The organism is Chitinophaga varians, assembly GCF_014529945.1.
GTDB lineage: Bacteria > Bacteroidota > Bacteroidia > Chitinophagales > Chitinophagaceae > Chitinophaga > Chitinophaga varians.
Window position 1 is genome coordinate 173,015 of record NZ_JACVFB010000002.1, and the last position, 922,746, is coordinate 1,095,760.

Here is a 922,746-nt window from a genome sequence, read left to right on the forward strand (position 1 = left end):
TCGTATTTGTGGTACATGGAGATCATGCCTTTTCCCAGCTCAGTGGTGGTATCGATCATATCCATGAGGAACTGTGCCTTTACGGACGTAAAGGACGTCAACAGCACTGCCATCAGCAGCAAAGATCTGAACAGTCGCATCTGCGCAAAAAATTTGCGCAAAAGTAGGATTTTCAGGGAGATATTTACAGTGAGCCTGTCCGAAACAGGTCTTCCGGTTAGCTCCTGCCCGGTTAATCCCTCGTTAATCCGCTATGCTCCCGATCGTAAACCGGGGCCAAAAAGCTAAATTGATGATGGATTATGTTACTTATGAAAACAACTACCCGGGAACACTGGGAATGGAAAGTCCAACTGGCCATTGCCTACGCCCACAACAATTCCCTCATAGACATCAGTTTAAAAGCGGTGGCGGATATGCTGTCCGTATCCAAAGACATTTTTTCGCATAAATTCGCCTCCCTGAAGGGCGAACCATACGCCAGATATGTGAAACGTACCCGCCTGGAGGCCGGCGTAGGATACCTTCGCCACAGCAACTTTTCCATCCATGAAATCAGTGAAAAATGCCGATACTCCGGCGAATCCTTTGCGAAAGCTATCAGAGGCTGGTTTAACACCAGCCCTACCGGGCTCCGGAACCAGGATTACATGCCGGCGGAAAAGCACACACTGGAACAAACCCGGATTGCCACCGCTTCTCAACAGGACTTCCCGGAATATTTCAACATGGAGAACACGGTTGACTGCAGATTGCCCGGCTGTACGCTTTACTACAACATCCTGCCCAGCGGCAACGACCCGGTAAAAGGCATGGTGGCCTCGATGGCCCGCTATTCCCGGCAGCTTCGTGATCTGACCACCGAACTGGCCATGGAAGATGCCCGCATTATTACCGGAACACTCGATGTAGTCCCTGTTACCACCTACGATCGTATGATGATGTACGTCGGCCTGCTATTGCCTAACACACCTGCCAACACCATGGCACATTATCAGCTGATTACCAAATATCAGGAATCATATCGGCTGGTAGACCGGCAAATCGAGGAAGGACATTATAAAAAACTGAAAGTCCCGCTCAGTTTTGCTGATGCAGGACTTCCCATGTATAAATTCATTAACGCCAATTGTCGGGTAGGACACTTTTATATGCGGACCAACCACTTCTTTATTTCTCTGCCGGAACCAAGCGTGTCGGAGATCTACATCCCCTGGCAGAAAAGCATTTAGTCATTTGAGTATTGGGATATTTGATCATTAAAACAAGCCAAGACTTCCTTTAAAGAATCAAATGACTAAATACTAAAATTGGAAATAAATCGGAATCATTGGTTGCGTGCTCTTCACCTGCACCAGCAACCAGATGAATATAACCATCACGGCTATACTACCTACTAACGGCATACGACCCAGTACTCCGGCCATCCGCAGTTCTGCTTTGGCTGGCATAAAGTGCAGCACAAAACCCAGCAACATCACCCAGAACACCGCTGTATAACCGGTATACAGCTCCATCAGGATACCTGGCTGGAAGTCATACGCAATCTGATGTATGAGTGACCACGCATCGTGGAATGTGGCTGCTTTAAAGAATATCCAGCAGAAACAAACGAAGTGGAAAGTCAGCAGGATACCGCCCACTTTCAGCAGGCTGGCTTTCAGGCCGGTCATTTCTGTTTTCCGTTTTTTCTGACTGTCTATACGCACCTTGTCTATTGCCAGGGCCGCTCCGTGCATACCTCCCCAGAAAATAAAATTCCAGCTCGCGCCATGCCAGAAACCACCGATCAGCATGGTCAGTGCCAGATTGATATACTGACGCACCTTGCCTTTGCGGTTACCGCCCAGCGGGATGTACAGATAGTCACGCAGCCAGCTGGACAGGGAAATGTGCCAGCGGCGCCAGAATTCTGTAATAGAGGAACTCTGGTAAGGCGAATCGAAGTTAGGCGGAATCCTGAATCCGGTCCATCGCGCGATACCGATCGCCATATCTGAATATCCGGAGAAATCGCAGTAGATCACCAACGCATAGCCATACACGCCCAGGAGGCATTCCAGCCCGGTGTGTTTGCTGGGATCATCAAAAATATACTGAACGAAATTCTGATAGATAAAGTCGGAGATTACGATCTTTTTAAACAACCCACCCACAATCAGGGCCATGCCTTTACCGATATCTTCTCCGTTCAACCGGTATGGCTGATGGATTTGCGGGATAAAATCAGCTGCACGTACGATAGGGCCCATCATCAGTTTCGGGAAGAAAGAGAGGAAGAACAGGTAATCCATGAAACGGTTCACCGGCTTGATTTCTCCGCGGTACACGTCAATGGTATAGCTAAGGTTCTCAAAAGTATAAAACGAAATACCGATTGGCAGCAGCAGGTGCAGCGGGGTGATATGCCCGTTGGTCACATCATTGATGATGCCGATAAAGAAGTCGGTGTATTTGAAATAGAACAGCAGCCCGATGTTCAGGATGATACTAAAGACCAGCAGTGATTTTTTGACCTGTTGACTCGTCGTATGGTAAATCCATCGCGACAGGTTAAAGTCCACGATGGCCGACAGGACGACCAGGCCCACATAAAAACCACAGGCTTTGTAAAAGAAGTAAAGGGAGAAGAGGGTGTACACCCATACCCTGCCTTGTTGACTACGGCTTACAGCGAGGTAGCACAACAGAAAGACAGCAAAAAAATAGAAGAAGAAGGCACTGTTAAACAGCACCGGGTCTGATGGATTGTACAGCAGCTGGGCAAGCAGCTTATTAACGTCGATCATCCGAGTTGACTGGGTTTTTCTTTTTTACCTGTAAATATTGATTGTAGGACTGTTGCAGCGCTTCAAACAGCAACTGTCCCTGTAACTGGTATCCTTTTGTACTAAAGTGAATGTGGTCCGGGGCCCACCCACCTGCAAACCGGCTGGCTTGCTCCTTGTTTACCGCGTTGAAATTCCAACAGGCAATACCGTGTTGTCTGGCATATCCTGTAATCTGTTGCGTTGCCATGGCAATGTAAGGATTGGGATAATACGAGGTGGTATAGTAGGTGCGATATTTTTTCTTGCCTATTTTTTTGCGGACGGCTTTTTTTACGGCCCTCATACAGTCGGGCGGCGTAGTCAGCAGGATGCTGGCGGCGGGCGCCTGTTGCTTTATGAGCTGTACTGTTTTGTCTATTTCCTCGCGGAAGGCCAGCGGATCAAAACGGCCATAGGCTTCGTTGGTGCCCAGGGAGATGATCACCAGTCGTGGATGGAATACTGCCATTTGCGCCAGCAGAATGCTGCTGAGGTCATTATACTGCTGATACATGGCCCCGTTGATGCCTACACTGTGATACAATACGCCATTGCGGCCGTTTTGTAACACAGCGCCATAGAAACGGAAGGGCAGGTTATTGGAATTCTCCCAGCGTACCTGGAAGGTTTGGGAAGTCTGCAGGAAATCGAGGGTCGCCATTTTGATGGTCGGCGTACCGGGAAACGGTGTGCCCGTTACCGTTATCTGTGCGGCGTCGGGGCTATAGATAGTATTATCGTCGGTGGCAGCGTCGTAGAACAGTTGCACTTTCCGGAAGTTGTTGTCCATAGTGCCGTCCTGCTTACCAGCGAAAGAGAGCGCCGGGGATTGTACCAGTGTCTGGATGGCGATAGCGCCGGGACCGAGCACTGGTGGCTTGTAGCGGTCTATCACCCTTTCCATGGTCCAGCGGACGGTGCTGTTCCACCGATAGTCTTCCGGGCCATTGGTACCTGCTACGTTGTATGGAAAAACATATCCCCTGCCAGCGTAGCCAAACTGCTGTTGCAGCAGGGCTGCGGTAGCCAGGGGGAAATAGCCGGCCTGTACATGGGAGTCTCCGAGGTGAAGTATAGATACCACATTACTGTCTGTATGGTACAGCGATTCAAACGCGCGATACAGGGCCGTGTCCTGTTGGATCACGTTAGCCTGCGGTTGCGCATAAGTTGTAAATGTGGTGAGCAACAGTATTATTACTGCTGCTATACTTTTTCTACGGTTGTTCTCCCTGCCTGTAATCATTCATAATAGCTTTATACAGCAGCGCCCCCACTTTGGCCGCTCCCTGTCGGTTAAGGTGTGTATAGTCTTTATTGGCCAGCACGGTATCTCCTTCTACCCATTTCACCATGGATCCGGAGCCTCCCATGTTGGCGTAGAGGTTCCAGTAGGCAGTGCCGTAGGTAGTAGCCAGGTCGTGCTGTACTTTCAGCAAGGCTTCTACGCCCGGAGCGGTAATATAGCGGTCTCCTTTTCTGTAGGATTTGTCGGCCGTACCTACGATCAGGAAAGAAGTTCCCGGCAGGTCTTTACGCAGCGAGTCCACTACTTTTTTCATGGGTCTTTCGTACCAGCTGTAGTCCGTCAGTTCGGGGCGGAACAGTACATTGGCGCCGTAATGGAGCACTACGAGATCGTAGGGGCGTTCCTGTTGCATACGACGGACCATATCGGCAGACAGGTGTCCGAGTTCCACGCCGCTGATACCGCGGAAGGAGAAGTTGTCCACATATACGCCGTTGTCTGTTTCAAAGCAAACGCCATAGAACGGGGCAGTAGCGCCGCCGCCGTATTTGATGGTGATGGTGCCCGCACCGGTATCCTGGCGGAAATCCAGTTTATTCACCTGTGCATTGCCGGAGAGGGTGTAAGGTTTTTCATTGATGTTCACCGTAGTAGCTTCGGCCGGGCCATACAGCAGGGATACCTCGTCGAATTTGTCGAGGCGCGGCTTTTTAACCGGCGTATATTTTATCCAGCTGTCGCCGCCCGGGTAAAAGGTGTGTCCGGACAGGCCGAGTACGATATTGGAAGGAGGTGAATTTTTATAGTGGTAATCTTTCCAGTCACGCGAGAAGGTATGCGTGATGGTAGTGCGGTAGCTGGCCACCACCGAGGTGATGGGCACAAATCCTACCCCGGCGCCACCGAAGAAGGTCTGCAGGCTGTCGCGCAGGTCGGAGGTGATAAGATCGCCTTCGATCATGGAGTCTCCGAAATAGGCGATACGTACTTTTTTACGTTTACCGGATTTCAGTTCTTTCAGTGCAGCCATGAAGCGGTCCAATCCGGCGTTGCTGTCACTGGTTTCTACCGAGGCATAGTTGAGGATGCCTTTGTATGACATAAAATCATACACTGCATCCGGGTTGATAACGGTGCCTCCGGGTGTTTTCCCGGCCGCCGCTGCTGTAGAGTCAGCATGAGAACGCTTACTGCCGTCTTTCGCGGCAGTAAGCGTTCCTTTATCTTTTTCCGTTCCGGATGTCCGTAGTTCAGACAACATGTCCAGCCGACGGAATTGAAAATCTTTAAATGAAAAACTAAAGTTGAGCTGGGAGAGTATCACCAGGCACACCAATGATCCTACGATAATAAAAAATGGGTAGGCAGACTTGTTTTCGCCAGACATATTTTCGAGTCGATTAGCACACTCACTGGTCGTCGGTTGCTGGCGGCATGCCTACGGTTAACCAGGAAGAGCTCCGTGCCACGCTATCCATTCCTTCGTCCAGTTTATATAGTTTGTAACGGTTAATAATGGCAGTTACTCTTTTGATCCATTCATGGCCAGCAGAGGAATAGCCGCTGTGATTCATATGTTTGAGCCATACTGCGAATTCGGGGTTACCTTTCAGTTGGCTGAACCATTTCTTTCTGGCAAGCACTTCCACGAAATGTTCGTAGGAGGCTACGGCAGAAGCGTATTGCTTATACCGGGATTTTGTGCCTGGGGCTGTTTTTGACAGATTGTTTTTTCCGACAATACCAAAGTGGTTGTTAAGCAATTTGGCATTTCTGCTGGTACCTGTACCGGATTCCAGCATGGCTACCCCCAGGATAACGCTGGCCGGAACGCCGGTTTCCTGCATGAGTTCCACAGATACCGGTTTAAATTTCTTTAGATAATTACTCGTGGACTGTTGAGCATACCCAACATTGCTGAGCATCAGCAATAAAAGCACCGCACATACCCATACTGACCGTTTGATGTAGGTTGTTACCTTTCTCATAGGAGTAGTCTTTGTTACAGGTGAAAGATTGTTGTTTGTTTTCAGCATCATTACTTACCTCACATATCAACGATGATCACACATCACACCGCAATATTACTTTAAAAAATTAAATAATACGTTCTTTCTCTTCTAACCTTATCTTCGTCGTTAATTTCTTGTTAAAAAAATTGTTCCTCTATTTAGCATCAATCCCCTTTGATGCGGCAAAAACGCCATATCAAAGGGGATTTTTTCGCTTCAAAGCTGCCTATTGAGCAAAGATTGTGCCGGCAATCCTATTTTACCAGACTGATCTTTAATTCATCAAGCTGGGCTTGACTTATCTCGGCCGGAGCGTCCATCATGACATCGCGTCCGTGATTGTTTTTCGGGAAAGCGATGAAGTCGCGGATACTTTCACTACCGCCCAAAAGCGAGCACAAGCGATCAAATCCGAAAGCGATACCACCATGTGGCGGCGCGCCATATTCAAAAGCTCCCAGCAGGAAGCCAAATTTACGTTCTGCTTCTTCAGGTGACATACCCAGCGCTGCGAACATTTTCTGTTGCAGGTCACGCTGGAATATACGGATAGAGCCTCCCCCTACTTCAGTGCCATTCAATACGATATCGTATGCATTTGCCTTGATGTTGGCGTATTGGGACATATCGTCCATGAGGGCAATATGTTCCGGCTTGGGCGCGGTGAACGGATGGTGACGTGCCACCCAGCGATTTTCCTCTTCTGCGTATTCAAACAGCGGGAAATCTATCACCCACAACGGCTTATACTCGTTTTTATTGCGGAAGCCCAGGCGCTCGCCCATTTCCAGACGCAGCTCACTCATGGCTTTACGGGTACGCTCTTCCCTGCCGGCCAGCACCAGGATAAGATCTCCCGGTTTCGCCTGACATTTTTGCGCCCACAGCTGCAGTTGCTGTTCATCAAAAAACTTATCAACCGAGCTCTTCAGCGTACCGTCGGTATTGTATTTAACATAGATGAGACCGCTCATACCGATCTGGGGTCTTTTCACCCATTCTGTCAGTTCATCGAGCTGCTTGCGGGTGTATTCGGAGCAACCGGGCGCTGCAATAGCTACCACGAGTTCTGCTTCGTCGAATACTTTAAAGCCTTTCTGTTTTACGGTATCATTGAGGTTGGCCAGCTTCATCTCGAAGCGGATATCCGGTTTATCATTGCCATAATACTCCATGGCATCATCCCATGTCATACGCGGAAAATCGCCTTCCAGCTCAATGCCTTTTACTTCTTTGAAGATATATTTGGTCATACCTTCAAAAATATTCAGTACATCTTCCTGTTCTACAAAGCTCATTTCACAGTCGATCTGGGTAAACTCCGGCTGGCGGTCAGCCCGGAGGTCTTCATCGCGGAAACATTTTACGATCTGGTAGTATCGATCATAACCACTCACCATCAACAATTGTTTAAATGTTTGCGGTGATTGGGGCAAACCATAGAACTGGTTAGGGTTCATACGGCTGGGCACCACGAAATCGCGGGCGCCTTCCGGTGTGGAGTTGATCAGGAAAGGTGTTTCAATATCGATGAAGTTCCTGGTATGCAGGTAGTTACGCGCAGCGCGGCCTACTGCATAACGCAGTTCCAGATTTTGTTTTACCGCATTACGGCGGAGGTCGAGATAGCGGTATTTCATGCGCAGCTCATCTCCCCCGTCGGTATCGTCAGTAATAGTAAAAGGCGGTGTTTTAGCCGCATTCAGGATTTTATATTCACTCACCGTGATTTCAATATCTCCGGTGGGGATATTTTTATTTTTGCTGGTACGCTCCGTCACTGTGCCAGTTACCTGTACAACGAATTCACGGCCTAACGGCTGTGCATCCAGTTTGTCATTCAGGCTTTCGTTGAATAACAGCTGAGTGATACCATAACGGTCCCGCAGATCAAAAAAGTTGATGCTGCCAAATTTTCTGACTGTCTGTATCCATCCCGCCAGCGTCACCTCCTGGCCTACCTGCTCCATTCTTAACTCCCCGCAAGTGTGCGTCCTGTACATGCGTAAAAAATTGTTTTTTAATGTTTTATGGTTGAATCCCCGGATGTGCTGCCAGCTGTTCCGAGACCACTGTTCAGTTGTTCAGCCATACCTGTAAGGGGGGCAAAGATACGGCATGATATGGGCATTTTACCCCCTGCCCGTGTTAAAATATCTATTTATATCTACTTCCGGCATCAGTAGGGCATTTCCAGCCAATACTTCCGTAAAATGCGCTGCCATAAAGGGTGCCAGCGAACAACCTTTGGTACCCAGTCCGTTAAAGATACCCACAGCGGGCATTTCCGGATGCAGCCCTATCATAGGCCGGCGATCGTTACCGGACGGGCGCACCGCCGCCAGCTGATACTCCACGCTATAAGGCACTTTCAGCAACTGCTGCAGACTCTTCTCCAGTACCTCCCGCTGTTTACCGGTCGGCAGATCATCGGTATAGTCCCATACAAAAGAAGACCCTGCCCAAAACAACTCCGGCCCATATGGCACCAACGTAATACTCTTCTTGATGATATCTTCCGTATGCAGGCCAGGCACCCTCACCCACAACACTTCCCCCTTGTTGGGCAGAAACGTCAGCCGCTCAAACCATGGATTTCGGGCGGTAGCCACCCCGTCACAGAAAATGATCTTCCTGGCAGTAATGTCTCCGTAACGTACGCCCGTCGCCGTTATTTCCAATTCAGGAAGGTTCAGATGAGCTTCCTGTAAAGCACCCATATTGTTCAGAAACTGCCGCCAGGCGGGGAGCAATACCCTCAGATTCACCCTAGCTCCCTTCACGATCGCCGCTCCATAAGGCTGGTCCAATATACCCTCATACTCCATCTTTTCCGGCAGCTGCGTATATGGACCGCCGGCAGCCTTTTTCATAAAGGCATCATACAACTGCTGCGAAGGGAACACATTCCAGAGGCGCCGCTCCGTCAATACCTGTACCTGCAACAGCTCCGACATCCGGTGGTACGCGTCCCGGGCAAACGGATAGATGGTATCATACATCCATGCCGGTTCAAACCGCCGGCCGGACACCGGATTTATAATACCCGCCGCCACCCGCGACGCACTGTTGGATTTTGCATCATCTATCACCAGCACCTTTTTACCTGCCTGCCATAACGACCAGCTCAGCATGGTGCCGGCAATCCCCTGTCCTACTATGATATAATCTACCCTTGTCATACTGTTCATCTGAAGATGTAAAAATAGGGTATAAAAATGGGGCCGGGATATAGAAGGCCGGGAAGCAGGGGAAATCAACCCATAAATCCATATAGCCAGGGCTAAAGTACCGGGCTAAGATGTCAATGCATTTTCGAAGCGGAGGGTTTCAAAAAAAATGGGCTGACCAAAAGGCCAGCCCATTGACAGAAAATATTTCCAGTGGTTATTCCACTACTTTCACATTGATGCCTTCGCTATGAGCGCTGAACTCCGGTGCATACATGCACTGTGCGGTGCTGATGCCGTTGGAGAACTTACCCTGATGCGTTACAAACAAGGCATATTCAAACACATAAGTACCTTTTGGCAGATAACTAAAGAAGAAATCCGTGGAGGCATCTTTAGTGCTTTCATAGTAGCTGAGGCCACCCTGCCATTTGGAACCGCTCAATACATTCTGTGGCTCAAAGCAGGCTGCCCGCATGTCTTTGAGGTGGATGTATTCCATGGTCCTGTCGGCACGCAGCACAATCCGCACTTTTACTTTGTCACCTACTTTCAGCTCGTTGCCATCGGTGATTTTAGTCAGCACGGGACCTTTATCGGAATTGACTTCTTTATACAATTCTTTTTCCAATACCAGCGGCGTTTTAGCGGGAGTGATTTTATCCAGCTCTTCAAAATACTGCCAGTATATGGCGCCCCAGGAAGGCTGTCCCTTGCTGTCTTTCACCGTTACCTGGATATTACCCATGTCCGCTTTTACCGCTTTCGCTTCTATCTGCTGTTTGAAGTAACCGGTACCTGCTTCAGTAGTATGTTGTTTGCTGCTGATGGTTTCCTGCCCCAGCTGAATGTCTACGTCCGGGCTGGCAGTAAGCCAGTTGCTGCCCTGCAGCAGCATCGCGTAACATGCGTCAGCGGTGGATTTGGTAGTGCTCCAGTTGTTGGTCTGTTTGTTTTTCAGCAACCAGGTTTTCATATCTGCCACAGCGGCGTCGTCTTTACCGGCCACCTGGAAGGTTTCTATCAACAGCGCCTGCGTTTCTATAGGCGCCTGATGCCAGCTATAACCGGCTACTACATCTTTCCAGTACATGCCCATTTCCGGATGATTGATCGCATTTTCCTTCAGTGATTTCAGGATAGCGGCCGGTGTGGCTTTATCGCCTTTTTTGAACTGGCTCAGGGCGATCATGCCTTGTGCATAGCGGCCCATTTTAGTCCAGTATTGCTGCTGTTGGGCTGCATAAAAATCAAAGGACGGCTGCATGTCTTTAGGCACCGGACGACCAAAGAAGCTGCGGGCATACAGGTATTGCACCTGCATCTCATCGATCTGTTGTTTTTTCAGATCTGCTTTATTTTTGATCAGTTGGTGGTAATCCTTGTCCAGCTGTTTGTCCAGATACATCATGGCTTTATTAGCGATGCTGGCGGCTACCGGATCGTCAGCACCTGTCAGCTGTTGCAGGTGACCGATACCTGCGAGGATATACTGTGTGATATAACGATCGGCCCACATACCGTTGAACCAGGCGAAGGAGCCATCCGGTTGTTGTCTGGCAGCCAGTTGATTCAAAGCCGTTTTTCTTTCTTTCTGCATGCGTTGCAGATCGAACAGCAGTGCGATATTTTTCTTTTGCTGTGCTTCGTTCTTCGCTTCCAACACCCATGGTGTCTGTTGCAGCAGTACGGATTTCAGCTCTTCATTTTTTTGCAGATTGCTCAACAGGGCCGCGGTATCCGTGGTTTTCCATCTGTCAAAAACCTGCTGAATGCCGGGAACCGTTTTGGCAATATGGGTAGCCAATGCATTGGCATAGTAGCGGTTAAACACCTGCTCTGAACAATCGTACGGATATTCCATCAGGTACGGTAACGCCTGTACGGCATACCATGCCGGATTGCTGGTGTATTCCACTGTAATGCCCTGCTGGCGGAGCGTGGAAGAAGCGCCGGATTGCAGCAGCTTATCAAATTTAAAGGTGTGCTTACCATCTCCGCGTACCGGCAGCGGCAACGCTTCTGTCACCAGCATGGAGTTGGTCAGCACCGGCAGCGCGTTTTCTTCGCCATCGCTGAAGTTGTTTGCTTTGGCAGTCACGCGGTACAGCAACGCGCTGGTGAAGTTGTGTGGCACCTGCAGCTGGAAAGCTACTACGGTACTTTGACCGGCTTTAGCGGTAAAATGCTGTACCGGGAAAACGTTCTGGAACCAGCCATCTACCGGCTGCATCGTAGCAGCGTCCAGCAGTTCCAGCTGCGCCTGCCCGATCATTTGTGTGTCGGTCAGATTGCTCACTTTAGCGGTAAAGTCGATTTTATCGCCCGCTCTTACAAACCGGGGCGCGTTAGGCACCACCATCAGCTGTTTCTGGGTAACGATGCTGGCGCTGATGCTACCCAAAGCAGCTTGTTGAGTATGTGCCAGTCCCTGGAAGTTCCATTTGGTGAGAGCTTCCGGCATGGTGAATTCAAAAGAGAGTCTACCATCTTTGTCGGTGCGCAGTTCCGGCAGGAAGAACGCTGTCTCCTGGAAGTTTTTGCGCACCGGGACATTGCCGGTGTTTTGCGGAGCTTCGGGAATTAATACGTCCCCTACTGCATTACTATCTGCTTCCTTAGCGGCATCATAAGCCTGATCCTTACTCCTCACTCTTCTCTCCAGGGCGGCCGGTGCAGGTGCAGCCATAGCCATCACCACACCAGCATTACCAGCGCGGGCACCATACAGTTTATTGTACACATTACCCATACCCCAACCGAAGAAGTTCAGTACATCGTAACCTTTGTCGTCGACAGCTACCCCTTGTTTATCTGTTTCAAAATAGTATTGAGATGTCACCATTCCGAAGTTGTCGTGCGCACTGTACACCGGACGACCATTTGATGAGATATCAGGATAGATACCCGGTTTTGTCCATTGGTGTGGAGCGAAAGCATCCAGTGATGCATCGTACATCGAAGCGAGCATTTCTGCGGCAGCTTTTTCACCTTTGTAACCGGTTATCTCCACGCTCCATTTTTCTTTTTCTCCCGGCTGCAGTTTATCGCGGTGGGTACCTATTTTGATGCTCAGGTCTTTATTGTCCCAGGGTACCTGAATGGTGTGCTGCGTAGCGAATACACGGTTGTCTTTTACGAAGATGTAGTACAGCGCCACACCACCTCTTTCTTCTTCCGTGATATTATAATTGTATTGTTTAACCCCGTCCAGTGCGATGTTTGACAGCTGTTGGGCCTGGTTCACCCGACCGAGGGTTTGCAGGATGTTCAGGTCTTTCGCAGCAGTTCCCAACACAACGCTGGCTTTTTTGCCTGGTTCGGAACGTTCTTCCGGCTGGTAACTCCACAGGTAAGCCGGAGCGGCCAGTGTTTTGGCGTTTATGTCCACCAGTTCAAACACCGCCTTTTGTACTACAGGCTGTCCGTTTTTATCGTTAGCGCTAACCACCAGTTCATAGTAGCCTGGTATCAGTTTTTTAGCATCTATGGCAACGTCGCCGGCAGCGGTGCTGGTAAACTGCTGTTCCCATACGGCGGATTTACGGGGCCATTTGGCCTGTTCATCTTCATCATGGTAGATATCCAGCGGAAAATCTTTGATATACGCCGCTTCAGTGATCACAAACTGGTCTGCCTGTTCCCAGTAACGGGGGCGTAACAGACGTTTGTTCGGCACCAGTGGCTGCACCGCTACTTTAACGGAGGCCTGTTCGAAAGCGCCGTTCAGGTTGCGGGTGAAGACGTGTACATTTTTCAGGGCAGCCGCTTCTAATCGTTCCGGTATCTGTACACTGATTTCCATTGCCTGATAACCGGCGTTGACAGATTGCGACGCACTGCGGGTTTCGCCATTCAGGTCCGTCACATCAGCAGATACCACATAGGTGAAGATCGGCTTCTGATCGGGAGATACGGTCTTATCCGGCAGAGCAGGGAAGCTCACCTTAAAATGTCCGTTTTCATCCGTGGTGGTTTCACCATGGGCTATTTCGCGGGAAGCGCCGATGGGCAGATACCCTCTAAACATCCATGGATAAGGGAAACGGGTCCTTCTTTCCACCCGGTATTTTACGGTAGCGCCGTTGATGTTATTACCGGCATAGGCTAACGCTTTACCTTCTGTGGTAACGGTTTCCCCTAAACGATAACTGGCTTTGACGGTATCAAATTCCACATAGAATTTCGGGCGTTTATATTCCTCTACCCGGAAAGTTTGTCCACCGTAGTTTTTAACGTCCCGCATGGAGTAAACGCCATTCAGGCGGCCTTCCGGCAGTACGAATTTGCCGGAGAAAGAACCGAATTCATTGGATGTTACCACAATGGAATCTACTTTCTCACTGTTGGCATCATATAAAACGAAGGTGCTTCTCAGGCCTTTCACCACATTGCTGGTATTCTTACCGGCTTCCTGCTCTACAGCGATTCCTTTAAAATAGAGTGTCTGACCGGGGCGGTAGATGCTTCTGTCTGTGAACAGGAAGATCTGTGGTTTGGCCTTCACACTACCTTCCTGTCCATAGTTGTACAGGTATTTGTAGTCGTCCAGGAACAGTACGTCGCCCTGCCGTTCCCATTTGAGTCGTACGGAGCCGTTGTTGGTGTTTTTCAGGTTCACTTCAGCAGCGCCATTGCTACCGGTTACGGTAGACATTAACTGAATCCATTTCTGTTTTCCTTCATTATACTGTTCGCCGAAGACGGTCACTTTGGTGCCAGGCAATGGTTTGCCGGTACTGCGGTCCAGGGCTATAAACTGTGTATTTTTTTCCAGGTAGCTGATATTGGACACCCAGGTAAATTGCAGGGCCATGGGGTTTTCTTTCAGATCGAATCCGGGATTGATGCTGGCGAGAATGATGTATTGGCCCAGTGGCAGTGCATCGATCTTTATTTCTGCAGCATGGCGATTGTAATCTTTCGGGTCTGGCAGTGATTGTTCCCAGGCTTTCACCGGCTTTTTGTCGACCAGCAGTTTCCAGTACTTGTTCTGGCGGTCACTATAATCGTTCTGTGCCTGCCGGAGGGAAGCGGTAAAAGCTTCATCCACCGCTACTACACGCAGGTATATTTTATTTGTGTTTTTATACTTCACCAGTGTGCGGAAAGGCAGAGACGGTATATTTACCTTTTCCGTCACGAGTTCAAGCACCTGTGCGTTGATTTCTCTCAGCAGGTTGGAGCAATCGGCCGCACCGCGTGTGCCGGGGCCTTTTGCGATAGCCTGTTCACATATTTCTTTGGCTTTTTTCAGGTTGGCAGTGCTGTCGGCTTTGCCATACAACGCGTTACCGATGTAAGTGTTTGCCAGGAGGGCCAGTACGCCGGTCACTTCTTTTTCACCGTTATATGCCGATGTCATCTGTTCCAGCGCTTTGCGGTATTGCTGTGCTTTGTCTTCTGACACAGCGATCTGCTCCATATATTGAACTCTTTCGAGGTCCACATCGAGCAGGGCCGGCTTATCATTTTCGTGCAGGCGTACCAGTTGTTGCAGCAGCAGGATGGCCTGATATTGCAGGGAACCTTTGTCGGTCGTTACAAATTCATGCCGGGCGAAAGTAGCAGCCGGTGCGAAGGCGGCCGGGTCATCCAGTTCAAACTGGTTCACCGGTTTGGTGAGGGTATTTTCGCCGGATTTAAAATAATCCAGTGCACGGTGGGCCAGCAGGTCGAACAGTACAGGGCGGAGCCGGCGGGTATCTTTGCCTTTGATCAGGATGGGATCAAATTCTCCGACGGATGTTTTTTCCAGGATGGCTTTGTCGGCCACGGAAGCCTGGTAGGCAGCAGCAATCTGGCTGTGGAGGTAGTCCTGTGTCCAGGAGGTGATGTCTGTGCCGCCTTTCTCTTCTGCAATGGCGGTGCGGTTATAGAACCGGTACCGGTTATTGCGGAGATAGTTCAGCAGCACTTCGCCTTTGATACTTTGCAGGACGGCCTGTTGAGCGCCTTTGGCGGCAGCAATTTTCTGGTTAAGTTTTTCCAGATTTTGCTGGACACTGCTGTCACTCAGCTGGTCCGTGTATTTCATCTGATAGATGAGGGCTTTGATTTGCTGGGCGGGCAGGTTGTCTTTCACAGCCCGGGCATAGATCTGGTCTACTTCTTCCAGTGCGGATTTCGGCAGACCCTTCTCGTCGAGGGCAGTCACTTTCTTCCAGGAATTGTCATAATAGGTCTGAGCCATCACGCAGTTGGTTAAGAATAAAACAATGAATAATGAGAGGCATAAACGCATATATATCGCTATTTACGGGTAAGTTAGACTTTTTGTACAGGATGCAGGTATTGCACGGGTTTCCATAACGGGGGGTCAAAAAAAAGGTGAAAAGTGATGGGAGACCCGCTTCACTTTTCACCTTTTCAAATATATCAGGGTAAGCTGATTAGGCCATTACTGGTTTTTTGCTCAGTACTTCAGCCATCGTTTTACCGATGTTAGCAGGGCTTTCCACTACGGTAACACCGCATTCAGCCATGATTTTCATTTTAGCGGCAGCAGTGTCTTCCGCACCACCGATGATAGCACCGGCGTGGCCCATACGGCGGCCCGGAGGCGCTGTCTGGCCGGCGATAAAGCCTACAACAGGTTTAGTGCCGTATTCTTTGATCCAGCGGGCAGCTTCAGCTTCCATGCTACCACCGATTTCACCGATCATGATGATACCGTCGGTTTCAGGATCGTTCATCAGCAGTTCCACCGCATCTTTAGTGGGGGTACCGATGATGGGGTCGCCACCAATACCAATAGCGGTAGAAACACCCAGACCGGCTTTAACTACCTGATCAGCAGCTTCGTAAGTCAGGGTACCGGATTTGGATACGATACCGATTCTGCCTTTTTTGAAGATGAAGCCGGGCATGATACCCACTTTAGCTTCTTCAGCGGTGATAACACCGGGGCAGTTAGGCCCGATGAGGCGGGTATTGGAACCTTGCAGGAAGTTTTTAGCCTTGATCATGTCCTGAACAGGGATACCTTCCGTAATACATACTACCAGGGCAATACCAGCTTCGGTAGCTTCCATGATTGCGTCTGCAGCAAATGCCGGAGGTACAAAAATGATGGACACATTGGCACCGGTAGCTTTTACCGCGTCAGCCACGGTATTGAACACCGGGCGCTCCAGGTGGGTTGTACCGCCTTTACCGGGCGTAACACCGCCTACAACCTGGGTACCGTATTCGATCATCTGTGTAGCATGGAAAGTACCTTCAGTACCGGTAAATCCCTGCACAATCACTTTGCTATCCTTATTAACTAAAACACTCATCGCGCTTGTTTTATTGGTTTATTATTTTATATGTTTCTTCTATCGGTGCGGCAAAAATAAGCCGATTTCCATAATTCTGCAATTTAGTGCCTTTAAGATAAAGCTACCAAATAGCAGGGAAATTACTTTTGGCTGTCGCGTTTCAGCTGTTCTACCAGCTGGTCCTTCCACTTATTGTCCTTGAACATGTCCAACTGGCGCATTTCTTTGGCTTCCCGGAGGAATTCGGAGGCAAAAATGAAGTCGTTGAGCTTCTGGTCCTTACTGAATACGATCTCTTTGTTACTGCCTTCCCACTGCTTTTGCCCCTGATACATATATACAATGTGGTCACCGCTTTCCATTACGGTGTTCATATCATGGGTATTGATCACGGTGGTAATATTATATTCAGTGGTCAGTTCCTTGATCAGCTGGTCTATCAGCAGGGAGGTTTGTGGATCAAGGCCGGAGTTAGGTTCGTCGCAGAACAGGTATTTGGGATTCAGTACGATGGCACGGGCAATCCCTACCCTTTTTTTCATGCCACCGCTGATTTCGGCGGGGAATTTTTTGGCGGCATCTTTCAGTTGCACTCTTTCCAGGCACTCTTCCACCCGCTTTTTCTTCTCTTTTAAAGTGTCTTTACTGAACATTTCCAGCGGGAACATCACATTTTGTTCTACTGTCATACTGTCAAACAGGGCTGATCCCTGGAACAGCATCCCGATTTGCTGGCGGACTTCCTTCTTGGCATGGTGGTCCATGGCGGTGAAGTCCTGATTATCATACAGGATAGTGCCGGTGTCTACTTCCATCAGGCCAACGATACACTTCATCATGACGGTTTTACCGCTACCGCTGGCGCCAATGATCAGGTTTACCTTACCAGACTCCATAACGGCCGAAACGCCTTTCAGTATCTCCTTATCTCCAAAGCCCTTGGTTATATCTTTCAGTTCAATCATGATTACAGTAATATAGCCGTTAACGCGTAGTCCATAAATAGTATCAGTACGCAGCTCACTACCACTGCGGTGGTACTGGCTTTACCGATCTCCAGGGCGCCGCCCTGTACGTTGTAGCCATAGTAAGCCGACACGCTGGCAATGATAAATCCGAACGTATAGGACTTGGCCATAGCGAAAAATACGTTGTAAGCCTTAAACTCCTGCCGCAGTCCCATCATGAACTGCTCACCGGAGAGCACGCCGGACAATACGCCGGCTTCTTTACCGCCCCAGATACCCAGGAAACCGGCAATGGCCACCAGGACCGGAATCATCAGCGTGGCCGCCAGGATCTTCGGCATGATCAGATAACCTTTGGTATTGATACCCATGATCTCCAGTGCGTCTATCTGTTCAGAAATACGCATATTGCCCAGTTCAGAGGCTATCTTGGAGCCAATCACCCCGGCCAGTACAATACTGGTAAGGGTTGGCGCAAATTCCAGAATGATGGTGTCCCGCACTACCTGTGCGATCGTGCTTCTTGGAATGATAGGGCTCACCAGCTGGTAAGCGGTTTGCAGGGTGGTAACCCCTCCCATGAACAGGGAGATAATAAATACTATCCCGAACGACCCTACGCCAATATCTACGCACTGCTGCATAAACTGCTTCCAGTATAACTTCATGTTTTCCGGACGGGAAAACATGCCTTTCAGCATCAGCAGAAAATTTCCAAAATGATAAAAGAATCTGAATTCCATAGCTGGTCAAAGATATGAAGGATTTTGCCAATCCGACCCGAATTTAAGATTTTATGGTACGGTTAACGCAAACTGCTTACCAGCAAGCGTTTCAAACTGCGCTCGATAATTTCACCCATGGTTTTACAGCGCGAAAAAACAGCATCGTGATAATACTCTGCCAGCTCATCTCCCAGCTGCTGCACCTTCTCCGGAAAAGACACCTTATCCGTCATGATCACATCACGCAGGTCTTTGATCCGGTGACGCTGCACTTTCAGACGACGCGCAATCAATGCCCGCTCTTCCTGCTGGTACTGCTTTACCACTTCCGCATTCAGGTGCTTCATGGCCAGTTCCACAAACACCCGGTTCTCTTTAAAAAACTGCGGCATATACAGGGTACGGCGCCCTTCGTAAAACTGCTGGTCGAAGTCGATGGCACGGATACGGAACTGCACATCATCAAAATCAGGGGTAATATCAATGATAAAATTATAAGACCGCATATCTCCCAGCAACCTCACAAAACAACGCTCGTTAAACTTCACAAACTCTTTGGCGATACGCTTGGGATTAAAATCCATCCTGTCGAGGTAATGCAGGATAAACTGATCTCCCGGCACACCGGCAATATGTTCTTCTACCAACGTATTACCATCTATCAGAAAGTTCATCCAGTAGGGCGACAGGATATGTTCCAGCTCCAGTCCATAGATACGGGAAGCATCAGCCACCTTGATGTAGAAATAATCATACACCTCGTTGTAGTTGTTGACGATTTTAATGCGGAATGGATGGGAATTACCAAAGGTGCAGTAATCAATGCGCTCTATATGCAGGTGTTCTTCCGCCGTCTGGTCGCCGCCCGCTTTCAGGATGGAATAAATCCGTTTCAACCCGGCATGAATAGCCCCCATGGTGCTCTGTGGATAAAACACCGTTTCCCACAGGGTGTCTTTGCCGTCCTTATCATAGACGGAGATGGAGTGCTCATAATAACGCAGTTCCTGATAAGTCAGTGGCAGCTTCACCTCCCGCTCATACAGTTTAAGGTAGTTACGGAAAGCCTCGTTGATCGGAAAAAATATCTTCTTTTTAGAGATTGTCTGCATAAGACAAATTTAATCAAACGGCGCACGCAAAGGCGCAAAGCAGCCAAGAGCGCAAAGATTTTTTTAAGATTAATAAGAAAGCAAAGGAGCGCAGATCAAATTTGATCCCGCTCCTTTGCTTTCCTTATTTTTCCTATTTCTTTGCGCTCTTGGCTGCTTTGCGCCTTTGCGTGACTATTTTTTCTTTTTCTTCTCTGCTTTCTCTTTCTCTTCTCTGCACTCCGCTACTTTGCGGCATTTTTCCTGAGCGTCCACCACAGCGATGTTCACCATGTTCACGATCTGCCTTACAGTGCTGCCCAATTGCAGGATATGTACTGGCTTTTTCATACCCAGCAGTACCGGACCGATAGCATCGAAGCCGGCCACTTCCTGCAGCAGGTTATATGCTACGTTACCGGCAGTGAGGTTCGGGAAGATCAGGGTGTTCACTTCCTCGTTCATCAATTCGGTAAATGGATAGTTGTCTTTCAGGATTTCTTTGTTGAAAGCCATGGCAGCCTGGATCTCACCGTCTACTACCAGCTGGGGATCACGCTGTTTTACGATTTCACGTGCTTTAGCTACCAGCTGGGCTTCCGGCGTTTGGCTGGAACCGAAGTTGGAGTAAGACAGCATCGCAATACGTGGTGTGATGTTGAAGTGTTTCACTTCTTTGGCCACCATCAGGGTGATGTCAGCCAGTTCTTCCGCAGTAGGGTTGAAGTTGACAGTGGTATCTGCCAGGAACAACGGGCCGCGCTTGGTATTGATGATGTACATACCAGCCACACGTTTTACGCCGTCTTCCATGCCGATTACCTGCAGTGCCGGACGAATGGTGTCCGGGTATTTACGGGTAAGACCGGAAATCAGCGCATCTGCTTCGCCGGTTTCCACCATCATGCAACCGAAGTAGTTACGTTCGCGCATGATTTTGCGGGCTTCGTAATGGTTAAAGCCTTTACGTTTGCGCTTTTCGAAGAACAGGTCTCCAAACTGGTGACGTTTTTCCTGCATCTCATCGCTTTTCGGATCGATGATCACCACATCATCTATTTCGATGGAGTTTTCATGCATCAGTTGACGGATGCGCGCTTCGTTACCCAGCAGGATCGGGAAGGCAATGCCTTCGTCATTCACTACCTGGGCCGCTTTCAGGATTTTCACGTTATCAGCTTCCGCAAATACGACTTTGCGTGGGTCGCGGCGTGCTTTGGTACCAATCACCCTGAACAGTTGGTTGTCCAGGCCCAGACGGTTGTTGAGTTCCTGTTTATAAGCTTCCCAGTCGGTGATAGGGCTGTGAGCCACACCACTTTCCATGGCAGCTTTCGCAACAGCCGGCGCCACGGTGCTTAACAGGCGTGGGTCCAGCGGTTTTGGGATGATGTATTTAGGTCCGAAAACGATGTTTCTTTCGTTGTAGGCCAGGTTTACGATATCCGGTACCGGAGACTTGGCCAGTTCGGCGAGTGCCCGTACAGCGGCCAGTTTCATGGCTTCGTTGATCTGTGTGGCCCTTACGTCCAGCGCACCACGGAAAATGTAAGGGAATCCGAGTACGTTGTTTACCTGATTGGGATAATCAGAGCGGCCGGTAGCCATAATGATATCCGGTCTGGAAGCGATAGCTGTGTCATAGGCGATTTCCGGATCAGGATTGGCCATGGCGAACACGATCGGGTTCTTTGCCATGCTTTTCACCATTTCCGGCGTTACCACGTTACCCACAGACAAACCGAGGAAAACGTCGGCACCTTTCATGGCTTCTGCCAGCGCAGTCACTTTGGAGGTAGTGGCAAACTGCATGTGTCTTTCAGTAAGGTCTGTACGGGATTTATTCAGTACGCCGTCCTTATCGAACAGGATGAAGTTTTCCGGTTTGGCGCCCAATGCCACATACAGCTTTACACAAGCCATGGCGGCGGCTCCTGCGCCATTCACCACGATCTTTACTTTGTCTACTTTTTTCTTCACCAGGTCCAGCGCATTGAGCAATGCCGCTGCGGAGATGATAGCCGTACCGTGCTGGTCGTCATGCATCACCGGTATTTTCAGCTCTTTACGGAGCCTGTCTTCGATTTCAAAGCACTCAGGGCTTTTGATATCTTCGAGGTTGATACCACCGAAAGTAGGTTCGAGGGCTTTTACTGCGGCCACGAAGCTATCGGGGTCTTTTGTATTCAGCTCAATATCAAATACATCGATATCGGCAAATATCTTGAACAGCACTGCCTTTCCTTCCATTACGGGTTTACCGGCTTCAGGTCCGATATCACCCAGGCCCAGTACGGCGGTACCATTACTGATAACCCCTACCAGATTGCCTTTGGCAGTATATTTATAAACATTTTCTACATCTTTGTGAATCTCCTTGCAAGGTTCAGCAACGCCTGGAGAGTAGGCCAGGGAGAGGTCCCATTGTGTTTTTGTATCTTTCGTAGGTATTACTTCGATCTTGCCCGGCCTTCCCTTTGCATGATAGTCCAACGCATCCTGCTTATTCAGTTTTCTTGCCATATAAGTATAAAAAGATTGTTATTGGGCGTGCAATATACGAAGTATTACACTATACGGACTATCAAAATCCGCAGTCCGCTATCAGATAATGCGCTTTTCAACCACTAAATTTGCTTACTTTTACGCCGTTAAACATTCACAAATATCATGATACAACGCATTCAGAGCCTTTATCTGCTGTTGGCTGCCGGAGCCGGAGCCGCCACGCTGTCATTTGATCTGTGGAAAGCCAAGCTGAGCAACGGAACAGCCACCGCTGTCAATGCCTCCAGCAACTACCTGTTATTCGTGCTGTACGTGATCATCATCCTGCTGGTAGTAGTTTGCATCTTCCTGTTTAAAAAACGCAAGCTGCAGTTCCGCCTGACGATTTTCAACATCCTGTTTGTATTTGCAGCACTGGGCTACCAGTATTATGTGGTACAACAAACGGCTAATAAGCTGGCTGCCGGTGGTGTTACCATCACGTCCGCATCGTACCAGTTGGCGTCCTTTCTGCCGATATTGCTGATCGTACTGCTGTTTATGGCTGCCAGAGGCATTTATAAAGACGAAAAACTGATCAAATCCCTGGACAGGCTCAGATAATCACGAAGAGCACCGGACAGGACAAATATCTGGACAATAGGTCCACCATGAAAGAGGGCTGATCATCACTGATCAGCCCTCGTTTTATAGATATCTTTTACAGGAACTTCCCCGTATAACTTTCTTTCACTTTCTTCAATCCTTCCGGCACGCCTGTATACAACAAATTACCGCCGCCGGCGCCGCCTTCCGGCCCCAGATCGATCGCCCAGTCAGCACTGCGGATCACGTCCAGATTGTGCTCAATCACCAGTACGGTATGTCCCTGGTCGATCAGCGCATTGAAAGAGTTCAGCAGCTTTTTGATATCATGGAAATGCAAGCCGGTAGTGGGTTCGTCGAAGATAAACAGGATTTTGCCCTGTGCTTTGCCCTTGCCGAGGAAAGACGCCAGTTTCACACGCTGTGCCTCGCCACCACTCAGGGTGTCGCTGCTTTGTCCCAGTTTAACATATCCCAGGCCCACATCACTCAATGGCCTGATCTTATTGCAAACATCCTTTTCATCTTTAAAGAACTCCAACGCTTCATCTACTCCCAGTTCCAGCACTTCATAAATGTTCTTGCCTTTGTAGGTCACCTCCAGCACTTCGTCTTTAAACCTTTTACCACCGCAGCTTTCGCAGGTCAGATGTACGTCTGCCAGGAACTGCATTTCCACAATCACTTCCCCTTCTCCTTTGCAGGCGTCGCAACGGCCGCCATCTACGTTGAAAGAGAAATGTTTGGGCTGGAAACCACGCATTTTACTGAGTGGTTGTTTGGCATAGAGGTCACGGATTTCGTCGTATGCCTTGATATAGGTAACCGGGTTTGAACGGGAAGATTTTCCGATCGGGTTCTGGTCTACCATTTCTATCTGGGTGATATCATCCACCGCACCTTTGAGCGCTTTGTGATAACCCACTTTTTCAGCGAATTCACCTTTCAGCTTCATCAATGCCGGATAAAGGATTTGCTTTACCAGCGTGGTTTTACCGGAGCCGCTTACGCCTGTCACCACGGTGAAAACTTCCAATGGAAAATCAACCGTGATATCTTTCAGGTTATGTTGACGGCAACCTTCGAGGGTAATGGCTTTTTTCCATTTACGCAGTTTCTGCGGCGGGTCTATCCGATAGTTGCCGCTGAGATACTTGCCGGTAAGACTTTTACCATCTTCCAGTATTTCCGGGTAGGTACCAGCGAAGATCACTTCACCACCAAGATGACTAGCCAGTGGCCCCATGTCGATGATATAATCTGCCTCCTCCATCATTTGTTCATCGTGTTCCACGATCACCACGGTATTACCAAGGTCGCGCAGTTCTTTCAGCACATTGATCAGGCGGTGGGTATCGCGGGCATGCAGACCAATACTCGGTTCATCGAGGATGTACATGGAGTTGGTCAGGTTGCTGCCCAGTGTACGGGTAAGCTGTATACGCTGACTTTCGCCGCCACTGAGGGTATTGGCCACCCTGTTGAGTGTCAGGTATCCTAATCCTACGTCCAGCAGCGTTTTCAACCGGTGATTAATTTCAAACAGGATCCGTTTGGCGACCTGCTGATCGTATTCGTTCAGTTCCAGTTTATCGAACCAGTTTTTCAGGTCCGATACCGGCATGTCCACCAGGCGCGCTATGTTGCTGTCGCCCACGCGGATGTAGAGGGCTTCCTTCCGTAAACGGCCGCCGCCACACTCGTGACAGACGGTACGTCCGCGATAGCGTGCCTGCAACACGCGGTATTGTACTTTGTAGAGGTTCTGCTCTACCATTTTGAAGAATTCGTTCAGGCCGTAGAAGTGTTCGTTGCCCGTCCACAGCAGCTGTACCTGTTCATCGGTGAGGTCTGCGATGGGTTTATGTACGGGGAATCCGAATTTACGGGCCACTTTGATCAGCGCTTCCTTGTATTCGCCCATTTTCTCCCCTCTCCAGGGAGCGATGGCGCCTTCAAAAACGCTCAGGCGTTTGTCTGGAATCACGAGGTCAGCATCTATACCAAGCACCTGTCCAAAGCCTTCACAGGTGGGGCAGGCGCCGTAAGGGTTGTTGAAGGAGAAAAGGTTGGGCACCGGTTCTTCAAACTGGATACCGTCCAGTTCAAAGCGGTTAGCGAAGTGGGTGATGCTTTTACCATCCACTTCCACATGGCAGTCGCCTTCGCTTTCATAGAATGCTGTCTGCACGCTGTCGGCTATACGGTGTTTATCATCTTCCTCAAAATCTTTGACAACCAGACGGTCGATGAGCACCCAGGCATCTGCGGGCACAGCCGGTTTCTTTTGTTCCATCAGTTCTTCGATGCGCAACAGACCGTTGCCACCGGTGGAGGGAGCATATAAACGGGAGAAGCCTTTCTGCATCAGGATGTTGAGTTCCTCTTTGGCATCTCTTTTAGCATGCCGGCGGAAAGGCACCAGCAGTAAGACTTTGCTGCCGTGTTCGAGGTTAGCGATAAAGTCCACCACATCGCTCACCTCATGTTTTTTCACGAGCTGACCGGACACAGGAGAATATGTTTTGCCGACACGGCCAAACAACAGCCGCAGGTAGTCATAAATCTCCGTCATAGAGCCGACGGTGGAACGTGGCGTGCGGGTGATCACCTTCTGTTCGATGGCGATAGCCGGGCAGATACCTTTGATGTAGTCTACGTCCGGTTTGTTCATACGCATCAGGAACTGACGGGCGTAGGAACTGAGACTTTCCGCGTAGCGGCGTTGTCCTTCCGCATACAGGGTGTCCATGGTCAGGGACGATTTTCCCGAACCGGAAACGCCGGTCACCACCACCATTTTATTGCGGGGGATGGAGACGCTCACATTCTTGAGATTGTGGACCCTGGCGCCTTTTATGAAGATATTGTCCTGCGGGTTAACCTGCTGAGGATCAATGATGGTTTCTTTTTTCTTAGTTTTCATTGCCATGACAGAACAAATTTACGGGAAAAGATGTTAGTTGAATAGTAAATGATCAGGCAATTCATTCACAGAAAATTAACCTGAAGGAAGTACCCCAAAATGGCTAAAAGCTAATCTCAAAGGGCGGAAAAGCTATTTTTATTATTTGTTTTATTGAAGTATTCTTTTATATTTGCAAAGAACCTTTTCTATACCTTGGAATAGTAACAAAATCTTTAACGCTTAAAACTGCTCATTATCGCCTAAACTTTACTCAATTAAACAACCAACAGGCTGTAAAATCCGTATTTATTTACTAACCCGTTCTAGTTGTAGAAGTTTATGCAAATAATGTACAAATTGTGCGACGAGCAGTTGATTACCCTTTTCAAGAAAGGCCATACTTCAGCATTGGAGGAATTGGTTCACCGTCATAAGGACAAGGTGTTCACTTCCATTTTGTTGCTTGTTAAGGATTCCTTTCTGGCGGAAGATATTTTCCAGGATACTTTCATCAAAATCATCGACACGATCAGGGCTGAACGCTATACAGAGAAGGGGAAATTTTTACCCTGGGCGATGCGTATTGCACACAACCTCTGTGTGGACCACTTTAGAAAGATCAAGCGCACCCCGATGATCAAAACCGGCGACGATAAAGATATCTTCGATGTACTGGGCTTCAGCGACAGCTGTGTGGAAGACAAGATCATCACCCGCCAAAGCCACGACCGCGTCCGGATCATGCTGGACATGCTCCCGGAGGAGCAGCGGGAAGTAATCATCCTACGACATTATGCAGAACTGAGTTTCAAAGAAATTGCCGATCTCACGCAAGTGAGTATCAATACCGCCTTGGGTCGTATGAGATATGGCCTGATCAATCTCCGGAAGATGATGACGGAGAAGCAAATTTGTCTATGAACGACCCTTTTTTTTGCTTGCCAGCAGCGGGCGGCCGGATGTAATGTCCGACCGCTCGTTATTTTTAGGCAGGTCTGTTCCCGCCTTAGCCTCCGCACTTTTCAAAGATCATAGCAGCCCCCTGCCCTACGCCCACACACATGGTAGCGAGGCCATAACGCGCTTCCGGCCGCCGTTTCATCTCATGCAGCAAAGTGGTGGTAATGCGGACACCGCTACATCCCAGCGGATGGCCTATCGCGATAGCGCCGCCATTCACATTGACGATGTCGGGGTCGACGCCCAGATCACGGATACAGGCCAGCACCTGTACGGCAAAAGCTTCATTAAATTCTGCCAGCTGCAGCTGATCTATCGTAAGGCCTGCCCGCTGTAAAGCTTTTTGCGTCGCCGGGATAGGCCCTATACCCATAATGGATGGATCTACCCCGGCCACGGCCATGGAACGTACCATTGCCAGCGGCTTTAAATTAAAACGTTGCAAGGCTTTCTCTGAAACAATCATTACCGCGGCCGCACCATCGTTGATGCCGGAAGAATTACCCGCTGTCACCGAGCCCTCTTTTGCAAATGCCGGACGCAGGCCCGCCAATTTCTCCAGCGTCGTCTCCCGGGGATGTTCATCGCGGGAAACCAGCACCTGTTCTTTGCCGACAGCAGCAGCGATGGGCACCAGCTCATCTTTCCAGCGACCGGCTTTTTCCGCTTCCGCATACCGCTGCTGGCTGCGTAAAGCAAAACGGTCCTGTTCTTCCCGTCCTATCTGCCACTGGCGTGCTACGTTTTCTGCGGTCTCTCCCATGGAATAGGGATGATGCATGGCTGCCAGCTGTGGATTGGTAAAGCGCCAGCCGATGGTGGTATCAAATACTTCCGCTTTGCGGCTGAAGGGGCCGTCGGCTTTGCTCATCACAAAAGGCGCGCGGGTCATGCTTTCCACGCCTCCTGCCAGATATATCTCTCCGTCGCCGCACATGATAGCGCGGGATGCGTCCATAATAGCCTGCAGGCCGGAAGAGCAAAGGCGATTGACCGTATTGCCGCCTACCGTTACCGGTAAACCGGCCAACAGTGCTGCCATCCGGGCCACGTCGCGGTTGTCTTCACCTGCCTGGTTGGCGGCGCCGGCAATCACATCCTCGATGGCGGCAGGGTCTATGGAAGGGTTCCTTTCTATCAGGGCTTTCAGTACATGGGCCAGCATATCGTCCGGGCGGACAGTGCTCAATGCGCCACCGTAGCGACCTATGGGCGTACGTACTGCATCTACAATGTAAGCGACTTGCATGTTGATTTTGTTGATTTTGTTGTTTATCTGCAATATAAAACTCTTTTTCTCGCCGCTGCTTTTTCTGTTCTATACCATAGATGGCAGGCTTTCTTGCCTGTTTTTTTGCCTACCGAAGGCATTATGCTATTAAATTTGCATATTTATAACTCTGATTATCAATTAATAAATTAATAATCTATTTCTTTCACATTGATTATCAACCTAAAAGATGACAAGCGTGGGTCTAACTGCTATTTTACCTATCTTTGCAGATGCTTTCCGACTGCCGTAAGGCAGCCATTTGCTCATATAATGGTCAATAATGAAGTCTGACAAGAAAAATATCCGGCACTTAAGTCTGCCAGCCTTACAAGAATATTTTGGGTCTATTGATGAAAAGGCCTTCCGTGCGAAACAGGTGTATGAATGGCTCTGGTTGCGCCATGCTACCAGCTTTGAAGCGATGACAAACCTGTCTAAAGAGCTGCGTCATAAACTGGAAGAGAACTTTGTGCTGCCTGCCGTAAAGGTAGATGCTACGCAGCATAGCAACGACGGTACCATCAAAAGCCGTTTCCGTTTACACGACAACCATCTGGTTGAAGGCGTTCTCATTCCTACTGACACGCGTCAAACAGCCTGTGTATCCTCACAGGTAGGTTGCAGCCTCAGCTGTAAATTTTGTGCTACAGGTTACATGGACCGCAAGCGTAACCTGGATTTCGACGAAATATACGATGAAGTGGCGCTGATCAATCAGCAGGCCCTCGAGCACAACGGAAAAAAACTGACCAATATCGTATTCATGGGTATGGGAGAGCCGCTGCTCAACTATAAAAACGTACTGCAATCCATCGAGCGGATCACTGCTCCTGATGGCCTGGGTATGTCCCCTAAGCGTGTCACCGTATCCACGGCCGGCGTCGCTAAAATGATCCGCCAGCTGGGAGATGACCAGGTACGTTTTAACCTCGCCTTGTCTTTACACGCCGCCAACGATAAAAAACGCAGCGAAATCATGCCTATCAACGATTCCAACAACCTGAAGGAATTGATTGGGGCACTGAATCATTTCTATAAAGCCACCGGCAACGAAATTTCATTTGAATACATCCTTTTCAGGGACTTCAATGATTCCAAACAAGACGCTGACGAACTGATAAAAATCTATCGTCAGGTACCGGCCGATCTGGTGAACATTATCGAATACAACCCGATTGACAATGCCCGCTTCCAGAAACCTGACGCTGAAACAGCAGAAGACTTTATGGAGTATCTCGCTAAAAACCGTGTGAATGCAAGGTTGCGCCGGAGCCGTGGTAAAGACATCGACGCCGCCTGCGGACAACTGGCCAATAAAGGTTAATCAGCACAATAAAAACATCTATGGGCCATGTACGCATGGCCATCAATTAATAATAATTTATGAAGAAGAAACAACCTGCTAAGAAGGGCCCGGCTCCTTTTAAAGGAAGAAAAACGGACAATACAGACAAACCGGCAGCAGGCAACCGCAACCGCTCCTCCTTTGATGGTGAAAGGCCTGGAAGAGCATCTGCAAAAGATAACGCAGGAGAAGCACCTGTTCAACGTAAACGTACCTACGGCAATGACAGCAATGCTGGCTTCCGTAAACGTACTTCCGACGGCGAACAGCCCATCCGCAAACGCACCTTTGGTGAGAAAGACTTCTCCAAAGATGACAAAACCACTCCCCGCAAACGCACCTTTGGCGATAAAGATTTTTCCAAAGACGACAGAGCTCCCCGTAAGCGTACCTTTGGAGACAAAGACTTCTCCAAAGACGACAGAGCTCCCCGTAAGCGTACCTTTGGAGATAAAGACTTCTCCAAAGACGACAAAGCTCCCCGTAAGCGTACTTTTGGAGACAAAGACTTCTCTAAAGACGATAAAGCTCCCCGCAAGCGCACCTTTGGAGACAAAGACTTCTCCAAAGATGATAACGCCACACCCCGCAAGCGTACCTTCGGTGACGGCAAACAGCCCATGCGCAAAGGATTCTCCGGAGATGATCGTAACAGTGACGAAAAACCGGCTTTCCGCAAACGTACCTATAACGATAAAAAACCTTTCGGTAAAAAAGCCGACAATTATACCCGCAAAGATGAAAGCTCCTTCCACGGAGATTTCAACGAATCACAAGGCGGTTCCAAAAAAGAAACACCCAGCGGCTTTAACCGCAAAAAATTCTTTGACCGTACCAACGACCGGTTTGCCGATAAACAGGAAAGACGCATGGCTGTCAAAGGCGGCAACGCTGGCCACCAGAGCGTTTCCGGCAAAAAGGAAGCCCGGGAAAGCAAAGAAAGCACTTTCGCTCCGGGCGAAATGCCGCTGAACAAATACATCGCTCACTGCGGTCTGTGCTCACGCCGCAAAGCAGTGGACTTCATCAAAGAAGGAAAAGTAACCGTCAACGGTACCGTCGTAACAGAACCTGCTACTAAAGTCACCGGCGCCGACACGGTAACGCTGGCTGATAAAAAAATCAACCTGACCAAAAACCTGCTGTATATCCTGCTCAACAAGCCCAAAGGCTTCATCACTACCACCGATGATCCGGAAGGCCGTAAAACCGTGATGGACCTGATCAAGGATGCCACCGGCGAAGAAAGGGTATATCCGGTGGGTCGCCTCGACCGCAATACCTCCGGATTGTTATTGCTCACCAATGATGGTGAACTGGCGCAGACACTGGCACATCCTAAACACAACATCAAAAAAATATATCAGGTAGAACTCGACAAACCGCTGACCAAAAATGATTTTGAACAGATCGTTGCCGGTCTTACCCTGGAAGATGGCGTAGCCTATGTAGATGCATTGGGCTATGTAGATCCCAAGGACAAAAAGCAGATTGGTATTGAGATCCATAGCGGCAAAAATCGTATCGTACGCCGTATTTTTGAGCACCTCTCCTATAATGTGGAAAAGCTGGACCGCGTGATGTATGCCGGCCTCACCAAAAAAACGCTCAACCGTGGCCAATGGCGTTATCTGAATGAAAAAGAAGTGATCCTGCTGAAACATTTTAAAAAATAACTGGTGCGATTAGAAGAGCATATTTTACTGGAAACACCTGATTTTGTTGTTGTCAACAAGCCATCCGGCATGCTGACGCTGCCAGACCGGCACGACAATGAACTAACGTCCCTGATAGCCATTATGAAAAAGGCGTACGGGGAAATATTCACCGTTCACCGCCTGGACCGCGACACCAGTGGCATTATCCTGTTTGCCCGCAATGAAGCAGCGCATAAGTATTTCTCCCAGCTGTTTGAAAGCCGCGATGTGGAGAAATATTACCTCGGCCTTGTACACGGCGTACCAATGCCGGAAAAAGGTTCCATCAACGAAGGTATTATGGAGCATCCGGTACAGAAAGGCAAGATGGTGACCAATCGCAAGGGCAAGGCTTCCCTCACTGATTACGAAGTGCTGGAATCCTTTGGTCTTTACAGTCTGGTGAGATGGCGAATCCATACCGGCCGCACCCACCAGATCAGGGTACACATGAAACATCTCGGTCATCCTATTGCAGTAGATGAGTTGTATGGCAGTCCTCAGCCTGTATTATTATCTTCCATCAAGAAAAAATTCAAGCTGGGTAAACATACCGAAGAAGAAAGGCCGCTGCTGTCCAGACTGGCGCTGCATGCTGCCATGCTGGTTTTCAAAGACCCTTCCGGTAAGACGTATACCATAGAGGCGCCGCTGCCAAAGGATATCCACGCAGTGGTGAACCAACTCAGAAAACACCGATAGTATTTTGGTATTTTGATATTTAGTTATTGAGGAGGTGCTGGTAACAGGAGATGTTGTTACTAACGAAAAGACACAAATCGTTTTGGTTTAATACTGGCCCGTTGGCATTACGCCGGCGGGCTTTTTTATTTTGAGGCACGCTATTGTGGATTTTTCATTTCTCCAGCGCAGGTCTTCCAGGCAAACGCGTTGCAAGTTGCGTCAGGCAAGCAGCTAAACAAATAACAAAATATCTAAATGCGAAAATTTTTAAATAAAAAAACGGGGAAAAATCCCCGCTTCGTAAAAATCAAAAACCAACCATTAAAAACTCTTATAGTGAAAAGCCGGTACCTGGTGGTGTGATAGTTCGGCTTCCTTGTGTTCGTTTTTTATTTGTTAGGCTGTGGTGTTGTTCTCAGATAAGGCTTGATGATTTTATGGCCTTTCGGAAAACGTTCCGGTATTTCTGCGGTGGGCACTGCCGCCGTAACAATAACATCTTCTCCGTCTTTCCAGTCTGCCGGTGTAGCTACGCTATATTTGGCAGTAAGCTGCAGGGAGTCGATTACGCGTAAAACTTCGTTGAAGTTCCTGCCGGTAGAAGCCGGATAGGTAATTGTCAGTTTTACTTTTTTATCCGGACCAATGATGAACAGTGATCTTACGGTAAATGTCTCTGAAGCGTTCGGGTGGATCATACCGTAGAGGTTGGCCACTGTTTTGTCTTCATCTGCAATAATAGGAAAAGTTACGTCACATTGTTGCGTTTCGTTAATATCTCCTATCCAGCTCATATGTTTATCCAGCGGATCTACGCTGAGTGCCAGCACTTTAACGTTCCTTTTGGCAAATTCGCCATTCAGGAGCGCGGTTTTACCGAGCTCAGTAGTACAAACGGGGGTAAAATCAGCAGGATGAGAGAACAGAACGCCCCAGCTATCGCCGAGATATTCGTAAAAGTCTATTTCTCCTATTGTGGTCTTGGCTTTGAAATTGGGAGCGGTATCGCCCAGTCTTAAACTCATAGTTTCACAATTTACTTGACCAAAAATAGCATTTTCCTACAAAAATTATAGACTTTAAAGGAACTTTTTCTCTTTTTAATCGCTTTTTTTTAAGAACTGGATAAAGTGGGTCTGTTTACAGGGATTTTTTAATACGATTCTGCAGTGACTATCGCCGACCGGGTACCCTCCTGGTATAAAAAAACCAGGAAGGCAGAGAATAGGGACCGGCAGGGTAGTTTTTGGGCAGGCTGCAGGTGCAGCCTGCCACTTCAGGGGAACAACGGATGAATCAGGGTTAAACTCAACAACGATGGCTAGGTCATAAATAGGGTTTTGAGGCTAACAAACGGGGGCAAACAAACAGGATTCAATCAACGGGATTTGTAAAAATGGAACTAACAAACAAGGAACCTCAAGGGTTAAAGGGACAATGGACAAGGGTTACAAACATCCGGATGAAACAATGGGGTCTTCAATCAGGATGGATTTGAAAGATGTAGCTGCCAGGCATAATAGGCGGTGCTGAAACTAAGATCGTCTGTCAGGCCGGCTTTTATCCGGGCGGCTTCCTCTTCCAGGTCTATTTCAATAAATCCAAGGTACAGGTCATACTTGCTGCGTAGCGTTTCCAGGCATTCCTCCATTTTCTCCGTCAACGCAGCACGCGCTGGTGGTATAGGAGGCGTAACCGGCATCGCCACTACTTTCTGAATAAAATAACAGGCATCGTCTGCACAGATCTCCCACTCATGGTGTTCCGGCCTGTTCATATAGAAAATCATGTTATCAAAAACGACTGCGCCACCCATTTCTTCTTCCAGGTCAATCAGTTCAGGCACATGGTGCATCGCTTCCAACTTCTTCACAATGGTCATTTGTACCGCATCATTTTTTTCCTGGCTGTACCTTAACATTGTATTCATTACTTCATAAGTAGTTACAAGATCACAAGGATACCACACGCCGTCCTGCTGCACATGGCCCCATAATGTCAGATAGTTGGAATCGTCCATAATGATCTGGCCCACTGAAATGGCCTGCATTTGCATAGTTGCTGTTGTTGTATGTGCTTTACTCATAACTATCAGCTTTTGATAACAATACAAAGCTACCAGCTCCGCACGCAAGGGATTTGCGTAGTGACAACAACGTGTGAAATTTTTTTTGTCATCTCCCCCTAACGCCCGGAAATGCTTATTTTTAAGCCTAAATTTTACGCTTGTGCCAAAAAACAAGGACGCAGTTTCGCGCTATCGCTGGATAGACGAGCGTTTGCGCAATAAAAGGCTGCCAAAACCCACCCTGGAAAACCTGATTGAATATGTATCAGACAAAATGGATGCGGCTATCTCTACCCGCACCATTCAGAAAGATATTCAGGACATGCGCCAGGACCCGGAGCTCAATTATATGGCGCCTATCGTTTATGACCGCAGCAGCCGCACCTATCGTTATGCGGACGACTCCTTTTCCATCAGCAATATCCCTATTGAGGAAGCTGATTTACAGGGGCTGGAAATCGCTATCGGCATACTCGAACAATTCCGCAGCCTGCCCGTTGTGCAACAGTTTGAAGACGCTATCCTCAAAATAGCCGCGAGCCTCAAAATGAACCGGGAAGCCCTGCAACACAAAGGGCTGATCAAATTCACCCGCACCACACAATACAAGGGGGCGCAGTTTATCCCCGATATTGTGGACGCCATCAAAAACCTGGAAGTGATCCGCATCGCGTACCAGAGCTTTGACCGCAACGAGCCCAAAGAACACTGGGTGGAACCTTACCACCTGCGGGAATACCAGCACCGCTTTTACCTGATTGGCAAAAGTCAGCAAACCAGAGGCGGCGCAGTCATCACCTTCGCCCTCGACAGGGTGGTGAACCTGTGGCCTACCATGAAACATTTTGATGAAAAGAATTTTGATGACGCCAGCTACTTCCAGCATGCAATCGGTATTACCGTACATGATGGAGAGCCGGAAAAAGTAGTGCTGTCCTTCTCCCCCAGACAGGGGAACTATATTAAATCGCAGCCCATCCACTCTTCCCAGCAGGTGCTGACAGACAACAGTAAGGAATGCCGTATAGCCCTGCAGGTGGTCATCAATCCGGAACTGACCATGTTGTTGCTGAGTTACGGCGCGCAGGTGAAAGTGCTGGAGCCGGCACACCTGGCGGATAAACTGGCCACTGAAGCCAAAGAAATGATCAAACTGTACAAATAGCGCAGTGCCGGGGCACAACGCCCCGGCCTTCCACATCGCCCGTTATTTCGTCGCCGGTTTTTCAAACAGGGAATCTGCCATCGGCTGATTCATTTCCACCCTGCTGACACGGATCTTTATATTGTTGTCTGCCGTGGATTGTTCCACCTGCGCAGGATAAGCATATCCATCTACCGTTTTCCGGTAATCAGACAAACGCGTTACCAACTGCGCCTTACGGCCATTGATATTGATCTCATTAGTAGCTTTCACCAGGTAAAACGTATTAGCATCCAGATACGCAAAACCGCTGATACCTTCGGCAGTGGTCACTTTCAACTTATACACCGGTCCTCCGTTCAGCGTGTCTTTACCGGCCAGCTCCACCTGCTTTCCTTTGCCTGCTATATCAAACAATTCCCCGGTAACATCCAGCTGCGGCTGCATCAGCTTACGGACTACCGGATCTATCTCCTCCACATTCATATTGGTAGTAACGGGCATAAACTGCCAGGCAACATCTTTACGCACCACCTGTATGTTTTTGGTGTTCTGGATATCGAATTCCATCCGCATGGCCTCGTCCTGTTTTACCCATTTCCTGATCGGCACTTTCAGGCCCTGCTGTGCATCAAGGGTCATCTCTCCTTCGGTATATTGTGTTTTGATAGACTTCAGCTTGTCGGTCCCGCCCAGGGCCGCGGTGTACTTATCCAATATTTCTGTCAGCGATTGTGCCTGCAGGCTGATGCTGCCTATCATCGCCACTACTGCCAGCGAAAAAATCTTTGCATATCTCATAAGCGCTCGTTGATTTTTTTGAATGGACAAAGGTACCAAAAAACGTACCCTCCTTTGCAGCCCCCGAATGCTATCGCCGAAAATGCCGGCTATTGCTTAGCTTTACGGCATGAATACCTATCAGATCTCAGGCAATCTTGTAGACATCCTGCAACAGGAAATTTACCCGGCCACGCTGCACATTGTGGACGGCCACATCCGGCAGATCGTTCGTAACACCAACGGCTATCCGCATTTTATCCTGCCAGGGTTTACAGATGCCCACGTGCATATAGAAAGCTCCATGCTGGTCCCTTCCGAGTTTGCCCGCCTGGCAGTAGTACATGGTACCGTTTCTACCGTTAGCGATCCTCACGAAATAGCCAACGTAATGGGCATCCCGGGCGTCCAGTTTATGCTGGACAACGGTAAAAAAGTGCCGTTTAAATTTAACTTCGGCGCTCCCTCCTGCGTGCCTGCCACGGTCTTCGAAACAGCCGGCGCCACCGTCGATGTAGCTGATATCGACCAACTGCTGCAACGCGACGATATCAAATACCTCACGGAAATGATGAACTTCCCCGGCGTGCTGCACCAGGACCCCGACGTTATGGCTAAAATAGCCGCCGCAAAAAAATACAACAAGCCTGTAGACGGCCACGCACCGGGACTTCGCGGCGAGGCCGCCAAAACATATATTGCGGCCGGTATCAGCACCGACCACGAATGTTTTACGCTGGAAGAAGGACAGGAAAAAATAGACTACGGCATGCATGTGCTCATCCGCGAAGGCAGCGCTGCCAAAAACTTTGAAGCCCTCATCCCCCTCCTGCACCATCATCCGGACAAAATCATGTTCTGCAGCGATGATAAACATCCTGACAACCTCGTGGAAGGGCACATCAATCAACTGGTAAAACGTGCACTGGGACACGGCATCGACCTGTTTAAAGTGCTGCGCGCGGCCTGCGTAAACCCCGTACTGCATTACCGTCTTGATACCGGGCTGCTGCGGGAAAATGATCCGGCCGATTTTATCATCACCGATAATCTCGAAGATTTTAATATCCTCGCTACCTATATCAATGGTATCAAAGTAGCAGAAAATGGCCAAACGCTTATCCAGCCGGTAGATACACCGGTGGTGAATAATTTCGTCTGCCAGCCCTCCGTTCCCAAAGATTTCCGGGTCCCTGCCCATGGAAACAACGTCACGGTTAAAGTCATGGAAGCCATGGACGGCCAGCTGATCACCAACGCACTACAGGCCACCCTGCCGGTACGAGACGGTCATATCTCCTGCGATACACAACAGGACGTCATCAAACTGGTAGTAGTAAACCGTTACCGGCAGGCGCCACCGGCCATAGCATTTATTCGCGGCTTTGGCCTGCAACGCGGTGCCATCGCCTCTTCTGTGGCCCATGATAGTCACAATATCATTGCCGCCGGTACCGATGATGCCAGCATCTGCGCAGCCATCAATGGCGTGATCGCTCACCGTGGCGGTATCAGCGTAGCGGAGAACGAAGCCGTAGAGGTGCTCCCCCTGCCTGTTGCGGGACTGATGAGCAACCTCGACGGCTATACGATTGCACAGCAGTACAGCCGTTTCGATCAGGCAGCCAAACAGCTGGGCTCCACGCTCGCCTCTCCTTATATGACCCTCTCTTTCATGGCCCTGCTGGTGATCCCTCACCTGAAACTCAGCGACATGGGCTTATTTGACGGCGACAAGTTTGCATTTACGCCGATAGAGGCATAAAAAATAATTCAGGGCTGAAGCCCTGAGAACAACAACGGCTGCCCTGTCAGGGCAGCCGTTGCTATTATATATTACTATTCATTATTGGCTGGTCCAGAGCGCACCATTGATGGAGTCCCGCTCAGCACCTGTTACGGACGAAAGCACGTTCACTTCCTGCCTCCACCGCAAAGCACCTATCAATGCCATCACCAGGGCTTCTTTGAAGCTTACCGTCAGTTCATCGGGCACTTCCACTTCAATACCCAGCGGCGCCAGTTGCTGCCGGAGCGTATCTACGAGGAAAGTGTTGAAGGCGCCACCGCCTGTTACCAGCAATTTAGCAGGACCTTCCGGCATGGCTGTTTTCAGCTGGCCGGCCGCCTGTGCGATCTGCGCAGCAATATGTTCTGTATAAGTACGCAGTTTACCCTGTACGGATATACGCAATGCATTGATCATCGGCAATACTGTTTCGGTACCAAAATCGTTGGCCAGTGATTTAGGCCATGGTTGCTGGTAGTACGGCAGTGCATTCAGCTGGGCCAACAGTCCGTTATCGGTAACGCCGCCGGCGGCCAGCGCGCCACCTTCATCATATGGTTTGTTGAGTTGCAGGGCCAGCTCATTGAGCACCCGGTTGGCCGGGCAGATATCGAATGCCACAAAGCCTTCCGGCAGTTGCGCAGATATATTGGCGATGCCGCCCAGATTGAGCCAGAACTGGTAACCTCCCAGCAGGTATTTCTCCCCGATCGGTACAATCGGCGCTCCCTGTCCGCCTAACGCTACGTCTACCGCGCGGAGGTCGGTGATCACCGGCAGTTTGGTCACCGCCGCCATGGCTGCGCCATCTCCCAGCTGGGCCGTCATTTTCTGGCCCGGCAGATGAAAGGTGGTATGTCCATGAGAAGCAATAAAATGTACTTTATGGTCCAGTTCATTTTTTTCGATGAAAGACAGGATACGCTGTCCGGTGTAGTGGCCGTATGCCGTATGCAGCAGCAGGTATTCCCTGGCAGGCAGCGTGGTGGCGGCAGCCAGCTTTTCCACCCACTCCGGTTCATAAGGCAGGCTTTCCGAAGCCTTGATGACATAAGTCCATTGTCCCCTGATTTCCGTCAGCTCAGCAAAAACGATATCCAGTCCGTCCAACGAGCTGCCGGACATGGTACCTATTACGTTGTATACCATTCAACTAAAATTTTGGCAAAGGTAGGATTTCCCATCGGGTAATTTTTTTTAACCCGGTTATGGAATCTGTTATATCCCCTGCATCATGCCGGCAGAAAACACCCATATTATGCAAAAATACCTCTCCCTACTATTGCTAAGCTGCCTGATCATGATCCAGGCAACCGCGCAGACACGCGTCATTACAGGGCGTGTGCAAAGCCAAAACTCCCAGGCCGCTATTAGCGGCGCCATTGTCAGCCTAATAAAAGGTGGTAAGGCCATCACAAAAAGTGATAAAAAAGGTCGATTTACCCTCACCGTCCCCAATGGTCCGTTAATCCTCCAGGCAATTGCCCCCAACTACGAAACGACAACAGTACAAATTACAGCCGGCCAATCATCCATTGTTATCAACATGCAGCCCATAACTATAGTCACTCCTATTACTACGGATGACAAAGCAATTAGCGAAGTAGTCGTAAAGGGTTATTTGTCGGCGCCCATAGCAGCGGCCCCGATGACACAGGCCCTGGCCGGCAGGGTGTCTGGTGTGGCGGTTGCCCAGGGTAATGTCAAGCGTCGTAGTAATATCACATCCGCCCCGGCAGGGCGTTTCGACACGGAAGATTATAGTCCCATCAACGAAAATATTTTCCATTCGGCGACGGAGCAACCACTGAGCACTTTCAGTATTGATGTGGACAGGGCTTCCTACAGCAATGTGCGCCGTTTCCTGAACCAGGGCATACTACCTCCACAGGATGCTGTACGCGTAGAAGAGATGATCAATTATTTTGACTACAATTATAAAGCGCCTGCAGGTAAAGACCCGGTATCTATTTATACAGATATGGCGGTATGTCCCTGGAATACCAGCCACCAGCTGGTACGTATTGCCCTTAAAGGCAAAGAAGTAGACGCCCGTGATTTGCCGCCCTCCAATCTTGTGTTGCTGGTAGATGTTTCCGGCTCTATGAATGAAGAGAACAAACTGCCCCTGGTAAAGCGCGCCTTCGCTGCACTGGTGCAACAACTGCGCCCGCAGGACCGTGTAGCCGTGGTGGTATATGCCGGTGCTGCCGGTGTGGTATTACCTTCTACCAGCGGTAGTGAAAAAAAGAAAATACTGGAAGCGATGGAATCCCTCCAGGCCGGTGGTTCCACCGCTGGTGGCGAAGGTATCCAGCTGGCTTATAAGATCGCGGCAGAGCACCGCAGCGATAAAAGCAACAACCGCGTGATTTTGGCTACAGACGGCGATTTCAACGTAGGCGCGTCCAGCGACGGTGAACTGCAGCGACTCATAGAAAAAGAAAGACAGCAGGGCATCTTCCTGTCTGTATTGGGCTTTGGTATGGGTAACTATAAAGACAACAAGCTGGAACTGCTGGCCGACAAAGGCAATGGCAACTATGCTTACATCGACAATTTCGAAGAAGCCCGCCGCACGTTCGTGACCGAATTCGGCGGTACGCTGTTCACCATCGCGAAAGACGTGAAGCTGCAAGTGGAATTTAACCCTGCTTTCGTGCAGTCGTACCGGTTAGTAGGCTATGAAAACCGCATGTTGCAGAATGAAGATTTCAACAATGATAAAAAAGATGCCGGAGATATGGGCGTGGGGCATACCGTGACCGCGTTGTATGAAATCATCTCCGCCACGGATAAAGCTGGTAAGGCCGTCAACTGGGTAGATCCGTTGAAGTACCAGCAAAACACTGTTGTTGGTCATCTACCGGAAGTGCTCACTGTCAAGCTGCGTTACAAGCAGCCTGATGAAAACAAAAGCCGGCTGATGCAACAGGTATTGCCTTATAACAGGCAACTGATCAGCGCCGCACCGGAAGATTTCCGGATGGCCACTGCTGCTGCCGCTTTCGGTCAACTGCTGCGCAACTCGGCCTTTAAAGGCGACATCACCTATCATGATGTGTTGCAACTGGCCTCTTCTGCCAAAGGTGAGGACAAAGAGGGCTACCGGGCGGAGTTCATCCAGCTGGTGAAAAAAGCACAGCTGGTCAATAAGGACAAGGACCAGGAATAGGTTACATATATTTTCGGTAATTTGCCGCTTCAAAGCGAAGCAGATATATGATAATCAATTTAAGTGAAACAAATTCGCTGGTAGGTGAATGGCTGAGCGAGATCCGGAATGTGGATATACAGCAGGACCGTATGCGCTTCCGGCGTAATATGGAAAGGCTGGGCGAAGTAGCCGCCTACGAGATCAGCAAAACGTTGGAGTATGTGGAGAAAGAAGTGACGACCCCCATGGGCATCGCTAATTGCCGGGTGCTGAAAACGCAGCCGGTACTGGCTACCATCCTGCGGGCGGGATTGGCACTCCACCAGGGTTTGCTGCATTATTTTGATAAGGCAGACCATGCGTTTATCTCGGCTTACCGCAAACATAATCACGACGGTTCTTTCGATATCAGCCTGGAATATGTGAGCAGTCCTTCCATTGAAGGACAGGTATTAATCCTCTCCGACCCCATGCTGGCCACAGGTTCCTCGCTGGTAAAAACCATCGAACACCTCGAAGAAATTGGAAAACCCAGTCATATTCATCTGGTGGTAGCCATCGCGTGCACCGTGGGAATTGAATATGTGCTGCGCAATACCAAAGCCAATATTACCATCTGGGCAGGAGATATTGATGATGAACTAACGGCCAAAGGCTATATCGTGCCGGGCCTGGGCGATGCAGGAGATCTGGCTTTCGGAAATAAACTACAACAATAATCCGGTTCTGACGTTTAATACTCGGAATTTTCGGAATACAGCTTACGGATTTAGCGATTTACATTATGAGCGTATATCACACGATTTTACACCATAATCTAAATTGTTAAATCCGTAAATTTATTATGGAGATAGGCACTTAGTTCCGTATTAATATTTTTACACATGGATTTAATTTGAAATATAACATATTTGGTGTACCTTCACCCTTACTGCATAAACCCTATGCTTTAAGCTTATCTTATGAAAAGAGCTTTACTATTCTTGACCATATTCTTATGTTTTAATTCTTTGCGGGCACAGGATCCGCATTTTTCGCAGTTTTTTGCTTCTCCGCTCACCCTTAACCCAGCCTTTACCGGTTTATTTTCAGGCGATTACCGTATATCCGGCAACTATCGTTCTCAATGGCGCAGTATCTCTACGCCCTTTGTGACCGGCACCGCTGCGATTGATTTCGGTATCCTGAAAAATGTCATCTCTTATACGGACATCTGGGGAGTAGGTTTGATGGCGATGTACGACAGAAGCGGAGGCGGGGCACTTACCTCCACCTATCTTTCTGCCAGCACAGCCTATCATAAAGGCCTGGACCCGGAGGGCAACCACACCATCGCTATTGGCTTACAGGGAACACTGGTACAAAAGCGGATAGACAATACCAAGCTGCAGTTCGAAAACCAGATGGATAACAACGGTTATAACCCGCTGATACCCAGTAATGAAACGCTGGTCAATCCAAAAATTTCCTACTTCGATCCCAACATCGGTATCTTGTATAATGGGCTGATCGGGGAATCGTCCAATATCTACCTGGGCGCCTCGTATTATCATATTACCCAACCCGTAGAATCTTTTATGGCCGAGACCCAGAACCGCCTCAGCTACCGCTGGACGATACATGGCGGCGGCTCTGTACCGGTGAATGGGAAAGATCGTTTTCATACCAGCATTCTTTATATGAAACAGAGCACTGCTTCTGAGTTCACGTTTGGCGGTGCTTATGGTTTCACCCTCAGCGAGGTGGAAGAGAATAATCCTACCGTGCTGTTCCTCGGCAGCTGGTACCGCCTGAAAGATGCGATCATTCCTTATGTAGGCATGCAGTTCAAAGGGTTTCAGGTAGGCATGACCTACGATACCAACGTGTCCAGCCTGCGCCCGGCGTCCAACGCACGCGGCGGTCTGGAGATATCATTGATCTATATCCACACCCGCAACGAGAACAACAAGTACAAAACTTTGTGCCCTCGTTTCTAGTAACAGCGTCTGTCACCTGATCATATATCCAAACCGTGTAGCTGATGCTTCACGGTTTTTTTTATCATGACCCACACAAAATCAGCGATTTCAGCAAATCCGGGCCGGATTTGAAATATTTTTGCGTTAGTTTCGTTCATCATCAAATTATTCAGATAAAATTTTCTGTCACCAAAAAAATCTCAGGCGTTGTTGTTTTCATTCAGAGAGGTACTGTCGGCCATTCAATCATATGGAAAAGCCCATCAGTTCATTATGCAACACAAGTTGTGGAAGTGGATCCTGATACCCGGCATCATTTATTGTTTACTGTTTTTCACAGGGTTTTATTTTGTCTGGGGCTATTCGGGTGATTTTGTGGAATACCTGACCCGCCTGTTGCATATCACCGAATGGGTACAGGACCTGGAAAGCAGCTGGGTGAGTTTCCTGTTTATTCTGGTGGCCTTTTCCGTCCGGATTGTTTTTGTATTCTGGTATTTTTCCTATTTCAAATATTTGTTCCTTATCGTGGCATCCCCTGTTTTTTCCTATCTCTCGGAGAAAACCGAAGCCATTCTGGAATACCGGGAGTTTCCTTTCAGCTGGGCACAGCTGGGGCAGGACATCTGGCGCGGTGTCCGGATGTCTTTCCGCAATATCGTTTACCAGACAGGCGCCATCCTGATATTGCTGGTGGTGTCTTTTATTCCGATAGTAGGATGGATCACCCCGATGATCGGCTTTTTTATTGAAGCCTATTTCTACGGCTTCTCCATGATGGATTACAGCTGCGAACGTCACCGCCTCACCATGGCGCAGAGCATACAGTTTATCCGTCAGCACCGGGGCATGGCCCTGGGCAATGGCATGGTGTTCTATGTGTTCATGCTGGTACCGGTAGCCGGCTGGATGCTGGCTCCCTCCTACGCCGTGATTGCCGCTACTATCGATTTACAACATAAAAAACTGATATAACCATGAGTGCAACAGGCAAAGTGTACCTGATCCCTACTGTGTTGAGCGCTGACGCCCTGTTCAGCATTCCTGCCTATATTACTGCCATTGCGCAGCAGTTGCGGGTATTTTATGTGGAAAACGAGCGGACTGCCCGCCGTTATCTGAAAGCATTGGACAGAAACATCAACATTGACGAGCTGCAGTTGTTGCCCATGCACGAAAACCAGCCACCAGACACCGCTTTAGCCAGGAAGCTATTACTGGCAGGTACAGACATCGGTGTGCTGAGCGAAGCAGGATGCCCGGCCATCGCTGATCCCGGCCACCTGGTAGTACAGGCGGCACACAGCATCGATGCCCGCGTAATCCCCATGGTAGGGCCCAACTCTATGCTGCTGGCCCTCATGGCCTCCGGCATGAATGGCCAGAACTTCCAGTTCACCGGTTACCTGCCCATCAAAGCGCCGGAGAGAGGCAAGGCATTACGCCAGCTGGAAGAAGAATCTGAACGGAAAAAACAGACGCAGTTGTTCATAGAAACACCTTACCGTAACAATCAACTGCTGAAAGACATACTGGACCATTGTAAAGATCATACCCGGCTATGTATTGCCGCCGATATCACCGGTCCGGAAGAATATATCAAAACAAAAACCGTCAGGGAATGGCGGAAAGCTTTGCCAGACCTGCATAAGCGGCCAGCGATATTTCTACTTTATGCGGTACCGCAATAAATTACGAATTACGAATTGAGGGCTTCCGTATAGAGAGGTTAATAAGTAACCTGGCCATATGGAAGCCCTCAATTCGTAATTCGTAATTCGTAATTTGTAATTGTCTTAAGGAAGATCTCTGCCCGAAGCATCTCTGACGCTGATCACACTGTCCACAATAAACGGACTATAACCGCGCCACGGCAATGCACCGAGGTATTCCTTGTAGTGCAGTTCCACCGTTTTGCCGCTGGCAGTCATCAGCTGCTGCGCGATGCGCTCATCGGCCACGGAGAACTGGAATTCGTTGGACTGAATGGTTCCGGCGGTACGGCCTTTATAGCCGGACTGAATTAGTTTTCCTTCATAGGTTTTGAAGACGTAGCCCTTTTCCACGAAGTAGTTGAGCTCACCTGCCTTTACCCCTCTGCCGAAGACAAAGTAAAATTTATACAGGAAGATGCCGCCCAGTACCAGGACAATGATAGTAACAACGATAAAAATAAACCGGCCCATGTGAATAGTTTAGTAGACGTTATGATCAAAAGTAAAGATCCACCAGATAAATAAAACCGGCCATAGAAAAGGCGCCCAGTTCGAGTTCACGCTTATTCACCGCTTCAAACACATCGTTGACCGCGTGATGAATATCAAAATAACGCTGACTGTCAGGAGAAAGTTCAGCCATGGGCGTACCCAGTGCCTGATGCAATGGCCCTATATCGGTACCGCCGCCTTCCTCGTTAAAGTCATACAGGCCATAGGGCTCCAGCAGAGGTCTCCAGCTCTTCATTTTAGCTTTCTTCTCCGGGTCCATGGTGGATGTAAAGCCTCTTGGTGTAAAGCCACCAGCATCGCTTTCCAGGGCGAGGATATGTTTTTCGTTGCGTTGTTTTGCCAGTTCAGCGTATTTTTTACCACCACGGGTACCGTTTTCTTCATTGGCAAACAGCACCACCCGGATAGTGCGGGTAGGCTTCACGCCCGCTGCTTTGAAAGCACGCAATACTTCGATAGACTGTACGCAGCCGGCGCCATCATCATGCGCCCCTTCCGCTACATCCCATGAATCGAGGTGGCCTCCTACGGTGATGAATTGGTCTGGATATTTGCTGCCGCGTATTTCACCTACTACATTATGGCCAATGGTGTCTGGCAGCATCTCGCAGTTGGTACGGAGGAATATCTTAGCGGAATTATCTTTTTTCAGACGGTTGCTCAGGCGGTCAGCATCCTGCAAACCGATAGCCACAGCGGGGATTTTCGGATATGCCGGGTCATAAGCCATGGCACCGGTATGGGGGAAGTTAAAGGCGCCATGCGACATGGAACGTACAATTACCGCTACAGCGCCATATTTGGCCGCCCTGCTGGCGCCCTGGCCTCTGTATTTCACCGCATCGCCATAGGAGTAAAAAGTCTTAACGAACTCCGGTTTAAAATGGTAATTGTAAAAGATGATCTTACCTTTTACCTGGTCTTTTTTAGCTTCCAGGTCTTCAAAAGAGGCTACTTCCAGCACCGGAGCCGTGATGCCGGGATTGCCGGTACCTACGGAGTTTCCGAGCGCCAGCACATTCAGCGGTGGTACGAAGTCACGCAGCTTTGAAACGATGCGGGCTTCTTCCTTTGCGCCACGCACCCAATGGGGTACCATACATTCCTGCAGATAAACGGTGTCTGCACCCGCAGCTTTCAGGGCGTTTACGCCCCACTGCTCAGCTTTGGGCATCTGAGGAGAGCCAGCCAGCCTGCCGCCGATGGTCTTCGTCAGTACGCGTAGATTTTCATAAGCAGTGCTGTTTCTAAGTACTTCATCGGCCAACTGTCTTAAAACGAGGGAATCTGACTGCTGCGCTCTGGTTACTGCCGGTAAGAGGCAGGTCAGCAGCATTGGCAAAAGGCGTTTTCTCATATAAGCGGCTAAATTTTGCAATAAAACTAATTAATTGGCAGGGTTCTTACAAATAACAAATAAATGGTTTTGGAGTTTCCACTAATTGAAAATTCAGCGTTACCTTCGTTACGCAAAGTAATCTTGTCGCTGGCACACATTTACAGGGCTTTATTACTTGTCGCTTTCCGTTCGTTAAATTAAAGATCATGCGCATAGGAATAGTATGTTATCCGACATACGGGGGTAGTGGCGTATTGGCCACAGAGCTGGGCAAAGCTCTGGCAGACAAAGGCCATATGGTGCATTTCATTACCTACCAACAGCCAGTGAGGCTCAATGCTTTTCACGCTAACATATACTACCACGAGGTACAGGTGCCGACCTATCCTCTTTTCGATTTTCCGCCTTATGAGTCTGCCCTTAGCAGCACGATGGTGGATGTTATCCTTAACCAGAAACTGGACCTGCTCCACGTACACTATGCCATTCCGCACGCCTCTACAGCGTATCTGGCTAAACAGATTGTCAGCAAGCAGGGCCGGGTGGTACCTTTCATCACTACCCTCCACGGTACAGATATTACCCTCGTGGGCAAAGACAAGACCTATGCTCCGGTGGTCACTTTCTCCATCAACGAATCAGATGCTATTACAGCGGTGTCCGAGAATCTGCGGGACGAGACCTACAAGTATTTCCAGATAGAGAAAGATATCTCCGTGATCTACAACTTTGTGGACACACAACGGTTCAGCCGCCGGGAGATGCCTCATTTCCGCAATGCCATTGCGCCCAACGGCGAGAAAATATTGCTGCACGTATCCAACTTCCGTAAAGTAAAAAGGGTACCTGATGTGGTCAATGTATTTGCGAAAGTAAGGCAGGAAGTGCCTGCCAAGCTGCTGCTGGTGGGTGATGGTCCTGACAGGCCTACTATCGAATGCCTGTGCCGCGAGCTGGGCATCTGTGAAGATGTACGGTTTGTGGGTAAACAGGAGCAACTGGAAGACGTGATGTCTATCAGCGATCTTTTCCTGCTGCCATCTGATTACGAAAGCTTTGGTCTGGCTGCCCTGGAAGCCATGGCGGCGCAGGTCCCCGTGATTTCTTCCAATGCAGGAGGTTTACCGGAAATCAATATTCCTGGTCAAACCGGCTATATGAGCGATGTGGGAGATGTGGACGGTATGGCCGCCCATGCCATTAAGTTGCTGCAGGACGACGCTTTGTTGGCCAAACTGCGTAAAGGCGCGCTGGCACAGGCGCAACGTTTCCATATCGATAACATCATTCCGCAATACGAAGCATTATACGAGCAGGTGTTACAACAGCAGGCGCAGTTACTCTAACGCCCGCGTATCCACCTTTCGGGGTTCTGTTGTACCATGTTGCGGTAGATCTGTAATTCTATCTCTCCATTGCTGGCCACCGCGCTGGCAGCAGCTGCACCCAGTACATGCCCGCGTTTTACGGACATGCCTTTTTTGACACGTATATCCACCAATCTCACGTAGTTGGTAAAATATCTTCCATGGCGCAGGGTAACCATATATCCTGCGCCTGGAACACTAAATACCATTATCACTTCTCCATCAAAGATCGCTTTTACGGCAGCGCCTTTGGGCGTAGCGATCACGATACCATTGTGTTCCACTTCTACTTTTCCGACTTTACCAGTACCAAAGCGACCGGTGATCCTGCCGGCGTCGACGGGCCATGGGAGCCGTCCCCGGTTGGCTTCAAAATCGCGGGACAGTGATAAGGCTTCCGGCGTAGCTGCCAGCACATCTTCTTTGGGGGTTGGAGCCGGTTCATCCTCTTCTTCTTCAGCCACCGGCTTCGGTGGCGGCGGTGGTTTCTTTCCGGCTTTTTTAGCCGCGGCGATCGCACGTTTGCGCGCCGCTTCCTGTTCTGCTTTACGCTTCGCTGCTTTGGCGGCAGCGGCACGTTTACGGGCTGCCGCAGCAGCCAGTTCTCTTTTGCGGGCCGCTTCTATCTCACGGCGGATGGCATCCTGAATGGCGCGATCTACCTGCCTGGCTTCAGCCCTGCTTTTCTCAATATTTTGCTGGAGTTGTTTTTCCTGCTCCTGTAGTTGTACGATCGTATTATCGGTTTCTTTTTTATCCGCGATCAGCACGCCCCGTTGTTTTTGCTCCGTGTACAGGGCCCCTGCTTTTTGTGCGCGTTCCTGTTCGAGGTTTTCCAGTTTCTGTGCCAGCAGTACTTTGGTAGACAGCAGGCTTTCTGCCTGCCGGCGCCTGTTTTCCCGATACTGCCGCAGGTACTGATACCGGCGCAGCGCGTCGTTAAAACTGGTGGCAGAAAACAGAAAATTGAGCACATCATATTCCCGTTTGGTCTTGTAGGCATATACCACCAGCTGCGCATAACGGGCACGCAGGGAATCCACTTCCTTTTCGAGCGTTTGTACGTTATCGTTAGTACTGCTGATAGCGCCATCAATCTGGCTGATCTCTATGTTGATGTTTTTGATCTGGGCGTTACGGCTATCGATTTTCTGCTGCAGTTCCCGTTGCAGTCCCAGGTTTTGTTTGGTGGATTTACGGGTATGCTGCAATGTGCGGGTGGCTTCCTGTATTTCCTTCAATAGTTCCTGTTTACGGCTTTCCAGCGCCGCACGCGATGTTTTGTTACCGCGCTGTGCATACAGCACTCCCGGTAACAGCCAGCAGGCTATCAGAAATGGGATCAGCTTTTTCAAAAAGGAACGGTTTTAGGCATTTAGTTCTTTGACCATTTGGTTATTTATCCATTGATGGCTGCCTTCAATGAATAAATAACCAAATGCACAAATGATCAAATTATCTGCGTCTTATCCACTGTTCGGGATTCTGTTTGGTAACACCTTTCCAGATCTGCAGTTCCACCTCACCGGTGTTTTCGAGGTCATTCACGCTGGCGGTACCGATTACCTGACCGGTTTTCACCATATCGCCTTTCTTCACGCGGGTAGTCTGCAAACGAACATAGGTAGTAAAGTATTGTCCATGACGGATAATAATCACATAGCCGGAGCCGGGCATCACCACAACGGATTTCACTTCTCCGTCGAAGATGGATTTCACGGCGCCGCCTTTGGTGGTAGCGATGACGATACCATCGGAAGGTACGGTGATATGTTCCATTACGGCATGTTGGTGTATACCGAAATGTTCAATGATATTGCCGGCATCCACAGGCCATGGCAGTTTGCCCCGGTTGGCCTCAAAGCTTTCAGACAGCGCCAATGCTTCCGGTGTAGCTTCCAGCACGTTCTCGCTGCGTACAGGAGCCGGTTTGGGTGGTTCTGGCGTAGGTTTCGCCGGTTCCGGTGTTGGCGTTGGTGTTGGCTTCGCCGGTGGGTTATTAGCTGCAGGATTGTTATTGGCATTATTGGCAGCAGCGGCGGCGGCATCGGCTTTGGCTTTTTCAGCAGCGGCCAGTGCGGCTTTGCGGGCTTCTTCCTCTCTTCTGCGTTTCTCTTCGGCGGCTTTACGGCGGGCAGCTTCTTCTTCCATGGCCTTACGGCGTGCCTCTTCAATCTCACGACGGATTACCGCACGGATAGCGGCCTGCACTTTCTGGGCATCTTTATTACGCTGGTTGATATCGGCCACCAGCTCTTTCTCACGGCCTTTCAGTTTAGTGAGTACTTCGTCTTTCTCTTTCTTGTCCTGTTCCAGGGTAGACCGCTGTTCCTGTTCCGTTTTCAGGGCATCGGCACGTTTTACGCGCTGGTTTTCGAGGCTCTGGATTTTCCGGTTCAGCTGGTCCTGGGTAGTGACGATATTATCTGCCTGACGGCGGCGGTATTCGCGGTATTGTTTGAGATATTGAAAACGTTTTACGGCATCATTGAAACTCTGGGCGGAGAACACAAAGTTCAGCATGTCGTAGGAAGAGCGGTTCTTGTAAGCGTATACGATCAGTTGGGCGTATTGCGCTTTCAGGGTATCCAGATCTTTCTGCAGGGTTTTTACATCCCGGTAAGCGGTGTTGATGTCACCGTTGATGAAATTGATTTCTTCGTTGATATTATTGATCAGCCGGGTACGAAGGGTGATCTTGTCCCGCAGTGCACGTAGCTGGCCCAGGCTTTCTTTGGTAGACCTTTTGGTATCTTTCAGCTGTGCGTTGGCTTCCTCGATTTCCTTTTGCAGCTCTTTTTTCCTGCGCTCCAGTTCCTCCCGCGTCGGTTGCTGCTGGCCTGTATTCTGAGCCACCAACATAGCCGGTAATAACCATATGATCAATACTAACGGGATAATCTTCTTCAAATACAACATGACTATTTTAAGTAACTGCAATTAAGTACCAAGTATATAAACGATAAATATACAACGTTTATTAGTTTAATGAAGATGACATTTGCCGGGAAATTTATTACATGCGTTTATAGCTGGCCGGTGTGCTGAACGGGAAGGTCAGCGGTACGTCAAAATCATAGCGGGTAAAGTCCAGTGCTACTTTGGTCACACTTTTCTCTTCCACAAAAATACGGCGCACGGTCGGGAATTTCCGGTTGGCCACACGGGCATAGTCGCCATAGGTCAGTTCACAGGAACGTTTGTTGGCAGCGGTACTATCAGCATCCATTACTTTGCTCTGCTGGAGACTGTAATCATCTGAAAATACGTTGAACAGGCTCACAAAGCGGGCATTCTGACAGCTAAAAGAGATGACGGACGGTGTTTTAACGAGACCATAAACAGAGTCTGTCAGGTATACGGGATTACCGATGAGCAGGTCTTGTAAGGTTTTGAAGTCGAACGGCACGCCCAGCAATTCTTCGGCGTCAGCCATCCGTTTGAGGAACAGCTGTTTCTCTATTCTATTGTAAAGTTTGAGACTATCGGGGGTGATCACGGCACGCATCACTTCATCGATGATAGGAGCGCTGACAGATATCCAGATGATGCTGTCTTTTTTCATGCGGATGGTGGCCGTGAGATTGTTATGGCTTTTGCTATCTGTTTCAATAGCCAGTTTCATTCTGCCGGAGAAGGTGTTAAAGTCGATGTTATTACTGCGGATACCTTTCAGCATATTACTAATGAAGGCGTTCCGTTCTTCTGCGGAAGTGGTGTCCCGATGGGCAGCCACCCTGCTGGTGTCTGTGGCCGGAAACGTATTGCGTGACAGTTTTTTCGGGTGACGGCAGGCGGTAAAGGCCAGACCGGCTATTCCTATTAATAACAGTAGTGTTTTTTTCATGCAGCTATAAGCTTTTAGCGGTATCAGCGCTACCAGGGTGGTGTTAACGGGCATTCCCGGCTGAAGGCTATTGAATATATTTTTTTTCAGCGATCTTACGGACAAGGCCTACAGAGGTAGCCCCTTTGTCTTTGGCCTTCTGCCAGTATTCCACCGCTTTTGTGACATCTTTCAGGTTAAACAGTATATCCCCGTAATGCTCGAGCACATTTGGATTCTGCTGTGCTTCGGGAAATTGCAGGGCTTTCTCTATCCAGTGCCTGGCATCCTCAAACTTGTCTTGCCGGAACAGGATCCAGGCGTAGGTGTCCATGTAGGTCGGACTTTCCGGTTCCAGGTCCAGCGACCGTTTAGACATTTCCGCGGCATGCTCCAGGTTTTCACCGCGTAGTGACAGGTAGTAACTGTAATTATTGAGTACCAGCGCGTCGTCGGGCCGCAGCAGGAGCGCCTTTTCATAGCTGCTGTCAGACTGCTGATGCTGTCCGGTAGCATGATAGGCATCTCCAAGCAACGACTGTACGTCGGCCATAAATTTCTTTTCTCCGTTGCCTATTTCCAGTGCTTTGTTGAGTGCACCGATGGCTGCGGGATATTGCTGTAACAGGAAGCTGGCCACTCCTTTGAAGTAGTAGCCCATGAATTCTTTCGGGAATTTGTCTGTTACGGTGTTGCTGAGTGCCAGCAATGCGTTCGGATCTTCCTTGCGGGAATAGATCCACATCAGCTGGTACCATACGGAAAAGCGGCTGGAGTCGAGGCTCAGCGCTTTGGCATAATTCTGTTGGGCGCTGTCCAGCATATCCGCCTGTGAGTACATATCTCCTCTCAGGGCGTATGCCTTGGCTTCCCTGGGATGTGCATTTACAATCAGGGAAGTAAGCTCCAGGCCTTCTTCCTCTTTGGTAGAATCCAACTGCATCATCTGCAGGTAAGGATATACGTACGCTACTTTTTCATCGATGCTGTAAGTGGGATTGGCGAAGGCACGGGTCAGGAAAGCCCAGTAGCCGGCCTTGTCATTACGCTTCTTTGCGTAGGTAGCGAGGCCCAGCAATGCTCTGGCATTGTCCGGGTCTTTACGCAGCACATCGTTATAGATAGCGGTAGCTTCTGCCGTGCGATCGTTGGCATCATACACTTCTGCCAGCAGGAAATAATAGCGCAGTTCCAGCGGATTGGTGTCGATGAGTTTACGGATCTCGGCAGCTGCCGCATCCACCTGGCTCATTTTAAGCAACAACCGTTGTTTTTGGTAGATGACTTCCTCTACTACGCCTGTCTTTTTCTCCAGCTGACTAAATACAGCCAGTGCAGATGCCGGTTTGTTAGCTTTGGCGAGGAACATGGCCTTGTTGTACAAGTAGTCCTCGCTTTCAGGGTAACGGGCTGTCAGTTTCTCAAAAACAGCAGCAGCGCTGTCAAATTGTTCGTTGATGGCAAAAGCGTCCGCCAGGGTGATCTGGAACCAGTGGTTCTCCGGGTCCATGCTGGCAGCGCGGCGGGCAAAGCCCAGCGCGTAGCCCGGGTTCTGCACTTCCATGAACAGGCGGGCCAGTTCATAATAAGCAGTGGGATTATTCTTGTTTAACCGCAGGTAGTCGGAGTACTGGGTGATGGCAGTACGAAAATCACCCAGCATCTTGGATCGCTGGGCTGCAAAGAAAAGGCTGTCGGCCCGCTGTTCCAGCACAGCAGGGTCTTTGATCACGGCCTGATGGCGCAGCGTTTTCTTAGGCCCGCTGCACGCGCCTGTGATCAATATACCAGCAACACCTATAACGGTTAAGAATACACGCATCTATCAGGATTTACCGGTATGACCGAAGCCACCTTCACCGCGAACGGTTTCGTTCAGCACTTCCACAGGCTGCATAACGGCCTGCACATAGGGAGCGATGATCATTTGGGCTACACGATCTCCGGGTTGTATCGTTTGTGGTTCGTTGGACAGGTTGATCATAATTACTTTGATCTCTCCTCTGTAATCCGCGTCAATAGTACCAGGCGAATTAGGTATGGTCAGGCCCTGTTTAAAAGCCAGGCCGCTGCGCGGACGAATCTGCGCTTCGTACCCAACCGGCAGTTCCATAAACAGACCTGTTGGTACTAATACCCTTTCCAATGGCTGGAGCGTCAACGCCGTCTCCAGGTGCGCACGCAGGTCCATACCTGCAGCTTGGTCCGTTGCATAAGACGGCAATTCATTGTCCGACTTATTGATGATTTTCACAATTATATCAGCCATTAAGCAAAGATAAATTATTATTATTTAGCGATTTTCTCCAATAACACAACTGCATGGGCAGTCACTCCTTCCTCCCGTCCCACAAAGCCCAGCTTTTCCGTTGTGGTGGCCTTCACAGACACATCTTCCAGCCCTATACGCAGTATTTCCGCAATAACCGCCTGCATCTCCGGTACATAAGGCTTGATTTTAGGGGCCTGCAGACACAGGGTGCTGTCCACATTCACCACACCGTAGCCTTTTTCACCGATCAACTGCGCGCAACGGGCCAGCAGTATCTTACTGTCAATATTTTTGTAGGTATTGTCCGTATCCGGGAAATGTACGCCGATATCACCCAGCGACAACGCCCCCAGCATGGCATCACAGATGGCATGCAACAGCACATCTGCATCACTGTGCCCCAATGCACCCTTGTGGTGCGGCACTTTCACACCGCCCAGCCAGAAATCCCGGCCTTCTACCAGCTGATGAAAATCTACTCCCAGACCAATACGTATACTACTCATAGCTTATATTTTAAAACATTTATGCCAATCCGCAAGGTAAGGCTTTAAATATAAAAATCCCCCCGCTAAAAAACGGAGGGACAGAATATATTTTGGAATTTTATTATTTAGCTATTTTTCAGATATCAGCCTGTTACCAGCCGGTCCTGCTGTCTTCATTGCGGGCGCCCAGATCGAATGTCAGCGTGAAGCGCAGGGTATTGGACAGCGGGTTACGCTGTATACCGGAACCAGAAGGCACGAGGTAAGAAAAGTTCAACCCGAAAATATCATACTTAATACCGACCCCGGCAGTAACATATTTACGGTTGCCTTTTAATTTGTTTTCGTTGAAATACCCCGCTCTTACGGCAAACATATGGTTGTACCAGTATTCTGCGCCAACAGAATACATCAGTTCCTGTAATTCTTCTTTAAGGCCTCCCGGTGCGTCACCGAAAGAGCTGAACATGCCCTGCAGTACACCCTTTTCTTTGTAAGCGCCGGTGGAATCCGGCGTGGGTACCAGCAATTTGTTGATATCAAGGGCGAAAGTCAGCTGATTGGTTTCGTCCAGCGCCAGCGTATAGGCGGCACCGAGCCCCAGATTGGTGGGCAGAAAGTCTTTGTTCTGCGCGGAACTGGTATACGAAATTTTAGTACCGATATTGGAGATAGACGCGCCCAGGCTTAAGCGGTTGGTCAGGCCATCGTCTTTTTCATACTCTTTGGTATAAAAGGCGGAAAGGTCCGCTGCAAAAGCTTTCGCTGCACGGATGGTCGCGCTGCCGTTGGATTGGCCGCCGGCAAGGTTGGAATAGATATACCGCCCGGTTAATCCCATGGAGAAATTATCAGACAGCTTGCGGGCATAACCTGCGTCCAGCGCAAATTCACGCGGCCGGAAATCACCCAGGTCCTGATTGGTAACATCCCTGAAATTGATAGACCCTAAGGAAAAATAACGGAGCGATGCAGAAATAGCCTGATATTCATCCAGCTTCGTATATCCGCTGACGGTCGCCAGGAATACGTCATTCACCAGTTCCTTCAGCCACGGCGTATACGTCACCGCCACACCGGACTTGGACTCTGCAAATGGCAGTTTGGACAAGTTCCAGTAAATGGAAGATGCATCAGGAGAAATGGCTAAACCTACATCTCCCATGGCACCACTTCTGGCGTCCGGAGTGATGCGGAGAAAAGGCACCGCAGTATTAATAGTATTGGTACGGCCATCAATCTGATCTGTATTAATCTGGGCTGAGGTTTCAAAACTGCTGAAAGTACCGTATATGAACACAAGGCTCAAAGCTACCTTTCGGATCATGCAACGTTCGTATTTTGATAGGGTGTAAAAATAAGCTTAATTATTAATATTAAAATGAAACGGGGGTTGATAAAGGGATCATGTCAAGTCTGCTCTCCCATGCATAGGTCAAAATAATACCATTTTTCCACCCAAAGCCCTGGTTTGACCATTACTGCCTATAATCAGCCGGTAGATATAAATTCCGGCGGGTAACCTTGCTCCTGAATCACCTCTACCGTCCCAGGGGATTCCATCAAAACGACTGGTACCTGAAAATATTGTGTTACGTATTTTCTTTACCAGTTTTCCATCTGTGGTAAACACCTGTAAATCCACTTGTAATTGTTGTCCCTGCTGATTATGCAGAAAAGAGAACCTTGTTACGTCGTGAAAAGGATTTGGATAGTTGACAACTTCTTCTACTGCCACAGACCCCGGCGCTGCCACTTTAAAAGTAATGGTTTTTACAGTGCTGTTGTTATAGGTGTCCCACGCTTTAATGGTAATACGATGTGTCCCTACTGGCAATCCGTTCAACTGAAAACGCACTTGTCCCTCCCGGTAACTGTCCAAAGTTGCTTCAAAATAATCATTTAAAATCAAATATTCTGAACTATCCAGTATTGCTACCAGACTATGTGCCGGATTACTACCCGATACATTCATCCCACTGCTGTCTGCCAGATCGATCATCAACAATGGAGAGGGTCCGGTCATATCTCCGTTGGTAAAAGCCTTGCTGTCGAGCCATACTTTCACATCAGGTCCCGTAACATCTGCCGGTGCGCCGGGCAACAAACCTCCTGCAAAAAATCCATCAAAGTAACCACCACCGTCTGCAGTGGCATTACTGGTGTAATAACTGATCTTCCCTTTCCCTTTACCCTGCAGTAAGTCCGCAGGAACAGTAAAGGCAACGGTAAACTCGCCCCTGCTCACGGTCTGCGTGCCTTTAAACAATATATTTTCCTGTACCTGAAAATCTGCCGGCTGGCTACGCGGATCGTTGCCCCGTGTGCGATGGGTGACCGGTTGATCATAGATCACGGTAGTCAGCGTGCCGTTATAATCCCGCAGCACATTACCCTGCGCATCAGCAATATGTCCTTTTACGATACAATGCTGTAGCCCTTTCAGGGTATCCGTTTCCGTTGTTACCTGATGGCCATTGATACTATCTGTTATCACCTGCCATTGGGGAAAAGCCAGGGTCAGCGAAGGATCTCCCAGCAATTGAAACTTGCGGTTGTTGATCACATCACCGGAAGTGCGGTACGTTTTATTTTTGCCATCCTGTATGGCTGTGCCCAGGCTCCGCATGGCGCCATCTGCCTGCGGTGTGAAAGCGGCTTCCAGGTAATGACTGTTGATGATGCGATTAGCGTTGGCAAAAACAGCCCGTGTAGTGGTCATCAGCGCAATAGCGCCGCTTTGCTGTTGCAACAGTAATTGCGCGCCCAGTGAGTTGATACCCGGATCATCAAATGGCGCAAAATCGCAGGTAGCGGTAATTAACAACGGCAACTGCTGCTCGTTTTTCCATTCCTGCACGCTATTCACATCCATTACCGTTTCTTCTGCAAGGCGGTTATTACTACCATGGCCATTGTAATTTAACACCAGCGTACCGGTATTGACACTGTTGTTGACGGCTTTGGTCACCTCCGGTGAACGCGCACCGGCACTGGTATTTTCCTGCGGATAAGCATCCACATATATTTTACTGATATTAGGTTGATGATTGCTTTTTATGATAGTACTACCCATGATTTCGGCATCTTGCAGATGCAGGTTATCATCTTCATCATCGGCCAGCAGCGTTACCCGGTTGCGCCAGGGCCCAAATGAGCGGGGTTGCTGATAACGGATAATTTTGTCTACCGCCGTTCTGGCTTCAGCAACGCTGCGTGCCGGGAGCCGGCCTATCCCGATATCCAGCAAATTGGATATATCCGTTCTCGTGATATCTTCTGCATCATCCAGGAATCCGAAAAAATCGTCTGACACATGGGAATGTATGGCATCAAGCGAAGCATCACTTTGCCAGGAAGGCACCAGATTAGTATTGTTCTTCACCCGCTGGCGATAATCATAAGAAGCGGTGCCAAATAACAGGAGATATTTCGGATGGGCGCCGCGATCGTAGTGCATCTTCACATAGTCGCGGATGGCAGTAGGATCGGGCGTTCCGGAGGCAAATTCATTGAATACCTGCGGGGTGGTCACCACGGCTACACGCAGTCCGTCGTGGGAACGGCGCCAGGCTGCCAGACGTGCTGCTTCCGCCAGAAAGGCCTCATGGGCCACGATCAGCAGATCTGCTCCTGGTTGACCGTGCAGGTCCTGATTGGGCACTGGTTTGTCAGGCACCGGACGCATGACTGCCGCAGTATTAAAGGCAATGAATTCCCGCAACGGCCCTGCATCTCCCGTAAACATCAGCGTATCTGCCTGTAAAAAGGTGGTCATGGCCAACGGGCGTAGCGGGTCTGTCACCTCCCATACCTGCGTTTGTGCGGTGGCGTTAGCCAGAAAGTATTGTGTACGGCCGGTGCCGGCCGCGTTACGGAAATCCAATATACCGCTGGCGGGTATCCGTAGCGGGCAGAGGGCGGTCAGCTCCAGATAGTCCAGCCATCCTTTGGCGTTCAGATCTCCCGGCTGGAACGCTACGTCTACGGTCAGGGCCTCGCCGGTGATGGTAGCGGTACCGGAGGCATAGGCGGCGGTGGCGTACGACTCAAAAACGCTGCTGCCGACGGGCAACAGATAAGCGCTGGCGGCGGCCGTCTGGTTCAGGCTTACCTTGAAATTACTGCCGGTGGCGCCACGGGCGGCAGCCCGGAAACCGACCGTCACCGGTCCTACCGGTGCTCCGGGCAGCGAAAAGCTGTAAGAACGGTTGTTGCCGATGACCTTACCAAATTCCTGTCCCCACCATTGTTTGCCACTGCTGAGGAAGTTAAGGCTGTCCCGTTCATAAAAAGTATGAAAGTCAAACGAGTAGGTTTTACTACCGGCAGGCTGGTGATTATTATCCTGTACAATACGGGCGCCGTTGTCGCCGATAGTGAGGAAATAGGCAGCCACATCACTATAAAGATGGTATTGATGTACGAACCCGGGTCTCAGCGGGTCCCATTGCCAGCGGTGAGGGCCGGGCGTATAAAAAAGGAGATAGTCGTTGCCATCCAGCTGGCCGTCTCCTCCGTCCTGCACCCGGAGCGACACCTCCGGCAGGTCGTCATAGCGGGGCTGACTGTTGGGTTCCGGCAGCATCTGGCCGCCGGTGCCGAAAAGCCGGACACTGCCCGACGACAGTTGCCGGGTATCTACCCCCAGCTGCTGTAACAACGGGAGATCTATTTTATAAATGCCGGGAGCCGCCACTGACAGTTTATACCAGTGGCCTGATGCCAGAACGCTATGATCTTTATAGGTACGAGGTACGGTCTGTCCTACAGCGCTCCCGCAGTGATATAGAAAAAATAACAGGAGTGCCGGAAAAATATTCGAAGGTTTCATTATCTTGATAGCCCTTTTCCATCCTTCCTGAAGGCCGGTGTAATGTAGAGAAAATATAGGATAAAAATTTGAAATATATCTCTTAATTTTCGCTGCTGTCCTGTTCTTGGTTGTTACCGGGGATTGGTCGGGCAAGGGCAAATTACAAATTAATTTTTTTCGCCATAAAATAAAAAAGATTACATTTGCGTTTACTGTAAATATAATCGACTAAAGCTGTATCGCATGCGTAGATTAACCTCTTTATCATTGCTCGTAGGTACCGGCGTAATGCTATCCATGACTGCCTGTCACAAGGACGGTGGAGGACTTTTCGGCAAAAAGAAAGAAGTTTCCTCTGCTACCGGCTGGAACTATAATGACCAGAAAATGGGTGGTTTCAGTGTAGCCAAGAATAAAAACCAGCAAACCGGACCAGGTCTGGTGTTTGTACAGGGCGGTACTTTTGCCATGGGTGCCACTGAGCAGGATGTAATGGGCGACTGGAACAACATTCCACGTCGTATTACAGTATCCTCTTTCTACATCGATGAATCCGAAGTAGCCAACGTACACTATCGCGAATACCTGTTCTGGCTCGCCCGTGTTTATGGAGAGTCTTTCCCCGACGTATACCGTAACGCATTGCCGGACACCCTGGTATGGCGTAGTGAACTGGCCTATAACGAGCCCCTGGTGGAATACTACTTCCGTCACCCGGCCTATAACGACTATCCGGTGGTGGGTGTTACCTGGAAACAGGCGACCGACTATTGTAAATGGCGTTCCAACCGTGTCAACGAAAAACTGCTGATGGACAAAGGCCTGCTTTCCAAAGCAGATGTCACCAACCAGTCAGACGACAATACATTTGATACCAAAGCCTACAGCGCCGGCCTGTATGAAGGTACTCCGGGCAAAATGTCCAAGTCTACCAAAGACCAGTTCAAAAATGCAGACGGTACGCCACGTACCGCCCAGTTTGAAGATGGTATCATGCTGCCGAACTACCGCCTGCCTACAGAAGCAGAATGGGAATACGCTGCACTGGGTTACATCGGCCAGAACCCTGGTCCTTCCAAAAAAGAAGGCAAACACGGGGAAGAGCTGATCATGAACAAACAGGTGTACTCCTGGGGCACCAACACCAGCGGTCTGCGTGATATCCGCCGCGGTACCATGCAGGGCCAGTTCCTGGCCAACTTCAAGCGTGGTTCCGGTGATAACATGGGTGTGGCCGGTGGTTTGAACGACCGCGCCTCCATCCCTGGCCCTACCCGCTCCTTCTATCCTAACACTTTCGGCATCTACAATATGTCCGGCAACGTGTCTGAATGGGTACTGGACGTGTACAGACCACTCAACCCGATTGATGGTGAAGACTTCAACTACTTCCGTGGTAACAAATTCCAGACTGTTTATCAGAACGAAAACAAAGAGTTCGAAAAAGACAGCCTGGGTCACCTGAAAATGCGTGACGTAACCGACGAAGAAAGTGCCAACCGTCTCAACTATCAGAAAGGTGACGTTATCAATTACCTCGATGGTGACTCCCTCTCTCAGGTGGAATATGGTTACGGTGTAACGACCCTGATCAACGACAAATCACACGTGGTGAAAGGTGGTAGCTGGAACGACCGTGCTTACTGGCTCTCTCCCGGTACACGCCGTTACATGCAGGAAAACATGGCCACCAACACGGTAGGTTTCCGTTGCGCAATGGACCGTGTGGGCAGCCCTGAGGGTAACAAGTTCAAAACAGGTAACCTGTTCAAAAAACAAAGACAGAAACGGTAGTTCACGCAAAGAAGCATAAGTGAGCAAAGACACCAAGTTTTTTTAAATAAGATAGCAAAGGGGCGGAGATCGATGTGATCTCCGCCCCTTTGCTTTTCTTTTGTTTCTTATGTACTATGTCTTTGCGCTCTTGGCTCACTTATGCCTCTTTGCGTGACCAGAGCTCCAGAATTTCTTCCGTATGGTTCTTCGTGTCCGGCTTTTTGATGATGTGATCGATCACGCCCTTATCATTGATGAGGAAAGTCGTTCTGTGGATACCGTCATATTTCCGGCCCATCATCTGTTTTTCTCCCCAAACACCGTACTGGTTCACGATCTTATGATCTTCATCAGCCAACAGGGTAAAGGGCAGTTCATATTTTTCGATGAATTTCTGATGGCTTTGTTCACTATCGGTGCTGACGCCAATCACTTCATATCCTTTTTTGATCAGTGCGCTGTAGTTATCCCGCAGGTTACAGGCCTGAGCCGTGCAGCCGGGCGTCATATCTTTCGGATAAAAGTAAAGCACTACGCGTTTACCTTTAAGATCCGTCAGTGATACGGTTTTTCCGTGCTGATCTTTGCCTTTGAATACCGGCGCTTTATCGCCTTCTTTTAAGTTTACCATATCGCGTTTTTTTATGTTGAATCATTAGCGTTTGAACGACAGGTGATAGCTGCCTTCATTGCCGGCAACGTCTGTCACCTTCATCACGAGTGTGTGGTTGCCCGGCTGACAATGCTCATCGAACGTATAAGTGAGCACGTTGCCTTTGCGGGAAAACAGCAGCCATTTACCGTCCAGTTCACCGCGGAAGTCTTTGATGCCGCTGGCATCGCTCATCACAAAAGACAGTTTCGTGGCCCTGGCGAGGTTAGCTCCCGGCTTTACCCCTACCGGTGTTACTTTCGGCGCTTCGGTGTCTATCTCCAGATGGAAATTACCGAAGTCACGGAAGGTACCTTTATACCAACCGTCTTCTTTGGTGGTGGCCGAAGTGCTGGTGCTGCCCATTCCTTCCCGCACCATCACTATTTTGGGTTGGAGGTATTCCGGAACCGGCTTCGTTGGTTTCAGCCGCACATCGAAGAAATCGTGTACCGGTACCACTGGCGTATGCAGCCGGTAGATATTGGAATAGTATTTAGCTGAAGTAGCGGGAATTTCCTGATAATTGAAGCAGATCTGGTCGTACAGCGCCCGTTCATCGAGGTAGAATTCCACCTGGTTGTTTTCGAAAATATTGCGGGAGTCAGGATACATCGGATTGGCGCAGGTTTTCTCCGGCGTTTCCTCTCCGCTCTGCTGCAGATTGAGTTTCACGGTAGAGGTATTACCATAGGCATCTTTCACCAACAGCTTCACTTCATGTACCTGCCCGTCTGACAGATTGATGGTACCATCTCCTTTCAGATCATGGTAGATGTCCAGTTCATTGCCCGGTACGGAGAACAACAGCTGAAGATAAGGCCCATTGTTCTTTTTCACCTTATAGTCAATGTGTGCGTTCAGATAGCGCGTTTCCTCGTAACCGATGTTATCCAGCTGGAAGTCGATATCCGGCACATCGTTGTTGTACATAAACACCTCATAGATGCCGTAGGTATTGGGCGCCGTGTTCATGCGGTCAATAGCATTGATGCCCAGCCCCGCTTTATGCGCCCGTACTTTCACCACGGGTTGAGCGGTGGTGTAGTGGTCGCCCACTTTTTTCACCGGCAGAATCATCGGTTGTTGTTCATAGACACTCTGGTCTCTATCGTAAATGGCTATACGATAAACATCCGGCGGTCGGGTATCTGCGATGTTAAAGCCGAACAGCAGCGGATTAAGCGGTTTTTCCGTTTGTGAGTTCCTGATTTCAAAGTGCAGGTGCGGGCCGGCAGAACCGCCGGTATTGCCGCTCCAGGCAACAAAATCCCCTTTCTTCACCGGGAACATATTAGCCGGGATAGACAGGTCGCTGGCCCAGCTTTCATTGGTGTATTGTTGCTTTTTAACATACGCCTGCAAAGCCGGGAAAAAGGCGTTGAGGTGGGCGTATACAGTCGTGTATCCGTTGGGGTGGGTAATATACAGCACATTACCAAAGCCGGTATGTGATACCCCGATCCGGCTTACATAGCCATCTGCCGCGGCATGCACGGCCAGGTTCTCACGCTGCTGCGTTTTAATGTCCATGCCGGAATGGAAGTGATTGGGTCGTAATTCACCGAAGTTACCAGCCAGTTCTATGGGGACTTCCAGCGGATTCCTGAAATAGCCTTTTGGGTAATTCTTTTCGGGAACGGATTGTGCCTGTAATAAATGCGGTAGTAAGCAAAATAAGCCAATGACTCTCTTCATAATATGCAATGGTAGAAAAAAAATAGGAATTGACAGACGTAATTTCTTCCGTACATTAGATGCCGCAAAACAAGTATATCCTACATGTCTATCCTGGTATCACAACTGAGTAAGGTCTATGGCGAACAACGGGCAGTGGACGCTATTTCCTTTGAACTGAAGAAAGGGGAAATAACCGGTTTCCTTGGCCCTAACGGGGCGGGGAAGTCCACCACCATGAAAATGATCACCGGTTTTCTGCCTCCTACCAGCGGCCAGGCCAGTGTGTGCGGGTATGATGTCGTAAGCCAGTCGCTCGAAGTACGCAAACGAGTAGGATACCTTCCGGAATCTAATCCGTTGTACTACGACATGTATGTGAAGGAGTTTCTGGAATTCGTTGCCGGCGTGCATCAGCTGGGCAAAGCAGGCACAGAGCGTATCCGTAAAGTGATAGACATGACCGGTTTATTACCGGAGAGCCGCAAGAAGATCGGCGCTTTGTCCAACGGCTACAAACAGCGGGTGGGGCTGGCGCAGGCGCTGCTACACGATCCTGAAGTGCTGATTCTGGATGAACCCACCACCGGGCTGGACCCCAACCAGCTGGCCGATATCCGGCAGCTGATCAAAAATTTGGGGACCGACAAGACCGTGATCCTGTCTACACATATTATGCAGGAAGTAGAAGCGCTCTGCGGGCGGGTGATCATCATCAACAAAGGAAAGATAGTGGCAGATGACCAGCTGGCCAATCTCCAGCAGCAAAATGCTACCGGTGGCTATATCCAGGTGACCTTCGGGGAGGCCGCCACAACCGGCGAGTTGCTTCAGATACCCGGCGTTTCCCGGGTAACAGCCCAGGAAAGTAATACCTGGCAATTGTATACCAACGAGGTAGACACTGTCCGAAAAAACCTGTTACAATTTGCTTTGATTAATAACCGGAACATCCTTTCTTTGCAGAGCAATTCACAAAGCCTGGAATCTATTTTCCGGGAAATTACAAAGCGCGTGGAGCCGACAGGTGAAACGCCCGCTGCTAACCGCTAATAGCTAACAATTATAACTTTTGAATTATGAGTACCATTTCAGCAATCCATGCCAGGCAGATCCTCGATAGCCGCGGTAATCCTACAATTGAGGTAGACGTAACCACCGAAGACGGTCACTTTGGCCGCGCTGCCGTTCCATCCGGCGCATCTACCGGTAAGCATGAAGCCGTAGAACTGCGTGACAACGATAAAAGCGTTTATGGCGGAAAAGGCGTACTGCAAGCTATTAAAAACGTAAATGAGATCATCGCGGAAGAACTGGTTGGCTGGGAAGTAACAGACCAGGCAGGTATTGACAAATTGCTGATTTCCCTGGACGGAACCCCCAATAAAGCCAAACTGGGCGCTAACGCCACCCTGGCGGTGAGCATGGCCGTAGCTAAAGCAGCAGCAGAAGAATGTAACCAACCCCTGTACCGCTACCTGGGTGGTGTAAACGCTTTCACCCTGCCTATTCCCCTGATGAACATCATCAATGGTGGTGCGCACGCCGATAATAAAATTGATTTTCAGGAGTTTATGATCGTTCCGATCGGTGCCTCCACTTTCTCCGAAGGTCTCCGCTGGGGCGTGGAAGTGTTCCACAAACTGAAATCTGTACTGAAAGGCAAAGGCTACAGCACCAACGTAGGTGACGAAGGCGGTTTCGCTCCTGAAATCCAGAGCAACGAAGAAGCCATCGAAACCGTACTGGAAGCTATCAAAGCAGCAGGTTACACTCCCGGCGAGCAGATCGCTATTGCCCTGGATGCCGCCAGCAGCGAGATGTACAACGAAGAAACCAAAAAATACAAGTTCTATAAGAGCTCTCAGAAAGAAATCTCCAGCGATGAAATGGTGGCTTACTGGACCGAATGGTGCAGCAAATACCCCATCGTTTCTATCGAAGACGGAATGGCAGAAGACGACTGGGATGGCTGGAAAAAACTGACCGAGTCTGTAGGCAGCCGCGTACAGCTGGTAGGTGACGACCTGTTCGTAACCAACGTAAAACGCCTGAAAGAAGGTATCGACAAAAACATCGGCAACAGCATCCTGATCAAAGTAAACCAGATCGGTACTGTAACCGAAACCATCGATGCAGTGAACATGGCGCACAAAGCCGGTTACACTTCCATCATGAGCCACCGTTCCGGCGAAACGGAAGATACTACCATCGCTGACCTCGCAGTAGCACTGAACTGCGGCCAGATCAAAACCGGTTCCGCTTCCCGCACCGACCGTATGGCCAAATACAACCAGCTGCTCCGTATTGAGGAAGAACTGGGTGAAGTAGCGATCTATCCTACTAACGCCATCAGCGTGAAAAAATAACACTTCATTTAGGTATTTTTTTATTTAGTCATTTGGGTATTTTACGGAACTCGCTTAGATCTGCGCGTTTTAAATAACCAAATGACTAAATAAAAAAATGCCTAAATTGCATTATGTCTTTTCTCACATCCATAAAACTGCCGCGCTACATAAAGAACAAGTTCTTTATCACCGCCCTCGCTTTCGTGATATGGATCGCCTTTCTGGACAAGACCAACCTGATGTACCAATACCAGTTCCAGTCTGAAGTCAATAAGCTGGAGAACCAGAAAGAGTTTTTTATCAAAGAGATCAAACAAACCCGGGAAGAACAACAGGAGCTGCTGTCCAGCCCCGAAAAACTGGAGAAATTCGCCCGCGAAAAATACTATATGAAGAAAGATAATGAAGACCTGTTCATTATCAGCCCAGCCCCCCAACAGTAATTGGTTCCCGTCTCCCCGCGAATCATAAAAATTTATCTTAAATTAACAATACATTGCACCTTTCTGTCGTTATAAAGTAGGATACGATTCTCTTAACAAATCTATATTGCATGAGTAATTTTACACTATCTACCCTCTCCACCTTGTGTCTTGTTACTGATAGCGATCTCAAACGTTCACAACAGGAAGTATCATTGACCCGGGAAGAGCAGGCTTGCTTCGAGGACACCAAAGCCGTCCTCGACACTGTTCGTTATTCCCCCAGGGCCGCCACACTCCGGTTGATCTTTGACTACGCTGCCAGTAAACCGGAAAAACCATAACCCGGCAAACACGTAGTGACCTTACATCACCTGTCGATTGTACTGCAACTTCCACGTGCGGTTATCAATTCATTTTTCCTATTTTTACGGCATGACCAAAAAAGAGCGTTTTGCATTCGTTATCAGCTATTTCGAACAACATGCACCTAATGCCGAAACGGAACTGATGTACGATAATCCTTACCAGCTGCTGGTAGCCGTTATCCTCTCCGCCCAGTGCACCGACAAACGGGTGAATATGACCACTCCCGCCATATTTGAACGTTATCCGGATGTGGAAGCGCTAAGCACGGCCACTTTTGATGAACTGTTTCCCCTGATCCGAAGCATCAGTTATCCTAACAACAAAACCAAACACCTTATCGGGATGGCTCAGATGGTCATAGATGACTTCCACGGTGACATCCCGTCTACGGTCCCGGAACTGATAAAACTCCCCGGCGTAGGGCGCAAAACAGCGAATGTGATCACTTCTGTAGTACACCACCAACCTAATATGGCTGTAGACACGCACGTATTCAGGGTGTCGGCCCGTATTGGCCTTACCACCAATGCCAAAACACCCCTGCAAACAGAACTGCAGCTACTCAAATATATTCCGAAAGAAAAAGTACATGTGGCCCACCACTGGCTGATCCTGCATGGTCGCTATATCTGTGTGGCCCGTAATCCCAAGTGCGGTGAATGTGGCCTGCGCCCGGCTTGTAAGTACTATCAACAAATCACCAAGGCACAATAACCATTACTAAATCGTTTGTATGCGCCCATTCCTGACTGCCAGCTGGAGAAATCTGCTTATGCTCAACTTTGCCGCAGATGCCAACACCCTCCGGCCATACCTTCCGGCCCATACCGAACCGGATACCTGGAATAATATCCACTATGTAAGCCTGGTCGGGTTTCTGTTCCAGGACACCAAAGTGAAAGGCATCGGCTTTCCCGGCCATCGCACCTTTGAAGAAGTAAACCTCCGCTTTTACGTACGCTATAAAGATCAGGGCCAGTGGAAACGCGGCGTGGTATTCATCCGTGAACTGGTGCCCAAACCACTGATCACACTGGTGGCCAACACCCTCTATAAAGAAAATTATGCTACCCACCGGATGCGCCACCAATGGGACCAGCCGGATGCTGATACCCTGCACGTCCGGTACGAATGGGAGGTGGCTGGCCAGACCAACTTCCTGAAAGCTACCGCCGCTGCTACTCCTCAGCCACTGGAAGAAGGCAGCGAAGCAGCGTTTATCACCGAACATTATTGGGGCTATACCCGACTGGACCACCAGACCACCGGCGAATATGAAGTCAGTCACCCGAAGTGGGACGTCCATCCGGTGATCGATTATGACTACCGGTGTCACGCGACGCGATTATATGGCCCTGCCTTTGGACCTATACTGGAACAGGCACCGTTATCCGCCCTGCTGGCCAAGGGTTCCCCTATTGCTGTTATGCATGGGCGTAAGCTGCGGTCCTGAACTGCAGGAACCCTGTTCGTTTTCTGCTTCCATCATAAATTTCGAAGCGATTTATAATAATTTGCTATCTTAAGCAGTTCATTCAGATGCAATTAAATAAAGCTAAAAAAACGTTATGAAATCAGCCGTAAGAGTACAATTGTCCTTCATGATGTTCCTCGAATTTTTTATCTGGGGCGCATGGTTTGTGACATTAGGTACGTTCGTATTAAAAAATCTGCAGGACACCAACGCCAATCAGGTCAGCGTTGCGTTCCTCACCCAATCGATCGGGGCGGTGATTGCGCCTTTTATTGTGGGTATTATTGCGGACCGTTTTATTTCCGCTCAGGTAATCCTGGGTGCCATTCACCTGATCGGCGCAGCGCTGTTATGGACCTGCTCCGGTATGACCAGCTTTGACAGTTTCTATCCTGTACTGCTGGTGTACATGATTCTGTACATGCCTACACTGGCACTGGTAAACTCTATTTCCTTCCGGCAGATGAGCGATCCCAGCAAAGACTTCTCCACCATTCGTGTATTCGGCACCATTGGCTGGATTATAGCCGGGCTGCTGATCGGCTGGCTCAACTGGGAGAAAAACAACACCCTCGGCCTCACCTTTAAAATGGCGGCCGGTGCATCATTGTTGCTGGGCCTTTTCAGCTTTACGCTGCCTAAAACACCGCCGTTGAAAAAAGGTACGCAGATCTCCGTAAAAGAGATCCTCGGCCTGGATGCCATCCGGATGCTGAAAAACCGCTCCTACCTGCTGTTTTTCATCGCCTCCATCGCTATCTGCATTCCGCTGGCGTTTTACTACAACTTCACCAATCCGTTCCTGAATGAAATCGGTATGACGGCTGCTGCGGGCAAACAATCCCTCGGGCAGATGTCTGAGTTTTTCTTCATGCTGGTAATGCCGCTGTTCTTCGTCCGTCTGGGTGTTAAAAAGATGCTCGCACTGGGTATGCTGGCATGGGTACTGCGTTATGTACTGTTCGCCTATGGTAATGTGGACTCCAATTACTGGATGCTGATTGTCGGTATCGTATTGCACGGTATCTGTTATGACTTCTTCTTCGTGACCGGTCAGATCTACACCGATAAACTGGCTGGAGAAGAATTCAAAAGCTCTGCACAGGGTTTCGTGACGCTGGCCACTTATGGTGTGGGCATGCTGATCGGCTTCCTGATCTCCGGTCCTATCGTAGAGTCTTACAAAACCGCCGGCGGTCACAACTGGCAAGGTGTCTGGCTGATTCCTGCCGGTATTGCTGCCGCTGTACTGGTATTGTTCATGTTGCTCTTCCAGGACAAAACAGAAAAGAATTGATCATTTGGTTATTTGGTTATTTTGATATTGGATTTACGAATGTTGGAATTTCCTGATTTTGAGATTTAAATGCAGCGAAGAACCGTCTCTATTGGATTCCCACCGATAAACCCAATATTAAAATAACCAAATATCAAAATAATCAAATGATTAAATGGTTTTAATGAACAGCGCTTTGCCGAAAGTATGGTTAACCTCTACCTCTGTCAATACACCGTTGGAATACTTATAGATGTTTTTCTTGCCTTCCGGTAGCACCAGTTCGTACTGGCCACTTCCCAGTGGATGCAGGGGCAGGAATTTCCCCAATGCTTCCGAAAAGATACGGGACACCTGTTTAGGTTCTGCAAAATAAAGATCAGCCACACAATGGGCTATCTCCGTATTGTCGATAACCGAACGGGCGCCGTTGAGCATCACCGTATAGTCGTTTCCGTTACGGCGTGTCGTTGTTTCCTTGTCTTCTCCTTTTTTGCCGGCCACGCGGGTGGATTTAGCAAGCGTGAGCACGTTATTATCGTACTCATTAAGGATGTCGCTGTTGATTCTGGCCAATAGTGTCTGGATACGGGTTTTTATCGTGATACTCTTGGCAGATCCACTTACTTTACGTTGTGCTTCGATAGTGCCCACTGCATGGTTGGCGATCCGGACTTCAAAAGTGGTCGTCTGGGCATGTACCGGGTGGTAGAATACAGCTACCGTTACAACGCATAACAATACACGAAAAAGGCATTTCATAAATAGGAGACTTAAACCAAAAAAAAATAACATCAGCGGGGAGGTAGCTGTAATAGTCCCCTTATTGAAAATACAAAAAATCCCTGAAGTTTGATTCCATCCTGCCCTGTTCATACAGCAGGGGCGCAGTGGAGGTAATTTCCGCTGCGCCCCTGGCCTATTTAACGTATTAACGTGTATTTTCTTATAACATTTCCTTAATGCGGGTAATCAGTTCCCCTTTGGTGATGGGTACGCCCATGATTTTATGGTATCCCTGCGCATCGATCAGGTATTGATCGCGGATGATTTTGATCAGTTGACCATTGTTGATTTCCGGTATCAGTACTTTATCGTAGCTGTGGAGGATTTCACCCAGATTTTTAGGGAACGGGCGCATGTGGCGGATATGGGCGTGGGCCACCTGATGGCCTTCCGCCAGCAGGTCCAGCACAGCGCTTTTAATGGCGCCGAAGGTAGAGCCCCAGCCGAGTACCAGTACTTTTCCTTTTTCCGGGCCCACTTCAATTTTCTGTGGGGGAATATGATCGGCGATCTTATCTACTTTCTCCTGACGGATTTTCACCATAAGCTGGTGGTTTTCAGGATCGTAGCTAACGTTGCCCGTGATGTTTTGTTTTTCGAGGCCGCCGATGCGGTGTTCCAGACCGGGCGTACCGGGTACTGCCCAGGGACGCACCAGGTTCTCGTCGCGGTGGTAAGGCAGGAAATGCTCCTCGCCTTCTTCGAGTTGTTTTTTGAATTTCACCTCGATAGCGGGGAGGTCTGCGCTTTTCGGGAAACGCCATGGCTCGGCGCCATTGGCGATATAGCCGTCGCTCAGGAAGATCACCGGTGTCATGTGCTGCACGGAGATCTTGAAAGCTTCAAAGATAGCATCGAAGCAGTCTGCCGGTGTGGAGGCGGAGATGATCGGCATCGGGCATTCGCCGTTACGGCCATAATAAGCCTGTAACAGGTCGGATTGTTCTGTTTTGGTAGGCAGACCGGTAGAAGGCCCTCCGCGCTGGATATCAATGATCAGCAGCGGAATTTCGAGCATTACCGCCAGGCCCATGGCTTCGCCTTTCAGGGCCATGCCCGGACCGGAAGTGGTGGTTACGCCCATGTGGCCGCCGTAGGAGGCGCCGATAGCAGCAGTGATACCGGCAATTTCGTCTTCCGCCTGGAAGGTGCGGATACCGAAGTTTTTGAAGCGGCTCAGTTCATGCAGGATATCAGAAGCCGGCGTAATGGGATAGGTACCCAGGAACATCGGCAGATTGGCTTTTTGAGAAGCTGCCACCAGGCCGTAGGCCAGTGCGGTGTTACCGGTAATGCTCCGGTAGGTCCCCGGCTCCATGCGTGCTTTCTCTACGCGGTAGCGGGTGGTAAAGGCTTCTACCGTATCGGCGAAGTTATAACCGGCCTGCAGTACTTTCAGGTTGCTCTCCAGGATTTCCGGTTTTTTGCCGAATTTCTCTTTGAGGAAAGCCTCGGTATTGTCCATATTACGGTCGTACAGCCAATAGAGGAAGCCCAGCACAAACATGTTTTTGGCGCGGTCTTTCTCTTTCATGCCCAGTGTGGTGTCTTTCAGGGCCTCACGGGTCATTTTGGTGACGTCCATAGTATGAAGCTGGTAGTTGGCCAGAGAGCCGTCTTCCAGCGGATTGATGCCTTCCGGGTAATTGGCGAGGCGGAGGTTTTTGGCGTCGAAGCCGTCGGTATTGGCGATGATGATGCCTCCTTTTTTGAGGCCTTTCAGGTTCGCTTTCAGCGCGGCGGCGTTCATGGCCACCAGTACGTCGCAGGCGTCGCCCGGGGTAAATATCCTGTTGGAAGAAAAATGAAGCTGGAAACCGCTCACACCCGGCAAAGTACCCTGCGGGGCACGTATTTCGGCCGGAAAGTCCGGGAACGTGCTCAGGTCATTCCCGATCAACGCGGTATTATTGGAAAACTGGCTACCTGTCAACTGCATCCCGTCGCCACTGTCGCCCGCAAATTTTATCACTACATCATCCAGTTGTTGAATCGAAGTATTAGACATCTATTATTCTTTTAAGGTATCTTAGTATAAGGTAATCTGTATAAAGGTGTAAATTTAGGCAATCGGCGCATGTTATTGGCCAAACCTGCGCAAAATCATGTTTATCTACCTACAAAAGTACACAAATCCGGTAGACTATTACCGCCAGAAAAGGCCATTCACATTACTTCTTGTTATGGGTGATAACTAGAGGTTATTGATCAATAAATGCTAATTTTAATACAAATTCAGTGGTAACGGGCGCTGAATGTCAAATCAAATCGTATTTTTATTCCGTTAATAATTTTAAACTATATTTTATGGCATTGTTTCAATCGAACAACCCTGTACTCAAAGAAAGTATTTTCAACAAGGCTGCTCATGCTGATGGCGCTACCATGACCATCCGTGGTACTGTTAACAAGATGTCTTTCCTGCTGATCATGCTGATGGCAGCAGCAGTTTTTTCCTACGGTCAATTTGTAAAAGGTAGCTCCAATGTGTTTCCGTTAGTAATCGGCGGCGCTATTGGAGGTTTTATACTGGCACTGGTTATTATCTTTAAGAAAGAGTGGGCCGGTTACCTGGCTCCTGCCTATGCGCTGGCAGAGGGTCTTTTCCTCGGTGGCATCTCTGCCATGTTTAACGCACAGTGGCAAGGCATCGTATTACAGGCCGTGGGCCTCACCTTCGGTGTTTTCATCGCCATGCTGATCCTGTACCGTACGGGTGTTATCCGTGCTACTGAGCGTTTCAAATCTATTGTTATCACCGCTACTGTAGGCATCGGTATCTTTTACCTGATTGCGATGGTACTGCGTTTATTCCATATCGAGATGCCGTTGATCCATAGCAGTGGTACTTTCGGTATTGTGTTCTCGCTGATCGTGGTGGCTATTGCTGCACTGAACCTGATCCTTGACTTTGATATGATTGAACAGGGTGCGGCCATGGGTGCGCCTAAATATTTCGAGTGGTACGCTTCTTTCGGCCTGCTGGTAACGCTGGTATGGTTATACCTCGAAATCCTGCGCCTGCTGAGCAAATTCAACAGAAGGTAAACGATCGTTATTCTTTTATAGCGAAAGTCTTCCGGTGTACCGGAAGACTTTTTTGTTTTGTTAATGTCTTCCAAAAGATTTGTTAAAGCGATTCGGCCCGCGGTTTTATGGCACCGTGTTTGCAAAACTACCATCAAGTTCTTTACATCAAAAAAGCGATAGCAAATATGCTGACCCCTTTACTTTAACCATATCATCTTTATTGTCTAAACTGTTAAATCGTGTGCTATGAAAAAATTGAAAGTAACTATGTTGGCATTGGCTGCAGTGGCGTTTGGAAGCTTTGCTTTCAAGGGAATTGATGGAGGTACCATCACTGGTAAAGTAACACCTGCGGATGCTGCTACTGAAGCACTGGCTATCACTGGAACAGATACGTTAAAATCACCTGTAAATGATGGTGCTTTTAGCTTTCAAAATGCCAAATCAGGAACCTACACTGTGATTGTGGGCGCAAAAGGACCTTTTAAGCCTGCAACTGTTACAGCTGTTAAAGTGGAAGATGGAAAGGCAACTGATTTGGGAGAAATTAAACTAACAAATTAATCAAGAGCAATAGTTGGTTTTCATAGGGGTTAATCAAAAGCCGGTTCCGTACGTCTGTACGGCCGGCTTATTTTTTTTAGGTACCTCATAGGGGTAAGTGTTTCTTCAGCCGTCATTTTTGCATAAGGCCCCTTAAAAAATGATTTTATGAAGAAACAAGCTATCATAACTTACACCAGTCTCAGTGTGAGCTGGTTATTGCTGATGCTGGCGATCTTTACTCTTATCCTGAGCAGTTGTGCCAGGGACCAGATAGCCGGTTCAGGCCATATCGTTGCGGAAACCCGCAATACCTCTCCTTTTTCAGAAGTGGAAATTTCCGGTCCGTTTGAAGTGCATCTCATCCAGGACAGTACGGCTGCTGTAGAGATCAAAGCGGAAGACAACGTCATTGCTGCTATTGAGACCAACACCAATAATAATACGCTGTTTATCCGGTTACGGAACCGTGTCAGGCTATGGCGTCATATGCCCATACAGGTATATGTGCACAGCCGTAGCTATCAGCGTATCAATTTTGCCGGGTCCGGCTTCCTGGATAATAAGGACACCTTACGGAGTGCCATTTTCACGTATCAGATCAATGGCAGCGGTAATGCGGCATTGGCGCTGGCCGTGCAGGAGCTGCATGCCCGCATCAACGGTTCAGGTAGCCTCGATATTAAAGGCACTGCAATTTCCCTCAATAGCGACATTAACGGCAGTGGGCAGATCAAGGCCCTTGACCTCGATACGCAACGGGCCGATATTATGATCAGGGCTTCGGGCGATCACTCCGTACGGGTGCGGGATGCGCTGTCCGTAGGCATTTACGGCAGTGGCGATGTTACCTATGCTGGTAATCCGCAGAAAGTACAAACAGATATTAAAGGGTCAGGTAAAGTAAAGAAGATCTGATTCGTATAGCCTGCACTGTTATACTGTGGTAGTTCACAGTATATACAAAAGGAAGGGTCTCTGCAGCTGTAGCGGGGGCCCTTTTCCATGTAAGGATTTTGATATTTTGTTATTTAGACATTTTGATATTTAAATATTTCGGATGCAGTGGAAGTCTGGCTATGGGACGTCTTTTTTGAAAAGAAAAAGCCATTTGGGGAGGTCCCCAAATGGCTAAATATCTAAATGAATAAATATCTAAATGATTATGCGCCGCCCAGTTTGCATTTCTGCAGTACTTCCCAGGATTTGCCGTTATGACGCAGGAAGTAGAGGTTGTTTACTTTGAAAGTAGCCTCATATTCCTTGTTTTCATATTCAGGCCAGGCTTTGTTGAACTGTTCATCGTCGAGGTCTTTGAAGGCCACGGTCACGTGAGGAGTGAATCCGGTACGTGCCAGCATGGTGCTGAATCCGAATTCCTTACGCAGGAAGTTGATCAGCTGGCGATGCATGGTAGCCATGGTTTCACTTTTTTCCACGTTGATAAACAGGACGCGGTTTTGTTTGTTCGGGAAGGTACCGAAGTTTTTCAGGGACACTTCGAAAGGAGCCTGTGTTTTAGCGAATTCCGTCAGTTCATCGCAGAAGGCTTTTTCCAGTGCCGGATCGGCTGTGAAAGGTACCTGCAGGGTGATATGCGGCAATACTTTCAATGCGTACATTGGTCCGTATTGTTCAGCAAATTCCTGTTTTATTTTGATGATTTCTTTACCTACTTCTGCAGTTGGCAGCAGTGCGATAAAGTATATCTTATTGTCTGGTTTGGGTTCGAAGCGTCTGTTCTGGCCACCGGGACGAGGTCTGCCACCGCCACCGCGGTTGAAGCCTCCGCCGCCACCGCCGCGATTGTAGCCGCCACCGCCGCCACCGCGGTTGTAGCCTCCGCCACCGCCGCCGCGATCGTAACCACCACCGCCACCGCGGTTATAGCCACCACCACCGCCGCCACGGTCGTAACCACCGCCGCCACCGCCGCGATCGTAACCACCACCGCCACCGCGGTTATAGCCACCACCACCGCCGCCGCGATCGTAACCACCGCCGCCACCGCCGCGGTCGTAACCACCACCGCCACCGCGGTTATAGCCACCACCACCGCCGCCGCGATCGTAACCGCCGCCGCCGCCACGGTCATATCCACCGCCGCCGCCGCGATCGTAACCACCGCCGCTGCCACGGTCATATCCGCCGCCGCCGCCGCGATCGTAACCACCACCGCCGCCACGGTCGTAACCGCCGCCACGATTGTAGCCGCCACTGTCACCGCCGCGGTCATATCCACCGCCGCCACGGTCGTAGCCGCCGCCACCTTCACGATTGTAACCACCGCCATCGCGGTTGTAGTCTGTACGGGGGCGATACCCACCCTCGCGATTGTAGTCAGTGCGTGGACGACGTTCTGTGTTGTCGCCACCATTGTAGTCGGGTTTTCCACCCTCCCGCTCATTGTTTAAGTTGGGTCTGTAGTCACCTCTCTCCTTGTTGGGATCATTCTCTTTGTTGGTATCAGAAGAGTAGGGCCTGCGGGGGCGTTCGTTTCTCTCAAAATTCATCTTACTTAATTAAGCGTTTGAAGCAATATTAGCTATGATTTCATAAAAATGAAACACATCCTGATAAGAGTTATACATCGGCGCCGGTGAAACCCTGATGACTCCGGGTTCTCTCCAGTCAACGATTATACCGGCATCCGTCATTTGCTGATGTATCTCTTTTCCTTTTTCCAGGAACAGCAAAGATAGTTGTGCGCCACGTTCATTACAATTTTTAGGTGTAATAATTTCAAAATTAATGCCTTTCAACTGCTGCAGCAAAAACGCCAGATAATTGGTCAGTCCCTGGCTTTTTTCTCTTAAAGCGCCGATACCGGCTGCTTCAAATAGTTCGAGGGATGCTTTCAGGCTTACCATGTTGAAAACCTGTGCGGTACTTTGTTGCCATCCTTCGGCTTCTTTCTTAGGCACAAACCCTTTTTCCATTTTAAAACGTGCACTCTCTTCGTTGCCCCACCAGCCACCCAGGCGGAGAAATCCGCGGTTGCCGGCATATTTCTCATGCACAAAGGCGCCTCCTACCGCGCCGGGACCTCCGTTCAGGTATTTATATGAACACCAAACGGCAAAATCTACGTCCCAATTGTGCAAAGACACCGGAATATTTCCTGCTACATGCGCCAGATCGAAACCGGCATAAGCACCTGCCTGATGAGCAGCAGCCGTAATAGCGGGTATATCAAAATATTGTCCGGTGTAGTAATTAATCCCTCCGAATAAAACTAATGCTAAGCTATCACTTTCCTTGTTAATAATATCTAAAATATCTTCTAATCTTATTAAATGTTCGCCGGCTCTGGGCGAAACCTCGACAATGGCTGTTTCCGGATCAAAACCATGAAATCTGACCTGTGTCTCCACTGCATATTGATCGCTTGGAAAGGCTCCTGCCTCCATTAACACTTTAAACCGCTGTTTGGTTGGCCGATAAAAACTCAACATCATCAGATGGAGGTTAACCGTGAGTGTATTCATCACCGTTAGCTCCTGCTGGCTCGCCCCCATGATTGCTGTGAGCGGCTTGCTGCAATACTGCTGATAATAGAGCCAGGGATTCTTGGCCGCCCAATATCCTTCAACCGCACACTGCTGCCAATCTGCCAATTCCTGTTCTATCGCTGATTTTACATTTTTAGGCTGTAATCCGAGTGAATTGCCACATAAATAAATTGCGTCCTTTCCTTTTCGTTGGGGAAAATAAAACTGCTCCCTGAATTTATTTAATGGATCCTGCCGGTCCTGCTCTTTAGCAAATGCTAAGGTTGCTACGTACTCCATGGTCTTCCAATCTTTAGCCAGTCTTCCTATTTTAATTTTAATGGCTGAGGGTATCTTCCTATTGATACCGGTGTCTTTCCTTCGCTAAAATCTATTATTCTAATCTAGATAAAACAGGCAATCCTGTATAACTGTTTAAAACAGACTGTTTTCTGTCAAAAATTTAACGTCCGATAATCATATGGCATATAAGACTAAGGCTGTATATAGCTAGTAACGTGAACGCTCTTAGGGTCAAATGTAACAATAGCTATCCAATTGCCCACCATCCGGTTTGTTAAAATTTGTTAACAACAATAAAAATATGGTTTCGTCCACAATATACAAAAAAAAATCCGTCCTGAAGAATCAGGACGGAGACTGTTAACCTACAACTGTTACACTGTATTACTAAAAGATGTAATTATCATGTCTTTAGTTCACGGAAACGCCTTCCACTTTGGCGTTTTTCCGGAGAATTTCTTCCTGCTGCTCCTTTTCAGGGGCAGGGAAGAAATTGTAAGGCTTGGCTGACAGATACTTAGGATCATGCAACTTCTTCACCTCTTCTTTCTTCATAAATAATTTTAATATCAGCACCAGGAAAGGCACATACTTCAGCGTCCTGGGCATCTTATAACGGTCCAGCACATCGATGGAACGCTTGTTCATGGCATACATCACCGGTACCAGGATAAGGGTCAGGAAGGTCGCAAAGATCAACCCGTACACCATCGTCCAGGCCAGCGGGCCCCAGAAAGCCACGTTGTCGCCTCCGAAGAAAATATGCGGCTTAAATTCACTGAACAGGGTGGCAAAGTCGATATTAAAGCCCACTGCCAGCGGAATCAGCCCCAGAATAGCGGCAATAGCCGTCAGCAATACCGGCGTCATACGGGTTTTGCCCGCTTCCACCACCGCTTCATACACCGGCATGTTCTGCATCACCAGCAGGTCGGTAAATTCCACCAACACAATACCATTACGCACCACGATACCTGCCAGGGCCATAATACCTACCCCTGTCATCACAATGGAGATGTCCATTTTGAAGATGGAGAAGCCCAGGAACACCCCGATGATACTGAACAGGATCTCCATAAAGATGATCAACGGCCGGCCAATGGAGTTGAACTGGGTTACCATGATCATCAGAATCAGCCCGAATGCGCCCAACATGGCCATCATCAGGAAGTTCATAGTTTCCTGCTGGTCTTCCTGCTCACCGGTCATCTTGATTGTCACAGCGTTAGGATGACTAAAATCATTCAGCGCCGTCTGGATATGCTGCACCACTTCATTGGCATTGAAGCCGGTCAACACGTTGGAATACAAGGTGATCACCCGTTTTTGGTCAATACGCTTGATACCGGCGTAAGTATTGGAGTAATGAATATCCGCTACGGCCGACAGCGGCACCTGGCGTATTACACCTCCCATTTTCATATCCCGGTATACCAGGTTGAGGTTCATCAGGTTATTGATGTTATTACGCTGATTTTCCTGTAACCGCACCATGATCTTGTATTCGTCTTTGGCATCCCTGATCTTGGACGCTTCAAATCCAAACAAAGCGGTACGCAGCGCGCCACCGATCTGGCGGGTGGAAATACCTTCGTTATTGGCTCTTTCCCGGTCAATATTCACTACGATCTCAGGTTTGTTGGCCTCAAAGTCACTTTTCAGCTCTTCCACACCATCCACATGCAGGGAATCGAGATAACGTTTAAGTCTAAACGAAGAACTGGTCAGCTCATCAAAGTTATCACCGGTAATTTCGATGTTAATGGGCTTACCGGTTGGAGGGCCGCCCTGCTCCTGTTCTACGGTGATATTAGTGCCCGGAATACCTTTTACGGCATTACGGATTTTATCAAGGTACTGTACAGTAGACTGCCCGTCACGTGCGCCAAATTCCACGAAAGCCACCGTCACCTTGCCTTTCTGCGGCTGGGTGCTCATGTCCATCTGCGACGGGTCGCCGGCGCCTTTGGCCACGTTGGAAATAATAGACTCCACAATAGGATTGTTAGCACCCACCACTTTCGTGATGCGGTCTTCCACAATGTGAGTAATGGAGTCGGTATATTTCTGATCGGTGCCGTTCGGCAGCTCGATATATGTGTAGATGAAGTTAGGATCTGCCTGCGGGAAGAACACCACCTTGGGATTTCGGATGCCGGTCAGGACAATGCTGAAGATCAGCAGTGCGAAAGTAGCGACCAGAATCCACACCGGACGCCAGCCTACGAGGCACCATTTCAGAATATGTTTGTAGCGCTCCTGTACTTTAGGCCAGAAAGTGTGCTGGAAATGCCGCGCCACGCCGCCCAGCCAGAAGCGCTCCAGCGCAATCATCAGGTAGGCGAAGATCACAAAGTTGCCCACCCCTACGCTACCGTTAGCGTAACCGATGATGGCTATCACGGCAAATACGGCAGTGAGTATCTGGAACTTACGGTTGAATTTCGGTTTGGCATGCTCCTCTCCTTCGTGGCGGTCCATAAAGTCGACCGCAAATACCGGGTTAATGATATAAGCTACCACCAGCGATGCGCCCAATGTGGTGATCAGTGTCACCGGCAGGTAGAACATGAACTTACCGATAACGCCTGGCCAGAATAACAGCGGTACGAATGGCGCCAGTACCGTCAGGGTTCCTGACAACACCGGCAGGAACACTTCTCCCGCCGCTATCTTGGCGGCTCTTACTATACCCAGGTCTTTTCGTTCATTAAAAATACGGTGCACATTTTCAATCACCACAATAGCGTCATCCACCACAATACCCAATGCCAGCAGGAAGGAGAACAGCACCATCATATTGAGGGTGAACCCATACATCGGCATCAGCAGGAAGGCGATGAACATGGAAATGGGCACAGACAGCGCCACGAAGATGGCGTTCACCGCACCCATGAAGAACATGAGGATAACGGTCACCAGAATGAAACCGATGATAATGGTGTTGATCAGGTCATGCAGGGTGACGCGGGTAGATTTGGACTGATCGGCGGTGATGGTCACATGCAGGCCTTTCGGGAAGTAGTTGGCTTCCATATCAGCCTTGATGGCCTGTATCTTATCAGATGCATCGATCAGGTTTTTACCGCTTTGTTTGATCACGTTGAGGGTGATCACGTTTTTGCCGGCGAGACGGGCGTAACTTTCCTGTTCAAGGAAACCGTCCACCACGTTGGCGATATCTTTCAGATAAACGGTAGCGCCGGACTGTCCGCGTACGATGATGTTACCGATCTTAGCCGGGTCTTTATACTCCCCTTTTACGCTGAGCGTACGTTTCTGGCCATCCATGGATACCAGACCGCCGGAGATGGTAATATTCTCCCCCTGGATAGCGCCAATGATATCATCAAAACCAATCTTGGCAGCATCCATTTTATATTTATCGACATTGATCTGTATCTCCCTTTCCAGTTCACCTACCAGGTCTACACGGGTAATTTCATTCAATGCCTCGATCCTGTCCTTCATATCATCTGCATAACGTTTGAGTGTTTGCAGGTCAAAATCACCGGAGAGGTTCACGTTCATGATAGGAATCTGGGAGACGTCAATTTTTACGATCTGCGGCTCCTGTGTGAGGTCTTTCGGCAGGTCTTTTTTAGCGTCGTCCACTTTTTCCCTTACCTGTTGGCGGGCCGCTTCAATATCTTCATTGGCATTGAACTCGATGGTGATAGCGGAGAAGTCCTGCATGGAGGTGCTTTTGATCTTCTTCACGCCGGAGATGCCGTTGAGCTGTTTCTCGATCGGTTTTGTCACCAGTGTTTCCATATCTTCCGGGGAGGTGCCGGCATAGATGGTATTGATATAGAACTGTGGGAACACCACTTCGGGGAACTGTTCCTTCGGCAGGTTGATATAGGAAAGAATACCCGCCAGCGCAATGATAAAGGTGGCCACATAGATGCTCACCTTATTATCAATAGACCAGCTGGTGGGTTTAAATTCTTTATGGAGATTGTCTTGCATAAACTAGTTTTTGGCTGTTAGTGGTCAGCGTTACAGTTTAATCAGGTCATTATCATTGAGGCCCTGGTAACCGGTGGTGATGATTTTATCACCCGCTTTTAAGCCGTCTTTGATTTCAGCCTTATCGTTATAGGTGCGTCCCACTTCCACGGTCCTGCGCAGGGAGGCCAGCTGGCCATTTTTGGATTCTGCCACCATGACGAAGGGTTTACCGGAGGAATACTGGATCAGGTTCACCGGGATTACGACAGCGTTGCTGGCAGCGTAGTCCACAATTTTGATATGGGCGATCATATTAGGACGCAGGCTGTTATCGGGTTTCAGCGGCACTTCAATTTTGATGGTGCGGCTGAGCGGATCGATAGTCCTGGAAGCGAAGCCGATGTTGGTTTTTATTTCGCGGTTGATATCCGGGAAAGCGATGACTACGCGGTCGCCGCCTTTCACAAGACCAGCATAAGCTTCCGCCACGTTGGCGGTCACTTTCAGGTTATTGGCATTCACCACGCGGAAGGTAGGATTTCCGGGGGCTGCGTTATCGCCCACTTTAGCGATCACCGCATCAACCGTACCGCTGATGGGTGCAATGATGCGGGTTTGGGACAGCTGGTCCTGCAGGGTTGCCATTTTTCTTTCCAGTGCTTCTTTCTGGTTTTTAGCGTTGAGGTACTGTACTTCAGAACCTATTTTCTGTGACCAGAGATTTTTCTGCTTTTCGTACAGTGTATTGGCGAGGTCCATCTGCGTGCGCAGTTCCGCCACGCTGGCTTTCAGCACCTGATCATCTACCTGGGCCAGTGTCTGGCCTTTGCTTACCTGTTGACCTTCGTGTACATAGATAGCGGTGATCACGCCCATTGCGCGGGCGGACACGTTCACGTTTTCGCGGGCATCTACACTGCCTTGTACATCAATATAGTGTTCGAATACGGTGTCTCTTACTTCAGACACGGTAACATCTTTCTTTCTGGCTACAGTATCTTTTGTACCAACTTCCTTCTCTAGCGCAGCGATTTTAGAATCGATGGCAGCTCTCTCCTGTTTCAGTTTTTCCAGTTGTTGTGTTTTGTTGCCACCGCCGCCGCAGGCAGCTATTACAACGGCGAGCACCGGGACCGTGAAAAGATATCTTTTATTCATATAGCTAGTAGTGATAGGTGATTGAAAAGGTTTTGCACTATAGTTTACCGTAAGCTTTGAGCAGGTCTATCCTGGCTACGATAGCGTTATACAGTGCGGTGAAATAATTGTTCTGTGCGGTGAGCAGGTCATTTTCGGCTGTCGTCATTTCCAGGCTGGAGCCCACGCCTTCGCGGTATTTGATCTGTGTGGTATTATGTACATCTTCCGCGAGTTGCATGTTTTTTTCCTGCGCCTGCAGACTCAGTACGTTGTTGCGGAAGGTAGAAGCAGATTGTTCTCTTTCGAGATCGATGCCCAGTTTCGCATTTTCGATGGCCACTTCACTTTTCTTTACGTTCAGCAGGGCCTGATCTACCTGTCTTCTGCGTTGTAAGCCGCTGAAGATAGGTACGGAGAGATTCAGCCCGGTGTTGAGGTAACCGTACCACATCTGACTTTTGAGGTAATCGAACTTATCACTGCCGCGGAGCGCGCCGGTAGCGGCGAAGAGTTGCAAGCTGGGCAACCCTTTCATCCGGTATCTTTTCAGGTCGTATTCGTTGGCTTTCTTTTGTGTTTCGAGCAACTGGTATTCTATGCGCTGGCTGTAATCGAATTTGTCCATATCGGGGATGCTTTCAGCGATCCTTTCAGTGGACAGGGTGTCAGTGAGCTGTACCTCTTGTTTCAGCGGCATGCCCATCTGGTATTTGAGCGCAGCCACGCCTAGTTCAACGAGGTTACGGAGTTTGGTTTGTTCGGTCTGCAGGTTGGTGTATTGCACCACTAGGCGGTCTACATCGAGTTTTTCCACCAGGCCGTTTTTATTGATTTCTCTGGTATCGTTGAGGAGTTTTTCCAGGGTAGTGATGTTGTTTGTCAGGATAGACAATGCTTTCCGGGCAGACAGTACATTATAATAGGCTTTGTACACGTTGGCTTTTACGTCGATCTGTGATTTGGCCACGTTTTTTGACACCAGGTCTTCCAGTGTTTTACGGGCCTGGAGGGCCACCAGTACGCTGGGATCGAAGAGGGTCTGTGTGAGCCTTATTTCGCCCATGGCATTGTGTGGCAACTGGAAAGAGACCACAGCAAAGGAATCTTTGGGCGCTGACGGGTTGAAGTTGCCCAGACTGAACATCTGTTTCTGGACGATCGGGTTGTACTGATATTGGCCGGTACCGTTGATGGTTGGCAAAGCCAGTCCGCTGACCTCTTTATTTTTGGCCAGTTGGATCAGTTCATCCAGTTTAGCTGTTTTCACTGCTGACTGGTTAGCCAAGGCATAGTCCACTGCTTCCCGGGCCGACAGGCGGACAGGCTCCTGGGAGATGGTCTGGGCGCCGGCACTGACGGCCGCTGCGAGCAGTCCCACCATGGAAGCCATGCCGGTGAGCCTTCTGATACGTTGCATAGTATTATATGTTTTGCGATAGTTGTTTGTACTTTTCGATAAGCTTATAGCCTTTAGCAGAGGCCACTCCGTACAGAAAATTTTCCAGCAGCACTTTTTGTACCCTGGTCATGTCAGAGTTACCCGGAAACGCTTCGGGCTGAAAGCTGAGCATACATCCGTAAACGCGGTATTGAGTCAGAGTTCTGATGTCGAGGTCCGGCCGGTAGAGTCCTTCATTGATCCCACGTTCCAGGTTTTCGCGGATGGTGTTGGTCAATGAGTTGTTCTGATAATTCAAAAACACCTGATAAGCTTTCGCGTGGAACTTTTGCAGATCGAGCAGGACAACAGGGTTCATATTGCGCATGCGGCGGTCCAGCATGTCCATGACGAGGAACAGTTCTTCGATGGCATCGGCTGATTTTTCACGGTCTGTCAGGCATTCCGCTTCCACGAGGCCGATAAAACGGGTGATCGACTGTGTTACCAGGTCGTCTTTATCCATGAAGTGGGCGTAGAGGGTCTTTTTGGAGATGCCCATTTTCTCAGCGATGTCATCCATGGTGATAGACCTGGTGCCATATTGTCGAAACAGGCCAAAAGCCGTGTCCATGATACGTTCCTGCGGTTCCATAAAAGTGCTTTAACAGGCTTTATGATACGAAGACAAAACTATGGAAACTTTTTAAACTTCCAAAGTTTCCAGTAATTATTTTTTATATGTGGTAACATCTTTTTGTGGAGACCGGTGGTGGGTGGGTATTACGGGAGCGGGATTTGAAAACCTTCACAGACAGGCCATGTAGAGGGCAGGTAATCTTCCGCTTATTTGTCTAATTTTGTGCCTTCATTCCTTTTGCCATGTCGCCAAAACTTAAATTAAAAGTGTTTGCGTCCCGTTTATTGCGGTATTTCTTTCAGGGCCTGTTGATACTGGCCCCTATCGGGATCACTGCACTGACTTTATATTGGGCGTTTGTTACTATTGACAATCTTATTCCGAAGGAGATCATTCCGGAGGACACCTCTTTCAACTTTCTAAAGTACAAGGGCGTAGGTTTCGCGCTGGTATTGATATTGGTAGTAGTGGTGGGATACCTGAGTTCTTCCTTCATTATCGGGCGGATTTTTGATCTGTTTGATCATTTGCTGGAGCGCACTCCTTTCATCAAATACATTTACACTTCCATCAAGGACGTATTTGACGCGTTTGTGGGAGAGAAAAAGAAGTTCGATCATCCGGTGCTGGTACAGATTTACGGACTGGATGTATGGGAGATGGGATTTATCACCCAGACAGATGTGAGCAGTCTGGGCATGGAAGGCTATATGGCCGTATATGTGCCGCATGCTTATGCCATTACCGGTAAAGTGTTTATTGTACCGAAGGAGCGGGTGAAACCGTTGGAAAATATTTCTGCCGGTGAGGCCATGAAATTTGCCGTCAGTGGCGGCGTTACCAACATTTAGTCATTCGGCTGTTTTGAAATTTAGTTATTTAATTCCTGTAAAAGCTTTGGCTGACTTGGATTAAATAGCTAAATTTCAACGTAACCAAATTGCTAAATTGTTTGTTATGTTAACCCGTATCCTGAAACAGCGTTTCGCTGTAAGCTTTACTATTATACTATTGTTGAGTGCCGAATCCGCTGGTGGCTGGGGTTTCTTTGCCCATGAGCGGATCAACAGGCTGGCGGTATTTTGTCTGCCTCCTGAGATGCTGGTGTTATATAAGCCGCATCTGGAATACCTGCGTGTGCACGCTACCGATCCGGACAAACGCCGGTATGTGGTGGCTGCCGAGGCACCGCGGCACTATCTGGATATTGACCTGCTGGACCAGCCGCCGTACCGGCAGATACCGCGTAGCTGGCAGGAAGCCGTGGCGCGGTATGGCGCCGATTCACTGCAGCGCAACGGGATATTGCCCTGGCATCTTGAAAAGATCATGTTTATGCTGACGAAGGCTTTCCGTGAGCGGGACCAGCAGCGGATCCTGCAATTGTCGGCCGAAGCGGGGCATTACGTGGCCGATGCACATGTGCCGTTACATGCCTGTTCCAATCACAACGGACAGTTTACCGGGCAAACGGGCATCCATGGCCTATGGGAGTCGCGCATCCCTGAGCTGCTGGCAGATGCGGAGTTTGATTACTGGGCCGGCAAAGCGCATTATATCGGCGACTGGCGGGCATTTGTCTGGCAGATCGTCACCAGTAGCGGTCTTGCAGCAGACACCGTATTGAAAAAAGAAAAGTGGTTATGTGAACAGACGCCCCCGGCGCAGCGTTATGCATATGAGATCAGGAACGGTGTGTTAACGAGGACTTACGCTGAAGGTTATACGAAAGCATATCATCGGTTGTTGAATGGTATGACAGCGCGGCGAATGAAACAATCCATTGCAGCGGTGGCGGCCTGCTGGTATACCGCCTGGGTAAATGCAGGGCAGCCTTCTTTGCAGGAGCTTCATCACACAAGCCTTACGGAGAGCGAGTTGCAGGAGTTTGAACAGCTGCAACAACGATGGACAGAGGGACGCATGCTGGGCAGAACAGAATAAACGGGCAAAATATTTAGGCTAATACAGAATATTTGGAAAAGAAATTTTATCTTTGTTCCTACCGTCTTTTAACCTATCCTACACCACGCGCCTTACAGGTTTTAAAACACCCGTGCCGTTTTTTTTCCGTTTCCTTAGAAAAACCAAAACAAAGTGGAAAGATCAAAAAATGAATTTAATCTAGATCGTAACATGAAGGTGCATAATTTTAACGCAGGTCCTTCTGTATTGCCCAACGAGGTATTATACAAAGCCAGTAAAGCCCTGATCGACTTTGAGGGATCGGGGATGTCCATACTGGAAATAGGCCACAGAACGGAGCCGTTTATAGCGGTGATGGAAGAGGCGCGTAACCTGGTTAGGGAACTGATGCAGCTTGATGACGACTTCGAGGTGCTGTATTTACATGGCGGGGCCACCACGCAATTTATGCAGGTGCCCATGAATCTGCTGGAAAGCAGTGAGACTGCCGCTTATGTAGATACCGGCGTATGGTCCAACAAAGCCATCAAAGAAGCAAAATTGTTTGGCTTCGTAGATGTAGTAGCCAGCTCCAAAGACAGTAACTACAACCACATCCCCAAACAATTCAACATCCCTCCACAGGCCAGCTACCTGCACATTACCACTAACAATACCATCTATGGTACACAGTGGCATATGACCCCGGTAACAGACGTTCCCCTGATCGCGGATATGAGCAGTGACATTATGAGCCGCACCATGGACTTCAACAAGTACTCGCTGATTTATGCCGGTGTTCAGAAGAACATGGGCGCAGCCGGTGCTACCATGGTGGCCATCCGTAAAAGCATGCTCGGTAAAGTAACCCGTAAAATCCCGGCTATACTGGACTACAAAAACCATATAGAGAACGGGTCCATGCTGAACACCCCTCCCGTATTTGCGGTATATATCTCCATGCTCACCCTTCGCTGGTTGAAAGAGCAGGGCGGTATACCAGCCATCGAAAAAATCAACCAGAAAAAGGCAGCCCTGCTGTATGATGAAATTGACCACAACCCGCTGTTCCGCGGTACAGTGGCCAAAGAAGACCGCAGCCTGATGAACGCCTGCTTCATCATGGACAAGCCTGAGATGGAAGAAGAATTCCTGAAATTCTGTAAGAAAGAAGATATCGTTGGTATTAAGGGCCACCGCCTCTCCGGTGGTTTCCGGGTATCCATGTACAATGCTTTGCCCTACGAAAGCGTAGAAGTAATGGTGGAAGCCATGAAATACTTCTCCCTGAAAAAAGCATAAAACAATTACGAATTACGAACTACGGATTACGAATTAAGGTTTCTGACTGAATCCCCAACTCAGTTAGAAGGGCTTAATTCGCAATCCGTTACTGTATTTGTTCTTTTTCATCATCCGTAATTCGTAATTCGTAATTGTTTTTATTACTTTTACCCTCATCCACATTTTTATCATGGCTATTATCAGACCTTTTAAAGGATTAAGGCCCAAAGAAGAACTGGCGGCACAAGTAGCTGCAAGGCCTTATGACGTACTCAGTTCGGACGAAGCTAAAGCTGCCGCTGCCGGTAATCCTTATTCGTATTATCATGTTTCAAAATCTGAAATAGACCTGCCGGAAGGGATAGATACCCACAGCCAGCAGGTATACGATAAAGCAGCAGCCAACCTGCAACACCTGGTAAAAGAAGGTGTACTGTTTCAGGAAGCACAGCCTGCCTATTACATCTACAAACTGGTGATGAACGGCCGCGCCCAGACCGGCCTGGTATGCGCCTCCTCTGTAGACGACTACAACAAAGGCATTATCAAAAAACATGAGTTTACACGCCCGGACAAAGAACTGGACCGTATCAACCATATTAAAACCACACTGGCACAGACAGGTAACGTTTTTCTCGCCTACAACGACGTGCCGGAAGTGAACGCCCTGATCGACCACTGGCAAAACAATAACAAACCAACATACGACTTCACCGCGGATGACGGTATCCAGCATACCATCTGGGTGATCAATACCCCGGCTGCCGTACAGGAAATCACTACCCTGTTTGCCGAAAAAGTGCCCTGCACCTACATCGCCGACGGCCACCACCGCGCTGCTTCCGCCAGCCTGGTACAGAAAGAATTCCAGGAGAAAGGCACCATCACTTCCGTGGAAAATCCGGTGAACTATTTCCTGACCACTATCTTCCCCGCCAGCCAGCTGGCCATCCTGGACTATAACCGCCTGGTAAAAGACCTCAACGGTCTGAGCAAAGCGGAACTGCTGTCCCGCCTCGACTACGACTTTACCGTGGAAGAAATCGGCCACCAGCCGCAACAGCCGTCCATGCTGCATGAATTCAGTATGTACCTCGAAGGAGCCTGGTACCGCCTGGTTGCCAAAGAAGGTACCTACACCACTGATCCTATCGGTATTCTGGACGTGACTATCCTGTCCAACAACATCCTGGACAAACACCTCGGCATCAAAGACCAACGCACCGACAAACGCATCGACTTCGTAGGTGGTATCCGTGGCTTACAGGAACTGGTAAAACGCGTAGACAGCGGAGAAATGAAAGTAGCTTTCGCCCTGTACCCGGTTACCATTCAGCAACTGTTCGACATTGCCGACAGCGGTAATGTGATGCCTCCGAAAAGCACCTGGTTTGAACCTAAGCTGCGCGACGGCCTTATCACGCATGTGATTTAATCAACATATTTTCAATATCCGGCTCCCCTGACCATTCCGTCAGGGGAGTTTGTTTTCACCCTAGTACCTATGTCTTCCACGTCCTCCCCTGCCACTATTTTTGATGATCCGGTTTTTGAAGAACAGGGGCCAAGGGCCTATCCCAGCCTGAAGCACTTCTGGTTGTTGTTTCCCGCCATACTGGTGCTTTTTCTGATCCTGATAATCAGCCTCGGCATATATGAAGGTATCTCCCGTGGCGCTGTCGATTCAGCCAATTATCTGATCGGCCCTCTGTCCATAGTCGTGTACGTATTAATAACGGCCTATGCCTATTCACAAAAGAAAAAGCGGGAACCAGCCTATGTACCTTCGTTCAGGATGCCGCCAATATCTGTGATGTTGTTGTTGGTTGCCATCATTCCGGCATTGACCGTCAGCTTCATCTGCATTAGTGCCTGGTTTCATGTTGATGTCTGGGACACACTCATGCATAGTCAGAATTCCTATTACCCTGACAATATATTTGTCACAACCATCTGTGTGACCCTCTTTACTTTTTTGGACCATGTGCTCAACCGGGGAATCCTGCTGGATGGCCTGTTAAAGAGATATCGTCCTGCTGTTGCCATTGTTAACAGTGTGCTGTTTACTTCCCTGTTATACATGGTCCCGGTAGCCATATGTTTTTATTTGCTGTTTAATCTGCTATACAGTTGGGTTTACTATTACACACGTTCACTGCTTCCCTGTTTATGGGCCAGTTTTGTGCTTATTATTTTTTCCTACCTTATTGATAACCACCACTGGCAAAAGTTGCTGGACGCGGGAGATATGATAGCCACTTCCATAGCATTGGTTGTGCTGGTTATGGGCGTCCTGCTACTTCAAAAAATATTCAATAAAACAAATAAATAAATTACATAATATAAACTTTCCTCTGCCTATTTATTTCAGCCCGAAGATTGATCAGCGGGACATTACCCCATTTTCCTTACTTTTACAACAAACGACAGACAGGAATGCATATGAGGTCTTCTTTATTGAAAGCAGTATTTGTTGCGGGGGTATTATTTTCACAAGTGGCGGTGGCGCAGGATGCGAATGAACTATACAAGACCGCTACCAACTTCATGCGTAACGGGGATTACTCCAATGCTGTGCTGGTATTAAACCAGGCGTTACAGTTGGACCCGGACAATTTTGAATACAGGAAACAGCTTGGTTTCACCTTTTACCTGAAAGGAGACCTTATCAAAGCGAAAAGTGTGATAGAACCCCTGCTCAACAGAAAAGAAGCAGACGTGCAGGTATTTCAGATTGCCGGCAATATCTACCAGGGACGGGAAGAGTGGAAAACAGCGCAGCGGATGTACGAAAAGGCCATCCGTAAATTCCCTAACAGCGGTGAGCTGTACAACGACAACGGTACGCTGGCGATGAACTTCAAGATGTATGACGGCGCATTGCGTTCCTGGATCAAAGGTATTGAGCAGGACCCTGGTTTTCCGGGCAACTATTACAATGCCACCAAAACCTACTATTACAGCAATAACCCATTGTGGTGTATATTATACGGCGAAACTTTCATGAATATGGAAAGTTTCACCACACGGACCGCTGAAATCAGGAACATCGTACTGGAATCGTACAAAAAACTGTTCAACGATCCCAGCCTGTTCGACAGCATGGTCCCTGAAGAAGAGGGTAAAAAAGGTAAGAAGAGCAGAGGGGACAATGGTTTTTCCCAGGCCTTCAAACAATGCATGGGCAAACAGCTGAGCGTGATCACAGGCGGTGTGGACCCCGATGCGCTGATCATGGCCCGCACCCGCTTCCTGCTGGACTGGTATAATTCCTACGGCAGCAGCTATCCCTACGCGCTTTTCGATTTTCAGCAAAAGATGCTGCAGCAGGGCATGTTTGAATCATACAATCACTGGTTGTTCGGTCCTGCCGCCAATCAGGCTGGTTATAAAGCATGGATAGCCCTGCATAAACAAGAGTATGATGACTTTCTGAAATATCAGCGCAACCATCCGCTGAAACCCAGACCGGATGAATATTACAATGACGGGAAATTCACGCTGATCAACGCGGGATATTAAATTCTGTTCCCAGGGCTGAGGCCCTGGGCGACATGCCATAGCAGCAGCTGCAGGATTGAGCAAGAGAGGCGTTTTTTTTCAAGCTTTTTCCAGCCGGGATGACAACCGTCCCGGCTGTCTGAATAATCTCAAAATCTGAATATGCTCGCCACCAAACACCAAAACACGATTGATGCCGCTGTTAAAGCGAACCACGAAAGAACTTTCTATTCGCACTATCCGGAGCACCCCAAAGCTTACGGGGAAGAAGCCCATGCAAAAGGCGTACAGAGCTATCAGCAGTTGCTGAACAAGCCCTTTAAACAATTACTGCAAACCGGTGAAACCGGCTGGGCAGGAGAAGAAGTGTCACCCTATACACAGGAAGTACTGGGCGTTACCTATCCTTCCTTTGCCGTAGACGACCTGGTAAAACGCGCTGGTGAAGCCACCCATGCCTGGAGCCGCACCTCCGTCGCTGAAAGAGCCGGCGTACTAACGGAAACGCTTGAACGAATTAAAGATTACTTTTTCGATATCGCCAATGCTACCATGCATACTACCGGGCAAAGCTTTATGATGAGCTTCCAGGCTTCCGGTCCGCACGCCAACGACCGCGCCCTCGAAGCCATTGCCACCGGTTATCATGAGCTGCAACGCTATCCGCCCGAGCTGGAATGGGAAAAGCCCATGGGCAAAATCAGCATCCGCCTGAGAAAGTCTTTCCGCGCTATTCCGAAAGGTATTGGCGTAGTGATCGGCTGCTCTACTTTCCCCGTGTGGAACACACTGCCGGGCATGTATGCCAACCTGATCACCGGCAATCCCGTGATCGTAAAACCACATCCGCGCGCTATTCTGCCTATTGCCATTGCTGTAAGTGCCATACAACAGGTGTTACAGGAAAACGGACATGATCCGCACCTGTGTCAGCTTGCACCCGATAGTTCCGAAAATCTGATTGCCAAAAAACTGTCAGAGCACCCGGACGTAAAACTGATTGACTATACCGGCAGCAGCGCTTTCGGCAATTATGTGGAATCTCTCCCGGGGAAGACTGTCTTCACCGAAAAAGCAGGGGTTAACTCCGTACTGCTCGACAGCGTGAAAGACCTGGACCCCGTGATACAGAACCTTGCATTTTCTGTGAGCCTGTATTCCGGTCAGATGTGTACCGCTCCCCAGAACTTCTTCATTCCGGAAACCGGTGTTGCTACCGCTGCAGGACAGGTGAGTTTCAACGAGGTAGTGCAACGGTTCAGAGATGCCATCGTGGCGCTGGCCAACAATCCGAAAATGGGCGCCGGCACGCTGGGCGCACTTCAGAATGAAAACACCCTGTTACGCGCACAGGAAGCCCAACAACTGGGCGGCAAAGTAGTACTGGCAGGCGCACCAGTCAACAACGAAGAATTCAGTAAAGCGAGGGTGTTTGCCCCTACCATCATCGAGGTAAGCAGCGCAGACACCAATATTTACGAGAAAGAGCTGTTTGGTCCTATTGTGCTGATCGTAAAAACAAAAGACACCGCCCATACTATCCAGCTGGCCAAACAGATGGCGCAGAAACACGGCGCTATTACCTGTGCGGCCTATACTACCGATCCTGCCACCAAAGAAAAGATCGCGGATGAAATGAACAGCGTGTTCACGCCTGTTTCTTTCAATCTTACCGGTTTTATCTGGGTGAACCAGCATGCGGCGTTTTCCGATTTCCATGTTAGTGGAGGCAATCCGGCCGGCAATGCCAGTTTCACCAACCAGGAGTTTATCATCAAACGGTTTGTATGGGTGGGCAACCGTGAACTGATAGAATAGATTGATCATACCAGCGTTCCGGGCCATTCCGGAACGCTGGGCATTATAAATGCAGGGAAATATTTATGAAAAGTATTGTATTCTTTCTTTTACTGTCCGGTATTCTGGTAGCCTGTGAGCAGGCCCCCAAGGCCGACAAAGCTGCCGCCAGCAACCCCCAGGCCGTCAAAGTAGGCACTGGCAATGCTTATCTGGCGGACACCTCTGCCTGCCTGATAGAATGGATAGGCACCAAACCGACCGGCAAACACCATGGTACCCTGCGGCTTTCCGGTGGGGCGATCTATGTAAAAGACTCCCTCATCACCGGGGCCCAACTGGTGATCAATATGCACACCCTGCAGAATATAGACCTCGCTGGTGACAGCGCCATGAAAAATAAACTGGAGCGAGAACTGAAAAGCAGTTCTTTTTTCGATGTTGAAAAATTCCCCACCGCCACTTTTGAAATGACCGGTATTAATTCCTACTACCCTGCCGTAGGGGAAGAAGTGGAGCTAAAAGACGCCACCCACGTCATTTCAGGCAATCTGACCCTCAAGAACGTCACCAAAAACATTTCATTCCCCGCCCGTATCAGCATAGACAGTCACCACCTCACCGCGGTCGCCAATTTCAATATCGATCGTACTTTGTGGGGTATTAATTACCGCGCTGACAAATCCTTACAGGACAAACTGATCAATTCACAGGTAAACATCGGGTTTCATATCAGCGCATCGAGGTAGGCCGTATTTTTCGCTTTTCTCAGGGAAAGCCGATAAAATATTTTAAATTGAGTAAAGCCGCTTCACATATAAAACCACTTCAAATGGAAACTACCCAGCAGCGAGATGAACGTCTCTGGCGCATTGCAAAAGCCAGGGCCGGCTTCAAATGTCATCTCATCATTTACCTGGTGATCAATATGGGACTGTGGGCAGTATGGTTACTTTCAGACCGGGATATGCCCGGAAGCGCACCCTGGCCGCTGGGTCCTACGCTGGGATGGGGCATAGCGCTTACACTTCAGTATTTCAATACTTATCACAAAGGCACTTTCGACGATACGCTGAAAAGAATATAAGCACGTATAGCACACTCAAAAAACAGCATAATGGACCAACCGCAGCGACTATTTGACGTCATCCGGTATCAGCTGGAAAACTATCCCAGAGCGGATATGCTTACCGGCAAGGAAAACGGACAATGGAGAAAATACAGCACCCAGGAAGTAGCTGACATCACCCGCAAATTCAGCTCAGGCTTACTGAAGCTGGGTATCCGGGCGGGCATCAAAACCAATGAAGAGAAAGACAAAATTGCCATTATCTCACCCAACCGGCCGGAGTGGCTGCTGACAGACCTTTCCTGTCAACAGATTGGTGCCGTCGTTACCCCGATATATCCGACGATCAGTCAACATGAACTGGAGTATGTGCTCAACGACGCAGCCGCGCGCATCCTGTTTGTCAGCGATCAGGAACTACTGAATAAAGTACTGGCTTCCCGGGATAAATTTCCCACCATCCGTGAAATCTTTACCTTCAATCAGGTGCCCGGCGCCCGCCACTGGACGGAAGTGCTGGCCCTGGCCGACGAAAATGACGATGCGCTGATCGATGAAGTGCAGCAAAATATATCCCCGGAGGAACTGGTCACCATTATCTACACCTCCGGTACCACTGGCACCCCCAAAGGGGTTATGCTTTCCCATCACAACGTGATGAGCAACGTGCTGGCCTGTCAGCCTTACCTGCCCGTCAGCAAAAATGCCCGTGCCCTCAGTTTCCTGCCGCTCAATCACATCTTCGAGCGGATGGTCACCTACCTCTATCTGACCGCCGGCGTGCCCGTTTATTATGCCGAAAGCATGGACACCATCGCCGATAACCTCAGAGAGGTAAAGCCCACCATTTTCACCACCGTACCGCGACTGCTGGAAAAAGTGTATGAAAAAATTATGGCCACCGGGCTGGAGCTCAAAGGGATTAAACGGGCGCTGTTCTTCTGGGCGGTAGATCTGGGCAAACGTTATGAAATTAACCATCAGCAGGGCTTCTGGTACGATCTCCAGCTGAAACTGGCCAATAAACTTGTTTTCAGCAAATGGCGCGCAGCCCTTGGCGGCAACATCCAGTGTATCGTTAACGGGGCCGCTGCCTGCCAGGTAAGGCTGTTGAAAATATTCACTTCCGCGGGTCTCCCCATCCTGGAAGGTTATGGTCTTACCGAAACCTCGCCGGTGATCAGCGTTAACCGCTATAATGTAGAAGACCGTATGTTCGGCACCGTGGGGCCGGTCATCAGCAACGTAGCAGTAAAAATTGCAGAAGACGGAGAAATACTCTGTAAAGGCCCCAGCGTGACCATAGGATACTACAAACGTCCCGATCTCACCGCCGACGCCATTACCGATGGCTGGTTCCACACCGGCGATATCGGTGTGCTGATCGACAATAAGTTTCTGAAAATCACCGACCGTAAAAAGGAACTGTTCAAAACGTCCGGCGGCAAGTTCGTCGCCCCCCAGCCCATAGAAAACAAATTCAAGGAATCTCCCTATATAGAACAGATCATGGTAGTGGGCGAAGACCGCAAATTCACCGCAGCACTGATTGTGCCCGCATTTGATAATCTCCGTGGCTGGGCGCAGAAAAGGGGTATCACCGCCGGCAGCAACGAAGAACTGCTGCAGCGCCGCGAAGTGCAGGACCTCTACAAACAGGCCGTGGATAAGTACAACCAGTTCTTTAACCATATCGAACAGGTCAAAAAATTCCTGCTTTTGCCAGGTGACTGGACCGTAGACGCCGGGGAGCTCACGCCTACCCTGAAGGTGAAACGGAAGGTAATCCTTGAAAAGTACAAAAAGGAAATAGACAGCATGTACGCCCCTTCAAATGGGAAAGTTGATATAGAAAGTCTTTAAATATTAATTTAAAACCCTTACTTTTGCAGCCCGGTACCCCCGAAAGGGAATCAGGATGGTCCCGTAGTTCAATGGATAGAATAGAAGTTTCCTAAACTTTAGATACAGGTTCGATCCCTGTCGGGACTACAAAAACGCTTATTCGCCCAAACTTAGCTTTACTAAGTTTGGGCGTTTTTCATTTATACCCCAAAATCATGCGCTGTCAGCTCCGCTGCAAAGTAATCGGATAAAGTGATTAAACCAGCTGGTGTCAAAGTCATTTTTAACTCGGACCTTTCATCATGAAAAGAAAGGCTTTTACAAAAGTCAGAGACAAACATGCTGTATTGAAAAAGCATGATGCATAGAGACAGGTCATAAAATTTTACCGACAAAAGTTATAATGCCATGGGAAAAGCGGGATGCTGCCGCCGTATATACCATCTTCCTTCATAGTAATATTTGTAATACTGCATTCTTTTCTAGCAATGAAAAGTTGGGAAAAAGGCTTTGAAAAAACTTGCAAAACCATAAATCTATTATTAAATTTAAAATAACATTTTTGCTGACCTAACGATTAAAAATAACCCAGTGAAAATACCGCCACGTTCTCATAACCTGTAATGATACGATGACATTCTCATCAACCTTAGTTTTAATGTAAACACCCTCAATTATAATACTGTCCATAAAGTGGGTTAGTATCATACGTAAAGCACAGTGAGCATACTTGTCTGAGATTTAACCCATGCCATTTACGCTTTACCAACATTTGATTTACGATCAATCCTATAAATCTGTTCTCTATGCTAACCATTCTAGAAAACTTTCTCGAGCCCAAAAGCAATGCTTCCGAAGCAGCTAAGTTACTAACCGATGAGCTAAAGGTTAAAATCACCAGGACTACGCTTAGCAAAGAAATTGAGGAGCATCCGGATTATCCCAGTTTACTCAGTATTAGTGATGTATTGAATAAGTATGCTGTGGAAAATCTGGCAATACAACTAAATCCTGACAAACTGGAGGAAGCGCCTTTACCACTAATCACACTCATCAAAGGGAGAAAAACCGGTCCCGATTTCTTTACAGTTGTAAAAGAAGTCAAAAAGAACACTGTTTTATTTTATGATCCTGAAAGGCGCAGATGGACTACGCAACCCAAAGAAGATTTCCTTAAAAAATATTTGGGTGCGGTACTGCTGGCCGAACCGAGCGAGGAAAAGCCTGCGGGAGAACATGAATATGCTAAAAAGCTGAAAGAAGAAAAAAGAAATTCTTTCTTCCAGCAACTGATCGTGTTTGGTATTCCGGCTATTGTTGCACTGGCGGCAATATTTGCCTTCCTTCACACCGGCATGAGCGCTTTGCTGCCGTTTTTATTTACCACCATTACACTTGCCGGGGCCGTAACCAGCGCCTTGCTCGTATGGCATGAACTAGACCAATCTAACCCGGTAACGCAGCAAATATGTGGCTATGGCGAAAAATCAGGATGTGGAGCCGTATTGCGTTCTAAAGCATCAAAGATAGCTGGTATCAGCTGGAGTGCCATTGGCTTCACCTATTTTATGGGGCAGATCCTGCTATTATTGTTTTCCGGTATTGTAAATCCGAGGTCCCTGTTAATTGTAAGCTGGCTAAATATCCTGACACTACCCTTTCTTTTCTTCTCCATTTACTACCAGTGGCAGGTAATAAAGCGGTGGTGTACACTATGTCTTTTTATACAGGGCCTGCTGATATTGCAGTTTGCAACTGCACTGGCAGGCAGCTGGCATAGTTTGATTTTGGCAGACAATATTAACCATGAACTTATTTTAATGCTGTTAACCATGTTTGCAGTTCCTTTTATAACGTTGATGCTGTTAACACCAGCATTGGAAAACGCGAAGGAAAACAGAAATAACAAGCGGGAGTTACGGCGCTTAAAGCATAATCCCGAAATATTTAACGCATTACTTACAAAACAGAAAGCGGTAACTGAGCCCACAGAAGGATTAGGCATAACACTCGGAAATCCTGACGCAAAACATAAATTGATAAAGGTATGTAATCCATATTGCGGCCCCTGTGCTAAAGCACATACCCCGATGGATGAACTATTAAATAATAATCCCGATGTGCAGGTCCAGCTCATATTCCTAGCAACCAATAACGAGGCGGATTCCAGATCATTGCCTGTAAAACATTTACTCGCCATAACAGAAAAAAACAGTGAACAACTAACCAGACAAGCATTGGACGATTGGTACCTGTCTGGCCAAAAAAATTATGAAATATTTGCAGGAAAATATCCACTAAATGGAGAACTGCATAGGCAAAGCGCCAAAGTGGAAGCGATGGCAGATTGGTGCCGTAAAACTGGTATAGCATTTACGCCTACTTTTTTCATCAACGGCCATCAGCTTCCCACCCCGTATAATTTGAATGATTTGAAATTCTTTTTAACACCACAAGACTAGGCTATGACTATCATGAAATATATTAATCGACTGAAGTACATCGACTATATGATAAAGAGGAAGGCTACCGGTAATCTGGACCACTTTGCAAAGAGGAATAATATAAGCAGAAGTACCCTGTCAGAAATTCTGAATGACATGAAAAAAATGGGTTGCCCCATAAAATACGATAGAGGCCGGGAAACTTACTATTACGAAGAGGCTGGGGAAATGATAAGCTGCCTGTTTTTAAAATATGGAGAGGTACTGCCAAGAGAAGAGATAAAGAAGATAGGAGGGACAGACAAATTGTGCTTTTCTCCTACAGCGGTGTTTGAGTTGTGCAAGTGACTTTGAAAAAATTATTTCATTCCGGATATACCGGAATGAAGGATGGTAGATTTGCCCTAACAACGTATTGTTAGCGGTAACACGTTTGTTAAATCATTATTTCATCACTAAATTCTTTCGAAATGAAAAAACTAAAATTACGCGCTACTGAACTTGGCGCTAAAGAAGTGCTCACCAATGAGCAGTTGAAGCACATTGTGGGCGGTGTTGCTAATGCAAGAGCCTATTGTAAGACAGATGAAGATTGTCCGCCCGCAGAATATTGCTGCCCGTGGGAAATTTGCGTGCCGAAATCATTCATCTGCGAATAGCGCATACCACCCTACATAAGTAACACAAAGCCCATGGAGAATATTATTCTTCCATGGGCTTTTTGATTATTAAGAGCGGGCAACGACACCGAAAAACCAACCACCACCCTAAAAAACCTATCCAAATGAACAAATCCGCTGTTCAACTGTATCTATAGGTATAGCTCATTGACCCCAAATACCCATGCTTTATGAACAGCCCCGAAAAACCTTTATACCAGACTAACCCTGAACTATTTAAAACCTATCTGTTGGACCACACCGCCCCGGACGAGATTTTAGTAGTCAAAGGCGTTACTATGGACGATCATCTCCTTAAATCCGAGTTACACATCAAAGTAATTCTCCAGTTTCAAATCGAAGCCTGTATTAAGTTTAAAGAGATCACCGCCGTACAGGTGCTGGCACGCCTGAGAAAGCGCCTCCGGAGTTTTATGCATTCGCCGCGCATGCCTGCGGCCATCCAAAAGATAGAGCGAAGCTTCTCCCGGGCCATTCCGGCGCTGTACGAGCAGGACCCGGTGATGTTTGAGCATTTTGTTATGGAGGACTTCCTCTCCCGCCCTGCTGTCGGAAATATCCCGGGTATCACCCAAAGAGACCGAATGCTGCGGATCGAAATTGTGCTCTATATTCTGGATGATGAAATTATCCGGCTGAGCGCCTTTGTGAAGCAGCGGAGTGTGCGGGCAGTACGGGCGGAGCATCGGCGGAAAGTAAACCGCGTACTGGCTGCTTATGGCAGGTTACTGCCGGCAGCGCAGGGCAACTGAATACAGCTGCCAATTCCCCTTGAAACACACAGGAACGGTAATATTTTTTTTGTTAGCCATCCATACTTTTATTAACTTTAATGACTATCTGCTATCCCATTATTTCACCCATTTATTGTCATGTAAATACGCTTCGTTATGCAGAAGAGGGTGAACTATGCACAGCTGTCATTATTTAGCTTTTATGAGTACTTTCTGCTCCTTTCTCCCGGACAACGCATCGTGCACAAAGTAGCAGCCATGAAAAGCAGGCTGGCAGCCATGATTCCGGTACCGTCTTACAACCTGCGTTCGATCGCTCATATTTCGCTGATGAAATTTTTACGTACGGAAGATGACCAGGCAATCATCCGACAGGTGACGCATGCGATAGAAGGTTTTTCGGAATTTACAGTGCAGCTCCATGACGCCGGCATTTTCTATCATGGACGCACGGCCACTTTGATGTTGCAACCGGTCAACAGTCATCCTATCAGCAGCCTGCATGGCGCTATAAGCGCCACTTTCCACCACCACCGAAGCATCCGGCCACATATTACCATTGCCCGGAATGTAGCCCGCGAAGAGCTCATAAAGATTGACCTGCACGACTTCGGGTGTCGCGACAGCTTTTGCTGCGATAAGGTAACGATATTGAAGAAAGCCGTAGAGGCAGCCCATTATGAGATACTACAGGAGGTGCCTATTCCCGGAAAAATTTATTGATGCTACCGTCCGGATAAAAACTGATGGCATATCGTTCGCGGCTGCCACTGATAGAGGCCGGATACCATAAAAGACGTTTTTCCTGAACGATGCCGTAGATATGCTTAGGTATCTTTGCCCCTTCGATGGTAGCAGATTTCTCTGCTATGTTTTTATATACCCTCGCCATGCTGCTAAAATCAACGTCATCCAGCGGCACCACCTTATTCTCTATTTTATCGCGGACAGAAAGCTGTACCGGCTCCGGCCCACTCCATTTACCGTTGGCGAAGTGCCAGGCATCCACATATTCCGGGTTCTCCGGATGCCGGAGCTGCAGGTTGATCCTGCCATCATCATATGCGTGAATATCATCGTAGAGGTACATCTTTTTCCCCGCGTAGGCAGGTAAAGCCCGCAGGCTTTTTTGCGCCGCTTTTAACCCCGCTTCGTCTGTCAGGAAATCCAATTTCCGGGTGGTGCTATGGGAAGAATAGGTAGTCCGTACGGTATCGCCGGAAGCGCTGCGGGAAGAATAGGTAACGCGTACAGTATCTTTGGAAATACGGGATTCAATAGTAACCGATGATGTCACCGGGCTGCTTTGACCGGTAGTAGCCGGAGTTTCTTCTTTTTGTTCGGCTGATTTTTCTTTGAAAGTATCCCGGAAAGTATCTGTCAACTGCTGGCAGGAAAAGCATCCCAGTGTCAGCAAGATACCTGAAAATCTGTATAGGTTTTTCAACATAAAATTAGTTTAGGTCAGCAAGGTCCTCGGCGAATGCCACCTCTGATGGTTTATCTTTCAGGTAAAATATGGAAACAGCTTCCTGACGGACCATCCCCAGATCAATAAGGGACACGATTTTTTTAAGTGTAGCCGTATACGTTTTACCATATCCGTCCTGGTAGCGTAGTTCAAACTTCACCTGCGGCTGTTCGTTGATATAGGTGCCTGTCTGCGTCGCAGATACTACCTCCGCCATCGTCTGAACACCAAAGTATTTGATATGTAACAAGGTGTCCGGATCGCCGCCACTGAACAGACTCAACAACAGGCCCAGCCCATAACCGCCGGAAAAAAGAATCAGCGGGCATAGCACCAGCGGATGATAAATCTTCATGAAGCGCCAGCCATACCCATCACTTTCCAGGCTGTAGGAAAAATAGTAATATCCTACAATGGCACCTGCAAGGCCCAGCCACAGCAGCAGCATTAACAGCATCCGGCCCGCTTTCACATCTGCCTGGGTGGTATCCACAATCAGGTAAGGCCGCAATTTCAGGGTTTTATCAATCAGCAGGTGAATGATCCTTCCTTTTTCATAGCGCATTTCTCCCGGCCGGGAATCAACAAGCTCCATTTTTTCGGTAATCTCCGTCCCCACAAAATTGCGCAGGCTGAGCGTCATCTGTTTGCTCACCATATCTGTCTTCACCTGTTTACCGTCCTTACTATCTACCACACGGGCTTCCCGCTTTTCGCCTTCGCGTAACAGGTAATCGATATTCCGTTTCATTTTAAACGGCAGCAATATCCAGTTCCGGAACCAGCGCAGTACCAGTATGGCCCAAAGCACCACTGACAGCGACAGCCAGGTAATTGCCAGATATGGGTTAGTATCTGACAGGCCTTCCCGTGTGTTATAATAGATAAGCATGGGGAACGGGATAGCAAAAAAGAGCATGTATACTATCCAGAAATATGACCAAAATCCTTTCATGATACTAATTTAAACTAAAACCGTCAATATTAACTTTTCCTTTAAGAAAGCGTTTATATCTTGCCGTTATGCGGGCACTGATGTATATCCTTCTGCTGTTACCACTCCTGTTGGCATTGTCTTTGGCACATGCCCAGAGCGCCCTGCAGGGAACCATATTCAGGGACGACAGCATGCCGGCCACCGGAGTAACCGTACTGAATAAACGTACACAATCCGCCGCTATCAGCGACGAGCAGGGCCACTATCAACTGTCTGTACGAAAGGGAGATACCTTACTATTGAAAGCAATGGGCTTTGTACCACTGCTGTACATCGTCAGTAAAGACAGGACAACGGTCACGCACCAACTACAATCGCAGCCACTGGAACTAAAAGCCATTAACATCATCCATTACAACTACCTCCGTGACTCTCTAAGGCTACGGCAGGAGTTCAGGAGAGAGTTTGATTTCCGCCGCCCGCGCTGGAACGAAGTGATTGTTTCTGCCGGGCCGGTCATTGCGATTAATATTAACCAGCTGTACAAAGCGGTGTCTTTCAACAAGAATAAAAAGAAAGATAAATTCAGAAAGATTTTGCTGGATAAAGAAAAAGAAAATCTGGTAGAACAAAAGTTCAATCCATCCCTGGTGCAACACCTCACCGGATTAGACGGCGACAGCCTCTCACAGTTTATGCTGCGGTATCAGCCATCCTACGACTTCGTGAGAGACATCAGTGATTACGATTTGTATGTGTATATCAGGCAACAGTATGATAAATTCCGCCAGCCACCCCTAAAATAACCCGTCATGAAACTATACCTGATGATTGTTGCGTTGTTGCCCATTGCTGCTTTGGGGCAACGATTTTCCACTGATCTGCAGCAGATAAAAGAGGTCTGCAATAGTGATGTCTCAGAGATCGAATTCACCAGGCTAGGCTGGAGCTGTCAATCTGCATTTAGTAACACTACTACTTTCTACAGAAAACACCTCTCTTTCACCACAGACACGTCCACCGGAAACCTGTTATCTCCGGAAAAGGCCGGCAAGCCGGCGCGGACAATTTCAGGATTAGATATTATCATTTTTACGCACGCGCTACCCAATATACTGAAACAACCGATGACTGTAGAGCATATGGAATTCACGCAGCAACATTACGAACAATGTAAACGAGAGATCGATACCATGCGTTCCTCCCTTGCAGGTCATTTACAATTAAAACTGCAATATGGTTTCTTTCGTAAGAAAGGGATAGACTATCAGCGATTATCCACCATCCTTGACAGCCTGCCTCAGATTCCCTCGGCTACGCTGGAACGGATATTACATACAAACGGATATTCTTCCACCACATCTTACGCATGGAATATGTTATTGAAAAACACTAACGGCACCTACATCAACATCTGCCATTTCAGCAACTCCTTTCGCCCCTTGCTTACTCACTGGATGGTAACTGTGAATGGTCAGGTCAGCTTTAGCAATAACATGGAGATCACACGGTTTTTTGAAAAAAACTTTCCCGGATTTCGCCAAAATGATAAGATGGAGTTACTACGCTGGCTCGTCATGCAACTATACCACAATCCTCCCGTCAATCCTTCTCCAGCAGCCGTTTCTCAATTGTAAACGAGAATACGTTGGAATACACGGTGTCCTTCCGGCTTTTGAACTTCAGCCGACAAGAGGTATGATAATCACCGTCTATCAGGAAGAGTTTAGCCACCGCTACTTCTCCTCCCTTCAGTACCTGATCACTGGCCCCTGTACCACAACGGTACCTCCGTGGCCCTACAATATCCTGCCAGTCACCTTTTTCATTTTTGGCCTGCAGGATGATGCGGCTCAACTCACCGAAAATGCCAATGTTGAATACGCCATTCCCTTTGTTATACAGAAAAACAGGAATGGCTTTGTAATACACCACTGAATCCAATACCTCAGTATAAGTCCCGGTTTTCGCGGACCAGTAGGCATGGCTGTACCGCGAAGCATTGGACAACCGGTAAGCAGTGTCCACCACTATTTGCAGGTGTGTGGAGTCGGCAGGTGTCCAGGGTGCATGCTCTCCAAATTCTTCATCTCCGGATTTCCGGTGAGACCGCAAAGGGCTGGACGGTAACACAATCGTATCGGCAACAGGCCCCATATAATAAACAGGAAACGCCGTACTATAGTCATCACCGTTATACAGCTTCGCTTTATCCGCCGGCAGGGAGGAATCTATCAGGACCAGCTTCCCTTCTACCGTATTGACCGGTTGGAAGCGGCAACCACCGATAATCAGCAGGTACACAAACAGTAACAGGACCAGGCGTAAAGGCATAGGTATATTTTATTCATCAGATTCAGGAAACGCAAGAATCCATATAGTTCGCCAGGAAATTAATTACACAATTTCTTAATTTAACAGCAAATTATCTGTCACGGTATGCACCACTCCTTGCTCCTTGTTCTTACTTTGTTATTTGTTGTATTTATGCTGGTAATGCTGGGCCAGCGATTAAAGATCTCTTATCCTATTTTTCTGGTGCTGGCCGGGCTGGGGATTGGCTTTATCCCCGGCTTGCCGAAGATTGAGATTGACCCTGATCTGGTTTTTACGATTTTTCTGCCGCCGCTGTTGTATGAAGCCGCCTGGTATACTTCCTGGAACGAATTCTGGAAGTGGAAGCGGCCTATTATCATGCTGGCTTTCGGTGCTGTTATTTTCACGTCCTGTATTATCGCGTATGTATCGCATTCGATGATACCCGGTTTTACGCTGGCGCTGGGGTTTCTGCTGGGCGGCATTATCTCTCCGCCTGATGCGGTGGCGGCAACGAGCGTATTGAAACACCTGAAAGTCCCCAAAAGGGCCATGACGGTCCTGGAAGGCGAAAGCCTGATCAACGATGCCTCCAGTCTGATCGTGTTCCGGTTTGCTGCGGCGGCGGTCATTTCCGGGCAGTTTGTGATGCATGAGGCAGTCGGCTCCTTCTTTTTGTCTGCCGGTATGGGCATCCTGATAGGACTGGCAGTAGCCAACATCATGTACGCCATTCACCGCTGGCTGCCTACCACGCCGAGTATCGACTCTGCCCTCACCCTGATGACGCCCTACTTCATATACCTGGCGGCGGAGCAGTTCCATTTCTCTGGTGTATTGGCTGTGGTGAGTGGCGGATTATTTCTTTCTTACCGTTCACATGCCATTTTCCCTGATGGGGCCACCCGTATGCAGATGCTGGGGGTATGGAGCACGCTGATCTTTGTGCTCAACGGCATCGTTTTTATGCTCATAGGGCTGGAACTGCCAACGATTGTGCATGCGCTGGGCGACTACTCCATTGGCGACGCTATCCGTTATGGGCTGGTCATTGCTTTCCTCACTATTCTGGTGCGGCTGTTATGGGTATATCCCGGCGCTTTTATTCCACGGATGCTGAGCAAAAAGATCCGGACGCAGGAATCCAGTCCGGGTTGGAAAGGGCCGCTGGTAGTAGGCTGGGCCGGTATGCGCGGCGTGGTGTCACTGGCCTCTGCCCTGTCTGTGCCGCTACTGTTCCCGCACCGCAACCTGATCGTTTTCATCACTTTCATTGTGATCCTGGTGACGTTGGTGTTTCAGGGGCTCACCCTTCCCTGGCTGATAAAACTCATTAAAGTGGGCGAGATAGACGACATTACCCCTTTAGCGGAACAGGAAGCAGGCATGCGGCTGGCTATGATGAAAGTGGCCCTTCAGCGGCTGGAACAAAAGTATTCCGCTGAAGTAAAAGACAATGAACTGATAGGCTTTCTTAAAAAAGACCTGGAACATAATATCAACAGTACTTCCGCCCGATTGGAATCAATGGAATGTGACGACACGGAAAAAACCGAGGTGGAACTGTATCACGCTGTGCTGACGGACATTTACGCGCAGCAAAGGCAGGAACTGTTCAGGTTGCGACAGCATAACACCTTTAGTGATGAGGTGATCCGCAGTCAGGAAATGCAGCTGGACCTTGATGAAATGAAGATCAGACATCCCGGTCACGAATAAACGTTGCTCTCCGATAACTGATGCGCACCGCTATGCGGCTGGTAACCCGCCTTTTAAATACAGGGACAGGGTTACCAGCCGAACAGGGTGTTGTTATTTTCCCGTTCCTGCCGGATGAACCGGGCTCTTTTAAGCAAGAGCCGGAAACCCGAATTATTTATTGATAACCCGGTCCAGCGCGTAACCATTGTATTGGATAAATACCAGCAAGCCTGCAAAAAAAGCGACGTGTATCAACTGTGAAGGCAGGGAGCCCCAGTCTTCTATCAGGGTGGTGCCCAGTATCAGCATGATCATGATAGCAGCGCCGGCAATAAGGGACAGGCGGGTAAACAGCCCCAGTATCAGCAGGAGACCTACTACAAACTCCGCGATGGGAAGAATATAGCTAAAGGGTAGTACCATGGCGCCGGGCAGCATAGATTTTTCGAAAGAAGTGGTCATCCAGTGGCTGAATCCATTCAGTTTGGGAAGTCTTACCAAACCGTGGCCAAACATGCTGGCAGCTACCGCCAGCCTTAACAGTACATAGGCAATTGTGTTGTTTTCCATTACAGTAATTTTATATATCAAAGGTCAGCTTCTCCCGGTAAAATTCTTTGTACAAATTCTGGATCATTCAGTAATTTTATAAGATGATACAGGAGAATTTATACCAACCCTTTGAGATCGAATACCGCGAATGCACGGAATGCCCGATAGACGCGCACAAGCACAATTTTTTTGAGCTGGTGTACATCGTGGAAGGCAGTGGGGTCCAGTGTGTTAACAAGAATCAGTTGCCCTACAGTGCAGACAAGCTGTTTCTCGTAATGCCGCAGGACTGCCATTCCTTTGAGGTAAAAGACAGTACTAAGTTCTTCTTTATCCGCTTTAATGATGTCTACCTGAAAAATCAGCCTAAAGAGTGGATACAACAGCTGGAATTTATCTTCCAGAACAACAATCACCTGCCGGGCTGTATCCTGAAAAATAAAATAGACAAGCCGCTGGTAAAATCATTGATAGAAGCGCTTATCCGGGAGCAGGTAAATCAACAGCCTTATCACAAAGCCTTATCACAGCAGATGGTGAACACCATCCTGTTGGTGGTGGCGCGCAATATCTCCAGCCAGTTGCCCGAACCATCGCGGCAGCCGGGCAAAAGCGACGCTTCGCTGAATATTCTCCACTATATCCACGAAAATATCTATTCCCCTGAAAAATTGAGGGCCGAACAGATAGCCTCCCACTTTAATATATCGCCCACCTACCTGAGCGAATATTTCAAGCGGAATAACGGGGACAGTTTACAGCAATATATTATGCAGTACAAGCTGAAGCTGGTGGAAACGAGGCTGCAATACAGCAGCATGCGGGTGGGAGAAATAGCGTATGAGCTGGGCTTTACCGATGAAAGCCATCTGAACAGGATGTTCAAAAAATATAAAGGGGTCAATCCGTCCGCATTCAGAAAGGAACTGCAGTTACAATTGCAGCCTGGCTGATCATGCAACAAAAAAGCGCCCGCAGTAGCGGACGCTTTTCAATTTCTTACAGTTACTATTCTTCTTCGTCTTCTTCATCTTCGCTACCGTCGTCTTCGAGCCATTCCATGTAAGAGTAGTACCAGTCTTCCAGTTGTTCAAGCAGTTCCTGTTTCTTTTCCGGAGAATCTTTGTAGAACGCTTCCACGTCGTCAATCTCTTCGACGATATCGATGTACGCAGTTTCTTCGTCCTCCTCTACACGTTTGGCAAAGAAGCGGGGTTTCTCGGTATGAAAAATATATTCATTCTCCGGATCCGTAACAGGATCATCTGCGATCAGAAATTTAGGTAACTGTGCCATAGTGGTATATTTTCGTTTAAATGATGCTGGTTACAAAAGTAGGTATTTCTTTCACGCGTCCGCAACATGAACCTCTTTTATTTATGGCGGAATTTTTACATCTTTATAGTCGGTTAAACCCATACCATATGCAAGAATACTGGACACGATGGGAAAATTGGATGAGACAGCATGCCCCCAGGCTGCTCAATGTACTAAACCCCGGGGTACCTTACGGCGCACTGGAATCTTTGGAAAAACTCACAGAAACGGCTATACCGGCCGATTTCAAGGATTTCTACGCTATACATGACGGACAGCATAAAGCCAGGCCTGGCCTGGTAGATGGCGATCAGCTGCTGCCGCTGGAAGAGATCACCAATAAATGGCATTACTGGCACGATCTCATCGCCTCCGGCACCTATACCTACAATGATGAGCCCATTGCCTCAGAGCCCGACACCGGTATCAGGGCCGACTGGTGGAACCCCCACTGGCTACCCTTTACAGCCGATGGCTTCGGCAACTTCCTCTGCATAGACCTTGACCCCGCCCCTGAGGGCAACTATGGCCAGATCATTACCCTGTGGCATGATGACGGGCACCGGGAAATCGTGGCACGTTCCTTCCGGGAGTGGATCCATAACTACCTCGATGCCCTCGAAAAAGGGGATTATATTTTCGTTAAGAAGTGGGGCATTGTGCACAAAAACACCACTTTCAACTACAACGACTGATATTGTAGCGGACTGCTGCCTGTCCACCGCCGGAAAGCGCGGGTAAAAGCACTCAGTTCATTATACCCCAGCATATAAGAAATATCTTTCAGCGGATAACTACCGGAAGAGATATAATACAGCGCCAGGGACTTCCTCACGGCATCGGCTATTTCCTGGTACTTCACCCCTTCGTCTTTCAGTTTACGTTGCAGGCTTCGTGGGCTCAGGTTAAAATTGGCCGCCATCTCCTCCAGCGATATAATGCCCAGATAGGAATTGGCCACCAGATAGTTATATACCCTCGTTTGCAGGTTATTTACCGTCTTCGATGGCTGCTGCTGTGTAATAGCGGCCACTTTCTTCAGCAGCATGTTTTGCAGTTCGTAGTTGGCCGTTAGTATCGGCTCGTCCCAGTAACGTGCATCGAATACCAGGGCATATTCACCGGCACGTTTGGTTGGCCGGCAACGAAATATCTGTTCATAAGCCGCCATGTCCCGTACATGATAGGGTAGTCTTACCGTTAACGGCACAATTTTCTCCAGCATCAGTCCCGACACTTCATGAATGGTAATGACCATCAACAGCTCCACCAGGTTGCGGAAGGATGCCGTAGGTTCGTTGACGTTACCCCTTGCCGGGATAAACCGAACGGTAAAGTTTTTACTGTTCCGGGCAATCTCCAGCCGGCATTGGTCTGTTACATGATGCGTCAGTGCGGCCGCATGTGTCAGCGCTTCACCCACTGTGGCGCTGGTCTGAATAATCTGTCCCACTACGCCCAACGCTGCCGGCTGTACGGAAGCGGCGAAATGCAACCCGAACAGCGGGTCGCCCGACAGCTGTGTCGCATGCAGCCACAGCGCATCCAGCTGCTGCTGTGTAACCGGCGGCGCATTATTTTTCTTTAAGGCAGTCAGGTTGATGCCCGCCAGCTGACAGAGCTTTGCCGCGTCTATATCACGTTGTACCGCATAAGCGATAATAGATAATACTATTTGATTCATATCCTAAAGTTATTTATCCCTCGCCGGATAAAAAACAGGCTGTCGTGAAATGACAATCGTTTGTCGTGAAATGATAAACAAATGGGATGCCGGTGATAGTAGCTTTGTATCATCAAACAAACAATAAACCATCACTCAAAAACAATCATCATGGAAAATCAAACTTTATCCGTAGTAAAAGCATTCGTAGCAGCAGTACAGCAGGTAGATCTCGAAAAACTGGGCGCTCTGCTCCACCCTGAAATCACCTGGCAGCAACCGGGCAACAATCGCTTTTCCGGCACTAAAAGCTCAGCCGGTGAAGTATTTCAGATGGTGGGCGGTATGTTTGAAGTGTCTGCCAATACCATGACACTGGCGGATGTGAAATCTATTACCGTTCATGGTGATCAGGCGGCCGTCCTGTTAAACTGGAAAGCAAGCAGACCTGGCGCTACACTGGACACAGACAACGTAGACGTATATACGGTAAAAGACGGTCAGATTGTGGCGGCTAAAATATATGCGGCAGATCTGGCACATGAAGATCAATTCTGGGGAAACTAACGGGCTATGCCCCTAATAACACAACCCTTCGGGAAACGGGCTTCCCGAAGGGTTGTGTTATTATTGTAATGGAATACAGGAATAATTAAGACAAGTGTAGCAATGCAATCACCAATTGTTAAAACCAACGTTTTTTCTTTTTACCCTGACGACGTTCCTGGTCAGCAGTACGGATAGGTTCAATCATCTTTGGGGGCCTTACAGTCACCTCACCAGGTTTCCCACAGCGACGATTCGCGTCGTCTCCCCATATAGTTGCTTCCGTCAGCGCTACTTTCCCCTTTGTGAACCCCGTCGCCATCACTTGCACCTCCGACAGCGTGTATCCTTTGTTGGATTTCGTTACTGTGTCTTCCTGTACTAACGGAACCGGTGGCGACTGCGGTGATATTGCCATTTCCACCTGTTCTAGGTCCCTCGCTTCCGCATAACTGTGATTGGCAATTCCGGTGATCAGACCGGCGGTCAACAGTAGCGCAGGTAAAAAATTTTTGCGGGGAGGAGCCGGTGGGTTAATGAGTCTGTCCAGCTGGTGGTCCTGAAAACGGCCACAAACGTTCCCCCTGCTGTTACTGATAACAGCAAAAATTTCAGCATCCGTCATCAAGGAGAAGTCTATTACGGTTTTAGCACAACTATCGCAGTGTTTACCCGCAGCAGTATTGGTCATTTTATCCCAATTCTCCCCGCATGGTGTAGGAACAGACAGGTACAGACCATTCGTGTATCTCATAGACAAAGGTTATCGTTAATCAATATACGAAAAAGTCTTGATATCCCCACGGGGAAAATCCCCGTAATCATCTCCCAGCATAAAAAAGAGACATCTGTAACCTCCTATTTCTCAAATGACAAAATTCTGCGCAAAGGAATGGCATCAAAATTGGATTAACCCTCATTACAATCATGTTATTAACAACAAAAAGATAACAATCATGAGAGCTCCAAAAACAATCTCCGCCGCGCTGTTCGCCCTCGCTTTTGGCGCAGTGGCAACCTTACCTGCACAGGCTGTATTTGCACAGAACAAACTCGACAGCACCGCCAAAAAAGTAGGTAATAAAACAGCCTCCATCGCTGTAAAAGGTGCGATGGCTATTACAGATAAAATCTATAAAGGCAAAGAAGGACCTAACGGAGAAACGGTATACATCAACAAAAAAGACAAGAAATACATTGTAGATGAGAAAGGAAAGAAAGTATACCTGAAACCTTCTCAGATCCATAATAAGAAAGAGTAGTTTGTAAGTTAAATTGTGTTCCAAAACCGTCGGGAAATATCCTGACGGTTTTTTTATCTTTTTAACTGAAAAAGGGAATTTTTAAAATTATCAAGCCGCTATTCATAACGCAGCGCCTCTATCGGATCCAGGCGGGAAGCCGCCTGCGCCGGGTAATAGCCGAAGAAAACACCGGTGAGCGCACACACCATGAAAGAGAGCACGATAGACGATTCCGATACGATCGTGGGCCATCCCAACGCGAGCGTAATGACCTTCGCAGCTGTAACACCCAGTACCACCCCGATAATACCGCCGGTAACGCTAATGATAATGGCCTCTACCAGAAACTGCAGCAGGATATCCACGCCCCGCGCGCCAATGGACATTCTCAGGCCTATTTCGCGCGTACGTTCTGTTACAGACACATACATGATGTTCATGATCCCGATACCGCCAATAACCAGCGAAATACCTGCTATGGCCGTCAGCAGTACGGTCAGCAGACTGCTGGTAGAACTCAGTGTTTTGATCAGCTCTTCCATGGTACGCACCTGAAAATTATTTTCGTCAGTGGGACGAAGCCGGTGTGTTTCCCGCAGTATCTCCGTGATCTCATCGGTAGCCTGTGCAGAGGCGCCTTCACTAACGGCAGAGGCATAGATACTCTGAAAATAGATGGTGGCCAGGATACGCTTCTGTACAGTGGTATAGGGTGTCAGAATGATATCGTCCTGATCTTGTCCGAAAGAGCTCTGGCCTTTGGGCACCAGGGTACCTATCACCTGCAACGGAATAGCGTTGAGCCGGATCACTTTTCCCACCGGGCTTTCGCCACTGGGGAACAGGTTGTTGATCACCGTTTGTCCGAGGACGCACACCTTTGCGGCGGTGGCCACATCGGCGTCGGTGAAACTAACGCCATCGGCTATCTCGAGTTTACGGATATCAAAATACGAAGGCGCCACGCCTTGCAGGCTGGTAGGCCAGTTCAGCGCTCCGTAGATAGCCTGCCCCTTGGTGGAAGAAACGGGTGATACTGCGCTCACATGCTCCGCGTTTCTCTGTATCGCTTTCACATCTACGATGGTGAGCGTCTGAAAGCTGGCCCCTTCTATGCGCACACCGCCAGACACGTTACTGGACGGCAGTATCGTGATCATGTTAGACCCCATGGCGCTCAGCTGCGACTGGATACTTTCTTTGGAGCCTTCGCCAATGGCCACCATGGCAATCACCGCCGCCACGCCGATAATGATACCGAGCATGGTGAGGAAGGCCCGCAGTTTATTGCGCTGCAGGGCCCTGAAGGCGATCCGTATGAGGTTGATGGCGCTCATGCTGTTGATTTAGTAATCATCCGCCGGCGGCAGCGATTCCAGCGCTTCCCTGGCCGAGCGTACATTTTCGTTAACCGTATCTTTTACCACCTTGCCGTCGCGCAGCATGACGGTGCGGCTGCTGAACGCAGCGATGTCCGGTTCATGCGTCACAAAAACGATGGTTTTTCCTTCTTTGTTAAGGTCCTGCATCAGCGACATGATTTCGTAGGAGGTGCGGGTGTCGAGGTTACCCGTTGCCTCATCTGCGAGGATCATCACCGGCTGGTTGACTAATGCGCGGGCAATCGCCACACGCTGCTGCTGTCCGCCGGAAAGCTGGCTGGGCGTATGGTCCAGCCGGTCGGCCAGTTTCACGGCTTCGAGCGCCTTCACTGCTTTGTCTTTTCTCTCCGAGGCTGTCAGGGATGGGTTATAGAACAGCGGCAGCTCCACATTTTCCAGCGCGGAAGTGCGGGGTAGCAGGTTATAAGCCTGAAACACAAATCCGATTTTTCGGTTGCGCAATCTGGCCAGCTCATTGCGTGAGAGGTTGCCGACATCTACACCATCCAGCAGATAGTTGCCGGCCGTGGGCTTGTCGAGGCAGCCGAGCAGATTAAGTAGCGTGGTTTTACCAGAGCCGCTGCTACCCATAATGGTCACAAACTCTCCGGCATGCACATCGAAAGAAACGCCTTTCAATGCGCGGACGGTTTCCGTGCCCATCACAAATTCACGCTTTATCTGCTGAAGCTCGAGGATTTTGTTGTTCATCGCCTGCGCCCTCCTCCCATCCTGGGCAAGAACGGGCTTTTGTTGCCTGCCGCCGCCGTGGGGCCGGTGCTGCCGTTGACGGCCGTCACCACTACGTCCTGTGGCGTTAGTCCATGTATGACTTCAATCTGCGTATTGTCATTCAGGCCGGTACGGATATGCTTCTGCAACAGGGTATCTCCCCGCAGCACCCATACATAATTGGAAGACCCCACCCGCTGCACGCTTTTGAATTTACCGCTGGTATCTGTGGGCATTGCATGTCGCTGCTGCCGACTGATAGCACTGACGATAACGTAGTCTTTCAACAGTGCCGAATCGGGACGGAACTTGAGCGCTTTTACCGGCAGGAGCAGCACACTGTCCTTCTCCGCTGTATAGATCGTTACATTGGCCGTCATGCCCGGCTTCAGCTTCATTGATTCGTTGGAAGCGTTGATGATAGTGTTATACGTTACCACGTTGGAGGATACGGAAGGCTGCAACCGTATCTCCTGCACTTTTCCGGCGAACACATCTTCCAGATAAGCATCTACGGTAAAGGTTACACGCTGCGAGTCTTTTACATTGCCGATGTCTGCTTCGTCTACACTGGCTTCCACCTGCATCTTGGTAATATCTTTCGCGATCACAAACAAGGTAGGCGTGTTAAAACTGGCCGCCACTGTTTGTCCCACGCTGACGCTCCTGTTGAGTACCACGCCATTGATCGGGGAGATGATATCTGTAAACGATAAATTTTTCAGTGCCGATGCCAGTTGCGCATTCACGCTGGCGACCTGCGCTTTTGCCTGTCCCAGCTGGTTATATGCCACATCGTAATCTGCTTTGGCGATGGCGCCTGTTTTAAAGAGCAGTTCCTGCCTATGGAAATTGTTGTTTTGATAATCCAGATTGGACTGCGACACTTGCAGGTTGGCCCGGAATTGGTCCACCTGCGCCTGAAACAGCACTTTGTCCAGTTCCCCGAGTTTCTCTCCTTTTTTCACCTTCGAGTTAAAATCCACATACAGGTATTTCAGCGTACCGGATACCTGGGCGCCTACGGCCACAGTATCCACCGGCTGTATGGTACCGGTGGCAGTAACGGTGGTGGCTATATGACCATAGGCAGGTTTTACCGTATCAAATGTTATCTGCTGACGCTTTTTCCTGATAAAGACAAACCAGATGGCCAGCGCCACCAGCAGGATAACCGCCACGATGATAACCTTTTTATATTTTCTCATACGTCAATTGCATTTATAGTTTTACAGCTACGCCCCTGTAAAAATCATATATCCTGATTGTCAATGCCGCGTTGTATTTAGCCTGTATATAAGCCTGGAATGCCTGCACATACAGGTTTTTCTGCTGGAGAAAATCCACCATATTGGCCACTCCTACTTTCAGCTGTTCAGTTGCGATACGGTAGCTTTCTGTCGCATAACGCAGCTGCTCCACCGAAGCATCATACTGGCCTTGCGCATTCTGTACATTGATGTACGCCTGCTCCACTGTCTGTGACAGGTTAGTACGTGTATCCTTCAGCGTTAGCTTCGACTGATCTACTTCCAGTCTGGATTTCTCCACATTGGTTTTATTGAGTCTGCGGGTAAATATGGGCACAGACAGCGTGAGCCCTATCTGCTGATAGAAGTTATTGTCCAGCTGTTTGAAAAAGTTATTCCCGGGATCTCTGAGGTAAGAGCTGCCGAGTGCGCCACCGGCGCTGAGCGTGGGCAGGAAGCCTGCGCGGGCTTTGGCCAGGTCCAGCGACGATACGTCGACGCCCAGTTCAGCGCTTTTTACTTCCGGCCGGTTGGCCAGCGCCGTATCCTGTGCCTCCTGCAGCGGTACTACCAGATGACTGGACACCAACGTGTCGGGGGAAAAGATATCAAAATCGTAGGGGCTGGGCAGTTGTAATAGTTGTTTGAGCGTCAGTTTATTCAGGCGGTGCTGGTTTTCTGCCGTCACGAGGTTATAGCGGTCGGCCGCCAGCTGGGATTGCAAAGAAGCCAGATCTTTGAGCGCGATGCTCCCTACATCGTAGCGCTGTTGTGCCTGTTGCACCTGCGCTTCGGAAGTGGTGACAAGGTCTTTCACATAGACGATATTTTCCCTGGCCAGCAGGATATTGAGGTAAGCCTGTGTTATCTGGATGGTCATATCGTTGACCTGTTGCGCCATGTTCAGATCGGCCACCTGTGTCAGCAATCCTTTTTGTTTGATATCATAGTTGAGATAACCACCCTGATAAAGGGTTACATTGGAATTGACGGAGTAATTGCCCGAGAAGGCGCCTTCGTAGGGCATGCTACCGCTGGCGGTGAGTGTTTTACGGCCGGTCAGGGTTTGGGAAGCCGAACCGGTAAGATTAGGCAACCGGGCCGCTTTTGACAGCAAGAGGTCCTGTTCGCTGCTCATCCGGCTCAGCCGCAGGCTGTTCAGCCGGATATTGTTTTGCATGGCGTAATTCAGACAATCCTGTAAACTCCAGATAGCCGGCAGCGGCGTTTGGGTGCTGTCCTGGGCTATCAGCGGATTGTTGCCATACGTCCAGAGGGACAGACATAACAAAGTAACAAACCGCCGGAAAAATTTCATCGTGTAATCATTGCTGTTAGTAATAGCTAATGACAGATACGGGGTTAAATAGTTATCCTAATATACCAAAAAAAACGAAGACCCGGGTAAAAAATACCCGGGCCGTCACCATCGTCTTTTCATTCGTTATACTCAATCCTACTATCCTTCGTTAAATGGCATTTTTAAAAGTGGTATTTACCCTGCCACTGCCCTGCGGAGGACCTTGTTGCCAGTCTTCATCATACCTCACGAAAAAGGCCATCCAGATGGTCCTGGACCAGCGCATCAGCACAGGTTGGAGACTCAGCAGCAACAGGCCGTTGAACCCAAGCCACCAGTAAATACTGTTGTCATATATGGAAAACCCGATAAACAGCCACCAGGCGATAAGGCTGGCCACGCATATCGCTACAGACAGCGCATAGCTCACATAACCGGTACCGTAGTAAAAGCCTACTTCCACTTCCACCTGTTGACCACATACCGGGCATTTTTCCGGCATCTTCATACAGTTTTTAAGGTCATAGGGATTTTTGCTGAGGAAGATAGCACCTCTTCTGCAGCGTGCGCATTTGTTGGTGAATACGCTTTTGAAAATATTCGGTTTCTCATGATTTTTATCTGCACACATATATTGAAGCTTTTATTGTCAGGAAATATTCTTCCGGAATTCCTCCGGTGTTACGCCTTCATATTTTTTGAAGAATTTCGTGAAGTAGGAATTATCACCAAAGCTCAGCTGGTAGGCGATCGTAGAGATGCTGGTATCTACATTGATCAACAACCTCTTAGCCTCCAGCAGCACCCGGTCGCGGATAATTTCGCCGGCCGATTTGCCCAGCATATGCCGGCAGAAAGCATTAAGATAATTGGGTGTCACATACAACAACGCCGCATAATCTTTCGGCAGCCTCAGCTGCATGTAATGCTGTTCCACCAGTTTACGGAAATTGCGCAGCAGCACGTAGTTATGCGGCGGTTCCTGCGGGGCGTCGCCATGGCGTGTTACCCGGCTTACTTTCACGAACATCTCCAGCATAAGCAGTCGTAACATATCATGACTGTAGGCTTCCGTACCGTCCATTTCCAGCAGCATTTTTTCAAACAATGCCACCACGCGTGGCCGGGCCTCTTCCGGCAGCATCACCACCCCTTCCGCACTGACACCGCTGAAAAACGGGAAACGCTCCACGTAGCCGGCATCCTGCAAAAAGGCGTTAAAGAAGCCAGCGGCCACATTCACCACATATCCTTCAATGCGTCCTTCAAAAAACCAGCTGTGCACCTGCCCGGGAACCATGAAATACAATTGGCCGGGTTTTACCGGAAAGCGCTCAAAATCGATCGTATGGGCCCCTTTCCCACCGGTAAAAAATGCCAGATGGTAAAAAGAGTGCCGGTGCGGGAATTTGATGTCCGGATGTGCAGCCAGGTAATCGGTAAATCTTGCTACCAGAATGTCCTCTGAAGCGGGTTTACCCATTCCCAGCGAGCAGATGTCATATGTATGGATATGTGCCTTTGACATGATAACACAAAGGTACAGGGCGTGCAGGGAAATTGATTGTGTTATATGGGGCTTCAATGGTACTTTTTACCTATTCTGGATATTTGCGGGTTTTTTATCATATAATCCCGGGGCTAAAGCCCCGGGCTACGATGTGTTTTCAGGGATGTTCAAATGGATGGGGTAATATGGACGCACGAACATCTAATAAGCAGCAGGAGCTGTATAACATCATAGTACGATTATGATGTTATACAGCTCCTGCTGTGGGCGTGGTTTAATATTGAAATGCTGAACTATCAGTAACGAAACACCAGTGATAAACACGCCTGAAACACATCGTAGCCCAGGGCTTCAGCCCTGGGGACCAAAATGCGGGTTATTTCACGTATTTCATCAGCCAGTTGTCCATTTCCCACAGCATGTGCAGAATGCTTTCTTTGGCGGCATAGCCATGGCTTTCCTGTGGCAGGAATACCAGGCGGGCGGTGCCACCGTTGCCTTTGAGGGCATTGTACAGTCTTTCGCTCTGGATGGGGAATGTGCCGGAGTTATTGTCTGCTTCCCCGTGGATCATGAGGATGGGTGCTTTCAGCTTATCGGCGTAGGAGAACGGTGACATTTTATAGTACACGTCGGGCGCCTGCCAGTAGGTACGTTGTTCGTTCTGGAAACCAAAAGGCGTCAGCGTACGGTTGTAGGCACCGCTACGGGCGATACCGGCTTTAAACAGGTTGGTGTGCGCCAGCAGGTTAGCGGTCATGAATGCACCGTAGGAGTGGCCACCTACAGCGATGCGGTCTTTATCGCCCACACCCATGCTGGTGATTTTGTCTACCGCTGCTTCGGCGTTCATCGCCAGCTGGTCTATGAAGTTATCGTTGGGTTCTTTATCCCCTTCGCCTACGATGGGCATTTCGGCGGCGTCCATAACGGCGAAGCCGCGTGTTACCCAGAAAATAGGGGAACCGTACGTCACCCGGGTGAATTTATAGGCAGAACCTCTTACCTGTGCCGCATCGGAGGCCGACTTGTATTCACGGGGATAAGCCCACATCAGTACCGGTAAGCGGCCATCTTTGGCGGCATCGTAGCCTTTAGGCAGGTACAGCATGGCGGTAAGGTCTACACCGTCTTTCCGTTTGTATTTTAGCAGCTGCTTCTGTACCCCTTCCAGTAAGGGTTGTGGATGCGGGAAATTGGTTAGCGCTACAGCAGCTGATTTCTTTTTCAGGTGCTGCAGGTAATAGTTCACGGGGGTTGATGCAGACTCACGGGCTACCACAATCACTTGTTTAGCCGGGTCCACCACTTCCGCCACTGTTTCATAATAAGGAGCCTGGGAACGCCACAGGATGTGCTGCTTGCCGTCTTTCAGGCTGAAGCTGGAGAGGAACGGGCGGTCACCTTCCGGAGAGGCACCGGGCGCAATCATCAGCAGTTCGTTAGCCGGAGACACGTACAGCACGGACCTGTTGTATTCGTTTTTCACGGTAACCGGATCTCCGGGGTCGTTATAACGGTCATTAACGGAGCGGTTGATAACGGCCACCGGCTCTTGTCCGGGATGGGACGGAGCGATGCGGCTTACTTTCACGGTCTGTTTGCTGACATTGCTTTCTGTTACGAGGGCCAGCTGGCTGTTGCCCCAGAGAACAGCATCAAAGCGGTCTTTCGTTTTCACCAGTTCCACCGGCGCGGCGGTGAACGGAGCGTCGAGGGTATTGACCACGTCGCGGAAAGGCACTTCTTTTTTAGGATCACCGCCATCGAGGGCCTGTACCCAGCAAATGGTGGCCGGAGCATCGTTGCGCCATTGATAGTCGCGGGGGTAGTTGCTGGCAGCGTCGAAGCCTTTGGGCCTTACTTCATCCAGCGGATTTTTAGCGAGTTGTTTCACCACGGAGCCTTGCAGGTCCCAGATGCTGATCTCTGTAGGGAAACGTCCTGCTCCCACGAGATAAGAATACGGGCGGCTCAACTGGTGTACGAGTAAATATTGTTTATCGGGAGACGGAGTGATACCTGTATATATAGCGGCTTTACCGATGGCTTTTTCCCCGGCAGCGCTGATGATCAATGGTTCTGACTGGAAATAGTAGTCGAACAGCTTTTCATCGTAGGGATTTTTCAGCATATCCTGATAAGTGGCAGCAGGAGCCGCTTTGCCGGATGTTTGCTGTACTGTGGGGCCTTCCGGCGCCAGTGGTTTCTCCGGTGCAACGCCGATGCCGGCGGGTACAGACAGCACCAGGATGCGGTCTTCGTCAATCCAGCGGAAAGCGCCGCCGAACGTGTCGTTCAGGCGACGGGAACTGATTTGTTTAGCTTCCCCGGTGGCCACATCTGTTTTCCACAGGGTGATGCCGTTGTTGGTGGTTACGGTAAAAGCGAAGCTTTTTTTCAGCGGAGACCAGGTAACATTACCGATGCGGGCACCGGCAGGTACGCCTGTCACGGCATATTCCCGTTTACCGGTCACTTCTTTGATACGGATACCGGTGATATAGCTGGCGCGGCTCGGGCCAAAATTGGCCGGATTGATACGATAGCCGGCTAACCGGTATTCCGGCTGCGACAGTTCTTCGATGGTAGGGAATCCGGTGCGGTCCATGATCAGCATCAGATCTCCCCTGCTAAAGTTGACAGCGGGAGAAGGAGCGGCCATGGCCAGCTCCATAATGCTCTGTGCAGGCGTCTGATATTTCAGCGCATCCTGTGCATAGGCACGGAAAGTGATGAACACCGACAGTGTTAATACTAATTTTCTCATACAGCAGTTTGATTCTGAAAAAATGAATCTGGCCAAAATAGTACATTATTCCGGTTATCTGAAGGGTGTTATTTAAGCGGTAAGCCATCTATCGCTTCAGGGTACCGAAGAGTCGGTCCCAAATGCTGGTATAGAAACCGTAGTTGTAATGCTCCTGCCGGTGATGATCGTGGTGAAAAGTGGAGGTGCCGAGGTATTTTAACACCGGCCATCGCCGCATATTTTCAGGAAGCGGTTCTATACCGAGGTGGCCGGTCATACCGAAAACCACGTTGATGATGAGATAGATCAAAATGCCATACAGGTTCATGTTGAACGGCAGCAGTACCAGCAACCATAACGTCCCGAAGCTGAGTGTTTCCAGGGGATGCAGGACAAACAGATCGATCGGCACCGGATCTATTGCCTCATGATGCAGGCGATGCAACAGCCGGTATAAAAACGTTTGATGGATCAGGTAATGGAAAACATACATGAGCAGGTCCATGACGAGGAACAATACCAGCGCATCTGTCAGCACACGCCACGACAGCGTTTCATGAATGCGGATGTATGCATGTTTCCACAGCCAGTATCCCGCAAAAGTGACCAGGGTGTTGAGCAATGTGGTGACGATACAGATGCGCCATTGATAGCGGGTATAGTCGAACATCCGGCGTGCAGGCCGGTGTAGCAGGTAGTTGCCCCAGGCCAGCACCCCCAGCACGATCAGTACATTTTCTGTCAAAAAGAAAAACCACGGTATGTTATTTAGATATTTTATCATTTAGATATTTTATCATTGGATTTAGGGATTTAGGAATTTTCTGATTTTGGAGTGTTGTCGGTTCCATAAATACTATTTAACAACATCATAAAATGTATTGCCATCTATTCTCTAAATTCCAAAATCTCAAAATCTGTAAATCCAATAACCAAATATTAAAATTACCAAATAACCAAATGATTTCTTATCTTTGCAAACATCTGATGATATGATGAATACAGGATCAGCGCCATTAAAGCGTCAAAATCTCGCGGAAGAGGTGGCCGACAGGCTGCAGGAATTGATATTCAGTGGTAAATACACCACCGGGCAGCGGTTGCCGACGGAGCCGGAACTCATGCAACAATTTGGCGTGGGCCGCTCTAGTATACGCGAGGCCGTGAAGATATTGGCCAATAAAGGACTGGTGAAGGTACAGCAGGGGCTTGGTACTTTTGTGATATCACAGATCGGTAGCGGGGAACCGCTAAGCCAGCGGCTGCAGCGGGCAGACTTTGAGGAGTTGAACGAAGTGAGGCTGCTGCTGGAAGTAAAAATTGCCGAGAGGGCTGCTATCCACCGTAACAACAAGGATATAGAGAAGATGAAAGGTTTCCTGAAAAAACGTTTCACCACTGCTACGGCCAATGAGCTGGAGCCTTGTATCCAGGCGGATATCAACTTCCACACGGCGATTGCGGAAGCATCCAAAAATGAGATCATGCTGGACCTCTACAGGACGGTGGCTACGCACCTGAAAGCGTCGTTTGTAGCACGGTACAGCAATACCGACTCATTTGTGGAATCACAGTCACTACACGATGCACTGCTGCAAAGTATCGTTGACAAAGACTCGAAAAAGGCATTGCTCTGGGCCACCAAAATCAGTACCCAAAGCAAGTAGTATTCCGGTCACAACGCCCGTATCAGCGCTCATAATTTTTTTATCCTTAAACATCAGATGATCTGACCTTCAAACAAGAAACCATGACCACTATTACACAGGAAGCTCCTAAATCGGCTTCCCAACAAGTAGCCCAGCAGACGGTTTTTCCCATACTGATTGCGCTTAGCTTCACGCATCTGCTGAACGACACATTACAATCACTCATACCGGCCATTTATCCATTGGTTAGAAACACCATGAAGCTGAATTTCACCCAGATAGGCCTGATCACGCTGACCTTCCAGCTCTCAGCTTCTATTCTGCAGCCACTGGTAGGCCTGTTTACCGACAAAAGGCCGCAGCCTTTCTCCCTGGCCATCGGCATGGCTTTTACGCTGATAGGGCTGGTGAGCCTTTCCATGGCCGGCTCCCTGCCGATGCTGCTGGTGTCTGTTGCCCTGGTAGGCATTGGTTCTTCCGTATTCCACCCGGAAGCATCCCGCCTGGCGCATATGGCGTCTGGTGGTAAACACGGCATGGCACAGTCTTTATTCCAGGTAGGCGGTAACGCCGGTAGCTCACTGGGCCCGTTGATGGCCGCTGCGATCATTGTGCCGTTCGGGCAGTTTCATGTGATCTGGTTTTCTGTGCTGGCACTGCTGGCCATTTTTGTCATGATCTATATCGGTAATTGGTTCAAAGGCAATACCCACCGGATAAAACCGAAGAAAGCGGTGCAGCACCTGCAACAGCAAAGCTTACCGCCGGTACGCGTGGTCATCTCCCTGGGCATCCTGCTGATCCTGATTTTCTCCAAATATTTCTACATGGCCAGTATGACCAACTACTATACCTTCTACCTGATAGATCGTTTTGGCGTATCTATCCAGAGTTCACAGGTATACCTGTTCATCTTCCTGTTCTCCGTTGCCGCCGGTACTTTCTTTGGAGGCCCGGTGGGCGACCGCATCGGGCGGAAGTACGTTATCTGGATATCCATTCTGGGTGCAGCACCGTTTGCCTTGCTGCTGCCCTATGCCAATCTGTTCTGGACCGCCGTATTGAGTGTATTCATTGGCGTTATCCTCTCCTCCGCCTTCTCAGCCATTCTGGTGTATGCACAGGAACTGGTACCCGGCAAAGTGGGCATGATTGCCGGCCTCTTTTTCGGCCTCGCCTTTGGTATGGCCGGCGTGGCGTCAGCACTGCTGGGTAAACTGGCCGATGCCACCAGTATCGGGTATGTGTACCAGGTATGTTCCTATCTCCCATTGATAGGGCTCCTGACAGGCTTCCTGCCTAATCTGGAGAAAAAAGAAAAACAATAACTTTGATTTTCGATTTCTTGATTTTCGATTTTGGAATTTAGATTGACTTTCCCTCATTTAAAATCAAAAAATCGAAAATCAGGAAATCGAAAATTTATTTAGCATGTGGAAAGGTATTCTGTTGGTGCTGTTGGGCGCCTGCAGCTTTGGAATTTTATCGACGATCGTTAAACTGGGCTACCAGGAGGGTTTTACCCTTGGAGAGCTATGCAGTGTGCAAGCCGGCTTTGGGATGCTGGCATTATGGGCGCTTCACTTTCTATCGGGCCGCACTACCCTGGGGCTCCGGAACAAAGAAGCACGCACCTGTTTCATACTGGGCAGCTCCACCGGCCTTGTCAGCATCACCTATTATCAAAGTGTACAATATATCCCGGCCAGTATGGCCATTATACTGCTGATGCAGTTTACCTGGATGAGTATGCTGGCCGAATGGCTGATTTATAAAAAGCGGCCCACCGCTATTCAGTGGGTAGCGGTTATCTTTATCCTCGGCGGCACACTGTTAGCCGGGGGACTGTTTAACAGCAACGGTGTTCACCTCGACTGGCGGGGCATCGGGTTTGGCATGCTGGCGGCGCTTTTTTATACCACCTTCATTGTGGTGAGCGGTCGTGTGGGACACTCTCTTACGCCGGTGCTGAAGAGCGCCTGGATCGTTACCGGAGCTTTTCTGATCATCACGTTGCTGTTCCCGCCGGTTTACCTGTGGAACGGCCGGATGGCCACCACCACCTTGTGGATGTGGGGCGTACCGCTGGCCCTTTTCGGGACAGTACTGCCACCCTTCCTGTTTTCCAAAGGGATGCCGCAGACAGGCGTGGCGCTGGGCGCCATCCTGAGTGCAGCGGAGCTGCCGGTAGCCACCATTGCCGCCACGCTGTTCCTGCACGAAAGGATTACCCCGGTACAGATAACCGGCGTTTTCATCATCCTGGCGGCCATTGTGGCGGCCAACCTGAAAAAACCCAAAGTGGCCCCTGCTAAAAGCGAACTATTAAACCCATGAGGTGTTTTTTTTATTTATCTTTGCCCCCGCTATTAGAAACAAGTGACTTACGAACAGTTTTTTCATGAAAGCATTTAACTTTTTTATTCTATATCGTTTCCCGATCGGGATCGTGTTATTGGTAGCCGGTATCGCCCTCGGGTTGTCGGTAGGATGGTGGGAAGCGACCGTTGTGCTGCTGATCGCCGTGATCTGTATTGTAACGCACCTCCTGTTTGGCCCTATGCGGATGGTACAGGAAGCGGTGGAAGCCGGTGATATAGACCGCGCCACTGCGCTCATGAATAAAGTGAAGTTCCCTAAACTGCTGTATAAACCTATCCGTTCTGTATACTACTTCATGCAAAGCAACATGGCGATGTACAGCAACGACCTGGACAAAGCCGAGGCCACTATCCGCCAGAGCATCCAGTCCGGTAGCCCCATGAAGGAATATGAAGGCATGCAGTACTTCCAGCTGGGCACCATCGCTTACCAGAAAAACGACCTGAAAACGGCCGACCAGAACCTGAAGAAAGCAGTGCGTATGGGCTTACCTGATAAAGAAAATACCGCTGCCGCCCTGCTCACGCTGGCATCCATCGCGATGAGCCGCCGCGACTTCAAATCTGCTAAAGAATACTTCCGCAGAGCCAAAGCGCAAAAGCCTACTACTGCCCAGATCGTAAACCAGATCAAGGAAATGGACAAGTACATCTCCAGAATGCCTGGTTGATCAGACAATCATATTTTGAAAGCAAGGCCGGATGATAGTCATCCGGCCTTCTTTTTTTATCTTGTGCATAGTGCCGAATTCGTAATTTCGCCCACTATGAACTTGAAACTTTACACGCTCCCCCTCCTCTTCTCTTTACCCTTTTCCGCTACAGCACAAGATTCCGTGCCGCGGATCAGCCAGTTGAACGAGGTCTCTGTCACAGCCACCAAAGGGCCGCAAAAGGCCAGCGAAACCGGCAAGGTAGTCACCATCCTTACGCATGAATATCTGGAAAAAAACAGCGGCAAAACCATCGCCGCAATTCTCAGTCAACAGGCTGGCATTACCATCAACGGTGCTCAAAACAACCGGGGCACGGTACCGGAAGTATATATGCGGGGCGCCTCCAACGGCAACGCCCTGATACTGATAGATGGCCTGCCGGTGAGCGATGCCTCCCAGATAGCCAATTCCTTTGATCTCAACTTCATCTCCCCCGACCTGGTTGAACGCATTGAAATCCTCCGCGGCAGCCAGTCCACACTCTACGGCTCCAATGCCGTAGCTGGCGTGATCAATATCATCACCCGGAAAAAAACCGATAAAAAATTCGGCGTCACCGCCAATACCAGCTACGGCAGCTACAACAGCTTCCTGGGTAACGTCAGCGCCTATGGCAATGCCGGCAAATTCTCCTACCTGCTGGGCTACAAATACGAAACATCCAACGGCCTCTCTGACGCCTACGACTCTACCGGCAAAGCCGGTTTCGATAAGGACGGCTTCCAGCAGCACAGCGTATTCGCCAAACTGGGCCTACAGGCCACTTCCCGCTGGCGGCTTCAGTACCTGTTCGACTACAGCAACTACCGTCACGACCTGGACGAAGGAGCGTTTATCGATGACCGGGACTATACCGGTAAAGCCAATAATATGCTCCATGGGTTCAGCAGCGAATACCAGTTCAAAAACGGCAGCTGGCACGTGCTGTACAGCTACCAGCGTACCAAACGCCATATCCTGAACGACTCCGGATACGTTGCCCCGACAGGCTTCAGCAAATATGATCTGTCCGACTTCACCTCCAATATCCATCAGGTAGAGAGTTATGTCAACTGGAATGCCTCCCGTGTGATACGGCTGGTAGCCGGTGGCGCCTTCTCCTCGGCCAATATGGACCAGTTCAATCAGCGCCTGGGCCAGCCCGCTCCGTGGGACCCCAATCCGCAGATGGAGTTCACCCGCCTGTCTTATGATAGCGCCCATGCCCGCCAAACCAGCGTGTATGCTTCGCTGTTACTGCACAACCTGGGTGGATTTAATCTGGAAGCAGGTGGTCGTTTCAATCACCATAACATCTATGGCAACAACCAGACCTTCACCTTCAACCCATCTTACCTGATTCATCAAAATCATAAAGTATTTATTAATATATCATCTGCGTATAAGATCCCTTCCCTGTATCAGCTGTATACATCGATATATGGTAACAAGGACCTGAAGCCGGAGTCCACCGTTAGCTACGAAGGTGGTTACCAGGCTACTGTGGCCCACCAGGCGCTGGATTTTAGGGTGACGGGCTTTGGTCGTCGTACCAGTGACCTGATCCTTTTTACCAGTAACTATGTGAATGCTGATAAACAGTGGGCTTATGGTGCAGAGGTGGAGGCCGACTGGCACATTACCCGTCAGCTGGACCTGAACGTAAACTATGCTTATACCGACGGTCGCCTGCATACCACCCAGAACGGAAAAGATACCTCCTGGTATAATCTGTACAGAATCCCCAAACACGCGGTGAACGCCACCTTGGGTTACCAGGTTACCCGCGCCCTGTATGCCAGCGCTTCTTACCGGTATACCGGCGAGCGCTATCAGGGAGCAAAGCCTATGGGAGATTATTACACGCTGGACCTCTATGGTGAGTATAAATTTGGTAACTTGCTGAAAATTTATGCCGGGTTCCGAAATATTACCGATAATCAGTATTTTGATATCCTTGGCTATAATTCCCGCCGGTTTAACTGTAATGCCGGTGTTGTGTTGAATTTGTAAACATTAAAACCAACATAATGTCTTTAAAAAATCTTAATCCCCGGTTTGGTATACTGCTGCTGTTTATGCTGGTGGCAGGTATTATACGAGTAGTGTTGGGAGCTGATCAGTCTACTCTCCAACCGATTGCCATGTTTACACCGGTAGGTGCTATGGCGCTGTTTGGCGGAGCTGCGTTCTCCGAAAAATGGAAGTCCTATGCGTTTCCGCTATTGACCTTATTCCTCAGTGATATTATCCTGATGCAGGTATTTCACCGGGAATATGCGCAGGGTCTGTTGTACAAAGGCTGGGCAGCCAACTACATCAGCTTTGTGTTCATTGTGCTGATTGGTCAGCTGGTGATCCGTAAGATGAGCGTAGGCCGCATCGCTGTTGCAGCAGTAGCAGGCGCGCTGACACATTTCCTGATTTCCAACTTCGGCGTATGGATCAGTGGCTCCACTGATATCACTACTGGTTTACCGTTTACCAGAGACATGGCAGGCCTGACCAAATGTTACATCCTGGCTATTCCTTTCATGAAGTATTTCCTGGTAGGCACCCTGGTGTACAGCACTATTTTCTTCGGCAGCTATGCCATCGTAGACCGCAAACTGCGTCTGGCTCACTAAAATATTTCCTCACTTTTTGATTTAGAGATTTAATTATTGTTATAGCGCACTGGTTGTTTTTACAGAGATAAAAATGACCTGCTCTATAACAGTAGCTAAATCTCTAAATATTTAGACCCAACAAACAATCGTACCATGCGTAGATTTACATGCCATTTGCAACAGCTCTTTCTCCTGGCTGCAGCTGCATTGCTGACTTTTTCCGCCTGTCAGAAAGATAATATCGCAGAAGTGGTCATCCCTGTTATCAGCAACCCCGGACTTAAAGATGGTAAAGACACCATAGCCGTTGGTGACACCCGCGTATTACGTCCGCAGCTTACTAATGCCAAAGATCCCTCCTTTCTCTGGCTGGTAAACGGCGTAACCGCAGGCACCGATTCTGTTTATACCTTTAAACCTACCGCTTCCGGCGATTATACCATCACCTTCAAGGTAAGCGCAGGCAACAGCCTCAACTCCTATTTTTACCGTATCAAGGTAACAGATAAGTATGACAACGGGTTCTTCATCGTCAATGAAGGCTGGTTTGGCAACGAAAAAGGAGATGTGAATTTCTACCGTTATGGAGAAGATACCCTGCATAAGAACGTCTTCCAGCTGGAGAACCCCGGCAAAACACTGGGCACCACCGCAGAATACGGCGTTGTTTTCAATAACCGGATTTACCTGGTCTCCAAAGATGCACCGATGGTAGCTGCCGATGTGCATTCCATGAAAGAGCTGGGCCGCACGCCACAGCCCCCCGCCACCGCAAACGCTTTCTGCCCTGTTAACAATAGCAAGGGCCTGCTGTCCACCACCGATGGGGTTTATCCGGTAGATCTCGGCTCTCTCGCCATTGGCGCCAAAATCCCCGGTATCACCGGCCAGGCAGGTAGCATGCTGAAAGCTGGCAACTACGTATTTGTCATGTCAGAATCAGCAGGTATCGTAGTACTCAATGCCAATGATTTCAGCATCGCGACCACCCTGGTGAAAGCAGACATTGGACTGGCCATCACGCCGGACGGAACTGTCTGGGCAGGCCAGGGCCAGAACCTGTATGCCATCAATTCCACCACACTGGCTGTTAATACCATCGCCCTGCCCTTCCCGGTATATGGCGCATGGGGAGCCTGGAATGCCACGATGATCACCGCATCCAGCGTTGAAAATGCTGTATTCATTGCTAAGACCAACGACTGGGGCATCAATGGCAAAGAAATTTATAAATACCAACCCGGTAATGCAGCTTCCCTGCAGACGCCTTTCATCACCTTGCCGACAGACAGAGAGCTGTATGGTGCAGGTTTCCGGTATAACCCGGCTAATAACACCCTGGTGGCTACCGGCGTAGAACCCGGTTATGGCACCCACTTCAAACAAAATACCCTCTTTATCTATAACGCCACCACCGGTGCTGTAGTGAAGAACATTCCATATACCGGGTACTTCTTCCCGGCTATTCCCGTATTCAATTAGAAAATTACAAATGACGAATGGAGGGCTCCCTTACAGAGGGGTTATTTATAACCTTTCCAAAAGGGAGCCCTCCATTCGTCATTCGTCATTGGTAATTCGTAATTTATCGATATGATCACACTCGTTACAGGTGGCGCCCGTTCCGGTAAGAGCCGGTATGCACAAGATCAGGCGCTGGCTTCCGGCCAGCCGCCGGTGTATGTGGCCACCGCCAAAATATGGGACGAGGACTTTGCCGAACGTATCCGGCGTCACCAGTCAGAGCGCGGCCCTTCCTGGACCAACTACGAGGAAGAGCTGTACGTAAGCCGTTTGCCGCTGGCAGGACGGACCGTGGTGATCGATTGTGTCACCTTATGGCTCACGAACTTTTTTTCGCTCCACGATTATGACATTGACAAAGCACTGGCAGCGCTGCAGGCGGAGATCGACGCGTTGCGGGAGCTGCCCGGGCATTTCCTCATTGTAACCAATGAAATAGGCATGGGTCTACATGCCGAGACTGCCGTTGGCCGTAAATTTACAGACCTTCAGGGTTGGGCCAACCAATACATTGCACGCATAGCCGACACCGTCGTACTAATGGTTTCCGGTATCCCGGTTGTAATTAAGAAAAGAGACCTCTAAAAAATAACATGATGCAGATTGCTGTCTCCCCTTTGTCTGAAGCGCTGAAATCAGCCTTACAAGACAAGATCGATCAGAAAACAAAACCGCCCGGTTCTCTGGGCAGGCTGGAACAACTGGCATTACAGGCCGGGTTGATCCAAAACAGCCTTACACCTGAATTACGTCACCCTCATCTTATTGTTTTTGCAGGCGACCATGGCATTGCCGCTGAAGGATTGGTGAATCCCTTTCCACAGGCTGTTACCGCACAGATGGTCTATAATTTCCTGCAAGGCGGTGCCGCCATCAATGTGTTCTGCCGGCAGCATCAATTGCAGCTGACGGTAGTTGATGCCGGCGTAAATCATGAATTCCCGGCGCATCCCCTGCTGCATGACCGTAAGATCGCGTGCGGTACGCAGAACTACCTGCATGGCCCGGCCATGTCGCCCGACCAATGCCGGCTGGCGATGGCTGCCGGTGCGGAGGAAGTGAAACTGGCGCACGACGCCGGTTGTAACATCATTGGCTTCGGCGAGATGGGTATCGGTAACACCTCTTCCGCCGCGCTGCTGATGAGCCATTTTACCGGCATGTCCATCGCCGACTGTGTAGGTACCGGTACCGGCAGTAATGCCCAGCAACTGGCCCAGAAAAAAGCCGTGCTGCAACAGGTGCTGGCCCATCATCTGAAACCACCCACCCCAGCGCTGGCGCTGGCCACTTATGGCGGTTTTGAAATTGCCATGCTCACCGGCGCCATCCTGCAGGCAGCCGCCTTAAAAATGATGGTGGTGATCGACGGATTCATTGTTTCTTCCGCACTGTTGGCCGCCGTAGCCATGCAACCGGCCGTAAAAGACTATTGTGTGTTTGCGCATTGCTCAGAAGAAAAAGGTCATAAGGCCATGTTGCAGTTCCTCGACGTAAAACCGCTGCTGCAGCTGGATATGCGCCTCGGTGAAGGCACCGGCGCCGCCATGGCTATTCCTGTCATCCAAAGCGCTGTACTCTTCCTCCGGGACATGGCCAGCTTTAACAGCGCCCAGGTATCAAACCGTACAATATGAAGAAACAGTGGCAGCTCCTGCTAACCGCCATCATGTTTTACACACGTATACCCGTTACCGTTAGCGCGCCATATAGCCCTGAAATGCTCAACAAAGCCACCCGGTATCTGCCGCTGATAGGCTGGATCACCGGTAGCTTTATGCTGGCCGTACTATATGCTTTCGGCGATATCGCACCCCGGCTGGTAGCAGTATTGTTGTCTATCGTCATCAGCATCTGGGTAACCGGCGCTTTTCATGAAGATGGTTTTGCCGATATGTGTGACGGTTTTGGCGGCGGCTGGACCAAAGAAAAGATACTGGAAATCATGAAAGACAGCCGCATCGGCACCTATGGCATGCTGGGACTGTTGCTGCTGATGACCATGAAATATATCTGCCTGATACCACTCACGCTCAACAAGGTGATGCTGGCGGTGATCATCGCCCAGCCGTTGAGCCGCTTTGTGGCTGTCAGCATTATCTATACCCATCAATATGTCAGGGAAAATGAAGACAGCAAAGCCAAACCGGTATCCAAAGGCATTCTGTTGCCCGATCTGATACTGGCTGGCGTTTTCGGGTTGCTGCCCCTGCTGGCGGTGATTACCCTTACCGGCAATTACGCCCTGTTACTTATACTACCTGCGCTGTTCCTGGTACGCTGGTATATGGCACGCCTGATGAGCAAATGGATTGGTGGTTATACCGGCGACTGTCTTGGGGCGGTACAACAGGTTTCTGAAACAGTCATATATTTGTGCTTTTGCATTCTCGCATGGAAATATACCTCATAAGACATACCACGCCCGCTATTGAGAGCGGCATCTGTTACGGTTTTTCAGACATCGACGTAGCAGATACTTTTGAAACGGAAGCTGCTGCTGTAAAGGCAAAGTTGCCGGAAGGCACTTTCGACGTGTATAGCAGCCCCTTACAACGCTGCCATAAGCTGGCCACTACGCTCTTTGGCAATAATGTGGTTACCGACGAACGACTGAAAGAAATGAATTTCGGCGCCTGGGAAATGCTGGCCTGGGAAGCCATTGGCAAAGAAGAGCTGCAAGTCTGGGCCGACGATTTTGTGCAGGCGAAAGTGCCTCAGGGCGAAAGTTATGAAGAGCTTTATATCCGCACCATGGCGGTTGTAGAAGAAATTATCGAAAAAGGTAACAATGCGGTGCTGGTCACACATGGCGGTGTCATCCGCTCAATCCTCGCCCACGCCACCAATACGCCTCTGGTCGATTCCTTCGACCTGAAGGTCCAATATGGGAGAATTTCACAACTACAAGTAGAGAATGGAGATATAAAAGTTATTTTTTATAATTCGTAATTTATTGTGTTTATGGTGATTATATTAAAATTCTCAAATATCTGGGCAAAAGTCGAAAAAACTCTGATTTCGTGCTAACTTTATGTCTGGAATCGCCGTATATTAAAAGCACACCATAAAAAACAGTTTATAATGGCAACATCACTTTTGAATATTCCGTTTTTGTTTCTGCAGGAAATCGGTATCAAAGAATTACTGCTGATCGCACTGGTAGTTCTCCTCTTGTTTGGTGGTAAAAAGATACCTGAGTTAATGCGTGGTTTGGGTAGTGGCATACGCGAGTTCAAAGATGCCAAAGATGAACCCAAAAAAGACTCTAAAGAAGCGCCGAAAGCATAAAATATTTAGGGATTTTTTGATTTACGATTTTTTGATTTCGTAGATTGATAAAAGCGAAGACCCATGTGAATACAATCGCATTGGTCTTCGTTTTTTTTATTCCCAAAATCAAAAAATCGTAAATCCCAGATTCATTGGTCTTCGTTTTTTTTATCCCCAAAATCAAAAAATCGCAAATCAAAAAATCGTAAATCCTAATTTAAGGCTGTCGCCATTATACTTCTTTTTGAAATACCAGGAAGATACCACCATCATTACAATCCCCGTGACACAGACGCCCAACACAGCATCTCCAAAAAACTGGCTCCACGACGAAGGCATATGGCTGGCATTCTTGAACAACATCACTCCAACGCTGCCCAGATAACCAAAAGAATCGGCCACATACATGATAAAACCTACGTTGCTGGCGTATTTAAATACGGCTATCAGTCGTTCAAAGAAAATACAGTTGAAAGGGATATAACCCATGTATAATCCCAGTCCCGTTAACGTCATCCACCATACCGGGTCCAGGCGGTGTTGCCGGAAAGCCAGCGTGCTAATCAACGCTATCAGGAAACCGGAAATCACGATCACATGGTTCAGCATAAATGCCTGGTAATTATTCTTCACAAAAACCAGCATTCCCATAATCACGATAATGGCAATAGACACGGGTATTTCAGTGCGGGTAAAGATACCGGTATCTCCACCATAACCCAGGTCTTTCCAGATGTCGGCGGCAAAGTTGTCCCGCATATCACGCAGCACGGTCAGGAGCACATAACTGCCAATCAGCAGCACCAGGCCCGGCAGGAACGTCTGTAAAAAACGTTTACGCTCCTGTTTGTTCATCGGCACCCTTTTCGTACGCATCTGCACATCTTCTGCACCCGGCGGCGGTATTTGCTCCAGCAGCAGGATAAAAATGAGGATAGGCACCAGAAACAACAGCCCCGTTACAAAAGGCATCCAGTATTCCGACACATGCCACGACAGGATGGTCATCTTACCGGCGGATTTTACAAAACCAGAAGAGAAAATAAAGCTGATAGATAACACGGCTCCCATAAACTCCGTGCTCCGCCTACCTTCGAGGTAACTGAATACCAGCCCCCAGATCATGCCCAGCGGAAACCCGTTAATAAAGAGAAAGAAGATATTAAATGGCGTCGGCACCAGGGCAAAACCCAGTAAGGCCGCCCACGAAATCAGGATCAGCATAATGATATACTGCGCACGGTTGCTCCCTTTCATTTCCGCGATAAAACGGATGCCATAGAACTTACTGCAGGCATAACCGATCGTCTGGCTGATCACGAGCCATATCTTGTAATCCACGCCCCAAAAGGAAAGCCCTTCAAATATGCCGGCGGTAAATGGTTTCCGGAAAGCATACATGCAGGAATAAGTTCCAAAGGCCACCAGTGCGGCATACAAAGACAAAACAACGTTCGGCGCACGCTCCAGCCGCTTCTGTATCCAGGGAATAGTCAGCATTTCCATTCAATATTTGGGTCAAAGGTGCCTATCCAATGTAAACTAATTGTTAAGCAATACTGAACTAATTGTTAAGTATTACTAAAACAATTACGAATTACAGATTACGAATTACGAAAGGAGGGCTTCCCTACAGAAAGGTTATTTAAGTAACCTGCCCATAAAGAAGCCCTCCTTTCGTAATTCGTAATCTGTAATTCGTAATTTCTATTGCACGAGCCACATGGCGGCGTTGATATCATCGGTGCTACCACCGAACTGGCTCTTCAGTGAAGCGGTCCAGTTAACGGTATTGGCAGATCTTTCTGTATCCGGATATTTGAAACGTTTCGGGAGCACACCGCTGTTGCCCGTCCCAGCACCAGTCAGGAAGGTAGGCACTCCTGTACGGCGCCAGTTGAAATACGCCTCCCAGCCGGAGTTTTCAAAGAAGGCGAGGTATTTCTGCGTCAGGATCTGTGCCAGGCCCTGTGCATTGTTGCCCTGATACTTCACCGTTGCCTGCTGATAATAACCATTCTCAAAGTCAAAAGGGATATCATAACGTGTACCCTTATACGTTTTGTTGACAGTACCTGCTACTTCTGTAGGGATACCATAAAAACTCAGGGAAGCTTTGATACCTTTTTTATACCAGGTCTCCGCATCACCGGTGACCCATCCGCGATTAATAGCTTCTGCCATATTAAAACACAGCTCAGGATAACCGATGATCACACCCGGCTCGGCAGCATAATTGCTATAGTAACGGCTTCTGCTGCGCAGGGAATAAGCGGCAGTATCAACGTTCGACATTTTGGAGGACATATCTTCCTGGCTTTCACCGGAAGAAGCACCCACATACGCCGTGATGTCAGAAGGCAGCTTGTGCAGCTCGTTGATCTGTTTGGTGGCTGGTTCAGCGGTCACATAAGCCCTTGGATCGTTGAGTCCTACCAGTGTATTGAGGTAGGTAGCCGACATATTGTAGCGGGTGGCATCAAAACCGAGGTTATCGGGGTTAGACGGATACTTGTTGATGTTATTGTAGATGAACTGCATGTTGTGGTCCATCGATTCCATCAGTGGATATTTAGCAGGATTACTAACGATATTCTTAAACTGCTGCGCCACGCTAATGTCTGCATCTCCTGATTTTTTACTCAATGCAATCAACACGCGCAAATGGAAGGTGTTTACAGCGCGCTGCCATTTGGCAAGATCATTACCATAGTAAAAATCACCTTTCAGCACCTGTCCTTCTGCTGTATTGGATTTATCAGGGTTCGCTATCTGTGCGCCCAGCTGTGTGTTGGCATCTTCCAGCCATTGCAATATCTGTACGAACACCGCTTTCTGCGCATCGTAAGTTGGCGCGATGTTATCCTTACCCAGCAGGGCAGTTTTCATCGGCACATCGCCTACGAGGCTGGACAGCCGGTAGTAGAAGAAAGCACGGGCAAACTTACCCAGTGCGGTATAAGGATTCACGTCCTTTCCTCCCAGCCGGGCTGCTTCTGCTTCCATCTGCTGTACGTTCGTGAGGGAGAAATAGCTGGCGAAATCAGCACCATTCCAGTCGTAACGCTGATCCCCATAATAGTTATAGTTACAGCAGTCAAACTGGTTCCAGCGCATGACCACGCTCCAGGGTTTATCTGCATTCATATCTCCCAAAACACCTCCCAACACAAGGCTGGGTGGTACTTTAGCGGGTTTATTGGTATTAATGGAATAGTCTTCAAACTTTTTATTGCAACTGCTGAAGGTGATACCAGCCAACGCAGCGAAGGCAACTATTTTCAGTGATTTCATACAATTCATGTTTAAGCGGATCAGAAAGTGAGATTAACGTTAAAACCAAACCGGCGTGTGGTAGGTGTCTGCAGTGTGGAGGAACCCTGATCTGCACTGGGGTATTGGTCCAGGTCCACATCTTTGTTTTTGGCAAAATACAGGAGGTTTCTACCTACAAAAGAAACATTGGCCGTGCGGATAAATGTTCCTTTCAACAGGCGCTCCGGCAGGGTATAACCCAGTGTTACCTCGCGCAGTTTGGCAAAAGTTTTACTGATCAGGTTAGCTTCGTTGGTTTTATAGTATACGCTGATATAATCTTGCAGGAAGGTTTTGGTGGTGTTAGGCGCAAACTGCAATTTATCTGCATTGGTAACATTGCCGTTGTTATCATACTGGATAGGTACGTTGTTGGCGATCACCACACCCTGTCCCTGCCATGATTTCACGCCTTTATAATCCTGGTAACGGGCATCTCCCATAGCGCCTTCTGTCGTCAGAATATTACGGCCGCCACGGAAAGTCTGTTGCTGGATATAGTCGATCATTTCACCACCTACGCGGCCATCGAACTGGAAGCTGAGGTTAAAGCCTTTATAGCTGAAGCTGTTGTTGATACCCCAAACCCAGTCGGCGCTGGCATTACCAAGGTACTGTTGTGTTGGATTAACGATGGGGCGGCCATCAGGACCGTTGATGATCTGACCGTCGGGTGTTCTTACGAATTTGGTACCGAAGAATTTATCAACGCGGTCGCCTACACCGATATAGGCGTTAAGCTTTTGATAGTCGCCGTAGATACTTACGTATTTCTCCTGGAAGGTAGACCAGTTGGCGGTTACCGTCCATGTAAGACCAGACGGGTTTTTAATGGGGGTAGCATTGATGGATACTTCATATCCTGTTTTACGGGTATTGACACCATTCACCAGGTAAGCGGAGTCGCCGGTGCTGGGCGCCAGCAGCAGGCTATAAATGCGGGGACCGTTGAGGTTGGAGAAGTAGGTAGCGTCTACGCCTATACGATTTTTAAGGAACCGTATATCCATGCCCACCTCTGTTACCTTACTGGTAAAAGGCTGCAGGTCAGGGTTGGCGATCACGCGGGTATAATAAGCTGCGGCCTGGTTGCCATACACCGGTGATACGCTGTATACCGGCATATTATAACGGGGACCATCATACGAAGACTGATATTCTGTACCATAACCCAGCGGATAGTTGGCCTCCGGCGTAGCACCGATAGTAGGTACGGTGAAACCGCCTTTTACGTTGGCATAAGAGCCCCGGAATTTCAGGAAGGAGATCACCTCCGGCAGGTGCACGTAATCAGATACCACGGTGCTGAGTGAAACAGACGGGTAGGAATAGGTGTTATGTGTCACAGGCAGATTGGAAGCTTTGTCCAGCCTGTCGGTCAGGGACACCGTGGCGTATTTGCCCAGGTCGATGTCCACATAACCGTAAGCACTGAGCACCAGCATCGGTGCGCTGTAACTGGTAGCATACAATGGATCGCGGGAGTTTCCGAAGCCATACCATCCCGGAGCGTTCAGGTAGTTGGTGGAAACGAAGCTGGAATTATATTTATACGAGCGGGCATTTCCACCTATGGATGCTCTCACACCAATTTTGTGAGGGAACAGGTTGGAATAGGACACCATCACGTCTGTATTGTTTTCGTACAGGGAACGTTTGTCTTCGCGGTAGTCGCCTTTTCCTTCTTCACGACCGTAAGGGTGTGCAGAATATGGCATTTTTTCTGTGCGGATCAGGTCGTAGCTGGTCACCTGTGTACGGGCCATCAGCTCCAGTTTATCAGACAGTTTGTAAGTCAGTTTAGCATAACCGTTGAGGTCTGTTTTGTGGTGCCCGCGTAACCATTCGTACGCCATGAACCAGGGGTTATGATAACGTTGGTATTCGGCGTAGATGGACTGGATACCTTCTTTTCCGGGCTGCCAGTAGTTGCGCATATCGTCCATGCTCCAGTCGGCGCCAGCCCAGATAACGGTATTATAGATAAGGCTGTTAGGGCCATAGGTCACATCCGGGAAGTTATCGCTGGACTGACGGTTATAGTTCAGATAACCTTCCAGGCGCAGTTTGGGTGAAAAGCTATATCCTGCGGAGATATTAAAGTTCACGATATCCAGTGCTGTGTTAGGCACAATCCCTTTCTGGTAGGAATTGGACAGGGAGAAGCGCAGGTCGGCTTTATCAGTATGGGCAGAAACAGCGAGGTTGTTGGTGCTGAGCATGCCGGTGCGCAGGAAGCGTTGCAGGTTATTTTTACCGCGTGCAGTCCAGGGTGTGCCGGTGCGTTTGCCGGTAGCGGGATCAATAGGACTATCGTATTGTGGAATGAGCTGGCCTTCGAATTTGGGTCCCCATACATCGTAGTCAGCGTCGTTTACACCAGCGCCTTTACCGTCTACGAACGCGTATTTGCCGTGGTCGCCGGGACCGTAGAGGTCCTGCACCTTTGGAATAGCATTGAAGCCTCTTTCAAACATGGTGCTGGAGTTGAATTCGATGGAGTACCCTCTTTTATCTTTTGAGCCTTTTTTAGTGGTGATCATGATCGCGCCGTTGAGGCCACGGGAGCCGTAGAGCGCAGAGGCAGTAGCTCCTTTCAGGACGGTATAGCTTTCGATATCATCCGGGGAGATGTTCCAGGTATCGGAATTGATAGGCACACCATCCACCACGTAGAGGTTGATGTTATTGCCACGGAGCTGTACCAGCGGAGCAGCCAGCAGTTCAGCAGAAGCGCCTACGGTGAGGCCAGCTACCTTCCCTACGAGACCGTTTACAGGGTTGGGTTCCCGGGCTTTTACGAGGTCGGCTCCTTTTACTTCCTGTACGGCGTAGCCTACTCTTTTTACTTCTTTACGTATGCCCAGTGCCGTTACCACTACTTCATCGAGTGCTTTTTTATCCAACTGCAGCAGCACGGATACGAAGTTGTGATTGTTGACCGGGTATTTACCGGTGAGAAAGCCGATAGAGCTTACTTCCAGGATATCGGTACCGTTGGCGGAGATACTGAAGTTACCGTTGGCATCGGTAACAGCGCCTCTGTGGGCGCCGACTACTTTCACCGTAGCGCCTATGACCGGTTGGTTATCTCCGGCGGAAAGGACTTTTCCGGTGATCGCTTGTTGAGCTGTTGCTGTTGTTACGGTCAGCAAAAGCAGTAGCAGGGCACATAACTGCGTAAGTGCCTGTCGTAGGTTTGATTGCATGGCAATTTAGATTAAGGGGGGTAATGTTTATTACCATGCAAAGGTTAAGTTCGAATATGACGGGAATGTTAAGTTATACTAAATTTAACGTTAAGTATTTGTATATGATTCGTCAAAAAAGTTTACTATTACTTTTCACTTTCGAGGAAGAAATAAACGACAAGAATCTGTGCGGTGTCTTCACCGATATTAGCGGGTTTGTGGCCCAGGCGGCCGTCGAAGAAGAGGGAGTCGCCTTCTTCAAGGATGTATTTTTCGTTATCGATCAGGTATTCCACCTTGCCTTTGATGATATATTTATATTCATAGGCATCGGTCTTCACGATCTGAGAGCGGCGGGCGCCTTTTTTTAATTCCAGCATCACGATATCCACCGGGAAATGTTTTACATTTTTGGTGAGGATCCTTTTATACTGGAATCCTTTAGCCGGCTCTTTTTCGAACTCCTGATAGGAGGATTTCTGTTTGATGATGACCTTGGATTGTTGTGACTGCTGGTCTATTTCATTGAAGAATTCGTTGAGGTCGAGGTTCAGTGCACGGATAATATTAATGAGTACCAGCAGGGAGGGCACGGTGCGGTTGTTCTCAATCTGAGAGATAAGGCCTTTGCTGACTTCCGCTTTGTCAGCCAGTTCCTGTATGGTAATGCCTTTGGCTTTCCGCTTTTCCTTGATCCTGTTACTGATCTGAATGATAATATCCTCGGTCATATAGGTCGGTCTTGGGACAAATATAGGGAGAGAAAGCTAATGCATTACGTTATATATTTGTCGCATGTTCAGTATCGACCAAATTCTAGCCATCGCGTTCACGTTATTTGCCGTAATAGACATCGTTGGCTCTATCCCTGTGCTGGTATCCCTGAAGGAAAAACTGGGGCATATAGATGCCGGCAAAGCCACCCTGGCGTCAGGCTTCCTGATGGTACTGTTTCTGCTGGTGGGCGAGCAGTTTCTTCGCCTGTTCAGCGTAGACGTACATTCATTCGCGGTAGCCGGCTCCATCGTTATCTTCGTGATAGGCCTGGAGATGATCCTCGGGCTGGAACTTTTCAAGAGTGGCCAGGATGTCAAATCCGGTAGTATTGTGCCCATCGCTTTCCCCATGATAGCAGGTTCCGGGACACTGACCACCATTATGTCGCTCAAAGCCAACTTCGGGGAATATAATATTCTCGCCGGCATCGTACTGAACCTGCTCATTGTTTTTCTGGTCCTGAAGAGTCTGAATTACATAGAACGCTTGCTGGGAAAGGCCGGACTGATGGTGCTGCGTAAGTTTTTCGGGGTTATCCTGCTGGCCATCGCGGTAAAAATTTTTAAAAGTAATATCAATCTTTAACGTAATTTGGGATTATTCCGGAGAAAATGTAACTTCGCGTTCCCTTTTGGCCTCGTAGTACAATGGATAGTATAAGAGTTTCCGAAGCTCCAGATTCAAGTTCGATTCTTGACGAGGCTACTAAAAACTTAATTCGCCCAAACTTAGCTTTACTAAGTTTGGGCGTTTTTCATTTATGGACGTGGGTTTCAGAGGAAAGAACGGTAAAAGGGAGTAAAGAGAAATTAAGCAAAAATATCCCCAAAACCTTCCCCACTTTCCCCAAGACTTTCCCCAAAAGTTGTAGCCCTACAGGGCTATTTTGCCGGGAAACGCCCTTTATACTTCCCCATGTACAGGTAAATATTCGTTAACCCTAAACCCTATCGAATGGAAGTAAAGTATTACCTGAAAAGGCCTAAGGCCGCAGAAAGCACCATTTTCGCCAATATCTGTTATGAGGGCATGACCCTTCGTTATTACCTGTCAGAAAAACTACCTACAGACTGTTGGGATAAAACATTACAGCGGGCGCAAAAGGCCAGTAAGATATTTCCCGAATACCCTGAGTTTAACGCCCGGCTTGACTTTTTAGATCATACCATAAAAAGCACCTACCGCAAATACAGGAACGACCATCAACACAAAATACCAGCACCTGAAGAATTGAAAGAGCTGCTGGATTTGGTTACCGGTAAAAAGGAGATAGAGCGGGTTACCTTTTTCTCCTACTTCGAGGACTTCAATGCCCGGTCGGAGAAAGGGGAACGTATCAGCCCTAAAACGAAGCAGAAGACCTCCCCCAATACCAACAAAGGGTATTTGACCACGCTAAACCACCTCAAAGCATTTCAGCAGCAGTACAGCCGGAAAGTGGATTTTTCCACCATAGATATACGCTTTCACAGTGACTACATCAGTTATCTAACCTCCACGGTTAAACTGAGCATTAATACCATCGGTGATCACATCAAACGGATTATCACCGTTATGGGGGAAGCAAAAAGCCGGGGTATCGAGGTTTGCAACGACTTTGAGAGTGCCTATTTTTTCAAACCGCATGAAGAAACGGACAGTATATACCTGAGCGACACAGAATTAAAGCTAATCGAGGGTCTTGATCTGTCCGGCAATTCCAAGTTAGCACGCGTCCGGGACATGTTTTTGATTGGTTGTAATACCGGCCTGCGGTTTTCCGATTATACCGTCCTGCGACAGGAACATATCAAAGATGACCTGATAGAAATCAGGCAGGCTAAAACACTAAACAAGGTCGTTATACCTATTCATCCGGTAGTCAAAACCATACTAGAAAAGTATGACTATTGCCTCCCCCGGAAAATCAGTAATCAGAAAATGAATGATTATTTGAAGGAAATAGGCAAACTAGTACCGGAACTGAAGACCCAGGTAACAATGACCTATACTAAAGGCGGGAACAAGATTATCCAGTCTTATCCAAAATCGGCATTGATCAGCACCCACACTGCCCGCCGGAGCTTTGCCACAAATGAGTATTTGGCCGGAACACCGGTTGTTACTATCATGGCCATTACTGGCCATAGAACAGAAAAGGCGTTTTTACGGTATATCAAACTGACTTCTACGGAACATGCGAAGCTGTTAAAAATGCATTGGGAGAAAAGGAACCTATTAAGGGTGGTGTAAAATGCAGATAGAATGCGTAGAGGGGTTTTAATATAGATAGAGAATGCAACCCCTCAAAATGGAAGATATAGAATTGATTTTTCACCGGGCCGGTATACTCCTGAGAGACCTGACAGCTGTAGCGAAATCATTGCAGGACATGTCAAAACAAGTGTATACCGGCTCTTATACTCTGGATACCTTAACAGCAGACCTCCACGGCCGCCAACCGGAAGCCTATCAAAAAATGTTTACTGTTGAGAAAGCAGGTATACTCCATGATTTGAAAAAGCACATCCGGCAACACCTGTTGATTGAGACGGATGATAACCGGATTCACAACTATCTGTTTCTGCTTTTAAAGCTCTATACAGAACTTAGGTACAGCCTGCAAGCCGTCAAGATTCTACAGCAGAGGAACGCCGCTATCTTTGATGAACACGTTTCCACCAACTACAAATCACAGCTGGAAACGATGCAGGTAATTCCTGACTGCTTACCGCTTACTGATTTGGGCCAGCTGGTCACGTTAACCGGGTTTTATCTGATGGTGGCGGTCGATCTTCCCAAAGCCATGCTACGAACTGTTCGCCTCGAATTTTGCCTAAAGGCAGAGGATATAAAAGCCATGTTTGACAGGGACACGACCGGCACCATCCCAGTGGCCCTGCACCGGCTTAAAAGGATACTTTCCCAACCTTCTGAACCAGCCCAGGCCATCCCTAATGGCTTTCTAAAAATACCATGGGCCGGTAACCTGAAGCAGTTTGCAGAACTGGTAACAGAACTGGAAAGAAAAGGATGGATAAAGCCGATAGCACACGGAGAACTACAGTCGACGGTGACTACCCTGCTTCACTGCTTTGACTTGTCTGCTACTCAGCGAAAGGAAGACAGCAACACGGCAAACTGTCTGCTACAATACCTAAAGCCTTCGGAGCGGGAGTTGAAAATCTATACCAAACGTTATACCCGCAAGTTTTCCGATATATTGTGGAACTTAATCGTAAAGTAGTTACAAACTAGTTACGGTAATTGCTGCGCCTTTACCGCTGTTGTTCCTTTGCACTGAAACAAAGATTAGTGCAAATGACACATGTGGTATTATCATCTATTCCGGTAGATGAGTTAAAGGAAATGATTGCAGCAGTTGTTAACCAGGAACTAACCAAACATCTCCCTCCTGCCAACCAATCACCCATCAGTAATGACCTACTAACGCGCAAAGAAGCCGCCCGGCTATTGGGCATCTCCTTGCCTACCCTCCTGGACTATACGAAACTAGGAAAGATTACCGGCTACCGGCTCGGGACAAGGGTACGTTACAAACGTTCAGAGCTTGAACAGGCCCTAACACAAATCAAGGCTGCTAAATTAAATGGGGGGTATCATGGCAAAAAGTAAAACTACGACTCCCCTACCCAGCCCCACTTTTCCGGAAATCATTGAACCGTTGACAGTAGCCGACATACTGGAACACAGCCGGGAACTACTGGCCCAGGGAAAACCGGTAGCTCACGAACTGATTTTAAACCGGCTATTGGAAAAGATAGAGCCGGTAGATTTTATGGGGATGGCTTTTTCCCATGCTGAAGAGTTGCGGGGAGATTTGAAGGTACTGGAACTAATGTTGGTCAACGAAGACGGAACCGTCAAAGACGATGAGGGCATCAGGGAAAAAGCCAATAACCTCCGTGAGCTGATAGCCAAATGTAGGCTTAAACAGGCCCATTACCTGATTATCTGTATTGAGGAAATATTGAGGGTGGCCACCGTCAACCGTTGGGGAATATGCCAGCACCAGGGCTTCATCTACCTATACAATGGTGCCTACTGGTCACAGTTTGATACCAATGAACTAAAAGCGTTCCTTGGGAAATGCGGTGAAAAAATGGGGATAGACAAGTTTAAAAGCCGGTTCTATATGTTCCGTGATCATCTGCTGAAACAGTTCTATGATACGGCCCATCTACCCAGCCCACTAATGCCGGACAATGTTGTTTCTATCAACCTGCAAAACGGCACGTTTGAGATAACACCGGACGGCACCCGGTTGCGCGGCTTCAGGCATGAGGATTTTATAACCTACCAGTTGCCATTCTCTTTTGACGAGGCTGCAACAGCACCACTTTTCACACAGTACCTAAATACGGTATTGCCGGATATACAACGTCAAAGGGTATTAGCAGAATACATCGGGTATTTGTTCATCCATCCCGGCACCCTCAAACTGGAAAAATCACTCCTGCTATATGGTTCAGGAGCTAACGGCAAGTCTGTGTTCTTTGAGGTCATAAACGCTCTTTTAGGCACTGAAAACGTCTGTAACTATAGTCTGCAAAGCCTCACCGACACTACAGGCTATTTCCGGGCTAAATTGGCCAATAAACTGGTAAACTATGCCAGCGAAATCAACGGAAATCTGGAAGCGTCCATCTTTAAGCAACTGGCCAGCGGGGAGCCGGTAGAAGCCCGGCAGCCATACGGACAGGCTTTCAACCTTACCCATTATGCCAAGCTCATATTTAACTGCAATGAACTGCCAAAAGCCGTAGAACACACACACGCCTTCTTCCGGCGTTTCCTAATCATTCCGTTTGACGTAACTATTCCGCCGGAGGCCCAAGATAAGGAACTATCAAAAAAGATCATTCAACAGGAGCTTTCCGGGGTTTTTAATTGGGTGTTGGCCGGGCTCCACCGCCTACTGAAGCAAAAAAATTTTTCCGACTGCGATGCGGCGAAACAGCAGTTACAGCAGTATCAACGGCAATCTGACAGCGTGTTGATGTTCCTTGAAGAGGAAGGCTACAAACCGTCTCAAATCGGTTTCCTTCCACTGCAACAGCTATACACCCTCTACAAAATATTCTGTGCCGACAACGGCTACCGCCTCTGCTCTAATAAAACCGTTAGCGAAAGGCTACGTAGCCATGGCTATGAAATGGAGCGAAAAACACCGGGTATGGTGGTCTACTTAGAAAAATAATCTTTTCCCCTGCTACATATGCTACATATCCTACATGATGCTGGACGCTTTATGTAGCATATGTAGGATATGTAGGGCATAAAAACCTTTTTTATGAATGCTTACCGGTATACGCTGGAAAGAGGCAACAAAAAACATGTCTGCCCTGGCTGTGGAAGGAAACGGTTTGTAAGGTTCATTGATACCGAAACCGGAGAGTATCTACCGACTGAATATGGCCGGTGTGACCGGGAGGTGAATTGTGGCTATTTCCACAAACCGGATTATGGCACAATGGCACAGATAGAAACAGGCGAAAACCGTTGGGAGCGGCCTGTTAGCTATGGTCACCACTACAAAAGGCAGGAGTACAGGAAACAAGAAATCAGAAAGCCGCCTGTTTACATTCCCCATAGTGTACTGAACCAAAGCCAACAGGGATACGAAACCAATCAGTTTGTAATCTACTTGCATTCTCTTTTCGGTGCTTACATCACCCATGAACTGATTCACCGATACCGTATAGGCACCTCCGGTAGCCGTTGGCCCGGAGCCACTGCATTTTGGTGGATTGACGTATCCGGCAACGTAAGGGCCGGACAGGTAAAACAGTTTGACCATGCTGGCCATACTGCCAAATCAATAGATGGTGGCTCCCGGACAACCTGGATACACAGCATTTTGAAGTATAATCATGAATCCAGGCAAGAAAGCCTGCCCCTCTGGTTGTCCGCTTATTTGGAGCAGGGCGGGAGCTTTGTGAGCTGCCTGTATGGGGAGCATCTTTTAACGGAGAACACAGGTAAGCCTGTTGCTATTGTGGAAGCGCCGGCAACGGCCATCGTTGCCAGTATATACCTTCCGGCTTTCGTATGGCTGGCGGTTGGTAGCCTGTCTTACCTTACTACTGAACGGTGTCAGGCGCTAGCCGGTAGACAGGTGTTTCTTTTCCCTGATCTTTCAGCAGACGGCCGGGCGTTTACCTTATGGAACAACAAAGCCCAAGAGCTGGCCAGTATTGCCAGCGTTGTAGTATCTGACCTGTTGGAACGCTGTGCTACGACAACAGAGCGCGCGCAAGGGCTGGATTTGCGGGATTATCTGACCCGGTTCGATTACCAACAATTTCAGCCAGCGCCACCGGCAGAGAACAAACACACGCTTACTATTGATGGCGAGGAGCAAGACATCAATGCTATTGCAGTTATAACGGAAATTGACGGTTATAAACTTGTGACCTACATGTTAAGAAATGCTAAGGTTTGCGACGTTTTATACACCGCTGCCGGCGAACTAGTCCCTCAGTCAGATGATTTTTCCCAAGTCATATTCGCGCTTATAGGAAAAGTGTTCAAACCGGGGAAGTTAAACGGCGTTGGCTGCCTCTTACTACCATTCAAAAACTGTTAGAAGATGTAACATAATATGACACCATTTGAGGCTATTCAATATTTAATAGCCTCAAAAAACATATGATTTATGCCCTTTACTACTACGTTTATTAGCCTGTCATAAATAGATTATCAAAAAGCAATCATACTTCATCATAACCCACCAATCAAGGGTTTGCAATGGTCTTTTTATTTAATTAAAGCGTTAAAAGGAATACCAATTTTGAATTTTGCGCTAAAACTTTCCCAAACATTAGTATTAAATTGACTATTCACAATGCCACATTGAATACCGACAGTACCTTTACTGATTGACTCATCAGTTATTAGTCGAAAAATAGGACCAATGAGTGCGGTAAAACTAGATGGATAAATCTGGTAGGTTACTTCTTTAGGGAGACTTGGTGCTAAATTTGCGCTAAAAGTTACATCAAGCCCTACTTGCTTTCTGGCCGCAAATAACCAACTAATGTAGACGTTAGGTTCAAAACTCCAAATATTGGCCTTTAAAGCACTATACTTCCCGATAGTAGAAATATTTTCATCTGCAATATATATATCCTTATCACTTGGATTATATACTGCTTTGGGCTTCGCGTATATACTGTTATCTAAATAGCTACCTTTTGAGAAATTCAAAACCGCCCTAGCGTACCATAAAGTCCTTTTTGTTGACCTTATCCAATTTCCATTCACCCCAACTAGTAGTTTCAATTGATTCTTTTTACCATAAAGAGATTTAAACTCCTTTGGCACAGAATCAATTAAATTGATTGAATTATTGCTTATTGAGAAGTTAGGGCCAATCCAAAAGAATTGATACCCTGTTCGAACATTTTGAAGAACTTCCCAATTAGCAAGGTCATTTCCAAGTTTTCGATAAAAAAAACTGGTATCATTTATCCGCTGGGGAATTATAAGACTGTCATTCAATAAAAATTGCTCGAACCTTGTTTTAGTACTGTCTATTCTGGAAATGACATAATTTGACGAATCTAAAGACAATTTCAAGGAATCTTCCAATAAGTTAATTTTCGCCTTTAACGTATCCCGAGGTGGGTTTTGCTTGATTATGTTCTTATAGGACTCAATTATTTTTCTTAGTTGACTTATCCTTCTGATACGAATTTTATCACAAGAATCTGCGTCATAAAAAATGGTTTTTTTAAATGCCCAAGAGTAGCCAATGTTCAAGCCAGTTTCGCTTGCCCAACTACCATTCGAATAAATACCTAAAATACCATTACTGCCTTTAGAAAAGACGCCTCCGCTGTAAAAATGCGAAAAAGCATTATTAGGTCGCCATATGTAGTTAATGTTTATTGAACTTTTATTTGCATCAGTTATAAAAGAAGCAGAAGTTGAGTTCTGTGGCAGATTACTACTACCGACAAACACATTACTTAAAATTGGTTTATAAAGTGAGTCAAATGCGGGACTAGTCACGATACTTGTCGGTTTATCAGAACGTGTGTTGGCAGAAGTATAATCTTTCTTACACACTATACTATTGTTTATTTTCTTTGCTACATAAAAATAGGTACTCCATAATTTTCCAGTATCGCTTGATACTTGAGTAAAGGCAACAGTAGGAGCTACGGCGAATAGGGAACAAATTAATAGTTTCTTCATTTGAGGTAATAATTAAGTTAGGGATTAGTGCAATTAGATAACAGACAGGTAAACAAATTAGTATTTTATTTAATCAAATCAAAAAAGTACTTTCTAGTGGTTATTAAAATGTCTCTGAGGGCTTTATCACCGATCTATACAGTGGTTGAATCGCTAAGGGCATACGATCACTATCAAACAATATCAACAATAAAATAGCACAGAAAATACGGCAATGAGGAAGATTAAATCTTCACATTCCCTAATGATTTAGGTTTCTACAAAAACGAATTATGGCAAGAATTGGAACATACCCAACAACATTTGAGGACAGGAAATCGATATCCATATCAGACCTCCGTAAGTGGGAGTATTTACAGCCTGATAGCTGGCGTAGTGGCACCCTGAGTTGGAGCCGTGGCGGCACGGTACACAGTCAGATAAGCATCTGTGTAGATATGGTCACAACCGGGCCGTATTTAGAGCTGTCCTACAACTGGCAGGGGCAGTCTATCCGCTACAAGGTCAACCTAACGGCCCTCACCAGCAACTTAGGAGCCGGTAACGTCTGGTACTTCATCTGCCCGGTTACAGGTAACCGCTGCCGGAAGCTATATTTTAAAAACGGCTATTTCCAATATAGAGGGGAAGGGTATTACGAAAAGCAGATTCAGTCGAAGTATTCCCGACATTTAGAAAAGACCTACGGCGTTGTATTTAAAGCTGATAAATTACGTGAGCAGGTATATAGCAGACATTTCAGAAAATTCTATAGTGGCAGGGTAACAAAACGATATGCTCAAATACTTAAACAGCTGAAGGCTGCCGAAAATGTAAGCGAAAAACATTTGATAAGTCTCCTTGTTAAATAGCATTGGACATTGTTCTTGAGGTTCACACTCTTTCTCCTATTTCTTTTTTATCTTCAATTTGCGATAAAGCAATTTGTTAAGCCCAGTTACTGAAAAAATGGTTTTTTCAAATGCGAAGAAAAAACTAAACATATAAACATATCTAATTACATATTCTCCCAGCCAACGTTGAAATGGTTTTGAATTATCAATGTGGATATGAATATACTTTAGACCGGAGGCTGTAATAAATATAAGGGCAGCATGAAAGGCAAGCGCCCCGAAACGCACGATATCATCGTGCAACTGTGATTCGGTTTGACGATCAAGCCTTCCAGCCCAGGAAAACGACAATGATGAGATTCCAGCCAATACAGCAAATCCAATATTTGTGACATTTGTTGTGTCTTTGACTGGATTGTAAAAGTCCTCTAGTAAAAAGAAACATCCTATAATCAGCATAAAGATAAGAGGTATCCAAATTATCAGAAGCCCATCAAACGTGATTGTATCAGCTGATTTATTTAATAGATTCTCCCATCTTCTAAAAACAACAAATACACGTTTTTCCTTAAAATACATGTTTCTATTCATACGTAACCTCAGTTACTTTGTAGTTATCACTGAGTATTCGGTTTGTGATTTTTCAATGCCAACTCGATCAACACTTGTACTTTACAGCCAATAAGCTTAGATAACTTAATCAATTCATGTAGATTAAACAGGCTATGGTCTTTCATTCTCTTTTGGAGACTGTAGTAATTCAAGTTGATATCCGTTGCCACCACAGATGGAGGAACAATATCAAATATCTCATTGAAATTGTTGATTCCTTTCGCCTCCAGCAGCTTATTTATAGTAGCATATCGTTTATCCTTCATGGTCATACAACATATGACCTAAAGTAATATTATATATCGTTTTTGTCTTTAAATTGTTATATTAATAACCAATATACTACGTTTTAAATTAAAATATTTCGTTTTGTAGTTTTTATTATTGTCGCTATATTTAGGCAGTATTCAGTTTCAGTCAATGAAATAACGGATTATGATATAAATACTTGATAAAAAATATAGCTTTGCGACAATCAAATTATTGACGCATTGCCATCACTCTTTTCTCTTTGCGCTTTGGCGAGGCAAGAGAAACAGGAGGCGATGCTCGCACCTTATGGCGCGGGTATTCGCTTGTTAATGGCCTGGCCTCGCCAAAGCGCACAGGTACATGACAAGTAGAGCCCGCGCCCTTTTTATACCTACTCCCGGCGCGTTCCACCTCACCAAACCTCACTTACACCATGGACGCTCAAACCGCCGCTAAAACCCTTAGACCCAAAATCTCCACTGAGATGATCATCGGTTTTCAATTTGGACTGTTCCTGTGCACGGCCGTGGCACTGGCTTTCAGCATCTGGATTATCAATGAACAGGACATCTTTATCCACAATCTCTTACTAGACCTATCCCAAAAAATAGTCTCAAACAGATAATCAATTCAGTTATGAAAATAGATATACTCCTAATTGACAGCGCGACAGCCTGCGCCTGTAGCAGCTGTTTTACTCCACATTTGATAGAGAAGGGCTATATAGTAGACAGACGGCAGGAACCGTATTCTAGTATGGAATCTCTTAAAGACCCGGAGCGGGAATATAGTATGGTCATTGTCCATGAAACTGTTTTAACGCATTCCTTGCGGCTCGTCAGGAAGATACGGGAACAAAACAGCACTATTCCGATCATCGTAATAACCTACATCAATAGAGGCCCGACGGATATAGATGCTATCTATAGAGCCGGGGCAAATGACTTCGTAGTTAAACCAGCATGCGGCCCCGCTTTGCTGGAAACGACTATTCGGCGTTACATATGCCCTATAGGCAGTTAATATCTAACCTGAAACTTCAATCCAAAATCAAACACACCCAGATATGAGAAAGAAGCGTCAAGACGAAGCTAACGCGCTGAAACAGCTACATGAGGAAATCACATCCTTTCCCAGTCTATACCGGCAGGCTATCTGCCAGGAATGCAATTGGTCATTGCCCACGTATTATCGCAAAATAAGGAATACCGGCACGCCGGAGCTTAGTAATATGGAAATAAAGACCGCCATTAATATAGCCTTATCCATCACACTGGCCATGGAAATGAAGATCAAAGAGATTGCTAAGGAGTTCAATAAACCAACTCATTGACGTTTGAAAACGGCTATCTTCATACGGGCTAAAGGCTAAGAAATGATAAGTTTTTGGGGGATGTTTGCGGCTAAAAAACGTCATTCCCCAAAACCTTACCCCAAGCGAAAATAATAATTCATAAAACAATAAATATCAATACATTATGAAGCATTTCAATAACCTTGACGAGGCTACCAAAAGATTAATCCGCCCAAACTTAGCTTTGCCAGGTTTGGGCGTTTTTCATTTATGGACGTGGGTTTCACCGAAAGAACGGTAAAAGGGAGTAAAGGGGAATTAAGCAAAAATGTCCCCAAAACCTTCCCCACTTTCCCCAAAAGTTGCAGCCCTACAGGGCTATTTCGTCGGGAAATGCCTTTCACACTTCCCCATGGCCGGCAAAAAAGACCTCCACGCCGTTACCTTCCTTTCTTATGTTGAGGACTTCAACAAGTGACACCATTTATCACTGAAATAGAGCAATGAGGAAGATTACATCTTTCCTATTCCCTAGTAATTCAGGTTTCTAAAACTACCTCGTATTAAAGATGAAAGGACCGATTTATTAATAACTCCGATTTTCCGATAAATTTCACCTCCAAGCTCAAACAGAATTAAAGTCGGTACTTGGCGAACCCGATATTCTTCTACCACCCTTGGAGACTTCTCGATATTTAATCTATATACTATTATTTTCTTATCAAATTCATCTGCAATCGTATCAATAACAGGGGATAGTTGACTACAAGGCTGACTCCACGGAGCCCAAAATTGAACCAATATATTGGGGCCACTCAGAACTTCCTGATCAAAGTTCTCATCACTGAGGGTTATGATTTTTTCATTAGGCATGATATTATGGTTTTAGGAGTTAGTGATATAGCAACAAAGATTATGCGAAATTGTTCTTATAAAAGATGCAGCCTGGGTTGGAGCTGTGGTGCTATTCTGATATGGAGAGGACAGTGGTTCATTAGCACGACCAATCGGGCGGCTCGTCCACACCTATAAGAGCTTTAATTAGGTTTTTATTCGAAACACGTGTTCCCAATAAGCAATATTTATTCACTCACAGAATGCAGCAGTACGATTTCATATATTTAGGCATATCATCAAATCCCTAAAATCATGAAGAGAGTTAACCTATTATCTCTGTCTGTTGCCATGGCCTTACTGATAGGAGCTTTTAGTTGTAAAAAATCAAATGTTGACCAGACCAGCCCATCTGTTGAGCAGTCAAAGAGTATAATTGATCAAAAAATAAATATTGAGAATGTACCGATTACCCAAACTGATAGTGCTGCAAGTTTTTATCAACCAGGAGAGGCATATTTCCTATTCAATGGAATGACAAGGTTACCAAACATTTTAAAGATATGGTTTAGCGTGGGTAATCATCTAACTATTCACACTTCAAGCCTGTCTAAACTGGGTTCAGTTGATTGGGTTTATACGCAAACTAGTTGCAGCTCCTCGACTCCAAACCGTGCGGTCGTTGAAGGACAACTAACAGAATCATACTTGGGCAGCAATTATAAAATATATTACACAGTTAGAATTATAATAACTATGTATCCTGCTTACCAGCAGGCAAGGGCTGAGTTAACGATATCAAAAAAAATGACTTAATAAAGTTCACGCCAGCAATTTAGGAGCCGGTAAGGTCTGGTACTTACACCGCAGACGTAACAGACCTCTTTTGCTGTCTCTGGTATTGAAACCGCTCCTTTAATTTATTTAATGGCTGCTCAAGGTATTTCCAGGAACATTGCGCTACGACCAGCGTTATCGTTACTTTAATTGCAAAAATCAGGTATACGGTTACCGGGGTCACTGCAATTAAATTCAATTTTCTGTTGGCACTATCAAAAAGATAAAATATCACCCAGTGATAGATGTATAGTCCATAGCTAATCTTACCAATACTATCTAATACAGGATTTTCAAGTATACTACACAGTTTGCGGGAAAGATGCGATGTCCCGAATGCCAGTTTTGTAAGAACAGCACCAGACAATAAAGCCAACAAGGTAAACTTCAAATGACCATATGGAAGATGTAATGAGTCATTTCCAAATCTGTGGTACCCACTTGCCATTCTGTCAATAAAAGCACCGTCTTCCCCCATGTAGTAGGTCAGCATTATCAAAGCGCCGATAGAGAATACACCTACTATATTACTCACTTTATTAAGAGATGCGATGGTGATATTATTGAAAGATTTTATATACAGAATTATAATAGCACCGATAAGCAAACTATCCATTCTTGTCGGCAGCAATGTACTTTGATAAAAAATACTGTAATCATGTGTGGCAAAATACTGCCGGATAAGTATGGATAGCAGTATTAATCCTGAGGTTAAATAAAAAGCTCTTTTTGTCGGGAACATATAAATAAAAAGCGGCCAGATCAGATAAAACTGCTCCTCTACACATAAAGACCATGTATGGCCTAACAATACAATATATTTTTCGGTAGTGGCCGCCTTAAAATTCTGCAAATAGAGATAATAATAAGGCAGATCAGCGACTTCATTAGATCTGGAAACAAATAGTATGACACTGACACCAATGACAACAAGGTAGTAAAGCGGAAAAATCCGTATACTTCTGCGGGAGTAAAAGTTAATAAAGAAGTTATCAGTTCCTTTCTGATTTATCAAAATATTGGTGATCAGAAAACCGGAGATAACAAAGAAAAGATCTACCCCTATCCAACCATTCGCAGTCACAGAGGTTAATATTTCGCCGTGGAATAGCAATACCAGTATAACTGCGATTGCCCTTAACCCGTTAAAACCACTAAAATAGCTTGGTATTTGCATGAGAGGTCCTATTATTTAAAAAAGTAAATTTATGTAATAAATTACGTATCAACAATACCAGCTACTTTTAGCCCGAGCTATGGTTAATATCATCCCATAAAAAATGCCCATTCAGAAAACTGAACAGGCGTTTTTGTTTTTGGGGTCACGTTACTAGTCCTTGATGATCATGCAACCTGGCGTTATTACGCAGTATTGTGTATTCACCTTAATGAGACTTTCGATCAAATAACTTCTGGGGTATCGCTTTCATTGGATGTATCCGGTGATTACGTTCCGGATAATGATGTAAAACTACACCGTTGTAGCTAACCTTATGTACCGCATTAACATCCGCCGGCAGCGCTTCAATATTTGCAGCGCTCTCTGAAATTTTCGCAGGATGTACCCCACTGCGCTGAAGCGTATCTTCTGTAAACTTTTCTATAACACCAACGTGCTATGTTGAATAGCAGGGTTTTAGCTATATTTGGGAACATGCGGACTAGATAACCAAAATCTGAATTAAATCCTTATTGCCCATAATATTTGCTGAATTGTTTGGAACCAAATCCATTCTGGTATTAGCGAAATAATCATAAGTCTAAAAAAATTGTGCTGTTGCACCCTTGGCGGGAAAGAGAACTTTTTCAACCTAAAAAATCTAAATAACCTATGATCAAAGTATCATCCAAAGCATCGTAGACACACTTGTTTTTCATTTTTCAGAAGATGTAATTTTTAACGTCCATACTGTCATTTTTCAGGCTGCATACAGCCTGCATGATTGTTTTTGCCATTTACAAACATACTCGTGAGTGACCCACAGTAATCAAAAGAATTTACCCTGATTCTTTACTGAGCTCGGAGCCATGTACTGTAAGTGGCAGGGGAATTCCTGTCCGTAAATGTTATCTCAGAAAATCAAAATCTAAATTGCTCATGAAAAATTTGCTACTCTTATGGCTGTTCGTGGCCAGCAGTATTGTGCATAGTTATGCTCAGACACGGACAATCAATGGTAAAGTCTCAGATGCAAAAGACGGATCGCCCATACCCGGCGTTACGGTGAGTATCAGCGGCTCCAGAACAGGGACTATGACTGGTCCTGACGGAAGTTACAAGATCGCAGTGGGAGACAATGCCTCGCTTGTTTTTTCCTATGTGGGCTTTCTTAGCCAAACAATCTCTACCAGCGGTAAAAGCCGGGTAGATGTTGCGATGCACGTAGATACCAAAGGTTTACAGGAGATCATCGTCACTGGTGTGGGCGCGGCTACCGACAGAAGGAAAGTCGCCATCTCGGTAGAGTCGCTGTCAGGAAAAGATCTGCCTAAAGTACCGGCAGCTTCTATTGACCAGGCACTGGTTGGCAAAATCGCCGGTGCTCAGATATCATCTGTTTCCGGCCAGCCAGGACAACAGGCACAAATCATCCTGCGTGGCATCAACTCACTGGGTGGTACCCAACCGATGATCCTCCTCGATGGGGTGCAGGTCAACTCCGGCAATAGCGAAAACGGTTCTTCCGGTAACCTCTCTTCCAGGCTTGCTGATCTCGACCTTTCCAATATTGAGAGAGTGGAAGTGGTACAGGGCGCCGCCGCCGCCACTATCTATGGTGCACAAGGGGCTAACGGTGTTATTCAGCTCTTCTCCAAAAAAGGCTCCCGTACAGGTAAAATAAACGTCAATTTCAGTTCCAGGGCCAGCTTCGACGATGTGCTGAAAGGTAACTTCAAATACCTGAACAAACACTATTATCCCACCGATGCAGAAGGATACATCATCGATCCTTCCGGAAAGCGCATCAAGCCGGATGCCAGAGGCATCTGGACACAGCCGAACCGCGATATCACGCCTAACACGGTAACAGATAAAAGCTTTAAGGAACCTACCTACGACCACGTTGATCAGCTGTTTAAAAACAGTTCTCCTACTTATAACAATTCCATCAACATTTCAGGTGGCCGGGAAGGATATGATTTTGCGCTCAACCTGTCTAATCTCAAACAACAGAGTATCATCAACGGAGATTATAGCAGAACGAACCTGTCCCTGAACGTAGGAGCAGATATCCTGAAAAACCTCAAATTCAGGTCCACCACACAGCTCATTACTTCTAAAAACACTACCGGCGCCATCACTGGTCAGAATAACATCTTCAGCGGCCTGGGCACTGCTATGTCCTCCTATCCATATGAAGATTTGCGGTTCAAAGATTCCATCGGCAATTATCCCTTCAATACCAGTCTGACAGACAACTCCGTATATCCTTACTATTCATTCCAAAACAGGACATACGAAGCTAAAACAAGCCGCATAGTACAGGGCATCAACCTTAACTATCAGCCTATCAAATACCTGGAAATAGACTACAAATACGGTATTGACTATTATCGTTATGATTTCTCTGACTTCATTCATAATCAGGAAAAAACACTGACGCCTGGTAAGGGTATCGATCCATTTAATGGAAAGCTCCGTTATGACAGGGATAATGAAACCACGCAGAACTCGCTGTTGACATTGTTTGTGAAGACAGACTTTGAACGCGACTTTAACATGAAAGTTCCCATTACCACCAGCACCCAGTTTGCATACGACTGGCGTAAACGTGTGTACGGCAACGTTATTATGGAAGGTGTTGGTTTCGCTCCCTTCCCTCCTTATACACTGGCCAATGCCGCCTCTAAAAGCAACGATGAAACCCGCGAAGAATTCGTTACCTATGGTTACCTCGTCAACCAACGTATTGATTATGGCAACCTGTTTGGTATCTCCGGTGGTGTAAGGGTAGACTATTCATCTGCCTTCGGCCGTGGTACCAAACCGTTTACTTTTGGTCGCGGTGATGCCTATTTCAGACTGGGCGAATTATTAAAAGTCCCCAGCATTTATGAGCTGAAGATCAGAGGCGCGTATGGCGCTGCCGGTATACAGCCGGGCGTTTATGACCGTCAGATCACCCTCGAAAAAGGTGCTATCGGCAATTCAAACTACCTTATCCTCAAGGGGACTTTAAATAACTCCGACCTCACCGTGGAAACATCCAAGGAAACGGAAGTGGGCATCGATTTTGGTCTTGAGTTAAATAAAGGCAGATGGTTCAGAAAAATCTTCATCAACCCTACCTACTGGACCAGAAAATCCAGCAACGTTATCCGTGCTATCGACCTGTCTCCTTCCACCGGAGCAAGCGGCATCCTGACCAATGCCCTGGGCCTCAAATCCGATGGTTTCCAGTTCTCCTTCGACCTGGATGTATTGGAAAGCAAAAAACTGTACTGGAATTTTGGTGTGAAATTCGGCAAACAACGCTCCATTGTTGACTATATCTCCAATCACAAACCCATTACCATTGGTGGTTCCGGCGAAGGTCAATTCGTGCTGAAAGAAGGGGAAAGCGTTGGTGCTTTCTTTGGTGTTACGCCGCTCACCAGCCTGGATGAACTTCCTGGTACAGCCGTAAAAGGCAACTATGAAGTAGGCCCGAACGGATACGTGGTAAATAAAAATACCAAAGCTGTGATGTTCGGCACCGAGAACAAAAAAATCGGCGACCCCACCCCTAAATTCAACATGAGCTTTAACAATACCCTTACCTTCAATGGCCAGCTTACACTGTCCTTCCAGCTGGATTGGGTATACGGCGGCCAGGTATACAACCAGACACGTCAATGGCTATACGCTGATAAAATCAGCAGCGACCTGGAAAAACCTGTTACCATCAATGGTCAGACCGGCGCCTTCGTTGCCTATTACAACAGCCTTTACAACACCAACACCACCAACTCCGTCTTCGTAGAAGATGGCTCCTTCCTGAGACTGCGTGACCTGACCCTGAACTACAGACTGGATAAATACCTGACCAACAAATTCATCAACAACGCACAAATCAGCCTCACCGGAAGAAACCTTTTCACTATCAGCAACTATTCAGGCCTGGACCCTGAAGCCAGTGCACGTGTGAACAACCCGATCAGAAGAGGCATAGACGTATATTCCTTCCCCAACTTCAGGTCCATACAAATTGGTGTAACGTTCGGTTTCTAAAAACAAAAAATCACGATCATGAAGAAAATATTCCTTACAATACTATCAGCATCCCTTCTTTTTAGTTGCAGTAAGAGCAGCCTGGACCTGTTGAACCCGAATGAACCAACTCCGGCCGTATTGAAGACAGAAGAAGGACTCATCAGAGGCACCCTTGGCATCTACAATAAATTTGGCCTCGAATTTTGGTGGATAGCCCTTGCCAATCATGATGTCATGGGCGACAGCTATACTATCAGTGCAGGTAACTTTTCATGGAGATGGGTGAACCAGGTTTCTAAAATCACTTTGTCCAACGGTACCGTGCTGACACCGCCCCAGGGAGGCTCGCAAGGTACAGAGCTCAAAAACCGCAACGACCGCTCCTTTGGCAATGACAATGCCTTCTACAACGAATGGGCAGCCCTTTACTTTGTGAACAACCAGGCGAATCTCATCCTTGATATCACATCGAAAGACGATCTGACACTGACCGGTGGCGCTGATGAAGCAGCCACCAAAAAAGCACTGATCCGTGCTTTTGCTTATTGGTGGAAAGGATTTGCCTACTCCCGCATCGGCTCCATCTATATCGCCGGCGTACAGGCCGATAAATTTGTGGACGGTACCCTGATGAACAATGAGTTTGTTACACATGATGCTATCGTAAAACTAGGCAACGATAACTTCGACGCCTGTGTTGCGGAACTGAACAAAGTGAAAAGCATCAGTGCCTACAATGCATTGTTCCCTCGTCTCATCCCTGATTTCACGACCACCGGCAAAGGCGGCGTGATAAGCCCGGATGCATGGAAAAGGCATATCGCTACCTACAAAGCCAGAAACCTGCTGGCAAACAAAAAGGTGGCGCAAATGACCAATGCAGATTGGACCAACGTGTTAACACTGGCCACTGCCGGTCTTACCAAAGACGACAAAATCTTCACCATGCGCAGTGCAGATGTGAACGACCTGGTTTCCATCACCGCATGGTCCCCTTACCGCTTACAGATAGGCTGGGAGAATATCAGCGAACGTCTTATCCAGGATTTTAAAGCTGGTGACAAGCGTTATGAGCGCAATATAGACGGTCCATATGCTCCATATGGCAACGAAAGAAACAGGGGCGCCCAATATGCTACCAGATGGTACCTCTTTGAAATCGGCGATGGCGGCGACTGGGCTTCCACCACTACCGGTCTTGCTGAGCTCCCGGTAGGTTGCACCTATGAAGAAAACGAACTGATGATCGCAGAGGCCAACATCCGCCTCGGCAATATTGATGAAGGGCTGAAACACATTGATAATGTTCGCGACTACCAGAAATCTGAACTGCCACATGTGGCCGGCACTGGTCTTTCTCAAACCGATGCGCTGGAAGAACTGCGCAGCGAAAGAAGAATAGGCCTCTTCCTGAAAAATGTGGCTTTCTATGATGCCAGAAGATGGGGCGTTACAGCACCCGCCGGACAGGGCGGTGGCCGCAAGCATGCATGGGTAATAAAATCAGACAATACGCTGGATAACGATGCCACTATCGAGTATAACTACCTCGACTACTGGGACGTACCGCAGAACGAACTGGATTTTAATACTCCCAGCGGAACTTCTGCACCGGTAAGATCCAACTAATCCTCTTTTCTCTTGAAATACAAACGGGGGCGGCGTATAGCCGTCCCCGTTTCATTTATTTCAGACAGATGATGGTTAACGACGCCATAATCGTTGCCATCTGTATTTGAGCCGTTGCCAGGGTGTAGCCCTCTTCACACATGGCCCGCCGGCTATCACTACCTCATCGGCCAGTCGACTTTCATCCGGTTTCAGTACCACGTCTACAGTTTGTTGTGCAGCCAGTGTCACTTCTTTCTCCAAACATCCAATGTAGGAAAAGACCAGTACCACCTGTTGACCAGACGGTGCTGAAGGTATATTTAACCGGTAGTGACCATTAGGATCTGTTATGGTACCCGTTTTCGTGCCTTTGACACGTATAGATGTGCCTGGGATGAGAGCGCCGTCTTCCATCGTCACTTTTCCGGTAATGGTCCGTGACACGGTGGTGTCCGTAGGTAGATGCTGTGAGTGATTGTCTGCCGCTGCAGCGGGCACACTGGCAGCCAGCATTACACTCAGTACGGCAGCGGGCAATAGCGATGCCGCCTGCTGCTCCGGTAAGATCAGCCTGTCGAGCTGCGATTTCTTAAACCGCCCGCAATACTTTTGGGAGGTATCAGATAACAGCGCTACGATCTGGCTGTCGGAAAGGATGGAGAAATCAATGACTGACTTCTGGCAGCTTCCACAGAAACGGCCGCGGGCATCTGGTGTCATATCTTCCCAGGGCTGCTGGCATGGCTGTGGCATAGAGACGACTAGGGGTATCTTTCGCATAACTCAACAATATACTTCAAGTTACGCCTTTTGACAGAAAACGTACAGCCGGCACCGTCATAACAGCACCGGCCGTATTGTTTGGGGAATTATTTTTCCAGCACCAGTTTATCCAGTTCCGCGGAGATGAAACTGATTTCTTCTCTGGTGAGTTGAATATTAGCCGCTTTAGCATTCTGTACGGCCTGTTCGGCGTTACGGGCGCCTACCAGCGCAATAGTAATACCGGGTTGTTCGATCGTCCAGCGAATCACCAACTGCGAAAGGGTCGCATTTTTGGCCACCGCCAGCGGATACAGTTTTTCCAGGAAGGCGTTGGTCCTTTTCAGGTTTTCTTCTCTATAGAAATAGATACCTGCGCGGTGATCACCGGGAGCAAACTGGTGGCCGGGTTTCATTTTACCAGTCAGCAGACCACGCTCCAGCGGGCTATAAGCCAATATAGACAGGCCGTTTTCAATGCAATAAGGCACATCGGTTTCTTCGATGCCACGCTTTACCATGCTGTAGGGCACCTGATCGGCCACCAGCGGCACATATTTGCGGGCTTCTTCCAGTTGTGCGGCATTGTAGTTGCACACCCCGGCATAACGCACTTTCCCCTGTTTAATGAGTTCTGCTACCGTGTCCATCGATTCCGCGATAGGCGTGGTGGAATCGGGCCAATGGATCTGGTACAGGTCAATATAGTCGGTTCCCAGGCGGCGCAGGGTGTCTTCACATTCTTTGATAATACTGGCCTTTCCGGCGTATTTGTAGATCTCAATATCCCTTCCCTGGTTATCCTGGCTGCTAAAGGCAAAATCACCCTTTGTAAGGTCCCAGCGCATTCCGAACTTCGTCAGGATCTGTACTTTATCACGAGGGATGCCTTTGATCGCCTCGCCGACGATTTCTTCACTGGTGCCTTGACCGTATATCGGGGCGGTGTCAATGGAAGTAACGCCTTCATCGTAGGAGGCCCTGATGGCCTTTACAGCGTCTTTACGTTCTGTTCCGCCCCACATCCAGCCGCCGGCGGCCCAGGCGCCGAAAGTCACCACAGATGCTTTTAAATCAGATTCCCCTAATTGTCTGTATTCCATAATAGCCTTTTGTTTTATGTCAAAAATAAAAAGAGTCCGGAGGTATATCCCCGGACTCCCTGATATATAACTGTTATATTATCCATTCAGTTCACTTAACTCCAGCCATCGCATGCCCTTTTCATCCAACAGCTGTATCACCTCTCCTATCCGGTGGGTGAGCGGTTCCATTTCTTCGTAGGGCAGTGTACCGCCGGCCAGTTTGGCCTCAATGGCTTTTTTCTCTTCTTCGAGGGATTCCATCTCTTTTTCGAGATTTTCAAACTCCCGTTTTTCCTTGAAGGTCATTTTGCGGGCGCCTGCACCTTCCGTTGGGGTGGCAGCAGGTGCCTGAATAGCTTCTGCTTTGGCCTCCTTTTTCTCTTCCGTTTTGCGTTTGTCCTCTTCCTTCTGCCATTCTCTGTACTGGGTGTAGTTGCCGGGATAGTCGCGTACTACGCCGTCGCCTTCAAATACAAAGAGGTGTTCCACCAGTTTATCCATGAAGTAACGATCGTGGCTGACGATGATCACGCAGCCCTGGTACTCCAGCAGGAAATTCTCCAGAATACTGAGCGTAGGCAGGTCCAGGTCGTTGGTAGGCTCATCGAGTACCAGGAAGTTGGGATTACGGAAGAGGATTGACAGCAGGTGCAGTCTCCTTTTCTCACCTCCACTGAGTTTGGAGATATAGGTGTATTGTTTTTCCGCGGGGAACAGGAAGAGTTCCAGGAATTGGGCGGCGCTCACTTTGGTGCCGTCGGCCAGCGGGAAGTTTTCAGCGATGTTTTTCACAAACTCGATCACCCGCATATCTTCTTTCACTACCAGTCCCGTTTGGGAATAGTTACCAAACACGATGGTCTCTCCGACGTTGATTTTACCGGAATCCGGTTGTTCCGTGCCGAGCAGCATGTTCAGGAAAGTGGATTTCCCCACGCCATTTTTACCGACTACGCCTATACGATCTCCTTTTTTAAAAGTATAGTCAAACCCTTTGAGGATTTTCAGGTCGCCATATGCTTTGTAAACCTTTTTCAGCTCGAGGATTTTGCCACCGAGGCGGGTCATTTTCACATTCAGCTCCAGTTGCTGGTCCGCTATTCTGGTGGAGGCCTTTTCTTTCACTTCATAAAAAGCGTCCTGGCGGGCCTTGGATTTGGTGGTACGGGCCTTGGGTTGCTTACGCATCCATTCCAGTTCTTTCCGGTAGGTATTGCGGGCTTTTTCCACACTGGACCGGTCCATTTCCTCCCGGGAGGCTTTCCGTTCGAGGTAGTTTTCGTAGTCACCCTTGTATACAAAGAGCTGTTCCTGGTCCAGTTCCATGATTTCATTGCAGACACTATCGAGGAAGTAGCGGTCGTGCGTTACCAGCAGGAGGGTTACCCGTTCCTGATCGAGGTAGTTTTCCAGCCATTCGATCATGCCCACATCGAGGTGGTTGGTGGGTTCGTCCATGATGAGCAGCACGTGTTTATGTTCGAAGCCGATGTCTATCAGAACTTTAGCCAGGGCCACACGTTTTTGTTGTCCGCCGGAAAGGGAGCCTACCGGTTGATCGAGGTGGTGTATATTGAGTTTACCGAGGATCTGTTTCACTTTGGCATCAAAGTGCCAGGCGTTCAGCTCATCCATGCGGGCAAACGCGGCGGTGAGTTTTTCCACGTCCGGCTCGTGGCCTTCTTCGGTCAGCAGCTCATATTCCTTGATAGCGTTCAGTGTGGGATTATCATGATCGAAGATATTCTCGATCACGGATTTGGCGGGGTCGAAGTTGGACTGCTGTTCCAGCATTACAACGGTCACATCCTTGTGTATCCATACTTTTCCTTCATCGGGAGCTTCTTTGCCCAGGATAATCTTGAGCAGGGTGGATTTACCAGTTCCATTGAGCGCCACCAGCGCTATTTTATCGCCTTCTTCGATGTGAAAAGAGATATTCCGGAATAAAGGCTTAACGCCGTATGATTTAGTGAGCCCTTCTACTGTAACGTAATGCATAACTGCGAAGTTATACATATTCAGGAAAACTCCCCCAAATCCGGAATTATGTATTTGATATTATGATTTTTTTCGTATATTCAGTATAGGAATGGATAGCCGGACGGATAATCCTACACCTAATGATAACGATTTTTGTTGTTCGTTTTATTTCGGCCTTTGTCCATTATCCTTGCCCCTCTTTTGCGAAAAATAAAAAGCCCTTGCGCGTGAAGCGGAAGGGCTTGCGTGTTTTTAGCACTTACTTATTTTAAAAATCGTAATAGAACTGTCTGAAGGAGCTACGGAGGCCAAAGTTGAAGATCAGGTCGGTTTTGGAACCGGTGATGTCATTTTTGAGCCGGCGTGCTGCCAGGGAAGCTTCCACCCGTAAGTTGTATTTCGGGTTCAGGATGAAGGCTACAGTTCCCTGAGCATAGAGCATATTCGTTTTAATACCCTGCCCTATCCAGTTACCGTATTCGTTAGGGTGAGTGGTGTAGGGCTTGGAGATATCGTGGCCGAAGTTGGTTTTTTCATCCGGATCGTCGCCGTATTTGGCGTACATGAGCTCTCCGCGGCCATACCAGCGTTTATAGCGGTAGGTAGCAATACCCAACACTTCCTGGAAGTTGGCGCCCAATGGGTGTGCCAGTGATTGGTTATAATGCTCATAGTTGATGAGTGTGCTCCGGTAGCTGTAAGTGTAAGGTCTCACCGCATTATATTCTCCCTGCAGGTCCAGGTTTTTCACCTTAAACAGGTCGAAGGAGCGGAAGCCCAGCTGCCAGCTCTGTTTGTTGGCCCACCAGCCTTTTCCGCCAAATACCTCTTTCAGTTTGAATTCATCCAGTACCAGCTGGCCGTAGACGGTTGTTTTAGGAAGCAGTTTGTATTTGAAATTGGCGCCTACCAGGGCGTTATCGGAGGAGCCTTCGGAGAACTCGGCGGAACGGAGGAAAATGATCGGGTTCATATAGCTCCAGTCGAAGCCACGTTTACGGCCGGAAGAATCGGCATCAGGCCAGATCACTGCATCAAAGAGGCCGATAGTCAGCCGTTTGTTGACATTCCAGTCGAGGAAATGGAAAACGCCCCATTTTTTATAGTAGCCGAGGTCGTTATAAGCGGACGCAAAGTCTTTGCTATGCTTATCCATAAACTGGGCCCACATGGCAGTATATTGTACACTGCCCAGGTTGCCGGTTAACCGGAGATAGGGATAGCTGAACTGGATATCAGAAAGAATCAGAGAGCGGTAACCATCTCCGATGAAATTTTGCCCATACCCCGCAGTGACATTCAGGTATTTGTTGGGCGTGTAGGATAATAAGGCATTGGCGTAGTTATAGTCAAAAGCCTTGCCTTCGCTGTAATCCTTGATACCTCCCTGACCGGGAACAATATCATTTTTACGGATATACTGGTCGAGATAATAGGGAAATTTACCCTGGTTCTCATAAAAGGAGGATTCAAAATAAAACTTGGTCCCGATGTTGGCCTGAATGATAGCTCCGCGGGTATTCAGCCAGTTTGTTCTGCTGCCTTCCCGGCTTTTACCGATCTGGAAGTCGGGCAGGAAGTCTATAAAGACGTTGTATTCTTTATTTCTGAATTCCAGTAAGTGCTCCTGGAACAGCTTACGGTAAAGCAGGCTACGCTTTACAGGGTCCTCTTGTGTGTACATCGCGCTGGTATCCACATGCAGGATGGGTTTAAAGGCCGTGTGGTGATTGGCGGAGTCAAGGTAGAGTTCCCGTATATTCATATGGTTATACGGAAGAATAACCGGTAATTTTTCCTGTGCATTGGCTGCACGGGCAAGCAATAGAATTGCCGCTACCCAAACGAGATGCTTCATTAATTTTTGTTTGGTTCTAAAATTTATTAATTCACGGAATCAGGTATTCACAAACATCTTCACAATGACCTGACAAAGTATGATGGCAGGTTTCCACGAAACGCAAAGATACTATTTTCAATAAATTGTGGCGACAGCGGCGGGATCAATCGAAAGAAAAGGGTGATTGCCCGCGGAATAACGCCGACGGGCAATCGAAAATACTACAAATAATGTGTTTGAGAAGCGGATTTTAGTTTCTCAGTAACATTTTTTAATGTCTTGTTTATCTTTTTGGGGATATCAGTATCTTAAAGTGTGTGTTTCACTTCTTCATAGACACTGCGGATACCTTCTTCCAGGTTGATGGTGGCCTTCCAGCCATAGCTATGTAACTTGGCCACATCCATCAGTTTTCGTGGTGTACCGTCTGGTTTGCTGGTATCAAAAGTTAACTGGCCTTCATAACCAACAATCCGTTGTATCAGTTCCGCCAGTTCCCTGATGCTGATGTCTTCTCCCACCCCTATATTTACGAGGCCTTTTTCACTATAATTTTGCATCAGGTAGAAACAGGCGTCAGCCATATCATCTGCGTGCAGAAACTCCCGTTTAGGCGTGCCGGTGCCCCACAAAACGACTTCCGGCTGGTTGTTTTTCTTCGCCTCATGCATTTTACGCAACATCGCCGGCAATACATGGGAGTTGTTCAAATCATAGTTATCATTAGGGCCATACAGGTTAGTAGGCATTACGGAGATGAAGTTACTGCCGTATTGTGCGCGGTAAGCATCACACATCTCTATCCCTGCAATTTTAGCAATGGCGTATGGTTCATTGGTAGGCTCCAGTAGTCCGGTAAGCAGATATTCCTCCTTTAATGGCTGAGGCGCCATTTTGGGATAAATACAGGAGGAGCCCAGGAACATCAGTTTCTTCGCTCCGTTCAGATGAGCATGATGGATCACATTGTTCTGGATCATCAGGTTCTCATAAATGAACTGTCCGCGGTAGGTATTGTTGGCCATGATACCCCCCACTTTGGCTGCGGCCAGAAAGACGTAATCGGGCTTTTCATTTTTGAAAAACGCCGCTACCGCCGGCTGATCACGCAAATCCAGTTCACCGGATGTACGGGTCACAATATTGGTCAATCCGGCTTTCTGCAATCGCCTTACGATGGCGGAACCGACCATTCCGCGGTGCCCTGCCACATATATCTTGTCCTGGTGGTTCATACTACTCAAATTGGTTTAATACTTTGTAGCCCGCATCCTTCAGCAGCTTCTCTCTCTGGAAAAGCTCCACGTCTGCAGCTACCATTTCTTTTACCAGTGCAGGCAGGTCATATTTTGGTTTCCAGCTAAGCTTGGATTGAGCTTTGGTAGGATCCCCAATGAGCAGGTCTACCTCAGTCGGACGGAAATAACGAGGATCGATGGCCACCACTTCCTGGCCAGGCTTTAATGGGCACTCGGCGTTACTATTGGTTTTCACATATCCCCGCTCGTTTATACCTTCTCCCTTAAATTCGAGTTCAACACCCACCTCTGCAAAAGCCATCCTGATAAAGTCTCTTACTGTCGTAGTAATGCCCGTAGCAATAACAAAATCCTCTGGTTTCTCCTGTTGCAGAATCAGCCACATGGCCTCCACATAATCTTTTGCATGTCCCCAATCCCTTTTAGCATCCAGATTCCCCATATAGAGTTTGTCCTGTAATCCCAAAGAGAGTTTAGCAACCGCTCTGGTAATTTTTCTCGTCACAAAAGTTTCACCTCTTAATGGACTTTCGTGATTGAACAAAATTCCGTTACAGGCAAACATATTATATGCTTCTCTGTAGTTGACCGTGATCCAGAAGGCATACATTTTTGCCACTGCATAGGGTGAGCGCGGGTAGAACGGTGTTTTTTCCGATTGCGGCACCTCCTGTACAAGACCATATAACTCAGACGTAGAAGCCTGGTATATTCTTGTTTTCTGCGTCAATCCCAGCAATCGCACTGCTTCCAGGATACGTAATGTTCCTACACCGTCCACATCGGCAGTGTATTCGGGAGCTTCAAAACTCACTTGTACGTGGCTCATCGCACCCAGGTTGTAGATCTCGTCGGGTTGTACTTCCTGGATAATGCGGATAAGATTTGTACTATCAGTCAGGTCGCCATAGTGAAGTTTCAGTTGAACATGCTTCTCATGCGGGTCCTGGTATAGATGATCAATTCTGTCAGTATTAAACAAAGATGAGCGGCGTTTTAGCCCATGCACCTGATACCCCTTCTTGAGGAGTAAATCTGCCAGGTAAGCACCGTCCTGACCGGTAATGCCTGTAATTAGCGCAACTTTCATATTGTGTTTTTTATAGGATATATATTAGGCATTTACATTGATAGCTAAATTGAGCTCAGTCCTTACCTTTTTAAGCGCATGTGCAATCACATGATGCATATCATAATATTTATATTCAGCCAACCGTCCGCCAAAAATAACGTTCTTTTCCGAAGCAGCCAGCTCTTTATATTGCTGATACACCTCCGTGTTCCGGGTATCATTTATCGGATAATATGGTTCTTCCTTATCCGTCCATTCGTTGGGATATTCCCTCGTAATAACAGTTTCCGGTTGGGACCCAAATTCAAAGTGCTTGTGCTCAATAATCCGCGTAAAGGGTGTCTCTGCGTCAGTGTAGTTCACCACTGCGTTTCCCTGATAATTTGAAACGGGCAGATGTTCATGTTCAAAACGAAGGCTTCTGTATTCCAGCTTTCCGAATCTGTATTGGTAAAATTGATCAATCATACCGGTATAGACTATTTTGGTCGCCAGTCCATCAAAATAATCTTTCTGGCCAAAGTAATCCGTATTCAATCTCACTTCGATACCATCCAGCATTTTGTCGATGATCTTATTATAACCACCAACCGGTATGCCCTGATATTTATCATCGAAATAATTGTTATCAAACGTAAAACGCAAAGGCAGTCTTTTAATGATAAATGCCGGCAATTCTTTTGCAGGCCGGCCCCATTGTTTTTCCGTATATCCTTTGATCAGTTTATGATAGATATCTTCACCTACCAGCGATAATGCCTGCTCTTCCAGGTTGGTCGGCTCCGTAATTCCCAGCTTATCTACCTGTGTCTTTATTTTAGCCTGAGCCTCTGCCGGTGTTTTTACGCCCCATAGCTGGTAAAACGTATTCATGTTAAATGGCAGATTATACAGCTCTCCATGGTAATTGGCGACCGGTGAGTTAGTATACCTGTTGAATTCAGCAAACTGATTGACATAATCCCAGATATCCTTATTGCTGGTGTGGAAAATATGTGCTCCATATTTGTGCACATTGATGTCATTTACATTTTCACAGTAAATATTTCCACCTGCATGTGCTCTTTTATCAATAACCAGGCATTTTTTACCGGCTTTGTTGGCTTCGTATGCAAAAACAGACCCGAAAAGACCGGCTCCAACTATGAGGTAATCGTATTCCATTTAATTTACTTTATACTTTTTATATCCATTAAATGCCCAATGGCTCAGATAATACAGACTTTTGATCAGGCCCAGTTTTTCCACCTTGTAATACACCAGGAATTGTGGTTTGATCATCTTCTTTTTATTAGCCGTTACTGAACTGCCCAATATTCTGAGGCTGGCGATCAGTTCCTTGTTTCCATAAGCAACGCCCACTTTCTTAATAATTTCCAACCAATACACATAATCGTCTCTCAGGCTGCCCAGCTCTTCCCGCAAATACACCTTCCCGTATGGTTCAGCATCATACAGACCGGTGCAACAGCTGATAGAGCAAGTTTTCAGCAAACTGTTGTAATCCACTTTTTCCGGCACCAGAAAATCAGGCATGCAGGGTTCTGATTGTTCATTGATCCGTTTATGGGAAGAATATACCAGATGTGCATTTTTTTCTTTCATCAGTTTAATCTGACTTTCCAGGAAGTTGGGTAGCCAGATATCGTCCGCGTCAAGCAGTGCTATGTATTGTCCGTTGGCCCTGCGTAATCCGTTATTTCTTGCAGCGGCTGAGCCTCCATTCGGCTGAGAAATATATTTAATCCGTTTGTCCTTTTCCTGATATCGTAAAATTATCTCCTCACTATTATCCCTGGACCCATCATTGACAATAATCATTTCCCAGTTGGGATAAGTTTGGGCCATGACCGATTCAATGGTTTCATGCACAAATCTGGCCGCATTATACACCGGAGTAATTATTGAGACTAACCCTTTTTCCATAGCTTATAATTAAGTTGAAATTTTATGATTGTTGACAACATAACCACTCTGCTCCATACTTTTACGACGAAGCTGCGTTGGCTTTTCTGATTCATACCGGCCAGCGTAAAAGTGCTATTATGCCGTCTGTAAAGGATTAATGGCTCGTCATGGAATAATACCTTGCCCACCACTTCTGCCACAAGTCCAATCCACACATCGTGTCCGATTTCCCTGGAAGCCGGGAAAGGCAGGGAAAGCTGCAGCACCCTTTTGGTGAATGCCATACAGGAACCATAGTAACTATTCTTGATAGCATTTTTTACGATGCCTTTTCCGGAGCCCAGAAAATCAAAGAAAGATGGATGAATGGGTTGCAGATTTTCGTCCACCACAATCGAATTGCTCACCACCAGATCATATTGCTGTAATAATGCTATCATTTTCCGGCATTTCCCCGGTAACCATACATCGTCCTGGTCTGCGAGAAAAATGAAATCCCCTTTGGCATTTTTTAATGCATGCTGAAAATTTTCCGTTGGTCTTCCCGAACTGTTCTGATGATGCAATACCCTGATCCTGGGATCATGAAATGCTTCAATAATACTGATGGTACTGTCAGTGGATCCATCATCGGAGATCACCAGTTCATCATCCGGCCCCAACTCATCAAGAATCGATTTAATCTGTTCATGAATATGATCTTCTCCATTATAAGAAGCCAAACATACTGAGATCATTAAAAATGTTTTATCTGATTTATATCCAGGCTATACCAATAATAGCTTACTGACTTCTTTTTCAAATGCTGCTTCCAGATTGAGCGCTTTCAGCTTTTGATACCCTCTTTTGGCAATATTATCACGAAACACCTGTTGAATCAACATTTCTTCCATTGCTCTTAATAACTCGTCCGGTTGGGCAGGGTCAATAAACACAGTATCTTCCCGATGGGTCAATATCTCCGTCAGGGAAGTATTACTCGTTATAATAGTTGGTATTTCAATACTCATTGCTTCCATAGCCACCAGCCCCCATGACTCGAAATCTGATGGCAGCACAAAAATATCAATTCCGGCAAAAAAATCATCTACATCCCTGGAATGAGGGAGAACCGACACTTGCCCATCGAGTCCAAGGGCCTGTATTGTCCGCATAATTTCCCCTTTCTGCTCTCCTCCTCCCATGATATGCAGCCGGGCAGGTATTTCCGGGTACTTGTGCTGCAGCGTCCCGAAACAATTTATCAATGGCAGTATATTTTTGGGTCGTGTAAAGCTGCCAAGAAACCCAAAGACAACTGCCTGGCGGACCGGAACTTCCTGCTTCCGCAAGAATCTTGCAGGAGTATATATCACCACGCTACGCGGGATAGTGATACCAAATTCCTTCTCCCATAATTCCTTTTGCTGGTGGGAAATAAACACCACCAGGTTTTGCCTCCGTTTTAGCAGTTTACGGTACAGCGGATACAAAAAAGCAGGAATCCATCGGAAACTCCCTCCTGTTGGCTGTTCATGGAAGTGCCATATATGCTCAATATTAAGTATCCATGCCAGTAACGGTCCTATAATATTGATGCAGGTATTTGAATAAATAACATTTATCCGTTTACGCCGACATACCACCCATAACTGCAACAAGGCCATGTTATTCCACAGCATAATCAGCAAAGACAACAATGCCCGGGGATTCACGAGCCGGAATGGTGAACGTATCACCGAAACATTCTCCGTTTCACGTAAAGCCTCCCTGAAACCATTGCTGCGACCATAGGGCAACACAACAGAGACCTCTGCCGCCTTGTTGCCAAGCGCGTGAGATATGATCCGGAACAGTACAGATTCCGCACCAAAAAACATGTCCCTATGCCCTATGAATAATATCTTTTTCATTCTGACTGTCGATCGTTTATATATGCTTCATCACTTTTATCCAAACGCTCCTGGCCTGTGCTCCGTTTTTCAAACACACTGTATATAATATAATTTTGATATGGATTATAGGCAGCTGCGCCTGGCATTTCAAGAAAAACCATGCGGCCATACAAAAACGAAAAAACAACAATTCCTGCGTATGCCACCAGCTTTTGTAGCGGTTCGCGATACACCTCAATAATATATGGCAACAGTACCAGGTTACAAACAGTAAAATAAAAACGATACCTATTACTCAGCTCAATCAACTCATAACACACGAAATATATGAATATATTCAGCATAAACAGGTTAAAGAAACAGTAAAAATACTTTTTCTCCTCCAGCTTGCTCTTATTGTTGATATACAGTATAAACAACAGGATATTGATCCAGGTACCCACGGAAAGGTTACGGGCCACTCCATAAACCGAATTGGTGATATAGGCCTCCAGGATCAATCCGTTTACCCCACCGATGGCGGCTGCCAGCAGCTTCAACAACGGAGCCATCCAGGAAATGTGCAGGACAAAGACTGCCAGGCTAAGGATAAAGCATACGATGTATCCTTTGGTGCTCATCTTCCTGTGCAGGAAAAAGTAAAGCGGTAACACCAACACAACAGAACGATGGAATAGAAACGCAATCACCACTATCAGCAGAAATGGCAGGAACCGACGTTCATAAATATACCGGACCGAACCAAAAAAGAGCACCACCGCGATCCCCTGACGTATCGCAATCATATCCAGGGAGAGGAACATGGTGGTATAGTATATCATCACCCCCACAATTGGGTTTTTGAGATAACGTTTGAGGTACACGAATAATAGTATCCCGCTAAGGGAGGCAATAATAAAGAACATCGCCTGGGCGTTCCCTCCCATAGACTTTACAACCGCGTTGATGATCTTATATCCCCATTCCATATAGCTCTCCTGAAATACGGGAGCATTTCCGAAAAGTACCTGGGGCAGTGGCTCTACTTCATTAAAAAATATTGTATATCCCGGCCAGTCTCCTCCTGTTTCAAAACGCAAACCAGCCAGAAAAACCAGTATGAGGGAGGAGATGACAAAAAAGATCATTTTACTGCTTCTGTTGATATCAGTGATATCCAGAAAGCTAAAAACAATCAGTATGCAAAATATAAAGAGATATACCATATTCCCACTATATATTTGAATTACCCTATGGGGTATTTTTTAAGATAATTCATACAGTCATATATCGTATCCATTTTTTCAACTACCGTGATCTGTCGGTCTAACCGCCAACTGTTTCGGAGCGCTGCATACCATTTTCCTCCCATTTTTTTTACGTAGTGGGCACCTACCCGCCACATGCACAGCGGGTCTTTCTTCCGGTAAGCTGCCATTGCCTTAAAAGTATGCGTATTCACTTCCGGAATGTATGTCAGCAGGTAAGCGTACAATTCGTTGTAATTGAGGCTTAACCCTGTTTTCCCGAACTGTTGCAGCGCCTCCAGCGCCGATTGCGCATAGATAGTGGGGCCTGTCCAAATTCTTGGAACAAAAATATTCCAGTTTGCCAGTGTAGCGGGCGGCAGGAATTTCTGATCTTCCAGCTTTCCGACATGGGCATTGCGTATTCCCATTCCTGCGGCGCTCTTTTTAGATACACCGGTGACCGTTACAGGATAGTTTGCATAATAGTAGTTTTTCTCTGCTACACAAGCCAATGCTATACTACTGGCCATATCCGGTGATGCACCAGGAAAATACGACCCGGTGTGCCGCATGATCCGGTCCATCAACTCTTTTTTCACCATCCCGTGATATATGCGGGGCAGGTTCCCGATATACAATGTCCCCCGGCCAAGCGTATGCTGTAGCTGCTCTTCCGGCACCAGTGGTTGCAGTTGCATGGAAACCTGTTGCGGGATCTGCATCACTCCGGGGCGGAAATAGTAGTTCTCATTGCTGACATGCACATCACTCCAATAATAGTTACCCGGCTTATAGATCAGTGCTTCAATGTCCTGTTTGTCCAATAAGTGCGCGATCTCGCATACATAAGGCGACACGATATCATCATCCCCGATAAATACGAGGTATTTGCCCCGCGCATTTGCAACAGCACGGGCAGAATTATCTGACACCGACAAGTGGCCTGCGTGGTATTCATATTTGATACGCGTATCCTTTTTTCTATCTACGTACGCAGCCAGGATACTACCATCGGTTGAATTATCCTGTACCACAATCTCATAGTCAGTTGTCGGAATAAGTTCCAAAATCGCATCTACCACTACTACCAGACACTCAGGTCTGTCTTTTGTAGGTATAACGATAGATAATATCGGTGCAGCTGACTGTGACATTTCCATATTTGATTTCACTTAATAAAATTATTCCTGTTCCTGAACTTCTGCTTCCTTCATCAGGGAGCTACCGGCAGTTTTTCTACGCGCCCCCGGCAGAAATTGCCGAAGATTGATGACATCATCCGGGGCCAGCTTATTATGTACCCATACATTTAGCAGTAAAACCAGACAGCCCGTGACAGCTCCATATAACAGCACATAATAACCATGTGCAAAAGGCAATGTGAGGTAGTATACCACGTATCCAACAACAATAGCGACCAAACAAGGAACAATCGTGTGTTTCAACAACCAGGTACCAAACTCGCCCCCCAAAAACTTATTGATCAATACATATCCCAATACCAAAGTAGCCAATACATTGATGATCAACCAGGGAATAGCAGCCCCCAGCAACCCGAATGCCTTAATGAGCACAATGAAGGAAGGGATGATACAAATAATGCAAATAACCCCCAGCTTAATATTCGCTTTATTATAGCCATTTCCGATGGACAAATAATATGGCATCAACTGAAAAGCCAGGAAGGTACTGCCAACTAAAAGGATCTTTGCGGTTACATTTACGGTATTTGCAATCAGCGGGTCATGTGTCCAGATAAACAGCATTTCTTTGGTATACAGAAACAGCACAATACTGACGGCCGCTGCTACACTGGCAATAAAAAAAGAAAAACGCTGGAACAGTTTCACCAGCTCTTCCCGTTTATGCTCTGCAATCAACCGCGTTAGTTGAGGCACCACTGCTACCGCAACGGGAGTGGTGATGATCACCGGAGATTGTGCAAAAACAGCTGCCAGTGAATAATATCCAAAATCAGATAATGACAGCATCTTACTGATTAATAACTTGTCCAGCTGCGTGTTCAGCGCGGCGATCATTCCCATCACCATCATGCCAAGTGCAAACTTCCAAATGTTACGGATCAGCCCTAAATTAAAAGCGTATGTCATCTGTGTGCGGACCAGCTCCCAGAGTTTAAAGCGGGTTATCAACAGAAAAATACCATTCACAAGTATCTGCCATACAAAAAAAGTAGTAAGAGAAGGGAGAAAATACAATGGTAGTAATACCACACCGGAACGAAAAAAGCTCCAAAGTATCTGCAGACCGTTGGCCAATACCTGCTTTTGAAGCCCCATCAACCCGCCATTGTAAAGCGTTGAAAAAAACTGAAAAGAGATACCGATTCCCATCAGGCCAATGTAAAGGGCGAGAGAGGATTGTGGGATAACCGTTGATTTCAGCCAGTTGGTAGCAATGATGTTGGAAAACAGAAAAATGCCAATAATAATAAGCAGGCAAATAATCATATAGATCCGTTCCATCGTAAACAGGAGATTGCCCAGATACTTTTTATCTGTACTTCGCGCCAGCTCCCTGTTCAGCGTTGCAGTCAACCCAGCGTCCGCAAAAAAAAGCAGGGCCAGAATAACTGCATAAAAATTAATGACGGCATAAGATTCAATGCCCAATAATTTTATATAAAGTGGCACAAAAATGTATACTGAAACAAAGCTCCAAACCTTTCCAATATAATTGGCAATAATATTTTTGGTCAGTGTATTATTCATTGGAGGTATTAATCGGAAGGAATCTCGCCTTGTTATTGTATATATATTTATAAAACTTTCGTTCCAGCTGGCTTAAGGATTTGGTGTAGTTTTTTGTTGCCAGAGAAAAATAACTTTGGCCTGCAGACAGCTCCGGAAGCGTATCAGCACAACCAATTATAACCACCTCTCCCAATGTATTGGTAAGCCGCAGTATTCCATCTTCTTCTTCCAATCGGATGTCCGGATTTAACCCTACAAATTCATGGCTCCATTTTTTCATCATTCCCAATTTCTCGGCCATCGTTGGTTTATACCACAACTTCAATTTTTCCTGTTTCTTAGCAGGATTACCGGAGTAGGTGCTATGAGCGTCCGTATTCTTTTGAATGAATGACGTTGTCATACAAATAGTACGCTCCCGGATAGTAACACCGGAGGCCACAATACAGGAGCCAACAAGCCATACGTCATTCTCAATTACTGTATGGCCGGTACTGTGCAAAAGACAACCCTCCAGCTGTTCTCCACTGGCCACATGCGACCAAACCTGAGAATACATCCCGATTCTGACGCCATGACCGATGGTCAATCCGCCGCTACCATCCAGGATGCTGTTCTGCCCAAACCAACAGTTATGTCCGATAGTAGTTGGTATATCTCCGATCGCGGTCACCAGAATGCTGTTGTGAAACACATTCCAGTCGCCGACGCTGATACCGGACGGGCCTATAAGAACTTTCACATTCTCATTAAAAACATTACAGTCACCAATATGAAACTGTCCTGCACCAGCGAGGACCTCAAACCTTACCCCTTTCCGGATCACGTTATAGTTCCCCAGCGTCACATTGGCAGGTATTTCCACCCCCTCTTCAATAATATTTCCAACTCCTTGTTTTACCTGTGTTAACATCATTAAACAAAATTTAAAACACAACCACCCCAGGAGTATCCTACACCAAAACCAGCCAATATCACTTTCTGCTGTTCTCCTGCCAGTCTTTTTTCATTTACCGCTTCCTTCAGCGCAATCGGAATAGTGGAGGAAACTGTGTTACCTACCGCTTTCAGGAACAAGTAAAACTTGTCTTCACTGATACCGATTTTCTTACGCAGAAAATTCAACATATATTGATTCGCCTGATGAAATACAAACAGCGAAATGTCGTCCATAGCCAGATTATTCTTGGCCAATGTAGCTTTCACCAATTTAGGCACGGCATCCAGGGTAAAATTAAAAATCTCCGATCCGTTCATATATAAACAATCGGGAGAAACAATGTCCCCGTCAGTTATTGACACAACCTTTTCGGGATTATAGGGATGTCTGGCACCACCATTTCTGACGATCAGATTTTCGGCTCCGCTACCGTCCGTTCCCAGTTCAAAATCCATGATTTCAGCGAATCCTTCCGTAGAGATGAGGGTAGCCGCAGCTGCATCCCCGAAAATGGTCCTGTTGCCTTTGTCTTTCGGATGTATATATTTTGAATAAGTTTCCGCTGTAATCAGCAGAATATTTTTTGCGATTCCCCCCGCAATAAGCCCTTTTGCAAAAGCCAGCCCATATACAAACCCAGAGCAACCAAGATTGAAGTCAATTGCTCCGGCATTGGTCGGGATGCCCAGCTTATCCTGTACGATACAAGCGGTGGTAGGCAAAACATAATCCGGGCTTTGCGTACACAACAACACAAAATCTATTTGCCCCGGATCTATATTATATTCAACCATCAAAGCCTGACCAGCCTTTACAGCCATGTCAGACACAAACTCATCTTTCCCTGCAATACGCCTTTCTTCTATACCAACCTTTGTGGCTACTTTTTCAACAGACCACTCGGGAAAATCGCTGACCAACAATTCGTTGGTCATACGTAATTCGGGCAGATAATAGCTTATCGCTTTGATATATGCTTTCATTATTTTAAAGTATATCCTCCGTCTAAAATCATAATATTACCAGTGGCCCATCTACTTGCATCGGAAAGATAGAATATGGCCGTATTGGCCACATCTTCCGGCGCTCCATAGCCCAGGGGGTACTCTTTTTCCGCTTCGTTGAATTTGTCCTCCTCCATTACATCTTTTGCCGCGTCTATAAGGGGAGTCCTTACTATTCCCGGACAAACGGCATTGACCCTGATCTTCTGAGGGGCCAGCTCAGCTGCCAACACCTTCACGGCTGCATTCAGCGCAGCTTTGGACGAGGCGTACAACAAGGTGGCAGGAATTCCCAACTGAGAAGACAGAGAAGAAATGAAAAACAAGGATGCTTTTTTATTCAGCTTCTTCTTTTTCATTAATTGCTGAACCAATATTATCTGACTATTGAAATTGACATTAAAGATATCAGCAATTTTAGCCTGCGTAGTAAACTGTGCAGGCAGGTAAGTGATCACGCCGGCACAAAAAACCACACCATCAAGGGAATCCAGCGATAACACCATTTGCTGTAATGCAGCATCATCCGTCAGATCACAAGGTTGAGCCGTATGGCCCTCGCCTGGCATTACCGACAACGTTTGTTTCAACCGGTCTTCGTTTCTCCCGGAAATGACCAATACAGCTCCCTGGTCAGCCAACGAAATACAAATCTGCCGGCCAATTCCGGAAGAAGCTCCTGTAACCAATATTTTTTTCCCCTTTAAAGAAAACAGATCACTCATTTTTCGGCTGCTTTCTTTTTCACCAGGTTAAACAGGTCAGTGATCGTACCACTTTCCCGGATCTCGTCTCCGGAAATCCGTACACCGTAGTTTTCATCTACCATAGCAATCGTGGCAAGTCCCAATAACGAGCTCCACTCTTCTATTTGCTTAAAGTCTGTTCCCTCGCCAATTTCGCTTTTTGGTGTTTCATCAAAAAGATCGGCAAAGCTTGCAACAAAAGTAGTGATTTCCATAATATATTATTTTATTACTAATCAATTCATCCACCATCCACAAGGCAATGCGAGGTGCTTTTCCATAAAGGAATTCACCCCTTTCAATGCAGGTTGTTCTCCGAAAGCGGAATAAACATTATTGTTAAGATGGACACCTGAAGCATAATATCCCTCGCTCCTGAAATGACTAAGCATTCCGGCCTTGTCATTAGTTAACACACTAAACACCCAATAGTTGGGATTAACGCCGGGCCGATCACCTAAAAAGGACGTATCCGGAAAATGTTCCCTGAAATAATTTTTCCAGTTTTCTCCGTTTTGGCGTTGTTTGGCCAACAGCCCCGGCAGGTCGTCCATCTGCAACGTTCCAATGTAGGCGTTTACATCGCTCATCAGTGCGCCATAACCCTCCATGGAAATATCGCAGGCGGCACTGATTTCGTTAAACTGATCTCTGAATATTCTCCGGTCGATACCATAGTCCCGAACAAGTTTTGCCTTTTCAAACAACGCTTTATCCCTGAATACAATCCCGCCACCGTCTATCGTATTAGGCAACCTTACCGGTTGAAAGGAAAATATGGAAATATCTGTTTGACCACCTCCCATTACCTGGCCCTGGTACTCAGTGCCGAATGCTTCGATACAATCGTCAATCACAATAATACCATGTTCTTTTCCGATCGCATTGATTTCATCTATGTAGCCAGGATAACCACAGAAATGGTTATGCATGATCACTTTAGTTTTGGAAGAGATCTTTTTCCTGACGTCATCGGGCGACAACGTACCCGTTGCGGGATCTACGTCTGCCCACACAATGTGCAACCCTTTGGTCAGGAAAGGCTGATTAGAAGCCAGGCAGCTCACCGGGGAAGCGATTACCTCATCTCCCGGCTTTAAGTCCAGAACAGACTGAATTACCAATACGGCAATATTATAGGAGTTAACAGCCAGTACCTGTTCCTTTCCCAGGAACCTGGCCAGTTTACTTTCAAATTCCTTTCCCCATTTGCCATAACTCAGCGCACCTGAATGCAATATTTCATTCAGATAAGAAAGGTCATTGGGCATATACGGCTTAAACAAGGGGACCATCGGTACTTATGGTTTATAATTTAAAAATCGTACAGACTGTGGTAGTTTACCAGCCTTTTTTGATAACCGTGGCAATTCTTTCCCGGTCTTCTTCTGTTAACCACCATCCGCAGGGTATGTGAACCATCTTTTTATAGAACTCATCAAACACTGGCAATTCAGTTTTCGACTCATTAAAAACGGAATGCCGGTCATTGCGAAGATGTAATTCGGAAGCTGCCACGCCATTTTCAGCCATCATCCGGATGAAGTCTTCACGACGGTCTACCTTCATGGTATAAAGCCAATAGGAAGGCTCTGTACCAGGATAGTACTGTAGTAACTCCACACCAGCTGTTTGCTGCAACGCCTGATCAAAGAACTTTCCATTCTCTATGTATTTGCCAACAATTTCGCGGACGTATCCCATCTGGACCAGGCCGATAGTAGCATTTACATTGTTCATATGATACTTGTATCCTGGCGTCGTAATGTCATTTTCCAGCCTTGGCTTTGTTTTATCCAGTCCAAACCAGCGAAGCAGCCTCGCGCGGTCGGCCTGTTCCTTGTTTTTAACACAGAGAAATCCGCCATCAACCGTTGTCATGTGCTTGATAGCCTGCAACGAAAAAATAGTGTAGTCAGAAATACCACCCAGTGGCTGTCCATTATATTTGGCGCCCAATGCATGGGCTGCATCCTCGATAATGGGAATATTGAATTCAGCTGAAAGCTGTTGAAACGCTGTTAGATCAGCTACCATGCCGGCATAATGTACCAGCATGATTGCTTTTGTTTTTTCTGTGATTTTTTTCCTAACATCAGCAGGGTCCAGCAATCCGGTAGAGGCATCTACATCTGCCCACACCACTTTGGCTCCCATCAATTTGATAGCCACATTCGTCGGCTCTGCTGTGAGCACCGTGCTGATGATCTCATCTCCTTCACCCACTCCGGCCAGCATCAATGCGATGTGCAGCGCCGCTGTGCCGGAATTCAGCGATAATGAAAATGGATTTGCGACGTAGTCTGCAAAAGTCCGCTCAAACTCATATACTTTTTCACCTTCCGCGATATAGCCACTATAAAGAATATTTTCCAAAGCAGGCAATAAGTCCTCACGCGGAGGCAAGTATGGTTTTACTATGGGAATCATACTTTAGATTTTAGAGAATTCACCCTTTTCCACATGCACTTCAGCTGCTTTTTCATCAGCCACCCGGATAAGGTCTTTGATCAGGTCCAGGTCATCAATGATTTCACTGTCAGAGCTGTATTCCACTCCCAGGTCATTCATATTCTTGTTGGCCCACCAAGGGTGTACTGTAAAATAGTCTCCATGATCTTCTGTACGTTGCAGTTCCTCTTCAGTAATCAATATCTCATGCAGTTTTTCGCCTGGATACTTTCCAATCACTTTAAAGCTGAACGGACGCTCAAACTCATCACATAATACTTTTGCAATATTGGTGATACGTGCACTGGGGGCTTTCTTCACAAAAGTTTCACCTCCATTGGCGTTTTCTGTAGCATACATTACCAGGTCTATCGCGTCGCTCAGTGTAAGCAGGAAGCGGGTCATTTCCTCATCGGTAATGGTAATTTCCTGATCTTCCTGAAGCTGTTTTCTGAAAAAAGGAATAACAGAGCCTCTGGACAGCAATACGTTTCCGTAGCGTACCACGCAGAAAATAGTTCCTTTGTTTTCAGGGGAGTGATTGGCACTCAACACCAGTCTTTCCTGGGTAGCTTTGGTCATACCCATTACATTTACTGGTTTCACTGCTTTATCTGTGCTTACACAAATGAACTTACCTACTTTATGCTTAAGCGCAGCAGTGATCACATTCTGCACACCTATAATGTTGGTCTTTACAGCTTCAAACGGAGAGTTTTCACAAACAGGTACATGTTTCAGCGCAGCAGCCTGATAAACAATATCAACTCCTTCCATTACTTCATCTACCCGGACAAAATCACGTATATCACCGATGAAAAACTTCAATTTGGGATGATTCTTATAATGAATCCTCATGTCATACTGCTTTTTTTCATCCCTGCTCAGGATACGGATTTCCTTTACGTCTTTCTGTAATAAGCGGTGAACAATGTAATTACCAAATGAGCCCGTACCACCTGTTACAAGTATGGTTTTATTTTCATAGTGCATAATACTGCTTGGTTTTATTGAAGTTTATTTTTCTTTTAAAATATCTGCCAAAAAATAACGGATGGAAAACCATACCAATATTAACAGTCCCGCTAATATTCCGCCAACAACGGTAGCAGCTGCTTTTCCTACTTTCACCTTTTTCAGAGGCCATATAGGTTCATCCACCCGCTGAATAATAGGCGTTTCCTGAGACAACTGGATCTTAGCCATTTCCAGGTTCTTCACCACTTCTCCATACATCGTGCCTAACATCACTTTATCCCTTGATTCTATCTCCGTTCTTACAGTCGCCATCCTTCTGACCGGATTCACATTGATATCCTGTGTTTCTGCTACTGTATAAGTTTTACGATTTAACAACCCAAGAATAGAATCCGCCCGGGCTTCCAGTTTTTCCACATTTTTCCGGGAACGTTGTGTCTTTACCGTTACAAAAAAATCTATTGCCTTATTCACCAATCTTTCAGTAAAAAGCTTAGAGAAAACTTCGCTGGTTGTGCTCGTTCCTATATAGATAAAACCGGATTTCTTATCCGGTTTAAGTACACTCAGGTTTTTCTTTAAAATATCTTTATGCAGCAATATCATTATGCTATCCTGCAACCGGGTTAAACCACGTTCATTGGCTTTTAGCGGAAAGGCGAAACCCTGAAGATTCTTTTTATCCTTCCATCCATCTTTCCAGTTATTGGCATCAATATAAAGATCGGCCAGCGTAATGGCCTTTCCATTCCAGACTGTATCCGTTAATAATGTCTGACTTACAATTAACCGGGATTTCAGGAACTCCAGTATATTGTCTCCAGAAAAAATCCCACTTCCGCTATTTCCCGGCAGATCGATACCAAACTGTGCAGCCAGACCGGCATAAGATCCGAGGGAACTGGATTTGGTATCTTCTACGATAAAGGTCAGCTCTCCAATGTACTGCGGCTTTTTCAATAACGCATAAGTCAGACCCAGCCCTCCTCCAATCAAACCAAATAACACGACAATGAGTTTTTTCCTCCATAAGTAATTTATCCAGTCTTTAACTTTCAGGATAAACTCTTTCAGCGAAATTCCATCTTCCTGTTGCCTGTTTGCAGCCTCATTCGTTGATTGATGGTATGCCATTTAACTAATTATAAACTTAACGATTATTTTATTGTATTCAATATGGTTACAATTACAAGCGCCACCGAAGCAAGGCCGCTTGCGATAGCAATTCCTTCCTGCCCGCTCAACCCTTTTTTCTCTCTGCGCGACGGCACATATATTTCTGCACCCGGTTTTACCCTGGGGTATGAATTAAAGAAAAATACTTTTTTGGTATTCTTCACCTCTCCATTTGCGTATACGATATAACTTCTCCGTTTCATGGCCTGCGCCGTAAATCCTCCGGCACCATGGATATAGTCCTTGAAGTTATATTTACCATCAAACCGTACCTTTTTCGGAAAATATACTTCTCCAAACAACTGTACAGTCTGTAATTTCTTGGGAACTTTAATCACATCTCCTTCCTCCAGTAATAAGTCATACTTAGAGCCAGGATGTTTCATGATATGGTCCAGGTTGATACCCAACAATTGTTCTTTCCGGTCCACTGCCGCCTGTACCCGTGCGATGTCCGTACTATCCTGCAGTTTGTTGTAGAATACCTGCAGCTTGTTGGCCAGCAACATACTATCGCTTTCATTGATGAACGTTTTGCGCATCATCACCGCGCCTTCCGGATACGCCTCGGGGCGAAGTCCGCCTGATCTTTTAATCAGATCAGAAATACGTTCAGAACGGTTGTTGATCGTGTAATCACCAGGGTATACCACTTCTCCGCTGATCATCACATTGGCCTGTGAGGCATATGCAGGAGAACGGCGCACCACCACCTCATCGAAAGGTTGTAATACGAAAGCCTTCGCTTCCGGATTGTTACTGAGGTCAGCGTTAATATTGAACCGTTCTACAATGGCTTTGGTACTGTCTTTAGGATCGTACATCCCACCGCGTTTCCTGCGGGAAATTTCTACCTCCTGAAGCGATGCCGCGTCTGTAAGACCGCCGGCCATCAGGATCAGGTCTTCCAGGCGCATACTGTCTCCATAGTTAAAGTAGCCTGGCTTGTTCACCTCACCATCAATCCTTACTTCATATTCTTCCCGGAGATCGAATTTAGAGTAGATCATCACACTGTCTTCCTTCTGTAACCGCAAGGCTGACTTCCCGGTCAGCGCATCCTGCACATTGAAGTTGATAAAAGAAGGAGTATAGTCTGACTGTAAACGACGGATCAGGCCTCTGGAGAGGGCGGCATTTTCTTTCACGCCATCCGCTCTTTTGATCAGGTCACTGATAGTCATATTATCTTCGAGGGCATAGTTTCCCGGATGGAAAACAGCGCCAGCAATGGTTACCCGGTTGCTAAAGCGGTTCAGAATTGAGTCAATAAAAAACTGGTCACCAGACTTTAATTTAAAGGAAGCAATATCGCTGGCTTTAACGTTCACTACCTCCCGCTCTCTGTTGTTTACACGGTAAACCCGTATCACATCCTGGAAAGATTTGTCCGTATAGCCACCCGCGTAATCCAGAATTTGCTGGAGCGACTCATTATCCTTCGCTTCAAAAATTGCCTGACGTTTCACTTCTCCGATCAACTCCACCCGTGTTTTATAAGGATTTACCTTCACAATATCCTGGTCCTGTAATACAATATTGTTGCTGAGGTCGCCGTGTGCCAGAAAATCATACAAATCAAAGGTCGCCGCTGTTGAACCATTACGGATCACCTGTATATTACGAAAAGAGCCATTTTCTGTAGGACCACCGGAAACGTATAAAGCGTTGGCCACCGTAGCCAGCGATGGAATGGTGTAAGAACCCGGATTCACCACTTCACCGATCAACAATACCCGGATACTCCGGATATTGCCCAGGGAAATCTGCACAGAGGTGTTACCAGACTTAATACCGCTGTAAATAGTAGCTAACTGTTTGGTAATCCTGTTCTTAGCTTCCTCCATGGTTAACCCGTTCACATATACCGGCCCCAGATTAGGGATACGGATATAACCATCCGGTGTTACTTTCAGGCGATGCTGTACTTCAGAATACCCATATACGTCTATCAGAATCTCATCATTGGCTGCCAGACGGTAATTAGGAGGCGTCGGCATTTTAAGATTGGGCTCAAACGTCAGGTTCTTATTGTTGAAAAGTTCCGATCCAAAAATTTTCTTTCTTCTTTTTTCCCGCTCCCGTTCCTCACGGGTTTGTGGCTTCTCCTTTTTTCCCGTCCCTGCGTCTTCCGTCATGTCTTCCTCGTCCACCTTACGGCTACCCGTCTCATCTTCGTTTTCTCTTTTGTTTTTTTCCCTGCTCTTCTGACTCTGGTCCAGTTCCCTGTCCAATCCCATTTGCTGAATCCGGTTCTTCAGTTTACTCACCTCAATGTCCGGAATTCCTTTCTGCTGTGCATAGGCGTCTATATCTGAAAAAGCCATATTGTTCTTTTTCATCTCAGCCACCAGCTGACGGATCTGATCATCACTCAGATTGTCAACCTTCATCTGCCGGATTTGTTCTTTGGATAATGCTGGATTCTGCGCGGTCACACAATAGCCAATAAACAGGAAAAGCTGTAGCAGCAATAATTTTCTGAACATGTATTAATAGGATAAAAAACTTCTCGAATACCTTTCTGGAAAACACTTGTAAGGTGTCATACCCCTAAGGGGTAGCCAAACAAGCTGCAAATCTATTAAAAATAACATATAAATGTGACAGGAATCGGTTTAGCTAACCGTTTTGTTTTGAAATCGTTAGATAATTTCCGATAAGCGTTGAAACATCTACCCGCTTTCCCCGATAAGATTAACAAAAATAAACGTGCTGCGGTAAGTTTCCTATTAACTTTAAGTATATTATAATATAAAAAAATTATTAATCCATCATCCTCAATATAACTGAAACATTTTCAATCCATTTTCCCCTTTTTCTCGTTAATACTATCAGAGAGTCATGCTGATCAGACCTGTTGTTTTTTTAAGACCACCTGAATCAATTTTTTTACCACACCGGACCACTCAAAAGACCATATTTTAACTAAAAACATATCCTTAAACCATTGTAAACCAATTTCTTATTAATATTCTGTGAAAGCTTGACGCTGTGCGGTTCCGTTTCATTCAGTTAAGCCAAAACCTGAAACATGATGTCATCTGTTGAATTTAACACCTTGCTTATCGGAAACGCTGATTTCCTGAAACCCTTTGCATTTACCCTTACCAAAGATGCCGAACAGGCTAAAGACCTATACCAGGAAACCCTGTTCCGCGCCCTTTCCAATCAGGAAAAATACCTGGAAGGCACCAACATCCGCGCCTGGCTGTTTACCATTATGCGTAATATCTTCATCAACCACTACCGGAAAAAAGCCAAAAACAGGATGATAGCCGAACCCAGTGTCAGTGATTTTTTCCTTAACTACCAGCAAAGCCCCACCAGCAACAAAGCAGACACCAACCTCCGGATGAAAGATATACACGTCGCCGTCTATCACCTCCCTCAAATCTTTAAACAACCGTTCCTCCTCTATTATGAAGGATATAAATACTTCGAAATAGCAGACATTCTCCAGGAACCGCTCGGGACCATCAAAAGCCGGATTCACTTTGCCCGTAAAATACTCAAGACACAGGTGCTGCGGCACTAAATCCCTGTTGCGTTCCTTCACTATAATAGTTATCTTGGCGAATTACCAAACAACCAAATAATCCTATAGTGACTGCATCGCAACGTTTTTTATCACTCGACGTCTTCCGCGGCCTCACGGTAGCCGCCATGATCCTCGTCAACAATCCGGGTAGCTGGGAGTACGTGTACGCGCCGCTGGAACATGCTAAATGGCACGGCTGTACGCCTACTGACCTCGTTTTCCCGTTCTTCCTCTTTGCTGTCGGCAACGCCATGAGCTTTGCCATGAAAAAATACGCCGACGCCGGCAACGCAGCGGTCATCCGGAAAATACTCACCCGCACCCTGCTGATATTCGGTATCGGCCTGCTGCTCAACTGGTTCCCGTTCGTGAAATGGGCCGATGGCCAGCTGGTCATGAAACCGCTCAGCAACCTGCGCATCCTGGGTGTATTCCCGCGTATTGCCCTCTGCTACGGCGCTGCAGCACTCATTGTCCACTACCTGAAAGATAAAGGCGCCTTTGTCATGGCCTGCATTATCCTGCTCGCCTACTGGTTCGTTCTCATAGCCTTCGGTACCGGCGACCCGTACAGCCTGGAAGGCTATGCCGGTCTGCCGCTCGACAAGTTAATACTGGGAGAAAATCATATGTATAAAGGGGAAGGAGTACCTTTTGATCCGGAAGGCATCCTCAGCACTTTCCCGGCCACCTGCAACGTGATCTTCGGATACCTCGCCGGTAAATTCATTCAGGAGAAAGGGAAAACCTACGAAATGCTCGCCCGCCTGATGATCATGGGCTGCATCCTCATCTTTGCCGCGCTCTGCTGGGACATGGTGTTTCCGATCAACAAAAAAATATGGACCAGCTCCTACGTGCTCTACACAGTAGGCATCGCACTGCTGCTGCTCTCCATCCTGATGTATATCGTGGAATTCCGCGGGCTTACCCGGTGGACCACCTTCTTCACCGTATTCGGTAAAAACCCGCTCTTCATCTATGTACTGTCGGGCGTGGTAGTGAAGCTATACCTGCTGATACGCCCGGTACCTGGCCAGAACATGTACACCTGGTTGTACCAAAACGTATTCCAGCCTATCGGCGGCAATATGGTGGGCTCTTTCCTGTTTGCCCTGTTCCACGTGTGCGCGTTCGCAGCAGTAGGTTACTGGATGGACAAAAAGAAAATCTACGTACGGGTATAACCATATACCAACCGGTAATACCGCTCCTTTAGCCGCGACTGGAAGTAGACGGCTGTCGTTAATATCAGCGCCGCCAGTGTGAGCAACGAAGGATGTGGCCAGTAGTAGTACAATGCAAAACACAAAACGCTGTAACGGGCATACTCCAGGTAAAACACCCAGCGTTTCTGCTCCAGGATAGCGCCGCAGTTCATCAGCGTAAGCAGGATCAGCAGCGTAACACACCCTTGTACAAATACCGGCACATAATGCTCCAGCAATAAAAAAACAAACAATAATGTGAGTGTGGCAGCCATCTGCCACACCACATAATTATTTAGTTTAGGCGTTTCCGTTAGTGTACGGTTTCGCAACAGAAACGTTTCTTCCAATATCTCCCTCGCCGCAGGATCTACATAATCAGGCTTCCCGAAAACCACCCGCAGCTTGTTGCGCCATCCGTTCGCTCTCCTGACGGAATACAGCATCTCCAGTATGAAATGAAAATGTTGCCACAGAAAACTGTTGCTTTCCAGTGGCTTGGTAAGACCGTATACCGGCTCCTCTTCTTCTTTCTGAAAAGTGCCAAATAACTTGTCCCATATAATGAACACGTCGCCGTAGTTCTTATCCAGGTATTTCGGATTGCTGGCATGGTGCACCCGATGATGCGATGGCGTGACCAGAATATATTCCAGGATGCCCAGCTTGCCGATAGTACGGGTATGAATGAAAAAGGGATACAGCCCGTGCACCAGCAACATACTGGTGATCATCGCCGGCGGAAATCCGATGACAGGCAATATTGCCCAGAAACCCGTACGGATGAAAGCCTGGAAAACAGTGATACGCGCAGATACCGTATAGTTAAATTCCTCACTCTGATGATGCACCACATGCGCACACCAGAACAGCGTTACCTCATGTGCCAGGCGGTGGTACCAATACCAGATAAAGTCGGTACAAACCAGCAACGCCACCCACAGCAACACGCCGGATTTAATATCAAACAAGGCATAGTGCCTATGCAGATAATCATACACGAAATAAAAAAGCCCTACCGTAAAGGTGTCAAGCAACCTTTCGGCAATACCCACGCTGATGTTCGCAATGGAATCATTGAACTTAAAATAACGTTTCCCTTTTTTGTGTGCCACCAGATACTCCAAACCCATGAATGCCAGAAAAAAAGGAACCGCCAATGCCAGAAAATTCAAATGCACTTGATAAAAATTTTAGCTGCTAAAAATGAAAACACAGGTCTCCCTCCATGGTGCCAGCCCATGTACAGGGTATTGTTGAATCTTGTTATTGGTGGTAACTGATAACAATATTAGAAAATATATTTCTAATATCCTACTAAATTTGTAGACTATAAAAAACAAAGGGCGGAAAACAGCGATGAGCCGTCTCCCGCCTTCGCGACATTGCATATATCTGGTCAGTTCTTCAACTAATCTTCTGCCGGTCCCCCATCGGCCATCCGCACCATTTTAGGTTGGAAACGGCCTACCACTTCCACCAGATCGGCTTGTGCAGCCATCACGGTATGGATATCCTTGTAAGCGCCGGGCGCCTCATCCAATCCGCCACCGATCAGGGTTACGCCATTATCCTGTAGCATTTTTCGCATTTCATCAGGGGTGATGGAAGCGATGGCCTTCGTACGGGACATCTGCCGGCCTGCGCCATGCGAAGCGGAATGCAGGCTGGTAGTTTCACCTTTACCCCGCACAATAAAGCCGGGCGCCGTCATGGAGCCGGGAATAATACCCAGTACACCTTTCCCGGCAGGGGTAGCGCCTTTACGGTGCACGATCAGCTCTTTGCCATGATGTATTTCCTTCCAGGCGAAGTTATGATGGTTCTCCACTCTCGCCAGCATGGTAGCGCCCATTTCAGCGATCAGCCGCTTATGGATCAGGTGGTGACATGCAGACGCGTAGTCACCGGCGAGGTTCATCGCCAGCCAGTACTCCTGCCCCGCCTCCGTGTTCAGGTCCAGCCACGCCAGGTGCTGCGCATCTTTTGGCAACACGCACAACTCCTTGGCCAGCCGGGTATAATGCCCGGCCACCTGCGCGCCCAGGCCACGGGAACCGGAGTGAGACAGCACCGCCACATAATCTCCGGGAGCCAGGTCCCATTCATTGGTGGCATCGGTGATGGTCACCACGCCCCATTCCACGAAGTGGTTGCCGGAACCGGATGTTCCCAGCTGACCGGCAGCTTTCGCCTGCAGGTTACGCAGTAGCTGAATTTCTTTAAACTCGGTCCTTTCCAGCACGGCATCGTCGTCATTCTTTTTCCATTCTGCGCCTGCGCCGAACTTGGTTTTGTATTTCAGCGCCTTTTCATACTCGCCGGCTTTCGTAGTCAGACTATCTACCGGCAGGTCCAGTATGCTCAGACACATACGGCATCCGATGTCCACGCCAACGCCATAAGGTATCACGGCATTCTCTGTGGCCAACACACCGCCTATCGGCAGGCCGTAGCCCTGATGGGCGTCCGGCATCAGCGCGCCGGCAACGGCAACGGGCAAACGTACTGCGTTGTTCAGCTGCCGGATAGCACCTTCCTCAATAGCATCACCACCGAAGATGGCGTAATCTACCGGCTTCTCCCGCAATGCTATGATGTCGGGGCCTTCTTCTGGTATCAAAGCGGTGGCTACCTCCGCCCATACCGCATCTTCGGTATAAGCGGCCGGACTAGCCAGTACCTTGGTCAGTATGGCTTCAATTTCCTCCGCTGTAGCCGTTGCGTAATGTTGGGTAATAACGTCAATGGCTGTACTAATTACCCGGCCCTGCGGATACCCTAAGGCGCGTAATTGTTTTCCGGTCATTTTCAATTCAGACATAATGGGGGTCTATTCAATCAATATTATCATAATATTCCTCCTGTACCATTTGATACAGAGGCTTCTTTTTATACTTCTCTTTGTCTTTCACAGCAGGATTCCAGCGCCTCCAGCTGTTGTGCCGGCTTTGTGTAAGCCAGCGCATACGATGCTCCAATTGACGGCCTGTAAGATAGTTGTCTACTTCCTGTATTTGCGATTCCAACACGGGGTCCACGATACGTTGATGTGTTAACATATGCGGCCGTATCCGCAATACGAAACGCCAGGGCTCTTTAAACACCATAACAGGCACTTCTTTCTTACCGTACCGTGGCATTTCCAGACGTTCTTCAAAGAAGATAACTTCCTCCCGCGTAAACCTGAGCTTTTCAAACTCCGAAAGAGAAAGAGTACGCAGATGCTGCACTTTGTCTACCCATACCTTTTTACCACGCACCCGCTTCTTCTTTTTAAAGTCTTTCCGATGAAAGTATTCCATCGTATTGATTTTAGCAAGAATACCCTCAAAAAATGATGCCTGTTTTCCACGCGCCACATCATCTCTCAACACAAAGAAACGCACATAGCCTTTCTGAATAGGCGGTTTCAGTGGTACGTAGAGCGGCTCGCGGCTTTTACGCCAAAGCTCCCGGCGGTATTTGTCTAACCGCAGTAACGCTTTATCTCTTGCGGTAATTACTGCACGGCGTTTTTGTCTTGCTGTTTTGAGCCGTGCAGACTGAATATAATATTGTAATTCGTCTGAAAATAACTTGTCCATAACACATGGTCTGGTGAATTTTTAATCTCGTTCACCGATCGGTGAAAACGATGTACCATCGGGTTGTATACAGACAAGTAATTTTTTTTCATGACTGATAATATTTTTAATGAGATGAATAATGTTTGTTACACTCTTTCTTCCAGCAGCGTTCTTCTGAAACCGATCACATTTTTTGGCGTTTCAAAAGAAGGCTCATGCTGATTGGCTATTTCTGCGATACTCATGGATTTGTTGATCACAGTATCATAGCCCAGGTGCGTCGACAATCGCTGTGCTTTTGCGGTGGAGAGTTTCTTAAACTCATACTTGGCGATCAACCTGCCTTTGCGCAACAGCGCGCTGTCAATGGCAGACAGATCACTGTTGAAAGAACATACCAGCTGTATGTTCAGGCAATCCGCCAGCAGCCCGTCAGACAGGTTCAGCAGATTGGACACAGATGAATTACCGCTGAACTTCCTGTCCATGATCACGTTTTCTGCATCTTCAATAATCACCACACAATTAGGATTATCAATCAGCAGCTCCATGAATTCCGGATTCATGATGTTGTGCGCCAGGTCAGGTGATACAAACAAGATACGTTTTTTTATTTTGCCGATGAGATAACGCAGATACGTTGTCTTACCGGTTCCGGGGATACCGTGCAGCAGCACGATACCTTTATCTTTGTCTTTACGCAGGCGTTGTTGTATTACCTTATCTACCTCGCGAAAATCATCTTCATAAAACAGTCCGATGTCCAGCTTTGTACGCTTGATCTCCATGCTCTTCAGCTCGAGTCCTTTTCGCCCGCTGACGATGAGATTGATCTCATGTGGTTCTCTGCGTTGTTTCTCTTTATAGCGTGTAGCCATTTCGGTTACCTTCGCTACAAATGCAACATCTGTACCATCGTGCAATATTTCCACCCAGGAGTGCCAGAAGGCTACCACGCTGGCGTTATTGAGCACGAGTACGGTTTGTGCGTGTTTGTATTTTTTCTTTTTCGTATCGTAATCGGTATAGCGGTAGGTATGCAGTATCATGCCTTCAAAGGCTTTCACAAATGCGGCTTCTGCTTTCTCTCCGTCTATATCGTAGATATTGTTGATATTGGGTATACTGTTAAAATGGACCGTATACACTCCTTTGGGCGCAAAATATTCTCCATCGGTTATATCTATCTGGTTATTGACCATCGCTTTCATTTACTGTTGCACTTTTAAAATTAGTCTTCCCTGATAGTGATTTACCGGAGCCCCTGTGGGCTCCAGGCAAATCAGGCTTATCATTTCCGGTACGTATAGGTACCTCTTTTGGGGGGAAGTTACAAGTTATCCTCTTGATAACCTGAAGATGGGGGTTAATTCAAACAGAGACGAAAAAAAATATCTTTAGGGGAGATGAGTCAGCGGAGCAGGATTACTCCGCTACCTGTTTATAAAATGTACCTCCTCAAATAATCTTTTTACGATGAACACAAAAAAACCCGGTCTGTTTACACGGACCGGGCTACTAACGTTAACGCATATACTACGTTAAGGCATGCCGGGTCCGTTTAGCGTCAATTTGATTGATGCTATCGTTAAACCCTTTACTGCTGCGCATTTCAGCGGTCAGTAGCCAGTTCTTTATGGTGTTCCGTGCTAATTTCATTATCAAAACCATCATAAAAAAAGCCCGGACCAATTGATCCGGGCTTCAGTTATATGATACAAATATTTTTATACTACCTGTAACCATGAAACGCCCGGAACCCGCTCCAATCTTGCGTGCCGCAAGGGATTGCTGATTCCATATTTAAGTTAAAGCGTACCATTTTTTACGAGTGTTTACCTATTATCAATTTTTAACGATGCAAAGATAATGTGATAAATAGTGATAATGCAAATTTTTAACAGACTTTTTTCAAATTTTTTTTCTATGTAGATAAAAATAGTGTCGGCTCCTTACTGCATAAAAAAACCGGAAGTGCGCATACTTCCGGTTGCTGTAATCGAATAAGGATAACAAAAACAGATGTTGTTGGTCGACCAAAAAAAATCAGATCAGAACGGCGCTTTCTTCATATTCTTTCTCCAGTCTTTTCATCTGGCGGATATGACGTTCTATGTGTTTAGTCAGGAAATAGATGTACTGATAGATATCCAGTTTGCCCAGATGGTTAACAGACATGTTGGTAAATACCAACACCCCTTCGCCATTTTTAAGCAAAGACAGATTGTACATGCACTGTGCGTACTGTTGTTTCAGCAACGCTTTTACTTCCTGCATATCTTTAAGTCCTGTAGGTTCCATGTGTTCCGGTCTTACCCATCCGAAAGACTTGCTGCTGATCACATCGATCTGGCCGAATTTCTCCTGGTAATCTGCCGGCACCACCACGGTATGGCCGTTTCGTTTACGGTCAAGCGCCCTGCGGGTACTTTTGTTGATGATCAGTAACAGGAAGTAATTAGTGAGGGTAATATGCTCCAGCACTTCCCGTATGCTCCATTGATCGCGGTCTGGTTTGAAGTCCAGCAAACCTGGTTCTTTGTCAAACCAATTGTCCAATTCTCTGAAATTGGTGAGTAAAGCCTCTCTTACAACTTGAATAACGTTCCTCATATACTAACGTTTTTTGGGGTTATGCACTGTACCTGTCTGTACGAGATCAAATGGGCTTAGCACATAACATTCTTAAAATAATTGTTTGCCATTTCTGTGCCGGATTTTCCCGTGAAATAAAAAACCCGGCCGTATTTACGGACCGGGCAATCATGTAATGGGTTAGCTTACATTACTGCATACCATGTCCGTATGGCTTTTTTAAGGCAAAGCCATTCCCTTTACACCAAATGGTGTATTGAATATTTTGACCAGTTATCGTCTGAAGTTCTTTCACTGTCGTCATTTCAGTACTGCTTCAAAAGCAAAAGGTCCCGCCTCTTTGAGTGCGGGACCTTTGTTTATATCGTTTGATAACTATCGTTAACAATCGGTGCAACGTGCCCGCAATCCGTCCTTGACCTGCTTTTGCTTGCAGGCCATCGCTGTAATCTTATATGTTGACAGAAGTTGCACTAAGAAATTTGTTGTTTGCTACAAAGGTAGATTTTATTTTTTTTATTACACAATAATATAGCCTACTTTTTTTATAGAGTTAACAATTAGTTTATATTTTCTTTTTTTTCATTTTTTATTTGCTGCATCTGTTGCGGCATCTGCGACCCTTTGCTGCGGTAATATTTCTTTCTTCCTGCTACCGGACCAGGCCCCATATCAGCTCCGCTTTTTTACGGCCGGGCAGCATGTCTCCCGGGGTCAAAACCAATACCGTCTGCCGGCCAATACTTTAAAATAAACTCAGCTGGCTGGTAGGCCGGCGGAAAGAATCCGTATTAAACTCAAACCGCTCCTGATTTAACCCGTTCTTTTTTACGTGTAGCCGGAACTGTTGGCGGATCAAATCCGCTATATTACCCTCTCCGCGCATCCGGCGGCCAAACTCACTGTCATTGACATTGCCCCCGTGCATGCTCTCGATCTGGTGCCATACCTTGTCGGCACGGTCGGGGAAGTTCTTATAAAGCCAGTCATTGAAGATGATCTTCACCGCGTCGTTCAGCCGTACAACGGTATAGCCGGCATACTTAGCGCCATTGGCAGCGGCCATCTCCAGCAGGCGGGGTATCTCGTGATCATTCAGCCCCGGAATCATAGGGGCCGTCATCACGCCAACGGGTACACCGAATTCACTCAGCTCCTTTACAATTTTGAATCGCTGCGCCGCCGTGGTGGTCCGGGGCTCCATCTTCTGCCGCAGGTCTTCCTGTAAGGTAGTAATGGAAACATACACGCAGACCAGTTTCTCCTGCGCCAGCTGTTGCAACAGGTAACGGTCTCTCAGTACCAGCGAGTTTTTGGTGATGATGCCCACCGGCTGCTTGTATTCCAGCGCCACTTCCAGCAGCTGCCGCGTAAGCCACATCTTACGTTCCACCGGCTGATAACAGTCTGTGTTCCCCGAAAGGGAAATGGGCTTTGGTACCCAGTTTTTATTGTCCAGGAACTTGCGCAGCAGCTCCGGCGCATTATGTTTGACAATGATCTTCCGCTCAAAATCCAGTCCCGCACTCAGTCCCCAGAATTGATGGGCGTTGCGGGCATAACAATAGATACAGCCATGCTCACAGCCCTGATAGGGATTCATGGAATACCACATTCCTACATCCGGGCTATCGACCTTGTTGACCAGGGTTTTAGCATGCTCCTCAAATACCTGGGTAGGCACATCCGCCTGCCACCACTCGTCAATCCCCTCCACATGCTCCTGCACATACTCTCCCTTCAGGTATTTGTTCCGCGGATTTACCTGCGCACCACGTCCTTTGTAATAGGGGGTTTCAGCTCCACCTTCCTGGAATGGCAATGTCATACACTAAATATTTTAGTAAAAATACTAAATATTTTGTCATTTCAATATTTAGGTATTTTATTATTTGATAGAGCCCGGGCTACTAATCGCCTCTGTCAAATAACTAAATAACACAATGTCTAAATATCAAAATCTAAATGATCTCCATCTGCTTCATCAGGAAAGTGGCATTTTTATTACGGGCAATACCAGGCCGGATGCGATAATCAAAGAAAAGATGGTCATCCTGGATAGTGCTTTCAAAGCAATAGTTCCGGATTTTATTGGGATAATTATCTTCCAGGTGCCCCAGCTCCAGGTCATGCGTGGCAATCATCCCCAGGCAGTTATAGGCAAGGAAATGTTCTATCAGGCTGCGGGACCCCGAAAGCTTGTCTTCTGAATTGGTGCCCTTCAGGATCTCATCCAGCAGAATAAACACCCGCTCTCCTGTTTTCAGCTGAATAATAATATGTTGCAACCGCAACAGCTCGGCCTGAAAATAGGAAGTATGGCTGGCGATAGAATCTTTGATACGCATGGAAGTCATGATACGCATCGGCGTAAATACCAGCCTGCCGGCGCATACCGGTGCACCGCACATCGCCAGCAACAGATTGGCTCCCACACTACGCAGGAACGTGCTTTTGCCCGACATATTGGACCCCGTGATAATCAGGAAACTGGCGTCCCGGCCAATATGCCCGTCATTTTTAACGGACTCCGTTTCAGGGATCAGCGGATGCCCCAGCCCTTCGGCCTCCAGTAACATCGGTTCGGCCTGAGGCTGCGGATAAGCATACCCCGGGTGATTAAAAGCAAAAGTGGCCAAGCTGTTCCAGACCTCCATTTGCGCAATCACTTCAAACCATTTATCCACCGCTGTTTTATACTGCTCTTTCCAGCGTTCCAGCCGCAGGATGCAATGCAGGTCGTACAGAAAGAGGGAATTGAGGGCAATACCCACCAGCAGGTTCAGACGCTGATCAAAAGCAGAACTGATGCGGGACAACTGATGCAGCGCCACATCTGCTTCACGGGCTGTTTCCTGCTGCTGCCGCAGCAATACCGACTGCTCAAAGGAACCTTTGCGGACCAGTCCCAGTAACAGCGCAAACTTTTCCAGTATCCGCTCTTTCTGGGAAATCAGCTTATACTGCTCCTGCAGCTTCGGTTGAATGCTGAGCAACACCAGCCAGTTGACCATGATCATGCCGATAAAAAGATAATAATGGCCCATATAAGAGCCTGCCACCACTGCTGCGATCGTCAACAACGGCAATAACCATCTGGCTGTTCCAATAAACTTATTATGTATAAACGCAAATGGCATATCCAGCCAAAGCGCCAGTTCACGGCGATCGCTGGCCTCCTCTTTGGCCAGCATGGCATTGGCAGTAAGATGTTGGCGGAAATCTATTTCCGGCGTCAGTACTTTCAGCGCTTCCTGTGTGGCCTGAATCAGCGCGATGTCCAGCATGGGCGCTCCCAGTGAAGCTGCCAGCCGTTGTTTACCCGATAAAGTACCGGTACGGTTAACAGACTGGAAAATGGACGCAGGGCCAAACACGTCCAGGTCGCCGGAGTAGTCATGTTGATCGTTGATAAATTCGTGGCCATCCTCAAAGGAAGACTTCCAGGTAGTGGCCTGCTGTTGTTCTTTCTGGTTCAGCCCGAGCAGCGTTTTCAGTAGCGCCAGCTGTTGCAGCGAGCGGTTGTGCCGTTTAAGAAAAAAGCCAAAGGCCACTACCCCCACCGCAGTGGCTAATAACCATACTCCTTCCCTACCCTGGCGGAAATACATCACCACCCCGGCAATGATCACCAGGAAGCTCAGCAGCCGTGACCAGGACAGCAGCGATGTCCGCTTCTTCTCCTTGTCGATAGCCTGTTGAAATTCGTTGATCCGTTGCTGGTATAGATGAGGGCGTTCCATTACACACATTTTTAAAAGTGAAATGCAGCTGAAGACAATTGTCTCCGCTGCATTCCAAATATCAACATAAAAAAATAATAAAATAAAAAAATGATCAGGCGTACTGTCTTTTCAGCAAATCCGGGTACTCCTGGCTTACTTTCAGGATAAGCTCACCAAACAGCGTACAGGCCCAGGCAAACCACTTACGGGTAAACTTCGTAGGGTCGTCCTTGTGATAGGACTCATGTATGAAACCGGTGTTACCATCTGTATTGCGCAGTGTTTTGATACACTCGGCAATTTCCTCCTTACTCTGACTGGTTAAAGCTCTCATGATGATACTCATAGGCCAGATATAGTTTTCTCCGGTATGCGGGCTCCCTACGCCATCGCCATACTTGCCCTTATAGAACCACGGATGAAAACCGCTCCATACAAAATGGCGGGAAGCCTGGTACAGCGGGTCATCTGCAGTGGTATAGCCAAGATACGGGATAGACAGCAGGCTGGGAACGTTGGTATCGTCAATGAATAAACGATTACCAAAACCATCTACTTCAAAGCCGTACATATTGCCCAGTTTCGGATGCTCTACGATCGCATAGGCTTTGATAGCGCGATCCACTTCATCGGCCAGATCAGCGCACTCTTTTGCAAAGGCCGCATCTTTATAGATCTCCGTGCTGATTTCCGACAGCTGCCGCAGGGATACCACCGCAAACATGTTGGAAGGGATCAGGAAAGGGAATACGGTAGCATCGTCCGAAGGACGGAAAATAGAAACAATCAGGCCTACCGGCAACATCGGTGAACCGTAACCTGAATTGGGCACGGTATCAGACTGCCAGGCGGTCACACGCTGGAACTTATATGGCCCTTTGCCTTCTTTGCGCTGCTGTTCCTTAAAGGTTTTAACGATCAGCTGGGCCGACTGTTTGTATTTCGCGTCAAACACGCTGGTATCGCCACCGTGTTTCCAGTAGTGGTAGGCCAGGCGTACAGGATAACAGAGCGAGTCTATTTCCCATTTACGTTCATGCAGTTCCGGCTTCATGTCTGTCAGGTCTTTCTCCCATTCGCTGCCGGTAGGGCCATCGTTGAAGGCATTGGCATACGGGTCTATCAGGATACATTTCGCCTGACGGTTAATCACACCGGCTACCATCTGCTCCAGCTTCTTGTCTTCCTTAATAAGCGGAATATAAGGCCATACCTGCGCGGAGGAGTCGCGCAGCCACATCGCGTTGATATCACCGGTGATCACGAAAGTGTCGGGCCGGCCATCCATCGTCTTGAAATTAACAGTCGTATCAAGGGTGTTCGGGAAACAGTTCTCAAACATCCAGGCCAGTTTGTTGTCGGCAATCTGTTTTTTCACATTGGTGATTGTCTTTTCCACCGCGTCGCTGGTGAACTTACGTTTCGCCAGTGGCGGACGTTGGGACGAATAACCATCCCAACCCAAAACGGTTTTGGGCATTCCCAGTCCAACAGCACCTGCCAGCAGCGCGCTGTTCCTGATAAAATCTCTCCTTGCTACCATACTGTTTATTACGTTTAAGTAGGGCTAAAATAGAAAAGTTTCCCGGATTTGCTTAAACGATTTATCAATCGTCATCATCTTCCTTCTCCTGAAGCTTCACAAAGGCGCTCCGACGAGGGGCCGGCATCACCGATTTTTCGCCACGGACGGCCTTCCACACCACTTCGTTCAACTCCAGGTCTGGTACCCGGTCTTCATGTGCCAGGTCAAAAGCAGCTGAACGGCGGGCACTCTCATTCCAGGCGGTATTCCGCTCACGGATATCCACATTGGCTTCCAGCGCCACATAAGGCGTCAGATCAGGCGTAGCGGTAAACAGCTCCCACATAGGCGTAGCAGCAGCATCATACTGGCTCATTGGCGGCAGGCCAAGAATCAGCTCCATCGTGCGCAACATGCCGGACGTAGAGTACATATTATGGTTGACGGTGTTCCGCTTCACATAAGGACTGATCACGTAAGCGGTGGAACGGTGCGCATCGATATGGTCAGGGCCATTCTGCGCATCGTCTTCCAGAATGAAAATGGCGCTCTCCTTCCAGATACGGCTATGGGAGATGTATGCTATCAGTTTGCCTACAGCCAGATCATTGTCGGCCACAGATGCGTAGGGAGAATAAGCCCCTTTGCGCATGCCGCTGGTATGGTCGTTGCCCAGACGGACGGTATTAAAACGGGGCACTGCATCGGCAGCCAGCAACGAATCAAAATCACGCTGCCAGATCTGCTGGCGGTCCACATCAAGAATACTCAGGTCAAAAGACGGATAATCTTTGCAGTAATGGCCTTCCAGCGTTTTCAGCGTAGCGGAGCCTTTGCCGGCAAACTCACCATAGCTGCGGAAGCTCACACCGGCACGGGCGCAATAGTCCCAGATAAATCCTTTTTTTGGATAAGCAATCTTACGGCTGCCCTCATAGTCGTAGGTGCCTCCCCTGCCACCATAACTGGTAGGCCAGGTTTTTTCCGTATAGTCGGTAGCGTAAGCGGCAGTACTCCAGTTATGGCCATCGGCACTCACTTCAGCATCTACATAAAAATTGTCCAGCAGTACATAGTCTTTTACCAGTTTGTGCTGGTTGGGCGTGATACGCTCAGGGAAAATACAGAGGCTACTGTCGCCATTTCCTTCTTTGATGTCGCCCAGCACCTGGTCATAAGTGCGGTTTTCCTTGATGACATAAAATACGTATTTGATGGGGGATGTTTGTCCGGCTTCCTGTGGAACAGGATTACCTTTTTCACCGGGCGCGCGCAGCTCCTTGTTCTTCGTATAGGGGGTATTGTCATATACCAGCTTAGACCACTGTCCCAGCACTTTCTCTCCCGGCTCACGGAAAATAGACAGCGTGCCTTTGAACAGTCCGGCGATGTACTGCACAGGATGGTCTTTACGTGTATTGGCCTGATGCGAACCACTGGCATCCTTACGGCTGATAGGGTTAGGTCCTTCAGGATTTGCCATGGAAGTAAAACCTTTACCGTTTGCTACCAGTACTTTTTTACCGGTAACGCGTACACAGGTGGGATACCAGCCTACCGGAATAAATCCTTCTGCATGGCTTTTGCCCGGGGTGGCCACATCGAATACCGCCAGGCAGTTATTATCTGCATTAGCGATATACAGGGTTTTGTTGTCTTCAGACAGCGCCAGCCCATTGGTAGTAGAACCTGTTGGCGCATCCGGATACAATGCAGCATGCAGGTTCTCAATTACTTTGCCATCTGCAGTAGTGACAACAGATACGGAGTTATCATTTGCGTTGGCCACATACAGGTACTTACCGTTTTTAGATAAAATAATTTCGTTAGGATGACTACCTGTTTTTATTTCATTGACTATTTTATCGGTAGCGATATCATATACTGCGATAGCATCGCCGCCCCATAAGGAGATGTACAGTGTCTTGTTGTCTTTAGACAGCAGGCAGGTAAAAGCTTCCGCTGCCAATGGTACACGCCTGATCACCTTTTTCGTTGCCAGGTCCAGCAGATAAAGGCTATTGTCTTCTTTGGTGACGACGTATAGCCTGTTACGTGAGTGGTCTATCGCCATGCCGGTAGGGCATATTTTTTCTTTAGGCCAGGACAGGCCGAGGCGGATGCTGTCTGTAGCCACCAACTTGTTCTCCCGAAGCTGATATTCCCTGATCACGTTGTCATTGGCGCCGGAAGCGTAGAGTGTTTTCTCGTCCTTGCTAAATGCCAGCCCATACCATGATTTGGGGATGACTACCTCATCCAGCAGTGTTTCCTGCCGTGCATCTATCAGTTGCAGGGTGTGTTTGCTCTGCCCGTTGTTGTTCACCGCGAGATATTTTCCGGAGCCGGAAAGTACCATATTCAGGGGCAAATCTCCCAAAGGCAGGGAATGTCCGGCGGGCGTCAGGGACCACCCATTGGGTAACAGTATTCGTGCGGCCACGGTGTCTGGCGTTTGTGCTGCAACCTGCAATGAGGCCAGCAACAACGCGCTGAAAACCATTTTTTTCATAAACATATTCTATAATCGCAGATAAATAAATCAAGAAGACTGGTAAAAATAGAACAGGCGCCCAGAGCGAAGCAATAGCCACACGATTGATAATACTAATATAACATTTCCCAGGGCTAATACCTTGCAGGAAGATGTTTTTCCCGTGCTCAAAATGAGCGGGCCTGACGCGCAAAAAAATAGGCCGACCTAAAAGGTCAGCCTATATAATACATCAATGATTGTCTTCTTTTCTTTTCCGCCTATCAGATCAGCATATCGTCGTTACATATTACGACGGTACTGCCCTCCAACTTCATATAACGCATGCGTGATCTGTCCGAGGGAACAGTGTTTCACGGTTTCCATCAGTTCTGCGAAGAGGTTTCCGTTGTTGACGGCTACCTGCTGCAGCTGCTTCAGGGCAGCAGCATTTTTCTGTTGATGACGATGCTGGAAGGCTTCCAGTGTTTTTATCTGGAAATCTTTTTCTTCTGTGGTAGAGCGGATCACCTCTGCCGGAATAATGGTAGGAGAACCATTTTTATTCAGGAACGTGTTCACTCCTACGATGGGGTATTCACCGGTATGTTTCAGTGATTCGTAGTAAAGGCTTTCTTCCTGGATTTTATTACGCTGGTACATCCTTTCCATGGCGCCGAGTACGCCGCCACGTTCGGTGATGCGTTCAAATTCGGCCAGTACGGCTTCTTCTACGAGATCAGTCAACTCTTCGATGAAGAAAGATCCTTGTACCGGGTTTTCGTTTTTAGCTGTTCCCAGTTCTCGGTTGATGATCAACTGTATTGCCATGGCCCTTCTCACGCTTTCTTCTGTGGGCGTGGTGATCGCTTCATCGTAAGCGTTGGTATGGAGCGAGTTACAGTTATCGTATATGGCGTACAGGGCCTGCAGCGTTGTGCGGATATCGTTGAAGTCGATCTCCTGCGCATGGAGGCTCCTGCCGGAAGTCTGAATGTGGTATTTCAGCTTCTGGGAGCGGTCATTGCCTTTATATTTGTATTTGATGGCCTTGGCCCAGATACGGCGTGCCACACGGCCTATTACCGCGTATTCAGGGTCCATGCCGTTGCTAAAGAAGAACGACAGGTTAGGCGCAAAATCATCGATGTGCATGCCGCGGCTCAGGTAGTATTCTACGTACGTGAAGCCGTTGGCCAGCGTAAAGGCCAGCTGCGTGATAGGATTGGCGCCGGCTTCAGCGATGTGATATCCTGAAATGCTGACAGAGTAGAAGTTGCGGACTTTCTGTGTAATGAAATATTCCTGCACGTCGCCCATCAGTTTCAGGGCAAATTCGGTAGAGAAGATACAGGTGTTTTGTGCCTGGTCTTCCTTCAGAATATCTGCCTGTACGGTACCCCGAACGGTGCTGAGGGCGTGGGCGCGGATCTTCTGATATACCTCGCGGGGCAGCACTTCTTCACCGGATATGCCGAGCAGCGACAGGCCAAGGCCGTCGTTGCCGGCCGGCAGGTCGCCATTATAATGTGGCAACGGATGATCTTTAAATTTCTCGCGGATAGTGGCTTGTACCTGTTCGGTCAGGCCGTTTTCGAGAATATATTTTTCACACTGCTGATCGATGGCAGCGTTCATGAAGAAAGCCAGCAGGATGGGCGCCGGACCGTTGATGGTCATAGACACCGATGTCTTCGGGTCACAGAGGTCGAAGCCACTGTATAGTTTTTTAGCATCATCCACGGTAGCAATGCTAACGCCGGAGTTGCCGATTTTACCGTAGATATCCGGGCGTATAGCCGGGTCTTCACCATAAAGCGTCACGCTGTCGAACGCAGTGGACAGTCGCTTCGCCGGCTGATCGAGAGACACGTAGTGAAAACGCTTATTCGTTCTTTCCGGGCCACCTTCACCGGCAAACATACGGGTAGGATCTTCGCCTTCACGTTTGAGCGGGAATACACCGGCAGCATAAGGGAATTCTCCGGGCAGGTTTTCAGTGAGCTGCCACCGCAGGATATCACCCCAGTCGTTGTACTTAGGCAGACTTACCTTCGGAATACGGCTATGGCTAAGGCTTTCGGTAAACAGTGGTAATTTGATCACCTTTTCCCTTACCTGGAATTCGTAGTTATCGGCTGCATATTTTTTCAGGAGCGCCGGCCATTCGTCTACCAGCTTTTTGCATTCCGGATGGAGCGCTTCCGTCAGTTTTGTCTGTATATCCGCCAGCAACGGCGCTTTAGAAGCGTCGATCGTTATTACGCCATTTATCTGATAAAGTTGCGTGGCGATTTTACATTGCTCATCTACCCATTTGCTATAGTCAGCGATCGCTTCGCCTATTTCCGCCAGGTAACGCACTCTCGCCGGCGGGATGATCTGGGACTTGGTAGTAGTGGATTTCAGGCTTTCATGCGCCATCGGGCCAAAGGGGGCGCCGGTTTTCTCCACTACTTTTTCCATTACCCTTTCAAAGAGCAGGTTGATGCCGGCATCGTTGAACTGGGAGGCGATAGAGCCTACCACCGGCAGTTCCTCATCTTTCGCTGTCCACAGGGTGTGGTTACGTTTATATTGTTTGCGCACATCATGGAGGGCATCGAGTGCGCCGGCTTTATCGAATTTATTGATGGCGATCACATCGGCGTAGTCCAGCATGTTAATTTTTTCCAGCTGGGAAGCGGCGCCATATTCAGGTGTCATCACATAGAGCGATACATCGCAGTAGTCGGTGATGGCGGTATCACTTTGACCAATACCGGATGTTTCGAGGATGATAAAATCGAAGCCTGCCAGTTTACAGATATCAATCGCTTCCTGGATATGTTCGCTGATGGCTTTATCACTTTCGCGGGTGGCGAGGGAGCGCATGTAAGCCCGGGGATGATGGATGGCATTCATCCGGATACGGTCGCCCAGCAGGGCGCCGCCTGTTTTTTTCTTGGAAGGATCTACCGAGATAACTGCCACCGTCTTATCAGAGAAATGGGTCAGGTAGCGGCGTACCAGCTCGTCGGTCACGCTGCTTTTACCAGCACCGCCGGTGCCGGTGATACCCAGTACCGGAGAGGTTTTGTCGGCCGGAGCGCTGGTGATATGCGTACCTTCCTCTGCATCTACGGTAACTGCTTTGCGGGCTTTGGCGCCGCTTAACAGTGCCACCGGCATATCGTTTTCCGCGAGACTGATCGCGCGGGCTATAATTTTCGGGTTCTTGCTTTTCTTCAGCAGTGAGATGTCTTCTACGCCGCTGCCGCTGGTCAGCGGTGTAACGGCAGTATCGCACTGGCGGATCAGGTCTTCGATCATGCCTTCAAGGCCCATCTGGCGACCGTCGTCCGGAGAGTACAGGCGGGCTATGCCGTAGGCATGCAGTTCTTCGATTTCTGAAGGCAGGATGGTGCCGCCGCCGCCACCGAAGATTTTAATATGGCCACAGCCTTTTTCCTGCAACAGGTCATACATGTATTTAAAAAATTCCACGTGGCCGCCCTGGTAAGAGGTGACGGCTATTCCCTGTGCGTCTTCCTGTACCGCACAGTCTACTATTTCCGCAGCGGAACGGTTATGCCCCAGGTGGATCACTTCGGCGCCTTTAGCCTGCATGATACGCCGCATGATGTTAATAGCGGCGTCATGCCCGTCGAACAATGCTGCTGCGGTTACGATACGGACCTTATGTTGTGGTGTATATGACATATGAGATTCTTTTTTTTCACGCAAAGGCGCTAAGCAGCAAAGGCGCAAAGACAAAACAGATAAAAAAATAACATATAATACTCCTTTGCGCCTTTGCTGCTTAGCGCCTCTGCGTGAGCTATGCAAGTTACGGAAAAACTGCCTGAAATACAGGAGTAACAGGGGTTTAGAAGAGATCAAACGGAAAAAGATTCCTGTTGCAAATTATTTAAGCATATCCGGGATGGGTTAGTTTTTCCCTAAAACAACTTTCCCCTGTACAAATCACTGTACAAGGGAAAGCGTAGAAAATAAGACACTTGTAAAAAGTGCTCAGCGGCCTTCTTGTTTCATAACGTGGAACTATAAAATCAAACTATTGATAAATACTTTATTGATTTCTTTCTGGCATACTTGATAAATGGAAAATTTCTAACTCCGACTAAATGGCAAAACGTGCAAAAACGCGATCTAAATTCTGGTTTTCATCCACCCGTTTTTCAGGGTGTGTATATTTTACACAATCTTACTTAAATTTTTGTTAAAAACAAACTTTTTTTTCCATTTCACGGAGAAATAAGTTCAAACGTCCCCACCACAGGGCGTAGGGCGCTTAATCCTTCGTGGCAAAGGATTTCATCGACATATATATTAACAGGAATTCGGGTGGACATCCACCGGAGGGCTAAAAAAATATCATCTTAAAATACAGGGCAATAGCATGCACTCACAGACTGCCAACAGGTAACGTCAGCAGATTAAAATCCGATACCCAGATAGCGTTTTTTGCGCTGGTCATATTTATCAAAGTTAAACTTGTAGAGTTTAGCAGGACGGTGTGGCACATCTTCCTCTTCTTCATTGAGGTCCATCAGCAGGTCCATAGACAGGAACTTCTTCCGGAAGTTACGGCGATCCAGTTCTACATCCAATATCGCTTCATAGAGGTTCTGTAGTTCACGCAGGGAGAATTTCTTTGGCAGCAGATTAAACCCGATAGGCTGTACCATCACCTGCTGTTTCAGGCGCTCATGACAGGTGTCCAGTATTTGTTTGTGGTCAAAAGCCATGTTCTGCAAGTCTTTCACTGAATGCCAGTGCAGGTCGTTATTATGGCTTTTCAGTTCCACATGTTCGATATTCACCAGTGAATAGTATGCTACTGTGATCACACGGCCGGCTGGGTGACGATTGATAGCGCCAAATGTCTGCACCTGCTCCATATACAAATTATCCAGTCCCGTACGCGCTTTCAACACCCGGTAGGCCGCCTCGTCCAGCTCCTCGTCCGGCCGCACAATATCTCCCAGTAACGACCATTTCCCTTTATATTCCTTCAGGTCGGACTCGATCAGCAGCACCTTCAGCTCATTTCCGTTAAATCCGAAAATGACACAATCTACTGATATGGCTACTTTGAAATAGTTCTTAATCTCAACAAGGTGAGTATTGATGTTTTTGGTGTACATAGACATCATAAAAATACGTGGAATTACAGTTATCGTCTTAAACCTTGCATAAGGTATTCATCATCCAAATGAAAGAAAAAATCGGGACATTAAAAGCAAAAAGACCGAATTTTTTGCTTTGTTTTAGTGAAGCGGAAAGATAAGTTTATTTTTACAGCTCAGTATCAAGCATTATGTACACAAAGGAAATAGAAATAACCCTGGCACAGCTGGCCAAAGACCTGCTGAAGCACCAGCAGCAACAAACATTGCTGCATTCCATTGACGAAACCCTGGAGGCATTACGCCGGGTCATCAGCTACAACGACTGGCGCTATTATGTACAGAGTGATCCCGTGCTCAGCGACTATGAGTACGATCAACTCTTTGCCTGGCTGAAGAAACTGGAAACAGCACATCCTGATCTCATCAGCCCGGACTCGCCTACCCAACGTGTGGCCAAAGGCCTTACCAAAGAATTTGTAACCGTACAGCACCTCGTGCCCATGCTCAGTCTGGAGAACTCCTATAATGCGGACGATCTTATTGACTGGGACCGTAAAGCCCGGGAGGCAGCAGGACTACAGGAGATAGAATACTGCATAGAGCCTAAGTTCGATGGCGCCAGCATCTCCCTCATTTATGAGAACGACCGGCTGACCAGAGGCGCCACCCGTGGTGATGGTATTGCCGGTGAAGACATCACCACCAATATTCGCCAGATCCGCTCCATCCCGCTGTCTGCCAGCTTCTCCAAATATGGCATCCATCAGATAGAAATACGGGGAGAAGTGCTGATCAACAAAAATACATTCAAGGCATTCAATGATAAACGTATCGCTGAAAACCTGCCACCACTGGCCAATCCACGCAACGCGGCCTCCGGCTCATTGCGCATGGTAGATCCCAATGAAGTGGCCAAACGCGGGCTGGAAGCGTTTCTCTATCACATGAGCTATCATACCATGGAAGCAGGCCAACAGGAACCCGATGCCATCAAAACACACAGCGGCACCCTCGACCTGTTGTCCACCCTCGGTTTCCGCAGCCCTGCCAAAGAGAAAAAAGTAGTGAAAGGCGTTCAGGCTGTCATCGATTATTGCCTTCAGTTTGAAGCAGAACGCGACAACCTGCCTTACGAAATCGACGGCATGGTGATCAAAGTAAATGACTATGCCCTGCAGGACAAGCTGGGCATGACGACCCACCACCCCCGCTGGGCCATCGCCTATAAATTCAAAGCCCGTCAGGCTACCAGCCGCCTCCGTGCCGTAGAATTCCAGGTAGGCCGTACCGGCTCCATCACGCCGGTAGCCAAGATAGACCCTGTTCATATCGGCGGGGTGACCGTATCTTCCATCTCTCTTTTTAATGAAGATGTTATCCGGGAGAAAGACCTGAAGCTGGGCGATATGGTGCTGGTGGAAAGAGCCGGCGATGTAATCCCTTACATCGTTAAATCCGTGGCCGACCTCCGCACCGGAGAAGAGACAGATATCCTGTTCCCCTCCCAGTGCCCCGTTTGCGGCGATCAACTCGTAAAACCGGAAGGAGAAAGCGTTTTACGCTGCACCAATATCAACTGTGAAGCCCAGGTAGTGGAACGGATGATCCACTTCGTCAGCAAAGACGCCATGGACATCAAAAGCTTCGGCGAAAGCAATGTCCGTAAGTTCTATGCACAGGGCCTTATGAAAGACATCCCCGGCATCTATGAGCTGGACTTTGAAAAGATCGGTACCATGGAAGGCTTCGGCAAGAAGTCGCTGAGCAACCTGCAAACAGCGATTGAACAATCCAAGTCGCAGCCACTGCACCGGCTTATCTTTGGCCTCGGTATCCGCTATGTGGGCGAAACAACCGCCAAAACACTGGCCAATGCTGTCACCAACATCATGGACCTGCGCAACTGGACAGAAGAACAGATCCTTGCCCTGGAAGATATCGGCCCTAAAGTTGCGGGTTCCATCCGGGTGTTCTTCACCAACGATGACAACATTCATATGCTGGAGAAACTGGCTTCGCTGGGCATCAATATGACCAATACCAAAAGCGAACGCCATACCGGCGGTAATCTCGCTGACCAAACCTTCCTCTTCACCGGCACCCTGCATAAGCTGAAACGCAGCGAAGCAGAGGAAATGGTGGAACAACAGGGCGGTAAAATAGTGAGCGGTGTGAGCAGTAAACTCAACTACCTCGTGGTAGGCGAAGAGGCCGGCAGCAAACTGGAAAAAGCCAAGAAGATCAATACCATCAGGATTATCACGGAAGATGAGTTCCTGGAGATGATTAAATAGGATTATGATTGACGATACTTATTACATGAAACAGGCGCTGAAAGAGGCGCACAAAGCTTTTGAAGACGGAGAAGTGCCCATCGGCGCCGTGGTAGTACTTAACAACCAGGTAATTGGCCGGGGGCACAACCAGGTAGAGCGGCTGAATGATTGTACCGCCCACGCAGAAATGATTGCGCTTACCGCAGCGTTCAATACGCTGGGCAGCAAATACCTGATGGAGGCCACCCTGTACGTCACCGTGGAACCATGCCTGATGTGTGCCGGGGCCTTGTACTGGAGCAAAATCGGCCGCATCGTATATGCGGCAGCGGATGATAAAAACAGTTACCGGCGTGCCACCGGAGAACGGTCGCCCTTCCATCCCAAAACAAAGCTGGAAGCCGGTCCGTGTAAGGAAGAAAGCCTCCAACTGATGAAAACCTTTTTTGAGCAAAAACGATAACCATATTGCTGAACCAAACCTTTATTGAAAGACCGGAACTTATGCACACAAAAAACATCGTTGTCATTGGCGCTTCCGGCCATGGCAAGGTCGTGGCAGACATCCTTGCACATATGCCCGGTTACCGGGTGATGGGATTTATCGATGCCTACCTAAAAAAAGGGACCGTTTGTTTCGGTGACCTGACCGTGCTGGGAGCAGAACAGGACCTTCCTGCGCTGATGGCCACGCAACAGATAACAGGCGGTATTGTAGGTATTGGCGACAACTGGATACGTAGCCAGGTAGTGGCCAAAATACAGGCCCTTGTGCCTTCTTTTGAATTCATCAACGCCATCCATCCCGCTGCGGTGATATCCGATACCGCCAGCATCGGCCACGGCAATGTGATCGCAGCCAACGCGGTGATCAATACCAACACCGGCATTGGCCATCACTGCATTATCAATACCGCCGCCTGTATAGAACACGATAACCGCATGGATGATTATGCCAGCGTAGCGCCACGGGTAGTCACCGGCGGCAATGTATCTATCGGTGCCTATACAGCGGTGAGCATTGGCGCAGTGGTGAAACACGGCATCAGCATTGGCGAGCAAAGCATCATCGGCGCCGGCGCCGTAGTGCTTAAACCAGTGGAGCCTTTCAGTATCTGGTATGGCGTACCGGCCCGTAAAATGGGAGAACGCCAGGCAGGCGACAGATATCTCTGATCAATTACGAATGACGAACGAATTACGAATGACGAATTGAGGGCTGTCTATTGGAGTCGGTTACTTAATAACTTTCCCAATAAACAGCCCTCAATTCGTCATTCGTAACTTGTAATTCCTAATTATTTCTGGTTCTGGTTCTGCATCAGTTTATTCATCGCCATCATCTGTTTCATGGTTTGGTCCATGCCTTCAGAGGAGCCATCGAGGAAAATAACGTTGCCTTTGGAGTTCTCTGCAAAGTTTTTGATCGCTTCTGTCCACATGGAGAAGAGGATCACCGATGTATCGAGATTGGCTTGTTGCATCTCTTTGGCGGCGGTGGTCATACCTTTGGCCACCTCTTCGCGGAACAGGGCCACGCCCATACCACGCAATTGAGCTGCCTGACGTTCCGCTTCCGCAGCAATTTTGATGGCGTTACCATCCGCTTCGGCAGCTTTGGTTTTAGTGATCAACAACGCCTGGCCTTCGTTTTCTGCAGCGGCTTTCAGGTTGTTGGAAGCCACCACCTGCGCCATGGATTTCATGATCACCTCATCAAAAGTGATATCATTCATCTGAAGGTCCAGCAGGTGAAAGCCCCACTCTTCCAGGGTTTTATCTATTTGTTCTTTTACGTGTTCGGTAATGTCTTTACGCAGTCCCAGCACTTCTGCCTGCCTTTTAGTGGCCACAAAACCACGGATAGATCCTTCGATGGTGCGTACCAGCGCCTGCATGAAGCTTCTTTCGTCCATGAACTTAAAAGCTACGTTTTTCAGGGTTTCTTCTTCCTGGTTCCAAACGGAATACAGCAGCATCGCTTTAAAATAAACATTGGCCTGATCTATCGTGATGGCCTGAAATTCCAGCTCCACAGATCTGTTCTGGATAGAAATTTTCTTAAAGACTTTTTCAATCAGGGGTATTTTCCAGTTCAGTCCGGGAAACAATATCCGGTTGTACTTACCGAAAATAGTGGTGATAGCCACATTGCCCTGCTGTACGGTCACAAAAGAAGATAAGATGACTATCAGTGCCAGAAATCCCAGGATCAACAGAAATACATTCATAATGCGTGTTTTTGGTTAGGTAGGGTTTGATGGCCTAAATATAATCAAATAAAAACGCAATGCACAGGAAGGGCAAGGGAATACCGGCAAGCTGAAAGCAGGTTAATTTTGAGGGTGTTTGTATGAAGACAAACAATGGATGAAAAACTGAGCTTAAAAAGACAATGAATGAAAATTATAAAAAGCTGAGTTAATTAGATCCGTTGTTTTCTTCTGAAGAATATGAACACGTCGTCCAGTTCTATTTGTTTCAGCTGGTAGGCCAGCCGGGTCCTCAGATCTTCCGTCTCGTCCTTGATCTTTCTGTACTGGTCCTTCAGATTTTCATAACGCTCTACTATCTCTTCTGCGGTGGCAGTTTGGTCCAGTTGTAAGATATAAAATGCTCTTTCCTCGGTTATCATAGTGATAGGGGTATTTCAGCCAATAATCATGTCCGGATGTTTAAAAAACATACTTCTTTTTGATTCACTAAATTAGTGGAGATACAAAAGCAAGCAAATACCCAACCTTGGGTATTTTTATGAAAATTTAGCAAGATTTAGCAAAAACTTTTTTGCACTTTTTGCATTCGCAGGGGCTGACAATCAATAAAATACAATTTAATAATATATTTTTCATTCCTAAGGTGGTATAATGAGGGTAAGGGAAAACCGATGCTAAAAAAGGAAAAACCGATACTATTTTAACATAAAGACTGGTTATTGAAAACCTATCTTGCGGGCGATGGCCACCAGTTCAGTGGTATTACGCACCTTCAGTTTCAATCGGATATTTTTGCGATGTGTTTCAACAGTGTAACGACTGAGGTTCAGAGAGTTAGCAATCTCTTTGTTGTTGAGCCCCTGCACAGCCAGTCCCAACACGTCTTTTTCACGCGGGGTCAGCTTGTTCAACAGATTTTCGTTCTGCCGGCGCAGTATTTCATTGAGTGCTACCGTGAGCTGCGCATTGGTATCAATGGCATTGGTGAGGTCCAGGAAAGCGCAGATGATCTCTTTCACTTTCCCATGGCTGTCCCACGTAAAGGGTACTTCCATCCCGAGGAGCCAGCGGTATTCTGTCTCCCCTTTTTTGCGGATACGGGCCACGCCGCCAAAATGGCTCTTATTGTCTATGAAAGATTGCTGAGCCACGCTCGCCATCTTAAAATCATCCGGATGCATGATATGCCGGAAGAAATCCATTCCCAGACCAGTCATCTCCGAAGGAATATAACCAAAGGCTGCCGCCAGATAATGGTTGCACCAGGTAATGGTTTTGTTATTGTTATCATAACAATAAAGCATGGCAGGTACACTGTTTACAATGCTCTCCAACCATTGATGACGATCTTTTAGCTGCTCAATTTCCTTTTGCAAGGCGGTGAGGGAAAGGTTTTGCCCTAAGTCCGAGCCTGTATGCATACTATACGTTTTAAACAAACAATAGGTAAACAACTGTCAGGCACATACGAAAAAACATGTCTGATGTTACGTCCTGTTAAACCGAGTATATGTAAATATAAAATAATTTTCCATATGACACAGCATTAGACGGGGCCTAATTTAGTAATTGAAAATTGAAATTGATTTTTAACGGATTGGCAGTAAATTTGGCGACTATCAGTAAATAATATTTTCAAACCCAATAAAAATAAGAGTTATGGCATTTACACTCCCGAGCTTACCCTACGCTACCGACGCGTTAGAGCCGCATATTGATAAATTGACAATGGAAATTCACCATGGTAAGCACCATCAGGCATATGTTGACAATCTGAACAAAGCGATTGCCGGCACTGAGAACGAGAATAAATCACTGGAAGAACTGGTGGCAAATGCTGGAAAAATCAGCCCTGCTGTAAGAAACAACGGCGGTGGGCACTGGAACCACAGCTTCTTCTGGACCAGCCTCGCTCCTAATGCTGGTGGCCAACCTACCGGTAAACTGGCAGATGCCATCAACAGCACTTTTGGCTCTTTTGATGCCTTCAAAGAGAAATTCAACGCTGCCGGCGCTACCCGCTTCGGTTCCGGCTGGGCATGGCTGATCGTAAAAGACGGTAAACTGGAAGTTACCTCTACCCCTAACCAGGACAACCCGCTGATGGACGTTGCTGAAGTAAAAGGCACGCCTGTCCTGGGTGTTGACGTATGGGAACACGCTTATTACCTGAAATATCAAAACCGTCGTCCGGAATACCTGAGTGCATTCTGGAACGTAGTTGACTGGAACGCTATCAACAAAAGATACGAAGCAGCACTGTAAACATTTAGGGATTTCTTGATTTACGGATTTTTTGATTTCGTGGATCAGGAGAGCGAATAAAAAAACAGACCGAAGCAATCACTCGCTTCGGTCTGTTTTTTTATCAGTCTACGAAATCAAAAAATCCGTAAATCAAAAAATCTCTAAATCTCCTTGATCTTGATGTTCTTAAACCAGATCTCGCTACCGTGGTCCTGCAACGTAATGTGGCCTTTTTTAGACATTCCGTAGCCTTTGGCGTCTTTCCACTTGCCTTCTGCTTTGTGTTTCTTCCACTCGTCTGTCCACAGCTCGTATTCGGCAGTTTTCTGCCCATTCAGCCAGTGCTCCACATGTCCTTTGTTGACAATGATCTTAGTGGTATTCCACTGTCCGATAGGATTGGAAGCAGCCACCAGCGGAGGGTTCATGGCATAGTTAGCACCGGTTTTCTGCCAGTCTTCCAGCTTCTCCGGGAAGTTGTTGTCATCAATGATCTGATATTCCGGGCCGCTGAGGTACGGTGCATCAAATTCTTCCGTTACCATATACAGGATGCCGCTGTTGCCTTTAGGCGCCAGCTTCCAGTCGGCCGTCAGCTCAAAGTTTTCGTATTCCTTATCGGTGATCAGATCACCCCGTTTATCGCTTTTATCGGTAGTGCTGCCCAGGCAGTGCAGCACGCCATTTTCTACTACCCATGGTTCAGTGGGTTTGTTTTTGAAACCGCGCCAGCCGTCTTTGCTGGTACCGTTGAACAACAGCTGCCAGCCCGCTGCCTTATCAGCATCGCTGAGGGAGGTAATGGCAGTGGAATCTACCGGCGTTGAAGACGGTGCGCCGGTGGTCACCGAATCCTTTACGACGGTTGAATCTTTTACTTCTTTGATAGCCCCTCCACCGCAAGACATGACAGTAGCAGCCATTACGGACAAGGCAGGTACTAAAAACTTCTTCATATGGTTCACGTTTTTATGATTATATAACTTTCAGGTTCTGTGGGTCCCACTGAATGATCTTATTGTTGAAATAACTTTCGTTACACAGTAATGCCGGAGCAGCTGCACGGAAACCGAACAACGGATCTTCCGCTACTTTACCACCGGTACGCATGGCATTGAACAGGTTGTAGAAGTGATCAAAATGCGCGCCTTTATAACCTTTGTCAGCTTCGTACACCATTTTATCGGGAGGCAACATTTCCGCACGGTGATAGGTATACGATTTAGCCGCATCTGCAGCGGCATTCGCAGCAGCCAGCGGATCATTCTCGTCTACCGCTATCCTGTTACGATACAACGTTACACGGTCCCATTCTACGGTCATAGAGCCTTCGCTGCCTACCATGCGCAGGTAGTTGGTACCACCGGTACCATCTACGAAGTTTACGCGGAGTGACAGGTTAAACGCAGGGTGGATGGCTGTTTCCGGATAGTCGAACATACCGAGCATGATATCCGGTACTTCACGGCCGTCTTTCCAGTAACGCAGACCTCCGGTGGCCATTACTTTATTAGGACCGATGGAGCCGGTCACGAGGTGAAGACTGGAAAACAGGTGTACGAACAGGTCACCGGAAACGCCGGTACCATAGTCTTTATAGTTACGCCAGCGGAAGAAACGCAGCGGGTCAAAAGCACGTTTGGGCGCGTTTTTAAGGTAGGCGTCCCAATCTACTGTTTTGGGAGACGCGTCGGCCGGAATAGGGTACTGCCAGGCACCGGTAGGCGACATACGTGCCCAGAAGCCTTCTGCATAGTTCAGTTTACCGATAGCACCGTCTTTCAGCAGCTGACGGGCTTTTTCGTTGCCCAGTGAGCTCATGCCCTGGCTGCCTACCTGATACACTACCTTGCTGTTTCTTTTCTGTGCATCCACTACGGCCGGACCTTCGGTAACGTCGTGTACCATAGGTTTTTCGCAATAAACAGATTTGCCTTTGTTCATCGCTGCCACAGAAATCTCCTTATGCCAGAAGTCCGGAACTGCAATGATCACCGCGTCAATATCTTTACGGTCAAGGATCTCATTGTAGTTACGGGTGGTGAAAATGTCATTGCCCCATTTCTTTTTGGCGTCCGCAAGGCGACCGTCATACAGGTCACAGGCGGCTACCAGTTTCACACCGGGTACGGTGATCGCGGTGTTGGCATCTGCTGTGCCCATACCACCGGCGCCAATCAGCGCCACCTGGATCTGGTCATTGGCACTGTATTTTTCGTTTAGTCGTGAGAGTGATTCAACGTTCCGTTTTCTGTCAGCTGCTGTAAGGATGTTAGGCAATAAAGAAGCCCCCACCACACCTTTGGCAAATTTGCTGATAAAATGCCGGCGTGAGCTTTCGTTGGAATTTACTGGCATGTATATCTTTTTACTTTAATGGAAGAAATTGATGAATGCGTTTGTTAAAATAAAAACAATAAATGGGAAATCATAATTTTAAACACACGAAAGCCTGCTCCGGGCAAGGGAAGCAGGCTTTACGGTAAGTATTGTATGTAATGGAATTTACTTGCGGCTGGTGCTGAGCGCCTGTTTATACAACGCTGGATCGCGCAACATGGCTGCTGCCGTGGTTACTTCGCGGTCCCATACCAGCGACTTGGCGATGCGCCCATGCTGCGAATAATACCGGTTGGCAATTTCCTCTTCCAGCAAGCGTTTGATCTCGATTTTATTTTTCAGCAGGTCTTGCTTCTTATCATGTTTCATCTTCTGCTCCAGTTGTTCCAGCTCTTTAGACACTGCATCATAGTACTTTTCACGCCTGGCCGTGTTCTTGAAATTCTCCAAAGCATCTTCACTACGGGTTTTATAGCTATAGTCCTTGTTGTCCAGATAACGCTCAAAATCAGCAAACTCCTCATCTGTCAGTGCGAAGTCCGCTGCGGGCGCTACTTTAGGATGACTGTAATAGTAGCTGGTAGCGTAGTCGAATATAAACTGTTTACGCAGCAGGGTGGCAGATACCTGGCTGATGTAGGTGGGAGGTACCAGCGTGTCCGGTTCAATACCACCGCCATCTTTTACCGTACGGCCGTTGACGGTATGAAATGTTTTTTTCAGGGAATCGGGCACATAGTCTACACTGCCATCATCATTACGATGGGAGTAGTCGATGGCCTGTATACAACGACCGCTGGGAGTATAATATTTAGCGGTGGTCACTTTCAGTTTGGTATTATAAGGCAGCTGGCGGGTTGTTTGCACCAGCCCCTTGCCGTAGGAGCGCTGACCTATCACCAGGCCTCTGTCGAGGTCCTGAACGGCCCCTGCCACGATTTCTGCGGCGGAGGCAGAAGAATGGTTGGTCAGTACCGCTAACGGAATGTGGGTATCCAGCGGCGCCTCTGTTGTCTCGTAGTTACGGTCCCAGTTTTTTACTTTGCCTTTGGTGCTTACAATCAGCTTGCTCTTGTCTACGAAGATATTGGACACTACCACCGCTTCATCGAGCAGGCCGCCGGGATTGCCGCGCAGGTCGAGTATCACGCCTTTCAGACCGGGGTTGGCCTGTTTCAGTTGCTGGAAAGCACTGCGTACCATGGCACCGCTGTTTTCGGTGAACTGTGTCATGCGGATATAGGCCACATCTTTGCCTACCAGGCCGGAGTAGCTGACTGGTTTTACGTTGATTTCCTCCCGGATGATTTTTTTGGGTGATTCCTTCCCTGATACCGGATTTCTGAAGAGGATATCGAGAGCGGTACCCGGAGCGCCTTTCAGCAATTTGCTGATTTCTTCCTGCGGGGTGTCTTTCACCGATTTACCATCCATGGTAACGATGATGTCCCCGGGTTTTACACCGGCTTTGTCCATCGGGCTGCCTTCGTATACATCGGTGATGGTGGTCCATTCCCCGTTTTTATTGATAGAAGCCCCTACGCCGCCATATTTACCGGTAGCCATGAACTTCAGGTCGTCCAGGTTTTCTTCGGTCACAAAGTCGGTGAAAGGGTCGGTTTCTTCGAGGATGGCCTCAATACCGCGGTGCATTACTTTTTCCGGAGGCAGGTCATCTACGTAGTAGGTGTTCAGTTCCCGGTAAAAGGCGGCGAAGATGTCCAGGTTCTTGGCGATCTGGAAGTAGCGGTCGCTTTCGTTATAGGCGAAGAGGCCACCGGCGGTGATCAGCAACAGCAGGGCTGCCAGTATTTTTTTTCTTTTATTCAGAAATGCACGCATGCAAAGAGGGTATAAGATGAATAATTGATGATCGTTGGCGGGTGGATACGGAACGGTGTCAGGGAACCGGATCATAACCGTGCCCTCCCCAGGGATGGCACGACAAAATACGTTTTATCGTGAGATAGCCTCCTTTAAAAACACCATATTTTCGGAACGCTTCCAGTCCATATTGGGAGCAGGAGGGCGTATAGCGGCATTTGGCGCCGAGCAGCGGAGAGATCAGCCACTGATATACTTTAATCAGGAAGATAAACGGGTAACTTAACCAGCGCTTCATAGTAGCATCACTTTTAGGCCAATAACCGGCAGGGGTGTCGGCTTTTAGTAAAACAACTTTCCCAGCATTCCCTAAAAGCTAACAGCAACAGGCTAGTAGCTATTCTTCAATTTCTCTAAAATTACCGAAATTTTGTGGTGCAGGGTAGAAAAATCCGCGATTTTTTTGTCGGTATAGACGAGGAAAATGGCTAGTTGGCGGGATTCAGCGCGCAGATGATCATACAATCCCTGCTTTTGGAGGCGCCAGGCTTCACGGGACAGACGTTTGATGCGGTTGCGGTCTACCGCATGGGGAAAACGTCGGGAGGAGGCGCTAAAGCCTACCTGCACCGGATACTTATCTACCGGCAATTCCTTAACGGGCAGGTAAATGATACGGAACGGGAAAACAGAAAACGCTTTTCCTTCACGAAAAAGCGTTTCAATAAGTTTTCTGCTCTTTAACCTCTCTTCTTTTGTAAAAGAATAAGTTTTTATGGCAAATAGTATTTAGCTACTGGATTATTTCAGCTTACGCTCGTCAGAAACAGTCAGCTTCTTACGACCTTTTGCTCTACGGGAAGCCAGCACCTTACGGCCATTGGCAGTTTCCATTCTCTTTCTGAAGCCGTGAACGCTCTTTCTGCGTCTGTTATGCGGTTGAAAAGTACGTTTCATTTCTTTTTTATGTTTTTACCTGTACTATACTAAAAGATTCCCCTTGCGGAGACACTATTTTTAAAACGGAAGGCAAAGGTAGCAGAAATAATTCAAAAAGTAAAATAAATCCCAAAATACCTGCTTCCGAAATAAAAAATGGAATACAGCACCAGCCGTATCCCATTTAAATATTTAAATATTTTAATATTTAAATTATTTAATGCCCAATTTGGTTTTTACCGCAGGCAGCAGGTCGTCAGCAGACGGAGACACCAGCAGCAGACCAGCAGAGCTGTCGATTACATAACCGTAACCTTTCTCTTTGGCAACATCTTCGATCGCTTTACGGGCTTTATCGTAGATAGGTTTCAGCAGCTCCTGTTGTTTCTGCTGTACCTGCGTTTCAGCTCTTTCGCGGTAATCCTGGATACGTTTCTGAGCGTCCTGGATTTCACGGCCTTTGATTTCTTTCATATTTTCAGTCATGCTGGCCGCTTTGTCGTCGAATTCTTTTACTTTTTTAGTGTACTCGTCCACCATTGTTTTGCCCTCAGCTTCCAGGCTTTGTGCATAAGTCTGGAGATCAGTCTCTGCTTTTTTGGCTTCCGGCATGCTACCTACGAGCGCTTGCGCATTGATATGTGCTACTTTGGACTGGGCCATTGCATTCACGCTGAACAAACCGGTAACTGCTACGAAAGCAATAATTACGAACTTCTTCATGATGTTGTCTGTGTTTAAAAAAATTTTAATACTTATTAGTTAAAAAATAGGTACAAGATAATTATTTCTTTACGCCCAGCGATTTCAATATTTCCTCGCTTTTATCCAGTTTAGGATCTGAGAAAATCACGGTGGTGCCGCCTGCCTTGTCCAGCACAAAGTCATACATCCTGCTGGCAGAAAGCTTCTGAACAGCATTGTAGATCTTGTCCTGAATCGGCTTTACCAGCTCCTCCCGTTTTTTAAACAGGTCCCCTTCATATCCGAAACGTTTTTTCTGCAGGTCCTTTGCCTCTTTCTCCTTTACCACTATCTCGTCTTCCCGCTTGCGTTTCAGCTCTTCTGTGAGCATCACCTGCTCCGCCTGGTAAGACTTATACATTTTATCCACTTCCTGGAACTTGACATCAATTTCTTTCTGCCATTGTTCCGCCACTGCATCCAGCTTCTTCTGGGAGTCCTTATATTCAGGAATGCTCTCCAGGATATATTTGGTATCTATCACACAATAGCGCTGTGCACTCGCTGCACCTGCCATGGCCAACACTAAGGCCGCTGTAATAAATAATTTCTTCATGCTACTATAGATTTTTGGCTTCCGGGAAAACCGGTTAATCTTTGCAATATATAAATTTATTTCACAATTATTCGGGTTCAAAGCCGAGCATGAAGGTAAACTTAGCCGCATCCTTCAGGCCACCGCCAGACTTGATACGGTCAAATCCTATACCATAATCAAATCCAAGCAGCCCAAACATCGGCAGATAGAAGCGCATACCGATACCAGCAGAGCGACGCAGCCTGAAAGGATTGTAATCCTGCATATCACGGTAACCGTTAGCAGCCTCGATAAACGCCAGACCAAAAATAGTGGAACTGGGGTTCAGGCTAAACGGATAACGCAGCTCCATCACATATTTGTTGAACACGGTGAAACCACGGTAATCGGCCGGCTGACCAGATTCAGGGTTCAGGCTCGGATCGGAAGTATAATACACCGGATAGCCTCTCTGGGAGATGATATCACGGTCATAGATCGCAAAGTTGCTCAAACCATCACCACCCAGCTCAAAGCGGCCGAACGGAGACAACGTGGTACGGTTGTTATACCGGGAGATGTAACCGAATTTGGCAGCCACTTTCAATACGAAAGTTTTGTTGTCGCTACCCATCGGACGGCTCAAGGGTACATACCATTCCGCATTGAAACGATATTTCTGGTACTCGATAAAGTTGAACTGCTTGGAGATCGGATCTTTCGTATAGTCCTTGCTTGGGTCAAACAGTGAGTACGGAGGCGTATACTGGGCAGACAGCATGAAGTTGGAACCACTACGCGGGAAGATCTGCTGGTCCACAGAAGAACGCGCCAGGGTAAACTTCAGGTTAAGGTTATTGGAAGTACCGTTGTCAAAGCCCGGGATACCGAAGTAGTTATAGTTCTTCAGCTTGTACTGCTGATAGTTGACAGAATAGATCAGCGTGAAGAAGTCGTCCGGCCATTTCAGCTGCTTACCGAGTGACACGGAAGCACCCAACACTTTAAAGTGACCGTCGGTGGTAGTATTGTTCTGATTATAAATGTTAGCGTAGTAGTTGCTGTAAGCGTATGGGTTCTGATAGCTGCTGTAGAAGCTAACGGAGAACTGGTTACGTTTTTTACCGCCCAGCCATGGCTCTGTAAAGGAGAAGTTGTAAGAGCGGTATGCTTTACCGTTGGAAGACACGCGGACAGACAGTTTCTGACCATCGCCGCTTGGCAACGGGTCCCATGTTTCTTTACGGAAGATGTTACGCAGGGAGAAGTTGTTGAACGTTACACCCAGGGTACCGGTCAAACCGATATAACCACCCCAACCGGCAGACAGTTCCAGCTGGTCATTGGCTTTTTCTTCTACGGTATAGTCAATATCCACGGTACCATCGGCTACGTTAGGCACGGGGTTCATCCCGATTTTCTCCGGGTTGAAGAAGCCGAGGTTGGCAATCTCACGGTTGGAACGGATCAGGTCAGCGCGGCTGAATTTTTCACCGGGGATGGTGCGGAGCTCACGGCGAATAACGTGTTCATTGGTTTTTTCGTTGCCCGCGATGCGTACTTCTTTGATGGTGGCCTGCGGACCTTCGCGCAAACGGATCTCATAGTCGATGGTATCGCCACGGATGCCGATTTCCACCGGATCGATCTGGAAGAAGAGATAACCATAGTCCATGTAGTAGCCGGTGATGTCACCGCCTTCCTGAGACATTTGTTTACCCAGTCTTTTTTCCAGCAGTTCGAGATTGTACACATCTCCTTTCTTGATACCCAGGATGCGGGTCAGTACGGAGTCACTGTAACGGGTATTGCCTTTCCAGGTAATATCACCGAAATAGTATTTTTTACCTTCAGAGACAGCCAGGTCGATATTCAGGTTGCTGGCGCTGGACTTATAGGTGGTGTCTTTGAGAATGAGCGCGTCTCTATAACCTTTGGAGTTATAGTAGCTCACTACTTTGCCTTTATCCTCGATGTATTTGGACTCGTTGAATTTAGCAGAGCTGAAGAGTTTGAAGCGGAAGTAGGGGTCCAGCTTATCCAGTGCACGGGTTGGCTGCAGGAAACCGTAAGTTTTCCAGAAATCGTCCGGTTGGGCCAGAGAGTCCACATATACCTGTTTGGTATCAGGGTAGAGGGTGAAGCGGGTCCGCTCCTTTGTTCCCTTCATTCTCTTTTTCAGCTTGGAATCGGCAATGTTGTAGTTACCAACAAAGTTGATATTGTCGATACGTACCTTGTTGCCTTTATTCACGTAGAAAATGAGGCCCATGGAGTTTACCTGGCCACTGTCTTTTCTTTCTTCCGTTCTAACGGTAGCGTTGCCGAAACCTTTGTCGGCATAAAATTTATGAACTACGCCAATGACGTTCTGTTTAAGGGCGGGGGTTACCACGGTACCTTTACGGAGGCCGGCTTTGGTGGCGATATCATCAGCTTCGCTTTTTTTGATGCCTCTGAACTGAAAGCTGTTCATGCGGGGCATTTCGATCAGGCCGATTTCCAGCCAGATTTTATTCCCTTCTATTTTGGTAACGTAGATGGTTACGTCAGCGAAGAGGCGCTGAGACCAGAGGCTTTGGATAGCTTTGGTAAACTGGTCTCCCCCGGGGTATACCACCTTATCGCCTACACTGAGGCCGGAGAGTGACAGCAGTAATGCTTTATCCAGGTATTGGGTACCGGCAACGGTGATATCTGCAATCTCGTACTGTTGCGGATTAGCCATGCTCGGGGAAATTGCCGGCGGATTAGCGGGTGGCTGTACGGGTGGCACGGTATCTTTCTGCTGAGCGGATACACGTATGCCTGCACTGCAACATAATGCTATAGCCAGAAGGCCCTTAGGAAATAATTTCTTCATTCTGCTGAATTTGTTCGCTTGTTTTGCCAAAGCGCCGTTCTCTGGTTTGATAATTTAAGATGGCTTGGTAAAGATGTTCATTGCGGAAGTCCGGCCAACGGGTGTCTGTAAAGTACAGTTCCGCGTAAGCCAGCTGATATAGCAGGAAATTGCTGATCCGGCATTCTCCACTGGTACGGATCATTAATTCCGGGTCGGGTAATCCTGCAGTACAGAGATATTTTTCCCATACCTCCGGCGTTACGGAAGCCGGGTCGAGGGTCCCTTTCTTCACATCCAGAGCGATTTTCTGGGCAGCATTCACGATTTCCCATCGGGCACTGTAGCTGAGGGCCATGATAAGATTAAGGCCGGTATTGTGGCTGGTCAGCGCAATCGCCTCTTCCATTTCCTGTTGGGCCTGGGGGGGCAGCATGCTCATGTCTCCGATGACACTCAGCCTGATATTATTTTTGGATAAGGTCCCTACCTCCTTCCGGATAGTATTTACGAGCAATTCCATAATACCGTTCACTTCGTAAACGGGGCGATCCCAGTTTTCAGTAGAGAAAGCATACAGGGTCAGGTAGCCTATTCCAAGTTCTGCACAGGTTTCTACGATATTGCGCACACTTTCCACGCCTTCGTGATGCCCATACAGCCTGTCTTGTCCACGCTCCTTAGCCCAACGGCCGTTACCGTCCATGATAATGGCGATGTGGCGGGGTAACCGTTGTAAGTCTAATTTATCCTTCAAGCTCATTTTGTGTCAGGCGTATTATATCAGTTTATACAGATTTACTAAAAGTGTGCAAAGATACAAAAATAGAGTAATGACTTTTTTAGCAAAGCTTGACCCCCTGTTTTAACGTAGTTTTAACAGCGAAATCAATACCAGCGGGGATTTTCGGGAATTTCGGCGGTAGAACCGGGCTATCTGGAGGCAAGAAATGCCGGCCCGTAGAAAGTATTTTAACGGTAAATTAAAATTTACAGTTGTAGGAGGTGAACAGGATACTAATCGTGAGCTCTATGGTAACAAATTGGTCTTTGTCGCGGCTGTTACCCCGCTGCCGGCCAGTTACGCCAATAGGCTCGCCGGTTACGTACGACCGGTCCTGCAGCCGGTAGGCTACACTGGACTGCCCGTTGGGCAATGTCGGAAATGCCCCCGGTCCGGCATAAGTTGTACTGACGTCGTCCAGATAATCTGTCTGCGTGAAACGATACAACGCTTCCAGACCAACATTCACTTTTTTTGAAATATTATACTTGAAGCCGCCTCCGATCAGGAAGGCATAAGAAACGAGGCTGTAGGGCTTACGGTCGGGATAAAGGGCCGTTCCCTGCCCTTCTGTACGCATGGGCTGAAGATAGTACTTCACCCCGTCCATATAGGCGTAAGGGTTAAAATGGAAGATACTGGCGCCGCCAGACAAATACGGCGAAAAACGATGGTCCAGTGTTCCCGGTTCAAACTTGAAAAAATTAAAATCACCCTGCAACGCCAGCTCAAATACGTTCGTATTAAAACTCAGGTTCCTGCGGTGTTCAAATTCATTTTTATTATATACGTCTGAATAACCCAGTTGCATAAAACGACCATGGGCGCGCACACCCACGTATTCGTTCAGGTATTTACGGTAGTACACGCCTACCGCCGGCTTGATGGTATTCAAAGCCCCTCTGGTATTCAAATCCCCGAAATATTGCGCCCCGCCGATCGATATTCCCAACTCCCCTACATATTCCAGTTCATTTTGTGCTTTCGCTTCACCGGCCAACAGGCAAATGATCGCCAACAGGAACGATAGCACGAAGTTTTTAGGATATAAAAAAGGTTTCAGCATAAATCAGTTCTACTTAAACGCAATAATGCCGGATTTATTTAATGTGTGACCGATCATTTATGCTAACAGCTTACCTATCAAACCACTTCACAGGCACAATTGAATTTACAATCAGCAGGCAATACATTTGTAAATGTAGGAATATATTTAACAAATATTATATCCGGCACTCATATTTTGATACGATTACGGGCATCGATACCCCAGAGCAGTTTATTGCGTAACGTATGGAGGAAATTACTTTCGTCGAGCCGTAACAGGCTGATTTTGAACCGCTCTTTTTTTATCGCCAGCTGCACGGAGCTGTCAATGGTTTCCATACGGCTGTCCAGCGTACACAGAAACTGATCGCTCCGGCCTTCCACTTCAAAAGAAATAACGCTTTCATTCGGAACAATGATAGGGCGCACATTGAGGTTGTGCGGCGCTACCGGGGTGATCACAAAATTACCGGCATCCGGAAAAACGATAGGGCCACCGCAACTCAGGGAGTACCCGGTAGACCCGGTAGGGGTAGACACGATGAGCCCATCTGCCCAATAGGTGTTCAGAAACTCGCCGTTCAGGTACGTATGGATCTTCACCATGGCGGAGGTATCTTTCTTGTGGATGGTGAACTCATTTAAGGCGTAGGGTATTTCCCCAAACAGGGGGATATTGGCGTCGAGGTGTATCAGCGACCGCTGATCGACGATGTACGTACGGTCCAGCAGCGCCTGTACCAACGCATGGATCTCATCCCTACCGATACTGGCCAGAAATCCCAGGCGCCCGAAATTAATCCCGATCACAGGGATATTGGTATCCCGTACATAACACACGGTGTCCAACAGAGTACCATCGCCACCAAGGCTCATCAGAAAGTCGATTTTTCCCGGCAGGTCTTCTGCACAGGAAAACAGGGCAGGTTCCTTTTCAAAAGGAATATACTGTACCAGAATACGGTAAAACGGTTCGTAAAAAGTAGCGGTGATCTCCGCCCGCTGTAATTCATCCAGCAACAGCCGGATGTTGGCTATATCTTCCGAAATAAATCCCCTGCTATAAAGAGCAACCTGCATAATAAATTACGAATTACGAATGACGAATGACAACCCACCAGCTATCAATTACAGACTACGGATTAATTAAGAACTTTTCATTCGTAATTTGTAATTCGTAATTCGTAATTGATTTACATATCTACACTGGTGTGTAAAAATAGTCCTTTTTGCCCTAACTGATTAACGCTGTACTCTATACGTAAACAGGTATCATAGAAAGAAACAATATCGATACCTATACCGCCGGTATACAAAAAGCGGTTATTGAGGAACCCATTGCCCGGAAACTTGCTGTAGGCATAGCCTGCATCGCCAAAGGTTTTGGCGAGGATCCGGACAGGCACGGTATTGAACTTCTTAGGCACAATGGGAAGCTTGATTTTGAAAGACACCAGTTCCTGACGCAGCGTGGATTTCAGGATGGCAAAGCTGGTACCGTCCACCACATAGTACTCGAGTCCCCGCAGGTAGTCATCACCATATCCCAGCGCCTGCTGGTTAATGTAAGGCTGGTCGGCCGAGAACTTCACCTGGCTGCGCATGCCCAGCGACAGGAACGTCTTGCGGTGCACCTGCCAGTACCGGGTGAAGTTGAGCCGGAAACGGACATCGTCGATATCACTGAGCGGACCGATGCCTCTTTTACCGGCTTCTCCCGAAATACTAATGCCTTTAAGCGGGTATATCCAGCTGTCAGCCTTGATGTAGGTGAAGCGGTAGGTCAGGTCCAGAAAACGAACGCTGGTGCGGCCTTTCCCGAGGTAATCGGGATTGAGGATGGCCACCGAGTCCGCCACTTTTTCATAGTTGTAGTTGAGAAACACCTGATGACGGGCATTAATCGCTTTCCGATAGCTGTAACGCAGACCGATAACATAGGCCTGACGCAGGTATTCATCATCTTTTTTGAAAAATTGTTGTTTGTTATTGCTGGTGAGATTGTTCACCTCACGGTTACGACTATATGAAAACAAGATACCCAGCCCGTGACGGAAACCTTTGTCAATATAGGGCAGGTTATAAGCGAGCGATATTTTTTGGGTATAGCCGAACTGGAGCGTTGCATCCAGGCCATCATTACGGCCGGTGAGGTTTTCCTGCATGCCTTTTACACCAAGGTTGAGGCGGTTGAACTTATGCCCTTTCTCCACCCACCACTGGTTGAAATTACGGTCGGCCAGTTTAAAAATGGGGAAAGCGAAGGTGTACCACCGCTCCCATACTTCAAACACCAGGTCGGCGCTGTTGCCATCCCAGTTTTTGACGTTGGCGGTGACATTCAGGAAGAGGGAAGTATTAAGTAACTGTTTGCGGCGTTCTTCCAGCGTTTCAGCCAGATCTTTCAGGTAGATGGTATCTCCCGGCACAGTACTGATTTCCCTGAGTATGATGGAGGTACGGGTTTTCTTGTTACCGATAATAATGATATTTCGGACAACCAGGTAGCCGGAATCCTGCACCAGTGCTGTAGCACCCTCTCCTTCTCCTCCTGACCGGCCTGCGGCCGTGCCGGATAATCCGATGCCGAGCAGGCATATGATTCCCAGCAAGTAATAACAGCATCTCAGCATTGTAGGCGTCTCTGATTTAGAAAATTCTAAAGTTTATTTAAATGTGTGTCCTTATCATGGAAGATAACGAACCCCATCAAAATAATCAAATAACCGGAAAATTAATGCGACGGCTCTTACATGCTGATGTAATTCATCAACAGGTCGTAGTTCTTTTTGAGCAGGTCTTCTTCCTGTTCTTCGGAATAGATGTATTTGATTGTGTAGTTAAACCGTTCATAGGTAGCTACGAGGGAATGCAGTTCCTGACGGTTGGTTTTCAGCAGTACTTCCAGTTTACCGGACGGATCGGTTAACGTATTCACGCTGAGCAGGGTTACATCGTTGGATTCAGCGATACGGGCAATTTCGCTGAGGCTGTAGTCTCTCGGGTCCATTTCCAGGGCCAGGATACCACCCGCCTCCTTGGCGCCATTGTATTGGGCCAGGGCAGCCAACAGGTTATCTTTGGTGATAATGCCCAGGTAGTCATTTTCTTTGGTAATGACGGGTAGTACAGATAATTTGAATTCGTAAAACAACTTCAGTGCCTCGAAGAGGTGGGCGCCTTCCTGAATAGCAGGGCGGTTGGCGCCGTTATATTGTATGGACTCCAGCTGTAATTCCGGTTCTTCCATATCCATAATCTGGTCTTCCTCTATCAGCGCCATGTACTTATTTTCCACCACCATGGGCAATTGCGTAAGATGATATTCATTCATCAGGCGCAATGCCTTGGCACCTGCATCCGAAGGCTGCAGAATTGGCACGGTGGATATGAGTTCTCTGGCGGTCATTTTCGTGTATTCTTACACAATAATAGCAAAGAATCTTCCAACAGAAAAAGAAATTACGCGTACGGGCTGCCGGCCGCACCTGTAGAGGGCGGTGTATAGGCGTTTACAGCGCTGTTTCAGGCAGTTGGCTGTGTCTTCAGTCTTTCCAGGAAAGCGTGCAGAATTTTGTTGAATTCATCAGGGACTTCCATCATAGGGGCATGACCGCATTTATCGATGAATGCCAGTTCAGAATTAGGTATAAGCTTTTGGAATTCTTCGCCTACCATCGGTGGCGTAACGGTGTCATTGCGGCCCCAGATCAACAGTGTAGGTTGTTGAATATCCTTCAGTTCATCGCCCAGGTTATGCCGGATAGCAGACTTCGCGAGGGTGATGATCTTGATCACTTTCAGGCGGTTGTTCACAATTTCAAACATCTCATCTACCAGTTCCTTGGTAGCGATCTTAGGATCATAGAAAGTAAGCTCCGCTTTTTTACGGATGTATTCATAGTCTCCTCTCTTAGGATAGGTTTCGCCCATTCCGTTCTCAAACAGGCCGGAGCTGCCGGTGAGTATCAGCGACTTAACGGGTGCTTCCGGGTGTTTCAGCAGATATACCAGTGCCACATGGCCACCGAGGGAGTTACCCAGCAGGTGTATGTTCTGATAGCCTCTGGCCTCAATAAACTTATGCACAAACTTCGCCAGTCCGCCAACAGACGTTTCCAGGATGTTTAAATCATACAGGGGTAACATGGGTATCACGACCTTGTTATACTGCCGGAAATACTCGATCATGTGCGAGAAATTGCTCAAAGCACCAAAAAGTCCATGCAATAATACCAGCGGTTCTCCTTCTCCTTCTTCTATATAATTAAACTTACCCTGTGTTTTGATTTCGTAATCCATTGCCAAATCTTGAAAGTCAATTTTACGCTAAAATAATTCTTTTTATTAATCTAAATACTGTCAGGCCGGTTGTAACTGCCGGGCAGCCTTGTCAAAAAAGGCCTGCAACTGGGAGAAAACGTCTTTAAAAACAGGTATCCAGGCGCCCATGTGGTCCAATACCCACGGGCCAATAGGTTCGATATAAGGATATACTACCGACTGGAGTTTGGTTTCCGGGCTCAACAGATAAATCTGATTGGCGATCCACAGTACCACACTGTAAATAATCGTAAATATCAGGGCATACAACAGGATACCGCCCAGCCGGTTCAGCCACCCCATCATGACCATTTCCACCAGCTTCTGCAGGGCTCCGGCGCCCAACCGTACCAGTAAAACCACCCCCACAAAAAGGCAAACGAAACAAAGTACAGGGACCCACCGGGAATGCACATCCCACCGTTGCTGGACTTGCAGGGCCGTCACCGCGGAAAGTTTGAGGGCTACCGCCATCCCGAGGGTTACGGCGATCAGCGAAAATACCGCCACTATCAATCCCCGAGTATACCCCTTATAAAGGGCAAATACCATGATAATGGCAAAAACGATATCAATCGACAAACTAATACATTTGATTATTTTGGTATTTGATTATTTAACCATTTCAATGGCCGGAAGCCCGGTATTCAAATAATTAAATAACCAAATATCAAAATTATTTAAGGAGTTCTTTCACCATAGCGGAAATGGCCTTGCCATCAGCTTTACCGGCCAGTTGTTTGGTGGCCACGCCCATCACCTTGCCCATATCGGCAGGGGAAGCGGCGCCTACAGACGCAATGATGTCTGCCAGGGCAACTCTTAATTCATCTTCGGTCATTTGTTTGGGCAGGAAACGCTCAATTACTTCCAGTTCCTCTTCTTCTTTCTTTGCCAGGTCTTCACGGTTCTGCTGACGGAAAATTTCGAGGGAATCTTTCCGTTGTTTGGCCAGTTTCTGTAACAGTTTGCTCTCATCAGCTTCTGTCAGCTCACCATTGCTGCCTTCTGCGGTTTTAGCCAGCAGAATGGCCGCTTTGATGGCACGCAGTGCACGCAGGTCTGCTTCTTTTTTGCCCAGCATCGCCGTTTTAATCTCGGCATTGATGTTTGTTTCTAAAGACATATGTGGTCACGTTTAATGGATAATCGGATAGATTATTTGGTTTCTTCTGCCTGTTGTTTCTCCTGGAATTTCTTGAAGAAGTCCCGTGCGAAGGCTTTAAATTCTTCTCCCTGGTCACGGTAATTGGTCGCACGAACATAGGTATCGGCCATGGTCATCATTGTCTGAAAGAAGAAATCAGCCATTTCATCCACCATCATGTCTTTTGTCCACAGGTCGATACGCAGGGCGGCTTTTTCTGCCGGGTCCCAGAAAGACACCATCATGGCTTTCGCCTTCATCATGCGGTCTTCCTTATTATCTGTAGCGCTCCACTCAATCGTTTCCGGCACTTTATTTTCGTCCAGACCCACCTGGATCTGTATGTTTTTCTTACTCATGTTTTTTTATTAAAGCGCAAAAATAACTAATCATCAGGGATTTTGACATCCGGCTTTATTTTAACAGGTTGGCCAGCGTGGTCCCCGCGGCTTCCCAACTACTGCCCGGCCTCAACGGTGGCTCCATGGCCAGTAAGCGGTTACGCAGCTGCTCGTCTTTGTACAGCAGGCTCATTTTCTCGGCCAGGTCATCTACGCTGGCAGGATCGGTATATAATACGGTTTCTCCGCCAGCTTCACGGGCGGCCATGCTCTCCATCGCTATGACAGGCACGCCACACTGGCGGGCCATATACAAAGGCAGGGGCAGGCCATCGAAGCGGGTAGGATATATCAGGGCATAAGCCCCTCCTACGGCAGATGCCAGTTCCTCCATGGTCAAATCTTCCTTCCATACCACGTCATGGCGGAACTTAAAACTCTCCAGGGCTTTGACGATCTCCGCTCCTGCAGCCGCCAGATTACCAGCCAGCACCAGTTTCAGGTTGGTGCGCTGTCGCTTCTTCAAAGCGGAAAAAGCTTTGAAGACCGGCATCATATTATTGCGCGGATGAATACTTCCTGTCACCAGAAAATATTCCACCCCGCCAGACCATGTTTTTTTGGCGGCCTCGCGGTCGTCCCACTCCAGTGGCCGGAAAAGGCTGCTAACGGCAGGTTCCAGCAGTACCACTTTATTAGCCGCGCCGGGTGCATAACGCAGCAGCTCTTCTTTGGCAGTGGCCGACAACACGGCGATCTGCTTCGCCCGGTCCAGGTAACGGGTGAGGTATTTCTTCAGGGAGTCCTGCTCACGGGCGGATTGCAGACCTGCATCCTTCAGGAACGACAGGTCCCTCAACAGGATGAGCGCCGGTACCTTGCTGCGTAGGGGCAGTGTACCGTCAAGCCCGATATACCACCGGGCGCCACCGGCTTTCATGGCACGAGGCAGCTGCCATTCGCGCCACCAATAGCGATGCCACCGCTTACCACCTTTCAATGGCAGTGCCACCGGGGTAACGTTCGCCGGGAAAGTCAGGTGCGGGGGTATCTCCCCATCAAAATAAAAAGTAAAGCGGTACTCCGGCTGTTGCCGGCAGAGTGCGAATATGATTTCAGTTGCCACCTGTCCGGTATCTGCAGGCAGGTCCCTTCTCAGGCAGGCGGCATTAACAGCAATTTGCATAGTCGTTTCACTTGATGTGACAGCCTGCAAACCTACATTATTTTGCCTTGCCGCAAGGGGGATAATTTATGAGCCGGATTTGTTGGTGATGAGGAACTCCATCGGAGTGGCTATATTGGCCGTATTCCCCAACGATGACAGGGAAACCGTTACCTTGTAGGTTTTCACTTCCTTCAGATGCTTCAGCGTAACATTGATCGTATTCCCGGTAGCATTCGGCACATCGTCCTGCGCCAATGGAATACCTCCCGGGTCTGTTACTACGTTGAGCATTATTTTCACGCCTTTGTCCGGTACTTTGGAAGTGATTTTCACCTGGAAGGTAAAGGTACTGTCCATGGCCACATTGGCCTTACCGGCCACTACGCCGGCCAGTTCCACTTTAAGGGCCTCCTCCTGTGTAGCAGGTGCAGGCTCTTCATTCGTTTTCTTCTTTTTGCAGGCAACCAGTGCTATCAGAGCACCTATCAGCAGTATGGTTAAATAATTTCTAAGTGACATGCAACAGGGTATGTAAGACTAAAATTATATTTTTTTCATATGTAAATCAAATTTTACTTCTTACATCCAGCGCATCGCGCAAACCATTGCCCAACAGATTGAAAGCCAATACCAGTAACATAATGGCAATTCCCGGGGCCAGTGCCAGCAAAGGATTATGCGTAATAATGAAGTTGTAGTTTTCCTTGATCATCAGTCCCCACGAAGGCTGCGGCGGTTGTACCCCCACTCCGAGAAAACTCAGCCCCGCTTCTACCACAATGGCGGTCGCGAAATTCCCTGCCGCCACTACCATCACCGGTCCGAGGATATTAGGCAGGATATGCCTGACAATAATACGGGTATGTCCGTATCCCAATGCGCGGGCAGCTTCTACAAATTCCAGCTCCCGCAGGGCCAGTATCTGCCCGCGGATAATACGGGCCACGCCCACCCACAAGGTAAGCCCCACAGCAATAAACACCTGCCAGAAACCCTTTCCCATAGCGAGTGTCAGGGCAAATACCAGCAACAGCGACGGCATGGACCAGACAACATTGACCAGCCACATCACCATATCATCGGCGGTACCTTTGAAATACCCGGCGATGGCCCCCATCAACACCCCAATGGTCAGGGAGATGATCACGGCGATACAGCCCACCCCCAGGCTTACACGGGTGCCAACCAGCAAGCGGCTCAGGATGTCGCGGCCAAACTTATCAGTGCCCAGCCAGTAGGTGACAGGAAAAATTCTTTCCCCGGCAATCTTCTGTTGCAGTTCCGACAACGGAAGATCGCCTGCCTGCCGGCTGCCATACCATATTTCACGGAGATCATATTTTTCTTCGCGGGACAGGCTTTCATCGACATAACGCTGTACGATCAGCGTACTGTCCTTAAACTGCCAGGAGTGTACCGGTGTCCAGGTCACATCCGACTCCTGCCCATACAGCAACTTCCCGAAAAAAGACACCCGGGCCACCGGCTGTGCTTTTTTAACGGCCAGCATCTGCACCCGGAACCCGGGATGCTGCCCTCCTACCTCCAGCACCATCCTGTTGGCATCAGGCGTATTATCCGGTGCAATCAGGTAGGCCAGCAGGCTGACCACCACGGCCAGCGCAATCACGGTCAGACCAGCCAGTGCGCCTTTGTTTTTTTTAAGCCTCTTCCAGGCAGACCGCATATAAATTTTTTATTTGTTTATTTATTCATTCCTCCATTTGGCTAAAGCAGGAACTCTTCCAATGAAAAATAATAAAATGAATAAATGAAAAATTAGTTAACCTGTCGGCCTTTCCACTGATAACTACCAAACTTGCCCAACCAACCGGCGAGAACAATATAAGGAATATGAAATATCTGCCCTGGTATAAACCATACCAGTAAAGCTGTCTTGTGGAAAAATCCTGCTACCGGCACCAGAAAATACAGTTCAAGCGTCACCTTGAACAACATCAGGATAAGGAAGGCAGGCCACCAATGCGGGATGAACAGCGCAATAGCGCCCATGGCCAACAAAGCCACATTGAAGAAATATACCAGCAACAGCATCCAGGTGAGGCGCCGGTCTTCATATTTATCGGCTTTGGACGACCAGCGGATGCGCTGATTCATAAATCCGCGCAGTGTTTCTACCGGCAACGTACGAACAATCGCATCGTCATTTTTCAGGTACATCACCCCATCGGGGTAAGCGTTGTAGATTTTGTACATCAGCAACATATCATCACCGGAGGCGATATTATCAATCCCTGCAAAACCGCCCACTGAATGGAAAACACTCTTTTCATAAGCCAGATTGGCGCCATTGCACATGGTACCTGACTTCAGCCGCGCTACAGCCCCTGTAATGCCCTGCATCGTCATAAAATCGAGCGACTGCAGCTTCATGAAGAAATTACGCTCCCTGAAAAAGCTCACCGGCGCCGCAATAAATTTCGGCCGATTGGTTTCATAAAAACGGACAATGGTTTCTATCCACCTGGGCCCCATTACACAATCGGCATCGGTGGTCACGATAAGATCTCCCCGGGCCCTTTCGATGGCCATAGAAATGGCCTTTTTCTTATAGGCATTGAGGCGTTCATTTTTAGTGAGCATGTCCTCCATTTTCAGCAGGCGGACATTGGTTGCCGGAAAACGGGTCACAATGCCCGCAGTATCATCTGTCGAAAAATCATCTACAACGATCACTTCCAGCAATTCAGCCGGATAAGTTTGTTGTTGCAGTGCCTTTAACAGCACAGGCAGATTGTCTGCCTCGTCCCGTGCGGGAATAATAATCGTGACACTGGTAGTACCTTCTATGGGCTGTACCGGCACAAATTCCGGCAGCTTCCTCCAGCCGCGGCTATACCATAGCATTAACAATCCATATCCAAGTGCCAGTAAGGCTACGACGATCAAGAAAAAATACATTCAGCTCAGGTTTGTTTTAATAACGGAGGCCAACTCCTTTGAAATCAGCTGGTGTCCTTTATCAAGGACCAGCATTTTACCGGGAAATGAACCGTCCATAAACCGGGTGCCCAGAACAGGCGGTATTACCCGGTCATATTTTCCAAATATCAGGAGTGTAAAAATGTGGTGATCCCCCAATAATTGTTTGCACTTTTTTTTATCCGGCATCATCCGGCGCATCAGGGTCCAGATATTATATACCTGTTCTCTTTTGACCTGTTGGTTCATCCGGTGTAAAGCAAATTTATACACACTCTGGTTCAGTAATCCCAGCTTACGCCATAGTTCCAGCAGGGTAAAGAACAGCCGGGGATTGTCTGTATTGTATTTAAAAATACGGTTACCGACGCTGGTTTGTGTCACAAACATATGCCAGGGGTTGTTCCGGAGGCCGTCCGCCGCCAGCATGATCAGGCCGTCGATGCTGTCTGCCATGGTTTCTACCAGGCAGAGGGCCAGCCGGCCTCCCATGCTGTATCCCAGCAGGGTAAAACGTTCCTTTTCCTGTTGTTGCAAAACCATTTGCACGACTGCCTTCAGATCTGACTTTTCGAAGGGGCGGTCTTCCTCCCAGATGGTTTCCCCGTGTAGCGGCATATCCAGCGCCACGAGGGTGAACTGATCTCCCAGACCTTCCGCCAGTGGCGTAAAGTGCGCCGCACTTTCACCGAATCCGTGCAGGCAGATCAGCAACTGCGGACCTGTTCCGCTACTGATTCCATGAAACCGGCTTTTAGCATATGGCAGATAAAAATCCATAAGGGGGAACAATGATAGGGAAAAAACCCCAGCCATTAGAGATTTAGATATTTTTTCATTTTTCTATTTAGCAACATCGTGGCTTCATTAAATGAGAAAATGACAAAATAATAAAATGGTCAACTGTTTCGGTTTTGTTAAAAATTTTTCCGCTGAAACGATTACTCCGCGGGCAAATGGCCGGTCAACCGGCGTCCGGGAGCAGTGGATAAATCAGGGTACCGGCCGGCATGGTTATATTTCAGGTTAATTCGGTAAATTACGGAAGTACCAAAAAATCAGAAAACATGGACGCAACAGTTGACAATAAGCAAGCGCTGAAAGGCGCAGAGTTCCTGATCAGGGAAAGTGTACCGGAGGATGTGTTTACCCCCGAAGATTTTTCGGAAGAGCAGTTGATGATTAAAGACATGGCCGATCAGTTCATCAGTAAGGAGATCACGCCAATCGTTGACCGTATCGATAAGCTGGAAGAAGGCCTGATGCCCTCCCTGTTGGAAAAAGCAGGCGAGCAGGGACTGTTGGGCGCCTCCTTCCCGGAAGAATACGGTGGGCTGGGCAAAGATTTCGTAACGGCCACTATCATCAATGAAGGACTGGGCGCCGGTCACTCGTTTTCTGTAGCCATGGCTGCCCATACAGGCATTGGCTCGCTCCCTATCCTGTATTTTGGTACAGAAGCCCAGAAGCAAAAATATATTCCCAAACTGGCCACTGGCGAAATGAAAGGCGCTTATGCCCTCACCGAGCCGGATTCCGGCTCCGACGCTCTCGGTGCCAGGACCACTGCCAAACTCACGGAAGATGGCCAACACTATGTGCTCAACGGCCAGAAAAGCTGGATCACCAACTCCGGCTTCGCCGATGTATTCACCGTATTTGCGAAAATTGACGGCGACAAATTCACCGCTTTCATCGTAGAAAAAGGCACCCCGGGCTTCACTTTGGGAGCAGAAGAACATAAAATGGGCATCAAAGGATCTTCCACCCGCCAGATTTATTTCCAGGATGCTAAAATCCCCGTGGAAAACGTACTGGGCGTAATTGGCAAAGGACACCTGATCGCCTTCAATATCCTTAACATCGGCAGGCTGAAACTGTGTGCCGCCGCCCTGGGCGCCGCCAAGAAGTGCATCACCACTACCGTGCAGTATGCCAATACCCGTCAACAGTTCAAACAACCGATCGCCAATTTCGGCGCCATCAAACATAAACTGGCAGAAATGGCCATCCGTACCTGGACTGCTGAATCTGCCCTGTTCCGTACCGCACAGCTGATCGATGAAAAGGAAAAAGAACTGCTCACCTCCGGCAAGCCCTTCAACGAAGCCCTGCTGGGCGCCGCGGAGGAATACGCCGTAGAATGTGCCATCCTGAAAGTAAACGGCTCTGAAGTACTGGACTATGTAGTAGATGAAGGTGTGCAGATTCATGGGGGCAACGGCTTCAGCGATGAATACATCATCTCCAAAGCTTACCGCGACTCCCGTATCAATCGCATCTTTGAAGGCACCAACGAAATCAATCGCCTGCTGACGCTCGACATGACGCTGAAACGCGCCATGAAAGGAAAGCTGGACCTCATGAACCCGGCGATGAACGTCATGAAGGAACTGATGAGCATCCCCGACTTCGGCAACGATGATGAAAGTGCGTTCAGCAAGGAAAGAAAACTGCTCTCCAATTTCAAGAAAGCCATCCTCATGACTGCCGGCGCCGCCGCCCAGAAACTCATGATGAAGCTGGAAACCGAACAGGAAGTACTGATGAACATCGCCGATATGGCCATCGAAACCTTTGTGGCTGAAAGCGCCCTGCTGCGTCTCATGAAGCTGGTACAACACAAAGGCGAAGCTGCCGCTGCGCTGCAAACAGACATCGTTCGCACTTACCTCTACGATGCAGCAGACCGCATCAATAAGTCCGGTAAGGACGCCATCAACGCTTTCGCAGAAGGCGACGAACAACGCATGATGCTGCTCGGCCTCAAACGCTTCACCAAAGCAGAACCTTTCAATGCAAAAGAAGCCCGCAGAAAAATAGCGGACCAACTCATTGCAGAAAACAAATACATCTTCTAAATTTTGTTATTTTTTTTATTTGGTTATTTGGCTATTTGTTAAGGCAAAAGGTCTTTATCAAACAGCCAAATAATCAAATAGCCAAAATAGCTAAATGATTAAATATCAATTGCTTTCTCCTATTTCCCTCTTATCTTTACATGATTACGCAGGGATATGAAGCACGTATCGAGATTATTACTCCAGACATTAATAGCCATTGTAGTTCCCCTGTGGGCCAGCAGCCAGGCATTTATCCGGCTCAGCCAACCTTCCCGGGAACAAAATAATGTGAGCACCGCCCGGCAATTTATCGCCGGCAGGACCTGCACAGGTTGTAAGGTCACCATCAATAATGAAAAGGTATACGTGTACAGCACCGGCACCTTTGCGGTAAAAAAAGAACTGACAGAAGGAAGAAATGCATTTACCATCGTCGCAGAAGACGATAACGGTAAAACCTACACGAAAAATATCACCTGGTATTATGCACCGGTGCCACCGCCCCGTGTAACCAGTTCCTTTCGCATAGACTTCATGGAGATTTCTCCCAAAGGCAATCTGGAAATGTCTGTGGGAGATACCCTGCATGTGAAAATGAAAGGATACCCCGGCGCCAGGGCCACCTGGTTTAACAATGTGCCACTGCGCGAATTACCTGCCTCCCAAAGTGGTGGCGTCGCAGGTTATTATACCGGCATGTACGTCCTCCAACCTTCGGACTCGCTGCTAAACGGGAAAATACAGGTGCGCCTGCATAGCGGCAGCGAAACCGCCGTCCTCAACAGCACCTACCGCTACAGCATGATGCCGCATGGCATACCGCTGATGGGACGTACCATCGATAACATGACTTACCTCACTTCTGCTGCAGAAGGAGACCGTCTCGGGCCCGACAAAATAGGCTATCTCGATAAAGATGTACTCCTGCATATTACCGGCCATCAGGGCGATTACTACAAAGTACGCCTGTCGTCTCACCGGACCGCCTTTATTCCCGAACCGCTGGTGGATACCGAAATACCACAGGAATCCCCCGCAGTAAGCATCGTATCGGACGCTAAAGTATGGGGCGATGAAAAAGCCGATTACGTGTCGGTGGAACTGTCGGATAAATTACCCTACACCTCTACGCAGATGGTGTCTCCGGGCAAAATCATTGTAGATGTGCATGGCGCCTACGCAGAGCAGGGTATCAGCACGCTGCTACAGGGAACACGGGAAATTACCGGTGTACAATGGCAGCAGCCGGCGCACGACGTGTTCCGGATGGCCATCTCCCTGAAACATGCACCATGGGGTTATCAGATTTATTATGAAGGCAACCGTATAACGGTGAAGGTTAAACGTGTTCCGGAAAACCTTTCCCTGCGTGGTCTGATCATCGGCGTAGATGCAGGACACGGCGGCGGCAATATGGGCTCCGTGGGCCTTACCGGCGTTTATGAAAAAACACTGACCCTCAACCTGGCGCTGCAACTGCAGAGCGCACTGGAAAGAGAGGGCGCCAGCGTTATCATGACCCGTACCACCGAAAAGTTTGTGGCCAACGAAGATCGTCTCTCCCTCTTCCGCCGCGCTAATCCGGACCTTCTCCTGAGCATACACCTCAACTCCTCGGGGAACCCGGTAGATGTATCCGGTACTGCCACCTACTACAAACACCCTTTCTGCGAACCGCTGAATGCCGCTATCCACCGACGCTTGCTGGAAACAGGCCTCAATGATTTCAAAAATAACGGCGACTTCAACTTCATCCTGAACAACCCCACGGAGTTTCCGGACGCACTCATAGAAACACTGTTCATCAGTAACCCGGGCGATGAGGAAGAAATGCTAAACCCACAATTCCAGCAGGAGCTGATCAATAAAATTATCCTGGGCCTGAAAGATTATCTGAAGAATCTGGGAGAAGGCAGATAGCTGCTCAATATATTCAAATGAAAAGGGCTGATCGATTGATCAGCCCTTTTCGTTAGTTGCTGGTTAATGTCTGTAGATATTGGGTGAGCCTGTTGATAGCTGCTGCGGCAGCATCTATCTGCTCTCTGGCTTCTTTCCACCGGCGCTGTTCCAGCGCTTCCCTTACGCCGGGAATGGTTTTCACACCATAACCGGTATAGAATCCGGGTGCATACAGCGTATGTTTGTACCATGGACGGGAAGGCAACCCTTTATCATTGAGCAGTTGTTGTTCCGCCTGATAGAGGCGCTTGTTGACCTGCGTTTTGCCTGTCGCCAGTTTACCGGAAAAGCCCTGCGTTACGGTATCCAGCGCAGCGAGTGCGTTTTGCAGCGGGCTGAAATCAATGTAGGGCACGGCTGCACGGGAAGCGGGCGGCAACAAATGTTTAGCCGTGTCAGCTGCCAGTTGGTATTTGTTTTCCCGTATCAGCTGGTTCTCCAGCGCGGTGGCCTCCCGTAGGTCTGTGGCCAGCTCGGTGAGCTCGTTCACATATCCGTTCACCGTTTCATACAGTTTGCGGAAGTCGAAAGGCAATGTAACGGCATTGGCTATACGCAAAGCTGTATGACCTGCGGTCTGTGACAGCGTCACGCCATAGCTGAAAGTAGGGTCTTTAAACCGTACGTAGTTATCATAAGAGTCGTAGATGGAATGGTATTCGCCGCCGGCATCTTCCCCGCCGAAGCCGAGGTCCAGCGAAGGCACACCAAGGTGTTGCAGGAAGGAGGAGTAGTCAGAACCGGAGCCCATGGCGTTGATGGCAATTCCCTGACGGGACAGCTTTTCCTTCTTTTGTTTGACAGTGGCGGCCTTCAGCACATCAGCAGCCTGCCGGCGGGCCAGTATGCTGACTTTAGTCTGTGGATCGATGATGTCCCGGCCTACCTGGTTAATCAGGGTTTCCAATGCATGAGAACCGCTGGCACTGAGGAATCCACGGCCGTTGCTGTCGGAATTGATGTATACCACGGCTTTTTCCTGTAGCTCAGCGGCATGATCTTCCACCCATTCGGTAGAGCCGATGAGGCCCGGCTCTTCTCCGTCCCAGGCGCAGTACACCAGCGTGCGGCGGGGTTTGAAGCCTTCTTTGCTCAGCTCACCAATCGCTTTGGCCTCTTCGAGCAGGGCAGCCATGCCACTGATAGGGTCTGACGCTCCGTTGACCCAGGCATCGTGGTGGTTACCGCGCACTACCCATTGGTCCGGCTCTTCAGCGCCTTTCAATTTAGCAATTACGTTGTGGCAGGGACGAATCTGCCAGTCGAACGACAGTTTCAGATGCACTTTCGTTTTTCCGGGTCCTATGTGATAGGTGAAAGGTAGTGCGCCACGCCATGCATCCGGGGCCACCGGACCCTCCAGTGCTTTGAGCAGCGGAGCGGCATCATGGTAACTGATAGGCAATACCGGTATTTTCAGGAGGTTAGGCGCCTGAAGGCGGTCCAGCCGTTTAGCATTGGCGGTAGCGCCTATATTGGGCGTGAGCGGGTCTCCGGGGTAGATCACCATGTCCATGATAGAACCACGTTGCACGCCGTATTCATTTTTGAAAGCGCCCTGTGGGTAAACATCACCCGCAAAGTAGCCATCGTCTTTAGGATCGGAGTAGATGATACAGCCGATAGCGCCGTGTTCCTGGGCTACTTTGGGCTTGGTGCCGCGCCAGGAGCGGCCGTATTTAGCGATGACAATTTTACCCCGTACATCCACCCCGGCACGTTCCAGGTATTCATAGTCTTCCGGGAGGCCGTAGTTCACAAAAACCAGCGGGGCAGTTACGTCTCCATCAGCGCTCCAGCAGTTATAGGTGGGCAGCTGGCCTTCCTGCCCGGAGGTGCCGTCTTCTTTGAGGGCGGGTTCTTTTAGCACTGCCTTATAGGAGGTGGGGCCGGTCATTTCCAGCAGGCGTTCTTTGGGTGTGGGAAACAATACCTGATAGGTAACGATTTCAGCGTCCCAGCCATAGCTTTTAAAGCGCTGGAGGATATCTTCCGCCACGGCTTTCCCTCTGGCAGAACCGATGTGATGCGGCTGTGAAGAGAGGGCTTTAATGGCCTCTCCAATATGGCTGCTGCTGAGATGCTGGTCAAAACGGGTTTCCAATTGTTGCTGGCGGGCAGCTTCGGCATCAGTGTAGCCCAGCATTTTTTTGTCCTGCGCCAGCAGGGTGCCGCTGGTACATACACATAGGGCCAGCAGGCGGTAAAAAAGCGATGTTTTCGTAATCGGAGGTTCAGATCTGTTGGTTGACGAAAAGAAGTTGGTATATCAGACAATATACAAATAGTCCACCATATCGATGGACCTTTTTGATGAAGAAATTATCAACATAACTTTTTGTTATTGTCCATAATCACAGGTTATAGGGCAAACAGTCCACTTAATCAGTAGATTAGTCTATATTTGTAAACACTTTCATAGCTTTATCCCTGTGAAACCATCCGTTAAACTTTTATAAAGAGGATTTATATGTCAAACACGATTCAGGAGTTCAACGACTACCGCGCTAAGATGAACGAAGTGATTCTGGGAAAGCAGAACAAGGTGATTAACAGGCTGTTCAACCTCGATACCAATACCTATGCCGAGGGGGCGCTGAGCACTAAAACGAAAGAAATGCTGGGATTGGTAGCCTCGATGGTGCTGCGTTGCGACGATTGCATCAAATACCATCTGGGCAAATGCCATGAACAGGGCATCAGTACCGAAGAGATGTATGAGATCTTTGCGGTGGCCAATATCGTGGGAGGGACCATTGTGATTCCGCATACCCGCCGGGCAGCTGAATATTGGGAAGAGCTGAATAATCAGTAACTTTACAGGATACATATATACATACTCATATATACTTAACTCATACAAATGTCAACAGCAACTATAGCTCCGCAGGCCTTAACAGCCAAAGATTTTGCAACGGACCAGGAAGTACGCTGGTGCCCTGGCTGCGGCGACTACTCTATACTTAAACAGGTACAAACCATTATGCCTTCGCTGGGCATTCCCCGCGAAAATATTGTGATCGTTTCTGGTATCGGTTGCTCTTCGCGCTTTCCATACTATATGAACACCTACGGTATGCACTCGATCCATGGCCGTGCTACCGCCATCGCTTCTGGTCTCAAGGCTACCCGCCCGGAGCTGAGCGTATGGATCGTTACCGGTGATGGCGACGGCCTGTCTATCGGTGGTAACCACACCATCCACCTGCTCCGCCGTAACTTCGACGTGAACGTGATGCTGTTCAATAACCAGATTTATGGTCTGACGAAAGGACAATACTCGCCTACTTCCGAAGAGAATAAAGTGACCAAGTCCACTCCTTTCGGCAGTATCGACCATCCGTTCAACCCGCTGGCACTGGCACTGGGCGCTGACGCCACTTTCATTGCCCGCAGTATGGACCGCGACCCGAAACACCTGCAGGAATTGCTGAAACGCAGCCACGCCCACAAAGGCGCGTCCTTCCTGGAGATATACCAGAACTGCAACATCTTCAATGATGGCGCATTTGAAATATTCACTGAAAAATCCAGCAAAGCAGAAGAGACCCTGTTCGTAGAACAAGGACAACCGATGATCTTCGGCGCCCAGAAAAATAAAGGTCTCCGCCTCGACGGCCTCAAACCCGTGGTAGTGGAACTGGGCAGCGAATACAGCGCCGCTGATCTCTGGATACACGACGAAAACGACTTCTACAAAGCACAGCTGCTGACCCGTCTGTTCGACGATCCACGCATCGAAGGCCACATGCCACGTCCTTTCGGCGTCTTCTATCAGACAGAGCGTCCTACCTACGAAGCAGTCATGGCTGCCCAACTGGAAGATGCCCTCTCCAGAAAAGGAGCCGGCGATCTGGATAAGTTACTGGCAGGAAATGAAACCTGGACAATTACCGCATAATCATCTTACTAAATAAAAAGCAGGAAGCCCGTTGATGTACGATCAACGGGCTTCCTGCTTTTTATTTTAATCTCGTTTATATCCTCCTAATGGCCTAATGTCCCCAGCTCAAACATCACTTTATACAACAACACCACGCCGAAGATGATCATACTCACGCCAGCGATACGGTTAAGCCATTCCACATTGGTGAGGGTCAGTTTATGCCGGATTTTGTCGGAGATAAACACTTTGAGGATATCAGCGGAGAGTACCAGCGCCAGACATACGCCATACATGACAAACCGGTGGCCTACAGAAGTAGCGGCGTTAGCCACACATACCCCCAGCCAGAAAATAATAACGCCGGGATTGAGTGTATTCATCAGGAAACCGGCCAGCCATATCTTCAGATAGTCGTGCGTGCGGAACATCTCCGGTTTTTCATCACCGGTGCTGATCCTCACCTTTTTGAAGAACAGTCCGTAAACGCCCATCCCAATCAGGAGGAAACCGCCGACCACTCCGATAGAACGCTTGTATTCTTCCAGTCCGTTAATAAAGGAGGTAGCCAGGTTGCCGGTCACCACAAAAAAGATATCGCTCATAGACACGCCCAGCGCAAAGCTGATACCTGCCTTGAAACCATTATTGATACTGTACTTGATGATGGCGAATATTACAGGCCCCACCGATAACGACAGAAATAATCCCAGTCCTAATCCAGCTACAATTGATGTTATCATGCGTATATATTCGGGGTCACGGATTATGCCTGATGCTTCACTGTTTTACCAGCCAGGAATTTCTCCCAGTCTTTCAGCTTGTCTCCTTTCATTACCCTTGGGAATTTGTTCATCGCGCCTTCTTTGCCTTTGCAACGCAGGTAATCGATAAATACTTCGTTAGGCAGTACTTCCACGAACACTTCTTTCAGTGCGGAAGTTCTTTCCACGGCATAATCGTCGTTTACTTCAGCCAGGGTCTGGTCGATGATTTCCCGGATTTTAGCCACATCACTCACCGGTTGGTCAGTACCAATGTACCAACGGTGCGCGAACAGGTTCTCATAAGGGAAACCAGCCACGGTAAACTCACGGATGGTAATGCCCATCTTTTTCTGCACCGTGTCAATCGCCTTGTTCATATTGTCGACGCTCATATGCTCGCCGGCAAGACTGAGGAACTGTTTAGTACGGCCTACGATCACGATTTCATGCTCCTTCACGGAAGTGAATTTCACCACGTCCCCGATCAGGTAACGCCATGCACCCGCGCAGGTAGACAGCATCACCGCGTATTCCACATCTTCCACCACCTCATTGATCATGTAAGATTTAGGATTAGGCTTCACTTCACCGTCAGCGTCAAAGTTTTCCTCATTGAAAGGAATGAATTCATAGAAAATACCGGCGTTCAGCACCAGTTTGATGCCTCTTACATTTGGGCGTGCCTGGAAGCCGAAAGAGCCTTCAGAGGCCATGTAGGTCTCAATGAAGTTGATCGGTTTGCCGAGTAATTTCTGGAAACTTTCACGATAAGGCTCGAAAGATACCCCACCATGGATATAGATGGCTAGGTTAGGCCAAATCTCATGAATATTTTTTACCCCGTGGTATTTGATGATCTCTTCAAATACGATCTGTACCCAGGCCGGCACACCACAAACGGTGCCCACGTCCCAGGTAGGCGCCTTACGGACGATCAGCTTGATACGCTGCTCCCAGTTGGGCTTGCGTGAAATGCTGCCGCCGGGCTTATAAAAGCGACGGAACCACCTTGGGATATTCTTGGCCTGAATGCCGCTCATATCCCCTTCATAGTAGTCGCCTTTTTCAAACAGGGAGGTAGTGCCTCCCAGCATCAGGATACCTTTTGTAAAAGACTTCGGCGGGATGTTGAAGTTCACCATGGAATACAGCTGCTTCACCCCTACCTTCTTCACCGTCTTCAACATGGCTTTGGTAACAGGAATATGCTTACTGGCCGATTCAGATGTACCGGAGCTCAGTGCAAAATATTTGATCTTCTCGGGCCAGCTTACGTTAGCTTCCCCTTCCAGGCAGCGGTACCACCACTCCTTGTGCATCTTACTATAGTTATGCACAGGTATTTTCTCCCGGTACTGACCGATAAAATTCGGACTGTCCAAAATGTCCTGGAAATCGTAGTGCCGGCCAAACTCAGTATCCTTGGCCTTCTCCAGCAGACGGTGCAGCACCTGCAGCTGGTATTGGCGAGGTGTACCTAACTTAAACGTGAACTTCTTCCTGATACGTAGTGACCTGGAAATCAGATTACCTATGATGGCCATTAACTTTCCCTCTCTTTAATTGAACTGCAAAAATAAGTTGAATAATGAATATAAACGCGAATTACCAGTTATAGGTTGCAAGTTAACGAATAACACATGTATATTTTACTAATAAAGCTGTAAAATTGGCAACCGGCAATTGATAATTCGTTTTTACCTTTGCGGCATGCTAAAATCTACTTTACTCAAAGCTACTGAAGCCGGCGGAAAAATACTCCAACAATATTTTAACGGGGCTTTTGAAGTGAGCAGCAAAAGCACTGTCAATGACCTCGTAACGGAAGCGGATAAAAAGTCTGAAGCCGTAATTATCGAGGTCATACGCCAAACTTACCCTGACCATTTCATTCTCAGTGAGGAAGTAGGCGCCATCAAAACAGATTCTGCTTTTAAATGGATCATAGACCCGATAGACGGCACGGTTAACTTTGCCAATGGCATCCCTATCTGTTGTGTCTCCATAGGCGTGGAAAAAGAGGGTGAAATGGTGCTGGGAGCGGTATACAACCCTTTTATGAACGAGTTGTTTGTTGCTGAAAAAGGCAAAGGCGCCACCCTGAACGATAAACCTATCCGGGTATCTGCCAAAACCAACGTGGCAACCTCCTGCCTGGTCACCGGTTTCCCCTACAAATGGGAAGAAAGCGACAACAACCCGTTACAGGTGCTCACCAGCGTTATTAAACAGGGCATTCCCGTGCGCCGCCTGGGCTCCGCGGCCATAGACCTCTGCTGGGTAGCCTGTGGCCGGTTCGACGGCTTCTGGGAACACCACCTGCAGGCGTGGGACAGCGCTGCCGGATACCTCATGGTGGAAGAAGCTGGCGGGAAAGTGACCCACTTCTCCGGTGACAAATTTTCCCCCTATCAAAAAGATATATTGGCCACCAACGGCCATATCCATAGTGAATTGCAGCACCTCATTAACGGTAAATAAGTATTGGAAAACATGGAAGAAAGAACAGAAATAAAAGACCTGGGCGAATTTGGCCTGATCGACTATCTCACCAGGAATATCGAAATACAAAACGCCAGCACCGTACTCGGTGTAGGCGACGATGCCGCCGTCATCGACCATTTCGGCAAACAAACCGTTATCAGCACGGATATGCTGGTGGAAGGCATCCATTTCGACCTGATGTATACCCCGCTGAAACACCTCGGCTATAAATCAGTAGTGGTAAACATCTCCGATATCTATGCCATGAACGCCACCCCCACTCAAATTACCATGAGCGTGGCCTTCTCCAACAAAGTATCACTGGAAGCCCTGAACGAATTTTATGAAGGCGTATATGCCGCCTGCGAAAAATACGGCGTAGACCTCATCGGTGGTGATACCAGCAACTCTCAGAAAGGATTTATCATCAGCGTAACAGCCATCGGGGAAGTAACACCTGACCAGTTCGTGAAAAGATCTACCGCCCAGAAAGGTGACCTGCTCTGCGTTACCGGCGACCTCGGCGCTGCATACCTTGGCCTTACCCTACTGGAAAGAGAAAAGAAAATCTTCCTGGAAAATCCGGACGTTAAACCCGACCTGGAAGACCAGACTTATATCATCGGCCGGCAACTGAAGCCGGAAGCCCGTAAAGACATCATCGAATTTCTGCAGGAACAGGAAATCATCCCTACCGCTATGATGGACGTGAGCGACGGCCTCAGCTCTGAAATACTCCACATCGCCAAACAAAGCAACCTCGGCGTGGTAGTCTATGAAGACAAAATTCCCATCGCACAAGAAAGCAAGGAAATGGCCCTGAAATTCAGTCTCGATCCTACTGCCTGCGCACTCAGCGGCGGAGAAGACTACGAACTGCTTTTCACCATGAAACAGCAGGATTATGATAAAATTGTTCTCAACGAACAAATCAGCGTGATCGGCTACATGGCGGACATCTCCGAAGGCGCCCATATCCACACCAAAGGAGGCAACAAATTCAAGCTGGTAGCACAAGGCTGGAACGCCTTCCAACAATAGTGCACGCAAAGGCGCAAAGCAGCAAAGCACGCAAAGATTTTTTAAAGATTAAATAAGAAAGCAAAGGAGCGTAGATCACATGTGATCTACGCTCCTTTGCTTTCTTTTATTCGCTTATAGCGCTTTGCGCGCTTTGCTGCTTTGCGCCTTTGCGTGATTATTTTTCAACGGTCACTTTAATCCCCTGGCTGTTATGTGTAGGCGGCAGATCGCCTGCAAACACACAGAACTTCAGCAGGTATTCACCCGGTTTGTCTGGCATCGTCACCGGCATTGTTACCACCCTGCGCAACATAGCACGTTCGAGCGTCAACTCCGATTTCACTACCGGCAAAGCCCCATCTTTGGTAGAGAAGCCATAACCCAGCATAGGCGGATGGTCACGATCTATGGGCAAAGGCATTTTGTATCCATTATTTGGTTGCAACAGCACATTGACCTGTTCACGCGGGCGGGCTTTAATACGCTGTAATCCGGCTTTCATCTGTACCAGCGAGTAAGAATAATAAGCCGGCTGTATATTAATATCCCACGTGCCGCGGATAGTTTTGATACTGTCCGTTACCGGCATATCCATTCCCGGCTCAAATACTACCATGGCCGGTTTGCCCCACAGCTGCGTTTCTGTGTCCCAGAAATTATACTGACTACGCCGGGAATAACGGCTGTTAAGGCTGTAAGACAAATGCCCGGTGTAAAACATGTACTTGGAAGGCAGCTGATAACTATTCAAAAATACCACCGGACGGCCTTCTGCACGGGTGGCAAGGGCAGATGTCCACTCTTTGTTGTGGTGTATCTCCGGCCTTACTTCCACGCCCGGCATAAAATCCCAGACCATGTAAATTCTCGTTACCAGCACCAGCAGCAGGGAAACAGGCAGCGTATATAACAACGGCTTGCGGGACCAGCCTCTCCGTATGATAGCCTGATGGGCCAGAATGACCACCGGCGTAAACACCATTACGGTCCAGTTAGCCTCTACCCTTCCTTTGAAAGTGCTGATGCCGAAAAACACCAATACTCCGATCAAACAGAACTTCAGCGCACGCTCAAAAGTGTTCTGGATAGGACACCGGAAAGCATAATACAGCAGCAGCCAACCCAACAAAGGCCCAAATAACAGCAGCTGCCCGCCCAGATAATCGAGTGTATACGTGATATCATAAGACGAAGCGTTGCGTTCTACCAGATGGTATTGCAGGGAAGGGAAACCATGCGTATACTGCCAGTAGATGTGCGGGAAAAACAGTATGGTGGTGATGATACAGGCAGCCCAGAACTTACCCACCCGCAGCAAATTCATGTTGGACAATACCGTAAAGAACACCAGCAACACGCCATGGTATTTGCTATAGAACATCAAAGCCATGGCAACGCCCAGCAGCAGCGTATTACGCCAGTTCTGGCTGGCGAGAAAATAACGGTAGGCCCAGAAATAAACGGCGGCAAAGAATATCAGCGGCAGGTCCGGCACGGCGAGCATGCCCCCTATCTGCATGGCTCCCATGGAGCCCATGATCAGGTAAAAGAGGATATTGTCCTTGGAAGCAATCAACCGGGAAGTGATCCACAACGTAGCGGTATTGATCAGCACAATAAACAGCCGAACACCCAGCTCATTATGAAAAATGCCGTAACCCATTTTTATCAGGAGGGCAATCATCGGGGGATGATCAAAATATCCCCAGTCCATATGGCGGGAATATACCCAGTAATAGGCTTCATCGTCCCAAAGATCAGAAAAACAGGCTTGTAAGAGGCCCAGGACCAACCAGGTCAACAGGAACAGGTTCTTGTACTGGCGTCTCGTAAAAAAACGGATTATGGCATCCATGCGTTAGTTAAATGGTGATTTATCCTGCGAAGATAGTAGTATTAACAGTAAACTGTCATATCCCAGTGATCGCGCAGTACGATAAATGCTGCCTCATAGCCGGTTTCGATGCGTCCTAAGCGTGTGTGAAGGCGCAAAGCCCGCGCCGGATAAAGGGATGCCATCTGAAGCGCCGTATGCAGGGGTATGCCAGCTTTCTCCACGCAGTTGTGTACTGCCTGCAGCATAGTCAGCCGGGAGCCTGCCAGCACGCCGGCTGCATTGACATAGCGGTCTTTTTCCGGTATGTAGATATAATCCCCGTCAGGACTTTCCGCCGCCGCATCGGAGATCAGAAAAAGGCGGCCGTCCATAATCTTATGGCTGATGCTGATCGTGGCAAAGTCCACATGCACGCCGTCAGCCACAATACTGGCAAATATTTTAGGGTGATTATACACCGCTCCTACCAGTCCGGGTGCGCGGCTTTCGAGCGGCGACATGGCATTGAACAGATGCGTCACATGATGAATACCATTTTCAAAGGCGGCCATCGCTTCCGTATAGGTAGCATTGCTGTGACCTGCAAAGACAGTGATGCCAGCGTCCTGCAATTCCTTTACCAGTAGTGGGTTACAGCATTCCGGCGCCAGGGTGATCATCTTCACCACACCACTACCGTTTTGCAGGATCCAGTCTACATCTTCCCGGGTAAGCGGGTGGATATACTTTTCAAGATGGGCGCCTTTTTTCACAGGATTGATAAACGGCCCTTCGAGATGCAGGCCCAGTACGCCTCTGCCACCTTCCCGCCAGTAATCCCTGACAGCCTGTATCGCCAGCAATATTTTCTCGGGCGCAATGGTGGCCAGGGTGGGCATGATATGAGCTGCGCCGCCGGCCTTACTGGCTTCATAAGTAGCCCGGAGGCTTTCTACAGAAGGGTGTAGAAAGAATACGCTGCCGTTACCGCCGTATACCTGCAAATCCACAAAAGCCGGGGCCATGAACCCGCCTTCCAGGTCTATCACATCAGGATGGTCTTTGTATTCAGAAGCCGGTACAATGCCTGTAATCACATGATGGTCCGTCACAACTGCATGGTCACTGAGAATCCGGTCGCCGGTGAATATCAGGGCGTTTGTATAAATAGCAGACATGGCGAAGCGTATTAGGGTTGTTCGTACAACTCTAAAGGTAGGCCATCAGGGTCAGTAAAAAAAGTGAAGTGCTTACCCGTATAGGGGTCTATACGAATGATTTCGGTGGGTACGCCTTTCCGGTGCAGTTCCTGCACTGCCGCAGTGATATCATTCACCGCAAAGGCAAGGTGCCGGAGGCCACAGGCTTCAGGGCGACTAGCACGTGGTGGTGGGTCCGGAAAGGAAAAAAGTTCTATCACATACTGCTCGCCCAGCGCCAGGTCCAGCTTCCAGGAGTCCCGTTCTTCACGGTATACCTCCCGGATGACCTGCAGACCCAGCACATCGGTATAAAAGGCTTTACTACGATGGTAATCAGCACAAATAATAGCGATATGGTGTACGGCCTGCAGGAACATCTATGATAAAGGTTAAACGAGTTCGTTACTGAGAATAGTGAAGCTATCAGCGTCTTTCAGGAAAGGAATATTTTTCCTGACTTCATCCAGCCTGTCACGTTGAAGGGTATACGTAAAGATATCCTCGTCGTGTGACTTACGGTAGATGATTTCACCCATAGGATCTATCAGGCTGGTTTCGCCGCTGTGGTAGATTTTATTGCCATCATCCCCTACTCTGTTAACACCAATGGCGTAACATTGGTTCTCGATGGCGCGGGCCTGCAGCAGGGTGGTCCATGCGGTACTGCGGCGTTCCGGCCAGTTGGCTACATATACCAGCACATCGTAGGCGGGGGTGCCGTCCGGCTGGATCGTATTGCGCGCCCATACCGGGAAACGCATATCGTAACAGATATTCAGATTGATTTTCCAGCCTTTTACCTGTGCAATCAGGCGTTTGTTGCCGGGTTGGTAATGCTCATGTTCGCCGGCATACCCAAACAGGTGGCGTTTATCGTAGGTGCCAAAGGTGCCGTTGGGCAGCATCCAGATGAGGCGGTTTAAATAATGACCATTTTCTTCGATGATCAGGCTGCCGGTGAGAATGATATTTTTCTCAGCAGCCTTTTTCTTCATCCACTGCACAGCGCTTCCGTCCATGGTTTCCGCCAGTTTCTCCGGCTGCATGCTGAAGCCGGTGCTGAACATCTCTGGTAAAAACACCACTTCTGTCCGCTCTCCTATGCTGTCGATTTTTTCATCAAACATCTGCAGGTTTGCCGCAATATCTTCCCAGTAAAGCCGGGATTGTATCAGTGTAACTTTTAAATCTGCCATTATTGGGTATTATAGCTACAAATGTACTGCCTGATGGATTAGAAACTTTTCAAATTATTCTGTTTTCAGGCATCATTATTTGCAATTTCTTCAAGCGCATCATTAATCAGCGAGCTTTCAAACCCACGCTGCAAAAGGTGTTGCACAGTTTTGTACCGCCGTTTGAGCGCAGTTTCACGGTTGAGCGACTGCCATTTCTTCTCTGTCAGCCTGAGCAACGTGGCGTAGTAGTCGTCTCCATCGATCTCCGCCAGCCCTTTCCGGATGCAGTAGTCAGACACCTGCTTTTGTTTCAGCTCTGCTTTTATCTTATTGCGGCCCCATTGTTTTATCCTGAACTTACCGCCTGCAAAGGCTTTGGCATATCTTTCCTCATTCAGGAAATTGTCTGCTATCAGTTCCGCGATGGCTTCTTCTACTGCATCACCACGTAGTCCCAGTTCCAGGGATTTATATTTCACTTCCTGATGGCACCGCTCCTGATAAGCGCAGTAGCGGCGCAGCATCTCCAGTTCTTTCTCCATGCAGGTTATCTTACGATCCTCAGCTTGGCGTAGTTAAGCATAATTTTCTTCTCACCGCCACCTTTAGGGAATACGACGGTGGCGATCCTGTTGTTGGGAGCGCCTTCCATGCCCATGATGGTGCCGAAGCCGAATTTCTGGTGTTCTACCTGCATACCGGGTTCCATTCCGGCCGGGTCGTCGGGAGCGAAGCCGGGCGTAGGCACGTGGGTAGTGGCTGGCGAAGTAGGTCTTGGTGCCGGTTTGGGTGAGGAAGGCTGGGAAGCTGGTTGCCCGGGCGTCTTTTTCTGCATCCGGTCAAACATATTGCCCATGTTACTGCCGCCGCCCCATCCGGAAGTATTGCCACCGCCGAAAGCATTGCGAACGCTTCCGCCACCGGCATAACTCCGGTCAATGAATTTTTCCGGCATCTCTTCGAGGAAGCGACTGGGTTCATTCTGTACCAGGTTACCGAAGCGATAGCGGCTGTTAGCGTGCGTCAGCCACAGTCTTGCTTTGGCGCGGGTAATCGCTACGTAGAACAACCGTCTTTCTTCTTCCAGCTCTTCACGGGTATTGATAGACATGCCACTGGGGAATAGGGTTTCTTCGAGGCCCACGGTAAATACCACGGGGAACTCCAGTCCTTTGGCGGCGTGAATGGTCATCAGTTTCACCACATTGCTATCTTCGTCATTGCCCTGGTCTGCATCTGTGAGCAGGGTGATCTGCTGCAGGTAGGAGCCCATGCTTTTGTCCAGCAGCTCGCCTTCTTCATCCGGTGTTTCGGTGAACTCTTTGATGGAGTTCAGCAATTCCTGTACGTTTTCGTAACGGGCGAGGCCTTCCGTGGTTTTATCGTTGAACAGTTCTTTTACGATATTGGTGGATTTACCTACCACTACGGCCACATCATAGGCGTTGTGGGTAGTAAGCAGTGCCTGGAAGCTTTTGATCATGACCACAAAAGCTTCGATCGCTTCAAGGGTACCGCCCTTGAAACCGAACTCCCTGGCTCTTTCCAGCACTTCCCACATTGTGATATTGTGTTCGTTGCTGAACACGATGGTTTTTTCCATGGTGGTTTTACCGATGCCGCGTACCGGGTAGTTGATGATACGCTTCAGTGCTTCTTCATCACGGGTGTTCATGGTAACGCGGAGGTAGGCCACGAAATCCTTGATTTCCTTACGCTGGTAGAACGACAGGCCGCCGAAGATGCGGTAGGGAATAGCTTTCCGACGCAGGCTTTCCTCGAAGGAACGGCTCTGGGCGTTGGTACGGTAGAGGATAACGAAATCCCGGTTTTCGTAGTGGTTGCGCAGTTTTTGCTCTGCGATGGTATCCGCTACAAATTTCCCTTCTTCGTTATCGGTCATGGTACGTACCAGTTTGATGGTATCGCCTTCGTTGTTATCGGTCCACAGGTTCTTTTCGATCTGTCCTTTATTGTGGGCAATCACTTCATTGGCCACGCTCAGGATAGATTTGGTACTGCGGTAGTTTTGTTCCAGTTTCACCACTTTCACATCATCATAGTCTTTTTCAAACTGGAGGATGTTCTGGATGGTGGCGCCGCGGAAGGAGTAGATACTCTGGGCATCATCACCTACCACGCATATATTTTCGTTGACAGCGCCCAGCAGTTTAATGATCTCGTACTGGGCCGGGTTGGTATCCTGATACTCATCGATCATGATGTATTTAAACTTATGCTGGTATTTATGCAATACTTCGGGGAAGCTTTTGAGCAGCACGTACATTTTGAAGAGGAGATCATCGAAGTCCATGGCGCCGTTTTTAAAGCAGCGTTTGGCGTACATATCGTAGATCTTGCCGATCAGGGGTCTGTTGGCCCGCATGTCTTCCTGTTGTACGAGATGGTCGAGCTGATATTCTTCCGGTCCCATCAGACTGTTTTTGGCAGCGGATATCCGGTTGTATACGAAGTTCGGTTTATAGTGTTTATCGTCGAGGTTAAGCTCGTTGACGATGGTTTTCACCACGCTTTTGGCGTCATCTGCGTCATAGATGGTAAAATCGTTGGGGTAACCCAGCCGATGTGCTTCAGCACGGAGAAGGCGGGCAAATACGGAGTGGAAGGTACCGATATAGAGGTTGCGGGCTTCGCTGCCTCCCAGGATTTTTTCCACACGTTCTTTCATTTCACGTGCTGCTTTATTGGTAAATGTCAGCGACAGAATATTAAACGCGTCGACCCCGTTCCGCATCAGGTGTGCGATACGCGTGGTCAGTACTTTTGTTTTTCCCGAACCGGCGCCTGCAACGATCATCAGGGGGCCATTGATATGTACTACCGCTTCCCGCTGCCTTTCGTTAAGCTCGTCTAAATAATTTGCCTTCATCACGACTTTTTTGAGACTTTTTTGAGGGTGTAAAAGTACGAAATGAAACTGTGATTCTTCTGATTTTGCGGAGGCAGTTGGGTACACACCTGACTTTTACCCGCGGGATATGGCCAGCAGGCTGACAGGGACGGTCACGGGATATTTTTCGAATGACGAAAACTGGATAGGAAAGTATGTTCACTTTCGGGGGGCTACGGCCTGAACCGAAGCCCGCAAACTTAGCACAACAGATACTGGTCATCTGTGCTGCAGTAGGGTGCTGCAGCGCGGGTTACAAGCGTATCTTAACACATCTCAGCCCACTATCGGGTATTCATAGAACAGCGGCTTCCGGGTATTTTGTCCTGTTTGCCGGGCTTCCGGTTTCCAAAAGCCTCACAACGGGTAAATATTCTACGTCATATTTAGTGCCTGGTTATCCTGGTTTTCAACATTTTCCGCGCAAAATGGATGCGGCTTTTCACTGTACCCAATGGTTCATTGAGTATAGCAGCGATTTCATAGTATTTATACCCTTCAAAATAAAGCAGAAAGGGCTGTTTAAAGATAACCGGCAGATTATAAACGGCCATCTGTACATCTTTCACCCGCAGGTCTGATTCAGCAAAGTTGCCGATAGCAGAGGGCTGGTGGCTCAACAGGTAATCGCCGACAGCATTGTCCAGCAATTTATACTGACGGTTTCCTCTCCGGTAGTTATTGATAAAAATATTCCGCATGATGGTATATAACCATGCCCGGATATTGGTGCCGGCGAGGTATTTGTCACGATTGGACAAAGCCCTGAACAAGGTTTCCTGATAGAGGTCCTTGGCGGATTCAGAGTCTTTCGTTAGCGTAACGGCATACGGCCGCAGGAAATCAGCATTTCCCAGTAACAAATTGTTGAATTCGGTGGATGACATAACGGTTAACTTTAAATTTTCAAAATAGGCTACAGCATGCTAACCCTTTTGAGGGCCAGGGAGCGTGCGGAAAAGTGGGGCAGCAATGGTGGCCACCGGTACTCCGGACCGGTGTACTGCCGGCACCTGTAGGCGTCGGGGGCCGCGGTGGTATCAACACCGGCGGGACAGACGCGAAAACAGGCGCCTCTAACCAGGTGTCTTGATCATCATCGTGTAAGCGTTTTAGTTAGAAAATAAGCTTGCATATGGGGATAATTTAGTTGAACAACAAAAGGGTCTTCCGTTTCTTATTATTTTCTCCGTAACCGGAACGATAACGATATCAACATGACTCCCGATATTGCTGCATAAAAGCCAAACAACCATGTCAGCGTAATAGCAGCCGCTTCGGGGTTAGACAACAGCAGAATGCCAAAGAGTATAGATAGCAGTCCGCCCGCGATATACCAACCTTCACCGGTTATCAAAGCTCTTAGTCTGATCGCAATAATGATTTCAAATATGCCGGCCAGCATCGCCCCAAAGCCTACCAGGAAAATCAAAGCCGCACCCGTCGCAAAAGGATTGTACAATGTCAGGACACCTAATATAACACCGATTAAACCAGACAACAAAAACATCCCCCAGTTTTCAGCCGTTCTGCGGGCGGCGATAGCGCCTACTACCGCAAAAACACCGGCGATAAAAAGGTAAGCCCCTAAAAAGACGATCAAAGTGGTGAAAGTACCTCCCGGCCATATAATAGCCAGCACTCCCAGCATCAAAGCAAATATTCCTCTGAGCAAAAAAATCCACCAATAGGCACTATAAAAATTACGCATGCATCTCGTTTTATAATTTCACCATGAGCACTCCGGCTAAATGAATAGGGTACAAAATCGCGTATAAACAACCAGGTATATTTTGAGTTTTCATGTAGGATAATTATAAAACGATCATGTCGACCTCCCTATGGAATTCCATGACAACATCGACGCGGGACTGATGCATACATCCTGCGGGCACAATGGGTCATCAAAGGAAAGATGGCAGGCGCTTTCATGATGGTAAATTTATATGGTTACCAAATAGCGGGGTCTAAGTTTTCGGTTCACTAAAATGACAAGCTTATACACCGCCTGATACTATAAATACCGATTTGAACAACAACAGGTTTGTCGAAAATGTTTTAAGGGTTTCTTCCTGACTCTCGAAAAAATCGTCCGATCTTACTCAAATGACAATACTTACATTCAATCACAAATTCACATAAAATATATGATATATATATCTATTGTTTTAAGCTAGGACTCTATACACAATTTATAAAATTTTGTTAAAAAAAACAAAAAAAACTGAAACTGAAGAACAACTTCATTCGGAGAGATAGACAGGACTGCTAAATACTGTTATCACAACGTACCTGCTGCTGGCTCAACTTCCGGAAATGTTGATCAATTATGAGACCAACCCGCATCTATTTGGTTTAATCTCTGGTAGATTTCTTTAGGCTGCCCAATATCCCCAAAACAGCAAGCCCCGGCTGATGGTGCAAATACAGACCATCAACCGGGGCCGGACGCCACGTAGATTACATGCTATAGTTTGGTATCTGTCATCGCAATCTGCCAGGCAGTGTAAAATACCAGCTGTGTTCTTCTCGACAGCAAATCGTAGTTGATCTTTTCCACCGTATCAGAAGGCTGGTGATAGTCGGCATGTGTACCATTGAAATAGAAAATCACCGGCACACCATGACGGGCGAAGTTGTAGTGATCTGAACGATAATAGAACTGATGCGGGTCGTTCGGGTCGTTAAACTTATAATCCAGTTTAAAACGTGTAAAGGTATTATTCACGTTCTCGCTAAGAGGACGCAACGCGCTACTGATTTTATCATCCCCGATGATGTAAATATAATTCGGATCGTGCTCATGCTCCGGATCAATGCGGCCAATCATATCAATATTCAGGTCCACCACGGTTTTGGCCAGTGGGTATATTGGATTTGATGTATAATAGTCAGATCCCAGCAAACCTTTCTCTTCACCGGAAACGGTCATAAACACGATGCTTTTGCGGGGCCGATGACCTTCACGGGCTGCTTTTCCGAAAGCTTTTGCCATTTCTACGACGGCCGTAGTCCCTGAGCCATCATCATCTGCGCCATAATTAATTTTACCGTCTATGATACCCAGGTGATCATAGTGTGCGGTAATAAATACCAGCTCCTCTTTTTTGTCTGTGCCTTCGAGATAGCCCAGCACATTGGAAGGCCGAAGGGTAAGGTCCTTTTTCTCAAACCGGAGCTGCAGCGTTTGTGGTGCTTCTACAGGCAACAGTCCTTTCTCCGCCTGTACACTGTCACGCCCCATAATAGCGGCTGCCATTACCGGCGTGATATAATAAACGCCCGGTCTGCCGCTGGTGTCACGCGTTTTGTAGATGTCTGTTTTACGGAGATATTGCTGGTCCAGCAACCGGAACCTGTTGGCGCTTTTACTCACCACCAACAGGGCGGTAGCCCCGCGGAATGCCGCCACCGCGGCCTTTTCCGTGGGATTGGCTTTCTCCCGCGGCACACCGGTGGGCACGCCTTCACGCACCATCACAATTTTACCTTTTACATCGAGGCCTTTGTAATCGTTGCGCTCAGGCGTCACGATGCCGTAACCGGCAAATATCACCCCGGCTTCCGTATTGATATTGGGTGTTTCCTGCACATTGGCGTAGAAGTCATTACCGAAATGGAAAGTTTGGCCTCCGGCAGTAATGACGCCTGTTTCCAGACTATCGCGGTACAGTGGGTAATGTTGCTCCCATTGCCCGTTAGCGCCCGGTTGCAGTCCTGCTGCTTTAAACTGCGACACAATATAGGCCGCAGCTCTCTCCTGCCCGCGCGTACCTGTTTCCCGCCCTTCCATCTCTTCTCCGGCAATCACAGCCAGTTGCGCTTTAGTTGATGCCGGCGTAATAGTAGCGCCATACCGCAAGGCGGTGGCTTTTTCAAAAACTAACGGGGACTTCCCCTGTGCGAATACGGTGGACAGCGAAAAAAAACATACTGCCGTAGCTAACAATCTCATGAACTGTTTTTTGGTGAAACCGGATACCGGTCTATAAAAAAAGAGCCGGATTTTCATCCGGCTCTTTAAGTTACAAATATTATGAAAAGGTATTGGCCATCCTTAGTGGGGAATGGTCAAAAACCATTACAGACAGGCCATTTTACTGACACGGTTCTGGTGACGGCCGCCTTCAAATGGTGTATCGATGAATACGTCCACCATCTGATTAGCCACGGCTACATCCACAAAGCGGGCAGGGATGCACAGTACATTCGCATTGTTGTGGGAACGTGCCAGCCTGGACAACTCTTCGCCCCAGCAGATGGCGGCGCGGATGCCCTGGTGTTTATTGGCCGTAATGGCCACTCCGTTGGCACTGCCGCAGATCAGGACCCCAAAGGCAGCCTGGCCTCTTTCAACAGCTGTAGATACCGGATGTGCGTAATCCGGGTAGTCTACTGAATCTTTGGTGTGTGTGCCAAAATCTTTTACGGTCAGGCCTCTCGCTTCCAGATAGGAGATCACTTCCTCCTTGTATTCAAATCCGGCGTGGTCTGACCCGATGGCTACAGGCAAAGTAGTGTCAAAGGTAGTATGTTGTTGCATAGCGTTACTGTTTACGGTTAATAGTATCCACTTTTAAGACCATTCCTGCACTTCCTGTTTCCGCTCTACTGCTTCTCTGTCACGGAGCGCTTTTTTGGATATAAAGATACTGATTTCGTAAAGACAGTATAATGGCGTGAATACAATGAGCTGATCAACCAGGTCCGGTGGTGTAATGATGGCCGCAAGGATCAGGATAACCACAATAGCGTGCCTTCTGTAGGCCCGGAGGAAGTCAGGTGTCAGAATGCCCAGCTTGGTGAGGAAAAACACCAATATCGGCAATTCAAACAGCAGCCCCATACCTAATACGATCTGGGTCATCAGATCGAAATAGTCATCAATGAAGAATTGATTGACCGCCTTATCGGTAACAGTGTAAGAAGCGAGGAAGTTGATAGTAAAAGGCGCCATCAGGAAATAGGCGAAACAGATACCGAGGAAGAACTGGAAAGACACCCAGAAAATAGCGCCTCTGGCTCCTTTCAGCTCCTTCTCCTTCAACGCGGGTTTTACAAAACGCCAGAACTCCCAAAAGATATAAGGGAAAGCGCAAACAAAGCCAATGATAAAAGCCAGCTTGAATTGTAACATGATCTGGCCGACCATCTTATAGTTCAGGAAAGTCACCTTCACCGGCGTAATACAAAGGTTATTACCCAGGCCTATCAGGTGGCCCAGCTTACATAAAGCGATGTAGGAAGGGAAGTTGGCGTTGGTAGGGCCGAATATCACATTATCCAGAATCTCCTGGGTATACACAAACCCAAATATACTGAACGCTACTAGTGCCAATGCTGATCTTACGAGGTGCCAGCGGAGATCTTCCAGGTGATCAAAAAACGACATCTCTGCCTTGTCCTCATTATTGGAAAAAAATTTCTTTAACATGGTGCGATCGATCGAAGTTGAATGTTTCTTCTACAGGAGCACAAATATAGCGGATGAAGACTAGAATTTACAGCGCATGCGCGATAAAGTATGCTGTTTTTAATCGTCTTTTAAGAAGAAGGAGAGGTACAACAGTATGACGTTGTGTAAGATAGCAGGCTATGAGTAGGTACAAAAAAAAGAGCCAGCCCGAGAAGAATCAAGAGCCGGCCTTTCATCCATTGTTTGTTAACCCCAAAAAAGTTGAATTCGAGAATGTCTTTTGCTTCCAGTTCAGCTACTTACCTAATTGATGGCAAGCGTTCAGAATAAGTAAGAATCACTGGTCGCTTTTATTTTGTAATACAAAAATAACAAGAATTATTTTATTATCAATGTTGGAACACTTTTTTTACAACCTTTTAACAAAAATCAAATCATTGTGTTACATCATCTACAGCAAATGTATACAATCCGTGTTAAATTCCTACTACTTTTTTTGAAAACGTTTTAGCAAAATTGTTATTATACCGTTAATACAGATATTACGAAAAAATTTATATCATATAAACATCGTATAACACCCGCTGAAAAACGGCTTTTTATCCCAGAATTTTCATCTTCACCATCTCGATCCGTGTATCCGTAACATTCAGTATATCAAACTCATAGTCTCCGATAATGATACGTTCTTTGATCTTCGGAATCGTTTCGTGGTGGTTGATGATGTATCCGGACAATGTTTCGCTTTCATCTTCCGGAAAATCGAGACTATATTTTTCGTTTAAGTAATCTAGTTCCAATCTGCCTGAAAAAATGTATTCCTTTTCGGCGATTTGTTTTTCCACAAACTCTTCTTCATCGTGTTCATCTTTGATCTCTCCGAAGATTTCTTCGAGTACATCTTCGATGGTCACGATACCTGCGGTACCACCAAACTCATCCACCACCCAGGCAATGCTTTTACGTTCTTTATTGAACTTGCTCAGCAGATCAATGGCGCTCATTGTCTCAGGTACGGCCAGTATCGGATGTATGATGCTTTCAATGTTCTGTGGGTTTTTGAACATGTCCAGCTGATGAATGTATCCGAGAATATTATCGATGGTGGTATCATAGATAATGATCTTGGATAGTTTGGTTTCCATGAATTTTTTCCGGGCATCGATGATCGGGTTTTTGATATCGAGTGCTTCGATTTCTTTACGCGGTATCAGACAGCCACGGATTTTTACATGCGCCAGTGAGAGTGCATTTTCAAACAGTTCGGTATTCAGTTCCTGGTTTTCGCCCACATGCTGTTGCGACTGCCGGATGAAATGCTCTACGTCCACACGGGTAAAGGATTCCCGTGATTCGAGGATCCGGACGTTGAAAAGATATTTCAGCATCCATTCAGAGATGGACACCAGCAGATTGCCGATGATATACAGTGGTTTGGCCACGATAGAAATAGGCAATGCAAAAAAGCTCAGCAGTGCTTCGGGGCGTGAGCGGAAAATAGCTCTTGGAATGAAGAACCCGAGAAACAACATGGCGAGCGATGCCAGTAATATCTCCAGGAAAATCACCAGGGGCATGGGCACGTTGTCCGGCGTTGCATTGCTTGCCTGCCATACAGGCTGAAAGAAACCCGCCAGCAGGATGCTGTAGATCACCACGGTGATGGTAAGTCCTACGAGGCTGGTAGCCAGAAAACGGCTGGGGTGCTCGGTAAAACCGGCCAGTATTTTGCCGGTAGCTCTCCCCTGCTTTCTTTTGAGCTCAATGCTGAGTTTATTCACATTGGCAAAGGCAGCTTCGATGCCCGCAAAGAAGCCTGCCAGCAGTAAGAGAGAAACTAGAATTATAATTGTGTATCCGTCCATCCTAACAAAAATAATGAATTAGGTACACCAACGATCACCCTGCTATTTTATATTTAAAAAATCCTCTACCAGGTTTTTTACTTCTTCGTATGCGCGTTCCAGTTCGTCGTTGACAACAATTTTGTCAAACTCATGCGCGAACGACAGTTCATACTGTGCTTTAGCCAGCCGCTCGTCGATCGAGGCCTGTGTTTCCGTGCCTCTGTCGCTGAGACGGGCGCGCAGCGCATCGATAGATGGCGGTTGAATAAAGATCGTCAGGGCTTTATCGTGGTAATGTTCTTTAATAGAGAGTGCGCCTTTTACATCGATGTCTACCATGGGTATCTGGTCATTGGTCCAGATGCGTTCCAGCTCGCTTTTGAGGGTGCCGTAGTATTTGCCGGCATACACCATTTCATATTCCGCGAAAGCATTATCGTCTATTTTGGTGTGGAACTCCTCGGTGGTCATGAAATAATAATCCCTTCCGTTCACTTCGCCGGCACGGGCCGTGCGGGTGGCCGCAGATATAGAGAAGGCCAGTACAGGCATGCTGGCCAGCAATTTCTTTACGATGGTGGTTTTACCCGCTCCGGAGGGGGCGGTGATGATGATGATCTTTTTTTCCATTATGCTAATAAAAAATCGAAAAGTGGCGGTGTCATTCAAATGCAAAACCCAAAATCCGGCAAAAGGTTGCCCGGAATTTGGGTTTTGAGGTAATATTAACCGTTTGTTTTTATACGCGCTTGATATCGGCTCCCAGGTTTCTCAACCGTTCGTCGATGTACTGGTAACCGCGGTCAATCTGGTCGATGTTCTGGATAGTGCTCTTTCCTTCTGCGCTGAGGGCAGCTATCAGGAGCGATACACCGGCACGGATGTCCGGGGAAGACATGGTGATACCACGCAGCGGGTGCTGGCGGCCCAGGCCTATTACCACGGCACGGTGCGGATCACACAGTACGATCTGTGCGCCCATGTCAATGAGCTTATCCACAAAGAACAGGCGGCTCTCGAACATTTTCTGATGGATCATCACGCTGCCTTTGGCCTGTGTAGCCACTACCAGCACAATACTGAGCAGGTCGGGCGTAAAACCGGGCCATGGATGGTCTGCGATGGTCAATATGGAACCATCCAGGAACGTCTGTATTTCATACGTTTCCTGGGAAGGAATATAGATGTCGTTGCCTCTGATTTCCAGCTGAATGCCGAGGGAGCGGAATTTCTCAGGGATGATGCCCAGGCTTTCCACGCCGGCATTTTTGATGGTCAGTTCACTCTGCGTCATGGCAGCGAGGCCGATGAATGATCCGATTTCGATCATGTCCGGCAGCATGGTATGCTGACAGCCGCCGAGGCTGGTCACCCCTTCGATCGTCAGCAGGTTGGAGCCTACACCGGTGATGCGGGCGCCCATGCTGTTGAGCATTTTACAAAGCTGCTGCAGATACGGTTCGCAGGCAGCATTGTAGATGGTGGTGGTGCCCTGCGCCAGTACCGCGGCCATCACGATGTTGGCAGTACCGGTTACACTGGGCTCATCCAGCAGCATATAAGTACCTTTCAGGCCACCGGGGGCTTCAAGGCGGAAATAGTTATCGTCAGATTCGTAGTTAAATCGGGCGCCCAGTTTCTCAAAACCGATGATGTGCGTGTCCAGACGGCGGCGGCCAATTTTGTCGCCTCCCGGTTTAGGGATCAGTGCTTTGCCAAACCTTGCCAGTAGCGGACCGGCAATCATCACGGAGCCACGCAGCCTGCCGGATTTCTTTTTAAAATCAGCACCTTGCAGATAGGCCAGGTCGATATCGTCTGCCTGAAACTCACATTTGTCGCGGCTGATACGGTTTACTTTTACACCGGCATCACCCAGCAGCTCTATCAACAGGTTGACATCTACTATATCGGGAATATTGTGAATGGTGACCTTCTCTGAAGTCAGCATCACGGCACTGATGATCTGTAAAGCCTCGTTTTTGGCACCCTGCGGTATAATTTCACCTTTGAGACGGTTGCCACCTCTTACTTCAAAAGCACTGCTCACTTGTTCCTGTTTTTGTTGTATTTGTTATTGTGCTTGTTATTATTTTTTCCTCCGCCGCTGTTGCTTTTGAACTGTTTGTTCTGCTGGAAGTTTTTACGTTTGTTGGAACGGAAATGATCATTGCCGCCGCCGGTGTTGCCACCCAGGTTGAAGCTGGTGGTCGGTGCAGATGAGGTAGACGTGCTGCCACCGGTCTGGAATTCCAGGCCGCCATTGGTGATAGCTGCCAGTTCCGCCTTGATGGCGTCGTCGTGCACGCTTTCTTTATGCCAGTTGGAATAGGCCAGTTTCATATAGTTGCCGATGCACTGGGTAAACCCTTCTTTCTTCTCGGTATTATCTTCGTGCAGGGCTTTATCGATCACCATCTCCAGGTTTTTACCGAAGTGACGGTTACGCGGATATTTTTTGGGATAAGGCAAACGGTCCGGTTTTGCCCGCAAAGCTTCCTGTGTAGGCACCGGATAAGGTGATTCCACTTTCAGGGTGAAGCCGGATATATTGAATATATGGTCCCATAATTTGTGTCTGAAGTCTTCCACATTCCTCAGATGCGGATTCAGCGTACCCATTAATTCTATCACCGCCATTGCATTGCGCTGGCGCTCCTCGTCGTCTTCTATGGTCCCCAGGAATTCCACCATTTTCTGGATATTCCGCCCATATTCCTTCATAATCAGGTAATTACGCGTGGTATTATATTCCATTATATGTATTTAAAAGTATTATTGATGTAGGAACATCTTAAAGTGAAGATAGTAAAGTGACAACATCCCTGCAAAAATAACAAAAAAATACGAGGAACATTTAACACGGCAGCATTGTTAAGTGAGCTAAAACGATGTTATGGAACTTCTGAAAGACAAGGTGGCATTGGTAACGGGAGGTGGTTCGGGTATTGGTCGCAGTGTGGCGGAACTATATGCCCGCCACGGGGCCAGCGTGGTAGTCAGCGATATTGACGACAAAGGCGGACAGGCGGTGGTGGAGGAAATAAAGCGCGCCGGCGGCAAGGCATTTTTCGTCAAAGCCGATGTGAGCAAAGCGGGCGACAACGAGCAGCTGGTAGCAGCCACCATCAGGGAATACGGTAAACTGGACATCGCCTGCAACAATGCGGGCATCGGCGGGGCCGCCGCTCCCACAGGGGATTATCAGCTCACGGAGTGGGAAAAAGTAATCGGTATCAACCTCAACGGCGTGTTTTACGGTATGCGATATCAGTTGCCCGTCATGGAAAAAGCAGGCAGCGGCGTCATCGTGAACATGGCCTCTATCCTTGGCGCCGTGGGTTTCGCAGGCTCCTGCGCCTACGTGGCGGCCAAACATGCGGTGGTAGGCCTTACTCAAACAGCCGCTATTGAATATGCTGCCAAAGGCATCCGTGTTAATGCCGTAGGCCCCGGATTTATTGAAACACCACTATTAACCAAACATCTGAGCCAGCAGGAGATGCAGGCATTGGTAGGTCTGCATCCCATAGGCCGGTTAGGCAAGCCGGAGGAAGTGGCGGAACTTGTATTGTGGTTAAGTGCTCCCCTCTCTTCCTTCGTAACCGGCGGTTATTACCCGGTAGATGGGGCATACCTGGCTCGATGATTGGATTTTCAAATTTTGATATTTAGTTATTTGACCGGCAATTGTTTTAAAGCGTTTGTTTTTAAAGAGATTTTCCTTTAAATAGCAACCTGTTATAACGAGACCTCCGACAAATAACTAAATATCAAAATTTCAAAATGTACAAATCCCCTCTCCTGCTGCTGCATGGCGCCCTCGGCGCGGCGACACAGTTCAAAACGCTGGCAGACCAACTGGAACCCTACTACGATATTCATACGCTCAACTTCAGTGGCCACGGCAACGTGCCATTTTCCTCCAATGGCTTTAATATACAGGTGTTTGCAGCAGAGGTACTGGAATATCTCGAACAGCATCAGCTTGACTTTGTACATATATTCGGATACAGCATGGGCGGTTATGTGGCCATGTACCTGGCCCGGCACTATCCGGAAAAAATAGGGAGGGTGATAACGCTCGCCACCAAATACAACTGGAACGAGGCCACGGCAGGTAAAGAAGTGAAGCAGTTGAATCCTGCACTGATAGCGGAAAAAGTACCCGGCTTTGCGAAGCTGCTGGAGGAAAGGCATACCCCCAACGACTGGAGAGAACTGGTAACGCGTACGGCCCAGCTGATCGAAGATCTGGGCCATCAGTCATTATTGAAGGCCAACGACTATGCACAGGTGGCTTCTCCCTGTATGCTGATGATGGGAGACCGCGACAACATGGTGTCTTTCACAGAAACCATAGAAGTGTACCGGTCATTACCGGAAGCGCAAATGACTGTTTTACCAGACACGGCACATCCGCTGGAAAAAGCAGATGTACCGTTGTTGGCATATTACATCAAAAGATTTACTACACAGAAAATAGACTGAGTGGGTTATTCGCCCATCGCCAGTTTGCCCCAGTTATTCAGTTCCTCTTCTGTCCACAGCTCCGGGAAGAATATAATGCGCTTGTTTTTCGGAGGCAGGAACTGTTGCCAGTTGGTACCACCTGTAGCGGCAATATCTTCCGGCTTTTTGTGCAGGTACCTGACGGCTGACTTATAATGCATCAGGGGCCATCTCACGTTGATGTTCAGGTCATATTCCTTCAACAGGGGGATAACGATCGCTTTATCGGCTTCTGACAGTTGCTGATAGGCAGCCTGAATATTAGATGGCTCGTACCGGGTAGCCAGTTGCAGGAAGGGTCCCATATATTTCTTCTCAAACTGCTGCAGCGTAAGGGTTTTCTTGCCGGTCGCCAGTTCGGTGGCGCCGCTTCTCCAGTAGATATTGTCCAATACCGTTTTCAGGTCACAATTTTCCATGGCCGGGCGCTGAGGTTCGTATACCAGGTTAGTCAGCCGGGTGGAACAGATCTCGATCATCCTGAACTGTCCGCTCTGGAAGCCGCTGGCCGGCAGCAGTGCCATTCTAAACTGCAGGAACTGATCTTTATCCATCCCGTCCACCATGATCTCAAATGAGTGGACCAGGTTGCGGAAATAGTTATTGATCCGTTTTAACTGTGTGGTGAACACGGTCGCGTTCCGCTCCGGTGCAAAGCTGATCTGTTCGATCGCCTGCAGCGTCAGTTTAAAATACAATTCCGTTATCTGGTGATAAATGATGAAGATGTTTTCATCCGGAATCGGCGTGCGCGGATGTTGCAGATTCAGCAACACATCCAGTTGGATATAATCCCAGTATGTCAGATAGTCCGCGTATAGGAGCCCGTCGAGATAAGAAGACAGGTTCTGCCCCATAGCGGCATATTTTTCCTCCAGCCGTTTTATTTTGTCGGCAATTTCTGTTGTAACCATTGGCGGAAATTAATCATTCCGGACGAAAAAGCAACTGCAGCCATTTCCGGGTCCGGTCTGCTTAATTATTCCACCACGTTGATAGTACGGTAAAAGCTTTCTTCGAGAGAGATGAGGGTTTCAGTTCTTTCAATTCCTTTTATTTTCTGCAATTCATCATGAAGGATGCGGCGTAACTGGGTAATGTCTTTACAGATAATTTCGGCGAACATGCTATAGCTGCCAGTGGTGTAGTTGAGGCGTACCATTTCCGGTATTTTACGCAATTCTTTGGCGACAGTATCATACATGGAGCTTTTTTCCAGGTAAATGCCGATAAAAGCAATTACATCATAGCCAATCATTTTCAAATCTACGTGTAATTTAGTACCTTTAACTATACCCAGTTCTTGCAATTTCTTCATTCTCACATGAATAGTGCCGCCGGAAACGAACAGTTTCTTCCCCAGATCGGCGTAGGAGATCTCAGCATTGTTCATCATCTCGCTGATAATCTGCAAATCGAGTTTGTCAATATTCAAATTGTGGCTCATTTTTACAATTTGTTTTTGAATGTTTTAAAGTTATATGCAAATATTTAAAAAATATCGAAAATTCAAAAATTTTTCTTAAAAAATTTGCAAAGAATCGCCCGCGTCTTTAGATTTGCATTATAATCATTACGAAATAAGCCACCGGAAAGAACGTGACAGTAATGATAATAAAAATTGTGGGATGATGAAACTGGCAGACATGCCCCCTTGTCTCGGGGGTGGGGAATCCGGGATAAACGTAGCATAAATGGGTTGACCACTAATCTTAATTGTGCTATGGCTAACTGCCCCGTGGAGGTTCGACTCCTCCTCCTACAGCCAAATTGGTTTAAAGAGCTCGTGAGCCTATGGCCCATGGGCTTTTTTCATTTAGGGATTTGGCTATTGTGAAATTTGGCTATTGAGCGAGTCCCTGAAGGGCCCTATAGCTAAATAACCAACAAAGCCTCCCAATAGCCAAATGACCAAATACCCAAATAAAAAAATATCGTGGTATTTTTGCGCCAAATGGGACAGAAAAAACTACAACGCTTTGCTGAAATTGAGACCTTCTCCAACGTATTGATATACCCGGAAGGCATGCAGGGAAAATGGAACGAGTACTTTAAGAACAATCATCCGGTCACCCTGGAACTGGCCTGTGGCAAAGGGGATTACACCCTCGGAATGGGCCGCCTGTTCAAAGACCAGAACTTTATCGGGGTAGACCTGAAAGGCAACCGCATCTGGAGAGGCGCTAAAACAGCCCTCGATGAATCGCTCAATAACGTGGCATTCCTCCGTACGCAGATCGAAAAACTGGACGATTATTTCGCGCCCGGAGAAATCAAAGACATCTGGATCACTTTCCCGGACCCGTTTCTCCGTAAATCCAAAGCCCGCAAAAGACTGACCCACCCGCGGTTTCTGCAGCTGTATCAGCCTTTGCTGGCAACAGGCGCGACCATCAACCTGAAAACGGACTCACCCGAATTATATGCCTTCACACAGGAAGTGATCGCTGCCGCCGGCCTCACCCTTATCGAAGATATCCCGGATGTATATGCCCTGCCGGAAGTACCGGCCCTGCTGAAAATACAGACCTATTATGAAGGCATGCACCTCGCAGACGGTCGTACCATCCGCTACCTGAAATTCCGGCTGCCAGACACACCACTGAACTGGCGCAGCATAAAACTGCCTTCCGATGAAGCAACCGTTGGTGGAGAAGATTGATTTTTATTATAACGCGGAGGGCTATATGGTATTTACCGAAAAATATCACCTGGACCGGGGCTACTGCTGTGGCAACGGCTGTAAACATTGTCCATTTTCATATGAAAAAGTACCCGAACCCAAAAAGTCCATCCTTCTCGAAAAACGCCGCAACGAAGAAAAAGACGGACGACCCTAAGCCCGTCTCTTTCTTCGAGGTAGTGTATAAAATAGCCCGTAAAATACCGAAGGGCCGTGTAACAACCTACGGCGCCATCGCCGAAGCCGCTGACATCAAACTTACCCCCCGCATGGTGGGATGGGCCATGAACGGCGCCGGTAATGCCAAACCGGCCGTACCCGCCCACCGTGTGGTGAACCGCAACGGAGAACTCAGCGGCCGCCAGTTCTTTGCGACGCCTACCCTCATGCAGGAGCTGCTGGAACAGGAAGGCGTTACCATCAAAAATGATAAAGTGAGCGACTTTAAAACCGTATTTTGGAATCCGGGCAAACCCAAAGCTGCCTCCGCTACAAAAGCCGTCAAAAAAGTCGTCAAAAAGAAAGCCTGAGCACTAATTCCCCCGAATCACCTTATTTTTATATTATGTCGATACTTAAATTAAAACTGGACCAGGAACAGTTGGTAGAGGATTTCTTTGAAAACACCCACCTGATCGGTATCGCCTCCAGCGCCCGTGACTACCAGCTCTGCTGGCAGATCAACCGGCAACTGCATACCAATTTCCGGGTCAACAATCTGCTGGAGATCACCCTCTCCAAGAAAAACAGGTCTTTCCACTTTACGGTAATGGAATTCCATGAGCCCACCAACTCAGTATCCCATTATTTCTACAATAACCACTGCCAGGCCGAGTTCCTGCTGCCAGAGCTCAAACATATCCACTTCCTCTGGATGATCAAGGGCGACTATTATCAGGCTGATGATATCAAAAAATTATTGGAACAATTACGCCTCGTTCCCCTTGTACAATTAGTATCTTTACTAGACACAAAGGAGATCAAAAATAAAATGAACCTCATTTTTTAAGACAGGAAGACGACCAACAGCTGCTACACACATCATATTTTGACCAGTAAACCTAGTGAATTGCCGCATTTTCACCTTTAAACACTCGCTGTATGTGGGAAGAAAAAGACAATCAACTGCACCGGGCTTTTACCTTTAAAGACTTCCGGGAAGCGTTCGGGTTTATGACCCGGGTGGCACTGGTCGCAGAAAAAATGGACCACCATCCCTACTGGACCAATGTCTACAACAAAGTAGATATCTACCTCAGTACACACGACGCAGGCAATGTGGTGACTGAAAAAGATCGCACGCTGGCAAAGGCTATCGATCAATTATTATAATTAAATCCATACACCATTTGTGAAGCGCATTATCATTTTAATGCTGTTGTTGTACTGTTACACCGCAGGCGCCCTTGCCCTTAACCCCACTCCGGATACCCTGATAGCAAAAGACGGTTTTGCTACCTCGGCCCTGGATTTGCGCCCCTACATAAACAGCCTCTCCGATCAGGAGGGCCATCTGACCATCCAGCAGGTGGTACACCTGCCTTTTACCGCTGCCCCGCAACTTTTTCACAACTACAAAAAAAATAACGGTCAGGTTAATAACTGCTGGTTCCGGCTACAGGTGAAAAACGAAGGTTCCGACAGCCTCTCGGCCATTCTCTTTGCCGGCTGGCATGACTTCATGGACTGGTATGAAAAACCACCCGGCGATACGCCTGCCCTGCTGATGCAGACAGGCCTCATGTATGACAAAGGCGGCGTGGAAAGATGGGACCACTACGGCTTCAATGTCAACGTTCCCCCCCACCAGGCCCGTACTTTCTATCTGCACATCATCAACAAGTCGTACAACGAAAACCCGCTCATGCCCAGCCTTTTCAGCGAACAGGCTTTCGCCCGGTTCCATAACCGGGAACAGGACAGCTACCGCAAAGAGGCCGTTATCATACAGGTGCTGCTGGGCATGCTCCTCGTTTTCTTCAGCATCTCCATTATCAATTACATCCAGTTGCCCGACCGGTCCTATATCTACTTTGCCATTTATATTCTTGGACTGATCCTGTTTTTCGCACTGCGGCTGGAGAGCAAGCCCTATCAGCTTTCTTTCTTCCACCGCTGGCCTATGCTGAAGTACTACTGGGACATCCCGGGACTGCTGTTCTGTTTTTATCTCATGTACCTGATGTTCGGCAACACCTTTCTGAACCTGAAAGAGCGGTATCCTTTCATGGAACAGGTGTTTACCTGGGTGGCCACTGTGGTGGGAGGTCTGATCATTGTTTGTATCTATTGTATCCTGATGGAACAATATCATCTTCCTGTAATCATCTACAGTTACGTATATTTCTGTACACTGCTGCCATTGTTGGTGGTATTTGTAGCACTGGCCCGGCGTGCCCGGCACCATCCGCTGCTGCGCTTTTTCCTGTATGGGTCGGTGTGCCTCTACCTGGCCTGTCTCGGCTCTTTCCTGATGCATATCAAGCCACTGGGGCTTTTGAGCGCATTGGGCGAGTTGGCGGCGCCCAGCATGCTGCTGATTGGCGGCGTACTGTTACAGGCTATGTTTTTCCTGGCCGGCCTCAGTTACCGGAATAAGCTGGTGCATCTGGAAAGGACCCGTACCCAGGAGCTGCTGATCAAACAGCTCAACAAAAACAAAGAGCTGCAACGCAAACTCAATGAGCAACTGGAAGAACTGGTGAAAGAGCAGACCACAGAAATATTGCGCAAGAAGCAGGAGCTGGAAGAACAAAGAAAGATCCAGCTTGAAACAGAATACGATAAAAAGCTTACTGAGATTGAGCTTAAAGCCATCCGGGCACAGATCAATCCGCACTTTATCTTCAACTGCCTGAATTCCATCCAGCTGTTTGTAATGCAGCGTGATTATGAGTATGCCCAGAAATACCTGTCAGACTTTTCCTACCTGATCCGGAAAACGCTGGATTTCTCGCGGCGCAATTTTATCTCGCTGGCTGATGAAATCACTTATCTCAATACTTATCTCGGTCTTGAAAAAATGCGGTTTGAAAACAGGATGGAGTACGAAATTGTAGTAGATCCGGAGATTGCCACCGCCGAACTGGAGATCCCTGCCATGCTGCTGCAGCCTTATGTGGAAAATGCCGTGAAACATGGTATGACCAATCCGCAGCAGCCTATTGGCCAGTTGTCTATCCACTTCACGCAGATTGCGGCAGACATGCTGGAATGTGTGATCGCCGATAATGGTATTGGCATTGCCCGTTCCCGTTCCCTGCGCACCCTGCCCAAACACCACCAGTCGTCCGGTATGGAGATCAGCCAGAACAGGGCGGAGCTGCTGAATAAAATGTACAATACTGAGATTCATATCGAGATCATAGACCTGTCGGCACGGAACGAAGCAGATAGTGGTACAGTGGTGAAGATCCTGATACCTCAATTATAATATATACATAAACGTTAGTTAGCAACAACTGTTATGATAAAAGCAGTGATCATTGATGATGAACGCAACAGCCGGGACATCATCGCCCTGATGCTGGAGAAATATTGCCCTGAAGTAACGGTCGCGGCTACAGCTTCCGATTGTGCAGAAGGCATTGCACGTATCAGGGAGCATCAGCCGGAACTGGTATTCCTGGATCTTGAAATGCCTGATGGCACAGGCTTTGACGTGTTGCTGGGCACACGGGAAGAAGTACCTTTCGAGGCGGTATTTGTGACGGCGTTTGAGAAAAAGTTCTTACACGTGATCCGTTGTGCGGAAGTAGAGCTGATCCTCAAACCGATTGACAAAGAAAGCCTGTTGCAGGCAGTAACGCTGGTGCATGAACGAATTGCCGGCAACAGCAGCAAACAACGTTATCAGGTGTTGCTGGAGAATTTCCATAATCTGCAGCATGCCTCGTGGAAGCTGTTGGTACAGGACACTAACGGCGACACCCAAACGATATTTCTTCCTTCCGTGGAATGCCTGGAATCGCGGCAGGACAACTGCCTGTTCCGGATGGATTCCGGGGCCGAGATGGTGGCAGAGCGCCCTTTCCGGTATTATGCCGACTTGTTTTCCTCGCTACAGTTTTATCAGGTGAACAATATGCAGATGATACAGTTGTCCAATATCAGCCAGATAGATGCCAGTCATGGCAGAGTGATGCTGAAAAGCGGTATGGTGGTGGAGATTACAGAGCGTCGCCGGAAGGACTTACTGTCCCGTTTGCAGCGGTAGCGGGGCTTGGCGGGAAAAATGCTATATGTAAACGCTGATTTTTGTGGCGTTTACCCCTGCTCTATTACGCAATTTCAATATTTTGTGGACCCTCTTTCAATTTCCTTCAAACAAATTGGTCCTTTTTTGACGGGCTGAACAACCCATACCCTGTTTTTTTCCTTTTTGATGTATTTGCGCGGAGAATACGTAACAATTATTTAACAAAAAAATTTGGTGGAATAGGTTTTGGTCGTACTTTTGACTCGTCAAACAAAATAGTCAGACAGTCAGACTAGAGAAATTTGGCAAACACTCTATGGCAGAATTAGACCAGAAGCGAACACTTATCCTTGAGGCCGCTTTGAAGCGGTTCAAAAGGTTCGGACTGTCTAAAACCACCATGGAAGAGATCGCCAGAGATCTGGATATCTCAAAAGGGTCTTTGTATTATTATTTTTCAGATAAGGAATCCATTTATGTAGCAGTAGTGGAGCGTATGATAGCAGACTGTTTTCTGGACATGTCTGACTTTGTGGAAACAGCTGCCTCTACCGATGCGATTATTAACCGGTATCTGGAATTGAAGGAAACCATGTTGAAAGAGTATCATTTTCTGTTTGGTATTAACCAATGGATAAAAGATATGCCATCTACCCTGATGCGGCAAACGATCGAGTTGCTGCAGACAGTGGAAATTTCCTTCCTTTCCGCCACTATCAAAAAGGGGATTTGCCTTGGAGAACTGAATGAAGACACTGACGCTGATGCAACAGCGCAGTTGTTGATCAACGTATTATTCGGACTATGGGTAATATGGTGTAAATGGCAGGTAACAGGCTTTAACCCGCAGGACCGTGAAGCGCTGCATTGTTTCATGGACCGGGAGAAAAAAGTATTGGACATTTTCTTTAATGGATTAAGATATAGACCAGCAATCAACCAGGCTAGGCTTTAATGTATGTAGAAGAATCAAAGGCACACGAGAACAGTTTTAATGTATATTTAAATTTTACGAAAGATGAAAAAGTTGATTGTAATGGCCGCAGTAGCACTGTTCGGCACACAAGTAGCTAAGGCACAGTTATCAAAAGGCGATGTTATCCTGGGCGGCAATGTTAATGTAAAAACCACTTCCGCGAAAGTAAAAGACGGTGACGACAAAACCACCAATACCTCTTTCGGTATTAGCCCTAAAGTTGGTTACGCGCTGAACTCTAACTGGGTAATCGGTGTTTTCGCTGAAACTCAGTTCGGCAATAAGAAAGTTTCCACCAAAACTGGTGATGTTAAAACCAAAACCCTGGATATCACTCCTGGTATCTTCGTTCGCAACTACCACATGATTGGCCAGAGCAAATTTGCATTCTTCGCTGAAGCAAATGCTGGTTATGGTTTTGGTAACACCAAAGTAGAAGGCAACAAAACTGAAAGCTACAATGGCTTCGCAGTGAACGTACTGCCTGGTATCACTTACTTCGTGACTAAACATTTCATGATTGAAGGTGCATTCGGTGGTCTGGGTTACACTTATGCTCAGAACAAAAATGAAGCAACCGGTGTAAAAACCAACGTTAGCGACTTCGACTTCAACTTCACTAAACAGTTGAACCTGGGTGTTAACTTCATTTTCTAGTCTGAATTGATTGATGTTTTACATAAGAAAGTCAAAAGGTTAGATAGATTGGATAATCCCGCTGCAGTATTACTGTAGCGGGATTTTTGTTTTAAGTGCATTTGTTTTGCCTGATACATATTGACGTACAAAAAAGCCCCGCCATACCGGCGGGGCTTTTCTATTATAAGTTGGATTCCTGATTATCCGTTCATAGAGATCAGGAACTCTTCGTTGTTTTTAGTACCACGCATATGCTGCAGCATGAAGTGCATGGATTCATCGGTATTCATATCTGCCAGGTGATTGCGCAGGATGTGGATACGTTTGAGTGCATCTTTATCTAGCAGCAGATCGTCGCGGCGGGTAGAAGACGCAGATACGTCGATAGCCGGGAAGATACGTTTGTTAGCCAGTTTACGGTCGAGTGCCAGCTCCATGTTACCGGTACCTTTAAACTCTTCGAAGATCACCTCGTCCATTTTGGAACCTGTATCAATCAGGGCAGTGGCCAGAATGGTGAGGGAACCGCCGTGTTCTATTTTACGGGCAGCACCGAAGAATTGTTTAGGTTTCTGCATGGCGTTAGCTTCCACACCACCGCTCAGCACCTTACCAGAGGCGGGGGCAACGGTATTGTGTGCTCTTGCCAGACGGGTGATGGAGTCGAGCAGGATCACTACATCGTGGCCGCATTCTACCAGGCGTTTGGCTTTCTGCAAAGCGATAGCAGACACTTTCACGTGTTTTTCAGCCGGTTCATCGAAAGTAGAGGCAATTACTTCTGCTTTTACGCTGCGCTCCATATCGGTCACCTCTTCCGGACGTTCATCGATCAGCACCACCATCAGATAAATTTCGGGGTGGTTGGTAGCGATGGCGTTGGCTACTTCTTTCAGCAGCATGGTTTTACCCACCTTCGGTTGCGCCACGATCAGGCCGCGCTGTCCTTTACCGATCGGGGTAAACATATCCATGATACGGGTGGAGTAGTTATTGGAAGTAGTTGTCAGCCTCAGTTTCTCGAAGGGGAACAGCGGTGTCAGATAATCGAAAGGTACGCGGTCACGTACTTCTTCCGGTGATTTACCGTTGATCGTTTCTACTTTCAGCAGCGCAAAATATTTCTCTCCTTCTTTCGGCGGACGAACGGAACCGTTCACCGTGTCACCGGTTTTCAGGCCAAACAGTTTGATCTGGGAAGGAGATACATAAATATCATCGGGGGAGCTCAGGTAGTTATAATCTGAGGAGCGGAGGAAACCGTAGCCGTCGGGCATCATTTCCAGTACGCCTTCGCTCAGGATCACACCGTCGAACTCAATATTAAAAGCTACGTCCTTTTTAGGATAGCGCTGTTTCTGCGCAGCAGGAACAACCGGGTCTAAACCTTCCGGCATCACAAAATCATCATCCTCTTCTTCTTCCTCTTCCAGTGCCGGAACAGGTGCTGTTTCCTCTTCTTCTTCCGCTTCATCTTCTGTGAAAGCAGGAATGATGATATCGTCATCATCATCAAAAGTCAGAGAAGGAATGCTGTCCAGGTCTATATCGAAATCTTTTATTTTAGATTTAGCTGCCGGAGCCGGTGCTGGTTCTGCTTCTACTTCTTTGCTTTTGCTTCCGGAAACTTTTTTGGTAGATTTTTTTGCGGCTGGTTTTTCTTCCGCGGAGGAGGGTTCTTCAGTCTCGTGATGCGCTTCTTCTTTCTTTACAGGTTTGCGTTTGCGTGCTTTTTTCTCTTCTCCGTTGGACTGGTTATCTTCTGAGGCCATCACTGCTTGTTTGTCCAGAATTTTGTAGATCAGGTCCTGTTTGTTCAGTTTTTTCGCGTTGGGAACATCAAGCTTCTCTGCAATGTCAAGCAGCTCAGGAACGAGCATGTCGTTCAATTGTAAGATGTCGTACATCATCTGTGTTGTCAAATTTTAGAAGTGTTGTGAGGCGGGTACCACTGCATACCAACATACACCAATTACAAATAATTGTTTTGTGTCAAGAAATTTAATAGATTATTAAATTTGATAGGGAATGATTGAGTTTAGGAACTGCTGATGAAGATGTGAATTTGAACTTAATCAGTCAGATTATACCGCAAGATTAAAACAAGTTTTATTATTATCCAAAAAAATTTCAGCCCAAATGCCCCGCAGTCACCGCTGTGACGCTATTCCGGCCTCCTGCTCCCGGCTATAAATGCGGAAGGGCGCGGCCCTTAAAACCCGCTCTGATCATATATCCTTTTTTATATTATATCCATTTTTAACATTTCTTTTGCATCCCGGCGGGAGTAATTATCTTGTAGGGACCGGCATAAGACACTATGGACTATGCCCGGGAAAACTTATTTTTGCAATCCAAAATTTAATTTTTTATGAGCCAGAGACTGAAAGTCAAACAAATCTTGTCCGACGACAAGTCGCATTATGAAGCAACAGTAAAAGGTTGGGTACGGTCTTTCCGTAACAATCAGTTTATAGCTTTAAACGACGGCTCTACCAATAATAATTTACAGATCGTTATCGACGCTGAAAATATGGACGCAGCGCTGTTGAAAAGAATCACCACCGGTGCGGCCATCAGCGCTACCGGCGAGATCATCCCTTCCATGGGAAAAGGTCAACGTGTGGAACTGAAAGCAACAACGCTGGAAATACTGGGCGACTGCGATCCGGAGAAATTTCCGCTGCAGCTGAAAAACAAGCCCAGCCTGGAATACCTGCGTGAGATTGCACACCTGCGTTTCCGCACCAACACCTTCGGTGCTATTTTCAGGATCCGCCATTCACTGGCATTCGCGGTGCACAAGTTCTTCAACGAACACGGTTTTGTATACCTGCATACCCCTATCGTTACTGCATCAGACGCGGAAGGCGCCGGTGAAATGTTCCGGGTAACAACGCTCGACATGCAAAACCCGCCCCGTACCGAAGCCGGCGATATCGATTATAAAGAAGACTTCTTCGGCAGGTCTACTAACCTTACCGTGTCCGGCCAGCTGGAAGGGGAACTGGGCGCCATGGCCCTGGGTGAAATCTACACCTTCGGCCCTACTTTCCGTGCAGAAAACTCCAACACTGCCCGCCACCTCGCTGAGTTCTGGATGATAGAACCAGAAATGGCTTTCTATGCGCTGGAAGATAACATGGACCTCGCTGAAGCTTTCATCAAATCACTCATCAGCTACGTGCTGGAGCATAACCGCGAAGACCTCGACTTCCTCGCTACCCGCCTGGCAGAAGAGGAAAAACAAAAGCCGCAGCAGGAACGCAGCGAAATGGGCCTGATCGAAAAACTGGAATTTGTGCTGCACAACGAATTCGTGCGCATCACGTATACGGAAGCCATCAGCATCCTGAAAGACAGCAAACCCAATAAGAACAAGAAGTTCCAGTATCTCATCGAAGGATGGGGCGCTGACCTGCAGAGCGAACATGAACGTTATCTGGTAGAAAAACATTTCAAAAAACCGGTTATCCTCACCGACTACCCGAAAGAAATCAAGTCTTTCTACATGAAGCTCAACGACGACAACAAAACCGTTCGTGCGATGGACATCCTGTTCCCCGGTATCGGTGAAATAGTAGGTGGCTCCCAACGGGAAGAGAACTACGACAAACTGGTCCAACGCATGCAGGAAATGCACGTACCGGTGGAAGAGCTGTCCTGGTACCTCGACACACGCCGCTTTGGCACTGCACCGCACTCCGGTTTCGGTCTTGGCTTCGAACGCATGATGCTGTTCGTAACCGGTATGACCAACATCAGAGACGTAATACCGTTCCCGAGAACACCGAAGAATGCTGAATTTTAGTTCCCGGGACTGAAGCCCGGGGCTACGATGTTTGATAAGTCCATACCGTATATGGCGCACTTATGAAATTAACGACATCGAATGACAACGTACATTGTTTGACAAGACCGTGATTCGTTTGTAATTACTTTTACATACCTTCGGGCATTCTCTTTTTAGATATTAAAACCCGTACAGGCACTGGCTTGTACGGGTTTTTACTTTTTGTAGCGGTTACCTTTTTTATCCGGTGAAACATTATCGCATATGGAAAATAAATGCTACTGCATCTTTTATGCAGAAAGCGCTTTCAACCAACTTCGTACATCCCAAACCGTTACTTATGGCTGAAATGAACAACGACGCGCCCAAGGGCCGTCATGGCAATAAAAATGCCCGCTGCAGTAAAAAATCAACCCGTGTGGATATGACGCCGATGGTGGACCTTGGCTTCCTGCTGATTACTTTTTTTATGCTGACCACCACGCTGGCACAACCTAAGACCATGCAGCTGCTCATGCCGCGCAGTGATGGTGATCCGATGTCGCTGCCCGCCAAAAAAGCATTGACGGTTATTCTGGGACCGCAGGGCCGTGTCGCCTGGTATGAAGGTATCGGTGACGATCCCACCGCACCGCCGCAGATCAGCTATACCAGCTTCGCCAATCATAACGGCATCCGGGATGTGATTATCCGGAAGAAAGAAGCCGTATACCAGGCCACCCAAAAGAATGACCTGATGGTACTGATCAAAGCCGTTAAACAGGCCCGTTATGAAAATGTGGTGGATATTATGGACGAGATGCTGATTAATCAGGTAGACCGCTACGCCATTGTCGATATCAGTCAACAGGAAGAAGGCTACTTCAAATAATTACGAATGACGGATTACGGATTCAATGGCAAAATACACATTGCAAAAAACCACAATTCGTAATCCGTAATCCATAATTCGTAATTGGATTCCGTACCTTTACCGCTCCAAAACAATATACGATATGGCAATAACCCATTCTATCCCCTCTGTAGATCTGGCGGACTTTACCTCTGGTGACGCCGGCCGGAAAGCCGCCTTTGTGCAGCAACTGGGAAAAGCTTACGAAGAAGTTGGTTTTGTAGCAGTAAAGAATCATGGCATTCCTGATGAGCTGATTGCTGACCTCTACAAGTATGTTCAGCAGTTCTTCCAGCTGCCCTTTGACACGAAACATAATTACGAGATCCCTGAACTGGCGGGCCAACGCGGCTACACCTCCTTCGGGAAGGAACATGCCAAAGGCTACGAAGCCCCTGACCTGAAAGAGTTTTTCCAGTTTGGACAAACGGTGGAAGATAATGATCCTATTGGAGCGGAGTACCCTCCGAATGTACAGGTGGATGAAGTTCCGGCGTTCACGCCTACTTTCTTTAAAGCTTACCGTGGCTTCGAAACTTCCGGCAAGTACCTGTTACAGGCCATTGCCCTGTTCCTGGGACTGGATGAAAACTACTTCGACGATAAAATCCACAATGGTAACTCCATCCTGAGAGCGATCCACTACCCTCCTATCAAAGAAGAACCTAAGTCCGCCATCAGGGCAGAACAACATGAAGATATCAATCTGATTACCCTGCTGGTGGGAGCATCTGCCGACGGGTTGCAGATCCTCGATAAACAAAACAACTGGGTACCGGTAACGTCCCTCCCGGAACAGATTGTGGTAAACGTAGGCGATATGCTGCAGCGTCTTACCAACAACCGGTTAAAATCCACTACCCATCGTGTGGTAAATCCTCCCCGCGAGATGTGGCATACCTCCCGTTATTCCATTCCTTTCTTCCTGCATCCTAAGTCCGCCATGAGACTGGATTGCCTGGAAAGCTGTGTTACTGCAGCGAATCCGCTGGCATACGAACCGATTAGCGCCGGTGAATACCTGGATGAAAGGCTGCGCGAAATCGGCTTAAAAAAATAAATTTCCTATAACGTTCAAAGTCCCGGCAGGGCTACCTACCGGGACTTTTCGTTTTTATCCTGCGCAAGGGCAAGTCTGGTTATTTCCCGCTTTTCAGCATGGTTATTTGATGCAAGGTTTTTCTGATATGGTCACTTTTTTGGTCCGGGGACTGTTTCTTGCCGATGGGTTATAAGCTTCACAGTACAAACTAGTTACAACGGATAAAAGGCCATATTCGATTACGATAGCCACCCTTATTACAAGTATTGTGCCCTTATTATATTACAGATTAGTATTATTAGCAACACTGTTGTATTTTGTCGGATTATTTTTACTAACTTATTGAATCCTTCGAGCGGAATTCACTTTATCAATAACTGTGTTTCTACGTCATATACCTTTTTTAAAAGCGGTGCTATTACATAGCATAACTGCCTACGGTGGCCCGCAGGGGCACCTGGCAATGATGATGAAAACATTCGTATACCAACGAAAAGATGTTACCGAGCAGGAACTGATGGAATATAATGCCTTCTGCCAGCTTCTCCCGGGCGCATCCTCTTCCCAAACCCTTACTCTTATTGGTTATAAACGTGGCGGCGTGATGCTCGCCATCGTCACCCTGCTGATCTGGATTACGCCTGCCTGTCTGCTGATGGGATCGCTTAGCTTTCTGCTGCAGTATTTCGACAAACGGGCGCTACAGACTGATATTTTCAAATACGTACAGCCGATGGCGGTAGGCTTCCTGGCTTTTGGCAGCATCAAAGCTTTCCGTATCAGCATCAACAACCTGGCGACCTTCGTGATTATGATCGTGGCCATGTTTGCAGCTTTTTACCTGAAATCGCCCTGGACTTTCCCGGCACTGATCATATTGGGGGGCATTGTGTCCAACTTCAGTAACAAACGTATCCCGGATATCCCGGACAAACCTAAAAAAATACAATGGGGAAACATCTGGTTGTTTGTGCTCATCTTTGTGCTGGCCGGTTTCCTGTCTGAATATGCGCGTTCCCACGAATGGATAACCCGTCGTCCCTTCAACCTCTTTGAGAACTTCTACCGTTTCGGCAGCCTGGTCTTTGGTGGTGGCGATATCCTCATCGCGATGATGCTGGAACAGTATGTTACCCGCGCCAAATCGAACTATATGAGTGCGGAAGAGCTGCTGACAGGCGCCGGTATTATGCGTGCCCTGCCCGGGCCCACCTTCTCCATCTCCGCTTATGTAGGTGGCATGGCCATGCGCAACCTGGGCATGGGCTATCAGTTCCTTGGCTGCATCCTCGCCCCCATCGCCATCTTCCTGCCAAGCCTGTTGCTGGTGCTCTTCTTTTTCCCGATCTGGCATAACCTGAAAAAATATGTGGTCATCTATCGGGCACTGGAAGGGATCAACTCCGTAGTGGTGGGTATCATGTGGGCAGCCACCCTTATCCTGTTCTTCGCTATTCCGATCAACTGGTATAACCTGTTGATCATGTTTACCACACTGGCATTGCTGCTGTTTACCAGACTGCCTTCGCCGTTTATTGTAATTGCCTGTCTGGTGATGGGCTGGCTGTTATAACTCAGATATTATATTCCCTGATTTTATTGTAAAGAGTGGTGAGGCCGATATCCAAAAGCTCCGCCGCCTTTGTTTTATTGCCTTTTACGTGGGCCAGCACCCGGATGATATGGCTTCGCTCCATATCGGCCAGCCGCAGGGAAGAAGACGCGCTATCCACTCCCTGCTGAAAATCGAACGGCAGGGAAGACACATCCAGTGTATCCGTGTCCGTAAGGATGGCAGCCCGCTCTATTACATTCCGCAACTCGCGGATATTACCTTTCCAGCTATGCTGCTGCAATGCCTGCAGAAAAGCCGGGCTCATACCGGCCAGGCGTTTATTCAGTTTGGGAGAAAACTGCTGTATAAACCAGGTAGCCAGCAGCGGAATATCTTTTTTTCGTTCATTGAGCGAAGGCAATGATATCTGAAATACAGAGAGCCGGTAAAACAGGTCTTCCCGAAAATGCCCTGCTGCGATTTCCTGCTCCAGGTTCCGATTGGTAGCGGCAATTACCCGTACGTCGGTTTTCACCGGTTTGGCTTCGCCTACTTTATAAAATTCCTGTGCTTCCAGTACCCGCAGCAGTTTGGCCTGCAATTCCACCGGCATCTCCCCCATTTCATCCAGGAAGATGGTACCTCCCCGCGCTTCCTCAAAAAAGCCTTTCTTATCTTTTACCGCGCCGGTAAAGGCGCCGGCCACATGCCCAAATAATTCGCTTTCCAGGATATCTTTGCCAATAGCGCTGCAGTTGACCGCCACAAAAGGTTGCTGGCGCCGGTTGCTGCCTTCATGAATAGCATGGGCAAACACCTCTTTGCCGGAGCCGGTTTCTCCCAGCAGCAGCACGGTCATATCAGTGGGAGCCACCTTTCGGGCCAGCTCCTTGGCACCTTCGATTTCAGGGGAACTGCCCAGGATGTTATCGAAATTATATTTACCAGCTATTTTCTTTTCCAGATCACGGATGCGGAACTGTAACCGGGCTTTGTCCATCGCTTTGCTGACCAGTGGCAGGATGCGGTTGTTATCATCTCCTTTGGTGATATAATCAAAGGCTCCGTTTTTAATGGCCTGTACACCGTCGGCAATATTGCCGTAAGCCGTCAGCACAATGGTTTCTACCTGTGGGAAGCGGCTGCGGATCGTTTGTACCAGCTCTACGCCGTTGCCATCCGGCAACTTTACGTCAGACAGCACTACGCTGATTTCCTCTTTTTCCAGGATCTTCATGGCAGAACGGATATTGCCCGCTTCATGCATGGTATACCCTTCCAATGCTAACAGCCGGCTCAGGAGCTTCCGCAGCTGGTCTTCATCGTCGATAATAAGTATATGGCCCTTCAAGGTATTTCGTTATTTAGTCAATTGGATATTTGGCTATTTACCCATGGGTAAACACAGCAAAGTAACTAAATAACCTCATATCCTTCATCAAATACCCCAATAACTAAATACCCAAATGATTATACGTTTTCCTCAGATTGATTTCGGGTCGTTTTCTGATTGGCTTTAAAAACAAGTGCCGCCAGCATGGCGGCGAGCACCCCCATGGCGATATTGGCAAACAGTACATTGCCCAGAAACATGATCCAGAAAGCCTGTCGATCGGTGTTTGCATTGCTGATAACGTTGGCATCGCCTACAAACGGGTCCTGATCTATATAATTTTTGCCACTGTTGACTACGAGAAAATGAAACACCAGTGAAAATACCGCTACCAGGAAGGTTGCCAGCAACGTCGTCCGGAAACCCATCGCAAAAGATGACATCATGGAAGTATGATGATGATGCCTGCTGTTATAGTGTACAATCGCGAACATCACCCCCAGAAAAAATACCAGACTTGTGCAAAAGCCTGTCCATAGCGTACCATACTGATTGGTTACATAAAAAATAACTGTCAGTGTTATACAGATGACTGCGATAATAATCCCGTAAACTGGTGGCAGTTTTACGGGAACCTGCGACGACTGTTGCATAACATTACATTTAGATGTACAAAATCAGGTACCTGCAGCCCGTTCCACATCATGGATGAACCTACGCAGATCATTTTTTGTACTTTGAATATCGTGCCAGATGTCGCCCATTTCGTTTATCCGTTCCAGTGAGTTAAACATATCAAAATCACTGATTTTTAGTTTTTCATTCACTTCTTTCCATTGCAGCGGCATTGACACGGTGGCACCGGGTTTGGGCCTGACAGAATAAGGCGCGGCTACTGTCTGGCCCCGGCTGTTTTGCAGAAAATCAAGGTATACTCTTTTATTGCGGGCCGATTTTGCACGGGTCACACTGGTGCTCTTCGGCAACTGTTTGTTTACATGACGGGCAATATATTCCGCAAACAAGCGTCCGGTATCATAACTGTGTTTACCACCGGTTGGAATATAGATATGCAGGCCGGTAGAGCCGGAAGTTTTGCAGAAGGTCGTTATTTTATAAGGGTCCAGGAAAGCTTTGATATGCAGGGCCGCTTCCACCACATATTTAAAATCAATATTTTCCGGATCAAGGTCCATCACCACATAATCCGGGTTATCCAGCTTACTCGTGCGCGACAGCCACGGATTGATCTCTATACAGCCCAGATTGACCATATACGCCAGGGTAGCTTCGTTGTTGCATATCAGGTAGTCCACATCTTTTCCGGTAGAAGCAGCGTGCAGCGCCACACTCTTAATCCATGCCGGCGTCTGTTCCAGATCAAGGTCTTTCTGATAAAACGAAGGTTTGTCGATGCCGTTCGGGAAACGGTGCAACGACATCGGCCTGTCTTTCAAATGTGGCAGTATATATTGCGCCACAGACAGATAATAGTCCACCAGCTGACCTTTGGTGATCTTCTCTTTGGGCCAGTATATTTTCTGTTGATTGGTAAGATTTACCTTTTTGCTGTTGAGCGTAATAACGCGGTCTTTTTCTACAGTAGCGGTAGCAGTGGCCATAGTCTGAACTGTTTTAGGTGTTTCCGGATGTACGTCTGCGGGTGGCTTGTCTTCTCTGAGTCCCAGAAATATCGGCATCCGGAGGATGCCGTCGCCGGTCCACTCCGAAAATTTCACCTGGCATACCAATTTGGGCTTCACCCAGGTGATGGGCATGTCTGTCTTGATTTTACGGCCAAAGGGCGAAGTTTGTTGCACCAATGGTTGCAGCTTTTTAGACAGCATGTCCAGCGTAGCCTCATTGAGACCGCCGCCACAGTTGCCGATGTATTTCAGCTGCTTATCATCATACAAGCCGAGTACCAGAGCGCCCAGTTTTTTACGGCTGCCTCTGGGTGCCGTGAATCCGCAAATGATGGCCTCCTGTTCATTCGTGACCTTTATTTTCAGCCAGGAAGCTGACCTGCGGCCTTCTTCATACGAACTGTCTGTTTTTTTGGCGATCATCCCTTCCCATTGCTGGTGCCGGGCTTTCTCAAAAAATTCTTTCCCTTTTTTGAGGACGTGCACGGAATACTGCACCCGCTTGTCTTTGAGCTGCGCAACCACCTCTTTCAGCAGGCTTTTGCGCTCCAGCAGCGTTAACTGCCGGAGTTCAACACCATTGAGATGCAACAGGTCAAACACCATATACACGAGATTGCCTTTGCCGGTGGTCTTATAATTCTGTAACGATTGAAAATGTGAATTCTTTTTACTGTCGAGTACGATAATCTCTCCGTCCAGTACCACATTGTGCGCAATATTCTCCACGGCCGCCACCACAGCGGGATAGTCTTTCCCGAAGTCTTTTTCATTACGGGAATACAACTGTACTTTATGGTTCTGTACCGCAGCAATGGCGCGGTATCCGTCCCATTTGGTTTCAAACAGCCAGTCGGCGTCATCAAAGGGAGCGTCTACAAGTGTGGCCAGCATAGGCTTGTAGACCTTTTTGACAGGCTCTTTCTTACGGGAGGACGTCGATTGTTTTACCGGCTCCGGTGCGGGTGTTCGGACGGGGCTTTTTTTTTACGTCCGGATTCTTTTTCACGGAGGCCTTGTGCTTTCACACGCTCCGGCGTATAGTCTTCACTGTCATATTTCTCCTTCACGTATTTATCGCGGTGTTTGATCAGCAGCCATGCGTTGTCGTCGGAAGCTTTCATCTTCACCAGCGCGAATTCTCCTTTTAGTTTTTTCCCTTTCAGCACTACTTTGAGATCGCCGGCCTGTATTTCTTTCAGGGCTTCTTTATCGAAGCTTTTACCTTCATCACGCAGCAGCTCAAAGGTGCCTTTGTCCCAGATATAAACCGTTCCGGCGCCGTAGTTTCCTTTGGGGATGGTGCCTTCAAAATCTTTATAGTCGTAAGGGTGGTCTTCTACCTGCATGGCCAGGCGCTTATCGGCGGGGTCCAGCGAAGGCCCTTTGGGCACTGCCCAGCTTTTCAGTACGCCATCTACTTCGAGGCGGAAGTCGTAATGCAGCCGGGTAGCATGGTGCCGTTGCACCACAAAAACGTGTTTCCCTTTTTCCGGTTTCCCGGCGGTAGGCTCTGTGGTCTCTCCGAAGTTCCGTTTCTTTTTATATTTGGTCAGGCTCATGAGGCACGTTTTTTAGAAGTGGTAGGTTTGCTGCCCAGACTGGCTTTCAGCTGGTCAAACAGGTCATCACTCTTGGTATGTACTACTTTCAGTTTCTTCACGACCGGTTTCTTGCCACCCGCTTTTGCTTTAATGATTTTCAGCAATTCCGCCTTGTATTCATCTTTATACTGACTGATATCAAATTCGGTAGAGTATTGTTTGATTAGTTCCATGGCCATGTCCAGCTCTCTTTTAGCTATTTTAATGCTATTGGGGAGACTGAGGTCTTCCGAGGAGCGTATCTCCTCTTCGTAGCGCAGCTGTTGCAGCAACAGGTAGTTTTCCCGGGGCCTGATGACTGACAAGTGTTCCTGCGTACGCAGCACAAAACGGCTGAGCCCAGCTTTCCCTGTTTTCTGCAGGGCTTCCAGCAACAGTTCATACGCTTTTTCGCCTCCTTTGGCAGGTTCTAAAAAGTAGGGATTTTCGAAATAGATATCATCTATAGAAACCTCATCCACAAAGGATTCTATTTCGATAATTTTACTTTTTTTAGGACTGGCAGCTTCAAAATCTTCATCTTCCAGTATCACATATTCATCATTGTAGAGATATCCTTTCACAATCTGTTCCCAGGGCACCTCTTTTCCGGTATTTTCATTCACTCTTTTAAACCGGATATGGGCCAGTCCGTGGCTGTCCAGCATATCGAGGTCCAGCCTGCTGTCCTGTGTGGCACTGTATAATTTGACGGGTATATTCACCAACCCGAAGCCTATTGATCCTGACCAAATTGCACGCATGGTGTGAAGGTTTTGGTTATACGTTAATGTTAACACAAATGGTACCAGTGTACGCTATAATGGTAAACAGCGCGGCACAACTTTTGGTTTTTCCGTTGGTAACCAAAAACCCTTATTTTATGGAAAAGCCTGGAGAAATGACAACACTTACACGCGTTTTAGAGCGGTTACATGAAAAAGGATATGATCATGAGCTGAAGATGAGTGACCACGGCAGAATGCAATCGCCGGACACGCAGAAAATCTACAATCCGGAAGATCTCACCATCATTAAAACCTATCGTTTTGAAGGGGAATCAGACCCGTCAGATTCTTCCATACTGTATGTGATGGAGGATGCTGAGGGCAACAAAGGGTACGTATTGGACGCCTATGGCGCTTATACTTCACACGATGAGCCCTGGTTCGACGAGTTTATCAAAAAAATCAAAGTGGAAGACAGAGAAGAACAGATACTATTTGGCTAACTGCTTCAGATAATGCAGCAAAACTTTTTCATCAGCATGCAACCCGTCACCGTTGACGGGTTGTTTGCGTTGAAGGCGGATTTTCTTCATCCATGGTTCGAGGGAGCCGCTTTCATAATCTTCCAGCAGCCGGGGATGGACGTAATACTTCCTGCAAACGGCGCGGGTATTCCCCAGTTTGGCAGCTACTGTGTCTATAATCCCCACCACATTGCGTTTACAGGCCGTTTGTGAAGTAAAGGCCTCCTGTTCCGCCAGGAGGTTTAGCGCATGTACCGTACCTGCCCAGGTGCGGAAGTCTTTGCAGGTAAAGTCCTCACCGGTACATTGTTTCAGGTAATCATTGATTTCTCCCGAATCCAGCGCATGTGTCTCTCCGTTTTCGTCATAGTACTGAAAAAGCTCCTGTCCGGGGATATCCCGCACTTTTTTGAGCAGGCGTGTCAGCGCGGCGTGGCGCAGCTGGATTTTATGTGTCACCCCCTTTTTACCGCTGAACTGAAAAAAGGCCGCAGCGCCGTTGATGGTGACATGTTTATTGCGCAGGGTGGTCAGTCCGTGAGAACCATATAGTTTTTCATAAGCGTTGTTACCCACCCTGATCAGCGTTTCTTCCATGACAGCCAGTGCAATAGCGATGACCTTTTCCTTGTCCAGCTGGCTGCGACGCAGGTCCTGCCTGATCTGTTCCCGTATAGCCGGCAATAGTGCCCCGAAGTAACGCAGCCGGTCATATTTCGTTTCGTTGCGTACCTGCGACCACGTTGCATGATAGCGATATTGTTTCCGTCCTTTAGCATCCACGCCGGTGGCCTGCAGGTGGCCATTGGGCCATTTGGAGATCCACACGTCTTCCCAGGCCGGCGGCAGCACCAGTTGATGGATACGTTCCAGGATGGTTTCATCGGTGATGGTGGCGCCGTGCTCATCTTTATACATAAATTCACCGCCTTGCGTGCATTCACGGGAATAGCCCGGGGCGCCTGCTTTCACATAGCGCAATTTGACCGCTTTGGCCGCTGCCTCCGGGTCTGTTATAATAGTAATATTATCCATTGACAATTTCCCCTCCGTTAGGATGCAGGATTTGACCGGTGAGATAGGATGATTCATCAGAAGCAAGGAATACGTAGCAGGGGGCCACTTCCACTGGTTGACCAGCCCTTTTCAGTGGCACGTCTGATCCGAATTTGGACACTTCTTCCGGTGTAAAAGTCGCTGGTATCAGGGGCGTCCAGATAGGCCCCGGGGCCACGCCATTTACGCGAATGCCTTTTTCCGTCAGCGATGCAGACAGCGAGCGAACGAAGGAAACGATAGCGCCCTTGGTAGCGGCATAGTCGATCAGGTGGCTGCTGCCACGATAGGCGGTGACCGACGTCGTACAGATAATGCAACTGCCTTTTTTCAGGTGCGGCAATGCCGCCTGCGTCAGGTAAAAATGCGGATAGATATTCGTCTCAAAGGTTTTATGCAGCTGGTCAGCAGAGATATCTTCCAACTCTTTTTGCGGGTATTGTACGGCGGCGTTGTTCACCACAATGTCCAGTTTTTTAAACTGTTTGACCACTTTTTTGATGATATCCCCACAATGTTTTTCCTGGCGGATGTCTCCGGCGATCGTCAGGCATCGGCGGCCATAACGCTCCACTTCCTTTGCGGTGATGGCAGCATCTTCCTCTTCATCATAAAAGGCGATAGCCACATCTGCGCCTTCCTGCGCGAAGGCCACTGCCACTGCCCTGCCGATGCCGCTGTCTCCGCCGGTGATGACTGCCACTTTTCCCTGCAGGCGACCTGCAGGCGTTTGTTCTTTGTCAAATACGGGCTTAGGTTTCATGGCTGTTTCAAGTCCCGGTTGACGGGGCTGTTGCTGTGCCGGCCGTACTGATTTCTTGGGATGGGATTTCTGCATAGTATGTCAGTTAAAAAAGAAGTCCCTGCACGCTGACAGGGACTCTTGCAGTTTCGATTCAACAATTAACAATCTTTCAAACAAGCATGATTTATTCGGCAGCCGCTTCTTCATTAATGGTAGATTCAGCTATCTCTGTGAGCAGGCTGTCGGCGTGTTTTTCTTCTTCGAGTGTTTGTTCCAGCAATTCGGCGGCATCGGCGTGGCCCATCACATTGGCCAGGGTGCGAAGGCTGCCATAAGCTGATATCTCGTAGTGTTCTACTTTTTGAGCGGAGATGATGATACCGGCATCGCGTACCATGGAATCTTCTTCCGTATCCTCGACCCCACGCTGGGCTTCCATGATGAGCCCTTCCATGGCTTCACATTTTTTAGCCTGGGCCTTTTTACCCATCATTTCAAAAATATCTTCCAGCCGGGACACATGGATTTTCGTTTCTTCCAAATGGTGGCCGATGGCATCTTTCAGGTCCTCGGAGGTAGCCGCTTTCTGCATTTTAGGTAATGCTTTTACCAGGTTTTTCTCTGCCCAGTAAATATCTTTCAGTTCCTCCATGAACAGTTCATGGAATTTGGAATTACTCATTTGTTCCGCTGTATTGGATTTGCGGGCGGGTTTTCTGGTAGTGGAAGCTGTTTTGGTAGTTGTTCTGGACGTAGGCATAAACGTAAGTTTAGTTGTGTGATGAAATGTTAGTTATCTGGTTTGTGTCTCTGAAATGCTTTTTCAGCCTGTGGGTCTGCCGGTTGGCGGGGAACTTCCCTTTCAGGCAGTTCTTCCGGAATTGGCTCAGGCTTGTCAGGAGGTGGCTGCACGGGTGTCGGATTTTCCTTTCCCGGTTGTTCTTTATCGGGCTTAGGTTCCTCGTCTGGCTGCTGTTTTCTTTCCGGGTTCATAGCTTACTGTTTTATGGGTTAAATTACTACTGAAAAAAAATCAAAGTTCATTCCAAGGCCGGAATATTCGTTATCCACATCTACCTGCATTCGCCACAAACATCGTGCGGTAAAGGGTTTCAGGTATCATTTACCAACACCAACGGCGCCAGCCGCACGCTGCATTTTTGATTCCCCATGAGTCGTAGAAATAAGTAGCATACTGTGGAAATAGTTGCGCAGAAAGGACTCCGGAAAAATACGCTGTCCGGTCATCTGTTTTTAACTCATAAAATAGTATCTTGAATTGCTTACACAGTAACCACCTATCGAAGAGATCAAATGCATTTTCCAGTATATAAAAAAATACGCATCGGATTTTTCATTGCCTTTACGGTTATTATTGCTGCATCCATCTTTTCCTATCTGGTGGCTAAAAACCTGCTGGACAACGCCGGCAGGCTGAATCACGCCATTGAGGTGTCCAAACGGCTGGAGGTGATCACCCGTCAGTTGAAGGAAGCAGAGGCCGCCATCCGTGGCTATAACCTCACGAAAGACAGTGCTTTCCTGGACCCCAGTATGGAGGAAAGAAGCAAACGTATAGAAAAGGAATATCTGCTGCTACGTAAAATCACCGCGGAAAGCCCGCGACAGCAAAAGCACCTGGACACCCTCCGGCAGCTACTGACCATCAAATACCAGCAGCTGATGACCGGCAGCCAGACGGTGACCGTGGCCCGGCAGGAAAGCTCGGTGAAAGAAGGAGAAAAGGCCGCTGACCGGCTGGACCGAAAAGTCCAGGACATGATACGCATCGAAGAGAACCAGGTACATGAAAAATCGAAGCTGTTTCATTTCTTCTCCGTATTATGGGTGCCCGTGATCTTCATCTCCTCGATCGTGGCCATTCTGATAGGCATCTATTCCTATGTGACGCTCACCCGCGAATTCAGGCTGCAGCTGCATATTGAGAGCAAAATGAAGTCCTACCAGCGCGATCTCCAGCAAAATATCTCCCTGCTCAATAAAACCAATCAGGAACTGGAACAGTTTGCTTACGTGGCCTCTCACGACCTCCAGGAGCCGTTGCGTAAGATATCTACCTTCAGCGACCGGCTGCAGATGAAATACAAAGACCAGCTGCCCCCCGATGCCACTCAGTTGATAGACCGCATGGTGTCTGCCGTGTCCCGCATGCGGGTGCTGATCAACGACCTGCTGGTGTTCTCCCGGGCCGGGCGCATCACCCCGGAAAGCATTACCCGGGTGGATATGAATGTGCTTTTACAGGAAGTGCTCACCGACCTTGAGGTTACCCTCGAAGAGAAAAATGTAACTGTTACCTATGATAAACTGCCCGAGATAGAAGGCAGTGATACTTCTTTTCACCAGCTGTTTCAGAACATTCTTGCCAATGCGATCAAATTTGCCAGCCCTGACCGGCCGCTGGTGATCAGTATACACCAACAGGTATTGACCGGCAAAGCGCTGGGATTGGTGAAAGAAAACCGATGGGACACGCTTTTCTGTCGTATCAGTATTGCAGACAACGGTATTGGCTTCGACCCTGCCTTTGCCGAACGTATCTTCCTGATCTTCCAGCGCCTGCATGGTATCAGTGAATACACCGGCACCGGTATCGGCCTGGCCATCTGTAAAAAAATTGTTGACAGCCACAACGGTTTCATCTTCGCCGAAGGCGAGCCCGGACAGGGAGCTAACTTTATTGTTGTTTTACCCATGTTACAAAGCAATAAAAACGAGGGTTGACGATTTAAAAGATTAGCATCTTTCTTGCGGAGCAAAAGTTCAGACAACTTTTGCCACACTTTAACTTATCCAGATGAGCGAACGCCCGATACAGATACTGATGATCGATGATGATGAAGATGATTTTTTCCTGGTAACGGAACTATTGCGTGATATATCCCCCGGTCAATATGCGCTGGAATGGGCCCCTACCTATCAGAAAGGCGTTGAAGCTATTGAACGGAAAGCCCACGACATATTCCTGGTGGATTACCGGCTGGGACCACACACAGGCCTGGACATCCTCCATCATTTTCAGGAAATGCAATATAGCATGCCCGTTATCATGCTTACCGGTAAGGGCGATTATGCCATAGACCAGGAAGCCATGAAAGCCGGCGCCTACGATTACCTGGTAAAAGGTGAAATCACTGCCGATCTCCTGGAGCGCTCCATCCGCTATGCGCTGGACGAATACAAACACCTGCGCACCATCGAGGAAAGTGAAAAAAAATACTTCGGCATCTTTGAAAAAGCACATGACCTGATCATCCTGGCGGATTGCGACAAAAACATCATCGACGCCAATCCGGCAGCCCTTCGGAGATTACAATACCAGAAAGACGAAATTCTGCAGCTGCACCTGCGCGATCTTTTTACCATACCAGAACAGGGTGAGCAATTCCTGGACGACATCTGTAGCGATGGTGTTGCCGGCATACAGGAATATGAGTTCAAAACACGCGACGGCAAAAAATTATTTGTGCTCATCAATGCTGTGATGCTGGATGAAGCAGAACAGATCTTCCTATGTGTAATACAGGATATCACCGAGAAAAAAAGAGAAGAACAGGAAAAACAACACCAGGAAAAATTTGTGATCACCGGACGTATCGCCCGGGTGATTGCGCATGAAGTCAGAAACCCGCTCACCAATATATTGTTGGCCGTTAGCCAGTTTAAGGAAGAAGAAGATGTAGCCGCCAACGATGATTCCGGCTTGTATACGGATATCATTGAACGCAACTGCACCCGCATTAATCAGCTGATCACCGAGCTGCTGGACAGCACGCGTATGATAGAGCTGCACACCGCCGAACATGGCATCAACCAACTGATAGAAAATGCGCTTAAACTGTCGCAGGACCGTATGCAGCTGCATGAAATGCGGCTCAACAAACAGCTGGCGGCCCCTGATATTAAAGTAAATGCAGACGATGAAAAGGTGGTGATCGCGTTTCTCAATATCATTATCAACGCGATCGAGGCCATGGCCCCCGGCAAAGGCATTCTCACCGTAACCACCCGACGCAATCAGGACAAAGCACAGGTGCAGATTTCCGACAACGGCATCGGCATTCCGGAAGACAAGCTCGCTCGCCTGTTTGACCCGTTTTATACCAACAAGGCCAAAGGAACAGGGCTGGGTCTTACCAGCACGCAAAACATCTTGCTAAATCATAAGGGGACCATCCATGTAGACAGTGAACAGGGCAAAGGAACCACTTTTACCATCACTTTACCGGCGGTGTAGTTTCTCCCGGACCGCCGCCTTCGGGATATTTCTTGCGTCTGCGCAGTTGCTCTTCATGTTTGATGAGTGCACCGTCAATCGCTTCTTCCACAGAATGTGATTCATTCATCCTGATCCTCTTTTTGGTTTCTTCTGCCAATACATGATAGTACTTATGCAGAATATCCAGCTCTTCTTCTGAAAGATTTTCCACATCAATCAACCGGTTGCTGGCCAGTTTGTGCGCAGCGATCAGTTCATTCAGCTTCAGCTGAATGGATTTGGAGTCTTTGTTTTGTGATTTCTGAATGATGAATACCATCAGGAAAGTGATGATGGTAGTACCGGTATTGATGACCAGCTGCCAGGTATCGGAGTAATGAAAGACGGGGCCGGTTATTCCCCAGATAATAATGATGCCCAGTGCGACAAAAAAAGCCCAGGCGCTGCCGGTAGTGGCAATTACTTTGGCGGCCATGGCTTCAAAAAATCTAATGCCGGACTTTTTCTCGGATAGTGGTTTCATAGCTGCCTCGTTTGTTGTAAGAAGATGCAGGCAAAAAGTCTGCCTGCATCTCATTTATTTAGTAGTTGATATTCAACAAGCGTAATTTATTGTACAGTGTTTTGCGGTCGATATTTAGCAGCTGTGCTGCTTTGGTTTTATTATACTTTACTTCTTTGAGTACGTTGATGATCTTGTTGTATTCGGCTTGCAGCGCAACGGTTTTCAGGTCGTTGTCATTGGCCATCATGACCAATTCGCCGCTTACCATCACTTCTTCCTGTGGCTGGGCAAATGATTCTTTCATTTCCAGCGGCAGGGCCGACATGGTGATTTCCTGCATTTCCGGTGTCAGCAGGCAGGCGCGGCGAATGATGTTTTTCAGTTCGCGGATATTTCCCGGCCAGCTGTACTGTTGAAAGCATTTCCACACTTCCGGCGATATTTTACCACAGGATTTCTCCAGTTCTTTTTCCACCTGTTCCACGAAGGCGGCCACAAACAGCGGCAGGTCTTCTCTACGTTCGCGCAGCGGCGGAATGTAGATGGTAAATTCATTGAACCGATGGAAGAGGTCTTCCCGGAATTTTCCGCGTTGCACTGATTCCGACAGTTTTTCGTTGGACGCTACAATGATGCGGACATCTACCGGTATCTCTTTCAGGCTGCCTACGCGGCGGATCACTTTTTCCTGTAATACGCGAAGCATGGCTACCTGAATATCGTAGGAAAGGTTGGAAATTTCATCGAGGAAAAGTGTGCCTCCCTGTGCCTGTTCAAAAGCGCCGATTTTAGTGCCGATGGCGCCGGTGAAGGAGCCTTTCTCGTGGCCAAACAATTCACTGGCAGCCAGTTCTTTAGAGAGGCTTCCGCAGTCCAGTGCCACAAACGGCTGTGATGAGCGTTTACTGTGATGGTGGATCAGGTGTGCCACAGATTCTTTACCAGTACCGGTTTCCCCGAAGATGATCACACTATAGTCAGTGGGCGCCACCAGTTTTATCTGGCGAATCAATTCGCGGGCACCTTCACTTTCACCGTAAACATATTTATCATTTTTTTCGCTCTGGTTGCGGGACAGGAGCGTTTCGCGGGCTTCAGGCGCACTGCCGGTATCCACCGGCTGCACTGCCAGGCGTTCCTGTTCGGACTCCTTATGTGCAAAAGCTTTATGCACCAGGTTTAGTATTTCATCCGGATACAGCGGTTTGGACAAATAATCATACGCGCCGTTTTTCACCATTTCCACCGCCACACGCACATCGGTGTAGCCGGTGATAATAATGACGATCGTTTGCGGATTGATTTGATGGATGTCCTGCAGCAACTGTGCACCATCTGTATCTTTCAGCCTGTAATCGCACAATACGAGGTCGAATGTTTTTTCCTTCATCATTTTGAGCGCAGCAGCGCCCGTCATGGTGGTGTCTACATTGAACCCATGTTTGCTCAGAAATTTACTGAGGAGCGTACAGATATTGATCTCGTCATCTATAATCAGAATATTTTTCATACTTCTCTAATATGTGGTATTTGTCAACAGCTTACTAAAATTACTAAATAAATCCCGGCTCATAGCCGCTAGTGCCTGATATTGCCTATCAGCTCGTCAACATGTTTTACGCTGAAAGGCTTAGGCAGGAAGAAGGTGGCTCCTGCACTCAGCGCTTTTTGTTTCTCCATACCGTTATCATAGGCACTAATGGTAATAACCGGCAAAGTCGGGCACTCTCTTCTGATCTCCGGTAACGCGTCCAGTCCCGACCCGTCCGGCAGATGAATATCCAGGAACAGCAGATCCGGCTGCTGGTTGCGCAGATATGATAATCCTTCGTTCAGTGCGTGGACGTATTGAACCTGGTAACCATGCCTAACGAGGGTTAACTGCAGTAATCGACAAATATCCGGTTCATCATCGATAATCAGGATATAAGGTCCGTTCTGTATTTCATCCGTTGAACCCAATCCGGACTGGTTCGCGGTTCTCTTTCTTGGTTGTAACATATTTATGTTTGTTCCATTGTTCCATCAAAAGACGGGCTATCAGATAACACACCGTAGACTCGGCACCCTGGTTCTGGTTAACATTATTACGTTCCAGACCATCATAGCATCCATAGGTAAGCGGGTTGTAGACCAACTGCTTGAGATGATTATTTCCCAGGTACCAGCTGAAGGCGACGCGCATCTTTTCGAGGTATAAATGGTTTTTAGTAATGTTGTAAAAAGTGTCCAAAGCCAACATGGTATAGGCTACTTCGATAGATTGCTCACCACCCGCATCGCTGGCAGGGGGTGTGTTTTTATGGTACCATGTTTTATTGCTGATGACTTTCATATAGCTATCAGTAAAGGTCTTGCTACAAAGGAACGCCAGGCTTTCTTCTGCGGTCTTACGATAGGTGGCGATGCCCGTTACCTGATAAGCCATCATCATGGCTTCCGGGATAACAGCATTGCCGTAGGTAAGGCTGGATTCAAACCATTTCCAGTTATCATCTGCCTCCACCGTATAATGTCCCTGCAATCCGGAGGCCAATTTATTGAGGAGGTCTGCCACCTGGTCCGTTTTCCGGTATTGCATCGAATAAAACAGTCCCTTCATGGCGAAAGCAATGGCCCTTGGCGACGAGAGGCTGTCAATCCAGCGCAGGCAGGGCCTGAAAAGAGACAGCAACTCCTGTATCATGTCGAAAGATAAGACCCTGTGGCAGGACAGGGCGTATCCCAGCGCCCAAACCGTGCGGCCATTGGCATCTTCCAGATTTACTTCTTCGTTCTGGCTGGTGAAATTTCCGTCTTTGTCCACATAGTTGAGGAAGCGTCCGGAAGGTTTACGACAGCCTGCTATAAAGCGAATGTATTTGCGGATCAGGGAATCCGCGAAAGTACTGGGTTTGATGGTAGTGATATACATGCAGAGCGCGATGAGTGCCCGGGCGTTGTCATCCAGGGTATACCCGTGAGATGGGTCCGGCACATCATGACGGGCAAACTGCAGCATGCCCAGTTCATCTGTAAGGCGGTCTATATGGTCCAGATAAGGTGCCGGCAGGTTGGGCATGGTCACCTTATTATCATCCAGCACTTCGCTGAACATCGCCATATGTGCGATGGCCACGTTGTCCCAGATAGAGTTGCGTGTTTTCTCAATAGCGTTGCGGCTCATGCGCTGGCGCAGTTCGGGGTTACCGAGCAGGTTCATCGCGGCATCTGTCAGTTGTTCCGCGTTGTTGAAATCGATCAGGCAGCCGCAGCTATCGTCCAGCATCTCTTTCGCCTGCACAAAGGCCGTGGAAATAACGGCGCAACCGGCGCTCATGGCGTACACGAAGGTACCGCTTACAGCCTGATGCGGGTCTTTCGATGTGAAAAGGTAAATATCCGTTAGTGACAAATAATCCAGTAAAGTATTGAGCGACAGATAAGTATTGACAAACCGTACGTTGTTTTCCAGGTGATATTCCTTCACCATTTCTTCTAATCGCTCGCGGTAGCGTTCTCCTTCTCGCGTCAGGATGACGGGGTGAGTTTTACCTAAAATAAGATAGAGGGCATTGGGATATGTTTTGACAATCTCTTTCATGGCCCTGATGCCGGTTTCCAGCCCTTTATTTTCGCTTAAAAGACCGAAGGTGCTAAGCACCATTTTATCTTCAAGATCATATTGTTTTTTGAGGGCATTCACATCGTCGATGATGTGAGCATGGGTACCATGGGGGATATGAACTATTTTACCTGCCGGCACCTGATAAACATCGCGGAGCAGGTTTACCGAGGAGCGGGTCATGGCCGTCACTTTCGTTGCCAGTGCGCCGATCAGGCTTACCACCTTCAGGCATTTCTGGTCCGGGAAAGGGAGCACGGTATGAAAACGGACGATAAAGGGTTTGTCCAGCAATGACAGCATGGCCAGCAGATTATGTCCATATTCGCCACCATACAGGCCAAACTCGTGTTCAAAGCAGAGCAGGTCTATTTTAGGATTATCATTGACCTGCTGCGCAAAAGCGATGCAGCTGTCGATGTCGAAAGGATTTACGGTATACGTGACCGGTGACTGTTTATCTGCCCATGGTTTTCCTGACTCTTCCAGTGCACAGATTTCGATATTCAGTTTTCCGGCGAAGCTTTTGTCCAGCGCGTTGATCAGATCTTGCGCAAATGTAGCGATGCCGCACTCACGGGGCGGAAATGATGATACAAAAAGCAAGTTTTTAGTCATTGGTCAAAAATTTTAAGGCTTTCATCCACAACGGACCATTGGGTGTCCGGGATGTAAGCTTTTCAAATATCAATCCAACGCCCACCTACTGCTTTTTAGCGAATTCATCGAACTAAAACTGTGGAAAATTCTCCCCATATGTTCATCCCGTTTTTTCCCGATGTGGAAACATTTTTTAGTGTCAATCGTACACGTTTAGATTTCATTAACAGTTTGTATACTTATTTATGATTATAATTGTAAATGATTTGTTATGGCAAGCGAAATAGCGAAGGCAGGCCGTAACCTTCCAATTCAGTTAATTTACGGCTAAATCAAATGATGGTAACAGTAAAAAGACCGGGAATTATCATCAATTAAAATATTTACAAAAAACTAAAAAATGTATACAATTTTGTTAATTGTCCAAACTTGCTTATTTTTAAATTCATAACCATATCTGACCAAATTAACCAGAGATTAACACACTCCTTTTGACACGTTTTAGTTTTTAAGTATCGGCGATTTGAAACAGGATCAAAATCTATCTATTCATTATAAAACCTTACCGCGCTTATGCGACATATTGCATGTACCCTCAACGTGGATGGAGTCCCCACTAAAATCAACATCCGGAAAGTAGCCAAAGAAAGAAGATTCCTGGCGATTGTAGATCAGACAGTAACAGAATACATCATTTCTGACGAGACCAATGAAGTGGAATATTATGAAGGACCGAAATTAGATAACTATCTCTTTGAGAAAATAGCTGCTCTTATCAAACAGTATTTTCCCAAAGTAAAAGCGATTGTTAAAGTAGGGGAAGATAATTATGAGGACTATGACGACTACTAGTCGTCAGTCCTCGTATCAGATAAAACCTTTTTCAAGAGAGAGGAAGGCTTCAGAAGGATGCACCTGCTGCCATAATACTGCGTATACAGCCTGCGCGACGGGCATTACTGCTCCTATTTCCTTATTCATCTCAAACATACATTTGCTCGCATAATACCCCTCTGCAATCATATTCAGCTCCAATTGCGCAGCTTTTACAGAATATCCTTTGCCGATCATATTACCGAAAGTCCTGTTCCTGCTATGCAGGGAATAACAGGTCACCAGCAGATCACCGAGATAGGCGCTGGCGCTGTAATTATGCACTACCGGTTCACTCCCGCGCTGCTCCGCCTTCTGCGCTTCATACTGCTCCAGGAAAGCCTGCATCTCCCGGAAGCAGTTGGTGATATACACGCTCAGAAAATTATCGCCATACTCCAGCCCATGTGCAATGCCCGCTCCCAGCGCATAGATATTTTTCATCACTGCTGCCAGCTGTACGCCAATCATATCCGTATTGACGATGGTTTGCAAATAACTGCCGGTAAATTTATCGGCAATCGCCTGTGCCGCTTCCTGATGAACACCGGAAAAGGTAAGATAGGAAAGCTTTTCATTGGCCACTTCTTCCGCATGGCATGGCCCGGTGATGGTAAAATAATGCGCCGGCGGAAGCTGGAAGCGCTCTTCCAGGTATTCATTGATCAACTGGTTATTGCCGGGCACCAACCCTTTAATGGCCGAAACTACTTTTTTTCCTTCCAGCGCTGACGATGACAGCTGGTCCAACACATCTATCAGGAAAGCAGAAGGAACAGCCAGTACGATCTCGTCGCACGCCGCTACCACAGCATTTACATCGCTGCTGAGCGACAGCAGGCTGGTGTCAAAATATACAGAAGTCAGGTAATGTTTGTTATGATGGCGCTGTTGCATATGCCGGATGGTGTCTTCATTGCGGATCCACCAGTGGATATGCTGTCCATTGTCTGTCAGTATTTTGGCCAATGCAGTGGCCCAACTGCCACTACCGATAATACCAATGCGATTCTCCTTGCTCACAATGCTAATTTTACGCAAGATAGGAAATCTGTCACGCAAAGACGCAAAGCAGCAAAGACACAAAGTTTTTTGAGGCTAATAAGAAAACAAAGAAGGGAAGATCAAATTTGATCTTCCCTTCTTTGTTTTCTTTATTTTCTTTGTTGCTTTGCTGCTTTGCGTCTTTGCGTGACTACTTCGCCTGCCCTTCAAAAAGTTTGTCTTTCGGCACCACTTTCACTTTTTTACCGTCGTTCAGGGTGCGGGAAACCGCGCTGTACGGGGCACTGATCACCTGATCACCGTCCTGCAAACCTGCCAGGATCTGGATATAGGAATCATCCTGCACACCTGTTTTTACGGGGATCATTTTCACGGAGTTGTCTTTCTGCAGAATGAACACCACTTCATTCATCTCCGACTTATTTTTGGCGTCATCTTTTTTCTTATCTCCGCCGGTCTTGGTAGAATCCGCATCGCGGGTAGTAACGGCGTTGATGGGTATTGCCAGCACATTATTCTCATGGCGGGTCTGAATATCCACGCTGGCGCTCATGCCCGGGCGGAAAGGAAATGCTTTATGGTGAGCGCTTTTCAGCAGATCAGCATATGATTCCGGAAGGATGCGGATGTGTACAATGTAGCTGGTCACCTGTTCAGCAGAAGAAGCCGTGGTGGCCGTAGCAGTGGCGGCGCCTTTGCTGGAGCTGGCAATTTGTGTCACGATCCCTTTGAAGCGACGGCCATTATAGGCATCTACCTCGATGAGGGCAGTATCTCCGTATTTCACTTTCGGAATATCATTTTCTCCAACGTCCACCTGTACTTCCATGCGGCTAAGATCTGCGATGCGCAACATTTCCGTACCAGTCATCTGGGCGGTACCTACTACGCGTTCGCCCTTCTTTACATTGAGCAGGGAAACGATACCATTCATGGGAGCGGTAATAGTAGTACGGCCAAGGTTTTTATTGGCCTCTTTCAGGTTAGCCTGTGCGCTTTGCACGCCATATTTACTACTATTGATTTGCTGCGCCGCTGCGTTATAATCGGCCTGGGAAGCGAGGTAAGTGGCTTCGCTGGTTTCAAATTCTGAGCGGGAAATTACTTTCTGGGAAAGCAATTCTTTATTACGAAGATAAGCGGCCTTGTTCTGGTCGAGGCGGGCTTTGTAGGAATTGAGCGCAGCAGCGGTGTTGGCCAGCTGTGCCTGTGACTGGCTTACAGAGGCCATCGCCTTGTCCACCATAGAGCCATAAATATCACCGTAAATACGGGCCAGTACCTGGCCTTTGGCAACAGTGTCACCTTCGAGCACGGTCAGCTCTGTTATCTCACCGGATACGTCGGAGCTTACTTTTACTTCTATTTCGGGATAAATTTTTCCGCTGGCAGTCACTACCTCGATGATATTCTTCTTCTCTGCTTTGTCTACAGCTACGTTCTGCAATTCTTCCTTACCAATAACACCCGAAGCCTTTAAAACAATGAGCAAAATAACAAGTAAACCTAAGCCCGTGAGCCAAAAAAGGGTCTTTTTCTTCTTCATAAAGCAGTTTATTACCTGGCGTTTTACAGGGATATTCTCTGGTCCCGGTAAAATTCCAGCAATTTCATTTTGAAAATATAGTCGTACTGTGCCGAGACTTTATCAATCTGGGCTTTGAACAATCTGGTTTGCGTTGTGATATAATCAATGGTGTTCATTAATCCAATGTTAAAGCGTTTGGTGGCAAAGTCATACGCTTTTTGGGCAGCCATTACGCCGGTAGCAGAAGCGTTGTATTTCTGCAGTGCGGCCACTGCATTGGCATGGGCGGTATAGATGTCCTGGCGTAGTTTCTGATTGTCCAGGTCGCGGGTCAGCTCCATGTTGTACACGTTTACCTTTGCTTTGGAAACGGCTGTCCGTTGCTGGTAGCCGTTAAACAGCGGGATTTTTAGACTTAGCCCTATATTTTTACCGAAGGTATTATCCAGTTGTTTGTTAAATGGTATCAGCTTCCCGTCCATGCCATAGAAGTTATTCGCATAACTGGTGGAAAGCCCTCCCGTTAATGAAAGCGAAGGGAACAACTGCCCTACGGCGGACCGGTAAGACCGGTAGGCACCTTTAATCCTGAGTTCATCTGACTTCACCAGCGGATAGGTAGTCAGCGCCGCGCTATACACCATTTCAGGGGCCATTTCGGCCAGTGGTGTCATTGGCAGGGAGGATATATTTTCCGGAATTTCCGGTACAAAAGGTATCTCAAAACTCAGGTTCAGATAGGCCTTCATTTGCAAGATAGCCAAAATTACGTCATTCTTGGCGGTCACCAGACTGGTACTGTCCGTTGCCAGCTGGGCTTCCAGATCTGCCTGGTTGCTTTCAGGAACAGAACCGGCGATCACCAGTTTTTTGGTATTGTCGAGGTTAGACAGCGTCTGCTTTACCTGTACCTCGTTTACTTTTACCTGTTCATTTTTCAGCAGGATCTGCAGAAAAGCTGTTGCAACATTAAAAGCGAGGTCGTTACGGGCTTTTTGCAGCAGAAAACCATTGGATGCCACATCGTACCTGTTGGCCGCAATCAGGTTTTGTTTGGAGAACCAGTTAAACAAATCACCGCTCATATTAAGCTGTCCGCTTGCGTTGAAAACGGACTGGTTAATATAGGCGTTATCCTGAATGCTGGCAATACGACCATCAGAGTACCAGGCACTCACATTACTGTTAAAACTTGGAATCATACTGAGACGGCTTTGCTGTAGGGTCAGTTCAGCCAGTCGCTTTTGCACCTCCTGTTGTTTTACAGTGATGCTGTGTTCCATAGCATAATCCACACAACGTTTCAAACTCCACGTATCCTGCGCCACAGCCGGGGTTATGTTAGCAAAGATGCTGAAGAGCAGGAAAAACCCTGCGATTTGGGATATTCTCATAACAGGCCAAAAATATAATAAATGTAAGGATAGTTTTCCTCGCTTCTTGATAGAAGGCAAAATTTTGTTAGGTATGGTGTCATACCTTACGCCATGCGTATACAACATAGTCTTTTTTTTGGAGATTAATACTGATTAAGAACACCATCTGTCATTATCCCTGTATATGTCCATCCCGGATCTGGATAATCCGGTTTCCATAGGTGGCATTCAGGTCAGAGTGGGTTACCTGTATAATGGTTATTTTATCCTGTTCATTGAGCTGTTTAAACAGTTCCATGATCACTTTCGCCTGATCAGAATGGAGGTTGCCCGTAGGCTCATCTGCCAGTATCACACGGGGCTCTGCAACAATGGCGCGGGCAATCCCTACGAGCTGCTGCTGGCCACCGGAAAGCTGATTAGGGAAAAGGTCTTTTTTAGCGACCATATTAAACCGGTCCAGCACATCCGCTACTTTGCTCTTCCTTTCGGAACCGGAAAGGCTTTTATATAAAAGCGGGGTTTCAATATTTTCATAAACGGTCAGTTCATCAATCAGGTGATAAGCCTGAAAGACAAAACCGATGGCACCGCGGTGCAACTGCGTCCGTTTTTTCTCGTTCATTTTATCCACCCGTTCTCCCTGAAAGAGATATTGTCCGGCAGAAGGTTCTTCCAACAATCCCAGAATATGCAGCAAGGTGGACTTACCAGATCCGGAAGGTCCCATAATGGACACAAACTCGCCCTCTTCAATTGTCAGGTCAACATCTTTCAGGATCTCGTTTTTACCAAATCCTACCGGGTAATGCTTGGATATTTTCTGCAGTTGTATCATGATAATTTTTTTTGAATTTTGGACTTGCTTACGATTTTCCGGTAAAGCAATATAAGTTCATTTCACCGGATCTTTTTATTCAGTTTTTAAAGTGTTGACCGGATTACTGAGGGCTGCCCGCACTGTCTTCACGCTCATCGCAGTCAGCGCCATGATGGCCATGATCACCCCTCCCGCTGCAAACACCCACCAGGTAAGGCCGGTACGGTAAGCGAAAGACTGCAACCATTGATTCATCACCCACCATGAGCAGGGTATTGCCAGCAGAAATGCTACCAGTACAGGTTTCATAAAGTCAGTGGTCAGCATACGGACCACCTGCCAGACAGTAGCCCCCAGCACCTTACGGATACCTATTTCTCTGGTACGCTGGTCTGTTGTAAAAATAACCAGCCCCAATAGCCCGATGACACTGATGAAAATAGCCAGGCCGGAGCACCAGTTCAGCAGATTGCCCATCCGCCGCTCCTGCCCGTACAGGTTCTCCACCGTTTTATCCAGGAATTCATAACTGAATTCATCCCTGGGATATATTTCCTTCCATGCTTTTTCCATGCCGGCGAAAGCTTTTTGCCAGACTACGCCCCCTTCCCCGGCACTACGCAACCGTACATGCAAGGTCCGGTGGCTCCTCAGGGCGTCGCTGCCGATAGCCAGCGCAGGAATCTCACGGCGCATACTCCCAACATTGAAGTTGCCCACTACGCCCACTACCGGATGCCCTTCTACCATCTGGCCAATAGCATCCTGCGGGCGCCTGAATCCAAAAGCCCTGACAGCGTTTTCATTCAGCAGCCACTCCCGCACAGAATCTGTGGTCGTAATATTCCTGCCGGCCAACAAACGAAGGTGATATACCGGCAGATAAGCACTGTCTGCATAACGCACTTCCACGGATTTCTCTATATCCTGCCGACCATTATTATATTTCATCGTGATGCTCATCCAGCCGCTCATAATAGGAGTGCGTCCGGAAAGACTTACTTTGTCCACTTCAGGCAAGGCAGCAATCCGGCCTTCCAGCAGCCGGCGCCTCGACGGATCAGGATCAAGCCACGGCGTTGTAATGGTAAGAATAGCGTCTTTTCTGAATCCCAGATCTTTATTTAATGAAAAGTGAATTTGTTTGCTGACCACCAGGGTGGCGATAACAAAAAACTGCGCTATGGTAAATTGTACGGCCGTCAGTGTCTGACGCACCCAGACTTTTCCGCCACGGTGGCCGGTATTCGACTTTAACACTACTACCGGTTGGAACCGCGCCAGCACATAAGCCGGATAGATACCGGCCACTAACGCCACTACTATCGCCAGCGCGAAGAGAAACGTCAACACCGGCGTGGAATACAACTGTGTGACTGGCAAGTCCTGCGGCAAAAAGGCATGGAAGCTGACAATCAGCAACGGCGCTACCAATAAAGAAAGGATAGCTGCCAGCAACGTGAGCACCAGCGTTTCTCCCAGGAATTGTTTGATCAGCTGAGCGGTAGTGCCCCCGATCGCCTTCCGGATACCTGTTTCTTTCGCCCTGCGGGAGGCCTGTGCCGTTGTCAGGTTTACAAAATTGATCACTGCCAGCCCTAACAATGCCACCGCTACCAGAGACAGGATGTTCAGCTGCTTTCTGTCCGCAGTACGGCGGTAGGCCTGAAAATCAGTATCAAAATGCAAATCATTCAGAGGTTGCAGCGACAATGCCGTTTTAGAATCTTTTGTGTTATGCTCCTTTATGTATTTCTCCAGCATGGCCGTCGCCTCCTGAGGCCTGGCAGAAGACCGGAGCTTCAGCAGCAGCTGCGTGGAAGAGCTGACGCTCCCCCAATTATCATCAAGGTAAATTCGTTTAAAGCTGGCGTTGGTCTGCAGGGTAGGCATTGAAATCATCTCTGCAAACCAGAAGTCGGTGGTGTGAGACAGGTCTTTCACTACCCCTGTCACCGTGGCCCGAATACTATCATCATACAGGACCTGTTTTCCCAGTACCTGATCTACCGACAGACCGGGGAAATACAACCGGGCACGCTCCTTTGTCAGCACCACCGAAAGCGGCTGTGATAACGCTGTGGCAGCGTTGCCACCCAACCACTCATACCCCAGCATATCCGTGTAATTCCTGTCAGCAAAAATCACATCTTCATTATTCGGAAAATCCTTTCCATCAACCGTTATACGGGCGGTAGTATTGTTAACAAAAAAATGAACGGCCTTCTCAACCTGTGGTATGTTCCCTTCTGCTACCGCTATAACGGGAACGGGCACACCGCTGTTTTTCACACTGTCGCCCGAGAAGCTGATCGTGGAAACAACCCTGTAGATATCATTCCTTTCCGGTACGGACTTATTGAACCCCGACTCATAATACACCACCAGGTATACTACCAGTGCCGCACTGATACCGGTTACAAGTCCCATGATGTTGAGCAGGGAGAAAACTTTATTACGCCATATATTTCTGATCGCTACAAGGAAATAGTTTCTAAACATACCCATCTTTTTATTCCGATCTAAGACTCTTTACAGGGTTCATGGTAGCTGTTTTTAATGATTGCAGGCTGACTGTCAGCAGCGCCACCAGAATCGCCAGCGTACCTGCCAGCAGGAATAGCCAGACACTCAGGGAGGCATGGTAGGCAAAAGCATCCAACCAGTTGCGGCCAACAAACCAGGCCACCGGTATCGCTACCACCAGCGCCATCAGCACCAGTTTGATAAAATCTTTTGACAACATGGTCACCACATTCGTCACAGAGGCGCCCAATACCTTACGGATGCCAATTTCCCGGGTGCGCTGTTGCGTGGTGAGCGCCGCCAGGCCTAATAAGCCCAGACAGGACACTACCATTACCAGTGTGGCAAAAGTGCCTAACACTGCGCCTACCCGGTACTCCGACTTATACATCTGGTTGAAATCATCATCCAGGAAATGATAGTCAAACGGCACCACGGGCTGCACCTCCTTCCAGAGCGCTCCTATTGCAGCAATCACCTGCTGTTTGTTGCTACCGCCTGTTTTAACATATATCTGTTGAAACCAGTCGTATTCCGGGAATACCACAATAGGCTCTATCTTGCTTTTCATGGAAGCAAAGTGAAAATCTTTCATGACGCCTTTTATCGTTCCTGCACGGCCATTGAGCATCATTCGTTTTCCTACCGCCACTTCCGGTGTCCAGCCCAATTTTTTAACCGCTGTTTCATTCAGGAAGAAGTGATAAGCGCGTTCTTCCGATTTTTCTTTCAGGATGTCAGCAATATCAGCATGGGTAAGGTCTTCTCCCGATAGCAGGGAAATACCCAATGTCTTCAGGTAATCCTTTTCTATCGGTAAAGCGTTGATGTTCATTGTATAGTTCTGTTGCCGTCCTTCAATATGATCCATGCTATATCCTCCCTGAACCAATACCGGAGACTCCGACGCAGCAGTAACATGCGTCACGCCAGAGAGCTGCAACAGTCGTCCTTTAAAAGATTCCAGCTGCTGCACATTGCCTTTAAATCCATTCATCACCAGCACCTCCGAACGGTCCAGCCCTAGTTTCTTATGCTGAATATATTGCATCTGGCGCTGCACAATGAGGGTACAGATGATGAAGAATATAGACGCCGCAAACTGGAACACCACCAGCGACTGACGGATACGGCTGCCTTTGGGCGTTGCGGCCTGTGATCCTTTCAGCACCTGCACCGGCCGGAACCCGGAAAGGAACAATGCAGGATAGATACCGGTAACAAATGACACGAGGAAGAAAACGCCAACGAGGATGAGATAAATCCGGTAACCACCGGCGCCGCCGATCTGCAACTGTACATCGGCCAGTTGATTGAAAGCCGGCAGCAGCACCCTCGCCAACAGCAGCCCGATGCCCATCGCGATGCCGGTAAGCAGGGCCGACTCCATCATAAACTGCCAGAAGAGCTGTCCCCGCTGTGCTCCCAAGGCTTTCCGTACGCCCACTTCCCGGCTTCTTTCGGTAGACCTGGCAGTGGCCAGGTTCATAAAGTTCACACAGGCGATCACTAACAGCATCCCGCCTATCAGCGCAAAAATATAATTGTAGCGGATATCGCCTCTTTCTTCTGCAGAGTCAGCGGCCACGGAATGCAGGTGAATATCTGAAACCTGTTCTGGTATAAAATTCAGGACCGTGCCGTTGTTGCGTTCCTCATCGCTAAGCTGCTGCCGGCCGATTGCGGTGAGGCTTGCCTGCAGACTGCTCAACTGGGCAGGATGCTGCACCTGTACATAGGTGTAGTAATTAGCAGATCCCCAGTATTCCTTCAGCTGTAGCGTACTATAACTCGCTACAAAATCAAACTTTAGATGGGTATTGGCTGGTACGTCAGCTGCAACACCGGTCACCTGAAGAGAACGGGTGCCATTGATCAGCAGCGTTTTTCCGATGGGATCAGTATCACGGAAATACTTTTTTGCCATCGAAGCTGAAATCACCACCATGTTGGGGCCGCCCAGCACAGTAGCAGCGTTGCCGGTTTGCAGCGGGAAAGAAAACAGCTGAAAAAACGGTGCGTCCGCATAGATGAAACGGCCTTCGTTCCAGCTTTTGTTATCATATTGTATGTTCACATCCCGGTGATACACGCGAACAACCTTTTGAATTTCCGGCAGGTCTTTAATCGTAGTAGCCAGAATATTGGGTGTCATGGCCGTTTGCACCAGCTTCTCTCCTTTCTCCCCATAATCCATCCGCACGCGGTATAGCTCAGACACATTCTTGTACCACCTGTCGTAGGTCCATTCGTTTTCAAGATACAGGGATAATAGCACGAAACAGGCGATGGCCGTTGCCAGTCCAAAAACATTGATGCCTGCGTATAACTTGCGTTTCAGGAGATTTTTAACAGCTATCTTAAAATAGTTCTTCCACATTGGGTACTTATTTATAATCGGATAAATCGCTAATCAATTTTTAAACTGTCTGCCGGGTTAGACAATGCAGCCCGTACCGTTTGCAGGCTGGTAGTAGCCAATGCGATGACGACCGCCAGAAGACAAACGCTTGCAAACAACCACCAATGGATTTCCACATGAAAAGCAAACCCGTTCAGCCATCGCTGCATCAGGTACCATGATATGGGCGTTGCCACCAGCACCGCTATCAGCACCAGTTTCAGGAAATCGCGCGACAACAGCATTACAATGCTGCCTACTGAAGCCCCCAGCACTTTACGGATACCGATCTCCTTGCGTCGTTGTGCCATCACCAGTACTGCTATCGCAAACAGCCCCATACAGGAAATAACAATGGCGAGGACCGCGCCACTCATGAATATTTTAGAGAAACGGGACTCCTGACGATACATCCTGTCCGTGTTTTCATCCAGAAAACCAGGATCATTCTTAGCCAGCGGATTAACCTCTTTCCATATAGCCGTGATGCGCTCCATAGCCGCAGCAGGATGGTTGGTATTGACTTTCACAAACAAATAATTCATGCGGGACTGCGGGTCCATCGTTATCATCAGCGGCTCGATCTTTTTGTGGAGCGATTCAAAATGATAATCCTTCACCACGCCGATAACATGATAAGGCTGTCCACCGGGATTTAGGATCACCCCTAACGGCTCTTTTTCGTTTAGCTGTCGCGCCAGTTGTTCATTGATCACCACACCAGCGGAATCTGTTCCGTACTGACGGGAGAAATCCCTGCCCGCCACCAATTTAAGGTCCAGCGTCTTCGCGTAATCATAGTCCACCACGATACATTGCGTATTGAGATGGCCACCTTTATAGTCAAACCCACGGGTCCAGTTACCGGAAGAACCATCTTTTCCTATTCCAAGGTTCAGGATACTGCCGGTAACACTTTCTACGGAAGGTTCTGAAGCCACTTTATTACGAAAAGCAATACGGGATTGTGGCGACGCATTATCCGCCGGAATACTGATCACCTGCGCGGTATTGTAACCTAACGGTGTAGCACGTATGAAATTCATTTGCTGCCAGACAACAGCAGTACAGCTGATCAACAGGGCTGCCACCATGAACTGGAAAACAATCAGGCCATTACGCACTCCACTGCCCCTGTTCAGGCTTAGCTTTCCTTTCAATACCTGTATAATATTGACCCGGGCTATTTTCCAGGCGGGATAACCACCTGCCAGCAGTGTTACGAGGAAGAAGCCGAGTGCTGTCCCCAATACTATCCAGCCATTGTGGAAAAGCTGAAAGCTCAGCTGGTGCTGAAAAGTAGCGTTATAATAAGGCAGCAACACCACCGCGAGCAACAGGCTTACGATCAGGGAAACGAAACAAAGGAGAAAGGCCTCACTCCAAAACTGTAACATCAACTGTCTGTCCATGGCGCCCAATGCCTTCCTCAGCCCGATCTCACTGCCACGGGTAAACGATCTGGCAATCGACAGGTTAATAAAATTAATACAGGCAATACCGATGATCAGGCCTGCCAGCATCAGCATCATCCAGGGATAGAAAGAACGCAGTCCGCTCCCAAACGTGCTATAGGGAGAAAGATGAACGTCTTTCAGCGCGATGGAGTTGATACGCAGCAGCTCACCGTCCTTATCGGGTATGCCACCTGTGCTTTTCAGGCTGCTGATGAGGTCTGCCAGATACTTATGCGCAACGGGGAGCAGGCTTTTATTAAAGGCAGCAGCATCCAAGGCAGGTTCTACCTGTACCATCAACGGATAGCTGGAAACATTCCAGTTGTCACGGATGTTGCTATAATCTTCTACATTCTCAAAGCGGGCCAGCGCTTCAAAAGTGATGCTGGAGTTATCCGGTATATTATCCGTTACCGCTGAAACAACGAAGGGTTTCCAATTATCCCCGATCTTGACTTCCACCGCTTTTCCGACCGGGTTTTCCTGATGGAACAGCACTTCTGCCGTTTTCTGTGTCAGCACCAGCTGGTCCAGGCTCCCCAGAGCGGTTTGCTGGTTGCCCTTCTGTAAGGGAAAAGAAAACATCTGCAGAAAAGCAGCATCTACCATCTCCACATCCAGATAAATATTTTTATCCTTATAACGAACAGGCATATCTCCGCCAGCGATGCGGGAAACGCGTTTTACACCTGGCACTTCTTTCTGCAACACACCGGCCATGGGTTCGGAGAAACTTTTGTTGACCCGCACACCTTTACTGGTATTATCCTGCCGGTACAACTGATACACGTGGTCCCTGTTTTCCTGGAAGTTGTCATAAGACCACTCATGATATGCGGTGAGAGATAGCAGCAATGCTGCGCAGATAGCGATACTCATGCCAGTCATATTTACTGCCGCAAACATTTTCTGCTTCCATAAATTTCTCCAGGCAATCTTTAGATAGCTTGTAAACATGAGATATCATTTATTTAAAAAGTTATAAAATAAACAGGGCGCGTAGAAACACACTCCGATTTGCTGTTCACTTGTTATTCTCTTTATAATATTTTTAGTCATTCCTCAATACATCCACCGGGTTAGACGACGCGGCGCGCCATGTTTGGGATATGATCGCCAGCAGGGCAATACACAATAGCGCCGCAAAGCTGCCTGCCAGTGTAAAGAACCCTATGCTGATGCGGTTGGCAAATATTCTCAGAAACAGCTGACTGGCCAGATACCCCAGTGGTAAAGCAATCAATCCTGCCAGCGCTATCAGCCGGAGATAATTGCGGGACAGCAGCAATACCAGTCCGGATACGCCGGCTCCCATCACCTTCCGTACGCCAATCTCCCGGCGACGGGTAAACGTAGTATAAGACACCACACCCAACAGGCCCAGTGCTGCAATAACGGTAATCATTAACACCAGTATGGCCACTCCCGATACGGGCTCTTTTCCGCTGGTTTTCTCGTATAACAGGTCACTCATCCATTCCCCTGTAAACGTCTGGCCCGGATGCATTTCCAGCCAGGCCGCTTTAATCCCCGCCATGAGCGCGTCTTTGTCCTTAGTGTTTATCAGTATCTGTAACTGCCTGAACTGATCCGGCACAAACCGGATGGCCATCGGGAATATCGGTACTTCTATAGGTTGATAATTAAAGTCTTTTATAACACCAATGATGCTCACCATCGAAGAATCTGAGAGCCATATAGCCTTGCCAATGGCGTCTGACGGCGATTTGAGGTTGAGGGATTTTACCATCTGCTCATTGACGATAATGTATTGTTCCTGGTTCCGTGACATCGTGCGCGGAAAGTCAGTACCCGCCAGCAATTTCAGCTGCATCACTTTCAGGAAATCAGCATCACCTGCATAGTAGCCAATCTGCATGCGATTACCATTTGTTGCCGTTTTTACCTGCAAAAAACCACTGTGTCGCGGAATGCCCAGGGTACCGGAGCTGGCAGTAATGGCCTCTACTCCCTTCACCTGCATCATGCGGTCTTTCATTAGCTGAAAGTCACCATCCGCCAGGGGTACATTCAGGATGTTGTCACGGGAGAATCCCATGTTAAAGGCCTCTTTATAAGCAAACTGACGGTATACGGTCACAAAAAAGATGATCGCTGTCAGCGACAAAGTAAACTGTATCACGATGAGCGTCTTGCGCAGACCCAGTCCGCCAAACAGTTTGATGTCTACCATATTGCGCAGCACTTTAGCCGGCTGGAAAGAAGACAATGCCCAGGCGGGGATAATACCCGCCAGCACGCCGGTTGCCACGCTGAAAACCAGGAACCATCCAAACAGCATGAAATCCACCGGCTCACCAGACATAAAACCGATCCCTATAGATGTATAGTTTTCCGCCAGTATCAACATCAGAATGGCCAGTACCAGGGAGAGCACACACATCACCACCGATTCAGTAATAAACTGCAGAAATACCTGCCAGCGAAGCGCCCCGTTTACTTTGCGGACGCCCACTTCCCGTGCCCGTTGCAGGGACCGTACGATAGACAGGTTGGTATAGTTAAAGCAGGCGCATATCAGCAACCCCAAAGCAACGGCTATTGCCGCCAGCACTTTGCCCCATGGCGACGCATTGCCAATATCATTATATAATTCCTGTGAAGGAGAAATACTGCCAAGAGATTGCTGTTCCAGCGTAATGCTGCCTATCCCTTTGGCCGCCGGTTGATAAAACCGCTGTGAAATAAATGCCAGGGCCGTGGCCAACGACGATTTGCTGACATCGGGTTTAAGTTTCACGTAGGTATATCCGTCCTGTACCTGATTCCAATCCTGTGACCGGTTAGGCAACATACCCTGCTGTTCCAGCGCAGGAACAGATGACAACGAAGCGTATGCCTCATAGTCAATATGGCTCAAACCCGGTGGTGGCGCCAGAATACCGGTAACAATATAATCGCCCATTTTCTCGAAATGCACGACTTTCCCCATAACCGCCGTATTGCCGAAGATCTTGCCGGCTGCGGCTTCGCTCAAAACAATGCTGTTAGGGGCAGACAAGGCGGTAGCGGGGTCCCCGCTTTTCAGGCTGAAACCAAATACCCGAAAGAAAGACGGTTCTGTAAACGCACCATTGACCGGCAATTTCTTTTTCCCCTCGATCACATTTCCGGACAACACACCATATAAGCTCACCACATCTTCTGCAATGGCATAATCCTGCCGTAATACATTCGCCAGTGGCAGCGGAGAACTAGCCATATGATAGTGTTTTCCTTCCTGCGTAGTGGCCTGGGAGGTAATCCGCCAGGTGCGGGAAGCAGCAGGATGGAACTTGTCGTAACTAAATTCTTTTTTGGTTGATTTCAATACCATTAAACATACGGTCATGCTTAATGCCAGTCCCGCAATATTGATAAAGGCAAACAATCTTTGCCGACGCAGGTTTCTAAATGCGATGAGTATGTAACGGAGCAGCATATACGTTAAGATTATTCAGTCCTCAATGATTTTACCGGATTCATGAGCGCAGCCTTTATGGACTGGATACTCACGGTAAACAAGGCGATCAGGATAACAATAAGGGCGGTGAGGGCAAACATCCACCAGTACAGATGCACCCTGAAAGCAAAATGATGTAGCCATTGCTCCATGCAGAACCAGGCCACCGGTATGCCAATGGCAATACCTGCCAGCACCTGTTTCAGGAAATCGCCCGACAGCAAAGCGGATACATGTACCACCGATGCCCCCAGTACTTTACGGATACCAATTTCTTTGGTGCGTTGCCGGGCTATCAGCATAGACAAGCCCAGTAAGCCGATGCAAGCAATAAAAACAGCAAGGCTGGCGAAGATGCCGAAAATCTGTCCCATGACCCGCTCACTGGCGTATTGCAGTTGCAGGTCTTGCTGTACAAAAGAATAGTTGAGAGGATTATCAGGGGCCACCTTATTCCATACCTTCTCAATGCTTGCCAGCTGAGCAAGATGATTCCCCCGCGCGAGCCTGACGGTCAGCACTTGTGCATCCTGCGGCCTTACCTGATATATCACGGGGTCAATCTGGTGATGAAGGGAGCGGAAATTAAAATCTTCTGTGACACCGATAATTGTTCCCTGTTTAACCAATTGGCCTGGCCGCCATTCAATACGTTTGCCAATAGGATCTGTCAAACCCAGTCTTTTGGCGGCGGCCCTGTTGACAATAAAAGCGTCCGTGGAGTCCGTGGCCATCGCAGGGTCAAAGTCCCTGCCGGCGATCAGCCTGATGCCTGTAGTCTTCAGCAGGTCATAATCTCCGTTGATGACATTGGCCACAAAAGCTTCTTTGTCCGAGCCACCCACCATACCTATCGGGCAGTCCATCAGAATACCTTTGCCCACCAGGAAGTTACTCAGTGATGCCTGTTGCACACCGGGCAGCTCCTTCAATGCCCCTTTCAGCAGTTGCGCCCGGGACACCGTATCAAGGCCATCGACGTATATATTGACCAGATGTTCTTTATCAAAACCAAGATTTTTTTGTTGCCAGAAACGTAGTTGTGTATACACTACCGTGGTGGCAATGATCAATATCACCGCTATCGCAAATTGTGATACCACAAGCGCCCGGCGGACAAACGACCTGGTAGCCGCCGCCATAAACCGCCCTTTTAATACCCTGACAGGCATCAATCCAGACAGGTACAAGGCCGGGTAACTGCCTGCCAGCAAGCCTACTATAGCTGCCAGCCCCAGCAATCCGCCATAAATAAAACTGTCTGTGGAGGTAAATAACCGCAGGGACTTTCCGGTAATACTGTTGAATAACGGCAGGAAAACCAGTACTAGTATCAACGCTGCTACGAGCGACAAAAAGCTGATCAGGACTGATTCTGCCAAAAACTGAAACGCAATGTTCTGCCTTTCTGCTCCCAGCACTTTGCGCAATCCCACTTCCTTTGCCCTTTCATGGCCCCGCGCCGTCGTCAGGTTCATGAAATTGATGCAGGCTATCAATACAATGAATGCAGCGATGGCGATGTAGAGACGGATCGCCAGCATATTGTTGGTCCCCCCCTTGTCACCATCAGGACGTAAATGAACGTGCTGTAATGGCTGCAGCTCCAGGGAAAAATGGATGTCGTACTGTTCAATGATGCGGCCAATGTGCAGTTTGACAAAGTCTTTCAGCAACGGCTCCATTTTTTTAGGGTCGGTGCCGTCGGCCAGTTGTACATAGGTCACGTTACTGCTGAACATGTACCACAGCTTTTCCCATGCTTTATGCCGGCTCATGAGAGTGGAAAAAGACTGAATGATGTCCATCCGGAGATCTGTATTGGCGGGCATATCCTGCGCTACGCCGGTAACAGTACAGGTGAAGTCATTGTCTACCTTAAGCGTTTTGCCGATAGGTGACTGCTGACCGAAATATCTTTTGGCAGCGCTGGCGGTGAGCACTACCGTATAGGGGTCTTTCAGCGCGGTAGCAGGATCTCCTTCCAGCAGGGGAAAATCAAACATCTGAAAAAAAGAGGCATCAGCATAACCGGAATGTTCTTCCAGTATCCTCTTGTCTCCCAGGGTAAACAAGGTAGAGCCGGGGGAGAATATCCTGACGGCATCCCTGATACCGCTGATCTCCTTTTTAAGCGCCGGCCCAACGGGGAACTGGATCGACGCGTTGTAATTCATCGTGCCGTTGGCCGTATTACTTTCGATCGTGGTAAGCCGGTAAATATTGTCTGCCTTGTGATGGAACCGGTCAAAGCTCAGCTCATCCCGTACATACAATACAATCACTATACAACAGGCCATTCCCACTGCCAATCCGCAAATGTTGATGGCAGTGAGAAATTTATGCCGTTGTAAATGACGGATGGCGATCTTGAAATAGTTCCGGAACATAATGCAGTAATTTTAAAATGGCGGAAGGATAAAATCACACATGAAACTGTTCCTTGATATTCTCAGTCACCACCCGCCCGTCAAATAAGTTGATGATACGGTGTGCAAATCCGGCGTCATAAGGAGAGTGAGTCACCATGATCAGTGTAGTACCGGCGTTGTTCAGTTCCTGCAACAGCTTCATCACTTCTTCACCGTTGGAAGAATCGAGGTTACCGGTCGGTTCATCCGCAAGGATCAGGTTAGGTTTGGCCACCACGGCACGGGCAATGGCCACACGCTGCTGCTGCCCACCAGACAACTGTTGCGGGAAGTGGTTGCGACGATGCATGATGTTCATGCGCTCCAGTACTTCTTCAACTTTTTGTTTTCTTTCTGCAGGCGCCACCTTCAGGTATAATAACGGCAGCTCCACATTTTCGTATACTGTCAGTTCGTCGATCAGATTGAAACTCTGGAACACAAAACCGATAGAGCCTTTCCGCAGCTGCGCGCGTTGACGCTCGCTCATTCTCGCTACCTCTTTGCCCCAGAAATGATACTCACCATCACTGGGATTATCCAGCAAGCCAAGTATGTTCAGTAAGGTTGATTTACCACAACCAGACGGCCCCATAATAGCGACAAACTCTCCATCCTGCACTTCCATGTTGATGCCGTTGAGCGCAGTTGTTTCCACTTCTTCTGTTGTGAACAGCTTTTGTAAGTTAACGGTACGTATCATATCGTTTGATTGTCTTTAATGAATGATAGTTTTTACAATACTTGTTTATATAAAAATGGATGATCGCTTAGAACGCCAATACATCTTTGTTACCAAAGTTCTCGTAGGAAGAAGTGATCACCTGGTCACCCGGCTGCAGTCCTTCCAATACTTCAAAATACAAAGGATTTTTCCTTCCGAGGGAGATATTACGCTTAACAGCCTTTTTCCCGCTACGGTCCACTACATACACCCAGTTGCCCCCGGTGTCGGAAAAGAAGCCGCCCAGCGGTAAAAGCATCGCTTCCTGCGATTTGCCCAATACCAGGCGGATCGGAGTAGACTGTCCACGGCGGATGCCTTCAGGTGTTTGTTTTTCAAAATTCATATCCGCCTGAAAACGACCACTTTTTACTTCAGGATATACTTTAGTCACTACCATATCGTACGATTTCCCATCAAACTCAAAAGTAGCTTTGAGACCGGCAAAAACCTGTGATACATAATGTTCATCAATATCTGCACGCAGTTTAAAACCGTTCAGGTCGTCAATCTGGCCGATATTCTGGCCGGCGGTGATGCTGGACCCCACCTCCACATCAATAGAGGATAACTGGCCAGACACCGGAGCCCGTACGATCAGGCTGTTGAGGTTCTGCTTCATCAGCTCCAGGTTGCGCTGCGTACGGGACAGCGTTCCTTCCAGCTGCGAAATCTGCTGGCGGGCATTTTCGCGTTGATAAGCCTGTGATTGCAGCTGAATATCGCGCTGGCGCTTGAAACCTTCCAGCTCGATCTTGTTTTTATTGAATTCCTGACGGGCAACGATCTTCTCCTCTACCAGCTGCTTATTGCGATCATAGAGGTCCTGCGCGGCATCGATCTTGGCGTTGATGTCAGAAATGGTCTGTTGCATCACGAAGTCCTGCTGACGGATATTCAGACGGGTATTCTGCAACTCGTTCCGTAAACGGTAGATCTCCGTTTCATGGTTCACAAATTCCATCATCATATGCTGGTTGTCCAGTTTCAGGATGGAATCCCCTTCTTTTACCATGCTGCCGCCTTCCAGATATTTACGGCTTACATAACCGCCTTCAATGGCGTCGAGACGGATGGTCTTCAATGGCATCACCACAGCGGTGACAGCGATATATACATCGAAAGTCCCTTTCTTAACCGTGGAGATCGTGATCTTGTCCTTCTCCACATTCAGCGTAGCCCTGTGATCCGCAAAGATCAGCGTATATAGTAACAACATGACTACCAGGCCGCCACCACTGATCATCAGGATGCGCTTTTTATTCCAGAACTTCTTTTCTATTTTTCTATCCATGATAATTATCAAAAAGTTTGTGATCAGGGAATTCCAATCCATATGCCAAAGCGCAAAACGCCCTACCAACAAGCCTCATAGCGGATAACCGCAATCCGGAAATGTCCTGTGGCGGACAACCGGTGTTCATAAACGGACACTTTTGTAAAAGCCGTAAATAAAGCGCTTTTGTAAAAAAATCTTTCTGTAATATTGTTGCATTCACCTTTTACCCATGACCACCATGCAACCCGGAAAAATTCTGATCGTTGACGACGACGTTGATGTATTGCGCGCAGCCCGCCTGCTGTTGAAACGGCACTTTGAACAGGTGGATTTTGAAAAAAATCCGCAAAGGATACCTTATCTGGTCACCAACTTTGACTACGATGTGATCCTGCTGGATATGAACTTCACCCGTGACCTCAGCAGCGGCAAAGAAGGGTTTGAATGGCTGGACCGTATCCTCGATATCAAGCCGGATACCGCAGTGGTGCTGTTTACCGCCTATGGCGATGTGGAAATGGCGGTAAGGGCCATCAAGTCCGGCGCAGTGGACTTCGTACTCAAACCATGGGAAAATGAAAAACTGCTGGCCACCATACAATCGGCCTATAACAAACGGGCATCCAAACTGGACAAACCTGCGGTGGTGCACAATACCGGTAACCTGATCGTTGGCAACAGTCCCGCTATGCAGGCCGTATTCGACACCGTTTCCCGTGTAGCCGCTACCGATGCCAATGTGCTCATCCTCGGTGAAAACGGCACCGGGAAAGACATGCTGGCCAGACATATCCACCAGCAATCACACCGCAGCGGCAAACCGATCGTCAGCGTCGACCTCGGCGCCATCAGCGAAACACTCTTTGAAAGCGAACTTTTCGGCCACGTGAAAGGCGCCTTCACCGACGCCCGCGAAGACAGGGCCGGACGCTTTGAAGAAGCCACCGGCGGCACCATCTTCCTCGATGAAATCGGCAATATCTCCATCCCCTTTCAGGCCAAACTCCTCACCGTACTCCAAAACAGATCGGTGACCAAAGTAGGGTCCAATAAGAGTATACCCATCGACGTTAGACTGATCTGCGCTACCAATCGCAACATCCAGCAACAAGCCGCCCAGCACCTTTTCAGGCAGGACCTGCTGTACCGTATCAACACCATCGAAATACACCTGCCTCCCCTGCGCGAACGCCGGGAAGACATCATACCACTGGCCGAACACTTCCTGCAACTGTACCGCGAGAAATACAAACGTCAGGTCAACAGTCTGCATGAATCCCTCATCCAACAGCTGGAAAAATACGAATGGCCCGGTAACATCCGCGAGCTGCAACACGCCATGGAAAGAGCCGTGATCCTTTCTCAGGGAAAAACGCTGCAGCCTAAAGACGTGTTCGTGAAAAGCAACAACGCCCAGGACCCGCAGATAGATACAGGCTACAACCTGGAAGAAATGGAACGTACCATCATCACCCAGGCCATGAAGAAATGCAACGGAAATATCACCGAAGCCGCTAAAGAACTGGGCCTCAGCAGGGCAGCACTTTACAGAAGGCTCGAGAAATATAATATTTAGCGCCCGTTTGCCGGGGCACGCTCCGGCAAACCTTTCCATCATGAACCGTTTCAGCGTCAATATCATCCTCCGCATACTGCTGCTCACCCTTTCACTGGCCGCTGCAGTATGGCTGTACCTCCACGGTATGACACCGCTGGCAGTCCTTACCATGCCCCTGATAGCGCTGCAGATATACGGCATCTACTATTACCTCAACCGCATCAACCGCAAGCTTACCCTGTTCCTGGAATCTATCCGGTACGAAGATTTTTCTATCCGCTTCAGCGGAGATAATCAACTCGGTAAAAGCTTCCGGATGCTCAACCACCAGTTCAACGAAGTACTGGAAGCCTTCCGGCAAACCCGCGCTGAAAAAGAAGCTAATCTCAAATACATCGACACGCTCATCCAGCATATCAGCATCGGCGTATTCTCTTTTGACACAGAAGGACGCATAGAACTGATCAACCCCGCAGCTTTCCGCCTGCTGGGCATCTATCGCCTGCGTAATATTTCAGAACTGAGACCGGTACATCCCGGCCTTTCAGAACTATTGACCGACCTGTCTTCCGGCAACAAAACCCTATATGCTACCCGTCAGGAACAACAGCTGTCCATCCATGCTGCCACAGTGCGTTTACAGGGACGCCTGATCAAACTCATCTCTATCCAGAACATCCACTCCGAACTACAGAAAAAAGAGCTGGAAGCCTGGCAGAACCTGACTAAAATATTGCGGCATGAGATCATGAACTCCGTAACGCCTATCGTGTCACTCATTGGCACCATGAAAGAAATCGTCGATCTCGATATCGCTCCAAGCGCCGGCAACCGGGAAGGGATTGAAGACCTCCGGGAAGCCCTGCTGACGGTTGAAAGCCGCAGCAAAGGCATCATGAACTTCGTAAACGCCTATCGTGACTACACCACGCTTCCGCAGCCACAGTTCACACAGGTCAATATCAAATCGCTCGTATCTACGGTGAGCAGCCTTTTCCAGGCGGATATGAAACAAGCCAACATCCACTTCCAACTCGAAGTGGACGCTGAAAACGTAGAAATACATGCAGACATATCGCAGCTGCAGATGGTGCTGATCAATCTGGTGAAAAACGCCATGGACGCCCTGGAACACACTGACAATGCCGCTATCCACATGAAAGTGTATCTCAACAACGTACAGCAGGTTTGCATTGAAATCACCGATAATGGCCCCGGTATTGATACCGAAGCCATGAACAAAATTTTTATCCCTTTCTTCACTACCAAAAAAACCGGTTCCGGTATCGGCCTCAGTTTATCGCAACAAATTATTCAAATGCATGGCGGACAACTGAAAGTGTTAAGTCCCGGTAATAACGGAAACGGTTCTACGTTTCTCATCCTCCTGAATACCTGATGTTTATGCCAAAAGTTTGTTATCTTGTAATAACAACTACAACCTGCATAACTCATGAACAAATCCGGATGGTTAGTGCTGTATTTCCTGACCCTGTTTGCAGATCTCGTATTGATCAGCCTGAACATGGACAGTCTTCGTTTTGCTACCAAACCATTGCTGGTGCCGCTGCTGGCTGTCTACTTTTTGTCTGCCGGTGAAGCGATGCCGGCCAAACAGAAGGCATGGATGTATGGGGCCTTGTTATCCTGTTTACTGGGAGATGTATTGTTGATGTTCGACCACCTGTTTTTATCCGGATTGGGCTGTTTTCTTGTCGGCCATATTTTCTACATTATCTTTTTTCTCACCATCCGGTATTCCAACCCACCGGTACCGTATTGCAAATATCACTGGGTATTTCTGAATGCAGGGGCAGTCATCGGCTATATCCTCTTTCTCATGCCCTACCTTGGTAACATGGTCGTTCCGGTGATCATCTATTCGCTGGTCATCTCCATCATGCTGCAAAGCGTGATACATGCCTTCCATTTCCGCTACCAGCGGATGGCCTGGTATTGTGCAGGCGGAGCATTGCTTTTTGTACTGTCTGACTCGCTCATTGCGCTGAACCGGTTTTACCACCCACTACCGGCCGGCGGAGTACAGGTGATGCTTACCTACGGACTGGCTCAGGCCGGACTGGTTTATGGCGCCGTACAGTATTACCGCCGCTGATAAAAATCACCGGTTTGGGTAGCAAAAAAGCGGTAATTTCGTACCCTATGCAGCAAACAGATTTTCTTGTCATCGGTTCGGGGATTGCAGGCTTGACCTATGCCCTCAAAGTATCTCAGCAGTGCCCTGATAAAACAATTACCATTATCACTAAAAGCCGTGAAGATGAGACCAATACCAAGTACGCACAGGGCGGCGTGGCAGTGGTCAATGATCTGGAAAACGACAGCTTTGAAAAACATATAGAAGATACCCTGATCGCAGGCGACGGACTTTGCAACGAACGCGTGGTGGAAATCGTTGTCACAGAAGGTCCGGAAAGAGTGAATGAAATCATCGAATGGGGAGCCAATTTCGACAAAAACCCCGATGGTGATTTTTCGCTCGGCCGCGAGGGCGGACACTCCGTTTTCAGAGTAATCCATCATAAAGATATTACCGGTAAAGAGATTGAACGTGCGCTGCTGGAAGCCATCCACCGCCGCCCCAATATCAAACTCGTCACCCACTGCTTTGTGGTAGACCTGATCACCCAGCATCACCTGGGTTATCTGGTTACCAAATCTACTCCGGATATTGAGTGTTATGGGGTATATGTGCTCAATCTCAACAGCAGAAAAATAGAAACGATACTGGCAAAAGTAACCCTGCTGGCCACCGGGGGTAACGGACAGGTGTACCGCAGCACCACCAACCCCACCATCGCTACCGGCGACGGCGTGGCCATGGTATACCGCGCCAAAGGCCGTATCGAGAACATGGAGTTTATCCAGTTCCATCCTACAGCCCTCTATCAGCCCGGTGTTAATCCTTCCTTTCTGATTACCGAAGCGGTACGGGGTGACGGCGGTATTCTCCGTAATATCCACGGTGAAGATTTCATGCACAAATACGATCCCCGTCTGTCGCTGGCGCCTCGTGATATTGTGGCCCGCGCTATCGACAGTGAAATGAAGATCACCGGTACGGAGCATGTGTTTCTCGACTGCCGCCATATGGACATCGAAAAATTCATTCACCATTTCCCTAATATTTACGAGACCTGTAAGGCCATCGGCATCGATGTACAAAAACAGATGATCCCGGTAGAGCCGGCAGCACACTACAGCTGTGGCGGCATCAAAACCAACGAATGGGGCCAGACCTCCATCCGTAATCTGTATGCCTGCGGCGAATGCGCCAGCACAGGCCTGCACGGCGCCAACCGCCTCGCTTCCAACTCCCTGCTGGAAGCGATGGTGTTTGCCCATCGCTGCTTCATGGATGCTACCAGCAAAATAGATACCCTGGAATTCAAAGAGAGCGTGCCCGACTGGGATGCACGTGGCACCACCGCCCCACGGGAAATGATCCTCATTACCCAGAGCCTCAAAGAACTGAAACAGATCATGAGCGACTACGTGGGTATCGTACGCACCAACGAACGTCTGGCCCGCGCCTTGCGCCGGCTGGATATGCTGCATGAGGAAACGGAAGCCCTTTACGAAAAAACAGAAGTATCTCCTCAACTGTGCGAACTGCGTAACCTGATCACGGCCGCCTACCTGATCGTGAAAGGTGCGTCCTTCCGCAAAGAAAGCAGGGGCCTGCATTACAACACAGATTACCCGTACAAATGTGAGCTGGTGCAGAATATTGTCTTGTAAGCCAACCCGCTGGTTTTCATTACCTTTGCGGAGCATTCAAGTTTAGACTAGAGAGGAATATGTACTATATACTACTTGTTTTTTGTTACGGTATTTCCTTCTTGCCTTTCCCGGTACTCTACTTCATCAGTGATATCCTGTATGCGCTGGTGTATTACGTGTTTGGCTACCGGAAGCAAGTGGTACTGGCCAATATGAAACAGGCATTTCCGGAAAAGTCACCGGAAGAAATCAAACTGCTGGCTAAAAAATACTACCGCAACCTGACGGATATGATGGTGGAAACCATCAAACTGCTCACTATGAGCAAAGAGCAGCTGCAGAAGCGCTTTATTTGCGATCTGACCGTACTCCATGAGCTACATGCCAAAGGCAAAAGCTGTCAGCTGCACCTGGGCCACAACTTCAACTGGGAATGGGCCAATCTCTTCTGCATGCAGGGCGTGGCTTACCCCTTCCTGGTGGTGTATATGCCGCTTAGCAGCAAGCCGGCGGATCGCATGTTCCGCCATTTCCGGGAGAAATTCGGGTCTATCCTGATCCCCGCCAATGATATGGCCAACAGCATGAAACCATGGCTCGACAAGCAATACCTGATCGCACTGGTAGCTGACCAGAACCCTGGCAATCCGAAGAGCTGCCTTTGGTATCCTTTCCTGAACAAGATGACACCTTTCTATAAAGGCCCTGAAATGGCGGCCCGCAGAAATGATATCCCGGTAGTGTTTGTAGATATCCGCAAAACAAAACGCGGGTATTATCACGCCACGCTGAAGCTGATGTTTGAAGCGCCACAACAGGAGCCGGTAGGGAAGATCACCGAGACCTTTGTTCGGTTCCTGGAGAAAAATATACATGAGCAACCGGAAGTATGGGTATGGAGCCACAGAAGATGGAAACACCAATATCCCGGCACACCGGAAACAAAATAAAAAGCGAAGACCTGAGCCACTGCTCAGGTCTTCGCTTTTATACGTTCACCGGTTGTTATCATCCGGGTATTTTCAGTTTCTGTCCGGGATAGATCAGATTGGGGTCTTTGATCTGGTCTTTATTGGCCTCAAAGATGTCTTTCCAGGAAACGCCGGGATAGTTCTTCGCAATCTTGCTCAGACTGTCGCCGGATTTTACTTCGTAGGTCTGTTCTCCGCCGCCACCATCGGCAACAGCGATATTCATCACTACATCAGCAGAACGCATTTCAGGGTCCAGTTTTTCGTAGGTGCTCCACAGTTGGTCTTTCACCTCAGCGGTAGCTTCCCCGTCTATATACAGCACATTGTCCTGTTCCCTTACCTGTAAATTGGTAACGCCGGCGCTGTTGGCCTGGCTGATCAGTTCCTGGTATTTATCCTGTAAGCTCATGACAGTAATTTTTTAAAGGGTTATTTCAATTTAAGATTGTTGTTGACTTTCTTAGGTTTTGATTCCTGTGCTGTCTGAATGATTTTACGCAGATCGCTTTTTTTAGCTTCGCCGGTCAGGGTTACTTCACCATTGGCAACGGTAACGGTTACTGTTGAAAATCCACCTGCCGCATAAGCAGAATCAAGGGTTTTCTTCAGCACATCGTCGGGGTTGATGGTAACCGGTGCCTGCACTGGTTCCGGTGCTTTCACGGTGATATTGTTGGTAACAGATTTCACACCGGAAACACCTTTTAAGGCTTCTTCCGCTGCTGCTTTGGCGGCATCGTCTGTTACTTCGCCGTTCAGCGTTACCACACCGCTTTTCACTTCGGCTGTGATGCCCGGAATAGTACTCAGTTTTTCATTAACAGCCTGTTGGATTTTGCTGTCCGACGGCTTACAGGCGAAGAAGAAAACGCCCATCACCATCAAAAGGGCGAGTGCTAAGGATTTTCTATTCATGGTTAGAAAGTTTTAGTCCCAGAAGATAACAAATAACGTGCTAACAGAAAATTTTTTCTTGTTTAACTTATTGTTAATCAATTGAAAATCGACACAACTAAAATATCTGCCCGAAAGAAAGCCCACTGCAATAAAGGATTTGAGGGAAATGGAACTGCAGTAGTATACATTAAATTATTTAACCATATCAAAAACAAACAGGCCGCAAAGGAATCCCTTGCGGTCTGATGATATGCTAAGCTATAATTGGAAAATACTTAGTTGAGCACATTCTTTTCCTGTACTACTTCCAGTCCTTTTTCATCTTTCATTTTGGCGAAACCACCCTCTACGTTACGCAGGTTGTGGATGCCCTCTCTCTTCAGGATAGAGCAGGCAATAATGCTGCGATAACCGCCCTGGCAGTGAACATACAGGTTCAGCTGTTCTTCCAGGCTGGCGAGGTTGGCAGGGTCCATCATATCGCCCAGCGGCAGGCTGAGCGCATCTTTAATATGTCCGTTAGCGTATTCACCCGGCTTGCGCACATCTACGATCACGAGGTTGTCGTCGTGTGGAATATCCATCGCCAGCTCATCCGCTTCCACGGTGATGATCATATCTCTTTCCTCGCCGGCTGCTTCCCAGGCAGGGAAACCACCTTCGAGGTAGCCATTGACATTTTCGAAACCTACACGCGCCATTCTTACGACTGTTTCTTCTTCTTTGCCCGGTGTAGCGACCAGTATAATTTCCTGATCGAAAGGCAACAGGCTGCCGGCCCACTCAGCGAAACGGCCTTCCAGACCGATGCTGATAGACTCAGGCACAAAACCATCGCCAAATTCCGTAGCCGGACGAGTATCGAGGATCAAAGCGCCTGCTTTGCTTTTTTCTTTAAATGCAGCCACAGAAAGCGGTTGCAACGCTTTGTTCATCACCGCCTGCAGCGCATCATAACCTTCTTTGTTGATCTTTGCGTTGATCGGGAAATAAGAAGGGGGTGTAGACAAGCCACTGGTCACTTCCTGGATGAACTGTGCCTTATCAGTGGCCAACAGTGCATAGTTGTTGCTTTTTTCTTCTCCGATGGTGCTGTAAGTATTCGGACCGAGGTTCTTGCCACAGGCAGATCCCGGGCCATGCGCCGGATATACGATCACGTTATCAGGCAGTGTTTTAATGCGGTTGTTCAGCGACTCGAACAGATGCGCAGCCAGTTCTTCTTTTGTGAGGTTACCACTGAAGAGGTCCGGACGACCTACATCTCCCACAAACAGGGTGTCGCCGGTAAACACAGCGTGTGGCGCTTTATTGGCATCCAGCAGCAGGTAACAGGTAGACTCCAGTGTATGTCCCGGTGTATGCAACACTTTAATAGTGACATCACCGATGGCAAATTCTTCGTTATCTTTTGCCACATAAGCATCGAAGCCGGTTTCAGCATCCGGGCCAAACACAATCTGTGCTCCGGTAGCTTTGGCCAGTTCCAGATGGCCCGACACAAAGTCGGCGTGGAAATGTGTTTCAAAAATGTATTTAATAGTAGCATTCCGTTCCCTGGCAAGGTCCAGGTATACATCGATATCCCTCAGCGGGTCTATCACCACGGCCACTCCTCCTGATTCAATGAAGTATGCCGCCTCTGACAGACAATTGGTGTATAATTGTTTTACGTACATGGATTGGCTTTTTGATTTGATTGGTTTTTGTAATCCTACAAATTTACAAATAAATCACCCCCCACACGTATGGATAAAATCTATACTAAAATAAAAAAGTAGCCTTTCGGCTACTTTTTCAATAATTCAATTCCGTATTTAAAAATGGTTAATATGGATTAACCAACCAGTTCTTCCACAAATTTTGCCACTTCAGCAATACGCTGCTTGTTGATAGTGTAGTGAATGAACTTACCATCTCTTTCTGTAATTACAATACCAGCCCGTCTTAATATGGCCAGATGCTGCGATGCTACCGATTGTTCCAAACGCAATTTTACATATATCTCTGTCACAGTCATTTTCTTATGGTCCTCCAACAGCTTTATCATCTGCTGGCGCAACTTATGGTTGATAGCACGCAAAACCATAGCAGCCTTTTTAACGGCAATGTAATCCAATTTGATCTGGTCTTTTTCATTGTTACCTCTAGAAATAATAAGAGTATTAGAAGAGGTAGTTAATAATGTTTTTTCCATCGCATAATAGTTTTTAAAAAATGATGAAATGAAAGGGATCAACGGACAGTAATCGCAAAACAGTTAGACAACAAATGCGGTTATCGATTTATACAAAAATATAATATCTGTCACAATAAAAAAAATTTCTATACCTTATTTTATCATATATAACCCGACGATATGTGCAAATTAGATGTAATTTGACAATATCATGACAAATAAAACGAACGTGTTAGGGTTTTTGGGGGAAATAGAAGCCTTTCAGATAAAAAGGGCTGAAATAAGCGAGGTCAACAAATGATTTTTGACCGAATAACTGTTCTGCCAGCGGGGCCATATGCGCGGCACTCATCTCATGGGAAACAAAAACGGCATTATCGATGGAAGGCAGCATGGCGGCCCATTTCGGGCTACCATTGCCGAAAAAATATATCTTTTGCTGCGACAACCAGGCATCCAGCGAGGCTGGCTCCAGTATCAGCGCCTGTGGCTCCATGACCGGCTGCAGCGAGGCATCATAAATAGCGGTGAATACCTCCTGCCGGCGCGCGTCCAGCATGGGACAATACCAGGCGTTATCATCCTGCACTACCGCTTTGGCGCCCTGCGCCATCATCTGCAGCGTGGGAACGGCCAGCAACGGCTTATTCCAGGCATAACACAGGCCTTTGGCGGTAGCCACGCCTACACGTAAACCCGTGTAAGACCCCGGCCCTGCGCTCACAGCCACGGCATCCAGATCAGCGGCGGTAACGCCCTGCTCACGCAATACCTGCTGCACATACAACACCATCGCCGCGGCATGGTCCTGCTGCTGCTCGTTGACAAGCGTCTGTAATGCTTTACCATCACGCGCCAGGCTCACCGAACCGGCGGTAGTGGCTGTATCTATGCTCAGTATTAATGCCATGGTTATATCGCCTCGTATTCTGTTTGTAATAATGCAGCTACCTCGTAACGGTCATCACCGGTAGCATCGTGTACTGCTTTCAGTACTTCATACACGTGTTTCACGCCTATACGTTCACACCACTCAAAAGGCCCAAACGGATAATTGGTGCCTAACTTCATGGAGGTGTCTATATCCGCACGGGAGGCGGTCCCCTCCTGTGCTGTCAGATAGGCCTCATTGATAATCATGCATACCACCCTCGGTGTTACCATCCCCGTAGCATCCGCTACCAGGGTGTATTCCCAGCTGAGCTGATGCATGATGTCTGCCAACACTTCCTGCTGCCCGTCGTCCATCAGCGTTACTTCCAGCAACGGCAGACTGATAAAACCCGGCAGGAAATTACATCCCATAATATTGAACCCCTGCTCAAAGGCATAATCACTCATTACCTGAGACAAGGACGTTTTCACGATCCCTGCCAACACGGGCACACCCGGATTACGGGCATATACCGCTGCATGGTCCGGCCGGTCATCGAATATAAGATCTATCACCAGGTCAAACGCCTTCACAGACAGCACTTCTTCCAGACTGGTTCTCCATTGTACCTGATGCCGGGAAAAATCTCTTTGCTGTAATTCATCATACCGCTGCGCATCTGCTATTACGAGGATATTCATGCATTAAATTTCGGCAAACCTAAGAAAAAAATCCCTTTATCTTCGGGTTAAACCCACCTCCTGCCGGCCAACAGCCGATGCCGGCACCACTTATTTTTTTATTTTCGTTATATGGAAAAGCAAATCATCAACACCAATCAGGCGCCCGCTCCTATCGGGCCATACAACCAGGCTGTAAAAGCTGGTAATATCCTCTATGTGTCTGGTCAGATTCCTTTAGATCCCGCCACCGGTGAGGTGGTGAAGTCAGGCATCACGGATGAAGCCCATATGGCCATGAAAAACCTGCAGGCAGTATTGAAAGAAGCCGGTCTTACTTTCGATGCCGTGGTAAAAACCACCATCTTCCTGACAGACATGAACGATTTCCCTAAGGTAAATGAAGTATACGGCAGCTACTTCAGTGGCAACTACCCCGCACGCGAAACCGTACAGGTAGCCGGTTTGCCCAAGGGAGTGAATGTGGAAATATCAGTGATCGCACATAGCTAAACTGTGATCCCTGAGGGGACATCACAAAAAAAAGACATGCCCGCGGACATGTCTTTTTTTATTTAATATTTTTCCTGGCTACCGGATGAATCCACCCTCGCCGGCTTCGGCTCGTTGCTACCAAATAAAGTAGCGGCCAGTCGCGTATCGTGACCGTACACGTCATCGCGGAAGTTCAGCTTTCCTTTACTGTCCACGAAAGCAGTAAAGTAAACGATGAACACCGGCACTTTTTCTTTCACGGTAACAAACTTTTCTTTATTGGCATTCAGGGCATCGTCTATCTTCTGCTCTGTCCAGCTGGAATCCTTACGCAGCAACCATTCTGCCAGATGTTTAGGCTCTGCCACCCGTATGCAGCCGTGGCTGAAAGAACGTTTATTTTCCCCAAAAAGATAACGGGCAGGCGTATCATGCAGGTAGATGTTGTATTCGTTCGGGAACAGGAATTTCACCTTGCCCAGTGAGTTTCGGCCACCCGGACGTTGTCTTACGATGTAAGGGAAATTACCACCGGAATATTTGCTGAAATTGATGGAACCGGGCGGTATCACTTTCCCGCTGGCACCTACGATCTCCATATTCTGCCGCGCCAGATATCCGCTGCCGCTCCGTTTAAGGCCCGGCAACACCTCTTTGGCCAGAATGCCCGGAGGTACGTTCCAGTACGGGCTAAACACTACATAACGCAGGTCTTTGGAGAATACCACCGTATTGGCGCCGGGTTTGCCGACCACCACGTTGCAGCTCCAGTCTAGTTTTCCTTTATCATATACATACATGGTAAATGCCGGGATATTCACCAGAATATAGTCTGTAGTGGGTTCCAGCGGCACCCAGCGGGAACGCTCCATATTCACCAGTATCTGACGGATCCGTTGTTGTAAGGGCACATTCAACGCATCTACCGTGGTTTGTTTGATGATACCGTCCACTTTTTGTCCCATACGGGCCTGATAGGAACGTACGGCGCTGTCCAGCTCCGGTGTAAAGCGACTGCTGCTGTCGTTCACGGCCAGGTCGCCCAGTGCTTTCAGTCTGTTTTTTACGGTGATGATCACCTGGGAAGAATCTCCCTTTTTGAAGGTGGCTTTCTGTGCTATCTGAACAGCATCCCATTTCGTAGAGGCTTCCAGGTTAGCCAGTTTTTTCAGCTCGTTCCGCAGCAGTTTATATTGACGGTTCACCGGTTCATCTTCTTCAAAAGCGTTGGATTTCTTGCGCACCACGGAATCCAACAGGCTTTCCATATCAATTTTTTTCCGGGGGATGAACCATTCCAGGTCTTTCGCTGAATCAGCCGTAAGGCCGCCCCATACCTTATTACCATAGGCGAAGAACTGCGCGGTTAGCAGTACTTCCAGCTGTGGACGGGCGGTGTCAGCGATACGCAATCCCGCTTCGCTTTGCAGCAGGCTATCCGTCAGCTGTTGCAGTTGGGGGTTGATCAGGCTACTGTCTTTAATGCCATAAGAGGCATCATTTTTCATCATATTGATGAAGTTGGCCGCCTGTTCCGTCAGTGAGTCTTTGTTGATCCATGCGTAGTGATACCCCCGTTTCTGATAGAAATTCCGGATGTATTCATCATACTGATCATAGTTGGTGTTCACTGCCAGGAATTGATTAAGCAGGTTACTGTCCAGCGTCTCTTCAATATACGCTTCTTTAGTATAATGTGTAGTGTCTCTGATTTTCAGCTTCTTTCTAAAGCCTCCATTTTGCTGGCAGGCAACAAAGACAATCAGGGCCAATAAAGAGAGGGTTGTGTAAAAACGTACGGTCATAAGTGTAATGGATGTGATTAAGAAACAAGAACAAACATGACAAACAAACAGTAGGGGATTAATACTGTTTTATCGCATAAATGTATGAAATATATACAGTTTGAAGGAGGGGTTAGATGTTGAAATTTCGAAATTTAATTATTTAGAAATTTGGAGTATGAAAGTAACCTTGCATGCTAAAATTTCTAAATAATTAAATTCCAAAATAGCTAAATTACAATTTGATCTCTTCATCATTAGCGTCGAAGAAGCGATATTCTGTAAGGTGATAGTTGGTGTCTGCTTTCAGCTTGATCCACTTTTTATATTGGAAATACCATCTCCATTGTTTGGAGGTGAGGAAGCCTTTGGTCAGGTAAGCGTGCAGGATCGGGTGTACCCGGATGGTCAGGCCTTTATGTTGGTGGTTCAGGAGGTATTGCAGGTTTTTCTCGATATCTTCCAGTATCAGCATAGAAGCGCCGATTTTGCCGGTACCGCGGCAGGTGGGGCAATCTTCTGCCACGGAAATGGTGATTTCCGGTTTTACACGCTGACGGGTGATTTGCATCAGCCCGAATTTGGAGATAGGCAGAATCGTATGTTTGGCCCTGTCCTGAGCCATGAATTTCTCCATGGCTTCAAAAACGGTCTTTTTGTTTTCCGGCAGTTTCATATCGATAAAATCGATGATGATAATGCCGCCGAGGTCGCGCAGCCGGAGCTGGCGGGCAATTTCCGCCGCAGCTTCCAGGTTGGAGGCAAGGGCGTTTTGTTCCTGGTTGTTGCTCGAGCTTTTATAGCCGCTGTTGACGTCTATAACATGCAGGGCTTCCGTTGCTTCGATGATAAGGTACACACCGCTGTCGAGGTTAACGGTTTTCCCGAAGGAAGCCTTTACCTGACGGGTGATACCGAAGTTGTCGAAGATCGGTGAGCCGTTATTATAATAGTTAACGATATCCTGTTTTTCCGGAGCGATCTTCTGGATATAGGTTTTGGTATCCGTATAGATATTTTTATCGTTGATCACGATCCGGTTAAAGCTCTCATTGAGCAGGTCACGAAGGATACTGGTGGTTTTGGTTTGCTCGCTCAGAATTTTCTGGGGAGCCTGAGCGCTGTTCAGGTTGGACTGGATATTTTTCCAGGTTTGAACGAGCGTGGTCAGATCTTCGTGCAGTTCAGCTGTTTTCTTTCCTTCCGCGGCAGTCCGTACAATCACCCCGAAATTGGGTGGTTTGATGGCTTCCACGATTTTCTGCAATCTTTTTCTTTCTTCGGAAGAGTGGATTTTTTTAGAAACCGCTACAATATCATTAAAGGGAGTTAACACGATGAATCTTCCGGGAAGAGAAATTTCGCAGCTCAGGCGGGGGCCTTTGGAAGAAATGGGTTCTTTCAGGATCTGTACGAGGATATTGGGTTTACCGCCGAGTACGTCAGTGATTTTACCTGTTTTAACTATTTCCGGTTCATTTTTAAACTTAGTGAAATCAAATCCTTCAGGGGTTTTATCGCTGATGGCAGTTGCAGTAAATTTAAGAATGGAACGGATATAGGGGCTGAGATCCGTATAATGTAAAAAGGCATCCTTCTCGAAGCCTACGTCCACAAATGCAGCATTCAAGCCGGGTATCAGCTTTTTCACTTTGCCCAGGTATAAATCGCCTACTGCAAAGTTAGGGTTGCCACTTTCGTGATGCAGTTCCACTAACTTTTTATCTTCCAGTAACGCAATTTCCACACCTGTGGGAGCCGCATTTATAATAAGTTCCTTGTTCAAGCGTCCAAAATTTTAACCTTTAAAACTTCACCTTTTATGCTATGCACACAGCTATGTAAGAACAGCTTACTGCATACCAAACAATAGCTCACTATAAAGTTAGCATATTCTTCACCGATGTGATGATGGATTGCTTAAGGGTTCAGCGATCACTGCAGGCAACGTCCGGGGATCTGGTTGCGGGATCTATGGAAACAACCTGCATGACTCAGGCAATTTAAGATTAAATGCCAGAATCATGCAGGGTATATGAAAATTTTTTATCCGACCACCGCGCCGGGAAATACCTAGTTAGTATAAATGGCGGGAAACTGGAGTAATTATTTCTTTTTACTTTTATGCCGGTTCTTTCTCAGTCTTTTTTTACGCTTGTGAGTGGCAATTTTATGTCTTTTTCTTTTCTTACCGCAAGGCATACGCTTATACGTTTTTAAATGATGGAAAAAATAAAATATTATTGAATGCTCTTAATGTAGCTATCTACTTCTTTTTTCAACTCCGGATCGGTCATGGCCTGTTTGCTTTTCTCAAACAGCTCAATCGCTTTCTGTTTGTCGCCTTTGCTTCTGTAGGATTCTGCCAGTACAAACAGTACTTTGGCATTGTCCGGGTGCTGCTGCATCACGCCTTCCAGTCTTTCGATAGCTTTATCATACTGGCCTGATGTAATGGCCAGGTTCGCTAAAGTGACCTGTGCGTCGATATTATCAGGATTTTTGGCTACGACTTCCTTCAATTTGGCAACCCCTTTCATCGGCTCGCCGGTGTTCATATACACCATCGCCTGTGATATCTTCAGGGTGTCGTTGGCCGGGTTCAGCTGAATCGCCTGTTCAAACAGCGCGCTAGCCTGATCGGCTTCCCATTTTGCAATTCGCGGATCCTGAGCGTGTTGCAGGTGAGCCAGAAACAAATTGGCTGCAAAGGTGAGGCTTTTTTCGGAATTTTCCAACTTAGCGGCTTCGCCAAGATAATGAGCCGCCACGGGCAGCTGGTTGAGGCTGTCCCAGGTATTATACAACTGTCTGTACGCAGCTATTTGCTGGGTTTTCACGTCCCCGCGTACAACGTTCGTCTCAATCGTGTTGATTAATAATAATTTTTCAGCAGGAATCTTCCCTTTAGCCGTTTCCAGTAGTTCGGAAAAGGCAATAGGCTCTACACCCTGACCGCCCTTCATAGGAGCAGCAGTTGACATAGCTTGCTTATCTGACCGGGGTACAGTACGGCCAAAAGCATATAAAACCACCAATAGTGCTACAGCTGCACCAACCAGGAGAACTTGTGACTTTCGCATCGCCTAAAGATTAGGCTGCAAAACTAAGAACTTTTAAGCTTCTTTACTTCAGCAACAAATTCTTTCGATGGCTTGAATGCCGGAATAAAGTGCTCCGGAATCTCCACCGCTACGTTCTTCTTGATGTTGCGGCCAATCTTGGCGGCCCTTTTCTTTGTGATAAAACTGCCAAACCCACGGATGTAGATGTGTTCACCGTTGGCAAGGGCTTCTTTCACCTCTTTAAACATAGCCTCCAGTGTGACTAAAACATCTACTTTGGGGATGCCGGTTTTTTCAGCAATGTTGTTTATTAAATCAGCTTTTCTCATATGAAAGCGAGAGGATTACTTTACTCTCAAAGTTAATTTAAAAATTTTAATTGCTGAATTTTAAGCAAATAAATTTTATCATTTTTTCTTATAACTGTATTGATGATAATTTATATTTATTTGCAGGCCCGGAAACGGTATCTGGTGTACCTCCATAGGGTTTTAGGACAGCTTTTACCATATCAATTTACTAAATAATTTTATTAAAATAATATATAAATGGCCGATTCCCGACTTTTTTTTACAGAAAAATTATTGGAGTGGAACCAGCTCAGCAACACCCGTACCATGCCCTGGAAAGGTGAAAAAGACCCCTACCGGATATGGCTATCCGAAATTATTCTCCAGCAAACCCGTGTGGAACAAGGATTACCTTACTATCAGAAGTTCATTGAGCACTATCCTACGGCCACCAAACTGGCACAGGCCCCGGAAGAAGAAGTTTTCCGCCTCTGGCAGGGCCTCGGATACTACGCCCGCTGTAAAAACATGCTGGCTGCCGCCCGCGAAATAGCCACCACCTATAAAGGGAAATTCCCCGGCAACTACGATCAGATCAAAGCCCTGAAAGGAATAGGCGCCTACACCGCCGCCGCCATCGCCTCTTTCGGCTTCCACCTCCCCTACGCGGTACTGGACGGCAACGTTTACCGCGTCCTTTCCCGCTACTTCGCCATCGATACCCCCATCGACAGTACCGCCGGCAAAAAACAATTCGGCGATCTGGCACAGGAACTGCTGCCGGTTGACCAGCCCGCCGCTTATAATCAAAGCATTATGGATTTTGGGGCGGTGGTCTGCAAACCACAACAACCTCATTGCACGGACTGCCCGCTCAACCGGAAATGCCTGGCCCGTCAACAACAACTCATAGACGTGCTCCCGGTGAAATCCAAAAAACTCCAGATCAAAAAACGGTATTTCAACCACTTCCTCGTGGAATTCAACGATAATATCTATATCCGCAAAAGGACCGGAAAAGATATCTGGCAAAATCTGCACGAATTTATCCTGATCGAAACTCCGGAGGCGGAAGAGCTCGATGAACTGCAGAAAAATGAATCCTTTAAGCAGCTCTTTGGCCAAACACCCTTTACCGTCATCAACGTTTCAGCACCACAAAAACAACAACTTACCCATCAAACGATCCACAGTCGCTTCTTCACCCTCGAAATAAAGCAGGCGCTGCCACCAAACGACTACCAGCTCGTTTCCCGTAAAACACTTGATAAATACGCGTTTCCAAAAACGATGACCGATTTTTTACAAAGCAAAAAACTTCAATTGTTCTGACACGAAACACATATAACAAATTCAAAATGTATTATCCGGTTAGATTACAGGAAGTTATAATACATGTGTCCATTCGTGCTTAACACGCTGCCAGCAAGAAATTTTTCACTGTCGATTGGAAAAAAATATTAACTTTAAGAAGGTTGTTTATTTATAAAAGAAGAACCTTTTAACAATAGACTAAAAAAACCTACAACTATGAGAGGTGTTAATAAAGTAATTCTGATAGGCAATTTAGGCAGAGACCCGGACGTGCAGTTTCTCGAAGGTAACATCGCAGTAGCGAAGTTTTCCCTGGCTACCACCGAAACCTTTAAAGACAGGGCAGGAAAACTTATTTCTCAAACAGAATGGCATACAGTAGTGCTATGGCGCGGACTGGCAGAGCTGGCCCAGAAATACCTGCACAAAGGCAGCCTGGTCTATATTGAAGGACGTTTGCGTACCCGCAGCTGGGAAGACAAGGAAGGCAACAAAAAATTCGCAACTGAAGTTGTAGGAGACAACCTGGTTATGCTGGATAAACGCATGGACCTCAACAGCTCAGATCACCCCATACCTCACCACAGCAGTTCAGGAACTTCAACCGGAGACAATTTCGCAAACAATATGGAAATTCCCCCTTCGCTGAACGAGCCCGCAGACGATCTGCCTTTTTAGTAACCTGTTAAAATATTAAGTTTCCGAAAGTACGTAATCCCATATAGGGACATTACTTATATTTGCGTGCAAGGAAATGTAGTCGTGTGATTTACCTTTCCTGTTTTTTTGATTGATTACATCAAAGCTAAATATCTTGGAGATCCTCTCGGCAAGCAACATGTCCTGTTTGTTACAAGTAAATACACCTATCGCTACGCCAAACATGGTGGTATTCCTACTTGTTATTTTTGTAATACTGCTGCTTACCTTTATCGTTTCCGGTGCAGAAGTAGCGTTCTTTTCCCTGAACTACAAGGACCTGAACGTACTCAAAACAAGACAAAACACCTCCGGCAAACTGATTACCAAACTGCTGGAGAAACCAAAATCACTCCTGGCATCCCTGCAGATTGCCGGCATCATCCTCATGATTGCCTTTATCATGATCACCAATTACCTGGTGACACAAATGGAAGACCTGCAAACCCTGCCGGTAGTGTCCTTCGTGGTAAGGATTTCCATGATCTGCCTCATCCTCCTGTTTTTCGGGCAGATACTCCCCCGCGTATGGGCCGCCCAGAACAATATTCGCTTCGCTACCTACTTTGCCTGGTTCGTCAGCCTCATTCATGCCACCCTGGAACCTGTCAGCGACTTTTTCGTTGGCATCAGCGGCAGCATCGAAGCCCGCCTGTTCCATCGCGGCGCCGGCCCCGTCAACTACCACGAAATTGACGAAGCCATCGAAATGAGCGTAGACCCTACCGCCTCCCAGGAGGAAAAAAATATCCTCAAAGGCATCCTCAAATTCGGCAACATCACCGTTAAACAAATCATGCGCGGCCGCCTTGACGTTAACGGCATTGAATATGACAGCACTTTTGAAGAAGTGATCAAACAGGTGGCCGACCTGCATTATTCCCGCCTCCCGGTGTACAAGGGCAACCTCGACAGCATCGTGGGCGTGATCCATACCAAAGACCTGCTCCCCCACCTCGATAAAGGGAATAAATTCGACTGGCACGAAGTAATGCGCCAGCCCTTCTTTGTACATGGCCACAAACTGATCGAAGACCTCCTCTCTGAATTCCAGAGCAGACGCATGCACTTCGCCGTAGTAGTCGACGAATTTGGCGGTACCTCCGGTATCGTTACCCTCGAAGACATTATGGAAGAAGTGATCGGCGATATCAAAGATGAATTCGATGAAGAAGAATTCAACTACAGCAAATTGGACAACTTTACCTACGTTTTTGAAGGTAAAACCATGCTCAATGATGTTTGCCGCATCATGAACATCCCACCGGAAACGTTTGAATCCGTAAAAGGCGAAAGCGATTCCCTCGGAGGCCTCATCCTCGAACTGGCCGGAAAATTTCCGGAGGAAAACAGCGTTATCAATTATAACAATTACGATTTCACTGTACTGGAAGTCACCAAAATGCGCATCCAGAAAGTACAGGTCACCATACGGCCGGACGCCGCCGAAGAAGCGTAATCCAGCCCTGTTAAACGATTTCAGAAAAAATGCCATACTTCAAAGGAAAGGGCCTCGCCCTCCTGTCCCTGCTGATCACTATCCTGGCCGTTGCCTGCAACACGCCGCCCACACCCAAGCCCAGGGGCTTCTTCCTGATGAAATTCCCGGAAAAAAAATACCGGACTTTCGATATGCCCGGCTACCCGTATACCTTCGAATATCCGGTCTATGCCAATATCGTCAAAGACACCTCTTTTTTCGGGGAAAAACCGGAAAACCCTTACTGGATCAATATCGACTTCCCCACCCTGAACGGTAAAATATACCTCAGCTATAAAATCATCGGCAAAGGCAATAACTTCCAGCAACTGGTGGACGATGCCTATAAAATGACCTACAAACACACCTACAAGGCGGAATATATCGACGAAAATAAAATCCATACGCCCAACCATGTGGCCGGCACCTTCTACCAGGTAGGCGGCAACGCGGCATCTGCCAAACAATTCTTTGCCACCGATTCAGTACAACATTTCCTCCGGGGCGCCCTCTACTTTTACGCTCCCCCACAGGCCGACTCCCTCGCTCCCGTGAACGCATTCCTGGAAAAAGATATGTGGCATCTCGTGGAAACCCTCCGCTGGAGATAAGCCGGCAATCACGTAACTTTGTGGTCTTTAAATGCTTGTTCGTCCCCACCAGGACAGACAAAAGACCATAACCCGATGATTATCATAGACGATAAATATATTAGTGACGAGGTAGTTGAAGAGCAGTTCGTATGCAATCTGTCGGCCTGTAAAGGCGCCTGCTGTGTGGCGGGCGACTGCGGCGCTCCCCTTGACAAAGACGAAACTAAAACCCTGAAGAAAATCTACCCGAAGATCAAATCCTACCTCCGGCAGGAAGGTATCGACGAAATAGAACGTACCGGTACCAATACCACTGATAAGGAATATGGATACGTGACGCCTATCGTAAACAACGGCATCTGCGCCTATGCTTCTATAGATGAACATGGCATTGTAGGCTGCGGCATTGAAAAGGCATACAACGACGGCGTGGTGGATTTCAAAAAACCCATCTCCTGCCACCTCTATCCCATCCGGATAAAAAAATATGAGTCATTTGAAGCGGTGAACTATGACCGCTGGGACATCTGCAAACCCGCCTGCAAAAACGGCCGGTCCCTGAAAGTTCCGGTGTATCGATTCCTTAAAGATGCCATCATCAGAAAATACGGCACGGAATTTTATGAAGTGCTGGATAAAATCGCCACCAAGAAATACTAAATCAGATCATTAGGTCATTGTGTTATTTAATCATTTAGCCATCAAATGGTTAAATGATTAAATAACACAATGACTAAATGATTATATTTATCAAGGAATTATCGTTTGCTTATGCATCAAACAGCCTCCACTTTCCTCGAAGCAAGTGAAAAAAAAGCATTGGATCTTGGTCACCGCCAGACGATCAACTTCAACATAGGAAAATATAATGCCGCTGTAAAAGTCGGTAAACAGCAGTTTGCAGACCTCCCGGTGGCGCGTGAAAGAGCCAAGAATATTAAGTGGAGAGCTATTGAGCACCTGGACAATCATCTTGAGGAATTTGAGATGAACTTCACCAAACGCGGTGGCAAAGTTATCTGGGCAGAAACAGCCGAACAGGTACAACAGGAAATCCTTGCCATCTGCCAGGCCAAACAATGCAAAAGCATTGTCAAAAGCAAATCAATGGCCACCGAGGAAGTGCACCTGAACGATTTCCTCGCGCAGCATAACATTGAATGTGTGGAAACCGATCTGGGAGAGTATATCCAGCAACTGGACGGCGAACCGCCTTATCATATTGTAACCCCGGCGATGCACAAAAGCAAGGAAGACGTAGCCCGTCTCTTTGCCGAAAAACTGGGCACACCACCGGACCTCACTCCCGAACAGCTAACACTCGTAGCCCGGGAAAAACTCAGACAAAAATACCTGGAAGCGGAAATAGGCATTACCGGCGCCAATTTCATTCTTGCCGATACCGGCTCTGTAGCCGTAACGGAAAATGAAGGCAATGCCCGCCTGAGCACCGCCTTTCCCAAAACACATATTGTGCTGGTAGGCATCGAGAAAGTACTGCCTTCTGTAGCAGACCTGGCGCTGTTCTGGCCACTGCTGGCCACCTACGGCACCGGCCAGAAAGTAACCGCCTACAACAGTATCTTCAGCGGGCCTCGCCAGGAAGGCGAAACAGACGGTCCGGAAGAAATGTATGTGATCCTGATGGACAATGGCCGAACCAACATCCTCCAGGATACAGCCGCCCGCGAAAGCCTTTACTGCATCCGTTGTGGCTCCTGCCTCAATGCATGCCCTGTTTATAAAAACATTGGTGGCCATAGCTACGCCACCACCTACAGCGGCCCTATCGGCGCTGTTATCACACCTCATCTCAAAGGGATAGACAATTACATGCATCTCAGCTTTGCCTCTTCCCTCTGCGGCAATTGCACTGAAGTATGCCCTGTCCGTATCAATCTGCATGAACTGTTACTCCACAATCGTCAAAAGGCGGTAGAGGAAAATCATACCACAGGCGGGGAAAAATTTGCCTGGTTCGTATGGAAACAGGGATGCACCAGCCGTAAAATGATGAATATGGCCAGTGGTAAAATGAAAAATTTCTTCTTCCGTAAATTCTTCGCAAAAAGTTGGGGAGAAAACCGTGAATTACCGGTGTTTGCAGCCAAATCCTTTAACCAGCAATGGAAAGACAGGAAAGGTTGATATAAAACTTATTGGGCTGTTTTTTCTTTGAATATCACATCCAACGTTACGTTGGCAGGCTTTCCGTCTGCGGCAGGTTTCCATACAGGTCCCTCTTTCACTACCCTGATCGCTTCGGCTTCACACGCTGCATTTACATTCACGCTCCGGATCACTTTAATATCCTTCAGTGTACTGTCAGGCATAACGGTAAATCCTATACGCACTACGCCATTGAAACCACCGGGATTAGCGGTATGCTCCAGCAGGTATTGCTGAAACGCCTCTTTGCCGTCAACAGGTGTGGGTTGTGTTTCGTTCCGTACGGAAGCCACTCTTTTGGCACTCTTCTCCGCAGTGACAACAGCAACGCCGGCAACCTTTCCTTCTAAGGCATTACCAACATAGCCATTATTTAATGGGGGGCGTACCGTTAATGAGTCCATACGTTTGGGCCCTTCTCCTTTACGTTTTCGGGCGGTACCATATCCCATTACCGTCACGTCTTCCAGGTCCGCGTGTTTAATATTGCCACGGGCCATCGCAGCGGAGTCAGGATGCATGATGGTCACTTCACTCAATTGTTTGTCGGCAGTAGGAGGCGGAGCCAGTGCCGGTGCTGCCTGCGCTACCGAAGGTGGTGCTGATACCGGCGCAGAGAAAGTGGCAGTGGGCGGTACCTGTTTTAATACCCTTCGTTCCAGTGGTTTTTCAGCCAGCCTGTCATCAGCTGTACTGACGTCCGCTGCCGGTTCCATGGCTTTCGCCAGAGCTGGGGCGCTACGGTGCTGAACGGGAGCTGACTGCCTGCCACTGCTTTTCGCGTCAGCAGCTTTCTCTATAGCCATTTCGGGCGCAGCGGCCGGAGCAGGTACAGAAGCTGGTGTGTCCAGTATAGCAGGTTGTGGGGCGATATCTGCCTGCGCGATAGGTGCGGGAGTACGTTCCCGCTCACGGAACAGGAACCAGCCACCGGTAAAGAGTAACAACAGAATAGCTGCAGCCGCGGCTATACGAGGGTATAACGGACGCACCACCGCTTTACGCGGCGCTACCCTCTCGGTCAACCGGGCCATCAGGTCTTCCTGATGGACTTGCTGATCGGGGGCATGCAGGGCATAACCTTCCAGCGCGTCGGCCAGGAACGGGTCATCCAGCGCCTGACGTTCCAGGGCGTGCATGGCCTTATCATCCAGCTCTCCGGCCAGATACTGGCGGATCAGCTCGGCGCTAACGGCAGGTTTGTTATGTGCGTGCTTATCAGGCATGTTGTTGTTGCTCCATACAAATTTTAAGATTTCTTTTCCCGTTCTGGATATAGCTTTTCACCTTATTCATTTCATAACCGGTGAGAGCAGACACCTCCCGGTAGCTTTTTTCTTCCAGATAAAACAGGTTCACGCTGCGTTTTTGCTCTTCCGGCAAAGTCTCCAGGCATTTTTCCATAGACTGGAGATTGTCTTCCAGCGTGACTTCGTGGTCATGATGCGCTAATTCCCCGTTTTCCATAAGCGGGGAATCATCTTCGATGGTGACCTGAAGAGATTCTTTGTTTTTCATGGACCGGAGCTTCATCAGGCAGTGGTTCCTTGACAAAACATGTAGCCAGCTTTTAAAGTTCTGTACTTCATGTCGCTTCAGTTTATCAATCAGCTCCTCAAAGATCTGCATGACGGCGTCCTTGCTGCCTTCTTCATCAAAGTATTGCAGGCATACACCATATACCAGGTTCATATAACGCTGGTAGAGGGCAGCCAGCAGCTCCAGATTGCCGGAAGTCTGGTACTCCCGGACAAGGTCCGCATCTGCTGTATCCTGCATGATATTTTGCTTGATAAAGGCCATGAATAACAATAGTAGCTATTTTCAGGCAATGGCGCCAATTTTTCTTAAAAAAAAGCGAAGGTCATTTCCATGAAATGATCTCCGCTTTTATCTTTTTTATTTAAACGGGATTAGTGGCGGAAATGACGCATACCGGTCATTACCATGGCCATACCGTGTTGTTTGCAGAATTCAACAGAATCGTTGTCACGAACGGAACCACCTGGCTGGATAACTGCTTCGATACCCTGCTCGTGCGCAATGCGTACACAGTCATCGAATGGGAAGAAGGCATCAGAAGCCATCACAGACCCTTTCAGCTCGAAGCTAAACTGGCCGGCTTTTTCAATAGCGTGACGCAGTGCATCGATGCGGGAAGTCTGGCCGCAACCTTTACCAATCAGTTGTTTATCTTTCACCAGCGCGATAGCATTGGATTTCAGGTGTTTGCACACGATATTGGCAAACTCCAGGTCAGCTCGCTGCGCAGCAGTAGTTGGCTGAGCGCCCACATCATTCCATTCTTTATAGTTACCGTTGTCACCGTCTTGCAGCAATACGCCGTTCAGCACATTTTTGAACATGTGCTTGCTCTTCACCGGTTGTTTTTGCTCGAGGAGAATACGGTTTTTCTTCGCTTGCAGTACTGTCAGGGCTTCTGCATCAAAACCAGGCGCGATCAGGATTTCAAAGAAGATCTCGTTGATAGCTTCCGCAGTGGTTTTATCAATAGGTTGGTTGCACACCAGTACGCCACCAAAAGCACTTTCCTTGTCACCGGCCAATGCAGCGTCCCAGGCTTCTTTCAGGGTAGCACGGGAAGCGATGCCACATACGTTGGTATGTTTGATCACAGCAAAGGTAGTTTCGGTGAACTCCTGAATCAGCTGGCAGGCAGCGTCTACGTCTACCAGATTGTTGAAGGAAAGTTCCTTGCCATGCAGTTTGTTGAAGATATCGTTCAGGTTACCATAGTAAACACCACGCTGGTGCGGGTTTTCACCGTAACGGTTCACCTGGCCCTGCGGAACAGACACCTGGAAATAATCGCCAGGTTCGTTGTTCAGGAAATATTGGGAGATGGCCACATCGTAGTTAGCACATACTTCAAATGCTTTAGCAGCAAAGTTTCTGCGGTCCTGCAGGGAAGTGGCGCCGTTGTTTTCTGTCAGCACTTTTTCCAGATCAGCGTACTGGTCTTTGGATGCTACGATCACCACGTCTTTGAAGTTTTTACCGGCAGCACGGATCAGGGATACGCCACCGATGTCGATCTTTTCAATGATAGCCTGTTCTTCTGTCGTGTTTTTCACGGTTTCTTCAAACGGATACAGGTCAACGATCACCAGGTCAATCTCCGGGATCTCGTATTGTTTCAGCTGTTCCAGGTCCTGCGGATTTTCGCGACGGGCCAGGATACCACCAAATACTTTAGGGTGCAGTGTTTTCACACGACCGCCGAGGATAGACGGATAAGCGGTCAGATCTTCTACTGCCACACATTTTACGCCTTGTTCCTCAATGAATTTTTGCGTACCACCGGTAGAATAGATGGTCACACCTTGTTCACCTAATTTTTTAACAATGTTCTCCAGGTTATCTTTATAGAAAACGGAGATCAGCGCTGATTTAATTTGCTTTTGCATGAAGGAAAACATTAGAAATTTTAATAACATTGGCCCCTGGTCCGGAACCGAAAAGCTGCGCAAAGTTAACACGTAACGATCACTTTTCCATTTCCTGCCGGAGGGTAATAGTGAGGAAAAGCCCGGAATGTGGGGCTGGGCAACAAAAAAATATTATCTGATCAGAACGGAATCACGAGCGCGCCGGTCTCCGGGACACTGTAAAAGGGTGTTCCGGAGGAGGCACATTCCGCTGCCCAGCGCCGGATACGGTAAGGCGGGCAGGCGCCACCGAAAATGACTGTATCGGCGTTATACCATGCCAGCACCCGCTCCATCTTCATGTTAAGATTCCCGTTCAGCAGCAGATAATTGACCTTCGGGCGATGAACCGGCACCGGCACGGGCAACAGACTATCTACCACCACCAGTTGTTTCCGTCCTACGCACAGATAGCGGCCGCTCTGTTGTAAACCTGCCACTGTGCCGGGTTTTACGCCCATGGCTGCCCGCGCCGCCTGTAGCTGCCTGGCTGCCGGCATTTTCCAGACGCTGTCATGGCCTATGAACTGCACCTTCCCTTCTCCGATACCATCCATCGCCGTATAGGCGGGCACGTTATAGATGATCAGCTGGCGCCGCTGCCGGTCGATAATATGCCGGACGGCCTGATCCGCTATCATTAGCCAGCAGGCCGTCAGGGCGAGCCAGTAGCCACGGCGGTAGTAATCCAACAGCCACCATGCCATCCCTGCTATCAACAGGTAACAGCAGGCCGTTTGCCACCAACTCCATTGCAGGTCGCGTATCAGGGCAAAAGGTAGTTGTCCCAACCATGCCACACCGGTATTCATCACGTATATCAACCAACGTAGTGCGGTCCCCGCCCATCCGGCCAGGGTATCAAAGGGTGATAGCAACAGCAGCAGTATTTCTCCATAGATCACCACCGTAGACAGCGGCACCGCCACCAGATTGGCTGGCAGGAAGTATACAGGAAACTGATGAAAATAGTAGACAGACACCGGCAGCGTGAGTATCTGTGCTGCGAGCGAGAGCGCCGCCAGCTGCCAGACAGCCTTAGCCCACCACTTTTGTAGCGGCCATAACTGGTATATCGCTTCATAAAACAACAGGATACTGAGCACCGCCAGGTATGATAACTGAAAACCCGCGTCAATAACCAGCCACGGATGGTAACACAGCAGCACAAACGCGGAGGCGGCCAACATGTTGTAGGTGCTGGCTTTTCGGCCTAATAGCAAATTACCGATGGTAATCCCGGAGAACATCACCGCAGCCCGTAGCACCGAAGCGGAAGCGCCTGTCAGCAAGGCAAAGCCCCATAACACCGTCAGCAATAACAACGCCCGTATCGTATTCGCCGTTTTGCGAGCCGGCAACCAACGCAGGAGCCATAGCAGGGAAGCATACAACAAGGCCAGATGCATGCCGGAAATAGCAATGACATGCACAATGCCCGTATTGCTATAAGCGTTGACCACGTCCGGGTCCAGGTCTTGCCGGTAGCCGATCAGGAGGGCTTCTGCCATGCCGGCCTCCGGCCCCTTCCCAATGTAGGTTTTCAGCTGGCGCAGGCAAAAATCACGCGCGTGCAGCAGGCTGGACGTGATGTTACGCACGCCCGGACGGGGCAATTGCCGGTAGTCTGCTGCTTTCAGGAACACCTGATGATACAATTGCTGCGTCGCACAGTACTGCCGATAATCGAATGCCCCGGGATTGCCGCTGTTTGTGATTTTAACAGGCTTTTTTGCCACCAATACCACCGAACCATACGTTAATCCCGCCGACGAGCTATCCTTGCTGAAATAGGCTAATAAACGTCCTTCGGACGCGCTCCATCTGCCCTGCGCATACACAGCAGTAACGGTCAACAGCGTTTTACGGGAACGTGGCTTTTCCTGCAAAGGCTCTTCTACCTTTGTCAACCAATATTGGGCACCATCAGGCCATGCGGAATCGTCCCGGTCGCCCGGCCCGATACCGGCAGAAACCAGCAACATCGCTCCACTACAATACAGCATGATAAAAATAGGAATGCCATTTGCCCACGCATAATGATAACGATATGCAACCGGTAGCAAACGTATCACCAACAACGCTGCAAATGCAGACAGGATAAGGGTGTATAGCCATACCACCGGAAGGGGCACATATATCTGCATACTGATACCGGTCAGCAAAGGAGCTGTTAAACGTAGAAAGGGCGCACGTTTCCAACATGCCGCAACAAACATGGATGATTCAAATTGCATAAAAAAGGGGTCAACTTTAATATCTTTAAATGTAGGAATTAAACCGTCGCAAAAACGCAAAAACAGCAGATGCGAAAAAGATATGATAACTAGGTAATTTTTGGTTCAGGAGGTGTTAACAGAATTTGGCTATCATTTTTTCATACTATATACTGTATTAAATATCAATATATTAAATATATCAACTTTGCAAATCTGTTATTGATTAGTTAACATCTTCTTTAAATATAATATTATTTGTAAAATGCATTACCGGTCACGCTATTTGTGTCGTATCAAGATTCAATAGTCGTGTCTTTAATGGTTATTTTGAGGGAAAAGAAGGAGCCTGATCTTTATCAGGCTCTGTTTTTTTATAACTGTCACATATTAAAAAGATAAAACAAAAAGCCCGTCAGCATTACACTGACGGGCTTTTGTTTTTATGGTGCGACCTGTTTTATTTAGACAGGTACATGCTCTTCTCTTTATATAACTGACGGAAGTAAGGATCCCTCAGGTCTTTGATAAAGCGGATAGCTTCACCAGTGGACTTCATTTCAGGGCCCAGTTCTTTGTTAACGCCCGGGAACTTATTGAAGGAGAATACTGGTTCTTTGATAGCAAAGCCAGTCAGTTTCTTTTCAATTTTGAAGTCTTTCAGTTTCTTATCGCCGATCATCACTTTGGTAGCGATGTTCAGGTAAGGCACCTGGTAAGCTTTAGCGATGAACGGTGTGGTACGGGAAGCACGTGGGTTGGCTTCAATTACATATACCTGGCCGCCTTTAATCGCAAACTGGATATTGATCAAACCACGGATATTCAGTGCACGGGCTATCTTCTCCGCGTAGTATTCCATGGTTGTCACTTCAATCGGTGTAAGATTGAAGGCTGGCAGCAGCGCATGGCTGTCACCACTATGGATACCCGCTGGCTCAATATGTTCCATCACACCCATTACGTGGAAGTCTGTACCATCGAAGATACCGTCAATTTCAGCCTCCTGGCAACGGTCCAGGAAGTGGTCAATCAGGATTTTGTTGCCCGGCAGGTGACGCAGCAGGCTCAATACTGACTGTTCCAGTTCTTCTTCGTTGATCACGATACGCATACGCTGACCGCCCAATACATAAGACGGACGTACCAGTACCGGATAACCTACTTCTTTCGCTACTTCAATCGCGTCATCAGTATTGTAGGCAGTGCCATATTTCGGATAAGGGATACCCAGGTCTTTCAGCATGTCGGAGAAACGACCACGGTCTTCCGCGATGTCCATGTTGTCGAAAGAAGTACCGATGATTTTGATACCTTTTTCTTCCAGGCGTTTTGCCAGTTTCAGCGCTGTCTGGCCACCCAGCTGAACAATCACTCCTTCTGGTTTTTCCAGCTCGATGATTTCCCACAGGTGTTCCCAGAATACCGGCTCGAAGTACAGCTTATCCGCCATGTCAAAGTCGGTAGATACGGTTTCAGGGTTACAGTTTACCATGATCGCTTCGTAGCCGCAATCCTGGATAGCCTGCAGACCGTGCGTACAGCAGTAGTCAAACTCGATACCCTGACCAATTCTGTTCGGACCGGAGCCCAGTACGATGATTTTTTTACGGTCGGTTACCTTGCTTTCATTTTCAGTATCGAAAGTAGAATAGAAGTAAGGTGTTTTCGCTTCAAACTCAGCGGCGCAGGTATCTACCATTTTGTAGGTACGTACAATGCTGTTGGCTTTTCTCTTCTCGTATACTTCTTCTTCTTCACAGTTACCGAAGATCACGGCCAGCTGAGCATCGGAGAAGCCCATCTTTTTAGCCTCTCTCAGCATATCCACCGGAACGCTTTCCAGATCATGCTCTCCCAGTTGTTTTTCCAGATTCACGATGTCCTGTATCTGGTGCAGGAACCAGCGGTCAATGTAAGTCTGCTGGTGGATATGTTTTACAGAAGCGCCAGCCATCAGGGCATCTTTAATACGGAAGATGCGGTCCCAGGTTGGACGTTTCAGTTTTTCGATCAGTTGTTCGGATTTCATCAGCGACTTGCCATAGTAGCCAAGGCCGAGCGCATCGTTTTCGAGGCTCTGGCAGGCTTTCTGCAAGGCTTCAGGGAAAGTACGGCCGATAGACATTACCTCGCCTACTGACTTCATCTGGAGGCCCAGTGTGTCGTCTGCGCCTTTGAATTTATCGAAGTTCCAGCGTGGCATTTTTACGATCACGTAGTCCAACGTTGGCTCAAAGAAAGCAGAAGTCGTTTTGGTGATCTGGTTTTCCAGCTCGTCGAGGCTGTACCCGATAGCCAGTTTGGCAGCGATTTTCGCGATCGGATAACCGGTAGCTTTGGATGCGAGCGCAGAAGAGCGGCTCACACGCGGGTTGATTTCAATCGCGATCAGTTCTTCGGTTTCCGGATTGAGGGAGAACTGTACGTTACATCCGCCGGCGAAATTGCCCAGGTCACGCATCATCATCATGGCTTTGTTACGCATGTCCTGGAAAGCGGTGTCGCTCAGGGTCATGGCAGGAGCCACGGTGATGGAGTCGCCTGTATGGATACCCATAGGGTCCAGGTTTTCCACGGTACAGATGATCACCACGTTGTCGTTTTTATCACGCAGCAGTTCCAGTTCGTATTCCTTCCAGCCCAATACGGCTTTTTCCACCAGTACTTCATGGATGGGAGAAGCTTTCAGGCCACGGTCCAGCGCTTCGTCCAGCTCATCTTTGCTGTGTACGAAACCGCCACCGGTACCACCAAGGGTGAAAGAAGGACGGATTACCAGCGGGAATCCGATTTCCTGTGCAAACTCTTTACCTTCCAGGAAGGAGTTCGCTGTTTTCGCAGGAGCTACCGGAATACCGATTTGAATCATCCACTGGCGGAACTGTTCACGGTCTTCTGCCTTGTCGATCGCTTTAATGTCTACCCCTATCAGGCGAACATTATACTTTTCCCAAACTCCCAGCTCATCTACCTCTTTACAAAGGTTCAGTGCTGTTTGACCACCCATGGTAGGTAATACGGCATCAATCTGGTTTTCTTCCAGAATCTGCTCAATGCTTTCCACGGTTAATGGGAGCAAATAAACCTTATCGGCCATCATAGGGTCCGTCATGATGGTAGCCGGGTTGGAATTAATCAAAATCACTTTAATTCCTTCTTCCCGCAACGAACGTGCTGCCTGGGAACCAGAATAGTCAAATTCGCAAGCCTGACCAATAATAATGGGACCAGATCCGATAATGAGGACAGATTTGATAGATGAGTCTTTTGGCATTTTTGTAATCTATTGAAAATGAAAAACCACATTGATTTTAATGCCGTACGAGGGACCAAAAAAATCGTGCAAAGTTACGTCATTTGAAATTTAATAATGGAATTAAATTTCTTTTTTTACGAAAGAATTTTCTGAGCCGGATGATAGAAAGCTTTTTTTACATACAATAATTATTTTATAGAACCCTACGGCAGAGGCGGATTTCGGGAGAAACACGGCCCATGTTTTTCCGTACAAATACGTTGCCCTGTCATCACGGAATATCCTACCTTTAGGTCCTGTTAAAACATATCAACCCCAATTGACCGGCAATCGATCGAGCAGCTTTTCTTTCTGTTTTATATCTGTCATTGTATATCTATCATTTATCACCCCCAAAAACCACATGTCATGCGTACAGCAGAAGTTCACTATGGAACTGATGGCCAGGTAAACCTTACCGTGCCTAAAGGCACCAAAATGGCCGATATCGCCAAATTACAGGAAATGGTGATTTCAAAAATTAACCCCCGTGGCTGTCAGGCTTGCCTGTCAGGCGTCCACTTCAACATCCGGGAAGAACTGGAGCATGTGATGAAAGTAGACCTCGACAAAATGGCTGCCATCAAAGGTACCACCATCGGCCACTAACGTATCACCGCCCCGCTCTCCGCAGCGGGGCCTTTTAAAACACTGCTTACCATGTGCCCTGCAACACTTGCCGGCTATACCAGCCGGCTATACGAAAAAACCATTCCCCGGCTGGGCGTGGGTTTGTTGTATAATCCTTCCCTGGAGCTTTATCTCGACAGCCAACCTTCCTGCTGTGATTATGTGGAAATCATCCCGGACATGTTCTGGTCAGACCTTGGCAACGGCCATCCTGACCGCTTTGAAGAAATAGACAGCTGGATGGCCGTGCTGCATAAACTGGCAGACCGATATCCGCTCACCGCTCACAATATCTCTTATTCACTGGGCAGCGCCGGTATCTTTGATATGGCCTACCTCCGCAAAATGGAAGAATGGCACCAGCGCTATTCCTTTGTTTGGCACAGCGACCACCTCTCCTTTGTGAAAGTACACGATGACCACGGACAGGAACGCAATGCCGGGATGGCCGTACCCGTGCCATACGACTACGAAGTGCTGGACATGATCGATGGCCGTATCAATGCCATCAGCCGCAGCATCAGAGCGCCTTTCCTCATGGAGAACAACGTCTACTTCATTGACCTGCCCGACCAGGAACTGTCTGAAACAGCCTTCCTCAACGAGTTGTCAAAAGACACCTCCTGCGGGTTGCTGCTCGATATCCACAACGTATATACGAACGCGGTGAACCATGGGTTTGATGCCCGCCACTTCATTACGGCACTGGACCTCGATAAAGTGGTGGAAATACACATCGCCGGCGGTAATGAAATGGCGGGCATGTATACCGATTCCCATGCCGGGCCCTGCCCCGAGGCCGTTTGGGAGCTACTCGAGTATACGTTACCGTTAGTGCCAAACCTTTGTGGCATCACCTTTGAATTTCACGAATCCTATTTCCACCTGCTACAGTTCGAGGGCGTCAACCGCGAACTCAACAGAGCGAAGGCAGTGTGGAATCAATATCATACCTGAACCACCATGTCTCTCCTCTCATTTCAGCAAGCATTGGCCGCACTCATCGCCTCTCCGGAATTATGCCTGGAAGCGAGGCAATGGCCGGACAAAGTCTTCTCTCTCTATGATCTCACCGATCGCGAAAGAAAAAGATTAGAAACCGTGGTATTCCAACGCGGCATGTCCGTGAATTGTACGCTGTACCGCGTTAATCGTATCACGCCTGTTTATACACTGCTGCCTTATACCTGTTTGTTGTTGGGCGATCGGTTAATGCCGCTGGCCACGGCCTTCTGGGAGGACTACCGGCAATCTGATCTCCAGTTCAAACGGGAAATCGAACTCTTTGCGGACTATGTGGGAAAACAAATAAACGAAGGACATCTGCAGATACTTTATCTGCCGGAAATATTGCGGATGGAAGCCGCCATCAATGCTTTGAAATTTTTACCGAGGCAACAGGACGCTGCTTCCTACGTGAGATATATTCCATTTGAACATGAACCCGGTCCACTGCTGGAAGCATTAGCAGCCCTGCGGATACCGGAAGCAATACCAGCCACCGGCAACTGGGCGCTGATCATCGATTACAGCGGAGAAGAGATGATATTCAGTACTGCTACGATGGAGTTAACATAGCCCGGAGAAAGAATTCCCCTTCCCCGGGCTATAATATTATACTTTAATACGGGTAGACATCACAGCTATTACTGCGCCCATTACAGCAATCAGGGAGAAAGACACGGCCAGGCTGGTAGCCTGCGCCACAAAACCAATCAATGGCGGACCAAAGAGGAAGCCCAGATAACCAATGGTGGAAACCGCTGCCAGCGCCATTCCCGGCGACAGCACCTTCGATTTTCCGGCCGCGCTGTATACCAGCGGCACTACCGCCGAAACACCCGCCCCCACCAGCATGAAGCCCAGCATGGCGCTCACCAGATAAGGGAAAGCTACCGCTATCAATAGTCCTCCCGCCGTAAGCGTTCCACTGATGACCAGCATTTTTCGTGTACCCAATCGCGTTATCATCCAGTCGGCTACAAAACGGCCCGATGCCATCGTGCCCATAAACGCCGCATAGCCGGCGCCACCCAGCCCTTCTTCTACCTTCACTACCCGGCGGAAATACACGCCGCTCCAATCAAACATCGTACCCTCGCATATCATGGAACACATGGCGATAATGCCCAGCGTCAACAGGAAAAGATCGGGTTTAACAAACAGTGGCTGATTAGCTTGTACATTGGTGTCTTGTTGTACGATATGCCGCATGGTGAGCAGCACCAGCGTCCATGCGATACCGGTGATCAGCAGGAAATGATATACCGGAAGGATATGCAATCCGCTCATGGTGGCGCCAATGGCGGCGCCGGTGAAACCCGCCACGCTCCATAGTCCATGGAACGAAGCCATAATAGAACGGCCATACATCGCCTCTACCGCCACGGCCTGTGTATTGACTGCGATATTGGCCAGGTTGCCACAGAAACCGAACAATACGAGGAAAGAGATCAGCTCCCACGGAGCTTTCGCCAGGCCCAGCACAGGCAAAATGGCCGCATAGGCCACCGCAGCGATGACCAACACCTGTTTGCTGCCGAAACGCGACACCAGTATGCCGGCCACCGGCAACGAAATCAGCGAGCCTACCGGCAGCGCCAGCAAAACACTACCCAGTCCCGCATCATTGAGATGCATGGTCTGCTGTATATCCGGAATACGTGATGCCCAACTGGCAAAACACAAACCGGTCAGAAAAAACAATGCGCTCACCGCGATGCGGGCGCCCCTTTTATGTATCACCGGTATTGACAAGTCCTGTAACATCGTTGTGTAATTCAGAGAATGATTTCCGTTTAACGTTATATGACCTGGATACCCAGGTCCTGATAAGGTTTAAATAAAGGCAGTTCGGGCCTGTCGGTCACGATCACATCGATACCGGTGATCTCACATACCTTGAATGGTTCTGCTGTGTCCATTTTATCGCTGGTGGCCAGCGCCACAATTTTATTGGCTGCTTCTATCATCACGCTTTTTACATCTGCTTCCTCAAGGTCCAGGCCAGTTACGCCTGCTTCAGGGTGCAGACTACAGATACCTACGAAAGCCAGGTCTGCCCGTATTTTCTGTAAAGTGCGGATAGTATCCATGCCGGTGGCGGTTTGGGAGTTTTTACCAATGCGGCCGCCGGTGAAAATCACCTCAATAGTAGGATGCTCTATCAGTTGCGTTACGATGGGAACGCTGTTGGTGATGATCGTCAGCCGCAAATTGGGGGGCAGCAGCTTTACCAGTGCCAGGGTGGAAGTACCGCCGTCCATGAGCACTGTTTGACCGTCGTGCAATAGTGACAGCGCTTTGATGGCCATATGCTGTTTATCTGCCGCGTGGCGTTCACTTCTTTCTTTAAAGGAATAGGGGTTGGGAGAGTGTGGGATGGCGCCTCCCCTCACTTTGATCAGCTGCCCGCTTTGCGCCAGTGATTCCAGATCGCGCCGCACGGTATCTTCCGATACCTGCAGGTCGGTACTCAGTTCTGTCTGTAGTACTTTTTGATCGGCCTGGAGCTTCTTTAATATATAATCGAGTCTTTCCTCTTTCAGCATGCTTGCTATTTTATGCAATATTATGAAACATTTTGCAATAATTTGCTACAATTTGCATATATTTGCAATAAATCGCAAAATATGGCAAGAATAGCAATAGACATGGATAATGTAATGGCAGATATCTACAGCCATTATCTCACCTATTACGAAGCAGCAAATGGTATTAAACTGGACCCGCAGGGGCTGTTGGGTGTTCCGGAAGGGGAAATACTGCCGGATGGCGCCGTGCGCAGATTTTTACTCACACCGGGGTTCTTCCGGACGGCGCCGGTAATGCCGGGTAGTCAGGAAGTGATCAAAGCGCTGATGGAGAAGTACGAGGTTTTCATTGTATCAGCAGCGATGGAATTTCCACAATCGCTTAGAGAAAAGCTGGAATGGCTGCATGAACATTTTCCATTCATCAGCTGGCACAATATTGTGCTCTGCGGCTCCAAAACCATTGTGAATGCCGATATCATGATAGATGACTACGACAAGAACCTGCGTCATTTTAAAGGAAGGCAGTTGTTGTTTACTTCTCCGCATAATATTCATCTGAAAGATTACGAGCGGGTACACAACTGGGAAGAAGTAGCAGCAGCCCTGGAAGTAGAGGTACCGGCTGCCCGGGTATAATCGCAATGGGGGATAACAATACCGGCTGGTTACAGAAGATCACCCCTTCTTCGCTTTCCCTTTACGAAGGGTGGCCAGCTCTTTCTTCATTTTGAGCACATCATCTTTCAGGGCGGTATAGCTTTTCAGCAGCTGGGTGTGTTCCTCCAGGATTTTATAATATTTCTCCCGCAGCATCATCATTTCTTCGCTGTCTGTTTGCCTTGTTTCCTGTGCTGTGCCGGGATTCAGGAAGGCTTCCGGTGTAATGTCCAATCCACGGGCCACCCGGTCCAGTTCATCCGGCGAGAACGTTTCTTTCTCGAAGACGTTGTACATGGTCCTCCTGCTCATATTCAGGCGTTCCGCAAGTTTGCTTTTATTGAGTCCTTTCTCCGCAATGAGGTGCTGGAGGCGGTTACCATGGTGTATATTTTTACCGTTGGCCAGTTGCATGGTCCCGTTCCACCGGATAAATTCATCTGGTGTAATACCGATGATCTCACAGAAACGTTCCAGGTTGACCCGCTTCATATCACTGTTCCGCAGGTGGTAGTGGGCTATTTGATTGGTGAAGCCGGCCATTTTTGCAAAATCGATGATTTTGATTTTTTTCTGCTTCAGTATCTGCTTTAATCGCTGGCCCATATGTATCAAACTCGACTGCATCGTTTATCCATTTTTATAAATAATGGTATAATATAACAATTAATCTTTCATTTCGTAAATAAAATTATCAAATCAAGTTAAAAAATAATAAAATGATCACAGGGAGTAGCAGAATGATCGGAGAGGCTAACTTTTATGCATATACGTAGGTGAAAAAAATTATTTTTCGATCATTTTGACTGAAATCATGATAAAATGACCGGAAAAATCAAGAAACAAATCATCGATTATCAGGATGATAAATAGCGACTGAAATTGATCGAAAATCTGTCCAAAAGTCGACTCAAAATCAATACCACACAGGGTTAACATGATTTATAACAACAAATAGTGTATTTTTATGTTGATAAATTTCACAGTTATAACTGTATTCGCTGATAGTTACAATTAATATCATTTTGCGACCGGCAATACAGGGTAATTGGGAGCTACTGTTCATCATAAAAGTCTGTTGTTATGAGTAAGGAGACACCCAACCTTTTATTTTCCATTCATGAGAAATTTTCGGGCATGGCTGCCCTCTTCCGGGAAAGAGTATGCCAGGACTGCAACTGGAGCACTCCCACCTTTTACCGGAAAATGCGTGCTAAAGAAGGACGTGGTGTTGCCGACAAAACCAAACAAAGCTCCTTTCTGAGCAGCGCGGAGAAAAAACGTATTGTGGAAATCATGGATGAAGTGTACAACATCTTCTGGAAGTCAGCGATCAAGTTCCGCAACCCGAAATAAAAGGCCACTTCCGGCCATGCCTGCGTATAACCTCACCAACCGTCCTTCTTTTCCAACACCTTTAGTGGCTTGCGATTACCTGTCCAAAACAGACAGCAAATTGCTGTGCCCTAAAGGTGCTTCACCATGGCCTATCTTCTTATCCGTTTTGAAAAATAATCTGGTTTTAACATGTTTTTTTAGATTTTTTCTAGCATACCGCCGGCTTTTTCTTAAATTTAATGCCCGTTAGGAAAAAGTTGTACTTAACCAATAAACATTCATGGTGCTATGTCGTACCCATACCAGATCAAGACTTTAGAAGATTATCAACAGGCTTATCAGCAGAGCGTAATTGACCCGGAAGGATTCTGGGCCAACGTGGCAGACCACTTCATGTGGCGCCGTAAGTGGGACAAGGTATTGGACTGGAACTTCAAGGACCCCGAAATCAAATGGTTCTCCGGTGCTAAAATGAATATCACCGAAAACTGTCTGGACCGCCACCTCGGCACCCTCGGCAATTCCCCCGCCATTATCTGGGAACCCAATGACCCCGAAGAACGTCATCGCATTATTACCTATCGTGACTTATTTAACAAGGTATGCCAGTTCGCCAATGTGCTGAAAAACAATGGCGTTAAGAAAGGCGACCGTGTATGTATTTATATGGGTATGATCCCCGAACTGGCTATCGCAGTACTGGCCTGCGCCCGTATCGGCGCTATCCACTCTGTGGTATTCGGTGGCTTCAGTGCCCAGTCCATCGCAGACAGGATCCAGGATGCGGAAGCCAGCCTGGTAATTACCTGCGACGGCGCTTACCGCGGCAACAAGGACATTCCCCTGAAATCCGTGATCGACGACGCCCTCATGGCCTGCCCTACCGTGAAGAAAGTAATCGTATGCACCCGTACCCGCACACCGGTAAGCATGCTCAAAGGAAGAGACGTATGGTGGGAAGATGAAATCAAACAGGTGGAAACCATGGGCAATCCCCCCTGCCCCGCGGAAGAAATGGATGCGGAAGACATGCTCTTCATCCTCTATACTTCCGGCTCCACGGGCAAACCCAAAGGTGTGGTACATACCTGCGGCGGCTACATGGTGTATGCCAACTACAGCTTCGTTAATACCTTTCAACACAAGCCCGGTGAAGTATTCTTCTGTACCGCCGACATCGGCTGGATCACCGGTCATAGCTACATCGTATACGGCCCGCTTAGCGCAGGCGCCACCACCCTCATGTTTGAAGGGGTGCCTACCTATCCCGATGCCGGCAGGCTCTGGGAAATCGTGGACAAGTTCCGTGTAGATACCCTGTATACCGCTCCTACTGCTATCCGCAGCCTGATGGGATATGGCCTCGGCCCTGTCAACCACAAAGACCTCAGCTCCCTCAAAAAGCTGGGCAGCGTGGGCGAACCCATCAACGAAGAAGCATGGCATTGGTTTAAGGATAACATCGGTAAAGGCCGTTGCCCGATCGTAGACACCTGGTGGCAAACAGAAACCGGTGGTATTATGATCACACCAATAGCCGGCATCACCAAAGAGAAACCAGGCTTTGCCACTTTGCCGCTACCCGGTGTACAACCCATCCTGGTAGATGAAAACGGTCAGGAAGTAAAAGGCAATGGCGTTAACGGCAACCTCTGTATCAAGTTCCCATGGCCAGGTATGCTCCGTACTACCTACGGCGATCATGAACGTTTCCGTAAAACATATTTCTCTACCTACGAGAACCTCTACTTCACCGGCGACGGCTGTACCCGTGATGAAGACGGCTTCTATCGTATCACCGGCCGCGTAGATGATGTGCTCAACGTGAGCGGTCACCGCATTGGCACTGCCGAAGTGGAAAACGCCATCAATATGCACGCCGGCGTTATCGAAAGCGCCGTGGTAGGTTACCCCCATGATATCAAAGGGCAGGGCATCTACGCTTATGTGATCATGGAAAGAATGACACATGAACCGGAACTGTCTAAAAAAGATATCGCACAAACGGTATCCCGCATCATCGGCCCTATCGCCAAACCAGATAAGATCCAGTTTGTAAGCGGCCTGCCTAAAACACGCTCTGGTAAAATCATGCGCCGTATTCTGCGCAAAATCGCGGAAAACGACCTCGATAATCTCGGAGATACTTCTACCCTCCTCGATCCGGCGGTGGTAGATGAAATCAAAAAAGGTAAACTCTAATCATATAGGAATTTTCTGATTTTGATATTTTTGATATTTAAAATGCAGCGGAGATCACATTATATTGTAGGATCTTCGCTGCATTTAAATTTATAAATCAAAAAATCGCAAATCCGTAAATCCATGCGGCGTTTCTTCAAAAAAGCCCTCTATACCCTCCTGTTTCTCGTGCTGCTTTTCAATTGCATCACAGCTTTTCATGCCTATAAGTTCACCCATTTCTCTGAAAATAATCGCCATCGCAACAAGCGGCCGGAAGAAATGAGCGTCGGGGAAAAACTAAACATGATCTTCTTCGGTGTTAAGCTCTCCAAATCCATCACCAGCGCGCGTCCCAATATACCGTATGATACCGTTCAATTGCTGACGGCCAACGGATTACACCTCGAAGGATGGTGGATGCCGGTACCACAAGCCAAAGGCACGGTGATTCTTTTTCACGGATACGGCGGCAACAAAGGCTCACACCTACCAGAAGCCTATTGGTTCCGTCAACTGGGCTACAGCACTTTTTTAATAGACTTCCGCGGCCATGGCAACAGTGAGGGCACTGCCTGTACCATCGGATACAATGAAGCTGAAGATGTGAAGCTGGCATGGGACTACGTCCGGTCCCGGTCCAACCAGCCTGTCACCCTCTGGGGAATGAGCATGGGCGCGGCAGCCATTATGAAGGCGGTGCCGGAATATCACCTCACGCCGCAGAAAATTATCCTCGAATCACCCTTTGCCACCCTCCTCGACGCGGTTAAAAGCCGCATGCGGGCTGTACATCTGCCAGCTACGCCATTCTCCCAGCTGCTCACGTTCTGGGGCGGCCTGGAGTTGGGCTTCTGGGGTTTCGGCCATAATCCCGAAGATTATGCCCGCCATATACAAGTGCCGGTGCTCTACTGCTGGGGCCAACAGGATATCAGGGTTACGCCTGATGAAACCAGACGGGTATTCGGTCAACTGGCGACCCAACAAAAACAACTGCATATCTTTAAAGATGCCGGGCATCAGTCCTTCTGTCAGAAAGACGGTACCGTTTGGAAGCAGCTGGTAAAAGATTTTATGGCACAATAAAAAAGCGCGCACCATCCGAGTGGAGCGCGCTCTTCACAGGATCTGACCCGCCGTATATATTGGAGTCATGGTACAGTATAATGTACCACTAGATGCCGTTCACAATAATTGCAGTATAAAGTTACTTCTTCACGCTGCCATTGGAAAACACCTCTACCCTCCACAAAAACCTTTCCTTTTTAAGGCCGTATCACCACGGGAGTGCCTACTTTAACAATTTCATATAATTCGTTTACGTCCCCGTTCTTCATACTCACGCAGCCTAACGTCCAGTTAATGCGGCTATCCACGTAATTATCCCGGATACCGGCGCCATATTCCACGCCATGTATACCGATGCCTCCGCCCATACTGGCTCCCTGCGACAAGCTGCCATCGTTCTGGCGTTGAAAAAATTTCTGTTTGGAATCTTCATTGGGGTAATCCAGCAACATAAACCGGCTCCATCGGTTGTCCACTCTTTTGGCCTGGATATGGAACGTTCCTTCCGGTGTTTTGCGGTCGCCTTCCACCAGCTTGTCTCCCTGGTCTTTGTTGCCAAAAACCACTTTGTAAATTTTTCTCAGTGTTACATCTTCATACAGATACATCCGGTAATCACTTTTGTCTACCAGCAGGAAGATCTTGTCCGGATTAATATTGCCGGTAGTCAACCGTACATTGTACAGATCAACGCTACTCCCAACAAATCCTGACAACGGCAGCAGCAGCAATAGTATTACTGCGTATCCGTAAAATCGGTACATTTTCATAGGGTGATTAAATAATGCTGATAACGCAGCGGGATATTTATTTATTGCAGTATAATAAAAAAAAGCGCAGCATACAAACAAGCTGTATGCTGCGCTGACATTGCTTCTAAATGATATTAATAACCAAAGATATCTTCCAGGGAGAGTGTTTTCACCTCACCGATTTTTTTCAGATCGTCCATATTGACTTTCTTTCCGGAAGCCACCACACAGTATGTGTAAGGTTTGTGTGCGATGTTGGTATCATGGAATTTCTTCACATCATCGAAATTCATTTTATCAATAGACTCGTATACCTGTTTGCGGATATCTGTGCTGAGGCCCAGTTTCTGCGCAGCCAGGTAGCTAAAGACAATACCATCATTGGTGATACGTTCAGTTTCAATATCCTGCTTCATAGATTCCTTGGCGGTTTCCAGCAGTTTATCGGAACGTGGAATATCATTCAGCAGGTCGTTCATCCCTTTAATCGCGTCGTTCATTTTATCCGCCTGGCTGCCTACATAAGCAATCTGGGAATAACGTTCTCCTTTTTTATCCGGAGATACGAACATAGCGTAAGTAGAATATGCCAGTGCTTTTGATTCACGAATGGTTTGAAACACGATAGAGCCCATACCACCACCGAAATAGTTATTAAACAGAGAAATGATACCGGTATTGGCAGGATCATACACTGATTCGTTGCCTACCCAGTTCACTTCTGTTTGTACCATATCATAATCTGCAAACAGCACCTGATTGGCTGACTGTGAAGTTTTGTTGAATTTCACTGCAGCAGGCACTTCCTTAAAGCTGGCTGGCAATGTATGCAGCTTTTGTATATCTGCGGCGGCAGCAGCCAGTGGCTGAGGACCGTAGTAGATAACAGCATGTTTGTAAGATGGCAGGTCATGCAGCAGGTTTGTCAGCTCCGTAGCAGTAACAGCATCCAGATCTGCCTGGCTCAGCTGATTGTTGAACGGATTGCTGGCACCGTACATCGCATAGTTAACCACACCTTTCATGATGGCAGACTTATTCAGTTTGGCATCGGAGCGGGATTTCTGTAACCGTCCTTTCAGTGCGGCCAGCGCCTGTTCGTTGGGTTTACAGTTGGTCAATATGTGCTCAAACAACGCAACGGCTTTGTCGAAATTCTCCTGTAAACCACTGATACTGATAGTGGTGTTTTCAGTAGAAGTGCTCACATTGAAGTTGCACGCAATATTGTAAAACTCTTTGCTGATTTGCTCTGCAGTGTATTTGTCGGTAGCGAGGAATTGCAGGTATTGTGCTGCCAGGGCCAGTTTTTTGTTGTTCCAGGAGCCCATGTCGAAACGATAGTACAAACGGAACAAGCCATTGTCCTTGTTCTGAACGTACATCAGATTGGTATTGCCAATCGGCGCAGTCTGAATATCTTTTTCATAATCCAGCCATTGCGGTTTCACCGGTGTAGCCGGGATAGCGGACACTTTCTGCAGGAAAGCGGATTGTGCTTCACGATTCACTTCTACCGGAGTGATCGCAGGTTTTTCCACTTTCTGGATGTTTTTATCTTCGCCTTTACGTTTGTAAACCGCTACGTAGTTGTCAGCGAGGTATTTATTCGCATAGTCTACGATCTGTTTTTTGGTGATCTTACCCATGTCGTCTACATAAGACACATCATGTGACCAGTTGGTACCGCGGCTTTTGATGAAAGCATCCATGATGGAAGTAGCGCGATTGTTGTTGCTTTCCAGACCTTGCAGTTCCGCCAGTTTAGAGTTGTTCACGATCGCTTTTACCAGTGATTCGTCGAACGTTCCTTTTTTCAGGATATCCAACTGTCCGAGCAGCAGGCTCTTAACATCATCCAGTGTTTGGCCTTGTTTGGCTTTACCGGACAGTATCAGTATGGAATAATCTTTCAGCCCCATTACCTGAGCGCCCGCGCTCAGTGCTTTCTGTTGTTTGTTGAGGTTCAGGTCCAGCAGGCCGGCTTTGCCATTCTGCAGAATGCTGGAGAGCACGCCCAGCACCAGGCTGGACTGGGTATCGAGCGCACCGGGCAGGCGGAAAGCGATATCGATGCTTTCAGCGTCCGGGCCAAATACTTCTTTCACAACGGGGGCTTTGAAAGGTGTTTCCGGAGCTGGCTTGTATTCTGCTACCGGTTTAGCTTTCATGTAGCCAAACTGTTTGTCGATGGTTTTGATCACGTAATCAGGGTCGAAGTCTCCTGCCATTACGATGGCCATATTATTAGGCACGTAGTAGGTATTGTAGAAATTTCTGATAGCCTTCAGGTTAGGGTTTTTCAGGTGTTCTACCGTACCGATGGTGGATTGCTGACCATAGTTGTGAGTAGGGAACAGTGCTGCCAGCAGGGTTTCGTATACCTTACGGCCGTCGTTGTCCAGTCCGCGGTTTTTTTCCTCATATACTGCTTCCAATTCAGTGTGGAAGAGGCGGAATACGGGGTCGCGGAATCTTTCAGCCTGTACGGTCAGGTATTTATCGATCGCATTGGAAGGGATATCTTCCTCATAGATGGTTTCTTCCACCCAGGTGTGTGCGTTGGTACCTTGTGCGCCCATACCGGTCATCATTTTATCGTATTCGTTGGCAATTGCATACTTGGCAGCAATACCGGACACGCTGTCGATTTGATGATACACCACTTTGCGGGCGTCGGGGGCAGTGGTTTTATTGTATTTGTCGTACAGGTTCTCGATCTGGTCGATATAGGGCTTTTCCTTTGCCCAGTCGAGGGAGCCATACTGTTGGGTACCTTTAAAGAGCAGGTGTTCCAGGTAGTGGGCCAGGCCTGTATGATCTTTCGGGTCGTTGTTACTGCCGGCGCGGGTGCCAATCAGTGTCTGGATACGGGGTTCCTTTTTGTTGACACTCAGGATAACGGTGAGACCATTTTTCAGGGTATAAAAACGGGCTTTCATGGGGTCGTCCGTTACGTACCGGTAGGGATACCCGCCGGAGGTAGCTTCTTTCCATTGAAATTTTCCCTGAGCCATGGCCGTTGGCAGACTTCCTGCAAACAACAACAGCGATACAGCTATTTTACGCAGCTTCATAGAAATTTGTTAGGTTGGTTTGAAAATAGTTACCAAATATAACGGAAGCAAAAAAAATTACAGCGGGCTCATAGAAGATAATTCTATGAGCGGTAACACATGATAAGGTACAACCGATTGAAAACCGGAAGGGGCATCAGGGCAACAAAGTTAATTAGGAGATTAATTATCAGGGAGTTAGACTATTCATCAGAAACGCAGCCCGCTTTCCCAGCACCAGGCTATTCCAGAGAGAATCCGCCTGAACAATGGCCGCATGGTGTTTTCTGGTCACTGCCGGCCGTACAGGCGCTTTATGAACGGCAGACACCTGCCGGATGGTGGTGGTAACTACTTTTTGTGGTACTGCAACAGGAATGCTGCCAAAGGAAGGCAAGTCAACCGGAAGCTGGCCTTCACCGGAAACAACCGGTACCGTCACACCAAGCAGGCGTTTATCACAGGAATGCACCCACGCAATACAGCCAATGCATGCGAGCAGGGCGACAAAAGAACGCATAGATAGAATTTTGGTCAGGTCAAAAAATTTAAAAACCATTCAACCGCAACCCGATAGAGAACGGATATTGTTGTAATCCGTAATCATGCAAAGGCGTAAGGGCGAAATTGCCATACAGCTTTACAGGGCCATAACCCAGTTCGCTGGTCAGTCCGAAACGCCATTTGTTGAGGTTGAAATCATCGGTTTTCCTCACTTTCCCTCTCTCCTCACTGATCTGTTTGGTTCTGGATTTGATCAGATATCCGCCAGAGACACCAAAGCTCACCTGAAACGCGCGATTAGGGCGAGCCGGGTTAGAATTAAAGTTTAGCATTACCGGGATCGATATGTATTCGGCAAACAACTTATTTTTTGAAAATTCTACTGTATCCCTGATTATCCTTGTGATATAGCCAGGTTGGTAAGTAATGTTCCGGGCATATCTGAAATTGTTCATTTCCAATCCCAAAGCATATAACAAGTTAAGTTTGTGTTTTGTTATATTAAGCCTTTGTTCAAACAACCAGATATTAAAATTGATCGATTTTCCGGTGATAAGTTTAAATTCAGCGGGTGTTAATGGTTCACTTCCTTCTCTTGGCGCAAAAGTGGCCAAGCCTACAGCGGAGTAATCATAAGCTTTACCGGCGGGCATTGCGCCATTGTAAAAGTTGGTGTTATTGGGGTAATAAGAAATATAACTGGCGCCACCATATTCGCTTCTGTCGATATAATTATTGAAACCGATATCGAAGACAAACCATCTGGTATGCAGGTTTTTCTTCAGCCTGGCACGGGCGTAAGCGGTATCACTATATACTTTGTAGGTATTGCGCCCTTTTTCGTTCTTCCCTTTGATCAGGATCAGTCCCTTGATCCAGAAGGTATCCGGGACGGGAGCGGCGGCGGGTGCCGCGGCAATATTGCCCTGACGGCTGGTGTCAACGTTTTGCCCCTGCGCCCATCCTACACACAATACCAATATTAAACAGAGTAAAACTTTATGCTTCATAATTTTATTTATTCCTTTTACGGGAGAAAAATTTAGCAACGTTCGTCACCTTGTCCAGAATACGGCTATCGCTTCCGCTAACGGACAGGATCAGTTCCCCTTTTACAGCGGCAGGAGCGGCGGAAGCCGCCACCGGGCTGGTTACCTTGGCGGGCGTAGCCGGCATATTGGCCGCGATAACAGTTTCCTTTGCATGCCCGGCAACAGGTGTGTTATCCACCGGAGATGCAGCAGCCAGCGTGTTTTGTTGCAGGTGTTTTTCCACCACTTCCTCTGACGTATTGCGTGGTGATGGCAGGGTGGAAATAACCGGTATATCGACTGGTACAGGGACCGAGGCTACAGCATTGTTGTTATTTTGTAACTGTTGGGGATTCTGGGTTGCGTTAACCACCGCTTCTTTCTTTTTGGCAGCGGTACGGTTAACCGGTGCATGGGCCACTTCCGGACGAGCGGGAGCCGTATAGACTTCCACCGGTGTTGTCGTTTTTTCCGGAGCAGGTACAGGTACAGGTACAGGTACAGGTACAGGTGTAGGCTGGCTCACGGAGGGTTTCGCTGCCTCATGCGTTACAGCACCTGCAATAGGCTGACTGTCATGGTGATGACCGGCAGGCAACAACCAGATAAGCAGGCCTGTTAATACAGCAGCAGCGGTAGCGCCCCACCAGTAGGGCGCCATTCTGATGGTTTTACGGGTACTGCGGTACAGGCTGGCTTTGTTTTCAAAGACAATCGTCTTATCAGCTTCCAGCTTCACCACCTGCAGCAGTGCCATTTCCTGATGCGCTTCCGGATGTTCCTTCAGCCAGGATTTTAACCGGGCGGTTTCTTCGGCAGACAGTTCTCCGTCCACATAACTCAACATCATCGATTCATAATCATCAACGGTTGCTGCCGGGGAGTGACGGTACAAGGCTGACTTCTGATCAAATACCACCTGCTCGTCGGGCTCCACACGGACGCCTTTCAGCAGTTCCAACTCCGCTCTCAGATGGGGATGTTTTTGCAAAAACTGTTCGAGCGCAGCTTGTTCTGCGTCATTCAGTTCGTTATCCACATAACTGAGCAGGTAGGACTCGTAATTCGATATGTTGATCTCTACAGCCAAAAAGTTATTTATTATTAATCAATTAACAATTATAAAAATTTATATGACGTTTTCCATCTTTACAAGATAATTTTTTAAATGTATCCTGGCCCGATGGAGATAAACCTTTACCTGGGAAGGATTGAGCTGCATAATTTCACCTATTTCCTCATAGCTGTAACCTTCATAATCCTTTAGCAGCACCAATGACCGTTGCACCTCACTTAGGTTAGCCAATGCTTTGGCAATCACTTCTTTAGCGTTATTGATCTTGTGGTCCGCCACTTTCATCTCGTCCTTAAACTGGTCCACCAACGTCACCCGCTTTGTCTTACGTACATGGTCGATCATATTATGGTACGCCACTGTAAACAGGTACGATTTTGCCTTTTCAAAAGGCACGTCCTGGCAGTGCTTCCACAATATTTCGAATGCGTTCTGTACTACGTCCCTGGCGTCTTCCGCATGATCCAGATTTTTGATGATAAAGCGGAATATATTGTCCGAATACAGATCCACACATTTATTGTACTCCTTTTCCGTCATTCCGGTGGTGCGGGATTTTAGTGCTAAGTTCCGACTTTTACTTTAATACCTATCATGGTCACTATCCGGCTTACCCACACCTAATTGTCAGCAATATCCTCTCTTTTCGATTTGCACAGCAGGAACAGCTTCTTTCAAACTGATCATCAACCCATTACCAAACATATTATATTTATATATCTTTCAATCAGGTTAAATCTTCAGTTTTCCATTACATGGCATCTTCAAGCATGATAGTATTATGACGGAATGCAGTCAGTAAATGTTACACCTTAGTCAAACTTTTTACCCTCGACGCCGTTAACTGTGGATGCGACACAGATTCGTAATACTTTTATCATCTATAACTTTGCAAAAGCGTTATTATCAAACATCGTACTTACTATGAATAAGAAGTTTACATCCCGCTTACGGGAAGAACTGGAGGAAATCAACAAAGCCGGCCTGTATAAGAGAGAGCGTATCATTACATCTGAGCAGGGAGCTGAAATACAGGTGGGCGGTAAGACTGTCATAAATTTTTGCGCCAATAACTATCTGGGATTATCTTCTCATCCGGCTGTGGTGAAAGCGGCGAAAGACGCGATCGACACACACGGTTACGGCATGAGCAGCGTCCGCTTTATCTGCGGCACCCAGGACATTCACCGGGAACTGGAAGAAAAAATCTCCAAATTCCTGGGAACTGAAGACACCATCCTGTACGTGGCGGCTTTCGATGCCAATGGTGGCGTATTTGAGCCGCTGTTCGGTGAAGACGATGCCATTATCTCCGATGCCCTGAACCACGCTTCCATCATCGACGGCGTACGTTTGTGCAAAGCCAAACGTTTCCGTTATGAACATAATAATATGGCTGATCTGGAAGCCAAACTGAAAGAAGCCCAGGACTGCCGCAGCCGCATCATCGTTACCGACGGCTCTTTCAGCATGGACGGCACCATCGCCCAGCTGGACAAAATCTGCGACCTGGCCGATCAATACGATGCCATCGTAATGTCTGACGAAAGCCACTCTTCCGGCTTCCTCGGCAAAACCGGTCGCGGCACCCACGAATACCGCAATGTAATGGGCCGTGTAGACATCATCACCGGCACGCTCGGCAAAGCACTGGGCGGCGCTTCCGGCGGTTTCACCAGCGGTCCGAAAGAAGTGATCGATATCCTGCGTCAGCGCAGCCGTCCTTATCTGTTCTCCAATTCCGTGGCTCCCAGCATCGTAGGCGCTTCTATCGCCGTACTCGATATGCTGAGTGAAACCACTGAGCTGCGTGACAAACTGGAGTACAATACCCAGTATTTCCGCACCAAAATGACCGAGGCTGGCTTCGACATCAAACCCGGCGATCACCCGATTGTACCGGTAATGCTGTACGACGCCGTACTGAGCCAACAAATGGCAGAGAAACTGCTGGCAGAAGGGATCTACGTAATCGGTTTCTTCTTCCCGGTAGTGCCTAAAGGTCAGGCCCGTATCCGTGTACAGCTGAGCGCTGCCCACGAACAGGCACATCTGGACAAAGCCATCGCCGCCTTCACCAAAGTAGGTAAGGAACTGGGCGTTATCAAATAATTACGAATTACGGACTACGAATTAGGGGTTCTATAATAGAATAGCCTTTTTACGATATTTTAAAGTATTGTAAAATAGCCTGTTATATTATAGAACCCCTAATTCGTAATTCGTAATCCGTAATTCGTAATTTCGCACCTGATTATTTACTAAATCATGATATCAATGAAACGATTTGGCTGGATGTTGTTAGCACTGTGCCTTTTCATGGCCGCCTGCGCACCGAATAATGTTAAGGAAGAAAAAGGCTGGGAAAAATATTTCGCCCAATACAAGGTGGAAGGCACCTTTATGTTATTCAACAATGCACAGGGAACATTCAAAGTGTATAACCTGGACCGCGCCAAAGAACGTTTCCTGCCAGCTTCCACCTTTAAAATCTTCAACTCACTGGTAGGCCTGCAAACCGGCGTGATCAAAGATACCGGTATGGTCATTCCGTGGGACGGCGTTACCCGCAAATATCCCGCATGGAACCAGGACCTGAGCATGCAGCAGGCTTTCAAAGTATCTGCTGTACCCTACTTTCAGGAAGTGGCCCGTCGTATCGGCAAAACCAACATGCAGGCATGGCTCGATTCCGTTAAATACGGCAACATGAAAATCAGCCGTATCGACACTTTCTGGTTAGATAACTCCCTGCAGATCTCACCTGATGAAGAGCTGGGCTTTGTCAAAAAACTGTATTTCGACCAGCTGCCCTTCGCCAAAACCAATATGCAGACAGTACGCGACGTGATGCTGATGGAAAAAACACCGAAGTACCAGCTGTCGTACAAAACCGGCTGGGGCACCGCCGGCGCCAAACAGATAGGCTGGATAGTAGGCTGGGTGGAAGAAAACAGACATCCCTCCTTCTTTGTCCTGAACATAGAAACTGAAGATCCCAACTTTGACATGGTCAAAAGCCGGATGGACATTCTTCGTAATATCCTCACCGAAGCAGGCTATTTTAAAGGAGAAATGTAATCATTTGATTATTAGGTTATTTAGATCATTTTATGATTTGATTTGCGGATTTTGGAATTTTTTGATTTTGGAATTTAAACAAGGGAAGATGACGCCCGTATTTTAAATCTCAAAATCAAAAAATCCGTAAATCAATGGCTAAATGATCCAATACTAAAATGCTAAAAAAAATATAAACCCCTCTTCCCGCTCTTGTAATACGTAACAAAAAAATTATTTTTGAGATCTTGCCAACTGCAAGTGATTTTAAAACTGCATATGTTACGTTTTCAGCATAGTGAATATTTATGGGCACTGACGCTGTTACTGGTGTTACAGCTGGCTTTCCTGGGTATATCCTGGTGGAAACGCCGCTCCATACGCCGTATCGGTGACCCGGCCCTGGTAGAAAAACTGTTTGCCGGTTATTCCCGTAAACTGTTCGTATTCAAGTTCCTCCTGATTTTCCTCGCCTTTTTCTTTGGCGTGCTGGGGCTGGCCAATCTGCAAAAGGGCAGCCGCATGGAAAAAATCACCCGGAAGGGCGTAGATGTGGTGATAGCCCTGGACGTGAGCAAGAGTATGCTGGCCAACGACATCCAACCCGACAGGCTTACCCGCGCTAAACAGTTGATCAGCAAACTGATGGACAAACTTGACAACGACCGCGTAGGCCTCGTTGTATTTGCCGGCAATGCTTACCTCCAAATGCCACTCACCATCGACTACTCGGCCGCCAAAATGTATCTGAGCACCGTATCCCCGGATATGATCCCCACTCAGGGCACAGCTATCGGACAGGCTATTCAGGTATCCGATGAAGCCTTCAACAAAAAAGAACGTAAACATAAAGCGCTGGTAGTCATCTCCGATGGAGAAGACCATGACGAAACAGCCCTGCAAAAAACCCGTACCGCCTTTGATAACGGCGTGGTTACCAATACCATCGGTATCGGCTCCGTAGCTGGTTCCCCGCTTCCCGACCCGGAAACAGGTAGCTACAAAAAAGACCGTGAAGGCAATACCGTGATCTCCAAACTCAATGAAAATGAGCTGAAAGGAATCGCCGCTGCGGGAAAAGGCATCTATCAACACCTGGACAATAATACAGACGACGTAGTGAATACACTGGTTAACAAGATCGACAGCATGGAGCAGAAAGAATTCGGCGAAAATGTATTCACAGACTATAACAGCTATTTTCAATATTTTCTGGGCATATGCCTGGCGTTACTGTTGATTGAATTTTTCATTCCGGAAGTGCGCCACCCGCGTGAGCCCCGGGAAACTACAGTAGCTTAATTTTCAACAGATCATGAACATTACTTTTATAAAACAGGGTTGCTTTATGGCAGCATTGCTGCTTACCGGCGTTACTGCGCTGGCGCAGAACGGCGCCAATAAGCTTATCCGCAAAGGCAATGAACTGTATCAGAAACAGCTGTTCAGCGACGCTGAAGCCAACTACAAAAAAGCGCTCGAACAAAACGGCCAATCAGCCGTAGGCAGCTATAACCTGGGCAACTCCCTCTATCAGCAGAAGAGATATGACGACGCCCGCACCCAATACGCCAACAGCCTCAAAACAGCAGACAACAGCCGCATTAAATCAGATGCTGACTACAACATCGGCAATACCTTTATGGAGGCCAGGAAGTGGGAAGAAAGCATCAAATCCTACAAGCAGGCCCTGAAAGTAAATCCTGCCGATGAAGATGCCCGCTATAACCTTGCCTATGCGCAGGCCATGCTGAAAAAACAACAGCAGGACAACAAAGACAATAAAGACAAAAAGGATAAAAACAAAGACAAAAACAAGGACAAGAAAGACCAGAACAAGGATCAAAATAAAGACCAGAACAAAGACAAACAGGATAAAGACAAAAAAGACCAAAACAAGGACCAGCAGGACAAAAACAAAGATCAGAATAAAGATAAAGACCAGCAGGAACAACAGAAACCGGAGCCACAACCCAGTAAGCTGAACAAACAGGAAGCGGAGCGGCTGTTACAGGCGCTGTCTCAGGAAGAAAAGAAACTTCAGGACAAAGCCAAGAAAGTGAAAGGCCAAACGGTACCGGTGGAAAAAGACTGGTAATCTTCTTATATACTCAACAGATGTTAAAAATCCGGCAGTACAGTTGATACTGCCGGATTTTTTTATATAAAAAAACCGGAACAGGATTATTCCGGCCATTTTACCTAAACCTACAACAGTTACGCATGGTAACAGTACTCTTTAGCGATAAGGTAAGGGGAAGATGCCTGCCACCTGACTGGTTACTCTTTACCTAATTTCCAGCCTAGCGGTCGTTGTATTCATCTTACGTTGCCGGCAAGCATCACCCCTAACTTTAAAACACACTTATTTTTAAGCAGCACACCATAGCAGCTGCCTGATTTTCTTATTTATCGCTGGCATTGACCAGAGGGCTTCCCGCCCATCCGGTCCCCTGAATTGTTGGGGAGACTGGAAGACTTACAGCACAGTTAACACAATTTGGCATCCTAGCATGATTTCCTGTTTAACGTCAGCGGGTAGAACAATTCAATTCAATACACAAAACTAAGAGTGGGCGGGCCAATCTACTAGGACAATTCAGCTATTGACTTGTACTATTTGAACATAATGTCCCGGAAGTCCTGGGGAGAGATGCCGGCGTTGTTTTTAAAAAACCTGCTGAAGTAGGCAGGGTCCTCAAAACCAAGCTCATAACAGATCTCTTTCACGCTTTTATGGCTGAAGGCCAGATTTCGTTTTGCCTCCAGGACGATACGGTCGTGCAGCAGCTCCGTCACCGTGCGGCCAGTGGTCTCTTTGGTGATTTCATTCAGCCTTTTGGGGGTCAGGGCAAACGCATTGGCATAAAAGGCCACCTGATGTTCACGTGTATAATGCTTTTCCAGCAGGCGGCGGAGCTGCACCACCCTGGAGTCGTGATGGAGCGGCCGCATGGTATCGGTCGCATTGCGTTTTTTCTCCCTTTCCGCCAGCAGCAGGAAGGCGTTGAGGTAATGTTTGATGATACTCCGGCTGTTGTTTCCCGGGGAGCGGTGCTCCCGGTTCATCAGTTCCACCAGGCCCAGTAGCGACGGGACCGTGTTCTCTCCAATATAGATGGGACCGTAGCCATGCCAGTTGTCGAAGAGATTGGAGAAATCGTACAGGGTCTCTTTGTCGTGTTTATTGGCGAAGTAAAAGCGTTCGGTAAAGAAAATCACATGGCCCTCGCGCTCACAGTCGAGCTGATGCACCTGTCCGGGCCTTAGGAGGAACAACATATTATCCTCCATTTCATACCACACAAAATCGACCATATGGCGACCTTTGGCTTTGGTAAACCATAAAATCTGAAAATGGTGATGCCGGTGTGGCTGGTGGGTGAAATCCATCACAGCCATCCCCAGTGGGGCAATGTTGAAATGTGATTTCATTGGCCATTCCTGATAGGGGATGTCCAGGCTTTTATCATTCGACATAAGTGCTTCAAATTTAAACGAATGGCCTCCTTTTGACAGCACCGTTCGTGGAATTTAATGTAGCTTTAAGGTGTGGGGTAATTGCCCCGCAGGTTTATTAACTTTGCACCTGCAGAAAACAAAAACGTATGCAGCTTTATTGCAACTCACTAACAGAATATAAGCGACTGGCCACACTGGAAGTAAAGGTAGGTGATCTTCTCATTGGCAATTTCCATCCTATCCGTATCCAGACCATGACCACCACCGATACCATGGACACCGCCGGCACTGTAGCCCAGGCCATCCGGTGTATCGAAGCGGGGGCCGAGCTGGTGCGCATTACCGCTCCCAGCAAAAAGGAAGCGGAGAACCTGTTGAACATCAAAAACGAACTTCGCCGCCAGGGTTACCATACACCGCTGGTAGCAGATATACACTTTACCCCTAACGCCGCTGAAATAGCCGCCCGCATTGTGGAAAAGGTGAGGATTAACCCTGGTAACTATATCGATAAAAAGAAGTTCGAAACACTCGAATATACTGATGCCGAGTATCTGGAGGAAATAGACCGTATCCGGGAGCGTTTCACCCCCTTGGTGAATATCTGCAGGGAACACGGCACCGCCATGCGTATTGGTACCAACCACGGCTCGCTGAGCGACCGTATCATGAGCCGCTATGGGGACACCCCCATGGGCATGGTGGAAAGTGCGATGGAGTTTCTGCGTATCGCGGAAGACCTTCAGTTCCGCAATATCGTACTGAGTATGAAAGCCAGCAATCCACAGGTGATGGTACAGGCTTACCGCCTGCTGGTGCAAACCATGCAACAGGAGCTGGGCCACGCTTACCCGCTGCACCTCGGCGTTACAGAAGCCGGCGATGGCGAAGACGGCCGTATCAAATCGGCCATCGGTATCGGTACCCTGCTGGAAGACGGCGTAGGTGATACCATCCGGGTATCTTTGACCGAAGATCCGGAATTTGAGCTGCCTGTATGCCGCGACATCGTAAAACGCTACAGCGGCCACCGCACGGAAAAACCAGCCACCGACCGGCCACTGGGCGCCCTCCCCTATTCTCCGTTCTCCTACAAACGCCGCGAAAGCATTGTAGTAGACAATACCGGCGACAAGCAGGTGCCCGTAGTAGTGGCAGACTATCGCCATTCGGCCACCATACAACCTTCAGACCTTAACGCGATCGGCTATACGTACAATGAACCGTCCGATAAATGGAACATCGCCGATGCTGCCGCAGACTATATTTACACCGGCACAGCGGCCCCCTCTTTCGCCCTGCCCGGCACCTTACAGGTAGTGGTCGATGCCGATAAATGGCAGACACTGGCCGACAAGGCCGCGTACGTGCCTTACTTTGGCACCCGCGCCTATCTTAACGCTATTGCAGCAGGACAAACCGGTAAAAAGAATTTTGTGGCCGTTAACTGCGACGATCTCGATACCACCGATATCAATGACCTGCTGAAGCAGTTGGAACAACCCGCCATCGCCGGCGCCACCATTCTGGCCGCCCATGCCACCGGCAGCAACGCCATGGCCAGCATCAGAAGGTTTTTCATCCAGCTGACAGCGCAACAGCTCACCGTACCGGTGATTATCCACAGCGTCAGTCCACAGCCTACTGCGGACGAGCACCTGATCCATCACGCCACAGAAGCCGGCGCCCTCCTGCTGGACGGCTTCGGCGACGGTCTCTGGTTGACTAATCAGGATCAGACACCAGCACAGGCCGCACTGCTGAACAACATTGCTTTCGGCATCCTGCAGGCTACCAGAACACGTATTTCCAAAACGGAATATATTTCCTGCCCCTCCTGTGGCCGGACACTGTTTGACCTCCAGGAAACGACCGCCCGCATCAGAGCGGTCACCCACCATCTGAAAGGCGTGAAAATCGCTATCATGGGCTGTATCGTAAATGGTCCGGGGGAAATGGCAGACGCCGATTTTGGCTATGTAGGCAGCGGTGTTGGTAAAATCACGCTTTACAGAGGCAAAGAGATCGTGAAACGTGGCCTGAACAGCGACGTAGCTGTAGACGAGCTCATCAGCCTGATCCGTGAAAACGGTATGTGGGTGGACAAAAACTAATATTAAATATTGCTTAAAAATACAGGGAGGAAGGTGTTATCATCAATAAAAAAGCTTAATTTTTGGTAAAACATTTCTTATGAAAAAGTTGCTTACAGGCGTTCTGGCAATGTTCATGGGCTTAACTGTTGCCATGGCCCAGACCCCTGCCACCACCACCCAAAAAGAAGCTAAAAGCAAAGCTAAAACTGAGCAAAAGGCTGTCAAGAAAGAAGCCGAAAAGAAAGAAGCAGCCGTTAAAAAAGAAGCAGGACAACCAGCTCCTCAGGCTTCACCAGTAGCAAAAACAGAGCACGTTACCAAGAGTGGTGCTCCTGACAAACGCTTCAAAGAAAACAAAGGCACTACCACAGCGCCGGCAACAGCAGGACCGAAAAAGAAAGACGGTACTCCTGACATGCGCTACAAATCAAACAATCCAAACGCAGGAAAGAAAAAATCCTGATTCATAACATCATCTTCTGATAAGGATTAAGCCACCTCCCGGTGGTTTAATCCTTATTTTTTTACCTTTAGCCCCAACAACCCATAACTGCTCTCCAAAAACCTTACTTTTATTGCATGTTCGATTTCAGACTCAGAGTATTTCATACCGTTGCGAAGCGGCTCAGTTTCACCAAAGCCGCAGAAGAATTATATATCTCCCAACCTGCTGTCACCAAACATATCCATGAGCTGGAGCAGCAACTGGGCATGGCGCTGTTTGAAAGGATCGGCAATCGTATCAAACTTACCCGTGCGGGCCAGCTGGTCATGCATCACGCCGAAATTATCTTCACTGATTACCGCAACCTGGAGTATGAAATCAATCAGCTGAAACACACACAGGGCGGCCTGTTGGCCATCGGCGCCAGCACCACCATTGCGCAATATCTGATTCCTCCATTGCTGGCCAAATTCAACCAACGTTACCCCGACGTAAAAACATCGCTGACGAATGGTAACACGGAACAGATAGAACAGGCCCTTTTTGAAAAGAGCATTCTGCTGGGCATCATAGAAGGCAGTTCCAAAAATCCGCTGCTGAAGTACGTGGAGTTCGCCCGGGATGAAATTGTGCTCATCGGGAATCCCAAACATACCTATGGCAACGGAGAGCCACTTACCGCCAGTGAGTTACGGAACATCCCCCTGCTCATGCGTGAACACGGTTCCGGCACCCTGGAAGTGATCACCGATGAGCTGAAGCGCCTGAAGCTGAAAATCACCGACCTCAATGTGGCCATGTATATGGGCAGCACGGAGAGCATTAAATCTTACCTGCATCATTCTTCCTGCGCGGCATTTATATCCTTACAGGCAGTGCAAAGGGAGGTGGAAGCCGGTGAGTTTGTAGTGGTTCCCATAAAAAATTTCAGGCTGATCAGAAAACTGCATTTCACTTACTTACAAGGTCTTCAGGATAAGCTCGCACAGCTCTTCATCAAGTTTGCGCGGCAGCACATGACAGAATAATTTATTGCAGGAAGTCTTTTTCCAGCAGATGCCAACGGAGCATGTTGTCCTGCATGCCGGTTTGCCGCATGCCCAGTCGTTGTAATACTTTTCCGGAGGCGATATTGTCCACTTCGCATTCTGCCTCGATACTTTTTACGAAAGGTTGTTGAAAGGCCCATGTTATCAGTGCGGCGGCGGCTTCCCGCATATAGCCCTGATTGCGATGGGCAGGTAGCAGCGAGTAGCCTATTTCCACCATCCCGTTTTCATCGGGGCGGCCTTTAAAGCCAATGTCTCCCATCACAGTGTTATCTGCGGCAGATACAATAGCCCATAATAACCAGGGGAATGATTTCGGGTCGTGCTGTAATAATTCAATCAGGTGTGGCAGTAGTTCTTTCAGCTCTGCCTGCGGCCATTCGGGCGGAATGGAAGCATTCAGCAGGGTGACAGCCTGCGGGTCCTGCAGATAGATCGCTGTAATCAGCGGCAGGCGGCAGGGGCATACCAATAAACGGGATGTAATCAGGGGTAACATATACGGATGATTAAAGAAAAAATAACAAGGAACGGTTATGGTTTGTGCAGTTGCAACCGGGCCATATCCAGCTCTTCACCGGCCTTCAGCGCATGAATTTCCAGCCGTGCCTGATCTTGTGTAAGCTCTTTCAGTCGTTGAGGCGTGCCCGTGAGTGAAGGCATCGTACCATAATGACAGGGAATTACATGTTTCACTTTCAGCAGGCGGATGGCAAAAGCAGCTTCCAGAGGGCCCATCGTGAAGCGGTCGCCGATGGGCAGGATCGCGATATCGGGTTCATAGATTTCTCCCAGCAGGGCCATATCACCAAAAACAGACGTATCTCCGGAGTAGTAAACAGAAACATCGTCGCTCATCCAGATAATGAATCCATTAGCGGCATGTGTATATCCGATTTTACCATCCGGCATCCATACCTGTGCAAAATGGAAGGCGTTGGTCATGGTAATCTTTGTTTGCAGGTAGGATATGGTGCCTCCGGCGTTCATCTGTTCAAAGACATGTTCCGGTACGCCCTGTTCCTGCAGGAATAGCCGTACGATAGGATTGGCGATCACTTTGGGGGAATGGGAACGGATCAGGTCAATGATTTTACTGTCGAGGTGGTCCCTGTGGCCGTGGGTGATCAGGATCAGGTCAATTTGTTCCGGGATAGTATAATCGGCTGGCAGGGCCGGATTGCCGGTAAACCAGGGGTCTACGAGAATGATATGTCCTTCCGGGGTGGTTAGCTGAAAACTGGCGTGTCCCAGGAACTTGATTTTCGAATGCTGCGTGCTCATAGTCATCTGGTTTTTTTACCTATCTAAATATACTATTATCTATGAACACCAATAAATGAAAAATCCTGCCTGGCGATTGACCAGGCAGGATGTATTTAGTATAAAACGGTAAAACTATTTCCGTTGTAAAGAGTAAATGATGGCGGCTGTTTTGCCTTCGAAGTTCACATTAGCTCTCCAGGTCATGGAGCTACCGGCTTCTGTACATTCCATCAGGTAGCCGTCTGCCACATTTTTGGCTTTCACGCCGGAATACAGTTTTTTGAAACCGAACATGGTCACATTGCCCTGTTTGCTGATTGTCCAGACAATTTTCTGGGTAGCGGGGCTGCAACCGTCCGCAGTGGAGGATAATGTATAGGAACCATTTGCATTATTGTCCGGCAGTACCCACTGGCTGCCGATGAAGCATTTAGCATTGGCCTCGTCAAAAACGGTTACTTTGGCATTGTCGGGGATACCTTCATACCGGATATCGGTAAGTACCCAGTTGCCTTTTACAGCGCCTTTGTTAATGTTGGTGGTTACACCCTGTTTAGGAGAACAGGAAGTACCCAGGATTGCGACCAGAGCCAGAAACAATGCTGCGAATGATAAATTTTTCATGGGAATAATAATTTGTATGTTTTAATGCCTTTCTCTGCATTCAACAGCTGTGCTACAATAAGGTTTAAACAGCCTGAATACAGCGGCAAGTTCAGCATTTGCAAGAAACGTACCAAATGAATATGCAAACGGTCAGCGGCCTACCGGCAGAAGGGCTTCTGCCGGGGTTTTGAGCCTGATCAGCACTTCTTCCAGCTGATTGGTCCGTTTGTAGAGGTACCATGTGCTGGCAGCCAGCGACATCGTTAATACACAAAGGGCGAGAAACGCACAACGCCACCAGATGCTCACGCTTATTTTACGGTTCCATCCTGGCCTGATATCGATGTAAACGGGTTCGTGTGGAGGCTGTTGCCCGCCTCCGTCGTTGGAATGCCTGAAGTAATATTCCTGATGTTTATACCGCCGGGCATCCTCCATGACCTTATCTTTCAGCTGAACTGGCGGAGGTACGGCTTCGGCCATGATATTATTTTCAATACGAAGTTCAGCAGCGGCTATTTCCTGCTCGAGGATGGGATGTAGCCTTCTCATGTACGTCAATTCCCTCTCCTGCTCAGGTGTGGCAAGGCCGAGTAAATAACGTTCAATTACTCCACTATCAATATAGTTTTTTAAGTCCAAAGCAATGATTTAAAAAACCGCATACCCATCAAACATGATTGATAAACAAAATATCTACGAACCGGCCCTGCCGGTTGGATTGTAAAATTGAGAAAATAATTTAAATAAAGGATTGCAGCAGGTTATATTATATATAAAAAATATTTGCTTTTCGCGCATGTATAAGAACTGTAGCGGCAGCGCGTTCCTGTTGTTTTTCTTTTTCCTGACGGTATTTCAGGTAATAAAGGATGGCAAAAAAGAGAAAGATTTTGGACAGGATAAAAATAATGATGAAGAATATTTTCCACCAGCGATGTACGGAGATATGGCTGCCGTCTTTGGGCTGGATATTGATAAACGTATAATTGGATTGGGCATCCGCCTGCGCCCCGGCATATTCCCAGCGCACTTTCTGGAGTACCCGTTCCCGTATTTCCACAGGAGGTAACACCGCCTCATCAAAGCAGGCCTTTTCCAGCCGGCGCTCTGCCAGTTCCACCTCTGTGTCCAGTTCAGGGAACAGTTTTCTCATATGCTCCAGCTCTTCCACTTCCGTTTCAGAAGCGAGGCCCAGCACATAAGACTCGATGATGCCGCTTTCGATATAAAATTTTAGTTCCAATGTTCTTTTAAGAATTTTCTGAAGGCTTTCATCGCTTCCCCCAGTATTTCATTTACCTGCCCTTCTGGTGTACCCAGCATACGGGCTATAGTTGTGATCGATAATCCTTTAAAATAACTCAGCCTGAACACCTGCTGTTCTGAAACCGGCAGAATGGTATAAAATTGCTGCAGGATACCTTCTTCTTTCTTCATCAGTTCTGTCCCCGTGAGCGCTGTTTCCGGGATGGCTTCTTTGATGGCCAGTTCCCTCGTTTTGCGTAATAACCAGGCAAATAAAGTGCGGAAGCCTGAGGAGTGAAACGCATGGATATGTTGGAATGCCCACGCAAAAACCTTTACTATGATATCATTGGCCCGCTCTTTTATAGGAACCAGTTGCAACACAACTCCATACAGTGCACCGGCGTAACGATCGTATAACAGCTCTTTTGCTGCAGGATCACCTAACGCCAGTCGTTCTATAAGCATTTGCTCACTTATATGTGTCAGATCTCTCCGCAAACAGTTGTGCTTACATTTATAAGTTCGCTAATTTATGAAAATAAGTGAATTAATCCCGCTGCGAGTTATTCACATCGGGAGCTGAAATGGACAACTTTCTACAGGACCATCTTATATAGCCAGTAAGGTTGTCCGAATATCGGCGGCAGCTCTTTTATCAGGGAAAAGCCCAGCTCATCATACATTTTACGGGCTGCCGGCATCATGGTACTGGTATGAAGCCCCAGTATCTTTTCACCGGATTGACGGGCCTCTTCGATAGCCAGCTCCATTAACCGGCGACCGATGCCCATCCGGCGGAAAGCAGGGTCTACTCCCAGGCGGCGGATATAAGCCCATTCTGCCGGATAGATAGCAGTAGCCTGACCGGAAGGCACCAGAAACACTACGCCCACCAAACGATCACCAGAGCGGCAAACAAACGTGTCTGCCTGTTTCATCAACGCAGCCAACTTATCTATGTCCGACTGGTTTTGGTGCATGGTATGCCAATGTTCCGGCTCCAGCACGGCGGCAAATTCGCCATAACTTAACAACGAGAGGTCCCTTAAGGCAATTACATCTGCCGGGATAGCCATTTCATAAACAAGGGTGTCCATTTGTTTTCTTTTCCAGTGTTTGCTTTATCCAACAAATAAGCAGGGCTGGTTGTTGGATAAACAACACCATATAAAAATACAACATGATATTACTCATAAATAATCTATAAAACGCTCGATAAATTTGCTCAAACAACACCCACGAGAATGTCTTATACCACTATCCAGGATGCCATACAGCTGATCCAGTCAGGCCATACCGTTTTTATCCACACCGCAGCCGCCACTCCGCGAGAGCTGGTCAATGCCATGTCCAACCGCAGCAGTGAACTGAAAAATATCCGGCTGGTGAGCATTCACACTGAATGGGACGCTCCCTATGCTTCTCCTGAACATGCCCATGCCTTTGAAATTGATACTTTCTTCGTCGGTAAAAATATCCGGCAGGCTGTCAATGAAGGGAGGGCCAACTATATCCCCATGTTTCTCAGTGAAGTGCCCCGGTATTTCCGTACCCATGAACCGGGTATTGATGTAGCGCTGATCACCGTGTCTCCTCCCGATAAAAACGGCTACTGCACCCTCGGTGTATCCTGCGATGTGTCCAAGGCCGCTATTGATACGGCCCGTATTATCATCGCGGAAGTGAACAGCAATATGCCCCGTGTACTCGGTGATGGGGTGATCCATATCTCCCGCATCACCGCAGCCGTGGCAACAGATTATCCCATTTATGCACAGGCCGTACGTCCGCCCAGCGCCGCAGAGCTGGCCATTGGCGAGCATGTGGCCTCTCTGATAGAAGACAGGGCCACGCTGCAAATGGGCATCGGCGGTATCCCCAATGCAGTGCTGCAATGCCTGCATAACCATAAGGACCTCGGCATCCATACGGAAATGTTTTCCGACGGTATTATCGATCTGGTGGAAAAAGGTATTATCACCAACCGGTACAAGGCCATCCATCCGGGCCTGATGGTATCCAGCTTTGCCATGGGAAGCCGCCGGCTGTATGACTTTATGGACAACAATCTTATCATTCGCCTGATGGACGTGGAATACGTCAATAACCCCACGACTATACGTAAAAATCCAAAGGTCACTGCCATTAACAGTGCTATAGAAATCGATATCTTTGGGCAAGTATGTGCCGATTCCATCGGATTCCGGCAATACAGCGGTGTAGGCGGCCAGATGGATTTCATGCGGGGTGCGGCCTTGTCTGCAGGCGGCAAACCTATCATCGCCATTCCGTCAGTAACCGCTAAAGGCATTTCCCGTATCGTGTCCAGGCTACAGCCCGGCGCCAGTGTGGTGACCACACGCGCCCACGTGCATTATGTAGTAACGGAATACGGCATCGCACACCTGTTGGGGAAAAACCTGAAACAACGCGCGCAGGCGCTGATCAATATCGCACATCCGGATCACCGGGAACAACTGCAGAAAGATGCCTTTGATATATTCAAGGTATTCTGATACAGATAACTGTCAGACTAAAAGAAGGGCCTATGAAAATTTTGTTATGGGGAATATTCATTTGTCTCAGCACGCTGACTATCGCACAGGCACAGATCACCCAGAATGCCACCAGACAGCTACGTATACACGAAGATGACGACTTCTTCAATGTATGGGGAAGAGGTACAGACCGCGGTTACAGCAATGGCACCGGTATCGGTTACGTATATATGAAGAAGAAAAAATCCACCTTCATAGACAAATGGATTTTCCCCAAGGCCGGCCCTTACGCTACGAATGTCTTTGAGTGGGAAGTCATGCAGATCATGATAACACCCGATCAGATCTCAGACACCACCTTCAATCCCGGTGACTTCTACTACGCAGGCGCGCTCTTTGCCACGCATGGTCTCACATCCTATAATCCGGCCAAAAAATACCTTTTCCACTCCGAATTGGTATTCGGCGTGCTGGGCCCATGGGCGGGAGCTGAACAGACACAACGCCTCGTTCACCGGCTCATTCATTACCAGGAACCGGAAGGATGGGGCAATCAGGTGCCCAACGCTCCATTGCTGAACTACAATGCCTACTTCGAAAAAATGTTGTGGAATCCCGTCAAAAGCGTGGAAGCGCTTGGCGGCATACAAGCCCAGGCCGGCACCATGATGACCTCGCTGGGGGCATGGGCCTATGCACGCTATGGACTGATCAATCCTTACTTCGGCGCGCTGGACCTGGGTGCTGCCACACGCCGCAAGTTTCAACTATACCTGTTTGCCCGGCCCCGCTTTTCGATGAACCTGTTCAACGCACTGCTGCAGGGCGGTATCTTCAAATCTACCGACACCAACTTCGAGGAGCTTACCAATCAACAGACGTCACATATGCGCCGGTTCACCATCGGTATGGATTATGGCATTGGTATCGGTATCGGTCGCACCAGCATCCGCTACACCCAACAAACGGCCACCGCGTGGATGAGCGGTACCGGCAAACACTCTGTTGGTAATATTACCTTGTTAATTCCCCTTTCCAAGGCAACCTATTTCCCGCAATGATGTTATCTTACTAAAAAAGAAAAACACATGAACAGCCGTCTGTCTTTTTCCGCAGCCATCCTCCTGTTGCTGACTGCCTGTGGAGGCGCCACCCGCAACAATGCCGCCGATAGTGTTGCCGTTAATGATACCGCACTGAATGTACATGCCGACAATGGCAGCAGCCTTGATGTACAGCCGCTGAATGGCTACTTCGTCAAAAACACGATTCAGGTAAACGACAGCCTTACTTTCTGGCTGATTGACAATCCTGCTACCTTCGACAGTCTCTTTGGTGTTGCGAAAACCATGAATAACAAAATTGACCGTCCGGACTTTGGCACCCAGGTAGTAGTGGCTGCCACCATGCCGGCTACTTTCTATGGTACACAGATACAGCTGGCGTCCGCCACCACAGACGATCTGACCAACAATGCGGAGATGCATTTCGTAGCGGCCGGGCAGGCAGAGAAAAATTCGTACAGCAGTACGCCGTTATGGGTGGGCAGCATTCCCAAAACAGGTCGGACCAATATTAAAGTGTATACCGGCGATCAGCTTTCCGCCACCCTGACCACCAAAGAATAATCTTTATCCGAAGAGTTCCTGTACCACGCGGTACCGGTAAGCAAAAATGTTTTCGAGCTGACGCCGTACAAACAAGGTATGCGCCAGACGGCCCAGCCATCCCAGCGGTAAGCGGTAATGTACAGTATCCGTCATCTCCACTCCTCCCGGCACTTCCCTGAAGTGGTGCTGATGGTGCCATAGGCGATAGGGGCCTACCCGTTGTTCATCCACAAAATAATCCCCTTCCCGCACGTGGATAATTTCAGTCATCCATTCCAATGGGATACCCATCAATGGGGAGATAGTATAGGTGATGACCTGGCCCGGGTATACTTTTCTTTCATCCGGCGGTGAAGTAACCCGGAACCGTATATCCGGCGGTGTGATCTTCGCAAGACCGTTGGGATTGGAGAAGAAGTCCCACACCTGCTGTAATGGGGCTGGTATAAACTGGGTGCGTTGCAGCAAATAGACACTGGCCATGGGATAAAGGTACGCCATTGATGCCCATCCCCCCAAGCCATCAAAAGAAAAGCGAAGCTTTCCGCCGTTTTCGTAAGTTTGCAACATATTTTTAATCCGACCGGAAATATGTATCAATATATCAGGAGCTGGGCATTCTGGCTGATATCCATCATGATTGCTGTTTCGATGACCCGCTGTGCCAACATAGTGCCACCTGGCGGAGGCCCGCGTGACAGTCTCCCTCCCAGCCTCGCGGCCGTGAATCCACCGGATTCCTCCCTGCATTTCAAAAACAAGAAGGTATATTTTGTGTTTGACGAGTTTGTGGAGCTGGACAACGTGAATGACAAACTCATTGTGTCTCCCACGCTGAAACGCACGCCCATCGTTACCGCCAAGCTGCGGACGGTGACCATGGAACTGAAGGACACCCTTCAGGAAAACACCACTTACACGTTCAACTTCGCAGATGCCATCCGGGACATCAATGAGCGCAATGCCATTCCGGACTTTCAATATGTAGTGTCTACCGGTAATTATCTGGACAGCCTCCAGATGATGGGGCATCTGATAAACGCCGAAAACGGCGTGCCCGATAGTAACGTGGCTGTAATGTTGTACCGCAATCTGGAAGACTCCATTGTGTCCAAGGAGAAACCTGTGTATTACGCCAAAACCCGTCCAGACGGCTCTTTCCGGTTTAAAAACATGGCCCCCGGCACTTATAAGCTTTTTGCGCTGAAAGAAGAAGACCGTGACCTTCAATACAACCAGCCTTCCGAATTGATTGCTTTCGTTGAAAAGCCCATTGTTATAAAAGAAAAAAATATTGAAGGGGTGAACCTGCTGCTTTTCATGGAGCGTGACAGCACCATCAAAGAGCCGCTGGCAGCACAGGATTCCCTGGACCTTGCCCAGGAACAGGAAGACAAGGAAAGGGAGAAAGAAAAAGAGAAGGAGAAAAAGAAGAAAACGCCCAAACTGCAGATCACGCCTACATTGGACGGAGGAATGCAAGAGCTGCCGGCGCCTTTACAGCTGACCTTCAACCTTCCGCTGAGAACGCTGGATAGTGCCCGTGTTATACTGGGAGAAGACAGTACTTTTACCCCTGTCACCTTCCATACCCACATGGACAGCACCCACACCAAACTTTCGGTATTATATCCCTGGAAAGAAGGAACGCCTTACCGGATGATTTTTCCGGCAGATGCCGCCACTGATACCACCGGGCAACAGCTGCCCAAAGCCGATACTATCAGCTTTAAGTCCAAGAAATCAAGCGATTACGCCATTTTTGGGGTAACACTGAAGATCAGTGACAGTACACGGCAGGCTATCAATGACGACTCCATGCATTATGTCATACAGCTTGTACAGGACAAAACTGTTAAATACTCCGGTACAACTGTCAATGGTACCTGGCTGCAGAAGTTCATTACTCCCGGCGAATATGAAGTGCGGGTATTACTGGATGCCAATGGTAACGGCAAATGGGACCGCGGTCAGTATTACAAAGAGCCTAAACGGCAGCCTGAGCGGGTAATCCTCGTGCCTGGCAAACAGAACCTGAAAGCTTACTGGACCGTCCGGCCAACGATAGAAATATAATTATTGCCGTTGTACCGGCTCCTGTAGCCTGTACAGCGGCAATATTCCTAACTTTGCATTATGGTATTCTCTTCCGCTCTGATAGAAAACGCTGTCAATGAATTTGCCAAGCTGCCGGGCATCGGAAAAAAAACGGCCCTTCGGCTGGTGCTGCATCTGCTGAAACAGGAAACTGCGCAGGTACAGCAGTTCGGCGAAGCGATAGCCCGTATGCGGCAGCAGATCCGCTTCTGCAAGGTATGTCATAATGTTTCCGATGAAGAAGTATGTGCTATCTGCAGCAATCATTCCCGTCACAGGCAGGTTGTTTGTTTGGTGGAAAGCATCCGTGACGTGATGGCTATTGAAAACACCCAACAGTTCAACGGCCTGTATCATGTGCTGGGCGGCATTATCTCCCCTATTGATGGTATTGGTCCGGAGCAACTGAATATCCAGTCGCTCGTAGAGCGGGTGCAACATCAGGGTGTAGAAGAAGTGATCATGGCTTTAAGTCCTACCATTGAAGGCGACACCACCATTTATTTCCTGTCCAAGAAACTGAAAGATTATCCTGTGAAGATCACGACTATTGCGCGGGGTATTGCTTTTGGCGGTGAGCTGGAGTATGCTGATGAGATGACGCTGGCCCGGTCTATCTCCAACAGGCTGCCGTTGGACAGCTATGTCAAACCGTGATCATTTTATCATTTAATCATTTTATCATTTTGATAGTGGATTAAAGCGATTTAAAATCGGCCAATAATTAAATAACAAAATACCAAAATAAAATACGGGCGTTCAATAACGCCCGTCTTCGTTTAACCTGTAATTCCACGTTATGAAAAAGGTCAGTGTACGTCTTTTTCAGGCGTACCCTGAAATATGGTATGATTGGTTTCTGATTCTTTTTCGCGCAGCTCTTTCCAGCGCTGCATTTCATATTTATTAAGAAAACATACCTTAAACACTGCTGGCTCACTTCCATCATTCATTTCAGGGATCGGTTGCAGGCCCAGACCTGCCAGGTGTTCCCTGAGCGCATGGATATGTTCTGCTATCGTCATGACAAAAAAACTTTTATTGTAATAAAAACCGGGAAGAACTTAAGAGAAAACGTGTGCTGTTAACAGCAACAGCGCCCCGAAGGACAACAGGCATAGGGCTGGTGGGGGGCCACGGCCGGGTTCAACAGTATGTTCAGCTTTTGTTGTTGCATGATGTTTTTCTATTACCCTACAAATATAGTAGACTTTATAGACTTCTACCAAATAAAAATTTCAATATAGACAAAATCTATACAAAGAGCTGTCAATATCAAGGGAGAAAGAAAGGCCGTCCCATACAGGACCTGACAGGCAAATAACCTGTTTTTACATATTAAAATAGCGTATCTTTACATGATATACGGGGTGGATTTGTTTATTGTTCGACCCTGTTAGATTTTAACGGTAACTAATAAACACCAAAGAACATCATGAAATCTTTACAAGACTGCGCTAATGAGCGAGTGCTCATCATTGACGGTGCCATGGGCACCATGATCCAGCGATACAAACTCCAGGAAGCAGATTACAGAGGTACCCGTTTTGCCGATTATCATATGGACCTCAAAGGCAACAATGACCTGCTCAATCTCACTCAGCCACAGATTATCGAAGCCATTCATAAGGAATACCTGGAAGCAGGCGCCGATATTATTGAAACCAATACCTTCAGCAGCACCTCCATTGCCATGGCCGACTATGATATGCAGGCACTGGCTTATGAGCTGAACGTAGCGGCCGCGCGGCTGGCGAAAAAAGCGGCTACGGAATACACCGCTAAAAACCCGGACAGGCCTCGTTTTGTGGCAGGCGCTATCGGGCCGCTGAATAAAACGTTGTCGCTCTCTCCGGATGTAAACAATCCTGGTTTTCGTTCCGTTTCCTTCGATGAAGTGGCCACAGCTTATGAAGAGCAGATAAAAGGCCTTTCAGACGGCGGTGTGGACATCCTGCTGATTGAAACGATTTTCGATACGCTTAACTGTAAGGCTGCCATCTACGCCATTAAAAAGTATTTCCGGGAGTCCGGCAAACCGGAACTGCCGGTGATGATTTCCGGTACCATTACGGATGCATCCGGCCGGACACTGAGCGGCCAGACACTGGAAGCGTTCTATATCTCCGTGATGCATGCCAACCCATTCTCTGTAGGCCTTAACTGCGCACTCGGCGGCCAGCAGATGCGCCCTTATGTGGAAGAGCTGTCCAACATAGCCAGCTGCTATGTTAGCTGCTACCCTAACGCCGGTCTGCCTAACGCATTCGGAGAATATGACGAAGAACCGGAAGATACCGCCTGTATCATTGAAGATTTTGCCAGTTCAGGCTTTGTGAACATTGTGGGAGGCTGCTGCGGTACCACGCCAGACCATATCCGCCATATTGCACAGCATGTAAAAAACATCGCACCGCGCCGGAAACCGGAGCTGGTGGACACCCTGGCATAACCCTCTAAACAGCGAAATCAATCATGAGCGCAAGCACACATTCCAATACGATCAACGAAACGATAGTCATAGAACCGGAAAATATCCAACAACGGGTCATCCGGCCATATATGCGGCTTAGCGGCCTTGAACCACTGGTGGTAAGGCCTGAAACCAACTTCATCAACGTCGGTGAACGTACCAACGTAACCGGCTCCAAAAAATTTGCCCGCCTGATACGGGAAGGCCTTTATGAAGAAGCCTTGTCCGTTGCCCGCCAACAGGTGGAAAACGGCGCCCAGATCCTCGACGTAAACATGGACGACGCCCTGCTCGACGGGGAACAGGCCATGGCTACCTTCCTGAAACTGCTGGCCGCTGAACCGGACATCTCCCGCATTCCCATCATGATCGACTCCAGTAAATTCAGCGTTATTGAAGCCGGTCTGAAATGCGTACAGGGCAAATGTGTGGTGAACTCCATCAGCCTGAAAGAAGGCGAAGCCAAATTCATTGAACAGGCCCACATCTGCAAGAGCTACGGCGCTGCCGTGGTAGTGATGGCATTCGATGAATATGGACAGGCAGACACGGAAGAGAAACGTGTTTCCTTCAGCCACCGCGCCTATAAAATATTGACGGAAGTAGTGGGCTATGATCCGCAGGACATCATCTTCGACCCGAATATCTTCGCTATCGCTACCGGTATTGAAGAACACAACAACTACGCGGTGGAATTCATCAATGCCACCCGCCGGATCAAGGAACTGATGCCGCTGACCAAAGTAAGCGGTGGTGTCAGCAACGTGTCCTTCTCTTTCCGCGGTAATGAAACCGTGCGTGAAGCCATGCACTCCGTATTCCTTTACCACGCCATCAAGGCAGGCATGGATATGGGCATCGTGAACGCCGGTATGCTACAGATATATGACGATATTGAACCGCAGCTCCGCGACCTCTGTGAGGACGCCATACTAAACCGCCGTGACGACGCTACCGAACGTCTGATACAATTTGCCGATACGGTGAAAGCCAAAGGCAAAGTGATTGAGAAAGATGAAACCTGGCGTCTGGGCTCCGTGGAAGAAAGGCTCAGCCACGCACTGGTAAACGGTATCACTGAATATATCGATGCTGACACAGAAGAAGCCCGCGTCAAATATCCCCGCCCGCTCGATGTGATTGAAGGTCCGCTGATGGACGGCATGAACATCGTCGGCGACCTGTTTGGCAGCGGTAAAATGTTCCTCCCGCAGGTAGTAAAAAGTGCCCGCGTGATGAAAAAATCGGTAGCCATCCTTACTCCTTATATAGAAGAAGAAAAACTGCGTAACCAGGCTATCAACGGCGGAGAAATCAAATCTGCCGGAAAGATACTGCTGGCCACCGTGAAAGGCGACGTGCACGATATCGGTAAAAACATCGTAGGCGTGGTATTGGCGTGTAACGGTTATGAGATCATTGACCTGGGCGTGATGGTACCCGCAGAGAAGATATTACAGGCTGCCCGCCAGGAAAATGTGGATATCATCGGTCTCAGCGGACTGATCACCCCGAGCCTGGACGAAATGGTGCACGTAGCCCGCGAGCTGCGCCGCCAGGACTTCGACATCCCCCTGATCATCGGTGGCGCCACCACCTCCCGTACCCATACAGCGGTGAAGATCGCACAGGAATATGCCCATGGCGTGGTACACGTGCTGGATGCTTCCCGCAGCGTGACAGTTACCGGCAGCCTGCTCAACAAGGCCCTGAAAAAGGATTTCCTGGCCTCTGTGAAAACAGAGTACGAAAAACTGAATGAGTCGTTCCGGAATAAAAAACCGGTGAAACAATACCTTCCCTTTGCTGATGCGCAGCGAAACAAAGCGGCTATCAACTGGGAGACCTTCCATCCCGTGAAACCGAAGTTTACCGGCGTGAAGGTTTTTGAAGATTACGATCTGGCAGAAATCGCCCAATATATCGACTGGCAGCCATTCTTCATTGCCTGGGAACTGCATGGTAAATTCCCGCAGATCCTGACAGATGAAGTAGTAGGAACAGAAGCCAGTCGCCTCTATAAAGACGCACAGGAGCTCCTCGCGAAAGTGGTCAGCGAAAAATGGCTCGGCGCTAAAGCTGTAATAGGCCTTTTCCCGGCCAACGCTACCGCTCCGGACACCATCCAGGTAACACCTGAGCAGGCCGACATTGCCCCTGCAACACTGGAATTCCTGCGCCAGCAGATCAAAAAAGCACCCGGACAGCCTAACCAGTCCCTCGCTGACTATATCGCCCCCGCTTCTACCGGTAAAACGGATTATATCGGCGGGTTCGCTGTAACGGCCGGTATCGGCATCGAGAAATGGCTGGAGAAATTCAAAGCAGAGCACGACGACTATAACAGCATCATGCTGAAAGCGCTGGCCGACAGGCTGGCGGAAGCTTTCACAGAGCTGTTGCACGAACGCGTGCGTAAAGAATTCTGGGGCTATGCCAGTGATGAACACCTGAGCAATGAAGCCCTTATCCAGGAAGAATACATGGGTATCCGGCCGGCCCCGGGTTATCCCGCGTGCCCTGAGCATACCGAGAAATACAAGCTGTTTGACCTGCTGAATGCCACAGAAAACACCGGTATCACGCTGACTGAATCATTGGCCATGTACCCTGCCGCCAGCGTAAGCGGATGGTATTTTGCCAACCCGGAAGCCCGGTATTTTGGTCTCGGCAAAATCGAAAAAGACCAGGTAACAGACTATGCCGCCCGTAAAGGCTGGACCGTGGAAGAAGCTGAAAAATGGCTCCGTCCCAATCTGGAATACGACATTTAATCCAACACATGAGAATCATATCGTACAATGTGAACGGCCTCCGTTCCGCTATGACCAAGGGTTTCACCGAATGGCTTCAAACTAATCCTGCAGACGTGATCTGTCTGCAGGAGATCAAAGCCCACCAGGATAATGTGGACTTCAAACAATTTGAAGCACTGGGTTACGAGCATTACTGGTATCCCGCCCAAAAGAAAGGGTACAGCGGCGTTGCCGTGCTGACGCGTATTACACCTGACAAGGTGCATTACGGCAGCGGGCACACGCAAAGTGACGAAGAAGGACGCTTTATCCGCCTGGATTTTGGCGATCTGACGCTGATCAATACCTACTTCCCATCCGGCACCAGTGGAGACATCCGTCAGACCTACAAATACCAATGGCTGAATGAGCTTTTCACCCACCTCGATGAACTGAAAAAAACCCGGCCCAATCTGGTCCTGTGTGGTGACTACAACATCTGCCATAAGCCTATTGACATCCACGATCCTGTCAGCAATAAGAATTCCACCGGTTTTCTGCCGGAGGAAAGGGCCTGGATGGACCGGTTCTTTGAAAGCGGTTTTGTGGACAGTTTCCGGCATTTTAATCCCGACCCTCACCAGTACAGCTGGTGGAGCTTCCGCGCCAATGCCAGGAACAATAACAAGGGCTGGCGTATTGACTATATCAATGTGACCACACCCCTGAAAGAGAAGCTGAAACACGCGACTATTTACCAGGAAGTAAAACATTCAGACCACTGTCCGGTGTTCCTGGAACTGTCGTTATAGGCGGTTTAGCAATGGCCGAACAGGTGGATCTCATACCCTCCATTACATTATGATCATATACAACGTAACGGCCAAAGTGGCCACAGATATACATTCCACCTGGTTACAGTGGATGCGTGAAGAGCATATTCCTGCCATAATAAGCACCGGTCTTTTTAGTGATTACCGTATGTGTCGGCTGCTGGAGCAGGATGACGCAGACGGGCCTACGTACGTGATACAATTCTTTTCCTCCAGCCGGGAGCACTATGAGACCTATCAGGCAGTACAGGCAAAGGCGCTCCGGCAAAGGGGTTACGACCTGTTTGGCGACCGTTTTGTGGCCTTTCATACCGTGATGGAAGTCCTCTGAACCATGCTTAACAATTAAACTTATCCACAGGAAATTCACTATTTTCAAGGCCTCCGGACTTTGGTACAATACTTGGAAAAGTCCCTCTTTTGCAGCCTAAAAGCCCGGAAATCAGCTATGGCACAACGTTTTACGAGAGCTTGCTAAAGTTCACCTCTTTAGCAGACATCCTCTCAATCAGCTGTAACCGTTACCAGTAGCGTTTTTCAGCCGATAAAAATTTCTATAAAAAAATTGTAAAAAATTTGGTAATCTGATAAAACGCGCTATATTTGCTCACATCAAACATTTTTTCACTAGTTAAATCTTACTAACTATGAACAAAGCCGAATTAATCGACAAACTTGCTAAAGACGCAGGAATCACTAAAACCCAAGCTAACGAAGCTCTGGACTCTTTCACTAAAGCTGTTGCTGATACCCTGAAAAAAGGTGGTAAAGTAACTCTGGTAGGTTTCGGTACTTTCTCTGTTTCTAAACGTGCAGCACGTAACGGTAGAAACCCACAGACTGGCCAGATCATCAAGATCAAAGCTAAGAAAGTTGCTAAGTTCAAAGCTGGTAAAGCTTTATCCGACAAGCTCTAATCAGTTAGCACAACTTATTCAAGCAAGGAACAGTCATGTTTCTTGCTTTTTTTTTATAGAGAAGTCCGGCTGTATGCTATTTCCGCGATTTAGCGTATTTTGCAGCCTGATAACATCCTTTTAATAAAACAACAAACTTCAAATTATTCGTTATGGGTAGAGGAGATGTAAAAACCAAAAGAGGTAAAATCTTCAACAAATCTTTCGGTAAAACAAGAACAGCAAGAACAAGGAAAGCCGCTGCTGCAGCTGCTCCTAAAGCTGAGAAAAAAGCATAAATATTTAGGGATTTTGTCATTTTATTATTTGATTATTTAGATAAGCTCAGGCTACCTTTAAATAGTCAAATAATAAAATGACAACATCCCTAAATGAATCAGGGTGCCAGCCTTTCTATCTTCCAGCTGCCACCAGTAGTTTGGGTGTACAGAATACGGTCATGCAGGCGGCTGCTTCTTCCCTGCCAAAACTCCACTGCTACCGGTTTCACGATATAACCGCCCCAGTACTCCGGCCGTTCAGGCATTTCCTTATCATATTTTGCGGCTACTTCATTCACTTTTTCCTCCAGAAAATGGCGGTCAGGAATCACCTGGCTCTGCGGCGATGCAATAGCCCCTATCCTGCTGCCCAGCGGACGGCTGTTGTAGTATTCATTGCTCACCTGCTCCCCAGCCCTTGATACGATCCCTTCTATCCTTACCTGACGTTCCAGTTCACGCCAGAAGAACAGCAGCGTCACATATGGATTCTGCGCCAGCTCCTGCCCTTTACGGCTTTCATAGTTGGTAAAAAACATAAATCCGTCCTCATTGAAACTCTTCAGCAATACAATTCTGGCGGAGGGACGCCCATCCGGGGTGCTGGTGGCCAGTGTCATGGCATTAGGCTCATCAATTTCGCTGGAAGTGGCGTCATTCCACCATTTACCGAACTGCTGCAAAGGAGACGGGGCCACATCCTGTTCGTCGAGGGAAGCCAGTTTATAGTCTTTCCGAAGGTCTGCTACTTTCTGGTTTAACATGGTCGTAAATATTTAATTGGTTTAAACCTGTCAACAAAGGTATGGAAGGATAATAGTAATTTTGGGAGACCTGATATAAATCATAGTATGAAAAGAGCGCTCCTATTACTATTATTGGCTGGCGGACTGTTGCCTGCCTGCCACAACAGTACCCAGGAAAAGGACCAACATGACACAGCCAGCGCGGTAGTTCCCCTGTTGAGTACACCTTATTATTATACGCAGTTAAAAGGCGCTGTGGGCGGCCGTCAGATCACCATGGAGTTGTTAAAGACAGCTCCTAATCTGTTTCGTGGCTACTATTATTACGACAGTACCGGTCTGCCCATCAGTATATGGGGCAGCCAGGATGCTGATCAGGTGAAGATTTACGAGGACAACGGCAACCGGGAAGAAGAACGTTTCTTCGGTGGCACCCTGAGCGATGAGGGCGTGTTTAAAGGCGTATGGCATGGCGACAGCACCTCTCATCATTTTGAGCTGCATACCGACCTCCGGAAAGCCCAGCGGCTGCAGGTATACTATGATGCCGATTCTGTGAAGCTGCTGCCTTCTTTTCCCAATTCACCGCTGGGGATAGCCTCCAACAGCATCCTCTGGCCGGACGCCGCCACAGATTCCACCTTGGCCGCTTTTCTCCGGAAAGCGATCACCGGTGATATTAAGATGAATAATCCGCAGCAATTCGTTAAAAGGGCTATCGACTCTTTTGTGACCAGTTATCGTATAGCCGCCAAAGATGCCGACAGCAGTGATATTGTGGATGGCCAGTCTGCTTCGTGGAACTGGACTACCGAAAGCGATATGAAGGTAGTGTACAACAACTGGCCTTTGCTGGTGATAGAGAAATATGCCTATGACTTTACCGGCGGCGCCCATGGCAATTCCGGGGCTTTTTACCAAACCCTGGACCTGGCCAAACGTAAGGTAATTACGCCGGAAGAGTTTTTCAAGCCGGGTTATAAAGAGGTATTGTCACCCTTGCTGGACAAGGCTTTCCGTAAAAAATTCCACATCGATGAGGATGAGTCGCTTGATCAGAACCTGTTGGTGAAGACGATAGCACCCAATAATAACTTCATAGTAACGGGCAAGGGCATCGCCTTCAGTTATGTGCCTTATGAGATCGGACCATATGCATTGGGGCAGGTAACATTATTTATTCCGTTTACAGCGCTAAAGAGCATCCTGAAATGATTTAGGGATTTTTTGATTGACGATTTTTTGATTTTGCGAATAGAAAAGCGAAGACCAAAACAAGTGTTGAACCTGTTTTGGTCTTCGCTTTTATCGATCTACGACATCAAAAAATCGTCAATCAAAAAATCCCTAAATCTCAGTTTAGTCCTTTACCAGGGTACCAACGTTTTTGCCCATGATAACGTTCAGGAGGTTTCCTGGTTTGTTCATGTCAAATACGATGATAGGCAGTTTATTTTCCTGACAGAGGGTAAAGGCTGTCATATCCATGACGTTGAGAGATTTCTGATATACTTCAGAGAAGGTGATGGTTTCAAACCGGGTAGCGGTGGCATCTTTCTCCGGATCTGCGGTATAGATACCGTCTACGCGGGTTCCTTTGAGGATGACATCTGCCTGGATTTCGATAGCACGGAGGGAGGCTGCGGTATCAGTAGTAAAGTACGGGTTACCGGTGCCGGCTCCGAATATAACCACGCGACCTTTTTCCACGTGGCGGATAGCGCGGCGGCGGATATAAGGTTCTGCGATCTGTTCCATTTTGATAGCTGACTGGAGGCGGGTATAGAGGCCTATTTTTTCCAATCCGCTTTGCAGGGCCATCCCATTGATCACGGTGGCCAGCATGCCCATATAGTCACCCTGGGCTCTTTCGATGCCGGTTTCGGCTTCATTCATTCCACGGTAGATATTACCGCCGCCGATCACGATGGCTACCTGTACTCCAAGGTCGGTAACTGCTTTGATATCGTAGGCATACTGGGTAATTACCTTATGATCAATACCATAATTTGCATCCCCCATAAGGGCCTCACCGCTCAATTTGAGCAAAATACGCTTATACTTTGGCAACATGACGCTATAAAATATTGTAAGATTGTGATTTGCTAATGTAATTACGGTATCCTAAGATACAATTTAAAAGCAAAAACCTGCTAGTGAAAGCAAAATGCCGGGTGATTTTGTTGTCAGCAGGAGATTGCGGGCGCCTGATTTTGCAGTGCGCAAAAAAAAGGAGAGAACCAAGATTCTCTCCTTTTTTTCAATATGCTTGTATTAACCTAAAGCGATTCGTTTAAAGCTGAATACTTTCAGGTCAGCATCTACAGACTTCAGGTAATCCGCTACGGATTTGTTGTTATCCTTAACGAAGGCCTGTTGCAGCAGGGTGCTTTCTTTGAAGAATTTATTCACTTTACCGGCAGCGATTTTTTCAGCCATTTCAGCAGGTTTGCCTTCAGCTTTCACCTGTTCAACAGCGATTTCTTTTTCGCGGGCGATAACGTCAGCAGGAACGCTGTCAGCGTCTACTGCGATCGGGTTCATAGCAGCGATCTGCATAGCTACGTCTTTACCTGTTTCTTCAGATACAGGTTTAGAGAAGGCAACGAGAACGCCCATACGGTAGTTACCGTGGATGTAGGCAGTTACACCACCAGCTTCCACGAACTCGAATTTATTCAGGGTGATTTTTTCACCGATTTTAGCTACCTGGTCGTTTACTTTATCAGCAACGGTAGCGCCGTCCAGCTCAGCAGCGTTCAGGTCTTCCAGGGTTTTGATGCCTTTAGACAGGGCCAGTTCAACGATAGACTGTGCAAATTTCACGAAGTCTTCGTTTTTAGCTACGAAGTCGGTTTCGCAACCCAGACCTACGATAACACCGGATTTACCATCAGCAGCAACTTTAGCGATGATAACGCCTTCTTTTGTTTCGCGGTCGGAACGCAGTGCAGCTACTTTCTGACCTTTCTTACGCAGGTAGTCTACTGCCTTTTCAAAGTCGCCATCACTTTCCACGAGTGCTTTTCTGCAATCCATCATACCCGCACCAGTTTGCTGACGCAGTTTGTTTACATCAGCTGCTGTAATTGTTGCCATGAGCTATATTGATTTATGAGTATTAATAATTGATTAAATCTTTGTTGGGTTATCGGGTTATTTAAAATGCAGCGAAGTAATCTTCGCTGCATTTTAAATAACCTAATAATTCAATATCAAAATCAGAGAATGATATTATTTACCGGCTGGTTTTCTTGGACCACCGCCGCCAGCGTTGGAAGGACGACGTTGTCCGCCACCCTGGCCACCACCGCCACGGTTACCACCGCCACGGTTAGCGCCACCGCCCTGGCCGCCGCGGTTACCACCCTGGCCACCGCCACGGTTACCACCAGCACCCTGGCCGCGACCACCGCCGCCCTGGCCTTGTGGTTTACGACCTCTTTCGCGGTCTTCGCCACCTTCTACGTCAAATCTGCGAGCTTTGTCATCTGCTTCTTCTTCCTCTTCTACTTCTTCAGATTTTTCAGTAGCTCTTTCAGACAGCCCTTCTGCGATAGCTGCGCAGATGTAGCTGGTGATGATAGCGATAGATTTAGTAGCATCGTCGTTCGCAGGGATAGCGAAGTCAACTTTGCTTGGATCGGAGTTAGTATCCACCATACCGAAAGTCACGATGCCCAGGCGTTTTGCTTCTGCCAGTGCAATGTGTTCGTGGCTGATATCTACCATGAACAGAGCGGCTGGAACACGTGCCAGTTGGGCGATACCACCCAGCACTTTTTCCATTTTCTCTTTATCACGGCTTAAAGTCAGACGTTCTTTTTTGGTGATGTTGTCGAAAGTTCCGTCCTGCAGCATTTTTTCAATGCTCTGCATTTTCTTTACGCTCTTACGGATAGTAGAGAAGTTGGTGAGCATACCACCTAACCACCTTTCAGTAACGTAAGGCATGTTGATGTTACGCGCAGCATCTGCTACGATTTCTTTCGCTTGCTTTTTAGTAGCAACGAACATGATCTTTTTACCGCTTTTAGCGATGGATTTCAGGGCAGCTGCCGCTTCCTGTAAACCTTCTACGGTTTTGTTCAGATCGATGATATGAATACCTTTCTTTTCTGCGAAAATATAAGGCAGCATTTTAGGATTCCATTTCTTCTTCAGGTGACCGAAGTGAACACCTGCCTCCAGTAACTGCTGCTGCAATGAGGTATTATTTTCCATGTTTATATTGCTCAATTAAAAGGATCAAATAATGTTTAGCGATAATGGCTAAGTACTCAAAATTAGCGTTTAGAGAACTGGAAGCTTCTTCTTGCTTTCGCTTTACCTGGTTTCTTACGTTCTACGCTTCTCGGATCACGTTTCAGCAGACCGGCTGCTTTCAGTGCGGGACGGAACTCGATGTTCACTTCGCACAGTGCACGTGCAATACCCAGTTTAATCGCTTCTGCCTGTCCTTTGATACCACCGCCCTGTGCATTGATCTTCACGTCAAATTTATCTAACGCGTCGATAGTTTTGAAAGGCAGTTCAACCTGGTTCTGCAGGTAGATCAGAGAAAAGTAGTTTTTATAATCCTTGTCGTTCACTGTAATGGCACCAGTACCCTTTGCGATATACACACGGGCAACAGCTTCCTTACGACGACCTATTGTATTTTTTTGCTTTTCCATGTATCAGAGAAAAATTAGAAAGTTAATGGTTTTGGTTTCTGCGCTGCATGAGGATGTTCTGCACCTGCGTATACAAACAGTTTTTTGTACATTTTACGACCGAGACGGTTTTTAGGCAGCATACCTTTGATAGCCTTCTCAATCATAACCTCAGGACGGCGACGGATCAGGTCCTTTGCCAGTTCAACTCTCTGACCACCTGGGTAACCAGTGTAGTGCATGTATTCTTTTTCCGCCATTTTATTGCCGGTCAAAGCGATTTTTTCCGCATTGATTACGATGATAAAATCACCACAATCAGTATGAGGCGTATAGTAAGGCTTGTTCTTACCTCTCAGGATAGCTGCCATTTTCGCACATACTCTTCCCAGAGTCAGGTTGGTAGCGTCTACTATATGCCACTCACGCTTTACGTAAGCGTCGTTAGCCGATTTAGTTTTAAAGCTTAATGTGTTCATTGTTGTATACGATAAAAATTACGTCTTGTAAACAATTCCCCCTGTAACGGGGAGTGCAAAGGTACATTCACTATTCTGAATAACCATACATTTTAGGTTATTTTTTGTAAGACACCCTTGCAATTGATTGATTTTCAATAAAAAATTTGAATAAAAGTTATTAACACCGAGTCGGGTGTTCACGCAGAGCATGCAAAGGTTTTTGTTTTTTATAAAGAACGCAAAGGAGCGAAGACCAGCATTTGATGACCAATTTTTATAAGCTAAAGCGAGAAGCAACATTTTTTTTATTTGATTTAGCGCGTATTATGTATTTATATCAATAAACATATTAACACAATCGCATACAAAATCTATAAAATATAGCCTCGCCAGCTTAAAATTAGTCATCAAATGCCGGTCTTCGCTCCTTTGCGTTCTTAATCAAGAATCTTTGGCGCGCTTCGCTTGAAATTTTATCGCCGGTCCCGCGCGCCCATATATATTAGAATATACTGAAACAAGGTGGCCAGAGAAGCCAACGCCGCTACCACATAGGTCATGGCCGCCCACCAAAGGGCATTCTTAGCCTTATCATGCTCCTGCGGCCGCATTACCTGACTGCGGTCCAGCCATGCCAGCGCACGACGGGAAGCGTCAAATTCCACCGGGAGTGTAATCAGTGAAAACACCGTGGTGACGGCAAAAAGCGCAATGCCCGCCAACAACAGCTGCGGAAATACATTTATCAGCAGGATACCGCCCAACAGCAGCCATTGCACCAGGGAGGCGCTGAACTGAACGGCTGGTACCAGCCGGGAACGAAGGCCCAGCCACGGATAAGCCGCCGCATGCTGCACAGCATGCCCGCATTCGTGCGCAGCCACCGCCGCAGCTGCCACATTAGCGCCGGCATAGACGTCGGGGCTCAGGTTGACCGTCTTATTCGCCGGATTATAGTGATCTGATAAAAAACCGTCTACTGACAGGACCTGAACATCATAGATATTGTTGTCCCTCAACATCTTCTCTGCGATCTGCTTGCCTGTAAGTCCGGATGAGGTCGGCACCTCGCTGTAGGCCCGGAACTTACTCTTTAATACATAACTAACAAGAAAGCTGATCCCCACAAAAATCAGCGAAACAAACATGATTCCTGGTGTCATACACATACTTTTGATGCTTCTCAACGCACAAATTTCTATCCAGATACCCCGTTTTAAGGTTTATTTAAGAGTTTTCCTGCCAACCCCGCCTTTTACCTTTCATACAGAAATTTAACACTGTCATTTTGTCTTTTTTGAAGAAATTTGCCTGAAAATACGGCCGGTTTGGCAGAAGTTGTTGATGAACTTATATTAATTTTTTCATATGCAAAAATCATCAACATCAATCCTATTTATCAACATTTTACGAGTTGCCAATGAAAGTAATATTGGACAATTTATGGCCTGAAACAGGCATTGGCAGCCACTTTCTTACATTACGAAAATCAATCAAAAGTTATTCACATCAATCAAATAAACTTTTTTATTCTGAAGCCATTTTGTAATTTAGACCTGAATTTAATGGGTTAGTAAGTAGAAAGAGTCAACGGAATCTTCCGTTTGGCTCTTTTCTCTTTTAAAGACATGATTACCCCCTTTTTTAACCCTTCTCTTTAACATTTCACCCCTGTTTTTTTTCAAAACCACTTACTTTGTAACATCCTGTTTCAAAAAATTTATGAGTAAAATAAGAACCGCTTTTTTTTGCCAGCAATGTGGATACGAATCTGCAAAATGGAATGGTAAATGTCCCAGTTGCGGACAATGGAACACCTTTGTGGAAGAAAGAGTACAGAAAGATATTCCCGGCAAACAACACGACTGGAAAAATAACGATACCGGTAATGTCCGCCATCAGAAAATCATTAACCTGGCGGAAGTAGTCACCAACGAAGAAAAACGTTTGCTGACACCAGACAATGAACTGAATCGTGTGCTCGGAGGCGGTATAGTGGCCGGTTCGCTGGTACTGGTAGGCGGTGAACCCGGCATTGGTAAATCCACGCTCTTCCTGCAAAATGCACTGCAACTAAAGCAGATAAAAACACTTTATATCAGCGGAGAGGAAAGTGAACAACAGATAAAAATGCGGGCCGACCGTATCAAAAATACCAATGATCAGTTTTACCTCCTCACGGAAACATCTACACAGACCATCTTCTCTGAAATAAAAAAACTACAGCCACAACTGGTGATCGTAGACTCTATCCAGACACTACATACGCCATTGATAGAATCTGCACCAGGCAGCGTATCACAAATCAGAGAAACAACTGCGGAATTACAGCGCTTTGCCAAAGAAAGCAATACGCCTGTTTTCCTGATCGGCCATATCACCAAAGACGGCTCCATCGCCGGCCCAAAAGTATTAGAGCACATGGTGGACACCGTACTTCAGTTTGAGGGGGACCAACATTATGCCTACCGCATATTGCGTACGATTAAAAACAGGTTTGGCTCCACTGCTGAACTGGGCATCTACGAGATGACCGGCACCGGTCTCCGGCAGGTCACCAACCCCTCTGAGATACTGATCTCCCAACGGGATGATCTGTTGAGCGGCGTGGCCATCAGTGCTACCATGGAAGGTCTCCGTCCACTGCTGGTGGAAGTACAGGCACTCGTTACCCAGTCTGTATATGGTACCCCGCAACGTACCGCTACCGGCTTCGACCTGCGCAGGCTGCAACTGCTGCTGGCCGTACTGGAGAAACGCGGCGGCTTCCACTTCGGCGTAAAAGATGTTTTCCTCAATATCGCCGGTGGTATCCGGGTGGAAGACCCGGCCATCGATCTGGCTGTACTTTGCGCGTTGCTTTCTTCTTATGAAGACAATGCGATCGCCAACAAAATATGTTTCGCCGGAGAAGTAGGACTGAGTGGGGAAATCAGGGCTGTCAACCGGATCGAACAGCGTATCGCGGAAGCTGAAAAACTGGGTTTTCATAAAATATTCATCTCCCGTTATAATAAAAAAGGAATAGACCTCTCTAAATTCAATATAGAAGTTGTGCCGGTAGGAAGAGTGGAAGAAGTATATCAACAATTATTCTGACACCTTTTATCATCACCCGATGTTTACCCGTTTGTTATCCCCATTGATCAACCTGTTTTATCCGCACTGCTGTGAAATTTGCGGACAGGAACTGCCTTCGGCGAATGACCTGTTGTGCCTGCACTGTCTGGACAGCCTGCCGGCGACAGGTTTTCACCATTACGCTGAAAATCCTGTGGCCCATATCTTTCGCGGTCGTATGCCCGTGAGGTATGCAACGGCTGCTTATTATTATAGTCAGGCTTCCGGGCTGCAGCGGCTGATACATCAGTTTAAATACCATCAGCGACAGGATATTGCCAGCTGGTTGGGGAAGCAGGCAGGTTATATGTTACGGTCTGGCGAATGGGCAGCTGCGGTGGACTGTCTGGTACCGGTGCCTTTATTTCCCCGCAAGGAAAAGGAACGCGGATACAACCAGGCGGCGCTGCTGGCAACAGCTATCGGCGCGGTAATGTGTAAGCCCGTGCTTCCACAGGCGTTGCAACGGATACAACATACCGGCACCCAAACCCGGAAAAGCCGTATAGGCCGCTGGGAGAATGTAAAAACTGTCTTTAAAGCAAACCCTGCATTACTAACGGGCAGGCATGTACTCCTGATAGATGATGTGGTTACTACCGGCGCCACCACAGAGGCTGCCGGACAGGCATTACTGGAGGCGGGGGCCAGCGTGAGTATTTGTTGCCTCGCCTGGGCCACGGGCTAACAAAAAGTTAATTCTTTTTCTTCCGGGCGGATGTGTATCTTTACACCGTATAGCCCGCCTGCAGGCAGGCTTATTAACCACCGATCCATCCCTCTAAAAATATTTTTTATGTTGAGACTGGCCATACTTTCGGTCCTTCTTTTATTTGCAGGTCCGCGCATCTATGATTTCAAAGTAGATGCAGTAGACGGGGGTAAAATTGAATTCTCCCGTTTCAAGGGTAAAAAAATAATGATTGTCAACACTGCTTCTCTCTGTGGTAATACCCCACAATATGCAGGTTTGGAGAAAATATATAAGAAGTACCAGGATAAACTTGTAATTGTAGGTTTCCCGGCGAATAATTTCGGCTCACAGGAGCCTGGCACTAATGCAGAAATTAAATCCTTCTGCACCAAACAGTATGCTGTTACCTTTCCCATGGCAGCCAAAATATCAGTAAAGGGGGATGACATCCACCCACTGTATAAATGGCTGTTGGAAGAAAGTAAAGCCAAGCACCTGGAACCGGCAGACGTTAAGTGGAATTTCCAGAAGTATTTACTGGATGAAAAAGGGAATCTCATTGCTGTGTTTTCACCCAAAACACAACCGGATGCGCCAGAAGTAATTGCTGCTATTGAAAAGTAGTATTGCTTCACTCCTTTTGCCAACTTAGTGTAATAAAATGTTGCACGTTTGCGTATATACCTATACGTTAGCGTGCCTGAACACATTACAACAAGTGGATACATAATAAACGATGAAACACCATCATTCCGAACACCGTAGAAAAACCGTCATCCCGGTTTTAACGGCGATCGTGTTATGCATGGCAGCCTGCCAACACAACATAGATACGCCAATTTTATCATGCCCCGAAATGGCGATGACAGGCACCGTTCAGAGCACCACCCGTTCCCTGAATCTCTCCACCAGCACTTTGTTCCGGCAACAACTGGACAGTGGGGGTGTTAAGTTTCTGAGCATGGAGGCCGTAAGCGATAGCTTCAAACTCGTGCTTAATCTGATGGACGGCCCTTATTCGGATCCGGCCATCAGCAACGACAGCCTCAAATTAAAAACATATGTATACTCCAAAGCCCGCCGGTTGCAGGGAGGACTTGTCGTAGCTGCTATTAACAATACGGTAGATTACCAGTACCTGACCACCGATACTTCCAGCATCACGATCACGTTCATCAATACCAAACTGAAAAAAGTAAGCGGCACCTACTATTTTGAGGCAGATGGCCACAAGGTTACCGGTTCCGGCACGTTCCGGAATGCTTGTTATGTGACATTACCCTAAGTGAGGATTAACCCCTTTTCAGTATCTTGCGGCCATGCTTTTTTCGGAGATCATAGGACAAGCGGCAGCACAACAGCAGCTGATACAATCGATACAACAAAACCGCCTCAGTCATGCGATGATATTACTGGCTCCTGAAGGGGCTGGTGGATTGCCGCTGGGCCTGGCTTTCACCCAATACCTGGTATGTGAAAACAAACAGGCACATGATGCCTGTGGCCAGTGTCCATCCTGCCTGAAGGCGGCGCAGCATATCCATCCTGATATTCACTACTCCTATCCGGTGATTCCCCGAAAACCAGGCGACAAGCCGGTGAGCACGGACTACATCTCCGAATGGCGGGAGTTTGTGACCACCAATCCGTATGGCAACGCGTACGACTGGCTGCAGTTTATCGGGGCTGAAAATAAGCAGGGCAATATCACCGCCAACGAGTGCTCGGATATTATCCGCAAACTAAACCTGAAAAGTTTTGAAAGCGGCTATAAGATCCTGCTGATGTGGATGCCGGAATACCTGGGCAACGAAGGTAACCGGTTGCTGAAGCTGATTGAGGAACCTCCGGCCAATACCCTGTTTATTCTGATTGCAGAAAATCAGGAGCAGATCCTGGCCACCATCTTGTCACGTACCCATCTGGTGAAAATCAATCCCCTCTCCCGGGAAGACATGGAAAAAGCCCTGACCGGGAGAGCCAAAATACCGGCTGCCAAAGCCCGGCAGGTTGCTACCATCGCGGCCGGCAACTACCGGGAGGCTATCTTTTTGCTGCAGCATTCCGATGACGACTATCATGAACTGCTGCGCAACTGGCTCAATTACCTGTTCACCGGCAACCGGATAGCCCTCCAGGAATGGATAGAAGGTATTTCCAGCGCTAAAACAGGCCGTGAAAACCAGAAGCAGTTTCTGCGGTATTTCATCAACCTGCTGGAACATACGGTCCGCCTTCAGTATATCGACAAAGCCCAGCTGGCTTTCTCAGACGAGGAAGTGGATTTTGCCACCAAACTGGCGAAGCTGGCCAACCTGGAACAAACTCGTCAGATTGCCGATGTACTGGACAACGCGTATTATCACATTGAGCGCAACGCCAATGCAAAAATGTTATTTCATGCATTGTCTATCAAGCTACAATATATATTTAAAAAGAAACCTTTACCTGTTCTGTAATAACCGGAAAGCCGCTCCCCTCTTGTCATAGCATTTCCTTACCTTTGTCATCTCCCGTCCTTTTTGTTTTTCTGAAGGGAAAAGCGTATTTTAAAGGATTGGAGTAACCTGAAATGCTTATTTATAAAATTTAAACTATTTACTAATATGGCTTGTGCCGGATGTGGTACGGGTGTGGAAGGGAAGCCGTCAGGATGTAAGAGTAATGGAGGATGCAGTACGGGAGGTTGTAACCGACTGAATGTATTTGACTGGCTGTCCAATATTCCGCTTGGCGATAGCTTAGCACCATTCGATATTATAGAAGTTAGTTTCAACAATGGGAGCCGTAAGGACTTCTTCCGCAATGTTACCAGACAGCACCTTGATAAAGGTGAAATGGTGACCGTGGAAGGTGTCAGCGGATTCGATGTTGGCACGGTGAGCCTCACAGGCGAACTGGTAAAACTTCAGATGAAGAAAAGACGTGCTGAAGACACCCCCGAGATCAAAAAAGTATTACGTCGTTCCAGTAACGACGACCTGCAAAGGATGGCCGATAACAAGGCACGCGAAAAAGACGCCCTGATAAAATCCAGGGCCATTGCCCGCAATCTGGGCCTCGAAATGAAACTGGCAGAAGTAGAAATACAGGCCGATGGCCGTAAAGCCACTTTCTTCTACACAGCAGACGACCGTGTCGATTTCCGGGAACTGATCAAGGTATATGCCTCTGAATTCCGCGCCAAAGTGGAAATGCGCCAGATAGGCGCCCGCCAGGAAGCCGGAAAAGTAGGCGGTATCGGCAGTTGCGGCCGCGAACTCTGCTGCTCCACCTGGTTATCTGACTTCAAAAGCGTTAACACTACCGCTGCCCGATATCAGAACCTGTCTATCAATCAGGCGAAACTGTCCGGACAATGCGGCCGCCTGAAATGCTGTCTCAACTACGAGCTCGACACCTACCTCGATGCCCTGAAAGAATTCCCTGAAGATGCTGATACCATCGAAACTGCCGGCGGCGTAGCCAATCTGCAGAAAAGGGACATCTTCAAAAGCCTCATGTGGTACTCTTATGAAGGCAGCAATAAACAATACCCGCTCACCATTACCAGGGTAAAGGAAATCCGTCAGCTCAACCGTCAGGGCGTTAAACCTGAAGAACTGAAAGCGGTGGAAGTTGTGACTGCCAAGCCGAAAGAAACAGACCTCGGTTTCGCTGATGTGGTAGGCCAGATCAGCCTCAAATCGCTGGAAAAAACGGTGCAGAAACGCAAACAAAAGGACAAAGACCGTCAAAAACAGCAGAAAGCCGGTGACCAACAGCAGAAGCAGGGCGGACAACCTAAAAACGAACCGAAACAGGAACAAAAGTCGGCCCAGCAGCGTCATGAACGCCACGAACGCCATCATCCTGATCGTAAAAACAAACAGGAAGCCCGCGGCGGCGGTGGAGGCAATCAACCACGCCAGGGACAAGGCCAGCAGGGCGGACAACCCAGACAAGGCCGGGAACAACCACCACGGCAGGAACAGGGACAAAAGCCCCCGCAAAACCAGGGAAACCAGCAGGGACAAGGCGGACAACCCAAACAGGACCGTCGCCCCCCCAGGCATAAACCCAGGCCCAAACCTGATAATAACAACAAAGGATAAAAAGAAAAAGACAACCGTAATGGTTGTCTTTTTTGCTTAATTAAGTAGATATATAAAACTAAAAGGCCGCCCAGATGAGGCAGCCTTTGTTAACAATTGGTTTTTGCTTATGAGAAAAACTTAAAAAATACGTTGATCATTCTCTCTCACCAATTCAACAACACGGCTACCTGTGGCCTACTTCGCTTACGACTCGTTTTCAAACATCAGCTTATAGTAGTGCAGGTTTGTAGCTTCATCATATCCGCGCTCAATCATCTCGCGGTTACCATGAATATACACATGGAAATTGCGGTCCAGTTTCAGTATGCTCTTAAAAACCTTTTGTTGTTTTTTTACTGCCGGGGCCGAAATATCAAATTCGTCAGGGATCTCCTGTTGATAAGCTTGCTGGTACTCATTTCTGAATTCCTTAAAAGATGCAATCGCGTCCGGATGGCCTAATACTTCCTGTGCAAAATCTTCCAGCTGAAACTGTTCCTTCTCTTTAAAATAGGCAGCTGATTTATTCAATAAATCTACCTGGTCTACACGGTCCATTTCATATTCGGTTGGCAGCTTGTTGTGAATAAACTGTTTACACATATTCACTGCAGTTTCTGTCTGATGGTAGCTGTCTTCACGGCGCTGCACCTGTAAAAACGCGTCTTTCCAATAAACTGCTTCTGTTTGTTTGCTTATACTGTCAACTACGCTGACCTTAAAACCGTTTTCTTCTTCTGTATTAAAAATCAGACAACCTTTGTCAAGTTTATTTATGTTAATACCATCTTCATAGTCTACCTGATAATTCTCATCAGATAAAAACACTTTCAGATAAGTATCCCGGTTTTCCGATTTAAAGATGCCTATGGCCGCTACTTCTTCACCATCCACCTGACATTTGCTAAAGTACGCTATATAAAGCTCTCCGCCTTTCACTTTGGGATGGGTGGAATGTTTATATAGATGTTTGGCTATATTAACAGATTGCTCCTGAAACTCATTCTCGTCAGTAAATATACGGCGACAATATTGAAAAATTTCATTCAATTGTAAATCTGCCTCATGATAAAAGCGGAAAAATTCCGCTGAATTCGCAAACGGCTGTATAAAATAGGTGACCAGCAGCTGGGCAATCGTCTCCTCTTCCAGCTTCAACGGCGCCTTTGAAAAAAGAAGCGGCTCATCATTGGCTGAATTGCCCACCTTATGAATCGTAAGCTGAGCAAGGTCTTTGAATTCCGAAACATGAATCATGGGCGCAAAATTAAGAAATAAGTTGACAGTCCCGTTCGCCGATCACCCTACCCCCCAATTCCCCACCCCTTCCCCTGTACGGATCTTCGTTAAAAAATCGGTAATTCTTGAGTAACTTAAGCCTTCAAATATTCTAGCTCATGAAAAGACACCTCTCTCTGATGGCGCTGATGGCCTGCCATGGCCTCTCCGCGTTAGCCCAACATACCGACCGCCCACTCTACCAGGCCCGTGACCTTACCGCCGAAAATATGTTCTCTGTTAACATCGAAGGTCCCAACTTCGATAAAGCCGGTAACTTCTATGTGGTCAACTTCCAAAAAGACGGCACCGTGGGCAAGATCAACACCCAAACAGGCGCAGGGGAAATATTTGTAACGCTCCCCGACAGCAGTATAGGTAACAGTGTCAATTTCAACAGCAAAGGAGATATGTTTCTCCCCGACTTCAAAGGGCATAATGTGCTACGGGTAGACATGAAAACCCGTAAAATCAACGTGTACGTACATTCCGGCCAGTTCAACCAACCCAATGACCTCTGCATCAATAAAAAAGACCAGATCTTCGCTTCAGACCCCGCCTGGGCCACCAATGGCGGCCAGATATGGCGCATAGACCCCAACCGCAAAGCAGTACTGCTCGAAACAGGCATGGGCACCACCAACGGGATAGAGTTGAGCCCGGACGAAAAAACACTGTACGTCAACGAAAGTGTCCAACGCAAAGTCTGGAAATATGATGTAGACAAAAACGGGAATGTCTCTAACAAAACCCTCTTCACCTCTTTCCCCGACTTCGGCCTCGATGGCATGAAATGCGACAAAGCCGGCAACCTGTACATTGCCCGCTGGGGTAAAGGCGTGATCGCCATATTCTCTCCCAAAGGAGAACTGATCCGCGAAGTTCCCCTCAAAGGAAAAAACTGCAGCAACCTTATTTTCGGTGACAAAGACGGCAAGACCGTGTATGTTACCCTTCAGGACCGGAAATGCGTGGAAACATTCCGCAACGATATCCCCGGGAAACGCTACTAATCATTTAGGCATTTTTTCATTTTTTTATTTGATTATTTAGAGGAGCCCAGGTTGTCACCAATAATCAAATAAAAAAATGAAAAAATGCCTAAATGATTATCGAATGATAAGTATCCAGCCTTTATTTTTAGCAACCGGTATCTGCGCATCTTTCGTAAACGTACGGCCTTCCTGGAAATTACGTACAGCCGGCGCAGTGATCACCGCCTTCGCAGGGTCTATGCCCAATGCTTTCCAGTCGATTTTCAACTGTACCGTTGTATCTTCTTTAGCCCAGCTGGCGAGTGATATCAACACCGCACCGTCTTTTCTGTAAATCGTTGCCGGCACCTGCGGGTTATTGGTTTTAACCGGACTATTATCTACCCAATAGCCAATCATTTTAGTGCCCTGCATACCGAAATCGTCCCATACTTTCCAGATAGGCCGCGGGTCGGCGTTATCAGACCATGGCATGCGGTTAGTCATGCCATATACCATTCCTCTCCACGGATTGCCGCCATCCTGCAGCATTTCACCCATAAGGCCAAAAGGAATGCCACTCACTTCTGTCAGGAAAAAATCAGGATTGTTGTTTTCATAATCGAAATATTCACCAAACCAAAGCCTGTTCAGGTAAGGGAAATGTTCCATGTAGAGCATGCCGCTGTTGATGAACCCATCCGATTTATTGTACTGATTGGCAGAATGCAGGTCAATGATACCCGGATGCCCGTCCTTGGTGAGCACTCGTTTAATACGTTTCATGGTCACCCGGTCGAAGGCCACATCATCGAGGTAGATACCGTCTACGCCGACGTTTTGCACCAGCCAGTTCATGCCTTCCACATAGTAGTTGTGCCAGCGGTTCATCCCACTGTTGATGATCGCAGCATCCTTGAATTCCGGTACAAACCACGCCGCGATATAATCACTGTCGACGTGTTCCTGCAACCAGGAGAACCCGCCGCCTTTACCGGCACTGTACACTTCATGGCCCAGGCTGCGCAGTGGGAAAGTCTCCCAGGCATGGTTCGACAGCTCCCGTACGGTATTATATATTTTTACCTTCAACCCTTTCTGATGCGCTTCATCAATATAATCCTTCATCTTCTTCCATTCAATGAACGGATAGTTGATCCATGGATTGATGTCAGTACCATGGTGGATATTGACCACTGTAGCGCCGGTAGCTTTGATGCTGTCCAGGTTGTTGTACTTATGATAAAAACGGGTGCTCCACTGGAAGTCTGTATTGATAGGATGGAACGGCGTGATGATCAGATGGAAATTAAAATACAGGGTATCGCCCTTATGCAGCGTGCGTTCACCGCTATAGGCATTTACCAGAATAGCTTTCCCTTTCTCTCCGATAGTGATCCCGCCTTTATCACCATTGCCCCATGAAACGGGCAGCAGTAAAGGCTTCTGGAGATAGAAGTTGGTATTGAGCGGACGTACGTAATGTTCATCACGGAGCGTAAACTGCAGGCCGGCGTTGACATCGCCGAGCCAGGCGCCATCCTGGTTTTTATGTTGCACGTCCCACTTCCAGTCGATTTTTTCCGGGCGGAGACCACCCTTCTGATTGAGGCCCATCATGTATTTGGCCGCTTCTTTCTCGAAAGGCAGGTGAAGGGTAATATCTTTCAGGGCAACATCTTCCAGCGCAGTCACTTTCACGGTATAGTCCATATAGCCGTCGAATTCAAGCGCCGCCTGCACTTCCATTTGCAGGCCGGTGGTGGTATTAATGGCTTTCCAGCTGATTTTGCCGGCTTCCCTGCCGGTGATCTGCCATCCGTTGTTTTTCCATTTCAGGTCTTTGCCGTCTGCCGCAGCGATGAAATGGAAGTGTACCGGCTCTGTGAAGATGTTCTTCGCCTGATTGGACAGGGAGGTCATCTCCGGAGTGAAGAAGGTCTGTATCTGTGCGGGGAAACCATCTTTATGAATACCCACCTTACGGCCCAGCAGGCTGATGACACTGTCTTTCATGTCCAGCGGCGTATAGGGCGCGATAACGGAATTATCCTGTGCCAGCGTGGAATTCAGCCACTTCAGGCGCGTCTGTTTCCATGGCTCGTTAAACCCGCTGTTGACAGCTGTTTTGCCGGTCACGGTCAGTGTTAGTCTTACCGGCATGGCGGGCATACCTTCCGGATGGACCGTGACCACGCCTTTATACACACCGGGGGTGGCATCGGCCGGCACGTCGATACCGCACCACATGGCCTGTACCGTGCCTTCCGGAACATTGACGGTAGCCGTAAAAGGTTGTGCGTCATAAGTCGTTCCGTGTGTATTGATACAATGCAGCTGTGATGCCGGAATAGTTTTTCCGTCTGCTGTTTTAAGATCGTTGAAGTTGATTTGTACCTGCTTCAGTGCATGAAGGGCGTAGATGCCCAGCTGGAAAGAATAGTACTCTCCTTTGTCGGCCTGGCCGGCAAAGGATTGCGCAGGTCCTTGTTGTATCCAGCGCTGCGGCAGGTCGCGGGTCATGCGGACGGGGAAAGCACGGTCTTCCGGGAACACGAGGTAGCCGGCGCCGGGATGCTTCAGCAGCAGCTGTTTCATTTCAGCGGCCGTGGCAATCACTTCCATCGGATAAAACGTATTGAACGTATCGATGGCCTCCAGCTCTTTTACCGTGGTATTAGGCCTGGGCGGAACAGCGACTGTTTTCGCCCAGTTATTGCTGCCAGCGGGTTCCGCAGGCAGGTATACGCCTTTCGGGTAGTTGGCCCTTCCTTCGTTTTTATAGGGGAGATAATAAATGTAATAGGTTCCTTTACCAGACACCGGATCAAATACGATATCGCCCTGTTCGCGGTTGACAGACACGGGAAATACATTGCTGACCGGCTGTTTGGTCTGCGCGTCCTGCACGATGATACGTTTTAATTCGGGGTGCTGATCGTGCCGGCGCCACGGAATAATGACACGGGCGGGGCCGGCTGTGCCGTTGAAAGTTACTACGGCGCGGTGATTACCGAGAGAATCGGCATCCCAGTTATTGTTGCCGGCGGTATATTTCACCTGCTGGGCGCTGGCGGCGCCGAGGAAGGCAAAGGTAAAACCAGCCAGCATCATGCCTTTCCGCACGAGGCGGTCATGGTGTTTAGATGGATACATCAATGATTATTTTTACTTTTTTCATGTGGTCACTGCGGGGTTGAATTTACGCAGGATGGCGGTTATTTTCACGGATAATTATATAAATGGGAAAGCCCCGTGGTACGGGGCTTTCCTGTTATCGGTTATTGTATCGGGTTCTGTATCAGATTGGGGTCCAGCAGGATCTCTGATTCAGGGATGAAGTGCACCACTCTTGCATCGGTGTATTTGATGGTTTGTGGATGCTCTGGCTGTACGCCGGGATAATCACGGAAGACATTCCTGTTATTACGGAAGAGGTCAAACACACGATGTGTTTCAAAGGCCAGTTCCAGGCGACGTTCGTCCAGTACCACGTCCAATGCGGAGGCGTAACCCTGCATGTTGGCGGAAGAGAACAGCGCGTTGCCGCTCAGGCCTGCACGGGTACGGATGATGTTCACATCATTCAGTGCTTCCTGGTCTTTTCCCATTTTGGCGTTCGCTTCTGCACGGATCAGGTACATCTCCGCCAAACGCAGTACTACCGGGGAGCTCAGGGTCGGTACGTTGTCCTGGTTAGAGTACTTCAGGATGTACCATTTGGGAACATTGTTGCGGGTAGCCATTACCTTGTTTCCACCAGCATCAACAGAATCCTGACCAGACTGGGCTTTCAGGTATACCGGTTGCACAAAGGCATGACGTACGTCCTGTGGAAATTTATCCAACAGGGTGCGGTAGGACTGAGAAGCATAGATTTCACCGTAACCCATACCACCGGGCGACATGTAATACATAGAGCCGATGGAGCTCCAGGTACGGTCATCCTGTAAAGTATGGTGAATGGCGAAGATGGTTTCGTTATTGTTTTCGTTGCTTTTGGTAAAGTAACGGGGAAGTTCAGCGGTGCTGGCCAAGGTATACTTGCGACCGATGATCACAGAATCTGCGTAAATAGCGGCAGAGTCGTTACGCCCCATATAGAGATACGTTCTCGCCAACAAAGCCATGGCAGCGCTTTTGGAGGCATAACTGTTGCTGTTGTCATCATTCATCAGCGCCTTTGCACGGGAAAGATCCGCCACAATCTGCGCATATACCTCTTTCACTGTATTACGTTTAGGCATAGCCGTTATATCGTATTTGGTGACAACGGGAACGCCTAAATTGGTTTCCGGGCTTTGGCTGTATGGGCGGCCGAAAGAACGTACCAGTGCAAAATGAACAAATGCACGGATGAACAGATTTTCGCCGATCAGCTCATTAACCGCGGGGGACTTGCCTTCCGGCATTACTTCCAGCAGTCTGTTACAACCGGTAACGGCTTTATATCCCATACGCCACATCTGGCCGGTATTACCCTGATTGGTAAGGTGGCCGTAGGTATAAGAGTAAAACAGCGGGTCGGTGGTGGCGCCGCTTAGTGCCACGTCATCGCTGGGGAACTCACCCATCTGGAAATAGTTACGGGTAAAGTTTTCTTCTTTGAGTAATGCATAGTTACCCGCGGTGGCAGCGGGCCATTTGGTTTCATCTTTCAGCACGCCATCGTCTGGTATGCCGCTGTATGGTTCCTTATCGAGCGAACAGGAGGCGGTAAAAGCCACCAGTGAGAGCCCTGCAATATATTTAGTTATCTGCTTCATGAGAATATCTTTTTTGCACCCTGTTAAAAATTGATTTCAAGTCCGGCAAACCATTTGGTACTGAAAGGGTATTTGGTGCCGTTGATACCGCGGTCGTCTACTTCCGGATCGATACCGGAGAACCGGGTAACGGTCCACAGGTTGTCGCCTCCTACGGATACACGCACATTGCTCACCTTCACTCTGTCCAGCCATTGTTTAGGCAGAGAATAGCTCAGGTTCACATTCCTCAGGCGCAGGTAGCTGCCATCTTCCAGGAAACGGGAAGAGGGTTTATGCGCATTTTTATTTCCGCCGATCACATATTTCGGATGGGTGGCGTTGTCTCCGGGATTCTGCCAGCGGTTCCAGCCTTTATCCAGCTGCATCAGGTTATAAGTGTAGTAAGCACCGTCGTTGTCCATCAGCTCACGGGTGCTGTTGTATACATCATTACCGGAAACGAAGGCCAGGAAGGCAGAAAGCTGGAAGTTTTTATAAGACCATACGTTGCGCATACCGCCGAAGAATTTAGGCGTTGCAGAGCCTACGATCTGGAGGGTGGCATCATTGTAGTTGCTGGTAGTGGTAACGGTCTTTTTCCCATCAGCATCGGTGGTAACTTTTTCCCATGTGGGGTTGCCATTGTTCGGATCTACACCGGCCCATTTACGCATATAGAAGCTACGCATGTCCTGGCCTTTCTGCAAGATAAAAGAACTGCTCAACGGATCGATGATATAGTTTTTGCCACCATAGAGGTCCCTTACGGTGTTTTTGTTGAAGCCGATATTGAAATCAGTACTCCATTTAAACTCGCCTACCAGGTTATCTGTGCTCAGGTTGATTTCAATACCCTTGTTACGCACACCGCCTACGTTCTGTGAAATGTAGCTGTAGCCGGCGGTCCCGGGCAACGGTACATTAAACAACAGGTCTTTGTTGTCTTTCTGGTACACGTCAACGCTGAGGTTGATCCGGTTGAACAATCCGAGGTCAAAACCGATGTTGGTGTTGTACGCTTTCTCCCAGGAGAGGTTAGGCACGTTGTAAACGCTCGGATAAGCGCCCGGGAAGCCGTTGTACTGGGTATTGATCGCATAGGCGCCGATAGCGGCATAATCACCGATTTCAGCGTTACCGGTAGTACCGTAGCTGGCCCTTACTTTCAGGTTGGTAATCGCTTTGATGGATTTAATGAAATTCTCTTCTGAGGCAGCCCAGGACACACCAAAAGCATAGAAGTTACCATACTGCTGGTTAGCGCCAAACTTGGAAGAACCATCTCTTCTGAAGGAAGAGGTAAAGTAGTATTTGTAGTTGTAATTATAGTTAGCCTGAATAAAATAGGAATTAAACACGCGGTCTATTTTGGTACCACCGATAGACATAGGAGAGGAAGTGGCGCCCAGCACGTCTTTACCGGCCAGGATACCTTTTCCTTTGGCATTGATGTTACCCCAGTTGATCTGTTGGAATTCCGCGCCTACCAGTCCGTCGATGTTATGTACTTTGTTGACAGTGTAACGGGCTTTCAGCAAATTGGAACTGATGTACACGGTGGTATCCAGATAATAGTTGTACAGGTTACCACGATCGTCAGCACCAGCGGCGGTTCTCACGTCACCATTGCTTTCGTTGCGGTCGTGGTAGTACTGCGCACGGTTGGTGGTGCTGAATGACAGCCATTTGGTGATGTCATATTCCAGTTTCAGCAACCCTTCGAGGGATTGTCTGGTATGTTTATCGTAGTTATACTGCTGATCATAGAGGAAGTTGGTCATATCACGGCCGTACCAAACGTCTGTATTCACCGGGTTGATTGGGTTACCTTTTGCATCATAGGGTTTGTCCCATGGCAGGTTGGTATAGTATTGATATAACGATCCGCCGGAGTTGTCCCGGTCCCGCTGCTGTACGGCTGCGAAGTTGGCGCTCACGCGGAGTTTTTCGGTGATGTTGTGGTCGAGGTTGAGGCGGGCACTGAAGCGTTCTACGCCGGTACCTTTAAGGATACCATCTTCTTTGTAGTAGTTACCGCCCAGATAGAACTTGGTTTTTTCGTTACCACCGCGGGCAGACAGTTCATAGTTCTGATTGGAGGCATTTTGGAACGCCAGCTTCTGCCAGTTGGTATTGATGTCTCTGATGGAAGGGTCCAGTTTTCTGCCGGCAGCTGTTTGCAGGTCATAGAGCTGCGTTCCGTTCATCAGGTGGAAATGTCCGGTATTGAGTTGTGCGGAACCAACGTTGGTACGGAAGTTCACCTGTGTTTTACCGGCCTTACCGCGTTTGGTGGTGATTACCATTACCCCGTTAGCGGCGCGGGCACCATACAGCGTGGTGGCAGCAGCGTCTTTAAGGACGGTTACTGTTTCGATATCGCTGGGGTTGGGCAGGCCACCGATGATACCGTCTACCACTACCAGCGGGGCGTTGCCGGCAGTGAGCGTACCGTTACCTCTGATGCGGATGGTAGGCGTAGCGGCGGGGTCACCGGAACTGTTACCGACGAATACACCGCTGACTTTACCTTGCAGCATTTTATCCACGCTGGTGGCCTGTACATCTTTCAGCTTAGCGCCACCAACGGATTGTGCCGCACCGGTGAGGTTTTTCACGGTGGTGGTGGTATAACCCATCACTACTACTTCTTCCAGCTTTTTGGTGTCAGCATCCAGTTTTATGTTGATCTCTGTGCGGTTGTTTACCGGTATTTTCTGTTGCACATACCCTACAAAGGAGCACACCAGTGTGGCATTACCAGAGGGCACCTGTACGGAAAAGTGGCCACTGGCATCGGTTACGGCGCCTCCTGAGGTACCTTCCACCGCGATGGTAACACCGGGCAGCGGCTCATGTGTGCCGGCATCGGTTACACGACCAGTGATTTTCATCTGCTGGTTATTCACCGGGGTGATCACCACCAGGTTGTTTTCCAATACACGATAAGTGACATTGGCGCTGGAAAACAGCTGGCCAAGTACATCGTTGAGCTTCTTGTTCCTGACGTCAATGGACACTGCCTTGTCCAGATCGGCGAAGTTCTCATTGTAAAAAAAGCGGTAGTTACTGGTGTTTTCAATCATTTTGAAAACCTCGCGGACGCTTTTGTTTTCTGCGTGTAGTTCGCTAATTCGGTCCTGTGCGGAAATGGTGGCAGATACTTGTAAAATGCTTCCGAAAATTAGCAATCCCGTCATTCTCATCATTAGGAATAATTTTCGCCTGGGGCAAAGAAATGCCGCCAAGTTTAGAGTGGATTTCATAAACTTGTATAGATTTTAGTTAAACGATGAATTACGGCAGAACGCCCGTCGCAAAGGCTACTGCACACTAAGTGATTTTCGTTGGATTGGGGTAAGTCGCATTACCCCAATTTTTTTCAGTTGTTCTTACTGTTCATGCAGTGGTTTTTACAGGTTTGAATAATCGTTGTTCTGTTGACCTGCTTCATGGTTATTTACCGTTCCGCAGTGCGTTGGCATATTTTTCTTTCAATACTTTATCCACGCTGATGGTTACTGTTCCCTCCTCTATCCTGTAGTCCAGAGGGGCTGTCAGCTTAAGGATGTTGAGCACCTGTTCCAGGGTTTCCTGGCGGAAAGTCCCGTTGAACCGGTAGTTTTTCAGTTCTTCTTCTTTGAAGACAACGTTTACATTAAATCTGCGCTCCATGGTGATGGCCAGTTCTTCCAGTGTCTGACCGGTTACGATCCAGTTACCGTCTTTCCAGGCCGTGTATATATCCGTGTTGCTCACTTCTTTTGTTTCCACCGGGGCCGGGGTGATAGCGGAATTACTGCTGCTTTTGCCGGCAGGCCGTTGATCCGCGGTATGTTTATACACCACATGTTGATGTGGTTTTAGCATTATTTTGAATGGGTTGGCCGTACTGCTGCCATCTATCCTGACCGCTCCGTCTACCAGGGTGGTCACCACGCCTTTGTCTTCCGGATAGGCCCTTACGTTAAACGATGTGCCCAGCGCCAGTATCTTCAGATCGGAAGCGTTGACCGTAAACGGTTTCGCAGGATCTGTATGGACCTTAAAAAACGCTTCTCCTTCCAGCTTCACTTCTCTGCCGGCGGTATTAAAAGAAGAGGCGTACTCCAGCCTGCTGCCGGCATTGAGCCATACTTCTGTTCCGTCTGACAGTTCTATTTTGGTCGTCGCTCCCTTCGGGCTGGTAACGGTCACCCTTCCCTGGTCGCCCTGTCCCTTTTTGAGTGTGAGCCAGGAAAACACCACTCCCCCACCCAAAACAAATGGCAATGTATAGGAGGCGGCAACCTTCAGCACCTGTTTCCATCTCTTTACAGACACCGGCGCATTGATCTGCCGCATTTCCTCCCAGGCCGCTTCCGGATCATAAGGACCTGTTGCCGCGGTTGCCATCCAGGCATCCCGCAGCTGTATAAAGTATTCCCGGTTCTCCGGGCTGGCGTCTATCCATTTTTCCAGCTCCTGCTGGTCTTCCGGCGTAATATTACCAGACATGAATCGCGCGATCAGATCATCCATCTGCCCAGGTGAATAGTTAGGCTGCATATTTTTAAACAAGTAGTAAGACAATTTTTTAGTCCCCATAGGGTGACAGACAAGAAAAAAAATTTTCCTGATTTATTTCAGCAACGGCAACAGCTCGTCCCGCAAGCGTTGTAGCGCACGGGTCATTTGCGTTTTTACCGTATTCACGGAAATACCCAGTTGACGGGAAATTTCGGGATAACTCAACTGTTCAAAGCGGCTTAGCCGGAATACATCCTGGCATTGTGGTGGCAGTTTACGGATAGCTTTTTCGGCCATATGTTCCAGCTCCGCGTTCTCCAGCCTTTCTGCCGGAGTAGGCGCGGCTGGCATGTTCATTAAGGTAATACGGGATTCGAGCTGTTGTAAGAGCTCATGGCCATAGCGGGCCCTGATGCGGTCCTGCTTAATGTAGTTAAGACAATTATTCTGGACAGCCCTGTACAGGTATGCTTTTACCGATACCTGTATGTCGAGGTCATCATAACGTTCCCAGACTTTGAGGAAGGTGTCCTGTACAATTTCTTCTGCCAGCTCATGACGGTTTACAAAATCAAAAGCAAAAGTGCAGAGCGCAGCGTAGTACGTTTTGAAGAGTCCTTCAAAAGCCGGTAACTGTTGTTTATGTTGATTGATATGTAAACTCGCTTCCAAAGTATTCAGATCCTGACACGCTATTATGCTGGCTGTAGTGCTACTGTAAGGTTCTAGCCATTGTTCACTTCATTGCTCATTTGCCGTAAACAAATATATGTTATACGCTTATGAAAAGATACGACAAGTCTTGTCGTATTTGACAAATTGTTGGAAATAACACAGAGATGTGTAAAAAAAATAACAATGTCTCCTGCTGCCTTACCTGTAATCGTCATCAAAATTTCACCATGCACACGGTTAAATTTATATGAAGATGATAGTCAACAACTTAACGGTTTTGTAAACATTTATTAATATGCCCATAACAGTGGTGCTATTGTTTTGCAGTTTAAAATTTTTTTTAAACCAGTCAAAGCATGAAGAAAAAATTTACAAAGTATCTGAAGCGACCACTGGGCCTTGCTACTGTACTGTTGCTCTCGGGCCACCTGTATGCCCAACAACCCGTCCATGTGAAAGGACGTGTGGAGTCTTTCGACAAAGGTGAGCCTATTCCCGGCGCCGCCATCATGGCCGGCGGCAAGCTCGTAGCCATCACCGACGTAAACGGCGCCTTCGACATTAAAGCCCTTACTCCCGGCGCACCACTTTTCATCACCATGATGGGTTATGAAAAGCAACAGCTGGTATTCAATGACGACGCCTCCAATCTGCATGTGCGCCTGAAAACGACCACCGGCAAGCTCAACGAGGTGGTGGTAACCGCCCTCGGCATCAAAAGAGCAGAGAAAGCACTGGGCTATGCACAACAAACCCTTAACGACGAATCCATGACGGACGCCAGACCCAACAACTGGTCTGACGCGCTGCGTGGTAAAGTAGCCGGATTAAATATCGCCTCTCTCGGCGGCCCGCTTAACTCTCAGGAGATACGACTCCGTGGCACCAACTCCCTTACCTCCAACGGAAACGCTGCCCTCGTAGTGGTAGACGGCGTACCGGTAAATGGTGGCCTCACCACTTCCGGCGCATCCAATGGTTACATGGGCGGTGAAGCCTCTATCGACGTTCCGGTCGATTTCGGCAACGGCATCTCCGATATCAATCCCGACGATATCGAAAGTGTGAGCATCCTGAAAGGCCCCGGCGCTACCGCCTTGTATGGTAGCCGCGCTGCCAACGGCGCCGTACTGATCACCACCAAATCCGGAGCTAAAGCCAAAAGAGGACTGGGCATCTCTTTCAACAACAACACCAGCTTTGACGTGATCACGCGCTGGCCCGACTGGCAATATGAATACGGCCAGGGCGACGGTAAAACCAACTACAACGCCAAAGGAGAACTGTATTATTCCTACGGCGCTACAGAAGACGGTCGCAGCACCGGCGGCAGCAGCAGCGCCTTCGGTCCTAAATTCGACGGACAATACTACTTCCAGTACGATCCCGTTAAAATGGGTACCGGCGCAGAAAGAACACTGTGGCAACCTTATAAAGACAACCGTAAATCTTTCTGGCAGACAGGTCGTACCGTTACCAATACCCTGTCGCTCGAAAACTCCGGTCAGGACGGCTCTATCCGTGCCTCCGTTACGCATTCTTCCAACAAATGGATCATGCCTACTACCGGATTTGAGCGTATAACCGCTGCCGTTAACGCAGGATATAAGGTGTCTAACGCCATCAGACTGTCTACTGCGGTAAACTATACCAATAAATCCAGCGACAATCTGCCAGGCCTGGGGTACAACAACCACTCCATTGCCTACTTCATGATTTTCCAGAATCCCAACGTAGACCTCGACTGGTACAGGGCTAAATGGAAACCAGGAGCAGAAGGCGTTAGTATGATCCGCCCGTACAGCTCTTTCATCGATAACCCATTCGTGATTGCGGAAGAAATTACCAACGGCCTGCGTGGCAACGCCATCACCGGCAACCTGAAAGCCGACGTTCAACTGGCGCCCAAGCTCACCCTCATGCTGCGCGGTGGCATCAACACCAACCATCAGAACAGGGACCAGCGCCGTCCTTATGACACCAACCGCTACGGACAAGGTTTCTATACTAAACAAACCGTGTATACGCAGGAAATCAATACCGACTTCCTCCTGTCTTACAAAAATGCCTGGATGCAGGACAAGTTCACCCTGACCGCATCCGCCGGTGGTAACGCCATGAGCAGCCGCTACGACCGTACAGACAACACCCTGATCGGACTCGTGGTACCCGGCGTCTACAAAATGACCAATGGCATCAGCAATCCTCTCGTAGCCACCTACGACTCCAGGAAAAAAGTAAACAGCCTGTATGGCTTTGTCAACCTGGGTTACAAGGATATGATCTTCCTGGACCTGACAGGCAGAAACGACTGGTCCAGCACCCTGCCGGAAGCTAACTGGTCTTTCTTCTACCCATCTGCCAACCTGAGCATGATCATCAGCGAAATGGTGCAGCTGCCTAAATCCATCAGCTACCTCAAATACCGCCTGTCACTCGCTCAGGTAGGTAACGACACCGAGCCGGGCAGAACAGCCAAATACTACGGCCGCAGCAGCTTCCCCAGCTCCGCGGAAGCACCTTCGGAATTATATAACCTGGAGTTCAAACCGGAGATATCCACCAGCGTGGAAACCGGCATCGAAGTGGCTTTCCTCAAGAATCGCCTGAAACTCGATGCATCCGTGTACCGCACCCGTACCAAAAACCAAATCCTCTCCGTTCCGCTGGAAAGGGCCACCGGCTTTGCCTCTGCACTGCTGAACTCCGGAGAAGTACGCAACCAGGGCCTGGAGCTGATCCTGAGCGCCACGCCGATAAGCAATAAAAACTTCAGCTGGAACACCACGATCACCTGGGCGGCTACACGCAGCAAAGTGCTGAGCCTCGATCCTCGCCTTGGCGGCAAACTGTCTATCATGAGCTCCTCCAGCGCTACACTGACCGCCGTAGAAGGCCAAACAGCGTCTGCACTCTATGGTCTTAAATTCCAGCGTGCCCCGGACGGCCAGATCATTTACGTTAACGGTATTCCCAGCGTAACGCAGGTAACAGAATACGTAGGCGACACCAACCCTGAATGGAGAGCCGGCTGGACCAACAGCGTGACCTATAAAGGATTCAGATTAAGCACCACCATCGACGGACAACTGGGCGGTACGCTGTATTCCCACTCCCATCACAAAATGACAGAACAGGGTAAGCTGAGACACACCCTGAAAGGCAGAGAAGAAGGATGGATCACCGGCGAAGGCGTAGTGCAGAATGCAGATGGTTCTTTCAGCCCTAACACGGTAAAAGTAAGACCGGCTGACTATTACGCGCAGTACTATCGTCTGAACAATACCGAAGCCAACTCCTTTGACGCTTCTTTCATCAAACTGCGTGAAGTATCACTGGAATACAACTTCCCGAAAACATGGTTTAACCGCACCAAAATACAGAACCTGAGCCTCGCCATATACGGACGTAACCTGGCAACCATCTCCGATTTCCCGATCTATGATCCGGAAGTGGCCACACAAGCCAGCGGAACAGGTATACTCACCGGTGTGGAAGTAGGCCAGATGCCGACACCGTCTACCTTTGGCTTCAACCTGAAAGTAAAATTATAATCGATCTCTGTTACTGAAATCAGCATAACCATGATATCTCTGAACTTAAGCAACCGCTTTAAAACCATATATGCCGCTGTACTGGCCACTGCGTTACTGGGCAGTTGTACCAAGGACTTTGTGGAGACCAATAAAGATCCGAACCGCCTGGAAAGCATCACACCAGGCACTTTGCTGAATCCCACCATTTACAATGGCGCCTCCTACGGTATGAGCCGCAGCCGTTCATTTACTTTTGAACTGATGCAGATCGCCGGCGGATATCCCAATGAATCTGTAGAAGATCAAACCTATCTGTACGATTTCCGTGAAGATGTCGGCAACGGTATCTGGGCCACTTATTACCAGTGCCTCGCCAATACACGCGAAATGGAATTGTCAGCCATCAGGCTGAATAACAACAACTACCTCGCGATATCCCTTACCCTGAAAGCCTGGTTTTATTCCATGCTGACAGATTGTTTCGGCGATGTCCCGATGAGCACCGCCCTGAGCGGCGAACAGGGAACATTCTTTCCCACTTTCGACAAGCAGGAAGACGTTTACAAAACCATTCTGGCAGATCTGGAAAGGGCCAACACGCTGTACAATACCGGCGCTACCACCCTGTACGCTGCTGATATCCTTTTCAACAACGACCTGACTAAATGGAGAAAGTTCACCAACTCTCTTCGTCTCCGCCTGTTGCTGCGCACCATGAAAAAACTGCCCGGCAATGCAGACATCATGGCCGCCATGTTACAGGACGCAACGAAGTACCCGATATTCCAGAGCAACGCCGAAGCTGCTGTGCTCAGCATCACCGGCACCACGCCCAATATCTCTCCCTGGAGCAGACCGCAGGACTTCAGCACGGGCCGTGTATATTTCGACTTCTTTATTAACAATCTGAACAACTTTAAAGATCCGCGCTTAGCGTTGTTTGCTGGTCAGGCAAAAGACAAGAACAACAAAAACATAGGGTTTAAAGGTCTTCCGGTGAATTATATGGAATCGCCTGCCAGCGTTAACTACAGCCCTTCCGGGTTATTGCAGCGACTGGTGATTGCGCCCATGATTGCACCGATACTCAGTTACGCAGAGGTGGAATTGATCCAGGCGGAGCTGGCGCAGCGGAACATTATCTCCGCAGCCACTGCGGAAGATCACTATAAAAAAGGTGTAAAAGCGGCTATTGAAATGTGGGGCGGGGTGATGCCAGACAACTATTTCACGCTGGAGACCACCAGGTATGATGGTACACTGGACCGTATTATGCTGCAGAAGTATTATGCGCTTTTCTTCACAGACTACCAGCAATGGTTTGAACATCGCCGTACCGGCCTGCCTGTATTGCCCACCACTACTTTCATGTATAATGATCAGAAGATGCCTAACAGGCTATATTATCCGATCTCTGTGAAGGTGAACAACACCGACAACTATCTGAAAGTAGTAGAGCAGATGGGGGGTGATAAGATCAACACCAAAGTATGGTGGGAAAAATAGAAATTACGAATTAGGAATTACGAATTACGAATGGAGGGCTCCCTTGTAGAGAGGTTACTTAATAACCTTTCCATAAAGGAGCCCTCCATTCGTAATTCCTAATTCCTAATTCCTAATTGGATTACATGCATAAGCCGCCGCAGGCGCTGATCGTCTGACCAGTAACGTAGCTGCTCATATCAGAAGCCAGGAAGAGGCATACATTGGCAATATCTTCTGGTGTACCGAAACGGGCCAGCGGAATTTGTTGAATATAGCTGGTAGCCTGTTCACCATCTTTCAGGTAGCTGGTCATATCTGTTTCGATAAAGCCCGGAGCTACCGCGTTGCAGCGGATATTACGGCTGCCCAGTTCCTGTGCGATGGATTTGGAGAACCCGATGATACCGGCTTTGGAAGCAGCATAGCTGCTTTGGCCGGCGTTACCCATAATACCAATCACAGAGCTCATGTTGATGATGCTGCCGGATTTGGCTTTCATCATCGGACGAATCACCTGTTTGGTCATGTTGTACACGCTTTTCAGGTTGATGTTCATCACATCATCCCATTGGTCCGGGCTCATACGCAACAGGAGGTTATCTTTGGAGATACCGGCGTTGTTCACGCAGATATCAATTTTTCCGAATTCTTTCAGCACTTCTGTTACCAACACTTCTGTCTCTTCGTAAATACCGGCGTTTGATTTATACGCTTTCGCCTGTACTCCCAGCGCGCGGAGTTTTTCTTCCAGGATTTTCGCTTTCTCGTCAGAACTTACATAAGTAAAAGCCACGTTGGCTCCCTGTTCTGCAAATTTCAAAGCTATCGCTTCTCCAATACCACGGCTGGCGCCAGTTACAATCGCTACTTTGTTCTCCAGTAATTTCATGTTATAGTTGATAGGTTTTAAGTGTTCATGGTTGCCGCAAACTTCAGGATTTCTTCGAGATAGTTACGGTCGTTGTTCAGGCGGGGCACTTTGTGCTGGCCTCCCAGTTTGCCTTTGCTTTTCAGGAACTCGCAGAAAGTGCCTCTGGGCAGTACGTGTACTACCGGCGGGCGCAGGGCGATATCCTTATGTCTTTTGGCTTCGTAATCCGAGTTAATGGATTTCAGTGTATTGTCCAGTACAGATACAAAGGTGTTGACATCTGAAGGTGACACTTCAAACTCGATGAGCCATTCGTGTCCGCCATTGCCCTGGTCACTGAAATATACAGGTGCTGCGGTATAATCATTCACAACGGCGCCGGTAGCTTCGCTGGCTTTAGCGATAGCCATATCGGCGTTTTCCACGATCACTTCTTCACCGAAAGCATTGATGAAAGATTTGGTACGTCCGCTCACTTTGATGCGATAAGGCAGCAGAGAAGTGAACTGTATGGTGTCACCTACCAGGTAACGCCATAATCCGCCATTGGTACTAATAACAAGGGCGTAATTTTTTCCGGTTTCCACTTCCTGCAGTTGCAGGGTACGTGGATTTTCTTTGCCCAGTTCCTCCATCGGCATAAACTCGTAGAAGATGCCATGGTTCAGGAACAGCAGCAGTCCTTCCTCACCGATCACGTCCTGGGCGGCAAAAAAGCCTTCCGAAGCGTTATAGGTTTCCTGATAGTGCATCAGCGGATTGCGGATCAGCTTCGCAAACTGATCGCGGTAAGGTGTAAAGCTTACGCCGCCATGCATATACAGTTCAAGGTTAGGCCATACGTCTGCCAGATTATCTTTACCGGTGAGCTCAAATATTCTTTTGATGAGTACGATGGTCCAGGTAGGTACGCCGGCAATGGAGGTCACATTTTCGTGAATCACAGCATTGGCCATGCGTTCTATCTTTTCTTCCCACTCGTCCATCAGGGCGATTTCCAGATCGGGCGTGCGGATCATGTTACCATAAAAAGGCATGTTCTGCAACATTACCGCGCTGAGGTCTCCGCAGTAGGAGTCACTGTCTTCCGACAGTTTGTTGACCTGATGGCTACCACCGATGATCAGCGATTTTCCGGTAAATACGTCTGAGTCGGGGAAGTTATTGTAATAAAGGGAGATAACGTCGCGGCCGGAGCGGTAGTGACACTCGTCCAGGCTTTCCACTGTTACGGGGATAAACTTGCTTTTATCGGCGGTGGTGCCGCTGGATTTAGCGAACCATTTGATAGGCGTATTCCACAGTACGTTCTGCTGGCCTTCCATGGTGCGCTGGATATAGGGTTTGATGGTATCGTACGTGTGTACCGGTACCCTTTCTTTATATTCCTCTATCTTGTAAATCTTCGAAAAGCCGTGTTGTTTGCCGAACTCCGTGTATTGAGCGGCACTAATAAGGTTTTGGAATACCTGCTGTTGTACTTGCACGGGATATTGCATAAAATAGGCGATGCGCCCCATGCGCAAACGTGCGAGTTGTGATATGGCAGGACTTAAAATCTTCATATATAGGATGCTGTAGCGTGTTTTATTGTTTAGCTGCTTCGTCCAGGTAATTCTTCCTCCGAAGAACGAAATTCTGGCCAAGATACACTTTTCTCACCTGTTCATCTTCAGCCAGTTCTTCTGCCGACCCAGATTTCAGGATTTTTCCTTCAAACAATAAATAAGCCCTGTCAGTAATGGATAATGTTTCCTGTACGTTGTGGTCCGTAATCAGGATACCGATATTCTTGTATTTCAGCTTCGCTACGATAGACTGGATATCTTCCACGGCTATAGGGTCGATACCGGCAAAAGGTTCATCCAGCAGGATGAATTTGGGGTCTACGGCCAGTGCACGGGCAATTTCAGTACGGCGGCGTTCTCCCCCGCTCAGTACATCTCCCGGGCTTTTGCGGACGTGCGTCAGGCGGAATTCGCTCAGGAGCGCTTCCAGTTTTTCTTTCTGCTCGGCCTTTTTCAGGTTGGTCATCTCCAACACAGCAGCGATATTGTCTTCCACACTGAGTTTGCGGAACACAGACGCTTCCTGTGGCAGATAACCAATGCCCATTTTAGCCCTTTTGTACATGGGTAATTTGGTGATATTCACCTCATCGAGGTAAACATTCCCTTCATCCGGCTTAATAAGCCCTACAACCATGTAAAAGGAGGTGGTTTTACCCGCTCCGTTAGGGCCCAGCAGCCCTACAATCTCCCCTTGGGACACCTCAACAGACACGTGGTTTACCACTGTCCGGGCGCCATAGCGCTTTACCAGCTGGTCCGTATGTATTCTTAATGCCATATGATCAAACTTAGCAAAATTAAACAATTCATTCACTTGGCCTAGTCATAGTTCGCCCAAGATGAAAAATCATATAAGATTGATGAGGGGATATGTTATTTTTGCCCCCGTAAATTTTCAGTCGGAATAAGGTTTACCCAAACAGCCATTATTCCACAAATTCCATAACACATGAAAGTAACAGAACATATTGCCCAGGCGAAGGATACACTGATATCTTTCGAAATCCTTCCCCCGCTGAAAGGAAAGAGCATTGACTCCATCTACGACCACCTGGACCCGTTGATGGACTTCAAGCCGGCCTATATCAATGTAACCTACCACCGCAGTGAGCATATGTTCAAAAAGAAGGCCGATGGTGCTTTCGAAAAGGTGGAAATCCGTAAACGTCCCGGTACGGTAGGTATCTGCGCCGCTATTATGAACCACTATAACGTGGACGCCGTTCCTCACCTGATCTGCGGCGGTTTTAGCCGGGAAGAAACGGAAAACGCATTGATCGACCTGGCGTTTCTGGGCATCGATAACGTATTGGTACTCAGAGGCGATGCTCCAAAAAACGAAACGTTTTTTGAACCAGACCCTCACGGTCACAGCTATGCCAGCGAACTGCTGGACCAGGTGGTGCATATGAATAATGGCGTGTATCTGGAAGACGATCTCCAGGGCGGTGTAAAAACCAATTTCTGCATCGGGGTGGCCGGCTATCCGGAAAAACACTTCGAAGCGCCTAATATGCAGACCGACATGGGCTATCTCAAACGGAAAGTGGAAATGGGCGCGGATTATATCGTTACCCAGATGTTCTTCGACAACCAGAAATTTTTCGATTTTGTAGCGAAATGCCGTGAGATGGGTATTACGGTACCGATTATCCCGGGATTGAAACCCCTTACTTCCAAAAAGCAAATGAATATCCTGCCACGGATTTTCCATGTGGACCTGCCTACGGAACTGTCCAGCGAAATCATGCGCTGCAAAACAGACAAGGAAGTGGAACAGGTAGGCACTGAATGGCTCATCCAACAGTCCAAAGAGTTAAAAGCCTTTGGCGTACCCGTCCTCCATTACTACACCCTCGGCAAACCGCAGGTGGTGCGCAAAGCCGTGGAAGCCATCGTATAGGATTAACCGTTTTGATATAAAAAGAAAAGGGAATGACGAAAGTCTTTCCCTTTTTTGCTTTTCTTTCATATTATAATGCCATCACGTAGAGACGTAGTGGCATATCCCTATAACTGTCACACATTTAAATTAACTGTCCAATGATCATCGCAACCCCGGAGGGAAGCAACTTTCTGTAAAAAAGACGCACGCCATTAACTTCACCCCTACTCCCCTGACAAAAAAAAAGAGACCGCCTGTACGGCGGCCTCTCTGGTCCTATTAATGATTAACTGATAAGTATGTACGAAAGTAGCGGGACGAACATCTCCACATCCTGGCTGGAAACCCAGCTCCATGGCCATTTACCCGTTATTCAGGCAAGACCGCTCTTTTCCGTAGCAGTGCTTTTTATACCACCCTGGCCCGGAAAATAATATCCATCAGGCAACAAATATAAAACAAAATAATATATAAATATTCTTAATATCGATGCTTACCAGTCTTCTCTGTTGAACAGGATACCCAGGTTGATTCCAAAGTATCTGTTTTTAAGGCTTCCGCCAGATCGGTCGATGTCTACCAGTCCATAGCTGTAATTAACGCCCAGCGTGACATAGCAATTAAACTCGATGGTGGCAACGGCATTTAGTCCGGCATCCCAGCGGTGAAGGTTATATTCGGTAGTGAGAACGTTCGGGTTTTTGCTGAAGTCTACCTGCTGGCTGCTGGACTGCAGCAGTTTTCCTTCTTTGTAGATACTCAGCGTATAGTCGCCCCTGGTACTGTAAGCGGCATAACCTCCGCCACCCAGCGCCAGTTTTCCGATGCCGATAGGTATTTTATAAACCAGGTTCACCGGAAGTTCCAGATACTGCAGCCGGATCCTGGTGGCTCCGGGCAAGGCCACATTAACGCCTTCCTGGCCTTTAAATGACCGGTTAGCGCCTTTCACAATATAACTCAGTCCCGGTTGCAGGGCACCATTCGGAAATACAGGGATATTGAGATAAAAACCAGCCTGCCAGCTGTGCAGTGGCTTTGAATCCGGCTGCATCGCTTCAAAGCCGCCGGAGGAGGCATCCATTCTGGCATTTACATAACCACCCTGCAAGCCTAAGCTTACCTGGGCGTTAACAATTGTGGTACAGGCCATACAGGCCAACACGCACAGGAATTTTAAACACTTCATTGTAGAACTGTACTACGGGATTAATGATACTTGCTCAATAATTATCGTTATGAAATAGATCTAGGTTTTTCAAACTCACTCGATGGTTACTAACGGCGAAGCTAAACAAAAGGTTTTGATTTATATAAAAAAGGCTGCCTGGAACCTACCAGGCAGCCTATTAATTAATTGTGATGTGGTGTTTTTGCTGATTTGTTCAGCGATTAACGACCGCTGAATTTATACCCTATGGACACGCCAAAAGAGGTGTTTTTGAATTTGCGGTCATTGTTGGTGTTGTCGAATGCATTCACCATACCCAGGTCTGCATTCAGGCCAAAGTAAAGTCCGGCTGGTATTTCATAACCAATCTGGATATTACCGCCCGCATCAAAACGTTTCAGTTTAAGATCACCGGCTTCGTCATCGAAAGCTTTTCTTTCTCCTACTATCGGCATATCCTTGTATTTACCGCCAACGCCATACGCAATGTATGGACCTACGGCCAATACCAGATTACCGCTACCTACTTCAGGCTTGAACATGAAGTTGATTGGAAGTTGCAGGTAACCCAAAGACACTTTCATGTCCGTGTTTTTGAACTTACCGCCTTTGCCGGAATACAATAAGCCGGTTCCTACATAGAAGTCATCTCCTAACGGAATATCAACGGTTACGCCAGCTCTCAATCCTGTCAGGAGCTTGCTGGTTTCCTTGGAGGTAGTACCGAAGGCGGATGCTTTGGTAGTTACACTGGAAAACTGAGGGCCTGCTACAATGCCCCACTTTGTCTGACCAAATGTAACGCCTGCGATTAATAAGGCGATCGCAGCTAAGAGTACCTTTTTCATTTTTATGTGTATTTGGATGAGGGTTAAAAAGTGATGCCAACAGGCTGGTAACATCACTTTTTGTCTTTTTGATTGCTAATTGATTATGAATCAGCCTGTACTTTTTGCTTGCTAGCTGTAATTACAATACGAGTTAGAAATTGTTCAGGAAAAGCTGTTATCTGCCACCAAAGAGATAACCGACGGAAACACTGAATACGCGGTTCTTGTCTTTATTATCAGTACTGTTATCCTCGCCGGAGTATACTTTGGCGAAACCTATACCATACTGAGCACTGATCAGGAAATTGCTGACTTCGGCGCCCACCTGAATATTACCGCCCCAGTCGAACCGTTTCCACTTGTCACGACCACGGTTGGGGTCATTCGTAAATGGGGTATCATCATCCCATTTGATGCTGGAAGAACCACTGGTAGTACCGGCAACGGTAGTTAACTCATATTTGTTCTTACCTGCTACCCCGAATGCAAAATACGGGCCTACACCGGCAAACAGACTGGCGTGCTCACCCACCGGCAGTTTGGCCACGAAGTTTAAAGGCACTTCTATGTAAGAAGGATTCTGGGTGTACTTAGCGTAAGGATTGGCAATCGTAACATTGTTCTTGTCTCCTATTTCGGATTTTGTACCCTTAGTGGTGTAAAACACACCGGGCTGGAAGGACAAAATACGGGGCACCAGCGGCAAATCCGCTATGACACCGACATTGAAGCCGGACAAACTCTTTGCATCTTTCGTACTACCGTCATTGCTGGTAGTAATATTGGAAAGGTTCCATCCACCTTTAACGCCTACACGGGCTTGCGACATTGCGGCAAAAGACAAGGTCATCGCTGCAAAGGACAGGAAAATCGTCTTCTTGGTCATAACCTAAAATTTTGATCCGGGTGGCAAAATTCAAAAGGTATGCCAAAAGAATGTTAAACTATTTCAACATATTGATTATCAATGTAAAACGAGGTACATATTCTACATTCTACACCCTGTTTTCTACAACTTCGCCGCGGTGTTTTTTTGCCCCGAACGTTCCAGGAAGTCGTTCAGTTGCTCTACAGCAAGCCGTTTCGCCACAATTTTTTTGTTTTCATCCAACAGGTATACTACCGGGGTACTATATACGTCGTATAGCCGTCGGTAGTTGGTGGAATTATCAGCATCGAGGGCATGTACCCATCCGGAAAGGCGATGATCTTTAATAAAAGACAACCATTCCTCACGGGTGCCTTCAGTCTTAATACCGATCATAGCCACTCCCTTGTTTTTCCAGCTGGCATTAAAAGCTGAATCCAGCCGGGGAATCTCTGTTTTACAATGCCCGCAGGTAGGGTCCCAGAATACCAGCACCGTATATTTTGCCTTTGTTTTATACAGGGAGACAGGTTTGGAAGCCGTATCTTTCAATTCCAGGGGCGCCGCCCGCTGACCGATAAGATTAGGCGCCAGCGTATAAGCGCGGTTGACGATTTTATTGAGCTGCTCGTCATTCAGCCAGGTAGCTTCTCCCGGCACATAATATTTCTCTACCAGGTGCACAAATACCGCATCCATGCCCATGTAAGGGGAACTTTCATAGTTGTAGGTCAGCCACCACAGCGCATACTTAAACGCCTCCTTGCTTTTCCGTGTACGCGCCAGCAGGGCGTCGCAATCTGCGATAATGGAGTCCGGCACATTCATCACCAGCTGGGAAAAATATTTCTTCAGCTTGGCTTCCAATATTGGCGTCCTCACCAGCCGGTCGGTCGACAATTCCACCTCGTCCCAGTAATGGCCTTTGAAATAACGATAGGCAAAGGTAGAGTCTTCATTTTCCGGCTTCTGTGGAATTTCCGGCTCTTTCATGGCTTTAAAAATAGCCGACAGTATTACATCCGGGTGCTGGGTGATGAATTCATGCCGGTATTCCTGCAATTTTTTCCCCAGTTCCTGCTGTAGTGGCAACACCTTAGCGGAGTCAGCAGCGGTGCGGGCCGCTTTCAGCTGATCCGTAATATTGTGGGTGAGCGATTCCTGCTGGGACAGAAACCGGTTATAAGCCAGAAACAGTTCATTATCGGGAGAGCCTTTATAGACTGTTTTTCCAATCAGGTCAGCCGTATCGATCGTTACGCTGAAGAACTGCTGCTTGTCGATCAGCGTTTCCACATACCGCTGTTTACCGGGCAGTACCAGGAGGTAAATGCCGGGATACAGCGGTGTTTTCCCTTTCAGGACCACTTCCCCCGCCGGGTTCACCTCCGCCGAATCAGTCAGGTAGGTGGTTCGCCCCATATAATTGGCCAGAAACAGTTTTCCGCTGGTATAATTCTTCAGCCGGATAGAAAGCTGATAGCCCTGCGCGTGCAGGTGCAGCTGGATAGAGAGTGCTGTCAGAAGCAGGAAAAATATCTTACGCATAGGAATTGGTAACAATATGTAAAAATACAAGTAAAAAAGGTAACTGCGATATCCTTTTACGACCAACGATTCATGATTTCCTTTTACCTTTGCAGCCGTGAGGAAAAAAAACGTAGTAATAGAAAAAGTACCTGTATCCGGCTATGCCGCGGAAGGTAAGGCCCTGGCAAGGCAAGACGGTAAAGTTATCTTTATTGAAGGCGGCGTTATGCCCGGCGATATCGTGGACGTACGACTGTCCAAAAATAAAAAAGACTGGGCGGAAGGCAAAGCCATTCATATACATAGTTACTCCGACAAGCGTATCACACCGTTCTGCCAGCATTTTGGCACCTGCGGCGGCTGCAAATGGCAGATGATGCCTTACAGCCTGCAGCTGGAGTATAAACAGCAACAGGTGGCAGACCACCTGCAGCGTATTGGTAAACTGGCACTGCCGCCCATGAGCCCGATCCTCGGTTCAGCCCATACGGAACACTACCGCAACAAGCTGGAGTTTACCTTCAGCAACAAGGCTTACCTCACCAACGAGGAGATACGTGCCCTCAACGGCGAAGAGAAACCTGTCAGGCCGGCGCTGGGCTTCCATGTGCCCAAGTTGTTTGATAAGGTGCTCGACATCAACACCTGCTACCTGATGCAGGAGCCGGTAAATCTTATCCGGAACACGGTCCGGGAATATGCGATACAACACGAACTGTCTTTCTATGATATCCGCGTACAGGAAGGCTGGTTGCGGAACCTGGTCGTACGTTTGTGTACTACCGGGGAGATCATGGTCAACCTGGTGATTCATCATGAAGACAAGGAAAACAGGGTTGCCTTGCTGGACCATCTGCTGAAAACAGTGCCGGCCATTACCACCCTGTTGTATACCATCAACCCGAAGAAAAATGATTCTATCTTCGATCTGGACCCCAAAGTGTATTTCGGGAAAGGTTATGCAGAAGAGAAGCTGGAAGATTTTGTTTTCAAAATCGGCCCAAAATCTTTCTTCCAGACAAACACCTACCAGGGAGAAGTGTTATATAAAGTTACCCGCGACTTTGCGGGGTTGACCGGTTCGGAAATTGTGTACGATCTGTATTGTGGTACTGGCAGTATCGGTATTTTTGTATCCAGGCAGGCCCGGAAAGTGGTGGGCATCGAACTGATCAAAGAGGCGATTGATGATGCCCGTGAAAATGCCGCGATGAACCAGGTCAACAATGCCGAATTTTTTGCCGGCGACGTGGTGGATATCTGTGATGACGCCTTTTTCGCGCATCACGGACAACCCGATGTGATCATCACCGATCCACCACGGGCAGGTATGCACGAAAAGCTGGTCAACAAACTGCTGGAAATTGCGGCCCCCAAAATCGTATATGTAAGCTGTAACCCGGCTACACAAGCCAGAGATCTGGCATTGCTGGATGCACTGTACACGGTGGAAAAGGTACAACCCGTAGATATGTTTCCGCATACACATCACATAGAAAATGTGGTGTTACTGAAGAAAAGAGTAAATAATCAGCAATAAATGAACGAGTACAGGCCCGGAAAATTTCAGTTTTTACCCCTTGTGATCAAGAATCTGATGATCATTAACGGGTTGGTATGGTTGGTTCAGGTTACCCTGCTCAAACGATATGGGTATGACATGAACGACCTTTTTGCCCTTCATTACTGGGGGTCACCGGGATTCCGGCCTCATCAGTTCATTACTCACCTGTTCATGCACTCTACCAATGACCCGTGGCATTTGCTGATGAACATGTTTACCCTCTGGATGTTTGGGTCCACGCTGGAAAACCGGTGGGGTTCCAAACGTTTCCTCATTTTCTACATTATCTGCGGTATTGGCGCATCGTTGTGTTACATGGGCGTGCTCACCTATGAAAACATGACGCTGGCCAAATATGCCAATGCCTTCCTGGACAATCCTACCTTCAACAACTTCGTGGCGCTGGACCGCAAATTCCATCTGGACAATGCCAATGTGAGCATGCAGGATATGAAGGAGGCCATTGCACAGGGCAATCAGTTTGCCATCGATTTGGCAAAGATCTACGTGAAACAATACATGCTCGCCTATAGCAACAGCATCGTGGTTGGCGCTTCCGGCGCGGTATACGGTATCCTGTTTGCCTTTGGTTACCTGTTCCCAAATGCTACCATCTTCCTGTATTTCTTCCCGGTAAGAGCCAAATATTTTGTGGCTTTTATGATACTGACAGAAGTATGGGCCGGTATACAAAACGCACCGGACGATAATGTGGCACACTTTGCCCACCTGGGCGGCGCACTTTTTGCGTACCTGCTGCTCAGAGGCTGGAATAAAAGGCACCGATCGGATTTTTATTGACGCAAGACTTTATTAAGCCGTAATTTTGTATTGTAAATACTTGTACCATGCATGCGTTGGAAAAAGAGAAAATGCCTCGTCTCTCCCTGGGGGAAGAACGGAATATGGTCACCCAGTTAGTGGTTGTTAATCTTACCATTTTTATCTTCCTGCTTTTTGCCAAGGTGATTTATACCATGGAAATAGGCAAGGAAGGTGACGCCCTTTTCTATAAAAATATTCTGAGCTGGCTGCGACTGCCTGCTGATCCGGCCAGGCTGCTGGCGCGTCCGTGGACATTACTCACGTCTCTTTTCACTCATATTGAAGTCTGGCAGATATTCACCAACATGGTGTGGCTGTGGTGCTTCGGCACTTTCCTGCAGCATATCGCCGGTTATCAGCGGGTACTTCCCATGTACCTGTTTGGAGGCCTGACAGGCAACATCTTTTATATTCTTGGCGTTCAGGCCATTCCCGGCCTGCACACCCTGCTGCCTGATGCATCCGTGATGGGGTCTTCCCCGGGCATCATGGCCATGGCAGCCGGCGCCACGCTGATATCTCCGCGTTACCGCATCTTCCCGTTGCTGGGTGGCGGTATCCCGCTGTGGATCATCACCATTGTATACGTAGGCCTCACTGTTGGCACCAGCGTGTCCAGCCCGGGCGGAGTCGCTTATCTGGTACAATTGACCGGTGGCGGTTTGGCAGGACTGATGTTTATGTACAGCTGGAAAAAAGGGCATGACTGGGGCGCTGGCTTTAACCACCTCCTGTTTAAACTGACGCACGTTTTCCATCCCGCATCACAACAGATAGATCCGAACCATCCGAAAAGTGCTGCAAAGATCATCGCCAAACTGGAAAGCCAGCCGTTCCGCAAGATTGGCCAGGTACCCGAACAACGGCTCAATGAGATTCTTGATAAGATCAATGAGATGGGACTCGACTCTTTATCTCCGGAAGAGCGGGAAACCCTGTTGCGCGCAAGTGACAACTAAGCATTTAAAGATTTTGAAATTTTGTTATTTTGTTATTTAGATATTTAAGGGCTTGTTAACAGGCAAATTGCCGATTAATACGATAACTTACCCTACCCAAATACCTAAATAACAAAATATCTAAATAACAAAATCCCTTCATGAAGTTTGTTTGCTCGCTGTTGATAATAACTGTACTGACCAGCGCCTATTTACCCCTGCTCAGCCCCGGAAGCTTTTGGATTTCCGGATTTGCAGCCCTCGCCTTCCCCGTCATTTTCCTGGTTTGCCTGTTCACATGGCCCTGCTGGTGGCTGTGGCGCCGTGATAAAAAGTATTTTATTTATATCGGGATAGCGATGCTGCTTTGCATCCGGCCTGCCTTACGCACCTGGGCGCTTCATTTTTCTCCGAAGGAAAATCTTACCAAAGAAGCCGGCAGCAAGGACTTCACGCTCATGACCTACAATAGCAGCAGCATGGGTTTACAGGCATATAAAGTTAACCAGGAGCTCCGTTCCGCCATTTTTCAGCAGGTGGCAGCCGCCTCACCGGACATTCTCTGCCTGCAGGAATTTTACACCAACGACAAGCCGGAGATGTCGCATAATATTGATACGCTGAAACTGATCGGGCAATATCCTTATCATTATTTCACGCACGATCAGCTGTTGTGGAACACCTGGCATTTTGGTATCGCCCTTTTCTCCCGTTATCCGGTGGCAGCCGCCATGACCATTCCCTGCGACAGCCTCGCCCAGGGCAGCGGCCGCAGCTTTCTGCAGGCCGATGTGGTGATTCATCAGGACACCGTGAGGATTTTCAGTGTACAGTTTACTTCGTATATGCTTTCCCGTGAAGAACTGCAAGGCAGGCAGTTTTTCAGTATGGGCGGAAAAATGAAGGCCACCTTCCGGCGTCGGGCATCGCAGGTGAAGCAGCTGGCTTCACTGGTAGCGGCCAGTCCCTACCCCGTGATTGTGGCGGGCGATTTTAATGATACCCCTGCCTCTTATAGCTACCGTCATGCCGCCGCAGGGTTACAGGACGCCTTTCTTGCAACGGGCTTTGGATGGGGCCGGACGCTCTCCTATCTGTCGCCTACCCTGCGGATCGATTATATTCTGCCCGATGGGCATTTCAGCATTAAAGGATGTCAGGTACTGAAAATGCCGCAGTCGGAGCATTTCCCGGTTATATCCCGTCTGTCGTTGAAAAAGCATTAACTTTATTCATTCAACAAACGTGGAAACGCGGTGCGATTCTTAAGACTATTTACGAAAGGCTTTTTTGTATTCATCAACGTTGGAGTGGTGTTGCTTTTTCTTGCCGCCTGCCTTGCACCGTATATTTCCCCGGCCTGGTTCTGGCCTATCAGTTTCATTACGCTGGCCTTTCCGTTTTTACTGGGCTTGCTGGTGATATTTATGGTGGGGTGGCTGTTTTTCAACTACCGCTATGCTTTTTTATCGCTCACGGCGCTATTTCTTGGCTGGAAGTCCATCAGTGCCTTTCTGGCGTTTAACCTGCCTTCCGGGAATAAGCCGGCGCCGGCCAACCAGAGCCTGACCGTGATGAGTTACAACGTGAGCCAGTTTGGCCTGTACCGTGAAAAAGACAGTAAATATAACCGTCAGGCTATGTTTGCGCTGATCAAAAAACAGGAGCCGGACATCGCCTGCTTCCAGGACTTTTACACCTCCGAGCGCAAGAATGATTTTAACAACCGGGAAGATATTTCCCGGGAGATGAAAATGCCCTATCGTTTCTTTTCGAGCGATTTTAACCGGAACGGAATGCAGCACTGGGGTTCCATCATCTTTTCAAAATATCCTATTATTGCATCGGACAAAGTGAAAATGAGCATGGGCCCTCTGAGTGAAAGCCTGATTTATGCAGATATTGTAAAAGATGACGATACCATCCGCATTGTGAATATGCACCTGGAATCGTACCGTTTCAACGAAAAGGACTATACCGATATCCGCAAGATCAAAAACCAGGAAGATACTGGTCTGGTGGCCACCAAAAACATCATTCAGAAGATGCGTGAAGCGTATATACGCCGCAGTCAGCAGGCCGATATTGTAGGTAATTTTATCCGGCAGAGCCCTTATCCGGTGATTGTATGCGGAGATTTTAACGATACCCCGGCATCGTACACCTATTTCACGATTAAAGGCGACCTCCAGGACGCTTTCCTGAACAAAGGATGGGGCGTGGGCCGCACATTCAACGGGATCGCTCCCACCCTGCGTATTGACTATGTGTTTGCCAGTACCGATTTTAAGGTCAACAGTTTCCGGAGAATCATGTCCGACCTGTCTGACCACTATCCGGTCATCGCCAATCTCAGCCTCATTGGCAGTGGTATGCAGGAAGTAGAAGTAAACAAATAAGTATAATTATGAAAATGTTTAATATTTTGAGATCTGACCGATGTTGTTCCCGGACTTTTTACATACATCTGGAACAATATTTATCTTTGCCATCCACCACCGGAAAAAAGGCCTGTTGCCTGTAACAGGTCCCCGGAAATTCTTAATTACAGCATATGTCAGAACTCAAAATATACAATTCAATACATCGTCAGAAAGAAGTCTTCACCCCACTGCATCCCGGCCACGCGGGCATGTACGTATGCGGACCCACCGTATCCGGAGAATCACATCTCGGCCATGCCCGTCCGTATATCACCTTTGATGTGGTATACCGCTACCTGCAGTTCCTGGGTTATAAAGTACGTTACGTACGTAATATCACCGATGCCGGCCACTTTGAAGAAGAAGGCCGCGCTGCGGAAGACAAAGTTTCCAAATCCGCCGTACTGGAAAAGCTGGAGCCGATGGAGCTGGTACAGAAATACACCAATCTGTTCCACTGGGCCATGCTGCAGTTTGGCAACCTGGAACCCAGCATAGAGCCCACCGCTACCGGTCACATCATAGAACAGATTGAAATGATCAAAAAGATCATGGAGAAGGGTTATGCCTATGAAGTAGATGGCAGCGTGTATTTCGACGTAAAAAAATACGCCGCCGGCTACGATTACGGTATTCTCAGTGGCCGCGTACTGGAAGACATGCTCGAAACCACCCGTGAGCTGGAAGGCCAGGATGAAAAACGCAACAAAGCGGATTTCGCCCTGTGGAAAAAAGCTCCGACAGAACATATCATGCGCTGGCCAAGTCCCTGGGGCGAAGGTTTCCCCGGATGGCATATTGAGTGCTCCGCGATGAGCGCCAAATACCTGGGCCACCAGTTCGATATCCACGGCGGTGGTATGGACCTCCAGTTCCCGCACCACGAATGTGAAATAGCACAAAGTGAGATCGCCCATGGTGAGATGATGGCGCGCTACTGGATGCACAATAATATGATCACCATCAACGGTCGTAAAATGGGCAAAGCTTATGGCAACACCATCAAGCTCACGGAAATGTTTACCGGCGAAAATGCACAGCTGGAAAAGGCCTACAGCCCGATGACCATCCGTTTCTTTGTATTGCAGACACACTACCGCAGTACGCTCGACTTCTCCAACGAAGCGCTGCAGGCCGCAGAAAAGGGACTGCAACGCCTGTGGGCAGCATATGAAACACTGCAGAAACTGAGCTATACTTCCGATGGAGTGGCCATCAATGAAGAGCTGGACAAACAGGTGCGCACCTGGTGCCAGGAATGCCCTGAGTTCATGAATGATGATTTCAGCACCGCCAAAGTGCTGGCCAATCTGTTTGAGCTGACACCGGTTATCAACTCACTGAAAGGTGGCCAGATCAAAATGCATGAAATCAGCGAGGATACCTTTAACCTGCTGCAACAAACCTGGAAGACTTACCTCGTGGACATCCTGGGCATACAGCAACCACCTGCCAGCAGCGACGATCAGTTGCTCGACGGTGTCTTGCAGATGCTCATCTCCATGCGCAAGGAGGCCAAAGGCCGTAAGGACTACGCCACCTCCGATCGTATCCGCAATGAGCTGCTGGGCATCGGCATACAGCTCAAGGATGAAAAAGATGGTAACGTCACGTATAGCGTTCAATAAGCAAATACCTACAGATAATAATGCGTAAAGTTTTTAGCATGTTGACAACGCTGGCACTTCTGGCCGGCGCTTGTCAACAGCCATCCACAAAAACAGACAATACTACCGACAGCACCGGCGCCAGCAAAGTGGCCAAACTGAGTGTGCCGGTACCGGCTTTCAGTGCAGATTCTGCCTATGCCTATACCTCCAAACAGGTAAGTTTTGGGCCAAGAATACCCAATACGCCCGCACAGCAGCATTGTGCCGACTGGATGATCAGTTCTCTGAAAAAATGGGCCGATACCGTATATGTACAACGTACCACCGTAGAGGGTCCGCATAAAGAGAAACTGCCTTGTATCAATATCATCGCCAGCTTCAATCCTGCCGCCAAACAGCGGGTGCTGCTACTGGCACACTGGGATACCCGTCCATGGGCCGATGAAGATGCCTTCGACAAAAAAGGCAAACTGGACGGCGCCGATGATGGCGCCAGCGGCGTGGGCGTGCTGATGGAAGCTGCCCGTCAGTTCAAAACACAACGGCCCGAAGCCGGCGTGGATATCCTGCTCGTAGATGTGGAAGATTACGGGGTAAAAGACAACGAAAACTCCTTCTGCCTCGGTACCCAGTACTGGGCTAAAAACCCGCACGTAAAGGGCTATAAAGCCAATTACGGCATCCTGCTGGACATGGTAGGTGGCCGGGGCTCCCAGTTTTACATGGAAGGCTCTTCCCAGCAGTATGCTTACGGCCCTATGAAAATGTTCTGGGACGTGGCCAATCAACTGGGCTACTCCGACTATTTCCGGTATGAGAAAAACGGGTCCTATATCACAGATGACCACATTTATGTGAATACCATGGCTAACATCCCGACTTTTGATATCATCGCCTGGCAGGCCACCGGCAATTTTGCCCCGCACTGGCATACGCAGAATGATAACATGAGCGTGATTGACACCAAAACATTAAAAGCAGTAGGACAAACTATCCTGCAGGTGATCTACAATCAGCCGTTCACCTACTAATGCCCTTGCCGGAGTGCAGGATAGCGGATATAATCATTCAATCAGACGTTTATGCCCAGACCATCAGGCACTCCGGTAACGGAGCATGCTTATATCTCCCATCTCAGCAAAGACAAAAAGCTGCAGAAGATCATCAAAGGTCCGCTGGAAGTGCGGACAAAGCGCAAGAATTTCCCGCTACGCCTCATCGGAGCTATTATGAGCCAGCAGCTTTCCACTAAGGTCGCGGATGTGATCTATGCCCGTTTTCTTGCCCTTTACGATAATAAAGAACCCACTCCACAACAGGTAGCTGCTACTGACCCTTCCCGCCTCCGCGCCATTGGATTGTCCAATGCCAAGGTCTCCTATGTGCAGAACGTGGCCAACTTTGTGATTGCCCAAAAGCTTACCGATGCCAGGCTCCATAAGATGGATGATGAAGCGGTGATCTTATGCCTCACGCAAATCAAAGGCGTAGGCCGGTGGACGGTAGAAATGCTGCTCATGTTCCACCTTCACCGTGAGGATGTTTTCTCCGTAGACGACCTGGGCATCCAACAGGCCATGGCCAGACTTTATAAGCTGGATATCGGCGATAAAAAAGCTTTTCGCGAACAGCTGAAGACCATCTCTGCTAAGTGGTCGCCCTACCGGACCCATGCCTGCCGTTATCTCTGGCAATGGAAAGACCAATAAGCATGTAAATACATTGCGTACTGCCGTTGTAAATTTGTATCATGAGTTTGCAGGGAAGCCTTTTTGAAGAGTCCAATCCCGGGAATGCCATCCACCTGAAGAACGGAGAACTGGCTTATTATCCGCGCTTTTTTAAGCCGGCGGAGAGCGATGTCTATTATCAGACGTTGCAGGACACGATCGATTGGAAACAGGAATCGATGAATATGTATGGCAAACAGGTTTTATTTCCGCGGTTGATGGCCTGGTATGGAGATGCTGCCACTTCCTATAGTTTTTCCGGCAATACCTTTGAGCCCAGCCCATGGACACCGGCATTGACAGCAATACGGGACCGTATCACGCCAACCGCCGGCGCCAGCTTCAACAGCGTATTGCTTAACCTTTATCGCAGCGGCAGCGACTCTATGGGCTGGCACGCAGATGACGAACCGGAACTGGGGCCCCATCCGGTGATCGCCTCTGTCAACTTCGGCGCCTCCCGTCGTTTTTTATTACGCTATAAAAATGATCATCACCTGAAACATGAAATATTGCTGGAACATGGCTCCCTCCTGGTCATGAAAGGGACGCTGCAGCAATACTGGGAACATCAGGTACCCAAAACAAGCCGGCAGATCTCCGGAAGGATTAACCTCACCTTCCGCTTTATCCACTCATAAAACCATATACACCTGCTATGAACAACCTTATTTTGCTAATCGGAAATGATATCAACAACATTTCCAGCGGACAAAGCTGGAAAGACCTGTTGCAGGATATCATCACCTTCTGTCATACGGGAGACTGCGTAGAACTGGACGACAAAAAACCATTCCCGCTGCTGTATGAAGAGGTTTTTTTAACCGCCATCAAAAGAGAAAAACTCCGTGAAAGGGAACTGAAAGCATTTATCGCCATCAAAGCTGCCGAAATCAAAGCCAATGGCATCCATGCCGCCATCCGTGCACTGAAGCCGGCACACATCCTGACCACCAACTATGAGTTTACCCTTGAAGGACGGACTCCTTATGAAAATACCAGCCTTATCAATGAAAAATTCTATAGCATCTTCCGGAAATATACCATGGATGATATCCACTACTGGCACATCCACGGCGACTGTCTCAACCCCATGAGTATCAACCTCGGGTTTGAGCACTATGGTGGCCAACTCCAGCTGATGCGTAACTATGTGGTGAGCGGCACCTTCTACTCCAGCAAGGAAGTTCCCAAAGAATCCTTACTGAGACGTATACACGCCAAACAAGTGTACTATCACTCATGGATAGACTTTTTCTTTACGCATGATATTCACATCTTCGGGTTGTCGCTCGATTTTGTGGAGACAGACCTCTGGTGGTTACTTACCTACAGAGCACGCCAGAAATTTCATCATAAAAATGTACCCGTGCCTAACACCCTCTATTATTACATTCCGGAAGAGTTGGTCCCTGCCTGTAAATTCAAGCTGGACCTGCTTACCGCCAATGATGTAAAGGTGATCAGCCTGCCGGGAAAAGATAAACCCGCCTATTATACCAGCATTATTCAGCGGATAGGAAAACGGAAATCATCCTAACAGTTGTAACATTCTACAGGCTGGCAGCGTTTTTGCAAACAGAAGGTATTCTGACAAAAGTAAACCGTCAGGTGCCTTTTGTTGTTAAAGATTAAATTCACAATTATGTTTTTAGAAATCGCATTGACGCTGGCTACGACACTGATGACGCCCGTGAAGCCTGTACAGAAGCAGCAAACCTCAAAAAATCAGACTATTTATGTGAAAGAATCCAAGGAGCCATGCACCGGCGTAGCACCAATGGAATGCCTGCAGATCAAAGGCGTGAAAGATACTGAATGGTCTAACCTCTACACTAATATCGAAGGGTTCAAATATACGCCTGGCTATCGTTACAAACTGCTGGTGAGAATTACTCCTGTGAAGAATCCTCCCGCCGATGGTTCTTCTGTAAAATATACCCTGCGAAAAGTATTGGAGAAGAAAAAAGTAAACACTGCTCCTGAAAAAGGCACTCCCTGGGCATTTATCGCCAGTAAAAGATGGAACCTTATCAAACTGGGAGACAGCACGCTGACGCAATCCGGTATCTGGGTAGAGTTTGATCCTGCCACCAAACGTTTCCATGGTAAAGGAGGTTGCAATAGTATTTCCGGAGGGTATCATTCTAACGGAGAAAACATTACCTTTACAATGGCTATTAGCACCAGAATGGCTTGCATGGATGAAAATGTGATGCGCCGCGAAGCTGAATTTCTGAAGATGATCGGCGAACATACCTACCGCTATGATGTGGCTGATCAGACACTGAACTTCTACGAAAACAACCAACTGGTCATGATCTTCGGCATGCAGCCTAAAGACCTTAAATAGACTACTTAGTAACCCATTATAACCAAAAAAGGTTGTTACAAATTGTAACAACCTTTTTTCTTTTCTACGTCACTTAATAAAGCTATGGTATAACAATTAAACGCTGCGTTATTAATATGCCACGCTGGCAATGTCCTGTACGGATGCTACCAGCTTCCGTGTAGGGTTGTACTCAAACAACATAGCGTTGGAGGTCTTATCTCCTACTGCTACTACCACTTGTACAGTGTCTGCCTTCTGCTCCGGTACCTGTACCAGCAGATAGTCGGCATTTGCACGCAATACGTGCGCTGCCACATCTCCAAAGATCACTTTGTTAGCTGCTTTCTCTTTACTAAATCCATGACCTCTGATGATCAGAAAATTACCGGCATTACCGGTCACTGTAGTTGTCTCATTTTTTTTCTGGTTTGGGGAACAAGCCGTCATAGCCGCTACCAGCAGCATAAGGGCCACCACAAACATGTTGTAATGTTTCATCTTTTTAATTCTTCATTTTGGGGTAGGGTAACAAACCCTGTTACAAATAAAATCCGGGGTAACACTATTGCATGTAGCAACTCTTATTCGCAACAGTATATCGTCGGTGATTAAAGCGGATGCAAATCTACGAATTTTCCGGCAAACAACATTCATTTTTGCCAACAAAATTTTCAAAATACGTATTACTACGTATACGCCAAAACGCAATACTGCGCTATTTTTTCAGCAGTTGCGCCTTGTTGTATTCCCAGTTCATTCTGGCGATATGCAACACTGAAATTTGCTGCGGGCACTCTGCCTCGCAGGCTTCTGTATTACTGCAATGACCGAACCCTTCTGCGTCCATCTGATCTACCATATGCCGCACTCTCTCCTGCGCTTCCACAGCACCCTGCGGCAACAATACCAGATGCGTGATCTTGGCACTGGTAAACAAGGCGGCACTGGAATTTTTACATACCGCCACACAGGCACCACAACCAATACAAGCCGCTGCATCGAACGCTGCCTCCGCAATGGGATGGCCTACCGGAATACTGTTGGCCTCCGGCGCCTGGCCGGTATTCACCGAAATATACCCACCGGCTTGTATCACCCTGTCAAATGCCGTGCGGTCTATTTTAAGGTCGCATTTCACCGGAAAAGCGGTGGCACGGAATGGCTCTATGTAAATCGTGTCCCCATCCCTGAAACTGCGCATATGCAGCTGACAGGTGGTCGTATTTTTTAATGGCCCGTGCGCACGACCGTTGATCATCACGCCACATTGCCCACAAATTCCCTCGCGGCAATCATGATCAAACTCAATGGCCCGCTGTCCCTGCCCCAGCAACTGCTCATTCAACATGTCCAGCATCTCCAGAAAAGACATGTCGGGATTTACATCCGCCAGCGCATAATCCTGCATTTTGCCGGTGTCCTGGCTGTTTTCCTGCCTCCATATTTTCAATCGTATATGCATACACGTTATTTATAGCTTCTCACGGTAGGTGTAACAAATTCAAACGTCAATGGTTCCTTATTCCACACCGGCGACAGATTTTCACCGGCCCATCCCCAGGCGGATATAAAAGCAAAATCCTTATCGTTACGCATCGCCTCTCCTTCGGGTGTCTGATATTCTACCCGGAAATGCGCCCCACAGGACTCTTCCCGTGTCAATGCATCATGACACATTAGCTCTCCCAGCTCCAGATAATCAGCCACCCGGCCCGCTTTTTCCAATTCGCTGTTGATGGCTAAACCACCCGGAATAAACAGATCGGCATAAAACTGTTGCCGTAATGCTTTTATCTCCCGGATAGCCTGTTCCAGCCCTTCTGCAGCGCGCGACAGGCCACATTTATCATACAGTATTTTACCCAGTGTTTTATGAAAATAATCTGCCGATAACCTGCCTCCGATACTCTTCAGCAAATGCAGCTGATCTTCTACCTGCTTAGCGGCGGCATCAAAGGCCGGATGATGAATATCCGTTGCCGGTGTCCTGATTTCATCCGCCAGATAGTTGGCCAGCGTATACGGCGCAATAAAATACCCATCCACACAAGCTTGCAACAGGGAATTAGCCCCCAGCCTGTTTGCTCCGTGGTCTGCGAAATTCGCTTCCCCCAGCGCAAATAATCCGGGTATGGTCGTCATCAATTCATAGTCCACCCACAGCCCACCCATAGAGAAGTGTGCCGCCGGTGAAATTTTCATCGGCTCTTTATAAGCATCTACCCCGGTGATCTTTTCGTACATGCGGAACAGGTTACCATACTTCTCCCTGATCTTGTCCACCCCCTGGTCATTAATAGCCCTGGAGAAATCGAGATATACGGCATTTTTCAGCGGCCCTACGCCATACCCCGCATCAATACGTTCTTTCGCAGCCCGTGAGGCGATATCCCGCGGCGAGAGGTTACCAAAGGCCGGATAACGGCGCTCCAGATAATAATCCCTGTCTTCCTCCGGCACCTGATTGGGCAACCGGTCCTCCTGCTCCTTTTTAGGGACCCAGATGCGGCCATCGTTACGTAGCGATTCCGACATTAACGTCAGCTTGGACTGATATTCTCCCGACTGTGGCAAACTGGTAGGATGGATCTGTGTCCAGCTGGGATTAGCCATCAGCGCGCCCTTTTTATGCGCCCGCCAGATAGCGGAACCATTACAGCCCATCGCCAGCGTAGACAAGTAATAGATCTTCCCAAACCCGCCAGTGGCCAGTATCACGGCATGTGCACCGTGACGTTCTATTTCGCCGGTATCAAGATTACGAACAATAACGCCTTTGGCTTTGCCGTCGATCGTTATCAGGTCGAGCATTTCATGCCGGGCAAACAACTGCACTGATCCCAGATGGACCTGCCGCATCAGCGCCTGATAGGCGCCGAGTAATAATTGTTGACCGGTCTGGCCACGGGCATAAAAAGTACGCGACACCTGTACGCCGCCAAAAGAGCGGTTATTGAGATATCCGCCATATTCCCGGCCAAAGGGCACCCCCTGCGCCACCGCCTGATCTATCAGGCTGGCGCTGCATTCTGCCAGGCGGTATACATTGGCTTCCCGTGCCCGGAAATCACCTCCTTTGATGGTATCATAAAACATGCGGAAAACATTGTCTCCGTCGTTTTTATAGTTCTTACAGGCATTAACGCCTCCCTGTGCGGCCACGGAATGCGCCCGTCGCGGCGTATCCTGAAAACAGAAGGTCTTCACCCGATAGCCCATTTCACCCAGCGAAGCCGCAATAGAACTGCCTGCCAGCCCAGTACCCACCACAATCACCTCCAGCTTCTTCCGGTTAGCCGGGTTTACCAGCTTTGCATGTTCCTTGTAATGACGCCACTTATCTTCCAGTGGCCCTTCCGGTATTTTTGCGTCCAGCATGACCCATTATTTTAAGAAGTGAACATAAATCGGTATCAGCGCAAACCCGGCACAAATACCCACACTATATATCCAGCCAATTACCCTGATCCATTGTACATAACGCGGATGATAAACCCCCAGCGTTCGTGCTGCGCTGAAGAAACCATGCAACAGGTGATAACAAAGCGCCACCATACACAACACATATAGCAACACATACCATGTTTCACTGTATACCGCCACCACCAGCGTATACAGGTCTTTGTTTCCCTGCGCGTCCAGCGGCAGCGAGCCAAACTTGTACACATACCAGAAATCACGGAAATGGATGACGAGAAAAATAAAAATGATCGTGCCTAACAGTCCCATGTTACGGGTATACCATTTGCTTACCTCGCCACGCCTGTCGTAATGATATTTAACATCCCCGGCACGTTTATTCGTCAACGTTATTATCACTGCATATACCACATGTGCGATGATACTCGCATACAGCACCCAGGAAATTATTTTGATGAGGATATTACCGGACAACAGGTGGGAATACGCGTTAAACTGCAGATGCGCCCGCTCATCCGGCAATAACAACTGCAGGTTTCCCAATAAATGGATAACAAGAAAAAAACACAGGAACAATCCTGTAAACGCCATCCAGTTTTTCCTGGTTAATGTTTTTTGTGTCCATTGACCCATAGCTTGATATTTTGATATTACCAGATGCCCAATACTTTCCACCATCCTGCGCCAATGCCCATCCAGAGAATGATATACACGATACTCAACAGAAATCCGCATTTCCACCAGTCTTTCAGTTCCACATAAGTGCTGCCGAAAAATACCGGTGCCGGTCCGTGGCCGTAATGTGTCAGTGTCCCGAAAATACCGCCGCAGAAACCCAGTACCAGCGCCAGCAGCGTGCCCGGCACGCCCACAGAAATACCCACCGCCAGAAACGCCGAATACATGGCCGCCACATGCGCAGTAGCACTGGCGAAAATGTAGTGGCTATAGAAATAAACCAGTACGATGATGGGGAAAGCCACCAGCCATTGCATACCTCCTACCTGCTTTTTAATGAGCTCACTGAACCACGGAATGAAGCCCAGCGAATTCAGGAAACTGGCCATCATCACCAGCGCAGAAAACCACACGATCGTATCCCAGGCGCCTTTTTCAGACTTTACATCTTCCCAGTCCAATACCTGCGACAATAACAAAAACACCAATCCAATCAGGGCGGTAGTGGTAGCATCAATCCCAAACAAATCACCGGTGATCCACAGTATCAGCAGTATCACAAAAGCCAGCAGCATCAACCATTCGTTTTTATGCACCGGCCCCATTTCCTTTAGTTTTTCGGCAGCCATAGCCGGCGCATCACCAGTGGATTTCAGTTCCGGCGGATATATTTTATACAGCACATACGGCACCACTAAGATGGACAACGCTGCGGGCACCAATGCGGCAGCAAACCAGGACATCCAGGTGATATCGATGCCCAGATTTTTAGCGAACTTCTGACACATGGGATTGCTGGCCGTTCCTGTAAGGAACAACGAAGAGGTGATAAGGTTCATATTATAACTGCTCAGCGTGAGATAACCGCCCAGCTTGCGGTGTGTGGCGGGATCTTCCGGCATGGACCCGAAGTTCATGGCCATGGATTTCATAATAGGATAGATTATCCCTCCTCCTCTTGCGGTATTGCTGGGCACCGCAGGCGCCAGCACCAGATCTGCCAGGCCCAGGCCGTAAGCCAGTCCCAGCGAGCTTTTCCCGAATATGCGGATAAAAATATAGGCAATCCGTTTACCCAGACCCGTTTTAATAAACCCCCGGGCAATAAAAAATGAAATACCGATCAGCCAAATTACCTTGTCGCCGAAGCTGCTGAGTGCCAGCGTAATTGACTTACCCGGATTGCCCGGCGCCAGTACGCCGCTCAGCGCCACCAGCGTAATGGCCAGCATCGACATAGTACCCATCGAGGCCGCTTTCAGGATAATACCCAGGATGGTGGACAGGAAAATGGACAGCAGGTGCCATGCCTCCGGCGTTACGCCTGCCGGAGGCGGAATAAACCAGATAACAACACCGAAAATGACCGTGATCAGCAGCTGTGGATACTTGATTTCTTTCATAACAATTGGCATTTTATATTCTGCACTGCACCTGTACGATCATCAGGTTACTGTTGTGCGTTTTAGTACCCGGAATATCCCGGTCGTAATTGTCGATCTGCATACCCAGCTGAATACGCCCGCCATAGTCTTTCAGGAAAGCCAGGCTGACCATGGGAATGTAGGTCCGCCGGGCATTGCCGCTATGCCGGAAATCGTCGTTAAAGTATTCGTAGCGCATGGATACCTCTATGGAGGTGAGCTTATGATAGTTGATTTTGTACCGGAAATTAGGCAGCAGATACGCGCCGTGCATCAGGTAATCGCTCAACGGGCCTTTGCGGAGACTGTCTGCCAGCCCGTAAAACAGCCGATGGTTGGTGCCCTGCTTAAACTCTGACTGCAGCTGCAGGTCGAATTTTTCTGCCAGTGGTATGACGCCGCTGAAGTCTATCCCCAACGCATATACGCTGTATCGTTTTACAGCGCCTACGCCGCCATTGAGGCCAAGCGACAGTTTGTTCATATCTCCGAATTCCAGCCGGGCGGAGCCTAGTTTGCCATTGTCATCATCTGACACCTGATTGCGGTTATTGCCATTCACAACAGAGACCGCATATTTGATGGGGAGCTGCGTATTTTTCCGGAAAGAGCCGAACATGGACACGCCTACCTGAAAACTTTGCCAGCCGTTGTTGCCGAAAGCAGCGTATTGATTGGAGAAGTCCATGGACTGGATGATGTCTACGGGATAGAGGTCTTCCAGCCCGAAGGAAGGCCGGAACTGGCCGACGGTAAAGTTAACGGCGTCATTCCAGCGATAGGTGATGAAGGCATTTTCCAGCACTTTCCCTTTAGGATCGCTGGCGAAGTCGGCGAAGTTGACCAGCACGCCTGCCTGAAAACGATCACTCACCTGTGCTTTCACCTGGAGCCTGGCCCTTTTGATGCTGAAGCTGTTGCGTACCACTTCTTTCTCTGCGTCAGCCTGATGGGTTCCGTTAACATCCACACCTTTGGTAAGGGAGACGGTATATCGTGCCTGAAACACACCACTCAGTGTTATTTTTTTCAGAAAGCCGGGTTTGATGGAAGAGGTGTCTTTGGCAGTGGTATCGCTGACAGGCCCGTCCCCTGCATATGTCAGGGAAATGCCCGTAAAAAAACACAGAAAGATGGCAGCTAGTCGGATACTTCGTTTATGCATGCACGGTTGTTGAGTTTTCAGAATAGGCGGCTATTTAATGGGGATAACAACGTGCGGCGGGGAAATGTTTTGTGACGGGAGATAAAAAAAATCCCGTTCCGGCAATGCCAGAACGGGACGTATCTGTTGAGCAGGGTAATGTTTATTTTACCAGCTTCAGTTCATTGATGATGTTTTTAGCGCCACCCAGTTTTTCGATGCACCACAGCACATAGCGTACATCTACGCAGATAGTGCGGTTGTAGTCAGCGTCGAACTGAATTTTGTGGCTCAGCGCTTCGTAGTTACCGTCGAACGCGAGGCCGATCAGTTCACCGTTAGCGTTGATCACCGGAGAACCGGAGTTACCGCCGGTGATATCGTTGGTAGTGATAAAACCTACTACGATGTCGTTGCGTTTAGCATCTTTATATTGACCGAAATCTTTTTTGTTGTACAGGTCTACATAGTTGGCCGGCAGGTCAAATTCATAGTCGCCCGGAACATATTTCTCGATCACGCCTTTCATGGTGGTTACGTAATCGTAGTGTACAGCATCGCGCGGAGAGTAAGGTTTCACCTGGCCATAAGAGAGGCGCATCGTGAAATTAGCATCCGGGTATCTGTTGCCGTTAGGCTGCATTTGCATGATGCCTTTCAGGTATTCGCGGCCCAGGTCATTGTTTTTCAACATGAACTGTGTATACAGCGGTTGATATTTACCGCCATAGTTTTTGATGAAGGTGCTGGCGTAGTTAAACACCGGGTCGTTTTGCAGGGTTACTGCATCCGGGTTAGCAATGAAAGCTTTCCATTTGGCGTCATCGAAGATGATGGTGTTGTTCATCAGGGAAGCGGCCCAGAGTTTCCAGGTGTTATCTTCATCGAGGCTGCCGAATTTGCCTTTCACGCTTTCGAAGTAGCCGGTAGGCTGTTGATCTTTCGGCACGTCGTTGTAGAACATACGGGCAGTGGCAGCCAGGATTTTCTGGTCGCTGGGTTTATTTTCGCCTTCCAGGAAGGAGGTGCGGGCTTTATCAGCAGCAGCGGCAGCCTGTTGTACAGCATCTTTCGGTGCGCCTGGTGTCACGAGGGCTTTTTCGAGGGCCATCAGGGAGGCCGCATAAGCAGCTACCGGAGAGCCGAGTACGCCTTCGGTGAGGTATACGCGGTGTTTCGCGTAGGGAGACCATGCTTTGTAAGCTGCTGCGTAATCGTTCATGATACTGGCGAATTCAGGTTTATCCTGTGCCCACTTAACGAAAGCAGCTTCATTTTTTTCTTTCTCTTCCATCACGTGGTGCTGTTTCAGCTGTTTGGTTTCGCCGTCAAAGAATTTCCAGTAGTTGGCAATACCGGCGTAGGAAGAAGCCAGTTGCAGTTTTACTGCCGGGTCTTTCACCATCTGCTCCATCATCGCTTTGAGCCTAACGTCGCGCAGGTTTACGAGAGACGGGTTTTCCACTTCGTTTTTCAGTTTGATACCGTAAGATGTTTCATAACGGTTGGTACCGCCGGGATAACCGAAGATCATGGCGTAATCGTTCTCTTTAACACCTTTGATAGATACCGGCAGGAAGTGTTTAGGCTTCAGGGGCACGTTTTCATTGGAATAAGGTGCTGGTTTACCATCTTTAGAAGCATATACACGGAAAACGGAGAAGTCGCCGGTGTGGCGGGGCCATTCCCAGTTGTCGGTGTCGCCGCCGAATTTACCCACGCTTTCAGGCGGAGTACCTACCAGGCGGACGTCTTTAAAGCGCTCGTATACAAACAGCAGGTATTGGTTGCCTTTGAACATAGGCACTACTTTCGCTTCGTAGCCGTTACCGGTGGTAGCTTTGGTGATGATACCGGCATAAGCGTCCTGTTCTTTTTTAGTTCTGTCGGCACCGCTGAGTCCTTTCAGCTGAGCTTCCACATCTTTGGTAACGTCTTCCACTTTTACGAGAAACTGGACAGACAGCATAGGGGAAGAGATTTCTTCCTGTTTATTTTTTGCGTAGAAACCGTTTTTGAGATAGTTGTGTTCTACGGAGCTGGCAGCAGCGATAGCGCCATAGCCGCAGTGGTGGTTGGTGAAGATCAGGCCTTCATTACTCACGATTTCACCGGTGCAGCCTCCGCCAAAGATCACGATGGCATCTTTCAGGGATGCTTTGTTGATGCTATACAGCTGTTCCTTGGTGAGCTTAAGGCCTTTTTTGACCATGTCATTGTAGGTCTGCTGGCCCAATAAATAAGGAAGCCACATGCCCTCGTCTGCTTTCGCCCATTTAATACTAACGCTAAGCAGCAAGAGCAAAACCAGTAGTTTTTTTCTCATATCAGTTTGGTTTTGTTATAATTGGTTTGTTATAAAAGGACCTCAAACCTAGCTATTTTTTTGTTAACGGACGCATGGATGGGGCATAATGAGTAGGATCTTCCCCGATAGCTGGTCTTTTTAAATTATATTAATAATTTATACGTGTTTTTTCTCTGTAAATAATATCTACCGGAGGGTGAACAAAAAAACTGGAATATGTTTTGATAAAAGGGAGCAGCGCAATAGTGCGTGCCAAAAATTTCAGAGCCTATATTTTCTAAATTGTTTAAATCTCTTGATCATGAAAAAAATAATGTTAATACTGGGGGTAGCAGCATTTTTGGCGTGCAACGAGAATAAAAAGCAGCAGGAGAAACGGGAAGAAGTGCAGGAAGGCGCTGCCAAAGTAAAAGAGGACGTTAAGAATACCGCCAACAGTGCCGGGGATTATCTTAATGAACAGAAAAAGCAGGCGGAAGACGCGATCCGGGAGCGGATCAGGCAAATAGACCAAACCAGCGAGGAATTAAAAAAAGAGGGTACCGACAAGAGTAAAGAGGCGCGGAAGAAGCTGGAGAGCCTGAAGGCGGAAATGAACAGGAAGATGAAAGATATTCAGAGCAGCAGCGCCAATGCGTGGGACAGCACCCGCAAAGCCGCTGATGAGCTGATGAAAAAGTCTGATAAAGAATGGACAGATTTCAAACAGGATTTTAAAGACCTGTTTAAACGCGATTCCGAGTAAGCCGTGTAAAATTCCTTATTCCTTGTTCCTTGAACATTAATCTTGTAATTTTACCCGTCTTAAACAGTACCGGATTTGCTACTATCTCATTATCAGGACGAATTATTGGAGGCTGGCTGCGACGAAGCCGGCAGAGGGTGCCTTGCGGGCCCTGTGTTTGCAGCAGCGGTAATATTACCGCCCAGGTTCCGCCATCCGTTGCTCAATGATTCCAAACAACTGACAGCAGCAGACCGGGACAAGTTGCGTAAAGTCATAGAGAAAAAGGCGTTGTATTATGCTGTTGCCAGTGTAGACAACCTGGAGATAGACAAGATAAACATATTAAAGGCCTCATTCCGGGCGATGCACCTGGCACTGGAGCAGTTGAGCCGGCAACCGGAATTTATCATCATCGATGGTAACCGGTTTTATGCTTACGGCCAGATACCCTTTGCCTGTATCGTACAGGGAGATGGCAAATACGCATCCATTGCTGCGGCCTCTATTCTTGCCAAAACCTACCGTGACGAGTACATGCAACGGTTGCACCAGGAATATCCACATTTTGGCTGGAATGAGAACAAAGGCTATCCGACCAGGCATCATCGCGAAGCGCTGCGGGAACACGGAGAAACACCGTATCACCGCAAATCTTTCCGGTTGCTGCCCGACGAACAGCTGGAACTGGACCTATAGCCCCCGGCACTTAGCTGCCACTGTTAGCCGGTAATTACTGCTAACTGTGTTGACTGCTAAAGGCGGTAAGGCTATCGTTAACCTTATACTTATTAATTTTGCCCTGTAGGGAACGATTATTATGCTAAAGCAGACACAACAGCAGAAGTTATTACAGAAGCTTTCACCACAGCAGATTCAGCTCATGAAGTTGCTGCAGGTACCTACTGTCAACCTGGAAGAGAGAATTAAAGAAGAACTGGAAGAAAACCCTGCCCTCGAATACGGTGAAGACACACATGAAGATGAATTCAAAGAGCAGGAAGATTTTGATGCCAAGACAGACAGTGAAGGCGATGAGGAGGATGATTTTGAACCAGATGGCAGCGAAAGCGAGTATGACAACATTGATATTTCCGAATATGTAAGTGATGGAGATGATGATGTGGCGGATTATAAACTGCGGGACGACAACTATCCCGATCCGGATGAGAGCAACAAAACCATTCCTATCCGGGTGGAAACATCTTTCCATGAACATCTTCTGAGCCAGCTCGGCATGCTGGAACTGGACGATCACCAGAACGCCATTGCCGAACATATCATCGGCAGTATTGACGACGATGGTTATCTGCGCCGCGAAGTGAGCGCCATGGTGGATGATCTCTCTTTCTCCCAGAATATTGATACTACTGAAGAAGAAATCCGGGAGCTGATCAAAAAAATCCAGGAATTCGACCCTGCCGGCGTATGCGCCACAGATCTGAAAGAATGCCTGCTGCTGCAACTGAAGCGGAAACCGCAGGATGACGAAGGTGTACATACCGCCTATCAGATCCTCGAAAATTACTTCGACGAGTTTACCAAGAAACACTACGAAAAGATACAGAAAGCGTTGAGTCTGAGCGACGAGGGCCTGAAAGCCTCCATCAATCAGATTATCAAGCTGAACCCCAAGCCGGGCGGTAATTACGCTACGCTCAACAAAGCGGAGAGTTATGTATTGCCGGACTTTTTCATTATGAACAATGCCGGCAAACTGGAACTGACGCTGAATTCGCGCAACGCGCCTGATCTGCGTATTTCCGGTGGCTATAGAGACATGCTGCGGGAGTATGACCGCGGGGATAAAAAAGACAAGCGCCAGAAAGAGGCGGTGTTGTTTATCAAGCAGAAAATTGATGCCGCCAAATGGTTTATCGATGCCATCAAACAGCGGCAGCACACGCTGTTGTCTACCATGGAGTCTATCATGGACTATCAGCGGGAGTTTTTCCTGACCGGTGATGAAACCACGATGAAGCCAATGATCCTGAAGGATATTGCCGATCGTACCCAGCTGGATATCTCCACAGTGAGCCGTGTGGCCAACAGTAAATATGTACAAACAGAGTTCGGCACCTTCAAGCTGAAATTCTTTTTCTCCGAGTCGCTGTCTACCGACAGTGGCGAGGAAGTGTCCACCCGCGAAGTGAAGAAGATCTTGTCTGACCTGATAGAGGCAGAGAACAAACGGAAGCCGCTGAGTGATGAGAACCTGACCAAGATGCTGCAGGACAAAGGATATAATATTGCCCGCCGTACGGTGGCCAAATACAGGGAGCAGCTGAATATACCCGTTGCCCGTTTACGTAAAGAATTATAAGAACAAAATGATGCACGAACAAGCGTTACCGGAAAGTAACATGCGTACCGGGGAAGGTCCGGTATTTCCTCCCGCGGCCAGATCACTGGCGCAGGTTATCTCCTATATCACCCATCCGCTGTTTCTCCCCACCCTGGTAACCTTTTTAATACTGCAGTCCATTCCGGAATACATGGTGGCCTTTAAGCCGCTGAGCAAAAAGTTTGCTTTTGACGTATTGTATTTCCGGGTAGTGGCGATCACCATATTTTTTCCGTTGCTGACAGTGCTGCTGGCCAGACAGCTGGGGTTTGTGTCGTCTATTTATATGAAGACGCAGCGGGAGCGGATCATTCCTTACGTGGCCATTATTATTTATTATTTCTGGGCTTTTTACACCTTTTTACAGGAGGGTGCCGCACCGCGGTTTTACACCGCTTTTTTCCTGGGGTCCTTCCTGGCGGTGTCTATTTCCTTCATTACCAATAGTTTTATGAAGACCAGCCTGCATGGTATAGGCTGGGGCGGCGTAATCGGTTTTCTGCTGGCGCTGATGTGGGGCATGCATATGAATGTGTCGTTACCGTTGGTGATCACCTTTTTTGTAACTGGCATTGTAGCCACGGCGAGGATGGTGCTGAACGCCCATAATCCTGTAGAGATTTATACCGGTTTATTTATTGGGATTATTACACAACTGGCCGCCTGCTGGTTTCTGGTGATCTGATTTTTCCCGCGGTAGCATACTCCCTGCTGGTTTTCTCTTTTCAGGAGAAAACCCAACAAGGAATATGCTATGTTTTGGATGGGGAAAAAACTTTTTGGGGTTTACCTTAACAGCCGGACTGCTTTATTCCGGTAACATGGATGCAAGGCCGCAAGGCAGGTTAACAAACAATCTAACAAACATCTGGGGTTACAATCATCAACAACTAAACTTGACAATGCAAAAGTCCGATATTCTGCATTTAACCTCAAGCGTATAACTACGCTTTTTAAAAATGCAGTATTTCCCCCGGACCTTCCCCATAAATATTTTTTTCCCGAAAGATGATTACGCACATTCAATGCGTAATGGCTTCGGATCTTTGTTATGTCGTTAGGGGCGAAGCAAAAAAGTGAGACCGAATACGATATGAATACTACTTTTTTTAGCATTAAAAATAAAATGCTAAAAAATTTAGGAAAATCAAAAATTAGGTTATAATTTAGCATTCCAGTTGGAGATATGCTTTTCGATTAAATTTGTAAAAAACAACTACAGATATGTCTACAGCCAATACAGAAAAACTGAAGGCGTTACGCCTTACAATGGATAAGATTGAGAAAGATTTCGGTAAGGGATCTGTGATGATGATGGGCGAAAAAGCAGAAGCTCCAATGGAAGTAATTTCTTCCGGTTCACTGGGGCTTGATATCGCACTGGGCATTGGCGGTTTTCCGAAAGGAAGGATCATTGAGATCTATGGTCCTGAATCTTCCGGTAAAACTACCGTAGCGATCCACACGATTGCTGAAGCACAGAAAAAAGGTGGTATTTGCGCCATTGTGGATGCGGAGCACGCTTTCGACAGCAGCTATGCCCGCAGACTGGGTGTGGATGTGGATTCTCTCCTGATTTCACAGCCAGACCATGGTGAGCAGGCGCTGGAAATCGCGGACCGTCTGATTTTATCCGGAGCGGTAGACGTAGTAGTAGTGGACTCTGTAGCCGCACTGGTACCGAAAAGCGAGCTGGAAGGTGAAATGGGTGACAGCAAAATGGGTCTGCAGGCACGTTTGATGTCCCAGGCACTGCGTAAACTGACCGCCACTATCGCCAAAACAAACTGCTGCTGCATATTCATTAACCAGCTGCGTGAAAAAATCGGTGTTATGTTTGGTAACCCGGAAACCACTACCGGTGGTAACGCGCTGAAGTTCTATGCTTCTGTAAGGCTGGATATCCGCCGTATGAGCCAGATTAAAGATGGTGACGAAGCGGTAGGTAACCGTGTGAAAGTGAAAGTGGTGAAAAACAAAGTAGCACCTCCTTTCCGTCAGGCCGAATTTGATATCATCTATGGTCTGGGTATCTCCAAAATGGGTGAGATCATCGACATGGGCGTAGAATACGGTATCATTCAGAAAAGCGGTAGCTGGTTCAGCTATGACTCCAATAAACTGGGTCAGGGCCGTGATGCGGTGAAACAATTACTGGGCGACAATCCGGAACTGTCCGCAGAAATCGAAGCAAAGATCAAACAGAAAATTGCGGAGAAACAAGAAGAAGCTTAATGATATAAGCTGCCAAAAATTGAATTTACTCTTTACTATACATACATAGAAGTTAGTTTTAGTTTTAGTAAGCATTGGGTTAGTATGCACTCCCCGCCTTATCCTGGGCGGGGATTTTTTTGTCCCAGGGCTAAAGCCCTGGGCGATGATGTTATTCAATTTCTAACCTGGAGCGATGAGCTATTTATACTGTGAGCGATGGTTTGCTGAACGATGAGTAATGAACGCTAAGTGATGAATGACAGGCGTGAGGCAATAGATGATGAGACATAAGACTTGAGAATGGGGATTGAAGATTGAAGACTTGAGACTGAGACTGAGGCTGAGACTTGAGATTGAGGCTGAGACTTGAGATTGAGACTTAAGACTTAAGACTTAAGACTTAAGACTTGACGTTTCGAAAAACAAAAGAGGCCGACCAATCGGTCAGCCTCCTTATCTCAAACATTTTTCAAACTTAGTGCTATCATTATATGAACCAGCTTTATCAGCGGGCCTTCTAATCGACTAGGCTTCAGCTTTCATGCTTTTTGCACTTCTCTTACGCTCTTCTTCGTCCAGGATGGTTTTACGCATACGGATGAAGTTAGGGGTAACTTCGATGCACTCATCATGCTGGATGTATTCCATGCATTCTTCCAGTGTCATCAGAATTTTAGGTGCGATATTAGCAGCGCCATCGCTACCGCTGGCGCGCATGTTGGTCAGTTTCTTACCTTCGTTCGGGTTTACCACCAGATCACCAGGTTTGTTATTTTCACCGATGATCATGCCTTTGTACACTTCTTCTCCCGGGTCCACGAAGAATGAACCTCTGTCCTGTAATTTATCGAGGGAGTAAGCGGTAGTGGAACCAGCTTCTTTAGCGATCAACACACCGTTGTTACGGCCGGGGATGGCGCCTTTCCAGGCTTTATAATCGTTGAAGCGGTGAGCCATTACAGCTTCGCCGGCAGTGGCAGTCAGCATTTGTGTACGCAGACCGATCAGACCACGGGAAGGAATCTCAAATTCCAGGTGTTGCATTTCACCTTTTGTTTCCATGATCAGCATTTCACCTTTACGACGGGTTACCAGGTCAATTACCTTGCTGGCGAATTCCTGCGGAACGTCTACCACCAGGGTTTCATATGGTTCACATTTTTTACCGTCGATGTTTTTCACGATAACCTGTGGTTGACCTACAGTCAGCTCATAACCTTCACGACGCATGGTTTCGATCAGTACGCCCAGGTGAAGGATACCACGACCATACACCAGGAAGCTATCCGCACTGTCTGTATCTACTACACGCAGTGCCAGGTTCTTTTCGGTTTCTTTCACCAGACGGTCACGCAGGTGACGGGAAGTAACGAACTTACCATCTTTACCAAAGAAAGGTGAGTTGTTGATACCGAACAGCATGTTCATGGTTGGTTCGTCCACGCTGATTACTGCCAGTGCTTCCGGAGCTTCACCATCAGCGATGGTGTCACCGATATTAAAATCTTCGATACCTACAACAGCGCAAATGTCGCCGGCCAGTACCTTATTTACTTTTCTTTTACCTAAAGCTTCAAAGATGTACAGCTCACGTACCTTCTGTCTTTTAGCGGTACCGTCTGCCTGCATCAGCGTAATCCACTGACCTTCTTCGATAGAACCACGGGTTACTTTACCTACTGCGATACGACCGAGGAAGGAAGAGTAATCCAGGGAAGTGATCTGCAGCTGCAGGTTACCTTCAGGGATTTTAGGAGCAGGAACATGTTCGATGATACCATCCATCAGCGGAGTGATATCAGCGCATTGCTCGAGGGAAGAGTTGAACCAGCCATTTTTACCGGAGCCGTAGAAGGTCGGGAAGTTCAGCTGCTCTTCTGTTGCATCCAGGTTGAAGAACAATTCAAATACAGCATCGTGTACTTCATCAGGACGGCAGTTAGCCTTGTCCACTTTGTTGATCACGACGATAGGTTTCAGGTTCAGCTGTAAAGCTTTCTGCAACACAAAGCGAGTCTGTGGCATCGGGCCTTCAAAAGCGTCAACCAGCAGGATTACACCATCTGCCATTTTCAATACGCGCTCTACCTCACCTCCAAAGTCGGCGTGGCCCGGGGTATCGATCACATTAATTTTGGTGCCTTTGTATTCAACAGAAGCATTTTTACTGAAAATGGTAATACCACGCTCTCTCTCAAGATCGTTGCTGTCCATGATCAGTTCACCGGATTCCTGATTAGCCCGGAAAACGTTCGTCTGATGAAGAATTTTGTCAACCAGGGTAGTTTTACCATGGTCTACGTGTGCGATAATTGCAATATTACGAATGTTCATATACTTAATTCTTTAGCTATAAGCAGCTTGTAAGATTATAGCTCATAGCTGCAAAAATGAGGCGCAAAGGTACGAAAACCTGACGAGAATGAAGGATTCGTGCTTTAAATAAATGTAACCATTTAGTCACTTGTACAAATACCCTCACAACTAACTCAATATCAACATATTACAACCGGTCATATTTTATCATGACGGAAACAATCCCTGGCAGGCACATCCCGCCATCTTTATGGCGGGAGATTTGATTTCCCTCCTGATAAAACATACCCGCATGAAACGTACCCTTTTCATTTTATTACTGTCCTGTTACTGCCTTCTCCCCTCCCTACTGCATGCACAAACCATTCCTACACAAGACATTATGTTGTCTTCCTACCAATATCCCTACCCTGTTCATTATTTTAAATTCCAGGCGCAGGGCCAACCACTCACCATGGCTTACATGGACATACAGCCTTCCCGGCCCAATGGCCAGACCGTAGTGCTCCTCCATGGTAAAAACTTCTGCGGCGCCTACTGGGACAGCACCGCCGCCAGCCTCACCAACAACGGTTTTCGGGTCATCATCCCCGACCAGATAGGCTTTGGCAAGTCCGCTAAACCAGCACACGTGCAATACAGCTTTCAGTTCTTAGCCCAAAACACCAAAGCCCTGCTGGACACCCTCGATATCCACAAGGCCGCCATCCTTGGGCATTCCATGGGCGGAATGCTCGCTGCCCGCTTCGCCCTCATGTACCCCGACGTTACTACCAAACTTATTCTGGAAAACCCCATCGGACTGGAAGACTGGAAAGTGGTCGTTCCGTACCAATCTGTGGATAAATGGTACCACTCTGAGCTGAAACAGACCTACGATAAAATCAAACAATATCAGCTGGATAACTATTACGCGGGACAATGGAAACCGGACTATGATAAATGGGCCCGCCTGCAAGCCAGTTGGATTCAAAATCCGGACTATGCACAGGTGGCCTGGAACGCCGCCCTCACCTACGACATGATTTTCACACAACCGGTATATTATGAGTTCCCCAATATTCAGGCACCCACCCTGCTGATCATCGGTCAGCGTGACCGCACGGCACTGGGAAAAGCCAATGTACCGCCAGACATCCGTAAAACACTGGGTAATTACCCCGAGCTGGGAAAAGATGCGGCCAAACGTATCCCCCATGCCACACTGGTGCCAATTGAAGGCGTTGGCCATCTACCTCACATAGAAGCCTATACGAAATTCATTACGCCGTTGCTGGAATTTCTATTGCATTAAAAAGGGAATGAGGAAAAGGTAAACAATTTATTCTTCCATCAGTTTAACGACAAAATCCAACGCACTTTGATTCGCCGGATTATCAAGTGCGTGCGCTATGTCCAGCTTCTCACGGGACGTGAGGTGCCAGGATAGTGCAGCTCCTTTGTCCTGTTTCTGTGGCACATACTGGAAGATGATACGATGAAATTTATCCGGGAAATACCCCTCCATGAAATTAACCAGATCATCCTGATCAAAATCCTGCATGGCACTCCAATGCTGTTGCATGGTAAACAATGGTTCAAACAGCAGATCACTAAGATCTTTGGTTTTCTTGATCGGAGTAATATCATTCTTGCGGGTATCCCTGATCTGGATATACACCACCCCGCTGGTGTTTTCATTGATCCATTTACTGAAAGTATAGAGATAACGCAATGTGGTCTGTTGGCCGAAATTATCCCGGATACCGGCATCCATCACATCTACAATGGGGTTGCTGGGTAAAAAAGTATTGGGTAATACATAAGGAAAAGTAGCACACATCCGGATGGCACTGGTAACCCGCAGCTCCATGGCATGCTGGTTAGCGTAGTATTGTGCAAAGTCCACCCCGTCGATATCCCGTACCTGCCTCGTAGGATACAGATACTGCGGGCTACACAGGTAACTGACCGGCTGCGGCGAAATCATCAGCCGGCGCCCATCTGCATTGATGGTGGCATTCCAGATCAGCATCGGAATTTCTGCGTTCTGCTCTGGCGCTTTGTAATCTCTCAGTATCTTATTCAGGGCATTATCAGTGTTCTGGTTCAGCTGCATCTCGAAGGCATACCCGCGGTCTTTTGCATACCGTTTATTATCCATCGTAAAAGTGCGCCAGGGGGTAATAAAGTCATTCACGGCCATAGCGCTGAACACGGAATTCAGCAGATCTCTGGAAACGCGCTCGGTGTAGATGCTGTCTGTCAGCCGGATGGGCTTCCCCATCAGTTGCTGATAATACAGTTCCCGGAAATAGCTGGCGCCCAACATACCGCCGGACGCACCCGTCATCAGTACCGTGTGTTTCATCAGCTGCCCCTGTAAGAGACTGTCCAGCCGCTGCAGCACATGCAGCGACCAGGTGGCGGAACGGCTGCCACCACCACTGAAATTCAGGACGATCAGCTGCGGCTTTTTATTTGCCGGAAACTTGCTACGCCACTTCTTTAAAATTTCGAGGGACTGCCTTCTGTCAGCTTCATACCGCTCACGGGTAAAGAAACGCTGTAAGGCTTCTACACTGTATTCCGGCCGGGCCTTTTTCTGTTGGTAATCAAGTCCGTACGCTTTGTTACGGTTGTCAACCCAGTTATGTTCCACCATCCAGTTGAGCCCAAACAATAACACCAGCACTACCGGAATGGACCATGTTTGCAGTAGATAAGAATAGGCGCCGGCCACGCCAATCAGGAAGGCAAAGAAGATCAGTACACTGGCGCCGGCAGGAATCCTGAACACTTCATAATCCATCATATAAGCCAGTATCATCAGAAAAATAAGCGCGCACCCCACCGTGATCATCGCTGCAAAGTGATGTTGTTTGAGGATACTGTCGAGGTAGTGTTTATTGTAGTGGTCTACATTCCGGGCGCGGCGGATTTTCCAGGGCGTAGAGAAATAGTTGTGCACCGGCAGCGCATTCTCATCGGGCTCCTGTGTTGGCTTGAGGATCACCCGCAGAAAATTACGCGGGTTGCCAAAACGTTTCTCCAGCCTCCGCCCGATGTTTTTATCGGCATTAAAAAAATAAAAGAACCCGAAAAACACGATAAACAGGGCTCCACAGACAAACCCTTCTCCCAACAGGAGGATGTCAGGAATAGAGCTCAGTTGCTCATACCGCTGGTATTGCCAGCCACGATAAATCAGGCAGATAAAAAATGCCAGAGGAATGAGCGAATTATTGAGGCAATAACGAAAAAAAGGCTGGGAGGTGGTGGCCAGGAATTTAAACCGGCCGGTATGCAGGATGAAGGTAGTGATCTGCCAGCTCATGATAAACATGCCTGTGGCCAGTCCAAGAATCGCTGTACTGTAAAAATTCACTTTCCCCAGATATTCCGGCGCCAAAAAGAGGGCATCGCCGCCAAATACCTTGGCAAATCCGCCATTGATCGTGCTAAAGAGAATTACCCAGAAGATGAGCAACACCTGATATTTCCTGAAATGCAGCAGGAGCAATTGAACAGGGAATGAATAGTACGTTTTTATTAGGAATAGCTTCACCTTCATCAGACCGATAATTACTAATAAACCTACGTAAAAAATTACGAATTACGGATTACGAATTACGAATTAGGGGCCTGATACGCAGCAATAGTTTCTAACTAAGCCTTGTATTAAACCCCTAATTCGTAATTCGTAATCCGTAAATCGTAATTAATCTTGTGGTGCGCTGCTCAGGTATAGCGTCCATACCAGCGAAAGCAACAGCAGCATGCCTACGCATTGGTGCAGAATCCCGTAGGTGATCGGTATTTTCACCTGACTGTTGAGCAGCGTGAGTACACCCAGCAGCACCTGCAGCAATACCAACAACAGCGGCAGGTAACGAATAGCGTGTAACAGGCTGTTGGTAGGCGTTTGTGCTGATTTCCACCACCATACGGCAATCAGGATAGTGATGAGATAGGCCAGTCCACGATGTATAAACTGAATGGTGATAGTGTTATGGACAATATCCGTCAGGAAGCCGCCCTGGGAAAACATGCCGGCAGGTATCCAGGCGCCGTTGATGTCCGGCCAGGTATTGGCTACCAGGGCAGCATGCAGACCAGCCATAAAAGCACCGTATATCAGTTGCACGGTCACGAGTACCAGTAACCAGAAATTTAACCGCTTCAGGGAAGGGACTTTGAGGATTTCTTTCCCGGGAACACTGATTTTCAGGGCAAACCAGAACAGATAACACAGCAGCACCAGCGCCGATATAAAGTGTACGGCCAGCCGGATATGGCTTACATAAAGGTTTTCATCGTTCAGGCCGCTCGACACCATGATCCAGCCGATAAGTCCCTGCAGGCCACCGAGCACAAACAGCACAATCATCGGGTTGATCATCTCTTTCCTGATCTTGTTCTTCGCAATGAAATAAATGAACGGTATAATAAATACAACGCCGATCAAACGCGCCCAGTCGCGGTGCAGCCATTCCCAGAAATAGATGAATTTAAAATCTGATAAGGTGAAATGGTTGTTGACATATTTATACTGCGCAATCTGCTTATATCCATCGAAGGCTTTTTGCCAGGCTGCTTCATTCATGGGCGGAAAAGCGCCCAACAACGGCTGCCACTCTGTAATCGACAGGCCGGAACCGGTTAAGCGGGTCAGCCCTCCCAATAGTACCTGGATCACCAGCATGCCCACTCCTATATATAGCCAGATGGCCACCGGGCGGTTATTCTTCATATCAACTGTTTCCATAAACGCTGCAAAAATAGTGAATTACGGCTCCCGAAATACTCACATTCTTTTAACAATCGCGTAATGTTCTGTTAACGCTGGGGTCGGAGCTTTGCATTGAAAATTAAACGGCATTAATTGTATTAGCTAATACTGCCCAAACAAGTAAAAAAGACAACACATTAAAAAAATAATGTCATGAAACAGTTTTGTTTTGTTTTAGTACCCAAAGTAACAATGATCGTATTAGCCACTATCCTCATTCCCTTTGTAACCATGCATGCACAGGAAAGATCCTTTGCTTACAACAACAACCGGTTCGTTGCTGAGCAGCCTTCATCAGGCATCAAAAAGGATTTGGAAGTGGAAATCAGCCAGCCAGAAAAAGAGACGTTGAACTTCACACTGGCAGTGATCAATCCGGAAAACGAAAAGTTGACACTTTACATCAAAGATAGCAACAACAACACCCTTCACCGGGAAGTATTACCTGCAACTGTTAAATTTGAAGCCCGCTACAATCTGCAATCCCTCGAAGATGGCCAGTACATCTTCGAAATCAGAAGCGGCAAAAACAAAGTAGCAGAAAAATCCATTGGCATCAAAACACAGACCATGGTTAGCAGGCTCGTTTCCGTAGAAAAATAATACTGCATACTACTTCTGATTTGGTTAATTGGTTATTTAAAATGCGAAGGAGATTATCGTCTGATAATCTCCTTCGCATTTTAAATATATCAAAACCGGGAATGGTTATGGTTTCATGGCTTCATATACTACGTCCATCATCTTGCCTCTTGTATTGAGGGTAGACAGTTTGCTGTTAGAACCGCCATTGGGATATACCCTGTTACTCAGGAAGATGAACACCATTTTGCTGCCGGGATCTGCCCAGATACAGGTACCGGTGAAGCCGGTATGGCCAAAGGTGGCGCCGGAAGTGAGTTTGGACGGATAACTTTCCCTACGGGTGTTATTGTCTTTTTCCGGTTTGTCGAAGCCCAGGCCGCGGCGGCTGATGCTGCTATTGTAAGCGGTAAACAGCCTTACGGTTTCCGGCTTGATATATTGCACTCCTCCAAATGAACCATTGTTAAGCAGCATCTGCATAATCACGCCCAGATCATGCGCATTGGAATACAGCCCTGCATGGCCGGCAACGCCACCCAGCATGGCTGCTCCGGGATCGTGCACAAAACCACGCAGTAACTGCATCCGGAAGAAGTTCTCCCGCTCCGTGGGCACCAGCAAAGACAGCGGGAACCGCTCTCTGGGCAGAAAGCCGGTTGTGGCCAGCCCCAACGGTTTATAAAAAGTTTCCCGTACGTATTGGTCCAACCTTTTGCCTGTCACAGCTTCCACCACTTTGCCGAGGAATAAAAAATCCAGGTCGCTGTAAACATAGCCCTGATGAGGGGTCACTTTGCTGTCGAGGATTTTTTTCCAGATAGAATCTACATAGCGATGGTCCATGAACATATTGTCGGCCACCTGTACGGAATATAATTCATCTGCGGTGCTGTGATACAGGATAGTATCAGGGCGACCGTCGGGGTATAAAGTTTCCTTGTAGAACGGAATGAAAGCAACGAGCCCTGCCTGATGCAGCAGTACGTCCCGTATCTTCAGTCCTGCCTTGTCAGTGCCCTTTACAAGGGGCAGATACTCCCCCAGCGTACCATCGAGGCTCACTTTTCCTTCATCATACAACCGCATGATGGAGATAGTGGTAGCGCACACTTTGGTGACAGAGGCCAGATCATAAATAGAACCAGGGGAAACCGGCTCCTGGCTATTGTATTCATAGTGGCCGAAAGTGCGGTTATACACGATCTTTCCATCTTTCAGGGCCAGCACTTCGCAGCCGGGAGCTGCGCCGCGGGAGATCATGTCGTTGGCAAGCGCATCGATGCCTGCCAGGCGGGTTTCATTCATGCCAACTTCGGCCGGTGCGGCAGTGGGCAGGTCTGTAAACAGATTAACATCATAAGAGATGCCGGTCCCTTCCGGCAGACCGGGACATACTGTCACCGGCAGTTTGCCTTTGGGCCCCAGCTTGCCGAACAGCAAGTCGGCCGCTACCTTCTGGGTGATACTGTCATCTTCGTAGGCAGCCACAATAGTGGGGGCATCACACCAGTGTTGAATGGCGTAAGGGTTGCCAAATACCACGGTGGCCGCAGGCATTTCAGACTGCAGTTGTTTTACGATCAGGCGTTGCGCCAGTGACAGGCCGAAATTATTAGCCGGACGGCGGCTGAAATTATGTACGCTGATGATCACTGCTTTATAATCACGCTGAATGCGGGAAATGATCGGAGCGATCTGTTGCACCGTCTGACGGGAGGTGAAGATAAAGGCATCTGTGCCTGGTTTGTATGCTCTGACGGCATCCAGGAAGGCGTTGTTTCCGTCGGCGCCGACGGCGATCACCGCCAGTTTCTGCTGCGTCATAGCCGGAGAGAAAGGAATCAGTTTCTGATCGTTTCTCACGAGCGTGATCGCTTTTTCTGCAATGCGGCGGGTCAGCGTGTCCGTCATCGAATTGAGATCGGTGGTCAAATTATTTGTCTCAATGCGTTGTGGTTTCCAGAGACCTAAGTCATATTTGGCATGCAGCACTTTTTTAACGCGGGCGTCTACTTCCTGTTGGCTGATCTGTCCTTTTTTGATGGCCTTCATGATAGCGGATACGCTACCAGCGGCGGTAGAAGGCAGGATCATGAGGTCGTTGCCTGCCAGCAGGGACTGTAAGGATTCCTGTCCCTTGGAGTAGAACTTGGCGATGCCTTTCATTTCGAGTGCATCGGTAACGATGAGGCCTTTATAGCCCAGTTCATTCTTCAGCAGTTTGGTAACGGCTTTATAGGAAATGGAAGTGGGCGTATTGGGTTTGTTATCGATGGCGGGAATAAAGAGGTGTCCTACCATGACGGAGCCTACACCTGCCGCGATGGCTTCCCGGAAGGGATACAGTTCGAGGGAGTCCAGCGCCTGCCGGCTTTTATTGATAGAAGGCAGGTCGAAGTGGGAGTCCACATTGGTATCGCCGTGGCCGGGGAAGTGCTTGGCACAGGCCATTACCCCGGTGGACTGCATACCTCTGATAGCGGCCACACCCAGACGGGCCACCTGGTATTTATTTTCGCCGAAGGAGCGGTCATTAATAACCGGGTTGTTCGGGTTATTATTGATGTCCATATCGGGGGCGAAGTCGAGATGGATGCCAATGCGTTTACATTGTTCACCCATGACGCGACCGGCTTCAAACGCCAGGGCGGTGTCGCGGGTGGCGCCGAGCATCATGTTGCGGGGCAGAGAGGTAACACTGTCCAGCCGCATGCCCAGTCCCCATTCGCCATCTACCGATATCAGCAGGGGCACTTTGGAGATCGACTGGTAATAATTAGTCAGGTTAGCTTCCCGTAGCGGGCCCCCCTGAAAGAAGATCAGGCCGCCGACTTTATTGTCGCGGATATCCTGCACTACGGCATTGATATGATCTTGTCCCAGATTGGAATGCGCTCTGATGACGATGAGTTGCGCAATGCGTTCTTCTGGTGTAAGTGATTGAAATACGCTGTCTACCCACTGAGAAGCCTTATCTTGTGGCTGTTGGGAGGTGGTGTTGATCTTCCTGTTCTTCTTTTTGTTCATAACGCCGGGGGGCATAGGGATAGCGCTCCCAGTCATCAGCAAGCCCGTAAGTCCTGCAACCAGTAATTGTTTCCTCATGTCATAAACTTACAAATAATCGGGCAAGATTTCATTACCAGTGCCTGACTATCAAATAATTATTAAAAATCGGTATATGTTTTTGTCAAATCGCCAGATATTCGTTAAATTAGAATATTCTATTGAAGATATTTTACAGTTCCGCTATAAATATTAAAATATCTTTACTATTTTGTCCAAATCTTTTACATTTTTTAACCAATCGCAATTTTAATTACCAATACATTCAATTGTTTGTTATATTTGCATCCTTGCGAGTAAAGTAGATTTTAATAAAACATGGTCAATCTCATTTTATTTGGCCCTCCCGGTAGTGGTAAGGGTACACAAAGTGCTAAGATAATAGATAAGTACGGGCTTATACATCTGTCCACCGGCGATTTGCTGCGTTCAGAGATAGCCAGTAAAACTCCTTTGGGTATGGAAGCCACCAAGTTTATGGACCAGGGTTTACTGGTACCGGACGAAGTGGTGATCGGTATGATCAGCTCTAAGCTGGATTCCAATCCGGATGCCCGTGGTTTCATTTTTGACGGTTTCCCGCGTACTACTGCCCAGGCGGAAGCACTGGACAAATTACTGGCGCTGAAGAAAACGGCCATCTCTGTGGTATTATCCCTCGAAGTACCTGAAGATGAATTGATTAAACGACTGCTGAACCGTGGCAAGACCTCCGGCCGCAGTGATGACTCTTCCGAAGACGTGGTGAAAGCCCGTATTGTGGAATATCATAACAAAACCGCGCCTGTAGCTGACCACTACGCTAAATTCGGTAAGTTTAAGAAAGTGAAGGGAGATGGCTCTGAAGCAGAAGTATTTGACCTGCTCTGCAAAGAACTGAATGAACTGGTAGCAGAAAAAGTATAATGGGCTTATCCCGCCATTAGAAAGACACACATACCTGATTATAGACGCAAAGATTGTAAGTTAGGAGCTTATGGTACCAAAAGTGTATCAAATTCGCTCAAACTTAACGATCTTTGCGTTTTATTTTCTGGCAGTAGCCATATTTGGTTTAAAATATCGATCAGTGGAAAAAGCGAACTTCGTAGATTATATCCGTGTATTTTGTAAGTCTGGTAAAGGCGGCGCAGGCAGTATGCATTTCATGCGTACTAAATTTAATGCCCAGGCCGGTCCGGATGGTGGCGATGGTGGCAGAGGCGGACACGTGATCCTGAGGGGGAACGCTCAGTTATGGACCCTGCTGCACCTGCGCTGGCACAAAAACCTGCTGGCGGAAGATGGTGAAAACGGCAGCGGCGACAACTGCACAGGTCGCTTTGGAAAGGATATTATCATTGAAGTACCGCTGGGCACTACTGCCAAAGATGAAGAAACAGGCCGCGTGGAAGCAGAAATTCTCCACGACGGTCAGGAAGTGATCTGGATCCCCGGTGGCCAGGGCGGCCGCGGTAACGCCTACTTTAAATCGGCGACCAACCAGACGCCGGAATATGCCCAACCCGGTATGCCAGGACAGGAAGGCTGGAAAGTGGTGGAACTGAAAGTACTCGCCGATGTAGGACTTGTAGGTTTCCCCAATGCCGGTAAATCCACTCTCCTTTCTGCTATTACAGCTGCCAAACCCAAAGTGGCGGACTATGCTTTTACCACCCTGACCCCTCAACTGGGGATGGTAGCTTACCGTGACAACAAGTCCTTCTGCATGGCAGACCTTCCCGGTATCATTGAAGGTGCCCATGAAGGTAAAGGACTGGGACACAGATTTTTACGACACATTGAAAGAAACGCCGTATTATTATTCCTGATTCCAGCCGACAGCGCCGATCATCGTAAAGAATTTGAAGTGCTCGTCAATGAACTGGAACAGTATAATCCCGAGCTCCTGGATAAACAGTTTTTGCTGGCCATCAGTAAAAGCGATATGCTGGATGACGAACTGAAAGCCGCCATCGCAGCAGAATTGCCGGAAGATGTGCCGCATGTATTTATCTCCTCTGTCACCCAACAGGGAATCTCTGAGCTGAAAGATGTGTTGTGGCAGGCCCTGACAGACAAAGACAATCAGATAAGTACAGCCGATACCGTTAGTGTCGAATAACTGACAGGGCCAGGGACATGTAATAAACGTCAATGTTCGTTACACGATCCCACATACTATGAAAACATTGTTAAAGCTTGTTCTGCCGGCATCCCTGCTGATGACGGCCTGCCAACAATCAAAAACACCTGTTAAGGAAAGACCTGTCCAAATTGATACCATGCAGCTGATAGCCCTCCCGGCACCATCAGCGGAGAAAGTTGCGTCCAATGAAGTTTCTGTGGTGGCACGCGACAGTACTACGTATGTGCGTTTCGGTGACAGCTATTTTTCTCTCGACTGGATTTCGGCAGACCAGCAGCGTAACGACTTTGAAAAACATCCTGACACCCTCTATTTCTTACTCGCCCCCAAACGTACCATCGAAGGTCAGATGCTGGCCATCACTACCGGTGAAGCGGAAAAAATAAAAGTATGGCAACGTTTTGAAACCAGTGCCCGCGTGGGCCGGCAGCTGCTCCGCCAATGGAAACATCACCGGAGCGATTGGCAACAGCTGCATCCGGAAGCCAATAACTTTTTCATCTGCCGGAAGTATACCTCCGCGCAAACGAATCAGCTTCCAGACGACGCCACCCTCCAGGGCCTGCAGCAGCACGTCAGGAAATACTGCGGCCAGGCACTTTTTAACCAGGTAGCCCATCTGGAAAAACTACCCGAAGCGGTCATCAGCACTTATTACCTGAAATTTAACGGCACCCTGCGCAATTCCCCCACGAAAATCAATAAACTATTGGTTATTCAGGTAACGCCATAAAAAAGAACCGGCAATGCAGACGCATCACCGGTTCATATCAATCGGCTGTACTTAACAGAACAGGGTTTTTCAGTTCCGGCGGGTAAAATAACATAGCGGTGCACAGGCAATTCGCGAATTGATGACCCACCAGCACAGGATAGTTAATGCAGCTCTTACACCCTTCCCAGAAATGGGTGTCAGTAGTAATTTCGGAATAGGTAACCGGCTTGAATCCCAGCCGGCTGTTTAATTTCATCACCGGTAAACCGGTAGTGATACTGAAAATTTTTGCGGATGGATATAAAAAACGACTTAACTCGAATATCTTCTTTTTGATGGCCGCCGCCACTTTCAGTCCCCTGAACTCGGGCGCCACAATCAGCCCACTGTTAGATACAAAGCCATCATGCTGCCAGGCTTGTATGTAAGAGAATCCCGCCCAGAAACCACTTTTCGTAAATGCAATGACTGCATTGCCCTGCAGGATCTTCTTCTTGATATCCATTGGGTCCCGTTTGGCAATACCGGTACCCCTGGCCTTGGCGGAGGATTCCATTTCGGCCACAATGGGCAGCGCAAAGTCCACGTCTTCCGGGGTCGCTACCCTGACAATTATCTCCTCATCTGTTTCCATTGTGAATGAGTTGTTGCTGTATGTAAAGACCATAAATCGCATCCGGTATCAGGCCATAAATCCTGATCCGGTTGACGGCATCGCCCAGTGGCACTTTACTGAGTGCCGGCACAAATACCCGGGTGATAGCCCCTTTTACCACTTCGTTACCGCGTTCATATAGTTTTCCGGCCAGCTGCAGGCATTTACCGGCGATCGGGAAATTCTGCTCCCGAAGCTGTCTGTCGGTGTATTCACTGAAACACCCCACGGTGTCGTATATGTGAAATATCGCCGGAAACTGATGAAGGGCTTTTTTAAGTGCCGGTATATGATCTTCTATATAAGCCGGCACTTCATATTGGTTTATCATGGCTGATCGTTGTTACTATATAGGGTATGCCAAACGGTGTTCCACAAACAGCATTAAAACGTTAAAATGCAGCGGGGCAAGGGGTTTTAACAATTATGATGATGATGCCAAAGCAAAAAAGCCTTCCGTTTCTGCATGGTGTTTTCCAAAAATGCAAAGCCGGCAACAGCCATAAACAAAAAGCCTGGCGCCGTAAGTGGCTCCAGGCTTCTCTTTCATTATCTTTTATGGTAAATCAGGCAGCAGCCAGCGGTGTGGTGACGCTGCGTTTGTTTTTAGCCGCTTTCTTTTTCTTCATCGTCCTGTTGATCCACAGGATAGTACCGGTAGTGGGGAAGGTAGCGCCCAGCAAAGCCAGCAGCAGGGCGAAAATCTTAGAGGGCAATCCAAAGACAGAACCGGTGTGTAAAGGTTTGATAAGGCCACGTACTTTCTGGCCGAGATTTCTTTCACTGAACGTCTGGGATTTCAACACCTGACCACTGAACTGGTCGAGGTAGTAACTGGTGGTAGCCGCTTCATTCAGGGCCCCGGCAGGCAACAGGGTAACCTGTATCGACGCTTCCTTGTCTTTAGGCATCGCTACCGCATAATATTGTGCATCGGGAACCTGCTGTTTCACCTGTGCCAAAGCCGCCTCGTAAGAAACGTTGTTGACGGTTGCCGGCGCAGCCACAGATGCCGGCGCCTCCATGGGCTTGGGAGAAGCACCCAGTGCTGCAAACAGTCCTTTATTGAACCATTCAAACGACCAGGTAAGGCCGGTAAAGACGGATATAAAAAGGAAGATGCTGACATAAAATCCCAGTACGATGTGCATATCATGGTTCAGCCGTTTCCAGCCGCCATCCCATTTCACTTTTAGACGTTGTTGCAGGATTTTACGGGTTTTGGGCCACCATAATATAATCCCGGTGATGAGAATGAAACCGAACATCAGGGTACTGATGCCGGTGATTATTTTGCCGGTATCACCAGCCAGCAGCCAGCGGTGCAGAGAAAATATCTGATAGTAGAAGGTTTGTTGGTAGCTGTACAGCTCAATCACTTTACCGGTATAGGGGTTGACAAAAGCAGTGCGGCCCTTTCCCTTTTTAGGTTCTTTGCCACCCTTTGCATCTTTACCTGCCGGCTTCATTTCTTTTTCTTTGCCCGCCTCTTTCTTTCCTTCCGCACGGGCTTCTTTATCGGCACCTTTGTTTTTATCTCCTTTCTTACCCTCATCCAGCTGAATAGCCAGCGAGCGGGCAGGATCTGCATATACCTGTATACGGGATATGCCCGCCCCCGGCACCTGCTGTTTCACCATTTCGGCGATTTGGTCCAGCGGTAACCGTTCCTTTTCAGGCTGTACATAATAGCGGCTGTGATTAAATGCTTCCGTCAGTTCCTTTTCAAATACCAGCAAAGCACCGGTCAGGCAACTGATGGTAATAACCAGGCCTGCCGCCAGCCCGAGGTATAAGTGAATACGGCGAAAAAAAACTTTCATATCAGATTTGTCCAACCACAAAAAAACGATCCTTCGCGCGAAATATACCCGCGGAAAGGGAAAATGATTTACGCAATCCGGAATTTTTTTCACGCAAAGGCGCAAAGCAGCAAAGGAGCAAAGGAAATAAGTAAAGAAAACAAAGAAAGCAAAGGAGCGGACATCAAATTGGTCTCCATTCCTTTGCTTTCTTATTAATCTTAAAATCTTTGCGCCTTTGCTGCTTTGCGCGCTTTGCGTGAACTAGAGCAAGTTGCCCAGCACGCCGGCTGCGCTCTTCATCTCTGCTTCCCATGTATTTTCCGCATCTTTCAATGCGCGGTTCAGCGCAGTAAGCAGCAGATCTTCCATTTCTTCTTTATGCTCAGGCGCCATCAGACGCTCCGCTATTTCAATACTTTTTACCTGACGGTTACCATCTACAGCCACTTTTATCGCACCGTCGCCAGCCTCACCTTCCAGTGTAATTTTTGCCAGACGCTCTTTTGCTTCCTTCATTTTCTGTTGGATCTGCGTCACTTTGCCGAATAAATCACCAAACATATTTGTGTATTTTTTTAGGGCCGTAAAGATAAGTTTTTACCACAGCGTTTTAATATTCAATATTTTAAATATACGATATCAGGAGCTAACAATTATGTATCTTACCATCACGTATAAGTTATCAGCTTAAAAAAATGGAAACTAAAGTTTGTATTATAGGTGCCGGGCCAGGCGGGGCTTGCGCAGCCCTTCAACTGGCACAGCTGGGCATCGAATGTATCGTTGTTGACAAAGCCGTTTTCCCCAGGGATAAAGTATGCGGTGATGGCCTCAGCGGAAAAGTTTTAACCATCCTTGAAAGAATCGACAAAGGTATCGGTGAGCGGTTACAACAGGCTGTTTTTAAAATGGACAGCTGGGGCGTGACGTTCGTAGCACCCAACCGCATCGGTATGGACATCCCTTATAGATCAGATTATCAGCACGATAAAAGCGACCCTCGCGGTTTCGTCTGCAAACGCATCGACTTTGACAACTTCCTGGTGGATGAACTGAAACGCCGCCCGGAAATTCGTTTGTTCGAAGGGGTTAGCATCGATAAATATGAACTGCAGGCAGATGGTTATCATCTGTCAGACAAAGACGGAAAATTTAAGGTAAAAGCCGATCTCATACTGGTGGCCAATGGCGCCCATTCTGCTTTCACCAAAGAAGTGGCAGGCATCAAAATGGAGCCGGACCATTATATCGCCGGTTTACGCGCCTATTATAAAGGTGTGGCCGACATGCATCCCGATGCTTTTATAGAACTGCACTTCCTGAAAAGCATGTTGCCCGGTTATTTCTGGATATTCCCGCTCCCCAATGGCGAAGCCAATGTGGGCGTGGGCATGCTCAGCACCACCGTCCGCAATAAAAAGGTGAACCTGAAAAAGCTGATGCTGGACACCCTCGCTACTGACCCCATCATGAAAGAGCGTTTTAAAAACGCCACCCTGGAAGGCTCTATCGATGGTTACGGTCTCCCGCTGGGCAGCAAAAAAAGAAAACTGCATGGCGAACGGTATATGCTGATCGGTGATGCAGGTTTTCTCATCGACCCCTTCACCGGCGAAGGCATCGGCAACGCGCTGTATTCCGGCCAGATAGCCGCCAAACAGGCCGCAGCGGCCATCACGGCCCAGGACTACTCCGACAGTTTCCTCAACAGCTACGACCAGGAAATCTATCGTATCCTTGGCCCAGAAATGGAAGTCAGCACCAAACTGCAAAAGCTGATCAAATACCCGTGGCTGTTTAACCTGCTGATGAAAATGGGGTCCCGCAACAAACAGCTGAAAGAACTGATGACCTGCATGTTCCATGAGGTAGACCTCCGTAAAAGGCTGGGCAATCCCCTGTTTTATGTGAAATTATTATTTAACCGATAATCCGATAATTTCTGTGAGATATATCACCCTGCTTGCCGCTATCTGCTTTTCTACAGCAACCGCTACTGCTCAAATACAGCCCATGACACCAGCACAACTGCCTAAGATGACGGTTAAAACGGCCAATCAGCTGGCAGCGCTGCCGCTGAAATGCCTGGACCTCCCTTTTCCTTATAAAACAGGGGTGGTATTTCCTGACAGCACCCTGCTGGGCGCTCCGTCTACCTATCATCCGGCATTCTACGGCTGTTTCGACTGGCACAGTAGCGTACATGGCCACTGGATGCTGGTACGCCTGCTGAAGATGTTTCCCGATATGGAAAAAGCAACGGTGATACGCACTAAACTGGCGCAACACCTCACCGCTGAAAATATCCAGACAGAGCTGCGACTGTTCAAAGGCAAAGAAAACAAAAGCTTTGAACGCATCTATGGCTGGAGCTGGCTGCTGCAGCTGCAACGGGAGCTGCTGACCTGGAACGACCCACTGGGCAAGGAACTTAGCCGGAATGTACAACCACTGGCCAGCCACTTCGCTACAGCATATGTCGATTTCCTCGGTAAACTGATGTATCCCATCCGTGTAGGCGAACATACCAACCTGGCTTTCGGCCTGTGCCTGGCCTGGGATTATGCCCAGACTACCGGCGACAAAGCCCTGCAAACGGCCATTCATGATGCTGCCATGCGCTTTTATGCGAAAGACAAAAATGCTCCGGTAGCATGGGAACCCGGCGGATACGACTTCCTCTCTCCCAGCCTCGAAGAAGCCGATCTGATGCGTCGTATTATGCCCGAAAAGGAATACCGGACATGGCTATACGCTTTCCTGCCGGGCCTCTTCCAGAACCCGATCACCATCCTGCAACCCGGTCAGGTAAAAGACCGTACCGATGGCAAACTCGTTCACCTCGACGGCCTCAATCTCAGTCGTACCTGGTGCCTGGAAGCGATTGCCCGTCACGGTGGCAAAAATCAGCAGGCCATTCAGGCTCTCGCCGACAAACACCTGCTGACATCTTTCCCGCAGGTAGCCAGTGGCGACTACGCCGGTGAACACTGGCTGGCCTCCTTTGCTGTATACCTGCTCACAGCAGAACAGCAATAGAGCTGCCATCAACGTTTAAACCCCCTGTCATGACCCGTACCTTGAAACAAATATTGTTGTTACTGCTGGCACTCGTGCCGGCAGTAACACAAGCCCGTCAAAAACCGGTCAATACCGGCCCTACCCCTTCCTGGCTGGCCCCCTGGCAACCCAATCTGCTGCAAAAACCCAATGCCAAACATGTCAGCGACGGCTATTACCTCCTCGTGGCTGAAACCCAATATCAGGCAGAACTGAAAAGCGGCTACCATCATTATATCCGGCAAATCGTTTCAGAAGCGGGCATACAGAACGGCTCCCAAATATCGGTGGACTATGATCCGCAATACGAGAAACTGACTTTCCATCATATCACCATCAAACGAGACGGCCAGGAAATCAACCGCCTCGCCGGCGCCTCCTTTAAAGTGCTGCAGCAGGAAGAAGACCTCTCCCGCTTTATCTATAGCGGTACCTATACCGCCTACCTCATTCTGGAAGACGTACGCAAAGGAGATCAGATAGAATACAGCTACTCACTTACCGGCACCAATCCCATCTTCGATAACAAAATAGATGAGGAATATTATCAGGTTGCCTCAGAACCGGTGGTTAACTTTTACCGCAACATTATTACCCGTCCCGACCGACAGCTGCATTTCAAAGCGTTCAACCAGGCAGCGCTGCCCCAGCAACGCAGCTGGAATGGACTCACCGTATACGAATGGCATAGCATCAACCTACAGGATGGTGACAACTTCAGCAACCTGCCTTCCTGGTACAACCCCTTCGCACGGGTACAGGTCTGCGAATACAACAATTGGCAGGAAATAGCACAATGGGCACAGCGGATAAATACCATCTCCCCGCCGGGGAATGCTGTTAAAAACAAAATTGCAGCCCTGAAACAACAGGCCGGCACCAGCCAGGAAGCCTATTTGCAGGCAGCGCTCCGCTTTGTGCAGGATGATATCCGCTACATGGGCATCGAAATGGGAGAATACTCCCATCGGCCCAATACGCCCGACAAAGTGCTGACACAACGTTTCGGAGACTGCAAAGACAAATCACTCCTGTTCTGCACCCTGCTCAATGCTGATGGCATCAACGCCCATATGGCCTACGTGAATACCGACCTGAAAGACGGTGTTAGCCAGCGACTCCCCTCCCCAACGGCCTTTAACCATGCGATCGTTTACGCTACGCTCAAAGGCAAAACTTACTGGCTGGACGCTACCCTGTCTTATCAACGTGGCCCGCTCACAGACTTCTGTGAACCGGAATATCTGCTGGCACTGGTCATTACAGATACCACTACCCAGCTGACGCCCATCCGCAAAATCAACAGCGGCCGTATCGTTATCCGGGAAACCATCACCCTGCCGGGAGAAGAAGGACAAGACGGTACACTCACCGCCAACACCGCCTGGTACCGCGAAGATGCCGACGGTCAAAGAGCCGCCATGGCGGCTGCCAGCCTTAAAGACAAAGAGTCTACCTTCCTCACTTTCTACCGGAAGTTCTATGGCGATATGGCCCTGAAAGATTCTCTCTCACTCCGTGATAGCCCGGACAGCAATATCTTACGTACCCACGAGAGCTATGTAATACACCGCCTCTGGAAAAAAGACAGCACTACCAACAAACTGCTGTTCTCCGTCATTGCCCAGTCTCCATCTGACATACTGCCTTATGTTACCGATGTAAACCGGAAAGTGCCACTCGCCATTAAATACCCGTATGATCAGGATTATCAGATCATTATCAACACGCCGATAGAATGGTCGCTGGAGGAAACACCGTTGCACATTAAAAATGATTACTATCAGTTTGACTTTACGGCTACGCAGGCCGGTAAACAGATTGTGCTCTCCTATTCCCTGAAAACCTTCCGGGACCATATACCCGCGGCTTATATGCCACAGTATGCCCGGGAAATAAAGGAAATACAAAAGACCACCTCGCTGGACCTCTCCTTAAAACCTGCGTTGATGCAGCCTGCCAATGGCCCCGCAGTCAGGGGCAACTGGCTCGCAATTGTGTTGGCCTGCTGTGCAGCAGCGGTATTTGCCCACCTCGCCACGCGATATTACCGACATTCTGTGCTGCCGGTACAGTACCCGTTAGAACCGCTTCCCATCGGTGGCTGGCTGTCGCTGCTCGCCATTGGGCTCGTGTTCTCCCCGATGTATGAACTGATGTTCCTCTGTAAAGCCGATGTATTTAACTATGAGATATGGTCGACAGTGTCTGCACGCCGTGATATGGGAAACATCTCACTGGTACAGCTCTACCTGGTGGGAGAAATGATTATCCGGGTTTTCCTGTTGTGTTATTCGGTATTATTAGCAGTACTGTTCTTCAACAGAAGGGATACTTTTCCTTTTGCGCTGGCGACTTATTACTTCGCCACCACCCTGTATCTGTTTGTCTTTAACAAGATTAACAGTCATTATTTTGGAGAAAGCACGCAGGGAAATTTACTGGACACCAACTCCATCCTGTGGCCACTGCTCCGCATGGCCCTTTGGGTGCCTTATCTGCTGGTTTCCCCTCGTGCGAAAGCTACTTTTATTATGCCGCATCCGGCATTGCAGGAAGACTGATCAAATGGTTTCGGAATCGAAGGCCACTACTTTTTCCCAGTATTGGTTGCATTGCTCAATAAACTGGAGATGCACCGGATGTACCTGATAACGGTCGTGGGCTTCGATATTTTCAAAAATACACAGCAGACAATAGTCATAGTTTTTATCGATCGTAGGCCCGTCATCCACCGGAGCCGGTTTACCCACATTGAAAATGGCAATCTCATCTATGGTATGCAAGCTGCTTACCCCTGCTTCAAAACGCCGTCTGTCTTCAGCAGACAGTCCGGGCTTCAGGGTAAAGTTTACAACATGCACCAGTTTTTTATCTAATGCTTTCATATGGATGGATTTTAGGATTCCTTATTGACATACCGATTGACGGTCAGCAGGTTAACGAAGTACACGAGGCCCAGTACCAGCACCGTTCCTGCGAATACGCCGGGGCCGGGCCAGACGCTCACCACCATATCGTGTTTGGCCAGCACCGTGGCCGTCACATATTGTAACCCTGCCAGCAGCAATACACACACCACACCAATAATAATGTATAGTGGCACAAATTGTTTCAGCAGATAACGTTTCAGTTGACGGGGAGCCGTGCCCAGCATGACCAATAGTTGTATCTCCCGCTTGCAGGAGGCAATGATCAGCTGGATGAACATACTGAATACGAGCATCGCAAAAAGCAGCAATATCAATCCGAAGAAGCCGATCACCGATACGATTGTCTGTACAATCAGGCGGGTTTTGCTGAACTTCAGCTTGTCCAGGTTCGTCGTATAGCCGTTATCGTCCAGAAACTTTACCAGAGATGGGCTGGAAGGGTCCGGTGTTTTAATGATCACCCGTGACGTAGGGGCTTCCCGGGTGGTGCCATATTTTTCATTGGCCCAGGACATAAAAGAAGCGGGTACCAGAAAAGAAGAGATTCTGTCGGAGAAACCCACCACATGTCCTATGTACTGTTCTGAGGTGATATTATTGGAAATGACCACCTGGAGCGGTAATGCCTTCACCGTTTCCTGCGAAATCTGCGGCAGGTCCTGGCTGAGCGAGAACCCAAAGTTGTACAGGTTCAGAAAGTCGCTGGGCAGGATAATGGGAATGGTACGATCGCCCACATTCCATTTCCAGTCTTCGTTCTTTACATCCAGAAAACTGTCGGGCACCGATTCAAAGAACATGTCCGTGGCAAAATGCAGGTCACCGGGCGCCTGCACCACCACTTTAAACCGGCTGGAGGTAATTAACCCAAACGCCTGTACGAAGGGCTGAGTTCTGATCTTATCTATTTCTTCCGGAGAAAAAGCGCTCTTGCCGCTTTGTCCCATAATGGCGTTGGTGATTTTTTTATTGATCACCAGGAAGTCGGCGGTTTCGTTCTGGTTTTTGGCGCTGTACAGCAACTGGTTAAAGTTGGAATGTACCTGTATGGCCACCAGTATCAGCAGCATGGCGATGCCGAGGCCAACGGAGGCCATCAGAAAGCGGCTTTTGCCAATGCCGGTATGTATAATTTTCTTTAGCAGTTCAAAAAACGGGCGCATGGAATAACATTAAAGCTGATAATGAACATCATATGAAAAATGCTGATCATCATCCAGATCGGTTAGAATAAACCCGGCGTTGCGGGCCTTACATTCAGCTGCGATGAGGGTTGCCGCACGGCGGGTATTTTCCTCATCGAGGTGGCTGAATGGCTCGTCCATCAACAGCCATTGGAATGGCTGCGACAGCGCCCGGATAATGGCAATACGCTGGCGCTCGCCGTAGGACAGTGTTTTACTGCTTTGTTGCAGCACATGTGTCACATTGAGCTGTGCGGCCATTTCCCTGATTTTTTCCGGGGTGCAGTATGGATTGGGCTGCATCACCCTTTTCAGTTCGATGTTTTCCACCGCGGTGAGTTGTTCAAACAGCCGCAGGTCCTGAAAGATGATGCTGAGCTGTTGCTGTCGCAGAGCAGCCACTTCATTTTTATTGTAGGCTGGCCATGGCCGGTTATCCACCAGCACCGTGCCTGTATAGTCGTAACGGATATGATAGAGGTAGTGTACCAGGGTTGTTTTCCCGGTACCGGAGGGGGCTTTTATTTTGACAAAGCTGCCGGGGCTGAAGGTCACATCCTGATTCCATATTCCTGAAGTACGCTGTAGCAGCTTATCTTTCAGGGGGATGGGCATCAGTTGTTGTATCTGAATTTGCATATGCCGAGCTGATTAACAGTTCCCAATATAAATAAAAAGGGCCGGAGCAGCTTATTTGCTCCGGCCCGTATCAATATTTTAAAGCTACTATTGCTGATTAGTGAGCAACAGCGGCGCTGTCAACAGCAACAGGGGTGTCTACCGGTGTGGCAAACAGGCTGTCTTCCAGTGCTTTCTCTTTGGCTTTTTTAGCTTCGATGGCTTTAGCTGCTTCCGTGCCGAAGTTGATCAGCTGTACCAGGCTGTTTTCATCCTTATTTTTGAAGTTGAGGATGATTTCAGATTTGGAGACGTCTCCGCCGGTAGCTTTAGTCACCACGGTCATGTCTTTCAGGAGACCTTTCAGTCTTACCAGGATACCTTTTTCTTCTTCGCTGTTGGCTTTATCTTCCGGAATTACGCTGATTGCTTTTTCCAGGTCTACATAACCGCCCATCATGCTGCCTTTTACTTTGGCTTCGATGCCTTCAGGCAGTTTCAGGCTGCCTTTACCGGCCAGGTAGTCTTGCAGCAGTACGCTGTCGGAACCTACCGTGATGAATTTCTCGGTGATGGATACAGCGGGCATACCAGCAGCTGCCATGGCAGGGTTGGCGTATACATAACGGTCACCTTCTTTGGTGAACATTTCTTTCAGCATCGGGGAAGTCATTACTTTATTGAAAGCTTCCTTGTTACCTACTTTCAGGTTGAAGATCCATTTGGAAGTAGGCTCTTCATAGAATTCACCGGGGGAGTATTTGGATTCTTTCTTCTCGATAGCGAAGTCGGACACCACATAGGTGAACTGACCTTCAAAGGCGTTCAGGATATCGTCCATAGACAGGCCGGATTTAGCCAGGAACATGTTCACGATACCGTCCATGCCGGTAGATTTAACGATTTCTCCTACCATGTGGAAGTCAAAAGCGTAAGACATGAAACCGGTGAGGTTCTGGGAAGGATATTTCTTCAGCAGGTCCAGGTCGATTTCCTTGTTACCGTATTTTTTGAAGATGCTGGCAATTTCTTTACCCATATAGTAGTTGCCGTTAGCCACGATTCTTCCTTTCTCAAAGTTGGAAGTACCGGTATAATAGGTACCTTCCATCAGTTTTTTGAAGTTGGCCGGGATCATGGTCAGCATACCGCTGTTGTAGATCGCTTCCGGATTTACGAAGATGCTCATATCAGCATTTTCTTTCAGCAGTTTAGCAAACGGCTCGATGGCGCCGGCTGTTTCGTCGTTTTTCAGGTGGAAGAGGTGATCTACCTCCGCTACCATGGTTTTGGTAGCAGCGTCATCATCAGCAGCGACCAGTGCGGCCGGCGTAGCAGTGGCTTCTGCGGCGGCGGTATCAGCCTGAACATCGCTGTCCGGGGCTGGCAGACCGGGAGTACCGGCCGGAGCGTATTTATTGATACCGTTCGGATCAATGTTGGTCAGGAAGATAACGGTGGATTTGTTCCAGGCAACGACCCCTTTGCTTTCTTCTTCAATGATGTATTTGAAGTCCTTACCGGATTTCAGGGAGAAGTTTTTCTCGCTTTTTTTCAGGAAGCCTTCGAACTTGTCGGCGTCTGCGAGGCTGGCAGTAGCGGTGATATAAGATTTGTTGTCACCTGCCTGGCCCTGGAATACAAAAGACACGAAGAAGTGGCCTTTCAGATCGATACCGGAGTTTTCCGCATCTTTCCAGGCTTTCATGGCTTCGCTGGAAGTGTCTTTGGACTGAACGGCAGAGAAGAGCTTGTCCATCGTCAGCCCGTTAGTAGCCAGTTTCTGGGTAATTTCTTTGGCGTTCAGGTCAATTACTACGCCGGCTGTTTTGGGGATGTGTTTACTTACTTCCGGTACCTTGGAGCAGGACGACAGCACTACCGCTGCGGTTACAGCGGTTAACAAAACTTTGGAAATTGTTCTTTTCATAAAAGATATAAGAGTTAATAAATTGACTATGGTAGGGATACCGACCATCTGTCGGCACATTCCCACAATCGTGGTATTTCGGTGGTGCGAAAGTACGCATATTTTTGTAGCTTATATGTCCTATTTTTGGGGGACAACTATGCCACAATACAATAATTTAGGTTCTATATAGTTTAATACCTTTGTTGCTTACTATGAAACAAACATCTAAAACCATCGAAAAACCTTTATGTTCCTGATCCTTCTGCAATACATCCGCCCGGTAGCGGCGGTGGAGCACTTTATGGAAGCGCATACGGCGTTCCTGCAAAAATATTATGACAACGGCAAGTTTATTCTGTCCGGAAGGCGGAAACCCAAGTCGGGCGCGCTTATCCTCTGTCAGGCATCGAGCCGTAAGGAAGTGGAGCAAATCATGAGCGAAGATCCGCTGGAGAGAAACCAGCTGGCCATGTACGAGATCATAGAATTTGAACCTACCGCCTACGCAACTGCTTCTGCCAGATAGTCTTTTTATTTTTGCCGGCTTTTTCGTTTATCTCTTTCCGTTGGTGCTAATACTCACTGCATAAAGTAAATGACTTTAGTCAGCCATTTGCTACTATCCTTTTCTTTGCCCGGATCTGTCACATACATCTCCATGGTGGGTGGGATCACCTTTTTACCCTTTTTCTCTATGAACTGCTGGATGGCCACGTGGGCATTGGCGATTTTATCGTAGGGCCCGTAGTAATCCACATAGGCTGCTTTTGCTGCCGGTAGTTTGATGATTTCGAAGCCAGGCCCCAGCGTACTGCCTTCCGGCACCGGTATGGCAGCCGCCATGTCTGTTTCCCGTTTTCTTTCGTCCCAGGTATAAAAAAGCCCACAGGGCACGCCCGGCTGTAGTTTTGCGGTAGTGGCCGCTTTGTAAATCTGTTCCAGATTGGCGCGGTAGTAATTAGAGATCCCTTTAAAGGGCACTGTTTTACGGACAGCAGCGTAAGTAGTGGCAGGGAAATCCATTTCACGAACGGAGACATTGATACCGTTAGGCGTACCCGGACCGTTCTTGTCGGCCTCGGCCATGCTTTTAAGGTTGTTGAGCCCCTTGGCAAAATCTTCTTCCACGGCCCCTTTCATGAAAAGGGCCATCACATTTCGCGGGCGGTCATAATGTGCGTCGAACCCCCATATCACCTTGGTTTTACCCGCAGCCTCAGAGAGTTGAAAGGACACATCCGATTCGGAGCGGAACGGCGTTATAAAGGTCAGTTTCTGTTGAATGGACTTATAGGGGTCCAGCGAAAGATGCTGGAGCTTGCCCTCTCCTATCTTTTTCCCTTTCCAGGCATCTACAGCGCCTACAGTACCGTCATCTCCGGAAATCGTGTATTCAGCGGTAGAGTCCATTAATTTCCAGGTATTCCATTGATTGAACTTCTCGAAGCGGACAATATCATTCCATACGATAGATGCCGGTGCATTGATTTCCACCGTACGTTCCACGTGCATTTGGGTTGGGGCAGCAAAAATGAGTATAATCAATACAAGCAAGAGAAGACCTACAATCCAGGCAAGTGCTTTTAAGACTTTCATAACTCCGGGGAATTGATTACAATAAAAATACGCTTTTTTATTGTGCATCCGCCGGAGCTGTTGGCATCAATGATAAACGGTTCGGGTTACTCTTTTTCCTTTCCTTCTTTTTCTGAATATTGCTTGTCGGCTTCTTTCGCCTGTTCAAAATCCAGGATCACCGAGTTGATGCAGTAGCGGAGCCCTGTTGGCGGCGGCCCGTCATCAAAAACGTGTCCCAGGTGTGACCTGCAGCGGCCGCAGAGTACTTCGGTACGGTGCATGCCGTGGCTGTTGTCGGGAGCATAGATAACGCTGGATTTGGCTAACGGCTCAAAAAAGCTGGGCCAGCCACAGCTACTCTCAAATTTGGCATCGGATACAAAAAGCGGATGGCCACAGGCAGCGCAGTAATAGGTCCCTTGTTCTTTACTGTTCCAGTACTTGCCGGTAAATGCCCATTCTGTTCCTTTCTCTCTGGCGATATTATAAACTTCCGGCGGTAAGATCTTTTTCCATTCGTCATCCGTCAAGTTAACTTTACTTGTATCCGAATGGGAGTATACAGCTCCCTTCTTTTTTCCTTCTTCCATTGAATTCTTTTTTTCGCTTTTGGCGAGGGTCTGTTCAGTTGGTGACTAATATAAGATGCTCAAAATTATCAGATTCTGCAGGTTCATGCATAGCGTTTTGTTTCCGTTAACGGGTTATTAACACTATCATTGTATTTTTCTCTGTTGGCCTGATGAATATTTTTTCTCTTAATAAATTACGTATGAACCGCCTTAATGGATTGTTATTTCCTGCAAATCAACCAGGTATTTAGCAAATCCTGTGCTTAAATGTTTCAAACAGTCTGATAATCACCCGCGAGCAACTGCGTATAAATTATTAACTTTACGCCAAAAGGCTAGTTAAGTGGCGGACATCATCAATTTATTACCAGACAATATAGCGAACCAGATAGCTGCAGGCGAAGTGATACAAAGACCGGCATCAGCGGTGAAAGAATTACTGGAAAATGCAGTGGACGCAGGTGCGACCGAGATTCAGCTGATCATAAAAGACGCAGGCAAAGAACTGGTGCAGGTAATCGATAACGGTGGCGGTATGAGCGAAACAGATGCCCGTATGTGCTTTGAACGCCATGCCACCTCCAAGATACAATCCATAGATGACCTCTTCCAGATCCGGACCATGGGTTTCAGAGGTGAAGCCCTCGCTTCGATCGCAGCCGTATCCCAGGTAGAACTCAAAACCCGGAAAAAAGGGACCGATGTTGGCTCCTACGTTGAAATAGACAACAGCGTTGTCAAAAAGCAGGAACCCTGCCAGACAGCCGAAGGTACCAGCATCGCCATGAAGAACCTCTTCTTCAACGTGCCCGCCCGCCGCAACTTCCTTAAAAGTAACGCGGCAGAAATGCGGCATATTGTGGACGAGTTTATCCGCGTGGCCATGGCCTTCCCTCAATTGCAGTTCTCGCTCACCAGCAATAACCAGCAACTCTTCCATCTCGATAAAGGCTCCCTGAAACAACGGATCATCGCTATCCTCGGGCAACATTACAATGCCCGCCTGGTAAACGTGAAGGAAAGCACCGACTATATGAATGTGTACGGTTTTGTTGGTAAACCGGAAACGGCCAAAAAAACCAGAGGCGACCAGTTCTTTTTTGTCAACAACCGGTACATCAAAAGCCCCTACCTGCACCATGCAGTGATGAGCGCTTTCGCAGATATCATCCCGGCCGACAGCTACCCGCTGTACGTCCTGTTTATCGATGTGAACCCCGAACATGTGGACATCAACGTACATCCGACCAAACAGGAAATTAAGTTCGATGATGAAAAAGTGATGTACGCCTTCGTTCAGGCGACGGTAAAACACGCACTGGCCCAGTTCAACGTGACCGCCACGCTGGATTTCGACCTCGATCCCAGCATACAGGCCCTCGACGCGGTGAGCAAACCATTCACCAAACAACAGCAGGAGGAATATACCCATTCCCCCCTCTATAAATCCTTTACACAGGCCAACCAGGCCCATATGATTGACAAAAGCAGCAACAGCAGCAATCTGAAACACTGGAAAGACCTGTATGAAAGTAACCAAAACACCCCCGAAAGCGACGGATATACCATCAGCTCCTACACCGTGGAGCCGGAAACCCGCCCTGCCGTGACCTATGAAAGCCAGCCACACGCCACGGCTTCCGTGATCGACGAACGCTGGCAGGACACGGCCAACGACCAGAAAGTGCCGGTACAGGTACATCAGCAGTTCATCCTGTCACAGATTAAATCAGGCTTCATCCTGATCGACCAGCAGGCGGCCCACGAACGTATCCTGTTTGAACGCTATCAACGCGCCCTCACAGAAGCGCCGATGGCCACCCAGCAAAGCCTCTTCCCGCAGACATTACAGCTGCCCCCCGCAGATGCAGTGCTGATCGCGGAGATGCTCCCTGAACTGCAGGCACTGGGCTACGAACTGGAGCCTTTCGGCAACCATACTTTCATTGTAAGAGGCACGCCCGCCGATATGCAGTCCGGCAACGACCAGGCTACCATTGAAGGCCTCCTCGAACAGTTCAAGAACTTCAGCGAACTTAAAGTAGACCGCCGCGAACAGCTGCTGCGCTCCATGGCACGTAACAACGCCATCCCCGCCGGCAAAATCCTGTCTGCCCGTGAAATGCAGAACATGATCGATGAGCTTTTCGCCTGCAGCATGCCTAATGTTGCCCCCAGCGGGAAATTCACTTTCATTTCGTTCAAGCTCACCGACCTGGCCCGGATGTTTGAAAGAGGCAACTAATCATTTTAATATTTAGTGATTTTGATATTTGGTTATTGAGGAAGCCTTTGACGTAAAGGCCCCCTCAATAACCAAATATCAAAAGAAGAAGATGGCTACATCTCCTTTACTGCTTCATACAGCCGCAGGAAGCGTTCATGCTTCTTTTGATATCCCTCATATTTTTTCCTGTCAGGGTGGAAAATCGTTGCTGACGAGCTTTCGCCATTCCTCACCGGCAACTGCAATACATTGGCCGCCAACAGAATGGCGCCCAGCGCAGAAGCGTCATTTTGTTGGTGAAGGGCCATCTCCTGCCCGAAAATATCCGCCAACAATTGTATCCATCCCGGAGTGGCGGTAAAACCACCACTCACGGATATACGATGAACCGGACCTGCGGTCTCTGTCAGCGCCCGGCGGATACTCAGCAACGTAAAACAGATCCCTTCCAGCATGGCCCGCATAAAATGCGCAGCGGTATGTCCGGGCTGTATCCCCACAAAAGCCGCTGTGGCATGGCTGTTCCAGATAGGCGCCCGCTCTCCGAGCAGATAAGGAAGGCACAACAAGGAACCGGTATCTGTTTGCAACGCTTCTTCCACCAAAGGCTGCAGCGCCGTCAGCGGCATCCGCAGGAAATCGCGTACCAGCCAGTGCAGCAGCGCACCGCCATTATTGGTGGCGCCGCCGGTGATATATACATCGTCTGTGAGCAGGTAGGTAAACAGGCGGCCATGGGCGTCTGTCTGTGGCCGGGAGGAGGCCATCCGCACCGCGCCGCTGGTGCCAATGGTAATAGTGGCATGTCCCGTATCCAGTGCACGGCTGCCCAGTTGGGCCAGGCAGCCGTCGCTCCCTCCGATGATAAAAGGCGTATCTGCCGGGACACCCAGTTGCGCAGCCACCGCGGGCAATAGTGGCGGTAGCCGGAAGGTGGCCGGTACCGGCTCCGGCAGTTGCGCAGCTGTGATACCGGCATAGTCCAGGGCTTCGGGGCTCCATTGCCGTGCGGCAATGTCAAACAGCCCGGTAGCAGAAGCAATCGAATGATCGCTGATATATCTCCCGAAAAAATGATGTAAAATATATTCTTTGATACCCGGAAAGACGGCCGCACGGGCAAAAAGTTCAGGTTGCTCCTCCCGCATCCAGCGCAGCTTGCAGAGGGGCGACATGGCGTGGACCGGTGTACCAGTCTGCCGGTACAGCCTTTTCCCTGCTTCCGTATCCCGCAGGGCCAGCGCCTGTGGCTCGCTGCGGTTGTCGGCCCAGAGGATCAGCGGCGTAAGTGCATGACCGGCCTTGTCGACCGCCATCACGCTGTGCATGGCGCTACTAAAAGAAATAGCTGCCGGCGGGCGTCCTGCCCGGGACACCACTTCCCGGATACCTTTTTTGACTGCGTTCAGCAACAGCAGCGGATCTTGTTCTGCATATCCCGGCTGCGGGTACCGGGTGGCATATGCCTGCTGAAATACCCCCACCACCACCTCGTCGGGAAGCGAAAGCCCAATCGTTTTAGCACTGCTGGTACCAATATCTACGCCGATAATGTAGGGTGTCTGCTCACTCATAAAAAAAAGACAACTTTTTACGCATTTAATTTATAGATTTAAAACCGGTGTTCTTTAAATAAAGTCTAAAAATTTCCACGCAAATGGCTTTTGAAATTAAAAAACAGGCTAAGCTTTATGATGTTTGTATTGTTGGTTCGGGTGCCGGTGGCGGCATGGCAGCCAAAATATTATCAGAAGCCGGGCTTAAAGTAGCGCTCCTGGAAGCGGGGCCGAAATATGATCCGGCAGACCCGGAGCAGGCGACTCAACTGAAATGGCCCTATGAATCTCCCAGAAGAGGCGCCAGCACAACACGCGCCTTCGGCGATTTTGATGCCGCCTACGGCGGATGGCAGATTGACGGTGAACCATATACGAAAAAGAACGGGACTGAATTCGACTGGTTCCGCTCCCGCATGCTGGGAGGACGCACCAACCACTGGGGACGTATTTCCCTTCGTTTTGGAGAACGTGATTTCAAACATAAAAGTTATGACGGACTGGGAGATGACTGGCCTATCAGTTATCAGGATGTAGCACCCTATTATGACAGGGTAGATAAATTGATCGGAGTATTTGGCTCCAAAGAAAACCTGCCCAACGAACCGGACGGCTTCTTCCTCCCTCCTCCCAAACCAAGAATGCACGAGCTGATGGTAAAACGCGCCGGCGAAAAAATGGGCCTTCCCGTTATTCCCGCCCGCCTGTCTATCCTCACCCGCTCTGTCAATAAAGACCGCAGCCCATGTTTCTACTGCAGCCAGTGTAACCGTGGCTGTACCGTATATGGCGACTTCTCCTCTTCCTCCGTGCTGGTAAAACCCGCTATGAAAAGCGGGCATGTAGACCTCTATACCAACGCCATGGTACGGGAAGTACTCACCGACGACAGCGGCAAAGCTACCGGTGTGGCCTATATCGATAAAGCAGACATGCAGGAATATTCCGTCAACGCCCGCGTGGTGGTACTCGCCGCCAGCGCCTGCGAATCGGCCCGCCTGCTGCTCAATTCCAAATCGGCCAAACATCCCAACGGCCTCGCCAATTCCAGCGGCGTCGTTGGTAAATACCTGCATGACTCCACCGGCGCGTCCCGCGGCGGCTTCATTCCCGCCCTGATGGACCGGAAACGCTACAACGAAGACGGCGTGGGAGGAATGCACCTCTATATTCCATGGTGGGGCGACAATAAAAAACTGGACTTCGCCCGTGGCTACCATATCGAAATGGGCGGCGGCATGCACATGCCGTCCTATGGCTACGGCTTCGGCATGGAAAACATGAACGGCAAATACCCCGGCCGCGACGGTAAGCCCAAAGCTGCCGGCGGTTACGGCGCCTCCCTTAAAGACGATTACCGCCGCTACTTCGGCGCCCATATCGGCTTTGCCGGCAGAGGCGAATGCATCGCGCGGGAAGACAACTACTGCGAGATAGATCCGAATGTGGTAGATAAATACGGTATCCCCGTACTGCGTTTCCACTACACCTGGAGCGATCATGAAGTCAAACAGGCCAAACACATGCAGGATACCTTCGAACAACTGATTGTGGAGATGGGCGGCGTTCCCTCCGGTACCAAACCCGGCGAAGACACCAAATACGGACTGGAAAACCCCGGCCGTATCATCCACGAAGTGGGCACCACCCGCATGGGCGACAATCCCGCTACTTCCGTGCTGAACAAATTCAACCAGGCACACGAAGTAAAAAACCTGTTCGTGGTAGATGGTGGCGCGTTCGTGTCGCAGGCCGATAAAAATCCGACCTGGACCATCCTCGCCCTCTCCATGCGCGCATCGGAGTATATCGTGGACCAGCTGAAAAAACAAAACATTTAATCATTTAGCCATTTAATCATTTGATTATTTATTGACCGGAGCGAATTGTCCTGGCACAGAAAGAGTCGAAATAAATAACTAAATGAAAAAATAAAAAAATACCCAAATGGATAGAAGAGAATCCCTTAAAGCCCTTGCGCTGGGAACTTTATCTGTAGGCACCATCTTATCTGCCACCGGTTGTGAAGACAAAAAAACCACCGGGGAGAAAAAAGCAGGCAACGCACAGGGCTACGGACGTACGCCGGATGAAGCGGAGCGGGACAAAGCGCTGACGGAAGAGAAATTCTTCACACCGGAAGAAATGAAGACCATCACCATTCTGGCGGATATCATCATTCCGGCGGACGAACATTCCGGCAGTGCTTCTGATGCCAAAGTGCCTGAATTCATTGAGTTCATCGTAAAAGACATCCCGGAACATAAATTACCGATGCGGGGCGGCCTGCGCTGGCTGGATGTTCAATGTGCCAAACGGTACAATAAGTCCTTTGCCGAGTGCAGCCCCGAACAACGTATAGCCGTGGTAGACCTGATTGCCTATCCGGAAAAGGCAGCTCCTGAAAACAGCCAGGGCGTAGCCTTCTTCAACCGTATGCGCAACCTGACCGCCACCGGCTTCTTCACCAGCAAAATCGGCATCAAAGACCTCGGTTATATAGGCAACACCCCCAACGAATGGGACGGCGTACCGGCAGATGTGCTGAAACAATATGGTTATGCTTACGACGAAAAAACCCTGGCCACCTGCCTCAAGATAGAAGACAGAGGTAAGATCATGACCTGGGATTAAATAAACGTTATGAATGATGAATCCGGAGCGTCGATTGATAATCGGGCATAGAAAAACAGGCTTTGCCTTTTATCTTCGCCCTGCGATCCGCGATAGATCATTAACAGCGATTAATAAGTACCTAAAAAAGAATATCACTCATGGTTCCAGAAAAAAAGAGCGGGAACAACCAGGTGTCCCGCAGATCATTCCTGAGGAACGGCGCGTTGGCAGCCGCAGGGTTCATGATCGTTCCACGTCATGTACTGGGTAGAGGTTTTACCGCACCAAGCGACCGTCTTCGTGTTGCTGGTATTGGCGTTGGTGGTAAAGGCTACAGCGATCTTACCGGATTTGCCGCAGGCCCTGCCGATATTGCTTACCTCTGCGACGTAGACACGCGTCGTGCAGCCGAAGCCGTTAAAAAATTCCCAAAAGCGAAGTTCTATGCCGACTTCCGGGAGATGTTCGATAAAGAGCACAAAAATTTCGATGCGGTTTCTGTGTCCACACCAGACCATCAGCACGCTGTAGCCGCCATGGGCGCTATGCAGCTGAAGAAACACGTATATGTGCAGAAACCACTGACACATGATATCTATGAAGCGCGTATGCTTACGCAAGGCGCTCAGAAACACAAAGTGGTAAGCCAGATGGGTAACCAGGGTGCCTCCGGCGATGGCGTACGTCAACTGATGGAATGGTATAACGCCGGCCTGATCGGAGATGTACACACCGTGTACTGCTGGACAGACCGCCCTGTTTGGCCACAAGGCGTTGCATGGCCTACCGGCAAAGCAGAAGTGCCCAAAGAACTGAACTGGGACCTGTGGCTGGGCACCGCACCTAAAAAAGATTACGTAGACAACCTCGTACCGTTCAACTGGCGCGGCTGGTGGGACTACGGTACCGGCGCTATCGGCGACATGGGTTGTCATATCATTGAACCGCCTTTCCGTGTACTGGGCCTTGGCTACCCTACTTCCGTAGAGTGTAGCGTAGGCAGCGTTTACGTAGGTGAATTCACCCGCGGCTACTTCCCGGAAAGCTGCCCTCCTTCTTCTCATGTGATCATGAAGTTCCCCGGCAAAAACGGTAAGGAAGTCACTCTTCACTGGATGGACGGTGGTATCCAACCGGAGCGCCCTGAAGAACTGGGTCCCAACGAAGTGATGGGCGACGGTGGCAACGGTGCCATTTTCATCGGTGATAAAGGTAAAATGATGTGCGGTACCTACGGTATGTACCCTAAACTGCTACCTACTTCCCGCAGCACCGAAGTAAATGTGCCGCAGACAATTGCCCGTGTGCCGGAAGGACACTACGTGCAATGGGTGAACGCAGCTATTGCCGGCTACAACAGCAAACAAGCTAAAACACTCAGCTCACCGTTCGAGATCGCCGGTCCGCTAACCGAAACAGTACTGATGGCCAACCTGGCAATCCGCAGCTTCGACCTCCGCAAGCCTAAAGCTTCCGGAAAGGGATACGACTACCCCGGACGCTATATCAAACTGCTCTGGGATGGCGCCAATATGAAGATCACCAACTTCGACGAAGCGAACCAGTTCGTGAAACGCACCTACCGCGACGGCTGGTCACTTGGTGTTTAACCGGGAGATATTTGATTTATATAAAAGAGGGTGCCTACTTCATAGAGGCACCCTTTTATATTCCCGGTTGTCGTTAACGCCTAGTGGTGATGATGGTGACTGTGGCTGGTTGCACTTTCCGCAGTATTGCTGTTTTTTACATGCATGGTAAAACCGGTTGTATGTAGTACCCCTTCTGTTTTAAATTGTATCCACATACGGTAAATGTCTGCCTTGGGAAAGATGGTATGACCGATGATTGGAAACTGACTGTCGGACATGGGATGGATATGCAGAAAATCTTTGTCCTCCCGGCCGATCAGAATAATATGCGCCACCGCTCCCAGATATGGCGCTATATCTGCTGCATTCAGTGCCGCTCCGTTTTTTGTGATGGTAACCGGAATATGGCTTTCTGCTCCGGCTACAAAAGGCGCGGTGGCAGCAATAGCAAGGTGCAAGCCGTCGGTAACCGCTGTAAGCTTTTCGTGCGTTTCATCAGCCACCTGTTGTTCCTGGCCTTTTACCTGCAAAGTAAGTCTGTCGGTTTGCGGGGCATATCCTTCGGCCTGATAATCGGCATAAATAAGGTATGTACCTCCGTGATGAAAAGTAACATCTATAAAATAGCTGCCGTCGGCATTCCGTTGCGGATGCAGGTGCTCAAAAGAAGTCAATTGGTTATTGACGATTATCAGGTGAAATTCCGCTTCGTGTTGTATACTTAAGGGAACGGAGCCCTCAGGGTGATTGTTATTCACCGGCCTGAATATCAACCTTATATTTTCACCTGCTACAATTGCGTCGGTATCAGATATCAGTTTCATTTCCACCGGTGACGGTTGTCCGTGATGTCCGTGGTGATTATTATTATTCATTTCCATAACTTTTATGCTGCTTAATTGATGATGTAAAGTTCGTGGCATACGGCAGCATAGCTGTTATATTATTGGGGCATTGTTTTATATGATTTACAGGTAACGTAAGAAACGGAAGAGGGTGTCCCGAAATAATGGAGACACCCTCTTCTCTTTATATAATCCAAATATCTCCTTTATTTATACGGCACCTGTTGTTCCAGATTACCGTTTTTCCTGATTTCAGCAGCAGGAATCGGCAACAGATAGTCCTTTTCTTTAAAACTACGGCTCTGTATACTGATAGGCCGGTATACAAAGGGATGGTTGGCGATCTGTGAACCCAGCACCTCAATACCCAGGGCATTACCGTTGAAATAAGTCATTGCGTCTGTCACCCAGCGGCGGGCATCAAAGAAACGATGCTCTTCATAAGCCAGCTCATATCTTCTTTCATACTTCAGCACCGCTTTGAGCGCGTCGCCGGTAGCAGCGGTGGCAGGCATCCCCGCTCTGGTACGCACCGCATTCAGCGCAGGCAGCGCATCCGCTTCCTCACCCAGCCAGATGCTGGCCTCTGCATAGTTCAACAGTACTTCCGCATAACGGATGAAAATCCAGTTCTGATCACCACGGAAGAACTGCGCATCCAGATTTTTGTCCATGAACTTACGCAGGTAATAACCGGAGAAAGTACCGTTCCAGTTTTCGATGGTGCTGTTACGGGTATCCAGTCCCCATACGCTGTCGCGGCCTCCATTTTTAGGCTCATATTTACCCGTCTGAATAATACCGATAGGATCTACCTCCGCTCCATCTTTAGGACGGGGTTTCCATTTAGCGCCGTCATACAGGATAGTAGCATAAAAACGCGGATCACGGCCTACATAAGGCGCTTTAGCCTGGTCAGCATTAGCCCAGGAGAATGTGGAGCCATCCTTCATCTGATAGCCGGTCACAAAGTTCTCAATCGGCACATTACCGCCCCAGTTGTGATAACCATTGGGACCATTGTAAAGATCGTGTGAAGTGCCCAACAACGCTTTATCGTATTGTTTAATAAAAATCAGCTCTTTGTGATCTTTATCCAGGAAAATACGGCTGTAGTTTTCTGCCGCGGAATCCGTGGGATGGTACAGTTCATAGATGCCAAGGTCCATCACTGCTTTAGCGGCATTTTTCGCCGCCCGTAAACGGTCTGTCTGACTACCGCTGGTATAGCCCATCAGCGGGCTTTTTACATTGACATTAAAGTAGTCGCTGGCGGCATAGAGCAGTACCCTTGATTTCAACGCCATGGCGGCGCCTTTGGTAACGCGGCCTTTGTCTTTCGGCAACTCGTACACTACCGGCAACAGTTTGGACGCACTGTCACATTCATCGGAGATAAATTTCACACAGTCTTCATAAGTAGCCCGCTTGATATTCAGGATCTCCTGTTCATCTCCCTTTACGCTAAACGTTCTCGTGATCAGCGGTACACCGCCATAATATTTCACCAGCATGTGATAATACCAGGCACGCATAAAATGCACCTCTCCTTTCATGGCGTTGCGGGTAACATCATCGATAGGAGACTGGTCAATCTTTTCGAAGAACATGTTACAGTTACGGATTTCCTTATAGTGATTATCCCAGCGGGCGAAATCACTGAGCCTTCCGATATCATCCGGCGATACGTTGCCCTGCACCACACGGGAGGTGTTATAATCGTGGATAAACCGGGCTTCGTCTGTCATGGAGGCCAGCATTACTTCCAGATAACCCGGACGCATCTGTACATAGAGGTCATTCACAAATGCCTGCACCAGGCCTTTGTCTTTCCATACATCAGATTCCTCATATTCTGTCAGGGGCTTCTTTTCCAGGAAGTCCTTTTTACACGCTGCAGTGGCGAACAGTAATCCCGCCACCACCAGATATTGTATGATGTTTGATTTTTTCATGGCTTGTTGTTTAGAAAGTGACATTTAATCCCACATTGTAAATCTTCGACTGCGGATAAAACTGGCCGCTACCCATGGGCGCTTCCGGATCAAATATTTTTACATTGTCTATCGTCACCAGGTTTTGACCACTCACATATACCCGCAACTTTTGCAGGCCTATGCTTTTGATGGCGGTGCCGGGAAGGGTATAGCCCAGTTCTACCGTTTTAAGACGGGCATAGTCTGTTTTCCAGAACCAGAAAGTGTTCTGGCGGTTTACCCAATATTCGCGGTCGCGGTCATTTACTCTGGGCCATGATGCGTTGGTGTTGTCTGCTGTCCAGCGGTCTTTGATATAGGCTTCCGGGAAGTTGCCGATCAGACCGGATTCTGTGTGCAGGTATTGGCTGGCGCCGGTGGCACCCTGCCATAACATGGTAAAGTCGAAGTTGTTGTATTTGGCGCTCAGGGTAAGACCGAATATCCAGGTCGGATTTTCAGTACGGTTCACCCGGATACGGTCCAGGTCATCGATGATACCGTTACCGTCTATGTCGGCAAAGATGACATCACCGGCGCGGGCGCCACTGATGTGGGGGGACTTGTCTACTTCTTCCTGTGTTTTGTAGATGCCGATCGCTTTGTAATACAGCGGAGCATCAATCATTTTACCGGTTGATTTCTGCCATTCAGGAACATTGGGCACTTCGTCCCAGAACAGGATTTTGTTTTGGGCATGGGTGATCGTACCCACTACTTCATAATGGAATTTGTTGATATCGTTTTTATGTTTCAGGACAACTTCAAAACCTTTATTCTCCACTTTACCGATGTTTTCCTGCGGCAGTGTCATACCCGTATAAGCAGGCATTGACTGGCTGCGGCTCACCAGGATGTTAGCGCGGCGGGTATAGAAATAGTCTGCTTCCAGCGACAGTTTTTCGCCCAGCAGTGAGGCCTCGATACCTACGTCGTAGTTATTGGCCATTTCCCAGGTGATGGCTTCGTTAGGAGAACGCATCTGATAAATTCCTTTGTTCAGGTCTCCTCCGAACATCACGCCACCATCGCTGAACCCGTAGGTGCTGAGGTATTGGAAAGACGGGATCTGGTCGTTGCCCATCTGGCCCCAGGAAGCACGGATTTTGAAATAGTCTACAGCGCGTACACCTTGTTTCCAGAAGTTTTCATTAGAGAGTACCCAACCCACGGATGCACCGGGGAAGAAACCGAAGCGGCTGTTGCTGGGAAAGTTTTGGGTACCATCATAACGGGCATTGAAGTCGAACAGGTATGTTTCTTTATAGTTGTAAGAAACACGGCCGAAATAGTTTCTGCGTGCAAAGGAGAAGCCGGTACCGCCGTTGTTTTTCTCTTTATCGCCGCCGGCAAACAGCTGATCGAGTTTATCACTGATAAAGTAGCGACGATTAGCCAACATGGTATCGCCATCGAAGGTAGCCTGTTCAAAAGCGATGAAAGTGCTCAGGTTATGTTTTCCGAAAGACCGTGCATAATTCAGTTTCACGTTTATCGTTGTCATGCGGTTGCTATTGAAACTTTCATTCAGTTCCGGCGCGCTTACCCCTCTGGAAGCCGGATTCAGCTTGTGGTCCGGGCTGTTGGGGTCGAGTGTATAAAGCGTCCAGGGTTTGACCCATGTTTTGATGAAAGCGAAGTTCTGATCATAGGCGAAGTTTCCGTCGACAGACAATCCTTGTACCCAGGGGATCTTTACTGTGGCGCCAAGGGTACCGTTGACAACATAGTTTTTATCATTGGTGTATCCGATCGCATCGGTGCTGGTCACCACCGGGTTGTCACCGTATTCGATGTCTGGTCCGGGGAGGCCATTGGGCCAGATGGCGTTTTCAGTGGGCCGTCCACGCATCAGGGAGCGGAAGATAGAGCCGGCAGAGCGGGGCGGGAAGTGTCTGTTTTCCAGTCTTCCGGCCAGATCAAAGCGCAGATGTACATTTTCGTTCACGTTCGCATCGAGGTTGGCCCTGATGTTTTGCTGTTTATAATAGGTGGCGCTGGACTTATAGATACCATCCTGAAAGATGCTTCCCAGCGAAACGTAGTAGGTCATTTTTTCTGTACCGCCACTGAGCGACAGGTCGTGCCTGTTTTGCAGGGAAGTATTTTTGATCACGGCATCGTACCAGTTGGTGTTAGGATATAACCAGGGGTCAGAGCCGTCACCAAATTTTTTGATTTGATCTTCCGAAAAGCGGGGCGCATCGCCGCCATACTGCAGGATTTCGTTGACCAGTCTGGCGTAGGTGGGCGCATCCGCCATTTTAGGCAGACGGGTAGGCGATACAAAAGACTGGTTGAAGCCGTAATTAACAGTAGGCTTACCTATTTTTCCGCGTTTGGTAGTGACAAGGATAACGCCGTTGGCTGCACGGGAGCCGTAGATAGCGGCAGCGGCGTCTTTCAGTACAGACACGCTTTCGATATCTCCGGGAGCCAGGCGGGCAAAGCCTTCACGGGGAATACCGTCAATTACGTACAGTGGTGTGCTGACACCGAGTGTGCTGCGGCCGCGGATAAAAATACGGGAGTTGTCGTTGCCCGGCTCGCCGCTGTTGTTAACGGCGATGATACCCGGGATACGTCCTACCAGTGAGTTGGAGATGTTTACGTTGGGCGACTGTTGCAGTTCGGCACCTTTCACGGTGGCCACGGCGCCGGTCTTGGTCACCTTTTTCTGGGTACCGTACCCTACCACTACGTATTCGTCCAGTGTCTTCTGATTTTCCTTCAGTACAACGTTGACGGATGTACGGCCTTCCACTTTTATTTCCTGTGGATCATAGCCTACAAACTGAAACACCAGGACAGCGTCCCTTTTTACGTCTTTCAGGGTGAAGCTTCCTTTTACGTCGGTAACGGCACCGCGCTGGCTGTCTTTCAACAGTACCGTTACCCCTGGCAGGGGATTCCCGTTGACGTCTTTGACTTTACCTTCTACTGTTGGATTGGCCTGCTGCCACACCGCAGGCACTAAAGCCCGGGCAGCGACCGGCCCTGAGGAGGCGGCGGAAAGGCATAGCAATAGCATTGCCTTCGCATAACGTGGATTCATAAATGAGATTTTTGGGTGATAAAAAATGCTACGTTTTACTGTTTTTCAATAAACTTATTTTAATAACGTGATTTAGATTTTACAACAAGACCAGATTTAACAACAAGTGTATCCAATACACCGGGTAAGATATTCAGAAAAAGATTGATTATTTTCTAAAAATAAGCGTGGTTTTGACGCCTTTTTTTAAAAGCCTATATGCATAAAAGGAATATTTTATATTTGCATCTCCTTAGCGAATTATTTATCAGCTATTTTCCATCCCTATGACAAGAAGATTTTTATGGCTGTTAACCTGCTGTGCCCTGTTGCTCTCAGCCTGCGACAAAAGAATGGTGACAGTAGACAATCCCCCGGAAACAACGAATCCCACTACAGGCACCCCTCCTATTTCTGATAAAAAGGTGCAGGCAGGCGTACAGGGTATTGTTACAGACGCCGGCAACAACCCCATCGCTGGTGCGCGGGTACTGTGCGGCGACCAGAATGCTATCACTGATCAATTCGGTTCGTTCCGTTTTCCTGAAGTAAGCGTTACAGAAGCTGCGGCCGTCGTGACGGTGCAGAAAGCAGGGTTCTTTAATGGCATCCGAACTTTTCGTGTAACCGCCACCGGGAGAGAGCAGTTTGTACAGATACAACTGCTGCCCAAAGCAACTGCAGGTACATTTGATGCTGCCGCCGGCGGTGTCATCGGTACCACCAACGCGCAGTTCATCTTTGTTCCCAATCAGGTGCTGGACGCGTCCAACAAACCTTACAAAGGCAAAGCCACACTGATGTATGCTTTCATCAATCCTGAAAGCAATGATTTCGCGGATATCATGCCCGGCGACCTGCGGGCTGTCAATGATAAAAATGAGCTGGTAGCATTACAGTCCTTTGGCATGATGGCACTGGAATTACAGGGAGACAACGGGGAGAAACTGCATCTCGACGGCACCAACAATGTCACCTTCCGGATGGAAATCCCGGCTACTCTGCGGCAGACAGCACCGTCTGTCATTCCGTTGTGGCACTTCAATGAAAGCACAGGCCTGTGGCAGCAGGAAGGCAGCGCCGAAAAAATGGGCAACAGCTACGTAGGCACTGTTAAACACTTCTCCTTCTGGAATTGTGATGCGCAGTTCCCGGTTGTTAATTTCAAAGCCACTTTCAAAGACGATAAGAACAACCCGCTGGCCAACACGACAATACAGATTACCCGCAGCAATAACAGCAGTACCTATGGTTATACAGATGCTGCCGGAGAAGTAAGCGGATTGGTCCCTTCCAATGAGCAGGTAACCATCACGGTAAAAGACAAATGCGGCAAAGTTATCTTCTCCAAAAAAGCAGGTCCATGGACAACAGACGCCAATGCTGGTACCTTCAATGTCACCATCGATCCACTGTCTAAATTATCTTTCAGCGGAAAAGTAACCACCTGCGATGGCGCCGCTGTTACCAAAGGAGTTGTCAACATCCAGATAAATGGCGTGCACTATTCGGCGCCCATACAAAATGGTAACTATACTGCTTCCATTCTGCGTTGCGAAACTACCACGGCCACGGTAACACTAAATCCGGTTGATGAGACTGCCAATAAGATGTCTACCACTACCTTCCAGGCCACGCCGGGCGATTATACCCGCGACCTGCTGGCATGTGATGTTATACAAGCCAGCACTGTTTCTTTTGTGTTGGAAGGTCAAACGACCACCTTTACCAGCCCTTCAGATTCAATCCTCTATAAAAACTATAGCTCGGATACCAGTAGCTTCGTCCTTTATTCCATTTCAGCTGCCACCAAAACATTGCCACGCAGCGAGGTCAATATGGATTTGTCCAATATCAAAGTGGGCACCGGTGTTTTTGAATACCTCTCCGTCAATATGAACGGTTCAAATTACTCCGGAAAATCAGTAGGTGTTACCATTACCCGGACCGGTGTGGTTGGTGAATATCTCGAAGGCACTTTCTCCGGTAACGTTCAAAAATTTCAGAGCAATAATACAATCCCCATCAGTGGCTCATTTAAAGTAAGAATAGAATAACATAAAATCGTTATGCATGAAAAAGGCCAATAGTTCCAAAAACTATTGGCCTTTTTTGCATAAATTCATAGTAGTGAACGTTATAGAGTAACCAGATCTAATGTTTATGAAGCACCTCCACGCACTCTTTTTGTTTCTGGCAGGCTGCACATTGCTGATCGCCTGTAGTAAAGAAATGAGCCATGATGGAACAGGATTTCCCACCTGCGACTATGCCCCCTATACGACCAACTCTTCTTTCTCCTATATTGATGTTAACAAAACACAAGACACCATTTCGTATACGCTGACCGTTTCAGGAGATACCACCGTCAACGGCACTACCTACAAAATAGTGGGCGATGACAGCGTATTCTTCTGCTCCAGCTGCAAAGATGGTAATTACACACAAATAGCCAGTATACTTACTTTCCAGGGTTATAAGGCAGACAGCCTGCAACTGACCTATCTGAAAGAAACCGCCCCCATGGGCAGCAGTTGGTCCGACACCGTTACTGTCAGCAATGGGCAGCTTACTACCAAAGCCATCCTGCAACATACCATCACTCAGAAAGGCGCTACTAAAACCGTTAACGGCAAAAACTACCTCGATGTCATTGCCGTGAAGCTGGACGCCTCTGCCATTGTGCTCAACAACCCGGTGGCCATCGGTACTATCTCCACCAGTTATTACGCCAAAGGGATCGGGCTTATAGAGGCAGACCAGGAAGATGATACCATCAAGCTGGTATCTTATACGCTCAGGCCCTGAACAGGTTAATAGTCTTTCCAGATCATTGTCAACAGCCGCTCTACCGCTCTTCGTACGTTCGTGGGCGTATCCTGATGATTATTCACCATTACGCTGAATATCAGTGTTTTGTTCTTCTTCGTTACCAGATATCCGCTGAGTGCCACTACCCCATTTAATGTTCCGGTTTTAGCATGTACAAATTGTTGCTGATAATAATTTCGTAAGGTGCCTTTTCCACCGGTGGGGAAAATATCCCATAACCTTTGCTGCGGATATTGCGCATACATCTTATCAAGGATGCTGACAAAATCACGGGGCGTGATCAGGTTATAACGGGAAAGGCCGGAACCATCTACCCATTGCGGCGGATGCGGCAGGTCTTTCAGATCACCATCCTGCAGCCAGGCGATCATCTTTTTGGTGCTGATCGTATCCCAGAGACTGGCAGATGCCATCATCAGCGTTTGTTCGGCAAAGAAATTATCGCTGCGGTGCATCATGGGGGTAAACAGGGAATCGGCCGGGATACTTTTCAGTAATCGGAACGACGCCTGTTGCGGTGCAACGGAAAGGCCTATACGCTTATGAAGCGTGTCCTGTAGTCTTTCCCGAAGCTGCTGCGCTGCCCCTGTGATAAAGGGCACTTCTGTGGACGAAACCTCCTTGTATGCCGGATTATACTTCAGGAAGAAAAGATTATTTCTTTCATCCCGGTCGGTGCTGGTATTGCTGATCGTGCGGTCTTCTGTTGTTTCCAGATCATAAAGTGCCGGCACCATTTTACTGGTATCGCCATGGTGATAGATCCGGACCACATTGCCGTACATGGGCCACTCGGTTAGTTCCGGCTGGTAATCATCGGCAAAGTCTGCCCAGGACCATCCGGGGCCGTAACGTTTGTTGAGATTGACAGCGGGCACGAGGTATATCTGTTTACCGGTTTGTTGCAACAGCTGCAACAACGGCTGAAAAGTATAGTCGGGATGCAGGAAAGAAGGATCGGCCATTCCTTTTACAAAAATGGCGGTATCGTTTTCATAGTAACGGGCTGCCGGCAGCGAATCTCCCAGCAGCTTCAGGCCGGCGTACAGGGAGAATATTTTGGTATTGGAGGCGGGCGTAAAAAACTTATCGTCCTGATATTGATACCAATATTTTTGGGTGGCCGGCTCATAAATAGAGATACCCACATGCGCCTGTTCCAGCGGCTTCTGGTGTAACAGGGACTGGTTGGCCCACCTGGTGATAGCGGCCGTTTGGGCCGAAGCCTGTAAAGACAGGCCGATGGCGGAAAGCAGTAAAATTAATCTCATTACAGTAAGTTATAAATAAAATGGGAAGATGGCGTTGGCATCTTCCCATTGTTTGATAATCGTGTGCAGAAAAATATCAGGAAAAATATTTGGTAATACCTGGTTTTGCATACGCATAATTTCCGGAAGCATCCGGCATAACCGGTGGTGGCGCATCGAAGGCATAAGTCTTCGGTTGCAGGTCCAGCCCCGAGTTCAGCGCTGTGTCCCAGTTGATCACCTGACCGGAATAAGTGGCCAGACGGCCGATGATGGCAGAGAGGGTCGCTTCTGCACCACGCTGGGCATCCGCAAATTTGTATTCCCCTTTAGCGATGGCCGCAAACAGTTCATCGTGCTCGGTCTGGTAAGGATTGTTTTCCTTTTTCTTATCAAACTGATAGAGCACTTTTCCCTTGTGGTCCACGATCTGTGCTTTGTCGCAGTAGATACGGCCTTTTGTTCCCACAATCTCTTCATCTACCTTGCTGGGAGCGTCTTTCCAGTGACGGCACTGGGCGTTCATCACCACCCCGTCAGCATAGCGGTACTCCACAAAGTGGTGGTCGAAAATTTCACCGTATTCTTTACCGGTACGTACGGCGCGGCCACCCATACCACCGGCGGTAACCGGGGTTGCATTTTTAAACCAGTTGCCTACATCGATATTGTGGATATGTTGTTCTACGATATGATCACCACAGAGCCAGTTGAAATAATACCAGTTACGCATCTGGTATTCCATTTCGGTATACTCCGGTTTGCGGGGTTTTACCCACAGCGCGCCCTGGTTCCACCATACCTGCATGGAGAGGACATCGCCGATCATTCCGTCCTGTGCACGTTTGTAGAGCTCCCGATAGGAATTCTGGTAACGGCGCTGCAGGCCTACCACCACGTTCAGTTTTTTGGACTTAGCCAGTGCTGCTGCCTCCAGTACTTTTTTGATACCGGCAGGATCTGTTGCTACCGGCTTTTCCATGAACACGTGTTTATGCTGTCTGATGGCTTCTTCAAAGTGGATAGGCCGGAAACCCGGAGGTGTGGTAAGGATCACCACATCTGCCAGTGCAATGGCCTGTTTGTAAGCATCAAAACCGGTGAATTTATTTTTTTCCGGAACGTTCACGCGGCTGGCTTTATCGCCTAAAGCTTCCCTGATATTGTTATAGCTGTCATTCAGCCTGTCGGGGAAGGCATCGGCCATCGCTACCAGCTGTACATTTTCTTTAGTGCTCAGCGCCTGTGTGGCAGCGCCGGTACCACGACCGCCGCAACCGATGAGGGCAATTTTGATCACATCAGAAGAACCGGAGAAGTAATTAGCTTTAGATAAGATGGGCATGGCCAGCAATCCGCCAGCAAGCATGGAAGTTTGCTTAACGAAATCGCGGCGGCTTTTGTCGTGGAATTTTTGTTGTTCGCTTTCCATAAAATGCGTTGTGATTTATTGATTTTTTAGATGATGATTAGCGTGCGCCTTTGTATTTATCGATCACTTCTTCAAAAAATTTCTGTGCTTCTTCTGGTGTTGGTTGTTTGGCCGGCCTTACAATACGGAAGCCGATGAACGGTGCGTCGGCGTTCCACCAGGAGCTTTTCGGGATCTGTGGGTCCCGGCGGTTCCATACCGGGTCAGATTTCAGCCGGGCAGCGCTGCGTAATGCCGGGGCGGCATCTTTATAGTTGCCGCCTTTGATCACACGGGACATTTTAGCCGTAGGGGCTGTCCATGGATCTGTGGCGGAGGCAGTCGCGATGCCGTTTTCATCATACTGGTCCAGCGTCCATTCGGCCACGTTGCCCAGCATATCATAGAGGCCCCATGCATTGGGTTGCAGTTGTGCTACCTTATGGTATTTGTCTTCGCTGTTAGCCTCGTACCAGGCGTACTTTTTCAGCTGAGCGGCATCGGTGCCATACGGATAAGGCGTAGATGAACCGGCACGGCAGGCGTATTCCCATTCGGCAGCGGTGGGCAGGCGATAGAAGACGCCTGTTTTGGCATACAGCCATTTACAGTACATCAGCGCTCCATACTGGCTCATGCTGTTGGCAGGAAAACCGCCGGCTTTACCCATGCCCAGCGTCAGATCAATATAAGGTGGGCTGGGGCGTGTCATACCATCCGGAATAGGCGTCTTGTCCTTTTCCGCATCGGCATACACATCATACTCATCGAAAGTCACTTCTGTGGCTCCCATCCAGAAATCACCCACTGTAGCTTTTTTCGCAGGGCCTTCGTCTTTACTTCTTCCTTTTTCATTGTCCGGGCTTCCTAACGTGAAAGTGCCTCCTTTGATCGGCACCATTTTAAAACTAACCGTGGTTCCGGGGATCTGTTGTTCATACGGTGTGAAGGCCTGTTGTGCCTGTGTAGTCATAACCTTGCCGAGCAACCCGCCCAGCAGAAAGGTCACATAAAATCTAGTCATCCAAACGATTTAAAAAAATACAAGTGGGTGAATTTAAAAAATTACAAAGTGGAATGCAATATTTTTTTATGAATGCGAAAACGGGAGGATGAATTGAATTTTTTTCAGCTTTATTAGCATTTCCTTATAAAAGCGATTAAATTTAGCCAATGTCCTTTTTCTATGTCATTTTAAAATAACCTAACGTTATGGAAAGAAGAAAATTCCTGCAGCAGGGCGCTCTGGCCGGTATTTCCGCGCTCGCCCTGGGCGGTATCACCAGCAAAAGCCAGGCTGCTACTGCCGGCATCTCCGCTGCCAAGGAAAAACCCTTTAAGATGAACTTCGCCCCACACGACGGCATGTTTAAAAACAGTGCCGGCGCTGATTTCCTGGACCAGATCAAATATATGTATGACCAGGGTTTCCGGTCTATAGAAGATAATGGTATGATGCACCGTCCTGTTGCTGAACAGGAAAAAATTGGCAGCCTGCTGGCCAAACTGGGCATGACCATGGGTGTGTTTGTGGTAGATACCGGTAACAACTGGAAAACTTCACTGGCTTCCGGCAAGCAGGAATTTATCGACGCTTTTGTGAAAACCTGTAAAGAGAGTGTAGACGTGGCTAAACGTTGTAACGCCAAATGGGCAACTGTCGTGCCCGGCTTCTTCGACCGCAGCCTGCCCATGGGCATTCAAACTGCCAATGTGATCACAGCCCTGCGTCTGGGCGCCGCCATCTTTGAGCCGCACAAACTTGTCATGGTGCTCGAACCGCTCAGCGATACCCCCGATTTATTCCTTCGTACCGCTGAACAATCATTTGAGATTTGCAAGGCTGTGAACAGTCCCTCCTGCAAAATCCTCTATGATATCTACCATATGCAGCGCAACACCGGCAACCTCATCCCCACTATCGATCAGTGCTGGGATGAAATTGCGTATATCCAGATCGGTGATAACCCCGGCCGCAGAGAACCTGGTACCGGTGAAATCAACTATAAAAATGTTTTCGCGCATCTGAACAAGAAAGGTTACAAAGGCGTGCTGGGCATGGAACACGGCATCTCCGGCCAGGGTAAAGACGGCGAAGCTGCGCTGATAAAAGCTTATCGTAACTGCGATCTGCAGGACTAAAATATTGTATGGTTAAATGATCAAAAGCCTTGTCAATTGCGGTTGACAGGGCTTTTTGATTTGATGACGCCGCTGTTACTGCAATTATACATCGGTATACGCTGAGCATAGTTTTTTTCGTTACCTTAATGTAGTTTCTGATACACTAAACACAATCATATGGGTTTTCTGGTCCGTATATTAATCAGTGCACTGGCGGCTATGTTAACAACCTACCTGCTGAAGCCGGCAGTTAAAATCGATAGTTTTGTTACCGCTCTGATCCTGGCGCTGGTGCTGGCATTACTCAATGCCCTGGTAAAACCGCTGCTGGTATTGCTTACCTTCCCTGTCACCCTGGTGACGCTGGGTTTGTTTTTGTTTGTGATCAACGCCATCATTATACTGCTGGCCGCAAAGATCGTCCCTGGTTTTAAGGTGGACGGTTTCTGGTGGGCGATGTTATTCAGTATTGTGATGACGATTATCAACAGTCTCCTGATCAATCTCGCCGGTGGCAGCAACGACTGACCGCCAGCCCTGTTCACGCCGTAAATAGCCTATACATGTATTTCGACCGGTCTAATCTCGCCGACACGGAGCTGTTGTCTTTTTACAGGGCACTGCTGTACCCACGGCTAATAGAAGAAAAGATGTTGCTCCTGCTGCGACAGGGAAAAATCAGCAAATGGTTTTCCGGCATTGGCCAGGAGGCTATTGCGGTAGGCGCCACCCTGGCACTGGAAGCAGATGAATGGATCATGCCCCTGCACCGTAACCTCGGTGTATTCACCACACGAAACATGCCCCTGCACAAACTGCTGTTACAATGGCAGGGCAGTGATGAGGGCTACAGCAAAGGCCGGGAGCGCTCGTTCCATTTCGGCAGCAGAGCCTATCATATCTGTGGGATGATCTCCCACCTGGGCCCGCAGCTTTCCATCGCAGATGGTATTGCGCTGGCACATCAGTTGAAAAAAGAGCATAAAGTATCCCTCGCCTTTTCCGGCGAAGGCGGTACCAGCGAAGGCGAATTCCATGAAGCCCTGAACGTGGCCGCCGTATGGGGCCTGCCGGTTATCTTCCTCGTGGAAAACAACGGCTATGGCCTCAGCACGCCTGTCAGTGAGCAGTATCACTGCAAAAGCCTCGTTGATAAGGCCATCGGTTATGGCATGGAAGGGGTACAGGTAGACGGGAACAACCTCCTCGAGGTATATCAGACCATCCGTACCGCCCGGGCCTATGCCATCAAAGAGCAGAAACCCGTGCTGATAGAAGCCATGACCTTCCGGATGAGAGGCCATGAAGAAGCCAGCGGGGTGAAATATGTGCCCCCCGAACTATTTGAAGAATGGGGCAAAAAAGACCCTGTCGCCCAATATGAAACGTTCCTGCGGGAAGCCCACCTGCTGGATAATGCCGGCATAGAAGCGCTTCGGCAGGAGCTGAAACACCGCATCGATGAAGAGGTGTCTAAAGGCCTGGAGCCCCTTCCTTTCGCGGTGAGCACCCACACCGAACTGGAAGACATCTATGCACCAGCGCCTCCGGCGTTACTCCCTTCCGGCACCGCTTCCGAAAAACGATTCATCGACGCCATTTCCGAAGCGCTGCGGCAGTCGATGGAGCAATATCCGGAACTGGTACTCATGGGGCAGGACATTGCTGCCTATGGTGGTGCTTTCAAAATCACCGACGGCCTGCTGGGCCGTTTTGGAAAAGAAAGGGTCCGTAACACGCCGCTTTGTGAGAGCGCTATCGTTGGCACCGCCCTGGGCCTGTCTATCGCAGGTTTCAAGAGTATGGTGGAAATGCAGTTTGCTGATTTTGTCAGCTGCGGCTTTAACCAGATCGTGAACAACCTCGCTAAAATACACTACCGCTGGGGACAAACAGCCGACGTGGTGATCAGGATGCCTACCGGCGGCGGCGTAGGGGCAGGACCGTTTCACTCGCAAAGTAATGAGGCCTGGTTTACCCATGTACCCGGCCTGAAGGTGGTCTACCCTTCTTCCCCTGAAGATGCCAAAGGCCTGCTTACCGCCGCTATCGCCGACCCTAACCCGGTGATGTACTTTGAGCATAAAGCGCTTTACCGCAGTATCAGCGGACTGGTGCCCGACGGCTACTACACCGTGGAAATAGGAAAAGCACGGCTCATTCAGGCCGGCGAAGATATCAGCATTATCACCTATGGCAGCGGTGTACACTGGGCCATGGAATATGCTGCCGCCCATCCGGAGCTCTCCATCGCCATCCTGGACCTCCGCACCCTGCTGCCGTTGGACTATGACGCCATCCGGGATACCGTAGCCCTCACCGGTAAAGTGCTGGTACTGCATGAAGATACCCTCACGGGCGGACTGGGAGGGGAAATAAGCGCCTGGATAGCCGAACACTGTTTTCACCTGCTGGATGCGCCCGTTATACGCTGCGCCAGCCTGGACACTCCGGTGCCTTTTGCCATTCCGCTGGAAAAAAATTTCCTCGCCAAAGCCCGGCTGGATCAGTGTATCCAACAATTAACCTCCTGGTAACAACAGACAGGATTGGGAATTTGCCATGAATGTTCTAATTTGCACCCTGGAAATAAATAAATCATTATACAATGTTGACGAATCTCTTAACAGTAGTACAGACCACCAACTTTTACAAGGTGGGTGATAGCATTGGTCATTTTCTGGCTCCTTGTGCCATCGTTCTTTTTGCCCTGATGTTCATTTATGCCTGGGCGAAATACGCAAAACTCTAATTTTTTTCACATCGCATTATAGTAGAAAAGGCTTCCTTCCGGAAGCCTTTTTCTTTTTTCACTGTTTTAACGGCTATCAGCCTTTGCCAAGTGTCTTTTCTATCAACGCTTTCAGCTCCGGTGTGGAAGGGCGCGGCGCATCGATGGTCACGATTTTGCCTTGCTGATCAAACACCATAAAACGGGGAATCCCCTTGATATCATAAAATTTGGTGATCTCACTCCAGCCGGCGCCAAAGAGTTGTACTCCCTTCATATCTTTTTCCTTTACAAAAGCCGACCACTTTTCTTTATCCTTGGTTTCGTCCACGGAATACCCCACGAATGTGACGTTGCGGCCACGCAGCTCTTCTTCCAGTTTTTGCAGGTGAGGCAGCTCCGCTTTACAAGGGCCACACCAGGTAGCCCACACGTCCACCACCACTACTTTTCCTTTTAACTCATTGAAGGTCACCTTTTTACCGTTGGTATCCTCTCCGGCAAAATTGAAGCCCTGCTCTCCTGCGGCAAATTTACGCAATGCTTTCTCGGCCGCCAGGTAACGCTGTTGCTGGTTTTCTGTGATGAGGTACTGTTTAACCGGTGTTACCGCATCGGTGAGTTTATCGAACGTCCGGAACCCGGGCAGGCTCTCGGTGATAAACAGTCCTTTGATGGTGTCATTGCAGAACAGACGGGCGTTTTCCTCCAGGGAAGCAGGCCCCTGCCTCTTTTCGGTACTCATGATGTAAGTAAAGGTCTCGTATAAACGGACGATACTACCCGCATCACCATTGGCCAACAATTTACTGTCGCAGTATTTTTTGTCCTGTATGATCTGTTTGTAGAAAGCCGGATACTGGCTCTTTTCGGGATGTTTGGGATGAGGCATCAGCAGAAACGCCATAGCGGCATGTTCTACATCCACATCCATGGTGTATTTCAGCAGTTCATTGAACTTTTTGTTGGGAGTATTCACGGCCTTTTTCAATCCGGTTACTTTAGGAACTAATACTTCCAGCTTGGGAAAGAAAGTCATGTAGGTGGCCGTGTCTGCCAGGATGATATGCCGGGAGATAGTGCCCAGCTGCTCTTGCCATTGCCAGAGCTGTTTGTTTTCTACCGATCCCGCCTGTACGCTATAGGCCCCTCTTTCCATCTTCAGCTTCAGTTGATCGCCCGGCTTGATGTAAATACGGGTGTCTGCGCTACGGTCACCAACAGAAAGGTAATAGAACCCTTCTTTGGGCGATGGAATGGCGAATGCAAAAGCATGTTGTTCGTCCACCATGGCATTGGCGATTTCGGCTTTACGGCCTTCTTCTACGGCGAACAAGGTTATTTTTTTGACTTTTTCAGGAGCTTGTCCCTGAATAACAGCGAGTGTGGGAACGGGCGCCGGACCGGCAACTGCACGGGCATTCCATGCCAGACAGGCTACCAGCGGCAGCAGTCTGCTTACTTTGGTTGGTTTCATTTCTTAATGGTGGTTTGGTTTTCGATTCATTAATCGTTGTGGTTTCAAATATAGACAAACTGGCTTTATCTGTACCCCCAAACCATCCCTATTTATTCTTCGGGTCTTATATACTGATTGAAGTAATGTTGTGCCAGCCCATAATTTTCCTCATCAAAGCAGACCAGCACCACTTCCTGTACCACATCGTCCTGCTCCAGGAAGTTAACGATGGTTTCCATCGCTATGCTGGCGGCCAGATCTTTGGGGAAATGATAAATACCAGTGCTGATATTGGGGAAAGCCACAGAAGTAAGTTGGTGGCGGGATGCCAGCTGCAGCGAGTGCAGGTAACAGTTGGCCAGTAATGCGGCTTCGTTATGGTGGCCGCCGTTCCATACCGGCCCTACGGTATGTATTACATGTTTGGCCGGTAAGCGGCCGCCGGTGGTAATCACGGCCTCTCCTGTTTTACAGCCTCCCTGTCGCGCCACTATCGCGCGGCAGTCTTCCAGGATGGCCGGTCCTCCGGCTCTGTGGATAGCGCCATCTACGCCACCACCACCCATCAGGGAGGAATTGGCAGCATTCACGATGGCGTCGGTATCCGATTTGGTAATATCTCCTTTGATGATCTTTATTTTCCTATATGCCATAACGTTATACTGTTCTCACATATACGAGTTTACCGGTCTTCTTACCACTTTCCCGGATGTCGATTTCAAAGTTGGGGAAGTTTTTGATCAGTTGTACCAGTTTGTTGAACCCATAGTTACGGGCGTCAAAGTCGGGCTGCTTCTTCAGCAACAGGTTACCCAGTTCCCCGAGATAGGCCCATCCGTCTTCATCAGCGATGTCATTGATACTGGTAGAGAGGAGGTCTATCAGTTCTTTATCTGCTTTACTAATGCCTTTAGGTTTTTCTTTGGCTGATTTGGGTTTGTTGCCGGTCTCTGTTTTCTTTTCCCTGATTTGTAATATCTCGAGGTAGATAAATTTATCACAGGCTGCGCGGAAGGCACTGGGTGTCTTCTTCTCTCCCATGCCAATTACCCGCATGCCGGCCTCCCGTAGCCTGGTGGCCAATCTGGTGAAGTCGCTATCGCTGGACACGAGGCAAAAACCGTCTACTCTGCCGGTATACAGGATGTCCATCGCATCGATGATCATGGCCGAGTCGGTAGCATTTTTTCCGGAAGTATAGCTGTATTGCTGTATCGGGGTGATGGCATTTTCCAGTAATACGCCTTTCCATCCTACGACGGTAGGTTTGGTCCAGTCTCCATAAATTCTTTTGAAAGTAGGGTTGCCGTATTTGGCTACTTCTTCCAGCATCCCTTTAATATTGTGGTAGGGTATATTGTCGGCATCTATCAATACAGCGAGACGGAGATCGTTTGAATTATCCATGTGGAACACATTACATTGGTTATTCGGTTATTTAGAAATTTAATCATTTTAAGAGTTCCTAAATGATTAAATTTCTAAATAATCCAATAACTCAATCGTTTATTATTTGAGGTAAGAACGGATCATCCATGCCAGTGACAGGTGTTTCTGCAGCAGTTGCGTTGCAAAATCAGCCGCGCCTTTGTCTTTGTATTTTTCATCGAATTCATCGATCAGTCTGCGCAGGTTGCGGATAATGGTTTCATGATCATTCAGCAGCTCCTGCAGCTGTTTTTTCTGGTCGTTGGAATATTCAGATTCCAGCAGGTTGGTCAGTTTCAGTACGTCGGCGTAACGGCCTTCTGCATAGTGTCCTATTTTACGGATATACTCTGCTACTTCATCGGCAATTTCTTCCAGCTCTTCGTATTGTCCTTCGTAGAACTTGTGCATTTCCATGAAATTGGGACCTTCAATGTTCCAATGGCTGTTACGCGTTTTCGCGTACACCAGTAATTCATCAGCCAGTACTTTGTTCAACTCTAATGCTATTTTCTTCGCGTGTTCCGCAGAGATGCCAATTTCGATTTTCATATGATTGAATTTTTTGGTTTTAAATAAATTTACGAATTCTTCGGGAGGGCTATCCTAATGTTTATCATAAATTAACAATCGGTATAATAAACAGGGCCATAGCCGCTTTTGTTTAGGTTTTCATTACCTGGCCAACATATTTCCCAAAATTGTACCATAGTTGCTAATTTTGCGACATGGACCAGTCTTCCGGAAAAATCTACAGTCTGCATTTCATTCTCTTATGCCTGAGTAATGCTTTATTTTCTGCCAGCTTCAATATGATGATCCCTGAGCTACCGGCCTATCTGAGTAATATGGGCGGGGCTGACTACAAGGGATATATCATCGGATTATTTACACTGATGGCCGGATTGTCCAGGCCATTTAGTGGCAAACTGACAGACACCATTGGACGTGTGCCCGTGATGATTTTCGGGTCGCTGGTATGTGTGGTATGTAGCCTGTTGTACCCACTGGTTAGCTCCGTTGGGGCGTTTCTGCTACTTCGCTTTTTCCATGGCTTCTCCACAGGATTCAAGCCTACCGGTACTTCCGCCTATGTTTCCGATATTATTCCGTACAACCGGCGGGGTGAGGCCATGGGCATGGTTGGACTGGCCAGCACTATTGGGATGGCGCTCGGACCGGCTATTGGCGGCTATATGGCGGTAAGATGGAATATCAACGTGATGTTTCAGGTGTCGGCCGTATTTGCGCTGTTGTCTGTCGTAATCCTGATTGGTATGAAAGAGACGCTGGCCAACAAACAACCTTTCCGGTTTGCCCTGCTTAAAATCAAAGGAGATGAAATATTTGAGCCGCTGGTATGGTCACCCGTCATCATTTGTTTCCTGACCTACTTCAGTTACGGTGCAATGCTTACGATCATTCCTGATTTCGGTGCTTTCCTGGGGGTGGCCAACAAGGGTATGTTCTTTACTTACTTTACCGCCAGCTCTATCGGTATCCGTTTGCTGGCCGGCAAGGTGTCTGACCGTTACGGGCGGGTACCTGTGCTGAAAGTTTCCGCCGTGCTGATGGCGGCCTCCATGCTGATGATGGGCCTTGCCGGCTCTTCTGCCTTGCTGATGGCTTCCGCCGTGGTATATGGCATCTCCGTAGGCCTGAATGCACCAGCTATTACAGCCTGGACCATCGACCTGGGGCATCCTGAGCACCGTGGCCGCGCATTGGCCAGCATGTATATCGCCATGGAAGCCGGTATTGGACTAGGCGCCTATTTCTCCGCCTTTGTCTACAACAACCAGTCATCCAACTTCCCGGTGACGTTTTACCTGTTTGCCGGTATCACCTTACTGGCGACTATCTACCTTACTTTTTTCTACAAAAAACCGGTGATGGTAGCCAGACAATGAAAACCTGTCAATAAGTCCGGATATCACCGTCACGATGACGCCTGACCATAAGTTGATACGTTATTGGGCCTGCCCATTCCCTATCGTTTCATCAGGAGGAGCCGGGTGTTGCACGGTGATACCCGGCGCCGGTATCTGCTCCGTTCCGGATACCGGGGCTTCTGTTTCCTCCTCAGGCGCCATCTCCGCCTCTACTGTCAACTGACGGGGTAGATTTTTCTTGTTCTCCAGTCCCAGCTTCCGCATACGCTCCGCCCTGCCCACGAGGTTACCATGACCGCTGTTAAGTTTGTTCATGGCGCTGTCATAGACACCCTGGCTACGTTTCAGGTGCTCCCCGATCTGCCCCAGGTCTTCTGCAAAGCCTACGAACTTATCATACAACGCACTGCCCTGCCGCACAATTTCTTCTGCGTTCTTGTTTTGATTCTCCAATCGCCACATCGCATCAATGATACGCAGCGTGGCCAGTAAGGAGGGTACGCTGACCAGAATGACCTTGCGGCGGAAGGCATAATCGTAGAGATCTTCCTCCTGCTGCATCACCGCCAGGGCATATGCCGGTTCAATCGGTATAAACAACATCACAAAATCGGTGGTATTCTTATACAGTGTGTGATAGGCTTTCCTGCTCAGTTCATTCACATGATTCTTCACAGACTGCACATGCAGTTTCAGTGCCTGTTGCCGCTCCGGCTCTTCTGTGGCGCTGCAATACTGCTCATACGCTTTAAGCGATACTTTGGAGTCAATCACCAGCTGTCTGCTTTCCGGCAGTTGCAGTACCATATCCGGTAACCGCAGCTGTCCGGTCTCGTCACGTTGCGCATCCTGCGTAACATAATGAATTCCTTTCTCCAGCCCGGATGCCTCCAGTACCTTTTCCAGGATCATCTCGCCCCAGTTGCCCTGCTTCTTGGTGTCCGCCTTCAGCGCTTTGGTCAGGTTGTTGGCTTCTTTGGAAAGCGTCTGGTTCAACTGCAACAAACGCTGCAACTCAGACTTCAACTCAGCCCGCTGCGATGTTTCCGCCACCAGCGACTGTTGCACGCTGCTCCGGAAACTATCGATTTTTTCAGCCAGCGGTTTCAACAGGTCATCCATTTTCACCTGGTTCTGCTGCATGAAATTACCGGAGATCCGTTGCAGCACCTGCTGCGCTGTATTCTCAAACTGTGTTTTAAAGTCCTGATGCATCTCATGCAGGCGCTCTTTTTCGCTCTGCAATTGTTGCTGCAGGTATTTATTCTGCTCCATCAACCGGCCCTGTTCGGCCATCAGCGAAGCAAACTCTTCGTTGAGCCGTTCCAGTTGCTCCTGCTTTTCGCGGGCCAGCTGCTGCTTGTCGTCCAACAGCTGCTGCAGATAACCCTGCTTTGCTTCCAGCTGGACATAACGTTCCTGATGTGCCGACATTTCCGTCTGAAATGTCCGCTGCCGGCCCATTGCCATGAAGTACAAATACCCCAGCACAAGGGCCGCAATTCCCGTGACAATCAATAATATCAACATGATTAGTTCATTAAAGGCAATATCGTTTGTGACTACGCATTGGATTTGCGTAAAAAAAAATACGAATTGCAAACTACGCTGCAATTCGTATTTCCTTTTATGGTTTCCCGGAAGATTATAATCTTTCGTACAGCTTACGCAGCCGCTCGCGGGTCATGATCTCTTTCCAGTCTTTACCCAGCGCATTTTCCCACAGCGGCGCCATACCCAGCGATACATTGATCATCGTATCAAACTGTTCATCGGTCAGCCCCTTGGTGATGCCCTGCGGAATATCAATGTTGTGCTTTTTCACCATTTCCTTGAACTTCTTCACGCCATCCGGATAAAACTCCTCCAGTTTATCAAACACGATACAGTTACCGATACCATGTTTGGTGCCCAGCAGGTAAGCCAGTCCATAACTTACGGCATGCGCCACCCCTACCTGGGAATAAGCAATGCTCATACCACCGGCATAGGAAGCCATCATCAGTTTCTCGTCGGAATCATCATCCCAGATATCTTTCTGCAGGAATATCTCTTCGCACAGCTCCTGTGCTTTCTCACCATAAGATTTGCTGAAAGCATTGAGGTAAGTGCCGGTCAGCGATTCCACACAGTGGATAAAGCAGTCCATAGCGGTATAAAAACGCTGGTTGACTTCTACGGTCTTTGTCAGCGCAGGGTCCAGCACGATCTGGTCAAACGGCGTATAGTCTGAGTTCATACCCAGCTTGCGGGTAGGGCCCGTGAGCACGCAGGTGCGGCTCACCTCTGCACCGGTACCGGAAATAGTAGGGATGCCTACTTTATACACGGCCGGGTTCTTTACCAGGTCCCAGCCCTGATAATCTGCGGAAGAACCGGGGTTGGTCATCATCAGCGCTACGGCTTTGGCCATATCCATCACGGAACCGCCACCGATACCAATAATACCGGACACTTCACCGAATTCGGCTTTGAGCTCATCACGGATTTTATCTACTGTAACGGTCTTCGGTTCGTACGTCACATCGATCACCACCACCTTATCCCTGCCCTGCAGCGGAATGCGGGACAGAAATGCCTGTTTGTCCTGGAAATACTCATCCACGAAAAAAATCATGGGAGCATCGCCTTTACGACGGGGAGCCAGTATTTCGCCCAGCTGATCAAAACATCCGCTGCCGTAAACTACGTAGTCCACCATTTTGAAATTCCTGAATTTCATATATCCGTTTTAGTTAGCTATTATAAATATTTTGCGGCCTTTTCCAGGTCTTCCGGCGTATCGATCTCCACCCCCATATAGGAGGTAACGACCATCTTCATCGGAATACCGTTCTCAAGGTAACGCAGGCACTCGATCTTCTCTGCCAGTTCCAGCGGTGTAGGCGCCAGCTGCGTAAAATCCAGCAGGGTCTGTTTGCGGAACGCATAGATACCGATATGCTCGTAATAAATGCTTTTGATGTCCTTGTTGCGGGGATACGGGATCACGGAACGGGAAAAGAACAGCGCATTAAATTGCTTGTCGACCGCTACTTTCACGTAGTTGGGATCGGCGATGGACGCTTCATCATGCAGCTCCTGCATTAAAGAGGCCACCTGTACCTTACGGCCCTCTTCTCCTTCAAAAACCCGGAGCAACTTCTCCAGTGGTTCCTTCTGGGTAAAAGGTTCATCTCCCTGTACATTCACGACAATGTCAACATCCATGTCCACCACGGCTTCGGCTATACGGTCCGTGCCACACTCATGTTCTTTTTTGCTCATTACAGCCTTACCGCCGTGACTTACAATCTCATTGTATATCACATCACTGTCGGTCACCACCATCACATCGTCAAACACGCCCGTTTTTACGGTCGACTCGTACGTGCGGAGGATTACGGACTTTCCTCCCAGCTGGGCCATCATCTTCCCCGGGAAACGGGTAGCGCCATAACGGGCAGGTATCAAAGCTACTTTCTTCATGTTTGTTCTTTGTCACGCAAAGGCGCTAAGCAGCAAAGGAGCAAAGATCTTAGCATCTTTGCTGCTTAGCGCCTTTGCGTGAAAATTATAATGCGCTTTTTACAGCTTTCACCAGCTTTTCAGCCCGCTCCTGAACTTCGGCATCGCTCCAGGCCAGGTTGATCGGGGTAGAAATGTTCCTGCTGATAATTGCATCAGATGCAGGGAACGCTTTGGTTTTATAAATTTCCATCGCCTGTTTCAGGCCGGGAGCAAATGGTGTTAATACGTCACCGTTTTTGAAGTGGTCCCACTGACGGATATAGTGCCAGTTGTTATCATAGTAGTAGAATGCAGGCAAACCGGCAGCTTTCATGGCAGCGGCAGCATTTCTGGCCTGTGTTGCTTCCGGCAGGAAGAACGACAGGAAGGTAGCGCTATCGCCGGCTTCATCCGGCAGACGGCGGAAAGTCACGCCCGGTACGGTAGCCAGTGCATCTTTGAAGATCTTTTTAGTCTTCCGCTGGATGGCCAGGAAGTTGTCCAGTTTGCGGACCTGGGCCAAACCTACGGCTGCATGCAGCTCGGAGATACGGTAGTTGTACCCGATAAACGGATGCAGGTCTGCGCCACGGTCCACACCGAGGTGATCATGGCCATGATCGGTGTAACCGTCACATTTGACATAAACGTCTTTGTTATTGGTGATGATAGCACCGCCTTCCGCACAGGTAATGGTTTTTACGAAGTCGAAGGAGAAAGTGCCGGCATCGCCGATTGAACCCAGCGCTTTGCCTTTATAGGTAGCACCGAAAGACTGGCAGGCGTCTTCCAGCAGCAACAGGTTGTGTTTTTTGCAGATGGCCTGCAGGGCGTCCAGATCAGCCATAGCGCCACACATATGTACCGGCATCACTGCTTTGGTACGGGGAGTGATGGCAGCTTCCACCGCTTTGGGGTCCAGTGTCAGGGTATCATCAACATCTACCAGCACCGGCGTGGCACCAACGGAGAATACAGATTCAAAGCTGGCAACAAAGGTAAAGGTGGGCATGATGATTTCATCGCCGGCACCCAGTCCCAGGGCAGCCATGGCGGTGGTCAATGCGGCAGTACCGCTGGAGGCGAGCTGTGTGTACTGTACGTTCAGTTTGTCGCAAATGGCCTGTTCCAGTTCCTTTGCTTTCCAGATCCCTTTACGCGGACCGTCAAATCCGTAACGCATCATGATCCCTGTTTCCAGTACGTCATTTACTTCTTTCCGTTCTTCGGCGCCAAATAGTTCATATCCGGGCATAAGCTGTTGATTTTTAGAATATAATTGAAAGAGATGTCAAAATAGTGCTGCAAAGTTACTATAATCAGTGTTGCGTTACATCGCAAATTCTGTTTATCTTTTGCTAAAAATTCACCATGCGTTTTATACTGTTCCTGATCATAATAGCCAGCTTCTCCGGGTTACCAGCCCAACATGCCGATGCGCAACAGAACGATCGCCGGCAGATTGAAGGCCTGATGGCCGCCCAAACCAGTGCCTGGAACCGCGGCGATATCGATGCCTTTATGCAGACTTACTGGCACTCCGACTCCCTGCTGTTTATTGGTAAAAACGGCGTCACCTATGGCTGGCAGGCTACACTGGACCGTTATAAAAAGAACTATCCGGATACGACTGCCATGGGCAAGCTGGATTTCCAGTTGCTGGAATTCAAACCGCTGGCCCGGGATGTGTATTTCGTGGTTGGCAAATGGCACCTGCAACGCAGCATCGGCGACCTGCAGGGACATTTCAGCCTGACCCTCCGCCGCATCAGGGGCGCCTGGAAAATCATTGCCGACCATAGCAGTTAACACATAAAAAAAACCATCCTAAGAGTAGGATGGCCGCTATACACCACAACATTAAAGAAGAAACTAAAAAGTAAGCTGTTATCTTCTTTTAATAAAAAACGTTCGGGTTTTCTCCGGATATGGTAATTATTTATTTTCCTTATTGGATTTTTTAGTGCTTTTTTCGTCGTCCCGTACCACCTTGTTTTCTTCTTCCGGAGACGCTGATAAGTCCCCGTGAAGAGGATTTCGCGTTACGGTCCCTTTATCAGTGGTCAGCACTTCGGCTGGCCTTTTTTTATTTTGCGAAAAACCTGTCGACTTCTCTTTACCAAGATTCCTTTTCTTCATAACACCGGTTTTAAACAAATGAAGTAGAGATCAACTTCCTGACTTCTATATAAGTCCGACAAACACTATTCCAGACGAAAAACCACGGTTTTAGCACCAATAGCGAACTGGAGACGGGGCAAACAATCCCCATCTGCCGGCCTCCAGTGTGCAAAGTTCCCTACAACACTGAGTAGCAAAAGGTTGCGGTCATTAACATTCAGTTTGCAAAAACGCCGATTTTTTTTCGGATCTATCCCCTATTTTCGTGACCGCAAGAAAACGTTTCATACTGCTTCTTCATCCTAACCCATAACCTCTGAAACTACCGCTGAGTAGTTTTAATCCTATCCCCTGGAATCACCTATAGTTTTAATCCTTGTCCTGTTTAGAGCCTATATCTATTCATTTATTCATTTTTTAATTTTTAACTGGTTATGACAGGGAAATTTATTCGTGCGATTTTAGGTGTATGTGTAGCAGTAGCAGTATTTTCAGCTTGCTCTAAAGACGCTGGCTTACTAAATCCAAGTCCAAAAGATACGGTGACGACCACACCAGGAAAACCTGCAGGAGACACGTCCAAACCGGGCACTGGTACCAAGCCGGGTACAGACACGACCAAACCAGGCACCGGTACTAATCCGGGAACAACCAACCCTGGCACTACCAACCCCGGCACCAATCCGGGTACCACCAATCCTGGAACCGGCGTAGCTGGCAATACTATTGACCGTGCCGTTTTACTTAGTCTGGTGAATGATGTCCGCAGCAAAGGCTGTAACTGCGGAGGCGTGCAGATGCCGCCTGTGGGCCCTGTTGTGTGGAATGACTTACTGGAAAAAGCGGCGTACAACTTCAGCGTAGACATGAAGACCAATAACTTCTTCAGCCACACTTCTCCCAGTGGTTCCACACCGGGCAACCGCCTCGATGCAGTGGGATACAAATGGAATACCTATGGAGAGAACATTGCCCAGGGTTATTCAACCGAGCAGGCTGTTATCCAGGCATGGATCGCCAGTCCGGGGCACTGTAAAAATATCATGAATGGCAGCTACAAGGATATGGGAGTAGGCCGGGCCGGCACTTACTGGACCATGGACCTGGGTGCCAGAAGCGGCAACTAATCAGGGTTGTCCATCTTTTTGCGCCAGAAACGCCACACCATATATAGGTAACCCGCAAGGGACAATACAAACCAGGAGTAAAAGAAAATCATCCGGCCGGGGGTTGACTCCTCCGGCACGGCAAATCCGAGATATAGGCCGAGGAACACATTGAAGAACATCCAGAAGAAACCGACAAAGATGGTACGCATGATCTTGATCAGAAACCAGAAAAGGTCTCTGTCCAGCTTGTCTATCTTCCTCGGCTCTCTCTCCGGGTTTTCTGTTTCTTCTGCCATATGATTAGTTTCAATGCTCTGGTAGGCACAGCTTCGCGAGGTCCGCGCTGTCGCCTCTGAATACGTTAAAGTCCACTGTCGTTCTGATGCCGTTTACCCTGCCGATGTCACTGTGTTGCCAGAAAAGCCACGTTCTTTTGGAAGCCGGCCGTTCTTTCTGATAATAATGTGCGATCCATAAAGGGTAATCATCAAACTCACTGCCAAGATACGTTTCATAGAAATGGATATTGGTATAGATGATCGGCTTCACCTTATAAGCTTTCTCCATCTCTTCCAGCCATATTTTGGCCGTGCTGCGGATCACCGCGGCCGGCTGATTATTGCTGGTTTCAATATCCAGCACCGGTGGCAGGTCTCCCGGCTGCAGGTCTACCACATTCCGGAAATTGATTGCCTGCTTCAGCGGGTCCCGTGTACTGTAAAAAAAGTGGTATGCGCCCCTCACCAGCCCGGCTTTGCCTGCCCGTTCCCAGTTTTGTTTAAAGGTAGCATCCTGCCGGGTAATCCCCTCGGTTGCCTTTATAAAGGCAAAGGATATACGAATTTTATCGACCTGCATCTGTTTGACAGCATGCCAGTTAATATCTTTTTGAAATTTGGAGACATCGATTCCATGGATCCTATAATTAACCGGTATATCGATACCGAACTCGTCATACCGCACAAAAGAGATGTGCTCCCGCCGGAAATACCACCATTTCCAGGCAACATGCGCCAGCAGGATTGTCAATACAGTCAATAAAATGATGCGCGTCCAGTTACGTTTCACGTTGTTTCAGTTAGTTGCAGGGATCGGGTAATATGCTGCTGTTTAATGCCGGCAGACGTTTTTTTACGGCAAGTATAGGCTATAATTTGTTTAAAGACGCTACTTTTACATAGGTCAAGTGAATTTTATATGCCTGATTTTAACCTGAATGACACCCTGAACCTCGCTTCCAAATTCACTTTCCGTCGCGCCTTAAACGCCGGAAAAGTGCTGGGAAGCTACTTTATAAGCAAGTGGACCAATAAGCCGGTACAATGGGGGTATCCCATTTCCATGTCTTTTGAGCCCACCACTTCCTGCAACCTCCGCTGCCCGGAATGTCCGAGCGGCCTGCGGGCTTTTACCCGTCCTACCGGTATGCTGGAACAGGATTTTTTCCGGAAAACCATCGACGAAATCTCGAAAGAGCTGTTATACCTTATCTTCTATTTCCAGGGAGAACCTTACCTCAACCCCGGATTCCTGGATATGGTCAAATATGCGGCCGACAAAGGGATCTATACCGCTACCTCCACCAATGCGCATTATCTGACAGACGCTAATGCCAAAAAAACAGTGGAAAGTGGGCTGGACCGCCTTATCATCTCCATAGACGGCACTACCCAGGACGTATATACGCAGTACCGGGTAGGCGGTAAACTGGACAAAGTGATAGAAGGCGCTAAAAACATCGTGAAGTGGAAAAAAGAACTGAAGTCCACCAAACCCTTTGTTTTCTTTCAGTTTCTGGTGGTAAAGCCCAACGAACATCAGATTGAAGACATCAAAAGGCTTGCGAAGGAAATCGGGGTAGATCAGGTACGGTTCAAGACGGCACAGGTATATGACTACGAAGAAGGCAACCGCCTCATTCCTACTATTGATAAATATTCCCGTTACCACCGCAATGAAGACGGCACCTACGCCATCAAAAATAAACTGGGCAACCATTGCTGGCGCCTGTGGCATTCTCCGGTAGTTACCTGGGATGGCCTGGTAGTGCCCTGCTGCTTTGATAAAGACGCACAGCACCGGTTGGGCAACCTCAAAAAAGAATCATTCAAAGCGTTGTGGCACAATAAAGAGTATATACGTTTCCGTAGCCAGATCCTGGAAACCCGGAAAAACATCGATATATGCGCCAATTGCAGTGAGGGAACAAAAGTATGGGGGTAACTATTCCTCGTCCGTGTTGGCCTGAGCCGCTTTTTTCTTTTTGCGGCGGTTCGTCACTTTGTTGAAGATATTGATGCCCAGCTGCACACCGATAAACTCCAGTGCCGTCATCAGGGCGCCGGTTGCAAAGTTTTTGAATTTCCCGCTGCCCCAGGCCATTTTGGCCACATTGGCTGCTACGTTCAGCATACCACTATGTCTGGCGCTGCCGGGTATAACGGCATTGAGCGCCATCTTTTTGTAGTTGTCTCTGAAGTAGTCAACCTGCTTTCCCAGATCATTTTCCAGTTGCCGGGAGCGCATTTTCAAACGGGCTATTTCCAGGTCAAGGGTTTCCTGATTGGTTACTTTTACCTTACGCATGTGTAAACATTTTTCATGTTATCCTTTTGAAGTGTTTTCTGTTGCCTCTTCATTGGGCACATGTCCATATGCATCCTTATCATATCCGGGCTGGTTATGAATATGACCGGATTGTTCATCCCTTTCCGCGATCTCTTCTACCAATTCAGTCAACAGCAGCCTGGTAAGAGGACGCTGGATTAACTGACGGCGGAACACCAGGATCACCACAAATAACAATACAAACAGGCCTGCTGCGCACGAAAAACCAATCGTGAAACTGCCGGTCATTTCACCGATCCAGAATCCTACTACCATTCCGAGAAAAACGATCACGAAAAAGAACAACAGGAAAGCCATCGTCAGGGAAAAAAACAATCCCAATGCCTTCGACAGCTTTCCTGCTGCCTGGAGCTTTAGCAGGTCCAGCCGGGTTTCCAGATATTCTCTGGCCACCTTGCCCGTTTGATTAAAATAGTTGCCGAAATTTTCTTCCATGCAATGTTTTTTAAACAGCTTAGGGGTTATGCCAACTCATTTTCCAATTCATCCTGGAACTGGTCCTTTCTTTTTCTCCATTTGTCTTTCAGCCTGTCTGTCTGGTCTTTCAGTTTTCCTACCAGTTCATCTTTTTTGTCAGAGTTGAGGAAATACCCTACTGCTACGCCTACGGCCGCACCAACAATAAAAGAAACAACAGCTTTGGAACTTGTACTCATAAAATAGGTTTTTAAGATGAGAGAATAAAGTTTTCATTTTTGGTACCTAAAGGTTCACAAACACCATTCCATAAATGGATAATGTATAAAACTTTCCACTAAAATTCCGCATTAAGAACAAGCTTTGCGGTTTTTTGTTTAGCTATCATGGCCGAAAGCGCTGGTTCGTTTTTTGCCTGTACCGTTAAATTATCCGATATTATTGTACTATGAGCTACCTGGACAACGACCGACTCAAACAAATTGGCTTCCTGTTACTGATCCTTTTCCTGGCCATCCTGCTGTTTAAGGAAACATATCTATTTTTCCCCGGCTTCCTCGGGGCCGTCACGCTGTATGTTATCTGCCGCAGGTGGATGTTCCGACTGATAGAAGTCCGGAAATGGAAGAAAAACCTGGCCGCCGCCATCCTGATGACCGCCTCCTTTCTGGTCATCCTGCTACCTATCGGCGCGCTGGTGAACATGCTCTCTTCCCGCGTAGCTTATGCTGCGGCCCATTCCGGAGAGCTGATCAACAAAGCCAGGGAACTGAATGAAAAACTGCATCAGGAAATCGGGGTGAACCTGCTTTCCACACAGCAACTGCAAAAACTACAGGAAGGGATCACCGCCTTCCTCCCGGGCTTCCTCGGCGCTACCTTCAATACACTCACGGCTATCGCCCTTATGTATTTTATGCTGTACTTCATGCTGGTCAACGGCCGGAAGATGGAAGAAACCCTGTACGAGTATATTCCCCTGCGGGATGAGAATGTGGATAGGCTGGGCCGGGAGTTTAACACCCTGGTATTTGCCAATGCGCTGGGAATACCGTTGATTGCGGTGATACAAGGCGTGGTATCGCTGATCGGATACCTGGTTTTTGGTGTCCCACAGCCGTTTTTCTGGTTTGTGGTCACCTGCTTCACCGCCATGCTGCCGGTTATTGGAGCGGCGGCGGTATATGTGCCGATGGGCGTATATCTGTTGGCCGTAGGTAACACCTGGCAGGGTATTGCAGTGCTGGTATATGGTTTTGGGGTGGTGGGTATTTCAGATAATGTCTCCCGGCTTCTCCTGGCTAAAAAAATAGCGGATGTTCATCCCCTGATCACCATCTTCGGCGTGATCATCGGTGTTAATCTCTTTGGTTTTATTGGCCTGATATTCGGGCCACTGTTGATCTCCATGTTTATCCTCTTATTGGAGATCTATTCCAACGAATATCTGGTAAAAAGAAGGGACCGCCGGCAACGGCACCAGCAGGAGGCGCCGGCACAAAGCAATCACCCGCCTGCCGGTTAACGGAAATAGTTATTCTCCTGAATATAGTTGATCACATTATCCGGTACCATATACCGTACCGACTTCCCCTGTTTGATCCACTGCCGGATATCGGTAGCGGAAATGTCCAGCATCGGGGCATCCAGTATTTCCACACGGGCGCCGTAGGTATCGGTGATATCGTGTCCCGGACGGCGGTATACATAGATCGGATAGTGTTGTACAATGTGCATATAATTCTTCCAGCGCGGCAGGTTTTGAAAACTGTCGCTCCCCATGATAATCGCAAATTCCTGTGTAGGGAATTTCTCACCCATATATGCCAGCGTATCTACCGTAAAGGAAGGGCGTGGCAGGGAGAACTCAATATTGCTGGCGCGCAGCCGCGGCTCATCTTTGATGGCCAGTTCCACCAGATGAAAACGGTCATGCTCGTTCAGCAATGTAGAAGAGGTCTTTAGTGGGTTCTGCGGGGAAACCACAAACCATACTTTATCCAGGTCAGTATTGTATGCTACATAATTGGCAATGATCAAATGCCCTGTGTGTATAGGATTAAAAGACCCGAAATACAAACCTATTCTCATGTTTCATCTTTTTACAATTACGAATTACAAATTACGAATTACGAATTCAGGGCTTTCTTACAGCAAGGGTATTTAAATAACCTTTCCGATAGTAAACCCCGAATTCGTCATTCGTAATTTGTAATTCGTAATTGTAAAAGTAGGCTTTTCCTGCGATAGCCATTATGGAAACATAGAAACAACGCTTATTCCAGCGGCTTAAACTGTTCAAATACCTGACCACAGGATTTACAGTAATGAATAGCGCGGCACAACGTGGACCCAAACGGTGAACGGAGATAGGTATGTTCACTACCACAATGCGGACAAGGGGTATTCAGCATGATTTCGGGCCGCACGTCTCCTTCTACTACGGGTGGCGGCGCAATGCCGAAATTTTTCAGTTTCTCTTTAGCCGCCGCCGTCATCCGGTTGCTTTCCCAATGCACCTGTTTGTCTATTTCTACGGTAACGGCTACCCCAAGCGCTTTTTCTACTACTGTCCGGATATTGTCTTTGATATAACTAACTGCCGGACATGCTGCAAAAGTGGGTATCATACGAATCAACACCGGCTCCCCTTCCGTGATCTCTACCCCGGTGATCATACCAAGGTCTATCACGCTGAGCACCGGTATTTCAGGGTCCATCACCTGTTCCAGTGCATGATATATGTCTTCCCGTGTAATGGTGGCTGACGTCATATTACCAGCTGGCCTCCGTGTCCAGGTTAAATACTTCTCCCATCTCTTTCAGCAACGGGGCAAGGTGGGTAGTGTGGAAACCCTGCCTGCCACCATATACCGGAGCGACGGTCTTCATATCGGGGAGATTCAGGGAGGCTTTTACCAGCACGGGATAGATACGGTCCAGCCAGCGATTGTACAATGCTTTCTCTCCGGGATATACTTTTTCTGTTATCAGCGTTTCCTCATGCGCCGCAGAGGGTTCAAAGATCCCGGCCGCCAGCGCAATGGTGTCGTTCAGCGCTGTCTGCATCCGGGCGTAGCCTTCTTCACTGGCGTTGCTGAGTTGCAGGATGAATGCGTTGGCATGCAGTGTATGGTATTTCAATTCTCCCTTTAATTTTTTACTGAGTTGCTGAAAGGGCTCATAGCTGCTTTCCTGCAGACTTTCATACCGTACTGTTTCTGCATGGTCAAACAGAAAATGCCGCATCAGGCTGAAGTCATACCCTCCGTTAGGCATCTCCACAAGATGGGAACATTTAAAGGCGCTCTCCGGGCGCATGAAAGCAAAGCGGTCGGGATCTTCGCCGCCCAGGTTTTCGTGCAGGATACGATATAATGCCCAGGCATGGCCAATCTTGTCCTGTGCCATGGAAGAGAAAGCAATGTCTTCTTCCATAACAGGGCCGAGGCCTGTCCACTCGGAATTGCGGTGGCCCTGAATCAGTTCATCATCGGCCATCTTTATAATAAGGTCTGTTAATGCTGCGTTGCTGATCATTTGGATTGTTTGAATTTGTTGATCTTCTCCATTACTTTGAAACCACTGGCATCACGGTAGTTCTTCTCCAGATTGTTGGCGAACATATCTTCATCTTCCACATCAAAAGCCAGAATATCGGCACTTCTGACCACCCACAGGTTCACGCATTTTTTTCGGCGGGCAAATTGTTCTTTGGCAAATACCAATGCCAGTTGCGGGTCTGGTGCATGTACACAGCCCACATGCTCATGATGGGCCCCTCTTTTCTCCTGATGGAACACTTCATAGACATTCCAGTTCTCCCCTTCCTCCACTTTAATGACCGCGTTGGCATCACCCAGTTTCAGCCTGTTGACACGCGGATCTAAAGAATCGTTAGACATGAATTTGTTGATTGCTTTTATTAAACGAAAATCTGCCTGTCGACCACTCATCGCAGGCTATAACGTGCAGGTATATACGATTTATGCCACCGGCAGTGAGCGCCGTTCAGTCGGGTTCATTAACGCCTTGCGTACCCATCGGCCTTCTTCTTCCGCCCATTTCCTCACCTGCAGGCGCTCTGCATTGCAGGGACCGCCGCCATTGATCACCCGGAAAAACTCGTTCCAGTCAGGGTCGGTATACTCCCAGCGACCGGTATCCGGGTTCTTGCGAAGCGCCGGGTCCGGCAGGGTAAGTCCCAACTCCCATATCTTAGGTACATAACTGTCCAGAAACTGATTGCGCATTTCATCATTGCTCGCCATTTTCACTTTCCATTGCATCAGCTTTTCGCTGTGCTGGGAGGTTTTGTCGGGAGGACCGAAGAAATGCATGATCGGTTGCCACCAGCGGTTCAGCGCATCCTGCAACATCGCTTTCTGTTCCGGTGTGCCGGTAGCCAGCTCAATAAATGCATCGTGCCCCTGTTTCAGGTGGAAGCTCTCTTCATAACAAATCCGCTCCAGTGCCCGGCAATAAGGGCCATAGGACCCTTTTGCATTGGCCACCTGGTTAACGATAGCGGCCGCATCGATCAGAAAACCGATCACCGTCACATCCGCCCATGTTTTAGCGGGATAATTAAATACATTGGAATATTTGGATTTACCGCTGAGCAGGTCGTTGATCATGGCTTCCCTGGATTTTCCAAGCGTTTCTGCTGCATTGTACAACAGTTGACCATGACCGATCTCATCCTGCACTTTGGCAATCAGCGCCAGTTTGCGTTTGAAGCCAGGTGCGCGGGTAATCCACGTGCCTTCCGGCAATGCACCGATTATTTCGGAGTGTGCATGCTGCTCAATCAAACGGATGAGTTGTCTGCGATATTCTGCCGGCATCCAGTCGCCCGGCTCAATTTTTTCCCCTCTGGCTATTCTTTCTTCAAAAGCCACGAGCTTTTCAGGATCATCGTGCAGTTGTTCTTCCCGCAGCTGTTTTCCGTTTGGTTCGTCGAAAATATATCCGCCGCCGTACATAGTGCGATTGTTTTGGTTGGAAGTAAATTACGGAAAAAAGCCCGTTTAAGGCAGAAAATGATTGTTAAAACACCCGGGGCAAATGTTATAGAATTTACAAATTTTGATACCCGGGAACAGGCAGTCAGGCATTTTCCTAATTTTAGTGCTGTTGTCCACAGGTATGCCATCCTTATTACATATATTTTGTATGTTTTTTTTGCCCTTCGGGCAGACAAAAACGCATATCCCGCCTGCTCCTCCGCATAAAATCATCAACATCCAGCTGGTATTTGAGGACCGGGAAGATGCCGACAACCCACACTCAGACACGCTTTTTTATTCCTCTGCACGCAAACTGCGGTGGAACGATTTCAGGGGCAAGCCATCCCCGGCCGGACCCAGCGCCGCCGTATCCTATACCAGCTTTTCCTACGAAGGGGCCAGCTCGGTTACCCACGATACGTTGAAAATCAAGCTCATCATGCAGGTATTTTTTATCAAAAGCGCCTCCTGGGTAAGGGACGATGCGCGCGACAACTACGCGCTGATGCATGAACAGCTTCATTTCGACATTACCCGGCTGGTAGTGGAGCGGTTTAAACAAAAACTTCGGCAAACAGCATTGAACCGGGACGATTATGATAGTGTTATACAATATCAGTATCTCCAATCCTTTCAGGAAATGAACCGCATGCAGTACGCCTTCGACCGCGATACCCATCACGGCACCAATATGGCCGCGCAGTTACGTTGGCGGGATAAAATTAATCTGGGCCTAAAGAACAAAGGAGTCATGCCGGAAGAACTAGGATACGATCTCTTTGGTAACTTTGGTCCACAATAGTATACAACTCTTGTTCGTTTAATCATTCGGGTTATCCTAAAATTGCTGTTATGCAACCAAATCGACGCCGCTGGCTGACCGCCGGCCTCCTATTTATCGCCCTTCTTTCCGCCTGTAAGAAAAAGGACCAGGCCGGCCCGCAACGGCCACAAGCCAATATCAACGATAGCATCTTCTCCGTATTTAAAGACATTTATCTCTGGACAGACGTTATTCCCGATTCGGCGACCTTTAAACCTGAAAGTTATGGCTCCGTTCAAAATATGTTCAGCTCATTGATCACCCTGAAAAAGAACAATACGAATGGCCAGCCCCTCGACAGGTACAGCTTCATCGATGATGGCACCACTTCCCGGGCCTTACAGGGCGACATTTTAGGGGATATGGGCTTTGAAGTAGGCTATCAGACAGATAATACCCTCTACGTAATCTATGTATACCCCGGCTCACCGGCGGATAAAGCCGGCATCAGGAGAGGATGGCAGCTCATCAGCGTGAACGGCATCAGCAGTTTTCAGGTAGGCCAGGCCACCAACAACATGCTTAATGCCGCCTTCGCCAGCAAAAGCGCCACCTGGGTATTCCGGAAGCCGGACAATAGTAACCAAACCAATACCCTTTCTCCGGCTGCCTATAAGCTCAATCCTATTCTCTACGCCAATACCTACAACTTTAACGGCACCAAAGTGGGTTACTTTGTGTTCAACAACTTCGTCACCCTCAATGACGTGAAACCTACTTTCGACTCGCTGTTCAACGTCTGGTCGCAAGCCGGCGTTACGCGGGTGATAGCCGATCTGCGCTACAACGGCGGCGGCCTCCTCGAAACCGCGGAGTACCTGGCCAACAACCTCGCACCGGCCAGCGCCAACAATACCGTGATGTATACCCAGTCGTTCAACAACAACGTGAATACCAACAACTACAGCTATATATTCCGGAACATGAAAGCAGTGCCCTATAATCCCAACATGTACTGGACAGACATTTTCCGGCAGGAAGCTACCACCTACAGAAGCACCAGTTTTCAAAAGCAAGGCTCGCTGGCGCTCACCAACCTCAGCTTCCTCGTTACCAATGGTACCGTATCCGCCAGCGAACTGCTGTACAATGTGCTGAAACCATCGATGAACCCTCATTTGATTGGCAGCACCACCTATGGCAAACCGGTGGGTTTCATCAATATTACCTTCGGTCAGTATGATATGTACGCCGTTTGTTTTCAGACATTCAATTCAGCCGGCGAAGGCGGTTACTTCAGTGGTATTGCTCCCACGATTGCTGTAACAGACGACTATACCAACAACTGGGGCAGCTTCTCCGATCCGCTGCTGCGCACCGCCCTTACTGACATGGGCATTCCCGCATCACAGCTGGGCAGAATAGCCGCCCCGGAGCTTAATACAGGCAGAATCGGGGTGCGGCACCCGAACAATCGCTTTCAGGGCATGGTACAAACACCCAGAAACTAAATCATTTAGGGATTTTTTGATTTACGCTTTTTTAGTTTCGTGAATTAATAAAACAAATAAACAAGTAGACCGAAGCGATGTTATTATTCGCTTCGGTCTACTTGTTTATTGATCCCGGAGATCCAAAAATCGTAAATCAAAAAATCGTAAATCAAGAAATTCCTACATCCCTATATCATCTATCTGCCTGGTCATCTCCAGAATCGTCTTCACCACCTGATAATAAAAGCGATGATTGATGCGATCATATTCATCGGTTAGCTGATGATAATCTGGATGATCTTCTACCCCAAAATACAGGAAGGGTATCTTTTGTGCATGAAAAGCTCCCTGATCGCTCTGGTTGGTCCAGTTGTCACTGCCGCTACCCGGAACATCATGCCCCGCCAGCACTTTGATGCTGCTTTTGGCTGCTGCGGAATCGATGAACTTTTTCAGTTGCGGATAAGGTGTGGAGCCGGCTACATACAGTTCATTCTTATCATTATGCGACACCATGTCCATGTTAATATTGAGCCGGATTGTGTTCAGGGGCACCGGTGGTTGCTGTACAAATGCCCGGGAACCCTGCAATCCTTCTTCTTCTCCGTCGAAAGCAACAAATAACAACGTGTATTTAGGCGGGTTCTTTTTAAAATAGGCCGCCAGCGCCAGGATAGTGCCCACGCCGGATGCGTTGTCATCTGCACCATTGTAAATACTGTCTTTTGCTGCATTGGGCTTGCCGATACCGAGGTGGTCGTAGTGCGCGGAAATAACAATTACGTCGCTGCTCTTTCCGGGAATATAGCCGAAGAGGTTAGTCCCCATGACTTTCTTGTTCCCTTCCTGAAAATAAAACGGATACTCGTAGGTGTTATGATAGGGAGTGATGCCGATCTGCTTAAACCGGTCGATAATATAAAACTGGGCCAGGCGGCTGCCACGGGTCCCGGTTTTTCGGCCTTCAAACTTATCGGCGGAAAGGGTACGCACGTCTTTCAGCAGCTGGGCAGAGTCAACAGAAGACTGCGCCAACAACGGACCTGCAAAAAGCAGGCATAAGCTGTAACAAAGCACTTTCATAGTAATGCAATTTCGTGAGCATTACTGCAATGTACAAGATATTATTTGAAGATATTAAAGATAACCAGGCTGCACACGTAAGCCAGTGATGTCATATAGACCAGCTGGATAAAAGGAATTTTCCACGATTTCGTTTCCCTTTTTACGATGGCCATGGTACTCATACACTGCATGGCAAATGCATAAAACAGCATGAGAGAAAGCCCGGCAGCCAGTGTATATACCGGCCGGCCATCCGGCCATTTGGCAGAAGCCATTTTTTCGCGGAGGGTAGCATTATTATCGTCAGGGTTTTCGCCAACGCTGTAAAGGGTGGCCATGGTGCCCACAAATACTTCACGGGCGGCAAAAGAAGTGATCAGCGCAATCCCTATTTTCCAGTCAAAACCCAGCGGGCGGATAGCCGGTTCGATGGCATGTCCGAGAATACCGGCGTAGGAATGTGACAGTTTTTCAGAACGGAATTCACGGTCCAGCGCTTCTGCTTCCGGAGAGCCTTCCGGCGCGGCAGCGATCATTTTCTCGTATTTGGCGTGCAACGGCTCCATTCTGCTGGCAGGCCCATAAGAAGCCAGGAACCAAAGTATCACAGAAATCACCACAATCACTTTACCGGCGTCGGTAACAAAAATCTTTGCTTTTTCCACCATGGTGGTACCTACGTTCTTCCAGCGTGGCGCACGGTATACGGGCAGCTCCATAATGAAGTAGCTCTTTTCCCTGATGCGCACAAACAGCTTCATTACGGCGGCTATCAGGATCGCCATAAAGAAACCAAGCAGGTAAAGGCCCATCATCACCAGGCCTTGCAAACCAAGAAAGCCCAGCACCCTTCTGTCGGGGATCACCAGGGCGATCATCATGGTGTAGATCGGCAGCCGCGCAGAGCAGCTCATGAGCGGTGTAACCAGTATGGTAATGAGGCGTTCTTTTTTGTTTTCGATGGTCCGGGTGGCCATAATGGCGGGAACCGCACAAGCTACACCGCTGATCAGTGGCATCACAGACTTCCCGTTGAGCCCTACCTGCCGCATGAGACGGTCGGTGAGGAAGCTGATACGCGCCATGTAACCGGTATCTTCCAATACCGTGATCAGCCCGAACAGGATCATGATCTGCGGGATAAACACCGCAAATCCACTGATACCAGCCAGAATACCATTTACAAATACATCAGTGATTTTATTGTTGGGCAATACAGCCGTCAGCCAGCCGCTTAGTTTTCCGAAACCGGCTTCTATCGCGTCCATGGGATAAGATGCCAACCAGAAGATACTCTGGAACAGGAGGAACATCACCACCAGCAGGATAACGTATCCCCAAAAGCGGTGTAGCAGCAGATCATCGATCTTTTCAGAGCGCAGTTGCTTTTGCAGTGGATCTGCTTCTACTACGGAAGCTTTCATGATATGTTTGATGCGGTTGTACCGCTGCATGATTTCTTCCGCCTGTACTTTGGTTTTATTGAATTGATTGTGCTGAAGCGATTCGCGAATCGCTTTTTTCTGACCAGCATCCAGGAAAGTCAGTTCATCTGTATTAACGGCAACGTGCAGGGCGCCGTAGTCGCTACAGGCAGGTACTACTTTTTTCACATCGTCGATCACTGCTTCGGCCAGGGCAGCGTTGCCGATGAAGTCGCGGGGTGCAGCGCTATAATTGCCGCGGGCAGCCAGTTCAATGATCTTTTTCAGCTCAGTGACCCCTTTGTTTTTGCGGGGATTGATGGCCACTACCGGCACACCCAGTTCCCTTTCCAGCCCATCGATATCTATTTCCACGCCTTTTTTGCGGGCGATGTCCATCATGGTGAGGGCGATGATCACCGGAAATTTGAGGTCGATGATCTGGGAGCAGAAGAGGAGGTTACGTTTCAGGTTGGAGGCATCGGCAACAATGATCACCAGGTCGGGTGTGTCTTCATTCGCCGGATTGATCAATACATCGTAGGTCACATATTCATCCGCACTTTTGGGATACAGGCTGTAAGTGCCCGGAAGGTCTATCACGTTGGCCGTAAGTCCCGAAACGATGTTGGCCGTTCCGGTTTTCTTGTCTACCGTTACTCCGGGAAAGTTGCTGACTTTCTGATTTAACCCGGTGAGTGCGTTAAAAAGGGAGCTTTTTCCACTATTAGGATTTCCTACCAGCGCGATGTTTATTGGTGCCTGCATTCCTTGTCTTATCCTCTTTTTTAATGTTAGATGCCGAATACACAAAGTTAAACATTAATCTTCCTGGGTAATGATCGGATCGGGAAAAAAGAAGCGGGGCAGACCAGAAAGGCCTGCCCCGCTCCCATTAAAATGGCGGAAAATATGTAACTATCTGTGCGTAGTGTCGTTACCTTTATAGTGATAGGTGTTTTCTACAGAATCCCGTTCGATTTTTGCAGGGGCACCTTCTTCGGTAATACCATCGGGTGTCATTTTCAGACGGGTATGGCCGCTGTTGTCATCGTCATCATCAGAATGGATACCGATGTACCAGTCATTCTCGTCATTATAGCGACGGCCATATTTATCGAAAGAGAAGTGGCGGTAGATATCGTCAGCGACCTCCAGGTTTTTACCCACCGGTACTTTCACGACCATCAGCAGACGCTGTCCACGGAAAGTGGAGTGAGGTGGCAGGGAGAAGCCCTGAGGCACGTACAGCACGGAGTCTGTCTGTTTGATATTGAACTGGATATCACCCGCCAGCTTGTTGGCCTGTTGCAGGGTACGGCCCTGTGAGTAGCGGTACACTTCTACGCGGAAGCTATCCGTATTGCTTTTTTCCACTCTCAGCTTCACGAGGTTGATCATGGTGGTATCGTCGGCCACGATCAGGTTGTCGTCGAACCAGCTAAAATCGTCGCCGTTGAAGATACCGGGAGCCATGCGGAGCACCAGTTTATGCTGAGTGGGCTGTTGTATGGCCACTACTTCTGCGGGCAGGTTACTGCGTCTTCTGAAGTCTTTTGCCAGTGAGGTACCAACAACTCCGGCGAATACGAGACCCAGCAGCCAGAGGAACACCAGGGAGTAGCTGGCGTAGCGGTTACCCTGTTTAACACCTGTCAGCTTACGAACGATGAAGATCAGCAAGGCTACCACAGGGATGCCCAGGAGCAGCACGACGGCCGGCCAGAAGAAGTAGCTTTGCGCGGAATTGGCAGCGAGCAGCAGATTTTTCAGGGGGAACAGGGCCGCAGAAGAAATCGCGATCGCTATACCGGTGACGATCAGGCAGATCAGTATGACTACTGCCAGGAAGTAAAAGAATCCTTTGGTTACGAAAACCAATACTTTTCCCAACCCTTGCGCAAGGTTTACAAAAAAGCGTTCCAGATCATTACCTACCTGCTTTCCGCGGCCCTGCGAAAAATTTTGGAAATCTTTTCCTACGTTTTTCATCTGGTCCTTCATATTGCTCAATTCTTCCTGGATGGTAGCTTTGATATTGTTCAGGTCTACCTTTTCACCGCGCATTTCCAGTTTTTCTGCTGCAGTATCAGCAGAAGGCGTGGCCACCCACAGGATGAAATATACCAGTACACCGGTACCGAAGCCGCCGATGGCCAGCAGTACGAAGATGATACGGAAGATCACCGGATCTACGTTGAAGTAAGCGCCCAGGCCACCGCAGACACCACTCAGCACCTTGTTCTCCGGATCGCGGTAAAGGCGCTTGCGGGGACGGGGGATAAATTGTTCAGCGCTGTCCTGTGAGGCCGCACCGCTGCCGGCAGGGGCATCATCAAACTGCTCCGGTGTACCCATGGAAACTTTTACAGCAGCCACGTCTTCATCGGTAATGCAATGAGCACCTTTTTTCAGTTTGTCCTGGAACAGCTCGGCAATGCGGCTTTCGATGTCGGCCACAATTTCGTCGCCTCCTTCTTCTTTGGAGAAGTAGCTCTTCAGGCTGTCCAGATACTGGCGCAAAGCCTCATAGGCGCTATCCTCGATGGGAATCAGCCGACTCGACAGGTTTATATTGATAATCTTTTTCATTTTGTTGGTTCTTTTAGATTTTAGGTTTAGGTATATGCACTACAGCGGTGCGCTGTTTTGTTGTGTTAACTGATGGACTGCATTGGCCAGTTCGTTCCAGGTGCTTTCCAGTTCGCGGTAAAAGGTCTCCCCTTTGTCGGTCATGGAAAAATATTTTCGTGGGGGTCCGGAGCTACTTTCTACCCATCTGTAAGTGAGCAACTCTGCATTTTTCAGCCGTGTCAGTAAGGGATATAAGGTGCCCTCCAGGATGTCCAGCTTTGCCTCTTTCATCTTTTCAATGATGTCTGACGGATAAGCTTCTCCTTGCTTGATGACAGATAGAATGCAAAACTCAAGCACTCCCTTCCGCATCTGTGACTGTGTGTTATCGATGTTCATGGCAAGTGAGCTTTTAATTTGTATGACTTAAATGGTGGTTTTTGATTTGTATTAGCCGAAGGCCTGTATACCTTCCTTCAACTTTACGATACAAAAATAGGAATTATTTACTACTATGCAATACACAATACCATAGAAAGCAAAATAACTTGTTTTGGATATTACTGGCAAATACCTTCAAACCAGCACCTGTTGGGCATCTTCCGAAAAAAATAAAAAGAGGGCCAGGAAAACAATGTGATAAACGGAAAATAATAAGGATAAACGGAAATCGAGATTTAAAAGGACGAAAACCCGCCACCGGTCATCACTAAATTGCTTTAACATTTTTTTAATTACCGTAACTTAGCATATATGCTTTTGCTCATTTACTTTTGTATCAGCAGTTAATACACATGAAGAAAATTATCGGCATATTCCTTTTGGGACTTATGATCTCCCAGTTACTTCCCATCAAGGAGGTAGGAAAGCTGCTGTTTAATAATCAGATTGTGGAAGAACATCCTGTTGATGCAGGACATGATCATTTAAAGATTGCCAAGGAATTAAAATTCTGTAAGCAATTTGACGCACTGCAGTTTAATCCGATATTACTCATTGGCGTTTTGCATCCTCTTTTAATGGAGGATATCCCCAGCAATCCTGCCCAGGAAATCCACGCTCCTCCTCCCAATATTTTCAGAGCGTAATTTTATCCAGCTGCTGTAGTCACAGTCGGCATGTGTTTTCTATTTATTTATTGTAAGCATTTATTTCAGGCATTCCAGGGACGTCGTGTATCCACTAACGTGATACCCGCGATGGCACCCCAAAGGATGCGTCATCTGTATCTGTAATTACTTCCGCGACGGTAGCGATAGCTGCTGTCCGGCATCGCAATCCTTTAACGGAAAAATGCATTTTTTATGAACAAGCAAACATCGTTATTCTCCAATATCAAGGGGGACTTCTCTTCTGGTCTTGTTGTTTTCCTCATCGCTGTGCCGTTGTGCCTGGGTATTGCTCTGGCCTCCGGCGCTCCGCTCTTCTCCGGTATGATTGCCGGTATCATAGGCGGATTGGTAATCGGATTTTTCAGCGGCTCCCAGCTGAGCGTGAGTGGTCCGGCAGCAGGTCTTACTGCCATTGTGCTTTCGGCTATCACCAAACTGGGCGCGTTCGACATCTTCCTGCTGGCCGTAGTGATCGGAGGAGGGCTGCAGCTGATACTCGGACTTATCAAAGCGGGAACAGTGGCCAACTATTTCCCTTCCAATGTGATTACCGGTATGCTGGCAGCTATTGGTATTATTATCATCCTGAAACAACTTCCCCATGCTTTCGGCTATGATGCTGAAAATGAAGGCAGCATTGCTTTCTTCCAGGCAGACGGGGAAAATACTTTCAGTGCGCTGTTATCTACGCTCAATCACATCAGCATAGGAGCAACTATTATCACCGCCATATCCATTCTTATCATTCTGTATTGGAGCAAAATCCCAAAAGTAAGCCTGGTACCAGCACCACTCGTTGCCGTAATAGCCGGTATTCTGCTGAACCGTGCCTTTGCAGGCAACGAAGTGCTGGCCCTGGGTACCAAACATCTGGTAAGCCTGCCCGTACCACAGTCATTCTCCGACTTCCTCGGACAGTTCACCTTCCCGCGCTTCAGCGCCATCACCAGCAAGGAAGTGTGGATCACCGGTCTTACCATCGCTATCATTGCTTCTGTGGAAACATTGCTCAACGTGGAAGCGACCGACAAGCTGGACCCGCTGAAACGCCACACCTCCCCTAACCGGGAACTGAAGGCACAGGGTATCGGTAACATCGTGAGCGGTCTTATCGGCGGCCTGCCTATTACTTCTGTAATTGTGCGGTCCAGCGCCAACATCAATGCCGGCGGCCGTACTAAAATGGCCACCATGGTACACGGCGCGCTCCTGCTGATCTGCGCCGGACTTATTCCCATGGTGCTCAATATGATCCCGCTGGCCACGTTGGCCGCGGTGCTGCTGGTGACCGGCTATAAACTCTGTAAACTGCAGGTCTTCAAAGAAATGTTTAAAAACGGTAAATACCAGTGGGTACCGTTTGTGGCTACCGTTGTGGCCATCGTATTCACCGACCTGCTGATCGGTATTGGTATCGGTATGGCCGTGAGCGTGCTGGCAATCCTCCGGGGTAATATGAAAAGCTCCTATTACTTCCGTAAGGAAAAATACCAGACCGGCGACAGTATCCGCCTGGAACTGGCCCAGGAAGTATCCTTCCTCAACAAGGCCAGCATCCTGCTCACCCTGGACCATCTGCCTGCAGATACGACCGTCGTGATAGACGCCCAGAAAACGGCTTATATCGACTTCGACGTGCTGCAAACCATCCGGGAATTTAAAGATATCAAGGCGCCACAGAAAAATATTACTGTCATCCTCACCGGGTTTAAGGACGTATACAAAATCCCTAATACCCCCGGGAGCCTGGTAGAAGAACATGCCCGGAAAGCTAACGGGCACGTACACACTATTGCAGCCGGCAATCACAAGGAATTATTAAAAGAATTACAGTTGAACTAAACGGCTTATAGCGTAAATAAGAGGCAAGAGAAACCGGAAACCATGCTCTCTTCCTCCTTCATTCACCCATCAAAAAGAACAATCATGAAAACATTGAATAAAGTATCACAGAGTGGCATTACACCAAGACAAGCTTTGGAATTATTGAAATCCGGCAACCTCCGTTTTGTGGATAACCTCCGCATCAACCGTAACCTGTTGCAGATGGTAAACGACACCCGCGACGGTCAATGGCCGATGGCTGCTATTGTGAGCTGTATGGACTCCCGTACTTCTGCAGAGCTGATCTTCGATCAGGGATTGGGCGACGTGTTCAGCATCCGCCTGGCGGGCGCTGTGATATCTGACAACGTACTGGGCAGCCTGGAATACGCCTGTAAAGCGGCCGGCTCCAAGTTCATCGTAGTACTGGGGCACACCAAATGCGGTGCTATCTGCGGCGCCTGCGACGCGGTGGAAATGGGTAACCTTACCGGTCTGCTAAATAAAATCACGCCGTCAGTATTTGCGGAAAAAACGGTCACCGACAACCGGACTTCCAAGAACCCGGAGTTTGTACAAGCTGTGACCAACATCCACATTGAACGCTCTGTACAGGCTATCATGGAGCAAAGTCATATTCTGCGTGACATGATCCTGAAAGGAGATGTAGGTATCATCGGCGCCATGTACGACGTGGAGACCGGCGTTGTCAACTTCATGGAGCATACGCTGATCCTGAATAACGACAAAGAAACGGTACCGGCCATGGCCGTTTAATAAAAAGTCTCCTCAGGAGGAGACGTATGTTTGCTTGTAATATTAATGGGGCCGAGATAGCCAAGCCTGGCCGGTTTTTATAGGGGTACCTGTCCGGCGGTTATCGAAGCCCCATTATATCTTGTCATTTTGGTATTTTTTTATTTTGATATTTAGCGGGCATTTCTGGAATTCATCTTCCTAAACCCAGTGACTAAATTTCTGAATAATCAAATGACTAAATATTTCTCAGGCGCGCTGCCGCCTGTTCCAGCGTGGTTTCTTTTTTAGCAAAACAGAAACGCACGACATGATCATCTTTGCCATCATGATAGAATGCTGAAACCGGGATAGCCGCCACTCCAAATTCTTTGGTAAGCCGGGTAGCGAATGCTTTATCCCCTTCTGAAGATATCTGATCGTAACGCATCAGCTGAAAATAACTCCCCTTACTGGCCAGTGGCGTAAAGCGCGAGCCATTCATCAATTCCAGAAAATAATCCCTTTTCTGCTGATAAAATGCCGGCAGTTCCAGGTAATGTGCGGGTGTTTCCAGAAACTCTGCCAGTCCGTACTGCATCGGTGTATTCACAGAAAAACAGAGGTACTGATGTACTTTCCGATATTCTTTCATCAGATGCTCAGGCGCTACACAGTAGCCCATCTTCCAGCCGGTATTGTGAAACACCTTCCCGAAAGAAAACACCACAAAACTGTTTTTATAGATCGCAGGATAACGCAGCACACTGAGATGGCGGGCGCCGTCGAATACCAGGTGCTCATATACTTCGTCGGATAATACCAGCAGATTATGTTCTGCTACCAGCTTTTCCAGTTCGGCCATGTCCTCTTCCTGCAGGATGCTGCCGGTAGGGTTGTGTGGCGTGTTGACCATGATCATGCGGGTGCGGGGCGTTATTTTGCTACGCACCTCCTGCCAGTCAATCCGGTATTCAGGGAAAGAGAGGGATATCAATACCGGTTTGCCGCCGTTGACCAGCACATTAGGGATATAGCTGTCATAAGCCGGCTCAAAGATGATCACTTCATCTCCCGGATGGATATACGTGGCGATGGCCGTATAAATGGCATAGGTGCCGCCGGGGGTGATGGTGATGTCTGTGTCAGGATTGATGTTTTGCTGATAGAGAGACCTGATCTTGGCCGCGATAGCTGTGCGGAGCTGCAGAAGGCCGGGCATGGGCGCATATTGGTTATGTCCCTGCTGCATGGCCTGGTTGACCATTTCCTTCAGTTCATCGCTGCAATCGTAGTCGGGGAAGCCCTGTGAGAGATTGATCGCTTTATGTTCCGCTGCCAGGGCCGACATAACGGAAAAAATGGTGGTTCCTGTGTGTGGTAATTTGGACATAAAAAATTACGGATTACGCGTTACAAATTACGGAGTTTACCCCTGTAATTGTAATTCGTGACCCGTAATTCATGATTATGTTACTTACAAATATTTTTCGCCTTTATTACGCTTGATTTCCGCTACATATTCCTTGATCTGCTGTTCATTATCTTTCCGGCAGATCAGGAGCACATCGTTCGTGTCTATCACGATAAATTCATCGAGGCCCTGGAGCAGTACCAGCTTTTCATTAGGCACTTTCACCATGCACTTGGTAGCGTCTATCACCACCACGTTCTTGCCCTGTACCGCGTTGCCGAGGTAATCTTTTTCCAGGTTTTCGTAAGCGGAAGCCCAGGTGCCCAGGTCGCTCCAGCCGAAGTTGGAAGGGATTACATACACATTGTCTGCTTTCTCCATGATACCGTAATCGATGGAGATATTAGTGCACTGTGGATATACTTTTTCGATGGCATCTTTTTCTTCCGGGGTGTTCAGTGCTGCCGTGCTTTGTTCAAACAGCTCGTCTATTTCAGGCAGGTATTCCCGGAAAGCGGCGAGGATGGTTTTTACATTCCATACAAAGATGCCGGCATTCCAGAGGAAGTCGCCGCTTTGCAGGAAAGTTTTCGCCAGTTCCAGGTTAGGCTTTTCGGTAAATGTTTTGACTTTATAGACGTTGTCAGCCACCTGTTGCGGTTCATACTGGATGTAGCCGTATCCGGTATCAGGACGGGTAGGCTTGATGCCAAGCGTCAACAGCGCGCTATGTTTCTGTACAAACAGCAGTGCATTCAGGCAGGCGGAGGTAAATGCCGGTCCGTCCATGATGAGGTGGTCCGCCGGAGCGCAGATGATATTGGCCAGCGGGTCCTGTTTGTGTATTTTATGAGAAATATAGGCTACACAGGGGGCCGTGTTTTTGCGGGAAGGTTCGCTGACAATATTGGCTTCCGCCACATCCGGCAGTTGTTCCGCAACTTTACCGGTATACTGCTGGTGCGTTACCACGAAGATATTTTCCTTTGGAATGAAGCTGGCGAACCGCTCATATGTCCATTGGAGCAATGTTTTCCCCGTGTTCAGGATGTCCAGGAACTGTTTAGGGTTGTCTGTGCGGCTGTGAGGCCAAAAACGGCTGCCAATGCCTCCGGCCATGATGGCCACATAAAAATGGCTGTTCAGTTGTGTCATTATATAATTCCTTCTCTGATTAAATCATGTAAGTGGATCACACCGCAATATCGCTCTCCATCCATCGCCAGCAGCTGTGTGATATCGTGTTGACGCATCATTTCCAATGCGTTGATAGCCAGTTCACTTTGTTGGATATTTTTCGGGTTGACCGACATAATATCTTTGGCGGTGACGCCGGCGGTAGCCACATTCTTTTCAAGCATGCGTCGCAGGTCACCATCAGTGATGATGCCCTGGAGGGCGCCTTTTTCATCCAGAACGGCGGTAACACCCAGCATTTTAGAGGATATTTCCACAATTACTTCCCTTAATGTGCTGGTTAACAATACGCTGGGGGCCTGATGCAATTTGCAGAGGTCCGCCACCTTCAGGTATAGTTTTTTGCCCAATGCGCCACCGGGATGGAACTTGGCAAAATCAGCTGCCGTAAATCCGTGCCATTCAATGAGGCAGACAGCCAGGGCATCGCCCATGGCCAGCTGGGCAGTCGTACTGGTAGTGGGTGCCAGGTTATTGGGACATGCTTCCTGGCTCACCGTGGTATTGAGCACATAGTCTGCTTCCTGCGCCAGGAATGAGCTGGTATTCCCCACCATGGCCACTAAAGTGTTGCCAAAATTCTTCACCAGCGGCACCAGTACCTTCACTTCCGCAGATGTGCCACTTTTAGAGATACACATCACGATGTCTTCCGGTGTTATCATGCCCAGGTCACCATGGATGGCGTCTGCTGCGTGCATAAACAACGCCGGGGTGCCCGTCGAGTTTAAAGTGGCCACAATTTTTTGGGCAATAATGGCGCTTTTACCGATGCCTGTCACCACCAGTCTCCCTGTACACTGGGCGACCCGTTCCACCACTTTCTCAAAATCTGCATCTATAAAATGCTGCAAATCATTAATAGCCGCTGCTTCCAAAGCAATTGTGCGTTTGGCTACTGTTCCGATGTTAATGGTTCCATTCCTTTTCATGACGAATTACAAATTTATCATTTTTTAGTCAGCAGCAGTGCGATCCTGGAATTTATATTGATACTACGCGCTTTTTTAAGTAACTTCGTGTCCCCTAAAAAACATATAGAACTATTTCATCATTTGTTGATTCTTTAGAGTTTGAGTTTACCATTCTTTTTAAATTTTGAATGCAATGGCTGTTGTAAAGGTAAGTTTGATGGATGCATTACGCGAACATTTCGGGTTCGATTCCTTTAAAGGAAATCAGGAAATCATAATAAAAAGCATCCTATCGGGAAAAGATACCTTCGTTATCATGCCAACAGGCGGAGGCAAATCCTTGTGCTACCAATTACCGGCACTGATGAGTCCGGGTTGTGCACTGATTGTATCTCCCCTCATAGCACTGATGAAAAACCAGGTAGACCTGGTACGGGGTTATAGTAGCAAAGACAATGTGGCGCATTTTCTGAACTCCACCCTTTCCAAGGCGCAGATCAAAAAAGTCCGCACCGACCTGCAAACCGGCAAAACAAAACTGCTGTATGTAGCGCCGGAAACACTGACGAAACAGGAGAACCTGGATTTCTTCCGGGAACTGGAAATATCCTTCATCGCGGTAGATGAAGCACACTGTATCTCCGAATGGGGACACGACTTCCGTCCGGAATACCGCCGGCTGAAAGAGATGATCGACCAGATTAACGACAAACTGCCGATCATCGCGCTTACTGCCACCGCTACCCCTAAAGTACAAAGCGATATCGTTAAGAACCTGGGATTAAACACCCCCAATATCTTTATCTCTTCTTTCAACCGTTCCAACCTGTACTATGAGATCAGGCCAAAACGTAAGAAAGACCTGACTATCAAGGATATCGTCAAATATATCCATCAACACAAAGGCAAAAGCGGTATTATCTACACGCTCAACCGGAAAACCACCGAGGAGCTGGCCGATATGCTGTCTGCCAACAATATCAAGGCCGTAGCTTATCATGCCGGCCTGGACCCGGCCACCCGTGCGCAACGTCAGGATATGTTCCTGCACGAAGACGTGGAGGTGATTGTGGCCACTATCGCCTTCGGTATGGGCATCGACAAACCAGATGTACGGTTTGTGATCCACTACAACATTCCCAAAAGCCTTGAAAACTACTATCAGGAAACCGGCCGCGCCGGTCGTGATGGACTGGAAGGCAACTGTATCTGCTACTATTCCCATAAGGATGTGCAGAAACTGGAACACCTGATGCGTGATAAACCGCTCAGTGAAAGGGAAATGGGCGCCCAGCTGATCAATGAAACCGTGGCTTACGCGGAAAGCGCTGTATGCCGCCGGAAAGTAATCCTGCATTACTTCGGAGAAAAATATGAAACTGAAGACTGTGGCCAGTGTGATAACTGCCGCAATCCGAAAGAAAAGATAGAAGTAAAAAACAGGGTGGTGATCGTCCTCAAAGCTATCAAGGCCCTGGAAGAACGGTTCGGCAGTGAGTACGTGGTCAACGTTATCACCGGCAAAACCAGTCCGCAGATCTCCACTTATCGCCACGACCAGCTGGACATCTTCGGCGAAGGCAAAGAATTTGATGCCCACTTCTGGAACTCCCTCATCCGCCAAATGATGCTGGAAGGCCTTATCGAGAAAGACATCGAAGAATATGGCCTGCTGAAAGTGACCGACAAAGGCAGGAAATTCCTCAAAAAGCCCTACTCCATCATGGTGGCCCTCAACCACCAGTTTGATGAAGACGGCGTGGAAGAGGAAGAAGAAGCGAATGCAGAAGCCACGGCGTCTGCCGATCCTGCACTGTTTGAAATGCTGAAAGAGTTGCGTAAAAAAGTGGCCAAAGAAAAAAATCTGCCTCCTTTCGTGATCTTCCTGGAAACATCCCTCGAAGACATGGCCACCCAATACCCCACTACCGTACAGGAACTGGAAAAAATACAGGGTGTCAGCAAAGGCAAGGCTGTCCGCTATGGTAAACAGTTTATCGACGTTATCGCCAAATACGTGGAGGAAAACAACATCACCAAGCCGGATGATTTTGTGATGAAAAGCGTTGTCAACAAAAGCGGTATGAAGGTGTTCATCATTCAGAACATCGATAAAAAAATCCCGCTGGAAACCATCGCCAAAAACAAGGAGTTGACAATCTCCCAGCTGCTGGATGAAATGGAAACTATCGTTGCCAGCGGCACCAAACTCAACCTTGATTACTGCATCAACGAAGAACTGGACGACTACGCACAGGATGAAATCATGGAGTACTTCAAGGGCTGCGAAACATCCAGTCTGGCCCTGGCCCGGGAAGAGCTGATTGAAAACGATTATACACTGGAACAACTTAAACTGGTCCGCATTAAGTTCCTGGTTGAATACGGCAACTAGAGAAGACAACAGTCATGTGATACCAGTGAACAAACAGTCATAGAATGAACATCGAGAAAATACAGGAAACCATTTCCGCTAACAGGGGAAAAGTTATTTCCCATCCCTTATATGCTTCCCTCGAAACCCTCGACGATATCCGTCTTTTCATGGAATACCATGTGTATGCCGTGTGGGATTTTATGTCGTTGCTGAAAGGCCTGCAACAGCAGCTTACCTGCGTACAGGTGCCCTGGGTGCCAGTAGGGAGTGCCGCCACACGCTACCTCATCAACGAAATCGTTACCGGTGAGGAAAGCGATATTGACATGGACGGCAACCGCTGCAGCCATTTTGAGCTGTATGAAAGAGCAATGGAGCAAGCAGGTGCCGATACCGGCAAAATAAAGGCCCTTATTGCGGCTATCACTGCCGGCACGCCTATACGTACTATTTTGGAAACATCTTCGCTTCCTGAGGCTGTAAAGGGCTTCCTTGGCTTTACTTTCGATGTGATCGCGACCAATAAACCTCATGTGATGGCTGCCGTCTTCACTTTTGGCCGCGAAGACCTCATCCCCGATATGTTCCACGCGTTGGTAAAAGACCTGGACCGTAAGTTCCCCGGAAAGCTGGGCACATTCATCTACTACCTCGAAAGGCATATCGAAGTAGATGGGGACCATCATAGTCAACTGGCCATGCAGATGGTACAGGAACTCTGTGGCAACGATTCCCGTAAATGGGAAGAAGCCGCTGAATACGCCGCCCAGTCACTGTTCTGGCGCGCTCAACTATGGAGTGGCATCATTCAGGAAAAAGTTTTTTAAAAATTTCTGAAGAAAAATTTTGCAATTATAAATTTTGTCTTACTTTTGCAATCCCTTCACGAGAGGGACACACAAAAAAAGACATGGTGCGGTAGCTCAGTCGGTAGAGCAAAGGACTGAAAATCCTTGTGTCGGCGGTTCGATCCCGCCCCACACCACAGAAAAAAAGGTCATCGGAAGATGGCCTTTTTTTATTCCCCTGCTTCACTTTCCTGATTCCTTCAACGCTTCTTCAACACGGTATATCGCTTAACTGCGTATGTTCCTCATTTTCCCTTCCCGCGGTATTATCTTATCGTTGCTCCTGCACCGGCAGCTTCTGCACCACGTCATACGAATGCAGTATATCATATCCGAAAAATCCTCTGCTATAATCTATCACCACATACTCCGCCTGTATCACCTGCGGATAACGGGCGAAATCAAATACCAGCTCCTTGTCTACCCCCTGATGATGAATAATCACAGATGGTTTTTCCAGCGCCGTAATACGACCCGTACTGTCTATCGCCAGATGCTTGCGTTTTACCGGCAGCACCAGCCCCTCGTCTACACTGCTGGCCCCGTAGTAGTTGATCAGCAAAAACAGGAACGATACCATTCCGCCATAGGCCAATAAACTGTTCGACAAAGCATAAAAGAATCCCCTGATGCCATACACCCGGTTATAATGCTTACGGACGGCCATAAAGGCTATTAAGCCGGTGAGGAAGACAATACCTATGGGTATCAGCAAGGGTATAAAAGTGTGACGATAAATCAGATAGGCTAATACCATCAGCACAATTCCCGTTACTAACAGGAATATATATACGTTCTGATAGAAACTCTTGCCGGAAAAACGTTTTGTCATGCAAAATGATATTTCATAATGGATAGGTACTCTAATTTACAACTCCCCGCGATTATTTCCCGCATCTACTGCAAACCTGTTACAGTAGCGGATTTACCGGTATTTATTACGCATATCCAGTACGCAGCCCCCTCCTACTTTTGAATTGTTATCCCGAAACGTCTTTTTTAACTCATTTATCTCTTTCGTTATGAATGAAGCCAACTTCTGGCAGTTGATAGAAACTGCCTGGTCCGTTTCTCCCGAACTCAATGCAGCCCGCCGGCTTGCTTTAAGGACCAACGACCCCTCCCTGCTCGAATCTCTTAGTTACGAACTGACCGATGTTATCGGCGAAAACCTCCGCCAGCTATTGCAGACGCTGGACAAAGCCGCGCTGACAGCTTTTCTCCACCACATGGAGGAAAAACTCTATCACATTGACAGACAGGAGGTTCAACAGTACACCGATGGTTCAGACGATGGTTTTCTCTACTGCCGCTGCTTTATTGTAGGCATGGGCGAAGCCTACTACAACGGCATAGACAGCAACCCTGCATTGGCCACCATAGACGCAGAAGCGGAAAGCATCGGCTTTATCGGATATGAGGTCTATCTCGAAAAGTTCAACGAGTCTTTCCCGCGAAACACCGTTTACTGCATTGAAAGCGGTTCCAACCGAAAAGGCTGGTAACTTATTATTCCTCGTATATGATCCGGATCATATTGTTCCGTTTCATGTCCGTGCTCAGATCTACCCGGCGACTGATCTTATCGAACAGGATACGCAGTGCAGCTGTATTGGGCGGAATTCGTCCAAGATTGTCCGCCATGAACTGCAATCTGTTTTCACCCGGTTGCAGTGTGATTTTCAGTTCCTGTATCTGTTTTTTTACGGGGAAACCGCTCACGATCCATTTCTCATTAAGGCGAAGGGAAATACTGTCGCCGTCTTCTGTCTGGGCATCCCATAGCTCCAGGGTGATTTCCCGTTGCTTTACCCTGATCGTTGTCACCCATTGGTCTTTCCGGCTGATGATGGTGCGGGTGAGTGCAGCGGTATCTCCGCCGGCAGGCAGCGGCGCCATGGGCTGCTGCGTGACCGTTGTCTGTGATGGTTTCTGCGGTACCAGGCGCCGGTACAACTGTGCTACCAGGAAAGTGGCATAAGCATTCGGTCGGTCGCTGAAGTCGAAGCTGTATTTTTTGCCGTCTATGGCCACCCGCATATCACCGGTATTGGGTGGCAGGCGACCGTAGTTGTCTGCAAAGAAAGCCAACAGGTTCATGCCGGTATCCAGTCGTAGCCGCTGTGACTGCGTCTGTTCGTTGATTTCCTGCGACCGCAGCAATGTCCGGCCGTTGTGGACCAGCGTTACCGTGTCTTTATCCAGCTGGTCCTCATCCACAATAGTGAGTTGGCCCGTACTATCGTTAACGTCTATACGATCATATAGTCCCAGATAGATAGAATCCCTTTCGGGGTATACAATTCTTTGCGCCTCCGCTCCTGTCCATGGCTGGTTACCGGTCTTCTTCAGCTGTATGGGATTGCGGTACAGCATGTCGCGCAACGTCACCTTGGTGCTGACATAAATTTCATCATCGTCATAGAGGCCCTTCATAAAAATGCCGAAGTCCTTTATCCACATCCGCTGTATGTCCATTACAGGAGGCTCGTTGCCTTTCTGCGAATAGTTGAATGTTCCATTGAGGTACATCATCCAGATGCCTAGTTTGAACGGGGTCTCTTTAACAGGATATTTTCCCCTTCCGATGCCTAGTTGCTGCTCATTTTTCCGGACCAGCAACAAGTAGTACGAACCGTGAAACTCCCCATAGTCAAGCGATAGCAATGCCGGATACAGCATGTTTTGCCTTGGCTGCCCAATCTGCAACTGCATGGTCACGGCTGGAATATGTGGCCAGGGCTTGTAATCCACTTTCCAGGTGCCTGCCCACTGATCATTTGAAGCTAGTGCGGAAGTGGTACGGGCTACCGTAGTACCGTTACCGTTAGCTATGGTTCCGGTACGCCCTGCGGCATTGTTTCTGTTGACCGGGGAAACACCAGATCGCTGTGCCGGTTTACGCGTCTGCTGGCTGGTCTGCGACCAGGCGTGCTGTACAGTCAGGCAAAAAAGGAATATAACAAGGCTTCTCATATATGGCTCATTCGTTAACAACAACTTAGTGCAACATACTCGATCTGTTCCGAATCATCCGCGTTTTTTTTTAATTTTCCGGGTGATATTTCCGCGATTTTCGACACTACTCTGTAAACGAAGATTGTATGACCATGCATAACGATCCCATTTTTGAGTCTGTATACCGGGACACCCTTCCGAAAGTGGCGCGGATGGTACACCGTATGGGTGGCGATCTGAATACCGCCAAAGATATCTTTCATGATGCGGTGATCATCTACCTGGAAAAAAAACAACAAAACGCTGTCGACATAGTCTCTGATCAGGCTTATATTCTCGGCATAGCCCGGATACTCAGCCTGCGCAGGCTGAAAGACGACCGTCAATATGTGTCCTTTCCTGCTCAGGAAGATTATTATGGTATTCCTGCCGACTTCTATGACCCTCCACCTGTTGCCCAACCGGTGATCAGCTTCCTCAAAAATGCCGGCAAAAAATGTCTGCAGCTGCTACAGGCGTTTTATTATGACAAGCTGTCTATGGGTGAGATAGCCCATCATCTGCAATACAAAACGCAACACGTGGCTACCGTGCAGAAATACAAATGTCTCGAAAAAATCAGGGAACAGGTAAAACAATCACACCATGAGGAAGCAACTTTGTGAAATCCGCGACATAGAACAATACCTTGAACAGCAACAGGACACTGTAGACCAGCGGGTATTCGAGGCCGGCATGCTTACCTCTCCTGAACTGGCCCAAAAGGTGAGTTATCAACAGAAGATAATACAGCTGGTACGCTGGCTCGCCCGCCGGAACAAGCGGCAGCAACTGGATAACCTGTATCATCAGCTGATGACAGACGAAACATACCGTCAAAAAATTACTTCCATCTTCCAATAAACTTTTCTACATATGGCTTTTCTTATTCCTACCGTCATCGACGGCGATGGCCGCAATGCCTTTGACATATACAGCCTGCTGCTGAAAGAGCGCATCATTTTCCTGGGCACCTCCATCGATGATCAGGTGGCCAACCTGATCGTGGCGCAGCTGCTTTACCTCGACAGTATGGGGCACCAACCGATCAGCATGTACATCAACAGCCCCGGTGGCGTGGTGTACTCCGGCCTTGCCATTTACGACACCATGAAAATGTTGAAATCCCCTGTTTCCACCATGTCAATGGGCTTCACCGGCAGCATGGCCACCGTCATCCTCACCGCTGGCGCTAAAGGGCAACGGTACGCGCTTCCGCACGCCACTGTACATATGCATCCTACAGGCGGCGGCGCCAAAGGTTACACAGAAGACGTACGCATCGCCTATCGCGAACAGGAACGCCTGCAAAGCCAGATCTTCTACCTGATCGCCCAACACTCGGGTAGACAAACAGAAGAGATAGAGGCTGCCTTTGAAAACGACCACTTCATGAATGCTGTGGAAGCACAATCCTTCGGCCTCATAGACCAGGTACTGGGCAGCACGGAAGATCTCATTGCATTGGAACACTCCCCATTCCGGGTGGCGCTCATGCAACAACAACTTAGCCCGGGGAAAATACTCACCGGCGGCCCCCGGCCAGCACTTCCCTGATCACCGCCACCACCTCCTCCGTACGCTGTGCAAAACGCAGCGGAGAACGGGTTACCAGCCGGTCAAAATAATGGATACGCCCATGCCTGATCTTTGCCCGTAAGGGTTCCAACGCTTCTTCCGGGACCATGCGCTTGTCTTCCCAGCTCCCCGCCAGCACCAGATAGTGTACCAGAAACCCGGAAGCTTCCAGGTATTGTACCACACTCCTGGCATCATGCCTCCCTCCGTCCAGAATGAGGCTCAGCATCAGCATAAAAGCCGCAGAAGACAACGCATGCCGGCGCATTACCTGACTGACATGTGTACAAAGAATTTCCGGCACATAATCATGATTGGTTTTGTTGATCACCACAAACTTCTTCTCCGGAAATACCGCCGGCGTAAAAGGATCTTTAAGCGGGAAAAAGTTTTTACGGGCAAAGATCTCCTGCAATAACTTACGCTTGCCTGAGTTAGGATAACCAACAATAACAAATAGAGGTTGAGGGTTAAAAAACATGTTTCAAAAGAAAGTATTTTTTTTCATTGAAATGTTAATTAGTTCTTAACGTTCAAAGAAAAAAAACTTATACATATGCTGCTATCCACGCAATCAGCGAAGCCCCGGGCAAGAGCAACAGTTGCGCCAGCAAAGTGCCCGCCACACGGGCAATGACCATATAGGTGATATACTGCCGGAAATAACTGACGCTCACCTTTCCCAGTACCACATCATCGGTCAGCACAGAAGAATGCGGGTCTATAAAAAGCACCATCAGCAAAGTTGCTGCGCCGTTAATGACACCAGACAAATTACTGGCAGTGGTCCTGTAAGATGGATTAAGATACGCTGCATACACACAACACAGCACGCTGATCGTCATAATAGCAGAAGCTATCAGATTAGCCAGAAATATTCTCTTGGGAAAACCTTTCGTGGGATGTAATCCGGTAATACTTTCCATGGAAGGCATCTTCAGATTTTCTCTGATAAACTGCCTCCCTGAACCGGAAAAGCCAAGGTACAATAACCGCGGAACAGAACGATGCACACTAAAATGCTCTACTGCCTTCGATAACAGCCGTTGAAAAGACGGAATCAATACAGCACCGATAATAGAGCCTATGGTACAGGACAAAATGATCAGCCTGAAAACACCTTCGTTACCCGTCACCTCATGTTTTAACTGGTCCTCCACCGTCTTCGCCAGCAACGGCGCCTGAAAGGTGTTGGCGGTGCGGGACACCAGCACCAGTATATTAAAAAGAGAAAATGTAATGGCTATCCTCCCGGTTTTAACCCCAACAATCCTTACGGCAAACGACAGGGTAACAATCAGGTTGATAACAGCTGTCAGTATCAGTACAATAATAATCTGCGGCGTCATAGGCTTCACTTTAAAATTCGGTTCCCCCAAGCTACGGATTATTCCGATTGACCGAAACGCCCCGATGCACAAAAACAACTGTTTTCCGGTAAATTATCATCAGCATCTTTAGTCAATATTTGTATTTTGTACGCTTATTCGTCCGCGTTAAAAAACAGAACATGAAAAGATTACTCTGCATAGGCCTGCTGTTGCTCTCTCAGTATACATGGGCACAGCGCCAGCAAATCAGGCTCTCCACCCGGAATATCAGCCTGGTTTACCGTGTCACCGACCAGGGAAGACTGGTACAGCAGTATTTTGGACGGGCCTTACAGTCGGCCGACGCTGACTCCGCAGCCAAAGGCGGGCAGGAAGCCTATGTCACCGCCGGCATGGAAAGCCTCCTGGATCCTGCCATACGGATAGTGCACAACGATGGTAATCCTTCCCTGGAACTGAAATACGTTTCCTCCCGGTCGGACAAAAAAGACAACAACGTAGCCACCACCGAGATTACACTCAAAGATCCCGTATATCCGGTAAACGTTACCCTGCATTTTGAAACATATTTTCAGGAAGATATTATCAAGGCCTGGACGGAAATCAAACACACCGAAAAACAACCGGTGCAGATGACCGCCTACGCCTCTTCCATGCTGCACTTTAACGCCCCGCGCTACTGGCTGACGCAGTTCCATGGCGACTGGGCCAAGGAAGCCACCATGGTCGGGGAAAAGCTCTCCAAAGGCAGTAAAATACTGGACAGTAAACTGGGGGTACGCGCCAATATGTACCAGTCGCCCATGTTTCTCCTCTCCCTCAACGGAGCACCCGAAGAGAACTCCGGTGAGGTACTGGCCGGCACACTGGCCTGGACCGGCAACTTCCGCTTTGGCTTTGAAGTGGACGAAAAAAATGCGTTGCACGTAAGCGCCGGCATCAACCCTTACGCCAGCGAATACACGCTACAGCCCAATGAAGTGTTTACCACCCCGGCGTTCCTCTTCACCTGGTCCGATCATGGTAAAGGTCAAACCAGCCGCAACTTCCAGCATTGGGCGGTAAACTATGGCATCCTCGACGGCCATACTCCCCGGCTGACGCTGCTCAATAACTGGGAAGCCACCGGCATGCACTTCGACGAAACAAAACTCACCAGCCTTTTTGGCGGTGCTGCCAAACTCGGAGTAGATCTCTTCCTGCTCGACGACGGATGGTTTGCCAATAAATATCCCCGCGATGGAGACAATGCCGGTCTTGGTGACTGGGACACCAACAAAGACAAGCTGCCACACGGTCTCGGTTACCTGGTAAAAGAAGCGGCCAAACAAGGAGTGAAATTCGGTATCTGGCTGGAACCCGAAATGGTGAACCCTAAAAGTGAACTGTACACCAAACATCCCGACTGGATACTACGCCTCCCCAACCGCGCAGAAAACTATTACCGCAATCAACTGGTACTCGATCTGATCAATCCCGCTGTACAGGATTTTGTTTTTGATATTGTGGATAAAACAATGACGGAAAACCCGGGCATTGCCTACATTAAATGGGACTGCAACCGGATGCTCACCAATACCTACTCCCCTTATCTGAAAGGAAAACAATCCCACCTTTTTATTGACTATACCCGCGGCCTCTATAAAGTCCTGGAAAGAGTACGCGCCAAATACCCGCACCTTCCCATTATGCTGTGCTCCGGTGGCGGCGGCCGCACAGACTATGGCGCCATGAAGTACTTCACAGAATTCTGGCCCAGCGATAATACAGATCCACTCGACAGAATCTACATTCAATACGGCTATTCTCACTTCTTCCCTGCCAATACCATGGCTGCTCACATCACGAACATGGGCAAGCAGTCCCTGAAATTCCGCACAGATGTGGCCATGATGGGCAAGTTAGGATATGACATTAAAGTAGATGATTTTACACCACAGGAACTGCAGTTCAGCCACGATGCGGTAGCTACGTATAACCGTTTACGTGATATTGTTTGGTATGGGGACCTTTATCGTCTTGTTTCTCCTTACGAGCAACCTCGCGCCGTGTTTCAATATACCAGCACCGACAAACAAAAAGCGGTGGTATTCCACTATCTCATGAACACCCGGCGGGTAGACGTTTTCCCGCTGGTGAAGCTACAGGGACTGGACCCGAAAAAGAACTACCGTGTGAGTGAAATCAACCTGTTTCCCGGAACGAAATCAGCCTTTAGCAATCAGGTATACAATGGAGACTTTCTCATGACTGTGGGCATTAGCCTTACGCCCGGAAAAGTAAAACCACTCACCAGCAATGTGCTGGAAGTGGTAGCAGAATAATAACAGCAAAACGGCCGGAAATTTCCGGCCGTTTTTTATTTCAATATGATGGGTAATGTTGTTCCTTCTTTTATCGTATATGCTGCACCGTTAGCCACCACCAGCAATCTTCCCTTATCTTTTCTTTTTACTTCGAGATCAAAGATTTTACCGAAGGCGTGAATATTCCGCAAGGCCATATGGCTCCAACCTTCCGGCAGACGCGGCGTACAATCGAAACTGTTAAATCCTGTTGGCCTCATTCCAAACATTCCTTCTGTAAAAATGCGGCAATACAGTCCGCTTTCGGCAGACAGATGCCGCTGGTTACCTTCCGGGTAGGCTTCTACCGGATACGGCACATGTTCTCCCAACAGGCGGCGTCGGGAATAGTATTCCAGTTTGTCCATCGCTTTCGCTGTTTCTCCGGCGGCAAATACGCCCCGTAGCGCGTACAGCGTGGAGCGGTCCCAGAAGGTCCGGTCACCAGACTGTGATGCCAGGCCGTCTTCCGTCCACAGCTTCGGAGAAAACAGGGCGGCAATGGTACCTTCTTTTCTGTCGAACAAACCGGTTGTCAGCGGTGTGGCAATCCATGCACGCAGCACTTTATTTTCCTCATAGTAACGATAAGTATCGAAACCTTCTACCGTGGCGCCGAAAAACCGGTCTATGTTTTTCCGGAGCGCATCCGCTCTTTGGGCATAGTCGCGGGCCGGAACGTTTAACTGTTTGGCGAGTAGTACCGCAGAACGCAGCGCATCATAGTACAGTGCGCTGGTATTGAGATTTGCTTTCCCTGCAGGGAAACGTCCTTCCAGCTCATCACTGTCGGAATGCACCACGCCATTTTCATTGACCTGCCGGCGCAAGTATTCCAGGCTCCATTCTATCAAAGGCCATAATACGCGGGCAGAATCGGCATTGCCGGCAGCAAGGGCGTAGCGGCTGGCGCCATAAGCGATCATCGCCATGTCGCCGCGGTCTTTGGCGCCATGCCAGATACCATCGCCTTCCGCCACAATGGAGCTGGGAATAGGCTTGTAATCCTCATTCATATATTTAGCAAACCAGCGATACGCATTCATAGCGGAATTAAGCGCGATACTGTCGCCCAGGAAACCGAAGAAGGGGTTTACATATTCCGCCTGGTCATTGGCCCAGATGGCAGCGTAATAACGCAATCCGCCGGGGCCGTGCAGGTACCCTCCTTTGGTAAGGTAGATGCTCTCCGTGGCCCTGATTTTGGCAAAAGCAAAGGCGGTATTCAGCAAGGTATCCGGTGTTTCAAGCCGTAACAGTGACAAAATACCGGCCACACGGTCTTTACGGCCGGCCAATTCCGCCTCCACATTGATCTGTGGCCGAGCCTCTGTACCACGGGTGGCACTGTATCCCACCACAAAGCGGACAGAATCACCGGCGCCCACCTGTTGCCTTCCGGCGCCCGCTGTTTGCACCGCAAAATGAAGCGGGCCATTGGCACTGCGACTGTCTGCCGGGCTCCGTTCCAGCTGCATGGATTCCATTTCAATCCAGGCCGGCTGCTGACCATGATTGATAAATACAAACTGCTCCAGCACCAGCGGCAGGTTATCCGATGGAAAGAAAGTCCGCTTCAGTTCTATCTGACTGTCATTTCCCAGCACACTGTTAATGGTGGTGATGCCCATATGACGGATGCTGCGTACCTTCTCGGGCAACGCTTTTACCGGGCCGCCATTGTAGACATCCTGCTTCCACAACTTGTTATTGATAAAGAAACGGGGAAGCATATCGTCCTTGATGCTATACATCATCGCCGTTTCCGTCTTGTTCGGCATCAGGCGATAAGTGGGAAATACGATGGTACGGGTAATGGTGCTGGCGCCGCTGCTGTCTACCCCGTATTGCAGCCAGAGCGCTACCTTTTTACCGGCCATCTCGATATGGTCGGTATGTGGAAGGTTACCGGAAACGGTCCAGATAATACTGCCGTCCGGCGCTATCTGCCAGCGGTCTGACGTTTGGGCGTAAACGCTGTACGGGCATATGAGCGCCACAGCCAGTAGCCCTTTGAGTATCGTTTTCATGATGTCGTGGATATCTTACAAACAAATTAGGCAACCGTTTACGTAATTCATAGTGCCCTGTTCATTCCGGGCAGTATCCGGTTAGCATTGGATAAAATAATATAAATAGCGGTTTTGTTATCTTCATGTTATAAACCTGTTTAACTTTTTAACAGGCCCGGCGTTTAATATTTAAACTTTTTTAAGAGAGTGCATTGGCTCATCAATTATCTGACAGGATCTGACTGGCATCTGTATATTAAAATAAGCAGCACAGTGCTGGTTATTTTATCGTTTATCGGCGTGGTGTTTACCATCCTGCTGGAAAACAGGAATCCTGTGAAAGCAATGGCTTACATCCTGCTGTTGTTATTTATTCCTATCGTTGGCCTGATCGTTTATTATTACCTGGGGCGGGACCTGCGCAAAAAAAGGCGGTTTACGCTGAAAGGCAGTAAAGACGAAGTGTTGTTTGCCAAATACTGGCAATCCCAACGATCAGAGATAGAACAAATGCAATTGGAGCTACGGCACGCTGTAGGCAACAAACAGGAACTATCTGCCATGCTGCTGAATACCCGGCAATCTATTCTCACCAAAAACAACCGGGTAAAACTGTTGATCAACGGGGAAGAAAAATTCCCGGAAGTAATGGCCGCCCTGCGCGCCGCGAAACACCATATCCATATTGAATATTACATGGTTGCCGCAGATGACGTCGGCAACGAAGTAACGCAGATCCTGGTGGAAAAACTTAATCAGGGCGTACAGGTACGCTTTGTTTATGATGATATGGGCAGTGACAGGATTAAAAACATCCCTGCAATACTGAAAGAAAACGGCGCCAGTGTATATTCTTTCTCCCCGGTGCTGGTAGGCCTGTATCGCAACGCTAACTATCGCAATCACCGGAAAATCATTGTGGTAGATGGATCTGTAGGGTTCGTGGGAGGCATCAACCTCGATGATCGTTATATCAATAACGGCAAACACGATTTATTCTGGCGCGATACACATCTTAAAATAGAAGGAGATGCCGTAAACCTGCTGCAGCTACAGTTTCTGATGAGCTACCGCTATTGCAGCAAGGAAGTATTTCCTTTTGAAGCGCCTTTTTTTGGTCGTGCCTCTACGCTCACGGGTACCTGTTTTACAGACATCGTTGCCAGCGGGCCGGACTCTGAATGGCCGATGACCATGAGTTCTATCCTCATGGCTATTAACGTGGCTAAAAGAAGGATCAGAATTACCAACCCTTATTTTGTACCTACAGAAGAACTGCTGACAGCCTTACAGATAGCCGCTTTGGCCGGAAAGGACGTACAATTGATGCTACCGCTCAAAGGTGATTCTTTCATTGTACAACATGCTGCGCTGTCTTATATGAAACCTTTACTGGCCGCCGGCGTGAAGGTATTTTTTTACACAAGGGGTTTCATTCACGCCAAAACCATGATAATTGATGATAACCTGGCCTGGGTGAGCTCCGTTAATTTTGACAACCGCAGTTTCTTTCTGAATTGTGAAATTGGCGTGTTGGTGTATGATAAGGAAGTGGCTGGTAAACTGGACCGCGTATTCGACGAAGATCTGCTGTATGCCTTGCCTGTACAGGAAACCCGCTGGAATAAGAGAAATATATTCAAGCGGTTTATGGATTCTGTATGCAGGCTGCTGACTCCTTTACTGTAGCCGCTTAGTATTTGTCGTCCTCATCCTCTTCTTCCAGGAATTCCCCGTTGTCTTCTTCCAGATCGCGGTGACGGTCGCCGCCGAGGCTGTACAGGTTGTTTTCTTCATCCTCTTCGCCGATGGCTTCTTCCTCGTCATCCAGCTCTGCTCCGGGTACATCCAGGTCGTCGCCGGTTTTATCCTGACGCCATGTTTCTTCCTGTTCATCACTGCGTTTCGGACTTTTACGCTTTTCCTCGGGCAACTCACTATTATGCCGGAAAGAGCGTGTCAGATCATCCATATTCAGGTCCACTTCATTGCCGCGGTTTTCGCGGTTCATGATATCCTCACTGGCAGGATATTCCGGATACCCCGGAAATTCCTGGTCTTCCTCCCCTGTTTTCTTCTTCTTTTTATCATCTTGTTTGTTTGCCATAAAAAGATTTTTTGGTACGATAACATGCAGAAAATGACGTGCCATCTACCATGATAACAAATGGAAGAAACTGATTGTTTTAGGCTGCTATAGCGGGCTGGAGTTGTTTTACCGCGATCAGGGCTTTTTGCCGGTGAAGGTCAGGTGAATCGTCATACCGGCGGAATACAACTTCACCTGTCCATATCCCACCCCATTCAGCGGAATTTTGACATAGGGCTGTACCCCCAGCAACAGGCCACGGCTGACGGGTCGTTGATAGAGAATACCAGCATTGATAATGGAGAGATAAAGCTGATTTTCGTTCTTTACGGTCCTTTCTTTAGCCGGACCATATTCATACAGGTACTCGTATTTTTCTTTCAGCATAAAGTAGTTGGAAAACCCAAGCGTAGCACTGATTTTATTCTTTTTTACCGACAGGAAAGTGTAGTTCATATTAATCGGCACATCCAATACGTCACAATCGGCATTCACCTTTTCCAGCGTGCCCCAGGGCGTATTGGCGGCGCCTGTACGATAGTCTTCAGGGGTAGCCCCGTATACCTTTTTACTGTACACGACCCCGGTGTTAGCGAAGAGGTTTTTGTTAAAGTAATAGTGCACCAGCACCCCTGCATTAAAGCCGATGTTGCCGTATTTAAAGGAAGGCGCCACTGTCAGGTCTGGTCCCACTACCAGACCGATATACCAGTTTTTGGTCTTCCGTTTTACCATTGTCCGGGTGCTGTCTTTATAAGCCACTGACACTGTTTTGTAATCATCTTTTATAACAGTAGTGTCCGTTTTCGTATAGTCGTTATTGTTATCCTTATCTAACTTCGTGTATCCGTTATAGTTAGTATCTTTTTTCTCTCCCGTCATCATGGCTGATGGGAGTGTGGTGGCCATTGAAGACGTACCGGTATCCGGTAATGCCGAATGTTGTTGCGTTCCGCTGAAACCAGCTATGGTATTTGGCTGAGTAATATCTTTAGTATCTTTTTTAACATCGTCTTTGTGTTGAATAACAGGATGTTTCATCATTACTTCCGCCGGCTGTTGAGGGGCAGATGTCTGGCTGTTATTCTTTTCTTTTTTCGGGAGATGATCAACGCTTTTTCCAACGGGATTTTTGCCGGGGAGAGGGTCCACGCGGGTGATGGGTTGGGGTTGTCCCGGCCTGTCTGTATCCTGCATAAACCACCATACGCCCAGTGTCAGCAACAATACGGCAGCTGCTGCCCACCACCAGATGAATACAGGTTTGCGGTCCCTGTCTCCATCGAGCAGCGCTTCCATTTTTTCCCAGGCTTGCGGGTCAAACGGATGGTCAGCTTCATTTAGCTTGTTGCGGATACTATTTTCAAAATCTTCACTCATTTTTATGCACAACAAAGTTAACGGTGGTATTGGCGGTAGTGCCTTTACCAGCGGCAGTAATAATTTTTTCCTGTAGTATTTTTTTGGCTTTGAATAAATTGGATTTAGAAGTGCCTTGCGAAATCCCCAGTAGCAAAGCAATTTCATGATGTTGATAACCTTCCATGACATAGAGATTAAATACAGTCCGATAGGCGGGCGACAGGGATTGCACATGCATCAGCAATTCATCGTACGACAGTTTTTCCACTACATTATCCTCCTTTCCCAACTCATGATAGTGTTCTGCCTGATCTGTAAATACCAGTTTCTTTTTACTACGTAAAAAGTCAATGGCGGTGTTAACCATGATTTTACTCAACCACGCTTTAAAAGGGCGTGCATTATCAAAAGTGGAGATCCGCTGAAAAATTTTCAGAAACCCATCATTCATGATTTCAATCGCCTCTTCCCGGTTGGGAGCATAACGCATACAAATACTCAAAGCGTACCCAAAAAATTTACGGTACAGCAATTCCTGACTGCTACGATTTTTATCACAGCAACCCGATATGATTGTATGAATTTGGTTCAGGTCTTCCACAAATGATCGTTACCTGTTCTTTAGCTAAAAAACCTCACTTTGGTCGTTCCATGATTTTTTAAGGGGTGTTCCGTAAAAAATTACTGGTTGACGTCCCTATGCATACGAAACAGCGATAAAATTGGTTGCTTTTGATGAAAAAAAAGCTGAATCCTTTTATTGTGCTTTTTTAAGCCCATTTTCAGGCCTATCTCTTTTTTGAATAACTGGTATTGACCGTTGGGCGTTTTGCCAAATTTACCCTGTTTCTGAAGGTCAATTTTTCGGATTTTTCTCAAAAAAAGTCATTTTTCAGGGCAAAATCCGTCGGGATGATTCCGCTATTTTAAAATGACCTTTTTTAAGCAATGTTGACATCCGATGTTTTTAAAAAGAATATTTCGAAGGGAAAAATATTTTGCTGATTTTCTTTGAGGGAGAAATTTGTTACAAAGATACAACTTCGCTCTTCTTTCAAATTTTCTATCGATACTCCTTTTCCTTTTTTGGTAAGCGTCACATTTTCACAAAATGAAAAAGGGAGTATCGTTCAGACACTCCCTTGCAATATTTTAATATCCGGGTACTATTACCTTCCCATGTAAACCATCAGGATTTGTACATCGCTTGGATTAACGCCGCTAATCCTACTTGCTTGTCCTAAAGTATGTGGACGGATTTTAGTGAACTTTTGTTTCGCCTCAGTGGAGAGAGACACCAGTTTACTGTAATCAAAATTCTCCGGAATGATCAGGTCTTCGAGTTGGCTCATTTTTTTCACCAGTTCATTTTCCTTCTCAATATATACGTCGTATTTGATCTGGATTTCTGCCTGTTCCAGTACTTCTCTTCCGAAGCCGGCCAGGACCTGTTCTATTTTCGGAACGGATGTTTTCATGGAGAAAATATCCAGGTTAGGACGAAGCAGTATCTGGTGTGCCCGTTGTTTTTGTGTAAGGCCGGCAGACGATTTCGATTCCAGCAGTGCGCTGATCTCTTCCGGTTCAATAGAAAGTTCTTTCAGGATAGTTTTAACCTGTTCTACCTGTTCTCTCTTTTGCTGCACTTTAGCCATTCTGTCATCCTTCGCGAGGCCCAGTTTATAGCTTCTTTCTGTGAGGCGCAGATCGGCATTGTCCTGACGGAGCAGGGTCCGGAATTCTGCCCGGGAGGTAAACATCCGGTATGGTTCTTCCGTTCCTTTGTTGATCAGATCGTCTATCAGTACCCCGATGTAAGCTTCGCTTCTTTTCAGGATGAAAGGATCTTGTTCGGTCGCTTTCAGGTGCGCGTTGATACCGGCCATCAAACCCTGGCAGGCTGCTTCCTCATATCCGGTGGTACCGTTGATCTGACCAGCGAAGAAAAGATTTTGCACCTGTTTTGTTTCCAGAGAAAACTGCAGTTGTGTTGGTGGGAAGAAGTCATATTCAATGGCATATCCCGGACGGAACATGCGGCAATTTTCGAAGCCGGGTACCAGGCGCAGTGCTTTCATTTGCACATCTTCCGGCAGGGAGGTAGAGAACCCGTTCACATATATTTCTACGGTGTCCCACCCTTCCGGTTCCACGAACAGCTGATGTCTTTCTCTTTCCGCAAAGCGATTGATTTTATCTTCGATGCTGGGACAATAGCGGGGGCCGGTACCCTGAATACGTCCCTGGAACATGGGAGATCTGTCGAAGCCGGTGCGCAGCATTTCATGTACCGCATCGCTGGTATAAGTAATCCAGCAACTTCTCTGTTTTGCTGGTTGTATTTTTTCAATGTCCAGATAGGAGAAACCTACAATTTCTTCGTCGCCCAGTTGTTCTTCCATTTTGGAATAATCCAGGCTTCTGCCATCGATACGGGGAGGCGTTCCTGTTTTCAGGCGGTCGCTTTCAAAGCCGAGCGATACCAGTTGTTCCGTGATGCCGGTGGCTGCTTTTTCAGCAACGCGGCCGCCGCCAAACTGTTTATCGCCGATATGGATAACGCCGTTGAGGAAGGTACCGTTTGTCAGTACTACCGCTTTAGCTTTGATCTCATGTCCCAGTCCGGTTACCACACCATAGCAACGGCCGTCTTTTACGAGCAGGCCTTTTACCATATCCTGGTAGAAATCCACATTAGGAGTTTTCTCCAGTGCTTCCCGCCATTTTGCCGCGAAAAGCATGCGGTCGCTCTGAGCACGGGGGCTCCACATGGCCGGGCCTTTAGAGCGGTTGAGCATCCTGAACTGGATCAGGGATTGGTCCGTTACAATGCCGGAATACCCACCGAGTGCATCTATCTCTCTTACAATCTGTCCTTTGGCAATTCCCCCCATAGCAGGGTTGCAACTCATCTGTGCGATGGTTTGCATATTCATGGTCACCAATAAAACTTTGGAGCCCATATTGGCAGCAGCAGCGGCAGCTTCACACCCCGCATGGCCGGCGCCTACCACAATGATATCGTATGATGGAAACATAATAAATTAAAGAAAGTGCAAAATTACGGAGAAGAAGGCACATTGCAGAGATAAAGTCCGATGTTCCACGTGGAACATTGGGAGTGATTACGCTCCATTGACAAACCATCATCATCTATTCCGGAATCCCCGATATTGACGTCAGGTCCTCCCCTGTTAATACACCGGTGTACCAGAAGTAATGCCGGTACTCCCCGGAAGATTCGTAAAAAGATGGGACCGTAACAGCCCTCTAAAGTCTTTGAAGAAAACGATAGTGTAGGAAAATTAAGGTTTGAGCATGTAAAGAGTCAGGCCGCTCTGGTTCATTTTAGAGAATAACCAGGCAAGTAAACAGAAAGTTCTGATCTCCATAACAGAAGAAAAGGAACAAGGAACCGCCAGACAAGTAGGCGTTGAAAGGGTCAAAATGCTTTCGTCCTCGTTAATATTTTCAGCCACTTAAATCCAGTCCATCTCTCGGAACAAAAGATGCCTGGTCCGGAATAAATCAGTCATTGCTTTAACAGGTAGATTCCGTTTTGAGGCAGGCATTAGAACAGGCACAAAAGGGAACATTCGGGATACTTCGAAAAGAAAAGTGTTCGAGGGTTATGGATCCTGGGTAATTTTAACCATTCCAGGTGGATTGACATCCAAAGGAATGGATTCCATTTTTCCGGCGCAACCGGAGACACCGAAGGAACACTTTAGGGAGATGAGCAGGGCTTCGTAATTTTCAAATACTCCGGGCGGCGGAGTAAGACAAAAAAGATTGGATTCCATCTCCCGGTACAATCGGATCACATCGGAAACAAACGCTTTCGGAAGGTGAGGCCGGCGATTTTTAAATATTCCCGGTAGCGGAGCCTCGTAAAAAGAAGTGACACAAAAGGGATAGATTCTATTTTCCCGGCACACGGAGAGGTCATCGGAAAGGAACGCTTTATGGCAATGAGGTGGGCTTCTTAATTTTCAAATATTCCGGGCGGCGGAGTAAGACAAAAAAGATTGGATTCCATCTCCCGGTACAATCGGATCATATCGGAAACAAACGCTTTCGGAAGGTGAGGCCGGCAATTTTTAAATATTCCCGGTAGCGGAGCCTCGTAAAAAGAAGTGACACAAAAGGGATAGATTCTATTTTCCCGGCACACGGAGAGGTCATCGGAAAGGAACGCTTTATGGCAATGAGGTGGGCTTCTTAATTTTCAAATATTCCGGGCGGCGGAGTAAGACAAAAAAGATTGGATTCCATCTCCCGGTACAATCGGATCACATCGGAAACAAACGCTTTCGGAAGGTGAGGCCGGCAATTTTTAAATATTCCCGATGGCGGAGCCTCGTAAAAAGAAGTGGCACAAAAGGAATAGGTTCCATTTCCCGGCACAATCGGAGGTCATCGGAAAGGAACGCTTTATAGCAACGAGGTGGGCGTCGTAATTTCCAAATGTTCCGGGTAATGGAGTAAGGTAAAAAAGAATTGGATTCCATTTCCCCGGCACAACCCGGGAACATAAAATGAAAATACCGGCGGAATGTCGATAAACGAAACCTTTCCATAAGAAATGCTGATTCACACAAGCAAAAAATCTTTTCCTCATGAATTCAGTATTGAGGGGGCACAGTTAAAGAAAGAAACGGTGACGAAAACAATCACACCACTTTTGGAAGGAACAAATCAAATCCATAATAGAAGAAAGGCCTTCCCTTAAAAAAGTCCCGAAAGTAAATGCTCAGGAGCGTCAGCATCGAAAGTCGGAAAAATCGGCTCCTCCCTTTCTCCCGGTTGAATATTTATGAATAATCCAACCATTAAAATCGTGGGCCATAAAGTTCCATGTTAGCAAAAAAGCAAGCATTACTTCTGCAGACGAAATTCCGTTCCATTTTCCGGTGAACAAGCCCATCTCCTGCCCATCGAAAAACGGGGTGCTGGTTCCCACTTCCCTCCTTTCATCGCGGACTAACATCGGGAAATGTTTAGACCGTCAGGAATAACCTGAAAGCACCAGAGAACGAGAATTTTAAACACGGAACGGACCTGCTGATATGAAATTCCATCGAGGCAAATTTCTATCCTTCCCTTCCTTCCCGACGAATAATAGCTTTTCTGCAAGCGCCTTCTCTCAAAGGGCAATAGCAGCCTCATTTAGGCTTAAACGAGATCTTGACACCCAAAGACACCTCAAGCCGGTTTAAAAGGCCCCAAACAGCCTATAATGGCCTTTATTTAGGCCTATTCCGGCGTAGGACCATCACAGTTCTGATCAGTATTAAAATTTTAAAAAGGCGGCATGCGGCGACCTTTCTCTGTAGCGAAGAATGTATCCTCTGATTTACGACACTTACCGTTTCTCGGAGACAAGGATATTACGGTCTCTATATGTTCTGTGCCTCTTAGTCATCACGATTATGTTTCGTTTTCAAAAAACACGTTTTAGGGTAAATGGATTGGGGTTTACTTCCTGTGTTTGCTTCTTTTCCCAGGCTCAAAAAAAACAGGGATAACCTCCTCGTTCAAAAGAATGTTTAAGTTGATTCAGTGAATGCTCCCTCAAATTCGTTGGATCAGGTTCAGCAGATGTTTTGTCGGGCAAGGTCTGGTTCAACCTCTGAGAAAACTGTTTTACGTCAGAACCCGGATACTGTCTTTTTCAAAATGAATATCCTCACCTCTCCTTTCAATAAAAGGAAAATATTCTCGCTCCGATAATTGATACCCTTCTCAGGAGGCGCTCGATGATGTCGGCCAACCAGCACAGCAAAAAATGGCTAGAACGCAGAAATAGTTCCCCGGATACCTATTCAGTCCGGGAGGATCCATAAGCCCATTCCTTTCAAGCACAAAATAAACCAAGATGCTGTGTTTGCTTCGACCGGTTCAACTTAGATGGTTAGCCCACAGGGATAAGAACATCTCCGTTACAGGAGCATCATTGTTCTCAAAATCCCAGGAAGGGTATGCTGTTCGGTTGCGGCAGGAAAGAAAGCTGAGGACGGTTGTAGTATCAGAACGCCAAAAGAGGTTTTATAAGGCTCCCATACAATAACGGCTCTATATACCAGCAAGGAACGCCAAAGGTACCTCTACCAGGCCAACCACGCATCCAGGTAGGCGGCTACCCGTAAGTATCCCATCGTTATTGAACAGAGTCTCTAAAAAGCGTATAGGGCATCTGGTCCCCAAAGGTGTCAAGTGAAATAAGATCGAATAATTCCCGCTGGTTATGATTCCTAACCGGGGCATACAGTGAAGCTAAGGATAACAAATCAGTTAAAGATAATCCGAATGTTTCACGTGGAACATTCCTTTAAGTTCCGACTTAAACAAAATGTTCCACGTGAAACATTTCATTTATTCTAAAGACCCAAAATATTTAATGAGATATTCATCTTCCTTTTCACGCATGAGCGCACTCTCTGTTTTACTTTTATCTCTGAATCCACACAAATGTAAAGCTCCATGAAAAATCACCCTATGCAATTCCTGATTTACAGAAACCTGAAATTTCTGTGCATTTTCCTTTACCCTGTCTACGCTGATATAAATTTCACCTTCTGTAATCTCAGGATCTTCCCCCATTTCAAAAGTAACAATGTCGGTATAAGTGTCGTGCTTTAAAAACTGTTTGTTGATTTCAAGTAAATAAGCGTCTGAACAAAAAACGTAGTGCAGATCTTTTAATCCCTGCCCCTCACCGGCAAATAGATCCTTCAAAAAGGTTTTTAATTTTCTTTTCTCCTTCAGGTCCACTTTAACCTCGTGCGCTGTAAACTGAATTGCCATTGATGTATTGAATTGTAAAGTGGTGTAAAAGTAAAGTGAAATTTTGGATTGGATAGCGGATTCTTTTTGCATATTCGGTGCCCAGGGGTACCTTTGCCCTGTCATTCATTGTGGAATATCCCCGTTGCCAAACTTAGTTTAAACAGATTAATACGTAGGTATGAAAAAAGGCATTATGAAATTATCTTCCCTGGCAACAGGTAAAAGCGCAGTAATAATAGAATTTGAGAAAGACGATCTACATATTAAGTTGATGGAGATGGGCTGCGTACCAGGTGAAACCGTTAAAATTGAAAAAATTGCTCCCCTCGGTGATCCCATTTCAATTATGGTAGCAGGCTATAACCTGTCGCTCAGAAAAACGGAAGCTGATCATATTTGGGTAGAGGAAATATAATTTCCTCTACTTCCCCTTCTATCCCCCAAATTTTCTCTACTCTCTCTTCCTCCTACGGATACAAAAAAAATTTTTAGAAAATCACCTTCTCATGTAAAAAACTCATTTGGGTTTATGATTTCCTGCGAAAATTGAAAATCCCTGTGTAAGTATCCAGAAAATCACCTTCTTTTCCACAGATTTGGTTTTAAAAAAGAAAATTTTTCCAAAAAGCTGCTATTATTAACATTTTTATCCCCTTTTTCGGCAAAGTATTCCCAGGAAATACCATTTTCCACAGATTTATCCTCCAGAAACAAAAAAAAATTTTTAGAAATCGGGGACTTTTCCACAAAGCGGCGCTGAAAAAATGATTTTCAGGGAAAAATTCCAGGTTTCCCACACTTCTGAAAAATAAAAACAGAAAAAATTCATTTTTAGGAAAAAGTTTGAATTTTTCCACATACTAAATCAGAAAAAGCGAAAATTTCAGCCGAAAATCCGCTCTTCCCCACAAAAACCGTTGATAAGGCTCCTTTTTTAACTGAAAAACAAAAAAAATTTTCAGAAAACAAGTCTCTTATCCACATTAATCTCCTTTTCTCCCTTAAAAAATTTTTAAAATCTCATTTTTCCACATTTTTACCGCTGTTTTTAAAGAAAACAGAAAAATTTTTCAAATTTCAGCTCATTTAGGGCTCCAGCATGTACACATCGAAATGATAAACCTTTTTGCGAGTAGCCGGAGAATTGTTTTTTGACCAAATTCCCGACATAACCCCGAAAAAAAAATTTTCATCGCTTTCTCACGCCATACGCAAGCCTTTCAGAATTATCCACCTTATCATCTGATCACCTCCCCAAAAAATATCGAATTCTCAGCGCTCTTCCAATCCACTGAGAATTGAATAGTTTATGCTAAGCCAACTTCCCATCGAAAACAAAAAAATATTTAATTCTCAGCGCACTCCTCAGGCGTTGAGAATGGCGCCTCCATCAGCATTTCCTCCCTCCATTCATTTTCATAAAAAATACGTGATTCTCACGGCTTAGGTTACACGCTGAGAATCCCATGTAAACACCTCCATCCTCTATCACCCATTCATCACCTAAATATTAAATTCTCAGCGCCTTGCCAGCGCCCTGAGAATTCAACCAATTTTCGCTATCTACTTAAAGCTATGCGACTTAAAAAATATGCGATTCTCAGCGCACTCTTAATCGTCTGAGAATCGCACGCATTTTTTATCTCCGGGGTTACCCCAATACCCGGCTCATTCTCAGCGGATAGGTAATGCGCTGACGTTTTAACAAAAATGAAAACCCCGGGGTAACCCTTGATATTCAACAAATATTCGATTCTCAGAGCACTCATAAAAACGGCTTGTGTGTATGCTCATAGTGCCAGCTAAGCCTGAAAAAATGATTTTCATATGTGGGTATGCACTGCTATTATGGGGTTTCTATTGCGTTCTAATGCAGAAAATGCAGATATGCCCAAAAAATAAAGGCGCTGAGAATTGCATGAAAAAACGAATCACGGGGTTTTACCGTCATTAAATTTTTCATGCAATTCTCAGCGCCTTTAAAAAATAACTCGCCAGGCCTTTGATAAGAGAAAATTACGGGGTCGGTCAGTACAACAATTCAAATAAAAGACTCTCAGGATACTTATAAGGCTTTGAGAATCTCATAAAAAAAAATTCTTCGGGATTACCCAAGGCGTCAAAAAAAATTAAAACCTCAGCGCTTTCAAAATGAAAATTTAACCGGTTATCCACATCAATGCAAGAGAAACTAAGAGGTGAGACGTTAATAATCGGGGAAATGGTGTGAACAACAATAAATATCGTATTCTCAAAGCCTTCATAACCCTCTGAGAATTAAACGATTCTGCTTAAAACAGGAAAGCCCCGGGGTTATGTAAACCTCGGGGCTTTAGTATGATTCAATCTAATTGCTTAATTAAAAAATTAAATTTGAATTTTATTGAAAATCAGCAAGTTAAATTAAAGTCCAGCACGTGCACTAATTTCCAGCATGCGCTCTATTGGCTTTTTAGCGGCGATTCTCAGACTTTCTTCCATGGTGATTTCCGGCTGTTCGTATTCCATGCACAGATACAGCTTTTCGAGTGTATTCAATTTCATGTGTGGACAGTCGTTACAAGCACATGCATTATTGGGTGGTGCGGGAATAAAAGTTTTACCAGGATTTTCTTTTTGCATCTGGTGCAGGATACCGGTTTCAGTTACAACGATATATTCCTGCGCATCATCTTTTTTGCTATAGTTCAACAATCCGGTAGTGGAACCAATGTAATCAGCCACCGCCAGTACAGCTGGTTCACATTCCGGGTGCGCGATAATTTTCGCTTTAGGGTGTTGTGTTTTCAGTTTGGTGATTTTTTCCAGCGAAAAAATTTCGTGCACCATGCAGGCTCCGTTCCACAGCACCATGTCGCGACCCGTTTTCTTGATCAGGTAGGAACCCAGGTTACGGTCAGGTGCAAAAATGATCGGTTGATCTTTTGGAACGCTTTCGATAATTTTTTCCGCATTGGAAGAAGTACAGATAATATCGCTGAGTGCCTTGATACCTGCCGAGCAGTTGATGTAGGAGATCACGATATGATCGGGGTACTTGTCGCGGAATTTTTTGAACAGTTCCGGAGGGGCACTGTCGGCCAGGGAACATCCTGCTTTCAGATCCGGTAGCAGTACTTTTTTCTGAGGGCTCAGAATTTTTGCCGTTTCCGCCATAAAGTGCACACCGGCAAAAACGATGATGTCTGCATCTGTTTTGGCGGCCTGTTGGCTGAGGCCCAAACTGTCTCCGATATAATCGGCCACGTCCTGAATATCTGGTTCCTGGTAATAGTGCGCCAGTACGATCGCATTTTTTTCCTTTTTCAGATTTTCGATCGCTGCAAACAAATCCAGGGCAGGGTCAACTGGTATATCCAAAAATCCGTTATGCTGCAAATTTTTTTTCGCGACAGCGATTTCAGTAATCATAACTATATACTTATTTATTTATTTAAAAAGAAAAGCCCACTACTATTAGGGCTGTGAATATGTGGAAATTAATTTTCCAGCTCCTGTACAAATGTAGTTGTTATTCCTTTTTTATACGCTTTCCACATCTAATTAACACCCTCTTTCCGCGTCATTGCTGGATTTTACCTATTTCATCCACATAGGTGGATATCGTTGTTGGTGAAAATCTTTTTCGACCTGAGGGTATTGGAAAAATGTTAAAAGAACGCTTTTACTATCCACAATTCACATCCTCCTTTTCTGAGGTAAACTTTTGGGAGAAAAACAAAATTAGTTTTACCGCAGTATAAAGGCACCTTTTCCCACCTTATTTTCAGTTTTACAGGTGGTTTTACACAGCAATTGTGGAAAAAAACCGAGCGGACGACAAAAACCGCCGAAAAGTGTGTGTATTGAAAATAACCCTGTTTTATTCACATTTTCCTGTGGATTGTGAAAAGTGGCTTTTTCACATTTGTGTATAAACGCCCGGACGGTTAGCTGGCATTGTTTTACGAAAATAGCAGTTCCTGCGGGCATTTTGAAACACTAAAGCATTGAAAAAAAGCACATTGAAAAAAGGGGATATCTGTGGAAAACCTGTGAATGATAACCAGTCCACAAAAGTGTTAGAATGGCCTCAAATCCTTTGCTGTATTGGGTTTGAATGGAAAAAATACTCTTTTGCAGTTACAGTTTATTTATTCTATTTTTGCTTTCCTTAAAAATGTAGACTATATAATATATGTCAGTAATTCAGAAAATCAGGGACAAATACGCCGTCGTGATCGTAGTAGTGATTTGCCTGGCTATTGTTAGTTTCCTGTTGCAGGATGCCTTTTTTGGCAAAAGTTCTCTCGCCCGCCGTTCTACTACTGTGGGTAAAGTAAACGGTGAAGAGCTGGATCTCGGAGAATACCAGCGCCGTATTCAGGATGCCGAAGCAGGCGCACGCCAGCAGATGCCCAATGGTAATATTGATGAACAGACCCGTCAATATATCCGTGAGCAGGTTTGGAACCAGTTTCTGAATGAACAGATTATGCAGGCCCAATATGCGAAACTGGGTATTGCGGTGACTGAAGCGGAAGTGGTTGACCAGATTAAAGGTAAAAACCCGAATCCGATCGTTGTGCAGCAATTTACCCGCGACGGCCAGTTTGACCGTGTGGCATTGCAGCAGACTATTGCCCAGGCTCCCCAGAACCCGCAAATCCGCGCGGCCCTGGCTCAGCTGGAAACCTACATCGCCAAATCTCAGGAACAGCTGAAATATATCACCCTGATCAAACAAGGAGTATATTATCCTAAATGGATGGCTGCCCAACAGCAGGAAGATAACAGCAAAACAGCTACTATCTCTTATGTAAGCGTGCCTTATGCTTCTATCGCTGACTCCACTATTAAAGTAACTGATGCTGAACTGAACCGGTTCATTCAGGACCATAAACAACTCTTTAAAGTAGAAGAATCCCGCAAAGTGGAATATGTATCTTTCGATGCTGTTCCTTCTGCCCAGGACTCCGCTGCTGCTATCCAACAGATTCTCGCCCTGAAAGCAGAACTGGATACCACTCACGACGTTGCCGGTTTCATCAACCGTAACTCTGAGATCAAATACTATGATGGCTACGTTTCTAAAAATGCAGCACAGGTTCCTCAGAAAGATTCTATCGTAAATCTTCCTGTAGGTTCAGTATTTGGACCTTACTTCGATAACAACCTGATCGTGTTCGCCAAAATGGTAGACCGCAAAAACATGCCTGATAGCGTGAAAGTGCGTCACATTCTGATCGCTTCCGGTCCTCAGGGCGGCTTGCCGGATTCTATCGCTAAAAAACGTGCTGACAGCATCGAAGTAGCGGTGAAAGGTGGTGCCGACTTCAAAGCGCTGGTGACCCAGTATTCTGACGATCCGGGCAGCAAACAAAATGGTGGTGAGTATGACATTACGCCTGCTACTCAGTTTGTACCTGAATTTAAAGATTTCGCATTTGAAGGTTCTAAAGGTCAGATCAAAGTGGTAAAAACCCAGTTTGGTTACCACGTGATTGAAATCATGGACCAGAAAAATGTTGGCCCGGCCATTAAAGTGGCTTACCTCGGTAAATCTGTTGATGCCAGCAAAGAAACCAACAACAACGCTTACGGCGCCGCCAGCGATTTCGCAGGTAAAAGCCGTACCGCTGCTAATTTCGAGAAGAACGTTCAACAAGGTAAACTGAATAAAAGAATTGCTGACAACCTCCGCCCGATGGATTTCGTGATCCCCGGTATCGGACAGTCCCGCGAACTGGTTCGTTGGGCTTACGAAGCGAAGAAAGGCGATGTGAGCACTGTGTTTACTTTTGATGATAAATATGTGGTAGCTGTACTGACCAGTGTTCGTGCAGAAGGTACTGCTCCGCTGGATGATGTAAGACCTCAGGTAGAAGCTGAAGTGAAAAAACACAAGAAAGCTGAACAGATCATCGCTAAACTGCAAACTCCGGCCAGCCTGGATGCAGCAGCTAAATCTACCAACCAGCCGGTGCTGAAAGCGGAAGGTGTAAGCTTCGCTTCTCCGTTCATCGCTTCCCTCGGCTTCGAGCCTCGCGTTGCCGGTGCTTCTTTCAACAAAGGCTGGGGTACTGCCAAAGTATCTGCTCCTATTGAAGGTAACGCTGCAGTATACGTGATCAAAGCTGACAGCTACGAGCCTGTTGCTCAACCAGCACAGGACCTGGCTACTCAGCAGGCCGCTTACGAACAAGGAATCAAATCCCTGCTCGATCAGCAGCTGTTTGAAGTACTGAAGAAGAAAAGCGACATCAAAGATACCCGCGGTAAATTCTTCTAGTAGACAGCATACATTTTTAACTGACATAAGGAAAAGGGAGGCAGCAATGCCTCCCTTTTTACATGCCTATATCTTCGTAAATTTGTTTGGTTAAAAACAGACAGATATGGATGAAATCGTTAATAAAGTAGCACAGAGTGGCTTGGAAACCATTGACCTGGAACAATTCTACCCCAAAGGGGAGACTGTCATTTTTGATATGAAGGATTATCTTTTTATGGGAATGATCCTGAAAGAGAAAGACTTTCGTACCGCTATGCAGTCGCACGACTGGGAACAATACCGTGGAAAAAATGTGGGTTTGGTATGCACCGCCGATGCGGTGGTACCCTTGTGGGCCTATATGCTGGTAATGACAAATCTGGAACCGATAGCGGCTTATGCTGCTTTCGGAGATGCGGAATTTATATATAAAACACTGTACCTGAAGAACTTATCAACTATTGATGTGGCTGCTTTCGAAGATAAACGCATCGTGATCAAAGGCTGTGGCGACAAACGGGTGGGTGAAGTGGCTTATGCAGAAGTAACCCGACTGCTGCGTCCGGTAGCTAAAAGTATTATGTACGGCGAACCTTGCTCTTCTGTGCCGGTTTACAAGAAGAAAGCCTAAAACCAGCCGCGCTTCCTGAAAATCAGGATCATCAGCACGAGGAGCAGTCCCATGCCTCCCAGCGTGTAGAAGTAGCCATTGTGGCTTTCCAGCTCCGGCATGTTGTGGAAATTCATACCATAAATACCGGCGATCAGTGTTAATGGAGTCAATAAAGTGGTTACTACCGCCAGTACTTTCATGATCTCATTCATTTTGAGATTGAGCTGGGTATGATACATCTCCTGTACGTTGAGGATCATGTCGCGGTAGTTATCTGCCAGATCATTACACTGAATGATGTGGTCATACACGTCTTTGTAATATTTAGTGACATTGTCTTCCAGCAGGTCACTTTCGCTTTTGAGGAAGCCGTTCACCAGTTCACGAACGGGCGCTATTCCCCTTTTGAAGAGAAATACCTGGCGGCGGAGGAAGTTAATCCGCGCGAGTGTCCGGGTGTTGGGGTCATGTTGTACCACATCTTCCATGAGCTCTATTCTTTCGCCCAGTTTATCCAGCACCGTAAAGTAGCTGTCTACAATCACGTCCAGCAGTGAATAACAGAGGAAATCCATGGTACCGTTGCGAATCCGCGAGCCGGGAATTTTCAGTTTCTCCCGTACCGGATCAAATACATCTCTGGTCGGATCTTCCTGAAAAGAGATCACGAAGTTTTTACCCATGACGATACTCACCTGTTCCTGGTCGATGGTAGATGCTTCACTATTGAAGTACATCATAGGCAGGATGCAGAACAGCCGTTCGCCGATATCATCCATTTTGGCTCGTTGTCCTATGCTGAGCACGTCTTCTTCTATCAATGGGTGGATCATGTAATGCTGACAAATGGCATGTACATCATCTTTCCGGATGCCATCCACATTGATCCAGGTAAAAGTAGGTTTATCCCGATAAGCAAACACCTGTTCCAGCGACACCAGTGTTTCCTCCGTACAGGCGTTACCGCTATAGTCGAACACAGTGATCTTGCTGGTTTCGGCCGGCTTACGCGAAGCTACGCTTGTAGCCGGATTGAAGTTCATGATGCGCTGCCGCTTTACTTTGAAAGGGTTGAGTTCATCCAACACGTCCAGCACACCGGGAATAGGCAGTCTCTTTTTCACTGATTTAAGCATAAATACGGTATCTGCAAAAGATCATTTTTCCAACCGAATTTAAATCAAAATCCGGTAAGGAGTGGGGAAAGTAAATTCGTCCCTTAAGTCCTATAGGGTATATAGGAAATAAGCAGACAAAAAAGGCCGCAAATTTTTGCGGCCTTTTGAAAAATAACGATGGCGGATATACGGGAATGCTAAAAACGCGGCAGCGTTATTTCCGGGTGTTTACCGGTGGCGGCGCGTTCAAAGAAATCGCCGTATTTGGCGTTGGCGGGTTTGAAGCCGCTGGTCCACAGATAGAACCAACCATTTTCGGAGCCACCGCCGAAATCCAGCCGGTCTTTGGCTTTAGCAGTGGCATCATTGGTAAATTTCGCTTTGGTGAGCTCTATCCATTCACCGGTATCCGTTTTTACCCAGTGATTGCCGTAGTAACCTTTTCTGCCGAGGTGACCGTTTTCAAAGGAGAAATTTTCGAGGAAGGAGTACAGATGCCCCATGTACTTACCGTCTTTCGGAGCGCGGAAACTGGCGATCAGCTTCCACTCCTGGTGTTCCGGCACATAGAAGTAGGCAGTGTAGGTGGTCGTATTGCCAACGGGAACGCTGTGCATTAAAAAACGATAGGTTTCGCCGGCCTTCCAATTGTATTCCCAGTGGCTATGGCCGCCGGTACCCTCTCCGCCAAAACCGCTGGCATACACGCTGTCGCCTTTTGCGAGCATGACTACCTGGTCTTCATATTTTACATTGTCACGTTTGTCGGGCTCACTGCCAGCATCCCATACGGAGAAAATAATTCTTCTTTCCACCGCAGAATTGACCTGCATACCGAAATAACCACGATGAAAACCACAGGACATAAAATAGGTGCCGATCTTGTCCTCTCCTGCCGGCACTTTTATTTCACCGTAAAACCACTCTACATTTTTTCCTTCGGGAACAGGATAGTTAAGATGCACGGAAGCAGAACGTCTCCATGATTTGGGATTGAACTGGATATCCTTGGTGGCAGCGCCTTCCAGGCTGATTCCTTTCACATCAGCGTAGATCTTACCGGATTTTTCCAGCCCTTTCAGGGTGATATTGTAGAAGCCGGGTTGTTTGATATTGGTTTCCAGTGCGGGAATGGTCACAAAATCATTGTTATTAGGTATGCTAACTATTTTAGAGATACCGTTTACCGTTATCTGTACTTTGCTGCCTGCATCGGAGCGTGCCTGCAAAGCGACTTTCAGTTTTCCGGTGGTGGCGGCATGAAAATAGAAATTGACGGTATTTTCATTGCCGGTCCAGTTTGTCACACCTTTGTTTTCATTGATATCCACATTTTTCTCCTCCGGATCTGCGTAGGCAGTGAACCCGGGAAGCATCACGGGGGATGATTGCGCTGAAATCTGTTGTGTAGCCAGCAGGCCGGTGAACAGAGCGCAGAAAAGCATCATTTTTTTCATTGTTCAGGAATTAGTGTCAACAAATAAAACAGTCGGATTCGCCAAATGCAACAGCTGACATCAAAATATTACACTGGAATGAGATTCCTTTCTTTCTACGGTATGGGAAAAAATATATACAACGGGTATACGACCACGGGCGCGGGAAGCAGGCCACTGGCAAGGTGTATTGGCAAGGGAACCTTTTTTGTGCTGTTGGCAGGAGGAACAACATCAGGAATTTAGCTGTGCCTGTCAGGCGCAGCGTGTAGAATCATCCGGTTTTATTCACGAAAAAATTATGATTTATGGGAACTCAATTGCAGGACAAAAAAGTGGCGATACTGGTGGCCAACGGATTTGAAGAAGTGGAGCTGACAGCGCCGCTGAAAGCGTTAAAAGACGCCGGAGCAAAGGTGGATATCATTTCTCCCGAAAAAGAAAAAGTAAGGGCGTGGGCAGAAAAGGAATGGGGGAAAGATTACCCGGTAGATAAGAACCTGGCTGATGCCAACGCGCAGGACTATGACGCACTGGTATTGCCCGGTGGCGTATTAAATCCTGACCAGCTGCGTATCAATCAGCAGGCGGTTACTTTTGTCGGTGGTTTCTTTGAAGATGGGAAGCCTATTGCAGCGATTTGCCACGGTCCGTGGACGCTGATAGAAACAGGAGAACTGAATGGTCGCAGGGTCACGTCCTATCCTTCCCTGAAAACAGATCTGGAAAATGCCGGTGCTATCTGGACGGATGAGGAAGTGGTCACAGATCACGGGTTGGTGACCAGCAGGACACCCAAAGATCTGCCTGCATTTTGCAAAAAGATGGTAGAAGAAATTGCAGAGGGTGAGCATGTTGTTTAACAACAACTGTGTTTGGCGTTTGTGGAAGGAGAAATGCGGTGCGTTTCTCCTTCCCTATTTTTTAGGCTTTTTATATTTGATTTCCACATTGGCCACGCCGGTATTGAGCATGCCCAGTTTGGATGCTGCTTTTTTAGACAGATCGATGATCCTGCCGGGAGCAAATGGACCTCTGTCGTTGATACGCACTTTCACGGAGCGGCCGTTGGCGATATTGACAACTTTTACGCGGGTGCCAAAGGGAAGGGATTTATGGGCTGCCGTCAGGTGTCGCTGGCGGAATGTTTCGCCGCTGGCAGTGCGTTTTCCATCAAAGGAGTCGGCATAATAAGAAGCTTTCCCGTTCTGGGTAACCTTACGGCTACACGCAGTTGTACTGATCATCAGTGTAGCACAGGCGAGCAACAGGCACGGATGTAATGATAGTCTCATAAATAGGCCGCGGTTTAGTCGTATAAATATAATGATATTTTCTGATGGGTGACAGGCCCGTTTATTGAAGCATGTTGGCTTAAACAAAGTATCAATGCTGTTGTTTTTTTAAAACACATCCTGAAAAAAATAAAAACATATTTATGGGAAAATCAGTTGCCGACCAATTAGTGGAGATGCTGGCGGATGCCGGTATTCAGCGTATATATGCTGTTACGGGAGATAGTTTAAACCACATTAACGATGCTGTGCGCAGAGATGGCCGTATCCAGTGGATACATGTACGGCATGAAGAAGTGGGCGCTTATGCGGCGGGAGCGGAAGCACAGCTCAACGGGCTTGCCTGTTGCGCCGGCAGCAGCGGACCGGGACATGTACACCTGATTAACGGATTGTACGATGCACATCGGTCGGGCGCTCCGGTGATAGCCATCGCTTCTACTTGCGCCACCAATGAATTTGGCAGTGATTATTTCCAGGAAACCAATACGATCAAATTATTCGCGGATTGCAGTCATTATAATCAGGTGGCCAATACGCCGGCGCAGGCCCCGCGTATGTTGCAGGCAGCCCTGCAGCATGCCGTGCACAAAAAAGGCGTGGCGGTGCTGGGGTTACCGGGAGATGTTGCATCGGCTGATGCGGAAAGTATCACTACCGCACTGAAAGTGTACCGACCAGCCGCGGTATTGCGACCGGCAGAAACAGCACTCCAACAGCTGGCGGCTTTACTGCAATCGGCCGAAAAGGTGGCGATCTACTGCGGACTGGGCGCCACTGCGGCCCATGATGAAGTAGTGACACTGGCTACGCTGCTAAAGGCGCCGGTGGGGTATTCTTTCCGCGCAAAAATGGGCATAGAATACGATAACCCTCATGAAGTGGGGATGACAGGGCTGCTGGGGTTGGCATCGGCCTATAAAAGCATGCATGAAGCAGATGTGGTGCTCCTGCTGGGAACAGACTTTCCGTATACGCCGTTTATACCGGAAAATGCGAAGATCGTGCAGATCGACAATCAGCCTGAAAGACTGGGCCGTCGCGCCGCCCTGGAAATGGGGCTTTGCGGCGATATCGGTCCTACCCTGCAGGCTTTACTACCCATGATACTTGATAAAAAAGACAGGAAGTTTCTGGACACCATGCTGGAGTTCCACGAAGAGGTGAAGCGGAAACTGAATACCTATGTGGAAGACCGGGGTAAAGAAGAGGCGATCAGTCCGGAGTATGTAGCAACCGTTATCAGCCAGCTGGCCGCACGGGATGCTATTTTCACGGTAGATACCGGCATGACCAACGTATGGACGGCGCGGTATATAGAGGCAACCGGTAAGCGCACTTTGTTGGGATCATTCAACCATGGTTCCATGGCCAATGCTATGCCGCAGGCCATCGGCGCCGCTTTGTGCCAGCCGGGACGGGAGGTGTATGCTCTTTGTGGCGATGGAGGGCTTACCATGTTGCTGGGCGATCTGATGACCATCCGGCAATATAATCTTCCTGTAAAAGTGATTGTGTTTAATAACAGGGCGTTGGGCATGGTGAAACTGGAAATGGAGGTCGCCGGTCTGCCGGACTGGCAAACCGATATGGTTAATCCGGACTTTGCGGGAGTGGCCACAGCCATGGGCTTTACTGCCTTTACCATCCGTACACCGGAGGAAGTAGAGCCGGTACTCACCAAGGTACGGGATGCTTCGGGACCTGTGCTGGTAAATATTTTCACCAACCCTTCTTCGCTGGCCATGCCGCCCAGGATAGAATTCGAACAGATGAAAGGATATGCTTTGTGGATGGGGAAACTGATACTGGGAGGACGGTTTGATGATGTGCTGGAGGCCGTGAAATCAAACTACAAGCATATCAAAGACGTATTATAAATGACGAATTACCAATTACGAATGACGAATGGAGGGCTTTTTTATGGAAGGGTCATTTAAGTGACCTGTCTGTAAGAGAGCCCTCCATTCGTCATTCGTCATTGTTAGAAGGGGTATCCGATGGCGATGTTGAGTATCAGATTTTTCTTTCGCCAGTCGGGATCTCCGAAATTAATTTTGTCAAAGACCCACCTTTCTTTGGGAGGAAGATAAGGTATGCGGAACGGCGTGGCGAGGTCGAAGCGCACCACGACGATAGAAGCGTCTATACGCAGACCGATACCTCCGCCTACGGCTATTTGCCGGTAGAAGGAATCCAGTTTGAACTGACTACCGGGTTTATCCGGCACCTGTTTTTGTAACCAGATATTACCTGCATCGATAAAGGCCGCAAAGTTGAATACGCTGGCGATGTGTATGCGTACTTCCGAGTTAAATTCCAGTTTGATATCACCGGCTTCATTGGCTAACAATGCGGCCGTGTCCTGTGCTTTGTTGTAGTACGACCCCGGTCCGAGCGTGCGTGCCCTGAACGCGCGGATACTACTGCTACCGCCGGTAAAGAATTGTTTTACGAAAGGTAGTGTCTGAGAGTTGCCATAAGGCAGGCCATAGCCGATAAAGAGGCGGTTCACCCACTGTTTCCCTCTACCGATCTGCCAGTAGTGGCGGCCTTCCAATGAAAAACGTTCGTATTGGGCGAACGGGTTTTTCAGGATGTTTTTGGTGCCGGAATCACTTTTAGGCACAATCAGGCCGGCGATATTACCGGATACATCAACGTTGCCGCTGAGGAAGAAGGTATGGATATGATTGGCCGTTTGGTTATTGAACGTAATCGTATAGTTGCCCCCGAGGATAAATTGTTTTTCGATAGAAGCCCGCTGGCTGGGATCATTTTTGAGAATACTGTCATATGCCGCGGTGGTTTTGGTGGGCAATACGTAGGTAACCGCTATCGGCGCAAAAGCATGGTTCAGATAAGCGGTTTTTTGCCAGAGGTATTGCAACTGCAGCGTATAGGCGTTCAGGTTGTACAGGCTTGAGCGGCTGTACAGCTCGTAGCTGGCGCTCATGCGGGTACGTGGTACATAAGGCGTACGGATATTGAGCCGGAAAGGTGTGAGGAAGCGCGGGAATGTTACCGCCACTTCGGCACCGGCACTGTATGAATTGCCACCACCGGCAGAATTGTTACCGGTTTGCCATTCCATACCGCCATGCAGACCTATTTCCAGCGCCGTGGCTGAATGCAGCCAGTTACGGTTTTTAGCAGTGATACGGGCTTCCGAGCCGATAAAACCGTTGGACTTGGAGGTGCCGCGTAACTCTGTTTGCAGTGACCGCCGTTTGTAGGGGGTAAGATAGAATTTGGCATCGAGCCATCCGCTGTCGAGCGACACTTTGTTGTTCACCATGGCACGATAGGTACTGGCCAGCGTTGTATCGCGGCGATAGTTGCTATCCGCAACGGCGCCGCGTTGCACAAAGCGTGGTGTGGCGGTATCACGTACCGGCGTGGGCGTATTAGGACTGCCGCCGGTGATATTGTGCCGGGAAGTATCTCTGACCGGCCGGAAAGTGCCCTTCACGAACTTAAAGACCCCCAGATTGATCAGGCGTTGCAGCGTGATATTGTGGGAACTTAAGCGGTAGAGGCTATCGGGCCGCAGGAACACGGACCGCTCAAATACGATGGGTTTAAAGCGTTTGGAAGAGTCGATGATATACATGCCCTTGTAATACACCGGCGTACCCTGGGTGGACTGCGCTTCATTGTCCAGCGAGTAATCTGGGAAGAGGCTGATATCATGCATCCGGTAAGGCCGAAGCGCTACCAGTGGCGTGTTGTCCTTTATCTTCAGGAAAAGATCTACCGTACCGTTATTGGTGGTATCGGCCTGTACCAGCAGATAGTCGGGGGTGAAATAATAATAGCCCTGTTCTTTCAATGAAGCGTGTATCCGTTCCCGTTCGGCCTTGATAGAATCAAGGGAATAAGGTTTTCCTACTATCAGGGAGCTTTTATGATATGTTTTAGTGACCGTACGTCCGATGGCGCTACTGTCTGTCAGATAGGTCACGCTTTTGATCGTGTAGCGGCGATTGGGCACGGCTTCATAACGGATAGACGCTTTTTTGCTGCCGGAATTTTTCACGGAAGAGGATACCTCCGCCTGGAAGTAGCCATGATCTACGAGGTAGCCTTCGAGGACCTTACCCGTGTAATCGGGCTTGGCCTGGCTCAGCAGTACCGGTGGCTCTCCCCATTTTTTACGCAGGAGGTAATTGAGTCCTTTGCCTTTGGGTTCGTGGCCCATATTGTATAACCAAAGTTTAATGGGCATACCAAGGAATTTCCGGTTGGTATTAGGCCGTATTCTTTTTTTCAGTCCGTCGCTGATGGTACTGTAATCTTTGGGCTGTTTACCTTTCCATGCCACTGTACTGCCGGTATAAAGGCGATCGCCTTCGGGCACGGTCCGGGTAGTGCTGCAGGAGCTGATAGCCAGGAATCCCAGGCATAAAATAATACAACAGATGATATAGCTATTTCCCTTCTGCATTACTTATTCTTATTTGATTCATTTTGCGTGGCCTGCTTCTTTGCTTTTTTATCGCGCAGGCGTTGTGCTTTGGACTCTTTTTTAGACCGCTGAAGTATCTCTCTGAATTCGTCGTAATCCATGACCAGCATGAAGGCCACCCCTGTTTCTGTGAATTGCCCCTGAATAACGGTCTGGTTGTCATTACGCTGGTATACCCTGAGGCGGTATCTGCCATCGCGGCTTAGTTTATATTCAACGGAGATATCTCCCACCAGGGAGCTGGCGTTTTGCGTGCTGCCGGTCAGCATGATGTTGGAACCAACGGAAACGGTTAAACGATCATTAAACAGTTTTTTGGAAGCGCCAATATTGAGATTGGTCGTTTCCTGGGCGGAACCGGTGGAATAGTCTTCTCTGCTTTGCAGATCGAAGTTGAGGTCCACCCCTTTGATGAGATTACCGGCGAGGTTGTTCAGCTGTTGGGAAAGGATCTTACTCACACTATTGCGGGCTGCCTGTCCCACGGCGTTACCGCCGGCATCCAGTGTGGACATGGGATCGTCGGGGATGAAGGTATTCAGTACCAGGAGGCCCATCACCTGCTTGTTCAGCTCAGAAGGTACCTGATTGATTTGTTTGATGCGGTTGTAGGGCATGCCGTTGAAAGCATTTCTTTCCCTTTCCGGCATGTCCAGCTGGAAGCTGATGTCTGGCTTCAGCAGACTACCTTTTATCTTAAGGTACACTTCAAACGGAATACGTTGTTTGTAGGTATTTCGCTGATCTGCGCTCATACCGCCCAGCTGGTCCTGCAACAGGTCGATAGCGGGCGCGTTAACGGTATATTTTGCGGTGATATCGAGATCGGCGGCCATGGCATCGCCATTGAAGGAAATGAAGCTGCCTTTCTGAATATCGAAAGAACGTTTGATCAGCTGATTGAGCGACATCTCATATTTACCTTCCGATATTTCATAGCGGCCGGTAATGCTCATTTTGCTGCTGGGGTCCACTGTGGCGTTCAGGTTGGCGGTGCCTTTGGCCTGTACGTAGTCACCATTGGATTTATCAATAATGATTTTCAGTATCGATTCCGGTGTGATTTCAATGTTACCGGAGAAGAACAGGCCTTTGAGCCGCGGGTTGCTGTATTTAGCGCTGTCCTGTTTGGCCAGCAAAGCGCTATCGATCGGATGGTCACGGTCAATGAATTCCACCACGCCCTCTCTGTCGGCCAGTCCCGGCTCTTCCTGTGGCAGCATCACGGTAACGCTGGATTTATCGCGGAGTTTCACGTTAGCGTCTACACGGGGCAGATCGAGCGAGCCGCGAACGGTGACTTTGCTGTCAATAAAGGCAGGCCCATAGATCCATTGATCCTGATTTTGTTGTTTGCCGAGCGCCATGAAGTTGTCGGCATTGATGGTCAGGTTGAAGCCATATTTGGTGAAGTCTGTGGTATTGATTCGTCCGTTCACCACCATTTCATTGTTAAGGCTGTCGGCTACCACGAGGTTGTTGATCAGGATGCCTTTTTCATCGATCACGATATCTTCATCAGGCAGGTGGAGGTTGCTGCCGATGAAGCTGATCACGCCGCCGGCATTATTGAAATGCATATTGCCTCTCACTTCGGGTTTGCTGGTGGTACCGGAGATATCGAATTTACCGGTAGCGTTGCCATACATATGTGTGACGTTGCCCATGGTGAAAGGTTCCAGCGAAGCCATCTGCAGATTGGCGATATCCACCTGTGCGTTGATGGTGCTGTCGTAGGTACCTGTTACCGTAACGTCGTTGTTATCGCCTTTCAGCGTGGCGTCCAGCTTGTAGGCGTTCGGGGAGATGTTATCTACCGTGGCATTGAGGGTACCGAGCGGCGCTGTTTTTACGGTGAGGCTGTCCACTTTCAGCTTCGCATGCACCAGCGGCTGTGTGTTCCAGTTACGCACCATGGCGTCCGCGTTAAGGAGGCCGTTGGCGAGTAAGGTATCTGTGGCGAGCATACCGGTGATAGTGGCCAGCTGGAAGTTGCTGACTTTCGCCTGAAGGGCCGGTATGCCGGAGGTATCCGCCAGCGTATTGACCTGTATGGACTGTTCGCCATACGACAGTTTGATATTCGCGGTATCGGGTGCGCCGTTTTTAATGCGGAAAATATTGTTTTCTGCGACGGTCCATGCCTGTTTATTCAGCAGCAGGTCTGGTTTAAGGACCAGCTGCATCACATTGTCCGGCAGGAAAGTAAAGATGCCGCCAAGGCGATATTTAGGCTTTCTTTTCGGGTCGTCCATCAACAGGCCGAAATCGACTACGCCGGTGTTGGCGTGGGCAGATAATACCGTATGGTAGAGCGGGAAAGAAGGATGTCTCATAGCCGCGATAGAGGCGTATGTCTGTAGTGATGTGTCTACAATACGGGCATATAAACGGAGGCTGTCTATCTGAATGGAGTCATAGTTGACTTTCGGCAGATTGGCTTTTACGAACAGCAGACTGCTGTCGCTATTGAGGCGGCCGGCGATGTCCACCGGCACTTCCATCCGGATGCCGGGCATGAGAGGCTCAAGCGTATGTGGCACCTGCAGGCTGGCAGCGAATTCGAGGTATTGTCCGGGAGGCACTACCACAATACGGCCGGAATCGGCAGGCAGCAGCGGTTTCATGATGATCTGGCTGAAGGCGTTGCCGATTTTGGTGTAGTCCATGCGGCCCTGTGCGGTAACAGGACCAAAAGGACTTTTCAGGATAAGGTATTGCTGATCTGTATAGTGGGCAGTGAGGGCAAGGGTGTCCAGCGGGATAACCTGGTCCTGCATCTGCACCTGCCAGCCGGTGAGCAAAGCAGTACCTTCCAGCCGCTGCGGTTCCAGGCTACTGAAGTCTGCCTCTACATTGCCTTTGAGGGTCATTGGTTCATTGCGCCAGTGTGTGGCGAACAAATCGGCCCGTGCAATTTCGATGTTGGCCTTCAGGCTTTGCAGTGCTGTATCGCTGAGTGATCCGCTGATAGCGAAGCGGGTATCGAGGCTGGTGTCGGCACTTTCGCCATTGGCCTCAAAAGCACCTTTGCGGATATTGGCGTTCACGTTCACATCGTGATACGTGTAGCGGTTGTAAGTGGCTTCGTTGAGGGTGATAGCTGCCTGGGCAACCATCTGTTTCAGCGTGTAGCCTTGGCCGGTAGCGGTCAGGCGGCCGCTCATCCAGCCATAGGTAGTGTCATAGAGCATGATACCCGGATGCACGCGGAAATAGGGAATATTCACGTCATATGTACCACGGATGCTGTCGGTGATATTGGCCAGCTTTGCGTTAACGGTAGCATTGGCATAGTCGCTTTTCAGTTGCAGCTGTGCCAGCATATTTTTCATACCACCTTTAAACAGGCCGGTGATCAGCATATTCTCCGGTAATCTCGGTGTGTCGGGAAGTGTGCCGGCGGGCAGCCAGGAGCGCATGGCTTTATTGCCGGATTGGATATAAAGCTCTGGCAGGTTGGCGTTGAGCCGGTCCACATCGGTAGCGTGTTCTATCTGGCCATTGGCGGTCCTGATCAGATTACCCTGATGATCATTTACATACAACTGCTTAATATTTAACAGGGCAAGATTTCCTTTTAATATAGCCGACAGCGTTAGTTCTTTATTCCACAGCGGCGCAAAAGATTTGTTTTTGCGGGCATCGGGCACGAAGGGCAGCCATTCTGCGAGGGCTACCTGCACAGAGTCCAGGTTGGCGTCGATTCCCATCTGGTCCATATGGTCAGCAATACCGGACCAGGAAGGAACGGTAATGGCTATATGTTTTCGGAAAATGCTTTTGTTGGTTTGTACGAAGAAGTTCTGCAACTCCAGGCTTTTAGGTGTGAAGATCACGTCCATATTGGCTTTACGGAGGGTGAACCCTGACCAGTCACGGGTAGTGAGACTTTTCAGGCTGGCCTGAATGCTATCCGGCGTATAGCGGATATTGCTGATTTTGGCGTTGATGTTGGACAGGAAGAGATGGTTGTAGTCCGGATCAGGGCCTGCGGCTTTAGGGGCCGGACCACCGTTGTCATACCGCATGGCCAGTTTGTCGAGGTTGACCTGTGTGGCAAATACCTGCCAGGTATTGGGTGCCGCGTCCGGAGGTGCCGGCGTGGTATCTTTTCCTGGCACCATGCCCAATATACCAGTGGTACGGTGAATGGAAAGGTCACCAGCCTGTATGCGGGTAGAATCCTGGTCCAGGCTACTGTTGCGCAGCACGAGGTCGCCGATTTTCCAACCGGTGGTAATACCGATGCCATCGCTGCTATAGAGGAAATTGCTTTCTTTGATGCGCAGCTGTTTGAGGAGGAGGTGAAGGCCCGGGCTGTTGGTATCTGCAGGTGGCGGCGGTGGAGCAGCGCCGTTACTGGTTGTCGGAATATATTGTTGACGGAAAAACCCTTTCAGCCCGATCAGTTCTATCCCTCTGAAAGCATAGATGCCATCATCGGGGATCAGGTCGTCAGGATCGGCATGCAGCGTGTCCCAGGTGGCAACAGCGTGCATGCCACCGATCTGGTCATTAAAATTCAGTTTCACATGCCGGAGCGAAACATCTTTTATAAGGAACTGTATGGTGGTACCGGTAGCAGGTGCAATAGTATCTGTTTTGGGGCCCGGAGAGACGAAAGCATCTACCGCGAACTGAAAGTTGAAAGCACTATCTCCTTTATGCCGGTAAACATTTATCAGCAGGGTGTCCCACTCCAGTTTATCGATCTGTAGTTCATTGTTGATAAAAGCCAGCAGGTTATAGCGAACCTTCAGGGAGCCTGAATACAGAAGGGCCTGACGGGAAGTATCGGCCACAAACACATTTCTCAGTTCGAGATATCTCCATCCTCTGGCCCGGAGGTAACCGATCTGTACTTTGGTTTTGAGTTTTTTCTGGAGATAGATTTCCCCCTGTTGACGCAGATAGTTCTGTACTCCGTCCAGCTGCAATAATAACACCGCCATCACGGGCAAAAGGAGCACCGCAACAATAATCCATAAAAGCCACCGCCACCAGGGGCGTCTGTGTTTAATTTCTGTTTCTGCTGGTTCTGTCACTATAATAGGTTGCTAGTAGTAATTTACTGAATAAAAACGCATAAGCGTTCCAATGGTTTACTTTCGGCCAAAGACCCGGTGTTCCGCCCGCTTGCCCGGCGAAAAGCACAAAATCCATACCGCGGGTAATGGGGATAAACAGTACTGCAAGGATACACTAAAATACGGGAACGGACATACTGAAAATTGTCGGGAATGCTGAAAACAGGCCTTTCCGGGCGGAATTCACGGGGGATATTTTGCCGGAAAATGTACCGGCGGTCCGGGTAGATTATTGCCCGCTTTGAGGTGGTTTGTTGCGCTCATTAAAGCGGGAAATATAATAGTCCAACTTATCTCTTTTGGATTTGTCGGTCCGGAATTCCTCCAGCAGCGCGGGATCTTGCGGCAGGATATATTTTTTGAGGTTGTAGAGTGACAGTTCGAGTATTTCGCCGGTGACGATGTTAATAACTTTTTTAAGCCTGACAGGCGTATTCATGGCATTCACGGTCATATCGGCCGGATTATAGGCGCTGCGGGAAGGTTGCACGCCCTGTAGTTCGTAGGTGCAATAATAGCCGGTGGCCTGTATCCGGTTAAGCCCGTTGTCTTTGATGTAGAGGGATGTGCCGTCACAAAACCCCCAATAATTTTTCACTTTGTGCTCCTGCCCTGCCGCATCGCGAAGCACCAGCTCGTTCCTGCTGGCGAGGAGATAGATCTGTGCCGCGGTGCTCCTGCTTTTGATCACCAGATCGCCGGATTCGGAGGGGCTGTTTTGTTGAAATTCCCGGAAAGATTTGTACAGGCCCTTGTTGAGCGTGGTAGCCTGCAGGATCAACGCGGAACCAGGATTGTCCTGTGCCGTGGCCATCAGGCAAAAGCAGATAAGTCCCCAGAGGCAGCACCATTGTTTCATAGGACACAAATGTATCCGGAATCAGGGGCCTGTTGCCGGGAAATAGCTGAATGGGGGAATTGCTTCTGCTGATCTGTGATTTCTGTCTGTAAAGTTATCAGGAGGCCAGGGGAACGATAATACCTTTTTCCTTCCAGGATTTCAGCATGTCAGCAGCAATCCGCCGGAAAATCTTTTCTGCGGCCAGATTGGTGCGACTTTGCAGGCGTGCTTCCCATATTTTGCTGTTTTGCGGATCGTTGTCATAGAAGCGTATTTCCATTACCTGGTCCGTCCATTCCGTAATAGGCACCTTTTTTACGTAAGAACCGGTATGGCCGGTTTTAGGATCAATATAATATACCTCTCTTTCAGGCGTGGTGGTCATGTTTTGTAAGGCTACCGGCTGAATGACAAGGTAACAATCCGGCTGATGTGTTTTTACGGCGGCATTAACTTTATCCGTTAACCGGGCGTCGTCGTCTCCTGCGTATTCCAACAGGCAGTTCACACCTTTCCTGTCCAGGTCTTTTTTCAGTTCATATTGCAGGTCCTGGATGTATTTGCGGGTGGACATCGGGCCGCAAACGATCAGCAGCAGACTTTTGCGGGATTTGGCCTGAATATTTTCAACCGGTGTTTCGGTAAGCCGGTAATAGGCTTTTTGGGCGGCAACATGGAGCGATGACAATACAATACAGAGGATAACGAAGAATAATCTTTTCATGGGTATAAGTTGGTGCTGTGAATATAGCTATAATACCCAAAATAAAAGGCCGGGTAAAAACCCGGCCCGGCTGAAGGTTACAACAAAATCTAAACCTGCTTATGAGAAAAGCGTTAATAAATAGCTGCCAGCTTTTAGCCTTTAGCTGTTATCATATTTTTATGAACGTTGCCTTCAGCCTGTTTATGATAAACGACAGGCTAAAAGTGTACGCTATTATTACAGTGCCATTGCCTGTAGTGAATGGTCTTTGCTTTCCAGTTGGGAACTGCCCATCAGGAACTCATCTACTTTCCTCGCACACTCGCGACCTTCGCTAATGGCCCATACCACCAGTGACTGACCGCGGCGCATATCGCCGGCAGTAAACACTTTAGGGATGGATGTCAGGTAATCTTTTTCGGTAGCTTTTACATTGCCTCTTTCATCTTTTTCCACTTCGAGCTGTTCCAGCATGCCGGTGTGCTGCGGATGAACGAAGCCCATGGCCAGCAGTGCCAGTTCACAGGGGATGTCTCTTTCAGAGCCGGGTACTTCCGTGAATTTAGCGGGTCTGCCGTCTGCACTCAGTGTCCACTGGATATCCACGATACGGAGGGCTTTCAGGTGCCCGTTATCATCGCCGATGAATGCTTTGGTAGCAATGGCCCACTGACGGTCGGCGCCTTCTTCGTGGGAAGAAGATGTTTTCAGCACCATGGGATAAGTAGGCCATGGCATGAAATCGTTACGCTCGCCCGGCGGTTTGGGCAGCAGTTCCAGCTGGGTAACGCTTACCGCACCGTGGCGGTTGCTGGTACCTACGCAGTCGGAACCGGTATCGCCCCCTCCTATCACTACCACGTTTTTACCGGTGGCCAGGATATCGTGTCCGTCAACAGGAAGGTTGTCTACTCTTTTATTCTGTTGTTTGAGGAAGTCCATGGCGTAGTGTACCCCTTTTAGTTCGCGGCCGGTGATGCCGAGGTCGCGCGGAATGGTAGACCCGCCTGCCAGCACGATGGCATTGAATTCCCTTAACAGATCATTGGTACTTACGTTAACGCCTACGTTGGCATTGCACTGGAAGGTAACACCTTCTTCTTCCATCAGTTTTATTCTGCGGTCGATGGTCCATTTTTCCAGTTTGAAGTCGGGGATGCCATAACGGAGCAGGCCTCCCGGCTTGGCGTCGCGCTCAAATACCGTAACACTGTGACCGGCGTAGTTGAGCTGTGCCGCTGCGGCCAGTCCGGCAGGACCGGAACCGATGACGGCTACTTTTTTGCCGGTACGTACGCGGGGTATCTTCGCCTGAACGAGGCCTTTGTCGAAAGCGATTTCTATGATATGCCGTTCAATTTCCTCGATGGCTACCGGCGGTTGGTTGATACCCAGCACGCAGGCGCTTTCACAAGGGGCCGGACAAATGCGGCCGGTGAATTCAGGGAAATTGTTGGTGGAAGTCAGGATATCATAAGCATCCTGCCAGTCCTGACGGTATACAGCATGATTGAATTCGGGTATTACGTTGCCGAGCGGGCATCCGCTGTGGCAGAAAGGCACGCCGCAGCTCATACAGCGGGCGGCCTGCTGGTTCAGTTTATTTTCAGGGAAGCGTTCTACAAATTCGTTGTAGTGGCCAACCCTTTCCCGGGGATCTGTTTTTCCGGGCAGCTCTCGTGTAAATTCCAGGAATCCTGTAGGTTTACCCATAACTATTTTCTCATTTTATCATTTGGTCATTTGGTTATTTACTTTGAGTTGCTTACTCGCTTAGTTCATTCACTCACTCAATAATTAAATAACCAAATAACCAATAGCCAAATATTAACGGTTTATCTTCTGTCCCTGTGCTACGCCTGCTTTCAGCACAGCCTTGTATTCTTTCGGGAATACTTTCACGAAGTGGCGCAGCTGATTTTCCCAGTCTTTCAGGATAAATTTCGCCACGGTGCTATTCGTGTAGGCGTGATGTTTAGTGATCAGGTCTTGCAGCACTGCAACATCGTCCTGGTCCAGCGGGTCGAGGTCGATCATATCGCGGTTGCAGTGGTTGGCAAAGGAGCCTTTTACATCGTATACATAAGCGATGCCACCGCTCATCCCTGCGCCGAAGTTGCGGCCGGTTTCACCAAGGATGACAGCGCGGCCACCGGTCATATATTCGCAGCCGTGGTCACCCACGCCTTCTGACACGATGGTGGCGCCGGAGTTACGAACGCAGAAACGTTCGCCTGCCTTACCGCGGATATAGGCTTCACCGGAGGTGGCGCCATAGAAGCACACGTTACCTGCGATGATGTTCTCTTCGGCCTTGAAGCCAGCTTCCCCGTGGGGATAGAGGATCAGTTTGGAGCCGGAAAGGCCTTTACCGAAGTAGTCGTTGGCTTCACCTTCCAGTTCAAGGGTAAGTCCTTTGGTAGAGAAGGCGCCGAAGCTTTGACCGGCAGAACCGGTGAATTTGAAGTGGATGGTATCTTCCGGGAGACCTTCGCTCTTGTAACGTTTGGATACTTCGTTAGAGAGGATGGTGCCGATAGTACGATCGGTATTTTTAACGGGATACTGTTGGTAAACCCTTGTCTTTTTGTCCAGCGCAGGCTGTGCTGCTTTGAGCAGCTGCCAGTCGAGTACTTCGGCGATACCGTGGTCCTGTTCTTCCTGTTTGTACAGGCCGGTTTCAGGAGCAGCGGGTTCTTTGTACAGGATGGGTGACAGGTCCAGCTTCTGTGTTTTCCAGTGGCTGATGCCTTCACGCATCTGGAGGTTATCCACCTGGCCTACCATTTCATTAATGGTACGGAAGCCAAGGTCGGCCATGATTTCACGGAGTTCTTCCACGAGGAAGGTGAACAGGTTCACCACATGCTGCGGGTCGCCGGTGAAGCGTTTGCGCAGGTCCGGGTCTTGGGTGGCCACTCCTACCGGGCAGGTGTTGACATGACATTTACGCATCATGATACAACCTTCCACGATCAGTGCGGCGGTAGCTACGCCCCATTCTTCTGCACCAAGCAGTGTAGCGATCGCGATGTCGCGGCCTGTTTTCAGCTGGCCATCGGTTTGCAGTACTACCCTGCTGCGCAGTTTGTTTTTCACCAGTGTCTGGTGGGACTCTGCGAGACCCAGTTCCCAGGGCAGGCCGGCATGTTTAACGGAGCTTATCGGAGAAGCGCCTGTACCACCATCGTGACCGGCGATCAGTACCACATCGGCGTGTGCTTTGGCCACACCTGCTGCGATAGTACCTACCCCGGCTTTAGACACCAGTTTCACGCTGATGCGGGCGGCGCGGTTGGCATTTTTCAGATCATAGATGAGCTGTGCCAGGTCTTCAATGGAATAAATATCATGGTGTGGAGGCGGAGAGATAAGACCTACACCCGGAGTGGAGTGTCTTACTTTGGCGATCCAGTCGTCCACTTTATGGCCTGGCAGTTGTCCGCCTTCACCGGGCTTAGCGCCCTGGGCCATTTTAATTTGTAATTCGTCGGCATTGGTCAGGTAGTAGCTGGTAACGCCGAAACGGGCGCTGGCTACCTGTTTGATGGCAGAACGCATAGAGTCGCCGTTAGGCAGCTGCTCATAGCGGATTTCATCTTCACCCCCTTCGCCGGTATTACTTTTAGCACCAATGCGGTTCATGGCAATGGCGAGGGTGGAGTGTGCCTCATGAGAGATGGAACCGAAGCTCATAGCACCTGTAGCAAAACGTTTGAAGATGCTGGAAGCTGGTTCCACCTCATCGATAGAGATGGAAGCACGGGTACGTTTAAACGAAAAGAGGCTACGCAGGGTGCAGGCTTTTTCGCTCTGGTCGTTAACGGCTTTAGAGTATTTCTTAAAGATGCTGTAGTCGCCCATGCGGGTGGAATACTGCAGCAAGTGGATGGTGGTAGGATTGAAAAGGTGGAATTCCCCTTTGCGTTTCCATTGGTATACGCCGCCTTCAGTGAGACGCTGAACCGGCTTTTCCTTACGGCCGTAGCCCATCCAGTGTTTTGCCAGTGTTTCACGGGCAATTTCATCCAGGCCGAGGCCCTGAATGCGGGACACAGCGCCGGCGAAGTATTTATCCACCACCTGTTGGTTGATACCCAGTATCTCGAATATCTGAGCACCCTGATAAGATTGCAGGGTAGAGATGCCCATTTTGGAGAATACTTTGAGCAGGCCGTCGCAGATGGCTTTGATATAGTTTTTCTTCAGCTTGTCTACATCCTGATCGGTGTCCAGTTTGTTGGACAGCTTCAGGTCGCGGATAGTGCTGAGTGCCAGGTACGGGTTTACGGCGGTAGCGCCGAAGCCCAGCAGGCAGGCGAAATGGTGTACTTCCCAAACGTCGCCGGCTTCCACGATCAGTCCTACGGAGCCGCGTTTCCCTTTGCGGATCAGGTGGTGATGGACGGCGGAAGCAGCCAGCAGAGACGGGATGGCGGCGTGCTCGGAGTCGATGGCGCGGTCAGAGAGGATGATGACTTCAAATCCATCTTCCACGGCATCTACTGCATAACGGCAAAGGCGGGCGAGCCCTTTCTCGAGGGAGCCTGGTTTGCCATCGGCCTTGAAGTAGGTATGCAGTGTCTTAGCCTGAAACAGGCCGGTGTCGATACTGCGTATTTTTTCCAGTTCGTAGTTGTTGAGGATCGGATGGCGCAGTGCCAGGCTGTGGCAGTGCAGCGGATCTTCATCCAGCAGGTTGCCGTTGCCGCCTACGAAAGTAGCGAGCGACATCACCAGTCTCTCCCTGATAGGATCGATAGGCGGATTGGTTACCTGTGCGAACAGCTGTTTGAAGTAGTTGGCCAGATGTTGCGGCTGGTTGCTGAGTGCGGCCAGCGGCGTATCGGTGCCCATGGAGCCAACGGGTTCTTTCCCGTCGAGGGCCATCGGTGAGATGATATGCTCAAGGTCTTCGGTGCTGTAACCGAAAGCCCGTTGATATTTGAAGATCTGGTCGTGCTCGAGGTGGGTGAAGGTAACCCGTGGCTCAGGCAGTTCTTCCAAGCGGATCTTATATTTATTGAGCCACTCGCCATAAGGTTGTTGGGAGCAGATCTGTTGTTTCAGTTCTTCATCGCCGATGATGCGGCCCTGGTCCATGTCCACGATGAACATTTTTCCGGGTTGCAGGCGTCCTTTTTCTTTTATGTTTTTAGGATCGATGGGTAATACGCCGGCTTCGGAAGCCATGATCACGCGATCGTCTTTGGTTACGACAAAGCGGCTGGGACGTAATCCGTTACGGTCCAGGGTGGCGCCGATGATTTTACCATCGGTGAAGGAGATGGAAGCCGGTCCGTCCCACGGTTCCATCAGGGAAGCGTGGTATTCGTAGAAGGCTTTTTTCTCTGCAGCCATATCGTCGTTGCCGTCCCACGCTTCGGGGATCAGCATCATCATTACATGTGGCAGGGAGCGGCCGGTCATGGTCAGCAGCTCGATCACGTTGTCGAGGCTGGCGGAGTCAGACTGCCCTTCTTCCACGATAGCCAGCAGCATGTCCATTTCTTCCGCAGTAAAATATTTGGACATAAAGTCGCGCTCACCGGCACGGAGCCAGTTGAGGTTGCCTTTCAGCGTATTGATTTCACCATTGTGGGCGATATAGCGATAAGGGTGTGCCAACCGCCAGCTGGGGAAAGTGTTGGTCGCAAAACGGGAGTGGATGAGGGCGAAGGCCGACACCATCTTCTCATCGCTCAGATCAGTATAATAATGGCGTACCTGATAGGTGGTCAGCTGACCTTTATATACAATTGTTTTATAGGAAAGGGAAGCAATGTAAAACAGTGCTTTCTCTTTTGGAATGCTGTTACGAACGGTTTTGGACACGTAGTTGCGGAGAACAAACAGTTTGCGCTCAAAAACTTCCGGGTCACTGATATGATAAGGACAGGCGATAAATACCTGTTCAATTTCCGGTTCTACAGAGAGGGCGGATTCACCGATGCCATCAGGGCGAACGGGTACTTTACGATATCCGAGGATCTCGAGGCCCAGTTTTTCAGCGCTGCGTTCCAGGATTTCCCGGCACTCTTCGCGCCAGCGTGGTTCTTTCGGAAAAAAGACCATGCCTACGCCATACTTACCAAATTCAGGTAAGCTGATGCCTATTCGCAGGCATTCATCATACAAAAATTCATGAGGGACCTGAAACAGGATTCCTGCACCATCACCCGTGTTCTGCTCACAGCCGCAGGCGCCGCGGTGTTCCATGTTTTCCAGCATGGTGAGGGCATCACGGATAATATGGTGGGATTTACGCCCCTTGATATGGGCCGTAAAACCTGTTCCGCAGGCATCATGTTCGAATTCAGGACGGTATAAACCTTGCGTTTGCTTCACTTCATCCATTTGGTTTAGATTTTTTTCTTTGATACACTCCTCCCTTCTGACTTTCGTCGATGGGTGGTGTACGATATAATTCGGGAACGGTTTAAAGATACTAAAGGAATGCTGTATTTTTTATATAAATTTTTGATAGAAGCAAAAAATTTAGAAAAAAATAAAAATATATCCCTTATTGTTAGAATTTATAGAAAAATGACCGCGGTGGGGCCTGGATTCCGGGCAAGCGACTGCGGAGGGATTGTCAACCAGGGGGACTAATATATTCCTGTACCGGGGTAATCTGTGATAGTACCTGATTTTGAGTAATTTCGTCCGGTAATATCATATACAATAACCTATATCTATCATTCATATATAATATATGATGTCCACAAAACAAGCGCTGCTGCTTTCTGCATGGTTAACCGGTTTTACCATGACTGCCACGGCCCAATACCCGACTGATGAGGCGGGCCCCGCGAAATCACAAAAACAGATCGATCTGAATAAAGGCAAGATCACCCTGGAAAGGGAACCGCTGCTGACCGCCGACAAACTGCCGCTAAAAATCAGTGGTATTGAAGTGATAAACGCCACCTGGGACACTACACACCTGGGCTTCGTTTCACTAGGTTCCCGTTGGATGCCTGCCACGCCAGATAAAGAAATGACGGTATACTTGTCTGAATTTGTGAAAAATGCCTTTTCGCACCTGTACTCAACAGATGGTATAAAGCTGTTATGGGTAGTAGACGACCTGCGGATCGGTGAACAACCCGGCGGCGTAGGTGAAAAAGCGTTTATCCGCCTGAAGGCCACAGCCTACGGTTCTTCAGACGGACAGACCTACCAGCGGCTTTATGCGATGGATGAGGCGAAACTGAACAGAGGCCTGGGGCTGACAAAGAAACACCATCAGTTTATCGCCAATGCTTTTATGGAACTGCTGCAGAAAGCACCGGAAAAATCCGGGGTGGCGCTTACTAAGTCTGACATCATTCAACATCACCTGCAAAAAAGGCAAGTGCCGGCGTTAACCGCACCGCAAATGAAAGATGGTGTATATCAAAATTTTGAGGAGTTCCGGAATAACGCTCCTGGCCTCACACAGTTTGAAATAAAAAAGGGTGAATACGAATATGAATGGGCTGATATCATCGGTACAACAGCGGATGGCCGGAAAGGTAAGGTCAGGTCCTGCTGGGGAATTGTAAAAGACGGAAACGTGTTTCGTTATCAGGATGGAAAGCTGATTCAGCTGGAGCGATGGAATTATGGATATGTGCTTTCCCGTTATCTTAAAGATAGCCGTGACCGTAGTCGGTCGGCGGTAGTCGGTGCGGTATTGGGTGGCGTGCTGGGGGCTATGGTGGCATCCGGCAGCGGACATATGGTGAGCGCCGATGCATTCCCCGCCCTGAAAGTAAGTCCCGATGCCACCGCGATCGATATGGAAACAGGCGCATTCATTTTTTAATTCATGCGCCTGTTCCCGCGCTCAGGGTTCAAAGATAAAGGTCGTTTTACCGTTTTTGATTTCCATCCGTAATGGTTCACTGAGCAGGCTCTCGTTTTGAAGCCGGTCCAGCGCGGTGACTACATAGGTGTAGGTTTTGCCTTTTACATAAGTCCGGTCCTTGTATTCCGGATCGGCTGCCTGCGGCAGGATGGCCAGAATTTTCGTAGGGTCGGTAGCGTTAATCGGCTCGTTGGCCTCGAAACGGTACAGCACATATTGTTTGGTACGGCCGCTGGTATCGTCATCGGTCCAGTGAATTTCCAGTCCGCCGGGTCTTTCGAAAGCATCGATGAAATATGGTGGATCGGGTGTGGTGTTAGGCAGCCATGACATCACCGGGCGCAATGCCGGGTATTTGTAGTAGTGGTTGCGCAGGGAGTCTTCGATGCCCAGCGGGTTACCACGGAAAGATTTGGCACTGTAGAAGATGCTGCCTTGTATGGTATTGAGTGTCCTGGATTCTTCAATCTGCATAGGCAGTTCCCGGGGATTTTTCCAGGCAGGGTTGCTGCCGAGACGGTACACACCATGCCCGATGTATATCTGCCGGCCATAACCATGCTGGCTCCACCAGTTGAGCAATACCTGATAGTCCGCCAGACGATGACCGCGTTCCCAATACAGTTGCGGTGCAGCGTAATCTATCCAGCCCTTTTTCAACCACTTTAAGATATCGGCATACAGATCGTCATAGTTGGTCATGCCGCCATGCGTGTAAGATCCTTCCGGGTCTTTGCTACGGTCGCGCCATACGCCGAACGGACTGATACCGAATTTCACCCAGGGTTTTTCTGCTTTGATTGCCACGCTGAGCATTTCAATGATGGCGTCCACATTGGCCCGGCGCCAATCGTCCTTCATCATCCCATTGCCATACAGGCGGTAAGAAACGTTGTCCGGGAACTCTTTACCGGGCACACGGTAAGGATAAAAATAGTCGTCGAAGTGTACGGCGTCGATATCATATCTCTTCACCACGTCGCGCACCACCATGGTCACGTAGTTCCGTACTTCCGGGACACCCGGATCGAAATATTTTTTGTTGTCGTAAGTGAGGAACCACTGTGGTTTCAAACGGGTGATATGATTAGCGGCCACGCTGCTGCGGCTTACGTTAAATACGGCCCTGTAAGGATTAAACCAGGCATGAAACTCCATGCCCCGTTTATGGGTTTCTTCAATCATGAATTGAAGGGGGTCGTAGTATGGGTTAGGCGCCTGTCCCTGTACGCCGGTCAGGTATTCGGACCAGGGCTCGTATGGGGAAGCATAAAACGCATCGGTGGCAGGACGTACCTGAGCCACGACAGTGTTCATGCCATTGCGCTGCATCTGATTGAGCAAATCGATAAACTCCTGTTTTTGTTGTTCCGTAGGTAAACCGCGTCTGGAAGGCCAGTCAATATTTTCTACCGTGGCGATCCACACTCCGCGCATTTCCCTTTTGGGCGGCAACTGCGCCCATGCCTGCTGTGTGAGGCCCACGCAAAGGGCCACACCGGCTAATAACTGCTTCAACATCTGCCTTACTTTAAACCGTAAGATGCGAAAATAACAAAAAGGAAGCCTGTTTTCTTGCCTAATTATATGATTCTTATGGCTTATGGTCCACTTTTACTTTAAAGGCCGGAGGCTCGTAATTTCCCGGCATGTAAGAAGGAGGAATGGTAGAAGCGTTTCCGTCGCGGTGGGCGTGGTATTGCGGCGACATGATCTCTACTCCGCCTTCATTGAAGTGGTCCTGTATCTGCTGGTTCAGCCGGGAATAGATTTCATTCATCCGATGCGACTCCTCCGTATAGGCATTGATTTCATAGGCAACGGAGAAGTCATTAAGCGCAGTCTGTAATACAAACGGCTCGCGGTCTTTCTGAATGCCTTCCGTGGCCAACGCTGCACGGATAAGTAGCTCATGCACCTGTTTCCACGGCACATCATATCCAATGGTGACCGTGGTGTGCAGAATTAGCCCCAGGTCTTTACTGGAAGAGGTGAAATTGACCGTATGTCCGTTGAGGATGCTGGCATTGGGCACGGTGATCTCTTCGTTTTTAGTGGTGCGTAAGCGGGTCACCAGCAGGTTCTTTTCTATTACATCGCCGGTGATTTCTCCCAACCGGATACGGTCCCCTATTTTAAAGGGCCGCATGTACGTAATCACGAAACCCGCCACTACATTGGAAATCGCGGAGGAAGATCCCAGAGAAAAGAGAATGCCGAGGAATACAGACACACCCTGAAATACTTTGGAGTCCGATCCGGGGAGATAAGGGAAGATCACGACAAACATAAAAGCGTACAACAGGAACTTGATACCGCTGGCAGTGGGCAATGCCCAGTCGGTATAAAAACCGTTGATCTTCAGATTGCCACAGGCGATTTCACTGGCGAGATAGTTCACAAGTTTGACAAGCAGCCGTGTGACCACATATATAACGAGGATGGTGAGCAGCTTGGGCAGATAATGAAGAATGCCCGACAATATGGATTTAACAGGCGATAAAGTCCAGTCAATCAGTTTATCTGCAATACCCTTTGTCCAGGGGAAGATGCCGAAAATCAGCGGCAGCGTGAGGTACAGGACCAGGAGGACCAGTATAATGCGTACAATATTGAGCGCGCTGTAAATGATGCCGAGTTGTTTCTGTGGATTGAGCAGGGCATAGTTCTTCAGTTTTACGCCTTTGATGTAGCGGTCTTTCTCCCGCACCAGTCGTTTACGAAGGGACCTGAACAACCGATTGATGCCAAATATGATAAGGCCCAGCACGACCAATATCAATGCCAGCCAGCCAAGGCGTATGAGGATATACTGAACGCTGTGTTGTGCTTTTTCCTGTTGGATGGCTTTGCGGATAGTGGCTGCGTAGGCCGTGGCCACCTGCGTTTTGTCCTGGTCCAGCCAGAGGGCATCGTCATCCGTGATGGTCTGGATGATCAGGTCGTTGTACACTACGTCGACATTGTTTTCGTTGGGTACTACGGTGATGGAGTCCGGTGAAAAGAAAGGATCTTTTTCTATCAGTTGCAGTTTACGGGAAATATTGGCTGCACGGTCGCTGGGCTTGAAAGGCCCTAGTTTATTATACACACGAAACAGGGTATCGCCGAAGGGGGCTACCGGTATTCCCTGGGAGATGGCTTTCATTTGGAGGATGCGTTCGCGTTGCCGGGCTTTCTTCAGGGAATCGGCCTGCTCAATATTAAGAAGCTGCTGTTCCAGTTCCTTTTTCCGCTGATTGTTGCTGCTGAGTTGTTGGATTTGTTCTTCCAGGGCCGCTTTGGCGGCGGCATCTGCCTTGATCAGGGAGTCGCTTTCCCGGAGCAGCCGGGTGGTGGCAATAAGCTGAGCGTTGGCGGTGGAGTCGTGGGATACATGGCTGCTGTCCTGTGCCTGGCTCTGGAGGTGGATGGTCAGGATGGTTAATAAAATGGGAAAAAAGGATCTCATTCCGAAGCTTTTCATTAAAGTACGGAAATTTCCCGGCGCAGCATAGCTGCAGGGCATAAAAAACGGGGAATTTAAAGGTGGGACTAGACTTTTCGTTGCAGGTACTGGGTATAGTCTGGCAGGATCACTTCATAGTCCTGATGCATCAGTGGAGAAGTCAGCAGGAAGTCGGCCGAGGCGCGGTTACAGGCCACCGGAATGTTCCAGACAACGCCGAGTCGCAGCAGGGCTTTAATATCCGGATCATGCGGGAGGGCTTCCATGGGGTCCCAGAAGAAGATGATCACGTCCAGCGCGCCTTCCGCAACGAGTGCGCCAATCTGCTGGTCACCACCCAGCGGGCCGCTCAGCAATTTTCTGACGGAAACGTCCAGCGCTTCTTCGATCAGTTTGCCGGTGGTGCCGGTAGCGTAAAGTTCATGGCGGCTCAGTACTGTTTTGTTGTAGGTCGCCCATTCTATCAGCTCGGCCTTTTTGTGGTCGTGTGCGATCAGCGCGATCCTTTTGCGTGCTTTCAGCGTTTTGATGGTCTGCATATGCTGCAAAAGTACTAAGCCGCCTGAGAAAAATAAATGTAAAATTTAATAATATTAGTGTTTGTCGGCCGTATCCAGCGTTGCCAGGTCGCGATCGAAGATATAAAGACCGCCCTTGTCTTCTCCGATGAGTTTCAGTTTGTCAAGGATATGCCGGGCCATCCGTTCTTCTTCAATCTGTTCGGTGACATACCATTGCATGAAATTGTGCGTGGCATAGTCTTTTTCAAGCAAACAGAGGTCTACCAGATTATTGATTTCTTTGGATACTGCCAGCTCATGTTTGAACACCAGGTCAAAAACGGCCTGTATATTTTTAAACTGGTGGTCGGGCTGTTTCAGTGCCGGCACCAGGCCATGGGCGCCTCTCTCGTTGATGTATTTCAGCAATTTCAGCATGTGTATCCGTTCTTCGTCGGAGTGACGGTAGAGGAACAGTGCGGTACCGTTATAGCCCTGTACTTCGGCCCAGGAAGCCATAGCGAGGTAATACTGGGAGGAGGCCGCTTCCATTTCCACCTGTTGGTTGAGCGCAGCCAGAATTTTGGGAGAAAGTTCTTTCAATAACATGACCTTAAATTTTAATTTGATGTAGGGGACGGCGTTAGGGAGGATATTGTTGCCGCTTATAACGTTATTGTAAAATTCGATGAGGTTTCCCCTTTTCCGGTCTAAAATTCTGCCCGGAAAGTGCTACCTTTGTCAGGTAAATTAGGATAAAATGATTAAAACAGGAAATCCGATCATCAGCATATATACGGAAATGACGCCCAATCCGGAAACAATGAAGTTTGTTGCCAACAAACTGTTGTATCCTGGTAAGAGCATCGACTTTCCGGATGAGGCCAGCGCTAAACCATCCCCATTGGCAATTGAACTGTTTAGCTTCCCTTTCATCAGGGGCGTGTTCATCATGGCCAATTTCATTACGCTTACCAAAACCAGTGAAACAGACTGGAACGATATAATCCCCACCGTAAAAGCCTTCCTGAAGGAATACCTGGAGGATAACCGCCCTGTTATCAACGAAGACGAAGTGGTAGTCACCAAAGACACTGCCAGCAACACCGTTAGCGCAGATGACAGCGATGTGGTGAAAAGAATCAAGGAACTGCTCGAAAACTACGTGAAACCAGCGGTAGAAATGGATGGCGGCGCCATTCAGTTCAAAAACTACGAAGCCGGTACGGTTACACTGATGTTACAGGGTTCCTGTTCAGGCTGCCCCTCTTCCATGATTACGCTGAAAGCCGGCATCGAAGGCATGATGAAGCGTATGATACCGGAAGTGAAGGAAGTTGTGGCAGAAGCCGAATAAGCCATAGTTGAGTGAATGATAGTGTTAAATGAAAGCACAGTCTTAGTGGCTGTGCTTTTTTATTTTTTAAGATAGATATAGCGACAATGAAAGGATTACTGGTTTTGTTGACCGGCATGGCCATTGCAGCCCAGCCGGTACTGGCACAGAAGAAAAAAAACATCGACAGCGCCGCCGCCGTGATTACCTACGGGATGCGCAGCAATGGAAAAGAGGTCGGCAACGGCCTACAGCTGTTCATTGACCACAACAGGGCCCACATCGTTCCGGGTGGCCCCGCTGCGAAAGAACAACAGTATCTGGAACTGGGCGAAAAAGCGACCCTTCAGGTACTTGGCACTCCTAACGGAAATACCTATACGCTGAAGAAACCGTTCACGGAATATATACAACCGGAATTGCTGCCAGGCACAGACACCATCCTTGGACTGGTCTGTAAGAAAGCCAAACTCTTTGTCCGCTCCAACACCATTGAAGTATGGTATACTAACCAACTGGCCCTCAAAGGCACGCCTAACCTGACAATAGCGCCGGGGCTCGGACTCGTGCTCAAGGTTGTTCGCAACGGCAACAGCGAAACCATCGCTAAAAAAATCGATTACCGCAAAATTACCCCGGCAGAACTGGCATGGCCTGCACAACCGGGCCAACAGGTGGACGATGCCGCCTATATGCGGGAGGTGATAGAAAGCCGCTACACTACCCTGCCGGTGTTTGATCAGGAACAAATCAGCTGGGGCAACAATATCACTAACCCGGCAGACGATCAGTCAGGCGTGACTTATCGCTACGCTGGCGGTACTGTCATCCTGAAAAAAGTAAAACTGCCCGCACCCAAAAAGGGGGAAACCATGTTCGCTGAACTGGTACAGTATTCTAACGGTGACGCCTATGACCGTACCGGCTCTGTATTCATGATCCCTACCGATAAAGCCGCCTCCTTCCTGGATGGCCTTCGCAAAGGTGCTGCCGCCCTGCCGGTATTTACCGCCAAAAACGGAAAACAATATCAGGGCATGGTGGCTACCGACAACTATCTGCCTTCCCTGGAAATACTGCGCTTCTTCACGCCTTTCGGGGTACACCACTTCAACGATCAGGTGAAGATCAAAGGATACCACTGGGCCGATTCTGTGATGTACAAGCAGGATATCACGGAACTGCAAAACCGCCTGCAAGGCGAGGTATGGCTGGGCGTTTACATCGGCAACTACGATAAAGGCGGGCACAAAGTAAGCCTGCGTTTCAAATACTATCCCGGTGATGACGAAGATGACAACAGCAACAGGCCGGATTGGATCTACCCGATTTTTAATACGACCAACCTGATGGAGATGGCCGGACAGGAATACCCTACCCTTTTCGATAAGGACTCCCTGACTGTGACAGTAAACATTCCGGAAGGCATTCACCATCTTCAGCTGCGTTATATCACTACCGGCCATGGTGGCTGGGGCGGCGGCGATGAATTCAATCCGAAACAGAATGAGATATTCGTGGATGGAAAAAGGGTGTATCATTTCATCCCCTGGCGTACAGACTGTGGCACTTACCGTTTGTCTAACCCGGCTTCCGGTAACTTCGGTAACGGACTGTCTTCCTCAGACCTGAGCCGCTCCAACTGGTGCCCCGGCACCCTCACCTCTCCGGTGTTCATTTCCCTGCCGGACCTTGGCCCGGGACAGCATACCATTAAAGTAGCGATCCCGCAGGGCGCTCCTGCCGGTACCAGCCAGAGCTTCTGGGATGTATCCGGCACGTTGACGGGTACACGGAAAAAATAATCCATCAACTGCAATACTTACATTTGTTGTATGAATGAATTTATAACGGGACTGCAAAACGGCTTACATGGCATGACATGGCTCGAAGCGATTGCAGTACTGTTTGCTGTATTGTCGGTCATCTTCCAGAAGAAAAATAATATACTGGTATATCCCACCGGTATTATCAGTACCGGCATCTATACCTACCTTCTTTCGAGGGAACATTTTAAACTCTATGCAGACGCCACGCTCAACGCCTATTACCTGGTGATGAGCGTTTACGGATGGTTATACTGGGCCCGGCAGGGCCCGGCCAAACCGGAGGTGAAGATCAGCCGTAGCAGCCCAGGGGAACTGGCTACGGCGATCTTCATCGCCCTGGCAGGATGGGCCATCTTCTATGTGCTGCTGGTGAATTTCTCCGACTCCAACGTACCCGTGATGGACGCTTTCATTTCCGCCACCGCCTGTGGCGGCATGTGGCTGCTAGCCAAACGGAAAGTGGAAAACTGGATACTGTTGAATATCTCCAATTTTGTGGCGGTGCCGTTGCTGTTCTATAAGCACCTGTACCTGACCGCGCTGTTGACCATCTTTTTGTTTATCATTGCTATCTTCGGATATTTCAGCTGGCGTAAGGCCGTGCTGCAACAGGAAACCTCCCATTCATGAAAAAAGTAGTAGTCATAGGGCCTGAGTCTACAGGCAAAAGCACGCTCAGCGCCAAGCTGGCGGCGCATTTTAATACTGCCTGGACGCCGGAATATGCCCGGCAGTATCTGGACGGCCTCGGACGGCCCTATGAACAGGAAGACCTGTTGAACATCACCTATGGACAGATGATATTGGAAGATAAAACGGCCACTAAAGCCAAAGACCTGTTGATATGTGATACCGATCTGTATGTGATAAAAGTATGGAGCGAGCATAAATACCAGGACTGTGATCCCCGTATCCTTAGTGCTATTGCGAATCAACGGTGTGATCATTACCTGCTTACCTATGTAGACCTGCCCTGGGAAGAAGATCCCCAGCGCGAATACCCTGACCCTGAGATGCGCGAGTATTTCTATCAGGTGTACCGGGATATCGTGATGCAGTCAGGAGTAACCTGGACGGATATACGGGGTAGTTATGAACAGCGTGAGGTGCTGGCTATTGAGGCTTTGAATCGTTTGCTGGCGGAGTAGTGTTCTTCACCCCTGAAACGAGTTCCATAATATCCGGATCGGGCGCCAGATTGCGCATTTGTATCAGAATTTTCCGTTGTCGCCAGGCGGTGATCCTGGCTGGCGGGTTGACAGTATATTTAACCGGATTAGGGAGACAGGCCGCTATCATGGCCGCTTCTTCCCTGTTCAGACTGGCGGCATTTTTATGATAGTAAGCCTGTGAGGCTGCTTCCACGCCAAAGATGCCGTCGCCTGTCTGGGCCACATTCAGGTACACTTCCAGTATCCGCTGTTTGCCCCAGATTTTTTCAATCATAAAAGTGAAGTATACTTCCAGCCCCTTGCGTATCCAGCTACGGCCCTGCCAGAGGAACACGTTTTTAGCTACCTGCTGGCTGATGGTACTGGCCCCTCTTATCTTTTTGCTGGCTTCGTTGTGTTTCATTGCCTTTTCGATCGACTTATAGTCGAAGCCGTCGTGGTCGGGAAACAGTTGGTCTTCGCTCGCGATCACGGCCAGTTTGGCGTGTTGGGATATTTCATCGTAGCTGACCCATGATTTTTGCAGGTGTTTATCGGTGCCCCAGAGGCTGAACCAGCTGGAGATCATAGTGATGGTGATAGGTGGATTGACCCATCGTAACAGGATGATATATACAAATTGTGCGACAAACAGGACCAGCAATATCCGCTTCAATCTCCTCCACGTTCTGGGGACAATGCCTTTTAACTTCATTCCGCGTAGGTTTGGAAAAATCGGGCTGAAAGATAGGAACTAATTGTGGAATTATGAATTACGAATTGCATATTAACTTACAGTAAGGATTTAATTTGGTAATTTTACACTAGCAGCACGGTTGTTGTGCATGTTGTCATCGTTGTTACTTTCACTTAATCTATGATACTATGCTGTTAAATGTGCACCCGGAGAATCCGAATCCCCGCCATATAAAAACGATCATCGAATGCCTGAAGGATGGAGGGATTATTATCTATCCTACCGATACCGTTTACGGGTTGGGGTGCGATATTACGCAGCATAAGGCGATAGAGCGTATTGCCCGGATTAAACAGATTGATCCCAGGAAAGCGCAGTTTTCATTTATCTGCTATGACCTGAGCCACCTGTCGGACTACGCTAAAAGCGTGGATACGCCGGTGTTCAGGATGCTGAAGAAGGCGCTGCCCGGCCCATATACCTTTATTTTGCCCGCCAGTAAGATGGTGCCTAAGCTGTTAAAAACAAAAAAAGATACAGTCGGTATCAGGGTGCCGGACAACAATATCTGCCGGACGATTGTCCATGAACTGGGCAACCCGCTGATGAGTACCACCTTGCCGGTCGATCACTACGTGGAAGAATATACGGACCCGGAAATCATCTATGAGAAATTCGGTAAGGTAGTGGATATCGTGGTAGATGGCGGCCCCGGTGGAATAGGCTTTTCCACAGTGGTGGATTGTACCGGTCCGGAACCGGAGCTGGTGCGTGAAGGTATTGGTAGTTATGAAGCCATTAGCTGATGATATTTTATGAAGATGCAATGGTGGATCATAGGTTGTCTGATGATGGCGCCTGTAACGTTACAGGCGCAAGTGACGGCTCAAAAAACGCTGTCGCCGGTATCCTTTGCCCATCGTCATCTTTTAACCGATACGGTAAAAAATTCCCGGTACGTGCCTTTCGGCACTTTTGCGAAAGCAGGTAACCAGCCCGCATTACCCCTTCCCTCTTTTAATGGTCCCACCCCTTCCGGCCCCGTTTATCCGGTATACATGATGACCAATCATGCCTATTATGACCAGCATTTTGGTTTCTTCTGCAAAAAGGAATGGTCCTGGCAGAAACAGACCGGCATCCCGGTGAAATTAAGGCTGGGAAGTTACGAGTTGACCCAACATCAGGAAGGAAAACATTAACCAAGCTATTATAAAACAGTGTTTTATAAATAAATGTTTGACATAATCAAATAAATTTACTTGACGATGTCAAATAAATTCAGGCATTGATAAAAACGTGGATTGAAGGGGGAACGTTACCCCTTTGGGCTGCTTTTAGGAATAGGGAGATGCTCCCGGATTCCGGATATAAAAAAGACCGCCTCACTTTTCGGTGAGGCGGTCTCTTATTTTATTATCGGCGGGCAATTATTGCTCCGGGTCCGATTAGAGTTTTAATTTTTTCGCGATATCGGCCGGCAGTGCTTTTTTGTTCACCATGAAGCTGGTGGTTTTATAAGCGAAGTACGGCATAGAAGCGTAGAAATAACCCTGGCCGAAATTCTCAGTGCCCCAGGAGTTTTTCACACGGAAGTATTTGTTACCGTTCTGGTCTTTCACGATACCAACGATGTGCATGCCGTGGTCGTCCTGTGTTTCGTAGTTATCGAAGGCAAGCTGGCGTACTTCGGGGGTGATGGTTTTTTCCTTTACTGGTTCGAGGAACATGTTTTTCCTTTCTTCAGCAGACATATCAGCCCAGTCTTTGTCTGGTACAATGGCGAGGCCTTCTTTGAAGTTGAATCCTTTTTCGCTCACGTCAGCGGCCCATGCGAGGGTGTAACCGTTGGTAACGGCAGTTTCCGCGATGCGGGTGAAGTCTTCCAGGCTTACGTTGTACACATTTTCCCAGTTCCAGTTGTCCGGTACTTCCAGTACGAACTGGCTGTTGTATGGATGGTGGGTGAAGGAAGAGATCAGCACATAGTCGTCGGCGTTCAGGCCCAGTTCTTTAGCAAAAGACTGCGGCGTATAGGATTTACCGTTATACTCGAATTTTTCCGGAGCATCGCCCATATAGGCGTTCAGTACACCGTTAAATGCTTTTTGCCAGTCAGGGTTGATGGTACCATTGGCGTTGCCGACGGTTTTTACCAAACCTTCCGCCAGGTTTTCCATTTCGGCGTGGTTGTACATTTTACCCTTGTTGCCATCGTAAACGGACTGTGGAACCAGGCCATATTGGCGGAGGCACAGCAGGTCATCAGGGAAACCGCCACCTTCGCCGAAGTTGGCTTTACCATGCATTCTTACATAGTTGGCTGCTTTCAGCGGGTACATTTTACGTACCACGAACATTTCGCTCAGGTTCAGGCCTTTGCCTTTACCGTTGCGGAGCAGTTCAGATTCAAAAAAGGAAAGGCCGGAGAAAGACCAGCAGGTACCGGTACGGCCCTGATTTTGCACATCTCCTGCGTCCATATTTTTAATAACGGAAAACTGGTAGCGGCTACCTTCTACATTAGTGCTTGTTTGCGCGAATACAGCGGTGCTGCACAGCATGGCAGCGCTGATCATCCATTTCTTCATGTTGTTAAGACAGGTTTTAGACAAGGGCCAAAAATAAGGGAATCGGGGTATTCGTCCCTGAAAAAGATGGATGAACGGAGCAGTGCTACGGTTTTTGTACAGTTTTTTGTTGTTCCAGGTATTGTGCTCTCGTGATCTCCCATTCCCAGAGATCTTCATTTTCTCTGTTTTTAACGGCGCCCACAAATCGCATTCCTGATTTTTGTAATATCTTAACAGAGGCGTTATATTCTTCTTCGGTATGGGCGATTACTTTTTGTACGTACGAATGTCCGAAGGCGAAGCGAACGAGCGCCTGCGCCATTTCAGAGCCGAGGCCCTGCTCGCGGTAATCTGCCGTGATTTCATAGCCCATTTCAACGAGCCCCTGGTGATTGGGTTTCCCTTTGAATCCGCCGGCACCGATCAGGCGTTTGTCTTCCCGGTGAATAACGAGGTAAAAAAACCATCCCAGCATGGAAGGGTCGTTGCGTAATTTATCATATGCTACCAGCACCATTTCGGGATATTCTGTCCACCCTTCCGGAACCGCAATTCCGAGAAGTTCGGCCAGGGTATCATTGCCCTGTAATAGCGACTCAAAATGCTGCAATGTGCAAGGCAACAATTGTAGTCGAGGAGTTTGAATCATGTTTTGAAACTAGTAAACTGTTTTGGGAAATACAACCATTTGATATTTTTTCATTTTGATATTTAATTATCGGGAATGCCGGGGGTAAACGGCTTCTTCCGAGACCAATAATTAAATATCAAAATGAAAAAATGTGCAAATTAAATTAGTGCGCCTGCAGCCAGTTTTCACCGATTCCCATTTCTGCTTCGACGGGAACGTCCAATGGCAGCGCATTACGCATACAATCCAATATCAGGGGTTTAATAATGTCTAATTCTGAACGATGGGCGTCAAAAACCAATTCGTCATGCACCTGGAGGATCATCCTGGATTTCAGGTTTCTTTCCTTAAACGCCTTGTGTATTGCGATCATGGCCAGTTTGATCATATCTGCGGCCGTGCCCTGAATAGGCATATTGATCGCGTTCCTTTCGGCATAACCACGTACTACTGCATTGGAAGAATTGATGTCTTTCAGCCATCTCTTACGCCCAAGTTTCGTTTGTACGTAGCCGTTAGTTTGCGCAAATTTTACCTGATCATCCATGTATTTTTTGATGGACGTATACTGCGCAAAATAGTTATCGATCAGGGTTTTGGCTTCGCTTCTGGCAATGCCCAGGTTTTCGGACAAGCCGAAAGCGCTCACACCGTAAATGATACCGAAGTTGACGCTTTTGGCGTTGCGGCGCATATCTGCGGTCACGGCCTCCAGCGGAACGTTGTACACCTTCGCGGCAGTAGCGGCGTGAATGTCTATTTTCTGACGGAAAGCATCCATCATCTGCTCATCCTGGGCAATCGCTGCAATGATGCGCAGCTCGATCTGGGAATAGTCGGCAGACAGCAGTACAAATTCCTCATTGCGGGGTACAAAGGCTTTTCTCACTTCCCGTCCCCTGTCAGTCCGGATAGGAATATTCTGCAGGTTGGGGTTGTTGGAGCTCAGGCGGCCGGTGACAGCCACCGCCTGATTGTAGGAGGTATGCACACGGCTGGTCCGTTTGTTGATCATTAACGGCAACGCATCTACGTAAGTGGATTTCAACTTGCTCAGTTCGCGGAAAATCAGGATGTCGTCCACGATCTTGTGTTTGTTGGCCAGCTTCTGCAGCACATCTTCGCCGGTAGCATACTGGCCTGTTCTGGTCTTCTTGGCCTTAGGGTCCAGCTGTAGTTTTTCAAACAACACTTCGCCCAGTTGTTTGGGAGAAGCCAGTTTAAACCTTACGCCGGCTTGTTCGTATACGCTTTCTTCTGCGCGTTTTATTTCAGTTTCCAGTTCACGGGAATAATCGGCCAGTGCCAGCGTATCGATGCGCACGCCTTCAAACTCCATGTCGGTCAGCACTTTCACCAGTGGGTTTTCCACATCGTAAAATACTTTCTCCACTGCTTTTTCCGGCAGCATAGGCTGGAAGGTGTGTTTCAGTTGCAGGGTGATGTCTGCATCTTCTGCGGCGTATTCCTTGATTTTTTCCACTTCCACGTCCCGCATACTGCCTTGTCCTTTTCCCTTTTTGCCGATCAGTGTTTCGATGGCTACCGGCTCGTATTGCAGGTATTGGGCGCTTAATGCGTCCATGCTTCTGCGGCCTTCCGGCTCAATGAGGTAATGGGCCAGCATCGTATCGAACAGCGGAGTCGTTACTTCCAGTCCGTACCATTTCAGCACCAGCATATCATATTTGATATTCTGTCCTACCAGCGTGATAGACGGATGTTCAAATAATGATTTGAACTCATGGAGGATCGCCCGTGCTGCGTCATAATCGGCCGGCATGGGGATGTAATAGGCTTCAGCGTTTTTATAGGCGAAGCTCATGCCCACGATATCGGCTTCATTGGCGTCCGTACCGGTTGTTTCGGTATCGAAAGCGATTTCTTTTTGTTGCAGCAGGTCTGCCAGCAACGCTGCCCGTTTTTCCGGCGTATCTATCAGCACATAGTTGTGCGGCGTATTGTGAATGTTTTTGTCTGGTGCGAGGAAGCTGGCTGCTTCGGCAGGTTCTTCAGCCACGGCTGTTTCCACGGCCTGCCCAAAGAGATCGGTCTGTACCACTTTGGCTTTACCGGGTTCAGGGCTACCACCGGTCATCGCAAAGCCATCTCCCAGTACTCTTTTACCGAGACTTTTAAATTCCAGTTCGGTAAAGATCTCGGTTAACTTTTCTTTGTGGATATCGGTCAGCGAAAAATCTTCTTCGTGGAAAGTAACCGGCACATCGGTGATAATAGTGGCTAGTTCTTTCGACAGCAGTGCGTTGTCATGGCCTGCTTTGATCTTCTCTCCCATCTTGCCGCCGATCGCGTCAGCATTGGCCAGCACGTTTTCCAGTGTTTCATACTGGGCCAGCAGTTTCATGGCTGTTTTTTCACCGACGCCGGCAATACCGGGGATGTTATCCACGGCATCGCCCATCAGGCCGAGGATATCGATTACCTGATGTACGTCTTTGATCTGCCATTTTTCGCACACTTCTTTCGGGCCGAGAATTTCTTCTTTGCTGCCCATGTATGGCGGTTTGTAGATGAATACGTTATCTTTCACCAACTGCCCGTAGTCTTTATCGGGCGTTACCATATACACGGTATAACCCGCATCAGCGGCCTGCCAGGCGAGTGTGCCGATCACGTCATCTGCTTCATAACCGTCAATTTCCACGACCGGGATATTAAACCCTTCGATGATCCGTTTTATATCAGGGAGGGCCTCCAGCAGATCTTCCGGAGCATCTTCACGATTGGCTTTATAGTCGGTGAAAGTGGTATGACGTTCGGTAGGCGCATGCGTGTCAAACGCGACGGCCAGATGGGTAGGTTTTTCCTTATTGATAAGGTCCAGCAATGTGGTGGTAAAACCAAATTGGGCATTGGTATTGCGACCGGTGCTGGTAAGCCTGGGATTTCTGATCAACGCGTAATAAGCCCTGTAAATCAGGGCCATAGCGTCTAATAAAAATAATTTCTTTTGCATCACTAAACCTACAAGAATTAATTTGAATGCACAAAATTAAGATAGTACCACAATATACGTTCAGATTGTATTTTTAAACCCGGAAATATAGTAGCATATGAATAAGATATATCATTTGTCGACCTGCAGTACCTGCAAAAAAATTCTGGAGGAAATAAAGGCAAAAGACAGAGGGATTGATCTGCAGGATATCAAAACGGAAAAAATAACACCCGAACAGCTGGACGAGATGCATGCGCTGTCGGGCAGTTATGAGGCCCTTTTTAGCCGCCGGTCACAGAAATACAGGCCCATGGGACTTCATGAGAAAGACCTGACGGAAAAGGATTACCGCGACCTGATATTGGAGGAATATTCTTTCCTGAAAAGACCGGTGGGTATTGCCGGCGACAGGATTTATATCGGCGCTGAAGTAAAGAACATGTAATCCCGTGATATACAGGGTTCTCATCGCTTCGCCCGCCGGACGAAGCTGATTTTTTAGCGGGCAGCTGAACGGGAAAAATTGCAGGTATCTGTTTTTCCCGTTCAGTTGCTATCGTTGTTGAAGTTTTTGGACAAACTGTTTGACTACTTCTTTGTAAAGCGACATGTCCTGCTCATGTTGGAAAGACCGGAACGGGAAGCTGGAAGCTTTGTCCAGCACTGTTTTCAGATTAAATTCTTCCTGTGTAACGGAGTAGAAATAACCTTTTTCCATGAGATACTCTCCCAGATATACCTGTTCGGACTGGCCGGGGGTCGGTATCAGGATCGCTTTTTTGTTGAGTTTTACAAGGTCCATCAGGGTGGTGTAGCCGGAGCGGCTCAGCACCATGTCGGAAGCAAGCATGGCTTCGTTTAACGCTTTGGCGTCCAGATGGTTAACATGCGTTACGCCGGGAGCCACCTCTTCATGATAGTGAGTGCCCGGTTTACCGCTGACGATCAGGGCTTTCAGGGAGAGGTCCTTTACCTGGTCGAGCACCAGCTTTTCCAGGTTGGTACGCTGCGGTTCCGGCCCTGAGATGAGCACCAGGAGGTCGTATTTTTTCACGACGTCCGTTTGTGGCTCAAAACGGCTGAGACAGCCGATGTACGTGGTGTTGGGCGGGAGTTTTGCCGGATGTGCCAGTTCACCGGAGAGGTTATTATCGCCGGCGAAGTCCGGGATCCAGCAGGCGCTGTATTTACGAATGAAATTATAGTTGATTTTCTGGAGGGTCCGTTCTATCCAGCCGCCAAAGGGTGTTTTGATCAGGAGCTGGTGAGTAATGAATACGGTGGGAATGTCTTTCTGGTACAGACCGAAGCGGTTGTCCGAAATAACAGCATTGATCTGGTATTCCTTTACGATCTTTTTGAGCCACCGCTGCTCGTATTTTACCGCATTATATATTTTGGGAATTTGTTGTATGATCTTCATTCCGAAGAACTTACCTTTTTGCGCATATTGGATGCGATATCCCGGCAGTGGTAAAATGGTAATTTCCGGGAATTCCTGTTTCAACAGTGCGGCGTGTTTTCCTTCGGCAGCAATAAAAACCTGAGCCCCTGCGTTTAGCATTTCATGGATGAGAGGAATGTCGCGGGTGGCGTGTCCCAGGCCCCAGTCCAGAGGCACTGTTAAAATTTTTACGGGAGGCTGGATTGTGGACAAATAAATTAAATTTTTTTGCGAATTTAGCTTAAATTACAAAGGGTGATTGTTAAGAAAAGGTAAACTAATTAGGGAAGGACTTGTATTTAACCGGAAGAATATTAAATAGCACTATGAAAAGGCTTAAATGGATGGTGATCTTTTTTCTTTGTGGAAGTTTAACGATGACAGGTTGCAAAGTGTTTAAGAAGAACGATTGCGGTTGTCCCACTATGAACAAAAAACGAATGCACTAAAAGGCACATCTGACACAACATTAAAACGATTTTTACCTTATCTTTTTTGGATTATCCCATGAAAACCTGGCCAAACAATTATTTCGGGGAACAGTCAAAATTTTTTTCATGAAACCGGTAGATAGAGATTTATTGATCCTGCTACATGAAGATAGGTACACAGAGCAGCAGATACAATCTGCTGTAAGGCAAATCAGTGAGATGTTGTCTTTAATTGAAACCATGGATTATCTGTGCGCAGTAATGGAAGTAGTAGATTGCAACAAAAGCAGAATTACCAGCAAACGATCGGTGCTGGAGAAGGCAATTTCACGTAAAGCACATAAGCCTTTTGAATTTATCATTCACCGCAACTAAAAGTCGTACTTAGGCATTTCCGGTACAGTAGCATAACCCGCTGCTTATCTGCTTCATTGATGTATTTTTTTTAAATTCTTGTTGTACGTTTGCCGTCAAACAAACCCAACTAAGTGATGGCAGATTTTTCGCACCTGCAGGATTTTTTGCAGCCTGTTTCCAAAGCTTTTCTGAACGATGATCAGGAGTATGACGCTTTCCAGATTGGAGGTGTGATAGACGCTTATGAAGAAGAACATCATCCGGACCTGGATGCTGCCGATATTGTATTGCTGGGTGTTGGAGAAGAAAGGGGCAGTGCCAGTGGAAAAACCGGCACCAGCGGCCCTGATGCGATCCGGCGGGAGTTCTTTAAACTTTACAACTGGCACCGTGATATCAAAGTGGCGGACGTGGGCAACCTGCGATCAGGCGCTTTCCTCGCAGATGCTTATGCTGCCATGAAAACAGTGGTAGGAGAATTGGTGCAGGCGAATAAAACAGTGCTGATACTGGGCGGCTCTCATGATCTTACTTATCCGCAATACAAAGCATATGCAGCCCATCAGCTGATCATAGAAGCTACAGTGGCTGATGCGCTGATTGATCTGCAGGAAGAATCTTCCCTTCGCAGTGAAAGGTTCCTGATGGACATCCTCACTGAACAACCCAATTACCTTCGTCATTACAACCATCTGGGCTTCCAGAGTTATTTCGTACATCCGCGCATGTTAGAGACGCTGGACAAACTGCGTTTTGATTGTTTTCGTTTAGGCCGTATCCGTGAAAATATGGAAGAAGCGGAACCGGTACTGCGCCATTCTGATTTGTTCAGTCTCGATATTAATATTATCCGGCACACCGATGCGCCGGCCAACAACCTCTCCCCTAACGGGTTTAGCGGGGAAGAGGCCTGCTCTCTGGCCCGTTATGCAGGTATGAGCAGCCGCCTGTCTTCTTTCGGTATTTATGGCTACCGGCCAGAAAAAGACAAAGAACAACTCACCGCCCGCCAGATCGCTCAGATGATGTGGTATTTTATGGATGGCCGTTCCGTTAAAAACAAAGAGGCGCTGCTGGACGACCGCGACGCCTTCTGGGAATTTCATATAGCCTTCTCCGATATAGAAACTGTTTTCCTGAAAAGCAAACGTACCGGCCGCTGGTGGATGCAACTTCCTGATCAGGAATTCGTGCCCTGTGCCTATAACGACTACCTGCTGGCCAGCAACAATGAAATGCCGGAACGCTGGTTGCGTCACCAGGAACGATTGTAATATTTTGTCATTTAGGAATTTTGTTATTGAATGAGTTCCCTAAATGATCAAATTTCCCAATAACTAAATTTCTAAATCCAAAAGAGCGGTGACACGGTCTTTCACATAGGCAGCCTTATTGTCTGTGGAGATCATGTCGTCGTCCAGCCCGTTCATGGTGCTTTTATGCATCTTCTCCACCCGCTCGTCTATCTTACGGAAATACGCGTCTTTTTTCTCTTCCCAGGCACCTTGTTCTGTCTGAAGGCTGTGAAGTTTGTTGGGCTCAATCTGGGTGTAAAGGCGCTGTAATGTGCTGTACAGGAGGCTGTCGAGTTGCTTGTAATATACGAGGGCGCAGCCATAGCTGTTGCTGCCGGTAGAAAGGCAGCGTTGATAACGATTTTCCAGTGTGTCCAGTGCCGCCTGGCGGGACTGTGAATAGGCATTACCACACAGGAATACCGCCAGAATCAGGATAGGGAGTCTCATAGGCGTTGTGGTTACGCCAAATATACAAAAAATAATATGTAATATATATTATATAAATGTTAGCTATTCTTCCGTTACCCTTCCAATGGAGCCGGTGCACAATTCGCCAGGCAGGCCGTTGAGCCATACCCGGATGGCTTCCGTGCGTTGAGTGGTCAGTTCAGTTAGATATTGGGATTCGCACATGGGAAGTATGGAGCCATAACTTTGTACAGGTCCGGGATACATCGCTTCCAGCTGTGCATCACGGAATTGTATCCATAGTTTTTGTGCTGCTTTGAATTTGTTGATAAACGGTTTGTTGGCCGCGTATTTTTTCAGGATCTCCTGGTATATGGTATTCAGTTTCTTATCTGCTGCCTTGTATTCTTTACCTGCTTTTTGGTTTAACTCCTGCTGGGTTTGGGCCATGCCGGTAATACTACCTGCGATGAACAATAGCGTAATGAGCACTGCTTTCATATGTTAAGGTTTAAGGAACTCGAATGCATATACCATCGGTAGTTTTCCTTCCATGCCTTTGATCTGAAAATGCCCGTTTTCACCGGTGGTATTCTGGAAACAATTGTACGGAGAATAATCAAATTCCTGAAATACTTTTAGTTGTAATCCCTTTGTCAGCAGGGATTCGAGCACTTCGCTCAGCGGATGGTTCCAGGAGTAGGCGACGCCTGTTACATCGGCACTGTCTGCCGCGTCTGTATACGTGTCATTGTTGTTTTCCACGATCGTTTCAGTATTGAAATAGTCGTATTGTACGCGTGTGAACTGGTCATCGAACATCCATACCACCGGATGGAATTCGGCCATGATAAAAGCTCCGCCGGGCTTCAGAAAATGCTGCACCACCCCGGCCCATTTGTCCAGGTCCGGCAGCCAGCCGATTGTGCCGTAGGAGGTGAATACTATATCGAAGCTATCCTGCAGGTGTTCAGGAAGACTATAAACATCGCAGCAAATGAACCGGGCCTGGTCCTGAATGCCCAATTGTGCCGTTAGGGTATGTGCCTGAGCAATAGCTGCATCAGAGAGGTCTACGCCGGTTACTTCGGCGCCCATGCGCGCCAGGGAAAGTGTATCCTGCCCGAAATGGCATTGCAGGTGCAGGATGCGCTTTCCCCGGACATCACCCAGCAAAGCCAGTTCAATACTATTCAGCGAACTACGCCCTTCCAGAAAAGCCGGCACGTCATAAAAAGAAGAGGTAACGTGCACGGCAGTACGTTTATTCCAGAGCGCTTTATTAGCTGCCAGGTAATGTTGTTCGTCTTGCATGATTGTCATCAGATCACCACCAGTTCATAGAAATCGCCGGGAGTAAGATATTGTTTGGCGAGTTGCTGTAACTCCTCTGCGGTGATATTCTTAATTGTCTGAATGTTGTTGTAGAAATAGCTTTCGTCCAGATCGTTGAGGATCAGGTTTTTCCAGCGTTGTATCAGCTGGAAGGCGCCGTCCAGATCGCCGAGAATGGAACCGATCATGTAGTTGCGCACGAGGTCCAGCTCTTCCTGCGGCACCGGCTCGTTCTGCAGGCGGCGCAGTTCATTGTACACTTCTTCGATGGTAGCTTCGCACACATCCCTGCCGGCTTCGGTCTGGATATTGAGGGCGCTCACCTGCCGGAAGTTGTACAGTTGGGAATAGATGCCATACGTGTACCCTTTTTCTTCCCGGATATTGCTCATCAGCCTGGAGCCGAAATAGCCGCCCAGGATGGTATTGAGCACCAGCATCTTCGGAAAGTCCGGATGATAGCGGTTCGGGAAAGGACGGGCGATACGGATAGCGCCCTGTACACCATTCTCATCATTGAAAATGCGGAATTTCTTTTCCTCCGCCGGTTGTACGGGCAGCTCTGGCCTGAGAAGATTGGTCTCACCATTCCAGCGGGTACTGCCGAAGTGTTGGTTCAGCAGTGCCAGCATATTGGCAGGCATGTTACCCGCCACAAATATGCGGCAGTTGTTGTACGTATAATGCTTTTGATAGAAAGCACGGAGCGTTTCTGTCTGTAACGCATCATACGCCATCATGCTGCTTACGCGGCCGTATGGGTGGAATTCACCAAACAGGTATTTATCGATAAAGCGGTTGGCCACAAAATCGCATTTCTGGAGATTGACGGCCAGCTTCTGTTTCTGGTTTTGTTTGTAGAGCTGTAATTCTTCTTCCGGAAAAACAGGATCGAGGATAACATCCTGTAATACCGGCAGCAGCACTTCTGTATGTTTGGTGAGGCAGTGCAACGTGAAGGTGGCATTTTCATGATACGCGTTCCGGTTAAGGTAAGCGCCATGATAATCGATGGCCTCGTTGATCTCGAGGGCTGTTCGTTTGCTGGTACCGTTTTTCATGAGGAAATTGGTAGCCAGGGCTTCCAGGCTTTCGCTTTCATACCATGAACCGGCGGGGAACACCAGTTCCAGCTGCAGGGTATCCTGTTCTTCCGATTTAATCACATAAACGGGGATACCGTTGTCCAACGTGAATTTCTCGTAGGGCTTCAGCTTTATATCAAACTCCACAGCGTCTTTAATGGGAGGAGGAATCGTTCTATTCATATAGATCTCATTTATACCGTGTGACTGAGATGAGGTTTATCCCTGATTTTCGGCGTAATAGTAAATGGTATTGGCATTTTTCTCATCGAAGAGCAGCTTTGCTTCCCGGTGAATATCTTCGGCTGTCACCACTTCGTAGTTTTCAAACTCTTTGTTCATCAGACCGGCATCACCCAGGAGCTCGTAAAAGGCCAGGTTGTTGGCACGGTTGAGCAGGCTCATGTCTTCAAATGCGAGCAGGCTCTCCACGCGGTTTTTCACCTTTTGCAATTCACGGTCTGCGATGACTTCGGCTTGTAATTTTTCCAGTTCTATCTGTATGGCTTTTTCCGCATCTTTCATCTTCACGCCTTTCACCAGTTTTCCTTCAATGGTCAGCAAACCAGCGTCGAGGCTGCCGAAATGATAACAGTCGATGTTACTGAAGAGTTTTTTCTCTTTTACCAGCACCTGATGTAAACGGGAAGAGCTGCCACCACCGAGGATATCGGAGACAAGATCGGCCGCATAGTAACGTTTGTCTGAACGGGCGTGCATATGGTAACATTTGTACAGCGCGTCCAGCGGTACGTTGGCTTTTACTTCCAGCTTATGCGCAGCTGTTTGCGGTGGTTCAACCGGCAGGCTGCGATGATATTTTTCTCCGGAAGGGATGTCGCCAAACCATTTTTCAGCCAGTGTTTTCACCTGTTCTGTGGTGACATTGCCTGCCACGGAAAGGATCGCATTGACCGGCCGGTAAAACTTAAAGAAGAAGGCTTTTACATCTTCCAGCTGAGCGTTTTCTATATGCGACAGTTCTTTACCGATGGTCATCCAGCGGTAAGGGTGCGAGGTGTATGCCAGCTCCCGCATTTTGTGCCATACATCACCGTAAGGCTTGTTGATGTAATGTTCCTTAAACTCTTCGGATACTACTTTCCGTTGCACATCGAGGCTTTTTTCACTGAAGGCCAGCGAAAGCATGCGGTCACTCTCCAGCCAGAAAGCCGTTTCAATGTTTTCTGCCGGCAGCTGTATGTAGTAGTTGGTGAGATCGCTGGTCGTATAGGCGTTGTTCTCCCCTCCTGCCATCTGCAGTGGTTCGTCGTATTCAGGAATATTGATCGACCCGCCAAACATCAGGTGTTCAAATAAGTGCGCAAAACCGGTTTGTTCGGGGTTCTCATCCCTGGCGCCTACGTCGTACAGTACGTTTAATACAGCCATGGGCGTAGTATGGTCTTCATGTACCACCACGCGCAACCCATTAGCTAATGTAAATTTATTATAATGAATCATAATGTAATATTCGTATAGAAGTAAAAATAGGGTAAAAGGACTAATTACGTATTAGGAATTAAGAATTAGGGTTTGGGTTTTCCATTATCAGGACGGATTTGAGGGACGCATATGGGCTATAACACCATGTCAGTGGTCATTCCAGGTAGAGTTCCTTCTTTCCATAGTTGATCGTGATCGTGAATTGTTTCCAGACATCATAACCGATAGAGCCGGCAATTTCAGTAAACACGCCCACATCATTGATGTCTTTACAATAGCTGACAGGCACATTGGCCAGCGTTTTCCCGCCCAGTTGCAACGATGGAATGTTGCTGTTGATGTAATACAACACCCTGACCATATCCTGCACCCTGTCTGTGTTGAGTGTAGGGAGACTGTTGATACGGTTGGAATCCACGTAAGGCCAGTTGAACAGGATGCCGTAGTCGCCGCCGGTGGTGATATGATAATGACCGGGCAGGTGACGTCCGTCGGGCATGGTGATCGCTGCATCTATCACCGGAGTGGAATAGTTGAGCTGAAAATGTAGCTGCCGTCCGGTATTGCCGACAGGGGTTTTACCGTTGCGGTACAGCACCAGTTGCTGTTGCCGGTAATCGATTTTCACGATATACATTTTTAGCAGGGCTATGCCAATCACACCGTCAATGTCGCCGAGGTTATCGAGATTTTCAAGATAGGCGTCCACGTAAGGAAGGCGCAAATCCCTCAGATACAGCGCATTGAGCGTTACTACATTGGTCCTCACCATGGCATTGTTAGTACCGCTCATAAAAGCCTGATGTCCGCTGTTGATACGCATCTTTTCGGATACCCGTTTATGTAGCACCGTAACTTCCGCGCCGCTGTCAAAAACAAACCGCAGCGTATCCGTACTGCCGGAAAGCAAGACAGGTATTACCACATGTTTGTCGATCATGCGGAAAGGAATTACAGCTACAGGTTTGCTGTTGTCTGCCGCTGCGGGGGCAGCATTTTTTCGTTGTGCGAAGGCAGGCAGGAATAAATTACAGCATAAGCATATTACTATCACCAGAGTACGCCACATGCTGCAAATAACGTTAAAGAATACTTTTTATTGGCAACTTTTTAATTAACAAGTCATTATCTCTGGCAATCAACAAGGTGACCTTGGTACCTACATTTTTAAGCAGATCACGGAACAGCTGCAGGTTGGAGCCGAGGTTATTATTGACCGCCATGATAATATCCCCTTTCCGGATACCGGCTTTTTCAGCCGGAGATCCTTTGATGATGTCAGTTACTTCCACCCGGCCATCGATCAGGTAGATGATAAGGCCGGTATAGGAGTAATCGAACATATCTTTGAAGTGGGTATTGGGCATCAGGTATATCTCTTTTCTGCCGTAATTGAGCGTAATATTGAACCGGCGTAGCAGATCGTTACCGATCATGCCGCCGAGGAAAGGATATGCCGTGATATTGGTCCTGTCGTCGAAGATATAGGTGGGCACGTTCCGGAAGGAATAGTTGCCGACCCGGAACTCCTGGACGGTCGTGAGTGACATCTGCATTTTACCACCGAGGCCCTGGGCTTCTGTCTGTATGATTTTCCTGCTTTTGCGGCGGTTGGTGATCAGGGCACTGTCGCTGACAAACTGGGAAGATAACAACAGGCACATACCGGCGCCGGTATCGAAATAATACCGGTTGGTGACTGTTTTGCGCTCATGGCGCAGCGGCGCGGTGATCAGCGGTATCTGCGTGAGGGATGGGCGCAGCAGTTGACCGCCTTTAGGATAGTTATAGCGGCCTTTGCTGTTGACGATAATTTCTTCCGTATCGTAGTCTACCGTCACAATAAAGCGGCTGAGGAAACTATAGCCGATGATACCATCTACCTGAATACCATATACCTGGCTGATCAGCTCATAGTCATTGACGTGAAAATCGAGGCTGTCGATGGTAAGCCCTGGTAGTTTCAGGGTGTGGTCCATGGCGAAAGAGACGGTCTTGGCGGCTCCCAGGCCTTTTACTATCCTGTCTGTGGGCGTGAGTTTGATGCCCAGCCTTACACAGGTGGCCGTGTCGAGGGAAATACCCGCGCTACCGGTGTCAAGGATAAACTGCAGGGTGTCCGGAAGATTGTCGAGTGTCGCCGAAATGACGACTACCCCACCGTAATATTGTTTGAATTTAAAACGGGTAATCAACACAGATTGCTGTGTAGTATCGTTCTCCAGGGTGGCATTTCCTGCAGATGCTGGTTGATAAAGACCGGTTATGGCTGCCAAAGCAAGCAGCAAGGCGAGTAACAGATTTGGTTTAGGCATACAGATGATGCAAGGGGATCATTTTCCTAAATTTAATGTTTAATACGCTACATATAAAATATTTTTATTACCCGCTGTTATTGCGCGATATACTACCTTTGTCGGGTTATTCAGCGATTAGAAAATAGCATATGGTACTTCAGGATTTATATCAAAAGGCGCAGCAGTTTGAGTTTCTGACAGCAGAAGAAGGGGTGTACATGTTTGAAAATGCACCGCTGGCAGAACTGATGCACATTGCCAACGAGTTACGTAAGCAGCAGGTGCCGCATGGAAAGGTGACCTGGCAGATAGACAGAAATGTGAACACGACCAACGTGTGCACGGCCAACTGTAAGTTTTGCAACTTTTACCGCATTCCCGGCCACGCCGAAGCCTATATTACCGATATTGAGGAATATAAACGTAAGATAGAGGAGACCCTGAAATATGGCGGCGACCAGCTGTTGTTACAGGGCGGGCATCACCCGGAACTGGGGTTGAGTTTTTATACCAACCTGTTCAGGGAGCTGAAGCAGCTGTACCCTACTCTCCGTCTGCACACGTTAGGCCCCCCGGAAGTGGCACATATCACCAAACTGGAAAAAAGCACGCACATCGAAGTGCTGCGCGCATTGAAAGAAGCAGGCATGGACAGCCTTCCCGGCGCCGGCGCCGAAATTCTGAACGACCGTGTACGCAGACTGATCTCCAAAGGAAAATGCGGTGCACAGGAATGGCTGGACGTGATGCGGGCTGCGCATAAACTGAATATCGCCTCTTCCGCTACCATGATGTTTGGCCACGTGGAAACAGTGATGGAGCGCTTTGAGCACCTGGTGGACATCCGTCAGGTACAGAGTGAAAAGCCGGAAGGGCACTACGGTTTCACCGCTTTCATCCCCTGGACGTTCCAGGATGTGGATACCTTGCTGGCGAAAATCCGTGGTGTACATAACATGACTACCGCCGAAGAATATATCCGTATGATCGCGATGAGCCGTATCATGCTGCCGAATATCAAGAATATTCAGGCCTCCTGGCTTACGGTCGGCAAACAGGTAGCACAACTGTGCCTGCACGCCGGCGCCAACGATTTCGGGTCTATTATGATCGAAGAAAACGTGGTGAGCGCTGCCGGCGCACCGCATCGCTTCACCTACCGCACCATGCAGGATGCTATCCGTGAAGCCGGTTTTGAACCGCAGCTGCGCACGCAGTTGTATGAATTCCGTGAATTGCCTGCGGCTATCGAAGAACAGGTGATTAACTATTAATCAGCGTCCCCGGGGCTGAAGCCCTGGGCTACAATATGCGCCCCCCGGGGCTTTTAAAAAAAATGACCAAAAAGGCTCGTCCTTTTTGGTCATTTTTTTTAAAAGCTGTTTTTAATCTCCAATTTGGCAGATGAGCGGTCATCATAACCGTCACAGTTATAGGAATGTTAAAACTATCGAGTGGCTGTTACATTTTCCTTCTTGTCACGTCTAACAGGTATAACACAAAAACAAGGAGGGAACCATGAAAAAGCTGGGTTTAATATTGTCAGGATTAGTGATAATGGCTTTGGCTGCGTGCAGTACGAAAGTTACTTCTTCCTGGCGTGCCAATAACGCGCAACAGATACAGAAAGATCAGAAAATAATGGTGATGGCGCTGGTTCCTCAAAAGGACCGTGCTCTCAGAAGCCAGATGGAAAATTTCACCGCAACAGAACTCAAACGTAAAGGGTACAACGCCGTTTCTTCCTTGCAGGAATTCGGTCCCGATGAGTTTATCAAAATGGGTGAAAAACAGGCTATCAGGAAGCTGCAGGGCAGTGATGTAAATCAGGTCCTGACCATTGTAATGGTGGATAAGGGCAGAGAAAGAAGTTATACGCCGGGATATGCCTATGCTCCTTATGGTTGGGGCTTCTGGCCATATTATTCCCGTTGGTACAACACTTATTACTCACCAGGTTATGTGACCTATAGTACCCGGTATCAGTGGGAAGGTAATCTGTACGACCTGAAAAGCGGTCAGTTACTGTACTCTGTACAATCACAATCTTTTGACCCGCCTTCCACAGCAAGAATGGCGGTATTGTATGCACAGCAGGTGGTGAAAGATATGACGAAGAGAAACCTGTTGGCTAAAAACTAACGATATTGGATAATGACAATTTTAAGTGTGATAGGTGAACGGCAGATCATTATTGATCTGCCTTTTTGTTTTATGAATGGTTCATAATCAATAAATTCGTAATTCATAATTTTATTCGTAGGTTTATCCCCCACTTTAATTCCGGTTATGTTAGATATACCTGTCAATCAAGATATTTACCTGCGGCAACTCACCATGCAGGATGCCCCTCTGGTATATAAACAGCTGGATGCTTCCAGGAAAAACCTGCGTAAGTTTCTGCCCTGGGTGGATTACAATACCAATGAAGAGCACAGTGCCCGGTTTATCCAGATGATGCAGCGGAAAGCGGAAGAACAGGAGGCTATTGCGTTGGGGATTTGGTACCAGCATCATTTATGCGGGGTGATGGACCTGCACGGATGGGACCATCAGGTACAGAAAGCGGAGATCGGCTATTGGATTGGAGAGTCTTTTCAGGGCAAAGGCATTGCCACTGCGGCCTGCAGGGCATTAATCACGTATGCATTTAAAAAACTGCGCCTGAATAAAATTGAGATCCGTTTTGTGTTACAGAATGAGCGGAGCGGGCAAATCCCTATTAAGCTGGGATTCACCCGCGAAGGTATTCTGCGGCACAACGCCAAGCTGCATGGCCAGTTTGTGGACATGGTAGTCATGGGCGTGTTGCGTCAGGACTGGAAACACTATTGACCGGTGTTCAGCTCCCGTCTTACTTTGCTATGTTTTCTACCGTAGAAATAATAAATCACCATACCTATTGCCATCCAGATAATGAGCCTTAACCAGGTGTCCAGTGGCAGGAATACCATCATGCCCACACAGGTGAGGATACCCATGATCGGTACAAATGGCACCCAGGGCGTTTTGAAAGGTCGTGGTGCATCCGGCATGGTATACCGCAGTATCCATACGCCGGCACAAACGATTACAAAGGCCAGCAGCGTACCGATGCTGGTCATCTCCCCTACTACCTTGATAGGCACCAGTGCTGCAAACAAGCTGATAAAAACACAGAAGAGGATATTTGATTTCCACGGTGTGCGGAAGCGGGGGTGTATGTCTGAGAAAACTTTAGGCAGCAAGCCATCCTTGGACATCGCGTAAAATACGCGTGACTGTCCCCAGAGGTCTACCATGATCACGGATGTATAACCGATGATGATAGCCAGTACCACCAGTTGCCCCAGCCATTTGAAAGGGGTGTGGGCGATGGCGATGGCTACCGGCGCGCCACTGTTTTTAAATTCGGTATAAGGTGCCAGGCCGGTCATCACGTGTGAAAACAGCATAAACAATACTGTGCAGATGGCCAGTGAGCCGAGGATACCGATCGGCATGTTGCGTTTCGGGTTTTTTGTTTCCTGCGCGGCGGTGCTGACAATGTCGAAGCCAAGGAAGACAAAGAAGACCACACCGGCTCCCCGCAGGATGCCTGACCATCCAAAATGACCGAATTCGCCGGTGTTTTTCGGGATATAAGGCACGAGGTTGGCCGGTTGTATATATTTCCACCCAAGGGCAATAAAAACCAGTACAACGCCTACTTTAAGAGACACCACCACCGCATTCCAGATAGCAGAGCCCTTGGTGCCGCGCATCAGAATGTAGGACATCAGTATCACCACCAGCGCAGCGGGCAGGTTAAACAATCCATGCACCACCTCTCCGCCGGAAAGCGTGATCGTTTCAAAGGGGGAATGCACCAATCGGGGTGGCAGGTAGATACCGTAGCCGGAAAGGAATTCCACCAGGTAGTTGGACCAGCTGATAGATACCGTCGCCGCCCCTACCGAGAATTCCAGTACAAGGTCCCAGCCAATGATCCAGGCAAACAGCTCTCCCATGGTGGTATAGGCGTAAGTATAGGCGCTGCCCGCAATGGGGATCATGGCGGCAAACTCCGCATAACATAAGCCTGCAAAAGCACAGCCGACGGCGGCTACCACGAAAGATAATGTGACTGCCGGACCGGCGTTGTTACCTGCTGCCAGGCCTGTTAAAGAAAACAGGCCGGCACCGATGATGACGCCGAGGCCCAGCATGACCAGCTGAAACCCGCTCAGGGTGCGTTTCAGGCCCTGATTACCGTCTTCTCCGGACTCGCGCAGCAGCCAGTTGAGCGGCTTTTTGTAGTATTGTTTCATTAATACCCTACTTGTTTGGTGGACTAATTGGGCGCAAAAATAGAGGACTTTATTGAGATTTACGGATTTTGGAATTTTTTGATTTTGGAATTTCCGGGATATTGATAATCGGAACAACCCGAAACAATTATAATTCAATGGCTTTCGATTGGTCTTCGCACTATTTCCAGAAATTCCAAAATCAAAAAATTCCAAAATCCGTAAATCACTTACGCGATGTCGCAGATATGAATGGCGTTATTTAAGGAGGCCAGTTTGTTCGGGCGGGAAGGAATGAACTCCTGGGCCACATGTCCTTTGAAGCCGGTTTCGTAGATGGCTTTCATGATGGCCGGGTAGTACAGTTCCTGCGTTTCGTCGATCTCGTGACGTCCCGGAACGCCGCCGGTATGATAGTGGGCGATGTATTGATGATGATCGCGGATGTTGCGGATTACATCGCCTTCCATGATTTGCATGTGGTAGATGTCGTACAGCAGCTTGAAATTTTCGGAACCTACTGATTTGCAGAGTGCTACGCCCCAGGCGGTATGGTCGCACTGATAATCATGGTGATCTACTTTGCTGTTCAGCAGCTCCATCACCAGGGTTACTTTTTTCTTTTCCGCATAACCGATGATGCGTTGCAGCCCTTTGGTGCAGTTTTCTATTCCCTGTTCATCGCTGAGGCCATTGCGGTTACCGGAGAAGCAGATGAGGTTGGAGAAACCGGCTTTGGCTGTTTCATCGATATAATGCCGGAAATAAGTTTCCAGTTTATCGTGATGCGCCGGGTTGTTGAAACCCCGTGTGATACCCCATTCTGGTCCGTTGCTGGCCACCATGGCGGTGATCATGTCATGCTTTTTCAGGATGGCGAAGTCTTTCGGGTCTACCAGATCGATCGATGGAATACCAATTTTTTTGGCAGCCACGCAAAGGTCGGCCAGCGGAATGTCGTAACACCACGCACATACGGAGTGGTTGATTTTTCCTTTGAGCGGTTCTCCAACGGCTTTGTCGTGAGCCGCCACCCTTTCAGAAAGGGAAGATAATGCGGTAGATGCCAGTGCCATAGTCGCTACTTTTTTGATCATGTCGCGGCGGGAATTTTCCTCGTGCATAATTTTCAGTGTGCTTTAAGTGGCATCAATTTAAATGAAAATAAGCGTATTTGCAACACTTGCTGCAATCCCGCGTCAGGAGCGGCCCCGACAGGTTGTCACCCGGATTTTTTGAGCATAAACGGCCTGAAAATCTTACCTTTATATTAGCGAGCTATTTTGGTAAGCATTTTGTTTATGTATTGAAAAGCGGAGGTTGAAATGGAAAAAAAATATACCCCAAGTTTATGGCTCTGTATCCTGATGGACCTGATCGGTTGTGCCAGTTATGCTGTACCGGTTTTAGGCGATGTCAGTGATCTGATCTGGGCCCCGATTTCTGCCATTATTTTTTACCGCATGTTTGGCGGCCCCATTGGTACTTTTGGTAGTGCCTTTAACTTTCTGGAAGAGCTGTTCCCCGGAACCGACTTTATCCCCACATTCACCGTGGCATGGGTTGTAAAACGCATATGGGCGGGCAGAAGAACCGTTTCCATTTGATTATTTAGTTATTTAATTATTTATTCATTGCGTTGTCCGTGAAGGTAACCCCATGAATAAATAATTAAATAACTAAATTTCTGAATTAAAACTGCTGCGTCCTGAAGCCGCCCTGTCCACCGCGGGGGCCCATCATCATCCGCATACCTCTCTCCCCGTTGTTCCCTTTGTTATTACCGCCAAACTTGTTCAGGAAGTAGGTAAAGCTGATCATAAAGTATTGTTGCAGCACATTAGAACGAACGTCTTCAATATAGTTATCACTGACATCGCGGGAAACGCTCACGTACTGCCTTAACAGGTCGAAGCCCTGTATCTTGATCATGCCTTGTTTTTTCGGAAACACATACTTGGACACGTTGGCGTTCCACATGGTGGAGGTCAGGTTATAGCCAGCGGTACGACCTCTGCTGAGCGTGCAGGTGACATCGGAGCCAATCATGAAACCCAGTGGCAGATTGAAGTTCACGTCTGCATTGAAGTTATAATCAAAGTACTGGGTGTTAGGGGTGGATGGCAACGTATAGGAGGTGGCGTTATAGTTCACACTGGCTCCCAGCGCAGCATCGAACAGTTCCTTATACATATAGCTCACATTCACGGACTGTGACAGTTGCAGGGTGTTTTTATAGTTCATAACACCCTGTGTAATGTTCACATCGCGGCTGTAGCCGATGGAAGTACCGGTGTTCAGGTTCTGTCCGGGTGTTTTCGACAGCGGAATGGAGTTGTGCAACATACCATTGAGGCTGTAGTAGCCGTTCACGTTTACCGGTTTGCTGAAAGTCTTTCCGGTAGCAGTGTCCAGTCTCGTAGAGTTGATGATCTTATTGGAACCGAAAGAGCCTCTCAACGAAGCAAACATACCCCGGAACGTGATGTTGTTGAACTGGTTGTAGTTAATACGCAGGGTATTGTTGAAAGCAGGTTTCAGGTCAGGATTACCTTGCTGTACATACAGCGCATTACTGTTGTCCGGTACGGGTTGTAACTGTTGCACCGTAGGCTGTGTGGTGTTACCATTATAGTTTATGCGTAACCGTTTGTTCTTAGCGAAGGTATAGTTGAAACTGGCGTTAGGCGCAAAGTTAATGGTACTTTGATGTATCAGGCTGTCTCTTTTGGTACGGAAAGAATAGGTGGTGTTATCGAGATTATTGAACAGTACGTTCAGGCCTATGGAGTAATCATACTTCAGTTTGGACGTGCGGAAAGCAAGTCCAGCCTGCTGATTGACGGTATTGTTGGTGAAAGCGTTGCTCAGCGAATCGTTGAGCTGATCATATACACCTTTACTATCGTTGTAATCGTAAGTATATTTTTTACTATCGCTTTTGTAGTTGGTGATGCCATAGTTGGCCTCGAGGTATTTATCGCGGCCTAAAGGCTCGGTATACGTGAGGTTGGCGCCGGCATTTTTACTGGTGGTGTTAATCTGATTGCTCTGATTGAACGTAGACAGGCTGTCGTTGGCAAAATAATACACGCTGGACTTGTTGTAGTTCTGCTGATCATTAATGCTGTTGTTGTACGACAGGTTCAGGCTGAGTGTGCGGCCCGGTGTTTTAAACCGTTTTCTGAACAGGATAGACCCGCCGATATTCTGATTGTTGCCTTGTCCGTCGTTGGTCGTTGTTCCTTTATTGACCGTATCCTTGTTGTTGTTCAGCGTCTGATAATCGCGGGAGCTGAAGCTGTTGCCATTGGTGAGGGAATAAGAAGGAGAAAAGACGATGGAATGCATGGAGTCTATCTCGTATTCCACGCGGGCATCGAGGCGGTTGTTGCTGTTGTCTGTCTGTGACGAAGAGTTTTCGTTATAGAAAGTGGTGCTGTTGCCGGCGAAAGTTTGTCTGGACGTTTGTTGCGTCAGATTGGTTTTGGTATCGTTAAAGAAGTAGCTACCGCTGAACCGCACTTTTTTATTGAAGTCTTCGCTGAAGTTAAGGCCGGCATTCCAGTTGCGGGTGATGCCCGGGTTGCTGTTGCCGCCGCCGCCACCGCCCTGTGTTACCGCCATGCCACCGCCGCCGCCACCGCGTCCTCCCCTTCCCCTGCCGCCGCCACCGCCGCCGCCGGCAGGACTGAAGCTCATCTGATCGCGGATCGTATAGCCGGTACTGTTAACGTTGTTGCCGCCACCAATGAGGCTCATTTGCTGATTATCGCGGAAACGGTTGATGTTAAAAGCAGTGGAGAAGCGGTCATCTGTACCATAACCTGCGGAGGCACGGCCAAACAGCCCTTTCTTTTTATCTTTTTTGATGGTGATATTGATGGCTTTTTCGGTTTGCCCGTCATCGATTTTAGTGAATTCTGCCTGATCTGATTTTTTATCGATGATCTGTACTTTGTCGATGATATTAGCGGGCAGATTTTTGGTGGCCATCTTCGGATCGGTGCCGAAGAAGGGCTTGCCGTCTACATACACTTTGGTAACGGTTTCGCCTTGTGCCGTGATGGCGCCGTCTTTATCCACGGTAACGCCTGGCAGTTTTTTGAGCAGGTCTTCCACCACCGCGTTGTCGCGGGTTTTGAAGGCATCTGCATTAAATTCGAGGGTATCTTTTTTGACAACGATCGGGGGCTTTTCGTCTTTTATCTCTACAGCATTGAGGTTAACGCCTTTCAGTTCCATGCCCAGTGTGCCGAGCGTGAGTGAGGATGTTTCGTCCGTGATCTTCACGGGTTTATTGATGGCCTTATATCCCAGGAAGCTGATATAGAGCCGGTAGTCGCCATTGGCGATATTGGTGATCTCAAAATTTCCCTTGTTGTCGGTGATGGCAGTGTTGGCCACCGTAGAGTCTTTAGCGTGCAGTAATACCACAGTTGCCGCGGGCATGGCTTCTTTGGTGCTCTGGTCTGTCAACTGCCCTTTAATCTTTCCTTGCTGTGCCTGGGCCTGGGAGCAGAGTACTCCCAAACCCAGTACCAGCAAGAGCTGTATAATTTTCTTCATAATGGAGGTTCGCGCGAAAAGGTAAGATAGGATGAATTTTTACATTTGGGGTTGCCGCTTACGTAATTTCTCCATCTCCTGTTGTCTGATATCCCGCATTTGTTCCTGACTGATTTTTTCCGCTCCTGCCGGGATGGTAAGATCGGTGTCTGTTACGGGTTGCAGGGTCACGCTGGTGGCATTAAAGGCCCGTCTGCCGCCTTCGGCCACCAGTACCACTGCGTTGGCTTCCGGCAATAATCCGTTAATGGGAGAAAAGCTGAACGGCAGTTCCGTGGTGTACCATACGGTATAGGTATCGTCTTTTAGCTTGATAGTGGCTTTTTTACAGGTATAACCTGCTATTTTCTTTGTCTTGTCGCTGGCTTTGGTATCAGCGGCAACGATAAAGTCTTCTTCAGCATAATATGTTTTGCGGTCATCGCCGAAGGTGCTGAAAACATGAAGGATCTTTTTATTGGCGAGATCGAAGTATTGTGCATTGCCACGGCCCATCATGCCCATGCCTGGTCCCATTCTGCGTTGTCCGGGCCCCTGGCCCTGCCCTTGCGCGGGAGCATTGGCGGTATCTCTGCGGGCTCTGCCACCCCAGCCACCACGGCCGCCGCCATTGCCGAAATCGGGTCGTTCGGTAGCCAGTTTAGCATGACCGTTATTAAAAGTAAGGGTTTGTTTAAAAGTGATCACATCAGGGATCTGGGGCGCCTCATCACCGTCACCACCACCGCGTTGGAACCCGCGCATCCGCTCCGGGTCTGTTTTAGCAGTCACCTCGTAAACAATAGTGCCTGACTGCTGCGCCAGCAGCGGCTGTGTGAAAGGCAGCACAAGGGCTGCACTCATAATGATTCGGGATATACCTTTCATGGTTGCTGATTTTATCAACAAAAATCCCGCTTCCCGGCCTCTTTTTGCGTTAAAAACCTTTATTTACTGTTATTTACTGTTAAAGATTATCTACCAGCGTTAAATAGGCTTATCTACTGTTAATTATTGTTAAGGATTTCGCCCCTTTAGCGCCGGAATGGATAGTTTTGTAACGATATAAATATGATTGATGCGGCAAAGAATCCGAAACATCCTTATCCTCATGTGCAGCTGTATTCTGGGAATCTTCCTTTTCCAGGGATATTGGGTGTACAATTCCTATCGCATCCGGCAGGAACAGTTCAGCAAGGAAATCAATGATGCCTTGCGGACAGCGGTATTTAATAAACAGTTCTCCGATGTGCACCGGCAGTTCCCGGACATGCGCAGCTATCGTTATTACAACAGGACAAAAGACAGCGGCCGTATGGTGATGGTGCGGGTAGACCGGCACCGGTGGCATCCGGGCGACAAGCCGCCAGGGCCTCCTCCACCGGATAGCCTCAAAGGAGACGTAAACGTTCGCTACTATGTTGATACGCTCGCCCGCCAGATCTCCGAAATCCTGATCGCCAATAATAACCATAACGACAGCGCCAATCTCAAAAAACTGGACTCCATCTTCCGTGCTGAATTACATAACCGCCAGATAGCCACCCCGTACAAACTGGATACCTTCCACCTGAGCTACAGTGGTTTTGAAAGAGAGAGCTTCCGCGACAGCATCCGCAAAAGAGAGCCGCGACAAACCTCCAAGATACCTTTTAATCCTGCCAGCAATCTGTTTGTGCAGGCCAGCTTCGAGTCTCCGCTGCAGTTTATTCTGCAGAAGATGCTCTGGACACTGGTCAGCTCCCTGGCACTATTGGTGCTGACGGTATTGTGTTTTGTGTATATGCTCCGTACCATCCTCAAACAAAAAAAGCTGTCAGAGGTGAAGAACGACTTTATCAACAACATGACCCATGAACTGAAAACACCGATAGCAACCGTGTCTGCGGCAGTAGAGGCATTACAGAACTTCAATGCACTGAACGACCAGCGTAAAACGCAGACTTACCTGGATATATCCAAAAATGAGCTGCAACGCCTGTCAGACCTCGTGGAAAAAGTACTGCATATCGCTGCGGAAGAGAAAGAAGACTTCGACTTGTTCAGAGAGGAAACAGACCTGAACGAAGTGATTGATAACATCCTGACGAACCATCAGCTGAAAGCCACTAAGATGCTGCAGGTGCGGTACGACAACAAGTTGACCCGTCCTACTGTTTATGTGGACAAGACCCACCTGTCTAACGCCATCAATAACCTCGTGGACAATGCCATCAAGTATTCCGGGGAGCAGGTACAGCTGTATATCCGCTGCAGCGAAGAAAACGGGATGCTGAAGATAAAGGTGAGGGACAACGGCATCGGTATCCCACGGGCTTATCAGGAGAATATCTTTGATAAGTTTTTCCGGGTACCTACCGGCGATCTGCATAATGTGAAAGGGTTTGGGCTGGGGCTGAGTTATGTGAAGAAGATCGTGGAAATGCATGGTGGCACCATCCGGGTGCATAGCGAACCTGACAAGGGGACAGAATTTACCATCAATATCCCGTTGTCCCAGGGCTGAAGCCCTGGGTTGCAATGAGAGGAAGTTGCTTTGTCAGGAGTGTTTCGTTATTGATAGGCTGAAGGCATCCCTGGTGCGCTGTTCCTGATAAACATACATACAACGTAGCCCGGGGCTTTAGCTCTGGGAACAAAAAAAATGATATGGCAAAAGTATTATTAATAGAAGACGAATGGCAGCTAGGCCAGATTGTTAAAGACAGCCTGGAAACCCGTGGATTTGAGATGTTGTATGCAGAAGACGGTAAGGAAGGACTGCGCCTGTATCAGCAGGAGCGGCCCGATGTGGTGGTATTGGACATCATGATGCCGAATATGGACGGCTTTACGGTTACGGCAGAGATCAGAAAGCAGGATAAATTCACCCCCATCATCTTCCTGACGGCTAAATCGCAGACAGCAGACGTGGTCAAAGGGTTTGAGCTGGGGGGCAACGATTACCTCAAAAAGCCGTTCAGCATGGACGAGTTGATCGTACGGATCAAAGCGTTGCTGAAGCGCTTCAGCGACCATCCGGCCGTGAAGGAGATGGAAGAAGGTTCTGTGGTGATTGGCCAGTATGTTTTCAACTATGCCAAGCAGACCCTGAGCCGTAACAATGCCACCGAGTTCCTCTCCCACCGGGAAGCCGAGATCCTGCGCCGGCTGTATGACAACAAAAATGAGGTGATGGAGCGGAAGGCCGTGCTGATGGACCTCTGGGGCGATGATAACTTCTTCAATGCCCGCAGTATGGACGTTTTTATCACCAAGTTACGGCGCTATCTGAAGGACGACACCCGCGTCCAGATCGTTAATATTCGTGGGGTTGGTTATAAGCTGATATTTTAGCATTATCGCTTATCTTTGTTGTTTATGGAACAGTTAGTACAGCAAATAGCAGCCTATAAACAGGAAATAGCGGCTTTTACGCCTGCCAATGCGGCCGATCTGGAGCAGTACCGGATAAAATTTCTGGGTACCAAAGGTCTTGTGAAGGCCCTCTTCGGAGAAATGAAACAGGTCCCCAACGATCGCAAGAAAGAGTTTGGACAGATCCTGAACGAATTTAAGCAGCTGGCAGAAGCCCGCTATGAAGAGTTTACAGCGCTGAAAGAAGCTGCTGGCGACAATCATCAGGATGTTGACTATACGATGCCACAGGCCCCTCACCGGCTGGGTACCCGCCATCCTATCAGCCTGGTGCGGAACAAAATCATCCGCATCTTCGAACGGCTGGGCTTCACGATCGCAGAAGGCCCGGAAATCGAAGATGACTGGCATAACTTCACCGCGCTGAATCTCCCGGAAAATCACCCTGCACGTGATATGCAGGATACTTTCTTTATCAGCAAAAATCCTGACTGGCTGCTGCGTACCCAAACATCCTCTGCTCAGGTAAGGGTGATGGAAGAAGGCAAACTGCCTATCCGCATCATCAGCCCGGGAAGGGTATACCGTAACGAAACAATTTCTGCCCGTGCGCACTGCTTCTTCCATCAGGTAGAAGGACTGTATATCGACGAAAACGTTTCTTTTGCCGATCTCAAACAGACGCTCTATCACTTTGTGAAAGAGTTCTTCGGCGAAAATACCGGTATCCGTTTCCGTCCCTCCTACTTCCCGTTCACAGAGCCCAGCGCTGAGATGGACATCTCCTGCTTTATCTGTGGCGGCACCGGCTGTTCTGTATGTAAACACACCGGTTGGGTAGAAATCCTCGGTTGCGGCATGGTACATCCCAAAGTACTGGCCAACTGCGGTATTGATCCGGAGAAATACACCGGTTTCGCTTTCGGTATGGGTATCGAACGTATTACCATGCTGAAATACCAGATCAAAGACCTGCGCCTGTTTTCTGAAAACGATACCCGTTTCCTCGGACAATTTGAAGGAACGGTTTAGAATATTGGCTTATTTAGCTATTTTTTTATTTAAAATGCAGCGGAGATCACCGAAACAAAGTATGATCATCGCTGCATTTTAAATGATGGAATGATTAGATAACTATATGAAAAAAATTCCCTGATGAAACACTCTATTGCTGTATGCGGCGCTGGTACCATGGGTGCCGGTATAGCCCAGGTAGCGGCTTCCAGTGGTTACAAGACGGTCCTGTTTGATATCCGCCCAGAAGGGCTGGAAAGAGCGCAGGCACAGATCACCAAAAGCCTTGCCACTGCGGTGGAAAAAGGGCGGCTTAAAGCAGAAGAGAAGGATGCCATCCTTGAACGGCTTACTTTTATCAGCGATATAAACCTTTGTGTGGCGGATGTGATCATCGAAGCGATTGTGGAGGATATGGCGGCTAAAACATCCCTGTTCAGCCAACTGGCTCCCATTAACGGAGAAGATACCATCTTTGCGTCGAACACCTCTTCCCTGTCTGTTTCCACGCTCGCAGCCACGCTTCCTCATCCTCAACGGGTGGCCGGCATGCACTTCTTTAATCCCGCTCATCTGATGAAGCTGGTGGAGGTAGTGAGCGGTGAACAAACATCTCCTGAAACAGCCAATCGTGTTTATGAGCTGGCGAAGTCGATGGGTAAAGTGCCGGTAAGCGTAAAAGATTCTCCCGGGTTTATTGTGAACCGGGTAGCCCGGCATTACTATCTGGAGGCGATGTTGCTGGCCGAACAGCGGGTAGCTGATTTCAGCACCATTGATCAGCTGCTGGAAAATGCTGGTTTTCGGATGGGGCCTTTTGCACTGATGGACCTCATCGGTAATGATATTAATCTGGCCGTGACCCGGTCGCTGTACGATGCCTTTCAGCAAGCGCCCCGCTTCAGGCCCAATGCCCTGCAGGAACAGCGTGTAGAGGATGGAAGGCTGGGCCGTAAAACGGGCCTCGGCTTCTACCGGTATGAGCAGTAAACTTTAACAGTTATAAAATCCGGAGAATCGCTCAAATCACGGAAATCATTAGTTAATTTTGGGCCTCTATAAGTAAACGAATTAGTCTTCATGATTTTAGTCACCGGCGGAACAGGTTTTTTAGGCAGTTATTTGATTCGGTCATTGGTCGCAGCAGGTAAACCTGTGAGAGCCCTTTACCGCAAAGCCCCTTCTCCCCGGTTGCAGGACCTTTCCGGAAAGATCGAATGGGTACAGGGTGATATCCTGGACGTAGGAGCACTGGAAGACGCCATGCAGGGCGTTACCCAGGTGTATCACTGTGCCGCTGTGGTGTCTTTTCAGCCAGGCCATGCTGCCAATCTCATGAAGATCAATGTAGAAGGTACGGCCAACGTGGTGAATATGGCGTTGGATGCCGGGGTGGAAAAGCTGTTGTATGTAAGCTCGGTAGCTGCCATTGGCAGAGCGAGGGAACAGGCGGCCATTGATGAAGATTGTGAATGGGAAGAGAGCCCCAATAATTCCCGTTACAGCATCAGTAAGTTCCAGGGTGAGATGGAAGTGTGGAGAGGCATCGCTGAAGGGCTGGATGCCGTGATTGTAAACCCATCGATCATACTGGGCGCCGGCTTCTGGGACGAAGGTTCCGGTACTTTACTGAAGAATGCCTGGAAAGAATTTCCTTATTATACCGAAGGCGTGAACGGGTTTGTTGATGTGCTGGATGTGGTAAAAGCCATGATCCTGCTGATGGACAGCTCCGTGAGCGGCGAACGTTTCATCCTGTCGGCCGACAACTGGGGATACCGGCAGTTATTTACCACGATGGCCGATGCATTGGGTAAAAAGCCACCACATATCGCCGCCAAACCCTGGATGGCGGAAGTCGTGTGGCGGCTCGAAAAAATTAAGGGGTTGCTGACCGGCAAACATCCGGTAGTGACCAAAGAAACGGCGCGTACGGCACAGCTGAAGGTGTACTACGACAACCAGAAAATACGGACCGCGCTGCCGGCATTCAACTTCCGTCCGCTGGAAGAAACCATCCGGGAAATAGCTACCGCTTTCCTGGCATCCCGCAACTGATATTTTATCTCAATAACAACGCGCCAATAGCTGCTGCCAGCGTTTTGGCCGTTTCTGCCGGAGCTTCTTTGCTGACCCATACACGAGGCTTTTCACCGGGGATAACTGCTGCTACCGGCTGCCCGCGATACTGAAATTCAAAACACACTTTTTCGTACGAATTGACCTTGCCGTAACGGTTATGTGCCGTAATGCGGATATCTGTGTCTGCACATCGGAGAATACCGGCTGGTTTATTGTTGTTCAGCTCCAGATAACCGGGTGATTTTAATATCATTTCCCAGCGTTTCAGCGGCTCATTTTTGGTCCCGTTGATCAGGGTGTACGAAAGGGTCGTACTACCATCAAGGTCTTTTAAAACGGCCGGTAAATCGCGATTGCTGAAGGCGATCCGGGTGGTGTTCATCGTTTGTACCAGGATGTGTTCATCATTACCGTTGACGTAGAAGTTAAAAGGGGTCTTGGGATCTTTGATGAAGCTGCCCATGGTTTCGGCCACGCCATTTTTACGGGAGGAGGTAGTATACAGCCCGAAGGAAATGGTTTTGGCGGAAAGCCAGCCATCGTTCACCTTTACCGGCCATTCCTGTGCCTGGCTGTACAGGTTGTTCGCCGGAGCAGAGGTAGTGGGTTGTTTGGCAGTAGTACAGGACAGGAGAAAGAGAAAGGGAAACAGTAGCTTTTTCATGAATGACGAATTACGGATTACGAATGACGAATTGACGGTTACGAAGAGGAAAACCCCCATTCGCCATCCGTAATTCATCATTCGTAATTAATTAAAGGGATTTTACTTTGTCCCAGATTTCAGGGATACGTTTTACCCAGCCGAGCTCTCTTCTTTTTTCACTCGCTACTTCTGCCGGGTAACCGAAATATACTTTACCGCCTTCGAGGCTGCTGGGTACACCGCTTTGCGCCAATACCACTGCACCTTTACCGATGGTGAGGTCTTTGTTGACGCCTACCTGTCCCCACAGAATGACGTTGTCTTCGATATGTGCTTTACCGGCAATACCAACCTGGGCAGCAATGAGACAGTTTTTGTCTATTACGGTACCGTGACCGATGTGGATCATGTTGTCCAGTTTAGTGCCCCGGCCGATGATGGTATCACCACTTACACCTTTGTCGATAGTGCAGCCGGCGCCTATTTCCACATCATCTTCGATGATCACCCGGCCACAGCTTACCAGCTTGTCGTATATCACCTCTCTGTCGGCTCTTTTCTTAAAGTAAAACGCGTCTGCACCGAGTACCGTGCCGGCATGAATGATCACATTGTCACCGATAACAGCGTGGTCATAAATCGTTACGTTAGGATGTATCAGACAGTTGCGACCGATGCGCACATGATTGCCAATGAATACGTTAGGTTGTATGATGGTACCTTCACCGATCACGGCTGAATCACTGATTGCTTTGGTTGCTGGTTCAAATGGACGGAAGCGGTTCACCAGTTTTACATATGCACTGAATGGATCTTCCAGTACTAACAGCGCCTTGCCTTCAGGGCATTCCACTTTTTTGTTGATGATGATGATGGTCGCGGCAGATTGCAGACTGGCGTTATAGTATTTTTCAAAGTCTACAAAAGATATATCCCCTGGTGTTACCTTATGTATTTCATTGAGGCCGGTAGCCATCAGCTGGCTGTTGCCTACCAGCTCTGCGCCTATGAATGCAGCGATTTCCGTTACTGCAACGGGTGCTTCAAACTTCATATGATCTGAGTTATTGAATAATGTTTAAGTGCAACAAAGGTAGTAAATCGGGGAAAGCAATAAACAAAATATGGAGGGGGTAATAACGATAACCGGAAAGTTTCAGACTGCTGTTATCCACAATTATTTTAGTAGTGTGAATAAAATTTTTTGTAAATTTTTTCTTTTGTCATGAAATTCTTTTTAATATTGTGTAGGGAATTTTGTTTCCCTGTACTTACTAACCCATTCACATAATAAGAAAGTCTGATTGTTCCAACGGTCAGACTTTTTTTATTGCCGCTGAAACCCTTTGTCAGCAAGTGTTACAGCCGACGACTATTTTTTTCCTCTTTACTTGTTCTTCTTCACATCATCCTTTTACGGGTCATTTTATCTCCTGCTCCCCCATCTCCGGAAAAAGACAAAAGGGAGCAAAAACACGATTAAGTATCCTTTGCTCCCCATTTTTTCCCGATGAAGTTATATGGCTTTGCTGAACAACTGGCTTTCGGGCAGTTTTCTCCACAACCTGGCATCAAATGCCATACAGATATTGCGGATAAAAGGGCGTCCTTTTGCAGTCACCACTACACTGTTCTTCACTACTTCCACCAGTCCGTCTCTCTCCAGCTCCTGCAGGCGCTGAAGCCCTTCTGTCACTGCATCACATTGTGTGTCCGCCTTACGCCAGCTCGTTTCAAAAGTGCACATCAGATCACGGATATGTCCTTTCAGCAACTGGTCTTCCTCATTGAGGATATGTCCGCGGACGATGGGGAATTCCCCGGTAGCTACCCGCTGTTGATAAGCGGCTACCTGCTTCTCATTTTGTACATAGCCATCGCCGTTATCTCCGATGGAAGAAGCGCCTAATCCCACCAGCAATGCTGTATGGGAAACCGTGTATCCCATGAAGTTACGATGCAGTTCTCCTTTCTCTGCGGAAACAAACAGCTCATCTCCCGGCAGCGCAAAATGGTCCATACCGATCTCCGTATAACCACGTTTTGCAAAAAGCATTTTGCCGAGTTCATACAACCGTCTTTTCTCTTCGTCTTTCGGCAAATCGGCTTCCGTGTAACGGCGTTGTCCCACTCCTTTTATCCAGGGAACATGGGCGTAGCTATAAAAAGAGATCCTGTCGGGCCTTAACAACATCACCTTGTCGATAGTGTCCTGCATACCGCAGGTGGTCTGCAACGGGAGGCCATATATCAGGTCGAAATTGATCGCCGTGAAGCCGGTTTTTCTGGCGTGTTCCACCACTTGGGCCACCATCTCGAAAGGTTGTAGCCGGTTGATGATTTCCTGTACCCTTGGATCAAAGTCCTGTATGCCAAGGCTGACACGACGGAAGCCGAGATCGTATAACGTCTGCAAATGGGCAGGCGTGGTATTGCCCGGATGTCCTTCGAAGCCAAGGGAAGCATCCGGCAGTAATTCCGCATGCTGATAGATACCCTGCAGCAGCATGGTGAGGTTTTCCGGACTAAAAAAGGTAGGGGTGCCACCACCGAGGTGTATCTCCCGGATGCGGGGCTTGCCTTCAAAAGCGGCCACGTACATCTCCCATTCTTGCAGCACTGCCTGTATGTAGGGCACCTCTACGGCATGATTGACCGTAATGTGTTTGTTGCAGCCACAATAGGTGCAAAGTTTTTCACAGAACGGCAGGTGGATGTAAATACTAATACCGTCTTTGTTGTTGGTAGCCTGGAATGCTTTTTTCAGCAACGTCTTCCATGCCTGCAGGTTAAATGTGTTCTCATCCCAGTAAGGCACTGTTGGATAACTGGTGTACCGGGGAGCTGCGATATTGTATTTGCGGATAAGGTCCATGATCATTAAGGTTTATGACAACAACGTTCTACCACTTTTTCACTGTGGGCAGACATCACAGGGCTGATATAGGGTATGCCGAGGTTGAGGCCCCGCAGAATAAGCAGGATGCCCATTATACCTACAGCAAAAGGGATGAGTGAACGTATGCGGTTGCGTACTCCGATGCTCACCAGGTGGCTGAACCAGGTGACGGTCATCATCGCCGGCAGGGTACCTGCACCAAAAGCGGCCATAAAAAGACTGCCTTTCCAGGTGGCGCCGGTAGCCACCGCACCCGCGATAGCCAGGTATACCAGACCGCAGGGAAGCAGACCGTTCAGCACACCAATGCCGTAGAGGGTACTAAACCGCTGCTGACGCAATAATGCACCCAGCGCTGATTTTATTTTAGAGAGATAGATCCCCGGGAGATGACCACCTTTTGACCGGTATATGCCGGTATATTGCAGCAGTACGATCAACAACAGGAGGATACCGATACCGATAGACAGCCATTGCTGTAATCCGCCGAGGTACAATTGCCGGCCCACCCAGCCAAAGATCATTCCCAGCAAGGCATAAGTGGTGATACGGCCGGCATTGTACAGCAGGACGCCTGCCAGCTTCTTCGCTCCTTCGAGGTGTTGCACCGGTAGCGTAAGCGCTATCGGGCCACACATACCGATGCAGTGAAAGCTGCCCAGGAAACCGAGAATAAGTGCGCCTATCATGACTGGTTAGTTAATGTGAAAGCTCTCTTCCTGATAAAATGGTTTGCCGCCATTTTCCCACTGCACCTTTACGAGGTAATTGCCTTTGCGGAACAGCTGGCGATTGATCACCAGCATACCGTCGCTGTTGAGCTGCAAGGGCATTTCCACATCCATGCCGGCATCAGAAGGACGGTAAAATTTTATCTTACCGGTGATACCGGTACCGTGCAGTTCCTGTGGAAAGCTAACGGCAATACCTTCTGACTGCTGAGATATCATTACCGGAGATGAGAGCGTGCCGGCATTCTTTTTCCCGTCCAGTACCTGCTGATATTTCAGTTCCTCTGCGTAATAATCCTTGGTGACCATGTCTATTTTAGTGCGCATGCTTTTGGTGACCAGCGTCAGGATGCCGATCGCAAAAAGAACAAACACGATGATGATTTTATGTCCCCAGTTCATGATGGTATGATTTAAATGATATAAAGTTTATTGTACAGGCCCCAGGAAGGTGGTGCGCATGCGGATAATCCGTTTATCGCCTTCATAAAGACCGATATAAAGGGTGGATTTCCGGTTATGCAGCGCCTTTTTCGGTACGATGATAAAGAACGTGCCTTCTCCCTGTCCTTCTGCTTTTACGGTGATGGTACTTTTACCCACTACTTCCACATGTCCCGGTTCATCTTCCAGCTTCAGCTGTAGGGGTATTTCAGCAGTGGTTTTATTGATCAGTTTAATACGGTAGAGGTTTGAGATACTGTCGGTGCCCCGTTCCTGGTATAGCATGCCAGCGGTGCGCATAATGGTACCACTGACAGGTTTGCGGCTGGCGAGCATAAACACAATAGCGCTGAGCAGCAGGGTGAGGATACCGGTGTAGATACGCAGCCTTGGTGTAAAACGGAGCGGCGCTTTCTGCGCAATGCCGTTTTCGGAAGCATAACGTATCAGTCCGCGGGGGCGACCGGTTTTGTCCATCATATGATCGCAGGCATCGATGCAGGCGGTGCAGTTCACACATTCCAGCTGGGTGCCGTTGCGGATGTCGATGCCGGTGGGACAAACTTTCACACACTGGGCGCAATCGATACAATCACCGATGGCCCGGGAATCATCTTTGCGGAATTTTCCGCGGGGTTCTCCCCTTTCGTAGTCGTAGGCTACGAGGATGGAGTTTTTATCCAGTAATACGCCCTGTAAGCGGCCATAAGGACAAACAATGGTGCATATCTGTTCACGCATGAAGGCGAACACGCCATAGAACACACCGGAGAACACCAGGATGGCGATAAAGCCGCCGGTATGTTCAGACAAAGGTGCTGTAATGATCTTGCCGAGTGTTTTGGCGCTGATGATATAAGCCAGGAATATATTGGCGATCAGAAAAGACAGCGCATAGAAAACGAGGTGTTTGGCGGTTTTACGAACGATTTTATTGGTGTTCCATGGTTGTTTGGCCAGCATACGCTGCGCAGCGGCATCTCCTTCAATCCAGTATTCTATCCGGCGGAAGAGCATCTCCATGAAGATGGTCTGCGGGCACATCCATCCGCAGAAAAGCCGGCCAAAGGCCATGGTGAATAATACAATAAAGAGGATGAAGGCCAGCATGGCCAGACCAAAGATAAAGAAGTCCTGAGGCCAGAAAATAGCACCGAACAGGATGAATTTGCCTTCTACTACATTGAGAAGGAATAAAGGCCTGCCATTTATGGATATAAACGGCAGGCTGAAAAAAACACTAAAATAAAAGATGCTGAGGAAGCTCCGGATATTATAGTAGCGTCCTTTCGGCTGCTGCGCGAATATCCAGTTGCGCTTTCCCTGCTTATCAACTGTGGCTAAACTATCTCTGAACGTATTGCTATCGGCCATGACTTTATTCTTTTGCTCCTTGTGGTTCTTTTGGATTGGGCGGGTTGCTGCCGTGGATGGATTTCACGAAGCTGGCCAGCTGGGCCAGTTGTTTCGGTGAGAAATCTTCCTGCCATGCTTTCATCCCTTTGTCGGGCACACCGTACTTGATGGTTTTAAATACTTCGTTGATTTTACCGCCATGCAGCCAGTAGTCGTCGGTGAGGTTGGGGCCTACCACGCCTTGTCCCTGAGGACCGTGGCACGGCGCGCAACTGGCGACGAAAATCTTTCCGCCTGCCGCGAGATCATCCGCGTTGTCCATCATTTTCACGTTGTTTTCATCAATATTGTTGGCGGCATTTTTCAGGTATTCCGCTTTGGCGATGGCGGCTTTCTCTTCCGACATGGCCAGCTCCTGGAGCTGATTAGGGGCTGAGTGGGATATTTCCGTGCGCCAGAAATATACTACGCCGAAACAGATGCTGAAGATAAAGCCCCACTTCCACCAGGGCGGTGTGGGATTGTTCAGCTCATGGATTCCATCGAAATCATGGCCCATGTCTTCTTCTGTTTCGGTCGCAGCATCCAGGGTCCTGGTGTTGTTAATTCTCTCCAGCCAGGAGATCCGTGGTTTGGCCGGATCTGCTGCGTGCGCTGCTGCCCTGCGTTTGCTTTTACTTTTGATGCCGGCCAGAAAGCGCAGCACAAAAAGCAGGGAGATGATCACCGCGATTTCCAGCACAACAATGGAAACTAACAGGTATAGGGAGGACTGTGATAATGGCGTGTAATAAGCGGATGGCTCCGGCGCCACGCTGGTAGCGTTTGCCGGCAGACTGGCTGCCAGGGTAAGCGTTACCAGGATGAGGATGGCCGGAAGTTTGGCCGCTTCCCTTTTCATTCTTTCACGATACAGGTCCATCGCGCCTACCACCGCATTGCCCAGGATGGCGATCACCAGTACCAGCCCGATGATAACCGTCAGCAGCACCAGCGCTACCGGATCTTTCAGTTCGGACGGTGGCTTTGGACCGTTGGCCAGCGCGGACAGACTGCATAACAAGCTGCCGCTGAGTGTATATAATAGCTTCCTTTTCATATATATCGTTTATAGGCTTTGGGTTTCATCATTATCTAAAGGGATGCGGCTGATCTGGTCCACCATGTTACGGTCTGCCCGGAACGCCCAGAAGGCGGCAAAAACAAAGAAGATGGAGAAGATCAGCAGAGAAGCCATCGGGTAGATGCTGACACCGGCAATTGATTCCAGATAATTAATGAACTTCATGATCCTGTGTTTTTATGTTGACTAAAAATCGTTTTTGGTAGTGCTTCCGGTGCTGGCATCCGCGGTAGCGGGCTTTTCTGCCGGCGCCATTTTAATGTCTTTACCCATCCGTTGCAGATAAGCGATCAACGCTACAATTTCACGGTCTGCTTTTACAGGCAGTTTGTCTTTCTCCAGGGCGGCAGCAATGCTGTTGGCCTGTTTATCCAGATCTGCGAGGGCCTGTTTTTCATAACCATCTGCATAAGGCACACCCAGTTTGCGCATCACGTTGATCATCGCGGGTGTTTTGCTTCTGTCGATGCGTTCTTCAAACAGCCAGGGATACGGCGGCATGATAGAGCCGGGAGACATAGACGTTGGGTCCAGCATGTGGTTATAGTGCCAGCTGTCAGGATATTTACCTCCTATTCTGGCCAGGTCCGGACCGGTGCGTTTGGACCCCCACTGGAACGGGTGATCGTAGATAAATTCGCCTGCTTTGGAGTATTCACCATAACGGGCCACCTCATCACGGAAAGGACGGATCATCTGGGAGTGACAGGTATAACAGCCCTCACGGATATAGATATCACGGCCGTGCAGTTCCAGCGGTGTATATGGTTTCACGCTGCTGATAGTAGGGATATTGCTGCGCACAAGGAAGGTCGGCACCATTTCGAGGATACCTCCTACCGCTACCACCACGAGGCTGAATACCACCAGTTGAATGGGGCGACGTTCAATCCAGTTGTGCCAGTGTGCTTTACCGTGAGTAGGGATCACTTTCGGCAGCGGTGCTGCTTCGGCTGCTTCATCGGCCACAAAAGCACCGCGGCGGATAGTTTTGTACAGGTTCACCACCATGAGCACCAGACCACTTACATACAGCAGGCCACCAAAGGCGCGCAGGGCGTACATGGGAACGATGGTCGTTACGGTTTCGAGGAACTGGTATTTCAGTTGTCCTTCTTCGGTAAACTGTTTCCACATCATGCTCTGGGTGAAGGCAGCCCAGTACAGCGGTATTACGTAGAAGATGATGCCGAGCGTACCAATCCAGAAGTGGGTGTTGGCCCATTTGCGGGAGTACAGCTGTGTAGAGAAGATGCGCGGGATCATCCAATAGAGGATACCGAAAGTCAGGAATCCGTTCCAGCCGAGCGCGCCAACGTGTACGTGTGCGATGGTCCAGTCGGTATAGTGGCTGATAGCGTTCACATTTTTGAGAGACAGCATCGGCCCTTCGAAAGTGGCCATACCATAGCAGGTAAGCGCTACCACAAAGAATTTGAGGATGGCGTCTTCCCTTACACGGTCCCATGCGCCGCGCAGCGTAAGCAGGCCGTTGAGCATACCACCCCAGGAAGGTGCTATCAGCATTACGCTGAACACGGTGCCGAGGGACTGCGCCCATTCAGGCAGTGCGGTGTACAGCAGGTGGTGAGGACCAGCCCATATATAGATAAATATCAGTGACCAGAAGTGGATGATAGACCAGCGATAGGAATATACCGGCCTGTTGGCCGCTTTAGGTACAAAATAGTACATAAGGCCGAGGTAAGGCGTGGTGAGGAAGAAAGCCACCGCATTGTGGCCATACCACCATTGTACCAGTGCGTCCTGTACGCCGGCATACCAGCTATAGCTTTTAAACAGCGACATCGGATACTCGAAAGAGTTGATAATGTGCAACATCGCGATGGCTACCCAGGTGCCGATATAGAACCAGATGGCCACGTACAGGTGAGATTCGCGGCGACGAAGGATAGTGCCCAGCATGTTGGCGCCAAATACCACCCATATAACGGTGATGGCTATATCAAATGGCCATTCCAGTTCCGCATATTCCTTGCCGGTAGTGTATCCCAGGAAAAGCGTCACTGCGCCACCGGCGATGATCGCCTGCCATCCCCAGAAGTGGATCTTGCTCAGCAGATCGCTGAACATACGGGCTTTACATAACCGTTGCAGCGAGTAGTAAACACCCATGAAAATGCCATTACCTACGAAGGCGAAAATCACGGCGTTGGTGTGAACGGGCCTGAGACGCCCGAAGGTAGTAGGGGCGAAACCCAGGTTAAGCTCCGGCATTACCAGCGTAAGGGCTGCCCAGAGCCCTGCCAGCATACCGATCAGCCCCCAGAACATACAAGCGTAGGCAAACCATTTTACCGTGCGGTTGTCGTAATAAAATTTTTCGAGAGACATAGTGCTGTTTATTGTTGCTTAAATAGATGGCTTGTTCGCGTTTATTCGTTGGTGTTATCTTTCTTATCTTCGAAGAGAATACGGTGTGCAGGAGAGAAATCATCTTCAAACTGTCCGTTCTTTACCGACCAGATGAAGGCGGCCAGGAAGCCTGCTGCTACTGCGAGGCTGGCGCCAAGTAAAAGAATAATTACGCTCATAACAGTATTATTTTACCAGTAAAAACCGGGTTGTTTCCAAAGCTTGCAAGGCATGTTTCTCGTTGGCACCGAATGTCAGCACATCACCTGTTTCAAGCACCGTTACTTCGTCTTTCAGCATAAAAGCCACTTTCCCTTCCAGTATCACTACCATGGCGTCTACAGGTGAAACATGCGGAGGGATCTGATGTCCCTGTTGCATGATGATGAGGGTCGCTTCTGTTCTTCTGCTTTTCAGCAACAACCGGCTGGTTACTTTTCCGGTTCCCTCTTCCTGTAAAACATTCATGGTCTTCATCAGCATAAAATCATGGTGTGTGCAAATCAGACAAAGCATAGATCGCCCGTTATGCACAGGCAGCCTTGCTTTCAGGCTGCCCGTACATCCATTTCAATCGGGCTTTAATACTGGCGCTTTTAAGATTTCACGGTGTGTATGTTGTGTTGATAGCAAAGGTAGCAGCAACCGTGAGGCACTGCAATGATATTGCTCAATCAGGAATATGATTTTTGTCAGACATTTCTCCTGATGCTTTGCCCGCAAGCTTTTTGCCCTGCCATTCGCTGAGCAGGAAAGTCATCAGCACGATGCTGATAGAACTGGCGGGCATTAATATCGCGGCCACCAGCGGAGAGAGGATCCCTTGTACGGCGAAGTAAAGGCCGGTAATGTTGTAGGCAAGGGAGAGAATGAAACTGGCCAGGATAATGCGTTTGTTGGCTTTGCACAGCTGGACAAAAGATAACAATAACGGCAGTTGTCTGGCTTCGAGGATGCCGTCGCTGGCGGGTGTAAAGTTGTTGCTGTCTTCTGTGAGGGAGATGCCGATATCGCTTTGCTTCAGCGCGCCGGCGTCATTGAGCCCGTCCCCTATCATCATTACTTTTTTACCCTGTTGTTGCAGAGAGATGATATAAGCCAGTTTATCCGCTGGTTTTTGTTCAAACAGTAAAGTGGCCTCATGGCCCATGAGCCTGCGCAGGTTCATGGCTTCCCGGTCATTGTCGCCAGACAGCACTGACATCGGATACTGTGGCTGCAACTGTTTCAGCAACGGCCGGATACCGCTGCGGTAATTATTATGAATGGTGAACAGTCCCGTCACCTTATTGTTGACAGACAGGTATACAATACTGCCATCTATTTCTTCTTTGCGGTAAGCGCCGGTAAATTCAGCGTTGCCCAGCCGGAGGAAATTGCCTTCTACCCAACCGGATACCCCTTTGCCGGGGATATCGCGGAATTCTCCTACAGGCATAAACGTATGCGTATTGCAATACGCGGCAACAGCTTTGCTGAGCGGGTGGGTGGACTGTGTGGCGAGACTGGCGATCATGCTCTCCTGAAAAGGACTGAGCGTATCACCATAATATTTGACGTCGCTGCCGGTTTTGCCGGTGAGTGTACCGGTTTTGTCGAACACAATGTGCGTGGTATTGGCCAGATTCTCGATAGCCTGGGCATTGCGGAGATAGAGCTGATGCCTGCTCAGGATACGAAGTATATGTCCGTTGGTAAAAGAAGAGGCCAGCAATAACGCACAGGGACAGGCGATGATCAGGATGGCGGTAACGGCAGGCCATATACGGGACGGATCGTGCAATGCCCAGTAGGTGGCGCTTAATGCAGCAATGAGCAACACTACCCAGGTGAAGTTGCGTCCCAGCAGATGCACAAAAGACACGTGTTTTTCTTCTTTGTTCTTCAGCTCATCGCGGTTCCATAGACTGGTAAGATAACTTTGTGCAACTTCCTTGATCGTCAGGATTTCGATGTTGCCTTCCAGTTGCCGGCCACCGGCGTAGATGATCTCTCCCATGGATTTATTAACGGGCGTGGCTTCTCCGGTGACGAAACTGTAGTCGATCAGCGCTTTCCCCCTCACGATGATGCCGTCTGCGGGCACCAGTTCATTGTTGTGGATAAGCAGGGTATCTCCTGTTTTAATATCGGGCAAGGCGGTGGGTATCTCTTTTTCGTCTCGTATAACGCTGACGGCTATAGGGAAATACGCGGTATAGTCCCGGTCGAAAGACAGGCCCTGATAGGTTTTGTCCTGCAGGATACGGCCTATCAGCATAAAAAACACGATGCCGGACATGGAATCAAAATACCCGGCCTGACCCTGTGTTACGTCCACTACGCTGCGGATGAAAGTAACAACGATGGCGAGCACAATGGGCACGTCGATATTCAGGAATCCGTGTTTGAGGCCACTCCAGGCAGATTTGAAGAACACCTGTGCGCTGTAGAAAAATACCGGTAACGCCAGTACGAGATTGATGTACTGAAAAAGCCGGTTCATGCCGGCATCGGTGTGGCCGCTGCCCGTAAAATATTCCGGAAAACTGAGCAGCATGATATTGCCAAAACAGAACCCCGCTACGCCCAGTTGATAGATAAGATTACGTTTGATACCGGGCTTTTTATGCTGAAGGTCCTGCAAGCTGATGTAGGGCTCATAACCAATAGCAGTAAGCACTTCCGCCACGTGCCGCAGGGAGGTTTGTGTTTCGGAGAAAATTATCAGCGCTTCTTTCTTTGTAAAGTTGACGGTTACACGTTGTATGCCTTTATCGAGCCGGTGGAGGTTTTCCAACAGCCAGAGGCAGGAGCTGCAATGTATATGCGGGATATAGAAACTGACATGCGTTTGGTTTTCGTCTCTGAATTGAATCAGCTGTTGTTGTATTTTTTCATCTTCCAGGAAGGCGAATTTATCTTTTCTGACAGTAATACGTTGATTTACACCAGGTTTGTCGTTCAGGTTATAATACTCGCACATGTCGTACTGGTTTAGTATCTCGTAGACCAGTTTACAGCCTTCGCAGCAGAAAGTTTTATCCTGAATGGTGATGTCCTGGTGGTGGCAATCTTCCCCGCAGTGGTAGCAGGTTACTTGTACGTCAGAATAGGTAGCCATGATTAGTCGATGCTTACGGTGTTAAGAATTTCATCCTGATGGATAATGATGGTGTTGGCAGGCAGTACGGCCGGGTACAGGATGTTTTGTGCGATATAGTGCCACTGTTGCAGCAGTTGCTCAACGGTGTATATGTCACTGAGGCATATTTTATAAGCGGGGCTCCAGTGGCCTTGCAGCAGGTAGTTGCCGGTTACCTGGCGTAGTTTCTGAAGCAGCAGCATAATTTTTTCGAACGATAGCCTGATGCTGTCATAGGCCGTGGGTTTCAGGCTTTTGCGGCCTTTCTTATGGATGGTGGCATTCCGAATGACCGGGAAGATGAGCGTGGTTTCCTTGCGCATCAGTTGTGATACTTCGGTTTGCATTTTACCAAACAGCAGTTGCTGGAGATCTGCGGTGGCCGGGGCAGTTGGGTCGTCCTGCCTTTCCAGGTTAAACCAGGCCATAACTTCTTCCGCGGTACGTTCTATGGGTTGATGGAACTTGCTGGCTATCACGTCGCAGAGTGCGGCGGGTGTCAGTTCGTGAAAGTTAATAATAGCATATGGATGCATGGATGGATGGTATTTTTGATGTTACAAAAGTACCGGTACCCCCATCCCTGTGGAATGATATGTATCAAGTCTGCGTATGATATTTGTCAGTACCTGGCTGAAACGGCGGCTAGTCCTGAAGGTTGGCGGTTTTAACGATTTGCTGGAGATCGAGGAGGCGTATTTTTTTACCTTCCAGTTCTATCATGCCGTCTTTTTTGAATTCGGACAGCAGGCGGATAGCGGATTCGGTAGCGGTGCCTACGAGGTTGGCGATTTCTTCGCGGGAGAGGCGGACGCTGAGGGTATGGCCATCTTCTTCCACGCCGTAGGTTTCTTTGATGAAGAGCAGGGTTTCTGCGAGTCTTTCCCGCACCGGTTTCTGGGCGAGGTGGGTGATTTTAAGCTCGGCTTTGCGCAGTTCGCTGGAGAGAATGCGCATCATTTCAAAAGAAAGCGAGGCATCTTTCTGCAGGATGCTCATAAAAAGGTCTTTTGGTACGAAGCAGATGGAAGAATCTTCCAATGCGGTGGCGGTGGCGGTATAGCGCTCGTTGCTGAGCAGTGCTTTATACCCCATGATATCACCGGCTTTTACCAGGCGGATGATTTGTTCGCGACCATCATCGCCGCTGTGGGAGAGCTTTATTTTCCCGTCGTTGATACAGTAGACACCAAAAGGATAGGCGCCTTCGTGGAAGATCACCTGGCCTTTTTTGTAGACGGAGCATACTTTGGCCTGGTCAATCTGTTCCAGATTGCACTGTTCCGCCTTGCAGAAAACGGAGGAAAAACGGTCCTTGCAATGTTGGCAAGCAGGATTTTGTATTGTGCTACCCATATCAATCTGCAAAAGTACTAATTTACAGCTCCTTAACCAAAGCAAATGCGGTCGTGTCGTTAAATTATTATGTAATTTATAAACCATATGAGGTGCTGTCCCGGTTTACCCCGGAAGGGAACAAATCCTGCCTGGCAGATTACTTTAAAGTGCCCCGGGACGTGTATCCGGTGGGGCGGTTGGACTATGACAGCGAGGGGCTGTTGTTGTTGACAAATGACAAGTCGTTGAATAACAGGCTGCTAATGCCGCAATATGCGCATGAACGGGAATACTGGGTGCAGGTAGACGGGGCGGTGACGAATACGGCCGTGCATCAGTTGAAGGAGGGGGTAGATATTACGGTTGACGGAAAGATATATCATACGAAACCCTGTTTTGCCGAGATTTTTTCTGAAGAACCTTTTCTGCCACCGCGCAACCCTCCTATCCGTTTCCGCAAGAATATTCCGGCGCCCTGGTTGCGGCTGATATTACAGGAAGGAAAGAACAGACAGGTGCGTAAGATGACAGCCGCCACCGGCTTTCCTACGTTGAGGCTTGTCCGTTACCGGATGGAAGAAATCACCATAGAAGGCATGCAACCCGGAGAGATGGTTCAGTTGAGCCGCAATACCGTTTATAAAAAACTCCGCCTGCAGGTATCCTGATTTGAAGGGATTTGATTATTTTAATGTTCCCGGGGCTCAAGTCCCGGGCTAAGATGTTGAATGCGGATTTATCTCCATTTCCCCTGCGCGTTGGCTGTGGGAAATATCAAATAACCACTTGTCAATATTAGCAAATCCACAAATTTTAACTAGGTTTGTTGCCTACAAATATCTATTATGCTGAAATCAATGACTGGCTTCGGAAGGGCAGAAAGCGCGAGAGGCGAAACAAGTATCGTGGTGGAAATCAAATCGCTGAATGGAAAGCAATTTGAGGTGAACCTGAAAATATCGCCCCTGTTAAAGCCCTACGAGTTTGACATCCGTTCGCTGATGCAACAAACGCTGCAACGCGGGACACTGGATGTCAGCATCAACATTCGTCAGAATGGTGCTACGCGGCCGGTTGTGATTAACACAGACCTGGCCAAATATTATTACCAGTCTATCACGATGCTGGCCAACCAGCTGGAGCTGCCACAGGGCGACATGCTGAATGTGTTGATGAAGCTGCCGGAAGTGGTAACCCCATCCACCGACCAGTTAACGCCGGAAGAGTGGAAGGATGTGGAAGACACGCTGAGGGAAGCACTTACTGATCTGGATATCCATCGTCAGGATGAAGGTCAGATGCTGAAGACAGACCTGCAAACACGCATTGATAATATCGAACAATATTCATTGAAGGTCCGCGAACTGGACCCGCTCCGGAAAGACCGTATCCGTCAGCGCCTGGAAGGCCTGCTGGCAGAGCATGTAGGGAAAGAGAACGTGGACGGCAACAGGCTGGAACAGGAACTGATTTTTTATCTGGAAAAACTGGATATCTCTGAAGAACTGTCCCGTCTGGAAAACCATCTCCGTTACTTCCGTGAGATCCTGAAAGATGAAGATCCGGCCAAAGGAAAAAAACTGGGCTTTGTGTTGCAGGAAATCGGCCGTGAAATCAATACCACCGGTTCTAAAGCCAACGACGCCGGTATCCAGCAGTGGGTAGTACTGATGAAAGATGAACTGGAGAAAGCCAAAGAACAAGTATTAAACGTTTTATAGTAAGGCGTATACCATATATGAAAAGACTATTTGGGGTAACCGCAGGTTTACTTTTACTGGCTGCAGCCTGCAAGCCGATTAAAATGGATGCCTACGAAAAAAACCTGGAGATACCGGGACATGACTGGGCTTACGGCTACCAACCTGCTTTCGATGTGAACATCCTGCCGGAAGATACTGCTACCCTGTTTGATATTTATGTGAATGTACGCCATAGTGATGCCTATCCCTACAGCAATATGTGGCTGCTGATAGGTACCAAATATCCGAATGACAGTATTCCCAAAGAACAAAGGGTAGAACTACCGCTGGCAGATATCAACGGTAAGTGGCATGGCAACGGTATCGATGATATTTTTGAACACCGGGTCCTCATCCAGCAGAAAGCCCTCTTCAACAAACCAGGCACCTATCATTTTACATTTGAGCAAAACATGCGGCAAAACCCGCTCCCCCATGTAATGAATATAGGTCTGCGGATAGAGAAAGCCGGCAAACGGCCATGATGAGAAAATTCTTTAATAAAATGCAGGAAGGAAAATCCGTTTCCTTCATTTACCTGCTGGTACTGGCTTACACTATCGTCGCCCTCATCTGGTGGGGCGTGCTGCTGTTCAGACAAAGCGAACAGATCAGTCAGTTCGAGAAACAAAACCTTTCCCTCCGTATCGATAGCCTCGCCCAGCCGGTAGAACATCAGCTGGAGCTTCAACGGATAGAAAAAGACGCTCATATGCGATCTTTTAAATATGTAGGGGAAGGTGCCATTTTTTTAGGAATCATTCTGCTCGGCGCGCTCTTTGTATATAGAGCGGTCTGGAAATACATGAAGCTCAGCCGGCAGCAGCAAAACTTTATGATGGCCGTGACACATGAACTGAAATCACCCATCGCTGCCGCCAAACTGAACCTGGAAACCATCCGCAGACACAGGCTGGATGAGGAAAAGCAGGCCAAGCTGATAGATAATACCATCCGGGAAACCAACCGGCTCGACCAGCTCTGTAACAACATTTTGCTGGCAGCACAGCTGGAAACCCACAACTATAAGCTGTTTAAGGAACCGCTCGACTTCTCCGCCTTATTGGAAGGGAATATCCGGGAGTTGCGCAATCGCATCGCGACACATGTCATAAATGCAGATATTCTGCCACATGTGTGGCTGGAGGGTGACAAGCTGATGTTACAAATCATCCTCAGCAATCTCGTGGAAAATGCGGTGAAATATGCTCCCCGTCAATCCACGATCACCGTACGCCTCTTTGAAGCCGGTCATCGCCTGAAATTACAGGTGTCAGACGAAGGCCCCGGAGTGCCTGATGAGGAAAAGGAACGCATCTTCATGAAATTCTACCGCCTTGGTAATGAAAACACCAGAAAAGCCAAAGGCTCGGGATTAGGACTGTTTCTCACCGCCAAGATCGTTGAACAACACAACGGCCTGATCTGGGTGAAAGACAACCAGCCCACCGGCGCCTGCTTCGAGATAATCTGGCAGGAATATTCCGTGCAAAGAGCGTAAATTAGTTGACGGATTCATGCTTCGGCAAGTCCGTGATTTATAGTCACATCAAACGATAACACATGAAGGAAGCGACCAAAGCATCCATATTACTGGTGGAGGACGAGGAAAACCTCCAGGAGGCGCTTAAGCTCAACCTGGAACTGGAAGGATATGAGGTGACCGCAGTAGACAATGGTACCGCTGCCCTGAAAGCAGTAAAAAACGAATATTTCGATCTCATCATACTGGATATCATGCTGCCGGAAATGGACGGCATTGCTGTTTGCGAAAATATCCGCATCCAGAACAATGAAGTGCCCATTCTTTTCCTGAGCGCCAAAAACAGCAGTGCCGACCGGGTGCTGGGCCTCAAAAAAGGCGGTGATGATTACATGACCAAACCCTTCAATCTCGAAGAGCTGCTGCTCCGCGTAGAGAAGCTGATCGTCAAAAACAAAAAAATTCAGGATAAAGACAGCGTGCCCAATGTGTACCGCTTCGGTAACAACATGATCGATTTTGCCGCACAGGAATGCGTAGGCAAAGATGGTAAACACTATGAGCTGAGCAAGAAAGAAGCCATGCTGCTGAAACTGCTGATCGAAAACAAAGGGGAAGTAGTGACCCGTGAAAAAATACTGCAGGTGGTTTGGGGATATAACGTATACCCCACTACGCGCACCATCGACAACTTCATCCTCAACTTCCGCAAATATTTTGAGGAAGACAGCCGCAACTCCAAGTATTTCCACTCTGTAAGAGGCGTTGGGTACAAGTTTACCGAAGCCTGATCATTCAGCTATTTGGTTATTTGGTCATTTAAAATGTTTAAATATCCAAATAACCAAATGACTGAAGACAAAACCACTTTTCCGCAATTTCTCCCCGCTTGCCTGTAAAAAACTGCCTCCGGATAATTCCCGCTTCCCCAAAGGAGTGTTTTGACCGATATTTATTGGACTGATCAGAAAGACGTTCAACTTTCCTGTAAACCTTAGACGTGGTACAACATTTCATTGAAATAGTTTTTGCTGCGGGATGGCCGTATTGGCTGTTTTTTTTGTTAAGTCTCCTTGCCATTGTAATATTTTTTATCCAACGGGAAAAAAGAATTAAAAGAGCCTCAGCGAAAGAAATAACCATACAACACACCTTAATCAACCTGGAACTCCATGCTTTCCAGGCACATATGGACCCGCATTTTATATTTAACAGCCTCAACGCTATCCATCATTATATCCTTACCACCAGTACGGATATGGCCTCGCTGTACCTCACCCGCTTTGCCCGGCTGATGCGCCTCATGATCAGCAATTTCAACAAGGAATGGGTAACTCTCCAGGAAGATCTGGAAGCGCTGGAACTCTATATACAACTGGAACAACTGCGATTTGATCAGCAGTTTTCTTATCAAGTGAGGATCGTGCAAGACGTAAATTCCCATAGCACCCTCGTTCCCCCTCTGATCATTCAGCCCTATGTACAATACGTGATCTGGCACCGGTTACTGATGCGCCCCGAGAAAACGGGTGGAAGGCTGGTGGTCCATATCGGAAAAGACCACAACCGGCTCTATATTCAATTGGAAGATAATGGCATTCAGGCCAGTGAACTACTGGACGACATCGGAGAGCGGCAGGCCGCCGGCATCGACATCGCCGCTGAACGGCTATATATGATGAGTGAGAAATATCAGATGAAAGCAGGCATTCAGGCGCAGCAGCTGTTTGATGAAACCCGTCGCCCCAATGGCAACCGCCTTACGATCAGTATGGAGCATATGCTGTCGCGGCATATGCCAATGGCCGTGTAAGCCCCAACCTACAGACGCTTAATCCAGGCACAGCTGATCCATCCGGTTTTGCCGTCTGCCAGCGATATTTTACAGTAGTCTTTGGTAGCATCCGCAATATGTACCTTCATGCCTTCCTGCACTTCAAATGCATCTTTACTGTTATCGTCCGGTGCCGTTTTTACCTTGATATTGCTATGTGTGATAATGCCTGACTGATGGTTGTTGGCCACGGCATAGGTGTCTATGGCCATCACCAGGTAGAGTGCAAACAATGCCCCCAGCGCATAATTGCCCCAACGGAGGAATTTGTTTTTCCAGCCGGGGAGGAACGTGTTAAGCATAACGCCGGCAATCACCAGCCAGAAGAAAAGAATACATCCCACGGCCCAGCCATTGGGCTTGTGCAGTTGTTGCAGCTGCCGCCACCATTGCTGGAAGAACACTAACGGCAACTCATCTACGAAGCCGTTCACTTTTTGATTCGCCAGCGCCAGATTATGTTTGGCTGCCTCGTCGCGGGGCGCCAGTTGCAGGGCTTTTTCATAATTGAAGACAGCCTCTCCTGTTTTGCCGGCTTTGTAGTAGGCATTGCCGGCATTGAAATACAGGGCTTTTATGGCGTAGCCTTCGTCTATCAGTTGTTGATAGGCGGCAGCGGCTTCGGTGAATTTGCTTTGTTGATAAAGGCTGTTGGCCGCATCAAATCGTTGTTGCGGGAGTGCCTGCTGCGCCCTGAGGATGCTGCCTGTTAACAGCAGGATGGCCAGTAGCAGGGCTGTTTTAATATTTTTATATCCGGGCATACTACCTTTTCTCATGATTAGTTTTTGAGCGCGTCTTCCAGATTGCTGATGATGGTCACCGCTTTGGAATAGGTGCCCTGCATTTTGTCGTTGTTATGGGCCGGGGCATACAAGGCCACTTCGCAGTTGTCGATCAGCTCAAACAGGTCGCTGGTATTGGTGCCGTTAATATGACGGGCGGCCAGCTTGTCCTGTATCAGTTGTTTGCTCAGGTCTGCGAAAGGTATTTTCAGTTTATGGCTGAGATAACCCCAAACAGCGCGGGATGTTTCTTCATAGAAAGCTTTGTCTTTGCCTTCTTTGAGGTAACGGGCTGCCAGCTCCAGCCGCTTCAGGGCTACCTTATTAGCGTAGCGATGTTTGAGCAGCGCAGCATTGGTGGTATTGTAATCTTTTCTGCGTTTGTAGAAGATCACGGCGCCGGCGATCAGCAGCGGCAATATCAGCAGCGCATAGAACCAGGGGCTGATGATGAACCAGCTGCGGCTTTTGGTCCATTGCTGGATGCCACCATCAATTTTGACGAGGTCATTTTTGCCTACGCCAAAATCGTGTTTATCTTCTTTTACCCGTTTGCCCTGCGTAATGTCGATGACAAAAGCTTCGGAGCGGAGCGTTTTATAGGCGTTGGCTGCCGGATCGAAGTAAGAAAACTCGACGGCGGGGATGGTATGTTTACCAGCTTCCTGCGGCATAAGCACGTATTCAAACTGCCGGCTACCGGAGAGGGGGTTGCTGTTTTTCTCGATGTCGTCCGTCATTTTGGGATCGTACTTCTCGAATCCGGAGGGCACTTCCACTTTAGGCGCATTGAGCAGGTTTACGTTGCCATGGCCGCTGATGGTTACTTTCAGCGTGAGGGCATCATCTGTGCTGAGCGTGGTTTTATCTACTACGGCAGTCATTTTGAAGTTGCCTACTGCGCCGTTATAGCTCAGCGGACGGCCTTCTACCGGCAATGGTTTTACGTTGATCTTTATCGGATTGCTCTGGATTTTATACGGCACGTCCTGATATTCCACTTCCGGCCGGTTGAAGAAATCGTCGAAGAACGGGTCTTTGAAAGCCGGGTCGTTAAAGAAGTCTTCGAACGGATCGCGGCCGTTACGGTTGCGTTTTCCGTTGCCCACCAGTTTCACGAGCCGTACCTGGTTGTCCACTTCTACCGGGTCCAGTTCCAGTGTGCCGGATTGCAGCGGGAACAGCAGTGTTTTACGAATGGTAAATACCTTGTAGGGCACGCCATTGACACGCTCTTCGGTGGCCTGTGGCGGATTGGGCAGTTCTATGTCTTTTGCAGAGAATCCTTTGAATGCCGGTACCTTGGTGACGCTGGAGTTTGTCGGAAGTCGTGTATAGAGTTTATACGTAGCCGTTAGTTGGTCGCCTTCGTACAGGTTGGTTTTATCTACCTCTACTTTCAGGAAAATATTTTTCTTCAGTTTTTCAGAGATGTCCTCTCCTTTTTTGAGGATACCATCAGACAGCTCTTCACTGATGCCACCACCGCTTTGTGCACGGTGTTGCGGTATCGCCTGCTGTGGCTGTTGTTGTGGCTGCTGCGCCTGTGCGTTGCCTTTCCGTACTTCAATGAGTACCGGATTGGACTTGATAACATTACCGTTTACACGGGCTTGTGCACCGGGGATGGTGAAGCTGCCCACATGCTTGGGCTGCAGTACATAGTTCAGTGCAAAATATTCGGAGCGGCGGCCGTTGAAGATGGATTGACCCTGCATTTGTGAAGGGCCTTGCAGCACTTCAAAGTCTTTAAAGCTGGGCGGTGTAAAGCTGGTGATATTGGTTCCGTTTTCCAGCATGAACTGAATCTGGAAAGGTTCATCCAGGGTAACAGCGTTACTGCTCACGCTGGTGGTAAAGCGGAGATCTTGTGCGCTGGCGCAAACGACCAGCCCCAAACAACACAAAACAGAGAAAATGTACTTCCTTATACTAAATCTGTCCTTCATAGTTATGTCAACAAATTTAACCAAACCCGCTCCGGAAGCGGTGTCAACTGCCGTTAAAACTTAGTTAAAAGATTATATATATCCAATTACAAATTACGAATTACCAATTACGAATGAGGAGCCGTTTGTTGAAAGGTAATTAAGGAAGCTTTTTATAAACATGCCCTTAATTCGTAATTCGTAATTTGCAATTCGTAATTGATTTAAATATCTCCTAACATAGGTCTGAGTTGTATTTCTTCCACAACAGTTTGTTTGGCCAGGGTAAAGGCGCCCCATACTACGCTGGCAATATCTTCAGGAGGCATCATCCTGTCCGGCGGTGCTTCAAAGCCGTCCCAGGAGGCGGTGAGTGTAGGGCCCGGGCTGACGGCGGTCACCCGCACATGGTGGGACATCAGCTCGCGGCGCAGGTTTTTCGTGAATCCGAGCAGGGCATATTTGGTGATACTATAGGAACCGCCGTTGGGATAGGCATGATGGCTGGCGGTGGAGCACATATTGAAGATATGGCCGTGGCGTTGGGCTATCATGAGGGGCAGCAGCTCCCGGGTGAGGTGGTAAGCGCTGTAGACATTGACGGCCATCAGCTTTTCCAGCAGGCCATCGGCTTCTTCATGCAGGGCGCCGGGGATAAAGATACCAGCATTGTTGACCAGTATGTCCACGGTTGACCAGGTATTTTTGATTTTCTGTGCAAAAGCCATCACCTGGGCTTTATCACCCATATCCACGGATTCGGCGATGACTGTTACAGCAGGATTTTTCTCCTGAATAGCTGCCTTTGCAGCGGCCAGCGCGTCTGTATTACGTGCACAGATGATCACGTTGAACCCTTCTGCCGCCAGTCTTTCTGCAATAGCCTTTCCGATGCCTTTGCTGGCACCTGTTATAACTGCGTTCATAATTGCTTCGATTAAAGTGTTAAAATAGTGAATTTTGGTTGAATGACCTTAGTCTGGAAACCCCATCTGTCTGGTATTTTGTACCTTTGCAGCGTTATGAGATATAAACATCTTTTCTTTGACCTGGACCATACGCTCTGGGACTTTGAAACCAACGAACAGGAGACCTTGCTGGAACTTTTCGACAGTCATGGGCTGGCCAATCGCGGCGTACCATCTTTTGAGGCATTTTCCGAATCTTATGTTGGGCACAACGAACGGTTATGGGACCGCTTCCGGAAAGGGTTCATCAACCGGGCAGAATTGCGTGATAAACGTTTCCGTCTGGCATTGCTGGATTTCAAGATCGGTGATGAAAAGCTCTGCCAGGCCCTGAGCACACAGTTTCTGGACATACTGCCCAACAAAAAGGCGCTGTTTCCCGAAACAAAAGAAACGCTGGACTACCTTGCGGCCAAGAACTACCCGATGCATATGATTACCAACGGGTTTGAGGAGACGCAGCTGCTGAAGATGAAGAATGCGGGCATTGAACACTATTTCACGCATATCATCACTTCTGAAGTGGCCGGCAGCCTGAAGCCTTATGCTCCGATTTTCGAGTACGCCATTGCCAAAGCCGGCACTAGTGCGGCAGAAAGCATCATGGTAGGCGATGCGATGGAGCTGGACATCAAAGGGGCGCACGGAGTGGGCATGGACCAGGTGTATTTTAATCCGGCCAAACCGCCGGTAGATTTTACGCCAACGTTTACCATCGGACATCTAAAGGAACTCAGAGAAATCCTGTAGCATTTGGGGATTTTTTGATGTACGATTTTTTGATTTCGTAGATATAAAGAAGAAGACCGAAGCGAGTAGTGATACGCTTCGGTCTTCTTCTTTATCAATATTTTATCAATCTACGAAATCAAAAAATCGTACATCAAAAAATCCCTACATCTTTTTTGTTCTGAGGCTGGCTGTGCGGGAGGGTTGCATACAGCAGCTTTTTTTAGTCTTGTTACAGGCGGCTGTGTTTTGTTGATGCTGCGCCAGCTTTGCTGTGCCGCAGGGAAGCGGTTTGTGTGCTGTTGCGGGGGCCTCTTTGGCGGGAGCCTTGTGACCGGGCTTGTCCTGAGCGGTGGCTGCTCCTGTAGCAAGGAGTAACATAGTCAGTGCAGTCAAAACATTTTTCATACAGTCCTGTTTGTGTCTACTAATATACTAGATTTTTGCGATCACGGTCTGTCCGCCTTTTACCACCTGTTCCAGTTGTACGGCCACTTCAGTGCCTAAAGGAAGGTAAAGGTCCACACGGGAGCCGAATTTGATAAAGCCCATTTCTTCGTTCTGGCTTACCTGCATACCTGGTTTCAGGTAGTTAACGATCCTGCGGGCGAGGGCGCCGGCGATCTGCCTTACCAGGATATCTGCTTTCTGATTGCCGATTACCACAGAGTGTCTTTCATTCTCCGTAGAGGATTTCGGATGCCATGCCACGAGGTATTTACCAGCGTGGTACTGCGACAGTTTCACGGTGCCGCTGATAGGATTGCGGTTCACGTGTACGTTGGCAGGGCTCATAAAGATAGATACCTGCAGGCGTTTATCCTGAAAGTATTCCGGCTCAAAAACTTCTTCTATCACCACCACTTTACCATCGCAGGGAGAGATAACCAGGTTGTCTCCGGTAGTATACTGTCTGGCTGGTACGCGGAAAAAGGACACGATAAAAAGGAAGAACAGGATGGAAAAGATCAGAATGGCGTAGCTCACTGCCGGAATAGAACCCAGCCAGTAAAATACGGCTCCGTTGATCAGCGCCAGTACCAGGAATACAAGGGAAATGGTAGCAAATCCTTCACGATGGATCTTCATTTGTTTTCTTGTTTGTTAGATTTTTATATATATCCCGGCTTTCGCCGGGATGATTAAGCAAAGTGCAAAGTTACTTCAGAAATACTTTTTTCTGTCAGATGAATATAAAATATTGGTTATGTGTATGCTAGGCCATCATAAAGGCATGTACATAAATCCAGGCGAACGGGGTGGCGAGCAGCAGGGAATCGAACCGATCGAGGAAGCCGCCGTGGCCGGGCATGATATTACCGGAATCTTTGACGCCGGCCATGCGTTTGAGCCTGGACTCCAGCAGATCGCCAATGGTGCCGAATATAGCAGCGATGCCTGCCAGCACCAGCCAGTGCTGCAGTGACAGGTATTGCTGGCCCCAGTAGTAGCCATATACGCCGGCAGCGGTAACTGCCAGTATCATCCCTCCTACGGTACCTTCGATGGTTTTTTTAGGGGAGATGGATGGGAAGAAGGGGGTGCGGCCTATGAGAGAGCCTACAATGTAGGCCATGGTATCATTGATCCAGATAAAAATGATGAGCAATAAGGGGATGAGCCAGCCGGGGGCGGTCCCTACATTCTCCGGCGTATAGTGAATATCGATGGCGTTGAGCCGGATATTGACCAGCAGGCTGAAAGGAACCACCGCGTACAGCAGTCCCATGCAGGAGTAGCCTACGTTGCGGGGGGAGAAATCTTTATCGAGTAATATTTCGCCGAGGGGCAATACCAGCAGGAAGATGATGGCGATCCACCAGCCAATGAAGCCGGTAGAGATACCGCCTATCTGAAAATATTCTCCGGTAAAAGACAGCATGATGGCGGAGCCTGCGATGGTAACACCCCATTTGTGCCAGGATGGGATATTGTTATAGCCGGTATCGATCAGGCGCATGAGTTTAAAAAATTCCTGCAGTGCGAAGAAGCTGACCAGGAAAAAGAGCAGAAAGAAGGTAAAGGGACTCCATAAGATACCTCCCAGCATCACTGCCACAAACACCAGCGCAGAGGCAGTGCGGGTAAAAAAAGTCTTCATTATGCGTAGTTCTGTTAATGATTCTGGACCGCAAAAGTGTACAAAATTACCCTGCGGAGCAAATTGCTATTCCGACACCTCGCTGGGGTCACCGGTGGGAAGGTTGTTATGATTATGCACCAGGTCCTTTGCTGTTTGTTCTTCTTTCTCGTGTACATACAATTCCACCTGTCCGGGGAGGGTAATATTGTAGGAAGATGACTGACGATTGATCAGCACTGCGGTGACGCCATTGTCAGCCAGCATACCTTTTACTATCTCCGCCTCAAAGGGACGGTCACTCGAAAATATTTTCACCCAACCTTTTTCCATGGTAATAACGTTTGTCTTCGCGGTAAATTACTGATTTTCATCCACACCGATGTTGTCTATTTGATCGTTGTCACCCTTTTGAACGGGGTCTGTCATGAGCATGGGCGTGGATTTCTGGCGTAGTGCCCACAGCAGGCCGATGGATACCACGAGGCTGAACAGCGCGATGTACCACTCTACCGGCGTGTCTTTGGCGGGATCGGTCTTCACCACGCCATGTTGGAATAAATATATCAGCACCACCAGTGAGCCGTTGTTGAGTATGTGGGCGAAGATGCTTAACCAGAGGTTGCCGCTCAGCACGTAGATGGCGCCCAGAACGAAGCCCAGCACTACCCGGACCATAAAGCCCAGCATTTCGAAATGGATGAAGCTGAAGAAGATAGCGGTCAGGAATACACTGAGCCATACCCTGCGGGTGCTCTTGATGAGCAGGCGCTGGAATACACCACGGAAGAACAGCTCTTCAGCAATGGCGGGCACAATGGCCATCAGCACCAGGTTAATGAAAAGGTCTTTGATGGAAGGCATACGAAGCATGACGCCCACCAGTTTTTCGGCTTGTTCCTGCATGACGCGGGCTGCCTGTGGCACATGCCAGGTCTGGTTCCAGTTGTTCACGAAGCCGCCAAACCAGGTAATGCTGTACATGGCCATCAGTGCCAGCAGTATCTGAATAGCGCCGGGAGCGGGCTTCAGGCCGAGATAACGGCCGGGATAGGGGTGCCACAGATAGGCAAAAAGGCCTGCCGGGACCAGATAAACCACCACTGAATATAAAAACTGCGTAATTTTCAGATAGCCGATAAGGTTAGGGTCTTTAATATCCCCGTTTTGAAGGTCCAGGATGGAATGGCCGGTCAGCGGTTCCATCAGCAACATCAGGGCTGTATTGTACATCAGCATGAAGCCAATGAAGAAACCGAAAAACGTAACAAACTGTAAAGCGGGAGAAGACTGTTTCAGATAACCGGTCATAAATACTTACTGTATTAATTTTGCGTAAATTTACATCGTGAAATCCAGTTTGCAGTGATACCTGGTGATCTCCGTCATCTTTTTGTGTATCCTGCCTGCTTACCTCCGGGAGTAAGGAACTGTCACTTCCCGCTGTGAAAAAGAGTAATATAAAGTATAAAAATAATAACTACGGTCTTGCACTGTGGTATTTAACTTATGGTGAAGATAGGAAATATAGAATTGGGTGAATTCCCGCTGTTGCTGGCTCCCATGGAGGATGTAAGCGATCCCCCGTTTCGTGCGGTCTGTAAAGATAATGGCGCTGACCTGATGTATACGGAGTTCATTTCTTCGGAGGGGCTTATCCGTGATGCCATCAAAAGCCGGCAGAAACTGGATATTTTCCCTTATGAGCGACCGGTAGGCATCCAGATTTTCGGTGGAGATGAAGAGCCCATGGCCATGGCGGCCCAGATCGTGGAGACAACGAACCCTGATCTGCTGGATATCAACTTCGGCTGTCCGGTAAAGAAGGTGGTCTGTAAAGGCGCCGGTGCCGGTATCCTGAAGGATATCCCCAAAATGGTGAAGCTGACGGCTGCCGTGGTGAATGCCACCAGACTGCCGGTGACCGTAAAAACCCGCCTCGGCTGGGACGACAATACCAAAAACATTGAAGAGGTAGCAGAACGGTTGCAGGATGTGGGCATACAGGCACTGACGATCCATGGCCGTACCCGTACCCAGCTGTATAAAGGCCATGCAGACTGGACACTGATTGGTAAAGTGAAGAATAATCCCCGTATAAAAATTCCGATTTTTGGTAACGGTGACATATGTACGCCGGAGCAAACAATAGCAGCCCGGGAGAAATTTGGCGTAGATGGGGTCATGATAGGCCGCGCTGCCATTGGTTACCCCTGGATATTCCGGGAGATTAAGCATTTTATGAAGACCGGCGAACATTTGCCGCCTCCAACTGTTTTGGAAAGAGTAGAAGTCTGCAAAAAGCATCTCCGCCAGTCCGTGTCCTGGAAAGGTGACATTGTGGGAATCCTTGAAATGCGCCGCCATTACGCAAATTACCTCAAGGGATTGCCCCATATTAAAGAATTCAGGCAACAATTAGTAACTTACAAAACATTAGCTGAAATAGAAGACGTATTAGACGCGATTGTTTCACAATACAAGGATCACATTTTCGAAAGGACATCTCCCCCACTAGCTGAACAGAATTTTCTACCGGCTGATAATGAAAAGGCTGGTTGTAACGTTTACGTCTAAACGGACTAACCCCATCAAAACAAAAATTATAAATTACTTTCACATGACCACAATTAAAAATCTGAGAAATGAAGTCTGGAAAGACTTACAGATTAAAAACAAATCTGCCCTGCGTAAGAGATACGCGGTTTCAAACATGGGGAGAGTGATCAGTTATCATGAAAGTACAGAAGATGGTAAGCTGCTCACGGGTTCTACCGTGGAAGGCTATACGGTTTTAAATGTAAAACCGGCGGACAGCTACCAGTCACTCTACCTGCACCGGGAAGTGGCCAAGCTTTTCAACAAAAGACCAGGACGCGCTCACAGATATGTGATTCACCTGGACTATGACAAGAAAAACAACAAGGCCAGCAACCTCAAATGGGCGACCAAAGAGGAAATGGAAGAACACCAGCAGAACAGCCCGGCTAAACTGGCTTACAAGGAAAAACAGCGCAACCGCCTCAAAGGCCTGAAGCTGAATGTGACCAAAGTAAAGAGCATCAAGCGCTTACTGAACAAGCCCGGTAAAAAAACCATGAAGCAGATCGCTGAACAATTTGATATCAGCGAAATGCAGCTGTACCGTATTAAAAGCGGTGAAAACTGGTCTCACGTAACACTGGATTAACGCCTGGTTTGCCAGGAATGATCATATATGATGTTGTCTGACTATGGCCATGCGATGTGTGTGGCCATAGTTGTTAGGTTACTTTTTCGATTTAGCTGTTTTACAGGCTGCCCCTGACCATCTCACCCAGTACCTTCCGGTAGTGCGGGCTCCGGCTCAAAGCCGGTTCATAGCCCAGCAGGACCACCTGTTTTCGTGCACGCGATAACGTTACCAGTAACTTACGGTCTACCTCTATATCTGCTTCATCCCATGTGAAACTGCCCAGGCATTGCAGGGTATCCACCTGTGCGGCATGATAAACCGCCAGGGACACGATAATAATATCGTTTTCCGATCCCTGAAAACGCTCCACCGTGTCTATGTTCACCTGTTGCAGGGCCTTGTCTCCCGCCAGTAGCTCCCGTATCAGACTGATCTGGGTGCGCCACGGCGTGACCACTCCTACCGTATCCCGGCTAAAGGAGTCGCCATACTGTGTTTTAAGATACTGTAGCAGGGAAACGACCCGCTCGGCTTCCGTCTGGTTCATTTTGGAAGTGGCCTCGTAAGGGCTGGGAATAAATATTTTCCTGCCCAGGGTCAGTATGTGCCGCCACGGCGCGGTATCCGGACAGCTACCAGGATCGAAATCCACCCGTTGCTGCGCTCCGCCCGACGCCAGTTGCCCTGCATAATAGTGATTCACCAGGCTGGCAATACTTTCGTGCATCCGGAAATGGGTGTTCAGCATTCCCCATGCGTGGCGCCACTGCGCCTGCTTGCAGCGGTGCATCAGTCTTTCAAAGATGGAGCACCGCAGGTCCCGTATGCCCAGCTCCTGCAACAGCGGGTCTTTTACCCGGCAGAAAGCGGCTTCCTGTGTAACCACCGGTGGTAGCTGGTTCTGGTCACCAATGAGGATGAACTTGCGAAAAGGCATCAACAACCCTAATAGCTGCGGCTCCGTGAGCTGCGAGGCTTCATCTACCATCAGCGTGTCTGTAGGGATGCCCATCATCACCAGTTGTTCCAGCCGGGTGGCCATGGTGGCCACTGTCGCCACAAAAACACGATGCCCGGTGATATAGTTGCGGGCATCGTCCAGCGAGCCTTTCAGGCATAACTCACGGAGTTGCTGCGCAGGCCCGGTACTGCGGCCTCCCAGCCGCAAATGCTGTATCTGCCGGGATTCCAGCTTGCTGCAGATTTCATCTACTGCTTTATTGGTAAACGCCACAATGACTACATGGCGCTGCTGTTTGATCATCTCTCCCACTATGGTGGTGAGCAGCGACGATGTTTTGCCGGTACCGGGAGGGCCCTGCAACAGGTAGTAGTCCTGCGCTTCCAGCGCCTGCTGCACAATCTTCTCCTGATTGGCATTGAACATGGCCGGTGCCGGAAATGGTAAGGGATGCCAACGGGGTATTTCCAATCCGAGCAGCAGGCGGACCCGCTGCGCGTTTGCCGGCGACAGGACGTGGTACAGCGCAGATGCCGCCATCCAGTAATTGGATTCGTAGATATCATGTTCAATTACCCATTCATCAAACTGCCGGAAGAAGTCCAGTGTCATCTGCCGGTTGTTGAGCGAAAAGGTAAGCGTATCCTTCGCAAGGTCATCGATGCGGCCTTTGAGCAGCTGTTGCTGTAATGGCTGCAGCCCCGCTCCGGTGCGCGGATAGATGACGGCGGTATCTCCCGCACGGAAATTATGGCTAACGGGACCGGCTATATCAAAAAGCACAGCACTGTTTACATGATCGAATTCCCGAAAGCGTAACCCGGGGATGATATTAAACCGCGCTGCTTTTTCTGCCGCCGTCTGCAGCCAGAGCGCGGAGAAACCATCTGCGTCCTCTTCCCGGTCCGTTTCGGAATACATGCCGCATTTGGCCTGCAGGTATTCCCGCAGCACAAAGGACAGGTATTGTTTATAGTAGGCTTTGGCTTCATCAGTGGCGGAGTACCAGGCTTTCTCAAACGCGGTGAAATGTACGGCGCTGAATGGTGGCAGCCCCGTAGCGGCGGCGCCGGTAATAGCAGACAACACGCCATACTCCTCTCCTGCCAGTCGCAGCAGCATGGCCACCACCTGATTGCGCAGCAGCATCAGTTCATTTTCGGTGCGGTGCGTGCTGCTGACGTTCCGGAGCGGATTAGCCGCAGCGGCTGAATACAAAATAGCGGAACTGCCTTTGCGCTGCCGGCCGAAGGCGGAACGTAACAACAGGTTATACCCTACCACCTGCATTTCGTGGTTTTTCCAGGTATTGAAATCGGGCGCTTTGCCGCTCTTTAATTCAAATATTTCTTTTCGGTGCGGGTCCTGCTCGTCTTCCGTCATGAGGTCCAGCCTTCCCTGCAGGCCGTAGCGGGCAGAGAAAAAGGTGGGCTCTATCTGTACCGGCTTGTCGCGCAGATCGCGGACGGTGGCGTGGAGATTGCCCCAGTGATGCTGCCGGATGTCGCGGAACATTTCATTGAGCTGCTCCCGGCCGTAGGCGGCGGCTTGCAATACATTTTCTGCCACGGCCTCCACGAAGGAGGTTTTCACGTCTACTTCGCCGTTACGCAGCATCTCGTCCAGCAGGGCGTTGACGAGGTTTCCCTTAAAAGCCGCCGGGGACGCCTGATGCGGCGTCAGTTTCCGGACGAGGTACAGCAGGTGGTTGGCGCCTTTGTGGGTAAAGCACTCTGCCAGGTCACTAATATCGATGAGCAGGTCCGGCTCGAGAATGATCTGGCTTTCGGCAGCTGTCAGATAATGATGCAGATCATCTCCCTGCCGGCAATGATGCACGAGGATAGTGTCGTACGGGCGCAGCAAAGGATACAAGGCTACTACGGTCAGATCGTCCAGCTGGTCCAGCGATAGTTCGAAAGTGCACTGTTCGTCGTTTTTAGCGGAGATGGTGAAAGTATGGGTGCCTTTATCGTTGAGCATCAGCGGACTGGTGCCGGTGACCATACATTTCAACAGCGGGATATCGGAAGGATGATGCTGATAGGACAACGAGAGGCGGGAGCCGCCGGTGTCGCGGAATAGCAGCCGGATATCGTCCGGCGTCGGCTCCTGATAAGCCCAGGCTATCGCTTCGGCGAGTGCTTTAATGCAGCATTGATGCTCCTGTTCCTGCAGGGGGAACATGCCGCTGGTGGCCTTGTTGGTAAGAAGCCGGAGCGCAGACAGTGGCTGCCGGATTTCCGGAGGCACCACCTGTTTATCGAAATAAAACTGCATACGTGCAAACAGGTTGCCGAAAGATCGTGTTTCTTCGCGTGTAAGGTCACGGAAAAGCGTTTCCAGTATCTGCCGGTACTGGCGGATTTTTTCTTCGGGGTTGGTTGAATGATGCGCTTCTTTTATCCTGACGAAAAAAGCGGCTGCCTTATGTGTTGCCTGCATAGTTGCAAGATAACGAATACACGCGGTTTGCATCAGTGGCCCAATTGTTATACCTTCCGTAGGATTTTATCTGAAAAAATAAATGTTATGTCAGCCAAAAAAATAGCCATTATAGGCGGGGGAAATCTGGGTTCTGCCATCGCGCAGGGATTGGTAAAAAGTGGTTTTTCCCAGCCGTCCGATATTACCGTTACCAAACGTAATACCGGTACACTGGCCGATCTGAAGGCCGCCGGTGTGCAGGTGGAAACAGACAATGCGAAAGCCATCCGGCAGTCGGAGGTGATAGTAGTGGCACTTAAGCCCTACAACGTGCGCGAAGTGTTGCAGGAACTGAAAGGTGATCTGGACCCCGCGAAACATATCCTCATTAGTGTGGTGACCGGCGTCAGCATTGCTGACCTGTCGCACATTGTACCGGATATGCCGGTGGTGCGGGCCATGCCTAATACGGCCATTGCCATACAGGAGTCTATTACCTGTATCTGTGCGGCTAATGCCAGCGAAGAGCAGTTGCGCTATGTGAAGACCATGTTTGATCAGCTGGGCGCTACGGTCAGCATCGATGAAAAACTGATGGATGCTGCTACCGTACTGGGCGCCTGCGGTATCGCCTTTGCATTGCGTTTTATCCGGGCCAATATCCAGGGCGGTATTGAAATAGGGTTCGATGTGAGAACAGCCAGCCTGATTGCCGCGCAAACGGTGAAAGGTGCCGCTGAGCTGCTGATCCGTAAGAACCGTCACCCGGAAGAGGAAATCGACAAGGTGACCACGCCGAAAGGCTGTACCATAGCCGGACTGAATGAAATGGAGCACCAGGGCTTCAGCTCATCACTGATAAAAGGTATTAGTACTTCTTATAATAAAATTGTGAAGGGTTAGTTGTTGCGGGGGTAATCGAAGAAGAGGAATTTTTTGCGGGCGAGGTCGAAATCTTTCCAGCTATCGGTATCGGCCTGTATGGCGAAGATGCCGGTAGTTGGTACGTTATCGATGCGGATTTCTTCGGTGAGATAATTGGCAAAGTCCGTGATACCGGGGTTATGTGCGAAGATCGCCACTGCGTTGAAGTCGTCATCTATCTTGGTGATCACTTTGAGGAAGGTGGAAGCGTAACAGAGATAGAGTTCTTCTTCGAGCAGGATAGCCTGTTTAGGATAGTGCCATTCTTCGGCCATGATTTTGGCGGTAGTACGGGCACGTTTGGCGGGGCTGGCAATGATCAGCTCGGGGACCATCCCTCTGGATACGAGGCGTTGGGCCATTTCCGGCGCATTTTGTTTTCCCCGCTTATTGAGCGGTCTGTCAAAATCGTCCATGTCCGGATTGGTCCAGCTGGATTTTGCATGACGGATGAGTAAGAGTGTTTTCATGGGCTGAAAACGGTGATTTACCGGAACGAAAATAAAGAATTTACAGGAAGTTAATGTGTTAGGAGAATAAAGCCAGCCGGAGGGGGATGATTTAAGACAAAATTAACACGGCCGGATACTACTAAAAAAGCGAAGATCAGCAACTGATCTTCGCTTTTTTTATGATGACGGCGTCTTGTTTTTAGTAGCCTCTTTCATTTTTGCCTTCCATGAAGTTCATGAAGGCTTTGTTCACTACGCGGTTACCGCCCGGGGTAGGATAATCACCGGTGAAGTACCAGTCGCCCAGGTTGTTAGGGCATGCCTCGTGGAGGCTTTCGATGGACTGGTAGATGACTTCGACCTTAGCGCCGATACCTTCCGGAGTGAGGATTTCCGCGATTTTAGCGGAGATCTGTTCCGGTGTGAATGGTTTATAGACATTCTTCACCACGTTTTGTGCGTGGAGGGTGTTGGTACGTTGCAGTTCTTTGCACAGGCCATAGGCTTCCTGGAGGATGTGTTCCTTGCCATGGTCTTTCAGCAGGGCGATAGCGGCCTGGAAGGCTACGAAGTCGCCCATTTTGCTCATATCGATACCGTAGCAGTCGGGGTAGCGGATCTGCGGGGCAGAAGACACTACGATGATGCGTTTGGGGCCGAGGCGGTCGAGCATTTTCACGATGCTTTCGCGAAGGGTGGTACCCCGAACGATAGAGTCATCGATCACCACGAGGGAGTCGATGCCGGGTCTTACCGTACCGTAGGTGATATCGTATACGTGTTGTACCATTTCATTACGGCTGGAATCTTCCGTGATGAAGGTGCGCATTTTCACGTCTTTGATAGCGATTTTATCGATGCGGATACGACGGTTGATCATTTCATTGAGCTTCTCCTCGTCGTAGTCTTTGCCCCAGGAGAGGATCCTCTCCACTTTTATTTTGTTGAGATAGTCTTCCAGACCTTTTAACAGGCCATAGAAGGCTACTTCAGCTGTGTTGGGGATGAAGGAGAAGATGGTATTTTTCAGATCGTTGTCGATCGCTTTCAATACGGTAGCAGACAGGTTACGGCCGAGGGAGGTACGTTCCTTGTATATTTTTTCGTCGTTACCGCGGGAGAAGTAGATCCTTTCGAAGGAGCAGGCTTTGCGTTCTTTCGGTTCGAGGATTTGTTCGATGGCGTATTCGCCGTTTTCTTTTACGATGAGGGCGTTGCCGGGCATCAGTTCGAGCACTTCATTTTCGCCTACGTTGAAGGTAGTGCGGATAGCGGCTCTTTCGGAGGCAGCTACGATCACGTCGTCGTTGACATAATAGTAAGATGGGCGGATGCCGTGCGGGTCGCGGATAACGAAGGCGTCGCCGGTACCGATCAGGCCACAGGCGTGGTAGCCGCCGTCGAACAGGGAGAATGCCTGTTGCAGGATATTTTTAACATCGAGGCCATTGCGGCGTTCTTCATCTTCTTTGCAGAGGAAGTGATGAACGGTTTCGAGCATGGCTGCGAGGTCGGAATTTTTGTGGACTTCACCGGGGTTTACCTGAACAAATTTGAAGAGTTCATCGGCATTTACCAGGTTAAAGTTGCCCGCCATAGCGAGGTTACGGGCGGGGATGGTGTTGTAGCGTACAAACGGGTGGCAGAGTTCCACGTTGTTTTTGCCCTGGGTGGCGTAGCGGAGGTGGCCCATCAGGTTTTCACCGAGAAACCGGATATGTCCTTTCAGGAGTCCGGGATATTTGGTGATTTCGGGTTGATATTTTTCGATCTCCTGGATTTCTTCCCGGATTTTACCGAAAATATCGCCGATAGCTTGTGGGGCGGCGCTACGGATCCTGTGCATGAAGGGAACGCCGGGTTCTGTATTAAGCTTTACGGTAGCCACACCAGCGCCGTCCTGGCCTCTGTTGTGTTGTTTTTCCATGAGCAGGTACAGTTTGTTTAGCCCATAGAATACAGTCCCATATTTTTGCTGGTAATAAGAGAATGGTTTTCTTAATCTTATGAATGCCAGGCCGCATTCATGTTTGATCGCATCACTCATCGCTGAAATTTGAAGACGCAAAGTTACGCCAAAAAAATGCGAATTACGAATTGTGCGTGTTGAGCGGTGGGAAGTTGGCCGGGAGGAGGTCGGAAAAACGGCAGGCATCTACCTAAAAGGGAGAAGGCGGGAAAAAGAAAATGGGCGAAGACGGCAGCTGTTGTTCGCTGTTGTCTTCGCCCATCGGGAGAATCAGGTTATTCGCTGTTCCGCTCAGTTACTGTTTGGCCAGTGAGGACATCCATTGGCTGATGTGGGTACAGTTTTTATAGTCGTCATCTACGTGCACGTAGAACGTTGGTATTTTCTCGATGAGCCATTTGTTGATGGCTTCAGCTCTTTTAATGTCCAGGGTCCGTTGCTGGATACGGGAGTAGTCATCCGTCAGGTTCTCGCGGTGTGGCTGGGTGCGTGTTTTGAGGTATACGATCCTCACACCGGCAGCGCCTGATTCGTCGGTAAATGCAACGGGGGCGGATATCATTCCTGGTTTAAGGGTATCGAGCATGAGTACGATATCTCTTTCAGAGGGATCGTCGAGCTGGTCGATGGTGAGCAGGGTACCTTCTCCGGTTTTAGACTGGAGCATGCCACCATCGAATTTCGCGCTTTTAGAGTCACTGAATTTGGCAACCGCTTCCGGGAAAGTGATTTTGTTGTTCAGGATCAGGGTGCGGATAGAATCCAGTTTGGAGGTGGCGCCGGCCAGATCGGCTTTGGTTACGGCAGCTTTCAGCAGGATATGCTGTACCGTTACGTTATCGCCGGAGCGTTTGATCATCTGGATCAGGTGATAACCGAACTGGGATTTTACCGGGGAAGATATTTCGCCTTCTTTCAAACGGAAAGCGGCGGCCATAAAGTCGGCGTCCCATTGTTTGTCGCTGCGGTTCATCACGTAGATGCCTTTATTTTCTTTCACGCCGGGGTCTTCAGAGTAGAGGATCGCGAGGGAACCGAAGTCAGATTCCTTGTTGACCACTCTTTTTTTGAAGTCCTGCAGCCGTTCTATCGCGTAGTTGTCCATTTCGCGGGTAGCCTTTGGAATGATGACGAGTTGTCCTATTTCCAGTTCGGACTCATAGAAATGGAGGCTATCTTTCGGGATAGCGTCGAAGTAGCGTTTTACTTCTGAGGGGGTTACCTTCACGTTTTCCACGACTTTATTACGCATAGCCTGAGCGAGTAGGCCTTCCTTGATGGGTGTGCGGAAACGTTCGCGGAGTTGGTATACGCTGTAGCCGGTAATTTCTTTCATTTTTTCTTTGGAGCCGTAGAGCTGTTCGAAGTAGCGGATACGGTTTTCCATTTGAGCTTCCACGTCTCCATCAGAAACGGGCAAGCTGTCCCTTTCTGCCTGGAGCACCATCACCTTTTGGGAGATCAGCATTTCCATGGTATTACAGGCAGCCTGAGCGCTGACGGTCCCGTCGGGGGAGTTCCGAGCCTGGTCTGCCAGGGCGCCGTCCATATCGGATTTGAGGATGATCTTATCCCCTACTACGCCGATAATTTTGTCTGCCACGAGTTTTTGCTGAGCAGCAGCAGCTTGCCATAACAGCAAAGCTCCTGCGGAGAGAGCCAAAAGTTTCTTCATACTATAGCGGTAAAATCCAAAAATAACCATTTAAAGATCAGGACTGTATTTAATATCGACGGATTTAACAAAAGTTTAGATAAGCCTTTGGTTTCACGCCGATGGGCAGGGATTAAAAAAGAAAAAGCTGTCAAAAAGCGGGGATATTGAGGGTATCACCATTTCTGACAGCTTTTTTTATGACTTCCCGGTCTGGAGGGACCGGGAAGCGGGTATTAGAGTGTTCTTTTTACTTCCACCTCTTCGAAACCTTCGATGATATCGTCTGGTCTCAGGTCGCTGTATCCGCGGATACTCAGACCGCACTCCATGTTGGCGGCTACTTCCTTCACGTCATCTTTATAACGTTTGAGGGAGCCGAGTTCGCCTGTATGGACTACGATACCGTCGCGTACCACGTTGATGCGGGTGTTTCTGGTCAGCTTGCCATCGAGTACGAAGCAACCTGCCACTGTAACCTTGTCGAATTTGTAGGTTTCGCGTACTTGTACGTTGCACACCACTTTTTTCTCGATTTTGGGTTCCAGCATCCCTTCCATCGCGCTCTTGATCTCGTCGATCGCGTCGTAGATGATGGAGTAGTTGCGGATTTCGATGTTTTCTTTTTCCGCAAGTTTGGCAGCCTGGGAAGAAGGACGCACCTGGAAACCGAGGATGATGGCGTCGGAGGCAGTAGCGAGCAGGACGTCGGATTCGGTGATCTGACCTACTGCTTTGTGTACGATACTGATAACGATTTCTTCGGTAGACAGTTTCTGGAGGGAGTCGCTCAATGCTTCCACAGAGCCGTCAAAGTCGGCCTTGATGATGAGGTTGAGCTGTTTAAAGTTACCCAGTGCCAGCCTGCGGCCGATTTCATCGAGGGTGATATGTTTCTTGGTGCGGATACCTTGTTCGCGAACGATCTGAGCTCTGCGGTTAGCTGTTTCTTTGGCTTCAGATTCGTCTTCGTACATTTTGAATTTCTCACCGGCTTGTGGTGCACCGTTAAGGCCGAGCACCTGTACCGGCATAGAAGGGCCTGCTTCATCCATACGTTGGCCGCGTTCGTTGAACATGGCTTTGATTTTACCGTAGAAGGAGCCTGACACGATGGTGTCGCCCTGGCGGAGGGTACCGTTTTGTACCAGCAGGGAGGCCACGTATCCACGGCCTTTATCGAGGGATGCTTCCACGATGCTTCCGGAGCCTTCGCGGTCCGGGTTGGCTTTCAGGTCGAGCAGTTCCGCTTCCAGCAGGATTTTTTCCAGCAGGACATCGATATTGAGGCCGCTTTTAGCGGATATTTCCTGGCTTTGGTATTTACCGCCCCAGTCTTCCACGAGGAGGTTGAGCTGGGCCAGTTGTTCCTTGATTTTTTCCGGGTTAGCGCCGTCTTTATCCACTTTGTTGATAGCGAACACCATTGGGAGGCCAGCGGCCTGTGAGTGGGAGATCGCTTCACGTGTTTGTGGCATGATGGCGTCATCGGCAGCGATCACGATCACGGCGATGTCGGCGGCTTTGGCACCGCGGGCACGCATGGCCGTAAACGCTTCGTGGCCGGGGGTATCGAGGAAGGTGATTTTTTTGCCGTTGGAAGTAGTAACCTGGTAAGCACCGATGTGTTGGGTGATACCGCCGGCTTCACCCGCTACCACGTTGGCGTTGCGGATATAGTCGAGCAGTGATGTTTTACCGTGGTCAACGTGACCCATGATGGTAACGATCGGAGCGCGGGGCTGCAGATCTTCCGGTGCGTCTACGTCTTCTTCTTCTTCGGAGTCTTCCGCGGCGTCGAGGCCGATGAATTCCACTTCGTAGCCAAATTCGCCGGCTACCAGTTCGATTACTTCCGCATCGAGGCGTTGGTTGATGGATACCATGATACCGAGGCCCATACATTTGGAGATAACTTCAGCGAAGCTAACGTCCATGAGGTTGGCGAGCTCGCTCACAGAAACGAATTCCGTTACCTGGAGTTTGTTGTCATCAGCGCCTTCTCTGGCTTTCTGGCTGGCTCTTTCCTCGCGTTTTTCCCTACGGTGTTTGGCTTTCACGTTTTTACCGCGACCGCCGCCACCGAGTTTGGCCATGGTTTCCTTGATTTTATTCTGGATTTCGTTTTTATCGATTTCCTTTTCTTCCACAGTGCGTTTATCATCAGCGCCGCGACCACCCGGACGGAAGTTTCCGCCGCCCTGGCCGGGTCTGTTGAAGCCGGGTCTGTTGCCACCCTGGCCGCCTTGTCTGTTGAAGCCGCCGCCTTGTTGGCCGCCGGGTCTGTTACCACCCTGACCGCCTTGCTGGCCCTGGCCTCTGTTGAAGCCGCCGCCACCTTGTTGGCCGCCTCTGTTGAAGCCACCACCTTGCTGGCCGCCCTGACGGTTACGGTTATCACCACCCTGGTTGCGGTTGTCGCCCTGATTGCGGTTATCGCCGTGGCTTCTGTTGCCACCACGGTTATCGCCGCCACGATTATCGCCGCGGTTATCGCGGTTTTCGTGGTGAGGGCGGTTACCACCGCCGCCTTGCTGGCCGCCTTCTTTGAAGTCTTTCGGCTGGATGGGTTCAGGTTTTTTCTCCACGATGATACGTTTGCGTTTACGTTTTTCATCGCGGTTGAAGTTGCCTTTATTGTTATCGCGTCTGTCCGACTGAACGGGCAGTTCGATTTTACCGATTACTTTCGGGCCGGTGAGTTTTTCGGCCTGGATGTTACTGATCACGGTAGGCTCTTCCGGTTGAGGAGGAGTTTGGGTGTTTTCAGCAGCAGGGGCAGGCGGAATGTTGCGTTGTTCTTCCTTTACGGGCTGTTTAACAGGAATGTTAGCCGGTTCTTTGATTGCAGCCGGTTTTGCCTCTTGTAATACTTCTTCCACTTTGTTAACTACAGGTTTATCTTCAACCGGTGCGGCTTTTTCCGTTTTTTCTGTCGTATCGGTTTTAACTGTTTGCGCTACTTTCTCTGCTGGCGGAGCGGGGGCTGTTTCAGCTTTTTCCGCTTTAGGCGCTGTTTTTTCCACGTTTTCCTGTTTTGCAACGGGAGTGGTCACTGGTGGTGCCGGCGTGGGTTCCGGTTTTTCTTCCGGTTTAGCTGCTACGGGAGGGGTAACCGGTTGTGGTTTTTCCTCTTTAGGAGCAGGCGGTGCCGCTGTTGGGGCGGGAGCCGGTTTTTCTTCCGGTTCTTTCCTGGCAGCGGGTTTTTTATTACGGTTAAGGGCGTCGAGGTCGATCGTGGTGATGACTTTCGGGCCGTTAATCTTAGGAGATTCTGTTTTCACCACTTCTGGTTCAGCGGGAGTAGCCGGTGCTTTGGGAACTTCCGCAACAGGGGGAGCTGTAACAGCCGGAGGTTCTTGTTTAGGCTTGGCTTCCTCTTTTTCTTTTACCGGAGGGGGTGTGGGTTGAGCCGGAGCTGCCGCCTGAGGTTCCTTTTTAGGTGTTTCCTTCGCAGGTTCCTGTTTAGGTTCGGGGGCTTGTTCAGCTTTGGGAGCTTCCGCTACGGGTGCAGCCTCATCTTTTTCTTTCAGGTTCTTTTTTGCCGCAGCCTCTGCTTCCTCTTTCTCCTTCTTCATCTTTGTTTCTAACACGCTTCCTTTGGGCAGGGCTATCTGGTCGCTTTTGCGTTTGTTAGCCTTGTCCTGTTGGAATTCCGACTGCAGGGCTGAGTACATGACAGCCGTAAGGCGGGCATTTGGAGATCCAAAGCCGCCCATATCGAAGCCTTTATTGCTAAGGAAATCGATGAGGGTTTCCTTACCAATATTAAACTCTTTGGCTGCAGCCAGCAATCGTGGTGTGTTGTTTGTTGTTTCAGGCATATCGTATTTCGGGCCTCCCCTGTTTCCCATTTTTTCCAAATGGGATGTTTTTTTACGTTTAAACAATAACTCGAAAAAATCAATTCCCCTTCTAATAAGCCCTTTACCTGGGAAGGTTTCTGGCTGGGCTTTATTCTTTGTCAAACTCTTCCTGTAATATTCTTCTTATATCCTGCACTGTCTCTTCTTCCAGATCCGAACGGCGAACCAGTTCTTCAGTGGTCAGCTCCAATACGCTGCGGGCAGTGTCACAACCTATTCTTTTCAGTTCGTCAATGATCCATTCTTCGATTTCATCAGAGAATTCTTCCAGATCGATATCAAATTCGGCCTGTTCCTGAGCTTCGTCGCGGAAGACATCAATTTCATAGCCTGTGAGTTCGCAGGCGAGTTTGATGTTAACGCCTTTTTTACCGATGGCCAGTGATACCTGGTCAGGATTGAGGTAAACGGAAGCGTATTTATTTTCGCCATCTACTTCCATGCGGCTGATCCGGGCGGGTGTGAGGGAGCGCTGAATCAACAGCTGAATGTTGGTAGTATAGTTAATGATATCAATATTTTCGTTTCTGAGCTCACGTACGATACCGTGGATTCGGCTACCTTTCATACCTACGCAGGCGCCTACCGGGTCGATACGGTCATCGTAGGATTCAACAGCCACTTTCGCTCTTTCGCCGGGTTCACGGACAATTTTCTTGATCACAATCAGGCCGTCAAATATCTCAGGTACTTCAATTTCCAGCAATTTAGCCAGGAAGGATGGATGCGTACGGGAAAGAATGATGAGTGGCGCGTTGTTTTTCATTTCCACTTTCTTTACTACCGCTCTTACATTTTCTCCTTTTTTGAAATAATCCGTCGGAATCTGTTCAGATTTGGGCAAAATTAACTCATTCCCCTCATCATCAAGCAATAAAACTTCTTTTTTCCAAACCTGGTATACTTCCCCGGTAACAATTTCGCCGGCTTTGTCGGCATATTTCTTTACCAGGATGTTCTTTTTAAGGTCACCGATACGGGCGGAGAGGGTTTGTTTGGCGGCGAGGATAGCCCTGCGGCCGAAGTCGAGGATCTCTACTTCTTCATAGAGATCTTCCCCAATCTGGTAGTCCGGTTCAATTTTAATGGCCTCTGAGTAGGCGATCTGCGCATTGTCATCTTCCACTTCACCGTCAGACACGATAGTGCGGCGGCGTAATATTTCAAGGTCACCTTTCTCTGTATTTACGATCACGTCAAAATTCTCATCTGAGCCATACTTCTTTCGCAGCAGTGTTTTGAACACATCTTCCAATACCTTCATCAACGTAGGGCGGTCAATGTTTTCCGCCTCCTTAAACTCGGTGAATGACTCAATCAGGTTAATACTAGCCATGTTTATGTATTATATTTTAAAACACGATGCACACTTTGGTGTGCTTTATTTCATTTAGTGTTAATTCGGTTTGTTTGGTTTCTTTCTTTTTGCCGATTGTTTCCTCGATGGTGATGGAGTCATCCGTAACCGCCAGCAATGTACCTTCTTTCACTGCACCGTCAAGGAGGGTGACCTCCACTTTGCGGCCAATGTTTTTAAGGTATTGTCTGTGCAGCTTCAGGGGCTCGTCCAGCCCGGGGGAAGAAACTTCCAGGGAGAAATCGTTGTCAGGAAAGAGCTCACTGGTTTCCAGCAGTGCGTAGAGTTTACGGTTGAAAGATACCAGCTTGTCTACCGGTATCCCCTTATCCCCATCTATAAAGAGTTTTACGTTATTGGTGGGTTTTATCCTGATGTCTACCAAAAAATTGTCGGGATCATTTGTCAGCAGTCCTTCTGCCAGGTCCCGGATAGCTTTTATCACTTGTTCGTTTGCCATACAAAAAACGAGAAGGGGACGTTCTCTCGTCCCCTTCGTTTGAATCATTTTTCCTGATGCAAATCTACAAATTATTTTAATTGAAAAACAAAATCTTTAACTTGAAGAGAATTCAAGACCGCAAGCAGCCCCATCTGGAGCACATATTTAATTTTTTTTAATGATATTTACATTCCTGAAGAAGTTGCATCCGGAATTGCTGGTCTGGCCGGCAGGGCTGATATGTTTATTTTTTCTGGACCCGGCCGCCGGCCAACCGTCCCTGTGCCTGTTCAAAAATATGGGTATCCCCTTCTGCCCCGGCTGCGGGTTGGGCCATGGAATCCACTTTTTTCTGCATGGCCGCTGGCAGGAAGCCGTCTACCACCACTGGTTAGCACCCGTTACAGTAGTGGTGTTGGTGTACCGGACGGTCCAACTGGCACGTTTTCAATATACAGAATTTAAATTATAAATAATCGTTATGTCTGATTTTTCATTTGCTATGTTGCCGGGCATCGAACAGGAAGAAATGCTGTGGCTGCAGGAACTGACAAAAGGCTACAGCGCTGAAAACAAACAACGCTTCCTGGCATTGTACCAATCCCGCCGAAAAGATCCGCAGATGATACTGATCTGCTGCCTGATCGGACTGATAGGCACCGCCGGGATTCAACGTTTTGTGCTCAACCAGATCGCCATGGGCATTCTCTACCTGGTGACTTTAGGGTTTTGCTTCGTTGGCACCATCATTGACGCGGCCAATCACCGCAAGCTGACCTGGGAATACAATAAGAAGGAAGCGCTGACGAGCGCTGCGCTACTGGGATTGTCCTGAAAGCAACGTTAAAGAATCCTTAAAATCAGCCGATTATCCGGTTAACGGAAAGATAATCTGCTACCTTTGTCGCACTATGTTGAGATTTTTACTATACATGTTTTTTGCGTGGCTGCTGTATAAGCTGGTATTTGAGTTTATCATACCGGTTTACAGGTCCACCAAGGCGGTTCGTAAACAGATGAACGACATCCAACAGCACATGCGTCAGCAGTATGAGGAGCAGCAGTCTGCCCAGCAGGGTTACAACTATAACCAGCAGCAGTCTTCCCAGGGGCAGGCATCCAAACCGCCGAAAAGAGACGATTACATCGACTTTGAAGAAGTTAAATAAAAAAAGGCCGCATTGCGGCCTTTTTCATTATCAGCCGTTCTGCGGCCTGAAGATGTCCAGTATCGTTTTCGGTGCCTGCAGGTGAAGCGTCTGTAATCCCACTATCTTCGCCCCTTCTATATTGGGCAGCGTATCATCAATAAACAATGTCTCCTCTGCTTTCAGCCCGTTTTCATCCAGCACCATCTGGTAAGACTCGCGGTCCGGTTTCCGGTAACCCATCAGGTGGGAATAATAGGCCTTGTCGAAAAATACCGCCAGCGACGGGATACCTCTCGTGTCCTGCAATATCTTATTGAATGTTTCCAGATGGATGGCATTCGTGTTGCTCAACAGGTACATGCCATAATGCTGCCTTAACTGCTGCAGCAACTGTAAACGTTGCAGCGGGAAGTCCAGCAGCATAGCATTCCAGGCTGCGATGATCTGCTCGTCGGTCACTCCTTCGGCTACATGTTTTTTCATTTCCGTCACAAATGCTTCCGGTGTGACGTGTCCTGTTTCCAGATTGTCGAACAGCCGGGTGCCTTTGAACTGGTTGTATAACTGTTCAAAATGTTCCACGCCTAACGCCGTAAAAGCCTCACGGGTCAACTGATGGTCGATATTGAGGATTACCCCTCCCAGGTCGAAGATGATGTTTTTAATGCCTTTCATAGTGTACAAAGAAAGCAGATTTTTTACAGTATAGGCGTGCACGTGCCCAGAGTTAAAAAAAATTTAGGATAATTCGGGGAAATAATTAACTTTGCCGTCCCTTGAAAAAGGGGAATTTTAGTTCTTCGGAACGGCTCCTATAGCTCAGTTGGTTAGAGCACCTGACTCATAATCAGGGGGTCCCAGGATCATGCCCTGGTGGGAGCACACTACACTAAAGGCTTTCAGCGCGGATGCGTTGGGAGCCTTTTTTCGTTTGATACATGTTTTGATACATGTTTTTGGAATACAAACAAATGTTGGTTTTACGAAAAAATGACGAACCTTTGGGCCATTTAATCGCTTATATCTGTCCCGGTATCTAATAGGAATTATTTGTTCTCATCGTTGGGTCTATATCAGTCAATTTTTGAAAACTATCATCGATTAATCAAGAAGGAAATATTTGGGCTGATTAATAAAAAAATGATATTTTTATATCAACGCTAACAGAGGTGTGCCGCCCACCGCCGCGAAGCTCTAATGAGCACTGTACTACAAAATCATAAATAAATCTTTTCTCATAAAAGAGGAATGGTAGGTGGGCGACGTTTTTCTATGAGAAAAAATTTTATTTATGTTAAAAAATAAAATCACACTCACCTATATTAAGGCCCAGGCAAAGAAATTTAAAAGAACTCATAACGTTACATATACAAAAGCGCTTGATAAGATTGCTAAAGAGTATGGTTACTCTAATTGGATGCACTGCCAGCGATCTCTTTCTCAAACACAGTCTTCTAGTTCCATCCTAAACGTCGAATCACCTGTAGTGTCCCCCCAGCTTTCGTTTAGTGATTGGCTAAAAAGACATAAGAATAGGAATTCCCCTCTTGGAGATTTAGCAAAAGACACATTAAGGGATAGGCAATGGCCTGAAAACAATTCCTTAGAGGAATATGTGGATTACCTCAATTCAAGGAATGCCTACTTCGCCGCGGTCGATGCTTTAAGGAGTGCATGGAAAAGCTATAAGGCATATTTGAAAAGAAGTAATTCCCCCAAAAGCAAAGCAGTTAAGAAGCCTAGAATCACTTCTCAAAAGGATGATTCACGGACAATTGTATATGTTAATGGTGTAACACCAATTCATTTTCCTGAAAGAAATGTGGAGGTGTTCAAGCCTGGGGACAAAGCTTGGATATCGTATAATACTCGAAAGGCCCTCCCTGTTACTGTTATCGAGGTAGATGACCGACATTATACTGTAAGAATAGAACGGCCGTTAAAGGTAGCTGGTGATATGCTTTACTTTTTATTAGATGAGGTAAGGAGTACGCCAGAATTAGCATGTAGAAATTATGTTACTCTATGATGTGATTATTAAAGGCTCTTATACCATAAGAGCCTTTAATTCTAAATAACGTAACATTATGAAAAACCGTGTTAACGTAAGTTTCCCAACAAAGCTATTATCCAATCATCATTATTTAAAGGAAGTTCCGGTGGAAGGGAAGGCCACAAATAGGTTTAATTTCATGATAGGTTGGTATGAGCTATACGCAAATCAAATTATCCGAACCGGAAACTGTATTACCCTGTTGAGTACCCCATATGCCATAGCAATTGATACTTTCTGGAATACCAATCACTTTGAGGATATCAGCAAGTATGTATTCTGGACATTTAACGATAGTTTTCAGCAGAAATTAATTCAACAGCTGGCATCAATTCCAGATTCGGTAATAACCAGGTGTAATGACCTGTTAACTCAATTCGCTTTCCCGTACAATGAAGCGGACCACACTAACCCTGACGAGGAATTGCAATGGTGTTTTGTGAAAAATGCCTCTTTAAAAAAGTCGGGAAAGTATGAACTAATGTATTGCCGGGACCAAGAGAATAGAATGGCCATAAAATCGGCTCTGACAGCTTTTATTGATCGTTCGCCTGCTGAACAAGCTACCGTAACTATAGCCAATGAAGCTGCCCCTTCTTTTTTGAGTATGTTAGTTCCCAGCAATGGCAGCCAGCTGGTAACACTCAATTATATTAATGAAAAAGTAAAAGCGTCCGGCTGTAAATTTGACGTCTTCCGGTCAGTTAAGAAGTCTAAGGGTAACCGTAATCCTTATGGTTTTAATGGTTGTGTTGCCGCCGTTATTGATCATTTCTATCAACTCAATTACTTCGTTTCCTCGTACTCGTTAGAAGATATCTTCCTGGCTTACTTTGAATATACAGGTAACACCATCGCAAAATTCAACACTTTTATGTCCGAATTCAGGCAGGATAACAGTTACTTAAAACATATGGAAATGCTTAAGCAATTGAATATTAGTAAATTAAGATGAATCTCTTAATCATTCCCTAAATGCCTAAATTCCTTCCCTAATCTCCCTGATTTCCCATCCTTCCCTGTGGATATTGCAAACAGTTGATAACAATTAAATCAAACTGTTATGGCGATTATCAATCCATTCGATTTAATCATTTCTAAAATTGACGTTTTGCAGGCATGTGTAAACGGCCTGCGGGAAAACAACAAGAAACCCATTGTTATTCAGCCGGAAGATCCTGACAGATTGTTGAATCTGGTGGAAGCCGCAAATGTTTTGCGTAAGCCAGTGGGGACTATTCGTTATTACATTCACCACAAATCACTGCCAGCCATTAAGGTTGGTAAAGGATATGTGGTGAAACATGCTGCATTGATGGCATGGGTCAATGAATTCCAGGTGAGGCCCAATGCGAATCCAGCTGGCAAAATGAGATACAGGTTTGCAAAACGCTAAAAACACTACTAAATGCAACGTGTGAAAGATCTGAAGAAATGGGATTTAGTAGATCTGTTGTCTAAACTTGGCTATGAGCCCAACAAGGTAATAAGGGACGATTACTGGTACTTATCCCCGCTTAGAGTAGAGAAAACACCATCATTTAAAGTAAATAGGCGGCTGAATGGCTGGTATGACCACGGCATGGGTCAGGGTGGTGACCTGATCGATTTTGGGTGTCTGTATAACAACTGCTCTGTCAGCGACCTGCTGAAAAAATGGGAAGGTCTCCCCTCCCCTACTTTTTCTTTTCACCCGCTAATTGCTGGTGAAAAGAAAAATATCGCCGGTGATGGCATTGCTGTTCTGGGAGTAAGGCCGATTGCTGATCACCATTTATTGAAGTATTTAGACAGCAGGGAGATACCGCACTTTCTGGCAGCGTTTTACTGCAAGGAGGTAGACTTTTCCCTGCATAACCGCCAATATAGGGCCCTTGGATTCCGGAACAACGCCGGAGGCTACGAGCTGAGAAATGCCGACTTTAAGGGTTGCTGTGCTCCGAAGGACATCACCCTGATCGCCAATGAAGGGCTACAGCTGAACATATTTGAAGGATTTTTTAGTTTTCTTTCATACCTGGCTTGTCAGAAAGAAGCGGGAACAACAAGCGATGATTTTCTGATATTAAACTCTCTTGCGCTATCGGGAAAAGCCACGGACCTAACAGAGAAGTACCATAAAATCTCCCTGTATTTGGATAATGATGACGCCGGGAGGCGAGCAACCCAGTCCCTAAAAACGAGTGACAGATTCTCGGATTGTTCCTCGCTTTATCACGGATTTAAGGACATAAATGACTGGTGGGTAATTCAGAATAAGCCTATGCAAAAGGTTATGAATAGTGTTCGGCGTGGGCTTCGTCGTTAGGAGCAAGCCATGTTTCCGCTACGCTTCAACGGCTTGAAAAATTGTTAGTCACTTCGTTCTAATGCTTGAAATTATGGCAAGACCCAGGAAAAATGAAAGTGAAAAACGTACCGTTCAGGTGAATATCCGATTGACATTATGTGAGAATCAGAGAGTCACTGAACTGGCAAAATCGGCAGGTATCACCCCTGCCAATCTCATTCGACAAAAATTCTTTTCAGGCAGGCTTCCGGTATTAAAACACTCTCCCATTGAAATTGATCTGTATCGGGAACTCCATAAGATTGGCGTAAATCTCAATCAGGCCACCCATAGGATTAATAGAAACGAGTTCCCCGGAGAGTATTTATCTTTTCTGATACAGCTTTCCAGGAATGTTAACCATGCTATTAAACTGTTAGTAGATGACGGCCGATCAGGTTAAGGGAAAGGGATTTAGAGGGGCATTGCGCTATAACCTGGCTAAAGTGGAAAAAGGTGTTGCGGAGATATTGGACACTAATTTTTCCGGTATCGGAGAAAATATTATAATGAAAGAAGTCACTATGATAAAGGCTTTGCGTCCTAATCTTCAGAAGTATTTTTATCATACCTCATTGAACTTTCCACCTAAAGAAAATTTATCAAATGAACGGATGAAATCTATTGCCAAAGACTATTTATCGGAGTTGGGCTTTAATCAACATCAGTTTATTGTCTTCCGGCATCGGGATGCAGATCACCCTCATATTCACATTCTGGTAAATAGAATTGGTTTTGACGGTAAAGTTGTTTCAGACAGCCAGGATTATGCCCGCAGTGAAAAGGTGATTAGGAGCCTCGAAAAGAAATATAATCTCACCTCCGTAGTATCCAGTAAGCAAGCCGTGGAACGAGCAATGACAAAGAACGAAATGGAAATGATGAAGCGTACCGACGCGCTATCTGTAAAGCTTAAACTTCAGACGATCATTGGTAATGCCCAAAAACAAAGTCATTCCGTTCCCGATTTTATACAGGCACTAGAAGCCCGGGGGATAAATATACTCTTTAATCAGGCCCAGACTGGTTTTGTAAGCGGTATTAGCTATGGTTTTGAAGGTTTGATTTTTAAAGGTTCAGCCTTAGGCAACGGTTTTAAATGGACACAGTTAAAAGGAGGGTTAAACTATGAACAAGAAAGAGATCATACAACAATATGCGAAACAAACACTAGGACAAGATCCATCCTATCAGATAATGGATTATGGCAAAGTGCTGGAGATGGTGCAATCCATCAAACAATGGCATCAAACAAGCCTAAACGAACAACAGCGTTTGCACAGAGAACACCTGGAGAGGATGGCACAAGCATATCGAATATTACAAGCGGACAGCGCCAACCTTCACAGAAATTTGGACGAACTGAATCAGCTAGTGAAGAACCTTCACAGCGGCACTTTGAATTATCTGAAGTTGCAAAGGAGGCGGGAATTCTGGTTGGCGGTATTATCCGGGGTTTGCTCAGCCCTGTTGGTACTGATAATTATGAAGATATGGCTACTATAAATGAGTTCAAAAAGAAGAAGAAAAGGAAGATCCGGCGCTGATAAGTAAAAACGGCAATTGCTCTATGCAATTGCCGTTTTTACTTATCAGCGTAAGGCAGAAATTATTGTGTATGTTTTGTCCATTGCCTCTTTTGTGACTCGTAATATACAGTCTTTTTCTGCGTTGCTGAGAACTACGGGCCGTCTTGCGTCAGATTGATCAACGGCCTGACACCGCAATTTCCTATAAAATGTGGGGGTACTCCAGTTACATTCTTTGCATACCGTCTCTCTAATCGCATGCGGCATTTTCGTAAAGTGATCGTGTAAGATTGATAATACGTTCTCTAATTTTTCCATGGTAAAACAGTTTATTGGTTAATAGAATTTGAGGGTTGTACCCCTTGAAGAAAGTCAAAGCGTGGGCAATACGGTCTTTAAAGCCGTTCAATTTCTGTATTAAATAATCCGGAGAAGTGTTGGGAGAGAGCAATAAAAAAGACGCAGAGCCCAACAGAGTGTCCTGGAGGTACTGGTATACCTGGCGACGACTAAGTGAGCCCATGCGCCATAGCATGGGCTACTCACCTTGTATCCCTCGTCGCCTTTCAAATTACCAGTTTTCCAGGACGAGATCTAAAGCAAGAAGCTTGAATATCTTTAGATCACTAAAATAAAGAATTTGCGTTTTCCTAACCTGATAGCAGTTTCATAATAACAATATTTGTTAGCAAATTAAGTAAAAAAACGATAAAAACCACTTATTAGTAGTAAAATATAAGTAGTTTCTTATCAGTAGTAACATATAAATGGTTACTTATTTGTAAACTATTCATTTATTTTACTATATGGATAGCAAAAAAGAAAACTCCAAGAAAATACACCTTGATCCGGATGACCAGCTAGCAAAGTTGGGCGCACGAATCAAGGCGCTCCGTATCAAAGCCGGATACAAAAACTATGAGGTTTTCGCGTATGAAAATAATATCCCCAGAGCGCAGTATGGCCGCTATGAGCAGGGAAAGGATTTGCGGTTTAGTAGTTTGGTGAAGGTGGTGAGTGCGTTGGGAATGACGATGGAGGAGTTTTTTGGAGAGGGGTTTTAGTAAAAGGGATTAAAAATGCTGTAAGTTTATAACTCCACGAATGAAAAAGTTAGTACAGAATGGCCCTAAATAGATTCTATTTACCCCATAGTAAAACACGGCAAGAGTTCCTTGCCCAAAATATTAAGTGCATTTTTATTTCTCATCAACAAAAAGATAAAGATCATGCACAAATAATTGCTGATTATTTGATGTCGGCAGGGCTTGATGTTTATTTCGATAAATATGATTCTGACCTACGTATCCATCATCAATCAGGTAATCCTAAGAAGGTAACAGAGGCAATCTGTAGCGGAATCAACAACAGTAGTCATATGTTAGTGTTAGTTTCCCCTAACACTTTAAGCTCAACTTGGGTTCCATTTGAAATTGGATACGGATTTGATAAAATTGAGCTTTTAGTATTGTGCCTTAAAGGGATAGAAAAGGGCTCCTTACCTGAGTATATTCGTTCTGCCCCAATTATTCGTGATATATGGGATCTAAATAATAAGGTTAGTTTTTGGGGTGACAAAAGTTTGGAACAACTAACTAAGGCTAATGTAATTCCGGAATACTCTAGTTTACAAAATCCCTTGCGACATGTAATGGATTCGCTAATAATAGATAATTATTAAAAAGTAGAAGGAAATCATTAAACATGAAACGCTATACCTCCCCATTAACGATTTATATTGTTTGGCATCCAAAATTTACACATGGAGAAAAAGTTGCGGAAAACATCTATACGAATTTTAACCGCGATGTAGAAAATCCACTTAGCAGGGGAATTGGAATCCCTGTTTTATTTAGATCAACACCATTAAAAAACCAGAAGGTTCCCAAGGAGATAGATCTGAATGCTTCAGACTACAATGCAATTTTGGTTTTGGTAGATGATTATCTTTTTAATGATGACGATTGGAATATTTTTGTTAAAGACCTGGTTGAAAAAACTAAGTCTGATGATAAAAACCGAATTTTTCCAGTTGCATTTTCTGAAAATGCTTATTACTTCGAAGAAGCAACGCTAGGAAAAACCCAGTTCCTAAATGCCAAAACCAAAGGAGGAGAACATACAGAAGATGAGCTAAATAAAGCTATAGAAGGAATCAAACAGAGAATGTTACATGGGCTTTGCCGTTTGTTAATGGGTAAGAAGCCAACACATAAAGCCTCAGAAGAGATTGGGATACCCGCTCCCATTAAACTATTTATTAGTCATGCTAAAAAAGATGGAGAGAAAGAGGCTGAAGCATTTCGAAACTATATTGAATCATATACCAAGCTAAATACCTTCTTTGATGCAAATGATATTGCAGATGGTTACGCATTTGATAAACAGATAAGAAGTTCTATTTCCGAAGGTAAGGCCGCGTTAGTTGTATTTCATACTGATGTCTACTCTTCCAGAGAATGGTGTCAAATAGAGATATTAACAGCAAAACGATATATGGCGCCGATAGTCGTTGTCCACCATATTAATAAAGGAGAAAAGAGAAGTTTTCCTTATTTGGGTAACGTGCCAACTATAAAATACAATAATGACAACTTTAGTGAAATTATTGATTTAACATTATATCAAGTTTTAGTAAATTTATACCATACTAGAAATTTAGAGAAAATTGCTAGTTTGTATAGGTCTGAGGATATATTAACTATGCATTTATCCTCTCCCCCTGAATTATTCAATTTCTTGGATATTTTAAAAGCGAAAGAAGAAAATGGTGCTACAGAAAAAAGCTTGATAGTATTGTATCCCGATCCCCCACTTGGTATTGAAGAAATTGCTGTATTAGACGGAATGAATGGTGATATTCACTTCTTGACACCGATTCAATTATCAACTTATTTCTAAATCAATGGCAAAAAAGAAAGAAAATATCTCAGGAGTATCGAAGGAGTTGTCTCAAGCTATAAAGAAAAACATTAATAAAGAAAGGAAAAGAATCGATTTTCCACTAAAGGAAGTGGGAATTGGAATTTCGGTTTCAGAAAGTGAAGAATTTCTTGAGCTGGGATTTTCAGACATGCATCTTAAGGACATAACAATTGAATTAACAAGGTATTTATTGGTGAATGGGGCAAAATTGGTTTATGGAGGCGACTTGCGACAAGGAGGCTATACATTTATATTCTCAGAATTAGCCTTTCAATACAGAAAACAGGGAAATTCAGATGATCGATACTTTATCAATTACTTTCCATGGCCGACCTACCTGCAATTGAGCAATGTTGATCTTGCACAATTTAAGAAAAATAGAGTTGAAATAGTACGCGTTCCTTGCGTCAATGAGTCGTTAAGTGATCAATGGACAGCTGAAGGTTTTTCTGAAAATCCTGAGAATCAAAAATTGCTGGCTGAATGTATTTCCAGCATGCGTGCTGAAATGGCGCAAGGTACGTTCGGGCGAATTTTTATAGGGGGTAGGCTGTCAGATTTTAGAGGTTTTTTGCCTGGAATATTAGAAGAAGCATTTATAGCTGCCCAAAAGAAGCAGCCACTTTATTTAGTTGGCGCTTTTGGAGGAGCTACTGGATTCTTAATCAGAGCGATAAAAGGTGAGAGGAGCGACTCACTAGCTAATGAATTAATAGACACTTTTCCGCCTTGGAGGGATTTGGGTCAAAAGGATGTTAAAAGGAATTATAAAAGCAAAATCAAGAAAGTGTTTGATTTCTTTAAAGATATGGGAGCTAATGGATTAAGTGAGCTGAACGGATTGTCTATAGAGAGGAACAATATACTTTTTGATTCTGTTCATGTTCAAGAAATTATTTATCATATTCTAGATGGGCTAAAAAGCAAGGTCAAATGAAGTTTTACATTGTAGGAAGCAGTATTTCGGCAGAGAGCGAGGACGAAAAAGTAAAGTTTAATTTATTTTGCAATGCATTAGGGAGATGTTTGGCAAACATTAATGCTACCTTGAATTTGTGTAGTCCATATGAAGATTCTGCTGATTATCAACTATTACAAGGAATAGGACAATTGGCAAAAGTGAATTTAGAAATCAAATTATATTTTCCCGCAACAAATGAAATAAGGACGAAATGGAACGAGTTATTAGTTGGCATGGATGATATAAGCGTTGAAAAATTTCCTCAAGAAAGTGCTTTGACGCAAGAAAAAATTGACCGAAAGTATGCATGGCTATTCAGCCAAATTCAAGCAGTCAAAAATTCCAATTATGTATTTGTAATAGGGGGTAATACCTCTGGTGCCTCCAACTTGTTAGCTAGAGTAGCAGATATGGAGGATTCTCAAGTTATTCCATTCCCGCAATTCAAGGGAGTAGGTGAGATTTTTTTTAATAAAAAGTATTATCAGCTTTTGGATAACTGGGGCAAGAATTTCGTCGACTTGCTTGGGAATAATGATCAATTAGAGAAAGTTATTCATAATTTAATGGAACCTCCAATTACGGTAGATCCCCAAACATCGAGAAAAGCAGACAAAAAAATATATTTTATAAGTTATGCGAAGAAGCGAAATTCCGAGGCAGACTTTTTAGAGACATTATTAAGGAGGAGAAACCTGAATGTAATAAGAGACGAAAATGACTTCATTCCTGGAACTGATGTTTCGAATGCTATAATGGAATCAATTGCTCAATGTGATGTCTTTATAGCATTATGGTGTTGTGAATATGCATGTAGCCCATGGTGTTTTGACGAATTGCATAAGGCACTGGAATCAAATAAAAAAAACGGAAAAGAAATTTGGATATTGTCGCTGGATCGTACTAGAATGGTTCATCCAGAAGCAAGAAAGATGCTGATGTATGATGCATTTACAAGAGATTCTTTAGAAGCAAAAATTCTGAGCCTTTTGGGTAGATAATTTTTTAAATAAATTGCAATCCTTTATGAAGGAAGGATGATTTTATCAGTCTTAGCAGAATAGTGAGCAACACTGATTTCAAAATTAAAAGGGTTCGCAAGAACTATGTTTAGAGATGTAGAATAGTTCTTTTCAATCCATTCGACTAATCCTCTCGCTTGGCTATATGGATATTTACGATGGTTTCGTTTATTTTTATATCCAATATCCGTAAGTATTCTCTCTGGTATTACTGGAGCATTTGACCCAAAATAGTAAAAATTTTTGGACAAAAGTACAAATTCGGATCCAGTATCTCGTTCAAGATTATGTTCGTTAATGGTCCCATCTGGGTTACTATGATGGGAATGCGCCTGCTGCCATAATCCGTCTTTTTTATAATAAATATTGTCACCAACTAAGGTTTTCTTACTTCCATTCCTTGCAGGCTTTTTTGATCTAAATTCTGCATTGTTCCAGTATTCATCAAATGTGATCTTTTGAGTGACTTTCATTGCATAGATACATTTGCCAGTTGCTCGCAATGCTCCACCACCAACGCCAATGATCCAATCATCAACCTGAGCTGTATTTCTAATATTTGGTTTGCACGTTGCCAAGCTACAAATACCATGAAACGGATTTGGAGCAAATCCAAAGTCGCGGGCCACAACATAAATATATACATTTTTCATCTTCAGAATAACTTAACAGGTAGAGGTAGGAGCCTTCAGTGGTTCGCGTGGGCTACCATCAGGTTTTTCAAAATTATTTTCACCATCAATTGCTGCCATAATACTATTCGTATTCCACTTTACAATTGCATCACCATAGTTGGTTAAATTTTCGGGAATATCTGCTTCGGAACCTCCTTGAACATAAACACCTACTATTCTTTTTCCCTGCTCATGAGCTTTCTTTATCTCCCAGTTTACCCAAGGTCGAGTATGGGTGTCTTTCCCAATTAGTACAACAACGGTTCCTGCCCATGATATTTTTATTTTCAACAACCTTTTAATTGTTTCATCACTTACCTTTTTCTCATCTAACCGTTTTTGGTTTTCTGGTTTTGCTCTTATAGAACTATTTCGAATATCGAAACCATGTCCATTTAGTAACTTTGTAAGTTTTGTTACTTCACCGTCGTCTTGATGAAAGTGACTTATGAAAAGATGTCGCCGTTTGGTTTCTCCTGACATATTTTTGGAATTTTATGATTAATGTCCCATTTGGGAGGAAAAAAAAGAGAAATGTCGCTATGGTCAATTGAATATTTCTGTTTAATTCTAGATCTACCAGAAGTGCTATTAAGCTCAGGATTGGAGGCCCTTAAGTACTTGTCGACTTCACAAAATATATTTTGGCAATCAATTAGTTGTAATGGACGACCCCAAAGCTCAATAGGTTCGATGTTGAGTCTGTTGCATTCTAATTCCTGAGTGTCTGCCATCATCTTGATCACATCTTCAAAGGTGTAGTCACCAAGAGATTCAAAGCACTTATTAATACCATTCTGGGCACCTGGGCCAGCAATCACAAAATCCATTTCAGAAAAATTTAGAATGGTACTATAATTCAGATCAATTGTATATTGGAATGCAAGAAACTTTCCTATTGAGGGATAACTCAGAAGTTTACTGTAAACATCATTTAAAGTTTTGCATGATGACGTTAAATCTGGCATGTTGTCTTTTAGCATTCTCATTAACAATTCTAGGTGGTTAGTATGCTTGAATTTGTACCCAAATACATTTCCTGCGGAGGGCATTATATATGCGGCTGAGTAGATTGTTTTGTTATGCGTCATACGCTCGGTTAGAAATTTATCATATTTGTCAACTGAAAAATTTCTGTAGCTAATAGCATTAAGTTTTTTTTCTAAATAATTATATGTCTCTATCTTGTTGAATATCTTAAAGAGTAATGTTTTGAAGAATATCTCTTTGGGGTCTTGCTCACTATATTGTAAATGTATAAGATATTGGCTTACTCTATCAGCGGCCCGAAAAACATTAGTAAAGCGAAATTTATTAAGTATGGGGTCATCTGTCCATGGGCCAATAGGATTTGAAAGTCGAGCGAGGAAAATATCTAATCGCTTTCTTGCAAACAACCAATATATATCATAAACGAATGATTTTTTAGGTCGAATAAGCTTAACGAAATGAGTGTACGCCATTTTAAAATTTTATTGTGCTAAACCAAGGCTAAATCCCTAAATAATCTAGCCTTCTATCTTTAGGAGAAACCATAACTTTCCCTCCTTTGTTTTCTAAAAGTTTATGAAATACTTTATAGGAGCCAAGTATTGCTTTTTCCCATTGAAAAGAAGAAACTGAGGATACTTCTAGGTCCACAACTAACTGTTTTATGCTATTTAGCAGTTCGGTGTCAATTCGATCACTAGCTTGCAGCATTTTGTTACCTTTTGCATAATTATATACAATTAATGTAATAGCTTCTTCAGCTACCTGTGGTCTCCCTTTATCTTCCGTATCCCAGGTAGTATGATTACTTTTCCGTTTCAGGTCCATAAGGTCTCTCATTACAGGAGACCAGCCCAGATAAGCGACGTGACCCAAGTGGAATACGTCATGGAAGCGATAGTTATTTGGTTCTTTGGCATTGTCGGTTAGCGGATCGCCTATTGTGACCTGTTGCCCATCGCCTTTTTCCCATACCATTTTAACTTGGGAGAGGCCATTGGGGGTTTGTTGTTGGGTAAAATTGATAGTGAAGGAATCCGGAAATTTCTCAGGGTAGTTAATATCAAATCTAGGAATATCAATGAGATTTTGTTCCAAGAACCGATCCTTTGTCTTTGCTAAATTACTGACTGCGATATCCCCAAGTTTAATATTATTCTGAGTCGCAATTAAAGCCACATACCAGAGGACATCACCTAATTCCTCCTTTAACTTTTCATGAAAGTTGCCAAACCCGTCCCCATCCCTAATGTATTTTTTTAAAGTGGTCAAGACTGTTCCGGATTCTCCCGCCAATCCTAAAAATCCAAGATGTGAGCCTATTTCATTTTGGGAATTATAAGATTGAATTGTAGTGGCTGCAGATGTTTGGTATTCGTTTAGTGTCATTAATGTTTGGAGTTTGGGGTTAAATATCTTATGTGCTACAAGAATAACTAAGATAAGAGAAAAAGATAAAGAAAGATAAAAAATGAATGTAGTTAACATTTGGTTTACAATTTGCTCGAGCCCATCAAAACTCCACCAACTTCCTCGCATATTCCTCCTGTACTCCCATTTCAAACCCCGCAAAATATCTCTCCGTGGTCATCAAACTTTGATGTCCTAGGTTGGTACTGGCGAGTTTGAGCGGCGCGCCGCTCTGAACAAGGATTGTAGCATATGAATGCCGAGCGACATAGGTAGTCACCGGCATTTCAAAGCCCAGATCCTCTCCCATCTTCTTCATCCACTTATTGGTGTTCTTAGTGAACTGTTTAACCTTCTTACGGATGGTTTCTGCGCCATCTCCTAACTCTGCAATGTTGAAGATATAGCCTTCCGGGTGGGTATATGGCTGGCCCCATTTGGCGATGATCTGGTCAATGTACGTGTTCCGGGTGGCTATAATGTTAACAGGACTCCCCTTGGTGGTACGTTTCGTCTTTTCCCGAAGGAAGGTAATATAGGATGGATGGGCATTTCGGCGCTTCAGCAAAGCAATGTCCATCATGTTGATGCCATTACATAGGTAGCTGAATATCCAGAAGTCTTTCGCCTTTTCCATGCCGGAACCCTGATCGGTAGGATATTCGAAGATCTTTTTCAGCTGGGATTTAGACAGGGCCTTTTTAATATTCTTACCGGTGGGGATAATGTATTTACGTTTCCCGAATGGGTAAGCTTCCGGCTTAATAAGGCCATTTTCACGGGCAATATTCATTATGGTCCGGAGGGGCCGCAGGTAAATGCCAACCGTTGTGATGGAGCGACCCCGGGACAACATCCAGGCTTCAAACCCCTCCAGATACTCTTTGGTGATATGGGCGAGCTGAGGAGCCCTGCGATACTTTTTCAGACAGTTAATAGAGGAAGTATATGAGTCGGCGGTGCCGTGCTGGTCTTTTGATTTTAGCTCAGATATATAGTTATTGTATAATATTTCTATGGATTCCGTGTAAATCCGCTCCTCAAAGAAGCTGGACTCAAATTGGGAGAAAGAGAAAGGAACAATCCCCTCGCAGCACCGTTCCGCGTCTTTTTCAATAATACCTATCTCCTGACGGATTCGCCGGAGGTCGCCTTTGGCTTCAGCAGTATTCAGCTGGTCCCATTCCGCAGCCGTGGCGTCGTAGCCGGTAGCGTAGTACTTGCGGACCCCTTTATAGGTTACCCGGAGCTTTAAGGGGAACCGCTCGCCATTTTTAACCCTCCGGAGGTCCGGGACCACTTTGATATTCACCTTATCCTGCTTCATGATAATTTCAGTGATTGTTTTTGATACATATTTTGATACATGTTTCTGAAAAATATCCCGAAATGATATAATGCAAGTGTAGGTATAAATTCAATGCAAAGCGCCATGGTAAAGGATTGCTGACGTAATCCGGGGTAACTGAAAGTAACTGAAAATATGAATTTTAATGACTCATAATCAGGGGGTCCCAGGATCATGCCCTGGTGGGAGCACACTACACTAAAGGCTTTCAGCGTATTGACGTTGGGAGCCTTTTTCATTTGAGTTTACTGGTTTCCCGGTATAGGTAGCGCTCTTTGGAAAATCTAGTTTTGAATAAATTATCAAAACTATGTTTTCTCTCACCCGTAAATCTATATTCATCGCTGCTGTTACGTTATGGATCGCTATTTCAGGTCATATTCAGGCACAAAATAAATTTGATCCCAAACTACTGACGCCTGGCCGTAATACCCTGGCTTGTTATACCGTAAAAAATGGCAAAGAGTCTCCCATTGGTACTTTGACTTTCGGGCTCCATACCGCCGGTGATAAGCTCACGGTGACGACTATCACCGCCTTCACCGGTATGGAAGAGTGGACAGATACCGCCGTGTCCACACTTAGTTCTTTCAAACCTATCTATCGCGCCTCTCATAACTACATGAGGGACATGGTGCTTAACTTCGGAAAGGATATTACCGGCTATCATGTAGATAAGAAAACCGGCCGGGAAAGCGAGATCAAAGAAGCCGGAAACCGGTCTTTTGTTGACAGTTACACCTACCCTTTTATTTTGTCGTTGCTGCCACTGAGTTCCGGCTACCAGACCGATTTTCAGGTGTACGACTATAAGCCTTCGAACACTGATAATGTGAAAACGGCTGTTGTAAAGGAGGTAAAGACCAGTACCTTCATTAGCAAATCAACCGGAAACCACGATGTATGGGAAGTGACCGTGCATGAGCCTACCACCGGAGAAAAGTCTGTTTCCTACATTGATAAAAAGACCCGCCGCCTCTGGCAGGTGGACATATTCAGCAAAGGGCTACAGGTACGAATGATAGATATGGAAACAGATTTCAATTCCATCAAAGCACCTTTCGATAAAGCAGCGACCATGCAAATGGTCAATGAGGGCAGCGCCACGATCTCCGGCCAGGTGTTCGCTCGTGATCACAACGATAATATATGGAGCAAAATGGAGCTGGTGAATTGGGAGGCTAAGCAGGCCGCAGCCCGCGGTACGCTGGTATACCTGATACCCTATACGGATTACTTCCGGGAATGGGTCAAAGTAAATGAAGCACAGCAGAAAAAAGGCCGCGATGCTATTTTCCTCTCCGATGATGCTGCCCAATGCATCAAAAGCGCGACCATATATGACGATGCCGGCCACTTTGAGTTTGTCAACCTGCAGCCCGGAGAATATCTGTTGTATACTGCATTCAGCTTTGCCAACACCCGATCTTACACCGAGGTGACCGGATATACAGACCACTATGTCAACGGTATCCGCCAGGGTACTACCGAGCACACACGGGAGATAAAATACAAAGTAGATAAGGAAGTCTTGGTGAAGAAAGTTGTGACCATCAGTAAGCCCGGCGAGAAAGTGACCGTAAAACTGAAGAAGACGAGGTAGATATCAGGACTTTCAGTGGTTTTCGCCGGAAACCTTTTTTACTGGTCTATATGTCGCGCTAATGCATAATTTTGTAAGGTCAGATAAACTATCACAACTATGCTTTCTCCATTTCGTAAACCACTGTTCATCGCCGCTGCCACATTGCTTGCGGCCATTTCAGGTAACGCCCGGGCGCAGGGTAAATTCGATCCCAAGCTACTGAAGGATAGCAAAAACACGTTGGTGTGCTACATGATCAATGACGGCCGCGAACAGGCGATCGGTACTTTTACTTTCGGTGTCAATACCACCGGTGGTAAACTCTCTGTTACCACTACCACTGCCCTCGCCGGACTGGAACCGTGGAAAGATACCGCCGTATCAGACTTGAACACTTTCAAACCTATCTATGTTGCCTCTCACAATACTATGAAAGACATGGTATTGAACTTCGGTAACGATGTTACCGGGTACCATGTTGACAAAAAAACGGGTGAGAAGAAAGTAATCAAAGAAGCCGGGAAGCAGCCCTTTGTTGACAGTTACTCCTATCCTTTCCTGTTGTCACTGCTGCCGTTAACTTCCGGCTACAAGACCGACCTGTCAGTGTTCGAATATAAGCCTGCCAACACCGACAATGTGAAAAAGGTGGTGGTAGAGGAAGTGAGGAACAATACCTACGTCAGCAAATTCACCGGAAAACATGACGTATGGGAAGTGTCTGTCGTAGAACCGGCAACCAATGATAAATTGATTTGCCTGATCGATAAAAAGACCCGTCGCCTCTGGCAGTTAGAGGAAATGGCCAATGGTCAGCATATCAGAATGGTAGACATGGAGACCGACTTTAACTCCATCAAAGCACCTTTCGATAAAGAAGCGACCCTGAAAATGGTCAAAGGTGGCGACGCCATCATCTCCGGACAGGTATTTGCCCGCGACTTCGATGAGGGCAACAGGTTGCAGGTGGTGAATATAAAAGCCAAACAGGTTGCTGCCAAGGGTACCCAGGTGATCCTCATCCCCTACAACGATTACTTTAAGGAATGGATCAAAGTAAACGAAGAGCAGCGGAAAAAAGGCCGCGAAGGTATCGCCCTTTCAGACGATGCTGCCCTGTGTATCAAAAGTACCAGGATATATGATGATAATGGTCACTTTGAATTCGTCAACCTGATGCCAGGAGAGTACCTGTTGTACACGGAATTTAATTTTTCTCACTCCTATAGCCAAAGCGAAGTGGTAGGATACACAGATCACTATATTAACGGTATGTTCCAGGGCACCAGTGCCAACACGGTAAGCCGTAACTATAGCACCGGTGCAGGCGCGGCGGTAAAGAAAGTAGTGACGGTTGATAAACCCGGTGAGAAAGTGGAAGTGAAACTGAAGAAGACAAAGACCTGGGAGGCGAGGTAGTCCCTCCGCAATGAATTTTCGGGATGAACTGGTCACATGTCTTTTATGCAACCGGAATTAAGAAGTATAGCACATATAAATAAAGGATTCAACCATTATTTTATTCATTTGTTATTTTTCGGAATGAATTATGTAGGGGTATAATTAATATTAAAATAAAAACAAATGAAAGTCAATGTCTTCGCGCTCTTGATGTTATTGTCCTTTTGCTGTTGTGCGCAGAAAAAAGGGATCACCATTATCAATGGTGGTAAGACTGACTATAAGATAATCATTCCTCTTCATCCTTCTGCAGTTGAGACTTTTGCGGCTAAGGAGTTACAATCATATATTTCAAAAATTTCGGGGACAACGCTTCCGGTATTGCCGGATAACACGCCGGTAAAGACCAATGAAATTTGCGTTGGTAACACAAACAGATCAAAAAATATATCTATAGGAGGTCTTAATCCTGATGGCCTGATCATAAAAACGGATGGACAGCGCTTGGTGCTGACTGGCGGGAGTAGAAAGGGGGTGCTTTATAGTGTATATGATTTTTTAGAAACATATACGGGGTGTAAAAGATATGCAAAGGATGCGATGTATATTCCCTCTTTAAAGACGATTTCCATTCCGGCTTTGATTAATAGGAAAGAAGAGCCGGCTTTTGACTTCAGAGCGCCGTTTTTTTATTTTTCGGATTCGCTGGTTACTGCATTTGGGAATTGGCAGAAAGTAAATTATTTTTTTGAAGACAGGGGAAGCATTGCCCATACATTTGAGGTATTGCTTCCTCCTGATGTTTATTTCAAATCTCATCCCGAATACTATGCTTTAATGAATGGAACCCGGAAACCAACACAGCCTTGCTTGAGTAATCCCGAAGTGTTCAATATAATGTTGGCAAACCTGAAAAAGGAGATGCTTGCCAAACCGAATATGAAAAATTGGTCTGTTAGTCAGAATGACAATCCCGACTTTTGCCAGTGTTCCTTGTGTGCGCCTAAATATGCGCGGGAGAACGGGAGTTATATGGGTGCCTTGCTGCCTGTGGTGAATAGAATAGCATCGCTCTTTCCGGACAAGACTATTAGTACGTTGGCTTACCATCAAAGTATATTGCCGCCTAAAACGCTCAAACCGAATAAGAATGTGGAAATAATGTTTTGTACCACAGAAGTAGACCGGGGGGAACCTATCAGCAGTAGTACAACCGCGAGTGCGCAACAGTTAAAATCCACACTGGCCCAATGGAAGAAACTGACCAGCAACATTTTTATATGGGACTATACGATCAACTACTATAATACACTTAGTCCTTTTCCTAATTTGCATACCCTTCAACCCAATATTCTTTTCTTTAAACAGAATAACGTATCTAAGTTATTTGAGCAGGGTGTAAGCGACCAAAAGGGAGATTTCTCTGAGCTCAGGGCGTACCTGCTTTCTAAATTAATGTGGAACCCCAATATTAATGTTCGGCAAATAACGGATGAGTTTTTAAGCGGATTTTATGGTCCGGCCAAAGGAGAGATTGCTGCTTACCTTCAATTGCTGGAATCGGAATACAAGAAGAACCGAAAACCGCTCCTTTCGTGGGATTCTCCCGCCGTTTTCACAGATAGCTATCTTAGTCAGCAGAATATAGAAAGGTATAAGGCAATCTTTAGCCGTGCGGAAAAATTAACTGTCAACACACCCTATTACGCACGTGTTGTACGGGAACGTCTGGCAGTGGACTATATTGATCTGGAGCTGACCCGTACCAATCCTGCGAAGAATGCAATGGCAAGCCAGGGAATGGCAGTTAATGGTAATTTGAAGTCCCGACTTCAGAAGTTTGTGACAGAATGTAATCAGTTGGGTATTAGCTGGCTGGCTAATGGTCAAAAGAGCCCGGCGGATTTCGCAAAGAGTTTTGATCATCAATAGTCAGGGAAACAATTGTATGGAAACAGCCGTCAATAGGGATGGCCATCGATATTATAGCAGCTGTTTGGCCAGCACCAGTCCCACTACCGCCATCACGCCATAATCCTTAAACTCGCTCCGCATCACCTGCAGCGCTTTTCCCATATGCTTCTCCACGGCCTTCACGGAGATGCCTAAACGCGCTGCTATTTCCTTGTAGGACAGTTCATCTCTCCTGCTCAGTAAAAATATTTCCCGACTGCGTTCAGAGAGTCTGTCCAGCGCTTCACCGAAACGTTTTTCCAGTAATTGCAGATCGTAGTTGCAGGTGCTCTCGGCGGCTTCCGGGATGGAGAGCTGTTGATGGTGCTGTTCATGGATCAGGGAGTTACGTAGTTCATTGAGGATGCGGTTACGCAGGGCGCTGTGCAGGTAGGCGCGCAGGTTGGTGATTTCACTGAGGGAAGCGCGTTTCCGGTACAGGTTAAGAAATACTTCCTGTAGCAGGTCTTCCAGCAAATGCGGCACGGGCAGCTTTTTAAAAGCGGCCAGGTATAGCGCCTGTGCATGGCGGTCGTGCAACGTTTTGAAGGCGTTGTTATCGTCGCGTGCCAGCAGGGCTATGAGTTCGTGGTCGGATAAGGTGGAATACGCGGTCATTCGGGCCAAAAGTTAAAAAAATAAAAGCGATGTTGATAGTATCTCCCTAAAAAAGAAAAAAGAAGGGGTAGGGTGGGTAAAAAGTTATGTGTCTTATATAGACATGCAACCAGATACAACCGATCGGCAGCTACTGGCGCTGCTCGACAAATACCTGAAAGGGGACTGTACGGAACAGGAGCGGCAGCAGCTGGAATCCTGGTATGAAGCCTATGAATCCCGGCTGGCGGATGATGGTCCTGCGGAGCTGCCTGCGCTGTACGACCGTGTGGTGGTGCAGTTACAGGCCGAACAGGAATGGGTGGTGCCGGTTAAAAAGATGCGTGGCTGGTGGAAAGTAGCGGCTGCGGTGCTGATATTGATCGCCGGTACGCTGCTGGTGTGGGTGCTACGCGCTCCCCGGATGGAGGAAGTACATACGCTGGCCGGGCATCACCAACAGTTGACGCTGCCGGATGGCACACGGGTATGGCTCAACGTGAGCACCAGCCTGAAATACAGCGCCGGTATGAAAAGCGGTAAGCGCGACGTATATCTGGAGGGCGAAGGCTATTTCGATGTGGCAACTAACGACCTCCACCCTTTTATCATCCATACGAAAGACATTACTGTAAAAGTATTAGGCACCCGGTTCAACCTGAAAGCCTACACCGGCGAATCGCTGGAGACCTCCCTCCTGCAGGGAAAGGTGGCGGTAAGCCTGAACAGCCTGCCGGAGAAGTCATTGCAGCTGGCACCACAACATAAACTGACACTTACCCGTAAAGCAGACGCGGAACAGGCCACCGGAGAAGACTGGGGCGAATTTATAGCGGAAGTACTGCCTATTCAGCGGGAAGGCGAAACTGAAACGCTCTGGCAGAAAGACAAAATGGAATTCCACGATAAGTCATTCTCAGCACTGGCAAGGATAATGGAAAGATGGTATGGCAAAACCATCATTATTAAAGATGCATCGCTCAACAGCAACCGGTTCAACGGTACCTTCCGCCGCGAAGATATCAACCGGGCACTGAAAGCGCTGCAGATCACCGCCGACTTTAATTATAAAATCAAGGGAGACACCGTAATCATTTATAAATAATCAACCAAAAGAACAGTACAATGCAAATATCCACGACTATTCCACTACCGGGCTAGCGCCCCCTATACATCAATAGAAAAGGGAAGTGCGGCTACACTCCCCTTTTGCCGTCAAACATGGAATGAAACAACAATTTCCGTGCGGGAAGTCATGTGTTTCAAATTGTCTAACATTCAAACCAAATGTATGAAAAAAAAGCTGTGTCCACAACCAGCCATTCCCCGGTCTTTATTGAGAAAAACACTATTGTGTATGAAGCTTTGCCTGTTACTGATGACTGCTTTTGTCCTGCAATTGCGTGCCGCAGTTTATTCACAAACACGCTTTTCCATCAACAGCAAACAGATGGAAATGCGTCGGCTGCTTGAATGGATAGAAAACAAAAGCAGCTACCGCTTTCTCTATAACTATAAAACGTTCCCCGCTACGGATAAAGTAGATGTGAACTTCAACAATGCCACGCTGCCGGCCATACTTGACAGGGTATTGCAACAAACCTATACCTACCGGATACTGGAAGATAACCTGGTGGTCATCTCCCCTTCCGAAAAACAGCAGGATATTACCGTAAAAGGTAAGGTAGTCGGCAATAACGGCATCGAGCTTATCGGCGTAAACGTACAACTGAAAGGTACCAGCCGCGGCGCCGCCACCGACGAACACGGCAACTTCTCTATCAACGCACCTGCAAACGGGGTGCTCCTTATCTCCTATGTGGGATATGCCTCTCAGGAAGTACCGGTGAATGGCAAAACACAACTGAGCACTATTACGCTGAAGGCCTCCGATGCCGGACTGAATGAAGTAGTGGTACTGGGCTATGGCCAGAAACAGATACGGCAAAGCGTTACCGGCGCGGTAAGCAGTATACAAACCAAAGAGCTGAAACAAAGCCCGGTAGCCAACCTGACCAACGCGCTCGCAGGACGCCTGCCCGGCCTTATTACCGCGCAACGCTCCGGCCGCCCCGGTTCTGACTACTCTCAGTTATTCATTCGCGGTATCAATACCACCGGCTCCACTAACCCATTGATCGTTATTGACGGTCTCCCCCGCGGTAATGCCGACCTGGGCCAGCTGGACGCCAACGAAATAGAATCCGTGACCATCCTGAAAGATGCCGCTTCCACAGCTTTATATGGTATACAGGGGGCGAACGGGATCGTGCTCGTGACCACCAAACGCGGACAGGACGGTCCGCCCAATATACAGATCAACGGACAGTACGCGCTGCAACAGCCAACAACTTTCCCCCGCTTCCTGGACTCCTATCGCTCCGGCCTCCTGCAAAATGAAGCCGCCAAAAACGATGGTATGCAGCCGGTATGGACGGAACAGCAACTGGAATATTTCCGCACCGGCCTCAAGCCCTATGATTATCCCAATACCGATTGGTACAACGAATTGATCAGGAACTTCTCCCCCCAAAAGACCCTGAATATGAATATCAGCGGCGGCTCTAAATATGTACGGTACTTTGTGTCCGGCTCTTACCTCCGCCAGGAGCCACTCTACAAGCATGCCAATGAGAATATTTATGACATCAAGTATAAATACGACCGCTTTAACTTCCGCTCCAATGTGGATATTACGCTGGACAAAAACACTGACCTACAGGTAGACCTGGCCTCCCGCCTCGAGAACCGCACCGGTCCATCATCCGACAGGGCTGATTTTGAGTTCCTCTGGGTAGTGCTGTCGCAGATGACTAATAACCTCACGCCGGTAAAGAACCCCGATGGCAGCGTTGCTTCCGGTAATATGCGGGAGGATTTCTACAATCCTTATGGCCTGCTCACCCGCAACGGTTACCTGGATGCCTACTGGCACAGCACCAACGGCAGCGTGGCGCTCACCCGCAAACTGGATTTCATCACACCCGGCCTGAAAGTAAAAGGACTCTTCACTTTCGAGAACTACGGTACTATCAACGTAGCATTCGATCAGGAGTTTGACTCTTACCGTTATAAATCCGTGCCTGGTACCGACGGCGGTATTTATACCCAACACCGCACGGCTACCAGCCTGCAACGCTCCGGTGCTTCCAGCGGTGAAAGATATTACTATTACGACCTGAAACTGATGTATGACCGCGATTTTGCTAAACACACACTGGGAGGCCTGTTGCTGTTCAACCGCAACTACCGTTCACAATCCGGTGATCTGCCACGGGTATACGAAGGCTACGTGGGCCGCTTAACCTATAACTACGATAAAAAATACTACCTCGAATTCAACGCTGGTTACAATGGCTCCGAGAACTTCCCTCCCGGCCGTCGTTATGGTTTCTTCCCCGCGGTATCTGCGGCGTGGATGATCAGCAATGAACACTTCATGCCTAAAGATGGAGCGCTCAGTTACCTGAAGCTGCGTTTCTCCCATGGGTATGTGGGCAATGATCAGGTGGGCAATGGCCGCTGGTTGTATATCTCTGATTTTGCAAAGACCGACGGTTTTACTTTCGGCAGCGTGGCTTCTGGCGTGGGCGGTTATGTGGAAAACAGGATCGGTAATACGGCCATCACCTGGGAAAAGGCCTCCAAAACAGATCTCGGCATTGAAACAGGTTTCCTCAAAGACAAAATAAAACTGAACCTGGACCTGTTCCGTGAGCTGCGCAGCGACATCCTTACGCAGGCAGGATCTATTCCGGGCTACCTGGGTATCACGGCAGCGCTGAACCGCAACCTGGGCCGTGTGCTGAACAGAGGCGTGGAAGTAGAGCTGAACGTCAATACCAACATCAACAAGGTGGGCATCTTTGCGAAAGCCAACTATCAGTATGTGAAAAACAAGATACTGGAGATGGACGAGCCTAAACTGGCCTATGCCTATCAAAGCCAGGTAGGCAATCCTATCGGTTATGGCCTGGGATATATCGCGGAAGGCCTCTTCCAGAGCAAGGATGAAATTGCTAAAAGCCCTAAACAAACATTTGCTCCTTTGATACCGGGAGATATTAAATACAAAGACATCGATGGAAATGGTGTCATTAACGAAGCAGACCGGGTGATGCTGCCCATGCTGAACGTGCCAACAGGATACTTCGGTGTCACATTGGGCGTTGATTATAAAGGCCTCGATGTGAGCGTGTTGTTCCAGGGCGCTACCGGCGGCCGTCAGATGTACTCTGCGCAGCTGGTGTACAACTATCGCGAAAGCTACCGTCCTGTCCACGAAGGCCGCTGGACACCGGAAACAGCTGATAAGGCCACTTTCCCGGCTTTGCATCTCGTAGAAAGCAATATGTCCAACAACTTCATCAACTCTACCTACTGGATCAGAAAAACGGATTATATCAAACTGAAAAATCTGGAGATCGGCTACCGGCTGCCGCGTGAATGGATGAGAAAAATTAAGCTGAAGACTGCACGTGTATACGTCAACGGTATGAACCTGATAAGCTGGGACCATGTCAACGACCTCGGTGTGGACCCGGAAGCCAATACGGCAGACCGCTGGGGATGGCAACCCTATCCTATCATGCGCATATACAACGCCGGCATTACCATCAACCTTTAAACCACGATCATGAAACTAACAGTGAATATAAGAACAGGTATACTGTCAGCACTGATACTCTGTATGTGTGCCTGCAAGAAAAATTACCTCGACAGAAAACCCAGCGACCTGATCACGGAGGAAGAGGTGTTTAAGAATATCGAGAATGCTGAACGCTTTGTGAATACTACCTATCAGGGCCTGCCTAATATATTCCAGACAGGATGGCCGCTGAGCAGCGCTACGGATGAAACCAATCAGGCGATCGACAATTCCAGTGCAGATGCCGGTAGTTTTAATACCGGCTCTATGAGCCCGTCCAACTTTCCGCTGAGTGGGCAGTGGGACGAATACTACGGAAAAATACGTGCCTGTAACATCTTTCTGAAGAATTACGATAAAGTACCTAATGACCCCAATTATCCCGACCGCCGCTCCCGGCTAAAAGGTGAAATACTGGTGTTGCGCGCGTTTTACTATTTCCAGCTGGTGATCCGCTGGGGGAATGTGCCGCTGCTGCAACAAGTAGAGAACCCTTTCGATAACCCGGAAGGTATCTACTTCAAACGTAACAGTATCGCCGAAGTGCTGGGAGCGGTTATTAAGGACCTGGATGATGCCACGGCATTATTACCACCTACTTATGCAGAGCGCCCCAGCAATTGGGGACGGGCATCGCGGGTGATTGCCTTGTCATTGAAAGGCCGCGCCCTGCTGTATTACGCCAGTCCGCTGTATAACCCCGCCAATGACCAGTCCCGCTGGACACAGGCTGCCAATGCCTGTAAAGCGGCACTGGACTCAGCGCTTAGCAACGGCTATGCGTTGAATGACAGTTATGGAGAGATTTTTACACAGTACTTCAACAAAGAAGTGATCTGGAGCAGACCTGCTCCCGGCGCATTTGGCGACGGCGGCATCGACCGGGAGATGAACCCCCGCGGCGCGAACGGTTATGGCAATGTGAATCCCATCCAGGAACTGGTAGATGATTACGAAATGAAAAGTACCGGGCTGCCGATCACCGATCCGGCTTCCGGCTACAACCCACAGCGTCCCTATGAAGGCCGCGATCCTCGTTTTTACGCCACCATCCTATATCCGGGCTGTATTTGGAAAGGTCGTCCGCTGAGCCCGAATAGTGACGATGCTCCCCGCCCCGGCCAGAATGCGACCAACTACTGGCCACGCAAATATTTGCTTGAAGGTGTGAACCTGTTCTCCAATACCGGCGCTACTGATCGTAAATGGGTGCTCATCCGCACTGCTGAACTGTACCTCAACTATGCAGAGGCACAAAATGAAGTGGCGGGTCCTGGTGCGGATGTTTACAACGCGCTCAATGCCGTCAGAGGCCGTGCCGGTATTCCTGCTGTCAATAGTGGTACTAAAGAATCACTACGTGAACGTATCCGTCATGAAAGAAGGATAGAGCTGGCACTGGAAGCGCATCGTTTCTGGGATGTGCGCCGCTGGAAGATCGCAGAAGTCACTGACAACCGTGAGATACATGGTGTCACCGTCACCGGCAGTGGTAATGTCACCTACAGCTATCCTGTTGTGGAGAAACGTGTTTTCGATCCTAAGCGTGCCTACTGGTTGCCCGTGCCACAGGCAGAAATGGACAAAGTGAGCGGCCGTAATCCGGAATTTGTTCAGAACCCGGGCTGGTGATAAAGGCTTCATCCCAAAATCTAAAACAACATGAAACACATCCGATATTATCTCTTGTTGCTGTTGAGCGTATTGGCATTCAGCAGTTGTAACAAAGACAAAGCATTTGAGCATGACGCTGCGTCTCCTATTGTCATTGATAAATTCACTCCGGCTGCCGGCGGCGCTGGTACGGAAGTGCTGATCTATGGCAGAAACTTCAGTCTGGATACCAGTCGTGTATCCGTGACAGTTAACGGTGTGAAAGCTTATGTAGAAGGTGTACTGGAAGACCGTATCCTGATCGTGATTCCCCGTAAAGCCGGCAGCGGCAAGATATCCGTCACGATCGACGGGCAGGCTGGCGCCAGCACGGAAGATTTTAACTATCAGACATCGTATCTGGTAAGTACCCTTGCGGGCAACAGTTCCGCCGGATACGCCGACGGGAAAGGGCCAGCGGCAGCTTTTAACTTTGGTAACCGCTGCGGGCTGGATATTGATGCCGATGGTAACCTGTATGTGGCAGAAGCGGAAAACCGCCGCATACGCAAGGTGGCGCCAGATGGCACCGTGACTACACTGGCAGGTAGCGGCAAAAATGAATATACAGAAGGCAAAGGCACGGAGGCCTCCTTTTACCTGCCTATGGACGTGGTGGTGGATAAAAACGGCAATATCTTCACCTCCGACCCGGCAGCATGGACTATCCGTAAGATCACGCCTGATGGTACCACTTCCCTCGTTGGTTGGTTTGAAGCCTGGGGAATCGGCATCGATAAAAGAGACGGAACGCTGTATTATACCGACGGCCGGAGCAATGGCAGCGTTTACAAAGTAAAGCAGGATGGCAGCGCCGACCAGATCATCACAGGACTCTCCTATCCTTCGGATGTGGCGGTAGACAGTAAAGGCAACCTCTTCGTGGTGGTGAACGGTAATTCCGTTATCCAGGAATATAAATACGGCACCTGGGAGAAAGGCGTCACTATCGGCCAGTCAGGCGCTACGGGCCTGGTAAACGGCCCGGCCAATACCGCCAAATTCGAATATCCCTGGATGATAGCCACCGACGCGCATGACAACCTCTATGTGGCCGGCAACGGTACCTGGGATGGATCGTCTGTTAATACCAATCAGTGTATCCGCTTCATTGCGGCCGGCACCTGGCAGGTAAGCACCTATACCGGCGGCAGCACTGCCGGCTTTGCCGATGGCACCGGCGCGGCTGCCTTGTTTAGCGCCCCCACCGGCGTAACGGTAGGGAAAGACGGTGCCGTGTATGTCGTCGACAGAAAAAATAATCGTATCAGAAAAGTAATCGCAGAATAATGATGGGAAAAAGAGCTTTAAAATGGATGTTGCTATTAGGGGCCATTATCATCACCCTGCAACTCAGGGCGCAGGACTACCGCGCTTTTAAATGGAATGAACTGCCAATAAGAGGATTGATGATGAGCGTGCCTGCCAAACAGGACATCCCGTTGTTCTGTGATTTTATCAGAAACGCCTTGCCCAAAGAAGGCGTCAACACGCTGGCCCTACGGATTGAATTTTGGTACCAGTATGAAACGCACCCGGAGGTGGTGGAGCCTAATGCCATCAGTAAAGAGGGGCTGCAGCAGATCGTACAGGCCTGCCGCGATGCAAAGGTCCGCTTCATTCCCATGATGAACCTGCTGGCCCATCAGAGTGAGCAATCGGAAATAGGCAGACTGCTGAAACAGTATCCGCAATTTGACGAATCGCCGGACTACAATCCGCCCGTACCCTGGAAAAACGGTGGTATGTTCGACTTCTACAGCAAATGCCTCTGCCCTGCACATCCCGATCTGCCTAAGGTGCTGTTCCCCATGATGGATGAACTGATCGACGTATGTGGTGCAGACGCCCTGCATGTTGGGCTCGACGAAGCATGGATTATAGGGTATGATAAGTGCCCCCGCTGTGGTGGGCGCGACAAATCAGCAATATTAGCCGAATACATCAACTTGTTGCACGCTCATCTGAAACAGAAAGGCTGTGAAATGTGGATGTGGAGCGATCGGCTGATAGACGGCAAAACCACCAACCTGCTGGCCTGGCAGGCAAGTATGAACGATACCCACCGCGCTATTGACCGCATCCCGAAAGATATTATTATCTGTGACTGGAAATATGAAAGTGCTCCTCCTACTCCTGCTTATTTTGCACTGAAGGGGTTTAATGTGCTGGCGAGCGCCTGTGCAAAAACGGATGTAGCCCTCGCACAGCTGGACCAGATACTGGCGGGCCGGAAAGACGGCACCCGTGCGGATTTCGCTTTGCCTGTGGCAGAACGGATGAGGGGTGTTTTTGAAACCATGTGGATCAATTCCAAAGATTTTATCAATGCCTATTATGGCAAAGGAGAATATACGCCCGGGGCAAAAGCCAATGCGGATACCTTTAAGGCGTTGTTTAAAGGTGTCCGGGATGCTGCCAAACGGTAACCATGTTCATGCCATACAAAAAATGCGGGGCGCTCTTAAAAGAGCGCCCCGCATGCATTAAGAGGTGAATGCTTTCACCAATACCATGGTGCAGTTACGCACTGCCTTTAGCCTGAGGGCTTTCAGGGGCTGGTAGGCCGGGTCCTGATAACATTGGAGTGCCGCCTCCTGTGAGGGAAACCGGATGATGGCGTTCATCATACGGGGGCTGCCTTCTACTGCAACGCCTTCGATGTCTGATGCTACAACGGAGGCTCCGTATTTTTCCAGCAGGGCTATAACAGCCGGTGGGTATTGGCTGAAGAGCTCCATGTCAATAATGTCGTAACTATTAATATAATAGACTGCCATGTAATCTGATTTTAGTAGGTGTATTCCGGAGGTGTGATGTCGTAGCAGCGCAGGTAGGTAGTAGCCTGGCCGCGATGATGTGTAATATGGTCCAGCGTAGCATAGAATCCGTGAATGACTTTTTCATCGGTATCGACGTTCTCTATACTTTTTTGCAGGGCATCGAAGCTCTTAGACAGATATTCCTGTGTAGCTGCCGCATCTTTGGTGATAGCAGGCGGATTCCAGTCAGCGTTTTTTTGCAGGATGTAGTTGTCATTACACCAGGCGATACCATACCCGATATGATGCAGTAGTTCATTAAAACTCCAGATCGCGGCATCCGGCTTAAACGCATAGCTGTCTGCAGGCATGGCGGTGGCCACGTTCATGGTATATTGACGGGCATTCTCCAGCGTACTTAATAATTGTGCTTTCATAAACATAACAAGTTGTTTGATAGCACAAAACTATCTCACCCTGTTAGTCCGGATTTAAGGAAAATTGCTGTTTTTTTATCGCCGGGTTTGAGAGGGGGCCCGGCCGAATTGTTTTTTATAGGCAGCGGAGAAATGTTCGAGGCTGTTGAAGCCGGTATCGAAGGCGATATGTGTAACCGGTTGGCTGCTGTGGCGGAGCTGAAGATGGGCTTCTTTTAGTCTTACCTGTAACAGATAGTTATAAGGTGTGATGCCTGTCATTTGTTTGAACAGCCTGTTGAAGTGAAAAGGGCTGAGGTGGCCAATAGTGGCTAGTTGCGGAAGGGAAATGTCTTCTGAAAGATGATCGTTGATAAATGATTTTACCGACGATATCAGGGGGAGATGATTTCTCTTTTGTTTGTCTGTCAGCGGCGGAATGACTTTCTGTTGCCCACGGGAAAGGACCAACGAAAACAGTTCCAGCATCATCTGATCAATGCAGAGCCGGGGAAAATGCGGCCTTTGCAGCAAGCTGAAAATGCGGTAATGGAGGTATTCCATTTCCGGCGTTGCTTTAATCAGTACCGCATGGAGGTCGGGGTTCTTCAGAAACCAGGACAGCTCTCTGCCCTGTTCTTCCAACTGATCGATATTGATTGCCGGGAAAGAGAAGATAGTGCATTGGTCCGGCATGTCATGTACATGTCCTACCCGGTGTTCGTATCCGGGCTTGCATACCAGGAACAAGCCGTTGAAAGCGTCCAGGTCGTTGCGGAACACTTTGAAAATAAAATTACCCTGGCGGATAAAAGCGATGGAAAAGGTATCCTGATGCTCCCAGGCAGAAAGGGTACACTGCTGGCACTGGCACAGAAAGTTGTGCACATGGCCGATAGGCGACTGGTAAATATTTTGTACGATAGCTTCCATAGTTGCTGGTGGTAACCGCGTTTGTAAAGGTAAACAATTGCTGTTGCCTGTACGGCAGAATTTGCTAACGATACGATCAAAAAGGAATTTCTTCCACCGGAATACTGACCTCACTTAAAAAATAAACATCTTCCCTTTCTTCCGGTTCCTCCAGCCACAGCGGATATTTTTCGGCGGTGTTAAAATGTTGCTGCAATAATCTGAGAAGGTGTTCGGACGCCATATGCGCTTCCTTTAGAATGGCTTCCTCTTCTGCTTTGCTAAGGAAAGATTTCCGTCCTTTTTTACCCGCTGCGGGATAGTGGCACCGCATTTTCCGGTAAAACGTAGGCTCGCTCCAGTTACAGGCGGTACATACCATATGCCGGAACTTCCCGCAGAAGATGTTGAAAACAGCATAAACGTCTCTGAGTAAATTAGGATCTGAAGTCATTTTGTTTTTGTTGTGCGTGAGGGAAAAAATACGGCACTCCGGAAACAACGATCACATGACACTGAAGGCAAGATACCATATCAATACGCAAGGGATTTGCGTGCTGTTATTTTCCTTATCTATATAACAAAGGAATCCTTACGATGTACTGTTCATAATCCTTCTGGCAGCAAGTATACAGCAGTGGTCATGGAAAAAAATATTTTTTATCGCATGGTACTTTTTTAAAATTGCGCCGACTCCCCCATCGTGCTGTTTATTCGCGTGAAACCCTTGTCACTTTATTATAGATCTGAAAACCTTACAAACGATAGCCTAGCATTAACCCGAACGCACATGTAATTCCCTTTGAGTTGAGCACTAGTTTTTATTAACCATTATCTTAACAAACAATCATCACTATGACACCAAAATCTACCAATGGAGGCGCAGCGCTCCGCTGTCTTGCATTCGTCTGTTGGCTGGTACTGTCACTGTCGCCCGGGAGCTATGCCCAGGTGAGCCCGACTGTTCCGGCTACCACCCAACAACACAACAAGCAGGTGATCGGCTACATCACCCAATGGGATGCCTGGAAAAATGTGGCAGGCACTGTTCCGTTGGGCGGCTACAATCACCTGAATCTGGATTATTCGCAGTACACCATCCTGAACTTCTCGTTCTTTGGTGTGGCGAATGACGGATCGCTGCACAGCGGTGACTTCCGCAACAAAAACATTTATCAGGCCGGCGCGGTGCAGGCACCTGCTCCGCTGGTAAATGAAGACATTTACAGTAGCTGGGATATGTATCTGTTGTACGGTGAACTGGACGTCCTGTACTACATCCCCGACAACAGCTACGCTTACTCCCTCGGCTATCGCAACGGCGGCAGCGGATGGACCAACGTCAACACCGGTAAAACAGGCAGCTTCCCGTTGTCTGTGCCCAAACAGGGCGGCGCTCCCGGCGTGATCGATCTGGCCCACCAGAAAGGCGTAAAAGTACTGGCCTCCATAGGCGGCTGGAGCATGTGCAAACACTACCCTGAAGTGGCCGCCGACGCTACTAAAAGAGCCAAATTTGTTGCAGGCTGCCAACAGCTGATCAGCATGGGCTTTGACGGGATAGACTTCGACTGGGAGTATCCCAACGACGCGGGGATGAACATTGAACACTACAGCAGCGCGGACTACACCAACTTCGCGATACTGCTGGAAGCAGTGAGGGCCGCCATTGGCCCCAATAAACTGATGACCAGCTGCTTCTCCCCTGCCCTCGCCAAACTCCCGGGCTTTGACTGGCCACGCCTCAACAACGTCCTCAACTATTTCAACATGATGACGTATGATTACAACGGCGGATGGTCCAACAAAGCAGGTCACAACTCACCCCTGTACGAGTATCCCGGCCAGGAATTCCCCGGCTTCTCTCTTGACGCCACCACAAAAGGTTTACGCGCACTCGGTATCAACATGAGCAAAGTAAACCTCGGCGCGCCTTTCTATGGCCGCGGCGTAATCACCAACGGCACCGCTGCCCTGAACGCGCCTACCGTAAAACGTGCTGAAACCGTGCAGCCTGACGGTCCTATCCAGACCTGCGCAGACTACACCAACTGGGCAAAAGACGTATGGGACGGTACACCCAACTACAGCTACATCGTGAATACTACCGGCTCAGGTTCCGGCTGGACCGACAACTGGGACGATGTGGCCAAAGTGCCTTATAAAACAAAGGGCAACTTCTTCCTCAGCTATGACAACGAACGCTCCGTTGCAGCTAAAGCACAGTATATCAAAGACAATAGCCTGGCAGGCGTGATCATCTGGCAGGTGTATGCTGATATGACCAATATGACCAGCAGCACTGTGCCTAAAGGAAAACTCATCTATTGTCCTAATACCAGGTCTCCGCTGGTGAACAAAATCAATGAAGTGTTTGCCTCCGGCGGCAGCGGTACCAACGTGCCTCCTACCGTAAGTATCACATCGCCGGCTAATAACGCCTCCTTTACTGCTCCGGCCAGCATCACTATACAGGCAGCTGCCAGCGATACCGACGGACAGGTGAGCAAAGTAGATTTCTATAATGGCACTACCCTGTTGGGCACCGATAGCACAGCTCCGTACAGTTATGCCTGGAACAATGTACCCGCCGGCAATTACACGATCAAAGCTATTGCTACCGACAACAAGGGCGCTTCTAGCACTTCCTCCTCCGTAAGCGTGGTGGTAAATACCTCCGGTCCCGGCCAGCCTGGCGACTCCGGTAAGGTTATTGTAGGTTACTGGCAAAACTGGGGATCTCCTACGGATGCTTCTCCGTATATCCCTCTCCGTAATGTCAACCCTAAATACAATGTGATTGAAATTGCGTTCGCTGTCAGCGGAACAGACCTGGCCACTATTTCTTTTGTGCCGGAAAACGTAACCCCGGCGCAGTTCCTCTCAGATGTTCAATACCTGCAGTCACAGGGTAAAAAAGTGCTGTTATCGCTGGGTGGAGAAAACGGTTCCCTGAACCTGTCTACCACCGCGAAGAAACAAGCCTTCGTTACTTCCATGAAAGCATTGCTGGACCAATATAACTTCGACGGTTTCGACCTGGACATTGAAGGGGGTACCAATCTGCAGCTGGACAACGGAGATAAGGATTTCACCAATCCTACCACTGTCAAAGTACAGAACCTGATTGCCGGTGTGAAAGAGATCATTGCCTACCGTAAAGGTCAGGGTAAAAACTGCTGGCTCACCATGGCGCCGGAAACCTATTATGTACAAACAGCTTATGGCTCTACCTATTCTCCATTGGTAGGCGCATACCTGCCGATTATCTACGGACTGCGTAACGAACTCACTTTCATCCAGACGCAATACTATAACACCGGTTCCGTAATGGGCCTCGATAACGGCGTATACAATCAGGGTACTGCTGATTTCATCGTATCGATGTCTGAAATGTTGCTGAAAGGATTCCCTGTGTCTGGTACGACACAAACCTTCCCGGCATTGCGTCAGGACCAGGTGGCCTTCGGTCTTCCGGCTACGCCCAGTGCCGCCGGTGGCGGTTATACGGCCCCTGCCAATGTGAAAAAAGCCCTGGATTATCTGATGAAAGGACAATCTTTCGGCGGCGCCTACCAGCTGCGTAATGCGGCAGGATACCCTGGCCTGCGTGGTATCATGACCTGGTCTATCAACTGGGATAAGGCCAATGGCGATGAATTTGCCAATAACTATTATGATTATTTCTTCGGCTCAGCCCCGATCAACAAGCCACCGGTGGTGAACATCACTTCCCCTGCCAACAACACTAATTACACGGCACCTGCTACGGTGAATATTCAGGCGGCAGCTTCTGACAGCGATGGCGTGGTAACCCGCGTAGCTTTCTATCAGGGCAGCACCCTGCTGGGCGTAGACAGCGTAGCGCCTTACACCTGGACCTGGAACAGCGTGGCAGCCGGCAGCTACAGCCTCACCGCTAAGGCTACCGATAACAAAGGAGCCACTACCACTTCCGCAGCGGTGAACATCAGCGTCACTGCCGCAGGCAATAAACCGCCGGTGGTGAGCATTACTTCTCCTGTCAATAACGCAACCTTCACTGCACCAGCCACGGTGAACATACAGGCCGCGGCATCTGACAGCGATGGTGTGATCACCCGCGTAGCCTTCTATCAGGGCACCACGCTGCTGGGCATCGACAGCGTAGCGCCTTACGCCTGGAGCTGGAGCAATGTGGCTGCGGGTACCTACAGCCTGACTGCTAAAGCAACAGATAACGGTGGCGCCACTACTACTTCTGTAGCGGTAAACATCACGGTAAATGGTGGTAGCAACAATTGTAACGGTATTCCGGCGTGGTCTCCTTCCACTGCTTACAATGGTGGTGCGCAGGTAGTGTATAACGGTAAAGTATACTCTGCAAAATGGTGGACACAGAACGAACAGCCAGACATCAGCACCGGCGACGGTAAGCCATGGAAATATGTTCGTGACTGTACAGGTGCAGCCATGGCGGCTTCCATGCCAGAGCAGCTGACGGCTTATCCCAACCCGGTAACAGGTGGTGATGTGCAAATTCTGGTAGATGCTCCTGCCGGTGAAAAACTGCTGGTGGAAGTACTGGACCTGAAAGGCAGCGCTCCGGTATTGCAACAGATACATACCGCCAATATGAAAGGGAATATACCTTTACGCGTAGATATGTCTAAAGTGCCGAACGGTACCTGGATTATCAGGGTCACCGGTCAGCAAAGCAGAAAAATCTGGCGTAGTAAAGTTGTGAAGCTGTAATCACGCAAAGGCGCAGAGCAGCAAAGCAGCAAAGATGATATAAGCGAGCAGAGAAAGCAAAGGAGCGGAGATCAAATGTGATCTCCGCTCCTTTGCTTTCTTATCATTCTTAAAAAATAGCGCTTTGCGCCTTTGCTGCTTTGCGCCTTTGCGTGAAAAAAAGGCCCCCCGGAGAATCCAGGGGTGCCGTTCTTTTCTCATAAACCCACGTTAAGAAGCTCGTTACTGTTGGCAAAGGTGGCCACTTGTACCGGACAGCTTTCGGCCGGTATAAATGATCCCTGCGGATCAAACCGGGATATGGGTGATAAAAAAGAAAAAGGATTGGCGCTAACAGCGGCAGTGCTACCGTTCACGGTTACACGCTGTTTGCTGTCGAACCCGTGCAATATCAGCTTAATGTGATGAAACTGGCTACTATAGCTGCCCTGCGGCTTTTGCAGCGTCAATGTCTGCTGCGCGGGGTCATAGGTGATCGTTCTTTCGTAGTAATCACCTTTTTCGTACGAGAAGCTTTCGCCGTCATCTTCGTAGTATACGAATGTATTAGGCTGACTGCCTTTATAAAGATGAAGGAAAAGCGTGTCGGCAGGTTTCTCGCGGGTAGACTGCACCAGTGATTGCATGGGCACAATGCTGCTTTCTTTTACATATACCGGTAAGGTTTTGATGTTGAGGGGAGTAATCATGTCTTGTCCGCCTGTAGTGACGGCATCTGTGTAAAGATTATACCATTGTCCTTTCGGAAAATAAATACTGCCGAATTCTTTGGTGCTCTCAAAAGGAGCGATCATATACGCGTCGCCAAACTGGTACTGGTTCTGGAAGCGCGTATCATACACCTGCGGATCGAAGGTGTTTTGAAGCGCCAGGGTGCGCATTACGGGCATGCCTGTACGACTGGCGGTATACATGGTGCTGTAGATATAAGGCAACAGATGATAGCGCAGATTAACATAGTTGCGGGTGATCTCCAGCGCTTCTTCACCGAAGGCCCAGGGTTCTGCGGATTTGGTATTTACACCGGTATGGTTCCTGAAGTAGGGAATGAAGGCGCCGATCTGCATCCAGCGGGTATAAAGACTTACAGAAGGGTTGCCGGTAAAGCCACCTACGTCCATGCCGGTGAAGGGAAAGCCGCTAACGCCCAGACTGTTCAACAGCCGTACGCCCAACAGCATGTGGTCTTCTTCGGCACGGTTGTCGCCGGTCCAGATGGCGCTATAGCGCTGACTGCCGGAGTAGGCTGCCCGCGTGAGCAGGAAGGGGCGCTTCTGCAGCGCTTCGCGGGTGCCTTCATAGCTGGCGCGAACCATTTGCAGCCCGTAGATATTATGTGCCTGTAAATGGGTAGTAGCGTGCCCTTCGTAATCAAAGATCACGTTGTTCGGCATTTTCTGCCCCCAGGTGGCAATTTCGTTCATGTCGTTCCAGATGCCGCTGACACCATCACGGACATACGATTTTACCTGACCTTTCCACCAGCTGCGGCCTTTCTCACTGGTGAAATCCGGAAAGTGGCACCAGCCGGGCCACACCTGACCGGTATAGTTTTGCCCGTCGCTGTATTGGAGGAAGATATTTTCCTTTTTGCCGCTTTCGTACGCGTGATAACCTTCTTCCACTTTAATGCCCGGGTCAACGATAACGGTTACACGAAAACCCATGTCTTTTAAACGACTGGTAAGCTGTGCCGGGTTCGGAAAACGATCCTTATTCCAGGTGAACAGTTTATACGCGTCCATATAGTGGATGTCAAGCGTGATGCCGTCTGCCGGGATTTTCTTCTCACGCAGGGTTTGAGCGACCCGGTATACTTCTGTATCAGGATAGTAGCTGTAGCGGTTCTGTTGATAACCGAGGCTCCACAGGGGTGGTAGTGGCATGCGGCCGGTCAGGCTGGTATAAGACCGGATGATATCTGCCATCTGCGGATGGTAGATAAAATAGTAGTTCATCTCTCCTCCCCTGGCACCGAAGGAAGAGAAGCGATTATTGCTGGCGCCAAAGTTAAAATCGCTCTGATAGCTGTTATCGAAGAAAATGCCGTAGTTCTGATGATGGTGGATACCGATGTAAAAAGGAATCGTGGCATAGATAGGATCGCGGTTGGCGGCGTAGCCAAACACATCGGAGTTCCAGTTCGTATAGCCTTCCCCTTTACGGTCCAGGTTACCGGTTTTTTCACCCAGCCCGATAAACCGCTCGTTTTCCTGCATCTTTTTGTAGGTCGTTACTTCATCGCCTATCCAGGAGGTGCCGAGGCCTGCTTCATCTTCGCTGATCACATCGCCCGAAGGGCTGAAAAAACTAACCGCAAAAGGGGCTTTCTGAATCCGCATTTTCAGGGAATCAGTAACGATCGTGATGTCGCTATTGTTTTGGGTGATTTGTGCTTTCGTGGGCAGCGGCTTTGCTACAACGGCATAAGAGAAATCGGCAGGCAGCGGTTGTTTGTCCATCCTCACCCGGATAACGGACGGGCTGTAAACAGTGACCTCCGCAAAAGCGTTGGTCGTTTTAATTTTTACCTGTTGACCGGAGATGCTGACACTGTTGACATTACCTGCGGGCACCACTTGTGTTTGCGCGTTGAGCGGAAGTTGTATCAGCAGTAATAGCAATAGCGAAAAGGCCGGCAGTGGAATTTTGTTCATGATACGGATGATTTGATGACACAATCCTCCCCCGGACGCCTGGTGAGACCGGGCGTAGCAGCGGGTAACAGGTAAAAAGAGCCGGAGGATTTACCGGGAACAGCACCATTGATGGCGCCATCCCCGGCAATGGAAAATATGGTTTAGTAACCCGGATTTTGTACCAGGTTTTTGTTGACGGCAAGGTCGCTGGTAGGAATGGGGAACAGCAGGTTCCTTGGGTTATCAGCAGGTTTCAGTTGCCATGGCTGCAGGTATTTGCCAAAGCGGATCAGGTCCTGTCTTCTCCAGCCTTCCCAGTAGAGTTCACGTCCTCTTTCGTCCAGCAGGGAGTTTACGTCCAGTGCACCCAGTGCGGTAGCTCCGCGGGCAAGCCGTAGTTCGTTCACCAGTGCCAGTGCCCCGGCGGTGTTACCGGTGCGGAGCTGTGCTTCTGCTTTCATGAGCAGCACGTCTGCATAACGGAAGAAAACGTAGTCGTTGCTGGCTTCGTTGTTGTCTTTGGAATTCTGGGAGGTGTAAAAGTCCGGTACATATTTGATGACACGGATGCCGGTTACTTCCAGATTGGTACCGGATTCTTTGAGCTGCACATCACGGGTGAAGGCCAGCGGGTTGCCTTTACGGTCTTTCAGCGGGTTGTGGTTTACATCGTACTGCTGACCGATAAGGAAACCAACGAGCATACCGCTGGTATCGGTGAGGCCGGTGTAGGCGCCACCTCTCCTTCTGTCGGTTGCTTCGAACTTGTCATAAAAGTCAGAGAGCGTGGTGAAGCCGTTCCAGCCGCTGGGCGTCATGTTGTAGTGAACGGTGAATTTCCAGCGGGCGAAAGTGGCGTTGCCATTGCGTACGGTGCTATATCCGGGACCGTTTTGCTGTGTGAAAATGTTCTCGGTAGATTTCAGATCGTTGTCACGGGCAAAGTTATCGAAGTAGTCGGTGGCCAGTTTGTAAGCGCCGGTAGCTTTGATCTGATCTGCGAGGGTAATGACCTGTTGCATGTCAGCGGCATCGAAGGTGGGCGCTGCCCGGTTGAGAAATGCGCCTTTGTTGAGGTAACATTTCATCAGCAAAGCGCGGGCGGCGTCCTGATTGGCTACGTAGGCAGCAGTTGCCGGACGTGCGCCGAGATCCGGAATGATGGCATTCAGCTCGGAGATAATATAGTCCAGCGCTTCCTGTGCTTTGAGCACTTTAGGTGCGTTCAGCAGGGTGTCTGTAGGGTTCCGGAAAGGTACCTGTCCCCAGAGGTCCAGTACGGTGAACATGGAGAAGGCACGCAGGTAGCGGGCCTGTGCAGCCTGGTTTTTGTCGGGTTTGAAATTGAGAACGTTGCTGGCGCTGAACTGGAGGGTCAGCAGATTGGTAAAGGCACGTTGTATATGGGCATGGTCTGCATTCCAGGTATGTTCGTGCAGGGAGCGCCATACGCCGTTGTCGTCCCAGTCACCGCCGCGGGTAGGACCTACGGTTTCGTCTGTTGTCATCTGGGAGAGGCCCCAGCTGTTATCGAATTCCTGATAAGGCAGCTGCATGTTGTCATAGGCGCCTTTTAACAGGGCCGGTACTTTGATCACAGAGTCGGCATCTTTCCGGGTAATAGTGGAGCCGAGCTGCTCATTGAGTCCGCAGGCCTGAAAACCTACGATGGAAGCGATTACGATAGCGGATCGGAAAATATGTTTAGTCATGATAGCAGTTTTTAGGTGAATGGTTTACAAGGAAAACAGGATGCCGAGCATGACCGTTCTGGCGGTAGGATACGGACCGTATTCAATGCCGAAGGAGGTCACCCCATTCACGTTTTTGTCGGTATTCACTTCAGGATCAAAGCCGCTGTATTTGGTGATCACGAAGAGGTTTTGGCCGGTAGCATATACCGCTGCATTTTTCAGGACACGGCCTACATTACCAACGTTATAGGTGAGTGTCACGTTGTCCAGCTTGAAGAAGTTGCCTTTTTCGAGGTAGCGGGAAGACACGGTGATAGGATTGGAGAGTGCTTCACCATTGCCCAGTATTGATTTGGCGATATTGCGGGAGCCAAGGTTACCGATGGGCAGTACGGTATTAGCGGTATTATTGTATACCTCGTGGCCGAAGGCGCCGTGGCCGCTGGCTGCCAGTACCCATTTTTTGTATACCACTTCGGTGTTGATACCGAGCAGTGTTTTCGGGTTAGGATTGGTGAGGTAATACAGGGTATTGCCATTGTCGGCATAGATAGCCTGGCCTTTATCATCGAAGCCTTCGAACTTACGTACGTAGAAGGTGTTCAACGGATAGCCATTGGCCAGCCTTTGAGCAGTAGCGCCGGAAACACCCTGGCCGCTGATAGCGCCGGTGAGTACAGGAGGTCCGTCGTAGTTTTTCAGTTCGTTATGCAGGAAAGTACCGTTTACGCCTAATGTCCATCTCAGGTCTTTCTTCCGGATGATGTCTCCTTTGAGGGATACTTCCACCCCGTTGTTGATCACATTACCGGGCAGGTTGATCCAGTAAGTGGAGGCCGGCGCCGGCTGGATGGCAGGGAAGCTGAACAGCAGGTTGCTGGTGTTTTTATAGAAGTAGTCCACGCTACCATAGATGAGATTATCAACGAGGCTGAAGTCCACGCCCGCGTTGAACTGTTTGGAGCTCTCCCACTTCAGGTTCGGATTGGCCACGTTGGTGAGGGCGGCGGAGCCGGAGGCACCCAGACCGTATTGTTCCTGGGCGGCGCCGGCAGGGAATTCCTGGTTGCCGGTAGCACCATAACCTACTCTCAGTGCCAGATTGTTGATGGTTTTATTGCCTTTGAGGAAATCTTCGCCGGTGATGTTCCATTTGGCGGCAAAAGACGGGAAGTAGCCGTATTTGTTGTTGGAACCAAATTTACTGGAGCCGTCGGCTCTCAGGGTACCGGTGAGGATGTACTTATCATACAGATTGAAGGTGGCCCTTCCGAAGAATGACTGCAGCTCAGAGCTGGGATTCCGGAAGGAGCTGATATTGGTATTGGCTTGTGAGGGCGCCTGGAGAATGTCGGTATATTTTACGGCATAAGTCGGGAACCCGGTGGCGCCAAGGCCCATACCGGAATAGTCGAATTTCTGGTATTCATGGCCCACTACGGCGTTCAGGTTGAAGGCCGGGTTAAATTGTTTATTGAAGCTCAGGGTGTTGGTCAGCAATTGGGTGGTCAGCTCGGCATTGCCATAGTAGGCCAGCCCTTGTTTCATGATGCCGGGAATGTTGATAAAAGAAGCTACCTGTGTTTCCCTTTTGCCTACCTGATGGTTAACGCTATAAAGTGCACGGTATTCCCAGTTGTCGTTGAATTTATAATAAGGAGAAACGCTGGCGAGGATATAGCTGATGTTTACCTTGTCATCATATGCTGCTGACATGGCTTCCGGATTCACGGCGCTACCCTCACCGAGGATGTTAAATGATCCGTCGGTATTGCGGATAGGCATGGTCGGGTTCCACTGGAGGGCCATGCTGATGAGGCTACCGGTGAAACCGGCATCGTTGGTGATGGGAGCCAGTTGTTCGGTCGTCTGAGCGGCCATGATATTATAGTCGATACCCAGTTTTTTGCTGTCGAGGAATTTATTCTGACCGTTGAGGGTAGCGGTATATTTTTTCAGCCCCGATTTTTTGATGATACCTTCCTGGTCCTGTACACCGAAGGAAGCGCGGTAACGGCTGGTTTCGTTGCCGCCGCTCATCGCCACATTGATATTATGGGTGATGCCGGTACGGAGGATGGATTTCATCCCGTTGGAGCTGCTGCCGTAATCGCCGCCGGACAGGTTATAGGTTTTAAGGGCTGAGCGGTATTCATCGGCATCCAGTACGTCCAGCTGTTTCATGATGCTGCTGGCGCCAACGGAATAGGCCACATCGAGGCGGGCGGGCCCGGGCGTACCTTTTTTGGTGCTGATGATGATAACGCCGTTGGCGCCACGGGAACCATAGATGGCGGTGGCGGAGGCGTCTTTCAGTACGTCCATGGAAGCGATGTCGCTGGAATTGATGAAGTTGAGCGGGTTGGCATCCGGTGTCTGGCCAAGACCGCTTACATTGATAGCGGGCCGTGCTACGCGTCCGTCGAGCGGTACCCCGTCTATCACATAGAGGGGCTGGTTGCCGGACCTTACAGAGGACACGCCCCTGATACGTACGGTAGCGGAAGCACCGGGAGCGCCGCTGTTATTGAGTACCATCAGACCAGATACCTTGCCCTGGATCAGCTGATCAGGGGCACTGGTGATACCACGGTTAAAGTCCGCGGCTTTTACCTGGGAGATGGCGCCGGTAATATCTTTTTTGCGGGTGGTGCCGTAACCAACGACCACTACGTCGGTCAGTGTGGTGTTTTCGGCTACCAGTTTTACATCTACATGCGTTTTGTTGGCGATGCTGACTTCCTGTGCGGTTTGTCCGATAAAGGAAATGATCAGGGTGTTGGCGCTGGGGCCAACGGATACTTTAAAGTTGCCTTCAGGATCAGTGGTGGTTCCGTTTTTAGTGCCTTTGATTTGCACGGAAGCACCTGGAATAGGGGAGCCTTTGTCATCTGTAACTTTACCTGTCACGGTCCTGTTCTGGGCCATGAGCAGACCCTGTAACAACATGAAGCATGTGCACAGGAAAAGATGCCTGAAAAGTCGTGTTTTCATCATAATGTGGATTTTTGAGCAGTGAATGAACTGTTCTGTTTACCGTGGATTTAAAAACTTAGATTCAAATTGGTTGCTGAATGTGGAGGCTGGCTCAACATGCGGAACAACGTGGATTTATAAATTAACTGGTTTACGTGGGCGGCAATGATGCCTTGGTTTATTGGCTTTTTAAATTCAGATTATTGGTTTACGCTTCCTTTTTTGTCAAAGTAAGAAAGCAATGTTCAGGTGAACAACTTATACAGGGTAAATATAGAAAATAAAAGGCTATTTTGAACAGGTTGCGGTCGTATCTTTTTGAAAAACAGGAAATTACAAACAAATATATTTTTTACATATATCGATGGTATTCACCCGTTTTACCCCCTTTTCAGAGGGCTTTAATGGCCATGATCCGGTCTTCAAATTCTTCGTTGGGCACCAAAGAGCGTTTTTTGATTTTGGTTTTATAAGCATAAATGGTGTTGACGGAATATTCCAATATCCGGGCAATTTTTTCATTATCAGTGATGCCTATACGAATGAGGGCAAAAATCCGGATGTCGGTATTTAATAATTCATTTTCCCGAAGGACTACCTGGTTGACTGGTTCAAACAGGTTATTAAATTCTGCCACAAAATGAGGGAATATCTTCAGAAATACCCGGTCAAAAGTAGTGAATAGGTCTTCCCTTTCCTGCCGTATGTTGATATTATTTACAAGATATTTTACCTCACTTGGTTTGTTTTCGGTTAATTTTTGCTCAAGGGTCTGTTTTAGTTTTTCGATCTTACTGATATAGGAAGCATAAATATTAAAACAGTAGCCAACGTATTCTTCTTTTATCTTATTGGCTTCCAGTAATTGATTGTTGATCTCCTGTTGTTTGAGATGGGCAGCGGTGATGATTTCCTGTGCTACTTTCAGTTTACGTACCTGCCTTGTGACCGTAATGGCAAGTATCACTACTGCCACCAGCAACAGTGTTACAATGGAGGCGTAAACGAGCAATGATCTGGTTCTTTCTTCGGCGGTATTGATTCGTTCCTGCTCAATGATGGGCAAAATACTGCTAACCTGCACTTTACGTTGCCTGGCGCCATAAAATACTGCTTCTGCGATGGCCTTTTCAATAAAGTGAGAGGCATTTTTAATATCGCCTTTTTCAAAAAGCAGGGTGGCCAGGGTATACATGGCCATGGTTTCCTTGGTGGAAGATTTAATGTCCGCGATGGCGGAGCGGTACATCAGTTCAATGGCGGTATCTGTCTTGTGGGCATGCAGGTATATATATCCCAGCGTGCAGGCGGCAACGGCCAGCTGCCGGTAGTTGAGCCCCGGCTGGTCCAGGTCAGGGTAACTGGCACGGGCAGCGTTGAGGTTGCCCATCTTATAATATTGCAGCCCTTTGTTGTACTGATACTCGAAAGATGAGGGCGGCAGCAGGTGAAGGGCGGAGTCCATATATATACTACCCTGATGAATATAGGATGGTGAATAATACCGGTCCTGGTTATAATCGGCCAGATCGTAATAGAACCGGCTTTTCATCAGATAATATTGGGAACGGATACTGTCGGGCATGCCGGTGACATCGAGGCTGTTAAGGAAAGCGGATGTTTCGGTGAACATGCCGGAAGATAACAGGATGAAGCCAATTCGGGTGCGGGCATAAGTGAGGCGTAGCGGGTCCTGCATTTCGCCGGCCAGCTTCTCCATCAGCCGGGCATATACAAAAGCGGAATCAAAGTTGAAAACCTTGTACTGTTCGTACAACAGTTGATAGGTATGGTAGCGGGCGCCCGGATCGGCGCTGGTATTGGCAAGGGTACGTCTGATACTGTCGATGCCTTTTATTTTCAGGGCGTCGTACGCAGCTGCATTGTCAATGCTCTTGTTTAACTCCTTCAGCAAGCTGTCCTGTGGAGATTTCCCAAACACATGCACCTGCAACATCAACAAAGCCATCAGGCAGCCTAAGATACGCGTCATAAATTTTGGAATGATAAAGTCACTGGTCCGGACTAAATTTAAGCGACTTTTTTGATATATCCGTTATTCGCTGACGCGTTTGAGGCTGTAGGTCATAGAGGCCGGGATAGCCTGCCTGTCTTTGTCGAGTGGACGAAGCACGTCTCCCGCCCTCCGGTAAAAGCGTTGAAGATTCTGGTCTTTGTCCGGATTGAGTTGTACAATTTCGGCGTCTTTGTCTTCTGCGTCGCCATGCAGCACTTTATAGTTGCCTTCACTGTTAAAAGTCTGGTCTTTTCCGGCCACCCCCTGATAGGTCTCCTTTAGTTTGAAGACCAGCTCTCCGTCAGGCCCGTTTTCTTCGAGGCTGAGGGTAGTGAGAATGCCGCTGCAGTCCGCACAGGGCAATGTGCCGGTATAGGTAATCCAGGCAGGGGCAACAGCGGTGCTGTCGGCATGACCGGCCTGCTGGCCGGAACGGGAATGCTGACAGGCAAAAAGGGCCATTGCTGGTAGTAACAGGAGGTATTTCATAACGATGAATGGTTTTTCCGTATAACAACCAGGCCCGGCATTTAGTTAATGCCTGTAGGTCAGGGAATCAACTCAAAGACAAAAAACTGGCTTTCTTCTGCCGCGGAGAAGTTGTTGTCCGCTACAAATACCAGGCTTTTATGGCCATTGGGTAATACGGGCCCGAAAGTTACTCCTTCAATGTTATCAATATATTTCCCCAGGGAAACGAAATCAAAAAGTAAAGATTTAGTAACGGTCTTCACACCGGTGGCTGTTTTCAGGGAATTGATGTTACTGATGTCTGTAGCGCCCTGGAGGTCCACCAGAAATACTTTGATAGTACAGTCTTTTACGCCGGACGAGAAAGAGCGTTCAATGGACAACAACTGATGATCGGATAATACCAGGATATCAGAGATGCCATTTACTTTAAAAGCGTTGGCGGGAGTCGCCGGAAAGGCTACAGGCTCCAGCCGGTAGGCATATTGCGCCACAGGCTGACGGGTGGTATTGTCATATTTAATGAGCCTTGTAAGCGCGGTGGTATCTCCTACGTCAGCGCGGGGACCATCTTCATAACGTGGTTCTTCCAGGCTGACGATCGTGTGGCGATAGGCTGGCGTAAAACCAAGGCCCTCAAAGGCGCCGTTGCGCCTGGGACCATTTTCGGTAGCCTGCATGCGGAACTGCGTTGGAAGCGCAAAAGAGTCGAGATAATGGCCGTCGATGGATATTTCATATACACCGGGATTGGTGAGGATGGTGTCTTTGGTGTTGACAATCCGCTCCCCTTCGCTGCTCCAGACAAGGCAACCTTTTTTGGCATTGTAACGCAACGCTTCAGGATCGGGGGTAAGGGCGGGATTTACTTTCGCACCGGGGTAAGGAGTGCCGTTCTGTTGCAGCAGCGTAGTCATTCCTGTAAAGCGAACGCTGTCAAACGACTGAGCGGAGAAATACAGTCTGGCGGTATAGAAGCGGGCTGGCGCCAGCTCGGAGCGGTCATCGCAAATCATATAATACTGTTGCCGTGAGGCATCGTAATCTATGCCTGAGAGCCCGCCGGTAACAGTGCCCATAAAAGGCATGTTATGCGGGATGGTCTGCTCTCCGATGAAACGGAGCTTGCCGAAGGTAGTGGTAACGGAATGGGTTGCAGGACGGGTGCTGGCGCAACTGGCGCCAAAAGCCACTGCAACGATGGCCAGCAAAAACCGGGATACTTTCATGACGGCAAATTACGAATTACGGATTACGAATCACGAATTGAGGACCTTCTTTTAAAAGGTTAATTTAGTAACCTTCCCATATGCAGACCCTTCATTCGTAATTCGTAATTCCTAATTCGTAATTATTTATACTGCTCTCCCTCTGATGATGTTAATTAGGATGGCTATAATAGCCAGTATCAGTAAGGCGTGGATCAGGGCTCCGGCAGAGTATACAAAGAACCCAAGAACCCACCCGATGATAAGTATTACGGCGATTAGATACAACAGGTTACTCATGTTTTAAGGATTTGGTTCATCTATTCTGCTAAAAAATATGTGCCAACGCTGATAAAGCCTTTATATACAATATATAGCAGTAAGAACAGGTCCTGCAAAGGTGTGGAATCGATTCCCCCATACGAGAAGAAAAAGGACGGATGAAGGAAAGCCTGATCGTTGAAGTATCTGGTAATAAAGGCCGTGCAAAATGGTCGCATTTTTGGGCTGCTATAGATAGTACTATCTTTTAAATCCTAAAAATTTACCGGATTATGCAACAACAAGAAATAATTGCCGAAGTAATCAGCGACCTCGTCAAGATCAACAACGACAGAATGGAAGGATACCAGCAGTCGATAGATGCTACCGACGATGTGGATCTGAAGGCGCTTTTTCAGCGTATGATCGATGACAGCCGCCGATATGCTTCCCAGCTGTACGATGAGTTGGTGGCGCTGGGCGAGCAGCGGAACTTCGGTACCACAGCTGCCGGAAAGTTATACCGTACGTGGATGGAGATCAAGACGGCTTTTACCGGACATGACCGGCACGCTATTCTTTCTTTTTGTGAATATGGGGAAGATGCGGCGCAACGCGCCTATAGCGCTGCCCTCCGGTCTGACGCACCTATGTCGTACCGCCTTCGGGAATTGATAGCGGACCAACAGAAAGCATTGCGAAATGATCACGATATCATCAAGACATACAGAGATGTGCAACGGATTGTATATTAAAGCTGCAAAAAGATTTTTCCGTGCAGCAAAATGATAACTGTTCATTTTGTTCAAACTGAAGCTAAATACGGTTGTTCAGGAATAGCACTTTATTTTTGGATAGCGGTATTCCAATCATACTTATTTTTATAAGTAATATGGCAACTACGGGATTTTTCGGTACAAGGCTGCTTCACCAAAGAAGCAGCCTTTTTTTATGCCCATCAGGGAACGATGTTTTCAGAACGGTAGTATGGGTTAACCGATCAAAAACCGATGATTTTGTTCACCATTCGCAAAATCTGTTCATTTTGTTCATTCTTAATCCACTGCATTTTTATACCTGCGCTCATCTTATCTTTAAAGGGATTGAGAGAAGTTATTACCCCTTGTAATATTGCTTTTAACCAGCTATGAAAAACAACAAAGGTGGCCACCAGTGCCACCTTCTTTTATGTTAGCCCAATACCTGGTCCCAGTCTTTCCACACCGGTTCATAACCACTTTTTTTCAGCATGGCCGCGATAGCGCCGGCGCTTCGTTCATCAGATATTTCAAATTGCTCGAGCGAATGCTGATCAGCGGCGTACCCGCCCGGATTGGTCCGTGATCCGGCACTCATGCTGGTAATGCCAAGCCGGATAATATGATCTCTGAACGATTCCCGCTCCCGTGTGGAAATACTGAGTTCCACTTCCTGATTAAAGAGGCGGTAAGCGCAGATGAGTTGTACCAGCTCGCGGTCATTCATTTCCACCTTGGGTTCCAGTCCGCCGGAGAAAGGGCGCAAACGTGGGAAGGAGATACTGTACCGCGTTTGCCAGTATTTTTTTTCAAGATACTGAAGATGAAGGGCGGTAAAAAAACTGTCCGTGCGCCAGTCTTCAAGGCCAATTAACACCCCCAGCCCCATTTTGTGAATGCCCGCGCGGCCCAGCCTGTCGGGCGTTTCCAGCCGGTATTGAAACGATGATTTGCGTCCTTTAGGATGATGTTTTTTGTAATCTTCCTGATGGTAGGTTTCCTGATATACCAGTACGGCATGTAGCCCCAGCGGTATCAGGGCGGCGTAATCTGCCTCGTCCATCGGTTGCACTTCCATGGAGATGTGGGAGAAATGCGGCCTTAACAGCTGCAACGTTTTTTGGAAGTAGTCCAGGCCTACCAGCTGATGGGCTTCTCCGGTGACGAGCAGCACGTGGTCGTATCCCATGGCTTTGATCACGGCTGTTTCCTGTAATATCTCTGCTGCGCTGAGGGTTTTGCGCCTGATTTTGTTGTCCAGGCTAAACCCGCAGTAGGTGCAGATGTTCTGGCATTCATTGGAGAGATACATCGGAATGTATAACTGCATGGTATTACCGAAGCGTTGCAATGTGCGTTGATGGCTCATTTCCGCCATCGGCTGCAGATAAGCGGCTGCCGCGGGTGAAATGAGGGCGGCAAAATCATCGAGGGTACGGCGCTGGTTATGCAGGGCCTGTTCCACATCTGCTGCTGTTTTAGCATAGATGCCTGCTTTTACTTCCTCCCACTGATATTGCTCAAAAATGTCTTTAAACATGATCGCTGTTTTGATTAAGCTTCATCGAGAAAAGCCACCAGCGGGCTGGAGGCGATAGCGTGGGTGCTGGTAGGCGCCAGTCCGGCTTCATAGGCCATGCGACCGGCTTCTACGCCTGCTTTGAAGGCTGCGGCCATTTTTACCGGGTCTTTGGCGACTGCCAGCGCAGTGTTCACGAGAACGGCGTCAGCCCCCATCTCCATGGCCATGGCGGCATGAGAAGGAGTGCCGATGCCTGCGTCTACCACTACGGGCACATTACTTTGTGCGATGATGATTTCGAGGAAATCGGCGGTACGAAGCCCCTTGTTGCTGCCAATGGGAGAGCCAAGCGGCATAACGGCCGCGGTGCCCACGTCTTCGAGCCTTTTACACAGCACCGGGTCTGCATGTATATAGGGAAGTACCACGAAGCCCAGCTTTACCAGCTCTGTGGCGGCCAGCAGGGTTTCTACCGGATCGGGCATCAGATAGCGGGGATCCGGATGTATTTCCAGTTTTATCCAGTTGGTTTCGAGCGCCTCGCGCGCGAGCTGGGCGGCGTAAACGGCCTCTTTGGCGGTGCGTACGCCAGAGGTGTTGGGCAGCAGCTGTATATGTGGATGATGAAGATGCCGCAACAGGTCATCTGCCTGCTGTTGCAGGTCTACCCGCTTCAGGGCAACGGTCACCAGCTCACTCCCGGAGGCCAGCAGGGCTTCTTCCATCAACGGAGCGGAGGCAAATTTGCCGGTACCGGTAAACAGACGGGAGGTAAATGTCCTGCCTGCGATGGTTAGTGGTTGTGTCATCACTGCTTGTTTAAAAGTTCATAAATATGTTGTACCAGCGACCGCTGTCCGGCTGCCTGTGTAATAAGCCCGCTCACGGCTATTCCATGAATGCCTGTCTCTATAATGGCGGGGATGTCTGTTGCCACAATGCCGCCAATGGCTACTACCGGTGTGGTGACCTGTTGTTCACGCAGCGCGGTCATAATAGCCTGATAACCTTCGATGCCGAGGATAGGGCTCAGGTTTTGTTTGGTGGTGGTGAAACGGAAAGGCCCCAAACCCACATAGCTGGCGCCGTTTTTCACGTGCGTGAGTATGTCGGAAAGCGTATTGGCGGTACCGCCCACTATTTTGTCCGGGCCTACGATGGCCCTGGCAGCGGCCACGGTCATGTCCTGCAGGCCTACGTGTACGCCCGCTGCGTTAACAGCTACGGCTATATGAGGGTAGTCGTTGATGATCAGCGACGCGTTGTACCGGTCGCAGATGGCTTTGGCGGCTGAAGCTACCGGCAGCACATTTTCGTGCGTTTCATTTTTAATGCGTAGTTGTACCAGTTGACAGCCGGCGTCACAGGCCGCCCGGATGTTGTCGAGGTGGCTGCGCTGGTCTGTTTGCTGAGAGATATAATGCAGTTTGTTGATCATGTGTAATGATATCCGGTTAGTGAAGGATGACTGGATAATAAATTTTCCGTATAGGCTTTGGCGTTAGCACAAGCATCAGGCAACGAATGGCCCAGCGCAAGATTGGCCGTGATGGCGGCAGACAGCACGCAGCCTGATCCGTGTTTGGGATACACCTGTTGTTTTCCGGCAGGGAACCGGTGTTCTTCGCTGCCGTTGTACAGGGTATCCTCGCCGGGACGGACGTGATGATGGCCTCCTTTGAGCAATACGGCGCAATAGGCGGAGAGGTGCTTCGCCGCCGCATCGCCATCATCGAGGCCTGTCAACAGCATGGCTTCGTGATAGTTGGGCGTGATCAGATACAGCTCGGGCAGCAACTTCTGCCATACCTGCCGCGGGATACTACTGTGAAAGGCATGTCCCGCGGAGGCTTTCAGCACCGGGTCCACGATGATGCGGATACCGGGTGACAGAAATTTAATGGTGCGTACCAGTTCCAGGAGGGATTGCACATCTGCCATGATGCCGATTTTACAGTAGGTGATCGTTTCGGTGGCCAGCAAAGGCCTCGCCTGTGCAAGGATGCGCGGTAGCGACAGCCAGTCCACCGAAATGAAGTCGCTGGCGGTTTGTATGGTTAGCGCCGTGCATATGCCGAGGCCGTATACGCGGTGTTGCTCAAAAGTTTTGATATCTGCCAGCAGGCCTGCTCCCCCGCTGGGGTCAAGGCCTGCGAGGCTCATGACGACTGGTCGTTGCTGTTCCATCGTTGTTGTATGCGCTGATAAAGTGTGACTGCTTTTTCGGGCTGTTGCCAGATGGCGCCTAACAAGGCGGCGCCATCGAAATGCCAGGCTTTCAGCTGATGAATGTTGGAGGCATCTACACCACCCAGTGCCAGTATGCGTTTCCCCTGCTTGTTGGGCAACGGCTGCGCAAAACGGCCGTGATAGCCGGTTTTGGAGATGCTGTTGAACACAGGGCTGAGTAGCAACACGTTAAACGTTGACGGCATCGTGGCGATGGCAGCAGTATCATGTATACCGGTGCTGCAAAGCGGAAAACGTTGCAACGTGCGGGTATCGGTACTGCAGCGTTTTTTTTCGCTGAGATGCAGGCCTCCCACCGCAAACCGGCTGCTTACTCCGGCATGGTCCCGAACGATGATACGCGGGTGCCATTCCGGCGCTATTTTCTCCAGAAAGGACAGATAGTCGGCTGTTTGCCAGGAGGGTTTGCGCAGCAGCAGGTGGCTGGCCCCTGCCTGTAGCAGATCGGCGACGATCTGCTCTTCTTCGTGTATGCGTTCGGGTGAGGTGATGACCCAAATCATCGGTAGCTGTTTTTATTGATAGATTTCGCCACCCTGTTCTGCGAATGACCGGGCCTTTTCCTGCATGCCTGTTTCGAGGGCCGCCGCATCGTCCAGCCCTTCTCTGGTGGCGAAATCCCGTACCTCCTGCGTGATTTTCATGGAGCAGAAGTTGGGGCCGCACATAGAGCAGAAGTGGGCGATTTTGGCTCCTTCTGCCGGCAACGTTTCGTCATGGAAAGAGCGGGCTGTTTCCGGGTCCAGGGAGAGGTTGAACTGGTCTTCCCAGCGGAATTCGAAGCGGGCCTTGCTGAGGGCATTGTCGCGATGTTGTGCGCCGGGATGGCCTTTGGCGAGGTCGGCGGCGTGGGCGGCTATTTTATACGTGATCACGCCTTGCCGCACATCTTCTTTGTTAGGCAGCCCGAGGTGTTCTTTCGGGGTAACATAACACAGCATGGCGGTGCCGAACCAGCCGATCATGGCCGCGCCGATACCGGAGGTGATGTGATCATAGCCGGGAGCGATGTCGGTGGTGAGGGGGCCGAGCGTGTAGAACGGCGCTTCATGGCAGTGTTCCAGCTGTTTGTCCATGTTTTCTTTGATCAGGTGCATGGGCACATGTCCGGGGCCTTCAATCATCACCTGTATATGATGTTTCCAGGCAATTTTAGTGAGCTCACCCAGTGTTTCCAGTTCTGCAAACTGTGCCGCGTCGTTGGCGTCAGCGATGCTGCCGGGACGAAGACCGTCGCCGAGAGAGAAGGAAACGTCGTATGCCTTCATAATCTCGCAGATATCTTCGAAGTGCGTGTAGAGGAAGTTTTCCTTGTGATGCGCGAGGCACCATTTGGCCATGATGGAGCCGCCGCGGGATACGATACCGGTTGTTCGTTTAGCCGTGAGCGGTATATAGCGGAGCAGTACGCCGGCGTGGATCGTGAAGTAGTCCACCCCTTGTTCTGCCTGTTCTATCAGCGTGTCCCGGAAGATTTCCCAGGTAAGGTCTTCCGCTTTGCCATTTACTTTTTCGAGTGCCTGGTAGATGGGGACAGTCCCAATGGGCACGGGCGAGTTACGGATAATCCATTCTCTTGTTTCGTGGATGTTTTTACCGGTGCTGAGGTCCATGATGGTGTCTGCGCCCCAGCGGCAGGACCATACCGCTTTTTCCACTTCTTCCTCGATGCTGGAGGTGACCGCGGAGTTGCCGATGTTGGCGTTGATTTTCACGAGGAAGTTGCGGCCGATGATCATGGGCTCACTTTCCGGGTGATTGATGTTGGCCGGGATGATGGCTCTTCCGGCGGCAATTTCCTGCCGTACAAATTCCGGTGTGATATGCTTTTTAGGCATATTGGCGCCCATGCTGTTGCCGGGGTGCTGATGCCAGAGGGGGCTGTTTTCCTGATAGTATTTCTCCGCATATTGATTTTCGCGGATGGCGATGTACTCCATCTCCGGCGTGATGATGCCTTGTTGTGCGTAGTACAACTGGGTCACATTTTGGCCGGGCAGCGCGCGCAGTGGTTGGGCAGTGATGCTCATACCGGGCATATTATCGCCTTTCTGTTGTAGCTGCCGTACGTAGGGACTGGTATATTGTGGGAGCTGTTCCACGTCTCCCCTGCCGACTATCCAGGATTCGCGCAGTCTGGGCAGGCCACGGGTCACGTCTATATCGATGGAAGGATCGGTGTAAGGGCCGCTGGTATCATATACCACTACCGGTTCGTTGGGAACAGCGTCGCCTTTGCGGCCGTGCATACGTGTGTCCGTCAGCGTTATTTTTCGCATGGCGACTTTTACAGGGTGGATAGTCCCGCTGACATATATTTTTTCTGAGGCGGGAAAGGGCGTGCGGCTGATGGCCACTGGTTGTTTTTGCATGAGAGAGGATTTTGTGGACATGGGAATACCGTTTCGTTATGATGTATAACGTAAATGGCTAAACGAATTAAGGTAGTATGAACGAACTATCCGCCCTGTGTGGCGCGGATGATCGTAATACTGTCTGATGGCTGCAATGGCTGGTCATTCCAGGCGTTCCGGGGAACTACCTGGTCGTTGACCGCAATAGCAATACCTTTTTGGGCGGAGAGTTGAATAAACTGTAGGAGCGCAGCAATAGTTATTCCTTGCTGCACCGCATAAAGTTTATTGTTTACAAGCACTTCCATGCGTGTTGGAATTTAAGTGAAACAATAAACTTTAAGGATGTGGAAGATGAGAAAGTTCAGTTACTTTTCCCTACGGCAGTATGAGCTGCTTCAGGTACTGAGGGTATCATCTCAGCTTATCCCGGGTACGGGATAAACACCCCTAAAGTGAGGGGTAAAAGTAGGAAAAAAATAATAATTGTATCATGATATTTTTACGGATGGGAAATTTCAGTTCGCTGTCAGATTTCCCGACAGGATAACTGCCGTTTTTTTTATTATAACGGAAACGTATATACGTTATAACAAGATTATAAAGAATAGATAACAGATATCCGGGCGGTCCAAAGCAGAGGCCCAAATAATTATTATTCTTCGCTTTTATCAGCCTATAAAATCAAAAAATCGTAAATCAAAAAATCCCTAAATGGTATAGCCTGATTGTGCTGTGGCAAAAAATATCTTCCGCATATACCGGTAATTCGTAATTTAGTTTCATGTTAATAAAACAGTTACCGTCACTATTGCCATTATTATTGTTATTGGTAGCGTGTAAGTCAAAGAAAGCAACTGTGCCGGAAGAGGCGGCGCACGACAGCAGTCTGATAGTGGTTACAGACAGCAGCAATGCCGGCGTTACCGACAGCATCGCTGCTGTAACTGATACGCTGCGGGTAGACACAGCTAAGCTCATAGGGAAATGGATACAGCCCGTAGCGGGACTGGATAAGGAGATGCAGGGGTTTCAGCTGCGCAGGAACGGTACTGCAAAATCTATCAACATGTATACGCTGGTATATGAAAAATGGGCCTTGAACAATGACACGTTGTTTTTATGGAGCCATTCGGAAGGCGTAAAAGATACGGCTGCCGTTGTTGATACCACCATTATCAGGGAGTTGTCCGACACATCGCTGGTACTGTTTCCGTTGAAGGCAGCGGAAGGGTATACAGACCGGTATCGTCGGAGCCACTGACCATGTCTTTAGTTGTACAGTTGCCAGAGTCCTACCAGGCAGGCTACTACAGCCATAAAGATGCCGGCAGCTGCGAGCTGCATATCATCAATATTTTTCCTGCCGATATAAAGGGATACGAGGCCGATCACACCTGCGGCGGCGCCGGATGCTACGGCATAGGTGGGCGTTTTGGTAGCAAAAGCAAATGCTGCTGAAAGAACGCCGATGACCAATGCTGCGATGCAGGCCGTTTTTGTGAGTGTTGTTGAGTGTTGCATATATTACGGATTTAATAAACAGGTAAATCAATACGCGCTACAGGTTACTGCTCACTCCACTTATCTTATCATTTTTAGCTACAGTAGTTTGTTCCCAGGGCACTTTCAATAGCGGCCCTACTTCCTGATAGCGGTTATCCCGGTATTCGTCCAGTCCGTACCGGATGGAGGTGGTGTCCGGAATAAAAATAAAAGTGCCGAAAATGCGGTCCCAGATCGAGAAGATGTTGGCATAATTGGAATCCGTTTCCGGCTGGTGGTGGCTGTGGTGTACTTTATGCATATCAGGGGAAACGATGATCCAGCTGAGGACATTATCGAGCCGTTTAGGCAGTCTGATGTTGGCGTGGTTAAATTGTGACATAAACGCAGAAAGTGATTGATAAAACATCACCATCCAGATGGGTATGCCCATAGTAAGGATGGCCAGTAAAAGCGCACCCACGCGGAAGAGGCTTTCCACCGGGTGATGACGTAACGCCGTAGTGGCGTCTATTTGTGTATCGATATGATGTATTTTATGGAACTGCCACATCCACCCGATTTTATGTTGCACCAGGTGAATGAGGTAAGCGCCTATCAGGTCCAGCATCAGGATGGCCAGCAGTGCATGCAGCCATAGCGGTAGTTGCAGCCAGTATAGGAGCCCGAAACGGGCATGGCTGGTCCATTGGGAAGCCTTTACGATCAGGAACGCAAAACCCGTGTTCACGATCACAGTGGTGAGGGTGAAAAACAGGTTGGTACCGGCATGTCGGTATTTGCTGCCACGGAAGATAAAACGGGGAAAGAAACCCTCGATGATCCATAACAACAGCAGTCCGCCTACCAAAATGGCAGTACGGTAATAAGACGGAATATTTTCAAAAAACGTTACCATAACTGGTAAAAGATATATCCGGGAATGTGTGTTCTCTGCTTTCTGAAATATCAAGGTTTTCCGGCCAGGCCAACAATGTCAAACGGGTGGATAGGTGGGGCGTAATAAAGTAAATCGGTAACTGTTTCTATTTTCCTATAAGCTATTTTTTCCTGTTTACCCCGGTTAAAAATTACGACTTTTTGGGCAATAAATAAGCGCTCTTTTCCGCCACAGGCAAAGAAAAAAGCAACCTCTTTGGTAGAGATTGCTTTATATATAAACTTTTAGCTATAAGCATATGGCTTTTAGTGTAGCCGTTCACTTTAGCAGGCTGAAAACGGGTATTAGTTGTTCAGCATGAGTGGCATTACCAGCATGAGCAGGTCTTCATTTTCCTCTTTTTCGGAAGGTTTCAGGATGCCGGCTTTGGTAGCGGTGGCCAGTTCGATGGTCACTTCATCCCCTTCAGCGGCATTCAGCATTTCGATGAGGAACTTGGCGTTGAAAGCGATCTGCATATCGTCGCCGGTATACTGACAGCTCATACGCTCGTTACCTTCAAAGGAGAAGTCAACGTCCTGTGCAGACAGTTGCAGTTCGCTGCCGGTAATATTCAGGGCTACCTGATTGGTGCTTTTGTTAGCGAATACGCCTACACGTTTCAGTGCGTTCTGGAAATCGCTTTTTACCACGGTGAGGCGGTAAGGGTTGTCTTTAGGAATGACCACTTTATAGTCAGGGAAACGGGCATCAATGAGGCGGCAGATCATCTGGGCGCCTTCGTGCTGCACGAAGAAGTGGTTCTGGCTATAAGAAACCCTGATTTCAGAATCGTTGTCGGGCAGCGCGGATTTCAGCAGGTTCAGCGGCTTCTTCGGCACGATGAAGGTGTCTGCCTGCGGGCATTTCGCGTCTGTTCTTACATATTTCACCAGGCGGTGAGCATCTGTCGCAACAAAAGTGAGGCTTTCCGTGCCGAGTTCAAAGAACACGCCGGTCATCGCCGGACGGAGGTCGTCGTTACTAACGGCAAAGAGCGTTTTGTTGATAGCTGTTACCAGTGCTGTAGAGCGCATCGTAAAGGATGTCGTGTCATCAGCAGCCGGTTCTTTGGGGAAGTTTTCCGGATTTTCTCCCATCACTTTGTACTTACCATTGTCGGAAGTGATTTCTACGGCGTAGGAATTCAGATCGATGTGGAAAGTCAGTGGCTGGTCGGGCAGATTTTTCAGGGAATCCATCAAAATTTTAGCCGGGATACAGATCCGTCCGTTCTCTTTGGCTTCCACCTCCAGCTTCACCCGCATAACGGTTTCAAGATCAGTTGCAACTACGGTCAGCTCATTTTTATCAATCAGGAACAGGAAATCCTCCAGTATGGGTAATACTGTGTTGGAATTGATAACACCGCTGATCTGTTGTAATTGTTTTAATAAAGTAGAGGAAGAAACAATAAATTTCATGGTCTATATTAGTTTGCTTGTCATTCTTAGTTGCCGGGGAGTTGTGCCCTCCTGCCTGTCTGTTCACATGGCACCCCTGATAAAAGGTGTAAATGTACTGTAAACAAAGATAGAAAGTTTTGTTATTCCCCTTAATTTCATCACATCTTATACACTAAATATAAGCGGTTTTACACAGGCTGAGGCGAAACAAAATCACATTTAAAAATTATATAATGCTATATAAAAAGCAGGAATGATGCATTTCGATTAGATGAAAGGCAATAATTGGCCGTTGTTATTGATGATTGTAAAAAGAATATTGCCTTTCTTTTAAATTATCTTCAAATCGGTTACTTTTGCCGCGCTGAAAAAATATTCTAAAACCAATAAAAAATAGCAGGTTATGAAACTGTCTCATTTAGCCGAAACATTGATTGGATCAGAAATCATCAAGTTAGCAGCTGAAGTCAAGGAGAAACAGGCCAAGGGCGAGAAGATCTACAACTTCACCATCGGCGATTTTGATCCGAAGGTGTTCCCTATCCCGGTTGAATTTGAACAGGAAATCATAACTGCCTATAAGGAACACCTGACCAACTATCCGCCGGCAGATGGTATCGCCGATCTGAGAAAAGCGGTGGGTGATTTTATAGCAGAGCGTGAGGGACTGACCTACGATCCGGCCAAAGAAATCGTGATCTCCTGCGGTGGCCGCCCCATTATCTACGCTACTTTCCGCACGATCGTTGACCGTGGCGAAAAAATCGTATATGCTACCCCTTCCTGGAACAACAACCACTACACCCACTTCCTGGAAGCGGAGCACGTAGTGCTGGAAACCAAAGCGGAAAACGATTTTATGCCTACTGCTGCTGAACTGAAGCCGCTGCTGAAAGGGGCTACCCTCCTGGCGCTGTGTTCTCCACAGAACCCTACCGGTACCGCTTTCCACAAACAACAACTGGAAGAGATCTGCGACCTGGTGATCGCTGAAAACAAAAGCAGGGTTGCCAACGAAAAACCACTCTACATCATGTTCGACCAGATGTACTGGGTGCTCACCTTCGGCGAAACACATCACTACAATCCCGTTCAGCTGCGTCCTGAACTGAAAGAATACACCATCTTCATCGACGGTATGAGTAAGGCTTTTGCCGCCACCGGCGTAAGAGTAGGCTGGGCCCTCGGTCCTGCCCATGTGATCGGCAAAATGAAAGCCATCCTCTCTCACGTTGGCGCCTGGAGCCCCATGGCAGAACAAAAAGCAGCTGCCCGCTACCTCGTACAGAAAGAGAATGTGGATAAATACCTCCAGCATTTTAAAGGTGAAATCGAAGAGAGACTGGTAAAAATCTATGAAGGTTTTGACAGCCTGAAAAAAGCCGGCCACCCGGTGGAAGCCATCGCTCCGCAGGCTGCCATCTATCTCACCGTAAAACTGGACCTGACAGGCAAAACCGCTGCTGATGGCACCGTGCTGCAAGATCAGGCTGCCGTTACCTCCTACATCCTCAACGAAGCGAAGCTGGCACTGGTGCCGTTCTACGCTTTCGGCGCGGCTAAAAACTCGCCATGGTACCGCCTCAGCGTGGGTACCTGCGTGAAACAGGAAATTCCTGAAATGTTTGAAAAACTGAAAGCCGCACTGGAAAAATTGAAATAGGAGTATTTAGGCATTTAGTCATTGGCTTATTTTATTATTTAATTCTTATATGCTTTGAGGGCCGACCGATATGGTTGGCCCTGTTTTTTTCCCGTCCCGGGACGGAAGCCCCGGGCTATGATTTTTTTAGCTGCGTTTGTTGGTTATATGAGGTGTTGGCCCCGAAAATCCCAGCAGGCCTCAGGGTTTTCTCCATACCCGAAAGATTTGCGCATCACTTCGCCCGAAGGGCTAATAACAATCCTGTGGATAAGTGATGAAGTACAATAGAATGGTGACAACTGATATCAGCTCTCCTGTACATGATAATTTTATGAAACGGAAAAGGTGGTGAAATCCTCCCTGGTAAACAATTTTCATCTTCGCCCCTATCTCCCCTGATCAGGAGGGTCAGTCCTCTTCCTCTCCCTTAAATTTGACTTTTTGACTTTTGTCATCAAAAAGTTAAATGCCTGTTAAAACGACCGGCGCCTCTTCTATATTGAAAAAACTTCCTAATTTTGACCTTGAAACTAAAAAAGTCAAAAAGTTAATGCATACAGAGAATAAAGACGAAATGAGGGATAAGATCCTTGAGGCGGCTCTGAAGCGTTTTACTCATTATGGCGCAGGTAAGACCACGATGAATGAGATCGCGGATGATCTTCATTGCTCCAAGGCATCCCTGTATTATTACTTTCCGGACAAAAAGGCGATGCATTTGGCCGTGCTGGAGAAAATAGCGGAGATCTATTTTGCAGAGATGCATAAGGTCGCCACTAACATTACATCGGCGGCGAAAGCTTTACACGACATCATTGATGTTAAAAAAGGATTCATCAGTAAATTCTGCCGGCTGGAGATCTTTAAAATACAGAAAGACGGTCCTACTGTTTTTCAGGAAGGCGTGAAAAGAGCCAAACAGATTGAAATAGGGCTAACGACTCAGGTGATCAAAGCGGGTGTGGCTTCCGGCGAATTTAAAGTAGACAATCCGGAACAAACAGCCGACCTATTGGTACAAGCCATTGTTGGGCTTCGGTTTTCCGTACCCGACCACTTTTCCAACGACGAAGAACTGGACGAAAAAACATTTGAACTGGTAATAGAGAAACAGAAATTGTTAGTGGACTTTTTCATTAACGCGATGAAAGCATAAAGAAAAAAGATCATGGCAGCGAGGGAAAGAATCAAAGAAGTGGCGCTAAAACTGTTCCGGACATACGGCGTAAAAGGAGTAACGATGTTTGACATTGCCCGCGATTGCGGCATGTCCAAGAAGACGGTATATGAACATTTTTCCGATAAACAATCGCTGATCGACGAAGGCATGCAACAGCTCCTGGACACGCACAGCACATTTTTCAGGGAAACGCACGCCAACGCGGAAAATGCTATCGATGAGCTGGTCCGCAACATGAAGTACATTACCAATATGGCCAGATCGTTTAACCCGGTCATGTTGTTTGAACTACAAAAATATCATCCGGACACCTGGAGAAATATTGAAGATTTCCAACGGGACTGTATCCTGTCAGGCATTACAGAAAATCTGAAAAGAGGCATGTCGGAAGGCCTTTACCGGCAAAGCCTCGATCTGAATGTGATTGCCCGTATGCGCCAGCTGCAGCTGGATGCGGCTTTCGATCAGCTTCAGTACCCACCGGAGACATTCGATATGCCAGCCGTGATGGAACAAATCACTGCACATTTTATACTGGGCATTGCCACTATCAAAGGCCATAAGCTGGTAAACCAGTATCTGCAAATCAAAGAAGAAGAATAACTATCAACGTATGAAGCGATTAAAGTTAACGCTTATCCTCTTAATGGGGATAGGGGGATTGCATGCCTACGCTCAGGCGCCACTGACACTACAGGAAGCGCTGAAGTTTGCACTGAATAACAACCAGCAACTCTCCAGAACAAGGATGGAAGAGGAAATGGGTAAGTTCAAAACACAGGAAGTACGCGCTCAGGCGCTTCCACAGATCACCGGTAATGCCAACTACACGGATAACCTGAAGCTGCCCAAGTCGCTCCTGCCCGGTACTGTTATCGGTAAGCCGGACAGCTCGCTGACCATCGCTTTCGGTACGCAATACACCGCCGCGGTAGGCGCAGAGCTGAACCAGCAGATCTTTAATCAGGCAGTTTTTACCGGCCTGAAAGCTGCTAAAGCCGGTGAAGAATATTACACCCTGCAAACGCAGAAATCTACGGAAGATGTGATCTATAACGTGTCCGGCCTCTACTACCAGCTGCTGGTATTACAGGAGAAAATCGTTACCGTGAACAGCAACATCGAAAAGCTTACCCAGCTGGTGAACGCCACGCAGTCACAATACGAAAACGGCCTCGCCAAAAAAATTGACCTGGACCGTATCAAAGTAAACCTGACCAATTACAAAACGCAACTCACCCAGCTGCTCAACAATGCCGCTACACAGGCCAACAACCTGAAACGGGTGATGGGCATGCCGATGCAGTCCAGCTTTACCATTCCGCGCGCTTCGCTGAAAGAGATTGAAACCAAAGCTGCCGGCGTATTGCAATACGATGATATGAACCTGGAAAACAGGACCGAATTCAAATTGATACAGAAGCAGCAACAGTTGCAGGAATTCCAGAAGAAAGCCTACCTGGCAGAGTACTACCCAACGCTCTCTCTCTTCGGTCGTTATTCCTACAACGGTATGAGCCAGCAGTTCCTTTTTTCTAAAAATGATCCTGCCAACGCTACCTTCTGGTATGGCGCCGCAGCCGTGGGCCTGTCTCTGCACATCCCCATCTTCGATGGTTTCGGCCGCCGCGCGAAAGTGAGCCAGGCTAACGTAGCCCTGCGCCAGCTGTCTAAACAGAAAGAAGAAATAGCGCTCAACCTGAACACAGACTACGAAAATGCCAAACTGCAGGTACGCACCAATTTGTCTACCATCCACACCCAGAAGGAGAACGTAGACCTGGCCAACGAAGTGTACTATTCTACCCAGAATAACTACAAACTGGGCCTCGCCAGCCTGACAGACCTGCTCAACGCAGAAACATCCCTCACGGATGCACAAAACAGCTACAACGAAGCACTGCTTCAATATAAAATGGCCGAACTGGATATCATCAAAAGCAAAGGTGTCCTGAAAGAGCTGCTGAACTAATCACATACAACGAATAAAACGATAGACCGCAACTGTGGCGGATATAAACACACAAATTATTGCAGATGAAAAAGTTTATTATCTGGGGCTTGGTAACAGTAGGTGCAGTGGTACTGATCATGTGGAAGCTTAACGCCAATAAAAAAGCCAATGAAGCGAAAACGGAATTTGTAAAAGAAAGCAACAGCGGTGATGTACCGGTACTGATACAACGGGTATCTACCAACGATTTCTCCCAGGGCTTCCTGGCTAATGGTAACTTCGCTCCTATCCGCGAACTGTCTTACCTCGCCGAAACCTCCGGCCGCATTACCCGCCTGCTGGTAGATGAAGGCAGCGTGGTAAAACAAGGCCAGGCCATCGCCTATATCGACGGTCAGATCGTGAACACCGACCTCTCTTCTGCAAAAGCCAATCTCGATCAACTGAGAGTGGACAAAGAAAGATATGAAGCGGCTTTTAAAACCGGTGGCGTTACCCAGAAACAGGTAGACGATGTGAAGCTGCAGTATGACATTGCCAAAACAAGATATGAAGCTGCCAGCCGTCATGTGAGCGATACTTATGTGAAAGCACCTATCTCCGGTGTGATCAACAAAAAATATGTGGAGCAGGGCGCTTACCTCTCCCCCGGCACCAAGATGTTTGATATCGTAGATGTGTCCAGGCTGAAACTGGCCGTGGCGGTACCGGAATCTCAGGTAGTCACCCTGAAGAAAGGACAGAAAGTGAAAGTAACGTCCAATGTATTCCCTGAAGCCAGCTACGAAGGTACCATCACCTTCATCGCGGCGAAAGGTGATAACTCCCTCAACTATCCTGTTGAAATGGAAGTGGGCAACGTAAGTGGTAAAGAACTGAAAGCCGGAATGTATGGTACTGCTCACTTTGAAGCACCTACGGCCGCAAAAACCATCTTTATTGCCCGCACAGCCTTCATTGGCGGTGTGAACAGCAATCAGATATATGTGATGGAAGGTAAAGTAGCTAAAAAACGCAAAGTGATAGCCGGCCAGATCATCGGCGACCAGGTGGAAATACGGGGAGGCCTCAACGAAGGCGATACCGTGATCACCAGCGGTCAGATCAACCTTACAGATGGTACACCAGTAGTAGTACAGGGTGGCAATAAATAAGCGTGAACCAATTCTTGCAACATGAAGATTACTGAAGTTTCCATAAAAAGGCCCACGATTGTGGTGGTGGTATTTACCATCCTCACGCTGCTGGGCGTCATGAGTTATAAATCGCTGAACTATGAGCTGCTGCCCAAGTTTAGCTCCCCGATCGTTACCATTGCGACGGTATACCCCGGTGCTTCACCGAATGAGGTGGAAAGTACCATCACTAAAAAAATAGAAGACGCGATCGCTTCCATGGAAAAGATCAAGAAGATTACCTCCAAATCTTCCGAAAGCCTTTCCGTGATCACCGTAGAGCTGAACAACGATGCGAATGTGGATATCGCGCTCCAGGATGCACAACGTAAGGTAAACGCCATTCTGGCCGACCTTCCGGGAGATGCGAAACCACCATCCCTCAATAAGTTCTCGCTCGATGACCTGCCGATCATGACGCTGTCTGCCACCGCTAAAATGGACGATAAAAAGTTCTATGACCTGGTAGATAAGAAACTGCAACCGTTGCTGTCCCGCCTGCCAGGTGTGGCGCAGGTTTCGCTGATCGGTGGTCAGGAACGTGAAATACAGGTCAACGTAAACCCCGACAAACTGCAGGCTTACAACATGTCCGTGCTGCAGGTACGTCAGGCGGTTACCAATGCGAACATGGACTTCCCTACCGGTAAGGTAAAAACGGCCAATGACCAGATCCTGATCCGTTTGGCCGGTAAATATAAAAACGTGGACCAGCTGCGTAACCTCGTGCTGAAAACCACGGCTGAAGGCACGCAGGTCCGCCTGCAGGACGTGGCCGACGTACAGGATGCCCAGAAAGATGCGGAACGTATTGCCCGTGTAGACGGCGTAAATGCGATTGCCCTTCAGGTACAGAAACAAACGGACGCCAACGCGGTGACGGTGAGTGAGGAAATGAAAAAGGCTATTGCCAACGTGGAAAAAGACTACGCCGCCAACGACCTGAAAATACTGGTGGCCAACGACTCTTCCGACTTTACGCTGGAATCTGCCGACTCGGTGATACATGACCTGGTGCTGGCGGTAATCCTTGTGGCGGTAGTGATGCTGCTGTTCTTACACAGTATTCGTAGTGCCATCTTCGTGATGATCTCCATCCCCGCCTCTCTGATCGCTACGTTCATTGGTATGAAACTGATGGGTTTCTCCCTCAACCTCATGTCACTGCTCGGTCTGTCGCTGGTGGTAGGTATCCTCGTGGATGACGCCATTGTGGTACTGGAAAATATTTACCGTCACATGGAGATGGGTAAAAACCGTGTACGCGCGGCGTTTGATGGTGTAAAAGAGATAGGCTTTACCGTTACTTCCATTACGCTGGTAATTGTGGTGGTGTTCCTGCCGATCTCCCTGACCAACGAGCTGGTGTCGAAGATCCTGCGTGAGTTCTGTGTGGTGGTGATGATCTCTACCATGCTCAGCTTGTTGTCTTCCTTCATGATCGTGCCGCTGCTGTCTTCCCGTTTCGGTAAACTGGAACACATCACCGGAAAAAATATCTTCGAGAAATTCATCCTGTGGTTTGAAAAACAATTACATCGTTTTACCATGTGGATGACCGGTATCCTCAGATGGGCGCTGGCACACAAAGCCATCACGCTGATCGCATCTGTGGGCCTGCTGTTCGCTTCTTTCATGCTGATTGGCAAAGGATATATCGGTGGTGAGTTTATCCCGAAAGGTGACCGCGGTCAGTTTATCGTGATGCTGGAAATGCCGAAAGACGCGTCTGTACAGCAATCTAACCAGGCTACCCGTATAGCGGAACAGTATCTCAATAAAAAACCGGAAATAGAAAGACTGATCACTACGGTAGGTCAGACCAGTGAAGATGGTTTTGGTACTTCTCAATCTACTGCGTACAAATCGGAGATCACCGTGATCATGGTGCCGCTGGAAAAACGTAAGGACGCAGCTGATATCTATGCTGCCAAAATGAAGAAAGAGCTGAAAGCGCTCCTACCGGGTGTGAAAGTGAAAACAACCGATGTGAGCATCATGGGTACGGCAGAAAGAGCTCCGGTTGAACTGGTGGTAATGGGCAGTGAAATGGACAGTGTGATGAACTTCGCGAAAAAAGCCATGGACACGCTGAAAACCATCAGCGGTACCAGTGAGGTGAAACTGTCTGTGGAAGAAGGTAACCCGGAGATCAACGTACAGGTGGACCGTGATAAGATGGCCGCACTGGGCCTCACCCTCGATATGGTGGGTGGTACCATGCAGACCGCTTTCAGTGGTACGGCTGATGATTCCAAAGTGAAGTTCCGTCAGGGTGATTATGAATATGATATCAACATCCGTTTCGACGATTTCAATAAGAAGAACCTGCAGGACGTGGCCAACATTCAGATGGTGAACGACAAAGGCCAGCTGATCAAACTGTCGCAGTTTGCGACCGTGACGGAAGGCTCCGGTCCCAGCCATCTGGAAAGAAGGGATAAAAACACTTCCGTGTCTGTACAGTCACAGGTAATGGGACGCCCTTCGGGTACGGTAACACAGGAGTTTGCCGCTAAACTGGCGAAGATGGAAAAACCAACCGGCATCAACTTCGTATTTGGCGGTGACGCGGAAAATCAGGGCGATTCCTTTGGTACCCTGGGTGCGGCATTGTTGATCTCCATCGTGATGGTATACCTGATCATGGTGGCGTTGTATGACAACTACATCTATCCGTTTGTGGTGCTGTTCTCTATTCCGCTGGCGATCATCGGCGCCTTGCTGGCACTGGCGCTGACCAACAATACGCTCAACATCTTTACCATCCTGGGTATGATCATGTTGATCGGTCTGGTGGCGAAGAATGCGATCATTCTGGTGGACTTTACCAACCAGATGAAAGAGCAGGGCCAAAGTACCTTTGATGCGCTGATACACGCCAACAACGCACGTTTGAGACCAATCCTGATGACCACCATCGCGATGGTGATCGGTATGTTGCCGATTGCGTTGGCTACCGGTGGGGTGGCTTCTACCAAAAATGGTCTGGCATGGGTTATCATCGGTGGTTTGATCAGCTCCATGTTCCTTACCCTGATTGTGGTGCCCGTGGTATACATGGTGGTAGATAAGATCATGGCTAAATTCGGCATCGGCAAACTGTCTACCAAACGTTATATCAGACAACGGATGGTGGCTTCTTATGAAGAAGTTCCGCTAAACGAAATTCACAATAACTAATTGATATAGAAGATATGTTACTAACAGTGTAACAGTTGTAGGTTTAGGTAATGGCCGGAGTATTCATACTCCGGCTTTCTTTTTCCCGGTGCTTTGATATTCATAAGTAATACTTTGTTAGGTACAACTATCGGCGCGGGACGGCTGTTTATTTTTACAGCCTAAACTATTCGCATGAAAAGAATGCTCCCCCTTTTACTGGCTGGTATGTTGGCCTCTACAACCATTTACGCACAACAGACCATTGCCGGCCTGGCCACACCAGAAAGTGTGGTGGCCTGGAAAGATGGTTATTTTGTATCACAGATAGGCCCTAAGCCAGATCCCTTCGTCAAAGATGGTGATGGCAGCATTGCCTGGGTAAAATCCGGCAAAGTGCAGTCGCCCCGCTATTTTAATGACACCCTGAATGCTCCCAAAGGCCTGGAAATAATCGGTCATACCCTGTACGTGGCTGATATAGACCATCTCAAAGGGTATGATATCGACAGCCGGGAAAAGGTCTTTGACCTTATCCCCGAAGGTAAAAACCGCCAACTCAATGACCTTACCGTGGTGCATGACAGTCTGTTGGTCGTCAGCGACTGTTTTACAGGTGATATACTATTGGTGAATCCCCGCACGGCGGAGGTAAAGCTGTTGGGCAATATTGTTGTTGCCAACGGGGTGACGTATGATGAAGCTACAGACCAGTTGTATGTGTGTTCTATGGGGCCGGAAATGAACGGCACAGGACACCTGTATCACCGGCGGGTAGACGTTATCGGAGATGTTTTCGAGCCGGTAAAGAACTCCCCTGCCGGCTTGTTTGACGGCATTGTTCAGCTGGATGCCACCCATCTGGTGATGTCTGACTGGATAACGGTGAATGGGCCGAAAGAAGGGCTGTTACAAGTGTACGACCTGAAGGCCGGAACATCCCACAGCATAAAGGTCATACACTCCCCTGCTGATATTGCGCTGGATAAGCGCAACCATGCCTTGTTGATACCCGTCATGCTGGATAATAGTCTGGAGATATGGCCGCTGAAAAAGCTGCCTTTACTTTCTCACCAGTAAATAACAAACAGGGAAACCGGCCTCCGGTTTCCCTGTTTCGTGTAGACGGAACAGTTGGATTGTATGCGGTTGACTACAATTAGCAGCGCAGGACTGGTATTTATTTTTGAAGGATAAACCTATACGCATGAAAAGATCTATCCTTCTGTTACTGGCAGGCATACTGGCAACCACTGTTTCCCTTGCGCAGGTCACCAGCCGTCGAACCGTTAAGGGCCTGCTTTCTCCCGAAAGCGTAGTGGCCTGGAAAGGTGGCTATTTTGTATCGCAGATGGGCTACGTCCCGGACCCTGCGGCAAAAGACGGCAATGGCGCCATCGCCTTTGTCAAAGGCAGTAAGATCAAGTCTTCCCGCTATTTCAGCGATACCCTGCACGCTCCGAAAGGCCTCACTATCATTGGTCATACGCTGTATGTAACAGATATCGATCATCTCAAAGGGTATGATATTAAGAGCCGTAAAAAGGTTTTTGATTTTAATCTGGAAGGCAAAGCCGGTATGCTGAATGACATTGCTCCGGCGAATGACAGCCTGCTGGTAATGACAGATTCATTTAAGGGAGATGTGTGGCTGGTAAACCCTTATGCTGTTACAATGAGACATTTGGGAAACATTCCTGCGGCCAACGGGGTGCTGTATAATAAACTGACCGACGAATTATACGTGTGTTCCATGGGCCCTGATATGAACGGAAAAGGGCTGCTCTGGCACAGAAAGCTGAATGTTAACGGAGAGGTATTTGAACCAGTCATGAATTCCCCCACCGGTTTGTTGGACGGGATTGTTCAGTTGGACAGCAACCATCTGGCCGTGTCAGACTGGATACCGGCGATTAAACTGAAATCCGGACCGAAGTATGGCACGCTGCATGTCTATAACCTGAGCAAAGGAACGGAAGCTTCTCTTTTGATAACACACTCCCCCGCTGATATTGCGCTGGACAAATGGCATCAGCTGCTGGTACCGGTAATGCTCGACAATATTCTGGAGATATGGTCGCCGGAAGAAACGGAAGCTACTTACGTGCCAGTAATAACAGGTGGGAAGCCGGGAACGGCATCGGTTCCGGTTGACCGCTCTCATTGAGGCGGAACAATTGGGTTTTCCCTTCCAGCCTGTTCTGTACAATCCATTCGTTACGGTAGGTGTGCGAGAGGTTGTCCAATCGCAGCCCTGCCTCTTCCAGCGCCTGTTTCCAGTCGTTGTAATTCCAGAAGCAGAAGGTCTCGTGCATTTCGCTGAGCCAGTTATCGTGATAGTCTTTTTTGAAGAGGAATTCGCAGGCGTCCTGCATGGACAGTTTGCAGTAAGTGGTACCGTCGATGGTCACCCATTCGTGCGGCAGGCGATAGCCTTCCTCATGGCGGAAGTCTTGTGCAAAACGGATGAACAATGCTTTGGTGGACAGCTGTCCGAGCCAGGTGGCCAATGACTGTGTAGTCGGGTTTTCCGGTATGGGCAGGTTGTTGGCGCCATCTGCTTCGTTGAGCCACAGGAGCACGGTCTCTGTTCTGTTTTCCGGCCCTACCACATCGCGGTTGATCCATACGCCGCCGGGCACCAGTTCCTGATAACGGTTTAGGATAAACGCTAACAGGTCTTTTCTGCTGCCATAAGATTCTATTTCATGTGTTAAAGAAGACGTGTGGATGGTATTCATGCTGCCTGGTTCAAACACGAGGCTGGTCACGGCATTTTTCTGTGCAAAAAACACGGATGGGTTGGCGAACTCGCCGTTGTGTTTGCGTTGCAGGCAGATGTCATAGAGGTGACGCGACACTTCGATACCATAGAAGTCGCATTCATGCAGGCGATCATCTTCGCAGGCAATTTTTATCCATGAGCCGGCTGCGCAGCCGATATCGCCGATATTGCCGGGTTGTATATAGGGAGCGGTTTCGCGGTATTTAAGGGCCGCGATATCGTCCATCTGTTTAACGTATACGTTATAATCGCGGGTGGCGGTGAGATCGCCATCAGCCCCGATGATAGGATCTTTCAGTATTTGCTGTACTTTCTCTCCTACTCCATACAACGACCAGATTTTAAAGGCTGCAGGATGCACCTGTTCCAGTACGGTAGGGTTCTTGCGCCAGTCGCCGGTTTGTGCGATGAGGTTAACGAGGTCCCACGGCATGGGCTGTGTGAACTGGTGGGTGGCCGGGTCCCATTCTGCCGTCAGGATACGGAATCCCTGTTTCATGTACATCTCGCGAACGCTGGTAGAGCAGATGACCACGGTATTTTGGGGTGTGAGGCTATGGGCGCCTTCGCTGGAGTGCCGGATGGTTTTGATCGTATATTCCGCAAAGTCGTGGATAACGCCCACATCATCGATGCCATACACGTAGGCCGGCACATCGAGGGAGTTGGAGAATTCCTGTATCACCATGGCGCGGAGGTAGAAAGGTACCGGGTTGCGTTTGGTGCCCAGATGGTTAGCGGAAGTGACAGCGAAGATGAGCCCTTCCACGGGAGCAGCAGCTAACGGTTGTCCATATACGTCTTTTTCGCCTTCCAGGCTGCATTTGATCAGGCGGTTCAGGTATTTGAACTGAAAGTCGGTCAACAGGTGGTGGCGTCCGGGTATGAGTAAGTACATATGGTGAAGTTAATGGATTTCCGGAAAAAAGCCCGGGGGCTGAGTCCCGGGCTGTGGAATGGGGTAACCTTACTGGAGGAAATAAGAGTCATATTATAAAGCGGCTGCTTTGCGAACGGTGTCGAAAGACCATGTCCTGGTGACTTCTCCGTTTTCGAAAACGGTTTCGAGGAGGTCTTCCAGCGCTGGTGCTTCGTCGAGGCCAACAGTTTTGAAGGCGCCGTTTTCTTTCACCAGTTTCAGTTTGCCGGCTTTAGATTTCTTGAAGGAAGTTTGTAATTGGCCGCTGGCGTCCATTTCCACCGGCATTTTCTGTACGTTGATACCTTTACCGTTTACTTCTGCGTAGGAGCATTTCAACGCAAATTCCTGTGTGTCGCGGTTAACGCGCTGAAGGAGTGCGCCACCCATGCCGAGCACCAGGTTTTCGGCGCTGATACCGGCTTTTTTCAGGGCTTCGAAGATGCCGGGGATAGAAGAGTAGCTGATGCCGTCGCCCTGGATCACACGTACCTGTGGCGGTAATACCTTGTATCCCTTTTCGTTGACGGTGAAACCAAATTTGTTCATCAGGATATCGAATACCCGCAGCAGGGTTTGTACCGGATCGCCGCTGTCGGGGCGGATAACGAGGGTGCCCTGACGGTTCAGGATCTGTTCTTTCAGTTCGGTGCCCCAGTATTCTTCACAGGCGCGGAAGATATTGTAGGAGTCGGATACACAGGCAATAGTGCCGGTAGGGAATGTGTTGAGCACATGTTTGAAGATTTCCAGCTCTCCGGGCTCTCCCAGCATGGTGACGATGGAGTGTTCCGTAGCAGGGATAGAGAGGCCGGGGGCGGTAGGAGCGTCGTAGTAGCGTTTCGCGAAAATAGAACCTGCGATGGTGTCGCTGCCGGAGAAGTTGACCAGGTGGGCGCTGCCGCCAATGCCAGCACTTTCTACAGAACTGGCGCCCCGGAAGCCAAAGTCGTTCAGGACAAAGTCGATGCCTGCGAAAGCCGCCGCACTGGCTGTATCATCATAATAACGTTTAACGACTTTTTTGATTTCTCTGGACACGGAAGCTACGGTGCAGGGGTACCAAACCTGCATCAGCAGGGTCTCGAGGAAGTTGGTCAGCCAGTAGCATTCCGGATCGGTATTTTCGATGGTCATGAGCACATTTCGTACAGGCACCGCCGTTCCTTCAGGCACGGCTTTGATGCGGACGGGCAGCTTACCACCGTGTTTGTTGATAATGTATTCAAAGCGGCTGCGGTCAAACACATCATCGCGGCCGAATACTTCCCGGAGGGTGGTTGCCGCATCGTCCAGTTTTTCTTTGGTGAAGACGATGCCTTGCAGGTATTCTTTCAGGAAATATTGTAAGCCGTAGAATACTGTTTCATCGAATTTGCCGCCGCGGCTTTCCAGGTAAGAGTAGATATGTTGTGTGCCGGGGATGTATAATTTATGGTGGGAATATTTGTAAGCATCGGCCAGGAGGATGAGATTTTCCTTTGTCATAGTAGTAAGTTTTTACGTCTTCTTATTTAGTGTATTTGTCAACCAGGTGTTGAAATAATGGAAGGTGTGTGTCAGCGAGTTCCTGGTTTTTTATCAGTTCCGGTATATCCGTTACCGTTATCCATTTTACATCGGCCAGATCGTCGCCTGCCGCAGGTTCACCGTAAAGGAGGTCGGTGGCGAACAAAGTGGTGATGATTTTATTTGTTTCAGAGCGGTAGCGCCAGTCATCTATTTTCACAGATGCCACATACTCCATGGCGCTGGTTTCGATGCTGCCGCATTCTTCCCGGAGTTCCCTTGCAGCGGCTGTTTCGAAGCTTTCATCGGTAGGGTCGGAGAATCCGCCTGGCAGTCGCCAGGTATTTTCGTTGGGCTTGCGGCCTACCAGCAGCTGTTGTTTATTGTTTTTAAACAGGGCGATGTCTACGGTGGCATATACCGCGGGGAAGAGGTTATAGGTATTGTAGATGATGCCGGCGCGGAATTCTTCGGTGTCAAACACCTTGTCGGACAAGGCTTCCCGCATGGCCGTGGCGTTGTAGTCTTTTACCGGCGGCAATGCTTCTGTAGGGTATCGACCGGAATACGTTCCCATGAAGCTGTCACGGCTGCCATACAGCACGAAGGTTTCATGCGGGAAATTATTGTGCAGCAGTTCGTCCAGTTTTTTAGACCAGATGGCATCGTATTTCTGATCACTCAGGGGGAGAATAATGATTTCGGGGAACTGTTGTTTGATCATGCGTTCGCGGGTGTAGTAGTCGAGCGGGTTTTTACGACTGCCTTTTACCGGACTTACGCCGAGGATGATCAGTACACGGTTGTGTTTCATTTTCACCTGCCGGATCAGTTCAAGATGTCCTTCGTGCAGAGAAGGCGTTTGAAACCGGGCGATAATAACTCCTGTGGGCTTTGTTGTTTGCATATCCGAGCTATTTTGTGTATTTGTTACACAAATGTATAAAGGGAATTGATATCGACAAAATATTTTTTGTAAAAAATACACAAAATATTTTAATCGATTGATTTTTAATAAGTTAGATTAATAACTATTTTGATCTCTTGTTTTTAGCGGTGACCATTTTTTAGGGATGATGGGTGACCGCATCATGTATATGACGGAACACTCCCTTTCCATACCCGAACATGTATGTAACAAATCGACAGCACGAAATCAAAAAATCGAGCATCAAAAAATCCCTAAATCTCGAAGGCCATTCCTTCTTTTTTCAGCTTAAAATATTGTTCTTCATTGAAGCTGAAAAGTTTGGCGGGGCGTCCCTGCGACACCTGTTTTTGTTTTTCGTTGTGAGCGATCAGGATACCGAGGTGGTTTATTTTTTTCTGGAAGTTCCGGCGGTCGATGGGCCGGTCCAGCAGTGTTTCATATAGTTTTTCCAGGTCGGCGATGGGGAACTTTTTATCCAGCAGTTCAAAGCCGATGGGTTCGTAGCGGATTTTATTCCGGAGTCTTTGCACGGCCACATCGATAATGGTGGCGTGGTCGAAGGCCAGTGACGGCAGGTCCTTGATATTGAACCAGGAGGCGTCTTCAGCGTCGGAGCTGGCGGCCAGTTTGAAGTTGGTGGGATTTACCAGGCCGAAGTAGGCCACAGATACCACTCTGCCTCTGGGATCGCGGCCTGGCAGGCCGAAGGTATACAGTTGCTCGAGGTAGTTGATATTAACGCCGGCTTCGGTCAGCAGTTCGCGGGTGACGGCCGTTTCCAGGGATTCATCGTCCAGCACAAAGCCGCCGGGCAGCGCCCAGCTGTGCAGATAAGGGTCTATCGTGCGTTTGATCAACAACACCACGATGCCTTCCCTGGGGATATATCCGAATACGACCGCGTCTACGGTTAACCTGATGTTCTGTTTTACTGGCAAACTGCTAACGGATTATTTTGCTTTAATATAGTTTTCAACCTGGGCGGTGCCCTTGTGTAAATTTACGAATAACGGGTTTTTCACCGGATCAAATACAATGATGGTGTTCATAGACCAGGCGTCTTGTGGCGCCGGCATTTCGATCATGACCTCGAGGCCGTTGACCCGATGGAACAACAGGCTGTCTTTACCCGCGATATGTGGTTTAAAGCCCTGTTGATCGAGGTAGTCGGTGATTTCTTTGCGTAACCGCAGGACGGAGTCCATTTCCGCGCTGGCTGCCGGTTTGAATTCCCGGTATACATAACTTTTTTCGGTGATCACATCGTAGGCATCTTTATTCACCCTGGCGTCATTACGGGTAGGGTTACACGCAAAGAGCAGGCAGGAGGCGGTGAGAATGGATAATAATATTTTCATGATATCTGGCTTTAATGTTCATAGCAGCCGTAATTACGCTGCCGGTATATTTTTCCTTCGCGGAATTCTATTACTGTGCAGATGAATGCTTTCATCACCTGTCCCCTTCTGTATTTGCCGGCATCCACGCCTATTTCTCCGGTCCATGTGGCTTCTACCACGAGGGTATTACCATTCTGGACAGCTTTCAGCACGCTGTAGTGCTGGGATTTCAGGATCAGTTTATTCGTGGCCATACTGTCGAGCATCAATTCGAAGTTTCTTTGTTTGACTTCGGCTGACAACAGGTTGGGATATTCTGTCTGAATAACGCCCGGGTGAAAAATATTGGCAAACTCGGTCGGATCTGCTGAAAATTTTTCAAGCAGCTGGAAATACCGGTATACGAGGGCCAGTTTTTCGTCCATTAACAGGGATGCGTTGAATTAATAACAAATAATGCAGGACGTATGTACGCAATGCAATCCGCGAATTTATACAATTCGTGTCAATGTAATTCATTCCTGCTCATGGAAAACGCGGGGAACGGCGGGATTTATTTTCTGGCGGTACCAGCGTTGAACGCCAGTTTTTCCATATTGTCTGTTTTATTGATGATGTCGTACACCAGTTTGATGACGGTAAGAGTGCCGTCGTAGTTGATCTTGTCCGGATTGTCGTCGGTTTCCGGGATGCCTTTATGGGCATTGGTATAGAAGTACAATACGGGGATATTTTTTTTATAGAAGGAGACGTGATCGGAAGTGGCGTTGCCGGAAGAATCGTAGACTACCCGGGTTTCTTTGGTGGCTACGCTGCCGATGATACCGGGCCATCCTGCGGAAGAGTTGATACCGCCGATTTGCACGCCTCTGGAAGCGTCGAGGTCGCCAATGATGTCCATGTTGATCATATAGTTTACGGACATGAGGTCGATGCCTTCGCTATGGGCGGTAAACCAGGAGGAGCCGGCCAGTCCTTCTTCCTTGCCGGAGAAGGCGATGATCACGAAGTTATGGTTTTTGATCCGGGCGGATTTGAGCATGCGGGCCAGTTCCAGCAGGGCGGCGGTGCCGCTGGCATTGTCGTCGGCGCCATGATAGATGGTGTTGTTCGCTCCTTTGCCGAGGTGGTCGTAATGTGCCCCGATGATCACTGTTTTGGCTGCCTGGTTATCGATAAAGCCGATCACATTGGTACCGGTCACTTTCACCTTTTTGAAAGCGATTTTCATATCGATCTGAAAAGCGTTGGCGTCGTCGTTGCCCAGTATTTTGCTGATATCGCTGCTTACCCATACGGCGGGGATGCCGGCGGGGGCCATGGTTTGTTTATGCCAGGCGTTTACTTCTGCCGGTGTTTCTTTGCCGTTGTAGAAGATAACGGCAGAGGCGCCGGATTTGGCGGCGATCTGTGTTTGCTGAAGGTATTGTTCCAGTTTGCTTTTATGCGGATCGGCTTCTATCTCGGTGATATTAATCAGCCAGATATTGTCTGGTTCATTTACGGCGGGGAGCACTTCGCCTTTGGCGCTCTTGGAAGCGCTGAAAGGCAGGGCGATGAATTGTTTCCCGGAGGCCAGCTTGTCATGATTAAGGTTCAGCGTGCAGTTATCCGGCTCGCGCCCTTCGCGGATGGTGAAGGTTTGCAGGAAGCCATTGTCGCCTCTGGGGCTGATGCCTATTTGTTCGAGCTGGGAAGAAAGGTAGGCAGCAGCCAGTTGCTCGCCGGGGGCGCCGGTCTGGCGGCCTTCCAGCTTGTCGCTGCAGAGATAAGTGACGTGTGTTTGCAGATTGGACAGGGTTTTTCGGTCATTTTTTTTCTGTGCATCTACGAACAAGGTAGTACATACCAGTGGTAACAGCCAGGTTATCTTTTTCACGCAATCTTTTTTTGGGTCTGCTGCAAAATTACGGAATTACCCCCTGCTAAATGCGCAACAGGGGCAGTTCTTTTTTAAGCTCCTGTTGCATTTCAAGTATGTTTAATATGATACTTGGTCTGAAAACGGTCATTCGCCGGGAGCGGTTTATCTTTCATAAAAGGCAAATCCCTATTTTTGCCCCGTTTTAAAAACAAAGTATGAAAAACACACCTTTTACACAGAAGCACCTTGCATTAGGTGCCAAGATGGCTCCTTTTGCGGGTTACAACATGCCAATCTCCTATTCAGGTATCAATGATGAGCACCAGGCCGTACGCACAAATGCCGGTGTGTTTGACGTGAGCCATATGGGTGAGTTTATTTTGAAAGGTGAACATGCGCTGGACCTGATTCAACGTGTTACGACCAACGACGCCTCCAAACTGACTGCCGGCAAAGCTCAGTACAGCTCTCTGCCCAACAATGAAGGCGGCCTGGTAGACGACCTGCTGGTATATTGCATTGAAGAAAACAACGTGTATATGCTGGTGGTGAATGCCAGCAATATTGAAAAAGACTGGAACTGGATCAGCCAGTTCAATACCAAAGGGGTGGAAATGCATGACATTTCCGATAAAACCTGCCTGCTGGCCATCCAGGGCCCTAATGCTACCAGCATCCTGCAGCCCCTGACTGATATCGACATCGTCAACCTGAAATATTACACCTTCGCTAAAGGCGTTTTTGCCGGCGTTCCCAACGTGGTGATCAGCGCTACCGGTTATACCGGTGCGGGCGGCATCGAAATTTATTTCGAAGACAAAGACGGCGCAGCAGACAAGATCTGGGACGCTATCTTCGCTGCCGGTGGTCCTAAAGGCCTGAAGCCTATCGGCCTGGGCGCCCGCGACACCCTCCGCCTGGAAATGGGTTTCTGCCTGTATGGTAACGACATCGACGACCGCACCTCTCCGATGGAAGCCGGTCTGGGCTGGATCACCAAATTCACCAAAGACTTCCCTTCCCGCGCGATCTTCGAAAAACAGAAAGCAGACGGCGTTTCCCAGAAACTGGTGGGTTTTGAAATGATTGACAAAGGTATTGCCCGTCATGACTACGAAATCAAAGATGCTGCCGGCAATGTGATTGGCCGGGTAACCTCCGGTACACAGTCGCCCTCACTGGGCAAGGCTGTTGGCCTGGGCTATGTGAAAACAACCCATGCAGCACTGGATTCAGAGATATTTATCGCCGTAAGGGACAAAGCCCTGAAAGCAAAAGTGGCGAAAGTGCCTTTCCTCGGCTAGGAATAGCGGGTGAAAGTTATTAATTTAGTCACGCAAAGGCGCAAAGCAGCGAAGACGCAAAGGATTAAAGAGATTAGTAAGCGAGTAAAGGAACAAATTTGTTCTTTCTCCTGTATCTTCTTTGTTTTCTGATATTTCTTCTTTGCGCCTTCGCTGCTTTGCGTCTTTGCGAGATTTATTTATTGCCATATCTATGCCTATCATTCATTTAACTACCGTTATCCATGCACCATTAGAGAGGGTGTATGACCTCAGCCGGAGTATTACCCTGCATAAGCGCAGCATGTCACACATGCAGGAAGAGGCCGTCAAAGGCCGGACCAATGGACTGATCCGGTTGAACGAAACGGTCACCTGGCGCGCCAAACATATCGGCAAAATGCGGGAACTGACCACCAAGATCACTGCCATGACGGATGGGGAACATTTTACCGATGAAATGACAGAAGGTGATTTCACCCACCTGAAGCACGATCACCACTTTAAGGAAATCGGTAACGGCACCGTAATGATTGATATCATGGATTTTGGCACTCCTTACGGCTGGTTCGGGCGGATGTTCGAAAAATTCTATCTCCGGAAATATATGATCCGCCTGCTGAAGCTAAGGAATGATGTTATTAAGGACTATGCGGAGAGCGAAAAGTGGAGAGTCGTCCTTGATTAATGCATAAAAGCAATTGAATGACAACAACCAACAAACCCAGCCTGGAAGTATGTTTATCTCCGGCTTTATTACATCTGTATGATGTGAAAAACAGCATCGTAGTGATCATCGATGTACTGCGTGCTACCTCTACCATCTGTACCGCCCTCTATAACGGGGCCACGAAAGTAATACCGGTAGCTACTGTAGAAGAATGTGTGAACATCGGCCGCGCGATTGACGGCATCACCGCCGGCGAACGCGATGGCAAAGTAGCCGAAGGACTTGTACACGGCAACTCCCCTTTTGAATATCCCCGGGAGTTCATCGAAAACAAAACACTGGTACTGACCACCACCAACGGAACGAAACTGCTGCACATGGCCAAAGATGCCATTGAGATCGTTACCGGCTCCTTTCCCAATATCAGCGCGGTATGTGACTACCTGATCTCACAGGGACAAAACGTAATCCTGGGCTGCGCCGCCTGGAAAGACCGTGTGAATATGGAAGACACGCTCTTTGCCGGTGCTGTGGTAAGCCGTGTCCGTGAACATTTTGATATCAACTGCGATTCCGCTATAGCCGCTGAAACACTGTACAATACTGCGAAAGGAGATATCTATACTTATATGAAACAGGCATCCCACTACAAACGCCTGGCAAAATACGGACTGGAAAAAGATATTACCTACTGCCTCACCCCTGATGGCGCCAATGTGCTGCCGATATTCAGGAACGGTGAGCTGGTACCCTTTTGATATTTGATCATTTGGTTATTTGATTATTGAAGTCTGCCCGCGCAACTTTCAATAATCAAATAACCAAATGAACAAATGACCAAATGACCAAATGACCAAATGACTAAATGATTAAGCGGCCAATTGCTTTTTGCCGCCTATAATACATACCACAAATACGATCATCATGGACAGCGGAAAGGCAGTATCCGCGAAAGGTGCGCCGGAATTGACTTTAAACAGCGTAGCGATCACCATGGTGAACAGCAGGCCTACCGCCGCTGGCCGGATAAAGAAGCCGGTGATCAGGGCAATACCGCCCACCACTTCCGCCAGCATGGCCATAAAGCCCCAGAAGACCGGCCATTGACTGATACCGATCATTTTCAGGGTACCTCCTAAAAACGCCCACGTAGCCGGACCTCCCATAATTTTTTGAATACCGAAAATGAGGAATAATACGCCAATACCTATACGCAATACGAGAAATGCGCTTTGTTTGTTGTCTTTCATGTGTGTGTAGGTTAAAAAATGAAGACACAAAACTAGCTGGCATCGACGGGGATGTCCATGGATAAAATCGTGTTTGGCTTGCACATTTATGCCGGTTGGCATGTTTCCCGGAACTGCTGAGGGGATTTGCCCGTATTCTTTTTGAAAAAGCGTGTAAAGTAAGCCGGATCATCGAACCCAATCTGATAGCCCACCTCTTTGACAGTCAGTTCATTAAGAAATAATAACCGCTTTGCTTCCAGCAGAATGCGCTCTTTAATAAAAGTACCGGCTGTTTTGCCGGTCAGTTTTTGGGTGAGGGCATTGAGCTGCCGCGGGGTTACATACAGCTTGGAGGCATAGTCCTGCACTTCGTGGAGTTCATGGAAATGCTGGTGCAGCAGCTGTTTGAACTGCAGCAGCTGCGTTTGTGGCTGGCCGGGCAGCAGGTGAGGTTCGGCCAACTGCCGTCTGCGGATACGCATGATCTCCATCAGTAGCACACGGATATACGAAAAAAGAATGGGCGTGATGTCTTCGTCCGTCTGGTCGTACTCGTCGCGGGCAATGCTCATCAGGTTTTCCAGTCGCACCAGGTCAGCAGGTTCCAGCGGGATAACCGGATAAGACTGCATATTATCAAACAGGAAATGGCCCAGCAGCTGACTATCGGGGTCGTTGCCGCTGCTGAAGAAAGACGGGTCAAACTTCAGGGAATAGCCGGTCGTTGCCTCTCTGTCCAACTGATGCACCTGTTCCGGTGACAGCAGAAAGACGACGGCGCCGTCGAACGGATAAGTATTGAAATCGATATAATGGGTGCCTTTGCTGTGATGCAGCAAAAGGATCTCGTAGTAAGTGTGCCGGTGTGGATATTGCCGGGGCATGATTTTCCCGGTATCGTCAAAAGCTGCAATCAGTACATGTTTGACAGGTGCGGAAACCGTGGTGGTTACGCCATCGTTGATCCGGTGTTGAGGAATAGCTGGTCGCATGTTCAAATGTACAAGTATTTGTTGAGTATGTCCCTTGAAGCCGGCGTGCCACCGGCCTACTTTTGCTCTACAAAACAATATACCATGGCCAAAGACAAATCAAGACGGGAGTGGCTTAAACAAAGCGGACTGGCGGTGGCAGGATTCCCGCTTTTATCTAAAATGCCCTACCTTTCTGAGGACAAACCGAAAGACATGAAACATTATATCTGTGTAACCTGTGGCATACAATATGATGCCACTGCTGAAGCCCCGGCACACTGCCCTGTTTGCGAAGACGAGCGTCAGTATGTAAATCCGTCCGGACAGAGCTGGACTACCTTTGATCAGGTAAGGAAGGGACATAAAAATATCATAGAGCTGATAGCACCTAACCTTTATGCCATTTATACTACCCCTGATTTCGGCATTGGTCAGCGGGCCCACCTGCTGATAACGCCCCAGGGGAATATGCTGTGGGACTGTGTGACTCACCTCGACGCCTCTACGATAGATATTATACAGCGGTTGGGCGGTATCCGCGCCATTGCCATTTCCCACCCGCATTATTTTTCCACCATTGTGGAATGGAGCCATGCCTTTGGCCGTGTGCCCGTGTACGTGCATAAACTGGATGCTTCGTGGCTGGGGCGACATGACGACGTGATCAAACTATGGGACGGCCAGACGCTGGACCTGTGGGATGGTATCAAGCTGGTACTGTGTGGCGGCCACTTCCCCGGCGCGAACGTATTGTACAGCCCGGCCGGAAAAGGACTGCTGCTGGTAGGCGATGTCATTCAGGTATCTTCCGACAGAAAAACGATGTCATTTATGTATAGCTATCCTAATAATATTCCCTTGTCGGCCACGGAGGTAAAAGTGATTGACCAGGCAGTGGCGCCTTATGCTTACGATGCCATGTATGGAGCGTTTGGCAAATACGTGCATACAGGTGCCAAGGAGGCGATGGATTTTTCCGTGAAACGGTATATCCGGCACATTGGCTGACACAGGATGAAGGAGTCAGCATGCGGAAAGGTTGTTGCGGTTATGGACTGACCAGCATTTTCCGGCCTAAGATAAATGCTGTTCTTTGGGCATCGTCTTTTTGATGTTCAGCCTTTCGGGGGATATCGCCCTGAAAGAGTGTATAGCAGGTCGTATCGCCGGAAACAACTTCCACACGCTCTATTTGTTTGATCAGCTGAGGAACATTGGCGCCAAACCATTGCTCGTCTGCCTGCTGTTTCCAGGCAACTTCGTATAACACGGTCCCTGCCGGATAACTACCGTCTGTTTTCCTGGCTGCATGAGCGTATGCTATGTCATTGCCATACAGTACGGTAGTTATGCTGTCTTTTGGATAGATGGCGCTGGTAATAGCATGGAGCATTAACGGGTTTTCGGGCAGGTCTCCCGGCAGCGTGACAGATGCTGTTTTATTTAATACTGATGGGCTTTGAGAACGGTGACGGCAGCTTATCATCAACAGTAGCATAAAAATATAAATAACGTATCTCATTGTTTAGTGCTTAAAAGTAAATGGGTGGGTAAATACATAGTCGTTATCCCTTTGCGGGGTATGGCATGAAATACATGCTGCCGTAAAGATGGCTTTATCACCATAAGGCTTCAGGCTGGGCCCCCGCCACCTGGCCCAGCCCCAACCGGCGGTGGTGGCGTATTTATGAGCATCTTTGATCATAAACTCCACCTGTACAAAATCTCCTGCTGTAATACTTCCGTCTGCATTGGTTTGCTGCTTCCAGGCCGCTTTGGCAAAGATGCTGCCGTCCGGCCATGGGTTTGTTTTACACTCCAGAATAGCCTTAACGGCGATCTCATTGCCATAAATGATCCGCATGGTGCCGTTATCAAAACGATCTGTGATGCTTATTACTTTCCAGTTGCGGTAATCGGGTATGTATTCGATGCCATTGGGCGCAGGCAGAACGCGTGACTGGAAGATCGTTGTTGTGCTGTCGGCAAAACCGGAGCGCTGCTGATGAGCTTTGTTGTTGGGCGTGTGCGCGGCGGCATCACGTAACGTTTTCGTCATCAGAAATTGCTTTAACGTTTGGATATCCTCGTTTGACAGGCTTTTGGCGGGATGTACAGTGGTATAGGAAGGCAAAGGCATTTCGCCTTCCAGGATTTTATTCAGGGAATAGTACAATATTCCGGTCCGGGTTGCGGGAGTCAATGAATCCCATTTTGAAAAATCCAGTGCCTGGCGGCCTTTCTGTATATGGCTGTACACCAGCTGATTGATCGGTGACAGCTTGTCATACCATCGCAGCGTTGTTTGCGAAGAATGACAATCAAAACACGAGTTCCGGATAATGTTATTTACTTCATCCGGTAGTCCGGTGAGGTGATGTGCCGGTACAGATTCCGGTTTCTCCGGGCCGCAAAATTGTATGGCAATGATGCCTGTTCCTAATAGCGCTAAAATGAGACGTGTCTTTTTCATCATTTTTCTGAATGGATGATTACAAGTCAATATTATTGATATACAAAAGGTTATATCCATAGAGGAAGGTGAAAGGGATAAAACGGCGGCCGAGAAGGAATATTCGTCTGTGAAAGGGAGTACATCCCTGTTGAATGGGATTCGTTTGATGGGGGACCGATGGTGGAATTTTCAAATCAACCTCAAAAGGGCCTACATTTAATGTGGAATAAACGGACCATGAAAAAGACCCGACTTTACCTGCTCACCTTTGCAGCAATTGTCCTGGTAGCCATATTGGCAGGCTGGGGAGCGCTCTATTATTACTATACCGGGGCCAGGGAAGCTTTGTTTGATCAGAAGATGGAGTCCGGGCAAAGGGAAATCCGCGAATTGGGCACTTTGCTGGAACAACAACTTCAGGCTGGAATATTACCGGCCGTGGTGATCGAAAATTTGCAAAAAAGCATCGTCAATACAGACGTGCAAAGTGAGTTCGTGTGTATGTACAACAGGCAGGGAATAGAACTCTGTCATCCCGATCCTTTATTGGTGGGGCAAAAAATCGGGGAGAAAAATTCCAGGTTATCGGGAATGGGTAATTCACGGGCCTTTAGTGATATACTTAAGAGCGGGGAGTTGAGATCGGGGATAAGAACATTTCCGGAGGGGGCAAATCGCAGCTCGGAAGTAGTAAGTGTCTATCCTGTAAAGGGCACAGACTGGATGCTGGCCAGTCATGCCAATGTGAGGGTATTGAAAGCGCAGTTAGATCATCTGTACCAGCAATTTTTGGCCGGTACCTTTTTGTTAATACTCCTTATTTCCGCTGGCTGCTTTGGGCTGATGAGAGCCATATATCGCCAATATGAACAAGTGGTGGACCATACCATTGCGGGATTAAATGAAGAGATTAATGGCCTGAGCATGCTCAATCGTCAGCTGGAAGCAAAGCAGCAACAGGTAGTGGCAGTGGAGCGGCCGGGTGAAGAGGCCACCAGAAAACGGCTGGTTACCTATGAAAAAGATGAGATCATTACAGTAGACGTGCGGGATATTGTGTATATATCTCTCGCTGACAATATCATTTCTGCTGTTACTTTTCAGAACAGGGTGTTTGTGTTAAATAGCAGTTTGGATGATCTGATGGGGCAGCTTGACAATGAAATATTTTACAGGGCCAACCGGCAATATATTGTCAATATAAATGGCATAGAAAACATATGGATATATGGCCGTAACCAGCTGAGGTTGTCTACCAGTCCTGCCTCCGCTGATCCTATTATTATCAGCAAACATAAGGTAACGGAATTCAAGAAGTGGCTCGACCGGTAGCCGCGTTGTCTGGCAAACGATCAGACTGATGTGCCTGTGTTTATATACTCGCTATAAAAATAAATATCTATTTTTATTTATATGATTATAATGAATTGAAAAACAATGGTAAAATAATATCAGCCAAAACGCATTAAAATAATTAAATATAAAAATAATTATATATCAAATAAAGCCCCCTTCCCGGGCGGATCACAGCGAACTTGCCACCACCAAGGGATTACCGTTTTGCCGGCATTTTGCGCGCTGTTTATTAAAGATTTCTGCTTACTTTTGTGGATTGCCTTTTTATCAGCGGTTAAAGTTTTTTGATATATTTATTTACCCCGTAGTCGCTGGTATCAAAAGCAGGCAACAACGAATAGTATGTCGCTGCCCCATTTGCTAAAATATGTTTACAATAACGGCACTGATGAAGTGATCCGCAGGGGGAAGCGTATTTTTTCTACCGGAGGAGTTGAGCTCATTGAAGCTGACCCGGTATTGAAATCAGCTACTTTCCGCGTCAAAAGTGACACGCATGCCAATTACTACCGGGTTTCCATCAACAAATACGGTGAAACCAGCGGTATGTCTATCCGTTGCCAGTGTCCCTACAATCTGGGAGACATCTGCCGGCACGAGGCAGCAGCACTGTTCCAGCTTCAGGAAATGCTGGACAAGAATCATTTCGAGAGCTTTGAAACGCATTTTGATCAGCAGCATACCCTGATCAAAATGAAATCCATCGATATTAAAACGATCAAATTACTGACTTCCAGCAGTATCATTGCGGAAGCGGAGACGATCGTGAAACAGCATCCGGCCAAGATTTCATCTGCCAAAGATGAAAAGGTGGAGGCGATGCTGACGTTGGATAAAAAAGAATATCCGCTGATCATCCAGCGCAATGAGGAACGTTTCTTTGACACCCATTGCACCTGCGATGAAACTGCCCATGCGCTCTGCGTGCATAAAACCGCCCTCTTCCTGCAACTGCTGCAGAAAAACGGACCGTTTTATTTTGATACGCTGCGTAACTGGGACAAGGAGAAAAACAAACTCCTCTCCCTCTACGGCTATTCCCTGACGGACGATCTGGACGGAAAATTTGCCTTCTCCTATATGGACGGCAAACCCTTCCTGCGCGTGCTGGACCCTACCATCAAACGTGTAGACGGCGCCACTGCCGGCAGACAGCAGCAAGCTGCTCCCCCGCCGGAAGAAACCCTCACCGTAACGCAACGCCTGGCTGCGGTATTTAACGCCAACGAAACATTATATCCTTATTTCAAAATAGATATCGTTGCCGGTGAAGTAAACGAAGAGCAGACCGCCTTCGTATCACTGGCCAGCAAACTGGACCTCACCAAGTACGTCGACTTTTATCAGTACAAGGAAAAGGACCGGGAACTGATAGCCCCCATCCGTAAACTGCAAGGTCCGGAAGTCAGCAAGTTCCTCAGCAAAAACTCGCCATTTGCGGGCATCTGGGAAAACATCACGCATGAAAATGCGGAAGAACTGCCGACCGAAACCAAAGAACTGATGCTGGAATACCTGCATCCCAAACTGGCTAAGCTGTTTCCGCAGCTGGCCGAACATGGGCTGGTATTTTATCTTCCCAACAGGCAGCAGTTCAAAACAAAAAACCTGGAATCCTTACAGATAGGCGCCGACAGGCTGAAGCTCGTGCTGAAAACCAACAGTGGCAGCTCCCATGTGGAAATCAACTGCTACGTGTCTATCGAAGGAGAACTGATCGACGTCTCTAAAAACAACTGGGAAAGCCCGCTGCTATTCCTTTATCAGCATACGCTGTACCTGTTTGAAAGCCCGCAGGATGCCCTGCATGTGGCGCTCTTTCAGCAGAATGGAGGTAAACTGAAAATTCCTAACAAGGAATGGCCGGTATACCTGAAGGACTACCTGTTGCCATTAAGTCGTCAGTACGATATCCGTTTCGATAAAGAACTCCTCGCCGAGGTAACGGACATCGAACCGGAATGCCGCGTGTATCTGAAAGAACTCGGCGAAACCTTCATCATTCAGCCCGGATTCGCTTACCGCGGACAGGAAGTGGAATGGAACGAAGAAGAGAAAATCACCGTGCAGGAAGGAAACAAAGTATTGATCATCCGCCGCAACAAAGAAGCGGAAGATGCCTTTGTGAACCGCCTGCGCACCCTGCATACCAACTTTGCACAGAACGACAACCAGCACTACTTCTACCTGCGCGCCAAAGAAGCCCTGAAGAACAACTGGTTCTTCCTCTTCTTCGACGCCCTGAAAGAAATGAACGTGCGCGTATTCGGTTTCGACAACCTGCGCAATTTCAAATTCAGCTCACATAAGCCGGTCACCAACCTGCAAATCAGCTCCGGCATCGACTGGTTCGATGCCCAGATCGAAGTACTGTATGGCGACCAGAAAGTCAGCATCAAAGACATTAAAAATGCGCTGGCCAACAAACAGAACTATGTGCAGCTGGCAGACGGCTCGCTGGGCCTCCTGCCGGAAGAATGGCTGCGTAAATACTCCCTCCTCTTCAAAGTAGGGGAAGAAAAAGACAAAGGCCTTAAACTCAGCAAATATAACTTCAGCGTGATCGATGAACTGTATGAGTTCATCGACGATGAAGCAGTAGTGATAGAACTGGAACAGAAACGCAAAAAGCTGTTGCAGTTCGATGAAATCCGTAACATCTCCCTGCCATCCAACCTGCAGGCAACGCTGCGCCCCTACCAGGAAAGCGGCTTCCAGTGGCTCAATTATCTCGATGAGATCAAATGGGGTGGTATTCTGGCAGATGATATGGGTCTTGGTAAAACCATCCAGGCACTTACCTTCCTCCAGTATTACAAAAACAAAAACGGCGGAAAATGTATGGCGCTGGTGGTATGCCCCACTACCCTGATTTATAACTGGGAAAATGAGATCCGTAAGTTCACACCGGAAATCAAACACCATATCCATCACGGTCCCACCCGTATCAAGGATTCGGAAGAACTGGCCAAGTTTGATGTGATCATCACCACCTACGGTACGCTGCGCAGCGATATCCAGACGTTGATGAAACTGGAGTTTGACTATGTGGTACTGGATGAATCCCAGGCGATCAAAAACCCGCAGTCCAAAGTGACCAAGGCTGCCCAGCTGCTGCAAACCAAGAACAGACTGGCGCTGAGCGGTACGCCCATGCAGAACAATACTTTCGATATCTACGCACAGATGAACTTCCTGAACCCGGGCATGCTGGGTAGTGTGGACTTCTTCCGTAACGAGTTTGCCACACCGATAGACAAGTTCCAGGACGAAGAAAGAAAAGAACACCTGCGCAAACTGATTTATCCGTTCATCCTCCGCCGTACCAAAGAGCAGGTGGCGAAAGACCTGCCGGATAAAATCGAAACAGTGATCTTCTGCGAAATGGACCCTGAACAGCGTCATATTTATGATGCTTACAGGAACACTTACCGGTCCAAGATCCTGGGCGTCATCGAAGACCAGGGCATGGAACGTTCACAGCTGACCATCCTGCAGGGCCTGATGAAGCTGCGGCAGATATGCGACTCTCCGGCCATCCTCAACGATACGGAGCAGTACCCCAATCACTCTGTGAAGCTGCATGAGCTGACCCGTGAGATCGCTGAAAATATCGGTAACCACAAAGTGCTGGTGTTTTCGCAGTTCCTCGGTATGCTGGGCCTGATACGGGAGAGATTGCAGCACATGAAGATCCCCTACGAATACTTCGATGGCAGCACCTCTACCATGGACCGTGAAAAGGCTATCCAGAACTTCCAGCATAATGATGAGTGCCGGGTATTCCTGATTTCACTGAAAGCCGGTGGTGTGGGCCTTAACCTGACAGCGGCCGACTATGTATACATCGTAGACCCCTGGTGGAACCCTGCTGTGGAACAACAGGCGATAGACCGTACTCACCGTATCGGACAAACGAAAAATATCTTCGCTTACCGTATGATCTGTAAAGACACGGTAGAAGAAAAAATATTACAGTTACAGGAACGTAAAAAATCGCTGGTGAAAGAGATCATCTCCGATGACAGTGGCTTTGTGAAGAAGCTGACCAAAGAAGATGTGTTGTACCTGTTTAGTTAAAGCATTTAAATTTCACGACTGTAAAAATTGATCAGCGCTTCCCACCCGGGAGGCGCTTTTTTGTTGATGCCCTTTCCATTTTTGAAAAGACCCTTCAGATTCTGCATGGTTCCACCCGACCATTTTTTTATTTGTCCATTTGGTTATTTGTTTATTTGGTTGATTTTCAATTGTTTGTGAATTATTTGTCACTTCTTTTTAATACTGGCATTTGGCTGGTATGCCAGTCATTGTATCAAAACATTTGATTCACATGTTACCAGACTCGAAAATCTCACAATTGATCGGTTTACAGATCCCCGGTTTGTCTTTTCCTATGCAACAACTGACAGCCAAAGAAAGAGTGAGTAAAGTGATCCACACGTTTGCCGACTATACCGGCAACATGATCCGTCATGAACAATTGCAGGAAGTGAAACGTTGTTTTACCATTGCAGGGGTACTGTACCGCAATGGCAGCAGCGCGTTGCGGAATGCTATCGAAAGTGTGTTTATGTATGCATTGTCTCCCATATTATGCACGCAACATCGGGACATGTTACCTTCTTCCCTCCGAACCGTCAGGATTCAACATTTACAAACAATAGCGCTTTAAAACATTTTTTATGATGACTGTATTACTGGTACTCGCGGGCCTGGCCTGCTTTGCCCTCTTCTTTGCCTGCGTAGACTATTTCGAAAAAATCTGATAAACATCGCTGTTATGACCGCCTTATTCGTGCTATCAATATTGGTGTTCGCGTACATGATATATGTACTGCTGAAACCAGAGAAATTCTGAGACGGCCTTTTCACCTGTGGCCGCATGCAACATGCTTTTTAACTAATTAGAAATGACAACAGAAATTTTAGGCGTTATTGCCACCTATGGACTAACATTACTACTGGCCTGGCCACTGGCAAGGTATATCGTAAAGGTATTCAAAGGAGAAAAAACCTGGTCCGACTTTATGGCTCCGATGGAGCGGCTGTTCTTTAAGATCTCCGGCATCGATCCCAAAGAAGAGATGACCTGGAAAGAGCATTTAAAAGCGTTGCTGACCATCAACCTGGTGTGGTTTGTATATGCCTTTTTTATGTTGATGTTCCAGGATAAGCTGCCACTGAACCCTGATGGAAATCCGGGACAGTCCGCAGACCTGGCGTTTAACACAGCGATCAGCTTCCTGGTGAACTGTAACCTGCAACACTATTCCGGTGAAACCGGCGTCACTTACCTCACGCAGTTATTTGTACTGGCTTTCCTGCAATTCGTTACCGCAGCTACTGGTATTGCTGCGCTCATCGTCGTATTCAAAGCATTTAAGGAAAAGAGCACTACCAGGCTGGGCAACTTCTGGGATATTTTCCTGAAGACCAACACCCGTATTTTGTTGCCGTTGTGTATCGTGATAGCGCTGATACTGGCGTTTAACGGCGCGCCTGCCAGCTTCGACGGTAAAGATACCGTAGTGACCATGCAGGGCGACACCGTGAACGTATCCCGCGGCCCTGCCGCCGGATTTATCGCCATCAAACACCTCGGTACTAATGGTGGCGGATGGTTTGGCGCTAACTCCTGCCACCCGCTGGAGAACCCGAACTACGTCACCTGGATGACTGAGATGGTAGCACAGGTCGTGATTCCTATTGCCATGGTATTTGCGCTGGGCATGTTCATCAACCGACGCAAATTTGCCTATGTCATTTTCGGGGTGATGACCATCGGGATGATCATCCTGCTGGTGCCCACCATGATGGCGGAAATAAATGGTAACCCGGCCATTGCGCATATGGGCATACAACAGCTCACGGGCGCCATGGAGGGCAAGGAGGTGCGCTTCGGTCCTGCTGCCACCGGTTACTGGAGTACCGTGACTACTATTATCTCCACCGGTTCTATCTGCGGCTTCCACGACAGCACCATGCCGATGACCGGCCTGATGGAACTGCTGGGCATGATGCTGAACTGCTTCTACGGCGGTTGCGGTGTCGGTATCCTCAACTATTACATTTTTATCATCATCGCGGTGTTTATTTCCGGTCTTATGGTAGGCCGTACACCTGAGCTGATGGGACATAAACTGGAAGCCAGAGAGGTGAAGATCGCGGCGATCATTACCCTGCTGTCACCCTTCCTGATATTGGCGGGCACGGCCCTCTCCTCCTGGGTACTGGCTCATCACCCGGATGCTAACTGGGCCGTGAAGCCGTCAGCGTGGCTGAACAACCCCGGCTACCACGGATTCTCCGAGATGCTGTATGAGTATACTTCTTCCAACGCCAACAACGGCTCCGGTTTTGAAGGCCTTGGCGACGGCAACGTATTCTGGAACGTATCCACCGGTTTTGTGCTGATACTGGGCAGGTTCCTGCCGATCATTGGCCCTGTGGCGATCGCAGGTATCATGGCATCTAAAAAATATATTCCGGAATCTGCCGGTACCCTGCGTACCGACTCGCTCACTTTCGGCGCCATGACTTTCGCTGTGATCATTGTCCTCACTGCCTTGTCCTATTTCCCTGCGCTGGCACTGGGCCCGATTGCAGAGTATTTCTCCCTGTACAGATGATAAACCATAATGAACAATTACCATGAAGAAAAGAGATAATACATTGTTTCCGAAGGAGCAGGTGCTACAAAGCCTGAAACAGTCCTTCGTGAAACTGAATCCGAGACTGATGATCAAAAACCCGGTAATGTTTACCGTGGAGATAGGTACCGTGGTGATGCTGGTCGTTGCCCTGTACGCTGCCTTTACCAAAAACACGGACCAGGGTAGTGCGACCTATAACTTCACCGTCTTTTTCATACTCTTCCTCACTGTGTTGTTTGCCAACTTCGCAGAAGCCATTGCAGAAGCACGCGGTAAAGCGCAGGCAGAGAGCCTGCGTCGCACCAGAGAGGAAACACCTGCTAAAAAAATAGAGCTGGTAGGAGAAATTTTCACCAATGAAATCAAGGTGATTTCTTCTTCCGCGCTGCGCAAAGGCGATATCTTCGTTTGTGATCCGGGCGATATCATCCCGGCCGACGGGGAGATCGTTCAGGGCCTCGCCAGCATCGACGAATCAGCTATCACCGGTGAATCTGCACCGGTGATCCGTGAGGCCGGCGGTGACAAATCCAGTGTAGTAGGCGGTACCAAAGTACTGTCAGACCATATCAAAGTACGGGTGACCACCGAACCGGGCGAATCGTTCCTTGACAAAATGATTGCCCTGGTAGAAGGCGCCAGCCGTCAGAAAACACCGAACGAAATAGCGCTGACGATCCTGTTGGCCAGCTTCACACTTGTGTTCATCATTGTATGTGTGACCCTGAAACCATTCGCGGACTATGCACAGACACCGATCACCATTGCCGCTTTTATCTCCCTGTTTGTCTGTCTGATCCCCACTACCATCGGTGGGCTGCTTTCCGCTATCGGTATTGCGGGCATGGACCGCGCGCTGCGTGCCAACGTGATCACCAAGTCCGGTAAAGCCGTAGAAACAGCCGGCGACATCGACGTGCTGCTGCTGGACAAAACCGGTACCATCACCATCGGTAACCGTAAAGCCACCAACTTCTACCCTTCCAATGGTCATGCACCCGAAGAGTTTATCAGATTGTGCGCCCTCAGCTCCCTGTCTGACGAAACCCCGGAAGGTAAGTCCATTGTGGAACTGGCCGGTAAAGACATCGTCAGCAAGTTGACCGTAAACGGCGCCAGCCTCGTGAAATTTACTGCCGAAACCCGCAGCAGCGGTATCGATCTGGCTGATGGCAACCGTATCCGCAAAGGCGCGTATGATGCCATCAGGAAGCTGACCGAAAGAGAAGGCTTCCGTTTTCCGGAAGATACACAAGCCCGTGTGGAAGCCATCTCCCGCGATGGCGGTACCCCGCTGGTAGTGGCCCTCAACAGTAAAGTACAGGGCGTCATAGAGCTGCAGGACATCATCAAACCCGGTATCAGCGAACGTTTTGAGCGTCTGCGTAAGATGGGCGTGAAAACCGTGATGGTAACCGGCGACAACCCGCTTACCGCCAAATACATCGCTACCAAAGCCGGTGTGGACGACTTCATCGCAGAAGCCAAACCGGAAGATAAGATGACATATATCCGCAAAGAGCAACAGGAAGGTCGTCTCGTAGCCATGATGGGCGACGGTACCAACGACGCGCCGGCACTGGCGCAGGCCGATGTGGGCGTAGCCATGAACAGCGGTACCCAGGCGGCCAAAGAAGCCGGTAACATGGTGGACCTGGACAACGACCCGACCAAACTGATTGAGATCGTGGAAATCGGTAAACAGCTGCTGATGACACGCGGTACCCTCACCACTTTCTCCATCGCCAACGACGTGGCAAAATATTTCGCCATCGTACCGGCCCTCTTCGTTGCCTCTATCCCTGCTTTACAGGGTATCAATATCATGAAGCTGCACAGCCCTGAGACAGCTATTCTCAGTGCCGTGATCTTCAACGCGATCATTATCCCTATGCTGATTCCGCTGGCATTGCGCGGTGTGGCTTACAAGCCTATCGGCGCCAGCGCACTGCTTCGCCGGAATCTGCTGATATATGGTGTGGGTGGCGTTATCGCTCCTTTCATCGGTATCAAGATAATTGATATGCTGATCGCTCTCTTTATGCAGTAAAAATGGGAAAATAAAAAAATAAGAAAATGAAAAAGTATCTCCTGCCCTCTATTAAACTGACCGTTCTCCTGCTGGTATTGCTGGCCGGTATCTACCCGCTCATCATCGCCGGTATCGCCAAAATGGCGCCCGGTAAAGGCGGCGGTGTAACGGTAACGCATAATGGAAAAGTTGTAGGGTATGAAAATATAGGACAGAAATTCACCAATGATAAATACTTCTGGTCCCGCCCCAGCACGGTAGATTACAATGCTGCCGGCTCCGGTGGTTCCAACAAGGCACCCGGCAACCCGGATTACCTGAAAACGGTTGCGGAAAGAATTGATACTTTCCTCGCACATAATCCGGATGTGAAAAAAGAAGACATCCCGGCGGAACTGGTGACCGCTTCTGCCAGCGGCCTGGACCCGCACCTCTCTCCTGCTGCGGCTTACATACAGATCGCCCGCGTGGCCAAAGCCAGAGGTATCGCTCCTGAAAAACTGAAACAGCTGGTAGATGCTAATACCAAAGCTCCCCTGCTGGGCATGCTGGGCCCTTCTACGGTGAATGTCCTCCAACTGAACGTCGCACTGGACGAGTTGAAATAAACCAAAGATTTCCGGTGATACTTCACCGGAAATCTATTTAACCTATATAAATTTTATGAAGAAGATTTTATTGCTGGTCGCCATCATGGCTGCCGCTATCACCCTTTTTGCCCAAACCGAACCAACTACTGAGAAAGAAAAAGAAAAAGGTAAACTGACATTTTCCGGTTATGCAGAAGCTTATTACAGTTATGATATGAATCAGCCGGCCAATCATACCAAGCCCGGTTTCCTGTATAATTTCAACAGGCACAATGAGCTGAACCTCAACCTGGCCATGCTGAAAGCCAATTACAACTCCGACCGGGTGCGGGGTAACATTGCCCTGATGACAGGTACCTATGCCCAATACAATATGGCTGCGGAACCTACTATTCTGCAGTATGTATATGAAGCCAATGTTGGTATAAGAGTGGGTAAAAATGTATGGATCGATGCCGGTATTATGCCCGCTCATATTGGCTTTGAAAGTGCTATCGGAAAGGATTGTTATACGCTGACACGCAGTATGCTGGCGGAGAACTCTCCCTACTTTGAAACCGGCGCCAAGGTAACCTGGACGCCCAACGAAAAATGGTCGTTTGCCGTCCTGTATCTCAACGGATGGCAACGTATCAAACGGGTAGACGGTAATCAGACGCCCAGTTTCGGTACGCAGATCTCCTTCAAACCGTCCGATAAAGTGTTGCTCAACTGGAGCACTTATGTAGGCAACGACTTCCCCGACAGCACTCGCCGGATGCGTTATTTTAACAACCTTTATGGTACCTTTGGTATAACGGATAAATTCAGCCTGATAGCGGGAATAGACTATGGTCTGCAACAGAAAGCAAAAGGCAGCAGCGACTTGTCTAACTGGTACACACCCATCGTGATTGCCCGTTATGCTTTTACGGAGAAACTGGCAGCAGCGGGAAGAGTAGAATACTTTAATGATGCAGATGGCGTGGTGATCACCACGGATACGCCGCACGGATTCCAGACGACCGGTTATTCCCTCAACCTCGATTTTACCCCCGTCAGCAATGTGATGTTTCGGATAGAAGGACGGATGTTTAACGGAAGAGATAAAACATTCATCAAAGGAACAGAACTTAAAAATAACAATGCTGCCCTGACGGCATCGCTGGCAGTGTGGTTCTAATATACCATGACAGAAAAAGAAAACACCGTACAACATTACCTTAACCTGGCAAACCGCGCCGGTCGCGGCAAGTTTAAGATCTACATCGGCATGAGCGCCGGTGTGGGCAAGACCTACCGCATGCTCCAGGAAGCGCACGCCATGTTAAGGAACGGCATCAATATCCAGATTGGATATATAGAAACGCACGGGCGTACCGAAACGCACGCCCTGCTGGAAGGCCTGCCTGCGATCCCCCGCAGGCAGGTTTTCTATAAAGGCAAGATGCTGGATGAGATGGACCTCAATACCATCCTGCTGCTGGCGCCGGAATGGGTGGTGGTGGATGAACTGGCGCACAGTAATATCCCCGGTTCCAAAAACGAAAAGCGCTGGCAGGACGTGATCGATCTGCTCAACGCCGGCATCAACGTCATTTCTGCTGTCAACATTCAGCATATCGAGAGCATCAACCAGGAGGTGAAAGTCATTACCGGCGTAGAGGTAGGTGAACGGGTACCCGATAGTATGCTGCAAATGGCCGATGAAGTGGTGAACATCGACCTCACCGCCGATGAGCTGATTACCCGCCTGAAAGAAGGGAAGATCTATGACCAGTCTAAGGTAGAAACGGCCCTGCGCAATTTCTTTCAGGCAGATAAAATCCTGCAGTTGCGGGAGCTGGCGCTGAAAGAAGTGGCTACACAGGTAGAAAGGAAGGTGGAGACAGAAGTGCCGCGCAGCCAGCAGATGCGCCATGAGACTTTCCTGGCTTGTATTTCCACCAATGACGAGGTAGCCCGGAAGGTTATCCGGAAAACGGCCCGGCTGGCCGCCTATTATCATGCAGACTGGTTTGTGCTGTATGTGCAGACACCGCGGGAAAGCGTGGAAAAAATACCATTGGCCGCACAACGTCATTTGATCAATAATCTGAAACTGGCGACAGAATTAGGCGCGGAAGTTGTGCAGGAACATGATACGCGTATTTCCGATGCGATCATACGTGTAGCGGTGGATAAGCAGATTACCACTGTTTGTATCGGCAAACCGCATATTAGTTTGTTCCGCATTATTTTACGGACCAACCTGTTTAATCAACTGCTGAAAACTCTTTCTTCCAACGATATAGATCTGATTATCCTGTCATGAGTACACTGAGGCTAAAAACGAAGATTACTTTGGGGGTGTTGTTCCTCTACATTATGCTGCTGATCGTCAGTGTACTGGGATACTATTACCTGAACCGGCTGACCGACAAGGCCAAGATTATCCTGAAAGACAACTATGAGTCACTGGAGTACTCCAAAAATATGCTGGTGGCATTGGAAGACCTGCCGCTGCACAGGGCACAGGCATTGCAGCAGTTTTCCACTAACCTCAAACGTCAGCAGGCCAACGTGACTGAACGGGGCGAGTACCTGGCCACTACCAATGTAGCGACGATATTTGAAAAGCTGCAAAAAGACAGCATCGCCAATCCGGCAGATGTGACAACGATCAAAAAAGGCATCTATGCCATCATGGACCTCAACATGAATGCGATCGTTGGAAAAAACGAGCTGGTAAAGCGGACCGCCGATAACGCGCTGTTGTACATCGCCATTATCAGCGGTGTGTGTTTTCTGTTAGGGTTCACCTTTGTCTATAATTTCCCCGGTTATATTGCCGACCCCATCAATGCATTGACAGAAGCCATCAAAGGCATTTCCAACAAACAATACGGTAAAAGATTACATTTTAAATCCAACGATGAGCTGGGTGAACTGGCCACCGCCTTCAATACCATGGCCCAGCGGCTGGATGAATATGAACACAGCAATATTGCCCGTATTACCTTTGAAAAACAACGTGCCGAAGCGGTGATCAGCAGTCTGAAAGACGCCACCATCGGATTTGATACGCAGAACACTGTGCTTTTTGCCAATGCACAGGCGCTGCAGCTGCTGAGTATTCCCGAGAAGGAATTGATAGGCCATTCTGCTGATGACATGGCCAAACAAAATGATTTGTTGAGATTTCTGATCAACCCCGCGGAGAATGTACCGCTTAAGATCGTGGTGGATGGCAAAGAATGTTTCTTTACACAGGAGGTAGCGGACATCAGGCATGAAGACAGTCGTATAGGCTATGTCGTTATCCTTAAAAATATTACGGCCTTTAAAGAACAGGACCTCGCCAAAACCCATTTTATCGCGACGATCTCCCATGAATTAAAGACTCCGCTGGCCTCTTCCGACTTTAGTCTCAAGTTACTGGAGGATGAACGTATTGGCACGCTGAAGCCGGAACAGCGCGAGCTGCTGGAAAGCATGAAGCAGGACAATCAGCGCATGATCAAAATTGTAAGTGAGCTGCTGGACCTGTCGCAGGTGGAGAGCGGTAATATTCAGCTGCAGCCGCAGCCGGTTACCGCTTTGAATATAGTGCAGTACGCACTGGACACCGTGCAAAAACAGGCGGCCCAGCGGGAGATCACTATCCGGCAGAGCGTACCGGAAGTGTTGCCCCGGGTGATGGCCGACGTGGAAAAAACCGCGTGGGTGCTGGTAAACCTTTTGACCAATGCCATTCGTTACTCTACCCTCAAATCGGCCATAGACCTGAAGGTGGAGAACACAGGCACCAATATGTTATCTTTCTCCGTGCAGGATTATGGCAAAGGGATACCCCTGGCCTTCCGCGACCGGATATTTGAACGTTTCTTTCAGGTGCCGGGAGTAAAAGGGCATAAAGGAAATGGCCTCGGACTGGCCATTTCCAAAGAGTTTATCGAAGCGCAGGGCGGCGTTATTGGAGTGTCCAGTGAGGAAGGCAAAGGCAGCCTGTTTTATTTTACGTTGCCGATAGCACAGTAATCAGTCAAAGGTGGCTATATACGCTTCAATGTCGGGTTTGTAGCGGGTGAATAATTCCTCTATCCTGGCGGCTTTGCGGGAAATTTCCTCATAGTTGCAGTCGAGTACCAGGCCCCTGTTGATTTCGTGTGCCAGCTGTACCCCTTCATGCATGGAGACGAAGTTCAGGTTGCCTTTCAGCTGGTGAGACACGAAGCCCGCATTTTCCCAATCTCTTTTCTCGATATATTGCCGTAGTTGCGAGATGGCGACAGGCATAGCTTCTACCAGCTCTTTCAATATAATTTTCACCTCGTCATGGCCTATCACCTGATGAATAAACTCGAAGCTGATAGGAGGTTTTTCTTCCGGCGCAGGGGTAGCGGGCGGCGGGTTACTGCCGCCTGGACCGGCAGGCGTAGACAGCTGTTGAGCAGGATCAGGGCGGTGTTCCGGCGCTGGTCCGGGATCGGTGTCATGGGTGGCGGATGCCTGAATTTTCCGGAACAGATCATCTTTCTCAAAGGGTTTGGACACATAGTCGTTCATGCCTGCCTGCAGACAACGTTCCCTTTCGCCGTCCAGTGCCGATGCCGTGAGGGCAATAATGCTGGTATTGATACCATTGTTACGAATAGCACGGGTGGTTTCATAGCCATCCATACCGGGCATTTGTAGGTCCATAATGATACAATTATAGGATTTGGTACTTAATATTTCGAGAGCGGCCATGCCGCTGTCAGCAACGTCTACGCGTGAACATCCCCCTTTCCGCAGGGTATAATAGGCCACCTGCTGGTTGATGTGGTTATCTTCCACGATGAGGATAGCCAGGCCTTTCAGGGGCTGTACAGGTGCCTGTGCCAGTGGATGACCGGGCAGCTGTGGCTGTGGGAAAGGATTTTTGGTGAAAGGTAGCTCAAAGTAAAAGATGGAGCCCTTGTCTGGCGTGCTCTCTACCCGGAGGCTGCCGTTTTGCAGGTCTATCAGGTGTTTGCAGATGGTGAGCCCCAGCCCGGTGCCGCCAAAATCGCGGCTGTTGCCCTTATGGCTCTGGGAGAAGCTTTCAAAGATCACTTCCAGCTTATCTGCCGGGATACCGATGCCGGTGTCTTTTATTTCAAAGCCTAGCCGTACACCGGAATTATTTTTATCGGCCGATACCAGTGTAACCGTCACCGTTACATGACCTTTGGGGGTGAATTTGATGGCGTTTTCGATCAGGTTGGTAAGAATCTGGCGAAGCCGTACTGCATCGCCCAATAGTTCCACCGGCATATTTTCCGCGGTGCGGATATTGAAGACCAGCCCCTTTTCCCGGGCTTGCAGTTGCAGCGGGAAGGCGGTGCTGTTGATGACTTCCCGGAGGTTGAATGGTTCGCTGACCACTTCGAGTTTGCCCGCTTTTATTTTGGAGAAGTCCAGTATTTCATTGATGATGACCAGCAGATTTTCGGCAGATCGCCGGATGGCGGTCACGTATTCCTGTTGAACGGCCGACAGCGCTTTTTCCTGCAGCAGCAGTTGGGTCATGCCTACGATACCGTTCATGGGCGTACGTATTTCGTGGCTCATATTTGCCAGGAAGGTTTCCTGGCTTTTCTGGGCTTCCACGGCTTTTTCGCGGGCTTCTTTTTCCTGTTGGAGGTAGAGTGTTTTTTCCGTGAGGTCGGTACCGATGCAGCAGATACCGATCATTTCGTGGCTGGCATTGCGGAGGGGGAACATCGTCAGCAGGAAATGATAGGTTTTGCCGTCTATGGTAAGTGTTTCTTCTGTTTTCTCTCTGGTGCCTGTTTCCAGTACTTTGCGACTCATTTCTGCATACCGTTCCACCCAGGGGTAATGAAGCTCGGTATCGGTTTTCCCTACAATATCTTCTTTAGAGACGCCCATCACTTCCATGAAGCGGTTGTTGACCAGCAGGTAGTTGCCGGGCATATCCTTTACGAACATCATGGAAGGCATATTGTCCAGGATGGCTTCCAGTCTTTTCTGGAGGTACTGGATATGTTGCTCTTTGCGGTACTCCCGGTCAATATCGCGGACGATGCATTCAAATGTTTTGCGGCCGTTTTCGCCGGTGATGAGATAGGCCAGTTGTTCCACCCATTTTTTCTCTCCCGTGCGGGTGATGATTTCAAAGCGGAGCGACGAGTATTCGTCGCCGTTTTCCAGTTGTTGCAGGTAGAAGATTTTCAGGCGTTCAAATTCTTTGTCTTCCAGCAGCAGGGAATAGTGTTTGCCCACGAGGGTGGTATTGGGATAGCCGGTCAGTTCTTCCGACCGGGGACTGACGTAGGTAAAGAAGCCGTGCCGGGTAGATTGGTAGATAATAGGCTCTGCTTCTTCCACCAGGCGTTTGAAGGTCTGTTCACTTTTGAGCAGCTGGTTGCCCCAGTCTTTTATTTTTACCGACACTCTGAAGATATAGCGGACCTCTCCGATCAGGAGGATAATGGTGAAGAGGCTAAGGCCTAATGTTACCCATAGTGACCAGGAGGTATAAGCTGAATCTTTACCGACGCGTTGCAGTAGTTCCTGTTGTTCCGTATCAATATAGGTATTGATCAGGTTGCGGAGGCTGGCCGTCTGGGCGGAGAAGGTGGGTCCCAGGATTATTTCCCCGGCTTTAACCGGGTCCATGTCGGCGGTGGAGATAATCAGTTGTTTGGTATGTCGGCGCTGAAGGAGCAGTTGTTGTATGGCCTGGAGGTGATCTTGCTGGGTGGTGGTGTTGTGGGTGTTGCCGGACAGGCGCTGGAGTGCTTGTTGGAGGCTGTCCTGCAGCCGGGCTTCCGGTGGCAGCAGGCGGCCGTTGCTCAGCAGGAAGTCTTTGATGCCGGCCGTACTTCTTTGGTCCAGTATGAAGATGGCCCTGGCCTGGTTGGTGGTTATCTGGCTCGTCCTTATCCAATCGGCAGCAGCGTTGGTCCTTTTCCGTACCATCACGGCATAAAATATGAAGCCGCTGAGTACCATGAGTACGGCTATCACGAGGGTTATGACGGTGAGGGTTATATTTCTCATCAGGCTTTTGGTTTCACAGACTAGTTAGCTGTTTTGGCCGGGGTAGTTTCCCCGTTGGAGGATTCATTCCTGAAATTTAGCTAAAAAAAAGCATTATTGTTGTTCATCTTGTTCATTTGTGAGAAGCGGTACATGTAAAGAATATGATTTATCAATATGACTTTTTATGTAACTTTCGCGCCGAAAAGGAGGCAGTTGGGAATATTTTAACCAATTCTTTTACAATCATTCCAATATATTTGCCTAATATTCTTTTTCCTAAGTATTAAAATATTTTATGAAAAAAATAATTTTTACCCTTGGCCTGATAGCTGTAGCTGTGGGTGTTTTTGCACAGGAAGGCGGTTCTCCCATGAACAAGGCAGTTAACAGGGCTACCCATTCCCGGGATTTTCTGATGATTCAGTTGTCCTATGATGGTTGGGCTGGAGCACCTGATAGTATCAAGACGGGTTTCAACAGGGGCTTTAATATCGCACTGATGTACGATTTCCCATTCAAGAAGTCACCCCTGAGTGTGGCGGCTGGTTTGGGTATCAGCACCAGCGGGGTATATCTGAAAGATCACACTTTTGACATTTCCGGGAAAGTGAGTCCAGATAAGGCTTCCTTCCCTGCCAGCAATGCATATAAAAAATTCAAGGTAGCCACTACCTATCTGGAAATTCCTATTGAATTGCGGTATCGCAGTGTGCCGGACAACGCCAATAAAGGCTTTAAAGCTGCGCTGGGCGTAAAGGTAGGTACCCTGGTAAATGCACATACCAAAGGCCGCAACACGGGTGCCAACGGTTCCAAAAACTGGGATAAAGACATCAACAAAGGCTTTTTCAACCCATGGCGTTTTTCTGCCACTGCCCGTGTAGGTTATGGCAACTTCGCCCTGTTTGGCGCCTATTCCCTGAATCCGATGCTGAAAGACAACAGCGATCTGGATATCAGACCTTATCAGATTGGTATCTGCCTGAGCGGACTGTAATCGTCCACAGGATTAAAAATATAACGGCCATGGTTGTATCAAACCATGGCCGTTTTTTATTTCTTATTGTTTTGGTATCAGTTGCCGGTGAATGCCGGTTTTCTTTTTTCGAGGAAAGCGTTGATGCCTTCGCGGTTGTCAGCGGAGTTGCCGGCGATTTCCTGGCAGTAGGCTTCGTATTCGAGCGTAGCGTCCAGAGATTCCGTCATGCCTTTGGTGAGCATTTTTTTCATCAGCGCGATGGCTTTGGTGGGGGCTGCAGCGTAATAGGCGGCTTCGGCTTCCACGGCCGCATCGAGTGCATCTGCCGGTACTACTTTGTTGATCAGTCCCATTTGCAGGGCTTCTGCGGCAGTAACTTTAGACGCTTTGGTGGCCAGTTCAAAAGCGCGGTGGTAGCCTACGGTACGTGGCAGGAAATAGGAAGAGCCGGAATCCAGTACCAGTGCGATATTCACAAAAATCTCGATCATGGTGGCGGCTTCGCTGGCGATGATCATATCGCAGGCGAGAGCGAGGGAGCACCCGGCGCCGGCAGCCACGCCATTGAGTTTGCAGATGACTGGCTTGGGCATGTTGCGGATGGCGCGGATAATGGGATTGTAACGTTTGTGCAGTGATTCGCTCAGGTTGCGTTTACCGGCTTCCATAGAGGCTTTGAGGTCTTGCCCGCTGCTAAAGGCTTTGCCTGCTCCTGTCAGTACCACTACTCTTACGGCAGGGTCTCTCTCTGCCTGTTTCAGGGCATCCTGTAGTTCATAACTGAGCGGATCATTGAATGCGTTGTAAACTTCCGGGCGGTTGAGCGTGATGGTGGCCACGCCATTGGTGGTTTCCAGTAACAGAGAAGTCATAACAATTACGAATTTGGAATTACGAATTACGAATGAAGGGTTTAATTATGGAAAGGTCACTAAATGACTGGTTTAAAAATAAGCCTTTAATTCGTAATTCGTAATTCCTAATTCGTAATTGTTTACAGGGTTTCTTTCAGCCAGTTGAAGAATTCACGTTGCCATACGATGGCGTTCTGAGGTTTCAGCACCCAGTGGTTTTCTTCCGGGAAATAGAGCAGTTTGCTTTTGATGCCTTTCAGCTGTGCCAGCTGGAAGGCTTGCAGGCCCTGCTCGATGGGCACGCGGAAGTCGATACCTCCCTGAATGATCAGGATAGGCGTGTTCCATTTGTTGGCGTGTTCGCTGGGGTTGAAGTCCTTGTATGCTTTCGCATTGGCGGGGTCCCAGTAGGCGCCGATATCCCAGTTGGCGAACCACAGCTCTTCGGTAGTGCCGTACCAGCTTTTCAGGTCGAACAGGCCGTCGTGGGCGATGAAGGTTTTAAAGCGGTTTTCGTGTACGCCTGCCAGCATGTAAACGGAGTAGCCGCCGTAGCTGGCGCCGATGGCACCGAGGCGTTTTTTATCCACATAACTTTCTTTGCTCACATCATCGATGGCGCTCAGGTAGTCGCGGATAGGCTGGCCGCCCCAGTCTTTGCTGATGGAGGCGTTCCATTCCACGCCGTGGCCGGGCATCCCTCTTCTGTTGGGTGCTACCACGATATAGCCCTGAGAAGCGATCAGCTGGAAGTTCCAGCGGAAAGAATAGAATTGGGAAAGGGCTGACTGCGGGCCGCCCTGGCAATACAGCAGGGTGGGATATTTTTTAGCAGGATCGAAGTCGGGCGGGAAGATCACCCATGCCAGCATCTCTTTGCCGTCGGTGGTTTTCACCCAGCGTTTTTCCACTTTGCAGGCGCCGATTTTATCGTAGGTGCCTTTGTTGACGTTGGTCAGCTGTTGCAGCGTGCCTTTCTGAAGGTCTACGGTAAACAGTTCTGCGGCGTGGTTCATGTCAGTGCGGGTCACGACCATGGTGTTGCCGGACTGCGCCACCATGCCGTTGACATCGAAGTCGCCGGCAGTAACCTGGCGTATATGCTTGTCCGTGGTTTGGGCCGGATCTTTCTGCAGGGCAATTTCCAGCAGTTGCTCGGTACCTTTCAGTACGGCGAGGAAGTAGATTTTTTTACCGTCGTTGCTGAAGCGTACTGCGGAAGCGGTGCCGTCCCAGCTTTTGGTGAGGTTAGTTTTGGCGCCGGTAGCACGGTTCAGGAGGATGACATCATTTTTGTCTGCTTCGAAACCGTCGTGGGCCATGCTGAGCCAGGTGAGGTATTTGCCATCCTGACTGAAAGCGGGGGCCATATCGTAGCCCATCATGCCTTCGGAGAGGTTGCGGGTGGCTTTGGTAGCGATGGTGTACTCGTAGATATCCGTATTGGTGCTGATGGCGTAGTCTTTACCAAATTTTTTCTTGCACACATACAGGATGCTTTGGCCATCGGGGCTCCAGATCAGGTCTTCGGCTCCGCCGTGAGGCATCTGCGGGCAGTCGTGTGGTTCGTCAGCCATAATATCTACCGGTGTACCTATCTCGCCGTTGTTATAGGTAGCATAAAACACGTGGGAGAAGTTGCCATCTTCCCAGGTATCCCAGTGGCGGTAGTTCAGGTTGTCGTAGATCTGTACGTTCGACTTGGGAAGGTCAGCATAATGATCTACCCCGGAGATTTTTTTCACTTTCACCTCTTTGGTAAACATGATGTGTTTGCCATCGGGAGAAATTTTGATGTTTTGCATTTCACCGGTCCCGTTAGTTTTCTGTACGGCGTTGGAGCCGTCAGCATTCATTTCCCACCATTGGCCTTTGAGGGAGTAGCCAACTTTGCCGCCGGGGAGCACGGCTACATCGCCTTCTCCGCCGGGTGACTGGGTCAATTGTTTGGGTGCGCCGCCGGTTAGCGGGATGGCATAGAGGTTTCTTTCACTCTTGTTGTCGGCCAGGCTGGGTTGTGACACGCTGAAAATAACGGTCTTCCCGTCAGCGCTGATGGCCTCCCCGCTGACTCTGCCGAGTTGCCACAGCAATTCGGGCGTCATTTTGTCCTGGGCTGTTGCCATAGTTGAAATTAATAGTCCTGTCAGTAAAAATGGTTTATACATGATCTGCAAGATGTTTTGGATCACCTAAATGTAGGAAACTACCTGCTGATTCTGCTGGTTTGAGGCATTTTTCTGAAGAACAGGATAATATACGGTCATCTTCATATGAGAGAAAAAACAATCTATCACCAGCATCACTGATTAAAAACAAGTATTTTTGCAGCAAATTTTTAAGCACTTTGATAGAGAAAAAACAAGTCGTCCAAAAAGAAGAGAAAGCCGTTATTGTAGGGGTCATCACTAAAGACCAGACGGACCGGCAGGTACAGGAGTTCCTGGACGAGCTGGTGTTTCTGGCGGAAACGGCTGGTGCCACCACTTTAAAACGCTTTACGCAGAAACTGTCCCATCCGGACAGGGCCACTTTTGTGGGTAAAGGTAAACTGGAAGAGATTCACCAATATATCGCCAGCAGGGACGTGTCGCTGGTCATCTTCGATGATGAGCTGACAGGTTCCCAGATCGCCAATATAGAGAAGGTACTGAAGGTAAAAACAATTGACCGCAGCGACCTTATCCTGGACATCTTTGCCCGCCGTGCCCGCACAGCGCAGGCCAAAGTGCAGGTGGAGCTGGCGCAGTACCAGTACATCCTGCCCCGTTTGCGCGGTATGTGGAGCCACCTGGAACGTCAGGGCGGTGGTATCGGCAGCAGAGGCCCCGGTGAAACGGAAATCGAAACGGACCGTCGTATCGTAAAAGACAAGATCGCCCTGTTGCGTAAGCGGCTGGCTGAAATAGACAAGCAGTCCCTGACCCAGCGTAAGGAACGTGGCGAGTTTATCCGTGTAGCCCTGGTCGGTTATACCAACGTGGGCAAAAGCACCATCATGAACATGCTCAGCAAAAGTGAGGTGTTCGCGGAAAACAAACTGTTTGCCACCCTCGACACCACTACCCGTAAAGTGGTGTTTGAACAAACACCTTTCCTGCTCAGTGATACGGTAGGATTTATCCGTAAGCTGCCCCACCATCTGGTAGAGAGCTTCAAATCCACGCTGGATGAGGTGCGCGAGAGCGATATCCTGTTGCATGTGGTAGATATCTCCCATCCGCAATATGAAGAGCAGATCGAAGTGGTGAACCGTACGCTGCAGGAGCTGAAAGCTTTTGACAAGCCAACGATCATGGTCTTTAACAAGATGGACCTGTACGAAGCCAATACCTTTGATAAATGGCTGGAAGAAGATATCAAAAAAGATATCCTGCAGTCGCTCAAACAGAACTGGGACACAAAAACCAACGGCAACACCGTTTTTATCGCCGCGCTGGAAAGACGCAATGTGGAAGAGCTGCGTAAAACCATCATGGACAAGGTAGCCCAGCTGTACAGAGAACGTTATCCCTACAAAACAGAATTTTTCTATTAATGGCCAAAAAGTACACCTGGCATAAACTCGACGAAGGATATCTGCCACTTGCCGACAATGCGATCCGTGCACAGGAAGTGAACGGAAAGATGATCAGTGTTGCCCTGCATCAGGGTCAACTGTACGCTTTTGCTCATAAATGCCCGCATGCCGGCGGCATCATGTCCGATGGATTCATCGATGCTGCCGGTAATGTGGTATGTCCCATACATCGCTATAAGTTCAGCATGAAAAATGGGCACAACTGCAGCGGAGAAGGATATTACCTCAAAACCTACCCGATAGAACAGCGGGAAGACGGGCCTTACGTGGGGATGGAAAAGAGCGGTGGCTGGCTCTGGTAGCCGCCGGTTTATTTTATTGTTAATTACCCCCGGCAGGTTTTTATCCGTCAACGGATGAACGTAACTTTTGCACATGTTATCGTTACCTGCAACTGTTCGCCCGTTTGCCTTTACCGAGAAGCAGATTTGGGTGTTTATCGTTTTCCTGCTGACTTTATTGCAGTTCAGCGCCCTTACCGTGCCTATTCTGGAGCCCGATGGTGCGCTCTATGCCGGCGTCGCCAAAACCATGGTGCTGAAACACGACTACCTGAACCTCTATGCCGACGGCCACGAATGGCTGGACAAGCCCCACTTCCCTTTCTGGATGGCAGCCCTGAGTTTTCAGTTGTTCGGCTTTCATACCTGGTCGTATAAACTGCCCGCCATCCTTTTCCTGTTGATGGGCGCCTGGTATACTTATCGTTTTGCACTTTCCTTATATGGTGATACTACCGCCCGCTGGGCAGTTTGTATCCTGCTGACAGCAGAGCATCTTGTGATCTCCAACAATGATGTGCGGGCAGAGCCTTATCTGACGGGACTTATCATTGCGGCCGTATATCATTTTTACCGCAGCGTTGCACAGCCGTGGCGTTATCATCTGTTGCTGGGCGCATTGTTTACCGCCTGTGCTATCATGACCAAAGGCATCTTCGCCCTGGTGCCCGTAGGTGCTGCTATCGGCGGACATTTGCTGTTTACGCGTCAGTGGAAACTGATTTTTCAATGGCAGTGGGTGGTGGCGCTGGCATTCATCGCCTTGTTCATCCTGCCGGAGTTGTTGGCGCTCTATCAGCAGTTTGACCTGCATCCGGAAAAGGTGGTCTTCGGCCATACCGGTGTATCCGGGCTGCGTTTCTTTTTCTGGGACAGCCAGTTTGGACGTTTTATGAACACGGGGCCTATCAAAGGCGCCGGTGATCCTTTCTTTTTCTTTCACACGCTGCTATGGGCTTTCCTGCCCTGGCCGGTGATGTTGTATGCTGCGGTGATCATCTTTTTCCGTAAATGGAAACAACAGCCGGAATACTATTGTCTCTGCGGCGCGCTGGCTACTTTTGTATTGTTCTCGCTGTCGCGTTTTCAGCTACCGCATTACCTCAACATCATTTTTCCTTTTTTCGCTATCCTGACAGCACACTATATCCTGTCGTTGCATACCGCTAAGGGGCTTCGTTTTTTCCGGACCACGCAGTATACCATTATCATTCTGCTGGCCGTGGCCGGCGTGGTGCTGGACCTGCTGTATAAGCCGGCCATGGGTTATGCGTGGTTAATCCCTATTGCGGCGCTCATCGTTTTATATATGCTGCTGCATTACTGGCTGGATAAAAGCACCAGAGAAGCGGTGTTTTACCGGACCGTTGCCATGAGTATTCTGTTGAACCTTTACATCAATACCATATTGTATCCCGATATGATGCAGTACCAGAGCGGCAGTGAGGCAGCGCGTTATGCCAATGCCGCTATTCCCGGTACGCCGGTGACGCTGTATCAGAACAACTCCTATTCTTTTGAATATTACCTGAACGCGCCGGTGCCGCGCGCCGATACCGCCGCGGCGGGTGTTGTGTTCACTACGCCGGAAGGGCTGACCACTCTGCGGCAACAAGGATATGACTATACGTTGCTGCGCCGGTTTCCTCATTTTTATATCAGTAAACTGGACATGCCTTTTGTGCGGAAAGCTACACGTGCCAGTGCCCTCGGAGAAAAAATGCTGGTGAGGGTTAAAAAAGTGTCTCCCTGAAACCCTTTGTGGTAGCGTGTTTTCAAACTTTTTTCAAAAATTTTTAAAAAAAGTGGCAATAAGATTTTGCAAAAATGAAATTTTACCTATTTTTGCAATCCCAAATCGCACAAACGATACGGGAAACACTCCTCCTTAGCTCAGTTGGTTAGAGCATCTGACTGTTAATCAGAGGGTCGCTGGTTCAAGTCCAGCAGGGGGAGCAAAAAGCAAAGCAGTTATAACGAGCAGTTGTAACTGCTTTTTTGTTTTGTACTTGTAGTATGGTTATTGGCTTGTCTGGTGAGCATTCACCTTGATGGCATAACACTTTTTTATACTATTTTTGTTCCATTCAGGTTCAGAAGCGTTGTACGTGTTTTGGACTACATGCCACAATAATTTGATTATGCAAGAAGGCGGAAACCGAAAGGTGATTACAGGACCCGGCCCACTCGTTTCTATCATTACCGTTACAAAGAATGCGGCCAGCTGCATAGAGAGCGCTATACAAACTGTATTGGCACAAACCTATCCTAATATAGAACATATCATATTGGACGGAGAAAGTACGGATGGCACTGTTGAGATACTCAAAAAGTACAACGACAAAATCGCTTACTGGCGTAGTGAAAAAGACAGCGGTGTATACGATGCCATGAACAAAGCGGTAAAATATGCCAAAGGCGACTGGGTATTCTTTCTCGGCGCTGACGACACCTTATATCCCGGGTTCAGCAAAATAGTGGAAAGATGTTTCACGAAACCCAATTGTATCTATTACGGATGCTGCATCTGGGAAACGCATACAAAAGGATTCAAGTATACTACCTACCGACTGGCCAAGGAGAACCTCCCTCATCAGGCGATGTTCTATCCTAAAAGCGTTTTTGAAAAATACAGCTACGACGTAAAATATAAAGTACGGGCAGACTATGTGCTGAACATGCAACTCTGGGCGGATAAAAAATACCGTTTCGAATACTACGATTATCTGATCTCTAACTATGCATCGGGCGGATTTTCAGGACAGGTAGTTGACGAGCAGTTTGCAAAAGACAGGGTCCGCCTCATTGGAAAGTATCTCGGGATACCCGTGATGCTCCGCTACATGCTGAAGCGCTATAAGTATAAGCGTATAAACTATGTCGAATATTAACCAATAGCCATGAAAGTCTATTTTGATCATCAGATATTTTCGATGCAGCGCTACGGGGGCATTTCCAGGTATTTTGCCAATATATACAACTCCCTGAAAGACCACGGCCATACCGACTGTAAGCTGCTGGTGCTGTACAGCAAGAATGCGTATATCCAGGATCAGAAATTTCCCCTGAGTCCTTTTTTGGGGGAGAGACTGCTGAAGAAACAACACAAGCTGGATCGCTGGAACAAGCGGTATTCGAAATACATGATCAAGAAGAATGACTTTGATCTGCTCCACCCCACTTATTATAATCCGTACTTCCTGAATAAGCTGAAGAAGCCTTTCGTGTTGACGGTGCACGATATGATCCATGAACTCTTTCCGGAGTTTTTTTCACCACATGATCATTTTGTGCCGTTTAAGCGGGCTACTATTACCCGGGCAGATCATATCATTGCTATATCTGAATCTACCAAAAGAGACCTGCAGCATATCTTCAATATACCCGAAGAAAAGATCAGCGTAGTGTACCATGGCTACCAGGAAGGTGGCGCTGTGCAAGCAGATTTTACCCCGCCATTTAAGGACTATGTGTTGTATGTGGGCGACAGGCCAGGGTATAAGAATTTCGGCCGGATGGTGCAGGCCGTGAAACCTTTGCTGGAAAGATATGACATCAACCTGATCTGCGCCGGCGGCGGAGGCTTCGGGCAGGCAGAGCAGGAAATGCTGATTCGTGCCGGTATTCAAAACAGGACCAAACAGATTTCGGCCAGCGAGGGAGAATTAAATGCCCTTTATCAAAAGGCGACCGTTTTCGTATATCCGTCGCTGTATGAAGGTTTTGGCTTGCCGATACTGGAAGCGTTTAAAAATAATTGTCCGGTAGTGATGAGTAATACCAGCTGCCTCCCGGAAGTGGGTGGCGAAGCGGTTAGCTATTTTGATCCCTACCATATTGATGATATGACCCGTGCTATTGACTCGGTGCTGAACAGCAGCGACAAGGCAAACCAACTTCGGGCATCAGGGATACAGCAACTATCCCGCTTTCCCATGGATAAATGCATGAGGGAAACACTGGAGGTGTATAAGAAATTGATATAAAGCATCTGAAAGGCTTGCTACGGCAGGCCTTTTTATTTCCCCGTCAGACAGGGCCGGGCCGGGTTCAGGTAATCCAGCTCCTTCTCTTCAAATAACTGCTCCAACGCTTCACAGCCGTTTTCCACCTTATAGTCCCTCTCTGCTCTGGTGATGGGTATCAGCCAGTAGCAATGAATGGCGTGCTCCCCAAAGTTGAACAGCTGCAAATCATCTTCATCAAGATAAGGCAAGGATATGAAGGCGTGATCGCAAACGGAGTTATCCAGCCATGGTTGACCAACATTTACCGTATGGTGGATGTTTAAAGGACGGCCCGTCCGATGGTAGGAAGCACAATAAGTTAATAGCTCCACCAGCTTCTGATCTGCTTTAGGAGATAATACAAACAGCTCAATCAGATTATCATCCGTTCTGTCGGCAGACATGCCTACGGTGCAATAAATAAAGGCGTTATGGCGCTTATTGGGAGGTATTTCAAGCAGATAGAAGTCAGGATGGAGTTTCTCCCTCGGCCCTTTATCCAGGATAGCCTTTTTTCCCTCTACACCAAAATAATGCTGGTAATGTTGCGCCAACCGGGCTATGTATTGTTGCGGATCTGATGCCTGCATATGGACGATAAACAGTTTTGAAGTGCAATGATAAGTAATTGACTGCCATTCCCCAAAGGCTTAGAGGATCTTCTTTCCTGTAACGAAATCATACAGTGTCAGGCAGCGCAGCTGGTAATAGGCATCCCAGAAAGTCCTTAAAGCGGTGATGTATTTTTTCCGGGCCTGGTCTTTCTCTATCAGGGCGATGTTCAGGTCGGTCACGGACAACTTGCCCAGCTTAAACTGTTCCTGGGCGAGGTTATATCTTTCCTGTGCAATCATATCTGTCTGATGAGACACTTCGATGTTATCCCTGATCAGCGCGGCGTTTTTAACAAGGGTGACAATTACCTGGCGGATGTTCATCTCTTCCTGTGCAATGGTGTATTCTGTTGTTTTGAGGTTGCTGTTGGCCAGATTTATCTTGCCTCTGCTCCTGCCCCAGTCCACAATGGGGACGGCCACACCTAAGCTCAGGTTCTGCTGGGAGTTGGGGCGCTGATAGAGTTTATCGAATTGCTGACTGGCGTTATTGAGGCCGTAGCTGGCGGTTAAATTAATGGCGAGGCGTTCTTTCCGGGCTTGTTCCAGATCGCGCAACGCTTCCTCCCGGCGACGAATGAAGCCCGTAAATGCCGCACGGTTACGGATAGCTTCCTGTATGGCCATTTCGAGGGAAATATTGAGCACTGGCAGCGCTGTGGGCAATAGTAGTTCTATATTGCCGGTATCGGAACTGGCGGTATAACTGTTGAGATTAAACAGGGCGGTTTGCAGGGATACTTCGGCCTGTTTCTGGTCCTGTATGGAGTTGAGCACCTGTAGTTTGATCTGTAACAGCTTTTCACGGGAAGCAGTGCCCAAATCAACTTTCTTTAATTCTATATCATAGATCTGTTGCTGGTTTTCCAGATTTTTCCCGGAGAGGTCCAGGTTTACCTGTGCATCCAGCACATCAAAGAAATAGCGCACTACATCTGCGGAGATGTTCTCTTTCTGTTGAATATAATTTTTGTTGGCCTCTTCCAGCCGTAGCGGGGCCAGTTTCTTTTGCCATTTGAACGCGTTGAATCCGAACAGCGGTTGTTGTAGGTAGATGTTTGCGGGGATGGTGCTATACTGGCCGAATTTCCTTTCGATATCATCGAAACGGTTGAGCGATGAGTTGATAGATAACGTGCCACCGGTGGCGGTGATGACCTGCGATAAGCTCAGGCCGGCAGCAATCATATTCTGCGTACGATATTGGTATAAGCTGCTGCCATCGGGTTGTCTGACAGCGAGGTAGTCTTTGCTATAGTCAATCAGTGTGCCGGTGAGTAAGAGTTGTGGCCTGACGGAAGCCCTGAAATTATCATATTCATAATAGCTGGCCTGTCGTGTACTGGTGGCCAGCTTTTTATTGATAGAATGTTCTGCTGCAATGGCAATGAAGTCCTGCAACTGGTACTGCGGACATTGTTGCGCCTTCAGCTGCGGTAGACAGCACAGATGTAAAACCGTGAGCGCGATATATCTTTTCATGCTTTAATCCTTTTTGGTGAAGAACCAGTAAGCCAACGGGATGAACCATAGTGTGAAGAAAGAACCGATGGTGAGTCCCCCGGCAATGACATACACGAGAGGCTTTTGAAGATCGTTGCCGATGCCGCCGGTAAAGAGTACCGGCATCAGGGCGAGGCTGGTGGTGAGAGAAGTCATCAGCAAGGGTTTGAGGCAAATTTCCCCCGCTTCATGGATGGCTTTTGTCATTGCTTCTCTCCTGCTCATACCAGCGGTTTCATAGTTGTTCCTGAGTCGTCGCAGCGTTTCCATCTTTAGAATAGGATCGTCCACAATAATCCCGAGCACTACTACGAAACCCACGCCGGCCATGATGTCCAGCGTACCTCCTGCCAGGTAAACGATCAGCAGCGCACCCGATATGCCCAGTGGCATAGTGAGCATGATAATCAGCGGCTGTACCAGGTTTTCAAATTGTACCGCCAGTATGAAATACAGCAGTAGTATGGCTATCAGCACCGTGACTAAAATTTCATGCGAGCGTTGTTTTTCGGTGAAATACCTGCCGGAGAAGTTAACATTATACCCGTTTTTTGCTGCGATGGCGGTCATGTTTTGTTGGAGGTGATCGTAATCGAACCGTGATAGTTCCGTATATACGATACCGTGATAAGTGCCTGTTTTGTCGCCGGTGAGGTATCGGGGGCTCTGGCCTTTATTCCACGCAATGATGGCGGACAACGGATAACTGGTGTTGTTTTTCCCGGTGATGGTGTGGCTCAGCGCCGTGGTGATGTCGGCATTATCCCTGGAAAACCGGATTGTTTTTATTTCTCCGAAACGTTTTATTTCTGAAATGGTATAATTGCCAAACAGTCGTTGCAGCGTTTCTTTCAGGCTGGCCATGCTGATGCCATAGAGTTGCATCTTGTGGATGTCAGGTGTAAATTCTATGCAGGTTTCGTGCTGAAAGGCGGCGCCTTTTTTCCAGGCAGGCGATGGCAACGCCTGTAATGCTTGTAAGAGGTGGGTATAAGCATCTTCGTCGGCGCCGGTGCTCACCGGTTTCAGCCTTGCTTCAAAATAAGGGCTGTTGTCACGGAAGAGCTGTGTGAACGCATTGGGAGCGTCTTCCAGTTTCCATACGGCATCAGGATAGTGTTGTTGCAACCAGGTGTTGACAAGGGTGTCCAGCCTGATTTTATCTTTTTCCTGCCTGCATTTATAGTAGATTTCAGCTTGCTGCAGGGTATGGTGTTGCTGCGTCAGCAGGAATTGCCGGAGCCCCAGATCGGCTTCCCAGGCTATGCTATGCGTGCCGATGACAGATTCCAGCTGTTTAATTCTACGGTGGTTCTCTGCCAGGTCTACAGGATTATTCCAGTCAATGGTGAGTAATGTTTCCGTTTGGGTAATATGAGGCAGTGCAGATACCGGAATAAACTGATACAGTATAATACCCACGGGCATCAGCGCGATGGTGAAAAAGAAATACGGCTTCTTTCTGGCGAAAATATGATGTATCATCTGGTGGTACTTCCCGGCTATCCACTGATACAGCCTTGTGTCTTCCCGCATATTGGCGGCCTTGTCTGAGATGAAAAGCCGGAAAAGCAGCGGGTTCAGGAAAAAGGCCACCAGCAGCGAAACTCCCAGTGAAATAGTAAGGGCAATAGCCTGATCGGTGATGATAGCGCCTGCCAGCCCGCTGAGATATATCAACGGCAGATATACGGCCACCGTAGTAAGCACCTGACTGATAACGGGCACCATCACTTCGTTGGTGCCAACGACGCAACTGTCTTCTACCGACAACCCCTCTTTTCGCTTTCTGGAAATATTATCCAGTACCACGATGGAGTTATCTATCAACATACCTATTCCCAGCGCCAATCCGGAAAGGGAAATAATATTAAACGAGATGCCGAACAGGTAGAAAAAGATAAAAGTCAATATCAATGATAGCGGGATGCTGATGCTCATCAGCACCGGGGAAACGAAGTTGCCGAGAAACAGGAATAGTACCAGCACACAAAGGATACCTCCATAGAGTAAATCCTGTTGCAGATTGTCGATACCTGCTTCCAGCAGGTAGTGCTGATTTTGGGAGATATAAAACCGCGCTCCGGGATAGTGATGACCGAAGTCGCTGATGAGGGAGTCGATAGCCGGCATGAGCGTGTGCATGCGGGCCCCGGATTGTTTATGCACATTGAGTACCAGCCCCTGCCTGCCACCGTACAAATGATAGCCGTCGGGAGGGTTGACGCTGTGCGACACGGTGGCAAAACGGGATAGCGGCATCACCGCGGTGTTATTATTGATGCTTACCGGGATGTTTTTTATCTGTTCTATAGAGATCAGCTGATTGTCCATGTTCACCCGGAGACTATAATGACCGTCTTTTACGGTCACTGTTCCCAGTTCCATATTGGCGGACTGGATGGCGTTTGCCAGGTTCGCAACGTCCAGTTTGACCGCTGCCAGCGACTGGGCATCCGGCTCGATGATGATAGCCGGTGTGCTTTTCCCATTGATGTCTGCCATGGATACGCCGGGAAGCTGCTCTATCCTTTTTCTGAAAATTTTTTCGCTCAGATTGGAGTATTCCTGATAGTCTGCACTGTTTTCCGGGATGATCTGGACGCGGGCTACCGGTATATCTGAGGTGTTGCTGCGGATAACAACAGGGCGTTCCATATCCTGGGGAAGGCTGTTGGTGAGGCGGTCCAGTTTCTCATTGATCGCCATGTAAGCCAGATTGGTATTGGTGCCGTAGCTTAGACGCAGGTACAGGGTGGCTGTATGGTTGCTGCTGATGGTCTCTATATCTTCCAGCCCGGCGATGGTCGTCAGATTGTCGCGCAATATACCGGTAACATTTGCTTCGATGGCGGCGGCTGTATTGCCGGGATAGGTGCATCTGATAGTGATCCCCGGCACATCGATGTCGGGGAGCAGTGCCACGGGAATGCGGAACAGTGCCAGTATTCCAAGGATAATGAGTACACCGAAAGTCATCAGCATGGCAATCGGCCGTTGGATAATAAACCGGATCATGAACTAACGAATAATACTGACTGTGGAGTTGTGGGTTAACTGGACATTATTGGAGATGATGATGCTGTCTCCATCTTTGAGGCCTTCGGTGATTTCTATGGAAGTGCCGTTATCTCTTCCTGTTTTCACATATTGCCATTTGGCCTGATTTTGCTGTACGGTGAAAACAACCGCTTTGCCACTACGCATCACAACGGCTTCCTTAGGAACGGCCAGGACCTGTTGCAGCGGAATGGCCATTTTGGCCATAGCGTTCATGCCCGGCACCAGCGACCGATGATCGATGATGCGGAGTTTTACCAGCATCATTCCGTTGTCATCCACAATGGGGTTCGTTTCAGTGACAACAGCGTTGTGCCGGCTGCCGGAAACGGTTTGCAGGGTGGCTGGCTGTCCTGCTTTGATCATACTGAAATCGCTTTCGAGGATGTTGGCTTCAAGGTAAAGGTCAGCAGCGGTATAGATGGTAAACAATTCGTCTCCTGCTCTTACAGTACTGCCCTGCTGTACTTTTACATCGGCAGCAATGCCTTTAAAGGGCGCCCTGATGGTCATTTTTTCCAGTTCAAGGGTCAGCTCTTTCAGGGTCAGTTCTGCGTTGGTGAGGCCTGTATTGGCTTTCAGCTTGTGATAAACAGTATCTCTGATCTGCTGGGACTTGGATTCAAGCAGGCTGGCCTGGTTCAGCAGTTCGCTTTTGTAGTTGATGGCGGCATTGAAATGCTCTTCCGTGGCGCGTTCCCGACGTAGAGAGATAGCCCGCTGATCAAATGCGATCACCGTTTCACCGGCGTCCAGCATTTTATTGTTCCAGACATTGCATAGGCGAAGTGGCCCGCTTTGTTCGGCATGAATGGTTTCTTTCTGCTTTGCCTTTATTTTACCCGAGCTCTCGATATAATAGCTGAAGAGGGCTTTATGTAATACGAGCACTTTCACGGCCGTAATATTATCCGGTTCCACATACTGTTTGGGCGATGCTGTATGCTTTTGATCTGCAGACGCATTTCTGCACGACATGGATAACAGCGGCATCAGCACAATTCCTGCCAGCAATAATCTTAACATAGGTTACTATTACGAATGAAGGGCCGGTTGGAGTGTTTCCATACCGGCCCGATGAAATATCTTTTATCTTCAGGGTAAGACGTTGTCTTTGGAGATGGCCAAGAGCTTGTCCCCGTCGACGGTGACCCTGACGGGATAAGGCCACAGGTCCTGCCGGTCGTTCGTTACCTTGTAAAATTGATCGTCATGATCTATAAAAACATTTTTATGATGCAGGATGCTGTCTCCCACCCTTGTTCTTAATATTTTCAATGATCTTATACCCGTGAAGATGATTTTTACATCTCCCCTGTTGCACAAGTGCATCGCTTCCTTTTCTACGCCTGAGATGCAGCCACCGCAGCCTGTGCCAGGTATAACGATCACTGTTTTCTGACCCTGGCCCGGAAAAGCGGTGTTGATGAATCCTGCCAAATCATTGCGCTGATTATTGGTTTTGTGGTTACAGGAAAACAGGCCGACAGACAGTATCAAAATAAATAATCGCTTCATAGTTATTTTTTCTTCAGTGTGAAGCAGGTGAACCGCATGATGTCTTCATTTTCTGTTTCTTTCTTACGCAGATACAATCCTTCCGGTGTAATGAAATGGCCGCTGAAGGCGTAGTATGTGTCAGGGAGTTCTATTTCCCCTGTTTTTTCAAAATTTTCATTGAGGATGATAACGATGGACGTCGTTAGTTGCAGGCCGGCGCGGCTGGTTTGGCCGTTGGGTTTGATGGCCATGCGGTAATAGACTTTACGGTACGGATCATAAGTCACCACACAATAGGACGGGTGGTCAAAGAAGAACTGAAGGTCTGCCAGTTGCCCCGGACCGGATTTGCTGAACAGGTCGGCCTTGAATGGCAGGATGTCCGCTTCTGTGAACTGCTGGCTGCCGGCGTAGTAGCTGTTGATTTTACCGGTTTTAATATCGAGTGTGAACAGCGAATCGGACATCGGAAGGCTGAATGCCAGTGTTTGTTTTTCTTTGTTGATGGTCTGGAAGATGTTGTAATGCTCTCCGCACCACATTTTCCGTTTGAAATACCTTTCAGATATGCAAAGGTTAGTGGCTATGGAGTCTTTCAGGTCGATACGGCATACAGAACTGAGTGTTTTTTTGTCCATATCGGTACCGATATACAGGATATGCCCGGATGCATATAACTGATTGTTGAGATAACATATCGGCTGGTTGGTAGTTGCCATAGGATCGGCCGGCAGTATGGCTGAACTATCTGCAAAGTAGGTCTTAAAAGCATTCAACGGAAATAATCTGACGCGGGTGTTTTGCTTCAGGTCTGTAATGGTAAAAGACTTGGTGGGATAGTGGTATAATATCAGCGAGTCCGGAGAGATAAAATGGAAGCCATCTATCTTAGGCAGGCTGTTAGGGCCTTCCAGGGGGAAAGCGATTTTTCGTTTGAGCGTGCCTTGTGAAAAATCATAAATATTGATATCGCGGTTTTCGGGATTGTACTGTGCCAGCAAATTGGGGGTGGAATCGTTACCGGGAACATACTGTATGCAGTTAGCCGCTGGCGCTGTAACGCTGTCCAGATGCAGGATGAATTCCTTGCCGGCTTCGAGTTGCATGGTTTCGGTGAACGCGTTTTTCCGTTGCAGGCAGGAGGTCAGCAGCAGGCCGGATAAGAATATGATAACGGATGATTTACAGGAAGGCATGTCGGATCGTTGTGGTAAAAGGATATTGTGGTGCAAATACCTTCCTGCACGATGTTGTGCAGGAAGGATGTAATTTTCGCGTCGCATTACATGCTGGCGCCGGTTTCACAAGGGTTGGGTTGATACCTTGCCTGCTCGCAAACCTGGATATAAGCGCCGCTACCGTTGCTGTCCTGTCTTAAATAACAGTTACCATCGTTTTTACCGTCGTTGGGATTTTTGTAGCATTGTTTGCTACCGCCACCGTCAGCCTCGCAACCTGCGTCCTGTGGCCAGTCGCAGACCTGCATTGCCGGATTGAAATGAAGTCCGGGAGGGCATTCGAGCTCATACAGCATGCCATTGCTGCAACGGTAGAATTTAGTGCAGTCGGATGGGTGGGGGTACAGCTGGTCTTCTATGCAGGCATATACAGCTACGCCTGATGCCATGACCAGCACCACGAACATCACAATCGTGGAAAACAGTTTTTTCATGAGTGTTAAATTTTAAAGGTGAAGAAAAGACTTCGGTAGTAGGAAATGTTTTAATTAAATGCTGGCGCCTGTTTCACAGGGTTTGGGTTTGAAGTATGCCTGTTCGCATACCTGAATGTAAGCGCCGCTGCCGCCACTGTCTTGCCTTAAATAGCAGTTGCCGTCATTTTTTCCGTCGTTGGGATTTTTGTAGCATTGTTTGCTGCCACCAGCTTCACAACCTGCGTTCTCCGGGAAGTCGCAGTATTGCATTGTCGGATTAAAATGGAGACCGGCGGGGCAGGTCAACTCAATAGGCGTACCATTGTCGCATTTGATGAATTTGCTACAATCTTCCGGATGCGGGTACAACTCACCATCCACGCAGGCATGTACTACTGCCGCTGAGGCCATTACAATTACTACGAACATAATAACAGCTGAAAACAGTTTTTTCATAATGCTAGATTTTATAGGTGAATAATAAAGAGACTGTTACGGAGTACGCAAAGACAGCACCTGTAGCACAGGATGTTTTGCGGGACAGGCGAAGCGCAGCATTATTCAGCCAGCCCTTTTACATTGATTTGTACCTGTGCGTTAGAGGCATTGCTGCTCACAAATACTATTTTTGAAAACTCTCCTTCGCTACGGGCATGATAGGTGATCTGCATACTGTCTTCCCGGCCCGGCAGTACAGGATTCTTAGGCCAGTTAAACGTCATACAGTCGCATGAGCCGAGCATTTGCTGAATGAGTAAGGGTTTTTTGCCGCTGTTACGGAAACGGACACTCGTTTTTGTATAAGATCCGGTTGCTACCGTTCCATATTGATGCGTTGTTTCACTAAGGGTGATAAATGCGTCTTCAGCCGGCGTGTAGGATTTGTCAGCGGCGAATTTCATTTCATTGCGCAGGGAGGCATACAGTGCGAGGTCCAGGCTGCTGTTGAATTCCAACGATTTTAATGCCAGCGCTCTTGCGCGGGCAGTGTCTCCCAGGATGGAACTTGCTTTCGCGGAGAGATAGGTGTTATAGAAGTACGTTTCCTGCCGGAGGGTACTGTCCAGTATGGTGCGCGCTGACTGGGCCGCGGCTTTATCGGTACCGGATTGCGACAGGATCTGTTGTGCTGTCAGCAGCTGGTTGAACAGCCAGATAGCTTGTCCGTGCTTCGTTTGAAGCCTGGTTTTGAATTCATGTTGTATCGTTTTTCCTGACAGGCAGTTTTCCGTGCAGCTCACTACATATTTTGAAGGGGCATCTCCATCAATGATGGTGAGCAGCCTGCCATCAGGTGAAAACAAATAGCTTCCGGGCGTAGCCATGGTGAAAAAGGGATAAAAGAAGGCCTGGTCGTCCGGCTTGTTTTTATAGGCTATTGTAAACAGTACTTTGCCGGATAATTCCTTCGCTATTAATTTATCTGTTTTTATTTTCCGGATGAAATCGTCACATGGGGGACAGCCTTCACCGGCGTAAATCACAAATAATAGTTTATGTTCCCCGGAAGCCGTAGCAAAGGCTTGTTTCAGGGTTCCATTAAGGAATTCAGGTTTATCAGGGGCACAGGACATCTGCAATAATATCAGTAATATTATCCACCAACGTGTTCGCATAGGTAAGGGTTATTTTTATTTCTCGATTTTACTTCATGCTTGCTCTTTTATAAAATTGCTTGTCATAAAAGTATTGAATGTATAGTTGCATTTATGCAGATTTTCTTTACATTGTGTCTGTATTATTTACAAAAACCTATCAACCATTTAAGCGTAATTAGCGAACAGTTAATCCGAAAAAAACAGATTAATCAGAGTAACTGAAGTCCCGAACCTTATTTGAGCATTCAACCATTATTGACGATGAAAATTAATTACAAGTCAACACTAAGTTGGCTTAGAAAACGTAAGTGCTATACCCAGCAGCAGGTAGCAGATTATGTCCACGTGAGCCGTCCCACCTACGTTTCGTGGGAGCAGAATACCGGTGATCTACCGTTATCCAAAATGATGTTGCTGGCACAACTGTATGAGATGACACTCACCCAGTTTGTCAATCTTATTCTGGCAGAGAACGATATGCCGCCTGCTGAACAACAATCAGAGGGAGACGTCCTGCTGATGAACATCAGCAAGGATGTTGCTAAAATTAAAGAGATGTTAAGCAGCATATCACCTATACCGCCAACATTTGAATAATAGTCCATGATTTCACCCATAAGAACGGTACTGCTTTTTTCGGCTGTCAGTTTGCTGTGCCTGTTATTGGTCCCTTACCTGCACGTAACGCAACGTCCCGTGTTGCCGGCCAATAATATTAATATCAGTTTCTCCTTTGCCAATGCGGGGCCAGAAGAAGTAGAACAATATGGTACAGCTGTGATAGAATCTGTTTGCGCGCAGCTGCCTCAGCTAACGAATATCTCCTCCCGGTCGGTAAATAACGGAGGCAGTGTTTCGCTGAAGTTTGAAGACGGGGCTGATATGCAGCTGAAACATTTTGAAGTGGCGGCACTTATTCGCCGCTATTTCCGCGAAAGGCCGCCCGGTATGTCTTTTCCCACGCTGGAAGACAGATCTGCTACCGGCGATAAAGAAGATCCGCAACTGGTATATACCGTCAACGGTCCGGGAACGGCGCTTGCCGTCAGTAATAACGTGGAACATTTCTTTACCAGGGAGCTGTCGTTGATCAGCGGTGTCAAAAAAGTAGGCGTATCCAATGGCGGTACAGCACGGGTGATGATTTTGTTTGACCGGAAAAAGTTGCTGGCGCTGCAGCTGCAACAAACAGATATCATCGCGGCCATCCAGGAGCGCATCAGAGATCACTACCCCGGCGCTGTAGGCACCACGGGTAAGGACGAGATCTTTATACGCCTGAATGCTTCGCTTACGGATGTGGCGCAGCTGGGAGATATCCCCGTCATTAACAAACAACAGGAGGTTTACTATTTAAAGAATATTGCCGCCATCACTACCGGAGAGCCAGACATCGCACAGTATTACCGTATCAACGGTAATAATTCTGTGACCATCTCCATTGTGCTGCATGAGGAAACGAATATGATCACTGTGGCGAAACAGGTGCGCAGCGGCATGGAGGCAATCACTTCCCGGCTGCCGGCGGGGTATCAGGTCAGCCTGAGAACAGATGTGGCAGCGGATCTGGAGCGGGAACTGGAAAAAAATCAATACCGCGCCCTTTTGGCGGTAGGCATACTGTTGTTGTCGTCATTTCTTTTCTACAGAAGATGGCAACAAGTGCTGAATTTGCTGCTTAGCCTGCTGGTAAATGTTTGTCTCACTTTATTACTGGTATATCTGCTGGGAATCAATATTCATATGTATACCTTGTCGGGATTGGCGGTAGCGTTCGGCATCATGATAGATCATGCGGTGATCATGATTGATTACTACCAGCAGTACCGCAACCGGCGGGTGTTTCTGGCTTTGCTCGCAGCTACACTGGCAACGGTGATGGCCTTGTTGCTGGTTTTCCTGCTACCCGATAATGAGAAAATTAAACTGCAGGATTTCGCTGTCATCATTTGTATTTCGCTGCTGACCTCCCTGATCACTAACCTCTGGTTCACTGTCGGATTATATCATCTTCTGAAAAAATCTCATCATAAAACGGTAAAGCAGATACGTAGTACGAGAAAATTGCTGACACTCGTGCATGTATATGCCCGGTGTATTGCCTTTTTGGCCCGATGGAGGAAATCCTTCCTGTGCCTGCTGATATGGGCTTTTGGTATTCCTTTCTTTTTACTTCCCGACAGATGGGAGAAACAGGAGTGGTATAATAATATCACCCATAACGCTGTCTTTCATAAGCAGGTAAGACCAATATTAGATAAATGGCTGGGAGGAAGCATGGGACTGTTTTATAGAGGCATGCTCCACAATGGGGGGCAGACGGGAGAAGCGCAGGACAAACTGTTTGTAAAGGCCAACCTGCCACCCGGAAGTGATATCTCCATGATGAACGATATCATCTCACATATGGAGACGGGGCTAAAGAATACGCCGGACATAGAAAAATTTGTTACCAGTATCAACGGAGGAGAACACGGCGACATAGAAATCATCTTTACCAGTGATGCTGCCGTACATGGTACGCCATATGTGGTAAAGGCGCGTATGATCGGTATGGCGGAGCAATGGGGCGGTGTGGAATGGGATATCTACGGACAGGGTACTGCTTTTAGTAATAGCGTGAATAATGCCCGGCATTCTTTTACGGTTGTGATGACGGGCTATAATTATGATGAGTTGCTGCAACAGGAGCAGATACTGGCCAACAAGCTCCTCGAGCATAAACGAATTCAACAGGTAGATATTAATAAGCCGGCGGATAACCAACGAATGATCGGCCTGAAAATAGATAACCAGCAGCTGGCCCTGAGCGGCATCAGTAACAGTGCGTTGTTTAAAGGGCTGCAACAACACACCACTGAAACACAGATCGCCTCCCTGAAAAAGGATGGAGTGTTATTTCCCGTGTTGTTACAGGAACAACAGGCAAAAGACTATACGAAATGGCATCTCATGGAGGGTCGAAGCGATATCAATGGAAAAAAGAGCGTTAAACTGCAGCAGCTGGGAAGCCTGACAGAACGGGACGTTACACCCGATATCACCAAGATAGATCGAAAATATGTGGGTAATGTCAGCTTCGATTACAAGGGAGAGGCATCTTTCGGAAAGAAATTCCTGGATAAATGTCTGGAGGAGATGAAGATGGAGATGCCTCCCGGGTATACTGCGAAAGACAATGATGAGGAAGAAAGGACCACGGCTGCGGTTAGTCGCTACTGGCTGATTCTATTGCTGCTGGCCGGAAATTTTATTATCTGTAGTATGTTGTTTGAAAGCCTGCGGCAGCCCTTTTATATCCTCATAACGGTACCTGTTTCGTTTATTGGTCTTTTCCTGGCTTTCGCTTTCAGTGGCGCTGATTTTGATCAGGGAGGGTTTGCGGCATTCATTCTCCTGGGCGGACTGGTAATAAATGCCGGCATATTCATTGTGCATGATTTTAATAATAAGCGAAAAGTCCGTGGATGGCACAATTATACGCTGATGAAGGTCATTGTCAACAGGGGACGTACTATTCTGTTGACGACCATCGCTACCATGGGCAGTATGCTTCCTTTTCTGCTGGAGGCAGAGCAGGAAGCATTCTGGTACCCACTGGCGGTTGGCACTGTCGGAGGATTGTTTTGCTCCTGGGTGGCGGTGTTTGTGGTGTTGCCGGTGTGTATGTGGAGGAGGCGCTGATGCTACGCTCCTATCGTGGCCGTTAAAAACATTTCTCCGCTCGCAGGTGTCAGTCCATCTTTCCGGTCGGCGAAATAGCGTGCTTTTAACTCCGCAGGGGACACGATGGACGCATTTTTCAATCCATTTTCCCTGGCGAGTGCGAGTACCTGCTCCGGTGTGAAGAAGCTGACAAAGGGATTGCCGGACGCTTTGGCGCCCTGGGTAGATGCTTTTTGCAGCGCAAGGTCCTCTTCTTCCAGCAGTTCCTGCGGCACAATAAAGGTGATGGCTACCCTGGTGCCGGAAGCCATAGCGGCTATCTGGTGCAACATCTGACTGATGGCCTCCCGTGAGAGGTAGAGCGTAACGCCCGTACAGGCTATCACAGCCGGAAGGTCCGGTTGAAAGCCGGCCTGCAATAAGGTATCCCACCAGGACTGCCCCTTTTCGAAGTCTACCCCTACAAAATGCAGCGACGGGGAAATGCCATATCCTGTTTCTATCAGCCTTTGCTGTTTCCATGCCAACGTACCGGGTTCATCGATCTCGTATATCCGGAGGCGGGAAGCTACGCCTGGATTGCGTTGCGCGAAGGTATCGAGGCCGGCGCCGAGGATGACGTATTGGGTGATGCCATTCGCTGCTTCCCTGATGATCAGGTCTTCTATAAAGCGTGCCCTGGCAGCCATCGCTGCCCGTACTCTTCGGGAGAAGACAGGGTCCATATCAGGTCGCTGCTGCCACCCTTCCCCGGGAGCAATGAGTTGAAGGCCTGTGGTATCTTCGAGTAGGTGCGGCGGTGCATCGAGTTGCACGTGCAGCGCCCGCCAGAGGGCCGTCCGTACGGCGGTAGAATTAGGTGCCTGCATTTTATGCTTTTGAACGTAAACCAATAATATTTCCTTCTGTATCTTCTATCAGGGCGATGAAACCCGCTTCGCCAATGTTGACTTTCGGTTGCAGGATGTTGCCTCCGGCGGGTGTTACCCGGCTTAGTTCACTGTTGATCTCTTGTGTGTCGAAATATACCAGGATGCCGCCCGGGCCGGGATTGACCTTGTCCAGCTTCACCAGGGCGCCCATACTGCCGCTATGCTCCTCTTTGCCGGGGAAAAGTGCATAATCCATATGGGCGTGCCGGTCGCTCTGTATAGGCGTCACCGTTAGCTCAACCTGCAAAACTTCCGAGTAGAATTTTTTAGCCCTGTCAAAGTCGGTGGTATAAATTTCAAACCAATTCACTACGTTTTTCATCTTGTTTATCTTTTTGAGATGATGGATGATGTAAAATTAGAACGATGTGAAAAAGCAGAATTGTAAAAAACCGACAGCTACTTCATCCACTCCGGGAAATTAGGAAGTTGTTCCTTTGCCTTATGGAGAAAGTGTTTAGGCGAAGCGCCGGCAAATAGCTGAAACTCCTTTATAAAATGCGCCTGGTCAAAGTATTGTTGCAGATGCGCGACGGCTGTCAGTGACCCGAAGTTGGACTGACGAATAAGTTCGAGTGCCGACTGGAAGCGACAAATGCGGGCATACATTTTCGGTGTTACACCAATGTGATGCTTAAAATAGCGCTCCAGGCTACGCTCCGAAACATTGAGCGCCGACTGCACCTGCGGCAACGTTTTTCCCTGCTGTAGCAGGTGAATGGCCCATTCGGTCTTCCTGTCTGTCTTGTCATTTCTGCTCAGCTGTTGCAGGAAAAAGGACTCCAGTATCTGTACCTTTTGCTCGAAGGTGCCGGCGTGAAAAAGTTGTTCGCTCAGAGATGTACGGAGTAGGTCATCAAGATCAGTATACTGATTGGTGAGATCGTAAGTGGTCAGCGGAAAGAGGCTGGTCAGTACGCCTGGCTGGAAGCTGACGCCCACATTCAGGAACTTTCCCTGTACCTGCATATTGGCGTATTGCGTCTTGGGACCGTAAAGAAAAAGAGGGGGTAGTTGTTGCTGATAATGATCACGAAAAGCCTGTGGATGCTGCTGAAAGATCATTCCTGGTATGCCGTCGGTCATAATCTTGAAATTCTTTTCCACGACAGAGAAGGAGCGCTGTTCCAGCATCCAGAAATAACGGATATATTTTCGCAGTGGCTGAATAGGATGGATAAGCCTGAAGTCCATGGTAATCCCGTTTCTACGAAAGTGAAGATACGCAAAATGCCGGGTATCGGACATAGATATCCCGCTCCGGAAGATGGATGCGTTAAGACAAAACAAACCACCTCCCGGCCACGGGATATGTCTTTAAAATTACAGGCTACTGTGTATTAGCAGCAGACGTGGTCCGGAGTAGCGCTACAATCCGTTGGACGGGTGCCGCAAATGGGTTTTACGGTGGCTCCGCCAGCTACTTTGGCCTGTTGTTCAATAGTTAATTCGGTAATTGTGAGCTTGTTGAGGAACAGTTTCGGGCTCAATACAGGTTTTTTCTTTTTCATGTTTTTGGATTTTGAGTGGTTAGGAAAAAAAGAGTGGCATGGTTAACACGTGAAACCAGGTTATTTGAGTTGTTGGGTTATTGGCGCAGTTAAGTACAGTAATCTAATATACGAAAGTAAGTCTGAAGAAACAAAAACTGGTTTTATTAAAACCAGTTTTCGTCGAAAATTTTAAACTTATCAGGTGATACAACGTCGCCGGCTGTACGAATATGATACAATGGCGTCTCGCCGATATAACTGGCCCACATGGTAAAGGTGCTGACCGGCCCTATCAGGTAATCACAGCGCGACATCAGGAAGTGATCAATATGCACAGGGTTGTCAGAAAATACCGCATTAAAATGCCGGGTATAATTAGCTTTGTTCAGTGCTTCGTCATTGGAGAAGATGATAATTTTGTGAGGCGTATCAATGCCCGACAGGAGTTGTTTTATCTTATCAATGTAAACATCATCTTCAAAATAATACTGCCCGTTCAGAAACTCCTTATAATCTCCCCGCCGGATGTGCACCCCGATGATCGTTTCATTATTTTGTTTCTTCAGGTATTGCTGCTGCAATGGTTCCTGATCAATATCCGGTGTAAACAAGCGTTGATAAAGCTTCCTGTTTTTGAAGGCCGTTTCCTTGCTTTCAAAATACCATCCTTCGCAAAAAAGTCTTTTTTTACGACGGAGCATGTCTTTGTAAAACGGTATCTGTTCGATATCTGCAAAGCTTAGTACTTTATACAACCTCGTTCTGATAAAGAACTTCATCAGCACTTTGGAATAGTTTACACCGTATTCCTGTAGGGCCGGATAATGTTTAAAATACTTTCTGAAATAGGGACTGTGAAAAGGGATGTTGTGTTCCCGACAGAAAGAGTCCAGGTGAATAAACTGCAGGAAATTATTGCTCGTTTGCCCATACAGTTTGGTCAATACAACCATGTTGTACAAATTTTTAGTGAAGAGTGAGGAGAATAGCATATCAGCCCCCGGACAGACGGAGGTAGCGACATTATTTAAAGCATGGTATAAATCTTAGTGACTAACGACTTCTTTTAAGCATGGTTTTTTAAGGGTGATAAAAGTTATCATGTTATGCCTGAAATGCATAACTGTGGCTAAAAAGCGCGTGAAATTAGGTAAACAATTATATATGAAACAAAAATAAATATGGCTAGATAGGAAGGTGTTGACGTGGGATGTCTTTAAACAAAAAAAGCATACCGGTTGAACGATATGCTTTTTCATGATTTTTGTTATTGTGTTCATCAATCATAATCCGATAGTCTAACGGCGAAGACTACACGATTGTCCTGCCCGTATTTCGCGGTTTCATACTCGGTAAGATTCCACAGGTAACCGGTGGCGCTGTCGCGGAAAAGATCTTCTGCGCCGTGAGGCCAGCGGTAGCGGGTACCGGCGGCGGTGCCGTCGTTGTAGCGTACCAAACGGGCGGTGGACCCCAGATAGGAGCTGGTGCCGGTGATGGTCATGAAAGTTTTACTGCCTGCCCGGAAAACGCCTTGTATGCCGTATACATTGCCACTGTCATTATCCCTGGGAACGATCACGGTGGGTTGAGTAGTGGTGCTCACCTGTCCTGCTGCATTGATCGGGAAGCCGAATGCCTGCGGTGTAGCCGTTTCGGAAGAGGTGATGTACTGAGATGTCCAGAGGTATTTATCTGCCGGCGTAGCGCCTTCTCCCAGTTCTATGCAGGAAAAAGGTTTAGCGTTGGTGATTTTGTAATAGCCTGTCTGAGGCAATATATAAGCATAGTTGAATGCTTTGAGATCACCATTGGTTTCCTGGCCAATGCGTGTTTCGGTGGCATCGCCGGCAGCTGATACAAAGGTGTTGAGATCAAAAACGCGGATGCCCAGGTTAGTATCGGCAACATAAATTTTGCCCGCATAGTAGGCCACGCCGCCGGCGTGGATGGTAACCGGACAAAATACGCCCAGCTGGGTATAAGGATTGGAAGCTTTGTACAATGCCGAATTAGACATATTGGCGGCGTTTTGTACCAACAGGATATGCCGGTAAGTGATGCTGGACATATTGGTGATATCCACCAGTGAAATACGGACGCCCTTGTGCTGATTGTTAATTCCTGCAATGGTGCCGGGGTCGATGCCGTACCAGGTTACCAGCAGAAACTTTTTGCCGCCCCAGGTAAAACCTGTAATCCCCTGTGGTCGCCATTCCTGTGTTTGTTCATCGCCGCTGTTCCATTTGAAACCGGTGACCTGATTGGCGGCAGGAATATTAAACCCGTACACGGTGTTGTAGCCGCTGGTCGTTGCTGCCCGGTTGAGGTCCAGTTGATCAGGTGTTTTAAATCCGTAAGTCGACAGGCTGTTGACGAAGCTGCTCTCGTCTGTAAAGGTGACAGTACTGGCGGCAAGGGTAGCTGCGGTAGCGGTCTGCTGTTGCGGAGTGGTGTGGCCGGGTGCGGTCTGGTCCACCATGTTTTTGCTGCAGGCCGCCAGACAGAGGGACAGCGCCAGCGGAAGGTGATAAGCGTGTAGCTTCATAGGATGTTAATTAAATGGTTGAAAAGAAATCATATAAAGGCTGCAAAGCTAAAGCAGCAGTGAGGTATGTCGTGGAACCTTTCCGGAAGTTAATGATAAGTTCACATTTTTGCAAGCCCCTCAACCAATCCGCCTGCGGGGATGTTATGATTTCGTACTCCTCATCCATTAAAGAACATGTTGCAACATAAAATATCCTGCTGTACGGTTTGTATGAACCGCACCATGCACCTGAAAGAAACCCTGCTACGAAATATAGCGGATAATGCGGGATACGCCCCACAGGAGTTTGTGTTACTCAATTATGGGTCCTCCGATGATCTCCATGAATGGGCGCAACAAACGCTCGTTCCATATATCAATGCCGGTCTGCTGGTGTATTACCATAATCCCGAACCGGTATATTTCCATATGAGCCATGCTAAAAACATGGCTTTCCGCCTGGCTTCCGGCGATATCCTCTGCAGCATAGATGCTGATAACTTTACCGGCGCCGGCTTCACGGCCTATGTGAACCATTCTTTCAATGAAGAACCGGCGGCCTTCCTCTCCCCTTCCGGCATCGGTCCCGGGAAAAAGTGGTGGGACGTACAAGGGCGTATCTGTCTGAAAAAAGAAGACTTTCGTCAGCTACACGGTTATGATGAGCGGGTGATGGACTATGGCTACGAGGACCAGGACTTCAAAAGCCGGCTGTTGGCACTGGGACGGAAGAAAGTGACCATCCGCAACCCTGCGTTTCTGCAAGCCATCCGGCACGATGATACCCTGCGTGTAGCATCGGGATTCACTACTTCCAAAATCAAAGATTTATTGGTTGGGCATTACTGTGAGCAAACATCGGAAGTGATTTGTCTGCAAAATGATTTCACCTTTGAACGGTTCTTTGTTGACCGCGACCTGTTTCACTACGAAAGCACGTTGGAAGACATACATCCTAAAAGAAGATATGCCGGCACTTACCAAATAAGGGATAACGATATCCGGTTGTATAAAGAGAACGGAACAGCCTACCTGCAGCTGACCCCTCAGGATAGGGATACTTTGCTGGCGGCAGATAACCGCCTCTTTCACCGGATCACCTCCCCTGTTCTGCTCAACAATTTCCTGTTGCAGCGGGCGATTTATCTGGGCAGGCAGGTGTTTTTCCGTAACAGAAAAAAACCTTCCTGCGTGAATCCCGATGGCTACGGCCGTGGCAGGGTATATCGTAATTTTTCCACCGAACCTTTATTGCTGGCGTAATCGGTATAAACGGTAACGCATTGCCCAACGGTGATACTTCACCGTTGGGCAATACTTCATTATCTGGTCAGCTCAACCGGTTGGTCCAGTCGCGTCAGTTTCTCCGGGTTGGCGACAGCATAGATCTGCGTGATGAGCCCGTTTTCGATCGTGAAGCCTACTGCCGCCGTTGTGCCGTTGATCTCAATACGGCCGCCTGGTTCACCATTGAGCCATACGCAGGTGGCGGATACCTGCCGGTTGGGCTGAACCAGTAAGCTGGCTATCAGCGCCGCCCCGTGTACCGGAAGTTTAGCCGCCGGCACCAGTCCGCCGCCATCGGCTGTCAGCACTACATCCGGCGCCAGTACCTCCATCAGCTGCTGCAGCTGCCCGGTCTGCAATGCGGACAGGAAACGTTCTACCACGGCTTGTTGCTCGGCCTGGGTCACATGCTTTCGTGATTGTCGTGCTGCCACGTGCTGCCGTGCTCTGTGTGCAATCTGTCTGACAGCGGAGGCAGACTTGCCGATGACTTCGGAGATTTCGCCGTGTGGCATACCGAAGACATCGTGCAATATGAACACCGCCCGCTCCGTAGGCCCAAGTGTTTCGAGTACGATCAACATGGCCATCGAAACGTGTTGCATCAGGTCCGGGTCTTTGCCCATATCGGCGCTTGTCAGCAACGGCTCCGGCAGCCACTGGCCAACGTATTCCTCGCGGCGACGTGACAAAGTGCGCATGTGATTCAGCGATAGCCGTGTAACGATCCTGACCAGGTAGGCCCGCGGGTCATGGACCTGCAATGGATCGACGGCAGACCATCGTAACCACGTTTCCTGTACAACATCTTCTGCGTCTGCAGCAGAACCTAACATCTCATAAGCCACCGTGAATAACAGGCTGCGATGCGTGAGGAAGGGATCCTGGGTCATTATTTCGATATTAAGCTGGTTTTTCCGATGCGCTCAGCCAATGGAATCCCGCAGGACTCGGCATACCCCTGCGACTTAATGCCATGGGCTGTATTAACCCTGGAAGCGAAATTAGCAAAGCCAATGAGTGCGGTGAGCTCCACCAGCGCAGCGGGGCCCAGTTGCTGCAGGAGGCTTGCCGCCAGCTCGTCAGTGACGGTGGTGGGGGTATTGGTCATGGCTTCGGCATATTCAAGTACTTCCCGTTCCAGCGGGTCGAATACGTCCGATTCCCGCCAACGAGGTACCTGGCTGGCCTTTATGGGGTCCAGCTGTTTGTTCTGCGCCATGAAGTAGTTGATGTCGAGGCACCAGCTGCAGCCAATCTGCGCTGCAACCGCCATATGTGCGAATGTCTTAAGGCGTTCGTCAACGGTTTTCCATTCCCCTACCTGATGCCCGAACTGAAGGCTGGCTTGCGCCACCGGCGGATTGTGCCATGCTACCTCCACCGGTTCGGGTACGGCACCAATCTGTGCGATCATATTTTCCCTCAGTTCGGCAGGGAGCGTAGCTTTTGAAATACGTAATGCCATAGTATGTCTCTTTTAAAAGTTATTGGTTTAACAAGAAGACACCTGATGCACTACGAATGTGACACGAATTTATAAGGCCACCCAAAAAATCTTTGCTTTTGGATCAGCCCGATGTATTCATATTTTTTTTATCTTAGTTGATACCTGCGGAAGTAGCTCACCTGGTAGAGCGACAGCTTCCCAAGCTGTAGGTAGCGGGTTCGAGTCCCGTCTTCCGCTCTATTTAATGATCGTATAAGGATCGACAAATACTAATGGCTGCTCGCTTTTCTGTAGCGGCGTGTTCCGCGGTACATTCAGCAAACATGTGATCAATGCCCTCGTCCCAAGCGGCAAATAATAGTTGTCAATGTACCTGCATTTTTGATTATACCACACAATCAAGATGTAACGGGGGGCATCGGCAACCCGCTGTTCCCAGGTTTTTAGCTGGTCCAGTGCTGCTATACTGAGCCCGCGTAGCACTTCCTGATAAACACTATCTGGTAAGGTGCCCGTGAAGTCGCCTTGTTGCACAGCGTACTCTCTTCCCCTGAATTTCAGCTGCCTGTTATTATCTATCTGCAACCTGATGGAGGGACACGTGCCGAAACAAGTGGTGGACCTGAAGAAGAGACTGTCAAAACGGATAGTGTCAGTGGCGGTCAACTGAATATCTTTATAATAGAGCACTGGTTGTCCGTTTACCAGTTCCCTGGCATACTGATTGACCGGAGCCAGTACCAGGCTGTCTTTCGTAAGCCGTTTGATCAGAAAGTCCCGGTCTTCAATATGTGTTTTGCTGAAGTGATCTCTGGAAGACGTATATCTGTTAAGCACCCGTATAGTATCGCCCTGTACAGTGTAGCCTGTTTGCCGGCGAAACTGACCAAAAAAATCGAAGCTGCAGGTGGTGGAGTCAAATACTACATAAGAGAGTTCCGGTCCGGCCCATGTTTTTTGCAGCAGGGCCTCTTTAGATTGCGCCATAATGGTAGCTGGCAGTACGAATAGGATGAGTAATAGGGATCGTATAAGCATAAGGGTTACATTTACAGTAATTTAAACAATTATTACCAGATTATGCCATCGAAAATCGTCAAACAAGTCATCGTTATGCGTAAGGACCTGAATATGAGAAAAGGAAAAATGATTGCGCAGGGGGCCCACGCCTCTATTGCTTTTTTGACCCGCGAAGCAAGCATTGAAGGGAATACGTTACAGACCAATATCCGTAATCCGGAAGAAGTGCAGGAATGGTTCACCAAAGGGTTTACGAAGATCTGCTTGTCAGTAGATTCGGAAGAAGAACTGCTGCGTGTGTATCAACAGGCGGTGGAAGACGGGCTGAATGCCACGCTGATCACCGACTCGGGGCTGACAGAATTCGGCGGTGTGCCTACCAAAACCTGTTGTGCGATCGGTCCTAACCTGAACACGGAGATTGACAGGATCACCAAAGACCTGAAACTGCTTTAATACCGGTGGCTTTTGGCTGTCAGCATGTCTTCTATAAAAGTGATGGTGTCAAGGTCCGGCCGGGCGGTAAAGATGCCGTAGTTGCCGTTGTTACGAATGCCGCGCACAAAACAATAGATCACACCGCCAAAGTGCTTGTGGTAGTCAAAATCAGGTAACCTGCTTTCGAGATATTTTTTCACGGCCACGGTATAGATCAAATATTGCAGGTGATAGTTGTTGTCGTTCATCGCCGCTGCCAGTGCTGCCGGCGCATAATCCTCCACGTTGCTGCCAAGGAAATTCGATTTCCAGTCGAGAATATAATACCGGTGATGGTGCTCAAAGAACAGGTCAATCTTACCGTTCATGATGCCTTCCAGTTCCTGGTTCCTGTCTTCTGAGAATCGTTTAACCGTTACCGTTAGTTCATTGTCGGAGAGTGTATTCAGCATATTGGCACGGAACAGCGGCACGGGGAAGTCAAATTCCAGTTCGGCGAGGCGTTTGTTCCTGCCTACAGACGCCAGCTGGAGGCTGGTTTTGCCCACTTTGATCTGGGTATGCATCACATGTTGCAGCAGCTCCTGCAACATAGGCTGATAGATTTCTTCCTGTCCCGGTACAAAACGGGCGATGGCTTCATTGACCCAATATTCCCATTGACTATCATCGGAGAAATTAACATTCTCGAAGATGAAGTGCAGCAGGTTCCCTGTTTTGGCGCCTTTGCGCAGGGTGTTGAATATAAAGTTGTCGTATTCGTTTTCCTGCTGGGCGCTGCGGATACGGGGCTTCTGTTCCGGTTTGGCGGCCAGCATGGTGTAGCTCATCTTGCGCCAGTTCTCTTCCCGGAGGAAGAAGGACACCGGTGCGTTGCCAGCGTTACGATTGGGCGCCAGCTTGCTTTTGCGGTACCGTTGCTCCGGTTCCTGCGGCAGGCTGTCTTTGGTCTCTATGAGCAGCGGGTCCGGCGGGTAATGCCGGAAAGCGTCCATAAATTTCGTGAACGAGGATTTATTGTTGCTGGTATTGTTAAACAGATAACATTTATACACGGCGCGGGTGATGGCAACATAAATCAGTCGCCGGTCTTCCTGCTCCTGTTGCCTTTGCTGCGCCGCTTTTTGTTCGGGGGAAACCCGCCTGGTTTCAGCGTTAATGTAATCTCCGGTATCAGGATCACGGAAGCTGAGAAAGTCGCTGTCAGCATTCCGGAAGTCCAGATAGGGCGCCAGTACAATACGGTAATCGAGTCCTTTGCTTTTGTGAATGGTGACGATATTCACCGCTTCTTCATCACTCTCCACCCGCTGGGTGTACTCATCCCCTTCCACAGGCATCCCGTCGATGCCACGTTTCAGCCAGGAGATCAGGTCGCGCATAGAGAGGTTCTTACGGTTCTGTACCTGGTGCACCAGCTCTGCCAGCTGATAAAGGTTGGTGATGGCGCGTTCGCCGTTTTTGGAGTGGTCGCCGAGCAATACCCCGCGTACGCCAAAATCGGCGATGAAGGTCATCAACGCAGTATAGGCGCCGTTTTCCTGCCACAGGTTATGATAGTGGCCGAAGCGGGTCAGGGCTATTTCATCATCGAGGTTCAGAATGTCCTGTACGCTGAAGCCGGTGAAGGGTGATAACAATGCCCGGTTGATGGTAGAGCGTTCCGGTGTCTCCATGGCCTCCAGCAGGTATAGTACGTCAAGTGCTTCGGCGGTATTGAGGACTTTGGTATCATCGATGGTCACTGCCGGAATGCCTAACTGGGCCAGCTTTTGTTTGATGTCCCTGCCTTCCTTGCCGGTGCGTACCAGGATACCGATATCTGCCGGCGTGATTTCCTGCGTTTTATCTTTAACGATTTTATAGGCCGGGTCGAGCAGCAGTTGTGCTACCTGTGCGGCTACAGCGCCGGCGATGGTGTCTTTATTTTTGCAGTTGAAAATGGTGATGGGCACTTCTTTTTCCGCGTTGTGATACAGGAAACCCTTGCTACGCTCCTCGGGAGCCATCACGTCGATGTACTGAATACTGTCTTTCTCGCCGGCGAATTCAAAGGTGTCGAAAGTCGGTGTTGGCTTGAAAAAGGTATTCATGGCCGCGATCAGGTTCTCCGACGAACGATAATTGTGGTTCATGTCGTAGAGATGCTGTACGCTGTTGCGGGCATCGAAGTACGTGAAGATGTCTGCTTTCCGCCAGGCGTAGATACTTTGCTTAGGGTCGCCGATATAGAACAGGATGGTGTTTTCACCGAAAGCCCGGTTGAAAATTTCATACTGCTGACGGTCAGTGTCCTGGAATTCATCCACAAACACCGCCTTGTATTTGTTCTGCAGCGAAGCTACCAGACCGGGGTTGTCTTTTTGGACCAGGGCGATGTTCAGGTGACTGATCAGGTCATCGTAGTTCAGCATGTTACTATGCTGTTTATAGGCTTTTACGCCTTCGGCGACTTCCTGTATCGCCAGGCAGTTCAACTGACGGCGAATCGTGTCAATATGCGCGCTGATCATCTCCCCGAAAGCTTCCTGCGCATCTATCAGGTCCAGTATCTCCGGAAAAAGTTCTTTGATATAACCTGATGATCGCCTTTTATGAATAATACCGGCAAATTCAGCCGGGTTATCAATTTTAGGCAGGATATCTTTTTTAGCGTTGGCCTTGGTATTACAGGCTGTGATAAGATCTTCCCTGTTTTGAAGAATGTATGCATGCAGCGCTGTTTCAGCAGCTGTTTGTTGTTGACGGATATTGTCCAGCTCTTCCAGCCAGCCTTGCTGTTGGGCGGCGGTGATGTAATAACGCTCCCATGGCTGGTATCCCAGGTATTTTTTTCCGCTGAGATGCTCCTGTAATACCTTCTGGATATCAGTGCGCATGCTTTCCCGCCACAGCATCTGAAGTATAACAGGGTGCAGGGTGGTAATGTGCGTGCGCCAGAATTTATTCAGTTCATTTTCAATGATGGGCGTGGTATCAGGCACCATTTCCGCGCCGAAGAGCTGATCTGTTTCAAAGGCAAACTCATTCAGCGTTTGCTGACAGAAGCTGTGGATGGTGAGAACGGAGGTTTCGTCGAGCAATAGTACGGCATCGCGCAGACGGTGATTGACTTCAATGGCGCCCCATTGGTCCACGGCCTGTAACACCAGGTTCACGATGGTATCGTCATCCACGGGATTGCCGAAGCTCACGGTATAGGCTTTGCGGATGAAGATCCGGATACGGTCTTCCAGCTCCGCTACCGCGGCTTTGGTAAACGTCACCATCAGGATGTCTTTCACCGACAATCTTTTCTCCAGAATAAGACGCAGCACCAGCACCGCGATGGAATATGTCTTCCCCGTGCCGGCACTGGCTTCTATCAGGTTACTCCCGTCCAGTGGTACTTCAGTTGCTACGAAATGTTGATATCTGTTCTCCGTCATCGTTTACACATAATAATCAGGGAAAATTTCAGCCAGCGGTACAATGAGTTGTTCACACAATCTTTTGTAGTCAGCCAGCACGGTTTCATCGCTGAAAAATCCTTTTTCATATTCCTGGAGGATATAATTATCGTTACAGGGGAACTGATAATTATTCAGTTTTTTCTCCACCAGCTCATCAAATGCTTTGTTGTCAAGGTCCGGAAGATCTTTAGGCGCAGTGCCGAAATCAGGGTAAAAAGGAACAATCTTCCCGAATCCCGATTTATATATTTTCATCAGCTCTCTCAAACGGCTATACGCCATTTCTTTGGAAAGCCGTGACGCCTGGAAGATAGCTTCTTTTTTGGCGCCGGAGATATACTGCATCCCTTTAATAGCGCCGGATGCTATGCCGGCAAGGTAGCGCACGTAGGCTTCTACCATATATTTGGTCTCATTCTTCGACCAGGATATTTGTATTAACTGATCGTTGTAGATGTTGCTGATATTGCCTTTGAGCAATGTGCCATCGATATCCGTTTCAAAAGAGGCTTTCTGTTCGGTGCTGCCCTGTGTGGCGTTTTCATACAGCGTGCGCACGGGGTGTACCCGCTCTTCTACCTGCTGAATGGCCACAAACGCCATGTTATTAAGCGGCAGCTGCCCCTTTTTTACCAGCCTTTTCTGTAAAATACGTTTGTCCGCTTCCGTTACCGGCAGCAATTGATTTTTGATGCTCCATTGCTGGAGATTATCGAGGCTGAACAGTTCGGTGTCACTGAGCAGGATTTGTTCATCGTTATAGTAGATGCCCAGCACCTTGTTGTAATAGGCTTTGAATGGGTTTTTGAAGAAGCTGACCAACTCATCGAGGTTTACTTCTTCAAAGGTGACCGGATCGATTTTTTTCTGCTGGTTGATGACCGCCTTTCCTCCGTCCTGATGACTGTTCAGGTAGCTGTACAGGCGATCGTTGCCCATGCTGTATTTGCGGCTGAAGCCCTGCAGCGGCTGTTGTGTAATCAGCAGGTCGCGCACTTTCTCCGCGCCATCTTTTACACCGGAGATAATGTAGTCTACCAGTTCATCTACCAGTGCGGAAGGTGGCAACGGCGTGTTGTCTTTGGCATTGCGGCCCACATAGCTGACGTAGAGATATTGTTGAGCGGATAACACCGTTTCGAGAAACAGGTGTTTATCGTTTTCTTTCACGTTACGATCTCCGCGCTGCCACTGTTTTTCCATCAGGTTGAAGCTCGACTTGATCTCCCGGCGGGGGAACTTATCGAAGTTCAGCCCCATGAGCGCCACCACTTTAAAGGGGATACTACGCATAGGGATCAACGAACAGAAGGTAATGCCGCCGTTGACGAACAGCCCGGCGCGGGTGGAGCCTGTCAGTGCCTGTAACAGGCTATGGCTGAACACTTCAAAGGCAACCGGTTCCTGCATGTAGTCATTTAGGGAGTGGTAGTCGGTCAGTTGTTTGATGAGGGCGTTATAATCTTCATCTACTTCTTCCTGTTGTTCAAAAACCAGGTTATGGACTACCTGTTCGGTATATTTCACCCAGTCAGCGATGCTGCGGAGTTTCTTTCGTTCTTCGATGGAGGCCATCAGCACTTCCGCGAAATGGCAGAAACGGATGGTTTCGTGGGCATCGCTGCCTTCCTGTACGTCCAGCGGGAAAAAGCTGTCGTCGCCGTAGCCGTATTCTTCTTCCCCGCTCATACAGATGCCGTACATGATACGTTGTATGCCGTAACGCCAGCTAACGAAATGGGTTTCTTCCGACTTCTTGCCTTCTATGCCGAAGCGGATATTGGCCGCTTCCACGATGCTTCTGAGATGTACCGGATCGTTTAACCCAAAACGGTTACGGATATAGGAAAAGTCCAGCAGCTGCATCACCGCTTCTGCGGTGAAGTTGTCTTCGTTGATGGTCAGCAGCGCATAGAGGGCGTTGAAGAGGTTATCGTTGTCGGTATAACTTTCATCCGCGATGGTGTAGCGGAACTTGTAGGGGGCGTTATTGAATACCGCCTTGATATAGGGCGCGTAGGCATCAATATCACTTACCATGACCACAATATCGCGGGGGGAAAGGTATTCCTGTCGCTGGTCCACAAGGTGAACGAGATAGTTGTACAGCACTTCTACTTCCCGGGCAATGGTATAGCAGGAATTGATGGTAATGGAGCCGTCCTGCACGTCTTCGAGGCTGAGCAGATGACGGTGATCTGTGGCTGCGGTGAAGACATCGTGCTGCACTTTATGCAGCAGCGAGTCAGGGATCGGTTCTTCGATGCCTATTTCCTCAAAGGCATTGATGAAAGCATCATACTGGAAAAACAGGCCAAAGGTATTCTGTATCACGCGGCCCCAGCCGGTGAGCAGTGCATTGCCTACATTGCGCGGATCGCTGGATTTCTGTTCTTCCAGTCCTTTCTGCCGCCAGCGGGCCAGCTGTTTTTCGCTTTTATCATCGAACCAATACACCACCGGTGCCGGGTTGATGATATGAAAATGGATATCTATATAAGAAGATAGCTCATGGAGGATCTTGATGTGGTAGGCGGTGATGATAGACAGCCCGAACAGGTGTACTGCAGGCATTTTGGTAGACAGTCCGGCGTGTGGCCCTTTGTAGAAAAGGGTTTCAAGGATATAATTGCCTACCAGCGTTTTATCCGGGAGGGCGCTGCCGGAAACGGCTTTCACCCTGGCCCAGAGCCAGGCCTGCCATTCATCATCTTTCAGCAGCGCAGGATTGGCCTGGCTCCATTCTTTGATCATCTCGGGGCGGTATACCTGGTACTGGTCGAATAAGTCGGCCACTTTTTCGGCGAGTCCCATGCGTTTCAGTTCACTCTCTCCTTCTCCCTCGTTAAAATAGGTGGCCACTTCGGGGTACTTCTCCGCAAATTCAGGTTCTCCCATCAGCTTAAACAGCAGCCAGCTGAGGTTCTGTGGGGAGAGCACCTGTGTAAAGGGGCCGCCCAGCAGCAGGTACAGATGAAAGAGCAGGTCGTTGGGTTTCATAAACCGGCAATTGGCAGCGATGCCCATTTTATAGGCCAGCTGCAGTTTTAGCCAGTTGTTCATCCCTTCCGTCTGGGTGATGATATAATGAGGCTGGAACACGCCGTTGCCCGCGGCTTTCAGATCGTCTGAAAGGCCGGCAGCGAGACTATTGAGCGAGTTCGAAACCTTGAGATATATAGCCATGTTTAATTTCCTGTTTTGACATCCCCGGCCTGTGTCAGGAAGCGGGCGGCAATGCCGGAAGCCCTGGCCACGAAACGTTCCGCGGCAGCGAGGATTACTGCTGCGGAGCCCTGCACGTATACTTTGTGGCGTGCGCGGCTTACCGCGGTATATAACAGCTCCCTGGTGAGGATGGGCACATCGGCCGCATCCGGTAGCACTACCAGTACCTGTCCGAATTCAGAACCCTGGCTTTTGTGGATGGTCATCGCAAAAGCTGTCTCCGCGAGAGTGAGATAACCGGGCAGTACGCCTTTCAGCTCTCCGTTACTGTCTTCAAACCAAGCCATCAGCACGCCGTTTTCGTCGGGGCGAATGATGCCGGTATCGCCATTAAACAACCCGTGTTCGTAATAGTTGCGGGTGAGGATGATGGGGCGGTTTTCATAGAACTCCGCCGTTATCCTGATTTTCCCGTGATCATGGAGGTATCGCTCGATGTCGCGGTTGATGGCGTAGAGGCCTTGTGCTCCTTCCCTTACTGCTACGAGTACACGTTGATCGTTGAGTTTGCGGAGGGCGGTGCGGGTATCCGGTTCACGGATGAACGATTCGTACCCTGCGATGAATTTCTCAAACAGCGCCACGTTGCCGGATTGATCGATGACCACCTGATCATCTGCACCGGCAGCGAAGAAGCTGCGGATAGCCGGCTGATCATTCCGGATCAGCGCTTTACTGAACTTACCAATACCGGTATGGCCGGTAAAGCGGTGACTGCGGCGCAGTTCCACGAGATGTTCAAACAGCGGGTGCCGTGAATGCGTTTGTGCCTGTGCTACTGGTATGGTGCGCTGATCATCAGAGATGAACCGGTTGATCAGCTGTAGTCTGTCGCCGGAGAACATGTTCAGTTTTTCCTGTGCCTGACACAGGTCGCCGAACAGGCTTCCCGCTTCTACGGAGGCCAGCTGGTCTTTATCGCCCAGCAGGATGAGGCGTGTCTGCGGATGGATGGCATCCAGCAGTTTGGCGAAGAGGGCCACATCTATCATAGAACACTCATCGATGATGACAACATCATAGGTGAGCGGATTTTTTTTGTTGTACCGGAAATACGGGCTGTTTTTGATGGACTTGAGCAGCCGGTGGATGGTCGATGGGCTCAGGTCCTGAAATTTTTCCGCAATGGCCGGATTCACCGGGATAGTAGTGTTGCGTAAGCTTTCCGCCATTCTGGCCGCGGCTTTACCGGTAGGTGCGGCCAGCGCCACTTTAAGAGCGGGATCGGTAGCGTACAGGATCGCCAGCAGTTTGGCCACGGTGGTGGTTTTCCCCGTACCGGGGCCGCCGGTGATGATGGTGAAGTTGTTCAATACACCAGTGATGGCGGCAGCCAGTTGCCAGTCGGCCGGGTCATCGCCATCGCGAAGGGCATTGCCGGCGGGAAACAGTCGTCGTATTAGTTCCTGCTGTTGCTCCAGCAGGGCAACTCTCTCCTGCAGCAGCGTTTTTTCGGCCGCCAGGAAGTCGTTGATATGTTGGAGGAAGCTGGTTTCGTAGCGGTAGTACCGTTGCAGGTACAGTCTGTTTTGAAAGAGTACGAAAGGCTGGGAATCGTTGCCGTTTTTCCCTACCAGCGGGATGGTGGTCAGCGGGGCGGCACCGTTTTCCTGGATCTGGTAGAATCCCGGCAGGTTTTCCTGTTCTTCGCTGATCGCATCCAGATCGAGGCAGATATGTCCCTCACTGAGTTTTTTGGACAACAGGTAAGCATATGGCTTCAGTACCGGTACTTCGAAGTACTCGGCAAACTGCTGGTGAACATCATTGAGGGTGGTTATATTACGCATGTAGATTCGCACTCTTGAAACGTCGTCAAAGTACGACTTTTCTGCGTGATGGGGAATGCCCAATCACCTGATAATTGGTACTTATATGTAGTGGAAAATGTCAGTCTTCTGCCGTGACATTGATTTCGGCCACGCGGCCCACCTGACCGTCTTCCAGGCGGACTTTAATACCGCGGGAATGGAAGGGGGCGGAAGTAAGGATGTCCTGAACGATGCCGTAGGTGCGTTTGCCGGTGCGTTGGTCTTTTTTGAGGATGATCGCTACTTCCAGGCCTGGGTAAATATCGTTTCGGTTACGTCCGTGCATAATTGAAAAATTAGAAAAGAGTCAACCGCAAAGTTAACTCTTTTCTAAAACTATTTGCTGATGAAGAGCTGCCGGAGCTGATCTATCAGTACGCCGTTGCCGGAAACGCTGATGTTGTTGATTTTCTCCGCTATTTTCTCCACATATTCCATCTCTTTCAGCTTAAACAGCATCGGATTATCTTCCATGAGCTTGGCGGTATTCAGCAGGCTCCGGGTGCTGGCGGTTTCTTCCCTTCTCATGATGATATTGGCCTGCGCTTTTTTCTCCGCCACCAACACCTGGTTCATGATGTCTTTCACATCGCCGGGCAGGATGATGTCCCGGATACCGAAGCTGGTGACGGTGATGCCCAGTGCTGCCGCATGGCTGCCAACAGCATCGAGGACGAAGGCAGACAGGGCGTCTTTTTTCTCCATCAGCTCATCAAAGCCAAGCGCTGCGATGTATTCCCGCAGTGCCAGCTGAAAGATGACATACAGCTGTTTTTCGTGGTCCTTGTTGAGCAGCAGCGCCTTTTCGATATCCTCTGTCCGGTACTGTGCCCAGGCATTGATACGCAGCGCAGCTTTGTCTTTGGTCAGGATCTCCTGTCCGTTGATTTCCAGCTGGCGCTGTCTCATATCTACCTTGCTGACGAGGATAGGGATATCATTCTTCCACCAGTAGTAGGTACCATGAGAGAGGGTGATCTCGTATTTACCGTCGATCAGCAGCACCGCTTTTTCGTAGTTCTCCACCACGGTAGATCTTACGAAAGGAGCTACCAGTTTATGGTTGAGCGTAGCACGGTCTATTTTCTCCGTGATATTCACTTTGCTGAGATCGGCCCTGACGAATTTGTATTCGATCAGATTTTTCCAGAAAGTATATCTTCCGGTGGTGAGCACTTGTTTCAACAAGCCGTTTTCATACAGCAATACAATTTCAGTTTCTTTTACGTCAATGACGTGCAGCGCATCGACGAGTGCAGCATCCTGCAGGAGGATGTTCAGTTCTACCGGTGCCGTGAAAGCTGTATTGATATTATACACTTTCACCTCTTCGCCAAACAGCCAGTAGCTGCCGGCTTTCAGCATGCGTTGGTATACGCCTCTTTTGAAGACGAGACCAATTTCATACGCATTGATGAGTACCCTTTTCATGTTTTTGTTTTTTGGGGCGGATGAAATAATAAAGTCAGGTGTATGTGACCTTCCCGTTTTCACGGAAACGGCTTTCACTTCGTGTGTTCGTAGCTGTTATGGCGGAAGGAAAGTAACAAATGATACGAATGACACGGATCTATACAGCCGTTTGCTGGTGTCCACCGGATTTACCGTTGCGCCCTTTTGACGCGATGGTGTGGGCATATAACCCTGACTTTTTTGATGAGCACTTTTTTAGAGAAGCAGTGCACTTCTGAAGGATCTCAAGTCCTTTGCCTGACCATCGGCTTACCCCTTGCGGGGTGGGAATCGAACCCGTTGTTTCTATTGCTCTACCAGATGAGCTACTGATTAAAAGATCAGAGAGGAATCGAACCTCTTACCCATAGATTAAAACACAGCAAACAATGATGCCGCAACAGCATACAACCAGTTACGACCGTTGCACTGCGTGGCTCTTTGAAACCAGCGCCTGGGTTGCGTACACAACTATTCAGCTGCTTCCCTTTCGGGGAAGAATTTACGGCTGACAGCCTTGGTGTGAGTGGCAGGATTCGAACCTGCTAAGCCCGAAGGCGATGGTTTTACAGACCATTGCGATACGCCGTCATCGCAGCACTCACATAAGGGGTAAAGGCGGGAATCGAACCCTGATCCTCCGATCCACAATCGGGTGTTCTGCCATTGAACTACCTTACCCATTTTTTTGTCGGCCAGACTGGATTCGAACCAGTAACACACTGCATATAAGGCAGCCGCTCTCACCGTTGAGCTACAGGCCGGACTTTTGGGGCAACAAAAAAACCGGTCATTTTACAACGACCGGTTTCAGATTACTTTCACGCCATCATGCGTGTGGGGTTTCTACCGAAGTCGTTGTCGTTTTTGGGCATAATGCTGCTTACGGCCTATTGGCTGTATGCTAAAATGAATATGATATATCGTTGACTGTTTCATGATTTTTACAATTAAAAAAGCCCCGCAATCTCTTGCAGGGCTTGTGTTATATCGAATTCGTTGATTCAACTATTCTGTAGCATAACATGCCCCGCAACCCGTACGGCCTATATAGCCTAACGCGCTGAATTTTTGTGTATGTGAATACTTTGGATGCATGTTTATGATTTTTTTTAACAATGCAAAGATGGGGGAAATATTTTAATATCTCCAAAATATTTTTTTAATCCTGATAAGAAGTTTGAGTTTCTGATCCTCTATAATGCTTTGTGGTATTATGTTTCATGTAGTTGATTTTTTTTATTGGTTATAACGTTATAGTATAAACGTAGTTTACTTAACTAAAATCGGGAGCCATAGCAACTAATTGTGCACCAATCATAAACTGCAATCTGTATGTTGTGAACCTGCGTATATTGAATCGAAATCGTATATTGATAGCAACTATGCGTCGGAGATGTTTAATCACACTAGTGAAGGAATTGAAATTCGCTAACCTCCGTGTTGATTGTATCCTATTTAGTTAATTGTACCAGAGGAATTGAAACCGTTTATCGGCCTGTTCCTGAGTGATAATTATCGCTATTAATTGAACCTGAAGGAATTGTGTTTTTATATAGTAATAATAAAAATATGATAGTGTGTCCTGTTGCTTTGCTATCACTTTCATTTTTCCCTTAAATTTATATCACGTTTTTAACCCAAAAAATTTAACCAATGTACATCTACAGAACACTTCATCATCCGGAAGGATGGAAAGGTCTGGCCGAGTTTGAAATCCGGGATAACCAGATCTTTACTACTGTTCATCATGCCAGCGGTACACATACACAACCCTGGTTCGAAATCACCAATGACAAAGTTTATCCGACGGCGTATCATCCCAGTGGACGCAGTTCTTTCCCTTGGTTTGAAATCAACGGAAGCAATATAAAAACGTCGGTAAGTCATCCCAAAGGTGTACAGGGATTGCCTTGGTATAAGATACAGTAGGTGTCCTAATGAATAAGAGGTGTTGTAAAGCACCTCTTATTCTATGATATCATCTTTCTTGAGGTAAATGTCTAGGAGGTCTTTTTCTGATATGGTTATACCTCTCCGTTGTAATGCCAATTTTCTATCTTCATAAAACAGGCTAATCAGCTCTCGTTTATAGTCGTTTTCACCATGATGAAATGCCCTATGACAGGTGGGGCAGAGTACGATGATGTTCTCTGGTACATCAAGGCTGTTCTCGAAATTACCCTGCAGGGCCATAGGAAGGAAATGATGAGCTTCTACAAACGGGTGTTTGTTTTTCTGAGAAGTGAAAGTTTTGTGATTCGGATCTACTTGACATTTGTATTGGGAGCGTTGGAGGGCATTCGAAGCAATACCAACATCTCTTTTCCATTTAGTGGTGACGTGTAACGCTGCTGAAGGCCTATCTATGGGCCCATCTGCTAGTTGTTTACCGGGCGCAGTTTGTATCTGCTCTTGAAAGTCACTTTCTGTTGGAACTGTTTTATGAACGATATCTGAGCCAATTTCTGCTTTCATCGTTTGGTATACCTTCATCATCTGCCTAAGATCATCTAATAACATTTGATCATTGGGCATTTCGTCGATGAAGTATACCTTATGAAAGATGGTGCCGTAAATATATCCTCTGGTGCGTGTCCTTTCTGCTTCTAGCCCTAGTTCCGCCAACGAAAATGCTGTTTCATCTTCAAATTGATTTCTTAACGCTCCTTGATTCTTCAGAATAATCTTTCTTCCCAATCTAGCGCCGTAGGTGTTCTCAAATTGTGTCCACCCTTGGAGCAGACAAAGGAAGAACTTCATCATGCCGGGATCAAACAAATACACGACATAATATCCCTTTTCAGGTGAGTCGGTGATGTCTTTATCAAGGATACATAAGTTGGGAACTTCAGCCATGCGGCCCTTCCCCACCGACCCTTTGAAGAGATATTGATCAGGAGATAACTGAGATTGCTGTTGAAGTAATACAGGCAGCTGCTCTGTCATTATTTTGGTAGAACGAAGATGCCCATAGTTTTTATTTGCAGATTCCTTATTTCTCTTTTTCTCTTCCGGATAGATATTGATAAATTCTGAGAATAGTTCTGTCAACATGATTCATGGGTTCACATCAATATTACAAAATATTACTTATACCCTGCTGCCTGCAACTCAAACAACTCGGCATACTTCCCTCTCCGCTCCAGCAGTTCCTCATGACTTCCTATCTCTGCCAGTTGTCCTTTTTCGAGCACCAGGATCCGGTTGGCCATACGCACGGTGGAGAAACGATGTGATATCAGTACTGCTGTTTTGTCGCGGGTGAGGTCGGCGAAGCGGAGGAACACGTTGTATTCTGCCCGGGCGTCGAGGGCGGAGGTGGGCTCGTCGAGTATGAGGAGCTGTGCGTCTTTCATATAGGCGCGGGCGAGGGCTATCTTCTGCCATTCGCCGCCGGAGAGGTCGATGCCCTGATTAAAGCGGCGACCGAGCATCTGTTCGTAACCAAGGGGCATTTTTTCGATGAGCGGTTCAGCGAGACTTTGCCGCGCCGCATCCTGGATGAGGACATGGTCGTGGCCGTGGGTGATATTGCCGACGGCGATATTCTGGGAGACGGTCATCTGATACCGCTGATAGTCCTGGAAGATAACGCCTACCTGCGTACGTAATTCGGAGAGATCATATTCCCGGAGGTCTACCCCATCGAGGAGGATGCGGCCTTCTACGGGGTCGTAGAGGCGTGCCAGCAGCTTGACCAGCGTCGTTTTTCCGGCGCCGTTCTCTCCTACGAGGGCGAGTTTTTCGCCGGCATGGAGGGTGAAGTTGAGGTGACGGATAGCCCATTTGTCTGAGTTGTGGTATTTGAAGCCTACGTCTTCAAAGGTGAAGCCCTGACGGATAGGGTGTGGGAACGGCCGTGGGTGCTGCGGTGAGCGCATCTGAGGCTGTATTTCGAAGAAATCGAAGAGATCTTTGAGGTACATGGCGCCTTGTGTTACGCTGGAGAAGCGGATCAGGATACCCTGGAAGGTGGTGCGCAGCTGTCGGAAGGAGCCGGCGAGGAAGGCCAGGCTACCGATGCTCAGCACACCGGTGACGGTCTGCAGGATGATGATCACATAGGCGGCATAGTAGCCGGCGCTGCCCAGCAGGGCAAACAGTGTCCCCCAGACGGCGTGACGGGATTCGAGGTTCTTTTTGTCGCTGTAGAACTTATCGGAGATCACGCGGAAACGCTGTACCAGAAAATCGGACAGGTCGAAGACTTTCACTTCTTTGGCGGTCTCATCGCTGGCGCCGAGGTAACGGATATAGTCCAGTTCACGGCGATCGGATGTTTGTCCCCAGGTGAGCCGATAATGCAGGTGGTTGAAGTGAGATTCATTCAGGAAGGCCGGAATAACGGCAACGAGCAACAGCAGTATCAGCCATGGATTGAACACGATGAGGCCGGCGGCCAGGAAGCCCATGGTGATGAGGTCCTGTACCTGGCTGAATACCTGCGACAGCAAAATAGTGCGACCGATCGTCTGTTGACGGGCACGTTCCAGCTTATCATAAAATTCGGAATCTTCAAACTGGTCCAGGTCCAGCGAGGCGGCATGTTCCATGATTTTCACCGAGGTGTGGTTGGCGACCAGGTCGCCTAACAGACTGTCGATAAGGGTGATCGCCCGGCTGAGGGCATCTGAAAGGATGGCCAGCCCGAATTCGAGGGCCACCAGCTGCCATAAATGCTGTGTATCGTGGTGGGCATGGTCTTTACTAATCAATACTACTTCATCAATGATGAGTTTACCAACATACAACAGGGAGAGCGGCATGGCAGATTGAGCAATGCGAAGCACGCCGTTGGCGATCGTGAAGCCCCGGTGGGTCTGCCATACCATCCGGAAAAAGGCCGGGATATTACTGAGGGCGGCTAATCTTTCGCGAAAAGTCAGTTTATCTTCTGCTGCCCTTGTACGTTTCTTATGAGTGGTGCCATACTTATTCATGATATTAATTTACGGAAAAATGCCATGCGAAACCGATGACCAATTCCCTATATTTGCTCCGGAGAATGCAAAAATCCAGATCTACATGGTAGTACTTTTTGTTCTTATTGTGGCCGCGGCCGTTTTGGTAACCGCCGGCGCGGTAACCGCCATTAATCTGCAGTCCGCTAAGTGGGCTTCTTTTGAAGATTAATTAACTTCTTACTTTTAGAATTACCATCTTCCAATAGGGGGATGCGGCTTTTTGCTGCGTCATATCAGCACAATATAGTATTTAGACCTACGATGAATCACACAGCTGTACAGCGCAAACGAAACCTGCTGACTTATTTAGGGGAGAAGGAATGGCTGATCATGTTCCTTTGGTTTGGATTGGCTTTTATTGGTGCTATTACGGAAATATCCCGGGGTAATATCAATAACTTCCTCATTTTCAAGAACGTATTCTTTCACCTGATACATCAGCAACCACTATATATCGAGTATCCACAGGAATACTACGACGTAAACCTGTATGGGCCTGTATTTAGCCTGGTCATTGCTCCTTTTGCCGGACTCGAAACGAAAGTAGGCGCCCTGCTGTGGGCCATGACCGGCGCGGGCGTACTGTATTATGCCATCCGCCAGCTGCCGCTGAACAGATTACAACAAAACATCATTCTGTTGCTGTGTACGCAGGAGTTGATGGGCGCCAGTGGATGGTTTCAGATGAATCAGTTCATCGGGGGCTTTATCATCCTGACGTTCGCCAGTATTGTGAAAGGAAAGGATATGATGGCGGCGTTTCTGATCGTGCTGGGCACAATGACGAAAATCTATGGTATCGTGGGGCTGGCATTCTTCTTTTTCAGCAGCAACCCCAGAAGGCTGATCACCGGGTTGTTCCTGTGGGGAGCTGTCCTGTTTGCGGCGCCTATGTTGCTTTCCAGCCCGCAATATGTGATCAACTGTTACTTTGAATGGTATGCGGCCCTCGTGCATAAGAACGCGCTGAATGAGGCTGTTACCACCACCTTCCAGAATATTTCTGCCGGAGGGTTTATCCAGCGGGTGCTTCATTTGCCGGCATTGGATAATAGCTACGTGCTGGTACCGGCAGTATTGATTTTTTTATCGCAATACATACGGCTGCCGTATCGGTACAACTCCCGTTACCGGTTGTACATCCTGTGCTCAGTGCTGATGTTCCCGGTGCTCTTCAGCAGCAGCTCCGAATCACCGACTTACATTATCGCCATACCGGCCATCTGTATCTGGTACGTGATGCAGCCGGCCACCCGTGCAAATAATATATTCCTGTTTTTCGCCATACTGCTGGTGAGTTTCTCCCATTCCGATGTAGTAACGCCCTGGGTACGCAAGAACCTGGCGGTGCCTTACGCACTAAAAGCCCTGCCTTGTCTGGTGCTTTGGTTGATGATTGCCTGGGAGATTTTTACGAAACAGTTCCTGAAGAAACCAGCAAAGCCTGAAGTCGCTCCTGTACTGGAGCCCGCGGAACAACTTTAATAGTAACTCATTTGTAATATGAGGAGGGCCGGTATAATTACCGGCCCTCCTGATTTTGAGGGATATCCGGCAATAACCTTCCGTTCACAAAAAAAGTCCTTGAAAAGTTATCATGACCGCGTATATTAGCTTGCTAAAAGGATTTAGTTATGAACATGGGATTTAGGATCGGTGGTGCGCTTACCTTGTCGGCCCTGATGCTCAACGGCACTCAGGCATCGGCGCAGGTAAAGCCCGCCAAAGGCTTCATCGAAAGCAGATCGGTAGCAGCGGTAGACCCTTACATCGGCTCCGGCGGCCATGGCCACGTATTTGTTGGCGCCAGCGTGCCTTACGGCGCGGTACAGGTAGGCCCCACTAACATCGTTAAAGGATGGGACTGGTGCTCCGGCTATCACTACTCTGACAGTGTTGTTATCGGCTTCTCTCAGATGCACCTGAGCGGCACCGGTATCGGCGACCTCGGCGATGTGCTGATCATGCCCTACACCGGAAAAGTCCGCACCAACCGCGGTACCCAGGAAAATCCTACTTCCGGCTACGGCTCCCACTATTCACATACCCGCGAAAAAGCCCGCCCGGGATACTACGCTGTAAAACTGGACGACTATAACATCGACGTGGAACTAACAGCCTCCGAAAGAGTAGCGCTGCATAAATATACCTTCCCGAAAAATGAACCAGCCAACATCATCATCGATCTGAAGGAAGGCATCGGCTGGGACGCTCCCGTAGAAACATTCATCCGTAAAGTAGACGACTATACCCTCGAAGGTTACCGCTACTCCAAAGGATGGGCGGAAGACCAACGGGTATGGTTCACCATTAAATCCAATGTACCGGTAAAACAATTCCAGGTATTTGAAGGAGATACCCAACAAACAGGCATCTCCCTGAAAGGAAAAGCAGTAAAAGGCGTCATCTCCTTCGAAAAATCACCAGGACAAGTAATGCTGAAAGTAGGCATCTCCCCTGTCAGCAGCGCCAATGCACTGGCTAACATCAATGCGGAAATGCAGGGATGGGACTTCGCCAAAGTGGTGAACGGCGCCAACGCCAAATGGGATAAGGAACTGTCTAAAGTAGATATTCAAACGAAAGACGAAGCCGCCCGCCGCGTTTTCTACACCGCACTCTATCACACCATGATAGACCCGGCCCTCCTCAACGACCACGATGGCAGCTATCGCGGTACCGACAAAAAAGTGTACCCCAATCCTGGTTTTGACAACTACTCCGTATTCTCCCTATGGGACATCTATCGCTCCGCCGCACCGCTGAGCACCATCCTGCATCCGGAAAAAGTGAACAGCTTCGTGAACTCCATGATCACCATACACAAACAACAGGGCAAACTGCCGGTATGGCCACTCATGGGCAGCGAAACCAACTGTATGGTAGGCTATCATGCGGTACCTCCTATCGTTGACGCCTATCTGAAAGGTTTCACCGGCTTTAATGCAGAAGATGCTTTTGCCGCCATGAAAGCTACTTCTATGCGTGATGACCTCGGCGTTAAATACGTAAAAGAAAGAGGCTATATCCCGGCTGATAAAGAATACGAATCTGTGTCCAAAGCGATGGAATACGCTATCGATGACTGGTGCATCGCTGCGATGGCTAAAAAAATGGGCAAAACGGAAGATTACGAATACTATAAAAGACGGGCTGCCTACTACAAAAACTATTTCGATAGCACGATTAAGTTTGTACGTCCGCGTATGAGCGACGGCAGCTTTAAAACACCCTATGATCCGTTCAACTCCATCCATGAGAAAGGTGATTTCACGGAAGGTAACGGCTGGCAATACACCTGGCTGGTGCCACAGGACGTGGAAGGACTGATCAACCTGATGGGTGGCGATGAAGCTTTCACCCGCAAACTCGATAGCCTCTTCACGGCGAAAGGCGATATGGGCGCAGAGGCATCCAACGATATCTCCGGCCTGATCGGCATGTATGCGCATGGTAATGAGCCCAGCCACCACGTCACTTATATGTATGCTTTCGCTGGCAACCAGTGGAAAACAGCAGAGAAAGTAAGACAGGTCATGAAAGATTTCTACTTCGACCAGCCGGAAGGCCTTGCTGGTAACGAAGACTGTGGCGCGATGTCTTCCTGGTACGTATTCTCTTCCCTGGGCTTCTACCCGGTAAATCCCGCCAATGGTGTGTATGTGATGGGAAGTCCGCTGTTTGATAAGGCAACGGTGAAACTGCAGGACGGTAAAACCTTTACGGTACAAACCATCAACAACAGCAAAGAGAATATCTACATCCAAAGCATTAAGCTTAACGGGAAGCCTTATACGAAAAGCTTCATCACACACCAGGACCTCTTAAAAGGAGGAACAATGGTGGTGACGATGGGTAACAAACCGAATGTCAACTTTGGTAAAGCCGTGGCAGACAGACCAGCAAACGATTTGTAAATTTTGGTATTTAGAAATTTGATTATTGTTGTTTAGGAATTTAGCTATTTAAAACAGCCGAAACAAAAAGGCATTAAATAACTAAATTCCTAAACGACAAAATATCAGAAACTACACGCTTTCTCCCAATACCTGTAATACTTCCGGCGTTACGGTGCCGAAAATAGATACCCCCGCTGCACCATTGTCTATGGCCAGTTTCACCGCTTCACGAAGATCATTGTAGTTATTGTTGAAATCAGGCAGGAATAACCCGGCATACAGTGGGAAAGCACCGTGCAGGGTCTTTACGCCTTCGGCAACGGCATCTCCTATCCAGGTAATATTTTCCCGGTAAAATCCGTGGTAGATCATCGGCATCACAGCATTCAATGGCCAGTTGGTCCAGTCCTGCCGCACAATACGTTTGGCAATGTCCGGCGTCGGAAACACGGCAGCAGAAATAGGCTTTTTATGTTGTTTGGCCACCTGCGCCAGATTTTTTACCACATGGGTGATACGATCATAGCGGAATCTACGCCAGGATGGACTTTGATCGGGATGCTCTATTTCCAGCGGATCATGGCCATAAGTGGATTTGTAGGCGCTGCGGCAATCGTTGCAATAGCAGAAGTCATATTCGGGCAGCTCCTTCGACTGATCAATACCGTATTTGCTCCACAGGTTCACCGGCAGCACAACGTCGCAAAAGCGAACATAGTCCAGGTGGATACCATCTACATAATCCTTCGACAGCGCCTGCTCTACCTGTGATTTCAGATAGTCGACCACTCCCGGTTTGCTGGGACATAACCAGCGGTAGTAATCCACATAAGGCGGATGATTGGAGCAGGATTCTCCTTTGCGGTTTACAGCATACCATTCCGGGTGGCTGGCCAGTAACTCTTTTTCGCCACGGTTCATGGTCCACATCCAACGATGCGCCTTGATGCCGGCGGCTTTGGCAGCTTTGAAATGTACTTCGCTGTCGGCCTCAAAGAAAAGGTCGGTGATACCGGCCCTGCGATAAGTCGCATAACGTTTGGCCAGATCAGCAGCTTTCTCTTTGGGATCAGGATTGATCCACACCCGATGTTGGATGCCTATTTTCTCCATGGACTGTGGCTGCTTCGCAGTACCGGCTGCCATAACGGGCAGCGACGGCTTAGCCAATGCCAGGCTTCCCAGTCCCAATGCTTTGATGAAATTACGTTTATTCATAAGCGTTATTTTCTATTGGTGTAGACACGACCTTCCTGATTAATATAAATTGGTCCGTCTAATTTGCCGCCCCGAATAGAGGCCGTGAATTGAGAACTAATGCCTTCCAGTTGTAGTGTGTAGGTGACGCCATCCGCTGCAGTCTGTTTAACCGGCATTTTCAGCTCCTGGAGGTTAGCAGCGAATTTTCCATGACGTTCCAGGTACCGTACCTGCTCATGAAAAACATGCCACAGCAGGCGTTTGGCGGGTTCAGCGACCGGCATCCGGAATGAAGCGGTTGCCTGGCTGGTGGGTTGTGTGCTGAATTGCAGGTATCCCCATCTTTCGGGGGCATGCATGTTGATGATTTCCTGTGGAGACCATACCCAGTTGTTTTCGGGCTTTTTCAGCTTCACATACTGGCCGTCTTTTATATCGGTATCCCACTCCACCCGGGAGAAATTGATACGCCAGGTGCTGCCGTCGGAAGGGCGCTGTACGTCGTTGAAGAAACGCAACGCATTAAACGGTATCGCCATTTCCACGGTCCATTCCTGGTCTTTGTCGTTGGGTTGATTGAGGGTGCCGTTAATATGAACGGCGGTTTTAAGCCCTTTAGTATCCCAGTTGAGCAATGCGTTGCCACCATGCCGGTATGGTTTGTTCATGAACAGGTCCATAACAGTATTGTAGGCATTGATTTCCAGTTCAAAATACTGATGGGTGTCACCATCAGGGTCAATGAATACTTCAAAGTCGTTGTCCTGAAATATGATGGCGTCGTGGTCTTTAAGGGTGGCCCATATGTGCGGCTCCTGCATCACCGCCGCAATGTAGAGGTACTGTTGGTCCCACATCATTTTTACGCGGGTACGCAGCGGCGGCGCTGGTTTGGCATCACCTTCAATGTCTGTGAAGTCATCTGTCCAGGGTACCTGGTTCCACGCCTTTTCAGACAGCTGCCCATCGATAGACACACTATCAGCAGTACGATAACATACATAGTGGCGAGGCGTACCGGTAAATGGTTTGAAGGCTTCTGAAAAAGTTTGTGCCGATACGTTTTTAACACTGACACAAGTTAACACCCCAATAATAGCAATGGCAAAAAAGTGCGCGACTGGTTTCCGTCGCTCATGATTAAATGAACGTCCCATTTCTCTATAGCTCCAAAGTTAATTTAGCAATCCAATTCAAAATATGCTCCCAAGATAGGCAATAGTTTGCGCAATATGTGCAGGAGCTGTTTTCCTGACGACCTTCAGACAAACAAAAAAACCTGACTGGAAAGGAATCCCAATCAGGTTTTTGAAATTTTAAGGAAGAAATTACCAGATGCGTACACGCGCACTGTCTGCTCTCCACATGCCATTACCTTCTTTCAGGTTGTATACTTTATAGAAAGCATCTACATCACTGAAAGGTCCATTCACCCTGAATTTGGCGGGTGAATGCACATCGGTGAGCACTCTCCTGGCCAGTTCTTCTTTTTTGGTGTGGCTCAGCCAGCCGAGGGAATAACCCATGAAGTAACGTTGCGCCGGAGAATAACCGGAGATAGGTTCGTTCTTTTTAAACTGTGCTGTTTTCTGGAATGCGTCCCATCCCAGTAGGATACCGCCAAGGTCTGCGATATTTTCGCCGAGAGTGGCTTTGCCATTGATATGCAGGGTGTCTACTACCTGGTAGGAGTTGAACTGTTTCACCATCACAGCGGCACGTTGGTTGAATTTCGCTTCGTCTTCTTTGGTCCACCAGTTTTTCAGGTTACCATCGGCGTCAAACTGACGGCCTTCATCATCAAAGCCATGGGTGATTTCGTGGCCGATGGTGGAAGCGCCGGCATAGCCATATACGAGGGCGTCGTCGAGCTCTTCGTCGCGCTTACCGGGAACGGTGAAAATACCCGCCGGCAGTACGATCTCATTGTTGCTGGGATTGTAGTAGGCATTATATGTCTGGGGTGTCATGTCCCATTCGGTGCGGTCTACCGGTTTGCCCAGTTTGCTGACCTGGTAGTTGTGCCACCATTGCTGCGCTGCTCTTGCATTCTCGGCGTATGACTGTTCTTTGATGGCCATGGCGGAGAAGTCTTTCCATTTATCCGGATAACCTACTTTCTTGGTGATTTTTGACAGTTTATACAGCGCTTTCTGTTTAGTGCTGTCGCTCATCCAGGTGAGGTTTTCGATGCGTGTTTTAAGCGCTCCGCGGATATCTTCCACGAGGGTCTCGTATCTTTTCTTCGCGGTGGCGTTGAAGAATTCTTTAACGAACAGCTGGCCCAGCGCCTCGCCCATCGCGCCTTCTTCTGCGTCGAGTACACGTTTCCAGCGTGGCTTCTGTTTCTCCTGGCCTTTCAGCAGGGTGCCATAGAAAGCAAAATCGGTAGAGGCAATGTTATCGCTGAGGGAGGAAGCGGTACTGTTGATCAGGTGCCATTTGAGATAGTTTTTCCAGGCGTCCAGCGGTTGCGATTTGATAGCATTGCTGAGGGCCGTATAGAATTCCGGTTGACCAACAATAATCGTATCTGCGTGACTGTTAATGCCTTGTTGTTTGATAAAGGCAGCCCAGTCAATGTTACCGGCTATTTTGTTCAGCTGGGTAACGGCCATTTTATGATAGTTGGCTTCCGGATCGCGCAGGTCCGCCAGTTTGCGGCTGGACTTGGCGAGGATGGTTTCCAGTTGCACCACGCTGGCGGCAGCAGCTTTGGCAGCGGTACTGTCCATACCGGTGAACTGCAGCATTTTTGCAATATGCCCGGGGTAAGCCTGTCTTATTTTAGTGGTACGTTCGTCTGTGTTGAAGTAGTAATCACGGTTAGGCAAACCGAGACCGCCCTGATAGAACTGCAATGCCATGGCTTCACTGTTCTTGGCATCCTGTGCAATGTACGGGCTGCACATAGCGCCGGTGAAGATGTTCTGCTGTGCGGCAAGCGTTACCAGCTGCTGCGTGTTGGTAACAGCATCGATAGCTTTCAGGTCTGCCTCGATAGGTTTAATACCGGCGGCGTTGATGCCAACGGAGTCCATACCGCTTTTCCAGAAGGCGGCAATTTTGCGGGAAATATCATCTCCCGGTTTCTCAACTGCCTGTTCATTGATGAGGCGGAGACGTTTGTACAGCTCTTCCTGTACCAGATTGGCGATGCCCCAGGAGCTATATTCCGCAGGGATAGGGTTACGTTTGATCCAGCCGCCGTTGACATAATCAAAATAATCTTGTCCGGGGTTGACGGTGCTGTCTATGTTGGCAGCCAGGATGTCAGGGGTGGCCTGTTGTTGATCGGCCTTCGACTGACCCTGGTTGCAGGCAGCGATGCATGCCATACCAGCGATGCCGACGCCTGTGAGCAGGTATTTCCTCATAAGTGTTAATTGGTTTATGGCCGGAAAGATAAATTTTTTTGACCAGTGGCCGATTAAAATAGGCTTAATACTATCAGTTTTATATTGTATTTTGGAAGATCGTCAACCCACATTTTCCCCTATGATCAATAAACTTTCCACCGGCCGTATTCTGTCTATCGATGCTTTTCGCGGGATCACTATTCTGGTGATGATTTTTGTTAACAGCGTTGCGGGCGTAGATGGTATCCCTGCCTGGATGCAGCATGCGCACGCAGAGGAAGACAGAATGACTTTTGTGGATGTCGTGTTCCCCGCATTCCTGTTTATCGTGGGGATGTCTATTCCTTTTGCTATCAACAGCCGACTGAATAAAGGTGACAGCATCTGGCAACTGCAGAAACATATCTTGTGGCGTACGCTGGGACTACTGGTGCTGGGCGTATTTATGGTCAATACCGGTGATCTCCATCCTGCGGCAACAGGCATGAGCAGGGCATGGTGGGCGCTGTTGTTTTATGGCAGTGTGATACTGGTGTGGAATGTATATACTTTTAAACAAGCCTGGATCGGCTGGATGCTGAAAGGTATCGGCGCGGTGATATTAATTGTGCTGGCAGTGATTTTCCGTGGTGGTGAAGAAGGGACACAGTATCTCACGCCGCAGTGGTGGGGTATCCTGGGACTGATAGGCTGGGCTTATCTATACGCCTGCATTATCTATCAGCTCTTCAAAGGCAACCATAGTGCTATCTTCCTGATGATCGCGGTATGTATAGGGTATTTTATTTTATGCAGACAACCATTTGCACAAAAAGGCGAATGGAGCTGGCTGGCATCGCAGAGTGGTAACGCGGCGCATACGGCCATCGTGCTGTGTGGGATGCTATTGACGTTATTTTATTTTGATGAAGACCTGGGCCTGACCGGCAGCCGTTTGATATCGAGGGTGTTTGGATTTTGTGCAGTGTTGTTGATAGCGGGCGCCTGGCTAAGACCGGCCTATAAACTGTCGAAGATTCATGCCACCCCCAGCTGGTGCCTGTATTGCGCGGCCATTTGTGTGGCTGTCTTTTCACTTTTATATTTTTTGATAGATGTAAAACATTTCAGCAGATGGACTTCCTTCTTTAAACCTGCCGGTGCTAATCCACTGCTCACCTATATTTTACCAGACATCGTATTTTTCGGGATGATAGCGCTGGGGCTCAGGCTGCCGGCTGTTTTAGAGCAGGGCCTGCCTGGTATCATCTGGTGTATGTGTTTCGCAGTAGCGATGCTATTTGTGGTAAAAGGATTGAATAAATTACATATTCGCCTGCAACTGTAACAATATTCCCCATCCCTTCGTTATAGCGTATACGTTATGTAGAAAAATATCTGCATGAGCAACATCCGTATGTCGTTGTTGTACCGTAGATATGGTAATGGCATTTTGTTTGTCGCGTGATTCCGTAGTTCGTATTCTTTATCCCAAAATTTACCCCCGATGAAAAAAATAGCAATTGTTCTGATGCTGGCAGGTGTGATTTTAGCTATCTTAGCGCAGTACGCCTACACGAATGACTGGATGTGGTTTCGGATTTTCCACACACTGGGATTCATAGGATACATATTTATCATTAGCGGACTGGCTTATTTTTCCCTGTGGTTCATTCATCAGCTTTCCCGCGATGAAAAAAACAGGATCAAGCGTTATTATCAACGGCAGCACGGCGAAAAAGAAGCCTGAGCCCTACAACGGCAGTAACCAATGGCAACAGATACATTTACACTCAAATTTGAATATAAGGGCCATCCTCATATTCTGGAAGTGAACACGGTACATCAAACGTACAAAACCGTATACAAAGTAGTCATTGCTGAACACGAGATTAGCTTTGAGCCCGATGAAGAAGGTTATGTGCGGGCTGTTTCCGATAAACCCATGCACGACCATAGCCACCCCGTAGATGTTGAACTATTACACCACGTGGCAGAACTGATCATCCACCATATCCAATAATCAGCTTTCCGCTTCACCACGAACTTCATCCCGGATAGACTCCGGGTCCCAGCCCTGTCCTTCGTCCAGCCAGGTTTTGATACGGTCGGAGGCAATGAGTTTTTCCATCTCTTCAATACGCTCCCGCATGCTGACGAGGTACTGTTTTTTATCGTCACGTAGCGCCGATAAACCTTTCAGCGTCCGCTCATCCTGCCGGAAGAAAGTCCGTGCGGCCCTTTCGCTGTGATAGGCACGTGCACCCAGCATCCGAAGCGCGTCTGCACCCATACGCAGCGATGTGTCCACCGTTTCCCGGTAAATATGCAGCACGCCCAGGTCCATCAGCTCGAAAGTGTCTTCCACCTGCTGTGCTCTCACCAGCAGTTGCAGATGAGGGAAATATTTATGCGCCAGTTCCACAATCTGACGGGTCTGTTCATATTGATCAGTAGCAACGATTAGCAGTTTGGCATCCGCGGCGCCGGCAGCGGCCAGCAGATCGTATCGGGAGGCATCGCCGTAATATACTTTGATGCCCATGTTGTGCAGCGCGTCCACCCGGTCCGAATCCATATCAAGGATGGTGCATTTGATACCGTTGGCCCGCAGGAAACGCCCTGTCATACTACCAAAGCGGCCAAAACCAGCAATGATCACCGGATTCTTTTCGTGAATTTCATCGGAAGACCGCTCATCTGATTTCGGTATCTGACGGGTAAATCGCGGCTGTATGATCTTCTCGTACAACAACATGATCAGCGGTGTCAACGCCATGCTGATGGCTACAATGGCGGTTAGCATCGCGGACAGTCTGGCATCGATCAGTCTTACCTGATTGCTGAAAGCCAGTAGTACAAAGGCAAATTCACCAATATCTGCCAACGCAAAAGCAAAGAGCAGATTCTGGTCTGTACTCAGTTTGAATACCTTTCCCAATATCATCAACACGGCGGCTTTGATCAGCATCAACCCCAATACAAGCCCAAATATCAGCAACGGCTCTTCCATGATCAGCGTAAAATCAATGGATGCTCCTACTGCAATGAAAAACAATCCAAGCAACAAACCCTTGAAAGGTTCTATATCGCTTTCCAACTCATGACGGTATTCACTGTTGGCAAGCACCACACCGCCCAAAAAGGCCCCCAGCGCAGAACTGAGGCCTACAAGGTTCATCAGCACGGCAATGGCCACTACCATCAGCAAGGCCATAGCGGTAAACAACTCCCTGACACGCGTACGGGCAATAATACGCATCAGCGGATTAACGAGGTAGCGGCCGGCAACGATAATCGCGGCTACAGCACCCAGTACCACGAATGTTTGTCCCCATGCAGGCAGATTGTCACGCAGCGACGGTTCATGCAAATCAGCGGTATTGGTGGCGCCACTGGCCAGCAGCGGGAATATAGCCAGCATCGGGATCACCGCGATGTCCTGAAACAATAACACGGAAAAGGCGCTTTGCCCGGCAGCGGTGTTCATCCACCCTTTTTCATTGAGCGTTTGTAGCACAATGGCTGTAGATGACAACGACAGGATCATGCCCAACGCCAACGACGCATTGAAAGGCTGTCCCAGCAGGTAGGCCAGACCGGCGATGGCAGCAGCGCTGCCCAGCACCTGAAGCCCTCCCAGCCCCAGAATGGAGGTGCGTAATCGCCATAACAGCGTGGGTTCCAGCTCCATCCCGATAAGGAACAACATCATCACCACCCCAAATTCAGCGAAATGCATAATGTCTTCTCCCTCTTTGCCGATGAAACCCATTACTGATGGACCAATGATCACACCGGCTATCAGATAGCCCAATACGGCGCCCAATCCCATCTTCTTGGCGAGTGGCACAAACACGATGGCGGCAGCCAGATATACCATTGACTGAAATAGCAGCGAATGTTGGTTCATATAGAGCGGGTTTGGGATGGAAGTTGTAATGCCTCGTTCATATAAGTCAGCCGTGTGAGGGCTGCGGGATCTATTTTATCATCACGCAGCAGCTCCAGCATATGATGGTATTGCTGCGTGGCGGTACGGATATCTTCTATGTCCATGCGGTGTACACCGTAAATCACATAGGGCGCGCTGTAGTGCATGTTGCACAACGCAGCGGTTTGTGAAAATGGCAACAGGAACTGATGCACAGGATACTGATGTATGCCTCCGGGCTGATAACCTTTTTCCGCGCTACCGGCGGAGATCACATTGCCGAAATACTTACCCTGCAAGGCTTTCCCGGTATGTCCATAAGCCCAGCCGTGTTCCAGCACCAGGTCCAGCCACTGCTTGATAATAGCGGGTGCGCTGTACCAGTAAAAAGGATGTTGCAGCAGAATGATATCATGCTTTTCGAGCAGTTGCTGCTCCCTGGCCACGTCAATGTCAAGGTCTGGGTACCATTCATACAGATCGTTGATGGTAATGCCCTTGATACCTTTGATAGTAGTCAGCAGCTGTTTGTGCACCCTGGATTTCTCCAGCGCCGGATGTGCAAAATTGATTAATACCCGCGCCATATAATTCAATTACAAATTAGGAACTACGAATTACGAATTGGGAACTCATTATTGAGCGGGTTATTAAGTAATGGCCTAATAAACAGCCCTCAATTCGTAATTCGTAATCCGTAATGCGTAATTAACTTTCGGAATATTCCTGTAACAATAACCGGTACTTATTCAGTATACGTGATTTGGAAACAAACCCTATCAGCTTCTTGTCCTGCACTACCGGTAAATTCCAAACCTGTGCTTCGTCAAATTTTTTGAGCACCAGCGTAATGTTGTCTTTTAAAGATACTACTGCCGGTGGAGCTTTCATTAATTTCTTAACAGTAACAGTGTCATATAGTTCCGGGTTAAACATAATCGGACGGATATCATCAAGGGTGATGATGCCCTCCAGCTTGTCCTGCTGGCTCACTACGGAGATAATATTACGATGCCCGTCTTTAACAAGTTCTATCAGCTCGCGCAGGTTGCTGTCAATGTCTATCCGTTGAATGTCTTTCTCTACAACATCCTGCATCTTCAGCATCAGCAGAATGTTGTTGTCGTGCGCTTTGGTGAAGACTTTCCCTTCTTTGGCCAGCTCCGTGAGTTCCGGAGAAATGGGGGAAAACCATTTGGCCATCAGGTAGGAAGTGGTAGACACAATCATCAGGGGGATAAACAGATCATAACCGGAGCTGGATTCCGCGATCAGGAAGATGGCGGTCAGCGGAGCGTACATCACGCCAGCCATCACACCGGCCATCCCTACAATTACCAGGTTGGTAACAGGTACATCGGTGAAGCCTATCTGAGAACAGAGCATAGCGAAAAAGAAACCCAGAAAGCCGCCGGCAAACAGCGAAGGGGCGAAGTTACCGCCATTGCCACCACTCTGGATGGTGATGGAGGTGGCAAAAGCTTTCAGCAGGCATACGCAACCAGTGAATACCAGCAACATCCAGCTTTGTGGCGGGAAGTAGCCAAAGAAACTGTTTTGCAGAATGATTTCGCCATGCCCCCCGGCCAGCGATTTCACTGCGGTATAGCCCTCTCCGAACAAAGGTGGCAGGGCCACGCAGAGTGCGGACACCAGTACCCCGCCCAGCATAGCTTTGCGGAGAGCGCTCCATCCCAGGTGCTGAAAGAAGTGTTCCACTTTCTTCGAGAGCACCACAAAATACCGGGCGTAAAAACCACAGAGCAGCCCAAGCACAATATAAAATGGTACGTTATGATAGTTGAAGGGCGTCCGTGATTCAAAATGAAAAAGCACTTCTTCCTGAAGAATGATCTTCGAAAGCAGGCTGCCACAGACAGCCGCTACCACCAACGGCATAAAATCGGAAAATACAACGCCGGTCAACAGTATTTCAAAGGCAAACATCATCCCGGCAATGGGCGCGTTAAAGGCGGAGGCAATGCCCGCCGTGGCGCCCGCTGCCAGCAGCAGGGTCCTTTCTTTGTATCCCAGCGAATAGGTCCGGGCATAGTTGGACCCTAAAGCGGCGCCGGTAACGGCAATAGGGCTTTCCAGTCCTGCTGAGCCACCCAAGCCAACAGTGACGGCACTTTGCAGTATCTGGGAATACATTTTCACCGGAGGGATGAGACTGGAATTCTGTGCGATCTCATGTAGGATCGCAGGAATCCCTTTACGGGACTGCCCCTTAAAAAAGAAGACAACAATCAGGGTGGTCAGTACAATCCCCAGAAAAGGAAAGACAACATAAAAGATGACCTGTGTGCTGAAATGTACCTTATAGGTAATAACATAGTGGATGTAGTGGACCAGCATTTTGAGCACCACCCCCGCCAGACCGGCGGAACAGCCCACCAGAATACCTGACAGCAACAGAAACTGATTGCGGTTCAGTTTGCTGTGAAGCCAGTGTAGGAGTAGCTCATAGCTTTTAGCTTTACGGAGGCTGTATTGCTCAAAATCCCGTTTAAACCTGAAAAAACCATGATACTTCCGGATACGGCTAAATTGACTCATGGCGCAAATTTAAAGATCAGAGCTCAATCAACCCATAAACTTTATCATTCATGTAAGGTCCGCCGGGATGCCTGGCGGTATAATCGAGGTTGATCCAGTACTCCCCTTTCAGCTCGTGGTAGTACAATTCCTTGATGACCGGTTTGGGAAACAGGGTGATGATGGCCTGTTTCATAATTTCGAAATCTTCTTTGTCGCCACAGTACAGCTCAGGGTAAGCGTGACCTTTGATCAGTACGATACGGCAACGTGCCCCGATAGATTGCAGGCAGGAGGTCATCAGGATGGAGTGATCGTCACAGTCGCCACCAAGGCCGTTCTGAATAGTCTCCTGCGGCGTGGCAAAGTATTCGTCACGACGGGAATCCAGTACATATTTAAAATTACCGTTGATATACCGGAAGAGCGACAGGAAACGGGTGATCTTCCCGTATTTATAAAAATATTCGTCGTAAAAGTCCAGCGAGTGCTTGACGGAGAAGTTGCGGACTACCGAATCCTGGTAGTTGACTTTTTCCCTGATGCCCCGAACGGTTTTGTCGCGATAGCTTTCCACCCGGCGGGGATACAAGCTGAGGATGTCGAGCTGCTTGCTGTCTTTAGTGCCCCAGTTGCCCTGCACCATGCCTTTATAGTCGTTCAGCACATTGGTGAAGGTATAGTCATCACGGTATTTGTTGATCAGCAGCATGCTGCACACCAGCAGGAAAGCAGGAATAATCAATGGCCGGAAAACCCATCTCAGGGCAAACAGGATGAGAAGGCTGATCAGGAAAGATACAGCCAGGTCTATATGGAACCCTCCCGCTACGATGGGCGGGAGGAACCGGTTTATAAAAGGTGCTAGTGGTGCCAACGTCAGCAGGCTCAGTATGTTGAGCAGTAATTGTGTAGACGTTGAATATTTACTTTCATCAATGGCCATTATGCTATGCAATAAAGCAAAATTATGCCATAATCACTTCGCAAAATTTGGAATGGCCTGTTTGAAGGAGGTGCTGTTACGAATTAATTCTATTTGTTGCTGTGTGTCTGTGATTTGTTTATCCATGTTCAGGTCGCGGTAAATGTTCTTCAGCAGGGCGAAGTTCATCAGCGCGAGCACTTTCAGGTCCAGCTTCTGTGCATGTTCAATGGCTATTTCTGCCACACGGATCGCTTTATGGAATTCGTGTTCATTATAATACACGGTGGCATGCAGTAGTTTCTGGAACGACTCCAGGTGTTTTCCGCTAAAGTAGTCGGACGAGTATTTTTTGATCACCTGATCGGCGTGCCGGCAAATCCTTTCCGCTGATTTGATATTGCCCAGTCCCAGATGGCCCTGTGCCTGCCATAACAACAACATGAGACGGAAAGAGTCCGCTTTGCGGTAAGGCAGCGAGGGGTAAGTCTGGAAGAGGCGCTGGGTGAAGTTGAGCAGATGCTCGTAATCTTCCATCAGCAGGAAGGCGGTGCCCATGTTACGGAACACAATTTCCTGTGCCACGGATATTTGCTGCCGGGAAGTATGGCCCCAATACTGCTGGTACTGGTATATCCTGGCGCGGATGCTTTCGTTCACGAAGCCAAATTTGAGATACTCATATATAAAGAGGAGTATTTCATAAGGCGTCACCCACAGTTCTCCGTCAAATTCATCTGCATTATACAGTTTTTTGATACTGTTGAGTTCCATCTCGCACTGTTCCGCGTCCAGTTGTAGCAACGCCATGCTGAAGAGCAGGTTACGGATTTTGAGTTTGTCTTCCCTGGCTTCGGCCAGGCCCAGCAGGGCGTTCAGCACTTTCCGTTTGCGGAAATGCATGAATTCATCATTGATGATCTGGCTAAGCGGGTTCTTTTTGAAGAAACCGGTGGGGAAGATCGACTTCAGTTCTACCTGGTTGTTGCCTTCATGCTGGTAGTGGAGCACGAGATATTCGAGCAGATGTGATTTTTCGATATTAGCCAGCGGAAGATGGAACATCTTGATGATGCCCTCCGTTTGCCGGGTGGTGATCGCATAGCGGAGCAGCCAGCGGAATACTCCGATGCGGTAAGGCGACTGAGGAAGGTGGTCCAGTATGTTCCGTAGCAGGTTTTCGTTGACTTCCTGATTGCTTTGCTGCAGGTAATGCATCGCCACAAAGTATTCCAGCAGGAAGGTGTGGGCGAAGCGCACCTTTACATGGAACATGATTTCCTGGCTGAGGTTTTCTTCCGCCAGGATATTATCTGCCAGTAGTTCCTTGTAGGCCGGGAACAGGTCGGCGTTCTGGTTCAGCAGTTTGCTTTTATCGATATAAATACCGCCGCGGCCATAGTCGAGTAGTGCCAGCAGCTTTTCGATGATCTTTATTTTGAACGCGTTGCTCTGGGAGTTGAAAACACGGTTTTGTACAAACCGAGATACGATCTCGAACAGGCTGAGGTGTTCATCTACAAAGTTTTGGTCCGGTCCTGTATTGAGCTGGCAGAAGAGCTGCAGGTAATAGGGGTTCCGCAGTTTCTGCAGGAAGCTCTCCGAGAACATCCGGATAGTAGATGGATCGAAGTGATGGTTATAGAGGACAGACTTCACTTCCTGTTCCGTGAGTGCCGGCAGGTTGATGTTTGTTTCCTCGTCCATTTCCGGTCCCAGGTACCAATAGCGGCGGAAGGCCGGGTATTGGTGAGAATGCTGAAATATCTCCGACCAGGTGCTGCTCCGGATGGAAAGGATCACTTTCACCCAGGGGTAGCGGTCGTTGGAATACACGAAGTCTTCCAGCTTGGTATATAATAGTTTGAGCTTATCTCCGGAAACGGCGATTTCATCGAAGCCGTCGATGATGAGTATGAGTCGGCCACCTTTATTATTAAAGTGACTGGAAAAGTATTCACGGAAGTTTTCTCCTTTGCCGAGGTCCATCTGGTTGTCCAGCCAGTTGGCGAGGGAGAACCCTTTGAGCAGCAGGCTGCCGGCGGCGTGTGCGTGGATGAACCAGCATACGTCGTGTTTAAACCGCGCATCCCGACAGAACCAGAAGTGTTCGGCGAGGTGTACCAGGGCCACGGATTTGCCCCATCCTGATGGGGCTATCAGGGCGGTAGCAGCGTAGTCGCTTTCGAGGAACCGCTCAATGTGTGCATTACAGAACGTCCGGGGAACGGTAAACGGAAACGCAATACCCGAACGGTTTTTAAGCGTCAGGATAGTGTAGTGAGATACTGCGTCCGCTTTGGTTTTCAGTTCATCCCATCTCCTGGTGTCCAGTTGCTGGTTGCTGCGACTGGCGCTGTTGAGCAATTGATAATGATGTTGCTGAAAATCTTCCCAGTCCTTAAACCGGCAATATTGTGAGAGGGTGTTCAATGTGTAGCGCGAAAAGCTGTGTTGTGTAACAGCAAATCCGAATACCCTTTTGAGCGTCGTCTCACTCACCAGTTTAGTGGTGTTATCCAATATGGACTGAGCCAGATTCTTGCAATCTGCCGATGACATGACTTCAACACCGTATCTGCGCAATACTTCTTTTTGCAGTGTCATGATGAAGTCATAGGATAGATCAATCATAGGGGACAATAAATGGATTAGGAATTTTCGATACTTCTTTAAGTACGTCTGAGTCAGTGATTTAGATTTACGAAAAGCAAAATGAACAAAATGAACAGGAAATTTTAAAAATGATTATATATATGAGAATTTCTAATAAAGATACTTTTGTGTTATTTATTAAATATTATGATATATATAATGTAGATATATATTAGTTAAATAGATGAAAAGTCAACCATGGTGGCTTTAAGAGCCCTGTCACTAAGAAAAATGGAAGGAAAAGGAAAAAAATTTTACCCGTCAGCCCGGTTCCCGCCTGTTTATCTAATGTCGTGACATAAAAAAGGTGACCATCGTCACCAAAATGAACAAACTGAACAGTTGATTTTAATAATGAACGAAAGGGACGCTACCGTCCAAAATGAACTAAAATGAACCACCTTTTATCCCCTTCTTCACTATACATTCGTAACGTTTTTGCAAACCTTTAACATATGATTGAAAGTGGGATACATCTACCACCTCACTTTTTAATCATTTGTCATGTAGCCACGTCATAGCCTATCCTTCCATCAGAGTAGTTTGTAATTCATTGCGAAATGAATATCGTTTTATTTTAATATCTGGTGCTATGCATTCAAACACTACTCCTAATTGCCCTTTTATTGCTGCCCCTATCACCCAATCCTGGGCAAAAAGTGCCTTGAACACGCCCGTGTTACTATTCTTCAAAAGGCATACCCGCTTATTGGGAAACCTGCTGTTACTGTTGATGGCATTTGGGATGATAGCACAGCCGGCAATGGCGCAAACACAGACCCAGCGCGTATATGCGAACAGCCAGTCTAATAACGTAGACATTACCGGCATTGGTGTGTGTCTCGCCTGCGGTGTCACCAACCCCGACAGCGCTATTGATGTCACCGGTAATTTCCTGAAGACTTCTTCACAGATAAACGCGCCGGTAGTGGTGTCGCTGCTTGGGCAGGTAACCATCTCCCAAAACCTGATCTTCCCCGCAGGTCAGCTACCCACGGCCTCTACCCCGGCAGTAGTGAAAATTGGCGCAGGAAGTGCCTTGTCACTCGCACTGGCTGGCTCCATCACCGTGCAGGCCTATAACGGCACCACCGCGGTAGGGTCACCCGCCCCCATTTCGAATGCATTGCTTAACCTCCTCGCCAGTGGCAACCAGGCAGAAATATTTGTCCCCGCACCAGGTGTTGCGTACGACAGAGTACGTGTCTCCATCCGCGCAGACCTCCTTTCTGCACTGGTCGATGTAAATGTCTACGCTGCATATTATAATAAACCGGCTACCGGTACTATTAACTGTAATACTCCTATTGATGTATTGTACGGTATCAACGGAACACTGGCTGGTGTCGGCTCCGTCTCCGGTGTGGATAACGCAGTGGACGGCAACGTCAATAGTTTCGCCCAGATGTTTTCTGCGGTAGGTACTACCTTGACCAATAGTTATGCGCAAATAACTGCGGTATATCCCGGACTTTCCAAAGCCGGCGATTCTGTTCGTATCGTTACTTCCAATGCCGGCGCATTGTTGAGCGCCCAATTGCTGAATGCCATCACCATCGTTACCTACAATCAGGGCACCGTGGTAGACTCGCTGAATGGCAGTAGCGCCTTACTTAAAATTGACCTGCTCTCGGGCGCGTCGGGACCGCAAACCCTGACGTTCGCTTCCTCGGGAGTATTTGACCATATACAAGTCCGATTTGGCGCGGTCGTCAGTGGACTGGCCACATTGAATGTGAACGAAATTCAACGGTTTAGCCCCTCACCCACCACAACTGGTGGAAGTGTTGTTAAAACCACCTGTCTGGGTACGCCTGTCACACTGAGTGTAAGCAATCCTGACAATGTTAATTATAACTATACCTGGTACGATTCTACCCAGACCACCGTGGTAGGTACCGGCTCCAGCTTCCAGGCACCAGCCACTACGGCCGGCTCTTTCCGGTATTATGTGTCTGCCATGCTGAAAACATGTTCCGCTTCTGAATCAGCTAAAGCCCTGGTGACTGTCCTGGTTAATAACTACGCTACTGCTGCCGACATCACAGTGCCGCCTACTACGGCAGTCTGTGCAAATGTCGCCACCATTACCCCTACTGCTACCAACCCTTCCGGTACCCCTACATTCAAATGGTATAAAGACATTAATAAAACTACCCAGATCACCAATGGTCTGGTGGAAGGACCCATCAGCTACGCTATCGATGCTGCTGGCAAACTGACGATCACAGGGCTCACTGCTCCGTCTACTACTTTCTATGTAAGTATCACTGACAGCACCCATTGTGAAAATCAGGCCGGCGCACTCGCCGCCGCTACTGTTACTGTAGGTACAAGCCCCGTACCTCCGGTAACAGCTACCGGCGTGTCTGGCAATACCGGTCAAACAATTACCTTAACAGCATCTGCTCCGGCTGGCACCATCGAATGGTACACTGATACCACACTGGCGCCCATAGCTACCGGTCCAAACTTTAACGTAGGTCCGTTCGCTACACCAGGCGTACATACTTATTTTGTTGGCGTTCGTCTCCCTGGTGGCTGCTCTTCTGCAAGAATCCGGGTAGACGTTACCATCACCACCCCGGGTACACCTACTTCCTGTAACGCACCTACCACCACAGCATGGGGTACTACCCTGGGCTGTATACTCTGTGCGGTGAACAACCCGGACAATGCGGTGGATGGCAATCCGAATAACTTCTCACAACTGAACGTTCCGGTTGGCCTGCTGGGTGGCGCTGCTTTCCAACAGCTCATCTTCCCGCAGCCAGGCGCAGGAACAGACAGTGTGCGGTTTGATCTGGAATTCCCCGGCGGCCTTGCTGACGTGTCTCTGTTAGGTGGCGTGGTGCTCACGGTAGCTAATGGAACGACTCCTGTAACAAGGGACACCCTTACAAGCCTCCTTCACCTCACACTGCTCACCAGTACCAGGGCTTATATAACCATCCCTGCTACTGCTGCATTTGACCGTGTAGAAGTGAAAATGACCGGCACCCTGAACCTGCTGAACGCAGTGAATATATATGGTGCCCGCATCATCAGCCCGAACCCAACCGCACTGGTACGTAATGTACAAGCCTGCGTTGGTTCCACTGCTACCCTCAATGCTACACCGGCGCCGGGTACCAGTGTGCAGTGGTATGCTGACTCCACCACTACCACCGCTTTAGGCCCGAATCCTTATACGACACCGGTACTCAATACCCCCGGCACCATTACTTACTGGGCGCAGGTGATAGGTACCAACGGCTGCGCTAACCCGGATCGTATACCCGTTGTCGTGACAGTGAATGCACTGGCCACCGCAGCAGATGTCAACCTGGCCGATACCACCCTCGGCTGCGTTAGCAATACTGCTGTACTGAAACCAACATCGACTACTGTTACCAATCCGGTATTCACCTGGTATAAGGACGCCAATAAAACAACTGCGATCACCAATGGCCTGACAGAAGGTGCAGTACACTTTGCTTTGGATAGCGTAGGTAACCTCACCATTACTGGTCTGGCACTGGGCAATTATACTTATTATGTAGCCGTTAGCGGTACTAACCGTTGCGAAAACGCCGCAGGTGCACTTAAACCTGCCGTGGTGAAAATCGTCAACGCCCCGGCTTCACCAGTGGTGACAGGCACCGTGGTAGTGGCAACCGGCCAACAGGCAACGCTCACTGCTTCACCTGTTCCGGGTGCGGTGATCAACTGGTACGCAGATTCTACGACCACCACCATCGCCGGCACCGGTACCAGCTTCGTGGTAGGTCCGTTTAATAACCCTGGCACTTACAGCTACTTCGCGGCCGTAAGCGTTCCGGGCGCCTGCTCTTCTGCACGGGTACGTGTAGACGTGGTAGTGACTGGTCCGGTTATTCCTTCTCCGGATTGTAATGTACCCACCAGCCAGGTTTCCGGTACCACGCTTGGTTGCGTACTCTGCTCCGTGCAGAATCCAACCAATGACATCGACAGCTCTACTACCAACTTCACGACGCTGAGTATGCCGGTAGGTTTACTCGGTGGCTCCGTGTTCCAACAACTCATCTTCCCGAATCCGGGAGCCGCAGGCGACAGCATCCGCCTGACAATGGCAGCTCCGGGCGGTCTGGCAGATGTAAGCTTGCTGGGTGGCGTTGTGATCACACAATATAATGGTGCAACTGCGGTGAAAGCAGACACGCTGGCTGACCTGCTGACCCTGCGCTTGCTGAGCGGCCAGCAATTCAATGCCACCGTAAGTGCTACCGGCACTTATGACCGCGTGGAAGTGAAACTCACTGGTCTCGCCAATCTGATCACCTCCCTGGATATTTATGGCGCACGTATCCTGTATCCGAACCCGACTATCAGCGGTACCGGTGATACTGTATGCGTGAACCAGAAAGCGACACTGTCAGTGACACCTGCGGCCGGTACTACCGTACGCTGGTACGCTGATTCTACCAGCACTACGGTATTAAGCAGCCAGAATACGTATACTACCGATACCCTGAGAACACCAGGTAAGGTTACCTACTACGTACAGGTGGTAGGCGCTAACAATTGCGCTAACCCTGATCGTATAGCCGTGAGCGCAGTAGTGAACCCGCTGGCTACTGCGGCAGACATCAACCTGGCAGATACCACCCGCAGTTGCGTGAGCAGCGCTGCCATGCTGAAACCTACTTCTTCCACTATCACCAACCCGGTATTCACCTGGTATAAAGACGCTAATAAAACAACAGCGATCACCAATGGCCTGACAGAAGGTGCGGTACACTATGCACTTGATAGCGTGGGCAACCTCACCATTACTGGTCTGGCACTGGGCAACTATACTTATTACGTAGCTGTGAGCGGTGTTGGTCGCTGTGAAAACGCTGCCGGCGCATTGAAAGCGGCAGTAGTAAGTGTAGTGAATGCTCCTGCTACACCGGTAGTAACCGGCACTGTGGTGGTGGCAACCGGCCAACAGGCAACACTGACCGCTTCACCTGTTCCGGGTGCAGTGATCAACTGGTACGCAGATTCTACGACCACCACTATCGCCGGTACTGGTACCAGCTTTGTGGTAGGTCCGTTTAATAACCCTGGCACTTACAGCTACTTCGCTGCTGTAAGCGTTCCGGGCGCCTGCTCTTCTGCACGGGTACGTGTAGACGTGGTAGTGACTGGTCCGGTTATTCCTTCTCCGGATTGTAATGTACCCACCAGCCAGGTTTCCGGTACTACGCTTGGTTGCGTACTCTGCTCCGTGCAGGACCCGACCAACGACATCGATAGCTCTAAAACCAACTTCACCCGCCTGAGTGTACCGGTAGGCTTACTCGGTGGCTCCGTCTTCCAACAGCTCATCTTCCCGAATCCGGGAGCCGCAGGCGACAGCATCCGCCTGACAATGGCAGCTCCGGGTGGTCTGGCCGATGTAAGCCTGTTTGCCGGCATCGTGATCACACAATATAATGGTGCTACTGCGGTGAAAGCAGACACCCTGGCTAACCTGCTGACCCTGCGTCTGCTGAACGGCCAGCAGTTCAATGCTACTGTAGGCGCTACCACCACTTACGACCGCGTGGAAGTGAAACTCACAGGTACGCTCAATCTGCTCAACGCCATTGACATCTATGGCGCACGTGTCCTGTATCCGAACCCGACTATCAGCGGCACCGGCGATACCGTATGCGTGAACCAGAAAGCGACCCTGTCAGTGACACCTGCGGCCGGTACTACCGTACGCTGGTATGCTGATTCTACCAGCACCACAGTATTGAGCAGCCAGAATACTTATACTACCGATACCCTGAGAACACCAGGCAAGGTTACTTACTACGTGCAGGTGGTAGGCGCTAATAATTGCGCGAACCCTGATCGTGTACCCGTAACCGTTACTGTGTCTCCGGCTCCTGTTGTGCCTGGCACCGATCAGACCCTCAATCTCTGTCCGGGAACCAGCGCAGCCCTGGCGGTATCTAATCCGAATAACCAGCTTACCTATAACTGGTACAACGTGGCCACTGGCGGTACTAAACTGAATACCGACAGCGGATACATATTCAACGTACCGAATATCACTAAGGACACTACTTTCTATGTAGAAGCGATGAGCGCTTGTGGTGCTGTTTCTCCAAGACAGGCATTCCACATCGTGATCTCTGCTGCACTGAGTGCACCGGTGGTAACACCTAATCCGGATTCTGTAAACATCGGCACACAAGCCGTACTGAAAGCCAGCTCCAATGCCGCTAACGTGACATTCACCTGGTATGGCAGCCAGGCTGGCAACGACAGCCTGTTTACCGGTCCGACTTACGCACCGCCTACCCAGAATACACCAGGCACCGTGACTTATTGGGTGAAAGCATCCATCAATGGATCCTGCTCCTCTATCCGCGTGCCGGTAGTAGTGGTGTACGGACAGTTTACTACTCCAACACCAGTGCCTTGCGAAGGCGCCACTACCCAAACTATCGGTGGCAGCGGCCTCCTGATACTGGGTAACGTATACAACCCGCAACTGGCAGTAGATAATGACGCCAGCACAGCAGCTTCTCTCGTGATCAACCTCGGTGTACTGAATGCAGAGGTATGGGAGAAAGCAGGCTTCAACGGTCTCTCCGCTCCTGGTGATACTGTAAGAGTACTGCTCTCCGATCCGGGTGTGATATTGTCTGCTTCCCTGCTGGGTGGCGTTCAGCTGACCACTTATAATGGTAATGCTCCGCAGGACTCCGTGATCGTCAGCGATCCGCTGGTGAACCTCCGTCTGCTGAACAATGGTACACAGGCTATCGCCGAATTTGTGCCGGCCCATCCGTTTGATGCCATACAGGTGAAACTGAAATCCGGCATCGTGGGCGCCCTTACAGAAATAGGCTTCAACTATGCACAGCGTGCACTGGCCAAACCAACTGTACAGGCATCTCAGGTGGCTGTTTGCTCCGGCAACACCGCTACACTCAACGTACAGAACTCGGCTGCAGGCGTCACTTACCGCTGGTATACTTTCAACGGTACTTACCTGACCGGTAAAGATGGTACTTCCCTGACTACCGGTGCGCTCACCGCAGATACCAGCTTCTTTGTGGAAGCTTACCGGAATGGTTGCGCCAGCACAGCAAGAACTAAAGTAGATGTGAAAGTGGCCGCTGCTCCTGCTGCACCGACCGTACAATCCAATGATGTGAAAGTTTGTCCGGGTTCAGACGCGGTACTGGCTATCACTAACCCGCTGGCCGGCTACTCCTATAACTGGTATAATGTGCCTGCCGGTGGTACCAAACTGAACACAGACAGCGGATTTACCTATAAAGTTGTCAATGTAACAGCGGCTGCGACTTACTATGTAGAAGCTGTAAACGATAGCTGTAATACGATCTCTGCTACCAGAACGGCTGTTAACGTGAGCACCGCAGCATCACTGCCTGATCCGACGGTAACACCGAATCCTGACACCGTGGTAGTCAACCAGCAACCGGTATTCACGGCATCTGCTTCCACAGCGAATGCACAATTCTACTGGTTCGCTACACAGACCAGCACAGACACCCTGTTTAAAGGTGCGCAGTATGCTGCACCGGCATCCGCTACCATCGGTACCGTTACCTATTGGGTAGTAGCTGCCGTACCGGGCGCCGGCTCCTGTACTTCTGCAAGAGTACCGGTAACTGCTGTCACCATCTCCGACAGACAGGACCCTGTGCCTTGCGAAGGCGCAAGTTCCTTCACCATCGGCGGTTCCGGCCTCCTGGTGCTGGGCAACGTGTACAACCCGCAACTGGCCGTTGACAACAGCGCTAATACTTACTCTTCCCTCGTTATAGACCTCGGCGTACTGAATGCTTCCGTTTGGGAAAGAGCTTACTTCAACGGTGTCTCCACTCCGGGTGATACAGTGAAAGTAATGGTCACCAACCCAAGCCAGGTGCTCTCTGCCGCCGTACTGGCAAGTCTGCAACTGACATCCTACAATGGTAATACAGCAGGCGACTCCGTACTGGTGTCCAACCCGCTCGTTAATATCAACCTGCTCAGTGGCGGCAGAAGCGCATTGCTGTCCTTCGTACCCACCCAACCATTTACGGGTGTGGAAGTGAAACTGAAATCAGGTATTGTGGGCGCCCTCACAGAAGTAGGCTTCAACTACGCACAACGTGCGATCGTTCAGCCGACCGTGCAGGTGGCCAACGCCAATATCTGTAAAGGTCAGCAGGCTACCATCAACGTGGTGAACCCTGCCGCTGGTATTACCTACAGCTGGTACGACAGCCATGGTAACCACCTGCTCGACAGCATCGCCTACGTGACACCGCCGACCCTCGATTCCGGTATTTACACTTACACAGTAAGAGCGATGCGGAACAACTGTAGCGGCGCGGCTTCCCTGCCGGCAACAGTAACCGTGTACGGTACACCGGCTACTCCGGTTGCCACCAAAGACAGCGTGACCACCTGCGTGAATACGCCGGTTACACTCAGCGTAAATGCAGTGCCCGGCGTGAACTTCAACTGGTATGATGCTGCTACCGGCGGCGCCAAACTGGCCTCCAATACCAATACCTACACTACTCCGGCCAACCTCGGCGTAGGTACTTATAAATTCTATGTAGAAGCCGTAAACGGCAACAACTGTGCAAATGCCGGTGCACGCGCAGTCATCACCCTGATGGTGACCACCGCCTCTACCGCAGCCGATATCAACGTGACAGATCAAACCATCTGCGCCGGTGATACCGCTGTACTGACACCGACATCCGCTACCGTGGTGAACCCGGTATTCAAATGGTACGCTAATCCGGATAAGACCGGTCCGATCACACAAGGTGTCAGCGCCACCGGTGTCCTGTCTGTCACAGGCCTCGCACCAGGTAACTACACCTACTACGTGAGCGTGAGCAGCGCAGGCAACTGTGAAAACGCTGCCGGCGATCTGAAAGCGGCACATGTAACCGTTAACAAACGCTCTACTGCGGCAGATATCATCCTCAATGATACCACCGCATGTGCGAAGACAACCGTTACGCTGACAGCTACCACCACTACCGTGACCAACCCGGTATTCAAATGGTACCAGGATGCCAGCCTGCAAACATTGCTGTTCACCGGCCCATCCTACACCACACCGCTGATCACGGCCAATACTACCTACTATGTAACCGTAGAAGGAAGCAACAGCTGCGCTAACGCAGCCGGTACAGCAAAAGCGGTGAATGTAAACATCACCAGCCTGCAAACACCGACAGTGACTGCTTCCAATACCAATATCTGTGCAGGTGACTCCGTAGTCCTCTCCGTACAGAATCCGGTGAATACCCTTACTTACCGCTGGTACAACGTGGCCACCGGAGGTACCGCTCTCTTCACCGGACCGGTATATATCGTGAGAAACCTGACAGTGTCCACAGACTTCTATGTGGAAGCATCTGCCGGTAGCTGTACAGATACTGCCCGCGTTAAAATATCCATCGGCGTAGGTACCGCTCCGACACCGGTACTGGTATCCAGCAATGTGACTGCGTGTCAGAATACACCAGGCACGTTGATGATCCTCAACCCGGACAACGCGCTTACCTATAACTGGTACACCACACCAACAGGCGGTACACCGATCTTTACCGGAACGGTATTCGTAACGCCGCCGCTGACTTCTACTACAACATACTATGTGGAAGCAGTGGGTGATCCTACCAAGTGCGGCGCACCATCTGCCCGTGTAGCCGGTACCGTGAACGTAGTGACTGCTCCGCCGGCACCAGTGGTAATACCGGCAGCTGTCAACACCTGCACCGGCTCCAGTGTCACACTGACCGTGCAGAACCCGCAGCCTGGTGTAAACTACCAGTGGAACGATGCGGTAGGCAACCTGGTATTTACCGGCGTCAGCTACACCTTCAATGCAGACAGCACCACCACCTATTATGTGAGAGGTGTGATCGGCGGCGGCTGTCCAAGGTCTTGTGGCGGATGCCCTGGCCCAAGGACCGCGATACCGGTAACCGTGAACCCGGCGCCTGCCACTCCGACGATTGCCGCTACTTCGCTCAATGTCTGCGCAGGTGGTTCCGTAACCCTCAGCATCCAGAACCCTGTAGCGGGCGTTACCTACAAATGGTATGACGCCTCCACCGGCGGTACGCTGCTCGGCACCGGCAATACTTATACTACTAACCCGCTGAATGTAACGACCGACTTCTATGCTGAAGCCAGCAACGGTACCTGCACCAGCGCGGTAAGAGCTAAAGTGACTGTCAGCGTAGGCACCGCTCCGACACCGGTACTCGAATCCAATGCACTGACTATCTGCACAGGATCTACTGCAACATTGCGTGTGATCTCTCCTGTAAACAATATCACGTATAACTGGTACACTGTACCAACAGGCGGTACGCCAGTCTTCTCCGGACCGGTTTACACCACCCTGCCGCTCACCAACTCTACCGACTTCTATGTGGAAGCCGTAGGTGATCCGATGTTGTGTGGTAATCCTTCTGCAAGAGTAAAAGCCACTGTAACAGTGACCTCCGCTCCTGCTGCTCCGGAAGTAACAGCTACCAGTCTCAGGACCTGCGCAGGCACCGGTGTAACAGTATCCGTGAAGAATGCTCAGCCAGGATTCATCTATCAATGGTATGATGCTCCAACAGGTGGTACCCTGCTCTTTACCGGTGAGGTATATAACATACCAGCGGTAAGCAACACTACTACCTACTATGTACAGGCCAATATAGGCACCGGCTGCTCCAGCGCCACCAGGACCGCGGTTGTGGTGAACGTAGATCCGGCACCGGCTATGCCGACCGTAGCGGCCAATAACCTCACCATCTGCATCGGTGGTACCGCAACCTTTACCATCCAGAACCCGGATCCGGCATTGACCTACAACTGGTACGATGCGCCGACCAATGGAACATTACTGGGCAGCGGTCCAGGCTTTACTACCGGTGCGTTGACCAATACCACTTCCTTCTATGTGGTAGCGGTGAATAATAACGGCTGCGCAAGCTCCAGCGTGAGTGTGACAGCGACCGTGATCACTACCATCGACGCTCCGCTGGCCGATCCTGTAACAACCTGCGCTGGTCAGACCGTGACCCTGGCAGTGAAGAACAGTGTGGCAGGCGTGATCTACAAATGGTACACGCAAGCTACCGGCGGTACACCAGTATTCACCGGTGCTAACTACAGCATCACACCAACCGGTAATGCGACTTACTACCTCGAAGCTGCTACCAGCGGTGGCTGTGTAAGCGCCAGCAGAACAGCAGTGAATGTCACTGTCAATGCAGCACCGGCAGTACCGGTAGTGGCGAATGCAACACTCCAGACTTGTCTGAGCCAGACCGTAGTGCTGAGTGTACAAAGCCCGAATGCAGCACTCACTTATAAATGGTATACTACCGCAACCGGCGGAACAGCGATATCAACCGGCAGCAGCTTTACAACGCCACCGGTGACCGCTAACGCGATGTACTATGTGGAAGCCGTGAATGCTACCGGCTGTCCAAGTGCAACCCGCGCTGCTGTGAGCGTTCAGCTGATCAATGCTCCGGCTGCACCGACAGTTACCGGCAACGAAAATGGTATCTGCCCGGGTAAAACAGCCACGCTGACAGCCAGTTCAACAACGGCGGGTGTCACCTTCAACTGGTACACATTGCCTACCGGCGGTACACCAGTGTTTACCGGTCCGGTGTACACCACACCAGCGCTGAACACTACCACTACCTTCTATGTGGAAGCGGTAAGCCCCACCGGTGGTTGTGTAGGCATCGGTGCAAGAACAGCGGTGATCGTCAGCATGCTGCAACCGCTCGCCGCACCGCATGTGGCATTCAGCAATATCACTGCTACCAGCGTCACCTTCACTTGGAACGCTGTTCCGGGTGCAGTACGCTACGAAGTGACCCTCGATGGTGGTGCTACCTTCAGCGCTCCAAGCACAGGCCCAAGCGGTACTTCACACACCGTGAACAACCTGCAGCCTAACCAGACCCTGAACTTCGGCGTAAGAGCTATCGGCGCCAGCGATTGTGAAACCAGCGGATTGGGTACGCTCACTTGCACAACGTCCAACCCGCAAGGCAACAACATCTTCGTTCCAAACCTGTTCAGCCCGAACGGTGACGGTATAAACGATGTGTTGTATGTGTACGGAACTGCTATCGCGCAACTCGAATTCAGAGTGTACAACCAATGGGGTCAGCTGGTATTCACCTCCAAAGACCAACGTCAGGGATGGGATGGTACCATGAGCGGACAGAAACAACCGGTAGGCGTATACGTATACATCGTGAAAGCGACTATGCAGGATGGACAGGTGATTACGAAGAAAGGTAACGTTACGCTCATGAGATAGCGACAGGAACAGAAACCCGTAGACAAAAAAATAAAGAACTAGCCGGGGTGCATGCCAGGCACCGGTTTGCACCCCGGCCAATTTTGAACAAGTAAAAAATGTTCCTATGAAAAGGATCTTAATTGTTGCAGTACTTTTGTGGAGCAGTTTGTTGCCCTGGCAGTCTTTTGCACAGGTAGACCCGCACTTTTCCCAGTATTATGCCTATCCGCTCTGGTTAAACCCGGCATTGACAGGCGTAATTGACGGAGATTACAGAATTTCAGGAAATTACCGCAACCAATGGGCAAACTATGGAAAACCCTTCTCTACTGCCGGCGTTTCCGTGGATGCTGCCACAGATAAAAATATTGGGGTAGGCCTCAATGTCCTTAATATGTCTGCCGGCGATGCCGGATATAACTTCTTCAATGCCATGGCCAGTGTGTCTTACACTGGTGTACGGTTTGGCCAGACTAAAACCAGCCAGATCGTATTCGGCATCCAGGGCGGTATTATCAACCGCCGGGTAGATCCTGCCAAGTTCCAGACAGGTAGCCAGTATAAGCCGACCATCGGATTTGATCCCAGCATCGCCAACGGCGAAAATGTGACCACCACATCTTCTACTGTATTTGATGCGGGCGCCGGCGCCATGTTCTTCGATGGCAATCCTAATCATATGCTCAATCCCTTCGTAGGGTTTGCAGCAGCACACCTCACCGGGCCGAAAGATCCTTTCGCCAGCTCGGGTGAAGAAAAGAAACTGCCGGTACGTTACCTCGTACATGGCGGTACCAAAATAAAACTCAACGAAACGGTAAGCCTCACCCCTACCGGTCTTTATATGCGCCAGGGCAACGCCGAAGAAGTAGTAGCCGGTATGTACGCTCAACTGCTGGTAAACCCCGATTTCGATTTCCTCGTAGGTGGTAACTACCGTTTTAACGATGCAGTCATTCCTTTTGCCGGCTTCCATTTCAAAGGATTTGTCCTCGGCCTTAGCTATGACGCCAACACCTCAAATATGCGCCGCCTTGTCAACGGTAGCCAGAGCTTTGAAATATCGCTGTCCTTTATCAGCAGGAAAAGAAGGGTGCTGAATGAAGAATACTTCATCTGCCCCAGATTATAAGGGTAACGTCACACAAGTGGATATATAACAGAAGTGGATACATTATTTCTCCAGACCATAGAATTAGAACCTTCATGAAAAAAATTACACTTCTTGTACTGGTAATTTTTGCAGGGCTGATTAATTCGATACAGGCGCAATACGTAGTTGATTTCAAACATACGGCAGACGTATATTACAACGCCAAGGACTATTATTCGGCAGCACAGTATTACAATAAAGCCCTGGGCACTTTCAAAGTGAAACCAGAACAGATATTGCCTTATGCCATCGCCAACGCAGCTCCTCCCAGTGGTAAGTTTAAAGACTATCAACAGGTTGTGTCCCGGCTGGCAGAATCCTATCGGCTTTACCATGATTTTGGAAACGCCGAAACCTGGTATTCCCAGGTGGTAGGATTCAATAACCCCCAATATCTGCAAGCCAAATACTGGTACGGCGTATGCCTGAGAGCCAATGGGAAATTTGAGGAGGCACTGAAACAGTTCAACGAATTTAAGACCAGCTATACCGGCGCAGATGAACTCTCTACCCGTGTGCCACTGGAAATCGCTAACTGTGAATTCGCTTTGAGCGAAGCCAGTAAGCAACCCCGATACACCATCTCCAAACTGTCTGGTAATGTGAATGAAGGCGGCGCCAATTATGCGCCTGTGGTGATGGGCCCCAATACCCTGATGTTTACTTCTTCCCGCGCAGAAACACCTCCGCTGCCGACCAAACAAACTACTGAAAAGAAGAAGGACAGAAAAGGCACACCTTATGTAAATGACCTCTATACTGCCAGCGGTACCGGCAGTGATTTTAGCAGCAGTCAAAAACTAAATATCCCCGTGGCCAAAGGATATGACCAGGGCGTTTCTTCTATCTCCCCCGATGGTAACTCCATGTATATGACCCGCTGGTCAGTAAAAGATGGGGTGAAACAAGCTGCCATCTACCTCAGTACAAAACAAAATGGGACATGGTCAGAGCCACAGAAAATGGGCGACAATATCAATATGGATGGTTACAACTCCATGCAGCCTTATATCACCGCTGATGGCAGGTACCTGCTGTTTTCCTCCAACAGGCCCGGTGGTATGGGTAAATACGATATCTGGTACTGTGTCATGAACAGCAATGCTCCCGGTAATGCCCGTAATATGGGAACTACTATCAACACCAAAGATGAAGAGCAGGCGCCTTTTTATGATGCAGAGAAAAATGTACTGGTGTTTAGCTCCGATGGCCGTGTGGGCCTCGGTGGACTGGATTTCTTCCAAAGTGAAGGTGATTTCGGTTCCTGGTCGACACCGGTGAATATGGGTAAACCATTGAACTCTCCCAAAGATGATATCTATTATTCTGCGATGGACAACGCACACCCGTTTGCAGAAGGATTCATCAGTTCTGACCGCGAATCCGTTTGCTGCCTCGAAGTGTTCAGTATCAAAAGAGTCCGGAAAATGGCCGGTGGCCTGATTGTGGACTGTGATACCCATCAGCCGTTGGCAGGGGCTACCATTACCCTCCTGGATACAGTAAGACAGAAAACACTGAGTAAAATAACGCTCGACGCTACCGGTCGTTACTCCTTTGAAGTAGACCCACAGCGTTATTATAAAATCATTGCAGAGAAAGAAAACTACTTTACCAAGAGCCTCTATTTTAAATCAGATGAGCTCAATAAAGTGGATTCTCTCGATAATCCTACCCTCTGTCTCAAGCACTATGAAGTGGAGAAACCAATTGTCCTGAACAATATCTACTATGATTTTGGTAAAGCGACCCTGCGGCCTGAATCTAAAATTGTACTGGATACCGTGGTGGATATGTTGAACGATAATCCTAAACTGATGATTGAAATGTCTGCACATACAGACAGCGTGGGGTCTGATAAATTTAACCAGAAGCTGTCTCAGTCCCGTGCGCAATCCTGTGTGGACTACCTGATCAGCAGAGGTGTTTCTTCTCAGCGGTTGATCGCAAAAGGATATGGCAAGTCTCGTCCTATTGCACCGAACTCACTGCCTAACCATAAAGATAATCCGGAAGGTCGTCAGAAAAACAGACGTACAGAGTTTAAGGTACTGCGTAAACAGATGCCGGTGCTGACCAATAACGCGAATGAAAATCAGCCATCACAATAGCACAAAAGTAAGCGGGACCTGTCCCGGATTACTTTTCCATATCCTAATAAAAAACAGGAGAATAGCCGGCGTAATGCCGGCTATTTCTTTTCATCACACTATACCGGAACAGTTTTAAGTGGTATAAGTTATTTAGACTTTCCAAAGTTGCCGATCGCCAGCGTATCTGTGGAGAAACGACTGTGCATCACCTTGAGATAGCCTGCATAGGCAACGGCGTCGTCGTATTTGAAAGGTATTTCTTTGGTAGCACCGGCAGCCTGCCGTACGGTGACTTTCTTTACATCTTTGAACAGTTCCACCATCAGCATACCGCCGTTGCCTTTTGCGTCAACGGTTTTCAGCGTATCAGTTGTGGGGGTGGTGTAATTACCACCAATGAAATATACCTGATGCACGGTGTCTTTCTTGTTTTTACCCAGTGCTAAAGTTACATTAACAGAACTGTCAGCATTTTCATACACGGTGATGTTGCCTATTACTCTGGCAGCATCCGTGCCGGTACCCCGTAACTCGAATACGGTGTTGCGTGGTGAAGGTGGTGCTGGAGGATTGTCGTCCTTGTTGCAGGCGGTGAAGGCTATGCCCAATACAGTAGCAGCTACGACTCCCACTTTGAGAGCGTGTTGATGAAGCATAAACATGGTGTTTGTTTTACGAACGTTAAATTGGTTAAGTTGACTTTCGGTTTCCTTATTGTTATTTGGTTTCCTTAAAAGGTTCAGCGCGCGCTGCCTACTGCGATATTAAACGGAAGGCAGTAATAAATGTTACATCCACTGCACAAAAAAAAATCGGGCGATTTCGCATGTATGCGGTGAAAGAATTGCCTGTATTGGGTTTTATGATGTGGATTTTTTTTAAATATGTCAAGTGCAAGTTGTAACCCATGTTTTCTTGTAATGCTGAAATTGGGACTTTTCAAAAAAACGGCTACTTTTGTTTTACATCCTGATGATGTAAAATTGATAGCATATGAAAGACTAATTTAAACGCGGACCTTCCACGTTTATCATTCCCCGCTTTAGAATCTTAATGGTGCCTGCCAGCAGGCGCTGAGTTTACATTTTTAACATATTGGACATGCCTTTCTTTAAACAGGCACAGGTGCGTGTAGTTCACTTTTTTGAACTGTTTCGTATCGCTGTTGCCGGAACAGAAAAAGAGTTTACAACCGGTAGTATCAACCGGGCAATATTTTTATTGGCTATTCCCATGGTACTGGAGATGGCCATGGAATCGTTGTTTGCAGTAGTAGACATTTTCTTTGTCAGCCATCTGGGAGTGAATGCCATTACTACTGTTGGGTTAACGGAATCTGTATTGACGCTGGTATATACGCTGGCGATGGGATTGAGTATGGCAGCTACTGCGGTGGTGGCGCGCCGGACCGGTGAAAAGAACCATGAAGAAGCCGCCCATGCCGCCATGCAGGCGCTGTATGTGGCGTTGGTACTGTCGGTGGTGATCAGTATCGTTGGATTCGTTTTCTCCCGTCATATTTTATTGTTGATGGGCGCCTCTGTAGAAGTCGCTGATTACGGTACCGGTTATACGAAAATATTGTTGACCGGTAATCTGGTGATTGTATTATTGTTTCTGATCAATGGTATTTTCCGGGGCGCCGGTGATGCCGCTTTGGCCATGCGGTCGTTGTGGCTTGCCAACGGTCTGAATATTGTGCTGTGCCCTTTGCTGATCAACGGTTGGGGCCCGGTACCTGCAATGGGATTGCAGGGCGCTGCGTTGGCCACCTTCATTGGTCGCGGTACCGGCGTGTGTTACCAGGTATATCACCTGATACGGGGAAAAGACCTGATCCGTATTACAAAACAGCAGCTGTCGCCCGCCTGGAACACGATCACGTCTATTTTGAAGCTGGCTGCAGGCAGTACGGCACAAATGCTGATCGCCTCTGCCAGCTGGATATTTCTGGTAAGGATCATTTCCTATTTCGGCAAAGACGCCGTAGCGGGATATACCATTGCCATCCGGGTGGTGATCTTTACGATCCTGCCGGCCTGGGGGATGGCGAATGCGGCGGCGGCACTGGTAGGCCAGAATTTAGGCGCTCAACAGCCAGACAGGGCTGAAAAGTCAGTGTGGCGCGCAGCATTCCTGAATATGGTCTTCCTGGGCGTAGTAGGCCTCATCTTCCTGATGGGGGCGCCGGTGATCATCAGGCTATTCACGCCGGAGGCAGATGTGATCACTTATGGCGTGCAGTGTCTGCGCCTGATGAGCCTCGGATACGTGTTTTATGCCTATGGGATGGTGATTACCCAATCGTTTAATGGTGCCGGTGATACCCGTACGCCTACCCTGATCAATTTGGTGGCTTTGTGGATGTTTCAGGTGCCGTTGGCCTACTCTCTGTCGATATGGCTCCATTGGGGCCCGCAGGGCGTTTTCTGGGCCATCGCCATCGCAGAGTCCATGATGGCTGTAGCGGGAGTACTGTTATTCCGCCGCGGTACCTGGAAAGTAGTAAAGATTTAACCCTTTTTGCTTTCTCAGGAAGATGTTACCTTTGCCTGGTTTTGTATTAAATTTTAAACTAATAAACTTCAGGAAAGTAACATGGCTCTTACAGTCGTAGGCACAATGGCGTTTGATGAAATTGAAACGCCCTTTGGTAAATCAGGAAAAATCATTGGCGGTTCCGCCACTTATATCGCATGGGCTGCTTCTAATTTTGTACAACCGGTTAACCAGGTTTCCGTGGTGGGGGAAGATTTCCCACAGACTGAGCTGGACGCGCTGACTGCCAGAGGTGTGGCATTAGACGGAGTACAGGTGAAGAAAGGCGAAAAATCCTTCTACTGGTCCGGTAAATACCACATGGACATGAACACCCGCGACTCGCTGGTGACTGACCTGAACGTATTGGCAGACTTCAACCCGGTTATCCCTGAAAGCTATCAGGGCAGCGAATTCCTCATCCTCGGCAACCTCACGCCGCAGGTACAGATGAGCGTGATCGACCAGCTGACTGTTCGTCCTAAGCTGATCGTGATGGACACCATGAACTTCTGGATGGAAGTAGCCATGGACGATCTGCTGAAAGTGCTGAAGAAAGTAGACCTGCTGATGGTGAACGACAGCGAAGCCCGTCAGCTGAGCGGTGAATACTCTCTGGTGAAAGCAGCCAAAAAGATCCTGACGATGGGTCCTCGTTACCTGATCATCAAAAAAGGCGAGCACGGTGCGCTGCTTTTCCACGAAAACCACGTGTTCTTCGCTCCTGCCATGCCGCTGGACGAGGTATACGACCCCACCGGCGCCGGCGACACCTTTGCAGGTGGCTTTATCGGTTACCTGGCCAAGACCCGTGATATCTCCTTTGAGAACATGAAGACCGCGATCATCGTTGGCTCTGCCATGGCTTCCTTCTGCGTGGAGAAATTTGGTACTTCCCGTCTGAAAGAAGTGTCACACGAGGAACTGAATGCCCGTCTGGAGCAGTTTGTTCAGCTGGTTAACTTTGATATCGACCTGGTATAGAATTACAAATTACGAAGTAGGAATTACGAATTGAGGGCTTCCTTATAGAGCGGTTATTTGGTAACTTTTCTATAAGGAAGCCCTCAATTCGTAATTTGTAATTCGTAATTATTTAAAAATGCCATTCAAAATGGTCGCGAGGCGGAGGCCTCCTTTCAAAAGCTGGGTGTTCAGGTCTTCCACAAACACGTAGTTGTAGCGATAGCTGAGTTTGGCGTCAGGTTTGGTGTAGCCATACACTTTATCCGCCAGCTGATGAGATTCGAACATCCAGTCGGCGATGGTGCCGCTCTGCAGGGCTTTCACGCGCGCAGGCGTAGCAATGTCGATCGCTTTCGTGTATTCCGTATAGCTGAGCTGCTGAAAATCGATCAGGTGCTCGTCCCATACCCGGTGCAGGTTGGACGGCTGATTGAACCACATCACATTGATTTTATTGCCACCCATGTCTTCATCACGGCCAACGTGCAACGGCTGGTGCATGTCGCCCATCAGGTGTACGAGGAATGTCAGGGAGAAGAGTTTCTTTTCTTTGGCCAGTTGTTTGTTTTTCAGGTCACGGATCATAGCCTGTGTTTCGGTGTACAGGTTTTCATCTGTGGCGGCCTTCAGGAGGCTGTCAAATTCCGCGCGGCTGGCACCGGCCGGGAAATCGAGGTAGTGCCATTTGTTGGTATGGTCGTACTGGTGCGTGGTATCGGACTTGATGAAATCCGGCCAGTTAGCGATCATAGGCAGGCTTTGGCGCCCCAGGATGTTGGCAACGGCTTTTTTAGCCTGTGGAGTCAGGTGCTGCCATGCAATCTCTGCTACAATGCGGTGCCCGTTAGGCCCCCAGGCAAAGCTGGCTAAAGGGAATAAAAAGGCCAGAATCAGGCCTGTCAGAATCTTTTTTCTCATGAGTAAGTCAGTGATTGAAAGGGCAAAAGTAAAGCTCTTTTTTTTAACACTTTGGCACGCGTCATTTTAGTATTTTTACATACTGCTCAAATGAAATTTTCAATATGCCATTTAAGATACATGCGCCTTATGCTCCCGCTGGTGATCAGCCGGAAGCCATCAGACAATTGACGGAAGGAGTACAGGAGGGTGAACAATATCAGACACTATTAGGGGTGACCGGATCGGGGAAAACCTTTACAGTGGCCAACGTTATTCAGAATGTACAGCGCCCTACCCTGGTGCTGACCCACAACAAAACACTTGTTGCCCAGTTATACGGAGAACTCAAACAGTTTTTCCCGGAGAATGCCGTGGAATACTTTGTGTCCTACTATGATTATTACCAGCCTGAAGCATATATGCCGGTGAGCGATACCTATATCGAAAAGGACCTCGCCATTAATGAAGAATTGGATAAGCTCCGACTGAGGGCTACGTCCAACCTGCTTTCCGGGCGCCGCGATATTATCGTGGTGGCCAGCGTTTCCTGTATTTACGGTATGGGTAACCCCACCGAATATGAAAACGGGATTATCCGGATCCATCAGGGACAGACCTTTAGCCGGAATGCCTTCCTGCATGGACTGGTGAATTCCCTGTATAGCCGCACTACCGGTGATTTTAACCGAGGTAATTTCCGCGTACAGGGCGATACCGTGGATATCAACCTGCCTTACGTGGATTACGGCTATCGTATTACCTTCTTTGGTGATGAGATTGAGGAGATAGAAAGCTTCGATGTGCAGAACGGAAAACGTATCGGCACCATGGACAATGCGGCTATTTTCCCCGCCAATCTGTACCTCGCGCCGAAAGATATCATGCAGCAGGTGATCTACGAAATACAGGATGAACTGCATGCACAGGTAGAATACTTCAAAGCCAACGGGAAACTGATAGAAGCGCAACGTCTGTCCGAAAGGGTGAACTATGATGTGGAAATGATCCGTGAACTGGGCTATTGCAGCGGTATTGAGAACTACTCCCGTTTTCTGGACCGTCGTAAGCCTGGTACCCGCCCATTCTGCCTGATGGACTATTTCCCGAAAGACTTCCTGCTGGTGATCGATGAGAGTCACGTGACCATTCCCCAGATAGGCGGTATGTATGGCGGCGACAGGTCCCGTAAACTGAACCTCGTGGAGTTCGGCTTCCGGCTGCCCTCCGCCATGGACAACCGGCCGCTCAATTTCTATGAGTTTGAGAACATGGTGAACCAGGCCATCTTTGTGAGCGCTACCCCGGGTGACTATGAGCTGAAGAAAACAGAAGGTATTGTGGTGGAACAGGTGGTTCGTCCTACCGGCCTGCTGGAGCCGCCTATTGAAATAAGGCCCAGTGTGAACCAGGTAGATGATCTGCTGGATGAAATAGATAAGAGAGTGCTGAAAGGCGATCGTGTGCTGGTAACCACCTTGACCAAGCGGATGGCCGAAGAGATGGATAAATACCTGGGACGTATCAATATTAAGTCGCGTTACATCCACTCCGAGGTGGACACGCTGGAGCGTATTGAGATCCTGCGTGACCTGCGCCTGGGCAATATCGATGTGCTGGTGGGTGTGAACCTGCTCAGGGAAGGACTTGACCTTCCGGAGGTGTCGCTGGTCGCTATTCTGGACGCCGATAAGGAAGGCTTCCTGCGTGATGAGCGTTCGCTGACGCAGACGGCCGGCCGTGCGGCCCGTAACGTAGACGGACTGGTGATTTTCTATGCCGATCATATAACCGATAGTATGCAGCGGACGATTGACGAGACCTCTCGTCGCCGGGAAAAGCAGGCGGCTTATAATGTGGAGCATAATATTACGCCGAGGACGGTACGTAAGAGCAAGGAGCAGATATTGGGACAAACCTCTGTGCTGGAAATCAAGCATTTCGACGAGTCCTCCCCTTATGCGGTACATGATGTGTCGCTGGTGGCAGAAGATGCTGTGCAGTTAGCGAAGGAAACGACCGCTTCGGCCAAAACGATCCCGCAGATGGAAAAGGCTATCCAGAAGGTGAAGAAGGATATGGAAAAGGCGGCAAAAGACCTCGATTTTATGGAGGCTGCCCGTTTACGCGATCAGATGTTTGCCATGGAGCGCGAATTACAGGATATGAAACAATAATCCACCTCCTCTTTCATAAACATTATATAGAATTATTTATAATATATCACTGAAGAATTTAAGATTCAGTGATATATTATAAATATGTATAAAATTGATATACAGTTACCTACAATAGGTTATCCCGGATTACAGTAACGCCTCTTCCTGATTTTATTGAAAAAATCTTAAGTGACTTCTGTTGATTTATAATTACTTGATTATTATACTGTTGTATTTATGATATCGATTGCAAAATACCTTGCTTAGTATTGAAATGAAAGATTAATATTATTATTAAATGTTATATAATTGACTTAATCCTAATTATCATAGCGATTATTCAAATAATTCTATTTTTAGTCCATTCTATTTGATGTTTTAAATTTCACATCTACTTTTATTTAAGAAATTTAAAAATCAAATGCTATGAAGAAAAGTTCATTCCAAGACTACCTCCCCTTTATTTTTCTGGCGGTAATAGCAGTAATTGGAATTTTTATTCCAGCTCTCCCTAATTTTTCAGATGTCAGCAAATATAATACGGCTGATATCGCCTGGATTCTGGTAGCATCTTCCCTGGTATTTTTGATGACGCCCGGCCTCTCCTTTTTCTATGGAGGAATGGTAAACCGGAAAAACGTGATATCTACCATGATGCAGAGCTTTATAGCCACCGGATTGATCAGTGTGGTATGGGTAGTGGTTGGATTTAGTCTGGCATTTGGTAAATCTTATCATGGTATCATCGGTTCTCCTTCCACCTTCTTCATGTTTAACCATGTTGGTTCCGGTGAGCCCTGGAGCCTGGCCCCCACTATTCCGCTGCTGTTGTTTGCGCTCTTCCAGATGAAGTTCGCTATCATCACACCTGCGCTGGTGGTCGGTGCTGTGGCAGAAAGAATCCGTTTTACTTCTTATGTACTCTTCATGGTGCTGTTCAGCATCCTGGTATATGCTCCTATTGCACACTGGACCTGGCATCCGGATGGCATTCTCTTTAAGCTGGGCGTACTGGACTTTGCAGGTGGCACGGTGGTGCATATCTCTGCGGGTTGCGCTGCCCTGGCAGGTGCGCTGGTACTGAAACGCAGAAAGGACCACATTGAAAAGAAAGAACTGCAACCGGCTAATATTCCCTTTGTACTGTTAGGCACCGGTCTGCTGTGGTTTGGCTGGTTCGGCTTCAACGCCGGTTCTGCACTGGGTGCTAATGCGCTGGCGGCTACGGCTTTTGCCACTACCAATACGGCTACTGCTGCTGCTGGTCTCTCCTGGGTGTTCTTTGACGTGATCCGTGGCAGAAAACCGTCAGCCCTCGGCTTCTGCATCGGCGCTGTAGTAGGTCTGGTGGCCATTACACCTGCTGCTGGTTATGTTGCTATCCCACAAAGTATATTCATCGGCTTTATTGCTGCTATCGTTTCTAATATGGCAGTTCACTGGAAATCAAAAACCAGTATCGACGATACTCTCGACGTATTCCCCTGTCATGGTCTCGGTGGTATGGTAGGCATGCTGTTGACCGGCATCTTTGCTACCAAAGCGATGAACCCGGGCGGCAACGATGGCTGGCTGTATGGCAACTTTGAGCTGTTCAAAAACCAGGTACTGGGACTGTTGCTGGTGGTGGCTTACAGCTTCACCGTGTCTTATGGCATCTTCAAACTGATCAACTTCATTCATCCACTGCGGGTTTCTGAAGATGAAGAAGCGCTTGGCCTGGACGTTACCCAACACAATGAACACTATCATCCTGCCATGCTGAGTGTTACCGACAACGGCTCACTCAAAGAAGAAGAACTGGTGCACTCCTGAAAAGTGCCACCAGTCATGACCCTCCGTGATAGTAAGTTCTTTGAGTTCGATTCTGACCTTTATCAATTTTATTAAGACGTATAGATAATATCCGTTTGAAAGATCTGGAATGGATAATTAATGAGATAGCATGCTGTAAATAGTGAAACGCTTTCTTAATTATCCATTCCTAACTATGTAGCATTAGCACGCACGCACATCCCCAAAACAATCCGCAGGAGAAGGCCGCATCATTACTTACCATTTTTATCAACCAAACTATAAGTACATGAAACGAATGCTAACGACCTTATTTGTTATGGGTAACACCCTTGTTGCCTGGTCTCAATCTTCTGACACCCTGCCGGCACCGGCATTCAAGATTTCAGGTTCTGCGGACGTCTATTATAAATATAACCTGAACGGTAATTATACCGATAATAAAACCAGTTTCACCAACTCCCACAACTCATTTGAATTGGGAATGGTTTCGCTCAAAGTGGAGCACGGATTTAAAAAAGGTAGCATAGTGGCCGATCTCGGCTTTGGAAAAAGGGCTGGTGAATTTTCCTATAATGAACCGCCGTCACCGTCAAACGGCTTGTCAATGGCCATCAAACAATTATATGTATCCTATCAGCTGACAGAGAAAGTAAAGCTGAGCCTGGGTAGTTACGCTACCCACGTAGGATATGAACTGGTAGATGCTTACCAGAACCGGAACTATAGCATGAGTTATATGTTTAGCTACGGCCCGTTTTTTAATACCGGGGTAAAAGCAGATATCACCCTCAGTTCTTCCCTGAGCGCGATGGTAGGCGTGTTTAATCCTACCGATCTCAAATCAGTCACCTTAAACAGTCATAAATATATAGGCGCACAGCTGGGCTTTGCCCCGGCCGAAACGCCCATCAAACTTTATCTCAACTACCTCGAAGGGAAAGATACGCTGGGCGTGCAAAACCATCAGGTAGATGTGGTGGCCACCTATCAGGTAAATAATGTACTGGGACTGGGTTACAACGGTACCTACAGCACTTATATGAACACCCGTGCGCCTAAAGAGGACCGCAGTAGTGCCAACTGGTGGGGTTCTGCGCTGTATGTGAATTGCGACTTCACCCACAAAGTGGGACTTACGCTCCGCGGGGAATATTTCAGTGATAAAGACGGCGTGAAAGTATTTGGCGCCGTACCGGGCGGAGGCAGTGTAGTGGCGGGCACCTTATCGCTCAATTATAAGGCAGGAAACCTGACCATCATACCGGAGTTCAGGGTAGATAAAGCGTCGGTGGACATTTTTAATAAATCAGGTGGAACGCCCACCGGAGTCACAGCAAATGTACTGTTTGCTGCTGTATATCACTTTTAAAACCAAAATCTGACTGGTATAGGAAAGAGAATACCGGGAACCCTTACTGTGAAGGAGGTGGGCTCAAAAGGCCTGCCTCTTTTGCGCTTTAACACATTAGCCCCGGGCTTCAGCTTGTTGTATCATACACCTCAGCGGCTTCCGGCTTTCGCCTGTTTCGACAGTTGAATCACATCATAGCCCCGGGCTTTAGCCCGGGGAAATTTTATCAGCCGCATGTATTATCTTGCTATAAAAAAATAAAAACAATGTTACAGCCTTCCACGTTGAAGTTTCTGAAATCACTGAAACAACATAATAATAAGGTCTGGTTCGACGAGCATCGGGATCAGTATCTGACTGCCAAGACAGATTTTGAAAGCATGGTCCAGCAACTGATAGATGGTATGGCCAAACAGGACGCCACGCTGGACGGGTTACAGCTGAAAGATTGTGTTTTTCGTATATACAAAGACGTTAGATTTTCGAAAGATAAGACGCCTTACAAAATAAATATGGCCGCATCCTTTCAGGCTGGCGGAAAGAAGTCTACCCTTGCCGGGTATTATTTTCATCTGGAGCCGGGGGGCAATAGTTTTGCCGGCGGCGGCCTCTGGATGCCACCGGCCCCGGAACTGAAAAAGGTCCGGCAGGAAATTGACTACAACTTCGAAGAATTTGAACGCATCATTGCCAATAAAGGTTTTATCAAACATTTCGGAAAGGTAGAAGGCGATGCCCTCAAAACGGTACCCCAGGGATATCAGAGCGATAATCCCGCTATAGCCTACCTGAAATTAAAAAGCCTCATTGTATCACACCCCATAACGGACGATGCTTGCGTACAGCCATCACTCGTTCGGGAAATCTTAAAAACATTTGCGCTCATGCAACCGCTGATTGCATTCATTAACCGTGCAATGGACTGACCCATTTAGTCATTTTTTCATTTTGTTATTAACTATTGCATTGGGCATAGACATTAAATAGCCAAATAACAAAATGCAAAAATGACTAAATGATTAGTTTTTGTGAATCAGAAACTCAAACGGACGCGCTTTTCTGTTCTTCAGTAAATTCTCCTTGTCTGTACGCGCGTGGGCAAACCGTTGATTGTAGACATTTGCCACCTCAATGATAGGAATTATTCCATCCAGTGTGTCCTGCTGGTCCACGATGTTCATGATTCTGGACACCTGTGAGGAAAAATTGGTGCTCCACTCTTCGGTAAACTTGTGCATTAACAAAAGCTCACGATTGGTGTTGGTTTTCATAGGACTAAAGGGTGTTTTCTGATTAGAAAATAACGAAAATATCCGGCATCTCTCTAAAATTGGACTACTCTTTTTGCAAAAAGCTTAGTTGGCATAGGATTATGTTATCAAAATTGGATTTTATAAGCCACAAATCAATACTACTTCCGTGTAATTTTTACACTTTGTATGTTATACAATTGTGAAATATCCAAAAAAAAGCAAGCGATAAGACGCTTGCTTTTAAGGAGTTATGATTTCATTTTTCGTATAGTCATACGCGGGGCTACGTTTAGGGTGTATTACGGCACACAATTACATAGCACGACAGTATGATTATAACCAATTCTTTTGTTGCAAATATTCTGCAATCTGCACCGCATTTGTCGCGGCACCTTTGCGCAGGTTGTCCGCTACAATCCACATGTTTACTGTGTTTGGCTGCGTTTCATCACGACGGATACGACCTACAAACACCTCATCTTTATCGTGTGCGTCTTTCGGCATCGGGTATTGTGCCTTAGACGGATCATCTACCACGATCACGCCAGGAGTCTGGGAAAGCAGCGTCCGTACTTCATTCACGTCGTAGTCATTTTCAAACTCGATGTTCACCGCTTCACTATGCCCACCCATTACCGGAATACGTACAGTCGTCGCCGTTACCTTGATGTTGTCGTCGCGCATAATTTTTTTGGTCTCGTTAACCATCTTCATCTCCTCTTTCGTATAGCCGTTATCGAGAAATACGTCGATCTGAGGAATAACGTTCAGGTCTATCGGATAAGCATATGCCATTTCACCACTGATGCCTTGTCTTTCGTTCATCAGCTGGGTCACCGCTTTTACACCGGTACCGGTTACAGACTGGTAGGTAGATACCACCACTCTTTTAATCTTGTATTTCTCGTGCAGGGGCTTCAGCACCAGCACCATCTGTATGGTAGAACAGTTAGGATTCGCAATGATTTTGTCTTCCTGTGTCAGGGCATCACCATTTACTTCCGGGACCACCAGCTTTTTAGCAGGGTCCATTCTCCAGGCGCTGGAGTTGTCGATGACAGTAATGCCTGCTGCTGCGAATTTAGGCGCCCACTCCAGGGAGGTGCTGCCACCAGCAGAGAAAATAGCCACATTAGGCTTCATGGAAATAGCCGTATCAGCGCTCACCACCTTCCAGGTCTTACCCTTAAATGTTACTTCCTTACCTACGGACTTCTCTGAAGCCACGGGAATCAATTCAGTGACAGGGAAATTCCGCTCTGTCAACACCTGTAACATTTTTGAGCCTACCAGACCGGTCGCTCCTACTACGGCAACTTTCATTTTGTTTTACATTTTAATTTTTGGAGTCCCAAAATTAATATATACGCACCGCTTTTCATAACAATCGGAGGTATTTATTCGGTGTTAAGACGGCATTAACATACAAATGCCGGATTACCTGTATGTTTAGGACTTAACCCCTTTTTAAGCCATGAATATACCCATTGTTTGTATCGCCCTGCTGTGGCAGGTTGCACCAGGCAGAGACACGGCTGTCTCCCCTGTTTATGACGTTGTCATTCATGAGATGATGATAAAACCCTCTCCCTCAATAGGTTTGCCACCTTTTGAATACATTGAACTGCGTAACCGAAGCAGTAAGGCGGTACAGCTACAACGCTGGACCCTGGCGGTCAACAAGCGGGAGGTGACGCTGCCATCTTTTCTACTGCAGCCAGACAGCCTGCTGGTACTATGTTCGCCGGCTGCCGGCTTTGCAGCGCCCAATGTGCTGCAGGTAGACCGGTTTCCGGCATTACCGGATGACACCGGACAGGTAGTACTGTATAACCATCGCCGGGAAGTGATACATGCGGTGGCCTACACTCCTGCCTGGTATGGTCTGCCTACGGCGTCACAGGCAGGCCGTAGCCTGGAAATGCTGGACCCGTCGTTGCCTTGTAGCGGTAAAATAAACTGGATGGCTTCTACTTCCCCTGCGGGTGGTACGCCGGGAGGGTACAATGCCGCCGCCAGGCGTATAACAGATGATACCCGGCCAGACCTTTATTTTATAGAGATGCCCGACAGTCTGCACTTACTGCTGCACTTCAGTAAAACACTCGATAGCCTGAAGGCAGCCTCCCCTGTCAGCTATCAGGTAAGTACTTCTTCGGTGGCTGCTGTGACAGTACTATCTCCTTTGTTTAACATTGTAGCCCTTCAGCTGGCATCGGCTGCTGATTCCGGAGCCGTCGTCCTGCATGGTATTTCCGATTGCGCGGGAAACGAAAGCGGCATAAAAAATAGCCTGTCGTTTATACGGCCGCAGCCACCGGTTCCGGGCGATCTGGTCATCAATGAACTGCTGTTTGATCCGCCTGCCGGCGTGCCGGAGTTTATAGAAATATATAATCGCAGCGCGCATGCTATTAGCCTCCGGAATATTTTTCTTTGCGCCAGAAAGGCAGACGGGCAGTGGGGCCCCATAAAAAGAATAGTTGCCAACAGCCGTTTGCTGATGCCCGGGCAATGGCTGGCCCTGACCACCGCGGCTGATCGCCTGTGCGGCTATTACCGTTGTGATAACCCGGAAAATATACAGGAAGTGGCCAGCCTGCCGGCTATGCCGGCTGAAAGTGGCAGTCTGTTGTTGCTGGCGGATAGCGTGTTGCTGGATGAAGTTCGTTACCAGTCGGCTTTTCATTTCCCTCTGACAGGCCAGCCGAAAGGCGTGGCCCTGGAACGCAGAGAGGACGGTGATACGGCCAAATGGATATCTGCCGCTGCTTCTGCGGGATACGCCACACCCGGATATGCTAATTCCCACCCATGGCGGGAAATGGCAGACAACGCCCGCGTAGCGCTGGAACCGGCAATATTTTGTCCGGACAATGCTGCGCCGGAAAATCGGGCCGTGCTGCAATGGACACTCCCCGAAGCCGGATGGGTGGGCCATGTAACGGTCTTCACTGCCGATGGTGCCCCTATCCGTTACCTGGCGCGGAATATGACGATGGGAAATAAAGGGAATCTCTACTGGGATGGATTTGGAGAAAATAAAGTACTTTTGCCGCCAGGTATTTATATATTTTTAATTGAAATATTTGACCTCAAAGGCCGGGTAAAACGCTGGAAACAGTCCCTGGTCATGGCACGAAAGTTGAATTGATGCCAGCCCTTTGCTAACGGCATTTTCAAGGTGAAAATTTGTCAGCGGGCAATCTATTATAATTATTTATATTTGCGCTTCCTAAAAATTAGAACATGCAGTACAGAGAAATTGTTGCAGTAACCGGATTGGGCGGTTTGTTTCAGTTAATTGCCAGCAAACAAGATGGCGCCATCGTTAGGTCACTGGAAGATAAAAGCACAAGGTTTGTATCTTCCCGCGTGCATAATTTTACTCCACTGGAAAGTATTGAAGTTTTCACTACCGGTGAAAACGTAAACCTGGCTGAAGTATTCAAAGCCATGGACGAAAAAGCAGCTGCTTATCCGCTGATTGACGGCAAAGCAGACAATAACGCGATCAAAGCTTATTTCAAAAACGTATATCCTGAATTCGATGAAGAAAGGGTATATGTGAGCGATATGAAGAAAATGGTGAAATGGTTTGGTATCCTCAAAGCGAACGATCTGCTGAAGTTTGAGGAAATCCTGGCCGAAGGTGAAGAGGTAGTGGAAGAAGCAGTGGAAGCGGAAGAAGCTCCGGCTCCTGCTAAAAAGAAAAAAGCTGCTGAACCTGCTGCAGAAGAAGCTGCCGGTGAAGAAAAGCCTAAAAAGCCACGCGCTAAAAAAGCGGCTGCTGCTGAAGGTGAAGAAGAAAAAGCACCTAAGAAAGCAAAAGCTAAAAAAGAAGATGCTCCTGCTGCCGAAGGTGAAGAACCTAAAAAAGCGGCTAAACCCCGCAAGAAAAAAACAGAAGAGTAAGCTATTGGATCATTTGATTATTTTGATATGTAGTATAGCCACTTCTGCGCTTTATTTCTAAATAATCAAATAACCAAATAACTAAATAACAAAATAATTCAGGCTTCCGCATACAGTACTCCACTGTAACGGAAGCCTGATTCATTTGGGGGAATTGAGGTAAATTGACTAAATTCCGCATCCGAAAAATTCAGTAAAACATCAGCACATGAACGCAGATATAAAAAAACTTCCCCGCCACTTTCTTCCGGAAACGTTTGAAGTGACTACCTGGGACGCACTGCAGCCATACTATGAAGCGCTGCAGCAAAGAAACATCAACAGCGTGGCAGACCTGGAACAATGGCTGAAAGATATCAGTGAACTGGAGGCCGTGGTCAGTGAAGACGCCTGCTGGCGCCAGATCAAAATGACCTGCGATACTACCGACAAAGAACTGGAAGACGCTTTCACCTACTTCTGCATGGAGATACAGCCCCGCCTGCAACCCTACGCAGATGCGCTCAATAAAAAACTGCTGGACAGCCCGTTCCTGAAGGAACTGGACCAGGACCTGTATAAAACTTATCTCCGTAACGTAGAGAAACAGGTGAAACTTTTCCGCGAGGAAAATATCCCCCTGCAGGCGGAACTAAGTGTAACAGGACAACAGTACGGCGTTATCTCCGGTAAAATGACCATCACGGTTAACGGAAAGGAATATACGCTGCAACAGGCGGCAAAATTCCTGAAAAATGAAGACCGCGCACTGAGAGAGGAAGTATTTGGTAAAACGGCTGCCCGCCGCCTCCAGGACCGTGAAAAACTGGATGAACTGTATACCGGCCTCGTACAAAAACGAGACCTGGTTGCCAAAAATGCCGGCTTCGCCAATTATCGCGATTACAAGTTCGTAGAACTGGGCCGCTTTGATTACACCAAAGAAGATTGTTTCCTGTTCCATGAGGCAGTGAAAACTCATATCCTGCCGCTGGTTCAGCAAATACTGGAAAAACAGCGGGCTAAACTGAAAGTGGATAAACTGAGACCATGGGACACAGACGCTGAACCAGTGGGCGTAAAGCCACTGGAGCCTTTCCAGACCGGTGAGGAACTGATCACTAAAACAATTAAAATCTTCGACCAGCTCGGGCCCTTTTTTGGTGACTGCCTGCGGGTGATGAAAAAAATTGGCCGTCTCGATCTGGAGAGCCGTATTGGTAAGGCTCCCGGAGGATACAATTGCCCGCTGGCGGAAACCGGTGTGCCATTTATCTTTATGAACGCGGCCGGCCAGATGGGCGACGTAACTACCATGGTACACGAAGGCGGTCATGCTATTCATTCCTTCCTCAGCCATAACCTGTCTCTGAGCGCCTTTAAGGAGTATCCCATGGAGATCGCCGAAGTGGCCAGCATGAGCATGGAACTGATGACGATGGGAGATCTGGATATTTTCTTTGAGGACAAAGATGAACTACGCCGGGCACGTCTTCAGCAGCTGGAAAGGTCCATTACCGTTTTCCCCTGGATTGCCACGATCGATAAGTTCCAGCACTGGGTATACGAACATCCGCAACATACTACCGAAGAGCGTACTGCTAAATGGCTGGAAATACTGAACGAGTTCTCCCCTGCCGTAGTGGACTGGAGCGGATATGAAGACTACCGTGCTGCCAACTGGCAACGACAATTGCATCTCTTTGAAGTGCCCTTCTATTACATTGAATATGGTATTGCTCAATTAGGGGCTATCGCCATGTGGAAACAGTTCAAGGAAAACAAACAACAGGCACTGGACAATTACGTACAGGCGTTGAGTTTAGGAAACACTAAAACACTTCCTGAATTGTATAAAGCTGCCGGTATCCGTTTCGATCTGTCTCCGGCTTACATTAAGGAGCTGGCTGATTTTATGAGAGGCGAGATAGAGAAAATTTAGAAATTTTTTGATTTACGATTTTTTGATTTCGTGAATAAGAAAATTTTGTAATAAAAAAGCGAAGACCAAAACAACTGGTGTTTTGGTCTTCGCTTTTTATCATTTCACGAAATCAAAAAATCGTAAATCAAAAAATCCCTACATTATTTACAGGATTTACATACTCCGTTTACCACCACCTCCACATTATGCATGGCATAACCTTTCGGTAGCTGTATGCTGGGAACGTCGGTTTCATCCAGGCAGGTAGTGGCGCCACAGTTCTCACACTTAAAATGCACATGGTGATCATGATGATGGTGCTCCGTACATTCAGATTTGCATACGGCATAACGTACAGAGGTATCTGTGGTAGGAATCCTGTGTATAATTCCTTTTTCAAGAAATGTCTGCAGGGTACGGTATACGGTCACACGGTCAAATGATTTGCCCGCGAGTTTTTCAAAGTCACTGTGTTCAAGTGCTCCGTTACTTTTCATGAACAGCTCCAGGATTTTCACTCTGGTATCTGTAATGCTCAATTTGCTATCCCGCAGTAAGGTGCTTATTCTTTCTGTTAATTGTTGTTTGGTACCCATGATGAAAAAACTTTTATTCTTCCATTAATCGGTCGATATCGTCAATCAGTTTATCTACGTCTTGTTTTTTGGTGCCTTCATACAGCCCGCGTATCTGTCCGGTTTTATCTACCAGGGCAAACCATTGGGTGTGTACAAAGTCTTCGTCGCCGGTGTAAGTGCCGTCATCCACCAGATAACCCTGACGGGCAAGTGCATACAGCTCTTTTTTGGTGCCGGTAAGGAACCACCAGTTTTTGGAGTCCGCACCATGCTTTTCGGCGTAAGCTTTTAATACCGGAACGCTGTCATGCTCAGGGTCCACCGTATGAGACAAGATCAGAAAGTTGGGCTTGTCTTTATATTTAGCGTATACTTTTTCCATGTTGGCATTCATCTTCGGACAAATACCGGTGCAAGTGGTGAAAAAATATTCTGCTACATAAACCTTGCCCTGCACGTCTGCCTTGCTCTTGGTATGCCCGTCCTGATCAGTAAAGGAAAAACCCTGAACAGTATGGCCCGGCGCACCGAGAATCGGCAACTTTTCCTTACCCAGGAAAGTTCCCCTTTCCCCTTTAATAACATAACCGGCATATCCCAGAAATCCGAGGCTCAGCACGGTGAAAAATACTGTATATAAGATCGCTTTCTTAGACATAGGTGAAAAATCCCCGCTGTTTAACGTCAAAAATTAGTCAATGCACAAAGGTAACACTTGTTTGACAGACACGAATCATATAAAGCTATTTTGCCCTGTTTTAGGTAGATAATCAACCAATTAAGAATTATTTTAAAAAATATGTAAAAATCATGCTGTTTTTTATTTGCAACATTGTTGCAAAATTACATAGTTTTGTGACAGGATCAAAATTCGGTAAGGTGGAGAATATATTTAGAAGAATGAATCTGGACACGATAGGAATAGGTGCTTCTATGATCTGTGCGGTACATTGTGCCCTGTTGCCCTTATTGTTTGCTGCGCTCCCGCTATTGGGAATGGAAATAACGGAAAATACGGTACTGGAATACTGCCTGTTGCTGCTTTCCTTTGGGATAGGTGTGCTGGCCCTCGGCCAGGGGTACCTGCGTCATCACCGCCGGCTGTCGCCGCTGTGGCTGTTTGTTTCGGGCTTTGCTCTGCTGCTGGCCGGCCACTTCTGGACGGAAACCGCTGCCTGGGAATATACCCTGATCTGTATCGGGGCCGGCGCCATCGTGGGCGCCCACCTGCTCAATCAGCGTCATCGCCGCTACTGCAGGATACATAAACATCACTAACAAAAAGATATGAAAAAATTACCCGTTACCGTGCTGAGTGGTTTCCTCGGCGCAGGGAAAACTACGCTCCTGAATCACGTATTGCATAACCGTGAAAATCTTCGTGTAGCCGTTATCGTTAACGATATGAGCGAAGTGAATATCGACGCTCAACTGGTGAGAAATGAAAACACCCTGCACAAAACAGAAGAGCGACTGGTGGAAATGAGTAACGGTTGTATTTGCTGCACGCTGCGCGACGACTTGCTCGTGGCGGTGGAACAACTAGCCAGGGAAAACCGCTTCGATTATCTGCTGATTGAATCCACAGGTATTTCTGAGCCGGTTCCGGTAGCCCAGACTTTCTGTTACCAGGACGAACACAATGGCATAGACCTGAGCGCGATCAGTCGCCTTGATACGATGGTCACCGTGGTAGATGCCTATAACTTCGCACGTGACTACAGCAGCATCGCATTACTGCAGGACCAGGGCCTGACAACAGATGCGACCGACCAACGAACAATCGTGAACCTGCTCACTGATCAGGTGGAATTTGCCAATGTGATTGTGCTGAATAAATGCGATCTCGTTACTCCCGAACAATTGGGCAATCTGAAAGCGCTCCTGCGCAAACTCAATGCCACCGCGGTGATCATAGAAGCGGTAAACGGACAGGTGCCGCTGCATCAAATCCTGAACACCGGCTTGTTTGATTTTGAAGCGACTTCCCAAAGTGCAGGCTGGCAGGCAGAGCTGGAGCATGAGCATACCCCCGAAACAGAAGAATACGGCATTAGCTCGTTTGTATACCGAAGCCGGAAGCCTTTCCATCCGGAACGTTTCTGGCAATATCTGAACGAGCACTGGCCTGGTAATATCATCCGCAGTAAAGGCTTGTTCTGGCTGGCATCACGGCCCAAACTGGCAGTCAACTGGAGTCAGGCGGGCGGTTCGCTCCGGGCGGAGAAAGCCGGTTACTGGTGGTGTGCCATCCCTCGCCAACAATGGAACCTCGACGAAGAAATGTATCAACTGATCACCGGTCGCTGGGATGAACGCTTCGCGGACCGTTATAATGAACTGGTGCTGATCGGACAGGATATAGACCAAGCCACCATTACAGCGGAACTGGACCGCTGCCTTTGTACCGAAACAGAAGTGAGCCGTTATTTGCAGGGGGCTGTTTTCCGTGACCCCTTTCCGGCGATGTAAACCTGCTGTGGATGCAATGTGGCGGCAATCCCGTTTTCGTCTTGTACCGTCACCGGCTCAACATCTCCCTGGTTAAATTGAATTTAGGTTAGTCTAAATAATAATTAAGGCAAGTATAAAATAGAATTATAGTTTTGTGAAAAATAACGCCAGTCGCGAGGGGAAGTGTTATCACTTATCCCGGGACCCCGTGCGACTGCTTTACCTACAAGTGTCTGATTTTGCATGAAACATTTATTTACACTATTGGGTGCCCTGTTGCTGGTAATATCGTTACAAGCCCAACAGGGGACCATCACGGGAAAAATTACCGCTAACGGCAAACCGGTACAATTTGCAAACATCGCTGTACCGGCGTTGAAAGCCGGCGCTGTGGCGGACCAACAGGGAGTGTTCGTAATCCGGAACCTCCAGCCGGGGACGTATGATATTAAAGTATCCATGATCGGATACCAACCCCTGACGTTGAAAAAAAGCATCCGCAGCAATCAAATTATCACGCTGGATATCACGCTGGAAGAGGATCTGTCTAAACTGAATGAAGTGGTGGTGACAGGTGTGTCGCGTGCTACTGCCGTGCGCAAAAATCCTATACCCATTGCCGTTATAGGTAAGAGAGAGATGAACATGCACGTCAATAGTAATATTATTGATGCCATTGTAAAAGGTGTACCCGGTGTAAGCGCTGTTACCACAGGGCCCAACATCTCCAAACCTTTTATCCGGGGCCTCGGCTATAACCGCGTGCTGACGCTCTTCGACGGCGTTCGGCAGGAAGGGCAGCAATGGGGTGATGAACACGGTATTGAAATAGACCAGTACGGCATTGCCAGAGCAGAGGTGGTGAAAGGCCCGGCCAGCCTTACTTATGGCTCTGATGCACTCGCCGGTGTTATTAACATGATACCGGATGTTCCGGAAACGGCGCCGGGCAAACTCCAAGGTAATTTCCTGACAGACTACCACACCAACAACGGTATGATTGGTTCTTCACTGGGCCTGGCCTACCGTAAAAACGACTGGAAATATGTGCTGCGTGGCACTGTGAAAACGGCGCATAACTACCGCAATAAAGTAGATGGTTTTGTATACGGCACCGCCTTCCGCGAATATAATGTTACCGCGCTGGCCAGGGTGGATAAATCCTGGGGACATTCGCAGTGGGGAGCCAGCCTGTACGATAATACACAGGAAATCCCCGATGGCAGCCGTGATTCGCTGACGCGTAAATTTACCCGGCAGGTGAAAGATGCTGACGATGATATCAAAAACAGGCCCATCGTGCCCGACAACGAACTGCGTGCCTATACCCTGAATCCGTTGCATCAGCATATTCAACACTACCGCTTATACAACCGTACCCGCTGGCAGCTTGGTAAAGGAGACCTTAACTCCCTGCTGGCGGTGCAACAGAGCGTACGCCGGGAATATAACCATCCGGAGATGACGGCCCAGCCAGGGTTGTACGTAGTGTTGAACACGCTCAATTACGACCTGCGTTATAACCTGCCAGCCATCGCCGGCGTGGAAACCACCGTGGGCGTGAATGGCATGTATCAGCATAACCGCAGTCGCAACGCCACCGATTTTCCGATTCCTGATTATAACCTGTTTGATATCGGTGGTTTTTTCTTTGCCAAAAAAACCATTGGTCAGCTGGACATATCCGGTGGCCTTCGTTATGATAGCCGGCATATCCGGTGGAATGATTTTTATGTAGGTCCCAATAAAGACAATGGTTTCGACAAAAAATATGATCTGCCCGATACAGCCGGCGCAAAGTTGCAGTTCCCCGCCTTCCGCCATAACTACACCGGTATCTCCGGTAGCCTGGGCGTTACCTGGAACCTGAGCCAGCGGGTAATGCTGAAGGCGAACATCGCCCGGGGGTACCGGGCGCCCAATATTACAGAAATCGGTTCCAACGGGCTGGACCCCGGCGCCCATATTGTGTATCTGGGCAACCGGGAGTTTAAGCCGGAATTCAGCCTCCAGCAGGACCTGGGCTTCCTGGCCTATTTGCCCGATCTGGATATCAGTGTGGAAGTGTTTAACAATAACATCGACAATTATATCTACCAGGCAAGATTGTATGATGTCAATGGCGAGCCGGTAGTGATAGTGCCCGGTAACGCCACGTATCGTTACCAGCAATCCGGTGCGCGGTTGTATGGGGCAGAAGTGAGTGTAAATCTGCATCCGCGTGCTGTGCCCTGGTTGACGATGGATAACAGTGCGACCTATACGGAAGGCCGGAACCGTAACCAGGCGCTCATAGATTTACATGGCGATGCGGCTCGTTATCTTCCCTTTATACCGCCGCTGCATATACGTTCTGCCCTGAAGGCGACCGCATCCCGCAACTTTGGGGTATTGTCCAAAACCTATGTGCGGGCCGAGGTGGACCGTTTCTCCGCACAGCATCATTTTTATGGCGTAGATAATACGGAGACTTACACTGCCGGCTATACGTTAATTAATGTAGGAGCAGGTTCGGGAATTGTTAATAAGAAAGGAAAAACCGTGATGGAGTTGTTCTTCCAGCTGGACAATGTATTTGACGTGGCTTATCAGGCCAACATGAACCGGTTGAAATATTTCGAATACTACAGTGCTTCCCCTAATGGCCGGACGGGTATCTATAATATGGGAAGAAATTTCAGTGCGAAGGTAATTGTACCTTTTTAGATGATGGTTTATTTATGAAGGCGGAGGCCCAGCTTGATACCAAGGTGCAGGCTGGGCAATACGCTTACCAGGGTGCCCTTATTACGGCTCACTATGCCGTCGTCGCCCAGTACATAATTATCGGAGTGATAGGCTTTGCCCCGGAGGCCGATGCCGAAGTAGGGATCGAGCACCAGTTTCTCTCTGCGGAACTGCCGCCCTACGAGTAACTGTATCGCATAAACGTCTTTGGAGGCTGAGTTGGTGTAGGAATTGTTATTCAGCGTTACATCCTGGTTGGAGTAAAACACCTTTTTATAGATCAATACCGGTTCAAAGTAAGTACCGGCCGCGGAGCTGGGTCCTATTTCCCGGGTGATCAGATAATAACGCAGGCCTGCCCTGAAGCCGAGCCCTGCACCATCCACAAACTGTTCCGTACTGATATCCGGTTTTTTCTGACCGATATCGATCTTTTTCGCCAGCACGTAGTCGGGGTAATCGGTATAAATGCCGCTGATGCCCAGCTCTATACTGACTTTATCAGAGAGGTCCTGCTCCAGGATGATATCCAGTTCATTAATCAGGGTGGAGGGATTTATTTTGAGATAGGTAGACCTGAACCGTTTTACACCTTCCTGGGCATAGGAGGAGGCAAAAGACAAAGAGAGTATTCCGATGAGCAACAGAGTCTTTTTCATACAGTTAGTAGGTAGCTAAGGGTGAGGGTTGACGGGCGGTGTGCAGCTGCTGGTGTGGCCGCACACCGTCTGTTATTTTAGCAATATTCGTTCCACAATTACCGGAAACCATTGATGCTCCAGTGCCTGCACCTTGCGGGCAACAGCCTCCGGAGTGTCTTCCGGAGTGACGATGCAACGTTCCTGAAGAATCGGTTCTCCATCATCATATTTCTCATTGACGTAGTGGATGGTGATACCACTTTCCGTTTCCCCGGCTGCCACCACTGCTTCATGTACAAAATGTCCGTACATACCTTTTCCGCCAAATTTGGGGAGCAGGGCCGGGTGGATGTTGATGATCCGGTTAGGAAATGCCTGTACCAGGTTGGCCGGTACTTTCCAGAGGAAACCAGCCAGGACGATCAGGTCTGTACCCTGCTCCTTTAAGAGCTGTACATAAGTATCCGTATGGAAAAACTTCTCTTTTTCAATTAAAACGGCGGGTATGCCTTCCCGTTGGGCGATGTCCAATACCCCTGCCCCGGGTTTGTTACATACAATCAGGGCCACCCTGCCTTTATCCGAATTCCTGAAGTGATCGATGATCTTTTGCGCGTTGCTTCCTGCACCCGATGCGAAAATGACAATATTTTTCAACAGAACTGTTTTAGGCGCAAAGGTACTATTTCAACTGTTTTTTTAGCCGGGAGTTATTTGAGGTATTCCCCGCAACCATGATAAGTTTGTTCTTTTGTCTTCACTTCTACGCTGTTAGGGCGCATGAGTCCGCTCATATCATCTGTACACATAACATTGCGGATGCTGACGGTGAGCTGAGGGGTAGTATACACCTTCAGGGTGTCCGTATTAGGCTTCGCTGCCGGAAGGGCTGCCACGATACTATCGCCGGAGGCGGTGTGGAACGAGATTTTCCGGGCTTCCAGGTCGAGGCTCCAGAAAGGTTCGTTGCCGTTGGCGGTGAAGGTGATGCCGGCGCCGGCTTTTTGGGCCAGCAGGTCGCGGCGGTCGCCGCCTTCTACCGGCTTCAGGACATAATTGCTGGCGAGGGCGCCTTCAATACGTTTGCCCTGTTTATCGAGAACGAGGAGTTTACTGTCGGAGGCGAGGAAAGAGCTGCTATCGGTTTTTTTCTTTATGCTGACGATGGAGTCGTTGATCTGTTGCCAGGTACCCTTCTCTGTGAAGGCGATTCCCTGTCCCCTGCCCTGATAGGACACCAGTTCAGTAAAGGTATGGTCGTCGAAGAGGCTGATCTGATAGTCCATCCCGGGGCAGTCTGCACAGGGCAACGTACCCTGGTAGGTGCCGGTGATATGGGGTGCTGTAGCTACCGGGGTTTGTTTGCCGGCAGTGGTGCTGTCGGTAGTGCTTTGTGTGTTTTGGTGGTTGTTGCAGGCCATGAGGACGGCAAACAGGGTAGTGAAGCAGATGAGTTTACGCATGGGACTATAATTTTACAGACAGATTGAACATTCTGGCCCGGTGGCAGGTTATTTATGGTAAAAATAAGATACTTACCGTAAATTAAGGCGGCAGCGGTAATATAATATATTATGTGGCAAGGATATAGGGGGCCGCTATGAAGTTTTGATCTGCATATATTAATATTATATCCCGCTGAAAACGCCTGCCCTACTACTTATAGGTCTGTCAGCATAAGGGGATGGAACTTTCAATCAAAATAATAAGTTTTGAAAGGTCCGGAGGAGCATAACTCCTGAATTAGCCAGCATAAAGGATTACAGCGGAAAAATTACAGTTCGGGGAGCGAAAATGAAGCCTTTCGTAAGGCAAATAATTTTTAGAATTGTTGGTAAATTGTCAACATTGTGTCTTATTTTTGCTGGCACTTTTAAGAAACTTTAGGTCAAATCTAAACTATATAGGCTGTGTATCGTCGTGTTTCCATTCTTTTGCGCAAGCATTTTGTGAGTGTGCTTATTCTATGCGCTAGTATAGTAATTCCGTTTTCTGCCGTAAAAGCAGCGGATCCTGCCAAGGGTAAGCAAATCTTCCAACAAAACTGCGCTTCATGTCACAATGTCCACAAGAAGCTGACAGGTCCTGCACTGGCGGGTGTAGAAGGTCGCTGGTCCGATAAGAAATTATTGCACCAGTGGATCCATAACTCCGCTTCTGTATTGGCGTCTGGCGACAAGTACGCCAACGATCTCTTTAATGAGTACAACAAAACCGCGATGACGGCTTTCCCTTCATTAACCAATGAAGAGATCGACGATATCCTGGCGTACATCTCTGTAGAAGAGAAAAAACCTGTAGGTGGTGATAACGGTAAAACCCCAGGTAAAGAAACTGCCGGTGCTAAAGAGCAAGGCAGCGACAACAGCCTGCTTTTCGGTATCATTACGCTGATCCTGGCAGTAGTAGCCCTGATCCTGATGCAAATCAACAGCAACCTGAACAAACTTGCTGGTGATAAAGAAGGTCAGCCTACTCCGGAGCCAATCCCCTTCTACAAAAACAAAGCCTACATCGCACTGGCTATTCTGGTGCTCTTCATGGTAGGTGGTTACTTCACCATCCAGGGAGCTATCGGGCTGGGTCGTCAGAAAGACTATATGCCTGAGCAGCCTATCTTCTACAGCCACAAAGTGCACGCCGGCATTAACCAGATCAACTGTCTGTATTGCCACGCTGGTGCTGAGAAGAGCAAGCACGCTATGATTCCTTCCGAGAACATCTGTATGAACTGTCACAAAGCCATTAAAGAGTACTCCGGCCCTGAGCTGTTTACTGCTGAAGGCAAGAAAGTGGACGGTACTGCAGAAATCGCGAAATTATACGATTACGTAGGCTGGGACGCTGATAAAGGTAAGTATACCAAACCAGGTCGTCCTATCGAATGGACTAAGATCCACAACCTGCCTGACCACGTTTACTTCAACCACTCTCAACACGTGGTGGCTGGTAAACAACAATGTCAAACCTGCCACGGTGCTATCACCGAAATGGATGAAGTACATCAGTTCTCCGACCTTTCTATGGGTTGGTGTATCAACTGCCACCGTACTACCAAAGTGCAGTTCGCTGACAACAACTACTACAGCATCTTCGAGAAACTTCATCAGGATATTAAAGATAAGAAGATCGATAGTGTGACTGTTGAAATGGTAGGTGGTACTGAATGTCAAAAATGTCACTACTAGAAAGGATTTAACGCGTCATGATTTTCTGCTTACAGAAAATCATGACCTGTTTCAGAAGATATCAAAATTTATAAACGTAACTCGTTAATATAACATGGAGCAAAAAAAGTATTGGAAAGGCTTGGAGGAGTTGCACAATACCGAAGCGCATCAGGAAATTGTGAAGAACGAATTCAGAGAAGAATTGCCGTTTGAGAGTGAAGGCCTGTTGAATGCTACTACCCCCCGCAGGGACTTTCTGAAATACCTCGGTTTTACCACTGCTGCTGCTACTATCGCTGCCAGCTGCGAAACTCCCGTTCATAAGGCTATCCCTTATGTGAACAAACCGGAAGAGATCACTCCGGGTGTAGCCAATTATTATGCTTCTTCTTACACCATCGATGGTGAGTACGTGCCGGTTGTGGTGAAAACCCGCGAAGGCCGTCCTATCAAAATAGAAGGTAACTCCCTGTCTTCCATCACAGGTGGCTCTACCTCCGCTAAAGTACAAGGCGCTGTACTGAGCCTGTACGACGTAGCCCGTCTGCGTTTCCCGACTATCGGCGGTACAGAAACAACCTGGACAGAACTGGATAAACAAGTAGGTGCTGCACTGGCCGGTCTGGGCGGTGCGCCGGTGGTTTTGTTAAGCACTTCCATCCTCAGCCCTACCACCAAGAAAGTAATCGACGCTTTCCTGGCCAAGTATCCTAACTCCCGCCACGTAGTATACGATCCGGTGTCTTACTCCGGTATGCTGCTCGCGAACGAGGCTGCCTATGGTAAAAGGACCATCCCTTCCTACCACTTCGAAAACGCTAAAACCATCGTTAGCCTCGGCGCCGACTTCATCGGTACCTGGCTCAACCCGGTTGAATACGCCCGTCAGTTTGCCCAAACCCGTAAGGTAAGTGCTAAAAAACCGGAAATGTCCAAACTGTTCCAGTTTGAAAGCAACATGAGCCTCACCGGCGCAAACGCGGACGAAAGATATACACACAAACCTTCTGAAGCTGGTGCAGTAGCACTGGCCCTGCTGGCCGCCGTAGGTGGCAGCGTTAGCGCTCCTAAACTGGAGGCTAGAGTAGAAGCAGGTATCAAGAAGGCTGCCAACGAACTGAAAGCCAGCGCCGGTAAAGCTCTGGTAGTAAGCGGTTCCAACGACGTAAACGTTCAGCTGATCGTGAACGCCATCAACAACATCGTAGGTGCTAACGGTACTACTATCGACTGGGCTAACCCATCGAACTACCGTCAGGGTATCGACGCTGATATGGCGAAACTGGTCAGCGATATGAATGCCGGCAGCATCGGTGCTGTACTGGTATACGGCGCTAACCCTGCTTACGACTACTTCGACGCTGCTAAGTTCAGCGAAGGCCTGAAGAAAGTGAAAACTTCCCTCTCCTTCAACGACCGCCTCGACGAAACAACTGAACTGTGTAAATATGCTGCTCCTGATCACCACTTCCTGGAAAACTGGAACGATGCTCAGGGCAAACCAGGCTACTACAGCTTCGCACAGCCTACCATCTCCCCCCTCTTCAAAACCCGTGCTGTACAGGACTCCCTGCTGGCATGGACAGGCAACACCACTACCTGGGTTGACTACCTGAAAGCTGAATGGATCAGCAAACTGGGTAGCCAGGAAGCATGGGACAAAGCCCTGCAGGATGGTGTGGTAGAACCAGCCACTGCTCCGGCATTGGGTGGCGCCTCCTTCGCTGGCGATATCGCCGGTGCCGCCGCTAAAATCAGCAGCGCGAAAAAAGGTGGTAAATACGAACTGGTACTGTACGAAAAAGTGGCCATCGGTAACGGTAGACAATCCAACAACCCATGGTTGCAGGAAATGCCTGACCCGATCACCCGTGCTACCTGGGACAACTACGCTTGTATCTCCAACACCCTCGCTAAAACTTTCTCCGCTGAGCTGGGTGACGATTACGAAATCAACGTTGAGAAGAAAGAACTGAAAATAAAAGCCAACGGCAAAGAAATCGTACTGCCGATGCTGATCATCCCGGGTATGCACCCTGAAGTGATCGCGATCGCAGTAGGTTACGGTCGTGGCAAAAACGTAGGTCGCGCTGCTGCCGAAATAGGCCAGAACGCCTATCCGCTGGTAAGCTTCAACGGTCAGACTTTCGATTATTTCGCTGTTGACGCGTCTGTAGAAGCTACCGGTAAAAAATACCCTGTTGCTTTAACACAAACGCACAATAGCTACGAAGGTCGTCCTATCGTTAAAGAAACGACCCTCGAAGAGTTCAAACACAATCCTAAAGAAGTAAATGAAGACAGGGAAGAGCTGAAGAAATTCGGTAAAGACTTCCGCAGCGACGCTACCCTGTATTCTGCTCATCCTTATCCTGGTATCAAATGGGGCATGTCCATCGACCTGAACACCTGCTTCGGTTGCGGTGCCTGTACCATTGCCTGCCAGGCTGAAAACAACGTTTCCGTAGTAGGTAAAGACGAAGTGGCTAAAGCGCATGAAATGCACTGGATCCGCATCGACCGTTACTTCAGCGGAGACGACGAAAACAATCCTGAAGTAGTGTTCCAGCCGATGCTGTGCCAACACTGCGATAACGCTCCTTGCGAAAACGTTTGTCCGGTAGGTGCTACCAACCACAGCTCTGAAGGTATTAACCAGATGGCTTACAACCGTTGCATCGGTACCCGTTACTGCGCTAACAACTGTCCTTACAAAGTTCGTCGCCTCAACTGGAGAGACTGGAACGGTGCGGACAGCTTTGAAAATAACCTGTACGACGTAGCTGATATGAACGATAACCTCACCCGCATGGTACTGAACCCTGACGTAGTGGTTCGTAGCCGTGGTGTGATGGAAAAATGCTCTTTCTGCGTACAACGTTTACAGGAAGCTAAACTGGAAGCTAAGAAAGCAGGTCATCCGTTGAAAGATGGTGCTGCGAAAACAGCTTGCCAACAGGCTTGCGGCGCTGATGCGATCGTGTTCGGTAACGTCAACGACAAAAACAGCGAAATCTATAAGATCCGTAACGAAGAACAAACAGAAAGGATGTACTACGTGCTGGAAGAAACACACGTACTGCCTTCTATCAACTACCTGGCTAAGATCAGAAACAAAGATGCCGCTCCTAAAAAAGCAGAGAAAGAATCTGCTCACAAGGAAGAAGCGCATCACGCGTAAGATCTTTTAACAGGTAACGTTAAGGGAGAAAAATAACAATAGAAGTTACAGAATCTGAGATCATAACAAAAGACAAGGGCTAGTAGCTAGAAGCTAGCAGCTAAAAGCTTATAGAATATGAGTTTAAAATACGAATCCACACTGAGAGAACCTTTAGTTGACGGGGTTAAGGATTATCACCAGGTAACGGAAGATATCATTAGTCCCATTGAAGGGAAGCCTGGTAAATTGTGGTATGTAGGCTTTTTAATTTCACTGTCACTGTTGGGCTTCGGCGCATTTTCAGTGTTTTGGCAGATTTATTTCGGTGTGGGTGTTTGGAATCTGAACAAAACCATCGGTTGGGGTTGGGACATCACCAACTTCGTATGGTGGGTAGGTATTGGTCACGCCGGTACCCTGATTTCGGCTATCCTCCTGCTGTTCCGTCAGGGATGGCGTACAGGGGTGAACCGTGCGGCAGAAGCGATGACCATCTTCGCGGTAATGTGCGCCGGCCAGTTCCCGATTATTCACATGGGTCGTGTATGGATGGGCTTCTTTATCCTGCCTTATCCTAACACCCGCGGTCCGGTATGGGTTAACTTTAACTCACCGCTGCTGTGGGACGTATTCGCGATCTCTACTTACTTCACCGTTTCCCTGTTGTTCTGGTACTCCGGTCTGATCCCGGATTTCGCTACCATCCGCGACAGAGCTAAAACCAAACTGCGCAAACTGCTGTATGGTGTAGCTTCCTTCGGCTGGACTGGTTCCACCAAACACTGGCAACGTCATGAAGCACTGTCACTGGTACTGGCAGGTTTGTCCACTCCGCTGGTACTTTCCGTACACACCATCGTATCTTTTGACTTTGCTACCTCTGTAATTCCTGGTTGGCATACTACCATCTTCCCTCCTTACTTCGTGGCGGGTGCGATCTTCTCCGGTTTCGCGATGGTACAAACCCTGCTGATCATCACCCGTAAAATATTACACCTCGAAGAATACATTACCCTGGGTCACATGGAAGCCATGAACAAGGTAATTGTACTGACAGGTTCCGTAGTAGGTTGCGCTTACCTGACTGAGCTCTTCATGGCATGGTACGGTGCTAACAATTACGAGTTCGCTACCTTCTTCAAATATCGTGCTGCCGGTCCGCTGGGTTGGTCTTACTGGATCATGATGACCTGTAACGTAATTTCTCCGCAGGTGTTCTGGTTCCGTAAAATGAGAAGAAACGTGATGGTGACTTTCGTGATGTCCATCATCGTAAACATCGGTATGTGGTTCGAACGTTTTGTGATCATCTGTACTTCCCTGTACCGCGACTATCTGCCATCCAGCTGGTCTTACTATCGTCCATCCTGGCCAGAAGTTGGTTTCTACATGGGTACTTTCGGTCTGTTCTTCACTTGCTACTTCCTGTTCGCTAAATACTTCCCGGTAATCGCGGTAGCTGAGATCAAGTCTATCCTGAAAACTTCCGGTGAGAACTTTAAAGAAGGCATGGAGAAATACGAGACAGAAACTGCAGAGCAATTTGCACACGCTGTTCACCACGAACATGCTCACTAATCAGATGAATTGACAGAATTAATTAATTGGAATTTGAATTTTTAAATATATGGCTGTTAAAAATTTTGTTGTAGGCTTGTTTGACGATGAGGCAGTGTTGTTCCCGGCAGTGAAGAAAGTACGCACTGCAGGTTACAAGTTGCACGATGTATACACTCCTTTTCCTGTTCACGGCCTGGATCATGCAATGGGTTTAAGGGAAACCAGCCTGCACACAGCCGGTTTCATATATGGTATCACTGGTACCACCACGGCTTTATCTTTCATGAGCTGGGTATTTAACGTAGACTGGCCGCTGAACATCGGTGGTAAGCCTCACTTTCCGTTACCAGCGTTCATTCCTATTACCTTCGAGTTGACTGTATTGTTTGCTGCGGTTGGGATGGTAATGACTTTCTGCTACCTGTGCCAGTTAATGCCAGGCGTAAAGAAACATATCTTCCACCCCAGACAGACCGATGATAAGTTTGTGATGGTAATCGAACTCACCGAAAAAGCCAATGCAGAAGAAGTAAAACGCTTCCTGAATGAGGCCGGTGCGCACGATGTCAACGAACAAAGAGCCGAAGCTGGCTGGTGGTATGGCCGGTTTGACAAAGCGGATGAAGACATTTACGCTCGTCCTGCTAACGCTTAATAACATTAACAGCAAAAAATTACAGTTGCAACCATTAGGTACTGGGAGCAGAACTAATGAAAGCTAGAATAAATAATTTCTGATGAAAAGGACTTCTAACATATTGATTGTAGCCGCATTGGCGACTGGAGCTTTCCTGGCAGCCTGTAATAAAGGAGAGCATAACAGAAAGCCCGGCAGGATTTATGTGCCCGACATGTATGAATCACGTGCGTATGAGTTTTACAGTGCGCGTTTGGCAAGCCTGAAGCCAGTGGACGGAACAGTTAAGAGAGGTGAACTTTTGCCTTACCATCTGAAAGAAGCAGATACGGCACAGGCAAACCTGGTGAAAAATCCGCTGACGATCACCGCTGACGATCTGAAAGAAGGTGAACGTTTGTTTAACATTTACTGCGGTATCTGCCATGGTACTGCGCTGGACGGTAACGGTCCGCTGTACAGAGGAGGCGATGGTCCTTACTCTGCAGCACCTGCCAACCTGGTGGCCGGCGCAAAAGCCGGTTATTCCGAAGGCCGCCTGTTTCACGTGATGACCTATGGTTATAACATGATGGGTAGCTACGCCAGCCAGCTCGACAGAGCACAACGCTGGAAGATCGCTGCTTACATCAAGAGCAAACAGCCTGGTGCTGCTCAGCCTGCAGCTGCAGCTGCTCCGGCGGCAGATAGCGCAACAGCTAAATAAGTTAGAGAGTTAAAACTGAATTTCAAACAAGTATTTTAATATACAGTAATGAAAGACCAATTTGTAGTACCGGCAAGATTAAAAAAGACCAGCTTCGTGTTAATGGGCGTGGGCTTGCTGACTTTATTGATCGGATTAATTGCGTTTCAAGGTGAGAACGCGACACGGTTCTGGGCCGGTCTGTTGCAAAACAGCAGCTTCTTTTTGCTGATTACATTGGCCAGCACCTTTTTTATTGCAGCCACAACCCTGGCTCACGGAGGTTGGCAGATTGCCTTCCGCCGCGTTCCGGAAGCAATCTCCATGGCAGTTCCTGCCCTGTGTGCCATCCTGTTTATCATTGTAATGATCCTCGTTTTCGGTGGTAAAGAACACATCTACCACTGGGTAAACGCTCACCACGTAGCTGAAGACAAAATCCTCACCTGGAAATCCGCTTTCCTGAACAAAGGATTCTTCACTACTGCCACCATCCTCACCATGGGCCTGTGGATCTTCTTCACCCTGAAGCTCCGTAACATGTCTATCGAAGAAGATGGTTGGGACCTGAAACCAGAAACCGGCCGTAAACTCATCTGGAGAAACACCGTTTGGTGCGGTGGCTTCCTGGTAGTGTACACCCTGAGCGTTGGCTCCACCACCCCCTGGCTGTGGCTCATGAGCATCGACGCACACTGGTTCTCTACGATGTATTCCTGGTATACTTTCGCCAGCAGCTGGGTATCAGGCCTGTCCCTGATCGCACTGTTCGTGGTGTACCTGAAAAAACATGGTTACCTGACTTACGTAAACGAAGAACACCTGCACGACTTAGGTAAATTTATCTTTGCTTTCAGCATCTTCTGGACTTACCTCTGGTTCTCCCAGTACATGCTGATCTGGTACGCTAACATGCCGGAAGAAACTGAATACTTCCAGCCACGCGTATGGGGCGAATGGAGACCTATCTTCTTCCTGAACCTCCTGATCAACTTTATTACGCCGTTGCTGTTCCTCATGAAGAGAGACACCAAACGTAACTATACTTCCGTAGCCTTCATCGCCGTTGTAGTAATTGCCGGTCACTGGCTCGACTTCTGGCAGATGGTTGGTCCTGGTACCTACAAACACCTGGTATTCCCATGGTATGAACTGGGTCTGGGCGCTGGCTTCGTAGGTCTGATCATTTTCCTGGTAGCCAACGCGCTGACCAAAGCGCCACTGGTACCGAAAAATCATCCTTACCTGAAAGAAAGTATTGTTCACCACACCTAATATGGTGATAACGAAGATTTAGCAATAGAAAAGCATTAGATAACTTAATTATTTCATATAGCAATGTCAGGATTTTTAGCAGTCTTAGTTATTGTTCTCATATTCATAGTCATCTTCCAGATTGCGAAGGCGAGCGAATATGTGTCCATATTGAAGGGAGAAAAGAAAGCGCGCCAGCAAAGCAACCGTATCAATGGCTTTCTGCTGATAGCATTCCTGGTGCTGGGGCTCATCGGCGTGTATTATTGTAATAATCTGCTGAAAGGCAAGATCCTGGGCGAATCTGCTTCTGTGCAGGGTGAAGGTGTAGACACCCTCATCTATGTAACCCTCGCCATCACCGGTGTTGTATTCGTAGGTACCCAGATCCTCCTGTTCTGGTTCGCATTTAAATACCAGGAAAAAGAAGGCCGTAAAGCATTTTATTTTCCACATAACAACAGACTGGAAGTGATCTGGACCGTTATCCCGGCCATCGCACTGACGGTTCTGGTGGCTTTTGGTCTGAAACACTGGTTCCAGCTGACTTCAGATGCTCCGAAAGATGCAGCAGTGGTTGAAATCACTGGTAAACAATTTAACTGGCTCATCCGCTACCCGGGTAAAGACGGTGCCCTCGGCCGCCGCGATTTCAAGAAAATCGACGAAGCTGCGAGCAACCCGCTGGGTATGGATTGGGACGATCAACTGGGTAAAGATGACTTCATGGCAACTGAAGTGCACCTGGTAGTAGGTAAACCCGTAAAATTCGTAATCGGTTCCCGTGATGTTATTCACGACGTTGGTTTACCTCAGTTCCGTATGAAAATGGACGCTGTACCTGGTATCCCTACCACCCTGTGGTTCACGCCCAAATTCACTACCAAACAAATGAAGGAAAAAACCGGTAACCCGGATTTCACCTACGAAATATCCTGCGATCAGATGTGTGGTTCCGGTCACTACTCTATGAGAGGCGTGATTGTTGTTGAAACTCAGGCTGAATATGATGCATGGGTTGCCAAACAACCGCTGCAGTACAGCCTGGCTCACCCGGCTCCTGCTGAAGCGCCAAAGGCCGACAGCACACAAAAAACAGTGGCAGCGAATATCGGTAAGCCGTAATTTTGTGTAGAAGAATTTTTTGACGCAGTACTTAACCAATAATAAAAGACAAACTAACAAACGCGATACTTCCCGGGCGTTGGTTTATTAATAAACAGAACCGATTATGAGTAACGAAGCAACATTGCACAGTCAACAGGAGGTAATGCACGGCGCGCATGATCATCATGATCATGAGCACCATCATGAAGACAATTTCATCTCGAAATATGTATTCAGCCTTGATCATAAAATGATTGCCAAACAATTCCTGATCACCGGTATCGTTTGGGCTATCATCGGTGCTTTCTTTTCTGTAGTGTTCCGTTTGCAACTGGGTTTTCCCGATGCTACTTTCCCCTGGCTGGAAAGCATTCTGGGTCACTGGGCTAAAGGTGGCCGTATCACTCCCGAAGCTTACTATGCATTGGTGACAATGCACGGTACAATCCTCGTATTCTTTGTATTGACCGCTGGTTTGAGTGGTACCTTCTCTAACCTGCTCATTCCCCTGCAGGTAGGTGCCCGCGATATGGCTTCTCCTTTCATGAACTGCCTGAGCTACTGGTTCTTCTTCCTGGCCAGCCTCGTCATGATGGCTTCCCTGTTCGTTCAGACAGGACCTGCTTCCGGCGGTTGGACCATGTACCCTCCGCTGAGTGCACTGGGAGACGCTTCCATCGGTTCTAAAATAGGTGTGGACCTGTGGCTGATTTCCATGGCACTGTTTGTTGTTTCACAGCTGCTCGGTGGTCTGAACTACATCTCTACCCTCCTGAACATGCGTACCAAAGGTATGAGCATGACCAAAATGCCTTTAACCATCTGGTCATTCTTCTTTACCGCTGTACTGGGCGTACTGTCTTTCCCTGTACTGCTGTCCGGCTTCATCCTCCTGCTGATGGACCGTCACGCTGGTACCAGCTTCTATCTCTCTGACATCTTTATCGCAGGTAAAGCCCTGGCAAACGAAGGTGGTAGCGCCATCCTCTACCAGCACTTGTTCTGGTTCCTGGGCCACCCTGAAGTATACATCATCATCCTCCCTGCCATGGGTATGGTGTCTGAAGTACTGGCAGTTAGCTCCCGTAAACCTATCTTCGGCTACCTCGCCATGATCGGTTCCCTCTTCGCTATCTGTATCCTGGCCTTCCTGGTTTGGGCTCACCACATGTTCGTTACTGGTCTGAACCCATTCCTCGGCGCCTTCTTCGTACTCCTCACCCTCCTCATCGCGGTGCCATCTGCCATCAAGGTGTTTAACTGGCTCACCACCATCTGGAAAGGTAACATCCGCTTTACGCCGGCGTCCCTGTTCTCTATCGGTTTCGTGAGCACCTTCATCTCTGGTGGTCTGACCGGTATCTGGCTGGGTAACTCCTCTATCGATATTCACCTGCACGATACCTACTTTGTAATCGCTCACTTCCATATCGTAATGGGTGTGTCCGCTTTCTTCGGTATGTTCGCAGGTATTTACCACTGGTTCCCGAAAATGTATGGCCGCTTTATGAACAATACTATCGGCTATATTCACTTCTGGGTAACCCTGATCGGTGCTTATCTGATCTTCTGGCCTATGCACTACGAAGGTATGGCCGGTATGCCAAGAAGATATTTTGACTACTCCAGCTGGACTTCCTTCAATCAGTTCGGTGGCCTGAACCAGTTTATCAGCATCGTGGTAATCCTGGTGTTCGCTACACAGCTGCTGTTCGTGTTCAACTTCTTCTACAGCATCTTCAAAGGAAGAAAACTGACCGAACAGAACCCCTGGAAAGCTACTTCCCTGGAATGGACTACGCCGATCAACCCGGGTCACGGCAACTGGCCTGGCGAAATTCCTGAAGTTCACCGCTGGGCTTATGACTACAGCAAGGATGGAAGAGACTTCATCCCGCAGACAGAACCAATTGGTCCTAACGAGTCAGCTCATTAACTTATAAAATGAGATTCCGGAGCGCAGAAATAAACTGCCTTCCGGAATCTTGTTCACCGTGATGTTTGTAAATTTGTCCCGGATTTAAAACCCGGGATGTGGATAGAAATAAAATGTTGCAAGAAAACTCCATAAAATTGTCGTCATCGTATGCAGTAGCGAGTAAGGTGAAGGATTATTCTCAGTTAATGAAGTTTAATCTCACCTTCATGGTGGTATTTTCATCTGTGGTAGCTTATCTGCTGGTGCCGGACGTGGAGTTTAACCTGATCAAAGTTCTTTTGTTATTTGCCGGTGGTTTGCTGGTTTCCGGATCAGCCAATACCATCAACCAGATATGGGAAAAAAATACCGACAAGCTGATGGCACGCACCGCCACCCGCCCCCTGCCCTCCGGTAGGATGAGCGAAACGGAAGCGATCATCGTAGCGGCGGTAACCGGTGTAGCGGGTTTCCTGATCATGGGTTATTGCTTTAACTGGCTGAGCGCCGCCCTGAGCCTTTTCTCCCTGGTGATGTACGGGTTCGTATATACACCCTGGAAAAAATGGAACTCCCTGGCTGTACTGATAGGGGGCATTCCGGGCGCCATGCCACTGCTCATCGGCTGGGCTGCAGGCGCCAACAACCTCTCCGAAGGTGGTTGGTCACTGTTCGCTATCCAGTTCCTGTGGCAGTTTCCGCACTTCTGGGCTATCGCCTGGATTGCGCATAAAGACTATACCCGTGCAGGATTTAAACTGTTGCCTGCCAATGGAGAACCTAATAAGTTCACCGCATTGCAGGCAGTGATGTATACCCTGTTACTGATTCCTGCCGGTGTAGCACCCTACCTGCTCAAAATCACAGGCGGTATCTCCGCTATCGTGGCCATCCTCGCAGGTGTGTTTTTCCTGTACCGCGCGATTAACCTGTACAGAAAGAATGATGTTCCGGCAGCACGTAAACTGATGTTTGGTTCATACATTTACCTGACCATTGTTCAGCTGGCACAGCTGCTGGACAAGGCCTAAAAGAAATAGAAGGAGTGATGCATACAATGAGCATACAACGTAAAAAAATTCATCCGCACAAGTATTCCCTATGGATAGCAATGGGTAGCATTACCATGATGTTCATCGGATTTACGAGTGCATACGTTGTGAAGAGATCGCAGGCTAACTGGCTGGCATTTGAACTGCCGCATATTTTCTGGTTGTCTACTGCTGTGATTTTACTCAGCAGCCTGACTATCCACTTGGCACTGAAACAGTTTAAGGAAAGAAATATGCAGCGTTACAAGCAGTTGATCACCCTTACTGCTGTACTGGGTGTAGTCTTCGCTGCTTGCCAATGGATTGGCTTTTCACAATTGAAAAATAGCGGACTTCCCCTCAACGGGCCTGTTTCCGCTTCGTTTATTTATGTTATCGTAGGCGTGCACATGCTGCACGTACTGGGCGGTGTGGTAGCACTGCTCATCATGTTTGCGAGAGCCTACCGCACCCGCATTCGTACCTACTCCTCAGTACCCATCGAAGTTGCCGCTACCTATTGGCATTTTGTGGATGTGCTGTGGATCTACCTGTTGATTTTTTTAAGTATCGCGAGATAAACTTTGTAAAATTTTATAAAACTAACAATGGACACAGCAGTTACAGCGAAGAAAAAATGGTGGGACGGAGGATACTCTCCCTTTAATGTGAGCTATGGCAAGTTGATGATGTGGTACTTCCTGATATCAGATGCCTTCACTTTCGGAGCATTACTGATTTCTTACGGAACTATTCGCTTCTCCAGCACTTCCTGGCCTGATCCGAACGAGGTTTTCCGCTCTTTCCCGGGTATGGGACATGCCAACTTACCGCTGGTATTCGTGAGCTTGATGACCTTTATCCTGATCATGAGCTCTGTAACCATGGTACTGGCCGTTCATGCCGGTCACATGAGAGATAAAAAAGCTGTTGCCAAATGGCTGACCTGGACTATCATCGGTGGTGCCTGCTTCTTGGCCTGTCAGGCCTGGGAATGGACACACCTGTACCACGAAGGTGCATGGTGGGGCCGCAACCCTTTCCACAACGTTGATGGTACACTGGCTTCTACCAACTTCACTAACTTCTTCTTTACCATCACTGGTTTCCACGGCTTGCACGTAACTTCCGGTGTAGTACTGAACATCGTCATCCTCGCTAACGTACTGAAAGGTACTTACGAAGAAAGAGGTCACTACGAAATGGTAGAAAAAGTAGGTCTTTACTGGCACTTTGTAGATCTGGTTTGGGTATTCGTATTCACCTGCTTCTACCTGCTCTGATCAGGTCGCATCAGCTGCAACGAATACAAGGTTTGTAATTAGAATTATCGCATTTTAGAATTCATTTAATCTCAATAGGAATGGAGCATACGCATACCGCAGAAGGACATGCACATCATGATTCATCTACCAAAAAAATCTGGAAAACTTTCTGGATTCTCCTGGCTGTAACCATGGTAGAAGTAGGCCTGGCGTTTTTACACCTGGAAACAGGTTTCCCCAGCAGAGTACTGCTGAACGGCGTGTTCGTCATACTGACAGTAGTAAAGGCATTTTATATCGTTTCCGAGTTCATGCACCTCGGCAGCGAAATCAAAAACCTGATCTACACCGTCCTGCTTCCTTTGTTGCTCTTCATCTGGTTCATCATCGCTTTCCTGTACGAAGGTAATTCCTGGAAGAACCTGAACAGGGACCTGAAACCAGGTACACCCATTGAAGCAGTAAAAGCACCGGCAGAAGGCCACGGACATCACTAAGTTTTTGACTATTAAATTTCAGCGTCATCTCACGCAGGGCTATATTAGGAGTTGCATTGGCTATATTGGTACCGCTGACTGGTTACCTGATTGTAGATCATTACGGGAAAAACGTAGTACCTATTCCAAAGTATTACATTCCCGAAAGAGTGGACACGATCGTTAAGAATGGCAAAACCACTTACGACACCGTTTTCCATCAGATCAGGGATTTTAAAATGACCAACCAGCTGGGCCAACAGGTAAGCCTGAAGGATATGGAAGGTAAAGTGATCCTGGTAGATTTCTTTTTTACTTCCTGCCCTTCTATCTGCCCTACCCTGACGAAGAACCTGAGAAAAATCCAGAGCGCTTACGGTAAAACCGATACCCTGCTCCAGATTCTCTCTTTCTCAGTAGACCCTGTCAGAGATTCAGTACAAACACTGCGGAAATACGGATATGACTATAAAGTAAATCCGGACAACTGGTGGCTGCTGACTGGTGATAAAAAAGAAATCTACGACCTCGCCAGACATGAATTCTTCGTTTCTGTAACGGAAGGTGACGGCGGACCGGATGATTTCATTCATACAGAAAAGCTGATACTGATTGATAAGAACAGACATATCAGAGGATATTACAACGGGCTCGATTCCAATGCCGTTAAACAATGCGCAACAGACATCGCTACCCTGTATCTTGAAAAAGACAGGCACCGCCCGGGATTCTGGAAATTCCTGAAAGGTTTGTTCAATAATTTTAGCTGATTAATTATAAAGTATTCGTGAAAGGTGGATAAAAGAAAGGGTTTCACCTTTCTTTTTCCACCTTTCGCATATCCGGAACATATTATGGAACTAAAGAATAAAAATCTAAACACACCTATTGCCATCGTTTCTGTTGTGATCCCCGCACTGGTGGCATTATTGTTTTTCCTGCCGAAGCCTGATTTCCATCCCGGCTTTGATATTAAGATTCTTCCGCTGTTCCATGCGATCCTCAACTCGGCTACTGCCGTATTGTTGGTGGCCAGCCTCTATTTCATCAAAAACCAGCATGTAAAAGCGCACAAGACCACCAATCTGATTGCAGTGGCACTGTCTGTCATTTTCCTGCTGTCATACGTTACCTATCACGCCCTGGCGCCGGAAACACGTTTCGGTGATGTGGACCACAACGGCGTGGTAGATGCTGCTGAAAAAGCTACGCTGGGCGGTATCCGCTATGTCTATTATTTCCTGCTGCTCACGCATATCGTGCTGGCTGGTATTATTGTACCGCTGGTGCTGTTTACCCTGCTGCGCGGCTTTCAGAATGATATTCCCCGCCATCGCAAAATTGCCCGCATTACCTGGCCTATCTGGTTCTATGTGGCTGTTACCGGCGTGATTGTGTATATCATGATTTCTCCATATTACCATTGATATATTTCGACGATATTTTTCCGTTAGATGACCTAATTTTGTTTGATTAAAATATGCCGATATGAATAAGCTGTGTTTGTTTCTGCTGACCGTAATGCTGACAGTGATGAGTTCTCCACTGATGGCGCAATGCTCACTTTGCACCAAAACAGCACAGCAGTTGGGTGAAGGTCCTGCAAAAGGATTGAACAATGGTATTCTGATGTTGGCATTTACACCACTGGCGATTATCGGACTGTTGGCTTTCCGCTGGTGGAAAAGTAATCGGGAAGCGTCCTGATCCCTCATTGCAGCAATGTTTTAACCCCTTTTGTTTGTCACTATGATTACCTATCGCAAAGCGGATATCCGGGATATTCCACAAACGGTATCGTTGCGTCTCCGGTTTCTTAACGAAATGTACCCACAGGCAGACACTTCCCGCGACATATTGTTACAGGAAAAAATAACTGCTTACCTGCAGGAGCATCTACCCAAAGGAGATTTTGTCAACCTGTTTGCAGAAGATAATGGCCAGGTGGTGGCCAGTGCGGGGATCGTTTTCTATAACCAGCCTCCCCTCTATCACAACCTCGACGGCCAGGTGGCCTATATCCTCAATGTATATACGCTGCCCGCTTACCGTGGGCAAGGGATAGCCAGAGCCTTAATGGAAAGGCTCATTATAGAGGCAAAGGATCGTAACACGGGTAAGTTGAGCCTGCATGCCAGCAAAGATGGGCGTCTGCTCTACGAAAAGCTGGGGTTTGTGGCCGGAGATAATGAAATGACGCTACAGTTGCCGCGGGTGCAACCCTGACAGGCTCCCGGAGGAGCGTTCTGCTGAAAGGCAGGAAAATTAGTTGGCATCTCCCGAAAACATACAAAACACTCACACCGGACAAGCACTAAGTCGTTGGCCTAGTCTCTGGCTTCAAATACCGGACAATCTACCCGCAGGTTGGCCTGCTTCAGGGTGATTCCCAGCTCATTGCAGTAGTTGCCCCTCTTGTTGGTGGCAAAGTGCTGGCAATTAAAACACATAGGCTGGTGAGTAATCACCTCCTGCTGGTTCAGCTGATAAATCAGCTGCATCAGCTGCTCGAGCAGTACGCCCTGTTCTTTAACAGGACTGGCTGCTACGGCCTCCTGCATAGGGGTGGCAAAGTGCTCCACCTTTTTGGCGATGGCACGGCCTTCCTTCAACAGGTGTAGGGAATGGCTTCTGGTGTCCGTTTGGCTCGGCTTTCTTACCAGGTAATTTTTTTGTTCCAGCGATTTCACAGCGTCGCTGATGGTGGCTTTTGTCATGTTGAAATACAACGCCAACGAGGTCACCGTACGTTGCTCCTCCGGATAATGGAGCAGGAACGTCAGTACCTGAATCTGTATGGGACTCAACCCATATTGTGTGGCCTCCTGCCAAAGGAGCACCCTGAAAGCCTCTGATAAGCGCTCAAGAGCAACCACAATTTTGCTTGGTGTGTTTTCTGCCTGCTGCGCGGGGCTGAATGTGGAAACTTTCCCCATATTTACTACTGTCCTTAATTAGCGGGGCAAGGTACAATAATAAAGCCTGCTTGTAAATAGCATATTAGTGACATCCTTGGGATTCATGGATATAATATCCCTGGGCAGATATCTGTAATTCCCAGCGGGGAACAGTTTCTGTGGTATAGCTAAACCGGCAGTCTTTGCTGCTCACCGGCATATTTTCCTGCAGACGCCCCTGTAGAAAAGCGCTCCCATAGGCCAATACAGCCGCAAATGCGGTGTCAGGGGGAACAATGATATCAAAGTGGAGAATGCCTCCGGTTCTCTTTTTTGCACAAGCCTTGTATACGGCCACTTCCATAAATATAGTTTTGGGGTGTGAGGGAAAATATCAAAAAGGTGCCAGCTGCCCATCCGGGTAAATCCATAATAAAGCACTCAGGCTCACGGCTTTAAACCACGCCTGATGCATGGAGGCGGCATCGGCATCACTGTATCCTGCATGGTAAATAAAATTACGGCCCGCTTCACTGACCGGAAATACGAAAGTTGTCATGTATCGCAGATATACCGGCGACAGAGGATGCAAATCGTCCAGCGGAACATTTCTTAACTGCAACTGCCGGGCAATACGCTCTTCAAATTCCCACCACCGGTTACTGTCACGACGATGGCACAAAGCAGTAATCCAGGCATTAAAATGCGGCCGGAGACTGTTCAGGTAATCCAGATCCGGCGCTCCGCTACGAGTGAAGTAGTGAGCGAGATAATTGTTGCTGACAATATGCTCATACCACTGGTTCAATATTTCCTCCGCATGAGGCGCCAGTACCTCTCCTGCCATCGTCAGGTATTGCTCGTCTTCATGCGTAAACAGCATCATGCGCTTGATCTTAATCAATACCTGTGCATCAACAGAAGTGCTTTGGGGCTCGGGAATCATTGATGACCGCTCAGCTGCGTTAATCATATCTTACATACGTTTTGAACTGCTGCAATTAGATAATGGTCACACACAAATATAGTAAGGAATCCTATTCAATTGCAACATAGTGCAATTGCAACAATATTTTTTGTTTGCGGTACCATATCTGACTTGCGCAGATATATGGGTTTGAATTAATTTGAGATTTTCCGGTGAACTGTATAGTTTTGATGGCCAGTTAACCGGCTATCTGAACTACCATTATGAAAAACAGTCTAACAGTCTTATATAAAAACGGTCTTGGTATCCACTCTGTACTATCCGACGACAAAGAAAATTTTGAAATAGTTGCCGGAGAGGGTTGTTTCCGACGTGTTTTTTACCTCACAATCCTTGGCGCCGCGGCGGGAATTGTCACGGTAGTCGTCGGAATGGCGCTGTCATGGCTCATCCGGCTGATCACCCATCTCACTTTCTTTGGGGAACTGACGGCTGAGGCCCGCCTGCTGGCAGAAAGCGAAGCGGGCAGCTGGCTGCTGCTGATTCCGGTAGTGGGTGCCGCCCTGTCGCTACTCCTGCTGTTGCGGAACCGTAACCCTGTCCTGAAGCTGCCGGCGTTGGCGGTAAATATCGGCACCGGCGCCCCTGTAGGCGTGGAAGGGCCTGTGATGCTGATCGCAGGTGCCGTTGCTATACAAGGCCAGCGGAAGCTGCGTATTGACCGGCCCGAAGCAAATCTGCTGCTGGTAGCCGGCGCGGCTGCCGGTGTGGCCTGGTATTTTGGGGCCCCGGTATCAGCGCTGTTACTAACGCTGGAGCTGTGGCTCTCCAGCTGGACGCTGCTTACCCTGCTACCGGTATTGGCAGCGATCCTCGTAGGAGGCCTCGCTCATTACGGCTTCCGCGACATGCAACCGTTTTTTACGATGGCCCCCGGCCCGGAACTGAATGGTCCGGCCCTGCTGACTTACCTGATACTTGGACTGATCATCGGATTGATGGCCGCCGGTATTGTACGGTCTTCCCGTGGCCTTACGCGGGTGGCAGAGCGGCTTCGGCGGCACAGTCCGTGGTGGCTGTTGCTGGCAGCTGTCCCGGCAGGGGTGCTGGGATATCTGGCTCCGGAAAGCCTGGGTAACGGGGAAGCCTATGGAAGCGACCTGCTACACGCACATGTTACGTTGCAACTATTGTTTGTGGCAGGTGTGGTGAAGCTCATCGCATGGCTGTTTTTTACGGCGGGGAATAATACGGGGACTACCATCACTCCCCTATTGATCATGGGAGGAGCCATAGGAATGTTATTGGCGGTACTAGCTTTGGGGATATGTCCGGGTGTGGTGATCAGCCCGGTAATGGCCGCTTTAATAGGTATGGGTGCATTGTTTGCAGGCGTTACAAGGGCGTGGCTGACCGCTATCATATTGATGCTGGAATTAACGCATTGCCTGCCGGCCGTACTGCCGGTAGCCGGGGCGGTCACCATGGCTTTCCTCATATCATGGCCACTGATAAAAACAAGGCGCATCGCCTGATGCGTGCGCCCTGTCAGACAGTTACTCGCCTCCGGAAACGGCCTTCAGGCCGGCAATGGAACCGATCAACATCACGAGAAAGAATATACGCCACATAGCTGCTGGTTCTTTAAAAAAGATCATACCCGCAATAGCGGTACCTGCTGCACCGATGCCTGTCCATACTGCGTAGGAAGTGCCAATAGGCAGCCCGTTGTTGATTGCTTTGTTCAGGAAAAAGAAGCTGAGCGTAATACAGATGAAAAAGCTCACAGAAGGCCACAGCTTTGAAAAATTCTCAGAATACTTCAGTGAAACCGTAAAGCCAACTTCAAATAGTCCGCCAATAAGCAGGAATAACCAAGCCATAATAACCAGATTTATACGTGAAAAATAAAATTCGTGTAAGAGGAAGAATTGGGACAACAAAAGCCCCGCAGCCTCAGGATCAGAGGCCGTAGTTGAATACTGCGTAAGCGATGGATATGCCGAATGAGGTGGTCCGCATGGGACAAAGATAATAAAATTTAACGACCTGCCTTTTCTGATACGTACCGGTACAGGTTAAATGATTGTTGCGCGATGCTGACCTGTATTTCCGCCTGCAATGTTTTTTTACTGATATCATGCATGCGGCGGTATTGTATAAGCTGATAGGCTTTTTCTGCGAGCAGCAGGGAATGCCGCTGGTGCTGGTGTTGCACGGCCTGATGATGTTTGGCAATGGCTGCCGTAATTTCGTTTATCCCTTCCTGTTGGGTGGCGATTGATTTGAGAACAGGAATTTCCCAGTGTTCCTGCTGTTTGCTATGCGCCAGTAAACGCAGGTTTTTTACGAAGATATCAGCATTGTCGCGGTCTGCCTTGTTAACCACAAAAATATCCGCGATCTCCATCAGCCCTGCTTTCATGGTCTGGATTTCATCTCCTGCTTCAGGCACCACTACCACAATGGTAGTATCGGCGATGCCGGCAATCTCTACTTCACTCTGCCCTACACCAACAGTTTCTATAAAGAGATAGTCGAAACCGGCTGCCTTTATCAGGTCGCTGACTTCAATGATTTTCGGGCTGAGGCCACCCAATGCACCGCGACTGGCCATAGAACGGATATATACGTTGGGATCTCCGAAATGTTGCGCCATCCGGATCCTGTCGCCCAGTAAGGCGCCGAAATTAAAAGGGGAAGAAGGGTCTACGGCAATGATGGCTACTTTTTTTTCTGATGCCAGCAGATGGCTGATGAGTGCGTTGACCAGGGTACTTTTACCAGCACCGGGAGGACCGGTAATGCCTACCACTTTCGTCTGACTGTTGTCCGGCAGTTGCTCCAGCAGCGCTTCATAGCCGGGAGCTTCGTTTTCCACCAGAGAAATACAACGGGCCAGTGCTTTTATCTCTCCACGCAAAAGTCCATCCATATATTGCTGGTACATGTCCAAAGTCTTTAGTTGATCAGGTATTGCCGGATACCCTGTTATGTCGGGAATGAATAATAATGTTGTTTATAAAGGTATCCCTTTTATTTAATATATACATCGTATGAGTGCTAATAAGCAGATTCTGCGCCCGTTATGCGGGCCGTTTTTTTTACCTTTAGCTTAAACTCTGAGCCGTAAGATGACAAATTTTATTTCCATATTTCCCCTTGGCATTGTGGTGTATCCGGGAGAACAGCTGAATCTCCACGTATTTGAGCCCCGGTATAAACAACTGGCGCGGGAATGCGTGGCAGAAAACAAACCATTTGGCATCCCCGCGGTCATTGACAGGAAAATAATGGAATATGGAACGCTGGTGAAGATTGAAAAAGTGCAGAAATTATATGATAACGGGGAGATGGACCTGATCACCCGTGGTACCAGCGTGTTCAGGACGCTTGAACATATAGGCGACATTCCTCATAAATTATATGCCGGTGCTATCGTCAATTACCCCGAGAATCATGTCAACAGCAATTCCCGCCTGTTGAATGAGGTATTGCACGGTATCCGGGAATTGCACGCTATCCTTCAGGTACATAAAAGTTTCCATAAAGATGACGTTCGCCTTACTGCCTATGATCTGGCCCATCATGCAGGCCTGTCGCTGACCGAGGAATATGAACTGTTACATCTTTTTTATGAGGTACAGCGACTGGAATACCTTAAACGCCACCTCCACAAGGTAATTCCCATGATGGCGGAAATGGAGCGGTTGAAAGAGCGGGTAAAGCTCAATGGCCATTTCAGGAATCTGTCGGCCGGTGACCTGTAAACTTTTTTACCATCAAAAAACGCCGGAAGATATTGGTAAAAAAATATATTTTTGATGGGAGATGATGGCCTGTCAAGGCTTTCAGCGTTCGGGATGCTCAACTTTAACGCGCTTTTAACAGGGCTGATTTTGGTTTTTTTTGCTTCCCGCCTTAAAAAGTAGATATTTGCAGACCCATAATTTTCACTGGACAAGGGTTTAAACTCAATTCTGATACGAAATGCATTGGACAAAAGTCAGTATTCTTTGCTTCCTGGTTGGATTTTTCCTGGTGGCAAATAATGCTACAGCACAGGATAATTCACCCTACTCGCGCTACGGTTTAGGCGATCTGAATAACAACCAGAATACGGTCAACCGTGGTATGGGTGGCGTATCTCAGGCGTACGGAGATCCTACATCTGTTAACTTTATCAATCCGGCCAGCTATTCCAACCTGCTGCTCACAACTTTCGACATTGGTGTGGAAGCCGGCGCGCGGTCTATCTCCGACAAAAACGCGAGCTTTAGCTCTGGCTTTGGTACCCTGTCTTATTTGCAGGTGGGTATTCCCATCCGTAAGAAATGGGGCCTGAACCTGGGCCTTCGCCCGGTGACCAGAGTGTCTTACAACATTCAGGAGTCTAAAGACCAGATTTTTTATGATACCCTGAAACTGCCTGTAGCACATCGTTACCAGGGCAGTGGTGGTTTATATCAGCTGTATGCCGGTACCGGCGTTGGCATCGGTAACTTCAGCATCGGTGTGAACCTGGGTTATCTGTTCGGAAATATTGAAAACAATACCCGCGTAATTTATCCTGTTGCCGATATCAACGCTTCCAGGCATATGACACGCATCAGCTATAGCAGCTTCTTTTATAAAGTAGGTGTACAGTACAAGGCCAAACTGAATAAAGATATGGACCTGACACTGGGCGCTTCCGGAAGCCTGAAACAGGATATGTCCGTACGTCAGGAAAACCTGAGCGAAAGCCTTATCTACAATGCTGCCAACAACGACTTCACTACCCTCGACTCTGTAAAATCCGAGAAAGGCCCTAAAGGTACCGTGGTGTACCCACAGGACTTTGGCGCTGGTTTTATTCTGCGCAAACTGGATAAATGGCAGATCGGTATGGACTTCAATACTACCCAGTGGAGCAACTTCAGAAAGTATGAGCAGGCGGATTCCCTCCAGAATTCCTGGAAACTGGCTATCGGTGGCCAGTTCGTTCCTAACGCCACAGCGCTCAGCGGCTACTGGAACCGCGTAGCTTACCGCCTCGGTGCTTATTATGGCCTCGATTACCTGAAACTGGGTGGTCAGGACATGAATATCATGGGCTTTACCGTAGGCGCCGGATTACCGGTTCGCCGTATGCCTTACTCCAACCAATATACCATGGTTAATGTCGCTTTTGATGTGGCTCACCGTGGTAGCAACAATACTGCCCTCAAGGAAAATATCTACCGGTTGTCTCTGGGCTTTACGCTGAGCGACAGATGGTTTATCAAGAAGAAATACGATTAAGCCTGACCGTATGATCGGGAAAAGACTCATATATCTGTGTATCGCGCTGACAGCGGTTGCCTGCGAAAATGATATCCAGGCAGTCATGGAATTTGATTCCAAAAAAGCCGCAGTCGAAAACGGCACAAATATCGAGGCCATCTTCAGCCAGAACGGCAAGGTAAATGCAAAGCTGATGGCTCCTGCCATGGAAAGAAGCCTGGACAAGCCGTCCTACGTGAAATTCAAGCAGGGCCTGAAGGTGCTGATGTTCAATGACACCCTCGGGGTAGAAAGCACGCTCACTGCCGATACCGGCCGGTATATGGAAGATGAAGGCGCTATTTTCCTGACCAAAAATGTAGTGGTGGTGAATAAAAAAGGCGACCGTCTTAACACCGATGAGCTGAACTGGGACCCGAAGAAAAAGGTATTTTATTCCACCAAGGAAGTGTTTATTAAAACCCCTACCGATTCTCTCCATGGTTGGGGACTGATTGCCAACGAAGATTTTACAGACAGAAAGATTATTAATGTGAGCGGACCTATCACCGTACAGGACAGCCTGTCAATGCAATAGCCCGCTTCCGGAACGTATATAACGAAAGAACCCCACCTCTGCAGGTGGGGTTCTTTCGCTTTAACCTATTTTTTAACCTAAAATTTGGTAATATTAAAAACAATAACTATGCCAGAATGCCCTTTTGTGGGTACATTTCAACACGTTGTGCGACCGCTCCTCACAAACTGCCGCCGACTTTTGCTTTTTTGCCTTCAGTCCGTTATTTTTAGATAAAACGAGGCAAATGGAATGGATCAACTGGCAGGACTTTGAGAAAATAGAAATGAGAACGGGAACTATTATAGAAGCGAATGACTTTCCCAAAGCACGTAACCCCGCTTATCAGTTGTTGATAGATTTTGGCCCGGAAATCGGCATGAAAAAGTCCTCTGCACAGATTACCCGGCTGTACCAGAAAGAGGAGCTGATTGGCAAACAAATCATTGCTGTAGTAAATTTTCCACCTAAACAGATCGCTAATTTTATTTCTGAGTGCCTGGTGTTAGGCGTCGTAGGGGACGATAAGGAAGTAACCCTCCTGCAACCAGGCAAGTCCGTCCCGAATGGTCAGCGGATAGCCTGAGCCCAACGTACGGATACCGTCCGTCAACGTGCCTTTTTAAGTGGTGAACGCGTAAAGTTATCAGGCTGGCATCACTCAAACCAATAAAAAAATCGAATTGATTTGCATTAAATCTTTATTAATTATTGAAGATTAATGTTATATACATATTTATAATTAGTAATTCTATATATTTATAATATTGCAAATTATTTAATATAATAACATATTTACCATTATCCTCTTTTCACGAACAATATTAAAGCGTTCACGGAAATGGAAGCCTGGGACTAAAATCCACAGTATATCTTTGTTTTAGGTTTTTCATAGGATATGGTTAAAATTATTACAAGGGCGGTATTCTTACCACCCTTTTTTTATTGGCCCCTGCCTCATATTTCCAGTGATTTATAATAAAATACACATTTTATAATTTTTGGTAATACCTTTCCCGGGATTGTTTTTTCTTTGAAAGGCACTCCATAATGCGAGCTTTAAACTGTTTGGATTTTCCCGTTAACAACAGCAGCTCCGCCGGCGTAATGCATATATCTCCCTGCTTTCCGCTCATCATTTTACGTTTACCTGCCTTTTTAATGCGTTTGCCCTGCGGCCTGCTTGCAGCCAACCGCGGGGTTTGGATGATAAACAAGATACATTTCCAATATAAGTGAATGGTAATCAAATGTATATATCAAAATTAGATACATTATAATTAAATAGCACGCGTTTAACTGCGATATGCGTTCACCGTCTTTTTTGCGACGTTCCCCGAAAAAAATACATCGTTCACAAAAATGGAGTAACATCTAATCCAAAAAACGCCCACCTTTGGGATAGGTTTTTCAATAAAGATATGGTTAAAATTTTTCGGGGCTGTAGTCTTGCAGCCCTGTTTCTTTCTCCTAAAAACCTGTGATACTCCCTTATACTTGCTCCCTTTACCTGATAATCAAATCATTATACTTAACCCTTACGATTTTTTGGTCCTATTTACTTTGGTCCTGTTTATCCTTATCGCCTGTGAAGACGCAATCTTACCTTGTTGTGCGTTAATTTACACACCTTTTTATGGCAAAAAAAATGAGGTCCCGGAAAGGAATATCATCAGGATATTTTTCCGGGACCTCGTTTATAGATAACCGTAGCGGCTATTTGGTATTGAATCTGGCAGGGAAAGGTTTATCCAGCAGGTGGGTATAAATGAACCGTGCTGTCTCGGTAGAAGCATGCAATGCATTAGGCCCTCTCCATCCGTGGCGTTCGCCGGGATACAGCATAAACTCAAAATGTTTGTTCAGGCTTTGCAGCTTGTCTACCAGCTGAATAACATTTTGCATATGCACGTTGTCGTCCATAGTGCCGTGTGCCATGCGAAGCAGCCCTTTATAACGGTTGGCATAGTTCATCACGGAAGTAATTTTGTAGCCTTCCGGATTTTCTGCCGGGGTATCCATATAACGCTCGGTATAGTGGCTGTCATACAGCTGCCAGTCGGTTACCGCATAGTTGGCCATTCCATGGGTAAATACGTCGGAACCGTAGGTGAGGGCCATATCGGTCATATAGCCGCCAAAGCTGCCACCGGTCATGCATATTTTGGAAGGATCGGCCCAGGGCTGGGAGCGCAGCCACATGGCTGCATCCATATAATCTTCAATTTCATACTTGCCCAGCTGACGGTGGATATAGTTCATTCCTGTTTTGCCCAGCTGGCCGCTGCTGCGGTTGTCAATGGCTACCTGAATAACACCTTCCTGTGACCACCACTGGGAAGCAGGGCTGAATTTCCAGGTATCATACACGGTGCCTGCATTCGGTCCGCCGTAGATGCTGATCAGGACAGGGTATTTTTTGCCTGGCTGCAGGTGTACCGGCAGCGTGATAGTCAGGGGTAATACCAGCCCATCGCGGGTTTTGTAGGTCGTCAGCTCCGTTTTGAACAGGTTGTACTGGTCAAATTTGCTGCCTTTGCTATTGCCCAGCTCCCGGACCACTTTTCCGTTATTGTCCAGCAGGGCCATCCTGTCGGGGGTTTGCAGATTGGAATAGGTGGTAATGAAGTATTTGCCACCGGGAGCGATGTTGATGATATGGTTGTAGTTACCGAAAGTCAACCGGGTAATGGCACCGGTTTTCATGCTTACTTTATACAGATCGAAACGGGTAGAAGCTTCTTTGCGGGCGGTAAAGTAAATCAGCTGATTTTTTTCGTCGGTGCACACCACGTCTTTTACGGTCCAGTTACCGCTGGTCAGCTGTTTTTTCAAAGAACCGTCCATATTGTAGAGATACAGATGAGACCAGCCTGTTTTGTCGCTTTGCAGCAGAAAGCCCTGGTTGTTTTGCAGGAAGGGAACAGCGTCGAACCAGTCCACCCATGTTTTCTGGTTTTCACTGTAGATTTCTTTCTTGGCGCCGGTTTTCGGGTCAATGCTATATATCTTCAGGTTGTCCTGGCTACGGGGCATCCATTGCATCCAGAGTTGTTTGCTGTCGGCCGTCCAGAAAGGCATGCCGAAGTACTGGTCGTCTTTTTCGTTGAAGTCGGCCCAGATGGTATGGCCGCCTTCTACGGGCACCACGCCTACTTTTACCGTGGGATTAGGATCGCCGGCTTTGGGATAGCGGGTGTTTTCGAGATAGCCATGCTGTCCTCTTTCGCTGTAGATAGGGAATACAGGCACCTTGGTATCGTCAAAGTGCATATAGGCGATCTGTTTACTGTCGGGGCTCCACCAGAAGGCGCGGTAGCGGGTGGGGCGACCGAGAATTTCTTCGTAATACACCCAGGAAGACCAGCCATTGTAGATCACATCGGTTCCATCGTGGGTATAGCGTGTTTCCTTTTTAGAGGCAATTTCAACGCTAAACAGGTCATTGTTGCGGGTGAAAGCTACATAACGTCCGTCCGGCGAGAGGGTCGGGTTTTTCTCCTCGAGCGTGTCATTGGTCAGGCGGATGCTGTTACCATCAAGTCCTTTGTAGAAGACGTCGTGGTCGCGTATTTCCACGCTGGGACCATCTACCGGAGCGGTATATATTTCTGCTTTTCCGGTGCGGGCATCCACTTTCATGGCTTGCATGCGGCCGGAAGCAGCGTCGCGGCGCATTTCCAGGTAGTGGTCTGCATCAGCCCAGCCTTTGAGGACAGGTAAGGGCTGCATAATATCCGTGGCCTGGCCTCTGAAGGCCTGTTCAAAGGTAACATCCTGCTTTTCCTGCGCCTGTAAACGTGGCATAGCGGCAAGCAACAGGGTAGCACTGCCCAGGCAGGCGGGTGTAAACCATGATAAGCTTCTCATAATACGATGTTGATTTTTGTTGTTGTTGGCGGGCGAAAATAAGCATAACTCAAAAATACCCCTCACAAAATCCATAAGCGGCCGCTGGTAACTGCCAGTTATCCACCAACAGGCGCCATTTACGCAATAGTTGATGGCATTCCCCAACTCCCGCTGTTTATAGCAGTGGAAGAGGCTACCTTTAAGCCGGTTTTCATAGGATATGGTCAAAAAATAAGAGGGCTGTAGTCTTACAGCCCTTTTCCGTAAGATTTTCCCTATAATCAGTTATTTTTGCACTCCATTTGGCATTTACAAATAATCACATGACACAATTATCTGAGCAAGAGATTATACGCCGGGAAAAATTACAGGAGCTGCAAAAACTGGGGATAGACCCCTACCCTGCGGCGGAATACCCGGTCAATGATACTTCCGTTAACATAAAAAATAACTATTCGGAAGCCACTAAGGAGCAATTCCAGGACGTATGCCTGGCAGGCCGTATTATGTTTATCCGTGATATGGGTAAGGCAGCTTTCGTGGAACTCCAGGATAAGGCAGGCCGTATCCAGCTGTACGTACGCCGCGACGATATCTGTCCCGGTGAAGACAAGACCGCATACGACGTTGTTTTCAAGAAACTGATGGACATCGGCGACATCATCGGTGTGAAAGGATATGCTTTTGTAACCAAAACCGGCGCTACCTCTGTTCACGCCAGGGAAGTGACCATGTTGTCCAAAGCCCTGCGCCCCCTCCCGATCGTAAAATCCGTGGAAGGACAAGTATTTGACGAGGTGACCGATCCGGAATTTAAGTACCGTCAGCGGTATGTAGACCTGGTGATCAACCCGGAAGTGAAAGAAGTGTTTGTAAAACGCACCAAAATCCTCCAGACCATCCGCGATTTTTATAATAACCTGGGCTACCTGGAAGTGGAAACACCTATCCTCCAGCCTATTCCCGGTGGCGCTACCGCCCGTCCGTTCGTTACGCACCACAATGCGCTGGATATTCCTTTATATCTCCGCATCGCGAACGAATTGTACCTGAAACGCCTCATTGTAGGTGGTTTCGAAGGGGTGTATGAATTCGCGAAAGACTTCCGTAACGAAGGTATGGACCGTACCCACAATCCGGAGTTTACCGTGATGGAAATGTACGCTGCCTATAAGGACTATGAGTGGATGATGCGTACCACCGAAACCCTGCTCGAAAAAGTAGCGGTGGCCCTCCATGGTACCACCGAAGTACCGGTAGGAGAGAAAACCATCGACTTCAAAGCGCCTTTCCGCCGGGTACCGATGTATGAAGCCATTAAAGAACATACCGGCTTCGATATCTCCGGTATGGACGAAGCACAGCTCCGCGAGGTGTGCAAACAACTGGGCATCCACGTAGACGCTAAATTCGGTAAAGCCAAACTGATCGATGAGATCTTCGGTGAAAAATGCGAAGGCCATTACGTGCAGCCAACTTTTATTACCGATTATCCGGTAGAAATGAGCCCGCTGACCAAAAAACACCGCAGCAAAGAAGGACTGGTAGAACGTTTTGAGCTGATTGTCAACGGTAAAGAAATCGCCAACGCTTACAGTGAGCTGAACGATCCTATCGACCAGCGTGAACGTTTCGAAGATCAGGTGAAACTGATGGAACGTGGCGACGATGAAGCCATGTATATCGACTACGATTTTCTCCGTGCCCTGGAATACGGCATGCCGCCTACTTCCGGCATCGGTATCGGTATCGACCGCCTGACGATGCTGATGACTAACCAGCCTTCCATTCAGGACGTGCTGTTCTTCCCGCAAATGAAGCCGGAGGCACGCAAAGAGGCATAAGATTATAGCGGGTGGTAAGCTCGCCAAGAGATAAATAAGACCACATTCTGTTGTTTATATTAATTCATAATAATATGATCAACAAAATGTGGTCTTTTTTTTATATAAAAGGGAGAAACATGACATGATCTTCGATGCTTTGCGGGCTTACCACCCGCTATAATCTTATGCCTCTTTGCGTGAAAAAATTTCCGGCATTAAATTTTCTATACCCTTTTCAGAAGTGCTCAGATGCCGTGTCACATAGTTAACTTTAAGTAATGCTTTCTGTATCTTAAAATTAGTCATATGAAAACTATACTTGTACCCACTGATTTTTCTGATACCGCCTATAATGCAGCTACTTATGCACTATCAATGGCCGCACAGCTAAAAGTTGACCGTATCGTGCTTTATCATGCCTATGAGTTGATTGTCCCCATTCCCGATGTGCCTACGTCTATTCCCATGGTCAATCCTGATGACCTGCGGATTGCTTCACAGGAAGGACTGGATAAGATGCAGAAAGAGCTTTTGCCCCTCGCAGCAGAAGGCGTCAGCATTGTGACCCGGGCAGATAATACGCTGCTCGCAGCCACCATCGACGATGTGGTAAAACAGGAAGAGGCCACACTGATCGTAATGGGCATCACCGGCGGCAGTAAAGTGGAAGAGATACTGGTGGGGTCCAATACCATCGATGTGGTAAAACATACCACGTGTCCGGTGCTCATTGTTCCGGGTAAGGCATCCTTCAAAGGCATCGCGAAAATTGTGTTCGCCTGTGACCTGCGCCAGGTGGCCGACACAACGCCGATCGCACCGCTGAAGAAGCTGCTGGCTGCATTCCATGCAGAATTACACGTGATCAATATCGACCACGAAAGCAGGCACTTCTCCACGGATACGCCTTTTGAAACGCTGATGCTGGATACCCTGCTGGAAGATTATCAGCCGCAGTACCATTTTATAGACAATCCGGATGTAGTGCAGGGAATCACTGAGTTTGCGGAAAACATACACGCCGACATGATTCTGACGATCCCTAAAAAACATGGCTTGTTTGAACGGATTTTCAAACGTAGTAACACCGCTAAACTGGCCTACCAGACACATATCCCGCTATTAGCGATACACGAATAAAGTTATATATTTGAAACATTAATACATCATCATCACAACATTATGCTGAAAAAAACACTGTTGGTACTCCTGGGCGTTGGCTGCATGCACGCCAGCCAGGCACAATTACTGAACAAACTGAAAAAGCTTGGAAAAACCAACTCCACCACTACTACAACTCCTGCTTCCAACACAGGAGGTAGTTTCACTGAATCAGAAGCTGGTTCTGCTATCAAGGAAGCACTGGCAAAAGGTGTTGCTAATGGTATTGCCAATCTCAATAAAACGGATGGTTTCTTTGGTAATGACCTGTATAAACTGTTATTGCCTCCTGATGCGGTGAAAATAGGCAACACGCTGCGCGCTGTAGGCCTTGGGCCACAGGTAGACCAGGCGATCCTGCAAATCAACCGCTCTGCTGAAAAAGCAGTGGGATATGCGGCTCCCATCTTTGTGAATGCGATCAAACAAATGACGCTCACCGACGCACTCAACCTTGTGAAAGGTGGCAACAACTCTGCAACAGAATTTTTCAAAAGCAAAACTACAGATCAGCTGAAAGCTGCTTTCAATCCTGTAGTGAAGAAATCTCTGGACAGCACCAGCGCTACACGCTACTACACAGACATAGTGAACACCTACAACAAACTGCCGACCACGTTCAATAAAGCGAACCCTAATCTGCAGGACTACGTGACCACTATGGCTGTTAATGCCCTGTTTGACCAGATCGGCAAAGAAGAAGCTGCCATTCGTGCTAATCCTGCCGCCAGAACGACTGACCTGCTGAAGAAAGTATTCGGAAATATCCTGTAGCGCTCGCAGGCTCGCTTAGTTCACGCAAAGGCGCAAAGCAGCAAAGACGCAAAGAAATTATATAAGCAAACAAAGAAAGCAAAGGAGCGAAGATCAAATTTGATCTTCGCTCCTTTGCTTTCTTATTAATCTTAAAAAACCTTTGCGTCTTTGCTGCTTTGCGCCTTTGCGTGAACTAAGCGCTCAGTAATACCTGCCAGGCCTCTCCTACTTTGTTGGCTTCCAACAGTTGTTTGGCGTAGTGATGCAGTTCACGCTCCATTTCATCCGGTGTGAGGCTGTAGTACTGGATGATATTCTTCAGGTGATGATCATCAAAAGTCGGGTCCACAAAAGGCATTTCATGTACATTGCCCAGTTTGCCGAGGTCGTTGCCGCTGAGAATGGTGCTGTTGCGTATGCCTAACGGTAACGCATCTACGCCAATGCCCAGTTGTGTGTTAGGTTTGGGGACTTCAAATACGGCATTGCCGGAGGCGCGGCAGTAATAGTCGCCGCCCATGCGTGCTACCAGGTCGATCTTTTGCGGATCTATTTTACCTTTCGCATCGAATATCTCATCGTTGATATGGATCAGGATGGGCTCGCAGATAACGAGGTTGCCGGCACCGCCCTGGTTGCCGGTTTCAATGATCTGCTTTACCACACATTCCAGTTGCACGGGACTTTCTTTTACGCGAAGTGGTTTTACTTTTTCTGAAGGCAGCGGTGTAAAACCTGCTTTCACAAATTCATCCACCCCTTCGGGATATTCGCAACTGGCGAGCGATGTTTGTTGCACCATACCGTAGGTGACCACATTGATCACTACTTCCCGGGTGGCGTATACATTTTCCAGCGTGTGTTTGGTGGTGTTGTCACGCACGCGCCGTGACGGTGAAAATATCAGCGTAGGCGGATTGGTGCCGAACAAATTGAAAAAACTGAAGGGCGATAAATTGGGTGAGCCTTCAGCATTTATGGTACTGGCAAAGCAGATCGGGCGTGGGGCTATGGCTCCCTGCAGATAGGCCTGCAGTTCGCTGGTTTTAATTTCAGACGGAACTACCTTCATGCCTATACGTTTTTCTTGAGTGCCAGTATGGAGAAGTCAGTATCCTCTTTAACGATGGTATTGGTAAGGGTACCGAGTCCGTCGATGTCCATCTCTACCACATCGCCGGGTTGCAGCCACTGTTCGGTGTAGTGAGGGTCATTGAGTTTGCCGGTGCCGTTCAGTTCCAGGAAACAACCGGTTCCTACTGTACCGCTGCCGATTACATCGCCGGGCATGATGTTGACACCATAAGCGCAACGTTCAACAATTTCAGCAAAGGTCCAGTCCATATCGCCCATGTTGCCTTCACTTACTTGTATGCCGTTCACTTTGCAGGTCATCTTCAGATTGTAATTATTGCCGGTATGTCCTGGTTTGGCAGGGACCAGGAATGCTTCCAGTTCATCGGGAGTAACCAGCATGGGGCCAATTACCGTACTGAAATCCTTGCCCTTGGCGGGTCCGAGGTTGAGTTTCATTTCTTCCATCTGCAAGGTACGGGCGCTCATGTCATTCATGATCATAAAACCGCCGATATAATCATCTGCTTCCGCTGCGGTAATATTGCGGCCAGCTTTACAGATAACGATGGCTGCCTCCAGTTCGAAGTCCAGTTTGTCGAAATGATCGGGCATACAGAGAATATCGCCGGGGCCCTGGATGGCATTGTGATTGGTGAAGTAGAAGATGGGATACTGATCAAACTCAGGGATCATCTCCACTTTGCGGTTTCTGCGTGCAGCAGCTACGTGCTGACGGAAAGCATATCCATCACGGCAGGAAGTGGGGAATGGTACGGGCGACAACAGTTGTACACTCTCCACGGGGATACCATGCGCGGTACCCGGATGTTTGCCTGCTTTCAGGGTGCTATCGGCCTGCCGGGCAATATCGATCACATCTTCCCACATCATCAGAAACATACCCATGTTGTTGGGGAGGTCCGGATGCAGTTCCTGGGTATTGTATAACTTCCCATTGACAAGGATAGCCAGTTGGTCTGTTTCCTCTCTTAAATAACTTACAAGTTTCATGATTTGTAATTGTTCTGGTTGTATGATTGACCAAATATAAGGATGCTCCTGCGGTTTTTTTGTATAAATTAGGAAGATAAATACCTGTTATGAAATCCCTTTTATGGCCCCTCTGCCTGCTGTTTGTCCTGCCACTGGCAACTGTGGCGCAGTCACCTTCACGGTACACCATCTCCCCGTTAGCCAAATTACCGGCAGACAGTCTCCTGAAAGCAAGGCTCCTGATAAGTCTGGATGGGTTTCTGAAGGATAAAGACCATCCCGGCCAGCCATCTGTTTACATTGATACTGCTTACCTGCGGGGCTACAGGATGGGGTTTGAAGAAATTGTAAAAGTGGAGAACAGTGCCAAACGTAATGATACCAGCTTCTACAAAGCACAACTGCAGAATGTGATCAAACTCAAACCGGAAGGGGAATACCTGATTAAACTGGGGTTTGTGGGATTGGCTGACGGCCAGCCGGTGGTGCGTATGATTTACAGCATCATCGCGAGAGACCGGAAAGACCGGTTTGTTTTTTATCCCGCCCGCGATTATGTGATCAAAGACTGGAAACAACAATGGGTAGGTAATATTCACTACCTGTACCCCTATACGCTGGACATGGCCGCTGCGCGGCGGTTTGATCACTTTAATACTGAAGTGGCGGGCTGGTTTGGCGCAAAGCCGGTAAAGCTGCATTACTACCATTGCAGCGATGCGCAGGAGCTGCTGCGGGTAAAGGGCGTAGACTATGATGCGAACGCCAGTTATATGCGACGCGGCGATTCAGATAAGGACAACGATATTTTCATGAGCGGGGTCGGTAGTCCCTGGTATGGACATGATCTCATTCATTTCTATTGCGACAAGTTTCTCCCCCGGCCAATCAACCGCGCTATGGAAGAAGGATTGGCGTATTATGCCGATGGTGGCTGGGGCGAGTCGTATACAACCTGTCTGGGTCTGTTGAAAAAATATGCCGCTGATCATCCCGGGGAGGATTTATACCGGGTTTTTAAAAATAATGTCAGCGTAGGGGATATCAGCCTGAAGTTCACCATCAA

The 922,746-nt window shown here is 48.3% G+C and carries 774 protein-coding genes, 9 tRNA genes and 1 riboswitch (2 of these 784 only partly in view); of the genes, 343 read left to right on the forward strand and 440 right to left on the reverse strand.

Annotated features, from left to right (window positions below; genetic code table 11):
* On the reverse strand, positions 1-140 hold the 5' portion of the coding sequence (locus ICL55_RS08425) for a porin (protein ID WP_246496202.1). It extends 1,189 nt beyond the left edge of the window; the window shows 140 of its 1,329 coding nt (coding positions 1-140); its start codon is at positions 138-140; its stop codon lies off the left edge, out of view.
* Between the two features lie 171 nt (positions 141-311).
* On the opposite strand from ICL55_RS08425, the gene ICL55_RS08430 reads away from it, so the two are divergent.
* Entirely contained in the window at positions 312-1,232 is a 921-nt protein-coding gene (locus ICL55_RS08430) for a helix-turn-helix transcriptional regulator (protein ID WP_188096004.1), read from the forward strand.
* Positions 1,233-1,304: 72 nt separating this feature from the next.
* On the opposite strand, the gene ICL55_RS08435 is transcribed toward ICL55_RS08430, so the two are convergent.
* The 12 genes from ICL55_RS08435 to ICL55_RS08490 all read right to left on the reverse strand — a co-directional run bounded on the left by ICL55_RS08435 (position 1,305) and on the right by ICL55_RS08490 (position 21,810).
* Positions 1,305-2,789 carry an MBOAT family O-acyltransferase gene (locus tag ICL55_RS08435; protein ID WP_188096006.1) on the reverse strand — a complete coding sequence of 495 codons (1,485 nt, stop codon included), beginning with the start codon at positions 2,787-2,789 and terminating at the stop codon, positions 1,305-1,307.
* Positions 2,776-4,056 carry a GDSL-type esterase/lipase family protein gene (locus ICL55_RS08440; RefSeq protein ID WP_188096008.1) on the reverse strand — a complete coding sequence of 427 codons (1,281 nt, stop codon included), beginning with the start codon at positions 4,054-4,056 and terminating at the stop codon, positions 2,776-2,778. The genes ICL55_RS08435 and ICL55_RS08440 overlap by 14 nt, the downstream gene beginning before the upstream one ends.
* Positions 4,028-5,446, reverse strand: coding sequence for an SGNH/GDSL hydrolase family protein (locus tag ICL55_RS08445; protein WP_188096010.1), 1,419 nt, complete (start codon positions 5,444-5,446; stop codon positions 4,028-4,030). Before ICL55_RS08445 ends, ICL55_RS08440 begins: the two co-directional genes overlap by 29 nt.
* 22 nt (positions 5,447-5,468) lie before the next feature.
* Positions 5,469-6,047: a glucosaminidase domain-containing protein gene (locus ICL55_RS08450; RefSeq protein ID WP_168871303.1), complete on the reverse strand. Its 579-nt coding sequence runs from the start codon at positions 6,045-6,047 to the stop codon at positions 5,469-5,471.
* 278 nt (positions 6,048-6,325) lie between these two features.
* Entirely contained in the window at positions 6,326-8,074 is a 1,749-nt protein-coding gene (aspS, locus tag ICL55_RS08455; RefSeq protein WP_188096012.1) for an aspartate--tRNA ligase, read from the reverse strand.
* Between the two features lie 129 nt (positions 8,075-8,203).
* Entirely contained in the window at positions 8,204-9,262 is a 1,059-nt protein-coding gene (locus ICL55_RS08460) for an NAD(P)/FAD-dependent oxidoreductase (RefSeq protein WP_188096014.1), read from the reverse strand.
* Positions 9,263-9,458: 196 nt separating this feature from the next.
* Positions 9,459-15,434 carry an alpha-2-macroglobulin family protein gene (locus ICL55_RS08465; protein WP_188096016.1) on the reverse strand — a complete coding sequence of 1,992 codons (5,976 nt, stop codon included), beginning with the start codon at positions 15,432-15,434 and terminating at the stop codon, positions 9,459-9,461.
* Positions 15,435-15,633: 199 nt separating this feature from the next.
* Positions 15,634-16,521: a succinate--CoA ligase subunit alpha gene (gene sucD / locus ICL55_RS08470; RefSeq protein ID WP_188096018.1), complete on the reverse strand. Its 888-nt coding sequence runs from the start codon at positions 16,519-16,521 to the stop codon at positions 15,634-15,636.
* A gap of 122 nt (positions 16,522-16,643) precedes the next feature.
* Positions 16,644-17,468: an ABC transporter ATP-binding protein gene (locus ICL55_RS08475; RefSeq protein WP_188096020.1), complete on the reverse strand. Its 825-nt coding sequence runs from the start codon at positions 17,466-17,468 to the stop codon at positions 16,644-16,646.
* Positions 17,469-17,470: 2 nt separating this feature from the next.
* Positions 17,471-18,214 (reverse strand): MlaE family ABC transporter permease, encoded by a 744-nt coding sequence (locus tag ICL55_RS08480; RefSeq protein WP_169222908.1) that lies wholly within the window; start codon positions 18,212-18,214, stop codon positions 17,471-17,473.
* A gap of 62 nt (positions 18,215-18,276) precedes the next feature.
* Complete coding sequence (locus tag ICL55_RS08485) at positions 18,277-19,308, reverse strand: hypothetical protein (RefSeq protein ID WP_188096022.1); 1,032 nt, start codon at positions 19,306-19,308, stop codon at positions 18,277-18,279.
* Between the two features lie 174 nt (positions 19,309-19,482).
* Complete coding sequence (locus ICL55_RS08490) at positions 19,483-21,810, reverse strand: NADP-dependent malic enzyme (RefSeq protein WP_188096024.1); 2,328 nt, start codon at positions 21,808-21,810, stop codon at positions 19,483-19,485.
* A 147-nt stretch (positions 21,811-21,957) separates the two neighbouring features.
* Here ICL55_RS08490 and ICL55_RS08495 point away from each other — a divergent pair, with 147 nt between their 5' ends.
* The gene (locus ICL55_RS08495; RefSeq protein ID WP_188096026.1) at positions 21,958-22,398 is read left to right on the forward strand and encodes a DUF4293 domain-containing protein; all 441 of its coding nucleotides are present in this window, start codon (positions 21,958-21,960) and stop codon (positions 22,396-22,398) included.
* 97 nt (positions 22,399-22,495) lie between these two features.
* On the opposite strand, the gene uvrA is transcribed toward ICL55_RS08495, so the two are convergent.
* The gene (gene uvrA / locus ICL55_RS08500) at positions 22,496-25,312 is read right to left on the reverse strand and encodes an excinuclease ABC subunit UvrA (protein WP_246496203.1); all 2,817 of its coding nucleotides are present in this window, start codon (positions 25,310-25,312) and stop codon (positions 22,496-22,498) included.
* A 324-nt stretch (positions 25,313-25,636) separates the two neighbouring features.
* Here uvrA and ICL55_RS08505 point away from each other — a divergent pair, with 324 nt between their 5' ends.
* Entirely contained in the window at positions 25,637-26,209 is a 573-nt protein-coding gene (locus ICL55_RS08505) for an RNA polymerase sigma factor (RefSeq protein WP_168871293.1), read from the forward strand.
* Between the two features lie 85 nt (positions 26,210-26,294).
* On the opposite strand, the gene ICL55_RS08510 is transcribed toward ICL55_RS08505, so the two are convergent.
* The gene (locus ICL55_RS08510; protein WP_188096028.1) at positions 26,295-27,497 is read right to left on the reverse strand and encodes a thiolase family protein; all 1,203 of its coding nucleotides are present in this window, start codon (positions 27,495-27,497) and stop codon (positions 26,295-26,297) included.
* A gap of 304 nt (positions 27,498-27,801) precedes the next feature.
* Here ICL55_RS08510 and rlmN point away from each other — a divergent pair, with 304 nt between their 5' ends.
* From rlmN to ICL55_RS08525, 3 genes are read left to right on the forward strand one after another with little or no spacing between them, the layout of a single operon-like run.
* Positions 27,802-28,845, forward strand: coding sequence for a dual-specificity RNA methyltransferase RlmN (gene rlmN, locus ICL55_RS08515; RefSeq protein ID WP_188096031.1), 1,044 nt, complete (start codon positions 27,802-27,804; stop codon positions 28,843-28,845).
* A 59-nt stretch (positions 28,846-28,904) separates the two neighbouring features.
* Complete coding sequence (locus tag ICL55_RS35220; RefSeq protein WP_246496204.1) at positions 28,905-30,542, forward strand: pseudouridine synthase; 1,638 nt, start codon at positions 28,905-28,907, stop codon at positions 30,540-30,542.
* A 3-nt stretch (positions 30,543-30,545) separates the two neighbouring features.
* Positions 30,546-31,265 (forward strand): RluA family pseudouridine synthase, encoded by a 720-nt coding sequence (locus tag ICL55_RS08525; protein ID WP_188096033.1) that lies wholly within the window; start codon positions 30,546-30,548, stop codon positions 31,263-31,265.
* Between the two features lie 371 nt (positions 31,266-31,636).
* Here ICL55_RS08525 and ICL55_RS08530 read toward each other — a convergent pair whose 3' ends face one another.
* Entirely contained in the window at positions 31,637-32,272 is a 636-nt protein-coding gene (locus ICL55_RS08530; protein ID WP_078670122.1) for a peroxiredoxin, read from the reverse strand.
* A gap of 458 nt (positions 32,273-32,730) precedes the next feature.
* A complete protein-coding gene (locus ICL55_RS08535; RefSeq protein WP_188096035.1) occupies positions 32,731-33,333 on the reverse strand; it encodes a hypothetical protein in 603 nt (200 codons plus the stop codon).
* Between the two features lie 142 nt (positions 33,334-33,475).
* Here ICL55_RS08535 and ICL55_RS35545 point away from each other — a divergent pair, with 142 nt between their 5' ends.
* Positions 33,476-34,480 carry a WCX domain-containing protein gene (locus tag ICL55_RS35545; RefSeq protein ID WP_188096037.1) on the forward strand — a complete coding sequence of 335 codons (1,005 nt, stop codon included), beginning with the start codon at positions 33,476-33,478 and terminating at the stop codon, positions 34,478-34,480.
* A 42-nt stretch (positions 34,481-34,522) separates the two neighbouring features.
* Here the strand turns inward: ICL55_RS35545 and ICL55_RS08545 are convergent, their stop codons facing one another.
* The gene (locus ICL55_RS08545) at positions 34,523-35,260 is read right to left on the reverse strand and encodes a hypothetical protein (RefSeq protein ID WP_188096039.1); all 738 of its coding nucleotides are present in this window, start codon (positions 35,258-35,260) and stop codon (positions 34,523-34,525) included.
* Between the two features lie 109 nt (positions 35,261-35,369).
* Between ICL55_RS08545 and ade the strand changes: the two genes are divergently transcribed.
* Positions 35,370-37,004, forward strand: coding sequence for an adenine deaminase (gene ade / locus ICL55_RS08550; RefSeq protein ID WP_188096041.1), 1,635 nt, complete (start codon positions 35,370-35,372; stop codon positions 37,002-37,004).
* An 81-nt stretch (positions 37,005-37,085) separates the two neighbouring features.
* Here the strand turns inward: ade and ICL55_RS08555 are convergent, their stop codons facing one another.
* Positions 37,086-38,177, reverse strand: a complete 1,092-nt coding sequence (locus ICL55_RS08555) for an anhydro-N-acetylmuramic acid kinase (protein ID WP_188096042.1) — start codon at positions 38,175-38,177, stop codon at positions 37,086-37,088.
* A 109-nt stretch (positions 38,178-38,286) separates the two neighbouring features.
* Between ICL55_RS08555 and ICL55_RS08560 the strand changes: the two genes are divergently transcribed.
* The 5 genes from ICL55_RS08560 to ICL55_RS08580 all read left to right on the forward strand — a co-directional run bounded on the left by ICL55_RS08560 (position 38,287) and on the right by ICL55_RS08580 (position 43,837).
* Positions 38,287-40,203 carry a YfbK domain-containing protein gene (locus tag ICL55_RS08560; RefSeq protein ID WP_188096044.1) on the forward strand — a complete coding sequence of 639 codons (1,917 nt, stop codon included), beginning with the start codon at positions 38,287-38,289 and terminating at the stop codon, positions 40,201-40,203.
* Between the two features lie 47 nt (positions 40,204-40,250).
* Positions 40,251-40,904, forward strand: a complete 654-nt coding sequence (gene upp / locus ICL55_RS08565) for a uracil phosphoribosyltransferase (protein ID WP_188096046.1) — start codon at positions 40,251-40,253, stop codon at positions 40,902-40,904.
* A 243-nt stretch (positions 40,905-41,147) separates the two neighbouring features.
* A complete protein-coding gene (locus tag ICL55_RS08570; protein ID WP_188096048.1) occupies positions 41,148-42,164 on the forward strand; it encodes a PorP/SprF family type IX secretion system membrane protein in 1,017 nt (338 codons plus the stop codon).
* 192 nt (positions 42,165-42,356) lie between these two features.
* Entirely contained in the window at positions 42,357-43,121 is a 765-nt protein-coding gene (locus tag ICL55_RS08575) for an EI24 domain-containing protein (RefSeq protein WP_188098309.1), read from the forward strand.
* A gap of 2 nt (positions 43,122-43,123) precedes the next feature.
* Positions 43,124-43,837, forward strand: a complete 714-nt coding sequence (locus ICL55_RS08580; RefSeq protein WP_188096050.1) for an SAM-dependent methyltransferase — start codon at positions 43,124-43,126, stop codon at positions 43,835-43,837.
* A 105-nt stretch (positions 43,838-43,942) separates the two neighbouring features.
* Here the strand turns inward: ICL55_RS08580 and ICL55_RS08585 are convergent, their stop codons facing one another.
* On the reverse strand, positions 43,943-44,332 hold the full coding sequence (locus tag ICL55_RS08585) for a hypothetical protein (RefSeq protein ID WP_188096052.1): 390 nt from the start codon (positions 44,330-44,332) through the stop codon (positions 43,943-43,945).
* Between the two features lie 25 nt (positions 44,333-44,357).
* Entirely contained in the window at positions 44,358-45,731 is a 1,374-nt protein-coding gene (locus ICL55_RS08590; protein ID WP_188096054.1) for a M20/M25/M40 family metallo-hydrolase, read from the reverse strand.
* A gap of 188 nt (positions 45,732-45,919) precedes the next feature.
* On the opposite strand from ICL55_RS08590, the gene bshA reads away from it, so the two are divergent.
* Positions 45,920-47,059, forward strand: coding sequence for an N-acetyl-alpha-D-glucosaminyl L-malate synthase BshA (gene bshA / locus ICL55_RS08595; RefSeq protein WP_188096056.1), 1,140 nt, complete (start codon positions 45,920-45,922; stop codon positions 47,057-47,059).
* Here the strand turns inward: bshA and ICL55_RS08600 are convergent.
* The 8 genes from ICL55_RS08600 to porU all read right to left on the reverse strand — a co-directional run bounded on the left by ICL55_RS08600 (position 47,056) and on the right by porU (position 58,500).
* On the reverse strand, positions 47,056-48,435 hold the full coding sequence (locus ICL55_RS08600) for a murein hydrolase activator EnvC family protein (RefSeq protein ID WP_188096059.1): 1,380 nt from the start codon (positions 48,433-48,435) through the stop codon (positions 47,056-47,058). The two genes, bshA and ICL55_RS08600, sit on opposite strands and share 4 nt — an antisense overlap.
* Positions 48,436-48,535: 100 nt before the next feature.
* Positions 48,536-49,990 carry a murein hydrolase activator EnvC family protein gene (locus ICL55_RS08605; RefSeq protein WP_188096061.1) on the reverse strand — a complete coding sequence of 485 codons (1,455 nt, stop codon included), beginning with the start codon at positions 49,988-49,990 and terminating at the stop codon, positions 48,536-48,538.
* A gap of 106 nt (positions 49,991-50,096) precedes the next feature.
* Positions 50,097-50,927: a lipoprotein insertase outer membrane protein LolB1 gene (gene lolB1 / locus ICL55_RS08610; protein ID WP_188096063.1), complete on the reverse strand. Its 831-nt coding sequence runs from the start codon at positions 50,925-50,927 to the stop codon at positions 50,097-50,099.
* Between the two features lie 67 nt (positions 50,928-50,994).
* Positions 50,995-52,728 (reverse strand): tetratricopeptide repeat protein, encoded by a 1,734-nt coding sequence (locus tag ICL55_RS08615; RefSeq protein WP_188096065.1) that lies wholly within the window; start codon positions 52,726-52,728, stop codon positions 50,995-50,997.
* 3 nt (positions 52,729-52,731) lie between these two features.
* Entirely contained in the window at positions 52,732-53,175 is a 444-nt protein-coding gene (gene dut / locus ICL55_RS08620) for a dUTP diphosphatase (RefSeq protein WP_078670105.1), read from the reverse strand.
* A gap of 20 nt (positions 53,176-53,195) precedes the next feature.
* Positions 53,196-53,684 carry a 2-C-methyl-D-erythritol 2,4-cyclodiphosphate synthase gene (ispF, locus tag ICL55_RS08625; RefSeq protein ID WP_168871273.1) on the reverse strand — a complete coding sequence of 163 codons (489 nt, stop codon included), beginning with the start codon at positions 53,682-53,684 and terminating at the stop codon, positions 53,196-53,198.
* Positions 53,685-53,817: 133 nt separating this feature from the next.
* Entirely contained in the window at positions 53,818-54,993 is a 1,176-nt protein-coding gene (gene porV, locus ICL55_RS08630) for a type IX secretion system outer membrane channel protein PorV (RefSeq protein ID WP_188096067.1), read from the reverse strand.
* Positions 54,994-55,101: 108 nt separating this feature from the next.
* Positions 55,102-58,500 carry a type IX secretion system sortase PorU gene (gene porU / locus ICL55_RS08635; RefSeq protein WP_188096070.1) on the reverse strand — a complete coding sequence of 1,133 codons (3,399 nt, stop codon included), beginning with the start codon at positions 58,498-58,500 and terminating at the stop codon, positions 55,102-55,104.
* A gap of 225 nt (positions 58,501-58,725) precedes the next feature.
* On the opposite strand from porU, the gene ICL55_RS08640 reads away from it, so the two are divergent.
* The gene (locus ICL55_RS08640; protein WP_188096072.1) at positions 58,726-60,276 is read left to right on the forward strand and encodes an SUMF1/EgtB/PvdO family nonheme iron enzyme; all 1,551 of its coding nucleotides are present in this window, start codon (positions 58,726-58,728) and stop codon (positions 60,274-60,276) included.
* Between the two features lie 139 nt (positions 60,277-60,415).
* On the opposite strand, the gene bcp is transcribed toward ICL55_RS08640, so the two are convergent.
* Both bcp and ICL55_RS08650 read right to left on the reverse strand, forming a co-directional pair.
* The gene (bcp, locus tag ICL55_RS08645; protein WP_188096074.1) at positions 60,416-60,889 is read right to left on the reverse strand and encodes a thioredoxin-dependent thiol peroxidase; all 474 of its coding nucleotides are present in this window, start codon (positions 60,887-60,889) and stop codon (positions 60,416-60,418) included.
* A gap of 24 nt (positions 60,890-60,913) precedes the next feature.
* The gene (locus ICL55_RS08650; RefSeq protein WP_188096076.1) at positions 60,914-62,608 is read right to left on the reverse strand and encodes a peptidoglycan DD-metalloendopeptidase family protein; all 1,695 of its coding nucleotides are present in this window, start codon (positions 62,606-62,608) and stop codon (positions 60,914-60,916) included.
* A gap of 84 nt (positions 62,609-62,692) precedes the next feature.
* Between ICL55_RS08650 and gldA the strand changes: the two genes are divergently transcribed.
* The 7 genes from gldA to ICL55_RS08685 all read left to right on the forward strand — a co-directional run bounded on the left by gldA (position 62,693) and on the right by ICL55_RS08685 (position 68,500).
* The gene (gene gldA / locus ICL55_RS08655; RefSeq protein WP_188096078.1) at positions 62,693-63,640 is read left to right on the forward strand and encodes a gliding motility-associated ABC transporter ATP-binding subunit GldA; all 948 of its coding nucleotides are present in this window, start codon (positions 62,693-62,695) and stop codon (positions 63,638-63,640) included.
* Positions 63,641-63,666: 26 nt separating this feature from the next.
* Complete coding sequence (gene eno / locus ICL55_RS08660; RefSeq protein ID WP_188096080.1) at positions 63,667-64,956, forward strand: phosphopyruvate hydratase; 1,290 nt, start codon at positions 63,667-63,669, stop codon at positions 64,954-64,956.
* A gap of 113 nt (positions 64,957-65,069) precedes the next feature.
* On the forward strand, positions 65,070-65,381 hold the full coding sequence (locus ICL55_RS08665) for an FtsB family cell division protein (protein WP_188096082.1): 312 nt from the start codon (positions 65,070-65,072) through the stop codon (positions 65,379-65,381).
* A 110-nt stretch (positions 65,382-65,491) separates the two neighbouring features.
* Entirely contained in the window at positions 65,492-65,704 is a 213-nt protein-coding gene (locus ICL55_RS08670) for a hypothetical protein (RefSeq protein WP_188096084.1), read from the forward strand.
* A 91-nt stretch (positions 65,705-65,795) separates the two neighbouring features.
* Entirely contained in the window at positions 65,796-66,443 is a 648-nt protein-coding gene (gene nth, locus ICL55_RS08675) for an endonuclease III (protein WP_188096086.1), read from the forward strand.
* A 19-nt stretch (positions 66,444-66,462) separates the two neighbouring features.
* Positions 66,463-67,182 carry a YqjF family protein gene (locus ICL55_RS08680; protein WP_188096088.1) on the forward strand — a complete coding sequence of 240 codons (720 nt, stop codon included), beginning with the start codon at positions 66,463-66,465 and terminating at the stop codon, positions 67,180-67,182.
* Positions 67,183-67,297: 115 nt separating this feature from the next.
* The gene (locus ICL55_RS08685; protein ID WP_188096090.1) at positions 67,298-68,500 is read left to right on the forward strand and encodes a nucleoside permease; all 1,203 of its coding nucleotides are present in this window, start codon (positions 67,298-67,300) and stop codon (positions 68,498-68,500) included.
* A gap of 150 nt (positions 68,501-68,650) precedes the next feature.
* Here the strand turns inward: ICL55_RS08685 and ICL55_RS08690 are convergent, their stop codons facing one another.
* Both ICL55_RS08690 and ICL55_RS08695 read right to left on the reverse strand, forming a co-directional pair.
* A complete protein-coding gene (locus tag ICL55_RS08690) occupies positions 68,651-69,241 on the reverse strand; it encodes a DUF6134 family protein (RefSeq protein ID WP_188096092.1) in 591 nt (196 codons plus the stop codon).
* A gap of 184 nt (positions 69,242-69,425) precedes the next feature.
* Positions 69,426-71,273 carry a 2-oxoacid:acceptor oxidoreductase subunit alpha gene (locus tag ICL55_RS08695; protein WP_188096094.1) on the reverse strand — a complete coding sequence of 616 codons (1,848 nt, stop codon included), beginning with the start codon at positions 71,271-71,273 and terminating at the stop codon, positions 69,426-69,428.
* A gap of 299 nt (positions 71,274-71,572) precedes the next feature.
* Here ICL55_RS08695 and ICL55_RS08700 point away from each other — a divergent pair, with 299 nt between their 5' ends.
* The 3 genes from ICL55_RS08700 (at position 71,573) to ICL55_RS08710 (ending at position 73,756) form a co-directional block, all read left to right on the forward strand.
* The gene (locus ICL55_RS08700; RefSeq protein ID WP_188096096.1) at positions 71,573-72,313 is read left to right on the forward strand and encodes a Bax inhibitor-1/YccA family protein; all 741 of its coding nucleotides are present in this window, start codon (positions 71,573-71,575) and stop codon (positions 72,311-72,313) included.
* Positions 72,314-72,541: 228 nt separating this feature from the next.
* The gene (locus ICL55_RS08705) at positions 72,542-72,859 is read left to right on the forward strand and encodes a carboxypeptidase-like regulatory domain-containing protein (protein WP_188096098.1); all 318 of its coding nucleotides are present in this window, start codon (positions 72,542-72,544) and stop codon (positions 72,857-72,859) included.
* 147 nt (positions 72,860-73,006) lie between these two features.
* Complete coding sequence (locus tag ICL55_RS08710) at positions 73,007-73,756, forward strand: head GIN domain-containing protein (protein ID WP_188096100.1); 750 nt, start codon at positions 73,007-73,009, stop codon at positions 73,754-73,756.
* Between the two features lie 245 nt (positions 73,757-74,001).
* On the opposite strand, the gene ICL55_RS35230 is transcribed toward ICL55_RS08710, so the two are convergent.
* The 6 genes from ICL55_RS35230 to ICL55_RS08740 all read right to left on the reverse strand — a co-directional run bounded on the left by ICL55_RS35230 (position 74,002) and on the right by ICL55_RS08740 (position 83,759).
* Positions 74,002-75,351 (reverse strand): 2'-5' RNA ligase family protein, encoded by a 1,350-nt coding sequence (locus ICL55_RS35230; protein ID WP_246496207.1) that lies wholly within the window; start codon positions 75,349-75,351, stop codon positions 74,002-74,004.
* Between the two features lie 9 nt (positions 75,352-75,360).
* Positions 75,361-76,629, reverse strand: a complete 1,269-nt coding sequence (kynU, locus tag ICL55_RS08720) for a kynureninase (protein ID WP_188096102.1) — start codon at positions 76,627-76,629, stop codon at positions 75,361-75,363.
* Between the two features lie 414 nt (positions 76,630-77,043).
* Positions 77,044-80,604 (reverse strand): efflux RND transporter permease subunit, encoded by a 3,561-nt coding sequence (locus ICL55_RS08725; protein WP_188096104.1) that lies wholly within the window; start codon positions 80,602-80,604, stop codon positions 77,044-77,046.
* 30 nt (positions 80,605-80,634) lie between these two features.
* The gene (locus ICL55_RS08730; protein ID WP_188096106.1) at positions 80,635-81,744 is read right to left on the reverse strand and encodes an efflux RND transporter periplasmic adaptor subunit; all 1,110 of its coding nucleotides are present in this window, start codon (positions 81,742-81,744) and stop codon (positions 80,635-80,637) included.
* A 37-nt stretch (positions 81,745-81,781) separates the two neighbouring features.
* Positions 81,782-83,143: a TolC family protein gene (locus tag ICL55_RS08735; RefSeq protein WP_188096108.1), complete on the reverse strand. Its 1,362-nt coding sequence runs from the start codon at positions 83,141-83,143 to the stop codon at positions 81,782-81,784.
* 4 nt (positions 83,144-83,147) lie between these two features.
* Entirely contained in the window at positions 83,148-83,759 is a 612-nt protein-coding gene (locus ICL55_RS08740) for a TetR/AcrR family transcriptional regulator (protein ID WP_188096110.1), read from the reverse strand.
* A gap of 227 nt (positions 83,760-83,986) precedes the next feature.
* Here ICL55_RS08740 and ICL55_RS08745 point away from each other — a divergent pair, with 227 nt between their 5' ends.
* From ICL55_RS08745 to ICL55_RS08815, 15 genes are all read left to right on the forward strand, one after another.
* A complete protein-coding gene (locus tag ICL55_RS08745; RefSeq protein WP_188096112.1) occupies positions 83,987-84,595 on the forward strand; it encodes a DUF502 domain-containing protein in 609 nt (202 codons plus the stop codon).
* Between the two features lie 106 nt (positions 84,596-84,701).
* Positions 84,702-85,688, forward strand: coding sequence for a zinc dependent phospholipase C family protein (locus ICL55_RS08750; protein ID WP_246496208.1), 987 nt, complete (start codon positions 84,702-84,704; stop codon positions 85,686-85,688).
* Between the two features lie 192 nt (positions 85,689-85,880).
* Positions 85,881-86,951 carry a 3-phosphoserine/phosphohydroxythreonine transaminase gene (serC, locus tag ICL55_RS08755; RefSeq protein ID WP_188096115.1) on the forward strand — a complete coding sequence of 357 codons (1,071 nt, stop codon included), beginning with the start codon at positions 85,881-85,883 and terminating at the stop codon, positions 86,949-86,951.
* Positions 86,952-87,123: 172 nt separating this feature from the next.
* A complete protein-coding gene (locus ICL55_RS08760) occupies positions 87,124-88,368 on the forward strand; it encodes a DUF1015 domain-containing protein (RefSeq protein ID WP_188096117.1) in 1,245 nt (414 codons plus the stop codon).
* A 69-nt stretch (positions 88,369-88,437) separates the two neighbouring features.
* Positions 88,438-89,265, forward strand: coding sequence for a CPBP family intramembrane glutamic endopeptidase (locus tag ICL55_RS08765; protein WP_188096119.1), 828 nt, complete (start codon positions 88,438-88,440; stop codon positions 89,263-89,265).
* A gap of 110 nt (positions 89,266-89,375) precedes the next feature.
* On the forward strand, positions 89,376-90,455 hold the full coding sequence (locus ICL55_RS08770; protein ID WP_188096121.1) for a tetratricopeptide repeat protein: 1,080 nt from the start codon (positions 89,376-89,378) through the stop codon (positions 90,453-90,455).
* Positions 90,456-90,596: 141 nt separating this feature from the next.
* A complete protein-coding gene (gene paaN / locus ICL55_RS08775; protein ID WP_188096123.1) occupies positions 90,597-92,252 on the forward strand; it encodes a phenylacetic acid degradation protein PaaN in 1,656 nt (551 codons plus the stop codon).
* A gap of 65 nt (positions 92,253-92,317) precedes the next feature.
* Positions 92,318-92,980, forward strand: a complete 663-nt coding sequence (locus tag ICL55_RS08780) for a YceI family protein (RefSeq protein ID WP_188096125.1) — start codon at positions 92,318-92,320, stop codon at positions 92,978-92,980.
* Positions 92,981-93,063: 83 nt separating this feature from the next.
* The gene (locus ICL55_RS08785) at positions 93,064-93,318 is read left to right on the forward strand and encodes a 2TM domain-containing protein (protein WP_188096127.1); all 255 of its coding nucleotides are present in this window, start codon (positions 93,064-93,066) and stop codon (positions 93,316-93,318) included.
* Between the two features lie 30 nt (positions 93,319-93,348).
* Positions 93,349-95,163, forward strand: a complete 1,815-nt coding sequence (locus tag ICL55_RS08790; RefSeq protein ID WP_188096129.1) for an AMP-dependent synthetase/ligase — start codon at positions 93,349-93,351, stop codon at positions 95,161-95,163.
* A gap of 57 nt (positions 95,164-95,220) precedes the next feature.
* Positions 95,221-95,292, forward strand: a tRNA-Arg gene (locus ICL55_RS08795).
* Between the two features lie 659 nt (positions 95,293-95,951).
* The gene (locus ICL55_RS08800; protein ID WP_188096131.1) at positions 95,952-97,607 is read left to right on the forward strand and encodes a vitamin K epoxide reductase family protein; all 1,656 of its coding nucleotides are present in this window, start codon (positions 95,952-95,954) and stop codon (positions 97,605-97,607) included.
* 452 nt (positions 97,608-98,059) lie between these two features.
* Positions 98,060-98,248: a bacteriocin gene (locus ICL55_RS08805; RefSeq protein WP_188096133.1), complete on the forward strand. Its 189-nt coding sequence runs from the start codon at positions 98,060-98,062 to the stop codon at positions 98,246-98,248.
* Positions 98,249-98,439: 191 nt separating this feature from the next.
* A complete protein-coding gene (locus ICL55_RS08810; RefSeq protein WP_188096135.1) occupies positions 98,440-99,021 on the forward strand; it encodes a hypothetical protein in 582 nt (193 codons plus the stop codon).
* 138 nt (positions 99,022-99,159) lie between these two features.
* Positions 99,160-99,726, forward strand: a complete 567-nt coding sequence (locus ICL55_RS08815; RefSeq protein ID WP_188096137.1) for a 2'-5' RNA ligase family protein — start codon at positions 99,160-99,162, stop codon at positions 99,724-99,726.
* Here the strand turns inward: ICL55_RS08815 and ICL55_RS08820 are convergent.
* Positions 99,704-100,453 carry a hypothetical protein gene (locus ICL55_RS08820; protein WP_188096139.1) on the reverse strand — a complete coding sequence of 250 codons (750 nt, stop codon included), beginning with the start codon at positions 100,451-100,453 and terminating at the stop codon, positions 99,704-99,706. The genes ICL55_RS08815 and ICL55_RS08820 overlap by 23 nt on opposite strands.
* Before the next feature lie 4 nt (positions 100,454-100,457).
* Entirely contained in the window at positions 100,458-101,429 is a 972-nt protein-coding gene (locus ICL55_RS08825) for a hypothetical protein (RefSeq protein ID WP_188096141.1), read from the reverse strand.
* 68 nt (positions 101,430-101,497) lie between these two features.
* Between ICL55_RS08825 and ICL55_RS08830 the strand changes: the two genes are divergently transcribed.
* Both ICL55_RS08830 and ICL55_RS08835 read left to right on the forward strand, forming a co-directional pair.
* The gene (locus ICL55_RS08830) at positions 101,498-102,217 is read left to right on the forward strand and encodes a peptidase associated/transthyretin-like domain-containing protein (RefSeq protein WP_188096143.1); all 720 of its coding nucleotides are present in this window, start codon (positions 101,498-101,500) and stop codon (positions 102,215-102,217) included.
* 6 nt (positions 102,218-102,223) lie between these two features.
* A complete protein-coding gene (locus ICL55_RS08835; RefSeq protein ID WP_188096145.1) occupies positions 102,224-103,048 on the forward strand; it encodes a hypothetical protein in 825 nt (274 codons plus the stop codon).
* Here ICL55_RS08835 and ICL55_RS08840 read toward each other — a convergent pair.
* Positions 103,014-103,745, reverse strand: a complete 732-nt coding sequence (locus ICL55_RS08840; protein WP_188096147.1) for a hypothetical protein — start codon at positions 103,743-103,745, stop codon at positions 103,014-103,016. The two genes, ICL55_RS08835 and ICL55_RS08840, sit on opposite strands and share 35 nt — an antisense overlap.
* Before the next feature lie 105 nt (positions 103,746-103,850).
* On the opposite strand from ICL55_RS08840, the gene ICL55_RS08845 reads away from it, so the two are divergent.
* On the forward strand, positions 103,851-105,446 hold the full coding sequence (locus ICL55_RS08845; RefSeq protein WP_188096149.1) for a Na+/H+ antiporter: 1,596 nt from the start codon (positions 103,851-103,853) through the stop codon (positions 105,444-105,446).
* Positions 105,447-105,599: 153 nt separating this feature from the next.
* On the opposite strand, the gene ICL55_RS08850 is transcribed toward ICL55_RS08845, so the two are convergent.
* Positions 105,600-105,998 (reverse strand): DoxX family membrane protein, encoded by a 399-nt coding sequence (locus tag ICL55_RS08850; protein ID WP_188096151.1) that lies wholly within the window; start codon positions 105,996-105,998, stop codon positions 105,600-105,602.
* A gap of 83 nt (positions 105,999-106,081) precedes the next feature.
* On the opposite strand from ICL55_RS08850, the gene ICL55_RS08855 reads away from it, so the two are divergent.
* Positions 106,082-106,933: an AraC family transcriptional regulator gene (locus tag ICL55_RS08855; protein ID WP_188096153.1), complete on the forward strand. Its 852-nt coding sequence runs from the start codon at positions 106,082-106,084 to the stop codon at positions 106,931-106,933.
* Positions 106,934-106,988: 55 nt separating this feature from the next.
* On the opposite strand, the gene ICL55_RS08860 is transcribed toward ICL55_RS08855, so the two are convergent.
* The gene (locus tag ICL55_RS08860) at positions 106,989-107,276 is read right to left on the reverse strand and encodes a hypothetical protein (protein WP_188096155.1); all 288 of its coding nucleotides are present in this window, start codon (positions 107,274-107,276) and stop codon (positions 106,989-106,991) included.
* Positions 107,277-107,404: 128 nt separating this feature from the next.
* Here ICL55_RS08860 and ICL55_RS08865 point away from each other — a divergent pair, with 128 nt between their 5' ends.
* The gene (locus tag ICL55_RS08865) at positions 107,405-107,992 is read left to right on the forward strand and encodes an SMI1/KNR4 family protein (RefSeq protein WP_188096157.1); all 588 of its coding nucleotides are present in this window, start codon (positions 107,405-107,407) and stop codon (positions 107,990-107,992) included.
* On the opposite strand, the gene ICL55_RS08870 is transcribed toward ICL55_RS08865, so the two are convergent.
* A complete protein-coding gene (locus tag ICL55_RS08870) occupies positions 107,980-108,981 on the reverse strand; it encodes an AraC family transcriptional regulator (protein WP_188096159.1) in 1,002 nt (333 codons plus the stop codon). The two genes, ICL55_RS08865 and ICL55_RS08870, sit on opposite strands and share 13 nt — an antisense overlap.
* 150 nt (positions 108,982-109,131) lie before the next feature.
* Here ICL55_RS08870 and ICL55_RS08875 point away from each other — a divergent pair, with 150 nt between their 5' ends.
* On the forward strand, positions 109,132-109,527 hold the full coding sequence (locus ICL55_RS08875) for a nuclear transport factor 2 family protein (protein WP_188096161.1): 396 nt from the start codon (positions 109,132-109,134) through the stop codon (positions 109,525-109,527).
* Positions 109,528-109,645: 118 nt separating this feature from the next.
* Here the strand turns inward: ICL55_RS08875 and ICL55_RS08880 are convergent, their stop codons facing one another.
* Complete coding sequence (locus ICL55_RS08880; protein ID WP_188096163.1) at positions 109,646-110,260, reverse strand: hypothetical protein; 615 nt, start codon at positions 110,258-110,260, stop codon at positions 109,646-109,648.
* Between the two features lie 202 nt (positions 110,261-110,462).
* Between ICL55_RS08880 and ICL55_RS08885 the strand changes: the two genes are divergently transcribed.
* The gene (locus ICL55_RS08885; protein ID WP_188096165.1) at positions 110,463-110,768 is read left to right on the forward strand and encodes a hypothetical protein; all 306 of its coding nucleotides are present in this window, start codon (positions 110,463-110,465) and stop codon (positions 110,766-110,768) included.
* A gap of 98 nt (positions 110,769-110,866) precedes the next feature.
* Here the strand turns inward: ICL55_RS08885 and ICL55_RS08890 are convergent, their stop codons facing one another.
* From ICL55_RS08890 to ICL55_RS08925, 8 genes are all read right to left on the reverse strand, one after another.
* A complete protein-coding gene (locus ICL55_RS08890; protein WP_188096167.1) occupies positions 110,867-112,087 on the reverse strand; it encodes an ABC transporter permease in 1,221 nt (406 codons plus the stop codon).
* A 9-nt stretch (positions 112,088-112,096) separates the two neighbouring features.
* Positions 112,097-112,843, reverse strand: a complete 747-nt coding sequence (locus ICL55_RS08895; RefSeq protein WP_223151394.1) for an ABC transporter ATP-binding protein — start codon at positions 112,841-112,843, stop codon at positions 112,097-112,099.
* Positions 112,840-114,072 carry an efflux RND transporter periplasmic adaptor subunit gene (locus ICL55_RS08900; protein WP_188096169.1) on the reverse strand — a complete coding sequence of 411 codons (1,233 nt, stop codon included), beginning with the start codon at positions 114,070-114,072 and terminating at the stop codon, positions 112,840-112,842. Before ICL55_RS08900 ends, ICL55_RS08895 begins: the two co-directional genes overlap by 4 nt.
* A gap of 13 nt (positions 114,073-114,085) precedes the next feature.
* On the reverse strand, positions 114,086-115,432 hold the full coding sequence (locus tag ICL55_RS08905; protein ID WP_188096171.1) for a TolC family protein: 1,347 nt from the start codon (positions 115,430-115,432) through the stop codon (positions 114,086-114,088).
* A gap of 151 nt (positions 115,433-115,583) precedes the next feature.
* Positions 115,584-116,045, reverse strand: coding sequence for a DUF983 domain-containing protein (locus ICL55_RS08910; RefSeq protein ID WP_188096173.1), 462 nt, complete (start codon positions 116,043-116,045; stop codon positions 115,584-115,586).
* An 18-nt stretch (positions 116,046-116,063) separates the two neighbouring features.
* On the reverse strand, positions 116,064-116,942 hold the full coding sequence (locus ICL55_RS08915; protein WP_188096175.1) for a helix-turn-helix transcriptional regulator: 879 nt from the start codon (positions 116,940-116,942) through the stop codon (positions 116,064-116,066).
* 358 nt (positions 116,943-117,300) lie between these two features.
* The gene (locus tag ICL55_RS08920) at positions 117,301-119,694 is read right to left on the reverse strand and encodes an alpha/beta hydrolase family protein (protein ID WP_188096186.1); all 2,394 of its coding nucleotides are present in this window, start codon (positions 119,692-119,694) and stop codon (positions 117,301-117,303) included.
* Positions 119,695-119,782: 88 nt separating this feature from the next.
* On the reverse strand, positions 119,783-120,460 hold the full coding sequence (locus ICL55_RS08925) for a sterol desaturase family protein (protein WP_188096188.1): 678 nt from the start codon (positions 120,458-120,460) through the stop codon (positions 119,783-119,785).
* A 208-nt stretch (positions 120,461-120,668) separates the two neighbouring features.
* On the opposite strand from ICL55_RS08925, the gene ICL55_RS08930 reads away from it, so the two are divergent.
* From ICL55_RS08930 to ICL55_RS08985, 12 genes are all read left to right on the forward strand, one after another.
* Positions 120,669-121,343 (forward strand): FadR/GntR family transcriptional regulator, encoded by a 675-nt coding sequence (locus tag ICL55_RS08930; protein ID WP_188096190.1) that lies wholly within the window; start codon positions 120,669-120,671, stop codon positions 121,341-121,343.
* 83 nt (positions 121,344-121,426) lie between these two features.
* Entirely contained in the window at positions 121,427-122,653 is a 1,227-nt protein-coding gene (locus tag ICL55_RS08935; RefSeq protein WP_188096192.1) for an MFS transporter, read from the forward strand.
* A gap of 103 nt (positions 122,654-122,756) precedes the next feature.
* Positions 122,757-123,662: an EamA family transporter gene (locus tag ICL55_RS08940; protein ID WP_188096194.1), complete on the forward strand. Its 906-nt coding sequence runs from the start codon at positions 122,757-122,759 to the stop codon at positions 123,660-123,662.
* Between the two features lie 64 nt (positions 123,663-123,726).
* Positions 123,727-124,377 carry a tetratricopeptide repeat protein gene (locus tag ICL55_RS08945; protein WP_188096196.1) on the forward strand — a complete coding sequence of 217 codons (651 nt, stop codon included), beginning with the start codon at positions 123,727-123,729 and terminating at the stop codon, positions 124,375-124,377.
* A 96-nt stretch (positions 124,378-124,473) separates the two neighbouring features.
* Positions 124,474-126,414: a TonB-dependent receptor plug domain-containing protein gene (locus tag ICL55_RS08950; protein ID WP_188096198.1), complete on the forward strand. Its 1,941-nt coding sequence runs from the start codon at positions 124,474-124,476 to the stop codon at positions 126,412-126,414.
* 17 nt (positions 126,415-126,431) lie between these two features.
* Positions 126,432-127,028 (forward strand): DUF6580 family putative transport protein, encoded by a 597-nt coding sequence (locus tag ICL55_RS08955; protein WP_188096200.1) that lies wholly within the window; start codon positions 126,432-126,434, stop codon positions 127,026-127,028.
* Positions 127,029-127,163: 135 nt separating this feature from the next.
* Positions 127,164-128,492: a DUF5074 domain-containing protein gene (locus ICL55_RS08960; protein WP_188096202.1), complete on the forward strand. Its 1,329-nt coding sequence runs from the start codon at positions 127,164-127,166 to the stop codon at positions 128,490-128,492.
* A gap of 111 nt (positions 128,493-128,603) precedes the next feature.
* Complete coding sequence (locus ICL55_RS08965) at positions 128,604-129,119, forward strand: bifunctional adenosylcobinamide kinase/adenosylcobinamide-phosphate guanylyltransferase (RefSeq protein WP_188096204.1); 516 nt, start codon at positions 128,604-128,606, stop codon at positions 129,117-129,119.
* An 8-nt stretch (positions 129,120-129,127) separates the two neighbouring features.
* Positions 129,128-130,171, forward strand: a complete 1,044-nt coding sequence (gene cobT, locus ICL55_RS08970; protein ID WP_188096206.1) for a nicotinate-nucleotide--dimethylbenzimidazole phosphoribosyltransferase — start codon at positions 129,128-129,130, stop codon at positions 130,169-130,171.
* The gene (locus ICL55_RS08975; protein ID WP_188096208.1) at positions 130,168-130,947 is read left to right on the forward strand and encodes an adenosylcobinamide-GDP ribazoletransferase; all 780 of its coding nucleotides are present in this window, start codon (positions 130,168-130,170) and stop codon (positions 130,945-130,947) included. The genes cobT and ICL55_RS08975 overlap by 4 nt, the downstream gene beginning before the upstream one ends.
* Entirely contained in the window at positions 130,929-131,486 is a 558-nt protein-coding gene (cobC, locus tag ICL55_RS08980; RefSeq protein WP_188096210.1) for an alpha-ribazole phosphatase, read from the forward strand. The genes ICL55_RS08975 and cobC overlap by 19 nt, the downstream gene beginning before the upstream one ends.
* Before the next feature lie 132 nt (positions 131,487-131,618).
* Positions 131,619-131,825 (forward strand): Sec-independent protein translocase subunit TatA/TatB, encoded by a 207-nt coding sequence (locus ICL55_RS08985; RefSeq protein ID WP_169222999.1) that lies wholly within the window; start codon positions 131,619-131,621, stop codon positions 131,823-131,825.
* 177 nt (positions 131,826-132,002) lie between these two features.
* Here ICL55_RS08985 and ICL55_RS08990 read toward each other — a convergent pair whose 3' ends face one another.
* The 4 genes from ICL55_RS08990 to ICL55_RS09005 all read right to left on the reverse strand — a co-directional run bounded on the left by ICL55_RS08990 (position 132,003) and on the right by ICL55_RS09005 (position 139,044).
* Positions 132,003-133,307, reverse strand: a complete 1,305-nt coding sequence (locus tag ICL55_RS08990; RefSeq protein ID WP_188096212.1) for a DUF5690 family protein — start codon at positions 133,305-133,307, stop codon at positions 132,003-132,005.
* Positions 133,308-133,514: 207 nt separating this feature from the next.
* A complete protein-coding gene (locus ICL55_RS08995) occupies positions 133,515-135,101 on the reverse strand; it encodes a SusD/RagB family nutrient-binding outer membrane lipoprotein (protein WP_188096214.1) in 1,587 nt (528 codons plus the stop codon).
* A 20-nt stretch (positions 135,102-135,121) separates the two neighbouring features.
* Complete coding sequence (locus tag ICL55_RS09000; protein WP_188096217.1) at positions 135,122-138,331, reverse strand: SusC/RagA family TonB-linked outer membrane protein; 3,210 nt, start codon at positions 138,329-138,331, stop codon at positions 135,122-135,124.
* A gap of 128 nt (positions 138,332-138,459) precedes the next feature.
* Complete coding sequence (locus tag ICL55_RS09005) at positions 138,460-139,044, reverse strand: helix-turn-helix domain-containing protein (RefSeq protein WP_188096219.1); 585 nt, start codon at positions 139,042-139,044, stop codon at positions 138,460-138,462.
* Positions 139,045-139,108: 64 nt separating this feature from the next.
* Here ICL55_RS09005 and ICL55_RS09010 point away from each other — a divergent pair, with 64 nt between their 5' ends.
* The 7 genes from ICL55_RS09010 (at position 139,109) to ICL55_RS09040 (ending at position 145,679) form a co-directional block, all read left to right on the forward strand.
* Positions 139,109-139,675, forward strand: coding sequence for a MarC family protein (locus ICL55_RS09010; RefSeq protein WP_168871203.1), 567 nt, complete (start codon positions 139,109-139,111; stop codon positions 139,673-139,675).
* Between the two features lie 48 nt (positions 139,676-139,723).
* Positions 139,724-139,795: transfer RNA gene (locus ICL55_RS09015), tRNA-Arg, on the forward strand.
* Between the two features lie 249 nt (positions 139,796-140,044).
* Complete coding sequence (locus tag ICL55_RS09020; protein WP_188096221.1) at positions 140,045-141,322, forward strand: site-specific integrase; 1,278 nt, start codon at positions 140,045-140,047, stop codon at positions 141,320-141,322.
* A gap of 43 nt (positions 141,323-141,365) precedes the next feature.
* A complete protein-coding gene (locus ICL55_RS09025; RefSeq protein WP_188096222.1) occupies positions 141,366-142,316 on the forward strand; it encodes a hypothetical protein in 951 nt (316 codons plus the stop codon).
* Positions 142,317-142,390: 74 nt separating this feature from the next.
* On the forward strand, positions 142,391-142,705 hold the full coding sequence (locus ICL55_RS09030; protein ID WP_246496290.1) for a helix-turn-helix domain-containing protein: 315 nt from the start codon (positions 142,391-142,393) through the stop codon (positions 142,703-142,705).
* Positions 142,692-144,290 (forward strand): DNA primase family protein, encoded by a 1,599-nt coding sequence (locus tag ICL55_RS09035; protein ID WP_223151398.1) that lies wholly within the window; start codon positions 142,692-142,694, stop codon positions 144,288-144,290. The genes ICL55_RS09030 and ICL55_RS09035 overlap by 14 nt, the downstream gene beginning before the upstream one ends.
* Before the next feature lie 93 nt (positions 144,291-144,383).
* A complete protein-coding gene (locus ICL55_RS09040) occupies positions 144,384-145,679 on the forward strand; it encodes a DUF6371 domain-containing protein (RefSeq protein ID WP_188096224.1) in 1,296 nt (431 codons plus the stop codon).
* A gap of 170 nt (positions 145,680-145,849) precedes the next feature.
* On the opposite strand, the gene ICL55_RS09045 is transcribed toward ICL55_RS09040, so the two are convergent.
* A complete protein-coding gene (locus ICL55_RS09045; protein ID WP_188096226.1) occupies positions 145,850-147,292 on the reverse strand; it encodes a hypothetical protein in 1,443 nt (480 codons plus the stop codon).
* Positions 147,293-147,564: 272 nt separating this feature from the next.
* Here ICL55_RS09045 and ICL55_RS09050 point away from each other — a divergent pair, with 272 nt between their 5' ends.
* The gene (locus ICL55_RS09050; protein WP_188096228.1) at positions 147,565-148,143 is read left to right on the forward strand and encodes a hypothetical protein; all 579 of its coding nucleotides are present in this window, start codon (positions 147,565-147,567) and stop codon (positions 148,141-148,143) included.
* 36 nt (positions 148,144-148,179) lie between these two features.
* Here ICL55_RS09050 and ICL55_RS09055 read toward each other — a convergent pair whose 3' ends face one another.
* On the reverse strand, positions 148,180-148,716 hold the full coding sequence (locus ICL55_RS09055; protein ID WP_188096230.1) for a hypothetical protein: 537 nt from the start codon (positions 148,714-148,716) through the stop codon (positions 148,180-148,182).
* Between the two features lie 1,339 nt (positions 148,717-150,055).
* Between ICL55_RS09055 and ICL55_RS09060 the strand changes: the two genes are divergently transcribed.
* The gene (locus ICL55_RS09060) at positions 150,056-150,322 is read left to right on the forward strand and encodes a hypothetical protein (protein ID WP_188096232.1); all 267 of its coding nucleotides are present in this window, start codon (positions 150,056-150,058) and stop codon (positions 150,320-150,322) included.
* Between the two features lie 492 nt (positions 150,323-150,814).
* Here ICL55_RS09060 and ICL55_RS09065 read toward each other — a convergent pair whose 3' ends face one another.
* The gene (locus ICL55_RS09065) at positions 150,815-151,156 is read right to left on the reverse strand and encodes a thioredoxin family protein (protein WP_188096234.1); all 342 of its coding nucleotides are present in this window, start codon (positions 151,154-151,156) and stop codon (positions 150,815-150,817) included.
* A 276-nt stretch (positions 151,157-151,432) separates the two neighbouring features.
* On the opposite strand from ICL55_RS09065, the gene ICL55_RS09070 reads away from it, so the two are divergent.
* Positions 151,433-151,933 (forward strand): hypothetical protein, encoded by a 501-nt coding sequence (locus ICL55_RS09070; protein WP_188096236.1) that lies wholly within the window; start codon positions 151,433-151,435, stop codon positions 151,931-151,933.
* A gap of 43 nt (positions 151,934-151,976) precedes the next feature.
* Here the strand turns inward: ICL55_RS09070 and ICL55_RS09075 are convergent, their stop codons facing one another.
* Positions 151,977-153,131 (reverse strand): acyltransferase family protein, encoded by a 1,155-nt coding sequence (locus tag ICL55_RS09075; protein ID WP_188096237.1) that lies wholly within the window; start codon positions 153,129-153,131, stop codon positions 151,977-151,979.
* A 921-nt stretch (positions 153,132-154,052) separates the two neighbouring features.
* Between ICL55_RS09075 and ICL55_RS09080 the strand changes: the two genes are divergently transcribed.
* Positions 154,053-157,166 carry a SusC/RagA family TonB-linked outer membrane protein gene (locus ICL55_RS09080; RefSeq protein WP_188096240.1) on the forward strand — a complete coding sequence of 1,038 codons (3,114 nt, stop codon included), beginning with the start codon at positions 154,053-154,055 and terminating at the stop codon, positions 157,164-157,166.
* 18 nt (positions 157,167-157,184) lie between these two features.
* Entirely contained in the window at positions 157,185-158,777 is a 1,593-nt protein-coding gene (locus ICL55_RS09085; RefSeq protein WP_188096242.1) for a RagB/SusD family nutrient uptake outer membrane protein, read from the forward strand.
* Between the two features lie 75 nt (positions 158,778-158,852).
* Here ICL55_RS09085 and ICL55_RS09090 read toward each other — a convergent pair whose 3' ends face one another.
* The 22 genes from ICL55_RS09090 to ICL55_RS09195 form a co-directional block, all read right to left on the reverse strand.
* Positions 158,853-159,539, reverse strand: a complete 687-nt coding sequence (locus ICL55_RS09090; protein ID WP_188096244.1) for a carboxypeptidase-like regulatory domain-containing protein — start codon at positions 159,537-159,539, stop codon at positions 158,853-158,855.
* Between the two features lie 89 nt (positions 159,540-159,628).
* Complete coding sequence (locus ICL55_RS09095; RefSeq protein WP_188096246.1) at positions 159,629-160,624, reverse strand: aldo/keto reductase; 996 nt, start codon at positions 160,622-160,624, stop codon at positions 159,629-159,631.
* 78 nt (positions 160,625-160,702) lie between these two features.
* Positions 160,703-162,607 (reverse strand): ABC-F family ATP-binding cassette domain-containing protein, encoded by a 1,905-nt coding sequence (locus ICL55_RS09100; protein ID WP_188096248.1) that lies wholly within the window; start codon positions 162,605-162,607, stop codon positions 160,703-160,705.
* Positions 162,608-162,857: 250 nt separating this feature from the next.
* Positions 162,858-164,447: a hypothetical protein gene (locus ICL55_RS09105; RefSeq protein WP_188096250.1), complete on the reverse strand. Its 1,590-nt coding sequence runs from the start codon at positions 164,445-164,447 to the stop codon at positions 162,858-162,860.
* A gap of 290 nt (positions 164,448-164,737) precedes the next feature.
* Entirely contained in the window at positions 164,738-165,664 is a 927-nt protein-coding gene (fcl, locus tag ICL55_RS09110) for a GDP-L-fucose synthase (RefSeq protein WP_188096252.1), read from the reverse strand.
* A 1-nt stretch (position 165,665) separates the two neighbouring features.
* Positions 165,666-166,778, reverse strand: coding sequence for a GDP-mannose 4,6-dehydratase (gmd, locus tag ICL55_RS09115; RefSeq protein WP_188096254.1), 1,113 nt, complete (start codon positions 166,776-166,778; stop codon positions 165,666-165,668).
* Between the two features lie 24 nt (positions 166,779-166,802).
* Entirely contained in the window at positions 166,803-167,924 is a 1,122-nt protein-coding gene (gene glf, locus ICL55_RS09120) for a UDP-galactopyranose mutase (RefSeq protein WP_188096256.1), read from the reverse strand.
* Positions 167,925-168,686: a glycosyltransferase family 2 protein gene (locus tag ICL55_RS09125; protein ID WP_188096258.1), complete on the reverse strand. Its 762-nt coding sequence runs from the start codon at positions 168,684-168,686 to the stop codon at positions 167,925-167,927.
* Positions 168,671-169,405 carry a glycosyltransferase family 2 protein gene (locus ICL55_RS09130; RefSeq protein WP_188096260.1) on the reverse strand — a complete coding sequence of 245 codons (735 nt, stop codon included), beginning with the start codon at positions 169,403-169,405 and terminating at the stop codon, positions 168,671-168,673. Before ICL55_RS09130 ends, ICL55_RS09125 begins: the two co-directional genes overlap by 16 nt.
* Before the next feature lie 30 nt (positions 169,406-169,435).
* Entirely contained in the window at positions 169,436-170,560 is a 1,125-nt protein-coding gene (locus ICL55_RS09135) for a glycosyltransferase family 4 protein (protein WP_188096262.1), read from the reverse strand.
* On the reverse strand, positions 170,557-171,669 hold the full coding sequence (locus ICL55_RS09140; protein WP_188096263.1) for an EpsG family protein: 1,113 nt from the start codon (positions 171,667-171,669) through the stop codon (positions 170,557-170,559). The genes ICL55_RS09135 and ICL55_RS09140 overlap by 4 nt, the downstream gene beginning before the upstream one ends.
* 98 nt (positions 171,670-171,767) lie before the next feature.
* Positions 171,768-172,925, reverse strand: coding sequence for a glycosyltransferase family 2 protein (locus ICL55_RS09145; protein WP_188096265.1), 1,158 nt, complete (start codon positions 172,923-172,925; stop codon positions 171,768-171,770).
* 27 nt (positions 172,926-172,952) lie between these two features.
* The gene (locus tag ICL55_RS09150) at positions 172,953-174,503 is read right to left on the reverse strand and encodes an oligosaccharide flippase family protein (RefSeq protein WP_246496210.1); all 1,551 of its coding nucleotides are present in this window, start codon (positions 174,501-174,503) and stop codon (positions 172,953-172,955) included.
* Positions 174,496-175,401, reverse strand: a complete 906-nt coding sequence (locus ICL55_RS09155) for an LbetaH domain-containing protein (protein WP_188096270.1) — start codon at positions 175,399-175,401, stop codon at positions 174,496-174,498. Before ICL55_RS09155 ends, ICL55_RS09150 begins: the two co-directional genes overlap by 8 nt.
* A complete protein-coding gene (locus ICL55_RS09160) occupies positions 175,401-176,408 on the reverse strand; it encodes a 3-oxoacyl-ACP synthase III family protein (protein ID WP_188096272.1) in 1,008 nt (335 codons plus the stop codon). The genes ICL55_RS09155 and ICL55_RS09160 overlap by 1 nt, the downstream gene beginning before the upstream one ends.
* Positions 176,408-177,154, reverse strand: coding sequence for an SDR family NAD(P)-dependent oxidoreductase (locus ICL55_RS09165; protein ID WP_188096274.1), 747 nt, complete (start codon positions 177,152-177,154; stop codon positions 176,408-176,410). The genes ICL55_RS09160 and ICL55_RS09165 overlap by 1 nt, the downstream gene beginning before the upstream one ends.
* Positions 177,151-177,390, reverse strand: a complete 240-nt coding sequence (locus ICL55_RS09170) for an acyl carrier protein (protein WP_188096276.1) — start codon at positions 177,388-177,390, stop codon at positions 177,151-177,153. Before ICL55_RS09170 ends, ICL55_RS09165 begins: the two co-directional genes overlap by 4 nt.
* A gap of 21 nt (positions 177,391-177,411) precedes the next feature.
* Positions 177,412-178,470: a DegT/DnrJ/EryC1/StrS family aminotransferase gene (locus ICL55_RS09175; protein WP_188096278.1), complete on the reverse strand. Its 1,059-nt coding sequence runs from the start codon at positions 178,468-178,470 to the stop codon at positions 177,412-177,414.
* Positions 178,471-178,516: 46 nt separating this feature from the next.
* Complete coding sequence (locus tag ICL55_RS09180; protein WP_188096280.1) at positions 178,517-179,605, reverse strand: DegT/DnrJ/EryC1/StrS family aminotransferase; 1,089 nt, start codon at positions 179,603-179,605, stop codon at positions 178,517-178,519.
* Between the two features lie 3 nt (positions 179,606-179,608).
* Complete coding sequence (locus ICL55_RS09185; RefSeq protein ID WP_188096283.1) at positions 179,609-180,619, reverse strand: SDR family NAD(P)-dependent oxidoreductase; 1,011 nt, start codon at positions 180,617-180,619, stop codon at positions 179,609-179,611.
* Between the two features lie 24 nt (positions 180,620-180,643).
* A complete protein-coding gene (locus ICL55_RS09190; RefSeq protein ID WP_188096285.1) occupies positions 180,644-181,738 on the reverse strand; it encodes a Wzz/FepE/Etk N-terminal domain-containing protein in 1,095 nt (364 codons plus the stop codon).
* Positions 181,739-181,761: 23 nt separating this feature from the next.
* The gene (locus ICL55_RS09195; protein ID WP_188096287.1) at positions 181,762-184,269 is read right to left on the reverse strand and encodes an SLBB domain-containing protein; all 2,508 of its coding nucleotides are present in this window, start codon (positions 184,267-184,269) and stop codon (positions 181,762-181,764) included.
* A 548-nt stretch (positions 184,270-184,817) separates the two neighbouring features.
* Between ICL55_RS09195 and ICL55_RS09200 the strand changes: the two genes are divergently transcribed.
* Complete coding sequence (locus tag ICL55_RS09200; RefSeq protein ID WP_169225874.1) at positions 184,818-185,318, forward strand: RNA polymerase sigma factor; 501 nt, start codon at positions 184,818-184,820, stop codon at positions 185,316-185,318.
* 68 nt (positions 185,319-185,386) lie between these two features.
* Positions 185,387-186,508 carry an acyltransferase family protein gene (locus tag ICL55_RS09205; protein ID WP_343067746.1) on the forward strand — a complete coding sequence of 374 codons (1,122 nt, stop codon included), beginning with the start codon at positions 185,387-185,389 and terminating at the stop codon, positions 186,506-186,508.
* On the opposite strand, the gene ICL55_RS09210 is transcribed toward ICL55_RS09205, so the two are convergent.
* From ICL55_RS09210 to ICL55_RS09260, 11 genes are all read right to left on the reverse strand, one after another.
* A complete protein-coding gene (locus ICL55_RS09210; RefSeq protein ID WP_188096289.1) occupies positions 186,493-187,710 on the reverse strand; it encodes a sterol desaturase family protein in 1,218 nt (405 codons plus the stop codon). The genes ICL55_RS09205 and ICL55_RS09210 overlap by 16 nt on opposite strands.
* A 230-nt stretch (positions 187,711-187,940) precedes the next feature.
* On the reverse strand, positions 187,941-189,353 hold the full coding sequence (locus ICL55_RS09215) for an RtcB family protein (protein ID WP_188096291.1): 1,413 nt from the start codon (positions 189,351-189,353) through the stop codon (positions 187,941-187,943).
* 13 nt (positions 189,354-189,366) lie between these two features.
* A complete protein-coding gene (locus tag ICL55_RS09220; protein WP_188096293.1) occupies positions 189,367-190,116 on the reverse strand; it encodes a hypothetical protein in 750 nt (249 codons plus the stop codon).
* A 128-nt stretch (positions 190,117-190,244) separates the two neighbouring features.
* On the reverse strand, positions 190,245-191,309 hold the full coding sequence (locus tag ICL55_RS09225) for an AAA family ATPase (RefSeq protein WP_188096295.1): 1,065 nt from the start codon (positions 191,307-191,309) through the stop codon (positions 190,245-190,247).
* Between the two features lie 835 nt (positions 191,310-192,144).
* Positions 192,145-192,711, reverse strand: a complete 567-nt coding sequence (locus tag ICL55_RS09230) for a DinB family protein (protein ID WP_188096297.1) — start codon at positions 192,709-192,711, stop codon at positions 192,145-192,147.
* A gap of 727 nt (positions 192,712-193,438) precedes the next feature.
* On the reverse strand, positions 193,439-194,521 hold the full coding sequence (locus ICL55_RS09235) for a PA0069 family radical SAM protein (protein ID WP_188096299.1): 1,083 nt from the start codon (positions 194,519-194,521) through the stop codon (positions 193,439-193,441).
* Between the two features lie 133 nt (positions 194,522-194,654).
* A complete protein-coding gene (locus tag ICL55_RS09240) occupies positions 194,655-196,436 on the reverse strand; it encodes a MutS-related protein (protein WP_188096301.1) in 1,782 nt (593 codons plus the stop codon).
* 94 nt (positions 196,437-196,530) lie between these two features.
* On the reverse strand, positions 196,531-197,961 hold the full coding sequence (locus ICL55_RS09245; RefSeq protein ID WP_188096303.1) for a glycoside hydrolase family 125 protein: 1,431 nt from the start codon (positions 197,959-197,961) through the stop codon (positions 196,531-196,533).
* Positions 197,962-198,025: 64 nt separating this feature from the next.
* A complete protein-coding gene (locus ICL55_RS09250) occupies positions 198,026-200,455 on the reverse strand; it encodes a beta-propeller fold lactonase family protein (RefSeq protein WP_188096306.1) in 2,430 nt (809 codons plus the stop codon).
* A 264-nt stretch (positions 200,456-200,719) separates the two neighbouring features.
* Entirely contained in the window at positions 200,720-204,118 is a 3,399-nt protein-coding gene (locus ICL55_RS09255) for a methylmalonyl-CoA mutase family protein (protein WP_188096308.1), read from the reverse strand.
* Between the two features lie 737 nt (positions 204,119-204,855).
* A complete protein-coding gene (locus ICL55_RS09260) occupies positions 204,856-205,575 on the reverse strand; it encodes an NUDIX hydrolase (RefSeq protein ID WP_188096310.1) in 720 nt (239 codons plus the stop codon).
* A 164-nt stretch (positions 205,576-205,739) separates the two neighbouring features.
* On the opposite strand from ICL55_RS09260, the gene ligA reads away from it, so the two are divergent.
* Genes ligA through ICL55_RS09275 form a run of 3 tightly spaced genes read left to right on the forward strand, consistent with a single transcriptional unit; the run spans position 205,740 to position 209,003 of the window.
* Entirely contained in the window at positions 205,740-207,845 is a 2,106-nt protein-coding gene (gene ligA, locus ICL55_RS09265) for an NAD-dependent DNA ligase LigA (RefSeq protein WP_188096311.1), read from the forward strand.
* A gap of 4 nt (positions 207,846-207,849) precedes the next feature.
* Positions 207,850-208,290, forward strand: a complete 441-nt coding sequence (locus ICL55_RS09270) for a nucleoside deaminase (protein WP_168871166.1) — start codon at positions 207,850-207,852, stop codon at positions 208,288-208,290.
* Positions 208,291-208,331: 41 nt separating this feature from the next.
* The gene (locus ICL55_RS09275; RefSeq protein ID WP_188096313.1) at positions 208,332-209,003 is read left to right on the forward strand and encodes an acetyltransferase; all 672 of its coding nucleotides are present in this window, start codon (positions 208,332-208,334) and stop codon (positions 209,001-209,003) included.
* Positions 209,004-209,125: 122 nt separating this feature from the next.
* Here ICL55_RS09275 and ICL55_RS09280 read toward each other — a convergent pair whose 3' ends face one another.
* From ICL55_RS09280 to ICL55_RS09290, 3 genes are all read right to left on the reverse strand, one after another.
* Positions 209,126-210,058, reverse strand: a complete 933-nt coding sequence (locus tag ICL55_RS09280) for an SPFH domain-containing protein (RefSeq protein ID WP_188096315.1) — start codon at positions 210,056-210,058, stop codon at positions 209,126-209,128.
* A gap of 194 nt (positions 210,059-210,252) precedes the next feature.
* A complete protein-coding gene (locus tag ICL55_RS09285) occupies positions 210,253-210,462 on the reverse strand; it encodes a C2 domain-containing protein (protein WP_188096317.1) in 210 nt (69 codons plus the stop codon).
* Between the two features lie 297 nt (positions 210,463-210,759).
* Positions 210,760-211,464, reverse strand: a complete 705-nt coding sequence (locus ICL55_RS09290; protein ID WP_188096320.1) for a LuxR C-terminal-related transcriptional regulator — start codon at positions 211,462-211,464, stop codon at positions 210,760-210,762.
* A 238-nt stretch (positions 211,465-211,702) separates the two neighbouring features.
* Here ICL55_RS09290 and ICL55_RS09295 point away from each other — a divergent pair, with 238 nt between their 5' ends.
* Positions 211,703-212,308: a superoxide dismutase gene (locus ICL55_RS09295; RefSeq protein ID WP_188096322.1), complete on the forward strand. Its 606-nt coding sequence runs from the start codon at positions 211,703-211,705 to the stop codon at positions 212,306-212,308.
* 143 nt (positions 212,309-212,451) lie between these two features.
* On the opposite strand, the gene ICL55_RS09300 is transcribed toward ICL55_RS09295, so the two are convergent.
* The 23 genes from ICL55_RS09300 to ICL55_RS09410 form a co-directional block, all read right to left on the reverse strand.
* Complete coding sequence (locus tag ICL55_RS09300; protein WP_188096324.1) at positions 212,452-213,246, reverse strand: 3-keto-disaccharide hydrolase; 795 nt, start codon at positions 213,244-213,246, stop codon at positions 212,452-212,454.
* A gap of 19 nt (positions 213,247-213,265) precedes the next feature.
* Positions 213,266-214,648 (reverse strand): Gfo/Idh/MocA family protein, encoded by a 1,383-nt coding sequence (locus ICL55_RS09305; protein WP_188096327.1) that lies wholly within the window; start codon positions 214,646-214,648, stop codon positions 213,266-213,268.
* A gap of 147 nt (positions 214,649-214,795) precedes the next feature.
* Positions 214,796-216,472: a S41 family peptidase gene (locus ICL55_RS09310; RefSeq protein ID WP_188096329.1), complete on the reverse strand. Its 1,677-nt coding sequence runs from the start codon at positions 216,470-216,472 to the stop codon at positions 214,796-214,798.
* Positions 216,473-216,530: 58 nt separating this feature from the next.
* Entirely contained in the window at positions 216,531-216,752 is a 222-nt protein-coding gene (gene yidD / locus ICL55_RS09315) for a membrane protein insertion efficiency factor YidD (RefSeq protein ID WP_188096331.1), read from the reverse strand.
* Positions 216,753-216,844: 92 nt separating this feature from the next.
* On the reverse strand, positions 216,845-217,243 hold the full coding sequence (locus ICL55_RS09320; RefSeq protein WP_343067795.1) for a ribonuclease P protein component: 399 nt from the start codon (positions 217,241-217,243) through the stop codon (positions 216,845-216,847).
* A gap of 12 nt (positions 217,244-217,255) precedes the next feature.
* Positions 217,256-217,411: a 50S ribosomal protein L34 gene (rpmH, locus tag ICL55_RS09325; RefSeq protein ID WP_012788729.1), complete on the reverse strand. Its 156-nt coding sequence runs from the start codon at positions 217,409-217,411 to the stop codon at positions 217,256-217,258.
* A 195-nt stretch (positions 217,412-217,606) separates the two neighbouring features.
* Positions 217,607-218,116 carry an OmpH/Skp family outer membrane protein gene (locus ICL55_RS09330; RefSeq protein ID WP_188096333.1) on the reverse strand — a complete coding sequence of 170 codons (510 nt, stop codon included), beginning with the start codon at positions 218,114-218,116 and terminating at the stop codon, positions 217,607-217,609.
* Positions 218,117-218,177: 61 nt separating this feature from the next.
* Positions 218,178-218,693, reverse strand: a complete 516-nt coding sequence (locus ICL55_RS09335; protein ID WP_188096336.1) for an OmpH/Skp family outer membrane protein — start codon at positions 218,691-218,693, stop codon at positions 218,178-218,180.
* Positions 218,694-218,760: 67 nt separating this feature from the next.
* Entirely contained in the window at positions 218,761-221,517 is a 2,757-nt protein-coding gene (locus tag ICL55_RS09340; protein ID WP_188096339.1) for a BamA/OMP85 family outer membrane protein, read from the reverse strand.
* Positions 221,498-222,259, reverse strand: coding sequence for an undecaprenyl pyrophosphate synthase (uppS, locus tag ICL55_RS09345; protein WP_078669975.1), 762 nt, complete (start codon positions 222,257-222,259; stop codon positions 221,498-221,500). Before uppS ends, ICL55_RS09340 begins: the two co-directional genes overlap by 20 nt.
* A gap of 220 nt (positions 222,260-222,479) precedes the next feature.
* Positions 222,480-223,346 carry a type IX secretion system protein PorG gene (gene porG / locus ICL55_RS09350; protein ID WP_188096341.1) on the reverse strand — a complete coding sequence of 289 codons (867 nt, stop codon included), beginning with the start codon at positions 223,344-223,346 and terminating at the stop codon, positions 222,480-222,482.
* Between the two features lie 170 nt (positions 223,347-223,516).
* On the reverse strand, positions 223,517-224,407 hold the full coding sequence (locus ICL55_RS09355; protein ID WP_188096343.1) for an NAD kinase: 891 nt from the start codon (positions 224,405-224,407) through the stop codon (positions 223,517-223,519).
* A gap of 113 nt (positions 224,408-224,520) precedes the next feature.
* Entirely contained in the window at positions 224,521-225,960 is a 1,440-nt protein-coding gene (locus ICL55_RS09360; RefSeq protein WP_188096345.1) for a POTRA domain-containing protein, read from the reverse strand.
* A gap of 116 nt (positions 225,961-226,076) precedes the next feature.
* Positions 226,077-226,736 carry a CBS domain-containing protein gene (locus tag ICL55_RS09365; protein WP_188096347.1) on the reverse strand — a complete coding sequence of 220 codons (660 nt, stop codon included), beginning with the start codon at positions 226,734-226,736 and terminating at the stop codon, positions 226,077-226,079.
* A 116-nt stretch (positions 226,737-226,852) separates the two neighbouring features.
* Positions 226,853-227,629, reverse strand: coding sequence for an alpha/beta fold hydrolase (locus ICL55_RS09370; protein ID WP_188096349.1), 777 nt, complete (start codon positions 227,627-227,629; stop codon positions 226,853-226,855).
* Between the two features lie 60 nt (positions 227,630-227,689).
* Positions 227,690-228,232, reverse strand: coding sequence for a CvpA family protein (locus ICL55_RS09375; protein WP_188096351.1), 543 nt, complete (start codon positions 228,230-228,232; stop codon positions 227,690-227,692).
* Between the two features lie 94 nt (positions 228,233-228,326).
* Entirely contained in the window at positions 228,327-228,776 is a 450-nt protein-coding gene (locus ICL55_RS09380) for a GatB/YqeY domain-containing protein (RefSeq protein WP_188096353.1), read from the reverse strand.
* Between the two features lie 32 nt (positions 228,777-228,808).
* On the reverse strand, positions 228,809-229,156 hold the full coding sequence (gldC, locus tag ICL55_RS09385) for a gliding motility protein GldC (RefSeq protein WP_188096356.1): 348 nt from the start codon (positions 229,154-229,156) through the stop codon (positions 228,809-228,811).
* A 55-nt stretch (positions 229,157-229,211) separates the two neighbouring features.
* Positions 229,212-230,324, reverse strand: a complete 1,113-nt coding sequence (locus ICL55_RS09390; protein ID WP_188096358.1) for a glycosyltransferase — start codon at positions 230,322-230,324, stop codon at positions 229,212-229,214.
* Between the two features lie 66 nt (positions 230,325-230,390).
* A complete protein-coding gene (locus ICL55_RS09395; protein ID WP_188096360.1) occupies positions 230,391-230,825 on the reverse strand; it encodes a hypothetical protein in 435 nt (144 codons plus the stop codon).
* A gap of 46 nt (positions 230,826-230,871) precedes the next feature.
* Positions 230,872-231,993: an ABC transporter permease gene (locus ICL55_RS09400; protein ID WP_188096362.1), complete on the reverse strand. Its 1,122-nt coding sequence runs from the start codon at positions 231,991-231,993 to the stop codon at positions 230,872-230,874.
* 92 nt (positions 231,994-232,085) lie between these two features.
* Positions 232,086-233,228, reverse strand: coding sequence for a glycosyltransferase (locus ICL55_RS09405; RefSeq protein ID WP_188096364.1), 1,143 nt, complete (start codon positions 233,226-233,228; stop codon positions 232,086-232,088).
* The gene (locus tag ICL55_RS09410) at positions 233,229-234,029 is read right to left on the reverse strand and encodes an alpha/beta hydrolase (protein ID WP_188096367.1); all 801 of its coding nucleotides are present in this window, start codon (positions 234,027-234,029) and stop codon (positions 233,229-233,231) included.
* A 287-nt stretch (positions 234,030-234,316) separates the two neighbouring features.
* Here ICL55_RS09410 and ICL55_RS09415 point away from each other — a divergent pair, with 287 nt between their 5' ends.
* The gene (locus ICL55_RS09415; protein WP_188096369.1) at positions 234,317-236,110 is read left to right on the forward strand and encodes an acyl-CoA dehydrogenase family protein; all 1,794 of its coding nucleotides are present in this window, start codon (positions 234,317-234,319) and stop codon (positions 236,108-236,110) included.
* A gap of 156 nt (positions 236,111-236,266) precedes the next feature.
* On the forward strand, positions 236,267-238,012 hold the full coding sequence (locus tag ICL55_RS09420) for an N-acetylmuramoyl-L-alanine amidase (protein ID WP_188096371.1): 1,746 nt from the start codon (positions 236,267-236,269) through the stop codon (positions 238,010-238,012).
* 52 nt (positions 238,013-238,064) lie between these two features.
* Here the strand turns inward: ICL55_RS09420 and ICL55_RS09425 are convergent, their stop codons facing one another.
* On the reverse strand, positions 238,065-240,200 hold the full coding sequence (locus tag ICL55_RS09425) for a transferrin receptor-like dimerization domain-containing protein (RefSeq protein WP_188096373.1): 2,136 nt from the start codon (positions 240,198-240,200) through the stop codon (positions 238,065-238,067).
* A 324-nt stretch (positions 240,201-240,524) separates the two neighbouring features.
* Here ICL55_RS09425 and ICL55_RS09430 point away from each other — a divergent pair, with 324 nt between their 5' ends.
* The gene (locus ICL55_RS09430; RefSeq protein ID WP_188090867.1) at positions 240,525-240,869 is read left to right on the forward strand and encodes a carboxymuconolactone decarboxylase family protein; all 345 of its coding nucleotides are present in this window, start codon (positions 240,525-240,527) and stop codon (positions 240,867-240,869) included.
* 48 nt (positions 240,870-240,917) lie between these two features.
* Positions 240,918-241,955 (forward strand): 2-oxoacid:ferredoxin oxidoreductase subunit beta, encoded by a 1,038-nt coding sequence (locus ICL55_RS09435; protein ID WP_188096375.1) that lies wholly within the window; start codon positions 240,918-240,920, stop codon positions 241,953-241,955.
* 86 nt (positions 241,956-242,041) lie between these two features.
* On the opposite strand, the gene ICL55_RS09440 is transcribed toward ICL55_RS09435, so the two are convergent.
* Both ICL55_RS09440 and ICL55_RS09445 read right to left on the reverse strand, forming a co-directional pair.
* Complete coding sequence (locus ICL55_RS09440) at positions 242,042-242,680, reverse strand: LysE family translocator (RefSeq protein WP_188096378.1); 639 nt, start codon at positions 242,678-242,680, stop codon at positions 242,042-242,044.
* A gap of 23 nt (positions 242,681-242,703) precedes the next feature.
* Entirely contained in the window at positions 242,704-244,248 is a 1,545-nt protein-coding gene (locus ICL55_RS09445; RefSeq protein ID WP_188096380.1) for a GH3 family acyl-acid amido synthetase, read from the reverse strand.
* A gap of 166 nt (positions 244,249-244,414) precedes the next feature.
* On the opposite strand from ICL55_RS09445, the gene ICL55_RS09450 reads away from it, so the two are divergent.
* Together ICL55_RS09450 and thiL are read left to right on the forward strand one after the other, a co-directional pair.
* Complete coding sequence (locus ICL55_RS09450; RefSeq protein WP_188096382.1) at positions 244,415-245,185, forward strand: inositol monophosphatase family protein; 771 nt, start codon at positions 244,415-244,417, stop codon at positions 245,183-245,185.
* A 12-nt stretch (positions 245,186-245,197) separates the two neighbouring features.
* A complete protein-coding gene (gene thiL, locus ICL55_RS09455) occupies positions 245,198-246,229 on the forward strand; it encodes a thiamine-phosphate kinase (RefSeq protein ID WP_188096384.1) in 1,032 nt (343 codons plus the stop codon).
* Positions 246,230-246,386: 157 nt separating this feature from the next.
* Here the strand turns inward: thiL and ICL55_RS09460 are convergent, their stop codons facing one another.
* The 15 genes from ICL55_RS09460 to ICL55_RS09530 form a co-directional block, all read right to left on the reverse strand.
* A complete protein-coding gene (locus tag ICL55_RS09460) occupies positions 246,387-248,066 on the reverse strand; it encodes an ArnT family glycosyltransferase (RefSeq protein WP_188096386.1) in 1,680 nt (559 codons plus the stop codon).
* A gap of 41 nt (positions 248,067-248,107) precedes the next feature.
* Complete coding sequence (nagA, locus tag ICL55_RS09465; protein ID WP_188096389.1) at positions 248,108-249,205, reverse strand: N-acetylglucosamine-6-phosphate deacetylase; 1,098 nt, start codon at positions 249,203-249,205, stop codon at positions 248,108-248,110.
* A gap of 11 nt (positions 249,206-249,216) precedes the next feature.
* Positions 249,217-249,606: a VOC family protein gene (locus tag ICL55_RS09470; RefSeq protein WP_188096391.1), complete on the reverse strand. Its 390-nt coding sequence runs from the start codon at positions 249,604-249,606 to the stop codon at positions 249,217-249,219.
* A gap of 12 nt (positions 249,607-249,618) precedes the next feature.
* A complete protein-coding gene (locus ICL55_RS09475) occupies positions 249,619-250,425 on the reverse strand; it encodes an amidohydrolase (RefSeq protein WP_188096394.1) in 807 nt (268 codons plus the stop codon).
* Between the two features lie 65 nt (positions 250,426-250,490).
* The gene (locus tag ICL55_RS09480) at positions 250,491-250,949 is read right to left on the reverse strand and encodes a regulatory protein RecX (protein ID WP_188096396.1); all 459 of its coding nucleotides are present in this window, start codon (positions 250,947-250,949) and stop codon (positions 250,491-250,493) included.
* Positions 250,950-250,954: 5 nt separating this feature from the next.
* Complete coding sequence (locus tag ICL55_RS09485; RefSeq protein WP_188096398.1) at positions 250,955-253,297, reverse strand: ATP-dependent helicase; 2,343 nt, start codon at positions 253,295-253,297, stop codon at positions 250,955-250,957.
* Positions 253,298-253,704: 407 nt separating this feature from the next.
* Positions 253,705-254,205, reverse strand: coding sequence for an RNA polymerase sigma factor (locus tag ICL55_RS09490; protein ID WP_078669945.1), 501 nt, complete (start codon positions 254,203-254,205; stop codon positions 253,705-253,707).
* A 293-nt stretch (positions 254,206-254,498) separates the two neighbouring features.
* Positions 254,499-255,029 carry an HdeD family acid-resistance protein gene (locus ICL55_RS09495; RefSeq protein WP_188096400.1) on the reverse strand — a complete coding sequence of 177 codons (531 nt, stop codon included), beginning with the start codon at positions 255,027-255,029 and terminating at the stop codon, positions 254,499-254,501.
* A gap of 756 nt (positions 255,030-255,785) precedes the next feature.
* The gene (locus tag ICL55_RS09500; protein WP_188096402.1) at positions 255,786-257,273 is read right to left on the reverse strand and encodes a M28 family peptidase; all 1,488 of its coding nucleotides are present in this window, start codon (positions 257,271-257,273) and stop codon (positions 255,786-255,788) included.
* 126 nt (positions 257,274-257,399) lie between these two features.
* On the reverse strand, positions 257,400-257,861 hold the full coding sequence (gene rpiB, locus ICL55_RS09505; protein WP_188096405.1) for a ribose 5-phosphate isomerase B: 462 nt from the start codon (positions 257,859-257,861) through the stop codon (positions 257,400-257,402).
* A gap of 33 nt (positions 257,862-257,894) precedes the next feature.
* Positions 257,895-258,752, reverse strand: coding sequence for a twin-arginine translocase subunit TatC (gene tatC, locus ICL55_RS09510; protein WP_188096407.1), 858 nt, complete (start codon positions 258,750-258,752; stop codon positions 257,895-257,897).
* Positions 258,753-259,333: 581 nt separating this feature from the next.
* Positions 259,334-260,599: a hemolysin family protein gene (locus ICL55_RS09515; protein WP_188096409.1), complete on the reverse strand. Its 1,266-nt coding sequence runs from the start codon at positions 260,597-260,599 to the stop codon at positions 259,334-259,336.
* 42 nt (positions 260,600-260,641) lie between these two features.
* Positions 260,642-261,211: a guanylate kinase gene (gene gmk / locus ICL55_RS09520; RefSeq protein WP_188096411.1), complete on the reverse strand. Its 570-nt coding sequence runs from the start codon at positions 261,209-261,211 to the stop codon at positions 260,642-260,644.
* 109 nt (positions 261,212-261,320) lie between these two features.
* A complete protein-coding gene (gene murA / locus ICL55_RS09525; protein WP_188096414.1) occupies positions 261,321-262,631 on the reverse strand; it encodes a UDP-N-acetylglucosamine 1-carboxyvinyltransferase in 1,311 nt (436 codons plus the stop codon).
* The gene (locus ICL55_RS09530) at positions 262,628-263,338 is read right to left on the reverse strand and encodes a DUF4290 domain-containing protein (protein WP_188096416.1); all 711 of its coding nucleotides are present in this window, start codon (positions 263,336-263,338) and stop codon (positions 262,628-262,630) included. Before ICL55_RS09530 ends, murA begins: the two co-directional genes overlap by 4 nt.
* Before the next feature lie 139 nt (positions 263,339-263,477).
* Here ICL55_RS09530 and ICL55_RS09535 point away from each other — a divergent pair, with 139 nt between their 5' ends.
* Together ICL55_RS09535 and ICL55_RS09540 are read left to right on the forward strand one after the other, a co-directional pair.
* Positions 263,478-264,230, forward strand: coding sequence for an SDR family NAD(P)-dependent oxidoreductase (locus tag ICL55_RS09535; protein WP_188096418.1), 753 nt, complete (start codon positions 263,478-263,480; stop codon positions 264,228-264,230).
* A 137-nt stretch (positions 264,231-264,367) separates the two neighbouring features.
* A complete protein-coding gene (locus ICL55_RS09540) occupies positions 264,368-265,072 on the forward strand; it encodes an alpha/beta fold hydrolase (protein ID WP_188096421.1) in 705 nt (234 codons plus the stop codon).
* 5 nt (positions 265,073-265,077) lie between these two features.
* On the opposite strand, the gene ICL55_RS09545 is transcribed toward ICL55_RS09540, so the two are convergent.
* Both ICL55_RS09545 and ICL55_RS09550 read right to left on the reverse strand, forming a co-directional pair.
* Positions 265,078-266,007 (reverse strand): tryptophan 2,3-dioxygenase family protein, encoded by a 930-nt coding sequence (locus ICL55_RS09545; RefSeq protein WP_188096423.1) that lies wholly within the window; start codon positions 266,005-266,007, stop codon positions 265,078-265,080.
* Positions 266,008-266,072: 65 nt separating this feature from the next.
* Positions 266,073-266,540: an Lrp/AsnC ligand binding domain-containing protein gene (locus ICL55_RS09550; RefSeq protein WP_029465139.1), complete on the reverse strand. Its 468-nt coding sequence runs from the start codon at positions 266,538-266,540 to the stop codon at positions 266,073-266,075.
* Positions 266,541-267,047: 507 nt separating this feature from the next.
* Between ICL55_RS09550 and trmB the strand changes: the two genes are divergently transcribed.
* From trmB to ICL55_RS09595, 9 genes are all read left to right on the forward strand, one after another.
* Positions 267,048-267,755, forward strand: coding sequence for a tRNA (guanosine(46)-N7)-methyltransferase TrmB (gene trmB, locus ICL55_RS09555; protein WP_188096425.1), 708 nt, complete (start codon positions 267,048-267,050; stop codon positions 267,753-267,755).
* A complete protein-coding gene (locus ICL55_RS35550; protein ID WP_188096427.1) occupies positions 267,727-267,933 on the forward strand; it encodes a DUF5522 domain-containing protein in 207 nt (68 codons plus the stop codon). Before trmB ends, ICL55_RS35550 begins: the two co-directional genes overlap by 29 nt.
* Positions 267,857-268,306, forward strand: coding sequence for an MGMT family protein (locus tag ICL55_RS09565; RefSeq protein WP_188096429.1), 450 nt, complete (start codon positions 267,857-267,859; stop codon positions 268,304-268,306). The genes ICL55_RS35550 and ICL55_RS09565 overlap by 77 nt, the downstream gene beginning before the upstream one ends.
* Positions 268,307-268,341: 35 nt before the next feature.
* On the forward strand, positions 268,342-268,785 hold the full coding sequence (locus tag ICL55_RS09570) for an IPExxxVDY family protein (protein ID WP_188096432.1): 444 nt from the start codon (positions 268,342-268,344) through the stop codon (positions 268,783-268,785).
* 92 nt (positions 268,786-268,877) lie between these two features.
* Positions 268,878-269,108: a 4a-hydroxytetrahydrobiopterin dehydratase gene (locus ICL55_RS09575; RefSeq protein WP_188096434.1), complete on the forward strand. Its 231-nt coding sequence runs from the start codon at positions 268,878-268,880 to the stop codon at positions 269,106-269,108.
* A gap of 19 nt (positions 269,109-269,127) precedes the next feature.
* Positions 269,128-271,209: a histidine kinase gene (locus tag ICL55_RS09580; RefSeq protein ID WP_188096437.1), complete on the forward strand. Its 2,082-nt coding sequence runs from the start codon at positions 269,128-269,130 to the stop codon at positions 271,207-271,209.
* Positions 271,210-271,242: 33 nt separating this feature from the next.
* On the forward strand, positions 271,243-271,992 hold the full coding sequence (locus tag ICL55_RS09585; protein WP_188096439.1) for a LytR/AlgR family response regulator transcription factor: 750 nt from the start codon (positions 271,243-271,245) through the stop codon (positions 271,990-271,992).
* A gap of 298 nt (positions 271,993-272,290) precedes the next feature.
* Positions 272,291-272,929, forward strand: coding sequence for a TetR/AcrR family transcriptional regulator (locus tag ICL55_RS09590; protein ID WP_188096441.1), 639 nt, complete (start codon positions 272,291-272,293; stop codon positions 272,927-272,929).
* Between the two features lie 63 nt (positions 272,930-272,992).
* A complete protein-coding gene (locus tag ICL55_RS09595) occupies positions 272,993-273,607 on the forward strand; it encodes an outer membrane beta-barrel protein (protein ID WP_188096443.1) in 615 nt (204 codons plus the stop codon).
* Positions 273,608-273,789: 182 nt separating this feature from the next.
* On the opposite strand, the gene rho is transcribed toward ICL55_RS09595, so the two are convergent.
* Positions 273,790-275,496: a transcription termination factor Rho gene (rho, locus tag ICL55_RS09600; protein WP_188098323.1), complete on the reverse strand. Its 1,707-nt coding sequence runs from the start codon at positions 275,494-275,496 to the stop codon at positions 273,790-273,792.
* A gap of 464 nt (positions 275,497-275,960) precedes the next feature.
* Here rho and asnS point away from each other — a divergent pair, with 464 nt between their 5' ends.
* The 4 genes from asnS to chrA all read left to right on the forward strand — a co-directional run bounded on the left by asnS (position 275,961) and on the right by chrA (position 280,889).
* Positions 275,961-277,400: an asparagine--tRNA ligase gene (asnS, locus tag ICL55_RS09605; protein ID WP_188096445.1), complete on the forward strand. Its 1,440-nt coding sequence runs from the start codon at positions 275,961-275,963 to the stop codon at positions 277,398-277,400.
* 322 nt (positions 277,401-277,722) lie between these two features.
* A complete protein-coding gene (locus ICL55_RS09610) occupies positions 277,723-278,253 on the forward strand; it encodes an ExbD/TolR family protein (protein WP_188096447.1) in 531 nt (176 codons plus the stop codon).
* Positions 278,254-278,377: 124 nt separating this feature from the next.
* Positions 278,378-279,334: an isopenicillin N synthase family dioxygenase gene (locus tag ICL55_RS09615; protein WP_188096449.1), complete on the forward strand. Its 957-nt coding sequence runs from the start codon at positions 278,378-278,380 to the stop codon at positions 279,332-279,334.
* A 394-nt stretch (positions 279,335-279,728) separates the two neighbouring features.
* Entirely contained in the window at positions 279,729-280,889 is a 1,161-nt protein-coding gene (gene chrA, locus ICL55_RS09620) for a chromate efflux transporter (protein WP_343067752.1), read from the forward strand.
* A gap of 1 nt (position 280,890) precedes the next feature.
* Here the strand turns inward: chrA and ICL55_RS09625 are convergent, their stop codons facing one another.
* From ICL55_RS09625 to ku, 5 genes are all read right to left on the reverse strand, one after another.
* The gene (locus ICL55_RS09625) at positions 280,891-282,222 is read right to left on the reverse strand and encodes a sigma-54-dependent transcriptional regulator (protein WP_188096454.1); all 1,332 of its coding nucleotides are present in this window, start codon (positions 282,220-282,222) and stop codon (positions 280,891-280,893) included.
* Between the two features lie 119 nt (positions 282,223-282,341).
* The gene (locus ICL55_RS09630; RefSeq protein ID WP_188096456.1) at positions 282,342-282,857 is read right to left on the reverse strand and encodes a DUF4199 domain-containing protein; all 516 of its coding nucleotides are present in this window, start codon (positions 282,855-282,857) and stop codon (positions 282,342-282,344) included.
* Positions 282,858-282,881: 24 nt separating this feature from the next.
* Positions 282,882-284,744, reverse strand: a complete 1,863-nt coding sequence (gene ligD / locus ICL55_RS09635) for a DNA ligase D (protein ID WP_188096458.1) — start codon at positions 284,742-284,744, stop codon at positions 282,882-282,884.
* 53 nt (positions 284,745-284,797) lie between these two features.
* Positions 284,798-285,412 (reverse strand): DNA polymerase ligase N-terminal domain-containing protein, encoded by a 615-nt coding sequence (locus ICL55_RS09640; protein WP_188096460.1) that lies wholly within the window; start codon positions 285,410-285,412, stop codon positions 284,798-284,800.
* Positions 285,409-286,197 (reverse strand): non-homologous end joining protein Ku, encoded by a 789-nt coding sequence (gene ku / locus ICL55_RS09645; protein ID WP_188096462.1) that lies wholly within the window; start codon positions 286,195-286,197, stop codon positions 285,409-285,411. The genes ICL55_RS09640 and ku overlap by 4 nt, the downstream gene beginning before the upstream one ends.
* A 119-nt stretch (positions 286,198-286,316) precedes the next feature.
* Between ku and ICL55_RS09650 the strand changes: the two genes are divergently transcribed.
* Positions 286,317-286,664 (forward strand): hypothetical protein, encoded by a 348-nt coding sequence (locus tag ICL55_RS09650; RefSeq protein WP_188096464.1) that lies wholly within the window; start codon positions 286,317-286,319, stop codon positions 286,662-286,664.
* Here ICL55_RS09650 and ICL55_RS09655 read toward each other — a convergent pair.
* From ICL55_RS09655 to ICL55_RS09670, 4 genes are all read right to left on the reverse strand, one after another.
* Positions 286,653-287,720 (reverse strand): DNA topoisomerase IB, encoded by a 1,068-nt coding sequence (locus tag ICL55_RS09655; protein WP_188096466.1) that lies wholly within the window; start codon positions 287,718-287,720, stop codon positions 286,653-286,655. The genes ICL55_RS09650 and ICL55_RS09655 overlap by 12 nt on opposite strands.
* Positions 287,713-288,579 (reverse strand): SDR family oxidoreductase, encoded by an 867-nt coding sequence (locus ICL55_RS09660; RefSeq protein ID WP_188096468.1) that lies wholly within the window; start codon positions 288,577-288,579, stop codon positions 287,713-287,715. Before ICL55_RS09660 ends, ICL55_RS09655 begins: the two co-directional genes overlap by 8 nt.
* A gap of 91 nt (positions 288,580-288,670) precedes the next feature.
* On the reverse strand, positions 288,671-289,246 hold the full coding sequence (locus tag ICL55_RS09665; protein WP_188096471.1) for a YciE/YciF ferroxidase family protein: 576 nt from the start codon (positions 289,244-289,246) through the stop codon (positions 288,671-288,673).
* A gap of 29 nt (positions 289,247-289,275) precedes the next feature.
* Positions 289,276-289,479 (reverse strand): hypothetical protein, encoded by a 204-nt coding sequence (locus ICL55_RS09670; protein ID WP_188096473.1) that lies wholly within the window; start codon positions 289,477-289,479, stop codon positions 289,276-289,278.
* Between the two features lie 321 nt (positions 289,480-289,800).
* Between ICL55_RS09670 and ICL55_RS09675 the strand changes: the two genes are divergently transcribed.
* Together ICL55_RS09675 and ICL55_RS09680 are read left to right on the forward strand one after the other, a co-directional pair.
* The gene (locus ICL55_RS09675; RefSeq protein WP_188096475.1) at positions 289,801-291,231 is read left to right on the forward strand and encodes a sensor histidine kinase; all 1,431 of its coding nucleotides are present in this window, start codon (positions 289,801-289,803) and stop codon (positions 291,229-291,231) included.
* Between the two features lie 73 nt (positions 291,232-291,304).
* Positions 291,305-292,744, forward strand: coding sequence for a hybrid sensor histidine kinase/response regulator (locus ICL55_RS09680; RefSeq protein WP_188096477.1), 1,440 nt, complete (start codon positions 291,305-291,307; stop codon positions 292,742-292,744).
* Here ICL55_RS09680 and ICL55_RS09685 read toward each other — a convergent pair.
* From ICL55_RS09685 to ICL55_RS09700, 4 genes are all read right to left on the reverse strand, one after another.
* Positions 292,725-293,249, reverse strand: a complete 525-nt coding sequence (locus tag ICL55_RS09685; protein ID WP_188096479.1) for a low affinity iron permease family protein — start codon at positions 293,247-293,249, stop codon at positions 292,725-292,727. The genes ICL55_RS09680 and ICL55_RS09685 overlap by 20 nt on opposite strands.
* Before the next feature lie 58 nt (positions 293,250-293,307).
* Positions 293,308-294,741: a sigma-54-dependent transcriptional regulator gene (locus ICL55_RS09690; protein WP_188096481.1), complete on the reverse strand. Its 1,434-nt coding sequence runs from the start codon at positions 294,739-294,741 to the stop codon at positions 293,308-293,310.
* A 68-nt stretch (positions 294,742-294,809) separates the two neighbouring features.
* Positions 294,810-295,193 carry a response regulator gene (locus ICL55_RS09695; RefSeq protein WP_246496212.1) on the reverse strand — a complete coding sequence of 128 codons (384 nt, stop codon included), beginning with the start codon at positions 295,191-295,193 and terminating at the stop codon, positions 294,810-294,812.
* Positions 295,177-297,453 carry a glycosyltransferase gene (locus ICL55_RS09700; protein ID WP_188096486.1) on the reverse strand — a complete coding sequence of 759 codons (2,277 nt, stop codon included), beginning with the start codon at positions 297,451-297,453 and terminating at the stop codon, positions 295,177-295,179. Before ICL55_RS09700 ends, ICL55_RS09695 begins: the two co-directional genes overlap by 17 nt.
* A 555-nt stretch (positions 297,454-298,008) precedes the next feature.
* Between ICL55_RS09700 and ICL55_RS09705 the strand changes: the two genes are divergently transcribed.
* Positions 298,009-298,287 (forward strand): hypothetical protein, encoded by a 279-nt coding sequence (locus ICL55_RS09705; RefSeq protein WP_188096489.1) that lies wholly within the window; start codon positions 298,009-298,011, stop codon positions 298,285-298,287.
* Between the two features lie 15 nt (positions 298,288-298,302).
* On the opposite strand, the gene ICL55_RS09710 is transcribed toward ICL55_RS09705, so the two are convergent.
* The 11 genes from ICL55_RS09710 to ICL55_RS09760 all read right to left on the reverse strand — a co-directional run bounded on the left by ICL55_RS09710 (position 298,303) and on the right by ICL55_RS09760 (position 317,313).
* A complete protein-coding gene (locus ICL55_RS09710) occupies positions 298,303-299,331 on the reverse strand; it encodes an NAD(P)H-dependent glycerol-3-phosphate dehydrogenase (RefSeq protein WP_343067754.1) in 1,029 nt (342 codons plus the stop codon).
* Between the two features lie 172 nt (positions 299,332-299,503).
* Positions 299,504-300,859, reverse strand: coding sequence for an efflux RND transporter periplasmic adaptor subunit (locus ICL55_RS09715; protein WP_188096491.1), 1,356 nt, complete (start codon positions 300,857-300,859; stop codon positions 299,504-299,506).
* A 23-nt stretch (positions 300,860-300,882) separates the two neighbouring features.
* Positions 300,883-302,235 carry a TolC family protein gene (locus tag ICL55_RS09720; protein WP_188096493.1) on the reverse strand — a complete coding sequence of 451 codons (1,353 nt, stop codon included), beginning with the start codon at positions 302,233-302,235 and terminating at the stop codon, positions 300,883-300,885.
* 154 nt (positions 302,236-302,389) lie between these two features.
* A complete protein-coding gene (locus ICL55_RS09725; protein WP_169223120.1) occupies positions 302,390-303,055 on the reverse strand; it encodes an ABC transporter ATP-binding protein in 666 nt (221 codons plus the stop codon).
* Between the two features lie 75 nt (positions 303,056-303,130).
* Positions 303,131-305,539 (reverse strand): ABC transporter permease, encoded by a 2,409-nt coding sequence (locus ICL55_RS09730; RefSeq protein WP_188096495.1) that lies wholly within the window; start codon positions 305,537-305,539, stop codon positions 303,131-303,133.
* A 10-nt stretch (positions 305,540-305,549) separates the two neighbouring features.
* On the reverse strand, positions 305,550-307,943 hold the full coding sequence (locus ICL55_RS09735) for an ABC transporter permease (protein WP_188096497.1): 2,394 nt from the start codon (positions 307,941-307,943) through the stop codon (positions 305,550-305,552).
* Positions 307,944-307,972: 29 nt separating this feature from the next.
* The gene (locus ICL55_RS09740) at positions 307,973-310,378 is read right to left on the reverse strand and encodes an ABC transporter permease (RefSeq protein ID WP_343067755.1); all 2,406 of its coding nucleotides are present in this window, start codon (positions 310,376-310,378) and stop codon (positions 307,973-307,975) included.
* Positions 310,379-310,472: 94 nt separating this feature from the next.
* Positions 310,473-312,863, reverse strand: a complete 2,391-nt coding sequence (locus ICL55_RS09745; protein ID WP_188096501.1) for an ABC transporter permease — start codon at positions 312,861-312,863, stop codon at positions 310,473-310,475.
* 11 nt (positions 312,864-312,874) lie between these two features.
* Entirely contained in the window at positions 312,875-315,274 is a 2,400-nt protein-coding gene (locus tag ICL55_RS09750; protein WP_188096504.1) for an ABC transporter permease, read from the reverse strand.
* A gap of 34 nt (positions 315,275-315,308) precedes the next feature.
* Positions 315,309-315,998, reverse strand: coding sequence for an ABC transporter ATP-binding protein (locus ICL55_RS09755; protein WP_168808079.1), 690 nt, complete (start codon positions 315,996-315,998; stop codon positions 315,309-315,311).
* Positions 315,999-316,065: 67 nt separating this feature from the next.
* Positions 316,066-317,313, reverse strand: coding sequence for an efflux RND transporter periplasmic adaptor subunit (locus ICL55_RS09760; RefSeq protein ID WP_188096506.1), 1,248 nt, complete (start codon positions 317,311-317,313; stop codon positions 316,066-316,068).
* Positions 317,314-317,527: 214 nt separating this feature from the next.
* Between ICL55_RS09760 and ICL55_RS09765 the strand changes: the two genes are divergently transcribed.
* The 5 genes from ICL55_RS09765 to ICL55_RS09785 are packed head-to-tail and all read left to right on the forward strand — an operon-like array spanning position 317,528 to position 323,550.
* Positions 317,528-318,874 (forward strand): sigma-54-dependent transcriptional regulator, encoded by a 1,347-nt coding sequence (locus tag ICL55_RS09765; protein ID WP_223151404.1) that lies wholly within the window; start codon positions 317,528-317,530, stop codon positions 318,872-318,874.
* A 40-nt stretch (positions 318,875-318,914) separates the two neighbouring features.
* Positions 318,915-320,255: a sensor histidine kinase gene (locus tag ICL55_RS09770; RefSeq protein WP_188096508.1), complete on the forward strand. Its 1,341-nt coding sequence runs from the start codon at positions 318,915-318,917 to the stop codon at positions 320,253-320,255.
* 54 nt (positions 320,256-320,309) lie between these two features.
* A complete protein-coding gene (locus ICL55_RS09775; RefSeq protein WP_188096510.1) occupies positions 320,310-320,972 on the forward strand; it encodes a lysoplasmalogenase in 663 nt (220 codons plus the stop codon).
* A gap of 47 nt (positions 320,973-321,019) precedes the next feature.
* A complete protein-coding gene (gene nadB / locus ICL55_RS09780) occupies positions 321,020-322,618 on the forward strand; it encodes an L-aspartate oxidase (protein WP_188096512.1) in 1,599 nt (532 codons plus the stop codon).
* Between the two features lie 59 nt (positions 322,619-322,677).
* A complete protein-coding gene (locus ICL55_RS09785; protein WP_188096514.1) occupies positions 322,678-323,550 on the forward strand; it encodes a lysophospholipid acyltransferase family protein in 873 nt (290 codons plus the stop codon).
* 58 nt (positions 323,551-323,608) lie between these two features.
* Here the strand turns inward: ICL55_RS09785 and ICL55_RS09790 are convergent, their stop codons facing one another.
* The 6 genes from ICL55_RS09790 to ICL55_RS09815 all read right to left on the reverse strand — a co-directional run bounded on the left by ICL55_RS09790 (position 323,609) and on the right by ICL55_RS09815 (position 328,225).
* Positions 323,609-323,983 carry a LysM peptidoglycan-binding domain-containing protein gene (locus ICL55_RS09790; RefSeq protein WP_188096516.1) on the reverse strand — a complete coding sequence of 125 codons (375 nt, stop codon included), beginning with the start codon at positions 323,981-323,983 and terminating at the stop codon, positions 323,609-323,611.
* Between the two features lie 20 nt (positions 323,984-324,003).
* Positions 324,004-324,489: a BON domain-containing protein gene (locus ICL55_RS09795; RefSeq protein WP_188096518.1), complete on the reverse strand. Its 486-nt coding sequence runs from the start codon at positions 324,487-324,489 to the stop codon at positions 324,004-324,006.
* Between the two features lie 257 nt (positions 324,490-324,746).
* On the reverse strand, positions 324,747-326,150 hold the full coding sequence (locus ICL55_RS09800; RefSeq protein WP_188096521.1) for an MBL fold metallo-hydrolase: 1,404 nt from the start codon (positions 326,148-326,150) through the stop codon (positions 324,747-324,749).
* A gap of 158 nt (positions 326,151-326,308) precedes the next feature.
* Positions 326,309-326,668, reverse strand: a complete 360-nt coding sequence (locus tag ICL55_RS09805; RefSeq protein ID WP_073084462.1) for an ArsR/SmtB family transcription factor — start codon at positions 326,666-326,668, stop codon at positions 326,309-326,311.
* A 214-nt stretch (positions 326,669-326,882) separates the two neighbouring features.
* Positions 326,883-327,560 (reverse strand): tRNA (adenosine(37)-N6)-threonylcarbamoyltransferase complex dimerization subunit type 1 TsaB, encoded by a 678-nt coding sequence (tsaB, locus tag ICL55_RS09810; protein WP_188096523.1) that lies wholly within the window; start codon positions 327,558-327,560, stop codon positions 326,883-326,885.
* 2 nt (positions 327,561-327,562) lie between these two features.
* On the reverse strand, positions 327,563-328,225 hold the full coding sequence (locus ICL55_RS09815; RefSeq protein WP_188096526.1) for a 3-hydroxyacyl-CoA dehydrogenase family protein: 663 nt from the start codon (positions 328,223-328,225) through the stop codon (positions 327,563-327,565).
* Positions 328,226-328,336: 111 nt separating this feature from the next.
* Here ICL55_RS09815 and ICL55_RS09820 point away from each other — a divergent pair, with 111 nt between their 5' ends.
* On the forward strand, positions 328,337-328,717 hold the full coding sequence (locus tag ICL55_RS09820) for a RidA family protein (protein WP_188096528.1): 381 nt from the start codon (positions 328,337-328,339) through the stop codon (positions 328,715-328,717).
* 62 nt (positions 328,718-328,779) lie between these two features.
* On the opposite strand, the gene ICL55_RS09825 is transcribed toward ICL55_RS09820, so the two are convergent.
* The 4 genes from ICL55_RS09825 to ICL55_RS09840 all read right to left on the reverse strand — a co-directional run bounded on the left by ICL55_RS09825 (position 328,780) and on the right by ICL55_RS09840 (position 333,877).
* Positions 328,780-330,504: a L,D-transpeptidase family protein gene (locus tag ICL55_RS09825; protein ID WP_188096530.1), complete on the reverse strand. Its 1,725-nt coding sequence runs from the start codon at positions 330,502-330,504 to the stop codon at positions 328,780-328,782.
* 214 nt (positions 330,505-330,718) lie between these two features.
* Complete coding sequence (locus ICL55_RS09830) at positions 330,719-332,269, reverse strand: Rne/Rng family ribonuclease (protein WP_169223138.1); 1,551 nt, start codon at positions 332,267-332,269, stop codon at positions 330,719-330,721.
* A gap of 454 nt (positions 332,270-332,723) precedes the next feature.
* Positions 332,724-333,449: a tetratricopeptide repeat protein gene (locus ICL55_RS09835; protein ID WP_188096532.1), complete on the reverse strand. Its 726-nt coding sequence runs from the start codon at positions 333,447-333,449 to the stop codon at positions 332,724-332,726.
* Between the two features lie 140 nt (positions 333,450-333,589).
* The gene (locus ICL55_RS09840) at positions 333,590-333,877 is read right to left on the reverse strand and encodes an HU family DNA-binding protein (RefSeq protein WP_073084475.1); all 288 of its coding nucleotides are present in this window, start codon (positions 333,875-333,877) and stop codon (positions 333,590-333,592) included.
* 219 nt (positions 333,878-334,096) lie between these two features.
* Here ICL55_RS09840 and mutY point away from each other — a divergent pair, with 219 nt between their 5' ends.
* From mutY to ICL55_RS09870, 6 genes are all read left to right on the forward strand, one after another.
* Positions 334,097-335,170: an A/G-specific adenine glycosylase gene (gene mutY, locus ICL55_RS09845; protein WP_188096534.1), complete on the forward strand. Its 1,074-nt coding sequence runs from the start codon at positions 334,097-334,099 to the stop codon at positions 335,168-335,170.
* 198 nt (positions 335,171-335,368) lie between these two features.
* Entirely contained in the window at positions 335,369-335,830 is a 462-nt protein-coding gene (locus tag ICL55_RS09850; protein WP_078669883.1) for a single-stranded DNA-binding protein, read from the forward strand.
* Positions 335,831-335,990: 160 nt separating this feature from the next.
* Entirely contained in the window at positions 335,991-337,310 is a 1,320-nt protein-coding gene (gldE, locus tag ICL55_RS09855) for a gliding motility-associated protein GldE (RefSeq protein ID WP_188098331.1), read from the forward strand.
* Between the two features lie 29 nt (positions 337,311-337,339).
* A complete protein-coding gene (gene gldD / locus ICL55_RS09860) occupies positions 337,340-337,942 on the forward strand; it encodes a gliding motility lipoprotein GldD (RefSeq protein ID WP_188096535.1) in 603 nt (200 codons plus the stop codon).
* Between the two features lie 75 nt (positions 337,943-338,017).
* Positions 338,018-338,584: a DUF3109 family protein gene (locus tag ICL55_RS09865; RefSeq protein WP_188096537.1), complete on the forward strand. Its 567-nt coding sequence runs from the start codon at positions 338,018-338,020 to the stop codon at positions 338,582-338,584.
* A 111-nt stretch (positions 338,585-338,695) separates the two neighbouring features.
* Complete coding sequence (locus ICL55_RS09870; protein WP_188096539.1) at positions 338,696-340,072, forward strand: LutB/LldF family L-lactate oxidation iron-sulfur protein; 1,377 nt, start codon at positions 338,696-338,698, stop codon at positions 340,070-340,072.
* Positions 340,073-340,080: 8 nt separating this feature from the next.
* Here ICL55_RS09870 and ICL55_RS09875 read toward each other — a convergent pair whose 3' ends face one another.
* From ICL55_RS09875 to carB, 5 genes are all read right to left on the reverse strand, one after another.
* Complete coding sequence (locus tag ICL55_RS09875) at positions 340,081-341,319, reverse strand: energy transducer TonB (RefSeq protein ID WP_188096541.1); 1,239 nt, start codon at positions 341,317-341,319, stop codon at positions 340,081-340,083.
* A complete protein-coding gene (locus ICL55_RS09880; RefSeq protein ID WP_246496213.1) occupies positions 341,312-341,872 on the reverse strand; it encodes an RNA polymerase sigma factor in 561 nt (186 codons plus the stop codon). Before ICL55_RS09880 ends, ICL55_RS09875 begins: the two co-directional genes overlap by 8 nt.
* 134 nt (positions 341,873-342,006) lie before the next feature.
* Positions 342,007-343,521, reverse strand: coding sequence for a bifunctional phosphoribosylaminoimidazolecarboxamide formyltransferase/IMP cyclohydrolase (purH, locus tag ICL55_RS09885; protein ID WP_188096545.1), 1,515 nt, complete (start codon positions 343,519-343,521; stop codon positions 342,007-342,009).
* A gap of 161 nt (positions 343,522-343,682) precedes the next feature.
* Positions 343,683-345,779, reverse strand: coding sequence for a ComEC/Rec2 family competence protein (locus ICL55_RS09890; protein WP_188096547.1), 2,097 nt, complete (start codon positions 345,777-345,779; stop codon positions 343,683-343,685).
* A gap of 439 nt (positions 345,780-346,218) precedes the next feature.
* Positions 346,219-349,035 (reverse strand): carbamoyl-phosphate synthase large subunit, encoded by a 2,817-nt coding sequence (carB, locus tag ICL55_RS09895; RefSeq protein ID WP_188096549.1) that lies wholly within the window; start codon positions 349,033-349,035, stop codon positions 346,219-346,221.
* Positions 349,036-349,425: 390 nt separating this feature from the next.
* Here carB and ICL55_RS09900 point away from each other — a divergent pair, with 390 nt between their 5' ends.
* Genes ICL55_RS09900 through ICL55_RS09910 form a run of 3 tightly spaced genes read left to right on the forward strand, consistent with a single transcriptional unit; the run spans position 349,426 to position 351,264 of the window.
* On the forward strand, positions 349,426-349,665 hold the full coding sequence (locus tag ICL55_RS09900; protein ID WP_188096551.1) for a hypothetical protein: 240 nt from the start codon (positions 349,426-349,428) through the stop codon (positions 349,663-349,665).
* A gap of 51 nt (positions 349,666-349,716) precedes the next feature.
* Positions 349,717-350,643 carry an MbnB/TglH/ChrH family RiPP precursor modification enzyme gene (locus tag ICL55_RS09905; RefSeq protein WP_188096553.1) on the forward strand — a complete coding sequence of 309 codons (927 nt, stop codon included), beginning with the start codon at positions 349,717-349,719 and terminating at the stop codon, positions 350,641-350,643.
* A gap of 6 nt (positions 350,644-350,649) precedes the next feature.
* Complete coding sequence (locus tag ICL55_RS09910) at positions 350,650-351,264, forward strand: hypothetical protein (RefSeq protein ID WP_188096555.1); 615 nt, start codon at positions 350,650-350,652, stop codon at positions 351,262-351,264.
* A gap of 36 nt (positions 351,265-351,300) precedes the next feature.
* Here ICL55_RS09910 and ICL55_RS09915 read toward each other — a convergent pair whose 3' ends face one another.
* Both ICL55_RS09915 and ICL55_RS09920 read right to left on the reverse strand, forming a co-directional pair.
* Complete coding sequence (locus ICL55_RS09915) at positions 351,301-352,455, reverse strand: MFS transporter (RefSeq protein ID WP_188096557.1); 1,155 nt, start codon at positions 352,453-352,455, stop codon at positions 351,301-351,303.
* Positions 352,456-352,490: 35 nt separating this feature from the next.
* The gene (locus ICL55_RS09920; RefSeq protein ID WP_188096560.1) at positions 352,491-353,237 is read right to left on the reverse strand and encodes a DeoR/GlpR family DNA-binding transcription regulator; all 747 of its coding nucleotides are present in this window, start codon (positions 353,235-353,237) and stop codon (positions 352,491-352,493) included.
* 81 nt (positions 353,238-353,318) lie between these two features.
* On the opposite strand from ICL55_RS09920, the gene ICL55_RS09925 reads away from it, so the two are divergent.
* Positions 353,319-353,858 (forward strand): 5' nucleotidase, NT5C type, encoded by a 540-nt coding sequence (locus tag ICL55_RS09925; RefSeq protein WP_188096562.1) that lies wholly within the window; start codon positions 353,319-353,321, stop codon positions 353,856-353,858.
* 39 nt (positions 353,859-353,897) lie between these two features.
* Here ICL55_RS09925 and ICL55_RS09930 read toward each other — a convergent pair whose 3' ends face one another.
* Entirely contained in the window at positions 353,898-354,506 is a 609-nt protein-coding gene (locus ICL55_RS09930; protein ID WP_188096564.1) for a helix-turn-helix domain-containing protein, read from the reverse strand.
* A gap of 456 nt (positions 354,507-354,962) precedes the next feature.
* On the opposite strand from ICL55_RS09930, the gene ICL55_RS09935 reads away from it, so the two are divergent.
* From ICL55_RS09935 to ICL55_RS09945, 3 genes are all read left to right on the forward strand, one after another.
* The gene (locus ICL55_RS09935; protein WP_188096567.1) at positions 354,963-355,235 is read left to right on the forward strand and encodes a hypothetical protein; all 273 of its coding nucleotides are present in this window, start codon (positions 354,963-354,965) and stop codon (positions 355,233-355,235) included.
* A 270-nt stretch (positions 355,236-355,505) separates the two neighbouring features.
* The gene (gene acs / locus ICL55_RS09940) at positions 355,506-357,419 is read left to right on the forward strand and encodes an acetate--CoA ligase (protein WP_188096569.1); all 1,914 of its coding nucleotides are present in this window, start codon (positions 355,506-355,508) and stop codon (positions 357,417-357,419) included.
* Between the two features lie 123 nt (positions 357,420-357,542).
* Positions 357,543-358,487, forward strand: a complete 945-nt coding sequence (locus ICL55_RS09945; protein ID WP_188096571.1) for an alpha/beta hydrolase — start codon at positions 357,543-357,545, stop codon at positions 358,485-358,487.
* Between the two features lie 179 nt (positions 358,488-358,666).
* Here ICL55_RS09945 and ICL55_RS09950 read toward each other — a convergent pair whose 3' ends face one another.
* The 6 genes from ICL55_RS09950 to ICL55_RS09975 form a co-directional block, all read right to left on the reverse strand.
* Entirely contained in the window at positions 358,667-359,233 is a 567-nt protein-coding gene (locus ICL55_RS09950) for a L,D-transpeptidase family protein (protein WP_188096573.1), read from the reverse strand.
* A 122-nt stretch (positions 359,234-359,355) separates the two neighbouring features.
* Positions 359,356-362,298: a M16 family metallopeptidase gene (locus ICL55_RS09955; RefSeq protein ID WP_188096574.1), complete on the reverse strand. Its 2,943-nt coding sequence runs from the start codon at positions 362,296-362,298 to the stop codon at positions 359,356-359,358.
* Between the two features lie 169 nt (positions 362,299-362,467).
* Positions 362,468-362,797 carry a hypothetical protein gene (locus ICL55_RS09960; RefSeq protein ID WP_188096576.1) on the reverse strand — a complete coding sequence of 110 codons (330 nt, stop codon included), beginning with the start codon at positions 362,795-362,797 and terminating at the stop codon, positions 362,468-362,470.
* 28 nt (positions 362,798-362,825) lie between these two features.
* The gene (locus ICL55_RS09965) at positions 362,826-363,791 is read right to left on the reverse strand and encodes an outer membrane beta-barrel protein (protein WP_188096578.1); all 966 of its coding nucleotides are present in this window, start codon (positions 363,789-363,791) and stop codon (positions 362,826-362,828) included.
* 4 nt (positions 363,792-363,795) lie between these two features.
* On the reverse strand, positions 363,796-364,902 hold the full coding sequence (locus ICL55_RS09970) for an anti-sigma factor family protein (RefSeq protein ID WP_188096581.1): 1,107 nt from the start codon (positions 364,900-364,902) through the stop codon (positions 363,796-363,798).
* A gap of 39 nt (positions 364,903-364,941) precedes the next feature.
* A complete protein-coding gene (locus ICL55_RS09975; RefSeq protein ID WP_169223166.1) occupies positions 364,942-365,427 on the reverse strand; it encodes an RNA polymerase sigma factor in 486 nt (161 codons plus the stop codon).
* A 384-nt stretch (positions 365,428-365,811) separates the two neighbouring features.
* Here ICL55_RS09975 and kbl point away from each other — a divergent pair, with 384 nt between their 5' ends.
* The 4 genes from kbl to ICL55_RS09995 all read left to right on the forward strand — a co-directional run bounded on the left by kbl (position 365,812) and on the right by ICL55_RS09995 (position 370,045).
* Positions 365,812-366,999, forward strand: a complete 1,188-nt coding sequence (gene kbl, locus ICL55_RS09980) for a glycine C-acetyltransferase (protein WP_188096583.1) — start codon at positions 365,812-365,814, stop codon at positions 366,997-366,999.
* Positions 367,000-367,164: 165 nt separating this feature from the next.
* A complete protein-coding gene (gene blaOXA / locus ICL55_RS09985) occupies positions 367,165-367,968 on the forward strand; it encodes a class D beta-lactamase (protein ID WP_188096585.1) in 804 nt (267 codons plus the stop codon).
* Positions 367,969-368,226: 258 nt separating this feature from the next.
* Positions 368,227-369,249, forward strand: coding sequence for a VWA domain-containing protein (locus ICL55_RS09990; protein ID WP_188096587.1), 1,023 nt, complete (start codon positions 368,227-368,229; stop codon positions 369,247-369,249).
* A 46-nt stretch (positions 369,250-369,295) separates the two neighbouring features.
* Positions 369,296-370,045 carry a tetratricopeptide repeat protein gene (locus tag ICL55_RS09995; RefSeq protein WP_188096589.1) on the forward strand — a complete coding sequence of 250 codons (750 nt, stop codon included), beginning with the start codon at positions 369,296-369,298 and terminating at the stop codon, positions 370,043-370,045.
* Between the two features lie 518 nt (positions 370,046-370,563).
* On the opposite strand, the gene ICL55_RS10000 is transcribed toward ICL55_RS09995, so the two are convergent.
* Positions 370,564-371,427, reverse strand: a complete 864-nt coding sequence (locus ICL55_RS10000; RefSeq protein ID WP_188096591.1) for a helix-turn-helix domain-containing protein — start codon at positions 371,425-371,427, stop codon at positions 370,564-370,566.
* 128 nt (positions 371,428-371,555) lie between these two features.
* Between ICL55_RS10000 and ispG the strand changes: the two genes are divergently transcribed.
* The 3 genes from ispG to ICL55_RS10015 all read left to right on the forward strand — a co-directional run bounded on the left by ispG (position 371,556) and on the right by ICL55_RS10015 (position 374,978).
* Positions 371,556-373,523 (forward strand): (E)-4-hydroxy-3-methylbut-2-enyl-diphosphate synthase, encoded by a 1,968-nt coding sequence (ispG, locus tag ICL55_RS10005; protein ID WP_188096593.1) that lies wholly within the window; start codon positions 371,556-371,558, stop codon positions 373,521-373,523.
* A 79-nt stretch (positions 373,524-373,602) separates the two neighbouring features.
* On the forward strand, positions 373,603-373,968 hold the full coding sequence (locus tag ICL55_RS10010; protein ID WP_188096595.1) for a hypothetical protein: 366 nt from the start codon (positions 373,603-373,605) through the stop codon (positions 373,966-373,968).
* 116 nt (positions 373,969-374,084) lie between these two features.
* Positions 374,085-374,978, forward strand: coding sequence for a LysR substrate-binding domain-containing protein (locus ICL55_RS10015; protein ID WP_188096597.1), 894 nt, complete (start codon positions 374,085-374,087; stop codon positions 374,976-374,978).
* 1 nt (position 374,979) lies between these two features.
* Here the strand turns inward: ICL55_RS10015 and ICL55_RS10020 are convergent, their stop codons facing one another.
* From ICL55_RS10020 to ICL55_RS10050, 7 genes are all read right to left on the reverse strand, one after another.
* A complete protein-coding gene (locus tag ICL55_RS10020) occupies positions 374,980-375,498 on the reverse strand; it encodes a GNAT family N-acetyltransferase (RefSeq protein ID WP_188096599.1) in 519 nt (172 codons plus the stop codon).
* A 35-nt stretch (positions 375,499-375,533) separates the two neighbouring features.
* Complete coding sequence (locus ICL55_RS10025) at positions 375,534-376,283, reverse strand: metal-dependent hydrolase (RefSeq protein ID WP_188096601.1); 750 nt, start codon at positions 376,281-376,283, stop codon at positions 375,534-375,536.
* 114 nt (positions 376,284-376,397) lie between these two features.
* Positions 376,398-376,889: a lipocalin family protein gene (locus tag ICL55_RS10030; RefSeq protein WP_188096603.1), complete on the reverse strand. Its 492-nt coding sequence runs from the start codon at positions 376,887-376,889 to the stop codon at positions 376,398-376,400.
* Between the two features lie 132 nt (positions 376,890-377,021).
* On the reverse strand, positions 377,022-377,423 hold the full coding sequence (locus ICL55_RS10035) for a hypothetical protein (RefSeq protein WP_188096605.1): 402 nt from the start codon (positions 377,421-377,423) through the stop codon (positions 377,022-377,024).
* A gap of 217 nt (positions 377,424-377,640) precedes the next feature.
* Entirely contained in the window at positions 377,641-378,117 is a 477-nt protein-coding gene (locus ICL55_RS10040) for a hypothetical protein (RefSeq protein WP_188096607.1), read from the reverse strand.
* A complete protein-coding gene (locus ICL55_RS10045; RefSeq protein WP_188096609.1) occupies positions 378,108-378,587 on the reverse strand; it encodes an RNA polymerase sigma factor in 480 nt (159 codons plus the stop codon). Before ICL55_RS10045 ends, ICL55_RS10040 begins: the two co-directional genes overlap by 10 nt.
* Positions 378,588-378,718: 131 nt before the next feature.
* Positions 378,719-379,219, reverse strand: coding sequence for a GNAT family N-acetyltransferase (locus ICL55_RS10050; RefSeq protein WP_188096611.1), 501 nt, complete (start codon positions 379,217-379,219; stop codon positions 378,719-378,721).
* A gap of 147 nt (positions 379,220-379,366) precedes the next feature.
* Between ICL55_RS10050 and ICL55_RS10055 the strand changes: the two genes are divergently transcribed.
* The 3 genes from ICL55_RS10055 to ICL55_RS10065 are packed head-to-tail and all read left to right on the forward strand — an operon-like array spanning position 379,367 to position 382,248.
* Positions 379,367-380,638, forward strand: a complete 1,272-nt coding sequence (locus ICL55_RS10055; RefSeq protein WP_188096614.1) for an acetyl-CoA hydrolase/transferase family protein — start codon at positions 379,367-379,369, stop codon at positions 380,636-380,638.
* Between the two features lie 32 nt (positions 380,639-380,670).
* Positions 380,671-381,681, forward strand: a complete 1,011-nt coding sequence (locus tag ICL55_RS10060; protein WP_188096616.1) for a lipid A deacylase LpxR family protein — start codon at positions 380,671-380,673, stop codon at positions 381,679-381,681.
* A gap of 27 nt (positions 381,682-381,708) precedes the next feature.
* Positions 381,709-382,248 (forward strand): hypothetical protein, encoded by a 540-nt coding sequence (locus tag ICL55_RS10065; RefSeq protein ID WP_188096619.1) that lies wholly within the window; start codon positions 381,709-381,711, stop codon positions 382,246-382,248.
* 3 nt (positions 382,249-382,251) lie between these two features.
* On the opposite strand, the gene ICL55_RS10070 is transcribed toward ICL55_RS10065, so the two are convergent.
* A complete protein-coding gene (locus ICL55_RS10070; protein ID WP_188096622.1) occupies positions 382,252-382,713 on the reverse strand; it encodes an SRPBCC family protein in 462 nt (153 codons plus the stop codon).
* Between the two features lie 108 nt (positions 382,714-382,821).
* Here ICL55_RS10070 and ICL55_RS10075 point away from each other — a divergent pair, with 108 nt between their 5' ends.
* Both ICL55_RS10075 and recR read left to right on the forward strand, forming a co-directional pair.
* Complete coding sequence (locus ICL55_RS10075; protein WP_188096624.1) at positions 382,822-384,306, forward strand: Ig-like domain-containing domain; 1,485 nt, start codon at positions 382,822-382,824, stop codon at positions 384,304-384,306.
* A 60-nt stretch (positions 384,307-384,366) separates the two neighbouring features.
* Positions 384,367-384,984: a recombination mediator RecR gene (gene recR, locus ICL55_RS10080; RefSeq protein WP_188096626.1), complete on the forward strand. Its 618-nt coding sequence runs from the start codon at positions 384,367-384,369 to the stop codon at positions 384,982-384,984.
* A 152-nt stretch (positions 384,985-385,136) separates the two neighbouring features.
* Here the strand turns inward: recR and ICL55_RS10085 are convergent, their stop codons facing one another.
* Complete coding sequence (locus ICL55_RS10085) at positions 385,137-385,352, reverse strand: hypothetical protein (protein ID WP_188096629.1); 216 nt, start codon at positions 385,350-385,352, stop codon at positions 385,137-385,139.
* 410 nt (positions 385,353-385,762) lie between these two features.
* Here ICL55_RS10085 and ICL55_RS10090 point away from each other — a divergent pair, with 410 nt between their 5' ends.
* The 5 genes from ICL55_RS10090 (at position 385,763) to ICL55_RS10110 (ending at position 391,285) form a co-directional block, all read left to right on the forward strand.
* Entirely contained in the window at positions 385,763-386,779 is a 1,017-nt protein-coding gene (locus tag ICL55_RS10090) for a homocysteine S-methyltransferase family protein (protein WP_188096632.1), read from the forward strand.
* A 23-nt stretch (positions 386,780-386,802) separates the two neighbouring features.
* On the forward strand, positions 386,803-389,574 hold the full coding sequence (metH, locus tag ICL55_RS10095; RefSeq protein WP_188096635.1) for a methionine synthase: 2,772 nt from the start codon (positions 386,803-386,805) through the stop codon (positions 389,572-389,574).
* Between the two features lie 8 nt (positions 389,575-389,582).
* Entirely contained in the window at positions 389,583-390,347 is a 765-nt protein-coding gene (locus ICL55_RS10100) for an exodeoxyribonuclease III (RefSeq protein WP_188096637.1), read from the forward strand.
* A gap of 49 nt (positions 390,348-390,396) precedes the next feature.
* Complete coding sequence (locus ICL55_RS10105) at positions 390,397-390,699, forward strand: DUF4286 family protein (protein ID WP_188096639.1); 303 nt, start codon at positions 390,397-390,399, stop codon at positions 390,697-390,699.
* Positions 390,700-391,015: 316 nt separating this feature from the next.
* Positions 391,016-391,285 (forward strand): HU family DNA-binding protein, encoded by a 270-nt coding sequence (locus tag ICL55_RS10110; RefSeq protein ID WP_012788562.1) that lies wholly within the window; start codon positions 391,016-391,018, stop codon positions 391,283-391,285.
* Between the two features lie 76 nt (positions 391,286-391,361).
* Here the strand turns inward: ICL55_RS10110 and ICL55_RS35635 are convergent, their stop codons facing one another.
* Complete coding sequence (locus tag ICL55_RS35635) at positions 391,362-391,583, reverse strand: hypothetical protein (RefSeq protein ID WP_425489520.1); 222 nt, start codon at positions 391,581-391,583, stop codon at positions 391,362-391,364.
* Positions 391,584-391,661: 78 nt separating this feature from the next.
* The gene (gene pdxH, locus ICL55_RS10120; RefSeq protein WP_188096644.1) at positions 391,662-392,309 is read right to left on the reverse strand and encodes a pyridoxamine 5'-phosphate oxidase; all 648 of its coding nucleotides are present in this window, start codon (positions 392,307-392,309) and stop codon (positions 391,662-391,664) included.
* Between the two features lie 87 nt (positions 392,310-392,396).
* On the opposite strand from pdxH, the gene ICL55_RS10125 reads away from it, so the two are divergent.
* Complete coding sequence (locus ICL55_RS10125) at positions 392,397-393,506, forward strand: DUF3298 and DUF4163 domain-containing protein (RefSeq protein ID WP_188096647.1); 1,110 nt, start codon at positions 392,397-392,399, stop codon at positions 393,504-393,506.
* Between the two features lie 144 nt (positions 393,507-393,650).
* Here ICL55_RS10125 and pyrH read toward each other — a convergent pair whose 3' ends face one another.
* From pyrH to ICL55_RS10155, 6 genes are all read right to left on the reverse strand, one after another.
* Positions 393,651-394,364, reverse strand: coding sequence for a UMP kinase (gene pyrH / locus ICL55_RS10130; protein WP_168808203.1), 714 nt, complete (start codon positions 394,362-394,364; stop codon positions 393,651-393,653).
* A 201-nt stretch (positions 394,365-394,565) separates the two neighbouring features.
* Entirely contained in the window at positions 394,566-395,390 is an 825-nt protein-coding gene (tsf, locus tag ICL55_RS10135) for a translation elongation factor Ts (protein ID WP_188096649.1), read from the reverse strand.
* A 135-nt stretch (positions 395,391-395,525) separates the two neighbouring features.
* Positions 395,526-396,515 carry a 30S ribosomal protein S2 gene (rpsB, locus tag ICL55_RS10140; RefSeq protein WP_188096652.1) on the reverse strand — a complete coding sequence of 330 codons (990 nt, stop codon included), beginning with the start codon at positions 396,513-396,515 and terminating at the stop codon, positions 395,526-395,528.
* Positions 396,516-396,577: 62 nt separating this feature from the next.
* A complete protein-coding gene (rpsI, locus tag ICL55_RS10145) occupies positions 396,578-396,967 on the reverse strand; it encodes a 30S ribosomal protein S9 (protein WP_168871008.1) in 390 nt (129 codons plus the stop codon).
* A gap of 14 nt (positions 396,968-396,981) precedes the next feature.
* On the reverse strand, positions 396,982-397,425 hold the full coding sequence (gene rplM / locus ICL55_RS10150) for a 50S ribosomal protein L13 (RefSeq protein WP_168871007.1): 444 nt from the start codon (positions 397,423-397,425) through the stop codon (positions 396,982-396,984).
* Positions 397,426-397,880: 455 nt separating this feature from the next.
* Positions 397,881-398,570: a zinc metallopeptidase gene (locus tag ICL55_RS10155; RefSeq protein WP_188096654.1), complete on the reverse strand. Its 690-nt coding sequence runs from the start codon at positions 398,568-398,570 to the stop codon at positions 397,881-397,883.
* Between the two features lie 559 nt (positions 398,571-399,129).
* Here ICL55_RS10155 and radA point away from each other — a divergent pair.
* The 6 genes from radA to ICL55_RS10185 all read left to right on the forward strand — a co-directional run bounded on the left by radA (position 399,130) and on the right by ICL55_RS10185 (position 405,315).
* Entirely contained in the window at positions 399,130-400,506 is a 1,377-nt protein-coding gene (radA, locus tag ICL55_RS10160) for a DNA repair protein RadA (RefSeq protein ID WP_188096656.1), read from the forward strand.
* A 19-nt stretch (positions 400,507-400,525) separates the two neighbouring features.
* On the forward strand, positions 400,526-401,215 hold the full coding sequence (locus tag ICL55_RS10165; RefSeq protein WP_188096658.1) for a ComF family protein: 690 nt from the start codon (positions 400,526-400,528) through the stop codon (positions 401,213-401,215).
* Positions 401,216-401,323: 108 nt separating this feature from the next.
* Positions 401,324-401,845 carry a glutathione peroxidase gene (locus tag ICL55_RS10170; RefSeq protein ID WP_188096660.1) on the forward strand — a complete coding sequence of 174 codons (522 nt, stop codon included), beginning with the start codon at positions 401,324-401,326 and terminating at the stop codon, positions 401,843-401,845.
* A 112-nt stretch (positions 401,846-401,957) separates the two neighbouring features.
* Complete coding sequence (locus ICL55_RS10175) at positions 401,958-402,506, forward strand: hypothetical protein (RefSeq protein WP_188096662.1); 549 nt, start codon at positions 401,958-401,960, stop codon at positions 402,504-402,506.
* A gap of 34 nt (positions 402,507-402,540) precedes the next feature.
* Positions 402,541-403,680 (forward strand): DNA polymerase III subunit, encoded by a 1,140-nt coding sequence (locus ICL55_RS10180; RefSeq protein ID WP_188096664.1) that lies wholly within the window; start codon positions 402,541-402,543, stop codon positions 403,678-403,680.
* A gap of 147 nt (positions 403,681-403,827) precedes the next feature.
* Positions 403,828-405,315: a PSP1 domain-containing protein gene (locus ICL55_RS10185; RefSeq protein WP_188096666.1), complete on the forward strand. Its 1,488-nt coding sequence runs from the start codon at positions 403,828-403,830 to the stop codon at positions 405,313-405,315.
* A 186-nt stretch (positions 405,316-405,501) separates the two neighbouring features.
* On the opposite strand, the gene ICL55_RS10190 is transcribed toward ICL55_RS10185, so the two are convergent.
* The gene (locus ICL55_RS10190; RefSeq protein WP_188096667.1) at positions 405,502-406,554 is read right to left on the reverse strand and encodes a nucleoid-associated protein; all 1,053 of its coding nucleotides are present in this window, start codon (positions 406,552-406,554) and stop codon (positions 405,502-405,504) included.
* 140 nt (positions 406,555-406,694) lie between these two features.
* Here ICL55_RS10190 and ICL55_RS10195 point away from each other — a divergent pair, with 140 nt between their 5' ends.
* A complete protein-coding gene (locus ICL55_RS10195) occupies positions 406,695-407,588 on the forward strand; it encodes an SMP-30/gluconolactonase/LRE family protein (RefSeq protein WP_188096669.1) in 894 nt (297 codons plus the stop codon).
* Positions 407,589-407,684: 96 nt separating this feature from the next.
* Here the strand turns inward: ICL55_RS10195 and ICL55_RS10200 are convergent, their stop codons facing one another.
* The 5 genes from ICL55_RS10200 to ICL55_RS10220 form a co-directional block, all read right to left on the reverse strand.
* Positions 407,685-410,705 carry a glycoside hydrolase domain-containing protein gene (locus tag ICL55_RS10200; RefSeq protein ID WP_246496214.1) on the reverse strand — a complete coding sequence of 1,007 codons (3,021 nt, stop codon included), beginning with the start codon at positions 410,703-410,705 and terminating at the stop codon, positions 407,685-407,687.
* Between the two features lie 125 nt (positions 410,706-410,830).
* Positions 410,831-412,315, reverse strand: a complete 1,485-nt coding sequence (locus ICL55_RS10205; RefSeq protein ID WP_188096671.1) for a RagB/SusD family nutrient uptake outer membrane protein — start codon at positions 412,313-412,315, stop codon at positions 410,831-410,833.
* Between the two features lie 23 nt (positions 412,316-412,338).
* On the reverse strand, positions 412,339-415,506 hold the full coding sequence (locus ICL55_RS10210; RefSeq protein WP_223151406.1) for a TonB-dependent receptor: 3,168 nt from the start codon (positions 415,504-415,506) through the stop codon (positions 412,339-412,341).
* A 247-nt stretch (positions 415,507-415,753) separates the two neighbouring features.
* Positions 415,754-416,818 carry a FecR family protein gene (locus ICL55_RS10215; RefSeq protein WP_223151408.1) on the reverse strand — a complete coding sequence of 355 codons (1,065 nt, stop codon included), beginning with the start codon at positions 416,816-416,818 and terminating at the stop codon, positions 415,754-415,756.
* Positions 416,819-416,917: 99 nt separating this feature from the next.
* Positions 416,918-417,478, reverse strand: a complete 561-nt coding sequence (locus ICL55_RS10220) for an RNA polymerase sigma-70 factor (protein WP_188096675.1) — start codon at positions 417,476-417,478, stop codon at positions 416,918-416,920.
* Positions 417,479-417,837: 359 nt separating this feature from the next.
* On the opposite strand from ICL55_RS10220, the gene ICL55_RS10225 reads away from it, so the two are divergent.
* Both ICL55_RS10225 and ICL55_RS10230 read left to right on the forward strand, forming a co-directional pair.
* On the forward strand, positions 417,838-421,035 hold the full coding sequence (locus tag ICL55_RS10225; protein ID WP_188096677.1) for a SusC/RagA family TonB-linked outer membrane protein: 3,198 nt from the start codon (positions 417,838-417,840) through the stop codon (positions 421,033-421,035).
* 30 nt (positions 421,036-421,065) lie between these two features.
* Positions 421,066-422,523 carry a SusD/RagB family nutrient-binding outer membrane lipoprotein gene (locus ICL55_RS10230; protein WP_188096679.1) on the forward strand — a complete coding sequence of 486 codons (1,458 nt, stop codon included), beginning with the start codon at positions 421,066-421,068 and terminating at the stop codon, positions 422,521-422,523.
* Positions 422,524-422,644: 121 nt separating this feature from the next.
* On the opposite strand, the gene fabG is transcribed toward ICL55_RS10230, so the two are convergent.
* From fabG to lptB, 3 genes are read right to left on the reverse strand one after another with little or no spacing between them, the layout of a single operon-like run.
* Positions 422,645-423,394, reverse strand: a complete 750-nt coding sequence (gene fabG / locus ICL55_RS10235) for a 3-oxoacyl-[acyl-carrier-protein] reductase (protein WP_188096681.1) — start codon at positions 423,392-423,394, stop codon at positions 422,645-422,647.
* A gap of 17 nt (positions 423,395-423,411) precedes the next feature.
* Complete coding sequence (locus ICL55_RS10240; RefSeq protein WP_188096683.1) at positions 423,412-424,941, reverse strand: GH3 auxin-responsive promoter family protein; 1,530 nt, start codon at positions 424,939-424,941, stop codon at positions 423,412-423,414.
* 22 nt (positions 424,942-424,963) lie between these two features.
* On the reverse strand, positions 424,964-425,725 hold the full coding sequence (gene lptB, locus ICL55_RS10245; protein ID WP_188096685.1) for an LPS export ABC transporter ATP-binding protein: 762 nt from the start codon (positions 425,723-425,725) through the stop codon (positions 424,964-424,966).
* Positions 425,726-425,896: 171 nt separating this feature from the next.
* On the opposite strand from lptB, the gene ICL55_RS10250 reads away from it, so the two are divergent.
* Complete coding sequence (locus ICL55_RS10250; protein WP_188096687.1) at positions 425,897-426,850, forward strand: methylenetetrahydrofolate reductase; 954 nt, start codon at positions 425,897-425,899, stop codon at positions 426,848-426,850.
* Between the two features lie 475 nt (positions 426,851-427,325).
* Here the strand turns inward: ICL55_RS10250 and ICL55_RS10255 are convergent, their stop codons facing one another.
* The 4 genes from ICL55_RS10255 to ICL55_RS10270 form a co-directional block, all read right to left on the reverse strand.
* Positions 427,326-428,021 carry an outer membrane beta-barrel protein gene (locus ICL55_RS10255; protein WP_188096689.1) on the reverse strand — a complete coding sequence of 232 codons (696 nt, stop codon included), beginning with the start codon at positions 428,019-428,021 and terminating at the stop codon, positions 427,326-427,328.
* A 203-nt stretch (positions 428,022-428,224) separates the two neighbouring features.
* Positions 428,225-428,851 (reverse strand): porin family protein, encoded by a 627-nt coding sequence (locus tag ICL55_RS10260; protein WP_188096691.1) that lies wholly within the window; start codon positions 428,849-428,851, stop codon positions 428,225-428,227.
* Positions 428,852-429,008: 157 nt separating this feature from the next.
* A complete protein-coding gene (locus ICL55_RS10265; protein ID WP_188096692.1) occupies positions 429,009-429,719 on the reverse strand; it encodes a porin family protein in 711 nt (236 codons plus the stop codon).
* 123 nt (positions 429,720-429,842) lie between these two features.
* A complete protein-coding gene (locus tag ICL55_RS10270) occupies positions 429,843-431,249 on the reverse strand; it encodes a TlpA family protein disulfide reductase (protein WP_188096694.1) in 1,407 nt (468 codons plus the stop codon).
* A gap of 97 nt (positions 431,250-431,346) precedes the next feature.
* On the opposite strand from ICL55_RS10270, the gene rlmD reads away from it, so the two are divergent.
* The 11 genes from rlmD (at position 431,347) to ICL55_RS10325 (ending at position 442,674) form a co-directional block, all read left to right on the forward strand.
* Positions 431,347-432,771 (forward strand): 23S rRNA (uracil(1939)-C(5))-methyltransferase RlmD, encoded by a 1,425-nt coding sequence (gene rlmD / locus ICL55_RS10275; protein WP_188096696.1) that lies wholly within the window; start codon positions 431,347-431,349, stop codon positions 432,769-432,771.
* Between the two features lie 120 nt (positions 432,772-432,891).
* The gene (locus ICL55_RS10280; protein ID WP_188096698.1) at positions 432,892-433,596 is read left to right on the forward strand and encodes a rhomboid family intramembrane serine protease; all 705 of its coding nucleotides are present in this window, start codon (positions 432,892-432,894) and stop codon (positions 433,594-433,596) included.
* Between the two features lie 47 nt (positions 433,597-433,643).
* A complete protein-coding gene (locus ICL55_RS10285; protein ID WP_188096701.1) occupies positions 433,644-434,579 on the forward strand; it encodes a rhomboid family intramembrane serine protease in 936 nt (311 codons plus the stop codon).
* A gap of 140 nt (positions 434,580-434,719) precedes the next feature.
* Complete coding sequence (locus ICL55_RS10290; protein WP_188096702.1) at positions 434,720-435,784, forward strand: endonuclease/exonuclease/phosphatase family protein; 1,065 nt, start codon at positions 434,720-434,722, stop codon at positions 435,782-435,784.
* A gap of 30 nt (positions 435,785-435,814) precedes the next feature.
* Positions 435,815-436,957, forward strand: coding sequence for an endonuclease/exonuclease/phosphatase family protein (locus tag ICL55_RS10295; protein ID WP_188096704.1), 1,143 nt, complete (start codon positions 435,815-435,817; stop codon positions 436,955-436,957).
* A 155-nt stretch (positions 436,958-437,112) separates the two neighbouring features.
* Positions 437,113-438,609 carry a cysteine--tRNA ligase gene (gene cysS / locus ICL55_RS10300; RefSeq protein WP_188096707.1) on the forward strand — a complete coding sequence of 499 codons (1,497 nt, stop codon included), beginning with the start codon at positions 437,113-437,115 and terminating at the stop codon, positions 438,607-438,609.
* A 38-nt stretch (positions 438,610-438,647) separates the two neighbouring features.
* Complete coding sequence (locus tag ICL55_RS10305) at positions 438,648-439,622, forward strand: M28 family peptidase (RefSeq protein WP_188098337.1); 975 nt, start codon at positions 438,648-438,650, stop codon at positions 439,620-439,622.
* 51 nt (positions 439,623-439,673) lie between these two features.
* Positions 439,674-440,300, forward strand: a complete 627-nt coding sequence (locus ICL55_RS10310) for a DNA-3-methyladenine glycosylase family protein (protein WP_188096709.1) — start codon at positions 439,674-439,676, stop codon at positions 440,298-440,300.
* A 41-nt stretch (positions 440,301-440,341) separates the two neighbouring features.
* Complete coding sequence (locus tag ICL55_RS10315) at positions 440,342-440,962, forward strand: alpha-ketoglutarate-dependent dioxygenase AlkB family protein (protein WP_188096710.1); 621 nt, start codon at positions 440,342-440,344, stop codon at positions 440,960-440,962.
* Positions 440,963-440,979: 17 nt separating this feature from the next.
* Positions 440,980-441,861, forward strand: a complete 882-nt coding sequence (locus tag ICL55_RS10320; protein ID WP_188096712.1) for a hypothetical protein — start codon at positions 440,980-440,982, stop codon at positions 441,859-441,861.
* A 105-nt stretch (positions 441,862-441,966) separates the two neighbouring features.
* Positions 441,967-442,674, forward strand: a complete 708-nt coding sequence (locus ICL55_RS10325; protein WP_188096713.1) for a DUF4377 domain-containing protein — start codon at positions 441,967-441,969, stop codon at positions 442,672-442,674.
* A 111-nt stretch (positions 442,675-442,785) separates the two neighbouring features.
* Here the strand turns inward: ICL55_RS10325 and ICL55_RS10330 are convergent, their stop codons facing one another.
* The 7 genes from ICL55_RS10330 to ICL55_RS10360 all read right to left on the reverse strand — a co-directional run bounded on the left by ICL55_RS10330 (position 442,786) and on the right by ICL55_RS10360 (position 451,648).
* The gene (locus tag ICL55_RS10330) at positions 442,786-443,154 is read right to left on the reverse strand and encodes an IPT/TIG domain-containing protein (RefSeq protein WP_188096715.1); all 369 of its coding nucleotides are present in this window, start codon (positions 443,152-443,154) and stop codon (positions 442,786-442,788) included.
* Positions 443,155-443,371: 217 nt separating this feature from the next.
* Positions 443,372-444,118 carry a succinate dehydrogenase/fumarate reductase iron-sulfur subunit gene (locus tag ICL55_RS10335; RefSeq protein ID WP_188096717.1) on the reverse strand — a complete coding sequence of 249 codons (747 nt, stop codon included), beginning with the start codon at positions 444,116-444,118 and terminating at the stop codon, positions 443,372-443,374.
* A 5-nt stretch (positions 444,119-444,123) separates the two neighbouring features.
* Entirely contained in the window at positions 444,124-446,034 is a 1,911-nt protein-coding gene (locus tag ICL55_RS10340; RefSeq protein WP_188096719.1) for a fumarate reductase/succinate dehydrogenase flavoprotein subunit, read from the reverse strand.
* A 6-nt stretch (positions 446,035-446,040) separates the two neighbouring features.
* Positions 446,041-446,709 (reverse strand): succinate dehydrogenase cytochrome b subunit, encoded by a 669-nt coding sequence (locus ICL55_RS10345; RefSeq protein ID WP_188096721.1) that lies wholly within the window; start codon positions 446,707-446,709, stop codon positions 446,041-446,043.
* Positions 446,710-446,726: 17 nt separating this feature from the next.
* Complete coding sequence (locus ICL55_RS10350; RefSeq protein WP_188096723.1) at positions 446,727-448,157, reverse strand: anion permease; 1,431 nt, start codon at positions 448,155-448,157, stop codon at positions 446,727-446,729.
* A gap of 13 nt (positions 448,158-448,170) precedes the next feature.
* The gene (locus ICL55_RS10355) at positions 448,171-449,343 is read right to left on the reverse strand and encodes a porin (RefSeq protein ID WP_188096725.1); all 1,173 of its coding nucleotides are present in this window, start codon (positions 449,341-449,343) and stop codon (positions 448,171-448,173) included.
* Positions 449,344-449,485: 142 nt separating this feature from the next.
* The gene (locus tag ICL55_RS10360; RefSeq protein ID WP_188096726.1) at positions 449,486-451,648 is read right to left on the reverse strand and encodes a S46 family peptidase; all 2,163 of its coding nucleotides are present in this window, start codon (positions 451,646-451,648) and stop codon (positions 449,486-449,488) included.
* A gap of 283 nt (positions 451,649-451,931) precedes the next feature.
* Between ICL55_RS10360 and ICL55_RS10365 the strand changes: the two genes are divergently transcribed.
* The 5 genes from ICL55_RS10365 (at position 451,932) to recA (ending at position 456,933) form a co-directional block, all read left to right on the forward strand.
* Positions 451,932-452,375, forward strand: coding sequence for a hypothetical protein (locus tag ICL55_RS10365; protein ID WP_188096728.1), 444 nt, complete (start codon positions 451,932-451,934; stop codon positions 452,373-452,375).
* A 75-nt stretch (positions 452,376-452,450) separates the two neighbouring features.
* Entirely contained in the window at positions 452,451-453,053 is a 603-nt protein-coding gene (locus ICL55_RS10370) for a ribonuclease HII (RefSeq protein ID WP_188096730.1), read from the forward strand.
* 121 nt (positions 453,054-453,174) lie between these two features.
* Positions 453,175-454,677: an RNA polymerase factor sigma-54 gene (rpoN, locus tag ICL55_RS10375; protein ID WP_188096732.1), complete on the forward strand. Its 1,503-nt coding sequence runs from the start codon at positions 453,175-453,177 to the stop codon at positions 454,675-454,677.
* 7 nt (positions 454,678-454,684) lie between these two features.
* The gene (locus ICL55_RS10380) at positions 454,685-455,383 is read left to right on the forward strand and encodes a hypothetical protein (RefSeq protein ID WP_188096734.1); all 699 of its coding nucleotides are present in this window, start codon (positions 454,685-454,687) and stop codon (positions 455,381-455,383) included.
* Between the two features lie 539 nt (positions 455,384-455,922).
* Positions 455,923-456,933 carry a recombinase RecA gene (recA, locus tag ICL55_RS10385; RefSeq protein WP_168808292.1) on the forward strand — a complete coding sequence of 337 codons (1,011 nt, stop codon included), beginning with the start codon at positions 455,923-455,925 and terminating at the stop codon, positions 456,931-456,933.
* Between the two features lie 507 nt (positions 456,934-457,440).
* Here the strand turns inward: recA and typA are convergent.
* Entirely contained in the window at positions 457,441-459,249 is a 1,809-nt protein-coding gene (gene typA, locus ICL55_RS10390) for a translational GTPase TypA (protein WP_188096737.1), read from the reverse strand.
* A 274-nt stretch (positions 459,250-459,523) separates the two neighbouring features.
* Here typA and ICL55_RS10395 point away from each other — a divergent pair, with 274 nt between their 5' ends.
* Positions 459,524-460,525 carry an alpha/beta fold hydrolase gene (locus ICL55_RS10395; RefSeq protein WP_188096739.1) on the forward strand — a complete coding sequence of 334 codons (1,002 nt, stop codon included), beginning with the start codon at positions 459,524-459,526 and terminating at the stop codon, positions 460,523-460,525.
* A gap of 27 nt (positions 460,526-460,552) precedes the next feature.
* Here the strand turns inward: ICL55_RS10395 and ICL55_RS10400 are convergent, their stop codons facing one another.
* Both ICL55_RS10400 and ICL55_RS10405 read right to left on the reverse strand, forming a co-directional pair.
* Positions 460,553-462,784, reverse strand: coding sequence for a patatin-like phospholipase family protein (locus ICL55_RS10400; RefSeq protein ID WP_188096741.1), 2,232 nt, complete (start codon positions 462,782-462,784; stop codon positions 460,553-460,555).
* A gap of 147 nt (positions 462,785-462,931) precedes the next feature.
* Entirely contained in the window at positions 462,932-463,963 is a 1,032-nt protein-coding gene (locus tag ICL55_RS10405; protein ID WP_188096743.1) for a COX15/CtaA family protein, read from the reverse strand.
* 192 nt (positions 463,964-464,155) lie between these two features.
* Here ICL55_RS10405 and ICL55_RS10410 point away from each other — a divergent pair, with 192 nt between their 5' ends.
* Positions 464,156-464,605 carry a hypothetical protein gene (locus tag ICL55_RS10410; RefSeq protein WP_188096745.1) on the forward strand — a complete coding sequence of 150 codons (450 nt, stop codon included), beginning with the start codon at positions 464,156-464,158 and terminating at the stop codon, positions 464,603-464,605.
* 105 nt (positions 464,606-464,710) lie between these two features.
* Here ICL55_RS10410 and ICL55_RS10415 read toward each other — a convergent pair whose 3' ends face one another.
* A complete protein-coding gene (locus ICL55_RS10415; protein WP_188096747.1) occupies positions 464,711-467,692 on the reverse strand; it encodes a serine hydrolase domain-containing protein in 2,982 nt (993 codons plus the stop codon).
* A 279-nt stretch (positions 467,693-467,971) separates the two neighbouring features.
* On the opposite strand from ICL55_RS10415, the gene ICL55_RS10420 reads away from it, so the two are divergent.
* From ICL55_RS10420 to ICL55_RS10430, 3 genes are all read left to right on the forward strand, one after another.
* Complete coding sequence (locus ICL55_RS10420) at positions 467,972-468,559, forward strand: adenylate kinase (RefSeq protein ID WP_188096749.1); 588 nt, start codon at positions 467,972-467,974, stop codon at positions 468,557-468,559.
* Between the two features lie 163 nt (positions 468,560-468,722).
* A complete protein-coding gene (obgE, locus tag ICL55_RS10425) occupies positions 468,723-469,757 on the forward strand; it encodes a GTPase ObgE (protein ID WP_188096751.1) in 1,035 nt (344 codons plus the stop codon).
* Between the two features lie 58 nt (positions 469,758-469,815).
* Entirely contained in the window at positions 469,816-470,514 is a 699-nt protein-coding gene (locus tag ICL55_RS10430; RefSeq protein WP_188096753.1) for a hypothetical protein, read from the forward strand.
* Positions 470,515-470,551: 37 nt separating this feature from the next.
* On the opposite strand, the gene ICL55_RS10435 is transcribed toward ICL55_RS10430, so the two are convergent.
* The 4 genes from ICL55_RS10435 to ICL55_RS10450 all read right to left on the reverse strand — a co-directional run bounded on the left by ICL55_RS10435 (position 470,552) and on the right by ICL55_RS10450 (position 473,517).
* Complete coding sequence (locus ICL55_RS10435; protein WP_188096755.1) at positions 470,552-471,130, reverse strand: N-acetyltransferase; 579 nt, start codon at positions 471,128-471,130, stop codon at positions 470,552-470,554.
* On the reverse strand, positions 471,117-471,482 hold the full coding sequence (locus tag ICL55_RS10440) for a DUF7674 family protein (RefSeq protein WP_188096758.1): 366 nt from the start codon (positions 471,480-471,482) through the stop codon (positions 471,117-471,119). Before ICL55_RS10440 ends, ICL55_RS10435 begins: the two co-directional genes overlap by 14 nt.
* 235 nt (positions 471,483-471,717) lie before the next feature.
* Complete coding sequence (locus tag ICL55_RS10445; RefSeq protein ID WP_188096760.1) at positions 471,718-472,974, reverse strand: PepSY-associated TM helix domain-containing protein; 1,257 nt, start codon at positions 472,972-472,974, stop codon at positions 471,718-471,720.
* Positions 472,975-473,217: 243 nt separating this feature from the next.
* Positions 473,218-473,517, reverse strand: coding sequence for a YbaB/EbfC family nucleoid-associated protein (locus ICL55_RS10450; protein WP_188096762.1), 300 nt, complete (start codon positions 473,515-473,517; stop codon positions 473,218-473,220).
* A 134-nt stretch (positions 473,518-473,651) separates the two neighbouring features.
* On the opposite strand from ICL55_RS10450, the gene ICL55_RS10455 reads away from it, so the two are divergent.
* The 3 genes from ICL55_RS10455 (at position 473,652) to ICL55_RS10465 (ending at position 478,580) form a co-directional block, all read left to right on the forward strand.
* Entirely contained in the window at positions 473,652-474,887 is a 1,236-nt protein-coding gene (locus tag ICL55_RS10455) for an NAD(P)/FAD-dependent oxidoreductase (RefSeq protein WP_188096764.1), read from the forward strand.
* A gap of 82 nt (positions 474,888-474,969) precedes the next feature.
* Positions 474,970-475,995 (forward strand): DUF2891 domain-containing protein, encoded by a 1,026-nt coding sequence (locus tag ICL55_RS10460; RefSeq protein WP_188096766.1) that lies wholly within the window; start codon positions 474,970-474,972, stop codon positions 475,993-475,995.
* 29 nt (positions 475,996-476,024) lie between these two features.
* Positions 476,025-478,580 (forward strand): DUF3857 domain-containing protein, encoded by a 2,556-nt coding sequence (locus ICL55_RS10465; RefSeq protein WP_188096768.1) that lies wholly within the window; start codon positions 476,025-476,027, stop codon positions 478,578-478,580.
* Here ICL55_RS10465 and ICL55_RS10470 read toward each other — a convergent pair whose 3' ends face one another.
* The 4 genes from ICL55_RS10470 to ICL55_RS10485 form a co-directional block, all read right to left on the reverse strand.
* The gene (locus ICL55_RS10470) at positions 478,581-478,904 is read right to left on the reverse strand and encodes a Dabb family protein (protein ID WP_188096770.1); all 324 of its coding nucleotides are present in this window, start codon (positions 478,902-478,904) and stop codon (positions 478,581-478,583) included. It abuts the gene before it with no gap.
* Positions 478,905-478,915: 11 nt separating this feature from the next.
* Complete coding sequence (locus ICL55_RS10475; RefSeq protein WP_188096772.1) at positions 478,916-480,112, reverse strand: FtsX-like permease family protein; 1,197 nt, start codon at positions 480,110-480,112, stop codon at positions 478,916-478,918.
* A 9-nt stretch (positions 480,113-480,121) separates the two neighbouring features.
* Entirely contained in the window at positions 480,122-480,772 is a 651-nt protein-coding gene (locus ICL55_RS10480) for an ATP-binding cassette domain-containing protein (RefSeq protein ID WP_188096774.1), read from the reverse strand.
* 97 nt (positions 480,773-480,869) lie between these two features.
* A complete protein-coding gene (locus ICL55_RS10485) occupies positions 480,870-482,681 on the reverse strand; it encodes a DUF4836 family protein (protein WP_188096776.1) in 1,812 nt (603 codons plus the stop codon).
* A gap of 229 nt (positions 482,682-482,910) precedes the next feature.
* On the opposite strand from ICL55_RS10485, the gene ICL55_RS10490 reads away from it, so the two are divergent.
* Entirely contained in the window at positions 482,911-483,189 is a 279-nt protein-coding gene (locus ICL55_RS10490) for a YciI family protein (protein WP_078669760.1), read from the forward strand.
* A 53-nt stretch (positions 483,190-483,242) separates the two neighbouring features.
* Here ICL55_RS10490 and ICL55_RS10495 read toward each other — a convergent pair whose 3' ends face one another.
* Together ICL55_RS10495 and msrB are read right to left on the reverse strand one after the other, a co-directional pair.
* Positions 483,243-484,259 (reverse strand): SRPBCC family protein, encoded by a 1,017-nt coding sequence (locus ICL55_RS10495; RefSeq protein WP_188096778.1) that lies wholly within the window; start codon positions 484,257-484,259, stop codon positions 483,243-483,245.
* An 86-nt stretch (positions 484,260-484,345) separates the two neighbouring features.
* The gene (gene msrB, locus ICL55_RS10500; protein WP_188096780.1) at positions 484,346-484,831 is read right to left on the reverse strand and encodes a peptide-methionine (R)-S-oxide reductase MsrB; all 486 of its coding nucleotides are present in this window, start codon (positions 484,829-484,831) and stop codon (positions 484,346-484,348) included.
* 325 nt (positions 484,832-485,156) lie between these two features.
* On the opposite strand from msrB, the gene mutL reads away from it, so the two are divergent.
* Positions 485,157-487,058: a DNA mismatch repair endonuclease MutL gene (gene mutL / locus ICL55_RS10505; RefSeq protein WP_188096783.1), complete on the forward strand. Its 1,902-nt coding sequence runs from the start codon at positions 485,157-485,159 to the stop codon at positions 487,056-487,058.
* Between the two features lie 95 nt (positions 487,059-487,153).
* Here mutL and ICL55_RS10510 read toward each other — a convergent pair whose 3' ends face one another.
* Positions 487,154-488,614, reverse strand: coding sequence for a gluconokinase (locus ICL55_RS10510; RefSeq protein ID WP_188096785.1), 1,461 nt, complete (start codon positions 488,612-488,614; stop codon positions 487,154-487,156).
* An 83-nt stretch (positions 488,615-488,697) separates the two neighbouring features.
* On the opposite strand from ICL55_RS10510, the gene ICL55_RS10515 reads away from it, so the two are divergent.
* The 3 genes from ICL55_RS10515 to ICL55_RS10525 all read left to right on the forward strand — a co-directional run bounded on the left by ICL55_RS10515 (position 488,698) and on the right by ICL55_RS10525 (position 492,822).
* Positions 488,698-490,437: a GMC family oxidoreductase gene (locus ICL55_RS10515; RefSeq protein WP_188096787.1), complete on the forward strand. Its 1,740-nt coding sequence runs from the start codon at positions 488,698-488,700 to the stop codon at positions 490,435-490,437.
* A 106-nt stretch (positions 490,438-490,543) separates the two neighbouring features.
* Positions 490,544-491,230: a gluconate 2-dehydrogenase subunit 3 family protein gene (locus ICL55_RS10520; RefSeq protein WP_188096789.1), complete on the forward strand. Its 687-nt coding sequence runs from the start codon at positions 490,544-490,546 to the stop codon at positions 491,228-491,230.
* 140 nt (positions 491,231-491,370) lie between these two features.
* Positions 491,371-492,822 (forward strand): Gfo/Idh/MocA family protein, encoded by a 1,452-nt coding sequence (locus ICL55_RS10525; RefSeq protein WP_188096792.1) that lies wholly within the window; start codon positions 491,371-491,373, stop codon positions 492,820-492,822.
* An 80-nt stretch (positions 492,823-492,902) separates the two neighbouring features.
* Here ICL55_RS10525 and ICL55_RS10530 read toward each other — a convergent pair whose 3' ends face one another.
* The 3 genes from ICL55_RS10530 to ICL55_RS10540 form a co-directional block, all read right to left on the reverse strand.
* Positions 492,903-493,679, reverse strand: coding sequence for a hypothetical protein (locus ICL55_RS10530; RefSeq protein ID WP_188096794.1), 777 nt, complete (start codon positions 493,677-493,679; stop codon positions 492,903-492,905).
* A 176-nt stretch (positions 493,680-493,855) separates the two neighbouring features.
* Positions 493,856-495,604 (reverse strand): RagB/SusD family nutrient uptake outer membrane protein, encoded by a 1,749-nt coding sequence (locus tag ICL55_RS10535; RefSeq protein WP_188096796.1) that lies wholly within the window; start codon positions 495,602-495,604, stop codon positions 493,856-493,858.
* 10 nt (positions 495,605-495,614) lie between these two features.
* The gene (locus ICL55_RS10540; RefSeq protein ID WP_188096798.1) at positions 495,615-498,680 is read right to left on the reverse strand and encodes a SusC/RagA family TonB-linked outer membrane protein; all 3,066 of its coding nucleotides are present in this window, start codon (positions 498,678-498,680) and stop codon (positions 495,615-495,617) included.
* Between the two features lie 266 nt (positions 498,681-498,946).
* On the opposite strand from ICL55_RS10540, the gene ICL55_RS10545 reads away from it, so the two are divergent.
* Positions 498,947-500,716, forward strand: coding sequence for a carboxypeptidase-like regulatory domain-containing protein (locus tag ICL55_RS10545; protein ID WP_188096800.1), 1,770 nt, complete (start codon positions 498,947-498,949; stop codon positions 500,714-500,716).
* Between the two features lie 106 nt (positions 500,717-500,822).
* Positions 500,823-501,467, forward strand: coding sequence for a hypothetical protein (locus ICL55_RS10550; protein ID WP_188096802.1), 645 nt, complete (start codon positions 500,823-500,825; stop codon positions 501,465-501,467).
* 5 nt (positions 501,468-501,472) lie between these two features.
* Here ICL55_RS10550 and ICL55_RS10555 read toward each other — a convergent pair whose 3' ends face one another.
* From ICL55_RS10555 to ICL55_RS10565, 3 genes are all read right to left on the reverse strand, one after another.
* A complete protein-coding gene (locus tag ICL55_RS10555) occupies positions 501,473-502,762 on the reverse strand; it encodes a D-alanyl-D-alanine carboxypeptidase/D-alanyl-D-alanine-endopeptidase (protein ID WP_188096804.1) in 1,290 nt (429 codons plus the stop codon).
* A 76-nt stretch (positions 502,763-502,838) separates the two neighbouring features.
* Positions 502,839-504,173, reverse strand: coding sequence for a Gfo/Idh/MocA family protein (locus ICL55_RS10560; protein WP_188096805.1), 1,335 nt, complete (start codon positions 504,171-504,173; stop codon positions 502,839-502,841).
* A gap of 37 nt (positions 504,174-504,210) precedes the next feature.
* The gene (locus tag ICL55_RS10565) at positions 504,211-505,176 is read right to left on the reverse strand and encodes a formylglycine-generating enzyme family protein (RefSeq protein ID WP_188096813.1); all 966 of its coding nucleotides are present in this window, start codon (positions 505,174-505,176) and stop codon (positions 504,211-504,213) included.
* Between the two features lie 188 nt (positions 505,177-505,364).
* On the opposite strand from ICL55_RS10565, the gene ICL55_RS10570 reads away from it, so the two are divergent.
* The 4 genes from ICL55_RS10570 (at position 505,365) to ICL55_RS10585 (ending at position 509,028) form a co-directional block, all read left to right on the forward strand.
* Positions 505,365-506,294, forward strand: coding sequence for a hydroxypyruvate isomerase family protein (locus ICL55_RS10570; RefSeq protein ID WP_188096815.1), 930 nt, complete (start codon positions 505,365-505,367; stop codon positions 506,292-506,294).
* Positions 506,295-506,453: 159 nt separating this feature from the next.
* Positions 506,454-506,804 (forward strand): phage holin family protein, encoded by a 351-nt coding sequence (locus ICL55_RS10575; RefSeq protein WP_188096817.1) that lies wholly within the window; start codon positions 506,454-506,456, stop codon positions 506,802-506,804.
* A 35-nt stretch (positions 506,805-506,839) separates the two neighbouring features.
* Positions 506,840-508,813, forward strand: coding sequence for an alpha-ketoacid dehydrogenase subunit alpha/beta (locus tag ICL55_RS10580; protein WP_188096819.1), 1,974 nt, complete (start codon positions 506,840-506,842; stop codon positions 508,811-508,813).
* Between the two features lie 71 nt (positions 508,814-508,884).
* A complete protein-coding gene (locus tag ICL55_RS10585; protein ID WP_188096820.1) occupies positions 508,885-509,028 on the forward strand; it encodes a hypothetical protein in 144 nt (47 codons plus the stop codon).
* A gap of 76 nt (positions 509,029-509,104) precedes the next feature.
* Here the strand turns inward: ICL55_RS10585 and ICL55_RS10590 are convergent, their stop codons facing one another.
* From ICL55_RS10590 to ICL55_RS10605, 4 genes are all read right to left on the reverse strand, one after another.
* A complete protein-coding gene (locus ICL55_RS10590) occupies positions 509,105-510,484 on the reverse strand; it encodes a TlpA family protein disulfide reductase (protein ID WP_188096823.1) in 1,380 nt (459 codons plus the stop codon).
* Positions 510,485-510,576: 92 nt separating this feature from the next.
* Entirely contained in the window at positions 510,577-511,119 is a 543-nt protein-coding gene (locus ICL55_RS10595; protein WP_188096825.1) for an O-acetyl-ADP-ribose deacetylase, read from the reverse strand.
* A gap of 4 nt (positions 511,120-511,123) precedes the next feature.
* Positions 511,124-511,873 carry an NYN domain-containing protein gene (locus tag ICL55_RS10600; RefSeq protein WP_188096827.1) on the reverse strand — a complete coding sequence of 250 codons (750 nt, stop codon included), beginning with the start codon at positions 511,871-511,873 and terminating at the stop codon, positions 511,124-511,126.
* Between the two features lie 102 nt (positions 511,874-511,975).
* A complete protein-coding gene (locus ICL55_RS10605; RefSeq protein ID WP_188096829.1) occupies positions 511,976-512,446 on the reverse strand; it encodes a Dps family protein in 471 nt (156 codons plus the stop codon).
* A 176-nt stretch (positions 512,447-512,622) separates the two neighbouring features.
* On the opposite strand from ICL55_RS10605, the gene ICL55_RS10610 reads away from it, so the two are divergent.
* The gene (locus ICL55_RS10610) at positions 512,623-513,804 is read left to right on the forward strand and encodes an MFS transporter (RefSeq protein WP_188096832.1); all 1,182 of its coding nucleotides are present in this window, start codon (positions 512,623-512,625) and stop codon (positions 513,802-513,804) included.
* A gap of 60 nt (positions 513,805-513,864) precedes the next feature.
* Here the strand turns inward: ICL55_RS10610 and ICL55_RS10615 are convergent, their stop codons facing one another.
* The 4 genes from ICL55_RS10615 to ICL55_RS10630 form a co-directional block, all read right to left on the reverse strand.
* The gene (locus ICL55_RS10615; RefSeq protein ID WP_188096834.1) at positions 513,865-515,316 is read right to left on the reverse strand and encodes a DNA recombination protein RmuC; all 1,452 of its coding nucleotides are present in this window, start codon (positions 515,314-515,316) and stop codon (positions 513,865-513,867) included.
* 115 nt (positions 515,317-515,431) lie between these two features.
* Positions 515,432-516,508 carry an iron-containing alcohol dehydrogenase family protein gene (locus ICL55_RS10620; protein ID WP_188096836.1) on the reverse strand — a complete coding sequence of 359 codons (1,077 nt, stop codon included), beginning with the start codon at positions 516,506-516,508 and terminating at the stop codon, positions 515,432-515,434.
* Positions 516,509-516,528: 20 nt separating this feature from the next.
* Positions 516,529-517,254: a 3-deoxy-manno-octulosonate cytidylyltransferase gene (kdsB, locus tag ICL55_RS10625; RefSeq protein ID WP_188096839.1), complete on the reverse strand. Its 726-nt coding sequence runs from the start codon at positions 517,252-517,254 to the stop codon at positions 516,529-516,531.
* An 85-nt stretch (positions 517,255-517,339) separates the two neighbouring features.
* The gene (locus tag ICL55_RS10630; RefSeq protein ID WP_188096841.1) at positions 517,340-518,530 is read right to left on the reverse strand and encodes a DegT/DnrJ/EryC1/StrS family aminotransferase; all 1,191 of its coding nucleotides are present in this window, start codon (positions 518,528-518,530) and stop codon (positions 517,340-517,342) included.
* 116 nt (positions 518,531-518,646) lie between these two features.
* On the opposite strand from ICL55_RS10630, the gene ICL55_RS10635 reads away from it, so the two are divergent.
* Positions 518,647-519,084, forward strand: a complete 438-nt coding sequence (locus tag ICL55_RS10635) for a YybH family protein (RefSeq protein WP_188096843.1) — start codon at positions 518,647-518,649, stop codon at positions 519,082-519,084.
* Between the two features lie 126 nt (positions 519,085-519,210).
* Here ICL55_RS10635 and ICL55_RS10640 read toward each other — a convergent pair whose 3' ends face one another.
* Entirely contained in the window at positions 519,211-519,414 is a 204-nt protein-coding gene (locus ICL55_RS10640; protein WP_188096846.1) for a hypothetical protein, read from the reverse strand.
* A gap of 524 nt (positions 519,415-519,938) precedes the next feature.
* Here ICL55_RS10640 and ICL55_RS35405 point away from each other — a divergent pair.
* Positions 519,939-520,523: a CAP domain-containing protein gene (locus ICL55_RS35405; protein ID WP_188096848.1), complete on the forward strand. Its 585-nt coding sequence runs from the start codon at positions 519,939-519,941 to the stop codon at positions 520,521-520,523.
* Here ICL55_RS35405 and ICL55_RS10650 read toward each other — a convergent pair.
* Positions 520,520-520,801: a hypothetical protein gene (locus ICL55_RS10650; protein WP_188096850.1), complete on the reverse strand. Its 282-nt coding sequence runs from the start codon at positions 520,799-520,801 to the stop codon at positions 520,520-520,522. The two genes, ICL55_RS35405 and ICL55_RS10650, sit on opposite strands and share 4 nt — an antisense overlap.
* Positions 520,802-520,811: 10 nt before the next feature.
* Positions 520,812-521,573, reverse strand: a complete 762-nt coding sequence (locus tag ICL55_RS10655; RefSeq protein WP_188096852.1) for a GH25 family lysozyme — start codon at positions 521,571-521,573, stop codon at positions 520,812-520,814.
* 129 nt (positions 521,574-521,702) lie between these two features.
* Between ICL55_RS10655 and ICL55_RS10660 the strand changes: the two genes are divergently transcribed.
* Positions 521,703-522,728 (forward strand): SPASM domain-containing protein, encoded by a 1,026-nt coding sequence (locus tag ICL55_RS10660; protein ID WP_188096854.1) that lies wholly within the window; start codon positions 521,703-521,705, stop codon positions 522,726-522,728.
* Here the strand turns inward: ICL55_RS10660 and ICL55_RS10665 are convergent, their stop codons facing one another.
* Genes ICL55_RS10665 through ICL55_RS10675 form a run of 3 tightly spaced genes read right to left on the reverse strand, consistent with a single transcriptional unit; the run spans position 522,729 to position 523,789 of the window.
* Complete coding sequence (locus ICL55_RS10665; RefSeq protein WP_188096856.1) at positions 522,729-523,091, reverse strand: hypothetical protein; 363 nt, start codon at positions 523,089-523,091, stop codon at positions 522,729-522,731.
* Positions 523,092-523,109: 18 nt separating this feature from the next.
* Positions 523,110-523,568 carry a hypothetical protein gene (locus ICL55_RS10670; RefSeq protein ID WP_188096858.1) on the reverse strand — a complete coding sequence of 153 codons (459 nt, stop codon included), beginning with the start codon at positions 523,566-523,568 and terminating at the stop codon, positions 523,110-523,112.
* A 26-nt stretch (positions 523,569-523,594) separates the two neighbouring features.
* Positions 523,595-523,789 (reverse strand): YtxH domain-containing protein, encoded by a 195-nt coding sequence (locus tag ICL55_RS10675; protein WP_169223294.1) that lies wholly within the window; start codon positions 523,787-523,789, stop codon positions 523,595-523,597.
* Between the two features lie 209 nt (positions 523,790-523,998).
* Here ICL55_RS10675 and ICL55_RS10680 point away from each other — a divergent pair, with 209 nt between their 5' ends.
* A complete protein-coding gene (locus tag ICL55_RS10680) occupies positions 523,999-525,075 on the forward strand; it encodes an AI-2E family transporter (RefSeq protein ID WP_188096860.1) in 1,077 nt (358 codons plus the stop codon).
* Here the strand turns inward: ICL55_RS10680 and nadD are convergent.
* The 5 genes from nadD to paaA form a co-directional block, all read right to left on the reverse strand.
* Positions 525,072-525,641: a nicotinate (nicotinamide) nucleotide adenylyltransferase gene (gene nadD / locus ICL55_RS10685; protein WP_188096862.1), complete on the reverse strand. Its 570-nt coding sequence runs from the start codon at positions 525,639-525,641 to the stop codon at positions 525,072-525,074. The two genes, ICL55_RS10680 and nadD, sit on opposite strands and share 4 nt — an antisense overlap.
* 185 nt (positions 525,642-525,826) lie before the next feature.
* Positions 525,827-526,324 (reverse strand): 1,2-phenylacetyl-CoA epoxidase subunit PaaD, encoded by a 498-nt coding sequence (gene paaD / locus ICL55_RS10690; protein WP_188096864.1) that lies wholly within the window; start codon positions 526,322-526,324, stop codon positions 525,827-525,829.
* Position 526,325: 1 nt separating this feature from the next.
* Positions 526,326-527,090: a 1,2-phenylacetyl-CoA epoxidase subunit PaaC gene (gene paaC, locus ICL55_RS10695; protein WP_223151411.1), complete on the reverse strand. Its 765-nt coding sequence runs from the start codon at positions 527,088-527,090 to the stop codon at positions 526,326-526,328.
* A complete protein-coding gene (locus ICL55_RS10700) occupies positions 527,087-527,455 on the reverse strand; it encodes a 1,2-phenylacetyl-CoA epoxidase subunit B (protein ID WP_168870901.1) in 369 nt (122 codons plus the stop codon). The genes paaC and ICL55_RS10700 overlap by 4 nt, the downstream gene beginning before the upstream one ends.
* Before the next feature lie 81 nt (positions 527,456-527,536).
* Positions 527,537-528,535 carry a 1,2-phenylacetyl-CoA epoxidase subunit PaaA gene (gene paaA / locus ICL55_RS10705; protein WP_188096867.1) on the reverse strand — a complete coding sequence of 333 codons (999 nt, stop codon included), beginning with the start codon at positions 528,533-528,535 and terminating at the stop codon, positions 527,537-527,539.
* Positions 528,536-528,725: 190 nt separating this feature from the next.
* Here paaA and ICL55_RS10710 point away from each other — a divergent pair, with 190 nt between their 5' ends.
* Together ICL55_RS10710 and ICL55_RS10715 are read left to right on the forward strand one after the other, a co-directional pair.
* Positions 528,726-529,361 carry a DUF922 domain-containing protein gene (locus tag ICL55_RS10710; RefSeq protein WP_188096869.1) on the forward strand — a complete coding sequence of 212 codons (636 nt, stop codon included), beginning with the start codon at positions 528,726-528,728 and terminating at the stop codon, positions 529,359-529,361.
* A gap of 50 nt (positions 529,362-529,411) precedes the next feature.
* The gene (locus tag ICL55_RS10715) at positions 529,412-530,833 is read left to right on the forward strand and encodes a S41 family peptidase (protein WP_188096871.1); all 1,422 of its coding nucleotides are present in this window, start codon (positions 529,412-529,414) and stop codon (positions 530,831-530,833) included.
* 162 nt (positions 530,834-530,995) lie between these two features.
* On the opposite strand, the gene ICL55_RS10720 is transcribed toward ICL55_RS10715, so the two are convergent.
* The 4 genes from ICL55_RS10720 to ICL55_RS10735 all read right to left on the reverse strand — a co-directional run bounded on the left by ICL55_RS10720 (position 530,996) and on the right by ICL55_RS10735 (position 536,277).
* Positions 530,996-531,898, reverse strand: coding sequence for a M28 family peptidase (locus ICL55_RS10720; protein ID WP_188096874.1), 903 nt, complete (start codon positions 531,896-531,898; stop codon positions 530,996-530,998).
* 41 nt (positions 531,899-531,939) lie between these two features.
* Entirely contained in the window at positions 531,940-534,072 is a 2,133-nt protein-coding gene (gene feoB / locus ICL55_RS10725) for a ferrous iron transport protein B (RefSeq protein WP_188096876.1), read from the reverse strand.
* 150 nt (positions 534,073-534,222) lie between these two features.
* Positions 534,223-535,896, reverse strand: coding sequence for a PspC domain-containing protein (locus tag ICL55_RS10730; protein WP_188096878.1), 1,674 nt, complete (start codon positions 535,894-535,896; stop codon positions 534,223-534,225).
* A gap of 39 nt (positions 535,897-535,935) precedes the next feature.
* Positions 535,936-536,277 (reverse strand): PadR family transcriptional regulator, encoded by a 342-nt coding sequence (locus ICL55_RS10735; protein WP_078669713.1) that lies wholly within the window; start codon positions 536,275-536,277, stop codon positions 535,936-535,938.
* Positions 536,278-536,672: 395 nt separating this feature from the next.
* Between ICL55_RS10735 and ICL55_RS10740 the strand changes: the two genes are divergently transcribed.
* The 3 genes from ICL55_RS10740 (at position 536,673) to ICL55_RS10750 (ending at position 539,591) form a co-directional block, all read left to right on the forward strand.
* A complete protein-coding gene (locus ICL55_RS10740) occupies positions 536,673-536,966 on the forward strand; it encodes a hypothetical protein (protein ID WP_169223305.1) in 294 nt (97 codons plus the stop codon).
* Positions 536,967-537,182: 216 nt separating this feature from the next.
* The gene (locus ICL55_RS10745; protein WP_188096880.1) at positions 537,183-538,832 is read left to right on the forward strand and encodes a SulP family inorganic anion transporter; all 1,650 of its coding nucleotides are present in this window, start codon (positions 537,183-537,185) and stop codon (positions 538,830-538,832) included.
* Positions 538,833-538,916: 84 nt separating this feature from the next.
* Positions 538,917-539,591 (forward strand): carbonic anhydrase family protein, encoded by a 675-nt coding sequence (locus ICL55_RS10750; protein WP_188096882.1) that lies wholly within the window; start codon positions 538,917-538,919, stop codon positions 539,589-539,591.
* Between the two features lie 217 nt (positions 539,592-539,808).
* Here the strand turns inward: ICL55_RS10750 and ICL55_RS10755 are convergent, their stop codons facing one another.
* From ICL55_RS10755 to ICL55_RS10765, 3 genes are all read right to left on the reverse strand, one after another.
* Positions 539,809-540,942 carry a methionine aminotransferase gene (locus tag ICL55_RS10755; RefSeq protein ID WP_188096884.1) on the reverse strand — a complete coding sequence of 378 codons (1,134 nt, stop codon included), beginning with the start codon at positions 540,940-540,942 and terminating at the stop codon, positions 539,809-539,811.
* Between the two features lie 84 nt (positions 540,943-541,026).
* Complete coding sequence (locus ICL55_RS10760; protein WP_188096886.1) at positions 541,027-542,118, reverse strand: mannose-1-phosphate guanylyltransferase; 1,092 nt, start codon at positions 542,116-542,118, stop codon at positions 541,027-541,029.
* Entirely contained in the window at positions 542,118-543,092 is a 975-nt protein-coding gene (locus ICL55_RS10765; protein ID WP_188096888.1) for a KpsF/GutQ family sugar-phosphate isomerase, read from the reverse strand. Before ICL55_RS10765 ends, ICL55_RS10760 begins: the two co-directional genes overlap by 1 nt.
* Positions 543,093-543,267: 175 nt before the next feature.
* Here ICL55_RS10765 and recQ point away from each other — a divergent pair, with 175 nt between their 5' ends.
* From recQ to ICL55_RS10780, 3 genes are all read left to right on the forward strand, one after another.
* A complete protein-coding gene (gene recQ, locus ICL55_RS10770; protein ID WP_188096890.1) occupies positions 543,268-545,469 on the forward strand; it encodes a DNA helicase RecQ in 2,202 nt (733 codons plus the stop codon).
* A 44-nt stretch (positions 545,470-545,513) separates the two neighbouring features.
* Complete coding sequence (locus ICL55_RS10775; protein ID WP_188096892.1) at positions 545,514-546,278, forward strand: DUF3050 domain-containing protein; 765 nt, start codon at positions 545,514-545,516, stop codon at positions 546,276-546,278.
* Positions 546,279-546,363: 85 nt separating this feature from the next.
* A tRNA-Phe gene (locus tag ICL55_RS10780) sits at positions 546,364-546,436 on the forward strand.
* A 134-nt stretch (positions 546,437-546,570) separates the two neighbouring features.
* On the opposite strand, the gene ICL55_RS10785 is transcribed toward ICL55_RS10780, so the two are convergent.
* Entirely contained in the window at positions 546,571-547,131 is a 561-nt protein-coding gene (locus ICL55_RS10785; protein ID WP_188096893.1) for a hypothetical protein, read from the reverse strand.
* 190 nt (positions 547,132-547,321) lie between these two features.
* Here ICL55_RS10785 and ICL55_RS10790 point away from each other — a divergent pair, with 190 nt between their 5' ends.
* On the forward strand, positions 547,322-547,804 hold the full coding sequence (locus ICL55_RS10790) for a DUF4240 domain-containing protein (RefSeq protein ID WP_188096895.1): 483 nt from the start codon (positions 547,322-547,324) through the stop codon (positions 547,802-547,804).
* 4 nt (positions 547,805-547,808) lie between these two features.
* Here the strand turns inward: ICL55_RS10790 and ICL55_RS10795 are convergent, their stop codons facing one another.
* Positions 547,809-549,275 carry a hypothetical protein gene (locus ICL55_RS10795; protein WP_188096898.1) on the reverse strand — a complete coding sequence of 489 codons (1,467 nt, stop codon included), beginning with the start codon at positions 549,273-549,275 and terminating at the stop codon, positions 547,809-547,811.
* A gap of 128 nt (positions 549,276-549,403) precedes the next feature.
* Between ICL55_RS10795 and ICL55_RS10800 the strand changes: the two genes are divergently transcribed.
* From ICL55_RS10800 to ICL55_RS10810, 3 genes are read left to right on the forward strand one after another with little or no spacing between them, the layout of a single operon-like run.
* Positions 549,404-549,922 (forward strand): RNA polymerase sigma factor, encoded by a 519-nt coding sequence (locus ICL55_RS10800; protein WP_188096900.1) that lies wholly within the window; start codon positions 549,404-549,406, stop codon positions 549,920-549,922.
* The gene (locus tag ICL55_RS10805; RefSeq protein ID WP_188096902.1) at positions 549,903-550,160 is read left to right on the forward strand and encodes a hypothetical protein; all 258 of its coding nucleotides are present in this window, start codon (positions 549,903-549,905) and stop codon (positions 550,158-550,160) included. The genes ICL55_RS10800 and ICL55_RS10805 overlap by 20 nt, the downstream gene beginning before the upstream one ends.
* 12 nt (positions 550,161-550,172) lie before the next feature.
* Entirely contained in the window at positions 550,173-550,853 is a 681-nt protein-coding gene (locus tag ICL55_RS10810) for a ClpP family protease (RefSeq protein ID WP_188096904.1), read from the forward strand.
* Here ICL55_RS10810 and ICL55_RS10815 read toward each other — a convergent pair.
* Positions 550,822-551,355: a hypothetical protein gene (locus ICL55_RS10815; protein ID WP_188096906.1), complete on the reverse strand. Its 534-nt coding sequence runs from the start codon at positions 551,353-551,355 to the stop codon at positions 550,822-550,824. The genes ICL55_RS10810 and ICL55_RS10815 overlap by 32 nt on opposite strands.
* A gap of 67 nt (positions 551,356-551,422) precedes the next feature.
* Complete coding sequence (locus ICL55_RS10820; protein WP_188096908.1) at positions 551,423-552,223, reverse strand: lipid II flippase Amj family protein; 801 nt, start codon at positions 552,221-552,223, stop codon at positions 551,423-551,425.
* 161 nt (positions 552,224-552,384) lie between these two features.
* On the opposite strand from ICL55_RS10820, the gene ICL55_RS10825 reads away from it, so the two are divergent.
* On the forward strand, positions 552,385-554,529 hold the full coding sequence (locus ICL55_RS10825; RefSeq protein ID WP_188096910.1) for an alpha-galactosidase: 2,145 nt from the start codon (positions 552,385-552,387) through the stop codon (positions 554,527-554,529).
* Positions 554,530-554,564: 35 nt separating this feature from the next.
* Here the strand turns inward: ICL55_RS10825 and ICL55_RS10830 are convergent, their stop codons facing one another.
* Entirely contained in the window at positions 554,565-556,580 is a 2,016-nt protein-coding gene (locus ICL55_RS10830) for a glucosidase family protein (RefSeq protein WP_188096912.1), read from the reverse strand.
* A 255-nt stretch (positions 556,581-556,835) separates the two neighbouring features.
* Here ICL55_RS10830 and cls point away from each other — a divergent pair, with 255 nt between their 5' ends.
* Positions 556,836-558,251, forward strand: coding sequence for a cardiolipin synthase (gene cls / locus ICL55_RS10835; protein WP_188096914.1), 1,416 nt, complete (start codon positions 556,836-556,838; stop codon positions 558,249-558,251).
* Between the two features lie 4 nt (positions 558,252-558,255).
* Here cls and ICL55_RS10840 read toward each other — a convergent pair whose 3' ends face one another.
* The 5 genes from ICL55_RS10840 to ybeY form a co-directional block, all read right to left on the reverse strand.
* The gene (locus tag ICL55_RS10840; RefSeq protein WP_188096916.1) at positions 558,256-558,669 is read right to left on the reverse strand and encodes a hypothetical protein; all 414 of its coding nucleotides are present in this window, start codon (positions 558,667-558,669) and stop codon (positions 558,256-558,258) included.
* A 117-nt stretch (positions 558,670-558,786) separates the two neighbouring features.
* Entirely contained in the window at positions 558,787-560,031 is a 1,245-nt protein-coding gene (locus ICL55_RS10845; RefSeq protein WP_188096918.1) for a hypothetical protein, read from the reverse strand.
* Positions 560,024-560,614: an RNA polymerase sigma factor gene (locus ICL55_RS10850; RefSeq protein WP_343067768.1), complete on the reverse strand. Its 591-nt coding sequence runs from the start codon at positions 560,612-560,614 to the stop codon at positions 560,024-560,026. Before ICL55_RS10850 ends, ICL55_RS10845 begins: the two co-directional genes overlap by 8 nt.
* Before the next feature lie 568 nt (positions 560,615-561,182).
* Positions 561,183-563,051, reverse strand: a complete 1,869-nt coding sequence (mnmG, locus tag ICL55_RS10855) for a tRNA uridine-5-carboxymethylaminomethyl(34) synthesis enzyme MnmG (RefSeq protein ID WP_188096920.1) — start codon at positions 563,049-563,051, stop codon at positions 561,183-561,185.
* A 3,337-nt stretch (positions 563,052-566,388) separates the two neighbouring features.
* Entirely contained in the window at positions 566,389-566,892 is a 504-nt protein-coding gene (ybeY, locus tag ICL55_RS10860; protein ID WP_246496215.1) for an rRNA maturation RNase YbeY, read from the reverse strand.
* A gap of 88 nt (positions 566,893-566,980) precedes the next feature.
* Between ybeY and ICL55_RS10865 the strand changes: the two genes are divergently transcribed.
* Positions 566,981-567,217, forward strand: coding sequence for a FeoA family protein (locus ICL55_RS10865; RefSeq protein WP_078669684.1), 237 nt, complete (start codon positions 566,981-566,983; stop codon positions 567,215-567,217).
* 1,988 nt (positions 567,218-569,205) lie between these two features.
* On the opposite strand, the gene nadA is transcribed toward ICL55_RS10865, so the two are convergent.
* Entirely contained in the window at positions 569,206-570,162 is a 957-nt protein-coding gene (gene nadA, locus ICL55_RS10870; RefSeq protein ID WP_246496216.1) for a quinolinate synthase NadA, read from the reverse strand.
* A gap of 817 nt (positions 570,163-570,979) precedes the next feature.
* Between nadA and ICL55_RS10875 the strand changes: the two genes are divergently transcribed.
* Together ICL55_RS10875 and ICL55_RS10880 are read left to right on the forward strand one after the other, a co-directional pair.
* Complete coding sequence (locus ICL55_RS10875; protein WP_188096924.1) at positions 570,980-573,073, forward strand: peptidylprolyl isomerase; 2,094 nt, start codon at positions 570,980-570,982, stop codon at positions 573,071-573,073.
* 106 nt (positions 573,074-573,179) lie between these two features.
* Complete coding sequence (locus ICL55_RS10880) at positions 573,180-573,686, forward strand: DUF2480 family protein (protein ID WP_188096926.1); 507 nt, start codon at positions 573,180-573,182, stop codon at positions 573,684-573,686.
* Here the strand turns inward: ICL55_RS10880 and corA are convergent.
* Positions 573,683-574,792 carry a magnesium/cobalt transporter CorA gene (corA, locus tag ICL55_RS10885; protein WP_343067769.1) on the reverse strand — a complete coding sequence of 370 codons (1,110 nt, stop codon included), beginning with the start codon at positions 574,790-574,792 and terminating at the stop codon, positions 573,683-573,685. The genes ICL55_RS10880 and corA overlap by 4 nt on opposite strands.
* 191 nt (positions 574,793-574,983) lie before the next feature.
* A complete protein-coding gene (locus tag ICL55_RS10890; RefSeq protein WP_188096931.1) occupies positions 574,984-576,243 on the reverse strand; it encodes a DUF3472 domain-containing protein in 1,260 nt (419 codons plus the stop codon).
* A 287-nt stretch (positions 576,244-576,530) separates the two neighbouring features.
* Between ICL55_RS10890 and ICL55_RS10895 the strand changes: the two genes are divergently transcribed.
* Entirely contained in the window at positions 576,531-577,085 is a 555-nt protein-coding gene (locus ICL55_RS10895; protein ID WP_188096933.1) for a type 1 glutamine amidotransferase domain-containing protein, read from the forward strand.
* A 54-nt stretch (positions 577,086-577,139) separates the two neighbouring features.
* Here the strand turns inward: ICL55_RS10895 and ICL55_RS10900 are convergent, their stop codons facing one another.
* The gene (locus ICL55_RS10900) at positions 577,140-577,517 is read right to left on the reverse strand and encodes a septal ring lytic transglycosylase RlpA family protein (RefSeq protein WP_188096935.1); all 378 of its coding nucleotides are present in this window, start codon (positions 577,515-577,517) and stop codon (positions 577,140-577,142) included.
* Positions 577,518-577,660: 143 nt separating this feature from the next.
* On the opposite strand from ICL55_RS10900, the gene ICL55_RS10905 reads away from it, so the two are divergent.
* On the forward strand, positions 577,661-579,397 hold the full coding sequence (locus ICL55_RS10905; protein ID WP_188096936.1) for a thiamine pyrophosphate-dependent enzyme: 1,737 nt from the start codon (positions 577,661-577,663) through the stop codon (positions 579,395-579,397).
* A gap of 104 nt (positions 579,398-579,501) precedes the next feature.
* Here the strand turns inward: ICL55_RS10905 and tamL are convergent, their stop codons facing one another.
* From tamL to gltB, 6 genes are all read right to left on the reverse strand, one after another.
* On the reverse strand, positions 579,502-581,964 hold the full coding sequence (gene tamL, locus ICL55_RS10910) for a translocation and assembly module lipoprotein TamL (RefSeq protein ID WP_188096938.1): 2,463 nt from the start codon (positions 581,962-581,964) through the stop codon (positions 579,502-579,504).
* Positions 581,964-587,033 carry a translocation/assembly module TamB domain-containing protein gene (locus ICL55_RS35560; protein ID WP_188096940.1) on the reverse strand — a complete coding sequence of 1,690 codons (5,070 nt, stop codon included), beginning with the start codon at positions 587,031-587,033 and terminating at the stop codon, positions 581,964-581,966. Before ICL55_RS35560 ends, tamL begins: the two co-directional genes overlap by 1 nt.
* 271 nt (positions 587,034-587,304) lie before the next feature.
* Positions 587,305-587,934 (reverse strand): hypothetical protein, encoded by a 630-nt coding sequence (locus ICL55_RS10920; protein WP_188096942.1) that lies wholly within the window; start codon positions 587,932-587,934, stop codon positions 587,305-587,307.
* Positions 587,935-588,031: 97 nt separating this feature from the next.
* Positions 588,032-588,640 (reverse strand): hypothetical protein, encoded by a 609-nt coding sequence (locus ICL55_RS10925; protein WP_188096944.1) that lies wholly within the window; start codon positions 588,638-588,640, stop codon positions 588,032-588,034.
* 219 nt (positions 588,641-588,859) lie between these two features.
* The gene (locus ICL55_RS10930) at positions 588,860-590,335 is read right to left on the reverse strand and encodes a glutamate synthase subunit beta (protein ID WP_188096946.1); all 1,476 of its coding nucleotides are present in this window, start codon (positions 590,333-590,335) and stop codon (positions 588,860-588,862) included.
* 114 nt (positions 590,336-590,449) lie between these two features.
* Positions 590,450-594,979, reverse strand: coding sequence for a glutamate synthase large subunit (gene gltB / locus ICL55_RS10935; protein ID WP_188096948.1), 4,530 nt, complete (start codon positions 594,977-594,979; stop codon positions 590,450-590,452).
* A gap of 361 nt (positions 594,980-595,340) precedes the next feature.
* Between gltB and ICL55_RS10940 the strand changes: the two genes are divergently transcribed.
* On the forward strand, positions 595,341-596,432 hold the full coding sequence (locus tag ICL55_RS10940; protein WP_223151413.1) for a hypothetical protein: 1,092 nt from the start codon (positions 595,341-595,343) through the stop codon (positions 596,430-596,432).
* Positions 596,433-596,453: 21 nt separating this feature from the next.
* Here the strand turns inward: ICL55_RS10940 and ICL55_RS10945 are convergent, their stop codons facing one another.
* The 4 genes from ICL55_RS10945 to ICL55_RS10960 form a co-directional block, all read right to left on the reverse strand.
* Entirely contained in the window at positions 596,454-597,995 is a 1,542-nt protein-coding gene (locus ICL55_RS10945) for a glycoside hydrolase family 10-like protein (RefSeq protein WP_188096952.1), read from the reverse strand.
* Positions 597,996-598,068: 73 nt separating this feature from the next.
* Positions 598,069-599,925 (reverse strand): mechanosensitive ion channel family protein, encoded by a 1,857-nt coding sequence (locus ICL55_RS10950; RefSeq protein WP_188096954.1) that lies wholly within the window; start codon positions 599,923-599,925, stop codon positions 598,069-598,071.
* 83 nt (positions 599,926-600,008) lie between these two features.
* Complete coding sequence (locus ICL55_RS10955; protein WP_169223344.1) at positions 600,009-600,461, reverse strand: methylglyoxal synthase; 453 nt, start codon at positions 600,459-600,461, stop codon at positions 600,009-600,011.
* Between the two features lie 54 nt (positions 600,462-600,515).
* Positions 600,516-601,031 (reverse strand): ferritin, encoded by a 516-nt coding sequence (locus tag ICL55_RS10960; protein WP_188096956.1) that lies wholly within the window; start codon positions 601,029-601,031, stop codon positions 600,516-600,518.
* 151 nt (positions 601,032-601,182) lie between these two features.
* Here ICL55_RS10960 and ICL55_RS10965 point away from each other — a divergent pair, with 151 nt between their 5' ends.
* The 4 genes from ICL55_RS10965 (at position 601,183) to ICL55_RS10980 (ending at position 604,735) form a co-directional block, all read left to right on the forward strand.
* On the forward strand, positions 601,183-601,779 hold the full coding sequence (locus ICL55_RS10965) for a NifU family protein (RefSeq protein WP_078669665.1): 597 nt from the start codon (positions 601,183-601,185) through the stop codon (positions 601,777-601,779).
* Between the two features lie 86 nt (positions 601,780-601,865).
* Positions 601,866-603,563, forward strand: a complete 1,698-nt coding sequence (locus ICL55_RS10970) for a PNGase F N-terminal domain-containing protein (protein ID WP_246496217.1) — start codon at positions 601,866-601,868, stop codon at positions 603,561-603,563.
* A gap of 30 nt (positions 603,564-603,593) precedes the next feature.
* Positions 603,594-604,217 carry a nicotinamide riboside transporter PnuC gene (pnuC, locus tag ICL55_RS10975; RefSeq protein ID WP_188096959.1) on the forward strand — a complete coding sequence of 208 codons (624 nt, stop codon included), beginning with the start codon at positions 603,594-603,596 and terminating at the stop codon, positions 604,215-604,217.
* Complete coding sequence (locus tag ICL55_RS10980) at positions 604,214-604,735, forward strand: AAA family ATPase (protein ID WP_188096961.1); 522 nt, start codon at positions 604,214-604,216, stop codon at positions 604,733-604,735. Before pnuC ends, ICL55_RS10980 begins: the two co-directional genes overlap by 4 nt.
* Here ICL55_RS10980 and mtgA read toward each other — a convergent pair.
* Positions 604,701-605,453 carry a monofunctional biosynthetic peptidoglycan transglycosylase gene (mtgA, locus tag ICL55_RS10985; protein WP_188096963.1) on the reverse strand — a complete coding sequence of 251 codons (753 nt, stop codon included), beginning with the start codon at positions 605,451-605,453 and terminating at the stop codon, positions 604,701-604,703. The two genes, ICL55_RS10980 and mtgA, sit on opposite strands and share 35 nt — an antisense overlap.
* Before the next feature lie 170 nt (positions 605,454-605,623).
* Here mtgA and ICL55_RS10990 point away from each other — a divergent pair, with 170 nt between their 5' ends.
* Both ICL55_RS10990 and ICL55_RS10995 read left to right on the forward strand, forming a co-directional pair.
* Positions 605,624-606,241 carry an L-threonylcarbamoyladenylate synthase gene (locus tag ICL55_RS10990; RefSeq protein ID WP_188096965.1) on the forward strand — a complete coding sequence of 206 codons (618 nt, stop codon included), beginning with the start codon at positions 605,624-605,626 and terminating at the stop codon, positions 606,239-606,241.
* A 15-nt stretch (positions 606,242-606,256) separates the two neighbouring features.
* Positions 606,257-606,637: a hypothetical protein gene (locus tag ICL55_RS10995; protein ID WP_188096967.1), complete on the forward strand. Its 381-nt coding sequence runs from the start codon at positions 606,257-606,259 to the stop codon at positions 606,635-606,637.
* 246 nt (positions 606,638-606,883) lie between these two features.
* Here the strand turns inward: ICL55_RS10995 and ICL55_RS11000 are convergent, their stop codons facing one another.
* From ICL55_RS11000 to polA, 3 genes are all read right to left on the reverse strand, one after another.
* The gene (locus ICL55_RS11000) at positions 606,884-608,026 is read right to left on the reverse strand and encodes a C1 family peptidase (protein WP_188096969.1); all 1,143 of its coding nucleotides are present in this window, start codon (positions 608,024-608,026) and stop codon (positions 606,884-606,886) included.
* 85 nt (positions 608,027-608,111) lie between these two features.
* Positions 608,112-608,657, reverse strand: a complete 546-nt coding sequence (locus ICL55_RS11005) for a GNAT family N-acetyltransferase (RefSeq protein ID WP_188096971.1) — start codon at positions 608,655-608,657, stop codon at positions 608,112-608,114.
* Between the two features lie 145 nt (positions 608,658-608,802).
* The gene (polA, locus tag ICL55_RS11010; protein WP_188096973.1) at positions 608,803-611,616 is read right to left on the reverse strand and encodes a DNA polymerase I; all 2,814 of its coding nucleotides are present in this window, start codon (positions 611,614-611,616) and stop codon (positions 608,803-608,805) included.
* A gap of 97 nt (positions 611,617-611,713) precedes the next feature.
* Here polA and ICL55_RS11015 point away from each other — a divergent pair, with 97 nt between their 5' ends.
* Positions 611,714-612,043, forward strand: a complete 330-nt coding sequence (locus ICL55_RS11015; RefSeq protein ID WP_188096975.1) for an arsenate reductase family protein — start codon at positions 611,714-611,716, stop codon at positions 612,041-612,043.
* A 108-nt stretch (positions 612,044-612,151) separates the two neighbouring features.
* On the opposite strand, the gene ICL55_RS11020 is transcribed toward ICL55_RS11015, so the two are convergent.
* Positions 612,152-613,219, reverse strand: coding sequence for a glycosyltransferase (locus ICL55_RS11020; RefSeq protein ID WP_188096977.1), 1,068 nt, complete (start codon positions 613,217-613,219; stop codon positions 612,152-612,154).
* 380 nt (positions 613,220-613,599) lie between these two features.
* Between ICL55_RS11020 and ICL55_RS11025 the strand changes: the two genes are divergently transcribed.
* Positions 613,600-613,848 carry a hypothetical protein gene (locus tag ICL55_RS11025; RefSeq protein ID WP_078669652.1) on the forward strand — a complete coding sequence of 83 codons (249 nt, stop codon included), beginning with the start codon at positions 613,600-613,602 and terminating at the stop codon, positions 613,846-613,848.
* A 116-nt stretch (positions 613,849-613,964) separates the two neighbouring features.
* Positions 613,965-615,104, forward strand: coding sequence for a formimidoylglutamase (locus ICL55_RS11030; protein ID WP_188096979.1), 1,140 nt, complete (start codon positions 613,965-613,967; stop codon positions 615,102-615,104).
* Between the two features lie 63 nt (positions 615,105-615,167).
* Here the strand turns inward: ICL55_RS11030 and ICL55_RS11035 are convergent, their stop codons facing one another.
* The 7 genes from ICL55_RS11035 to ICL55_RS11065 form a co-directional block, all read right to left on the reverse strand.
* Positions 615,168-615,575, reverse strand: coding sequence for a lysozyme inhibitor LprI family protein (locus ICL55_RS11035; RefSeq protein ID WP_188096981.1), 408 nt, complete (start codon positions 615,573-615,575; stop codon positions 615,168-615,170).
* A 63-nt stretch (positions 615,576-615,638) separates the two neighbouring features.
* Positions 615,639-616,037, reverse strand: coding sequence for a lysozyme inhibitor LprI family protein (locus tag ICL55_RS11040; RefSeq protein WP_188096983.1), 399 nt, complete (start codon positions 616,035-616,037; stop codon positions 615,639-615,641).
* A 3-nt stretch (positions 616,038-616,040) separates the two neighbouring features.
* Positions 616,041-616,850 (reverse strand): class I SAM-dependent methyltransferase, encoded by an 810-nt coding sequence (locus tag ICL55_RS11045; RefSeq protein ID WP_188096985.1) that lies wholly within the window; start codon positions 616,848-616,850, stop codon positions 616,041-616,043.
* A gap of 8 nt (positions 616,851-616,858) precedes the next feature.
* Positions 616,859-618,139, reverse strand: a complete 1,281-nt coding sequence (locus ICL55_RS11050) for a M16 family metallopeptidase (protein ID WP_188096987.1) — start codon at positions 618,137-618,139, stop codon at positions 616,859-616,861.
* A gap of 36 nt (positions 618,140-618,175) precedes the next feature.
* Positions 618,176-619,420, reverse strand: coding sequence for a M16 family metallopeptidase (locus ICL55_RS11055; protein WP_188096990.1), 1,245 nt, complete (start codon positions 619,418-619,420; stop codon positions 618,176-618,178).
* Between the two features lie 136 nt (positions 619,421-619,556).
* Positions 619,557-620,342 (reverse strand): aspartyl protease family protein, encoded by a 786-nt coding sequence (locus ICL55_RS11060; protein WP_188096991.1) that lies wholly within the window; start codon positions 620,340-620,342, stop codon positions 619,557-619,559.
* Positions 620,343-620,484: 142 nt separating this feature from the next.
* Positions 620,485-621,717 carry an aspartyl protease family protein gene (locus tag ICL55_RS11065; protein WP_188096993.1) on the reverse strand — a complete coding sequence of 411 codons (1,233 nt, stop codon included), beginning with the start codon at positions 621,715-621,717 and terminating at the stop codon, positions 620,485-620,487.
* Between the two features lie 131 nt (positions 621,718-621,848).
* Between ICL55_RS11065 and mqnC the strand changes: the two genes are divergently transcribed.
* From mqnC to ICL55_RS11080, 3 genes are all read left to right on the forward strand, one after another.
* Positions 621,849-622,973 (forward strand): cyclic dehypoxanthinyl futalosine synthase, encoded by a 1,125-nt coding sequence (gene mqnC / locus ICL55_RS11070; protein ID WP_188096995.1) that lies wholly within the window; start codon positions 621,849-621,851, stop codon positions 622,971-622,973.
* 244 nt (positions 622,974-623,217) lie between these two features.
* Positions 623,218-623,841 carry a hypothetical protein gene (locus tag ICL55_RS11075; RefSeq protein ID WP_188096997.1) on the forward strand — a complete coding sequence of 208 codons (624 nt, stop codon included), beginning with the start codon at positions 623,218-623,220 and terminating at the stop codon, positions 623,839-623,841.
* 147 nt (positions 623,842-623,988) lie between these two features.
* Positions 623,989-624,534, forward strand: coding sequence for a GNAT family N-acetyltransferase (locus ICL55_RS11080; RefSeq protein WP_188096999.1), 546 nt, complete (start codon positions 623,989-623,991; stop codon positions 624,532-624,534).
* Here the strand turns inward: ICL55_RS11080 and ICL55_RS11085 are convergent.
* Together ICL55_RS11085 and ICL55_RS11090 are read right to left on the reverse strand one after the other, a co-directional pair.
* On the reverse strand, positions 624,528-625,988 hold the full coding sequence (locus ICL55_RS11085; protein WP_188097001.1) for an amino acid permease: 1,461 nt from the start codon (positions 625,986-625,988) through the stop codon (positions 624,528-624,530). The two genes, ICL55_RS11080 and ICL55_RS11085, sit on opposite strands and share 7 nt — an antisense overlap.
* Before the next feature lie 209 nt (positions 625,989-626,197).
* Positions 626,198-627,091: a hydroxypyruvate isomerase family protein gene (locus ICL55_RS11090; protein ID WP_188097003.1), complete on the reverse strand. Its 894-nt coding sequence runs from the start codon at positions 627,089-627,091 to the stop codon at positions 626,198-626,200.
* A gap of 201 nt (positions 627,092-627,292) precedes the next feature.
* On the opposite strand from ICL55_RS11090, the gene ICL55_RS11095 reads away from it, so the two are divergent.
* Positions 627,293-627,574 carry a hypothetical protein gene (locus ICL55_RS11095; RefSeq protein ID WP_188097005.1) on the forward strand — a complete coding sequence of 94 codons (282 nt, stop codon included), beginning with the start codon at positions 627,293-627,295 and terminating at the stop codon, positions 627,572-627,574.
* An 85-nt stretch (positions 627,575-627,659) separates the two neighbouring features.
* On the opposite strand, the gene ICL55_RS11100 is transcribed toward ICL55_RS11095, so the two are convergent.
* Both ICL55_RS11100 and ICL55_RS11105 read right to left on the reverse strand, forming a co-directional pair.
* On the reverse strand, positions 627,660-630,536 hold the full coding sequence (locus ICL55_RS11100) for a TonB-dependent receptor (RefSeq protein WP_188097007.1): 2,877 nt from the start codon (positions 630,534-630,536) through the stop codon (positions 627,660-627,662).
* Positions 630,537-630,575: 39 nt separating this feature from the next.
* The gene (locus ICL55_RS11105) at positions 630,576-631,379 is read right to left on the reverse strand and encodes a GLPGLI family protein (protein WP_223151414.1); all 804 of its coding nucleotides are present in this window, start codon (positions 631,377-631,379) and stop codon (positions 630,576-630,578) included.
* A 214-nt stretch (positions 631,380-631,593) separates the two neighbouring features.
* Between ICL55_RS11105 and ICL55_RS11110 the strand changes: the two genes are divergently transcribed.
* The 5 genes from ICL55_RS11110 to ICL55_RS11130 all read left to right on the forward strand — a co-directional run bounded on the left by ICL55_RS11110 (position 631,594) and on the right by ICL55_RS11130 (position 636,944).
* Entirely contained in the window at positions 631,594-633,021 is a 1,428-nt protein-coding gene (locus tag ICL55_RS11110; protein WP_188097011.1) for a sensor histidine kinase, read from the forward strand.
* A gap of 143 nt (positions 633,022-633,164) precedes the next feature.
* A complete protein-coding gene (locus tag ICL55_RS11115; protein ID WP_188097012.1) occupies positions 633,165-633,851 on the forward strand; it encodes a response regulator transcription factor in 687 nt (228 codons plus the stop codon).
* 24 nt (positions 633,852-633,875) lie between these two features.
* Entirely contained in the window at positions 633,876-634,904 is a 1,029-nt protein-coding gene (gene pheS, locus ICL55_RS11120; protein ID WP_188097014.1) for a phenylalanine--tRNA ligase subunit alpha, read from the forward strand.
* Positions 634,905-635,027: 123 nt separating this feature from the next.
* A complete protein-coding gene (locus ICL55_RS11125) occupies positions 635,028-635,876 on the forward strand; it encodes a 3-hydroxyacyl-CoA dehydrogenase family protein (protein ID WP_188097016.1) in 849 nt (282 codons plus the stop codon).
* A gap of 90 nt (positions 635,877-635,966) precedes the next feature.
* Positions 635,967-636,944: an NAD-dependent epimerase/dehydratase family protein gene (locus tag ICL55_RS11130; RefSeq protein WP_188097018.1), complete on the forward strand. Its 978-nt coding sequence runs from the start codon at positions 635,967-635,969 to the stop codon at positions 636,942-636,944.
* 4 nt (positions 636,945-636,948) lie between these two features.
* On the opposite strand, the gene ICL55_RS11135 is transcribed toward ICL55_RS11130, so the two are convergent.
* The 14 genes from ICL55_RS11135 to ICL55_RS11200 all read right to left on the reverse strand — a co-directional run bounded on the left by ICL55_RS11135 (position 636,949) and on the right by ICL55_RS11200 (position 651,035).
* The gene (locus tag ICL55_RS11135) at positions 636,949-637,632 is read right to left on the reverse strand and encodes a hypothetical protein (protein WP_188097021.1); all 684 of its coding nucleotides are present in this window, start codon (positions 637,630-637,632) and stop codon (positions 636,949-636,951) included.
* Positions 637,633-637,723: 91 nt separating this feature from the next.
* Positions 637,724-638,668 (reverse strand): UDP-3-O-(3-hydroxymyristoyl)glucosamine N-acyltransferase, encoded by a 945-nt coding sequence (locus ICL55_RS11140; protein WP_188097023.1) that lies wholly within the window; start codon positions 638,666-638,668, stop codon positions 637,724-637,726.
* 462 nt (positions 638,669-639,130) lie between these two features.
* The gene (gene hemN, locus ICL55_RS11145) at positions 639,131-640,489 is read right to left on the reverse strand and encodes an oxygen-independent coproporphyrinogen III oxidase (protein ID WP_223151415.1); all 1,359 of its coding nucleotides are present in this window, start codon (positions 640,487-640,489) and stop codon (positions 639,131-639,133) included.
* Between the two features lie 5 nt (positions 640,490-640,494).
* Entirely contained in the window at positions 640,495-641,202 is a 708-nt protein-coding gene (locus ICL55_RS11150) for a sulfite exporter TauE/SafE family protein (protein ID WP_188097026.1), read from the reverse strand.
* 6 nt (positions 641,203-641,208) lie between these two features.
* The gene (locus ICL55_RS11155) at positions 641,209-641,646 is read right to left on the reverse strand and encodes a FixH family protein (RefSeq protein WP_188097028.1); all 438 of its coding nucleotides are present in this window, start codon (positions 641,644-641,646) and stop codon (positions 641,209-641,211) included.
* A 27-nt stretch (positions 641,647-641,673) separates the two neighbouring features.
* Positions 641,674-643,062: a cytochrome c oxidase accessory protein CcoG gene (gene ccoG / locus ICL55_RS11160; protein ID WP_188097030.1), complete on the reverse strand. Its 1,389-nt coding sequence runs from the start codon at positions 643,060-643,062 to the stop codon at positions 641,674-641,676.
* Between the two features lie 4 nt (positions 643,063-643,066).
* Positions 643,067-644,143 carry a cbb3-type cytochrome c oxidase N-terminal domain-containing protein gene (locus ICL55_RS11165; RefSeq protein WP_188097032.1) on the reverse strand — a complete coding sequence of 359 codons (1,077 nt, stop codon included), beginning with the start codon at positions 644,141-644,143 and terminating at the stop codon, positions 643,067-643,069.
* 9 nt (positions 644,144-644,152) lie between these two features.
* Positions 644,153-644,332, reverse strand: coding sequence for a CcoQ/FixQ family Cbb3-type cytochrome c oxidase assembly chaperone (locus ICL55_RS11170; RefSeq protein WP_168808603.1), 180 nt, complete (start codon positions 644,330-644,332; stop codon positions 644,153-644,155).
* A 21-nt stretch (positions 644,333-644,353) separates the two neighbouring features.
* The gene (gene ccoN, locus ICL55_RS11175) at positions 644,354-646,522 is read right to left on the reverse strand and encodes a cytochrome-c oxidase, cbb3-type subunit I (RefSeq protein WP_188097034.1); all 2,169 of its coding nucleotides are present in this window, start codon (positions 646,520-646,522) and stop codon (positions 644,354-644,356) included.
* A gap of 41 nt (positions 646,523-646,563) precedes the next feature.
* Positions 646,564-646,722 (reverse strand): cbb3-type cytochrome oxidase assembly protein CcoS, encoded by a 159-nt coding sequence (ccoS, locus tag ICL55_RS11180; RefSeq protein WP_188097037.1) that lies wholly within the window; start codon positions 646,720-646,722, stop codon positions 646,564-646,566.
* 7 nt (positions 646,723-646,729) lie between these two features.
* Positions 646,730-647,059 carry a cupin domain-containing protein gene (locus ICL55_RS11185; RefSeq protein ID WP_188097039.1) on the reverse strand — a complete coding sequence of 110 codons (330 nt, stop codon included), beginning with the start codon at positions 647,057-647,059 and terminating at the stop codon, positions 646,730-646,732.
* 154 nt (positions 647,060-647,213) lie between these two features.
* The gene (locus ICL55_RS11190; protein WP_188097041.1) at positions 647,214-649,646 is read right to left on the reverse strand and encodes a heavy metal translocating P-type ATPase; all 2,433 of its coding nucleotides are present in this window, start codon (positions 649,644-649,646) and stop codon (positions 647,214-647,216) included.
* Between the two features lie 2 nt (positions 649,647-649,648).
* Positions 649,649-650,203 (reverse strand): hypothetical protein, encoded by a 555-nt coding sequence (locus ICL55_RS11195; protein WP_188097043.1) that lies wholly within the window; start codon positions 650,201-650,203, stop codon positions 649,649-649,651.
* Positions 650,204-650,312: 109 nt separating this feature from the next.
* Positions 650,313-651,035: a Crp/Fnr family transcriptional regulator gene (locus ICL55_RS11200; protein ID WP_246496218.1), complete on the reverse strand. Its 723-nt coding sequence runs from the start codon at positions 651,033-651,035 to the stop codon at positions 650,313-650,315.
* A 41-nt stretch (positions 651,036-651,076) separates the two neighbouring features.
* Here ICL55_RS11200 and ICL55_RS11205 point away from each other — a divergent pair, with 41 nt between their 5' ends.
* The 6 genes from ICL55_RS11205 to ICL55_RS11230 all read left to right on the forward strand — a co-directional run bounded on the left by ICL55_RS11205 (position 651,077) and on the right by ICL55_RS11230 (position 656,043).
* On the forward strand, positions 651,077-651,673 hold the full coding sequence (locus ICL55_RS11205) for a pseudouridine synthase (protein ID WP_188097045.1): 597 nt from the start codon (positions 651,077-651,079) through the stop codon (positions 651,671-651,673).
* A gap of 177 nt (positions 651,674-651,850) precedes the next feature.
* A complete protein-coding gene (locus tag ICL55_RS11210) occupies positions 651,851-652,726 on the forward strand; it encodes a YicC/YloC family endoribonuclease (protein ID WP_188097047.1) in 876 nt (291 codons plus the stop codon).
* Positions 652,727-652,743: 17 nt separating this feature from the next.
* On the forward strand, positions 652,744-653,232 hold the full coding sequence (locus tag ICL55_RS11215) for a gliding motility lipoprotein GldH (RefSeq protein WP_188097049.1): 489 nt from the start codon (positions 652,744-652,746) through the stop codon (positions 653,230-653,232).
* Positions 653,232-654,248 (forward strand): sensor histidine kinase, encoded by a 1,017-nt coding sequence (locus ICL55_RS11220; protein ID WP_188097051.1) that lies wholly within the window; start codon positions 653,232-653,234, stop codon positions 654,246-654,248. The genes ICL55_RS11215 and ICL55_RS11220 overlap by 1 nt, the downstream gene beginning before the upstream one ends.
* Before the next feature lie 62 nt (positions 654,249-654,310).
* Complete coding sequence (locus tag ICL55_RS11225) at positions 654,311-655,021, forward strand: response regulator transcription factor (protein ID WP_078669614.1); 711 nt, start codon at positions 654,311-654,313, stop codon at positions 655,019-655,021.
* A 209-nt stretch (positions 655,022-655,230) separates the two neighbouring features.
* A complete protein-coding gene (locus ICL55_RS11230) occupies positions 655,231-656,043 on the forward strand; it encodes a sensor histidine kinase (protein ID WP_343067771.1) in 813 nt (270 codons plus the stop codon).
* A gap of 8 nt (positions 656,044-656,051) precedes the next feature.
* Here the strand turns inward: ICL55_RS11230 and ICL55_RS11235 are convergent, their stop codons facing one another.
* The 3 genes from ICL55_RS11235 to ICL55_RS11245 form a co-directional block, all read right to left on the reverse strand.
* Positions 656,052-656,843, reverse strand: a complete 792-nt coding sequence (locus ICL55_RS11235) for a tetratricopeptide repeat protein (protein WP_188097056.1) — start codon at positions 656,841-656,843, stop codon at positions 656,052-656,054.
* 2 nt (positions 656,844-656,845) lie between these two features.
* The gene (locus tag ICL55_RS11240; RefSeq protein WP_188097058.1) at positions 656,846-658,798 is read right to left on the reverse strand and encodes a BatD family protein; all 1,953 of its coding nucleotides are present in this window, start codon (positions 658,796-658,798) and stop codon (positions 656,846-656,848) included.
* 203 nt (positions 658,799-659,001) lie between these two features.
* A complete protein-coding gene (locus tag ICL55_RS11245; protein WP_188097060.1) occupies positions 659,002-659,703 on the reverse strand; it encodes an SDR family oxidoreductase in 702 nt (233 codons plus the stop codon).
* Between the two features lie 96 nt (positions 659,704-659,799).
* Here ICL55_RS11245 and ICL55_RS11250 point away from each other — a divergent pair, with 96 nt between their 5' ends.
* On the forward strand, positions 659,800-660,495 hold the full coding sequence (locus ICL55_RS11250) for a YjjG family noncanonical pyrimidine nucleotidase (RefSeq protein ID WP_188097061.1): 696 nt from the start codon (positions 659,800-659,802) through the stop codon (positions 660,493-660,495).
* 144 nt (positions 660,496-660,639) lie between these two features.
* Here the strand turns inward: ICL55_RS11250 and ICL55_RS11255 are convergent, their stop codons facing one another.
* The 5 genes from ICL55_RS11255 to ICL55_RS11275 all read right to left on the reverse strand — a co-directional run bounded on the left by ICL55_RS11255 (position 660,640) and on the right by ICL55_RS11275 (position 663,865).
* Positions 660,640-660,882, reverse strand: coding sequence for a hypothetical protein (locus tag ICL55_RS11255; protein WP_188097063.1), 243 nt, complete (start codon positions 660,880-660,882; stop codon positions 660,640-660,642).
* 27 nt (positions 660,883-660,909) lie between these two features.
* Positions 660,910-661,563, reverse strand: a complete 654-nt coding sequence (locus ICL55_RS11260; RefSeq protein WP_169223399.1) for a phosphatidylserine decarboxylase family protein — start codon at positions 661,561-661,563, stop codon at positions 660,910-660,912.
* A 127-nt stretch (positions 661,564-661,690) separates the two neighbouring features.
* Positions 661,691-662,575 carry a phosphatidate cytidylyltransferase gene (locus tag ICL55_RS11265; protein ID WP_188097065.1) on the reverse strand — a complete coding sequence of 295 codons (885 nt, stop codon included), beginning with the start codon at positions 662,573-662,575 and terminating at the stop codon, positions 661,691-661,693.
* A gap of 66 nt (positions 662,576-662,641) precedes the next feature.
* On the reverse strand, positions 662,642-662,887 hold the full coding sequence (locus ICL55_RS11270) for a putative signal transducing protein (RefSeq protein ID WP_188097067.1): 246 nt from the start codon (positions 662,885-662,887) through the stop codon (positions 662,642-662,644).
* Between the two features lie 27 nt (positions 662,888-662,914).
* Positions 662,915-663,865, reverse strand: coding sequence for a CPBP family intramembrane glutamic endopeptidase (locus tag ICL55_RS11275; RefSeq protein WP_188097069.1), 951 nt, complete (start codon positions 663,863-663,865; stop codon positions 662,915-662,917).
* A 198-nt stretch (positions 663,866-664,063) separates the two neighbouring features.
* Here ICL55_RS11275 and dusB point away from each other — a divergent pair, with 198 nt between their 5' ends.
* Entirely contained in the window at positions 664,064-665,131 is a 1,068-nt protein-coding gene (gene dusB / locus ICL55_RS11280) for a tRNA dihydrouridine synthase DusB (protein WP_188097071.1), read from the forward strand.
* A gap of 43 nt (positions 665,132-665,174) precedes the next feature.
* Positions 665,175-665,744: an NUMOD4 domain-containing protein gene (locus ICL55_RS11285; RefSeq protein ID WP_188097073.1), complete on the forward strand. Its 570-nt coding sequence runs from the start codon at positions 665,175-665,177 to the stop codon at positions 665,742-665,744.
* 100 nt (positions 665,745-665,844) lie between these two features.
* Here the strand turns inward: ICL55_RS11285 and ICL55_RS11290 are convergent, their stop codons facing one another.
* Complete coding sequence (locus ICL55_RS11290) at positions 665,845-669,135, reverse strand: DEAD/DEAH box helicase (protein WP_188097075.1); 3,291 nt, start codon at positions 669,133-669,135, stop codon at positions 665,845-665,847.
* A gap of 87 nt (positions 669,136-669,222) precedes the next feature.
* On the opposite strand from ICL55_RS11290, the gene proC reads away from it, so the two are divergent.
* Positions 669,223-670,020 (forward strand): pyrroline-5-carboxylate reductase, encoded by a 798-nt coding sequence (gene proC / locus ICL55_RS11295; RefSeq protein ID WP_188097077.1) that lies wholly within the window; start codon positions 669,223-669,225, stop codon positions 670,018-670,020.
* Here the strand turns inward: proC and ICL55_RS11300 are convergent.
* The 6 genes from ICL55_RS11300 to ICL55_RS11325 form a co-directional block, all read right to left on the reverse strand.
* Positions 670,017-670,511, reverse strand: coding sequence for a SixA phosphatase family protein (locus tag ICL55_RS11300; protein ID WP_168870788.1), 495 nt, complete (start codon positions 670,509-670,511; stop codon positions 670,017-670,019). The genes proC and ICL55_RS11300 overlap by 4 nt on opposite strands.
* 181 nt (positions 670,512-670,692) lie before the next feature.
* Complete coding sequence (locus ICL55_RS11305) at positions 670,693-672,420, reverse strand: amidophosphoribosyltransferase (RefSeq protein WP_246496219.1); 1,728 nt, start codon at positions 672,418-672,420, stop codon at positions 670,693-670,695.
* Positions 672,421-672,757: 337 nt separating this feature from the next.
* Positions 672,758-674,137 carry a peptidylprolyl isomerase gene (locus ICL55_RS11310; RefSeq protein ID WP_188097081.1) on the reverse strand — a complete coding sequence of 460 codons (1,380 nt, stop codon included), beginning with the start codon at positions 674,135-674,137 and terminating at the stop codon, positions 672,758-672,760.
* A 215-nt stretch (positions 674,138-674,352) separates the two neighbouring features.
* A complete protein-coding gene (gene infB / locus ICL55_RS11315; RefSeq protein ID WP_246496343.1) occupies positions 674,353-677,970 on the reverse strand; it encodes a translation initiation factor IF-2 in 3,618 nt (1,205 codons plus the stop codon).
* A gap of 100 nt (positions 677,971-678,070) precedes the next feature.
* Positions 678,071-679,318, reverse strand: coding sequence for a transcription termination factor NusA (gene nusA, locus ICL55_RS11320; RefSeq protein WP_188097083.1), 1,248 nt, complete (start codon positions 679,316-679,318; stop codon positions 678,071-678,073).
* A gap of 16 nt (positions 679,319-679,334) precedes the next feature.
* On the reverse strand, positions 679,335-679,799 hold the full coding sequence (locus tag ICL55_RS11325) for a ribosome maturation factor RimP (protein WP_246496220.1): 465 nt from the start codon (positions 679,797-679,799) through the stop codon (positions 679,335-679,337).
* 160 nt (positions 679,800-679,959) lie between these two features.
* Here ICL55_RS11325 and ICL55_RS11330 point away from each other — a divergent pair, with 160 nt between their 5' ends.
* The 3 genes from ICL55_RS11330 to ICL55_RS11340 all read left to right on the forward strand — a co-directional run bounded on the left by ICL55_RS11330 (position 679,960) and on the right by ICL55_RS11340 (position 680,950).
* Positions 679,960-680,253 carry a DUF2752 domain-containing protein gene (locus tag ICL55_RS11330; RefSeq protein WP_188097087.1) on the forward strand — a complete coding sequence of 98 codons (294 nt, stop codon included), beginning with the start codon at positions 679,960-679,962 and terminating at the stop codon, positions 680,251-680,253.
* Positions 680,254-680,262: 9 nt separating this feature from the next.
* Complete coding sequence (locus ICL55_RS11335; RefSeq protein ID WP_188097088.1) at positions 680,263-680,616, forward strand: TM2 domain-containing protein; 354 nt, start codon at positions 680,263-680,265, stop codon at positions 680,614-680,616.
* 76 nt (positions 680,617-680,692) lie between these two features.
* Entirely contained in the window at positions 680,693-680,950 is a 258-nt protein-coding gene (locus ICL55_RS11340; RefSeq protein WP_188097090.1) for a DUF4834 family protein, read from the forward strand.
* A 30-nt stretch (positions 680,951-680,980) separates the two neighbouring features.
* Here the strand turns inward: ICL55_RS11340 and ICL55_RS11345 are convergent, their stop codons facing one another.
* Positions 680,981-681,607 carry an HAD family hydrolase gene (locus ICL55_RS11345; protein ID WP_188098359.1) on the reverse strand — a complete coding sequence of 209 codons (627 nt, stop codon included), beginning with the start codon at positions 681,605-681,607 and terminating at the stop codon, positions 680,981-680,983.
* Positions 681,608-681,740: 133 nt separating this feature from the next.
* On the opposite strand from ICL55_RS11345, the gene ICL55_RS11350 reads away from it, so the two are divergent.
* The 12 genes from ICL55_RS11350 to ICL55_RS11405 all read left to right on the forward strand — a co-directional run bounded on the left by ICL55_RS11350 (position 681,741) and on the right by ICL55_RS11405 (position 691,730).
* Positions 681,741-681,814: transfer RNA gene (locus ICL55_RS11350), tRNA-Ile, on the forward strand.
* Positions 681,815-682,223: 409 nt separating this feature from the next.
* Entirely contained in the window at positions 682,224-682,961 is a 738-nt protein-coding gene (locus ICL55_RS11355) for a YozE family protein (RefSeq protein WP_188097092.1), read from the forward strand.
* Between the two features lie 58 nt (positions 682,962-683,019).
* Complete coding sequence (locus tag ICL55_RS11360; RefSeq protein ID WP_188097094.1) at positions 683,020-683,940, forward strand: hypothetical protein; 921 nt, start codon at positions 683,020-683,022, stop codon at positions 683,938-683,940.
* A 108-nt stretch (positions 683,941-684,048) separates the two neighbouring features.
* Entirely contained in the window at positions 684,049-684,381 is a 333-nt protein-coding gene (locus ICL55_RS11365; protein WP_188097096.1) for a helix-turn-helix domain-containing protein, read from the forward strand.
* Between the two features lie 21 nt (positions 684,382-684,402).
* Positions 684,403-685,293 (forward strand): toprim domain-containing protein, encoded by an 891-nt coding sequence (locus ICL55_RS11370; protein ID WP_188097098.1) that lies wholly within the window; start codon positions 684,403-684,405, stop codon positions 685,291-685,293.
* A gap of 73 nt (positions 685,294-685,366) precedes the next feature.
* On the forward strand, positions 685,367-685,717 hold the full coding sequence (locus ICL55_RS35640; RefSeq protein ID WP_188097100.1) for a plasmid mobilization protein: 351 nt from the start codon (positions 685,367-685,369) through the stop codon (positions 685,715-685,717).
* Entirely contained in the window at positions 685,698-686,861 is a 1,164-nt protein-coding gene (locus ICL55_RS11380; RefSeq protein WP_188097102.1) for a relaxase/mobilization nuclease domain-containing protein, read from the forward strand. The genes ICL55_RS35640 and ICL55_RS11380 overlap by 20 nt, the downstream gene beginning before the upstream one ends.
* A 788-nt stretch (positions 686,862-687,649) precedes the next feature.
* Entirely contained in the window at positions 687,650-687,907 is a 258-nt protein-coding gene (locus tag ICL55_RS11385; protein WP_188097104.1) for a helix-turn-helix domain-containing protein, read from the forward strand.
* Between the two features lie 59 nt (positions 687,908-687,966).
* The gene (locus ICL55_RS11390) at positions 687,967-688,524 is read left to right on the forward strand and encodes a toll/interleukin-1 receptor domain-containing protein (RefSeq protein WP_188097106.1); all 558 of its coding nucleotides are present in this window, start codon (positions 687,967-687,969) and stop codon (positions 688,522-688,524) included.
* A gap of 23 nt (positions 688,525-688,547) precedes the next feature.
* Positions 688,548-689,744, forward strand: a complete 1,197-nt coding sequence (locus tag ICL55_RS11395) for a toll/interleukin-1 receptor domain-containing protein (RefSeq protein ID WP_188097108.1) — start codon at positions 688,548-688,550, stop codon at positions 689,742-689,744.
* A 4-nt stretch (positions 689,745-689,748) separates the two neighbouring features.
* Complete coding sequence (locus ICL55_RS11400; protein WP_188097110.1) at positions 689,749-690,705, forward strand: hypothetical protein; 957 nt, start codon at positions 689,749-689,751, stop codon at positions 690,703-690,705.
* Positions 690,702-691,730, forward strand: coding sequence for a toll/interleukin-1 receptor domain-containing protein (locus ICL55_RS11405; protein WP_188097113.1), 1,029 nt, complete (start codon positions 690,702-690,704; stop codon positions 691,728-691,730). The genes ICL55_RS11400 and ICL55_RS11405 overlap by 4 nt, the downstream gene beginning before the upstream one ends.
* A 23-nt stretch (positions 691,731-691,753) precedes the next feature.
* On the opposite strand, the gene ICL55_RS11410 is transcribed toward ICL55_RS11405, so the two are convergent.
* From ICL55_RS11410 to ICL55_RS11430, 5 genes are read right to left on the reverse strand one after another with little or no spacing between them, the layout of a single operon-like run.
* Positions 691,754-692,404 (reverse strand): Nmad2 family putative nucleotide modification protein, encoded by a 651-nt coding sequence (locus tag ICL55_RS11410; protein WP_188097115.1) that lies wholly within the window; start codon positions 692,402-692,404, stop codon positions 691,754-691,756.
* A 12-nt stretch (positions 692,405-692,416) separates the two neighbouring features.
* Complete coding sequence (locus tag ICL55_RS11415) at positions 692,417-692,908, reverse strand: TIR domain-containing protein (RefSeq protein ID WP_188097117.1); 492 nt, start codon at positions 692,906-692,908, stop codon at positions 692,417-692,419.
* A complete protein-coding gene (locus tag ICL55_RS11420; protein WP_188097119.1) occupies positions 692,872-693,888 on the reverse strand; it encodes a nucleotide kinase domain-containing protein in 1,017 nt (338 codons plus the stop codon). The genes ICL55_RS11415 and ICL55_RS11420 overlap by 37 nt, the downstream gene beginning before the upstream one ends.
* A gap of 28 nt (positions 693,889-693,916) precedes the next feature.
* A complete protein-coding gene (locus tag ICL55_RS11425; protein WP_188097121.1) occupies positions 693,917-694,903 on the reverse strand; it encodes a nucleoside triphosphate pyrophosphohydrolase family protein in 987 nt (328 codons plus the stop codon).
* Between the two features lie 25 nt (positions 694,904-694,928).
* Positions 694,929-696,152 (reverse strand): tyrosine-type recombinase/integrase, encoded by a 1,224-nt coding sequence (locus tag ICL55_RS11430; RefSeq protein ID WP_188097123.1) that lies wholly within the window; start codon positions 696,150-696,152, stop codon positions 694,929-694,931.
* 331 nt (positions 696,153-696,483) lie between these two features.
* Between ICL55_RS11430 and ICL55_RS11435 the strand changes: the two genes are divergently transcribed.
* The 3 genes from ICL55_RS11435 to ICL55_RS11445 all read left to right on the forward strand — a co-directional run bounded on the left by ICL55_RS11435 (position 696,484) and on the right by ICL55_RS11445 (position 701,091).
* Positions 696,484-697,776 (forward strand): DUF3108 domain-containing protein, encoded by a 1,293-nt coding sequence (locus ICL55_RS11435; RefSeq protein ID WP_188097125.1) that lies wholly within the window; start codon positions 696,484-696,486, stop codon positions 697,774-697,776.
* A gap of 99 nt (positions 697,777-697,875) precedes the next feature.
* Positions 697,876-699,177, forward strand: a complete 1,302-nt coding sequence (locus tag ICL55_RS11440; protein ID WP_188097127.1) for a DUF3108 domain-containing protein — start codon at positions 697,876-697,878, stop codon at positions 699,175-699,177.
* 165 nt (positions 699,178-699,342) lie between these two features.
* A complete protein-coding gene (locus ICL55_RS11445) occupies positions 699,343-701,091 on the forward strand; it encodes a DUF4838 domain-containing protein (protein WP_188097129.1) in 1,749 nt (582 codons plus the stop codon).
* A 51-nt stretch (positions 701,092-701,142) separates the two neighbouring features.
* Here ICL55_RS11445 and ICL55_RS11450 read toward each other — a convergent pair whose 3' ends face one another.
* Entirely contained in the window at positions 701,143-701,730 is a 588-nt protein-coding gene (locus ICL55_RS11450) for a sigma-70 family RNA polymerase sigma factor (protein WP_188097131.1), read from the reverse strand.
* A 103-nt stretch (positions 701,731-701,833) separates the two neighbouring features.
* On the opposite strand from ICL55_RS11450, the gene ICL55_RS11455 reads away from it, so the two are divergent.
* The 5 genes from ICL55_RS11455 (at position 701,834) to ICL55_RS11475 (ending at position 710,439) form a co-directional block, all read left to right on the forward strand.
* Positions 701,834-702,814: a FecR family protein gene (locus tag ICL55_RS11455; protein WP_188097132.1), complete on the forward strand. Its 981-nt coding sequence runs from the start codon at positions 701,834-701,836 to the stop codon at positions 702,812-702,814.
* A 186-nt stretch (positions 702,815-703,000) separates the two neighbouring features.
* The gene (locus ICL55_RS11460; protein WP_188097134.1) at positions 703,001-706,336 is read left to right on the forward strand and encodes a TonB-dependent receptor; all 3,336 of its coding nucleotides are present in this window, start codon (positions 703,001-703,003) and stop codon (positions 706,334-706,336) included.
* Positions 706,337-706,345: 9 nt separating this feature from the next.
* Positions 706,346-707,989, forward strand: coding sequence for a RagB/SusD family nutrient uptake outer membrane protein (locus tag ICL55_RS11465; RefSeq protein WP_188097136.1), 1,644 nt, complete (start codon positions 706,346-706,348; stop codon positions 707,987-707,989).
* 30 nt (positions 707,990-708,019) lie between these two features.
* Positions 708,020-709,300 (forward strand): NHL domain-containing protein, encoded by a 1,281-nt coding sequence (locus ICL55_RS11470; protein ID WP_188098361.1) that lies wholly within the window; start codon positions 708,020-708,022, stop codon positions 709,298-709,300.
* On the forward strand, positions 709,300-710,439 hold the full coding sequence (locus ICL55_RS11475; RefSeq protein ID WP_188097138.1) for a family 20 glycosylhydrolase: 1,140 nt from the start codon (positions 709,300-709,302) through the stop codon (positions 710,437-710,439). Before ICL55_RS11470 ends, ICL55_RS11475 begins: the two co-directional genes overlap by 1 nt.
* Before the next feature lie 57 nt (positions 710,440-710,496).
* On the opposite strand, the gene ICL55_RS11480 is transcribed toward ICL55_RS11475, so the two are convergent.
* From ICL55_RS11480 to ICL55_RS11495, 4 genes are all read right to left on the reverse strand, one after another.
* Entirely contained in the window at positions 710,497-710,790 is a 294-nt protein-coding gene (locus tag ICL55_RS11480) for a DUF1330 domain-containing protein (RefSeq protein ID WP_188097140.1), read from the reverse strand.
* Positions 710,791-710,801: 11 nt separating this feature from the next.
* Positions 710,802-711,209 (reverse strand): DinB family protein, encoded by a 408-nt coding sequence (locus ICL55_RS11485; RefSeq protein ID WP_188097142.1) that lies wholly within the window; start codon positions 711,207-711,209, stop codon positions 710,802-710,804.
* A gap of 75 nt (positions 711,210-711,284) precedes the next feature.
* Positions 711,285-712,121 carry an AraC family transcriptional regulator gene (locus ICL55_RS11490; RefSeq protein WP_188097144.1) on the reverse strand — a complete coding sequence of 279 codons (837 nt, stop codon included), beginning with the start codon at positions 712,119-712,121 and terminating at the stop codon, positions 711,285-711,287.
* Positions 712,122-712,197: 76 nt separating this feature from the next.
* Positions 712,198-712,554: a hypothetical protein gene (locus ICL55_RS11495; RefSeq protein WP_188097147.1), complete on the reverse strand. Its 357-nt coding sequence runs from the start codon at positions 712,552-712,554 to the stop codon at positions 712,198-712,200.
* Positions 712,555-712,955: 401 nt separating this feature from the next.
* Here ICL55_RS11495 and ICL55_RS11500 point away from each other — a divergent pair, with 401 nt between their 5' ends.
* Positions 712,956-716,834 (forward strand): glycosyl hydrolase family 18 protein, encoded by a 3,879-nt coding sequence (locus tag ICL55_RS11500; protein ID WP_188097149.1) that lies wholly within the window; start codon positions 712,956-712,958, stop codon positions 716,832-716,834.
* Between the two features lie 197 nt (positions 716,835-717,031).
* Here the strand turns inward: ICL55_RS11500 and ICL55_RS11505 are convergent, their stop codons facing one another.
* From ICL55_RS11505 to ICL55_RS11535, 7 genes are all read right to left on the reverse strand, one after another.
* Positions 717,032-719,491, reverse strand: coding sequence for a glycoside hydrolase family 31 protein (locus tag ICL55_RS11505; protein ID WP_188097151.1), 2,460 nt, complete (start codon positions 719,489-719,491; stop codon positions 717,032-717,034).
* Between the two features lie 143 nt (positions 719,492-719,634).
* Positions 719,635-721,185 (reverse strand): RagB/SusD family nutrient uptake outer membrane protein, encoded by a 1,551-nt coding sequence (locus ICL55_RS11510; protein ID WP_188097153.1) that lies wholly within the window; start codon positions 721,183-721,185, stop codon positions 719,635-719,637.
* Positions 721,186-721,209: 24 nt separating this feature from the next.
* Positions 721,210-724,164: a SusC/RagA family TonB-linked outer membrane protein gene (locus tag ICL55_RS11515; protein ID WP_246496221.1), complete on the reverse strand. Its 2,955-nt coding sequence runs from the start codon at positions 724,162-724,164 to the stop codon at positions 721,210-721,212.
* A gap of 370 nt (positions 724,165-724,534) precedes the next feature.
* Positions 724,535-726,136: a DUF6377 domain-containing protein gene (locus ICL55_RS11520; protein ID WP_188097155.1), complete on the reverse strand. Its 1,602-nt coding sequence runs from the start codon at positions 726,134-726,136 to the stop codon at positions 724,535-724,537.
* Positions 726,137-726,199: 63 nt separating this feature from the next.
* Positions 726,200-726,649, reverse strand: a complete 450-nt coding sequence (locus ICL55_RS11525; protein ID WP_188097157.1) for a copper resistance protein NlpE — start codon at positions 726,647-726,649, stop codon at positions 726,200-726,202.
* A 59-nt stretch (positions 726,650-726,708) separates the two neighbouring features.
* Positions 726,709-727,860: an esterase-like activity of phytase family protein gene (locus ICL55_RS11530; RefSeq protein ID WP_188097159.1), complete on the reverse strand. Its 1,152-nt coding sequence runs from the start codon at positions 727,858-727,860 to the stop codon at positions 726,709-726,711.
* Positions 727,861-727,986: 126 nt separating this feature from the next.
* Positions 727,987-728,139, reverse strand: coding sequence for a lmo0937 family membrane protein (locus tag ICL55_RS11535; protein WP_188097160.1), 153 nt, complete (start codon positions 728,137-728,139; stop codon positions 727,987-727,989).
* A gap of 254 nt (positions 728,140-728,393) precedes the next feature.
* Here ICL55_RS11535 and ICL55_RS11540 point away from each other — a divergent pair, with 254 nt between their 5' ends.
* Positions 728,394-728,855 carry a ferritin-like domain-containing protein gene (locus ICL55_RS11540; protein ID WP_188097162.1) on the forward strand — a complete coding sequence of 154 codons (462 nt, stop codon included), beginning with the start codon at positions 728,394-728,396 and terminating at the stop codon, positions 728,853-728,855.
* A 245-nt stretch (positions 728,856-729,100) separates the two neighbouring features.
* Here ICL55_RS11540 and ICL55_RS11545 read toward each other — a convergent pair whose 3' ends face one another.
* The 8 genes from ICL55_RS11545 to thiS all read right to left on the reverse strand — a co-directional run bounded on the left by ICL55_RS11545 (position 729,101) and on the right by thiS (position 735,292).
* Positions 729,101-729,280, reverse strand: a complete 180-nt coding sequence (locus tag ICL55_RS11545) for a hypothetical protein (protein WP_188097164.1) — start codon at positions 729,278-729,280, stop codon at positions 729,101-729,103.
* 11 nt (positions 729,281-729,291) lie between these two features.
* On the reverse strand, positions 729,292-730,398 hold the full coding sequence (gene thiH / locus ICL55_RS11550; protein WP_188097166.1) for a 2-iminoacetate synthase ThiH: 1,107 nt from the start codon (positions 730,396-730,398) through the stop codon (positions 729,292-729,294).
* Positions 730,399-730,412: 14 nt separating this feature from the next.
* The gene (locus ICL55_RS11555; protein ID WP_188097169.1) at positions 730,413-731,189 is read right to left on the reverse strand and encodes a thiazole synthase; all 777 of its coding nucleotides are present in this window, start codon (positions 731,187-731,189) and stop codon (positions 730,413-730,415) included.
* Entirely contained in the window at positions 731,189-731,818 is a 630-nt protein-coding gene (locus tag ICL55_RS11560; RefSeq protein WP_188097171.1) for a thiamine phosphate synthase, read from the reverse strand. The genes ICL55_RS11555 and ICL55_RS11560 overlap by 1 nt, the downstream gene beginning before the upstream one ends.
* Entirely contained in the window at positions 731,815-732,567 is a 753-nt protein-coding gene (locus ICL55_RS11565; protein ID WP_188097173.1) for a hydroxymethylpyrimidine/phosphomethylpyrimidine kinase, read from the reverse strand. Before ICL55_RS11565 ends, ICL55_RS11560 begins: the two co-directional genes overlap by 4 nt.
* On the reverse strand, positions 732,540-733,133 hold the full coding sequence (locus ICL55_RS11570) for a thiamine phosphate synthase (RefSeq protein WP_188097175.1): 594 nt from the start codon (positions 733,131-733,133) through the stop codon (positions 732,540-732,542). The genes ICL55_RS11565 and ICL55_RS11570 overlap by 28 nt, the downstream gene beginning before the upstream one ends.
* 12 nt (positions 733,134-733,145) lie before the next feature.
* Positions 733,146-735,002 (reverse strand): phosphomethylpyrimidine synthase ThiC, encoded by a 1,857-nt coding sequence (gene thiC / locus ICL55_RS11575; RefSeq protein ID WP_188097177.1) that lies wholly within the window; start codon positions 735,000-735,002, stop codon positions 733,146-733,148.
* An 86-nt stretch (positions 735,003-735,088) separates the two neighbouring features.
* Positions 735,089-735,292, reverse strand: a complete 204-nt coding sequence (thiS, locus tag ICL55_RS11580) for a sulfur carrier protein ThiS (protein WP_188097179.1) — start codon at positions 735,290-735,292, stop codon at positions 735,089-735,091.
* A gap of 50 nt (positions 735,293-735,342) precedes the next feature.
* Positions 735,343-735,446, reverse strand: a riboswitch (TPP riboswitch).
* Between the two features lie 322 nt (positions 735,447-735,768).
* Here thiS and ICL55_RS11585 point away from each other — a divergent pair.
* Positions 735,769-736,248, forward strand: a complete 480-nt coding sequence (locus ICL55_RS11585) for a lipocalin-like domain-containing protein (RefSeq protein WP_188097181.1) — start codon at positions 735,769-735,771, stop codon at positions 736,246-736,248.
* 8 nt (positions 736,249-736,256) lie between these two features.
* Here the strand turns inward: ICL55_RS11585 and ICL55_RS11590 are convergent, their stop codons facing one another.
* The 3 genes from ICL55_RS11590 to dnaN form a co-directional block, all read right to left on the reverse strand.
* A complete protein-coding gene (locus tag ICL55_RS11590; RefSeq protein ID WP_169223443.1) occupies positions 736,257-736,508 on the reverse strand; it encodes a hypothetical protein in 252 nt (83 codons plus the stop codon).
* Positions 736,509-736,545: 37 nt separating this feature from the next.
* The gene (locus tag ICL55_RS11595; RefSeq protein ID WP_188097183.1) at positions 736,546-737,388 is read right to left on the reverse strand and encodes a sterol desaturase family protein; all 843 of its coding nucleotides are present in this window, start codon (positions 737,386-737,388) and stop codon (positions 736,546-736,548) included.
* 326 nt (positions 737,389-737,714) lie between these two features.
* Positions 737,715-738,833, reverse strand: coding sequence for a DNA polymerase III subunit beta (gene dnaN, locus ICL55_RS11600; protein ID WP_188097185.1), 1,119 nt, complete (start codon positions 738,831-738,833; stop codon positions 737,715-737,717).
* A 385-nt stretch (positions 738,834-739,218) separates the two neighbouring features.
* Between dnaN and ICL55_RS11605 the strand changes: the two genes are divergently transcribed.
* From ICL55_RS11605 to ICL55_RS11640, 8 genes are all read left to right on the forward strand, one after another.
* Positions 739,219-740,478 carry a pyridoxal phosphate-dependent aminotransferase gene (locus tag ICL55_RS11605; protein WP_188097187.1) on the forward strand — a complete coding sequence of 420 codons (1,260 nt, stop codon included), beginning with the start codon at positions 739,219-739,221 and terminating at the stop codon, positions 740,476-740,478.
* 532 nt (positions 740,479-741,010) lie between these two features.
* On the forward strand, positions 741,011-741,616 hold the full coding sequence (locus ICL55_RS11610) for a TetR/AcrR family transcriptional regulator (RefSeq protein WP_188097189.1): 606 nt from the start codon (positions 741,011-741,013) through the stop codon (positions 741,614-741,616).
* Between the two features lie 12 nt (positions 741,617-741,628).
* The gene (locus tag ICL55_RS11615) at positions 741,629-742,243 is read left to right on the forward strand and encodes a TetR/AcrR family transcriptional regulator (RefSeq protein WP_188097190.1); all 615 of its coding nucleotides are present in this window, start codon (positions 741,629-741,631) and stop codon (positions 742,241-742,243) included.
* A gap of 10 nt (positions 742,244-742,253) precedes the next feature.
* The gene (locus ICL55_RS11620; RefSeq protein ID WP_188097192.1) at positions 742,254-743,612 is read left to right on the forward strand and encodes a TolC family protein; all 1,359 of its coding nucleotides are present in this window, start codon (positions 742,254-742,256) and stop codon (positions 743,610-743,612) included.
* A gap of 65 nt (positions 743,613-743,677) precedes the next feature.
* Complete coding sequence (locus ICL55_RS11625) at positions 743,678-744,748, forward strand: efflux RND transporter periplasmic adaptor subunit (RefSeq protein WP_188097194.1); 1,071 nt, start codon at positions 743,678-743,680, stop codon at positions 744,746-744,748.
* Positions 744,749-744,769: 21 nt separating this feature from the next.
* On the forward strand, positions 744,770-747,952 hold the full coding sequence (locus ICL55_RS11630; protein ID WP_188097196.1) for an efflux RND transporter permease subunit: 3,183 nt from the start codon (positions 744,770-744,772) through the stop codon (positions 747,950-747,952).
* 174 nt (positions 747,953-748,126) lie between these two features.
* A complete protein-coding gene (locus tag ICL55_RS11635) occupies positions 748,127-749,011 on the forward strand; it encodes an SMP-30/gluconolactonase/LRE family protein (RefSeq protein WP_188097198.1) in 885 nt (294 codons plus the stop codon).
* Positions 749,012-749,138: 127 nt separating this feature from the next.
* Positions 749,139-750,098: a hypothetical protein gene (locus ICL55_RS11640; RefSeq protein WP_188097200.1), complete on the forward strand. Its 960-nt coding sequence runs from the start codon at positions 749,139-749,141 to the stop codon at positions 750,096-750,098.
* Here ICL55_RS11640 and ICL55_RS11645 read toward each other — a convergent pair.
* The 7 genes from ICL55_RS11645 to ICL55_RS35565 all read right to left on the reverse strand — a co-directional run bounded on the left by ICL55_RS11645 (position 750,028) and on the right by ICL55_RS35565 (position 757,294).
* A complete protein-coding gene (locus tag ICL55_RS11645) occupies positions 750,028-751,614 on the reverse strand; it encodes a class I SAM-dependent methyltransferase (RefSeq protein WP_188097202.1) in 1,587 nt (528 codons plus the stop codon). The genes ICL55_RS11640 and ICL55_RS11645 overlap by 71 nt on opposite strands.
* A gap of 93 nt (positions 751,615-751,707) precedes the next feature.
* A complete protein-coding gene (locus tag ICL55_RS11650; protein WP_188097204.1) occupies positions 751,708-753,123 on the reverse strand; it encodes a nicotinate phosphoribosyltransferase in 1,416 nt (471 codons plus the stop codon).
* Between the two features lie 22 nt (positions 753,124-753,145).
* The gene (locus tag ICL55_RS11655; protein WP_188097206.1) at positions 753,146-754,051 is read right to left on the reverse strand and encodes an NUDIX domain-containing protein; all 906 of its coding nucleotides are present in this window, start codon (positions 754,049-754,051) and stop codon (positions 753,146-753,148) included.
* A gap of 275 nt (positions 754,052-754,326) precedes the next feature.
* Positions 754,327-755,013 (reverse strand): NUDIX hydrolase, encoded by a 687-nt coding sequence (locus ICL55_RS11660; RefSeq protein WP_188097208.1) that lies wholly within the window; start codon positions 755,011-755,013, stop codon positions 754,327-754,329.
* Positions 755,014-755,025: 12 nt separating this feature from the next.
* Positions 755,026-755,433: a hypothetical protein gene (locus ICL55_RS11665; protein WP_188097209.1), complete on the reverse strand. Its 408-nt coding sequence runs from the start codon at positions 755,431-755,433 to the stop codon at positions 755,026-755,028.
* Positions 755,434-755,444: 11 nt separating this feature from the next.
* Positions 755,445-755,840: a nuclear transport factor 2 family protein gene (locus ICL55_RS11670; protein WP_188097211.1), complete on the reverse strand. Its 396-nt coding sequence runs from the start codon at positions 755,838-755,840 to the stop codon at positions 755,445-755,447.
* Between the two features lie 128 nt (positions 755,841-755,968).
* Positions 755,969-757,294 (reverse strand): M28 family peptidase, encoded by a 1,326-nt coding sequence (locus ICL55_RS35565; RefSeq protein ID WP_188097214.1) that lies wholly within the window; start codon positions 757,292-757,294, stop codon positions 755,969-755,971.
* A 200-nt stretch (positions 757,295-757,494) separates the two neighbouring features.
* On the opposite strand from ICL55_RS35565, the gene gcvT reads away from it, so the two are divergent.
* From gcvT to ICL55_RS11690, 3 genes are all read left to right on the forward strand, one after another.
* Complete coding sequence (gcvT, locus tag ICL55_RS11680; protein WP_188097216.1) at positions 757,495-758,583, forward strand: glycine cleavage system aminomethyltransferase GcvT; 1,089 nt, start codon at positions 757,495-757,497, stop codon at positions 758,581-758,583.
* 193 nt (positions 758,584-758,776) lie between these two features.
* The gene (locus tag ICL55_RS11685; protein ID WP_188097218.1) at positions 758,777-759,250 is read left to right on the forward strand and encodes an SRPBCC family protein; all 474 of its coding nucleotides are present in this window, start codon (positions 758,777-758,779) and stop codon (positions 759,248-759,250) included.
* A gap of 17 nt (positions 759,251-759,267) precedes the next feature.
* Complete coding sequence (locus tag ICL55_RS11690) at positions 759,268-759,990, forward strand: 2-phosphosulfolactate phosphatase (RefSeq protein ID WP_188097220.1); 723 nt, start codon at positions 759,268-759,270, stop codon at positions 759,988-759,990.
* Between the two features lie 111 nt (positions 759,991-760,101).
* Here the strand turns inward: ICL55_RS11690 and ICL55_RS11695 are convergent, their stop codons facing one another.
* Together ICL55_RS11695 and ICL55_RS11700 are read right to left on the reverse strand one after the other, a co-directional pair.
* Positions 760,102-760,482, reverse strand: coding sequence for a DoxX family protein (locus ICL55_RS11695; RefSeq protein WP_188097222.1), 381 nt, complete (start codon positions 760,480-760,482; stop codon positions 760,102-760,104).
* Between the two features lie 86 nt (positions 760,483-760,568).
* Complete coding sequence (locus ICL55_RS11700) at positions 760,569-761,456, reverse strand: helix-turn-helix domain-containing protein (RefSeq protein ID WP_188097224.1); 888 nt, start codon at positions 761,454-761,456, stop codon at positions 760,569-760,571.
* Between the two features lie 27 nt (positions 761,457-761,483).
* Between ICL55_RS11700 and ICL55_RS11705 the strand changes: the two genes are divergently transcribed.
* On the forward strand, positions 761,484-762,446 hold the full coding sequence (locus ICL55_RS11705; protein ID WP_246496222.1) for an MBL fold metallo-hydrolase: 963 nt from the start codon (positions 761,484-761,486) through the stop codon (positions 762,444-762,446).
* Between the two features lie 40 nt (positions 762,447-762,486).
* Here the strand turns inward: ICL55_RS11705 and ICL55_RS11710 are convergent, their stop codons facing one another.
* Both ICL55_RS11710 and ICL55_RS11715 read right to left on the reverse strand, forming a co-directional pair.
* On the reverse strand, positions 762,487-762,960 hold the full coding sequence (locus ICL55_RS11710; RefSeq protein WP_188097225.1) for a hypothetical protein: 474 nt from the start codon (positions 762,958-762,960) through the stop codon (positions 762,487-762,489).
* Positions 762,961-762,963: 3 nt separating this feature from the next.
* A complete protein-coding gene (locus ICL55_RS11715) occupies positions 762,964-763,911 on the reverse strand; it encodes a cytochrome P460 family protein (protein WP_188097227.1) in 948 nt (315 codons plus the stop codon).
* A 219-nt stretch (positions 763,912-764,130) separates the two neighbouring features.
* Here ICL55_RS11715 and ICL55_RS11720 point away from each other — a divergent pair, with 219 nt between their 5' ends.
* The 10 genes from ICL55_RS11720 to ICL55_RS11765 all read left to right on the forward strand — a co-directional run bounded on the left by ICL55_RS11720 (position 764,131) and on the right by ICL55_RS11765 (position 778,526).
* The gene (locus tag ICL55_RS11720) at positions 764,131-765,225 is read left to right on the forward strand and encodes a LytTR family transcriptional regulator DNA-binding domain-containing protein (RefSeq protein WP_188097229.1); all 1,095 of its coding nucleotides are present in this window, start codon (positions 764,131-764,133) and stop codon (positions 765,223-765,225) included.
* A gap of 366 nt (positions 765,226-765,591) precedes the next feature.
* Positions 765,592-769,329 (forward strand): DEAD/DEAH box helicase, encoded by a 3,738-nt coding sequence (locus ICL55_RS11725; protein ID WP_188097231.1) that lies wholly within the window; start codon positions 765,592-765,594, stop codon positions 769,327-769,329.
* A gap of 253 nt (positions 769,330-769,582) precedes the next feature.
* Entirely contained in the window at positions 769,583-769,924 is a 342-nt protein-coding gene (locus ICL55_RS11730; RefSeq protein WP_188097233.1) for a DUF7674 family protein, read from the forward strand.
* Positions 769,925-770,032: 108 nt separating this feature from the next.
* Positions 770,033-770,110 carry a potassium-transporting ATPase subunit F gene (locus ICL55_RS35645; protein ID WP_188098368.1) on the forward strand — a complete coding sequence of 26 codons (78 nt, stop codon included), beginning with the start codon at positions 770,033-770,035 and terminating at the stop codon, positions 770,108-770,110.
* 52 nt (positions 770,111-770,162) lie between these two features.
* Positions 770,163-771,881: a potassium-transporting ATPase subunit KdpA gene (gene kdpA, locus ICL55_RS11740; protein ID WP_188097236.1), complete on the forward strand. Its 1,719-nt coding sequence runs from the start codon at positions 770,163-770,165 to the stop codon at positions 771,879-771,881.
* 22 nt (positions 771,882-771,903) lie between these two features.
* Positions 771,904-773,955, forward strand: a complete 2,052-nt coding sequence (gene kdpB / locus ICL55_RS11745) for a potassium-transporting ATPase subunit KdpB (protein ID WP_188097238.1) — start codon at positions 771,904-771,906, stop codon at positions 773,953-773,955.
* Between the two features lie 26 nt (positions 773,956-773,981).
* Complete coding sequence (locus ICL55_RS11750) at positions 773,982-774,545, forward strand: K(+)-transporting ATPase subunit C (RefSeq protein WP_188097240.1); 564 nt, start codon at positions 773,982-773,984, stop codon at positions 774,543-774,545.
* A 55-nt stretch (positions 774,546-774,600) separates the two neighbouring features.
* Entirely contained in the window at positions 774,601-775,689 is a 1,089-nt protein-coding gene (locus tag ICL55_RS11755) for a porin (protein WP_188097242.1), read from the forward strand.
* Between the two features lie 6 nt (positions 775,690-775,695).
* Positions 775,696-776,820: a sensor protein KdpD gene (locus ICL55_RS11760; RefSeq protein WP_188097244.1), complete on the forward strand. Its 1,125-nt coding sequence runs from the start codon at positions 775,696-775,698 to the stop codon at positions 776,818-776,820.
* Positions 776,817-778,526 (forward strand): sensor histidine kinase, encoded by a 1,710-nt coding sequence (locus tag ICL55_RS11765; protein ID WP_188097246.1) that lies wholly within the window; start codon positions 776,817-776,819, stop codon positions 778,524-778,526. Before ICL55_RS11760 ends, ICL55_RS11765 begins: the two co-directional genes overlap by 4 nt.
* On the opposite strand, the gene ICL55_RS11770 is transcribed toward ICL55_RS11765, so the two are convergent.
* A complete protein-coding gene (locus tag ICL55_RS11770) occupies positions 778,527-781,535 on the reverse strand; it encodes a PAS domain S-box protein (protein ID WP_188097248.1) in 3,009 nt (1,002 codons plus the stop codon). It abuts the gene before it with no gap.
* A gap of 277 nt (positions 781,536-781,812) precedes the next feature.
* Between ICL55_RS11770 and ICL55_RS11775 the strand changes: the two genes are divergently transcribed.
* Positions 781,813-782,514, forward strand: a complete 702-nt coding sequence (locus tag ICL55_RS11775) for a porin family protein (RefSeq protein ID WP_188097250.1) — start codon at positions 781,813-781,815, stop codon at positions 782,512-782,514.
* Between the two features lie 77 nt (positions 782,515-782,591).
* On the opposite strand, the gene ICL55_RS11780 is transcribed toward ICL55_RS11775, so the two are convergent.
* Together ICL55_RS11780 and ICL55_RS11785 are read right to left on the reverse strand one after the other, a co-directional pair.
* Positions 782,592-783,368 carry an enoyl-CoA hydratase-related protein gene (locus tag ICL55_RS11780; protein ID WP_188097252.1) on the reverse strand — a complete coding sequence of 259 codons (777 nt, stop codon included), beginning with the start codon at positions 783,366-783,368 and terminating at the stop codon, positions 782,592-782,594.
* Positions 783,369-783,490: 122 nt separating this feature from the next.
* Positions 783,491-785,476 carry a S9 family peptidase gene (locus ICL55_RS11785; RefSeq protein ID WP_246496223.1) on the reverse strand — a complete coding sequence of 662 codons (1,986 nt, stop codon included), beginning with the start codon at positions 785,474-785,476 and terminating at the stop codon, positions 783,491-783,493.
* Positions 785,477-785,697: 221 nt separating this feature from the next.
* On the opposite strand from ICL55_RS11785, the gene hflX reads away from it, so the two are divergent.
* The 6 genes from hflX to ICL55_RS11815 all read left to right on the forward strand — a co-directional run bounded on the left by hflX (position 785,698) and on the right by ICL55_RS11815 (position 791,197).
* Positions 785,698-786,888: a GTPase HflX gene (gene hflX, locus ICL55_RS11790; protein ID WP_168870701.1), complete on the forward strand. Its 1,191-nt coding sequence runs from the start codon at positions 785,698-785,700 to the stop codon at positions 786,886-786,888.
* Positions 786,888-787,232: a Rieske (2Fe-2S) protein gene (locus tag ICL55_RS11795; RefSeq protein WP_188097256.1), complete on the forward strand. Its 345-nt coding sequence runs from the start codon at positions 786,888-786,890 to the stop codon at positions 787,230-787,232. Before hflX ends, ICL55_RS11795 begins: the two co-directional genes overlap by 1 nt.
* Before the next feature lie 73 nt (positions 787,233-787,305).
* Complete coding sequence (locus ICL55_RS11800; RefSeq protein WP_188097258.1) at positions 787,306-788,964, forward strand: ArnT family glycosyltransferase; 1,659 nt, start codon at positions 787,306-787,308, stop codon at positions 788,962-788,964.
* A gap of 129 nt (positions 788,965-789,093) precedes the next feature.
* Positions 789,094-789,167, forward strand: a tRNA-Asn gene (locus tag ICL55_RS11805).
* A gap of 185 nt (positions 789,168-789,352) precedes the next feature.
* A complete protein-coding gene (locus ICL55_RS11810) occupies positions 789,353-790,102 on the forward strand; it encodes a glycosyltransferase family 2 protein (protein ID WP_188097260.1) in 750 nt (249 codons plus the stop codon).
* A 9-nt stretch (positions 790,103-790,111) separates the two neighbouring features.
* Complete coding sequence (locus tag ICL55_RS11815) at positions 790,112-791,197, forward strand: glycosyltransferase family 4 protein (protein WP_188097262.1); 1,086 nt, start codon at positions 790,112-790,114, stop codon at positions 791,195-791,197.
* 32 nt (positions 791,198-791,229) lie between these two features.
* Here ICL55_RS11815 and ICL55_RS11820 read toward each other — a convergent pair whose 3' ends face one another.
* The 9 genes from ICL55_RS11820 to ICL55_RS11860 all read right to left on the reverse strand — a co-directional run bounded on the left by ICL55_RS11820 (position 791,230) and on the right by ICL55_RS11860 (position 801,165).
* Positions 791,230-791,808 (reverse strand): suppressor of fused domain protein, encoded by a 579-nt coding sequence (locus ICL55_RS11820; protein ID WP_188097264.1) that lies wholly within the window; start codon positions 791,806-791,808, stop codon positions 791,230-791,232.
* 60 nt (positions 791,809-791,868) lie between these two features.
* On the reverse strand, positions 791,869-793,314 hold the full coding sequence (locus ICL55_RS11825; RefSeq protein ID WP_188097266.1) for a TolC family protein: 1,446 nt from the start codon (positions 793,312-793,314) through the stop codon (positions 791,869-791,871).
* Between the two features lie 3 nt (positions 793,315-793,317).
* A complete protein-coding gene (locus ICL55_RS11830) occupies positions 793,318-796,353 on the reverse strand; it encodes an efflux RND transporter permease subunit (protein WP_188097268.1) in 3,036 nt (1,011 codons plus the stop codon).
* 3 nt (positions 796,354-796,356) lie between these two features.
* The gene (locus ICL55_RS11835; protein ID WP_188097270.1) at positions 796,357-797,421 is read right to left on the reverse strand and encodes an efflux RND transporter periplasmic adaptor subunit; all 1,065 of its coding nucleotides are present in this window, start codon (positions 797,419-797,421) and stop codon (positions 796,357-796,359) included.
* 69 nt (positions 797,422-797,490) lie between these two features.
* Entirely contained in the window at positions 797,491-797,913 is a 423-nt protein-coding gene (locus ICL55_RS11840) for a hypothetical protein (protein ID WP_188097272.1), read from the reverse strand.
* 2 nt (positions 797,914-797,915) lie between these two features.
* On the reverse strand, positions 797,916-799,091 hold the full coding sequence (locus tag ICL55_RS11845; RefSeq protein WP_188097274.1) for a DUF4221 family protein: 1,176 nt from the start codon (positions 799,089-799,091) through the stop codon (positions 797,916-797,918).
* 86 nt (positions 799,092-799,177) lie between these two features.
* Entirely contained in the window at positions 799,178-799,567 is a 390-nt protein-coding gene (locus ICL55_RS11850; RefSeq protein WP_188097276.1) for a carbohydrate-binding module family 14 protein, read from the reverse strand.
* A gap of 54 nt (positions 799,568-799,621) precedes the next feature.
* Positions 799,622-800,005 carry a carbohydrate-binding module family 14 protein gene (locus ICL55_RS11855; RefSeq protein WP_188097278.1) on the reverse strand — a complete coding sequence of 128 codons (384 nt, stop codon included), beginning with the start codon at positions 800,003-800,005 and terminating at the stop codon, positions 799,622-799,624.
* Between the two features lie 101 nt (positions 800,006-800,106).
* Positions 800,107-801,165 carry a DUF1573 domain-containing protein gene (locus ICL55_RS11860; protein ID WP_188097281.1) on the reverse strand — a complete coding sequence of 353 codons (1,059 nt, stop codon included), beginning with the start codon at positions 801,163-801,165 and terminating at the stop codon, positions 800,107-800,109.
* A 243-nt stretch (positions 801,166-801,408) separates the two neighbouring features.
* Between ICL55_RS11860 and ICL55_RS11865 the strand changes: the two genes are divergently transcribed.
* Positions 801,409-801,744, forward strand: coding sequence for a helix-turn-helix transcriptional regulator (locus ICL55_RS11865; RefSeq protein WP_188097283.1), 336 nt, complete (start codon positions 801,409-801,411; stop codon positions 801,742-801,744).
* Positions 801,745-801,750: 6 nt separating this feature from the next.
* Positions 801,751-804,831: an efflux RND transporter permease subunit gene (locus ICL55_RS11870; protein WP_188097285.1), complete on the forward strand. Its 3,081-nt coding sequence runs from the start codon at positions 801,751-801,753 to the stop codon at positions 804,829-804,831.
* Between the two features lie 2 nt (positions 804,832-804,833).
* On the opposite strand, the gene ICL55_RS11875 is transcribed toward ICL55_RS11870, so the two are convergent.
* The 6 genes from ICL55_RS11875 to ICL55_RS11900 all read right to left on the reverse strand — a co-directional run bounded on the left by ICL55_RS11875 (position 804,834) and on the right by ICL55_RS11900 (position 809,786).
* The gene (locus ICL55_RS11875) at positions 804,834-805,682 is read right to left on the reverse strand and encodes a class I SAM-dependent methyltransferase (protein ID WP_188097287.1); all 849 of its coding nucleotides are present in this window, start codon (positions 805,680-805,682) and stop codon (positions 804,834-804,836) included.
* 1 nt (position 805,683) lies between these two features.
* A complete protein-coding gene (locus tag ICL55_RS11880) occupies positions 805,684-806,067 on the reverse strand; it encodes a VOC family protein (protein ID WP_188097289.1) in 384 nt (127 codons plus the stop codon).
* Positions 806,068-806,144: 77 nt separating this feature from the next.
* On the reverse strand, positions 806,145-806,939 hold the full coding sequence (locus ICL55_RS11885) for a helix-turn-helix transcriptional regulator (RefSeq protein ID WP_188097291.1): 795 nt from the start codon (positions 806,937-806,939) through the stop codon (positions 806,145-806,147).
* A 146-nt stretch (positions 806,940-807,085) separates the two neighbouring features.
* Entirely contained in the window at positions 807,086-807,256 is a 171-nt protein-coding gene (locus tag ICL55_RS11890) for a class I lanthipeptide (protein ID WP_188097293.1), read from the reverse strand.
* 146 nt (positions 807,257-807,402) lie between these two features.
* The gene (locus ICL55_RS11895; protein ID WP_188097295.1) at positions 807,403-808,191 is read right to left on the reverse strand and encodes an alpha-1,2-fucosyltransferase; all 789 of its coding nucleotides are present in this window, start codon (positions 808,189-808,191) and stop codon (positions 807,403-807,405) included.
* Between the two features lie 326 nt (positions 808,192-808,517).
* Complete coding sequence (locus ICL55_RS11900; protein ID WP_188097297.1) at positions 808,518-809,786, reverse strand: hypothetical protein; 1,269 nt, start codon at positions 809,784-809,786, stop codon at positions 808,518-808,520.
* Between the two features lie 177 nt (positions 809,787-809,963).
* Here ICL55_RS11900 and ICL55_RS11905 point away from each other — a divergent pair, with 177 nt between their 5' ends.
* Entirely contained in the window at positions 809,964-811,031 is a 1,068-nt protein-coding gene (locus ICL55_RS11905) for a glycosyltransferase family A protein (protein WP_343067777.1), read from the forward strand.
* A 59-nt stretch (positions 811,032-811,090) separates the two neighbouring features.
* Here the strand turns inward: ICL55_RS11905 and sigJ are convergent, their stop codons facing one another.
* Both sigJ and ICL55_RS11915 read right to left on the reverse strand, forming a co-directional pair.
* Positions 811,091-811,948, reverse strand: coding sequence for an RNA polymerase sigma factor SigJ (sigJ, locus tag ICL55_RS11910; protein WP_188097301.1), 858 nt, complete (start codon positions 811,946-811,948; stop codon positions 811,091-811,093).
* Positions 811,948-812,523: a carboxymuconolactone decarboxylase family protein gene (locus ICL55_RS11915; protein WP_188097303.1), complete on the reverse strand. Its 576-nt coding sequence runs from the start codon at positions 812,521-812,523 to the stop codon at positions 811,948-811,950. Before ICL55_RS11915 ends, sigJ begins: the two co-directional genes overlap by 1 nt.
* Before the next feature lie 146 nt (positions 812,524-812,669).
* Between ICL55_RS11915 and ICL55_RS11920 the strand changes: the two genes are divergently transcribed.
* Positions 812,670-812,742: transfer RNA gene (locus ICL55_RS11920), tRNA-Gly, on the forward strand.
* On the opposite strand, the gene ICL55_RS11925 is transcribed toward ICL55_RS11920, so the two are convergent.
* Positions 812,743-813,543, reverse strand: a complete 801-nt coding sequence (locus ICL55_RS11925; protein WP_188097305.1) for a DUF6438 domain-containing protein — start codon at positions 813,541-813,543, stop codon at positions 812,743-812,745.
* Between the two features lie 42 nt (positions 813,544-813,585).
* Between ICL55_RS11925 and pth2 the strand changes: the two genes are divergently transcribed.
* Positions 813,586-813,981 (forward strand): aminoacyl-tRNA hydrolase, encoded by a 396-nt coding sequence (gene pth2 / locus ICL55_RS11930; RefSeq protein WP_188097307.1) that lies wholly within the window; start codon positions 813,586-813,588, stop codon positions 813,979-813,981.
* Here the strand turns inward: pth2 and recB are convergent.
* The 8 genes from recB to ICL55_RS11970 form a co-directional block, all read right to left on the reverse strand.
* Complete coding sequence (gene recB / locus ICL55_RS11935; protein ID WP_188097309.1) at positions 813,978-817,391, reverse strand: exodeoxyribonuclease V subunit beta; 3,414 nt, start codon at positions 817,389-817,391, stop codon at positions 813,978-813,980. The genes pth2 and recB overlap by 4 nt on opposite strands.
* Positions 817,392-817,394: 3 nt before the next feature.
* On the reverse strand, positions 817,395-820,601 hold the full coding sequence (recC, locus tag ICL55_RS11940) for an exodeoxyribonuclease V subunit gamma (protein ID WP_188097311.1): 3,207 nt from the start codon (positions 820,599-820,601) through the stop codon (positions 817,395-817,397).
* Positions 820,602-820,603: 2 nt separating this feature from the next.
* Positions 820,604-822,433, reverse strand: coding sequence for an exodeoxyribonuclease V subunit alpha (gene recD, locus ICL55_RS11945; RefSeq protein WP_223151419.1), 1,830 nt, complete (start codon positions 822,431-822,433; stop codon positions 820,604-820,606).
* A 100-nt stretch (positions 822,434-822,533) separates the two neighbouring features.
* Positions 822,534-822,740: a YwbE family protein gene (locus tag ICL55_RS11950; RefSeq protein ID WP_188097313.1), complete on the reverse strand. Its 207-nt coding sequence runs from the start codon at positions 822,738-822,740 to the stop codon at positions 822,534-822,536.
* A 50-nt stretch (positions 822,741-822,790) separates the two neighbouring features.
* On the reverse strand, positions 822,791-823,885 hold the full coding sequence (locus ICL55_RS11955) for a slipin family protein (protein ID WP_188097315.1): 1,095 nt from the start codon (positions 823,883-823,885) through the stop codon (positions 822,791-822,793).
* A gap of 539 nt (positions 823,886-824,424) precedes the next feature.
* Positions 824,425-824,511, reverse strand: a tRNA-Tyr gene (locus ICL55_RS11960).
* A 4-nt stretch (positions 824,512-824,515) separates the two neighbouring features.
* Positions 824,516-824,588 (reverse strand) — tRNA-His (locus ICL55_RS11965).
* 9 nt (positions 824,589-824,597) lie between these two features.
* Positions 824,598-824,670, reverse strand: a tRNA-Ile gene (locus ICL55_RS11970).
* A gap of 892 nt (positions 824,671-825,562) precedes the next feature.
* On the opposite strand from ICL55_RS11970, the gene ICL55_RS11975 reads away from it, so the two are divergent.
* Positions 825,563-825,838, forward strand: a complete 276-nt coding sequence (locus ICL55_RS11975; protein WP_188097317.1) for a hypothetical protein — start codon at positions 825,563-825,565, stop codon at positions 825,836-825,838.
* Positions 825,839-825,874: 36 nt separating this feature from the next.
* Here the strand turns inward: ICL55_RS11975 and ICL55_RS11980 are convergent, their stop codons facing one another.
* Together ICL55_RS11980 and ICL55_RS11985 are read right to left on the reverse strand one after the other, a co-directional pair.
* A complete protein-coding gene (locus tag ICL55_RS11980; protein ID WP_188097319.1) occupies positions 825,875-826,963 on the reverse strand; it encodes an MrcB family domain-containing protein in 1,089 nt (362 codons plus the stop codon).
* Positions 826,964-826,995: 32 nt separating this feature from the next.
* The gene (locus ICL55_RS11985; protein ID WP_188097321.1) at positions 826,996-828,849 is read right to left on the reverse strand and encodes an ABC transporter ATP-binding protein; all 1,854 of its coding nucleotides are present in this window, start codon (positions 828,847-828,849) and stop codon (positions 826,996-826,998) included.
* A 285-nt stretch (positions 828,850-829,134) separates the two neighbouring features.
* On the opposite strand from ICL55_RS11985, the gene ICL55_RS11990 reads away from it, so the two are divergent.
* Both ICL55_RS11990 and ICL55_RS11995 read left to right on the forward strand, forming a co-directional pair.
* On the forward strand, positions 829,135-830,358 hold the full coding sequence (locus ICL55_RS11990) for a glycosyltransferase family 87 protein (RefSeq protein ID WP_188097323.1): 1,224 nt from the start codon (positions 829,135-829,137) through the stop codon (positions 830,356-830,358).
* Between the two features lie 149 nt (positions 830,359-830,507).
* A complete protein-coding gene (locus tag ICL55_RS11995; RefSeq protein WP_188097325.1) occupies positions 830,508-832,790 on the forward strand; it encodes a GH92 family glycosyl hydrolase in 2,283 nt (760 codons plus the stop codon).
* Positions 832,791-832,901: 111 nt separating this feature from the next.
* Here the strand turns inward: ICL55_RS11995 and ICL55_RS12000 are convergent, their stop codons facing one another.
* From ICL55_RS12000 to ICL55_RS12010, 3 genes are all read right to left on the reverse strand, one after another.
* A complete protein-coding gene (locus tag ICL55_RS12000) occupies positions 832,902-833,990 on the reverse strand; it encodes a family 10 glycosylhydrolase (protein WP_188097327.1) in 1,089 nt (362 codons plus the stop codon).
* A gap of 5 nt (positions 833,991-833,995) precedes the next feature.
* Positions 833,996-835,129 carry a carbohydrate-binding family 9-like protein gene (locus ICL55_RS12005; protein WP_188097329.1) on the reverse strand — a complete coding sequence of 378 codons (1,134 nt, stop codon included), beginning with the start codon at positions 835,127-835,129 and terminating at the stop codon, positions 833,996-833,998.
* Between the two features lie 171 nt (positions 835,130-835,300).
* Positions 835,301-837,349: a M13 family metallopeptidase gene (locus ICL55_RS12010; protein ID WP_188097330.1), complete on the reverse strand. Its 2,049-nt coding sequence runs from the start codon at positions 837,347-837,349 to the stop codon at positions 835,301-835,303.
* Between the two features lie 121 nt (positions 837,350-837,470).
* Between ICL55_RS12010 and ICL55_RS12015 the strand changes: the two genes are divergently transcribed.
* The 3 genes from ICL55_RS12015 (at position 837,471) to ICL55_RS12025 (ending at position 839,333) form a co-directional block, all read left to right on the forward strand.
* Positions 837,471-838,658 carry a DUF5009 domain-containing protein gene (locus ICL55_RS12015; protein WP_188097332.1) on the forward strand — a complete coding sequence of 396 codons (1,188 nt, stop codon included), beginning with the start codon at positions 837,471-837,473 and terminating at the stop codon, positions 838,656-838,658.
* A 159-nt stretch (positions 838,659-838,817) separates the two neighbouring features.
* Complete coding sequence (locus tag ICL55_RS12020) at positions 838,818-839,060, forward strand: hypothetical protein (RefSeq protein ID WP_188097334.1); 243 nt, start codon at positions 838,818-838,820, stop codon at positions 839,058-839,060.
* 21 nt (positions 839,061-839,081) lie between these two features.
* On the forward strand, positions 839,082-839,333 hold the full coding sequence (locus ICL55_RS12025) for a hypothetical protein (RefSeq protein ID WP_188097336.1): 252 nt from the start codon (positions 839,082-839,084) through the stop codon (positions 839,331-839,333).
* Here ICL55_RS12025 and ICL55_RS12030 read toward each other — a convergent pair whose 3' ends face one another.
* From ICL55_RS12030 to ICL55_RS12050, 5 genes are all read right to left on the reverse strand, one after another.
* Positions 839,334-841,223 (reverse strand): monovalent cation:proton antiporter-2 (CPA2) family protein, encoded by a 1,890-nt coding sequence (locus ICL55_RS12030; RefSeq protein ID WP_188097339.1) that lies wholly within the window; start codon positions 841,221-841,223, stop codon positions 839,334-839,336.
* Complete coding sequence (locus ICL55_RS12035) at positions 841,220-841,831, reverse strand: NAD(P)H-dependent oxidoreductase (RefSeq protein ID WP_188097340.1); 612 nt, start codon at positions 841,829-841,831, stop codon at positions 841,220-841,222. Before ICL55_RS12035 ends, ICL55_RS12030 begins: the two co-directional genes overlap by 4 nt.
* 121 nt (positions 841,832-841,952) lie before the next feature.
* Positions 841,953-843,803, reverse strand: a complete 1,851-nt coding sequence (locus ICL55_RS12040; RefSeq protein WP_188097341.1) for a chloride channel protein — start codon at positions 843,801-843,803, stop codon at positions 841,953-841,955.
* 16 nt (positions 843,804-843,819) lie between these two features.
* Complete coding sequence (locus ICL55_RS12045; RefSeq protein WP_188097342.1) at positions 843,820-844,728, reverse strand: transglutaminase domain-containing protein; 909 nt, start codon at positions 844,726-844,728, stop codon at positions 843,820-843,822.
* A gap of 33 nt (positions 844,729-844,761) precedes the next feature.
* Entirely contained in the window at positions 844,762-847,341 is a 2,580-nt protein-coding gene (locus tag ICL55_RS12050; protein ID WP_188097343.1) for an NACHT domain-containing protein, read from the reverse strand.
* Positions 847,342-847,954: 613 nt separating this feature from the next.
* Between ICL55_RS12050 and ICL55_RS12055 the strand changes: the two genes are divergently transcribed.
* The 3 genes from ICL55_RS12055 to ICL55_RS12065 all read left to right on the forward strand — a co-directional run bounded on the left by ICL55_RS12055 (position 847,955) and on the right by ICL55_RS12065 (position 862,942).
* The gene (locus ICL55_RS12055) at positions 847,955-859,696 is read left to right on the forward strand and encodes an Ig-like domain-containing protein (RefSeq protein WP_188097344.1); all 11,742 of its coding nucleotides are present in this window, start codon (positions 847,955-847,957) and stop codon (positions 859,694-859,696) included.
* Between the two features lie 106 nt (positions 859,697-859,802).
* Entirely contained in the window at positions 859,803-860,810 is a 1,008-nt protein-coding gene (locus ICL55_RS12060) for a PorP/SprF family type IX secretion system membrane protein (RefSeq protein WP_188097345.1), read from the forward strand.
* Positions 860,811-860,884: 74 nt separating this feature from the next.
* Entirely contained in the window at positions 860,885-862,942 is a 2,058-nt protein-coding gene (locus tag ICL55_RS12065) for an OmpA family protein (protein WP_188097346.1), read from the forward strand.
* A gap of 128 nt (positions 862,943-863,070) precedes the next feature.
* On the opposite strand, the gene ICL55_RS12070 is transcribed toward ICL55_RS12065, so the two are convergent.
* Complete coding sequence (locus ICL55_RS12070; RefSeq protein ID WP_188097347.1) at positions 863,071-863,586, reverse strand: hypothetical protein; 516 nt, start codon at positions 863,584-863,586, stop codon at positions 863,071-863,073.
* A 439-nt stretch (positions 863,587-864,025) separates the two neighbouring features.
* Here ICL55_RS12070 and ICL55_RS12075 point away from each other — a divergent pair, with 439 nt between their 5' ends.
* A complete protein-coding gene (locus ICL55_RS12075; protein ID WP_188097349.1) occupies positions 864,026-865,441 on the forward strand; it encodes an MATE family efflux transporter in 1,416 nt (471 codons plus the stop codon).
* Positions 865,442-865,522: 81 nt separating this feature from the next.
* Positions 865,523-866,446 carry a PfkB family carbohydrate kinase gene (locus ICL55_RS12080; RefSeq protein ID WP_188097352.1) on the forward strand — a complete coding sequence of 308 codons (924 nt, stop codon included), beginning with the start codon at positions 865,523-865,525 and terminating at the stop codon, positions 866,444-866,446.
* A 108-nt stretch (positions 866,447-866,554) separates the two neighbouring features.
* Here ICL55_RS12080 and ICL55_RS12085 read toward each other — a convergent pair whose 3' ends face one another.
* The gene (locus ICL55_RS12085) at positions 866,555-867,346 is read right to left on the reverse strand and encodes a S1/P1 nuclease (protein WP_246496224.1); all 792 of its coding nucleotides are present in this window, start codon (positions 867,344-867,346) and stop codon (positions 866,555-866,557) included.
* 104 nt (positions 867,347-867,450) lie between these two features.
* Between ICL55_RS12085 and uvrB the strand changes: the two genes are divergently transcribed.
* From uvrB to ICL55_RS12105, 4 genes are all read left to right on the forward strand, one after another.
* Positions 867,451-869,502, forward strand: coding sequence for an excinuclease ABC subunit UvrB (gene uvrB / locus ICL55_RS12090; protein WP_188097354.1), 2,052 nt, complete (start codon positions 867,451-867,453; stop codon positions 869,500-869,502).
* 408 nt (positions 869,503-869,910) lie between these two features.
* Positions 869,911-871,299, forward strand: a complete 1,389-nt coding sequence (locus ICL55_RS12095) for an ammonium transporter (protein ID WP_188097356.1) — start codon at positions 869,911-869,913, stop codon at positions 871,297-871,299.
* A 268-nt stretch (positions 871,300-871,567) separates the two neighbouring features.
* Positions 871,568-872,650, forward strand: coding sequence for a porin (locus ICL55_RS12100; protein ID WP_188097359.1), 1,083 nt, complete (start codon positions 871,568-871,570; stop codon positions 872,648-872,650).
* Between the two features lie 248 nt (positions 872,651-872,898).
* Complete coding sequence (locus ICL55_RS12105) at positions 872,899-873,558, forward strand: DUF2461 domain-containing protein (RefSeq protein WP_188097361.1); 660 nt, start codon at positions 872,899-872,901, stop codon at positions 873,556-873,558.
* 93 nt (positions 873,559-873,651) lie between these two features.
* Here the strand turns inward: ICL55_RS12105 and ICL55_RS12110 are convergent, their stop codons facing one another.
* Positions 873,652-873,903: a hypothetical protein gene (locus ICL55_RS12110; RefSeq protein ID WP_079471700.1), complete on the reverse strand. Its 252-nt coding sequence runs from the start codon at positions 873,901-873,903 to the stop codon at positions 873,652-873,654.
* 315 nt (positions 873,904-874,218) lie between these two features.
* Positions 874,219-875,208 (reverse strand): aspartate-semialdehyde dehydrogenase, encoded by a 990-nt coding sequence (locus ICL55_RS12115; protein WP_188097363.1) that lies wholly within the window; start codon positions 875,206-875,208, stop codon positions 874,219-874,221.
* Between the two features lie 151 nt (positions 875,209-875,359).
* Here ICL55_RS12115 and ICL55_RS12120 point away from each other — a divergent pair, with 151 nt between their 5' ends.
* The 3 genes from ICL55_RS12120 (at position 875,360) to ICL55_RS12130 (ending at position 879,721) form a co-directional block, all read left to right on the forward strand.
* Entirely contained in the window at positions 875,360-877,039 is a 1,680-nt protein-coding gene (locus ICL55_RS12120; RefSeq protein ID WP_188097365.1) for a lamin tail domain-containing protein, read from the forward strand.
* A 95-nt stretch (positions 877,040-877,134) separates the two neighbouring features.
* Complete coding sequence (locus ICL55_RS12125; RefSeq protein WP_188097367.1) at positions 877,135-877,800, forward strand: DUF5606 family protein; 666 nt, start codon at positions 877,135-877,137, stop codon at positions 877,798-877,800.
* Positions 877,801-878,008: 208 nt separating this feature from the next.
* Positions 878,009-879,721, forward strand: coding sequence for a M3 family oligoendopeptidase (locus tag ICL55_RS12130; protein ID WP_188097369.1), 1,713 nt, complete (start codon positions 878,009-878,011; stop codon positions 879,719-879,721).
* A 143-nt stretch (positions 879,722-879,864) separates the two neighbouring features.
* Here the strand turns inward: ICL55_RS12130 and ICL55_RS12135 are convergent, their stop codons facing one another.
* Positions 879,865-880,299, reverse strand: coding sequence for a Fur family transcriptional regulator (locus tag ICL55_RS12135; RefSeq protein WP_188097371.1), 435 nt, complete (start codon positions 880,297-880,299; stop codon positions 879,865-879,867).
* A gap of 13 nt (positions 880,300-880,312) precedes the next feature.
* Complete coding sequence (locus ICL55_RS12140) at positions 880,313-880,939, reverse strand: SCO family protein (protein ID WP_188097373.1); 627 nt, start codon at positions 880,937-880,939, stop codon at positions 880,313-880,315.
* A gap of 221 nt (positions 880,940-881,160) precedes the next feature.
* Between ICL55_RS12140 and ICL55_RS12145 the strand changes: the two genes are divergently transcribed.
* The 3 genes from ICL55_RS12145 to ICL55_RS12155 all read left to right on the forward strand — a co-directional run bounded on the left by ICL55_RS12145 (position 881,161) and on the right by ICL55_RS12155 (position 885,441).
* Complete coding sequence (locus ICL55_RS12145; RefSeq protein ID WP_188097375.1) at positions 881,161-881,559, forward strand: MerC family mercury resistance protein; 399 nt, start codon at positions 881,161-881,163, stop codon at positions 881,557-881,559.
* Positions 881,560-881,568: 9 nt separating this feature from the next.
* Positions 881,569-882,753 (forward strand): GTP-binding protein, encoded by a 1,185-nt coding sequence (locus ICL55_RS12150; RefSeq protein ID WP_188097379.1) that lies wholly within the window; start codon positions 881,569-881,571, stop codon positions 882,751-882,753.
* Between the two features lie 225 nt (positions 882,754-882,978).
* Entirely contained in the window at positions 882,979-885,441 is a 2,463-nt protein-coding gene (locus ICL55_RS12155; protein ID WP_188097381.1) for a TonB-dependent receptor, read from the forward strand.
* Positions 885,442-885,449: 8 nt separating this feature from the next.
* Here the strand turns inward: ICL55_RS12155 and ICL55_RS12160 are convergent, their stop codons facing one another.
* The 3 genes from ICL55_RS12160 to ICL55_RS12170 all read right to left on the reverse strand — a co-directional run bounded on the left by ICL55_RS12160 (position 885,450) and on the right by ICL55_RS12170 (position 887,566).
* Complete coding sequence (locus ICL55_RS12160) at positions 885,450-886,121, reverse strand: hypothetical protein (protein ID WP_188097383.1); 672 nt, start codon at positions 886,119-886,121, stop codon at positions 885,450-885,452.
* Positions 886,122-886,193: 72 nt separating this feature from the next.
* A complete protein-coding gene (purN, locus tag ICL55_RS12165) occupies positions 886,194-886,760 on the reverse strand; it encodes a phosphoribosylglycinamide formyltransferase (RefSeq protein ID WP_188097385.1) in 567 nt (188 codons plus the stop codon).
* Positions 886,761-886,813: 53 nt separating this feature from the next.
* Positions 886,814-887,566 carry a copper resistance protein NlpE N-terminal domain-containing protein gene (locus ICL55_RS12170; protein ID WP_188097387.1) on the reverse strand — a complete coding sequence of 251 codons (753 nt, stop codon included), beginning with the start codon at positions 887,564-887,566 and terminating at the stop codon, positions 886,814-886,816.
* A 492-nt stretch (positions 887,567-888,058) separates the two neighbouring features.
* Between ICL55_RS12170 and ICL55_RS12175 the strand changes: the two genes are divergently transcribed.
* The 16 genes from ICL55_RS12175 (at position 888,059) to ICL55_RS12250 (ending at position 904,595) form a co-directional block, all read left to right on the forward strand.
* Complete coding sequence (locus ICL55_RS12175) at positions 888,059-889,291, forward strand: c-type cytochrome (protein WP_343067780.1); 1,233 nt, start codon at positions 888,059-888,061, stop codon at positions 889,289-889,291.
* A 94-nt stretch (positions 889,292-889,385) separates the two neighbouring features.
* Positions 889,386-892,454: a TAT-variant-translocated molybdopterin oxidoreductase gene (locus tag ICL55_RS12180; protein WP_188097389.1), complete on the forward strand. Its 3,069-nt coding sequence runs from the start codon at positions 889,386-889,388 to the stop codon at positions 892,452-892,454.
* A 117-nt stretch (positions 892,455-892,571) separates the two neighbouring features.
* Positions 892,572-894,014, forward strand: a complete 1,443-nt coding sequence (gene nrfD, locus ICL55_RS12185) for an NrfD/PsrC family molybdoenzyme membrane anchor subunit (RefSeq protein ID WP_188097392.1) — start codon at positions 892,572-892,574, stop codon at positions 894,012-894,014.
* A gap of 49 nt (positions 894,015-894,063) precedes the next feature.
* A complete protein-coding gene (locus ICL55_RS12190) occupies positions 894,064-894,651 on the forward strand; it encodes a DUF3341 domain-containing protein (RefSeq protein ID WP_188097394.1) in 588 nt (195 codons plus the stop codon).
* 82 nt (positions 894,652-894,733) lie between these two features.
* Positions 894,734-895,339, forward strand: a complete 606-nt coding sequence (locus tag ICL55_RS12195) for a c-type cytochrome (protein ID WP_188097396.1) — start codon at positions 894,734-894,736, stop codon at positions 895,337-895,339.
* A gap of 48 nt (positions 895,340-895,387) precedes the next feature.
* Positions 895,388-896,593 carry a quinol:cytochrome C oxidoreductase gene (locus ICL55_RS12200; protein ID WP_188097398.1) on the forward strand — a complete coding sequence of 402 codons (1,206 nt, stop codon included), beginning with the start codon at positions 895,388-895,390 and terminating at the stop codon, positions 896,591-896,593.
* Positions 896,594-896,734: 141 nt separating this feature from the next.
* Positions 896,735-897,697, forward strand: a complete 963-nt coding sequence (locus ICL55_RS12205) for a cytochrome c oxidase subunit II (protein ID WP_343067783.1) — start codon at positions 896,735-896,737, stop codon at positions 897,695-897,697.
* Positions 897,698-897,803: 106 nt separating this feature from the next.
* Positions 897,804-899,615 (forward strand): cytochrome c oxidase subunit I, encoded by a 1,812-nt coding sequence (locus tag ICL55_RS12210; protein WP_188097403.1) that lies wholly within the window; start codon positions 897,804-897,806, stop codon positions 899,613-899,615.
* Between the two features lie 113 nt (positions 899,616-899,728).
* Positions 899,729-900,628: a heme o synthase gene (cyoE, locus tag ICL55_RS12215; RefSeq protein WP_188098376.1), complete on the forward strand. Its 900-nt coding sequence runs from the start codon at positions 899,729-899,731 to the stop codon at positions 900,626-900,628.
* 17 nt (positions 900,629-900,645) lie between these two features.
* Positions 900,646-901,209 carry a cytochrome c oxidase subunit 3 gene (locus ICL55_RS12220; RefSeq protein WP_188097405.1) on the forward strand — a complete coding sequence of 188 codons (564 nt, stop codon included), beginning with the start codon at positions 900,646-900,648 and terminating at the stop codon, positions 901,207-901,209.
* 27 nt (positions 901,210-901,236) lie between these two features.
* Positions 901,237-901,911, forward strand: a complete 675-nt coding sequence (locus tag ICL55_RS12225) for a cytochrome c oxidase subunit 3 (protein WP_188097407.1) — start codon at positions 901,237-901,239, stop codon at positions 901,909-901,911.
* Between the two features lie 80 nt (positions 901,912-901,991).
* The gene (locus ICL55_RS12230; RefSeq protein ID WP_188097409.1) at positions 901,992-902,390 is read left to right on the forward strand and encodes a cytochrome C oxidase subunit IV family protein; all 399 of its coding nucleotides are present in this window, start codon (positions 901,992-901,994) and stop codon (positions 902,388-902,390) included.
* A 56-nt stretch (positions 902,391-902,446) separates the two neighbouring features.
* Positions 902,447-903,139: an SCO family protein gene (locus ICL55_RS12235; protein ID WP_188097412.1), complete on the forward strand. Its 693-nt coding sequence runs from the start codon at positions 902,447-902,449 to the stop codon at positions 903,137-903,139.
* 84 nt (positions 903,140-903,223) lie between these two features.
* On the forward strand, positions 903,224-903,796 hold the full coding sequence (locus tag ICL55_RS12240) for a DUF420 domain-containing protein (RefSeq protein ID WP_188097414.1): 573 nt from the start codon (positions 903,224-903,226) through the stop codon (positions 903,794-903,796).
* Positions 903,797-903,857: 61 nt separating this feature from the next.
* Positions 903,858-904,076 (forward strand): hypothetical protein, encoded by a 219-nt coding sequence (locus ICL55_RS12245; RefSeq protein ID WP_246496227.1) that lies wholly within the window; start codon positions 903,858-903,860, stop codon positions 904,074-904,076.
* Between the two features lie 42 nt (positions 904,077-904,118).
* Positions 904,119-904,595: a GNAT family N-acetyltransferase gene (locus tag ICL55_RS12250; RefSeq protein ID WP_188097415.1), complete on the forward strand. Its 477-nt coding sequence runs from the start codon at positions 904,119-904,121 to the stop codon at positions 904,593-904,595.
* A 101-nt stretch (positions 904,596-904,696) separates the two neighbouring features.
* Here the strand turns inward: ICL55_RS12250 and ICL55_RS12255 are convergent, their stop codons facing one another.
* The 3 genes from ICL55_RS12255 to ICL55_RS12265 form a co-directional block, all read right to left on the reverse strand.
* A complete protein-coding gene (locus ICL55_RS12255) occupies positions 904,697-905,245 on the reverse strand; it encodes a MarR family transcriptional regulator (RefSeq protein WP_188097417.1) in 549 nt (182 codons plus the stop codon).
* A 124-nt stretch (positions 905,246-905,369) separates the two neighbouring features.
* Positions 905,370-905,630: a DUF2024 family protein gene (locus ICL55_RS12260; protein WP_188097420.1), complete on the reverse strand. Its 261-nt coding sequence runs from the start codon at positions 905,628-905,630 to the stop codon at positions 905,370-905,372.
* 30 nt (positions 905,631-905,660) lie between these two features.
* Positions 905,661-906,239: a protoglobin domain-containing protein gene (locus ICL55_RS12265; protein ID WP_188097422.1), complete on the reverse strand. Its 579-nt coding sequence runs from the start codon at positions 906,237-906,239 to the stop codon at positions 905,661-905,663.
* Positions 906,240-906,457: 218 nt separating this feature from the next.
* On the opposite strand from ICL55_RS12265, the gene ICL55_RS12270 reads away from it, so the two are divergent.
* Positions 906,458-907,729: a chloride channel protein gene (locus tag ICL55_RS12270; RefSeq protein ID WP_188097424.1), complete on the forward strand. Its 1,272-nt coding sequence runs from the start codon at positions 906,458-906,460 to the stop codon at positions 907,727-907,729.
* A 21-nt stretch (positions 907,730-907,750) separates the two neighbouring features.
* Here ICL55_RS12270 and ICL55_RS12275 read toward each other — a convergent pair whose 3' ends face one another.
* Together ICL55_RS12275 and meaB are read right to left on the reverse strand one after the other, a co-directional pair.
* Positions 907,751-908,077 (reverse strand): DMT family transporter, encoded by a 327-nt coding sequence (locus ICL55_RS12275; protein ID WP_168870623.1) that lies wholly within the window; start codon positions 908,075-908,077, stop codon positions 907,751-907,753.
* Between the two features lie 158 nt (positions 908,078-908,235).
* Positions 908,236-909,144, reverse strand: a complete 909-nt coding sequence (gene meaB / locus ICL55_RS12280; protein ID WP_188097426.1) for a methylmalonyl Co-A mutase-associated GTPase MeaB — start codon at positions 909,142-909,144, stop codon at positions 908,236-908,238.
* Between the two features lie 184 nt (positions 909,145-909,328).
* Here meaB and ICL55_RS12285 point away from each other — a divergent pair, with 184 nt between their 5' ends.
* The 4 genes from ICL55_RS12285 to ICL55_RS12300 all read left to right on the forward strand — a co-directional run bounded on the left by ICL55_RS12285 (position 909,329) and on the right by ICL55_RS12300 (position 912,601).
* On the forward strand, positions 909,329-909,964 hold the full coding sequence (locus ICL55_RS12285) for an LON peptidase substrate-binding domain-containing protein (protein ID WP_188097429.1): 636 nt from the start codon (positions 909,329-909,331) through the stop codon (positions 909,962-909,964).
* A 220-nt stretch (positions 909,965-910,184) separates the two neighbouring features.
* A complete protein-coding gene (bamG, locus tag ICL55_RS12290; RefSeq protein ID WP_188097431.1) occupies positions 910,185-911,477 on the forward strand; it encodes a BamG family beta-barrel-assembly machinery protein in 1,293 nt (430 codons plus the stop codon).
* Positions 911,478-911,487: 10 nt separating this feature from the next.
* Entirely contained in the window at positions 911,488-912,036 is a 549-nt protein-coding gene (lptC, locus tag ICL55_RS12295; protein WP_188097433.1) for an LPS export ABC transporter periplasmic protein LptC, read from the forward strand.
* Positions 912,037-912,262: 226 nt separating this feature from the next.
* The gene (locus ICL55_RS12300) at positions 912,263-912,601 is read left to right on the forward strand and encodes a tRNA-binding protein (RefSeq protein ID WP_188097435.1); all 339 of its coding nucleotides are present in this window, start codon (positions 912,263-912,265) and stop codon (positions 912,599-912,601) included.
* A gap of 1,130 nt (positions 912,602-913,731) precedes the next feature.
* Here ICL55_RS12300 and ICL55_RS12305 read toward each other — a convergent pair.
* Positions 913,732-915,885 (reverse strand): S9 family peptidase, encoded by a 2,154-nt coding sequence (locus tag ICL55_RS12305; RefSeq protein WP_246496231.1) that lies wholly within the window; start codon positions 915,883-915,885, stop codon positions 913,732-913,734.
* A 305-nt stretch (positions 915,886-916,190) separates the two neighbouring features.
* Here ICL55_RS12305 and lysS point away from each other — a divergent pair, with 305 nt between their 5' ends.
* The 3 genes from lysS to ICL55_RS12320 all read left to right on the forward strand — a co-directional run bounded on the left by lysS (position 916,191) and on the right by ICL55_RS12320 (position 919,628).
* Positions 916,191-917,711 (forward strand): lysine--tRNA ligase, encoded by a 1,521-nt coding sequence (lysS, locus tag ICL55_RS12310; RefSeq protein ID WP_188097436.1) that lies wholly within the window; start codon positions 916,191-916,193, stop codon positions 917,709-917,711.
* Positions 917,712-917,999: 288 nt separating this feature from the next.
* A complete protein-coding gene (locus ICL55_RS12315; RefSeq protein ID WP_188097438.1) occupies positions 918,000-918,833 on the forward strand; it encodes a universal stress protein in 834 nt (277 codons plus the stop codon).
* A gap of 42 nt (positions 918,834-918,875) precedes the next feature.
* Entirely contained in the window at positions 918,876-919,628 is a 753-nt protein-coding gene (locus ICL55_RS12320; protein ID WP_188097440.1) for a DUF4197 domain-containing protein, read from the forward strand.
* Positions 919,629-919,803: 175 nt separating this feature from the next.
* Here ICL55_RS12320 and ICL55_RS12325 read toward each other — a convergent pair whose 3' ends face one another.
* Positions 919,804-920,682 (reverse strand): flavin reductase family protein, encoded by an 879-nt coding sequence (locus tag ICL55_RS12325; protein WP_188097442.1) that lies wholly within the window; start codon positions 920,680-920,682, stop codon positions 919,804-919,806.
* 2 nt (positions 920,683-920,684) lie between these two features.
* Positions 920,685-921,698 carry a fumarylacetoacetate hydrolase family protein gene (locus tag ICL55_RS12330; protein ID WP_188097445.1) on the reverse strand — a complete coding sequence of 338 codons (1,014 nt, stop codon included), beginning with the start codon at positions 921,696-921,698 and terminating at the stop codon, positions 920,685-920,687.
* 89 nt (positions 921,699-921,787) lie between these two features.
* Between ICL55_RS12330 and ICL55_RS12335 the strand changes: the two genes are divergently transcribed.
* Positions 921,788-922,746 carry the 5' portion of a hypothetical protein gene (locus ICL55_RS12335; RefSeq protein WP_188097447.1) on the forward strand. 169 nt of this gene lie beyond the right edge of the window, so only the first 959 of its 1,128 coding nucleotides appear in the window; the start codon lies at positions 921,788-921,790; its stop codon lies beyond the right edge, outside the window.

Bases quoted from the DNA above. Each gene is read 5' to 3' on its own strand.
- ICL55_RS08430 (WP_188096004.1), top strand. From the start codon at position 312: ATGAAAACAACTACCCGGGAACACTGGGAATGGAAAGTCCAACTGGCC.
- ICL55_RS08435 (WP_188096006.1), bottom strand. From the start codon at position 2,789: ATGATCGACGTTAATAAGCTGCTTGCCCAGCTGCTGTACAATCCATCA.
- ICL55_RS08440 (WP_188096008.1), bottom strand. From the start codon at position 4,056: ATGATTACAGGCAGGGAGAACAACCGTAGAAAAAGTATAGCAGCAGTA.
- ICL55_RS08445 (WP_188096010.1), bottom strand. From the start codon at position 5,446: ATGTCTGGCGAAAACAAGTCTGCCTACCCATTTTTTATTATCGTAGGA.
- ICL55_RS08450 (WP_168871303.1), bottom strand. From the start codon at position 6,047: ATGAGAAAGGTAACAACCTACATCAAACGGTCAGTATGGGTATGTGCG.
- aspS (WP_188096012.1), bottom strand. From the start codon at position 8,074: ATGTACAGGACGCACACTTGCGGGGAGTTAAGAATGGAGCAGGTAGGC.
- ICL55_RS08460 (WP_188096014.1), bottom strand. From the start codon at position 9,262: ATGAACAGTATGACAAGGGTAGATTATATCATAGTAGGACAGGGGATT.
- ICL55_RS08465 (WP_188096016.1), bottom strand. From the start codon at position 15,434: ATGGCTCAGACCTATTATGACAATTCCTGGAAGAAAGTGACTGCCCTC.
- sucD (WP_188096018.1), bottom strand. From the start codon at position 16,521: ATGAGTGTTTTAGTTAATAAGGATAGCAAAGTGATTGTGCAGGGATTT.
- ICL55_RS08475 (WP_188096020.1), bottom strand. From the start codon at position 17,468: ATGATTGAACTGAAAGATATAACCAAGGGCTTTGGAGATAAGGAGATA.
- ICL55_RS08480 (WP_169222908.1), bottom strand. From the start codon at position 18,214: ATGGAATTCAGATTCTTTTATCATTTTGGAAATTTTCTGCTGATGCTG.
- ICL55_RS08485 (WP_188096022.1), bottom strand. From the start codon at position 19,308: ATGCAGACAATCTCTAAAAAGAAGATATTTTTTCCGATCAACGAGGCT.
- ICL55_RS08490 (WP_188096024.1), bottom strand. From the start codon at position 21,810: ATGGCAAGAAAACTGAATAAGCAGGATGCGTTGGACTATCATGCAAAG.
- ICL55_RS08495 (WP_188096026.1), top strand. From the start codon at position 21,958: ATGATACAACGCATTCAGAGCCTTTATCTGCTGTTGGCTGCCGGAGCC.
- uvrA (WP_246496203.1), bottom strand. From the start codon at position 25,312: ATGGCAATGAAAACTAAGAAAAAAGAAACCATCATTGATCCTCAGCAG.
- ICL55_RS08505 (WP_168871293.1), top strand. From the start codon at position 25,637: ATGTACAAATTGTGCGACGAGCAGTTGATTACCCTTTTCAAGAAAGGC.
- ICL55_RS08510 (WP_188096028.1), bottom strand. From the start codon at position 27,497: ATGCAAGTCGCTTACATTGTAGATGCAGTACGTACGCCCATAGGTCGC.
- rlmN (WP_188096031.1), top strand. From the start codon at position 27,802: ATGAAGTCTGACAAGAAAAATATCCGGCACTTAAGTCTGCCAGCCTTA.
- ICL55_RS35220 (WP_246496204.1), top strand. From the start codon at position 28,905: ATGAAGAAGAAACAACCTGCTAAGAAGGGCCCGGCTCCTTTTAAAGGA.
- ICL55_RS08530 (WP_078670122.1), bottom strand. From the start codon at position 32,272: ATGAGTTTAAGACTGGGCGATACCGCTCCCAATTTCAAAGCCAAGACC.
- ICL55_RS08535 (WP_188096035.1), bottom strand. From the start codon at position 33,333: ATGAGTAAAGCACATACAACAACAGCAACTATGCAAATGCAGGCCATT.
- ICL55_RS08545 (WP_188096039.1), bottom strand. From the start codon at position 35,260: ATGAGATATGCAAAGATTTTTTCGCTGGCAGTAGTGGCGATGATAGGC.
- ade (WP_188096041.1), top strand. From the start codon at position 35,370: ATGAATACCTATCAGATCTCAGGCAATCTTGTAGACATCCTGCAACAG.
- ICL55_RS08555 (WP_188096042.1), bottom strand. From the start codon at position 38,177: ATGGTATACAACGTAATAGGTACCATGTCCGGCAGCTCGTTGGACGGA.
- ICL55_RS08560 (WP_188096044.1), top strand. From the start codon at position 38,287: ATGCAAAAATACCTCTCCCTACTATTGCTAAGCTGCCTGATCATGATC.
- upp (WP_188096046.1), top strand. From the start codon at position 40,251: ATGATAATCAATTTAAGTGAAACAAATTCGCTGGTAGGTGAATGGCTG.
- ICL55_RS08570 (WP_188096048.1), top strand. From the start codon at position 41,148: ATGAAAAGAGCTTTACTATTCTTGACCATATTCTTATGTTTTAATTCT.
- ICL55_RS08580 (WP_188096050.1), top strand. From the start codon at position 43,124: ATGAGTGCAACAGGCAAAGTGTACCTGATCCCTACTGTGTTGAGCGCT.
- ICL55_RS08585 (WP_188096052.1), bottom strand. From the start codon at position 44,332: ATGGGCCGGTTTATTTTTATCGTTGTTACTATCATTGTCCTGGTACTG.
- ICL55_RS08590 (WP_188096054.1), bottom strand. From the start codon at position 45,731: ATGAGAAAACGCCTTTTGCCAATGCTGCTGACCTGCCTCTTACCGGCA.
- bshA (WP_188096056.1), top strand. From the start codon at position 45,920: ATGCGCATAGGAATAGTATGTTATCCGACATACGGGGGTAGTGGCGTA.
- lolB1 (WP_188096063.1), bottom strand. From the start codon at position 50,927: ATGAAAAAAACACTACTGTTATTAATAGGAATAGCCGGTCTGGCCTTT.
- ICL55_RS08615 (WP_188096065.1), bottom strand. From the start codon at position 52,728: ATGCGTGTATTCTTAACCGTTATAGGTGTTGCTGGTATATTGATCACA.
- dut (WP_078670105.1), bottom strand. From the start codon at position 53,175: ATGGCTGATATAATTGTGAAAATCATCAATAAGTCGGACAATGAATTG.
- ispF (WP_168871273.1), bottom strand. From the start codon at position 53,684: ATGAGTAGTATACGTATTGGTCTGGGAGTAGATTTTCATCAGCTGGTA.
- porV (WP_188096067.1), bottom strand. From the start codon at position 54,993: ATGATCCGAAAGGTAGCTTTGAGCCTTGTGTTCATATACGGTACTTTC.
- porU (WP_188096070.1), bottom strand. From the start codon at position 58,500: ATGAAACCTTCGAATATTTTTCCGGCACTCCTGTTATTTTTTCTATAT.
- ICL55_RS08640 (WP_188096072.1), top strand. From the start codon at position 58,726: ATGCGTAGATTAACCTCTTTATCATTGCTCGTAGGTACCGGCGTAATG.
- bcp (WP_188096074.1), bottom strand. From the start codon at position 60,889: ATGGTAAACTTAAAAGAAGGCGATAAAGCGCCGGTATTCAAAGGCAAA.
- ICL55_RS08650 (WP_188096076.1), bottom strand. From the start codon at position 62,608: ATGAAGAGAGTCATTGGCTTATTTTGCTTACTACCGCATTTATTACAG.
- gldA (WP_188096078.1), top strand. From the start codon at position 62,693: ATGTCTATCCTGGTATCACAACTGAGTAAGGTCTATGGCGAACAACGG.
- eno (WP_188096080.1), top strand. From the start codon at position 63,667: ATGAGTACCATTTCAGCAATCCATGCCAGGCAGATCCTCGATAGCCGC.
- ICL55_RS08665 (WP_188096082.1), top strand. From the start codon at position 65,070: ATGTCTTTTCTCACATCCATAAAACTGCCGCGCTACATAAAGAACAAG.
- ICL55_RS08670 (WP_188096084.1), top strand. From the start codon at position 65,492: ATGAGTAATTTTACACTATCTACCCTCTCCACCTTGTGTCTTGTTACT.
- nth (WP_188096086.1), top strand. From the start codon at position 65,796: ATGACCAAAAAAGAGCGTTTTGCATTCGTTATCAGCTATTTCGAACAA.
- ICL55_RS08680 (WP_188096088.1), top strand. From the start codon at position 66,463: ATGCGCCCATTCCTGACTGCCAGCTGGAGAAATCTGCTTATGCTCAAC.
- ICL55_RS08685 (WP_188096090.1), top strand. From the start codon at position 67,298: ATGAAATCAGCCGTAAGAGTACAATTGTCCTTCATGATGTTCCTCGAA.
- ICL55_RS08690 (WP_188096092.1), bottom strand. From the start codon at position 69,241: ATGAAATGCCTTTTTCGTGTATTGTTATGCGTTGTAACGGTAGCTGTA.
- ICL55_RS08695 (WP_188096094.1), bottom strand. From the start codon at position 71,273: ATGTCTAATACTTCGATTCAACAACTGGATGATGTAGTGATAAAATTT.
- ICL55_RS08700 (WP_188096096.1), top strand. From the start codon at position 71,573: ATGGCATTGTTTCAATCGAACAACCCTGTACTCAAAGAAAGTATTTTC.
- ICL55_RS08705 (WP_188096098.1), top strand. From the start codon at position 72,542: ATGAAAAAATTGAAAGTAACTATGTTGGCATTGGCTGCAGTGGCGTTT.
- ICL55_RS08710 (WP_188096100.1), top strand. From the start codon at position 73,007: ATGAAGAAACAAGCTATCATAACTTACACCAGTCTCAGTGTGAGCTGG.
- ICL55_RS35230 (WP_246496207.1), bottom strand. From the start codon at position 75,351: ATGAATTTTGAGAGAAACGAACGCCCCCGCAGGCCCTACTCTTCTGAT.
- kynU (WP_188096102.1), bottom strand. From the start codon at position 76,629: ATGGAGTACGTAGCAACCTTAGCATTTGCTAAAGAGCAGGACCGGCAG.
- ICL55_RS08725 (WP_188096104.1), bottom strand. From the start codon at position 80,604: ATGCAAGACAATCTCCATAAAGAATTTAAACCCACCAGCTGGTCTATT.
- ICL55_RS08730 (WP_188096106.1), bottom strand. From the start codon at position 81,744: ATGAATAAAAGATATCTTTTCACGGTCCCGGTGCTCGCCGTTGTAATA.
- ICL55_RS08735 (WP_188096108.1), bottom strand. From the start codon at position 83,143: ATGCAACGTATCAGAAGGCTCACCGGCATGGCTTCCATGGTGGGACTG.
- ICL55_RS08740 (WP_188096110.1), bottom strand. From the start codon at position 83,759: ATGGAACCGCAGGAACGTATCATGGACACGGCTTTTGGCCTGTTTCGA.
- ICL55_RS08745 (WP_188096112.1), top strand. From the start codon at position 83,987: ATGTCGCCAAAACTTAAATTAAAAGTGTTTGCGTCCCGTTTATTGCGG.
- ICL55_RS08750 (WP_246496208.1), top strand. From the start codon at position 84,702: ATGTTAACCCGTATCCTGAAACAGCGTTTCGCTGTAAGCTTTACTATT.
- serC (WP_188096115.1), top strand. From the start codon at position 85,881: ATGAAGGTGCATAATTTTAACGCAGGTCCTTCTGTATTGCCCAACGAG.
- ICL55_RS08760 (WP_188096117.1), top strand. From the start codon at position 87,124: ATGGCTATTATCAGACCTTTTAAAGGATTAAGGCCCAAAGAAGAACTG.
- ICL55_RS08765 (WP_188096119.1), top strand. From the start codon at position 88,438: ATGTCTTCCACGTCCTCCCCTGCCACTATTTTTGATGATCCGGTTTTT.
- ICL55_RS08770 (WP_188096121.1), top strand. From the start codon at position 89,376: ATGAGGTCTTCTTTATTGAAAGCAGTATTTGTTGCGGGGGTATTATTT.
- paaN (WP_188096123.1), top strand. From the start codon at position 90,597: ATGCTCGCCACCAAACACCAAAACACGATTGATGCCGCTGTTAAAGCG.
- ICL55_RS08780 (WP_188096125.1), top strand. From the start codon at position 92,318: ATGAAAAGTATTGTATTCTTTCTTTTACTGTCCGGTATTCTGGTAGCC.
- ICL55_RS08785 (WP_188096127.1), top strand. From the start codon at position 93,064: ATGGAAACTACCCAGCAGCGAGATGAACGTCTCTGGCGCATTGCAAAA.
- ICL55_RS08790 (WP_188096129.1), top strand. From the start codon at position 93,349: ATGGACCAACCGCAGCGACTATTTGACGTCATCCGGTATCAGCTGGAA.
- ICL55_RS08800 (WP_188096131.1), top strand. From the start codon at position 95,952: ATGCTAACCATTCTAGAAAACTTTCTCGAGCCCAAAAGCAATGCTTCC.
- ICL55_RS08805 (WP_188096133.1), top strand. From the start codon at position 98,060: ATGAAAAAACTAAAATTACGCGCTACTGAACTTGGCGCTAAAGAAGTG.
- ICL55_RS08810 (WP_188096135.1), top strand. From the start codon at position 98,440: ATGAACAGCCCCGAAAAACCTTTATACCAGACTAACCCTGAACTATTT.
- ICL55_RS08815 (WP_188096137.1), top strand. From the start codon at position 99,160: ATGCAGAAGAGGGTGAACTATGCACAGCTGTCATTATTTAGCTTTTAT.
- ICL55_RS08820 (WP_188096139.1), bottom strand. From the start codon at position 100,453: ATGTTGAAAAACCTATACAGATTTTCAGGTATCTTGCTGACACTGGGA.
- ICL55_RS08825 (WP_188096141.1), bottom strand. From the start codon at position 101,429: ATGAAAGGATTTTGGTCATATTTCTGGATAGTATACATGCTCTTTTTT.
- ICL55_RS08830 (WP_188096143.1), top strand. From the start codon at position 101,498: ATGCGGGCACTGATGTATATCCTTCTGCTGTTACCACTCCTGTTGGCA.
- ICL55_RS08835 (WP_188096145.1), top strand. From the start codon at position 102,224: ATGAAACTATACCTGATGATTGTTGCGTTGTTGCCCATTGCTGCTTTG.
- ICL55_RS08840 (WP_188096147.1), bottom strand. From the start codon at position 103,745: ATGCCTTTACGCCTGGTCCTGTTACTGTTTGTGTACCTGCTGATTATC.
- ICL55_RS08845 (WP_188096149.1), top strand. From the start codon at position 103,851: ATGCACCACTCCTTGCTCCTTGTTCTTACTTTGTTATTTGTTGTATTT.
- ICL55_RS08850 (WP_188096151.1), bottom strand. From the start codon at position 105,998: ATGGAAAACAACACAATTGCCTATGTACTGTTAAGGCTGGCGGTAGCT.
- ICL55_RS08855 (WP_188096153.1), top strand. From the start codon at position 106,082: ATGATACAGGAGAATTTATACCAACCCTTTGAGATCGAATACCGCGAA.
- ICL55_RS08860 (WP_188096155.1), bottom strand. From the start codon at position 107,276: ATGGCACAGTTACCTAAATTTCTGATCGCAGATGATCCTGTTACGGAT.
- ICL55_RS08865 (WP_188096157.1), top strand. From the start codon at position 107,405: ATGCAAGAATACTGGACACGATGGGAAAATTGGATGAGACAGCATGCC.
- ICL55_RS08870 (WP_188096159.1), bottom strand. From the start codon at position 108,981: ATGAATCAAATAGTATTATCTATTATCGCTTATGCGGTACAACGTGAT.
- ICL55_RS08875 (WP_188096161.1), top strand. From the start codon at position 109,132: ATGGAAAATCAAACTTTATCCGTAGTAAAAGCATTCGTAGCAGCAGTA.
- ICL55_RS08880 (WP_188096163.1), bottom strand. From the start codon at position 110,260: ATGAGATACACGAATGGTCTGTACCTGTCTGTTCCTACACCATGCGGG.
- ICL55_RS08885 (WP_188096165.1), top strand. From the start codon at position 110,463: ATGAGAGCTCCAAAAACAATCTCCGCCGCGCTGTTCGCCCTCGCTTTT.
- ICL55_RS08890 (WP_188096167.1), bottom strand. From the start codon at position 112,087: ATGAGCGCCATCAACCTCATACGGATCGCCTTCAGGGCCCTGCAGCGC.
- ICL55_RS08895 (WP_223151394.1), bottom strand. From the start codon at position 112,843: ATGAACAACAAAATCCTCGAGCTTCAGCAGATAAAGCGTGAATTTGTG.
- ICL55_RS08900 (WP_188096169.1), bottom strand. From the start codon at position 114,072: ATGAGAAAATATAAAAAGGTTATCATCGTGGCGGTTATCCTGCTGGTG.
- ICL55_RS08905 (WP_188096171.1), bottom strand. From the start codon at position 115,432: ATGAAATTTTTCCGGCGGTTTGTTACTTTGTTATGTCTGTCCCTCTGG.
- ICL55_RS08910 (WP_188096173.1), bottom strand. From the start codon at position 116,045: ATGTGTGCAGATAAAAATCATGAGAAACCGAATATTTTCAAAAGCGTA.
- ICL55_RS08915 (WP_188096175.1), bottom strand. From the start codon at position 116,942: ATGTCAAAGGCACATATCCATACATATGACATCTGCTCGCTGGGAATG.
- ICL55_RS08920 (WP_188096186.1), bottom strand. From the start codon at position 119,694: ATGAGAAAATTAGTATTAACACTGTCGGTGTTCATCACTTTCCGTGCC.
- ICL55_RS08925 (WP_188096188.1), bottom strand. From the start codon at position 120,460: ATGATAAAATATCTAAATAACATACCGTGGTTTTTCTTTTTGACAGAA.
- ICL55_RS08930 (WP_188096190.1), top strand. From the start codon at position 120,669: ATGATGAATACAGGATCAGCGCCATTAAAGCGTCAAAATCTCGCGGAA.
- ICL55_RS08935 (WP_188096192.1), top strand. From the start codon at position 121,427: ATGACCACTATTACACAGGAAGCTCCTAAATCGGCTTCCCAACAAGTA.
- ICL55_RS08940 (WP_188096194.1), top strand. From the start codon at position 122,757: ATGTGGAAAGGTATTCTGTTGGTGCTGTTGGGCGCCTGCAGCTTTGGA.
- ICL55_RS08945 (WP_188096196.1), top strand. From the start codon at position 123,727: ATGAAAGCATTTAACTTTTTTATTCTATATCGTTTCCCGATCGGGATC.
- ICL55_RS08950 (WP_188096198.1), top strand. From the start codon at position 124,474: ATGAACTTGAAACTTTACACGCTCCCCCTCCTCTTCTCTTTACCCTTT.
- ICL55_RS08955 (WP_188096200.1), top strand. From the start codon at position 126,432: ATGTCTTTAAAAAATCTTAATCCCCGGTTTGGTATACTGCTGCTGTTT.
- ICL55_RS08960 (WP_188096202.1), top strand. From the start codon at position 127,164: ATGCGTAGATTTACATGCCATTTGCAACAGCTCTTTCTCCTGGCTGCA.
- ICL55_RS08965 (WP_188096204.1), top strand. From the start codon at position 128,604: ATGATCACACTCGTTACAGGTGGCGCCCGTTCCGGTAAGAGCCGGTAT.
- cobT (WP_188096206.1), top strand. From the start codon at position 129,128: ATGATGCAGATTGCTGTCTCCCCTTTGTCTGAAGCGCTGAAATCAGCC.
- ICL55_RS08975 (WP_188096208.1), top strand. From the start codon at position 130,168: ATGAAGAAACAGTGGCAGCTCCTGCTAACCGCCATCATGTTTTACACA.
- cobC (WP_188096210.1), top strand. From the start codon at position 130,929: ATGGAAATATACCTCATAAGACATACCACGCCCGCTATTGAGAGCGGC.
- ICL55_RS08985 (WP_169222999.1), top strand. From the start codon at position 131,619: ATGGCAACATCACTTTTGAATATTCCGTTTTTGTTTCTGCAGGAAATC.
- ICL55_RS08990 (WP_188096212.1), bottom strand. From the start codon at position 133,307: ATGCTGACTATTCCCTGGATACAGAAGCGGCTGGAGCGTGCGCCGAAC.
- ICL55_RS08995 (WP_188096214.1), bottom strand. From the start codon at position 135,101: ATGAAATCACTGAAAATAGTTGCCTTCGCTGCGTTGGCTGGTATCACC.
- ICL55_RS09000 (WP_188096217.1), bottom strand. From the start codon at position 138,331: ATGCAATCAAACCTACGACAGGCACTTACGCAGTTATGTGCCCTGCTA.
- ICL55_RS09005 (WP_188096219.1), bottom strand. From the start codon at position 139,044: ATGACCGAGGATATTATCATTCAGATCAGTAACAGGATCAAGGAAAAG.
- ICL55_RS09010 (WP_168871203.1), top strand. From the start codon at position 139,109: ATGTTCAGTATCGACCAAATTCTAGCCATCGCGTTCACGTTATTTGCC.
- ICL55_RS09020 (WP_188096221.1), top strand. From the start codon at position 140,045: ATGGAAGTAAAGTATTACCTGAAAAGGCCTAAGGCCGCAGAAAGCACC.
- ICL55_RS09025 (WP_188096222.1), top strand. From the start codon at position 141,366: ATGCAACCCCTCAAAATGGAAGATATAGAATTGATTTTTCACCGGGCC.
- ICL55_RS09030 (WP_246496290.1), top strand. From the start codon at position 142,391: ATGACACATGTGGTATTATCATCTATTCCGGTAGATGAGTTAAAGGAA.
- ICL55_RS09035 (WP_223151398.1), top strand. From the start codon at position 142,692: ATGGCAAAAAGTAAAACTACGACTCCCCTACCCAGCCCCACTTTTCCG.
- ICL55_RS09040 (WP_188096224.1), top strand. From the start codon at position 144,384: ATGAATGCTTACCGGTATACGCTGGAAAGAGGCAACAAAAAACATGTC.
- ICL55_RS09045 (WP_188096226.1), bottom strand. From the start codon at position 147,292: ATGAAGAAACTATTAATTTGTTCCCTATTCGCCGTAGCTCCTACTGTT.
- ICL55_RS09050 (WP_188096228.1), top strand. From the start codon at position 147,565: ATGGCAAGAATTGGAACATACCCAACAACATTTGAGGACAGGAAATCG.
- ICL55_RS09055 (WP_188096230.1), bottom strand. From the start codon at position 148,716: ATGAATAGAAACATGTATTTTAAGGAAAAACGTGTATTTGTTGTTTTT.
- ICL55_RS09060 (WP_188096232.1), top strand. From the start codon at position 150,056: ATGAGAAAGAAGCGTCAAGACGAAGCTAACGCGCTGAAACAGCTACAT.
- ICL55_RS09065 (WP_188096234.1), bottom strand. From the start codon at position 151,156: ATGCCTAATGAAAAAATCATAACCCTCAGTGATGAGAACTTTGATCAG.
- ICL55_RS09070 (WP_188096236.1), top strand. From the start codon at position 151,433: ATGAAGAGAGTTAACCTATTATCTCTGTCTGTTGCCATGGCCTTACTG.
- ICL55_RS09075 (WP_188096237.1), bottom strand. From the start codon at position 153,131: ATGCAAATACCAAGCTATTTTAGTGGTTTTAACGGGTTAAGGGCAATC.
- ICL55_RS09080 (WP_188096240.1), top strand. From the start codon at position 154,053: ATGAAAAATTTGCTACTCTTATGGCTGTTCGTGGCCAGCAGTATTGTG.
- ICL55_RS09085 (WP_188096242.1), top strand. From the start codon at position 157,185: ATGAAGAAAATATTCCTTACAATACTATCAGCATCCCTTCTTTTTAGT.
- ICL55_RS09090 (WP_188096244.1), bottom strand. From the start codon at position 159,539: ATGCGAAAGATACCCCTAGTCGTCTCTATGCCACAGCCATGCCAGCAG.
- ICL55_RS09095 (WP_188096246.1), bottom strand. From the start codon at position 160,624: ATGGAATACAGACAATTAGGGGAATCTGATTTAAAAGCATCTGTGGTG.
- ICL55_RS09100 (WP_188096248.1), bottom strand. From the start codon at position 162,607: ATGCATTACGTTACAGTAGAAGGGCTCACTAAATCATACGGCGTTAAG.
- ICL55_RS09105 (WP_188096250.1), bottom strand. From the start codon at position 164,447: ATGAAGCATCTCGTTTGGGTAGCGGCAATTCTATTGCTTGCCCGTGCA.
- fcl (WP_188096252.1), bottom strand. From the start codon at position 165,664: ATGAACCACCAGGACAAGATATATGTGGCAGGGCACCGCGGAATGGTC.
- gmd (WP_188096254.1), bottom strand. From the start codon at position 166,778: ATGAAAGTTGCGCTAATTACAGGCATTACCGGTCAGGACGGTGCTTAC.
- glf (WP_188096256.1), bottom strand. From the start codon at position 167,924: ATGGAATACGATTACCTCATAGTTGGAGCCGGTCTTTTCGGGTCTGTT.
- ICL55_RS09125 (WP_188096258.1), bottom strand. From the start codon at position 168,686: ATGGAAAAAGGGTTAGTCTCAATAATTACTCCGGTGTATAATGCGGCC.
- ICL55_RS09130 (WP_188096260.1), bottom strand. From the start codon at position 169,405: ATGATCTCAGTATGTTTGGCTTCTTATAATGGAGAAGATCATATTCAT.
- ICL55_RS09135 (WP_188096262.1), bottom strand. From the start codon at position 170,560: ATGAAAAAGATATTATTCATAGGGCATAGGGACATGTTTTTTGGTGCG.
- ICL55_RS09140 (WP_188096263.1), bottom strand. From the start codon at position 171,669: ATGATCTTTTTTGTCATCTCCTCCCTCATACTGGTTTTTCTGGCTGGT.
- ICL55_RS09145 (WP_188096265.1), bottom strand. From the start codon at position 172,925: ATGTCACAGTCAGCTGCACCGATATTATCTATCGTTATACCTACAAAA.
- ICL55_RS09150 (WP_246496210.1), bottom strand. From the start codon at position 174,503: ATGAATAATACACTGACCAAAAATATTATTGCCAATTATATTGGAAAG.
- ICL55_RS09155 (WP_188096270.1), bottom strand. From the start codon at position 175,401: ATGATGTTAACACAGGTAAAACAAGGAGTTGGAAATATTATTGAAGAG.
- ICL55_RS09160 (WP_188096272.1), bottom strand. From the start codon at position 176,408: ATGAAAGCATATATCAAAGCGATAAGCTATTATCTGCCCGAATTACGT.
- ICL55_RS09165 (WP_188096274.1), bottom strand. From the start codon at position 177,154: ATGAGTGATCTGTTTTCTTTAAAGGGGAAAAAAATATTGGTTACAGGA.
- ICL55_RS09170 (WP_188096276.1), bottom strand. From the start codon at position 177,390: ATGGAAATCACTACTTTTGTTGCAAGCTTTGCCGATCTTTTTGATGAA.
- ICL55_RS09175 (WP_188096278.1), bottom strand. From the start codon at position 178,470: ATGGTCCCCTTGTTTAAGCCGTATATGCCCAATGACCTTTCTTATCTG.
- ICL55_RS09180 (WP_188096280.1), bottom strand. From the start codon at position 179,605: ATGATTCCCATAGTAAAACCATACTTGCCTCCGCGTGAGGACTTATTG.
- ICL55_RS09185 (WP_188096283.1), bottom strand. From the start codon at position 180,619: ATGCACTATGAAAATAAAACCATACTTGTAACAGGTGGTACGGGCTCA.
- ICL55_RS09190 (WP_188096285.1), bottom strand. From the start codon at position 181,738: ATGGCATACCATCAATCAACGAATGAGGCTGCAAACAGGCAACAGGAA.
- ICL55_RS09195 (WP_188096287.1), bottom strand. From the start codon at position 184,269: ATGTTCAGAAAATTATTGCTGCTACAGCTTTTCCTGTTTATTGGCTAT.
- ICL55_RS09200 (WP_169225874.1), top strand. From the start codon at position 184,818: ATGTCATCTGTTGAATTTAACACCTTGCTTATCGGAAACGCTGATTTC.
- ICL55_RS09215 (WP_188096291.1), bottom strand. From the start codon at position 189,353: ATGTCTGAATTGAAAATGACCGGAAAACAATTACGCGCCTTAGGGTAT.
- ICL55_RS09220 (WP_188096293.1), bottom strand. From the start codon at position 190,116: ATGGACAAGTTATTTTCAGACGAATTACAATATTATATTCAGTCTGCA.
- ICL55_RS09225 (WP_188096295.1), bottom strand. From the start codon at position 191,309: ATGAAAGCGATGGTCAATAACCAGATAGATATAACCGATGGAGAATAT.
- ICL55_RS09230 (WP_188096297.1), bottom strand. From the start codon at position 192,711: ATGAGGAACGTTATTCAAGTTGTAAGAGAGGCTTTACTCACCAATTTC.
- ICL55_RS09235 (WP_188096299.1), bottom strand. From the start codon at position 194,521: ATGACATTGCCATTCCAGGAAGGTGGAGCTGAAACCCCCTATTACAAA.
- ICL55_RS09240 (WP_188096301.1), bottom strand. From the start codon at position 196,436: ATGGAACGCCCTCATCTATACCAGCAACGGATCAACGAATTTCAACAG.
- ICL55_RS09245 (WP_188096303.1), bottom strand. From the start codon at position 197,961: ATGGTAGCAAGGAGAGATTTTATCAGGAACAGCGCGCTGCTGGCAGGT.
- ICL55_RS09250 (WP_188096306.1), bottom strand. From the start codon at position 200,455: ATGAAAAAAATGGTTTTCAGCGCGTTGTTGCTGGCCTCATTGCAGGTT.
- ICL55_RS09255 (WP_188096308.1), bottom strand. From the start codon at position 204,118: ATGTCATATACACCACAACATAAGGTCCGTATCGTAACCGCAGCAGCA.
- ICL55_RS09260 (WP_188096310.1), bottom strand. From the start codon at position 205,575: ATGATGTCTATGTACACCAAAAACATCAATACTCACCTTGTTGAGATT.
- ligA (WP_188096311.1), top strand. From the start codon at position 205,740: ATGTACACAAAGGAAATAGAAATAACCCTGGCACAGCTGGCCAAAGAC.
- ICL55_RS09270 (WP_168871166.1), top strand. From the start codon at position 207,850: ATGATTGACGATACTTATTACATGAAACAGGCGCTGAAAGAGGCGCAC.
- ICL55_RS09275 (WP_188096313.1), top strand. From the start codon at position 208,332: ATGCACACAAAAAACATCGTTGTCATTGGCGCTTCCGGCCATGGCAAG.
- ICL55_RS09280 (WP_188096315.1), bottom strand. From the start codon at position 210,058: ATGAATGTATTTCTGTTGATCCTGGGATTTCTGGCACTGATAGTCATC.
- ICL55_RS09285 (WP_188096317.1), bottom strand. From the start codon at position 210,462: ATGATAACCGAGGAAAGAGCATTTTATATCTTACAACTGGACCAAACT.
- ICL55_RS09290 (WP_188096320.1), bottom strand. From the start codon at position 211,464: ATGCATACAGGCTCGGACTTAGGGCAAAACCTTTCCCTCACCGCCTTG.
- ICL55_RS09295 (WP_188096322.1), top strand. From the start codon at position 211,703: ATGGCATTTACACTCCCGAGCTTACCCTACGCTACCGACGCGTTAGAG.
- ICL55_RS09300 (WP_188096324.1), bottom strand. From the start codon at position 213,246: ATGAAGAAGTTTTTAGTACCTGCCTTGTCCGTAATGGCTGCTACTGTC.
- ICL55_RS09305 (WP_188096327.1), bottom strand. From the start codon at position 214,648: ATGCCAGTAAATTCCAACGAAAGCTCACGCCGGCATTTTATCAGCAAA.
- ICL55_RS09310 (WP_188096329.1), bottom strand. From the start codon at position 216,472: ATGCGTGCATTTCTGAATAAAAGAAAAAAAATACTGGCAGCCCTGCTG.
- yidD (WP_188096331.1), bottom strand. From the start codon at position 216,752: ATGAAGCGCTGGTTAAGTTACCCGTTTATCTTCCTGATTAAAGTATAT.
- rpmH (WP_012788729.1), bottom strand. From the start codon at position 217,411: ATGAAACGTACTTTTCAACCGCATAACAGACGCAGAAAGAGCGTTCAC.
- ICL55_RS09330 (WP_188096333.1), bottom strand. From the start codon at position 218,116: ATGAAGAAGTTCGTAATTATTGCTTTCGTAGCAGTTACCGGTTTGTTC.
- ICL55_RS09335 (WP_188096336.1), bottom strand. From the start codon at position 218,693: ATGAAGAAATTATTTATTACAGCGGCCTTAGTGTTGGCCATGGCAGGT.
- ICL55_RS09340 (WP_188096339.1), bottom strand. From the start codon at position 221,517: ATGAAGAAATTATTTCCTAAGGGCCTTCTGGCTATAGCATTATGTTGC.
- uppS (WP_078669975.1), bottom strand. From the start codon at position 222,259: ATGAGCTTGAAGGATAAATTAGACTTACAACGGTTACCCCGCCACATC.
- porG (WP_188096341.1), bottom strand. From the start codon at position 223,346: ATGCTGAAACCTTTTTTATATCCTAAAAACTTCGTGCTATCGTTCCTG.
- ICL55_RS09355 (WP_188096343.1), bottom strand. From the start codon at position 224,407: ATGCAGGTTGCTCTTTATAGCAGGGGATTTATTTCGGAAGATATAGCC.
- ICL55_RS09360 (WP_188096345.1), bottom strand. From the start codon at position 225,960: ATGCTGAGATGCTGTTATTACTTGCTGGGAATCATATGCCTGCTCGGC.
- ICL55_RS09365 (WP_188096347.1), bottom strand. From the start codon at position 226,736: ATGACCGCCAGAGAACTCATATCCACCGTGCCAATTCTGCAGCCTTCG.
- ICL55_RS09370 (WP_188096349.1), bottom strand. From the start codon at position 227,629: ATGGATTACGAAATCAAAACACAGGGTAAGTTTAATTATATAGAAGAA.
- ICL55_RS09380 (WP_188096353.1), bottom strand. From the start codon at position 228,776: ATGTCTTTAGAAACAAACATCAATGCCGAGATTAAAACGGCGATGCTG.
- gldC (WP_188096356.1), bottom strand. From the start codon at position 229,156: ATGAGTAAGAAAAACATACAGATCCAGGTGGGTCTGGACGAAAATAAA.
- ICL55_RS09390 (WP_188096358.1), bottom strand. From the start codon at position 230,324: ATGCAAATTGCTGTTAATGCCGCCTGCCTGAGAAGGGACCTGCCTGCA.
- ICL55_RS09395 (WP_188096360.1), bottom strand. From the start codon at position 230,825: ATGTCACTTAGAAATTATTTAACCATACTGCTGATAGGTGCTCTGATA.
- ICL55_RS09400 (WP_188096362.1), bottom strand. From the start codon at position 231,993: ATGCGGTCTGCCTGGAAGAGGCTTAAAAAAAACAAAGGCGCACTGGCT.
- ICL55_RS09405 (WP_188096364.1), bottom strand. From the start codon at position 233,228: ATGTATTTTTTCTTGATCGTCGTAGCCTTACTGGCACTTGGATATGGA.
- ICL55_RS09410 (WP_188096367.1), bottom strand. From the start codon at position 234,029: ATGGATTTTTATCTGCCATATGCTAAAAGCCGGTTTCATGGAATCAGT.
- ICL55_RS09415 (WP_188096369.1), top strand. From the start codon at position 234,317: ATGGACGCAACAGTTGACAATAAGCAAGCGCTGAAAGGCGCAGAGTTC.
- ICL55_RS09420 (WP_188096371.1), top strand. From the start codon at position 236,267: ATGAAGCACGTATCGAGATTATTACTCCAGACATTAATAGCCATTGTA.
- ICL55_RS09425 (WP_188096373.1), bottom strand. From the start codon at position 240,200: ATGCTGGGCTACACTGATGCCGAAGCTGCCCGCCAGCAACAATTGGAA.
- ICL55_RS09430 (WP_188090867.1), top strand. From the start codon at position 240,525: ATGTCAAACACGATTCAGGAGTTCAACGACTACCGCGCTAAGATGAAC.
- ICL55_RS09435 (WP_188096375.1), top strand. From the start codon at position 240,918: ATGTCAACAGCAACTATAGCTCCGCAGGCCTTAACAGCCAAAGATTTT.
- ICL55_RS09440 (WP_188096378.1), bottom strand. From the start codon at position 242,680: ATGATAACATCAATTGTAGCTGGATTAGGACTGGGATTATTTCTGTCG.
- ICL55_RS09445 (WP_188096380.1), bottom strand. From the start codon at position 244,248: ATGGCCATCATAGGTAATCTGATTTCCAGGTCACTACGTATCAGGAAG.
- ICL55_RS09450 (WP_188096382.1), top strand. From the start codon at position 244,415: ATGCTAAAATCTACTTTACTCAAAGCTACTGAAGCCGGCGGAAAAATA.
- thiL (WP_188096384.1), top strand. From the start codon at position 245,198: ATGGAAGAAAGAACAGAAATAAAAGACCTGGGCGAATTTGGCCTGATC.
- ICL55_RS09460 (WP_188096386.1), bottom strand. From the start codon at position 248,066: ATGGATGCCATAATCCGTTTTTTTACGAGACGCCAGTACAAGAACCTG.
- nagA (WP_188096389.1), bottom strand. From the start codon at position 249,205: ATGTCTGCTATTTATACAAACGCCCTGATATTCACCGGCGACCGGATT.
- ICL55_RS09470 (WP_188096391.1), bottom strand. From the start codon at position 249,606: ATGTTCCTGCAGGCCGTACACCATATCGCTATTATTTGTGCTGATTAC.
- ICL55_RS09475 (WP_188096394.1), bottom strand. From the start codon at position 250,425: ATGGCAGATTTAAAAGTTACACTGATACAATCCCGGCTTTACTGGGAA.
- ICL55_RS09480 (WP_188096396.1), bottom strand. From the start codon at position 250,949: ATGGAGAAAGAACTGGAGATGCTGCGCCGCTACTGCGCTTATCAGGAG.
- ICL55_RS09485 (WP_188096398.1), bottom strand. From the start codon at position 253,297: ATGAAGGCAAATTATTTAGACGAGCTTAACGAAAGGCAGCGGGAAGCG.
- ICL55_RS09490 (WP_078669945.1), bottom strand. From the start codon at position 254,205: ATGTCATCCACCGAATTCAACAATTTGTTACTGGGAAATGCTGATTTC.
- ICL55_RS09495 (WP_188096400.1), bottom strand. From the start codon at position 255,029: ATGCGTAATTTTTATAGTGCCTATTGGTGGATTTTTTTGCTCAGAGGA.
- ICL55_RS09500 (WP_188096402.1), bottom strand. From the start codon at position 257,273: ATGAGATTGTTAGCTACGGCAGTATGTTTTTTTTCGCTGTCCACCGTA.
- rpiB (WP_188096405.1), bottom strand. From the start codon at position 257,861: ATGCAACAACATACTACCTTTGACACTACTTTGCCTGTAGCCATCGGG.
- tatC (WP_188096407.1), bottom strand. From the start codon at position 258,752: ATGTTAAAGAAATTTTTTTCCAATAATGAGGACAAGGCAGAGATGTCG.
- ICL55_RS09515 (WP_188096409.1), bottom strand. From the start codon at position 260,599: ATGGACGGATACACAATTATAATTCTAGTTTCTCTCTTACTGCTGGCA.
- gmk (WP_188096411.1), bottom strand. From the start codon at position 261,211: ATGGAAAAAAAGATCATCATCATCACCGCCCCCTCCGGAGCGGGTAAA.
- ICL55_RS09530 (WP_188096416.1), bottom strand. From the start codon at position 263,338: ATGGAATATAATACCACGCGTAATTACCTGATTATGAAGGAATATGGG.
- ICL55_RS09535 (WP_188096418.1), top strand. From the start codon at position 263,478: ATGGAACTTCTGAAAGACAAGGTGGCATTGGTAACGGGAGGTGGTTCG.
- ICL55_RS09540 (WP_188096421.1), top strand. From the start codon at position 264,368: ATGTACAAATCCCCTCTCCTGCTGCTGCATGGCGCCCTCGGCGCGGCG.
- ICL55_RS09545 (WP_188096423.1), bottom strand. From the start codon at position 266,007: ATGGTTACAACAGAAATTGCCGACAAAATAAAACGGCTGGAGGAAAAA.
- ICL55_RS09550 (WP_029465139.1), bottom strand. From the start codon at position 266,540: ATGAGCCACAATTTGAATATTGACAAACTCGATTTGCAGATTATCAGC.
- trmB (WP_188096425.1), top strand. From the start codon at position 267,048: ATGGGACAGAAAAAACTACAACGCTTTGCTGAAATTGAGACCTTCTCC.
- ICL55_RS35550 (WP_188096427.1), top strand. From the start codon at position 267,727: ATGAAGCAACCGTTGGTGGAGAAGATTGATTTTTATTATAACGCGGAG.
- ICL55_RS09565 (WP_188096429.1), top strand. From the start codon at position 267,857: ATGAAAAAGTACCCGAACCCAAAAAGTCCATCCTTCTCGAAAAACGCC.
- ICL55_RS09570 (WP_188096432.1), top strand. From the start codon at position 268,342: ATGTCGATACTTAAATTAAAACTGGACCAGGAACAGTTGGTAGAGGAT.
- ICL55_RS09575 (WP_188096434.1), top strand. From the start codon at position 268,878: ATGTGGGAAGAAAAAGACAATCAACTGCACCGGGCTTTTACCTTTAAA.
- ICL55_RS09585 (WP_188096439.1), top strand. From the start codon at position 271,243: ATGATAAAAGCAGTGATCATTGATGATGAACGCAACAGCCGGGACATC.
- ICL55_RS09590 (WP_188096441.1), top strand. From the start codon at position 272,291: ATGGCAGAATTAGACCAGAAGCGAACACTTATCCTTGAGGCCGCTTTG.
- ICL55_RS09595 (WP_188096443.1), top strand. From the start codon at position 272,993: ATGAAAAAGTTGATTGTAATGGCCGCAGTAGCACTGTTCGGCACACAA.
- rho (WP_188098323.1), bottom strand. From the start codon at position 275,496: ATGTACGACATCTTACAATTGAACGACATGCTCGTTCCTGAGCTGCTT.
- asnS (WP_188096445.1), top strand. From the start codon at position 275,961: ATGAGCCAGAGACTGAAAGTCAAACAAATCTTGTCCGACGACAAGTCG.
- ICL55_RS09610 (WP_188096447.1), top strand. From the start codon at position 277,723: ATGGCTGAAATGAACAACGACGCGCCCAAGGGCCGTCATGGCAATAAA.
- ICL55_RS09615 (WP_188096449.1), top strand. From the start codon at position 278,378: ATGGCAATAACCCATTCTATCCCCTCTGTAGATCTGGCGGACTTTACC.
- ICL55_RS09630 (WP_188096456.1), bottom strand. From the start codon at position 282,857: ATGCAACAGTCGTCGCAGGTTCCCGTAAAACTGCCACCAGTTTACGGG.
- ligD (WP_188096458.1), bottom strand. From the start codon at position 284,744: ATGCTGGCCACACTTGTAGACGCTCCCTTTGATGACGCCGACTGGCTG.
- ICL55_RS09640 (WP_188096460.1), bottom strand. From the start codon at position 285,412: ATGAGCCTGACCAAATATAAAAAGAAACGGAACTTCGGAGAGACCACA.
- ku (WP_188096462.1), bottom strand. From the start codon at position 286,197: ATGCGTGCAATTTGGTCAGGATCAATAGGCTTCGGGTTGGTGAATATA.
- ICL55_RS09650 (WP_188096464.1), top strand. From the start codon at position 286,317: ATGGAAAAGCCTGGAGAAATGACAACACTTACACGCGTTTTAGAGCGG.
- ICL55_RS09655 (WP_188096466.1), bottom strand. From the start codon at position 287,720: ATGGATAATATTACTATTATAACAGACCCGGAGGCAGCGGCCAAAGCG.
- ICL55_RS09660 (WP_188096468.1), bottom strand. From the start codon at position 288,579: ATGCAGAAATCCCATCCCAAGAAATCAGTACGGCCGGCACAGCAACAG.
- ICL55_RS09665 (WP_188096471.1), bottom strand. From the start codon at position 289,246: ATGCCTACGTCCAGAACAACTACCAAAACAGCTTCCACTACCAGAAAA.
- ICL55_RS09670 (WP_188096473.1), bottom strand. From the start codon at position 289,479: ATGAACCCGGAAAGAAAACAGCAGCCAGACGAGGAACCTAAGCCCGAT.
- ICL55_RS09675 (WP_188096475.1), top strand. From the start codon at position 289,801: ATGCATTTTCCAGTATATAAAAAAATACGCATCGGATTTTTCATTGCC.
- ICL55_RS09680 (WP_188096477.1), top strand. From the start codon at position 291,305: ATGAGCGAACGCCCGATACAGATACTGATGATCGATGATGATGAAGAT.
- ICL55_RS09685 (WP_188096479.1), bottom strand. From the start codon at position 293,249: ATGAAACCACTATCCGAGAAAAAGTCCGGCATTAGATTTTTTGAAGCC.
- ICL55_RS09690 (WP_188096481.1), bottom strand. From the start codon at position 294,741: ATGAAAAATATTCTGATTATAGATGACGAGATCAATATCTGTACGCTC.
- ICL55_RS09700 (WP_188096486.1), bottom strand. From the start codon at position 297,453: ATGACTAAAAACTTGCTTTTTGTATCATCATTTCCGCCCCGTGAGTGC.
- ICL55_RS09705 (WP_188096489.1), top strand. From the start codon at position 298,009: ATGCGACATATTGCATGTACCCTCAACGTGGATGGAGTCCCCACTAAA.
- ICL55_RS09715 (WP_188096491.1), bottom strand. From the start codon at position 300,859: ATGAAGAAGAAAAAGACCCTTTTTTGGCTCACGGGCTTAGGTTTACTT.
- ICL55_RS09720 (WP_188096493.1), bottom strand. From the start codon at position 302,235: ATGAGAATATCCCAAATCGCAGGGTTTTTCCTGCTCTTCAGCATCTTT.
- ICL55_RS09725 (WP_169223120.1), bottom strand. From the start codon at position 303,055: ATGATACAACTGCAGAAAATATCCAAGCATTACCCGGTAGGATTTGGT.
- ICL55_RS09730 (WP_188096495.1), bottom strand. From the start codon at position 305,539: ATGTTTAGAAACTATTTCCTTGTAGCGATCAGAAATATATGGCGTAAT.
- ICL55_RS09735 (WP_188096497.1), bottom strand. From the start codon at position 307,943: ATGTGGAAGAACTATTTTAAGATAGCTGTTAAAAATCTCCTGAAACGC.
- ICL55_RS09740 (WP_343067755.1), bottom strand. From the start codon at position 310,378: ATGTTTACAAGCTATCTAAAGATTGCCTGGAGAAATTTATGGAAGCAG.
- ICL55_RS09745 (WP_188096501.1), bottom strand. From the start codon at position 312,863: ATGCTGCTCCGTTACATACTCATCGCATTTAGAAACCTGCGTCGGCAA.
- ICL55_RS09750 (WP_188096504.1), bottom strand. From the start codon at position 315,274: ATGTTCCGGAACTATTTCAAGATCGCCATCCGTCATTTACAACGGCAT.
- ICL55_RS09755 (WP_168808079.1), bottom strand. From the start codon at position 315,998: ATGATACGTACCGTTAACTTACAAAAGCTGTTCACAACAGAAGAAGTG.
- ICL55_RS09760 (WP_188096506.1), bottom strand. From the start codon at position 317,313: ATGGATAGAAAAATAGAAAAGAAGTTCTGGAATAAAAAGCGCATCCTG.
- ICL55_RS09765 (WP_223151404.1), top strand. From the start codon at position 317,528: ATGACCACCATGCAACCCGGAAAAATTCTGATCGTTGACGACGACGTT.
- ICL55_RS09770 (WP_188096508.1), top strand. From the start codon at position 318,915: ATGAACCGTTTCAGCGTCAATATCATCCTCCGCATACTGCTGCTCACC.
- ICL55_RS09775 (WP_188096510.1), top strand. From the start codon at position 320,310: ATGAACAAATCCGGATGGTTAGTGCTGTATTTCCTGACCCTGTTTGCA.
- nadB (WP_188096512.1), top strand. From the start codon at position 321,020: ATGCAGCAAACAGATTTTCTTGTCATCGGTTCGGGGATTGCAGGCTTG.
- ICL55_RS09785 (WP_188096514.1), top strand. From the start codon at position 322,678: ATGTACTATATACTACTTGTTTTTTGTTACGGTATTTCCTTCTTGCCT.
- ICL55_RS09790 (WP_188096516.1), bottom strand. From the start codon at position 323,983: ATGAGCTTACAGGATAAATACCAGGAACTGATCAGCCAGGCCAACAGC.
- ICL55_RS09795 (WP_188096518.1), bottom strand. From the start codon at position 324,489: ATGAATAGAAAATCCTTAGCACTCGCCCTTTTGATGGTGATGGGCGTT.
- ICL55_RS09800 (WP_188096521.1), bottom strand. From the start codon at position 326,150: ATGTACGTAAAACAATTATACACCAATTGTCTGTCAGAGGCGGCATAC.
- ICL55_RS09805 (WP_073084462.1), bottom strand. From the start codon at position 326,668: ATGGAAAAAACATTATTAACTACCTCTTCTAATACTCTTATTATTTCT.
- tsaB (WP_188096523.1), bottom strand. From the start codon at position 327,560: ATGGCATTAATACTGAGCATAGATACAGCCACTACCGCCGGTTCGGTG.
- ICL55_RS09815 (WP_188096526.1), bottom strand. From the start codon at position 328,225: ATGAATATCCTCGTAATAGCAGATGCGCAGCGGTATGATGAATTACAG.
- ICL55_RS09820 (WP_188096528.1), top strand. From the start codon at position 328,337: ATGGAAAAGCAAATCATCAACACCAATCAGGCGCCCGCTCCTATCGGG.
- ICL55_RS09825 (WP_188096530.1), bottom strand. From the start codon at position 330,504: ATGACCGTACGTTTTTACACAACCCTCTCTTTATTGGCCCTGATTGTC.
- ICL55_RS09835 (WP_188096532.1), bottom strand. From the start codon at position 333,449: ATGAAGGGCGGTCAGGGTGTAGAGCCTATTGCCTTTTCCGAACTACTG.
- ICL55_RS09840 (WP_073084475.1), bottom strand. From the start codon at position 333,877: ATGAGAAAAGCTGATTTAATAAACAACATTGCTGAAAAAACCGGCATC.
- mutY (WP_188096534.1), top strand. From the start codon at position 334,097: ATGGCCGATTCCCGACTTTTTTTTACAGAAAAATTATTGGAGTGGAAC.
- ICL55_RS09850 (WP_078669883.1), top strand. From the start codon at position 335,369: ATGAGAGGTGTTAATAAAGTAATTCTGATAGGCAATTTAGGCAGAGAC.
- gldE (WP_188098331.1), top strand. From the start codon at position 335,991: ATGTCCTGTTTGTTACAAGTAAATACACCTATCGCTACGCCAAACATG.
- gldD (WP_188096535.1), top strand. From the start codon at position 337,340: ATGCCATACTTCAAAGGAAAGGGCCTCGCCCTCCTGTCCCTGCTGATC.
- ICL55_RS09865 (WP_188096537.1), top strand. From the start codon at position 338,018: ATGATTATCATAGACGATAAATATATTAGTGACGAGGTAGTTGAAGAG.
- ICL55_RS09870 (WP_188096539.1), top strand. From the start codon at position 338,696: ATGCATCAAACAGCCTCCACTTTCCTCGAAGCAAGTGAAAAAAAAGCA.
- ICL55_RS09875 (WP_188096541.1), bottom strand. From the start codon at position 341,319: ATGCCTGATAAGCACGCACATAACAAACCTGCCGTTAGCGCCGAGCTG.
- ICL55_RS09880 (WP_246496213.1), bottom strand. From the start codon at position 341,872: ATGCAGGATACAGCAGATGCGGACCTTGTCCGGGAGTACCAGACTTCC.
- purH (WP_188096545.1), bottom strand. From the start codon at position 343,521: ATGCAAAAGCAAATTAAATCAGCGCTGATCTCCGTTTTCTATAAAGAT.
- ICL55_RS09890 (WP_188096547.1), bottom strand. From the start codon at position 345,779: ATGCAATTTGAATCATCCATGTTTGTTGCGGCATGTTGGAAACGTGCG.
- carB (WP_188096549.1), bottom strand. From the start codon at position 349,035: ATGCCAAAAGACTCATCTATCAAATCTGTCCTCATTATCGGATCTGGT.
- ICL55_RS09900 (WP_188096551.1), top strand. From the start codon at position 349,426: ATGCGTACAGCAGAAGTTCACTATGGAACTGATGGCCAGGTAAACCTT.
- ICL55_RS09905 (WP_188096553.1), top strand. From the start codon at position 349,717: ATGTGCCCTGCAACACTTGCCGGCTATACCAGCCGGCTATACGAAAAA.
- ICL55_RS09910 (WP_188096555.1), top strand. From the start codon at position 350,650: ATGTCTCTCCTCTCATTTCAGCAAGCATTGGCCGCACTCATCGCCTCT.
- ICL55_RS09915 (WP_188096557.1), bottom strand. From the start codon at position 352,455: ATGTTACAGGACTTGTCAATACCGGTGATACATAAAAGGGGCGCCCGC.
- ICL55_RS09920 (WP_188096560.1), bottom strand. From the start codon at position 353,237: ATGCTGAAAGAGGAAAGACTCGATTATATATTAAAGAAGCTCCAGGCC.
- ICL55_RS09925 (WP_188096562.1), top strand. From the start codon at position 353,319: ATGGCAAGAATAGCAATAGACATGGATAATGTAATGGCAGATATCTAC.
- ICL55_RS09930 (WP_188096564.1), bottom strand. From the start codon at position 354,506: ATGCAGTCGAGTTTGATACATATGGGCCAGCGATTAAAGCAGATACTG.
- ICL55_RS09935 (WP_188096567.1), top strand. From the start codon at position 354,963: ATGAGTAAGGAGACACCCAACCTTTTATTTTCCATTCATGAGAAATTT.
- acs (WP_188096569.1), top strand. From the start codon at position 355,506: ATGTCGTACCCATACCAGATCAAGACTTTAGAAGATTATCAACAGGCT.
- ICL55_RS09945 (WP_188096571.1), top strand. From the start codon at position 357,543: ATGCGGCGTTTCTTCAAAAAAGCCCTCTATACCCTCCTGTTTCTCGTG.
- ICL55_RS09950 (WP_188096573.1), bottom strand. From the start codon at position 359,233: ATGTACCGATTTTACGGATACGCAGTAATACTATTGCTGCTGCTGCCG.
- ICL55_RS09955 (WP_188096574.1), bottom strand. From the start codon at position 362,298: ATGAAGCTGCGTAAAATAGCTGTATCGCTGTTGTTGTTTGCAGGAAGT.
- ICL55_RS09960 (WP_188096576.1), bottom strand. From the start codon at position 362,797: ATGCGTTCTTTTGTCGCCCTGCTCGCATGCATTGGCTGTATTGCGTGG.
- ICL55_RS09965 (WP_188096578.1), bottom strand. From the start codon at position 363,791: ATGAAGCATAAAGTTTTACTCTGTTTAATATTGGTATTGTGTGTAGGA.
- ICL55_RS09975 (WP_169223166.1), bottom strand. From the start codon at position 365,427: ATGACGGAAAAGGAGTACAATAAATGTGTGGATCTGTATTCGGACAAT.
- kbl (WP_188096583.1), top strand. From the start codon at position 365,812: ATGAATAAGAAGTTTACATCCCGCTTACGGGAAGAACTGGAGGAAATC.
- blaOXA (WP_188096585.1), top strand. From the start codon at position 367,165: ATGAAACGATTTGGCTGGATGTTGTTAGCACTGTGCCTTTTCATGGCC.
- ICL55_RS09990 (WP_188096587.1), top strand. From the start codon at position 368,227: ATGTTACGTTTTCAGCATAGTGAATATTTATGGGCACTGACGCTGTTA.
- ICL55_RS09995 (WP_188096589.1), top strand. From the start codon at position 369,296: ATGGCAGCATTGCTGCTTACCGGCGTTACTGCGCTGGCGCAGAACGGC.
- ICL55_RS10000 (WP_188096591.1), bottom strand. From the start codon at position 371,427: ATGTCGAATGATAAAAGCCTGGACATCCCCTATCAGGAATGGCCAATG.
- ispG (WP_188096593.1), top strand. From the start codon at position 371,556: ATGCAGCTTTATTGCAACTCACTAACAGAATATAAGCGACTGGCCACA.
- ICL55_RS10010 (WP_188096595.1), top strand. From the start codon at position 373,603: ATGAAAAAGTTGCTTACAGGCGTTCTGGCAATGTTCATGGGCTTAACT.
- ICL55_RS10015 (WP_188096597.1), top strand. From the start codon at position 374,085: ATGTTCGATTTCAGACTCAGAGTATTTCATACCGTTGCGAAGCGGCTC.
- ICL55_RS10020 (WP_188096599.1), bottom strand. From the start codon at position 375,498: ATGTTACCCCTGATTACATCCCGTTTATTGGTATGCCCCTGCCGCCTG.
- ICL55_RS10025 (WP_188096601.1), bottom strand. From the start codon at position 376,283: ATGAGCACGCAGCATTCGAAAATCAAGTTCCTGGGACACGCCAGTTTT.
- ICL55_RS10030 (WP_188096603.1), bottom strand. From the start codon at position 376,889: ATGAAAAATTTATCATTCGCAGCATTGTTTCTGGCTCTGGTCGCAATC.
- ICL55_RS10035 (WP_188096605.1), bottom strand. From the start codon at position 377,423: ATGAGAAGGCTACATCCCATCCTCGAGCAGGAAATAGCCGCTGCTGAA.
- ICL55_RS10045 (WP_188096609.1), bottom strand. From the start codon at position 378,587: ATGCTTATAGAACGACTGGCGTTAGGTGATCCTGCAGCAAAAGAGCTG.
- ICL55_RS10050 (WP_188096611.1), bottom strand. From the start codon at position 379,219: ATGGACACCCTTGTTTATGAAATGGCTATCCCGGCAGATGTAATTGCC.
- ICL55_RS10055 (WP_188096614.1), top strand. From the start codon at position 379,367: ATGTCTTATACCACTATCCAGGATGCCATACAGCTGATCCAGTCAGGC.
- ICL55_RS10060 (WP_188096616.1), top strand. From the start codon at position 380,671: ATGAAAATTTTGTTATGGGGAATATTCATTTGTCTCAGCACGCTGACT.
- ICL55_RS10065 (WP_188096619.1), top strand. From the start codon at position 381,709: ATGAACAGCCGTCTGTCTTTTTCCGCAGCCATCCTCCTGTTGCTGACT.
- ICL55_RS10070 (WP_188096622.1), bottom strand. From the start codon at position 382,713: ATGGCCAGTGTCTATTTGCTGCAACGCACCCAGTTTATACCAGCCCCA.
- ICL55_RS10075 (WP_188096624.1), top strand. From the start codon at position 382,822: ATGTATCAATATATCAGGAGCTGGGCATTCTGGCTGATATCCATCATG.
- recR (WP_188096626.1), top strand. From the start codon at position 384,367: ATGGTATTCTCTTCCGCTCTGATAGAAAACGCTGTCAATGAATTTGCC.
- ICL55_RS10085 (WP_188096629.1), bottom strand. From the start codon at position 385,352: ATGACGATAGCAGAACATATCCATGCGCTCAGGGAACACCTGGCAGGT.
- ICL55_RS10090 (WP_188096632.1), top strand. From the start codon at position 385,763: ATGAAATCTTTACAAGACTGCGCTAATGAGCGAGTGCTCATCATTGAC.
- metH (WP_188096635.1), top strand. From the start codon at position 386,803: ATGAGCGCAAGCACACATTCCAATACGATCAACGAAACGATAGTCATA.
- ICL55_RS10100 (WP_188096637.1), top strand. From the start codon at position 389,583: ATGAGAATCATATCGTACAATGTGAACGGCCTCCGTTCCGCTATGACC.
- ICL55_RS10105 (WP_188096639.1), top strand. From the start codon at position 390,397: ATGATCATATACAACGTAACGGCCAAAGTGGCCACAGATATACATTCC.
- ICL55_RS10110 (WP_012788562.1), top strand. From the start codon at position 391,016: ATGAACAAAGCCGAATTAATCGACAAACTTGCTAAAGACGCAGGAATC.
- ICL55_RS35635 (WP_425489520.1), bottom strand. From the start codon at position 391,583: ATGACAAAATCCCTAAATATTTATGCTTTTTTCTCAGCTTTAGGAGCA.
- pdxH (WP_188096644.1), bottom strand. From the start codon at position 392,309: ATGTTAAACCAGAAAGTAGCAGACCTTCGGAAAGACTATAAACTGGCT.
- ICL55_RS10125 (WP_188096647.1), top strand. From the start codon at position 392,397: ATGAAAAGAGCGCTCCTATTACTATTATTGGCTGGCGGACTGTTGCCT.
- pyrH (WP_168808203.1), bottom strand. From the start codon at position 394,364: ATGTTGCCAAAGTATAAGCGTATTTTGCTCAAATTGAGCGGTGAGGCC.
- tsf (WP_188096649.1), bottom strand. From the start codon at position 395,390: ATGGCAACAATTACAGCAGCTGATGTAAACAAACTGCGTCAGCAAACT.
- rpsB (WP_188096652.1), bottom strand. From the start codon at position 396,515: ATGGAAAATAATACCTCATTGCAGCAGCAGTTACTGGAGGCAGGTGTT.
- rpsI (WP_168871008.1), bottom strand. From the start codon at position 396,967: ATGGAAAAGCAAAAAAATACAATAGGTCGTCGTAAGGAAGCTGTTGCC.
- rplM (WP_168871007.1), bottom strand. From the start codon at position 397,425: ATGAACACATTAAGCTTTAAAACTAAATCGGCTAACGACGCTTACGTA.
- ICL55_RS10155 (WP_188096654.1), bottom strand. From the start codon at position 398,570: ATGACACCAGGAATCATGTTTGTTTCGCTGATTTTTGTGGGGATCAGC.
- radA (WP_188096656.1), top strand. From the start codon at position 399,130: ATGAGTAAAATAAGAACCGCTTTTTTTTGCCAGCAATGTGGATACGAA.
- ICL55_RS10165 (WP_188096658.1), top strand. From the start codon at position 400,526: ATGTTTACCCGTTTGTTATCCCCATTGATCAACCTGTTTTATCCGCAC.
- ICL55_RS10170 (WP_188096660.1), top strand. From the start codon at position 401,324: ATGTTGAGACTGGCCATACTTTCGGTCCTTCTTTTATTTGCAGGTCCG.
- ICL55_RS10175 (WP_188096662.1), top strand. From the start codon at position 401,958: ATGAAACACCATCATTCCGAACACCGTAGAAAAACCGTCATCCCGGTT.
- ICL55_RS10180 (WP_188096664.1), top strand. From the start codon at position 402,541: ATGCTTTTTTCGGAGATCATAGGACAAGCGGCAGCACAACAGCAGCTG.
- ICL55_RS10185 (WP_188096666.1), top strand. From the start codon at position 403,828: ATGGCTTGTGCCGGATGTGGTACGGGTGTGGAAGGGAAGCCGTCAGGA.
- ICL55_RS10190 (WP_188096667.1), bottom strand. From the start codon at position 406,554: ATGATTCATGTTTCGGAATTCAAAGACCTTGCTCAGCTTACGATTCAT.
- ICL55_RS10195 (WP_188096669.1), top strand. From the start codon at position 406,695: ATGAAAAGACACCTCTCTCTGATGGCGCTGATGGCCTGCCATGGCCTC.
- ICL55_RS10200 (WP_246496214.1), bottom strand. From the start codon at position 410,705: ATGTATCCATCTAAACACCATGACCGCCTCGTGCGGAAAGGCATGATG.
- ICL55_RS10205 (WP_188096671.1), bottom strand. From the start codon at position 412,315: ATGAAGCAGATAACTAAATATATTGCAGGGCTCTCACTGGTGGCTTTT.
- ICL55_RS10210 (WP_223151406.1), bottom strand. From the start codon at position 415,506: ATGATGAGAATGACGGGATTGCTAATTTTCGGAAGCATTTTACAAGTA.
- ICL55_RS10215 (WP_223151408.1), bottom strand. From the start codon at position 416,818: ATGGATGATCTGATCGCGCGATTCATGTCTGGTAATATTACGCCGGAA.
- ICL55_RS10225 (WP_188096677.1), top strand. From the start codon at position 417,838: ATGAAGAAAAAATTTACAAAGTATCTGAAGCGACCACTGGGCCTTGCT.
- ICL55_RS10230 (WP_188096679.1), top strand. From the start codon at position 421,066: ATGATATCTCTGAACTTAAGCAACCGCTTTAAAACCATATATGCCGCT.
- fabG (WP_188096681.1), bottom strand. From the start codon at position 423,394: ATGAAATTACTGGAGAACAAAGTAGCGATTGTAACTGGCGCCAGCCGT.
- ICL55_RS10240 (WP_188096683.1), bottom strand. From the start codon at position 424,941: ATGAAGATTTTAAGTCCTGCCATATCACAACTCGCACGTTTGCGCATG.
- lptB (WP_188096685.1), bottom strand. From the start codon at position 425,725: ATGGCATTAAGAATACATACGGACCAGCTGGTAAAGCGCTATGGCGCC.
- ICL55_RS10250 (WP_188096687.1), top strand. From the start codon at position 425,897: ATGAAAGTAACAGAACATATTGCCCAGGCGAAGGATACACTGATATCT.
- ICL55_RS10255 (WP_188096689.1), bottom strand. From the start codon at position 428,021: ATGAAGTGTTTAAAATTCCTGTGCGTGTTGGCCTGTATGGCCTGTACC.
- ICL55_RS10260 (WP_188096691.1), bottom strand. From the start codon at position 428,851: ATGAAAAAGGTACTCTTAGCTGCGATCGCCTTATTAATCGCAGGCGTT.
- ICL55_RS10265 (WP_188096692.1), bottom strand. From the start codon at position 429,719: ATGACCAAGAAGACGATTTTCCTGTCCTTTGCAGCGATGACCTTGTCT.
- ICL55_RS10270 (WP_188096694.1), bottom strand. From the start codon at position 431,249: ATGCGTAAGATATTTTTCCTGCTTCTGACAGCACTCTCTATCCAGCTG.
- ICL55_RS10280 (WP_188096698.1), top strand. From the start codon at position 432,892: ATGAACGACCTTTTTGCCCTTCATTACTGGGGGTCACCGGGATTCCGG.
- ICL55_RS10285 (WP_188096701.1), top strand. From the start codon at position 433,644: ATGCATGCGTTGGAAAAAGAGAAAATGCCTCGTCTCTCCCTGGGGGAA.
- ICL55_RS10290 (WP_188096702.1), top strand. From the start codon at position 434,720: ATGAAGTTTGTTTGCTCGCTGTTGATAATAACTGTACTGACCAGCGCC.
- cysS (WP_188096707.1), top strand. From the start codon at position 437,113: ATGTCAGAACTCAAAATATACAATTCAATACATCGTCAGAAAGAAGTC.
- ICL55_RS10305 (WP_188098337.1), top strand. From the start codon at position 438,648: ATGTTGACAACGCTGGCACTTCTGGCCGGCGCTTGTCAACAGCCATCC.
- ICL55_RS10310 (WP_188096709.1), top strand. From the start codon at position 439,674: ATGCCCAGACCATCAGGCACTCCGGTAACGGAGCATGCTTATATCTCC.
- ICL55_RS10315 (WP_188096710.1), top strand. From the start codon at position 440,342: ATGAGTTTGCAGGGAAGCCTTTTTGAAGAGTCCAATCCCGGGAATGCC.
- ICL55_RS10320 (WP_188096712.1), top strand. From the start codon at position 440,980: ATGAACAACCTTATTTTGCTAATCGGAAATGATATCAACAACATTTCC.
- ICL55_RS10325 (WP_188096713.1), top strand. From the start codon at position 441,967: ATGTTTTTAGAAATCGCATTGACGCTGGCTACGACACTGATGACGCCC.
- ICL55_RS10330 (WP_188096715.1), bottom strand. From the start codon at position 443,154: ATGAAACATTACAACATGTTTGTGGTGGCCCTTATGCTGCTGGTAGCG.
- ICL55_RS10335 (WP_188096717.1), bottom strand. From the start codon at position 444,118: ATGCATATACGATTGAAAATATGGAGGCAGGAAAACAGCCAGGACACC.
- ICL55_RS10340 (WP_188096719.1), bottom strand. From the start codon at position 446,034: ATGCTGGACGCAAAAATACCGGAAGGGCCACTGGAAGATAAGTGGCGT.
- ICL55_RS10345 (WP_188096721.1), bottom strand. From the start codon at position 446,709: ATGGGTCAATGGACACAAAAAACATTAACCAGGAAAAACTGGATGGCG.
- ICL55_RS10350 (WP_188096723.1), bottom strand. From the start codon at position 448,157: ATGAAAGAAATCAAGTATCCACAGCTGCTGATCACGGTCATTTTCGGT.
- ICL55_RS10355 (WP_188096725.1), bottom strand. From the start codon at position 449,343: ATGCATAAACGAAGTATCCGACTAGCTGCCATCTTTCTGTGTTTTTTT.
- ICL55_RS10360 (WP_188096726.1), bottom strand. From the start codon at position 451,648: ATGAGAAAAAAACTACTGGTTTTGCTCTTGCTGCTTAGCGTTAGTATT.
- ICL55_RS10365 (WP_188096728.1), top strand. From the start codon at position 451,932: ATGAAAAAAATAATGTTAATACTGGGGGTAGCAGCATTTTTGGCGTGC.
- rpoN (WP_188096732.1), top strand. From the start codon at position 453,175: ATGCTAAAGCAGACACAACAGCAGAAGTTATTACAGAAGCTTTCACCA.
- ICL55_RS10380 (WP_188096734.1), top strand. From the start codon at position 454,685: ATGATGCACGAACAAGCGTTACCGGAAAGTAACATGCGTACCGGGGAA.
- recA (WP_168808292.1), top strand. From the start codon at position 455,923: ATGTCTACAGCCAATACAGAAAAACTGAAGGCGTTACGCCTTACAATG.
- typA (WP_188096737.1), bottom strand. From the start codon at position 459,249: ATGAACATTCGTAATATTGCAATTATCGCACACGTAGACCATGGTAAA.
- ICL55_RS10395 (WP_188096739.1), top strand. From the start codon at position 459,524: ATGAAACGTACCCTTTTCATTTTATTACTGTCCTGTTACTGCCTTCTC.
- ICL55_RS10400 (WP_188096741.1), bottom strand. From the start codon at position 462,784: ATGAAGGTGAAGCTATTCCTAATAAAAACGTACTATTCATTCCCTGTT.
- ICL55_RS10405 (WP_188096743.1), bottom strand. From the start codon at position 463,963: ATGAAGAATAACCGCCCGGTGGCCATCTGGCTATATATAGGAGTGGGC.
- ICL55_RS10410 (WP_188096745.1), top strand. From the start codon at position 464,156: ATGAAACAGTTTTGTTTTGTTTTAGTACCCAAAGTAACAATGATCGTA.
- ICL55_RS10415 (WP_188096747.1), bottom strand. From the start codon at position 467,692: ATGAGGAAACAATTACTGGTTGCAGGACTTACGGGCTTGCTGATGACT.
- ICL55_RS10420 (WP_188096749.1), top strand. From the start codon at position 467,972: ATGGTCAATCTCATTTTATTTGGCCCTCCCGGTAGTGGTAAGGGTACA.
- ICL55_RS10430 (WP_188096753.1), top strand. From the start codon at position 469,816: ATGAAAACATTGTTAAAGCTTGTTCTGCCGGCATCCCTGCTGATGACG.
- ICL55_RS10435 (WP_188096755.1), bottom strand. From the start codon at position 471,130: ATGGAAACAGATGAGGAGATAATTGTCAGGGTAGCGACCCCGGAAGAC.
- ICL55_RS10440 (WP_188096758.1), bottom strand. From the start codon at position 471,482: ATGATAAACCAATATGAAGTGCCGGCTTATATAGAAGATCATATACCG.
- ICL55_RS10445 (WP_188096760.1), bottom strand. From the start codon at position 472,974: ATGAAAGTTTTTTTTCGCCGTATTCACTTATACCTCGGGCTGGCGGCA.
- ICL55_RS10450 (WP_188096762.1), bottom strand. From the start codon at position 473,517: ATGTTTGGTGATTTATTCGGCAAAGTGACGCAGATCCAACAGAAAATG.
- ICL55_RS10455 (WP_188096764.1), top strand. From the start codon at position 473,652: ATGGAAACTAAAGTTTGTATTATAGGTGCCGGGCCAGGCGGGGCTTGC.
- ICL55_RS10460 (WP_188096766.1), top strand. From the start codon at position 474,970: ATGACACCAGCACAACTGCCTAAGATGACGGTTAAAACGGCCAATCAG.
- ICL55_RS10465 (WP_188096768.1), top strand. From the start codon at position 476,025: ATGACCCGTACCTTGAAACAAATATTGTTGTTACTGCTGGCACTCGTG.
- ICL55_RS10470 (WP_188096770.1), bottom strand. From the start codon at position 478,904: ATGAAAGCATTAGATAAAAAACTGGTGCATGTTGTAAACTTTACCCTG.
- ICL55_RS10475 (WP_188096772.1), bottom strand. From the start codon at position 480,112: ATGCGCCCGTTTTTTGAACTGCTAAAGAAAATTATACATACCGGCATT.
- ICL55_RS10480 (WP_188096774.1), bottom strand. From the start codon at position 480,772: ATGCAAATTCAGATACAACAACTGATGCCCATCCCCCTGAAAGATAAG.
- ICL55_RS10485 (WP_188096776.1), bottom strand. From the start codon at position 482,681: ATGAAAAGAACAATTTCCAAAGTTTTGTTAACCGCTGTAACCGCAGCG.
- ICL55_RS10490 (WP_078669760.1), top strand. From the start codon at position 482,911: ATGTTCCTGATCCTTCTGCAATACATCCGCCCGGTAGCGGCGGTGGAG.
- ICL55_RS10495 (WP_188096778.1), bottom strand. From the start codon at position 484,259: ATGAAAGTCTTAAAAGCACTTGCCTGGATTGTAGGTCTTCTCTTGCTT.
- msrB (WP_188096780.1), bottom strand. From the start codon at position 484,831: ATGGAAGAAGGAAAAAAGAAGGGAGCTGTATACTCCCATTCGGATACA.
- ICL55_RS10510 (WP_188096785.1), bottom strand. From the start codon at position 488,614: ATGAGTGAGCAGACACCCTACATTATCGGCGTAGATATTGGTACCAGC.
- ICL55_RS10515 (WP_188096787.1), top strand. From the start codon at position 488,698: ATGGCTTTTGAAATTAAAAAACAGGCTAAGCTTTATGATGTTTGTATT.
- ICL55_RS10520 (WP_188096789.1), top strand. From the start codon at position 490,544: ATGGATAGAAGAGAATCCCTTAAAGCCCTTGCGCTGGGAACTTTATCT.
- ICL55_RS10525 (WP_188096792.1), top strand. From the start codon at position 491,371: ATGGTTCCAGAAAAAAAGAGCGGGAACAACCAGGTGTCCCGCAGATCA.
- ICL55_RS10530 (WP_188096794.1), bottom strand. From the start codon at position 493,679: ATGAATAATAATAATCACCACGGACATCACGGACAACCGTCACCGGTG.
- ICL55_RS10535 (WP_188096796.1), bottom strand. From the start codon at position 495,604: ATGAAAAAATCAAACATCATACAATATCTGGTGGTGGCGGGATTACTG.
- ICL55_RS10540 (WP_188096798.1), bottom strand. From the start codon at position 498,680: ATGAATCCACGTTATGCGAAGGCAATGCTATTGCTATGCCTTTCCGCC.
- ICL55_RS10545 (WP_188096800.1), top strand. From the start codon at position 498,947: ATGACAAGAAGATTTTTATGGCTGTTAACCTGCTGTGCCCTGTTGCTC.
- ICL55_RS10550 (WP_188096802.1), top strand. From the start codon at position 500,823: ATGAAGCACCTCCACGCACTCTTTTTGTTTCTGGCAGGCTGCACATTG.
- ICL55_RS10555 (WP_188096804.1), bottom strand. From the start codon at position 502,762: ATGAGATTAATTTTACTGCTTTCCGCCATCGGCCTGTCTTTACAGGCT.
- ICL55_RS10560 (WP_188096805.1), bottom strand. From the start codon at position 504,173: ATGGAAAGCGAACAACAAAAATTCCACGACAAAAGCCGCCGCGATTTC.
- ICL55_RS10565 (WP_188096813.1), bottom strand. From the start codon at position 505,176: ATGACTAGATTTTATGTGACCTTTCTGCTGGGCGGGTTGCTCGGCAAG.
- ICL55_RS10570 (WP_188096815.1), top strand. From the start codon at position 505,365: ATGGAAAGAAGAAAATTCCTGCAGCAGGGCGCTCTGGCCGGTATTTCC.
- ICL55_RS10575 (WP_188096817.1), top strand. From the start codon at position 506,454: ATGGGTTTTCTGGTCCGTATATTAATCAGTGCACTGGCGGCTATGTTA.
- ICL55_RS10580 (WP_188096819.1), top strand. From the start codon at position 506,840: ATGTATTTCGACCGGTCTAATCTCGCCGACACGGAGCTGTTGTCTTTT.
- ICL55_RS10585 (WP_188096820.1), top strand. From the start codon at position 508,885: ATGTTGACGAATCTCTTAACAGTAGTACAGACCACCAACTTTTACAAG.
- ICL55_RS10590 (WP_188096823.1), bottom strand. From the start codon at position 510,484: ATGAAACCAACCAAAGTAAGCAGACTGCTGCCGCTGGTAGCCTGTCTG.
- ICL55_RS10595 (WP_188096825.1), bottom strand. From the start codon at position 511,119: ATGGCATATAGGAAAATAAAGATCATCAAAGGAGATATTACCAAATCG.
- ICL55_RS10600 (WP_188096827.1), bottom strand. From the start codon at position 511,873: ATGGATAATTCAAACGATCTCCGTCTCGCTGTATTGATAGATGCCGAC.
- ICL55_RS10605 (WP_188096829.1), bottom strand. From the start codon at position 512,446: ATGAAAATCGAAATTGGCATCTCTGCGGAACACGCGAAGAAAATAGCA.
- ICL55_RS10610 (WP_188096832.1), top strand. From the start codon at position 512,623: ATGGACCAGTCTTCCGGAAAAATCTACAGTCTGCATTTCATTCTCTTA.
- ICL55_RS10615 (WP_188096834.1), bottom strand. From the start codon at position 515,316: ATGTTGATATTATTGATTGTCACGGGAATTGCGGCCCTTGTGCTGGGG.
- ICL55_RS10620 (WP_188096836.1), bottom strand. From the start codon at position 516,508: ATGAAATTCAGGAATTTCAAAATGGTGGACTACGTAGTTTACGGCAGC.
- kdsB (WP_188096839.1), bottom strand. From the start codon at position 517,254: ATGAAGAAAGTAGCTTTGATACCTGCCCGTTATGGCGCTACCCGTTTC.
- ICL55_RS10630 (WP_188096841.1), bottom strand. From the start codon at position 518,530: ATGCCCGGATATGAACTATTTGGCGCCGAAGAACGGAAAGAAGTAAAT.
- ICL55_RS10635 (WP_188096843.1), top strand. From the start codon at position 518,647: ATGCGTTTTATACTGTTCCTGATCATAATAGCCAGCTTCTCCGGGTTA.
- ICL55_RS10640 (WP_188096846.1), bottom strand. From the start codon at position 519,414: ATGAAGAAAAGGAATCTTGGTAAAGAGAAGTCGACAGGTTTTTCGCAA.
- ICL55_RS10650 (WP_188096850.1), bottom strand. From the start codon at position 520,801: ATGGCAGAAGAAACAGAAAACCCGGAGAGAGAGCCGAGGAAGATAGAC.
- ICL55_RS10660 (WP_188096854.1), top strand. From the start codon at position 521,703: ATGCCTGATTTTAACCTGAATGACACCCTGAACCTCGCTTCCAAATTC.
- ICL55_RS10665 (WP_188096856.1), bottom strand. From the start codon at position 523,091: ATGCGTAAGGTAAAAGTAACCAATCAGGAAACCCTTGACCTGGAAATA.
- ICL55_RS10670 (WP_188096858.1), bottom strand. From the start codon at position 523,568: ATGGAAGAAAATTTCGGCAACTATTTTAATCAAACGGGCAAGGTGGCC.
- ICL55_RS10675 (WP_169223294.1), bottom strand. From the start codon at position 523,789: ATGAGTACAAGTTCCAAAGCTGTTGTTTCTTTTATTGTTGGTGCGGCC.
- ICL55_RS10680 (WP_188096860.1), top strand. From the start codon at position 523,999: ATGAGCTACCTGGACAACGACCGACTCAAACAAATTGGCTTCCTGTTA.
- nadD (WP_188096862.1), bottom strand. From the start codon at position 525,641: ATGAGAATAGGTTTGTATTTCGGGTCTTTTAATCCTATACACACAGGG.
- paaD (WP_188096864.1), bottom strand. From the start codon at position 526,324: ATGACGTCAGCCACCATTACACGGGAAGACATATATCATGCACTGGAA.
- paaC (WP_223151411.1), bottom strand. From the start codon at position 527,090: ATGATCAGCAACGCAGCATTAACAGACCTTATTATAAAGATGGCCGAT.
- ICL55_RS10700 (WP_168870901.1), bottom strand. From the start codon at position 527,455: ATGTCTAACGATTCTTTAGATCCGCGTGTCAACAGGCTGAAACTGGGT.
- paaA (WP_188096867.1), bottom strand. From the start codon at position 528,535: ATGTACGGCGGCGGATATATTTTCGACGAACCAAACGGAAAACAGCTG.
- ICL55_RS10710 (WP_188096869.1), top strand. From the start codon at position 528,726: ATGTTTTTTTTGCCCTTCGGGCAGACAAAAACGCATATCCCGCCTGCT.
- ICL55_RS10715 (WP_188096871.1), top strand. From the start codon at position 529,412: ATGCAACCAAATCGACGCCGCTGGCTGACCGCCGGCCTCCTATTTATC.
- ICL55_RS10720 (WP_188096874.1), bottom strand. From the start codon at position 531,898: ATGAAAGTGCTTTGTTACAGCTTATGCCTGCTTTTTGCAGGTCCGTTG.
- feoB (WP_188096876.1), bottom strand. From the start codon at position 534,072: ATGCAGGCACCAATAAACATCGCGCTGGTAGGAAATCCTAATAGTGGA.
- ICL55_RS10730 (WP_188096878.1), bottom strand. From the start codon at position 535,896: ATGAAAAAGATTATCAATATAAACCTGTCGAGTCGGCTGATTCCCATC.
- ICL55_RS10735 (WP_078669713.1), bottom strand. From the start codon at position 536,277: ATGAACATCGATAACACACAGTCACAGATGCGGAAGGGAGTGCTTGAG.
- ICL55_RS10740 (WP_169223305.1), top strand. From the start codon at position 536,673: ATGAAGAAAATTATCGGCATATTCCTTTTGGGACTTATGATCTCCCAG.
- ICL55_RS10745 (WP_188096880.1), top strand. From the start codon at position 537,183: ATGAACAAGCAAACATCGTTATTCTCCAATATCAAGGGGGACTTCTCT.
- ICL55_RS10750 (WP_188096882.1), top strand. From the start codon at position 538,917: ATGAAAACATTGAATAAAGTATCACAGAGTGGCATTACACCAAGACAA.
- ICL55_RS10755 (WP_188096884.1), bottom strand. From the start codon at position 540,942: ATGTCCAAATTACCACACACAGGAACCACCATTTTTTCCGTTATGTCG.
- ICL55_RS10760 (WP_188096886.1), bottom strand. From the start codon at position 542,118: ATGACACAACTGAACAGCCATTTTTATGTGGCCATCATGGCCGGAGGC.
- ICL55_RS10765 (WP_188096888.1), bottom strand. From the start codon at position 543,092: ATGAAAAGGAATGGAACCATTAACATCGGAACAGTAGCCAAACGCACA.
- recQ (WP_188096890.1), top strand. From the start codon at position 543,268: ATGGCTGTTGTAAAGGTAAGTTTGATGGATGCATTACGCGAACATTTC.
- ICL55_RS10775 (WP_188096892.1), top strand. From the start codon at position 545,514: ATGAACATCGAGAAAATACAGGAAACCATTTCCGCTAACAGGGGAAAA.
- ICL55_RS10785 (WP_188096893.1), bottom strand. From the start codon at position 547,131: ATGACAAAACGTTTTTCCGGCAAGAGTTTCTATCAGAACGTATATATA.
- ICL55_RS10790 (WP_188096895.1), top strand. From the start codon at position 547,322: ATGAATGAAGCCAACTTCTGGCAGTTGATAGAAACTGCCTGGTCCGTT.
- ICL55_RS10795 (WP_188096898.1), bottom strand. From the start codon at position 549,275: ATGAGAAGCCTTGTTATATTCCTTTTTTGCCTGACTGTACAGCACGCC.
- ICL55_RS10800 (WP_188096900.1), top strand. From the start codon at position 549,404: ATGACCATGCATAACGATCCCATTTTTGAGTCTGTATACCGGGACACC.
- ICL55_RS10805 (WP_188096902.1), top strand. From the start codon at position 549,903: ATGAGGAAGCAACTTTGTGAAATCCGCGACATAGAACAATACCTTGAA.
- ICL55_RS10810 (WP_188096904.1), top strand. From the start codon at position 550,173: ATGGCTTTTCTTATTCCTACCGTCATCGACGGCGATGGCCGCAATGCC.
- ICL55_RS10815 (WP_188096906.1), bottom strand. From the start codon at position 551,355: ATGTTTTTTAACCCTCAACCTCTATTTGTTATTGTTGGTTATCCTAAC.
- ICL55_RS10820 (WP_188096908.1), bottom strand. From the start codon at position 552,223: ATGACGCCGCAGATTATTATTGTACTGATACTGACAGCTGTTATCAAC.
- ICL55_RS10825 (WP_188096910.1), top strand. From the start codon at position 552,385: ATGAAAAGATTACTCTGCATAGGCCTGCTGTTGCTCTCTCAGTATACA.
- ICL55_RS10830 (WP_188096912.1), bottom strand. From the start codon at position 556,580: ATGAAAACGATACTCAAAGGGCTACTGGCTGTGGCGCTCATATGCCCG.
- ICL55_RS10840 (WP_188096916.1), bottom strand. From the start codon at position 558,669: ATGGCAAACAAACAAGATGATAAAAAGAAGAAGAAAACAGGGGAGGAA.
- ICL55_RS10845 (WP_188096918.1), bottom strand. From the start codon at position 560,031: ATGAGTGAAGATTTTGAAAATAGTATCCGCAACAAGCTAAATGAAGCT.
- mnmG (WP_188096920.1), bottom strand. From the start codon at position 563,051: ATGTTTCCATCATACGATATCATTGTGGTAGGCGCCGGCCATGCGGGG.
- ybeY (WP_246496215.1), bottom strand. From the start codon at position 566,892: ATGCAAAAAGAATCCGCTATCCAATCCAAAATTTCACTTTACTTTTAC.
- ICL55_RS10865 (WP_078669684.1), top strand. From the start codon at position 566,981: ATGAAAAAAGGCATTATGAAATTATCTTCCCTGGCAACAGGTAAAAGC.
- ICL55_RS10875 (WP_188096924.1), top strand. From the start codon at position 570,980: ATGTCAGTAATTCAGAAAATCAGGGACAAATACGCCGTCGTGATCGTA.
- ICL55_RS10880 (WP_188096926.1), top strand. From the start codon at position 573,180: ATGGATGAAATCGTTAATAAAGTAGCACAGAGTGGCTTGGAAACCATT.
- ICL55_RS10890 (WP_188096931.1), bottom strand. From the start codon at position 576,243: ATGAAAAAAATGATGCTTTTCTGCGCTCTGTTCACCGGCCTGCTGGCT.
- ICL55_RS10895 (WP_188096933.1), top strand. From the start codon at position 576,531: ATGGGAACTCAATTGCAGGACAAAAAAGTGGCGATACTGGTGGCCAAC.
- ICL55_RS10900 (WP_188096935.1), bottom strand. From the start codon at position 577,517: ATGAGACTATCATTACATCCGTGCCTGTTGCTCGCCTGTGCTACACTG.
- ICL55_RS10905 (WP_188096936.1), top strand. From the start codon at position 577,661: ATGGGAAAATCAGTTGCCGACCAATTAGTGGAGATGCTGGCGGATGCC.
- tamL (WP_188096938.1), bottom strand. From the start codon at position 581,964: ATGCAGAAGGGAAATAGCTATATCATCTGTTGTATTATTTTATGCCTG.
- ICL55_RS10920 (WP_188096942.1), bottom strand. From the start codon at position 587,934: ATGAAACAATGGTGCTGCCTCTGGGGACTTATCTGCTTTTGCCTGATG.
- ICL55_RS10925 (WP_188096944.1), bottom strand. From the start codon at position 588,640: ATGAAAAGATTATTCTTCGTTATCCTCTGTATTGTATTGTCATCGCTC.
- ICL55_RS10930 (WP_188096946.1), bottom strand. From the start codon at position 590,335: ATGGGTAAACCTACAGGATTCCTGGAATTTACACGAGAGCTGCCCGGA.
- gltB (WP_188096948.1), bottom strand. From the start codon at position 594,979: ATGGATGAAGTGAAGCAAACGCAAGGTTTATACCGTCCTGAATTCGAA.
- ICL55_RS10940 (WP_223151413.1), top strand. From the start codon at position 595,341: ATGTCCACAAAACAAGCGCTGCTGCTTTCTGCATGGTTAACCGGTTTT.
- ICL55_RS10945 (WP_188096952.1), bottom strand. From the start codon at position 597,995: ATGTTGAAGCAGTTATTAGCCGGTGTGGCCCTTTGCGTGGGCCTCACA.
- ICL55_RS10950 (WP_188096954.1), bottom strand. From the start codon at position 599,925: ATGAGATCCTTTTTTCCCATTTTATTAACCATCCTGACCATCCACCTC.
- ICL55_RS10955 (WP_169223344.1), bottom strand. From the start codon at position 600,461: ATGCAGACCATCAAAACGCTGAAAGCACGCAAAAGGATCGCGCTGATC.
- ICL55_RS10960 (WP_188096956.1), bottom strand. From the start codon at position 601,031: ATGTTATTGAAAGAACTTTCTCCCAAAATTCTGGCTGCGCTCAACCAA.
- ICL55_RS10965 (WP_078669665.1), top strand. From the start codon at position 601,183: ATGATTAAAACAGGAAATCCGATCATCAGCATATATACGGAAATGACG.
- ICL55_RS10970 (WP_246496217.1), top strand. From the start codon at position 601,866: ATGAAAGGATTACTGGTTTTGTTGACCGGCATGGCCATTGCAGCCCAG.
- pnuC (WP_188096959.1), top strand. From the start codon at position 603,594: ATGAATGAATTTATAACGGGACTGCAAAACGGCTTACATGGCATGACA.
- ICL55_RS10980 (WP_188096961.1), top strand. From the start codon at position 604,214: ATGAAAAAAGTAGTAGTCATAGGGCCTGAGTCTACAGGCAAAAGCACG.
- mtgA (WP_188096963.1), bottom strand. From the start codon at position 605,453: ATGAAGTTAAAAGGCATTGTCCCCAGAACGTGGAGGAGATTGAAGCGG.
- ICL55_RS10990 (WP_188096965.1), top strand. From the start codon at position 605,624: ATGCTGTTAAATGTGCACCCGGAGAATCCGAATCCCCGCCATATAAAA.
- ICL55_RS10995 (WP_188096967.1), top strand. From the start codon at position 606,257: ATGCAATGGTGGATCATAGGTTGTCTGATGATGGCGCCTGTAACGTTA.
- ICL55_RS11000 (WP_188096969.1), bottom strand. From the start codon at position 608,026: ATGAAGAAATGGATGATCAGCGCTGCCATGCTGTGCAGCACCGCTGTA.
- ICL55_RS11005 (WP_188096971.1), bottom strand. From the start codon at position 608,657: ATGATTCAAACTCCTCGACTACAATTGTTGCCTTGCACATTGCAGCAT.
- polA (WP_188096973.1), bottom strand. From the start codon at position 611,616: ATGCAAAAGAAATTATTTTTATTAGACGCTATGGCCCTGATTTACAGG.
- ICL55_RS11015 (WP_188096975.1), top strand. From the start codon at position 611,714: ATGAATAAGATATATCATTTGTCGACCTGCAGTACCTGCAAAAAAATT.
- ICL55_RS11025 (WP_078669652.1), top strand. From the start codon at position 613,600: ATGAAACCGGTAGATAGAGATTTATTGATCCTGCTACATGAAGATAGG.
- ICL55_RS11030 (WP_188096979.1), top strand. From the start codon at position 613,965: ATGGCAGATTTTTCGCACCTGCAGGATTTTTTGCAGCCTGTTTCCAAA.
- ICL55_RS11035 (WP_188096981.1), bottom strand. From the start codon at position 615,575: ATGAGACTCCCTATCCTGATTCTGGCGGTATTCCTGTGTGGTAATGCC.
- ICL55_RS11040 (WP_188096983.1), bottom strand. From the start codon at position 616,037: ATGAAAGCAGTGCTCATTACGCTATTGTTCATCGCAGGTAGTATTACC.
- ICL55_RS11045 (WP_188096985.1), bottom strand. From the start codon at position 616,850: ATGCAAGACGAACAACATTACCTGGCAGCTAATAAAGCGCTCTGGAAT.
- ICL55_RS11050 (WP_188096987.1), bottom strand. From the start codon at position 618,139: ATGAATAGAACGATTCCTCCTCCCATTAAAGACGCTGTGGAGTTTGAT.
- ICL55_RS11055 (WP_188096990.1), bottom strand. From the start codon at position 619,420: ATGATTCATTATAATAAATTTACATTAGCTAATGGGTTGCGCGTGGTG.
- ICL55_RS11060 (WP_188096991.1), bottom strand. From the start codon at position 620,342: ATGATCGACAAACATGTGGTAATACCTGTCTTGCTTTCCGGCAGTACG.
- ICL55_RS11065 (WP_188096993.1), bottom strand. From the start codon at position 621,717: ATGCCTAAACCAAATCTGTTACTCGCCTTGCTGCTTGCTTTGGCAGCC.
- mqnC (WP_188096995.1), top strand. From the start codon at position 621,849: ATGGTACTTCAGGATTTATATCAAAAGGCGCAGCAGTTTGAGTTTCTG.
- ICL55_RS11075 (WP_188096997.1), top strand. From the start codon at position 623,218: ATGAAAAAGCTGGGTTTAATATTGTCAGGATTAGTGATAATGGCTTTG.
- ICL55_RS11080 (WP_188096999.1), top strand. From the start codon at position 623,989: ATGTTAGATATACCTGTCAATCAAGATATTTACCTGCGGCAACTCACC.
- ICL55_RS11085 (WP_188097001.1), bottom strand. From the start codon at position 625,988: ATGAAACAATACTACAAAAAGCCGCTCAACTGGCTGCTGCGCGAGTCC.
- ICL55_RS11090 (WP_188097003.1), bottom strand. From the start codon at position 627,091: ATGCACGAGGAAAATTCCCGCCGCGACATGATCAAAAAAGTAGCGACT.
- ICL55_RS11095 (WP_188097005.1), top strand. From the start codon at position 627,293: ATGGAAAAAAAATATACCCCAAGTTTATGGCTCTGTATCCTGATGGAC.
- ICL55_RS11100 (WP_188097007.1), bottom strand. From the start codon at position 630,536: ATGAAGAAAATTATACAGCTCTTGCTGGTACTGGGTTTGGGAGTACTC.
- ICL55_RS11105 (WP_223151414.1), bottom strand. From the start codon at position 631,379: ATGAGTGCAGCCCTTGTGCTGCCTTTCACACAGCCGCTGCTGGCGCAG.
- ICL55_RS11110 (WP_188097011.1), top strand. From the start codon at position 631,594: ATGCGGCAAAGAATCCGAAACATCCTTATCCTCATGTGCAGCTGTATT.
- ICL55_RS11115 (WP_188097012.1), top strand. From the start codon at position 633,165: ATGGCAAAAGTATTATTAATAGAAGACGAATGGCAGCTAGGCCAGATT.
- pheS (WP_188097014.1), top strand. From the start codon at position 633,876: ATGGAACAGTTAGTACAGCAAATAGCAGCCTATAAACAGGAAATAGCG.
- ICL55_RS11125 (WP_188097016.1), top strand. From the start codon at position 635,028: ATGAAACACTCTATTGCTGTATGCGGCGCTGGTACCATGGGTGCCGGT.
- ICL55_RS11130 (WP_188097018.1), top strand. From the start codon at position 635,967: ATGATTTTAGTCACCGGCGGAACAGGTTTTTTAGGCAGTTATTTGATT.
- ICL55_RS11135 (WP_188097021.1), bottom strand. From the start codon at position 637,632: ATGAAAAAGCTACTGTTTCCCTTTCTCTTTCTCCTGTCCTGTACTACT.
- ICL55_RS11140 (WP_188097023.1), bottom strand. From the start codon at position 638,668: ATGAAGTTTGAAGCACCCGTTGCAGTAACGGAAATCGCTGCATTCATA.
- hemN (WP_223151415.1), bottom strand. From the start codon at position 640,489: ATGGACCTTATCCGCAAATACAATATCGCAGCTCCCCGGTACACCAGT.
- ICL55_RS11150 (WP_188097026.1), bottom strand. From the start codon at position 641,202: ATGATAGGCGCACTTATTCTCGGTTTCCTGGGCAGCTTTCACTGCATC.
- ICL55_RS11155 (WP_188097028.1), bottom strand. From the start codon at position 641,646: ATGAACTGGGGACATAAAATCATCATCGTGTTTGTTCTTTTTGCGATC.
- ccoG (WP_188097030.1), bottom strand. From the start codon at position 643,062: ATGGCCGATAGCAATACGTTCAGAGATAGTTTAGCCACAGTTGATAAG.
- ICL55_RS11165 (WP_188097032.1), bottom strand. From the start codon at position 644,143: ATGAAAAGGAAGCTATTATATACACTCAGCGGCAGCTTGTTATGCAGT.
- ICL55_RS11170 (WP_168808603.1), bottom strand. From the start codon at position 644,332: ATGAAGTTCATTAATTATCTGGAATCAATTGCCGGTGTCAGCATCTAC.
- ccoN (WP_188097034.1), bottom strand. From the start codon at position 646,522: ATGTCTCTCGAAAAATTTTATTACGACAACCGCACGGTAAAATGGTTT.
- ccoS (WP_188097037.1), bottom strand. From the start codon at position 646,722: ATGAGCGTAATTATTCTTTTACTTGGCGCCAGCCTCGCAGTAGCAGCA.
- ICL55_RS11185 (WP_188097039.1), bottom strand. From the start codon at position 647,059: ATGCTTTGTCTGATTTGCACACACCATGATTTTATGCTGATGAAGACC.
- ICL55_RS11190 (WP_188097041.1), bottom strand. From the start codon at position 649,646: ATGGCTACCTATTCTGACGTACAAGTAACCTGCTACCACTGCGGGGAA.
- ICL55_RS11195 (WP_188097043.1), bottom strand. From the start codon at position 650,203: ATGCATCCATATGCTATTATTAACTTTCACGAACTGACACCCGCCGCA.
- ICL55_RS11210 (WP_188097047.1), top strand. From the start codon at position 651,851: ATGCTGAAATCAATGACTGGCTTCGGAAGGGCAGAAAGCGCGAGAGGC.
- ICL55_RS11215 (WP_188097049.1), top strand. From the start codon at position 652,744: ATGAAAAGACTATTTGGGGTAACCGCAGGTTTACTTTTACTGGCTGCA.
- ICL55_RS11220 (WP_188097051.1), top strand. From the start codon at position 653,232: ATGAGAAAATTCTTTAATAAAATGCAGGAAGGAAAATCCGTTTCCTTC.
- ICL55_RS11225 (WP_078669614.1), top strand. From the start codon at position 654,311: ATGAAGGAAGCGACCAAAGCATCCATATTACTGGTGGAGGACGAGGAA.
- ICL55_RS11235 (WP_188097056.1), bottom strand. From the start codon at position 656,843: ATGAGAAAAGGTAGTATGCCCGGATATAAAAATATTAAAACAGCCCTG.
- ICL55_RS11240 (WP_188097058.1), bottom strand. From the start codon at position 658,798: ATGAAGGACAGATTTAGTATAAGGAAGTACATTTTCTCTGTTTTGTGT.
- ICL55_RS11245 (WP_188097060.1), bottom strand. From the start codon at position 659,703: ATGAACGCAGTTATAACAGGTGCCAGCAAAGGCATCGGAAAGGCTATT.
- ICL55_RS11250 (WP_188097061.1), top strand. From the start codon at position 659,800: ATGAGATATAAACATCTTTTCTTTGACCTGGACCATACGCTCTGGGAC.
- ICL55_RS11255 (WP_188097063.1), bottom strand. From the start codon at position 660,882: ATGAAAAATGTTTTGACTGCACTGACTATGTTACTCCTTGCTACAGGA.
- ICL55_RS11260 (WP_169223399.1), bottom strand. From the start codon at position 661,563: ATGAAGATCCATCGTGAAGGATTTGCTACCATTTCCCTTGTATTCCTG.
- ICL55_RS11265 (WP_188097065.1), bottom strand. From the start codon at position 662,575: ATGAAGACTTTTTTTACCCGCACTGCCTCTGCGCTGGTGTTTGTGGCA.
- ICL55_RS11270 (WP_188097067.1), bottom strand. From the start codon at position 662,887: ATGGAAAAAGGTTGGGTGAAAATATTTTCGAGTGACCGTCCCTTTGAG.
- ICL55_RS11275 (WP_188097069.1), bottom strand. From the start codon at position 663,865: ATGACCGGTTATCTGAAACAGTCTTCTCCCGCTTTACAGTTTGTTACG.
- dusB (WP_188097071.1), top strand. From the start codon at position 664,064: ATGGTGAAGATAGGAAATATAGAATTGGGTGAATTCCCGCTGTTGCTG.
- ICL55_RS11285 (WP_188097073.1), top strand. From the start codon at position 665,175: ATGACCACAATTAAAAATCTGAGAAATGAAGTCTGGAAAGACTTACAG.
- ICL55_RS11290 (WP_188097075.1), bottom strand. From the start codon at position 669,135: ATGCAGGCAACACATAAGGCAGCCGCTTTTTTCGTCAGGATAAAAGAA.
- proC (WP_188097077.1), top strand. From the start codon at position 669,223: ATGTCAGCCAAAAAAATAGCCATTATAGGCGGGGGAAATCTGGGTTCT.
- ICL55_RS11300 (WP_168870788.1), bottom strand. From the start codon at position 670,511: ATGAAAACACTCTTACTCATCCGTCATGCAAAATCCAGCTGGACCAAT.
- ICL55_RS11305 (WP_246496219.1), bottom strand. From the start codon at position 672,420: ATGGAAAAACAACACAACAGAGGCCAGGACGGCGCTGGTGTGGCTACC.
- ICL55_RS11310 (WP_188097081.1), bottom strand. From the start codon at position 674,137: ATGAAGAAACTTTTGGCTCTCTCCGCAGGAGCTTTGCTGTTATGGCAA.
- infB (WP_246496343.1), bottom strand. From the start codon at position 677,970: ATGGGAAACAGGGGAGGCCCGAAATACGATATGCCTGAAACAACAAAC.
- nusA (WP_188097083.1), bottom strand. From the start codon at position 679,318: ATGGCTAGTATTAACCTGATTGAGTCATTCACCGAGTTTAAGGAGGCG.
- ICL55_RS11325 (WP_246496220.1), bottom strand. From the start codon at position 679,799: ATGGCAAACGAACAAGTGATAAAAGCTATCCGGGACCTGGCAGAAGGA.
- ICL55_RS11330 (WP_188097087.1), top strand. From the start codon at position 679,960: ATGATATTTACATTCCTGAAGAAGTTGCATCCGGAATTGCTGGTCTGG.
- ICL55_RS11335 (WP_188097088.1), top strand. From the start codon at position 680,263: ATGTCTGATTTTTCATTTGCTATGTTGCCGGGCATCGAACAGGAAGAA.
- ICL55_RS11340 (WP_188097090.1), top strand. From the start codon at position 680,693: ATGTTGAGATTTTTACTATACATGTTTTTTGCGTGGCTGCTGTATAAG.
- ICL55_RS11345 (WP_188098359.1), bottom strand. From the start codon at position 681,607: ATGAAAGGCATTAAAAACATCATCTTCGACCTGGGAGGGGTAATCCTC.
- ICL55_RS11355 (WP_188097092.1), top strand. From the start codon at position 682,224: ATGTTAAAAAATAAAATCACACTCACCTATATTAAGGCCCAGGCAAAG.
- ICL55_RS11360 (WP_188097094.1), top strand. From the start codon at position 683,020: ATGAAAAACCGTGTTAACGTAAGTTTCCCAACAAAGCTATTATCCAAT.
- ICL55_RS11365 (WP_188097096.1), top strand. From the start codon at position 684,049: ATGGCGATTATCAATCCATTCGATTTAATCATTTCTAAAATTGACGTT.
- ICL55_RS35640 (WP_188097100.1), top strand. From the start codon at position 685,367: ATGGCAAGACCCAGGAAAAATGAAAGTGAAAAACGTACCGTTCAGGTG.
- ICL55_RS11380 (WP_188097102.1), top strand. From the start codon at position 685,698: ATGACGGCCGATCAGGTTAAGGGAAAGGGATTTAGAGGGGCATTGCGC.
- ICL55_RS11385 (WP_188097104.1), top strand. From the start codon at position 687,650: ATGGATAGCAAAAAAGAAAACTCCAAGAAAATACACCTTGATCCGGAT.
- ICL55_RS11390 (WP_188097106.1), top strand. From the start codon at position 687,967: ATGGCCCTAAATAGATTCTATTTACCCCATAGTAAAACACGGCAAGAG.
- ICL55_RS11395 (WP_188097108.1), top strand. From the start codon at position 688,548: ATGAAACGCTATACCTCCCCATTAACGATTTATATTGTTTGGCATCCA.
- ICL55_RS11400 (WP_188097110.1), top strand. From the start codon at position 689,749: ATGGCAAAAAAGAAAGAAAATATCTCAGGAGTATCGAAGGAGTTGTCT.
- ICL55_RS11405 (WP_188097113.1), top strand. From the start codon at position 690,702: ATGAAGTTTTACATTGTAGGAAGCAGTATTTCGGCAGAGAGCGAGGAC.
- ICL55_RS11410 (WP_188097115.1), bottom strand. From the start codon at position 692,404: ATGAAAAATGTATATATTTATGTTGTGGCCCGCGACTTTGGATTTGCT.
- ICL55_RS11415 (WP_188097117.1), bottom strand. From the start codon at position 692,908: ATGTCAGGAGAAACCAAACGGCGACATCTTTTCATAAGTCACTTTCAT.
- ICL55_RS11420 (WP_188097119.1), bottom strand. From the start codon at position 693,888: ATGGCGTACACTCATTTCGTTAAGCTTATTCGACCTAAAAAATCATTC.
- ICL55_RS11425 (WP_188097121.1), bottom strand. From the start codon at position 694,903: ATGTTAACTACATTCATTTTTTATCTTTCTTTATCTTTTTCTCTTATC.
- ICL55_RS11430 (WP_188097123.1), bottom strand. From the start codon at position 696,152: ATGAAGCAGGATAAGGTGAATATCAAAGTGGTCCCGGACCTCCGGAGG.
- ICL55_RS11435 (WP_188097125.1), top strand. From the start codon at position 696,484: ATGTTTTCTCTCACCCGTAAATCTATATTCATCGCTGCTGTTACGTTA.
- ICL55_RS11440 (WP_188097127.1), top strand. From the start codon at position 697,876: ATGCTTTCTCCATTTCGTAAACCACTGTTCATCGCCGCTGCCACATTG.
- ICL55_RS11445 (WP_188097129.1), top strand. From the start codon at position 699,343: ATGAAAGTCAATGTCTTCGCGCTCTTGATGTTATTGTCCTTTTGCTGT.
- ICL55_RS11450 (WP_188097131.1), bottom strand. From the start codon at position 701,730: ATGACCGCGTATTCCACCTTATCCGACCACGAACTCATAGCCCTGCTG.
- ICL55_RS11455 (WP_188097132.1), top strand. From the start codon at position 701,834: ATGCAACCAGATACAACCGATCGGCAGCTACTGGCGCTGCTCGACAAA.
- ICL55_RS11460 (WP_188097134.1), top strand. From the start codon at position 703,001: ATGAAAAAAAAGCTGTGTCCACAACCAGCCATTCCCCGGTCTTTATTG.
- ICL55_RS11465 (WP_188097136.1), top strand. From the start codon at position 706,346: ATGAAACTAACAGTGAATATAAGAACAGGTATACTGTCAGCACTGATA.
- ICL55_RS11470 (WP_188098361.1), top strand. From the start codon at position 708,020: ATGAAACACATCCGATATTATCTCTTGTTGCTGTTGAGCGTATTGGCA.
- ICL55_RS11475 (WP_188097138.1), top strand. From the start codon at position 709,300: ATGATGGGAAAAAGAGCTTTAAAATGGATGTTGCTATTAGGGGCCATT.
- ICL55_RS11480 (WP_188097140.1), bottom strand. From the start codon at position 710,790: ATGGCAGTCTATTATATTAATAGTTACGACATTATTGACATGGAGCTC.
- ICL55_RS11485 (WP_188097142.1), bottom strand. From the start codon at position 711,209: ATGAAAGCACAATTATTAAGTACGCTGGAGAATGCCCGTCAATATACC.
- ICL55_RS11490 (WP_188097144.1), bottom strand. From the start codon at position 712,121: ATGGAAGCTATCGTACAAAATATTTACCAGTCGCCTATCGGCCATGTG.
- ICL55_RS11495 (WP_188097147.1), bottom strand. From the start codon at position 712,554: ATGACTTCAGATCCTAATTTACTCAGAGACGTTTATGCTGTTTTCAAC.
- ICL55_RS11500 (WP_188097149.1), top strand. From the start codon at position 712,956: ATGACACCAAAATCTACCAATGGAGGCGCAGCGCTCCGCTGTCTTGCA.
- ICL55_RS11505 (WP_188097151.1), bottom strand. From the start codon at position 719,491: ATGAACAAAATTCCACTGCCGGCCTTTTCGCTATTGCTATTACTGCTG.
- ICL55_RS11510 (WP_188097153.1), bottom strand. From the start codon at position 721,185: ATGACTAAACATATTTTCCGATCCGCTATCGTAATCGCTTCCATCGTA.
- ICL55_RS11515 (WP_246496221.1), bottom strand. From the start codon at position 724,164: ATGATGAAAACACGACTTTTCAGGCATCTTTTCCTGTGCACATGCTTC.
- ICL55_RS11520 (WP_188097155.1), bottom strand. From the start codon at position 726,136: ATGACGCGTATCTTAGGCTGCCTGATGGCTTTGTTGATGTTGCAGGTG.
- ICL55_RS11525 (WP_188097157.1), bottom strand. From the start codon at position 726,649: ATGAAATACCTCCTGTTACTACCAGCAATGGCCCTTTTTGCCTGTCAG.
- ICL55_RS11530 (WP_188097159.1), bottom strand. From the start codon at position 727,860: ATGAAAGTATCCCGGTTTTTGCTGGCCATCGTTGCAGTGGCTTTTGGC.
- ICL55_RS11535 (WP_188097160.1), bottom strand. From the start codon at position 728,139: ATGAGTAACCTGTTGTATCTAATCGCCGTAATACTTATCATCGGGTGG.
- ICL55_RS11540 (WP_188097162.1), top strand. From the start codon at position 728,394: ATGCAACAACAAGAAATAATTGCCGAAGTAATCAGCGACCTCGTCAAG.
- thiH (WP_188097166.1), bottom strand. From the start codon at position 730,398: ATGTTTAAAGACATTTTTGAGCAATATCAGTGGGAGGAAGTAAAAGCA.
- ICL55_RS11555 (WP_188097169.1), bottom strand. From the start codon at position 731,189: ATGACACAACCACTAACCATCGCAGGCAGGACATTTACCTCCCGTCTG.
- ICL55_RS11560 (WP_188097171.1), bottom strand. From the start codon at position 731,818: ATGATCAACAAACTGCATTATATCTCTCAGCAAACAGACCAGCGCAGC.
- ICL55_RS11565 (WP_188097173.1), bottom strand. From the start codon at position 732,567: ATGGAACAGCAACGACCAGTCGTCATGAGCCTCGCAGGCCTTGACCCC.
- ICL55_RS11570 (WP_188097175.1), bottom strand. From the start codon at position 733,133: ATGATTTGGGTCATCACCTCACCCGAACGCATACACGAAGAAGAGCAG.
- thiC (WP_188097177.1), bottom strand. From the start codon at position 735,002: ATGCAAAAACAACCAGTGGCCATCAGCCGCACGCCCTTTCCCGCCTCA.
- thiS (WP_188097179.1), bottom strand. From the start codon at position 735,292: ATGGAAGTGCTTGTAAACAATAAACTTTATGCGGTGCAGCAAGGAATA.
- ICL55_RS11585 (WP_188097181.1), top strand. From the start codon at position 735,769: ATGTTAATAAAACAGTTACCGTCACTATTGCCATTATTATTGTTATTG.
- ICL55_RS11590 (WP_169223443.1), bottom strand. From the start codon at position 736,508: ATGCAACACTCAACAACACTCACAAAAACGGCCTGCATCGCAGCATTG.
- ICL55_RS11595 (WP_188097183.1), bottom strand. From the start codon at position 737,388: ATGGTAACGTTTTTTGAAAATATTCCGTCTTATTACCGTACTGCCATT.
- dnaN (WP_188097185.1), bottom strand. From the start codon at position 738,833: ATGAAATTTATTGTTTCTTCCTCTACTTTATTAAAACAATTACAACAG.
- ICL55_RS11605 (WP_188097187.1), top strand. From the start codon at position 739,219: ATGAAACTGTCTCATTTAGCCGAAACATTGATTGGATCAGAAATCATC.
- ICL55_RS11610 (WP_188097189.1), top strand. From the start codon at position 741,011: ATGCATACAGAGAATAAAGACGAAATGAGGGATAAGATCCTTGAGGCG.
- ICL55_RS11615 (WP_188097190.1), top strand. From the start codon at position 741,629: ATGGCAGCGAGGGAAAGAATCAAAGAAGTGGCGCTAAAACTGTTCCGG.
- ICL55_RS11620 (WP_188097192.1), top strand. From the start codon at position 742,254: ATGAAGCGATTAAAGTTAACGCTTATCCTCTTAATGGGGATAGGGGGA.
- ICL55_RS11625 (WP_188097194.1), top strand. From the start codon at position 743,678: ATGAAAAAGTTTATTATCTGGGGCTTGGTAACAGTAGGTGCAGTGGTA.
- ICL55_RS11630 (WP_188097196.1), top strand. From the start codon at position 744,770: ATGAAGATTACTGAAGTTTCCATAAAAAGGCCCACGATTGTGGTGGTG.
- ICL55_RS11635 (WP_188097198.1), top strand. From the start codon at position 748,127: ATGAAAAGAATGCTCCCCCTTTTACTGGCTGGTATGTTGGCCTCTACA.
- ICL55_RS11640 (WP_188097200.1), top strand. From the start codon at position 749,139: ATGAAAAGATCTATCCTTCTGTTACTGGCAGGCATACTGGCAACCACT.
- ICL55_RS11645 (WP_188097202.1), bottom strand. From the start codon at position 751,614: ATGTACTTACTCATACCCGGACGCCACCACCTGTTGACCGACTTTCAG.
- ICL55_RS11650 (WP_188097204.1), bottom strand. From the start codon at position 753,123: ATGACAAAGGAAAATCTCATCCTCCTGGCCGATGCTTACAAATATTCC.
- ICL55_RS11655 (WP_188097206.1), bottom strand. From the start codon at position 754,051: ATGCAAACAACAAAGCCCACAGGAGTTATTATCGCCCGGTTTCAAACG.
- ICL55_RS11665 (WP_188097209.1), bottom strand. From the start codon at position 755,433: ATGAAAATATTATTATCCATTCTCACCGCCTCCTGCCTGCTCTTTGCG.
- ICL55_RS11670 (WP_188097211.1), bottom strand. From the start codon at position 755,840: ATGGACGAAAAACTGGCCCTCGTATACCGGTATTTCCAGCTGCTTGAA.
- gcvT (WP_188097216.1), top strand. From the start codon at position 757,495: ATGAAAAACACACCTTTTACACAGAAGCACCTTGCATTAGGTGCCAAG.
- ICL55_RS11685 (WP_188097218.1), top strand. From the start codon at position 758,777: ATGCCTATCATTCATTTAACTACCGTTATCCATGCACCATTAGAGAGG.
- ICL55_RS11690 (WP_188097220.1), top strand. From the start codon at position 759,268: ATGACAACAACCAACAAACCCAGCCTGGAAGTATGTTTATCTCCGGCT.
- ICL55_RS11695 (WP_188097222.1), bottom strand. From the start codon at position 760,482: ATGAAAGACAACAAACAAAGCGCATTTCTCGTATTGCGTATAGGTATT.
- ICL55_RS11700 (WP_188097224.1), bottom strand. From the start codon at position 761,456: ATGCGACCAGCTATTCCTCAACACCGGATCAACGATGGCGTAACCACC.
- ICL55_RS11705 (WP_246496222.1), top strand. From the start codon at position 761,484: ATGTCCCTTGAAGCCGGCGTGCCACCGGCCTACTTTTGCTCTACAAAA.
- ICL55_RS11710 (WP_188097225.1), bottom strand. From the start codon at position 762,960: ATGAGATACGTTATTTATATTTTTATGCTACTGTTGATGATAAGCTGC.
- ICL55_RS11715 (WP_188097227.1), bottom strand. From the start codon at position 763,911: ATGAAAAAGACACGTCTCATTTTAGCGCTATTAGGAACAGGCATCATT.
- ICL55_RS11720 (WP_188097229.1), top strand. From the start codon at position 764,131: ATGAAAAAGACCCGACTTTACCTGCTCACCTTTGCAGCAATTGTCCTG.
- ICL55_RS11725 (WP_188097231.1), top strand. From the start codon at position 765,592: ATGTCGCTGCCCCATTTGCTAAAATATGTTTACAATAACGGCACTGAT.
- ICL55_RS11730 (WP_188097233.1), top strand. From the start codon at position 769,583: ATGTTACCAGACTCGAAAATCTCACAATTGATCGGTTTACAGATCCCC.
- ICL55_RS35645 (WP_188098368.1), top strand. From the start codon at position 770,033: ATGACCGCCTTATTCGTGCTATCAATATTGGTGTTCGCGTACATGATA.
- kdpA (WP_188097236.1), top strand. From the start codon at position 770,163: ATGACAACAGAAATTTTAGGCGTTATTGCCACCTATGGACTAACATTA.
- kdpB (WP_188097238.1), top strand. From the start codon at position 771,904: ATGAAGAAAAGAGATAATACATTGTTTCCGAAGGAGCAGGTGCTACAA.
- ICL55_RS11750 (WP_188097240.1), top strand. From the start codon at position 773,982: ATGAAAAAGTATCTCCTGCCCTCTATTAAACTGACCGTTCTCCTGCTG.
- ICL55_RS11755 (WP_188097242.1), top strand. From the start codon at position 774,601: ATGAAGAAGATTTTATTGCTGGTCGCCATCATGGCTGCCGCTATCACC.
- ICL55_RS11760 (WP_188097244.1), top strand. From the start codon at position 775,696: ATGACAGAAAAAGAAAACACCGTACAACATTACCTTAACCTGGCAAAC.
- ICL55_RS11765 (WP_188097246.1), top strand. From the start codon at position 776,817: ATGAGTACACTGAGGCTAAAAACGAAGATTACTTTGGGGGTGTTGTTC.
- ICL55_RS11770 (WP_188097248.1), bottom strand. From the start codon at position 781,535: ATGAGAAATATAACCCTCACCGTCATAACCCTCGTGATAGCCGTACTC.
- ICL55_RS11775 (WP_188097250.1), top strand. From the start codon at position 781,813: ATGAAAAAAATAATTTTTACCCTTGGCCTGATAGCTGTAGCTGTGGGT.
- ICL55_RS11780 (WP_188097252.1), bottom strand. From the start codon at position 783,368: ATGACTTCTCTGTTACTGGAAACCACCAATGGCGTGGCCACCATCACG.
- ICL55_RS11785 (WP_246496223.1), bottom strand. From the start codon at position 785,476: ATGGCAACAGCCCAGGACAAAATGACGCCCGAATTGCTGTGGCAACTC.
- ICL55_RS11795 (WP_188097256.1), top strand. From the start codon at position 786,888: ATGGCCAAAAAGTACACCTGGCATAAACTCGACGAAGGATATCTGCCA.
- ICL55_RS11800 (WP_188097258.1), top strand. From the start codon at position 787,306: ATGTTATCGTTACCTGCAACTGTTCGCCCGTTTGCCTTTACCGAGAAG.
- ICL55_RS11810 (WP_188097260.1), top strand. From the start codon at position 789,353: ATGCAAGAAGGCGGAAACCGAAAGGTGATTACAGGACCCGGCCCACTC.
- ICL55_RS11815 (WP_188097262.1), top strand. From the start codon at position 790,112: ATGAAAGTCTATTTTGATCATCAGATATTTTCGATGCAGCGCTACGGG.
- ICL55_RS11820 (WP_188097264.1), bottom strand. From the start codon at position 791,808: ATGCAGGCATCAGATCCGCAACAATACATAGCCCGGTTGGCGCAACAT.
- ICL55_RS11825 (WP_188097266.1), bottom strand. From the start codon at position 793,314: ATGAAAAGATATATCGCGCTCACGGTTTTACATCTGTGCTGTCTACCG.
- ICL55_RS11830 (WP_188097268.1), bottom strand. From the start codon at position 796,353: ATGATCCGGTTTATTATCCAACGGCCGATTGCCATGCTGATGACTTTC.
- ICL55_RS11835 (WP_188097270.1), bottom strand. From the start codon at position 797,421: ATGTTAAGATTATTGCTGGCAGGAATTGTGCTGATGCCGCTGTTATCC.
- ICL55_RS11840 (WP_188097272.1), bottom strand. From the start codon at position 797,913: ATGAAGCGATTATTTATTTTGATACTGTCTGTCGGCCTGTTTTCCTGT.
- ICL55_RS11845 (WP_188097274.1), bottom strand. From the start codon at position 799,091: ATGCCTTCCTGTAAATCATCCGTTATCATATTCTTATCCGGCCTGCTG.
- ICL55_RS11850 (WP_188097276.1), bottom strand. From the start codon at position 799,567: ATGAAAAAACTGTTTTCCACGATTGTGATGTTCGTGGTGCTGGTCATG.
- ICL55_RS11855 (WP_188097278.1), bottom strand. From the start codon at position 800,005: ATGAAAAAACTGTTTTCAGCTGTTATTATGTTCGTAGTAATTGTAATG.
- ICL55_RS11860 (WP_188097281.1), bottom strand. From the start codon at position 801,165: ATGCGAACACGTTGGTGGATAATATTACTGATATTATTGCAGATGTCC.
- ICL55_RS11865 (WP_188097283.1), top strand. From the start codon at position 801,409: ATGAAAATTAATTACAAGTCAACACTAAGTTGGCTTAGAAAACGTAAG.
- ICL55_RS11870 (WP_188097285.1), top strand. From the start codon at position 801,751: ATGATTTCACCCATAAGAACGGTACTGCTTTTTTCGGCTGTCAGTTTG.
- ICL55_RS11875 (WP_188097287.1), bottom strand. From the start codon at position 805,682: ATGCAGGCACCTAATTCTACCGCCGTACGGACGGCCCTCTGGCGGGCG.
- ICL55_RS11880 (WP_188097289.1), bottom strand. From the start codon at position 806,067: ATGAAAAACGTAGTGAATTGGTTTGAAATTTATACCACCGACTTTGAC.
- ICL55_RS11885 (WP_188097291.1), bottom strand. From the start codon at position 806,939: ATGGACTTCAGGCTTATCCATCCTATTCAGCCACTGCGAAAATATATC.
- ICL55_RS11890 (WP_188097293.1), bottom strand. From the start codon at position 807,256: ATGAAAAAGAAAAAACCTGTATTGAGCCCGAAACTGTTCCTCAACAAG.
- ICL55_RS11895 (WP_188097295.1), bottom strand. From the start codon at position 808,191: ATGGTTGTATTGACCAAACTGTATGGGCAAACGAGCAATAATTTCCTG.
- ICL55_RS11900 (WP_188097297.1), bottom strand. From the start codon at position 809,786: ATGAAGCTACACGCTTATCACCTTCCGCTGGCGCTGTCCCTCTGTCTG.
- ICL55_RS11905 (WP_343067777.1), top strand. From the start codon at position 809,964: ATGTTGCAACATAAAATATCCTGCTGTACGGTTTGTATGAACCGCACC.
- sigJ (WP_188097301.1), bottom strand. From the start codon at position 811,948: ATGACCCAGGATCCCTTCCTCACGCATCGCAGCCTGTTATTCACGGTG.
- ICL55_RS11915 (WP_188097303.1), bottom strand. From the start codon at position 812,523: ATGGCATTACGTATTTCAAAAGCTACGCTCCCTGCCGAACTGAGGGAA.
- ICL55_RS11925 (WP_188097305.1), bottom strand. From the start codon at position 813,543: ATGCTTATACGATCCCTATTACTCATCCTATTCGTACTGCCAGCTACC.
- pth2 (WP_188097307.1), top strand. From the start codon at position 813,586: ATGCCATCGAAAATCGTCAAACAAGTCATCGTTATGCGTAAGGACCTG.
- recB (WP_188097309.1), bottom strand. From the start codon at position 817,391: ATGACGGAGAACAGATATCAACATTTCGTAGCAACTGAAGTACCACTG.
- recC (WP_188097311.1), bottom strand. From the start codon at position 820,601: ATGGCTATATATCTCAAGGTTTCGAACTCGCTCAATAGTCTCGCTGCC.
- recD (WP_223151419.1), bottom strand. From the start codon at position 822,433: ATGCGTAATATAACCACCCTCAATGATGTTCACCAGCAGTTTGCCGAG.
- ICL55_RS11950 (WP_188097313.1), bottom strand. From the start codon at position 822,740: ATGCACGGACGTAACCGAAACGATATTTACCCAGGCCTGGAAGTAGCG.
- ICL55_RS11955 (WP_188097315.1), bottom strand. From the start codon at position 823,885: ATGAAAAGGGTACTCATCAATGCGTATGAAATTGGTCTCGTCTTCAAA.
- ICL55_RS11975 (WP_188097317.1), top strand. From the start codon at position 825,563: ATGTACATCTACAGAACACTTCATCATCCGGAAGGATGGAAAGGTCTG.
- ICL55_RS11980 (WP_188097319.1), bottom strand. From the start codon at position 826,963: ATGTTGACAGAACTATTCTCAGAATTTATCAATATCTATCCGGAAGAG.
- ICL55_RS11985 (WP_188097321.1), bottom strand. From the start codon at position 828,849: ATGAATAAGTATGGCACCACTCATAAGAAACGTACAAGGGCAGCAGAA.
- ICL55_RS11990 (WP_188097323.1), top strand. From the start codon at position 829,135: ATGAATCACACAGCTGTACAGCGCAAACGAAACCTGCTGACTTATTTA.
- ICL55_RS11995 (WP_188097325.1), top strand. From the start codon at position 830,508: ATGAACATGGGATTTAGGATCGGTGGTGCGCTTACCTTGTCGGCCCTG.
- ICL55_RS12000 (WP_188097327.1), bottom strand. From the start codon at position 833,990: ATGAATAAACGTAATTTCATCAAAGCATTGGGACTGGGAAGCCTGGCA.
- ICL55_RS12005 (WP_188097329.1), bottom strand. From the start codon at position 835,129: ATGGGACGTTCATTTAATCATGAGCGACGGAAACCAGTCGCGCACTTT.
- ICL55_RS12010 (WP_188097330.1), bottom strand. From the start codon at position 837,349: ATGAGGAAATACCTGCTCACAGGCGTCGGCATCGCTGGTATGGCATGC.
- ICL55_RS12015 (WP_188097332.1), top strand. From the start codon at position 837,471: ATGATCAATAAACTTTCCACCGGCCGTATTCTGTCTATCGATGCTTTT.
- ICL55_RS12020 (WP_188097334.1), top strand. From the start codon at position 838,818: ATGAAAAAAATAGCAATTGTTCTGATGCTGGCAGGTGTGATTTTAGCT.
- ICL55_RS12025 (WP_188097336.1), top strand. From the start codon at position 839,082: ATGGCAACAGATACATTTACACTCAAATTTGAATATAAGGGCCATCCT.
- ICL55_RS12030 (WP_188097339.1), bottom strand. From the start codon at position 841,223: ATGAACCAACATTCGCTGCTATTTCAGTCAATGGTATATCTGGCTGCC.
- ICL55_RS12035 (WP_188097340.1), bottom strand. From the start codon at position 841,831: ATGGCGCGGGTATTAATCAATTTTGCACATCCGGCGCTGGAGAAATCC.
- ICL55_RS12040 (WP_188097341.1), bottom strand. From the start codon at position 843,803: ATGAGTCAATTTAGCCGTATCCGGAAGTATCATGGTTTTTTCAGGTTT.
- ICL55_RS12045 (WP_188097342.1), bottom strand. From the start codon at position 844,728: ATGGCCATTGATGAAAGTAAATATTCAACGTCTACACAATTACTGCTC.
- ICL55_RS12050 (WP_188097343.1), bottom strand. From the start codon at position 847,341: ATGATTGATCTATCCTATGACTTCATCATGACACTGCAAAAAGAAGTA.
- ICL55_RS12055 (WP_188097344.1), top strand. From the start codon at position 847,955: ATGCATTCAAACACTACTCCTAATTGCCCTTTTATTGCTGCCCCTATC.
- ICL55_RS12060 (WP_188097345.1), top strand. From the start codon at position 859,803: ATGAAAAGGATCTTAATTGTTGCAGTACTTTTGTGGAGCAGTTTGTTG.
- ICL55_RS12065 (WP_188097346.1), top strand. From the start codon at position 860,885: ATGAAAAAAATTACACTTCTTGTACTGGTAATTTTTGCAGGGCTGATT.
- ICL55_RS12070 (WP_188097347.1), bottom strand. From the start codon at position 863,586: ATGTTTATGCTTCATCAACACGCTCTCAAAGTGGGAGTCGTAGCTGCT.
- ICL55_RS12075 (WP_188097349.1), top strand. From the start codon at position 864,026: ATGCCTTTCTTTAAACAGGCACAGGTGCGTGTAGTTCACTTTTTTGAA.
- ICL55_RS12080 (WP_188097352.1), top strand. From the start codon at position 865,523: ATGGCTCTTACAGTCGTAGGCACAATGGCGTTTGATGAAATTGAAACG.
- ICL55_RS12085 (WP_246496224.1), bottom strand. From the start codon at position 867,346: ATGAGAAAAAAGATTCTGACAGGCCTGATTCTGGCCTTTTTATTCCCT.
- uvrB (WP_188097354.1), top strand. From the start codon at position 867,451: ATGCCATTTAAGATACATGCGCCTTATGCTCCCGCTGGTGATCAGCCG.
- ICL55_RS12095 (WP_188097356.1), top strand. From the start codon at position 869,911: ATGAAGAAAAGTTCATTCCAAGACTACCTCCCCTTTATTTTTCTGGCG.
- ICL55_RS12100 (WP_188097359.1), top strand. From the start codon at position 871,568: ATGAAACGAATGCTAACGACCTTATTTGTTATGGGTAACACCCTTGTT.
- ICL55_RS12105 (WP_188097361.1), top strand. From the start codon at position 872,899: ATGTTACAGCCTTCCACGTTGAAGTTTCTGAAATCACTGAAACAACAT.
- ICL55_RS12110 (WP_079471700.1), bottom strand. From the start codon at position 873,903: ATGAAAACCAACACCAATCGTGAGCTTTTGTTAATGCACAAGTTTACC.
- ICL55_RS12115 (WP_188097363.1), bottom strand. From the start codon at position 875,208: ATGAAAGTTGCCGTAGTAGGAGCGACCGGTCTGGTAGGCTCAAAAATG.
- ICL55_RS12120 (WP_188097365.1), top strand. From the start codon at position 875,360: ATGAATATACCCATTGTTTGTATCGCCCTGCTGTGGCAGGTTGCACCA.
- ICL55_RS12125 (WP_188097367.1), top strand. From the start codon at position 877,135: ATGCAGTACAGAGAAATTGTTGCAGTAACCGGATTGGGCGGTTTGTTT.
- ICL55_RS12130 (WP_188097369.1), top strand. From the start codon at position 878,009: ATGAACGCAGATATAAAAAAACTTCCCCGCCACTTTCTTCCGGAAACG.
- ICL55_RS12135 (WP_188097371.1), bottom strand. From the start codon at position 880,299: ATGGGTACCAAACAACAATTAACAGAAAGAATAAGCACCTTACTGCGG.
- ICL55_RS12140 (WP_188097373.1), bottom strand. From the start codon at position 880,939: ATGTCTAAGAAAGCGATCTTATATACAGTATTTTTCACCGTGCTGAGC.
- ICL55_RS12150 (WP_188097379.1), top strand. From the start codon at position 881,569: ATGAAAAAATTACCCGTTACCGTGCTGAGTGGTTTCCTCGGCGCAGGG.
- ICL55_RS12155 (WP_188097381.1), top strand. From the start codon at position 882,979: ATGAAACATTTATTTACACTATTGGGTGCCCTGTTGCTGGTAATATCG.
- ICL55_RS12160 (WP_188097383.1), bottom strand. From the start codon at position 886,121: ATGAAAAAGACTCTGTTGCTCATCGGAATACTCTCTTTGTCTTTTGCC.
- ICL55_RS12170 (WP_188097387.1), bottom strand. From the start codon at position 887,566: ATGCGTAAACTCATCTGCTTCACTACCCTGTTTGCCGTCCTCATGGCC.
- ICL55_RS12180 (WP_188097389.1), top strand. From the start codon at position 889,386: ATGGAGCAAAAAAAGTATTGGAAAGGCTTGGAGGAGTTGCACAATACC.
- nrfD (WP_188097392.1), top strand. From the start codon at position 892,572: ATGAGTTTAAAATACGAATCCACACTGAGAGAACCTTTAGTTGACGGG.
- ICL55_RS12190 (WP_188097394.1), top strand. From the start codon at position 894,064: ATGGCTGTTAAAAATTTTGTTGTAGGCTTGTTTGACGATGAGGCAGTG.
- ICL55_RS12195 (WP_188097396.1), top strand. From the start codon at position 894,734: ATGAAAAGGACTTCTAACATATTGATTGTAGCCGCATTGGCGACTGGA.
- ICL55_RS12200 (WP_188097398.1), top strand. From the start codon at position 895,388: ATGAAAGACCAATTTGTAGTACCGGCAAGATTAAAAAAGACCAGCTTC.
- ICL55_RS12210 (WP_188097403.1), top strand. From the start codon at position 897,804: ATGAGTAACGAAGCAACATTGCACAGTCAACAGGAGGTAATGCACGGC.
- cyoE (WP_188098376.1), top strand. From the start codon at position 899,729: ATGTTGCAAGAAAACTCCATAAAATTGTCGTCATCGTATGCAGTAGCG.
- ICL55_RS12220 (WP_188097405.1), top strand. From the start codon at position 900,646: ATGCATACAATGAGCATACAACGTAAAAAAATTCATCCGCACAAGTAT.
- ICL55_RS12225 (WP_188097407.1), top strand. From the start codon at position 901,237: ATGGACACAGCAGTTACAGCGAAGAAAAAATGGTGGGACGGAGGATAC.
- ICL55_RS12230 (WP_188097409.1), top strand. From the start codon at position 901,992: ATGGAGCATACGCATACCGCAGAAGGACATGCACATCATGATTCATCT.
- ICL55_RS12240 (WP_188097414.1), top strand. From the start codon at position 903,224: ATGGAACTAAAGAATAAAAATCTAAACACACCTATTGCCATCGTTTCT.
- ICL55_RS12245 (WP_246496227.1), top strand. From the start codon at position 903,858: ATGAATAAGCTGTGTTTGTTTCTGCTGACCGTAATGCTGACAGTGATG.
- ICL55_RS12250 (WP_188097415.1), top strand. From the start codon at position 904,119: ATGATTACCTATCGCAAAGCGGATATCCGGGATATTCCACAAACGGTA.
- ICL55_RS12260 (WP_188097420.1), bottom strand. From the start codon at position 905,630: ATGGAAGTGGCCGTATACAAGGCTTGTGCAAAAAAGAGAACCGGAGGC.
- ICL55_RS12265 (WP_188097422.1), bottom strand. From the start codon at position 906,239: ATGATTAACGCAGCTGAGCGGTCATCAATGATTCCCGAGCCCCAAAGC.
- ICL55_RS12270 (WP_188097424.1), top strand. From the start codon at position 906,458: ATGAAAAACAGTCTAACAGTCTTATATAAAAACGGTCTTGGTATCCAC.
- ICL55_RS12275 (WP_168870623.1), bottom strand. From the start codon at position 908,077: ATGGCTTGGTTATTCCTGCTTATTGGCGGACTATTTGAAGTTGGCTTT.
- meaB (WP_188097426.1), bottom strand. From the start codon at position 909,144: ATGTACCAGCAATATATGGATGGACTTTTGCGTGGAGAGATAAAAGCA.
- ICL55_RS12285 (WP_188097429.1), top strand. From the start codon at position 909,329: ATGACAAATTTTATTTCCATATTTCCCCTTGGCATTGTGGTGTATCCG.
- bamG (WP_188097431.1), top strand. From the start codon at position 910,185: ATGCATTGGACAAAAGTCAGTATTCTTTGCTTCCTGGTTGGATTTTTC.
- lptC (WP_188097433.1), top strand. From the start codon at position 911,488: ATGATCGGGAAAAGACTCATATATCTGTGTATCGCGCTGACAGCGGTT.
- ICL55_RS12300 (WP_188097435.1), top strand. From the start codon at position 912,263: ATGGAATGGATCAACTGGCAGGACTTTGAGAAAATAGAAATGAGAACG.
- ICL55_RS12305 (WP_246496231.1), bottom strand. From the start codon at position 915,885: ATGAGAAGCTTATCATGGTTTACACCCGCCTGCCTGGGCAGTGCTACC.
- lysS (WP_188097436.1), top strand. From the start codon at position 916,191: ATGACACAATTATCTGAGCAAGAGATTATACGCCGGGAAAAATTACAG.
- ICL55_RS12315 (WP_188097438.1), top strand. From the start codon at position 918,000: ATGAAAACTATACTTGTACCCACTGATTTTTCTGATACCGCCTATAAT.
- ICL55_RS12320 (WP_188097440.1), top strand. From the start codon at position 918,876: ATGCTGAAAAAAACACTGTTGGTACTCCTGGGCGTTGGCTGCATGCAC.
- ICL55_RS12325 (WP_188097442.1), bottom strand. From the start codon at position 920,682: ATGAAGGTAGTTCCGTCTGAAATTAAAACCAGCGAACTGCAGGCCTAT.
- ICL55_RS12330 (WP_188097445.1), bottom strand. From the start codon at position 921,698: ATGAAACTTGTAAGTTATTTAAGAGAGGAAACAGACCAACTGGCTATC.